This window comes from Blastococcus colisei (assembly GCF_006717095.1).
Classification (GTDB): domain Bacteria; phylum Actinomycetota; class Actinomycetes; order Mycobacteriales; family Geodermatophilaceae; genus Blastococcus_B; species Blastococcus_B colisei.
Genome location: NZ_VFQE01000001.1, coordinates 1,596,968 through 2,506,573 on the forward strand (window position 1 = coordinate 1,596,968; position 909,606 = coordinate 2,506,573).

Annotated in this window: 867 protein-coding genes, 1 tRNA gene, 6 pseudogenes and 3 riboswitches (2 of these 877 only partly in view); of the genes and pseudogenes, 470 read left to right on the forward strand and 404 right to left on the reverse strand. The window is 72.6% G+C overall.

Annotated features, from left to right (window positions below):
- The 3 genes from FHU33_RS07565 to FHU33_RS07575 form a co-directional block, all read left to right on the forward strand.
- A protein-coding gene (locus FHU33_RS07565) for an acetyl-CoA carboxylase family protein (RefSeq protein ID WP_142024791.1) crosses the window boundary here: on the forward strand, positions 1-2,413 show its 3' portion. It extends 830 nt beyond the left edge of the window; 2,413 of the gene's 3,243 nt are visible here — the last part of the coding sequence; its start codon lies off the left edge, out of view; its stop codon occupies positions 2,411-2,413.
- Positions 2,414-2,534: 121 nt separating this feature from the next.
- Positions 2,535-3,476 (forward strand): DUF4253 domain-containing protein, encoded by a 942-nt coding sequence (locus FHU33_RS07570; RefSeq protein ID WP_142024792.1) that lies wholly within the window; start codon positions 2,535-2,537, stop codon positions 3,474-3,476.
- 152 nt (positions 3,477-3,628) lie between these two features.
- On the forward strand, positions 3,629-4,153 hold the full coding sequence (locus FHU33_RS07575) for a helix-turn-helix domain-containing protein (RefSeq protein WP_211355033.1): 525 nt from the start codon (positions 3,629-3,631) through the stop codon (positions 4,151-4,153).
- Between the two features lie 101 nt (positions 4,154-4,254).
- Here the strand turns inward: FHU33_RS07575 and FHU33_RS07580 are convergent, their stop codons facing one another.
- The 5 genes from FHU33_RS07580 to FHU33_RS07600 all read right to left on the reverse strand — a co-directional run bounded on the left by FHU33_RS07580 (position 4,255) and on the right by FHU33_RS07600 (position 11,328).
- The gene (locus FHU33_RS07580) at positions 4,255-5,916 is read right to left on the reverse strand and encodes a DUF6398 domain-containing protein (RefSeq protein WP_142024793.1); all 1,662 of its coding nucleotides are present in this window, start codon (positions 5,914-5,916) and stop codon (positions 4,255-4,257) included.
- The gene (locus FHU33_RS07585; protein ID WP_142024794.1) at positions 5,916-6,680 is read right to left on the reverse strand and encodes a tetratricopeptide repeat protein; all 765 of its coding nucleotides are present in this window, start codon (positions 6,678-6,680) and stop codon (positions 5,916-5,918) included. Before FHU33_RS07585 ends, FHU33_RS07580 begins: the two co-directional genes overlap by 1 nt.
- A gap of 24 nt (positions 6,681-6,704) precedes the next feature.
- On the reverse strand, positions 6,705-9,428 hold the full coding sequence (locus tag FHU33_RS07590; protein WP_142024795.1) for an ATP-binding protein: 2,724 nt from the start codon (positions 9,426-9,428) through the stop codon (positions 6,705-6,707).
- Between the two features lie 158 nt (positions 9,429-9,586).
- Positions 9,587-10,363 (reverse strand): biosynthetic peptidoglycan transglycosylase, encoded by a 777-nt coding sequence (locus tag FHU33_RS07595; RefSeq protein ID WP_246063390.1) that lies wholly within the window; start codon positions 10,361-10,363, stop codon positions 9,587-9,589.
- Positions 10,364-10,803: 440 nt separating this feature from the next.
- A complete protein-coding gene (locus FHU33_RS07600; protein ID WP_142024797.1) occupies positions 10,804-11,328 on the reverse strand; it encodes an HAD domain-containing protein in 525 nt (174 codons plus the stop codon).
- A gap of 145 nt (positions 11,329-11,473) precedes the next feature.
- Between FHU33_RS07600 and FHU33_RS07605 the strand changes: the two genes are divergently transcribed.
- Positions 11,474-13,129, forward strand: coding sequence for an NAD(P)/FAD-dependent oxidoreductase (locus tag FHU33_RS07605; protein WP_142024798.1), 1,656 nt, complete (start codon positions 11,474-11,476; stop codon positions 13,127-13,129).
- A 126-nt stretch (positions 13,130-13,255) separates the two neighbouring features.
- On the opposite strand, the gene FHU33_RS25725 is transcribed toward FHU33_RS07605, so the two are convergent.
- Positions 13,256-13,834, reverse strand: coding sequence for a hypothetical protein (locus FHU33_RS25725; RefSeq protein WP_246063392.1), 579 nt, complete (start codon positions 13,832-13,834; stop codon positions 13,256-13,258).
- 754 nt (positions 13,835-14,588) lie between these two features.
- Here FHU33_RS25725 and FHU33_RS07615 point away from each other — a divergent pair.
- The gene (locus FHU33_RS07615) at positions 14,589-16,076 is read left to right on the forward strand and encodes an NF041680 family putative transposase (protein ID WP_142024800.1); all 1,488 of its coding nucleotides are present in this window, start codon (positions 14,589-14,591) and stop codon (positions 16,074-16,076) included.
- On the opposite strand, the gene FHU33_RS07620 is transcribed toward FHU33_RS07615, so the two are convergent.
- Both FHU33_RS07620 and FHU33_RS24885 read right to left on the reverse strand, forming a co-directional pair.
- Positions 16,066-16,338 carry a DUF6318 family protein gene (locus FHU33_RS07620; protein ID WP_142024801.1) on the reverse strand — a complete coding sequence of 91 codons (273 nt, stop codon included), beginning with the start codon at positions 16,336-16,338 and terminating at the stop codon, positions 16,066-16,068. The genes FHU33_RS07615 and FHU33_RS07620 overlap by 11 nt on opposite strands.
- A 160-nt stretch (positions 16,339-16,498) precedes the next feature.
- Positions 16,499-16,672 (reverse strand): hypothetical protein, encoded by a 174-nt coding sequence (locus FHU33_RS24885; protein WP_170182353.1) that lies wholly within the window; start codon positions 16,670-16,672, stop codon positions 16,499-16,501.
- 125 nt (positions 16,673-16,797) lie between these two features.
- On the opposite strand from FHU33_RS24885, the gene FHU33_RS25355 reads away from it, so the two are divergent.
- Positions 16,798-18,354 carry a plasmid pRiA4b ORF-3 family protein gene (locus FHU33_RS25355; protein WP_211355034.1) on the forward strand — a complete coding sequence of 519 codons (1,557 nt, stop codon included), beginning with the start codon at positions 16,798-16,800 and terminating at the stop codon, positions 18,352-18,354.
- A 22-nt stretch (positions 18,355-18,376) separates the two neighbouring features.
- Here the strand turns inward: FHU33_RS25355 and FHU33_RS07630 are convergent, their stop codons facing one another.
- A complete protein-coding gene (locus FHU33_RS07630; RefSeq protein ID WP_142024802.1) occupies positions 18,377-19,276 on the reverse strand; it encodes an SMP-30/gluconolactonase/LRE family protein in 900 nt (299 codons plus the stop codon).
- Complete coding sequence (locus tag FHU33_RS07635) at positions 19,273-20,172, reverse strand: SMP-30/gluconolactonase/LRE family protein (protein WP_142024803.1); 900 nt, start codon at positions 20,170-20,172, stop codon at positions 19,273-19,275. The genes FHU33_RS07630 and FHU33_RS07635 overlap by 4 nt, the downstream gene beginning before the upstream one ends.
- Positions 20,173-20,238: 66 nt before the next feature.
- On the opposite strand from FHU33_RS07635, the gene FHU33_RS07640 reads away from it, so the two are divergent.
- The 5 genes from FHU33_RS07640 to FHU33_RS07660 all read left to right on the forward strand — a co-directional run bounded on the left by FHU33_RS07640 (position 20,239) and on the right by FHU33_RS07660 (position 22,511).
- Complete coding sequence (locus FHU33_RS07640) at positions 20,239-20,679, forward strand: DUF433 domain-containing protein (protein ID WP_142024804.1); 441 nt, start codon at positions 20,239-20,241, stop codon at positions 20,677-20,679.
- Positions 20,676-21,005, forward strand: coding sequence for a DUF5615 family PIN-like protein (locus FHU33_RS07645; RefSeq protein WP_142024805.1), 330 nt, complete (start codon positions 20,676-20,678; stop codon positions 21,003-21,005). The genes FHU33_RS07640 and FHU33_RS07645 overlap by 4 nt, the downstream gene beginning before the upstream one ends.
- A gap of 88 nt (positions 21,006-21,093) precedes the next feature.
- Positions 21,094-21,456 carry a DUF2231 domain-containing protein gene (locus FHU33_RS07650; protein WP_142024806.1) on the forward strand — a complete coding sequence of 121 codons (363 nt, stop codon included), beginning with the start codon at positions 21,094-21,096 and terminating at the stop codon, positions 21,454-21,456.
- Positions 21,457-21,486: 30 nt separating this feature from the next.
- Positions 21,487-22,032, forward strand: coding sequence for a Rieske (2Fe-2S) protein (locus tag FHU33_RS07655; RefSeq protein ID WP_142024807.1), 546 nt, complete (start codon positions 21,487-21,489; stop codon positions 22,030-22,032).
- Positions 22,029-22,511 carry a hemerythrin domain-containing protein gene (locus tag FHU33_RS07660; RefSeq protein WP_142024808.1) on the forward strand — a complete coding sequence of 161 codons (483 nt, stop codon included), beginning with the start codon at positions 22,029-22,031 and terminating at the stop codon, positions 22,509-22,511. Before FHU33_RS07655 ends, FHU33_RS07660 begins: the two co-directional genes overlap by 4 nt.
- Before the next feature lie 54 nt (positions 22,512-22,565).
- On the opposite strand, the gene FHU33_RS07665 is transcribed toward FHU33_RS07660, so the two are convergent.
- Positions 22,566-23,090: a C40 family peptidase gene (locus FHU33_RS07665; protein WP_142024809.1), complete on the reverse strand. Its 525-nt coding sequence runs from the start codon at positions 23,088-23,090 to the stop codon at positions 22,566-22,568.
- 15 nt (positions 23,091-23,105) lie between these two features.
- Positions 23,106-23,265, reverse strand: a riboswitch (cyclic di-AMP (ydaO/yuaA leader).
- 341 nt (positions 23,266-23,606) lie between these two features.
- Here FHU33_RS07665 and FHU33_RS07670 point away from each other — a divergent pair.
- On the forward strand, positions 23,607-23,906 hold the full coding sequence (locus tag FHU33_RS07670) for a hypothetical protein (RefSeq protein WP_142024810.1): 300 nt from the start codon (positions 23,607-23,609) through the stop codon (positions 23,904-23,906).
- 67 nt (positions 23,907-23,973) lie between these two features.
- On the opposite strand, the gene FHU33_RS07675 is transcribed toward FHU33_RS07670, so the two are convergent.
- Positions 23,974-24,270 carry a hypothetical protein gene (locus FHU33_RS07675; RefSeq protein ID WP_142024811.1) on the reverse strand — a complete coding sequence of 99 codons (297 nt, stop codon included), beginning with the start codon at positions 24,268-24,270 and terminating at the stop codon, positions 23,974-23,976.
- Between the two features lie 113 nt (positions 24,271-24,383).
- Here FHU33_RS07675 and FHU33_RS07680 point away from each other — a divergent pair, with 113 nt between their 5' ends.
- The 4 genes from FHU33_RS07680 to FHU33_RS07690 all read left to right on the forward strand — a co-directional run bounded on the left by FHU33_RS07680 (position 24,384) and on the right by FHU33_RS07690 (position 26,532).
- A complete protein-coding gene (locus FHU33_RS07680; protein WP_142024812.1) occupies positions 24,384-25,013 on the forward strand; it encodes a hypothetical protein in 630 nt (209 codons plus the stop codon).
- An 81-nt stretch (positions 25,014-25,094) separates the two neighbouring features.
- Positions 25,095-25,232 carry a hypothetical protein gene (locus FHU33_RS24890; RefSeq protein WP_170182261.1) on the forward strand — a complete coding sequence of 46 codons (138 nt, stop codon included), beginning with the start codon at positions 25,095-25,097 and terminating at the stop codon, positions 25,230-25,232.
- A 46-nt stretch (positions 25,233-25,278) separates the two neighbouring features.
- Positions 25,279-25,500: a hypothetical protein gene (locus FHU33_RS07685; RefSeq protein ID WP_142024813.1), complete on the forward strand. Its 222-nt coding sequence runs from the start codon at positions 25,279-25,281 to the stop codon at positions 25,498-25,500.
- A gap of 81 nt (positions 25,501-25,581) precedes the next feature.
- Positions 25,582-26,532, forward strand: a complete 951-nt coding sequence (locus FHU33_RS07690) for a D-2-hydroxyacid dehydrogenase family protein (RefSeq protein ID WP_142024814.1) — start codon at positions 25,582-25,584, stop codon at positions 26,530-26,532.
- A gap of 4 nt (positions 26,533-26,536) precedes the next feature.
- Here the strand turns inward: FHU33_RS07690 and FHU33_RS07695 are convergent, their stop codons facing one another.
- Positions 26,537-27,322: a hypothetical protein gene (locus FHU33_RS07695; protein WP_142024815.1), complete on the reverse strand. Its 786-nt coding sequence runs from the start codon at positions 27,320-27,322 to the stop codon at positions 26,537-26,539.
- On the reverse strand, positions 27,319-28,257 hold the full coding sequence (locus tag FHU33_RS07700) for an ABC transporter ATP-binding protein (protein ID WP_142024816.1): 939 nt from the start codon (positions 28,255-28,257) through the stop codon (positions 27,319-27,321). The genes FHU33_RS07695 and FHU33_RS07700 overlap by 4 nt, the downstream gene beginning before the upstream one ends.
- Before the next feature lie 165 nt (positions 28,258-28,422).
- On the opposite strand from FHU33_RS07700, the gene FHU33_RS07705 reads away from it, so the two are divergent.
- Positions 28,423-29,715, forward strand: a complete 1,293-nt coding sequence (locus FHU33_RS07705; RefSeq protein ID WP_142024817.1) for a sensor histidine kinase — start codon at positions 28,423-28,425, stop codon at positions 29,713-29,715.
- Entirely contained in the window at positions 29,712-30,359 is a 648-nt protein-coding gene (locus FHU33_RS07710) for a response regulator (protein WP_142024818.1), read from the forward strand. Before FHU33_RS07705 ends, FHU33_RS07710 begins: the two co-directional genes overlap by 4 nt.
- Before the next feature lie 20 nt (positions 30,360-30,379).
- Here FHU33_RS07710 and FHU33_RS07715 read toward each other — a convergent pair whose 3' ends face one another.
- Positions 30,380-31,189: an alpha/beta fold hydrolase gene (locus FHU33_RS07715; protein ID WP_142024819.1), complete on the reverse strand. Its 810-nt coding sequence runs from the start codon at positions 31,187-31,189 to the stop codon at positions 30,380-30,382.
- A 139-nt stretch (positions 31,190-31,328) separates the two neighbouring features.
- Between FHU33_RS07715 and FHU33_RS25730 the strand changes: the two genes are divergently transcribed.
- Positions 31,329-33,362: a transcriptional regulator gene (locus tag FHU33_RS25730; RefSeq protein ID WP_142024820.1), complete on the forward strand. Its 2,034-nt coding sequence runs from the start codon at positions 31,329-31,331 to the stop codon at positions 33,360-33,362.
- 51 nt (positions 33,363-33,413) lie between these two features.
- Here the strand turns inward: FHU33_RS25730 and FHU33_RS07725 are convergent, their stop codons facing one another.
- Positions 33,414-34,769, reverse strand: coding sequence for a GmrSD restriction endonuclease domain-containing protein (locus FHU33_RS07725; RefSeq protein ID WP_246063394.1), 1,356 nt, complete (start codon positions 34,767-34,769; stop codon positions 33,414-33,416).
- Positions 34,770-34,954: 185 nt separating this feature from the next.
- Between FHU33_RS07725 and FHU33_RS07730 the strand changes: the two genes are divergently transcribed.
- From FHU33_RS07730 to FHU33_RS07740, 3 genes are all read left to right on the forward strand, one after another.
- Entirely contained in the window at positions 34,955-35,674 is a 720-nt protein-coding gene (locus FHU33_RS07730; RefSeq protein ID WP_211355035.1) for a maleylpyruvate isomerase family mycothiol-dependent enzyme, read from the forward strand.
- Between the two features lie 82 nt (positions 35,675-35,756).
- Complete coding sequence (locus FHU33_RS07735) at positions 35,757-36,032, forward strand: type II toxin-antitoxin system Phd/YefM family antitoxin (RefSeq protein ID WP_142024821.1); 276 nt, start codon at positions 35,757-35,759, stop codon at positions 36,030-36,032.
- Complete coding sequence (locus tag FHU33_RS07740) at positions 36,029-36,295, forward strand: type II toxin-antitoxin system RelE family toxin (RefSeq protein ID WP_246063395.1); 267 nt, start codon at positions 36,029-36,031, stop codon at positions 36,293-36,295. Before FHU33_RS07735 ends, FHU33_RS07740 begins: the two co-directional genes overlap by 4 nt.
- Before the next feature lie 27 nt (positions 36,296-36,322).
- On the opposite strand, the gene ilvA is transcribed toward FHU33_RS07740, so the two are convergent.
- Together ilvA and FHU33_RS07750 are read right to left on the reverse strand one after the other, a co-directional pair.
- Positions 36,323-37,585: a threonine ammonia-lyase IlvA gene (gene ilvA / locus FHU33_RS07745; protein ID WP_142024822.1), complete on the reverse strand. Its 1,263-nt coding sequence runs from the start codon at positions 37,583-37,585 to the stop codon at positions 36,323-36,325.
- A 76-nt stretch (positions 37,586-37,661) separates the two neighbouring features.
- The gene (locus FHU33_RS07750; protein WP_142024823.1) at positions 37,662-38,264 is read right to left on the reverse strand and encodes a hypothetical protein; all 603 of its coding nucleotides are present in this window, start codon (positions 38,262-38,264) and stop codon (positions 37,662-37,664) included.
- A 153-nt stretch (positions 38,265-38,417) separates the two neighbouring features.
- Between FHU33_RS07750 and FHU33_RS07755 the strand changes: the two genes are divergently transcribed.
- Positions 38,418-38,957 carry a flavodoxin family protein gene (locus tag FHU33_RS07755; RefSeq protein WP_142024824.1) on the forward strand — a complete coding sequence of 180 codons (540 nt, stop codon included), beginning with the start codon at positions 38,418-38,420 and terminating at the stop codon, positions 38,955-38,957.
- Positions 38,958-38,959: 2 nt separating this feature from the next.
- Here the strand turns inward: FHU33_RS07755 and FHU33_RS07760 are convergent, their stop codons facing one another.
- Positions 38,960-39,388 (reverse strand): ATP-binding protein, encoded by a 429-nt coding sequence (locus FHU33_RS07760; RefSeq protein ID WP_170182354.1) that lies wholly within the window; start codon positions 39,386-39,388, stop codon positions 38,960-38,962.
- Positions 39,389-39,462: 74 nt separating this feature from the next.
- Here FHU33_RS07760 and FHU33_RS07765 point away from each other — a divergent pair, with 74 nt between their 5' ends.
- The 3 genes from FHU33_RS07765 to FHU33_RS07775 all read left to right on the forward strand — a co-directional run bounded on the left by FHU33_RS07765 (position 39,463) and on the right by FHU33_RS07775 (position 42,365).
- On the forward strand, positions 39,463-39,822 hold the full coding sequence (locus FHU33_RS07765; protein WP_170182355.1) for an STAS domain-containing protein: 360 nt from the start codon (positions 39,463-39,465) through the stop codon (positions 39,820-39,822).
- Positions 39,823-39,832: 10 nt separating this feature from the next.
- Positions 39,833-42,043, forward strand: coding sequence for a SpoIIE family protein phosphatase (locus tag FHU33_RS07770; protein WP_170182356.1), 2,211 nt, complete (start codon positions 39,833-39,835; stop codon positions 42,041-42,043).
- Between the two features lie 88 nt (positions 42,044-42,131).
- A complete protein-coding gene (locus FHU33_RS07775; RefSeq protein ID WP_142024828.1) occupies positions 42,132-42,365 on the forward strand; it encodes a hypothetical protein in 234 nt (77 codons plus the stop codon).
- 39 nt (positions 42,366-42,404) lie between these two features.
- Here FHU33_RS07775 and FHU33_RS07780 read toward each other — a convergent pair whose 3' ends face one another.
- Positions 42,405-43,568, reverse strand: coding sequence for an RtcB family protein (locus FHU33_RS07780; RefSeq protein ID WP_142024829.1), 1,164 nt, complete (start codon positions 43,566-43,568; stop codon positions 42,405-42,407).
- 168 nt (positions 43,569-43,736) lie between these two features.
- Here FHU33_RS07780 and FHU33_RS07785 point away from each other — a divergent pair, with 168 nt between their 5' ends.
- Both FHU33_RS07785 and FHU33_RS07790 read left to right on the forward strand, forming a co-directional pair.
- Positions 43,737-44,009, forward strand: coding sequence for a type II toxin-antitoxin system Phd/YefM family antitoxin (locus FHU33_RS07785; RefSeq protein ID WP_142024830.1), 273 nt, complete (start codon positions 43,737-43,739; stop codon positions 44,007-44,009).
- Positions 44,006-44,293, forward strand: a complete 288-nt coding sequence (locus FHU33_RS07790; RefSeq protein ID WP_142024831.1) for a type II toxin-antitoxin system RelE family toxin — start codon at positions 44,006-44,008, stop codon at positions 44,291-44,293. Before FHU33_RS07785 ends, FHU33_RS07790 begins: the two co-directional genes overlap by 4 nt.
- Positions 44,294-44,428: 135 nt before the next feature.
- Here the strand turns inward: FHU33_RS07790 and FHU33_RS07795 are convergent, their stop codons facing one another.
- Positions 44,429-50,320 carry a DUF4011 domain-containing protein gene (locus FHU33_RS07795; RefSeq protein WP_142024832.1) on the reverse strand — a complete coding sequence of 1,964 codons (5,892 nt, stop codon included), beginning with the start codon at positions 50,318-50,320 and terminating at the stop codon, positions 44,429-44,431.
- A 185-nt stretch (positions 50,321-50,505) separates the two neighbouring features.
- Between FHU33_RS07795 and FHU33_RS07800 the strand changes: the two genes are divergently transcribed.
- The 5 genes from FHU33_RS07800 to FHU33_RS25365 all read left to right on the forward strand — a co-directional run bounded on the left by FHU33_RS07800 (position 50,506) and on the right by FHU33_RS25365 (position 54,255).
- Positions 50,506-50,745 (forward strand): FitA-like ribbon-helix-helix domain-containing protein, encoded by a 240-nt coding sequence (locus FHU33_RS07800; protein WP_142024833.1) that lies wholly within the window; start codon positions 50,506-50,508, stop codon positions 50,743-50,745.
- Entirely contained in the window at positions 50,742-51,137 is a 396-nt protein-coding gene (locus tag FHU33_RS07805) for a type II toxin-antitoxin system VapC family toxin (protein ID WP_142024834.1), read from the forward strand. The genes FHU33_RS07800 and FHU33_RS07805 overlap by 4 nt, the downstream gene beginning before the upstream one ends.
- A gap of 108 nt (positions 51,138-51,245) precedes the next feature.
- Entirely contained in the window at positions 51,246-52,016 is a 771-nt protein-coding gene (locus FHU33_RS07810) for a DUF6884 domain-containing protein (RefSeq protein WP_142024835.1), read from the forward strand.
- A gap of 259 nt (positions 52,017-52,275) precedes the next feature.
- A complete protein-coding gene (locus FHU33_RS07815; RefSeq protein ID WP_142024836.1) occupies positions 52,276-53,511 on the forward strand; it encodes a 3'-5' exonuclease in 1,236 nt (411 codons plus the stop codon).
- 105 nt (positions 53,512-53,616) lie between these two features.
- Positions 53,617-54,255 carry a DUF1707 SHOCT-like domain-containing protein gene (locus FHU33_RS25365; protein WP_246063397.1) on the forward strand — a complete coding sequence of 213 codons (639 nt, stop codon included), beginning with the start codon at positions 53,617-53,619 and terminating at the stop codon, positions 54,253-54,255.
- 15 nt (positions 54,256-54,270) lie between these two features.
- Here the strand turns inward: FHU33_RS25365 and FHU33_RS07830 are convergent, their stop codons facing one another.
- Positions 54,271-55,521, reverse strand: a complete 1,251-nt coding sequence (locus tag FHU33_RS07830) for a hypothetical protein (protein WP_142024837.1) — start codon at positions 55,519-55,521, stop codon at positions 54,271-54,273.
- Between the two features lie 100 nt (positions 55,522-55,621).
- On the opposite strand from FHU33_RS07830, the gene FHU33_RS25370 reads away from it, so the two are divergent.
- Entirely contained in the window at positions 55,622-55,975 is a 354-nt protein-coding gene (locus tag FHU33_RS25370; RefSeq protein WP_211355036.1) for a DUF4234 domain-containing protein, read from the forward strand.
- A 25-nt stretch (positions 55,976-56,000) separates the two neighbouring features.
- Positions 56,001-56,216, forward strand: coding sequence for a hypothetical protein (locus FHU33_RS25375; RefSeq protein WP_211355037.1), 216 nt, complete (start codon positions 56,001-56,003; stop codon positions 56,214-56,216).
- Between the two features lie 64 nt (positions 56,217-56,280).
- Here FHU33_RS25375 and FHU33_RS07845 read toward each other — a convergent pair whose 3' ends face one another.
- The gene (locus FHU33_RS07845; RefSeq protein WP_142024838.1) at positions 56,281-57,177 is read right to left on the reverse strand and encodes an isocitrate lyase/PEP mutase family protein; all 897 of its coding nucleotides are present in this window, start codon (positions 57,175-57,177) and stop codon (positions 56,281-56,283) included.
- A gap of 118 nt (positions 57,178-57,295) precedes the next feature.
- Here FHU33_RS07845 and FHU33_RS07850 point away from each other — a divergent pair, with 118 nt between their 5' ends.
- The 7 genes and pseudogenes from FHU33_RS07850 to FHU33_RS07880 all read left to right on the forward strand — a co-directional run.
- On the forward strand, positions 57,296-57,979 hold the full coding sequence (locus FHU33_RS07850) for a GntR family transcriptional regulator (RefSeq protein WP_281281625.1): 684 nt from the start codon (positions 57,296-57,298) through the stop codon (positions 57,977-57,979).
- Positions 57,976-60,036 carry a hydantoinase/oxoprolinase family protein gene (locus FHU33_RS07855; RefSeq protein ID WP_142024840.1) on the forward strand — a complete coding sequence of 687 codons (2,061 nt, stop codon included), beginning with the start codon at positions 57,976-57,978 and terminating at the stop codon, positions 60,034-60,036. Before FHU33_RS07850 ends, FHU33_RS07855 begins: the two co-directional genes overlap by 4 nt.
- Before the next feature lie 4 nt (positions 60,037-60,040).
- Positions 60,041-61,912: a hydantoinase B/oxoprolinase family protein gene (locus FHU33_RS07860; RefSeq protein WP_142024841.1), complete on the forward strand. Its 1,872-nt coding sequence runs from the start codon at positions 60,041-60,043 to the stop codon at positions 61,910-61,912.
- A complete protein-coding gene (locus FHU33_RS07865) occupies positions 61,909-62,535 on the forward strand; it encodes an isochorismatase family protein (protein ID WP_142024842.1) in 627 nt (208 codons plus the stop codon). The genes FHU33_RS07860 and FHU33_RS07865 overlap by 4 nt, the downstream gene beginning before the upstream one ends.
- A 9-nt stretch (positions 62,536-62,544) precedes the next feature.
- Positions 62,545-63,024, forward strand: coding sequence for an NUDIX hydrolase (locus FHU33_RS07870; RefSeq protein ID WP_142024843.1), 480 nt, complete (start codon positions 62,545-62,547; stop codon positions 63,022-63,024).
- 140 nt (positions 63,025-63,164) lie between these two features.
- On the forward strand, positions 63,165-63,368 hold the full coding sequence (locus tag FHU33_RS07875) for a hypothetical protein (protein WP_142024844.1): 204 nt from the start codon (positions 63,165-63,167) through the stop codon (positions 63,366-63,368).
- A 263-nt stretch (positions 63,369-63,631) separates the two neighbouring features.
- Positions 63,632-64,186 (forward strand): annotated as a pseudogene (locus FHU33_RS07880) (transposase); the annotation flags it as partial.
- Positions 64,187-64,256: 70 nt separating this feature from the next.
- Here FHU33_RS07880 and istB read toward each other — a convergent pair.
- Both istB and istA read right to left on the reverse strand, forming a co-directional pair.
- A complete protein-coding gene (istB, locus tag FHU33_RS07885; RefSeq protein ID WP_281281617.1) occupies positions 64,257-65,117 on the reverse strand; it encodes an IS21-like element helper ATPase IstB in 861 nt (286 codons plus the stop codon).
- Between the two features lie 5 nt (positions 65,118-65,122).
- The gene (gene istA, locus FHU33_RS07890) at positions 65,123-66,403 is read right to left on the reverse strand and encodes an IS21 family transposase (RefSeq protein ID WP_142024343.1); all 1,281 of its coding nucleotides are present in this window, start codon (positions 66,401-66,403) and stop codon (positions 65,123-65,125) included.
- Positions 66,404-66,466: 63 nt separating this feature from the next.
- Here istA and FHU33_RS07895 point away from each other — a divergent pair.
- Positions 66,467-67,030: pseudogene (locus FHU33_RS07895) on the forward strand (IS30 family transposase); the annotation flags it as partial.
- A gap of 55 nt (positions 67,031-67,085) precedes the next feature.
- Here the strand turns inward: FHU33_RS07895 and FHU33_RS07900 are convergent.
- Positions 67,086-69,296 (reverse strand): MMPL family transporter, encoded by a 2,211-nt coding sequence (locus tag FHU33_RS07900; RefSeq protein WP_142024846.1) that lies wholly within the window; start codon positions 69,294-69,296, stop codon positions 67,086-67,088.
- A 104-nt stretch (positions 69,297-69,400) separates the two neighbouring features.
- On the opposite strand from FHU33_RS07900, the gene FHU33_RS07905 reads away from it, so the two are divergent.
- The 3 genes from FHU33_RS07905 to FHU33_RS07915 all read left to right on the forward strand — a co-directional run bounded on the left by FHU33_RS07905 (position 69,401) and on the right by FHU33_RS07915 (position 71,829).
- Positions 69,401-70,165: a TetR/AcrR family transcriptional regulator gene (locus tag FHU33_RS07905; RefSeq protein WP_142024847.1), complete on the forward strand. Its 765-nt coding sequence runs from the start codon at positions 69,401-69,403 to the stop codon at positions 70,163-70,165.
- Between the two features lie 104 nt (positions 70,166-70,269).
- Positions 70,270-71,244, forward strand: a complete 975-nt coding sequence (locus FHU33_RS07910; RefSeq protein ID WP_142024848.1) for a ferritin-like domain-containing protein — start codon at positions 70,270-70,272, stop codon at positions 71,242-71,244.
- A gap of 171 nt (positions 71,245-71,415) precedes the next feature.
- A complete protein-coding gene (locus FHU33_RS07915) occupies positions 71,416-71,829 on the forward strand; it encodes a hypothetical protein (RefSeq protein ID WP_142024849.1) in 414 nt (137 codons plus the stop codon).
- A 1-nt stretch (position 71,830) separates the two neighbouring features.
- On the opposite strand, the gene FHU33_RS07920 is transcribed toward FHU33_RS07915, so the two are convergent.
- Both FHU33_RS07920 and FHU33_RS07925 read right to left on the reverse strand, forming a co-directional pair.
- Positions 71,831-72,112 carry a DUF427 domain-containing protein gene (locus FHU33_RS07920; protein ID WP_142024850.1) on the reverse strand — a complete coding sequence of 94 codons (282 nt, stop codon included), beginning with the start codon at positions 72,110-72,112 and terminating at the stop codon, positions 71,831-71,833.
- 407 nt (positions 72,113-72,519) lie between these two features.
- Entirely contained in the window at positions 72,520-72,912 is a 393-nt protein-coding gene (locus FHU33_RS07925; RefSeq protein ID WP_142024851.1) for a PaaI family thioesterase, read from the reverse strand.
- Between the two features lie 103 nt (positions 72,913-73,015).
- Between FHU33_RS07925 and FHU33_RS07930 the strand changes: the two genes are divergently transcribed.
- Positions 73,016-73,909: a potassium channel family protein gene (locus FHU33_RS07930; protein WP_211355038.1), complete on the forward strand. Its 894-nt coding sequence runs from the start codon at positions 73,016-73,018 to the stop codon at positions 73,907-73,909.
- Here the strand turns inward: FHU33_RS07930 and FHU33_RS07935 are convergent.
- Positions 73,891-74,565 carry a hypothetical protein gene (locus FHU33_RS07935; protein ID WP_142024852.1) on the reverse strand — a complete coding sequence of 225 codons (675 nt, stop codon included), beginning with the start codon at positions 74,563-74,565 and terminating at the stop codon, positions 73,891-73,893. The genes FHU33_RS07930 and FHU33_RS07935 overlap by 19 nt on opposite strands.
- A 189-nt stretch (positions 74,566-74,754) precedes the next feature.
- Here FHU33_RS07935 and FHU33_RS07940 point away from each other — a divergent pair, with 189 nt between their 5' ends.
- Complete coding sequence (locus tag FHU33_RS07940; RefSeq protein WP_142024853.1) at positions 74,755-75,180, forward strand: YciI family protein; 426 nt, start codon at positions 74,755-74,757, stop codon at positions 75,178-75,180.
- 17 nt (positions 75,181-75,197) lie between these two features.
- Positions 75,198-76,496: an RNA polymerase sigma factor gene (locus tag FHU33_RS07945; RefSeq protein WP_142024854.1), complete on the forward strand. Its 1,299-nt coding sequence runs from the start codon at positions 75,198-75,200 to the stop codon at positions 76,494-76,496.
- Between the two features lie 31 nt (positions 76,497-76,527).
- Here the strand turns inward: FHU33_RS07945 and FHU33_RS07950 are convergent, their stop codons facing one another.
- The 6 genes from FHU33_RS07950 to FHU33_RS07975 are packed head-to-tail and all read right to left on the reverse strand — an operon-like array spanning position 76,528 to position 79,163.
- On the reverse strand, positions 76,528-77,040 hold the full coding sequence (locus FHU33_RS07950) for an SRPBCC family protein (RefSeq protein ID WP_142024855.1): 513 nt from the start codon (positions 77,038-77,040) through the stop codon (positions 76,528-76,530).
- A gap of 9 nt (positions 77,041-77,049) precedes the next feature.
- Entirely contained in the window at positions 77,050-77,691 is a 642-nt protein-coding gene (locus tag FHU33_RS07955; protein WP_211355039.1) for a TetR/AcrR family transcriptional regulator, read from the reverse strand.
- Positions 77,692-77,731: 40 nt separating this feature from the next.
- Positions 77,732-78,160 (reverse strand): MarR family winged helix-turn-helix transcriptional regulator, encoded by a 429-nt coding sequence (locus FHU33_RS07960; protein WP_142024856.1) that lies wholly within the window; start codon positions 78,158-78,160, stop codon positions 77,732-77,734.
- A gap of 17 nt (positions 78,161-78,177) precedes the next feature.
- Positions 78,178-78,402 carry a hypothetical protein gene (locus FHU33_RS07965; RefSeq protein WP_142024857.1) on the reverse strand — a complete coding sequence of 75 codons (225 nt, stop codon included), beginning with the start codon at positions 78,400-78,402 and terminating at the stop codon, positions 78,178-78,180.
- A 21-nt stretch (positions 78,403-78,423) separates the two neighbouring features.
- A complete protein-coding gene (locus FHU33_RS07970; protein WP_142024858.1) occupies positions 78,424-78,729 on the reverse strand; it encodes a hypothetical protein in 306 nt (101 codons plus the stop codon).
- Entirely contained in the window at positions 78,726-79,163 is a 438-nt protein-coding gene (locus tag FHU33_RS07975) for a GNAT family N-acetyltransferase (protein WP_142024859.1), read from the reverse strand. The genes FHU33_RS07970 and FHU33_RS07975 overlap by 4 nt, the downstream gene beginning before the upstream one ends.
- Positions 79,164-79,285: 122 nt before the next feature.
- On the opposite strand from FHU33_RS07975, the gene FHU33_RS07980 reads away from it, so the two are divergent.
- The 6 genes from FHU33_RS07980 (at position 79,286) to FHU33_RS08005 (ending at position 85,440) form a co-directional block, all read left to right on the forward strand.
- Positions 79,286-80,305 carry an iron ABC transporter substrate-binding protein gene (locus tag FHU33_RS07980; protein WP_142027029.1) on the forward strand — a complete coding sequence of 340 codons (1,020 nt, stop codon included), beginning with the start codon at positions 79,286-79,288 and terminating at the stop codon, positions 80,303-80,305.
- Between the two features lie 104 nt (positions 80,306-80,409).
- Positions 80,410-81,912 (forward strand): ABC transporter permease, encoded by a 1,503-nt coding sequence (locus tag FHU33_RS07985; protein WP_211355040.1) that lies wholly within the window; start codon positions 80,410-80,412, stop codon positions 81,910-81,912.
- Positions 81,909-82,985, forward strand: coding sequence for an ABC transporter ATP-binding protein (locus tag FHU33_RS07990; RefSeq protein ID WP_142024860.1), 1,077 nt, complete (start codon positions 81,909-81,911; stop codon positions 82,983-82,985). Before FHU33_RS07985 ends, FHU33_RS07990 begins: the two co-directional genes overlap by 4 nt.
- A 99-nt stretch (positions 82,986-83,084) precedes the next feature.
- A complete protein-coding gene (locus FHU33_RS07995; RefSeq protein WP_142024861.1) occupies positions 83,085-83,882 on the forward strand; it encodes a beta/alpha barrel domain-containing protein in 798 nt (265 codons plus the stop codon).
- Entirely contained in the window at positions 83,879-84,742 is an 864-nt protein-coding gene (locus tag FHU33_RS08000) for an NAD-dependent epimerase/dehydratase family protein (RefSeq protein ID WP_142024862.1), read from the forward strand. The genes FHU33_RS07995 and FHU33_RS08000 overlap by 4 nt, the downstream gene beginning before the upstream one ends.
- Positions 84,739-85,440 carry a glycosyltransferase gene (locus FHU33_RS08005; protein WP_142024863.1) on the forward strand — a complete coding sequence of 234 codons (702 nt, stop codon included), beginning with the start codon at positions 84,739-84,741 and terminating at the stop codon, positions 85,438-85,440. The genes FHU33_RS08000 and FHU33_RS08005 overlap by 4 nt, the downstream gene beginning before the upstream one ends.
- Position 85,441: 1 nt before the next feature.
- Here the strand turns inward: FHU33_RS08005 and FHU33_RS08010 are convergent, their stop codons facing one another.
- From FHU33_RS08010 to FHU33_RS08035, 6 genes are all read right to left on the reverse strand, one after another.
- Positions 85,442-86,890, reverse strand: coding sequence for a glycosyltransferase family 39 protein (locus FHU33_RS08010; protein WP_246063399.1), 1,449 nt, complete (start codon positions 86,888-86,890; stop codon positions 85,442-85,444).
- A gap of 25 nt (positions 86,891-86,915) precedes the next feature.
- Entirely contained in the window at positions 86,916-87,437 is a 522-nt protein-coding gene (locus tag FHU33_RS08015) for a DUF6328 family protein (protein ID WP_142024864.1), read from the reverse strand.
- 146 nt (positions 87,438-87,583) lie between these two features.
- Positions 87,584-88,069 carry a PGPGW domain-containing protein gene (locus tag FHU33_RS08020; protein ID WP_142024865.1) on the reverse strand — a complete coding sequence of 162 codons (486 nt, stop codon included), beginning with the start codon at positions 88,067-88,069 and terminating at the stop codon, positions 87,584-87,586.
- Positions 88,070-88,127: 58 nt separating this feature from the next.
- Entirely contained in the window at positions 88,128-88,676 is a 549-nt protein-coding gene (locus FHU33_RS08025) for a hypothetical protein (RefSeq protein ID WP_142024866.1), read from the reverse strand.
- Positions 88,677-88,760: 84 nt separating this feature from the next.
- Positions 88,761-89,030 (reverse strand): DUF2277 domain-containing protein, encoded by a 270-nt coding sequence (locus tag FHU33_RS08030; RefSeq protein WP_142024867.1) that lies wholly within the window; start codon positions 89,028-89,030, stop codon positions 88,761-88,763.
- A gap of 49 nt (positions 89,031-89,079) precedes the next feature.
- Positions 89,080-89,760 carry a hypothetical protein gene (locus tag FHU33_RS08035; RefSeq protein ID WP_246063401.1) on the reverse strand — a complete coding sequence of 227 codons (681 nt, stop codon included), beginning with the start codon at positions 89,758-89,760 and terminating at the stop codon, positions 89,080-89,082.
- Between the two features lie 140 nt (positions 89,761-89,900).
- Here FHU33_RS08035 and FHU33_RS08040 point away from each other — a divergent pair, with 140 nt between their 5' ends.
- Together FHU33_RS08040 and FHU33_RS08045 are read left to right on the forward strand one after the other, a co-directional pair.
- Positions 89,901-90,314, forward strand: a complete 414-nt coding sequence (locus FHU33_RS08040) for a hypothetical protein (protein WP_142024868.1) — start codon at positions 89,901-89,903, stop codon at positions 90,312-90,314.
- A 73-nt stretch (positions 90,315-90,387) separates the two neighbouring features.
- A complete protein-coding gene (locus FHU33_RS08045) occupies positions 90,388-91,287 on the forward strand; it encodes an SDR family NAD(P)-dependent oxidoreductase (RefSeq protein WP_142024869.1) in 900 nt (299 codons plus the stop codon).
- Positions 91,288-91,297: 10 nt separating this feature from the next.
- On the opposite strand, the gene FHU33_RS08050 is transcribed toward FHU33_RS08045, so the two are convergent.
- Genes FHU33_RS08050 through FHU33_RS08060 form a run of 3 tightly spaced genes read right to left on the reverse strand, consistent with a single transcriptional unit; the run spans position 91,298 to position 94,812 of the window.
- Positions 91,298-92,080 (reverse strand): 3-oxoacyl-ACP reductase, encoded by a 783-nt coding sequence (locus FHU33_RS08050; protein ID WP_142024870.1) that lies wholly within the window; start codon positions 92,078-92,080, stop codon positions 91,298-91,300.
- Entirely contained in the window at positions 92,081-93,442 is a 1,362-nt protein-coding gene (locus FHU33_RS08055) for an aldehyde dehydrogenase family protein (protein WP_142027033.1), read from the reverse strand.
- Between the two features lie 5 nt (positions 93,443-93,447).
- Positions 93,448-94,812, reverse strand: coding sequence for a glutamine synthetase family protein (locus tag FHU33_RS08060; protein WP_142024871.1), 1,365 nt, complete (start codon positions 94,810-94,812; stop codon positions 93,448-93,450).
- A 300-nt stretch (positions 94,813-95,112) separates the two neighbouring features.
- On the opposite strand from FHU33_RS08060, the gene FHU33_RS08065 reads away from it, so the two are divergent.
- Positions 95,113-96,648, forward strand: a complete 1,536-nt coding sequence (locus FHU33_RS08065; RefSeq protein ID WP_142024872.1) for an amino acid permease — start codon at positions 95,113-95,115, stop codon at positions 96,646-96,648.
- 4 nt (positions 96,649-96,652) lie between these two features.
- On the opposite strand, the gene FHU33_RS08070 is transcribed toward FHU33_RS08065, so the two are convergent.
- From FHU33_RS08070 to FHU33_RS08085, 4 genes are all read right to left on the reverse strand, one after another.
- Positions 96,653-97,339 carry a gamma-glutamyl-gamma-aminobutyrate hydrolase family protein gene (locus FHU33_RS08070; protein ID WP_142024873.1) on the reverse strand — a complete coding sequence of 229 codons (687 nt, stop codon included), beginning with the start codon at positions 97,337-97,339 and terminating at the stop codon, positions 96,653-96,655.
- 89 nt (positions 97,340-97,428) lie between these two features.
- The gene (locus FHU33_RS08075) at positions 97,429-97,821 is read right to left on the reverse strand and encodes a nuclear transport factor 2 family protein (RefSeq protein ID WP_142024874.1); all 393 of its coding nucleotides are present in this window, start codon (positions 97,819-97,821) and stop codon (positions 97,429-97,431) included.
- Between the two features lie 137 nt (positions 97,822-97,958).
- Positions 97,959-99,833 carry a bifunctional sugar phosphate isomerase/epimerase/4-hydroxyphenylpyruvate dioxygenase family protein gene (locus FHU33_RS08080; protein WP_142024875.1) on the reverse strand — a complete coding sequence of 625 codons (1,875 nt, stop codon included), beginning with the start codon at positions 99,831-99,833 and terminating at the stop codon, positions 97,959-97,961.
- Positions 99,830-100,843 carry a LacI family DNA-binding transcriptional regulator gene (locus tag FHU33_RS08085; RefSeq protein ID WP_211355041.1) on the reverse strand — a complete coding sequence of 338 codons (1,014 nt, stop codon included), beginning with the start codon at positions 100,841-100,843 and terminating at the stop codon, positions 99,830-99,832. Before FHU33_RS08085 ends, FHU33_RS08080 begins: the two co-directional genes overlap by 4 nt.
- 124 nt (positions 100,844-100,967) lie before the next feature.
- On the opposite strand from FHU33_RS08085, the gene FHU33_RS08090 reads away from it, so the two are divergent.
- From FHU33_RS08090 to FHU33_RS08115, 6 genes are read left to right on the forward strand one after another with little or no spacing between them, the layout of a single operon-like run.
- Positions 100,968-101,507 carry a TRAP transporter small permease gene (locus FHU33_RS08090; protein WP_170182357.1) on the forward strand — a complete coding sequence of 180 codons (540 nt, stop codon included), beginning with the start codon at positions 100,968-100,970 and terminating at the stop codon, positions 101,505-101,507.
- Positions 101,507-102,781, forward strand: coding sequence for a TRAP transporter large permease (locus FHU33_RS08095; protein WP_142024878.1), 1,275 nt, complete (start codon positions 101,507-101,509; stop codon positions 102,779-102,781). Before FHU33_RS08090 ends, FHU33_RS08095 begins: the two co-directional genes overlap by 1 nt.
- Positions 102,778-103,662 (forward strand): shikimate dehydrogenase, encoded by an 885-nt coding sequence (locus FHU33_RS08100; protein WP_142024879.1) that lies wholly within the window; start codon positions 102,778-102,780, stop codon positions 103,660-103,662. The genes FHU33_RS08095 and FHU33_RS08100 overlap by 4 nt, the downstream gene beginning before the upstream one ends.
- A 50-nt stretch (positions 103,663-103,712) precedes the next feature.
- Positions 103,713-104,744: a DctP family TRAP transporter solute-binding subunit gene (locus FHU33_RS08105; protein ID WP_142024880.1), complete on the forward strand. Its 1,032-nt coding sequence runs from the start codon at positions 103,713-103,715 to the stop codon at positions 104,742-104,744.
- On the forward strand, positions 104,741-105,766 hold the full coding sequence (locus FHU33_RS08110; RefSeq protein ID WP_211355042.1) for a phosphotriesterase family protein: 1,026 nt from the start codon (positions 104,741-104,743) through the stop codon (positions 105,764-105,766). The genes FHU33_RS08105 and FHU33_RS08110 overlap by 4 nt, the downstream gene beginning before the upstream one ends.
- Positions 105,763-106,815 carry a Gfo/Idh/MocA family protein gene (locus tag FHU33_RS08115; protein ID WP_142024881.1) on the forward strand — a complete coding sequence of 351 codons (1,053 nt, stop codon included), beginning with the start codon at positions 105,763-105,765 and terminating at the stop codon, positions 106,813-106,815. Before FHU33_RS08110 ends, FHU33_RS08115 begins: the two co-directional genes overlap by 4 nt.
- A gap of 11 nt (positions 106,816-106,826) precedes the next feature.
- Here FHU33_RS08115 and FHU33_RS08120 read toward each other — a convergent pair whose 3' ends face one another.
- Positions 106,827-107,060, reverse strand: a complete 234-nt coding sequence (locus tag FHU33_RS08120) for a hypothetical protein (RefSeq protein ID WP_142024882.1) — start codon at positions 107,058-107,060, stop codon at positions 106,827-106,829.
- A gap of 19 nt (positions 107,061-107,079) precedes the next feature.
- On the opposite strand from FHU33_RS08120, the gene FHU33_RS08125 reads away from it, so the two are divergent.
- Positions 107,080-107,733 carry a hypothetical protein gene (locus FHU33_RS08125; RefSeq protein WP_142024883.1) on the forward strand — a complete coding sequence of 218 codons (654 nt, stop codon included), beginning with the start codon at positions 107,080-107,082 and terminating at the stop codon, positions 107,731-107,733.
- A 64-nt stretch (positions 107,734-107,797) separates the two neighbouring features.
- The gene (locus FHU33_RS08130; RefSeq protein ID WP_142024884.1) at positions 107,798-108,115 is read left to right on the forward strand and encodes a hypothetical protein; all 318 of its coding nucleotides are present in this window, start codon (positions 107,798-107,800) and stop codon (positions 108,113-108,115) included.
- Between the two features lie 32 nt (positions 108,116-108,147).
- Here FHU33_RS08130 and FHU33_RS08135 read toward each other — a convergent pair whose 3' ends face one another.
- Genes FHU33_RS08135 through FHU33_RS08150 form a run of 4 tightly spaced genes read right to left on the reverse strand, consistent with a single transcriptional unit; the run spans position 108,148 to position 114,675 of the window.
- Entirely contained in the window at positions 108,148-108,708 is a 561-nt protein-coding gene (locus tag FHU33_RS08135; RefSeq protein ID WP_142024885.1) for a dihydrofolate reductase family protein, read from the reverse strand.
- Positions 108,709-108,739: 31 nt separating this feature from the next.
- Complete coding sequence (cydC, locus tag FHU33_RS08140; protein WP_142024886.1) at positions 108,740-112,075, reverse strand: thiol reductant ABC exporter subunit CydC; 3,336 nt, start codon at positions 112,073-112,075, stop codon at positions 108,740-108,742.
- Positions 112,076-112,089: 14 nt separating this feature from the next.
- A complete protein-coding gene (cydB, locus tag FHU33_RS08145; protein ID WP_142024887.1) occupies positions 112,090-113,109 on the reverse strand; it encodes a cytochrome d ubiquinol oxidase subunit II in 1,020 nt (339 codons plus the stop codon).
- Between the two features lie 15 nt (positions 113,110-113,124).
- A complete protein-coding gene (locus FHU33_RS08150; protein WP_142024888.1) occupies positions 113,125-114,675 on the reverse strand; it encodes a cytochrome ubiquinol oxidase subunit I in 1,551 nt (516 codons plus the stop codon).
- A 121-nt stretch (positions 114,676-114,796) separates the two neighbouring features.
- Between FHU33_RS08150 and FHU33_RS08155 the strand changes: the two genes are divergently transcribed.
- Both FHU33_RS08155 and FHU33_RS08160 read left to right on the forward strand, forming a co-directional pair.
- Complete coding sequence (locus tag FHU33_RS08155) at positions 114,797-115,174, forward strand: BlaI/MecI/CopY family transcriptional regulator (RefSeq protein ID WP_142024889.1); 378 nt, start codon at positions 114,797-114,799, stop codon at positions 115,172-115,174.
- 31 nt (positions 115,175-115,205) lie between these two features.
- Positions 115,206-116,138 (forward strand): M56 family metallopeptidase, encoded by a 933-nt coding sequence (locus tag FHU33_RS08160; RefSeq protein WP_142024890.1) that lies wholly within the window; start codon positions 115,206-115,208, stop codon positions 116,136-116,138.
- Positions 116,139-116,141: 3 nt separating this feature from the next.
- Here FHU33_RS08160 and FHU33_RS08165 read toward each other — a convergent pair whose 3' ends face one another.
- From FHU33_RS08165 to FHU33_RS08195, 7 genes are all read right to left on the reverse strand, one after another.
- Positions 116,142-116,507: a hypothetical protein gene (locus FHU33_RS08165; RefSeq protein ID WP_142024891.1), complete on the reverse strand. Its 366-nt coding sequence runs from the start codon at positions 116,505-116,507 to the stop codon at positions 116,142-116,144.
- 105 nt (positions 116,508-116,612) lie between these two features.
- Positions 116,613-118,928 carry a heavy metal translocating P-type ATPase gene (locus tag FHU33_RS08170; RefSeq protein WP_142024892.1) on the reverse strand — a complete coding sequence of 772 codons (2,316 nt, stop codon included), beginning with the start codon at positions 118,926-118,928 and terminating at the stop codon, positions 116,613-116,615.
- Positions 118,925-119,845: a hypothetical protein gene (locus FHU33_RS08175; protein WP_142024893.1), complete on the reverse strand. Its 921-nt coding sequence runs from the start codon at positions 119,843-119,845 to the stop codon at positions 118,925-118,927. Before FHU33_RS08175 ends, FHU33_RS08170 begins: the two co-directional genes overlap by 4 nt.
- Positions 119,846-119,885: 40 nt before the next feature.
- Positions 119,886-120,095 carry a heavy-metal-associated domain-containing protein gene (locus FHU33_RS08180; RefSeq protein ID WP_142024894.1) on the reverse strand — a complete coding sequence of 70 codons (210 nt, stop codon included), beginning with the start codon at positions 120,093-120,095 and terminating at the stop codon, positions 119,886-119,888.
- Between the two features lie 45 nt (positions 120,096-120,140).
- Positions 120,141-120,482: a metal-sensitive transcriptional regulator gene (locus FHU33_RS08185; RefSeq protein ID WP_142024895.1), complete on the reverse strand. Its 342-nt coding sequence runs from the start codon at positions 120,480-120,482 to the stop codon at positions 120,141-120,143.
- A 60-nt stretch (positions 120,483-120,542) separates the two neighbouring features.
- A complete protein-coding gene (locus tag FHU33_RS08190) occupies positions 120,543-120,953 on the reverse strand; it encodes a MerR family transcriptional regulator (RefSeq protein ID WP_142024896.1) in 411 nt (136 codons plus the stop codon).
- An 80-nt stretch (positions 120,954-121,033) separates the two neighbouring features.
- Positions 121,034-121,534, reverse strand: coding sequence for an Hsp20/alpha crystallin family protein (locus tag FHU33_RS08195; RefSeq protein ID WP_142024897.1), 501 nt, complete (start codon positions 121,532-121,534; stop codon positions 121,034-121,036).
- Between the two features lie 179 nt (positions 121,535-121,713).
- Here FHU33_RS08195 and FHU33_RS08200 point away from each other — a divergent pair, with 179 nt between their 5' ends.
- From FHU33_RS08200 to FHU33_RS08215, 4 genes are read left to right on the forward strand one after another with little or no spacing between them, the layout of a single operon-like run.
- Positions 121,714-122,076 (forward strand): STAS domain-containing protein, encoded by a 363-nt coding sequence (locus tag FHU33_RS08200; RefSeq protein WP_142024898.1) that lies wholly within the window; start codon positions 121,714-121,716, stop codon positions 122,074-122,076.
- A 49-nt stretch (positions 122,077-122,125) separates the two neighbouring features.
- Positions 122,126-123,400, forward strand: coding sequence for a YibE/F family protein (locus FHU33_RS08205; protein WP_142024899.1), 1,275 nt, complete (start codon positions 122,126-122,128; stop codon positions 123,398-123,400).
- Between the two features lie 14 nt (positions 123,401-123,414).
- Positions 123,415-124,035, forward strand: coding sequence for a class I SAM-dependent methyltransferase (locus tag FHU33_RS08210; protein WP_211355043.1), 621 nt, complete (start codon positions 123,415-123,417; stop codon positions 124,033-124,035).
- Positions 124,032-124,376, forward strand: a complete 345-nt coding sequence (locus FHU33_RS08215; protein ID WP_246063403.1) for a TraR/DksA family transcriptional regulator — start codon at positions 124,032-124,034, stop codon at positions 124,374-124,376. Before FHU33_RS08210 ends, FHU33_RS08215 begins: the two co-directional genes overlap by 4 nt.
- 23 nt (positions 124,377-124,399) lie before the next feature.
- Here FHU33_RS08215 and FHU33_RS08220 read toward each other — a convergent pair whose 3' ends face one another.
- From FHU33_RS08220 to FHU33_RS08240, 5 genes are read right to left on the reverse strand one after another with little or no spacing between them, the layout of a single operon-like run.
- The gene (locus tag FHU33_RS08220; protein ID WP_142024901.1) at positions 124,400-125,344 is read right to left on the reverse strand and encodes a glycosyltransferase family 2 protein; all 945 of its coding nucleotides are present in this window, start codon (positions 125,342-125,344) and stop codon (positions 124,400-124,402) included.
- Entirely contained in the window at positions 125,341-126,192 is an 852-nt protein-coding gene (locus FHU33_RS08225; RefSeq protein WP_142024902.1) for a glycosyltransferase family 2 protein, read from the reverse strand. The genes FHU33_RS08220 and FHU33_RS08225 overlap by 4 nt, the downstream gene beginning before the upstream one ends.
- Positions 126,189-127,238, reverse strand: coding sequence for a prenyltransferase/squalene oxidase repeat-containing protein (locus tag FHU33_RS08230; RefSeq protein ID WP_246063404.1), 1,050 nt, complete (start codon positions 127,236-127,238; stop codon positions 126,189-126,191). The genes FHU33_RS08225 and FHU33_RS08230 overlap by 4 nt, the downstream gene beginning before the upstream one ends.
- A 46-nt stretch (positions 127,239-127,284) precedes the next feature.
- On the reverse strand, positions 127,285-128,085 hold the full coding sequence (locus FHU33_RS08235; protein ID WP_142024903.1) for a class I SAM-dependent methyltransferase: 801 nt from the start codon (positions 128,083-128,085) through the stop codon (positions 127,285-127,287).
- Positions 128,079-129,332 carry a glycosyltransferase family 4 protein gene (locus FHU33_RS08240; RefSeq protein WP_142024904.1) on the reverse strand — a complete coding sequence of 418 codons (1,254 nt, stop codon included), beginning with the start codon at positions 129,330-129,332 and terminating at the stop codon, positions 128,079-128,081. Before FHU33_RS08240 ends, FHU33_RS08235 begins: the two co-directional genes overlap by 7 nt.
- Positions 129,333-129,458: 126 nt before the next feature.
- On the opposite strand from FHU33_RS08240, the gene FHU33_RS08245 reads away from it, so the two are divergent.
- Positions 129,459-130,220 (forward strand): hypothetical protein, encoded by a 762-nt coding sequence (locus FHU33_RS08245; protein WP_142024905.1) that lies wholly within the window; start codon positions 129,459-129,461, stop codon positions 130,218-130,220.
- 98 nt (positions 130,221-130,318) lie between these two features.
- Positions 130,319-131,392: a DUF4192 domain-containing protein gene (locus tag FHU33_RS08250; protein ID WP_142024906.1), complete on the forward strand. Its 1,074-nt coding sequence runs from the start codon at positions 130,319-130,321 to the stop codon at positions 131,390-131,392.
- A gap of 13 nt (positions 131,393-131,405) precedes the next feature.
- Here the strand turns inward: FHU33_RS08250 and FHU33_RS08255 are convergent, their stop codons facing one another.
- Both FHU33_RS08255 and FHU33_RS08260 read right to left on the reverse strand, forming a co-directional pair.
- On the reverse strand, positions 131,406-133,478 hold the full coding sequence (locus tag FHU33_RS08255) for a S9 family peptidase (protein WP_142024907.1): 2,073 nt from the start codon (positions 133,476-133,478) through the stop codon (positions 131,406-131,408).
- Positions 133,479-133,673: 195 nt separating this feature from the next.
- The gene (locus FHU33_RS08260) at positions 133,674-134,399 is read right to left on the reverse strand and encodes an iron-dependent transcriptional repressor DtxR (RefSeq protein ID WP_142024908.1); all 726 of its coding nucleotides are present in this window, start codon (positions 134,397-134,399) and stop codon (positions 133,674-133,676) included.
- Between the two features lie 163 nt (positions 134,400-134,562).
- Here FHU33_RS08260 and FHU33_RS08265 point away from each other — a divergent pair, with 163 nt between their 5' ends.
- Positions 134,563-135,744: an acetoin utilization protein AcuC gene (locus tag FHU33_RS08265; protein ID WP_142024909.1), complete on the forward strand. Its 1,182-nt coding sequence runs from the start codon at positions 134,563-134,565 to the stop codon at positions 135,742-135,744.
- Positions 135,737-138,448, forward strand: coding sequence for a bifunctional acetate--CoA ligase family protein/GNAT family N-acetyltransferase (locus FHU33_RS08270; protein ID WP_142024910.1), 2,712 nt, complete (start codon positions 135,737-135,739; stop codon positions 138,446-138,448). The genes FHU33_RS08265 and FHU33_RS08270 overlap by 8 nt, the downstream gene beginning before the upstream one ends.
- 97 nt (positions 138,449-138,545) lie before the next feature.
- Here the strand turns inward: FHU33_RS08270 and sigB are convergent, their stop codons facing one another.
- From sigB to FHU33_RS08315, 9 genes are all read right to left on the reverse strand, one after another.
- Positions 138,546-139,532 (reverse strand): RNA polymerase sigma factor SigB, encoded by a 987-nt coding sequence (gene sigB, locus FHU33_RS08275; RefSeq protein WP_142024911.1) that lies wholly within the window; start codon positions 139,530-139,532, stop codon positions 138,546-138,548.
- Positions 139,533-139,786: 254 nt separating this feature from the next.
- A complete protein-coding gene (gene dtd / locus FHU33_RS08280; protein ID WP_342778633.1) occupies positions 139,787-140,233 on the reverse strand; it encodes a D-aminoacyl-tRNA deacylase in 447 nt (148 codons plus the stop codon).
- Positions 140,234-140,297: 64 nt separating this feature from the next.
- Positions 140,298-141,014: an alpha/beta fold hydrolase gene (locus FHU33_RS08285; RefSeq protein ID WP_142024913.1), complete on the reverse strand. Its 717-nt coding sequence runs from the start codon at positions 141,012-141,014 to the stop codon at positions 140,298-140,300.
- A gap of 51 nt (positions 141,015-141,065) precedes the next feature.
- Positions 141,066-141,752, reverse strand: a complete 687-nt coding sequence (locus FHU33_RS08290; protein ID WP_170182358.1) for a maleylpyruvate isomerase family mycothiol-dependent enzyme — start codon at positions 141,750-141,752, stop codon at positions 141,066-141,068.
- A complete protein-coding gene (locus FHU33_RS08295) occupies positions 141,752-142,585 on the reverse strand; it encodes a fumarylacetoacetate hydrolase family protein (RefSeq protein WP_142024915.1) in 834 nt (277 codons plus the stop codon). The genes FHU33_RS08290 and FHU33_RS08295 overlap by 1 nt, the downstream gene beginning before the upstream one ends.
- Entirely contained in the window at positions 142,582-143,721 is a 1,140-nt protein-coding gene (locus FHU33_RS08300) for a cupin domain-containing protein (RefSeq protein ID WP_142024916.1), read from the reverse strand. Before FHU33_RS08300 ends, FHU33_RS08295 begins: the two co-directional genes overlap by 4 nt.
- Entirely contained in the window at positions 143,718-145,412 is a 1,695-nt protein-coding gene (locus FHU33_RS08305) for a (2,3-dihydroxybenzoyl)adenylate synthase (RefSeq protein WP_142024917.1), read from the reverse strand. The genes FHU33_RS08300 and FHU33_RS08305 overlap by 4 nt, the downstream gene beginning before the upstream one ends.
- Positions 145,409-147,451 carry an acetate--CoA ligase family protein gene (locus FHU33_RS08310; protein ID WP_142024918.1) on the reverse strand — a complete coding sequence of 681 codons (2,043 nt, stop codon included), beginning with the start codon at positions 147,449-147,451 and terminating at the stop codon, positions 145,409-145,411. The genes FHU33_RS08305 and FHU33_RS08310 overlap by 4 nt, the downstream gene beginning before the upstream one ends.
- The gene (locus FHU33_RS08315; protein WP_142024919.1) at positions 147,448-149,037 is read right to left on the reverse strand and encodes an FAD-dependent monooxygenase; all 1,590 of its coding nucleotides are present in this window, start codon (positions 149,035-149,037) and stop codon (positions 147,448-147,450) included. Before FHU33_RS08315 ends, FHU33_RS08310 begins: the two co-directional genes overlap by 4 nt.
- A 185-nt stretch (positions 149,038-149,222) precedes the next feature.
- Here FHU33_RS08315 and FHU33_RS08320 point away from each other — a divergent pair, with 185 nt between their 5' ends.
- On the forward strand, positions 149,223-150,026 hold the full coding sequence (locus FHU33_RS08320; RefSeq protein ID WP_142024920.1) for a PaaX family transcriptional regulator: 804 nt from the start codon (positions 149,223-149,225) through the stop codon (positions 150,024-150,026).
- A gap of 389 nt (positions 150,027-150,415) precedes the next feature.
- Here FHU33_RS08320 and FHU33_RS08330 read toward each other — a convergent pair whose 3' ends face one another.
- From FHU33_RS08330 to FHU33_RS25380, 3 genes are all read right to left on the reverse strand, one after another.
- Positions 150,416-151,882, reverse strand: coding sequence for an HNH endonuclease signature motif containing protein (locus tag FHU33_RS08330; protein WP_170182359.1), 1,467 nt, complete (start codon positions 151,880-151,882; stop codon positions 150,416-150,418).
- Positions 151,883-152,232: 350 nt separating this feature from the next.
- Entirely contained in the window at positions 152,233-154,452 is a 2,220-nt protein-coding gene (gene katG / locus FHU33_RS08335; protein WP_211355044.1) for a catalase/peroxidase HPI, read from the reverse strand.
- Between the two features lie 46 nt (positions 154,453-154,498).
- Entirely contained in the window at positions 154,499-154,921 is a 423-nt protein-coding gene (locus FHU33_RS25380; RefSeq protein ID WP_211355045.1) for a Fur family transcriptional regulator, read from the reverse strand.
- 277 nt (positions 154,922-155,198) lie between these two features.
- Here FHU33_RS25380 and FHU33_RS25735 point away from each other — a divergent pair, with 277 nt between their 5' ends.
- A complete protein-coding gene (locus tag FHU33_RS25735; RefSeq protein WP_246063406.1) occupies positions 155,199-155,357 on the forward strand; it encodes a hypothetical protein in 159 nt (52 codons plus the stop codon).
- Position 155,358: 1 nt separating this feature from the next.
- On the opposite strand, the gene FHU33_RS08345 is transcribed toward FHU33_RS25735, so the two are convergent.
- The 3 genes from FHU33_RS08345 to FHU33_RS08360 all read right to left on the reverse strand — a co-directional run bounded on the left by FHU33_RS08345 (position 155,359) and on the right by FHU33_RS08360 (position 157,011).
- Complete coding sequence (locus FHU33_RS08345) at positions 155,359-155,676, reverse strand: type II toxin-antitoxin system PemK/MazF family toxin (RefSeq protein WP_142024922.1); 318 nt, start codon at positions 155,674-155,676, stop codon at positions 155,359-155,361.
- Positions 155,673-155,873 (reverse strand): hypothetical protein, encoded by a 201-nt coding sequence (locus tag FHU33_RS08350; RefSeq protein ID WP_142024923.1) that lies wholly within the window; start codon positions 155,871-155,873, stop codon positions 155,673-155,675. The genes FHU33_RS08345 and FHU33_RS08350 overlap by 4 nt, the downstream gene beginning before the upstream one ends.
- Positions 155,874-156,363: 490 nt before the next feature.
- Positions 156,364-157,011 carry a TetR/AcrR family transcriptional regulator gene (locus tag FHU33_RS08360; RefSeq protein ID WP_170182360.1) on the reverse strand — a complete coding sequence of 216 codons (648 nt, stop codon included), beginning with the start codon at positions 157,009-157,011 and terminating at the stop codon, positions 156,364-156,366.
- A 62-nt stretch (positions 157,012-157,073) separates the two neighbouring features.
- Between FHU33_RS08360 and FHU33_RS08365 the strand changes: the two genes are divergently transcribed.
- Positions 157,074-157,679, forward strand: a complete 606-nt coding sequence (locus tag FHU33_RS08365) for a class I SAM-dependent methyltransferase (protein WP_142024925.1) — start codon at positions 157,074-157,076, stop codon at positions 157,677-157,679.
- A 149-nt stretch (positions 157,680-157,828) separates the two neighbouring features.
- Positions 157,829-160,855, forward strand: a complete 3,027-nt coding sequence (locus FHU33_RS08370; protein ID WP_142024926.1) for an AfsR/SARP family transcriptional regulator — start codon at positions 157,829-157,831, stop codon at positions 160,853-160,855.
- 62 nt (positions 160,856-160,917) lie between these two features.
- Here FHU33_RS08370 and FHU33_RS24895 read toward each other — a convergent pair whose 3' ends face one another.
- The 3 genes from FHU33_RS24895 to FHU33_RS08380 all read right to left on the reverse strand — a co-directional run bounded on the left by FHU33_RS24895 (position 160,918) and on the right by FHU33_RS08380 (position 163,509).
- Positions 160,918-161,085: an alpha/beta fold hydrolase gene (locus FHU33_RS24895; RefSeq protein ID WP_170182361.1), complete on the reverse strand. Its 168-nt coding sequence runs from the start codon at positions 161,083-161,085 to the stop codon at positions 160,918-160,920.
- 21 nt (positions 161,086-161,106) lie between these two features.
- Complete coding sequence (locus tag FHU33_RS08375; protein WP_142024927.1) at positions 161,107-162,177, reverse strand: methyltransferase domain-containing protein; 1,071 nt, start codon at positions 162,175-162,177, stop codon at positions 161,107-161,109.
- A 147-nt stretch (positions 162,178-162,324) separates the two neighbouring features.
- Complete coding sequence (locus tag FHU33_RS08380; RefSeq protein ID WP_142024928.1) at positions 162,325-163,509, reverse strand: PP2C family protein-serine/threonine phosphatase; 1,185 nt, start codon at positions 163,507-163,509, stop codon at positions 162,325-162,327.
- A gap of 716 nt (positions 163,510-164,225) precedes the next feature.
- On the opposite strand from FHU33_RS08380, the gene FHU33_RS08390 reads away from it, so the two are divergent.
- Both FHU33_RS08390 and FHU33_RS08395 read left to right on the forward strand, forming a co-directional pair.
- Positions 164,226-164,819, forward strand: coding sequence for an HhH-GPD-type base excision DNA repair protein (locus tag FHU33_RS08390; RefSeq protein WP_211355046.1), 594 nt, complete (start codon positions 164,226-164,228; stop codon positions 164,817-164,819).
- A 94-nt stretch (positions 164,820-164,913) separates the two neighbouring features.
- Positions 164,914-165,255: a DUF3099 domain-containing protein gene (locus FHU33_RS08395; RefSeq protein ID WP_142024930.1), complete on the forward strand. Its 342-nt coding sequence runs from the start codon at positions 164,914-164,916 to the stop codon at positions 165,253-165,255.
- Positions 165,256-165,270: 15 nt separating this feature from the next.
- Here the strand turns inward: FHU33_RS08395 and FHU33_RS08400 are convergent, their stop codons facing one another.
- From FHU33_RS08400 to FHU33_RS08425, 6 genes are all read right to left on the reverse strand, one after another.
- Positions 165,271-166,110, reverse strand: coding sequence for an ABC transporter ATP-binding protein (locus FHU33_RS08400; RefSeq protein WP_142024931.1), 840 nt, complete (start codon positions 166,108-166,110; stop codon positions 165,271-165,273).
- The gene (locus FHU33_RS08405; RefSeq protein WP_142024932.1) at positions 166,107-167,159 is read right to left on the reverse strand and encodes a FecCD family ABC transporter permease; all 1,053 of its coding nucleotides are present in this window, start codon (positions 167,157-167,159) and stop codon (positions 166,107-166,109) included. Before FHU33_RS08405 ends, FHU33_RS08400 begins: the two co-directional genes overlap by 4 nt.
- Positions 167,156-168,199, reverse strand: coding sequence for a FecCD family ABC transporter permease (locus FHU33_RS08410; RefSeq protein ID WP_211355048.1), 1,044 nt, complete (start codon positions 168,197-168,199; stop codon positions 167,156-167,158). Before FHU33_RS08410 ends, FHU33_RS08405 begins: the two co-directional genes overlap by 4 nt.
- Positions 168,196-169,224: an iron-siderophore ABC transporter substrate-binding protein gene (locus FHU33_RS08415; RefSeq protein WP_142024933.1), complete on the reverse strand. Its 1,029-nt coding sequence runs from the start codon at positions 169,222-169,224 to the stop codon at positions 168,196-168,198. Before FHU33_RS08415 ends, FHU33_RS08410 begins: the two co-directional genes overlap by 4 nt.
- A 243-nt stretch (positions 169,225-169,467) precedes the next feature.
- Complete coding sequence (locus tag FHU33_RS08420; RefSeq protein WP_342778678.1) at positions 169,468-170,370, reverse strand: carbohydrate kinase family protein; 903 nt, start codon at positions 170,368-170,370, stop codon at positions 169,468-169,470.
- Positions 170,349-171,293, reverse strand: coding sequence for a pseudouridine-5'-phosphate glycosidase (locus FHU33_RS08425; RefSeq protein ID WP_142024935.1), 945 nt, complete (start codon positions 171,291-171,293; stop codon positions 170,349-170,351). The genes FHU33_RS08420 and FHU33_RS08425 overlap by 22 nt, the downstream gene beginning before the upstream one ends.
- 82 nt (positions 171,294-171,375) lie before the next feature.
- On the opposite strand from FHU33_RS08425, the gene FHU33_RS08430 reads away from it, so the two are divergent.
- On the forward strand, positions 171,376-171,603 hold the full coding sequence (locus FHU33_RS08430; RefSeq protein WP_142024936.1) for a DUF3039 domain-containing protein: 228 nt from the start codon (positions 171,376-171,378) through the stop codon (positions 171,601-171,603).
- A 195-nt stretch (positions 171,604-171,798) separates the two neighbouring features.
- Here FHU33_RS08430 and FHU33_RS08435 read toward each other — a convergent pair whose 3' ends face one another.
- The 3 genes from FHU33_RS08435 to FHU33_RS08445 all read right to left on the reverse strand — a co-directional run bounded on the left by FHU33_RS08435 (position 171,799) and on the right by FHU33_RS08445 (position 175,511).
- The gene (locus FHU33_RS08435; protein ID WP_246063410.1) at positions 171,799-172,923 is read right to left on the reverse strand and encodes a YihY/virulence factor BrkB family protein; all 1,125 of its coding nucleotides are present in this window, start codon (positions 172,921-172,923) and stop codon (positions 171,799-171,801) included.
- Positions 172,924-173,005: 82 nt separating this feature from the next.
- A complete protein-coding gene (locus tag FHU33_RS08440; RefSeq protein ID WP_142024937.1) occupies positions 173,006-175,144 on the reverse strand; it encodes a VanW family protein in 2,139 nt (712 codons plus the stop codon).
- 142 nt (positions 175,145-175,286) lie between these two features.
- A complete protein-coding gene (locus tag FHU33_RS08445; protein ID WP_142024938.1) occupies positions 175,287-175,511 on the reverse strand; it encodes a DUF7455 domain-containing protein in 225 nt (74 codons plus the stop codon).
- 512 nt (positions 175,512-176,023) lie between these two features.
- Between FHU33_RS08445 and FHU33_RS08450 the strand changes: the two genes are divergently transcribed.
- Complete coding sequence (locus tag FHU33_RS08450) at positions 176,024-177,295, forward strand: FG-GAP repeat domain-containing protein (RefSeq protein WP_142024939.1); 1,272 nt, start codon at positions 176,024-176,026, stop codon at positions 177,293-177,295.
- Positions 177,296-177,484: 189 nt separating this feature from the next.
- A complete protein-coding gene (locus FHU33_RS08455) occupies positions 177,485-178,723 on the forward strand; it encodes an FG-GAP repeat domain-containing protein (RefSeq protein ID WP_170182362.1) in 1,239 nt (412 codons plus the stop codon).
- A 67-nt stretch (positions 178,724-178,790) separates the two neighbouring features.
- On the opposite strand, the gene FHU33_RS08460 is transcribed toward FHU33_RS08455, so the two are convergent.
- Together FHU33_RS08460 and ppgK are read right to left on the reverse strand one after the other, a co-directional pair.
- Positions 178,791-180,176: an RNA polymerase sigma factor gene (locus tag FHU33_RS08460; RefSeq protein ID WP_142024941.1), complete on the reverse strand. Its 1,386-nt coding sequence runs from the start codon at positions 180,174-180,176 to the stop codon at positions 178,791-178,793.
- Positions 180,177-180,526: 350 nt separating this feature from the next.
- Positions 180,527-181,270, reverse strand: a complete 744-nt coding sequence (ppgK, locus tag FHU33_RS08465) for a polyphosphate--glucose phosphotransferase (RefSeq protein ID WP_142024942.1) — start codon at positions 181,268-181,270, stop codon at positions 180,527-180,529.
- 58 nt (positions 181,271-181,328) lie between these two features.
- Here ppgK and FHU33_RS08470 point away from each other — a divergent pair, with 58 nt between their 5' ends.
- The gene (locus tag FHU33_RS08470; RefSeq protein WP_246063411.1) at positions 181,329-182,147 is read left to right on the forward strand and encodes an inositol monophosphatase family protein; all 819 of its coding nucleotides are present in this window, start codon (positions 181,329-181,331) and stop codon (positions 182,145-182,147) included.
- A gap of 15 nt (positions 182,148-182,162) precedes the next feature.
- Here FHU33_RS08470 and FHU33_RS08475 read toward each other — a convergent pair whose 3' ends face one another.
- Positions 182,163-182,705 carry a LytR C-terminal domain-containing protein gene (locus FHU33_RS08475; RefSeq protein ID WP_142024944.1) on the reverse strand — a complete coding sequence of 181 codons (543 nt, stop codon included), beginning with the start codon at positions 182,703-182,705 and terminating at the stop codon, positions 182,163-182,165.
- Positions 182,706-182,824: 119 nt separating this feature from the next.
- Entirely contained in the window at positions 182,825-183,883 is a 1,059-nt protein-coding gene (locus FHU33_RS08480; RefSeq protein ID WP_142024945.1) for a phosphotransferase family protein, read from the reverse strand.
- Between the two features lie 354 nt (positions 183,884-184,237).
- Between FHU33_RS08480 and FHU33_RS08485 the strand changes: the two genes are divergently transcribed.
- The 6 genes from FHU33_RS08485 (at position 184,238) to FHU33_RS08510 (ending at position 188,394) form a co-directional block, all read left to right on the forward strand.
- Positions 184,238-184,537, forward strand: coding sequence for a DUF4193 domain-containing protein (locus tag FHU33_RS08485; RefSeq protein ID WP_029337132.1), 300 nt, complete (start codon positions 184,238-184,240; stop codon positions 184,535-184,537).
- 103 nt (positions 184,538-184,640) lie between these two features.
- A complete protein-coding gene (locus FHU33_RS08490; RefSeq protein WP_142024946.1) occupies positions 184,641-185,561 on the forward strand; it encodes a hypothetical protein in 921 nt (306 codons plus the stop codon).
- Between the two features lie 74 nt (positions 185,562-185,635).
- Positions 185,636-186,163: a dUTP diphosphatase gene (dut, locus tag FHU33_RS08495; protein ID WP_142024947.1), complete on the forward strand. Its 528-nt coding sequence runs from the start codon at positions 185,636-185,638 to the stop codon at positions 186,161-186,163.
- Between the two features lies 1 nt (position 186,164).
- A complete protein-coding gene (locus FHU33_RS08500; protein ID WP_142024948.1) occupies positions 186,165-186,890 on the forward strand; it encodes a DUF3710 domain-containing protein in 726 nt (241 codons plus the stop codon).
- A 219-nt stretch (positions 186,891-187,109) separates the two neighbouring features.
- On the forward strand, positions 187,110-187,487 hold the full coding sequence (locus FHU33_RS08505; RefSeq protein ID WP_142024949.1) for an OB-fold nucleic acid binding domain-containing protein: 378 nt from the start codon (positions 187,110-187,112) through the stop codon (positions 187,485-187,487).
- 67 nt (positions 187,488-187,554) lie between these two features.
- Positions 187,555-188,394, forward strand: coding sequence for a DUF3159 domain-containing protein (locus tag FHU33_RS08510; protein WP_142024950.1), 840 nt, complete (start codon positions 187,555-187,557; stop codon positions 188,392-188,394).
- Here FHU33_RS08510 and FHU33_RS08515 read toward each other — a convergent pair.
- Together FHU33_RS08515 and FHU33_RS08520 are read right to left on the reverse strand one after the other, a co-directional pair.
- Complete coding sequence (locus FHU33_RS08515; RefSeq protein ID WP_142024951.1) at positions 188,391-189,068, reverse strand: potassium channel family protein; 678 nt, start codon at positions 189,066-189,068, stop codon at positions 188,391-188,393. The genes FHU33_RS08510 and FHU33_RS08515 overlap by 4 nt on opposite strands.
- A 40-nt stretch (positions 189,069-189,108) precedes the next feature.
- On the reverse strand, positions 189,109-189,777 hold the full coding sequence (locus tag FHU33_RS08520; protein WP_142024952.1) for a potassium channel family protein: 669 nt from the start codon (positions 189,775-189,777) through the stop codon (positions 189,109-189,111).
- 169 nt (positions 189,778-189,946) lie between these two features.
- Here FHU33_RS08520 and FHU33_RS08525 point away from each other — a divergent pair, with 169 nt between their 5' ends.
- The 6 genes from FHU33_RS08525 to FHU33_RS08550 all read left to right on the forward strand — a co-directional run bounded on the left by FHU33_RS08525 (position 189,947) and on the right by FHU33_RS08550 (position 196,323).
- Complete coding sequence (locus FHU33_RS08525; protein ID WP_142024953.1) at positions 189,947-191,989, forward strand: APC family permease; 2,043 nt, start codon at positions 189,947-189,949, stop codon at positions 191,987-191,989.
- Positions 191,982-193,241 carry a class I SAM-dependent RNA methyltransferase gene (locus tag FHU33_RS08530; protein ID WP_142024954.1) on the forward strand — a complete coding sequence of 420 codons (1,260 nt, stop codon included), beginning with the start codon at positions 191,982-191,984 and terminating at the stop codon, positions 193,239-193,241. The genes FHU33_RS08525 and FHU33_RS08530 overlap by 8 nt, the downstream gene beginning before the upstream one ends.
- Before the next feature lie 93 nt (positions 193,242-193,334).
- A complete protein-coding gene (locus FHU33_RS08535; RefSeq protein WP_142024955.1) occupies positions 193,335-193,565 on the forward strand; it encodes a DUF4177 domain-containing protein in 231 nt (76 codons plus the stop codon).
- A 58-nt stretch (positions 193,566-193,623) separates the two neighbouring features.
- Entirely contained in the window at positions 193,624-193,992 is a 369-nt protein-coding gene (locus tag FHU33_RS08540) for a hypothetical protein (RefSeq protein WP_142024956.1), read from the forward strand.
- 133 nt (positions 193,993-194,125) lie between these two features.
- Positions 194,126-196,042 (forward strand): 1-deoxy-D-xylulose-5-phosphate synthase, encoded by a 1,917-nt coding sequence (gene dxs, locus FHU33_RS08545; protein ID WP_142024957.1) that lies wholly within the window; start codon positions 194,126-194,128, stop codon positions 196,040-196,042.
- The gene (locus FHU33_RS08550; RefSeq protein ID WP_142024958.1) at positions 196,039-196,323 is read left to right on the forward strand and encodes a thiamine-binding protein; all 285 of its coding nucleotides are present in this window, start codon (positions 196,039-196,041) and stop codon (positions 196,321-196,323) included. Before dxs ends, FHU33_RS08550 begins: the two co-directional genes overlap by 4 nt.
- Before the next feature lie 13 nt (positions 196,324-196,336).
- On the opposite strand, the gene FHU33_RS08555 is transcribed toward FHU33_RS08550, so the two are convergent.
- From FHU33_RS08555 to FHU33_RS08600, 10 genes are all read right to left on the reverse strand, one after another.
- Positions 196,337-197,182, reverse strand: a complete 846-nt coding sequence (locus FHU33_RS08555) for a carbohydrate ABC transporter permease (protein WP_142024959.1) — start codon at positions 197,180-197,182, stop codon at positions 196,337-196,339.
- Positions 197,179-198,174 (reverse strand): carbohydrate ABC transporter permease, encoded by a 996-nt coding sequence (locus FHU33_RS08560; protein WP_142024960.1) that lies wholly within the window; start codon positions 198,172-198,174, stop codon positions 197,179-197,181. Before FHU33_RS08560 ends, FHU33_RS08555 begins: the two co-directional genes overlap by 4 nt.
- On the reverse strand, positions 198,171-199,448 hold the full coding sequence (locus tag FHU33_RS08565; protein WP_142024961.1) for an ABC transporter substrate-binding protein: 1,278 nt from the start codon (positions 199,446-199,448) through the stop codon (positions 198,171-198,173). The genes FHU33_RS08560 and FHU33_RS08565 overlap by 4 nt, the downstream gene beginning before the upstream one ends.
- Positions 199,449-199,636: 188 nt before the next feature.
- On the reverse strand, positions 199,637-201,736 hold the full coding sequence (locus tag FHU33_RS08570; RefSeq protein ID WP_211355049.1) for a 3-hydroxyacyl-CoA dehydrogenase NAD-binding domain-containing protein: 2,100 nt from the start codon (positions 201,734-201,736) through the stop codon (positions 199,637-199,639).
- The gene (locus FHU33_RS25385; protein WP_142024963.1) at positions 201,733-202,956 is read right to left on the reverse strand and encodes a thiolase family protein; all 1,224 of its coding nucleotides are present in this window, start codon (positions 202,954-202,956) and stop codon (positions 201,733-201,735) included. Before FHU33_RS25385 ends, FHU33_RS08570 begins: the two co-directional genes overlap by 4 nt.
- A gap of 105 nt (positions 202,957-203,061) precedes the next feature.
- Entirely contained in the window at positions 203,062-203,532 is a 471-nt protein-coding gene (locus tag FHU33_RS08580) for a hypothetical protein (RefSeq protein ID WP_142024964.1), read from the reverse strand.
- Complete coding sequence (locus FHU33_RS08585; RefSeq protein WP_142024965.1) at positions 203,525-205,003, reverse strand: hypothetical protein; 1,479 nt, start codon at positions 205,001-205,003, stop codon at positions 203,525-203,527. Before FHU33_RS08585 ends, FHU33_RS08580 begins: the two co-directional genes overlap by 8 nt.
- On the reverse strand, positions 205,000-205,572 hold the full coding sequence (locus FHU33_RS08590) for a SigE family RNA polymerase sigma factor (protein WP_142024966.1): 573 nt from the start codon (positions 205,570-205,572) through the stop codon (positions 205,000-205,002). Before FHU33_RS08590 ends, FHU33_RS08585 begins: the two co-directional genes overlap by 4 nt.
- Positions 205,573-205,677: 105 nt before the next feature.
- The gene (locus FHU33_RS08595) at positions 205,678-206,931 is read right to left on the reverse strand and encodes an HRDC domain-containing protein (protein WP_142024967.1); all 1,254 of its coding nucleotides are present in this window, start codon (positions 206,929-206,931) and stop codon (positions 205,678-205,680) included.
- 135 nt (positions 206,932-207,066) lie between these two features.
- The gene (locus FHU33_RS08600) at positions 207,067-207,705 is read right to left on the reverse strand and encodes a DUF3000 domain-containing protein (protein WP_142024968.1); all 639 of its coding nucleotides are present in this window, start codon (positions 207,703-207,705) and stop codon (positions 207,067-207,069) included.
- A gap of 119 nt (positions 207,706-207,824) precedes the next feature.
- Between FHU33_RS08600 and hemE the strand changes: the two genes are divergently transcribed.
- The 3 genes from hemE (at position 207,825) to FHU33_RS08615 (ending at position 211,329) form a co-directional block, all read left to right on the forward strand.
- Positions 207,825-208,883, forward strand: a complete 1,059-nt coding sequence (gene hemE / locus FHU33_RS08605) for a uroporphyrinogen decarboxylase (protein ID WP_246063413.1) — start codon at positions 207,825-207,827, stop codon at positions 208,881-208,883.
- A complete protein-coding gene (gene hemG, locus FHU33_RS08610; protein ID WP_142024969.1) occupies positions 208,880-210,280 on the forward strand; it encodes a protoporphyrinogen oxidase in 1,401 nt (466 codons plus the stop codon). Before hemE ends, hemG begins: the two co-directional genes overlap by 4 nt.
- 71 nt (positions 210,281-210,351) lie before the next feature.
- Positions 210,352-211,329 carry a hypothetical protein gene (locus FHU33_RS08615; RefSeq protein ID WP_142024970.1) on the forward strand — a complete coding sequence of 326 codons (978 nt, stop codon included), beginning with the start codon at positions 210,352-210,354 and terminating at the stop codon, positions 211,327-211,329.
- A gap of 14 nt (positions 211,330-211,343) precedes the next feature.
- Here the strand turns inward: FHU33_RS08615 and FHU33_RS08620 are convergent, their stop codons facing one another.
- On the reverse strand, positions 211,344-214,178 hold the full coding sequence (locus FHU33_RS08620) for an ATP-binding protein (protein ID WP_142024971.1): 2,835 nt from the start codon (positions 214,176-214,178) through the stop codon (positions 211,344-211,346).
- Between the two features lie 161 nt (positions 214,179-214,339).
- Between FHU33_RS08620 and FHU33_RS08625 the strand changes: the two genes are divergently transcribed.
- The 4 genes from FHU33_RS08625 (at position 214,340) to hemQ (ending at position 216,472) form a co-directional block, all read left to right on the forward strand.
- Positions 214,340-214,900: a hypothetical protein gene (locus tag FHU33_RS08625; RefSeq protein ID WP_142024972.1), complete on the forward strand. Its 561-nt coding sequence runs from the start codon at positions 214,340-214,342 to the stop codon at positions 214,898-214,900.
- On the forward strand, positions 214,897-215,424 hold the full coding sequence (locus tag FHU33_RS08630; protein ID WP_170182364.1) for a YceI family protein: 528 nt from the start codon (positions 214,897-214,899) through the stop codon (positions 215,422-215,424). The genes FHU33_RS08625 and FHU33_RS08630 overlap by 4 nt, the downstream gene beginning before the upstream one ends.
- 95 nt (positions 215,425-215,519) lie before the next feature.
- Entirely contained in the window at positions 215,520-215,678 is a 159-nt protein-coding gene (locus FHU33_RS24900; RefSeq protein ID WP_170182365.1) for a hypothetical protein, read from the forward strand.
- Positions 215,679-215,752: 74 nt separating this feature from the next.
- Entirely contained in the window at positions 215,753-216,472 is a 720-nt protein-coding gene (hemQ, locus tag FHU33_RS08635; RefSeq protein WP_142024974.1) for a hydrogen peroxide-dependent heme synthase, read from the forward strand.
- 74 nt (positions 216,473-216,546) lie between these two features.
- On the opposite strand, the gene msrB is transcribed toward hemQ, so the two are convergent.
- The 3 genes from msrB to FHU33_RS08650 are packed head-to-tail and all read right to left on the reverse strand — an operon-like array spanning position 216,547 to position 219,804.
- Complete coding sequence (msrB, locus tag FHU33_RS08640) at positions 216,547-216,966, reverse strand: peptide-methionine (R)-S-oxide reductase MsrB (protein WP_142024975.1); 420 nt, start codon at positions 216,964-216,966, stop codon at positions 216,547-216,549.
- 41 nt (positions 216,967-217,007) lie between these two features.
- Positions 217,008-217,673, reverse strand: a complete 666-nt coding sequence (locus FHU33_RS08645; RefSeq protein ID WP_246063415.1) for a response regulator transcription factor — start codon at positions 217,671-217,673, stop codon at positions 217,008-217,010.
- Entirely contained in the window at positions 217,666-219,804 is a 2,139-nt protein-coding gene (locus FHU33_RS08650; RefSeq protein ID WP_142024976.1) for a sensor histidine kinase, read from the reverse strand. The genes FHU33_RS08645 and FHU33_RS08650 overlap by 8 nt, the downstream gene beginning before the upstream one ends.
- A gap of 174 nt (positions 219,805-219,978) precedes the next feature.
- Here FHU33_RS08650 and FHU33_RS08655 point away from each other — a divergent pair, with 174 nt between their 5' ends.
- The gene (locus FHU33_RS08655) at positions 219,979-220,620 is read left to right on the forward strand and encodes a hypothetical protein (protein ID WP_142024977.1); all 642 of its coding nucleotides are present in this window, start codon (positions 219,979-219,981) and stop codon (positions 220,618-220,620) included.
- Positions 220,621-220,695: 75 nt separating this feature from the next.
- Positions 220,696-221,175: a hypothetical protein gene (locus FHU33_RS08660; RefSeq protein ID WP_142024978.1), complete on the forward strand. Its 480-nt coding sequence runs from the start codon at positions 220,696-220,698 to the stop codon at positions 221,173-221,175.
- Positions 221,176-221,302: 127 nt separating this feature from the next.
- Here FHU33_RS08660 and FHU33_RS08665 read toward each other — a convergent pair whose 3' ends face one another.
- The 3 genes from FHU33_RS08665 to FHU33_RS08675 all read right to left on the reverse strand — a co-directional run bounded on the left by FHU33_RS08665 (position 221,303) and on the right by FHU33_RS08675 (position 225,127).
- Positions 221,303-221,506, reverse strand: a complete 204-nt coding sequence (locus FHU33_RS08665) for a cold-shock protein (RefSeq protein ID WP_014377016.1) — start codon at positions 221,504-221,506, stop codon at positions 221,303-221,305.
- 158 nt (positions 221,507-221,664) lie between these two features.
- Positions 221,665-224,277: a DUF8189 domain-containing protein gene (locus tag FHU33_RS26155; RefSeq protein WP_142024979.1), complete on the reverse strand. Its 2,613-nt coding sequence runs from the start codon at positions 224,275-224,277 to the stop codon at positions 221,665-221,667.
- 232 nt (positions 224,278-224,509) lie between these two features.
- Positions 224,510-225,127: a GNAT family N-acetyltransferase gene (locus FHU33_RS08675; protein ID WP_170182366.1), complete on the reverse strand. Its 618-nt coding sequence runs from the start codon at positions 225,125-225,127 to the stop codon at positions 224,510-224,512.
- Between the two features lie 175 nt (positions 225,128-225,302).
- Here FHU33_RS08675 and FHU33_RS08680 point away from each other — a divergent pair, with 175 nt between their 5' ends.
- A complete protein-coding gene (locus tag FHU33_RS08680) occupies positions 225,303-225,518 on the forward strand; it encodes a hypothetical protein (protein ID WP_142024981.1) in 216 nt (71 codons plus the stop codon).
- A 1-nt stretch (position 225,519) separates the two neighbouring features.
- On the opposite strand, the gene FHU33_RS08685 is transcribed toward FHU33_RS08680, so the two are convergent.
- The gene (locus FHU33_RS08685) at positions 225,520-225,918 is read right to left on the reverse strand and encodes a hypothetical protein (protein ID WP_142024982.1); all 399 of its coding nucleotides are present in this window, start codon (positions 225,916-225,918) and stop codon (positions 225,520-225,522) included.
- A 1,282-nt stretch (positions 225,919-227,200) separates the two neighbouring features.
- On the opposite strand from FHU33_RS08685, the gene FHU33_RS24905 reads away from it, so the two are divergent.
- A complete protein-coding gene (locus tag FHU33_RS24905) occupies positions 227,201-227,797 on the forward strand; it encodes a hypothetical protein (RefSeq protein WP_170182367.1) in 597 nt (198 codons plus the stop codon).
- 217 nt (positions 227,798-228,014) lie between these two features.
- Positions 228,015-228,959, forward strand: coding sequence for a hypothetical protein (locus tag FHU33_RS08695; RefSeq protein WP_142024984.1), 945 nt, complete (start codon positions 228,015-228,017; stop codon positions 228,957-228,959).
- A 439-nt stretch (positions 228,960-229,398) separates the two neighbouring features.
- Here the strand turns inward: FHU33_RS08695 and FHU33_RS08700 are convergent, their stop codons facing one another.
- Positions 229,399-230,523, reverse strand: a complete 1,125-nt coding sequence (locus FHU33_RS08700) for a DUF2235 domain-containing protein (RefSeq protein ID WP_170182368.1) — start codon at positions 230,521-230,523, stop codon at positions 229,399-229,401.
- 160 nt (positions 230,524-230,683) lie between these two features.
- Here FHU33_RS08700 and FHU33_RS24910 point away from each other — a divergent pair, with 160 nt between their 5' ends.
- The 4 genes from FHU33_RS24910 (at position 230,684) to FHU33_RS08715 (ending at position 235,091) form a co-directional block, all read left to right on the forward strand.
- Positions 230,684-230,845, forward strand: a complete 162-nt coding sequence (locus FHU33_RS24910) for a hypothetical protein (protein WP_170182369.1) — start codon at positions 230,684-230,686, stop codon at positions 230,843-230,845.
- A gap of 110 nt (positions 230,846-230,955) precedes the next feature.
- A complete protein-coding gene (locus tag FHU33_RS08705; RefSeq protein ID WP_170182370.1) occupies positions 230,956-231,831 on the forward strand; it encodes an alpha/beta fold hydrolase in 876 nt (291 codons plus the stop codon).
- A gap of 165 nt (positions 231,832-231,996) precedes the next feature.
- Entirely contained in the window at positions 231,997-232,803 is an 807-nt protein-coding gene (locus tag FHU33_RS08710) for an SAM-dependent methyltransferase (protein WP_142024988.1), read from the forward strand.
- Entirely contained in the window at positions 232,800-235,091 is a 2,292-nt protein-coding gene (locus tag FHU33_RS08715) for a putative bifunctional diguanylate cyclase/phosphodiesterase (protein WP_246063418.1), read from the forward strand. The genes FHU33_RS08710 and FHU33_RS08715 overlap by 4 nt, the downstream gene beginning before the upstream one ends.
- 524 nt (positions 235,092-235,615) lie before the next feature.
- Here the strand turns inward: FHU33_RS08715 and FHU33_RS08720 are convergent.
- The 3 genes from FHU33_RS08720 to FHU33_RS08730 form a co-directional block, all read right to left on the reverse strand.
- Complete coding sequence (locus FHU33_RS08720) at positions 235,616-237,052, reverse strand: amidase (protein WP_142024990.1); 1,437 nt, start codon at positions 237,050-237,052, stop codon at positions 235,616-235,618.
- A 579-nt stretch (positions 237,053-237,631) separates the two neighbouring features.
- On the reverse strand, positions 237,632-237,928 hold the full coding sequence (locus FHU33_RS08725) for a hypothetical protein (protein WP_142024991.1): 297 nt from the start codon (positions 237,926-237,928) through the stop codon (positions 237,632-237,634).
- Between the two features lie 313 nt (positions 237,929-238,241).
- A complete protein-coding gene (locus tag FHU33_RS08730; RefSeq protein ID WP_246063419.1) occupies positions 238,242-238,436 on the reverse strand; it encodes a hypothetical protein in 195 nt (64 codons plus the stop codon).
- A 736-nt stretch (positions 238,437-239,172) separates the two neighbouring features.
- Between FHU33_RS08730 and FHU33_RS08735 the strand changes: the two genes are divergently transcribed.
- The 3 genes from FHU33_RS08735 to FHU33_RS08745 all read left to right on the forward strand — a co-directional run bounded on the left by FHU33_RS08735 (position 239,173) and on the right by FHU33_RS08745 (position 242,513).
- A complete protein-coding gene (locus tag FHU33_RS08735; protein ID WP_142024993.1) occupies positions 239,173-240,033 on the forward strand; it encodes an SMODS domain-containing nucleotidyltransferase in 861 nt (286 codons plus the stop codon).
- Complete coding sequence (locus FHU33_RS08740) at positions 240,027-240,575, forward strand: SLATT domain-containing protein (protein ID WP_142024995.1); 549 nt, start codon at positions 240,027-240,029, stop codon at positions 240,573-240,575. The genes FHU33_RS08735 and FHU33_RS08740 overlap by 7 nt, the downstream gene beginning before the upstream one ends.
- Positions 240,576-241,055: 480 nt before the next feature.
- The gene (locus FHU33_RS08745) at positions 241,056-242,513 is read left to right on the forward strand and encodes an ApeA N-terminal domain 1-containing protein (RefSeq protein WP_142024997.1); all 1,458 of its coding nucleotides are present in this window, start codon (positions 241,056-241,058) and stop codon (positions 242,511-242,513) included.
- 59 nt (positions 242,514-242,572) lie between these two features.
- On the opposite strand, the gene FHU33_RS24915 is transcribed toward FHU33_RS08745, so the two are convergent.
- The 4 genes from FHU33_RS24915 to FHU33_RS08760 all read right to left on the reverse strand — a co-directional run bounded on the left by FHU33_RS24915 (position 242,573) and on the right by FHU33_RS08760 (position 245,746).
- Entirely contained in the window at positions 242,573-242,713 is a 141-nt protein-coding gene (locus FHU33_RS24915) for a hypothetical protein (RefSeq protein WP_170182371.1), read from the reverse strand.
- Between the two features lie 542 nt (positions 242,714-243,255).
- Positions 243,256-243,633, reverse strand: a complete 378-nt coding sequence (locus FHU33_RS08750) for a hypothetical protein (RefSeq protein WP_142024999.1) — start codon at positions 243,631-243,633, stop codon at positions 243,256-243,258.
- Positions 243,630-244,859: a metal-dependent hydrolase family protein gene (locus FHU33_RS08755; protein ID WP_142025001.1), complete on the reverse strand. Its 1,230-nt coding sequence runs from the start codon at positions 244,857-244,859 to the stop codon at positions 243,630-243,632. The genes FHU33_RS08750 and FHU33_RS08755 overlap by 4 nt, the downstream gene beginning before the upstream one ends.
- Positions 244,859-245,746 (reverse strand): dimethylsulfonioproprionate lyase family protein, encoded by an 888-nt coding sequence (locus FHU33_RS08760; protein ID WP_170182372.1) that lies wholly within the window; start codon positions 245,744-245,746, stop codon positions 244,859-244,861. The genes FHU33_RS08755 and FHU33_RS08760 overlap by 1 nt, the downstream gene beginning before the upstream one ends.
- 429 nt (positions 245,747-246,175) lie before the next feature.
- On the opposite strand from FHU33_RS08760, the gene FHU33_RS08765 reads away from it, so the two are divergent.
- On the forward strand, positions 246,176-247,180 hold the full coding sequence (locus FHU33_RS08765) for an AraC family transcriptional regulator (protein ID WP_142025004.1): 1,005 nt from the start codon (positions 246,176-246,178) through the stop codon (positions 247,178-247,180).
- A gap of 186 nt (positions 247,181-247,366) precedes the next feature.
- Here FHU33_RS08765 and FHU33_RS08770 read toward each other — a convergent pair whose 3' ends face one another.
- On the reverse strand, positions 247,367-247,759 hold the full coding sequence (locus tag FHU33_RS08770; protein ID WP_142025005.1) for a hypothetical protein: 393 nt from the start codon (positions 247,757-247,759) through the stop codon (positions 247,367-247,369).
- A 1,215-nt stretch (positions 247,760-248,974) separates the two neighbouring features.
- On the opposite strand from FHU33_RS08770, the gene FHU33_RS08775 reads away from it, so the two are divergent.
- The 20 genes from FHU33_RS08775 to mftC all read left to right on the forward strand — a co-directional run bounded on the left by FHU33_RS08775 (position 248,975) and on the right by mftC (position 268,464).
- Positions 248,975-249,889, forward strand: a complete 915-nt coding sequence (locus FHU33_RS08775) for a mycofactocin-coupled SDR family oxidoreductase (protein ID WP_281281627.1) — start codon at positions 248,975-248,977, stop codon at positions 249,887-249,889.
- A 106-nt stretch (positions 249,890-249,995) separates the two neighbouring features.
- On the forward strand, positions 249,996-250,967 hold the full coding sequence (locus FHU33_RS08780) for an aldo/keto reductase (RefSeq protein WP_142025007.1): 972 nt from the start codon (positions 249,996-249,998) through the stop codon (positions 250,965-250,967).
- Positions 250,964-251,803, forward strand: coding sequence for an SDR family NAD(P)-dependent oxidoreductase (locus FHU33_RS08785; protein WP_142025009.1), 840 nt, complete (start codon positions 250,964-250,966; stop codon positions 251,801-251,803). The genes FHU33_RS08780 and FHU33_RS08785 overlap by 4 nt, the downstream gene beginning before the upstream one ends.
- A gap of 325 nt (positions 251,804-252,128) precedes the next feature.
- On the forward strand, positions 252,129-252,947 hold the full coding sequence (locus FHU33_RS08790) for an acetoacetate decarboxylase family protein (protein ID WP_142025010.1): 819 nt from the start codon (positions 252,129-252,131) through the stop codon (positions 252,945-252,947).
- Between the two features lie 102 nt (positions 252,948-253,049).
- Positions 253,050-253,808 (forward strand): SDR family NAD(P)-dependent oxidoreductase, encoded by a 759-nt coding sequence (locus FHU33_RS08795; protein ID WP_142025011.1) that lies wholly within the window; start codon positions 253,050-253,052, stop codon positions 253,806-253,808.
- A 239-nt stretch (positions 253,809-254,047) separates the two neighbouring features.
- Positions 254,048-254,953, forward strand: coding sequence for an SMP-30/gluconolactonase/LRE family protein (locus FHU33_RS08800; RefSeq protein ID WP_142025013.1), 906 nt, complete (start codon positions 254,048-254,050; stop codon positions 254,951-254,953).
- Positions 254,950-255,660, forward strand: coding sequence for a bifunctional 4-hydroxy-2-oxoglutarate aldolase/2-dehydro-3-deoxy-phosphogluconate aldolase (eda, locus tag FHU33_RS08805; protein WP_142025015.1), 711 nt, complete (start codon positions 254,950-254,952; stop codon positions 255,658-255,660). The genes FHU33_RS08800 and eda overlap by 4 nt, the downstream gene beginning before the upstream one ends.
- Positions 255,660-256,760 carry a sugar kinase gene (locus FHU33_RS08810; protein ID WP_142025016.1) on the forward strand — a complete coding sequence of 367 codons (1,101 nt, stop codon included), beginning with the start codon at positions 255,660-255,662 and terminating at the stop codon, positions 256,758-256,760. The genes eda and FHU33_RS08810 overlap by 1 nt, the downstream gene beginning before the upstream one ends.
- 101 nt (positions 256,761-256,861) lie before the next feature.
- Positions 256,862-257,704: an IclR family transcriptional regulator gene (locus tag FHU33_RS08815; protein ID WP_170182373.1), complete on the forward strand. Its 843-nt coding sequence runs from the start codon at positions 256,862-256,864 to the stop codon at positions 257,702-257,704.
- A gap of 472 nt (positions 257,705-258,176) precedes the next feature.
- Positions 258,177-259,220 carry a substrate-binding domain-containing protein gene (locus FHU33_RS08820; RefSeq protein ID WP_142025019.1) on the forward strand — a complete coding sequence of 348 codons (1,044 nt, stop codon included), beginning with the start codon at positions 258,177-258,179 and terminating at the stop codon, positions 259,218-259,220.
- A 31-nt stretch (positions 259,221-259,251) separates the two neighbouring features.
- On the forward strand, positions 259,252-260,760 hold the full coding sequence (locus tag FHU33_RS08825) for a sugar ABC transporter ATP-binding protein (protein WP_211355050.1): 1,509 nt from the start codon (positions 259,252-259,254) through the stop codon (positions 260,758-260,760).
- Between the two features lie 122 nt (positions 260,761-260,882).
- Complete coding sequence (locus tag FHU33_RS08830) at positions 260,883-261,794, forward strand: ABC transporter permease (protein WP_170182374.1); 912 nt, start codon at positions 260,883-260,885, stop codon at positions 261,792-261,794.
- Positions 261,791-262,813 (forward strand): ABC transporter permease, encoded by a 1,023-nt coding sequence (locus tag FHU33_RS08835; RefSeq protein ID WP_142025022.1) that lies wholly within the window; start codon positions 261,791-261,793, stop codon positions 262,811-262,813. Before FHU33_RS08830 ends, FHU33_RS08835 begins: the two co-directional genes overlap by 4 nt.
- 161 nt (positions 262,814-262,974) lie before the next feature.
- Positions 262,975-263,721 (forward strand): SDR family NAD(P)-dependent oxidoreductase, encoded by a 747-nt coding sequence (locus tag FHU33_RS08840; RefSeq protein ID WP_170182375.1) that lies wholly within the window; start codon positions 262,975-262,977, stop codon positions 263,719-263,721.
- Between the two features lie 49 nt (positions 263,722-263,770).
- Positions 263,771-264,301, forward strand: a complete 531-nt coding sequence (locus tag FHU33_RS08845) for a type 1 glutamine amidotransferase domain-containing protein (RefSeq protein ID WP_142025025.1) — start codon at positions 263,771-263,773, stop codon at positions 264,299-264,301.
- A 9-nt stretch (positions 264,302-264,310) separates the two neighbouring features.
- Entirely contained in the window at positions 264,311-265,438 is a 1,128-nt protein-coding gene (locus FHU33_RS08850; protein ID WP_142025026.1) for a mandelate racemase/muconate lactonizing enzyme family protein, read from the forward strand.
- A 41-nt stretch (positions 265,439-265,479) separates the two neighbouring features.
- Complete coding sequence (gene mftD / locus FHU33_RS08855; protein WP_246063421.1) at positions 265,480-266,727, forward strand: pre-mycofactocin synthase MftD; 1,248 nt, start codon at positions 265,480-265,482, stop codon at positions 266,725-266,727.
- A gap of 86 nt (positions 266,728-266,813) precedes the next feature.
- Positions 266,814-266,942 (forward strand): mycofactocin precursor MftA, encoded by a 129-nt coding sequence (gene mftA / locus FHU33_RS08860; RefSeq protein ID WP_246063423.1) that lies wholly within the window; start codon positions 266,814-266,816, stop codon positions 266,940-266,942.
- The gene (mftB, locus tag FHU33_RS08865) at positions 266,927-267,250 is read left to right on the forward strand and encodes a mycofactocin biosynthesis chaperone MftB (RefSeq protein ID WP_170182376.1); all 324 of its coding nucleotides are present in this window, start codon (positions 266,927-266,929) and stop codon (positions 267,248-267,250) included. The genes mftA and mftB overlap by 16 nt, the downstream gene beginning before the upstream one ends.
- Positions 267,247-268,464 (forward strand): mycofactocin radical SAM maturase, encoded by a 1,218-nt coding sequence (mftC, locus tag FHU33_RS08870; RefSeq protein WP_142025028.1) that lies wholly within the window; start codon positions 267,247-267,249, stop codon positions 268,462-268,464. Before mftB ends, mftC begins: the two co-directional genes overlap by 4 nt.
- A gap of 15 nt (positions 268,465-268,479) precedes the next feature.
- Here the strand turns inward: mftC and FHU33_RS25745 are convergent, their stop codons facing one another.
- The gene (locus FHU33_RS25745) at positions 268,480-268,698 is read right to left on the reverse strand and encodes a response regulator transcription factor (protein WP_342778679.1); all 219 of its coding nucleotides are present in this window, start codon (positions 268,696-268,698) and stop codon (positions 268,480-268,482) included.
- 691 nt (positions 268,699-269,389) lie between these two features.
- On the opposite strand from FHU33_RS25745, the gene FHU33_RS08880 reads away from it, so the two are divergent.
- A complete protein-coding gene (locus FHU33_RS08880) occupies positions 269,390-270,040 on the forward strand; it encodes an amphi-Trp domain-containing protein (protein WP_142025029.1) in 651 nt (216 codons plus the stop codon).
- A 76-nt stretch (positions 270,041-270,116) separates the two neighbouring features.
- On the opposite strand, the gene FHU33_RS08885 is transcribed toward FHU33_RS08880, so the two are convergent.
- From FHU33_RS08885 to FHU33_RS08905, 5 genes are all read right to left on the reverse strand, one after another.
- Positions 270,117-271,040 carry a tyrosine-type recombinase/integrase gene (locus FHU33_RS08885; protein WP_142025030.1) on the reverse strand — a complete coding sequence of 308 codons (924 nt, stop codon included), beginning with the start codon at positions 271,038-271,040 and terminating at the stop codon, positions 270,117-270,119.
- Between the two features lie 55 nt (positions 271,041-271,095).
- Complete coding sequence (locus tag FHU33_RS08890) at positions 271,096-272,163, reverse strand: DNA polymerase domain-containing protein (protein ID WP_142025032.1); 1,068 nt, start codon at positions 272,161-272,163, stop codon at positions 271,096-271,098.
- Between the two features lie 36 nt (positions 272,164-272,199).
- Positions 272,200-273,771, reverse strand: coding sequence for an alpha/beta hydrolase (locus tag FHU33_RS08895; protein ID WP_142025034.1), 1,572 nt, complete (start codon positions 273,769-273,771; stop codon positions 272,200-272,202).
- Positions 273,772-273,811: 40 nt separating this feature from the next.
- Positions 273,812-274,900 (reverse strand): ATP-dependent DNA ligase, encoded by a 1,089-nt coding sequence (locus tag FHU33_RS08900; RefSeq protein ID WP_142025035.1) that lies wholly within the window; start codon positions 274,898-274,900, stop codon positions 273,812-273,814.
- 116 nt (positions 274,901-275,016) lie between these two features.
- Positions 275,017-275,496 (reverse strand): GNAT family N-acetyltransferase, encoded by a 480-nt coding sequence (locus tag FHU33_RS08905; protein ID WP_142025037.1) that lies wholly within the window; start codon positions 275,494-275,496, stop codon positions 275,017-275,019.
- 78 nt (positions 275,497-275,574) lie between these two features.
- Between FHU33_RS08905 and FHU33_RS08910 the strand changes: the two genes are divergently transcribed.
- Both FHU33_RS08910 and FHU33_RS08915 read left to right on the forward strand, forming a co-directional pair.
- Positions 275,575-276,141, forward strand: coding sequence for a maltokinase N-terminal cap-like domain-containing protein (locus tag FHU33_RS08910; protein ID WP_142025038.1), 567 nt, complete (start codon positions 275,575-275,577; stop codon positions 276,139-276,141).
- An 88-nt stretch (positions 276,142-276,229) separates the two neighbouring features.
- Positions 276,230-276,565, forward strand: coding sequence for a GYD domain-containing protein (locus tag FHU33_RS08915; protein ID WP_142025039.1), 336 nt, complete (start codon positions 276,230-276,232; stop codon positions 276,563-276,565).
- Here the strand turns inward: FHU33_RS08915 and FHU33_RS08920 are convergent.
- Positions 276,535-277,272 (reverse strand): dihydrofolate reductase family protein, encoded by a 738-nt coding sequence (locus tag FHU33_RS08920; RefSeq protein ID WP_142025040.1) that lies wholly within the window; start codon positions 277,270-277,272, stop codon positions 276,535-276,537. The genes FHU33_RS08915 and FHU33_RS08920 overlap by 31 nt on opposite strands.
- 1 nt (position 277,273) lies before the next feature.
- Positions 277,274-279,028 (reverse strand): malto-oligosyltrehalose trehalohydrolase, encoded by a 1,755-nt coding sequence (gene treZ, locus FHU33_RS08925; RefSeq protein WP_142025041.1) that lies wholly within the window; start codon positions 279,026-279,028, stop codon positions 277,274-277,276.
- Positions 279,029-279,210: 182 nt separating this feature from the next.
- Here treZ and FHU33_RS08930 point away from each other — a divergent pair, with 182 nt between their 5' ends.
- The 3 genes from FHU33_RS08930 to FHU33_RS08940 all read left to right on the forward strand — a co-directional run bounded on the left by FHU33_RS08930 (position 279,211) and on the right by FHU33_RS08940 (position 282,413).
- Positions 279,211-280,236 (forward strand): efflux RND transporter periplasmic adaptor subunit, encoded by a 1,026-nt coding sequence (locus tag FHU33_RS08930; protein WP_142025042.1) that lies wholly within the window; start codon positions 279,211-279,213, stop codon positions 280,234-280,236.
- Between the two features lie 74 nt (positions 280,237-280,310).
- A complete protein-coding gene (locus FHU33_RS08935) occupies positions 280,311-281,039 on the forward strand; it encodes an ABC transporter ATP-binding protein (protein ID WP_142025043.1) in 729 nt (242 codons plus the stop codon).
- Between the two features lie 150 nt (positions 281,040-281,189).
- Positions 281,190-282,413, forward strand: coding sequence for an ABC transporter permease (locus tag FHU33_RS08940; protein WP_142025044.1), 1,224 nt, complete (start codon positions 281,190-281,192; stop codon positions 282,411-282,413).
- Positions 282,414-282,512: 99 nt separating this feature from the next.
- On the opposite strand, the gene treY is transcribed toward FHU33_RS08940, so the two are convergent.
- Entirely contained in the window at positions 282,513-284,816 is a 2,304-nt protein-coding gene (treY, locus tag FHU33_RS08945; protein ID WP_246063426.1) for a malto-oligosyltrehalose synthase, read from the reverse strand.
- Positions 284,817-284,836: 20 nt separating this feature from the next.
- On the reverse strand, positions 284,837-286,948 hold the full coding sequence (gene glgX, locus FHU33_RS08950) for a glycogen debranching protein GlgX (protein ID WP_142025046.1): 2,112 nt from the start codon (positions 286,946-286,948) through the stop codon (positions 284,837-284,839).
- Positions 286,949-287,426: 478 nt separating this feature from the next.
- Here glgX and uvrB point away from each other — a divergent pair, with 478 nt between their 5' ends.
- The 10 genes from uvrB to FHU33_RS09000 all read left to right on the forward strand — a co-directional run bounded on the left by uvrB (position 287,427) and on the right by FHU33_RS09000 (position 301,338).
- The gene (uvrB, locus tag FHU33_RS08955) at positions 287,427-289,544 is read left to right on the forward strand and encodes an excinuclease ABC subunit UvrB (RefSeq protein WP_142025047.1); all 2,118 of its coding nucleotides are present in this window, start codon (positions 287,427-287,429) and stop codon (positions 289,542-289,544) included.
- 294 nt (positions 289,545-289,838) lie between these two features.
- A complete protein-coding gene (locus tag FHU33_RS08960) occupies positions 289,839-290,915 on the forward strand; it encodes a TerC family protein (RefSeq protein ID WP_246063427.1) in 1,077 nt (358 codons plus the stop codon).
- A 166-nt stretch (positions 290,916-291,081) separates the two neighbouring features.
- Positions 291,082-292,176: a TerC family protein gene (locus FHU33_RS08965; protein WP_142025049.1), complete on the forward strand. Its 1,095-nt coding sequence runs from the start codon at positions 291,082-291,084 to the stop codon at positions 292,174-292,176.
- Positions 292,177-292,221: 45 nt separating this feature from the next.
- On the forward strand, positions 292,222-293,544 hold the full coding sequence (locus tag FHU33_RS08970; protein ID WP_142025050.1) for an MFS transporter: 1,323 nt from the start codon (positions 292,222-292,224) through the stop codon (positions 293,542-293,544).
- A 66-nt stretch (positions 293,545-293,610) separates the two neighbouring features.
- Complete coding sequence (locus FHU33_RS08975) at positions 293,611-295,665, forward strand: alpha/beta hydrolase family protein (protein WP_142025051.1); 2,055 nt, start codon at positions 293,611-293,613, stop codon at positions 295,663-295,665.
- 59 nt (positions 295,666-295,724) lie between these two features.
- On the forward strand, positions 295,725-296,948 hold the full coding sequence (locus tag FHU33_RS08980) for an alpha-hydroxy acid oxidase (protein ID WP_246063428.1): 1,224 nt from the start codon (positions 295,725-295,727) through the stop codon (positions 296,946-296,948).
- Between the two features lie 49 nt (positions 296,949-296,997).
- Positions 296,998-297,999: an acetamidase/formamidase family protein gene (locus tag FHU33_RS08985; RefSeq protein ID WP_142025052.1), complete on the forward strand. Its 1,002-nt coding sequence runs from the start codon at positions 296,998-297,000 to the stop codon at positions 297,997-297,999.
- A 20-nt stretch (positions 298,000-298,019) separates the two neighbouring features.
- Positions 298,020-298,784: an SDR family NAD(P)-dependent oxidoreductase gene (locus tag FHU33_RS08990; RefSeq protein ID WP_142025053.1), complete on the forward strand. Its 765-nt coding sequence runs from the start codon at positions 298,020-298,022 to the stop codon at positions 298,782-298,784.
- Positions 298,785-298,868: 84 nt separating this feature from the next.
- Positions 298,869-299,150, forward strand: a complete 282-nt coding sequence (locus FHU33_RS08995; protein ID WP_142025054.1) for a hypothetical protein — start codon at positions 298,869-298,871, stop codon at positions 299,148-299,150.
- Positions 299,151-299,733: 583 nt separating this feature from the next.
- Entirely contained in the window at positions 299,734-301,338 is a 1,605-nt protein-coding gene (locus FHU33_RS09000) for a M28 family peptidase (protein WP_142025055.1), read from the forward strand.
- A gap of 64 nt (positions 301,339-301,402) precedes the next feature.
- Here FHU33_RS09000 and FHU33_RS09005 read toward each other — a convergent pair whose 3' ends face one another.
- The gene (locus tag FHU33_RS09005; protein ID WP_142025056.1) at positions 301,403-302,089 is read right to left on the reverse strand and encodes an MBL fold metallo-hydrolase; all 687 of its coding nucleotides are present in this window, start codon (positions 302,087-302,089) and stop codon (positions 301,403-301,405) included.
- Between the two features lie 47 nt (positions 302,090-302,136).
- Here FHU33_RS09005 and FHU33_RS09010 point away from each other — a divergent pair, with 47 nt between their 5' ends.
- Both FHU33_RS09010 and uvrA read left to right on the forward strand, forming a co-directional pair.
- Positions 302,137-303,576: an amidase gene (locus FHU33_RS09010; RefSeq protein WP_142025057.1), complete on the forward strand. Its 1,440-nt coding sequence runs from the start codon at positions 302,137-302,139 to the stop codon at positions 303,574-303,576.
- Between the two features lie 205 nt (positions 303,577-303,781).
- The gene (gene uvrA / locus FHU33_RS09015; protein WP_142025058.1) at positions 303,782-306,673 is read left to right on the forward strand and encodes an excinuclease ABC subunit UvrA; all 2,892 of its coding nucleotides are present in this window, start codon (positions 303,782-303,784) and stop codon (positions 306,671-306,673) included.
- Positions 306,674-306,703: 30 nt separating this feature from the next.
- Here uvrA and FHU33_RS09020 read toward each other — a convergent pair whose 3' ends face one another.
- Together FHU33_RS09020 and FHU33_RS09025 are read right to left on the reverse strand one after the other, a co-directional pair.
- The gene (locus FHU33_RS09020; protein ID WP_142025059.1) at positions 306,704-307,228 is read right to left on the reverse strand and encodes a hypothetical protein; all 525 of its coding nucleotides are present in this window, start codon (positions 307,226-307,228) and stop codon (positions 306,704-306,706) included.
- Positions 307,225-308,646, reverse strand: coding sequence for a reverse transcriptase family protein (locus tag FHU33_RS09025; RefSeq protein WP_211355051.1), 1,422 nt, complete (start codon positions 308,644-308,646; stop codon positions 307,225-307,227). Before FHU33_RS09025 ends, FHU33_RS09020 begins: the two co-directional genes overlap by 4 nt.
- 269 nt (positions 308,647-308,915) lie before the next feature.
- Between FHU33_RS09025 and FHU33_RS09030 the strand changes: the two genes are divergently transcribed.
- The 12 genes from FHU33_RS09030 to FHU33_RS09085 all read left to right on the forward strand — a co-directional run bounded on the left by FHU33_RS09030 (position 308,916) and on the right by FHU33_RS09085 (position 321,513).
- The gene (locus FHU33_RS09030; RefSeq protein WP_142025060.1) at positions 308,916-309,842 is read left to right on the forward strand and encodes an alpha/beta fold hydrolase; all 927 of its coding nucleotides are present in this window, start codon (positions 308,916-308,918) and stop codon (positions 309,840-309,842) included.
- 107 nt (positions 309,843-309,949) lie between these two features.
- Complete coding sequence (locus FHU33_RS09035) at positions 309,950-310,261, forward strand: hypothetical protein (protein WP_142025061.1); 312 nt, start codon at positions 309,950-309,952, stop codon at positions 310,259-310,261.
- 94 nt (positions 310,262-310,355) lie between these two features.
- Positions 310,356-312,413: an excinuclease ABC subunit UvrC gene (gene uvrC, locus FHU33_RS09040; protein WP_142025062.1), complete on the forward strand. Its 2,058-nt coding sequence runs from the start codon at positions 310,356-310,358 to the stop codon at positions 312,411-312,413.
- Complete coding sequence (rapZ, locus tag FHU33_RS09045) at positions 312,410-313,387, forward strand: RNase adapter RapZ (protein ID WP_170182378.1); 978 nt, start codon at positions 312,410-312,412, stop codon at positions 313,385-313,387. The genes uvrC and rapZ overlap by 4 nt, the downstream gene beginning before the upstream one ends.
- 13 nt (positions 313,388-313,400) lie before the next feature.
- Positions 313,401-314,351 carry a gluconeogenesis factor YvcK family protein gene (locus FHU33_RS09050; protein WP_246063430.1) on the forward strand — a complete coding sequence of 317 codons (951 nt, stop codon included), beginning with the start codon at positions 313,401-313,403 and terminating at the stop codon, positions 314,349-314,351.
- A 90-nt stretch (positions 314,352-314,441) separates the two neighbouring features.
- Positions 314,442-315,422 (forward strand): DNA-binding protein WhiA, encoded by a 981-nt coding sequence (whiA, locus tag FHU33_RS09055; RefSeq protein WP_142025064.1) that lies wholly within the window; start codon positions 314,442-314,444, stop codon positions 315,420-315,422.
- A 237-nt stretch (positions 315,423-315,659) separates the two neighbouring features.
- Positions 315,660-316,664 carry a type I glyceraldehyde-3-phosphate dehydrogenase gene (gene gap / locus FHU33_RS09060; protein WP_142025065.1) on the forward strand — a complete coding sequence of 335 codons (1,005 nt, stop codon included), beginning with the start codon at positions 315,660-315,662 and terminating at the stop codon, positions 316,662-316,664.
- 20 nt (positions 316,665-316,684) lie between these two features.
- The gene (locus tag FHU33_RS09065) at positions 316,685-317,890 is read left to right on the forward strand and encodes a phosphoglycerate kinase (RefSeq protein WP_142025066.1); all 1,206 of its coding nucleotides are present in this window, start codon (positions 316,685-316,687) and stop codon (positions 317,888-317,890) included.
- Positions 317,890-318,714 carry a triose-phosphate isomerase gene (gene tpiA / locus FHU33_RS09070; protein WP_142025067.1) on the forward strand — a complete coding sequence of 275 codons (825 nt, stop codon included), beginning with the start codon at positions 317,890-317,892 and terminating at the stop codon, positions 318,712-318,714. The genes FHU33_RS09065 and tpiA overlap by 1 nt, the downstream gene beginning before the upstream one ends.
- 49 nt (positions 318,715-318,763) lie before the next feature.
- On the forward strand, positions 318,764-320,542 hold the full coding sequence (locus tag FHU33_RS09075) for an ABC transporter substrate-binding protein (RefSeq protein ID WP_142025068.1): 1,779 nt from the start codon (positions 318,764-318,766) through the stop codon (positions 320,540-320,542).
- Between the two features lie 68 nt (positions 320,543-320,610).
- Positions 320,611-320,844, forward strand: a complete 234-nt coding sequence (gene secG, locus FHU33_RS09080; protein ID WP_142025069.1) for a preprotein translocase subunit SecG — start codon at positions 320,611-320,613, stop codon at positions 320,842-320,844.
- A 312-nt stretch (positions 320,845-321,156) separates the two neighbouring features.
- A complete protein-coding gene (locus tag FHU33_RS09085; RefSeq protein WP_211355052.1) occupies positions 321,157-321,513 on the forward strand; it encodes an RNA polymerase-binding protein RbpA in 357 nt (118 codons plus the stop codon).
- Between the two features lie 52 nt (positions 321,514-321,565).
- On the opposite strand, the gene FHU33_RS09090 is transcribed toward FHU33_RS09085, so the two are convergent.
- The 8 genes from FHU33_RS09090 to tkt all read right to left on the reverse strand — a co-directional run bounded on the left by FHU33_RS09090 (position 321,566) and on the right by tkt (position 331,397).
- Positions 321,566-321,817, reverse strand: a complete 252-nt coding sequence (locus tag FHU33_RS09090) for a hypothetical protein (RefSeq protein ID WP_142025071.1) — start codon at positions 321,815-321,817, stop codon at positions 321,566-321,568.
- Between the two features lie 123 nt (positions 321,818-321,940).
- Positions 321,941-322,741, reverse strand: coding sequence for a PIG-L deacetylase family protein (locus FHU33_RS09095; protein WP_142025072.1), 801 nt, complete (start codon positions 322,739-322,741; stop codon positions 321,941-321,943).
- Positions 322,742-322,780: 39 nt separating this feature from the next.
- On the reverse strand, positions 322,781-323,554 hold the full coding sequence (gene pgl / locus FHU33_RS09100) for a 6-phosphogluconolactonase (RefSeq protein WP_142025073.1): 774 nt from the start codon (positions 323,552-323,554) through the stop codon (positions 322,781-322,783).
- Complete coding sequence (locus FHU33_RS09105) at positions 323,551-324,606, reverse strand: glucose-6-phosphate dehydrogenase assembly protein OpcA (RefSeq protein WP_142025074.1); 1,056 nt, start codon at positions 324,604-324,606, stop codon at positions 323,551-323,553. Before FHU33_RS09105 ends, pgl begins: the two co-directional genes overlap by 4 nt.
- Before the next feature lie 43 nt (positions 324,607-324,649).
- A complete protein-coding gene (zwf, locus tag FHU33_RS09110) occupies positions 324,650-326,167 on the reverse strand; it encodes a glucose-6-phosphate dehydrogenase (RefSeq protein ID WP_142025075.1) in 1,518 nt (505 codons plus the stop codon).
- 127 nt (positions 326,168-326,294) lie between these two features.
- Positions 326,295-327,908 (reverse strand): glucose-6-phosphate isomerase, encoded by a 1,614-nt coding sequence (locus FHU33_RS09115; protein WP_142025076.1) that lies wholly within the window; start codon positions 327,906-327,908, stop codon positions 326,295-326,297.
- The gene (gene tal, locus FHU33_RS09120; protein WP_142025077.1) at positions 327,905-329,005 is read right to left on the reverse strand and encodes a transaldolase; all 1,101 of its coding nucleotides are present in this window, start codon (positions 329,003-329,005) and stop codon (positions 327,905-327,907) included. Before tal ends, FHU33_RS09115 begins: the two co-directional genes overlap by 4 nt.
- Before the next feature lie 184 nt (positions 329,006-329,189).
- Entirely contained in the window at positions 329,190-331,397 is a 2,208-nt protein-coding gene (tkt, locus tag FHU33_RS09125) for a transketolase (protein ID WP_142025078.1), read from the reverse strand.
- 309 nt (positions 331,398-331,706) lie between these two features.
- Between tkt and FHU33_RS09130 the strand changes: the two genes are divergently transcribed.
- Positions 331,707-332,639 carry a heme o synthase gene (locus FHU33_RS09130; RefSeq protein WP_142025079.1) on the forward strand — a complete coding sequence of 311 codons (933 nt, stop codon included), beginning with the start codon at positions 331,707-331,709 and terminating at the stop codon, positions 332,637-332,639.
- A 3-nt stretch (positions 332,640-332,642) separates the two neighbouring features.
- On the forward strand, positions 332,643-332,927 hold the full coding sequence (locus tag FHU33_RS09135; protein ID WP_142025080.1) for a hypothetical protein: 285 nt from the start codon (positions 332,643-332,645) through the stop codon (positions 332,925-332,927).
- 87 nt (positions 332,928-333,014) lie between these two features.
- On the opposite strand, the gene FHU33_RS09140 is transcribed toward FHU33_RS09135, so the two are convergent.
- A complete protein-coding gene (locus FHU33_RS09140; protein ID WP_246063434.1) occupies positions 333,015-333,959 on the reverse strand; it encodes a COX15/CtaA family protein in 945 nt (314 codons plus the stop codon).
- 220 nt (positions 333,960-334,179) lie between these two features.
- Between FHU33_RS09140 and FHU33_RS09145 the strand changes: the two genes are divergently transcribed.
- The 8 genes from FHU33_RS09145 to FHU33_RS09180 are packed head-to-tail and all read left to right on the forward strand — an operon-like array spanning position 334,180 to position 341,033.
- Entirely contained in the window at positions 334,180-334,929 is a 750-nt protein-coding gene (locus tag FHU33_RS09145; RefSeq protein ID WP_246063436.1) for a helix-turn-helix transcriptional regulator, read from the forward strand.
- The gene (gene sufB / locus FHU33_RS09150; protein WP_142025082.1) at positions 334,926-336,368 is read left to right on the forward strand and encodes a Fe-S cluster assembly protein SufB; all 1,443 of its coding nucleotides are present in this window, start codon (positions 334,926-334,928) and stop codon (positions 336,366-336,368) included. The genes FHU33_RS09145 and sufB overlap by 4 nt, the downstream gene beginning before the upstream one ends.
- Positions 336,368-337,684, forward strand: a complete 1,317-nt coding sequence (gene sufD / locus FHU33_RS09155) for a Fe-S cluster assembly protein SufD (protein WP_211355053.1) — start codon at positions 336,368-336,370, stop codon at positions 337,682-337,684. Before sufB ends, sufD begins: the two co-directional genes overlap by 1 nt.
- Positions 337,681-338,034 carry a non-heme iron oxygenase ferredoxin subunit gene (locus tag FHU33_RS09160; RefSeq protein ID WP_142025083.1) on the forward strand — a complete coding sequence of 118 codons (354 nt, stop codon included), beginning with the start codon at positions 337,681-337,683 and terminating at the stop codon, positions 338,032-338,034. The genes sufD and FHU33_RS09160 overlap by 4 nt, the downstream gene beginning before the upstream one ends.
- Positions 338,035-338,043: 9 nt before the next feature.
- The gene (gene sufC / locus FHU33_RS09165) at positions 338,044-338,847 is read left to right on the forward strand and encodes a Fe-S cluster assembly ATPase SufC (RefSeq protein WP_142025084.1); all 804 of its coding nucleotides are present in this window, start codon (positions 338,044-338,046) and stop codon (positions 338,845-338,847) included.
- Complete coding sequence (locus tag FHU33_RS09170) at positions 338,844-340,157, forward strand: cysteine desulfurase (protein ID WP_142025085.1); 1,314 nt, start codon at positions 338,844-338,846, stop codon at positions 340,155-340,157. Before sufC ends, FHU33_RS09170 begins: the two co-directional genes overlap by 4 nt.
- A 13-nt stretch (positions 340,158-340,170) precedes the next feature.
- Positions 340,171-340,650: a Fe-S cluster assembly sulfur transfer protein SufU gene (gene sufU, locus FHU33_RS09175; protein WP_142025086.1), complete on the forward strand. Its 480-nt coding sequence runs from the start codon at positions 340,171-340,173 to the stop codon at positions 340,648-340,650.
- The gene (locus FHU33_RS09180) at positions 340,647-341,033 is read left to right on the forward strand and encodes a metal-sulfur cluster assembly factor (protein ID WP_142025087.1); all 387 of its coding nucleotides are present in this window, start codon (positions 340,647-340,649) and stop codon (positions 341,031-341,033) included. The genes sufU and FHU33_RS09180 overlap by 4 nt, the downstream gene beginning before the upstream one ends.
- Before the next feature lie 107 nt (positions 341,034-341,140).
- Here FHU33_RS09180 and FHU33_RS09185 read toward each other — a convergent pair whose 3' ends face one another.
- Positions 341,141-342,940, reverse strand: coding sequence for an SCO7613 C-terminal domain-containing membrane protein (locus FHU33_RS09185; protein WP_142025088.1), 1,800 nt, complete (start codon positions 342,938-342,940; stop codon positions 341,141-341,143).
- A gap of 210 nt (positions 342,941-343,150) precedes the next feature.
- Here FHU33_RS09185 and FHU33_RS09190 point away from each other — a divergent pair, with 210 nt between their 5' ends.
- The 8 genes from FHU33_RS09190 (at position 343,151) to FHU33_RS09225 (ending at position 352,518) form a co-directional block, all read left to right on the forward strand.
- On the forward strand, positions 343,151-344,752 hold the full coding sequence (locus FHU33_RS09190; RefSeq protein WP_142025089.1) for an ABC-F family ATP-binding cassette domain-containing protein: 1,602 nt from the start codon (positions 343,151-343,153) through the stop codon (positions 344,750-344,752).
- Between the two features lie 311 nt (positions 344,753-345,063).
- On the forward strand, positions 345,064-345,291 hold the full coding sequence (locus FHU33_RS09195) for a helix-turn-helix domain-containing protein (protein ID WP_142025090.1): 228 nt from the start codon (positions 345,064-345,066) through the stop codon (positions 345,289-345,291).
- Positions 345,288-346,070 (forward strand): enoyl-CoA hydratase/isomerase family protein, encoded by a 783-nt coding sequence (locus FHU33_RS09200; RefSeq protein ID WP_142025091.1) that lies wholly within the window; start codon positions 345,288-345,290, stop codon positions 346,068-346,070. The genes FHU33_RS09195 and FHU33_RS09200 overlap by 4 nt, the downstream gene beginning before the upstream one ends.
- A gap of 85 nt (positions 346,071-346,155) precedes the next feature.
- Positions 346,156-348,048, forward strand: a complete 1,893-nt coding sequence (locus FHU33_RS09205; RefSeq protein WP_246063438.1) for an ABC transporter ATP-binding protein — start codon at positions 346,156-346,158, stop codon at positions 348,046-348,048.
- 126 nt (positions 348,049-348,174) lie between these two features.
- Complete coding sequence (locus FHU33_RS09210; protein WP_142025092.1) at positions 348,175-348,639, forward strand: SgcJ/EcaC family oxidoreductase; 465 nt, start codon at positions 348,175-348,177, stop codon at positions 348,637-348,639.
- A 77-nt stretch (positions 348,640-348,716) separates the two neighbouring features.
- Entirely contained in the window at positions 348,717-349,550 is an 834-nt protein-coding gene (locus FHU33_RS09215; RefSeq protein WP_142025093.1) for a sulfurtransferase, read from the forward strand.
- Between the two features lie 171 nt (positions 349,551-349,721).
- Positions 349,722-352,196 carry a patatin-like protein gene (locus tag FHU33_RS09220; protein WP_142025094.1) on the forward strand — a complete coding sequence of 825 codons (2,475 nt, stop codon included), beginning with the start codon at positions 349,722-349,724 and terminating at the stop codon, positions 352,194-352,196.
- Between the two features lie 43 nt (positions 352,197-352,239).
- The gene (locus tag FHU33_RS09225) at positions 352,240-352,518 is read left to right on the forward strand and encodes a DUF4349 domain-containing protein (RefSeq protein WP_142025095.1); all 279 of its coding nucleotides are present in this window, start codon (positions 352,240-352,242) and stop codon (positions 352,516-352,518) included.
- Position 352,519: 1 nt separating this feature from the next.
- Here FHU33_RS09225 and FHU33_RS09230 read toward each other — a convergent pair whose 3' ends face one another.
- Genes FHU33_RS09230 through FHU33_RS09240 form a run of 3 tightly spaced genes read right to left on the reverse strand, consistent with a single transcriptional unit; the run spans position 352,520 to position 356,861 of the window.
- Positions 352,520-353,227, reverse strand: a complete 708-nt coding sequence (locus FHU33_RS09230) for a sirohydrochlorin chelatase (protein ID WP_142025096.1) — start codon at positions 353,225-353,227, stop codon at positions 352,520-352,522.
- On the reverse strand, positions 353,224-353,985 hold the full coding sequence (locus FHU33_RS09235) for an SDR family oxidoreductase (protein WP_142025097.1): 762 nt from the start codon (positions 353,983-353,985) through the stop codon (positions 353,224-353,226). Before FHU33_RS09235 ends, FHU33_RS09230 begins: the two co-directional genes overlap by 4 nt.
- 20 nt (positions 353,986-354,005) lie before the next feature.
- Positions 354,006-356,861: an aconitate hydratase gene (locus tag FHU33_RS09240; protein ID WP_142025098.1), complete on the reverse strand. Its 2,856-nt coding sequence runs from the start codon at positions 356,859-356,861 to the stop codon at positions 354,006-354,008.
- A 244-nt stretch (positions 356,862-357,105) separates the two neighbouring features.
- Here FHU33_RS09240 and FHU33_RS09245 point away from each other — a divergent pair, with 244 nt between their 5' ends.
- From FHU33_RS09245 to FHU33_RS09275, 7 genes are all read left to right on the forward strand, one after another.
- A complete protein-coding gene (locus FHU33_RS09245) occupies positions 357,106-358,158 on the forward strand; it encodes a phosphatase PAP2 family protein (protein WP_142025099.1) in 1,053 nt (350 codons plus the stop codon).
- Complete coding sequence (locus tag FHU33_RS09250) at positions 358,155-358,922, forward strand: SIR2 family NAD-dependent protein deacylase (RefSeq protein WP_142025100.1); 768 nt, start codon at positions 358,155-358,157, stop codon at positions 358,920-358,922. Before FHU33_RS09245 ends, FHU33_RS09250 begins: the two co-directional genes overlap by 4 nt.
- A gap of 78 nt (positions 358,923-359,000) precedes the next feature.
- A complete protein-coding gene (locus FHU33_RS09255; protein WP_142025101.1) occupies positions 359,001-360,536 on the forward strand; it encodes an AMP-binding protein in 1,536 nt (511 codons plus the stop codon).
- Between the two features lie 298 nt (positions 360,537-360,834).
- On the forward strand, positions 360,835-362,142 hold the full coding sequence (locus FHU33_RS09260; RefSeq protein ID WP_142025102.1) for a C40 family peptidase: 1,308 nt from the start codon (positions 360,835-360,837) through the stop codon (positions 362,140-362,142).
- Between the two features lie 324 nt (positions 362,143-362,466).
- Positions 362,467-363,675, forward strand: coding sequence for an AAA family ATPase (locus FHU33_RS09265; RefSeq protein WP_246063440.1), 1,209 nt, complete (start codon positions 362,467-362,469; stop codon positions 363,673-363,675).
- Positions 363,672-364,700, forward strand: a complete 1,029-nt coding sequence (locus FHU33_RS09270; protein ID WP_142025103.1) for a DUF58 domain-containing protein — start codon at positions 363,672-363,674, stop codon at positions 364,698-364,700. Before FHU33_RS09265 ends, FHU33_RS09270 begins: the two co-directional genes overlap by 4 nt.
- Positions 364,697-365,653, forward strand: coding sequence for a VWA domain-containing protein (locus FHU33_RS09275; RefSeq protein WP_142025104.1), 957 nt, complete (start codon positions 364,697-364,699; stop codon positions 365,651-365,653). The genes FHU33_RS09270 and FHU33_RS09275 overlap by 4 nt, the downstream gene beginning before the upstream one ends.
- 48 nt (positions 365,654-365,701) lie before the next feature.
- Here FHU33_RS09275 and FHU33_RS09280 read toward each other — a convergent pair whose 3' ends face one another.
- The 6 genes from FHU33_RS09280 to FHU33_RS09305 all read right to left on the reverse strand — a co-directional run bounded on the left by FHU33_RS09280 (position 365,702) and on the right by FHU33_RS09305 (position 370,865).
- Positions 365,702-366,673: a quinone oxidoreductase family protein gene (locus tag FHU33_RS09280; RefSeq protein ID WP_142025105.1), complete on the reverse strand. Its 972-nt coding sequence runs from the start codon at positions 366,671-366,673 to the stop codon at positions 365,702-365,704.
- Between the two features lie 43 nt (positions 366,674-366,716).
- The gene (locus FHU33_RS09285; RefSeq protein ID WP_142025106.1) at positions 366,717-367,070 is read right to left on the reverse strand and encodes a DoxX family protein; all 354 of its coding nucleotides are present in this window, start codon (positions 367,068-367,070) and stop codon (positions 366,717-366,719) included.
- Positions 367,071-367,126: 56 nt separating this feature from the next.
- A complete protein-coding gene (locus FHU33_RS09290) occupies positions 367,127-368,167 on the reverse strand; it encodes an LLM class flavin-dependent oxidoreductase (protein ID WP_142025107.1) in 1,041 nt (346 codons plus the stop codon).
- Between the two features lie 98 nt (positions 368,168-368,265).
- Positions 368,266-369,120 (reverse strand): SDR family oxidoreductase, encoded by an 855-nt coding sequence (locus tag FHU33_RS09295; protein WP_142025108.1) that lies wholly within the window; start codon positions 369,118-369,120, stop codon positions 368,266-368,268.
- Positions 369,121-369,196: 76 nt separating this feature from the next.
- Complete coding sequence (locus FHU33_RS09300; protein WP_142025109.1) at positions 369,197-370,117, reverse strand: NADP-dependent oxidoreductase; 921 nt, start codon at positions 370,115-370,117, stop codon at positions 369,197-369,199.
- Between the two features lie 82 nt (positions 370,118-370,199).
- Positions 370,200-370,865 (reverse strand): TetR/AcrR family transcriptional regulator, encoded by a 666-nt coding sequence (locus tag FHU33_RS09305; RefSeq protein ID WP_142025110.1) that lies wholly within the window; start codon positions 370,863-370,865, stop codon positions 370,200-370,202.
- A gap of 114 nt (positions 370,866-370,979) precedes the next feature.
- Between FHU33_RS09305 and FHU33_RS09310 the strand changes: the two genes are divergently transcribed.
- Together FHU33_RS09310 and FHU33_RS26160 are read left to right on the forward strand one after the other, a co-directional pair.
- Positions 370,980-371,411: an NAD(P)-dependent oxidoreductase gene (locus tag FHU33_RS09310; RefSeq protein WP_211355054.1), complete on the forward strand. Its 432-nt coding sequence runs from the start codon at positions 370,980-370,982 to the stop codon at positions 371,409-371,411.
- Positions 371,408-371,620: an NAD(P)H-binding protein gene (locus FHU33_RS26160; protein ID WP_281281631.1), complete on the forward strand. Its 213-nt coding sequence runs from the start codon at positions 371,408-371,410 to the stop codon at positions 371,618-371,620. The genes FHU33_RS09310 and FHU33_RS26160 overlap by 4 nt, the downstream gene beginning before the upstream one ends.
- A gap of 382 nt (positions 371,621-372,002) precedes the next feature.
- On the opposite strand, the gene FHU33_RS09315 is transcribed toward FHU33_RS26160, so the two are convergent.
- Positions 372,003-372,158, reverse strand: coding sequence for a Zn-dependent oxidoreductase (locus tag FHU33_RS09315; RefSeq protein ID WP_142025111.1), 156 nt, complete (start codon positions 372,156-372,158; stop codon positions 372,003-372,005).
- A gap of 507 nt (positions 372,159-372,665) precedes the next feature.
- On the opposite strand from FHU33_RS09315, the gene FHU33_RS09320 reads away from it, so the two are divergent.
- The 3 genes from FHU33_RS09320 to FHU33_RS09330 all read left to right on the forward strand — a co-directional run bounded on the left by FHU33_RS09320 (position 372,666) and on the right by FHU33_RS09330 (position 375,144).
- Entirely contained in the window at positions 372,666-373,046 is a 381-nt protein-coding gene (locus tag FHU33_RS09320; RefSeq protein ID WP_142025112.1) for a hypothetical protein, read from the forward strand.
- A 187-nt stretch (positions 373,047-373,233) separates the two neighbouring features.
- Positions 373,234-374,559: a TRAFs-binding domain-containing protein gene (locus tag FHU33_RS09325; protein WP_142025113.1), complete on the forward strand. Its 1,326-nt coding sequence runs from the start codon at positions 373,234-373,236 to the stop codon at positions 374,557-374,559.
- 195 nt (positions 374,560-374,754) lie between these two features.
- A complete protein-coding gene (locus FHU33_RS09330; protein WP_142025114.1) occupies positions 374,755-375,144 on the forward strand; it encodes a nucleoside 2-deoxyribosyltransferase in 390 nt (129 codons plus the stop codon).
- Positions 375,145-375,171: 27 nt separating this feature from the next.
- On the opposite strand, the gene FHU33_RS09335 is transcribed toward FHU33_RS09330, so the two are convergent.
- Positions 375,172-375,702, reverse strand: a complete 531-nt coding sequence (locus tag FHU33_RS09335) for a Thoeris type III anti-phage system protein ThcA (RefSeq protein WP_142025115.1) — start codon at positions 375,700-375,702, stop codon at positions 375,172-375,174.
- 85 nt (positions 375,703-375,787) lie between these two features.
- Positions 375,788-376,945 carry a toll/interleukin-1 receptor domain-containing protein gene (locus FHU33_RS09340; RefSeq protein ID WP_142025116.1) on the reverse strand — a complete coding sequence of 386 codons (1,158 nt, stop codon included), beginning with the start codon at positions 376,943-376,945 and terminating at the stop codon, positions 375,788-375,790.
- A 300-nt stretch (positions 376,946-377,245) separates the two neighbouring features.
- Between FHU33_RS09340 and FHU33_RS09345 the strand changes: the two genes are divergently transcribed.
- Positions 377,246-377,785 carry a hypothetical protein gene (locus tag FHU33_RS09345; RefSeq protein WP_142025117.1) on the forward strand — a complete coding sequence of 180 codons (540 nt, stop codon included), beginning with the start codon at positions 377,246-377,248 and terminating at the stop codon, positions 377,783-377,785.
- Between the two features lie 89 nt (positions 377,786-377,874).
- On the opposite strand, the gene FHU33_RS09350 is transcribed toward FHU33_RS09345, so the two are convergent.
- The 4 genes from FHU33_RS09350 to FHU33_RS25750 form a co-directional block, all read right to left on the reverse strand.
- Positions 377,875-378,069, reverse strand: a complete 195-nt coding sequence (locus FHU33_RS09350) for a hypothetical protein (RefSeq protein WP_142025118.1) — start codon at positions 378,067-378,069, stop codon at positions 377,875-377,877.
- A 94-nt stretch (positions 378,070-378,163) separates the two neighbouring features.
- A complete protein-coding gene (locus FHU33_RS09355; protein WP_142025119.1) occupies positions 378,164-378,439 on the reverse strand; it encodes a type II toxin-antitoxin system RelE family toxin in 276 nt (91 codons plus the stop codon).
- Positions 378,436-378,711: a type II toxin-antitoxin system Phd/YefM family antitoxin gene (locus tag FHU33_RS09360; RefSeq protein WP_142025120.1), complete on the reverse strand. Its 276-nt coding sequence runs from the start codon at positions 378,709-378,711 to the stop codon at positions 378,436-378,438. The genes FHU33_RS09355 and FHU33_RS09360 overlap by 4 nt, the downstream gene beginning before the upstream one ends.
- A 124-nt stretch (positions 378,712-378,835) precedes the next feature.
- A complete protein-coding gene (locus FHU33_RS25750) occupies positions 378,836-379,162 on the reverse strand; it encodes a helix-turn-helix domain-containing protein (protein ID WP_246063441.1) in 327 nt (108 codons plus the stop codon).
- A 314-nt stretch (positions 379,163-379,476) separates the two neighbouring features.
- Here FHU33_RS25750 and FHU33_RS09370 point away from each other — a divergent pair, with 314 nt between their 5' ends.
- Positions 379,477-380,964: an NF041680 family putative transposase gene (locus FHU33_RS09370; RefSeq protein ID WP_142024800.1), complete on the forward strand. Its 1,488-nt coding sequence runs from the start codon at positions 379,477-379,479 to the stop codon at positions 380,962-380,964.
- 89 nt (positions 380,965-381,053) lie between these two features.
- Here FHU33_RS09370 and FHU33_RS09375 read toward each other — a convergent pair whose 3' ends face one another.
- The 6 genes from FHU33_RS09375 to FHU33_RS09400 form a co-directional block, all read right to left on the reverse strand.
- Complete coding sequence (locus tag FHU33_RS09375; protein WP_142025121.1) at positions 381,054-382,595, reverse strand: serine hydrolase; 1,542 nt, start codon at positions 382,593-382,595, stop codon at positions 381,054-381,056.
- Positions 382,596-382,641: 46 nt separating this feature from the next.
- Positions 382,642-383,307, reverse strand: coding sequence for an SDR family NAD(P)-dependent oxidoreductase (locus FHU33_RS09380; RefSeq protein WP_142025122.1), 666 nt, complete (start codon positions 383,305-383,307; stop codon positions 382,642-382,644).
- Positions 383,304-384,485 carry an MFS transporter gene (locus tag FHU33_RS09385; RefSeq protein ID WP_246063443.1) on the reverse strand — a complete coding sequence of 394 codons (1,182 nt, stop codon included), beginning with the start codon at positions 384,483-384,485 and terminating at the stop codon, positions 383,304-383,306. Before FHU33_RS09385 ends, FHU33_RS09380 begins: the two co-directional genes overlap by 4 nt.
- Before the next feature lie 63 nt (positions 384,486-384,548).
- Positions 384,549-385,589 (reverse strand): NAD(P)-dependent alcohol dehydrogenase, encoded by a 1,041-nt coding sequence (locus FHU33_RS09390; RefSeq protein ID WP_142025123.1) that lies wholly within the window; start codon positions 385,587-385,589, stop codon positions 384,549-384,551.
- Between the two features lie 105 nt (positions 385,590-385,694).
- A complete protein-coding gene (locus FHU33_RS09395) occupies positions 385,695-386,054 on the reverse strand; it encodes a cyclophilin-like fold protein (RefSeq protein ID WP_142025124.1) in 360 nt (119 codons plus the stop codon).
- Positions 386,055-386,279: 225 nt separating this feature from the next.
- Entirely contained in the window at positions 386,280-387,236 is a 957-nt protein-coding gene (locus FHU33_RS09400) for an alpha/beta hydrolase (protein WP_142025125.1), read from the reverse strand.
- Positions 387,237-387,370: 134 nt separating this feature from the next.
- Between FHU33_RS09400 and FHU33_RS09405 the strand changes: the two genes are divergently transcribed.
- Positions 387,371-388,255 (forward strand): helix-turn-helix transcriptional regulator, encoded by an 885-nt coding sequence (locus FHU33_RS09405; protein ID WP_142025126.1) that lies wholly within the window; start codon positions 387,371-387,373, stop codon positions 388,253-388,255.
- A gap of 57 nt (positions 388,256-388,312) precedes the next feature.
- Here FHU33_RS09405 and FHU33_RS09410 read toward each other — a convergent pair whose 3' ends face one another.
- Entirely contained in the window at positions 388,313-388,462 is a 150-nt protein-coding gene (locus FHU33_RS09410; protein ID WP_142025127.1) for a Zn-dependent oxidoreductase, read from the reverse strand.
- Between the two features lie 268 nt (positions 388,463-388,730).
- On the opposite strand from FHU33_RS09410, the gene serA (FHU33_RS09415) reads away from it, so the two are divergent.
- Positions 388,731-389,936 carry a phosphoglycerate dehydrogenase gene (serA, locus tag FHU33_RS09415; RefSeq protein ID WP_142025128.1) on the forward strand — a complete coding sequence of 402 codons (1,206 nt, stop codon included), beginning with the start codon at positions 388,731-388,733 and terminating at the stop codon, positions 389,934-389,936.
- Between the two features lie 41 nt (positions 389,937-389,977).
- Here the strand turns inward: serA (FHU33_RS09415) and FHU33_RS09420 are convergent, their stop codons facing one another.
- The 4 genes from FHU33_RS09420 to FHU33_RS09435 form a co-directional block, all read right to left on the reverse strand.
- A complete protein-coding gene (locus FHU33_RS09420; RefSeq protein WP_142025129.1) occupies positions 389,978-390,133 on the reverse strand; it encodes a Zn-dependent oxidoreductase in 156 nt (51 codons plus the stop codon).
- A gap of 127 nt (positions 390,134-390,260) precedes the next feature.
- On the reverse strand, positions 390,261-390,638 hold the full coding sequence (locus tag FHU33_RS26465) for a helix-turn-helix domain-containing protein (RefSeq protein WP_246063445.1): 378 nt from the start codon (positions 390,636-390,638) through the stop codon (positions 390,261-390,263).
- A gap of 227 nt (positions 390,639-390,865) precedes the next feature.
- Entirely contained in the window at positions 390,866-391,297 is a 432-nt protein-coding gene (locus FHU33_RS09430; RefSeq protein WP_142025130.1) for a hypothetical protein, read from the reverse strand.
- Entirely contained in the window at positions 391,297-391,530 is a 234-nt protein-coding gene (locus FHU33_RS09435) for a hypothetical protein (protein WP_142025131.1), read from the reverse strand. The genes FHU33_RS09430 and FHU33_RS09435 overlap by 1 nt, the downstream gene beginning before the upstream one ends.
- A 48-nt stretch (positions 391,531-391,578) precedes the next feature.
- On the opposite strand from FHU33_RS09435, the gene FHU33_RS09440 reads away from it, so the two are divergent.
- From FHU33_RS09440 to FHU33_RS09450, 3 genes are all read left to right on the forward strand, one after another.
- Complete coding sequence (locus FHU33_RS09440; RefSeq protein ID WP_142025132.1) at positions 391,579-392,118, forward strand: sensor histidine kinase; 540 nt, start codon at positions 391,579-391,581, stop codon at positions 392,116-392,118.
- A 100-nt stretch (positions 392,119-392,218) separates the two neighbouring features.
- Positions 392,219-392,794, forward strand: coding sequence for a response regulator (locus tag FHU33_RS09445; RefSeq protein WP_342778638.1), 576 nt, complete (start codon positions 392,219-392,221; stop codon positions 392,792-392,794).
- Between the two features lie 112 nt (positions 392,795-392,906).
- Complete coding sequence (locus FHU33_RS09450; protein ID WP_142027057.1) at positions 392,907-394,151, forward strand: 3-deoxy-7-phosphoheptulonate synthase; 1,245 nt, start codon at positions 392,907-392,909, stop codon at positions 394,149-394,151.
- 43 nt (positions 394,152-394,194) lie between these two features.
- On the opposite strand, the gene FHU33_RS09455 is transcribed toward FHU33_RS09450, so the two are convergent.
- The 4 genes from FHU33_RS09455 to FHU33_RS09470 form a co-directional block, all read right to left on the reverse strand.
- On the reverse strand, positions 394,195-395,517 hold the full coding sequence (locus tag FHU33_RS09455) for a hypothetical protein (RefSeq protein WP_246063446.1): 1,323 nt from the start codon (positions 395,515-395,517) through the stop codon (positions 394,195-394,197).
- Between the two features lie 22 nt (positions 395,518-395,539).
- Positions 395,540-396,307 carry an alpha/beta fold hydrolase gene (locus tag FHU33_RS09460; protein WP_142025134.1) on the reverse strand — a complete coding sequence of 256 codons (768 nt, stop codon included), beginning with the start codon at positions 396,305-396,307 and terminating at the stop codon, positions 395,540-395,542.
- A 92-nt stretch (positions 396,308-396,399) separates the two neighbouring features.
- Positions 396,400-396,561, reverse strand: a complete 162-nt coding sequence (locus FHU33_RS09465; RefSeq protein ID WP_142025135.1) for a zinc ribbon-containing protein — start codon at positions 396,559-396,561, stop codon at positions 396,400-396,402.
- 205 nt (positions 396,562-396,766) lie between these two features.
- A complete protein-coding gene (locus FHU33_RS09470) occupies positions 396,767-397,978 on the reverse strand; it encodes a zinc-dependent alcohol dehydrogenase (protein ID WP_142025136.1) in 1,212 nt (403 codons plus the stop codon).
- Positions 397,979-398,165: 187 nt separating this feature from the next.
- On the opposite strand from FHU33_RS09470, the gene FHU33_RS09475 reads away from it, so the two are divergent.
- The gene (locus tag FHU33_RS09475; protein ID WP_246063448.1) at positions 398,166-399,299 is read left to right on the forward strand and encodes a ribonuclease Z; all 1,134 of its coding nucleotides are present in this window, start codon (positions 398,166-398,168) and stop codon (positions 399,297-399,299) included.
- Positions 399,300-399,342: 43 nt separating this feature from the next.
- Here FHU33_RS09475 and FHU33_RS09480 read toward each other — a convergent pair whose 3' ends face one another.
- Positions 399,343-400,035, reverse strand: coding sequence for a DsbA family oxidoreductase (locus tag FHU33_RS09480; protein ID WP_142025137.1), 693 nt, complete (start codon positions 400,033-400,035; stop codon positions 399,343-399,345).
- A gap of 294 nt (positions 400,036-400,329) precedes the next feature.
- Between FHU33_RS09480 and FHU33_RS25760 the strand changes: the two genes are divergently transcribed.
- From FHU33_RS25760 to FHU33_RS09495, 3 genes are all read left to right on the forward strand, one after another.
- Positions 400,330-400,536, forward strand: a complete 207-nt coding sequence (locus FHU33_RS25760) for a hypothetical protein (protein ID WP_246063451.1) — start codon at positions 400,330-400,332, stop codon at positions 400,534-400,536.
- Positions 400,537-400,839: 303 nt separating this feature from the next.
- On the forward strand, positions 400,840-402,132 hold the full coding sequence (locus FHU33_RS09490) for an erythromycin esterase family protein (RefSeq protein WP_142025138.1): 1,293 nt from the start codon (positions 400,840-400,842) through the stop codon (positions 402,130-402,132).
- Positions 402,122-402,799, forward strand: coding sequence for a dienelactone hydrolase family protein (locus tag FHU33_RS09495; RefSeq protein WP_142025139.1), 678 nt, complete (start codon positions 402,122-402,124; stop codon positions 402,797-402,799). The genes FHU33_RS09490 and FHU33_RS09495 overlap by 11 nt, the downstream gene beginning before the upstream one ends.
- A 68-nt stretch (positions 402,800-402,867) precedes the next feature.
- Here FHU33_RS09495 and FHU33_RS09500 read toward each other — a convergent pair whose 3' ends face one another.
- Together FHU33_RS09500 and FHU33_RS09505 are read right to left on the reverse strand one after the other, a co-directional pair.
- A complete protein-coding gene (locus FHU33_RS09500; RefSeq protein WP_142025140.1) occupies positions 402,868-403,071 on the reverse strand; it encodes a zinc-ribbon domain-containing protein in 204 nt (67 codons plus the stop codon).
- Positions 403,072-403,140: 69 nt separating this feature from the next.
- Positions 403,141-403,950 (reverse strand): ArsR/SmtB family transcription factor, encoded by an 810-nt coding sequence (locus FHU33_RS09505; protein WP_211355056.1) that lies wholly within the window; start codon positions 403,948-403,950, stop codon positions 403,141-403,143.
- Positions 403,951-404,106: 156 nt separating this feature from the next.
- On the opposite strand from FHU33_RS09505, the gene FHU33_RS26170 reads away from it, so the two are divergent.
- The 4 genes from FHU33_RS26170 to FHU33_RS09525 all read left to right on the forward strand — a co-directional run bounded on the left by FHU33_RS26170 (position 404,107) and on the right by FHU33_RS09525 (position 408,013).
- A complete protein-coding gene (locus FHU33_RS26170; RefSeq protein WP_281281632.1) occupies positions 404,107-405,153 on the forward strand; it encodes a transglycosylase family protein in 1,047 nt (348 codons plus the stop codon).
- Between the two features lie 140 nt (positions 405,154-405,293).
- Positions 405,294-406,007 carry a beta-ketoacyl-ACP reductase gene (gene fabG, locus FHU33_RS09515; protein ID WP_170182379.1) on the forward strand — a complete coding sequence of 238 codons (714 nt, stop codon included), beginning with the start codon at positions 405,294-405,296 and terminating at the stop codon, positions 406,005-406,007.
- Positions 406,007-406,777 carry an enoyl-ACP reductase FabI gene (gene fabI / locus FHU33_RS09520; RefSeq protein WP_142025141.1) on the forward strand — a complete coding sequence of 257 codons (771 nt, stop codon included), beginning with the start codon at positions 406,007-406,009 and terminating at the stop codon, positions 406,775-406,777. Before fabG (FHU33_RS09515) ends, fabI begins: the two co-directional genes overlap by 1 nt.
- A 96-nt stretch (positions 406,778-406,873) precedes the next feature.
- Positions 406,874-408,013 (forward strand): ferrochelatase, encoded by a 1,140-nt coding sequence (locus tag FHU33_RS09525; RefSeq protein ID WP_142025142.1) that lies wholly within the window; start codon positions 406,874-406,876, stop codon positions 408,011-408,013.
- Between the two features lie 203 nt (positions 408,014-408,216).
- Here FHU33_RS09525 and FHU33_RS09530 read toward each other — a convergent pair whose 3' ends face one another.
- On the reverse strand, positions 408,217-408,951 hold the full coding sequence (locus tag FHU33_RS09530; RefSeq protein WP_142025143.1) for a hypothetical protein: 735 nt from the start codon (positions 408,949-408,951) through the stop codon (positions 408,217-408,219).
- A 128-nt stretch (positions 408,952-409,079) separates the two neighbouring features.
- On the opposite strand from FHU33_RS09530, the gene FHU33_RS09535 reads away from it, so the two are divergent.
- Positions 409,080-409,517, forward strand: a complete 438-nt coding sequence (locus FHU33_RS09535; protein ID WP_142025144.1) for an NfeD family protein — start codon at positions 409,080-409,082, stop codon at positions 409,515-409,517.
- A 77-nt stretch (positions 409,518-409,594) separates the two neighbouring features.
- Positions 409,595-410,827 (forward strand): SPFH domain-containing protein, encoded by a 1,233-nt coding sequence (locus tag FHU33_RS09540; RefSeq protein WP_246063454.1) that lies wholly within the window; start codon positions 409,595-409,597, stop codon positions 410,825-410,827.
- Positions 410,828-410,902: 75 nt separating this feature from the next.
- Here the strand turns inward: FHU33_RS09540 and FHU33_RS09545 are convergent, their stop codons facing one another.
- Together FHU33_RS09545 and FHU33_RS09550 are read right to left on the reverse strand one after the other, a co-directional pair.
- Positions 410,903-411,880, reverse strand: a complete 978-nt coding sequence (locus FHU33_RS09545) for an RNA polymerase sigma factor SigF (protein ID WP_142025145.1) — start codon at positions 411,878-411,880, stop codon at positions 410,903-410,905.
- Complete coding sequence (locus tag FHU33_RS09550; protein ID WP_142025146.1) at positions 411,877-412,374, reverse strand: ATP-binding protein; 498 nt, start codon at positions 412,372-412,374, stop codon at positions 411,877-411,879. The genes FHU33_RS09545 and FHU33_RS09550 overlap by 4 nt, the downstream gene beginning before the upstream one ends.
- A 227-nt stretch (positions 412,375-412,601) precedes the next feature.
- On the opposite strand from FHU33_RS09550, the gene FHU33_RS09555 reads away from it, so the two are divergent.
- Together FHU33_RS09555 and FHU33_RS09560 are read left to right on the forward strand one after the other, a co-directional pair.
- Complete coding sequence (locus FHU33_RS09555) at positions 412,602-414,461, forward strand: SpoIIE family protein phosphatase (RefSeq protein ID WP_246063458.1); 1,860 nt, start codon at positions 412,602-412,604, stop codon at positions 414,459-414,461.
- A gap of 69 nt (positions 414,462-414,530) precedes the next feature.
- Positions 414,531-415,538: a DNA topoisomerase IB gene (locus tag FHU33_RS09560; protein ID WP_170182380.1), complete on the forward strand. Its 1,008-nt coding sequence runs from the start codon at positions 414,531-414,533 to the stop codon at positions 415,536-415,538.
- Positions 415,539-415,629: 91 nt separating this feature from the next.
- On the opposite strand, the gene FHU33_RS09565 is transcribed toward FHU33_RS09560, so the two are convergent.
- Positions 415,630-416,016, reverse strand: coding sequence for an STAS domain-containing protein (locus FHU33_RS09565; RefSeq protein WP_142025147.1), 387 nt, complete (start codon positions 416,014-416,016; stop codon positions 415,630-415,632).
- A gap of 249 nt (positions 416,017-416,265) precedes the next feature.
- On the reverse strand, positions 416,266-416,679 hold the full coding sequence (locus FHU33_RS09570) for a hypothetical protein (protein ID WP_142025148.1): 414 nt from the start codon (positions 416,677-416,679) through the stop codon (positions 416,266-416,268).
- 193 nt (positions 416,680-416,872) lie between these two features.
- On the opposite strand from FHU33_RS09570, the gene FHU33_RS09575 reads away from it, so the two are divergent.
- From FHU33_RS09575 to FHU33_RS09600, 6 genes are all read left to right on the forward strand, one after another.
- Positions 416,873-417,451, forward strand: a complete 579-nt coding sequence (locus FHU33_RS09575; protein WP_142025149.1) for a DUF1360 domain-containing protein — start codon at positions 416,873-416,875, stop codon at positions 417,449-417,451.
- Positions 417,452-417,623: 172 nt separating this feature from the next.
- Positions 417,624-418,631 carry a non-homologous end joining protein Ku gene (ku, locus tag FHU33_RS09580; protein ID WP_142025150.1) on the forward strand — a complete coding sequence of 336 codons (1,008 nt, stop codon included), beginning with the start codon at positions 417,624-417,626 and terminating at the stop codon, positions 418,629-418,631.
- Between the two features lies 1 nt (position 418,632).
- Positions 418,633-420,132, forward strand: a complete 1,500-nt coding sequence (ligD, locus tag FHU33_RS09585) for a non-homologous end-joining DNA ligase (RefSeq protein ID WP_142025151.1) — start codon at positions 418,633-418,635, stop codon at positions 420,130-420,132.
- Positions 420,129-421,052 (forward strand): non-homologous end-joining DNA ligase, encoded by a 924-nt coding sequence (ligD, locus tag FHU33_RS09590; protein WP_142025152.1) that lies wholly within the window; start codon positions 420,129-420,131, stop codon positions 421,050-421,052. The genes ligD (FHU33_RS09585) and ligD (FHU33_RS09590) overlap by 4 nt, the downstream gene beginning before the upstream one ends.
- A gap of 191 nt (positions 421,053-421,243) precedes the next feature.
- On the forward strand, positions 421,244-421,717 hold the full coding sequence (locus FHU33_RS09595) for a Fur family transcriptional regulator (RefSeq protein WP_142025153.1): 474 nt from the start codon (positions 421,244-421,246) through the stop codon (positions 421,715-421,717).
- On the forward strand, positions 421,714-423,381 hold the full coding sequence (locus tag FHU33_RS09600; RefSeq protein ID WP_142025154.1) for a catalase: 1,668 nt from the start codon (positions 421,714-421,716) through the stop codon (positions 423,379-423,381). The genes FHU33_RS09595 and FHU33_RS09600 overlap by 4 nt, the downstream gene beginning before the upstream one ends.
- Positions 423,382-423,553: 172 nt before the next feature.
- Here the strand turns inward: FHU33_RS09600 and FHU33_RS09605 are convergent, their stop codons facing one another.
- Together FHU33_RS09605 and FHU33_RS09610 are read right to left on the reverse strand one after the other, a co-directional pair.
- Positions 423,554-424,498 (reverse strand): proteasome assembly chaperone family protein, encoded by a 945-nt coding sequence (locus FHU33_RS09605; RefSeq protein ID WP_211355057.1) that lies wholly within the window; start codon positions 424,496-424,498, stop codon positions 423,554-423,556.
- A 99-nt stretch (positions 424,499-424,597) separates the two neighbouring features.
- Positions 424,598-425,737, reverse strand: a complete 1,140-nt coding sequence (locus tag FHU33_RS09610; protein WP_246063460.1) for an AI-2E family transporter — start codon at positions 425,735-425,737, stop codon at positions 424,598-424,600.
- Between the two features lie 235 nt (positions 425,738-425,972).
- Between FHU33_RS09610 and FHU33_RS09615 the strand changes: the two genes are divergently transcribed.
- The 11 genes from FHU33_RS09615 to FHU33_RS24920 all read left to right on the forward strand — a co-directional run bounded on the left by FHU33_RS09615 (position 425,973) and on the right by FHU33_RS24920 (position 434,461).
- Entirely contained in the window at positions 425,973-426,440 is a 468-nt protein-coding gene (locus FHU33_RS09615; RefSeq protein WP_142025156.1) for a PPOX class F420-dependent oxidoreductase, read from the forward strand.
- A 38-nt stretch (positions 426,441-426,478) separates the two neighbouring features.
- Positions 426,479-427,066 carry a hypothetical protein gene (locus FHU33_RS09620; protein WP_142025157.1) on the forward strand — a complete coding sequence of 196 codons (588 nt, stop codon included), beginning with the start codon at positions 426,479-426,481 and terminating at the stop codon, positions 427,064-427,066.
- 7 nt (positions 427,067-427,073) lie between these two features.
- Complete coding sequence (locus FHU33_RS09625; protein WP_142025158.1) at positions 427,074-427,595, forward strand: hypothetical protein; 522 nt, start codon at positions 427,074-427,076, stop codon at positions 427,593-427,595.
- 125 nt (positions 427,596-427,720) lie between these two features.
- The gene (locus FHU33_RS09630) at positions 427,721-428,383 is read left to right on the forward strand and encodes an ABC transporter ATP-binding protein (RefSeq protein ID WP_142025159.1); all 663 of its coding nucleotides are present in this window, start codon (positions 427,721-427,723) and stop codon (positions 428,381-428,383) included.
- Positions 428,380-429,036: a heme exporter protein CcmB gene (locus FHU33_RS09635; RefSeq protein WP_142025160.1), complete on the forward strand. Its 657-nt coding sequence runs from the start codon at positions 428,380-428,382 to the stop codon at positions 429,034-429,036. Before FHU33_RS09630 ends, FHU33_RS09635 begins: the two co-directional genes overlap by 4 nt.
- Positions 429,037-429,040: 4 nt before the next feature.
- On the forward strand, positions 429,041-429,778 hold the full coding sequence (gene ccsA / locus FHU33_RS09640; RefSeq protein WP_142025161.1) for a cytochrome c biogenesis protein CcsA: 738 nt from the start codon (positions 429,041-429,043) through the stop codon (positions 429,776-429,778).
- 91 nt (positions 429,779-429,869) lie between these two features.
- Positions 429,870-430,316, forward strand: a complete 447-nt coding sequence (locus FHU33_RS09645) for a cytochrome c maturation protein CcmE (RefSeq protein WP_170182382.1) — start codon at positions 429,870-429,872, stop codon at positions 430,314-430,316.
- Positions 430,313-432,325: a heme lyase CcmF/NrfE family subunit gene (locus tag FHU33_RS09650; protein ID WP_142025163.1), complete on the forward strand. Its 2,013-nt coding sequence runs from the start codon at positions 430,313-430,315 to the stop codon at positions 432,323-432,325. Before FHU33_RS09645 ends, FHU33_RS09650 begins: the two co-directional genes overlap by 4 nt.
- Positions 432,322-432,900 (forward strand): TlpA family protein disulfide reductase, encoded by a 579-nt coding sequence (locus FHU33_RS09655; protein WP_170182383.1) that lies wholly within the window; start codon positions 432,322-432,324, stop codon positions 432,898-432,900. The genes FHU33_RS09650 and FHU33_RS09655 overlap by 4 nt, the downstream gene beginning before the upstream one ends.
- 5 nt (positions 432,901-432,905) lie before the next feature.
- On the forward strand, positions 432,906-434,090 hold the full coding sequence (locus tag FHU33_RS09660; RefSeq protein ID WP_142025165.1) for a cytochrome c-type biogenesis protein: 1,185 nt from the start codon (positions 432,906-432,908) through the stop codon (positions 434,088-434,090).
- Positions 434,087-434,461 (forward strand): hypothetical protein, encoded by a 375-nt coding sequence (locus FHU33_RS24920; RefSeq protein WP_170182384.1) that lies wholly within the window; start codon positions 434,087-434,089, stop codon positions 434,459-434,461. The genes FHU33_RS09660 and FHU33_RS24920 overlap by 4 nt, the downstream gene beginning before the upstream one ends.
- Positions 434,462-434,812: 351 nt before the next feature.
- On the opposite strand, the gene FHU33_RS09670 is transcribed toward FHU33_RS24920, so the two are convergent.
- The 8 genes from FHU33_RS09670 to coxB (FHU33_RS09705) are packed head-to-tail and all read right to left on the reverse strand — an operon-like array spanning position 434,813 to position 442,136.
- A complete protein-coding gene (locus tag FHU33_RS09670; RefSeq protein WP_142025167.1) occupies positions 434,813-436,108 on the reverse strand; it encodes a cytochrome b N-terminal domain-containing protein in 1,296 nt (431 codons plus the stop codon).
- A complete protein-coding gene (locus FHU33_RS25400) occupies positions 436,105-436,911 on the reverse strand; it encodes a QcrA and Rieske domain-containing protein (protein WP_246063462.1) in 807 nt (268 codons plus the stop codon). Before FHU33_RS25400 ends, FHU33_RS09670 begins: the two co-directional genes overlap by 4 nt.
- Positions 436,908-437,780, reverse strand: a complete 873-nt coding sequence (locus tag FHU33_RS09680; protein ID WP_170182385.1) for a c-type cytochrome — start codon at positions 437,778-437,780, stop codon at positions 436,908-436,910. The genes FHU33_RS25400 and FHU33_RS09680 overlap by 4 nt, the downstream gene beginning before the upstream one ends.
- On the reverse strand, positions 437,777-438,169 hold the full coding sequence (locus FHU33_RS09685; RefSeq protein ID WP_170182386.1) for a c-type cytochrome: 393 nt from the start codon (positions 438,167-438,169) through the stop codon (positions 437,777-437,779). The genes FHU33_RS09680 and FHU33_RS09685 overlap by 4 nt, the downstream gene beginning before the upstream one ends.
- A gap of 13 nt (positions 438,170-438,182) precedes the next feature.
- Entirely contained in the window at positions 438,183-438,668 is a 486-nt protein-coding gene (locus FHU33_RS09690; RefSeq protein ID WP_142025170.1) for a hypothetical protein, read from the reverse strand.
- A complete protein-coding gene (locus tag FHU33_RS09695; RefSeq protein WP_142025171.1) occupies positions 438,665-439,273 on the reverse strand; it encodes a cytochrome c oxidase subunit 3 in 609 nt (202 codons plus the stop codon). The genes FHU33_RS09690 and FHU33_RS09695 overlap by 4 nt, the downstream gene beginning before the upstream one ends.
- A complete protein-coding gene (gene ctaD / locus FHU33_RS09700; RefSeq protein WP_142025172.1) occupies positions 439,270-441,174 on the reverse strand; it encodes a cytochrome c oxidase subunit I in 1,905 nt (634 codons plus the stop codon). Before ctaD ends, FHU33_RS09695 begins: the two co-directional genes overlap by 4 nt.
- Positions 441,171-442,136, reverse strand: coding sequence for a cytochrome c oxidase subunit II (coxB, locus tag FHU33_RS09705; protein WP_170182387.1), 966 nt, complete (start codon positions 442,134-442,136; stop codon positions 441,171-441,173). Before coxB (FHU33_RS09705) ends, ctaD begins: the two co-directional genes overlap by 4 nt.
- A 192-nt stretch (positions 442,137-442,328) precedes the next feature.
- Here coxB (FHU33_RS09705) and FHU33_RS24925 point away from each other — a divergent pair, with 192 nt between their 5' ends.
- Complete coding sequence (locus FHU33_RS24925) at positions 442,329-443,243, forward strand: cytochrome c oxidase assembly protein (protein WP_170182388.1); 915 nt, start codon at positions 442,329-442,331, stop codon at positions 443,241-443,243.
- A 10-nt stretch (positions 443,244-443,253) separates the two neighbouring features.
- On the opposite strand, the gene FHU33_RS09715 is transcribed toward FHU33_RS24925, so the two are convergent.
- Complete coding sequence (locus FHU33_RS09715; RefSeq protein WP_142025175.1) at positions 443,254-443,487, reverse strand: phage holin family protein; 234 nt, start codon at positions 443,485-443,487, stop codon at positions 443,254-443,256.
- The gene (locus tag FHU33_RS09720) at positions 443,484-443,660 is read right to left on the reverse strand and encodes a phage holin family protein (RefSeq protein WP_142025176.1); all 177 of its coding nucleotides are present in this window, start codon (positions 443,658-443,660) and stop codon (positions 443,484-443,486) included. The genes FHU33_RS09715 and FHU33_RS09720 overlap by 4 nt, the downstream gene beginning before the upstream one ends.
- A 216-nt stretch (positions 443,661-443,876) precedes the next feature.
- Between FHU33_RS09720 and FHU33_RS09725 the strand changes: the two genes are divergently transcribed.
- The gene (locus FHU33_RS09725; protein ID WP_142025177.1) at positions 443,877-444,164 is read left to right on the forward strand and encodes a hypothetical protein; all 288 of its coding nucleotides are present in this window, start codon (positions 443,877-443,879) and stop codon (positions 444,162-444,164) included.
- A 99-nt stretch (positions 444,165-444,263) separates the two neighbouring features.
- On the opposite strand, the gene FHU33_RS09730 is transcribed toward FHU33_RS09725, so the two are convergent.
- The 3 genes from FHU33_RS09730 to FHU33_RS09740 are packed head-to-tail and all read right to left on the reverse strand — an operon-like array spanning position 444,264 to position 445,791.
- Entirely contained in the window at positions 444,264-445,034 is a 771-nt protein-coding gene (locus FHU33_RS09730; RefSeq protein WP_170182389.1) for an ATP-binding protein, read from the reverse strand.
- The gene (locus tag FHU33_RS09735; protein ID WP_170182390.1) at positions 445,031-445,408 is read right to left on the reverse strand and encodes a helix-turn-helix transcriptional regulator; all 378 of its coding nucleotides are present in this window, start codon (positions 445,406-445,408) and stop codon (positions 445,031-445,033) included. The genes FHU33_RS09730 and FHU33_RS09735 overlap by 4 nt, the downstream gene beginning before the upstream one ends.
- Positions 445,405-445,791, reverse strand: a complete 387-nt coding sequence (locus FHU33_RS09740; protein ID WP_142025180.1) for a hypothetical protein — start codon at positions 445,789-445,791, stop codon at positions 445,405-445,407. Before FHU33_RS09740 ends, FHU33_RS09735 begins: the two co-directional genes overlap by 4 nt.
- 104 nt (positions 445,792-445,895) lie before the next feature.
- On the opposite strand from FHU33_RS09740, the gene FHU33_RS09745 reads away from it, so the two are divergent.
- The 3 genes from FHU33_RS09745 to FHU33_RS09755 are packed head-to-tail and all read left to right on the forward strand — an operon-like array spanning position 445,896 to position 449,979.
- On the forward strand, positions 445,896-447,257 hold the full coding sequence (locus tag FHU33_RS09745; RefSeq protein WP_211355058.1) for an NADH-quinone oxidoreductase subunit B family protein: 1,362 nt from the start codon (positions 445,896-445,898) through the stop codon (positions 447,255-447,257).
- Positions 447,258-447,290: 33 nt separating this feature from the next.
- Positions 447,291-449,192, forward strand: a complete 1,902-nt coding sequence (locus tag FHU33_RS09750) for a nickel-dependent hydrogenase large subunit (RefSeq protein WP_142025181.1) — start codon at positions 447,291-447,293, stop codon at positions 449,190-449,192.
- A gap of 31 nt (positions 449,193-449,223) precedes the next feature.
- Positions 449,224-449,979 (forward strand): hypothetical protein, encoded by a 756-nt coding sequence (locus tag FHU33_RS09755; protein ID WP_142025182.1) that lies wholly within the window; start codon positions 449,224-449,226, stop codon positions 449,977-449,979.
- Positions 449,980-450,007: 28 nt separating this feature from the next.
- On the opposite strand, the gene FHU33_RS09760 is transcribed toward FHU33_RS09755, so the two are convergent.
- Positions 450,008-450,622 (reverse strand): hypothetical protein, encoded by a 615-nt coding sequence (locus FHU33_RS09760; RefSeq protein ID WP_142025183.1) that lies wholly within the window; start codon positions 450,620-450,622, stop codon positions 450,008-450,010.
- Positions 450,623-450,777: 155 nt separating this feature from the next.
- On the opposite strand from FHU33_RS09760, the gene FHU33_RS09765 reads away from it, so the two are divergent.
- On the forward strand, positions 450,778-451,560 hold the full coding sequence (locus FHU33_RS09765; RefSeq protein ID WP_142025184.1) for a hypothetical protein: 783 nt from the start codon (positions 450,778-450,780) through the stop codon (positions 451,558-451,560).
- Between the two features lie 27 nt (positions 451,561-451,587).
- Here FHU33_RS09765 and FHU33_RS09770 read toward each other — a convergent pair whose 3' ends face one another.
- Genes FHU33_RS09770 through FHU33_RS09795 form a run of 6 tightly spaced genes read right to left on the reverse strand, consistent with a single transcriptional unit; the run spans position 451,588 to position 454,633 of the window.
- Positions 451,588-451,818, reverse strand: a complete 231-nt coding sequence (locus FHU33_RS09770) for a hypothetical protein (protein ID WP_142025185.1) — start codon at positions 451,816-451,818, stop codon at positions 451,588-451,590.
- Complete coding sequence (locus FHU33_RS09775; RefSeq protein ID WP_142025186.1) at positions 451,815-452,081, reverse strand: hypothetical protein; 267 nt, start codon at positions 452,079-452,081, stop codon at positions 451,815-451,817. Before FHU33_RS09775 ends, FHU33_RS09770 begins: the two co-directional genes overlap by 4 nt.
- Positions 452,078-452,335 carry a hypothetical protein gene (locus FHU33_RS09780; RefSeq protein ID WP_142025187.1) on the reverse strand — a complete coding sequence of 86 codons (258 nt, stop codon included), beginning with the start codon at positions 452,333-452,335 and terminating at the stop codon, positions 452,078-452,080. The genes FHU33_RS09775 and FHU33_RS09780 overlap by 4 nt, the downstream gene beginning before the upstream one ends.
- Positions 452,332-452,616 carry a hypothetical protein gene (locus FHU33_RS09785; protein ID WP_142025188.1) on the reverse strand — a complete coding sequence of 95 codons (285 nt, stop codon included), beginning with the start codon at positions 452,614-452,616 and terminating at the stop codon, positions 452,332-452,334. Before FHU33_RS09785 ends, FHU33_RS09780 begins: the two co-directional genes overlap by 4 nt.
- A 29-nt stretch (positions 452,617-452,645) precedes the next feature.
- Positions 452,646-453,404 (reverse strand): biotin--[acetyl-CoA-carboxylase] ligase, encoded by a 759-nt coding sequence (locus tag FHU33_RS09790; protein ID WP_142025189.1) that lies wholly within the window; start codon positions 453,402-453,404, stop codon positions 452,646-452,648.
- On the reverse strand, positions 453,401-454,633 hold the full coding sequence (locus tag FHU33_RS09795; RefSeq protein WP_142025190.1) for a tetratricopeptide repeat protein: 1,233 nt from the start codon (positions 454,631-454,633) through the stop codon (positions 453,401-453,403). The genes FHU33_RS09790 and FHU33_RS09795 overlap by 4 nt, the downstream gene beginning before the upstream one ends.
- A 20-nt stretch (positions 454,634-454,653) precedes the next feature.
- Here FHU33_RS09795 and FHU33_RS09800 point away from each other — a divergent pair, with 20 nt between their 5' ends.
- Complete coding sequence (locus FHU33_RS09800; RefSeq protein WP_170182391.1) at positions 454,654-455,148, forward strand: hydrogenase maturation protease; 495 nt, start codon at positions 454,654-454,656, stop codon at positions 455,146-455,148.
- A 16-nt stretch (positions 455,149-455,164) separates the two neighbouring features.
- Here the strand turns inward: FHU33_RS09800 and FHU33_RS09805 are convergent, their stop codons facing one another.
- Complete coding sequence (locus tag FHU33_RS09805; RefSeq protein WP_142025192.1) at positions 455,165-455,716, reverse strand: NifU family protein; 552 nt, start codon at positions 455,714-455,716, stop codon at positions 455,165-455,167.
- 124 nt (positions 455,717-455,840) lie between these two features.
- Between FHU33_RS09805 and FHU33_RS09810 the strand changes: the two genes are divergently transcribed.
- Positions 455,841-456,629, forward strand: coding sequence for a nucleotide-binding protein (locus FHU33_RS09810; protein WP_142025193.1), 789 nt, complete (start codon positions 455,841-455,843; stop codon positions 456,627-456,629).
- Here the strand turns inward: FHU33_RS09810 and FHU33_RS09815 are convergent.
- The 3 genes from FHU33_RS09815 to FHU33_RS09825 are packed head-to-tail and all read right to left on the reverse strand — an operon-like array spanning position 456,626 to position 458,127.
- Positions 456,626-457,033, reverse strand: coding sequence for an ATP-binding protein (locus tag FHU33_RS09815; protein ID WP_142025194.1), 408 nt, complete (start codon positions 457,031-457,033; stop codon positions 456,626-456,628). The genes FHU33_RS09810 and FHU33_RS09815 overlap by 4 nt on opposite strands.
- Before the next feature lie 21 nt (positions 457,034-457,054).
- Positions 457,055-457,372 carry a nucleotide-binding protein gene (locus FHU33_RS09820; RefSeq protein ID WP_142025195.1) on the reverse strand — a complete coding sequence of 106 codons (318 nt, stop codon included), beginning with the start codon at positions 457,370-457,372 and terminating at the stop codon, positions 457,055-457,057.
- The gene (locus FHU33_RS09825) at positions 457,369-458,127 is read right to left on the reverse strand and encodes a nucleotide-binding protein (RefSeq protein WP_142025196.1); all 759 of its coding nucleotides are present in this window, start codon (positions 458,125-458,127) and stop codon (positions 457,369-457,371) included. Before FHU33_RS09825 ends, FHU33_RS09820 begins: the two co-directional genes overlap by 4 nt.
- A 99-nt stretch (positions 458,128-458,226) precedes the next feature.
- Between FHU33_RS09825 and FHU33_RS09830 the strand changes: the two genes are divergently transcribed.
- Together FHU33_RS09830 and FHU33_RS09835 are read left to right on the forward strand one after the other, a co-directional pair.
- A complete protein-coding gene (locus FHU33_RS09830; protein ID WP_142025197.1) occupies positions 458,227-458,517 on the forward strand; it encodes a HypC/HybG/HupF family hydrogenase formation chaperone in 291 nt (96 codons plus the stop codon).
- A complete protein-coding gene (locus tag FHU33_RS09835) occupies positions 458,510-459,298 on the forward strand; it encodes a DUF6390 family protein (RefSeq protein WP_142025198.1) in 789 nt (262 codons plus the stop codon). The genes FHU33_RS09830 and FHU33_RS09835 overlap by 8 nt, the downstream gene beginning before the upstream one ends.
- A gap of 4 nt (positions 459,299-459,302) precedes the next feature.
- Here FHU33_RS09835 and FHU33_RS09840 read toward each other — a convergent pair whose 3' ends face one another.
- The 4 genes from FHU33_RS09840 to FHU33_RS09855 all read right to left on the reverse strand — a co-directional run bounded on the left by FHU33_RS09840 (position 459,303) and on the right by FHU33_RS09855 (position 464,512).
- Entirely contained in the window at positions 459,303-460,268 is a 966-nt protein-coding gene (locus FHU33_RS09840; RefSeq protein WP_142025199.1) for an ABC transporter ATP-binding protein, read from the reverse strand.
- Positions 460,258-461,916 (reverse strand): ABC transporter permease, encoded by a 1,659-nt coding sequence (locus FHU33_RS09845; protein WP_170182392.1) that lies wholly within the window; start codon positions 461,914-461,916, stop codon positions 460,258-460,260. The genes FHU33_RS09840 and FHU33_RS09845 overlap by 11 nt, the downstream gene beginning before the upstream one ends.
- Before the next feature lie 24 nt (positions 461,917-461,940).
- Positions 461,941-462,879, reverse strand: coding sequence for an extracellular solute-binding protein (locus tag FHU33_RS09850; protein ID WP_170182393.1), 939 nt, complete (start codon positions 462,877-462,879; stop codon positions 461,941-461,943).
- Positions 462,880-463,042: 163 nt separating this feature from the next.
- Positions 463,043-464,512 (reverse strand): phytoene desaturase family protein, encoded by a 1,470-nt coding sequence (locus FHU33_RS09855; protein WP_170182394.1) that lies wholly within the window; start codon positions 464,510-464,512, stop codon positions 463,043-463,045.
- Between the two features lie 182 nt (positions 464,513-464,694).
- Between FHU33_RS09855 and FHU33_RS26565 the strand changes: the two genes are divergently transcribed.
- The 15 genes and pseudogenes from FHU33_RS26565 (at position 464,695) to FHU33_RS09925 (ending at position 478,083) form a co-directional block, all read left to right on the forward strand.
- Entirely contained in the window at positions 464,695-465,267 is a 573-nt protein-coding gene (locus FHU33_RS26565; protein ID WP_142025203.1) for a dehydrogenase, read from the forward strand.
- Between the two features lie 12 nt (positions 465,268-465,279).
- Positions 465,280-467,994: pseudogene (gene fdh / locus FHU33_RS09865) on the forward strand (formate dehydrogenase); the annotation flags it as partial.
- A complete protein-coding gene (locus FHU33_RS09870) occupies positions 467,991-469,028 on the forward strand; it encodes a 4Fe-4S dicluster domain-containing protein (protein WP_142025205.1) in 1,038 nt (345 codons plus the stop codon). The pseudogene fdh and the gene FHU33_RS09870, both read left to right, overlap by 4 nt.
- Positions 469,025-470,101: an NrfD/PsrC family molybdoenzyme membrane anchor subunit gene (gene nrfD, locus FHU33_RS09875; protein ID WP_142025206.1), complete on the forward strand. Its 1,077-nt coding sequence runs from the start codon at positions 469,025-469,027 to the stop codon at positions 470,099-470,101. Before FHU33_RS09870 ends, nrfD begins: the two co-directional genes overlap by 4 nt.
- Positions 470,102-470,327: 226 nt before the next feature.
- Positions 470,328-470,480 carry a hypothetical protein gene (locus FHU33_RS24930; protein ID WP_170182395.1) on the forward strand — a complete coding sequence of 51 codons (153 nt, stop codon included), beginning with the start codon at positions 470,328-470,330 and terminating at the stop codon, positions 470,478-470,480.
- Positions 470,481-470,733: 253 nt separating this feature from the next.
- Positions 470,734-471,276, forward strand: a complete 543-nt coding sequence (locus FHU33_RS09880) for a hypothetical protein (protein ID WP_142025207.1) — start codon at positions 470,734-470,736, stop codon at positions 471,274-471,276.
- Between the two features lie 116 nt (positions 471,277-471,392).
- Positions 471,393-472,151: a dienelactone hydrolase family protein gene (locus FHU33_RS09885; RefSeq protein ID WP_142025208.1), complete on the forward strand. Its 759-nt coding sequence runs from the start codon at positions 471,393-471,395 to the stop codon at positions 472,149-472,151.
- Positions 472,148-472,669 (forward strand): GNAT family N-acetyltransferase, encoded by a 522-nt coding sequence (locus FHU33_RS09890; RefSeq protein WP_142025209.1) that lies wholly within the window; start codon positions 472,148-472,150, stop codon positions 472,667-472,669. The genes FHU33_RS09885 and FHU33_RS09890 overlap by 4 nt, the downstream gene beginning before the upstream one ends.
- Before the next feature lie 9 nt (positions 472,670-472,678).
- Positions 472,679-473,074 carry an ankyrin repeat domain-containing protein gene (locus FHU33_RS09895; RefSeq protein ID WP_142025210.1) on the forward strand — a complete coding sequence of 132 codons (396 nt, stop codon included), beginning with the start codon at positions 472,679-472,681 and terminating at the stop codon, positions 473,072-473,074.
- A gap of 156 nt (positions 473,075-473,230) precedes the next feature.
- Entirely contained in the window at positions 473,231-474,481 is a 1,251-nt protein-coding gene (locus FHU33_RS09900; RefSeq protein WP_142025211.1) for an AI-2E family transporter, read from the forward strand.
- Positions 474,482-474,486: 5 nt separating this feature from the next.
- Positions 474,487-474,975 (forward strand): ATP-binding protein, encoded by a 489-nt coding sequence (locus FHU33_RS09905; RefSeq protein ID WP_246063466.1) that lies wholly within the window; start codon positions 474,487-474,489, stop codon positions 474,973-474,975.
- Positions 474,976-475,033: 58 nt separating this feature from the next.
- A complete protein-coding gene (locus FHU33_RS09910) occupies positions 475,034-475,489 on the forward strand; it encodes a DUF350 domain-containing protein (RefSeq protein ID WP_246063468.1) in 456 nt (151 codons plus the stop codon).
- Between the two features lie 154 nt (positions 475,490-475,643).
- Positions 475,644-476,411 carry a 3-oxoacyl-ACP reductase FabG gene (fabG, locus tag FHU33_RS09915; RefSeq protein ID WP_142025212.1) on the forward strand — a complete coding sequence of 256 codons (768 nt, stop codon included), beginning with the start codon at positions 475,644-475,646 and terminating at the stop codon, positions 476,409-476,411.
- Between the two features lie 129 nt (positions 476,412-476,540).
- Positions 476,541-477,317: a crotonase/enoyl-CoA hydratase family protein gene (locus tag FHU33_RS09920; protein WP_246063470.1), complete on the forward strand. Its 777-nt coding sequence runs from the start codon at positions 476,541-476,543 to the stop codon at positions 477,315-477,317.
- 142 nt (positions 477,318-477,459) lie between these two features.
- On the forward strand, positions 477,460-478,083 hold the full coding sequence (locus FHU33_RS09925) for a GDSL-type esterase/lipase family protein (RefSeq protein ID WP_142025213.1): 624 nt from the start codon (positions 477,460-477,462) through the stop codon (positions 478,081-478,083).
- Between the two features lie 171 nt (positions 478,084-478,254).
- On the opposite strand, the gene FHU33_RS09930 is transcribed toward FHU33_RS09925, so the two are convergent.
- The 5 genes from FHU33_RS09930 to FHU33_RS09950 all read right to left on the reverse strand — a co-directional run bounded on the left by FHU33_RS09930 (position 478,255) and on the right by FHU33_RS09950 (position 484,150).
- Positions 478,255-479,421 carry a cation:proton antiporter gene (locus FHU33_RS09930; RefSeq protein ID WP_142025214.1) on the reverse strand — a complete coding sequence of 389 codons (1,167 nt, stop codon included), beginning with the start codon at positions 479,419-479,421 and terminating at the stop codon, positions 478,255-478,257.
- Positions 479,422-479,435: 14 nt separating this feature from the next.
- Positions 479,436-479,927: a cation:proton antiporter regulatory subunit gene (locus FHU33_RS09935; RefSeq protein ID WP_142025215.1), complete on the reverse strand. Its 492-nt coding sequence runs from the start codon at positions 479,925-479,927 to the stop codon at positions 479,436-479,438.
- Between the two features lie 30 nt (positions 479,928-479,957).
- A complete protein-coding gene (locus FHU33_RS09940) occupies positions 479,958-482,810 on the reverse strand; it encodes an FAD-binding and (Fe-S)-binding domain-containing protein (RefSeq protein WP_142025216.1) in 2,853 nt (950 codons plus the stop codon).
- Positions 482,811-482,902: 92 nt separating this feature from the next.
- Positions 482,903-483,304 carry a cupin domain-containing protein gene (locus FHU33_RS09945; RefSeq protein WP_142025217.1) on the reverse strand — a complete coding sequence of 134 codons (402 nt, stop codon included), beginning with the start codon at positions 483,302-483,304 and terminating at the stop codon, positions 482,903-482,905.
- Between the two features lie 213 nt (positions 483,305-483,517).
- Complete coding sequence (locus FHU33_RS09950; protein ID WP_142025218.1) at positions 483,518-484,150, reverse strand: TetR/AcrR family transcriptional regulator; 633 nt, start codon at positions 484,148-484,150, stop codon at positions 483,518-483,520.
- A 99-nt stretch (positions 484,151-484,249) separates the two neighbouring features.
- Between FHU33_RS09950 and FHU33_RS09955 the strand changes: the two genes are divergently transcribed.
- From FHU33_RS09955 to FHU33_RS09965, 3 genes are all read left to right on the forward strand, one after another.
- On the forward strand, positions 484,250-485,596 hold the full coding sequence (locus tag FHU33_RS09955) for an MFS transporter (RefSeq protein WP_142027070.1): 1,347 nt from the start codon (positions 484,250-484,252) through the stop codon (positions 485,594-485,596).
- A 76-nt stretch (positions 485,597-485,672) separates the two neighbouring features.
- Positions 485,673-487,151, forward strand: a complete 1,479-nt coding sequence (locus FHU33_RS09960; protein WP_142025219.1) for a GntP family permease — start codon at positions 485,673-485,675, stop codon at positions 487,149-487,151.
- A 55-nt stretch (positions 487,152-487,206) separates the two neighbouring features.
- Positions 487,207-488,781 (forward strand): FMN-binding glutamate synthase family protein, encoded by a 1,575-nt coding sequence (locus FHU33_RS09965; RefSeq protein WP_142025220.1) that lies wholly within the window; start codon positions 487,207-487,209, stop codon positions 488,779-488,781.
- Between the two features lie 82 nt (positions 488,782-488,863).
- Here the strand turns inward: FHU33_RS09965 and FHU33_RS09970 are convergent, their stop codons facing one another.
- Together FHU33_RS09970 and FHU33_RS09975 are read right to left on the reverse strand one after the other, a co-directional pair.
- A complete protein-coding gene (locus FHU33_RS09970) occupies positions 488,864-489,487 on the reverse strand; it encodes an FMN reductase (RefSeq protein ID WP_142025221.1) in 624 nt (207 codons plus the stop codon).
- The gene (locus FHU33_RS09975) at positions 489,484-490,614 is read right to left on the reverse strand and encodes an LLM class flavin-dependent oxidoreductase (protein ID WP_142025222.1); all 1,131 of its coding nucleotides are present in this window, start codon (positions 490,612-490,614) and stop codon (positions 489,484-489,486) included. Before FHU33_RS09975 ends, FHU33_RS09970 begins: the two co-directional genes overlap by 4 nt.
- A gap of 252 nt (positions 490,615-490,866) precedes the next feature.
- Here FHU33_RS09975 and FHU33_RS09980 point away from each other — a divergent pair, with 252 nt between their 5' ends.
- Positions 490,867-491,796, forward strand: coding sequence for a hypothetical protein (locus FHU33_RS09980; RefSeq protein ID WP_142025223.1), 930 nt, complete (start codon positions 490,867-490,869; stop codon positions 491,794-491,796).
- A gap of 94 nt (positions 491,797-491,890) precedes the next feature.
- Entirely contained in the window at positions 491,891-492,397 is a 507-nt protein-coding gene (locus tag FHU33_RS09985) for a universal stress protein (protein ID WP_142025224.1), read from the forward strand.
- A 52-nt stretch (positions 492,398-492,449) separates the two neighbouring features.
- On the opposite strand, the gene FHU33_RS09990 is transcribed toward FHU33_RS09985, so the two are convergent.
- A complete protein-coding gene (locus tag FHU33_RS09990) occupies positions 492,450-493,097 on the reverse strand; it encodes a TetR/AcrR family transcriptional regulator (RefSeq protein ID WP_246063472.1) in 648 nt (215 codons plus the stop codon).
- 139 nt (positions 493,098-493,236) lie between these two features.
- Between FHU33_RS09990 and FHU33_RS09995 the strand changes: the two genes are divergently transcribed.
- The 4 genes from FHU33_RS09995 to FHU33_RS10010 are packed head-to-tail and all read left to right on the forward strand — an operon-like array spanning position 493,237 to position 497,353.
- On the forward strand, positions 493,237-494,736 hold the full coding sequence (locus FHU33_RS09995; RefSeq protein WP_142025226.1) for a flavin-containing monooxygenase: 1,500 nt from the start codon (positions 493,237-493,239) through the stop codon (positions 494,734-494,736).
- The gene (locus FHU33_RS10000) at positions 494,736-495,578 is read left to right on the forward strand and encodes an SDR family NAD(P)-dependent oxidoreductase (protein ID WP_142025227.1); all 843 of its coding nucleotides are present in this window, start codon (positions 494,736-494,738) and stop codon (positions 495,576-495,578) included. The genes FHU33_RS09995 and FHU33_RS10000 overlap by 1 nt, the downstream gene beginning before the upstream one ends.
- A 43-nt stretch (positions 495,579-495,621) precedes the next feature.
- Positions 495,622-496,632 carry a GNAT family N-acetyltransferase gene (locus FHU33_RS10005; protein WP_142025228.1) on the forward strand — a complete coding sequence of 337 codons (1,011 nt, stop codon included), beginning with the start codon at positions 495,622-495,624 and terminating at the stop codon, positions 496,630-496,632.
- 43 nt (positions 496,633-496,675) lie between these two features.
- The gene (locus tag FHU33_RS10010; RefSeq protein ID WP_142025229.1) at positions 496,676-497,353 is read left to right on the forward strand and encodes a class I SAM-dependent methyltransferase; all 678 of its coding nucleotides are present in this window, start codon (positions 496,676-496,678) and stop codon (positions 497,351-497,353) included.
- A gap of 121 nt (positions 497,354-497,474) precedes the next feature.
- On the opposite strand, the gene FHU33_RS10015 is transcribed toward FHU33_RS10010, so the two are convergent.
- From FHU33_RS10015 to FHU33_RS10030, 4 genes are all read right to left on the reverse strand, one after another.
- On the reverse strand, positions 497,475-498,098 hold the full coding sequence (locus FHU33_RS10015) for a superoxide dismutase family protein (RefSeq protein ID WP_170182397.1): 624 nt from the start codon (positions 498,096-498,098) through the stop codon (positions 497,475-497,477).
- Positions 498,095-498,598, reverse strand: a complete 504-nt coding sequence (locus FHU33_RS10020; protein WP_142025231.1) for a hypothetical protein — start codon at positions 498,596-498,598, stop codon at positions 498,095-498,097. The genes FHU33_RS10015 and FHU33_RS10020 overlap by 4 nt, the downstream gene beginning before the upstream one ends.
- Positions 498,599-498,807: 209 nt before the next feature.
- Positions 498,808-499,005 carry a DUF6186 family protein gene (locus tag FHU33_RS10025; protein ID WP_142025232.1) on the reverse strand — a complete coding sequence of 66 codons (198 nt, stop codon included), beginning with the start codon at positions 499,003-499,005 and terminating at the stop codon, positions 498,808-498,810.
- Positions 499,002-499,322, reverse strand: a complete 321-nt coding sequence (locus FHU33_RS10030; protein ID WP_246063474.1) for a hypothetical protein — start codon at positions 499,320-499,322, stop codon at positions 499,002-499,004. The genes FHU33_RS10025 and FHU33_RS10030 overlap by 4 nt, the downstream gene beginning before the upstream one ends.
- A 71-nt stretch (positions 499,323-499,393) precedes the next feature.
- On the opposite strand from FHU33_RS10030, the gene FHU33_RS10035 reads away from it, so the two are divergent.
- The 6 genes from FHU33_RS10035 (at position 499,394) to FHU33_RS10055 (ending at position 503,383) form a co-directional block, all read left to right on the forward strand.
- Positions 499,394-500,110, forward strand: a complete 717-nt coding sequence (locus tag FHU33_RS10035) for a CPBP family intramembrane glutamic endopeptidase (RefSeq protein ID WP_246063475.1) — start codon at positions 499,394-499,396, stop codon at positions 500,108-500,110.
- A 229-nt stretch (positions 500,111-500,339) separates the two neighbouring features.
- Positions 500,340-500,648: a hypothetical protein gene (locus FHU33_RS10040; protein ID WP_142025233.1), complete on the forward strand. Its 309-nt coding sequence runs from the start codon at positions 500,340-500,342 to the stop codon at positions 500,646-500,648.
- 488 nt (positions 500,649-501,136) lie between these two features.
- Positions 501,137-501,301, forward strand: a complete 165-nt coding sequence (locus FHU33_RS24935; RefSeq protein WP_170182398.1) for a hypothetical protein — start codon at positions 501,137-501,139, stop codon at positions 501,299-501,301.
- A gap of 97 nt (positions 501,302-501,398) precedes the next feature.
- The gene (locus FHU33_RS10045; protein WP_142025234.1) at positions 501,399-502,085 is read left to right on the forward strand and encodes a hypothetical protein; all 687 of its coding nucleotides are present in this window, start codon (positions 501,399-501,401) and stop codon (positions 502,083-502,085) included.
- 78 nt (positions 502,086-502,163) lie between these two features.
- Positions 502,164-502,670, forward strand: coding sequence for a DUF2391 family protein (locus tag FHU33_RS10050; RefSeq protein ID WP_142025235.1), 507 nt, complete (start codon positions 502,164-502,166; stop codon positions 502,668-502,670).
- 80 nt (positions 502,671-502,750) lie between these two features.
- Positions 502,751-503,383, forward strand: a complete 633-nt coding sequence (locus tag FHU33_RS10055) for a hypothetical protein (RefSeq protein WP_142025236.1) — start codon at positions 502,751-502,753, stop codon at positions 503,381-503,383.
- An 85-nt stretch (positions 503,384-503,468) separates the two neighbouring features.
- Here the strand turns inward: FHU33_RS10055 and FHU33_RS10060 are convergent, their stop codons facing one another.
- The 6 genes from FHU33_RS10060 to FHU33_RS24940 all read right to left on the reverse strand — a co-directional run bounded on the left by FHU33_RS10060 (position 503,469) and on the right by FHU33_RS24940 (position 509,243).
- Complete coding sequence (locus FHU33_RS10060) at positions 503,469-504,362, reverse strand: metallophosphoesterase (RefSeq protein ID WP_142025237.1); 894 nt, start codon at positions 504,360-504,362, stop codon at positions 503,469-503,471.
- A complete protein-coding gene (locus FHU33_RS10065; RefSeq protein WP_170182399.1) occupies positions 504,359-505,579 on the reverse strand; it encodes an AI-2E family transporter in 1,221 nt (406 codons plus the stop codon). The genes FHU33_RS10060 and FHU33_RS10065 overlap by 4 nt, the downstream gene beginning before the upstream one ends.
- Positions 505,580-505,793: 214 nt before the next feature.
- Positions 505,794-506,411, reverse strand: coding sequence for a GerMN domain-containing protein (locus FHU33_RS10070; protein WP_142025239.1), 618 nt, complete (start codon positions 506,409-506,411; stop codon positions 505,794-505,796).
- Entirely contained in the window at positions 506,411-507,886 is a 1,476-nt protein-coding gene (locus FHU33_RS10075) for a sensor histidine kinase (protein ID WP_142025240.1), read from the reverse strand. The genes FHU33_RS10070 and FHU33_RS10075 overlap by 1 nt, the downstream gene beginning before the upstream one ends.
- Positions 507,883-508,560: a response regulator gene (locus FHU33_RS10080; protein WP_281281633.1), complete on the reverse strand. Its 678-nt coding sequence runs from the start codon at positions 508,558-508,560 to the stop codon at positions 507,883-507,885. Before FHU33_RS10080 ends, FHU33_RS10075 begins: the two co-directional genes overlap by 4 nt.
- 119 nt (positions 508,561-508,679) lie before the next feature.
- Positions 508,680-509,243 (reverse strand): hypothetical protein, encoded by a 564-nt coding sequence (locus FHU33_RS24940; protein ID WP_170182400.1) that lies wholly within the window; start codon positions 509,241-509,243, stop codon positions 508,680-508,682.
- Between the two features lie 324 nt (positions 509,244-509,567).
- Positions 509,568-509,712: riboswitch (cyclic di-AMP (ydaO/yuaA leader) on the forward strand.
- 214 nt (positions 509,713-509,926) lie between these two features.
- On the opposite strand from FHU33_RS24940, the gene FHU33_RS10090 reads away from it, so the two are divergent.
- A complete protein-coding gene (locus FHU33_RS10090; RefSeq protein ID WP_142025242.1) occupies positions 509,927-510,730 on the forward strand; it encodes an aggregation-promoting factor C-terminal-like domain-containing protein in 804 nt (267 codons plus the stop codon).
- Positions 510,731-510,845: 115 nt separating this feature from the next.
- On the opposite strand, the gene FHU33_RS10095 is transcribed toward FHU33_RS10090, so the two are convergent.
- On the reverse strand, positions 510,846-512,042 hold the full coding sequence (locus FHU33_RS10095) for a glycoside hydrolase family 3 N-terminal domain-containing protein (RefSeq protein ID WP_211355059.1): 1,197 nt from the start codon (positions 512,040-512,042) through the stop codon (positions 510,846-510,848).
- Positions 512,043-512,343: 301 nt separating this feature from the next.
- On the opposite strand from FHU33_RS10095, the gene FHU33_RS10100 reads away from it, so the two are divergent.
- The 3 genes from FHU33_RS10100 to FHU33_RS10110 are packed head-to-tail and all read left to right on the forward strand — an operon-like array spanning position 512,344 to position 520,653.
- A complete protein-coding gene (locus FHU33_RS10100) occupies positions 512,344-514,131 on the forward strand; it encodes a DNRLRE domain-containing protein (RefSeq protein WP_142025244.1) in 1,788 nt (595 codons plus the stop codon).
- A complete protein-coding gene (locus FHU33_RS10105; RefSeq protein WP_142025245.1) occupies positions 514,058-520,252 on the forward strand; it encodes an RHS repeat-associated core domain-containing protein in 6,195 nt (2,064 codons plus the stop codon). Before FHU33_RS10100 ends, FHU33_RS10105 begins: the two co-directional genes overlap by 74 nt.
- Positions 520,253-520,293: 41 nt before the next feature.
- Positions 520,294-520,653 (forward strand): hypothetical protein, encoded by a 360-nt coding sequence (locus FHU33_RS10110; protein ID WP_142025246.1) that lies wholly within the window; start codon positions 520,294-520,296, stop codon positions 520,651-520,653.
- A gap of 69 nt (positions 520,654-520,722) precedes the next feature.
- Here FHU33_RS10110 and FHU33_RS10115 read toward each other — a convergent pair whose 3' ends face one another.
- The gene (locus FHU33_RS10115) at positions 520,723-521,106 is read right to left on the reverse strand and encodes a VOC family protein (protein WP_142025247.1); all 384 of its coding nucleotides are present in this window, start codon (positions 521,104-521,106) and stop codon (positions 520,723-520,725) included.
- 87 nt (positions 521,107-521,193) lie between these two features.
- Here FHU33_RS10115 and FHU33_RS10120 point away from each other — a divergent pair, with 87 nt between their 5' ends.
- Positions 521,194-521,592, forward strand: a complete 399-nt coding sequence (locus FHU33_RS10120; RefSeq protein WP_142025248.1) for a hypothetical protein — start codon at positions 521,194-521,196, stop codon at positions 521,590-521,592.
- Here FHU33_RS10120 and FHU33_RS10125 read toward each other — a convergent pair.
- The 5 genes from FHU33_RS10125 to FHU33_RS10145 are packed head-to-tail and all read right to left on the reverse strand — an operon-like array spanning position 521,589 to position 526,898.
- The gene (locus FHU33_RS10125; RefSeq protein WP_142025249.1) at positions 521,589-522,026 is read right to left on the reverse strand and encodes a hypothetical protein; all 438 of its coding nucleotides are present in this window, start codon (positions 522,024-522,026) and stop codon (positions 521,589-521,591) included. The two genes, FHU33_RS10120 and FHU33_RS10125, sit on opposite strands and share 4 nt — an antisense overlap.
- 51 nt (positions 522,027-522,077) lie before the next feature.
- A complete protein-coding gene (locus FHU33_RS10130) occupies positions 522,078-523,022 on the reverse strand; it encodes a sensor histidine kinase (protein ID WP_170182401.1) in 945 nt (314 codons plus the stop codon).
- Positions 523,019-523,897, reverse strand: coding sequence for an MEDS domain-containing protein (locus FHU33_RS10135; RefSeq protein WP_142025251.1), 879 nt, complete (start codon positions 523,895-523,897; stop codon positions 523,019-523,021). The genes FHU33_RS10130 and FHU33_RS10135 overlap by 4 nt, the downstream gene beginning before the upstream one ends.
- Before the next feature lie 51 nt (positions 523,898-523,948).
- A complete protein-coding gene (gene pntB / locus FHU33_RS10140) occupies positions 523,949-525,358 on the reverse strand; it encodes a Re/Si-specific NAD(P)(+) transhydrogenase subunit beta (RefSeq protein WP_142025252.1) in 1,410 nt (469 codons plus the stop codon).
- Positions 525,359-525,362: 4 nt separating this feature from the next.
- Positions 525,363-526,898, reverse strand: a complete 1,536-nt coding sequence (locus tag FHU33_RS10145; protein WP_142025253.1) for a Re/Si-specific NAD(P)(+) transhydrogenase subunit alpha — start codon at positions 526,896-526,898, stop codon at positions 525,363-525,365.
- A gap of 403 nt (positions 526,899-527,301) precedes the next feature.
- On the opposite strand from FHU33_RS10145, the gene FHU33_RS10150 reads away from it, so the two are divergent.
- Positions 527,302-529,380: a putative bifunctional diguanylate cyclase/phosphodiesterase gene (locus tag FHU33_RS10150; RefSeq protein WP_246063479.1), complete on the forward strand. Its 2,079-nt coding sequence runs from the start codon at positions 527,302-527,304 to the stop codon at positions 529,378-529,380.
- Positions 529,377-530,261 carry an HDOD domain-containing protein gene (locus FHU33_RS10155; RefSeq protein ID WP_170182402.1) on the forward strand — a complete coding sequence of 295 codons (885 nt, stop codon included), beginning with the start codon at positions 529,377-529,379 and terminating at the stop codon, positions 530,259-530,261. Before FHU33_RS10150 ends, FHU33_RS10155 begins: the two co-directional genes overlap by 4 nt.
- Positions 530,262-530,351: 90 nt before the next feature.
- Here the strand turns inward: FHU33_RS10155 and FHU33_RS10160 are convergent, their stop codons facing one another.
- The 5 genes from FHU33_RS10160 to FHU33_RS10180 form a co-directional block, all read right to left on the reverse strand.
- The gene (locus FHU33_RS10160) at positions 530,352-531,497 is read right to left on the reverse strand and encodes an acyl-CoA dehydrogenase family protein (protein ID WP_142025254.1); all 1,146 of its coding nucleotides are present in this window, start codon (positions 531,495-531,497) and stop codon (positions 530,352-530,354) included.
- Between the two features lie 7 nt (positions 531,498-531,504).
- Positions 531,505-532,680: an acyl-CoA dehydrogenase family protein gene (locus FHU33_RS10165; RefSeq protein WP_142025255.1), complete on the reverse strand. Its 1,176-nt coding sequence runs from the start codon at positions 532,678-532,680 to the stop codon at positions 531,505-531,507.
- 487 nt (positions 532,681-533,167) lie between these two features.
- Positions 533,168-533,959, reverse strand: a complete 792-nt coding sequence (locus FHU33_RS10170; RefSeq protein WP_142025256.1) for a formate/nitrite transporter family protein — start codon at positions 533,957-533,959, stop codon at positions 533,168-533,170.
- A gap of 63 nt (positions 533,960-534,022) precedes the next feature.
- Positions 534,023-535,195, reverse strand: a complete 1,173-nt coding sequence (locus tag FHU33_RS10175; protein ID WP_142025257.1) for a 4-hydroxybenzoate 3-monooxygenase — start codon at positions 535,193-535,195, stop codon at positions 534,023-534,025.
- 50 nt (positions 535,196-535,245) lie between these two features.
- A complete protein-coding gene (locus tag FHU33_RS10180) occupies positions 535,246-536,022 on the reverse strand; it encodes an IclR family transcriptional regulator (protein ID WP_142025258.1) in 777 nt (258 codons plus the stop codon).
- Positions 536,023-536,090: 68 nt separating this feature from the next.
- Here FHU33_RS10180 and pcaH point away from each other — a divergent pair, with 68 nt between their 5' ends.
- Genes pcaH through pcaC form a run of 5 tightly spaced genes read left to right on the forward strand, consistent with a single transcriptional unit; the run spans position 536,091 to position 540,018 of the window.
- Complete coding sequence (gene pcaH / locus FHU33_RS10185) at positions 536,091-536,837, forward strand: protocatechuate 3,4-dioxygenase subunit beta (protein WP_142025259.1); 747 nt, start codon at positions 536,091-536,093, stop codon at positions 536,835-536,837.
- Complete coding sequence (gene pcaG / locus FHU33_RS10190; RefSeq protein WP_211355060.1) at positions 536,834-537,475, forward strand: protocatechuate 3,4-dioxygenase subunit alpha; 642 nt, start codon at positions 536,834-536,836, stop codon at positions 537,473-537,475. Before pcaH ends, pcaG begins: the two co-directional genes overlap by 4 nt.
- A gap of 43 nt (positions 537,476-537,518) precedes the next feature.
- Entirely contained in the window at positions 537,519-538,841 is a 1,323-nt protein-coding gene (gene pcaB / locus FHU33_RS10195; protein ID WP_142025260.1) for a 3-carboxy-cis,cis-muconate cycloisomerase, read from the forward strand.
- Entirely contained in the window at positions 538,838-539,620 is a 783-nt protein-coding gene (pcaD, locus tag FHU33_RS10200) for a 3-oxoadipate enol-lactonase (protein ID WP_142025261.1), read from the forward strand. Before pcaB ends, pcaD begins: the two co-directional genes overlap by 4 nt.
- A complete protein-coding gene (pcaC, locus tag FHU33_RS10205) occupies positions 539,617-540,018 on the forward strand; it encodes a 4-carboxymuconolactone decarboxylase (RefSeq protein WP_142025262.1) in 402 nt (133 codons plus the stop codon). Before pcaD ends, pcaC begins: the two co-directional genes overlap by 4 nt.
- Before the next feature lie 52 nt (positions 540,019-540,070).
- Here the strand turns inward: pcaC and FHU33_RS10210 are convergent, their stop codons facing one another.
- The 4 genes from FHU33_RS10210 to FHU33_RS10225 are packed head-to-tail and all read right to left on the reverse strand — an operon-like array spanning position 540,071 to position 543,930.
- Complete coding sequence (locus FHU33_RS10210; RefSeq protein ID WP_142025263.1) at positions 540,071-540,529, reverse strand: MaoC family dehydratase; 459 nt, start codon at positions 540,527-540,529, stop codon at positions 540,071-540,073.
- A complete protein-coding gene (locus tag FHU33_RS10215; protein WP_142025264.1) occupies positions 540,526-542,073 on the reverse strand; it encodes an acyl-CoA synthetase in 1,548 nt (515 codons plus the stop codon). Before FHU33_RS10215 ends, FHU33_RS10210 begins: the two co-directional genes overlap by 4 nt.
- Positions 542,066-542,953 carry an amidohydrolase family protein gene (locus FHU33_RS10220; protein ID WP_142025265.1) on the reverse strand — a complete coding sequence of 296 codons (888 nt, stop codon included), beginning with the start codon at positions 542,951-542,953 and terminating at the stop codon, positions 542,066-542,068. Before FHU33_RS10220 ends, FHU33_RS10215 begins: the two co-directional genes overlap by 8 nt.
- Positions 542,954-543,006: 53 nt before the next feature.
- Complete coding sequence (locus FHU33_RS10225) at positions 543,007-543,930, reverse strand: SDR family NAD(P)-dependent oxidoreductase (RefSeq protein WP_142025266.1); 924 nt, start codon at positions 543,928-543,930, stop codon at positions 543,007-543,009.
- Positions 543,931-544,070: 140 nt separating this feature from the next.
- Here FHU33_RS10225 and FHU33_RS10230 point away from each other — a divergent pair, with 140 nt between their 5' ends.
- Entirely contained in the window at positions 544,071-544,517 is a 447-nt protein-coding gene (locus FHU33_RS10230) for a MarR family winged helix-turn-helix transcriptional regulator (protein ID WP_246063481.1), read from the forward strand.
- 31 nt (positions 544,518-544,548) lie between these two features.
- On the opposite strand, the gene FHU33_RS10235 is transcribed toward FHU33_RS10230, so the two are convergent.
- Positions 544,549-545,109: an XRE family transcriptional regulator gene (locus FHU33_RS10235; RefSeq protein ID WP_142025267.1), complete on the reverse strand. Its 561-nt coding sequence runs from the start codon at positions 545,107-545,109 to the stop codon at positions 544,549-544,551.
- A gap of 95 nt (positions 545,110-545,204) precedes the next feature.
- Between FHU33_RS10235 and FHU33_RS10240 the strand changes: the two genes are divergently transcribed.
- From FHU33_RS10240 to FHU33_RS10270, 7 genes are all read left to right on the forward strand, one after another.
- Positions 545,205-546,389, forward strand: a complete 1,185-nt coding sequence (locus tag FHU33_RS10240) for a thiolase family protein (RefSeq protein WP_142025268.1) — start codon at positions 545,205-545,207, stop codon at positions 546,387-546,389.
- A gap of 50 nt (positions 546,390-546,439) precedes the next feature.
- Positions 546,440-548,218, forward strand: a complete 1,779-nt coding sequence (locus FHU33_RS10245) for a feruloyl-CoA synthase (RefSeq protein ID WP_170182403.1) — start codon at positions 546,440-546,442, stop codon at positions 548,216-548,218.
- 144 nt (positions 548,219-548,362) lie between these two features.
- Positions 548,363-549,982 (forward strand): ATP-binding cassette domain-containing protein, encoded by a 1,620-nt coding sequence (locus tag FHU33_RS10250; RefSeq protein ID WP_142025270.1) that lies wholly within the window; start codon positions 548,363-548,365, stop codon positions 549,980-549,982.
- Entirely contained in the window at positions 549,979-550,869 is an 891-nt protein-coding gene (locus FHU33_RS10255) for a branched-chain amino acid ABC transporter permease (protein WP_142025271.1), read from the forward strand. Before FHU33_RS10250 ends, FHU33_RS10255 begins: the two co-directional genes overlap by 4 nt.
- Positions 550,862-551,998, forward strand: coding sequence for a branched-chain amino acid ABC transporter permease (locus FHU33_RS10260; protein WP_142025272.1), 1,137 nt, complete (start codon positions 550,862-550,864; stop codon positions 551,996-551,998). The genes FHU33_RS10255 and FHU33_RS10260 overlap by 8 nt, the downstream gene beginning before the upstream one ends.
- On the forward strand, positions 551,995-553,251 hold the full coding sequence (locus tag FHU33_RS10265) for an ABC transporter substrate-binding protein (protein WP_142025273.1): 1,257 nt from the start codon (positions 551,995-551,997) through the stop codon (positions 553,249-553,251). Before FHU33_RS10260 ends, FHU33_RS10265 begins: the two co-directional genes overlap by 4 nt.
- A gap of 70 nt (positions 553,252-553,321) precedes the next feature.
- Positions 553,322-554,536 (forward strand): MFS transporter, encoded by a 1,215-nt coding sequence (locus FHU33_RS10270; RefSeq protein WP_142025274.1) that lies wholly within the window; start codon positions 553,322-553,324, stop codon positions 554,534-554,536.
- Between the two features lie 76 nt (positions 554,537-554,612).
- On the opposite strand, the gene FHU33_RS10275 is transcribed toward FHU33_RS10270, so the two are convergent.
- Together FHU33_RS10275 and FHU33_RS10280 are read right to left on the reverse strand one after the other, a co-directional pair.
- A complete protein-coding gene (locus tag FHU33_RS10275; RefSeq protein WP_142025275.1) occupies positions 554,613-555,287 on the reverse strand; it encodes a CoA transferase subunit B in 675 nt (224 codons plus the stop codon).
- The gene (locus FHU33_RS10280) at positions 555,287-556,084 is read right to left on the reverse strand and encodes a CoA transferase subunit A (protein ID WP_142025276.1); all 798 of its coding nucleotides are present in this window, start codon (positions 556,082-556,084) and stop codon (positions 555,287-555,289) included. Before FHU33_RS10280 ends, FHU33_RS10275 begins: the two co-directional genes overlap by 1 nt.
- Positions 556,085-556,304: 220 nt before the next feature.
- On the opposite strand from FHU33_RS10280, the gene FHU33_RS10285 reads away from it, so the two are divergent.
- On the forward strand, positions 556,305-556,697 hold the full coding sequence (locus FHU33_RS10285; RefSeq protein WP_142025277.1) for a TFIIB-type zinc ribbon-containing protein: 393 nt from the start codon (positions 556,305-556,307) through the stop codon (positions 556,695-556,697).
- Positions 556,698-556,718: 21 nt separating this feature from the next.
- Here FHU33_RS10285 and FHU33_RS10290 read toward each other — a convergent pair whose 3' ends face one another.
- Positions 556,719-557,693: a sensor histidine kinase gene (locus tag FHU33_RS10290; protein ID WP_142025278.1), complete on the reverse strand. Its 975-nt coding sequence runs from the start codon at positions 557,691-557,693 to the stop codon at positions 556,719-556,721.
- Positions 557,694-557,846: 153 nt separating this feature from the next.
- On the opposite strand from FHU33_RS10290, the gene FHU33_RS10295 reads away from it, so the two are divergent.
- On the forward strand, positions 557,847-558,497 hold the full coding sequence (locus FHU33_RS10295; RefSeq protein WP_142025279.1) for a hypothetical protein: 651 nt from the start codon (positions 557,847-557,849) through the stop codon (positions 558,495-558,497).
- 194 nt (positions 558,498-558,691) lie between these two features.
- Here the strand turns inward: FHU33_RS10295 and FHU33_RS10300 are convergent, their stop codons facing one another.
- Positions 558,692-560,704, reverse strand: coding sequence for an HNH endonuclease signature motif containing protein (locus FHU33_RS10300; RefSeq protein WP_142025280.1), 2,013 nt, complete (start codon positions 560,702-560,704; stop codon positions 558,692-558,694).
- Positions 560,705-560,912: 208 nt separating this feature from the next.
- On the opposite strand from FHU33_RS10300, the gene FHU33_RS10305 reads away from it, so the two are divergent.
- The 3 genes from FHU33_RS10305 (at position 560,913) to FHU33_RS10315 (ending at position 564,196) form a co-directional block, all read left to right on the forward strand.
- Positions 560,913-562,337 carry an NADP-dependent succinic semialdehyde dehydrogenase gene (locus tag FHU33_RS10305; protein ID WP_142025281.1) on the forward strand — a complete coding sequence of 475 codons (1,425 nt, stop codon included), beginning with the start codon at positions 560,913-560,915 and terminating at the stop codon, positions 562,335-562,337.
- A gap of 53 nt (positions 562,338-562,390) precedes the next feature.
- A complete protein-coding gene (locus FHU33_RS10310; protein WP_142025282.1) occupies positions 562,391-563,221 on the forward strand; it encodes a hypothetical protein in 831 nt (276 codons plus the stop codon).
- Positions 563,222-563,332: 111 nt separating this feature from the next.
- Positions 563,333-564,196, forward strand: a complete 864-nt coding sequence (locus FHU33_RS10315; RefSeq protein ID WP_142025283.1) for a class I SAM-dependent methyltransferase — start codon at positions 563,333-563,335, stop codon at positions 564,194-564,196.
- A 1-nt stretch (position 564,197) separates the two neighbouring features.
- Here FHU33_RS10315 and FHU33_RS10320 read toward each other — a convergent pair whose 3' ends face one another.
- A complete protein-coding gene (locus FHU33_RS10320) occupies positions 564,198-565,826 on the reverse strand; it encodes a peptide chain release factor 3 (protein ID WP_142025284.1) in 1,629 nt (542 codons plus the stop codon).
- Between the two features lie 216 nt (positions 565,827-566,042).
- Between FHU33_RS10320 and FHU33_RS10325 the strand changes: the two genes are divergently transcribed.
- Complete coding sequence (locus FHU33_RS10325; RefSeq protein WP_246063485.1) at positions 566,043-567,965, forward strand: serine/threonine protein kinase; 1,923 nt, start codon at positions 566,043-566,045, stop codon at positions 567,963-567,965.
- 31 nt (positions 567,966-567,996) lie between these two features.
- On the opposite strand, the gene pdxY is transcribed toward FHU33_RS10325, so the two are convergent.
- Entirely contained in the window at positions 567,997-568,845 is an 849-nt protein-coding gene (gene pdxY, locus FHU33_RS10330; protein WP_142025286.1) for a pyridoxal kinase PdxY, read from the reverse strand.
- A gap of 160 nt (positions 568,846-569,005) precedes the next feature.
- On the opposite strand from pdxY, the gene FHU33_RS10335 reads away from it, so the two are divergent.
- Entirely contained in the window at positions 569,006-571,009 is a 2,004-nt protein-coding gene (locus tag FHU33_RS10335) for a S41 family peptidase (protein ID WP_211355062.1), read from the forward strand.
- A gap of 2 nt (positions 571,010-571,011) precedes the next feature.
- Here the strand turns inward: FHU33_RS10335 and FHU33_RS10340 are convergent, their stop codons facing one another.
- On the reverse strand, positions 571,012-571,485 hold the full coding sequence (locus FHU33_RS10340) for a VanZ family protein (RefSeq protein ID WP_142025287.1): 474 nt from the start codon (positions 571,483-571,485) through the stop codon (positions 571,012-571,014).
- 107 nt (positions 571,486-571,592) lie between these two features.
- Here FHU33_RS10340 and FHU33_RS10345 point away from each other — a divergent pair, with 107 nt between their 5' ends.
- Positions 571,593-572,117, forward strand: a complete 525-nt coding sequence (locus FHU33_RS10345; RefSeq protein ID WP_142025288.1) for a GNAT family N-acetyltransferase — start codon at positions 571,593-571,595, stop codon at positions 572,115-572,117.
- 40 nt (positions 572,118-572,157) lie between these two features.
- Here FHU33_RS10345 and FHU33_RS10350 read toward each other — a convergent pair whose 3' ends face one another.
- Positions 572,158-572,988 (reverse strand): IclR family transcriptional regulator domain-containing protein, encoded by an 831-nt coding sequence (locus FHU33_RS10350; RefSeq protein WP_142025289.1) that lies wholly within the window; start codon positions 572,986-572,988, stop codon positions 572,158-572,160.
- A gap of 106 nt (positions 572,989-573,094) precedes the next feature.
- Complete coding sequence (locus FHU33_RS10355) at positions 573,095-574,576, reverse strand: amidohydrolase family protein (RefSeq protein ID WP_142025290.1); 1,482 nt, start codon at positions 574,574-574,576, stop codon at positions 573,095-573,097.
- Between the two features lie 231 nt (positions 574,577-574,807).
- On the opposite strand from FHU33_RS10355, the gene FHU33_RS10360 reads away from it, so the two are divergent.
- The 5 genes from FHU33_RS10360 (at position 574,808) to FHU33_RS10380 (ending at position 579,106) form a co-directional block, all read left to right on the forward strand.
- Positions 574,808-576,004 (forward strand): CaiB/BaiF CoA transferase family protein, encoded by a 1,197-nt coding sequence (locus tag FHU33_RS10360; RefSeq protein WP_142025291.1) that lies wholly within the window; start codon positions 574,808-574,810, stop codon positions 576,002-576,004.
- Positions 576,001-576,837, forward strand: coding sequence for a citryl-CoA lyase (locus FHU33_RS10365; protein WP_142025292.1), 837 nt, complete (start codon positions 576,001-576,003; stop codon positions 576,835-576,837). Before FHU33_RS10360 ends, FHU33_RS10365 begins: the two co-directional genes overlap by 4 nt.
- Positions 576,838-576,847: 10 nt before the next feature.
- Positions 576,848-577,819, forward strand: coding sequence for a quinone oxidoreductase family protein (locus FHU33_RS10370; RefSeq protein WP_142025293.1), 972 nt, complete (start codon positions 576,848-576,850; stop codon positions 577,817-577,819).
- A gap of 55 nt (positions 577,820-577,874) precedes the next feature.
- On the forward strand, positions 577,875-578,738 hold the full coding sequence (locus FHU33_RS10375) for a dioxygenase family protein (protein WP_142025294.1): 864 nt from the start codon (positions 577,875-577,877) through the stop codon (positions 578,736-578,738).
- An 80-nt stretch (positions 578,739-578,818) separates the two neighbouring features.
- On the forward strand, positions 578,819-579,106 hold the full coding sequence (locus tag FHU33_RS10380; RefSeq protein ID WP_142025295.1) for a DUF1905 domain-containing protein: 288 nt from the start codon (positions 578,819-578,821) through the stop codon (positions 579,104-579,106).
- 23 nt (positions 579,107-579,129) lie between these two features.
- Here the strand turns inward: FHU33_RS10380 and FHU33_RS10385 are convergent, their stop codons facing one another.
- From FHU33_RS10385 to FHU33_RS10395, 3 genes are all read right to left on the reverse strand, one after another.
- Positions 579,130-579,333, reverse strand: coding sequence for a hypothetical protein (locus FHU33_RS10385; RefSeq protein WP_142025296.1), 204 nt, complete (start codon positions 579,331-579,333; stop codon positions 579,130-579,132).
- A 241-nt stretch (positions 579,334-579,574) separates the two neighbouring features.
- Entirely contained in the window at positions 579,575-581,260 is a 1,686-nt protein-coding gene (locus FHU33_RS10390) for a ribonuclease J (protein ID WP_142025297.1), read from the reverse strand.
- A gap of 110 nt (positions 581,261-581,370) precedes the next feature.
- Positions 581,371-581,574, reverse strand: a complete 204-nt coding sequence (locus tag FHU33_RS10395) for a cold-shock protein (protein WP_089334648.1) — start codon at positions 581,572-581,574, stop codon at positions 581,371-581,373.
- Between the two features lie 345 nt (positions 581,575-581,919).
- Here FHU33_RS10395 and FHU33_RS10400 point away from each other — a divergent pair, with 345 nt between their 5' ends.
- Entirely contained in the window at positions 581,920-582,495 is a 576-nt protein-coding gene (locus FHU33_RS10400; RefSeq protein WP_142025298.1) for a class I SAM-dependent methyltransferase, read from the forward strand.
- 99 nt (positions 582,496-582,594) lie between these two features.
- Here FHU33_RS10400 and FHU33_RS10405 read toward each other — a convergent pair whose 3' ends face one another.
- The 3 genes from FHU33_RS10405 to FHU33_RS10410 form a co-directional block, all read right to left on the reverse strand.
- Complete coding sequence (locus FHU33_RS10405; protein ID WP_142025299.1) at positions 582,595-583,020, reverse strand: class I SAM-dependent methyltransferase; 426 nt, start codon at positions 583,018-583,020, stop codon at positions 582,595-582,597.
- Between the two features lie 223 nt (positions 583,021-583,243).
- Positions 583,244-583,387, reverse strand: coding sequence for a hypothetical protein (locus tag FHU33_RS24945; protein WP_170182405.1), 144 nt, complete (start codon positions 583,385-583,387; stop codon positions 583,244-583,246).
- 17 nt (positions 583,388-583,404) lie between these two features.
- On the reverse strand, positions 583,405-583,935 hold the full coding sequence (locus FHU33_RS10410; RefSeq protein ID WP_142025300.1) for a GNAT family N-acetyltransferase: 531 nt from the start codon (positions 583,933-583,935) through the stop codon (positions 583,405-583,407).
- An 83-nt stretch (positions 583,936-584,018) separates the two neighbouring features.
- Between FHU33_RS10410 and FHU33_RS10415 the strand changes: the two genes are divergently transcribed.
- On the forward strand, positions 584,019-584,486 hold the full coding sequence (locus FHU33_RS10415) for a winged helix-turn-helix transcriptional regulator (protein WP_142025301.1): 468 nt from the start codon (positions 584,019-584,021) through the stop codon (positions 584,484-584,486).
- Positions 584,487-584,799: 313 nt separating this feature from the next.
- Here the strand turns inward: FHU33_RS10415 and murD are convergent, their stop codons facing one another.
- From murD to FHU33_RS10440, 5 genes are all read right to left on the reverse strand, one after another.
- On the reverse strand, positions 584,800-586,098 hold the full coding sequence (gene murD, locus FHU33_RS10420; RefSeq protein ID WP_142025302.1) for a UDP-N-acetylmuramoyl-L-alanine--D-glutamate ligase: 1,299 nt from the start codon (positions 586,096-586,098) through the stop codon (positions 584,800-584,802).
- Positions 586,073-587,392, reverse strand: a complete 1,320-nt coding sequence (locus FHU33_RS10425; RefSeq protein WP_142025303.1) for a MurL-like N-terminal domain-containing — start codon at positions 587,390-587,392, stop codon at positions 586,073-586,075. The genes murD and FHU33_RS10425 overlap by 26 nt, the downstream gene beginning before the upstream one ends.
- A gap of 61 nt (positions 587,393-587,453) precedes the next feature.
- A complete protein-coding gene (locus tag FHU33_RS10430; protein ID WP_142025304.1) occupies positions 587,454-587,900 on the reverse strand; it encodes a DUF5313 family protein in 447 nt (148 codons plus the stop codon).
- The gene (locus FHU33_RS10435; RefSeq protein WP_142025305.1) at positions 587,900-588,379 is read right to left on the reverse strand and encodes a MarR family winged helix-turn-helix transcriptional regulator; all 480 of its coding nucleotides are present in this window, start codon (positions 588,377-588,379) and stop codon (positions 587,900-587,902) included. Before FHU33_RS10435 ends, FHU33_RS10430 begins: the two co-directional genes overlap by 1 nt.
- Before the next feature lie 70 nt (positions 588,380-588,449).
- The gene (locus tag FHU33_RS10440; RefSeq protein ID WP_142025306.1) at positions 588,450-588,920 is read right to left on the reverse strand and encodes a heme-degrading domain-containing protein; all 471 of its coding nucleotides are present in this window, start codon (positions 588,918-588,920) and stop codon (positions 588,450-588,452) included.
- Positions 588,921-589,126: 206 nt separating this feature from the next.
- Here FHU33_RS10440 and FHU33_RS10445 point away from each other — a divergent pair, with 206 nt between their 5' ends.
- The 6 genes from FHU33_RS10445 (at position 589,127) to FHU33_RS10470 (ending at position 594,151) form a co-directional block, all read left to right on the forward strand.
- The gene (locus FHU33_RS10445) at positions 589,127-590,617 is read left to right on the forward strand and encodes a GGDEF domain-containing protein (protein ID WP_142025307.1); all 1,491 of its coding nucleotides are present in this window, start codon (positions 589,127-589,129) and stop codon (positions 590,615-590,617) included.
- A gap of 95 nt (positions 590,618-590,712) precedes the next feature.
- Positions 590,713-591,255: a DoxX family protein gene (locus tag FHU33_RS10450; RefSeq protein ID WP_142025308.1), complete on the forward strand. Its 543-nt coding sequence runs from the start codon at positions 590,713-590,715 to the stop codon at positions 591,253-591,255.
- Between the two features lie 106 nt (positions 591,256-591,361).
- Positions 591,362-591,985, forward strand: coding sequence for a DUF2975 domain-containing protein (locus tag FHU33_RS25405; RefSeq protein WP_211355064.1), 624 nt, complete (start codon positions 591,362-591,364; stop codon positions 591,983-591,985).
- Positions 591,986-592,035: 50 nt separating this feature from the next.
- A complete protein-coding gene (locus tag FHU33_RS25770) occupies positions 592,036-592,227 on the forward strand; it encodes a helix-turn-helix domain-containing protein (protein WP_342778640.1) in 192 nt (63 codons plus the stop codon).
- 110 nt (positions 592,228-592,337) lie between these two features.
- The gene (locus tag FHU33_RS10465) at positions 592,338-593,318 is read left to right on the forward strand and encodes an ATP-binding cassette domain-containing protein (RefSeq protein ID WP_142025310.1); all 981 of its coding nucleotides are present in this window, start codon (positions 592,338-592,340) and stop codon (positions 593,316-593,318) included.
- Complete coding sequence (locus FHU33_RS10470) at positions 593,315-594,151, forward strand: ABC transporter permease (RefSeq protein WP_142025311.1); 837 nt, start codon at positions 593,315-593,317, stop codon at positions 594,149-594,151. The genes FHU33_RS10465 and FHU33_RS10470 overlap by 4 nt, the downstream gene beginning before the upstream one ends.
- Before the next feature lie 4 nt (positions 594,152-594,155).
- Here FHU33_RS10470 and FHU33_RS10475 read toward each other — a convergent pair whose 3' ends face one another.
- From FHU33_RS10475 to FHU33_RS10495, 5 genes are read right to left on the reverse strand one after another with little or no spacing between them, the layout of a single operon-like run.
- Complete coding sequence (locus FHU33_RS10475) at positions 594,156-594,536, reverse strand: nuclear transport factor 2 family protein (RefSeq protein WP_142025312.1); 381 nt, start codon at positions 594,534-594,536, stop codon at positions 594,156-594,158.
- Positions 594,537-594,561: 25 nt separating this feature from the next.
- On the reverse strand, positions 594,562-594,951 hold the full coding sequence (locus FHU33_RS10480) for a universal stress protein (protein ID WP_142025313.1): 390 nt from the start codon (positions 594,949-594,951) through the stop codon (positions 594,562-594,564).
- A complete protein-coding gene (locus FHU33_RS10485) occupies positions 594,948-596,465 on the reverse strand; it encodes a tripartite tricarboxylate transporter permease (RefSeq protein WP_142025314.1) in 1,518 nt (505 codons plus the stop codon). The genes FHU33_RS10480 and FHU33_RS10485 overlap by 4 nt, the downstream gene beginning before the upstream one ends.
- Before the next feature lie 12 nt (positions 596,466-596,477).
- Entirely contained in the window at positions 596,478-597,113 is a 636-nt protein-coding gene (locus FHU33_RS10490; RefSeq protein ID WP_142025315.1) for a tripartite tricarboxylate transporter TctB family protein, read from the reverse strand.
- Positions 597,110-598,126 carry a tripartite tricarboxylate transporter substrate binding protein gene (locus tag FHU33_RS10495; RefSeq protein ID WP_142025316.1) on the reverse strand — a complete coding sequence of 339 codons (1,017 nt, stop codon included), beginning with the start codon at positions 598,124-598,126 and terminating at the stop codon, positions 597,110-597,112. The genes FHU33_RS10490 and FHU33_RS10495 overlap by 4 nt, the downstream gene beginning before the upstream one ends.
- Positions 598,127-598,263: 137 nt before the next feature.
- Here FHU33_RS10495 and FHU33_RS10500 point away from each other — a divergent pair, with 137 nt between their 5' ends.
- The 11 genes from FHU33_RS10500 to FHU33_RS10550 all read left to right on the forward strand — a co-directional run bounded on the left by FHU33_RS10500 (position 598,264) and on the right by FHU33_RS10550 (position 611,035).
- A complete protein-coding gene (locus tag FHU33_RS10500; RefSeq protein ID WP_142025317.1) occupies positions 598,264-599,157 on the forward strand; it encodes a LysR substrate-binding domain-containing protein in 894 nt (297 codons plus the stop codon).
- A 255-nt stretch (positions 599,158-599,412) separates the two neighbouring features.
- Positions 599,413-600,327: a 5-dehydro-4-deoxyglucarate dehydratase gene (kdgD, locus tag FHU33_RS10505; RefSeq protein WP_142025318.1), complete on the forward strand. Its 915-nt coding sequence runs from the start codon at positions 599,413-599,415 to the stop codon at positions 600,325-600,327.
- Positions 600,328-600,373: 46 nt separating this feature from the next.
- Complete coding sequence (locus FHU33_RS10510) at positions 600,374-601,705, forward strand: enolase C-terminal domain-like protein (RefSeq protein ID WP_142025319.1); 1,332 nt, start codon at positions 600,374-600,376, stop codon at positions 601,703-601,705.
- A gap of 29 nt (positions 601,706-601,734) precedes the next feature.
- Entirely contained in the window at positions 601,735-602,901 is a 1,167-nt protein-coding gene (locus FHU33_RS10515) for an L-talarate/galactarate dehydratase (protein ID WP_211355065.1), read from the forward strand.
- Positions 602,902-602,945: 44 nt separating this feature from the next.
- Positions 602,946-604,478 carry an aldehyde dehydrogenase (NADP(+)) gene (locus FHU33_RS10520; protein ID WP_142025320.1) on the forward strand — a complete coding sequence of 511 codons (1,533 nt, stop codon included), beginning with the start codon at positions 602,946-602,948 and terminating at the stop codon, positions 604,476-604,478.
- A complete protein-coding gene (locus tag FHU33_RS10525; RefSeq protein WP_142025321.1) occupies positions 604,471-605,334 on the forward strand; it encodes an ATP-grasp domain-containing protein in 864 nt (287 codons plus the stop codon). The genes FHU33_RS10520 and FHU33_RS10525 overlap by 8 nt, the downstream gene beginning before the upstream one ends.
- Positions 605,331-606,260, forward strand: coding sequence for an AEC family transporter (locus FHU33_RS10530; protein WP_142025322.1), 930 nt, complete (start codon positions 605,331-605,333; stop codon positions 606,258-606,260). The genes FHU33_RS10525 and FHU33_RS10530 overlap by 4 nt, the downstream gene beginning before the upstream one ends.
- Positions 606,257-607,774 carry a malate dehydrogenase (quinone) gene (gene mqo, locus FHU33_RS10535; protein WP_142025323.1) on the forward strand — a complete coding sequence of 506 codons (1,518 nt, stop codon included), beginning with the start codon at positions 606,257-606,259 and terminating at the stop codon, positions 607,772-607,774. Before FHU33_RS10530 ends, mqo (FHU33_RS10535) begins: the two co-directional genes overlap by 4 nt.
- Complete coding sequence (locus FHU33_RS10540; RefSeq protein WP_142025324.1) at positions 607,771-609,192, forward strand: FAD-binding oxidoreductase; 1,422 nt, start codon at positions 607,771-607,773, stop codon at positions 609,190-609,192. Before mqo (FHU33_RS10535) ends, FHU33_RS10540 begins: the two co-directional genes overlap by 4 nt.
- A 249-nt stretch (positions 609,193-609,441) precedes the next feature.
- Positions 609,442-610,773 carry a S8 family serine peptidase gene (locus tag FHU33_RS10545; RefSeq protein ID WP_246063487.1) on the forward strand — a complete coding sequence of 444 codons (1,332 nt, stop codon included), beginning with the start codon at positions 609,442-609,444 and terminating at the stop codon, positions 610,771-610,773.
- Positions 610,774-610,801: 28 nt separating this feature from the next.
- Positions 610,802-611,035 carry a ketohydroxyglutarate aldolase gene (locus tag FHU33_RS10550; protein ID WP_142025325.1) on the forward strand — a complete coding sequence of 78 codons (234 nt, stop codon included), beginning with the start codon at positions 610,802-610,804 and terminating at the stop codon, positions 611,033-611,035.
- Positions 611,036-611,069: 34 nt separating this feature from the next.
- Here FHU33_RS10550 and FHU33_RS10555 read toward each other — a convergent pair whose 3' ends face one another.
- Together FHU33_RS10555 and FHU33_RS10560 are read right to left on the reverse strand one after the other, a co-directional pair.
- The gene (locus FHU33_RS10555; protein ID WP_425456766.1) at positions 611,070-611,267 is read right to left on the reverse strand and encodes a hypothetical protein; all 198 of its coding nucleotides are present in this window, start codon (positions 611,265-611,267) and stop codon (positions 611,070-611,072) included.
- A 297-nt stretch (positions 611,268-611,564) separates the two neighbouring features.
- Positions 611,565-612,077: an Lrp/AsnC family transcriptional regulator gene (locus tag FHU33_RS10560; RefSeq protein WP_142025326.1), complete on the reverse strand. Its 513-nt coding sequence runs from the start codon at positions 612,075-612,077 to the stop codon at positions 611,565-611,567.
- 151 nt (positions 612,078-612,228) lie between these two features.
- Between FHU33_RS10560 and hppD the strand changes: the two genes are divergently transcribed.
- The 6 genes from hppD to FHU33_RS10590 all read left to right on the forward strand — a co-directional run bounded on the left by hppD (position 612,229) and on the right by FHU33_RS10590 (position 621,092).
- The gene (hppD, locus tag FHU33_RS10565; RefSeq protein WP_142025327.1) at positions 612,229-613,434 is read left to right on the forward strand and encodes a 4-hydroxyphenylpyruvate dioxygenase; all 1,206 of its coding nucleotides are present in this window, start codon (positions 612,229-612,231) and stop codon (positions 613,432-613,434) included.
- 99 nt (positions 613,435-613,533) lie between these two features.
- The gene (locus tag FHU33_RS10570) at positions 613,534-614,739 is read left to right on the forward strand and encodes a homogentisate 1,2-dioxygenase (RefSeq protein ID WP_142025328.1); all 1,206 of its coding nucleotides are present in this window, start codon (positions 613,534-613,536) and stop codon (positions 614,737-614,739) included.
- On the forward strand, positions 614,736-615,002 hold the full coding sequence (locus FHU33_RS25775) for a hypothetical protein (protein WP_142025329.1): 267 nt from the start codon (positions 614,736-614,738) through the stop codon (positions 615,000-615,002). Before FHU33_RS10570 ends, FHU33_RS25775 begins: the two co-directional genes overlap by 4 nt.
- Before the next feature lie 75 nt (positions 615,003-615,077).
- On the forward strand, positions 615,078-619,658 hold the full coding sequence (locus FHU33_RS10580; RefSeq protein ID WP_142025330.1) for a cation-translocating P-type ATPase: 4,581 nt from the start codon (positions 615,078-615,080) through the stop codon (positions 619,656-619,658).
- Positions 619,659-619,820: 162 nt separating this feature from the next.
- Entirely contained in the window at positions 619,821-620,153 is a 333-nt protein-coding gene (locus FHU33_RS10585) for a putative quinol monooxygenase (protein ID WP_142025331.1), read from the forward strand.
- Positions 620,154-620,177: 24 nt separating this feature from the next.
- The gene (locus FHU33_RS10590; protein ID WP_142025332.1) at positions 620,178-621,092 is read left to right on the forward strand and encodes a diacylglycerol/lipid kinase family protein; all 915 of its coding nucleotides are present in this window, start codon (positions 620,178-620,180) and stop codon (positions 621,090-621,092) included.
- Positions 621,093-621,110: 18 nt separating this feature from the next.
- On the opposite strand, the gene FHU33_RS10595 is transcribed toward FHU33_RS10590, so the two are convergent.
- The 5 genes from FHU33_RS10595 to FHU33_RS10615 form a co-directional block, all read right to left on the reverse strand.
- Entirely contained in the window at positions 621,111-621,734 is a 624-nt protein-coding gene (locus FHU33_RS10595; protein ID WP_142025333.1) for a LutC/YkgG family protein, read from the reverse strand.
- Positions 621,731-623,191 carry a LutB/LldF family L-lactate oxidation iron-sulfur protein gene (locus FHU33_RS10600; protein WP_142025334.1) on the reverse strand — a complete coding sequence of 487 codons (1,461 nt, stop codon included), beginning with the start codon at positions 623,189-623,191 and terminating at the stop codon, positions 621,731-621,733. Before FHU33_RS10600 ends, FHU33_RS10595 begins: the two co-directional genes overlap by 4 nt.
- 37 nt (positions 623,192-623,228) lie before the next feature.
- Entirely contained in the window at positions 623,229-624,002 is a 774-nt protein-coding gene (locus FHU33_RS10605; protein ID WP_142025335.1) for a (Fe-S)-binding protein, read from the reverse strand.
- Between the two features lie 386 nt (positions 624,003-624,388).
- Positions 624,389-624,835 (reverse strand): nitroreductase/quinone reductase family protein, encoded by a 447-nt coding sequence (locus FHU33_RS10610; RefSeq protein ID WP_142025336.1) that lies wholly within the window; start codon positions 624,833-624,835, stop codon positions 624,389-624,391.
- A 48-nt stretch (positions 624,836-624,883) separates the two neighbouring features.
- Positions 624,884-625,288: a four-helix bundle copper-binding protein gene (locus tag FHU33_RS10615; RefSeq protein ID WP_142025337.1), complete on the reverse strand. Its 405-nt coding sequence runs from the start codon at positions 625,286-625,288 to the stop codon at positions 624,884-624,886.
- 216 nt (positions 625,289-625,504) lie between these two features.
- On the opposite strand from FHU33_RS10615, the gene FHU33_RS10620 reads away from it, so the two are divergent.
- Positions 625,505-626,752 (forward strand): cation:proton antiporter domain-containing protein, encoded by a 1,248-nt coding sequence (locus FHU33_RS10620; protein WP_246063488.1) that lies wholly within the window; start codon positions 625,505-625,507, stop codon positions 626,750-626,752.
- Positions 626,753-626,765: 13 nt separating this feature from the next.
- Positions 626,766-627,281 carry a DUF421 domain-containing protein gene (locus FHU33_RS10625; protein WP_142025339.1) on the forward strand — a complete coding sequence of 172 codons (516 nt, stop codon included), beginning with the start codon at positions 626,766-626,768 and terminating at the stop codon, positions 627,279-627,281.
- Positions 627,282-627,298: 17 nt separating this feature from the next.
- Here the strand turns inward: FHU33_RS10625 and FHU33_RS10630 are convergent, their stop codons facing one another.
- Both FHU33_RS10630 and FHU33_RS10635 read right to left on the reverse strand, forming a co-directional pair.
- A complete protein-coding gene (locus FHU33_RS10630; RefSeq protein WP_142025340.1) occupies positions 627,299-627,568 on the reverse strand; it encodes a YciI-like protein in 270 nt (89 codons plus the stop codon).
- 44 nt (positions 627,569-627,612) lie between these two features.
- The gene (locus tag FHU33_RS10635; RefSeq protein WP_142025341.1) at positions 627,613-630,354 is read right to left on the reverse strand and encodes an ATP-binding protein; all 2,742 of its coding nucleotides are present in this window, start codon (positions 630,352-630,354) and stop codon (positions 627,613-627,615) included.
- 106 nt (positions 630,355-630,460) lie between these two features.
- Here FHU33_RS10635 and FHU33_RS10640 point away from each other — a divergent pair, with 106 nt between their 5' ends.
- Positions 630,461-631,573 (forward strand): class I SAM-dependent methyltransferase, encoded by a 1,113-nt coding sequence (locus FHU33_RS10640; RefSeq protein WP_142025342.1) that lies wholly within the window; start codon positions 630,461-630,463, stop codon positions 631,571-631,573.
- 44 nt (positions 631,574-631,617) lie between these two features.
- Positions 631,618-633,753 carry an alpha/beta hydrolase gene (locus tag FHU33_RS10645; protein ID WP_142025343.1) on the forward strand — a complete coding sequence of 712 codons (2,136 nt, stop codon included), beginning with the start codon at positions 631,618-631,620 and terminating at the stop codon, positions 633,751-633,753.
- 27 nt (positions 633,754-633,780) lie between these two features.
- Here FHU33_RS10645 and FHU33_RS10650 read toward each other — a convergent pair whose 3' ends face one another.
- The 3 genes from FHU33_RS10650 to FHU33_RS10660 are packed head-to-tail and all read right to left on the reverse strand — an operon-like array spanning position 633,781 to position 636,133.
- On the reverse strand, positions 633,781-635,001 hold the full coding sequence (locus FHU33_RS10650) for an MFS transporter (RefSeq protein WP_211355066.1): 1,221 nt from the start codon (positions 634,999-635,001) through the stop codon (positions 633,781-633,783).
- Positions 634,998-635,555 (reverse strand): TetR/AcrR family transcriptional regulator, encoded by a 558-nt coding sequence (locus FHU33_RS10655; protein WP_246063490.1) that lies wholly within the window; start codon positions 635,553-635,555, stop codon positions 634,998-635,000. The genes FHU33_RS10650 and FHU33_RS10655 overlap by 4 nt, the downstream gene beginning before the upstream one ends.
- 2 nt (positions 635,556-635,557) lie before the next feature.
- Positions 635,558-636,133 carry a sugar O-acetyltransferase gene (locus FHU33_RS10660; RefSeq protein ID WP_142025344.1) on the reverse strand — a complete coding sequence of 192 codons (576 nt, stop codon included), beginning with the start codon at positions 636,131-636,133 and terminating at the stop codon, positions 635,558-635,560.
- 70 nt (positions 636,134-636,203) lie between these two features.
- Between FHU33_RS10660 and FHU33_RS10665 the strand changes: the two genes are divergently transcribed.
- Complete coding sequence (locus FHU33_RS10665) at positions 636,204-636,644, forward strand: flavodoxin family protein (RefSeq protein ID WP_142025345.1); 441 nt, start codon at positions 636,204-636,206, stop codon at positions 636,642-636,644.
- On the opposite strand, the gene FHU33_RS10670 is transcribed toward FHU33_RS10665, so the two are convergent.
- Positions 636,634-637,995 carry a DUF2254 domain-containing protein gene (locus FHU33_RS10670; protein WP_281281634.1) on the reverse strand — a complete coding sequence of 454 codons (1,362 nt, stop codon included), beginning with the start codon at positions 637,993-637,995 and terminating at the stop codon, positions 636,634-636,636. The two genes, FHU33_RS10665 and FHU33_RS10670, sit on opposite strands and share 11 nt — an antisense overlap.
- Positions 637,985-638,347, reverse strand: a complete 363-nt coding sequence (locus tag FHU33_RS10675; protein WP_142025347.1) for a DUF1330 domain-containing protein — start codon at positions 638,345-638,347, stop codon at positions 637,985-637,987. The genes FHU33_RS10670 and FHU33_RS10675 overlap by 11 nt, the downstream gene beginning before the upstream one ends.
- A 175-nt stretch (positions 638,348-638,522) precedes the next feature.
- Here FHU33_RS10675 and FHU33_RS10680 point away from each other — a divergent pair, with 175 nt between their 5' ends.
- Positions 638,523-639,500, forward strand: a complete 978-nt coding sequence (locus tag FHU33_RS10680; RefSeq protein WP_142025348.1) for a patatin-like phospholipase family protein — start codon at positions 638,523-638,525, stop codon at positions 639,498-639,500.
- Between the two features lie 21 nt (positions 639,501-639,521).
- Here the strand turns inward: FHU33_RS10680 and mqo (FHU33_RS10685) are convergent, their stop codons facing one another.
- Complete coding sequence (mqo, locus tag FHU33_RS10685; RefSeq protein ID WP_246063491.1) at positions 639,522-641,039, reverse strand: malate dehydrogenase (quinone); 1,518 nt, start codon at positions 641,037-641,039, stop codon at positions 639,522-639,524.
- Positions 641,040-641,328: 289 nt separating this feature from the next.
- Between mqo (FHU33_RS10685) and FHU33_RS10690 the strand changes: the two genes are divergently transcribed.
- On the forward strand, positions 641,329-641,964 hold the full coding sequence (locus FHU33_RS10690; RefSeq protein ID WP_142025350.1) for a DUF2238 domain-containing protein: 636 nt from the start codon (positions 641,329-641,331) through the stop codon (positions 641,962-641,964).
- A gap of 10 nt (positions 641,965-641,974) precedes the next feature.
- On the opposite strand, the gene FHU33_RS10695 is transcribed toward FHU33_RS10690, so the two are convergent.
- A complete protein-coding gene (locus tag FHU33_RS10695) occupies positions 641,975-642,361 on the reverse strand; it encodes a YchJ family protein (RefSeq protein ID WP_246063493.1) in 387 nt (128 codons plus the stop codon).
- A gap of 135 nt (positions 642,362-642,496) precedes the next feature.
- On the opposite strand from FHU33_RS10695, the gene FHU33_RS10700 reads away from it, so the two are divergent.
- The 4 genes from FHU33_RS10700 to FHU33_RS10715 all read left to right on the forward strand — a co-directional run bounded on the left by FHU33_RS10700 (position 642,497) and on the right by FHU33_RS10715 (position 646,543).
- Positions 642,497-642,694, forward strand: coding sequence for a hypothetical protein (locus tag FHU33_RS10700; protein WP_142025352.1), 198 nt, complete (start codon positions 642,497-642,499; stop codon positions 642,692-642,694).
- Positions 642,695-642,788: 94 nt separating this feature from the next.
- Positions 642,789-644,132: an alpha-amylase family glycosyl hydrolase gene (locus FHU33_RS10705; RefSeq protein WP_142025353.1), complete on the forward strand. Its 1,344-nt coding sequence runs from the start codon at positions 642,789-642,791 to the stop codon at positions 644,130-644,132.
- Between the two features lie 2 nt (positions 644,133-644,134).
- Complete coding sequence (mug, locus tag FHU33_RS10710) at positions 644,135-644,635, forward strand: G/U mismatch-specific DNA glycosylase (protein ID WP_142025354.1); 501 nt, start codon at positions 644,135-644,137, stop codon at positions 644,633-644,635.
- A 273-nt stretch (positions 644,636-644,908) separates the two neighbouring features.
- Positions 644,909-646,543: an HNH endonuclease signature motif containing protein gene (locus tag FHU33_RS10715; protein WP_142027084.1), complete on the forward strand. Its 1,635-nt coding sequence runs from the start codon at positions 644,909-644,911 to the stop codon at positions 646,541-646,543.
- Between the two features lie 371 nt (positions 646,544-646,914).
- Here FHU33_RS10715 and FHU33_RS10720 read toward each other — a convergent pair whose 3' ends face one another.
- The 3 genes from FHU33_RS10720 to FHU33_RS10730 form a co-directional block, all read right to left on the reverse strand.
- Positions 646,915-648,063, reverse strand: coding sequence for an acyl-CoA dehydrogenase family protein (locus tag FHU33_RS10720; RefSeq protein WP_142025355.1), 1,149 nt, complete (start codon positions 648,061-648,063; stop codon positions 646,915-646,917).
- A 127-nt stretch (positions 648,064-648,190) separates the two neighbouring features.
- On the reverse strand, positions 648,191-649,141 hold the full coding sequence (locus tag FHU33_RS10725; protein ID WP_142025356.1) for a DMT family transporter: 951 nt from the start codon (positions 649,139-649,141) through the stop codon (positions 648,191-648,193).
- 46 nt (positions 649,142-649,187) lie between these two features.
- Positions 649,188-650,105, reverse strand: a complete 918-nt coding sequence (locus FHU33_RS10730) for an LLM class flavin-dependent oxidoreductase (protein WP_170182407.1) — start codon at positions 650,103-650,105, stop codon at positions 649,188-649,190.
- A 74-nt stretch (positions 650,106-650,179) separates the two neighbouring features.
- Between FHU33_RS10730 and FHU33_RS10735 the strand changes: the two genes are divergently transcribed.
- Entirely contained in the window at positions 650,180-650,896 is a 717-nt protein-coding gene (locus FHU33_RS10735; RefSeq protein WP_170182408.1) for an SDR family NAD(P)-dependent oxidoreductase, read from the forward strand.
- Positions 650,897-650,901: 5 nt separating this feature from the next.
- Here FHU33_RS10735 and FHU33_RS10740 read toward each other — a convergent pair whose 3' ends face one another.
- The 6 genes from FHU33_RS10740 to boxC all read right to left on the reverse strand — a co-directional run bounded on the left by FHU33_RS10740 (position 650,902) and on the right by boxC (position 657,873).
- Positions 650,902-651,420 (reverse strand): gamma carbonic anhydrase family protein, encoded by a 519-nt coding sequence (locus FHU33_RS10740; RefSeq protein ID WP_142025359.1) that lies wholly within the window; start codon positions 651,418-651,420, stop codon positions 650,902-650,904.
- Positions 651,420-651,749, reverse strand: coding sequence for a ferredoxin (fdxA, locus tag FHU33_RS10745; protein WP_142025360.1), 330 nt, complete (start codon positions 651,747-651,749; stop codon positions 651,420-651,422). Before fdxA ends, FHU33_RS10740 begins: the two co-directional genes overlap by 1 nt.
- A gap of 27 nt (positions 651,750-651,776) precedes the next feature.
- A complete protein-coding gene (locus tag FHU33_RS10750) occupies positions 651,777-652,844 on the reverse strand; it encodes an NAD(P)/FAD-dependent oxidoreductase (RefSeq protein ID WP_211355067.1) in 1,068 nt (355 codons plus the stop codon).
- Positions 652,841-654,535 carry a benzoate-CoA ligase family protein gene (locus tag FHU33_RS10755; protein WP_246063495.1) on the reverse strand — a complete coding sequence of 565 codons (1,695 nt, stop codon included), beginning with the start codon at positions 654,533-654,535 and terminating at the stop codon, positions 652,841-652,843. The genes FHU33_RS10750 and FHU33_RS10755 overlap by 4 nt, the downstream gene beginning before the upstream one ends.
- A gap of 117 nt (positions 654,536-654,652) precedes the next feature.
- Positions 654,653-656,134, reverse strand: coding sequence for a benzoyl-CoA 2,3-epoxidase subunit BoxB (boxB, locus tag FHU33_RS10760; RefSeq protein ID WP_246063496.1), 1,482 nt, complete (start codon positions 656,132-656,134; stop codon positions 654,653-654,655).
- A 2-nt stretch (positions 656,135-656,136) separates the two neighbouring features.
- Positions 656,137-657,873, reverse strand: a complete 1,737-nt coding sequence (boxC, locus tag FHU33_RS10765; protein ID WP_211355068.1) for a 2,3-epoxybenzoyl-CoA dihydrolase — start codon at positions 657,871-657,873, stop codon at positions 656,137-656,139.
- Positions 657,874-658,055: 182 nt separating this feature from the next.
- Between boxC and FHU33_RS10770 the strand changes: the two genes are divergently transcribed.
- Entirely contained in the window at positions 658,056-658,703 is a 648-nt protein-coding gene (locus FHU33_RS10770) for a GNAT family N-acetyltransferase (RefSeq protein ID WP_142025362.1), read from the forward strand.
- Between the two features lie 169 nt (positions 658,704-658,872).
- Here FHU33_RS10770 and FHU33_RS10775 read toward each other — a convergent pair whose 3' ends face one another.
- From FHU33_RS10775 to FHU33_RS10795, 5 genes are read right to left on the reverse strand one after another with little or no spacing between them, the layout of a single operon-like run.
- On the reverse strand, positions 658,873-660,522 hold the full coding sequence (locus FHU33_RS10775) for an amidohydrolase (RefSeq protein ID WP_142025363.1): 1,650 nt from the start codon (positions 660,520-660,522) through the stop codon (positions 658,873-658,875).
- 29 nt (positions 660,523-660,551) lie between these two features.
- Positions 660,552-661,820, reverse strand: a complete 1,269-nt coding sequence (locus FHU33_RS10780; RefSeq protein ID WP_142025364.1) for an amidohydrolase — start codon at positions 661,818-661,820, stop codon at positions 660,552-660,554.
- Between the two features lie 2 nt (positions 661,821-661,822).
- On the reverse strand, positions 661,823-662,797 hold the full coding sequence (locus FHU33_RS10785) for a transporter substrate-binding domain-containing protein (RefSeq protein WP_142025365.1): 975 nt from the start codon (positions 662,795-662,797) through the stop codon (positions 661,823-661,825).
- A gap of 50 nt (positions 662,798-662,847) precedes the next feature.
- Positions 662,848-663,729: an amino acid ABC transporter permease gene (locus FHU33_RS10790; protein WP_170182409.1), complete on the reverse strand. Its 882-nt coding sequence runs from the start codon at positions 663,727-663,729 to the stop codon at positions 662,848-662,850.
- Between the two features lie 44 nt (positions 663,730-663,773).
- Positions 663,774-664,589, reverse strand: a complete 816-nt coding sequence (locus FHU33_RS10795; protein ID WP_425456767.1) for an amino acid ABC transporter ATP-binding protein — start codon at positions 664,587-664,589, stop codon at positions 663,774-663,776.
- A 129-nt stretch (positions 664,590-664,718) separates the two neighbouring features.
- Here FHU33_RS10795 and FHU33_RS10800 point away from each other — a divergent pair, with 129 nt between their 5' ends.
- Positions 664,719-665,612 carry a LysR family transcriptional regulator gene (locus tag FHU33_RS10800; protein WP_142025367.1) on the forward strand — a complete coding sequence of 298 codons (894 nt, stop codon included), beginning with the start codon at positions 664,719-664,721 and terminating at the stop codon, positions 665,610-665,612.
- Between the two features lie 9 nt (positions 665,613-665,621).
- Here the strand turns inward: FHU33_RS10800 and FHU33_RS10805 are convergent, their stop codons facing one another.
- The 6 genes from FHU33_RS10805 to FHU33_RS10830 form a co-directional block, all read right to left on the reverse strand.
- Positions 665,622-666,653 carry an ornithine cyclodeaminase gene (locus tag FHU33_RS10805; protein WP_142025368.1) on the reverse strand — a complete coding sequence of 344 codons (1,032 nt, stop codon included), beginning with the start codon at positions 666,651-666,653 and terminating at the stop codon, positions 665,622-665,624.
- 254 nt (positions 666,654-666,907) lie between these two features.
- Positions 666,908-667,609 carry an ABC transporter ATP-binding protein gene (locus tag FHU33_RS10810; RefSeq protein ID WP_142025369.1) on the reverse strand — a complete coding sequence of 234 codons (702 nt, stop codon included), beginning with the start codon at positions 667,607-667,609 and terminating at the stop codon, positions 666,908-666,910.
- Position 667,610: 1 nt separating this feature from the next.
- The gene (locus FHU33_RS10815) at positions 667,611-668,402 is read right to left on the reverse strand and encodes an ABC transporter ATP-binding protein (RefSeq protein WP_142025370.1); all 792 of its coding nucleotides are present in this window, start codon (positions 668,400-668,402) and stop codon (positions 667,611-667,613) included.
- Positions 668,399-669,439 (reverse strand): branched-chain amino acid ABC transporter permease, encoded by a 1,041-nt coding sequence (locus tag FHU33_RS10820; RefSeq protein ID WP_142025371.1) that lies wholly within the window; start codon positions 669,437-669,439, stop codon positions 668,399-668,401. The genes FHU33_RS10815 and FHU33_RS10820 overlap by 4 nt, the downstream gene beginning before the upstream one ends.
- Positions 669,439-670,353, reverse strand: a complete 915-nt coding sequence (locus FHU33_RS10825; protein ID WP_142025372.1) for a branched-chain amino acid ABC transporter permease — start codon at positions 670,351-670,353, stop codon at positions 669,439-669,441. Before FHU33_RS10825 ends, FHU33_RS10820 begins: the two co-directional genes overlap by 1 nt.
- A 58-nt stretch (positions 670,354-670,411) precedes the next feature.
- Positions 670,412-671,635: an ABC transporter substrate-binding protein gene (locus tag FHU33_RS10830; protein WP_142025373.1), complete on the reverse strand. Its 1,224-nt coding sequence runs from the start codon at positions 671,633-671,635 to the stop codon at positions 670,412-670,414.
- Between the two features lie 197 nt (positions 671,636-671,832).
- Between FHU33_RS10830 and FHU33_RS10835 the strand changes: the two genes are divergently transcribed.
- Positions 671,833-672,666: a PaaX family transcriptional regulator gene (locus tag FHU33_RS10835; RefSeq protein WP_246063498.1), complete on the forward strand. Its 834-nt coding sequence runs from the start codon at positions 671,833-671,835 to the stop codon at positions 672,664-672,666.
- A gap of 29 nt (positions 672,667-672,695) precedes the next feature.
- Here FHU33_RS10835 and FHU33_RS25415 read toward each other — a convergent pair whose 3' ends face one another.
- The 3 genes from FHU33_RS25415 to FHU33_RS10850 form a co-directional block, all read right to left on the reverse strand.
- Positions 672,696-673,253, reverse strand: a complete 558-nt coding sequence (locus FHU33_RS25415; protein WP_211355069.1) for a DUF6158 family protein — start codon at positions 673,251-673,253, stop codon at positions 672,696-672,698.
- Positions 673,254-673,337: 84 nt separating this feature from the next.
- A complete protein-coding gene (locus FHU33_RS10845) occupies positions 673,338-675,692 on the reverse strand; it encodes a bifunctional salicylyl-CoA 5-hydroxylase/oxidoreductase (RefSeq protein ID WP_142025375.1) in 2,355 nt (784 codons plus the stop codon).
- A gap of 82 nt (positions 675,693-675,774) precedes the next feature.
- Entirely contained in the window at positions 675,775-677,382 is a 1,608-nt protein-coding gene (locus FHU33_RS10850; RefSeq protein ID WP_142025376.1) for an AMP-binding protein, read from the reverse strand.
- Positions 677,383-677,505: 123 nt separating this feature from the next.
- Between FHU33_RS10850 and FHU33_RS10855 the strand changes: the two genes are divergently transcribed.
- A complete protein-coding gene (locus tag FHU33_RS10855; RefSeq protein ID WP_142025377.1) occupies positions 677,506-678,348 on the forward strand; it encodes a PaaX family transcriptional regulator in 843 nt (280 codons plus the stop codon).
- Between the two features lie 151 nt (positions 678,349-678,499).
- Here FHU33_RS10855 and FHU33_RS10860 read toward each other — a convergent pair whose 3' ends face one another.
- Both FHU33_RS10860 and FHU33_RS10865 read right to left on the reverse strand, forming a co-directional pair.
- Positions 678,500-678,982 carry a RidA family protein gene (locus FHU33_RS10860; protein ID WP_246063500.1) on the reverse strand — a complete coding sequence of 161 codons (483 nt, stop codon included), beginning with the start codon at positions 678,980-678,982 and terminating at the stop codon, positions 678,500-678,502.
- A complete protein-coding gene (locus FHU33_RS10865) occupies positions 678,979-679,737 on the reverse strand; it encodes an SDR family NAD(P)-dependent oxidoreductase (RefSeq protein ID WP_142025378.1) in 759 nt (252 codons plus the stop codon). Before FHU33_RS10865 ends, FHU33_RS10860 begins: the two co-directional genes overlap by 4 nt.
- A 127-nt stretch (positions 679,738-679,864) precedes the next feature.
- Between FHU33_RS10865 and FHU33_RS10870 the strand changes: the two genes are divergently transcribed.
- Positions 679,865-680,662: an enoyl-CoA hydratase-related protein gene (locus tag FHU33_RS10870; RefSeq protein WP_211355070.1), complete on the forward strand. Its 798-nt coding sequence runs from the start codon at positions 679,865-679,867 to the stop codon at positions 680,660-680,662.
- A gap of 7 nt (positions 680,663-680,669) precedes the next feature.
- Here FHU33_RS10870 and FHU33_RS10875 read toward each other — a convergent pair whose 3' ends face one another.
- On the reverse strand, positions 680,670-681,122 hold the full coding sequence (locus FHU33_RS10875) for a MaoC family dehydratase (protein WP_142025379.1): 453 nt from the start codon (positions 681,120-681,122) through the stop codon (positions 680,670-680,672).
- Positions 681,123-681,234: 112 nt separating this feature from the next.
- On the opposite strand from FHU33_RS10875, the gene FHU33_RS10880 reads away from it, so the two are divergent.
- A complete protein-coding gene (locus tag FHU33_RS10880; protein ID WP_142025380.1) occupies positions 681,235-682,098 on the forward strand; it encodes an amidohydrolase family protein in 864 nt (287 codons plus the stop codon).
- Positions 682,099-682,141: 43 nt separating this feature from the next.
- Here the strand turns inward: FHU33_RS10880 and FHU33_RS10885 are convergent, their stop codons facing one another.
- Complete coding sequence (locus tag FHU33_RS10885) at positions 682,142-682,552, reverse strand: PaaI family thioesterase (protein WP_142025381.1); 411 nt, start codon at positions 682,550-682,552, stop codon at positions 682,142-682,144.
- Positions 682,553-682,747: 195 nt separating this feature from the next.
- Between FHU33_RS10885 and FHU33_RS10890 the strand changes: the two genes are divergently transcribed.
- The 6 genes from FHU33_RS10890 (at position 682,748) to FHU33_RS10915 (ending at position 688,887) form a co-directional block, all read left to right on the forward strand.
- Positions 682,748-683,662: an IS982 family transposase gene (locus FHU33_RS10890; protein WP_142025382.1), complete on the forward strand. Its 915-nt coding sequence runs from the start codon at positions 682,748-682,750 to the stop codon at positions 683,660-683,662.
- 43 nt (positions 683,663-683,705) lie between these two features.
- On the forward strand, positions 683,706-685,256 hold the full coding sequence (locus tag FHU33_RS10895; RefSeq protein ID WP_142025383.1) for a GDSL-type esterase/lipase family protein: 1,551 nt from the start codon (positions 683,706-683,708) through the stop codon (positions 685,254-685,256).
- 53 nt (positions 685,257-685,309) lie between these two features.
- Positions 685,310-685,504, forward strand: coding sequence for a hypothetical protein (locus FHU33_RS10900; protein WP_142025384.1), 195 nt, complete (start codon positions 685,310-685,312; stop codon positions 685,502-685,504).
- Positions 685,505-685,527: 23 nt separating this feature from the next.
- On the forward strand, positions 685,528-686,391 hold the full coding sequence (locus tag FHU33_RS10905) for an alpha/beta fold hydrolase (protein WP_142025385.1): 864 nt from the start codon (positions 685,528-685,530) through the stop codon (positions 686,389-686,391).
- 76 nt (positions 686,392-686,467) lie between these two features.
- A complete protein-coding gene (locus tag FHU33_RS10910; RefSeq protein ID WP_142025386.1) occupies positions 686,468-687,244 on the forward strand; it encodes a cyclase family protein in 777 nt (258 codons plus the stop codon).
- Positions 687,241-688,887: a thiamine pyrophosphate-binding protein gene (locus tag FHU33_RS10915; protein WP_142025387.1), complete on the forward strand. Its 1,647-nt coding sequence runs from the start codon at positions 687,241-687,243 to the stop codon at positions 688,885-688,887. Before FHU33_RS10910 ends, FHU33_RS10915 begins: the two co-directional genes overlap by 4 nt.
- Before the next feature lie 33 nt (positions 688,888-688,920).
- Here the strand turns inward: FHU33_RS10915 and FHU33_RS10920 are convergent, their stop codons facing one another.
- The 3 genes from FHU33_RS10920 to FHU33_RS10930 form a co-directional block, all read right to left on the reverse strand.
- The gene (locus FHU33_RS10920; RefSeq protein WP_142025388.1) at positions 688,921-689,676 is read right to left on the reverse strand and encodes a DivIVA domain-containing protein; all 756 of its coding nucleotides are present in this window, start codon (positions 689,674-689,676) and stop codon (positions 688,921-688,923) included.
- On the reverse strand, positions 689,673-690,812 hold the full coding sequence (locus FHU33_RS10925) for a globin domain-containing protein (RefSeq protein ID WP_142025389.1): 1,140 nt from the start codon (positions 690,810-690,812) through the stop codon (positions 689,673-689,675). The genes FHU33_RS10920 and FHU33_RS10925 overlap by 4 nt, the downstream gene beginning before the upstream one ends.
- Positions 690,813-690,886: 74 nt before the next feature.
- On the reverse strand, positions 690,887-692,137 hold the full coding sequence (locus FHU33_RS10930; RefSeq protein WP_142025390.1) for a globin domain-containing protein: 1,251 nt from the start codon (positions 692,135-692,137) through the stop codon (positions 690,887-690,889).
- Between the two features lie 153 nt (positions 692,138-692,290).
- Between FHU33_RS10930 and FHU33_RS10935 the strand changes: the two genes are divergently transcribed.
- Complete coding sequence (locus FHU33_RS10935) at positions 692,291-693,046, forward strand: sulfotransferase family protein (protein WP_142025391.1); 756 nt, start codon at positions 692,291-692,293, stop codon at positions 693,044-693,046.
- A 21-nt stretch (positions 693,047-693,067) separates the two neighbouring features.
- On the opposite strand, the gene FHU33_RS10940 is transcribed toward FHU33_RS10935, so the two are convergent.
- Positions 693,068-694,060 carry a YihY/virulence factor BrkB family protein gene (locus FHU33_RS10940; protein WP_342778642.1) on the reverse strand — a complete coding sequence of 331 codons (993 nt, stop codon included), beginning with the start codon at positions 694,058-694,060 and terminating at the stop codon, positions 693,068-693,070.
- A 571-nt stretch (positions 694,061-694,631) separates the two neighbouring features.
- Between FHU33_RS10940 and FHU33_RS10945 the strand changes: the two genes are divergently transcribed.
- Entirely contained in the window at positions 694,632-695,849 is a 1,218-nt protein-coding gene (locus FHU33_RS10945) for an oxidoreductase (RefSeq protein ID WP_142025393.1), read from the forward strand.
- On the opposite strand, the gene FHU33_RS10950 is transcribed toward FHU33_RS10945, so the two are convergent.
- The 6 genes from FHU33_RS10950 to FHU33_RS10975 are packed head-to-tail and all read right to left on the reverse strand — an operon-like array spanning position 695,826 to position 702,470.
- Complete coding sequence (locus tag FHU33_RS10950) at positions 695,826-697,748, reverse strand: alpha-ketoacid dehydrogenase subunit alpha/beta (RefSeq protein ID WP_211355071.1); 1,923 nt, start codon at positions 697,746-697,748, stop codon at positions 695,826-695,828. The two genes, FHU33_RS10945 and FHU33_RS10950, sit on opposite strands and share 24 nt — an antisense overlap.
- A gap of 25 nt (positions 697,749-697,773) precedes the next feature.
- Positions 697,774-698,544: an ABC transporter ATP-binding protein gene (locus tag FHU33_RS10955; protein ID WP_142025395.1), complete on the reverse strand. Its 771-nt coding sequence runs from the start codon at positions 698,542-698,544 to the stop codon at positions 697,774-697,776.
- Positions 698,541-699,317, reverse strand: a complete 777-nt coding sequence (locus tag FHU33_RS10960; RefSeq protein WP_142027091.1) for an ABC transporter ATP-binding protein — start codon at positions 699,315-699,317, stop codon at positions 698,541-698,543. The genes FHU33_RS10955 and FHU33_RS10960 overlap by 4 nt, the downstream gene beginning before the upstream one ends.
- Positions 699,314-700,336 carry a branched-chain amino acid ABC transporter permease gene (locus FHU33_RS10965; protein ID WP_170182411.1) on the reverse strand — a complete coding sequence of 341 codons (1,023 nt, stop codon included), beginning with the start codon at positions 700,334-700,336 and terminating at the stop codon, positions 699,314-699,316. Before FHU33_RS10965 ends, FHU33_RS10960 begins: the two co-directional genes overlap by 4 nt.
- Complete coding sequence (locus FHU33_RS10970; protein ID WP_142025397.1) at positions 700,333-701,205, reverse strand: branched-chain amino acid ABC transporter permease; 873 nt, start codon at positions 701,203-701,205, stop codon at positions 700,333-700,335. The genes FHU33_RS10965 and FHU33_RS10970 overlap by 4 nt, the downstream gene beginning before the upstream one ends.
- A gap of 38 nt (positions 701,206-701,243) precedes the next feature.
- Positions 701,244-702,470 (reverse strand): ABC transporter substrate-binding protein, encoded by a 1,227-nt coding sequence (locus FHU33_RS10975; protein WP_170182412.1) that lies wholly within the window; start codon positions 702,468-702,470, stop codon positions 701,244-701,246.
- 228 nt (positions 702,471-702,698) lie between these two features.
- Here FHU33_RS10975 and FHU33_RS10980 point away from each other — a divergent pair, with 228 nt between their 5' ends.
- Complete coding sequence (locus FHU33_RS10980) at positions 702,699-703,400, forward strand: TetR/AcrR family transcriptional regulator (protein ID WP_142025399.1); 702 nt, start codon at positions 702,699-702,701, stop codon at positions 703,398-703,400.
- On the opposite strand, the gene FHU33_RS10985 is transcribed toward FHU33_RS10980, so the two are convergent.
- From FHU33_RS10985 to FHU33_RS11010, 6 genes are all read right to left on the reverse strand, one after another.
- Positions 703,358-704,152: an SDR family NAD(P)-dependent oxidoreductase gene (locus tag FHU33_RS10985; protein WP_170182413.1), complete on the reverse strand. Its 795-nt coding sequence runs from the start codon at positions 704,150-704,152 to the stop codon at positions 703,358-703,360. The genes FHU33_RS10980 and FHU33_RS10985 overlap by 43 nt on opposite strands.
- Positions 704,149-705,741, reverse strand: coding sequence for an AMP-binding protein (locus FHU33_RS10990; RefSeq protein ID WP_142025400.1), 1,593 nt, complete (start codon positions 705,739-705,741; stop codon positions 704,149-704,151). Before FHU33_RS10990 ends, FHU33_RS10985 begins: the two co-directional genes overlap by 4 nt.
- A 28-nt stretch (positions 705,742-705,769) precedes the next feature.
- Complete coding sequence (locus FHU33_RS10995; protein ID WP_142025401.1) at positions 705,770-706,870, reverse strand: acyl-CoA dehydrogenase family protein; 1,101 nt, start codon at positions 706,868-706,870, stop codon at positions 705,770-705,772.
- The gene (locus FHU33_RS11000; protein WP_211355072.1) at positions 706,863-708,038 is read right to left on the reverse strand and encodes an acyl-CoA dehydrogenase family protein; all 1,176 of its coding nucleotides are present in this window, start codon (positions 708,036-708,038) and stop codon (positions 706,863-706,865) included. The genes FHU33_RS10995 and FHU33_RS11000 overlap by 8 nt, the downstream gene beginning before the upstream one ends.
- Positions 708,039-708,048: 10 nt before the next feature.
- Positions 708,049-708,780, reverse strand: a complete 732-nt coding sequence (locus tag FHU33_RS11005; RefSeq protein WP_211355073.1) for an enoyl-CoA hydratase-related protein — start codon at positions 708,778-708,780, stop codon at positions 708,049-708,051.
- Positions 708,781-708,962: 182 nt separating this feature from the next.
- On the reverse strand, positions 708,963-709,763 hold the full coding sequence (locus FHU33_RS11010; RefSeq protein ID WP_142025403.1) for an enoyl-CoA hydratase/isomerase family protein: 801 nt from the start codon (positions 709,761-709,763) through the stop codon (positions 708,963-708,965).
- A 180-nt stretch (positions 709,764-709,943) separates the two neighbouring features.
- Between FHU33_RS11010 and FHU33_RS11015 the strand changes: the two genes are divergently transcribed.
- Positions 709,944-711,563, forward strand: a complete 1,620-nt coding sequence (locus FHU33_RS11015; protein WP_142025404.1) for a long-chain fatty acid--CoA ligase — start codon at positions 709,944-709,946, stop codon at positions 711,561-711,563.
- A 44-nt stretch (positions 711,564-711,607) separates the two neighbouring features.
- On the opposite strand, the gene FHU33_RS11020 is transcribed toward FHU33_RS11015, so the two are convergent.
- Entirely contained in the window at positions 711,608-712,417 is an 810-nt protein-coding gene (locus tag FHU33_RS11020) for a mycofactocin-coupled SDR family oxidoreductase (protein WP_142025405.1), read from the reverse strand.
- A gap of 550 nt (positions 712,418-712,967) precedes the next feature.
- Between FHU33_RS11020 and FHU33_RS11025 the strand changes: the two genes are divergently transcribed.
- Positions 712,968-713,198, forward strand: coding sequence for a LuxR C-terminal-related transcriptional regulator (locus FHU33_RS11025; RefSeq protein ID WP_142025406.1), 231 nt, complete (start codon positions 712,968-712,970; stop codon positions 713,196-713,198).
- Here FHU33_RS11025 and FHU33_RS11030 read toward each other — a convergent pair.
- Together FHU33_RS11030 and FHU33_RS11035 are read right to left on the reverse strand one after the other, a co-directional pair.
- On the reverse strand, positions 713,186-713,560 hold the full coding sequence (locus tag FHU33_RS11030) for a VOC family protein (RefSeq protein ID WP_142025407.1): 375 nt from the start codon (positions 713,558-713,560) through the stop codon (positions 713,186-713,188). The genes FHU33_RS11025 and FHU33_RS11030 overlap by 13 nt on opposite strands.
- Before the next feature lie 97 nt (positions 713,561-713,657).
- On the reverse strand, positions 713,658-715,286 hold the full coding sequence (locus FHU33_RS11035) for a GGDEF domain-containing protein (protein WP_246063505.1): 1,629 nt from the start codon (positions 715,284-715,286) through the stop codon (positions 713,658-713,660).
- 103 nt (positions 715,287-715,389) lie between these two features.
- On the opposite strand from FHU33_RS11035, the gene FHU33_RS11040 reads away from it, so the two are divergent.
- Positions 715,390-716,418, forward strand: a complete 1,029-nt coding sequence (locus FHU33_RS11040) for an LLM class flavin-dependent oxidoreductase (RefSeq protein WP_142025409.1) — start codon at positions 715,390-715,392, stop codon at positions 716,416-716,418.
- A gap of 22 nt (positions 716,419-716,440) precedes the next feature.
- On the opposite strand, the gene FHU33_RS11045 is transcribed toward FHU33_RS11040, so the two are convergent.
- A complete protein-coding gene (locus FHU33_RS11045; RefSeq protein ID WP_142025410.1) occupies positions 716,441-717,985 on the reverse strand; it encodes an ATP-dependent DNA ligase in 1,545 nt (514 codons plus the stop codon).
- A gap of 98 nt (positions 717,986-718,083) precedes the next feature.
- On the opposite strand from FHU33_RS11045, the gene FHU33_RS11050 reads away from it, so the two are divergent.
- The 3 genes from FHU33_RS11050 to FHU33_RS11060 all read left to right on the forward strand — a co-directional run bounded on the left by FHU33_RS11050 (position 718,084) and on the right by FHU33_RS11060 (position 720,724).
- The gene (locus FHU33_RS11050) at positions 718,084-718,497 is read left to right on the forward strand and encodes a DUF6221 family protein (protein ID WP_142025411.1); all 414 of its coding nucleotides are present in this window, start codon (positions 718,084-718,086) and stop codon (positions 718,495-718,497) included.
- A 66-nt stretch (positions 718,498-718,563) separates the two neighbouring features.
- Positions 718,564-719,793 (forward strand): saccharopine dehydrogenase family protein, encoded by a 1,230-nt coding sequence (locus FHU33_RS11055; RefSeq protein WP_142025412.1) that lies wholly within the window; start codon positions 718,564-718,566, stop codon positions 719,791-719,793.
- A gap of 79 nt (positions 719,794-719,872) precedes the next feature.
- Positions 719,873-720,724, forward strand: a complete 852-nt coding sequence (locus FHU33_RS11060) for an SGNH/GDSL hydrolase family protein (RefSeq protein WP_211355074.1) — start codon at positions 719,873-719,875, stop codon at positions 720,722-720,724.
- Between the two features lie 88 nt (positions 720,725-720,812).
- Here the strand turns inward: FHU33_RS11060 and FHU33_RS11065 are convergent, their stop codons facing one another.
- Together FHU33_RS11065 and FHU33_RS11070 are read right to left on the reverse strand one after the other, a co-directional pair.
- Positions 720,813-723,350 carry an HAD-IC family P-type ATPase gene (locus tag FHU33_RS11065; protein WP_142025414.1) on the reverse strand — a complete coding sequence of 846 codons (2,538 nt, stop codon included), beginning with the start codon at positions 723,348-723,350 and terminating at the stop codon, positions 720,813-720,815.
- A 141-nt stretch (positions 723,351-723,491) separates the two neighbouring features.
- A complete protein-coding gene (locus tag FHU33_RS11070) occupies positions 723,492-723,809 on the reverse strand; it encodes a hypothetical protein (RefSeq protein ID WP_142025415.1) in 318 nt (105 codons plus the stop codon).
- Between the two features lie 75 nt (positions 723,810-723,884).
- Between FHU33_RS11070 and FHU33_RS11075 the strand changes: the two genes are divergently transcribed.
- Entirely contained in the window at positions 723,885-725,543 is a 1,659-nt protein-coding gene (locus tag FHU33_RS11075; RefSeq protein WP_142025416.1) for a bifunctional 3'-5' exonuclease/DNA polymerase, read from the forward strand.
- Positions 725,544-725,729: 186 nt separating this feature from the next.
- Here the strand turns inward: FHU33_RS11075 and FHU33_RS11080 are convergent, their stop codons facing one another.
- Entirely contained in the window at positions 725,730-727,205 is a 1,476-nt protein-coding gene (locus FHU33_RS11080; RefSeq protein WP_142025417.1) for a protein adenylyltransferase SelO, read from the reverse strand.
- 128 nt (positions 727,206-727,333) lie between these two features.
- On the opposite strand from FHU33_RS11080, the gene FHU33_RS11085 reads away from it, so the two are divergent.
- Positions 727,334-727,963, forward strand: coding sequence for a LysE family translocator (locus tag FHU33_RS11085; protein ID WP_211355075.1), 630 nt, complete (start codon positions 727,334-727,336; stop codon positions 727,961-727,963).
- Positions 727,964-728,004: 41 nt separating this feature from the next.
- Here the strand turns inward: FHU33_RS11085 and FHU33_RS11090 are convergent, their stop codons facing one another.
- From FHU33_RS11090 to FHU33_RS26175, 5 genes are all read right to left on the reverse strand, one after another.
- The gene (locus FHU33_RS11090; protein ID WP_142025418.1) at positions 728,005-728,262 is read right to left on the reverse strand and encodes a hypothetical protein; all 258 of its coding nucleotides are present in this window, start codon (positions 728,260-728,262) and stop codon (positions 728,005-728,007) included.
- A 72-nt stretch (positions 728,263-728,334) separates the two neighbouring features.
- Complete coding sequence (locus FHU33_RS11095; protein ID WP_246063507.1) at positions 728,335-729,381, reverse strand: uroporphyrinogen decarboxylase family protein; 1,047 nt, start codon at positions 729,379-729,381, stop codon at positions 728,335-728,337.
- A 41-nt stretch (positions 729,382-729,422) separates the two neighbouring features.
- A complete protein-coding gene (locus FHU33_RS11100) occupies positions 729,423-730,058 on the reverse strand; it encodes a phosphatase PAP2 family protein (RefSeq protein ID WP_142025419.1) in 636 nt (211 codons plus the stop codon).
- 18 nt (positions 730,059-730,076) lie between these two features.
- Entirely contained in the window at positions 730,077-732,506 is a 2,430-nt protein-coding gene (locus FHU33_RS11105) for a phosphatase PAP2 family protein (protein ID WP_170182414.1), read from the reverse strand.
- 111 nt (positions 732,507-732,617) lie between these two features.
- Complete coding sequence (locus tag FHU33_RS26175) at positions 732,618-733,664, reverse strand: coiled-coil domain-containing protein (protein ID WP_142025421.1); 1,047 nt, start codon at positions 733,662-733,664, stop codon at positions 732,618-732,620.
- A 223-nt stretch (positions 733,665-733,887) separates the two neighbouring features.
- On the opposite strand from FHU33_RS26175, the gene FHU33_RS11115 reads away from it, so the two are divergent.
- A complete protein-coding gene (locus tag FHU33_RS11115) occupies positions 733,888-734,205 on the forward strand; it encodes a hypothetical protein (RefSeq protein ID WP_142025422.1) in 318 nt (105 codons plus the stop codon).
- A gap of 12 nt (positions 734,206-734,217) precedes the next feature.
- Complete coding sequence (locus FHU33_RS11120; protein WP_142025423.1) at positions 734,218-735,771, forward strand: PP2C family protein-serine/threonine phosphatase; 1,554 nt, start codon at positions 734,218-734,220, stop codon at positions 735,769-735,771.
- A gap of 22 nt (positions 735,772-735,793) precedes the next feature.
- On the opposite strand, the gene FHU33_RS11125 is transcribed toward FHU33_RS11120, so the two are convergent.
- From FHU33_RS11125 to FHU33_RS11135, 3 genes are read right to left on the reverse strand one after another with little or no spacing between them, the layout of a single operon-like run.
- Positions 735,794-736,414: an antibiotic biosynthesis monooxygenase gene (locus tag FHU33_RS11125; RefSeq protein WP_142025424.1), complete on the reverse strand. Its 621-nt coding sequence runs from the start codon at positions 736,412-736,414 to the stop codon at positions 735,794-735,796.
- A gap of 37 nt (positions 736,415-736,451) precedes the next feature.
- Complete coding sequence (locus FHU33_RS11130; protein ID WP_211355076.1) at positions 736,452-737,696, reverse strand: kynureninase; 1,245 nt, start codon at positions 737,694-737,696, stop codon at positions 736,452-736,454.
- Positions 737,689-738,537, reverse strand: coding sequence for a tryptophan 2,3-dioxygenase (locus FHU33_RS11135; RefSeq protein WP_142025425.1), 849 nt, complete (start codon positions 738,535-738,537; stop codon positions 737,689-737,691). The genes FHU33_RS11130 and FHU33_RS11135 overlap by 8 nt, the downstream gene beginning before the upstream one ends.
- Before the next feature lie 111 nt (positions 738,538-738,648).
- Here FHU33_RS11135 and FHU33_RS26180 point away from each other — a divergent pair, with 111 nt between their 5' ends.
- Positions 738,649-739,404 (forward strand): alpha/beta hydrolase, encoded by a 756-nt coding sequence (locus FHU33_RS26180; protein WP_142025426.1) that lies wholly within the window; start codon positions 738,649-738,651, stop codon positions 739,402-739,404.
- A 27-nt stretch (positions 739,405-739,431) separates the two neighbouring features.
- On the opposite strand, the gene FHU33_RS24950 is transcribed toward FHU33_RS26180, so the two are convergent.
- The gene (locus FHU33_RS24950; protein ID WP_170182262.1) at positions 739,432-739,590 is read right to left on the reverse strand and encodes a hypothetical protein; all 159 of its coding nucleotides are present in this window, start codon (positions 739,588-739,590) and stop codon (positions 739,432-739,434) included.
- A gap of 417 nt (positions 739,591-740,007) precedes the next feature.
- Between FHU33_RS24950 and FHU33_RS11145 the strand changes: the two genes are divergently transcribed.
- Positions 740,008-742,074 carry a DEAD/DEAH box helicase gene (locus FHU33_RS11145; protein ID WP_246063512.1) on the forward strand — a complete coding sequence of 689 codons (2,067 nt, stop codon included), beginning with the start codon at positions 740,008-740,010 and terminating at the stop codon, positions 742,072-742,074.
- A gap of 129 nt (positions 742,075-742,203) precedes the next feature.
- Here FHU33_RS11145 and FHU33_RS11150 read toward each other — a convergent pair whose 3' ends face one another.
- From FHU33_RS11150 to FHU33_RS11165, 4 genes are all read right to left on the reverse strand, one after another.
- A complete protein-coding gene (locus tag FHU33_RS11150) occupies positions 742,204-742,788 on the reverse strand; it encodes a TetR/AcrR family transcriptional regulator (protein WP_142025428.1) in 585 nt (194 codons plus the stop codon).
- Between the two features lie 79 nt (positions 742,789-742,867).
- Entirely contained in the window at positions 742,868-744,460 is a 1,593-nt protein-coding gene (locus FHU33_RS11155; protein ID WP_142025429.1) for a sugar ABC transporter ATP-binding protein, read from the reverse strand.
- Positions 744,461-744,468: 8 nt separating this feature from the next.
- Positions 744,469-745,623, reverse strand: coding sequence for a sugar ABC transporter substrate-binding protein (locus tag FHU33_RS11160; protein WP_211355077.1), 1,155 nt, complete (start codon positions 745,621-745,623; stop codon positions 744,469-744,471).
- A 67-nt stretch (positions 745,624-745,690) separates the two neighbouring features.
- Entirely contained in the window at positions 745,691-746,698 is a 1,008-nt protein-coding gene (locus FHU33_RS11165; RefSeq protein ID WP_142025431.1) for an ABC transporter permease, read from the reverse strand.
- A gap of 377 nt (positions 746,699-747,075) precedes the next feature.
- Between FHU33_RS11165 and FHU33_RS11170 the strand changes: the two genes are divergently transcribed.
- From FHU33_RS11170 to FHU33_RS26185, 12 genes and pseudogenes are all read left to right on the forward strand, one after another.
- The gene (locus tag FHU33_RS11170; RefSeq protein ID WP_246063513.1) at positions 747,076-748,248 is read left to right on the forward strand and encodes a cytochrome P450; all 1,173 of its coding nucleotides are present in this window, start codon (positions 747,076-747,078) and stop codon (positions 748,246-748,248) included.
- Positions 748,245-748,448: a ferredoxin gene (locus FHU33_RS11175; protein ID WP_142025433.1), complete on the forward strand. Its 204-nt coding sequence runs from the start codon at positions 748,245-748,247 to the stop codon at positions 748,446-748,448. Before FHU33_RS11170 ends, FHU33_RS11175 begins: the two co-directional genes overlap by 4 nt.
- A gap of 2 nt (positions 748,449-748,450) precedes the next feature.
- Positions 748,451-749,611 carry an NAD(P)/FAD-dependent oxidoreductase gene (locus FHU33_RS11180; protein WP_142025434.1) on the forward strand — a complete coding sequence of 387 codons (1,161 nt, stop codon included), beginning with the start codon at positions 748,451-748,453 and terminating at the stop codon, positions 749,609-749,611.
- Positions 749,608-750,576: a phosphotriesterase family protein gene (locus FHU33_RS11185; protein WP_142025435.1), complete on the forward strand. Its 969-nt coding sequence runs from the start codon at positions 749,608-749,610 to the stop codon at positions 750,574-750,576. Before FHU33_RS11180 ends, FHU33_RS11185 begins: the two co-directional genes overlap by 4 nt.
- 24 nt (positions 750,577-750,600) lie before the next feature.
- The gene (locus FHU33_RS11190; RefSeq protein WP_142025436.1) at positions 750,601-751,569 is read left to right on the forward strand and encodes a phosphotriesterase family protein; all 969 of its coding nucleotides are present in this window, start codon (positions 750,601-750,603) and stop codon (positions 751,567-751,569) included.
- Positions 751,570-751,582: 13 nt separating this feature from the next.
- Positions 751,583-752,695, forward strand: a complete 1,113-nt coding sequence (locus tag FHU33_RS11195; RefSeq protein ID WP_142025437.1) for an FAD-dependent oxidoreductase — start codon at positions 751,583-751,585, stop codon at positions 752,693-752,695.
- Positions 752,692-753,630 carry an alpha/beta hydrolase gene (locus FHU33_RS11200; RefSeq protein ID WP_142025438.1) on the forward strand — a complete coding sequence of 313 codons (939 nt, stop codon included), beginning with the start codon at positions 752,692-752,694 and terminating at the stop codon, positions 753,628-753,630. Before FHU33_RS11195 ends, FHU33_RS11200 begins: the two co-directional genes overlap by 4 nt.
- A gap of 5 nt (positions 753,631-753,635) precedes the next feature.
- Positions 753,636-754,568 (forward strand): MBL fold metallo-hydrolase, encoded by a 933-nt coding sequence (locus tag FHU33_RS11205; protein ID WP_170182415.1) that lies wholly within the window; start codon positions 753,636-753,638, stop codon positions 754,566-754,568.
- Positions 754,561-756,294 (forward strand): CocE/NonD family hydrolase, encoded by a 1,734-nt coding sequence (locus FHU33_RS11210; RefSeq protein ID WP_142025440.1) that lies wholly within the window; start codon positions 754,561-754,563, stop codon positions 756,292-756,294. The genes FHU33_RS11205 and FHU33_RS11210 overlap by 8 nt, the downstream gene beginning before the upstream one ends.
- A 768-nt stretch (positions 756,295-757,062) precedes the next feature.
- A complete protein-coding gene (locus FHU33_RS25795; protein ID WP_246063515.1) occupies positions 757,063-757,563 on the forward strand; it encodes an MBL fold metallo-hydrolase in 501 nt (166 codons plus the stop codon).
- Positions 757,564-757,620: 57 nt separating this feature from the next.
- Entirely contained in the window at positions 757,621-759,018 is a 1,398-nt protein-coding gene (locus FHU33_RS11220) for a thioredoxin family protein (protein ID WP_142025441.1), read from the forward strand.
- Positions 759,015-759,527, forward strand: a pseudogene (locus FHU33_RS26185) (UGSC family (seleno)protein). The gene FHU33_RS11220 and the pseudogene FHU33_RS26185 overlap by 4 nt, the downstream one beginning before the upstream one ends.
- Positions 759,528-759,532: 5 nt before the next feature.
- On the opposite strand, the gene FHU33_RS11235 reads toward FHU33_RS26185, so the two are convergent.
- Positions 759,533-759,934 carry a DoxX family protein gene (locus tag FHU33_RS11235; protein ID WP_211355078.1) on the reverse strand — a complete coding sequence of 134 codons (402 nt, stop codon included), beginning with the start codon at positions 759,932-759,934 and terminating at the stop codon, positions 759,533-759,535.
- A gap of 52 nt (positions 759,935-759,986) precedes the next feature.
- Positions 759,987-761,915, reverse strand: a complete 1,929-nt coding sequence (locus FHU33_RS11240) for an FAD-binding monooxygenase (RefSeq protein ID WP_142025444.1) — start codon at positions 761,913-761,915, stop codon at positions 759,987-759,989.
- An 83-nt stretch (positions 761,916-761,998) separates the two neighbouring features.
- On the opposite strand from FHU33_RS11240, the gene FHU33_RS11245 reads away from it, so the two are divergent.
- The 3 genes from FHU33_RS11245 (at position 761,999) to FHU33_RS11255 (ending at position 764,771) form a co-directional block, all read left to right on the forward strand.
- Complete coding sequence (locus FHU33_RS11245) at positions 761,999-762,739, forward strand: IclR family transcriptional regulator (RefSeq protein ID WP_142025445.1); 741 nt, start codon at positions 761,999-762,001, stop codon at positions 762,737-762,739.
- Positions 762,740-762,811: 72 nt separating this feature from the next.
- Positions 762,812-763,690, forward strand: coding sequence for a patatin-like phospholipase family protein (locus FHU33_RS11250; RefSeq protein WP_142025446.1), 879 nt, complete (start codon positions 762,812-762,814; stop codon positions 763,688-763,690).
- Position 763,691: 1 nt separating this feature from the next.
- Positions 763,692-764,771, forward strand: a complete 1,080-nt coding sequence (locus tag FHU33_RS11255; RefSeq protein WP_142025447.1) for a lysophospholipid acyltransferase family protein — start codon at positions 763,692-763,694, stop codon at positions 764,769-764,771.
- Here FHU33_RS11255 and FHU33_RS11260 read toward each other — a convergent pair.
- From FHU33_RS11260 to FHU33_RS11280, 5 genes are all read right to left on the reverse strand, one after another.
- Entirely contained in the window at positions 764,749-765,516 is a 768-nt protein-coding gene (locus FHU33_RS11260; RefSeq protein WP_142025448.1) for an SDR family oxidoreductase, read from the reverse strand. The two genes, FHU33_RS11255 and FHU33_RS11260, sit on opposite strands and share 23 nt — an antisense overlap.
- 79 nt (positions 765,517-765,595) lie before the next feature.
- Positions 765,596-766,267 carry a haloacid dehalogenase type II gene (locus FHU33_RS11265; protein ID WP_142025449.1) on the reverse strand — a complete coding sequence of 224 codons (672 nt, stop codon included), beginning with the start codon at positions 766,265-766,267 and terminating at the stop codon, positions 765,596-765,598.
- 56 nt (positions 766,268-766,323) lie between these two features.
- Positions 766,324-767,100 carry a hypothetical protein gene (locus FHU33_RS11270; protein ID WP_142025450.1) on the reverse strand — a complete coding sequence of 259 codons (777 nt, stop codon included), beginning with the start codon at positions 767,098-767,100 and terminating at the stop codon, positions 766,324-766,326.
- A complete protein-coding gene (locus tag FHU33_RS11275) occupies positions 767,090-767,959 on the reverse strand; it encodes an alpha/beta fold hydrolase (RefSeq protein WP_211355079.1) in 870 nt (289 codons plus the stop codon). The genes FHU33_RS11270 and FHU33_RS11275 overlap by 11 nt, the downstream gene beginning before the upstream one ends.
- Entirely contained in the window at positions 767,956-768,753 is a 798-nt protein-coding gene (locus FHU33_RS11280) for a DUF427 domain-containing protein (RefSeq protein ID WP_142025451.1), read from the reverse strand. Before FHU33_RS11280 ends, FHU33_RS11275 begins: the two co-directional genes overlap by 4 nt.
- A 122-nt stretch (positions 768,754-768,875) precedes the next feature.
- Here FHU33_RS11280 and FHU33_RS11285 point away from each other — a divergent pair, with 122 nt between their 5' ends.
- Positions 768,876-769,337: an ester cyclase gene (locus FHU33_RS11285; RefSeq protein WP_142025452.1), complete on the forward strand. Its 462-nt coding sequence runs from the start codon at positions 768,876-768,878 to the stop codon at positions 769,335-769,337.
- A 75-nt stretch (positions 769,338-769,412) separates the two neighbouring features.
- Here FHU33_RS11285 and FHU33_RS11290 read toward each other — a convergent pair.
- From FHU33_RS11290 to FHU33_RS11300, 3 genes and pseudogenes are all read right to left on the reverse strand, one after another.
- A pseudogene (locus FHU33_RS11290) lies at positions 769,413-769,646 on the reverse strand (OsmC family protein); the annotation flags it as partial.
- A gap of 21 nt (positions 769,647-769,667) precedes the next feature.
- Entirely contained in the window at positions 769,668-769,868 is a 201-nt protein-coding gene (locus FHU33_RS11295) for a hypothetical protein (RefSeq protein ID WP_142025454.1), read from the reverse strand.
- Positions 769,869-769,956: 88 nt separating this feature from the next.
- Entirely contained in the window at positions 769,957-771,438 is a 1,482-nt protein-coding gene (locus FHU33_RS11300; RefSeq protein WP_170182416.1) for a diguanylate cyclase, read from the reverse strand.
- A gap of 305 nt (positions 771,439-771,743) precedes the next feature.
- On the opposite strand from FHU33_RS11300, the gene FHU33_RS11305 reads away from it, so the two are divergent.
- From FHU33_RS11305 to FHU33_RS11315, 3 genes are all read left to right on the forward strand, one after another.
- Positions 771,744-772,517 carry a dienelactone hydrolase family protein gene (locus tag FHU33_RS11305; protein ID WP_211355080.1) on the forward strand — a complete coding sequence of 258 codons (774 nt, stop codon included), beginning with the start codon at positions 771,744-771,746 and terminating at the stop codon, positions 772,515-772,517.
- Positions 772,518-772,740: 223 nt separating this feature from the next.
- Complete coding sequence (locus FHU33_RS11310; RefSeq protein WP_142025456.1) at positions 772,741-773,565, forward strand: sulfite exporter TauE/SafE family protein; 825 nt, start codon at positions 772,741-772,743, stop codon at positions 773,563-773,565.
- A gap of 139 nt (positions 773,566-773,704) precedes the next feature.
- The gene (locus FHU33_RS11315) at positions 773,705-775,285 is read left to right on the forward strand and encodes a phospholipase D-like domain-containing protein (RefSeq protein WP_246063518.1); all 1,581 of its coding nucleotides are present in this window, start codon (positions 773,705-773,707) and stop codon (positions 775,283-775,285) included.
- 78 nt (positions 775,286-775,363) lie between these two features.
- Here FHU33_RS11315 and FHU33_RS11320 read toward each other — a convergent pair whose 3' ends face one another.
- Positions 775,364-775,567 carry a hypothetical protein gene (locus FHU33_RS11320; protein WP_246063520.1) on the reverse strand — a complete coding sequence of 68 codons (204 nt, stop codon included), beginning with the start codon at positions 775,565-775,567 and terminating at the stop codon, positions 775,364-775,366.
- A 103-nt stretch (positions 775,568-775,670) separates the two neighbouring features.
- Positions 775,671-776,384, reverse strand: coding sequence for a hypothetical protein (locus tag FHU33_RS11325; protein ID WP_142025457.1), 714 nt, complete (start codon positions 776,382-776,384; stop codon positions 775,671-775,673).
- Between the two features lie 494 nt (positions 776,385-776,878).
- Here FHU33_RS11325 and FHU33_RS11330 point away from each other — a divergent pair, with 494 nt between their 5' ends.
- From FHU33_RS11330 to FHU33_RS11355, 6 genes are all read left to right on the forward strand, one after another.
- Complete coding sequence (locus FHU33_RS11330; RefSeq protein ID WP_246063521.1) at positions 776,879-777,676, forward strand: HpcH/HpaI aldolase family protein; 798 nt, start codon at positions 776,879-776,881, stop codon at positions 777,674-777,676.
- A 55-nt stretch (positions 777,677-777,731) separates the two neighbouring features.
- Positions 777,732-778,016 carry a hypothetical protein gene (locus FHU33_RS11335; protein WP_142025458.1) on the forward strand — a complete coding sequence of 95 codons (285 nt, stop codon included), beginning with the start codon at positions 777,732-777,734 and terminating at the stop codon, positions 778,014-778,016.
- The gene (gene fahA / locus FHU33_RS11340) at positions 778,013-779,230 is read left to right on the forward strand and encodes a fumarylacetoacetase (protein WP_142025459.1); all 1,218 of its coding nucleotides are present in this window, start codon (positions 778,013-778,015) and stop codon (positions 779,228-779,230) included. The genes FHU33_RS11335 and fahA overlap by 4 nt, the downstream gene beginning before the upstream one ends.
- A 384-nt stretch (positions 779,231-779,614) precedes the next feature.
- Positions 779,615-780,430, forward strand: a complete 816-nt coding sequence (locus tag FHU33_RS11345) for a beta-ketoacyl-ACP reductase (RefSeq protein ID WP_142025460.1) — start codon at positions 779,615-779,617, stop codon at positions 780,428-780,430.
- Between the two features lie 62 nt (positions 780,431-780,492).
- Entirely contained in the window at positions 780,493-785,994 is a 5,502-nt protein-coding gene (locus FHU33_RS11350; RefSeq protein ID WP_142025461.1) for an ATP-binding protein, read from the forward strand.
- Positions 785,995-786,014: 20 nt separating this feature from the next.
- Positions 786,015-787,973 (forward strand): 3-oxoacyl-ACP synthase III family protein, encoded by a 1,959-nt coding sequence (locus tag FHU33_RS11355; protein WP_246063523.1) that lies wholly within the window; start codon positions 786,015-786,017, stop codon positions 787,971-787,973.
- A gap of 65 nt (positions 787,974-788,038) precedes the next feature.
- Here the strand turns inward: FHU33_RS11355 and FHU33_RS11360 are convergent, their stop codons facing one another.
- The 3 genes from FHU33_RS11360 to FHU33_RS11370 form a co-directional block, all read right to left on the reverse strand.
- Positions 788,039-789,778 (reverse strand): PHA/PHB synthase family protein, encoded by a 1,740-nt coding sequence (locus tag FHU33_RS11360; protein ID WP_211355082.1) that lies wholly within the window; start codon positions 789,776-789,778, stop codon positions 788,039-788,041.
- Between the two features lie 165 nt (positions 789,779-789,943).
- Positions 789,944-791,314, reverse strand: a complete 1,371-nt coding sequence (locus FHU33_RS11365; protein ID WP_142025462.1) for a Dyp-type peroxidase — start codon at positions 791,312-791,314, stop codon at positions 789,944-789,946.
- Between the two features lie 3 nt (positions 791,315-791,317).
- Positions 791,318-791,791 (reverse strand): hypothetical protein, encoded by a 474-nt coding sequence (locus tag FHU33_RS11370; RefSeq protein ID WP_142025463.1) that lies wholly within the window; start codon positions 791,789-791,791, stop codon positions 791,318-791,320.
- A gap of 516 nt (positions 791,792-792,307) precedes the next feature.
- On the opposite strand from FHU33_RS11370, the gene FHU33_RS11375 reads away from it, so the two are divergent.
- The 24 genes from FHU33_RS11375 to FHU33_RS11490 all read left to right on the forward strand — a co-directional run bounded on the left by FHU33_RS11375 (position 792,308) and on the right by FHU33_RS11490 (position 820,292).
- The gene (locus FHU33_RS11375) at positions 792,308-793,165 is read left to right on the forward strand and encodes an AfsR/SARP family transcriptional regulator (protein WP_342778647.1); all 858 of its coding nucleotides are present in this window, start codon (positions 792,308-792,310) and stop codon (positions 793,163-793,165) included.
- Positions 793,166-793,505: 340 nt separating this feature from the next.
- Positions 793,506-794,474 (forward strand): coiled-coil domain-containing protein, encoded by a 969-nt coding sequence (locus FHU33_RS11380; protein ID WP_142025464.1) that lies wholly within the window; start codon positions 793,506-793,508, stop codon positions 794,472-794,474.
- 12 nt (positions 794,475-794,486) lie between these two features.
- Complete coding sequence (locus tag FHU33_RS11385) at positions 794,487-795,995, forward strand: phage tail sheath family protein (protein WP_142025465.1); 1,509 nt, start codon at positions 794,487-794,489, stop codon at positions 795,993-795,995.
- A 10-nt stretch (positions 795,996-796,005) separates the two neighbouring features.
- Complete coding sequence (locus FHU33_RS11390) at positions 796,006-796,524, forward strand: phage tail protein (protein WP_142025466.1); 519 nt, start codon at positions 796,006-796,008, stop codon at positions 796,522-796,524.
- A 3-nt stretch (positions 796,525-796,527) separates the two neighbouring features.
- Positions 796,528-797,247, forward strand: a complete 720-nt coding sequence (locus FHU33_RS11395) for a T4 family baseplate hub assembly chaperone (RefSeq protein WP_142025467.1) — start codon at positions 796,528-796,530, stop codon at positions 797,245-797,247.
- Positions 797,244-798,215, forward strand: coding sequence for a hypothetical protein (locus FHU33_RS11400; protein WP_142025468.1), 972 nt, complete (start codon positions 797,244-797,246; stop codon positions 798,213-798,215). Before FHU33_RS11395 ends, FHU33_RS11400 begins: the two co-directional genes overlap by 4 nt.
- Complete coding sequence (locus tag FHU33_RS11405; RefSeq protein WP_142025469.1) at positions 798,212-799,459, forward strand: Pvc16 family protein; 1,248 nt, start codon at positions 798,212-798,214, stop codon at positions 799,457-799,459. Before FHU33_RS11400 ends, FHU33_RS11405 begins: the two co-directional genes overlap by 4 nt.
- Positions 799,456-801,702 (forward strand): ATP-binding protein, encoded by a 2,247-nt coding sequence (locus tag FHU33_RS11410; protein ID WP_142025470.1) that lies wholly within the window; start codon positions 799,456-799,458, stop codon positions 801,700-801,702. Before FHU33_RS11405 ends, FHU33_RS11410 begins: the two co-directional genes overlap by 4 nt.
- The gene (locus FHU33_RS11415) at positions 801,699-801,974 is read left to right on the forward strand and encodes a hypothetical protein (protein ID WP_142025471.1); all 276 of its coding nucleotides are present in this window, start codon (positions 801,699-801,701) and stop codon (positions 801,972-801,974) included. Before FHU33_RS11410 ends, FHU33_RS11415 begins: the two co-directional genes overlap by 4 nt.
- Positions 801,971-804,133: an eCIS core domain-containing protein gene (locus FHU33_RS25420; protein ID WP_211355083.1), complete on the forward strand. Its 2,163-nt coding sequence runs from the start codon at positions 801,971-801,973 to the stop codon at positions 804,131-804,133. The genes FHU33_RS11415 and FHU33_RS25420 overlap by 4 nt, the downstream gene beginning before the upstream one ends.
- A 46-nt stretch (positions 804,134-804,179) precedes the next feature.
- On the forward strand, positions 804,180-804,842 hold the full coding sequence (locus FHU33_RS11425; protein ID WP_142025472.1) for a hypothetical protein: 663 nt from the start codon (positions 804,180-804,182) through the stop codon (positions 804,840-804,842).
- Positions 804,839-805,213, forward strand: coding sequence for a LysM domain-containing protein (locus FHU33_RS11430; RefSeq protein ID WP_211355084.1), 375 nt, complete (start codon positions 804,839-804,841; stop codon positions 805,211-805,213). The genes FHU33_RS11425 and FHU33_RS11430 overlap by 4 nt, the downstream gene beginning before the upstream one ends.
- On the forward strand, positions 805,210-806,358 hold the full coding sequence (locus tag FHU33_RS11435) for a hypothetical protein (RefSeq protein ID WP_211355085.1): 1,149 nt from the start codon (positions 805,210-805,212) through the stop codon (positions 806,356-806,358). The genes FHU33_RS11430 and FHU33_RS11435 overlap by 4 nt, the downstream gene beginning before the upstream one ends.
- Positions 806,359-806,363: 5 nt before the next feature.
- Positions 806,364-806,906, forward strand: a complete 543-nt coding sequence (locus FHU33_RS11440; RefSeq protein ID WP_142027106.1) for a phage baseplate assembly protein V — start codon at positions 806,364-806,366, stop codon at positions 806,904-806,906.
- 9 nt (positions 806,907-806,915) lie between these two features.
- Positions 806,916-807,257, forward strand: coding sequence for a hypothetical protein (locus FHU33_RS11445; RefSeq protein ID WP_142025473.1), 342 nt, complete (start codon positions 806,916-806,918; stop codon positions 807,255-807,257).
- A gap of 3 nt (positions 807,258-807,260) precedes the next feature.
- Complete coding sequence (locus tag FHU33_RS11450) at positions 807,261-807,620, forward strand: GPW/gp25 family protein (RefSeq protein WP_142025474.1); 360 nt, start codon at positions 807,261-807,263, stop codon at positions 807,618-807,620.
- Positions 807,617-810,595, forward strand: a complete 2,979-nt coding sequence (locus tag FHU33_RS11455) for a putative baseplate assembly protein (RefSeq protein WP_142025475.1) — start codon at positions 807,617-807,619, stop codon at positions 810,593-810,595. The genes FHU33_RS11450 and FHU33_RS11455 overlap by 4 nt, the downstream gene beginning before the upstream one ends.
- A gap of 161 nt (positions 810,596-810,756) precedes the next feature.
- Complete coding sequence (locus tag FHU33_RS11460) at positions 810,757-813,627, forward strand: baseplate J/gp47 family protein (protein ID WP_142025476.1); 2,871 nt, start codon at positions 810,757-810,759, stop codon at positions 813,625-813,627.
- The gene (locus tag FHU33_RS11465) at positions 813,624-815,951 is read left to right on the forward strand and encodes a hypothetical protein (protein ID WP_142025477.1); all 2,328 of its coding nucleotides are present in this window, start codon (positions 813,624-813,626) and stop codon (positions 815,949-815,951) included. Before FHU33_RS11460 ends, FHU33_RS11465 begins: the two co-directional genes overlap by 4 nt.
- A gap of 62 nt (positions 815,952-816,013) precedes the next feature.
- Positions 816,014-817,003, forward strand: a complete 990-nt coding sequence (locus FHU33_RS11470) for a hypothetical protein (RefSeq protein WP_142025478.1) — start codon at positions 816,014-816,016, stop codon at positions 817,001-817,003.
- A complete protein-coding gene (locus FHU33_RS11475; protein WP_142025479.1) occupies positions 816,996-817,325 on the forward strand; it encodes a hypothetical protein in 330 nt (109 codons plus the stop codon). Before FHU33_RS11470 ends, FHU33_RS11475 begins: the two co-directional genes overlap by 8 nt.
- Before the next feature lie 453 nt (positions 817,326-817,778).
- Complete coding sequence (locus FHU33_RS11480; RefSeq protein WP_170182417.1) at positions 817,779-818,981, forward strand: eCIS core domain-containing protein; 1,203 nt, start codon at positions 817,779-817,781, stop codon at positions 818,979-818,981.
- Between the two features lie 271 nt (positions 818,982-819,252).
- Positions 819,253-819,501, forward strand: coding sequence for a hypothetical protein (locus FHU33_RS11485; RefSeq protein ID WP_142025481.1), 249 nt, complete (start codon positions 819,253-819,255; stop codon positions 819,499-819,501).
- A complete protein-coding gene (locus FHU33_RS11490) occupies positions 819,498-820,292 on the forward strand; it encodes a hypothetical protein (protein WP_142025482.1) in 795 nt (264 codons plus the stop codon). The genes FHU33_RS11485 and FHU33_RS11490 overlap by 4 nt, the downstream gene beginning before the upstream one ends.
- 19 nt (positions 820,293-820,311) lie before the next feature.
- On the opposite strand, the gene FHU33_RS11495 is transcribed toward FHU33_RS11490, so the two are convergent.
- From FHU33_RS11495 to FHU33_RS11505, 3 genes are all read right to left on the reverse strand, one after another.
- Positions 820,312-824,253 (reverse strand): nSTAND1 domain-containing NTPase, encoded by a 3,942-nt coding sequence (locus tag FHU33_RS11495; RefSeq protein WP_142025483.1) that lies wholly within the window; start codon positions 824,251-824,253, stop codon positions 820,312-820,314.
- Complete coding sequence (locus FHU33_RS11500) at positions 824,253-826,421, reverse strand: CHAT domain-containing protein (RefSeq protein ID WP_142025484.1); 2,169 nt, start codon at positions 826,419-826,421, stop codon at positions 824,253-824,255. The genes FHU33_RS11495 and FHU33_RS11500 overlap by 1 nt, the downstream gene beginning before the upstream one ends.
- A gap of 96 nt (positions 826,422-826,517) precedes the next feature.
- A complete protein-coding gene (locus FHU33_RS11505; RefSeq protein WP_142025485.1) occupies positions 826,518-828,467 on the reverse strand; it encodes a hypothetical protein in 1,950 nt (649 codons plus the stop codon).
- Positions 828,468-828,863: 396 nt separating this feature from the next.
- On the opposite strand from FHU33_RS11505, the gene FHU33_RS11510 reads away from it, so the two are divergent.
- The gene (locus FHU33_RS11510) at positions 828,864-829,337 is read left to right on the forward strand and encodes a RidA family protein (protein WP_142025486.1); all 474 of its coding nucleotides are present in this window, start codon (positions 828,864-828,866) and stop codon (positions 829,335-829,337) included.
- A 38-nt stretch (positions 829,338-829,375) separates the two neighbouring features.
- The gene (locus FHU33_RS11515) at positions 829,376-830,143 is read left to right on the forward strand and encodes a creatininase family protein (RefSeq protein WP_211355086.1); all 768 of its coding nucleotides are present in this window, start codon (positions 829,376-829,378) and stop codon (positions 830,141-830,143) included.
- A 101-nt stretch (positions 830,144-830,244) separates the two neighbouring features.
- On the opposite strand, the gene FHU33_RS11520 is transcribed toward FHU33_RS11515, so the two are convergent.
- Complete coding sequence (locus FHU33_RS11520; protein ID WP_246063526.1) at positions 830,245-830,496, reverse strand: type II toxin-antitoxin system Phd/YefM family antitoxin; 252 nt, start codon at positions 830,494-830,496, stop codon at positions 830,245-830,247.
- Between the two features lie 235 nt (positions 830,497-830,731).
- Between FHU33_RS11520 and coxB (FHU33_RS11525) the strand changes: the two genes are divergently transcribed.
- The 4 genes from coxB (FHU33_RS11525) (at position 830,732) to FHU33_RS11540 (ending at position 835,344) form a co-directional block, all read left to right on the forward strand.
- Positions 830,732-831,358 carry a cytochrome c oxidase subunit II gene (gene coxB, locus FHU33_RS11525; RefSeq protein WP_142025488.1) on the forward strand — a complete coding sequence of 209 codons (627 nt, stop codon included), beginning with the start codon at positions 830,732-830,734 and terminating at the stop codon, positions 831,356-831,358.
- A gap of 73 nt (positions 831,359-831,431) precedes the next feature.
- A complete protein-coding gene (locus FHU33_RS11530; RefSeq protein WP_142025489.1) occupies positions 831,432-833,987 on the forward strand; it encodes a cbb3-type cytochrome c oxidase subunit I in 2,556 nt (851 codons plus the stop codon).
- An 83-nt stretch (positions 833,988-834,070) separates the two neighbouring features.
- The gene (locus FHU33_RS11535) at positions 834,071-834,454 is read left to right on the forward strand and encodes a hypothetical protein (RefSeq protein ID WP_142025490.1); all 384 of its coding nucleotides are present in this window, start codon (positions 834,071-834,073) and stop codon (positions 834,452-834,454) included.
- Positions 834,451-835,344, forward strand: a complete 894-nt coding sequence (locus FHU33_RS11540; protein ID WP_142025491.1) for a cytochrome c oxidase assembly protein — start codon at positions 834,451-834,453, stop codon at positions 835,342-835,344. Before FHU33_RS11535 ends, FHU33_RS11540 begins: the two co-directional genes overlap by 4 nt.
- 248 nt (positions 835,345-835,592) lie before the next feature.
- Here the strand turns inward: FHU33_RS11540 and FHU33_RS11545 are convergent, their stop codons facing one another.
- The 3 genes from FHU33_RS11545 to FHU33_RS11555 form a co-directional block, all read right to left on the reverse strand.
- Entirely contained in the window at positions 835,593-836,057 is a 465-nt protein-coding gene (locus FHU33_RS11545) for an ester cyclase (protein ID WP_142025492.1), read from the reverse strand.
- 74 nt (positions 836,058-836,131) lie between these two features.
- Positions 836,132-836,875 (reverse strand): HD domain-containing phosphohydrolase, encoded by a 744-nt coding sequence (locus tag FHU33_RS11550; protein ID WP_281281674.1) that lies wholly within the window; start codon positions 836,873-836,875, stop codon positions 836,132-836,134.
- Positions 836,876-836,996: 121 nt separating this feature from the next.
- A complete protein-coding gene (locus FHU33_RS11555; protein WP_142025494.1) occupies positions 836,997-837,713 on the reverse strand; it encodes an HD domain-containing protein in 717 nt (238 codons plus the stop codon).
- Positions 837,714-837,797: 84 nt separating this feature from the next.
- Between FHU33_RS11555 and FHU33_RS26190 the strand changes: the two genes are divergently transcribed.
- The gene (locus FHU33_RS26190) at positions 837,798-838,082 is read left to right on the forward strand and encodes a response regulator transcription factor (protein WP_142025495.1); all 285 of its coding nucleotides are present in this window, start codon (positions 837,798-837,800) and stop codon (positions 838,080-838,082) included.
- A 232-nt stretch (positions 838,083-838,314) separates the two neighbouring features.
- Here the strand turns inward: FHU33_RS26190 and FHU33_RS11565 are convergent, their stop codons facing one another.
- Both FHU33_RS11565 and FHU33_RS11570 read right to left on the reverse strand, forming a co-directional pair.
- The gene (locus FHU33_RS11565; protein WP_170182418.1) at positions 838,315-838,833 is read right to left on the reverse strand and encodes an ester cyclase; all 519 of its coding nucleotides are present in this window, start codon (positions 838,831-838,833) and stop codon (positions 838,315-838,317) included.
- A gap of 678 nt (positions 838,834-839,511) precedes the next feature.
- Entirely contained in the window at positions 839,512-840,921 is a 1,410-nt protein-coding gene (locus tag FHU33_RS11570; protein ID WP_142025497.1) for a selenium-binding protein SBP56-related protein, read from the reverse strand.
- A 237-nt stretch (positions 840,922-841,158) separates the two neighbouring features.
- Here FHU33_RS11570 and FHU33_RS11575 point away from each other — a divergent pair, with 237 nt between their 5' ends.
- The 4 genes from FHU33_RS11575 (at position 841,159) to FHU33_RS11590 (ending at position 845,379) form a co-directional block, all read left to right on the forward strand.
- On the forward strand, positions 841,159-841,821 hold the full coding sequence (locus FHU33_RS11575) for an ArsR/SmtB family transcription factor (RefSeq protein ID WP_142025498.1): 663 nt from the start codon (positions 841,159-841,161) through the stop codon (positions 841,819-841,821).
- 11 nt (positions 841,822-841,832) lie between these two features.
- Positions 841,833-842,444 (forward strand): methyltransferase domain-containing protein, encoded by a 612-nt coding sequence (locus tag FHU33_RS11580; protein WP_170182419.1) that lies wholly within the window; start codon positions 841,833-841,835, stop codon positions 842,442-842,444.
- Positions 842,445-842,626: 182 nt separating this feature from the next.
- Positions 842,627-844,042 carry an MBL fold metallo-hydrolase gene (locus FHU33_RS11585; protein WP_211355088.1) on the forward strand — a complete coding sequence of 472 codons (1,416 nt, stop codon included), beginning with the start codon at positions 842,627-842,629 and terminating at the stop codon, positions 844,040-844,042.
- On the forward strand, positions 844,039-845,379 hold the full coding sequence (locus tag FHU33_RS11590; RefSeq protein WP_142025500.1) for an MFS transporter: 1,341 nt from the start codon (positions 844,039-844,041) through the stop codon (positions 845,377-845,379). The genes FHU33_RS11585 and FHU33_RS11590 overlap by 4 nt, the downstream gene beginning before the upstream one ends.
- Positions 845,380-845,610: 231 nt before the next feature.
- On the opposite strand, the gene FHU33_RS11595 is transcribed toward FHU33_RS11590, so the two are convergent.
- The 3 genes from FHU33_RS11595 to FHU33_RS11605 all read right to left on the reverse strand — a co-directional run bounded on the left by FHU33_RS11595 (position 845,611) and on the right by FHU33_RS11605 (position 850,580).
- Complete coding sequence (locus tag FHU33_RS11595; RefSeq protein ID WP_142025501.1) at positions 845,611-848,865, reverse strand: NACHT domain-containing protein; 3,255 nt, start codon at positions 848,863-848,865, stop codon at positions 845,611-845,613.
- Positions 848,866-848,902: 37 nt separating this feature from the next.
- A complete protein-coding gene (locus FHU33_RS11600; RefSeq protein ID WP_142025502.1) occupies positions 848,903-849,181 on the reverse strand; it encodes a hypothetical protein in 279 nt (92 codons plus the stop codon).
- Positions 849,182-849,869: 688 nt separating this feature from the next.
- Complete coding sequence (locus tag FHU33_RS11605; protein ID WP_211355089.1) at positions 849,870-850,580, reverse strand: monooxygenase; 711 nt, start codon at positions 850,578-850,580, stop codon at positions 849,870-849,872.
- Between the two features lie 291 nt (positions 850,581-850,871).
- On the opposite strand from FHU33_RS11605, the gene serA (FHU33_RS11610) reads away from it, so the two are divergent.
- From serA (FHU33_RS11610) to FHU33_RS25435, 3 genes are all read left to right on the forward strand, one after another.
- Positions 850,872-852,077, forward strand: coding sequence for a phosphoglycerate dehydrogenase (serA, locus tag FHU33_RS11610; protein ID WP_142025504.1), 1,206 nt, complete (start codon positions 850,872-850,874; stop codon positions 852,075-852,077).
- A 159-nt stretch (positions 852,078-852,236) separates the two neighbouring features.
- On the forward strand, positions 852,237-852,410 hold the full coding sequence (locus FHU33_RS26470) for a hypothetical protein (protein WP_425456787.1): 174 nt from the start codon (positions 852,237-852,239) through the stop codon (positions 852,408-852,410).
- A complete protein-coding gene (locus tag FHU33_RS25435) occupies positions 852,401-852,637 on the forward strand; it encodes a PIN domain-containing protein (RefSeq protein ID WP_211355091.1) in 237 nt (78 codons plus the stop codon). Before FHU33_RS26470 ends, FHU33_RS25435 begins: the two co-directional genes overlap by 10 nt.
- A 571-nt stretch (positions 852,638-853,208) precedes the next feature.
- Here FHU33_RS25435 and FHU33_RS11620 read toward each other — a convergent pair.
- Together FHU33_RS11620 and FHU33_RS11625 are read right to left on the reverse strand one after the other, a co-directional pair.
- Entirely contained in the window at positions 853,209-854,135 is a 927-nt protein-coding gene (locus FHU33_RS11620) for an endonuclease/exonuclease/phosphatase family protein (RefSeq protein WP_142025505.1), read from the reverse strand.
- Positions 854,136-854,170: 35 nt separating this feature from the next.
- On the reverse strand, positions 854,171-855,259 hold the full coding sequence (locus FHU33_RS11625) for a WD40 repeat domain-containing protein (RefSeq protein ID WP_142025506.1): 1,089 nt from the start codon (positions 855,257-855,259) through the stop codon (positions 854,171-854,173).
- Positions 855,260-856,066: 807 nt separating this feature from the next.
- Between FHU33_RS11625 and FHU33_RS11630 the strand changes: the two genes are divergently transcribed.
- From FHU33_RS11630 to FHU33_RS11640, 3 genes are all read left to right on the forward strand, one after another.
- A complete protein-coding gene (locus FHU33_RS11630; protein ID WP_142025507.1) occupies positions 856,067-856,822 on the forward strand; it encodes a hypothetical protein in 756 nt (251 codons plus the stop codon).
- Between the two features lie 263 nt (positions 856,823-857,085).
- Positions 857,086-857,298, forward strand: a complete 213-nt coding sequence (locus FHU33_RS11635) for a type II toxin-antitoxin system VapB family antitoxin (RefSeq protein ID WP_170182420.1) — start codon at positions 857,086-857,088, stop codon at positions 857,296-857,298.
- Entirely contained in the window at positions 857,291-857,719 is a 429-nt protein-coding gene (locus tag FHU33_RS11640) for a PIN domain-containing protein (RefSeq protein WP_142025509.1), read from the forward strand. Before FHU33_RS11635 ends, FHU33_RS11640 begins: the two co-directional genes overlap by 8 nt.
- Before the next feature lie 334 nt (positions 857,720-858,053).
- Here the strand turns inward: FHU33_RS11640 and FHU33_RS24955 are convergent, their stop codons facing one another.
- Positions 858,054-858,500, reverse strand: a complete 447-nt coding sequence (locus FHU33_RS24955) for a DUF2399 domain-containing protein (protein WP_211355092.1) — start codon at positions 858,498-858,500, stop codon at positions 858,054-858,056.
- A gap of 49 nt (positions 858,501-858,549) precedes the next feature.
- A pseudogene (locus FHU33_RS26475) lies at positions 858,550-859,260 on the reverse strand (DUF2398 family protein); the annotation flags it as partial.
- Here FHU33_RS26475 and FHU33_RS24970 point away from each other — a divergent pair.
- Positions 859,144-859,392, forward strand: a complete 249-nt coding sequence (locus FHU33_RS24970; protein ID WP_170182423.1) for a hypothetical protein — start codon at positions 859,144-859,146, stop codon at positions 859,390-859,392. The pseudogene FHU33_RS26475 and the gene FHU33_RS24970 overlap by 117 nt on opposite strands.
- Positions 859,393-859,810: 418 nt before the next feature.
- Here the strand turns inward: FHU33_RS24970 and FHU33_RS11650 are convergent, their stop codons facing one another.
- Together FHU33_RS11650 and FHU33_RS24975 are read right to left on the reverse strand one after the other, a co-directional pair.
- Positions 859,811-860,095 carry a hypothetical protein gene (locus FHU33_RS11650; protein ID WP_142025511.1) on the reverse strand — a complete coding sequence of 95 codons (285 nt, stop codon included), beginning with the start codon at positions 860,093-860,095 and terminating at the stop codon, positions 859,811-859,813.
- A 69-nt stretch (positions 860,096-860,164) separates the two neighbouring features.
- Positions 860,165-860,341, reverse strand: a complete 177-nt coding sequence (locus FHU33_RS24975; protein ID WP_170182424.1) for a hypothetical protein — start codon at positions 860,339-860,341, stop codon at positions 860,165-860,167.
- A gap of 279 nt (positions 860,342-860,620) precedes the next feature.
- On the opposite strand from FHU33_RS24975, the gene FHU33_RS11655 reads away from it, so the two are divergent.
- A complete protein-coding gene (locus FHU33_RS11655; protein WP_142025512.1) occupies positions 860,621-862,567 on the forward strand; it encodes an acyl-CoA dehydrogenase family protein in 1,947 nt (648 codons plus the stop codon).
- A gap of 148 nt (positions 862,568-862,715) precedes the next feature.
- Here the strand turns inward: FHU33_RS11655 and FHU33_RS11660 are convergent, their stop codons facing one another.
- Entirely contained in the window at positions 862,716-864,275 is a 1,560-nt protein-coding gene (locus FHU33_RS11660) for a WS/DGAT/MGAT family O-acyltransferase (protein ID WP_170182425.1), read from the reverse strand.
- Positions 864,276-864,618: 343 nt separating this feature from the next.
- Between FHU33_RS11660 and FHU33_RS11665 the strand changes: the two genes are divergently transcribed.
- The 3 genes from FHU33_RS11665 to FHU33_RS11675 all read left to right on the forward strand — a co-directional run bounded on the left by FHU33_RS11665 (position 864,619) and on the right by FHU33_RS11675 (position 867,300).
- A complete protein-coding gene (locus FHU33_RS11665) occupies positions 864,619-865,323 on the forward strand; it encodes an esterase/lipase family protein (protein ID WP_142025514.1) in 705 nt (234 codons plus the stop codon).
- A 9-nt stretch (positions 865,324-865,332) separates the two neighbouring features.
- Positions 865,333-865,866 (forward strand): TIGR03086 family metal-binding protein, encoded by a 534-nt coding sequence (locus tag FHU33_RS11670; RefSeq protein WP_142025515.1) that lies wholly within the window; start codon positions 865,333-865,335, stop codon positions 865,864-865,866.
- A gap of 279 nt (positions 865,867-866,145) precedes the next feature.
- Positions 866,146-867,300, forward strand: a complete 1,155-nt coding sequence (locus FHU33_RS11675; RefSeq protein ID WP_142025516.1) for a hypothetical protein — start codon at positions 866,146-866,148, stop codon at positions 867,298-867,300.
- A gap of 16 nt (positions 867,301-867,316) precedes the next feature.
- Here FHU33_RS11675 and FHU33_RS11680 read toward each other — a convergent pair whose 3' ends face one another.
- Positions 867,317-869,731 carry a DEAD/DEAH box helicase gene (locus FHU33_RS11680; protein WP_211355094.1) on the reverse strand — a complete coding sequence of 805 codons (2,415 nt, stop codon included), beginning with the start codon at positions 869,729-869,731 and terminating at the stop codon, positions 867,317-867,319.
- A 140-nt stretch (positions 869,732-869,871) separates the two neighbouring features.
- Here FHU33_RS11680 and FHU33_RS11685 point away from each other — a divergent pair, with 140 nt between their 5' ends.
- Positions 869,872-870,189, forward strand: a complete 318-nt coding sequence (locus FHU33_RS11685; protein WP_211355095.1) for a hypothetical protein — start codon at positions 869,872-869,874, stop codon at positions 870,187-870,189.
- Positions 870,173-870,439 (forward strand): hypothetical protein, encoded by a 267-nt coding sequence (locus tag FHU33_RS11690; RefSeq protein ID WP_142025517.1) that lies wholly within the window; start codon positions 870,173-870,175, stop codon positions 870,437-870,439. The genes FHU33_RS11685 and FHU33_RS11690 overlap by 17 nt, the downstream gene beginning before the upstream one ends.
- A gap of 43 nt (positions 870,440-870,482) precedes the next feature.
- Here FHU33_RS11690 and FHU33_RS11695 read toward each other — a convergent pair.
- Together FHU33_RS11695 and FHU33_RS24980 are read right to left on the reverse strand one after the other, a co-directional pair.
- Positions 870,483-870,570 (reverse strand) — tRNA-Leu (locus tag FHU33_RS11695).
- Between the two features lie 55 nt (positions 870,571-870,625).
- Positions 870,626-870,787 (reverse strand): hypothetical protein, encoded by a 162-nt coding sequence (locus tag FHU33_RS24980; RefSeq protein ID WP_170182426.1) that lies wholly within the window; start codon positions 870,785-870,787, stop codon positions 870,626-870,628.
- A gap of 273 nt (positions 870,788-871,060) precedes the next feature.
- On the opposite strand from FHU33_RS24980, the gene FHU33_RS11700 reads away from it, so the two are divergent.
- The 4 genes from FHU33_RS11700 (at position 871,061) to FHU33_RS11715 (ending at position 876,284) form a co-directional block, all read left to right on the forward strand.
- Entirely contained in the window at positions 871,061-872,380 is a 1,320-nt protein-coding gene (locus FHU33_RS11700; RefSeq protein WP_142025518.1) for a M20/M25/M40 family metallo-hydrolase, read from the forward strand.
- A 19-nt stretch (positions 872,381-872,399) separates the two neighbouring features.
- Positions 872,400-873,200, forward strand: coding sequence for an SDR family oxidoreductase (locus FHU33_RS11705; protein ID WP_142025519.1), 801 nt, complete (start codon positions 872,400-872,402; stop codon positions 873,198-873,200).
- A gap of 175 nt (positions 873,201-873,375) precedes the next feature.
- Positions 873,376-874,287, forward strand: coding sequence for an NADPH:quinone oxidoreductase family protein (locus FHU33_RS11710; protein ID WP_246063528.1), 912 nt, complete (start codon positions 873,376-873,378; stop codon positions 874,285-874,287).
- A 314-nt stretch (positions 874,288-874,601) separates the two neighbouring features.
- A complete protein-coding gene (locus FHU33_RS11715; RefSeq protein ID WP_142025521.1) occupies positions 874,602-876,284 on the forward strand; it encodes a sensor histidine kinase in 1,683 nt (560 codons plus the stop codon).
- 36 nt (positions 876,285-876,320) lie between these two features.
- Here FHU33_RS11715 and FHU33_RS11720 read toward each other — a convergent pair whose 3' ends face one another.
- Positions 876,321-876,767, reverse strand: a complete 447-nt coding sequence (locus tag FHU33_RS11720; protein ID WP_170182427.1) for a response regulator — start codon at positions 876,765-876,767, stop codon at positions 876,321-876,323.
- A gap of 167 nt (positions 876,768-876,934) precedes the next feature.
- Here FHU33_RS11720 and FHU33_RS11725 point away from each other — a divergent pair, with 167 nt between their 5' ends.
- Both FHU33_RS11725 and FHU33_RS11730 read left to right on the forward strand, forming a co-directional pair.
- Positions 876,935-877,606 (forward strand): response regulator, encoded by a 672-nt coding sequence (locus FHU33_RS11725; protein WP_246063906.1) that lies wholly within the window; start codon positions 876,935-876,937, stop codon positions 877,604-877,606.
- A 188-nt stretch (positions 877,607-877,794) separates the two neighbouring features.
- Positions 877,795-880,371: an EAL domain-containing protein gene (locus tag FHU33_RS11730; RefSeq protein ID WP_170182428.1), complete on the forward strand. Its 2,577-nt coding sequence runs from the start codon at positions 877,795-877,797 to the stop codon at positions 880,369-880,371.
- Positions 880,372-880,645: 274 nt separating this feature from the next.
- Here FHU33_RS11730 and FHU33_RS11735 read toward each other — a convergent pair whose 3' ends face one another.
- Positions 880,646-880,849, reverse strand: a complete 204-nt coding sequence (locus FHU33_RS11735) for a DUF5703 family protein (protein WP_142025525.1) — start codon at positions 880,847-880,849, stop codon at positions 880,646-880,648.
- A gap of 122 nt (positions 880,850-880,971) precedes the next feature.
- Between FHU33_RS11735 and FHU33_RS11740 the strand changes: the two genes are divergently transcribed.
- The 6 genes from FHU33_RS11740 (at position 880,972) to FHU33_RS11765 (ending at position 886,097) form a co-directional block, all read left to right on the forward strand.
- Complete coding sequence (locus tag FHU33_RS11740) at positions 880,972-881,241, forward strand: hypothetical protein (RefSeq protein WP_142025526.1); 270 nt, start codon at positions 880,972-880,974, stop codon at positions 881,239-881,241.
- Positions 881,242-881,320: 79 nt separating this feature from the next.
- On the forward strand, positions 881,321-881,794 hold the full coding sequence (locus FHU33_RS11745) for a hypothetical protein (protein ID WP_142025527.1): 474 nt from the start codon (positions 881,321-881,323) through the stop codon (positions 881,792-881,794).
- A 72-nt stretch (positions 881,795-881,866) separates the two neighbouring features.
- Positions 881,867-882,673: a DUF2470 domain-containing protein gene (locus FHU33_RS11750; RefSeq protein WP_142025528.1), complete on the forward strand. Its 807-nt coding sequence runs from the start codon at positions 881,867-881,869 to the stop codon at positions 882,671-882,673.
- A gap of 331 nt (positions 882,674-883,004) precedes the next feature.
- On the forward strand, positions 883,005-884,072 hold the full coding sequence (locus FHU33_RS11755; protein WP_246063530.1) for a quaternary amine ABC transporter ATP-binding protein: 1,068 nt from the start codon (positions 883,005-883,007) through the stop codon (positions 884,070-884,072).
- Positions 884,065-885,048 carry an ABC transporter permease gene (locus tag FHU33_RS11760; protein WP_142025530.1) on the forward strand — a complete coding sequence of 328 codons (984 nt, stop codon included), beginning with the start codon at positions 884,065-884,067 and terminating at the stop codon, positions 885,046-885,048. Before FHU33_RS11755 ends, FHU33_RS11760 begins: the two co-directional genes overlap by 8 nt.
- Before the next feature lie 116 nt (positions 885,049-885,164).
- Complete coding sequence (locus FHU33_RS11765) at positions 885,165-886,097, forward strand: glycine betaine ABC transporter substrate-binding protein (protein WP_246063532.1); 933 nt, start codon at positions 885,165-885,167, stop codon at positions 886,095-886,097.
- Positions 886,098-886,266: 169 nt separating this feature from the next.
- Here FHU33_RS11765 and FHU33_RS11770 read toward each other — a convergent pair whose 3' ends face one another.
- On the reverse strand, positions 886,267-888,225 hold the full coding sequence (locus FHU33_RS11770; protein WP_142025531.1) for an AAA family ATPase: 1,959 nt from the start codon (positions 888,223-888,225) through the stop codon (positions 886,267-886,269).
- The gene (locus FHU33_RS11775; RefSeq protein WP_142025532.1) at positions 888,222-889,202 is read right to left on the reverse strand and encodes an aldo/keto reductase; all 981 of its coding nucleotides are present in this window, start codon (positions 889,200-889,202) and stop codon (positions 888,222-888,224) included. Before FHU33_RS11775 ends, FHU33_RS11770 begins: the two co-directional genes overlap by 4 nt.
- A 159-nt stretch (positions 889,203-889,361) precedes the next feature.
- Here FHU33_RS11775 and FHU33_RS11780 point away from each other — a divergent pair, with 159 nt between their 5' ends.
- From FHU33_RS11780 to FHU33_RS11800, 5 genes are all read left to right on the forward strand, one after another.
- On the forward strand, positions 889,362-890,192 hold the full coding sequence (locus FHU33_RS11780) for an undecaprenyl-diphosphate phosphatase (RefSeq protein WP_142025533.1): 831 nt from the start codon (positions 889,362-889,364) through the stop codon (positions 890,190-890,192).
- Between the two features lie 37 nt (positions 890,193-890,229).
- Positions 890,230-890,928 (forward strand): histidine phosphatase family protein, encoded by a 699-nt coding sequence (locus FHU33_RS11785; RefSeq protein WP_142025534.1) that lies wholly within the window; start codon positions 890,230-890,232, stop codon positions 890,926-890,928.
- A 50-nt stretch (positions 890,929-890,978) separates the two neighbouring features.
- Positions 890,979-891,530 carry a DUF3090 family protein gene (locus tag FHU33_RS11790; protein WP_142025535.1) on the forward strand — a complete coding sequence of 184 codons (552 nt, stop codon included), beginning with the start codon at positions 890,979-890,981 and terminating at the stop codon, positions 891,528-891,530.
- A gap of 14 nt (positions 891,531-891,544) precedes the next feature.
- Complete coding sequence (locus FHU33_RS11795; RefSeq protein ID WP_142025536.1) at positions 891,545-892,294, forward strand: SCO1664 family protein; 750 nt, start codon at positions 891,545-891,547, stop codon at positions 892,292-892,294.
- Between the two features lie 209 nt (positions 892,295-892,503).
- Entirely contained in the window at positions 892,504-892,899 is a 396-nt protein-coding gene (locus tag FHU33_RS11800) for a VOC family protein (RefSeq protein ID WP_246063534.1), read from the forward strand.
- A 3-nt stretch (positions 892,900-892,902) separates the two neighbouring features.
- Here the strand turns inward: FHU33_RS11800 and FHU33_RS11805 are convergent, their stop codons facing one another.
- Positions 892,903-893,619: a maleylpyruvate isomerase family mycothiol-dependent enzyme gene (locus tag FHU33_RS11805; protein WP_142025538.1), complete on the reverse strand. Its 717-nt coding sequence runs from the start codon at positions 893,617-893,619 to the stop codon at positions 892,903-892,905.
- 118 nt (positions 893,620-893,737) lie between these two features.
- On the opposite strand from FHU33_RS11805, the gene mshC reads away from it, so the two are divergent.
- Both mshC and FHU33_RS11815 read left to right on the forward strand, forming a co-directional pair.
- Positions 893,738-895,018, forward strand: coding sequence for a cysteine--1-D-myo-inosityl 2-amino-2-deoxy-alpha-D-glucopyranoside ligase (gene mshC, locus FHU33_RS11810; protein WP_142025539.1), 1,281 nt, complete (start codon positions 893,738-893,740; stop codon positions 895,016-895,018).
- Positions 895,015-896,061, forward strand: a complete 1,047-nt coding sequence (locus tag FHU33_RS11815) for an HD domain-containing protein (RefSeq protein ID WP_142025540.1) — start codon at positions 895,015-895,017, stop codon at positions 896,059-896,061. Before mshC ends, FHU33_RS11815 begins: the two co-directional genes overlap by 4 nt.
- A gap of 196 nt (positions 896,062-896,257) precedes the next feature.
- Here the strand turns inward: FHU33_RS11815 and FHU33_RS11820 are convergent, their stop codons facing one another.
- A complete protein-coding gene (locus tag FHU33_RS11820) occupies positions 896,258-897,121 on the reverse strand; it encodes a PAC2 family protein (protein ID WP_142025541.1) in 864 nt (287 codons plus the stop codon).
- A 192-nt stretch (positions 897,122-897,313) separates the two neighbouring features.
- Between FHU33_RS11820 and metH the strand changes: the two genes are divergently transcribed.
- From metH to FHU33_RS11835, 3 genes are all read left to right on the forward strand, one after another.
- Entirely contained in the window at positions 897,314-901,114 is a 3,801-nt protein-coding gene (gene metH, locus FHU33_RS11825) for a methionine synthase (protein WP_142025542.1), read from the forward strand.
- Positions 901,115-901,289: 175 nt separating this feature from the next.
- Positions 901,290-901,444, forward strand: a riboswitch (cyclic di-AMP (ydaO/yuaA leader).
- A gap of 14 nt (positions 901,445-901,458) precedes the next feature.
- Entirely contained in the window at positions 901,459-902,361 is a 903-nt protein-coding gene (locus FHU33_RS11830; RefSeq protein WP_211355096.1) for a VldE C-terminal domain-containing protein, read from the forward strand.
- Positions 902,358-903,077, forward strand: coding sequence for an HAD family hydrolase (locus tag FHU33_RS11835; RefSeq protein WP_142025543.1), 720 nt, complete (start codon positions 902,358-902,360; stop codon positions 903,075-903,077). Before FHU33_RS11830 ends, FHU33_RS11835 begins: the two co-directional genes overlap by 4 nt.
- A gap of 14 nt (positions 903,078-903,091) precedes the next feature.
- Here FHU33_RS11835 and FHU33_RS11840 read toward each other — a convergent pair whose 3' ends face one another.
- Positions 903,092-904,273, reverse strand: a complete 1,182-nt coding sequence (locus tag FHU33_RS11840) for a metal-dependent hydrolase family protein (RefSeq protein ID WP_142025544.1) — start codon at positions 904,271-904,273, stop codon at positions 903,092-903,094.
- Positions 904,274-904,370: 97 nt separating this feature from the next.
- On the opposite strand from FHU33_RS11840, the gene FHU33_RS11845 reads away from it, so the two are divergent.
- Positions 904,371-904,457, forward strand: a complete 87-nt coding sequence (locus FHU33_RS11845; protein ID WP_246063909.1) for a mycothiol transferase — start codon at positions 904,371-904,373, stop codon at positions 904,455-904,457.
- A 16-nt stretch (positions 904,458-904,473) separates the two neighbouring features.
- Here the strand turns inward: FHU33_RS11845 and FHU33_RS11850 are convergent, their stop codons facing one another.
- A complete protein-coding gene (locus FHU33_RS11850) occupies positions 904,474-905,415 on the reverse strand; it encodes a RecB family exonuclease (RefSeq protein WP_142025546.1) in 942 nt (313 codons plus the stop codon).
- A gap of 95 nt (positions 905,416-905,510) precedes the next feature.
- Between FHU33_RS11850 and FHU33_RS11855 the strand changes: the two genes are divergently transcribed.
- Together FHU33_RS11855 and arc are read left to right on the forward strand one after the other, a co-directional pair.
- Positions 905,511-906,410: a tRNA (adenine-N1)-methyltransferase gene (locus FHU33_RS11855; RefSeq protein ID WP_281281638.1), complete on the forward strand. Its 900-nt coding sequence runs from the start codon at positions 905,511-905,513 to the stop codon at positions 906,408-906,410.
- A gap of 142 nt (positions 906,411-906,552) precedes the next feature.
- On the forward strand, positions 906,553-908,331 hold the full coding sequence (gene arc / locus FHU33_RS11860; protein WP_142025547.1) for a proteasome ATPase: 1,779 nt from the start codon (positions 906,553-906,555) through the stop codon (positions 908,329-908,331).
- Positions 908,332-908,389: 58 nt separating this feature from the next.
- On the opposite strand, the gene FHU33_RS26195 is transcribed toward arc, so the two are convergent.
- On the reverse strand, positions 908,390-909,010 hold the full coding sequence (locus FHU33_RS26195) for a LysM peptidoglycan-binding domain-containing protein (protein ID WP_142025548.1): 621 nt from the start codon (positions 909,008-909,010) through the stop codon (positions 908,390-908,392).
- A 297-nt stretch (positions 909,011-909,307) separates the two neighbouring features.
- Between FHU33_RS26195 and dop the strand changes: the two genes are divergently transcribed.
- A protein-coding gene (gene dop, locus FHU33_RS11870; protein WP_142025549.1) for a depupylase/deamidase Dop crosses the window boundary here: on the forward strand, positions 909,308-909,606 show its 5' portion. Its footprint extends 1,207 nt past the window's final position; only the first 299 of its 1,506 coding nucleotides appear in the window; the start codon lies at positions 909,308-909,310; the stop codon falls past the right edge of the window.

Genomic DNA, 909,606 nt, shown 5'->3' on the forward strand with positions numbered 1-909,606 from the left:
CACCGTCGAGTTCCTCGTCTCCGCCGGCGACCCCGAGCGCTTCGTCTTCCTCGAGTGCAACCCGCGTTTGCAGGTAGAGCACACCGTCACCGAGGAGACGACCGGCCTCGACCTCGTGCGCCTGCAGCTACGGGTCGCCACGGGCGCCACCCTCGCCGACCTCGGCCTCGCCGACGGCGCACCCCTCCCGCTCGGGTGGGCCGTCCAGGCCCGCGTCAACGCCGAGACCATCACCGCCGACGGCGTCGTCGTCCCCTCCGCCGGCACCATCACCTCGCTCGCCCTCCCCGGCGGGCCCGGCGTCCGCGTCGACACCGCCGCCCGACCCGGCGTCGAGCAGAGCCCGCGCTACGACTCGCTGCTGGCGAAGGTCGTCGTCCACGAGAGGCAGGGCGAGCTTGGCGACGCACTCCGCCACCTGGACCGGGCGCTGGCCGAGGTCGACGTCCGCGGCATCGCCACCAACACCGCCTTCCTCCGCGCCGTCCTCACCGACCCCGACGTCCTCGCCGGGCGGGCCACCACCACGCTCGTCGACGACAAGGTCGCCGAGCTGGTCGCGAAGGCACCGCAGCACGCCGAGCCGGAGGAGCGCTCCGAGCAGCTCACCCCCGACGAGGACGCCTTGCGGGCCTCCGTCCCCGGCACCGTCGTCGCCGTCGAGGCCACCGCGGGCACGACAGTGAAGCCCGGGGGAGCGGTCGTCGTCCTGGAGGCGATGAAGATGGAGCACGTCGTTGCGCTCCCGGCCGGCGGCACCGTCCTCCGCATCGCCGTCCAGCTGGGCGACACCGTCCAGCAGGGCCAGCTGCTCGCCACCGTCGAGCACTACGACGGCGACGCCGAGCAGGACCAGGACCAGCACGACCTCGACGCAGACCGCGCCGACCTCGCCGAGGTCAGACGCCGCCACGAGCAGGGCCTCGACGAGCACCGCACCGAGGCGGTGGCCAGACGGCACGCCCAGGGCCGCCGCACCGCCCGCGAGAACCTCGCCGACCTCGTCGACGAGGGCAGCTTCCTCGAGTACGGGCCGCTGGTCTTCGCCGCCCAGGAGCGCCGCCGCAGCCGGGAGGAGCTGCAGGAGCGCACCCCGGCGGACGGCGTCGTCGGCGGGCTGGCCGACATCAACGGCGACCCGGCCGTCGTCGTCTCCTACGACTACACCGTCCTCGCCGGCACCCAGGGCATGCGCGGCCACCTCAAGAAGGACCGATTGTTCGAGCTGGCCGAGAAACGCCGGCTGCCCGTCATCCTCTTCGCCGAGGGCGGCGGCGGCCGGCCCGGCGACGTCGACCACCCGGTCGTCTCCGCGCTCGACACCGCGGCGTTCACCCTGTTCGGCCGGCTCTCCGGGCTCGTCCCGACCGTCGGCATCGCCAGCGGCCGCTGCTTCGCCGGCAACGCCGCGCTGCTCGGCACCTGCGACGTCGTCATCGCCACCGAGGACGCGAACATCGGCATGGGCGGCCCCGCGATGATCGAGGGCGGCGGACTGGGCGTGGTGGCGCCCGAGGAGATCGGCCCGATCGACGTCCAGCACGCCAACGGCGTCGTCGACATCCGGGTCGCCGACGACGCGGCCGCCGTCGCGGCGGCCAGAAAATACCTCTCCTACTTCCAGGGCCCGGTAGCCGACTGGACGGCGCCCGACCAGCGTGCGCTCCGCCATTTGGTCCCGGAGAACCGCAAGCGGGTCTACGACATGCGCGCCGTCCTGCACGCGTTCGCGGACGAGGACAGCGTGCTCGAGCTCCGCGACGGCTGGGGCGCCGGCATGGTCACCGCGCTGGCCCGGGTCGAGGGCGCGCCGATCGGCGTCATCGCCAACGTGCCCACCCACCTCGGCGGCGCCATCGACGCCGACGCCGCCGACAAGGCCGCCCGCTTCCTGCAGCTCTGCGACGCGCACGGGCTGCCGGTCGTCTCGCTCTGCGACACCCCGGGCTTCATGGTCGGCCCCGAGTCGGAGAAGACGGCGACCGTCCGCCACTTCTCCCGGCTGTTCGTCATCGGCGCCAACCTGTCGGTCCCGATCGGCACCGTCGTCGTCCGCAAGGCCTACGGCCTCGGCGCGCAGGCCATGGCCGGCGGCAGCACGAAGGTCCCGCGGTTCACCGTCGGCTGGCCGTCGAGCGAGTTCGGCCCGATGGGCCTGGAGGGCGCGGTGCGCCTCGGCATGCGCCGGGAGCTGGCGGCCATCGAGGACGACGCCGAGCGCGCCGCCGCCTACGACGCGGCGGTGGCCGCGGCGTACGAGAAGGGCAAGGGCCTCAACGTGGCCGCCCACTGGGAGATCGACGACGTCATCGACCCCGCCGACACCCGCCGGTGGATCACCACCCTGACCCGCGAGGTCGCTGACACACCCAGCCGGGAAGGTCGGGTGCGGCCCAACGTGGACACCTGGTGACGGCCTGCCGGGGCCGTCGCCAGCGCGGGGTGGCCCGCGGGTGCCTTGTGGATCCGGCGGACGGGTCCACAGATCTGACCGAGGCGCCTCGCAGCGCTAGCGACCGCGGCAGGGTCAGGGCATGTCCTCCTCCCGGCGTCGCTTCCATCCCTCGTTGCTCGACATGCCGATGTCCGACGAGCGCATCCCGGTACCGCTGCTCTCGGACGTCGACCTTCCCTCGTCAGTGCGCGTCGACCTCCCCGCTGCCGGCCGGCTCCGGCTGGGCGACGTCGACCTCGGTGTCGGCCGCCCCGCCGTGGCGCGCGGCCTCATCCCCGAGGCGGCGACCCCGCCGGCGTCGGCGCTGTGGCTGGCCGACCGCGGAAGCCACGACGCTGCGGCCGGCTGGCGGCGGCTGGTCGACCTCTTCCCCGGGACGGGTCTGTGGCCGCTGGTGCTGACACCGCTCTCCGCAGACCACCTGCACCGCCCCTGGGACTCCGGAGAACTGGAGCCGATTCCCCTCGCGGACGTCGACGCACTCCGCCCGGAAACCGTGCTGGCCGAGGGGTGGGCGGACAGCCTCGTCCCGATCGGGACCGATCCCTACGTCGAGCACCTTCGGCCGTTCGGCGCGGAGTTCCCCGGGTTGTCGGCGCCGCTGCAGCGTGCGGCTCCTCCCGCCTCGGTGCCCGCGGACGCCGTCGCGCTGGGGGGATGGACGCGGATCGGCCTGGTGCCGTGCCGGCGCCCCGCCGATGCGGTCGCCTCGATCGGGTGGCACGGTGCGATCAACAGCAGGAGCGCCGCCCAGGTCTCCGCCGTCCTCCGGAGCTGGGAGGAGCGGTTCGGCGTCGTTCTCGCGGGGCTCGGGTTCGCCACGCTCACCCTCCTGGTGCCTCGCCCGCCGAGGAACGAGTCGGAGGCGCTCCCCATCGCGGCCGAACTGGCGGCACTGTGCCCCGACGTGCTGGCGGAGGACGGCCCGGTGGACGGCTTCGGCTACGCGGCGGGCGGCACGGTCGCCGGTCTGGCGGAGCTCCTCGTCGACCGGCCGGTCTGGAAGCTGTGGTGGGACTGAATGGGGCGTCAGCGGCCGCGGGTCGCCATCCCGCGGGACTCCCATCACCGGTCCTCGATGGCAGCGATCGGCTGGAGGCGAAGGGGCCAGAAGGTCCGGACGGTGGACACTTCAGCAACGGAACGGTATCTACGATCCGTTATATTGCGCGGGTGCCGGTGATCGAGTCCGCGGGCAGCTTGCTGCAGGAGGCGCGTCGACGTGCGGGCATGACGCAGGCCCAGCTCGCGCAGCGCGCCGGCACCACTCAGAGCGCGATCAGCGCCTACGAGTCGGGCCGGCGCCAGCCTTCCCTACCGGTTCTTCTCGGCATGCTCGCCGCCACCGGCCACGTCCTCGAGGGTTCTCTGGTGGCGGCCGAGCCCGCGCGTCCGGCGCCGCTCGCAGGCGTGCTCGGCCGGCGCGTACACCGACACCGGCGGGAAATCACGAGCATCGCTGCGCGATACGGAGCTCGAGACGTCCGCGTCTTCGGCAGCGTTGCGCGCGGCACCGAGAGGACCGACAGCGACATCGATCTCCTGATCGACCTGCCCGCCGGCACGGGTCTGTTCGCGCTCGGGAGTCTGCGTCACGACCTCGAGGAACTCTTGGCCACCCGAGTCGACGTCGTCCCCGCCGACAGGCTCAAGCCCGAAGTCCGGGCCCGCATCGACGCCGACCTCGTCTCATTGTGAGTCGCTACCGGCGCCAGCGGTTGCTGGGCGTCCAGGCTGCCCTCGATGCGATCGACTCCCATGTCAGTCGCGGACGCCCCCGCCAGCGGCCCCCCCGACTGTCACCGCAGCCTGTCGCGGGCCGCGATGATCTCGGCCCGCCTGCCGCTGGTCAGATAGTCGGGCGCACCGAGCGGCGATTCGTTGTAGACCCACTCGTCGGCGTCGATGCCGAGCGCGCGCAGGAGCGGCTTGGCGCGCTGGGAGGGGCTGCTCGACCGGACGCCCAGGCAGCCCATCAGGTCCTTGACGGACGGCGATCCGCGGTCGAGCAGACGGTTGGCCCGGGCCACCATCCAGCAGACCGTCGCGGCGGTCAGGTCGGCCCGCGACCGTCCGGCGACGAGTTGCGGAGCGGCAGTGGCCAGGCGCGCGAGGAGCCGGCGGGCCGCCGTCCTCAGCTCGACGTCGAAGAGCTCGTCGCAGCAGCGGTCGACCAGGACGAGCACCTCGGCGACGTGCTCATGGACGTCGTCGGGCACCTGCCGCCAGTCGAACTGCTCATCGGGCAGCGGCTCGGCATCCAGCCGCTCCAGCGCCTCGGGTCCACCGACGGCCCCCTGCCAGGTCGTCAGCGCACGGGCGCGGTACTCCGCAGCCAGCTCCTCAGGTGTGCGCAGGGCCTCGTCGAGGCCGAGCGCCCCCATCCTGGCCAGCAGTGCCTCCGGGCCCTGGGGGCGAGCGGAGCGGATGGTCTGCTGGTACTCCGGCTCCCAGTCGTCGACGGCGGCCAGGGTGTCTGTCGTCAGCTCGGCGCGAAGGCCCCGCTCGGCGTGGGCGAAGCGGATGAACGCGCGCAGCAGGTCCGGCGCCTTCGCCAGGTAGCCGACGTCGGCGACGATCTTGCGAGGGATCCAGTCGGTCAGCAGGATCTCGACGCTGGTCGGGCTCCAGCGCAGGGGGTCGCCGGGGCCGTAGTCGGCGCCGAACCACAGCAGGTCGTCGAGCAGGCCGCGGGAGTCGCCGTCGTCGAGCCCGGTCCCGAAGGGCGAGGCGAGGAAACGCTCGACCAGCGCAGTCCGGGCGTCGTCCGGCCAGTCGGGCCGCACCCAGCCGCTGCCCCCGGTCGGGAACAGACCGAGCGCCCACCGGACGAAGGGACGACTGGCCGGCCAGCTGTCGGTCTCGATCGGCGGGAACATGATCGCACCGAAGTCGATCGCCTCGGTCAGCATCGCGCGGGCGTCGGCGGGGTCGAGGTCGGTCAGCGTGACGTCGGGATCGTCGATGGCGTCCTCGAGCGTGGGCACGAGGTCGTCGAGCCGGTCCGGAACGGGGAACGAGTCCTTGACCACCGTGCCCATGTTGTGGTCGACGAGGGTGACGACGGACAGCTCGAACCCACCGGCCAGCCGGACGGCGAGGACGATGTTCTCCGAGTCGCCCAGGACGTGCCGCATGCGCACCACCCGCTCGACCGGCTGCGCCGCATCCAGGCTCAGCAGCCAGCGCGGCAGGACGTGGCCGCGCGCGGAAACTTCCCGGTGCGCTCGCCTGCGCAGCACGTCGTCACCCGACAACCCGGCGAGGGCGGTCAGCAGCGCGGACGTCTCACGCAGGTCGACGGTGAAGAAGCTGTCGATGAACTCGTCGCGGTCGGGCGGGGACGGCTCGGCCGGCCGGCCGAACGAGGGGCGCTGCTCGAACGTGGCCAGGATCGAGCTGGCCAGACCGAGCAGGGGCAGCGGCGATCCGGAGTCGAGCGCGGCGGCGACGTCGTCCATCAGGTCGGTCTCGCGAGGGTCACCCGTCGGTCCGCGCCGCACCGGTCGTCGCCCGGAGCGGGCGGGCCGCTCCCGGTGAGCCTGGGCCCGGCGAGCCTTCTCGCGGCGCGAGCGCTTCGACATGGTCGCCACGCTAGCGAGGGCCCTCCGAGCGCGCCGCCGCCTACGACGCGGCCGTGGCCGCGGCTACGCCTCGTCGGCAGGGTGAGCGGTGGCACCAGCTCGTCGACGTCGTCGGGCGGAAACCCCAGGGACTCCCGCATCCGTCGGCGAGCCCGCAGCAGGACGAGCTCCGCATAGTCGTTGCTGGGATGTACGTCCACCCGGTCGGGCAGTTCCAGCTGCCGGACGCCCATGTTCAGCCACCGGTACGCCTGCTGCAGATCGCCGGCCAGCTCGTGGTTCTCGCTCATGAAGACGTAGACGTCGAGATCCGCGGGCGCCGTCCGTCGGACCTCGTCGCTGAGCCGTCGCGCCTCGTCCACCAGCCCTACCCGCAGGAGTGCGGCGTGGTAGCAGCGCGCGTCCGGCAGGACCGTCCCGCGAGCGGCGACCGCGCGGCGGTAGAGGGCGAGCGCGGCGTCGTGCTCCTCCACCTGGTCCAGATGCCACGCGGCCGCGTTCAGCAGGCGGGCCGGCCCGGTCTCGTCGTCCGGGTGCGCCTCGTCCGCCCAGGCGACCATTGTCGCGGCGGCGCGTCGGTGGTCCGCTGCCGTCCGGGCGGAGAACTCCAGACGCCTGGTGAGCGGGGACCGACTCGGCACCTCGTCGATGGCGAACCGGCTGCCTCAGGAACCGCGGCGCTCCGTCGTGCCGGCCGCCTGCTCGGAACGGACGGCGCTGGCCAGGTCGATCAGCACGGCGCAGGCGCCGAGCAGGTCCAGCCCTCGGCCTTCGGCGGAGGCGGCGTCGTACTCGGCCGAAGGCAGCGCCGCACGTGTGGCGGCGGCGTACGCCTGGCCGTCGACCGGGTCCATCAGCAGCGGGTCGTAGCCGACCCGGCGGCTGAGTGTCTCGATCGCGCCGAGGATCACCGCACCCTGGCGGGGCGACCCCGATGCCGTGGCGGCACCTGCGCCGGTGAGCAGGACGGCGAGGATGCCCGTCGCGTCGTCGTCGGCCAGCGCGCTGCTCACGGCCGCGGCCGCCGCCTGCACCGCCTCCGGAGCGCGGCCGAGGGCGAGCAGCACCTTGGCGCGCACGTACAGCGCCGAGCCCGCGCCCCAGGTGTGCCCCTGCTCGACGGCGATCGCCTCGGACTCGTCGAGGTGGCGCAGCGCGGCCTCGGCGTCCCCGGCCACCCGGGCGAACTGGCCTCGGGTCATGGCGATCTCGGCCCGCACCCAGCCGACCCCGCTGCGCTCGGCCGCCGCCACGGCGCGCGCGGCGTCGACCTCGAAGTCGGCCACGGCGTCGGTCTCACCGAGCAGCGCGCGCAGGTAGGCGCGCAGCACCAGGGCGAGCGCGAGGGCCTCGCCGGCCTCGTCGGGCGCCTGGGCCACCACCTCCTCGACCCGTGCGCGCACCGCGGCGACGTCGCCGGCGAGGTAGGCGAGCAGCGCGTCGCCGAGCAGCGCCCGCACCCGGACGGCGGCCGGAGCCTCGGGGGCGGCGGCGAGCGCGTCGGCCACCCAGCGGCGGCCCTCGCCGACCTGTCCGCGGCGGTACCACCACCAGCTGACCGCCGCGGCGATCCGCAGCGCCCCCTCGCCCTGGCCGGTGGCGAGGGCGTGCGCGAAGGCGGCGCGCACGTTGAGCCGCTCGGCGTCCAGCCGCCGCCATCCGGGCGCGGCGTGCCGGGTGCGCAGGGTCGGCTCGATCCGCTCGGTGAGGCCGACCAGGAAGGCCACCTGCCGGTCGCGCAACCGGCGTCGCCCGGCGTCGTCGAGCAGGGTGTCGGCGTACTGGCGCAGCGTCTCGAGCATGCGGTAGCGGCCGGCGCCGTGGTCGACCTGCAGCAGCGACTTGTCGGCCAGCGCCCGCAGCGGCGTCAGCGTGTCACCGCCGCTGCCCAGCTCGGGGCCGGCGACGGCGTCCACGGCGTCGACGCTGAAGCCGCCGGCGAACACCGACACCGCCGTGAAGACGGCCAGCTCGGCCGGCGGCAACCGGTCCACGCTCCACCGGATGGTGGCGGCCAGCGTCCGCTGCCGCTCCGGCACGCCGCGCAGCCCCTGTCCGAGCACGGCGAAGCGGTCGCCGAGCCGGGTGACCAGCTCCGCCAGCGGCAGCGTCTGCAGCGTCGCCGCGGCCAGCTCCAGCGCGAGCGGCAGACCGTCGAGCTCGGCGCAGAGCCGCCGCACGAGCTCGAGGTCCTCCGGCGACGGTTCGGCCAGGCCGGGCACCGCGAGGCGCGCCCGGTCGAGGAACAGCCGCGCCGCGTCGCTGTCGGCGCCCTCCACCTCGAGCGGCTCGCACGGCATCACCGACTCGCCGAGCACGCCGAGCGGCTGCCGGGACGTGGCGAGCACCTGCAGGTGCGGGCACTGCGCCAGCAGCGTGGCCGCCAGCAGCGCGGCGGCGTCCAGCAGGTGCTCGCAGTTGTCGAGGAGCAGGAGCAGCTGCCGGTCCCGCAGCGCGTCGCCGAGCGCGGCCAGCGGGTCGCCGACCGACAGGGCGACGCCCAGCGCCGTCGCCACCTGCGCCGGCAGCAGCGCCGGGTCGCTCGTACCGGCCAGCTCCACGAGGACGGCGGGAATGCCGCGCGACTCCTGCCGCCGGGCCGCCTCCAGCGCCAGCCGCGTCTTCCCGCTGCCGCCCGGGCCGACGACGGTGACCAGCCGCTGGCCGGCGATCCGCGCGCTCAGCACGTCCAGCTCCCGCGCCCGCCCGACGAACGAGGTGAGCGGGGTGGGCAGGACGGGGGCGATGTCGCCCAGCCCCCGGGGCGGCGGGAAGTCGGCCCGCAGGTCCGGGTGGTGCAGCTGGGCGAGCCGGACGGCGGCGGGGAAGCCGCGCAGCCGGAACGAGCCGAGGACGGCGAGCTCGGCGCCGCGCGGCAGGTGGCCTGCGGCGGCGTCGGTCGCGGCCTCGGACAGCAGCACCTGGCCGCCGTGCGCCCCCGCGCAGATGCGGGCCACCTGGTGCACCGCGAGGGCCACGTAGCCGGTGCCGACAGGAGTCGCAACGCCGGTGTGCACGCCCATCCGGGCCCGCACCCGCACGGGTCCCCGCCACCGGGGGCCGGTCAGCTCGCGCTGGGCGCCCAGGCAGGCCGCGACCGCGTCGCCGGCGTCGGCGAAGGCGGCCAGCAGCGCGTCGCCGTCGGTCTCGAAAGCGAGCCCGCGGTGGCGCCGGCAGACGCGGCGCAGCAGCGCGCGGTACCGCTCCAGCAGGGCCGGGTAGTCGTCGCCGAGCTGGTGGAACAGCCGGGTGGATCCCTCGATGTCGGCCATCACGAACGTGACGAGGCCGGCCGGCAACGCCCCGGCGTGGCGGGGTGACCGGGTGCGCGGCCGGCGTGGCTCGGGGACTGGCGAGGCGCCGTCCTCCCCGGACTTCACGGCCGACATGGGCGGCACCGTAGCCCCGCAGGGCTGCCGGCGGGGAGTCCCGAGCCCCGCCCGCAGCTCGTCCACTCTCCGTCCGGGTCCGAGAGCACCGCCGTCCGACCGGGAGTGGGAGCAGGCCGGCCGCGTGCAGCCTCGGGCGACCAGTGCGCCGACAGCCGTCAGGCGGTGCCCTCCGCCGCGATCAGCTCGATGACCTCCTCCGGAGGGGTCGAGCAGTCGTCGTCCGAGGGTTCCTGGTCGGAGGCGAGTCCTTCGACGCCGGAGTCCTCCACGGGCTGGAAGCCGAGCCGGTCGAGATGCGCGGGCACCCGGTTCTGCGCGTTGATCACGTGCGAGCGGGACAGCCAGCCCATGCCGTCGTCCACCTCGAAGTCCATGCCTCCGCCGGGCGCCCGCTGGACGTGCCCGGGGGAGGGGAGCAGGCCGACCAACTGCACCGCCTGCGCCTCGGACAGCTCCGCCGGCGGGGAGTCGAAGTAGTACCAGCCGGCCGCGCAGACGCCGTAGATCGTGGGGCCGAACTGCGCGTAGTTGGCGTAGAGCTCGAGCATCCGGCGGTCGTCGACGAACGCGGCCATCTCGACGGCCAACCCCGCCTCCACCACCTTGCGCCACGCGCTCAGCTCCTGGTTGAGGAACACGTTCTTGGCCACCTGCTGCGGAATGGTGGAGCCCGCGGGGTCCTCGTCGCCGAAGATGTGGGCCTGCGCGCGGCCCCACATCACGTTCCAGTCGAAGGCGCCGGAGCGGTAGGGGAGCGCGGCGTCCTCGTGCGCGATGACCGCGGCCAGGAAGTTGCGGGAGACGTGTTCGACCGGTACCGACTCCTGGATGGCGCCGTCGGGGTTGGCCGCCATGAACGCCGTCGTCGGCGGATCCACCCAGCGCAGCGAGAGCACGAGCAGCACCTGGACGACGGCGAGCGCGGCCAGCACGCTGACGATGCGGCGGAGCAGTCGACGGCGGGGACGCCGCCCGACCCGCTCACGTCGGCTCCGGCGACCCCGGGCCGGCGGGACCGGACGCTGAGGTGGGGCGGGCGGAAACGGACCCCGCGGCTCCGCCGGGGGCCACGGGTACCTGGGCCTGTCCTCCACCGGCGGCGGTCCGGCGTACCCCGGCGGGGCGCCGTACCAGTCGTTCCCGGCGGGCGGCGGCCGGTCGAACCGGGGACGACGGGACGGCTCCACGTACGGCTGCGGCTGCGTCGACTGCCGCGGCTGCGGTTGAGTCGGCGGGTCGTTGGGCCGGCGGCGGAGCCAACGGGTCGTTCGCGAGTCCGGCGGGACGGAGGCCATGAGGCGGTGCTCCCCTGGTCGGCGTCGAAACGCGAGGGTACGGCGGCTTCCTGTGAGCGCCGCCCGCCTCGGCCGGGTCAGCCCGGGTCCGCGAGCCAGGCCTCCACCCGGTCCAGCTCGGCGTGGGTCAGTCCGGTGGCGAAGTCCGGGGCCACGACGAGCACGTGACCGTTGGCGGCCAGCCATTCGCTGGTGTCGGCGGCCTGCTCGGCGAGATCGTCGTCGATCCACACGATGCGCCGGTCGGGCTCGGCCTCGGCGAACGCCCGGGCGGCAGCCAGCTTCCACCACCCGGAGAGGCCGCGCAGCTCGCCGCCGAAGCCGGTGGGAAGCACGCCGTCCCGGCTGTGGGTCCGCAGGCCTCGGGGGAGCCCCATGGGTTCGGCCAGCAGTTCGTCGGCCCGCTCGGTCCAGGTGGTGAGCCACTGCAGCTCCACCCGGCCGGACTCGTGCAGCTCGCGCAGCCGGGCGATCACGGTCGGGTCCCAGGAGAGGACGTAGCCGTTGTAGGTGCCGCGCCGCCAACCCTCCGGCAGGTCGGTGCGGACGGCGTTCAGCACGCCGTCGACGTCCAGCAGCAGGACCGGTGGGGGAGCAGACACGACGTCGTCCCTACCCGCCCGGTCCGGTCGACAACGATCGGAGCGGCGCCGGCCGGCGACGCGCACCGGCCCCTGGCACAGCAGGCGGGCCGTTCCTAGGATCGGCGCGCACGGGGTCGTCTGCGTCCGATGCACCGGAGCTGCCATGACCGTCCCCCTGATCCTCGCGGTCGACGACGATCCCGCCCTGCTGGCGTCCGTGGAGCGGGAGCTGCGCGCCAGGTACTCGCCCGACTACCAGGTCTGCTGCCTCGGCAGCACCACCGAGGCGCTGAGCACCATGGAGGAGCTGACTGCCGGCGGCGAGGAGGTCGCCCTCGTGCTCGCGGCCGAGCAGCTCGCCGGTGCACCCGGCAGCGAGTTCCTCGGCGAGGTGGCGCGCTTCTTCCCGCACGCCCAGCGTGCGCTGCTCATCGGGTGGGGCCACGTCGGCCACGCGGACACCGGCGACGCGATCTTCGAGGCCATCGCCCGCGGCCGCATCGACCACTACGTGGTGCGTCCCGCGCCGGCGCCGGACGAGCAGTTCCACCAGGCGCTGTCGACCTTCCTCCTGGCGTGGGCCGAGACGCGCCGCCGCGCCCCGCACACCATCGACGTCGTGGGCGAGACCTGGTCCGGCCGGGCGTACCAGCTGCGCGAGGTGCTCGGCCGCTGCGCCATGCCGCACCGCTTCGCCCTGGCCCAGTCGGAGGAGGGCCGTGCCATCCTCGCTGACGTCGGCACCCGGCGGTTCCCGCTGCTGGTGATGCCCACCGGCCACGTCATGGAGGACCCCAGCGACGAGGACATCGCCCGGTCCGCCGGGACGACGATCGACCCGTCCGGGGAGCGCTACGACCTCGTCATCGTCGGCTGCGGGCCCGCCGGCCTGTCCGCGGGCGTCTACGGCGCCTCCGAGGGGCTGCGCACGGTGGTCATCGACTCGGGCAGCATCGGCGGGCAGGCCACGTCGAGCTCGTCGATCCGCAACTACCTCGGCTTCCCGCGCGGCGTCACCGGCGCGGACCTGGCCCGCCGGGCCTACCAGCAGGCCTGGGTCTTCGGCGCCCGCTTCGCCTTCATGCAGCAGGTCACGAACCTGTCCCGGGAGGACGACGGCATCGTCGTCAGCCTGCACACCGGTGGACTGGTGGTGGCCCGGGCCGTCGTCCTGGCCATGGGCGCCAGCTACCGCCGTCTCGGCGTGGAGTCTCTCGAGGCGCTGCACGGCGCCGGCGTCTTCTACGGCGCCGCCGCCTCGGAGGCGCCGCTGGTGTCCGGCGAGGAGGTCTACATCGTCGGCGGCGCGAACTCCGCCGGACAGGCCGCCATCCACCTGGCCGGGTACGCCAAGCGCGTCACCCTGGTGGTGCGGGCCGCGACGCTCGAGGCAGGGATGTCGCACTACCTCGTCCACCAGGTGGAGGAGACGCCGAACATCGAGGTCCGCACGGGCACCGAGGTGGTCGGCGGTGGGGGCGACGGCTGGCTGGACCACCTGGTGCTGCGGAACCGGGCGGACGGCGACGAGGAGATGGTCGGCGCCTACGCGCTCTTCCTCATGATCGGCGCGCAGCCGCACACCGAGTGGCTGCCCGCGACGGTCGAGCGCGACCCCGCCGGCTTCGTCGTCACCGGGTCGGAGCTCGGCGACGACGCGCTCCGGGCCTTCGGCCGGCGCCCGATGACGCTGGAGACCAGCGTCCCAGGGGTGCTCGCGGCCGGGGACGTCCGGCACGGGTCGGTCAAGCGCGTGGCGTCCGCCGTCGGCGAGGGCTCGATCGCGATCCAGTTCGTCCACCGCCTGCTCGCCGTCTGACCAGCCGGTCTGTCGCCTTGCGCGCCGAACTTGCGCTGCGGTCGCCGACCTCGCGTTGCACCACGAGGTCGGCGACCTGAACGTGATGACGGCGAGCCTCAGCCGCGCTGCGGTCGGGAGGATCGGTCAGTCGTAGGGGTTGGTGAGGACCGGCCGGGCCTGGAGGACGTCGAAGGTCACGGGCGGGCCGTCGGTGGTGGTGGTGCCGGGGACATCGGCTTCGGCGCTGCTGTCGACGGTGAACGTCGCGCCCCAGGTGACGGTGAGGTAGGCGGCGTAGGTGCCCGACCGGTAGGAGTGCTCGATCGTCTGGTCGGGGTAGGGCGCGCCCGGGTCGGTGGTGATGATCTGGCCGGTGGCGTCGCCGGTGTGCCAGGTGAAGCTCTCAGCGGTGGCTTCGATGACGACGCTGAAGCCGCGGATGTCGACGGTGAAGGTCTGCGTCGTGGGGGAGTCGGTGTAGAAGATGACCGGCAGTCCCGTGAGGCCGTCGCCCGGGGGCTGGTGCTGGGTGGTGAGCTGCGGGAGCGGCAGCCGCTGGAAGTAGCTGAACACCTCCGCGCCCGACGGCGGCGGATTGAGGTCCGTGATGTCGATGCAGGCGCCGCCGTCGTTGATCCAGCCGCCGAAGGGTGTTCCTGAGGGAGTGCCGGGGGTGGGGGCTTGGCCCTCGACCGCGATGCCGTCCCCCTGAGCCAGTCGCATGCGCTCCACGATCCAGAACTGGATGACCCGTCCCGCTGCCTGTGGGCAGGTCCGCATGTTGCGGGCATCGCAAGAGACCGTGGCTGCATCTTCAGGGGTGCACGCCAGCTGCAGCCTCCACGTAAAGAGGGGTGGCTCCGGTGGGACTGCGTTCGTCGCTCGCCGGACGCCCGCGTCATCGGGCTCCGAGACGTGCGCAGCAGAAAGGTCGACGCCACCGTTCGCAGCCTCCGTGTGGACGCACCCAAATCCGCTGCAGTGGTCCGCCGCAACCGGTGAGGACATTCCGAGAATGACGGTGAGGAGCACCAACGCCAGAACCAGCAGCCGAAATCGCGAGCTCACGGAGTGTTCCATTGGGTGATGACCCACGTACTCCGGTCGTCACTCCAACGCAGGAGGCCTCCACCGCCCGTCGAGGAGTACTCAGGCATCGTCTGCCCCTCTACGGGCACGCCGTCCAGCGTGACGGAGAGGGGGGACTGGGCGACGTCGAACACTAATTGCGCTTCGTCACCCGTGAGATAGGGAGGCGTGCTATCTACGATGCGGGCCTCCCCGCCTTCATACTTCTGCCCGGCGGTCGCCACGCGATCCACTTGGTCGGCCAACTGTTCGCATGTTTCGCAGCCGTTGCTGAGCTTGTCGTTTAACCCCTGATGCCGGTGAGTTACACGGATGTGGTTCAGGGTCTGGTCGTGAGGGCGGCCACCGCGTGATCCTTTGAAGTTGCGACGCTTCGAAGGAAACGGCGGTGGCCGCGATGGACAGTCTGGACCCAGCCGGTGCGGTTGACCAGAGCTCAGCCGCGGCAGGGTTGACGCGGCTGCGGGAGTTCCGCGGCGAGGTGTACCAGTGCCTGGGCCGGCGTGGCGATGAGCTGTTCGAGCTCACCGACGCACTGCTGTGCGCCGAGGGACCGGTGAAATCCCTGGTGGGGCTGTGCCTTGCTCCGGAGCATCGCCGTGGTCACGGCGCGCTGTACGACGCGCTCAACAGCGGACGAGTCGACGCCGACCGGCTGCGCGTCGCGCTGGCCGCGTTGCCGCTGCCGCGGATGTTCGGTGGGCGGATCGTGCTGGCCGTCGACGTCTCCCCGTGGCTGCGCCCGGACGCCGCGACCTGTCCCGACCGGCTGTTCTGCCATGTCTACGGGCGCGGGCGGAACGCCGATCAGCGGATTCCGGGCTGGCCCTATCAGGTCGTGGCCGCCCTGGAGAGCGGGCCCACCAGCTGGACGGCGATCTTGGATGCGGTGCGGCTGGGCCCGGCAGATGACGCGACCGCGGTCACCGCCGCCCAGCTGCGCGCGGTCGTGGGTCGGCTGACCGGCGCCGGGCACTGGCGCCCCGGTGACCCGGCGATCATGGTGGTGATGGACTCCGGGTACGACGTGGCCCGGCTGGCGTTCGTGCTCGCCGACCTGCCCGTGCACCTGGTCGGGCGGATCCGCGCCGACCGGGTGATGCTGGCCGCCACGCCGCCGCGGGGCCATGACTCCCGCGGCGGACGCCCCCGCAAGCACGGCGCCGTGATGGCCCTGGCCGATGAGGCCACCTGGCCGGTACCGACCACGCAGGCCAGCTCACCCACCGCGCGCTACGGAACGGCGCAGGTGTGCTCCTGGGATCGCATGCATCCGCGGCTGGCTCACCGCGGCCCCTGGGCCGACCACGACGGCCCGCTGCCGATCGTGGAAGGCACCGTGATTCGGCTGCAGGTCGAGCACCTGCCCGGACAGCGCGAGGCCAAGCCGGTCTGGCTGTGGTCATCGGTGACCGGCCCCGACGATGTCGACATCGACGACCTGGTCGAGGAGGTGGCCCGCTGCTGGCAGGCCTACCTGCGCCGCTTCGACCTGGAGCACACCTTCCGCCTGTTCAAGCAGACCCTGGGCTGGACCGCCCCGAAGATCCGCTCACCGGAGGCCGGCGACCGCTGGACCTGGCTGGTCATCGCCGCCCACACCCAGCTGCGCCTGGCCCGCCACCTCGCCGTCGATCTCCGGCGGCCCTGGGAGAAGCCGCTACCTCCCGAGCGGCTGACCCCGGCGCGGGTGCGCCGGGGGTTTCGCCACCTGCGCGCGAAGACCGGCCACCCGGCCAGCGCGCCGAAACCCTCCCGCCCGGGACCGGGACGCCCTCCCGGAGTGAAAAACCGGCGCCAAGCCACCCGTCATGACGTCGGCAAGACCGTCAGACGGGACACCACCAGCCCGGGCGACCACCAGATCAGGGGTTAAACGACAAGCTGAGGTCGCGCATCCATGTGGTGTCGAGCGTCCGGAGCGCGTGGTTGTAGATCTCGACGTAGTAGCGGGTGAATGCCTCTGCGCCATCGGCGGTCTTCTCTCGCGCCTCAGCAGGCATCGGGAGTTCTGGGGGACCGATCTCGGGCAGCGCCTCGGATGTCTCAGCTGCGCTCGACGAGGGCAGGGTGTGGTTGGCTTCCTGCTTCTCGGAGCAGCCGGTCAGGAGCGCCGTCCCGACCAGGACGCCGGCCATGGTGCGACGCAGTCCCCGAAGATCACGCACAGCGGGAGACTACGCAGGGTTCAGCGCGCACAGATCCGCATCTGTGGAGAGCGCACACCATGCCGCCGTATCGGGTGAACGGCGTCCCCAGGGACGCGGTCTCGCACGCAGCGACGGGGCGGCAAGGTCATCAGGTCACGTCCGGCGCAAGCCGAGCGCCGCGGAGCCGGACCCCCGCGCCCCAGCGGCAGGCGGTCGGCGCCGTCGCGTCCGGGCTCCGCTCGCCGGTGTCGATCGCGACGACCTGATCCCACGCGGGGCCGACGCCGAAGCGGACGACGTCATCGAGGTCACCGGTGAGCACGAACTCGCCCGTCCCGGTGAGTCGTCCAGCACCGGGACGCAGTCCGCCGATCCGCAGGCGCAGCCACCGTCGCTCTCGTAGCGCGCCGCCACCGTGACGGTGACCCGGTCCCCAGGAGCCGTGCCGTGCAGGCGGTGCTCCTTGCCGAACTTGCCGGCCCACGACTCGTCGACGGACGAGTCGTCCGCAGCGAGAACGTCCACCCGGCAGACCACACCGTCGGTGGCGCCCGTGCCCCGGCGGGGGCCATGCAGCACCCGCAGCGTGCCGCCGAGGCCGCTGTCGGCGAACCGGCGGTCGTCTCCGTCGGTGTAGTCGTACGGGTACTTCCTCGGCGTGCGCCGCCGACCCATGCCCGCCTCCATGCCGTTGACTCCGACGTCCTGGAGTCTGCCCCCGACCTGGCAGGCTCGGGCGGCATGGGCCCCGACCTCGTCGAACTGCTCGACGCGCTGCGCCGCTCACGCCGCCCCGAGCTCCTCCGCATCGTCGAGTCCGCCGACCTCGACGCCGAACCACCCGCACCGGAGCCCGACGTGGTCGAGCCCTACCGCTGGTTCCTCGCCCGGCTCGGCGACGGCGTGAAGCTCACCGGCGCCGGCTACCTGCCCCCGGCGCTCGTCGTCGAGACGATGCGTGCACTCGGCTGGGATGCCGACTGGATCGGCACGGGCAACCGGGAGGACATCACCCGGCCCGTCGCCGAGCTGCGCGACACCGCCCGCCGGCTCGGACTGGTCCGCGTCCACCGCAAGGAGCTGCGCCCCACCACGGCCGGCCGGCGGCTCGCCGACGATCCCGTCGGCCTGTGGCGGCACCTCGGCGCACGGCTGCCCCTCGGTCGCGGCGAGGCCGATCGCATCGCCGGGTTGCTCTGGCTGCTCGGGGTCGCCGCCGGCCGCCCGCACCCCGAGGAGGTCGTCGCGGTGGGCATGAACGCGCTCGGGTGGGAGTCCGGCGAGACGGGGAAGCCGCTCGACCGTCGCACGGCCTTCCTCGCCGTCCGGGACACCACGTGGACGGTCTTCGACCGGCTCGGCGTCCTCGGTACGTGGCGGGACCGCGACCGGCCGCCGACGCCGTCCGCGATCGCCCTCGCGCGCGCGGCCCTGCTGCACGAGGAGCCGCCGGCTCCGGCCAGGTCGGTGCCGGCCGTCGAGCTCACCGTCACCCTCGCGGACGTCGACCCGCCGGTGTGGCGCCGTCTCGTCGTCCCCGAGCGGACGACGCTGCGCGACCTGCACGGACTGCTCCAGGCCGCCATGGGCTGGCAGGACGCCCATCTGTGGCTGTTCGAGGTGGACGGCGTGCGCTACGGCGACGTCGAGGACATGGACGATCTCGGCGATCCCCGCGCGGTCATCGTCGGCTCGATGCCGGACGGCACGGTGTTCCGCTACGACTACGACTTCGGCGACGGCTGGGAGCACGACGTGCGCGTCGAGGGCCGCCGTACCGCGGAGGCCCCGGCCTGTGTCGACGGCGCCCGTGCCTGTCCGCCCGAGGATTGCGGGGGCCCGCCCGGCTACGCCGAGATGCTGACGGTCCTCGCCGATCCCCGGCATCCCGACCACGCCGACGTCACCGGTTGGCTCGGGGGTCCGTTCTACCCCGACGACTTCGACCCGGGGGCGGCCACCCGTCGCATGCGTAATCGGGTACGGCGGCGGGCCGCCGCGTGATGAGTCGGCCGTCGGCTGCCGGTCAGGCGCGGCGCATGTTCGGCACCGGCGCGCCGACGGCGTTCGTCCGCACGCGGTACAGCGACGTGGAGGCGGTCAGGAACAGCGTCGACCAGCCGGGCCCGCCCCAGTTGAGGTTCCCGACCACCTCCGGCACCCCCAGCGTGCCGAGATGCGCGCCGGACGGGTCGAGCGCCCATACCCCGCCCGGGCCGGTCACGTAGATGTTGCCGGCGGAGTCGGTCTTCATCCCGTCGGCGACGCCGTCGTCCCCGCCTCCCAGCCCCTCGGCCAGCACCGGGCCGCGCGACTCCGGTCCGACGGGTCCCATGCGGAACGCGCGGATGTGCGCCCGGGCGGTGTCGTTCACGTAGAGGACCGACTCGTCCGGCGACATGCACAGGCCGTTGGGCTGCTCGAAGTCGGCGGCCACGAGTTCCAGCCGGTCGGTCCCCGCGGGGATCTGGTAGACGCCCTGGAAGTCCAGTTCCTGCTTCCGCTCGACGCCGAACCCCGCGGTGCGGCCGTACGTGGGGTCGGTGAAGTAGACGTCGCCGGACAGCGTGACGATGACGTCGTTCGGGCTGTTGAGCTCCCTGCCCTCCCAGTGCGAGGCGAGGACGGTGGTCGACCCGTCCGGCTCCTCGCGCACCACCCGGCTCGTCGAGTGCTCGCACACGAGCAGCGCGCCGCGGGCGTCGTAGGCCATCCCGTTGCCCTTGTTGCTGGGGCGCCGGACCTCGCTCACCCCGTCGTCCTCGGTCCACCGGCGCCGGACGTCGCCCGGCATGTCGCTGAAGTAGAGGGCGCCCTCCGCCGGGTTCCAGACCGGGCCCTCGGTGAAGCGGAAGCCCGAGCCGATCCGCTCCACGACCGGCTCCGCGCCGAAGATCGCGGCGAGTTCGGCTCCCGGGCGCGTCACGGCCGGCCGGCGTGCGGGACGGCGACCTCGGTCGACACCAGCACCGCCTCGCGCACCGGCGCGCGCGTGTGCTCGTAGAAGTCGGGCGCGCAGCACAGGAGAAGCTCCCGGCCGTCGTCCCCTCCGAGGGCGCAGGCGAAGACGCCCATCCCGTCCGGCGCGGCGATCTCGTCGAGGATCGCGCCGCCCTCCGCGACCCGCACGACCCGGGAGTTCAGCCCATCGGCGACCCAGACGTGGCCCTCGGCGTCGAGCGTGCAGCCGTCGGGGGCGACCACGACCTGCCCGATGAGTTCCTGGACCGAGTTCCCCTGCGGCACGGGGCCCAGTTCCGCCCACACGCGCCGGTTGGTCAGCGCCCCGTCCGCGGCGATGTCGAACGCGGTGAAGCGGTTGCCCCACGTCTCGCCGACGATCAGCGTTCCGCCGTCCGGCGTGATCACCGAGCCGTTCGGGAACTTCAAGTCCTCGGCCACCACGGTCACGGTCCCGTCGGGGTCCACCCGCTTCAGCGAAGCCGGGTTCGGCGCTCCACCGCCCATGAGGTCGAAGCCGAAGTCGCCGACGAAGGCGCGGCCGGACGCGTCGACCACCATGTCGTTCATCAGCCCGGTGCAGACGGCGGACAGGTCGGCGTGGGTCGACACCTCACCGTCGGAGACCCGCAGCAGGCGGTGGTCCTTCATCGACACGACGAGCAGTGAGCCGTCGGGCAGCCAACCCAGCCCCGAGGGCTGGTTCCCCACCTCCAGGACGACGGTCTCGCCGCCCTCGGGCGCCACCCGGCTGACCGTGTGCCGGTAGAAGTCCGACGCCCACCAGGCGCCGTCGTGCCACCGGGGGCCCTCGAAGTACGAACCACCTTCCAGCACCGTCCGGAACGCTCGCTCTGCCATGGGGCGGGACGTTACGGGCATCCCTCGGCGTCGACCTGTGCAGCGACAGATAGCTACACTGTAGCCATGACTAGTCCGCGTTCCGTCCGGCTGTCCGACGAGGTCCTGCGCCGGCTCAACCAGTTCGCCACCGGGCGAGGTGCGTCGGTGGCCTCGGTGATGGAACGGCTGCTGGACGAGGCTCTCCGTCGGGAGGCGCACCCCGGCATCACGTTCCGCGACGGCCCCAGTGGCCGTCGGGCAGGGCTGATCGGTGGGCCGGATGTCGACGAGGTCATCCGCACGCTGCGCACCGTTCAGGAGGACGAGTCGGACGAGCGGGAAGTGGTGGACCGGGTGGTGCACGCGAGCTCGATCACGCCTGGCCAGGTGCGGGCCGCGATCGCCTACTACGCCGATCACCCCGAGGAGATCGATTCCCGCATCGCGACGAACCAGCGCACGGCCGACGAGCGGGAGGCGTCCTGGCGGCGCCAGCAGGAGATCCTCTCCGGCCGTTCCCGGTGAGGCTGCTGCTCGACGAGATGTACCCGGGCCGGCTGGCCGAGCAGCTGCGAGACGGTGGCCATGACGTGGTCGCGGTCGTCGAGCTGCCCGAGCTGGTCGGTCAGCCGGATGCCGAGGTGGCAGGGCGGGCGCGCGCGGAGGATCGCGTCGTCGTCACCGAGAACGTCGTCGACTACGCCCCGCTGGATGCGACCGCACACGCCGGTCTGTTGCTCGTCAACGCCCGTCGCTGGCCGCGTACGCGGGCAGGTCTTCCCCGGCTTCGGGCCGCGCTCGCCACCTGGCTCGAGACGCAGAACGACCAGGGCGCCGTCGATTGGCTCTGAGCGGTGACGGATCGGCCGAGCACGTCACATCGTTTCGATGCGCGTCACCCGGGCAGTGGCCCCAAATGGATCACCAGGAGACGAGCCGGTGAGCGTCCGGAGCGGGCTCGGACGGGCCGTCCGGACCGTCGAGCGATGGCAGCTGCTCGACGCCCCCAGCTACCAGATCGAGCACGGCATCTCGCTGACCTTCCTGCTCACCGGCCGCCACGCCCGCCGCCTCCAGGACCTGCTGCACGGCGTCTGGTTCGGCCACCCGATCCACCCCGCACTGGTCACCGTGCCGATCGGGGCGTGGGGCGCGGCCCTCGTGCTCGACGGCCTCGACGCCACCGGCCGCGGCGGCCCCGGTGCCGGCCAGGCCGCCCGCACGGTCGTCAAGCTCGGGGTCGGGGGAGCGGTCGCGTCGGCCGCCACCGGCCTCACCGACTGGCAGCACGCGCACGAATAGGGCCGCCGGGTCGGCCTCGTGCACGGCGCCATGAACGGCACCGCCCTCGCGCTCTACACCTGGTCGCTCAGCGACCGGAAGCTCGGACGCGCCGCCCGCGCCCGCGCCAGCGCCGCCGCCGGCTACGCCATCACCCTGGCCAGCGCCTACCTCGGCGGCGTGCTCTCCTACCGCTACCGGCTCGACACCGACCACTCCGACCGCAGCAACGAACCCCGCCGCTTCGTCCCCGTCGCCGACGAGTCCGAGCTCGTCGACGGGCAGCCGGTCGGCGTCGACGTCGACGGCGTGCCCCTGGTGCTCGTCGCCACCGACGGCGCGGTGCGCGCTGTCGGTGGCCGCTGTCCGCACATGGGCGGCCCGCTGGGGGAGGGGTGGCTGCACCGCGGGGAGCTGGTCTGCCCGTGGCACGGCTCGCGCTTCCACCTCGACACCGGCGAGCCCGCACAGGGACCGTCCACCGCCCCGCTGCCCTGCTACGAGACGCGGACCCGCGACGGCCGGGTCGAGGTGCGCCGCCGGGCGCGCTGGCGCACACCCACCGCGATCACGTCCGTCGAGGAGGCATCGCGATGAAGGCCGACGAGGTGCTGATCGCCCACCACGACATGCTGCGGGGACTGCTCCGCGACCTCACCCGGACCACCGACGCGGAGACCGGCCGGAGGGAGGAGCTCCGCGACCGGCTCCTGCGCGAACTGGAGATCCACACCCAGATCGAGGACGAGCTGTTCTACCCGGCCGTCCGCGACGTCTCCCCGTTGCTGTCGCTCGCCCATGCCGAGCACCGGCAGATCGACGACCAGCTGGCCACCGTCATGCGGACCGCCCCCGACGACCCCGAGTTCGTTCCCGAGGTCCGCATGCTCGAGTCGACCCTCCGCCACCACACCATGGAGGAAGAGGAGCGGATGTTCCCGCAGGCGCAGGCCCTCGGCGCTGACCGCCTCGAGGAGCTCGGAAGCCAGCTGCAGGAACGGCAGCGGGAGCTGGCCCGCTCCGGTGCCATGCGGCTGATCATCCGGCTCAAGCGCGCGACGCTCCGCCTCGTGTAGGACGTCGGTGCCCCGGCCGCACGCGGACGACCGGGGCACCGCGCAGAGACCAGGTCAGACGACGCGGCGAGCGGTGTTGTAGCCCCACATCGAGTCGACCGGCACGACCGAGACCGGGTTCCCGTAGGTCGAGGAGTGCACCATCTGCCCGTTGCCGATGTACATGCCGACGTGGCCGACCGGGTCGTAGAAGAAGATCAGGTCACCGGGCTGCAGGTTCGCCCGGTCCACGTAGACCCCCGCCGTCGACTGCGCCCGCGAGGTCCGCGGGATGGACACGCCGGCCGCCTGGTACGCCGAGTAGGTGAGCCCCGAGCAGTCGTAGGCGTCCGGGCCGGTGCCGCCCCACGCGTACGGCTTGCCCTGCTGGGCCAGCGCCGTGTCGACGGCGACCTGTGCGGCGTGGGTCGGCGCCGCCACCGGGGCGGCAGCCACCGGCGCCGATGCGGCGACGGTGGGGGTGCCCGCGTCCGCCGAGGCGGTGAGGGGAGTGAGCGCGAGCCCCGCGCCCGTGAAGAGGGCGAGCGCCGCCCCGCGGAAGGAGCGGCGGGTGATCGTGGACGTGCGGATGGTCGTCATGGACGACGGGTTCTCCTGTTCTCCATCAACCGCCTACCGAGTTAGCTGACGGGTTCGGGCGGGGAGATCGCCCGGCGCGACCGGCGGGGCCGGTCGCGCTTCACCCCAAGGACTGCGGTGGGTCCCCGGTCCGGGCGCCGGATGGATCCGGTGCCCGGTTCGGCGGTGCCCGGACGGGTGTCACCAGTGCGGTGACGACGGGGCCTCGGCCGGACGGCGACGACGCTAGGTCCGTCATCGAGACGTCACAAAGCGACGGAATCGCGACGACGCGGCCGGGAGCGGTCGTCGCCCGGGGAGACCTCGATGCGCAACTCGCGAACCGACCTCCGTCGACGCGACGGGCCTTGACGGCCGGCGGCGGCATTCGACACGGAACGCGATCGACCGCTTACTTCCGCCGCGGCGGCGTGGCGGCACACACCGTCGTCGATCACGTGCCCGATGGCCGCCGTGCGTCGATCGGATGACGGGCGCGTCGACCGTCGTCCTCCGGGCGTGCTCCGGTGGCCGACGATGACCATGGTCGTGCGCTACGACGACGGGCGGGTGGATAGCTTCGGGGCCACCGCCCGATCGAGTGCGAAGGGCACGTCCACGGTTGGTCGGCCGTTCCTCGGGGCACCGGGGACAGCAGTCAACAACGAGGAGGCGAACATGGCAGGCATGATCAGGAAGCTCATCGCGTCCGGTGTCGCGGCGAAGGTCATCCAGGAGGCCAAGAAGCCGCACAACCAGGCGAAGATCAAGAAGTTCATCTCGGATTTCCAGAACAAGAACAACAAGGGTGGCAACCGCCGCACCCGCGGCTACTGACCCCGCACGCACGACAGCGCCCCCTCACCGGATCCCGGGTGAGGGGGCGCTGCCGTGCCGGCGGTGGTCAGGGGCGGGGGTTGGTTCGGGTCCAGCCGCGCTCGTCCCGGCGGGCACCCAGCCCCGCCCGGCATCGGCGGCACACGTCCGCGACCTCTTCCGCGTGCCGACCCGACTCCGGTTGGACATCCGCCCAGCTGACGTGCGGGAAGCGGGCCAGCCGCGACCTGCTCAGCGAGAGCCCGCAGACCGTCTCGTTGCGCCCGCGCTCCCAGGCGTGCACCTCACCGGCGGGGTAACGGATGCTGTCGTCCGGGTCCCGCCACTGATTCCCGGCCGCGACCGCCGCATTGCGCACTGCCATGCTGGCCCCCTACCCCGATGGTGGGAGCCCGAGTCCGTCGGCAGCCATCGGGCAGGGCTGACCCGGCAAGGCCCCGGCAGTGTCGGCACGGGGCCGGCATTAGCGTGCCGGGAGTGAAGACGCAGGAGGAGCGCTGGCAGGAGCGGCTCGCCCTGCCCGTCCTCGTCGCCGCGCTCGCGTCGATCCCGGCCATGTTCCTCACCGTCGCGGAGGGCACGCTCCGGACCGCGGGACACGTCGTCGACATCGTCAGCGGCGCGGTCCTCGTCGCCGAGACCGTCATCCTGCTGGTCGTCGCCGGGAACAAGCGCGCCTGGATCCGCGGCCACCTCGGGCTGATCGCGCTCACCCTCGCGGTGATCGTCGCCGTCGTGTTCGCTCTCGGCCCGGCGCAGATCCTGCGGCTGGTCCGCACGGTGGGTGCGCTGCGCATCCTTCGCGCGGGACGCATCGTCAAGGCAGCCCGCAGCGTGAGCGACCGCATGGGTTTCACCGGCCGGCTCGCCCACATCGCCGCCGCCGGTGCCGGACTGCTCGTCGCGGTGTTCGTCGGTGTCGTCCTGGCCGACCCCACGTCCCGCTCCCGCGACCTGCTGACCGCCGTCCTCGGCGACATCGGCACCCCGGTCATCGTCGCGCTGTCCGCGGTGGCCGGACTCGTGCTCGGCGTCGCCACCTACCTGCTGGCCCGCGACCCGGGCAGCGGCCCGGACTCGGAGAACGACGTCCCCCGACGGGCCTGATCCGTGCATGACGCTCGCGTGACGACCCGGGCCGCCGAGGCTTGGGCATGCGCCCGAACGGGCACCGGGCACTGCATGGGAATGCTCAGCAAGATCGCCAAGACAGGCATGGCCAAGAAGGTCGTGGACGAGGCCCGCAAGCCGCAGAACCAGCGCAAGATCAAGGACGCCCTGTCCAGCTTCACCGACAAGCGCAAGGGCGGCACCGAGCGGCACTGACCAGCCGGCCGCAGGACACCGATCGACCCGCGGGAGAAGTGCTCCGATGAGCGAAGGCTCGATGACCGGCCGCCCTTACGGCGGCGCGAACGATCCGACGAAGGACGACGGGCTTCCCGGCGAAGTGCCGGAGGACGACGAGGTCAGGGCTGCGCCGGAGCAGTCGCCACGCGCGGCGAAGGGCGGGATGTCCGACGAGGGCGGCGGCGTGCCCGGCAGCGGTACGTCGCCCAACTCGTCCGGCCCGCCGAACACCGGCAATCTCTAGACGTGGCACACGACGGCCCGCACGCATCTGGCGTGCGGGCCGTCGGTACCTCATGACCGGTATCTGTAGTAGACCGTGGGCGTGCACCGCATCGCCGTCCTCGACGACTACCAGTCCGTCGCCGCCGACTTCTCCGACTGGTCGCGGCTCCCGGAGCCGGCCGAGGTCGTGGAGTTCCACGACTGGGTCGGCGACCCCGATGCGCTGGTCGCGCGTCTGCAGCCCTTCGACGTCGTCGTCGCGATGCGGGAGCGCACGCGATTCCCGCGGGAGGTCCTCGAGCGGCTGCCGAACCTGAAGCTGCTGGTTACCACCGGCATGCGGAACAAGGCCATCGACGTCGCAGCGGCGCAGGAACGGGGCATCACCGTCTGCGGAACCGGCTCGAAGGAGACGTCCACCGCCGAGATGACGTGGGCACTGATCCTCGCCACCCTGCGCAACATCCCGCGGGAGGACGCCGTCATGCGCGCCGGCGGCTGGCAGCAGACCATCGGCGGCGACCTCGCCGACGGCACGCTCGGCGTCGTCGGGCTCGGCCGGATGGGTTCGCAGGTAGCCCGCATCGGCGCCGCCTTCGGCATGGACGTCGTCGCCTGGAGCCAGAACCTCACCGACGAGCGCGCCGCCGAGGTGGGTGCCCGGCGGGTCGAGAAGGACGAGCTGTTCGCCACCGCCGACGTCGTCACCATCCACCTGCTGTGGTCCAAGCGGACCCGCGGCATCATCACCGCCGACGATCTCGGCCTGATGAAGCACACCGCCGTCTTCGTCAACACCAGCCGCGGGCCGATCGTCGACGAGGCGGCCCTGATCGACGTCCTCCGCGACGGCCGGATCGCCGGTGCCGGCATCGACGTCTACGACCAGGAGCCGCTGCCACGTGACCATCCGCTGCGGGAGCTGCGCCGCGCCGTCCTCACCCCGCACCTGGGCTACGTCACCCGCGGTGGCTACGAGATCTACTACCGCGACGCGGTCGAGGACGTCGCCGCCTGGATGACCGGCGATCCGATCCGGGTCCTGGAGTAGCGGATCATCCCGCGTCGCGGCGCAGCAGCGACCAGCCGCCCGCCGCCAGCGCAGCCCCGGACCAGCCGACCAGCAGCGCCGTCGCCCGGGCGGCCGACATGTCGGGCTCCCCGAGCAGCGTCCAGATCGCGCCGGAGCCCGGCAGCAGCTCACCGAGATCGGCCATCCACGCCACACCGAACGCCGGCAGCAGGAACGGCAGCACGAGCTGCAGCAGGAAGACCGTCGCCAGCGCGCCGGCCGTGCTGCGCAGCAGCAGGCCGACGCCGACGGCCAGCACGCCTCCGGCGACCAGTACCGCGGCGATCCGGCCGAGGCTGTCGGCCAGGTCGGGGAAGGACAGCGTCAGGTCCGGCGCGATGACCCAGGCGGCGACATCGGCGACCAGCGCCAGCAGCACCCCGGCTCCCGTAGCGACGGCGACCGGCACGGTGACCCGCGCGGCCAGCAGCACCCCGCGGCGCGGGGTCCACTGCAGCGTCGGGCCGATCGAGCCGCTGGCGTACTCCTGCGTGACCGCCAGCAGAGCCAGCACCAGCAGCGCGAACTGGCCCAGCAGCACGCCGAACTCCCCGGCGATCGTCACCGGCTCGCCGGACGCCAACCCGTCCGATCCCTGCGACATGTCGAACGCGGCCGTCGCGGCGATGCCGACGATGGTCACGGCGGCGGCCAGCAGGCACCACCACGTCGTCCGCACGGTGCGCAGCCGCAGCCACTCGGCGGCCGCGGCACGCCCGAACACGGTGAGCGTGCCGGGCTCCGCGACGGGCACAGCCACGGCGGTCATCGCCGCACCAGTTCGGCCGGCTCGGGCGTGCCCGCCATGCGGTACTGCACGCTGTCGCCGGTGAGGTCGAGGTAGACCTGCTCCAGCGAAGACTGCTCCTCGGCCAGCCGGTGTACCGCGACGCCCACCTCGAGTGCCACGTCGCCGACGGTCTCGGCCGACACGCCCTCGACCAGCAGGTCGCCGTCGTCGGTCGGGTGCACCGCCAGCCGCCGGCGCAGCAGCGCGCCGGCCAGGTCGTCGGGGGACGGCGTCCGCACCCGCACCTGCCGGCGCGCGCCGTCCCCGCGCATCACCTCCTGCACAGAGGCGTCGGCGATCAGCCGGCCACGACCGATGATCACCAGGTGGTCGGCGGTCTGCTCCATCTCGCTCATGAGGTGGCTCGACAGCAGCACCGTGCGCCCCTCGTCGGCCAGCCCGCGTACCAGGCGCCGGACCCACCGGACGCCGTCGAGGTCCAGGCCGTTCATCGGCTCGTCGAACAGGAGGACAGCGGGGTTGCCGAGCAGCGCGGTCGCGATGCCCAGCCGCTGGCGCATGCCGAGGGAGTAGCCGCGCACCCGCCGCCGGGCCGCGGGACCGAGCCCCACCTGGTCGACGACGTCATCCACCCGGCGCATCGGGATGCCGTGCGTGCGGGCGGCGACCCGCAGGTGGTCGCGTCCGCTGCGCCCGGGGTGCACGGCTCCGGCGTCGAGCAGCGCACCGGCGGCCCGCAGCGGCTCCGCCAGCTCGGCGAACGGTCGGCCCGCCACCAGCGCGGAGCCGGCGGTGGGCCGGTCGAGACCGAGGATCATGCGCATCGTGGTCGACTTGCCCGCGCCGTTGGGACCGAGGAAGCCGGTCACCTTGCCCGGCGCGACGTCGAAGGTCAGGTCGTCGACGGCGCGAACGGCGCCGTACTGCTTGGCCAGACCGCGCACCTGGATCATGCGCCCGGCCCGTCGAGAGGGAATGCAGTCATGACACGAAGCGTGTCGGGCCGGGAGACCCCGACGGATCACCCCGCAGCGCCGACCTGGGTCCCCCGCGCGGGGGAGGGGGAACGTGCGCTCGCGGGGGAATCGCCCGGCCGCCCGTTCGGCCAGGATCGAGCCATGCCATCGACGACGTCGCCGCGCCGCCCGGCCGAGCTCGCGGCGCGGGTGCGGGCGCTGCTCGCCGCGGCCCGCCCGGGCTGGCCCGGCCGCGCCCTGTACGCGCTGGCGAGCCTGCCGCTCGGCGCGCTGTACCTCGCGCTCTACGCCGGGCTGGTCGGTTCGGTGGTCGCCCTCGTCTACGGCGTGGGCGTGCTGCTCATCCTGCTCGTGCTGGCGGTGACCCGCGGGCTCGCCGGGGTCGAGCGCCGGCTGGCCCGCGCCCTGCTCGGCGTCGACATCCCGGACGGCGAGCGGGTGCGCGACCAGCGCGGCGTCGTCCGCAGGCTGCGGCGGCTGGTCTTCGCGGCCGACACCTGGCGGGCCTTCGGCTGGCTGGGTGTGCGAGTGCTGATGGGCGTGGCCACGTTCGCCACCCTCACCTTCGGCACCGCCGCCTTCGTCGGACTCGGCTGGAGCACCGAGTGGAGCCACGAGTGGAACCCGCTCACCGCGCTGCCGCTGCTGGCGCTCATGACCGCCGTCGTCGTCCTGACCCTCGCCGTGCTCGACCTGCTGGTGCGGCTGGCCGGATCGGTGGCGCCGCGGCTGCTGGGCACCGCCCCCGAGCAGCGGATCGCCGCGCTGCAGCAGAGCACCCGCCGGCTGACCGACCGCACCAGACTCGCCCGCGACCTGCACGACACCATCGGACACGCGCTCACCGCCAGCCTGCTGCAGGCCACCGCCGCGCGCCGCACGCTGACCCCGACGGACGACCGGCCGCTGCAGCCGGACTTCGCCCGCCAGGCCCTCGGGCACATCGAGACCAACACCCGCACCGCGCTCGCCGAGCTCGACCGGGTGCTCATCGTGCTGCGCGCCGAGGACGGTGGCCGTGACCCCGCCCCGTTCGCGGCGCCCTCGCTCGCCGACCTCGACGACCTGCTCGCCGGCCTCCGCGACGGCGGTCTCCCGGTCGCCCTCGTGGTGGACGGCGACGTCGACGACGTGCCCGTCGGAGTGCAGGAGCTCGCGTACCGCGTGGTCCAGGAGGGGACGACGAACGTGCTGCGGCACGCCGGAACACCGCTCACCGTCGCCCAGGTCGTCCGCAGCGGGGACACCCTCGTCGCCCGCGTGTGCAACGAGCGCGCGTCCCAGCTCGACAGCCGCCCCGGTCCCGGTGGCGGGCGCGGGCTGGCCGGCCTCCGCGAGCGGACGGCAGCCGCCGGCGGCACGCTCAGCGCCGAGCCCTCGCCCTCCGGCGGCTTCGAGCTGTGCGTCACCCTGCCCCTGTCCGGTGCCGCGTGAGCCTGCGGCTCCTGCTCGTGGACGACGACGTGCTCGTCCGATCGGGGCTGCGGGTGATCCTGGAGAGCGAGCCCGACCTGACCGTCGTCGGCGACGCGGGCACCGGCCGGGAGGCGCTCGACGCCGCCGCCCGGACCGACCCGGACGTCGTCCTCATGGACGTCCGGATGCCCGACATGGACGGCATCGCGGCGACCGCCGAGCTGGTGGCGCGCGACCCGCAGCGCCCGCGCGTGCTGGTGCTGACCACCTTCGAGGACGACGACTACCTGTTCCGCTCGCTGCAGGCCGGGGCGAGCGGTTTCGCGCTGAAGCGGTCCGATCCGGACGAGCTCGTCGACGCGATCCGGGTCGTCGCACGGGGGACCTCGCTGGTGCTGCCGGACCTCACCCGCCGGCTCATCGCCTCGCACGCGCCCTCCCGCGCGCGGGGGCCGGCCGCGCTGCCGGAGCTGACCGGCCGCGAGGCCGACGTGCTGCGGCTGGTGGCCGGTGGGCTGTCGAACGCCGAGATCGCCGCGCAGCTGTACCTCAGCCGGGAGACGGTGAAGACCCACGTCAGCAGCGTGCTGCTCAAGCTAGGTGCCCGGGACCGCACCCAGGCCGTCATCGCCGCCTACGAGAGCGGCTTCATGACTGCCTGAGCGCCGCGGAATCGCTGCCGTCAGCCGTGGCGGCTCATGAATTCGGCCATGGCACGGGCCACCGGTTCCGCTCGCTGGATGTGCAGCAGGTGGCCGACGCCGTCGATGGTGACCTCGTCGATGTGTGGCACCGACGAGCGAAGGAAGGCGGCGACCTCCACCCACAGCGGCTGGGTCTCCGCACCGAGCACCGACAGCACCGGGCAGCTGATGGCGGCGGCCTGCTCGGCACCGAACGTCCATGCGCCCAGCCCCGGCAGCTCGACGCCGAAGAAGGTGTCGGCGTCCTTGACCGCCTGCGCCACCGAGCCCGGCAGCCGCTCGTCGAGCAGCGCCCGGCAGGTCGCCCAGTCGGCGCCGCCCACAACGCTCATGAAGCGGGCGATCGCACCCTCGTGGTCACCATTGCCGTAGGCCTCGAACGCCGGCCCGGCCTGCTCGAAGAAGGCCGCGCCGCTGGGCACGGAAAGGAGCGACAGCTCCAGCAGGGTCAGCGTCCGGACGGTGTCGGGGTGGTCGAGCGCCAGCTGGGCGGCGACGGCCGCGCCGCTGGAGTGGCCGGCCACATGCGCCCGCTGCACGCCCAGGTATTCGAGCAGCGCCGCGGCGTCGGCCGCGTGGTCCTCGACGGTCACCTGCGCGCCCGTGTGCGTGCTGCCGGCCCAACCCCGCTTGTGGTAGCGGATCAGCCGATAGCGGTCGGCCAGCTCGGGTGCGGCCAGGAGCGGGACGAACCCGTCGGCCAGCACCGGGCTGATGAGCAGCACGGGCTCGCCCGAACCGACCATCTCGTACTCCAGGTCCACGCCGTCGACCGTGGCGATGTCCATAACTTCTCCTCGGGGTCTCGATGCGTCAGGGGTCGTCTGGGCCCCCACCAGGAATGCGGAAGCGAGACGGGTACGGCGGTAACCGGCGCGGTTACGGTCGAGGCGACGCGTGCCATCGGCCACGGACAGAGGCGATGCGATGAGCGAGAGCGCCGGTCCCGTCGAGCTCGCACGGTCCGCAGCGGCCCGCGGCGGCTGGCAGGAGGCTTTCGACCTCCTCGCGGGTGCCGACGCCGACGGTCTGCTGGCACCCGGAGAGATGCCGATGCTCGCCGAGACCGCCTACGCGGCCGGCCAGCTCGACGTGACCATCGAGACGTGGGAACGGGTGCACGCCGGGTGCATGCATGCCGGCGACCGGCTCGGGGCCGGGGGAGCAGCGGTGCGCGTCGCGCTGCACCTGCTCTTCGACACCGCCCTCATGGCACCCGTGCGCGGCTGGCTGGCCCGGGCGGAGCGGCTCCTCGGCGCCGGCGAGACCCCGGCGCACGCGTGGTTCGCCGTCGTCCGCGCCTACGAGCGGATCCTGGCCGGCGACCTCGCCGCCGCCCGCCCGTGGGCGGAAGCGGCCGTCGAAGTGGGGTCGACGTGCGACCCCGCCGCCGCGGCCATCGGACGGGTCGCCGAGGCCCGGCTGCTGATTCTCGACGGCGACGTCCGGACCGGTCTCGACCTGCTCGACCAGGCGGGCGTGGCGACCGTCTCCGGCGACCTCGACCCGCTCTCCACCGGGGTCGTCTTCTGCGAGCTGGTCTGCGCGCTGCAGGGGCTCGCCCAGTACGACGTCGCCGAGCAGTGGACCGAGGCGATGGAGCGTTGGTGCGAGACCAACGCGATCGGCAGCCTGCACGGGCGCTGCCGGGTGCACCGCGCCGAGATCCTCCGGCTGCGCGGCTCGTGCACCGAGGCGGAGAGCCAGGCACTGCTGGCGTGCGAGGAGCTGCGTCCCTATCTGCGCCGCGAGCTCGGGTGGCCGCTGACCGAGCTGGGGCGGATCCGCCTGCACAAGGGGGACGTCGCGGGGGCGGAGGATGCCGCGCTGGCCGCCCACCGCGCCGGATGGGACCCGCAGCCGGTGCTCGCACTGGTCCGGCTCGCGCAGGGGGATCCGGATACGGCGGCCGCCTCGGTGCGGGACGCGCTCGAGCGTCCGCTGGGCGTGCCGTCGAAGGAACGACCGCCGAATTCAGACCTGCAACGCGCCCCACTGCTCGCGGCCCAGGTCGAGATCGAGATCGCGGCCGGGCACCTCGCCCGAGCCCGATCGGCGGCGGACGAGCTGGTGCGCATCGCCGCCCGCTTCTCGACCACGGCGCTGGTCGCCACCGCCGCGCTCGCCCGTGGACGGGTGCGGCTCGCCAACGGCGACCCGGCCGGCGCGGAGGAGTCCCTCGCCCAGGCGGTGCGGTTGTGGAACGAGGTGGGCGCCCCGTACGAGGCGGCGCGGTCCCGCATGGCCCTCGCCGACGCCCATGCCGCCTGCGGCAGCGCCCACCGGGCCGACCTGGAGCGCCGCGCGGCCGGCGAGATCCTCGACGGTCTCGCGGCCGGACCAGCGGCTCCGTCGTCCGCGGGCGAGGCGGCCGGGCCGCCGGTCGCCGGGATCTTCCGTCGCGAGGGCGACTACTGGACGGTCGTCTTCGCCGGCCGCACCGTCCGCGTGCGCGACCTCCAGGGCATGCGGTACCTCGCGCGACTGCTCGCCGAGCCGGGCCGGGAGCACCACGTGCTCGACCTCGTGGCCGCCGAGAGGGGTCGCGGGAGGTCCGCCGCCGGCGCGGACGACCTGCCCGGCTCGGGCCTCGGCGACGCCGGCGAGCTCCTCGACGCCCGCGCCAAGGAGGCCTACCGCCGGCGGCTCGCCGAGATCGACGAGGACATCGAGGAGGCGCGCACCACCGGGGACGACGAGCGGGCCGCGCGCGCGGACGCCGAACGCGACTTCCTCGTCCGAGAGCTCGCCCGCGCGTTCGGCATGGGAGGTCGGGCGCGACGGGCCGGGTCCGCGTCCGAACGCGCCCGCGCCGGCGTCACCCGCGCGCTCCGCCAGGCGATCGCCCGGATCGGCGCGCACCATCCGCAGCTCGGTGAGCATCTCGACCGAACCGTCCGCACCGGCACCTACTGCGCCTACCTTCCGGACCCACACGCACCGGCCGGTTGGACGTCCTGACGGCGCCGAAGCCGGTCCGCCCGGCTCCCACCGGCGGAGGAAGCCGGTCGGCTACTCGCAGCCGATCCCGTCGCCGTCGCGGTCGAGGTGGCCGCCGTAGCCGGGCTGTCCGGCCCGGATGGGCGCTGCACCGGCATTACGCGCAGCGGTGCAGTTCTCGTAGTAGGGCCCGGGTGCCGGAGCCGGAACAGGGGCCGGCGCAGGTGCCGGGGCCGGTGCAGGTGCCGGGGCCGGGGCGGGGACCGGTCGGGGGGCCGGCGCCGGAGCGGTCCGGGGGGCTGGAGCGGGCACGGGAGAGGGGGCGGGAGCCGGAGTTGGAGTCGACTGGACGCGCTCGGGGACGTTCGCGACCACGCCGCCGGGCAGCGGCTCGTCGGGGCACGTGCTGAGCACCGTGGCGATGGCGTTCTTCTCCGCCTGGGTCATCCAGAGCTGGTAGGTCACCTTGACCGCGACCTGCCGGGCCACGTACGCGCATCGGTAGCTGTGGTTCGGGGGCAGCCAGGTCGCCGCGTCGCCGTCACCCTTCTGCATGTTGAGCGGGCCGTCGACGGCGAGGAGGTTGAGCGGGTCGTTCGCGAACGCCGTGCGCCGGCTCGTGGTGAGCGCCTGGGCGCCCTTCTGCCAGGCGTCGGAGAGTGCGACGACGTGGTCGATCTGGACGTCGTCACTGGTGCCCTGACCACGCTGGAAGCCGATGGACCGGCCGGAGTACGGATCGGCCAGAGTGCCGGTCAGGACGACGCAATCGCGCGTCCCGGCCTTGAAGGTCTCGTTCGCCAGGTCGCGGGCCAGCATGTCGTTCCGGGTGTCGCAGCCGTTGCGGTCGACGTCGACCCAGCCGGAGCCGAAGTTGTCCCGGTCGTAGCCGGTGCGCGGCGCCCGGCCCTTGACCTCCACCGCGGCGAGCGCGGCCAGGGCGGTCGTGCGCTCGGCACCGTCCACCGCCACCTGGACGTCCTCGTCGCTCAGCAGACCAGTTGACGAGCCGGTCGGCACGGCCTGTTCGGCCGTCTCCGCCTCGGCGAGTGCGGCCTCGGCCTTCTCCGCTGCTTCCTCCGCCAGCTCCTCCTCGGACGGCCCCGCCGACGGCGTGCTCCGGCTCGCCTGGGCTTCTGACGCGGCCGACGTCTCGCGCGTGGGGGTGGACGTCGCGCCGCCCACCATCACGGCGACGAGACCCGCAGCCGCGACGACCCCGCCGATCCGTCGGCTGGAGATGAAGGCCCAGCGCGCCCGGCCCGCGATCGAGGCGCCGATGCCGAGGAACACCGCCGCCAGTCCGGCCATGGCCAGCCCGCCGGAGACGCCGCCGGTGGCAAGACCGGCGACGACCAGCAGCAGGACCACGGCGCAGGCGGCGCCGAGCGCCACCTGTCGCGACGTCGGAGTGGAGCGATCGGCCATGTGGTTCCCCCCGGAAACGAGACGCCAAGAACCCGGAAGCTAGGCGCGGTCCGCGTGCCTGACCGGCTCCGACACGGGGGCGAGCCCCCTGCGTCCCATCCGGAGCAGCCGACCCTCCTGATCGCGAGTGCTGTGCCGGATCCCGCTGCCTCCGGATCGTGGTCGGGCGCCTAGATTCGGCGTCCGTGACCGACGAGCAGGTGCCCATGGCCGCGACCCCGACCCCCGACACGGAGAGGCGCTGGTGGGCCGACGGCGAGCTGGCCGTCGCCGGGATCGTCGACCGGATGACCGACGAGGAGCTGGCGGGGGACTCGGCGCTGCCCGGCTGGTCCCGCGCGCACGTCGTCGCGCACCTGGCCCGCAACGCCGACGCGCTGGGCAACCTGCTGGCCTGGGCCCGCACCGGCGTCGAGACGCCGATGTACCCCTCGCGCGCGGTCCGCGACGCCGACATCGAGACGACCGCCGCCCGGCCGGCGGCGGAGCTGCGTGCGGACTACGTCGCCGCCTGCGGCCGGCTCGCCCAGGCGATCGAGACCATGCCCGTCGAGGCCTGGACGGCGGAGGTGCGCAACGGCCAGGGGGCGACCGTGCCGGCGTCCGCCGTGCCGTGGATGCGGGCCAAGGAGATGTGGGTGCACGGCACCGACCTCCGCGCCGGACTCTCCTTCGCCGACCTCGATGCCGGCTTCTGCGCCGCGCTCGTCGACGAGGTGCTGAGCTTGTTCGCCGCCCGCGACCAGGCACCCGACGTCACCGTCGTCGCCACCGACGTCGACCGGACGTGGGGGAGCGGCGGCACGCGGGTCGACGGACCGGTGACGGCGGTCGCCGCCTGGCTGACCCGCTCCGACGCCTCGGGCCTCGCCGGCGACGTCCCGCCGCCGCCGGCCTGGCTGTAGAACCCACGGTCGACGAACTCAGACGCCCCGTTCACGTCGGCGGTCTTGCCCGGCACCAACCTTGCCGATGTACATTGTGTACATGTCCACGCCGGTCGACCGGAGCGTTTCCGAAGCTCGTCGCGATCTGGCCGCCGTCATCGATACGGCACGTTCGTCGCATGAGCCGGTGTACCTGAGCCGCCGTGGCCGGCGTGTCGCCGCGGTCATCTCGGCAGGCGAACTGGAGCGTCTGCAGGGTCTGGCCGAAGACATGATGGACATTCTCGATGCCGAGGCCGCCAGGCAAGAGATCCGGGAGACCGGGAACGAGCCGATCCCGTGGGAGCAGGCGAAGGCCGACCTGGGCCTGGCGTGACACCCTTCGAGGTCCGCCTGGCGCCCGCCGCGATGCGTCAGCTGCGGAAGCTCGATCCAGCCGGCCGGCGTCGCGTGCAGGCGGTCATCGATCTGCTCGCGGACGATCCCCGCCCTCCTGCTGCGCGCCAGCTGGTCGGCGGTGCCGGGGAATGGCGCGTCCGCACCGGGGATTTCCGGATCATCTACGAGATCCACGACGGGCAGTTGCTGATCCTGGTCATCAAGGTCGGTCACCGCCGGGATGTCTACGAGCGAGGCTGACCCGCAGTTCCTCGGGCAGTGGGCGGGTCAGACCAGGAAGCGGTAGGCCGTCGTCCCCGGGGCGACGTGCTGGATCCGCAGCGGGCTCGCCTCGATCCGCTCCAGCAGGCCGGGCAACCCGTCGGCGCTGCCCAGCTCGATGCCGGTGAGCGCGGCGCCGGTCTCGCGGTTGTCCCGCTTCATGTACTCGAACAGCACGATGTCGTCGTCCGGGCCGAGCACCTCGTCGAGGAAGCGGCGCAGCGCGCCCGGCTCCTGCGGGAACTCGACGAGGAAGTAGTGCTTGAGCCCGCGGTGCACCAGCGACCGCTCGACCACCTCGGCGTACCGGCTGACGTCGTTGTTGCCGCCCGACAGCAGGCAGACGACGGTCTGCCCGGGCTCCACGGTGACCACGCCGCCGCTCAGCGCCGCCGGCGACAGCGCCCCCGCCGGCTCGGCGATGATCCCGTCGGCCTGGTAGAGGTCGAGCATCTCGGTGCAGATGTGGCCCTCCGGCACGGCGAGCAACTCGGCGCCGCAGTCGCGGACCAGCGGATACGTCACCGCCCCGGCCCGGCGGACGGCGGCACCGTCGACGAACGTGTCGATCTCCTGCAGCTCGACCGGCGCTCCTGCGGCCAGGGCGGCGGCCATGTTCGCCGCGCCGGCCGGCTCCACGCCGACCAGGCGGGTGCCGGGGGAGGAGGCGCGCAGCCAGGTCCCGCAGCCGGCGAGCAGCCCACCGCCACCGACCGGGAGGACGACGACGTCCGGCGCCGAGCCCAGCTGCTCGAGGATCTCCACGGCCACCGTCGCCTGGCCGGTGACGGTGGACAGCGCGTCGAACGCCGGCACCAGCGTCGCCCCCGTCATGCGCGCCGACGCGTCCGCCGCGGCCGACGCCTCGTCGTAGGAGTCGCCGGTGACGACCAGCTCCACCATGTCGCCGCCCAGCGAGGCGATGCGCTCGCGCTTCTGCCGCGGCGTCGTCCCCGGCACGAACACCCGCCCGCGCACCTGCAGGGCCCGGCAGGCGTAGGCGACGCCCTGCCCGTGGTTGCCGGCGCTGGCGCAGACGACGCCCGCGGACCGGGCCTCGGCCGACAGCCGGCTGATCGTGTTGTAGGCGCCGCGGATCTTGTAGGAGCGCCCGACCTGCAGGTCCTCGCGCTTGAGCCAGACGTCGGCGCCGGTGAGGCCCGACAGGCGGGCGTTGCGCTGCAGCGGGGTCCGCTCGGCCACCCCCGCCAGCCGTCGCCCGGCCTCTCGGACGGCGGCGGGAAAGGAATCGTCGAGGCAGGCGCTCACACCGCCATCTTCGACGACAGGCGCCGGGAGCCTTCGTACCGCTCCACGATCCGGCACCTCCGGACGTGCGGCGGGCCTAGAAGCCGTGCAGGCCCGGGCGGCCCCAGGCAGCGCCGCGTGCGGCCAGTCCGGCGAAGGCGACGACCAGGAGTTCCTCGGTCAGCGCTCGACCGACGTGCTCCAGGTCCATGTACCGCAGTTCCCTGCCCCAGACCTGGAGGTACGGGCCGTTGCTCGGCGCGCGGCGGAACCTGCCCTGCGTGGGGGCGCCTCCGACGGCCACGGTGCCGGACACCACCTGGCCTGCCGTGGTCGCGATCAGCCCGTTCGTCCACGTGCTCCCGGAGTCCGAGTCGGAGTCGTAGCTCCCTCGCGGCTCGCAGAGGAGCCAGCCGCGGACGCCCGATCGCCGGTAGTAGGTCCGCACCGGAGCACCGGTGAACTGCTGGTGCTTCTGCGTCACGGTGATGATCTCCGTGGGCGCGATGCCTCGTTCTCGGACGCCGTCCACCATGAGGTCGACCAGCCTGCGGGCTTCGGCCACGGAACGAGCGGCCTCCGCGCGTGCCTCGAGGTGACGCTGCTGGACGGCGTCAGCTGCGCGCGCCGTCGCGAACTCCTGATCGCGCCTCAACTGGTCGGCCCGCTGCCACAGCTCTTCCGGTCCACCCGCCGACATGCCGGGAGCGTAGCCGGGACCGGCGGTCGGCCCGGGCGCCCCGCAGCTCGGAGGAGACATCGTCGACGACGGGTCCGGTCGCGACGCGAGAGGCCCCACGACGGCGCCTCCGGCTCTACCGTCGGCAGCCCAGTTCGCGGAGGGGAGCGATCCATGGCCCGAGCCCTGGTCGTCTACGAGTCGGTGTTCGGCGACGCGAAGCAGATCGCGCTGGCGATCGCCGAAGGCCTGGCCACGCGCCTGCCGGTCGACGTCGTCTCGGCGCGGGACGCGCCCGCTCAAGTCTCGGCCGAGGTGCGGATGCTGGTCGTCGGCGGCCCGACCCATGCCTTCGGCATGCCGCGGGAGTCCACGCGCGAGGGCGCGATCGAGCAGTACGGCGCGCAGATCCCCGACACCAGCTTCGGTCTGCACGAGTGGCTCGACACGGTGCGGCTGCCGCAGCACACCAACGCGGCCGCGTTCGACACCCGCATGGATCACCCGAAGCTGATCACCAAGCTGGACCACGCGGCGAGGACCGAGGAGAAGCTGCTTCGAGGGCTGGGCGCGACGCTCGCCGCGCCGGCCGAGCACTTCGTCGTGACCGGCGCCGAGGGACCGCTCGCCGACGGTGAGGAGGACCGCGCCCGCCAGTGGGGCAAGGCACTCGGCGAGCTGGTCGCCGGCCGGCGCGCGAACGCCAGCAGCTGACGTCAGGTCGGCAGCAGCCGCATGCGCGGTGAGGTGACCAGCCGCTTCTCCAGGAGTACCCCGTGCCGGCCGTCCGCGGTCTCCCGGAAGTCCAGCCGGTCGACCAGCGCCGTCATGAGGACCAGCCCGCGGCCGCCGTCCAGTGGTGACCCCGGGCGAGCCGCGTCGGCCGCCGCGACGTCGAAACCGTCGCCGTCGTCGAGCACGGAGATCCGGCAGACGTGGTCGTCGATCGTGACGTCGACCTGGTACTCCTCGTGCTCGCCCGCGTGCTGGACGACGTTCGCGCACGCCTCGGACAGCGCGAGCAGGATCTCCTCGATCCCGGAGGCCACCACCCCGAGGTACTGCAGCGCCTGCCGGACGAGCCCCCGCACCAGCGGAACGCTGTGCGCGTCCACCGGCAGGCGGACGCTGAAAGCGACGTTCACCGGCAGCTCACCTCCTCGAGATCGTTGCCATTACCCTCGCGGGAGCAGGATGCCGCCGACGAGGGAGTCGTTTCGTGCTGTTCGACGTGGAGCGGACGACCGTCGCCGGGCGTCCGGCCCTCACGGTACGGGGAGAGCTCGACCTGGCGACGGCCCCGCAGCTGGCCGACGCCGTCGACGCCCAGCTCGCCGCCGCACCACGCGGATTCGTCGTCGACCTGACGCAGACGGCGTTCATGGATTCCTCCGGCGCCCGTGAGCTCGCCCGCGCCGCGCGCAAGGCCTCGGCCGCGGGGGTGGAGCTGCACGTGCTGGCCCCGCAGCGCAACGGGGCCGTGCGGCTGACCATCGACCTGCTGGAGCTCGGTTCGGTGATGCCGATCGTCGACTCCGTGGCGGCGATCGGTGTCGCCGTGCCCGACGTCCGTCCGTGACGCCCCGGCGGTGAGCGCCCCCGACGCCCGGGTCGGCGGGGTGCCCGAGGAGGCGCTGCTCCGCTGCGCCGACGAGCCGATCGCCGTACCCGGCGCCGTCCAGCCGCACGGCGTGCTGCTCGCCGTCACCGAACCCGACTTCGCCGTCGTCGTCGCGTCCGCCAACGCCCCGGAGCTGTTCGGCCGGCCGGTCGAAGCCCTCGACCGGGTGCTCGGCGAGGCCGACCTCGCCGCGCTGCGCGCCGGACTGGACGGCGACCTGGCCGAGGTCAACCCGTTGCGCGTGCAGGTGTCCGGCGCCGAGGTGGACCTCGTCATGCACCGGGCCGACGGGCTGCTGCTCACCGAGTGGGAGCCCCTCGGGGGAGCCGAGCAGGCGGGTGCCGCCTGGCACCGCCGGCTGCCGACCGTGCTGCAACGGCTCTCGGCGACGGCGACGCTCGACGAGCTGACCGACGTCCTGGCCCGCGACGTCCGCACCGTCACGGGCTTCGACCGGGTGATGGTCTATCGCTTCGACGCCGACTGGAACGGCGAGGTGATCGCCGAGGCCGCCCGCGACGACCTCGAGCCCTTCCTCGGCCTGCGCTATCCGGCCAGCGACATCCCGGCCCAGGCCCGCGCCCTCTACGCCACCAACTGGATGCGGCTGATCCCCGACGCCGGCTACCGGCCCGTGCCGCTCGACCCGCCGGTTCCGCCGTCCACCGGCCGCCCGCTGGACCTCTCCGGCGCGATGCTGCGCAGCGTCTCGCCGGTGCACCTGGAGTACCTGGCCAACATGGGCGTCGCCGCCTCGATGTCCATCTCGCTGATCGACGGCGGGCAGCTCTGGGGCCTCGTCGCCTGCCATCACTACGCCGGCGCACATCGCCCGTCCTACGCCGACCGGGTCGCCGCCGAGTTCCTCGGCCGCACAGCCTCGCTGCTGCTGCCGACCAAGGTCGCGGCCGGGGAGCAGGCCGGTGTCGTCGAGGTGGCCACCCGCCAGGCGCAGCTGGCGGCCGTCGTCGGCCGCACGCCGCGGGAGCTGTCCGCCGCCCTCGCCGACGGCGAGGTGACCGCCCTGGACCTGCTGCCCGCGGCGGGTGCCGCGGTCCGGCTCAACGGGCAGCTGCGGCTCCTGGGGACGACGCCGCCCGCCGACCGGGTCGAGCCGCTGGTGCGCGCCCTGCTCGCGACCGGGACCCCGGTGACCGACGCGGTGAGCCAGGTGGTGCCCGGGGCCGCCGACCTGGCCGACACCGCCAGCGGCGTGCTCGCCGTCGAGGTGCACGGCGGCCGGGACGACTTCCTGGCCTGGTTCCGCCCCGAGACGATCCGCGAGGTCACCTGGGGCGGCAACCCGTACACGTCGAAGACGGCGCAGACCGATGCCGGTCCGCGGCTGAGCCCGCGCCGCTCGTTCGACGCCTGGAGCGAGACGGTCCGTAAGACGGCGCAGCCCTGGCGGGAGCACGAGGTCGCCGCCGCCCGCACGCTGGCCGCCGATCTCGCCGACGCCGCACTGAGCCGGGCCGCCGAGGACAACCGGCTGGCCACCGCGCTGCAGCGCACCCTGCTGCTGGCGGAGCTGCCCAAGGTCCCCGGCTTCGCGATGGCCGCCCGCTACCGGCCCAGCGCCGAGGACGTGGTCGGTGGGGACTGGTACGACCTGGTGCCGCTGCCCGGAGGCACCGTGTCGGTCGTCCTCGGCGACGTCGCCGGCCACGGCCTGGCCGCCGCCGCGATCACCGCGCAGCTCCGGCACGCGTTGCGCGCCCACCTGCTGCGGGCGTCCGGCCCGGGTGCGGCGCTCGACGGGCTCAACGAGGTCATCGCCGCGCTGCTGCCCGGCGAGATGGCCACCGCGGTCGTCGTCGAGCTCGACCCGTCGAGCGGCGAGGTCGTCGTCGCCAACGCAGGCCACCTGCCGGTGCTGCACGCGACGGCGTCCGGTGCGGAGTTCCTGTCCGACGGGCGCGGGCCGGCCCTCGGCCTCCTCGATGCCGCGGGGTACCGGGAGACGCGAATCCGCCTCTCGGGGGAGGACCGCCTGCTGCTGTTCAGCGACGGTCTCGTGGAGCGGGGCCGGGGTGGGCTGGAGTCGGGGCTCGAGTGTCTCCGGGAGGCAGTCGGTACCGCGCCGGCCGAGCCGCAGACCCTCCTGGACGCCGTCCTGGCGGCGCTGGACCCGCCGACGACGGACGACGTCACCCTGCTGGGCATCGCCCGGACCTGAGACCCGGGCGCCTGGTATCGGGTTACGCCGGGCCGCTCCGTGGCTACACCTCTCGGGTCAGACGGGACTCCGACGAGGGAGTGCAGTGATGACCGAAACCGGCCGCCCGTACGGCGGTACGAACCAGCGCCCGGACGGCGAGGGGCTGCCCGGCGAACACCCCGACAACGACCAGGTGGGGGCGGCTCCGGAGCAGTCCCCGCGGGCGGCGCAGGGCGGCATGTCCGACGACGTCACCCACGTTCCCGGGGGCGACAGGTCGGCGGAGGGCTCCGACGCCAAGGAGCCGGGGATCGCCGACGCGACCGGCCCGCAGGGCTGAGGCACCGGTTCGGCGTCCCGAGGGACGCCGAACCGGCGGTCAGTCGCCCTTGACGTTGACGATCTGGCGCAGCGTGTGCCGCACCTCGACCAGGTCGGCGGCGTCGGCCATCACCTGGTCGATCGGCTTGTACGCGTCGGGGTGCTCGTCGAGGAACGCGTCCGAGTGGCCCCACGCGATGCCGCTCATCCGCGAATCGAGGTCGGCCCGGCTGAACAGCTTGCGGGCCTTCGACCGCGAGTGGTTCCGGCCCGCGCCGTGCGGCGAGGACATCAGCGACGGCAGGTTCCCCTTGCCGACGACGACGTAGGACGCCGCGCCCATCGAGCCGGGGATCAGACCGGCCTCGCCCTCCCGCGCCGAGATCGCGCCCTTCCGCGACAGCCACACCTCGCGTCCGAAGTGGGTCTCGCGCTCGGTGTAGTTGTGGTGGGCGTTCACCGTCTCGGCCCGCTCCACGTCGGTGCCGAGGAACCGCGCCAGCTGGTCGACGACGCGGTCCATCATCTCCTCGCGGTTGAGGTAGGCGAACCGCTGTGCCCAGCGCAGGGCCTCGATGTAGGCGTCGAACTCCGGCTCCCCCTCGACCAGGTAGGCCAGGTCTCGGTCGGGCAGCTCGACGAAGCGCCTGCGGCACTGCTCCTGTGCCACCCGGATGTGCTTCTGCGCGAGCTTGTTGCCGACCCCACGGGAACCGGAGTGCAGGAACAGCCAGACCTGGTCGGTCGCGTCGAGCGACACCTCGATGAAGTGGTTGCCCGAGCCCAGCGACCCCAGCTGCTGCGGCCAGTGCGCCACCGCGGCGTCCGCCTGGTCCGCGCCGGCCATCGCGCGCAGCTCGGCGATGCGCGGCTCCGCGGTGGCCCGGATCTTGGCGTTCCGGCCACCGGCCGACAGCGGGATGGACCGCGAGATCTGCGCGTGCAGCACGTCCAGGTCGCGCCCGGCCATGTCGTCGGCGGTGAACTGGGTGCGGACCGCGATCATCCCGCAGCCGATGTCGACGCCCACGGCAGCAGGGATGATCGCGCCGTCGGTCGGGATCACCGAGCCGACGGTGGCGCCCTTGCCCAGGTGGGCGTCGGGCATCAGGGCCAGGTGCGGGTAGATGAACGGCATCGCGGCGGTCCGCTCGGCCTGCTCCCGGGTGGTGTCCTCCAGGATCGACGCCCAGTTCAGCAGGCGTCCGTTGATCTTCTCCATCGTCCTTTCGATTCGCTCGGATGCGGTCAGGGGTGCTGCACAGCCGGTGCAGTCAACACGTGCAACCGGAACCGCGCAGCTCCTTTCCGGCGCGAGCGGGCCTCGCCCGAGCGACGCGGAGAATGCTCGTGGCACCGTTCTGGCCAGAACTCGGGCTAGAATGCGGACATGACGACGATCCCGCTCAGCGAGGCCAAGGACAGGCTGTCGGCCCTGGTCGAGGCCGCGGAGACGACGCACGAGATCGTCACGATCACCCGGCACGGCCGCGAGGCTGCCGTTCTCATGGCGAAAGAGGATCTCGATGCCCTGCACGAGACGCTCTTCTGGCTCTCGCAACCGGACGTCCGACGGGACATCGACGCCGCACGGAAAGAGGCCGAGCAGGGCAGCACCGTCTCGGCCGCCGACGTGAGGGCTGAGTTCGGTCTGTCGGAGTGACCCCGCCGTTCGACGTCCAGGTCTCGTCATCCGCGCGCCCGCAGCTTCGGCGGCTCCCTGACAAAGCGGCCTCGGCCGTCGTCGAGTTCATCACGGCTGTCCTCCCCGAGAATCCGCTGCGGCTCAGCAAGCCGCTCACCGGCGAACTGACCGGTCTCCGCAGCGCTCGGCGGGGCGACTACCGGGTCCTGATCCACGTGGACGAAGGGGCGAAGAGAATCCTCGTGGTTCGAGTGGCGCATCGCGCCGATGTCTACCGATCTCCCGCGCCGTCCGACGGCTGAGGTCGCGCACGCAAGGCGGCGAGCGAGCAGCCTGGCCTCGGCCGCGACCGGTCGAGTGACCAGTCGTGGTCGCCGACACGGGGAGACACGCCGCGAAGGACGACCACGACTACGCAGTCGACCGAGGGCGAGCGGTCAGACGGTCAGCAATCCCGACGGCTGCTCGACCAGCCGGCCGCGGTGCAGGGTCAGCTTCAGCGCGGCCTCGAGCGCCGGCGTGACAGCCGGAGTCCGACGCTTGTAGCCGAAGATCGCCGCCGTCTGCGTCAGCAGCTCGTCGGCCATCATCCCGGCGCTCGCCCGGCACAGGGCCCCCATCGCGTTGCCGATCTCCTCGGGCGCCACGTGGTCGATCGGCCGGTCGGTGCTCGCCGTCTGCCGGCGGAACCCGGTGAACGTGTCGGGGGAGAGGCCCTCGGGCCACAGGTAGTCGTCGACCACCGCGGACGGCGGCAGCAGGGACAGCAGCGTGGTCCTGCGCCCCTCCGACGCCCGGTTCAGCCCGAACGCGTTGACCGTCAGCTTGGCCAGCCGGTCGACGTGGATGGGCCCCTCGGCCTTCACGCCCGCCGTCAGCACCCGCCGCACCGTGCGCGCGGCCTTCGACGCCGGCAGCTCGTCGAGCACCGCCTTGTCGCCGGCAGGCTTGGGCAGCCACGGCACGAACGGCGTCTCGCCGTCCATCGCCACCGGACGGGCAGGCTTCTTCGCGGGAGCCGCCTTGGCCTTCGCGGCGGGCGCGGCCGGCACCGCCACCGACGCCGTCACCGACGACCGCAGCGCGGCCACGCCCCTGAACGACTCCTGCGCCGCCGTCGGCAGCTGGATCGGCTCCGCCACGGGCTCGGACGGGATCGCGTCGACCGCCTCGACCAGCCGGTCCACCACGGAGGCACGGTCGGCCAGCCACGACGGCAGCCACACCCGCTCGACCACCGGCCAGCGCAGCATGTCGCCGAGCACCTCGACCGGCAGGCCGTCCCGGTCGCCGACCGTGCCGCGCCTCGCCCACGCGGGGCCGTCGAGCAGCACCGCCATCAGCGGCGTCTCCGGGTCGGCCGAGCGGGCCACGGCGAGGTCGACCTTGAAGTCCGACAGACCGACGTCGGTGCGCACCACGAGCCCGCGCTCGCGCAGGGCGTCGGCGATCTCCTCGCGGTGCCGGTCCACCACCGAGGCGGAGCGGGCGTCGCGGGGGAGGACGTCGGTGCCCTGCGCCGCCATGTCCAGGTAGGCCCGGAGGTGCTTGATGCCGACCGACGACGTCTCCTCGGCCCGCAGCTGCTCGGGGTCGAACGACGAGAAGACGACGACCTGCCGCCGGGCCCGGGTCACCGCGACGTTGAGCCGCCGCTCACCACCCACCCGGTTCAGCGGACCGAAGTTCAGCGGCAGCTCACCGGAGGCGTCGGGGGAGAAGCCGGTGGAGAAGAAGACGACGTCGCGCTCGTCGCCCTGCACGTTCTCCAGGTTCTTGACGAACAGGCCCTCGCCGTCGGTGCGGTCCAGGGCCGCGGCCAGGCGCTCGTCGTCGGCGTCGCGCAGCAGCGCCTCGATGTAGGCCCGCTGCTGCGCGTTGAAGGTGACCACGCCGATCGACGGGACGGCGTCCACGCCGTCCCACTTCGGCACCGCGTCGAACCGCCGGCGGATCTCGGCGACGATCGCCTTCGCCTCGATCGGGTTGGTGCGCAGCAGCCGCCCGGCGCCCGACCGGTGGAACGTGCCCGGCACCCGCACCAGCGAGACGCCGCGGCCGTCGGGCTCGGACGAGGGGCGCCCGTGCGTCGGCGCCGGGAAGGACGACAGCCGGTTGCCGTAGTACTGGGAGTTGGAGAACGCGATCAGCGACTCGTCCTGGCTGCGGTAGTGCCACGACAGCCACTGCCGCGGAACCCGCGCCTGCACGCACTCCGACAGGATCGACTCCTCGTCCTCCACCGCGGTCTCGGCCAGATCGCCGGCGTCGTCCGAGACCGACGACGGCTCGGCGAACGACGTCGGGGGCATCTGCTTGGAGTCGCCGACGACCACAGCCGCACGAGCGCGGCCCAGCGCGCCGACGGCGTCGGCCACCCGGATCTGCGACGCCTCGTCGAACACGACCAGGTCGAACAGCCCCGACACCGCGGGGAAGAACCGGGCCACCGAGTCCGGGGACACCAGCACGCACGGCATCACCTGCGTGATCAGCTCGCCGTAGGTCGCCAGCAACTGGCGGACCCCGAGCCCGCGGCGCTGCTTGGCCAGCTCCCGCTGCAGCGCGCCGACCTGGCCCGATCCCGAGGCCGCGTCGAAGGGGCGGTTGCTGAGCACCTTCGACGGCAGCGCCGTCGTCAGGTGCTCGCGCACCGACCGCGAGGCGCGGGTGAACCGGCGGATCGCCTTCTCGTGCGCGCCCGCGTCGAACAGATCGAGGCCGGCGGCGTCCAGCCGCTCGGCCACCGACGCGATCGCCAGACCGCGGTCGAACGCGCGCACCGCGTCGTCGGCCTTCACCGCGCCGGTGACGAGCAGCGTGCGGGCGTCGAACAGCCCGGCGAACCGCAGCGGCTCCAGGGTGTCGAGGAAGGAGACCCAGCGGCGCAGTGACATCAGGTTGTCCACCCCGCGTTCGGGGCGGGTCATCGACCAGCGCAGCACGAGGCCGTCGTTCCCGGCCCAGGCCGCCAGCTGCTCGGAGGTGGTCCGGCAGGCGCTGATCAGCGCCTGGACGGCGTCCCGCAGGCGGGCCACCCCGTCGGCAGCCGCAGTGCCGGCGGGCAGCCCGGCGACGATCAGCTTGCGCAGCTGCACGTGGAAGAGCGTGGAGCCGTCCACGACGGCGCCGGCCCGCCGCAGCCAGTCCACCTGCTGGGCCAGCAGGTCGCCGTCGAGGAAGGGGTTCCATCCCTCGGGCACCGAGAGGCCGGAGATCGAGTCGGCGCGGGTCGCGATCGCCTGCACGGCGGTCTGCACCCGCCACAGGTTCTCGACGACCGCCGGCACGTCCTTCGGCTTCACCTTCGCCTCGGGGCGCAGATAGGGCGCCAGGGAGTCGCGGACACCGATCAGCTTCCGCCGGCGGCCCCACCACGACGACGCCGCCGCGGTCTGCGCGGCCACGTAGATCTCGGCCAGCGGCAGGCGCAGCACCTCGGGCGTGCAGACGTCGAGGCCGGGGTGACGGAACGCGGTGAAGGCCGCGATCTCGCCGAGCACCGCCGACGTCGCCGCCGTCCAGAAGGCGCCGAACGTCTCGTCGAGGACGTCGAGACCGACACCCGGTCCGCTGAGGACGTGCACCAGCGCGTCGAGCTCGTCGGCCGTGCTGGTCCGGCGCAGCACCCCGGCGAGCTCCGGGACCGCCTGCACCTCGCGCACCGCGGCGTCCACGGCGGCGGCCGCGGCCTGGGTCGCGGGCAGGTCGATCTCGGGGGAGTCGACGAAGGCCCACGGGTGGCGCGGCGACGGGCGGGTCAGGTCGGCGATGTCGGGCAGCAGGGCGAGCTCCACCCGCACCGAGCGGAGCACGTCGGCCGGGGCGTTGGCGGCGAAGGGCAGCGGCACCGGCAGCGGCGACAGCTCCGGGTCCGACGCGAGCTCCGAGGTCCGCGCGGAGTACAGCGACAGCCCGACGGCGTTCTGCTCGTGCAGCCGGTCGGCGTAGCGGGCCAGCGTCCGGCGCGCGGACCGCAGCGACTCGCCGTCCGCCGCCAGGCCCTGCTCGTCGACGACGACCGCGTGCTCGAGCGCCAGTCGGATCTGCGCCCGCACCATCGAGGCGCGGGAGCCCTTGTCGTGCAGGTCGAGGGCGAACATGCCCATGCCCACGGCGTCCAGCCGGCGCGCCACCACGTCCAGCGCGGCCCGCTTCTCGGCGACGAACAGCACCCGCTTGCCCTCGGCGACCGCCCGGGTGAGCAGGTTGGTGATGGTCTGCGACTTGCCGGTGCCGGGCGGGCCCTCGAGCACGAAGGTGCGGCCGGCGGCGGCCTCGGCGATCGCCCGCAGCTGCGAGGCGTCGGCGGGCGCGGGGAGCTCGGTGGCCAGCGCGTCGAGGTCGACGTAGCCGCCGAGGTCGCGGGCCGGGTCCTCGAACGCCTCGGTCGGCTCGTGCACCAGGTGGGAGACCAGCGGGTTGTCGGTGAAGTCGGCCCAGTGCTCGTCCAGGTCCTTCCAGAGCCGGAACTTGGCGAACTGCAGGATCGCGAGGTCCGCCGTCGGCTCGACCCGGAAGGGCAGCCCGTGCCCGACCAGCGCGGTGCGCATCGCCTCGAAGGCGGCGTCGAGGTCGAGGGTGCCGTCGACGGCCTCGGTCAGCGTCGGGACGGTCAGCCCGTGCAGCTGGCGCAGCTTCTCGAGCAGGCAGTAGTTGGGCGTGCTCGACCCGGACTCGTCGAGGCTCAGCCGGTAGGAGCCGGTGCGGCCCATCGGCGCGAGGACGACGGGGATGAGCACCAGCGGGGAGCGCAGCGGGCGGCCGTCCAGCTCCCAGACCAGGCTGCCCAGCGCCAGGTAGAGGTTGTTGGCGCCGGTCTCCTCGAGCACCGTCTTCGCCTTGTAGGCGACGTTGCGCAGCTTCGGCAGGTAGCCGCCGCTGGTGACGTCGGCGTGCACCTCACGCCGCTCGACCAGCAGCTCGGTCAGCTGCTCGGCGGGAAGGTCCCTCGCCGAGGTGACTCCGCGCTCGACCTGCACGGCGGCCAGCTGGTCGGCCGGCAGCAGGGTGATCGGCGTCCCGTCGTGGACGAAGTTCTCCAGGACGCCCAGCGCCGCGCCGGGGATGGTCAGCGCCAGGCCGGAGCGCTCGGTGTAGTTGATCAGCCGGTTGCGCAGGCTGAGGTCGAGCAGCGCGTTCTTCCACTGCTGCACCCGCGGCGGCGCCTCCGGCTTGCTGCTCGGGGGCGGGGTGGGCGGCACGGGCCTGGCGGGCGCGCTGTGCAGCGCCGGCCGGTACTCGACGACCTGCAGGACGCCGTCGGAGTCCCGCGCCCGGGCCGGCAGCGGGAAGATGCCGTCCTTGCGCGCCCGGTGGACGTCGGTGACGCCGACGATCCGGTCGAGCTCGCCGGCCAGCCAGCCGCTGTAGGCGGGGGTGTGCAGGTCGGCGCCCGGCTCGCCCGTGCTCGTGAGCAGCGTGGTCTCGACCAGGCCGATCAGTCCGAGGTCGACCAGGTTGACCAGAGGCGCGGCGTCCGTGGTCGCGGCGCTCTCGGCGCTGCGCTCCTCGCGCCAGTACCCGAGGAACGAGTGACCGTCGGCGAGCCACAGCAGCGGGCGCACACCGGCCTGCTCCAGGGCCGCGGCCATGAGGACGACGAGGTCGAGCGGGGTGCCCACCCGCCAGGTGAGGACGTCGCCCGGCGAGCGGACCTGCTGGCCGAGGTCGGACCAGCTGACCGGCGGCTCGCTGTACCGGATGCCGCGCCGCCGCAGGACAGTGGCGACGGCGCCGACGATCTCGTCGACCCGTTCCGGCCCGTCGGCGTAGCCCTGGATCGAGCCCCGCCCGGTCTCCTCCTCCAGGACGCCGGCCGCCTCGCCGACCACCGCGGTGACCGCCGGATGGTTCGGCAGCACGTGCGCGGCGAGCATCTCCAGCGCCAGCGGCAGGGGAGTGGCCAGCCACTGGTGGGCGGCGAGCACCTGGACGACGCGGCTGCTCTCGCCGAGCACCGTGGTGCCGTCCGGGCCGTCGGCCAGCACCTCGACGTCGATGACGCCCGGCCGCTGCTCCTCGACGTGCAGCATCGCGGCGGGGTCCATGACCAGGCCGAGGTCGGTGAGCACCGTCGTCCGGCCCTCGTCGAGGTCGGCCAGCAGCTCGACCGTCTGCGCGATCGGGCCCTCGGCGTCGCGGACGCCGAGCCGCACCGTCGCCGCCCGCACCGGGCCGCCGAGGTTGGTGATGGCGAGCCGGGACACCACCGGGATCCGGTTGTGGGCCAGCGCGTAGCTGAGGACGGGCGTGGACGTGATCTCGATGGAGACCGCCGCCCTCGGGGCGACGACGTCGCCCACCTGGATGTCGGCAGTGCTCTCCATGCCACCTGTCTACCGGAGCGGACCGATCGGTCACTCCATGCTCCCCGACGGGAGGGGCTCGTGTGACGGATGGGCCGGTTCGTTGCCCCGGATCACAGATGTGGCGGCCCGGGACGGTCCGGCCCCGGGTGATGCCTGCCGAACTGGCACATGCATTGTGCATGCGCTACTGCTAATGTGGCAGCATGCCCGTCTCCATGACGATCCGCGATGTCCCGGACGAGACGCGGGACGAGCTCGCCGCGCGGGCTGCTCGCGCCGGTCAGTCGCTGCAGGAGTACGTCAGGACGCAACTGGTCGAGCTGGCAGCGAAGCCGAGCGCGGATGAGCTGTGGTCGCGGGTGCAGGCCAGGGTTCGCACCACGGGCACCCGCCTGTCCGCGGCGCAGATCCTCGAGGCCCGCGATCACGACCGGACGACATGACGGTCGTCGTCGATTCGTCGGTCCTCGTCGCGGCGCTGATCGACGACGGCGCGGACGGGGAATGGTCCCGAGCGCGGCTGCGGCCGGCGTCACTCGCGGCTCCCGCTCACCTGTTCGTCGAGGTGTCCAGCGTGCTGCGGCGGGCGGTGCTCGCGGGCGTCATCGGGCGCGAGGTGGCCGCGATCGCGCACGGTGACCTCGTCCAGACGTCGATCACGAGCTTTCCTTTCCAGGTCCTGGCACCGCGGATCTGGGAGCTTCATCCGACGGTGACCGCCTACGACGCGGCGTACGTCGCACTGGCTGAGGAGCTCGGCGTTCCCCTCCTGACTCTCGACCGGCGGCTTTCCCGAGCCAGCGGGCCGACCTGCGACTTCCTGCTCCCGGGCTGACCCCGACCCGTCGGCGAACCCTGCACGTCCGGTCCGGGGGTACGTCGATTGCGTGGTCTTCGGACGGATCCTGGCCGGCACCCGGTCACTGGTCCTAGGGTGCGGCTGATGAGCACCCCAGGGTTGCCCACGATCTGGGAGCTGATCGCCGAGGGAGCGGCCACACTGCCGGAGCCGTTCAGCCGCGCCGCGCTGATCAACTGGGTCAGCGCCCGCCGTCCCGACGTCGGCGTCTCCTCGATCGCCACCCACATCCAGCTCGCCACCGACAACGCCGGCTCCCCGCCGTCGGGCCGCACGCCGCTGCTGCACCGCGTCGACCGTGGCCGCTACGTCCGGCACCGCGGGACCGACGTCGGGGACGTCGCCGTCGACGTCCCCTGCGGGCGCCTGGTGCTGATCGGGTCATCCGGTGCCACGACGGCCGAACCGATGCCGGTCGCCCGGCTCTTCTCCAGCCCCGGCTTCGTCCGCGCCCGCGACGCCGCCGTCCGTGCCCGGCTCCCGTGGTTCGTGCTCAGCGCCAAGCACGGGCTGCTCGACGCCGGCGACGTCGTCGGCCCGTACGACGTCCAGATCGGCGACCAGTCCGCCGGCTACCGGACGGCGTGGGGGGAGTGGGTCGTCGCGCAGCTGGCCGAGCGGGTCCGCCTGGACGGCGTCACGGTCGAGGTGCACGGCGGCGTCGACTTCGCCCAGCCGCTGCGCCAGCCGCTGGCACGCCGCGGTGCGGCTCTCGAGCTGCCGTTGCCCGGCGCCTGGCAGGAGAGCGGCGACCACGACGACGGGGGGCCGGGGGACGGTGCTGCAGGGAGAGCGCCCGTCCGGGTCGCCCTCGGCCGGCTCCGTGACCTCGTCACCGGCCACCGGGCTTCGTAGCCGTCACGGTTGCGGCGCAGGACCGTCCTCGATCGCGGTCAGGGTGGCCTCGACCTACCCGTGTGGCCACCGCGCACACCCACCCGTCCCGCCGCCCGCCGTCGTCACGAGAGACGCGTGTGACTGCTGCGGCGCGTCGCATCGCGACCGTCACCCCGGGGTGCCGACCAGGCCGGATGCTGCCGATGGCGAGTCCGCGAGGTCGCCGGCCGGGTCGTCCGGTCCGGGAGTGTCCGCGCGACGTGGACGGGGAGTGGAGATGTTCGGGGTCCCGATCGAGGTCCTGGTCGGTGCATCGGTGATCGCCGGGCTGACGCTGCTGGCAGCGCTGTTCCTGGCCGAGCGGGCCTCCAGTCGGCGGGCGGCCAGGCGCCCGCAGACCGCGACCCAGGCGCGCGGCACCCGGGCCACCGCGGTCCCGACGCCGCGCCGGCCCGCCGACGTCGCCGAGCCGGAGGGGCCGATCGCCTTCGCCGAGCCCGGCGTGCGCGGCCCGCTGTTCCAGTACGGCGGGGACGGTGCCGGCTTCCCGGTCGACGCGCCCTTCGCCGTCGTGTCCATCGAGACGACGGGCTTCTCCCCGGTCAGGGGTGACCGCATCGTCGAGATCGCGGTCGTCCGCGTCGACGCCTCCGGCCGCATCGAGGACGAGTACTGCACCCTGCTCGACCCCGGCCGCGACGTCGGTCCGGTCCTGGTGCACGGCATCTCCACCAGCGAGGTGCTGGGCGCCCCTCCGTTCGGCGACGTCGTCGGCGAGCTGCTGCTCCGCCTGGACGGCGCCGTCGTCGTCGCGCACAACGCCGCGTTCGTGGAGCGCTTCCTCGCCGCCGAGCTCGCGCTGCTCGACGTGACGCTCCCGCTCAACCCCGCGCTCTGCTCGTTGTGGCTGGCCCGGCGCACCCTGCGCGCCCCGGACCAGCGGCCGGCCACGCTCGCCCGGGTCGTCGGGCTGCCGGTGGCCGACGCGCACACCGCCCTCGCCGATGCCCGCACCGTGGCGGCGCTGCTGCCGCAGATGCTGGCGATGCTCGGGGAACGGCCGCGCTACCTGACCGGTCTCCGCCCGATGCCCGAGCTCGACACCGAGGCCGAGCCGAAGACCCGGTTCGGCGAGCTGCGCCCGGGCACCGACGGCTGGATCGCGTCGATGGTCGGCCGCCTGCCGCGCGCGGTCGTCGACGCCCCGGACGCCGACGCCCAGCGCTACGTCGACGCCCTCACCTCCGCCCTCGCCGACGGCCGGATCCTCGGCGGCGAAGGCCAGCTGCTCGCGCGGCTCGCCGGCTCCGCCGGCATCGGCGCCGACCAGGTGCTCGCGCTGCACCGCCGCATCCTCGGGCACCTGCGCGCCACCGCACTCGAGAACGCCATCCTCACGACCGCTGAGCTCCGGCAGCTGAAGACCGCCGCGAGCGGGCTCGGCCTGCCCGACGTCTTCGACGACCTGCGCCCGACCTCGCCGCAGGACCTCATGGCGGCGCGGCTGCGCTGATCGTGCGGCTGCGGATCGGAGGCGTTCCGCAGACGCCGCTCACCGTGCGACGATCCCTCCAGCCCCGCTGGGGCTGAGTCGACCGCCGCACGCGTGGAGGCCCGAATGACGGACGCACGCCAGATGCGGATCTCCGACGCTGAGCGGCAGGCGGCCGCGCAGCGGATCGGAGCCGCCTGGGCGGAGGGACGGCTCGACGACACCGAGTACGACCGGCGGATGGCGCAGGCGTTCGCCGCGGTGACCTACGGCGATCTCGACCAGCTCTTCACCGATCTGCCCGGTCCGCGGCCCTTCCTGCCCCCACCGCAGTACGGGCCGCCGTCTCCCGCGTACCGCCCCGTGCCGTGCGTCCGGGCGCCGGTGCGGGACCGGTTGCCGACGGGCGGGGTCGGCCAGGTGCGCACCACCGGGCTGCAGATGCTGCTGTTCGTCGTCACCTTCGGCGTCTGGGGCTACGTGTACTTCTTCCAGACCCACGACGAGATGAAGCGGCACACCGGCGACGGGATCGGCGGCGTGCCGGCGCTGTTGCTGTCGCTGTTCTTCGGCATGGCCTCGCCATTCCTGCTCAGCCACGAGGTGGGCCGCCTCCACGAGCGCAGCGGCCGGCGGAAGCCGGTCAGCGCGCTCACCGCGCTCTGGTTCTTCCCCGGGATCTTCCTGCTGGTCGGGCCGGTCGTCTGGTTCGTGCTGACCAACCGGGCGCTCAACGACCACTGGCGCAGCCTCGGCGCGCGCTGACCGCATCGACCCTGCTCAAGGGGTGAGGAACCAGAGCAGCTGGGTGTCCTCGCGCGGGGTGTCGCACTCGCCGATCATCAGCGCGCCGCCGGGCGCCGGGTACAGGGCACGCACGTCCAGCCGCGGCTCGCACCCGACCGCCACCGGTCCGCGCATCTCGCCGGTGGTGAGGTCGAGCGCCCGCGCCCCGCTCGCCGAGGGCAGCACCGCCCACACCTGAGCCGGCTCCACGACGAGCGAGTACCCGTAGATGCGGTCCTCGAGCTGGGCCAGCAGCGGTCCCGCGCCGCCCCCGTCGGGCACGCCGAGGATCCACGACCCCTCGAGCACCGCGACCAGCAGGAAGGCGGTGCCGTCCGCCCCGCCGGCGACCGACTGCGTCTCCGCGCCCTCGGCCAGGTCGGTGGCCCGCACCGGCCGACCGATCTGCGCCAGTCCCGCGTCGTAGGTCAGCAGGGTGGGGATGCGCTCCTCGGCGACCGCCGTGGGCGAGGCGTCGAAGACCAGCCGCACCCCGCCGCCGGGCCGGGCGACCAGACCCGCGAACTGCCGCGCCACCGGGAAGTGCGACGCGGCCGCGACGTCGTCGGCGAGGTCGCGCTGCGCGGTGACCTGCCCGCTCGCGAGGTCGACAGCGGACAGCAGTTCCCTCGACGACTCGTCGTCGGACAGGGAGACGAACAGGTACAGCGTCGTCGAACCGGCGAGCAACGCCGACCCGCCGACGGCCTCGCCGCCCCCGTCCGGGACGACGACGGTCGACCGCACGATGCCCGACGACGGGTCGACCACGCGGACGCCGTAACCCTCGGCACCCAGCCGTCCGGCGACCGCGACGGAGCCGTCGGGCAGCAGGTGCATCCCCCAGACGTCCTCGACGCGGGGGAGGGGCACGGTCCCCGCGATCGCGTCGGCGCGCACGATCGCCAGCGACTGGTCGACCTCCCGGTCGGACGGGGTGAGAAGCGCGTACGCGCCCCCGTCGGGCGTCGCGACGGCGGAGACCAGCCGGGCGAAGCGGCCCGGCGTCGCCGCTGTCAGGTCCACCGTGGCGCGCACGCGGGTGAGCGGCCCAGCGCTCGGGAGGGCGCCGGCGGGCGGGCCGCCGTAGGCCGGCAGGTCGGTGGTGGCGTCGGTCGGCAGGTCCGGACGGGGCTCCGCCGTCGCCGACGGCCGGGGGAGCTCGGCGCCGTCGACCGGGCAGCCGCTGAGCGTCAGGACGAGGAAGCCCGCGAGCGCGACGGCCGCCGCACGCCGAGCCGTCATGCAGAGAGGTGTACACCGCGCGCACGGAGGGAGCCCGTCAGCGCCCGGCCGAGAGGACGATGACTCGCTGCCGCCGCGGGGACGCCGAGAGGAGCAGTCCATGAGCACGCCGCAGAGTCCGCCGCCCCCACCGCCGCCCCCACCGGAGGCCGGTCAGCCGGTCGAGGGCGCACCGTACGGATACCCCGCGCCACCGCCGGGCTACGGGCCCCAGGGATACGGGCAGCAGCTGTACTGGCAGCAGGGCTACGGGCAGCAGGGCTACGGACAGTCCGGCTACACCCAGCCGATGCCCGGCGTCCCCGCCTACGCCCAGCATTCCCAGCCGCAGGGCCCGATCGGCCTGATCCGCCCGACCGGGATGATCATCCTGCTGTTCGTCGTGACGCTGGGGATCTGGGGCTTCGTCTACTACTTCCAGACTCACGAGGAGATGAAAGCGGCACAGTGGTGAGGGCCTCGGCGGCGTCCTGGCGCTGGTGATCGCGATCATCTTCGGCCTCGTCTCGCCGTTCCTGCAGAGCTTCGAGGTCGGCCAGCTCTACGAGCGGCGCGGGCAGGAGAGGCCGGTCAGCGCGCTGACCGGCCTGTGGTTCTTCCCCGGGATCTTCATCCTGATCGGCCCGTTCATCTGGTTCGTCCAGACCAACAACGCGCTCAACGCCTACTGGCAGACCCGCACGACGCTGGTCTGACCCGACGCTGTGCGCGGATGCGCAGGTCTGGATCCCAGATCTGCGCATCCGCGCACACGGCCGGTCAGGAACCCGAGAAGCGCTGCTCCAGCTCCTGCACCTCGGGCAGCCCGATCAGGTCGGTGAACTCGCCGAACGTCGGCACCGCATCCAGCGCCGCCGTGGGCACCCCGTCCCGCTTGAGCGTGGCCAGCAGCGTGCGGATCCCCGCGGTGGCCGCCAGCAGGGTGCCGATCGGGTAGATGACCAGCGAGAAGCCGAGCTCGGTGATCCGCTCCAGCGACAGCGGTGGCGTCTTGCCGCCCTCGGCCCAGTTGAAGACCAGCGGGGCGACACCCCGCAGTTCGGTGGCCACCCGCTCGATGTCGGCCTCCGAGGCCGGGGCCTCGACGAACAGGACGTCGGCGCCGGCATCGGCGAACGCGCGGGCCCGGGCGATGGCGTCGTCGATCCCCGTCACGGCCACGGCGTCGGTGCGGGCGATGACCAGCAGGTCCGGGTCCCGCCGCGCCTGCACCGCGGCTCGGATCTTCCCGACCATCTCGTCGACGCCGATCACCAGCTTGCCGCTCATGTGCCCGCACTTCTTCGGCATCACCTGGTCCTCGAGCTGGATCCCGGCGACGCCGGCCTGCTCGTAGAGCTGCACGGTGCGGACGACGTTGATCGCGTTGCCGTAGCCGGTGTCGGCGTCGGCGATCACCGGCACGTCGACGGCGGCCACGATCCGGCGGGCGTTCTCGACCATCTCCGACCCGCTGAGCAACCCGACGTCCGGGCGGCCGATCAGCGACGCCGTCGTCCCGAAGCCGGTCATGTAGACGACGTCGAAGCCGGCCTGCTCGACCAGCCGGGCGCTCAGCGCGTCGTAGGCGCCGGGGGCGAGGAGCGGCTCCGGAGCCTCCACGAGCTCGCGCAGGCGAGCCCTCGATGTGCGTCCGTTGCTCAGCAGATCCGCCACGTCGGCCCCCTCTTTGTATGCACTCACACGGAATCTACGAAGAAACCGTTGCCGTCGGAACCCCGCCGCCCTAGGTTTGCACACAATCTTCGAGGAGGTGTGACCGCTGACACGATCCGTGACGTCCGCCGAGCGGGCGCTGCACGAGCTGCGCGAGCTCATCCTCGGCGGCGCGCTCACCTCCGGCTCGCGGCTGGGTGAGGTCGAGCTCGCCGCGCGCCTGGGCGTCAGCCGGACGCCGGTCCGCGAGGCGCTGAGCCGGCTGGCGGCAGAGGGCCTGGTCGAGGTCACCCCCAACCGCGGCGCCCGGGTGGCCACCTGGACGGTCGCCGAGCTCGAGGGGGTCTTCGACCTCCGCATCTCCCTCGAGCCCCAGCTGACCGCCTTCGCCGTCCCGAACGCCGGCCCGGCGGACATCGAGGAGCTCGACGACCTGGCGCACCGGATGCGGGACGTCGGCAGCCCCGGTCCCCGGCAGGACCTCGACGCGCTCGTGCCGCTCAACCGCGCGTTCCACGACCGGCTGGTCGCCCTGGCCGGTCACCCCACCCTGGCCGCCGCGCTGGCCGCGGCGATCCACCCGCCGATCGTGCGCCGGAACTTCCACGCCTACGACGCGGAGTCGCTGCGCCGCAGCCTCGCCCACCACCTGGAGATCGTCGCCGCGCTGCGGGCCGGCGATCCCGGCTGGGCACGCGCGGTCATGACCGCCCACATCTGCAACGCGCGGGCCGTGATGGTCCGCGCCGCCACGACCCAGACAGCACGTACCGCGCACCCCAGCGATGAGGAGGCCTCATGAGTTACCGGCTCGGAGTCGACGTCGGAGGCACGTTCACCGACGTCCTGCTGGTGGAGGAGGCGAGCGGCAGCACCTGGCGGGCCAAGACCGCCTCGACCCCCGCCGACCAGGCCGTCGGCGTCCTCAACGGGATCGGCCAGGTCTGCGCCGCGGCCGGGATCGAGCTGTCCGAGGTCGCCCAGGTGCTGCACGGCACCACGGTCGCGACCAACGCCATCCTCGAGGGCAAGGGCGCCACCGTCGGCCTGGTCACCACCAAGGGCTTCCGGCAGGTCCTCCAGATCGCCCGGTCCTTCGTCCCCGGCGGGCTGGCCGGCTGGATCATCTGGCCCAAGCCGGAGCCGCTGGCCGACCTGGAGAACACCGTCGAGGTCGACGAGCGGATCGCCACCGACGGCACCGTCGTGCGGCAGCTCGACGAGGACGACGTCCGGGCGCAGCTGACCCGCCTCGCGGGCCGGGAGATCCAGGCGCTCGCCGTCTCCCTGATCAACTCCTTCGCCGACCCGGCGCACGAGAGGCGGATCGCCGAGATCGCCGCCGAGGTCCTGCCCGGCGTCCCGGTCAGCCTCTCCTCCGACGTGCTCCCGGAGATGCGCGAGTACGAGCGCACGCTGACCACCGTCGCCAACGGCTACGTCCAGCCGCAGGTCAAGAAGTACGTGCAGACCCTGTCGGACAAGCTGGCCGACGGCGGCGTGCAGGGCGAGCTGGCGATCCTGCGCAGCGACGGGGGTCTGCAGTCGGCCCAGGGCGCGATCGGCGCCCCCGTCACCATGCTGCTGTCCGGGCCCGCCGGCGGGGTGACCGGCGCGGTGTGGGTCGCCGAGCAGTGCGGCTACCGCGACCTCATCACCTTCGACATGGGCGGCACGTCCACCGACGTCGCCCTCGTCCAGGACCTCTCGCCGCGGATCGGCCGCGAGACCAAGGTCGGCGACCTCACCGTCCGGGCGTCCAGCGTCGACGTCCGGACAGTCGGTGCCGGCGGCGGCTCGATCGCCCACGTCCCCGAGCTGACCAGGGCGCTCCGCGTCGGGCCGCAGTCCGCCGGGGCCGACCCGGGGCCGGCCGCCTACGGCAAGGGCGGCGTCGAGCCCACCGTCACCGACGCCAACGTCGTCCTCGGGTACCTGCCCTCGTCGCTGGCCGGCGGCGAGATCACCCTCGACGTCGAGGCGTCCCGCGCCGCGGTGAGCAAGGTGGCCGAGGCCATCGGCCTGGAGTTCCCGGAGGCGGCGGCCGCCGGCATCGTCGACATCGTCAACGAGAACATGCTCGGCGGGCTGCGGCTGGTCTCGGTGCAGCAGGGCTTCGACCCGCGCGACTTCGCGCTGGTCGCCTTCGGCGGCGCCGGCCCGCTGCACGCCAACGCGCTCGGCAAGCTGACCGGGGCCTGGCCGGTGATCGTGCCCCCGTCGCCGGGCGTGCTGTGCGCCCTCGGCGACGCCACGACCGGCCGCCGCGACGAGTCCGCGCGCACCGTCCTGCGCCGATTCGCCGAGCTCAGCGGCGCCGACCTGGTCGGCATCCTCCGCGAGCTGGCCGACGACGCCGGGCGGCGCCTGGCCGACCAGGGCCTGCCCCGGGACGAGCAGACCGTCACCTACCAGGTCGACGTCCGCTACCACGGCCAGGGTTTCGAGATCCCGGTGACGGTCGATCCGTCGTGGCTGGACGACGCGGACAACGCGTTCGGCCGACTGGGCGAGACCTTCGACGCCGAGCACAACCGGCTGTTCTCGTTCCTCCTCGACGTCGACCACGAGCTGGTCAACGCCCGGGCGACGGTCACCGGCCCGAAGCCCGACGTCGCGCCCGTGCAGCTCGACGCCGGTGACGGCGACCCCGCCCGCGCCCTGGTCACGGAGACACCGATCCACGTCGGCGGCGAGCAGGTGACCGCGAACGTCTACGACCGGTCGAAGCTGCTGGCCGACGACGTCGTCCGCGGCCCCGCGATCGTCACCGAGATGGACTCCACCACCCTCGTCCTGCCCGGGCACGCCGCCACCGTGCACCCCTCGGGCTCCCTGCTGATCACCCCGGAGGCGTGACCCCATGGCTTCGATCATCGAGACGGCGACCGGCACGATCGAGAAGGGTGCCGTCGACCCGGTCACCCTCGACCTCATCGAGAACGGGCTGCGCAACGCCCGGTACGAGATGGACGAGGTGCTGTTCCGGACCGCCCTGTCGCCGGGCATCCGCGAGCAGCACGACGAGTTCCCGCTGATCGCCGACCGCGACGGGAAGATGGTCGTCGGCCAGTTCGGCCTGTCCATCCCCGACTTCCTCGAGGGCTTCGACGGCACCATCGAGGAGGGAGACGTCCTGCTGACGTCGGACCCCTACTCCTGCGGTGCCGCGATCAGCCACGCCAACGACTGGCTGGTCGTCGTCCCGATCTTCCACGAGGGCCGGATCGTGGGCTGGGCGTCGATGTTCGGGCACATGTCCGACGTGGGCGGCAAGACGCCGTCGTCCATGCCGACCGACGCGACCACCATCTACGAGGAGGGCGTGGTCATCCCGCCCTTCAAGCTCTACCAGCGGGGCGTGCCCAACGAGGACGCGCTGCGGATCATCCTCAACCAGGTCCGCAAGCCCGACTGGAACCGCGCCGACCTCAACGGCCTGGTCGCCGCCTGCCGCACCGCCGCCCGGCGGGTCGTCGAGATGTGCGACAGGTTCGGCACCGGCACCTACCTGTCGGCCCTCGACGCGCTGCTGCAGCGCAACTACGACGCCATGAAGGTGCTGCTGTCGATGGTGTTCGAGGAGGGCCGCACGCTCTCCTTCACCGACTACATCTGCGACGACGGCGTCGGCAACGGCCCGTACGAGCTGAAGATGTCGCTGACCCGCACCGGCGACAAGGTGCACATCGACTTCACCGGCTCCTCGCCGCAGGCGGTCGGGCCGATCAACTACTACATCAACGAGAACCTGACCCGGATGTTCTTCGGGATCTACATGATCACCGTCGCCGACCCGCAGATCCTCTGGAACGACGGCTTCTACCCGCTGGTCGACGTCACGATCCCGGACGGCTCCTACTGGAAGCCGAAGTTCCCCGCCGCGCTCAGCGGCCGCAACCACGGCATCGGCCGGGTCTTCGACCTGTTCGGCGGGCTGCTCGGCCAGACCAACCCGGCACTGCTCAACGCGGCCGGGTTCTCCTCCTCGCCGCACTTCATGTACTCCGGCTTCTACTCGACAGGCGAGCGGAAGGGGGAGTGGTTCCAGCTGTACTCGATCGGCTTCGGTGGGATCCCCGGGAGGCCGCTCGGCGACGGGCCCGACGGGCACTCGCTGTGGCCGTCGTTCGTGAACATCCCCTGCGAGTACCTGGAGTCCTACTACCCGCTGCGGATCGAGCAGTGGGAAACCGTCGCCGACACCGGCGGGGCCGGCCTGCACCGCGGCGGCAACGGGGTCGACGTCGCCTACGTCTTCGAGGAGCCGGGCACGATCGCCATCCACGACGACCGCTGGCTGACCTATCCGTGGGGCGTCAACGGCGGGCACCCCGGCGCGCGCGGCACCAAGTGGATCGAGCGGGCCGACGGCACCCGCTCCGTGCTGCCCAGCAAGTGCCACGACGTCCCGGTCGCGCCCGGCGACGTCCTGCACTTCGTGACCTGGGGCGGCGGCGGGTGGGGCGACCCGCTCGAGCGCGACCCCGAGCTGGTGGCGACGGAGGTGCGTCGGGGGCTGGTGACGGCGAAGGGCGCCGAGCGGTACGGCGTCTGCGTGGACGAGGACGGCACGGTGAACGCCGCGGCGACCGAGAGACTGCGCGACGAGATGCGCGCCGACCGGCCCGCGGAGCTGCCCGTCTTCGACATGGGCCCGCCGATCGAGGAGCTGCTGGCCCGCTGCGAGGAGGAGACCGGGCTGCCCGCGCCGAAGCGGCCCGTGTGGGTGTGATCGAGCCGGAGCCGGTCCCCGGCCCGCACGGCCCGTCGTTCTCGGGCCGGGTGGGCTGGGGGGCGCGCCCCGCCGTCGTCGTCATCGATCTGGTGCGGGCCTACACCGAGCCGGACGGCCCGTTCGGGCTGCCGTCGCCCGGGCCGGCGGTGGCGGCGACGGAGGCGCTGATCGGCGCCGCCCGCTCGTCCGGGCACCCGGTGGTCTGGACCGTCGTCCGCTACGCCCCGGACCTCGCCGACGGCGGCCTGTTCGTCCGCAAGGTGCCCGCCCTGGCCGCGTTCGCCGGGGGCGCGCCGGGCGGCTGGGGCGAGCTGACCCTTCCCCCGGCGCCGGGGGAGCCGGTGGTGGTGAAGCAGTACGCCTCGGCGTTCTTCGGGACGTCGCTGGCGCCGACCTTGCACGCGGCCGGGGTGGATACGGTGGTGTTCGCCGGCGTCTCCACGTCCGGGTGCGTGCGGGCCACCGCCATGGACGCGTTGAACTCCGGCTTCCGGCCCCAGGTGGTGCGCGACGCCTGCGCCGACCGGACGCCCGAGGTGCACGACAGCAACCTGGCCGACCTCGACGCCAAGTACGCCGACGTCGTCGACCTGGCCGAGGCGCTGGCCCACCTGCGGTAGGCAGGACCCGTGGCGCGGACGAGTGCGGGCATCCTGCTGTACCGGCTGCGGCCGGCCGGGCCCGAGGTGCTGCTCGGGCACATGGGCGGCCCGTTCTGGGCGCGGAAGGACGACGGCGCATGGTCCATCCCCAAGGGCGAGCACGGCCCGGACGAGGACCCGCTCGCCGTCGCCCGGCGCGAGTTCGAGGAGGAGCTCGGCTCGCCCGTCCCTCCCGGGGACCTCGTGCCGCTCGGGCAGCTCCGGGTGACCAGCGCCAAGGTGCTCGCGGTGTGGGCCGCCGAGGGCGACCTGGACGCCACGGCGACCCTGAGCAACACCTTCGAGCTGGAGTGGCCACCGCGCTCGGGCCGCCTGCAGGAGTTCCCCGAGATCGACCGGGCCGCCTGGTTCGCCCTCGACGAGGCGCGGACGAAGCTGCTGAAGGGTCAGGTGCCGTTCCTCGACCGGCTGCGCGACGACGTCCTCGGCGAAGGCCCGTATCCGTAGCTGTGTCGCAGGTCTCCATGCAGGTGACGGCTTGATTACAGGTCGTCCCACAGCACCGAACCCGTCCAGTTCCGGGTCGTCCGGCTGGGAAGGTCCCTTCCGACGAGCCCGCGGGGGACGTCCGAGTTCGAGGAGGCACCATGACCTGCACCCACTGCAGCGCAGTCGAACAGCGGGGCCGCTACTGCGTCGGCTGCGGCAAGCTGCTGCCGCCGTCCTCACTGCCCGCCCGCCGGGTGCGCCTGGCGCCCCGCCACCTCCTGGACGACGACACCCAGCCGGTCCTCCGGTTCCGGGTGAACCCCCGGCTGTCCGTCGAGAACGAGACGCCCGCCGCCGTCTGACCGTCGATCACGGCGGCCGGCTCAGGCAAAGGAACCTTTACCTGCGTCCTGGAACCTTGGGTTCAAGGAGTCGATGCAACACCCCGCGGTGAAGTGGGGTGGTGTCGATGGGGCGTCCGCGGATGCCGAAGGAGATCGAGCGCAGGTTCTGGCGGCTGATCGCTGCGGGATCGGCGACGGAGCAGGCGGCGGAAGCGGTCGGCGTGTCGGCCGACACTGGGCAGCGGTGGTTCCGCGACGGTGGCGGCATGGCGCCGATGGCATTGACCGAGCCCAGCGACCGATTCCTGACCGTGGCCGAGCGGGAGACGATCGACCTGTGCTGGGCCGAGGGCTGGCCGCAGGCCGACATCGCCCGCGAGATCGGCCGGCATCCCTCGACGGTCTCCCGCGAGCTGCGCCGCAATCGACTCGAGGGCTATCCGCGGCGTCCGCCGCTGCCCGTCGGCCAGCGGCACCGCCCCGGGCCGGCGCCGGGGACTCAGGGCCCGGGACGGCGCCCACGGCTGCGCTATCGGGCCGCGCCGGCGCAAGCCAAGGCCGAGGCGCGGGGCCGCCGCCCGAAGCCGAGCAAGATCGCCGAGTTCCCCGAGCTGCAGGCCTACGTGCAGCGGCAGTTGAAGGAGGGCTGGAGCCCCGAGCAGATCACCGGCCGTCTGGTCGTGGATTTCCTCGACGATGAACGGATGCGCATCTCACATGAGGCGATCTACCAGGCCCTGTTCGTCCAGGGCCGCGGTGGGCTGAACCGGGAGCTGACCAAGCACCTGCGCACCGGGCGGGCGCTGCGTAAGCCCCGCCGTCGTGTCGATGGCCGCCGGGTGTCAACGGCGCCCGAAAATTGACCCCCTGGCGTCGTGTGAATCTTGACCCCCTGGGGTTGGTTGGTCAGTCCGTCGGCCCGGTAGCCGGCGGGGTGGTGCGGGTGGCCGCGGCCGGGTCGCGGGCGAGGAGCTCGCGGCGGGCGCGGGTGCGGTAGGAGTCCCCGGCGAGGGTGATGACCTCGGCGTGGTGGACGAGGCGGTCGATCATCGCGGCGGCGGCGATGTCGTCGCCGAAGACCTCGCCCCAGCGGCCGAAGGGCATGTTCGAAGTGATCATCATCGAGCCCTGTTCGTAGCGGGTGGAGACCAGTTGGAAGAACAGGTTGGCCGCGGCGGAGTCGAACGGGATGTAGCCGACCTCGTCGATGATCAGCAGCCGGTAGCGGCGCAGTCGCTTGAGTTCGGCGGCCAGCCGGCCCTCGGTGTGGGCGTCACGCAGTCGGGTGATCCAGCCGATAGCGGTGTCGAAGAGCACCGCATGTCCGGCCTGGACTGCCTTGAGGCCCAGGCCCAGGGCGAGGTGGGTCTTGCCGACTCCGGGCGGGCCGAGCAGTACGACGTTGTCCGCTCGGCCGATGTAGGCGCAGCCGGCCAGGTGCGCGAGCACGTCGCGGCGCAGAGAGGGCTGGTGGTCGACGTTGAACTCCTCGAGCGTCTTGACCTGCGGGAAGTGAGCTCCGGCCAGACGGATCTGCGTGCCGTTGGCTTCTCGGTCGGCGACCTGGCGGGCCAGCACGGCGGCCAGGTACTCCTCGTGCGACCAGTGCTCCTCGCGGGCCTGGGTCGCCAGCTCGGCCCAAATCCGGCCGATGATCGGGGTCTTGAGCACTCGCGCCAGGTAGGCGATGTGGGAGACCAACTCACTGCTGCTGCGGCCGGCAACGTGGCCGGCGTCGGCGGGCAGATCCGCGCCGCGAGTGATCACCGGGCTCACCGCGCGCCCTCCGGCATCGAAGCCTGGACTGCGCCGGCGGGGTCGAAGTCCGAGCCGAACAGCGCGTCGTAGTCGGGCAGGGCGCGCAGCATCACCGGATGCCCGTCCTCGTGGTGACGGGCCCGCGACCGACGTGCCGCCTCGGCCGCTTGCAGCCGGTATTCGGCGCGCAGCTCGGCGGCGATGCGCACGTGCTCGGGATCGGTGATCACCGCCCGCTTGGCCCAGCACCGCTGATGCACGGCGACGTCGAGGCCGTCGTGCACGACCGCCACCTGGGTGGGGGAGGCCTCCACGTCGACGATCCGGCCGATCATTCGCGGGTCGACCGAATAGTCGTTGCCGTCGAGTCGGATGTAGTAGTCCCGGCCCAGCCGCACCCGGTGGCTCAGCCCGACCGCCGGGGCGACCCGCGGCAGCGGCGTCATCGCCGCCCGGTCGGCCTCCAGGGCCGAGACCGGGCGGGCGCCGGTGGCCCGCACCAGCCGGCGGTTGGCCGTCGGGAGCCAGTCGGTGAGCTGGTCGTTGAAGTCGTGCGGGCAGGAGAACTGTCGGCCGGGTAGGAACGAGGTCTCCAAGAACCCGTTGTTCCGTTCCACCATCCCCTTCGACTCGGGGTCGCGCGGGGGCAGCAGCCGGATCTGGGTGGCCAGCGAGCCAGCAAATGCCGCCGCCGGTGCGCTCACTCGGCCGGTGCCGCCGATCGCGGATTCCCGGTCCCAGACCAGCGTCTTGCTCACCGCTCCGACCGCGCTGATCAGCTGCCACATCCCGGCCAGTAGGTCCCCAGCCTGCCGGGAGGGCAGCATCACCGCGGAGATGAACCGTGAGTACGTCGCGGTCATCACCAACACCGGCAGCACCGCCGCCTGCCCGTGCCCGACCGGGATCTTCACCTCCGGGAACCACAGGTCGCACTGGGTCGCCTGCCCGGGCTCGTGGATCAGCCGATCGGCCGGATCGATGCCGGCGTACTCGGGACGGATCGCCCGGATGCGGTCCTTGAGGATCGTGATCGAGTGGGTCCAGCCGATCCGCTCGGCAATCACCGTCGCCGGCATCCGCGGGAACTCCTTGAGCATCGCCCGGATCTGCGGCTCCACCGCGTCCACCAGCGACCCCTTCGGCCGCCGCTCGTACTTCGGCGGGCGGTCAGCAGCCAACGCCGATCGCACGGTGTTACGGGCGACTCCCAGCCGCCGTGAGATCTCCTTGATCGGCACCTTCTCCGCCCGATGCAGTCGACGGATCTCGGCCCAGTCCTCCACAGTGATCACCCTTCAGGTGTCGGCGGGGGTCAACTTTCATCCGACGCCTGGGGGTCACTTTTCACTCGTCGTCGACACCGGGAACGGATCAAGGACAAAGTCATGATCTCCGAGCGGCCCGCCGAGGCCGACGACCGCGCCGTACCCGGCCACTTCGAAGGCGACCTGATGGTCGGCAAGGACAGCGGCTCGGCGGTCGGCACCCTGGTCGAGCGCACCACCCGGTTCACCATGCTCCTGCACCTGCCGGCCGATCACGGTGCCGAAGCCGTCCGCGACGCCATCACCACCAAAATCGCCACGCTGCCGGTACATCTGCGCCGCTCGCTGACCTGGGACCAGGGCATCGAGTTGGCCAGGCACACCGAGATCACCATCGCGGCCGACCTGCCGATCTACTTCTGCGATCCGCACAGCCCCTGGCAGCGCGGCACCAACGAGAACACCAACGGCCTGCTCCGCCAGTACCTGCCCAAGGGCACCGACCTCTCGGTGCACACCATCGCCGACCTCGAGGCCATCGAGACCCGACTCAACGGCCGACCCCGCAAGACCCTCGGCTTCAAGACCCCCGCCGAAGCCTTCGCCCAGCTACTCTCCGAAGATCAACAAGCTGGTGTTGCGACGACCAGTTGAATCCGCCAACCGAGAACGCAGGTAAAGGTTCCTTTGCCTGAGGGCAGGAGGGTGCTTAGCGGGCGCCGGCGAGTTCGGGTTCGCGCCGGGGCGTCGGCACGTCGTCGGACTCGCGGATGCCGTAGCGGGCGTACAACCGGCGCAGGGGCCCCGGTGCCCACCAGTTGGCCCGCCCGAGCAGCCGCATCGTCGCCGGCACCAGCAGGATCCGGACGACGGTCGCGTCGATGACGATCGCGATCAGCATCGCGACGCCGATCATCTTGATGAAGGTGATCCCCGAGAGCGAGAACGCGCCGATCACCACGAGAAGCAGCAGCGCGGCGCTGGTGATGATCCCGCCGGTGCGCTGCAGGCCGGTCGCCACCGCCGTCGTGTTGTCGCCGGTCCTGTCGTACTCCTCCCGGATCCGGGACATGAGGAACACCTCGTAGTCCATCGACAGCCCGAACACGATGGCCAGCACCAGGATCGGCTGGGTCGCCTCCACGAACCCGGTGGGCGTGAAGTCCAGGAACCCGCTCAGGTTGCCGTCCTGGAAGATCCAGACCAGCGCGCCGAACGAGGCCCCCAGCGACAGCACGTTCATCACCACCGCCTTGACCGGCAGCACGAGCGAGCCGAAGGCCAGGAACAGCAGCACGAACGTCGTCGCCACCACGAAGACCGCCATCCACGGCAGCAGCGCGGCGAGGCTGTCGAGCAGGTCCGCCAGCACCGCGGTCTGCCCGCCGATCAGCGCCTCGCCGCCCTCGGGCGCCGGGACGGCACGGACCGCGCCGACCAGTTCCCGCGCCTCGGTGGACAGCGGGTCGCCGGCGTAGGCGAGGTCGACCCGCGCGGTGTCGCCTGCCGCGCCGGCGACCGTCGCGCCGTCCACCCCGGGTACCGCTGCCACGTCGTCGACGTAGGCCTCCAACGCGGCGTCACCGGTAGGGGAGTCGACCGCGTCGGGCAGCGTCACGATCGCGGTGATCGGCCCGCGCTCGCTCGGTGGGAAGTCCGCCCGGATCGTCTCCGCGACCACCCGGCTCTCGGTCCCCTCCGGCAGGGCCCGCTCGTCGATGCCGCCGAACTGCACCCGCAGGAACGGCAGCGCCAGGACGACCAGCACTGTGGTGACGACGACGGTGTAGATCACCGGCCGGCGCATCACACTGTGCGCGATCCGGTACCACGCCCCGTGCTCCCGAGGTGCGTTTATGGCCATAACTGCCGTCGGGGGGCGGTGGAACACGCGTCGCAACCAGGGGCGGACCGACAGCGCGTCGACCTTGGGGCCGAGCATCGCCAGCAGCGCCGGCAGCAGGGTGAGGGCGGCGAGCATCGCGATGAGGACGGCGCTCATCCCGCCGAACCCCATGGAGCGGAGGAAGACCTGCGGGAAGATCAGCAGCCCGGCCAGCGAGATCGCGACCGTGATCCCGGAGACCGCGACGGTCCGGCCCGCCGTCGCCATCGTCCGTGCCAGCGCCGTCTCGGTGTCGGGCTGCCTGGCGATCTCCTCCCGGAACCGGCTGACCATGAACAGGCCGTAGTCGATGGCCAGGCCCAGGCCGGTGATCGTGACGACGTTGACGGCGAAGATCGAGACGTCGGTGACCATCGAGAAGCCGCGCAACGCCGCGAACGAACCGAGGATCGCCACCACGCCGATCGCCAGCGGCAGCCCGGCCGCGGCGAAGCTGCCGAAGATGACGACGAGCAGGACGGCGAGGATCGGCAGCGAGATCATCTCCGCCCGCGCGATGTCGGCGCTGACCCGCTCGTTGATGTCGCGGTTGATCGTCGTCCCGCCGCCGACCTGCGTCTCCAGCCCGGGCGCGTCGAGCTCGGCCTCGATCCGCTCGAGGCCCGCGGTCCGCTGGTCCTCGTCGCCGGCCAGCGTGAGCACGGCGTAGGTGGCGGTCCGGTCCTCGCTGACCAGCTGGGGCGCGCCGGTGCCGAAGAAGGTCACCGACTCCTCGACGACGTCGTCCGGGAGCGCGGCCAGGCTCTGCTCCACGGCGTCGGCGTAGGCACCGTCGTCGACGGTCAGCTGGTCGCTGGAGTACAGGACGACGACGTCGCCACCACCGCGGCCGAGTTCTCGCTCGGCAACCGCGGCGGCCAGCGAGCTCTCGCTGTCGGGGTCCTCGAACCCGCCGCCGGTCATGGCGCCGAAGACGCCGGTGCCCCAGATCCCGGCGAAGGCGACGAAGGCGAGCGCGAGGGCCACCACCCAGCGACGACGGCGGTACATCACCCGGCCGAGGGCCTCGAACATGGCGTCTCCAGTGCTAGCGTCGGGCGAGAGGTGAACAGTGTTAGCGAACGGCGATCACTTTGCTAACGCTGTTCACTGATGTCAAGAGCCATCGCGGGGAGAACATGAGCGAGCTGCCGGGAGAACCGCTGAGTCGCCGCGATCGCGTGCGTGCCGACACCCTGCGTGAGATCAGGCAGACGGCCCGCCGGGTGCTGGTCGACCAGGGCGTCGACGGCCTGGCGCTGCGCGCGGTCGCCCGGGAGATGGGCATGACGGCACCTGCGCTCTACCGGTACTTCGACAGCCGTGAGGACCTCGTCGAACACGTCGTCGCCGATCTCTACGACGAGCTCATCGACGACCTGGCGGCGGTCCGCGACGCGACCGATCCCGCGACGCCTGGGGCCCGGCTGATCTCCGTCTCCCGGGCGTTCCGGGGGTGGGCGACCGCCCACCACGCCGAGTTCGGCCTGCTGTTCGGCAGTGCGGGGGAGCGGGTGCTCGCACCTGATGACCAGCGTGGGCCGGGCGAGCGCCCGCCGCAGGTGGCCGGCCGCCGGTTCGGCGGCGTCTTCGGCGAACTCGTGGCGCAGATCTACCTGGAGCGCGGCTTCCCGGTGCCCGACGAGGCCGACCTCGACCCGGCACTCCAGGAGCAGCTGCGCGCGTGGTGCGCGAAGCTGCCGGTGTCGCTGCCGCTGGGCGTCATGCACGTCTTCCTGTCCTGCTGGATCCGGCTGTACGGGATGGTCTGCATGGAGGTGTTCGGTCACCTGCGGTTCGCCCTCGACGACGCCGGGCCCATGTTCGAGTCGGAACTGCAGGCACTGAGCGCCGTCCTGGGCGTGGCTGACGAGTACCGCCCGCCGGCGGAGCAGCGGCCGTGACGAGGCTCACTGCTAGCAATCTGCTTGCAGGAGTTAGCACTCAAGGTCGGCGGGGCATGGAGAAGACCGTCAGGTCATCCCCGAATCTTTGGAGTTCCCCCGTCATGACCGACAACAACAGCAAGCTCATCAACCAGCTGCGCGCCCTCGTCCTGCTCACGCAGACCGAGGAGCAGGTCGCACGCACCCGCATCTCCCAGGCCCGCACCGACGCGGTCCGTCGTGAGCTGACCGAGAACGCCGACAACGCCGCGGCCCGCACGCTCGAGATCACCGAGCAGCTGCGCGCCATCGGTGGCGTGCCGGACGTCGTCACCCCGGCGGTCGGTCGCCTGTCGGCCTTCTTCAAGGCCACCTTCGAGCAGGCCGCTCCCTTCGAGGAGGCGCTGTTCACCGACCTGCAGCTCGAGCACCAGCTGCTCGACCGCGCCACCTACGTCAAGGTCCTCGCCGACCAGGCCGGCCAGACCAAGGTGCGTCAGCTCGCCGAGAAGCTCATCGACGCCCACAAGGCGACCGTGGAGTGGCTGACCGTCGTCCTCGCCGAGGAGGCCATGGGTGGCCCCGTCGCCCTCGTGCCCACGCCGGTGCAGAAGGTCGCCGGTGGCGTGGCCCGGGCCGTCAACGCCCCGGTCCGCTTCTGGGCCAACACGGTGAACAACGCCGTCGACACGGTGAAGCACGCCGGTGAGGAGACCTCCGACCGGTTCTCCGCCGTCACCGACCGCGCCGCGCAGCTGACCGACGCCGTCCGCGAGACCCTCACCGCCGGCCGCAGCGCCACGCTGCGCCGCGCCGAGCAGGTCGCCAACCGCGAGGGCGACAAGGACGCCGCCAAGGCTGCCCGGTCCGCCCGCGAGGAGCTCGGTGACGTCTCCGCCGACGAGCTGCCGATCAAGAACTACGACAACCTGTCGGTCGGCGACGCCATCAAGGCGATCAAGGGCCTCGACGAGCCGCGCGACCTCCGCGTGATCATCTCCTACGAGGAGGCTCACAAGAGCCGGGCGAACGTGGCCAGCGCCGCGCAGACCCAGCTCGCCTCGCTGGCCAAGGAGGCCGTGGGCGTCGACAGCTGACACCCGCGCACCCGCACCGAAGGGCCCGCCCCCGGATCACTTCGGGGGGCGGGCCCTTCCGCGTGTGCGACCGGGTCCGCTCCGTAGCGCCCCGCCCGGGTACCGCGGGGTATCGAGGGTCACTCGGGGCGGGAGTTTGGCGTGCCGCGGCGGGCGGGGAAGTCTCGGGGCATGAGCATCACCCCCGAGGTCCTCGAAGCGGAGTTCTCGCTGACCACCGCTGCGACCCGCCTGGACTTCCTCAGCCGCCGCGACAGCGGCAACACCGCCCTGAACACCGTGCGGGACCGGGGCGAGGACGACTGGGCGACGTCCCTCAAGGACGTCGACACGTCCCTCGACACCTACGAGGCCCTGGAGCTGCTGGCCCTCGGGGAGGTGGTCGCGCGCAAGGCGCACGACAGCCAGTTGATCGGCATCCGGGCCGCACTGCGGGGCGGCGCCGGGTGGGAGGAGATCGGTGCCGCGCTGGGCACCACACCCGACGCCGCCTACGACGCCTTCCAGGAGAAGATCGCCCGACAGCTGGACGCCGACGCCGCCGAGGCCGCGCGCGAGCTGGCCGGCAGTCGCCCCGGTCGCTGAGTCAGCGAATCTCCACACCTCTCCAGAAAGCGACGCGGCCGGCGATCTCCTGCGCGGCGTCCTTCGGCGTCGGGTAGTACCAGGCGGCGGCCGCATTCACGCGGCCGTCGACCTCGAGGTCGAAGTAGGAGGCGGTGCCCTTCCAGGGGCAGAGGGTCTGCTCGGCGGAGGGGCGCAGGACGTCCTCGCGCACAGCGTCGCGCGGGAAGTAGGCGTTGCCCTCGACGGTCACGATGTCGTCGGACTCCGCGACGACGGTTCCGTTCCAGCTGGCTGTGGTCATGCCCCGATCGTCCTCCGGGGGCGCAACCGGCCGTGGCTCACCAGCGGAGCGGGTACATCTCCCGCGACTGCGCCGTGCGGCAGGCCCGGCAGTGACCCCAGCTCACGATGCTCAGCGGTGACGTCGACGCCCCGCATTCGGGGCACTCGACGGAATCCTGCGCGGCGGCGCGCGCCTCGCTGATCTCCTTGGACCGTTCCTCGTGGATGTTCTGGTCGCCCCGGCAGGGGCAACCCAGATGGGCTTCGGCGCAGCGTCCGGGCCACGTAGCCAGGGGGTGCCTCCCGGGCAGCAGGGATGTTGTCCCTGACGTTACTCAGGTGCGCCAGCCCCGCGCGTCACTCGCACGGGCCCGACGGGGACAGAGGTGTCGACGAATCGGCAGGTCGACACGACGACAGGTCGGTTCAGGAGTGCAGCAGGGCGAACGTGGCGACGGCGTGCACGAGGCTCCTGCCGTCCTGGTCGACGTCGGCCTCGCAGACCGTCAGGTGCTCACCGCGGGTCCTGACCCGTGCGGTGACGCTCAGGTCGCCGGACTTCCCGGGCCGCAGGTAGGTGACGGTCAACTGGCTGGTCGCCGGTACGTCACCGTCGTCGACGGCGGACCGGACGGCCGCGCCCATGGCGGTGTCGACGAGCGTGGCGAGGACGCCGCCGTGCAGCGCGCCCGCCTGGTTGAGGTGCTCCTCCCGGGCGGTGAACGCCAGCCGGGCCGAGCCGTCGTCGGCGACCTCCGCCCGCGCACCGAGCCGCTCCGCGAACCCGCCACTGGTGCCGTCAGCCCCGTCGTCGCTCATGGCGCCGTCCCTACCCGCCGGGCCGGCTCCCACGCTGGAGGCGTGCAACGCGCCGGCGCCTTCCGATCGGCCGTGCGCGCAGTCTTTTGGCAGGCTGGTCACGGTGGCGCACTGGACGGACTGGCTGATCACCGGCACCGGGGCCGCCATCGTTCTGGTGGCGTTGCGGGACATCTTCCACACCATCTGGCACCCGAGCGGCCGCGGTGACCTCAGCCATCTCGTCATGCGGGGACTCTGGCGGGTGGGCCAGCGCCGGCGGGACCGCGGGACCGCAGGTGTGCTGACCGGCCCGATCGCGCTCGCCCTGGTGATCGGGATGTGGCTGGTGCTGCTCATCGGGGGCGGTGCCCTGGTGTACGCGCCGCACATGCCCGAGGCATTCGTGCTCCAGAGCGGCCTGGACGTGAGCGAGCGCAGCACGGTGCTCGATGCGGTCTACCTGTCCATGGTCACGCTCGCCACCCTCGGCTACGGCGACATCGTCCCGGCGGCGGGGTGGCTGCGGGTCGCCGTCCCGATCCAGGGGCTGATCGGCTTCGCGCTGCTCACGGGGTCGGTCACCTGGGTGCTGCAGGTCTACCCGGCCCTGATCCGGCGCCGCGCTCTCGCGGTCCGGCTGGCCCAGCTGCGCACGGTGGCTCCGGCCGACCTGGTGCACGATCCCGACTCGACCCTGGCCGCACCGCTGCTCGAGGGCCTCGCGGGCGCGCTCGTCCAGGCCCGCGTCGACGTCACCCAGTACAGCGAGACCTACTACTTCCGTGACAATGCGCAGGAGGCGGCGCTGCCGGCCATGCTGGCGGTGGCGTCGGACCTGTGCGCGGCCGGTCGAGAGGCGCCGAGGAAGGACGTCCGGCTGGCCGCCGGGCTGCTCGGTACGGCGATCGACGACTTCGCCCATGTGCTCGATCAGCAGTTCCTGCAGGTGGGGGGATCGACCGCCGACATCCTGACGGCCTACGCGAGGGCACACCACTACGGCGGTGAGGGCTGAGTCGCCGCAAGGTCCGGCCGGTTGCGCTCCAGGAAGAAGGCGCCGAGGGCTCCGGCCACCGTGGCGAAGACGGCGACCGAGTAGACGGCGAGGGCGACGTCGAGCAACCGCGCGAACCCGCCGGCGGCCGAGAGCGGCTCCCCGCTGACCGTCGCGAGAGCGGTGTCGTACAGGGCCGGGCCGTAGCTGTCGTAGGCGCCGACGACGTACAGCAGCTGGCTCGCGGCCAGGACCACGACACCGGTGACGGCGACCAGCCAGCCGATGCGGCCGGTGAGCAGGCGGCCGGCGGACCGCGAACCACGGACGGCCGCGGAGAGCACCCCGCCCACGCGCGCTGCCCGCAGTAGCGTGAAAGCCCGGGCGAACCGCAGGAACGGCACCGCGAGGAAGATCAGCTGCCACCAGTTGCGGGCCCAGAACCGTCGCCGGTCCCGGGCCGTGAGCGCCCGGTAGGCGAACTCGGCCACGAAGACCGCCCAGAACAGCCAGCCGAGCACGGTGAGCGTCGTGACCAGCCAGGGCTCGCGGGCCAGCGACTGGCCGAGGACGACGAGCACGAAGACCAGTCCGAGCACGCCCATCGGCTTGTCCAGCCGGTGGGCCAGTCCTTCGGTCTCGGGGGCGTGCTCAGCGGCCTGCTGCGGGCGGTCCATGCCCTGCGCCTACCCAGGCGATCCGCGCGCGAGCACCCCGTGGGACGTCGCTTCCGGAGGGCCGAGAAGAATCTTGGGACGACGTGTCGATCGAGGCCTTGGTCGTTCGACGTGTCGGTAGAACGGGGCCCGCGCCGGTCGCGACGACCGGCCTCCGTTCACCGGACAGGACACGAAGGAGAACCAGCGATGCGCTTCATGGTGATCGTCAAGGCGACCGCGGAGAGCGAGCGGGGCGAGCTCCCGCCGCAGGGCATGCTCGAGGCGATGGGGGCCTACAACGAGGAGCTGGTGAAGGCCGGCATCATGCTCGACGGCGACGGCCTGCGGCCCAGCTCCTTCGGCGCCCGGGTGCAGTTCGACGAGGACGGCAGCACCACCGTCGTCGACGGGCCGTTCACCGAGACCAAGGAGCTGGTCTCCGGGTACTGGGTGTTCGAGGTGTCCTCCCGCGAGGAGGCGATCGAGTGGGCCAGGAAGGCGCCGTTCCGCGGCGGTGTGCTGGAGATCCGCCCCTTCTCCACGGCCGAGGACTTCGGCGAGGCGTTCACCCCCGAGCTGCAGGAGAAGGAGAACGCGCTGCGCCAGGCCGTCGCCCAGCAGCGCGGCGAGTGACTCCGCCGCCGGCCCCGATGACTCCGCCTCCTGCCCGGACGGCGTCGACGACCGCGGACCTGCACCGCGTCGTCGACGCCGTCTGGCGCATGGAGTCCGCCCGCATCGTCGGCGCGCTCTCCCGCGTCACCGGCGACGTCGGACTGGCCGAGGAACTGGCCCAGGACGCGCTCGTCGCCGCCCTCGAGCAGTGGCAGGACACCGGCGTGCCGGCCAAGCCGGGCGCGTGGCTGATGGCCACCGCCAAGCACCGGGCGATCGACACCTTCCGCAGGGCCCGGAACCTGCAGCGCAAGACCGAGGAGCTCGGCCGCGACCTGGTGGACCAGGAGGGCGTCGAGGAGGACTGGGCCGCCGCCCTCGACGAGGTCGTCGAGGACGACGTCCTGCGGCTGGTGTTCATCGCCTGCCACCCGATCCTCTCCCGCGAGGCACGCGTGGCGCTCACGCTGCGGCTGGTCGGCGGCCTCACCACCGACGAGATCGCCCGGGCCTTCCTGGTGCCGGAGAAGACGCTGGCGCAGCGGATCGTCCGTGCCAAGCGCACTCTCACCGCCGCGCACGTGCCGTTCGAGATGCCGGCCGGTGCGGAGTTCACCGCCCGCATCGGTTCGGTGCTCGAGGTGATCTACCTGGTCTTCAACGAGGGGTACTCGGCGACGGCGGGGGAGGACCTGGTCCGCCCGGCGTTGTGCCAGGAGGCGATGCGGCTGGGGCGGATCCTGGCCGGTCTCGTCCCCGGCGAGGGCGAGGTGCACGGGCTGGTGGCGCTGATGGAGATCCAGGCATCGCGGCTGGCCGCGCGCACCGGGCCCGACGGGCAGGCGCTCACTCTCGCCGAGCAGAACCGCGCGGCCTGGGACCGCGTGCTCGTCACCCGCGGCCTGGCCGCGCTGCGACGGGCCGAGGATTCGGGTGCGGCGCTCGGCCCCTACGGGGTGCAGGCCGCGATCGCCGCCTGTCACGCCCGCGCGCGCACCGTCGAGGAGACCGACTGGACGCGGATCGCGGCCCTCTACGAGGCGCTCGCCGAGCTGGCGCCGTCACCGGTCGTGGAACTCAACCGCGCCGTCGCGGTGTCCCGGGCCTACGGCGCCGCCGCCGGCCTCGAGCTCGTCGAGCAGTTGGCCGAGGTCCCGGCCCTGCGCGGCTACCACCTCCTCCCCACGGTCCGCGGCGACCTGCTCGAGCAGCTCGGACGCCGGGACGAGGCGCGCACGGAGTTCGAGCGGGCGGCGTCCATGACCCGCAACGAGCCGGAACGCGCGCTGCTGCTGGCGCGAGCCGCTGCCTGCGGCCGGGAGCTGGGCGCCTGACGTCACGACCGTGCCCGGCTCGCGCGTGCCGTCACCGCCCGCCGGGGGCGGGGTCGACCGAGCCGGAGCGCGCCGCCTCGGCGGTCGTGCGCAGCCGGTCGAGGGTGGTCTGCATCCCCGCGCGGAGGGCTGCACGCCGGTCACGGTCGCCGAAGATCCGCTCGATCACGAACCAGCCGATCCGGCTGATCGGCCGCTCCACCTCGTAGCTCTCGACCACGCGCGTGCCGCCGTCGACCGGTTCGAAGCGGTAGCGCCAGGTGACCGTCCCGGAAAACGGTTCGCTGCGGGTGACGGCGAACGCCCGACCGGGCTCGGCGACCGTCACCACCGGCCGGTTCTTCCAGCTCTTGCCTCGCGCGTTGGTGTTGACCGCCTCGAAGCGCGCGCCCACGGCCGGGCCCGTGGCGCCGTCCAGCCATCGGCAGCGGACGACCTCAGGGCTGAACTCGGGGGTGCGGGTCACGTCCGCGACGAGGTCGTAGACGACCTCGGGCGGTGCGGCGACGACGGTGCTCGCCTCGTCGTGGTCCAGCGTCTGCACAGTTGCTCCTCAGGGTGCGGTGGCGGGGCGGTAGGCGGAGAGGAACTGGTCGATCGCGGCGTCGGTGAGCCGGCTGAAGACGCCGTCCTCGAAGGATGCGCCGGGCTGGTTGGCCAGCTGCTGGGAGATCAGCCCGCTGAGCACGACGGTGTAGAGGCGGACCGCGTCGTCGGAGTCGGCCGCCGGTGCCAGCTGGCCGATTCGCACCGCCTCGGCGAACTCCGTGCGCACGTCCACCATCTCGTCGACCGCCGGGGCGAAGACGGCGGGGGAGGGCTCGAAGCCGGGGACCGGGCGCCAGTGCAGGAGCTGGGCGGACGCGGGGTGCTCGACCGCCCACCGCACCACGGCCCGGGCGCCGGCGCGCAGCCGCGGGAGCCCGCGGTCCACGCCGTCGACCGCCGCGCGCACGGCCGCCTGCTGGGCGCCCAGTCCCCGGGCGAACAGCGCGTCGTACATGGCGTGCCGGCTGGGGAAGTACTTGTACAGCGACGGCCCGCGGATGCCCATGCGCCGGGCCACCTCCGAGACCGTCAGCGCACCGACGCCCTCCTCGGTCATGAGGGCGAGCGCGTGGTCCAGCGCCTCGTCCCGCACGGCCGCGCGGCGGCGCTCGATCCTCGTCGGCGCCAGGCTTGCATCCCTAGCCACGGCTAGAGGGTGTAGCTGAACCGATCGGCCGTCAAGAGGTTCAGTCGGGCCGGGCGTTCTCCTCGAGCTGGTCGAGCAGGCGGCGCAGGTGCGCCACGTCGCTGTCGTCCAGGCCGGCGCGCAGCCGGCCGTCGAACGAGGCCGCGGCCCGACGTAGCCGGAGGAACAGGTGCTCACCCGATTCCGTCACGGTGACGACCTGCACCCGCCGGTTGCCGTCTGCGCGCTCGCGGGTCACCAGGCCGGCGCGCTCCATCGCATCGAGGTGGTGGGTGAGCGTCGGCTGCCGCACGCCGACGGCCGCGGCCAGGTCGGCCTGGGTGCGGTGACTGCCGGCCGCCAGTGCCCGCAGCACCTGCCAGGTGGGGGTGGAGCCGCCGGCGCCGACGAGCACGTCGTCGAACGCTCGGCTCAACTCCTTGGCCACGCGGGCGATGAGCAGGCCGAGAGAGTCCTCCGAAGAAGCCATCGGATCAGCTTAGGCGTCTAACCGTTAGGCGTCTCATCGTCGGTGAGTGGCTCGACGCGGCGGAGGAACGACCGGATCGCCAGGTGGTGCGAGAGGGGTTCCCGGTGCACGTCGCAGGCGGCCCAGGCCTTCTCGCGGTCGGGCGTGTGCACCCGCGGGTTGTTCCAGACCAGCCGCCACCGTGCAGCGGCACGACAGCCCTTCGCCGAGCAGAGCGCATCTCCTTCGTCCTGGCCGTCCACGCCGACAGTGTGGGCGTGGGCTCAGGGCAGGCGCTGCACGAGCGTTCGGGCAACCTCGACGGCGTGCGGATCGGGCGCACCGGCCGCGGCGCGGAGCCAGGCGGTCAGCGGGGCGGCGAGCGCGGGGGAGAGGGCGGCGATCCACGCACCGGTCCACGCCCGCGCCTCCGCTACGTGCTCGGTGCCGCCGTCCGGGGCGTGCGCGACCACCTCCGGCCGGGTGGCCAGCAGTCCGCCCAGCCGCCAGTCACCGGGCGTGGTGCGCGCGGCCAGGTGCTCGAGCCGGTCGGCCGCCGTGCGGAGCAGCGTCGCGTCGTCCACGGTCATGACGCCTCACGCCGCATCGGCACGTGCGGGATGCCGTCCTCGACGTAACCGGGACCGCTGAGCCGGAAGCCGAACTGCTCGTACCAGCCCTGCAGGTGCGCCTGGGCGCCGAGCGTGATCGGTCCCTGGCAGAGGGCGATGCCCTCGTGCATCAGCCGGGCCGCGAGGCCTCTCCCGCGGAACCGGGCCGCGGTCGCGACCCGGCCGATCGCCCGGGTCGCGCCGTCGTCGAGGACCCGGATGGTGGCGGCGACCTCGCCGTCGGACTCCAGCCACAGGTGCACGGTCGCGGGCTCGGTGTCCCGGCCGTCCAGCTCGGGATAGGGGCACTCCTGCTCGACGACGAAGACGTCCACCCGCAGCCGGCAGAGGGCGTAGACCTCGAAGGGGGTCAGCTCGGCGAACCGGGCCCGGCGCAGGGAGGGGGACGTCATGCCCTAGTTGTAGCCGACGTCCCGGAGCGGGGCGCCGGGCGCGTGTCCGGCGACGGGCGCGCCGTGGTTAGGTGTGCCTTGCCTACAGCACGCGGTGGACCCAGGAGGAACAGCACGTGACCATGTCCCGCCGGACGATCGGCAGTCTCCTGACCTCGGCCGGGGTGCTCGGCGCGCTGACGGCGTGCGGCAACTCCGCGGCGTCCGACGAGGGCGAGACGCTCACCGTCTACAGCGCCCAGCACGAGAGCCTGGTCCGCACGATGGTCGAGGGCTTCACCGAGGAGACCGGCATCGAGCTGGAGTTCCGGGATGCCAACGACTCCGAGCTGGCCAACCAGATCGTGCAGGAGGGCGAGGCCTCGCCGGCCGACGTCTTCCTCACCGAGAACAGCCCGGCGATCGACGTCGTCGACAGGGCGGGCCTGCTCGCGCCCGTCGACCCGTCGACGCTGGACCAGGTCGAGGCGCCCTACCGGCCGGAGTCGGGCAACTGGGTGGGCTTCGCCGCCCGGTCGACCGCGCTGATCCACAACCCGGCGGAGATCGCCGAGGAGGAGCTGCCGGCCTCGATGCTCGACCTCGCCGGGCCGGAGTGGGAGGGCCGGGTCGCCATCGCGCCCGGCGGCGCCGACTTCCAGGCGATCGTCAGCGCCGTCCTCGCGCTCGAGGGCGAGGACGCCACCCGCGAGTGGCTGGCCGGCCTGGAGCGCAACGGCGAGATCTACGCCAGCAACACCGCGATCATGAAGGCCGTCGACGAGGGCGAGGTCCCGGTCGGCATCACCTACCACTACTACTGGTTCCGCGACCAGGCCCAGGACGGCCTCATCGGCGACGACGCCGAGCTGCACTACTTCCGCAACCAGGACCCGGGCGCGTTCGTCAGCGTCTCCGGTGCCGGCGTGCTCGCCTCCTCCGACCAGAAGGACGACGCGCAGCGCCTGGTCGAGTGGCTGACCAGCCCCGAGGGGCAGGAGCGGCTGGCCGACAGCAGCGCGCTGGAGTACGCCGTCGGCGTCGGCGTCCCCTCCGCCGAGGCGCTCCCGCCGCTGGCCGAGCTGCAGGCGCCCGCGGTCGACCCCGGCTCGCTCGACGCCCCGCTGGTCACCGAGCTGATGCAGGAGGTCGGGCTGCTCTGACCACACCCACGCTGCCGGTCCCGGGGCCCGGGGCGCCGGTCGTCCCGGCGGCCCGGGGCTCCCGGCCGTCCGCGTTCCCGGCCCGCCGGCTGCGCCGGTCGCCGGTGACGCTGGCACTGGCCGTGGGCGTGGCCGCTCTCGCGCTGCTGCCGCTGGGCTACATCACCTGGTACACCGCCGACCTCGGCTGGGACGGGGTCCGCGAGCTCGTGCTGCGGCCGCGGGTCGCGGAGCTGCTCTGGAACACCACCAGGCTGGTCCTGGGCACGGTGGTCTGCTGCGCGGTGCTCGGGGTCGGGGCGGCCTGGCTCGTCGAGCGCTCGTCGGTGCCGGCCCGCCGGATCTGGCACGTGCTGCTGGTCGCCCCGCTGGCGGTGCCGGCGTTCGTGAACAGCTACGCGTGGATCTCGCTGCTGCCCGGCCTGGACACCTACGCCGGCGCGCTGCTGGTCGTGACGCTCTCCTACTTCCCGTTCGTGTACCTGCCGGTCGCCGCGGCGTTCCGTGGGCTGGACCCGGCGCTCGAGGACACCGCCCGCGGGCTGGGCCTGTCCACCTGGGCGGTGTTCCGCCGGGTTCAGCTGCCCCAGCTGCGCGTGGCGCTGCTGGGCGGAAGCCTGCTGGTAGCCCTCCACCTGCTCGCCGAGTTCGGCGCGCTGCAGATGCTGCGCTACCCCACCTTCACCACCGCCATCTACGACCAGTACCGCGCCACGTTCAACGGGCCGGGCGCCACGATGCTGGCCGGGATCCTCGTCCTGCTCTGCCTGGGCCTGCTGCTGGCCGAGATCCGGCTGCGCGGACGGCGCGGCTACGCGCGCACCGCCCGCGGCGCCGCCCGCCCCGTCCGGCCGGTGGACCTCCGGGGCCTCACCGCGCCGGCCCTGCTCGCGCTGGGCGCGCTCGTCGGGCTCGCCCTCGTCGTGCCCCTGGTCAGCCTCGGCTACTGGATGACCAGCGGCCGCGCGGCGACGTTCGAATGGGCGGCGCTGACCACCACCACGGGGACGACGCTGGCGCTGGCCACCGCGGCGGCCGCCGTCACCACCGCGATGGCGCTGCCCACCGGCTGGCTCGCCGTCCGGGCTCGCGGCCGCATCTCGACCCTGCTCGAGCGGAGCACCTACCTCGGCAGCTCCGTCCCCGGCATCGTCGTCGCCCTGGCGCTGGTGACCCTCAGCATCCGGGCCACGCCGTGGCTCTACCAGACCGTCCCGGTGCTGCTGGCCGCCTACGCGATCCTGTTCCTGCCGCGGGCGATCGTCACCGTCCGATCCGCGGTCGAGCAGGCGCCGCCGCTGTACGACGACGTCGCGTCGTCCCTCGGGTCGTCGGCGCCCGACCGGCTGCGCCGGATCACGCTGCCGCTGCTGGCGCCGGGCATCGGCGCCGGCGCCGCGCTGGTCTTCCTCGCCGTCGTCACCGAACTCACCGCGACCCTGCTGCTGGCCCCGACCGGAACGACCACCCTGGCGACGGCGTTCTGGTCGGCGAGCAGCGCCCTGGAGTACGGCGCGGCGGCGCCCTACGCCGTGATCATGGTGCTGCTCTCCGCGCCCGCTACCGTGCTGCTGTCCCGAGATGCCCGACGAGGTCTGACCCCATGAGCTCCCTGACCGTCACAGCGCTGACCAAGGCCTTCGGCACCACTCCGGTCCTCACCGGAGTCGACCTGCACGTCCCCGGGGGGAGCTTCACCGCGCTGCTGGGCCCGTCCGGCTGCGGCAAGACGACGCTGCTGCGCCTGATCGCCGGCTTCGACGACCCCGACTCCGGCACCGTGGCCCTGGGCGACCGCGTCGTGGCGGGGGAGGGCCGCAGCGTGGCCGCCCGCCGGCGCGGCATCGGCTTCGTGCCCCAGGAGGGCGGGCTGTTCCCGCACCTGACCGTGGCCGGCAACATCAGCTTCGGGCTGCCCCGCCGGCAGCGGCGCGACGGCGGCCGGGTCCGGGAGCTGCTCCAGCTGGTGGGGCTGGACACCGTGCTCGCCGACCGCTCGCCGCACCAGCTCTCGGGCGGTCAGCAGCAGCGCGTCGCCCTCGCCCGGGCCCTGGCGCCCGCGCCCTCGCTGGTGCTGCTCGACGAGCCGTTCTCCTCCCTGGACGCGGGGCTGCGCGAGGAGACCCGGCTGGCGGTCTCCTCGGCGCTGGAAGCCACCGGCGCGACCGCCGTGCTGGTCACCCACGACCAGGCCGAGGCGTTGTCCATGGCCGACCAGGTGGCGGTGCTCCGCGACGGGCGGCTCGTGCAGCTCACCGATCCGCGCACGCTGTACCGCAGCCCGCGCGACCTCGACGTCGCCACCTTCGTCGGCGAGGCGGTCGTGCTCGACGCCGACGTGCACGGCGGGACGGCGCACTGCGCGCTGGGCGCCGTGCCCTGCCAGGGTGCCGTGGCCGACGGCCCGGCCCGCGTGCTCCTGCGCCCCGAGCAGCTCCGGCTCTCGACGCCCGGCCGGGCCGGTGCCGTGGTGGCCCGCGTCCGCAGCGTCGACTTCTACGGGCACGACTCGCGCGTCTGGCTGGCCCTTCCCGACGGCGGCACGGTGAGCGCGCGGCTCGACGGCGCGGACCTGCCGTCGGTCGGCGACGACGTCGCGGTGACCGTGCGCGGCACGGCGCTCGCCTTCCCCGTGAGCGGTCCGGCCGAGGTGACCGCGCCCCTGCAGCCCTCCGCCTGACCGCGCCTGCCCGACCGCCGGCCGGATCCGGACGCCGCCGATCCACCACGCCGGGACCACTGCGCAGCGATCACGTTAGGGAAGCCTAAGCTTCGCGCCGTGGACCTCTTCCTCTTCACGGTGGACCCTTCCTGGGGGCGCGACGTGGTCGCCGCCGGAGCGGCCGGGATCGTCGTCGACTGGGAGCGCCGGGGCAAGGCGCGTCGGCAGCAGGGCGAGAACACCCAGATCAACGACGACACCCCCGAGGACCTGACCCGCATGCGGGCGGCCACCGACGGGCGGCTGGTCTGCCGGATCAACGGGTACGGGCCCTGGACCCCGGCGGAGGTGGACGAGGCCGTCGCCCGCGGCGCCGACGAGATCCTGCTGCCCATGGTCCGCACGGTCGACGAGGTGGACCGCACCCTCGACCTGGCCGCCGGCCGGTGCGGCGTCGGCATCCTCGTGGAGACGCAGGACGCGGTCGACCGGTCGGCCGCCCTCGCCCGGCGTCCGCTGTCGCGGATCTACGTCGGCCTCAACGACCTGCGCATCGACCGGGGCTCCGACGAGCTGTTCCGGCCGCTGGTCGACGGCACGGTCGACGCCGTGCGTGCGACGGTCTCCCAGCCGTTCGGGGTGGGCGGCCTGACGCTGCCCGGCAGCGGATTCCCCGTGAGCGCCGGCCTGCTCGCGGCCGAGCTGGTCCGCCTGCGCACCGACTTCACCTTCCTCCGGCGGTCGTTCACCGCCGACATGGCCGGCCGCGACCCGTTCGTCGAGGTCCCGCGGCTGCTGGACTCCCTCGCCGCGCTCCGGCGCAACGATGCCGCCGAGGCGGCCGTGCACCGGTCCCTGTTCGTCGACGCCGTGACCGGGCGGCCGGTCGCAGCGGCGGTGACGGCGCCGGCGTGAGGGCGCTCGTCACCGGCGCCGGCGGCTTCGTCGGCCGGCACCTCGTGGACCGGCTGACCGCCGACGGCTGGGACGTCGTCGGCCTCACCCGGGACCGGGTCGACCTGGCCGATCCCGTCGCCGGCGCGGCCGCGGTGCGCGCCGCCGACCCCGACGTGGCGTTCTCGCTGGCCGCCGGCCGGGCCAAGGCCACCGCGGCGGAACGGGCGGCGACGACGGCGGTGAACACCAGCCCGTGGCTGGTCGACGCGCTGCCCGACCGGTGCCGCGCCGTGGTCCGGCTGGGATCCTCCACCGAGTACGCCGCGTCGCCGCGTCCGCTCACGGAGGAGGCGGCGCTGGAGCCGCGCGGCTTCTTCGGCGCCACCAAGGCCGCCGGGTCCCTGCTGCTGCTGGGCGCCGCGGCCGAGCGGGGGGTCCGGGCGGCCGTGCTGCGTGCGTTCCAGGTCTACGGCCCCGGTGACCATCCCACCCGGCTGGTCCCGGTCGTCCTCTCCGCCGCCCGCACCGGCGGGACCGTGCCGCTGCCGGCCCGGCTGAGCCGGCGCGACTGGGTCTGGGTCGGCGACGTCGTCGACGCGTGCGTGCGGGCCGCCACCGACGACAGCCTGCCGGCAGGGACGGTCCTCAACATCGGCACCGGCGTGCAGACCAGCACCGAGGAGCTGGTCGAGACGGCCGCGCGGGTGACCGGCCGGCCGATCGCCACCGCCGCCGGCGCGCACCCGGGCCGCGCCTGGGACAGCGCCGACTGGGTCAGCGACCCGTCGGCTGCCCGCCGCCTGCTGGGCTGGACGCCGACGGTGGACCTCGCCGAGGGCCTGGCCCGCACCTGGGCGGTGGAGGGCGGAGCGGCATGACCGGGGAACGGGGTCCCGAGCTGGGGGTCGCGGTCGTCGTCCCCGTGCACGGCAACGAGGCCACCCTCCGGCCACTGGCCGAGCGGCTCGCCGCCGCCCTGTCCGGCCGGGACTGGCGGCTGCGGTTCGTCATCGACGCCTCGCCCGACGACAGCGCCGCCGTCGCCGGGACGCTGGCCGCCGAGGAACCGCGGATCGCGGTCACCGGGCTCTCCGTCAACGTCGGCCAGCACGCCGCCCTCGCCCACGGCCTGGCCGCCGAGCCGGACGCCGACGCGTGGGTCTGCCTCGACGCCGACCTGCAGGACCCGCCCGAGGCGGTGCCGCTGCTGCTCGACCGCCTGGCCCGAGGCGACGTCGCCGCCGTCTTCGCCGGACGGCGGGGCCGCTACGAGTCGCCCGTGCGGCGGCTGACCGGCACCGTCCACCGGCTGGTCGTCGCCCGGCTGACCGGACTGCCGCCGGACGCAGGCGCCTTCTTCGCCATGGACGCGCGGGTGCGGGACGCCGTCGTTCCCGCCGTCCGCGACGAGGGGGCGCCGAGCGTCGTCCTCGCCGTGGCCCGGGCCGGACGGCCGGTGACCAGCGTCCCGGTTCCGCGCGACCGGCGGACGGAGGGCCGGTCGTCGTGGAGCGGGCGCTCCCGCGTGCGGCAGTCGGTGCGGTCGCTGGTGTGGGCGGTCCGCTCCGGGCGCTGAGTCAGCGCTCCCAGAGCTGCAGGACCAGATCGGTCTTGCTCGCCGAGAAGTTGTGCACGTCGGTCATGCGCAGACCCGCCTCGCGCATGATCTCGTCGTCGTCGGTGGGCTCGGGGACGCCGTCGATCAGCCGGCGGACCAGCCAGACCCGGTCGGCGCCGGCGGGGGCGTCGTCCGGCGGCAGCACCACGTCGGGGCGGAGCTGCGGGGCGATCGTGCGCACGTAGTGGTCCAGCCCCATCGCCGAGCGCTGGTCGGCGGCGACGATCGGCTCGCCGGCCCGGTGGACCTCGGCGAGCGTCGCGACGAGCTCGTCGGAGCGTTCCCGTGGTCCGCGGTCGGCCATCGGCGCGCTGGTGAGCAGCGTGCAGGCCAGCAGCAGCCCCGCCATCGGCACCCGGGCAGGGCGCGGCAGGGCCAACGCGCCGGCCGCCGCCAGGACACCCACACCCAGCAGCCCGGCGAGCAGATAGCGGGGCAGGTAGACCGGGCGCACGAGCTCGACGAGGACGAGCAGCAGCAGCGGCACGACCGCCCACGCCGTCGCGACGACCCGGACGCCGCGCGCGCGGCCCGCGCCGACGACGGCGAGGCCGACGGTGAGAGCCAGGAGGGGGCCCCAGCCACCGGCCCAGGCCCGGACGGCCAGGGCCGGGAATTCGCCGCCGGTGCCGGTCAGGTGCTCGGCGTTGCGCCCGCCGGTCCCGTTGAGCAGGTTCAGCAGGACCATCCCGGCCGCGGGCAGGACGGCGAGGGCGCCGACCAGCAGCAGCGGCCACGCCCGCCGGCCGCGCAGCACCACCGCGGCGACCACGAAGGCGGCCAGGACGGTGACCGCGTACCAGTGCATGAGCCCCATGCCGGCACCGGCCAGACCGAACAGCACCAGGCCCCGCGGCGGCTCCTGCAGCCATCGGACGAGCCCCAGCAGCGCGCCACCGGTGGCCAGCATCGCGAGCCCGTAGCTGCGCGCCTCCACGGACTGCTCGAGCACCAGCGGGCTGGCCGCCAGGACCAGCCCGGCGAGGACGCCGGTCGCCCGGCCCGCCGGCCGGCTGATGGCCCGCGTGATCAGCGCCATCCCGCCGGCCGTCGCGAGCAGGGAGAGCACCCGCAGCGACGTGTCGCTCCCGATCCCGGGCAGCGACATCCAGGCGTGCGCGACCACGTAGTACGGCGCGTTGTACGACGGCGGGACGGTCGCCAGGTAGTCGGTGGTGCCGCGTCCGGAGACGACCGCCGAGAGGATGTCGCCCAGCGGCAACCGGCCCACCTCGGCGGTGAACAGCTCGTCGAACCACAGGCCGTGCCCGGGGCGGAGCAGCACCATCCCGAGGACCAGCACCAGGACCGGCGGCAGCAGCTCGACCGGCGACCAGCGGGACGCGACCGGGCGGGCCTCCTCGGGGGCAGGGCTGCGGGCGTCGTCCCGGATCGCCGTGGTGGTCACCTGCGAAAGGTTAGGCGACCCTTGCTCACTCCTCCGCGCGGTCGTCCAGCGGGTCCTGCGGGTTGTGCGCCCGCTGCCAGTAAGGGACGGCGAGCCACCACCAGACCAGCAGCGCTGCGAGCACGCCGGCCGTCGCCCAGGCCAGCGCCCGCGAGTAGAGGACGTCGACGACCAGGAGGACCGCCGCGGTGATCGCCACGGCCAGGACGAGCAGCCCGACGAACGCCGAGCGGTTGCTGCGGTGGAGCAGTTTCTCCTTGTCGCGCTGCCGGAACAGCACGCGGTGCTGGGCCGCCGGGGCGATGAGCATCGCCGTGGCGACCGCTGCCGCCCCCAGCGCGACGAAGTAGACGGCCCGCTGGAAATCCGTGATCGACTCGACGGTGGGCTGGAACGGGACGATCAGCAGGAACGCCAGCAGGAACTGGACGCCGGGCAGGGCGACCCGGAGCTCGTTGAGCAGCTCGATCAGCTCGCGGTTGACCCGCTCCTGCCTCGTCTCGCCGTTCCCCGCGCTGCCGGCGGGACGGCCGTCCGCCTGGGACATGGGCACCCCCGGTCGCGGGCCGGGGCCCGGCGCCCCGGCGACCACCGGGGTATGCCCGCCGGCACCGGTTCTCGACACGGACGCGCCGCGAACGGGTGACGTCCCGACATGTCGACCAGTCGATCCGGCGACATGTCGACCCCGGATCAGAGGCCCAGGGCGGTCTTCGTCCCGTCCACGAGCTCGAAGTGGCCGACGGCCCAGAACGCCACGCCGGCGGCGGCGAGCCCGCCCACCGTCACGGCCGCGGACGAGACCGGGTGCTGCTTCGCGTGCTGCCAGGCGTCCTGCGCCTTGCGCTTGAAGACGGCGAAGAACCGCGCGGCCCACTCGAACTCGCTCGACCAGACCCAGAGGCCGAGGAGCACCGGCGGGATCGTGAGCGGTCCGGGGAGTGCGGTGAGCGCGACGCCGAGCAGCACCAGCAGCAGGCCGGCTGCGAAGACGGCGATGCGGAAGGGCAGCACGAGCCCGGGCTTGCCGTGGATGCGCTCCCGCAGCGACCCCGGCTTCGCCGGCCGCGGCTTGCCGAGCCCGTCGGTGCAGTGGGGGCAGCGGGTGGCGCCCATCGACGGGGGTGCGGCGGGGTCGGCCGCGGGATGATCAGTGGGCGCTGTGCGGGTCTGCGTCATGAGGTTTCTCTCTGCGGATGTCGGTCGAGGTGAGCCGTCGGCGGCTGCCTGCGGCTGCTCACGCGGCGGTGATGCCCGCGGCCACCTCGGACGGGCGCTGCTGCTCGCCGGCGTAGGAGCTGATCGCGACGAGGGCGCCGGTGAGGGCCGGGATGACCCACTGCAGGGTGTCCAGCTGCTGCTGGGCGACGGCGACGTCGGCCTGGAGCGCCTTGGTGCGCTTGCTGGGCTTGGTGCCCCGCTTGGACGGCGGGTTCCCGGCCGCGGACACCCGCTGTCCGAGCACCCGGCTGTAGGCGGTGGCACCGAGGGCCGCGGCGGTCAGCAGCGTCTTGAGCATCGACATGCCGGCGACGCCCTGCTGGGCCGCGACGCGCTCCTTGTCGGCGCGCAGCTGCCCGACGCTGCCGACGAGGTGGGCCCCGATGGCGGCGGCGTTGACCGGAGTCCAGCGGTCCCAGCCGGCGTTGGCCACGCGGCCGGTGGCCGAGTCGCTCCCGGCCTCGCCGGCGGCGGCGTTGAGGGCGACGGCGTTGGCGAGCGTGCCGCCGAACCAGGCGGACAGGCCGAGGTCGTGCAGCGTGCGCGAGAGGGTGTGGCGGGCCATGACGGGGCTCCTCAGCAAGTGGACGGGCCCGGGTCCTACCCCCTGCCGGTCGGCGTCATGCCGGTTGTGCGCAATGCAGCGGGCTCAGGTGCCGTAGCGCAGGGCCGCACGCTCGCGGGCCTTGGCCGCCTCGATCTCGCGGTCCTTCGGCGGGGCGCTGGTCAGGAGCGAGTCCAGCAGCCGCGTCGATGCGGCGGCGACCTCGGCCACGGCGCGGTCGAACGCCTCGGCGTTGACCCGGGAGGGCTTCGTCGTCCCGCTGATCTTGCGCACGTACTGGAGGGCCGCGGCCTGGATCTCGTCGTCGGTGGCCGGCGGCTCGAAGTTGGAGAGCGGGCGGATGTTGCGGCACATGCCGGCAGCGTAGGAGGGGCGGCCGGTCGTGGACAGCGCTCGGCGTGGATCAGGCGTCGACGCCGGCCCGGTCGATCGTGCGGTGGTAGCGCTCGCCGAGCGTGCCGCCGAGCAGCGCACCGAGCAGCGTGACCAGGAGGATGGCCACCAGCGTGACCATCGCGGCGGTGGTGGCGGTGCCCTCGTCGATCGGGATGCGCGGCAGGTTCAGCTGCTGCAGCACGTTGTACTGGGCGCCCAGGATCGCGCCCGCGGCGGCCAGCACGAGGACGACGACGAGGCCGATCAGCCACACGGCGACGCCCTGCCGGGCACCGTCGAACCGGGACATCCGGCCGGCCACGTAGCCGCCGGCCAGATAGGCGAGGAAGAGGACGACGAGGATGGCGATGCCGCTCCCGATGCCCAGGGTCTCGACCTGCGCGGCGGCCTCGTCCGCGGTGTCGACGCCCTGGGCGAGGCCGAGGGCGACGCCGGCCGCCGACAGCAGCGCGACCAGCAGCACCGCCAGGCCGTTGGCCGACAGCCAGCCGAAGAACGCCGCGCCCCACTTGATCCCGCCGAAGACGGCGCGCTGGGCGGCCACGGCATCCCGGGGCGTGCCGCGCGACACGGTGGTGCCCTCGGTCCGGATCGGTGCGGTGGACTCGCGACGAGCCGCCTGCCCGGTGTCGATCTGCCGGGTGGCGTCGTCGTGCTGAGATCCGTCGTGCCTCGTGTGCTCGGCCATGATGGGTGTCCCTACTGCCGGTGGTCTGCGCGGATCCCCCTGCGATCCGGAACCCGGTGTCCGCCGCGGCACCCGGCAAACGGACCCCGCCCGCCGGTCGCCCGTCCGGGTGACGTGCGTCACCCGGACGGAGGACGACGGTGACCGTGCTGCTGGTCGACGCGGCCAACGTCGTCGGCTCCCGCCCGGACGGCTGGTGGCGGGACCGTGCCGGGGCCACCACCCGGCTGCTCGTCCGCCTGGCGCAGCTGCCGGAGCGCCGCCTGTCCGGGCCCGACGGTGGCGTCGTGGTGTGCGACGGGGTGGTCGCCGTGGTCGAGGGGAAGGCCCGGGACGTGCCGGCCCCGGACGGCGTGCGGGTCGAGCGCGCCGGGGGCAGCGGGGACGACGCCCTGGCCGCGTGCGCCGCCCGCCTGGCCCAGGAGGGGACGCCGCTGCTCGTCGTCACCGCCGATCGCGGGCTGCGCGCACGGTTGCCGGCCGGGGCCGCGGTCGCCGGGCCGGGCTGGCTGCTGGCCGCCCTCGACGAGACGGGTTGTGTGCCACCCGCATGACCCGATCGGCGGCCGGGTAGCGGGGACGCCAGGTCGGCCGACCCTCGCCGTCCCGCCCCGAGGAGCTGAGCCCGTGCCCACACCCACCGATCCCGACGGCCCGCAGCGGGTCCTGATCACCGGTGCCTCCAGCGGTATCGGCCGGGCGACCGCCGTCGAGCTCGCCGGGCGCGGAGCCCGGCTGGTCCTGGTCGCCCGGGGACGGGAGCCGCTGGAGGAGACCGCCGCCGAGGTCCTGGCCGCCGGCGCCCGGGCCGCGCTGGTGCGCCCGGCGGACGTCACCGACGAGGACGCGGTGCAGGCCGCCGTCGCCGATGCCGTCGCCGAGCTCGGCGGCCTCGACGTCGTCGTGCACGCCGCCCAGGTGATGGCCTACGGCCGCATCGAGGACGTGCCGACGGAGGTCTACGAGCACGTCGTCGACGTGTCGCTGCACGGGACGGCGAACGTGGCGCGCGCCGTCCTCGCGGTGTTCCGGAAGCAGGGCGCCGGGCACCTCGTGGTCGTGAACTCCCTGCTGGGGAACATCGCCACCCCCTTGCTCGGCAGCTACGTGACCGCCAAGTGGGGTCAGCTCGGACTCATCCGGGTCCTGCAGCAGGAGACCCGCGACGAGCCGGGGATCTCGGTCTCGGCCGTCCAGCCGGGCGGGGTGGACACCCCGATCTACTACCAGGCCGGGTCGTGGACCGGCAGCACCGGCCGGCCGCCGCCGCCGGTGTACTCGCCGCAGCGGGTCGCGCGGGCGGTGCTGTCCACCATGGACCGACCGCGCCGGATCGTGCAGGCGGGGCTGCTCAACCCGCTGATCACCACGGCCTTCCGGCTGGTGCCCGGGGTGTTCGACGCCCTGGTCGAGCCGCTGCTGCGACGCATGGCCATCGCGGACGACGACGTCGCGCCCACCGAGGGCAACGTCTTCGAGTCCCAGCCGGCCGGCAACGCCACCGAGGGGCGCTGGCGCAGCATCTAGTCAGTGGCGGCTACAGCGGCGTGACGTACGCGCCGCTGATCCCGCCGTCAACCAGGAACTCCGACGCGGTGAGGAACGACGAGTCGTCCGATGCCAGGAAGGCGACGGCCGCGGCGATCTCCTCGGGCTCGGCGAACCGGCCCATCGGGACGTGCACCAGCCGGCGCGCGGCCCGCTCCGGGTCCTTCGCGAAGAGGTCCCGGAGCAGGGGCGTGTTCACCGGTCCCGGCGACAGCGCGTTGACCCGGATGCCTTCGCGCGCGAACTGCACCCCGAGCTCACGCGACATCGCGAGCACGCCGCCCTTCGACGCCGTGTAGGAGATCTGCGACGTCGCCGCGCCCATCCGGGCCACGAAGGACGCGGTGTTGATGATCGAGCCGCGACCACGCGCCTGCATGTGCGGGATCGCGGCCTTGCAGCAGAGGTAGACCGACGTCAGGTTCACCTCCTGGACCCGGCGCCATGCGTCGAGCCCGGTGACCAGGATCGAGTCGTCGTCCGGCGGTGAGATCCCCGCGTTGTTGAACGCGATGTCCAGCCCGCCGTAGGTCTCGACGGCGGCGGCGAACAGCCCGTCGACCTGCTCGGGCGAGGTGACGTCCACCTGGACGAACAGCCCGCCGACCTCCTCGGCCGCGGCCTTGCCGCTGGCCGGGTCGACGTCCCCGACGACGACGTGCGCGCCCTCCGCGGCGAACCGGCGGGCGGTCGCCAGCCCGATCCCGCTCGCCCCGCCGGTCACCACCGCGACCCGGTCGACCAGCCGCCGCACCACTGCCTGCTCGCTCACTCAGTCCTCCGTCGCGATGAAGACGTTCTTCTCGTCGGTGAACGAGTGCAGCGCGTCCGGCCCGAGTTCGCGGCCGAGCCCGGACTGCTTGAAGCCGCCGAAGGGCGTCGAGTAGCGCACCGACGAATTGCTGTTCACCGACAGGTTGCCGGCCTCGATGCCGCGGGAGACGCGGAGCGCCGTGCCGAGGTCCCGGGTCCAGATGGACCCCGACAGGCCGTACTCACCGTGGTTGGCGATCCGCACCGCGTCGTCCTCGTCGTCGAAGGGGACGACGGCGACGACCGGACCGAAGATCTCCTCGGTGACCGCGGGCGCCTTCGGGTCGACCGGGGCGAGCACCGTCGGCGGGAACCAGAAACCCGGGCCGTCCGGCACGCTGCCGCGGAAGGCCACCGGGGCGTCGTCCGGCACGTAGGCACGGACCCGCTCCCACTGCGTGCGGCTGATCAGCGGCCCCATCTCCGCGGTGTCCAGGGCCGGGTTCTCGACCCGCAGGCTCCGCACCGCGGGCTCGAGCAGTTCCAGGAACCGGTCGTAGGCCGAGCGCTGCACCAGGATCCGGGACCGCGCGCAGCAGTCCTGCCCGGCGTTGTCGAAGACGGCGTAGGGCGCGGACGCGGCGGCCCGCTCCAGGTCGGCGTCGGCGAAGACGACGTTGGCGCTCTTGCCGCCGAGTTCGAGCGTCACCCGCTTGACCCGGTCGGCGCAGCCGGCCATCACGCCCTTGCCCACCGCGGTGGAGCCGGTGAAGACGATCTTGCGGACGTCCGGGTGCTCGACGAGCCGCTGCCCGACCACCGACCCCTTGCCGGGGAGGACGGTGAGGACGTCCTCGGGGAGCCCGGCCTCGAGGGCGAGCTCCGCCAGCCGGAGGGCGGTCAGCGGCGTGAGCTCGGCGGGCTTGAGCACCACGGTGTTCCCGGCGGCCAGCGCGGGGGCGAACCCCCAGCCGGCGATGGGCATCGGGAAGTTCCACGGCACGATGACGCCGACGACCCCGAGCGGTTCGTGGAAGGTGATGTCGACGCCGCCGGCCACGGGGATCTGCCGGCCGAACAGCCGCTCGGGCGCTGCGCTGTAGTAGGTCAGGACGTCGCGGACGTTGCCGGCCTCCCAGCGCGCGTTGCCGATCGTGTGGCCGGCGTTGCGCACCTCCAGCTGGGCGAGCTCCTCGACGTGCGCGTCGACGACCTCGGCGAAGCGGCGCAGCAGCCGCCCCCGGTCGGCCGGAGCCACGTGCCGCCAGGTGTCGAAGGCCCGGCGGGCCCGGGCCACGGCGGCGTCGGTCTCCGCGGCGTCGGCCAGGGCGACGGTGGCGACGACCTCTTCCGTGGCCGGGTCGATCACGTCGTGGGACATGCTGCTCACAGCCGTTCGAACCCCCGGAACCGCTCCCAGTCGGTGACCGCCCGCCCGAAGGCCGCCAGCTCGACGGCGGCCATGTTGGCGTAGTGGTCGACCACGTCGTCGCCGAATGTACGGCGGGCGAAATCGCTGCTCCGCCACAGGTCCAGGGCCCCGGCCAGGCTCGTCGGTACGCGGTCGGCGTCCGGGTCCTCGTAGGCGTTCCCCTCGTACGCCGGCTCGAGCTCCAGTTCCTCCTCGATGCCGGCCAGACCTGCCGCGACGACCGCCGCGGTGGCGAGGTAGGGATTCACGTCCCCACCCGGGATGCGGTTCTCCAGCCGCAGCGACGCGCCGTGCCCGACCAGCCGGAAGGCGCAGGTGCGGTTGTCGCGCCCCCAGCGCATCGCCGTCGGTGCGAACGAGCCCTCCACGAACCGCTTGTAGGAGTTGATGTTGGGCGCGAGGAACAGCGTCAGCTCGCGCATGTACCGGAGCTGCCCGGCGACGAACGACCTGCCGACGTCGGAGAGGCCGTTCCCGTCGGCCAGCACCAGTTCGCCGTCGGTGCCCCGGAAGCTGCAGTGGATGTGGCACGAGTTGCCCTCGCGCGCGTCGAACTTCGCCATGAAGGTCAGCGCCATGCCCTCCTGGGCGGCGATCTCCTTGGCCCCGTTCTTGTAGACGACATGGCCGTCGCAGGCGCGGCACGCCTCGTCGTACAGGAAGGCGATCTCGTGCTGCCCCAGGTTGCACTCGCCCTTGGCGGACTCGACGACGAGTCCGGCGCCGGTCATGTCGTTGCGGATGCGCCTCAGGAGGGGCTCGATCCGAGCCGTGCCCAGCACGGAGTAGTCGACGTTGTACTGGTTGGCCGGCGTCAGGTCGCGGTAGCCGGCGGTCCAGGCCTGCTCGTAGGTGTCGCGGAAGACGAGGAACTCGAGCTCGGTACCGACGTAGGCGGTCATCCCGGCGTCGGCCAGGCGGGCCGTCTGCCGGGCGAGCACCTGGCGCGGCGAGGCGACGACCGGGCTGCCGTCCTCCCAGCGGAGGTCGGCCAGCACCATCGCCGTGCCGGGATTCCAGGGCACGGGCCGCAGCGTCGCCAGATCCGGTTGCATCACGAAGTCGCCGTATCCGCTGGACCACGACGACATCGCGTAGCCCTCGACGGTGTTCATGTCGACGTCGACGGCGAGCAGGTAGTTGCACCCCTCGGTGGCGTGCTCCAGGACGACGTCCAGGAAGTACCGGGCGTGCAGGCGCTTGCCCTGCAGGCGGCCCTGCATGTCGGTGAACGCGACGAGCACGGTGTCGATCTCGCCGGACTCGACGTGCCGGCTGAGGTCCTCGACGGTCAGGACGGGGTCGTGTCGGTCGGGCACGGTGTTCCCTTCCTCCGGAACCTGCCCCCGAGGAGGGGCCGGCGACCGGACCCTAGGGTCCCGCCGCTGCACGCCACAAGCCGCGGCCACGCATGTCACCTGCTCGTTTGCTGCGCTGCACCGATCCGGGAACGGTCGCGCCACGGAGGCGCATCCCTCTTGACCTGCAGCTGATCACCCACGACCCTGACCGCCCACCGAGTCCACCGACGTTCCGACCCGCATCACGACAGCCAGCTGGGCGCAGACCCTCGCACCGTGCGTCCCGCGGGCCCGTCGTCCGGTCCTCAGGAGACGCGCATGTCCGCACCCCACCCCCGCGGCGCCTCGGGCGTCACCTACACCCACGCGGCGGAGGGCTACTTCGACAAGCGCGGGCTGACCCGCACCGCGGGGTTCTGGGGACTGTGGGGGCTGGGGGTCGCCGCGGTCATCTCCGGTGACTTCTCCGGCTGGAACTTCGGCATCGGCGGCGCCGGCTGGGGCGGGTTCCTCATCGCCACGGTGGTCGTCACGCTGATGTACGTCGCGATGATCGCCAGCATCGGTGAGATGGCGTCGGCCATGCCGCACACCGGCGGCGCCTACTCGTTCGCGCGGTCGGCGATGGGTCCGTGGGGCGGGTTCGTGACGGGGCTCGCCGAGACGATCGAGTACGTCGCGACGACGGCGGTCATCGTCTACTTCTCGGCGTCGTACGCCGACAGCATCACCGCTGAGCTGTTCGGCCTGTCGATGCCGGGCTGGGTGTGGTGGATCATCCTCTACGCGATCTTCCTGCTGCTCAACATCGCCGGCGCGGAGGTGTCCTTCCGATTCGCCGTCGTCGTCGCCGTCCTCTCCCTGGCGGTGATCGCGCTGTTCGCCGTCATGGCGCTGTTCTCCGGCGCCCTCGACTTCGGCAAGCTCTTCGACATCGAGCCCGAGAACGGCAACAGCACCTTCGTGCCGTTCGGCTGGTGGCAGGTGGTCCTGGCCATGCCGTTCGCGATGTGGCTCTACCTGGGCATCGAGGAACTGCCGCTGGCCGCGGAGGAGTCCCACATGCCGGCCCGCGACATCCCCCGAGCGGGGCTGTGGGGACTGGGGACGCTGATCATCAGCGGCGCCCTGGTGCTGGTCCTCAACCCGGCCGTCGTGGGTGCCTCGGCGATCGGGGAGTCCGGTGAGCCGCTGCTCGACGGTTTCCGGGCGATCCTGCCGAACAGCGACGTGGCGGCGATCCTCTCCGCGTTCGCGCTGATCGGTCTGTTCGCCTCGCTGCAGGGCATCATGTACGCCTACGGCCGCAACATCTACTCGCTGTCCCGCGCCGGCTACTACCCGAAGGCGCTGTCCCTGACCGGTGCCCGCAAGACCCCGTGGATCGCTCTGCTGATCGGCGCGGTCATCGGCATCGTCGCGCTCGTCCTCGTCGACACCGGCGGCGAGACGGCCGGGGCCATCGTGCTGAACATCGCCGTGTGGGGGGCCGTCCTGGCCTACCTGCTGCAGATGGTGTCGTTCGTGCTGCTCCGCCGGAAGTTCCCGAACGCGGGCCGCCCCTATCGCAGCCCGTTCGGCGTGGGCGGGGCCGTGTTCGCCGGCGCGATCGCCGCGCTGATCTTCGTCGGCGTGATGCTCAACGAGGACTACCGGCCGGCGATCGTCGCCATCGTCGTCATCTACGTCGTCGCGCTCGCCGGCTTCGCCGCCTTCGGCCGGCACCGGCTGGTGCTGTCGCCGGAGGAGGAGTACGCGATGTCCGGCGGGCTGCACGGGGATCCGCAGGAAGAGGGCTACGGCGCCATCGACGTCGAGGACATCGACCCGGAGGCGCGCTCCCGTACCACCTGACCGGTCACCCTGCGGCGGCCACGTGGGCCGCGAAGAGGCGGTGGTCCAGTCCTTCCTCGGGGTGCCACTGGACCGCGAGGCAGAACCGCCGTCCGACCGCCTCGACCGCCTCGACGACGCCATCCTCCGCCCATGCCGACGGCGTCAGCTCCGGAGCGATCCGGCCCAGCGCCTGGTGGTGGTGGCAGGCCACGGCCGCGGTCGGGCCGAGGAGGCGGTGCAGTTCGCTGCCCGGCTCCGTGCGCACCTCCCGCCCCTGGTACCGGCCCGGCCCGGGGTCGTGGATCCCGGTGTCCTCGACGTCCGGGAGGTGCTGCACGAGATCGCCGCCGAGGGCGACGTTGAGCAGTTGCATGCCCCGGCAGATGGCCAGCAGGGGGAGGTCGCGGTCCAGGGCTGCCCGGAGGGCGAGAAGTTCGGACTCGTCCCGTTCCGGGCGCAGGACGGTCGTCCGGGGGCCGGCCGGTTGCCCGTACCGGGCGGGATCGACGTCGGCCCCGCCCGACACGACGAGCCCGTCGAGCCGCGCGACCACCTCGGAGCCGATCGCACCGGTCGGCAACAGCACCGGCTCGCCGCCGGCTCCGGCGACGGCGTCCGCGTACGCCGCGGGCAGCAGGATCGCCGGCACGTCCCAGGTTCCCCACCGTGCCTGCTCGCGATAGGTGGTGATGCCGATCAACGGGCGCACGCGACCTCCAGCTCCCCACCGCGATCCATGCCGGTCAGTCTGCCCCCGACGGGGACGGCGTGGTCCTGTCGACCGCGGTCGACGGGGACTCAGGTCAGGAAGCGGTCCATCGTGTCCTCGTCGGTGGAGGTGTCCCAGAACTCGGCGACGAGTCCGTCCTGGAACCGGACGAGGTGCACGTTCAGCACCTCGAGGTGCCGGTCGCCCCGGTGGGCGCTGACGGTGACCGGTGTCGCGCCGTAGTCGTCGTCCGCCAGGTAGGCCCGGGGCTCGACCTTCAGGCTGCCCTCGGTGAGCTCGAAGAGCCGCCCGAAGAGACCGAAGATCGCGTCGGGCCCTTCGTAGGTCCCCGCCAGGTCGGAGTGCCCGCTCTCGTGCCACCGGACGTCGCCGGTCCACAGCTGTCGCAGCGCGTCGAGGTCGCCCTTGGCGAAGGCCTCGTAGCCCTGGCGCATGCGGGCGACGTTGGGGTGCTCGGACATGGCTGCCTCCTCGGAGCCGGTCCCCCGTGGCGCGAGGAGTGTCGGCCGAGGAGTTCGTGCACCGGTAGGCCTCCGGAGACGACGGCGGTCCGGGCCGTCCGGTCCCCGTGTGGCGGTCGCCCTCCGTTCCGGAACGGTCAGCCGGCGTCAGCGGCCGCGGCGGCGGCGAGCCGTGCCCGCCGGTGCGCGGCCATCCGCACGGGTGCGTCCACCGCGCCGTAGGCGTCGTAGTCCCCGATCCGCTGGACCACCTCGACGTAGACGCGGTCGCCGAGCACCGGCGTGCACAGGTGGAGGTAGGCACCCTGCTCGTCCTCGTCGTAGAGCAGACCGTGCTCGCGCATGTCAGCGAGCAGTCGCGGGTCGAGGTCGAACCGCGCGTCGAGGTCGTCGTGGTAGTTCGCCGGGATGGGCAGGAGGGGGGCGCCGGCGGCACGCAGCGCGCGGGCGGTGGCGACGACGTCCGCGGTGGCGAACGCGACGTACTGCGGCGCCGGCACGCCCGGGGACCACCCGCCGCGACGCAGCAACGACACCGACAGCGCCAGCCGCACCGTGCGCTCGGGATTGGTGACCGCCCGGTTGCGGACCAGCCCGTACGGCGCGGGGATCTCGGTCACGGCCCCGGTCCGGAGGCCGAGCACCTCGCGGTAGAACAGTCCGGCCTCGTCGAAGGAGTCGAACGGCTGGGTCAGCCCGACGTGGTCCACGCCGGTGATGCCCGCCCCCGCCCCCGGTCCGGTGGCGGTGCCGGTCGGCAGGAAGTCGGCCGGCCAGCCCTCGGGGCCGGTCCTCGTGAAGAACACCTGCGTGCCGTCGGGCGCGGCGACGGCGGAGAGCTCGGCCTCGGCAGAGCCCCGGGTGCGGGGGAGCACCGGGGCGAGGAGCGCCGTCGCGCGGTGCGCCGACCGGGTCGGGTCCTCGCTCTCCAGCCCCAGGGCGGTCACCTCGGCCGTGCCCGCGGCCGCCGGCCGGACGACGGAGGCGTTGACCAGGACACGGGCCTCGCCCTGCTCCCACAGCTGCACCGGCTTGGAGCGGTGCTGGCCGGTGTGGCTGAACCCGAGCCCCGCCAGCAGGGCTCCGACCTGCGGGCCCGAGACCCCGTCCACGGCCAGCTCGGCGAAGGAGTACCCGGTCAGACGCGGTGCGGGTGGGGGAGCGGCCAGCCCCAGGTCGGGACGGCGACCGGCCAGCTGCTCCTCCAGCCAGAGCAGCGAGCGCATTGCGTCGACCGCCGTCCGGCCGGGATCGGCCTGCCGGAAGACGTCGTTGAACACCTCCAGCGACAGGGGCCCCGAGTAGCCGGCGTCGAGCACCGCGGCCAGGAAGCCGGGCAGGTCGAAGGCGCCCTGGCCGGGGAAGAGCCGGTGGTGGCGGCTCCACTGGAGGACGTCCATCTGAAGCTGCGGTGCGTCGGCAAGCTGGAGGAAGAACAGCTTCTCGGCGGGCACCGCCGCGAAACCGGCCGGATCGCTCTGCCTGGACAGCACGTGGAAGCTGTCCAGGCAGAGGCCCAGAGCGGGGTGGTCGGCCCGTCGGACGGCGTCCCACGAGCGGTCCCAGGTGGACACGTGCCGTCCCCAGGCCAGGGCCTCGTAGGCGAGCTGCAGCCCGCGGGCGGCCGCGCGGTCGGCCGCCGCGGCCAACTGCTCGGCGAGGTGGTCGGGGTCGGCGACGGCGTCCGGGGCGACCGAGGAGCAGACGAGGATCGTCGAGGTGCCCAGTGCCGCCATGACGTCGAACTTCCGCTCGGCCCGGCGGAGGTTGCGGGCGAACCGGTCGGGGTCGGTCGAGTCGAGGTCGCGGAAGGGCTGGTAGAGGTCGATCGACAGGCCGAGGTCGGCGCACCGCAGCGCGACCTCGGCGGGCGACCACGGCGAGGCGAGCAGATCCGGCTCGAACACCTCGATCCCGTCGAACCCGGCGCCGGCCGCCGCGGCGAGCTTGTCCTCGAGGGTGCCGGACAGGCAGACCGTGGCGATCGAACGGCGGACGGGCGTCGACGTCATGAGTGGTCCTCTCGGGGGGTGGAGCCGGGGCTGCCGGTGGAGTCGCGGAGGACCAGTTCCGAGGGCAGGGCGACCTCGGGCACCGGGCGCAGGTCCCGGGGGGCGCCGATGCTCTCGAGCAGGATCTCGACGGCAGCACGACCGACGTTGGCGTGGGCCCCGCCGAGCGTGGTCAGCCTCGGCGAGCACAGGTCGGCGGCGAAGATGTCGTCGAAGCCGACCACGCTCACGTCGCCGGGGACGCGGACCGAGCGGTCGGCCAGCCGGCGGAGCACTCCGATGGCGAGCAGGTCGTTGTGCGCGATGATCCCGGTGGCGCCGGTCCGGATCGCCGCGTCGGCCGCGGCGCCGCCGTGCCCGACGGTGGGGGTGAAGGGGCCCGCGCGGACGGCCGTCAGGCCGTACTCCGCCGCTGCGTCGCGGATGGCGGCCCAGCGGCTGGCCGCCATCCAGGAGTTGGGCGGACCGGCCAGGTAGACCACGGAGGTGTGCCCGAGCGAGGCCAGGTGCGCCACCATCTGCCGGCAGCCCTCGGTGTGCTCGACCACCACGCTGGCCAGGCCCGGCACCTGGCGGTTGACCATGACCACGGGATGCTCGGCGGCCACCTTCACCAGGTTCTCCGCCGGCTGCCGGCTGGCGGCGAGGAGGAAGCCGTCGACCGACCGCGACAGTCGCTGCACCTGCTCCAGCTCGATCCGCGGTGACTCCTCCGCGTTGACCAGCACGAGGGTGTACCGGGCCGCCTTGGCCCGCATCTCCGCCCCGCGGATGAGCTCGAAGAAGTGCGGGTTCGTGATGTCGGAGACCACCATCGCCAGCGTCTGCGTCCGGCGCGAGGTCAGCGCCCTGGCATGCGGATTGGGCTCGTACCCCAGCTCGCGGGCGGCGTCCAGCACGCGGGCCCGCGTGGCCTCGCCGATCCGGCCGGGGGTGCTGAAGGCGCGCGAGACCGTGGAGGTCGCCACGCCGGCCCGGCGAGCGACGTCGTAGATGGTCGGACTGCTCACGACGTCATCGAACCGTGACATTGGCAACTTTGGCAACCGCTTGCCCACATCGTCTGCCGGCTCCTACGGTCGCCGGCATGGCTGTGACCGTCGGCACAAGGGCCGGAACCGGGAGGAGGGCGCGGTGAGCGAGCGAGCCGGGTTCCAGGCGCCACCGCGCTGGTGGACGCCGTGGGTGCGGTGGATCACCAGGTTCGAGCTGGCCCTCGGCGCGGTGGCCCTGGTGATCATGTTCGTCCTGGTGCTCGTCCAGGCGGCCCAGCGCTACCTGCCCGTCGGCGGGTGGTCGTGGACCGGGGAGCTGTCGCGCTTCAGCCTGGTCTGGCTGACCTTCACCGTGGCCGGCGTCCTGGTCACGACCGACTCCCACATCGCGCTGCAGCTGGTCGACTCGCTGAAGAAGCCGCTCGTCGTCCGGGCGGTCCGGGTCTTCGCCTGCGCGACCGTGGCGGTCATCGGCGTCGGGTTCGCCGTCGAGGCGTGGGAACTGGTGTCGACCCAGGGAGACCTGCGTTCGCCGTCGCTGCGCATGCCGCTGGCGGTGCTCTACTTCTTCCCGTTCCTGGGCTTCGTCAGCACCGCCGTCCGCGGCGCCGTGGCCGCGGTCGTGTTCGCGGTCCGGGGCGTTCCCGCGGCGGCCGAGCCCACCGAGGTGCACGCCTGATGGAACTCCTGCTGCTGACGATCGCCATCGTCGTCCTCCTCGTGCTGCGGGTGCCCGTCGCCTTCGCCTTCCTCGGCCCGTCGCTGGGCTACATGTGGCTCACCGGCCAGTCGGTGGGGCTGGCGCTGCGGCTGATCATCAACGCGACGGCGAGCTTCCCGCTGCTGGCCGTGCCGTTGTTCGTCCTGCTCGGCGTCATCGCCAACCGGGGCGGCATCGCCGACCGGCTCTTCGACTTCGCCCTGGCGCTGCTGGGCCGGATGCGGGGCGGGCTGGGCTACGTCAGCGTCGGGGTCAGCCTGGGCTTCTCCTGGATGAGCGGGTCGGCGGTCGCCGACGCCGCGGCCCTGGGCAAGGTGCAGATCCCGGCCATGCTCCGCAACAGTTACCCGCTCACGTTCGGGGTCGGCGTCACCGGTGCCGCGTCGCTGATCGCGCCGGTCATGCCACCGAGCATCCCCGCGGTCATCTTCGCCGGGCTCGCCGCCGTCTCCACCGGTGCCCTCTTTGCCGCGTCCGTCATCCCCGCCGTCCTCATGGCGGTCGGGCTGTGCATCGTGGTGTTCTTCCTGGTCCGCCGGATGCCCGACATCCGCCGCACCCCGTTCTCGATGCAGCGGGTGGTGCAGACCGGCCGGCGGGTGATCGGTCCGCTCCTGGCGCCGGTGATCATCCTCGGCGGCATCCTGGGCGGCTTCTTCACGCCGACCGAGGCGGCGGCGGTGGGCGCCGCCTACATGCTGCTGCTCTGCCTCGTGTACCGGAGCCTGCACGTCCGCGAGCTGCCCAAGGTGCTCGGTGAGACCGTCACGACGACGGCGGCGATCATGCTGATCGTCTCCTCGGCCTCGCTGCTGGGCTACATCCTGGCCCGCGAGCGGGTGCCCCAGCTGCTGGCCGAGAACGTCTTCGGGTTCACCGAGAACGGCACGGTCTTCCTGGCCATGACCGCCGTCCTGATGCTGATCCTCGGCACGGTCATCGACCCCACCGCGGTCCTCGTGCTGGTCGTGCCGATCCTGCTGCCGATCAGCGCCGGCTTCGGGGTGGACCCCATCGTCCTCGGCGTCCTGATGATCGTCGCGCTGATGATCGGGCTCCTCACGCCGCCGGTCGGGACCGTGCTCTACGTCCTGAGCCACGTGGCCGAGACCAAGGTGAGCGTCGTCTTCCGCGGCTCGCTGCCGTTCATCGTGCCGCTGCTGGTGATCTGCGTGCTGATCGTCCTCTTCCCGGAGGCGGTCCTGTGGCTGCCGGAGGTGCTCGGGCTGTGAGGGATCGCTCCTACCTCGCCGGCCTGTTCGGCCAGGGCATCGGGCCCTCGCTCTCCCCGGAGCTGCACGAGCGCGAGGGACGCCGTCAGGGCCTGCGCTACGTGTACAGGACGGTCGAGCTCGACGACGCCCAGCTGGCTCCCGACCGGTTGCGCGAGCTGCTCGCGCACGCGGTGGAGCTGGGCTTCGACGGCCTCAACGTCACCCATCCGGTCAAGCAGGTGATGACGCCGCTGGTCGATGACCTGTCCCCGGGCGCCGCGGCCATCGGGGCGATCAACACGGTGGTGATCCGCGACGGCACGACCACCGGCCACAACACCGACGTCACCGGTTTCGCGGCGGCGATGCGCGACGGTCTCCCGGGTGCCGACCTGGGCGAGGTCGTGCTCGTCGGCGCCGGCGGTGCCGGGACCGCCGTCGCCCACGCCCTGGCCGACCTGGGCGCCGGCGCCCTGCACGTCGTCGACACCGACGCGGCGCGCGCCGAGCGGCTCGTCCGCTCGCTCGGGCCCGGCCTGGCCGGCCGCAGCACGACCGCCACCCCGGACCGGCTCGGCACGGTGCTCGCCCGGGCCACCGGCGTGGTCAACGCCACCCCGGTCGGGATGGCCGCGCACCCGGGGACGCCGGTCGCCGCCGAGCTGCTCTCCGACCGCGTCTGGGTGGCCGACATCGTCTACCGCCCGCTGGTGACCCAGCTCGTGCGCCTCGCCACCGAGCGGGGCTGCCGGGTGCTGACGGGTGCCGGGATGGCGGTCAACCAGGCCGCGGACTCCTTCGAGCTCTTCACCGACCGGCCCGCCCACCGGGCGGCGATGGTCACCGACTTCGACGAACTCGTCGCCGACGAGATCGGACGAACCGGCGGGTCCCCGTGACCGCCCGGGCAGCAGCACGACCGACCCAGTCCTCGACGAAGGGAAATCCCATGTCCGCTCGTGCACGGCGCCGTCACCCGCTCCTCGCGGTGGCGGTCCTGACCCCGCTGGTCCTCACCGCCTGCGGTGGCGGCGACGGCGACGGAGGCGGTGGTGACGCCGGAGGCGGTGGCGACGTCGAGCTCACCCTCGCGCACAGCTACACCGAGCAGCAGCCGCAGCACCGCTGCGGCGCCCAGGTGATCGCCGACGAGGTCGAGGCCGCCGACGTCGGGATGACCGTCGAGATCTTCCCGAGCAGCCAGCTCGGTGGCGACGCGGACCGCATCCAGTCGGTGATCTCCGGGGACATCGACATCGACATCCAGGGCGCCTCGGCCCTCGGCGCGGTCCACGAGCCCATGAGCGTGGTGGACGCCGCCTACGCCTTCGACGACGGCGAGCACCTCGCCCGCTTCTTCGGCAGCGAGGCCTCCGACGAGCTGAAGGAGGGGTTCGCGGCGGAGACCGGCGTGAACGTGCTCGGCGCCTGGTCGGCCGGGGCCCGCCACTTCACGGCGAACCAGCCCATCCGCACGCCGGAGGACCTGGAGGGCCTGCGGATGCGGTTCCCGAACTCGCCGCAGTTCCTCATGAACGCCGAGGCGCTGGGCGCCGACGCCACCGAGGTGGCCTACGAGGAGCTGTACCTGGCGCTCCAGCAGGGCATCGTCGACGGTCAGGAGAACCCGATCGTCAACATCTCGGCCTCCAACCTCGGTGAGGTGCAGGACTACCTCAGCCTCTCCGGGCACCAGGAGAACTCCAACCTGGTCATCGTCGGACCGGTGTGGGAGGAGCTGTCCGGCGAGCAGCAGGAGGCCCTGAGCGCCGCCATCGACACCGCGGTCGAGCAGGTGCCCGAGTGCGTCGCGGAGGACGAGCAGCAGATCCTGGACGACTGGGAGGCCGCCGGCGACTTCGAGATCGTCGACGACGTGGACACCGACGCCTTCCGCACCCAGGCGGAGGAGTACCTCCGGGCCAACTTCAGCGACGAGCAGCTGGCCGTCTACGAGGCGATCCGCGGCTCCGCCGAGTGACCGACCGCACCACCGCACCCGACCGGGGCGGCCGCGACGGCGGCCGCCCCGGCGGCGTGGTGCAGACCTTCCGCGGCCCGGTGAGCCCCGCGGCGCTGGGCCGCACGCTCATCCACGAGCACGTCTTCGTCGGCAGCACCGAGCTGGACGTCAACCACCCCCACCCGGAGTGGGACGAGTCCGCCGCGATCGCCCGCGCCGCCCGGCAGCTCACCGAGCTCTACCGGCTCGGGGTGCGCACCGTCGTGGACCTGACCGTGCTCGGGCTGGGCCGCGACGTCGCCCGCGTGGCCCGCGTCGCGCAGCAGGTTCCCGTCCACCTCGTCGCCTCGACCGGCTACTACACGAGCAACGTCCTGCCGCCGTTCTTCGGCACCCACGGACCGGGCCGCCTGGTGGGCGGCCCCGATCCGCTGGTGGAGTTCTTCGTCGGCGACATCGAGGTGGGCATCGCCGGCAGCGGCGTCCGTGCCGGGATGCTCAAGGTGGTCACCGACGCCGAGGGGATCACCGAGGACGTCGCGCGGGTGATGACCGCGGCGGCCGTGGCCCATCAGCAGACCGGCGTCCCGATCACCACCCACAGCCGCCCCGACCTGCGCAACGGCCTCGACCAGCAGGCCTTCCTGCGTGCTGCGGGCGTGGACCTCTCCCGGGTCGTCATCGGGCACTGCGGCGACTCCGAGGACATCCCGTACCTGCGCGGGCTCATGGACGCCGGCTCGACGATCGGCATGGACCGGTTCGGGATGGAGCACGTGCTGCCCGACGAGCGCCGGGTGGCGGTCGTGCTCGAGCTGCTGCGGCTGGGCTATGCCGACCGGATGGTGCTCTCGCACGACGCGGCGTCGTTCAGCCGCGTCACGCCGCCCTCGTGGCGTGCGGTGCACGCGCCGAACTGGAACTTCGGGAACATCCCGCGGCGCATCGTGCCGATGCTGCTCGAGGGCGGCGCCTCCCCGGAGGACGTCGACCGGATGATGATCGACAACCCGGCCCGGCTGCTCGGGAGCGCGCGGTGAACGGTGCGCGGGTCCGGATCGTCGTCGTCGGCGCGGGACTGATCGGCCGCCGGCACATCGACCTGGTGCGGGCCGGAACGCGGTGCGAGCTGGCGGCGATCGTCGACCCGGCACCTGCGGCCGGAGAGCTCGCGGCCCGCCTCGACGTGCCATGGAGCCCGTCCCTGACCGACCTGCTCGCCGAGCCGCTCGCCGAGCGGACCGGGGTGATCGTCGCGACGCCGAACCGGCTGCACGTGGGGCACGGCCTGGCGTGCATCGCTGCGGGCGTCCCGGTGCTGGTCGAGAAGCCCCTCGCCGACTCCGTGGCCGACGGCGTCCGCCTCGTCGAGGCCGCCGAGGCGGCCGCCGTGCCCCTGCTCGTGGGTCACCACCGGCGGCACAGCCCGCTCGTGGAGTCGGCCCGTCGCCTGGTCCACGACGGAACCCTCGGTCGCCTCGTCGCGGTGCAGGGCAGCGCCCTGTTCCACAAGCCCGACGAGTACTACGACGCCGCGCCCTGGCGGCGGGAGCCCGGCGGCGGCCCCCTCCTGATCAACCTGGTGCACGAGGTGGACGTCATGCGGGCGATCTGCGGGGACGTCGTGGCGGTCCAGGCCATGGCCGCGAGCACCATCCGCGGCTTCCCGGTCGAGGACACCGCGGCCGTGAGCCTGCTCTTCGCGAACGGGGCGATGGGCAGCTTCCTCCTCTCCGACGCCGCCGCGTCTCCGCGGAGCTGGGAGCAGACGTCGCGCGAGGACCCCCGGTACCCGACCCACCCGGACGAGGACTGCTACCTCGTCGCGGGCACCACCGGGTCGGTCGAGGTGCCGACGATGCGGCTGCGGACCTACGCCGGCACCCGCTCGTGGGAGGAGCCGTTCGAGTCCACGATCGTCGACGTGCCGAGGGACGATCCGCTGGTCCGCCAGCTCGACCACTTCTGCGACGTCGTCCTGGGCGCCGCCGCGCCCCTGGTGAGCGGGCGCGACGCGCTGGAGACGCTGCGCGTCACGCAAGCGATCGCGGAGGCCGCTCGCACGGGCCGGCTGGTCGAGCTGGGCTGACGGCGAACCGGTCAGCCGCGGCGGAACAGGCGGGCGAGCCGGTGGGTGCGGCCGGCCGTCAGCTCGGCCGGCGTCGCCGGGGCAGGCGTCGCCGGGATCTCGATCGCGGCCACCCGCTCGTGCAGCCGGGCGCGGACGTCGTCGGGGGCGTAGGCGCGGCGCTGCCGCTCGTTGCGGGCCAGCACGACGCTGCCGGCCGCGACTCCCGCGAGCCCGGCCACTCCCAGCAGCTTCCAGAGGCGCACGGTCCGTAACCTATCGCCCGTGCCCGACCTCTCGCTCGACGCCGCGGTGGACCTCACCCGCACCGGCGACGTCTGGGTGTTCCGCGGCCCGTCGCTGGCCGACCGTGCGATCCGCGCGCTGACCAACGCGCCGGTCAACCACGTCGGCATGGCCGTCGTGCTGGAGGACCTGCCCCCGCTGCTCTGGCACGCCGAGCTCGGGAAGTCGCTGCCCGACGCCTGGACCGGCGAGCACCAGCGCGGCGTGCAGCTGCACGACCTGCGCGACGCCGTCCTGACCTGGCGCCGTCGGTACGGGCAGCAGGCCTGGTTGCGGCAGCTGATCGGGCCCGCCGAGGACGGCGGGGTGACCGCCGCGATGGAGGACGCCGTCCTGCGCACGATCGCCCGCCTGGACGGGCGGCCGTTCCCGACCACCCGCGGCCTGGTCCGGGGCTGGGTGAACGGCCGCCTGCGCCGGCAGACCGCGGCCGAGACGGTGTTCTGCGCCGAGCTGGTCGCGGCCACGTACACCGCGATGGAGCTGCTTCCCGGCGACCGGCCGCTCAACGCCTACGACCCGGGCAGCTTCTGGTCCGGCGACGACCTCGAGCTCCTGCAGGGCGCCAGGTTGGGCCCCGAGATCCCCGTCGAACTGTCACTATCCGATGGCACTCTGCCTGCTGAGGAATAGGGCATCAACAGCGTGTTCCGGGTGTTGGAACCAGGGCACGGGAGGTCCGCACAGGAGGGCCGTCATGGACGAGGCCACCGTCAGCCGGGAACCGTCGTCGGACCGGAACGCACAGCACAGGCACTGGGGCCGGCCGGATCCCGTGGGAGACATCCTCGCTATCGCCTGGAGTCCCACCGCGGCAGAGCCGCGGGAGATCCGGGTGCGCCCCGAGGTCTACCACTCCATCCTCGCGGAGCTCGACGCCGCCGAGCGGGCGCTCGTCGAGGAGCGCGGCATGCTCGGATCGCCGATCGCCATTCCGCTCCTGGTCGACGCCGAGCTGCCCCTGCTCCCCGGATTCGAGATCGTGCGCGCCCGGCCGCACGCGGCTGCGGCCTGACGACGGGCGGCCTGACCGACGACGGGACAGCGTCAGACGTTCCGGCGCACCCGGTACGTCGTCTGGACCATCCCGCCGGGGAAGGTCTGCGTGCGCACGTGCTCCAGCGGGATGTCGGCCGCCAGCTCGCCGAACGGCGTGTGCCCCGTCCCGATGAGGATCGGCACCCGTGACAGCGTGAGCTCGGCGACCAGCCCGGCGCGCAGGAAGGCGTGCACCGTCCGGCCGCCGTCCACGTAGACCCGCCGGTACCCGGCCGCGGTCCCCGCCGCGACCGCCTCGTCCAGTGACCGGTGCACGGTGATGCGCGGGTCGGCGCCGGGCTCCAGGGTCGTGCTCAGCACGTGCACCGGCCTGCCCTCGTAGGGCCAGTCGTCGAACGGGGCGATGAAGTCGTAGGTGCTGCGGCCCATGACGATCGCGTCGATGCCGGCCACGAACTCGGCGAAGCCGAAGTCACCGCCCGCGCCGTCGTCCGGCGCGCCCCCGGCGTCGTTCCCGTCGGTCAGCCAGGAGAGGTCGCCGTCGAGGCGGGCGATGAACCCGTCGACGCTCATGCCGAGGAAGACCGATCCGGTGAAGGAAGCGTCCATGCCGGCCACCTTGGCGCAGGGGTACGACGATTCACACTCCCGCCGGCACGGCGCTGAGCCGGACGATCGTGTCGCCGGGGCGCTCCAGCTCGTCGTGGGTCACGCACACCACCACGCGTCCGGCGAGGGCCTCCCGCAGGTCGTCGACGAGCGCGTCGGCCGTCGGTGCGTCGAGGTGGGCGGTCGGCTCGTCGAGCAGGACGACGTCCCGGTCGGCGAGCAGGGCCCGGGCCGCGGCCAAGCGCCGGCGCTCGCCGCCGGACAACGCGGTGCCACCGGCGCCGACCGGGGTGTCCAGTCCGTCGGGGAGCCCGGCCAGCAGGGTGCCGAGGCCGGTGGCGGTCAGCGCCGCCCGCATGCGGGCCTCGCCCTCCGGGCCGGTCAGCTCGCCGCGAGGCGCGGCCATCGCCAGGTTCGCGCGGATGCTGGAGGCGAAGACGTGGGCCTCCTGCGGCAGCCAGGCGATGCGCGACCGCACGTCCTCGCCGGGCAGCCGGGCGGTGTCGGTCCCGTCCATCGCGCAGCTGCCCGAGCGGGGCCGCAGGGCGGCCATGAGGACGGCGAGGAACGTCGACTTCCCCGACCCCGACGGGCCGCGGACGACGAGCCAGCCGTCGCCGGCGCGGGCGGTGGCGGCGAGCCCCCGGAGGACGTCGGGGCCGCCCGGCCAGCCGGCGGTGAGGTCCCCGACGGCGAGTTCCCGCACCGCGGCCGGGGCGGGCAGCGGGTCGGCCGGGTCGGCCGGCACCGGGGCGGTGAGGACGACGTCGATGCGAGCTTGCGCGTCGGCGAGCGCGCCGCGCCGCTGGAGGGCGCCGACCATCCCGGCGAGCGGCTCGGCCAGCGCCAGCGGGGCCAGCGCGAGGACGGCGAGCGCCGGTCCGGCGAGGCCGCTGCCGGCGCCGACCGCCGTCGCCAGGACCGCCGCCAGTCCCGTGCCGAGCACGACCAGGCCGGTGCAGATCGCGGCGGCCCGGGTGCCGGTCCGGGCGGCCGAGGTCTGCCGGTCGGCCAGCCGGTCGAGGTCGCCGGCCACCCGGCTCGCGAGCCCGTGCGCCCGGAGGTCCGGCACCCCGTGCAGCACGGCCGTCGTCTCCTGCAGCGCGGTGACCCGGAGCGCGCTGTCGGTGCGTGCGGCCCCGGCGTCCACCCGGCGGTGCACCAGCAGCACCAGCCCGACCGTGACGCCGAGGACGAGCGCCACCGCTCCGGCGGCGGCCGGGTCGACCAGCGCGAGCGCGGACACCGTGAGAGCCGTGACGACCCCGGCCACCAGGATCGGCGGCCGAACCCGGACGGTGAGGTCCTGGACGACGCCGACGTCGCCGACCACCCGGGCCAGCGCCGAACCGGGGGTGCGGTCGGCGGCGATGCCCTGCGCGGCGAGCGCGGCCCACACCCGCACCCGGGTGGCCGCCGCCAGGCGGAGCGCGGCGTCGTGCGCGGTCAGCCGCTCCACCCAGCGCAGCACCGCGCGGCCCATCCCGAAGAAGCGGACACCCACGATCGCCACCAGCAGCGTCAGCACCGGCGGCATCTCTGCGGCCCGGACGATCAACCAGCCGGAGACCGCGGTCAGCGCGACCCCGGCGCCCGAGGAGAGGGATCCCGCGAGCACCGCGCGGCGCAGCGCCCGGCCGGCCGCCCGCGGTTGGGCCGTCGAGGGCGCCACATCGGCGATGTGGTCGCCATGGGTGGCTGGTGGCGACGAGATCGGCGATGTGGTCGCGACGGGGGCGTCGGGGGCGGGTGGGGGTGCCAGCTCGACGGTGCGGTCGGCCAGGGCGGCCAGCAGGGGGTCGTGGGTCACCAGAACGGTCGTGACGGTGCCCCGCAGCCCGAGCAGCGCCTCCGCGATGAGGGCCCGGGCGTCGTCGTCCAGGTGTGCCGTGGGCTCGTCCAGGAGCAGCAGCCGCGCGCCCCGCCGGATCCGCACCAGCGCCCGGGCGAGGGCGACCTTCTGCAGCTCGCCGGGGGAGAGGGATTCCGGCGTCCGCCCGGCCAGCCCGGAGGCGCCGACGCGCGCGAGCGCCTCGACGACGTGGGCCTCGCCGGCGATCTCGTCGGCCCCCGGCTCGGAGTCCGCGTGCCGGCGGAGCTCGTCGGCGACGGTGGCGCCGGTGGTCCGCGGGAACTGCGGCACGGAGGCCACGGCGCCGGGCACGCCGTCGACGTCTCCGCCGACGACCGCGTCCGGCCCGACCAGGCCGGCGAGGGCGGACAGCAGGGTCGACTTGCCCGAGCCGCTGGGACCACGCAGTGCGACCAGTTCACCGGGGCGGACGGCGAGGTCCACCGGGGGGAGCGCCGGTACCGACCGCCCGGGGTAGCCGACGGTCAGCCCGCGAACGGCGACGTCGGCGCCGCGCGGGTCGTCGGCCGTGGTCGGTGCCGGGGGAGCGGACACCGGCGCCGCGAGGACCGCCCGCGCCTCGGCCGCGGCCAGCGCGGCGTCCTCCGAGGCGTGGTGGGCCGAGCCGAGTGCCCGCAGTGGCGCGAAGGCCTCCGGCGCCAGGACCAGCGCCGTCAACCCGACCGCGAGCGCCATGTCCCCGTGCACCAGGCGGAGGCCGACGGTGACGGCCACCAGGGCGACCGAGAGCATCGCGATCAGCTCGAGCACCAGGGCGGAGAGGAAGGCGATCCGCAGCGTGGCGAGCGTGCGCGTGCGGTGGGCCTCGCCGAGGGCGGCGAGCGCGGCGGCCTGGTCGGCGGCGCGGCCCAGCCCGACCAGCACCGGCAGGCCGCGGACCAGCTCGGCGACGTGCGCGGCGATCCGGTCCAGCGCGCGGGCCGAGTCGACGGTGGCGCTCTGCGTGTACTTCCCGACCAGCACCATGAACACCGGCACGAGCGGCAGCGTCATCGCGACCAGCACCGCCGACAGGAGGTCGGTCCAGGCGAGCACCAGCAGCAGCGCGGGCGGGACGACGAGCGTCTGTGCCAGCGCCGGGAGGTAGGTGCCGAGTGCCGGGCCGAGATCGTGCAGCCGGGTGGTGGCGAGCACGGCGGCGGGGCCGGGACCACCGGCGGCGGTCACCGCTGCCGGGGAGGAGGCGAGGCGCTCCAGCAGCGCGCGGCGCAGCCGGTCCTCGGCCCGGCGGGCGTCGCGGGCGGCGAGCACCTCGCCGGCGGTCCCGGCGACCGCCCGCAGCACGACCCCGGCGGCGGCGAGGAGGAGCGGGGTGCCGATCCCGCCGTCGGCGTGGCCGGTCACCCGCGCGACGGCGTGCGCCAGCCCCGCGGCGAGCAGCACCAGCCCGGTGGTCTGGGCGAGCGCGGCCGTCGCCGCCCGCACCAGCGCGCCGGTCAGCCCGGGGACGCCGGCCAGCGCCCCCAGCGGCCCCCGCCCCCGAGCGGCAGTCATGGCCATATCTGTCGTCATGATGCGGGGACCTCGGCCGGCTCCTCGTGCACCGGCTCGGCGGTCAGCCGCTTCCGGAACACCCAGTAGGTCCACGCCTGGTAGCTGAGGACGACCGGCAGCCCGAATCCGGCGGCCCAGGTCATGACGGTGAGCGTGTAGTCGCTGACCGAGGCGTCGGCGACCGTCACGTCGAAGGCCGCGTCGATCGTCGAGGGGACGACGACGGGATACGCCGCGCCGAAGACCGTGGCGGCGGCCGCGACGAGCATCGCGCCCCAGGCGGCGAATGCCTGGCCCTCCCGGCCGACCACGATCTGCGCCCACGCGACCACCAGGGCCAGCGCCGCGACCAGCCACAGCACCGCGGTCACCGTCGTCCCGTACCGCAGGTGCACCACACCCGCCCAGGCGAGCAGCGGCAGGGCCGCCACCGGCGCCCACCGCCGGGCGAAGGTGCCCGCGGCGGCGCGCAGCGGGCCGTCGGTCTTGAGCGCCAGGAACATCGCGCCGTGGACCAGCGAGAACGCCAGGACCGCCACCGCACCGAGCAGCGCCGGCCAGCCCAGTCCGGCGAACGCGCCCCCGACCCGGTTGCCGTCCGCGTCGATCGGCAGCCCGAGCGTGGTGGCGCCCAGTGCGGCGCCGATGCCGAGGGCGGCGATCAGCGAGCCGGTGGTGATCACCCAGGTCCAGCTCGAGTCCCACGCCGGGGTGTGGTGCGAGTGCCGCCACTCGAAGGCGACCGCCCGGATGATCAGCCCGAACAGCACCAGCACGAACGGCAGGTAGAGCGCCGGCAGCCAGGTGGCGTACCAGCCGGGGAAGGCGGCGAACACCGCGCCGACGGCGGTGATGAGCCAGACCTCGTTGCCGTCCCAGAGCGGACCGATGCTGCGCAGCATCAGGTGCCGGTCGGAGGGACGCCGGCCGAGCACCGGGAGCAGCGCGGCCACGCCGAAGTCGAACCCCTCGAGCAGGAGGAAGCCGGTCCAGAGCACCGCGACGGCGGCGAACCAGAGGGTCTGGAGATCCATGGTGAGCGTCCGTTCTCAGTAGGCGAACGAGAGGACGTCGTCAGTGCGGTCCCGCCCGTCGGGCAGGTCGTCGTCCGGCGTCCCCTCGGGCGGCGAGCCGGGGACCGGTGCGCCGTCCCCGGTGGTGATCCCCGCACGGACGAACCGGGTGAGCAGCCACAGCTCGACCACCGCGAGCGCGCCGTAGACGAGGGTGAGGGAGATCAGCGACGTCCAGACCTCGCCGGCCGAGACGCCGGGGGAGACGGCCTGGGCGGTGAAGAACCAGACCTGGTCCTCGACGGGGACGTCGGGGTTCGGGTACACGACGAACGGCTGGCGGCCCATCTCGGTGAAGATCCAGCCGGTCGCGTTGGCGACGAAGGGCGCCGCCACGGCCAGCAGCGAGCCGTGGACGCCGACCCGCGACGTCGGCACCCGGCCCTTGCGCGTGGCCCGGAGCGCGTAGGCCGCCACGCCCGCCGAGACCGCCCCCATACCGATCATGAGCCGGAAGCTCCAGTACGTGACCGCGAGGACCGGCGTGTAGTCGATCGGCTCGCCCGCCTTGTCGCCGAACGACGGGTCGTCGGGGTAGGTCTCGCCGTAGACCGCGGCGTACTCCTCCTGGAGCTGGTTCACGCCGGGGACGGCGGTCGAGAAGTCGCCGTGCGCGAGGTAGGACAGCAGGTACGGGACGGTGATCGAGTGGACGTCGTCGCACTCGTTGGAGCCGAGCTTGCCCCAGGCGAGGATCGAGAACGACGCCGGCGCCTCGGTCTCGCAGAGCGCCTCGGCCGAGCTCATCTTCAGCGGCTGCTGCTCGTACATCAGCTTGCCCTGCCAGTCGCCGGTGAGCGCGACCAGCACGAACGCGACCAGCGAGACCCAGCCGCCCAGCCGGACCGAACGGAACCACACGGCGTGTTCCGCGTCGGTCGTCGGCGCGCCGGCCAGCTTCCGCTTCCGCAGGTGCCACAGGCCGATGCCCACCAGCAGCGCGCCCGCGACCATGAGCGCGGCCACGATCGCGTGGCTGAAGGCGGCCAGCGCGGTGTTGTTGGTCAGGACGGCGAGGAAGTCCACCTGCACCGGACGGCCCGTCTCGTCGTCGGTGACGACGCCGACCGGGTGCTGCATCCAGGAGTTCGCCGCGATGATGAAGTAGGCGCTGACGATCGAGCCGATGACCGCGGCCCAGAGCGTGGCCAGGTGCACCTTCTTCGGGATGCGGCCCCAGCCGAAGATCCAGAGGCCCAGGAAGGTCGACTCGAGGAAGAACGCGAGCAGCGCCTCGAGGGCCAGCAGCGAGCCGAAGACGTCGCCGACGAAGCGTGAGTACTCGCTCCAGGCCAGGCCGAACTGGAACTCCTGCACGAGGCCGGTCGCCACGCCGAGCACGAAGTTGATCAGGTAGACCCGGCCCCAGAAGCGGGTCATGCGCAGCCACTCGGGCTTGTCGGTCCGCACCCACATGGTGTGCATGACCGCGACCAGGACCCCCAGCCCGATGGTCAGCGGGACCATCAGGAAGTGGTAGACGGTCGTGATCCCGAACTGCCAGCGCGCGATGTCCAGGACGTCCACGGCACCTGTCCCCTCGTCGTCGAGGCCGACGTACTATCGACACATCCTTTCTACGCCGAGTAGAAGACTTCTTCTACGACACGTAGAAGAGTGGGGTGTGAGACGGACGACAGGAGGGCCGATGGCCTCGCTCGGGGACCTGGAGCGCGCGGTCATGGAGCGGCTGTGGGCCGCGGACGGGCCGGTCGCCGCGACCACGCTGCGCGATCAGCTCGCCGACCGCGGAGTGGCACTGACGACCGTGCACACCGTGCTGACCCGGCTGGAGCAGAAGGGCTTCGTCGTCCACGACGACGCCCGCCCGCGGGGGTTCTCCGCCCGGTCCAGCCGGGCCGACCACGCCGCCGAGCTCATGCGCGAGGTCCTGGGCCAGGCGGGGGACCGGCAGGCCGTGCTGGCCCGGTTCGTCGGGAGCGTGGACGCCGAGGAGGCACGGATGCTGCGCGATCTGCTCCGCGGCGCGGACGACGCTCCGTCGGCCACGCTACCGGCCCGCTGAACCCGTAGCCGACCCGACTCCCGCCGACCCCGTGCTGCCCGCGACCGCGGCCGCCCTCGCCGTCCTGGCGGCGCTGCTGGCCTGGCCGGCGCCGGCGCTGCTGGCCCGGGCACGCTGGCCGCGACGGGATCCACTGGTCGCGCTCGTCTGCTGGCAGGCGATCGGGCTGGCGGGCGGCCTGTCGATGATCGGCGCGCTGCTGGTGCACGGTCTGGCGCCGTGGGGGCACTCGCTGCCCGAGGCGGCGTGGTCGGTCGCCACCGGCTCCCCCGCGACGGAGCCGATCCGCGGTGACCACTGGGTCGCGCTCACGCTGGCCGGGGTGCTGGCCGTCGAGCTGCTCGGGGTCCTGGCGCTGTCCTGGGTGCGGACGGCGCGGGCGCGACGCCGGCACCGGGAGCTGCTGGAGCTGGTCGTCCAGCCGTCGGCGGAGCTGCCCGACACCCGGCTGCTGGAGCATCCCGCGCCGGTCGCCTTCTGCATCCCCGGAGCCCGGCCGTTGCTGGTGCTCTCGTCGGGGATGGTCGCCGAGCTCGACGAGGACCAGCTGGCCGCGGTCGTCGCGCACGAGCGGGCGCACCTGGCCGAGCGCCACCACCTGCTGCTGCTGCCGTTCGTGGCGTGGGAGGCCGCGCTGCCCGTGCTGCCGGCGGCCGGACGGGCGCACGCCGCGGTGCGGGAGCTCGTGGAGATGCGGGCCGACGACGTCGCTCTCGCCTCGCTGTCCGGGTCGGCGCCGCGGCGCACGCTGGCGCAGGCGATCGTGGCGGCGGCCGGCGGAGCCGGGGGAGCGGGCGTGCCCAACGGCGCGCTCGCCGTCAGCGGAGGCGCGACCGCGGCGCGGGTGGTGCGGCTGCTCGAGCCGCCGTCCCCGCTGCCCGCCGCCGCGCGGTGGACGGTGCTCGCGGCGGCCGGCCTGCTGCTGCTCCTGCCGACCGCGCTGCTGCTGTTGCCGGCGCTCTGAGGCTCAGCGCCGCGGTGCGACTCCCAGCGCGACCGCCGCGTACGCCGCCGCCACGCCACCGCTGATCCGGGCCGCACGGCCGTACCGGGGCGAGGCGACGAACGGCACCATGCTGGCGGCGTGCACCAGGTCGACGGCCGAGCTCAGCCGGACCAGCCGCGGGCTCGCCGACACGAGCACCGCCCCGTGCTGCACGACCAGCCGGGCGCCGAGCGCGCGCACGAGCCACAATCGGTCGCTCGGGAACGCGGGCGCCACCGCGTCGACCACTCGCTGCGGACGGGCCAGCAGCACGGCTCCGGAGGCTGCGCCGGCTCCGACCATCGCCCGGGTCACGGCTCGCTGCCGACGCACACTTCGCGGGCGCATGGTCACTCCTCGAGCGGATCCGAGGTCGCCTGCTTGCGACCTCGTGCTCTGCTTACAGGAGGAAGCAGAGCACGAGGACGCCGATGGCCTCCTGGCGGGAGACCGTCAGCGGCGGGTGGGCTGCGTCGCGCGCTCGGCGGGCCGGCCGGCGGGAAGGGCCGTCGTCGCGTCGCGGTTCTCCGCCAGCGGGGCGAAGCCGCGCAGCCGCAGGCTGTTGGTCACCACGAACACCGAGCTGAACGCCATCGCCGCCCCGGCGATCATCGGGTTGAGCAGCCCGGCCGCGGCCAGGGGGATCGCCGCGACGTTGTAGGCGAAGGCCCAGAACAGGTTGCCCTTGATCGTCGACAGCGTGCGCCGGGACAGCCGGATCGCGTCGGCGGCCACCCGGAGGTCGCCGCGCACGAGGGTCAGGTCGCTCGCCTGGATCGCGACGTCCGTGCCGGTGCCCATCGCCAGCCCGAGGTCGGCCTGCGCCAGAGCGGGGGCGTCGTTGACGCCGTCGCCCACCATGGCCACCGTGCGGCCCTCGCCCTGCAGCCGGCGCACCACGTCGACCTTGTCCTGCGGCAGCACCTCGGCGATCACGGTGTCGATGCCCACCTCGGCCGCCACCGTGCGAGCCACCGACTCGTTGTCACCGGTGAGCAGGATCGGGGTGAGCCCGAGGTCGCGCAGCTGTCGGACGGCGGCGGCCGAACCCGGCTTCACCGCGTCCGCGACGACCAGGACCCCGCGCGCGGCGCCGTCCCAGCCGACGGCGACCGCGGTCCGGCCGGCGGCCTCGGCGGCGGCCGCCGCCCGCTCGAGGGCGGGGGAGAGCGCCAACGACCAGTCGGCGAGCAGGCGCCGGCGGCCGACCACGACGGCAGAACCGTCGACGACGCCGGTCACCCCGAGGCCTTCGGCGTTGGCGAAGCCCTCGACCGGCGGCAGCGCACCCACGCGCTCGGCCGCGCCGCGGGCCACCGCCTGCGCGATGGGGTGCTCCGAGGCCGACTCCAGGGCGCCCGCGAGCCGCAGCAGTCGCTCGGCGTCCTCCCCGTCGGCGGCGACGACGTCGACCAGCGACATCCGGCCGGTGGTGACGGTGCCGGTCTTGTCGAGGACGACCGTGTCCACCCGGCGGGTGTCCTCCAGCACCTCCGGCCCCTTGATCAGGATCCCGAGCTGGGCGCCGCGCCCGGTGCCGACCATGAGCGCGGTCGGCGTGGCCAGGCCCAGGGCGCAGGGGCAGGCGATGATCAGGACGGCGACCGCGGCGGTGAACGCGGCCGGCAGTCCCGCGCCGGCGCCGATCCAGAAGCCCAGGGTCGCGACGGTGAGCGCGAGGACGACCGGCACGAAGATCCCGGAGATCCGGTCGGCCAGCCGCTGCACCTCCGCCTTGCCGTTCTGGGCGTCCTCGACCAGCCGCGCCATCTGCGCCAGCTGGGTCTCCGAGCCGATGCGGGTGGCGCGCACCACCAGCCGGCCACCGGCGTTCACGGTCGCGCCGGCCACCGTGTCGCCCGGCCCGACCTCGACGGGCACCGACTCCCCGGTGAGCATCGAGGCGTCCACGGCCGAGGACCCCTCGGTGACCTCGCCGTCCGCCGCGATCTTCTCGCCCGGCCGGACGACGAACTCCTCGCCCACGGCCAGCTCGTCCACCGGGACGCGCCGTTCGGCGCCGTCCCGCAGGACCGAGACCTCCTTGGCGCCCAGCTCCAGCAGTGCGCGCAGGGCCGCGCCGGCCTGGCGCTTGGACCGGGCCTCGAAGAAGCGGCCGGCGAGGATGAACGTGGTCACCCCGGCGGCGGCCTCGAGGTAGATGTTCGCGCTGCCGTCGCTCCGCGCGATCGTGAACTCGAACGGGTGCGTCATGCCCGGAACCCCGGCGGTGCCGAGGAACAGCGCGTACAGCGACCAGCCGAACGCCGCCAGGGTGCCCAGCGACACGAGCGTGTCCATGGTTGCGGCGCCGTGCCGGAGGTTGGTCCAGGCGGCCCGGTGGAACGGAGCGCCGCCCCACACCACGACCGGCGCGGCGAGGGTGAGCGACAGCCACTGCCAGTACTCGAACTGCAGCGCGGGGACCATCGCCATCGCGACGACCGGGACGGTCAGCGCCGTCGACACCAGCAGCCGCTGCCGGAGCGGGCGCACGGCGTCGGCAGGTTCCTCGGCCGGCTGCTCCGCCCGCGGCGGCCGGGGGAGCTCGGCCGTGTACCCGGTCTTCTCGACGGTGGCGATCAGGTCCTCGGGCGTCACGCCCTCGCCGAAGGTGACCTTCGCCTTCTCCGTCGCGTAGTTCACCGTCGCGGTCACGCCGTCGAGCTTGTTGAGCTTCTTCTCGATCCGGTTCGCGCAGGACGCGCACGTCATGCCGCCGATCAGCAGCTCCATGTCGGTCGTGGAGTTGTCGGTGGGGGTGCTCATCCGTGGCCCTCCTCGTGCGCGCCGGTGTCGACCGTGAAGGCCGCCGTCCGCACGACGCCGTCGTGCTGGAAGTCGAGGAACAACCGGTAGCTGCCGGCCGACGGTGCGGTGGTGGCGAACCGGACGTGCGGACCCGGCACGGGCGGGGCGCCGCCCGGCTCGTCGACCGGGTGGGCGTGCAGGTAGCCGAGGTCGCCGTCGCGCAGCACGACCAGGTGGCCGAAGGCGCCCAGATAGGGCTCCAGGTCGGTGACCGGCACGCCGTCGCGGCTCACGCTCAGGGTCAGCTCCGACTCCCGGCCGGGTTCCAGCGAACCGGTCAGGACGACGGTGAAGCCGTCGACCTCGGCGGTCACCGACTCGGCCGGGAGAGGGGCCGGCACGAACTCGCCCGGGACGGCGAGGTCGGCGCCCAGCGTCAGGTTCTCGCCGAGCGCGGTGGGCGTGAAGTCGGCGAAGAGCCGCCAGGCGCCCGGGTCCAGGGCCAGCGGCACCCGCCAGGTCCCGTCCTGCCCCAGCTCCGGGTGGACGTGCTGGAAGCCGGTGAGGTCGCGACGGACGGCGATGAAGTGCAGCTCGACGTCGTGGTCGACGTCGTAGTCGGTGACGGCCTCGCCGTCGGGGCCGAGGACCCGGAAGGCGACCGGCGTCGCACCGCCCGCCGGGAGCGAGCGCTCGGCCAGTTCGAGGGTGTAGCCGCTCCGGGAGACCACCAGCCCGCCGGGCAGGTCGGTGGATGCCGTCTCGTGACCGGCGTCGTCGTGACCCGCGGCCGGCCCGGGGCCCATGTCGTGCTCGTCGGCGGCGGCCTCGGCGGTGGGCCCGACCGGGCCGACCACGCTGCCGATGCCCACGGCGGCCCCGAACGCGGCGACCAGCGCGACGCCGAATCCGGCGAGCTTGAGCGGGGTGTTCATGACGTGCCCTTCGGCTGGAGTGCGGGACGGGGCGCCGGTGTCAGGCGCCGGCCACCTCGTAGCCGGCTTCCTCGACGGCGGCACGGACGGCGCTCTCGTCGACCGGGGCGTCGCTGGTGACGGTCAGGCCGCCGCTGCTGAGGTCGACGTCGACGCCGGTGACGCCGGGTACCTGGGAGACCTCCTCGGTCACCGCGTTGACGCAGTGGCCGCAGGTCATGCCGACGACGGTGTAGGTGCTGGTGCTCATGATCGGTGCCTCTCGGACGGTTCGGGTGGGTTCAGGCGTGCACGGTCACGATCGGACGAGGCGGGCGATGGCGTCGGAGGCCTCGCGCACCTTGTCCTCGGCCTCGCGACCGCCGGCTGCCGCCGCCTCCACGAGGCAGTGGCTCATGTGCTCCTCGAGCAGGCCCAGCGCGACCGACTGCAGTGCCTTCGTCATCGCCGAGACCTGGGTGAGGATGTCGATGCAGTACTTCTCGTCCTCGACCATGCGCTGCAGCCCGCGGGCCTGACCCTCGATGCGGCGCAGCCGCTTGAGGTAGTCGTCCTTGCGGTGGATGTAACCGTGCTGGTGGTCGGGGGCAGCGTGATCCTGGGTAGTGGCGGGACTGTCGTGCTCGACGGTGTCCATGCCGATCCTCCTGTCCGCCACGCGGCTCGCGGCGCGACAGGAACTATACCCCCCTAGGGTTTATTTGCCCAGTGGGGCCGGTGGTGCTCCCGGCGGGTCCGTGCGCAGCCGGGCGACGTCGGAACGGAGCCGGTCGGCGGTCGTGCGGAGTCGTTCGGCATCCGCACGGGCAGAGGCGAGCTCGTCCTGCAGGCCGACGATGGTCTCGGCCGAGGCGAGGGAGTGGCCGTCGTCGAGGAGGCCGCGCATGCGCGCGGCGAGGTTCAGCTGGTGTCGCGAGTACCGGCGGTGGCCGCCGGGGGAGCGGTGCGGCTCGAGGACGCCGGAGGTGTCCAGGCTGCGGAGGAAGGCCGCCTGCACGCCGAGGAGTTCGGCGGCCTGGCTCATGGTCAGCGCCGGGAAGTCGGGGTCGTCGAGCCGGCTCACCGGGTCGGGCCCCGGGGTGCCGGGCCGGCGTGCGTCGGTGGTCATCGACGTCCCTCCTGTCGGCCGGCGAAGACGCCCGAGGGCCGGGCCCGCGGTCGGGACCCGGCCCCCGGGTGAGGAGTCGATCAGCTCTCGACCGCCTTGCGCTCCTGCGGTGAGGACTCACCGTCGATGGTGCGGCTCTCCACGGCGGCCGGCACGTCCGCCCGGGTCACCGAGATCTTGCGCGCCTTCGCCTTCTCGGCGACCGGGATGCTCAGGGTCAGGACGCCGTCGTGGTAGCTGGCCTCGAGCCGGTCGGTGTCGAGGCTGCGTCCGAGCACCAGCTGGCGGGTGTAGCTGCCGAACGGGCGCTCGGCGATCGCCCACTCGGCGTTCTCGAGCTGCGGCACCGAGCGCTCGGCGCTCACCGTCAGCGTGGTGCCCTCGACCGACAGGTCGATCGAGCCGGGGTCGACGCCGGGCAGGTCGAAGTGGGCGACGAAGTTGTCGCCGACCCGGTAGGCGTCCATCGGCATGCCCGAGAGCGGGCGGGCGGTGCTCGAGCCCGTGCGGCCGGTCAGCTGGTCCAGCGCGCGGAAGGCGGCGGACGTGGCGGCGAACGGGTCGTAGGCGGTCAGCATCATGGCCTCCAACCTCCTGGATGGTTCTGTCGAGTTCACTGCCCCGAGGTATAACCTCTATCGGCGACTGGAGATTACCTCGTCCAATTGCTCCGGTAAACATCCGGCGCGACGGAATTTTTGGCAACGCGGCGCAACGGCTCGGGCGCGTGAAGTCGGTCTGCTCGGGGCAGTGACCGTCCGTGGAGGAGACGACCGGCCCCGCTGCCGCAGAACCCGAGGTGACCCACCACGTCGAGGACGGCGTCGCCCGCCTCTCGCTGGCCGGTGAGCTGACCGATGCCGCTCGGCGCCCCCTGGTCCGGGTGGTCACCGAGCTGCTGCTGGCCCAGCCTGCGCCGAGCCGCGTCGAGCTCGACCTCTCGGCGACGACGTTCATGAACTCGGCCGGCATGGCCGTGCTCGTCCAGCTCCAGCGCCTCGCCGCGCCGCGCGGGATCGAGGTCGTGCTGATCCACCCGACCCCCGCGGTCGTCCGTCCCCTGCAGTTGAGCGGGCTGTGGCACCGCTTCCCGATCGAGGGGGCCGCGACCGGCGGGTCGTAGTCCGCGGTGTCGGCGGTACGGCCGACGCGACACCTCCTAGCCTGACCCGGTGCCGCCCACCCACGACCACAGCCACGGACCGGACCCCGACGCCCCGCCGCCCAGCCCTGAGGCGGTGGCCAGACGCCGGCGCGCGGTCTGGCTCATGCTGCTGCTCCTGGTACCGGTGGGCCTGGCGACGGTCATCGGACTGTTCGCCCTCTGGCCCGACGGCGAGCCCACCCGGGCCGAGCAGGCGGCCGCGGTCGCCCTGCCACCGGGCATCACGTATCCCGACGGACGGGTCGTCTCGGTGGAGAGGTTCGACTGCGGCATCGATCCCTCCGCCGCGCCGCAGACGTGCGCCACTGCGGTGATGGAGGTCCTCGACGGCGAGGGCGCCGGGGACTTCCAGCAGCTGGAGCTCCCGCCGGAGGTGGTCGCGGCCGGCGTCTCCGAGGGGGACACGTTCGTGCTCACCCGCGACGTCGGCGCCGAGGGCGGGCTCGTCTACGGCTTCTACGACTACGAGCGGGACACGCCGATCATCGTCCTGGCCGTCGCCTTCGCCGTCGTCGTCGGACTGGTCGCCCGGCTACGCGGACTGGCGTCCCTGGTCGGGCTGGCGTTCGCCTTCTTCGTCCTGCTGCAGTTCGTGCTGCCGGGATTGCTGGCCGAGAACTCGCCGACGCTGGTCAGCCTGGTCGGATCGGCGGCGATCATGTTCGTCGTCCTCTACCTGGCGCACGGGTTATCCGCCCGGACGACGACGGCCCTGGTCGGCACGCTGTTCGGGCTCACCCTGGTGGCCGTCATGGGCTCGATCGCGGTCTCCGCCGCCCGGCTCACCGGACTGACCAGCGAGGAGACGGTCCAGCTCCAGGGATTCGACCCCACGCTGAACTTCTCCGGGCTGGTGCTCGCCGGCATCGTCGTCGCAGGGCTCGGCGTGCTGAACGACGTGACGATCACGCAGGCGTCGGCGATCTGGCAGCTGCACGAGGTATCGCCGGAGATGACCTGGCGCGAGCTGTACAGCCGTGGGATGGCCGTCGGCCGCGACCACATCGCCTCGACCGTCTACACGATCGTCTTCGCCTACGCGGGCGCCGCCCTGCCGCTGCTGCTGCTGTTCGAGGTCTACACGACGCCGGCCTGGACGCTCATCACCAGCTCCGCGCTGGCCGAGGAGGTCATCCGCACCCTGGTCGGCGCCATCGCGCTGGTGCTCGCCGTCCCGGTCACGACGGCGGCCGGAGCGTTCTTCGCGAAGGCCGCGGACACCGGGGCGGGTACGGCGACCGAGCGCCGGGTGACCGCCCTACGGGCCCGGTTCGCCCGATGAGCGAGGCTGTGCGGGTGAGCAGCCACCTTCTCGACGCCGCGCAGGCCGCCCCCGGGTTCATGCCCGACGACGAGGGCCGTGCCCTGTACGAGGCCGCGCGGACCGTCGCCGTCCCGGGGCCGCTGCTCGAGGTGGGCAGCTGGATGGGCAGGTCCGCGCTGTACCTGGCGGCCGCGGCGCGGGAGTCCGGACGCCAGGTGGTGACCGTCGACCACCACCGCGGGTCCGAGGAGCACCAGCCGGGCTGGGAGTACCACGACCCGTCGCTGGTCGACCCCGCGGTGGGCCGGATCGACACCCTGCCGCACTTCCGCCGGACCATCGCCGACGCCGGCGCCGAGGACGTCGTCGTCGCCGTCGTCACCCGGTCGGAGACCCTGGCGCCGCTGTGGAGCACGCCGCTGGCACTGCTCTTCCTGGACGGCAGCCACACCGAGGAGTCCGCCCGCCGTGACCAGGACGCCTGGGTGGCCAAGCTGGCCGTCGGCGGCACCCTGGCCATCCACGACGTCTTCCCGGATCCGGCCGACGGCGGGCAGGCGCCCTACGGCGTCTACCGGCGGGTGGTGGGGTCCGGCGACTTCGAGGAGCTGCCCGGCACCGGCTCGCTGCGGCTGCTGCGCCGGCTCCGGTGACGCGACGGGTGGGTGAGGAGGACGCATTGGCCGGGGAGCGGGCGGCGGCGCTGGCCCGGATCGAGGCGCTGACCCGCGAGTTCGACGGCGTGGTCGCTGCCTCGAGGGCGTCCAACGCCGACGACGAGCACGACCCGGAGGGTGCGACCATCGCCTTCGAGCGACAGCAGGTCGTGGCGCTGCTGGACCAGGCCCGGAGACGGCTGGCCGACGTCGAGGCGGCGCTGGCCCGCCGGAAGGCCGGGGGCTACGGAATGTGCGAGGGCTGCGCCCGGCCGATCGCGGCCGAGCGGCTGGCCGCCCGCCCTGCCGCGCGGACCTGCATCGACTGCGCCCGCTGACTCACCGCCCCTCGCCGCACCCGTCAGCTGACGTAGCGGCGGGCGGTGGAGCGGCGTTGCGCCTCCTCGAGCGCGGCGAACCGCGCCTCCGCGTGTGGCGGCAGCACCCGTCGCTCGCGCAGCACCCATGGGAGGCCGCGGACGGCCTCGAGCAGACCGCGGGCGGTCACCCGGTCCCGGGGCACGGTGCGCAGGAGGTGGGCCGTCCGGCGCAGTGCGGCGCGCATCGGGCGCCGCAGCCACGTCGTCCACAGGGTGTTGCGGATGCCGTCGCGACGGCGCCGGTGCGGATCGCGGGCGCGACTGGCCTGGTGGTGCACGGTGAGCTGCGGCAGGTAGCACAGCTCCCAGCCGGCCGCGGCGAGGTCGCCGGCCATCAGCTCCTCCTCCCCGCCCAGCCACAGGCGCTCGGAGAAGCCGCCGACCTCCAGGAACGCCTCCCGGCGCAGCACCGATGCGCCGGCGAGGAACGACCCGAGCGCCGGTCCGGGGAGCCAGTCGGGGCCGCGCACGGGAGAGTCCCGCAGTTCGGTCACGATCGGGTCCTCGGTGCCGCCGGGCTCGACGAGGATGCCCGCGGTGACGACGGCGAGCCGCGGGTGGGCGTCGAGCACGTCGGCGGCGACCGTCAGCGACCCGGGTTCCCACCACGTGTCGTCGTCGCAGAAGGCGACGTAGGGGGTGTCCAGCAGGGCGACTCCGACATTGCGGCCCACGGCGCCCAGGTTCTCCGGGCTGGCGACGAGCTCCACCTGCGGGAACCGGGTCCGGACGGCGTCGGCCGTGCCGTCGGTCGAACCGTTGTCCACCACGACGACGCGGGGCTGCTCGGGCAGGACCAGCAGCCGGTCCAGGGCCTGGACCAGCTCGTCCCTCCGCTGGTGGGTGATGACGACGACGGCGACCCGCGGGTCGCCCCCCACCGTGCGGTCGCCGGTCGCACGATCGTCGTGTCCTGCCGTCGTCACTGCTTCCCCCCGGCCAGGGTCCGCAGGTCGGCGCGTACCTGCTCGGGGATCGGGCGGCGCCGGCGGAGGGCGGCCGGCAGGTCCGGAAGGGCGCGCAGGAGCCCTTCGACGCCGGGCCGGCCGGACCGGACCGCGGTTCCGACGACACCCGCGACGTCCGGGACCTGGTGCCGCATGACGGCCGTGAGCACGCGGCTGCGCCAGATCCCCGCCCGCCGCCGTCCCGGGTCGTCCCGTCGGGTCGACGGGTGGTGGTGCACGGTGACGGAGTCGACGTAGGCGAGCCCCCAGCCGGCCGCCGCCAGGTCGAGCGCCAGGCGCTCCTCCTCGCCGGGGAACCGGACCACGGGATCGAAGCCGCCGACGGACTCGAACGCCTCGCTCCGCACGAGGGCCCCGCAGGCGATGAAGCCCAGCAGCGACGGGCCGGGCAGGTCGGCCGCCGTGCCCAGCGGGCTGTCGGCCATCTCCGCGCACACCGGGTCGAGACGCTCCTCCGGGCCGACCAGGATGCGGGCGTTCAGCACCGCGAGCCGGGGGTGGGCGCGCATGACCTCGACCGCGCGCGCCAGGTCGCCCGGCGCCCACCACGAGTCGTCGTCGGCGAACGCCACGAACCGGGTAGCCGCCCGGGCCACACCCAGCGTCCGGCCGTGGGCCCCCTCGTTGGTGGGCAGCGCCAGTACGTCGACGTCGGGGTGCGCGGCCCGCACGGCATCGACGGTGCCATCGGTGGAGGCGTTGTCCACGAGGAGGACCGGGGCCTCGTGACGCGGGAGGGTGGCGAGCAGGTCGGTGCGCCGGTTCCGGCTGGCGACGACCACGGTCAGGTCGGGGGCGAGAGTCACGGAAGTGCCGTGCCCGCTCCTTCCGTCAGCGAACCGGCCGACGGCACACCGCCGTCCGGCATGCCGGGGGCGGGCAGGGCCGCCGGGTCGATGAACAGGCCGGAGGCGGGCGTCGTACCGGACAGGGCGTCGGCGGCCAGGACGACGGCGGCGGCCGTCCAGGTGGTCCGCTCCACCGGCCAGCGCGCGTCGTCGGCGAAGACGTAGCCGGTCCAGTAGGAGCCGTCGTCGTGCCGCAGGTGCTGCATGGCGGCGACCTGCTCGGTCGCGGCGTCCGGCTGGTCGGCCGCGGCGAGGGCGAGGGCGAGCTCGCACGTCTCGGCACCGGTGACCCACGGGCGGTCCGACACGCACCGGGCGCCCAGTCCGGGGACGACGAAGCGGTCCCAGTCCGCGGCCAGCCGGTCCCGGGCCGCCGCCCCGGCGACCGCGCCGCCCAGGACCGGGTAGTACCAGTCCATCGAGTAGCGCGACCGGTCGGCGAAGGCGTCGGGACGGGTCCGCAGCGCCGTCCCCAGATCGGCCACGGCGACCTCCCAGTCCGGCTGGACCTCGCCGAGCAGGCCGGCGAGCGCGATGCCGCAGCGCAGCGCCTGGAAGAGGCTGGCGTTCCCGGTCAGCAGCGCCGTGTCGTCGACCGTCCCGTCCGGTCGCAGCGCCCAGCCGATGGCCCCACCGGGCAGCTGCATGCGCGTCACCAGGTCCAGCCCGCGGCGCACCGCCGGCCACAGCGCGGTGACCAGTTGCTCGTCGCCGGTCAGGAGCCAGCTGTGCCAGGCGCCGACGGCCAGGTAGCCGGCGTGGTTGCTCTCCGCAGCCGGCGCCGTCTCGCCGCCGTCGCGGTACTCGGCGGCCCAGGAGCCGTCCGGCCGCTGGCGTGCGGCCAGCCACCGGTAGGCGGCCACGGCCCGGTCGTGGGCGCCACCGATGTCGAGCGCCATGGCCGCCTCGACGGAGTCCCAGGGGTCGAGCTGCTCGCCCCGGGACCACGGCAGCGCGCCGTCCGGGTCCTGTTGGCCGGCGATCCACGAGACCGTGGCGCGCACCTGCTCCGCGGTCAGGACACCGGGCAGCTCCGGCAGCGTCCCCCGGTCAGCGCGCGGCAGCGGTCTGCTCCCGCGTCGCGTGGACCGCGCCGCCGGCACCGGCCCCGCGCAGGCCGACCGCCGTCCCGGGCTTGTCGGCGTACACGATCAGGCTCTTGCCGAGGAGCGGGTCCAGGATCCGCTCGGCGGTCCTCGTCAGCCGCGGCCGCTTCGTGAGGTCCCAGACCAGCAGCCGGTGGTAGGCCCGGACGACCGCGGAGTCCCGCTCTACCCCCACCGCGCACTTGAGCCACCAGTAGGGCGCGTGCAGGGAGTGCGCGTGGTGCGTGGCGCCGGGCACCAGACCCACCGACGCGAGCCGCGTGCGGACCACCGGCTGCGTGTAGATCCGGATGTGCCCGCCCTCGTTGGCGTGGTACTCGTCCGACAGGGCCCAGCAGATCCGCTCGGGCCCGTAGCGCGGCACGGTGACCGCCACCCGCCCACCGGGCTTGAGCACGCGGAAGATCTCGGCCATCGCGGCGACGTCGTCGTGGATGTGCTCGAGCACCTCCGACGCCATGACGCGGTCGACGCTGGCGTCGGGGAAGGGCAGGTGCAGGAGGTCACCGCGCACGACCTCGTAGCGGGCGGCCGTACCGTCGCCCGCCCGCCCGGCCTCGCCGGCCTCGGCGATGGCGCCCAGCCAGCGCTTCGTCGTCTCGACCTCGGACACGCCCCAGTCGACGGCGATCACGTCCGCGCCCCGGCGGTAGGCCTCGAAGGCGTGCCGGCCCTCGCCGCAGCCCAGGTCGAGGACGGTCATCCCCGGCCGCAGGTCCAGGCGGTCGTAGTCGACGGTCAGCAAGTGATCCCCTTGCGGTCGAGGGTCTCGGCGTACCAGTCGGCGGTGCGCTGCGCCGTCGACCGCCAGGTGAACATGTCCAGGACCCGCCGGCGGCCGGCCCGGCCCAGCTGCTCGGCCAGCGACGGCGAGTCCAGCACCAGCGCGAGCGCGGCGGTCAGCTCGCCGACGTCGCCGGCCCGCACGCGCAGACCCGCCCTGGTGCCGACGACCTCGGGGAGCGCCCCGGCGTCGGTCGTGACCAGCGGCGTGGCGCAGGCCATCGCCTCGATGGCCGGCAGCGAGAAGCCCTCGTAGAGGGAGGGGATGGCCACGACCGTCGTCCGCTGCAACAGCTCCACGAGCTCGGTCTCCGGCACGGGACCGGTGAACCGCACGGCGTCCCGGAGCCCGAGGCGGTCCAGCGCGGCCTCGGCCGGGCCGCCCGCCCGCGCGGTGCCGACGACGGTCAGCCGCACCGGCCGCTCCGTGCGCAGCTTGGCCAGCGACTCCAGGAGGTGCACCAGGCCCTTGAGGGCGACGTCGGCGCTGGTGATGACGAGGATGGAGTCGGGGTCGCGCGGCTGCCCCGCGGGCGGCGGCCGGAACTCCTCGGGGTCGATCCCGACCGGGATGACCGCGATCCCCGAGGCCGGCAGCCCCATGTGGGTGGCGATGTCGCGCCGGGAGTTCTCCGACACGGTGGTGACGGCGTCCAGCCGGCGGGCCACCTGGGCCTGCATGCCGGTGAACCCGTACCAGCGCCGCAGCGTGAGCTTGCGGCGCAGCGACGGCGCGGCGGCGAGCTCGAGCTGCCGGTCGATGGCGATCGGGTGGTGGACGGTCGCGACCGTCGGGATCCCGGCCCTGGTGAGCCGCAGCAGGCCCCACCCGAGCGACTGGTTGTCGTGGACGATGTCGAACTCCCCGGCTCGGGGCAGCAGGTGCCGGGCCGCCCGCAGGCTGAAGGTCATCGGCTCGGGAAAGCCCGCCGTGCACATCGCCGACCACTCGGCGACGTCGATCCAGTCGCGGAACTCCGAGGGCCGGGGCGTGCGGAACGGGTCGGGCTCGCGGTAGAGATCCAGGCTGGGCAACGGGGTCAGCGGGACACCCGTGTCCAGCTCCGGGTAGGGCTGGCCGCTGAAGACTTCGACCCGGTGGCCCAGCTCGGTGAGCTCCCGGGAGAGCGCCCGGACGTAGATGCCCTGGCCGCCGCTGTGCGGCTTGCTCCGGTAGGACAGCAGTGCGATGCGCAACGACCGTCCCATGCGACGGACTCTAACGAGCCGCGCCGGGGCTCCGGCTACCAGCCGGTAACCCGCCCCTGCCGGGCCACTCGGCCTGCCGGCGGCCGACGGGTCGTGGGCCACCCGGACAGCGGTTAGCTTCGGTGGATGCGCAGCTCAACCCCCCGCAGCAGGAGCGCCCTCGCGCTGGTGGCCTCCGTCGCGCTCGTCGCCGCCTGCGGCGGCGGGGACACCGAGCAGGAGGACGCCGCCTCGACGCAGGCCGTCTCCTCCAGCGCCGAGCAGACCCCGGCGCCCGATCTCGCCTCCGGTCTGCTGCCGGCCGACGCGTTCGGGCCGGATGCCTCGGTCGTGGCGGTCGCGCCGGAGCAGCTGGAGCAGGGCGCGGGCCTGGCGGCGGCGAGCGCGGAGGACGTTCAGATCCAGCCGGAGGCGTGCGCGGCCGCGGTGGAAGGCACCCAGCCGCAGTTCGACCACTTCGACGACATCGCGGCGCAGAGCGCCACCACAGGATCGGCCACCACCGTCGAGGTGCTGGTGCGGGGCGGCCCCACGAAGGGCACGGTCAGCCAACTGGAGGCCGCCGCCGACCGCTGCCCGCAGGCCATGATCACCGCGCCGCAGTTCGGGCAGGCGGCGATCACCTTCGAGGCGCTTCCCGTCGACGAGCTCGGGGACGCCGCGGCGCTGCTCCGCTACACGACGACCGTGACCCTGCCCGACGGCACGCAGGCGACGATCCCCGCGCTCGTCGGCGCCGTGCAGGACGGCGACCGGCTGCTCGTCCTGATGCACCTGGACGCCTCGGCCCTGGTCGCCGGGGCGCCGCCCGGCGCACCTGCCGATCCGGCGGCGTTCGCCGACCTGCTGGAGCAGGCGTACGAGACACAGGCCGACGCGCTCGACTGATCGGCGTTCGTGCTGCGCCGCCGTCCACAACCGGCGGGCGCGTCCACAGATCATCCGGACGGGTCCTGACCGACCGTGTCCGCGGTCAGGGTTCCGGCATGGACGCACGCACCGGCCGGCCCGCCCACCCCGATCCCGGACGCATCGACGTCCGGCTCTCCGACCTCGGCGAGCTCGCGGCCTCGATCCCGCACCTGCTCGGGTTCGTGCCGCACGAGTCGGTGGTGCTGGTCAGCCTCACCGGTCCGAGCGGGAGCCGCGTCGGACTGACGATGCGCGCCGACATCCCGCCCCCCGAGTACGGCCGTGCACTGGCGGCCGACCTGGCGCAGAAGGTGCTGACCGACCGGCCGCGCGGGGTGATCGTCGCCGTCTGCTCCGAGGCCCCGGACCCGGGCGACGGCACGCTCCCGCACCAGCAGGTGGTGGGGGACGTGCTGGTCGCCCTGGCCGCGCACGCCGTCCCGGTGCCCGACGTCCTCCTGGTCCGTGCGGGGCGGTGGTGGTCCTACGACTGCCCCGATCCCTGCTGCGCGCCCGGCGGGGGCACCCCGCTACCCGCCGGCGTGACGGAGCTGGAGGTCGCCGCCGTCGCCACCGGTGTGGTCGTGGAGCCCGACCGCAGCGCGCTCGCGGCCCGGATCGGGCCGCCCGGCGCGCTCGACCGCAGCGCGATGGCGGCGGCATGCGCACAGGCCGCCGGGGAGTGCGCCGACGCGATCATCGAGCGCGGCTGGGACGCGGTGGCCGAGGAGTCCTGGACGGCGGTCCTCGACGCGCTGGCCCGGTCCCGTCCCGGAGCGCCCACCGCCGCGGCGCGGCTGACCGACCGTGAGGTCGCCCGGCTGCTGTGGGGTCTGCGCGACGGCGATGTCCGCGACCGGGCCCTCGGCCTGGCGCTCGGGGCGGACGCCCCCGCCGCGGAGCAGCTGTGGACCGAGTGCACACGGCGGGCGCCGGCTCCGCTGGACGCCGCGCCCGCGACGCTGCTCGCGGTCAGCAGCTGGCTGCGCGGTGACGGCGCGATGGCCGACATCGCCCTCACCCGCGCCCTCGCCGGTGCACCGGACTACGCGCTCGCGCGCCTGCTGGCCCAGGCGCTCGCGGCCTGCATGCGCCCGGCGGAGCTCCGGGACCTCATCCGGCGGACCGCATCCGACCGGGTGGGATGACGCCGTGCCGAGGTCAGAGCAGCTCGGGTCGCTCCCACTCCTCGCCCAGCACGTGCTCGGCGAGGAAGGCCAGCACCGTCGAATACCAGATCTGGCTGTTCCCCGGGGTGAGCACCCAGTGGTTCTCGTCGGGGAAGTACAGGAACCTCGACGGGACGCCGCGCTTCTGCAGGTCGTACCAGAGGCGCAGCGCCTCGCTGATGGGCACGCGGTAGTCCTTGTCGCCGTGGACGACGAGCATGGGCGTCCGGATGGCGTCGGCGTACCGGTGCGGAGAGTTCTGCTCGTAGCGCTTCGGGTCGCGCAGCGGGTCGCCCCACTCCTTCTCCCAGTAGTACGCCGCATCCGTCGTGCCGGTGAAGGAGTCGAGGTCCCAGAGGCTGGCATGGGTCACGATCGCGCGGAACCGGTCGGTCTGCGTCGCGATCCAGTTGGCCATGTAACCGCCGAAGGAGCCGCCCATCGCGGCGGTGCGGGAGGCGTCGATGTCCGGCCGCTGGACCGCTGCGTCGACGACGGTCATCAGGTCGGTGTACGGCGCGCCGCCCCACTCGCCCCAGCCGCGGCGCACGAAGTCCTGGCCGAAGCCCTGCGAGAGGGCGGGGTTGGGCAGCAGGACCGCGTAGCCCCGCGCCGCCAGCACCCACGGACACCACCGCCACGACCAGGAGTTCCAGCTCATCAGCGGGCCGCCGTGGATCCACAGGACCAACGGCGCGGGCTGCTCCGCCGAGGCGCCCTCGGGAAGGACCAGCCACGACTGGATCCGGGCTCCGTCCGCCGCGGTGGCCACCACCTCGTGCAGGGTTCCGGGCAGGCCGTCCAGCGTGCCGGGGCCGGGCAGCGCCGGCGGCTCCTGTCGCGGCGTCTCCGGCTCGAGCCGGACCGGCACCGGCGGGGAGTCGTAGGCCGATCGCAGCGCGTAGAGGGCGCTGCCGTCCCGGGCCACCTGCAGGTCGCTGTAGGCGCCGTCGCCGGTGAGGCGGACCGGTGTCCCGCCGTCCACCGGGACGCGGAAGAGCGCGTGCCGGCCGTCGTCGTCGGCGAGGAAGAACACCGCCGAGCCATCGGCGCTGAACTGCGGGGCGCTGGGCCACCGGTCGAAGCCAGGGGTCAGCTCGCGGGTGGTCCCGTCGGAGACGTCGACGAGCAGCACCGTGTAGTCCGGAGGCTCGGCGTAGGTCGACAGCGCCTCCCGCACGCAGACCAGGGCGGTGCCGTCGGGGGAGAAGCGGGGCGCGTAGACGTCGGCCAGCGGGTCGTCGACGAGCGGCCTCGTGTGCCCGTCGGCCGTCGTGGTGACCACCACCCGGGTGCGGCGGCCCGCCGGGCCATGGGGCACGTCCTCCGCGCGGGCGAGCAGCCGGCCGTCGGGGGAGAGGGTGAACTGGTCGCCGGCGCCGTTCGGCGGCGCGGCGTCCGGGGTCAGGTCGCGCAGGTCGGCGGGGCCGGCACCTGGCTCGTCGGCAGGCAGCGGGCCGACCCAGAACAGGTGCGCCGACGCCGGTCCGAGGTCGTGGTCCCAGTAGCGCACCGGATAGGCCTCGTGCAGCACCGCCGTCACCCCGGCGTCCGCGCGCTTCTTCCGGCGCTCGGTGTCCGCATCGGTCGCCGAGCCGCTGGGCATCGTCGCCGCCGAGACGACGACGTCGCCGGTCCCGGCCGCGACCCTCACCCCGGAGATGCCGCCCGGCCGGGAGAGGACGAGGCGCGCCTCGCCGCCCTCGCCGGGAAGGGACCACAAGGCGGGGACGGGATCGCCGTCGTCGGCCGTGTCCGGGTCGGGGCGCGCGGACGTGAACAGCAGCGACCCGTCGGGCGCCCACGTCGGCGACGACTCACCCGGGGCGCTGCGGGTCAGCCGGCGGGCCGGCCGGCGGCCCGCCGGGTCGACCTCCCAGAGCGCCGACTGCCACTTCTTCTCCTGCGGGTCCAGCGTCTGCACGGAGACGGCGAGCCGCGTGCCGTCCGCCGACAGCGCCAGCCCGCCGATCCGGGGCAGGGCCACGAACCGGGCGAGGTCCTCGAACGGGCCGGCCGGCCTCTCGCCGGTGGAGTGGCCGGAGGCAGGGGCGGTCGGGCTCACCGAGGCCTTCTCTCGAGGTCGCGGGCGGATCGGGCGCGGTGCGGCCCCACAGTAGTGAGCCCCGGCGACGTCCCCGATCGGCGTGGCCCGCTCAGGCCGACGGCGGGAGCGCCGACCAGCCCCTCAGGAAGGTCTCGGCGTCCAGGCGCTCCACCTCGTCGTTCCGGCCGTCGTCGCCGGTGCTCCCGCTGCCGCTCAGAGCAGCGGCGCGGCTTCCAGCGGGGAGAGCCTGTCGTCCACGGCGCTGACGAAGAGGTGCTGCGCGACGCCGACGGGGAGGACCTGGTCGTCCAGGGCGACCGATCCCTCCACCAGGCGCGCGGTCATGGTGACGCCCGGGCGGACTCCCACCTCGGCCAGCTGGCGCAGCAGGTCGGTGTTCTCCTGCAACTGCTCGCTGATCCGGCGGACCACCACCGGCCGGCCCTCCGCCGTGGCCGTCGTGCTCAGCAGCGTGAGCGAGTCGAGGACCGCTGCGGTCTCGCCGCCGAGCGGCTCCTCGCCGCGGAGCGCGTCGAGGCCGGGGATCGGGTTGCCGAAGGGCGAGACCGACGGGTTGCCGAGCAGGGTCAGCAGCTTGCGCTCCACCGCCTCGCTCATGACGTGCTCCCAGCGGCAGGCCTCCTCGTGGACGTCGGCGTAGTCCAGCCCGATGACGTCCACGAGCAGGCACTCGGCCAGCCGGTGCTTGCGCATGACCGCCGTCGCGAGCTGGCGCCCCTCGTCGGAGAGCTGCAGGTGCCGGTCGCCCTCGACGCTCAGCAGGCCGTCGCGCTCCATCCGGGCCACCGTCTGGCTCACCGTCGGGCCGCTCTGGTGGAGCCGCTCCGCGATGCGCGCGCGCAGCGGGACGATTCCCTCTTCCTCCAGCTCGAAGATCGTCCGGAGGTACATCTCGGTCGTGTCGATGAGGTCGTTCACAGGTACTCCTCCGTGTCGGGAGCGAGTCTACGGGGGCGGACGTCCCGAGCCGGTCAGCCGGACGGATGACGCCGTGAGGAGCCCGCGGCAGACCCAACCGGTAGCGTCCCGGGCCAGGGTGGGCGCTCCGACTCACGTCCGGCGGCGGTGCTGAGGAGGTTCCGTGAGTGACTCCATCACCGTGGTCTGGGACGACTCGCTCCTCGGCTACACGATGGGCGGCGACCACCCGCTGCACCCGGTGCGCCTCGACCTCACCATGCGCCTGGCCGACAGCCTCGGCGTGCTGGCCAGCGACCGGCTCGAGGTGCTCGAACCCACGCCGGCCGACGTCGATCTGCTCACCCTCGTGCACGACCCCGCCTACCTGGAGGCCGTCCGCCGCGCCCCGTCCGACCCCGAGGTCGGCCACGGCCTCGGCACGGCGGACAACCCCATCTTCGAGGGCATGTACGACGCAGCCGCGCTGATCACCGGTGGCAGCGTGCTCGCCGCCCGGCGGGTGCACGAGGGCAGCGCGCAGCACGCGGTCAACATCTCCGGCGGTCTCCACCATGCGATGCGCGACGCCGCGTCGGGTTTCTGCGTGTTCAACGACGCCGCGATCGCCATCGCGTGGCTGCTGGGCCAGGGCTACGAGCGGATCGCCTACGTCGATCTCGACGTCCATCACGGCGACGGCGTCCAGACGGCGTTCTACGAGGACCCGCGCGTGCTCACGGTGAGCATCCACCAGACCCCGCTCACGCTGTTCCCGGGGACCGGCTACCCGGAGGAGACCGGCGACGCCGACAAGGCCCTGGGCAGCGCCGTCAACCTCGCCCTGCCCAACGGCACCGACGACTCCGCCTGGCTGCGGGCGTTCACCGCCGTCGTCCCCAGCGTGCTGCGGACGTTCCAGCCGCAGATCATCGTCACCCAGTGCGGCTGCGACGCCCACCACGAGGACCCGCTCGCCGATCTCGCCCTCACCGTCGACGGCCAGCGGGCCAGCTACAAGGCGATGCACGAGCTGGCCCACGAGCTCTGCGACGGCAGGTGGGTGGTCCTCGGCGGCGGGGGCTACGGGCTCGTGCGCTGCGTCCCGCGCGCCTGGACGCACCTGCTGGCCGAGGTCGCCGGCAGCCCGCTGGACCCCGCGACCGAGATCCCCGAGTCCTGGCGCGAGGACGTCGGCCGCCGAGGACTGCGCGCCCGCCCGCCGACGCACATGACCGAGGGCGGGTACACCGGCTTCTCGCGGTGGGACAGCTTCACCGAGTCCCGGGTCGACCGGGCGATCATGCGTACCCGGCGCGCGGCGTTCCCCTACTTCGGCCTGGACCCGGACGATCCCCGTGACTGAGCCGACGACGACCGACCCGGGCACCACCGAGGAGGACCGGCCGCTGCCGCCCCCGCACTGGGAGGCCGACATCGTGGCCGCCGACGGGGGGACGGTCCACCTGCGCCCGATCTGCCCCGAGGACGGCGAGGCGCTGACCGGCCTGATGGACCGCAGCAGCGACCAGACCCGCTACTACCGGTTCTTCGGCCCCATGAAGCGGCTGTCCGACAAGGACCTGCACCGGTTCACCCACGTCGACCACGTCGACCGGGTGGCCTTCGTCATCCTGCTGGGCGACCAGATCGTCGCGGTCGGCCGCTTCGACCGGTACCCCGGCACCGACGACGCCGAGATCGCCTTCCTGGTCGAGGACGCCCACCAGGGCCGCGGCCTCGGGTCGGTCCTGCTCGAGCACCTCGCCGCGGCCGGCCGGGAGCGGGGGATCAAGAACTTCGTGGCAGAGGTGCTGGCCCAGAACAGCAAGATGGTGCGGGTCTTCCAGGACGCCGGCTACGAGTCCGAGCGTTCCTTCGAGGACGGCGTCGTCCACCTGACGTTCCCGATCGAGCAGACGGAGGACGCCCTCGCCGTCGCCTACGAGCGGGAGCAGCGCAGCGAGTCCCGGTCCATCGCCCGGCTGCTCCGGCCGTCCTCGGTCGCCGTCGTGGGCGCCAGCAACGACGACGGGAAGATCGGCAACGCGCTCCTGCGGCACCTGCTCGACTACGGGTTCGCCGGCCCGGTGTACCCGGTCAACCCCGGCGCCCGGCACGTGCGAGGTGTCCCCGCCTACGCCGACATCGAGTCCATCCCCGACGACGTCGATCTCGCCGTGCTCGCCGTGCCCGCCGACGAGGTCGCCGGCGTGGTCGAGGCCTGCCGGCGCAAGCGGGTGCGTGGCCTGGTGGTCGTCTCCGGCGGGTTCGGCGAGACCGGTCCGGAGGGGCGGGACGCCGAACGCCGGCTGGTGGCCGCGGCCCGCGCCTCGGGGATGCGGGTCGTCGGCCCCAACTGCCTCGGCATGGTGAACACCGACCCCGAGGTCCGGCTGAACGCCAGCCTCGCCCCGATGGTCCCCGGCCGCGGGCGGGTGGGCTTCTTCGCCCAGTCCGGGGCGCTGGGGGTGGCGCTGCTGGAGAACGCGCGCAGCCGCAACCTGGGCCTGTCCACCTTCGTCTCCGCGGGCAACCGCGCCGACGTCAGCGGGAACGACCTGCTGCAGTACTGGGCGACCGACCCCGGCACCGAGGTCGTCCTCCTGCACCTGGAGAGCTTCGGCAACCCCCGCAAGTTCGCCCGGCTGGCCCGCAGCGTCGGGCGCACGAAGCCGGTCGTCGCGGTGAAGAGCGGCCGGCACGTCAACGTCACACCCGGCCTGGCCGGGACGTCGGTCGCCGTGCCCGAGCAGTCGGTGGCCGCGCTGTTCTCCTCCGCGGGGGTCATCCGCGTCGAGACCGTGGCCCAGATGTTCGACGTCGGCACCCTGCTGGCCCACCAGCCGCTGCCGGAGGGCTCGCGGGTCGCGGTGGTGGGCAACTCCACGGCGATCGGGGTGCTCGTGGCCGACGCCGTCCTGGAGGAGGGCCTGGAGCTGGCGCAGGACGCGCCGGTCGACATCGGGGTGGCGGGCTCGGTGGAGGAGTTCCGCGCCGCCCTGCAGGCAGCGGTCGACGACGACACGGTGGACGCCGTCGTCGCGGTGTTCCTCCCGCCGCTGCGGGCCGGCTCCCAGGAGTACGGCCCCGCGCTCCGCGACGTCGCCCGGAGCTCCGCCAAGCCGATCGTGGCGAGCTTCCTCTCCACCGAGGGCATCCCGCCCGAGCTCGCCGTCCTCGACGAGGACGGCATGCCGGCGCGCGGCTCGGTGCCCTCCTACTCCACCCCGGAGCGGGCGGTCATCGCGCTGGCCAAGGTCGCGGAGTACGCCCGGTGGCGGCGACGCCCGGTGGGCGAGCTGCCCGAGCTGTCCGACGTCGACGACACCGGCGTCGAGGCGCTCGTCCGCACGGTGCTCTCCGACGCCCCCGCCGGCCGCGAGCTGACCGACGACGAACTGATCGCCCTGTTGGCGGCCTACGGCATTCCGCTGCTCGGCACCCGGACGGTGACCGACGCCGAGGAGGCCGTCGCCGCCGCGGACGCGGTCGGCTACCCGGTCGTGCTCAAGTCGACCGCCTCGTGGCTGCGGCACCGCTCCGACCTGGGCGGCGTGCGCCTGGACCTCGTCGACGCCGACGCCGTGCGGACCGCCTTCGCTGCCATCCCGTCCGGTGACCCGGTGATCGTCCAGGAGATGGCCGCACCGGGGGTGGCGACGGTGGTGGAGATCGTCGACGACCCGTCGTTCGGTGCGCTGGTCAGCTTCGGCCTCGGGGGAGTGGCGACCGACCTGCTCGGCGATCGCGCCTACCGGACGCTGCCGCTGACCGACCTGGACGCCGCCGAGCTGGTCCGGGCCCCGCGGGCGTTCCCGCTGCTGAACGGCTATCGCGGTTCCGAGCCGGTCGACCTCGAGGCGCTGGAGGACCTGCTGCTGCGGGTCGCCCGGCTGGCCGACGACCTGCCGGAGGTGCTGCGACTGACCCTGGAGCCGGTCATCGTCGGCCCGGCCAACCCCTGGCACGGCGGGCGGTCGCTCGTCGTCGCCGGGGGGAGCGCGCACGTCGGCCCCCCGACCGCCCGCGTCGACCCCGGCCCGCGGAGGATGCGCTCGCCGGTCTGACCGGCGTCCTGCCGCACGAAAACGGGTCCTCCCTCACCGTCGACGGTGAGGGAGGACCCGTTTCGATCAGCGACGCTGATCACGCTGGAGCCGTGGATCAGGCCAGGTAGTCGCGCAGCGCGTCGGCGCGCTCCGGGTCGCGGAGCTTGGCCATCGTCTCGCGCTCGATCTGCCGGACCCGCTCGCGGGACAGGCCGAACTGCTTGCCGATCTGCTCCAGCGTCCGCGGCTGGTGCCCGTCCAGGCCGAAGCGCAGGACGACGACATCGCGCTCGCGGTCCTCCAGCGTGGAGAGCACGCTGCGGACGTCGCCCTTCATCATCTGGAAGGCGACGGCGTCCTCGGCGACGGCGGCGTCGGCGTCCTCGATGAAGTCACCGAGGCGGGACTCCTCGTCGGCGCCGACGGTCTGGTCGAGGCTGACCAGGTCGCGGCTGTACTCCAGCAGCTCGGAGATGCGGGCCTCGGGCAGGTCCAGCTCGAGACCGAGCTCCTCGGCGGTGGGCTCGCGCTCCAGCTCCTGGTGCATGCGCCGGCGGGTGCGGACCACCTTGTTGACCTGCTCGGCCAGGTGGACGGGCAGCCGGATGGTGCGACCGGAGTCGGCCATCGCCCGGGTGATGGCCTGGCGGATCCACCACGTGGCGTAGGTCGAGAACTTGAAGCCCTTGGTGTAGTCGAACTTCTCGACCGCGCGGATCAGGCCGACGTTCCCTTCCTGGATGAGGTCCAGGAACGTCATGCCGTGGCCGGTGTAGCGCTTGGCCACGGAGACGACGAGCCGGAGGTTGGCCTCCAGCAGGTGCGCCTTGGCGGCCTTGCCGTCGATGGCGAGGGTCTTGTAGTCCCGCTTCTTGGCGGGGGTGAGGTCCGGCTTCTCGGCGAGGAGGCGCCCGGCGTAGAGGCCGGCCTCGATCCGCTTGGCGAGCTCGACCTCCTGCTCGGCGGTCAGCAGCGCGGTCTTGCCGATGGTGTTGAGGTACACGCGCACCAGGTCGGTGGACACCAGGCCAGTGGTGTCGGGCTCACGCCGCGGTGAGCGCACCTCGAGGGTGTCGTTGGGGGAAGACTGCAGCAGCGTCACGATGGGTCTTCGTCCTTGCCTTCGGTTCGGATGCATCCGCCGCGTCTTCGCGGGCCGTAGCGGTGCATCCAGGCGTCAAGTGCGGGCGGTGTCCGGGTTCTCCGGACCGGTCCCTGCCTCTTCTGTCCGATGTGGTACGCCCTGCACAACGGCTCGGACGGGGTCCCGTGTTCCACGATTCGGTCGTTCACAGCAAACCGACAGGGAGTGTCTTCGGTCACCCACGCATACCCGCCCGGGCGTCCCGTCTCACCTCATGAGGGACGCGAGTGTGGTTCTCCGACCTCCAGCAGCAGCGTCATCGGGCCCTCGTTGACCGACGACACCCGCATCCGGGCGCCGAAGACCCCGGTCGCGACGGTGCACCCGCGACGTCGCAGTTCGGCGCAGACCTCGTCGACCAGCGGCTCGGCCACTTCCCCCGGAGCGGCGTCCTGCCACGAGGGACGGCGCCCCTTGCGGGTGTCGGCGTAGAGGGTGAACTGGCTGACCACGAGCACAGGAAGCCCCAGGTCCGCGGCCGAGACCTCTCCGTCGGGGCCGGGGAAGATGCGCAGCTCGTGGATCTTGCGGGCCAGCGCCCGGGCGGTTCCCGTGTCGTCGCCGTGGGTCGCTCCGACCAGTGACAGCAGTCCCGGTCCGATCTCGCCGACGACGACCTCATCAACGGTTACAGCCGCTGTACTGACCCTGCTGACCACCGCGCGCACCAAGCCATTCAACCGGACAGTGGCCGACGGCGAGCTGGTCGAGGGTGCGCTCGAGTCACGCCCGGAGGAAGGCCTCGGCGAGTCCGGCCGGCTGGGTGAAGCAGGCCTCGTGGCTGCCGGGTGCGGGCTGGACGGGCACGCCGAGCCGCTCGGCGAACCGCGCCCAGCCGTACTCGCCGGGCGGCAGCGCGACGTCGTGTTCGCTGAGCACGTAGGCCAGTGGCACCCCGAGCTGGTCCGGCTCGATCGGGTCCACGATCTCGGTGAAGTACTGGTACGGCTGGGGCACCATCAGCGAGTGGACGATGCGCTGTGCCTCCTCGGCGGCGTCGTTCATGAACGCCGCCTGCCAGACCTCGAAGGGCAGGGCCACCGAGTTGTCGCCGGACGCCTCGGCCAGCGAGGCGAACAGCTGCTGGTACTGGGGCGGGACCTCGTCGTGCAGTGACCGGCCGGCGGCCGGGACGAAGGCGCTCCAGTAGACGACCTTGCGGAGCCGGGATGCGAGCGCTGGGGCCGCGCCGGTGATGGGGTAGCCGCCCCAGCTGTGCCCCACCAGCGTCACGTCCTGCAGGTCCTCGCGCTCGACGAGCTCGACGATCGCGCGGACCACGTCGGACAGGGAGTGCCGGGTCCGGTCGTCACCGTCGGCCAGTCCGGGCAGCGTGGGCGTGTGGACGGTGTGGCCGGCGGCGCGCAGGTGCTCGGCGACGGGGTGCCAGGCCCAACCGCCGTGCCAGGCGCCGGTGACGAGGACGAAGGGTGCGGACATGGTGTGCTCCTCTGCGTGGACGGCTGACGCCGGGGTTGGCGACCGTGGTTGTCACAGCCAGGTGGGGAGCGGGGAGTCGCGGTCTGCCGTCGACCGGGCGAGGCTGCGCCGTCCGGTGACCCAGGCCGCGACGTCGGCGAGGTCGCCGGTCGCCGTCGCCGGGCCGGCGCCCCAGTCGCGGGTGCCGGTGGTGAACCGGACGCCCGGGGTCTGGTCGCGCCGCTGCCAGGTTCGCGTCACGTCGTCGATCAGTTCGGTGAGGACGTCGTCCGGGACGTGCCCGAAGCCCAGGCCTGCGTCGAGGTCGACCGCGTGCACCCACACCTCGCGGCAGCGCATCCAGGGCACCTCCGAGGCCGTCACGGTGCGGCCCTGCGCCGTGCGGACCTCGGCGGTCCAGGCCTCCTCCGGCATCCCGCGCACGGCAGTCGCCAGCCGCCGCCCGGCCGCCCGGCAGTCGGCGACGAGGTCGGCGGCCGGCAGCGAGGCGGTCTCGGCGATGGCCGCGTCCCGCGCTGCCGCAGACGCATACATGGGGGTCGCCTCGCCGGTGCGTGCCCAGGTCAGGAGGTTGACCAGGGCGTCGGCGTTGCGGGCGACGTGTGCGACGACGGTCCGCCGCGGCCAACCCGGGAGGAGGGACGGCCCGTCGAGGTCGGGCTCGGGAAGGCGGTCGAGCGCGGTGGCGAAGAAGGCCTCGCCGTGCTCCCACCAGCCGAGCGTTCCCGGCGCGCTCACTACCCGGCCACGCAGGTGTTGCGGCACTCGCCGAGCCCGGCGATGGACGTGGTGAGCACCTGGCCCGGCTGCAGGTAGCGCGGCGGCGTGCGGGCGTGGCCGACCCCGCCTGGCGTGCCGGTGGAGATGATGTCGCCGGGCCGCAGGGTGACCATCGTGGAGACGTACTCGATCAGGGCGACGGGATCGAAGAGCAGGTCGGCGGTGGTGTCCTGCTGCACCGTCTCCCCGTCGATCTTCGTGCTGATCTCCAGCGACGGTCGGACCCCGCCGGCCAGTTCGTCGGGGGTGACGAGGTAGGGGCCGAGTGGGGTGGTCGCCTCCCAGTTCTTGCCCTGCAGCCATTCCTTGGTCCGGAACTGCCAGTCGCGGCAGGTGACGTCGTTGAGCACCGCGAAGCCGGCGATGGCGCGCTCGGCGTCGGCGCCGCGGGCGCGACGGACCGGCGTGCCGATGACGACGGCGAGCTCGCACTCCCAGTCGAAGGCGTCGGTCTCCGGTGGCCTGACGATGTCGTCGTTGGCCCCGACGAGGGTGTCGGCGACCTTGGAGAACAGCGTCGGGTACTCGGGTAGGTCGCGGCCCATCTCGAGGATGTGGGTGCGGTAGTTCAGCCCGACGCACACGATCTTGCCGGGGTGGGGGACGACCGGGGCGAACGCCGCGCCCCTGACCTCGCGCACCGGCTCGGTGGCGGCGGCGGCCCGCTCGGTCCAGGCCGGATCGGCGAGGAAGGCGCCGAGGTCGGGCGCACCGAGGTCGACGAGGACGTCGTCCTCGACCCGGACGGCGCGGGTGGTGCCCTCCAGGGTCCGGATCGTCGCCAGCCTCACCGGTCCACCGCCGCGCGGTCCAGGTGCAGGGCCTCGAAGATCGGCGTGTCGCTGAACCGGAACAGATCGAGAGCGCCGGAGTCGGAGTCCGAGCTGCCGGCCTCCGATCGCACCGACAGCGGCTGCCAGGAGGGGACGACGAACAGGTCGCCGCGGCTCACGCTCCACGAGCTGTCGCCGACGGTCACCGTGCCGCTGCCGTCGAACACCTGGTAGACCGACGAGCCGGCCTCGCGGCGTGGGGCGGTCTCGGTGCCGCGGCGGACGCGGTGCAGCTCGGCGCGGATGGTGGGCAGGACGTCGCCGCCGGTGGTCGGGTTGGTGTAGCGGACCGCGGCGTGGCCGGGCTCGACGGTGCCGGGGTGCCCCTCGGCCTCCAGCTCCAACTGGTCGGTCAGCGCGGCGTCGGTGTCGGCCCACCGGTAGTTCAGCAGCGGAGTGCCGACGGTGGCGCCGGGGGCCGACACCGGGCGCAGGCCGGGGTGGCCCCACAGCCGCTGGGAGCGGGAGCGCTCCGGCGTGGTCCGCTCCTCGTCGCTGATCGCCTCCCGGCCGAACTCGAAGAACTGGGACTCGGCGTTGTACTGGAACGGGATGTCCAGCCCGTCGATCCAGGCCATGGGCCGGTCGGCGGCGTTGTGGTGCGCGTGCCAGTTCCAGCCGGCCTGCGGCAGGAAGTCACCGCGCCTCATCGGCACGGGGTCGCGGCCGACGACGGTCCACACGCCCTCGCCCTCGACGACGAACCGGAACGCGTGCTGGGTGTGCCGGTGCTCGGGGGCGTTCTCGCCGGGCATCAGGTACTGGATCGCGGCCCACAGCGTGGGCGTGGCGTAGGGCTTGCCGCCCAGGGCAGGGTTGGCCAGCGCGATGGCGCGGCGCTCGCCGCCGCGGCCCACCGGGACCAGGTGGCCGGCCTGGTCGGCCAGCTGCAGGAGGTTCTGCCACCGCCACACGTGCGGGACGGCGCGGGACCGCGGGTGCACCGGCATGAGATCGCCGATCTCGGTCCACAGCGGGATCAGCAGCTCCTGCTCGAAGCCGCGGTACAGCTGCTCGAGCTCGGGCGTCGGCGTCGGCTGGTCCGGCGCGTCGACGGCGGTCAGCGAGACGGGCGAGGCGAGGTCCTGGGTCATGACAGAGCGTCCTCTCGTGCGGTGAGGCGGTGGGCGATGTCCTCGCGCAGCGCCTTCTTGTCGATCTTTCCGACCTTGGTGGTGGGCAGTTCGGCGACGATCTCGAGGTGTTCGGGCCACTTGTACGTGGCGACGCCGGCGGCGGCCATGGACTGCCGGAGGTCATCGAGGGCCAGCGTGGCGTCGGGCTTCAGGACGGCGAACAGGCAGACCCGCTCGCCCAGCACGGCGTCGGGCATGGCGACGGCTGCGACGGAGGCGACCTGGGGGAGCTGGTAGGCGAGGTTCTCGACCTCCTCGGCGCTGATCTTCTCGCCGCCACGGTTGATCATGTCCTTGTCCCGGCCCTCCACGACGAGGTTGCCGTCGGGACGGCGCCGGACGATGTCGCCGCTGCGGTACCAGCCGTCGGCGGTGAAGGCGCGGGCGTTCTGCTCGGGCGCGCGGTAGTAGCCGCGGGGCGTGTACGGGCCGCGGGTGAGCAGCGCGCCGGGCTCGCCGTCGGCGACGTCCTGGTCGAGCTCGTCGACGACGCGGACCTCGTCGCCCTCGCTCATCGGCCGGCCCTGCGTGCTGCAGATGACGTCCTCGGGGTCGTCGAGGCGGGTGTAGTTGAGCAGGCCCTCGGCCATGCCGAACACCTGCTGCAGCGTGCAGCCGAGTACCGGGCGGACGGTGCGGGCCACCTCGTCGGCCAGCCGGGCGCCGCCGACCTGGAGCAGTTGCAGGGTTCCGAGGTCCTGCGCGCCCACCTCGGCGGCGTGGGCGAGCCAGCGCTGGGCGACCGCCGGTACCGCCGCGGTGACGGTGACCCCTTCGCCGGCGATCGTGGCGAAGGCCCGCTCGGGCTCGGGAGAGGGCAGCATGACCACCCGGCCGCCGGTGAGCAGGGTGCCGAGGATCCCGGGGCAGGCCAGCGGGAAATTGTGCGAGGCGGGCAGCGACACCAGGTAGACCGAGTCGGGACCCATGCCGCACAGCTCGGCGCTGGCGCGGGCGTTGTAGGCGTAGTCGTCGTGGGTGCGGGCGATCAGCTTCGGCAGGCCGGTGGTGCCGCCGGAGAGCAGGAAGACGGCAACCGACCGGCTCGACGGCTGGTCGGCGTCCCACCGCTCGCGGGACGCCCGGGCGTCCGCGGACTCGGCGCAGAGCGTGGTCAGATCGACCTGGCCGGGGCGGACCTGGTCACCGACCACCAGGATCCGGTCGAGGGTCCCCGACCCCTCGCGCAGCGCCTCGGCCATCGCCGCGTGGTCGAAGCCGCGCAGCGTGGCCGGCACGGCGAGCGCCGCCGCCTCGCTGTGCGCGGCCAGGTAGCCGATCTCGTGCTGCCGGTGCGCCGGCAGCGCCATCACCGGCACGATCCCGGCGCGCAGGCAGGCCAGGGTGAGGACGACGAACTGCCAGCAGTTGGGCAGCTGGACGACGATGCGGTCGTCCCTCTCCAGGCCGAGGTCGTCGACCAGGCGGGCCGCCAGCCCGTCGGCGCGTGCGGCCAGGGAGCGGTAGCTGAGCCGGACGTCCCCGTCGACGAGCGCGATGGCGTCGGGGTGCGCGTCGGCGGCCGCCATCAGCTCGGCGCCCAGGGCCACCCCCCGCCACCACCCCCGCTCGGCGTAGCTGCGAGCGTCCTGCTCGGGCCAGGGGACGACCCCCTCGGCGATCGGGGGAACGGTGCGGCTGCCGGTCATGGACGGACCTCCCTGCCCAGGGTCAGGACGGCGTCGAGCGCGAGCAGCCCGTCGGCGGTCACGCGCAGCGGGTTGATCTCCACGTCGTCGACGTGGGGATGGGTGACGAGCAGGTCACCGAGGGCGGCCAGCACTCTGCCCAGGGCCGCTCGGTCGGCGACCGGGCCGCCGCGGAAGCCGTCGAGGAGGGCCCGGCCGCTCAGCTCGTCGGCGAGCGCGCCGGCGTCCTCGGCGGTCACCGGGGCCGGGGTGATGGCGACGTCTGCCAACGCCTCGGCGACCACGCCGCCCAGGCCGACCAGTACGACCGGCCCGAAGACGGGGTCCCGGGACGCCCCCACGATGAGGTCGACGCCGGCCGGAGCCATCGCCTCGACCAGGAAGCGAGTGGCCCCGATGGCCTCGAGTGCCTCGAGGGCGTCGTCCAGACCGGCGGCGTCCCGGATGCCCAGGTGCACGCCTCCGACGTCGGACTTGTGGGTGACCGCGGCGTCGAGCACCTTGACCGCGAGCGGGCCCGGCAGCTCGGCCAGCGCCCGGTGCGCCGCGGCCCGGTCCGAGCAGGGCCGCCGGGGCGGCGTCGCGATGCCGAGCTGTTCGAGGACGGTCTTGGCCTCGTCCTCGTCGAGGTCGCGCTGCGGCACGGTCGCCCGCATCGGCGGGCGCGGTCCGTCGATGCGCCGTCGGCTCCGGGCGCGCGCGTCGTCGACCAGGGCGGTGACGGCGACGGTGAGCGCGGTGGGGCCGTCCACGGCGGGGACGCCGTGCTTCCGCAGCGCCTGCCGCTGCGGCAGCACCTGGTCCGCCGGGCCGCCCAGCCCGACGACGACCGGTCCGGCGCTCGCGGACTCCACGGTGGCCGGAAGGTCCAGCGCGTCCGGCTCGGAGAGGGCGTAGACGCTGACGAGGTCGATCCCCGCATCGGCGGCGACCGTGGAGAGCACCCGACCGAAGGAGGGATCCGGGCGGCCGGTGTCGACCGGGTTGGCCTGGTACGTCAGCGGTGGCAGCAGGTCGGCGAGCGCCGTCCGGGTCGCCTGGGCCAATGGTGGGACGGCGACGCCACGTCCGCGCAGCCCGTCGACGTGCAGCAACCCGGGCCCGGCCTGCGCAGTGACCACCCCGACGCCGGGGTCGGGGCAGGGATCCAACCGCACCGCGGACAGGGCGATGAGCGCGTCCACCAGCTGGCGCTCGTCGTCGACGAGCACCGCACCGGCGGCCCGGAGCGCGGCACGGGTGGTGCGCCAGGAGGTGGCCAGCGCGCCGGTGTGCGAGCGGGCGAATTCCGCGACATCGTTGCGGCCGACGACCAGGGCGACGACCGGCTTGTGCACCGTGAGCGCCCGGAGCGCGTCCACGAGCGCGGGTCCGTCGGTCACCGACTCCACGTGCAGTCCCACCGCCCGGGTGGCGTCGTCCTCGGCCAGGTGGGTGAGCACCTCCGCGGCGGTGACGTCGACGGCGTTGCCCAGGCCGACCGCGAGGGAGGCGCCGAGGTCGGCGTCGGCGAGCAGGAAGGCCAGCGCGTGGTTCATCCCGCCGCTGGCCGCGACGACGGCCACCGGGCCGGCGGGCACCGCGGCCGCGCCGGGGACGAAGGAGGCGGTCAGGTCGCGGGACGGGACGAGGAAGCCGGAGGTGTTCGGGCCGAGCAGCGCGACGCCGGCGTCCCGGGCCGCCGCGAGCAGGTCCTGCTGGTACCCGGTCCCGCGACCGCCGGCCTCGGCGTACCCGCCCGAGCAGACCAGCGCTGCCCGCACCCCGGCCCGACCCGCGTCGGCCAGTGCCTGTGCGGAGACCGCCGCCGGCACGCAGAGCACCGCCAGGTCGAGGGGGTCGGGGGAGGCGGCGGCGGCGTCGGCGACGCCGGCGTACCGGCCGGCCGCCGGGTCGGCGTCGCGCGCGTTGACGCCGACGACGGTGCCCGGGAACCGCGTCAGCGACCGTGCCATGACCGCGCCGAGCTTGCCGGGATCGCGCGAGGCGCCGACGACCACGATGCCGCGGGGTGCGAACAGCGGATCTAGCCGGCTCACGACGGGTTCTCCACCGGTGCGCCGATCAGGTCCGTGCGACCGGAGAGGACGGCGGTCACGGCGACGTCCTCGGCCGCGGCGGCGTCGACCTCATCGACCAACAGGCTCACCGCACCGTGCTCGAGCCGCGCCGCCTCGCACAGCAGCCGGCGGGTCAGCGCGGTGCCGCCGCTCACCGCGACGAGCGCGGTGCCGGCCGCCGCGCCTTTCGCGACGGCGTCCAGGGCCGCCGGTAGCCGGGCTTCGTCGTCCGGGGCGGTCACCGAGAGCCCCCACGGGGTGCCGTCGTCGGTGGGCTCCGGCCGCAGGGGGAGGGGGCCACCGGGCAGGTGGACGGCGCCGTCGCCGACCACGACCACTCGACCGTCCAGGCGCTGGCCGGCGATCTCGATCGGGCTGTCCAGCGGCTCGGCGCCGTGGGCCTGCCGCCAGCGGTCGTGGACGTCGGTGACGAACCCGACGTCGCGGCGGCGCAGCTTGGACTCGGTCAGGCTGCGGGTGAAGAAGTGGTAGGCGAACTGCCACGCCGGCAGGGCGTCGTGCGAGCGGCCGAAGTGCTCCCACCACGACAGGCTGGGGCGCGCGGAGTCCTGGATCTTCGCCACCTGGGGCCGCCGCACGGTCTCGCAGGCAGCCAGCGCGGCGTCGACGTCGTCCCCGCGCTCGTCGAGGGCGGCCGCCAGCGCGACAGCGTCCTCCATCGCCATCTTCGTGCCGGAGCCGACCGAGAAGTGGGCGGTGTGCGCGGCGTCGCCCAGCAGCGCGATCGCGGTCCGGTCGACCCGGTGCCGCCAGCGCCGGGCGCGGCGGGTGCGGAAGTTCCCCCACCGGGAGTTGTTGACCAGCAGCGGGTGCCCGTCGATCTGCTCGGCGAACAGCTCCTGCAGGTAGGCCTTGGTTTTCTCGTCGTTGGGGCCGGGCGGCTGGGTGACGTCGAACTCGTCCAGCCCGGCGGCCCGCCACGAGTCCTCGTCCGTCTCGACGATGAAGGTGGAGACGCCGTTGCCGATCGGGTAGCCGTGGACGGCGAAGACGCCGTGCGGCCCGCGCTCGTGCACGAACGTCAGCCCGGTGAACGGGTAGGTGGTGCCCAGCCAGATGAACTTGGCCGTGGCGGTCTCGACGCTGGGCTCGAAGACGTCAGCGAACCGGTGGCGCAGCCGGGAATTGGCGCCGTCGGCGGCGACGACCAGGTCATAGCCGGCTGCCACCAACTCGGCGGGGTCGACCTCGGTGGAGAAGCGCAGGTCGACGCCCGCCTCGACGGCGCGCTGCTGCATCAGCCGCAGCAGCGTCCGGCGCTCCACGGCCGCCATCCCGTTGCCGCGACACAGGAACCGCTCACCGTGCAGCCGGACCTCGATCGGGTCCCAGTGCACCCCGTGCTCGGTCAGCGCCGTTCGCAGCACCGGGTCGGCGGCGTGGATGCCCTCCAACGTGGCGTCGGAGAAGACGACTCCGAAGCCGAAAGTGTCCTCGGCACGGTTGCGCTCGAAGAGCGTCACCTCCCGGCCGGGGTCACCCGCCTTGGCCAGGGTGGCCGCGAGCAGCCCGCCGGGGCCACCACCGAGTACTGCCAGCCGCATCGCGGATCCCCCAGTACCTGTGTCACTTCCACGCGGAGCGGCGTTAGACTGACACAGGTCCTGTCGATGGCACAACCGTCCAGCGACAGCTCCGTCGGCCCGTCGCGGGACGGCTCGCTCGTCGCGGAGCTGAATCTGGGCTGGGCCGGACGATGGCCGCAGGGCCCGGACTGGCGAGGAGACAGATGAAGCCGCGATCCGTCGTCTTCGACCTGTTCGGCGACCATCTGCGCTACCACGGCGGCGCGGCCCGCACCCAGGTGTTGGTGGACCTGCTCGAGGTGTTCGGCGTGGGCGAGCCGACCGCGCGCATCGTCCTGGCCCGCATGCGCAAGGAAGGGTGGTTCGACACGCATCGCGAGGGCCGCCAGGTCGTGCACACGCTGTCCGACAAGGCGTGGCGGCTGCTTGACGAGGGCCGGACGAGGATCTTCGAACGGGGGCATCAGCCGTGGGACGGGCAATGGCGCATGGTGATCTACGCGGTCTCGGAGCAGGACCGGGCTGAACGAGAACGCCTGCGCCGGACGCTGTCGTGGCTGGGGTTCGGGCCGCTGGCCACGGCCACCTGGATCAGCCCCCACGAGGCGCTTGACGACGTCGAGCGCGCACTTTCGGGCACGTCGGCGCGGCTGGACCTGCTGACGTGCCGGTCCCGCGACCGGGCCACCGACCTGGACATGGTGGACCGCGCCTGGGACCTCAAGACCCTCGGCCGCGACTACCAGGATCTGGTCGCCCGGCTCGAGGCCTTGCCTCCCGTGGCCGAGCTCGTGGCGATGTCCGGTCCCGACGCCCTGCGGCGGCGGATCGAGCTGGTCGCCGACTACCGGCACTTCCCGTTCCGTGACCCCGACCTGCCCGCCGACCTGCTCCCGGCCGACTGGCCCGGGGGTCGGGCGCACGAGCTGTTCATCGTTGCCCACGAGGCGCTGAGTGCGCCGGCCGATGCTCACGTCGCGGCGGTCCTGGACCGTCACGCGGGCTGAGTCGCCAACCCCGTCGGTCCGACGAGACGCTCCGGTGGGCCTTCCGGGGCAGCGAGGGGCCAGCTCGGCTCGTTGGCTTCTCGCTGAACGCTGAACGCTGAACGCTGAACGCTGAACGCCGACCGCCGACCGCCGACCGCCGACCGCCGACCGCTTTCTCGCCGACCGTCACGCGCCACGATCGGCAGCGTGTCGACCTACAGATTGCTGAGGATCCCGCGGCCGGTGACCTGCTCGGTCGCGATCTGCTCGCGCTGCTGACCGGGACGTTGCTCGACCAGCACATGCGTCGACGAAGGCAGCGACGTGCGAGCCGCAGCATGCCCGTGGACACGTGCTGACTCGTCGACTACTCGGCGGGCCGGAATGCCCTGTTCCTCCGGGCGGAGCTAGAAGGGTGGCGGATCGCCGCCCGGTTCGGCCGGTGGTGGCTCGGGTGGGGGCCTCCGCAGGCCTGGTGGCCTGGTCGTGCGGGTGACGCCGGAGGGGGTGGTGACCTGCAGGGTGCCGTCGGGGTCCATGACGAAGCGCCAGCCGCGGGCGAAGGTCTTCAGCCGGTGATGGGAGCGGCACAAGCAGCAGAGGTTCGTGCACGTCGTCGCACCGTCGCAGGCGTGCGGGATGACGTGGTCCAGATCGGCCCAGCCCACCCGCTGCCCGCAGTTGGGCATCCGGCAGGTGTGATCCCTCGTCTGGACGAACGTCTCCTGCCGGTCGGTGGGCTCGTAGCCCTCGCTGTCCGGGGGCGTGCCGAGCACCGGGCAGCCGCAGTTCCCGCCCGGATGCTCGGCGCAGCCCTTCTTCGCCACCCGCAGCAGCTCGGCGACCGTGGTGGTGGCCAGCAGCCGGCCGTCGGCGTCGGTGATCGCGAACGTCAGAGTGCCGCCGTGCGGTGTCTGCAGGCCCAGGGCGCCGATCCGGGCGAGCAGGTCGCGGGCGTGCGCCGCGGTGATCGCCAGCCCGTTGACCGACCCCGCCTGCGTGGATCCGCCCTGCAGGGAGTCGAGGGTGGCGGTGATCGTCAGATGGGCGGTGGCGTCGGGCTGGTCGTGCCCGCCGGGGCGGCGCAGCAGCAGGGAGAACAGCTCGGTGCGGATCTGGGCGATCGGGCGTGGGTCGCCGTCGGCCTTGGCCATCGTGGCCAGCTGGTCGATCACCGTGTAGGCCTCGGCCGCCTCATCGGCGGCCAGTTCCGCGCCGAGGGTGGCCATGCCGTCGGAGCCGGGCTGCAGGAAGACGTCGGCGCAGCGCTTGGCCTGCTCGCGGCGCTCATCGGCAGCCGTGGCGTCCAGCGCGAGCAGCAGCTCCAGCGCCCGGGTCTTCAGCCTGGCCACGGACAGGTCGACCGCCTCGGGCAGCAGCATGGTCTCGATCGCCCGCGCCAGGTCGGGGCGGGTGCTCCCGAGCACGTCCGCGAGCGCCGCCGCGCGGGCCAGATCCAGCTCCCCCCGGGAGAGCGCGCGGTAGGTGGCGGGCAGGTTCTCCTGCCACCCCCGCGCCCGGTGGTGCAGGTGGTTGGCGGTGCCGCGGCCGCGGTTGAGCACCATCGCCAGCTCCCCGGCGAAGAACTCACTGACCCCGACCGGATCGTTCCCGGCCGCCCAGCCGGGCGTGCGCGCCCCCGGGGTACCGGCCGGGGGGTCGTGCTCGTCGGAGGTCAGCTCGGCCAGCCGCACGATCAACTCCGCCTCATAGGCGGCAGCCATCGCCTGCCGGCGCTGCTGCTGGTGCAGCTCCGCGGCCGCCTGCTCCTTCGACAGCAACGCCACCGGCAGCCGCGACGGGCTGACCGGCTGGTCGAGCAACCAGTCGATCAGCACGCCCTCGACGGTCGAGGAGCCGGAGATCTTGGGCACACCGACAAGCTAAGGCAGGGGTACGACACTATTCGGCGGATGAACAGTGACGTCGCGGAGTGCGGCTGAACGTCGGATGTCCATCACTCACCTCGACCACGCACGTGGGCGCGCCGATGGAACGCCCGGCGAGCCGACCGGGATCGACGGTCGGGCGCTTCCTGCTGCGCCGCGGAACCATCCCCGGGGTTCGGTGAAGCTGGCGATTCGTCGGCTCCCCTGCAGCACCGCCCGTGCGGAACAAGCCGACGCCCGGGCCGTGTCACCAGGAGGACGCGACGCGATCGGGACGGGGGCGCGCGGACGCCCCGGCCCGCACGACGCGAGCCGGGGCGTCCACGAGGGAGTGCTTACCGCAGGTCGAAGCGGTCGAGTTCCATCACCTTGACCCAGGCTGCGACGAAGTCCCGCACGAACCGCTCCTGAGCGTCGTCGGCCGAGTAGACCTCGACGATGCCGCGCAGGATCGAGTTCGAGTTGAACACGAGGTCGGCGGGGGTGGCCGTCCGCACGACGGTGCCATCGGCGTCCAGACCCTCGTACACACCTTCCGTGTCGGCCGAGGTGCGCCACGAGACACCGAGGTCGAGCAGGTTGCGGAAGAAGTCCTGCGACAGCACGCCCGGCCGGTCGGTGAACACGCCGTGCTGCACGCCGCCGGTGGTGGCGCCGAGCACGCGCAGCCCGCCGACCAGCAGGGTCATCTCCTTCGGCGTCAGCTCCAGCATGTAGGCCCGGTCGACGAGCAGCGTCTCCGGAGCCAGCTTGCTGCCCGGCTGGATCCAGTTGCGGAAGCCGTCGGCCCGCGGCTCGAGCCAGCGGAAGTTGTCGACGTCCGTCTGCTCCTGGGAGGCGTCGGTGCGGCCGGGCGTGAACGGCACGGTCACCTGGACGCCGGCGTCGGCCGCGGCCTTCTCCACCGCCGCGCTCCCGCCGAGCACGATGAGGTCGGCGAGCGAGACCCTCCTGCCGCTCTCGGACTCGAACTCGCCCTGCACCCGCTCGAGCACCGGCAGCACGTCGCGGACGCCCTCGTTGACCGCCCAGCCGATCTGCGGCTCGAGGCGCAGCCTGGCCCCGTTGGCGCCGCCGCGCTTGTCCGTGCCGCGGTACGACGCTGCCGCGGACCAGGCCGTGTGCACCAGCTGCGACACGGTCAGGCCGGAGGAGAGCAGACGCTGCTTGAGGTCCGCGATCTCCGGCTCACCGACCAGATCGTGCTCGACCTCGGGAACCGGGTCCTGCCAGATGAGCTCCTCGGCCGGCACGTCGGGGCCGAGGTAGCGGCTCTTCGGGCCCATGTCGCGGTGCAGGAGCTTGAACCACGCCCGTGCGTACTGGTCGGCGAAGTACTCGGGGTCGTTCGAGAAGCGCTCCGAGATCGCGCGGAACCCGGGGTCCATGATGAGAGCGAGGTCGGTGGTCGCCATCATCGGCGGGTTCTTCTTGCCCTCGATGTGCGCGTCGGGGACGAGCTCCTGCGCCTCGGGGTTCTTGGGCTGCCACTGCTTGGCGCCGGCGGGGCTCTCGGTGAGCTCCCACTCGAAGCCGAACAGGGTCTCCCAGTAGGAGTTGTCCCACTGCGTCGGCGTCGGGGTCCAGGCGCCCTCGAGACCGCTGGTGATCGCGTCGGCGCCCTTGCCGGCGCCGTGCTGGCTGATCCAGCCGAGGCCGTTGCCGTGCACCGGGCACCCCTCGGGCTCCGGGCCGATGAGCTCGGGGTTGCCGGCGCCGTGCGTCTTGCCGAAGGTGTGGCCGCCGGCGATCAGGGCGACGGTCTCCTCGTCGGTCATGCCCATCCGGTTGAAGGTCACGCGGATGTCGTGGGCCGAGGCGACCGGGTCGGGCCGGCCCTGCGGTCCCTCCGGGTTGACGTAGATCAGGCCCATGGTGACCGCCGCCAGGTGGCCCTCGTCGAGGTCGAGCGGGACGTCCCCGCTGTAGCGCTCGTCGCCGAGCCAGGTGTCCTCCGGCCCCCAGAAGACCTCCTCGGGCTGCCAGGTGTCCTCGCGGCCGAAGGCGAACCCGAAGGTCTTCAGGCCCATGTCGTCGTGCGCGACGTTGCCGGCGAGCACGAGCAGGTCGGCCCAGGAGAGCGTGCGGCCGTACTTCTGCTTGATCGGCAGCAGCAGGCGGCGTGCCTTGTCCAGGTTGGCGTTGTCCGGCCAGCTGTTGAGCGGGGCGAAGCGCTGCGCGCCCTGGCCGCCGCCGCCCCGGCCGTCGGCGATGCGATAGGTGCCGGCCGCGTGCCACGACATGCGGATGAACAGGGGGCCGTAGTGACCCCAGTCGGCCGGCCACCAGTCCTGTGAGGTGCGCATCATCTGGGCGACGTCGCGCTTGAGTTCCTCGACGTCCAGCTTCGCGAACTCGGTCTTGTAGTCGAAGTCCGCACCGAGCGGGTCGGAGTCCGTCGAGGGCTTGTTCAGCACCGACAGGTCGACCTGGTTGGGCCACCAGTCCCTGTTTCCGCGGGGCCGCTGGTCGGTGGAGGCGGTCGGCGACGGGATCGCCGGGTTCTCGCTCTCGCTGGTGCTCTCGGTGTGGACCTTGTCGGTCTCGTCAGTCACGGCGGACCTTTCTGGGCGTCGGGCGGGAGGGGGAGCGGTCGGTGGATCAGGCGGCCGCACAGCTCGGGCAGCGACCCCAGAAGACGACCTCGGCCTCGTCGACGGCGAAGCCGCCGTCGTCGGAAGGGGTGAGGCATGGGGCCGCGCCGACGGCGCAGTCGACGTCGACGATGGCGCCGCAGTCGCGGCAGACCAGGTGGTGGTGGTTGTCGCCCACGCGCGCCTCGTAGCGGGCCACCGACCCTCGCGGCTGGATGCGCCGGACGAGGCCGGTGTCGGTGAGCACCCGCAGGACGTCGTAGACGGCCTGGTGGGAGATGGCGTCCACACGCGTGCGCGCGGCGCCGATGAGAGCCTCGGTGTCGAGGTGTGGGTGCGCATGCACGGCGTCCAGGACCGCCAGGCGCGGACGTGTGACGCGCAGGCCCACGGCGCGCAGGTCGCGTTCGAGCTCTGCCGGGTCGGGCACGAGTAGATCCTGGCGCGCTTCCTTGGAAGGAGTCAAGAAACGCGTGGCCCCGACCGGCAGCCCCTGCAGGCTCGTCGGCGCCGACGACAGTCTGCGCCGACGCTCGGCCGGTGGACGTCCTCCGCCCGTGCACTCGGTGCGGCTCTGGTCCGAGTCCCTGTCGCGGCCGTGCGGTCAGACGTCGACGCCCGACAGTCGGGTCGTGCGGTCCCCGAGCCGCGCTGGTCCGAGGCCCATCGGGGCGTCGTCATCGGGCTGCGTTGAGGCACACTTCCTCGTGCCGGAACTCCGCATCGCCCAGGACGACGCCGCCGACGACCGCCTCGGGCGCGACCCGCTCGCGCTGCTGATCGGGATGCTGCTGGACCAGCACGTGCGTCGACGAAGCAGCAGGCTCGTCTTCCCAGGAGCGATGCAGGCCGGGGTGTGGGTGTAGGTCAAAGACCGAGATACCGGGTGACGGCGACCTCGACGTCCTCGAGTTCGTCGCGATGGAGGAAGAACGCGGGCTCTTCTTCGATGAACTGCACGTCGACGGTTCGCAGATGATCGACAAGGAACCGGGTGGGGATTCCGCCGAGCGCGATCTCGGGCCGGAAGACGGCCGGCTGCGCCTGCGTCGACGTCGGGACGATCGTGGCGACGCTCCAGGCCATGTCGGTCGGGCTGAGGACCAGGCCGTAGCGCCGGCCGCGCTGCTCGTGTCCACGACGGGCCTCGCCGAGGTCGACCCGGTAGACGGCGCCGCGGATCACCAGGCGTCGGCTTCGTCGGACAAGTCCTCGTCGGCCAACCGCTCTGCGTCGGCACGCGCTCGCGCAAGCCACGCTTCGCGGTCCAGAAGGCGTAGTGCGCGACGAATGACGTCGGTCGTTCGCTCGTCGTCCCGAATGGCCTCACGGATGATCCGCTCGTCGTCGTCGGTCGGACGGAATCCGATCGTCTTGCTCATGCCTTGATGTTATACACCTGCTTTACATCTGTTCAACCGTCCTGTGGAGTCGAGGCTCCGTTGGCAGTGGGCGCCTTCGCTCCGACTGGCCGCGGCGGCACATCGTGGACGCTCGCCGCGGGGTGCGGCAGGGGAAGGGCGACAGCCGACGCGCAGCTCGCCGGCCACAGGGGGGATTGCGGCGGGGTCGCTCTGCGGCACCATCTCCGGTGTGCCGACCCTCCGCATCGCCCAGGACACCGCCGCCGACGAGCTGCTCGGATGCGACCCGCTCGCGCTGGTGATCGGGATGCTGCTGGACCAGCACATGCGTCAACGAAGCAGCTGACCGTTCCCAGCGCCGAGATCAGCGGACGCCCCGCTGCTGGTCCCCATGCCCTGCGACCGCCCGCGCCGCGTGGACGGGAGTCGCTGGGGGCGCGGCCAACCCCTGCCGCTCGGCGCAGCGTCCGGCCCCTCCACGCCCCACCCGGTGGGCTGTTCACGCCCGTCAAGGCAGCAGGCTGTCTTCCAGTGTGGTGCGCAGCCAGCGCTCGTACCGGTCCGGTGGCCAGTCGCAGTGCACCCGGAACATGTGGTGCAGCTCGGGGCTGGTGAGGGCCCACAGGACGGCGGCTGCCTCGTCCACCGGCATCGCGTCCCGCAGGGGGCCGTTCGACGCGATCCATCCCGCGACGGTCGTCATGGCCTGCCGCCGCTGGCGCAGGTGCAGATCGTCGCGCAGGGCCCCGACGTCGGCATCGACCGCGGCAGCGCTGCGCAGCATGTCATCGACCGGAGCGATGCGCTCCAGCTGGCCGAGGATGCCGTGGGCGAACGCCGCGACCTGCTGACGCTGGTCGGTCTCGGCCCGCATGGCCTGTGGATCCGGTCTGTCCAGTAGCGGGACGTCGGCGTCGTCACCACCCACGACGGTGTCCAGCGCCGCCTGCAGCAGCCGGCGCTTCGAACCGAAGAGGTGGAACACCGTGTCGACCGACACCTCGGCCTCGCTGGCGACCGCGGCCAGGGTCGTGCCGGCGTAGCCCCGGGCGAGGAACAGGTCGATGGCCGCCGCGACGACCCGGCGCCGGGTCCTCCTCGCCCGCTCGGCGCGCAGCGGGGAGCGGTAGGGCCGTCGGTTGACAGGGTCCGCCACGGGGAGCACGCTACCGCTATTCGTCCTAGTGCAACTAGGACCGAAATGATGAGAGGTGCCGCATGAGCACCGGATACGCCATCGCTTACCGGCTGGGCATCACTCCGTGGGAGCGCGCCGGACGGGAGGCGGCGGGCCAATTCACCGGTCTGTTGTCCCGGGAGGAGGCCGAGCGGACCCCGCCGTACGGACGCGCCCTCGACTTGGGCTGCGGAACCGGTGTGCACTCCCTGGAACTGGCCCGAAGGGGCTGGGTGGTGACCGGGATCGATGCCGTGGGCGCCGCCGTGCGTCAGGCCCGGGCGCGCGCGGTCGAGCAAGGGGCCGACGTCAGGTTCCTGGAGGGTGACGTCACCGCCCTGCGGCGGGCTGACGTGGGCGAGGTCGGCTTCTTCCTCGACGTCGGGTGCTTCCACGGGTTGACGGATAGCCAGCGGGCGGCGATGGGGGACGGGGTCACCGCCGTCGCCGCCCCCGGCGCGACGCTGCTCCTGCTCGCCTTCCGGCCCGGACGGCGCCAGCTCCTGCCGCGCGGTGCTGGCCGCGGCGACATCGAAACCGCCTTTCCCGGCTGGACCCTCGCCGATGAGGTGCTCGCCGACGTGACCGGGATGCCCGGCCCGCTCAGGCGGACCGCGCCGCGCTGGTACCGCCTGCGAAGAGCGTGACGGCGGAGCAGACGGTCGCCGTGGCGGTGGGTGCTTGCCACGAGCCCTTCCTACGGCACGATCTCGGTGTGCCGACTCTGCGCATCGCCCAGGACGACATGTGAGAACGAAGCACCGCGGCCGCTGCGCCCGATACCGTCGACAGGGCGATGAATGTGCAGTCACGTCCACGAGGGCCGGCGCCCCGGTTCGGGATCCTCGGTGAGCTGCGCGTCGACGTCGGTGGCGACGAGGTGCGGCTCGGCAGCCCGAACCAGCGCGTGCTGCTGGCGGCCCTTCTGGCCGAGGTCGGAGCGGTCCTCTCCGTCGACCGGCTGGCCGACATCCTGTGGGGCGACGGCCAACCCCACGATCCGGCAGGCGCGATCCAGACCCAGGTCTCCCGGTTGCGAGGTGCGCTCGAGCGGAGGGGCGGCGCTCCTGCCCGAGACGTGCTCGTCACGCGCCCTGGGGGCTACGCCGTGGCCGTCGAGCCCGACCAGGTCGACGCCGGCCGTTTCGAGCGGCTGATCGGCGAGGCACGCGCCGCCTCGAAACCGCATGCCAGGGTCGAGCTGACGGCGGAGGCGTTGAGGCTGTGGCGGGGACCGCCACTGCCTGAACTCGGCCACGAGCGGGCGATCGTGGAGGCGGCGCGCCTGGAGGAGCTGCGCTGGACTGCGCTGGAGCTCCGAGCTGAGGCGATGCTGAGCCTGGGGCGCCACCCGGATGTCGTGGCCGAACTCGAGGTGCCGATCGCCGGCAACCCGCTCCGTGAACAGCTCCGTGGTCAGCTGATGGTGGCGCTGTACCGCTCTGGACGGCAGGCGGATGCGCTCGCCGCCTACCGGGATCTGCGGGACACGCTGGTCGGCGAGCTGGGGATCGAGCCGTCGGCGCCGCTGCGGGAGCTCGAGCGGGCGATTCTCCAGCAGGCCGAGACCCTCCCGTGGCCGGCGTCCCCGGTCGAGGGCGGTGCGGACGTGGGTGCCCCACGCCGGACTCACCGGGCGGCGAGGGGGACGAATCCCGCGTTGCCCGAGGAGCTGACCAGTTTCGTCGGTCGGCAGGCGGACATCCGGGGCGTCAGGGCAGCGCTGGAGCAGAACCGGATCGTGGTCCTGACCGGCGTCGGTGGCGTGGGCAAGAGCCGGCTCGCCGTACGCGTCGCTCGCGAGCTGACCGAGGACTACGCCGACGGCGCGGTGTGGTGCGACCTCGTCAGCGCCGAGGACCCGAGCGCCGTGCCCGATGTGGTCGCGACCGCGCTCGGTGTGCTGCCTTCCGAGCGCGGGAGCATCGCCGGCCTGACGGAGATCCTGCGCGCCCAGCACGTGCTGCTGGTGGTCGACAACTGCGAGCACGTGCTGGCCGGCGCCTCCGAGCTGGTGAACCTGCTCCGGCGCCGATGCCCGAACGTGGGTGTGCTGGCCACCAGCCGGCAGCCGCTCGACGTCGTCGGCCAACAGGTCTGGCCGGTTCCACCCCTGGACGTCGGGGACCTGGGGCGAGGCACTGCGGTGGAGTTGTTCCGAGAGCGGGCCGCATCGGCGGATCCCACCGTCGACTGCACCGGCGCCGACCGGGAGGCCGTGCTGGAGCTCTGCCGCCGGCTCGACGGACTGCCCCTGGCCGTCGAGCTGGCCGCGGCCCGGACGCGATCCATGACCCCGGCCGACATCGCCGAACGGCTCGATTCCCGGCTCGAGATGCTCGCCGAGGGATCCGACGCCACCTCGCCGCGGCACCGGAGCCTGCAGGCCGCCCTCGACTGGTCCTACGACCTGCTCCCGGATGCGACGCAGCGGCTCTTCGATCGGCTCGCTGTCTTCGCCGGCGGGTTCGATCTCGACGCCGCCGGCCGTGTCTGCGCCGGCGATGGGGTACCGGCAGCCGCGGTTGCCGGCCGGTTGGCCGAACTGGTCGACCACTCGCTGGTGGCCGTCGACCGCGCCGGCCGGCACGCGCGGTACCGCCTCCTGGAGAGCCTCCAGGCCTACGCCGAGGCGCACCTCGACGAGCGTGGCGAGCTGCCGTCCTGGCGTCGCCGTCATGCCGAGCACTACCTGTCCCTGGCGGAACGGGCCGCGGTCGGCCTGCGCGGCCCCGACGAAGGCCATTGGGTGCACCTGCTCGACACCGAGTTCGCCAACGTCCGTGCCGCACAGAACCGGGCATGCGCGTCCGGGCACGCGGACGTGACCCTGCGGCTTCCGGGACTCCTGTGCGACTACGCGTACTTCCGGCTCCGCGACGAGGTGTACGGGTGGGCGCAGCATGCGCTCGAGCTGTCGGAAGCTTCGGCCCACCCCGCCCGGTCGGCGGCCCTGCTCACGGCTGCGGTCGGCCGCATGCAACGGGGTGAGCTGGACGGGGCACTCGAGGCCGGCGCCCAGGTGCTCGCCGCGACCTCCGACGATCAGCTGGTACTGCGTGCCACGCAGCTGCTCGCGGAGATCGCGCTCTACCAGGGGCGCCTGGACGATGTCGACCGGCGAGGGGACGAGGTCCTCGAACGGGCGCGTGCGGCGGCGGATCCCTACGCCGAGGCGCTGGGCCACCTCTACCGCGTGCATGCGGCCGCCTACCGCGGACAGCCCGAGCAGGCGCGATCCCGTCTCGACGCCGGTTGGCGGGCCGTGGAGAGAGCCGGCACCCCGAGCCTGCGGGCGGGATTCAGCTACCTCGAGGGCGAGATCCGGCTGGATGCCGCTCCCGAGGTGGCGCTCGCCGCGTTCGCCCAGGCCATCGAGGCCACCCGCCCGGTGGGCAACCGGTTCGTGGCAGGGGTGGCCCGCGTCGCCATCGCCTCCCTGGCGGCGCGGCACGGGAGACCGGAGGAGGCGTTGCTGGCCTTCCGCGACATCGTCGACCACTGGCGGACGTGCGGTGACTGGGTCCACCTGTGGACCACCCTGCACAACCTCGTGGTCATGCTCGAGCGCGTCGGAGCCGACGAGGCCGCGGCGGTCCTGCACGGCGCGGTGCACACCGCCACCACCGGCGCCCAGCCCTTCGGCGCGGACGCCGACCGCCTGCGGGCCGCTGCCGCCGCTCTGCGGCGGTCGTTGGGGGAGGAGACGTTCGCGGCCGCCGTGACGCGCGGTCGGTGCATGAGCGACGTGGACGTGGTCACCTTCGTGCTCGACGAGATGGAGCGTCTGCTGACAGCGCAGTCGGCCGAAGGGTGCGGGTAGTCCCCGTATCCGGAGAGTGCCTCTCCAAGAAAGCCGGCACCACCTCGTCGTACGTTCCGATGTCATCTGCCGGCAGATCGTGCGAGCTGTCCGGCACGTCGGGCGGACGTCTCCATCTGCGGCTGCCAACTGCGCAGGTCGCCGAGCGAGCCGTGCACCAGGACGGCCGGGTCTCCTGCTCCTCGCTCGACGTACTCGAGCTGCGTCTGGTCCACCTGCATGGTGGGCACGTGCGCCGCTCGATCTCTCTCCTACGGGCGGGCCTCGAGCACCTGGTGGATCGGGGCGTCGGCGACCTTCCGGAACCGGGTGAAGCCCGCCTTCTCGAAGATCTCCCCGATCGCGGTGGGTCCGGCCTGCCCGCCGAGCGCGTAGCGGCCGGGCTGGGCCAGCGCGTTGGGGACGCAGACGAACGTGGACATGCCGTACCCGAGCCTGCCCAGCGGGTTCAGGTTGTCCTCGGTGCGGTCGCCGGACCGGATCTCGACGAGCATCACCGCGCCGTCCTCCGCGAGCGTCTCGCGCGCGTGGACCGCCGCCGACACCGGGTCGCCGAAGTCGTGCAGGGCGTCGAAGAAGCAGATCAGGTCGTAGCCGCCGTCGGGGGCCGGGTACCCGCCGGCGTCCGCCACCTCGAATCTGAGCCGGTCGCCGCCCTCGAGCCCGGCGTCGGCGGCACGCCGCCGGGCGATCTCGACGGAGGCGGCGTGATAGTCGAACCCGGAGACGGTGACGTTCGGGAAGGCCCCGGCGAGCAGGATCGTCGAGGCCCCGTGACCGCAGCCGACGTCGGCGACGTGTCCGCCATCCTGCAGCCGCTGCTGCACGCCGTCGAGCGCGGGGATCCAGCTCTCGACGAGGTGCGTCCGGTAGGCCGGCGCGAAGATCCCCTCCGTCGAACCGAAGAGCCCGGGGCTCTGCTCGTGCCAGCCCACGCCGTCTCCTGACCGGAAGGACGACTCGAGCCTCTCCGCGACCGCCCACACCGCGGCCATCTGCTCGAAGCCCGGCGCCAGGTGGACGGGGCTGTTCTCGTTCGCCAGCACCAGGGCGTGCTCCGGCGGAAGCTCGTAGGTGCCCTGTGCCGGCTCATACTTGATGTAGCCCCCGGCCGCCTGGTTGGCCAGCCACTCGCGCAGGTAGCGCTCGTGGACCTCCGTCCGTAGCGCCAGGTCCGCGGGTGTCAGCGGTCCCGCACCGGCCATCGCCCGGTACAGGCCGAGCCGATCGCCGATGTGAGCCAGGGCGGTCGAGACCGTGGCGCCGAGGTCGCCGACGACCTGTCCCGCGAACTGCTCGAGCTTCTGTTCGTCGATGGTCATGGTCGCGTCACTCCCTGGGTCGAGGTCCGGTGCCCCGGATCCTCACGCGCCGTCCTCTCATCCGGCTGTCACTTACCTGTCGCTGCCGCCGTCACCGGACGAGACCTCCTGCGGGCTGAGCCGACCCGGTGACTTCCCGTCGAGAGATCAGCTGTCGCCGGTGGCACGTAGTGACAGGACGGCGAGGTCGTCCGCCAGGTGACCGGACTGGAAGTCCAGCACCGACGTCTCCACCCTCCCGGCGATGTCCGCGGCGCCGGCCCCCGGCACCGCGGCGAGCAGCGCCCGCAGCCGGTCCTCGCCGAACAGCTCGAGACCGCCCGCAGCAGTTCGGTACCGGGCCTCGGTCACCCCGTCGGTGTAGAGCACGAGCACGTCGCCGGGCACCAGGATCGTCCCCTCCACCGGGAGGTCGATCTCGGGCAGGCTGCCCAACAGCGTCCCGGGGCTGCCCAGCTCCTCCACGGCGCCGGTGCCGCCGCGGAGGACCAGGGGCAGCGGGTGGCCGGCAGACGCCGCGCGCAGGTCGATCCGGTGCCCGGCGCGTCGGGCCAGGACGCAGGCGACGGTGCACGTCCCGTTGGGGGCTCCCTGACGCAGCAGGACGGTGTTGGCCGTGTGCAGCACGTCCGCCGGATCGGCTGTGTGGACGGCGGCGGTCCGGATCGCGTAGCGGACGGCGGCGGTGAGCGACGCGGCGACCGGCCCGGTGCCCTCGACGTCGCCGATGACCAGCAGCCACGAGGAGTCGTCGATCTCGATGAGGTCGTAGAAGTCTCCGCCGACGGTGGCCACCGTCCCGCCGGGCCGGTAGACGGCTGCCAGCTCCGCCCCGGCGGGCTGCGGGAGGTCGGGGGGCAGGAGGCTGCTCTGCAGGTCCTCGGCGAGCCGGCGGTGACGTTCCTTGGAGGCGGCCAGCGCCTCGGCGAGTCGTCGCTCGGTGGTCACGTCGGCCACCACGACGCACAACCCGATGACCTCCCTGTCGTGCCGGACGGGGAAGAAGCTGGCGTTCCAGTGGCGGACGTCCTCCGGCCGGCTGCCCACCGCGCCGGTCATGAGGATGTCCCGTCTCGGCCGGCCGGAGCGCAGCACCTCGCGGTACTGCTCCTCGGCTTCGGCACCGATCCCTGGGTGCAGCTCCGCGGGCGTCCGGCCCAGCAGCTCGACGGCCGGCACCCCGTTCATCTCCTCTAGGACCGGGTTGACCCGTACGTGCCGGATGTCCTCGTCGAACAACCCGACGCCGAACGGCGCGCTGTCGATGACCGCGTCCAACTGGGCGGCGATCACCTGGAGGCGGCTGCGTCCTGCTCCGGGAGATCGAGGCACAGAAAGGACAGTAGGCAGCCGGACCGACTCCCATGCACGCCTGTACTGCGGATACGTGACCGCGGAGCATTCTCACCGGGCACGCCCAGGCCCTGTACTCACGCGCAACTCCACCTGGAGACCGGCCGGGCGCCGGCCGAGCGCCCGGGGTACCCCTCGGCGGAGCTCGACCGCATCCCGGCGCCGGCCGTCGAGTCCTTCGCCGGCGTCGGCTGGTTCTTCGACCTGGCCGATCCGAGCGGGGGAGACCGTCGTGGACCTCGGGTCGGGGTCGGGAATGGACGCGTTCTCCGCCGCGCTGCGGGTCGGCCCGACGGGATGCGTCGTCGGGGTCGACATGACAGACGCGCAAAGCCGACCGGCGCGCCGAGCACGGCCTCGACCACGCCATGTCTCGGGGCCGGGCGGATCGAGCAGCTGCCGGTCGACGACGTCAGCGTCGACGTGGTCCTCTCCAACCGGGCCATCAACCGACCCCGACAAGGACCAGGTCTTCCGTGAGGTGGCACGGGTGCTGCGGTCGGGCGGCCGGCCTACGGCGTCCGCAGCGTCTGCGTGCTGGCGAAGAAGCAGGTGCGCTGGCCCACCGCCGTGGCTGCACCGGGCTCCCGACGGGACGTCGCGAGTCCGGTGCGGCGACTCTGCCCAGGGAGCCGCGCTCGCCGAGTCGTCCACGCCGGCTGTTCGCCCGGATGCTGATCAGGGAGGATCGGCGCGTGCCGACCCTCCGCATCGCCCAGGACCCCGCGGCCGACGAGCTGCTCGGGCGCGACCCGCTCGCGCTGCTGATCGGGATGCTGCTGGACCAGCAGTTCCCGATGGAGCGCGCGTTCGGTGCGCCCCGACTGTTGGCCGATCGACTCGGCGTCGATCGCCTGGACGCCGCTGTCCTGGCTGCCCTCGACCCGGACGAGCTGACCCGCGTGTTCCAGGGCCCGCCGGCGCTGCACCGGTACCCCGGGTCCATGGCCGGCCGGACGCAGGAGCTGTGCCGGCTGCTCGTGGACCGGTACGGCGGGCTGCCGGAGAACCTCTGGACCGACGCTCCCGACGGGGCGAGCCTGCTGAAGCGGCTCAACGAGCTGCCCGGCTTCGGCGCCCAGAAGTCGAAGATCTTCCTCGCCCTCCTCGGCAAGCAGTACGGCGTCACGCCGCCGGGCTGGCGGGAGGCGGCCGGCGACTACGGGGTCGACGGCTCGCGACGCTCGGTCGCCGACATCACCGGACCGGAGTCGCTGGCCGAGGTGCGTGCCGTCAAGCAGGAGCAGAAGCAGGCGGCCAAGGCCGCCAAGCAGTCCGCCACGAACTAGCCGAAGGCAGCAGCGTCCACCGCGCGACGGTGGCACGATGGGTTGCGCACCGCGCACTGCCCGGGGAACCCCCAGGGCGCACGGTCGTGGAGGGATGGAGCCCGTGGCCTCGAGCCAGCAGTTCCCGCGTCAGCGCCGGCCCGAGCCCGTGCTCATCACCGAGGCCGAGCCGAGCATGGCCGAGCAGCACGCGTTCCGGAAGAAGCGGTACGCGATCACCATGGGCATCCGAGCGGTGTTCATCGTCCTCGCGGCGTCGTTCTACCAGGTCGTCTGGCTCATGCTGATCTTCGCCTTCCTGGGCACGGTCCTGCCCTGGATCGCCGTCATCATGGCCAACGACCGCCCGCCCAAGAAGCGGCTGCACGTCAACACGTACGACGCCCGCCCCGACCGCGTGCTGGAGAGCCGCCCCACTCGCGTCATCGACGGCTGATCAGCGGGCGCCGGGTCAGTGCATCCGGTGGCCGGCCGCGAGGGGCTCGGCCGGCACGGTCGTGTGGTGCCGGCCGAGCGGAAGCATCAGCGGCTTCCCCGACGTCGGGTCGACGATCACCTGGCATTCCAGGCCGAACACCGCACGCACGTTGTCCACGGTGAGCACGTCCGCGGGGGTGCCGGCAGCGTGGACGCGACCGGACGTCAGCGCGACCAGGTGGTCGGCGTAGCGGGCGGCCATGTTGAGGTCGTGCAGGACCATGACGACGGTCGTGCCGCGTGCGTGGTTGAGGTCGGTGAGCAGGTCGAGGACCTCCACCTGGTGGCTCACGTCGAGGAACGTGGTCGGTTCGTCCAGCAGCAGGAGGTCGGTCTGCTGAGCCAGGGCCATCGCGATCCACACCCGCTGGCGCTGTCCCCCGGAGAGCTCGTCGACGGCGCGGTCGGCCAGCGCGGTGGTCTGCGTCGCCTCCAGGGCCGACGCCACCGCCGCGTCGTCCGCCCTGCTCCAGCGGGAGAAGACGCCCTGGTGCGGATGGCGACCGCGCCCCACGAGATCGGCGACCGTGATGCCCTCGGGAGCGATCGGGGACTGCGGCAGCAGACCGAGCGTCCGGGCCAGCTCCTTGGCGGGGAGGCGGTGCACCGCCCTGCCGTCCAGGAGGACCTGGCCGCTCCGTGGCGGTAGCAGGCGGGACATCGACCGCAGCAGGGTCGACTTGCCGCAGGCGTTCGCGCCGACGATCGCGGTGATCCGCCCGGCAGGGACGGCGAGGTCGAGGTGCTCGATGACGGTGCGCTCGCCGTATGCGAGCGTCAGGTGCTCGGCCGTGAGCGAATGGGTGGCGGTCACAGCGAGCCTCCGGCCCGGTTGGTGCGGGCGATCAGGTAGATGAGATACGGAGCGCCGAGCACACCAGTGACGACGCCGACCGGGAAGCGGGTCCCGAGGGCGAACTGACCGACGAGGTCGGCGACCAGCACCAGCACCGCCCCGACCAGCGCGGCCGGGACGAGCAGCGAGCCGTGCGGTCCCACGATCCTCGCCGCGATGGGGCCCGCGAGAAACGACACGAAGGCGATCGGGCCGCACGCGGCCGTGGCGAAGGCGATCAGGCCGACCGCCGCCACGATCGCCACGATGCGCGTCCGCTCGACGCGGATGCCCAGCGCCGAGGCGGTGTCGTCGCCCAGCTGCAGCGCGGAGAGTTCCCGCGTCTGCGCGAGCAGCACGGGCCCGAGCACGACCAGGGCGAGCAGGGCGGGGACGGTCCCGTCCCAGGTGCTGCCGTTGAGGCTGCCGGTCAGCCAGCGCAGCGCCTCGGCGAAGTCCCACGCCCCGGCCTCCGACAGGACGTAGGAGGTGATGCTCTTCGACATCGCCGCGACGCCGATGCCGATGAGGATGAGACGGGTCCCCGCGACCCCGTCCTTGAACGCGAGCGTGTACACCAGCAGCGCGACACCCAGCGCGGCGACGATCGCGGTGGCCGAGACCGCGGTTCCGCTCCAGCCGAGGAACACGATGGCGAAGGCGGCCGCGGCGCTGGCTCCTGAGGTGATGCCGATGACGTCCGGGCTGGCCAGGGGGTTGCGCAGCATGGTCTGGAAGGTGACGCCGGCCAGGCCGAAGCTCAGTCCTGCCACGACCGCGAGGACGGCGCGCGGCAGCCGCAGCCGGCCGACGGTGAACGAGGCGCCGGGCACGTCCTCGCCGAGGACGACGCGGAGCACGTCCCCGGGTGGGTAGAACGTCCGCCCGACCATCAGCGTGACGGCGAACGCGACGACGACGATCACGCCGAGGACCGTGACGACCAGGCGCCGGCGCGACGCGCGGCGGACCCGGCTCCGGGCGACGGCGTCCACGGTCGAAGGCGGCGGTGCGACGGTGACGGTCACAGCTCCCGCACCTTCTGCCGGCGGACGATGGCGATGAAGAAGGGCGCGCCGATCAGGGCGGTGATGATGCCGACGTCGATCTCGGCAGGGCGGGCCACGATGCGGCCGAGCACGTCGGCAGCGGTCAGCAGGCACGGGCCGGTGAGCGCGGAGAAGGGCAGCAGCCAGCGGTGGTCCACCCCGATCAGCAGCCGGCACAGGTGCGGGACGACGAGGCCGACGAAGCCGATGGGTCCGGCCACGGCGGTGGCGGCGCCGGCCAGCAGGACCGAGCCCAGGGCCGCGACGCCCCGGGCGAGGGCGACCCGTTCCCCGAGTCCGGCCGCGAGCTCGTCGCCCAGAGCGAGCGAGTTGAGGCTGCGGGCCGACAGCAGGCTGACCGCGAGCCCCACGACGAGGAAAGGCACCACGGTGCTGATGCCGGTGAAGCTGGCGCCGCCGACGCCGCCGATCTCCCACGACTGGATGCTCTCGGCGATGTCACCGCGGGGAAGGGCCACGGCGGTGATGAACGAGGCGAGCGCGGCGGACGTGGCCGCCCCGGCCAGGGCGAGCTTGAGCGGTGTCGCCCCGCCGCGGCCCAGCGAGCCGACGGCGTACACGAACACCGCAGTGACGGCGGCGCCGACGATCGCCGTCCAGACGATGCTGGTCGCCGAGAACAGCCCGAACCAGGCGATCCCGGCGACCACGGCGAGCGACGCCCCCATGTTGATGCCGAGGACACCCGGATCGGCCAGCGGGTTGCGGGTGACGCCCTGCATGACCGCCCCGGAGAGCCCGAGCGCCGCGCCGACGACGACCGCGAGGACGGTGCGGGGGATCCGCTTGGTCACGGCCGCCTGGCCGATGGTGTCCGACGACCCGCCGAGGGCGGCGACGATGTCGGACCAGCCCACTCCGCGCGAGCCCACCGCGACCGAAGCAGCCATGAGCGCGACCAGGACCCCGACGACCACCAGGAGCCACAGCACCCGGACCGGCCCCGGGCGCCGCACGACGGCGGCGCCCGGGGCCGGGGCGGAGGCGACCTGGGTCACTGGGCCTTGTCAGCTGCCTCGGCGAGCATCGAGACGTAGTCCTCGAGCACCCAGGAGATGGCCAGCGGCGTGGGGTTCGCGGCCGTGCCCAGGGGCGTGTCGGGCAGCAGGACGATCGACCCGTTGGCGACGGCGGGGATCTGCGACAGCAGCGGGTCGGCGTTGAGCGCGTCGACCAGCTCGTGGTCCCCGTAGGTCACGATGACGTCCACGTCGTCGAACACGTCGACCTGCTCGGCGCTCACCGTCCCGGAGAACTGCTCCGGATCGGTCGAGGCCTCCTCGACGCTCGCGGGAGTCGACAGCCCGAGGTCCTCGAAGAAGGCGCTGCGGGTGTCGAACGGCGTGTAGAAGCTGACCTCGCTCAGGTCCGTCGTGTCGACGTGCGTGAGGAACATCGTCGACCTGCCCTCGAGCTGCGGGTGCTCGGCGACGGCGTCGGCGATGTCCTGCTCGATGCTCGCGACGAGCTCCTCGCCGTCGGCGGCCATGCCCATGCCCGCGGCGTTGATCTCGATCATCTCGCGCCACGGGGTCGCCCACGGCGCCTGCGGGTACGCCACGACCGGTGCGATCTCGCTGAGCGTGTCGTAGTCCTCCTGGGTCAGCCCGGAGTAGCCGGCGAGGATGACGTCGGGATCGGTGTCCGCGACCGCCTCGAAGTCGATGCCGTCGGTCTCGTCGAACAGGACCGGGACGTCGGCGTCGAGCTCCTCGAGCCGCTCGCTGACCCAGGGCAGGAGGCCGTCGCCGTCGTCGTCGCCGAAGTTCGCGGCGGCCATGCCGACCGGGACGACGCCGAGGGCCAACGGAACCTCGTGGTTGGCCCAGTTGACCGTCGCGACCCGCTCGGGCTCCGAGTCGATCGTGGTCGTGCCGAGCGCGTGCTCGATCGTGACCGGTGACCAGTCCCCGGCCTCGGAGCTCGCCTCCTCCACGTCGGCCGACGAGGAGGAGCAGGCGGCGAGCCCGGCCGTCAGGAACGAGGCGGCGGAGAGCGCGAGCAGTCGTGATGCGCGGTGCATGGTGTCCTTCGAGTCGTGCCGCGTCGTCCGTGACTGCGCGGCTGTGGTCCGGCGGCCGGCGATCTACCGTCTGTGCGCGCCACGGGCGGCGGCACCGCACTGACGGTCGACGGGCGCGCGCCCTGGCCGGTTCGCATGAGGTGAGGCTCGCCTAACTTAGGCTTGCCTCAGCGCATGACAATGACGACGGGGTCACGATCGCCGTCAGCGCTCGGGCAGCCGGGGCGCAGGCAGGGTCCGGGCCTACCGGGCGCCGGGCCGCCGGACCACGTCGGCCGCCAGCGCCAGGCCCGCGTCCAGGAACTCGACGGGGTCGCCGTCCGGGAACCGCAGCCAGGCAGCCAGCAGACCGGCGGCGAACGCGTCACCCGCTCCGGTGGTGTCGACGACGTCCGTGGCATGCGCCGGCCGGTGCACGAGCACGTCCCCCGACGCCCACAGCGCCCCGTCGGCGCCCAGGCTCAGCGCGACGATGCGGTGCCGGCCGGCCAGGGACCGTGCCGCGTCGGAGGGGTCCGCGCACCCGGTGAGCAGCCGTGCCTCGTCCGCGTTCGGCAGCAGCAGGGTCGCCCGAGCGGTGTCGGCCAGCCAGCGGTCGACCCCGTACCGGGCCAGCGGGCCGGTCGAGGCTGGGTCGAGCGAGACGGTGCACCCGGCGTGGACCGCTGCCTCCAGAGCCGCCAGGCCGGCGGCCCGCGGCCCCGGGTCCAGCAGCGTGTAGCCGGAGAGGTGCAGGTGCTGACCGCGCAAAAGCTGCGGGACGTCGTCGGGCCTCAGCTGCAGGTTCGCGCCGCGGTCGGCCAGCATGCTCCGCTGCCCGCCGGGCTCGACCAGGCTCACGATGGTGCCGGTCGCCGCGCCGGACACGGTCCGCAGCAGCAGGTGCACGCCCGACCCGGCCAGCTCGGCCGCCAGCCCGGTGCCGGCAGCGTCGTCGCCGATGCAGCCCGCGAGGGCGGCAGCAGTGCCCAGGTGCGCGAGGTGCGCGGCCACGTTGGCGCCGGCGCCACCACCGCGGGTGCGGATGGCGGCCGGCCGGTCGGAGCCGGGGGCCGGCTCTCCGGACAGCACGACGACGACGTCCGTCGCGACGTCCCCGACGACGACGACGCGAGGGCGATCGCTCAGCGGGCCACCTCCGCCAATGCCGCCGCGATCTGCCCGGCGAGCTCGGCGTTGCGCAGCACCAGCCGCACGTTCACCGCGAGCGTGGCCCCCTCGCTGGCGCGGTGGAGGTGGTCGAGGACGAACGGGGTCACGTCCTTGCCCCGCACGCCGGCGTCGTCGGCAGCGGCGAGCGCTCCGGCGATCACGCGGTCGTGCAGGGCGGGGTCGAGCTGCTCGTCCAGGGGGAGCGGGTTGGCGACCACGACGGCGCCCGGCGCGAGTTCCCGGCGGGCGGCGAACACCCGGGCGGCCTCGGTGGCATCGGCGACCGACCAGTCCAGCGTCGAGCCCGAGTCGGCGACGTAGAACCCGGGGAAGGTCGTCGTCCGGTAGCCGACGACGGTCACCGACAGCGACTCGAGCCGCTCCAGGGTGGCCGGTACGTCCAGGATCGACTTCACCCCGGCGCAGACGACGACCAGGGAGGTGCGCGACAGCGCCGTGAGGTCGGCGGACTCGTCGAAGGTGTCGACGGACTCGCGGTGCACCCCGCCGAGGCCTCCGGTGGCGAAGACGCCGACACCCGCCGCCGCCGCCAGCAGCGCCGTGCTCGAGACGGTGGTGGCGCCGCTGAGTCCCAGGGCGGCGGCCACGGGCAGGTCCCGGACGCCGAGCTTGGCCAGATCGGGATCGGCGCAGACGCGGTCGACCTCGTCGGCGGTCAGCCCCACGTGCGGGACGCCGTCCAGCACGGCGATCGTCGCGGGCACCGCGCCGCCGGCGCGGACGGCCGCCTCCACGTCGTCGGCGGCCGCGCGGTTCTCCGGGCGGGGCAGCCCGTGGGCGAGCAGCGTGCTCTCCAGGGCGACGACGGGCCGGCCGGTGCTCAGCGCGTCGGCGACCTCGGGGGAGAGGACGGTGCCGGCAGGAAGATCGGGAGTGGAGGACCGGGTGGGATGCACCCTGTCATCATGGAGGGCCGGTGCGGTCGCATCGCCACCCCGGGTGGCCGTTCCCAGACCCGCAGACCAGCAGGGAGCCTCCATGAGCAGCAGCGACATCCTCGAGCGCCCGGACGTCCGGGACGCCGACACCGGCAACGCCAACGAGGTCTTCCACTACGTGAAGAAGAACAAGATCGCCGAGAGCGCCGTCATGGGCACCATGGTCGAGGCCCTGTGCGGCGAGGTCTTCCCGGTCACCAAGAGCCCGAAGCCGGGCAGCCCGGTATGCCCGGCCTGCAAGGAGATCTACGAGCAGCTCAAGAAGTAGCGAGGGGTCCCAGAGGAGTCCCGACCGCCAGGTCGTGCCGAGTGGGGCCCGGAGGGTCCCGCGCAGGCGCGACGCAACGGCTCAGCGCGGCGGGGGAGGGCAATTGGCCGCGGTGCGGTCCGGAGGACCGCAGTGTCATGGCCGCGGTGCGGTCCGGAGGACCGCAGTGTCATAGCGGTCCGGAGGACCGCGATGTCACAGCAGGCCGAGCCGTCTGGCCTCCTGCTCCAGCTTCGCTGCGCGCCGTTCCCGCCGGCGCCGGTCGTGCCGACGCAGCGGCGCCGGCCAGCGGGCCTGGATCGTGGCGTTCAGCTCGGCGCCCAGCAGCACGGCCATCCCGAAGAAGAAGCAGAACAGCAGGGCACCGATGGGAGCGGCCAGGGCGCCGTAGGGCAGCGCGGTGATCAGGACGTCGGCCACGTAGCTCCGCAGGAGCAGCGCCGCGACCAGGAAGAAGCCGACGGCGAGCAGCGTGCCCGGCAGGTGCCGGCGCCACGGCAGCCGGTTGGGCAGCACCACGTGGTAGAAGCTCGTGAGCGCCAGGAGCAGCCCGACGAGCACGACCGGCCAGTACACGGCGTTGACCAGCACCATGCCGGTCGACTGCCAGTCGGCCGGCATCAGCCCGACGAGGACCTCGCGGCCGAGCACCAGCAGCGGCAGGGTCAGCACGGCCATGAACATGCCGACGACGAACAGCCAGAGGGCCTTCAGGCGGGTGCGGATCGGGCCGCGCACGTCGCGCTGGTCGTAGGCGATGACGATGGTGTTCATGAACGTCGCCGTCGCCGACGAGCCCGCCCAGAGGGACAGCAGGAAGCCCAGGCTCACCACCTCGAGCCGGCCCGAGCCGAGGATGTCCGACAGCGTGGGGGCCACGAGGTCGTCGACGACGTCGGATGTCAACACCTGCGCCGATGCGGTCAGCAGCTGGTCCTCGATGCGGCGGACGGCGTCGCCTCCGATCAGCGAGCTCAGGTAGCCCAGCGACCCCAGCAGCCCGATCAGCAGCGGCGGCACGGACAGGATCTGCCAGAACGCCGCCTCCGCGGAGAGCCCGAGGATGCGGTCCTGCCACGCCTTGGCCAGCGTGCGGCCGAGCACCTGCAGGGGCACGCGCAGCGGCGCCGGCCACCGGTCCAGCCGGCCGGGCGAGGTGACCTCGTCGTCCGGCGGCACGAACCGGGTCGAGCCCGCCGGGGACCGGTCCTCCGTGTCGGCCGGGGCCGGGGAGGGATGAACGGTCTCCGTCGCTGCGCCGTCGACCGCCCCGGGCTCCCCGGTGCGCGGAGGAGACCCACTGGGCAGGACGGTGCTCACCCGCCCAGTGTGCACGCCCGGTACCGCGGTGGCCGCCCTCCCGGGCCGCTGGGCCAGGGCATTCGCCCCCTCGGGCGACCGGTCAGCCGGCCGGGGTCGGCTCCGCGGGCGGCGCGGCCGGAGGGATGCACACGATCACCGGCTCGGCGGCGTAGCGCGTCTGGAAGTCCTCCCGCTTCAGCTCGGCGCCCGAGGCCAGGTCGCGGAAGACCCGCGTGACGGTGATGTCGAAGCCGGTCGACCCGTTCTGCGGGGTGCAGTTGCCGTCGTCCGGCTTCTCCTGCACCACCGGGGCCCGCTGGTTGTAGCGGTTGCTGCTGATCGACTGGATCTCGTACCGCTTGGTCCCGTAGAAGGTCACCGTGATCGTGCCGGGGGTCCAGGCGGTGTCGATGTAGACGCCGGTGTCGCTGTCGTTGCGCCACTCGAGGTCGATCGAGTCGTAGTAGACCGTCGCCTCGCGGCCGGCGGGGTAGCGGCTGATGTAGTAGCTGTGCGGCTTGTGGAAGACGTCTTCGAGCCCGGCGAAGAACACCGCGTTGAACATCGTGGTGGCGAACTGGCTGATGCCGCCGCCGACCGCGGTGGTGAACTCCCCGTTGTTGATGACGCCGGCCTCGACGTAACCCTGTGCGACCCCGCGCGGGCCGGTGAAGCCGTTGAGGCTGAACGTCTCGCCCGGCAGGACGAGGGCGCCGTCCACCTCCTGGGCGACCACGCGGATGTTGGTGCCGCTGGCCGGGTTGCCGATGTTGGTGGTGAAGCTGCCGATCTCCTCCCGGATGCCGAGCCCCTGCGCCTCCTCCGTGGTGAAGTCGGCCGGCACCGGGCCCAGCTGGGCGGTGACCGTGCGCGGCGCCGACTCGCCCAGCACCGGGAGGAGCTGCTCGGCCAGCGTCGCCGGGGCGACGCCGGTGCCGTCCACGGAGGGCACGACGGTGACCGCGCCGCCGGACACCTCGAAGCGGGCGTCCTCGGCACCGCTGCCGAACACGGCCAGCTCGTCGCCCAGCGCCGTCTGCAGGGCTGCCGGGTCGATGCCGACCGCGAGGACGCCGTCCTCCTGGGGCGTGAACGTGAGCGAGGCCGCGATGGCCTCCACCGGCACCTCGGCGGTGTCCTGGCTGTTCTCCACGACGACCAACACGGGTGCCGAGAGGGCGGGCTCGACGGTCTCCTCCAGCACCCGCTGAGCCTCCGCCGCATCGACGTCGACGGGCGTCACGTCGACGGGCAGGTCGATCGGCGTGCTGGGGTCCGCGCCGGACTGCAGTGCGTCGATGACCGCCTCCGCGGCCCCCTCCCGGTCGAGGGTGCGGCCGTCGGCCGGCTCGGTGACCGAGGGGGTGGTGCCCTCGATGACGATCGAGGCGTCGACCGGTGCGCGGTCCACCTGCTCGGCCAGCGCGTCGATCTGCGCGGCGAGGGCGGTCTCCTCGCCGGTGAAGGTCGGTTCGATCTCGCGATCGCTGAAGAGTGATGTCAGGCGGGTCCAGGGGTTGAGCGGCTGGTCGTCGGCGGAGTCGATGGTCGCCTCGACGTCCAGCGTGATCCCGGCCGTCAGTGGCGAGAAGGGGGCCGTCACGTCGTCGGCGCGCACCACGTGCTCGGCATCGACCCGGGGGGCCAGGTCCTCCTCGAGGGCAGCGCCGGCGGCGGCGGGGGATAGACCGCCGATGTCGACGCCGGCCACGACGGTCGAGCGCGGGATGTCGCCCGAGGACAGCAGCAGGTCACCGCCGTAGAGCGCGGCCAGGACGGCGACCGCGCCGGCCGGCACCAGGACGGCACGGCGGCGCCACCGCGGGCCGCCGCCGCTGCCGGCGGTGGGCTCGGCGCCCGGAGGGGGCAGGTCCGGGGTGTCCGCCACGGGTGCCGTGTCCTGCACAGGCGACGACGCGGCAGCGGGCTCGGGTGCGCCGGTGACCGGCACCGTGTCCATGCCTCCGCCGGGCTGCTGGGGGCCGGACATGTCGAGCGCCTGGGTACTGCGGTCCTCGTCCTGGTCCGCATCGGGCTGGGCGGCCTCGACGGCCGGTGCGGCACCGGTGATGGGGCCGGCCTGGTCGGGCGCGCCGAGCAGCCAGTCGCGGGTGACCGGGCGGGTGTCGTCGTGGCCGTCGGCCGGTGCCGGCCGGGTGCCGTCGGGCGAGGGGCGCCCGTCGGCGTCCTCCGGGCGCATCCGCACCGTCTCGTCGTGCGCGGGCGGGTGCTGGGGCATGGGGTGTTCCTCCGGTGTCGGTCGACCGGTGGTCCCCGAGAACGACGGAGCCGCCGGCCCTCCGTCCGCACGAGGCGGTGTGGAGGACGCGGCGGCGTCGTCGGGTGAGGCGGTCATCGCGGGCGCGACGATATCGCCTTCCTCACGCAGTTACGTGCTGCTCGCCGTCTGTGTCGATGATGTCGACAGCGATGTCACGCAGCTTGCTCTCGTACTCGCGAGCGTGGTGCCCGCAGAAGACGAGATCGCTGCCGCTCGCGAGAACGACGCGCACCTTGGCCAGGGCTCCACAGCGGTCGCAGTGGAACGGGACGACGAGGTCATCGGTGGGCGGGGTCGACGTCAGCGTCTGGGTCATCTGGCTCATCACTCGCTCTCTACCGCACGGACCCGCGGCTGCGGATCGGCCTCCTGCACAGCGCCAGGATGGCCCCTCGTGTTCCCGTTCCGATGGCCGGTGACCACGGACTCGCCGAAAGAGATGAGTCCGTAACACGCCGGGCCTTGATGGAGCGGGTTCAGCAGGGGACGTCACTGGATGGACGGTCGTGCACGTTGCCTGGGTCGATCTGCCGGACCGGCTGGGTGCCGGGCCGACCGTGGGTCCGCTGCTGTTCTGACGCTTCCCACGCTACGCCGTCTACCCGACAAGTGTCGGCGTACACCGTCGGTCACCCGTTCGACGCCCACACTTCGCTCCTCCGGGGCAGCCGGGCCCATCGGGACCCGGCCCGCGAAGCGTCCGAAAGGGCCATTCCGGCTCTGCCCAGCGGATTCATGCCGACGGCACCGGCGATGATCACGATTTCGTTGCAGCCGCCCGAGCCGGGACGACGTATGGCAGGTTCTGCTCCTGCATGCCCACCGAGGATGAGGTAGATGGACCGAAAGATGTGGCACCGCGCGCTCGTGGCGGCTCTGGTGATCGTGACCGTCACCGGCGGTGCGACCGCCGCGGCCGCGGACGAGGCGCACCGGCTGACCGGTGCGGATCCGGCGCACGAATCCGTGGGAGGGGGAGTGGCGCCGGCCTCCACGGTCGTAGCTCTGCCCGATCTCGCGATCGCGCACCGGCTGCCGTCGGGTGGGATGAACCTGTGGCGGATGCCGCTCTCCGAGCTGGAGGACGGCTTCGGGCAGCCCCAGTTGGTGAAGACTCTGGACTTCGGCGGGTTCTCCTACGACAACTCCCGCACGATCGCGGGTGACTTCGGGGACATCACCGCCTCCGACGACGGCACCGCCGACCACCTGATCTGGCACCGCCAGCCCAACGGTGGGGTGCTGCTCTGGGCGGTCGGAGGCGGGGCCGACACCACGCCGCGCCTCTGGCACGACCTGCGGACCGGGGGGTGGTCCTATGCGGCCTCGACTCCCATGGTGGGCGACGTCAACGGCGACGGCTGGGACGACCTCGTGGTCACGCACAGCACGGGCAACCGCGGAGACACCAACATCTGGGTCTTCCCGAGCGATGGGACCAGGTTGACGGCGCCCCAGCACTGGGCGACCAAGCGCAGCGGTGACTCCGTGCTGCCCCCGCGGTTCCTCCTCGGCGACCTCAGCCGCGACGGGGAGGGCCGGGACGACGTCATCGAGGTGCAGGGCGACGTCTACCGCTTCGTCGGAGGGACGCTCCAGAGTGTCCTGCAGTACGGGGCCTGGACGAGCGGCTCCCTGCAGTCCTACTACACCGACGCGGTCTTCTACGGCCCGAAGTCGGCCGGGTGGTCGTTCGGGTCGTCACGGCAGCTGACCGGCGACGTGACGGGCGACGGCCTGATCGACGTGGTCACCGTCCACGCGCAGCCGAAGGGCGGGATCCTCGTGTGGATGCACCGGGGATGCTCCTACGACACCGGCACCCAGTACTGCATGGAAGCGCCTGTCGTCTGGCAGGACCTGCGTACCGGCGGGTGGTCGTTCGCCGGGTCGCGTCAGCACCTGGCCGACACCGACGGTGACGGGCGGCAGGACCTCGTCAGCCTCCACAGCCAGGGCGGGCATCCTGGGATCCTCGTCTGGCGGCACCGCAGCACTGGAACGGGCCTCGAGACACCCGAGGTGATGGCGGACCTGAAGACGGGTGGCTGGAGCTACGCGAGCAGCCGGGAGGCCGTCGCCGACCTCTACGGCACCTTCGTCGGATAGCCATCGATCAGCGCACGCGCCCGCCCGGCGGGGTCCCGCTCGTTCCTGTCTCTTCGGCACGAATCGCGACCGTCCCGGCACTCCGGTCCCACCGTTCCCACCGCTGTCGGCCCTGGGCGGGTCGTGGGCCCTACCCTCCAGCGACCCAGGACGAGAAGGAAGGGCTCACGGATGTGGCCAAGAGGACTGGTGGCCGCCGTGGCGGTGGCGACGGTCGCCAGCTGGTCGCCGGCGGCGGCCTCGGACAGCGCTGACCGGCTGACGGGTGAGGACCCCGCGCATGCCGCCGCGCAGGCCGGGGACACGTCGGCGTCGGCGATCGTGCCGTTGCCGGATCTGGGCATCGCCCACCGGCTGCCGTCGGGTGGGATGAACCTGTGGCGGATCCCGCTGTCGGAGTTGGAGACCGGCTACGGCCGGCCCCAGCTGGTCAAGACGCTGAACTTCGGGGGTTTCTCCTACGACCGGTCGGTCACTCTCGCCGGCGACTTCGGCGACATCACGCCGTCCGACGACGGCACCACCGACTTCGTGGTCTGGCACGCGCAGCCCAACGGCGGCGTCCTGCTCTGGGCGGTCGGCGGTGGCTCGGACACCACACCGCGGCTCTTGATGGACCTGCGGACCGGGGGCTGGTCCTGGGCAGACTCCCGGCCCATGGTCGGCGACGTCAACGGGGACGGCTGGGATGACCTGGTCGTGCGCCACAGGTACGGAACGACGCACTCGAACGTCTGGGTCATCCACAGCGATGGATCCACGTTCGGGCCGCCGGAACTCTGGTACCGGGAACTGCTCACCCACGGTTTCGACGGCACCCGCCACCTGATGGCGGACATCGGCATGAGCCCACTTGGTACCAGCTGGTCGATCAGTGCCGACGGCTGGGCTGACTGGTGGGCCATCCGGCCGTATCCGGACGGGATCATGGTCGACGGCATGCGTAGCGGTGCTCACGGCTGGTTCGGCATCTCGAATCCGACTGCAGAGGGCAGGACGACGGCCTCAGAGGCCCAGCTCCGTTCGGCCACCGGGGACGGGTGGTCCTACACCGCCTCGCGGCAACTGGTCGGTGACGTGACGGGAGACGGGCTGAACGACCTGGTCAGCGTGCATCGGCAGGGGAACGGTGGCCTCCTCCTCTGGGTCCACCTGGGCGAGACATCCGCGAGCCCGTGGCAGGACCTCCGCACGGGGGGCTGGTCCTACGCCGGATCACGCCAGCACCTGGCGGACACCAACGGCGACGGGATGGCGGACCTGATCAGCGTCCACAGCCAGACCGGCAATCCCGGCATGCTGATCTGGCGTTCGTTGGGCTCGGCTACCGGATTCGAGGCGCCCGAGGTGATCGCGGACCTGAAGACCGGGGGCTGGAGCTACTCGGCCAGCCGGGAGAGCGTCGCGGATCTCTACGGCGAGATGTGACCCGGTTACGTACACGCAGAGGCCCCCGACCGGCGAACCGGTCGGGGGCCTCCTTCGTAGGTGGAGCTCAGTCCAGGTAGTCGCGCAGGACCTGGGAACGGCTCGGGTGGCGCAGCTTGGACATCGTCTTGGACTCGATCTGGCGGATCCGCTCGCGGGTGACCCCGTAGACCTGCCCGATCTCGTCCAGCGTCCGCGGCTGACCGTCCGTGAGCCCGAAGCGCAGGCGGACGACGCCGGCCTCCCGCTCCGACAGCGTCTGCAGCACGCTGGTCAGCTGGTCCTGCATGAGGGTGAAGCTGACCGCGTCGACGGCCACGACTGCCTCGGAGTCCTCGATAAAGTCACCGAGCTGGCTGTCGCCCTCGTCGCCGATGGTCTGGTCGAGGCTGATCGGCTCCCGGGCGTACTGCTGGATCTCCAGCACCTTGTCCGGGGTGATGTCCATCTCCTTGGCCAGCTCCTCCGGCGTGGGCTCGCGACCCAGGTCCTGGAGCAGCTCGCGCTGGATGCGGCCGAGCTTGTTGATGACCTCGACCATGTGCACCGGGATGCGGATGGTGCGGGCCTGGTCGGCCATGGCGCGGGTGATCGCCTGCCGGATCCACCAGGTGGCGTAGGTCGAGAACTTGTAGCCCTTGGTGTAGTCGAACTTCTCGACGGCGCGGATCAGACCGAGGTTGCCCTCCTGGATCAGATCCAGGAACGCCATGCCGCGGCCGGTGTAGCGCTTGGCGAGGGAGACGACGAGGCGCAGGTTGGCCTCGAGCAGGTGGTTCTTGGCGCGCTCGCCGTCGCGGACGATCCAGTTGAGGTCCCGGCGCATCTGCGGCGAGATCTTCTGGCCCTCCTCCTCGACCTGGCGCAGTCGCTCGGAGCCGTAGAGGCCGGCCTCGATCCGCTTGGCGAGGTCGACCTCCTCCTCGGCGTTGAGCAGCGCGACCTTGCCGATCTGCTTGAGGTAGGCCCGGACGGAGTCGGCCGAGGCGGTGAGCTCGGCGTCCTTGCGGGCCTGGCGGAGAGCCTCGGACTCCTCCTCGTCGTCCCACTCGAAGTCGGTGCCGCCCTCGGCGGCCTCCTCCTCGACGGCGGCGACCTCGACGCCGTCCTTGCCGGTGACGACCGTCTCGTCGAGCTTGAGACCCTCGGTGCCGGTGTCGACCACGGCGACGGCGGACGCGTCGGTGGCCACAGCGGTCAGCACGGCGCCCTCGCCGCCTCCGGGGGAGGGGACCACCGTGGGCTTGGTCTTCGCGGCGGTCTTCGCGGCCGTCTTGGCCGGAGCCTTCTTCCGCGCGGCCGACTTCGCAGCCGGCTCGGCGGCGGCCGTCACCGTCTTCACCGTCTTGGCTGCCGCGGCGCTGGTGCGGGGAGCCCGGGTACCGGCGGTGGCCGACCTGGAGCCCTCGGGGGTGCTCGCGGCGGCTTCCGGTGCTGGCTGATCGGCGGGCACTCAGGTTCCTTCCCGTGCTGGGTGCGTTCCCCGGGGAACCTTCTGGTCCCCGGGCAGCGGCTCCGGTCCTCGCACCTGCTCAGCGGCAGAGGTCCCGGCAGACCGGCGCGGCGTTTGGCCGCTGGACGGGCAGGGGATCCCTCCCGGCTGGAGGGCGACGGGGTGGGGCTCTCTCATTGTAACGACGTGTCCGGCGATCTCCACCGTCTCGGACGCCGCGGCCTCGCCCCGACGAGGCGTTTCGCGTGTCACGGGGCGGTTCTCACTCTTCGTGGTGCCATCGGTCGTGGAGCCCGATACCTGGAGCACCCGGTCCCTCGGACCCCACCCGCACCACCCGTTCGGGCGGCTCAGCGGTCGGTGCGCTCGTGCGCGGCCAGGGCCGCCCCCACGATGCCGGCGTCGTTCTGCAGCTCGGCCGGGACGACCGGCGTCCGGGTGGAGAGCAGCGGCACCCACTTGTGGGCCTTCTTGCTCACGCCGCCGCCGACGATGATGAGGTCGGGCCAGAGCCCCGCCTCGAGGACGTCGAGGTAGCGGTCGACCCGCCGCGCCCACTCGGGATAGCTCAGTTCCTCGCGTTCCCGTGCCGCGGCGGAGGCCCGGCGTTCGCCGTCCTCCCCGTCCACCTGGATGTGGCCGAACTCCGTGTTGGGCACGAGGCGGCCGTCGACGAACAGCGCGCTGCCGATGCCGGTGCCGAAGGTGAGCATCAGGACGACGCCCCTGCGGTCCCGGCCGGCGCCGTAGCGCATCTCGGCGATGCCGGCGGCGTCGGCGTCGTTGAGCGTCTCCACGGTGCCGGGGATCCGGGCGTCGAGCCCGGCGTCGAGGTCGGTGCCGATCCAGCTCTTGTCGACGTTGGCCGCGGTGTGGGCCACCCCGCGCTTCATGACGCCGGGGAAGGTGACGCCGATCCGCCCGGCCCAGCCGAAGTGGTCCACGATCCGGCCCACCACGTCGTACACGGGGTCGGGCAGGGACGGCTGGGGCGTCTCGATCCGCAGCCGCTCACCGATCAGCTGGCCCTTCTCGAGGTCGACCAGGCATCCCTTGATGCCGCTGCCGCCGATGTCCACTCCGAAGCCCTGCACGCCGACAGGGTAGTGAGCGGCGTCTCGCCCGTCCCTAGTCTGCGGCAGGATCACCCGCGTGAGCGCACCCGCCCCGGACCCCGGTCAGCTGCTGGCCCTCGCCGTCGACGTCGCCCGCGAGGCCGCTCTGCTGGTCGCCCGCGGCCGGGCATCGGCGGCCGACCACGTCGACGTCAAATCCAGCCCGGTCGACGTCGTGACCGCGGTGGACCGCGCCAGCGAGGAGTTGATCACCGCCCGGCTGCTCGGCGCGCGGCCGGACGACGGCCTGCTTGGGGAGGAGGGCGCCGAGCGCGCCGGATCGAGCGGGGTCCGCTGGGTGGTCGACCCGATCGACGGCACGGTCAACTTCCTCTACGGCCTGCCGGCCTACGCGGTGTCCATCGCGGCAGAGGTGGACGAGGAGGTCCGGGCCGGTGTGGTGCTCAACGTGGCGACCGGTGAAATCTTCACGGCGACGGCCGGCGGCGGCGCCCATCTGTCGTCCCCGGGCCTGCCGGAGCCCGTGCGGCTCACCGGCAGCCGCCCGGTCTCGTTGGAGCAGACCCTGGTGGCCACCGGCTTCGGCTACCGGGTGGAGCAGCGACGGGCGCAGGGCGCGGTGGTCGCCCGGCTCCTGCCCCAGGTGCGCGACATCCGCCGGAACGGCAGCTCGGCGCTGGACCTGTGCACCGTGGCCGCCGGTCGCCTCGACGCCTACTACGAGCTGGACCTGAAGCCCTGGGACCATGCGGCCGGCGCCCTGGTCGCAGCCGAGGCCGGCGTGGTCGTCAGCGGGCTCGCCGGCCGCCCCTTCGCCGAGCCGATGGCCGTGGCCGCGGCGCCGTCGATCGCCGGCCCGTTCCTGGACCTGCTGGAGGAGTTGCACGCCGGCTGAGCGGCGCGCAGTGGGTCAGCACTCGGCCGCTGCTCCGGTGACGGGGGCGAGTGCCGCGGCGACCTCCTCGGCGGAGGCGAGCGTCGCGAACTCCGGCCCGACGACGACGTCGACGCGGGCGTCCGCCCGGACGTCCTGGTGGTCACCGGCCTCCGGGAGGAACAGCCGCACGTACCTGGCGGCATCGGAGCCGCGGGCCCCGTAGCGGAGCTCCCCGACGCCGGTGACCTCGCGCTCGGTGGGGTCGTTGGCGACCTCGGCGATGATGAAACCGCGCTCGCCCAGGGCGGTGGCCACCGTCTGCGCCAGGCCGGCGGTGTCGGTGGCGTTGAAGACCCGCAGGGTGATGTCGGCGGGCTCCAGCTCCGTCGGCGGGGCCGCCTCGGCCACCGACTCGCAGGCGGCGGCCTCTTCGGCTGCCTCCTGCTTCTCCGTGCGCAGCACGTTCCACCACACGCCGAGGGCGGCGACAGCGAGCACCAGCAGGAAGATCAACGGCGGCAGCGGACGGCGGCCGCTGCGGGGCCGCACCGGCGGGCGTTCGGTCCGCAGCGTCACGGTCACTCCTCGGCAGGACCCGGTGGCCGGCTCCGGTCGCTGGTCCCCGCGGCGGGGCCCGGGCCGGGCGGCGCCCCGGGAGGGGGTCGTCGAAGGGAGCTTAGGGCCGGACCCCGACCCTAGATCGCACCGTCCTCGAGTGCGGCGCGTCCCAGCTCCACGCAGGGGTCGATGCGCTCGGCGTACCCGCTGGTGTCCTTGCCCGCCATCGCCCCGGCTGCCGACCGGGCGACGATGCCGGCGATGATCGCGGCGAACTTGAAGAAGGCGAACCCGACGTACCAGTTGAGGTCGGATAGATCGGCGCCCGTGCGCCGGGCGTAGCGCTCGGCGACCTCGGCGCGGGTGGGGAAGCCGGGCAGCGTGGTGACGGGGCTCATCGTCGAGGCGCGTTCCTCACCGGCCTGCGGCCAGTAGACGAACATCATGCCGATGTCGGTCAGCGGGTCGCCCAGCGTCGACATCTCCCAGTCGAGGACCGCCTTGATCCGGCCCGGCTCGTCCGGGTCGAGCAGGCAGTTGTCCAGCCGGTAGTCGCCGTGCACGATGCTCGACCGCTGCGTCGCGGGCACCGTCTCGGCGAGGCGGGCAGCCAGGGCGTCCAGGTTCGGGCGGTCCCGGTCACGGGTGGCGTCCCACTGCTTGGTCCACCGGCGGACCTGGCGCGCCGCGAAGCCCTCCGGCCGGCCGAACTCGGCCAGCCCCACTGCCTCGTGGTCGACCGAGTGCAGGTCGGCCAGCACGTCGATGAGCCGCTCGCCCACCGCGCGGCGCTGGGCCGGCTCGTCGGCGTAGCCGGCCGGGAACTCCCGGACGACGTGGATCCCGACGACCCGCTCCATCACGTAGAACGGCGCGCCGAGCACCGACTCGTCCGTGCACAGGTGGAGGGTGCGGGGAACCGGGACGTCGGTCGGGCCCAGCGCGGAGATCACCCGGTGCTCGCGGGCCATGTCGTGCGCGGTGGCCAGGACGGCGCCGGTCGGCGGCCGGCGCAGGATCACCGCAGCGTCCTCGTCACGGTCGTCGCTGCCGCCCTTCGGCGTGACGACGTAGGTGAGGTTGGACATGCCGGCGGCGATGAGGTCGATGTCGACCGAGCGCCAGCGCTCGTCGTTCAGGACGGAGGCCAGGTACGGCCCGACGACGACTGGATCAGCACCCACGGGAGTCGACACGGCGGCAGGGTAACCTCTGGCGCTCCGCGACCCGGGGGCCCGCTCGGAACTCGTTTCCGGAGGCGGGCACAAACCGGGGCCGCGCCGCGTTGGGGGGCTGGCCGGACCTTGCCGCTCGCCGTCCCCGGACGGCGGGCAGGGCCCGGCCGGGACGGACAGCCGCTCGCCCCCCGCAGCGCGGGAGCCGGCACCGGACCCGTCCGGGGCACCACCGGCACCGGCAGCTCAGCAACGGCTGCCGGTCCACGATCCTCCGGTCGCCACCGCGGCCGGCCAGGACGACGGCGCACACCCCGCGTCGTCGTCAGTACGAGCGGGCCCGACGCCCGCGAGAACCCCAGGGAGGGGCACCCCATGGCCACCGACTACGACGCCCCGCGCCGCAACGAGGCCGACGAGCTGGGTGAGGACTCGCTCGAGGAGCTCAAGGCACGACGGGCCGAGGCGCAGTCCGCCTCGGTCGACGTCGACGAGACCGACTTCAACGAGAACCTCGAGCTCCCCGGCGCCGACCTCTCCGGCGAGGAGCTCACCGTGCGCGTCCTGCCCAAGCAGGAGGACGAGTTCACCTGCTCCCGGTGCTTCCTCGTGCAGCACCGCACCCGGCTCGCCTCCACCCGGGGCGACCAGCTGCTCTGCCGCGACTGCGCCTGAGAGGAACCCCGTGCTCCCCACCCTGTGCAGACTCGGGGTGGGACCGGGGACGGGCGCAGGTAGCTGCTGACCACGGCAGGTTCCTGACCGAGGAGGTCGACCGGTGACTGACCATTCGGCGCGGACCGGCGCGGCGCGGGACGTCCCGCCGCCGCGCCCGGTGGCGTCCCCGGCCCCGGTCCCGGAGGAGACCGGCCTGGGTCGCGCGGCGCGCGCGGTGGCCGAGGCGGTCGCCGGCCTGGTCGTCGGCGGTGCCGGCGGCCGGTCGGACGCGCCGGACGGCGCGCCGCGGAAGTCCGCTGCCGGTGGTCTGCGCGACGTCGTCGCGGCGGTCGCCGGCGCCGTGGGCGCGGCGTTCGCCCCCGAGCGGGAGGACGGCACCGCCGCGCCACCAGCGCCGGGTGTCGACGCCGCCGGACCTGACCGGTCACCGGGTGCGCTCCTCGGGGACCTGTTGGCGGCGGCCGCACCCCGGCTGCCCATCCGCGACGCCTCCCGGCTGCGCCGGGCGCATCCCGGTGCCTCCGACCGCGAGATCGCCGATGCGCTCGTCGCCCGAGCCGCCCGGGTGACCTCCACCATCGGCGCGGCCACCGGCGGACTGTCGGCCGCGCACTGGTTCGCGCCGCCGTCCCTCCTTGCGCTCCCGCTGGAGCTGGGCGCCGAGACCGTGCTCGTCGCCGGTGTCGAGGTGGTCCTCATCGGTGAGCTGCACGAGCTGTACGGCCGCCGTGCGCCGGGCGACGCCCGGGCACGCGCCGCCGCCTACCTGGCCGGGTGGTCGGCGCAGCGGTCGGTCGACGGCGTCGGGACCGCGGGCCTCGGCTCGCTGCTGAGCGGGGCGGGGATGCGCGCGCTCCAGCGGCGGGTCACCCGCAGGCTGGCCGGGGCCGTGCCGGCCGCGGCGCCGTTCCTGATCGGCGCCGCGATCGCCGGGCGCGGCAACCGCCGCGCTACGGAGAAGCTGGCCGAGCGGGTGCTGGCCGACCTTCGCGCCACCCGGCCGCTGGACCCCGGCTCCTGAGAAGCGGGCCCCCACGCGGACCGGCCGCGGGCGCCGTGCGCCCTCCTGCGCCGGCCGCGGTTAGGGTCGCCGACGTGCCCGATTCGCCCCCTCCGTCGATCGACGTCCCGGTCCGCCTGACGTCACCGCAGGACCGTGGGCCGCGCTACGCCCTCCCCGGCGACGCGGGCGCGGACCTGTCGCTGGCCGAGGACGTCGATCTGGCCCCGTTCGAGCGCGCGCTGGTCGGCACGGGAGTCGCCGTCGCCATCCCCGAGGGCTATGCCGGCTTCGTGCACCCGCGTTCGGGCCTGGCCCACCGGCTCGGTCTCAGCCTGGTCAACGCGCCGGGCACGATCGACGCCGGCTACCGGGGGGAGATCAAGGTCAACCTGGTGAACCTGGACCCGACGACGCCGATCAGGCTGCGGCGGGGTGACCGGATCGCCCAGCTCGTCGTCCAGCCGGTGGTGCAGGCTCGGTTCGTGTCGGTCGACGAGCTTCCCGCGAGCGAGCGGGGCAGCGGCGGACACGGGTCCACCGGGGGTCACGCGGCCTCCGGGCAGACGACACCGGCAGTGGTCGGCGACGGAGCCGTCGCGGCTCAGGAAGGACAGGGCTGACATGCCGTTCGGACGCCGGCGCAACCGGATCGAGCGCAGCCTGCGCGAGCGCGGGGTGCCGCCGGAGCCGCAGCACCGCGAGCGCGAGGTGGAGGAGACGACGGGCCCCTGGGACTCGGCGGACGCACCCGACGACGGCGTGCCCCGCGTGGACCTGGGCGCCATCCGGCTGCCCGGCCTCCCCGGCACCGACCTGCGGGTGGAGCTGAACCAGCAGCAGAAGGTCATCGGCGCGACGCTGCGCTCGGGGGACTCCCTGCTCATGGTGTCGGCGTTCGCCGCCCCGCGGGCCGGCGGCATCTGGGACGCCGTGCGCGAGGACCTGGCGAAGAGCGCCTCGGGGCAGGGCGGGTCGCTTCGCGAGGTGGAGGGCCCGTTCGGCCCGGAGCTCGCGGGCACCATCGTCACGCTGCCGCCGGCACAGCCGGGTCAGCCGGCGCCGACCCAGCCGGTGCGCCGGGCGGCGAGGTTCATCGGGGTGGACGGTCCCCGCTGGTTCCTGCGAGGGCTCATCACGGGCCCGGCCGCGGAGAGCGCGGAGGCGGCGGCGGTCCTCGAGTCGGCGTTCAGCGACATCGTCGTCGTCCGCGGGGCGGAGCCGATGCCCGTCCGCGAGCAGCTGCCGCTGACCCTGCCGCCGCAGGCGGCCGCCCAGCTGGCCCGCCGGCAGGAGGCCGGCCGCGCCGCCGCCACCCGGCCACCGTCGGCCCAGCCGCCGGCCGGCTGATCCCGTCCACGAGACCCGCCGGGTCGTCCCCGCGCCCGCGACGACGCACGCCGTACGCTCTTTACGTGACCGAGCTTGGGAGGTCACGCGGGAAACAGAGCACCGTCGGCACGTGGTCGACGAGCACCAGCGAGGAGAGCACGTGACCGAGCTTGCGAGGTCACGCGGTAGGCAGAGCACCGTCGGCACGTGGTCGACGAGCGCCAGCGAGGAGAGCACGTGACCGAAACCCGATCGCCGAGCTGGTTGTCCCGGACGCTGCAGCGGCTCACGGCGGACGACCAGGCCATCGATGCGCAGGAGCTGCGCGCCGAGTCGGCCAACGCCGGCTGCGAGCCGTTGGGCTCCTGCCGCAAGGGTGCCGTGGTCACGGTGACGGGCCGGCTGAAGTCCGTCGTCTACACCCCGCGGGAGACCGTCCCGACCCTCGAGGCGGAGCTGTTCGACGGTTCCGGTTCGGTCACCCTGGTCTGGCTGGGGCGCCGGCGGATCCCGGGCATCGAGCCCGGGCGCACGCTGACCGCACGGGGCCGGTTCGCCGCCTTCGACGGCAAGCGGGTCATCTACAACCCCTGGTACGAGCTGGGCGCCGGCTGACCGAACCGACGTCGTGGACAGAGCCCGGGCGGAGACCCCGGCGACAGATGCACCGGGGGAGACGGCGATGAGCGCACCTGAGGACCGGGCCGACCCGCCCGCACCCACCGCCGGGCCGGCCGGCGACCAGGCGGTTCCGCCGCTGGTGTTCGACCGCCACCTGGTGCTGGAGCAGCTCGGTGGCTGGCGAGGCATGGTGGACGCCACCCTGCCGACGATCGCCTTCATCGTCGCCAACTCCCTCGGTGGCCTGCGCACCGGCATCTGGGCGGCGCTGGGCGCGGCGCTGCTGGTGTTCCTCCTCCGCCTGCTGCGCCGCGAGAGCGTGCAGCAGGCGATCAGCGGGCTCTTCGCCGTCGGCATCGCGGTCGCCATCGCCGCCGCCACCGGGCAGGCTCGCGACTTCTACGTCCCGGGCATCATCCGCAACGCCGGTCTCGCCGTGATCCTGCTGGGCTCGGTCGTCCTCCGCCGGCCGCTGGTCGGTGTCATCGCGGAGTTCCTGGCCCCCAGCCACCTCGGGGCCATGGCCTCCCACCGGCACTCGGTGCCGGGGTTCCGCGGCCGGATGGGCCGCGCCCGTGCGGTCCTCGACCCCAGCGAGCGCGACCCGGAGACGGGCCGGGCCCGGCCGGATCCGACCCCCGAGCAGCACTGGCGCGACGACCCCCGGCTGCTCCGTGCCTACGGCTGGCTGACGGTGCTCTGGGCCGGCGTGTTCCTGGTCCGGGCCGCCGTGCAGGGCTATCTGTACCTGGGCAGCGAGAACACCGACGCCACGGACCTCGGCGTCGTGTCCCTGATCCTGGGCCTGCCCGTGACCGCGGCCGAGATCGTCATCACCCTGTGGGTGGTGTCGCGGCTGCACCGCCACCGCAGCACGGAGTCGGGCACACCCGCCGCTTAGACCGGGCCGGCCCCGGTGTCGGGGGCCAGCACGTCCTTGAGCTGGTCCTCCACCTCGGCGTGGGTCACGAACAGCAGTTCGTCCCCGGCCTCCAGCGGCTCGTCGGGGGACGGCGTGATCACCCGTTCGCCGCGCAGGATCGCCGTCAGCACGGTCTCCCGCGGGAGCGGGACCTCGCGCAGCGGCTTGCCCACCCACGGGGTGTCCTCGGCCAGGGTGATCTCGACCAGGTTGGCCGCGCCCTTGCGGAAGCTCATCAGCCGGACGACGTCGCCGACGGTGACGGCCTCCTCGACCAGCGCCGCGAGCACGCGCGGGGTGGAGACAGCGACGTCCACCCCCCAGGCCTCGGTGTAGAGCCACTCGTTGCGGGGGTCCTTCACCCGGGCGACGACGCGGTTGACCGCGAACTCGGTCTTGGCCAGCAGCGAGACGACCAGGTTGGCCTTGTCGTCTCCCGTGGCGGCGACGACGACGTCGCAGGTGGCCAGCTGGGCCTCCTCGAGGGAGGACACCTCGCACGCGTCGGCCTGCACCCACTCCGCACCGGGCACCGAGCGGGTGCGCACCTTGCGGCCGTCCTTCTCGATGAGCATGACGGTGTGCCCGTTGCCGAGCAGTTCCCCGGCGATCGACCGGCCGACGGCGCCGGCCCCCACGATGGCGACTCTCATGCTCGGTCTCCTCGTGCCCCGTCTTTAGATGTTCGGCGCATCAGTGCTGCCCTCCGTCGGTGCCCCGCTCGACGACCTCGTGCACCCGGGCGGTGATGTCGTCGGTCACGGCGACCACGAGCTGGTCGCCGTCCTGGAGGACGGTGGTGGCGGTGGGCAGCACGGCCTCCCCGAAGCGGACCAGCCACGCGGCGCGGGCGCCCGAGGCGGTCTCGAGGTCGGCGAGCTTCCGGCCGACCCAGCTCTCGGTCACGGTGATGCGCATGAGCAGGACCTTGCCGGTGGGCTCGCGCCAGAGCTCGCTGACCTTGACCGAGAGCAGCTCGCGGAGCAGGCGGTTCACCGTCCACGGGACCGTGGCGACGCTCGGGATCCCCATGCGCTCGTAGACCTCGGCCCGCTTGGAGTCGTAGATGCGGGCGACGACGTGCTGGACGCCGAAGGTCTCGCGGGCCACTCGCGCGCTGATGATGTTGGAGTTGTCACCGCTGCTGACCGCGGCGAAGGCACCCGCCGAATCCACCCCGGCGTCCAGCAGCGTCTGCCGGTCGAAGCCGAGGCCGGTGACCTGCCGGCCGGCGAAGTCCGGCCCGAGGCGCCGGAAGGCGGCGGGATCCTGGTCGATCACGGCAACGCTGTGCCCGACCTCCTCGAGGCGCCGGGCGATGGCGGAGCCGACGCGTCCGCAGCCCATCACGACCACGTGCACGAAGAACTCCCGGTGTCCGTCGCGCGAGCGCCGCCCGCCGCGCGTACCGGGCGCGAAGCTACACCCGGTAGCGCCCCGGGCGTGGCCGCGACGGGTGACCTCCCCCTCTCGGGCGGGGCGCGCGCCGTGGTGGCGGCACCGGGTGCCGCGCGTCCGTACCATCGCCGCCGTGCCGACCCTGTCCGACCTCGGACAACTGCCGAAACGTCTCGTCCTCGGACGAGCGGTCCGCAGCGACCGGCTCGGGGAGTCCCTGCTCCCCAAGCGACTGGCCCTGCCGATCTTCTCCAGCGACCCGTTGTCCTCGGTGGCCTACGCCACCCAGGAGATCCTCATCGTCCTGACCCTCGCCGGGACCGCCTACCTGTACCTGACGCCGTGGCTGGCGGCCGCCGTCGTCCTCCTGCTGGCAACCCTGGTGCTGTCCTACCGCCAGGTGGTGCGGGCCTATCCCTCCGGCGGAGGCGACTACGAGGTCGCCCGGCACAATCACGGACCGCTCGCCTCGCTGGTGGTGGCCAGCGCGCTGCTCGTCGACTACGTGCTGACGGTCGCCGTGTCCGTCTCGGCCGGCACCGACAACATCATCTCCGCGTTCCCGTCGCTGGACGAGCACCGGGTCGCGATCGCCCTGGGGTTGGTCGCGCTCCTGGCGGCGCTCAACCTGCGCGGGGTGCGGGAGTCCGGCCGGGCGTTCGCGGCGCCGACCTATCTGTTCGTCACCGCCATCCTGGTGATGGTCGGCACGGGTCTCGTCCGCTACTTCGTCAGCGACACCGGGCTCGTCGCCGAGAGTTCGGGATACGGCGTCACCGCCGAGCCCGGTTACGGGGAGATGGGCGCACTCGCGCTGGTGCTGCTCACCCTGCGGGCGTTCGCCTCCGGCTGCACCGCGCTCACCGGCGTCGAGGCGATCGCCAACGGCGTGCCCGCATTCAAGCCGCCGAAGAGCCGCAACGCCGCCACGACCCTGGCCTGGATGGGCGGCCTCGCGGCGGTCATGTTCATCGGGGTCAGCTCGCTGGCCCTGCTGGCCGACGTGAAGTACGTCGAGAACCCCTGCGACCTCACCGGCTTCGCGGACTGCGAGACCGAGCCCCAGCGGACGGTCATCGCACAGCTGGCGGCCGCCGCGTTCGGCGGGCAGACGTCGATCGGCTTCTTCGTCGTCCAGGCCGCCACCGCCCTCGTGCTCGTCCTCGCCGCCAACACCGCGTTCAACGGCTTCCCGCTGCTGGGCTCGGTGCTCGCCCAGGACCGGTACATGCCCCGCCAGCTGCACACCCGCGGCGACAAGCTCGCCTACAGCAACGGCATCCTGCTGCTGGCGGGCTTCGCGATGCTGCTGATCCTGGTCTTCGACGCGTCGGTGAGCCGGCTGATCCAGCTCTACATCGTCGGGGTCTTCACCGCGTTCACCATCGGCCAGTGGGGGATGGTCCGGCACTGGAACCGCGAGCGGGCGCTGGAGAGCGACCCGGCCGCGCGGGCGCGGATGCGTCGATCGCAGGCGATCAACCTGGTGGGCGGCACGCTCACGAGCGTCGTCCTGGTGATCATCGTCGTCACGAAGTTCACCCACGGCGCCTGGCTGGTGCTCGTGTCCATGCCGGTGCTGATCGTCCTCATGAAGGCGATCAGCCAGCACTACTCGCACGTCGCCGACCAGCTCGTGCCCGACACCGACTCCCGCACCCTGCCCAGCAAGGTGCACGCCGTCGTCCTCGTCTCGAAGGTGCACAAGCCGACACTGCGGGCCCTGGCCTTCGCCCGGGCCACCCGGCCCGACCAGCTCACCGCACTCACCGTCAACGTGGACGACGAGGACACCCGCGCCCTGCAGGCCGACTGGGAGCGCTACGACATCCCATGTGCGCTGACCGTCGTCGAGTCGCCGTACCGCGAGATCACCCGGCCGGTCCTCGACTACGTGAAGGCCATCCGGCGAGAGAGCCCGCGCGAACTGGTCGTGGTGTTCGTCCCGCAGTACGTCGTCGGCCACTGGTGGGAGAACGTCCTGCACAACCAGAGCGCGCTGCGGCTGCGCGCGCGGCTGCAGTTCCAGCCCGGCGTCATGATCACCACCGTGCCCTGGCAGCTGGAGAGCTCCGTGGGGCGGGAGGGCGGCGAGGGCCGCGGCGCCGGCCCCGCGCCCGGCGACCTCCGCCGCGGGCTGACCGAGGACGAGGTCGAGAGCTCGCCCTATGGCTGAAGGGCGGCCGAAGCGCGGGGGCCTCGGCTGGGCCGGCACCGAGTTCGAGGTGACCGTGGGCCCGGTCGCCCACGGCGGGCACTGCGTGGCCCGGCACGAGGGCCGGGTGGTCTTCGTGCGGCACAGCCTTCCCGGTGAGCGGGTGGTTGTCCGGGTGACCGAGGACCGCCACCCCGGTTTCTGCCGGGCCGACGCCGTCGAGGTGCTCGAGGCCTCGCCCGCACGCGTCGAGCGGCCGTGCCCCTACAGCGGTCCCGGGCGGTGCGGTGGCTGCGACTGGCAGCACGTCGACCCGGCCGAGCAGCGCCGGCTCAAGGCCGCGGTCGTCCGGGAGCAGCTGGCCCGCCTGGCCGGTCTCGACGTCGAGGTGGCGGTGGAGGAGCTGCCGGGCGGGCCGTTGCGCTGGCGCTCGCGCGCCCGGTTCGCCGTCGACCGGTCGGGGGCGCCGGGGCTGCGCCGGCACCGGTCGCACGACGTCGTCGTCCTGGACGACTGCCCGATCACCGTGGAGCCGGCGGCGGCCGCGGTGCTGCAGCGTCGATGGCCCGGCGCCGGTGCCGTCGACGTCTCGATCGACTCCACCGGTGCCGTGACCACCGCCCGACTCGACCGGCAGGGCCGGCCCACGTCGAGCCGGGTCGTGCGTCCCGGCGGAGAGCTGCCGGAGGAGCCCTCGGGACGGGCCGAACGGCGGGCCGGTGGCCGGGACTGGGAGGTCGAGGGCACCGGGTTCTGGCAGGTGCACCCGGCCGCCGCCGATGCGCTCGTCGCCGCCGTGGCCGGGTTCGCCGACGTGCGGACGGGGGAGACGGTGCTCGACCTGTACGCGGGCGCGGGTCTCTTCGGCGGTGCCCTCGCGCCCGCGGTGGGCCTCGAGGGCCGGGTGGTCTGCGTGGAGTCCGACCCAGGAGCCTGCGCCGCCGCCGACACCAACCTCGGCGGCTTCTCGCAGGCAGAGGTCTGGCAGGGCGACGTGGACGCCGAAGGGCTGACCGGGCTGCTGGCCGAGCTGGGTGCGGCCCCCGACGTCGTCGTCCTCGACCCGCCTCGGGCCGGTGCCGGACCGGCGGTCAGCCGGCTGCTGGCAGGAACGGGGGCACGCGCCGTCGTCTACGTCGCCTGCGACCCGGCGGCCCTGGCCCGGGACGTCGCCGCCTTCGTCGAGGCCGGCTACCGGTTGGCCGCCGTCCGCGGCTTCGATGCCTTCCCGATGACAGCGCACGTGGAGTGCGTGGCGCTGCTCGCCCGCTGACGTCGGTGCGACGCCGGGCATGCACGGATGCCTGCGCCGGCCCGCGCCCCAGGTCTGGGCGGGCTGGGATGGGCAACCGGCTACCGTCTCGGTGTGCCCACGTGGGAATACGCCTCCGTCATCACCGCCAACGACGCCGAGTCGCAGCGCGCCGGCGTCAGCGTCAAGCTCCCCGGCGGCCAGTCCGAACGTCAGCAGGGCGACACCAGTTCCGTCCTCAACCGCCTCGGCTCCGAGGGCTGGGAGCTGGTGAGCTACCACTCCAGCGGCGCCGGGACCTGGGGGTTCGAGCAGTTCTGGCTCAAGCGCCAGTCCGGCTCCTGACGCCGGCGCCGCTGACGCCGTCGCGGAACCGTCCCTGCCGCGGTGCACAGTGAGCGGTGTGGACGACAGCGTGCCCCCGGGCTGGCCCGAGGAGGTGCGTCCTCCCGGCGCCCCCGACTGGGAGCGGACGGCGGTGGCGTGGCTGTACGACCTGGTCCCACCGGACTACCGGGCGCACGAGGTGCTGCGCCGCTATCCGGTGCTGCTCGCCCGGTTCGCCGCCGACCACGTGGCCGCCGGTCTCGAGGCGGCGCGCAGAGGCTGGCGCACCGTGCGGGTGGAACTGGCCGACCAGCTGCCCGCCGAGGCCATCGAGGCGGCCATGACCGCCTACGAGCGCGAGGGGGCCCGCCTGGCGGCGGCGGCCCGTGGCGTCGAGGTGGTGGCGGGGGCGTTGCGGGGGGAGCGGTGGGTGCCGCGCATCTGAGGCGTGGGCGGTGTGCTGCATCCGCGCCACACGCTCGATCGGAAGAGCAGGGAAACCGCGGCTACAGTTGATCCGCGGCTCCCTCCAACGCTACCGAGGCAGCTGCCGCCGACCGAGAGGACACCGTCGAGCCGTGCCGCTCCTGCGATCGCTCCAGGGCCCCGGAGATGTCAGGGCCCTGCCCGCCGACCAGCTGCCGACCCTGGCGGCCGAGATCCGCGACGCGCTGGTCACCAGCGTCGCCAAGACCGGCGGGCACCTCGGGCCGAACCTGGGATGCGTCGAGCTGACGATCGCGCTGCACCGGGTGTTCGAATCACCGCGCGAGCCGATCGTCTTCGACACCGGCCACCAGGCCTACGTGCACAAGATGCTGACCGGCCGGGTCGACGGCTTCGAGCGGCTCCGTCAGCGCGGTGGCCTCTCCGGGTACCCGAGCCGGTCGGAGAGCGAGCACGACTGGGTGGAGAACAGCCACGCGTCGACGTCGCTGTCCTACGCCGACGGGCTCGCCAAGGCCTACGCCGTCCGCGGTGACAAGCGCCCCGTGGTGGCGGTGATCGGTGACGGCGCCCTGACCGGTGGCATGGCCTGGGAGGCGCTGAACAACATCGCCGCCGCACAGGACCGCCCCGTCGTCATCGTCGTCAACGACAACGGCCGCTCCTACTCGCCGACCATCGGCGGCGTGGCCGACGCGCTCGCCACCCTGCGGCTGCGCCCCGGCTACGAGCAGGCGCTGCTGCAGGTGCGCCAGGCGCTGCACCGCGCCCCTGTCGTGGGGTCGGCTCTCTACGACGCGCTGCACGCGATCAAGAAGGGCCTCAAGGACGTCCTCTCCCCGCAGGGGATGTTCGAGGACCTCGGCATGAAGTACGTCGGGCCGGTCGACGGGCACGACATCGAGGTCATGGAGTCCGCCCTGCGCCGGGCGCGCTCGTTCGGCGGACCGGTCATCGTGCACGCCGTCACCACCAAGGGCTTCGGCTACGCGCCGGCCGAGACCGACCAGATCGACGCCTGGCACGCCACCGGCGTCTTCGACCCCGACAGCGGGGCGAGCACCGTCGCCGCCCGCGACTGGACGACGGCCTTCTCCGACGAGCTGGTGCGCATCGGGGCCGAGCGGTCCGACGTCGTCGCGATCACCGCGGCCATGCTGCACCCGACCGGCCTCGCGGCCTTCGCCGAGCGTTTCCCCGAGCGGGTGTTCGACGTGGGCATCGCCGAGCAGCACGCGCTGACGTCCGCCGCGGGGCTGGCGATGGGCGGGATGCACCCCGTGGTCGCCGTCTACTCCACGTTCCTGAACCGGGCCTTCGACCAGCTGCTGATGGACGTGGCGCTGCACCGTCAGCCGGTCACCGTGGTCCTCGACCGGGCCGGCGTCACCGGCACCGACGGCGCCTCGCACAACGGCATGTGGGACATGTCGATCCTGTCGGTCGTCCCGGGTGTGCGGCTCGCGGCGCCCCGCGACGAGTCGACCCTGCGGGAGGCGCTGCGCGAGGCGGTCGCGGTCACCGACGGGCCGACCGTCGTGCGGTTCCCGAAGGGGCCGCCGCCGGTGGACATCCCCGCGCTGGAGCGGCGCGGGCCCGTGGACGTCCTGCGCCGCGGAGACCGCGCGGACGTGCTGCTGGTGGCCGTCGGGTCGATGGTGCCGATGTGCCTGGCCGTGGCCGAGCGGGCCGCCGACCAGGGCATCGAGGTGACGGTGGTCGACCCCCGCTGGGTCCTGCCGGTGGCCGATGAGCTCGTGGCGCTGGCGTCAGGTTTCCGGCTGGTCGTCACCGTGGAGGACGGCGGCCGTGCCGGGGGAGTGGGCACGACCTTGACCCAGGCGCTGCAGGACCGGGAGTGCGACGTGCCGGTGCGCGCTGTCGGCCTGGCGCAGGAGTTCTTCGAGCACGGCAGCCGCGGGCAGGTGCTGGCCGACGCCGGCCTCACCGAGCAGGACGTCGCTCGCCGGATCGCCGAGTGGACGGCGAAGCTGGGGGAGCGCGCGGAGAACTCCGTGGTCGAGCCGGTGGACGGGGCGCAGCGGTGACGGTGATCGCCGAGATCCAGGTGGCGCCGGCACCGCCCGGGACGGCGGAGAACCCGCACGCGCACGTGGAGGCCGCCATCGCGGTGATCCAGGCGTCCGGGCTTCGCTACGAGGTCGGCGCGCTCGGGACCACGCTCGAGGGCGGGGCCGACGAGGTCTGGGCGACGCTGCGCGCCGCGCACGAGGCGATGCTGGCTGCCGGCGCGGATGCCGGTCTCTCGCACATCAAGGTGGCCTCCGTGAACCGCACGATGGACAGCCTGACGTCGAAGTTCCGCTGACGGAACCGGGGACTCAGCCCTTGACCGCTCCGGAGATGAGTCCTTGGGTCACCTGCCGCTGCAGGACGACGAAGAGCAGGATCACGGGCAGGATCGTGATGAGGGTGCCGGCCGCGAGGGGGCCGATGTCGACCGAGCGGCCGCCGACGAACAGGTACAGCCCGGTGGTCAGCGGCCGGTAGCCGCCTCCCGGCATGTACAGCAGTGGGACCAGGAAGTTGTTCCAGTTCTGCAGGAACGTGAAGACCGTGAGCGCGCCCATCCCCGAGGTGACCAGCGGCAGCATGATCCGGCTGAAGATCTGCCACTCCGAGGCTCCGTCGATCCGGGCGGCCTGCTCGATCTCGGTGGGCAGGTCGGTGAAGAAGGCACGCATGAACCACGCGCCGAAGGCCAGCTGGGTGCTGGCAAGGACGAGGTTGACTCCGACGAGGCTGTCCAGGAGCCGCATGGACCGCAGCTGGAAGTACAGCGGGACCATGTACGTGAAGAAGGGCACCAGCAGTCCGAGCACCACCAGGTAGAACGCCGGCGTGCGCCCCGGGAAGGGAAGCCGCGCGAAGGCGTACCCGGCCATGGTCGACAGCACGACGACGAGGACGGTGCTCGGCACCGACAGCAGGATGCTGTTGAGCAGGTAGCCGTCGAAACCGCCGACCGTCCAGGCGGTGCGGAGGTTCTCCAGGGAGAACGAGGAGAACAGCCCGAACGGGTTCACCCGCACGTCCTGGGACGTCTTCAGCGTCGTGGACAGGACGAGGATCACCGGGAACAGGGTGAGGAGAGCGAGCCCGCCGAGCGCGAGGTGGCGGCCGATCCCTGCCCGGCCGGGCGCGTAAGCCTTCTTCGTGCGCGTCATGCCCCGATGCGCTCCCGCGCCAGCCGGCTCTGCAGCCGGTCGAGCCAGATGGCGAACGGGACCGCCAGCACGGTGATCGCCAGCGCCAGCGTCGTCCCGTAGCTGATCCGGCTGAGCTGGAAGGCGTTGCTGTAGGCCAGCGTGCCGAGCACGTCGCTGGCGCCGGCCGGGCCGCCCCCGGTCATCACGAAGATCAGGTCGAAGACGGCGAACCCGCCGATCAACGTGATCGCGGCGACCATGAGGAAGACGGGCATGATCTGCGGCAGCACGACGTAGCGCAGCCGCTGCCACCAGTTCGCCCCGTCGAGCAGTGCGGCGTCGACCTGGTCGACGTCCACGTTGCGCAGCGCGGACAGGATGATCACGAAGACGAAACCGACCGCCGTCCAGACCGCGGTGGCGAGGACGGCGTACAGCGCCGTGCTCGGGTCACCCAGCCAGCCGCGGGTCAGCCCGTCGAGACCGACGGCCTCGAGCACCCCGTTGAGCCAGCCCCGCGTCGGCGCGTAGATCCAGCCCCACACGACGCCGACCGCCACCGGAGGCAGCACGTAGGGGAGGAAGAAGGCGACCCGGTAGACGGCCGAGCCCCGTCGGACCCCCCACAACAGCAGGGCCAGCCCCAGGCCGAGCACCAGCGGGGCCACCGTGCCGCCGACGATCCACACGAGGTTGTTGCCGAACGCGGCCCACACGTCGGGATCCCCGAACATCTCGGCGAAGTTGGCCAGCCCGACCCACGGCGGGTTCGGGTCCAGGCCGTCGAAGTCGACGAAGACGTAGTAGATCGCGTTCAGCATCGGGAAGACGAGGAACACCGCCATCACCACCACGGCAGGGGCGACGAGGAGCGCACCGAGCCGGGCCTGCTCACGGCGGGTCGCGGCGGAGATCCCGGCGCGCGCCGTGGTCCGGCGTCGTCCCGGGGCGGCCGGGCCGGGATCCGACGGCGTCGGTGCCGCCGGCTCCCGGACGTCCGGCCGGCTCACGCCTGCGCCGCTGCTTCGAGGTTGGCGGCGACCTCCTCCGGAGTGGCCTGACCGGTCAGAACCGCCTGGACGCCGTCGAACATGGCCTCGTTGAAGGCCTCGGGCATGAGGACGTCGATGTTGTAGCCGAGTTCGCCGCCGCCCTCGGACAACGCCGAGACCTGGTCGAGCACCTGAGCGAGCAGCGGGTCGACGTCCAGTCCGGAGGTGTCCACGGGCCTCGGCGGGATGGTCTGCAGGTTCTCCACCGTCCACTGGCCGTGCTCTTCGGAGGCCAGGAAGTCCAGCAACTGGATCGCAGCCTCGGGGTTGTCGGTGTTGGCCGCGACGAACGGGCCCGAGCCGAGGCCGCCGGCGAACACGCCCTCGCCGTCCGGTGACGGGAAGGGGATGTAGGCGGACTCGAAGTCGGCGCCGACGGCCAGGTCGTTGATGAACCAGCTGCCGGTGGGAATCATCGCCGCCTGGCCGGAGAGGTAGAGCGAGGTCATGGTGTCGTAGTCGACCGCCGTCGGTGACTCCGGCAACCAGCCGTTCTGGTTGGCCTCCACCCAGAAGGCCAGCGCGTCGACGACCTCCGGCGACTCCCAGGACCGCTCGCCGGACAGCAGCGCCTCCATGCCGTCGGCACCGACTGCGCTGGACAGGGCCATGCTCAGCAGGTGGCTGCCGGGCCAACCCTCCTGGTCACCGAACGCCATGGGGATCAGCCCGGCCTCGCGGATGGTCGCCGAGACCTCGCGGAGCTCGTCGAGGGACTGTGGCGGCTCGATGCCCAGGTCCTCGAAGATCCCCGTGTTGTAGTACAGGCCGACGGTCTCCATCTCGCCCGGGATGCCGTACACCTTCCCGTCGTAGGTCACCCGCTCCTTGGCGAAGTCGTAGACCTCCCAGTCGTTCTCCTCGTAGGCCTCGGTGAGGTCGTAGAGCAGCCCTGCCTCGGCGAGGGCGCCCCCGATCCCCGGACCGGAGCCCCAGTTGAAGACGTCCGGGCCTTCCTCGGAGCGCAGCTGGGTCTGCAGCACGGTCCGCATCGTGTCGATGTCGAGCTGCTGCACCTGCACGTCGATTCCGGAGGATTCCTCGAACTCGGCCAGGTGGTCCTCGAGCCGCTGGAGTGAGTCGGCGTCCTCGAGCTGCTCGATGAGGTAGCGCAGCGTGGTGCCTTCGCCGTCGCCGGCGTCCCCGGATGGCGAGGGGGTCCCTCCGGTGCACGCCGTGGCGACCAGGCAGGTGGCGGTGGCCGCGAGGATCTTTCCGGAGGGAATGCGCATGCCCGGCCCCTTGCTCCATGGCGGTCCGGTGCCGGTCCGCGGTTCGCGGATGGTCCATCGCGCGACAGCGAGGGGTCAAGGACATGGATCCGCCCGTGTCGAAACCGCTACCCGCCGGCCGGACGCGGGATGACGGCGGCCCGGGCCCCTCCACGCTGAGGGGCCCGGGCCGTCGGGCTCGGTGCGGGTCAGGCGGGCAGGGACGCGACGCCCTGCGGCAGGAACCGCTCGCCGGTGACCTTCTCGGCGACACCGGTCCGGTCCAGGTGGGCGGAGATGCCGCCCAGCCAGAACGGCCACCCGGCGCCCAGCAGCATGCACAGGTCGATGTCCTGCACGGCCTGGACGACGCCCTCGTCCAGCATCAGCCCGATCTCCTGTGCCAGCGCCTCGACGGCGCGCTCGCGGACCTCGTCCTCGGTCAGCGGGGAGGGGGTGGGCGGGGTGAAGGCACTGCTCCCCTCGAGCTCGGGGTCGACGACGCCCGGCTCGCTGTACACCGACGACTTGCCGAGCTCGACCATCTTCCGCAAGGCCTCGCCGACGGAGAACCGGTCGGGGAAGGCCTCGTGCATGCGCTCGGCCACGTGCAGCGCCACCGGCGGGCCGACGAGGGTGAGCAGCTCGAACGGCGTCATCGGCAGGCCCAGCGGGTCCAGGGCCCGGTCGGCGACGGCGACCGGGGTGCCCTGCTCCACCGACGCCGTGACCTCGCCGAGGAAGCGGGTGAGCAGCCGGTTGACCACGAACGCCGGGGCGTCCGCGACCAGCACGCAGCTCTTCTTCAGCGACCTGCCGACGGCGAAAGCGGTGGCCAGCGTGGCGTCGTCGGTCTGCTCGGCGCGCACGACCTCCAGCAGCGGCAGCACCGCCACCGGGTTGAAGAAGTGCAGGCCCACGACCCGCGCGGGGTGCTCGAGCTTCGACGCCATCTCGGTCACCGACAGCGCCGAGGTGTTGGTGGCGAGCACGCACTCGGGCGAGACGATGGCCTCGACCTCGGCGAACACCTGCTGCTTGACCGACATCTCCTCGAACACGGCCTCGATGACGAGGTCGGCGTCGGCGAAGACGTCCTTGGACAGCGAGCCGGTCACCAGGCCCTTGAGCTGGTTGAGCTTGTCCTGGTTCAGCCGGCCGCGCCGGGCCAGCTTGTCCAGCTCGCCGTGCACGTACGCCACGCCCTTGTCCACGCGCGCCTGGTCGATGTCGGTCAGCACGACCGGCACCTTCAGCTGCCGCACGAGCAGCATCGCCAGCTGCGAGGCCATCAGGCCCGCACCGACGACGCCGACCTTGGTGACCGTGCGCGCCAGCGCCTTGTCCGGGGCGCCGGCCGGCCGCTTGGCCCGCTTGTTCACCAGGTCGAAGCTGTACAGCGAGGCCCGCAGCGGGTCGCTCATCAGCAGCTCGGTCAGGGCGTCGTCCTCGGCGGCCGTGCCGGCGGTGAAGGCCTCGCCCTCGACGCCGTCGCGGGCCAGCTCCATCAGCTCCACGGCCCGGACGGCGCCGGGGGAGGCGTTGCGGGTGCGGGCGGCGACGATCGCCGTCGCGCGGGCGATCCCGTCGTCCCAGGTCGACCGATCGATCTCGGGACGGGAGACGGTCACGGCTCCGCCGAGGACGCCGACGGCCCACTCGAGCGACCGCTCGAGGAAGTCGGCCGGCTCGAACACGACGTCGGCGATCCCGAGCTTCGCCGCCTTCGGTGCCGGCGTCATCGTGTTCTGTGCGAGCGCGTTCTCGACGATCACCGTGACGGCGGGGTCGATGCCGATCAGGTTCGGCAGCAGCTGCGTGCCGCCCCAGCCGGGCACCAGGCCGAGGAAGACCTCGGGGAAGGCCACCATCGCCGTCGAGGCGAGCGTCCGGTACCGGCAGTGCAGCGCCAGCTCCAGCCCGCCGCCGAGCGCGACGCCGTTGACGAAGGCGAACGTCGGGACCGACGAGTCCTTGAGCCGACGGAAGACCCGGTGGCCGGTCTCCGCGATCTCCCGCGCCGTGGCCGCGTCGGTGACCGACGGCACGCCGGAGAGGTCGGCGCCGACCGCGAAGATGAACGGCTTGCCGGTCACGCCGATCGCCACCGGGGCGGGGGACCGGGCGGCGATCTCGTCCAGCGCGGCGTCCAGCGAGGCCAGGCCGCCGGGGCCGAAGGTCGACGGGCGGGTGTGGTCGTGCCCGTTGTCCAGCGTGATCAGCGCGAACTCACCGGAGAGCCCCGGGAGGGTCAGGAACCGGACCTTGGCCCGGGTCACGACCTCGTTCTCGAAAACAGCGGTGCTCACTTGGTGACGCCCTCCCAATTCGGGTTCTCCCAGATCACGGTGGCGCCCATGCCGAGGCCCACGCACATGGCCGTGAGCCCGTAGCGGACGTCCGGCCGCTCGGCGAACTGCCGCGACAACTGCGTCATGAGCCGGACGCCGGAGGAGGCCAGGGGATGGCCCACGGCGATGGCGCCGCCCCATGGATTGACGCGCTCGTCGTCGTCGGCGATGCCGAAGTGGTCGAGGAACGCCAGCACCTGGACGGCGAACGCCTCGTTGAGCTCGAACAGCCCGATGTCATCGATCGTCAGGCCGGTGCGGGCCAGCGCGCGCTCCGTCGACGGCACCGGGCCCACGCCCATGACCTCGGGCTCGACTCCGACGAAGCCGTAGCCGACCAGCCGCATGCCGATGTCCAGACCCAGCTCGAGCGCGACGTCCTCGGCGGCCAGCAGGCAGCCGGTGGCGCCGTCGTTCAGGCCCGCGGCGTTGCCGGCGGTGACGTGGCCGTGCGGGCGGAACGGCGTCTTCAGCGAGGCCAGCCCGTCGAGGGTGGTCTGCGGCCGCGGCGGCTCGTCGACGGTGGCGACGCCCCAGCCGTGCTCGGCCGAGCGGGTGGCCATCGGAACCAGCTCCGGGCCGATCTGGCCGTTGGCCACGGCCTTGGCGTACTTCTGCTGGCTGGCCAGCGCGAACGCGTCGGCGCGCTCCTTGGTCAGGTGCGGGAAGCGGTCGTGCAGGTTCTCCGCCGTCGACCCCATGACCAGCGCGGAGGGGTCGACCAGCTTCTCGCTGATGATCCGCGGGTTGGGGTCGACGCCCTCGCCCATGGGGTGGTTGCCCATGTGCTCGACGCCGCCGGCGATGGCGACGTCGTAGGCCCCGAAGGCGATGCCGCTGGCGGTGGTGGTCACGGCGGTCATCGCGCCGGCGCACATGCGGTCGATCGAGTAACCCGGAACGGACTTCGGCAGCCCGGCCAGCAGTGCGGCGGTCCGCCCGAGGGTCAGGCCCTGGTCGCCGATCTGGGTCGTGGCGGCGATCGCCACCTCGTCCACGCGATCGGCCGGCAGCGCCGGGTTGCGGCGCAGGAGCTCGCGGATGACCCGGACGACCAGGTCGTCGGCCCGGGTCTCGGCGTAGATGCCCTTCGGCCCGGCCTTGCCGAAGGGGGTGCGCACGCCGTCGACGAAGACGACCTCACGCAGCGAGCGTGGCCGCCGCTCTTCCAATGACACGCAGACCTCCGCAGCAGTTCGGCTCCGGCCCGGACAGGCTCGGCGAGCTCAAGTTACCCGTCGGTAACTCCGTGGCCAAGCCCGCCCCGCCCCTCGCGGGTCGGATCAGCCGGCGGGCGACAGGACGACCGTCTCCTCGTCGCCGTTCCCGTACCGCAGGTGCACCGTCACCGGCTGGTCGGAGGAGATACCGGGAGGGACGTCCACGTCGTCGGAGAACGGAGCCATGTCGGCCGTGCACGGATCCCGGTCGGGGAACACCTGGTCGATCCTCAGCCGCAGCTCCTGGTCACCGACGACCTCGAAGTCCGTGGGACCGGTAGGGCAGCTGGAACTCCCGTAGGTCACGACCGAGAGCCGCCGACCGTCGCCGGCCCACGACACCGGGGGCGGCGGCGGAGGCACCGCGAAGGTCGGCCCGGGGCTGCTCGGCACGGCCGGTGGGACGGAGACCGTGATCTCCGGCGCCGGCTCGTCCGGCTCCGGAGCCGTGCTGCAGCCGGACGGCGCGAGGACGACGAGGACGACGAGGACGACGAGGACGCCGAGCATCGCCGCGCGCGCCCGGTCAGTCACCGAAGTCCACCGCGTGGCCGAGGACGTCGACCCGGCCGAGCGTGACCCCGCCGGCGGTGACCGCCTCCACCGTCTCCGTACCCAGGGGCATGGGCGCCACGAGGACGCCGTCCACGGCGCTGTGGTCGGCGAGGAACCTCCGGTCGCCGTCGTAGGTGCGGATCAGCGCCACCTCCGGTGGGGCGACCACCACGAGGCTGGTGCGCATCGGCGCGCCGGACGTCGTGTCGACCACCTCGCAGGCCACGGCATGCACCCGGCGCTCGGCCGGCGGGCCCGCCGGCTGGACCGCCTGGCCGCAGAAGGCGCCCATGCTGGAGCCGTCGGGTCGCTCGGGCATCAGCCACTGCGCGGTCACGACGACGGCGCCGCTGGGCAGCGTGACCGTCACCAGAGCGGCCTGGTCGGACCCGCCGGCCGGGACGCTCCCCGTCCACTGGGCGGCGATCCGCACCTGGCTGCCCGAGAGGCCGAGCTCCCGCAGCACGTTCTCGGCGGCGTACCGGGCGGCCTGCTCACCCAGCTCGGCGGGCTGTCCGCGGAGGTACTCGATGGCCGGCTCCCCACCGAGGTCCTCGGCGTAGAGGGACCACGGCGCGTCCCGCGCCTCGATCCGGCCGTCGCGCAGCACCCGGAAGGACGTCGACGCGTCGTAGGAGCGGGGGACCGGGGAGATCCGCGTGACCGCGACGCCGTCCCCGGTGTCCACCTGCCGCCACTGCCGGCTCGTCGTGCCCTCCTCGTCGATCAGTGGCCGGTGCGACACCTGGACCTCGTCCCCCGGAGCGGCGACGACGACGAGGGTGCCCGTGCGGGGGTCGGTGAGGGCCGCCGGCCAGTCGTTCGCGACGCTGTTCGGGCCGCTCCCCAGCGTCATCTGGTCCACGCTCGCGCCCGGGGGCCCGGTGAACCATGCGGCCGCCAGGGCGTCGGTCGGCACGACCCCGGGCGGGAGGCCCGCCGCCTCGGCCGGGGCGTCCGTCGTCCAGCCGACGACCAGGGCCCAGCGGCCGCCCGGCACGTCGCCGGCGAACACGACCCGGCGGGACTCGACGGGCGGCTCGGGCAGGTAGTGCAGGACCGTCCCGTCGGCTGCGCGCAGCGGCGGTTCCTCCGTCCAGGGCAGTGCCCGGACGCCGTCCAGGAAGGCCCGGTCGTCTGCCAGGGAACCTCGCGTCGGCTCGCTGAAGACGTCGACCACCGCAGCGGCGGCCCCCGCCCCGCCGGTGACCTCGGACACGGCGCCGGAGGCCGGGCCCGCCTCCTGGGGTCCGCCGTCGACCAGCCGGGGAACGGCGATCCCGAGCAGGACGACGCACCCGGCGGCGGCCAGCAGGTTCCGCTGTCTGCGCCGCCGGTCCTCGGTCCGGCCGGCCACCGAGCGGGCGAGATCCCGGCCGTCGGTCGACGGATGCCCCGCCCGGTCGGCCACGCTGTGCAGCCGGTCGCGCAGCTCCGTCTCGGGGTTCATCGGGGGTCCTCCGGTGGGCGCCGGGGGAGGCCGGTGTCGGCGGCGGGCACCGGGCTCCCGGAGAGGGCGCCCCGCAGGCGGGCCAGCCCGCGGGCGGCCTGCGTGTTGACGGTGCTCTCGGAGCAGCCCATCAGCTGCGCCGTCTGCAGCTCGGAGAGGTCCTCGTAGTAGCGGAGCACCACGGTGGCGCGCATGCGTGGCGGCAGGGCGGCCAGGGCACGGCCGAGCTCCTCGTCGCGGTCGAGCCGGTCGCCGGGATCAGCGGTGCCGGCGTCGGGGAGCCGGCCGGTGGGCTGCTCCCGGTGCCAGGCCCGGCGCCGCCAGCTGGTGTGCGTCGTGACCAGGGCGCGGCGGACGTAGGCCGCCGGGTCCCCACGCCGGGCGACCCGGCCCCAGTGCCGGTAGGTCTTCATCAGCGCCGTCTGCACGAGGTCCTCCGCATGGCCGCGGTCGCCGGCGAGGAGGTACGCCAGCCGCAGCAACGCGTGCTGCTGGCGGACGACGAAGTCGGGGAAGGACTCCGGGGCCGTGCCCGGAACCTCCTCCGCGCCGCTCGCCGTCTCGTGCACGCAGCCGTCTCCTCGTCGCCCGGTGCTCCTCTACACGCAGCAGCGTGCCGGGCAGACCCACCGGGGACCGTCACGATCCCGTAACGACGGCGAGGGGAGTGCGGATCAGGCCCTGGTGGCGGCCTCGGTGAGGACGGCGAGGGTGAGCTCCACCTGCCACTCGCGGGCACCGCCGGCCCGCAGCGCAGCTGCGACGGTCGCGGCGTCCCGGAGTTCGGGTGGGCTCCACATGATCCGGCGGACGAGGTCGGGGGAGAGGACGTTCTCCACCGGCACCGAGTGCTTCTCGGAGATCTCGGCCAGCCCGGCGCGGGCGGCCTGCATCCGGGTCGCGGCCGCGGGGTCGCGATCGGCCCAGCGGTTCACCGGCGGCGGGCCGTCGCCCGACCTGCTGTGCAGCGGCAGCTCCGTCTCGGGAAGGGCCTTGCCGCGGGCGATCGCGCCGAACCAGGTGGCCACGAGCCTGCGGTTGGCCCGTCCCCGGAACACCGGGAGCTCCAGCAGGGCGCCCTCGTTGACCGGGTCGGCCTGGACGGCGGAGACCATGGCGGAGTCGGGCAGCACCCGGCCGGGCGCGATGTCGCGGCGCCGGGCCATGTCGTCGCGCGCCTCCCACAGGCTGCGGAGCATGCCCAGCTGGCGGCGGCTGCGCAGACCGTGCACGCCCGAGGTGCGCCGCCACGGGTCGGCTCGGGGCGCCGGCGGTCCGGCGGCGAGGATCGCCTCGAACTCCTGTCGCGCCCACTCGGTCTTGCCCTGCTCGTCGAGGATCGCGGCGAGGGCGTCGCGGAGGTCGACGAGCACCTCCACGTCGAGGGCGGCGTAGACCAGCCACTCCTCGGGCAGGGGCCGGGTGCTCCAGTCGGCGGCGGAGTGGCCCTTCTGCAGCGAGTAGCCCAGCAGGGACTCCACGACCGCGCCCAGCCCGACCCGGGGGAGGCCGGCCAGGCGGGCGGCGAGCTCGGTGTCGAAGATCCGCCGCGGCACCAGGCCGATCTCGGCGAGGCACGGCAGGTCCTGGTTCGCCGCGTGCAGCACCCATTCCGCGTCGGCGACGGCGCCCTGGATCACCGACAGGTCCGGCAGGGGCACGGGGTCGATCAGCCCGGTGCCCGAGCCGTTGCGGCGCATCTGCACCAGGTAGGCCTTCTGGCCGTAGCGGTAGCCGGAGGCCCGCTCGGCGTCGACGGCGACCGGCCCGGTGCCGTCGCGCAGGGCCTCGGCGTACTCGACCAGCTGGGTCGAGGTCTCGATGACGGGGGGCAGCCCGTCGCGGGGGGCGAGGAGCGGGACCGCGGGCGGGGACGACTCCTCCGGAGCGGCGTCCTCCGCCGGGGAGGGAGTGGGCTCGGTGCTCAGTTGCCGTCCACCTTCTTGCCGGTCCTCGTCGGTCGGGCCGCCGGCCCCGGACTGCGTCCGCGCGCGAAATCCTGTGCGGGGCGGGGAGTGGGGGCGCCGGCACAGCGGGTGAACGCCCCGCTGGCGGTACCGATGTTAGAGAGTCTCGCTCCCGGTGCGGTCAGAGGGACCCAGGAGCCGCACTCCGGGCGGCGGGAGGCCCGCCGCGTTGCCGAGGACGTCCAGCCAGGCCTGCAGGTGCCGGTCCAGCGCGCCGTCCTCCGCCGTCCACGAGGCGCGCATCTCGACGTCGACGCTGTGCTCGGGACCGGCGAGGTCGCCGAAGCGGGTGGACGCGGTGCGGGTGACCGTGCCGCCGACGGCGTGGTGCTCGGCGCCGGCCTCGGTGAGCGCGTCGGTGAGCCAGCTCCAGGCCACCTCGGAGAACATGGTGTCGTCGACCAGTTCCTCGTCGGTCGCGGCGGACAGGTAGCCCACGCAGCGCGTGGTCCCCTTCCACGCGTCGTGGCCCTCGGGGTCGAACAGCACGATGAACCGGGCACTGGCGATCTCGAAGTCGTCGCCGCCGTCGGGATCGGGTTCGGCCACGCGCGCGGCGACGGCGTGGGCGAAGGGCGCCAGCCGCTGGGGTGCCGGAATCTGCTCGAGCACGATCTCGGGTCGGGCACGGACGGTCGCGAGCGCATCCAGGGCGGCACGGAACTCGGCCGGGGGTTCGTCCCCACCCGCGTCCCTGCCTCGGTTCCCGGCGCTGGCCAGGCTGGTCGGCTCCACGCTCGCAGGGTAGGCCGCGTGGTAGCACACCGCGCCCGACGCGCCGCAACCGTCCCGTCGGCCTGCTCGATCGTGGACGGCGTCCGGCGGCCGTCCGCCGTCTGGGAGGATCGGCAGTCGTGAGTGCTGCCCCCGACGCCGCCCGGGCCCTGCCGTCCGACTCCGATCTCGTCCGCGCCGCCCGAGGGCTGCCGGTGCGCCGGACGCCGGTCTGGTTCATGCGTCAGGCCGGGCGCTCCCTGCCCGAGTACCGGGCGCTGCGGGCGGGCACGGGGATGCTCGCCGCCTGCCAGGATCCCGACCTGGTCACCGAGATCACCCTGCAGCCGGTCCGCCGTCACCAGGTGGACGCGGCGATCCTGTTCTCCGACATCGTGCTGCCGCTGGTGGTGGCCGGGGTGGACATCGACATCAAGCCCGGCGTCGGTCCCGTCGTCGCGCAGCCGGTGCGCTCGGTGGCCGATGTCGACGCGCTCCCGCCGCTGGAGCCCGAGCGCCTGGCGTTCCTGGAGACGGCGGTGCGCCGCCTGGTCGCCGAGCTGGGCCCGACGCCGCTCATCGGCTTCGCCGGTGCGCCGTTCACCCTCGCCACCTACCTGATCGAGGGCGGCCCGTCGAAGGAGCACGCCCGCACCAAGGCGTTCATGTACGCCGAGCCGGAGGCGTGGGGCCGGCTGCTGGACCGGCTGGCGATCTCGGCCGCCACCTTCCTGCGCGCGCAGGTCGACGCCGGCGCCTCCGCGGTCCAGCTGTTCGACTCCTGGGTCGGGGTCCTGTCGGCCGCCGACTACGCCGAGCGGGTGCTGCCGCACTCGCGGGCGGTGTTCGACGGCCTCGGTGATCGGGACGTGCCGCGCATCCACTTCGGCGTCGGCACGGGTGAGCTGCTGCCGCTGATCGGCGACGCCGGGGCCGACGTCGTCGGGGTCGACTGGCGGATCCCGCTCGACGAGGCGGCCCGCCGCGTCGGCCCGGGCCGCTCGCTGCAGGGCAACCTCGACCCCGCCGTCCTGCTCGCCGACCGCGCGACGGTGGACCGCGAGGTGCGGCGGGTGGTCGAGCAGGGGCGCGCCGCCCGCGGGCACGTCTTCAACCTCGGCCACGGCGTGCTGCCCGACACCGACCCCGGCGTGCTGACCCACGTCGTCGAGCTGGTGCACGAGCTCTCGACGCAGTGACTCCGTCCCGCCCCACCACCCCGGCAAACCCACGCCGGCTGGTCGTCGTCGGTGCCGGGATCACCGGCCTGGCCGCCGCCTTCGAGTGGCGGCGGCGCCGTCCCGACGACGAGATCATCGTGCTGGAGGCCGGCGACCGGATCGGCGGCAAGCTGCACCGGATCGAGCTGGCCGGGCACTGGTACGACACCGGGCCGGAGGCCGTGCTGGCCCGCGTGCCCGAGGCCGTGCGGCTGATCGCGGACCTCGGGCTCGCCGACCGGCTGGTCGCCCCGGCGACGACGCAGGCGTCGGTCGTCCTGCCCGACGGCCGGCACCCACTGCCGCCCGGAACCGTGCTGGGGGTTCCCGCGTCGGCGGACGGTCTCGACGGGATCCTCTCGCCCGACGGTGTCGCCCGGGTGCGCGCCGAGGCCGAGCTGCCCGAGCTCGCCCTGGACGGCGATGTCGCTGTCGGGGCGCTGCTCCGCGCGCGGCTCGGCGACGAGGTCGTCGACCGGCTGGTGGAGCCGCTGCTGGGCGGGGTCTACGCGGGCCGGGCCGACGAGCTGTCGCTGGCCGCGACGATGCCGGCGCTGGCGGCGCATCTACCCGCAACCGGATCGGTCCTGGCCGCTGCTGCCGCATCCCGCGATGCCGGGGCGCGCAGCCGCGGTGACGCCGACGGGCCGGTGTTCGCCACCGTGTCCGACGGGATCGGTTCCCTGCCCGACGCCCTCGTCGCGGCGTCCCGTGCCGTCGTCCGGCTGCGGACCCCGGCGCACGGGCTGCGGCGGGCGGCCGCCGGTCTCGAGCTCTCCGTCGGTCCGGCCGCGGCTCCGGAACTGCTGACCGCGGACGCCGTCCTGGTGACCGCTCCGGCGCAGAAGGCTGCACGGCTGCTCGGTGAGCTGGCCCCGGATGCGGTCGAGCCGCTGCAGGGCATCCCGTACGCGTCGATGGCCGTGGTGGCGATGGCGTTCCCGGCGCAGGACCTGGATGCCGGTTCCGGCCTGCTGGTGCCGCCGGTGACCGGACGCCTGGTCAAGGGGGTGACGGTGTCGTCGTCCAAGTGGCCGCACCTGGCGGGTGGACCGGCGCTGCTCGTCCGGTCGTCGGTCGGCCGCTTCCGCGACGAAGCCGAGCTGCAGCGGTCGGACGAGGACCTGACGGCCGCCGTCGTCTCCGACGTCGCCGACCTGCTCGGCCTCGACCGGCCCGAGCCGCTGGAGACCCGGATCGTGCGCTGGGGCGGCGGCCTGCCGCAGTACCTCGTCGGGCACCCCGCCCGGGTGGACGCCGTCCGCGCCGCGGTGAGCGCGGTGCCCGGCCTGGCGATCGCCGGGGCCGCGTTCCGGGGCGTCGGCGTCCCGGCGTGCATCCGCGACGCGCAGCACGCCGTGGACGCCCTGCTCTGACGCCTCGGTCCCTGGAACCGCGGTGCACGTCCCGGGTTGCCGACGAGGACAGCGCTGGCGAGGGTCGGTGCATGACCGGGTTCTTCGTGCGTGGGCTGGCCGCAGGTGCGGCCGGGACCACCGCTCTCGACGTCGTCAACCACCTCGACATGGCCGTCCGGGGCCGACCGGCCAGCACCGTTCCCGAGCGCGTCGTCGACGCCTTCGCCCGGGAGACGGGGCGCCGGGTGCCCGGTTCCGGTGCGGCCAGGGACGCCCGCCGGACGGCGCTCGGTGCGCTGGCCGGCATCGCGAACGGCCTCGGTGTGGGCGTGCTGGCCAGCGCCGTCCGGTCCTACGGGGTGCGCTTCCCGGCGCCGGTGGGGGCGGTGCTCGCCGGCGCGGCGTCCACCGCGGCGACGGACGTCATGGTGGCTCAGCTCGGCGTCAGCGATCCGCGGACCTGGTCGGCCGCCGACTGGGCTGCCGACGCGGCACCGCACCTGGCGTACGGCGCGGCGGTGCAGGCGGTGCTCGAGGCGGTGCCGACCCCGCGCGAGCGCGCGACGCCCCGCGGCCCGGCGCGGGCGGGGCTCGTCCTCCGCTCCGCGCTGCTCGGTGTGGCCGCCGGCAGCCGCAGTTCGCTCGGCTTCGTGGCGCCGGTCCTGACCGCGCCGACCGGGAGGGGCCGCCCGGGCGGGAAGTCGCTGCCGGTCAAGACCCTGGCCGCGGTGGCCGTCGTCGGCGAGCTGGTCGCCGACAAGCAGCCGACGACGCCGCCGCGGACGAGCGCAGGCGGGCTGACCCCGCGGGTGTTCGGGGGTGCCGAGGGCGGTGCGCGGCTGGCCGCCCGGGAGCAGGTGAACGGCGCGTTGCCGGCGACCGCGGGCGCGGCCGGGGCGCTGGCCGGCGCATGGGCCGGCCTCGGCTGGCGCCGGTGGTCGGCCGGCCGGATGCCTGCTCTCCAGGCGGCGCTCATCGAGGACGGCGTCGCTCTCGGCCTCGCCGGACTGGCGTGCCTACCTGGTCGGGGCCGACCCCACCTGGTGGCGGTCCCGAGGACGAGCTGAGGGTGGCCGGCCCGCTAGCGCGCGGTCTGCCCATCCCCGTGGACGGCGGTGGCGACCTCCGTGCGGTTGGCACAGCCGAGCTTGGCGAGGATGTTCCGGACGTGGCTCTCCACGGTCCGTTCGGAGAGCACCAGCCGGTCGGCGATCTGCCGGTTGGTGAGGGCCGCGGCGACGAGCCCGGCGATCTCCCGCTCTCGGCCGGTGAGCGGATCCGCCGCGCGCGCCGCGCGGCCGGCCCGCTCCGCCAGCGCCGCCGCCCCGCGCTCCGGGGCCGGCATGCCGAGCCGGCGTGCCTCGGCCTGCGCCGCGTGCGCCAGCTCCCGGACCCGGGGCAGGTCGGCCGCCCGGCCGCGCTCGAGCAGCGCCCCGGCCAGTCCGATGCGGTCGTTGACGGCGGCAGGGCGGGCGCCGGTCCGCGTGTCGCCCCGCATCGCCTCCTCGAAGTGCGCGACCGCCTCGTCCCACTCGCCCCGCACCGCGGCGAGCCGGCCGAGCAGGACCTCCGTCGAGCCGCAGCAGTAGACGCCCGCGCCGCCCGCGTCCATGGGGGTCGTGGCGACGATCCTGCCCAGCGCCGCCGCCGCCTCCACGTCGCCGAACGCCTCGACCAGCGGCACGAGCGTCTCCGCGACCCCCGCCGACTGCACGAAGTCGGGCTCGGTCACCCGGGGCCGCAGCTGCGCGTACCGGGCGGCTGCCTCGTCCCGCCGGCCAACGACCAGCGCGACGACCGCCCGGCTCGCCTGCACGATGGGCACGTCGTCGGCCAGGTCCATCAGCCGGACCGCTTGGCCGTCCAGGTCGCGGGCGTTCCCGGTGACAAGTGCGTACTGGTACAGGAACGCGCCGGACATGCCCGCCGCCGAGAGGTCTTGGGCCAGCTCGGTCGTACCGACGATCCGGGCCTGCTCGTTCAGCGTGAGCGCCTCCTCGAACCGGCCGTGGAGGGCCGCGACCGAGGCGCGCAGCCGCAGGTCGTGCCACCGGACCAGCGGTAACCGGGTGCGCTGCGCCAGTGCGGTGACGCGGGCCAGCTCGTCCTCGACAGTGGCCAGGTCACCGGCCTCGAGGGCGGCGTCGATGCGCCACTTGGCCCCCCACAGCTCGGCCAGCGGGTCCCCGGTCGCCGATGCGTGCTCGATCGCCAGCCGGCCCAGGCGGAGCCGCTCCTGCCACGGCAACGCCGTGGGGTGGCCCTTCATCCGGGCCCGGACGGCGTCGATGACCGCCTGCGGGTCGCCGCTCTCCTCGGCCAGCGCCAGTGCCTCCACCGAGTGCGCCGCCGAGGCGGCCACCCGTCCCGCGTCGGCCAGCACCGAGGCCGACTGGGCGAGCAGCCGAGCACGCAGCGCCGGCTGCCCGGCCGACCACGGGTCGGCGAGCGCCCGCTCGCACATCCGGAGCACCGCCGGCGGGAAGCCTGGCGCCGCGATGTCCTGCACGGTCAGCGCGGCCGCCGCCAGCAGGTCGACGCGGCCGCACCCGGCGGCGGCGTCGGAGGCCGCGACGGCGTGCGCCAGGCTCTCGCCGAACCGCCCGGCCCGGAACTCCGCCGTGGCGAGGTCCAGCAGCAGCGCCGTCCGCTCGCCGGGGTCGGTGCCGGCGCGGTCGGCGGCGGTCAGCGCCATCGCCAGGAACCGGGCCGCCTCGTCGAAGGCCAGCGACCGGGTGGCCGCCTCGGCCGCGCGGCGAGCCCAGGACGCCGCCCGGAGCAGCGCGGCCGGCTCTGAGTCAGCGCGCAACCAGTGCCCGGCGACGACGCCGGCCACGGTGTCGTCGGCGGCGGCGACCTGCTCCAGGCCCTCGGCCGACCGGCGGTGCAGCTCCTCGCGCGTGCTGGGGGAGAGGTCGCCGTAGATCGCGTCCCGCACCACGGCGTGTCCGAACCGCCGTCTCCCCGGGGCGTCCGGCACGGCGGTCAGGATCCCGGCCTGCACCGCCACGTCCAACCCGGCGCGGACCTCGTGGGGCGGCCGGCCGGTCACCAGGGCCAGCCGGCCGGCGTCGACCTCCTCGCCGAGGACCGCCGCGGTGTCCAGCAGGTCGAGCACGGTCGGTGGCAACGCGGTCAGCGTCGTCCGGACGAGGTGGCGGAGCTCCGTCTCGCCGTCGACGGCGCGCGCCGAGGAAGCCCGGACGACCGCCCGCAGGTACAGCGGGTTCCCGCCGCTGCGCCGGTGTGCCAGGCGGATCGCTTCGGCCGGTGCCGCGGGCAGGTACACCCGGACGTCGTCCTCGGTGAGCGGGGCCAGGGGCAGCGAGCGGGTGGTCGGCCAGCGCAGCAGGTGCGGCAGCGTCCGGTCGAGCGGGCGCCCGCCGGATCCGCCGACCGGGTCGCGATAGGTGCCGACGACGAGGAGCCGGCTGTGCTGCAGTTCGCCGGCCAGGTGCCGCAGCAGTCGCAGCGACGTCTCGTCGGCCCAGTGCAGGTCCTCCAGGACGACCACCAGGCCGTCGGACTCGGCCGCGTCGAGCAGCGCGTCGGCGGCGGTCGCGATCAGTGCGAAGCGGGCGGCCTCGGGGTCGGGGGACCCCTCGCGGAGCAGGTCGGCGCGGGGCAGGGGCGCGGTCACCGCCGACCGGACCCCGGGGAGCGTGCGCGCCGCCCGGCGCCACGGCCACAGCGATGGGGCACCGGGGTCGTCCACGCAGCGCCCCCAGGCGACGACGGGCGCGGAGGCCGTCGACTCCTCCACGGTGCGGGTCTTGCCGATGCCGGCGGGTCCTGAGAGCAGCAGCAGACCACCTCGTCCGGCGTCGGCCGCGGCGATGCACGCCGTCAGCTCGGCGAGCTCGGCGGTGCGGCCGACGAAGGGGGCGCCGTCGGTGCGTGAGGTGGCCGTCGCCACGGCGCGCAGTATCCACGCAGAGGGTCTCCTGCGTCCCGCGTCTCAGTACCGCGTTTCCGTAGCGGGGCCCCGTACTTCCACGGATGTGCGCGCCGTGCCGCCGCCGGATCGTTCTCCACGCCGGGACCGGAACGGCCGGTCCCCGACCGAGGGAGCACCTCGTGTACGCCACCATCCACTCCTTCCGGCGTGCGGCGGGCGCCGAGACCGATCCGCAGGACGCCGTCCGGACCGCGCTCGACGGCGAGGCCCAGCCCATGGGCGCGATCGTCGTCGAGCACCGGGACGGTGACGAGGGCACCGTCGTCGCGCTGTGGCCGGACGGAGCGCACGCCCCGGCCGGTGCCCGGACCTTCGGCCTGGTCGACAGGCTGGACGGCGTCGCGGCCGGCCGGACCCCGCTGTTCGCCCACCTGACGTGGCTCAACGGCACCGGCGACCCCGCCGTCGCGCACGCGGCCGAGCGGGGCGGACGGGAACGGATCCACCCTGCGGTCCGGGACGTCGATGGTCTCGTCGCCGTGCTCGTGCTGCGGTCGGCGGACGACCGCATCGTCGTCGTCGGCCTGGCGACGGGCCTCGAGACGCTGCTGGAGGTGCAGGACCGGATCCAGCACACGCGTCTGCTGCCCGATGAGGACCCGGACCTGCTGCCGGGTGCGGACCGGACGGAGCTCGGCCGCGTCCTGCGCGCCGACGTCCCGGCGGAGGTGCGATCGTGACCGCCGGGGTGCAGACACCGGTCGTGGCCGCGGGTACGTGGACGGTCTCCGACAGCCGGACCCGGGTCACGTTCGCCGTCCCGAACTTCGGCCGGCCGGCGCACGGCTCCGTGGCCTGCAGCTGGGGTGAGCTGGTGGTCGGCGACGCCGGCGTGCCCGTCCGGGTCCGGGCTGAGCTGGACCTGGACAGCCTGGACACGGGGATCGCCAAGCGGGACGCCGACCTGCGCAAGCCGCGCTTGCTCGACATCGACCGCAACCCGACGATGACCTGGTCGGCCGACCGGTTCAGCGCGCGCGAGGACGGCCGGTGGATCGCGGAGGGCGTGCTGCACGTGCGGGGGACCTCGGCGCCGCTCGCCGTCATCGGCGTCGTGGAGATCACGGCGGAGGGGTGGCTCCGCGTCCGGGCGACAGCCGCCCTCGATCGGACGGCGGTCGGCCTCCGGGCACCGCGGTTCCTCATCGGCCGCACGGTCGAGATCGACGTCGACGCCTGGCTCAGCCACGCCTCCCCGGGGTGAGGCCGAGCGACGCCGGGCCACGCCCGGGTCCGTGGTGGTCGAGCCCACCACGGGCCTGGGGCATCACGGGCGCCCTCCGGCTGTTGGACGACGACGTGAGCACCGTGCACCACCCGAACCAGGTCCATTCCCAGCACTCCCGACCCCTCCGCTGCCTGCGCCACCACGTGTCCATGGCCGCCTGCGAGGACTGCCGCTACGTCCGCACCGCCCAGATCCAGCGCGAACGGACGCGGGCCGACTCAGCGGGCTGACGCTGTTCCGACGCCCGCCTGGGGCCTCCACCCCGCCCAACCGGACCGTCCGGCAGCCGAGGGACAATGACCACATGAGCGACCAGGGGACCGGGGAACGCAGCATCGGCAAGCGGGCGAACGAGCTCAACGCCGCCATCCGCTACACGATGTGGTCGGTGTTCAGGCTGGCCCGCCCGCTCGGCGACGACCAGCGGCCCGCGGCGGCCGACGAGGTCAGCGCCCTGATCGACGAACTGGCGGGCAAGGACGTCGTCACCCGGGGCACCTACGACGTCGCCGGGTTCCGCGCCGACGCCGACCTCATGGTCTGGTGGCACGCCGCCACCCCGGAGGCGCTGCAGGAGGCCTACACGCGACTGCGTCGTACCGTGCTGGGCCGGCACCTCGACCCGGTGTGGTCGCAGATGGCGCTGCACCGGCCTGCGGAGTTCAACCGCAGCCACATCCCGGCGTTCCTCGCCGACGAGGAGCCGCGCCGCTACATCAGCGTCTACCCGTTCGTGCGGTCCTACGAGTGGTACCTGCTGCCCGACGAGGAGCGGAGGGACATGCTCAAGGAGCACGGGATGCAGGCCCGGCCCTATCCCGACGTCCGCGCCAACACGGTCGCCGCGTTCGCCCTCGGTGACTACGAATGGATGCTCGCCTTCGAGGCCGACGAGATGCACCGCATCGTCGACCTCATGCGGGACCTGCGGGCCAGCCGCGCCCGGCGGCACGTGCGCGAGGAGGTGCCGTTCTACAGCGGCGTCCGCAAGCCGGTCGCGGAGATCGTCGCCGACCTCGCCTGACGGCGCTTCGGGGGTCTTGTCCCGGCTCTGGGGTTTCTGCAGGACCCCCAGAGCCGGGACAAGACCCCCAGAGCTCAGCTCTCGCCGGGGGCCAACCGGATGCTGATGCTGTTGATGCAGTAGCGGTCGCCGGTGGGCGTCTGCGGGGCGTCGTCGAAGAGGTGCCCGAGGTGGCTGTGGCAGGTTCCGCACAGGACCTCGGTGCGGATCATGCCGAGGCTGCGGTCCTCGCGGAGGATGACGTTGTCCTGGGCGGAGGCCTCGTAGAACGACGGCCAGCCGCAGTGCGAGTCGAACTTGGTCTCGGAGCGGAACAGCTCGGCGCCGCAGGCGCGGCACTCGTAGACGCCGACGGCCTTGGTGTCGACGTACTCACCGGTCCAGGGACGCTCGGTGCCGGCCTGGCGGAGCACCGCGTACTCCTCCGGCGAGAGCTGCGCCCGCCATTCCTCGTCGGTCTTCTGCACCTTGGGGGTCTCGGAGGAGGTCGTCATGCCAGCAGGAACGGCCCCGGCCGCACCGCCATTCCCGCCGATCAGCGGCCCAGACCTGCTTCGCGAGCCCGGACGATGGCCTGCGCCCGGTCGGTGACCTGCAGCTTGGTCAGGACGTTGGACACGTTGTTGCGGACAGTCTTCGGTGACAGGTACAGCGCGGCCGCGATCTGCGCGTTGGCGCGCCCGGCGGCGACCAGGTCGAGTACCTCGCGCTCCCGGGCGGTCAGCTGCGGGAAGGCGGTCTCGGGGCCGGTCGGTCCGGCCGCGAAGAACTCGGCGATCCGCCGCGCCAGCGCGGCGCCGAACACCGCGCCCCCGTTGGCCACCGTGGTGATGGCGCGGACCACCTCCTCCTGGTCGGCGCCCTTCAGCAGGTAGCCGCGCGCGCCGGCCCGGACGGCGGCGAACACGGTTCCGTCGTCCTCGCTCATGGTCAGGACGACGACGCCCACCGACGGCGATGCCGAGGTGACCCGTCGCGTCGCCTCGATGCCGTCGATGCCCGGCATCTGGACGTCCATGACGACGACGTCGGGCTGTTCCGCGAGCGCGAGGGCGACCGCGGCCCCGCCGTCGGCGGCGGTACCGACCACGGTCAGGCCGGGGACGGAGTCCAGCAGCATCGCCAGACCGTCGCGGTAGACCGGATGGTCGTCGGCGACCACGATGCGCAGCGGCTCGTCGCCGTCCAGGGCGTCAGGCACGCGTTCCTCCTCCGTCAGCGGGCAGGACGGCCCGCACCACCGTCCCGCCGTCGGGCGGGCAGACCACCATGCACCGGCCGCCGAGCTCGGCGGCCCGTTCCCGCAGGGACACCAGGCCCACACCGGCGGGAGCGCCCTCCGCGATGCCGACGCCGTCGTCGGTCACCGTCACGACCAGGGAACGGTCGACGCCGCGGACCAGCTCCACCCGGCAGGTCGACGCGCGGGCGTGCCGGGCGACGTTGGCCAGCGCCTCCGACGCGATCCGGTAGGCGGCGACCTCGACCGCGGCGGGCAGGTCGTCGGCGGTCGCATCGGCCTCGACCGTGACCTCCGTGCCCGGACCGAGGAGCCGGTCGGCCTGCTGACGCACCGCGCCGGTCAGGCCGAGGTCGTCCAGCGCGGGCGGCCGCAGGTCGTGCACCAGGCGCCGGACGTCGGCCAGTGCGGCGGCGACGTCGTCCCTGGCCTGGCGGAGCACCCGGTCGGCGTCCTCGGCGCGGCCTGCCGCGGTGAGGTTGCGTGCGGTGTCGATGCGCAGGACGACGGCGCCCAGGCTCGGGCCCAGCCCGTCGTGCAGGTCGCGGCGCAACCGGCGGCGCTCCTCCTCGCGGGCGGCCACCAGCTCCTCGCGGCTCTGCTGCAGCTGCGCGGCCAGGGAGCCGGCGCGTGCTGCCGCGGCGGCCTGCCGGACGACGTCGGCGAGCAACCCCTCGTCGCGCGTGACCAGGTGCGCCCGGACGCCGTCCCCCGGCAGGAGGAGCCGGCCGACCTCCTCGCCGCGGTAGGCGATCGGCAGGGACTGGACCGCCGCCGGCCGCCGGCCGTGCTCGGCCACGAGCCGCTCACCACCGACGTGCTCCACCTCGACGCCGACGTAGGGGGATCGGAACGCCTCGGCCACCGCGCCCGCGATCGCCATGAGCTGCTCGTCCACGCCGTCGGACCGCTCCAGCCGGGCGGCCAGGCCCGAGACGACGCGGTAGGGGTCGTCCCGCTCACCGAGCACCCAGCGCCGGACCAGCCGCCACAGCGGAGCGCGCAGCGGCACGTAGGCGCCCGCGACGAGCAGCAGCGTCAGCAGCGTCGCGTCCCGCTCCCCGAACCGGTCGCCGAGCAGCGCCCCCGCCGCGGCCAGCACGGCCAGGTCGAGCACCACCACGCCGACGCCGAGTACGCCGTAGACGACCGTGCCGCCCAGCAGCCGGTCGATGTCGACCGCGCGGGGGCGCAGGATGCCGAGGGTCACCGCCGTCCCGGTCAGCGCCACGGCCACCGACAGCGCCGCGGTGCTGGGTTCGCCGGGCAGGAGCAGCGTGGACAGCATCACGAGCAGGTCGACGACGGCCGCCCAGAGCAGCCAGCGCATCCGGCGGCGGTCCTCGTCGCGGACCCGGCGGTACCGGGCCACGACCGCGGCCGCCGGCACGGCGACGCCCAGCAGCGCGAGTGGGAAGGCGACCCGCAGCAGCGGCTGGGCGACGTCCGCCGGTATCGGCAGGGTGGTGAGGTCGAGGTCGAGCCCGGCGTAGACGTCCGGCGCGCCTGCGGCCTCTCGGGAGTAGGCGACCTCGGAGGGGACGACGAGCAGCAGCGCGGGCAGCAGCGCGCTCGAGACCAGGCTCGCCACGGCCAGGCGGCGCAGGGGACCGGCGGGCAGCCGCCCGTCGGGATAGAGCAGCAGCAGCAGGGGCAGACCGAGCAGGAGGAGGGCGCCGAGCCGCTCCACGGTCCAGGACGCCAGGCTGGCCCCGGGCAGCGGGGGATCGCTGCGCAGCGCGTAGGTCAACCACGACTCGGCGAGACCGTCCGTCGCCCAGAGCACGGCCGTGCCGGCGAGGACCCAGGAGACGGCGTTGCGCGGCGCCCGCGTGAGGAGCAGCCAGGCGGGCGCCGCGAGGGCCACCCCCGGCAGCGCGACGACCCAGCCCAGTTCGGCACCCCCGCGGGCCGCCCGCGCCGCGTCCGGGGTGACTGCGTCGAGGACCGCCGCAGCGATCGTCGAGCCCAGTACGACGAGGACGACGAGCCAGGCGACGGTCCACGGGCCGCGGGGCGCGGGGGAAGAGGCAGCGCCGTCCTCCATCGGCTCATCGCCGGTCGACTCGGCCACCGGGATCCTCGCGTGCACGCGCAGATCCTCACCTGCCGGTGTCCCGCACGTCACGAGGCCGGTGTCCCGTGTTCCCCGGGACATTCCCGGGACCGGATCGAGGGCGCGCAGCCCTGGGTGCCCGGGACGGCGCCCGGAGACGGTTCTCCCAGGCGGTGCACAGGGCACCGCACGAGACCGACCGGAGACGAGATGTCCCTCAGCACCACCCCCGCCCCCGCCCGTACCGACGTCGCCCCGCGCTCCGGCGCCGCACCCGGCGCCTCCACCCGGCTGGTCCGCCGGGCCGGACTCGCGGTCGCCGCCGGAGCCGGCTCCTGGTCGATCGCCTGCGCCGCTCTCGGGACGACGCCACCCGCCGGCACGTGGCAGGCCACCGTGGTGAACCTGGCCGCGGTGGCCTTCCAGATCGGTCTGATCTTCCTGGTGACCGTGCAGATGCGGACCGGGGCCATCGGCACCGGTCGTCTGGCCCGGCGCCTGTTGCACGTCGAGCACGCCCTGCTCGCCGTCGCCACGGTGTCCTCGCTCATGTGGGCACTCACGCCCGGGCTCTACGACACCGGCTTCTTCTTCGTGATCGACCTCTTCTGGCCACTGTCCATGCTGGGCATGGCCGCCATCGGGGTCCGCATCGCCATCGCCGGCCGCTGGACGGGCGTCGCTCGCTTCTGGCCGATGGTCGCCGAGAGCTGGGCGCCGGTCACCGTCCCGACCGCGTTCCTCCTGCCGGCGATCACGCAGTACGTCGGTGCCGCGCACCTGCTGATCGGCTACGTCGCCCTGGGCGTCATCCTCGCCACCCGGCCGCAGCTCACCGGTGCCCGCGACTGAAACCCCGCCCGCCGGCGCCCCGCCTCCCCGGAGGCGGGGCGCCGTCGCGTCCGGGGCCGGGGGGAGACTGGGGGAGTGACCTCCCCTGATCCCACGGCGCCGGGCGACCTGCTCCCCGACGTCTGGTTCACCCGCGACCTGCCGGTCCTCCGGGCCATCGCCCGTCTCGTGGACTCCTCCGAGCACGGCAACTCGCCCTACCTGCTGGGCGCGGTCGTGCCCGCCAGCGGCCTGCCGAAGGCGGAGGTGATCGCGGCGGCCAAGGCGCTGGCGGCCACGGGGTACATCGAGCCGCTGACCAACCACGCCGGCGACATCGTCCGGGTCACCGGCATCTCCGCCGAGGCCCGGCGGCTCACCGGGCTGTGGCCGACCCCGCAGAGCGAGTGGGAGCGCCTGACCGAGCAGCTGGCCGCGCGCGCCGGCAATGCGCCGACCGACGTCGAACGGCAGCGCTGGCAGGCCTTCGCCGACGCGGCGGCCGCCGTGGGCCCGCACGACGGCGCCCTGCTGATGTCGGCGCTGATCGGCGGCTACGTGCCCCGCGCCCGCTGATCCGAGTCGAGCGCTGGACCCCAGGGGCCCAGAACCGGCGTGGTTCTGGGCCTCTGCGGTTCAACGGAGGAGAAACGACAGCGCCCCCGCCCGGGAACCGGGCGGGGGCGCTGTGCTGATCAGGCGATCAGAGCGGCGTGACGTTCGCAGCCTGCGGGCCCTTCTGACCCTGCTCGATGTCGAACGCGATCCGCTGGCCTTCATCGAGCGAGCGGTACCCGCTGGACTGGATGGCCGAGTAGTGGACGAAGACGTCCGGTCCGCCACCGTCGGGGGTGGCGAAGCCGAACCCCTTCTCAGCGTTGAACCACTTCACTGTTCCTTCGGGCATTGCTCGCTCCTAGCTGTGGTGGTGCATCGGGGTCCTGCCATAGCGCAGGGCCTTCCCGATGCGACAACCCTAGCCGTAGATCACCCGATCGGAACAGCCGACGCCGCTTTGTGACCTGCGGTTCCCCGCGTCCACCCACCGGTGACCGCAGGGAGGCCTCAGAGCGCGTTGCGCCCGATGTCGAGCCGGTCGATCCAGCCGCCCTGCGACTTCCATCCCGACCAGGTGCCGTTGGGGGCGACCTGCCAGATGTGCCAGAGCGCCTTGTCCGCGCCGCGGGTGAAGACCTCCAGCCGGCCGTCGTTGTTCTGGTCGACGTCGAGCTGGTCGATCCAGCCGCCGCGCGTGGCCCAGCCCGACCAGGTGCCGTTCGGTGCCACCTGCCAGATGTGCCAGAGCGCCTTGTCCGCGCCGCGGGCGAAGACCTCCAGCCGCCCGTCGGCGTTCTTCCCGACGTCGATCAGGTCGATCCAGCCGCCCCGGCTGGCCCAGCCGGACCAGGTCCCGTTCGGCGCGAGCTGCCACTTGTGCCACAGCGCGCCGTCGGAGCCGCGGGCGAAGAGCTCCAGCCGCCCGTCGTCGTTGCGGCCCACGGCCAGCCGGTCGACCCAGCCGCCGAGGGAGCTCCACCCCGACCAGTTGCCGTTGGGCGCGGTCTGCCAGCGGTGCCAGACGGCCTGGTCGGAGCCGCGGGCGAAGACCTCCATGCGGCCGTCGGCGTTCTGCCCGACGACGAGGTCGTCGATCCAGCCGCCGAGGGAGTTCCAGCCCGACCAGCCACTGTTCGGTGCGACCTGCCAGCGGTGCCACAGCGCCTTGTCCGACCCCCGGGCGAACAGCTCCATGCGCCCGTCGGCGTTCCTGCTCACCACGATCTTGTCGACCCAGCCGCCGAGGGAGTTCCACCCGGACCAGCCGCTGTTCGGCGCCACCTGCCACTTGTTCCAGACGGCCCCGTCGGAGCCGCGGGCGAAGACCTCCATGCGGCCGTCGGCGTTCCGCCCCACCTCGAGCATGTCGATCCAGCCGCCCTGGGAGTGCCAGCCGGACCAGTTGCCGTTCGGCGCGGTCTGCCACTTGTGCCAGAGAGCCTGGTCGGAGCCGCGGGCGAAAACCTCCAGCCGGCCGGTGGTGCCGGCGGAGGCCTGGCGCACCGCCGCGGCGGCGTCCAGGAACGTGCCCACGGGCTTGCCGGGATCGGGCGTGAGCGCGGAGCCGGTGACGCTCAGGATCCGCCGCACGTCGGCGTGGCTGAGACCGGGGTCCACGGCCAGCATGAGCGCGGCCACCCCGGCCACCTTCGGAGTCGCGCCGGAGGTTCCGCCGAAGCCGTTGCGGTAGTCGGCGTCGCCGCTGCTGTTGCAGGTGAGGTCGTGCGATGCGTCGCCCGGACAGGCGACGGTGATGCGGGGACCCCAGTTGCTGAAGCCGGCCCGCCGGTTCTGGGTGGCGTGGTAGGCCGTGGCGCCGACCAGGATCGACCCGGTCTCGGGGATGGCGTTGCCCGAGTCGTCGATCCCGGCGTCCCGGTCCCCGTTCCCGGCGGCGACGCAGACGACGACCCCGGCGGCGATGGCCGTCCGGATCGCGGCGTTGACCGACGGCACCTGCTCGTAGTTGCCGAATGCGCCGGTCTGCACTTCCAGGATCACGACCTTGCGGCGACCGCCGCTGTCGGTGGTCCGCACCCACTCGATGCCACGGGCCCAGGCGTTGCCGCCGAGGCCGGTGCCGGTCCCGGAGTCCGCCTGCACCGCCCAGAGGTCGGCGTCGTAGGCGACGCCGGACATGCCCCGGCTGTCGACGGCGGCACCGGCCAGCCCGGCGACCGCGGTGCCGTGCGACACCGACCCGCCGTGGACGACGTCGGTCGTGCCGTCGAAGGAGTTGTAGGTCCGCCTGATCTTGGTCGACAGGTCCTGGTGCGTCGTCCGGTAGCCCCAGTCGACGTCGGTGATCACGACGTTGCGGCCCGAGGACCGGCTCCACGCCGTGTCCACGGTGCAGCGGAAGACGTACCACTGGTTCTCCAGGCCGGTGGCCGGGTCGAGGACGACCTGAGTGCTCGTGCCCACCAAGGGGTCCGACAGCGGGCCGGCGGGGGCGAGGTCAGGCGGGACGTCCTGCTGGACGTCGGTCTCCGCGTGCGGGACCCGCGGTGCGACGAGCGTCGGTGGGAGGGCCACCGGGACGGCCACCGCCCGTTCCACGTCGGGCAGCCGGCTCAGCTCCTCGGCGATCCGCGGGGTGTCCGCGTCGGGCGCGAAGTGCAGCGTCATGAACGCGGCGAGGTGCGGCGCGTCGATCCCCTGCGCCCGGGCGACGTCCTGGGCTGCGGTCGCGGCTGCGGCCGAGGTGGCGAACGTGGGCTCGGCCTGCACCAGGCCGAAGCGCTGCAGGAGGTCGTTCATCTCGTCCAGCGAGGCATCGGCGGCGGCGAGGGACGGCGTCGTCCCGGCCTGCGCGAGCGTCGGGGTGACCCCCGAGCGGAACTGCACCTCGACGGTGCCCGGCTCGTAGGCCGAACCACCGGCTCCTCCGCCGCCCGGCGGTCCGAACCGGGGCAGCTCCATCACGGCCGACGACGTCCCGGGCATCGCGGTCGCGGCCGTGGGCATGCCGGGCACCGGCATGGAACCGGCCCCGGATACCTGGGCCTGGGCGGGTCGCGGCATGGCGTCGTCCCCAGCCGCCTCTCCCATGGACGGTCGCGGCATCTCGCCGTCCCCGCCCGGCTGGTCCGGTGCCCGGAACGAGGACGGGACAGGCATCTCGCCACCCTGGTCGTGGCCGTTGGAACGGGGTTCTGAGGCGGGCATGGCGATCTCCTCGAGGGAGCCTGTGCCGGCACCGGCGGACGGCGCCGGGGGAGAGGGGTGGGGTGGCCGCCCCGTCCTAGCGCTGACCGGTCCGGGCGCACACGGACCTAGGACCCTGCGCCTCGGGAGCCACCGTCCTGCGTCACAGAGGGTAGGCGCTCGTCTACCGGGGTCACCGGTCCGCTCACCCCAGCCGGTGGAGCAGTCCGCGCCGGACGCCGGGCCACTCCGATCGGACGATCGAGTAGTAGGCGCTGTCCCGGATGGTTCCGTCGGCGGCGGTCGTGTGCGCCCGCCGGGTCCCCTCGAAGCGCGCGCCGAGGCGCTCGATGGCGGTGCGCGACCGCTGGTTGCGGGCGTCGGTCTTGAGCGTGACGCGCAGCGCCTGCCAGACGTCGAACGTGTGGCCGAGGAGGAGCAGCTTGACCTCGGTGTTCAGCGCCGTCCGCTGGGCCGACGCCGCGTACCAGGTGCTGCCGATCTCACCGACGCTCGGCGGCCGGGCGTCGTCCGGCACCGCGCCCCCCGGGCGGCCGAGGACCTCCAGGTCGAGGAAGCGGGTCGAGCCGACGACGGCGTCATCCCCTGCCCGGACGATGGCGAACGGGAGCACCCGCCCGCCGGCCTGCTCTGCGAGCGCCGTGCGGACGTACCCGGCTGCCTCGTCCAGGCCGTCGGGGACCGCGGTGAAGGCGTAGCTGCTGCGGTCCTCCGAGGCAGCCGCTGCCAAGCCCGGCGCGTGCGCCGCGGTCAAGGGCTCCAGGCGGGCGTGGGTGCCGGCCAGTCCGAACGCGCGCAGCACCGCGGCACCTCCCGTCGGGAGCCCCCGCGGCCCCGTCGGCTCATCGAAGCACCCGTCGTCGGCACGGGTCTTGCGGAATTCATGCGGCTTTCTCGTCGGCGGCCTGCGGGCGGCCCCGGAGAGTCGTCCTCGGCCGGGGGCCACCCGGGAACCGACCGAGCCAGGAGATGCCGTCATGGAGACCGCCTTCGCCACCCCAGCCACCGCCCCGTTCCCGCTGGTGGACCTGGACGACCTGCACGACGCCGACCTCGATGACGTGGTGGCCGAGCAGCTGAGCGAGGCCGTGGCCACCGCGAAGGAGCTCGCGGACCTGGCCGTCCGGCCGGGGCACGGCGCCCTCTCCGCCCACGCACTGCGCGCCCACGTCCTGCTGCTCGCCGTCTTCTGAGTCAGAGGAGCGTGCCGGGATCCTTCGGGAAGCGGCGCCCCGCGAACGAATAGGGATTGCCGGTCCAGCGGGCCGGCTCCGGTGGCTCCTCGACCCGCTCGGCGGTGACCGCGAGCGGCACAGGCCGCCAGGAGGGCACGCCGATCGGCGCGTCCCAGATCTCTACGTGCACATGCGACTGCCGCAGGTGCCAGTCCGCCATCGACCGGCCCCAGCGCCGTACGCCCAGGTCCACGGCCACGAGGGTCGCGGCACAGAGGGCGAGGGCCAGGAAGGCATCGGTCAGCGCGGTGGCCACGTCCAGCGCCTCGATGTGGGCCCACCCGATCTGCCCGAGCTGGTACCCGACCACCTCGAGGACGACGTACAGCACGCCGTAGACCAGGAACGAGACCCTCACTCCGGCCGGATCGACCGGTTCCGAACCGCGCTGGAGCCGTCCCGGTGCCCGGCCTCACCCGTCGGGATGAGTCAGTCGTCGGCGGGCTTCTCGCGCGGCTGGGCCGCACCCACATCGGCTCGCCCGGCATGTTCGGGGAGCGAGCAGCGAAAGCGCTGTTCACGGCGACAGAACCGCAGGTCGCGCATGAACACAGAGGAGGCTCAAGCCTCCGATGGAACGCCCGTGGGCGGACTGGCTTTCGCGCTCGTCAAACGCCCGGGGCCGGAGTGGTCCCGAACGCATTCCGACCACCGGTGGCGGGTGTCGGCGACGGCCTGACCGATCGAGTCGACGTTCACCCCGAGAAGGTCGGAGGGCACGTTCATCGAGCAGAGCTGCGCTGATAGACGACGGTGATCAGGACCCGGTCGGCCTCGGTGAGCAGCCCGGTGCTGCCCGCGCCGGCTGCGCGGCGCCGCGGCCCGCTGGAGTCGACCCGCTTCGGTCAGGTCAGGTCGAGCCGGCGTATCTCGGTGGCACTTACGGCCGTCTTCGGTAGGAGCCTCTGTTATCCACCGGGCGACGAGGAAGGCCAAGCGGCATGAGCGACTCCGATGTGACCGCTGCCGCACATGCCGCCAGGCTGTTCGCGTGGTCGGGCGACGGGGGGCGCAGCGTTCGAAAGCCTCTGGCTGCCCCACGACCATCGCATCACACTCTGGCGATGGGTTGGATTCGGGCCGGCTCCGGAACGTCCCCTCTGCGAAAGGCTGCACTCATCCTTGCTGTCGGCATCACTGTCACGGCATGCGGCGCGAGTGAGGACCCGGACGACGAGAACCGCGCGAGCGGTCGAACTGCACAGATCCCGACGTCGACGTCCCTGCCTCCGACCGGCGGCGGCACGAGCACATCGCCTAACGACCAACCGCAGTCGCCGCAGAACGATAATCCCGCGCCCCGGTCCACGGCCCCTGGCGCCCCGGCCCCTGCCGCCCCGGTCCCTGGCGCCCCGGTCCCTGGCGCACCGAACCCGAACCCGGCCCCTGGCGCCCCGGCCCCTGGCGCCCCGATCCCTGGCGCACCGAACCCGAACCCGGCCCCTGGCGCCCCGAACCCGGACCCGAACCCGGACCCGGACCCGAACCCCAACCCCAACCCGGACCCGAACCCGGACCCCGACCCGGACCCCGACCCGAACCCCGACCCGAACCCCAATCCGGACCCGGACCCCGACGCGAACTCCAACCCCAACCCGGACCCGGACCCGGGCCCGGACCCTCCGGAGGATGAGCGGACGGTGATGGTGGCAGGTCCGACGCTGGGCGACGATTTCAGCGCCGTCTTCGGCAGCGTGCCCAACCCTCCGACGCCGATCTGCACTCTCTTGTATCTCGGCGACACCAGCGTGCAGATCACGGTGGAGACCGTGGCGGTGGAAGCCCCCTTCATCACAAGCGAGGACTGCGCCAACAGTGGAGCGCCGGAAGGGCCCCTTTGTGCGCCCGGGGCTGTACTCACCGGCGTCACCCCGCTGAATGCAGGGCTAGACGCAGCCGTCGGATGTCGATTCGGCATCGCGCTCGGGAGCGAAGCCGACGACGAAGCGAACTACGAGGACGTTGCCGCCTCGATGACCTTCTCGGCCGTCTGCACAGCCCCGGGGCCCAGCGACACGGTCTGCGGCGACTCCGCCGTCGTAGCGCTGCTTCCTTCGCCCTCGGCTCCCGTGCCGGTGACCTGGGAGGCGATGCAGGTCACGCCGCCGTGGACGTCGGAAGGGATGGCGGTCACTGCGCCGCTGCGCTACTGCGGGGCCACCGCCTACGCCGACGCCGGCGGACAGCCCGACCATCCTGCGAACACGGGCGCCGAAAACGGCTGCACCGCCCCGTAGCGGTTCGAAGGTCATGCGGCGTCGTCGGAGGCAGCGCAGCGAGGGCTGGGGACGCCTGCGCGCACGTGCGCCCGACTCCTCCGAGCGCTCCGTCCTCGGCGCCTTGCTCCTCTTGGCTGGTGGGATCATGGGAGGGCTGCTCGGCGGCCGCGGTTCCCGCCGCGGTCGGCGTCCGGCCGCCGGAGCTGAACCCGGCCCCGCCGCAGGACCACCTCCAGTGGAGACACCGGCGACGGGTGCGCCCGGCACCTTCACAGCGACCGAGGAGAAGGACGGCTCTCCCTCCGACGAGGAGAGCGGCGAGTCGTCGGTGGAGCGGTGGGTTCGCCTGGCGACGAGCGTCATCGCGCCGACGACGGTGCTCACCGCGCTGCTGTTCTATTTCGGGTACGTCGCCACCACGGCCGAGTACCGCTACTTCGGCATCACTCTCGGCACGTTGGGCCTGTCGACACAGGATGTGGTGCTCCGAAGCGTCGCCGCGTTGTACGTCCCGATCGGGGGGGCCCTGGTGCTGCTTCTCCTTGTGACGTGGCTGCACCAGACCGTTTCCCGCTGGCTTGCCGCCTGGACCCACATCACGTTGTTGCGGCGCATGGCCATCGTCCTCGTCGTGATCGGTATGGCGGCCTTCGCCAGAGGGGTGATCGGCATCGTCGTTCCCGAGGTGTCGAGCACCGAGCCCGTGGCCGTCAGCCCGCTGAGTCTGGGACTGGGAGTCATAGCGGTCGCCTACGGCCGCTACCTCCTGCAGCGGACGGCCACGGAGCGGAGAAATTCTCGTGAGACCCGCTGGTCTCGCCGCGCGGCTGTCGCCTTCACCGCGGGCCTCGTCACCCTGAGCCTGTTCTGGGCCACCAACAGCTTCGCCGCCGCCTACGGGCGCGGCCGGGCCGTTTACGTGGCAGAGCGCCTCACCAACCTCCCCGCCGTGACCCTCGACACCACCGAACGGCTTTTCGCCGGACCCAAGATCGAGGAGACGTCACTGTCGCCCTGGGAGGAGGGGCAACGGTTCCGCTACCGGTACCACGGCTTCAGACTGCTGCTGGAGGCTGAAGGCCGCATGTTCCTGCTCCCCGAGCAGTGGGAGGTGGGGAACGGGACGACGCTCGTGCTCCAGGCCGGCGACGATGTGCGGGTGTACCTGTACAGGGGTTAGGAATCTCGCGGACTGCCCACGGGCGCTGATCCCAGGGAGGGACTGCTGCCCGGGGAGGTGACAGGTTGGGTCAGGCGGCCTGGGAACTGCTGCACGGTGAACATCCTTCCAGCGGCGCCTGTCGGCACCACAGATCAGATGTCACCTCCCCTTGCAAAGTCCCCTTCGGCTCGACCGGGCCGTACGGGCCGTCGGCGGCGTGTTCCTGACCCTCCACCATCGATCCTTGGTCATCGTCAGGCGCCGCCACGCGCTCTTCGGTGCTCACCACCGGCGTCCGCGGCGCCCTGGCCTCACTATGCCGGGGCGGCCCGAGGGCGTGCTCGTCGACGCGTCGGGCGGTGAGGGTTGCCGGGCTGGGTTGCTCGCGCGGTGAGGCCTCAGTGCCCAGGTCTTCGCGCGTGTAGTCGATGACGTGTACGAGTCGGCGGCGTGCGGGTCACCTGGCTGTGATGATCGACTGAACCCACGTCGCGAGGCCGGGGTTGCCGGGACGGTACGGCGGATCGGCGTCGTCCCAGCGGCGCAAGACGCTGCGGTCCAGCGTCTCCTCCACGGTGGTGCGGACCGGTCGCAGGAGTGGCTTGTTGAGCGGCCACAGGCCGGTGAGGCGGCCGAGTGCCGTCTTCTGGAAGTCGTGGATCGGCCCGCTCCACTCGGTTCCTCTGAGCGGGGCTTCCGGCGGATCGACGACGAGCCCCGCCGCGACCGCCCGGTCGACGATCCACTCCCGGGCCAGCAGCGACAGTGGGTTCCTGGTGGCGGGCTCGGACGTCCCGCCGCCACCGATGTTGCCGTGCGCCCCTACGAACCAGTGCTGCTCGACCTCGGTCCGGTGGCCCCGAATGGGTGTGGGCACGTCGGTCCAGAGCGTCGGCTGGAACTGCTTGCGGTGCTCGTCGACGGCGACGGCGTGACAGGCGACGTCGACCAGCCCGCTGAGGTTCGTGTCGTGGAATTCGTACTTGCTTCGCGTGAGGAAGCGCCCCAGGCCGGCGGGAATCCCGAGGCTTCCTACCGTGTCGAAGACCCCGATGAAGCGGATGCGCACGAGCCGTGAGCGCTCCAGGACGAGTCGATCCTCGGCCGTGCGCGCAGGCATCTCCCCGGTCTGCATCTCCCGCAGGCCCGGGGTCTTCCTGTCGCGGTAACGCTGGAAGACCTTCTCGGAGGACATGTCGTCCGCGTCCAGGAGCCCGCACTTGGCGATCATCCCGGCCAGGCTCCGCGCGGTGAACGCTCCCCGGCTGTAGCCGATCAGGTAGATGCGGTCCTCGTCGGAGCGGTGGTGCTGCGCGATGTGGCGGTACGCCCGGCGGATGACCTTCTCCAGCCCTTGGCCGAACAGGCCGCCCCGGATCCGGTCGAACGGGCCGGTGCCGACCCCCTCGATGTAGCAGCGCTCCTGCACGAGGCCGGCCGCGTCGCGGGGCACCCGCCCGCAGATCTGCCCGACGTTGGTGTTGGTGTTGGTGTCGCTCCACGTGCCGTCGAGCAGCACCGGGATGTTGATGCCGCGGCGTCCTCCACGGGGCGCCATCCCAGGTGCGTCCGCCTTGGTCACGGTCATCCCCTCGGATTGGGTCGTCGCCCGACATGGACATCGGCGTCCACCCGGATCGTCCCGGTGCAGCGTCACGTTGGCGTCACCGCGCCGTCACACGTCCGCTCGGTCGGGCCGACGTCGGCTGACCACGCAGACAACGGATGCCTGGTGTCTCACCGTGCCGGTCGCCGTCCTCGGCATGGTCGCGGCACTGTCCCCGCTGTCGCTGCCACTGTCGGGGGTGCCCGGTCTCGCCGAGACCATCGGCTTCTGGCGGCTGGCCGGCGTCCTCGGCTGGCTGGCCGTGCGCCTGTTCCAGCTCGCCGGCGACCGCCGATGAGGCGCCGTGCAGCGGGTTCAGGCCGGCGCGAAACCGCGGGCCGAGAAGGGAATCGACGCTCGGCGAGCGGGGCGATTGCCCGGTGGCGGATTCTTCGTCACCATGCGCGCATGGCGGCGGCGATCCCCCCGCAGACGGCCAGGACGGCGGTCCTGGACGACGGCCGACGAATATCCTGGGCCGAGTACGGGAGTGCGTCGGGTGCACCTCTCGTGCTGTTGCACGGAATTCCGGGCTCGCGGTTGCAGTTCCAGCGGCTCCACGGGCCTGCGACGGCTTCCGGGGTTCGCGTGGTCGCTCCCGAGCGGCCCGGATACGGCCTCAGTGACCCCGTGCCCGGCGGCGTGACCTTCACCCGCTATGCCGACGACCTTCGTCAGCTTCTCGATCGACTCGAATTGCGCACTGTCACGATGTCCGGGGCCAGTGGCGGAGGCGGGTTCGCGCTGGCCGCTGCGATCGTCCATCCGCAGCGGGTCCGGCGGTTGCTGCTGATCTCTGCGGGCTTTCCGGCTCCTCGCGCCGCGCGGCGAGGAATGGCCTTCCCGGTCCGCGCGCTGCTCCTTCTGGCCAGGCTTGCCCCGTGGCTTACCGGCAGGGTGCTGGCCGCGCAGCAGTCGGTCGGTCTGGACGCACCCGTCAGTAGATGGGCCACGCGTCAGATGCCGCCCGCCGATCAGCGCGTGTTCGGTCACCCATCGTGGCGGGCGCACTTCGCCGAGGACATGCACGAGGCTCTGCGGCAGGGGTCGGGCGCAGCGGTCCAGGATCTGAGACTCGGCAGCGGAACGCTCGGCGTCGACCTTGCGGAGCTGACGGTGGACACCGTCCTGCTCCACGGGGCCGAGGACGTCAACGCGCCGATCGGAATCGCTCGTTGGGTGGCGGACGAGGTTCCGTCCAGCCGGTTGATCGAGGTTCCCGGCGCCGCCCACCTGTTTGCGCTCGAACAACCGCAGCTGATCCTCGACTCGGTCGTCCGCTAAACCTCGACGGCGGGGTCGTCTGTCGGAAAGGAACCGCCTTGACTCGGCCGCGGCAGAAGGCGGCCTCACGGGGCAGGATCTCCGGTACAGATACGTCTCGGACGGGGCCGTTCACCCGAGGACGCGCGAACGCCCGGGCTCCGATCAAACTCTGGGGGACTGGACATGGAACGTCCCAGTTGGGTGCCGGCCGAGGTGGATCTGACCAGGCCCAGTGCCGCGCGGGTGTACGACTTCTACCTCGGGGGCTCGCACAACCTCGAGGTGGACCGGCGCATGGCGCGCGAGGCGATCGAGCTGTGGCCGGACCTGCCCGCGATCATGCAGAGCAACAGAGCGTTCATGCGCCGGGCGGTGCGGTACGTCGCCGAGCAGGGCATCGCCCAGTTCTTGGACATCGGCTCCGGCATACCGACCGTCGGCAATGTGCACGAGGCGGCCCAGCAGGCGAATCCGCAGGCCCGTGTGGTCTACGTCGACAACGACCCGGTAGCCGTGGCCCACAGCCGCGCCATTCTCGGCGGAGATGAGAGGACGGCGGTCGTCCAGGCGGACCTGCGGGAGCCCGAGGCGCTGTTCGAGCATCCGTCCCTCACGGCGACCCTCGACCTGGACCAGCCTGTCGCCGTCCTGATGGTCGCGGTCCTGCACTTCGTCCCCGACGCGGACGACCCGTGGGGTGCCGTCGCCCGGATCGCCGCCCGGCTGGTCGGGGGCAGCTACCTGGTGCTCTCGCACGCCAGCGCGGAGGGGCGACCAGAGCAGGCCGGCTCCCACCGGCAGCTCTACCGCCGCACGCCGACGCCGATGACCATGCGCAGCCGCACCGAGATCGAGACGTTGTTCGACGGTTTCGAGCTGGTGGAGCCCGGCGTGGTGTGGCTGCCGCTGTGGCGCCCGGACGACCCGGCGGAAGCGGAGGGGCAGCCGGAGAGAACGACGGGTTACGCCGGGGTGGGCCGCAAGCGGTGAGCCCGACCGATCGGGGGCCGCGCGCAATCCCTGGCCCGACCGGCGTCGCGGGCGACGACGGGGACCTGCGGCGACTGGCGATGGCGTGGGCGAGCGCGGTCGCGGGCACCAGCTACGTGCCGCTGCCGCCGGACCGGGTCGAGCAGCTGCTGCTCGGGCTCTTGCGCCGCATGGTCGCCGTGGTACCGGATGCCTCCGGCTCCCCGCGAACGGTCGGGCTGGAGGTGGGCTCTGCGCTCATCGACGCGCACTTCACGAATCCGCGGTCCCTGTCGCGGACCCTTGGCGTGCTCCTCGGAGCTGGGGGGTCCCTCGGCGTACGACCGATGGTCACCGCCGACGGCGACACGCGTCGGCCTCTTCGCGAAGGAAGCGAGCGTCGATGGTTCGAACTCGTCGCCGCGGTCGCCGAAGGTTTCAGCTCGGCTCTCCAGGAGCGCGCGCTCCGCGAACAGGAGGAGATCCTCGCGGCTGCGGCCCAAGCTCGGGAACAGGTGCGGCAGGAGCTGCGGGTCAGCGAGGAGCGGTTCCGTGCGGTGTTCGAGGGGGCCACGATCGGGATCGGCATCGGCGATGTGGAGGGCCGGGTACTCGACGTGAATCCGGCGCTCGTACGACTGCTCGGCTACCCGCTCGATGAGTTCCGGCGCCGGTCGGTCAACGAGTTCATGCATCCGGCCGACGTCGAACGGGTGTGGCGGCTGTACGACGAACTGATCCGGGGCGAGAGAGAGCACTTCCAGCTCGAGAAGCAATTCCTGCGGTCCAACGGCGAGTCCGTGTGGACCGACCTGACCGTGTCCCTGCTGCGCGACGGGCAGGGGCGCCCCCGTTACCAGTTGGCACTGATCCACGACGTCACCGCGCTGCGCCAGCTGCGGCGGCAACTGGAGTTCGAGGCGCACCACGATTCACTGACCGGCCTCGCGAACCGCAAGATGTTCCTGACGCAGCTGGACGACCTGTTCACCACGGCTCCTACGGGCGCCCGGGCGGGCTTGTGCTTCCTCGACCTGGACGGCTTCAAGGCGGTCAACGACACGCTGGGGCACGAGGTGGGGGACCACCTGCTCGTCACGGTCGCCCGCCGACTGGAGTCTGTGGCCGGCCGGCGCGGACTGTCCGTCGCCCGCCTCGGGGGAGACGAGTTCGTCGTCCTGGTGCCGGACTCCTCGGGCAGCACCGAGCTGATCGCCCTGGCGGAGCAAATCCTGGCGGTCATCGCGCGACCCCTGCGCCTTGGTTCCACGCAGGTCCAGGTCACCGCCAGTGTCGGCATCGTCGAGCGCTCGATCGCAGAGATCGCACCAGCAGAACTGCTCCGGGCCGCGGACATGACGCTCTACTGGGCCAAGGCCGACGGCAAGAGCCAGTGGGCGCTGTTCGAGCCCGAGCGCGACGCCCAGGAACTCACCCGCTATTCGCTGTCCTCCGCCTTGCCGGCCGCTCTGGTGCGCCAGGACCTGCTCTTGCACTACCAACCCCTGCGCCGCCTTGCGGACGGCTCGCTGCACGGGGTGGAGGCGCTGGTCCGGTGGAACCATCCCAGGCTGGGGCTGCTCGGGCCGGAGAACTTCATTGCGCTGGCCGAGCAGTCCGGGTCGATCGTTGCGCTCGGACGGCACGTCCTGCAGGTCGCTTGCCGGCAGGCCTTCGCCTGGTTCGGCGCCAGTGACTCGGGCCCCTTCGTCAGCGTCAACCTGGCCACCCGCCAGCTGCGCGAGGAGAGCCTGGTCGAGGACGTCCGTCGGGCGCTGACGAACAGCGGGCTGCGCCCCCAGCAATTGCAACTCGAGATCACCGAGAGCGCCGTCATAGGCACCGACCCCCTGACCGGGCGCACACTCCAGGCGCTTGCGGACATGGGGGTCCGCTTGGCCATCGACGACTTCGGGACCGGCTACTCGAACCTCATCTACCTCCGGCGGCTACCGCTCGACGAACTCAAGCTGGACAGAACCTTCCTCCGGGAGTTGCCGGGGGAGGAGGGGAAGGACTCCCTCGATGTCCAGCTCCTCGCCTCCTTGATATCCCTCGCGCATCTCCTGAACCTCACGGTCACCGCCGAGGGGGTCGAGACCCAGGCCCAGCTCGAGCTCCTGCTGTCGTTGGGCTGCGACGCCGGCCAGGGAACCTTCTTCGGTGCCGCACGGCCGCCGACGGAGATCAGCGGGCTCCCCGACCTGGAACGAGCCGTCGGTTCACCGGAGGCCCGAGCCGGCGACGGCCCCATCGCTCGTCCCGGCGACGGTGACGCCGTGGTGAGTGACGGCGGCTGGACCTGTTGACGTCGTCGGTCGAGGGCCGGCGCCGGGAGGCAGGGCCGCGGCGGCAACTGGGGGAATCCAGGCCGTCGGCGTCGTGGTCGGCGGGATGAGCACCGCCACGGGACGCTCGGTCTGCTTCGCTCCGACGAACCCTGGAGAAGTAGGCGTCGCGGCGTCGATCGTGCCGCACCGGGGTGCAGGTCGGCGATTCGGCGCATTGAACCGTCCTGCTCCTGGCGGAGGCTTTGGGATAGCTCACGGCCTGGCGTACCGGCGGACGTGTCCTGACCGTGGTATCGACCTCGCCCTCGTCGCCCACGGTGCTGGCCACCGTGGGCGGCTTCCCCACGGCCGTCGACCGGCTGGGGCTCTCCCTGGCCCCCGTTCAGCCTGGTGGCTCCCGCGGTCAAGGTGAACGCGCTCCCACCCGGACTGCTTCTCATTGCCCACCAGTAATGGGAGAGCGCCGTGAACGATCTGCTTTGTCCCGCGCCGGGCCGTGCGCCTCCTCGGGGCGCCGCGGTCGTGCCACGGCGCCCCGAGGATCACCGCGGGTCGATCGGGGTGAGGATGCCGGTGCCCGATTCGATGACCGTGCCCGCGTCGAGGATGGACTCCTCGTCGAATCGGCGGCCGAGCAGGGAGACACCGGTGGGCAGGCCGTTGGCCACGCCGGTCGGCACGGTGAGGGCCGGGAATCCCAACAGCGGGATGGCCATGTTCATCCACTGCGCGGCGACCACCTCGCGGCCCCGCTCCAGGCTGGAGATGTCGGCGTCCTGCTCGAACACCTCCTCGGCCGAGGCCGGCAACAGCACGATCGGGTAGTCCTGGAGGAACTGGCCCAGTTCGCTGATCAGCGTGCCGCGCCGGGCGTAGCCGTTCATGTAGTCGACCAGGCCGGGTGCCTCGCCCCACCAGTCGGCGGCGCAGGAGTAGTAGGCCGCGGCGGCCTTCTTCATGCCCTCGTCGCCGATCTGCTCGACCAGCGGCATGATGACCCGGAACTCCTCCATGGCCAGCAGGTACCAGAGCCGCCAGGCCTCCTCGAGCAGCGGCAGTTCGATCTCGTCGACCTCGTAGCCGGCGGCCCGGAGCCGCTCGGCGGCGGTGTCCAGCGACTGGTTGACCACCGCGCTGGGCGCCTTGGCGCCGACGTCGCGCAGCAGCCCGACCCGGCGCGGGTTCTTCGGCAGCGCCGGCGCGGACGCGCCGTGCGCGTGGAACGGGTCGCGAGGGTCGGTGAACGCCGCCATTCCGGCGTAGAACAGTCGGACGTCGTCGACCGACCGGGCCAGCGGACCGTCCACGGCCATCACCTGCGTCGACAGCGCCTGGTCCTGGCCCGGCGGGTAGAGGCTGTGCGCCAGCCGGCCGACGCTCGGACGCAGGCCGACGATGCCGCAGGCGTGCGCGGGGTAGCGGATCGACCCGCCGATGTCGTTGCCCTGCGCCAGCGGCACCATGCCGCTGGCGACGGCGGACGAGGCGCCGCCGCTGGAACCGCCGGGCGTGTGTGCAGCGCTCCACGGGTTGATCGTCCGGCCGTACAGGTCGTTGGTGGCGAACCAGCGGTAGGAGAACGCCGGGGAGTTGCTGCGCCCGAGGAAGACGGCGCCGGAGCGGCGCATGATCCCGACGTGGACGCTGTCCTTCTCGGCGATCTCGTCGGCGAAGGCCACGACTCCATTGGAGGTGGCGTAGCCGGCCTGATCAGAGTTGATCTTGACGGCGATCGGAAGACCGTGCAGGGGACCGAGCTCCACCCCGGCCGCGACCATGTCGTCGGCGACCTTGGCGGCGGCGAGAGCCTCGTCCGGGCGGACGTCGACGAGGGCGTTGAGCTTGGGGTTGACCGCCTCGATGCGCTCGACGTGGCTGGCGACCACCTCGCGGGAGGAGACCTCCCCGACGGCGATTGCGCGCGCCAGCTTGGTGGCCGGCCAGCGCCAGAACTCGTCGGTGGTGGGGACGTCGGTCATGGGTCTCCCTCGCTCGGACGTGGCCGTCCCGACGGGGCTCGGCCGCCCGGCCGGGACGTGGTGGCGCGGAGCCTGCTACAGAAGATCGCTTCTGGTCAAGCATCGTGTGGAACGACGTGGCCGCGCCTGAACTCTCCCCATGGTGCGATGGTGAAGGCTCGAAGAGGTCGAGGGCGCACTGTGCTGATATCGCACACGAGGCGATCACTCGTCTCAGTCGTCGGCGGGCTTCCGCGCGCGGCTGGGCTGCACCCGCATCGGCTCGCCCGGCATCTTCGGGATGCGAGCAGCGAAAGCGCTGTTCAAGGCGGCGAAAGCGCAGGTCGAGCATGAGCGTCGGGGAGTGGGTTATCGGGCGAGTTCTTGAGCCGGGCCAATGCGCGGGAAGCCCTTGCCCGTGCCACCGTTCAAGCTAGCCCGTGTTCGCAGTGGCACGACGCTCGACCGGGCCATCATCCATTCAGCGGGGGGTCGGGGCCCACGGCCCCCGGCCCATAGGCGAGGTCGTGCAAGTCGCGTCTGACGAACATCGGCGCGTCCAGAGGGACTGCTCGCCGGACTAGATGACGGCAATCCGGTCTACTGCGGTTTGTCCTCGTCCCGCCGGCTCGGGCGGACGTTCCCGTCTACGACGTCGGGCGTCTTGCGCCGCGCCTGCGCCGACCGCAGCGCAAGGCGGGCGAAGTAGGCCTTGCGAGCATGCCCGGCTCGGCGTGCCCGCTCGGACGGAGGCAACACGCCGTCGGGGTCGACCTGGCGCTCGAATCGATCCAGCAGGGCGCGACGCGCCGGCGCCGTCCGCGCACTGGGATCAGCGGTCTTGGCCCACGACTCGTGCGCGGCGAGCCGCGCGATCAAGGAGCGGTCGGCCGTCATAGAGACGAGGCTCCGTCTCTACCTTCAGTTCATCTCCTGTCGATGCGACAGGGCAGGCACAGGGCCGCGTGGCTCGGTGTCCGCGTCTCCAGGACGCGGGCCCCTGCGCACTGCTCTCCATGGAGGCAGAGCAAGGGGCTCCTGTCATTCTGCAGTCCATCTCCGTCCTCGTGGCCATCAGGCCGCCGAGGTGGCTGACGATCCGGTTCATCCTGTGTCGTCCCTACTGCAGGAAGACTGAAGGTTGTGACTTGCGCTCAGGATCAGCCCTGCCGCGAGTCCGAGCATTCGAGAGCTGAACCGGCGCGGGCGCTCACCGCAGATAGGAGAAGCCGCCGTCGCGGTTTCGGTCCCGGACGTACGGGCGTCGGCCGTAGGCGTCGAGGACGGTGTTCAGCGCCGTGACGAGTACAACGAGGTCGCGGTCGTAGACGCGGCCGTCGTCGAGCTGGCGAGCGAGTTCGTGCAGCAGCTGAGCCCAATCTCGCCGTGTCGGCGAGGTCGGCACTCGGACTTCCACAGGTCGTTCAACGACCCGTACCGCAGAAAGCCCGGAGGCCGCCGCCCGGGTCTGCTCCCAGGCGCGTTGCCGGCATGACGCCGAACACCACTTCGGGATCCGACCGCGCGCCTTCGGCTCAAGCGGCTGATTGCACCACCCACAGGAGGCAGCCGCGCGCCGGCGCTCGATGGTCGCCGGTGATGGAGGTTGAGGAAGGCCTTCCGCGGGGTCGGCTCGATCGTGGTGGGCGCGTTCCTCGCGCGGCTCATGAGGCCGGGGCGGGGCCTCGCGTCGTCGATTCGAGCGCCTCGCCATGCCGTCAGTGTATTCATCACGACGAAAAGAGTCGCCCGGAGTGCATGAGGTGTGTCCCTCTTGATCTTGATGGTTCTCCAGTGACTTGGCGTGGGTGGAGAGCCGCCGCTTCGGTGGTCCCGCCAGTCCGCGGATGGTGTCTCTGGAGGCGGCCTTAGGGACAGGTGCGCGTCGCGTCAGCGGGCTCGTCAAGTAGTCGCCAGGCCGTGAGTCATCCGGTAATCCATTTGCCGTCGCGTTCGACTTCCACGGCGCGCGGCGGGTCGTACCGACGCTCCTCGAACTCGGTGGCTCTAGCGAGGTCCGCAGCCGGTGGTCTCTGGCCGTGTCTGACGGGCTGGATACCCGGTGAGTCTCTGACGCGCCGTGTGCGTCGGTACTGCCCGGTAACGTCGGCGGGACGAACCCACGGGGGAGGACATCGCAGGTGACGACCACGCTCGACGAGTTCGTGAAGACGCTGGCGCCCGCCCAGTACGACAAGGCCACGGTGGCCGAGCGCCACCAGGCCATGGAGATAGCGGTCGCCGTGTCGAGCCTGCGCGGCGGAACCTGGTTCGAAAGCGGATCTTGGTCGCACGGCACCGCGCTCAAGGGGCACAGCGACGTGGACTTCATGATCCCGTGCTCCGGCTCGCGGCCGGTCTACCCGTCGTCGGCGCTGACGACGCTGAAGACGTCGCTGGCCCAGAGTCACTGGGCAATCAGGGACCGCCGCATCTCCAGCCCCACGGTGAAGGTCGAGTTCTTCACCGCGCCGCACTTCGAGGTCGTGCCCGCCTGGCACTACAACACCGTCGGCGAGGACAAGGTCTTCCTCATCCCCGGCCCCGGCGACCAGTGGGAGGAGTCGGCCCCCCGCGCGCATCTCCGCTTCGTCACCGAGCAAAACGACCGGCTGGGCAAGAAGGTCAAGCCGCTGGCCCGGCTGCTCAAGCAGTGGAAGGCGGCCACCGGCGCGCCGGTGTCGAGTTTCTACCTGGAGATGCGCACCGCCGAGTACGCCAAGGGTGAGGACTTCATCTCCTTCCACATCGACATGCGGAGGCTCATGGGGCGCCTGATCAACCACGGGCTGCGGGACATGAACGACCCCGCCGGGCGGGTGTCGCGCATCCGCGCCGTCTCCTCGGAGGAGAGTCGGCGCAAAACCGTGCGCCTGCTCCAGGAGGCCAAGGGCCACCTCGACGCGGCCTACGACCTCGACGGCCAGCCGGGCCAGGCGTCGCCGTACTGGAGCCACATGTACGACGTCTTCGGCTCCTCGTTCCCGTACCCGACGTGGTGACGGGCAACGGCGGGACGCCGGACTCGTTCCGCGAGCAGGTGGCGGCCGAGTTGCGGGCCATGGAGGAGGACATCTTCTGGACCGAGAAGGCGCACTTCGCCACGGCCACCACCTACGCCCGGCTGCACCTGTGGCTGGGCATCATCGCGACCGTCGCCGCCGCGGTCGCTGCCGCCAGCGTCATCGGCGACGCCGCACCCGCCGTCTCAGGCTCCGCCGCGGTCGTCTCGGCCATCGCCTCGGCCATCGTCACCTTCCTCAAGCCTCAGGACACTGAGCAGAAGTACCGCACGGCGGGCAGACGCCTCGGTGCGCTGCGGGTCAAGGTCCGCCAGGCACTGGACCTTGACCTACACCCCAGCCAGCCGGAGCAGGCCGACACCTGGCGCGTGCTGGCCAGGACCTTCGCCGAGGAGAAGGCGACGATCGACTCGGACGCACCCGGCACCTCGAACCGCGCGTATCGGCTTGCCCGCGAGAAGATCGAGGCCGGGCACTTCAACCACGGCGATCCCCGGCACGCCCCCCGCCGACCTAGCTGAACTGTCGTCGCTTCCGCTACCGTCCTCGCCCGGACGCACCGGATGAACCTGGCGCGAGCGCGAGGTCGAGCAGACGGGTCACCCAAGCCCTCACTATGCGACCGCGACCCCAACCGCCGGTTCGTCGCTCGGTCTGGGCAGTCCCCCTGGTGCGAGCCGACGAATACTGCTCGACTACCTGGCTTCAGATGCAGTGACCCCTGGTGGGTTCCGAGCAGTTGAAGGCTTTACGCCCTCCTGCACGTAGATCGAGCCTTGGTGCGTCCCTGTGACCGACTCGTCTTCAATCACGATCTTCGGCGGAACCTCGTGCCCGTCGGTGATGTCGAACGGGTAGTCGTTGCTTGCCGCGCCGCTGAGGCTAGAGCCCGCAGGGCGTCGGCGTGCTCAAGGGCCCAGGAGGCGGAGGTGGGCACCGGGCGACGTAAGGCGCGGGTCGTGGTTGATAACGTCCTTTATCGACTACAGGGGCGGGAGTAGATGGAAGACATCTCGTTCAGCGGGTCCTGGTGGTTGCCGGAAAATCCAGATCGAAAACTGGCCGGCAGGCTTGTCTACGACGCCGCCGACTCTTTGCAGCTCGTGCTCTATGACAACCTGCGGGAAATCGCTGTCTCGGAAACGGGCGTCTACGAGGGCGAACTCAAGTTGCAGGCCGAGCCGATCGTGCACGGCATCCGCCATGATGATCGAAACTTCGTCACCCTCGTCGGTGTTCGGGGGAGCAATCTCGAAATGCCCGCGGTGTACGTGACCAGCGTCTTCGACGTGGACCTGGCACTGCTCGGAAGCTCTCATGTATCGGAGGATGCTTTCGAGCGAGTCGACGTTGAGTTCGACTACCTCAAGGCTTGGGCTCAGCCCCCTACTCGAGTTGTCCGTGACCCGAATGCGCCTGACCTTCACCAGATTCGTACCGCTATCTCTGAGCTTGCAAGCTGCGACGTCGGAGACGGCAGCGCCGTGGCTCTCTACACAGGGGTCGTAGGAGTCTTCGGTGACAACGCGACTGACTTGATCGAGTACTGCGCGTTTCAGATGACCGTGCCAGAAGCCCGCCAGGGTCTTGACCTAGTCAATCAGGTAGTGAGACCCCTGCAAGACCTGCTGATGGTGTCCCTGGGCCGTGAGGTGCGCCTCACGGAAGTGAGGCTTTCGCACCAGGAAGGCGAGCACCGTATGGTGCTTGAGGCTCTATTCCCAGTCGCACAGCCTCCCGCGTCAATCCCTCCACTCAAGCCCTCGCAGCTGTTGAACAACGTCTTGGACTATCGAGCCCCGACCCTGCTTACGGCGAAGAAATTGGCAAACGAGCCCACGCCTCTGCCTACGGGAGAGATGCTGGCCGATTGGTTTCGTGAGCACGATGGCCTGGGCGAGCCCTTGATTCAACTCTTGAGTCCGTTCTACGCCCCCTTCATGTCGCCCGAGCATCGTTACTCTGCGACCTTCCAGAGCGCGGAGGCGCTCCACGACGTGCTTGCCTTGGGTACGAAGGACCTACCCAAGGCAGAGCATCGAGAGCGTGTGAGCCGAGTCGTGGAGCTGATCAAGGCCTCTTCCCTCCCCGAAGCTGACGCCGATTGGGCTCAGAAAGTTCTTTCAGGCCGCAACGACAAGTCGCTGTCGGCCAAGATTGAATCGCTGTTGGAAGAGGCAGGTCCGGCGGGGGCCGCTCTCCTGGCGGCCGCTCCGAGCTTTGGGACGGAGTCGGCCAAACTGCGAGCCAGGGTCTCTCACGGCGGAGCCAGGGTTGAGACCGAGAGATGGCGGCGAACCCTGTACGAGCACGCCCTGCGTTGGATAATCCGTGGCCATCTGATCTGCCGACTTCTCGACTCGGACCAGCGGTCGCAACTCTGGGAAGGCCTGGCCGGTCGGGAGTCGTTCAAGCAAATCGTTCAGTTGTTGTCCGAAGCCGTCGCCGAGGACCAGTAGGCGTTGGGCGTCGACCGGGACGCGAGAGCCGGCGTTGACCGACTCCCGCGCCGCGGCTGTTACTTCCCCTTGCGCTTGGCTGGGGCTTGGGACAGGGCGCTGCCGGCGGCTGTTTTGGAAGCCTTCGACGTGCGTCCATCACGCAGCACCTTGGACGCCGCCTTGGCGGCCTTGGCGCTGGTTTTGTTCTTCGCTGCCATGGTGTCCTCCAACAAGGACGGTCGGCTCGGAAGGGAGAGGCGCTGACGCCTCTGCCAACAGGCCGGCGGCGGAGGCGTCAGGCCAACTTCAGCTGCTCAATCGCGACGAGGCGCGACCAGTCAGCGGGGCTTGACGGTAATGGTGACGGTGCGAGTCACCTTGACGGGCACACGGACCACCTTGGTGGTCCGCACGACACGGCGAGGGGGCACGGTCGTCTCCTTCCCGACAGCTCCTGGCACTTCCGCCCGAGCGTGGCGCTGGACGCGCCCAACTCGGCGACCTGTAGCGTCGCGATTCCCTCGTGGCAGAGGACTCGCGAAGCCCCGGACTGGTCCCACCCCGGACCTTCCGGGGCTTTGTGCTGTCTGTAGTCAGGGGAACACGCCGAACCGACAAGACGCGAGCGACACGCTCGAAAAAACCACAACATCTAGGTGTTGCCTTGTGGCTGACCACCAGATGTGGGGTTTGCGGTCGAATACTCCAGAGTAGCGATCGGCACTGACATTTCGTGGGTCGACCACCCGAGGCACATGAGCTAGGCGTCGAGCACGGACAGGTACGCGCGCCCGGGCGCTTCGGGGAGCGTCAGCGTCAGCGTGGGGCCCTCGGTAGTGACCCGGAGCGTGCCGTCCTCGGCCCCGAGCTGCCATTCTGCGGTGTCCCAGTGCTCGACCAGCTGCGCTGGTCCGCGGCCGGCCACGAACGACGCCGGCTGGTCCCGCATCGCGGTGCCCCGGAACACGCCGGCCTGCCGCATGCCCGCGGCCAGCTGGGCGAGACCTGCCGTGCCATGCGCGTCCAGCACCGCGTCGTAGAAGACTTTCAGCATCAGCCAGTGGTAGTCCTGGAACGTCCGCAGCGATGCCATCATCGGCAACGCGCCATCCGGGACGGCCTGGTCGGGAACGGTCATCGGGCCACCTCGTGGACGGGTCGTCGGTAGGTCCTGCATCCGGCCTGCCAGGTCTCCACGACGCGGCCGGCCAGCCCGGACAGGTCGGTCAGGTCGCCGTCCAGGATCACCAGGTCGGCGATCAGACCCGGCTCGACCCTCCCGATCCGGTCATCGAGGCGGAGCAGCCCCGCGGCGCCCGACGTCGCGGCGGCCCACGCCTGGTACGGGGAGAGCCCGCAGTCGACCAGCAGTTGCAGCTCCCGGAGGTTGTCACCGTGCGGGCCGATGCCGGTGTCCGTCCCCATCGCGATGGGCACCCCGGCCTCGACGGCCCGCGTCACCGCGTCCCGGTGCACGGCGGCGACCTCCAGGGCCTTGTCCAGCACGGCCGGCCCGTGCACCTCGCCGCGCTCGGCCGCCTCGATCACCGACAGGGGCGCCAGCAGCGTCGGGACCAGCCAGGTCCCCCTCGCCAACATGAGTTCGATCGCCTCGTCGTCGAGGAAGATGCCGTGCTCGATCGAGCGCACCCCGGCGCGCACCGCGTTCTTGATGCCCTCGGCACCCTGCGCGTGGGCCATAACGGCGACGTGGGCGGCGTCCGCCTCCGCGACCAGGGCCGCGAGCTCGTCCGGGCGCAGATGTGCATGCTTCGGATCGTCCGAGGGGGACAGCACCCCGCCGGTCGTCGCGACCTTGATGACGTCTGCGCCGGCTCGGAGCATGGTCCGCACTGTCCGGCGGATCTCGTCCGGGCCGTCGGCGACGCCGGACGGCACCCCGGGGTGGTGCGGGAACAGTTCGACCGCGAGACCACAGCTCAGGTGCCCGTCGTTGTGGCCCCCGGTCTGGCTGATCATGTTCACGGCGATGAGCGCTCGTGGCCCGCTGATCAGCCCGCGGGCGAGGGCCTGTTTCAGTCCCAGATCCGCGCCTGCGGCGTCCCGCACGGTGGTGATCCCCGTTGCGACGGTCCGCTGGCAGTTGACCACCGCCTGGAAGAAGTGGAAGGAGAACGGGTTCGCGAGCCTTTCCACCAGGTTCACGCCGGACAGCGCGAGGTGGACGTGAGCGTCGATGAGGCCGGGCAGGACGGTCCGACCGGTCGTGTCGACGACGGTGTCACCGACGAGGGACCTGCCGATCGCCCGGATGACGCCATCCTCGACGAGGACGTCGGCCCTCGACGGCGTGGAGCCGGTGCCGTCGAATACGTACCCGCCGGCGAAGAGTGTGCTCCGCATCAGACGTGGAAGCCCCGACGGGGGCCCGTTTCCAGCGGGCGGCGCGGCGGCGTCGAGTACACCGGCTCCAGCGGCTCCCACGCCCACGTGCCGTGGCACGCGTCCAGCGTGTAGAACCAGTACATCCGCAGGTCATCGTCGTTCGTGTCGATGCCGTGCGGCGCCCATGCGGGGACGTACACGGTGTCGCCGGGACCTGCCCTGTAGGCATCGTCGCCCACGTAGATCGTCGCGGTGCCCTCGAGGACGTGGTAGATCTCGGCCGGCGCGTGCCGGTGGATCGTGTAGTGCAGTTGCGGGTCGACCGCCGCCGTGCCGATGACGAATTCCTTCGTGCCGGTCGCCGGCTCGAGCAGATAGCGGCACCGCAGGCGCATCCCCTTGGTGGGTTCGACAGGGACCCAAGCGACCATGTCCTCGGCCACGGCCCAGCGGTCGAACAGTCCCGCCGACGGGGCCGTGCTCGGGTTCATCGTCCCCTCGAGGGCGGTGTTGGGCAGCAGCTCCGAGGTCACCGTCTTCTGGTCCCCGCCGGTGGCGTACGCGACGAGCAGGCGCGCCGGCTCGCTGCCGACGCACTGGAGCGAATGCGCCTCACCCGGCGGGAAATACGCCGCGCCGGGGGCGGACAGCTCGGCGGAGCCACCCGGGCGCCACAGTCGAACGGTGCCTTCGACGAGAAACACCGCCTCCGCCTGGGAATTGCGATGGGTCGGCACCAGCTGGCCGGGCGCCAGCGTGACCTCGCCGAAGGTGATGTCCGCAGCGAGCCCGACGGTGTCCGGGAGGAGTCCGAGCACCCCGAGGCCCGCGAACTCTGGGAGCTCGTGAAGGTTGTCGCCGGCGGTGGACGCGGCGGTGCGCGGGAAGTGCAGGGATGCCGTCAACGCTTCTCCTCGTGCGGGGCGCTCGCCGGCTCCGTCCCGGCCTTGCCGCGATGCTAGGGACGTGCCCACTCCCGGTGGACTGGTCGTCCGTCGCGTCTCGTGGTGACGGCACGCAACATCTGTCGAACCAGGTCATCGTCGGCGGCCGGCACTTCCCCGGCAGAACGGCCGTGGAGCTCGCTCCTCATCGCGCGTGTGCCGGGCGAGGTCAACACGCAGTGAGCCTGGTGAGCCGGGAGTCGCCCACGGACTGCTGTCGCCGGATGTCACGGTCGGCCGCGAAGCAGCTCGGCTGTCACCGGCGGGCACGGCGCCGCATTACTGAAGGCAGACGCCTTTGTCGCCAGCTCGTGGGTGGAGGGCGCCGCGCACGGCGACCTTCCAGGAATAGCCACTCGAGCGAGCCCGTTCGCTGATGAGGTATAGCGGGTGGAGCCTGAGGAGAAGCATTTGGGTTCAGAGCCGTTGGGCCGGTTCTCCGTGGCGCGGACTTCCGACCTCGACGAGACAACCGACGCCCTGCAGGCGACGTTCCTACCGCTCCACCTGCAACTGCGGGAACGGACGGACACCCGAGGCCTTGACTTCGGGTTGAATGCGGTCCGGATAGGCAGAGCCACGGTCAGCTATGCCTGGTTGAGCCGCTCCGTGCAGATAGACACGGCCGAGGCGGAGAACTTCCACGTGAACCTTCCGCTTTCCGGCGGCACGATCTCCCGATCCGGACGCCTGGAGTGCGTGATCTCCACGTCGGCCCGTGCAGCCGTCTTCATGCCCGGCCTGCCCGCCGACATCGAGTGGCGTGCCGGCTGCGGACAGTTCTGCCTGATGATCCCGCCCCATGTACTCCAACGAGAGCTCGAGGCGATGTTGGACCAACCCCTGGTCAAGCCGATCAAGTTTGCCCCTGCGATGGACCTCACCACCGACGGGGGCAGAGCGTGGGTGGACACGCTTCGACTGATCGGCCGGCAAGGGGGCTACGCGCAGGGCCTGCTTGACCATCCTCTGGCAGCGGCCAACCTCGAGCGGATCCTTGTGGATGGGCTGTTGCTCGCCCAGCCCCACAACTACATCGACGCCCTGACCGGCCCGCGGCGACCGGCGCCGCCACCTGCGGTCCGCAATGCGATCGAACTCATTCGGAGCCACCCCGAAGAGCCCTGGACCACCACCGCGCTTGCCCGCCGCGTCGCGGTCAGCACCCGAAGCTTGCAGGATGGCTTCGCTCGGTCACTCGGGGTCCCGCCGAGTCAGTATCTCCGGGCGGTTCGCTTGACCCAGGCGCGAGAGGAATTGCGCTCGGCCGACCCGCACACCAAGACGGTTTCCCAAGTGGCCGCTCGGTGGGGATTCGTGAGCTTTGGCCGGTTTGCCGCCGCCTACCATCAAAGGTTCGGCGAGCGTCCATCGGAGACACTGCGCAGGTCCTAGACGTCAGAAGACGTGACGGAAGCATGTTCTCGGCGTCTGGCCGCGTGCGAAGTGTGGTCGCAAGCTGCCTCGCCTGAACTGCTCCGGGTTCGGTGGAGGGTCTGGGGTGCCCCCGGTCAGGCTCCGATTCCTGGAATCCCTTGATTCCGGTCCCTGCCCGGACCACGTCCACTGAACCTGGGCGGTTCAGCTTGCGAGGCAGCGTTGGTACAGCATCGGAGTGTCGTCGACCGGCGGTCGGGTGTCGGGCATGGCCTGGGCGTACCGGGCACCCGTCGCCTCGGCCGCCGTGGCGGCCAGGACGGGAGCCAGGTGCGCGGCGTCGGCCATCGGCAACTCGTCCTCGCCAAGCAACAGGACGGGCGGCTCGAATGCGCCATCGACAAACGTCACCTGCCGCAGTTGGAGGCGTATCGAGCCGACGTAGCTCTCGGCACCGCAGTGAATGACAAACTCTTCCGGGGTGCCCTCGTCGACCTTCTCGTCGCGATCGCACCAACTGGGGCAGGCGGCGACGAGTCGCTCGTTGGTGTCCTGACCGGCGGTACCGCTATGCGTAACGGGATGCACGGGTCTCATGAGCCCTTCTAGGCAGGATTGAGGGATCAAGGGTCGTGTGCCGGTCTGGACACCAGGGGATCGCGCCCCCGCCAGACCAGCTGGTTTGAGCCGACCGTGACGCGGTGAGGACCAGCCGGGACAACGTCGTGCACATGTCGGCGGCGGCCCAGTCGTGCGCGTCCGGTCGAGTGTGCAGGCCACGAGCGGGCCGATGCCGTAGAGCAGCTGCCGGTCCGCAGGCGTCGTAGGGGAAGCGTCGTTCGTCAGCGCCGTCGAGTGTCCGACATGGCGACCGTCCCCGGTGAACGATCCGACCCGACCGAGCCGCCGCAGCCAGCACGGCCATAGGCTTTGCGGCCAGCAGAGCCTGTCCGCGGCAGGCATCGGCAGCTCGGTGTGCCGAATCGGGGGGAGGAGGCTGGACCATCCCGATCCGGTTCAGCTCGGCGCCGTGCGCCGGCGTTCGTAGTTGACGTGTGGCACCGCGACCTCCCCGGTGATCGCCAGGGCGATGCGGGTCCCCCGCTTTCGGACTGCGCACCGAGATCGTCGCCGTCTCGAAGGCCACGACCGCGGAGGATCTGCTCGGCTCGCTCCGAGACCGAAGCCGGATCCTCTGCGATCCGAGAAATGGCCACGGCGGTTCCGATCGCCTGTCAGGCGTCCATGTGTCCAACCGTCCCGACACGACTGACACCTCCCGAAGCTCACGCTGAACTGACAGCACAGAGCAACGCTGGACGGACCAACCCGCTCCACCCAGAGTCCGCAGGGTGCGGCACTGTCTCTGCGACCCACGAGGCATGGCCACCGCCCTGAGCCCGTGCTCAGTGACCGCGCTCGTCGAACGAGCCGTTACCACCTATTCCACGAGACCAAGGCGCGCGGGTCTACGCGTTCAGCGCAGGGATCGGTGCGATTCGCGCAGCCCCTCGAGCCTTGTACCCAGCCCTGTCTGCCGCCATGGGGCTCACGACTTCCCCTCCTCCGTTCCGCGGTCGGAACTTGCCATGGCGGCGCGCGCGGCGACCCGTGTGCGCGTCAGCAAGCCGTCTCCGCACCGCGTCGCGACGTGGCATGACTCGCGGCCGGGGTCGCGGATGAAGGGGACCACGGTGAAGGCGCCGTCCCCCCGCTCGCCCTCAGCGTCGGATCCGGGGGCTTGACGACTGTGACCCACGTCCCTAACCTCCATCTTGCCAGTGAGATAGCGTTCCATACATCGGAACGATCTTGCGGAAGTTCTGTCGTCACAGGGCGGGCTCAGCTGCTCTCGAGCGCGAGCACTCGCCAAACCAAATCAAGGGAGATGGCTCCATGGGACGGGTCGAGGGCAAGGTCGCATTCATCACAGGGGCGGCTCGGGGGCAGGGGCGGTCCCACGCGGTCCGTCTGGCGCAGGAAGGCGCGGACATCATCGCCGTTGACTTCTGCGCCCAGATCGACACTGCCCCGTACGACTTGGCGACGCCTGATGACCTGGCGCAGACGGTCAAGGAGATCGAGGCGCTCGACCGGCGGATCGTCGCTGTCCAGGCCGACGTGCGGGACTTCGACGCCCTGAAGGGCGCGCTGGACCAGGGTGTCGCCGAGCTCGGCAAGGTGGATATCGTCGTCGGCAACGCCGGGATCCTGAGCCTCGGTCGTGCGCACGAGCTCTCCGAGCAGGAGTGGCAGGACATGATGGACGTCAACCTCACGGGCGTCTGGCACACCGTGAAGGCCGCCATCCCGCACTTGCTCGAGGCGGACAACGGCGGGTCGATCATCCTGACCAGTTCCACGGCCGGCACCAAGGGACTCGGTAACGCGGCCCACTACGTGGCGGCCAAGCACGGTGTCGTCGGCATCATGAAGACGCTCGCAGTTGAGCTCGGGCCGAACAACATCCGCGTGAACACGGTGCACCCGACCCAGGTGAACACACCGCTGATCTTCCACAAGTCGTTGTACAAGGCCTTCCGGCCGGACCTCGAGGACCCGACGATCGACGACTTCATCCCGCCGTCGATCGGGATCAACCTCATCCCGGTGCCTTGGATCGAGTCGGTGGACGTGAGCAACGCGGTGCTGTTCCTCGCCTCCGACGAGGCGCGTTACGTGACCGGCACCGAGCTGCGTATCGACGCCGGGGCCCTCACCAAGTAGTCCGCCGGAAGGCGGATCAAGGCCAGGGGTGGGTCGCGATCGACGGCAGGTCTCGCGACCCATCCCTTGGCCCTGCTCACGCAACCCTTGAGGTTAAGGAGACGGTATGCAGTCGCGCCCCCTTGGTCAGACCGGCCTGGAGCTGACGGTGCTCGGCATGGGCACCTGGGCGATGGGAGACGGCAAGCGCCGCACCTCCAACCTAGGGCCAGCGGACGACGTCGAGTCGGTCGCCACCATTCACCGCGCCCTCGACCTGGGCATCAATTGGATCGACACGGCGGCCTACTACGGTTTCGGGCACGCCGAGCGCGTCGTCGCCCGGGCGCTGCGCGGCATGACGGAGCGGCCGCTCGTCTTCACCAAGTGCGGGCTCGTGCCCAGCGAGGTCGGCGACTTCGACAACCGCATCACCGCGACGTCGATCCGCGAGGAGGCCGACGCCAGCCTCTCCCGGCTGGAGACCGACGTCCTGGATGTGCTGATGATCCACTGGCCCATCCCGGACGAGGACATCGAGGAGGGCTGGAGCACGCTCGCCGAGCTCAAGGCGGAGGGCAAGGTTCGGCTCATCGGGGTCTCGAACTTCTCCGCCATGCAGATGGCGCGGTGTGAGCTGATCGCGTCGATCGACGCGATCCAGCCCGAGTACTCGCTCGTCGAGCGCGCCGCGGAGGCGGAGGTCCTTCCCTACGCGGAGCGCGCAGGCATCGGCGCGGTCACCTACTCGCCGCTCAAGCACGGCCTGCTTGGGGGGCAGATGACCCGCGAGCGCGTCGCTGCCCTCACGCCGGCCGACTGGCGCAACGGGCACGCGGAATACACGGAGCCGCGACTGTCGGCGAACTTGCGGCTGGTCGATGCGCTCCGCTCAGTCGCCGACCGGCACGGCAGCACGGCCTCGGAGGTCGCGATCGCCTGGGTGCTCCGTCGTCCGGCCGTCACCAGCGCGATCCTCGGGCCCCGGCGCCCGAAACAGCTTGAGGACCTGGTGGGCGCAGCGGATCTGAAGCTGTCGGACGACGATGTCGCAGTCCTCGAGGCCGGCCCGGCGATCGTTGAGGGCGTCCCCCGGTGAAGGCCTGGCTCGTCACCGGGGCGTCCCGCGGGCTGGGGCGCGCCTTCACCGAGGCCGCCCTCGACCGGGGTGACCTCGTTGCGGGCGTCGCCCGCGACGTTGCGCCGCTTAGTGATCTCGTCGACCGGTACGACGGCGCATTCCTGCCCGTGCGGCTCGACGTCACCGCCCGCGCCGACGTGCTGCGCGCGGTCGACCAGGTGCACGACGCCTTCGGCCGCCTCGACGTCGTCGTCAACAACGCCGGCTACGGCGTCCTCGGCGCCATCGAGGAGGCGGGTGAGGCCGAGACCCGCAGCCTGCTCGAGACCAATCTGCTCGGGCCGATGTGGGTGGTGCAGGCCGCGCTGCCGTACCTGAGAGCCCAGGGGAGCGGACACATCGTGCAGGTCTCGAGCGTCGCCGGCGTCGCCGCGTTCCCGATGGTCGGGCTCTACTGCATGACCAAGTGGGCCCTCGAGGCCATGAGCGAGAGCCTGGCCGAAGAGGTCCGGCCCTTTGGCATGCACGTCACGCTGCTGGAACCCGGAGCCATGCGCACCGATTGGGCGCACGCGTCGATGCACCGGGTGGCCACGACTCTCGACGCGTACGCGGACGCCTGGGATGCCCGCCTGGAGGGGATGGCATCGGAGTTCGCCCGGCAGCAGCCGGGAGATCCAGTGCGCGCCGCCGAACTGCTCCTGCAGATCGTCGACCATCCCAGCCCGCCCCGGCGGGTGCTCATGGGGTCGGGAGCGTTCGACCTGGCCTCCTCGCGATACCGGGCGACGCTCGACGAGTGGGCGTCGTGGGAGTCCGCGGCGCGAGCGATCGACTTCCCGCCGACCGTCTGACATATGACCCGCGAGCAGTGCTGCTGCTGCCGGGAACCGCACGTCTCTGAGCCGGGGGTTGCTGCCGCCCCCGGGCTTGACGTGCTGCTCATTCGTCCTGCTCACGGGCCGTTTTCAAGTCGACGGAATGTTTCTTCCCGGCGTCTTGACGTGACCCGGACCACTCTGCAAGCATTCAGTCTATCGACACGGCGTTCCGCCCATCTGAACGGCTGGAAGGACGAAAAGTCCATCGGGGCCGGTCCCCGCGTCGCTCGGAACGGCTCCGAACCGAGGCAAGTCACCCCCCAGCGGCACCTGCCGCGATGCAAGTGAGGAGAAGTACATGGTTCAGAAGCAGGCAGAGGTCTGCCGGAACTTCGAGCTCGACTGGCTCGCCTGCACGCAGGGCGAGGACGAGACGGGTCAGATCGACGCCGACTACATCGTTCTGCGCGCCAAGGGCGACATCGAGCAGCTCCGCAAGCTCGTCCCCGCCCCCCTGGAGGCCACCGATGAGGTGATCATCTACATGGGGTGGTTCAAGGAGACGCAGAAGGAGGGCAAGACCACCTGGGCGTGGCCGTTCCACGAGTGGGGCATCGGTGTCGTGTCACAGCTGCCCGGCCGGCCCGAGACCAAGGGCAACTTCCTGGTGCAGCTGTACGTGGACGACGACCTGGTGCTGGTCCACGGCCGCGAGGTCTGGGGCTACCCGAAGAAGATCGGCGATATGGAGATCACGCCGAAGACAACCGACGGTGATTCGGACCACTACGAATACACCGTCGCGCGCCGCGGCACCAAGCTGATCTCCGCCCGGGTCGAGAACCTGGAGCCGATCGAGGACTCCGAGTTCCCCTTCTACGGCCGGACGCACGCCATCTGCTTCCGTCAGGTGCCGTCGCCGGACAGCGTCGCCGTCGAGAAGCAGCAGCTGGTCTTCGTTCAGCTGGACTTCGACACGACCGATGCCAAGAAGGGCACCGGGACGATCGAGATCAACGATGGGCCGTTCGACCAGCTGCCGATCGGCCCGCTGACGAACGTCGAGGCCTTCTTCGGCCGCTCGGCCTTCAACCACCGGGGGATCAACAACCTGGTGGTCAACGCCGAGGAGCTCGCCCGCCCGCTCGACGTGAGCAAGGCCGGCAAGACCTCCTGATCCGAGTCTCGCCGGCAGGGGTCCGCTCCGGTCCCCTGCCGGCGAGCCGCCCCTCCGATCGGCGTACCGGGGCGAGACCTCCGTGGAAGGCAGTGCTGAGACATGAAGTTGAGCGGGAAGGCATGCATCGTCACCGGGGGGGCATCGGGGATCGGTCGCGCGGCGGCGATCGCTTTCGCCCGTGAGGGCGCCCGGGTCACCGTGGCGGATTTCAACGGGCCCGGCGGGGAAGAAACCGTCGAGACCATCCGGACGAGCGGCGGCGAGGCCATCTTCGTCAAGACCGACGTCGCGCAGGAGGACGACTGCCGCCGCGTGGTCGAGGCCACGGTCGACGCGTTCGGCCGCCTGGACGTCTTGTTCAACAACGCCGGCATCAACCCCATGGAGGGGAGCGTCGTCGACATGAGCGTGGAGGACTGGCGGCGTGTCCTCGCGGTCAACGTCGACAGCATCTTCTTCTGCTCCCGCTTCGCCATCCCACAGATGCGTCGCAACGGCGGGGGCCGAATCATCAACACCGCCTCCCCGGCGTCCTTCAAGGGCTGGCCCGGAAATGCTGCGTACATCACCTCCAAGGGGGCCGTCCTGTCGCTCACCCGGGCGATGGCGATGGACCTGGCCAAGGACGGCATCCGCGTCAACGCCCTGGTGCCCGGCCTGATCACGACCGGCATCGGGCGCGACTTCCTCGCTGCCCAGGCCGATCCCGCCGCCGTGGCGGCGAGCAACCCGATGGGCCGTCCAGGGGAGCCGGAGGAGGTCGCGCCGCTCGTGGTCTACCTCGCCTCGGACGACTGCGTCTTCTCCACCGGATCCCCCTTCTTTGTCGACGGCGGGGAGCTGTCCGGCGTCGCCTGATCCCCAGGCCCGCGGAACTTCCCACGGACGGCTGCCCGGGCTGGGGCCCTCTCGTCTTCTCGACCGCCCGCGCGCTGCCGCCGGCGGTCACTCCCGCGCCGGTTCCGGCGTGGTTTCGCACTCTGCCCTCGATCGCGCGGGCGCTCCACGAGGAGGGCGGACGTCGAGTCGGCCGCGCCGCGTGGCCAGACGTCGCGTGAGGCCGGTCGGCCTCGCGGTACCGGAAGGAACGACACACGATGACAAGCCCCCCCGGAGATGGTCTCGCCCACCTCGTGGAACCCGACGCCGCGGTCGAACGCGTCGCGAAGGACTGCATCTTCACCGAGGGACCGATCTGGTTGCCCGACGGCTCCCTCTTGTTCAGCGATATCCCGGCGAACCGGCTCATGCGTTGGCACCCCGAGGAAGGGCAAGGCGTGGTGGCCGAGCCCAACGCCAAGGGCAACGGCATGACCCTCGACAACGAGGGCCGGCTGATCGTGTGCGAGCACGCCACCAGCACAGTCACGCGGGGGACTCCGGGTGGGACGCGGACGCCCATCGCCTCGCACTGGCAGGGCAAGGAGCTCAACAGCCCCAACGACGTCATCGTCGCGTCGGACGGCTCCGTGATCTTCACCGACCCGACCTTCGGACGGGTGATGGATTCCGTCGGCGTGGTCCGCGACGTTCAGCAGGAGATCCAGGGTGTGTACCGGGTCCACCCCGACGGCGGCGAACTCGAGCTCCTGGTCGACGACATGGCGCAGCCCAACGGGCTCTGCCTCTCCACGGACGAGTCGCTGCTCTACGTCGGCGACACGGCCCGGGCGCACATCCGAGTGTTCGAGATGACCGGCGACCGCCCGCTCGGCCGGGGGCGCGTCTTCGCCGACGGCATCACCTGGACCGAGGACGGCGACGACGGCTATGTCGACGGCATGAAGGTCGACGAGTACGGCAACGTCTACGTCACCGGTCCCGGTGGCGTCTGGGTCTACACGCCAGACGGGACCCGGCTGGGGACCATCGAGGTGCCCGAGCAGGTCGCCAACCTCAACTGGGGTGACGCTGACTGGTGCTCGCTGTACCTGACGGCTAACACCTCCGTCTACCGGATCCGGATGCAGGTCGCCGGTCACCGCCTCGGGTACATGCGATGACTTCGGTGGATGCGGCCGTGCGCACCGGCGCGGACGCGAGATACGCGGTGCCGTCCTCGATCGTCGACCGCCTGGCGCGGCTGCGGGTCGTCCCCGTAGCGGTCGTCCACGAGGTCGCCCACGCTGAGCCCCTGGCGGAGGCGCTGGTCGCCGGTGGCCTGCCCTGCGTCGAGGTCACCATGCGCACCGAGCATGCCGAGCGCGTCCTCGGGCGGATGGCGGAGCGGACCGATCTCCTCGTCGGCGCCGGGACCGTGATCCGGCCGGACCAGGTAGAGCGCGTGGTCGCTGCCGGCGCCAGGTTCGTCGTCACGCCCGGGTTCAGCCCGTCCGTCGTCTCCGCGTGCCGGGAGGCCGGCGTCCCGGTGATCCCGGGTGTCGCCACCGCGACCGAGATCCTGATGGCCCTCGACGCCGGGCTCGACCTGGTCAAGTTCTTCCCGGCGGAGGCGTCCGGCGGCCTCAAGGCGCTGTCGGCCTTGAGTGGCCCCTTCGGCGCGGTCCGGTTCATCCCGACCGGCGGGGTGACTCCGGAAAACATCGAGGGCTACCTCGGGCACCGCGCCGTCCTGGCCGTGGGCGGCACGTGGCTGGCCGCTCCCGCCCTGCTGGCCGCTGAAGATTTCGCGGCCATCGAGCAACGGACGCGTGAGGCCGTCCTACGCGTCGCTTCCCTCACTTCCGCCCACCGGTCAGGAGAGGCCTGATGTCCCAGCTCACGTTCCGTCCACGCGAGGCATGCCGCTACGACGTCGTCTCTCTGGGAGAGATCATGCTGCGCCTCGACCCGGGAGACCTGCGCATCCGCACCGCACGTTCCTTCCGGGCGTGGGAGGGCGGGGGAGAGTACAACGTCGCGCGCGGTCTGCGGCGATGCTTCGGCCTTCGCACCGCCATCGTGACTGCGCTTGCGGACAACGAGGTCGGTCGCCTGATCGAGGACCTCATCCTCCAGGGCGACGTGGAGACCGAGCACATTCGCTGGGTGCCCTACGACGGCTGTGGCCGCACGGTGCGCAACGGGCTGAACTTCACCGAGCGCGGGTTCGGGGTTCGGGGAGCCCTCGGCATGTCCGACCGCGGCCACACCGCCGCCAGCGCGATGCGAAAGGGAGATGTGGACTGGGACCGCATCTTCGGCAGCCTCGGGGCCCGCTGGTTCCACACCGGCGGGATCTACGCCGGTCTCTCCGACACCACTCCCGACGTCATCGAGGAAGCAATGGCGGCCGCCAAGCGACACGGGACGGTCATCTCCTACGACCTCAACTACCGGCCGAGCTTGTGGAAGAGCTACGGCGGCCTGGAGCGGGCCCAAGAGGTCAACCGCCGGCTGGCGCCCTACGTCGACGTGATGATCGGCAATGAGGAGGACTTCACCGCGGCCCTCGGTTTCGAGGTGCCCAACACCGACGCAAGCCTCAGCGCCCTGGAGGTCGAGAACTTCGCGAAGATGGTGTCGGCGGTCTCCGCCACCTACCCGAACTTCAGGGTGGTGGCGACCACCCTGCGCACCGTCCGGACCGCGTCTGTGAACGACTGGAGTGCACTGGCCTGGGCGGACGGGGAGATCATCGAGTCGGTTTCCCGACCCGGCCTGGACATCCTCGACCGGGTCGGCGGTGGCGACAGCTTCGCCGCCGGCCTGATCTACGGGATGCTGGAGAAGTCGGACATCCGGGCAGCAGTCGAGTACGGAGCGGCTCACGGTGCCCTCGCGATGACCACGCCCGGGGACACGTCGATGGCAAACCTCGCCGAGGTAGAAGCGCTGGTCAGCGGGGCGGGCGCCCGTGTTCAGCGATGAGACCGATGCCCGTCCTGAGCAGGCGCGGTGCGCGCCCGAATGGCGGGAGGGACGGGTACCGTTTCTACGCCAGTCGCGACAGGGGGATCATGGGGAGCGGTATGACGCAGATCGACGATTCGGGTCCACCCAGCGCAATCGACCGCGCGCTGGATCTCCTGACCATCGCCATCACCGCCCGTCGCCCGCTGACGTTGGCGGACCTCGCCGCCGAGGCCGGGATCCCCAAGCCGACCGCTCACCGAATTCTGCGGCTCCTGGTGGCACGCGGGTTGCTCCGTCAGACCGACGACCGGTCCTACTGCCTCGGTCCGAAGATGTTCGCACTGTCGGGGAAGGCGCTCTCCCAGCTGGACTACCCATCCGAGGCGGGAGAAGGACTGCGCTGGCTTCAGGCCAGAACCCCGGACGCCATCCACTTCGCGGCGATGACCGGCGGGGTGCCCGTCTACGTGGCGAAGATCGAAGGCCGCCGGCCCTACCGCATGGCCTCGACCATCGGGACGTCGCTCCCCGTTCACTGCACGTCGATCGGCAAGGCGATTCTCGCGTTCATGACTCCGGACCGGGCCGAGCCCTACCTGCGGTCGTCGCTGGTCCGGCGGACACCGCACACGATCACTTCGGCCCGCACGCTCAAGCAGCAACTCGTGGAGATTCGCGCCCGGGGCTTCGCGATCGACGACGAGGAGAACGAGGAGAACGTCCGCTGTGTCGGAGCCCCGGTGTTCGACGCGCGGGGCGGCGTCATCGGTGGTGTCAGCGTCTCCTCGGCCATCTTCGACCTCAGCCTCGACGAGGCGCTCGAGCTGGGGCCGTCGGTCCTGACCGCCGCGCTGAAGATCTCCACCTCTCTGGGCGCACCTCGTGAGGCCATCGAGAGCCTGGCGGCTCTCGCAGAGCCGATGCGGCAGGACGGCCTGGCCTCCGCCGAGAACGGGTGACCACCCGGCTGCGCTGAGCCGCTCGCGGTCATGGTGGATGTGCCTGCCGGCACGTCCACCGCGTTTCCGGTGTTTCCCGGCCCTATCACGGTGTTGTCGACGAGCTGTCCACAGCTCCCGTGCGGCCCGCCCACGCCTGCCTTCAGGGCGTCCGGCACCGCGGACCCGCCTCCGCGCGCGTGGTTCTGGGGCGCCCCCTAGGCCCCTCGAGCACAAAAGAATCTCGACGCACTGTGGCCCTTGACACATCACTGGGGCTGACGGCACGCTAATCACCGTTCCAGTGAGCGAAAAGCAATTCCACTCGTGAACACGTCCGGCGCTCGAAGACGAGGCCCGTGCCTGCAGTCCTGAGAACCGGCAGGACCCGCGTTCGGCATCACCCCTGCAGTTCAGCGCTCACGCCAGCCCGGTGAGGGATGGCCTTCAGCTCGTCCACCGTGCGGCGAGCCCTCAACCCCAGGAGAGACGGATGAACCGAGCAACACGAATGAAGGCGATCGGCGCGGTCGGCGCCGGCCTGCTGTCCCTCGTCGTCGGCTGTGGCCGCGGGGAGGACGCTCAGGCCACCGGTGAGGGCTCCGGCGACGGGAACTGCACAGTTGCCTTCTCGCAGGAGTCGCTGGCCTTCGAGTGGATGGTCGAGAACTCGCGTGACATGCAGGCCGCGGTCGAGGGCGCCGGCTGCGAGTTCATCCAGGCGGATGCCGAAGGAGACCCGGCCAAGCAGCTGCAGGACGTGCGAGACCTCCTGTCGCGCCAGCCCGACCTCCTCGTCGTGCGGCCGGTGACCTTCGAGCCGCTGGCCCCGGTCCCCGGGCTGGCCGAGGAGGCCGGTGTGCCGCTGATCGTGGTGGACCGCGCCCTGCCCGGCACGCCGGGGGAGGGCCAGTACAAGGCCTTTCTGACCATCGACTTCGTCGAGACCGGTCGGCTGGTGGCCGAAAGCGTGGTTCGCGGCATGACCGAACTGAACGGCTCGGCGACCGGCCGCATCGTGCACATCACCGGCACGTCGGGCGCGTCCCCCGTCCTGGACGAGCAGGAGGGCATCGACGAGGTGCTCGCGGAGAACGCGGGCATCGAGGAGGTCGCCCAGTGCGACGGCAACTACTCCCGCGAGCCGGGGCGACAGTGCATGGAGGACCTCCTCCAGCGCTTCGGCGCCGGTGAGATCGACGGCGTGATCGCGGACAACGATGAGATGGCCCTGGGCGCGATCGCGGCGATCAAGGCCGCCGGCCGTGACGAGCTCCTCGGCTGGATCTGGGGCAAGGACGCCCAGCGCAGCGGCCTCGAGGCGATCCTCGCCGGCGAAATGCGGATGACGATCTCGACGCCGCCTCAGTTCGGTGAGCTGACGATGGAGACCTGGCAGCAGGTGCAGGACGACACCCTCACCGAGACGACCCAGCTCCTGCCCAAGACTGTCTACGAGGCCGACTCCGACCAGGGGAGGCAGGCAATCGAGGAGCGCATCGCCGAGCTGACCGAACTCGGCATCGACTGCTGCTGATACGCACGGACTAGCAAGGAGTGCTGTCGACGTGACTGACGACGTCCTGGTCCGGATGACCGGAATCACCAAGAGCTATCCCGGTGTCGCTGCCCTGCGTGGGGTCGACTTCGACCTACGCGCCGGAGAGGTCCACTGCCTCATCGGCGAGAACGGCGCCGGCAAGTCCACGCTCATCCGGATGCTCACCGGCGCCGAGCATCCGGACCAGGGCGTCATCACGATCGACGGTCAGGAGTACGCCGGCCTCCGGCCGGCCCTGGCGCACCGGCTGGGGGTGTCGGCCATCTACCAGGAGACCGACCTCGTTCCGCAGCTGACCGTGGCCGAGAACGTCTTTCTCGGCCACGAACCCCGCACTCGCTCCGGCGCCCTCGACCGGGCCGGCATGCGGCGGGAGACCCGGCGCGTCCTCGACGAGCTGGGGGTGACTCTGCCCCTCGATGCACCGGTCAGCGAACTGACCGCGGCCAACGCACAGCTGGTGCAAATCGCGAAGGCCCTGTCGCGGAAGACCCGGGTGCTCATCATGGACGAGCCCGGAGCTGTGCTGAGCAGCCACGAGCTCGAGGCCCTGTTCGAGATCGTGGGGGGCCTGCGTTCCCGGGGAATGGGGATCGTGTACATCTCGCACCGGCTCGAGGAGCTCATCCGCATCGGCGACCGGGTCACGGTGATGCGCGACGGCCAATGGGTCCAGACCCGCATGGTCAACGACACCTCGGTGCCGGACATCATCCGCGCGATGGTCGGCCGGGAGCTGAGCGACCAGTACACGAAGACGGCGGTCGTGGGCGACGATGTCGTTCTGTCCGTGCGCGCCCTCACGCGGCGCGGCCACTTCGAAGACGTCAGTTTCGACCTCCGGCGCGGCGAGGTGCTCGGGCTGGCCGGGCTGGTCGGCGCCGGTCGTAGCGAGCTGCTCAACTGCATCTTCGGGGCGGTGCCCGCCGACAGCGGGGCCGTGATTCTGAACGGATCACCCCTGCGGGCCAAGACTCCACGGCAGGCCATCGACGCCGGGATCGGCCTGGTGCCCGAGGACCGGCGGGGCGCTGGGCTGATCCTGTCCCGTTCAGTTCAGGAGAACCTCACCCTGCCCTCCCTGGGGCGGCTGTCCCGCGGCATGGTCGTGCGTGCCAGGGAGGTCGCGGCGGTGTGCCGTCGCTACGTGGAGGACCTGCGCATCAGGACGCCCTCCGCCGCGCAGCCCGTTCGGTTCCTGAGCGGCGGGAACCAGCAGAAGGTCGTGCTTGGGAAGTGGTTGGCCTGCGGTACGTCGGTCCTGTTGCTCGACGAGCCCACGGCCGGGGTCGACGTGGGTGCAAAGAGCGAGATCTATGCGCTGATGGACCGGCTGGCCGCCGAGGGGATCTCGATCCTCATGGCGTCCTCCGAGCTGCCCGAGGTGCTCGGGATGAGTGATCGGGTGCTGGTCATGGCCGAGGGGCGGGTGACCTGCGAATTGTCCAGAGAAGAAGCCACCCAAGAGGTAATCATGAGCCACGCAGTGCCCAGGTCGGCGGCGATCGCGTCATGACGAACAAGATACTTGCCAGGGTTGAACCTGACGCCGGCACGGGGCCGCAGACGACGGGCACGGGACCGCGGGTCGGTCACCGCCGGTCAGCGCGCTTCCTGTCCGGCCTGTCCGGGCGAGCGGTGGAGATCCTGTTTCTCGCGATGGTGCTCACGGGCTTCATCGTCAGCCCGAACTTCCTGACCTCGTTCAACCTGCAAGGGCTGCTGAGCCAGGCCGCGGTGCTGGGAGTTCTGGCGATCGGCCAGTACGTGGTCATCGTCGCCGGCGGTTTCGACCTCTCGGTGGGCGCCGTGGCGGCGGTGAGCTCCATAGTCGTCGCCTCCACCCTTGACGGCATGGGCCTGCTCGGCGTCCTCGTGGCGCTCGGAAGCGGCGCGGCACTGGGTCTGCTCAGCGGGTTCGCGGTCACCGTCGGCCGGATCCCGCCCATCGTCGCGACGCTCGGTGTCATGGGAATCGCCCAGGGGGTGGCCTTCACGATCTCCAACCGGGGCATCGTGATCACCGACCCCACCTTCATGAAGCTCAACAGCACCTCTTTTGGATTCGTGCCGCTCCTGTTCGTCATCTGGGCAGTGCTCGTCGCGGTAGTTTTCGCGTTCCTGAAGCTGACCGGGACGGGGCTGCACTTCTTCGCCGTCGGCGGCAATGCCGACAGCGCCCGGCTGGCCGGCGTCTCGGTCGCCCGGGTGCAAATGACGGCCTTCGCCCTGTCCGGGCTGCTGGCCGGAGCGGCGGGTGTCCTCTTCGCCGCACGCGCCAGCAGCGGCCTACCCGGGCTCGGCGTCGGCTGGGAGCTGGACACCATCGCCGCCGTCGTCATCGGCGGGGTCAGCCTGTACGGCGGCTCCGGCAACTTGATCAAGGCCATGATCGGCGTCCTCACCTACCTCATGATCACGAACGTCATGAACCTCGGGGACGTCGACTCGTACCTGCAGAGCGTCCTGAAGGGCCTGCTGATCCTGGCGGCCGTGGCCGTCCCGGCCGTGCTCCGGCGCCGCAACCACCTGGTGGGGAGGACTTCGTGACCGTCTCGAAGAGCGTGGCGCGGCCGGCCGCCGATGAGGCGTCGCAGCCGGGCCGGGGGAACGCGAACCGTCGGCGGCTGCCCGGCGGCGCGATGGTGTGGGTGCTCGTGGCGCTCATCCTGGCGGCCATCGTGCTCAGCAAGGGTGTCTTTGTGCGGCCGAGCAACCTGACGACCGTGCTGTACCAGATCTCCGTCGTGGGTGTTCTGGCCATGGCCCAGGCGTTCGCAGTGATCAGCAAGGGGCTCGACCTCTCCCTCGGGGCGACCGCGATTCTCGCCGCGCTGGTCATCGGCGACAGCAGCTCGGCCGATCCGCAGTTCCTGCCGCACCTGCCGTTGCCGTTGGCCATCGTCGCCGGTCTGGTGGTCGGCCTGGTGGTCGGCGTGGTGAACGGCGTGATTGCCGGCCGAACCCCGGTTCCGCCGTTCATCATCACGCTCTCGACATACCTGGTGATCGTCGGCGTGACCTTCATGATCACGCAGGGGGCCCCGGTGACTCAGCCGGACCAGCTCTTGAAGGATCTCGGGGACGCGAGGGTCTGGATCCTGCCGGTGCCCGTGCTCCTGTGGTTCGCGCTGATCGTGGTCGGCCACCTTGTGCTCAGCCGTACCAAGCAAGGAGCGATGCTGTACTCCGTGGGCGGCAACGAGACCGCTGCTCGGCTGTCGGGTGTCCCGGTGGCGCGGATCAAGATGTTCGTCTACGGGGCGGCCGGGGTCTTCGCCGCTGCGGCGGGCCTGCTCTTCCTCGCCCGTACGGGAAGCGTGAGCCCGTCCGCCGGGAGCGAGTTCATGCTGATGTCGCTCGCCGCGGTGGTCGTCGGCGGGATCCCGCTCAGCGGTGGCCAGGGCAAGATCAAGGACGTCGTGCTAGGCGTGCTGATCCTCGGCATCGCCGGCAACTTGATGAACCTCATGCTGATCTCGCCCTACCTGCAGATGGCGGTCCAGGGCGCGATCATCCTGCTCGCCGTCGGCGCCAACCAGCGCCTCGCCCACGGGCGCGGCCAGTAGCCCCGCCGCCATATCCCTGCCCAGCCTCCGCCGGGCAGGGATATGGCGGTGCTCCCTCTCCTGCCGCCGGCCGACGGCAGGGCATCCGTCCCACGATCGGGACGACTCCCATGAACACCGGAAGGCGGACAATCGTGCGACTGGAAGGACGAACGGCGCTCGTGACGGGCGCCGCCCAGGGCATTGGCGCGCACATCGCCGAGGGCCTGGCCCGCGAAGGTGCACGGGTCGCCGTGACCGACATCCAGCCGACGGATCCTGTCGTCGAGTCGATTCGCGCGAACGGCGGTACCGCCGTCGGAATCCACCTCGACGTCACGTCGGAGGTCGGTGTCGCCGACGCCTTCGCCCGGGTCGAGGAGCTGTGGGGCCCGGTCGACATCCTGGTGAACAACGCCGCACTGGGCACTCCGGTCGCGCTGGTGCGCGACCTCGAGCTCGACGCCTGGGAGCGCACCCTCAAGGTCAACCTGACCGGCACGATGCTCTGCACCCGCGCGGCACTGCGGCAGATGACCGGCCGCCCGGGGAGCACGGTCATCAACATCGCCTCGAACGTGGCCAAGCGCGGCCTGCCGCACCGCTCGGCCTACGTCGCAAGCAAGTGGGCGGTGCTCGGGCTGACGCAGACCCTTGCCCTGGAGACGGCCCTGGACGGTATCCGGGTGAACACCGTCTGTCCCGGGCCGGTCGAAACCCCGCACCTCGACGAGGTGATGCGCGGTCACGCCGAGGCCGAGGGGACGACGGTGGAGGGCATCGCCGAGCAGTGGCGGACGTCGGCGCCCATTGGGCGCTTCATCGACGCCCGCGAGGTCGTCGATGTCTGCCTCTTCCTCGCCTCCGACGCGTCCTCGGCACTCACGGGCGAGGCGATCAACGTCAGCGGCGGCCTCGTCATGAGCTGACCGCGAAGTCATGCACCCCGGAATGCAGAACTGAACGGAAGGGCAGGACATGAGCCTGGAAGGCAAGACCATCGCACTGCTGATCGAGGACGACTACCAGATCCTCGAGGCGTGGTATCCCGCGCTGCGGTTGCAGGCCGCCGGAGCAACGGTGCGCGTGGTCGGCAGCGGGACCAAGGGGTGCTACGCGAGCAAGGAGGGCTACCCGATGGCGGCCGACTGCGCGGCGGCCGACGTCCGGGCGGAGGATTTCGACGCCGTCGTCGTCCCGGGCGGCTTCGCCCCGGACAACATGCGGCTGCACCCCGAGATGGTCGACCTGGTGCGCGGCGTGCACGACGCCGGCCGGCTGACCGCGGCGATCTGCCACGGTGGCTGGATGCTCGTCTCGGCGGGTGCGCTCAAGGGGCGCCGTGCGACTGGCTACCTGCCGATCCGCGACGACGTCGTCAACGCGGGCGGCACCTGGGTCGACGAGGCGGTGGTCGAGGACGGCAACGTCATCACGTCCCGAACGCCGGCCGACCTGCCGCAGTTCGCCGAGGCGCTCGTCGCCTACCTCTCGCGCGCCGACGGCTGAGCGGTCGTCGTGGAGATCACACGTGTGGAGGCGATCCCGCTCGCCAGCCCGCTCGCCGAGCCGCTGCGCTGGGGGGCCATGGTTGTCGGGGTCAAGGGCGGCATCGTCGTCCGAGTCGAGACGGACGAGGGCGTCGTCGGGCTCGGGGAGGCGGGGTTCTCCGCCGAGTACTTCCCGACGGTGGGGCCGATCATCAACGACCAGCTGGCGCCGATGCTCGTAGGCCGGGACCCGCGGGACATCTCCTCGCTGTGGCGGCAGATGCTCGATGCCACCCATATGTGGGGCCGGCGCGGGATCGAGACCTACGCGCTCAGCGGCGTGGACATAGCGCTGTGGGACCTGCTCGGAAAGGTCAGCGGGCAACCCGTGTACCGCCTGCTCGGAGCGGCGAAGTCGGCCGTGCGCGCCTACTTCGCGCCCTCGCTGAAGCCGACGCCGGAGATCGTCGAGGAGTGCGAGCGGGCGGTCGCCGACGGGTTCACCGCGATGAAGCTGCGGGCGTACCCGACGCTGCGCGAGACGGTCGATCTGGTCGCGAGCGTTCGAGTGGCCATCGGCGACGACGCCGAGATCATGCTCGACGGCAACATGTCGTTCGACCGGCGGACCGCTCTCGTGTTGGCCCGCGAGCTCGAGCAGTTAGGCGTCTCCTGGCTGGAGGAGCCGATCCTGTCGCACAGCCTCACGCAATACGTCGACGACCACTCCTGGCTCGCCGACCGCGTCTCGCTGCGCCTGGCTGGCGGGGAATCGCTGCTGACTCGGTTCGAGTACATAGACCTTCTGTCGCGCCGGACGTTCGACGTCCTCCAGCCCGACTGCACCAGCGTCGGCGGGATCTCCGAGGCCAAGCGGATCGCCGACATGGCCAGCGCCTGGAACATCGAGTGCGTCCCGCACATCGCCTGCTCGTCGGGCACCGGGATATCGCTCGCGGCTGGGCTGCACATGATCCTCGCCTGCACGAATGCTCCGCTGATCGAGTTCGACGCCTATGGCGGCCCGGGCTGGGACGGCATGCTCGTCGAGCCGCACACGGTGAAGGACGGGTACGTGAGCGCCGACGAGCGTCCGGGCCTCGGAGTGGAGCTCGCCGGAGACGCGCTGGAGAGGTTCTCCCTGGCCCGCCAGTGAGAAGAAGGTCCGCGGCCGGCACGGCCGCGTGCACGGAAACGATGCCGCGCGCTCGCGCGGTGGCCCCCGAGGACAAGGGAACGGGCATGTCGAAGGCGTGGTTCGAGACGGTGGCCGAGGCGCAGCGGCGTGCGAAGCGGCGGCTGCCCGAGGGTGTGTACGGGGCCCTCGTGGCGGGGTCGGAGAAGGGGCTGACGGTCGCCGACAACCTGTCGGCTTTCGATGAGCTCGGCTTCGCGCCGCACACGGCGGGGCTGTCCAACGAACGGCGGTTGGCTACCAACGTGCTGGGTCAGGACGTGTCAATGCCGGTCATGATCAGCCCGACCGGCGTGCAGGCGGTGCACCCGGACGGCGAGGTGGCGGTGGCGCGGGCCGCAGCCGCCCGCGGCATCGCGATAGGACTCTCGTCGTTCGCATCCAAGCCGATCGAGGACGTCGTCGCCGCCAACCCGAAGACCGTCTTCCAGGTCTACTGGGTCGGCTCCAAGGACGAAATGGCCGGCCGGATCGACCGCGCGAAGCGGGCCGGGGCGGTCGGGCTGATCGCCACCCTGGACTGGTCGTTCGCTTACGGCCGCGACTGGGGGAGCCCGTTCATCCCAGAGAAGGTCAACTTCGAGGCGGGCCGCCGCTACGCCGCGCAGGTGGCGCTCAGGCCGCGTTGGCTGTGGGACTTCGCCAAGACCCGGACGTTGCCGGACCTCCGCGTGCCCAACATGGTGGCGAACCCCGGTGACCCGTCGCCGACGTTCTTCGGTGCCTACGGCGCCTGGATGCAGACCCCGATGCCGTCGTGGGACGACGTCGCTTGGCTGCGCAAGCAGTGGGACGGCCCGTTCATGCTCAAGGGCGTCATGCGCGTGGACGACGCCAAGCGGGCGATCGACGCCGGCGTCACCGCGATCTCGGTGTCCAACCACGGCGGCAACAACCTCGACGGCACTCCGGCCTCGATCCGCGCGCTGCCAGCAATCGCCGATGCCGTCGGTGATCAGGTCGAGGTGCTGCTCGACGGGGGGATCCGCCGCGGCTCCGACGTCGCCAAGGCTCTGGCGCTGGGCGCCAAGGCCGTGATGATCGGCCGCGCCTACCTGTGGGGGCTTGCTGCCAACGGGCAGGCGGGCGTGGAGAACGTCCTCGACCTGCTCCGCGAAGGACTGGGCTCGGCGCTGGTCGGCCTCGGCCACAGATCCGTCGACGACCTGCGCCGCAGCGACGTCGTGATCCCGCCCGATTTCCTGCGCAACCTGGGGGTTCAGGGGCCCGACGCACCCGTTCCGGCCTGACCCACAGAGCTGCGGTCGCTCGTCCTCTTGGTGGGCGCCCGAGCCTTGCACCATCCACACAGAAGAACAGAAGAGAGGAAGGGTCCATGTCAACCCACATCCCGAGCGTGCCCAGCGAGGACGCCGTCGCGGACGAGACGCTCGGCGCCGAACTCCTGGTCGAGGAGTCGCTGGTCGAGGAGGTCTCGATCGACGGCATGTGCGGCGTCTACTGAACGCCGCCGTTCCCGTGGCGACCACCGTGGTCGCATTCGACCCCTCGGTGCCGTGGCGGCGGGCCCGCTCGGTGGCGCTGCGGCCGGAGCCGTTCGGCGCGCTGGTCTACCACTTCGGCAACCGGAAGCTGTCCTTCCTGAAGTCGAAGACCCTCGTCACCGTCGTCGAGGCGCTGGGTGACCACCCGAGCGCCGCCGCGGCCCTCACTGCCTGCGGCGTCCCCGAGGCGCAGCGGCCCGCCTACGTGAAGGCGCTGGCCGACCTCGCCCGTTCCCAGATGATCGAGCTCCGGGAGGACCTCGCATGACCGCCGTGTTGCCCCAGCGTCCGGTCGGGGGTCGGCTGATCGACCAGTTCGAGTACGGCCTCGACGCCCCGATCTGCCTGACCTGGGAGCTCACGTACGCCTGCAACCTGGCCTGCGTGCACTGCCTGTCGTCCTCGGGACGGCGCGACCCGCGGGAGCTGTCGACCGCCGAGGCCGAGGCGGTCATCGACGAGCTGCAGCGGATGCAGGTCTTCTACGTCAACGTCGGTGGCGGTGAGCCGACCGTCCGGCCGGACTTCTGGCACCTGCTCGACTACGCGATCGGCCACGACGTGGGGGTCAAGTTCTCCACCAACGGCATCAAGCTGGACAGGACGCGGGCGGCCCAGTTGGCCTCTACCGACTACGTCGACGTCCAGATCTCCCTGGACGGCGCCACGGCGGAGGTGAACGACCGGGTCCGCGGTGCCGGCTCGTTCGCCACCGCCACCCGGGCGCTGGAGAACCTGGCCGAGGCCGGGATGAAGGACTTCAAGGTCTCCGTCGTCGTCACCCGCGAGAACGCCGGGCAGCTCGACGCGTTCAAGGCGCTCACCGACTCCTTCGGCGCCCAGCTGCGGATCACCCGGCTGCGCCCGTCCGGCCGCGGGGCCGACGTCTGGGACGAGCTGCACCCGACCCAGGCCCAGCAGCGCGAGCTCTACGAGTGGCTGCTGGCCAACGGCGACAACGTGCTCACCGGTGACTCGTTCTTCCACCTGTCGGCGTTCGGCGAGGCCCTGCCCGGGCTCAACCTGTGCGGCGCCGGGCGCGTGGTCTGCCTGATCGACCCGGTCGGCGACGTCTACGCCTGCCCGTTCGCCATCCACGAGAACTTCCTCGCCGGCAACGTCCGCGACGAGGGCGGCTTCCAGAAGGTGTGGCAGCACAGCGAGCTGTTCGCCGACCTGCGCAGCCCGCAGACCGGCGGCGCCTGCACGAAGTGCGCCCACTTCGACGCCTGCCGTGGCGGCTGCATGGCGGCCAAGTTCTTCACCGGCCTGCCGCTCGACGGGCCCGACCCCGAGTGCGTCCAGGGCTACGGCGAGACCGCGCTGGCCGCCCGCGACCTCCAGCTGAGCACGCCGAGGAGCCACATCGACCACTCGCACACGGGCCCGGTCCGCGGCCAGCCCACCCTCCTGGGCATGCCGGCCCTCCCGCCCGCGAAGCTCTGCGACGAGTCACCCGTAGTTGACGTCCGTTTGAGATGACTGCGACCGTCCGGGTCAGTCACCGGCCCGTCGAGATCCGTGACGCTGAGGACCGGATGCCCGCCCGCGCAAGGGGGCCGGAACGTATAGACCTTCCCGCTCTGCGCGGACGGCCGCGAGTGTCCTCGTCGGTGCCCCGAGCTTGAGGAGGACGTGTTCCAGGTGGGCGGCCACTGTCCGTGGGGCGACGACGAGTGTGCGTGCGATCTGGTGGTTGGAGGCACCCTCGACCAGGAGGCCCCAACACCTCCAGTTCCCGCGGGGTCAGCCCGTGCAGATCCGGCGTCGGTGACAGGAGGGTCACGGCGGTCAGCCCCGGCGGCAGGTCCTCGGGCGCCGCCAGGACGGTGACGCGCACATATCCGCCGGGGGCGTGCGAGCCGCCCACCGGCCAGAGGAAGGACGAGTACACGGTCCCATCGCCGATCCGTTCACGTGCGGCGGCCAGGACGGGGAAGCCGGGGACCAGGAGCCGATCCGCCTGCAGGCCGGGCAGGGCCTGGCAGTCGCCGTCCGCGTGGAGCACCACGCCGGCCGTGGCCCCCCGGACCAGGCATGCGGCAGCGAGCAGCAAGCGCATCGGGTCGATGCCGTGCGCGAGCACCGGCCCGAACTGCCCGAGCTGACGGCGCGTCGCCGGCGACGGTGGCTGCGGGCTGCCGGACAGCAGTGCGAGGAAGCGTGACTACTGACCGGCCAATCGCCCGATTGATGGTTCGTCGGTATTCAGCTCCGTCACGACATCCTCGCTTTGAACCTCCGAGGCGCGGTGGCCCCTCCCTCCGCGCCATCGGGAAGTCTGGAATCGCTCTGGCATCCGGTTCCGGGAGCGCCAGATCCTGAGCTCCCGGCCAGGCGGGGTGATGTACTCCGGAACAGCTCAGCCGTCGCACCGCGCGGCGCGCTCGAATGAACGGAGAACGCCGTGTCCGATGTGAAGGTCCAGCAGAAGCAGTCGCTGAGCCGGCAGGAGGCCGCCCGCCTCATCGCGGCGTTGGCCGAGGGGCTGCGGGAGGACGGCAAGGTCGCCGTGCAGCTGGGAAACAGCACACTGGAGCTGTCGGTGACCGACCAAGTCGACTGGGAGCTCGAGGTGGAGGTCGACGGCGACGAGATCGAGCTGGAAATGGAGCTGAAGTGGTCGACGTCCGGTCGCGCGTCGGCCGAAGCTGCGGAAGACGAGTCGAAGGAAGACCAGTCGGTGAAATACCAGTCCGAGGAGGACGAGTCCGAAGAGGTCCAGCCTGAACTGGTGTCCGAAGGGGACGTCGCAGAGGAGGCCGAGACCGACCGGGAGGCGATGGCGGAGGATGAAGCCGAGGGCGGTGAATCCGCGGTGGACGCCGCCGAATCTGGCGAGCCCAAGCCCGAGGCGGTCTCGGCGGCTGACCGGGACCGAACCCCACGGGCGCGCCGCGGTCGTCGCAGCGCCTCTGCAGGGGCCGGCCGGTCGGCTTCGAACGGCATCGATACCGCCGCTGTGCGCGCGTGGGCCGCGGCCAACGGCCTTGCGGTCTCGCCGCGGGGCCGCATCAAGGACGAGGTGCTCGAGGCCTACCGCGCCGCGGGCAACTGACCGACCACGTGGGCGGACGGCTGTTGGCGGTTCCTAGTGCACGCCGGCGGAGCCGTCCGTCCTCGTCTTCACCGGATCACAGCCGATCTCCGAGACGGAGGCGGCGGTGTGCGTCGTGCGCGCGCTCGACTGCCGTGGAGGCGGCGTACCGGGACAGCATGTCGTCGCTGCGCCAGCCGGCCAGCATCATCAGGTCGCGTTCCTGCCCACCCCCCGCGAGCCAGCGGTGGGCGAAGGTGTGCCGGAAGCGGTGCGGGTGGACGTCGGTGACTCCGGCCTGCGCGGCGCGGGTGTGCAGCACGTCCCGGGCGCCGTCGGGGGTCATCGGGCCCCGCTGGCCCAGCAGCAGCCGGGAGGATCGCGCGTAGGGATGCAGGGCGCGAACCCGCAGGTAGCGGTCGACGGTCTGGGCGGTCTTGGCCCCGAACGGCACCACGCGGGGACGGGAGCCCTTGCCGGTGACGTAGGCGAGTTCCCGGTCGAGGTCGACGTCGGTCAGGTCGAGTCCGCACAGCTCCGACACCCGGACGCCGGTGTCTAGCAGCAGCCGGAGGACGACCTCGTCGCGACGACCGAGGAAGACGGTGCGGTCGAAGGCGCCGGGCCGCCCGCGGGGGACCGCGCAGGTCTTGAGCAGGGCGGCGATCTCCTCGTCGGACAGGATCGGGACCGGCTTTTCGGGTGAGGTCGCGATTTCGATGCCGTCGGTGGGGGCTTTCTCCAGTTCTCCTTCAGTGACCAGCCAGCGGCAGAACCGGCGCATCCCGCGCAGCCGTGTGCCGACGGTCGAGGGCTCCGCGGTCTCGGCCAGTTCGGCCAGCCAGGCGCTGATCGCGTGCCGGGTCAGCTCGTCGAGCACGGGCTCGCGGCTGCGGTCGACCAGCCACCGGGAGAAGTACCGGACGCTCTGGCTGTACAGCTCGATCGTCCGCGGCGCCTTCGCGGCGGCCCGCAGGTGCCGCCGGAAGGACGCCAGCAGGTCCTCGAGCCGGATCACCACGGACGAAGGTTATCGGGCGAGTGAGCGCTGTGCTAGATCTCTCAAGCTGCCCGGATCAAGTATTTTCGCTGGTAGGGCGCCTGGCCCGGCTGGGCTGCACCCGCATCGGCTCGCCCGGCATCTTCGGGTAATCGGGGGGATAGGGCAGGTCTCCCATCCCGTCGTCCTTCGCCTGCCGCTCGAAGAGCTCCAGCAGCGGCTCGATGCCGAACGCGGAGCCGGCGAGGCCGGCGTGCTTGTCGCCGACCTTGCGGAAGCGGTCGGGCATGGTGAGGACGTCGAAGTCGAACGGTGAGACGTCGGGCAGCTCGTCCCAGTCGACCGGCGCGGACACGGGGGCGTGCGGCTTGGGCCGGATGGAGTACGCGGAGGCGATCGTGCGGTCCCGGGCCATCTGGTTGTAGTCGATGAAGATCTTCTCGCCGCGCTCCTCCTTCCACCACGACATCGTCACGCGGTCGGGGAGGCGCCGCTCCAGCTCGCGGCCGAACGCGATCACCGCGTGGCGGACCTCGGTGAAGGTCCACCGCGGCTGGATGGGCACGTAGATGTGCACCCCGCGCCCGCCGGAGGTCTTCGGCCAGCCCTCCATGCCGAACTCGGCGAGCAGTTCGCGCACGTGCGGGGCCACCTGGACGGCGTCGGAGAAGTCGGTGCCCGGCTGCGGGTCGAGGTCGATGCGGATCTGGTTGGGCGACTCGACGTCCGTCTTGTCCACCGGCCAGGGGTGGAAGGTCAGCGTGCCGAGGTTGGCGCACCACGCGACGACGGCCACCGAGTCGGGCGCGATCTCGTCCGCCGTCCGCCCGCTGGGGAAGGTGATGTGCGCCGTCGGCACCCACGGCGGGGCGTTCTTCGGCACCCGCTTCTGGTAGAAGGCGTCGCCGGTGTTGTCCACCCGGGTGGAGATCCGGGCGCCCTCGAACACCCCGCCCGGCCAGCGCTCCAGCGTCGTCGGCCGGTCCTTCAGCGCGAACAGGATGCCGTCGCCGACGGCGACGAAGTACTCGACGACGTCGATCTTCCGGATGCCCTTGTCGCCGAAGTACGGCTTCTCCGGGTTGGAGACCCGCACCTCGTGCCCGGCGACGTCGAGGACGACGGCGTCCTTGCTGCTGGCCATCGACTGCTCTCCCTCACCGTGGACCAGCGCAGAGTGTCACGCAGGGCAGGTGAGTCCGTCCATCGGCACGACGAGGTCGATGAGGTAGGCGTTGACCGCCGCGGTCACGCAGTCGGTCTTGGGATAGGCGGTGTGGCCCTGCCCCTGCCAGGTCAGCAGGGCGGCGGACTCGAGGTCCTCGGCGAGGTCGACCGCGCCCGGGAGCGGGGTCACCGGGTCGCCGGAGGTGCCGATCACCAGGATCGGCGCGCTGCCGTCGGCGTCCCGCTCCGGCAGCGGCGTGCGCTCGGCATCCCACAGCGAGCAGGTGTAGAGCCCGATCGCCGAGCCGGCGCCGAACAGCGGGTACTGCGCGTTCCACTCCGCGGCGAGCTCGCGGATCTCGCTCTCCTCGAACTGCTCCTCCCGGTCGGCGCAGTTGATCGCGATGTTGGCGTCGAAGAGGTTGGAGTAGGTGCCGTCCTCCAGGCGCCCGGAGTAGCTGTCGGCGAGGGAGAACAGGCCCTTCGAGTCGCCGGCCTGCGCGGCGGCGAGTGCCTGGGCGAGCTGCGGCCAGGACTCGGTGCCGGTGAGGCCGGCCCGGATCGCCGTCAGCACCACACCCGGTGTGGCCTGCCGGGTCTCCCCGGGCTCGCTGCTGGGGATCGGCGCGGCCGCGGCCTGGGTCAGCACCTGCTCGACGAACTGCCGGGGCTCCGCGCCGAGCGGGCAGCCGGCCAGCAGCCCCACGCAGTTCGCGGCGAAGGCGTCGAAGCCGGCCTCCAGGCCGGCTGCCCGCTCCTCGGCGTTCGCGCGCAGGTCGGTGTCGGGGTCGACGGCGGCGTCGAGCACCATGGCGCGGACGTTCTCGGGGAACAGTTCGGCGTACGTCGAGCCGAGGGTGGTGCCGTACGAGTAGCCCAGGTAGGTCAGCTGCTCGTCGCCGAGCGCCTCGCGCAGCCGGTCCAGGTCCCGGGCGCTGTCGACGGTGTTGAACGTGCCCAGGGCGTCGCCGTACTCCTCGGCGCATCCGTCGGCGATCTTCTGGGCGAAGGCGAACGCGGCGTCGAGGTCCTCGTCGCTCACCGGGCGCGGCTCTGCGGCGACCATCTCGTCGTGGCGCTCGTCGGGGATGCACTCGACGGGGGTGGAGAGACCCACGCCCCGCGGGTCGAAGCCGACGATGTCGAAGCGGGCGAGGATCTCCTCGGGCAGCGTGAGCGCGAGGCCGATGGCGGCGTCGGCGCCGGAGGCGCCCGGCCCGCCGGGGTTGACCATGAGTGAGCCGATGCGGTCGGTCTGGGTGCCGCTGACGACGCGGACCCCGAACAGCGGCAGCGTCGCGCCCTGCGGCTCGTCGTAGCTGATCGGCACCTCGGTCCGGCCGCAGTCGAACGAGAGGTCCCGGTCGCTGCCCGACCGGCCGGCCACGATCGTCTGGATCTGCTCGTTGCAGTCGGTCCACTCGATGGGCGCGGCCTCGGGCTCCGGAGCGGCCGAGGTGGTCGCCGCGGCCTCTTCCCCGGCCGAGCCCCCGACCGAGTCGGAGAACGACGTGCAGCCGGCCAGGACCAGGCTCACAGCGAGCAGGGTCGACGGGACGGCCAGCCGGCCGCGGTGCAGATGCATGATCACGAGCCTAGGAGGCCAACCTGGCAGCTGCAGGCGATCACTCCCGATCGGGCGGCGCGCCACCGGTCAGGACCTCGCCCAGGTCGTAGCGGACGGGCACCTCCAACTGGTCGTACGTGCAGCTCAGCGGGTCCCGGTCGGGACGCCAGCGCAGGAACTGGCCGGTGTGACGAAGACGACGGCCTTCGAGCTGGTCGTACTTGATCTCGACGACCAGTTCCGGGCGCAGCGGCACCCAGGAGAGGTCCTTCTTCGCGTTCCACCGGCTGACCGCGCCGGGCATGCGGTTCTCGCCGTCCTGGTGCACCTGGGCGTTGGCCCAGTCCTGCCACGGGTGCCCGTCCAGTGCCTCCGCCCGGTACGGGGCCAGCTCCTCGACCAGCTCGGCGCGGCGGGCCATCGGGAAGGACGCCGCGACGCCGATGTGCTGCAGCTGCCCGTCGTCGTAGAGGCCGAGGAGCAGCGATCCGACGATCGGCCCGCTCTTGTGCCAGCGGAACCCCGCGACCACGCAGTCCGCCGTCCGGACGTGCTTGATCTTGTTCATCAGCCGCTGGTCGGGTCCGTAGGGGAGATCCGCGGCCTTGGCGACGACGCCGTCGAGACCCGCGCCCTCGAACGTCTCGAACCAACGCTCCGCGGTGGCGGCGTCACGGGTGACGCTGGTCAGGTAGACCGGCGGCCGGACGCGGCCGAGGGCGGTCTCGAGCCGGGCCCGCCGCTCGGCGAAGGGCGTCTCGAGCAGCGACTCGTCGCCGAGGGCGAGCAGGTCGAAGGCGACGAACGACGCGGGCGTCTGCTCGGCCAGGAGGTTGATGCGGGACTCGGCCGGGTGGATGCGCTGGAGCAGGTCCTCGAAGTGCAGCCGGTCGCCGCGGGGCACGACGATCTCGCCGTCGACGACGCACTTCTCCGGAAGGTTGGCCTTCGCCGCGGCGACCACCTCGGGAAAGTACCGGGTCAGCGGGCGCTCGTTCCGGCTGCCCAGCTCGACCTCGTCGCCGTCGCGGAAGACGACGCAGCGGAACCCGTCCCACTTCGGCTCGTAGAAGAAGTCGCCGGTAGGAAGCGTGGTGGCGGCCTTGGCCAGCATCGGCTTCACCGGCGGCATCACGGGCAGGTCCATGCGCGTCATCCAAGCAGCCGTCGAGCTGGACCGGCCATGATCGCGGACCTCACCTTCGCCGTCGCCGACCACGTGTTCTGCGGTGAGGTCGACGACCACACCGCGAGGACGGCGGTTCAGCTCTCGGACAGCGGCCGGCTCATCTGCTGAGCGGTGATGCTGAAACCCATCCGCTCGTACAGCGCGATGGCGCCGGTGTTGTCCCCGAAGACATTGAGCTGGAGGTGGCGGGCTCCGCGCTCGCGCACCGCGTCCGCAGCCTCCTCGACCAACCGTCGGCCGAGCCCGCGCCGGCGCTCGGACGGCGCCACCCACAGGTGGTAGATCCATGCCGCGTCCGGCCGGTCGGGGCCGCGCATCGCCACCCACACCCCACCGGTCAGATTCCCCTCGCGACGGGCGGCGAGGAACAGGTGGCCCGGTGTCCCCGCGCCGTCGGGGAGCAGCGCTGCGGTGTCCCCCGCGGCCTTCGCGGCTGCTTCCTCTGCGGACAGGCCACGATGGCGGGTGAGGGATTCGGCGAAGATCCGCCGGGAGTCGGCGAGCAACTGCTCGGCCTCGGCCGGCGTGGCCGGCCGGATGTCGACGTCGGTCATGGTGGCGACGCTAGGGGCAGGGCGGACGCCGAGGCATCCCGAGGCGCCGTGACCGGCACGGCGTGCGAGGGTGCCGGCATGGCCACGATCCACCGGACGACGATGGCGCCGACCAAGCTGGAACTGATCGGGAACTGGCTGCCGCGACAGCCCTGGTACCGGGACAGGGGCGCGCCGCCGGAGCTGTCCCGGGCCGGAGGGTTCCGCCTGGACGACCCGGCCGGTGAGGTCGGGATCGAGCTGTTGCTGGTCACCGACGGCAGCGGGGCCGGGGCGACGACCTACTTCGTCCCGCTGACCTATCGCGGTGCGGCGCTGGACGAGGCGGCGGGCGGACTCCTCGGCACCTCGGAGCACGGCGCCCTCGGAACCCGGTGGATCTACGACGCGGAGCACGATCCGGTGGCGACGGCGCAGCTGCTCGCGTTCGTGGCCGGCGCGGTCGAGGCGCAGCACCAGAGCGAGAGCGACACCCTCGACCCCACGGTCGGCCGCTCGTGGGCCGGCGATGGAGGGCCGCGCGCCGTCGAGCTCGTCCGGGTACCGGAACCGGGGGTTCTCGGCACCGGCCGTGGGGTGGTCGAGGTGGACTGGACGCGTCCGGACGGGAGCGCCGTCCGCGGCGTCGTCGCCGTCGTCCGGTAGCCCCGCCGGCGTCGTGCCGAGGGCTCTCGACGCCACCCGGCCGGACCCCTAGCGTCGAGCGCTGCGGAGACGACCGGGAGGCACGACGATGCCCATGTACCTGACGAGGTTCAGCTACACCCCCGAGACCTGGGCGATGCTGATCGCCCAGCCCGAGGACCGCCGGAGGGCGGCGGCCGCCTACATCGAGTCGGTGGGCGGAAAGCTGCACGGGTTCTGGTACGCCTTCGGTTCCCACGACGGGGTCAACCTGTGGGAGGCGCCGGACAACGTCTCGATGGCCGCCGTGGCACTGGCCATCGGCGGCGGCGGTGCCCTCAGCTCGATCGAGACGACCGTGCTGCTGACGGTCGAGGAGACCCTGGAGGCGCTGGGTCGAGCCCAGGACGTCGGCTACCGGGCTCCGGGGGCGGCGACGGCGTAGCGGGTGAACATCACACCGTCCTCCTCCAGCACCTGACGGAGCTCGAGGCGGGCCGGATCCCGCAGGGCGCCGTCGAGCAGCCGGGTCTCACCGCCCACCAGGGCGGGCGCGATCGACAGGTCGAGCTCGTCGACCACTCCGGCGCTCAGCGCCGTCCGCAGCAGGGCCGGCCCGCCCTCGCAGAGCACCTGCTCGAGGCCACGTTCGGCCAGCACGTCGAGGGCGAGCGGCAGGTCGACGTCGTCGTCGCCGCAGACCAGCACCGACACGCCGGCCGCCGCGAGCGCCGCGCGGCGATCGGCATCGGCCGCCTCGCAGGTGACGCAGATCGTGGGGGAGAGCGCGCCGGCGAGCCGGTCGCCCGGGTCGAGCGACGCCCGGCGGGAGACGACGACGATCGGCGCGGTGGCCGGCCGGCCGAGCTCGGTGCGCAGCCGGCCGACGGCGGAGCCCGCGGTGAGGGGCCGGTAGCCCTCGGCCGACGACGTCCCGTGGCCGACCAGGACGGCGTCGGCCAGGGCCCGGAGCAGGCGGAAGATGCGCTTGTCGCCGGGGGAGCCGAGGCCCTCGCTGCGCCCGTCCACGGTGACCGCGCCGTCGAGGGAGGCCACGAAGTTGACCCGCAGCGAGCGCCCCGGAGGCAACCGGTAGGCCTCGATCAGCCCGTCGTCGTCCAGGTTCCCCGGATCGGGGAGGAGCCGGCGCACGTCAGCGGGTGCTGAGCACGGCCGCGCTCTCGGCGGGCAGGGTGACCGTGTCGCCGTCCACCGTGGGCAGTTCGTCGGTGCTGAAGAGGACGTCGGCCACCGGGCGGTCGAGGTCGATCTCCCGCGGCTCCCGGGCGAGGTTCACCACCACCCGCAGCGAGCCCCGGTGCACGACCAGCCAGCGGTCGGCGTCGTCCCAGGTGACCTGCACGGCGGTGAGGTCGGGGTCGACCAGGTCGGGGTGCGCGCGACGCAGGGCCAGCAGCGACCGGTGGACGGCGAGCAGGCGCTCGTGCGGCTCCCGCGTCAGCTCCGACCAGTCGAGCGTGGACCGGGTGAAGGTCTCCGGATCCTGCGGGTCGGGCACGACGTCGGCGTCCCAGCCGTGCTCGGCGAACTCGCCGATGCGCCCCTCGGCCGTGGCCCTGCCCAGCTCGGGCTCGGGGTGGCTGGTGAAGAACTGCCACGGCGTGGTCGCGCCCCACTCCTCGCCCATGAACAGCATCGGCGTGAACGGGCTGGTGAGCACCAGCGTCGCGCCGACGGCGAGGAGCCCGGGGGAGAGGGTGGCCGAGATCCGGTCGCCGACGGCGCGGTTGCCGATCTGGTCGTGGTCCTGGAGGTAACCGAGGAACTTCCAGCCGGGCAGCGTGGCGGTGTCGACCGGGCGGCCGTGGTGCCGGCGCCGGAAGCTCGACCAGGCGCCGTCGTGGAAGAAGGCGCCGGTGAGCACCTTCGCCAGCCCGCCGAGACCCGCCTCGGCGAAGTCGGAGTAGTAGCCCTGCCCCTCGCCGGTCAGCACCGCGTGCAGCGAGTGGTGGAAGTCGTCGCTCCACTGCGCGGTCAGGCCGATGCCTCCGGCCACGCGCGGGGTGACCATGCGCGGGTCGTTGAGGTCGCTCTCGGCGATCAGCGTCAGCGGCCGGCCGACGGCGACCGACAGCTTGTCCACCTCCTGGGCCATCTCCTCCAGCACGTGGGTGGCGCGCTCGTCGACCAGCGCGTGGACGGCGTCCAGCCGCAGCCCGTCGACGTGCATGTCGCGCAGCCACATCAGCGCGTTGTCGATGACGTAGCGGCGCACCTCGTCGGAGTCGGGGCCGCTCAGGTTGATCGAGTTGCCCCAGGTGTTCGCGCTGCCCGAGGCGTTGATGGGGAAGAACTCGGGCAGGTAGTTCCCCGACGGGCCGAGGTGGTTGTAGACGACGTCCTGGATCACGCCGAGGCCCTGGGAGTGGCAGGCGTCGACGAACCGCTGGTAGGCCCCGGGGCCGCCGTACTCCTCCTGCACCGCGTACCAGAGGACGCCGTCGTAGCCCCAGTTGTGCGTGCCGTTGAACCCGTTGACCGGCAGCAGTTCGACGAAGTCGACCCCGAGGCGCACCAGGTGGCCCAGCCGGCCGATCGCCGCGTCGAGGGTGCCCTCCGGGGTGAAGGTGCCGACGTGCATCTCGTAGACGACGCCACCGGCCAGCGGCCGGCCGGTCCAGGCGTCGTCGCCCCACTCGTGGGCGCTCGGGTCGAAGCGGCGGGAGAGGCCGTGCACGCCCCCGGGCTGGCGGCGCGACCGCGGGTCCGGACGCGGCGTGTCGTTGTCGTCGATCAGGTAGCCGTAGTCGGCCTCCGGCGATGCCTCCACCTGCGCCCGCCACCAGCCGCCGTCGTCCCGACGCATGTCGTGCACGGCGCCGTCGACCTGGACCCGCATCCGCTCGGGCAGGGGCGCCCAGACGGCGAACTCGACGGGAGCGGACATGCGGGGGCCTCCAGGGGAAGGGCGGTGTTGGGGACGGCGGACGGATCATGCCCGTCAGGCGGCTGGTCAATCCCAGGTCGTACCGGCGCGTCCGTCCGCGGGGTGACGACAGCCGGCAGCCCGGACCACTACGTTTCCCGCCTACCGGTACCGATCGGTACCCGAGCGCGCAGGGAGCGTGCATGTCCGTCGTTCGCACCGTCGTCTTCCCGGCACTCCGGCTGCTGGTCTGGGCCGTGATCGCCGTCGCGCTCGCCGTCCTCGCCTTCCGTGGGGGCACCGAAGACCCGGGCCCGGGCGGTCCGGGTGCGCCCACGCTGGAACTGGGCTCCCCGACCGTCCCGGTCAGCCGGGGCACCGTCACCAACACCGTCTCGGTCACCGGCACCGTGGTGGCCGACGACGCCGTCCCGGTGAAGGCCACGGCCGCAGGCACCGTCCGCCGCGTACTGGTCTCGAAGGGCGCCACCGTCACGGCCGGCCAGGCGCTGCTCGAGATCCGGTTCGAGGAGGAGCTCGACCCCGTCGTGGGCACCGACGCCGAGGGCAACCCGACGTCGACCCCGCGGCCCCCGCGGGTGCGCACGGCGACGGTTCCCGCTCCGGCGGCCGGCACGTTGAGCACCCTCGACGTCCTCGTCGACCAGGTCGTGGCCGTCGGCGACGAGGTGGGGGCCATCTCCCCGGGGACGCTCTCGGTGACCGCGACCCTCACGCAGGCCGAGCAGTTCCGGCTGCTGGCCCCGCCCGCCACCGCGGAGGTCGAGGTGCAGGGCGGCCCGGCGCCGTTCACCTGCACGGGCCTCACGCTGGGCGCGCCGGTGGCCGACGACGCGCCGGACGCACCGTCGCCGCCGCCGACGGGCGGCACCGGCGGTGGCGGAGGGACGACGGCGCGATGCGCGGTCCCCGCCGGCGTCACCGTCTTCGCCGGCATGGGGGCGACCGTCCGCGTGCAGGCCGGCACCGCGGAGAACGTGCTCGTCGTCCCGATCACCGCCGTCCAGGGGACGGTGCAGACCGGCAACGTCTGGGTGCTCGGCGACGACGGGACCGAGGAGCAGCGGCCGGTCACCCTCGGCCTCACCGACGGCGACCAGATCGAGGTGCGGGAAGGCCTGGCCGAGGGCGAGCAGGTCCTGCAGTTCGTGCCGGTGCCCGACGACACCCCGGTCGAGGACCCGATGATGGGCGGGCCGTACGGATGAGCGAGCTCGTGAGCTCATCCGAAGGGCACAGCAGCCGGGCGAATGCGGCCGACGAGCGCCAGCGAGGCGGCGGCATGAGCTTGTTGCAGCTGCGGGGGATCAGCCGGGAGGTCCTCCTCCCGGACGAGAGCGTCCTGCCGATCCTGACCGGTGTCGACCTGGACGTCGCCCCCGGCGAGCACGTCGCCATCGTCGGCCGGTCCGGGTCGGGGAAGTCCACGCTGCTCAACCTCCTCGGTCTGCTCGACACCCCGACGAACGGCAGCTACCTGCTGGACGGCGAGCCGACCGACCGGCTGTCGGCCCGCCGCCGGTCGCGGCTCCGGGGGGAGGTGTTCGGCTTCGTCTTCCAGCAGTTCAACCTGCTGCCGCGCCGCACGGCGGCCGAGAACGTCGCCGCGCCCCTCCTCTACGCCCGGGGGCGGGACTACCTGCGCCGTCGGCGCACGGCACGGGAGATGCTCGACCGGGTGGGGTTGGGTGCCCGCGCTGACCAGGTGCCCGAGCGGCTCTCCGGTGGTGAGCAGCAGCGGGTGGCGATCGCCCGCGCGCTGGTCCGGTCGCCGCGCGTCGTCCTGGCCGACGAACCCACCGGAGCCCTCGACGTCGAGACCGGGGCGCAGGTCATGGCCCTGCTGGCGCAGGCGACCGCGGAGAACGGCGCCGCGCTGGTCACCATCACCCACGACCTGTCGGTCGCGGCGCTGGCCGGCCGGCGCTTCCGGCTCGACCACGGCCGGCTGTCGCCCCTGGTCGAGGCCGGCGCGCTCGGGGCCGCGACGTCGGACCGGGGGACTGCGTGACCGAGCTCGCGAAGTCACCGATGAGCAGAGCACCCAACGGCACGAGGCCGACGAGCGCCAGCGAGGAGGGCACGTGACCGAGCTTGCGAGGTCACCGATGAGCAGAGCACCTAACGGCACGAGGCCGACGAGCGCCAGCGAGGAGGGCTCGTGACCGGCGTGCTGGGCACGCTGGCCGAGGCGTGGGACGAGGTACGGGTCCACAAGACCCGGGTGCTGCTCTCGCTCGTCGGCGTCTTCCTCGCGGTGTTCGCCATGACCAGCGTGACGGCGCTCGGGCTCATGGTCGCCCAGGTGCAGCAGGAGCTCGGGGAGCGGGCCGGGGGCCGGGCGGCGACCGTCGCCATCAACGCCTGGGATCCCGCGACCGGGCTGCCGCCGGACGGTGCGGAGTGGGGCGCCGCGGTCGCCGACCTCGTCGAGCGGTACGACATCGCCACCGCGGCCACCATCTCCTACGGCGAGACCCGGTTCCGGATGGCTGGCGGGACCATGGCCGTCCAGACCCGCCGGGTGTCACCGAACTACGGCGATCTGCACCGGATCGAGCCGGTCGAGGGCCGCTGGCTGCGCGAGGAGGACCGCGAGAACCTCTCCCCGGCGGTGGTCGTCAACGAGGCGTTCATGGCCGCTCTCGGCGTCCCGGACCTCACCGGCCGGCCCACCGTCGTCATCGGCGGGCCGACTCCGGTCACCGCGACCATCGTCGGCGTCGTCCGCGAGGGCTACGGCGAGGAACTGGTCGCGTATCGGATCGACCGGTCGACCGGTCCGTGGGATGCGGCCACGGCGGCGGACCCCGCGACGGCGATGTACGGCGGCCCGAGCACGCTCGAGCTGTGGGTCCCGGCCGAGCAGACCGACCAGGTCATGCAGACGGTCCGCCACGATCTCGCCCTCGCGCTGGACGGCGTCCAGGTCGACGCCTACCGGACCGACCCCCAGGGTGCCGAGGAGACCATCGCCATGCTGCGGCTCGCCATCCGGGGTGCCGGTGTGGTGGTGCTGATCCTGGGCGGCCTCGGCGTGCTCAACATCGGGCTGGTGACCGTCCGCCAGCGGATCCGCGAGATCGGGGTCCGCCGCAGCTTCGGTGCCACGTCCGGCCGCATCTTCGCCGCCGTGATGCTGGAGAGCGTCTGCGCCACGGCGCTGGCCGGACTCCTCGCGGTCGGGGCCGCGATCGTCCTCGTCCGGAACCTGCCGCTGGAACAGCTGCTGAACAACGGCATCCCGATCGCGGACCTGCCGGGATTCCCGGTGGCCGCAGCGATCGAGGGCATGATCGCCGCCACGGCCGTCGGCGCTCTGGCCGGGCTGCTGCCCGCGATCATCGCCGTCCGCGCCAAGGTCATCGACGCCATCCGTTTCTGAACCGGCGGCCGCCCGTCGCTGGAGCGACCAGTGGACCTGTATGGCCCAGAAGACGTCCGCGAACGGGACGCAGGGGTCCACTGGTCGCCGGGTCCCCGATCAATCGCGGGTGAGCAGCGCCACGGGGAGGCGGGTCAGCAGCGCGTCGACGGCCAGGCCGTCCATGTCGGAGACGACCCGCTCGCCGGTGAACAGGTCGCGCCAGGCGCCGGTGGGCAGCTGCAGGGCCGTGTCGCCCCAGCCCGTGGCCGCCAGTCCGGCCGGCAGGCGGGTCGCCACGACGACGGCTCCACCGCGGTCGTAGGCGACGAGGTGTTCGGCGGCCGACCCGGTGACCCCGACCGGCTCGTACCCGCCGAACCACTCGGGGTGGTCGCGGCGGGCACGCAGCACGCGCGAGACCACGAGCAGCTTGGCCGCGCCGCTGTCGTCGACCGCCGGGATCTCGCCACGGTCGAGGTCGGCCAGGAGCTTCCGGCGCAGGGCGTAGTCGACCGGACGGCGGTTGTCGGGGTCGACGAGCGAGAAGTCCCAGAGCTCGGTGCCCTGGTAGACGTCCGGGACGCCGGGCATCGTCAGCTGCAGCAGCTTCTGGCTCATCGAGTTCGACCGGCCGAACGGCGCGATCCGGGTGACGAAGGCGTCGATGTCGGCCGTGGTGGCGGGATCGTCGTACGCGGCGTCGACCAGCGCGTGCAGGTGCTCTTCGAACTCCTGCACCGGATTGGTCCAGGTCGTCGATGTGCCGGCCTCGCGGGCGGCCTTCTCCACGTAGGCCTGCGCCCGCTCCCGGGAGAGCGGCCATGCGCCGACGATGTTCTGCCACACCAGGTGGGCCAGCGGCCGGTCCGCCAGCGGATGGCGCTCCAGCAGCGTGCGGACGAGCTGCGCCCAGTCGCTCGGGAGCTCGGCGAGCACGGCCAGGCGGGCGCGGACGTCCTCGCTGCGCTTGGTGTCGTGGGTGGACAGCGTCGTCATCGACTCGGGGTAGCGCTCCGCGCGGCGCTGCTGTGCGGCGTGGAACTCCGCGACCGTGCTGCCGAAGCGCGCCGGGTCGCCGCCCACCTCGTTGAGCGCGACGAACCGCGCCCACCGGTAGTAGGCGCTGTCCTCCACGCCCTTGGCCATGACCGGGCCGCTGGTCTGCTCGAACCGGGTCGCCGCCTCCGACCCGGCGGAGGACAGGACGGAGTGCAGGGCATCGACCGCGGCGACCAGGTCCGGGCGGCGGTTGCGGACGGCGGTGACGGTCGCGTCGAGGTGCTCGCGACCGTCGGGCAGGTAGCTGCGGTAGACGGGGAAGCTGGCCAGCAGCTCGGCCAGCGCCTCGGTCTGCTGGGCGACGTCGACTGCGCTGTTGCCCGCCCACCCGAGCTTCCCGATGACCCGGACCAGCCGGGCGACCTCCGAGCCGAGCATGCCGTCGGCGACCTCGCGCTTGCAGTCGTGGACCAGCTGCTCGTAGTCGACGTCCTTGCCGGCCAGCTCGGTGTCCAGCGCGGTCAGCGCCGCCTCGCCGGCGGGGTCGATCAGCACCTCGTCGACCTCGGCGAGGGCGTCGTAGCCCGTCGTCCCGGCGGTCCGCCACGACTCCGGCAGGTCCTCGCCCGGCTCGAGGATCTTCTCCACGACCGTCCAGCGGTTGCCGGAGGCCTCGGCGAGGCGATCGAGGTATCCCTCGGGGTCGGCCAGGCCGTCGGGGTGGTCGATCCGCAGGCCGTCGACGGCGCCGTCGTCCACCAGTTGCAGGACCAGCTCGTGGGTGGCGTCGAAGATGGCCGGGTCCTCGACGCGCAGCCCGGCCAGGGTGTTGATGGCGAAGAACCGGCGGTAGTTCAGGTCGGCGTCGGCCCGGCGCCAGTCGACCAGCTCGTAGTGCTGGCGGGCGTGCACCTCCTGCGGGGTGCCGGCTCCGGTGCCCGGCGCGATCGGGAAGCGGTTGTCGTAGTACCGCAGCTCACCGTCGACCACCTCCAGCTTCTGGACGTCGTCCGCCGAGCCGAGGACCGGGATGCGGACCTTGCCGCCGCCGAACTCCCAGTCGATGTCGAAGGCGGCCGCGTGCGCGCTGTCCTGGCCGTGCTTCAGCACGTCCCACCACCAGGGCGCGGCCGCGGGGTCGTCGACGCCCATGTGGTTGGGGACGAGGTCCAGCACCAGACCGAGCCCGTGCTGGTGCAGGCCGGCGACGAACCGGTCGAAGCCGGCCCGCCCGCCGCGGGCCTCGTCGATGTGCGCGTGGTCGACGGTGTCGTAGCCGTGGTTGCTGCCTTCGGCCGAGCGCAGCAGGGGAGAGGAGTAGGCGTGGGTCACCCCGAGGTCGGCCAGGTAGCCGGCCACCTCCGCGGCGTCCTCCAGGCGGAACCCGGCGTGCACCTGCAGGCGGTAAGTGGCGGCCGGCACGCGCCGGCGGTCGTCCTCCGTCACAGCGCGGGGCCGGTGAGGACGACGATCGAGCGCCCCTGCACCGTGACCGTGTCGCCCGGCTTGACCTCGACGGGCTCGACCTCGTTCATCTCCGCCGTGTCCAGGACCGTCGTCCAGTTCTGGCAGTAGTCGTCGCTGGGCAGCGTGAAGTCGAGTGGCTCGTGCGAGGCGTTGTACGCCAGGAAGAAGTGGTCGTCGGTGACGTACTCGCCGCGCTCGTCCATCTCCCGGATGCCGACGCCGTTGAGGTACACGGCCAGCGACTTGGCGTAGGCGGCGTCCCAGTCGTCCTCCGTCATCTCCTCGCCCGCGGGCGTCAGCCAGGCGATGTCCGGCACGGGATCGCCGAGTCCTCGGCGGACCGGACGGCCGTGGAAGAACCGGCGACGGCGGAACGTCGGGTGTTCGCTGCGGAGCTTGGTGACGGCCTTGGTGAACTCGAGCAGGCCCTCGTCGACGTTCTCCCAGTCGATCCAGGTGAGCTCGGAGTCCTGGCAGTAGCCGTTGTTGTTGCCGCCCTGCGACCGCCCCAGCTCGTCGCCGTGCAGCAGCATCGGCACCCCCTGGCTGAGCATCAGCGTGGTGATGAAGTTGCGGCGCTGCTGCGCCCGCAGCTGCAGGATCTCCGGGTCGTCGGTCTTCCCCTCGACCCCGCAGTTCCAGCTGCGGTTGTGGCTCTCGCCGTCGTTGTTGTCCTCGCCGTTGGCCTCGTTGTGCTTCTCGTTGTAGGAGACGAGGTCGTTGAGGGTGAAGCCGTCGTGCGCGGTGACGAAGTTGATGCTTGCCATCGGACGGCGCCCCGAGTGCTGGTAGAGGTCCGACGACCCGGAGATCCGGTCGGCGAACTCACCGATCGTCCCGCCCTCGCCCCGCCAGAAGTCGCGGACCGTGTCGCGGTACTTGCCGTTCCACTCGGTCCAGAGCGCCGGGAAGTTGCCCACCTGGTAGCCGCCCTCGCCGACGTCCCACGGCTCGGCGATGAGCTTGACCTGACTGATGATCGGGTCCTGGTGCACCAGGTCGAAGAACGCAGCCAGCCGGTCGACGGCGTGCAGCTCGCGGGCCAGGGTGGAGGCGAGGTCGAAGCGGAAACCGTCGACGTGCATCTCGGTGATCCAGTAGCGCAGCGAGTCCATGATCAGCTGCAGCGACTGAGGCGTCCGGACGTTGAGCGTGTTCCCGGTACCGGTGTAGTCCATGTAGTACTGCTTGTCGTCCTCGACCAGCCGGTAGTAGGCCTGGTTGTCGATGCCCTTGAACGACAGCGTCGGACCGAGGTGGTTGCCCTCGGCGGTGTGGTTGTAGACGACGTCGAGGATGACCTCGATGCCGGCCTCGTGCAGGGTCCGCACCATCCCCTTGAACTCCTGCACCTGCTGACCCGCCGTGGTGTCGCTGGCGTACTCGTCGTGCGGCGCGAAGAAGCCGATCGTGTTGTAGCCCCAGTAGTTGCGCAGGCCCTTCTGCTGCAGGGTGTCGTCCTGCACGAACCGGTGCACCGGCATGAGCTCGATCGCGGTGACCCCCAGCTCGGTGAGGTGCTCGATGATCGCCGGGTGCGCGATGGCTGCGTAGGTGCCGCGCAACTCCTCCGGGATCCGCGGATGGGTCATCGTCAGGCCCTTGACGTGGGCCTCGTAGATGACCGTCTTGTTGTACGGCGTCTTCGGCGGGCGGTCGACGCCCCAGTCGAAGTACGGGTTGACGACGACGGACTTCGGCATGTGCGGTGCCGAGTCCTCGTCGTTGCGCTCCTTGGTCTCGAAGTCGTAGCCGAAGACCGACGGGTGCCAGGCGATCTGGCCGTCGATCGCCTTGGCGTACGGGTCGAGCAGCAGCTTGTTCGGGTTGCAGCGCTGGCCCTCGGCGGGGTCGTAGGGGCCGTGCACCCGGAAGCCGTAGCGCTGGCCGGGATGGATGCCGGGGAGGAAGGCGTGCCAGACGTACCCGTCCATCTCGGGGAGGCGGATGCGCTCCTCGTTCCCCGCTTCGTCGAAGAGGCACAGCTCGACCTTCTCGGCGACCTCGCTGAAGATCGCGAAGTTGGTGCCGGTGCCGTCGTACGTGGCCCCGACGGGGTAGGCACTGCCGGGCCAGACCTGGGTCATCCTGGGTGTTCCTCCTGCGCTGGTGGCCCCGTGCCGGGGGCCGATGGGTCTCTCCGGCGATCTTCGCGGAGGAAGCATGGTGGGGCTGGACAGGGGTTTGTCGTGCCCTGGCGCGAGGCTGCGCACACCTGACTTCCCTGTGAGGCGCGACCCTTTCGTCCGGGGACGACGACGCCCCCCGCGGTCGGGCCGCGGGGGGCGTCGTGCGCAGGTCCGACGGGCCGCGGCGGGCAACCGCGCCGGGCGGGCGATGGACGACCCCGGGGGGCCGGACGCCGCGATCCGGGGTCCGACCTCGCCCGGCAACTCCGGGTGGCGCTGGTCCCCGGTCTGGAACCGCTCCTGCGACCAGGCACGCTAGGGGGGCGCCGCCGTCGAGGACAAGTAGCGGATGAGTTCCGGATGGCCCCGGGCGCACCAGTCGGCCCACGGAACCGCTCGGGCCCGTTCTGTCACACCGCCGTCGTACCGTTTCCCCGTGCCCACATCCACGGAGATCCGGCCCACGCAGGGGCGGTTCCAGGTCGTCAGCGAGTTCGAGCCCTCCGGCGACCAGCCCGCGGCCATCACGGCGCTGGCCGAGAAGGTGAACGCGGGGGAGAAGGACGTCGTCCTGCTCGGTGCCACCGGTACGGGCAAGTCGGCGACGACGGCCTGGCTCATCGAGCAGGTGCAGCGCCCGACGCTGGTCATGGCGCCGAACAAGACCCTCGCGGCCCAGCTCGCCAACGAGTTCCGCGAGCTGCTGCCGAACAACGCCGTCGAGTACTTCGTCTCGTACTACGACTACTACCAGCCCGAGGCCTACGTCCCGCAGACCGACACCTACATCGAGAAGGACTCCTCGGTCAACGACGAGGTCGAGCGGCTGCGGCACTCGGCGACGCAGAGCCTGCTCACGCGCCGGGACGTCGTGGTGGTGGCCACCGTGTCCTGCATCTACGGCCTGGGCACCCCGCAGGAGTACGTGGAGCGGGCGCTCAAGATCAGGCTGGGGGAGTCCCGCGACCGCGACGAGCTGCTCCGCACGCTGGTCACCGAGCAGTACACCCGCAACGACCTGTCCTTCACCCGCGGCACCTTCCGGGTGCGCGGCGACACGATCGAGGTCTTCCCGGTCTACGAGGAGCTCGCCTGCCGGATCGAGATGTTCGGCGACGAGGTGGAGCGGCTGTACTACCTGCACCCGCTCACCGGCGAGGTGGTCCGCGAGGTCGAGGAGCTCTTCGTCTTCCCGGCCACCCACTACGTCGCCGGCCCCGAGCGCATGGAGCGGGCGATCGGGGGCATCGAAGCCGAGCTCGAGGGGCGGCTGGCCGAGCTGGAGCGCCAGGGCAAGCTGCTGGAGGCCCAGCGGCTGCGCATGCGCACGACCTACGACATCGAGATGATGCGCCAGGTCGGCTTCTGCTCCGGCATCGAGAACTACTCCCGGCACATCGACGGCCGCGCGCCCGGCAGCGCCGGCTCGTGTCTCATCGACTACTTCCCCGACGACTTCATGCTGGTCATCGACGAGTCGCACGTGACGGTGCCGCAGATCGGCGGCATGTACGAGGGCGACATGAGCCGCAAGCGGACGCTCGTCGAACACGGCTTCCGGCTGCCCTCGGCGATGGACAACCGCCCGCTGAAGTGGGAGGAGTTCACCGACCGCATCGGCCAGACGGTCTACCTGTCGGCGACGCCCGGGAACTACGAGCTGGGCCGCACCGGCGGTGAATTCGTCGAGCAGGTCATCCGCCCGACCGGGCTGATCGACCCGGAGGTCGTGGTCAAACCGACCAAGGGGCAGATCGACGACCTCGTGCACGAGATCCGCATCCGGACGGAGAAGGACGAGCGGATCCTGGTCACCACGCTGACCAAGAAGATGGCCGAGGACCTCACCGACTACCTGCTCGAGCTCGGGATCAAGGTCCGGTACCTGCACTCCGAGGTGGACACCCTGCGGCGCGTGGAGCTCCTCTGGGAGCTGCGGCAGGGCGAGTACGACGTGCTGGTCGGCATCAACCTGCTGCGCGAGGGCCTCGACCTGCCCGAGGTGTCCCTGGTGGCCATCCTCGACGCCGACAAGGAGGGCTTCCTCCGGTCGGGCACGTCGCTGATCCAGACCATCGGCCGTGCGGCGCGCAACGTCTCGGGCCAGGTGCACATGTACGCGGACAAGGTCACCCCGTCGATGGCGCTGGCGATCGAGGAGACCAACCGCCGCCGCGAGAAGCAGATCGCCTACAACACCGAGCGCGGCGTCGACCCCCAGCCGTTGCGGAAGAAGATCGTCGACATCCTCGACGGCATCTACCGCGAGGCCGAGGACTCGGAGTCCGCCGAGCTGATCGGCGGCTCCGGGCGGCAGCAGTCCCGCGGCAAGTCGCCGGTCCCTGGTCTCTCGTCGAAGAAGAAGGCCGGCAAGGCCGGGTCGATCGATGTCCAGGGCCTGCCACGCGCCGAACTCGCCGACCTGATCACGCAGATGAACGAGCAGATGCTGGCTGCTGCCCGGGAGCTGCAGTTCGAGGTCGCCGCGCGGCTGCGCGACGAGCTGACCGAGCTGAAGAAGGAGCTTCGCCAGCTCGACGCCGCCCACGCCTGAGAGGAGCAGCGCGGCCGGGAACAAGGCAGCGGGTACGACCGTTGGCGACGTGAGGACCACGCGTCCCGGGAACGGGCACGTGGTTCTGCTGTGGAGGGGAGTATCCCGCCGCGGCAGCGTCGTCAGTACGAGGTCCCCACGGATCTCCGGCGCTGCCGGTCGTCACGCCAGGCGACGGGAGAGACCTCCGGAACCGACCCTGAGCGGCGCGAGCGCGCCGCCGAGTCTCCGGAGGACTGAACCTTGGACGTGCCCTTCTGGGTATGGGCTGTCACGGTCACTGCGATCGTGGGCATGCTCGTCTTCGACCTCGTCGGTCACGTGCGCACGCCGCACGCACCGACGCTGCGCGAGTCCGCGATGTGGTCGGCGCTCTACGTCGGCATCGCGATCGTGTTCGGCTTCCTCGTCTGGTGGGGCTGGGGCGCCGGCTTCGCCGGCGAGTACTTCGCCGGTTACGTGACCGAGAAGAGCCTCTCGGTCGACAACCTCTTCGTCTTCGTCCTGATCATGGCCGCGTTCGGCGTGCCACGGGAGCTGCAGCAGAAGGTGCTGCTCTTCGGCATCACGTTCGCGCTGGCCCTGCGGACCGTCTTCATCGTCGTCGGGGCGGCGGCCATCGCGAACTTCAGCTGGGTCTTCTACCTGTTCGGCGCGATCCTGATCTACACCGCGTGGATGCAGGCCCGCAGCGGCGGCCACGAGGACGAGGACGACTACAAGGAGAACGCCGTCCTCCGGTTCGCCCGCAAGCGCCTGCGGACCACGGACGAGTACCACTCCGACCGCATGACCGTGAAGCTGGACGGCAAGCGGTTCCTCACCCCGCTGGCCATCGCCCTGATCGCTATCGGGACGGCCGACGTCATCTTCGCCGTCGACTCGATCCCGGCGATCTTCGGCCTCACCCAGGAGACGTTCCTCGTTTTCGCCGCCAACGCCTTCTCGCTGCTCGGGCTGCGGCAGCTGTTCTTCCTCATCGACGGGCTGCTCGACCGGCTGGTCTACCTCTCCTACGGCCTCGCGGTCATCCTCGGCTTCATCGGCGTGAAGCTCGTCATCCACGCGCTGCACGAGAACGAGTTGCCGTTCATCAACGGCGGCGAGCACGTCACCGTGATCCCCGAGGTGTCGATCACGGTGTCCCTGCTCGTCATCCTCGCGACGCTGGTGGTCACGACCGTGGCCAGCCTCTGGCGGGTCCGCCACGACCGGCGTGAGCACCTCGTCGCCGAGGTGGCAGCGGCCGACCCGACATCCCTGTCGGCCGGTGAGGAGACGCCGGTGGACTCCCTCCGGGCGTCCAGCGAGTCCGACACCGACCGAGCAGGTAGCGTGAGCGCCGCGAACCCGGGCCGACGCGAACACTGACGATCGCGGCCGCCGGGGGGATGCGAAGGAGGGGAGTATCCCCCCGCGGCAGCGTCGTCATCACGAGGTCCCATGGCCTCCGGTGCTGCCGGTCGCGCGCCCGCCGGCGTGCGGTGGGAGAGACCTCCGGTGCTGAGACTGCTTGTCCCCCGGAGGAACCCACCGCATGGAGCTACCCGTCTGGTTCGAGATCACGACGTTCGTGGGGCTCACGGTCCTGCTGCTCGCCGACCTCGCCATCGTCGCTCGTCGACCGCACGAGCCCTCCATCAAGGAGGCCAGTCTCTGGGTCGGCTTCTACGTGAGCCTGGCGCTGATCTTCGGCGTCCTGATGCTGGCGTTCACCAATGGCACCTACGCCACGGAGTTCTACGCGGGCTGGCTCACCGAGTACTCGCTCTCGGTCGACAACCTCTTCGTCTTCGTGATCATCATGGCGCGCTTCCAGGTGCCACGGAAGTACCAGCAGGAAGCGCTGATGATCGGCATCATCATCGCCCTGGTCCTGCGCGGGATCTTCATCCTGATCGGTGCCGTGGTCATCGAGCGGTTCGTGTGGGTCTTCTACATCTTCGGCGTCTTCCTGATCTACACCGCGGTCAACCTCGTCAAGCACCGTGGCGAGGACGAGGACTACGAGGAGAACGCCTTCATCCGGCGGATGCGCAAGATCCTGCCGATCACGAAGGACTACCACGGCGCGAAGATCCGGGTGAGCGAGAACGGCAAGAAGATGTGGACGCCGATGATCGTGGTCATCCTGGCGCTCGGGACGACCGACCTGATCTTCGCGCTGGACAGCATCCCGGCGATCTTCGGCCTGACCCGGGAGCCGTTCATCGTCTTCACGGCCAACGTCTTCGCCCTGATGGGCCTGCGTCAGCTGTACTTCCTGCTCGGCGGCCTGCTGAAGCGGCTCGTGTACCTCTCGCTCGGACTCGCGGTCATCCTGGCCTTCATCGGCGTCAAGCTGATCCTGGAGGCGCTGCACGAGAACCAGCTGCCGTTCGCAGGCGAGCGCGAGCCCATCGAGGCGGTGCCGCACATCCCGATCTGGCTCTCGCTGTCGATCATCCTGGGTGTGCTGATCGTCGCCACGGTGGCCAGCCTGGTGAAGACCCGCGGTCAGCTCGCCAGCGCCGGGCCGCCGGACATCGACCCCGAGACGGCGAAGTCCGTCCCGACCGGGGGTCCCGAGGCCGCGGCCGCTGCCGAGGCCCGCATCGCCGACGAATCCGGCGAGGAGCGCAGCCGCCGCTGAGCGGCGGCGGAACAGACGTCGGCCGCGGCCGGTTGACTCGTCTCCGTGGGTGAGGGGACGGACGCCGGCCGCGTCGCCGGGCTCGTCGGGTTGCTCTTCGGCCTCGCCGGGATGGGCAGCGCAGCCGTCGCGGTCACGCTGCCGGCGATCGCGGCCGACCTCGACCTCACGACCGGCGGGGTCTCATGGGTCATCAGCCTCTACGCCCTGATGCTCGCGGTGGCGACGGCGATCTACGGCCGGGCTGCTGACCTGGCGGGCATCCGCCTGCCCCTCCTGGTAGGGGTTGGCCTGATGGCCGGCAGCGCGGTCCTCGGAGGCTTCGCGCCCAGCATCGAGGTGCTGCTGGCCGCTCGGGTGCTGCAGGGCATGGGAGCGGCCGCGGTGCCCGTCCTCGGCATGGCCATCGTCAGCGCCCGTTACGAGGGCGCCGTCCGGACCACCGCCCTCGGTCAGGTCGCCGGGACGGCAGCCGCCGTGAGCGCACTCGGCCCGCTGGCGGGTGGCCTGGTGGCCGATCTGGCCGGCTGGCGGGCAGTCGTCGCGCTTCCCGCGCTCGGACTCCTGGTCGTCCCCGCTCTGTGGCGAGCCCTGCCGACGCAGGGAACGGGTGCCCGGCTCGACGTCCTGGGCGCGGTGCTCGTGGCCGCCACGGCGGCCGGACTGGTGCTGCTCGTGCAGTCGCCTGCCTCGGGAGTCCTGGTGGCGACGGTGGGGGCCTTGCTGCTGGGCCTCGGCGTGCCCGCCGTCGCGGCCCGGGTCCGCCGCCGCCCGGAGGGCTTCCTCCCGCGGCGAGTCGTCCGTGAGCCCGTCGTCGTCCGCAGCGCACTGGCCGCCTCGGCCGTGCCGGCGGCCTGGTTCGCTCTGCTGATCGCTGTTCCGGCGGTCCTCGCCGTGCGCGGGTGGACGCCGCTGCAGGTGGGACTGGCGCTCGTACCGAGTGCCGTCACCGGCTTCCTCGCTCCGCGTCTCGCGGGTCCACTGCTCGCGCGCCTCGGGCCGGCCCGGTCCCTCGTCGTCTCCGACGCGACGGCGGCGGTGGCGATGGTCGTCGCCGCCGTGGGAGCGGCGCGCGGCTCGGCGGCTGTGCTCGTGACGGCGGTGGTCCTCGTGACGCTGGCCTTCGGTCTCGGCCAGCCGGCCCTCATGGCCGCCGTGGGCGGTGCCGTGGCGGCGGACGTCCGCGGCGTGGCCCTGGGCATCGCCACGCTGGTCTTCCTCGTGGGCGGGGGCGTGGGCTCCGCGGTCGTCGGCGGGATGGGGGAGGTCCTGGGTCTCGATCGCAGCCTGCTGCTGCTTGCGACGCTGCCGCTCCTGGGCAGCCTGGCGCTGGTGAGCACCATTCGCGCGCGGACGATCCGGTCCTGAGCCCAGCGCTGCGGGTCCGGAGGTCACGCGGCGCCCTGCACCCCGGACGGACTAGCGTCGCGGGCCATGCGCCCTGACGATCTCGCGCTCCTGCGCACGCCGGGGGTGCCGGCCGTGTCCCCGGACGGCCGGATGGCCGTCGTCGCCGTGGCCCGTCCGGACCTGGAGGCCGACGAGTACCGGAGCCAGCTGTGGGCGGTGCCCACCGACGGGTCCGCGCCGGCTCGTCCGGTGACCTCCGGTTCCCGCGACAGCGCCCCGGCGTTCTCACCGGACGGCCGCTGGCTGGCCTTCCTCAGTGCCGAGCGGGGCGGGAAGCCGCAGATCTGGCTGCTGCCGACCGCCGGCGGGGAGCCCCGCACGCTCACCTCGCACCACCTCGGCGCGGGGGCGCCGGTCTGGTCACCGGACTCGCGTCGCCTGGCCTACGTCGCCCGGGTGCCGGAGCCCGGCCGCTACGGCACGGTCGACGGCGTGGGGGCCGAGGCGGAGGCGCCACGGCTGATCACCTCGCTGCAGTACCGGCGCGACGGGGTCGGGTTCCTCGCCGACAAGCCGAGCCAGGTCTTCGTGCTCGGCCTCCCGGCCGACTTCGCCGACGACATCGCCCAGCTGCCGGAGCCGGTGCAGGTGACCACCGGTGACGCCGACTGCGAGGACGTCACCTGGCGCCCGGACGGCGGTGAGCTCGCGTTCGTGTCCGCGCGCCACCCGCGGGCCGACCGCGATCTGGTGCGAGACGTGTACGCCATCCGGCCGGACGGGTCCGGGCTGCGGCGGGTGACCGCCTGCCGTGGCGACACCGCGCTGCCGGCCTACGCCGGTGACGAGCTGTACGTCACGGCAACGCCGGACCTCGGCCCCGAGGGAGTCGACTTCGTCGCCCGGCAGGCGGTGCCGTGCCGGGTTGCCGGCGACGGCGCCCTCGAGCCGCTGCTCGACCCGGAGGAGCACCACCGCGGGGACGAGACATCGTCCACGGTCGTCGTCGACGGCGCGGTGCTGGTCGGCGTCGAGCGGCGCGGCAGCGTCGAGCTGCTGCGGGTACCGCTGGACGGCGGCGTGCCCGAGGCCCTGATCGACGGGCCGTTCACCGTCCGCGGCTTCGCGGCCGCCGGGGGAGTCGTCGTGGCCGTCGTCGCGCACGACCGGTCCGCCGGTGAGCTGATCGCGCTCACCCCCGGACAGCGCCGGCTGCTCACCGCATTCGGCCGGACGCTAGGCGAGACCGGTCGCGTGCACCGGATGGCGGAGCGGACGGCCCCGGCTCCGGACGGCCATCAGGTGCACGGGTGGGTCACCACCCCGCCGGGTCCCGGTCCGCATCCCGTGCTGCTGACCGTCCACGGCGGGCCGTTCGCGCAGTACGGCTGGACCCTGTTCGACGAGATGCAGACCTACGTCTCCGCCGGGTATGCGGTGGTCCAGTGCAATCCGCGGGGCTCCTCCGGCTACGGAGCCGAGCACGGCCGGGTGATCCGCGGCGGCTGGGGCGGGCTCGATGCCGGTGACGTCCTGGCCTTCCTCGACGCGGCCCTGGCGGACCCGGCGCTCGACGCCGACCGGGTGGGGGTCATGGGCGGCTCCTACGGCGGCTATCTCACCGCCCTGCTGATCGGGCGGACCAACCGCTTCGCCGGTGCCGTCGTAGAGCGGGCGTTCCTCGACCCGGTGAGCTTCGTCGGCTCGTCCGACATCGGCTGGGTCTTTCCCGACCAGTACCTCGGGACCGATCCCCACCGGCTGGCGGCGCAGAGCGCGATGACGAACGCCCCCGGGATCACCACGCCGACCCTCGTCGTCCACTCCGAGGAGGACTGGCGCTGCCCCGTCGAGCAGGGTGCCCGGCTCTACGTCGAGCTCAAGCGCCGCGGCGTCCCCTCGGAGCTGCTGCTCTTCCCGGGGGAGGGACACGAACTGAGCCGCTCGGGGCGGCCCCGCCACCGGCTGGCCCGGTTCGAGCACATCCTCCGCTGGTGGGCCCGCTGGCTGCCGACGGAGCAGAACCCCGGATCTGGAGCGGACGAGCTGGTCGACCAGCCCGTCGCGGACGGCGAGCTGATCGACGTCGAACCGGCCGGCGCCGAGCCGCTCAGCGTGCGCGCCACCCGCGTGAACTGATGTCCCGCGCGATCGAGCTCCTGGCAGGGTGGCGGCACTCGGGTCGCCGGAGGAAGGAAGTGCACACCGTGGTCGAGCGCCGGTTGCCCCGCTGGCAGGAGCTCCAGGAACTGGTGAGGCCGCGACGCCCGTCCGGGAACGCGACCGAACGACGGCTCGCGCGGGCGGCCACGATCGGCGACCTCCGGGAGATCGCTCGCCGGCGGGTGCCCCGCGCTGTCTTCGACTACACCGACGGCGCCGCCGGGGCGGAGATCAGCCTGCGGCGCTCGCGCGAGGTGTTCGAGCGGGTGGAGTTCCGGCCGCGGGTGCTGCGGAACGTCTCCGTGGTCGACCCGTCGACGACGCTGCTGGGCACCCGCTCCGCCCTGCCGCTGGTCTTGGCGCCCACCGGGTTCACCCGTCTCATGCACACGGAGGGGGAGTCGGCCGTCGGCCGGGTCGCCGAGCGGGTCGGTGTCCCCTACGCGCTGTCCACCATGGGGACGACGTCGCTGGAGGCGCTGGCCGACGCGGCGCCCGGGGGGCGGCGGTGGTTCCAGCTGTACCTGTGGCGCGACCGGGAGGCCAGCGCCGCTCTCGTGGAGCGGGCTCGCGCAGCCGGCTACGAGGCGCTCGTGCTGACCGTGGACACCCCCGTGGCCGGACCGAGACTGCGCGACGTGCGCAACGGGTTCACCATCCCGCCCGCACTCTCCGCGCGGACGGTGGTCAACGCGGCCCTGCACCCCCGCTGGTGGGTCGATCTGCTCACCACACCGCCGCTGGAATTCGCCTCGCTGCGCTCCTGGGGCGGCACGGTGGCCGAACTCGTGGACCGTGTGTTCGAGCCGGCTGCCGTCCTGGCCGACGTGCGCGCGCTGCGGGCGAGCTGGCCGGGCGCGCTCATCGTGAAGGGGATCCTGGACGCCGACGACGCGCGCGCCGTGGTCGACGCCGGCGCCGACGCCGTGGTCGTCTCCAACCACGGCGGTCGCCAGCTGGACCGTTCCCCGACGCCGCTCGAGCAACTGCCGGTGATCGTGGATGCCGTCGGGGACCGGGCCGAGGTGTACCTGGACGGCGGCATCCTCGACGGCGCGGACGTGGTCGCCGCTGTGGCCTCCGGCGCCCGCGCCTGTCTCATCGGCCGGGCCTACCTCTACGGGCTGATGGCCGGCGGCGAGCGGGGCGTGCAGCGGGCCGCCGACATCCTGGCCCGCGACATCGCCCGCACGATGCAGCTTCTCGGCGTCACGTCGATCGCCGAGCTGACGCCGGAGCGGGTCCGCCTGCGCAGCTGACTGCCGGGCAGCCATTGCACGCTGACCTGCGGTTTCCTTAGGGTGCGGCATGGACGTCGTCGAGGTCGTGCCCACGTTCGAGCAGTACGCGTTCACCTTCGGCGGTGTGGCACCGCTGCGGCGGGTCACGCCCGGCACGGCGCTGCGGCTGTGGTCGGACGATGCGTTCGGCGGGGCCCTGCGCGCGGCCACGGACCTGTCGAGCGAGAAGGTGGACCTGCGTTACGTCAACCCGCAGACCGGACCCTTCTACGTCGAGGGCGCCGAGCCGGGGGACACCCTGGCGCTGCACTTCGTGGCGATGGAGCCCGCGCGCGACTGGGGCGCGTCGGCCGCGATCCCGTTCTTCGGCGGGCTCACCAGCACCGACCGGGTGGCCACCCTGCAGGATCCGCTGCCGGACACCACGTGGATCTACGAGCTGGACCGGTCCCGCAACACGGTCACCTTCGCCGCGCAGCACAGCGACCTGCGCATCGATCTGCCCGTCGAGCCGATGCTCGGCACGGTCGGCGTCGCCCCGTCGGGCGGTGAGGTGCGCAGCTCCCTGGTGCCCGAGCGCTTCGGCGGCAACATGGATTCACCCCAGATGCGGGCCGGCACCACCTGCTTCCTGGGCGTCAACGTCGAGGGGGCGCTGTTCTCGATCGGGGACGGGCACTACCGGCAGGGCGAGGGCGAGGCCTGCGGCACGGCCGTCGAGGGCGCCATGACGACGACGCTGATCGTCGAACTGATCAAGGGCGGCGCCCCCGCATGGCCGCGACTCGAGGACGACACCCACTGGATGACCGTGGGGTCGAGCCGGCCACTCGAGGACGCGTGGCGGATCGGCCAGACCGAGCTCGTGCACTGGTTCCGGGCGCTGTACGGCCTGCACGCGATGGACGCCTACCAGCTGCTCTCGCAGATCGTCGAGGTGCCGATCGCCAACGTCGTCGACGCCAACTACAGCGCCGTGGTGAAGGCCCGCAAGTCCCTCCTCCCGCCGGCCACGGCCTTCGGCGGGCTGCACGACGACCTGCGCAGCCGCGCGGCGTCCCTGCTCTGACCTCTGGGAGAAGACCAGTCATGGATCTGCAGCTGAACGGCTCGCGCGTGCTCGTCACCGGCGGCACCCGCGGCATCGGCCGGGCGATCGTCGAGGCGTTCGTCGACGAGGGCGCCGTCGTGGAGTTCTGCGCGCGCGACGGCGCGGAGATCGACGCGACGGAGAAGGCCCTCGCCGAGCGGAGCGGGGGGCGGGCCACCGGTGTCCAGGTCGACGTCGCGGACGGGCCGGCGCTCACCGCCTGGGTGGACGCCGCGGCCGGGCGGATGGGTGGCCTCGACGCCGTCGTCGCCAACGTGAGCGCGCTGGCGGTCCCGGACACCGAGGAGAACTGGCGGCTCTCCTTCGAGGTCGACCTCATGCATACGGTGCGGCTATCGAAGGCGGCGCTACCGCACCTGGAGGCGAGCGGCCGCGGAGCGATCGTCGCTCTCTCCAGCGTCACGGGGCGCGAAGCCGACTTCGCCTCCGGACCGTACGGGACGATGAAGACGGCGATCGTCGGCTACATCTCGGGGCTGGCGTTCCAGCTGGCCGGGCGCGGTGTCCGGGCGAACGTCGTCTCGCCGGGCAACACGTACTTCGAGGGCGGCATCTGGAACGGGATCCAGCAGGGCGATCCGGAGCTCTTCGCCGACTCGCTGACGCTGAACCCGACCGGCCGGATGGGAACTCCCGAGGAGATGGCCCGGGCCGTCGCCTTCCTGGCCAGCCCGGTCTCCAGTTTCACGACGGGGACCAACCTCGTCGTCGACGGCGCGCTGACCCGGGGCATCCAGCTCTGAACTGACGGTCCGGACGGCACCTGCCGGCAATTCGGCGAGCGCCAGAAGAGGCACCACGGACGGTCCTGCCCATAGCGTGCAGCCATGGCGCTCATCTATCCCGTCCAGGCCGACGCCCCCGAGCCCGACGACGACGCCGAGCCGGTCTTCGCCGAGCTCGCGGCCGACCTCTCCGACCAGTGGCTCGTCGAGGTCGACGTCGGCGAGGACGGGGATGACGGCTGCTTCGGCCCGCTGACGGCACGGGCGGCCTGGGACCTGGCCGTCGCCGTCGACGGACGTCGTCCCGAGTGGATGGTGTCGGTGGTCCCGCTGTACCTCCCCGGAACCGCCGACGAGGTCGTCGAGCTGTTCGACGAGGGGTAGCGACGGGGGCCTGCCGGCCGAGGCGAACGGGGACCCGCCCGCCTCCCGGCCCGCCGAGCCGTTGACGGTCCGCTGCAGCCCGAGCGGGGGTGCGGACGTCGCCGAACCACCGAGCGGGACGACGTCCACGCGGGAGGGGAGCGATTGCTGAGCTTTCTCGCGCCCGGACGGCAGCACGACGCCCGCTTCCCCGTGGACTACGGCGCAAGCGGTCGCGGCGTCACGATGACTGCCGCATGACCACACCCAGACCTGCGGACGTCACGTTGAGTGTTCAATTCATCACGATACGCTGGCTGTGAACACAGAATGTAACTCTGCGCCTCCGGCGTGTCGCCAACTTGAGTGGAGGCGAAAGGCCAGGTCAACGGCGTGTTGCGGCGCGAACAGGGCGAAAGCAAGCCCTACCGCTGCTCTACCTGACACGGCGTGTCCGAGAACTGGCTCTATGCAACTGCGCATCGACGCGGTGAGGTCCAGGAAGCCGACAACGGAGTCGGCATCGGTGGCAGGCCCCGTCACCGATCACTGATCGAAGGGACCGAGCGTGAGCGAACGACGGACCGCGTCCGCACGACGGACGATGTCTCGAACCATCGCCCTGACCAGCAGCGGAGTTCTGCTGGCCTTGGCGCTGCCCGCCACAGCGGCCACCGCCGCGCCGGGCAACGCCTGCGACAACCGGAGCAACAACACCTACGAGAAGCTGCTGCAGTGCGTGACGCTCGAGGGCGTCCGCGAGCACATGGAGGCGTTCCAGAAGATCGCCGACAACAGCAACGACCCGGTGTACCCGAACTCGCGGGCCGCCGGCACCGAGGGCTACGCCGAGAGCGTCGAGTACGTCGCCGGTCTGCTGAGGGACGCCGGGTACGAGGTCACGCTCGACCCGGTGCCCATCACCTTCTTCCACCCCTCGGAGCTCACACAGCTCACACCGACGGAGGCCGAGCACCCCAATGCGATCGCGACCGGCTCCGGCTTCGGCACGGTCGAGGGTCCGGTCATCCCCGTGGACGTGAACCTGACAGGGGACCGCGCCAACAGCAGCGCCTGTGAGGCGAGCGACTTCGCCGGCCTCGACTTCAGCGGATCCAGCGACATCGCGCTCGTCCAGCGCGGCACCTGCAGCTTCCAGGTCAAGGCCGAGAACGCCGAGGCCAGCGGGGCCGAGGCGGTCGTGATCATGAACCAGGGCGACGCGGCCGGGCCAGGTGACCGATTCGGCGTCGTCAACCCGACGCTCGGCGCCTACCAGGCGGCGGGGCCGGTCGTCGGCACGAGCTTCGACGCGGGCCAGGCGCTGGCCCAGGCCGGCTCCACCGCACTCATCGAGGTGCTCGAGCCGGAGGCACGCACCGACTACAACGTGATCGCCGAGCTACCGGGCGAGAACACGGACAACGTCGTGATGGCGGGGGCCCACCTCGACAGCGTGACCGCCGGTCCGGGCATCAACGACAACGGCTCGGGTTCGGCCGCACTGCTGGAGACGGCCCTGCTGATGGCGAAGTCCCACACGCCCAACACGCTGCGATTCGCCTGGTGGGCGGCCGAGGAGGAGGGTCTGGTCGGCTCGACCGCCTACGTCAACGGCCTGTCGCCCGCGGAACTCGAGCGCATCGCCCTGTACATGAACTACGACATGGTGGGCTCGCCGAACTACTTCCTCGGGGTGTACGACGCCGACGAGTCCACCTTCCCGGCCACGGTCGTCGTGCCGGAGGGTTCCGAGGCGATCGAGGACGTCTACGAGTCCTACTACACCAAGGTCGGCCGGCCCTATGACGACAGCGAGTTCTCCGGGCGCAGCGACTACCAGGCGTTCATCGAGAACGGCATCCCGTCCGGCGGGCTCTTCACCGGTGCCGAGGTGCGCAAGACCGAGGAGCAGCGGGAGATCTGGGGCGGCACGACCGGTGAGCAGTTCGACCCGTGCTACCACGAGGACTGCGACACCATCGAGAACTACGACCCGGAGGCTCTGGAGGTCAACAGCGACCTGATCGCCTTCGCCATGCTGCACTTCGGTTACTCGACCGAGGCGGTGAACAGCGTTCCGGGCGAGAAGGTGCCCGGCAGGGCCTTCGACCTGCCGGCACCGGCCGGTCCGGAGGGCACCTTCGCCGGGGGCGGCGGTGGCCTCGCGCACGGACACGACCACGACCACGAAGGCGACGACGCCTGACGGTCTGACCACAACGGCGGCGGGGTCGGTCTAGCGGACCGGCCCCGTCGTCGCGCGTCCGAGGTCACCAGCCGCGGGCGCGCCACTCCCCGAGGTGCGGACGCTCCGCGCCGATCGTCGTGTCCTTGCCGTGCCCGGGGTAGACCCAGGCGTCGTCCGGGAGCGTGCCGAACAACCGCTCCTCGACGTCGTCGACCAGGCTGGTGAACCGCGCCGGGTCCTGCTGCGTGTTGCCCACGCCGCCGGGGAAGAGGCTGTCGCCGGTGAACACGTGCACGCCGGCGTCCCCGGGGCCGCGCCACACCAGCGCGATGCTGCCGGGTGTGTGGCCGCGCAGGTGCACGACCTCCAGCACCTGGTCGCCCACCTCCACGGTGTCCCCGTGCTCGACGGTCCGCTGCGCGGGCACGGGGAGATCCGCCGCGTCCTCGGTGCCGGCGACGGTGACGGCGCCGGTCGCCGCCACCACCTCGGGCAGTGCGCGGTGGTGGTCCCAGTGCCCGTGCGTCGTGACGACGGTGCGCACGCCGCCGTTCCCGATCAGGCCGAGCAACGCCTCCGGTTCCGCGGCCGCGTCGATGAGCAGTCCCTCGCCGGTGCCCGTGCAACGCAGCAGGTAGGCGTTGTTCGCCATCTCGCTGACCGCCAGCTTGCTGATGGTCAGGCCGGGCAGTTTCCGCACGTCGGCGGGGCCGCCCACCTCGACGTCGCCGGTGTAGGGGCGGTTTCCTGCCGGGGGAGAGGTGGTCATCCGGAACTCCGATCGAAAGTGTCAGCGGCCGCCGTTACGGTCCTGGCATGGACGCTAGCGGAGCTCTCGACAGTGACCGACCCGCTGCCGGGAACGCATCTCGCACCGTCGGGCTGCCGGCCATCGAGATCGCGACGCTGGTGCGCTCCGGCGAGGTGACGGCGGTCGACGTCGTCCGTGCCCATCTCGATCACATCGACGCCGTCGACGCCCGCGTCGGCGCCTTCCGCGCCGTGCGACGCGAGGCCGCGCTCGCCGAGGCGCATGCCGTCGACACGGCGCTCACCCGCTTCGCGATGCCGCTGGCCGGCGTCCCGATCGCGGTCAAGGACAACGTCGCCGTCGCGGGTGAGGTCTGCACCGACGGCTCCTCGGCGCGCGACTCGGGGCCACCGGAGACCCGCGACCACCCGGTCGTGGCCCGGTTGCGCAAGGCCGGTGCGATCGTCGTCGGCATCACCCGCGCCCCTGAGCTCTGCCTCTACGCGGCGACCGACGGGCCGGGCGCGGTGAGCCGGAACCCCTGGGACACCGCCCGGTCGCCGGCCGGCAGTTCGGGCGGGAGCGCGGCGGCCGTGGCGTCCGGCTCCGTGCCGCTGGCGCACGGGAACGACGGCATGGGGTCTCTCCGGCTCCCGGCCGCGGCCTGCGGACTCGTCACGCTGAAGCCGGGCACGGGGGTGGTCCCCGCCGAGATCGGGGCCGACAGCTGGTCGGGCATGGCCGTGAACGGGGCGCTCGCCACCACGGTGGCCGACCTGGCGGTCGCGCACGGGGTCATGGCGGGGGAGGAGCCGGCATCGCCCGGCGATCCGGGACGTCCGCTGCGCATCGCGCTCTCCACCCGATCGCCCGTCCCCGGCGTCCGCGCTGACGCCGCCACGCGAGCCGCGGTCGACGTAGTGGTCGCCCTCCTCACCGCCGGGGGGCACACGGTGGTCCGCCGCGAACCGCCGATCACCCCCGGGGCCGCGGCCGGCGCGATGGCGCGCTGGATGGTCGGTGCCGAGGACGACGCGGAACACCTCGGCATCGACCGACGGGCCCTGGAGCCACGGAGCCGGACGCACGCCCGCATCGGCCGGATCGTCCGGCGGGCGGGCCTGATCCGCCCGCAGACGGCCGCGCGATTCCGGGAGCGCATGGTGAGCTACTTCGACGATGTCGACCTGCTGCTCAGTCCGGTGACGACGGGCCCTCCGCTCGCGGCGCGGCCGTGGCACGAGCGCTCGTTCCTCGCCAACATCACGGCGAACGCCCGCTGGGCGCCGTGGACCGCGGCATGGAACCTGGCGGGGCTCCCGGCCACGGTGCTGCCGGCCGGCGTCCGGCCCGACGGTCTCCCGGTGGCGGTCCAGTTCGTCGGCCCCCCGGGCGCCGAGGGGCGACTACTCTGGCTGGCCGGAGAGCTGGAACGTCTGCAGCCGTGGCGGCGCTACGCACCCGTCTTCGACCCCACCGCGCCACCGGCCGAGGCACCTGCCTGAGGTCGGTACGCGGGGGCCGTGCAACCGGGTGCCCGTGACGCGGGTGACACGGGGACGCGCGGAGCCGGGGGAACAGTCACCGGGCGCAGCGCCTTGGCTCCATGGGGACACCGCCGTCGCGCCAGCCACGGCCGGCACCACCCTCGGCCGCGACCACGGCCGTCCGCTCCACCGCATTCCAGCCACAGCGACCGACAGGGATCACATGGACCGGCTCGTCGTCCGCGGCGCCCGAGAGCACAACCTCAAGGACGTCCACCTCGACCTGCCCCGTGACGCGCTGATCGTCTTCACGGGACTCTCCGGCTCGGGCAAGTCCAGCCTCGCCTTCGACACGATCTTCGCGGAGGGGCAGCGCCGCTACGTCGAGTCGCTGTCGGCGTACGCGCGACAGTTCCTCGGGCAGATGGACAAGCCCGACGTCGACTTCATCGAGGGGCTGTCCCCGGCCGTCTCCATCGACCAGAAGTCGACCAACCGCAACCCCCGGTCGACCGTCGGCACCATCACCGAGGTCTACGACTACCTGCGCCTCCTCTACGCGCGCGCCGGTCAGCCGCACTGCCCGAACTGCGGCAAGCCGATCTCCCGGCAGACGCCGCAGCAGATCGTCGACCAGGTCCTCGGCATGGAGGAGGGCACCCGGTTCCAGGTGCTCGCCCCGGTCGTCCGCGCCCGCAAGGGCGAGTACGTCGACCTGTTCAGCTCCCTGCAGACCCAGGGCTTCTCCCGCGTCCGCGTCGACGGCGTCGTGCACCCGCTGACCGAGCCACCGAAGCTCAAGAAGCAGGAGAAGCACACGATCGAGGTGATCGTCGACCGCCTCACGGTCAAGGAGAGCGCCAAGCGCCGCCTGACCGACTCGGTGGAGACCGCCCTCGGCCTGGCCGGCGGTCTCGTCGTCCTCGACTTCGTCGACATGGCCGAGGACGACCCGCAGCGCGAGCGCACGTTCTCCGAGCACCTCGCCTGCGTCGACGACGGGCTCTCGTTCGAGGCGCTGGAGCCGCGGTCGTTCTCGTTCAACTCGCCGTTCGGCGCCTGCCCCGAGTGCACCGGCATCGGCACCCGCAAGGAGGTCGACCCGGAGCTCGTCATCCCCGACCCGGAGAAGAGCCTCGGTGCGGGCGCGGTCGCCCCGTGGGCCGGCTCGATGAGCAACGAGTACTTCACCCGGCTGCTGACCGGCCTGTCGCAGATGCTCGGCTTCTCCATGGACACGGCGTGGGAGGACCTGCCGGCCAAGGTCCAGAAGGCCGTCCTGCACGGGTCCCCGGACCAGGTGCACGTGCGCTACAAGAACCGGTACGGCCGCGAGCGCAGCTACTACGCCGCGTTCGAGGGCGTGCTGCCGTTCCTGGAGCGCCGGCACGAGCACACCGACAGCGAGTACATGCGGGACAAGTACGAGGGCTACATGCGCGACGTGCCCTGCCCCGTCTGCCACGGCACCCGCCTCAAGCCCGAGATCCTGGCCGTCAAGCTCAACAGCCGGTCCATCGCCGAGGTCACCAACCTGTCCATCGGCGAGGCCTCCCAGTGGCTGAACGGCCTCGAGCTGGGCGAGCGCGAGCGGGCCATCGCCGACCGCGTGCTCAGGGAGATCCAGGCCCGGCTCTCCTTCCTGGTCGACGTCGGCCTGGACTACCTCTCCCTGGACCGGCCGGCGGCCACCCTCGCCGGTGGCGAGGCGCAGCGGATCCGGCTGGCCACCCAGATCGGGTCCGGCCTGGTCGGCGTCCTCTACGTCCTGGACGAGCCCTCGATCGGGCTGCACCAGCGGGACAACACCCGGCTGATCGAGACGCTGGTCCGTCTGCGCGACATGGGGAACACGCTGATCGTGGTCGAGCACGACGAGGACACGATCAAGGTCGCCGACTGGATCGTCGACATCGGCCCGGGGGCGGGCGAGCACGGCGGTGAGATCGTCGTCAGCGGACAGCTCGACGACCTGATGAAGAGCGAGCGCTCGCTGACGGGGGCGTACCTCTCGGGGCGCATGGTCATCGAGATACCCCGGGAGCGGCGCGAGCCGACGCCGGGCCGCGAGCTGGTGGTCAAGGGCGCCCGCGAGCACAACCTCAAGGGCGTCGACGTCACGTTCCCGCTCGGCTGCCTGGTGGCCGTCACCGGCGTGTCCGGGTCCGGCAAGTCCAGCCTGGTCAACGACATCCTCTACACGACCCTGGCCAACCAGCTGAACCGGGCGCGCATGGTGCCCGGCCGGCACCGGACGATCACCGGCCTGGAGCACCTCGACAAGGTCGTGCACGTCGACCAGTCGCCGATCGGCCGCACGCCCCGCTCCAACCCGGCGACCTACACGGGTGTGTGGGACCACGTCCGCAAGCTCTTCGCCAGCACGACCGAGGCGAAGATGCGCGGATACCTGCCCGGCCGGTTCTCGTTCAACGTCAAGGGCGGGCGCTGCGAGGCGTGCTCCGGCGACGGCACGCTGAAGATCGAGATGAACTTCCTGCCGGACGTCTACGTCCCGTGCGAGGTGTGCAAGGGCGCCCGGTTCAACCGGGAGACCCTCGAGGTGCACTACAAGGGCAAGACGGTCGCCGAGGTCCTCGACATGCCGATCGAGGAGGCCGCGGACTTCTTCGCCGCCATCCCGGCGATCGCCCGCTACCTGCGCACACTCACCGAGGTGGGCCTGGGCTACGTCCGGCTCGGCCAGCCGGCGACGACGCTCTCCGGCGGTGAGGCGCAGCGCGTGAAGCTGGCCAGCGAGCTGCAGAAGCGGTCCAACGGCCGCAGCATCTACGTACTCGACGAGCCGACGACCGGGCTGCACTTCGAGGACATCCGGAAGCTGCTGCTCGTCCTGCAGGGCCTGGTCGACAAGGGGAACTCGGTGATCGTCATCGAGCACAACCTCGACGTCATCAAGAGCGCCGACTGGCTGATCGACATGGGCCCCGAGGGTGGGTTCCGAGGCGGCACGGTGGTCGCCGAGGGGCCGCCGGAGTTCCTCGCCGGGGTCCCCGAGAGCCACACCGGTCGCTACCTGGCCACGATCCTCGACCCGGACGCCGTCGCGGCGGCTGCGGCCCCGAAGAAGCGGACGCGCAAGAAGGCGAGCTGATCGGTCCGGTCGTCTGACCCGGGCCTCAGGTCAGGCGACCGGCTGCGGCCGGTACGGGGGCCGTTGGTCGACGACGTCGACGAGCGTCGCGGCCCACGGTTCCGGCACCCGGCCGGCGCCCACGCCGGCGGCCACCGTCGCCAACGCCTGCGCCGCGGCGTCCGCCCCGGTGATCTGCCACCGGGCCCATCGCCGGATACGGCCGCGCGCCACGAGCTCCACCTCCCAGGTCTCCGACCGCGGCGTCCGGAGGTGGGCGATCGCCTCGCCGACGAGCCGGACGGCGTGACCGACGGCCCACGGGGCGGTCCCCTGCCGCATCGGGGTGTCACGGAACTCCGCGAACGTCGCTTGCATCTCGACGTCGGCCGTGTCGGCAGGCAGACGCCAGTCGCCGGTGCCCCCGGCGACCGCCGGAGCGGGTAGCCGGGACAGTGCCGCGGTCAGCCGACGCCGGAGGGACTCCTCCTCCGGGCCCGGTCGCGGCGGTGGCGTGCCGGTCCCGCGCAGCTGCCGTGCGCGTACCGTCCAGCGGACACCGAATCCGTCGGTCACCGTTCTCCGCACCGCGCCCCTCCGTCGTCGTCCGGAGGGGGAAGCGTGCCATCGGACGGCCGGTCCGCGGGCGTCCGTCCACAGGCGCCCTCGTCCGGCCTGGACCAGTCGATCAGCGCGGCCCGCGCGCGCAGTCGAGCGCCGAAGGCTGGGTCGATCGAGGACGCCCACGCCACCCGGCCGAGCACGTGGTCGCGGAAGGTCGCCGGATCGCGGTCCCGGACCTGGCTGGCCCAGCCGCGCGTCGCGCAGTTGTGCAGCAGCGCCCGCAGCGCATCCCGCTCCGTGCGCGGCAGGGTGGGACGGACGTTCACCACCGTCCCGAGCACGGACTGGCGGCCGGCCGACGACGTCGACCGGGTCTTCGAACGGTTCAGCCGGAAGCCCTCCTCGACGACGATCTCACCGGCCAGCCGTTCGAACGGGCCCTGATCGATCCCCCGACCGCCACTGAAGGTCAGGTCGTCCACGTACCGGGTGTAGGCAGCCCCGAACGAGGCCGCCAGTCCGCCGAGGCGTCGGTCCAGCCGGAAGCACACGAGGTTGGCCAGCGCCGGCGAGGTGGGCGCTCCCTGGGGGAGATGCGGGCCCGCCAGCCGTCGGCCGAGCCGGTGGTGCCGGTCGACGTCGTCCGGCACGGGGACCCGCCGCCAGGTCGACCGCGGCACCACGGTGGTCACCAGGCCGGTGACCGCGAGCGCGACCGGCTCCGGGAGTCCGCCCACCGACCGCAGCAGTCCGTGCACCCGCTCCGCGGCGATGCTCGCGAAGAACGACTCCAGGTCCATCTGCAGCACCTGGGCGGCCCCGGTGTGCGGGGTCACCGCCGTCCGCACCGAGCGCCCGGGCACGCACCCGTGCGCCGCCCCGTGCACCCGCAGCGGCCCGATCACGTACCGCAGGAGCCGTCGCTGGATCTCCTTCAGGCGGGACTTGGGCGCCGCCAGCAGCCGGTCGCCGTCCGTCGTCCACCGGTAGTGCCGCAGCGGCTCGGCCACGGTGCGTTCCAGCCGGTGGGTGTCGGCGAACCAGGCCAGCTCGCCGGCGTCCACGTCGAGCAGGCGGGCCAGCGCCGTCAGGTCCGGCAACGCGGCCACGCCGTACGGGCGGTGGACGACGTCGGTCCGAGCCGGCTGCCAGCGGGTGATCCGGGGCTGCGGCACGACGGTCCACCCGCGCGCCCAGCCCGCAGTCGTCCGGACGAATCCGGCGAGCTCCCGCGGCCGGTCCACCGGCGGGTCCCGGTAGGCATCGAGCACCTCACCGACCAACGTGCCCACCCATCGCGGAGCCCGGTCCCGGCCGAGGGCGACCGCCGTCCGACGGACCATCTCCGGCCGTCGCCACCGGCCCGCCAGCAGGGCGGTCGCGATGCCCGCTGCGGTTCCGGCGGCTCGTCGCTCGGAGGGCGCCGTCACGAGGGGAGTGCGCGCCGGGACGGGCAGCCGGCCCCTGAACGAGGCGCCATCAGGTGCGCGGAGCGCACGGCCTGGCGGTTGACGAGATGTTCGGGAACAGTGCGATCCCCGGGGTTTCCCCGGGAGAACCGGTCCTCACCGGTCGTCCTGCCCGCCCCGTCGCGCACCCGGCCACCGTAGGGGGTCCCCACCGCGGCCGGCAGCCGGCTTGACCGGGACCTCTCCTGGCGGTACTCCGAGTGGACACCGACGGCTGGGAGGAACGCGCGATGACGACGAGGTCCGAGGACGGGAAGCTCCAGAGACCGGACGGATCCCGGGTGCACTACCGCCGCTGGCTCCCGGACGGCGACGTGCGGGGGACCGTCCATGTCGTGCACGGGGCCTCGGAGCACTCGGGCCGCTACAGCCGGCTGGCCGGGGCGCTCACCGCCCGGGGCCTGGCGGTCTACGCGATGGACCTGCGCGGGCACGGCCGGACGGCGGAGAGCACCGGCATCGGCCGATTCGGTGGTCCCGGGGTGGACGCCGTCCTGGGCGACATCGAGGCGCTGCACCTGGTGATGGACGACCGCCACCCGGAGGTGCCGCGGGTGCTGCTGGGGCATTCGATGGGCTCGGTCATCGCCCTGGCCGGTGCCGAGCGGAACGGCGCCGACCTCGCCGGGCTCGTGCTGTCGGGCCCCATCGGCGTGGCGCCGCACCTGGCCGCCAGCGTCGACGCGCTGGAGGAGGCGGTCGCCGCCGGCGCCGGGGACCACGCCCTCGACGCGCTCGGCGCGTTCAACGCGTCGTTCGAGCCGGCCCGGACCCGGTACGACTGGCTCTCCCGCGACCCGGCGGAGGTGGACGCCTACATCGCCGATCCGCTGTGCGGGGACGAGATGCCGCTGACCGCCGCCTACGCGGCCGGGGTCTTCGCGCTGGCCGTGCGTGCCGCCACACCCGACGCGGTGGCCGCGCTGCCCGCCGGGCTGCCGGTCCTGCTGCTGTCCGGGGAACTGGACCCCGTCGGTGGGGCCGACGCCGTCCAGGTGACCGCCCTCGCGCAGCTGTTCGCGGCGCGCGGGCTCGCCGTCGAGCAGCACGTCTACCCGGAGGCCCGGCACGAGGTCTTCAACGAGATCAACCGCGACGAGGTGGTCGGCGACCTCCTGGCCTGGCTGGAGCAGCGGGTGCCCGCCCTCGGCGGCTGATCACCCTGCACGGGGGCCGGCCCTTGAGCCGGCCGAGTCGGCCGCCTATGGTCGCTGTGACGGACGTCACCCCAGGTGGTCGACCGGTGGCCCCGAGGAGGCAGCGCATGACCGCACTCACACCCGGTTGCGACCCGGACATGTCGATCACCGGGGCGCCCTACGGCGTGTCCGGGGGTGGTCCCCGTCTGCGGTCCGGGCTGGTCCTGCTCGCGGCGGTCGTGGTGTCCGTTCTCCTGGCCATCGGGAACTCCGTGCCCGGGCTGGTCGCCGTCCCGGCCGTCGTCGTCGGTGTGCTCTGCGCGCTGGCCCTGATCCGACGCGGAGCCCGGCTCGCACACCGCGCGGGCTCGGTCGTCGCGGCCTCCGTCGGCCGTGCGCTGTACCGCTCCCGGCCGGTACCGACCGCGACGCCCTGACCGACGGCGGGTCGCGCGCCCCGGCGCTGTGACGCGAGGGGCGGGCGGGTCCGGGGCTCGACGGCGTGTCGGTGCCGCGACCTAATGTGGAGGCATGCCCGATCCGTCCACGTACCGCCCGGCGGTCGGCAGCATCCCGGAGTCCCCGGGGGTCTACAGGTTCCGTGATCCCAACGGCCGGGTCATCTACGTCGGCAAGGCCAAGAGCCTCCGTCAGCGGCTGAACAGCTACTTCGCCGACGTCGCCGGCCTGCACCCGCGCACCCGGCAGATGGTGACCACCGCGTCGAGCGTCGAGTGGACCGTCGTCGGCACGGAGGTGGAGGCCCTCCAGCTCGAGTACAACTGGATCAAGGAGTTCGACCCCCGGTTCAACGTCCGCTACCGGGACGACAAGAGCTATCCGTCGCTGGCCGTGACGCTGAACGAGGAGTATCCCCGGCTCCAGGTCATGCGCGGCCCCAAGCGCAAGGGCGTGCGCTACTTCGGGCCCTACGCCCACGCCTGGGCGATCCGCGAGACGCTCGACACCCTGACCCGCGTCTTCCCGGCGCGCACCTGCTCCAACGGCGTCTTCAAGCGGGCCGGCCAGATCGGCCGCCCCTGCCTGCTCGGCTACATCGGCAAGTGCGCCGCCCCATGCGTGGGCCGGGTCAGCGCCGACGAGCACCGCGAGATCGTCGACGACTTCTGCGACTTCATGGCCGGGAAGACCGAGTCGATGATCAGGCGCCTCGAGCGCGAGATGGCCGCTGCGGCCGAGGCGATGGAGTACGAGAAGGCCGCGCGGCTGCGCGACGACCTCGGTGCGCTGAAGCGGGCGCTGGAGAAGCAGGCCGTGGTCCTCGGCGACGGCACGGACGCCGACGTCGTCGCCTTCGCCCAGGACGAGCTGGAGGCCGCCGTCCAGGTCTTCCACGTCCGCGGCGGCCGGGTGCGCGGGCAGCGCGGCTGGATCGTCGACAAGGTCGAGGCGGTCACCACCGGCGAGCTCGTCGAGCAGTTCCTGCTCCAGGTCTACGGCGGCGTCGACGAGCAGACCGGCGTGGGGGAGGCCGGCGAGGCCGTCCCGCGCGAGGTGCTCGTGCCGGAGCTGCCGGACGATGCCGACGTCTACGTCGAGCTGCTGGAGGAGCTCCGGGGCGGCAAGGTCTCGCTGCGCGTGCCGCAGCGCGGCGACAAGCGCAGCCTGCTGGAGACCGTCGAGCGCAACGCCAAGGAGGCGTTCGCCCGGCACCGGGTGAAGCGGGCCAGCGACCTCACCGCCCGCTCGCTGGCGCTCTCGGAGCTGCAGGAGGCCCTCGAGCTGCCCGACGCGCCGCTGCGCATCGAGTGCATCGACATCTCCCACGTCCAGGGCACCAACGTGGTGGCCAGCATGGTGGTCTTCGAGGACGGCCTGGCCAAGAAGTCCGACTACCGGCGGTTCTCCGTCGCCCAGGGCACCGACGACACGGCCGCGATGGCCGAGGTCGTCCGCCGGCGGTTCGCCCGCCACCTCAAGGACGAGGCTGATCGCCGGGACGAGCAGGGGATCGCCGCCGAGGAGGGCCGGCCGCGCCGGTTCGCCTACCCACCGAACCTGCTGGTGGTCGACGGCGGCGCACCCCAGGTGGCCGCCGCCAGCCGGTCACTGACGGAACTCGGCATCGTCGACGTCGCCGTGTGCGGCCTGGCCAAGCGCATGGAGGAGGTGTGGCTGCCCGGCGACAGCGATCCGGTCATCCTGCCCCGCACCTCGGAGGCGCTCTACCTCCTCCAGCGGGTGCGGGACGAGGCGCATAGGTTCGCGATCACGTACCACCGGCAGAAGCGGTCCAGCAGCATGCTGGTGTCGATGTTGGACGACGTCCCCGGCCTCGGGGAGTCGCGGCGGAAGGCGCTGATGAAGCAGTTCGGTTCACTCAAGCGGCTGCGGGCCGCCACCGTCGAGGAGCTGACGGCGGTGCCCGGCATCGGGCGGCGGACGGCCGAGGCGGTGCAGGCCGCCATCGCGGTCCCCGGGGAGGACGCGACCGCGGTCCCCGGGGAGGACGCGACCGCGGCGCCGGGAGTGACCGAGTCGGCGACGGCACCTCAGGGCCCGGCCGAGCGCGGCGCGCTGCGCGACGGGGCCGGGGAGACCGCCGAGGTCGGCCGGGTGGCGTCGTGACCTCAGGGTCCGCCAGCGGCCTGGACGGTTCCGCCCCGCCGCCGGACGTTCCCGGCGGTCCGGCGGGACCGCAGAGCGACGTCGAGCCGGCGCTCGATCCCACGACCACGGAGGTCCAGCCGCTCGAGGTCGTCGTCGTCACCGGGCTCTCCGGCGCGGGCAAGCTCAGCGCGGGCCGTGTCCTGGAGGACCTCGGCTGGTTCGTCGTCGACAATCTCCCCCCGGCGCTGCTCCAGCCGATGGTCGAGCTGGGTGCACGCGGGGACATCCGCCGCTTCGCCGCCGTCGTGGACGTGCGCAGCCGTGCCTTCTCCAGCGACCTACAGGAGTCGATCCGGGTGCTGGCCGACGCGGGCAACCGCCCGCGGGTGATCTACGTGCACGCCCGGGACGAGGTCCTCGTGCGCCGGTACGAGTCGGTGCGGCGCGAGCACCCGCTGCAGGGGAACGGGACGCTGATCGACGGGATCTCCGAGGAGCGGGCCCTGCTCACCGGTATCGCCGGGGATGCCGACCTGTGGGTCGACACCAGCGACCTCAACGTCCACCAGCTGCGGGCGACCCTGGAGAACGCCTTCGCCCGCGAGGGCCGGACGCAGCCGCTGACCGCGACCGTCATGAGCTTCGGGTTCAAGTACGGACTGCCGCTCGACGCGGACCTCGTCGTCGACGCCCGCTTCCTGCCGAACCCGCACTGGATCCCGGAGCTGCGGCCGAGGACCGGCAGGGACGCCGAGGTCAGCGCCTACGTGCTGGGCCAGGACGACGCCGGGGAGTTCCTGGACCGGTACACCGACGTGCTGCGGTTGCTGATCCCCGGCTATCGCCGCGAGGGCAAGCGCTACCTGACCCTGGCCGTCGGCTGCACGGGCGGCAAGCACCGCAGCGTGGCCATCGCCGAGGAGTTCGCCCGGCGGCTCACCGCGGAGGGGCTCACCGCGGCGGCCCGGCACCGCGATCTGGGCCGCGAGTAGTGGGCGGCGAGTAGTGGGCAGCGAGCCCCGGGTCGTCGCGTTCGGCGGCGGGCACGGCCTGGCCGCGGCGCTGGCGGCGTGGCGGCGGATCACCCAGGAGCTGACCGCGGTGGTCACCGTCGCCGACGACGGCGGTTCCTCCGGCCGGATCCGGCGCGAGATGCCCATGCTGCCGCCCGGGGATCTCCGGATGGCCCTGGCGGCGCTGGCGGGCGACACTCCGCGGGGGGCGGAGCTGGCCGCGCTCCTGCAGCACCGGCTGGGGGGCACCGGCGTCCTGGCCGGGCATCCGGTGGGCAACCTCATGCTCACCGGGCTCACCGAGATGCACGGCGGGGAGATCACCCGCGCCCTCGACGATCTCGGTGAGTTGCTCGGTTGCTGCGGTCGGGTCCTGCCGATGGCCGACGTGCCGCTCGACCTCGTGGCCCGGGTGGAGACCACCGACCCCGACGACCCCGAGCGCACCCGCACCATCAAGGGACAGGTCGCCATCGCCGCCACCCCGGGGCACGTGAGGGAGATCCTCGTCTCTCCGCCGGACCCTCCGGTGCACGCCGCCGTCCTCGAGGCGATCGCAGCGGCGGACGTGGTCTCGCTCGGTCCGGGGTCCTGGTACACCTCGGTACTGCCGCACCTCCTCGTGCCGAGACTGCGCGCTGCACTGGCTGCCGCGCAGGCCCGCGTGGTGGTGGTGCTGAACTTGGTACCGCAGCCCGGCGAGACCGACGGGTTCTCTCCGGAGGAGCACCTGAATGTCCTGCGGGCGCATCTGGGCGGAGTGGCGTTGCACACGGTGATCGCGGATGCTGACTCGGTGGTTGACCGTCGTGGTCTCCTGTCTGCGGTGCGCGAGTGCGGTGCCGAGCTCGTTCTGGCTCCGGTCGCCGAACTCGACGGCGCACCACGGCACGATCCCGTGCGACTGTCCGCTGCGCTGGCCTCCGTGGCCGGCGTCCGGTGAGGGAGTACGGGTGTCCGATCGGGTATCGGAACTGATGGCGACAGCTTTCGATCCTGGGCGGTCGGTACAAGGGGGAAGGGGACGCCGCACATGGCGATGACCGCAATGGTCAAGGACGAGCTCTCACGGGTCGAGTGCACGAAGACCTCGGAGCGCAAGGCAGAGGTCACCGCGCTGCTGCGCTTCTCCGGTGGCCTGCACATCGTGGGTGGCCGGGTGGTCATCGAGGCCGAACTCGACACGGGCTCGGTGGCCAGGCGCCTGCGCCGCGACATCAGCGAGGTCTACGGCTACACGAGCGGGGTGAGCGTGCTCGCCGGCGGCAACATCCGCCGCGGCGTGCGCTACCTCGTTCGGATCGCCAAGCACGGGGAGGGTCTGGCCCGCCAGACCGGGCTGGTCGACCAGCGCGGCCGGCCGGTCCGCGGCCTGCCGCCGTCGGTGGTCTCCGGCGGCATCAACGACGCCGAGGCGGCGTGGCGCGGGGCCTTCCTGGCGCACGGATCGCTCACCGAGCCCGGTCGGTCCTCCTCGCTGGAGGTCACCTGCCCCGGGCCCGAGGCGGCCATGGCGCTCGTCGGCGCCGCGCGCCGGCTGGGCATCCCGGCGAAGGCCCGTGAGGTCCGCGGCGCCGACCGGGTCGTCATCCGCGACGGCGACGCGATCAGCGCCCTGCTGACCCGCATGGGCGCGCACGACGCCGTCCTCGCCTGGGAGGAGCGGCGGATGCGCCGCGAGGTCCGGGCCACGGCCAACCGGCTGGCGAACTTCGACGACGCGAACCTGCGCCGCTCCGCCCGCGCCGCGGTGGCCGCGAGTGCCCGCGTGGAGCGTGCGCTGGAGATCCTGGCCAACGACGCGCCGGAGCACCTGCTCGTGGCCGGGCGGCTGCGGCTGGAGTTCGGTCAGGCGTCGCTGGAGGAGCTCGGGCAGCGCGCCGATCCGCCGATGACGAAGGACGCCGTCGCCGGGCGGATCCGCCGCCTGCTGGCCATGGCCGACAAGCGGGCCAAGGACCTCGGCATCCCGGACACGGAGTCCGTCGTCACCGACGACATGCTCGCGCAGTAGCCCCTCCGCGAGCCCAGCCGTTCGACGTCCTCCCTCACCGTGCGGGGTCCTCCCTCACCGTCGACGCTGAGGTAGGACCCTCGAAGATCAGGGAACCTGATCATCGAGGGGCACATCGCCTGTTCGGGCGACCGGGAGCCGCCTCGAAGGGGGACCGATAGGGTTTCGGCGAGCGCGGCCGCGCGTGTCCGTGCGGCCGCCCGACGACAGCGTCATCGGGTCAATGGGAGGTCTGCAGTGACTGTCCGCGTGGGCATCAACGGATTCGGCCGGATCGGCCGCAACTTCTGGCGGGCCGCTGCGGCCAGTGGCCAGGACATCGAGATCGTGGCGGTCAACGACCTCACGAGCCCCGAGGCCCTGGCTCACCTCCTGAAGTACGACAGCATCCTGGGCAAGCTGGCCGAGGACGTCGCCGCCGACGGCGAGGGCATCAAGATCGCGGGAAAGACCATGAAGGTCCTCTCCGAGCGCGACCCCGCCAACCTGCCCTGGGGCGATCTGGGCGTCGACGTCGTCGTCGAGTCCACCGGCTTCTTCACCAAGGCCGCGGACGCCCGCAAGCACGTCGACGCCGGTGGGGCCAAGAAGGTCATCATCTCCGCGCCGGCCACCGACGACGACATCACGATCGTCATGGGAGTCAACGACGACCTGTACGACGGCTCGCAGACGATCATCAGCAACGCGTCCTGCACCACGAACTGCCTGGCTCCGCTGGCCAAGGTCCTCAACGACGCGTTCGGCATCGAGCGCGGCCTGATGACCACCATCCACGCCTACACCGCCGACCAGAACCTGCAGGACGGCCCGCACAAGGACCTGCGCCGCGCCCGCGCCGCCGCCCTCAACATGGTGCCGACGTCCACCGGCGCCGCGAAGGCGATCGGCCTGGTGCTGCCCGAGCTCAAGGGCAAGCTCGACGGCTACGCCATGCGCGTGCCGCTGCCCACCGGCTCGGCCACGGACCTCACGGTGACCCTGAACCGGGAGGCCTCGGCCGACGAGGTCGACGCTGCCTACCGGGAGGCCGCTGCCGGTCCGCTGGGCAAGTACCTCACCTACACCGACGCGCCGATCGTCTCCTCCGACATCGTCACCGACCCGGCGTCATGCATCTACGACGCGCAGCTGACGAAGGTCTTCGGCCCGATGGTGAAGGTGCTCGGCTGGTACGACAACGAGTGGGGCTACTCGAACCGCCTCGTCGACCTCACCACCCTGGTGGGCCGCTCCCTTTGACCCGCCCAGGCACCCCCGCGATGCGTTCCCTCGACGACCTCCTCGCCGAGGGCGTCTCCGGTCGGCGCGTGCTGCTGCGCGCCGACCTGAACGTCCCGCTGGACAAGCAGACCCGAGAGATCACCGACGACGGCCGCATCCGCGCCAGCCTGCCGACGCTCCAGGCGCTCCGCGACGCCGGCGCCCGGGTGATCGTGACGGCCCACCTCGGCCGGCCCAAGGGCACACCGGACCCGCAGTTCTCCCTCGCGCCGGTCGCGGCGCGGATGGGCGAGCTGCTGGGGACGACGGTGCCGCTGGCTGCCGACGTCGCCGGCGACGACGCCCGCGCGAAGGCGGCGGCCCTGGCCGACGGCGACGTGCTGCTGCTGGAGAACGTCCGGTTCGAGGCGGCCGAGACGGCGAAGGACGACGCCGAGCGAGGCGAGCTGGCCGACCGGCTGGCAGCCCTCGCCGACGTCTACGTCGACGACGCGTTCGGGGCGGTGCACCGCAAGCACGCCTCGGTGGTCGACGTCGCCGAGCGGCTGCCGCGCGTCGCCGGCCGGCTGGTGGCCCGTGAGCTCGAGGTGCTCACCCGGCTGACCTCCGAGCCGGACCGGCCGTACGTGGTCGTCCTCGGCGGCTCGAAGGTCAGCGACAAGCTGGCCGTCATCGAGGCGCTGCTGCCCAAGGTCGACCGGCTGCTCGTCGGCGGCGGCATGTGCTTCACCTTCCTCGCCGCGCAGGGGCACGGCGTGGGCGGCTCGCTGCTCGAGGCCGACCAGGTCGACACCTGCCGCCGGCTGCTGGCCGAGGCCGGCGACCGCATCGTGCTACCGGTCGACGTCGTCTGCGCCACGGCGTTCAGCGCCGAGGCCGAGACCAGCGTCGTGCCGGTGTCCGAGATCCCGGACGGGCGCATGGGCCTCGACGTCGGGCCGCGCACCGTCGAGCTGTTCGGGACGACACTCGGCGACGCGCGCACCGTGTTCTGGAACGGCCCCATGGGCGTCTTCGAGCTGGCCCCCTTCCAGGAGGGCACGCGCGGCGTGGCTCAGGCCGTCGCCGCGGTGGATGGCCTCTCGGTCGTCGGCGGTGGCGACTCCGCCGCCGCCGTCCGCCTGCTCGGGCTCGACGAGGACGCCTACGGGCACATCAGCACCGGCGGCGGCGCGTCGCTGGAGTACCTGGAGGGCCGGGAGCTCCCGGGCCTCGCGGTGCTCGTCGACGGATCGGGGCAGTGATGGCACGCAAGCAGTACACCCCCAAGCGGGGCGCCTTCCAGGGCGGCGACCGGCGGATGCTGATCGCCGGCAACTGGAAGATGCACATGACTCACCTCGAGGCCATCGGTCTCGTGCAGAAGCTCGCCTTCACGGTCCCCGATCCGGTGCTCGACACCGTCGAGATGGTCGTGCTGCCACCCTTCACCGCGCTGCGGAGCGTGCAGACGCTGGTGACCGGCGACAAGCTGGCCGTCGGATTCGGTGCGCAGGACCTGTCCGTGCACGACTCCGGTGCCTACACCGGTGAGGTCAGCGGCGGGATGCTCGCCGCCCTGGCGTGCCAGTACGTCACCGTCGGCCACTCGGAACGCCGCGCGCTGCACGCGGAGGACGACGCGGTCGTCGCCTCGAAGGCGCAGGCCGCGCTGCGGCACGGCATCATGCCGATCGTCTGCGTGGGGGAGGGGCTCGACGTCCGCAAGGTCGGTGAACACGTCCCCTTCTGCACGACCCAGCTCGACGCCTCGCTGGACGGGCTGGCCGGCGAGCAGGTGGCCGGGCTGGTCATCGCCTACGAGCCGGTCTGGGCGATCGGCACCGGCGAGGTCGCCACCCCGGAGGACGCGCAGGAGGTCTGCGGCGCACTCCGGGCGCGGCTCGCCGAGCGCTTCGGCGACGAGACGGCCGCATCCGTCCGTATCCTCTACGGCGGGTCGGTGAAGGCCGCGAGCACGGCCGGGATCCTGGCCGGGCCGGACATCGACGGTGCACTGGTCGGCGGCGCGAGCCTGGACGCCGACGAGTTCGCGCAGATCTGTCGGATCGCCGCCGACGGCAGCTGAGCCCCGCTGCCGCCGCCGGCCGCATGTGGGTGGGGGCGGGCAGCAGGCAGTGGAGAGCACCCTGGAGCGGTGGGGCAGTCGCCTGCCCACGTGGGCCCGTGGGTGGCCCCGCCGTCGCATCCTCGCCGCGGCCGCCGCCGTGCTGCTGGTCGTCGTCATCGCCGTCAGCTGCGGCGGTGCCGCGGGCGGACGGGCGGACGTCCCGATCGTCGAGGGGGAGCCCGACGCCGGGGTCACCGGGGTCCGGGCGCCCTCCACCCAGACCGGCGGGACGCTGCAGGTGGTGTCGGCCGAGATCGACAGCCTGGACCCACAGCGGTCCTACCTGCCCGGAGTCTGGAACCTGATGCGGCTCTACACCCGCACCCTGGTGACCTACTCCTCCGAGCCCGGCCGTACCGACGAGCTGGTCCCGGATCTGGCGACCGACCTCGGAACGCCGTCGGAGGACGGCCTGAGCTGGACCTTCACGCTGAGGGAAGGCGTGCTGTTCGAGAACGGCCGCCCGATCACCAGCCGCGACGTCAAGTACGGCATCGAGCGGTCCTTCGCCTCCGACGTCATCGTCGGGGGGCCCACCTACGTCGTCGACCTGCTCGACGACCCGGCCAACCCCTATCCGGGGCCGTACTCCACCGAGGACGACGATCCCGACCTGACCTCCGTCGAGACGCCGGACGATCGGACCATCGTGTTCCGGCTGCGCCAGCCGATGCCCGCCTTTCCCTACGTGCTCGCGCTGCCCTCCAGCAGCCCTGTGCCGGCGGAGGCCGACACCCGCGGGGACTACGGCGCCGACCCCGTGTCGTCCGGGCCGTACGCGATCACCTCCGTCGACCCGGCCACCGGGATCCTGCTCGAGCGCAACCCGCAGTGGAACCCGGCCACCGACGACGTCCGTACCGCCCTGCCCGACCGGGTCGTGGTCCGGACCGGGCAGGGCGGGGTGGAGCGGGACCAGGCACTGCTGGCCGGGTCGGCCGACATCGACCTCACCGGGGCCGGCGTGCAGCCGGCCACCACGGCCCGCCTCGCGGCGGACGAGGACCACCCGGTGCGCGACCGCATCGACGACGTGACCACCGGCGCCCTGCGGCTGCTGGCGCTGCCCACGGACGTCGCGCCGATGGACAACGCCGCCTGCCGTGCCGCGGTCGCCGCCGTCGTGGACCGCACGGCGGTGCAGGAGGAGCTCGGCGGACCGGTCAACGCGGTTCGTCGCTCGGTCCTGTGGCCTCGCGGGCTCGACGGCGGTCCGGAGGACCCCGATCCGCGGCCCGATCTCGCCGCCGCGCGCGCCTCCCTGGAGGCGTGCGGCCGGCCCGAGGGCTTCAGCACCGTCCTGGCCGTGCCCGACACGCAGACGAGCGTCGACGTGGCAGAGGACGTCGCCGCGCAGCTGGCCGAGGTGGGCATCGAGGTGGAGGTCCGGCCGCTGAGCGCCACCAGCTTCTACGCGACCGACGTGGGTGCTCCCGCCAGCGTCGCGGCCAACGGCTACGGCATCGTCCTCGCTACCTGGACGGCCGACATCCCGACGCCGGGGTCCTTCCTGGCGCCGCTGGTCGACGGCCGCAGCATCAGGTCGGTGGGCAACACCAACTTCGGCCGGCTCGACAGCCCCGACATCGCCGCGCTGGTGGACGCCGCGCGTGCGGCGGGAGACCCGGCCGCATGGCGCGAGGTCGTCGCCGCGGTCGACGCGACGTCGGTGTACGTCCCGCTGGCCGAGACGCGGATCCAGTTGCTGGCGGGACAGCGGCTGCGCAACGGCCTGGTGATGCAGCCCTACAGCGGCTACGACCTCGCCACCGCCGGCGTCCGGTGAGCGTCGGTTAGGCTCGGAGACCAGAGCCCGGTGTCGTCCTGCCGGCCGCCTAGCCTGGAGAAGTCGTCATGGAGCTGGTCCTCAACGTGCTGCTGGTCCTCAGCAGCACGATCCTCATCGTGCTGATCCTGTTGCACCGGGGCAAGGGCGGCGGCTTGTCCTCCATGTTCGGCGGTGCCGTCTCCTCCTCGCTCAGCGGCTCCTCGGTCGTCGAGAAGAACCTGAACCGGCTGACGGTGTTCTGCGCGTTGATCTGGTCGGTCTGCATCGTCGGTCTGGGGATCCTGCTCAAGGTCAACTGAGAAAGGACCCTCCTGCCCCCCACCACTCGCAGGCTCGCGGCGGGGCCCGGCAGTAGAAGGACCCCAGAAAGGACCTCGCTGCCCCCCACCGCTCGGAAAACACCCCGTCCTCCCCACCCTTCGCAAGCTCAGGGCGGGACCCGGGACGGGGCGGACCCTGCACCGAGGCCGTCGAACCCCTCGCACGCTCGGGGCGAGCCTCCGGACGGGGCCATGCAGCACGTCACCTATCCGGGGCGAAAACGTGACCGGAAAACGCCCCTCCAGGCTCTAGACTTCGCGCCGCGGTGATCTGCCGCACGTCCGGTGTAGATGCAGGGGGCGCTCGTGGCTGGTGGTAACGCGATCCGGGGCACCCGGGTCGGAGCGGGTCCGATGGGTGAGGCCGAGCGCGGTGAGGCAGCGCCCCGGAACCGCATCCCGTTCTGGTGTGCCAACCGGCACGAGACGAGGGTCGCGTTCGCCTCGGACGCCGACGTCCCGGAGTTCTGGGACTGCCCGCGCTGCGGGCTCCCGGCCGGACAGGACCAGCAGAACCCGCCTCCTGCGCCGCGCACCGAGCCGTACAAGACCCACCTGGCCTACGTCCGGGAGCGGCGCAGCGACGCCGACGGTGACGCTCTCCTCGAGGAAGCCCTCACCCGGCTGCACCAGCGCCGCGGCGCCTGACCGGCCCGACCGCGCGGGTCCCGGTGACGGGCTCCGCGCGGTCGGGGTGGGGTCACTCGTTGCGCTGTGGCGCCACGACCGGGCCGCGCGAACGCCAGCTGGCCGTGGCGACGTCCCAGAACTCCGAGCGCGGCCGGGCGCCCCGCGAGTAGTGCCACGGCTCCGGCCAGGGGAACTCCCCGGCCGGTGGTGCGGTCGTGCGGCGGCGAACGGGCGCCGGCGCCGCGGCCGTGTCGTCCTCCGCCCCGCGCGGTGCCGGGACGAGCGGCGTGGTCACGAGGTCACGGGTGTCCTGGACGGTCATCGAATTCCCCCAGCCTGGGTCGGTGCTCGGTGCTCGGTGCATGTGCCGGATCGGCGTCCCCCCACCGCGCCAGGTCCGCCTCACAGTGGAGTGCTTCCGGGTGAGCGTGGATACGGCCGAAGGTCACACATGTTCCGGTCCCGGCGATTCCTCCGCGCCGCGGAGCTCCACCCGGGCGAGGTGGTCCGTGGTCAGGAAGGCCCGCCGCAGCTCGTCGCTCAGCCCGTCGAACGGGGACACCTGGGACCGGTGCTCGGCGATGGCTCCCTCCCGCCGGTCGAGCACCGCCGTCGTGTCGAGGACGTCGGTGATCTCGGTGTCCCCCCGCCCCAGGCCGGCGGGGTCGAGCGCGTGATACGCGGTGTCCGGCCGCAGCTCGCGCATCTCCTCCAGCCACCGGCGGAGCAGGCTGTTGGGCAGGCAGTGCTCGACGAGCAGCGGCCGGGCGTCCATCCGGGTCACCGCCTCGCGCGCGGCTGCCCCGATGTGCAGGTGGTCGCGGTGGCCGTCGCTGCCGTCCAGGACCAGCAGTACCTCCGGCCGGAGCTCCCGGAGCAGCCCCAGCAGGGCGTCGGCCACCTCGGCGACCGGAGCGGCGCACAGCGCGCCGACCGGGAGCTCGCCGTCGAACCCGGAGTCCCGATGACCCAGCAGCTCGACCCGGGTGATCCCCAGCCGGGTGGCGGCACGGCGCAGCTCGCCTTCCCGGACGACGCCCAGGTCACCGTGGCCGACCGGTCCCTGCACCGCCTCGCCGGCCTCGCCCCGCGTCGCGCACGCCAGCGTCACCTCGGCGCCCTGCACGGCCGCGTGGGCGATGGTGGAGCCGCAGCCGAAGGACTCGTCGTCGGGGTGCGCGACGGCGACCAGCCAGCGGTCGCCGGCGCGGATGTCGAGCAGGGGGTCGCGCGCGCTGTCGGTCACGGGGCCATCCGCCGTCCGGGAAGCCGGCCCGCCGGGGAGCTAGCCGGGTGGTGCCGGCAGCTTGCCCGCGGCGGGCCGGTCGAGCAACCACCTGGTGGCCCGGACGCCGTGGACGCCGGCCGCCGGCAGCTGCACAGGGTCCGTGCTCTCGCGGAGCGCGGCGGCGACGGCGGGCGCCTTGGCCTCGCCGGAGACCAGCAGCCACACCTCCTCGGCCGCGTTGATGGCCGGGAACCCCAGGCTCACCCGAGTGGGCGGCGGCTTCGGGCAGTCGCGCACGGCCACGACCGGACGCTCGTCCCGCACGGCCGGGGAGTCGGGGAAGATCGACGCGACGTGCCCTTCCGGGCCCATGCCGAGGAGCAGTACGTCCAGACGCGGCAGGGAACGGCCCTCGGGCGCGGCGGCCGCCAGCTCGTCGGCGTACCAGGCTGCGGCGTCCTCGGGCACCGCGAACTCGCCGTCCGAGGGCGGCATGGCGTGCACGTGGCCGGCGGGGACGCCGACGGCGTCCAGCAGCGCCCGGCGAGCGGCCTTCTCGTTGCGCTCGTCGTCGTCGGCCGGCACGAACCGCTCGTCGCCCCACCAGACGTGCACGGCGGTCCAGTCCACGGTCTCCCGGACGGGTTCCGCGGCCAGGCCGGCGACCGCCTCCAGGACGGCGGTGCCGATCCCGCCGCCGGTCAGCACAACCGACGCCGTCCCGTGCACGGCCTGCGCCGCCGCCAGCCGGGCCACCAGGGCCTCCGCGACCGCCCGCGCCAGCTGCTCGGCGTCGGGCTCGACCACGACGTCCGGCGGGGGAGCACTCACGAGTCGCCGGCCTGCTTCGCCGCGCTGCGCTTGCGCGGCCGGGAGCCGTTGCCGCTCTCGGACTCGGCCGGGTCGAACCACACGTGCTCGCGCTCGGGCGACCGTGCCGACAACCCGGTCACGCCGGTCGCGGCCTCCAGCGCCTCGCTGTAGGGCTCGTCGCGGTCCAGCCGGCGCAGCTCCTCGCTCAGCAGGTCGCCGAGCACCCGGTCGGGCAGGGCGACGCCCGCGTCGGGCCGGTAGGGCTGGGTGATGACCGCGCCGCCCTTGCGGTCGGCGTGGATCTGCACCTCCTCGTCCTGGTCCAGCTGCAGGGACACCGAGTCGACGCCGCTGGCGTTGGGCCTGCGATCGCCGTCCTCGACGGTGATCGGGCAGCCGCACCGGGACGACAGCCAGCCGGCCAGCAGCTGGGCGGTCGGGCTGGTGGAGTCACCCTCGATCCGGCCGCCGTGGACCTGCACCGGCTCACCCCGCCGCCCGGACACGGAGTCGAGGCTCGAAGCGAGGGTCGAGCGCCAGGCCGTGCTGCGGGTCCAGGCGAGATCGGTGTCGCCGGGGGCGTAGTCCTCGGCCCGGGTCTTCAGGGCGGCGAGCGGGTCGTCGGCGAGCGAGGTGTCGGTGATCCGCCGGTGGGCGAAGACCGCCAGCGCATCGGTGGCCAGCCGGTCCGGGGGAGCGGCGTGCCACCAGGCGACGACGGGGGCGTCGGCGGCGAGCAGCGGCAGGACGACGGACTCGGCGTGCAGGCCCAGCCGCCCGTACATCCGCATGACCACCGCCTCGCCGGGTCCGAGCCGGCCGCCGATGAGCACCTCGGCGTCCAGCCGGGGCGCCGGGGCCTCCAGCTGCCGGCGCACGACGACGAGCAGCCGGCAGGGGTGTGCCTCGGCCGCGTGCGTCGCCGCCTCCTCGGCGTCGGCCACCCGGCTCTCGTCGGCCACCACGACCAGGGTGAGGGCCACCCCGGAGAGCACCGCGCCTCCGGTGCGCCGCTGCGCGGCCAGCTCCTTCACGACGGCCGAGCCGGTGGTGTCCCAGAGCGTCGTCATGGCGTCTCCTCGGATCGGTCGGGCGGTGCGGGCACGGGCGACGTCATGGTCGGCGCCACCGCCGGCTCTCGGCGGCGAGCATCTCGTCGGCTGCCCGAGGCCCCCATTCGCCGGCCCGGTAGAGCTGCGGGGTCGTGCCCGCCCAGAACTCCTCGAGCGGGTCGATGACCGCCCAGGACGCTTCCACCTCGGCGTTGCGCGGGAAGAGCGTCGCGTCGCCCAGGAGGACGTCGAGCAGCAGCCGCTCGTAGGCCTCCGGGCTGGACTCGGTGAACTGCTCGCCGTACAGGAAGTCCATCGAGACGTCCCGGACCTCCATGACGCTGCCCGGAACCTTCGACCCGAACTTGAGGGTGACCCCTTCGTCGGGCTGCACCCGTACGACCAGCTGGTTGTTGCCCAGCTCCTCGGTGTCCGTGGCGGCGAAAGGCAGGTGCGGCGCGCGCTTGAAGACGAGCGCGATCTCGGTGACCCGGCGGGGGAGCCGCTTGCCGGCGCGCAGGTAGAAGGGAACGCCGGCCCAGCGGCGCGTCTCGACGCCGAGCCGGACGGCGGCGAACGTCTCGGTCGTGGAATCGGGGTCGACGCCCTCCTCCTGGCGGTACCCGTTCACCCGCTCCCCGGCGAGCCAGCCCTGCTCGTACTGGCCACGGACGGCGAACGCCTGCATGTCCTCGGGGATCGAGATCGCCCGCAGCACCTTGAGCTTCTCGGTGCGGATCTCCTCGGCGGAGAACTCGACCGGCTCCTCCATGGCCGTCAGGGCCAGCAGCTGCAGCAGGTGGTTCTGCAGCACGTCGCGGGCGGCGCCGGTCTTCTCGTAGAACTGGGCCCGGCCGCCGATGCCGACGTCCTCGGCCATGGTGATCTGGACGGAGTCGACGTTGGTGGCGTTCCAGATCGGCTCGAACAGCGAGTTGGCGAAGCGCAGCGCCAGCAGGTTCTGGACGGTCTCCTTGCCCAGGTAGTGGTCGATCCGGAAGACGTCCTCGGCGCTGAACACCGAGTCGACCAGCTCGTTGAGCTCCCGGCTGGAGGGCAGGTCCTCACCGAACGGCTTCTCCACCACCACCCGTCGCCAGCGGTCGGGCGTGCTCTCGGCCATGCCGGTGCGCTGCATCTGCTTGAGCACGACGGGGAACATGGCCGGCGGGATGGAGAGGTAGAAGGCGGCGTTGCCGCCGATGCCGTGGGAGCCCTCCAGCTCTCCGAGAGTCGCGGCCAGCTGGTCGAAGGCGTCGTCGTCGTCGAACGAGCCCTGCACGAAGGTGATGTCGGAGCCCAGCTGCTCCCACACGTCCTCCCGCCAGGGCGTGCGGGCGTGCTTGCGCGCCGCGTCCCGGGCCAGCTCCGCGAACTCGGTGTCACCCCAGTCCCGGCGGGCGAAGCCGAGCAGGGCGAAGTTGGTGGGCAGCAGCCCACGGTTGGCGAGGTCGTACACCGCCGGCAGCAGCTTCTTGCGGGCCAGGTCGCCGGTGATACCGAAGACGACGAGCGCGCATGGCTCCGGTACCCGGGGCAGCCGCCGGTCCCGCGGATCGCGCAGCGGGTTGGGGATCATCGCGGGCCGCGAAGCGGGGAAAGATTCATGGTCCGTCCTCGAGGTCGGAGGGTGCCCGTCGTCCGGCCCGGCGGTGGACCGGACGACGGGAGCGCTCAAGCGAATCGTGCGGCTGTAACGACCGACCTCAGCTGAGTGCCGACAGGAGCTGGTCCAGCCCGGCGGCGCGGTCGGTCAGGTGCAGGTGCAGGAGGGGGCGCTCCCGGTCGGCCAGCGCCTTGCGGTCGCCGCCGGCCTGGGCCGCCTGGAGCGTCGCGAAGGTGAACGGCTGGTCGGGCACCGGGAGGTCCTCGGCCACCACGCCGGTGAGCTGCAGGAACGCGCCGACCTGGGGCCCACCCTTGTGGTACTGCCCGGTGGAGTGCAGGAAGCGCGGCCCCCACCCGAAGGTGACCGCTCGCTCCGCCCGGCGGGCGAGGACGGCGCGCAGGTCCTCGGCGCCCGCGTCCTGCTGCCGGTCGAGATAGGCCATGACCGCGAGGTAGCCCCGCGGGGGGATTGCCGCGAGCAGTGCCTCGACGGCCAGGGACGCGCCATCGTGAGAAGAGAGGTCGACTCCGTCGAGCACGCCGCCGCTGCCCCGGATCTCGATGGCCCCCACGGTCGCCGCGGGCCGCTCGTCCGGGAGCCCGTCGGACAGGATCCGCGAGGTGTTCTCCTTGCTCTCGGTGACGTTGGGCTGGTCGAAGGGGTTGATCCCCAGGATCCGCCCCGCCACCGCCGTGGCGTACTCCCAGCCGAGGAACTGGGCGCCGAGCGGACCGGAGACCGCGAGCGACGGTCCCTGGGCTGGAGCGTCCGAGCCCACGACCGCGAGCAGGACGTCGGGGCCGGCCGACCCGGGGGCGTCGACGGACTCGAGGACGACGGGCAGGATCCCGCGCCCCTGCTTGCCGGTGGACTCGGCGATCAGCTGCTCGGCCCAGTCGCCGAAGCCGGGTAGCCCGGGGTCCGAACCCTGTCCGCCACTGCCGGCCAGGGCCAGCTTGTCGCGCCCGGCGCGAAAGGCCGCGCCCATGGCGATACCGAGCTCGAGCGCGGCGTTGCCCGGCTCGGAGAGCCCGCCGGCCAGCTCCTCCGCCTCGTCGAGCAGCGCGCCGACGTCGGCCCCGGCGAGCGCCGAGGGCACCAGCCCGAAGGCCGACAGCGCGCTGTAGCGGCCGCCGACGTTCGGGTCGGCCAGGAACACGGCCCGGGCGCCCATGGCGGCCGCGGTCTCGGAGAGGGGAGAGCCGGGGTCGGTGACGACGACGAAGCGCCGACCGACCTCCTTCTCGTCCAGCCCGGCCTCGGCGAACGCGGCGACGAACGCCCGGCGTTGGCTCTCGGTCTCCACGGTGCCGCCGGACTTCGAGCTGACCACCACGACGGTGCGGTCGAGGTCGGTCATGGCCGCGGCGACCTGACCGGGGTCGGTGGTGTCCAACACGACGAGGGGGACGCCGGCCGTGCGGCAGATGACCTCCGGGGCGAGCGAGGACCCGCCCATGCCGCAGAGGACGACCCGGTCCAGGCCCTCCCCGGCCAGTTCGGCGCGGAGGTCCGCCAGCCGGGAGACCAGCTCGCGGGAGGTCGCGGGCAGGTCCAGCCAGCCGAGCCGGATCGCCGACTCGCTCTCGGCCTCGGGACCCCAGAGGGTGGCGTCCTTGCCGACCAGCCGCGCCGCGACGTCGTCCTCGGTGAGCTGGTCCCGGACCGGGTCCGGGATCTCCAGCCCGGTCACGCGAACCGTCAGATTCATGCCTTGTCCTCGAGCTCCGTGCGCACCGACTCGGTCAGCTCGTCCCAGGAGTCGACGAACTTCTGCACGCCCTCCTGCTCGAGCACCCGGAAGACGTCGTCGAGGTCGACGCCGGCGTCGCGCACCGACTGGATCACGGCCGCGGCGTCGTCGTAAGCCTTCTGGACCGGCGTTCCGGCGCTGCCGTGGTCGGCGTAGGCCATCATCGTCTTCTCGGGCATGGTGTTGACCGTGCCCGGCGCGATGAGCTCGCTGATGTACATCGTGTCGGAGTACTCGGGGTTCTTCACCCCGGTCGACGCCCACAGCGGTCGCTGCCGCGCCGCGCCCTGCGCCTCCAGGGCCTGCCAGCGGTCGGAGGAGAAGACCTCCTCGTACGCCTGGTAGGCCAGTTGCGCGTTGGCGATGCCGGCCTTGCCCTTCAGCGACGCGTCGGCGCCTGACTTGTCCAGACGCTTGTCGATCTCGGTGTCCACCCGGGAGACGAAGAACGACGCCACCGACGCGATGCCCTCGAGCGAGCCGCCGTTGGCCACCCGCTTCTCCAGGCCCGAGAGGTAGGCGTCCATGACCGCCCGGTAGCGCTCGAGGCTGAAGATCAACGTGACGTTGACACTGATGCCGTTGGCGATGGACTCGGTGATCGCGGGCAGGCCCGCCTCCGTGGCCGGGATCTTGATGTAGAGGTTGGGCCGGTCGACCAGCCACCACAGGTGGCCGGCCTCGGCGGCCGTGGCGTCGGTGTCGTTGGCCAGACCCGGGGCCACCTCGAGGGAGACCCGGCCGTCACCGGGGGAGGCCTCGGCCACGGGGGCCAGCAGGTCGCAGGCATCGCGGACGTCGGCGGCGGTGATCGTCCGGAGCGCTTCCTCGACGCTCACCCTGCGGACCGCGAGCGCGTGCAGCTGGTCGTCGTAGGAGTCCGACCCGCTGATCGCCGCGGCGAAGATCGTCGGATTCGTGGTGACCCCGACCACCGAGTGCTCGTCGACCAGGGACTGCAGGTTGCCGCTGCGGATGCGGTCCCGGGAGATGTCGTCGAGCCAGACGGCTACGCCTGCCTCGGAGAGCTCGGCCAGCTTCTCGTTCTGTGCCATGTCATGTGCCCTTCTGATCCGGTGGGCTTGCGGCCCCGTCCCGAGGCTCGCCGCGAGCTCGCGAGTGGTCTGACGGCCTCGATGCAGGGTCCCGCCGCGAGCCTGGGAGGGGTGAGGGGGCATCGGGGTCCTTCTGGGGGTCCTTTCACTTCCAGGCTGGATGGGTGGGTCGCCGACGGTCGCTTCAGCGGTCGCCGGTGGGGGTGTGCAGGACGCCCGCGGAGTCGGGCCCGGCCGGGACGCCGGGGCCCGCCGCCGCGGCTTCGATGCTCTCCCGCGCTGCACTGACGACGGCTTCCTGCGTCAGACCGAACTCCTCGTAGAGCACGGTGTAGGCGGCGCTGGCGCCGTAGTGGTTGATGCCGACGATCCGGCCGGCGTCGCCGACGAACTCGCGCCAGCCCATGGGCACGGCGGCCTCGACGCTGACCCGGGCGCGGACCGAGGGGGGAAGCACCCCGTCCTTGTAAGCGCGGTCCTGCGCCGCGAACCACTCGACGCAGGGCAGCGAGACCACGCGGGTCGGGACTCCGTCGGCCTCCAGCACCTCACGGGCGGCGACGGCGATCTGCACCTCCGACCCGGTGCCCATGAGGATCACCTCGGGCGTCCCGGACGAGGCCTCCGCGAGCACGTAGCCGCCCCGGGCGACGCCCTCGGCCGAGGCGAACTCGTCGCGGTCGAAGACCGGCAGGTTCTGGCGGGACAGGACGATCCCGGCCGGCCGGTCGTTGTGCTCGAGGATCGTCCGCCACGCCACGGCGACCTCGTTGGCGTCGGCCGGGCGGACGACGTCCAGACCCGGGATCGCGCGCAGCGCGGCCAGGTGCTCGATCGGCTGGTGGGTCGGGCCGTCCTCGCCCAGGCCGATGGAGTCGTGCGTCCACACGTAGGTGACCGGCAGCTGCATGAGGGCGGCCAGGCGGACGGCGCCGCGCATGTAGTCGGAGAACGTCAGGAACGTGCCGCCGTAGACGCGGGTGCCGCCGTGCAGCGCGATGCCGTTCATGATCGCGCCCATCGCGTGCTCGCGGACGCCGAAGTGCAGGATGCGGCCGTAGGGGCCACCGCTCCACATCTTGGTCTGGCGGCCGGCCGGCACGAACGACGGCTCACCCTTGACCGCGGTGTTGTTGCTCTCCGCGAGGTCGGCCGAGCCACCCCACAGCTCGGGAAGCTCCGGGTAGAGGGCGGCGAGCACCTCGCCGGAGGCCTTGCGGGTGGCGACCCCCTTGGCGTCGGCGGGCCAGCTGGGCAGCTTCTGCGCCCAGCCCTGCGGGAGCGTCCGGGTCGTCATGCGCTCCAGCAGCGCGGCGCCGTCCGGGTTGCCCTGCGTCCAGGCGTCGAAGCCCTGCTGCCAGCCGGCGTGCGCCTCCTGGCCGCGGGTGACCACCTTCCGGGCGTGCTCGATGACCTCGGGAGCCACCTCGAAGGTCTGCTCCGGGTCGAAGCCGAGGATCTCCTTGGTGGCGTCGACCTCGTCGTCGCCGAGCGCCGAGCCGTGCGCGGCGCCGGTGTTCTGCTTGTTCGGCGCCGGCCAGGCGATGATCGTCCTCAGCACGATGATCGACGGGCGGCCGGTCTCGGCCTTGGCGGCGGCGAGCGCCGCGTCGATCGCGGCCATGTCCTCGCCGTCGTCCACGTGCTGCACGTGCCAGCCGTAGGCCTCGTAGCGCTTGCCGACGTCCTCGGTGAAGGCGACGTTCGTGTCGTCCTCGATCGATATCTCGTTGTCGTCGTAGACGAGGACCAGGTTGCCCAGCTGCTGCGTGCCGGCCAGGGACGACGCCTCGCCGCTGACGCCTTCCTCGAGGTCGCCGTCGGACGCGAAGCACCAGATCGTGTGGTCGAAGAGGCTTTCGCCCTCGGGGGCGTCCGGGTCGAACAGGCCGCGCTCGCGGCGGGCGGCCATCGCCATGCCCACGGCGTTGCCGACGCCCTGGCCGAGCGGGCCGGTCGTCGTCTCCACGCCGGGGGTGTGGTTGACCTCCGGGTGTCCCGGGGTCTGCGAACCCCACGTGCGGAGCGCCTTGAGGTCGTCGAGCTCCAGGCCGTAGCCGGAGAGGTACAGCTGGACGTAGAGGGTGAGGCTCGAGTGGCCCATCGAGAGCACGAAGCGGTCCCGGCCGACCCAGTTCGGGTCGCTCGGGTCGTGCCGCAGCCACTTCTGGAAGAGCAGGTAGGCGGTGGGGGCCATGCTCATCGCCGTCCCCGGGTGGCCGTTGCCGGTCTTCTGGACGGCGTCCATCGCCAGGACGCGCGCGGTGTCGATCGCGCGGCGGTCCAGGTCGGTGAAGCCGTCCGGGAGGGTCGGGTTCGGCTGGGCCGGGCTGCCGGTCGGGCTGTCGGTGGCGGCCTCGGCCGGGGCTTCGGACCGGGTGCTCTGCGTCATGTGCTGGTGCTCCCTCGGAGATCTGGCGCTCTGTCGTGCGACCGGCGTCGTGTCGTGCGGCCGGTGTCCGGCATGGGCCCGCGCTGGACCGGGGGCGCTACCGTCGTCGACGTCGGCCCTACCCGCTGCACAGGCAGCAACAACGTGATCAAGCCTAGTCGTCCGGCCTCGTGCCGCGACGTGGCCGGTGCACCCTCCGGGCTACAGTGGCTCGCGTTTCCCGTCCTCGGTTCGAGAAGGCCCCCCTTTGCTGTTCAGCCGGCCGGCAGTGCCCTGCAGCCCGCGCGTCTCCGCGCACGAGGGCACCCGGTGACGGCGCTCTCCACGCGCCGCGCCGATCCCGCCCGCCGTCCGCCCAGCGCCCTCCGCGCACGGATCTCCGCCTACGTGGCGCTGACCAAGCCGCGGATCATCGAGCTGCTGCTGGTGACCACGGTGCCGGCGATGATGCTGGCCGCGCGCGGCTGGCCGTCGCTCTCGCTGCTGCTCCTCACCCTGCTCGGCGGCACCCTCGCCGCGGGCGCGGCCAACGTCTTCAACTGCTACTTCGACCGCGACATCGACCGGTTGATGCAGCGCACCCAGAAGCGGCCGCTGGTCACCGGGCAGGTCTCCCCGCGGGCGGCCCTGGTCTTCGGCGTGGTCCTGACGGTGACGTCGGTCGTGCTGCTGGCGCTGACCACGACGCTGCTGGCCGCCGCGCTGGCCGCGGCCGCGATCTTCTACTACGCCGTCCTCTACACGATGGTGTTCAAGCGGCACACCCGGCGGAGCACCGAGTGGGGTGGCGTGCCAGGAGCGGCACCGGTCCTGATCGGCTGGGCCGCCGTCACCGGCTCCCTCGACTGGCCGGCCGTCGTCGTATTCGGCGTCGTCTTCTGCTGGCAGATGCCGCACTTCTGGGCCCTGGCACTGCGGTTCAAGGACGACTACGCGCGGGCCGACGTCCCGATGCTGCCGGTCGTCACCACGGCGCTGTCGGTGGGTCGGCAGACCGTGGCCTGGGCCTGGGTGACCGTCGCCGTCTCGCTGTCGCTGTGGCCGGTCGCCGAGGACTACGGCATCGGGCTCGGCTACACGATCGCCGCGGCGCTGCTCGGTGGCTGGTTCGTCGTGGAGTCGCACCGCCTCCTCCGCCGGATCGTGGGCGGCGGGGACGCCAAGCCGATGCAGCTGTTCCACGTATCGATCTCGTACCTGGCGCTGCTGATGGTCGCGATCGTCGTCGACGCCATCGTCTGAGCCGTGCGGCGGGACATCGCCAACGCGCGGATGGGTCGGTTGGTCGGGGCCGACTGGCGGACCTACTCGCTGCGGACCACCGGCATCGCGCCGGCGGAGGTCGAGGAACTGATCGAGGCCGGTTGGCCGGTGATCAGCTACCTCGCGGGAGGTCGCCTGGTCTGGCACGACGAGGACGACGCCTGGCCTGCGTGGGCCGACGCCCGCAGCGCCCCCGAGGACGTGCGCGCCGGCCGCTGGGAGTCGCCCGACGGCTCGCTCGCCGTCGTCCTCGTCTGGCACGAGTGACGAACGTCCGTCGCCGGCCGACGGTGTGCGCGGATGCGCAGATCCTCGGATCAGAACTGCCGATCAGCGCACACTGTCGGCGTCGGGTCAGCGGGTGGCGGTGGCGGCTTCCGTCGATGAGGTCAGGGGGAGCTCGGACGCCGGGCCGCGGACCGACCAGACCAGCCGGGCGGTGTAGGCGGTGATGAGCACAGCGCCCAGCATGTGCAGCAGCACCAGGGCGATCGGCAGGTCGGTGAAGTACTGGACGTAGCCGACGAGGCCCTGCGCGAGCTGCACGACCAGCAGGTCGCGGGCCGCCCGGCGGACGCGGCCGGGGGAGTCGGTGGCGTACAGGGCCACGAGCAGGGCGACGGTCAGGCCCAGCAGGAGGAAGACGACGTCGGCGTGCAACTGGCTGACCAGCTCGGGGTCGAAGCCCATGCGGACCGGCGCGGCGTCGGGGTCGTCCGGCACGTCGCCGCTGTGCGGTCCGCTGCCGGTGACGACGGTGCCGAGCACGAGGACGACGGCGGTGACGGCGGCGATGCCGTTCACCAGCAGCACGAACGGACGGCGCAGCAGCGGGCGGCCGACGCCCGGCTCGCGCGAGCGCAACCACAGCGTGGTCGCCAGCGCCACGAGGACGGCCGACACCAGGAAGTGCGCGGCCACCGTCCACGGGTTGAGACCCGTGAGCACCGTGACCCCGCCGAGCGCCGCCTGGGCGGGGATGCCGAGGAACGTGAGGACGGCGAGGGCGCGGAGGTCGCGTCGCGGGGAGCGCCACACGGCCACCACGGTCGCGATGGCCACCGCGGCGAGCACGAAGGTGAGCAACCGGTTGCCGAACTCGATGAGCCCGTGCCCGGCGAGCTCCGGCGTCGCCACGAAGCTCTCGTCGGTGCAGCGCGGCCACGTCGGGCAGCCCAGCCCGGAGCCGGTGAGGCGGACCAGCCCACCGGTCACGACGATCAGGCCGTTGGCGACCGCGTTGGCCAGGGCGATCCGGGAGACGGTCGCGGGGGAGAAGGAGGTGGGCAGCGCCGGCACGGGTCCGATGCTATGTGGTCGGCGGCCTCGAACGGCTCGCCATGAGTCATCGGTGGCCGCTGCCGCGTGAGCCTCCTCACGGGCGGCCTGCCCGAAGGCCCGTTCTTAGGTTGACCTTGCTTGCGGTGCTCCCGATATAGGACACACTTGTGTTGTGGAAAGCGCTGTGGCACACCCGCGTCCGTCGGCGACCGCCGACGACGGGCGTACCCGCGACCGCGTGAGCGCCCTGCTGCTCGAGCACGGACCGCAGACCGCCACCGAGCTCGCCGCGCGGCTGGGCATCTCCTCGGCCGCGGTTCGCCGGCACCTGGACTCCCTCGTCGCCGCCGGCCGGCTCGAGGAACGGCTGACGCGTGAGGCGCACCGGGGCCGCGGCCGGCCCGCCCGCCGGTTCCACCTCACCGACGCCGGCCGGGCCCGGTTCCCGCACGCGTACGACGACCTCGCGCTGACCGCACTGCGCTACGTCGCTGCCTCCGGCGGCCCGGACGCCGTCCGTGCCGTCGCCGAGCAGCAGCTCGCCGGCCTCGAGGCCCGCGCGTCCAACGCCGTCCAGCAGGCCGTCGATGCCCGCCCCGGGGAGCCGGTGGACCGGGCGCAGGCCCTGGCCGCCGCGCTCACGGCCGAGGGCTACGCTGCCACGGCCTCGGCGATCTCCGGCGGGGGGCAGCTCTGCCAGCACCACTGCCCGGTGGCGCACGTGGCCGCGGAGTTCCCTCAGTTGTGCGAGGCCGAGACCGCGGTGATCGGCCGGCTCGTGGGCACCCACGTCCAGCGGCTGGCCACCATCGCCCACGGCGACGGGATCTGCACCACCCACATCCCGGGGCCATTTCGACCGGGGAACAGATCAGCCCCCGCACGCCCTGTACCAGGTGAGCGAGCAGCGCCCGAACGCGCGCGCACCCGCACGACGCAGTCCGCAATCACCACCCCCACGAACCACCGGGAGAGGACGCCCGCATGACCAGCACCCAGGAGCCGGTGATCAGCACGCCGCTGACGCAGGACGAGCAGATCGACCAGCTCGGCCGCTACAAGTACGGCTGGGCGGATGCCGACACCGCCGGTGCCTCGGCCCGCCGCGGGATCGACGAGGACGTCGTCGCCGACATCTCGCGTCGCAAGAACGAGCCCGAGTGGATGCTCGAGCGCCGTCTCAAGGCCCTCAAGCTGTTCGGCCGCAAGCCCATGCCCGACTGGGGCTCGGACCTCTCCGGCATCGACTTCCAGAACATTAAGTATTTCGTCCGCTCCACCGAGGCGCAGGCCGCCTCGTGGGAGGACCTGCCCGACGACATCAAGAACACCTACGACAAGCTCGGCATCCCGGAGGCGGAGAAGCAGCGCCTCGTCTCGGGTGTCGCCGCGCAGTACGAGTCCGAGGTCGTCTACCACCAGATCCAGAAGGAGCTGGAGGACCAGGGCGTGATCTTCCTGGACACCGACACGGCTCTCAAGGAGCACCCGGAGATCTTCCAGGAGTACTTCGGCTCGGTGATCCCCTCCGGCGACAACAAGTTCGCCGCGCTGAACACCGCCGTCTGGTCGGGCGGCTCGTTCATCTACGTCCCGAAGGGCGTGCACGTCGACATCCCGCTGCAGGCCTACTTCCGGATCAACACCGAGAACATGGGCCAGTTCGAGCGGACGCTGATCATCGTCGACGAGGGCGCCTACGTGCACTACGTCGAGGGCTGCACCGCGCCGATCTACAAGAGCGACTCGCTGCACTCCGCGGTCGTCGAGATCATCGTCAAGAAGAACGCGCGCTGCCGGTACACGACCATCCAGAACTGGTCGAACAACGTCTACAACCTGGTCACCAAGCGGGCCGTGGCCCACGAGGGCGCGACCATGGAGTGGGTCGACGGCAACATCGGCTCCAAGGTGACCATGAAGTACCCGGCGGTCTGGATGACCGGCGAGCACGCCAAGGGCGAGGTCCTCTCGATCGCCTTCGCGGGCGAGGGCCAGCACCAGGACGCCGGCGCCAAGATGGTGCACGCCGCGCCGAACACCTCCTCGACCATCGTGTCGAAGTCGGTGGCGCGTGGCGGCGGCCGCACCTCCTACCGCGGTCTGGTCCAGATCGACGAGGGCGCCTACGGCTCGAAGTCGACGGTCAAGTGCGACGCGCTGCTCGTCGACACGATCAGCCGGTCGGACACCTACCCCTACGTCGACGTCCGCGAGGACGACGTGGCCATGGGTCACGAGGCGACGGTCTCCCGCGTCAGCGACGACCAGCTCTTCTACCTGATGAGCCGCGGTCTCTCCGAGGACGAGGCCATGGCCATGGTGGTGCGCGGGTTCGTGGAGCCGATCGCCCGCGAGCTGCCCATGGAGTACGCCCTCGAGCTGAACCGGCTCATCGAACTGCAGATGGAAGGTGCCGTCGGCTGATGTCGACCGATCACACCAGCACGACCGACCTCACCACCCAGCCGAGCACCCTCGCCTCGGAGCTCTTCGCTCCGGGCGTGGGTGCCCAGGCCGGGCCGCCGACCAGCCCCGCCGCCGACACCGGCAGCGCCGGGGAGGCGACCCCGGGTGCGCACTCGCACGGCGGTCCCACCCCGACCGGCTCGCCGGCCGAGCGGTTCACGTCCACCGACCCGGACGCCTTCGGCGTGCCCACGGGCCGTGAGGAGACGTGGCGCTTCACGCCGATGAAGCGGGTCCGTCCACTTCTGGACGGGGCTCCCTCCGACGCGCATCTGGTGTGGGAGACCGACCTGCCCGAGGGCGTGGAGCTGACCAGCGTCGAGGCCGACGACCCGCTGCTGAAGGGCCTGCCCGAGCCGGCCGACCGGCTGGCCGCGCTGACCCGCCAGCGCAGCGGCGGCGCCGCCGTCGTGCGCGTGCCGAAGGAGGCCCAGCTCGACCGCCCGGTCGTGCTCGGGCTGGCCGGCACCGGCGGCGACGACGTGGTGTGGGGCCAACTGGTCGTCGAGGTCGGCGCCTTCGCCAAGGCCACGATCGTCCTGGACCACAGCGGCCTGGCCCGGTACTCCGGCGGTGTCGCGGTGCTCGTCGGCGACAGCGCCCAGGTCACGCTCGTCTCCGTGCAGGACTGGGCACCCGGTTCGGTCCACGGCGGCCAGTACGACGCCGTCGTCGGCCGCGACGCTACGTTCAAGCAGGTCGTGGTCACCCTCGGCGGTGACCTGGTCCGGCTGGTCAGCAACGTGCAGTACGCCGGCCCCGGCGGCAGCGCCGAGCTGTTCGGCGTCTACTTCGCCGACGAGACCCAGCACCAGGAGCACCGCCTCTGGGTGGACCACGCCGTCCCGAACTGCCGCAGCAACGTCCTCTACAAGGGCGCGCTGCAGGGCGAGGAGGCGCGCACGGTCTGGATCGGCGACGTCCGCATCCGGCCCGCCGCGACCGGCACCGAGACCTACGAGCTCAACCGCAACCTGGTGCTCACCGACGGCGCCCGCGCCGACTCGGTGCCCAACCTGGAGATCGAGACCGGCGAGATCGTCGGCGCCGGCCACGCCAGTGCCACCGGCCGGTTCGACGACGAGCAGCTGTTCTACCTCTGCTCCCGGGGCATCGACGCCGAGACCGCCCGACGGCTCGTGGTCCGCGGCTTCTTCGCCGACGTCGTCCAGCACATCGGCATCGACACCCTGCAGGACCGGCTGATGGGCACCATCGAGGCTCGCCTCGGTGCCCTCCCCGGCCTGGACGACCAGGAGGTCGTGCCGGCATGAGCTTCGAGCGGGTCTGCGCGCTCTCCGACATCAAGGAGCCCGGCTCCCTGAGGGTCGAACTGGACGACGTCGACATCGCCGTCGTCCGCTTCGAGGGCGACGTCTACGCGATCGAGGACCTCTGCTCGCACGCCGAGGTGCCGCTGAGCGAGGGCGACGTCGAGGAGTTCAAGGGCGCGCCCACCATCGAGTGCTGGCTGCACGGGTCGTGCTTCGACCTGCGCACCGGCGAACCCACCAACCTGCCGGCCACCGAGCCGGCTGCCGTCTACCCGGTCCGCGTGGAGGGGGAGGACGTGTACGTCGATGTCGAGATCGACGACAGCCTCCCCGCCGCGGCCAGCAACTGAGGAGCACGAGTGTCCGTCCTGGAGATCCGCAACCTGCACGTCTCGGTCGGCGAGGGGGACGACGCCAAGGAGATCCTCCGCGGCGTCGACCTCACCGTCCGCTCGGGTGAGACGCACGCGATCATGGGCCCGAACGGCTCGGGCAAGTCGACCCTGGCCTACTCGATCGCCGGCCACCCCAAGTACACGATCACCGGCGGCACGGTGACCCTCGACGGCGAGGACGTCCTCGCGATGACCGTCGACGAGCGCGCCCGCGCCGGCCTGTTCCTCGCCATGCAGTACCCGGTCGAGGTGCCCGGCGTCTCGGTGTCGAACTTCCTGCGCACCGCCGCCACCGCGATCAAGGGCGAGGCGCCCAAGCTGCGCACCTGGGTCAAGGACGTCAAGACCGAGATGGCCGGCCTTGAGATGGATCCGGCGTTCGCCGAGCGCAACGTCAACGAGGGCTTCTCCGGTGGTGAGAAGAAGCGCCACGAGATCCTGCAGATGCGGCTGCTCAAGCCGGCCATCGCCATCCTCGACGAGACCGACTCCGGCCTGGACGTCGACGCGCTGCGGATCGTCTCCGAGGGCGTCAACAAGACCCGCGAGGAGGGGGACGTCGGCGTGCTGCTGATCACCCACTACACGCGGATCCTGCGCTACATCAAGCCGGACTTCGTGCACGTCTTCGTCAACGGCCGGATCGCCGAGGAAGGCGGGGCGGAGCTGGCGGAGAAGCTCGAGAACGAGGGCTACGCCGCCTACGTCAAGGACTCCAACGAGCAGGCGAGCGCCGAGCGCGCCGCCGCGGAGGTCGTTCAGGCATGACCGTGACCGTCTCGCGTCCTGAAGCCGGGGCGCAGAAGCAGCCCCTGCCGCTGGACGTCGAGGCGATCCGGGCGGACTTCCCGATCCTGTCCCGCACCGTCCGGGACGGGAAGCGGCTGGTCTACCTGGACTCCGGTGCGACGTCGCAGAAGCCGCACCAGGTGCTCGACGCCGAGCGCTGGTTCTACGAGAACGTCAACGCCGCCCCGCACCGGGGCGCGCACCAGCTCGCCGAGGAGGCGACGGGTGCCTACGAGGCCGCCCGCGCCACCATCGGCGCGTTCATCGGCGCTCCCGAGCGGGAGATCGTCTTCACCCGCAACACCACCGAGGCGATCAACCTCGTCGCCTACGCCCTCTCCAACGCCGCGACGGCGAAGGAGGAGGAGTTCCGCACCTACGCCGTCGGCCAGGGCGACGAGATCGTGGTCACCGAGATGGAGCACCACGCCAACCTCGTGCCGTGGCAGCAGCTGTGCGAGCGCACCGGGGCGACCCTTCGCTGGCTCGGGCTCACCGACGACGGCCGGCTCGACCTCTCCGACCTGACGACAGTGGTCAACGAGCGGACCAAGCTCGTGGCGGTCACCCAGCAGTCGAACATCCTGGGCACGATCAACCCGCTGACCGAGATCGTCGCCCGGGCCCACGAGGTGGGCGCGCTGGTGCTGGTCGACGGCGCGCAGTCGGTGCCTCATCAGCCGGTCGACGTCACGGAGCTGGGCGCGGACTTCCTGGTGTTCTCCGGGCACAAGATGCTCGGGCCCACCGGCGTCGGCGTGCTGTGGGGGCGTTACGACGTCCTCGACAAGCTGCCGCCGTTCCTGACCGGCGGCTCGATGATCGAGGTCGTGCGGATGGAGGGCAGCACCTTCGCCGCCCCGCCGCAGCGCTTCGAGGCCGGCGTGCCCATGACGGCGCAGGTGATCGGCCTGGCCGCCGCCGTCGAGTACCTGCAGGCGCTCGGCATGGACAACGTCGAGGCTCATGAACGGGCGATCACCGGCTACGCGCTGGAGAAGCTCGGCGAGATCCCCGGCGTCACGGTGATCGGCCCGCCCGACACGGTGGCCCGCGGGGGAGCGATCTCCTTCACCGTCGAGGGCGTCCACCCGCACGACGTGGGTCAGGTTCTCGACGACCAGGGCATCGCGGTCCGCGTGGGGCACCACTGCGCCTGGCCGGTCGTCCGGCGGTACGGCATCCCGGCGACCACCCGCGCGACGTTCTACGTGCACACCGGCTACGACGACATCGACGCCCTGGCCGACGGAATTCGCGCGGCCCAGAAGTTCTTCGGAACTGTGTGAGGTCGAGCCGCTGATGCAGCTGGAGAACATGTACCAGGAGATCATCCTGGACCACTACCGGAACCCCCACGGCCGCGGTCTGCGCGAGCCGTTCGAGGCCGAGGTGCACCACGTCAACCCGACCTGCGGGGACGAGGTGACCCTGCGGGTGCACCTGGACGGCGACACGATCGCCGACGTCTCCTACGAGGGCATGGGCTGCTCGATCAGCCAGGCCTCGGTGTCGGCGATGTACGACCTGGTCATCGGGAAGACCGTGCCGCAGGCGCTGGAGACCGGCGAGCACTTCATGACGCTGATGCAGGCCAAGGGCGACCCCACGGTCGCCGAGAAGCTCGAGGACGAACTGGAGGACGCCGTGGCGTTCGCCGGTGTGTCGAAGTACCCGGCGCGCATCAAGTGCGCGCTGATGAGCTGGATGGCGTTGAAGGACGCGTCCGCCCGAGCTCTGTCGGCCGCCCACCCCACCGCTCCAGCTGGAGGCCCCGCATGACCGAGAACCCGACTGCCACCACCGACGAGACCGCCGCCGAGCTGCCGGCCTACAAGTCGGCGCTGCTGGAGGACCTCGAGGAGGCCATGCGCGACGTCGTCGACCCGGAACTGGGCGTCAACGTCGTCGACCTGGGCCTCGTCTACGGCATCGACGTCGACGACGAGTCGAACGTGGCGATCCTCGACATGACGCTGACCTCGGCGGCCTGTCCGCTGACCGACGTCATCGAGGACCAGGCCCGCCAGGCGCTCACCGGCGGCCCCGGCCCCGGGCTGGTCGACGACATCCGGATCAACTGGGTCTGGATGCCGCCGTGGGGCCCCGACAAGATCACCGACGACGGCCGCGAGCAGCTCCGCGCCCTCGGCTTCCGCGTGTAACTGTCGCCCCCGTGCACCCTCGCTTCTGGGGTGTTCTTCCTGCCTCCCGGGTCCTGCAGGACTCCAGGAGCAGGAGGAACACCCCAGAAGCGCGTTCGGGACCGGGCTCAGCGGAGGTCGGCCAGGCGGGCGCCGAAGCCGTCGACGGGGAACCGTTCCCGCCGCATCCCGAGCGCCAGGAGGGCGGCACCCACGAGGAGCGCCGTCGCCAGGGGCCAGGGCAGCGCGCGCACGGTGAAGCCGAGCGCGAGGGCGAGCGCGGTGCCCGCCCCGACCAGCAGGGGCGCGCGCACCCCGGTCCGCGCCCCGGCCACGAGCACGACCGCGGCGACGATCAGGACCGTCACCGCACGATCGCCGTCGGACGTCGTCACCGCCAGGACGGCCGACGGCAGCGCCGCCACCAGGAGGCCGGGCCCCCAAGCCGGCCAGGACGGGCCGTCGGTCAGCCGCGGGCCCGCCGCGATCAGCAGCCCGGCCGCCGCGGGCAGCGAGTACCACTCGACCGCCGCGAGGTCGGCGGCGGCCGCGAAGAACCAGGCGGCGGCCACCAACTGCAGCGCCCCGCCCCGCCAGGCCGTCGCGGAGGTGGTGTCGAGCGGCTGCCCCGGGACGTGCGTGCGCCAGGCCCACGTGAGGGTGAAGGCTCCCTGGACGGCCAGCAGGACCGCGAGCGTCGTCCGTTCGTCCTCGATCCGGAGCAAGGCCGCGGTGGCCAGCGAGCAGAATGCCGCCGCCCGCACCGTCGCGCGCCGGGAGGACGCGTCCAGCGCCGCGCCGACGGTCATGGCGACGGCGTAGAGGATCGTCAGGAGCACCGCTGCGCCGACCGGACCGACCAGGCCGTCGGGCAGCGCGAGCAGGGTCGCCCCGGCGAGGCAGCCGACGGTCACGGGCAGGGCGACGGGGCGGTCGTCGGGACGGCGGACGGCGACGACCACCGTCGGTAGCGCGGTGAGGAGCAGCAGGAGGCTGAGCTCGGACCACCGTTCCCGGACGAGCAACTGGACGATGCACAGCAGGGCCATGACGATCCCCGCGGCGAGCGCGACGGGGAGGAACAGCCCCCGCCGCCAGCCGGTCAGCGTGGCCGCCGCCGTGTTCGCCGTCAGCACCCCGGCATAGCCGGTCAGGGTCATCGCGAGGGTGCCCAGGGACGAGAACGCGCCGGTGACGGCCGCGCCGGCGACGATCCCGGCCAGGACCGGCACGGCCACCGGCGGACCCATCAGCGGCTCGAGCTCCGCGCGCAGCCGCGCCAGCAGCAGACCTGCGGCGGCGGCGATCATCATCGCGGCCGACAGCCACCGCTCGGCGCCGGCGTCGCCCCACGCGCTCGACGAGCCGCCCACAGCGCCGACCAGCCACCAGGGCGCCGCGGTGACCAGTGCGGCCCGCGCGACGATCCGCCGTCCGAACAGGGCGATGCCCAAGCCCACGAGGGCGACGGAGAGGAAGACCCCGGTGTGCAGGGCCGGAGGGATGTCGTCGAGGGTGCGCAGGACAGCCAGCTGCCCGCCGCCCCAGGCCGCGAGCGGCCAGGTGATCGTGGTCGGCGCGGCACGGTGCAGCACCAGGAAGCCGGCGGCGAGCACCGCGGCCGACCCCGGGTTCCCGCCGAACAGCGGACCGCCCAGGTCGGCGCCGGACAGCGCCAGCCCGGCTGCCGAGGCGGCCAGCGTCTCCTCGGAGCTGCGCAGCCCGGTCCGCGCGGCCCGCAGCGAGTACCAGGTGGCCGTGCCGGCGAGGGCGAGCAGCAGGATCCGCGCCGGGCTGCCGCCGTACGCGGAGGCGACCGACGCGCCGGCGCTGACCAGCAGCACCGCACCCACCCCGAGCAGCACCTGCGGCGGCCGGGCGCGGTAGGGCAGGGGAGGAAGCGGTGCGGTGCTGACCGGCCGGCCCATCGACGCCCCCTTTCCGGTTCCCCCGAGGCGCTCCCACCGTAGGGCGGCGCACCCCGAGGGGCACCCGGTCAGTGCCTCCCCGCCCCTCGGCAGCAGCCCGTGCGGCGCGGGCTCGCGGTCCCTCGGGCGACACGCCCGGGCGGGTGATGCCGCCGATGTCACCCTGAGCGCGGTCGTGGTGTCGGGCCGAGAGCGCCTACCCTGGTATCAGTGATCACGACGACCGGCCTGGAGCTGCGCGCCGGCGCCCGCATCCTCATCAGCGAGGCCGACCTCCGCGTGCAGCCCGGCGACCGGATCGGCCTCGTCGGCCGCAACGGCGCGGGCAAGACGACCACCCTCACCACGCTGGCGGGGGAGCGGATCCCGCACGCCGGCAAGGTCGACGTCTCCGGCGAGATCGGCTACCTGCCGCAGGACCCGCGCAGCGGTGACCTGGACATCACCGCCAGCGACCGCGTCCTCTCCGGCCGCGGGCTCGACGTCCTGCGCGCCCAGCTGGTCAAGGCCCAGATCGCCATGGCCGAGCCGGCCGACGACGTCGAGCGGGACAAGGCGGTGCGCCGCTACGGCCGGCTGGAGGACCAGTTCGCCGCCATGGGCGGGTACGCCGCCGAGAGCGACGCCGCCCGGATCTGCACCAACCTGGGCCTGCCCGACCGGGTCCTCGCCCAGCCGCTGCGCACCCTGTCCGGCGGTCAGCGCCGCCGCGTCGAGCTGGCCCGCATCCTGTTCTCCGACGCCGAGACCCTGCTGCTCGACGAGCCGACCAACCACCTGGACGGCGACTCGATCACCTGGCTGAAGGGCTTCCTCTCCAGCCACCGCGGGGGCCTCATCGTCATCAGCCACGACGTCGAGCTGCTCGAGGCCGTCGTCAACAAGGTGTGGCACCTGGACGCCAATCGCGCCACGGTCGACATCTACAACCTCGGCTGGAAGCGGTACCTGCAGCAGCGGGAGACCGACGAGCGGCGCCGCAAGCAGGAGCGGGCGAACACCGAGCGGAAGATCGACACGCTCAACGCCCAGGCGGACAAGATGCGCGCCAAGGCCACCAAGGCCAAGGCCGCCAAGAGCATGGACAAGCGGGCCGAGCGGCTGGCCGCCGGTCTCGCGGACGTCCGCGTGCACGACAAGGTGGCCAGGCTGCGTTTCCCGACCCCGGTGGCCTGCGGCAAGACGCCGCTCACCGCGGAGGGCCTGTCGAAGAGCTACGGCTCGCTGGAGATCTTCACCGACGTCGACCTCGCGGTGGACCGGGGGACGCGCGTCGTCGTCCTCGGGCTCAACGGAGCCGGGAAGACGACGCTGCTGCGGATGCTGGCCGGCACCGAGACCCCCGACACCGGCGAGGTCAAGGCCGGCCACGGGCTGCGCGTGGGCTACTACGCCCAGGAGCACGAGACGATCGACATGGACCGCAGCCTGCTCGAGGTCATGCGGTCGGCCGCGCCGGACAGCACCGACACCGAGCTGCGCCGGATCCTCGGGGCGTTCCTCTTCTCCGGCGAGACCGTCGACCAGCGGGCCGGCACGCTCTCCGGCGGTGAGCGGACCCGGCTGGCCATGGCCACGCTGGTGGTCTCCGGCGCCAACGTGCTGCTGCTCGACGAGCCGACCAACAACCTCGACCCCGCCAGCCGGGAGCAGGTGCTCGAGGCGCTGCGCACCTACGCGGGCGCCATCGTGCTCGTCACCCACGACGAGGGAGCGGTGCGGGCGCTGAACCCCGACAAGGTCATCCTGCTGCCCGACGGCACCGAGGACACCTGGAGCGAGGACCTCGCCGACCTGGTCGAGCTGGCCTAGCGAGCCGCTCGGCGGTGTCGCGCCGGGTGGGGCCCGAAGGGTTCCGCGCAGGCGCGACGTAACGGCTCAGCATCCCCGGGGCACGGCACGTGGCCGCGGTGTCGGCCGGAGGCCGACAGATCAGATGGCGCCTCGTCGGACGACCTCCTCTCTCGCGTCGCGGGTGGCCGGATTGTGCGTGATCATGGGTCCAGGGACGTCGTGGTCAGCGGGACGGCGGCGCTCAAGGGGACGGACTGCCATCACCGGGCCGGGACCGACCGGCCGCATGCGGTGCTGACGTGGGCCGGCGGCTGACACGGAGGGGAGTCATGGCCGACTCGAACACTGCCGAACTCGGCAAGGGCAAGCGCATCACCGGAGGTGACCGGTCGTCGCTGGCCGACGAGCTCCGCAAGCGCTACGACGGCGGCGAGAGCATCCGTTCCCTGGCCACGTCGACGAACCGGTCCTACGGGTTCATCCACCGCCTCCTGTCGGAGTCCGGGGCCACACTGCGCAGCCGCGGTGGGGCCAACCGGAATAGTAAGAAGGCGTGACCCCTCCAGAACTCGAGAACAACGGCTGGGTCCGGACGAGCCGGGACGGCGCCGTCCTCACCGTCACCCTCGATCGCGCGGATCAGCTGAACGCCCAGACGCCCGCGACCTGGACGGCGCTGGCCGCCGTGGGCGCCTCGCTGGACGACGACGTCCGTGTCGTCGTGCTGCGCGGCGAGGGACGCTCCTTCTCCGCGGGCCTGGACCGCAGCCTCTTCAGCGCCGATCCGTCGACGAACGGCGGCCTCGGCGAGCTCGGCCACATGCCGGCGGAGGAGGCGCAGGACCGGATCCGCGCGTACCAGGCCGGCTTCCGGTGGCTCCGGTCACCGGGGATCGTCTCGGTGGCCGCCGTGCAGGGGCACGCGATCGGAGCCGGTGCTCAGCTCGCGCTCGCCTGCGACCTGCGGGTGCTCACCGACGACGCGCAGCTGCGGCTGCCGGAGGCCACGCTCGGCCTGGTGCCGGACCTGACCGGCACCAGCACCCTCATGGAGCTGGTCGGCTACTCGCGGGCGATGGAGATCTGCCTGACCGGCCGCGCGGTGAAGGCCGCCGAGGCGCAGTCGATCGGGCTGGCGAACCTCGTCGTCCCCACGGCGGACCTCGACGCCACCGTCGCCGACCTCGTCGCGGCGCTGACCGCCGCGCCGGTCGCCGCGAGCCGGGCGACGGCCGCCCTCGTGCGCTCGGCCGTCCGCAACGACCCCGCGGTGCAGGACGCCGCCGAGCGCGCCGCCCAGGTCGAGCGGCTGCACGAGCTGGCCGGACGACGCTGAACCTGTCGTAACCCACTGGAAGACTCCTCGGAACAGCCCGGCCGGGCGCGGTGTTGGCCGGTCGACGAGAGGAGGCGGTGTGGACGTGAGCGGTCCGATGACCTCCATGGCCGCCATGCGGTCGTTCCGGCGCGACCCGTCGGTGACGGCACGCGAGCTGCCGAAGGGCACGGTGCGCCGGATCCTCGGCATCGCCGGGCCGTACCGCCGGGAACTGGCGTTCTTCCTGGCGCTGGTCGTCGGCTCCTCGCTGATCGGAGTGATCACCCCGCTGCTCGCCGGTGAGATCGTCAACCGGATCGCGAGTCTCGAGGGAACGGCCGGCGACATCGTCCGGATCGCGCTGTTCATCGCCGGCCTGGCCGTGGTGGACGCCGCCATCTCCCTGGCCACCCGCTGGTACTCCGCCCGCATCGGCGAGGGGGTCATCTACGACCTCCGCAGCCGGGTGTTCGAGCACGTGCAGCGGATGCCGGTCGCCTTCTTCACCCGCACGCAGACCGGTGCGCTGGTCAGCCGGCTGAACAACGACGTCATCGGGGCGCAGCAGGCGTTCACCTCGACGTTGTCCGGCGTGGTGTCCAACGTGATCGGCCTGGCGCTGACGGCGGGCGTGATGCTGACGCTCTCGTGGCAGATCACGCTGCTGTCGCTGGTGCTCGTGCCGCTGTTCGTCCTCCCCGCGCGCCGGATCGGCAAGCGGCTGCAGGAGATCACCCGCGAGTCCTACGGGCTCAACGCCTCGATGAACGCGTCCATGACCGAGCGCTTCAACGTCGCCGGCGCGCTGCTGGTCAAGCTGTTCGGCCGGCCGTCGGCCGAGGCGGCGTCCTTCAGCGACCGTGCCGCCCGGGTCCGCGACATCGGCGTCCTGTCGGCCATGTACGGCCGGTTCTTCTTCACCGCACTGACCCTGGTCGCGGCGCTGGCCACCGCGCTGGTCTACGGACTCGGCGGCTGGCTGGCGTTCACCGGGTCGCTGAGCCCGGGGGACGTCGTCGCGCTCGCGCTGCTCCTGTCGCGCCTCTACGGCCCGCTCACCGCGCTGGCCAACGTCCGGGTCGACGTCATGAGCGCGATGGTGAGCTTCGACCGGGTCTTCGAGGTGCTCGACCTTGCACCGATGATCGCCGAGGCGCCCGACGCGGTGCCGGTACCGGCCGACGACCGGTCGATCGAGTTCCACGCGGTGTCGTTCAGCTACCCGTCGGCCTCGGACGTCTCGCTGCCGTCACTGGAAGAGGTCTCGCTGCCCGAGCACGGCGGGCCGGTCGACGTCCTCCACGACATCTCCTTCCGGGTCGAGCCGGGCCACCTGGTCGCCCTGGTCGGGCACTCCGGGGCCGGGAAGTCGACGATCGCCAACCTGGTCCCTCGGCTCTACGACGTGACGGGCGGGTCGGTCCGCGTCGGTGGGATCGACGTGCGGACGGCGACGCTGGACTCGCTGCGGAGCGCGATCGGCGTGGTCAGCCAGGACGCGCACCTCTTCCACGACTCCATCCGGGCGAACCTGCTCTACGCCCGTCCCGACGCGAGCGAGGAGGAGTTGTGGTCGGCTCTCGAGGGGGCGCGGATCGCAGCCCTGGTGCGCTCGCTCCCGGAGGGGATGGGCACCGTCGTCGGCGACCGTGGCTACCGCATGTCGGGCGGGGAGAAGCAGCGGCTGGCGATCGCCCGGGTGCTGCTCAAGGCGCCGGGCATCGTGATCCTCGACGAGGCGACAGCTCACCTGGACAGCGAGTCCGAGGTCGCCGTCCAGCACGCGCTCGACGCCGCGCTCAGCGGCCGGACGTCGCTGGTGATCGCCCACCGGCTGTCCACGATCCGCAGCGCCGACCAGATCCTCGTCATCGACAACGGTCGCGTAGCGGAGTCGGGCACGCACGAGGCGTTGTTGGCACTCGGGGGGCGGTACGCCGACCTCTACCGGACCCAGTTCGCCGACGGCGAGCGTCGAACGGTCGAGGTCGCCTGAGCACTACCGTCACTCCTGTCCCAGTACGTGAAGAGAAGTCTGAGGCGGCGTGACCGAGCTTGCGAGGTCACGCCGGAGGATGCAGCACCGTTGGCACGTGCCGACGAGCGCCAGCGAGGAGAGCACGTGACCGCAGCCCATCCGCACGACGCCCAGATCCGTGCGCTGTACCACCAGTTCCTCGACGGGTGGAACCGGCGCAGCGGTGCGTCCGTCGCGGCCGGGTTCGCCGATGACGGGGACATCATCGGTTTCGACGGCAGCCACCACCGTGGCCGGCTGTCCATCGCCGCCGACCTCCGGGCGATCTTCGGCAGCCACCAGACGCCCGCGTACGTCGGCATCGTCCGGTCCGTCCGCCCGATCGCGGCCGGCGTGGCCGTCCTGCTGGCACACGCCGGGATGATCCCGCCGGGCGCCAACGACCTCGACCCGGACCTGCACACGGTGCACACCCTGGTCGCGGTGGACGAGGGCGGCGGCCGCTGGCGGATCTCGCTGTTCCAGTCGACCCCGGCGGCCTTCCACGCCTTCCCCGAGGAGCGCGAGGCGCTGACCGAGGAGCTGCGCGGCCTGCTCACCGCGCAGTGACCACCGGGATGGGCGCCAAGCCGAAATCGGAAGGCTCGGAAGCCGGTCTGCCGCGTAGCTCGGCGGTGGGCTGACCCGTGGGCGTCCTGGTCTCCGCGGCCGACCTGCTCGCCGCCGACCCGACCCGCGCCGTGCTGCTCGACGTGCGCTGGGCGCTCGGCGACGACCGTGGCCGGGAGCGGTACCTCGAGGGTCACCTGCCCGGCGCCGTGTTCGTCGACCTGGAGACGGAGCTGGCCGGCCCGCCGTCGGCCGCCGAGGGACGACACCCGCTGCCGTCGTCTCAGCGACTGCAGGCAGCGGCCCGGCGCTGGGGCATCAGCGACGGCGACACGGTGGTGGCCTACGACGCAACTGGAGGTCTGGCGGCTGCCCGTGCCTGGTGGCTGCTGCGGTGGGGTGGTCTGACCGACGTCCGGCTGCTCGACGGCGGGCTGGACGCCTGGCGCCGTGCCGGCGGGACGGTAGAGGCCGGCGCCGTCGTCCCCGGGCCTGGAGAGGTGACGCTCACCGGCGACGGCATGCCCGTGCTCTCGATCGACGAGGCGGCGGCGCTGCCGTCGTCCGGCGTTCTGCTGGACGCGCGAGCGGGGGAGCGGTACCGGGGGGAGACCGAGCCCGTCGATCTGCGGGCCGGCCACGTCCCCGGCGCGGTGAGCGCCCCGACGACGGAGAACCTGACGCCCGACGGGACCTTCCGATCGCCGGCGGAGCTGCGGGAGCGGTTCGCCGCGCTCGGCGCGCGGCCCGGCGGCACCGTCGGCGTCTACTGCGGCTCGGGGGTCACGGCTGCCCACGAGGTGGCGGCGCTCTCCGCCGCCGGCATCGAGGCGGCGCTGTGGCCCGGGTCGTGGTCGCAGTGGTCGGCCGATCCCACCCGGGAGACGGCCACGGGGCCCGGGCCGGCCTGACACACGCCGGGCCTCGACGGCGACACGCCGACGGCCGATCCGGCCAGTACCCCGGTCGCTCGCGGATCCCTTGCCCGACCGGCGACGACGCGAGGACACTTCGGCGCCCGAGAGCCTCCCGGCGGTCGACGACGAGCTCTCGATGCACAGCATCGCGCGAGAGGTGCCGCCATGGTCACGACCCAGCTCCCGTCCCAGGTCACGACCCAGCAGGAGCCGCACACTGCTCCGCAGCCGGAGACCCGGCCCGCGGAGCGGATCGAGTTCCGCCTGGCCCTGGTCTGCTATGGCGGCGTCTCGCTGGCCGTCTACATGCACGGGGTGACCAAGGAGCTGCACAAGCTGGTGCGGGCCTCCCGTCGGTTCGACGGTGTCGGGCACCTGGACGAACCGAATCCGTTCGGCACCGACGAGACCGAGTGGGCCTACTTCGAGGCGCTGCGCGAACTGGCCCGGGCCGGCCGACGGCTCTCGGTGGCCGTCGACGTCATCGCCGGGACGTCGGCCGGCGGCATCAACGGGGTGGTCCTGGGCAAGGTTCTCGCGCTCGACGGCGCCCAGGAGTCGCTGAAGGACGTGTGGATCGAGGAGGGCGACCTGCGCAAGCTCCTGCGCAGCCTCCCGCTCGGCGGAGTGCGGACGAGGGCCGTCCTCGCCGCCGCCCGGCTGCTCCGCTCAGGACTGTTCGGGAAGCTCGGGAGGGAGGACGATGCGCCGTCCCCGTTGCGCGGCGAGCTCATGTCCACCCTGCTGCTGCGGGCGATCACGGACATCGACGGAACGGCCACTCAGGGAGGCACGCTGCTGCCGCCCAACGGTTCGCTCGAGCTCTACGTGACCCTCACGGACCTGCACGGATTCGAGGTGCTCGTCCCGACCGGGGCCGGAGGTGCCAGCCAGCGCGACCGTCAGCACGCCCAGGTCCTCCGCTTCGTCGCGGCCCACGGCGACACCGGTGACTTCGGCAAGGACGCTTCTCCGGATCTCGCGTTCGCTGCCCGGGCCACGTCGAGCTTTCCCGGGGCCTTCGCCCCGATCCGGATGGACAAGTTCGCGGAGGAATGCAAGAAGCGGCCGTTCCCCGACACGCTCTCCGACCGGTTCGTCTACCCCTACGACGAGGGCGATGCGAAGGCCGCGGACGCCTGGTTCGTCGACGGTGGCGTCCTGGACAACGCTCCGTTCGACCTCGTGGTGGCCGCCATCAGCCGCAAGCGGGCCGAGACGGAGGTCCTGCGGCGGCTGGTCTACATCGAGCCCGATCCGGGCCGGCCGTTGGTGCCCGCCACGCCCGACGGACCGCCACCGGGTCCGCCGTCGTGGTTGGGCGGCGTCTCCAAGGCCGTCCTCGGGGTGAAGGGCACACACGGCGTGCTCCGGGACCTGATCGCTCTGCGGGACCTCAACCGGAAGATCGGCGAGGTCGGCGCGATCGCGAAGAGCCAGATGGACGCGGTGCAGGATCTGGTGAGGGACGAACTCGACCTGCTGTGGCCGCCGCCGGACGACGAGTCGGGCTCGGCCGGGAACGGGCATGCTGCCGTGCAGCAGCTGTCGGACGCGGTGCACGTCCGTGCCCGCGAGCACCTCGGTGCCGGTTTCCCGACCTACTGCCGGCTCAAGGTGGAAGCCGCCGCGCGGCGCATGGCCGACGAGATAGCGCAGCGCTTCGTCTTCCCGCCCGACTCCAGCCGGACCAGCTTCCTGCGGGCGGCCATCGGCGAGTGGGCGCGTGGGCGACCGGAGTGGGCCGACCCGGATCCGACGACGCTCATGACGTTCCTCCGCCCGGCGGACATCCCGTACCGGGAGCGCCGCCTCATGTTCCTTCTCGCCGGCGTCAACGCGCTCTACGACGAGATCGGAGCCGGCCCCCATGCCCCTCTCCGTCACGACCTGGACACGCTGAAGACGGCGGCGTGGGATCTCCTGGAGGAGCTCCGCCGCATCCCCGGCGAGGTCGTGAGCGACGTACCGGCGGAGGCCGTCGCCTTCCTCGCTCCCGCGGAACTGGACGACAGCCTCCTGGCCGATCCGCGGGTGTTCGCCGAGACGCACGGGAACGACTTCACCACACTGTTCCGGGCCTACCGGGATGCGCTGGAGGCCGCCCTCGGCGACGGCAGCACGCCCCTGTGGGAGATCTTCCAGCGAACGACCCAGGCGTGGGGAGCGGACTACCGGCGGGCGCTGCTGTCGCGGTACCTCGCCTTCCCCTTCTGGGACGGCCTCATCTTCCCGACGGTCTCCCTGGCGGAGCTGCCCCAGTTCACGCCGATCGGTGTCGCGCAGTTCAGCCCGTTGGCCGCCGCCGCACTGCCCACCCCGGACGGCGGAAAGCTGAAAGGCGTCTCGCTGCACCACTTCGGCGGCTTCGCCAAGGCCGAATGGCGCGAGAACGACTACCTCTGGGGGCGTCTGGACGGCGTGGAGCTCATCCTGCGGCAGCTCTACGACGCCGGCTCACCGGCTCCGACGGCCGCCGCGACGGCGCCCCCTCCGTCGACCGCCGGCGCCGTCTCGAGCGCAGGAGGTCCGGTGCTCAAGGCCGGCCTCCGGGCGGTGCTCGACTCCGAGCAGGGGCTGCAGCGGATCGCGGCGAGACGTGCAGAACTGGCCGAGGAGGTGGCGCAGCTCCCCGGGTAGGCGTTGCCGAGCCACCACGACGGGGCCTGGGCATACTGCGGCCGTGCCGACCACACCGCAGGCTGCGCTCGGGCCGCTCCTCGTCGCCGGACTGGCCGGGGCCGCACACCTGGTGGTCGGGTTCTTCTACCTGACCAGCGGCCTCGTGGTCCCCCTCTACGCGCTGCTGCCGCTGTGGCTGGTCTGGGTGGTGCTCGCGCTGTGGCTGGTCCGACTGGCGATCCTCCGGTCCTGGTGGACGCCGGTCGTGCCGGTGACCGCCGCCGCCGTGCTCACCCTGACGCTGATCCTGGGCGGGACCGTCCTCGGCTGGCAGCCCTGAGTCAGTCGGCGAGGGCCGCGTCGTAGCGGTCCAGGAGGATCGCGGCGATCCGGTCGTCCGGCAGCAGGGGAGCGGTCACCGCGTCGGCGCCTGCCCCGGCCAGCTTGTCGTGGAAGTGGCCGGGCGCCAGCAGGTACGACGCGACGACGACCTGCTCCGCGCCGCCCCGCCGGGCCGCCAGCACCGCGTCGGGTACCGGCGGCTGGGCCGCCGAGCCGTACCCGGTGGTCACCGGCCCGGCCCACGAGCGCTGGAGCAGGTCTGCGGTGCCCTCGACGTCGGCGACCGCCCGGACGTCGCTGGACCCGGCCGCCGCGAGGACGACGGCGGTCAGCGGATCGCGGGGGTCGGCGTCTGCCTGCAGCAGCCGGTCGTGCAGCACCTCGACCAGCCGCGGGTCCGGCCCCAGCGGTCGGGCCGCGACCGCCGACTCGGCGTCGGCCACTGCGCCGGCGATGTCGACGTGCACGTGGTACCCGCCCGACAGGAGCAGCGGGACCACGACGGCGGGCCGCCCCTCGGCCGACAGGCCGGCCACCACGTCGACGACGGTGGGCGGCTGGACGTCGACGAAGGCGGCCGTGGTGACCAGCCCGGGCCGCTGCGTGCGGGCGGCGAGGGCCAGTTCGGCGATCAGCCGGCGACCGGTGGGGTTACGGGTGCCGTGCGCGCACGCGACGAGGACCGGTCCTGCGGCGGGTGGGCTCACAGCGAGCGGGTGACGCCGCCGTCGACAGCGATCATGGTCCCGGTCACGAAGGAAGCGGCGGGGGAGAGGGCGAAGGCAGCCACCCGGCCGAATTCCTCGGGTCGGCCCACCCGTCGCAGCGGGATGCCCGCCTCGGTCCGCGCCCGCATGGCGTCGGCGTCGCCGGACGCGGCCTCGATCTCGGCGATCCGATCGGTCGCGATGGTGCCGGGCATCAGACCGAGCACCCGGATGCCGCGCGGACCGAGCTCGTCGGCCAGTGCCTTCGCCGTCATGGCGAGCCCGGGCCGCAGGCCGTTGGAGATGGCCAGGTGGCCGATCGGCTGGCGGACGGAGGTGGAGAGGACGAAGACGATCGCGGCGCCCTCGCCCAGGTGCGGGACCAGCTCCCTGACCAGGCGCAGCGGCCCGAGCAGGACGCTCTCCACGCCGGTCCGCCAGTCCTCCTCGGCCGTCTCGAGAACGGTGCCAGGTGCCGGGCCGCCCACCGAGATCAGCGCGCCGTCGACCCGGCCGAGCCGCTCCCGCGCCTCGGCCACCAGTTGCCCGGCGACGTCGGCATCGGCGAGGTCCGCGGCCAGCCCGAATGCGCCGGGCGCGCCGCCGAGCGTGTCGACCGCCCCCGCGACGCCGTCCTCGGACCGGGAGCTGACGAGCACCCGGGCCCCGTCATCGACGAGGGCCCGGGCGGTCGCGAACCCCAGCCCCCGGCTCGCGCCGGTGAGCAGGAATCCGCGACCGCCCAGGCCCAGGTCCATGAGGGTTCAGGTCCCGTCGGTCAGGCGGCCGAGCCGCGGAGCGAGCGCAGCACGTACTGCATGATCCCGCCGTTGCGGTAGTAGTTCGCCTCACCGGGGGTGTCGATGCGGACGCGGGCGTCGAACTCGACGTCCCCGGCCTTCACCTTGACCGTGCGGGGCACCGAGCCGTCGTTCAGCGCGGTGATCCCGGTGATGGTGAACTCCTCGTCGCCGGTCAGGCCGAGCGACTCGCGGTTCTGCCCCTCGGGGTACTGCAGGGGCAGCACGCCCATGCCGATGAGGTTCGAGCGGTGGATGCGCTCGTAGCTCTCGGCGATGACGGCCTTGACGCCCAGCAGCGCGGTGCCCTTGGCGGCCCAGTCGCGGGACGAACCCGAGCCGTACTCCTTGCCGGCCAGCACGACCAGCGGGATGCCGGCGTCGATGTAGGCGCGCGAGGCGTCGTAGATCGTCGTCGTCTCGCCGGTGAGGTGGTTCTTGGTGACGCCACCCTCGGTGCCGGGCACCAGCTGGTTGCGCAGCCGGATGTTGGCGAAGGTGCCGCGGATCATGACCTCGTGGTTCCCGCGGCGGGAGCCGTAGGAGTTGAAGTCGCGCCGGTCCACACCGTGCTCGCGCAGGTACCTGCCCGCGGGGCTGTCGGCCTTGATCGAACCGGCCGGGGAGATGTGGTCGGTGGTCACCGAGTCGCCGAGCACCGCCAGGGTGCGGGCGCCGGAGATGTCCTCGACCGCGGCCGGCTCGGCCGGCATGCCGTCGAAGTACGGGGGCTTCCGCACGTAGGTGCTCTCGGTGTCCCACTCGAACGTGTCCCCGGTGGGCGTGGGCAGGTTCTGCCACTGCTCGGTGCCGGCGAAGACGTCCTGGTAGCTGCTGCCGAACTGCTCCGCCGAGACGGCGTGGTCGATGACCCGCTGGACCTCCTGCGGCGACGGCCAGATGTCGTGCAGGAAGACGTCGTTGCCGTCGGTGTCCTGACCCAGCGGGTCGTTGTTCAGGTCGACGTCCATGGAGCCGGCCAGCGCGTACGCGATGACCAGCGGCGGCGACGCCAGGTAGTTCATCTTGACGTCGGGGTTGATCCGGCCCTCGAAGTTGCGGTTGCCCGAGAGCACGGAGACGACGGCGAGGTCGGCCTCGTTGACGGCGTTCGACACCGGCTCGGGGAGCGGGCCGGAGTTGCCGATGCAGGTGGTGCAGCCGTAGCCGACGAGGTAGAAGCCGAGCTTCTCCAGGTACGGCGTGAGCTCGGCCTTCTCGTAGTAGTCCATGACGACCTTGGACCCGGGGGCCAGCGTCGTCTTCACCCACGGCTTGCTGGTCAGCCCGCGCTCGACGGCGTTCTTCGCCAGCAGCGCGGCGCCGATCATGACCTGCGGGTTGGAGGTGTTGGTGCAGGAGGTGATCGCCGCGATGACGACGTGGCCGTGGTCGATCTCGGTCTCGGTGCCGTCCTCCATGACGACGCGCGTCGGCTTGGAGGGACGGTCGGCGACCGCCTTGCCGTCGACGTGGTGCGGCTTGCCGGCCTCGCCGTTGCCGTGCGCGAACGGGCTGACCGGATCCGACGCCGGGAACGATTCCGCGGAGGCCTCGTCGGCCTCGGACTCGACGCCATAGGGCTGTTCGTGGCCGGGGACGCCGGGCTTGCGGTCCTCGCCGCCGGTCTCGTCAGCGGCCACGTAGTCGGCGAGCGCCGTGCGGAACGCGGGCTTGGCCTCGGTGATGGCGACACGGTCCTGCGGGCGCTTCGGGCCGGCGATCGACGGCACGACCGTGGCGAGGTCCAGCTCGAGGTACTCGGAGAACGCGGGCTCGCGGGACGGGTCGTGCCAGAGGCCCTGCTCCTTGGCGTAGGCCTCGACCAGGGCGACCTGCTCGCGGGAACGGCCGGTCAGCTCCAGGTAGGTGATCGTCTCCTCGTCGATGGGGAACATCGCCGCGGTGGAGCCGAACTCCGGGCTCATGTTGCCGATCGTGGCGCGGTTGGCCAGCGGGACGGCGGAGACGCCGGCGCCGTAGAACTCGACGAACTTCCCGACGACGCCGTGCTCGCGCAGCATCTCGGTGATCGTGAGGACCAGGTCGGTCGCGGTGGCGCCGTCCGGCAGCTCGCCGGTCAGCTTGAAGCCGACGACGCGCGGGATGAGCATCGAGACGGGCTGGCCGAGCATGGCCGCCTCGGCCTCGATGCCGCCGACGCCCCAGCCCAGCACGCCCAGGCCGTTGACCATCGTGGTGTGGCTGTCGGTGCCGACGCAGGTGTCGGGGTAGGCGACGACCTTGTCACCTTCCTGGCGCGGGAAGATCACGCGGGCCAGGTGCTCGATGTTGACCTGGTGCACGATGCCCGTGCCCGGGGGGACGACCTTGAAGTCGCTGAAGGCGCCCTGGCCCCAGCGGAGGAACTGGTAGCGCTCGCCGTTGCGCTCGTACTCGATCTCGACGTTGCGCTCGAAGGACTCCGGCGTGCCGAAGACGTCGGCGATCACGGAGTGGTCGATGACCAGCTCGGCCGGGGCGAGCGGGTTGATCTTCTGCGGGTCGCCGCCCAGCTCCGCCATGGCCTCGCGCATGGTGGCGAGGTCGACGATGCAGGGCACGCCGGTGAAGTCCTGCATGACCACGCGGGCCGGGGTGAACTGGATCTCCTGGTCGGGCTCGGCCGACGGGTCCCAGCCGGCGATCGCCCGGATGTGGTCGGCGGTGATGTCCGCGCCGTCCTCGGTGCGCAGGAGGTTCTCGAGGAGGACCTTCAGGCTGAAGGGCAGCTTCTCGGAGCCCTCCACCGCGTCGAGTCGGTAGATGTCGTAGTCGGTCCCCTCGACGGTGAGCGTCGACCGGGCTCCGAAGCTGTCCTTGCTGGCTGCCACTCTTCTGCGCCTACCCCTCGCTGGTTCGTCGCGGCTGGATCGTCGCGCTGGGTTCCGCCTCGATCATCCCAGCTCAGCGATCGACGCACCGGGTCAGGGGAACCTTCCTTCACCCGGTGACGTCCGTCACCTCCTGCGCCTGCCTTCCCCCCACCAGTCACCGGCGCCTCAGGGGCCGCGCGGGAGGGTGAACCCGGGGCGCGTCGCTGGTGGGAGCGCTTCCCGGTGCCTACCGTCCCTGGCCATGACCGTGGTCGAGTCAGCGGCGCTCACCGCGGCGATCCCCAGCCCCCGCACGCCCCTGCCCGGAGAGCGGATGGCCGGCCGTGCGCCGGCGGGCACCTCCGACACCCGTGCTCGTCGGCGCCTCGTCGTGCGGTGGCTGCTGGTCTCCGCCCTGGGCCTGTCCTTCGCCGTCACCTGCGCGATCGTGGGGCTGCCCACCGACCGCGTCGTCCTGCTGGGCTGGGTCGTGGCCGGGCTGGCGCTGTACGCCGTGGCCGACGGCCCGCGCCGCGTGGGGCGGCTCCTCGCCGACTGGCTGCCGCTGGTGGCCCTGCTGCTCGCCTACGACGCCAGCCGGGGCCTCGCCGACGGCTTCGGCGCGACCGTGCACGTCGCGGAACTCGCCACGGCCGACCGCTGGCTGTCCGGGGGCAGCCTGCCGACGGTCGTGCTGCAGCAGTACTGGCAGGCCGACTGGTGGAAGGCCGTCGCCTCGCTGGTCTACGCGAGCCACTTCGTCGTGACGCCGGTCGTGCTCGGAGTCCTGTGGGTCCGCAACCGCGACCGGTGGAAGACCTTCGCCCGGCTGGTCGTCGGGCTGTCGGCCGCCGGGCTGGCCACGTACGTCCTCTACCCGGCCGCGCCGCCGTGGCTGGCGGCGAAGGACGGCGTCATCGAGCCGGTGCGCCGGCTCAGCGGTGCCGGCTGGGAGGTGCTCGGTCTGCCCCGTGCCGGAGCCCTGCTCGCCGACAGCCAGGGCCAGGTCAACCAGGTGGCGGCCGTGCCGTCGTTGCACACCGCCTTCGCCGTCCTCGTCTGCCTGGTGCTCCTCCCGGTCGCGCGCCGGCGGTGGCAGCGGGTCGTGCTGCTCGGCTACGGGCCCGCGATGGCAGTCGTGCTCGTGTGGGCCGGGGAGCACTACGTGATCGACACCCTCCTGGGCGCCGTCTACGCGGTCGCGGTCGTCCTCGTGGCGGCGCAGTGGCGGGCGTGGCGCCGGCGGATGTCTCCCCGGACCCTCCCCGGGACAGCCACGCACGAGCGGGTCCCCGCTCCTACCGTGGACGCGTGACCGGAGCCGTCCCCGAACCCCTGCCCGACTGGCTGAGCGCGGCACGGCGCATCGTCGTCCTCACTGGTGCGGGCATCTCCACGGAGAGCGGCATCCCCGACTACCGCGGTCCGAACGGCGTGTGGACGAAGGACCCCGACGCCGAGAAGCTCGTCACGCTCTCGTACTACGTGAGCGATCCGGACATCCGCCGTCGGGCGTGGCTGATGCGCCGGGAGCTGACGGGCGACATCGCACCGAACGCGGGCCATCGGGCGCTGGCCGACCTCGAGCGCCAGGGGCGGCTGCGTGCCCTGCTCACCCAGAACATCGACGGGCTCCACCAGCAGGCGGGTTCCTCGCCGGGCGTCGTCCTCGAGCTGCACGGGACCATCCACGAGGTGGCCTGCCTGTCCTGCGGTGACCGGACGACGATGGGCAGCGCCATGGAGCGCATCGACGCCGGCGCCCCCGACCCCGCCTGCGTGGTGTGCGGCGGCATCCTCAAGTCGGCCACGATCAGCTTCGGCCAGGAGCTGGACTCCGCCGTCATCGCCGCCGCAGCGGACGCGGCGTCGGAGTGCGACGTCTTCCTCGCCGTCGGGACGTCGCTGACCGTCCATCCCGCGGCGGGTCTGACCGACATCGCGGCCGCGTACGGCGCTCGGATCGTCGTCGTCAACGCCGAGCCGACGCCCTACGACCCGCTCGCCGACCTCGTCGTCCGGGAGCCGATCGGGCGTTCCCTGCCGCTGCTGCTGGGAACGGCGCACCAGCACTCGTGATGGCCGGTTCCGGCCGTTAGCGTGACGGGGACCACGACGAGCGGCCGGCTCGACCGGCCCCACACCCCGGGAGCCGGCATGCGCGTGCCCTTGACCACCCGCGACTTCCTCGACCGGGCCGAGCTCGTCTACGGCGACCGCGTGGGCATCGTCGACGAGCCGAGCCAGCCCGCCCCCTCGCTCGGGGAGGTGAGCTACCGCGAGGTGGCCCGCCGTGGCCGCGCCCTGCAGGCAGGTCTCGACGGGCTGGACATCGGCGAGGGCGAGCGGGTGGCGATCGTCAGCCACAACGCCGGCCGCCTGCTGGAGCTGCTCCTGTCGGTGCCGTCGTCCGGACGGGTGGCGGTGCCGATCAACTTCCGGCTCTCGCCCGAGGAGGTCAGCTACATCGTCGGGCACTCCGGCGCCCGCGTGCTGCTGGTCGACCCGGAGCTCGAGTCCTCGCTCAAGGGCGTCGAGTCCGAGCACCGGTTCGGCACGGGGGAGGAGTACGAGCAGCTGCTGCGCTTCGACACCGAACCCCGGCCGTGGTCGGCGCCGGACGAGGACGCCACCGCCACGATCAACTACACCAGCGGGACGACGGCGCGGCCCAAGGGCGTGCAGATGACCCACCGCAACCTGTGGGTCAACGCCGTCACCTTCGGCATGCACATGCAGGTCAGCGACCGCGACGTCTACATGCACACGCTGCCGATGTTCCACTGCAACGGCTGGGGCCTGCCGTACACGATGGCCGGGCTCGGGGCCACGCAGGTCGTGCTGCGCAAGGTGGACGGCGCGGAGATCCTGCGCCGGGTCGAGTGGCACGGGGTCACGGTCATGGCGGGCGCGCCCGCCGTGTGGAACGCCGTCCTGGAGGCCGCCGCCGACTGGGACGGCGAGATCCCCGGGCGCGACCGGGTGCGGATCATCGTCGCCGGCGCTCCGCCGCCCTCGAGGACGATCGCCCGCGTGGAGGCCGAGCTGGGCTGGGAGTTCAACCAGATCTACGGCCTCACCGAGACCGCCCCGCTGCTCACCATCAACCGGCCGCGCGCCGAGTACGACGACCTGGACGCCGACGAGCGCGCCAGGCGGCTGTCGCGGGCCGGTGTCCCCGGGCTGGGCACCCGGCTGGAGGTCAGCGAGTCCGGCGAGGTGCTCGCGCAGGGGAACACCGTGCTGGCCGGCTACTGGGAGAACCCCGACGCCTCGGCGGAGGCGCTGGAGGGCGGCTGGTTCCACACCGGGGACGGCGGCTCGATCGACGACGTCGGCTACGTGACCATCTCCGACCGCAAGAAGGACGTGATCATCACCGGCGGGGAGAACGTCTCCTCGATCGAGGTGGAGGACGCCGTCTTCAGCCACCCCGCCGTCGCCGAGGTCGCCGTCATCGGCGTGCCGGACGACAAGTGGGGCGAGATGGTCACCGCGCTGGTCGTCGTCGCCGAGGGGGAGACGGTCACCGCGGAGGAGATCGTCGCGCACTGCCGGGGCCGTATCGCCGGCTACAAGCTGCCCAAGCGCGTCGAGTTCCGCGACGAGCTGGCCCGCACGGCCACCGGCAAGATCCAGAAGTTCAAGCTCCGCGAGTCGTTCTGGAAGGACTCCGAGCGCCAGATCAACTGATCGAAGGACCCCGCTGCCCCCGACGCTCGCCAGCTCACGCCGGGGCCCTGCAGCGGGGCCGCTCAGCACGTCACCGGCTCGGCGCGGGCCCTCGAAGCGTGGCCGTTCCAGCACGTCACCAGCTCGCGGCGGGACCCTGCGCGCGTCCCCCGACCGTGTCGTCTCCCCCCACGGGGTGAGACGCGCTCAACGGATGCCTCTGTGACGCCGATCTCGATTACGGTGGCGCCCTCCCGGGCGCCGGATGTCGAGTGGCGCCGGCCCCCAGGGGTCGCCTGCGCCGGAAGAGGTTGCATCGGTGGACAGCGGTACGTGGAGCTCCTCCGCGCGCAGCGCTCGTCGTGATGCGGGCGCCGTCGCGCGCCCGAGCTGGGCGCCGAACGCGGCCCGGATCGGCGGCCTGGCCGTCGCCGTGGCGCTGTCCGTCGGCCTGACCCCGTCGGTCGCCGCGGCCGTCCCGCCCGGGCCCAGCGACACGCAGATCGCGACGGCGCAGGCCCAGGCCGACGCCGTCCAGGCCCGGATCGGCGCGCTGTCGGGGCAGCTGACGGCCGCTGAGGAGGCCGTGGAGGACGCCCGGGTCACGGCGCTCATCGCCCTGGACCAGTATCAGGCGACCGAGGCCTCGTACCTCGCCGCCCAGCAGCAGGCCGATGCCGCTGCGGCCGCCGCCGCGCAGGCCGACGCCGACCTGGGCGTGGCGCGCACGCAGATGATGGCCTTCGCCCGCCGCAGCTACATGGAGGGCAGCACCTTCGCCGGTGCGGCCGCACTGATCACCGCCGCCGACCCGGGCGAGCTCATCCAGCGCGCAGCGCTGCTCGAGGCCGCGGGCTCGCATCGCTCGGACGTCCTGACCGAGGTCACCGTGCTCCGGGTGCAGGCCGCCGAGGCCGAGACCCTGGCCGCGAACACCCTCGCGACCGCGGTCCGGCTGCAGGAGGAAGCCGCCGCGAGCCTCGCCGTCGCCGAGACGGCGGAGGCGTCCGCGCGGCAGCAGGCCGCGGCGCTGGAGACCCAGCAGGCCCAGCTGACGACCGAGCTGGCCGGCGCCCAGGCCGAGCTGACCGCACTGGTCGGTCAGCGGGCGGCCGCCGAACGTGCCGCCCAGGTGACAGCCCCTCCGCAGCCCCCGCCCCCCGTCCAGACCACTCCGGCGCCGTCGGGCAACAGCACCTCGGCGGGGGCCGGCGACGCGTCCAAGGCACAGATCGCCATCGACGCGGCGATGGCCTACGAGGGCCTGCCCTATGCATGGGGCGGCGGCGGCACCAGGGGACCGGGTTACGGCCACAGCGGAGACGAGGACGTCTGGGGCTTCGACTGCAGCGGGCTGACCCAGTACGCCTACGGGCAGGCCGGGATCTCGATCCCGCGGAACAGCAGCTGGCAGTACTCGGCGCTGCCGAAGGTGTCGAGGGACGACCTCCGTCCAGGAGACCTCGTGTTCTGGGCGCGGAACACGTCCGACCCGGCGACCATCCACCACGTGGCCATCTGGCTGGGCGGGGACCGCATCCTCGAGGCGCCGCAGAGCGGGTCGTTCGTGCAGGTCACGGAGATGCGCTGGAAGGGCTACATCGGGGCCGGCCGGCCCAGCGCATGAAGACAGGGCGTCGGGCAGCCACGGGGGGAGCTGCCCGACGCGGTGCCAAGGCTAGCAGTCACGGTGCCCCCGGGGCAGAGGTTGTGGACGCGTGACCCGAGACTCCCAGGGGACTCCCAGGCAGCTCCTCCGGTGTTGCCAGCCGTCGGTCGGACCGATGTAGGACACTGGCACGGGGGACGGTCCTGCCGCCCCGTCGACAGCTGCTCCCGCCGGCAGCCGTCGGCCGGCACGACCAGGGAGCACCGTGAGCGAGCTTGCGAGCGAACGCACGAGCACAGCAGTCCCGCGAACGCTGACGACGAGCGCAAGCGAGGAGTCGGCGTGAGTAGCGCTGCCAGCACGCCGATCGAGATCCCGTCCGACCCGCAGCCCGCCCGCGCCGATTCGCCGGTGCCGCCGTCGGCCGACGCGGCCCGGCTGGAGCGCGTGCTGTTCGAGATCAAGCGGGTCATCGTCGGCCAGGACCGCCTCGTCGAGCGGATGCTCGTCGCGCTGCTGGCCCGGGGCCACGTGCTGCTCGAGGGCGTCCCGGGTGTGGCGAAGACGCTCGCGGTCGAGACGCTGGCGACCGCCGTCGGCGGGAAGTTCGCCCGGCTGCAGTTCACCCCCGACCTCGTTCCGGCCGACATCATCGGCACCCGGATCTACAAGGCCGGGCAGGACGCCTTCGAGACCGAGCTCGGGCCGGTCTTCGCCAACTTCGTGCTCACCGACGAGATCAACCGCGCGCCGGCCAAGGTGCAGTCGGCGCTGCTGGAGGTCATGGCCGAGCGGCAGGTGTCGATCGGCGGCGTCACCCATCCGCTGCCCGACCCCTTCCTGGTGCTCGCCACCCAGAACCCGATCGAGTCCGAGGGCGTCTACCCGCTGCCCGAGGCACAGCGCGACCGCTTCCTCATGAAGGTGCTCGTCGACTACCCGAGCCCGGAGGAGGAGCGGGAGATCGTCTACCGCATGGGCTCCGAGCCCCCCGTCGCCGAGACGGTGCTGGGACCCGACGAACTGCGCCGGCTGCAGAAGGCCGCCTCGCAGGTGTTCGTGCACCACGCGCTCGTCGACTACGTCGTCCGCCTGGTGGTCGCCACCCGGACGCCGCGCGAGCACGGCATGGAGGACGTCGCGACGTGGGTGTCCTACGGCGCGAGCCCTCGGGCGTCGCTGGGCCTGATCGCGGCCAGCCGGGCGCTGGCGCTGGTGCGCGGGCGGGACTACGTGCTGCCCCAGGACGTCCTCGACATCACCGCCGACGTGCTGCGGCACCGGCTGGTGCTCTCCTACGACGCCCTGGCCGACGGCGTCCCCGCGGACCACATCGTGAAGCGGATCGTGCAGACGGTTCCGCTGCCGCAGGTCGCCCCCCGGCAGAACGCCACCGGCTTCGGGCCCGGTACGCCCGGTGGGCCGCACGTTCCGCACTTCGGCCCACCCCAGCTGCACCCGGGGCCGCAGGGGGCGGTCCCGCACAACGGGTCCGAGGGCCAGGGCGGGCCGTCGGCCAACGGCTACGCGCAAGGGCCGCACCCGGCGTGATCCTGCGTCGTCGTGCCCCACAGCCGCCGCAGCCGGCTCCCGAGCACCCCGGGCTCCTCCTGCACCCGGCCACACCGGGTTCCGGGATCGAGCCGGGGGCGGGGGACGGCGCGCCGCCGCGCTTCACCGACGGTCCGGCCGACGTGCTGCTGCGCCGACTCGAGCTCACCGTGCGACGGCGGCTCGACGGGCTGCTGCAGGGGGACCACCTGGGTCTCGTCCCCGGGTCGGGCTCGGAGGCGGGCGACTCGCGCACGTACCACCCGGGGGACGACGTCCGCCGGATGGACTGGCCGGTCACCGCGCGCACCCAGGTCCCGCACGTGCGGGAGACGATCGCCGACCGCGAACTGGAGACGTGGGCCGTCGTCGACCTGTCCGCGAGCCTGGACTTCGGCACCGCCAACTGCCAGAAGCGCGACCTCGCCATCGCCGGGCTGGCCGCCGTCGGCCACCTGACCGTGCACGGCGGGAACCGGCTGGGCGCTGTCATCACCACGGGGGAGCGGGTGGACCGGCACCCCGCCATGCCGGGACGACTGGCCGCGGAGCGGCTGCTGCGCTCGGTGGTGGCGACCCCGCGCGCGACGAGCGGACGACGGGGCGACCTCGCCGCGGCGCTGGAGACCCTGCGCCGGCCCGAGCGCCGCCGGGGCCTGGTCGTGGTGATCTCGGACTTCCTCGGGGACAGCGACTGGGAGCGGCCGCTGCGCGGGCTGTCCACCCGGCACGAGTTGCTCGCCATCGAGGTGGTCGACCCGCGGGAGCTGGAGCTGCCCGACGTCGGACTGCTGACCGTCGTCGACCCGGAGACCGGCCAGACGCTGGAGGTGCCCACCGGGGACGCTGAGTTCCGCGCCCGCTTCGCCGCGGGCGCGGCGGCCCAGCGCGAGGAGGTTGCCGCGGCACTGCGCCGGGCCGGAGCCGGCCACCTGCGCCTGCGCACCGACCGCGACTGGTTGATGGACGTCGTCCGGTTCGTCGCCGAACGCCGGCGCGCCGGCAGTGGCGGGGCTTCCCGATGACCTTCCAGGAGCCCCTGTGGTTGCTGGCCCTGCTCCTCGTCGCCGCACTGGTCGCGGTCTACGTCGTCCTGCAGCTGCGCCGGAAGGCGTACGCGGCGCGCTTCACCAACGTGGCGCTGCTCGGCTCGCTCGTGCCCAAGCGGCCGGGCTGGAAGCGGCACCTCGCCTTCGGGATCGTCGCGCTGGGGCTGGCCACGCTCGTGGTGTCCCTGGCGGTGCCGAGCACCGAGGTGCGGGTGCCGCGGGAGCGGGCGACGGTCGTGATGGCCGTGGACGTGTCGCTGTCGATGCAGGCCCGCGACGTCGAGCCCGACCGCTTCCGGGCGATGCAGACCGCGGCCAAGGAGTTCGTGGACGTCCTGCCCGAGCGGATCAACCTGGGCCTGGTCTCCTTCGCCGGAACCGCGACCACCGTCGTCGCGCCCACCACCGACCGCGCCCAGGTGGCCACGGCGATCGACAACCTCGAGCTCGCCGAGGCCACGGCCATCGGGGAGGCGATCTTCACGTCGCTGTCCGCCATCCAGAACTACCAGTCCAGCCTGGAGGCCGGCGAGGAGGACGAGGTACCGGCCCGCATCGTGCTCCTGTCCGACGGCTACAACACCGTCGGCCGCGAGGACACCCAGGCCATCGACGCGGCCCGGGCCGCCGGCGTGCCGGTGTCGACCATCGCGTTCGGCACCGACTACGGCACCCTCGACCTGGACGGCGAGACGGTTCCCGTGCCGGTCGACCGGCAGACGCTCGAGGAGATCGCCGACGCGACCGGCGGCAGCTACAGCGAGGCGGCCAGCGCCGCCGAGCTCGAGGACGTCTACGCCGACCTGGGCAGCCAGATCGGTTACACGACCGAACCGCAGGACGTCAGCTACTGGTTCGTGCGGGTGGGCGTCGTCCTCGCCCTGATCGGCGCCGTCCTCAGCCTGCTCTGGACCAACCGCCTCGTGTAGCTGGGACTTTCCGCGCCGGGAGTCCCGGACGTCCGGCGCGGACGGTCCTCAGCGGCTCGGGTCGAGGACGAGCTTGCCGGTGGTGCGGCGGGCCAGCAGGTCCTGGTGCGCGTCGCGGACGTTCGACAGCGGGTAGCGCCCGCCGACGATCGGCGTCAGCGAGCCGTCGGCCACCATCGCGAGCAGGTCGGTCATCGCGGCGTCGAGCATGTGCGGGCGGGCCATGCAGTGGGCCAGCCAGAAGCCGATGACCGCGCGGCTCTTCTGCATGAGGGCGCCGGGCGGAACGGGCTTCGTCTCCTGCCGGGCTGCCATGCCGTAGGTGACCAGCCGGCCGAAGGGCGCCAGTGCCGACAGCGACCCGGCGAAGACGTTGCCGCCGGTCATCTCCAGCACGATGTCGACCGGCTTGCCGCCGTTGGCCTCGCGCAAGGCGGCGGTGAACTGCTTCGGGTCGTCGTCGGCGAGCGCGGGGTCGACGGTGGCGTGCGCGCCTAGCTCCTCGGTGAGGGCTCGCTTCTCCGCGCTGGAGGCGGTCGCGATCACCCGGCCTGCGCCCCAGCGCCGGGCCAGCTGGACGGCGAGCGAGCCGACCCCGCCCGCACCGGCGATGACGACGACGGACTCGCCCTCGGCCAGGTGCGCGCTGGTGCGCAGCAGATGCCAGGCCGTCGCGCCCTGGAGCACCAGGGACAGGGCCTGCTCGTCGCTGACGCCATCGGGCACCGGCCACGTCAGGAAGTCGTGGGCCACGGCCTTCTCGGCGTAGCCACCACCGTCGAGCAGACCGACCACCCGCTGGCCGCCGCCGACCGGGGTGCCGACGAACTCCGCGCCCGGGACCAGCGGCAGTTGCTGCTGGGCCAGGTAGGAGTTCTCGATCTGGTGAGTATCAGCGAAGTTGACTCCTGCGGAGCTCACCTCGTAGAGCTGCTGACCGGGACCTGGGGTGGGGTCGGGAAGGTCGACGATGTCCATGACCTCGGGGCCGCCGAATCGGGTGATCTGCACAGCACGCATGCGGGTGAGGCTAGGGCTTCCCAACCCGGGCCGACGGCAGGCCTCAGACGGTAAGGAACCGGAGGACCAGGACGGCGATCGACAGGAGCAGCGGCACGACGGGCGCCGCGGCGCCCTTGACGTCACGGACGCGGAGGTGGCCGATGAGGGCGCCGACGAAGTAGGCGACGAGGCCGATCGCGGCGGCGATGCCGAGCGGTTCCAGCCACAGGCCGATCAGGATGCCGGCGGCGCCGGCGATCTCCAGGCCGGCGAGGACGGGCAGCTGCCGTTCCGGGACGCCGACAGTCCCGGAGATTGAGGCGAGGACCTGTTCGTTGCGGCGGAGCTTCATGGCCGCGGAGTTGAGGGCGAGGACCGCCAGCAGGACGGTCAGGACGACGAGGGCGATGAACACGGTGCTTCCTTCGATGAGCGCGGTGGCGGTGGCGGTGGCGGTGCGTTCGGCGTGGGTCAGGGGGTGCCGAGTTCCTTGCGGATCTGGGGGAGTACCTCGGTGCCGAGCAGCTCGATGGCCTGCAGGTAGGTGGCGTGGGGCATGCCGCCGACGTCCATCTGGAGGATCTGGCGGCTGTGCCCGAGCAGTGAGTGCAGGTGCAGGATGCGGTCGGCGATCTCGTCCGGGCCGCCAGCGAACACCATGCCGCCGGCCTCGTAGTTGCTGCCCCGTCCGGTCACGGGGAAGCCAGGGCGGCCCGCCTCCGCAGCGCCGGTGGCGAACATGCGGAGCTCGTAGTCCAGGTAGGTCGCCTTCGCCGCCCGGTCGTCGGCGGCGACGAACCCGTGCACGGCGACGGCGATGTCGGCGGCCTCGGTCGGGTGTTCCATCTGGGCCCAGGCGTCGCGGTAGGCGTGGCCGTACTGCGCCCAGTGGTCGACGGTGCCGCCGAGGATGCCGAGGAACATCGGCAGGCCCAGCTCGGCGGCCCGTCCGACGGACTCGGGGCTGCCGCCGGTGCCCAGCCAGATCTTCAGCGGCTGCTCCGGCCGGGGAACGATCATCGCGTCGGTCAGGGGGCGGCGGCGGTGCGGACCGCTCCAGGTGACCCGGTCGGAGGCGTTCACCGTGCGCAACAGGTCCAGCTTGGAGCTGTAGAGCATGTCGTAGTTGCGCACGTCGAGGTCGAACAGCCCGAACGTGATGTCGGAGGACCCGCGGCCGGCCACGGCCTCGACCCGCCCGGGCGCGATCGCGGCCGCGGTGGCCAGCTGCTCGAACACCCGCAGCGGGTCGTCGGTGGACAGCACCGTGACCGCCGTCCCCAGCCCGATCCGCTGGGTGGAGGCGGCTGCGGCATTGACCAGCGACGTGGGGGAGGGCATCGGCATCGAGGGCGTGTGGTGCTCCCCGAAGCCGAAGAAGTCCAGCCCCACCTCCTCGGCGACGTGCACGGCTTCGAGCACGTCGCGGATGGCCTGAGCGGTGTTGCCGGGGCCGCCGTCGGCGGCCGGCGGGGTGTTGCCGAACGAGTAGACGCCGAGCTCGAAGGTCATGGCTGGTGCTCCTGGTGGGCGCGGGACGGCGAAGGGCAGAGCAGGGGACAGCGGGGCACCGGCCCGGGCGTCGTCGTCCGAGCCGGTGCGTGGAGGGGTCAGACGTGCGGGCGCAGCCCGTCGACCAGCGGGGTGGTGGGCCGGCCGAGGAGCCGGGCGAGGTCGCCGTTCTGGTAGGCGAACGCGCCCTCACCGATGCCGGCGTCCACGGCGACGATCATGGTCGCGGACTGCTCCGGCACCCCGGCGTCCTTCAGGAGCTCCAGGTGCTCCTCGGAGCTGACCGGCTTGTAGACGACGTCGCGTCCGAGCACCTCGCTGAACGCGGCGGCGAGGTCGGCGTAGGTCCACGCCTCGTCCCCGGACAGCTCGTAGGTCTTGCCGACGTGCCCGTCGGTCGTCAGGACCGCGCCGACGGCCTGGGCGAGGTCGCGCCGGGTGGCGGAGGCGACCCGGGCGTCGCCCACGCTGGCGATCAGGACACCGCTCTCGCGCAGCGCCGGGACCTCGCGGGCGTAGTTCTCGGTGTACCAGCCGTTGCGCAGGAAGGTGAAGGGCAGGCCGCTGTCGCGGACGGCGACCTCGGTGGGGGCGTGGCTGTTGGCCAGCGGGCTCGCGCTCTCCGCCGCCCGCAGCGCACCCACGTACAGAAGGTGGCCGGTCCCGGCGCGCTTCGCAGCAGTGATCGCGTCGGCGTGCTGCCGGGTGCGGTCAGGTGTGAAGGCGCCGGAGATGAGCACGAAGGTGTCGCCGGGGCTGATCGCGGACTCGACGCTCGCGGGGTCGTCGTAGTCGATCCGGACGGTGCGGACCCCGGCGTCGGCGAGGTCGGTGATCACCTCGGGCTTGCGGGCGCCAGCGACGATGTCCCCGGCCGGGACGCCGCGCTCCAGCAGGTCGGTGACGATCAGGCGGCCCAGGTGGCCGGAGGTGGCGGGGACGACGATGGACATGCGGGAGAACTCCTCGAAACGCGTGTAGGGAAGGGATGCCGCCGGGCCCGGCGGTGTCGCCGGGCCGGGGGACGGCTCAGCGGACCTGGAGCCCGACCTTGCCGCGGGTGCCGGAGAGGAAGGCGTCGAACGCCTGGGGCGCCTCGTCCAGGGAGAAGGTGACGGTGATCGGCACGCGGATGCGGCCGGCGGCGGCGTCGGCGGCGAGCCGGGCGAGGGTGTCGGCGGAGGGGTTGGCCATGACGAAGGTCGCGGCGGGGTTCTGGTCGGCGCCGTAGCCCAGCGTCGAGCCGATCTTCCCGCCGGGCTTGAGCAGCTCGGCCAGCGCGGCGCCGTCGCCGGCGAGGTGCACGATGGCATCGACGCCGTCCGGGGCGATCGCCCGGACCTGGGCCACGACGTCGCCGGTGTAGTCCACGACCTGGTGCGCGCCGAGATCGGTGACGAAGTCGGCCTCCTCGCCCGGCTTGGCGGTGGCGATGACGGTGGCGCCCGCGGCGGCGGCGTACTGGACGGCCAGCGCGCCCACCCCGCCGGTGGCGCCGCTGACCAGGACGGTCTGACCCGACTGGATGCCGGCGGCAGCCACCGTGTCCAGCGCGGCGGTGCCGACCAGCCCCAGAGCGCCCGCGGTCGCCAGGTCGAGGCCCTCGGGGACCGCGGTGACGAAGTCGCCCTCGTGGACGACCAGCAGCTCGCCGAAGCCGCCGTCGCCCAGGTGGGCCTTGGTCACGACCCCCAGCACGGCGTCGCCGGGAGCGAAGCGGGTGACGCCCTCGCCGACCGCCTCGACGGTGCCCGCGAAGTCCTTGCCGAGGACGACGGGGAAGCGGTGCTCCATCATCCCCTGCAGGCGGCCCGAGGCCACGGACAGGTCGAAGCCGTTGACGGAGGTCGCGGCGACCCGGACCAGGAGCTCGCCCGGGCCGGCGGTGGGGTCGGGGACCTCGGTGACGGTGGGCTGGGAGTCGGCGGTCGGTACGACGAAGGCGCGCATGGCAGGTCCTCTCGATGGCAAAGCGGGGAGACCTCCCCGATTTCTGTGGACGGTAGCACGCGAAGTGGGGGGTCTATTCCGGTCAGCCCTGGATTCGACCGTCGGAGTGGCGACCGACGGCCATGACCCGCAGCACCGCACGCTCGCTGGGTGCCGGTGGCGCGGGTGTGGCAGCGCGGGCCTGCAGGCCGTCGAGCAGGAAGGCGGCGACCCGCCGCCAGCTGTCCGGCGCTTTCCCCTGCGTGCGCTGCACCAGGCCGGCGTTGGCCATCAGCAGCAGTGGCAAGTCCTGGTGGCGGAAGTCCGCGCGCAGCTCTCCGGCCGCCTGGGCGCGCTCGATCAGCTGCCGGGTGAGCTCGAAGGCGGTGCCGCGCAGCTGCTCGAGCTCGCCGGACGGCGTCTTGATGGTCGTGACCAGCAGGTCTGCGAGACCGCGGTCGCGAGCCTGGAGCTGGCACAGGCGCAGCAGGTAGTCCCGGAAGCCGGCCCACGGATCGGGGTCGGCCACCGCCTCCTCGGCCGCGGCCAGGTACTCGGCCATCGGCCCCAGTAGCGCCGCCTGCACCAGCTCCTCGCGGGTGGGGAAGTGTCGGTACAGCGTCGCGTTGCCGACCCCAGCCCGGCGGGCGATCTCGTCCAACGGCGCGCTCAGCCCGTGCTCGGCGAACACCGGTCGAGCCGCGGCGATGATGGCGTCGCGGTTGCGGGCGGCATCGGCGCGAAGGCCATGGCGTGCAGCGTCGGTCATCCGCGCATCATACGGGGAACAGTCCCCAGATGCGGTACGTTGCGATCCCATCGGAGAGTGCTCCCCACTTGTGATGACGACATCGCAGGGCACTCGACGAGGAGCGACCACCAGATGAACGTCACCGTCTTCGGCGCCACCGGCGCCATCGGCCAGCAGGTCGTCGAACAGCTGTGCACCCGCGGGCACGCCGTCACTGCCTACGTCCGCAACCCCGCCAAGGTCCCGGCCGGCTGGGGGCACGACGTGACCGTGGTGGTCGGCGAGATCACCGACGCCGCCGCCATCGACCGCGCGGTCGCCGGCGCCGATGCCGTGGTGAGCGCACTCGGCCCGAGCATGGACCGCAAGGCCACCGGCGTGCCCCTGGTCAAGGGCACGCGGCACATCGTCGAGTCCATGCAGCGCCACGGCGTCCGCCGGTACGTCGGCAACGGCACCCCGAGCTCCTCGACCCTCGGGAGAAGGGCACCTGGCAGACCCGGCTGCCCACCTTCATGGCCAGGACCTTCCTGCGCCGTGCCTACGACGAGATCGTCGGCATGAGCAAGGCGGTCATGGAGTCGGGGCTGGACTGGACGATCGTCCGCTTCCTCGCGCCGAAGGACGGACCGGCCAAGGGCAGCGTCCGGCAGGGCTTCTACGGCACGGACAAGCTCGGCTTCGGCGTCACGCGCGCCGACATCGCCGCCTTCACCGCCGCTCAGGTCGACGACCGCACCTACGTCGGCGCCGCCCCCGGCATCAGCAACTGACCCGGGAGTCGCCGTCGCCGGGCAGTCGCCGGGTGCCTGCCTTCGTAGTCGACGGCTTCCGCGCGTTCGCCGCCACTCACCGCGCAGGCCAGCCGCACCCGGGGCCCTTGAGGCTGTGACTCGACGTCTGAGCGCCGGCCGACCGGCCGGCCACCCAGCCGCGGTCCGAGGCGGCGCGGAGTCCATGGGGCGTCCATGGGCGAGCTGGATACACGCCGAGCCAGCGGTAGGCGGCTCTCCAGGTCGCGGCTCGGGTGAGCGCACGCGGCCGTCCATCCGAGCAGTGGAGTCGAGGGGTCCGTGGGGTCCAGTCACGTGCTCGACTTCCGGCTTCATGACCAGGGGCTGGGCTCCATGTCAGTTGGCCGACTGGAAGTACATGTCAGTTGGACGACAGCCGGTGGTGGGTGTCGGCAAAGTTGACTCCTGCGGCACTCACCTCGTAAAGCTTCTGCCCTTCGCTGGGCCTGAGGTCGGGCAGGTCGACGACGTCGAGGACCTCGGGACCGCCGAAGCGGGTGATCTGGACAGCGCGCATGACGGTGAGGCTAGGGGTTGCCCCTGCGGACCTGCTGCGAACGTCTGAGATGGCCGTGAACCATCGCATGCCGCGTCCGGCCGAAGTGCCTTGTCTGTCCGGTAGCTGGGCGACGTCTTGGGCCGACCGACAGTGCCCGCGAGGATCCGCGGGAGATGGTCGGCCACTGACGCTGAGTGTTGACGCGCGGTCGGTGGATCGGCCAGGGACACCGCACCCGCGTGGCAACAGGTGATAGGGCGGGAGTACCTCAGAGTCGAACCAACGAGAGGTGCCATCCTCTGGAGCGGAGCGCGGGGTGACAGAGACCGTAGTCACGGCCCTAGTGGTAGGTGGAGCACTGGGTGGCTACGTGGGCTACCAGCTCGGCAACTGGCGAGCTGCCCATCGCGCGGCACGGGCCACATACAGGACACAACGGGGGCTGCGCTGAGCCAGCCCCAAGATCGGGCGGCAACGCGTGCCCCCTCATCTGCTACCGCACCGTCCGAAATAGGTTCGTCGAGAATGCCTGACGTCGAGTACCTCAAAATGATCCAAGGCGTCGTGGGGCGGCTGGCAAGCAATTCCTTCCTCATCAAGGGCTGGTCCGTCACGATCGCTGCCGGTCTGAGTGCGTTCGCGAGAACCGAGACAGACCGGAGTCTGGCGTGGATCGCTGTCGGCGTCGTTGCCGTGTTCATGGCACTGGATGCCTATTTCCTGGCGGTGGAGCGCGCCTACAGAGAGCTCTACGACACGGCGCTGGGCGCATCCGCAGACTGCTACGTCATGACGGCCGAAAGGGTCGGCCCGCGGCAGATAGTCGGTGCACTGGTCAGCATCTCCGTGCTGCCCCTCCATGCCGCTGTCATGGCCGGCGCGACCGTCGTGGCGCTGAGCACGTGACGCCGGCCCGTCGGAGAGAGTGCGCGCTCCGGCCGCGACGCCGACGGTGCGGACGACGTGTCGCACAACAGCTCCGCGTGCGTGTGGGTCGATCGGGGGTCGGCACGGTGAGAACGGATGCGGGCGTGCGCGGTCGGACATCCCTGCCCACGCGCTTCGTGCCCACCGATCGTCGTGGGAGTCGACCGTGACCAGGCCGCTCTGCTTCGTCCTGATGCCCTACCACGCCGTGCAGGACGAGGTCGGTGATCAGATCGACTTCCGCGCGGTCTACGACCAGCTCATCGCACCGGCGATCACCGAAGCAGGCATGGAGCCGCTGAGGGCGGACGAAGACCCGGAAAGCCGCGGAATCTTCCAGAAGGCGATGTTCGAGCGGCTCGTGGTGTGCGAGTTCGCCGTGGCCGACCTGTCCACCGGAAACGCCAACGTGTACTACGAGCTGGGCGTGCGTCATGCGCTTCGCCCGTACAGCACTGTGCTCATCTTCAGAGAGGGCTACCGACTGCCCCTCGACGTGGCGCACGGCTCGGCGATGCCCTACCCCCTGAGGCCCGACGGGAAGCCGGCAGACGTCGAGGCGACGAGGAGCAAGCTCGTCGCGCGCCTGCGGGCGGCCCGGGAGGCGCGAGTCGACAGTCCCGTGCACCAACTGGTCACCGGCCTGCCCGTCGCGGAAGTCGACCACGAACGGATCGACAGTTTCCGGGTGCACGCGGACCGCGAGGAGCAGCTGCGGCAGGCACTGGAGCAGGCCGGCCGGCAAGGCGTCGAGCACGTGCGCCGGGTCGAGGTGGCGCTGGGCCGGACCGAGGACCTCGAGGTCAAGACGGCCGTCGACCTGCTCCTCGCGTACCGCTCCCGGTCGGCGTGGCCGGACATGGTTCGGCTGGTTCGCGGCCTGGCGAAACCGGTGGCCCGCGTGGAACTCATCCAGCAGGCGTACGCGTGGGCTCTTAACCGGTGCGGAGAGGATGCCGAGGCCGAAAGACTCGCGAACGACCTCGTGCGGCAGCGGCCGAGCAGTGAGACGTATGGGCTGTTGGGCCGCATCTACAAGGACCGATGGGTTCGCGCCGGCTCGCCGGCCCGGCGTGCTGGCCTCCTGGCTCGGGCCATCGACAACTATGTGAAGGGGTTCGAAGCGGACTGGCGTGACCCGTATCCTGGCATCAACGCGGTCACCCTCATGTCGCTGTCGTCCCCTCCGGACTCGCGCCTGACCGAGCTGTTTCCTGTGGTGAGCTACGCCTTGGCTCAGCGGCTGAGGCGCAAGGATCGAGACCCGCACTATTGGGATCACGCCACCGATCTGGCCCTCGCAGTGCTTGCCGGTGATCAGCGCCGTGCCCACGCGGCGCTGGAGTGCGCCCTCGCGGTGGTGCGCGACCCGTTCGAGCCAGAGACGACTGCCCGGGACCTCACGTTCGTCGCAGATGCCATGCGAATCCGCGGTGAGGATGCGACGTGGGTGGACGAGATCGTGAAGGAGTTGCTCGGCAGTGAGTCGTGAGAGCACCTATGTGGTCGGGTCGTGCCACGTCGGTACAGGCTTCGGGTGCGACTTCAAGCCACTGCATCCGTGAAGACGTCGCAACGTAGCCCCGGAACCTCTCCGGACGCAGTCTCCTCCGTCGGAGGTTCATCGCGGAAGGCTGCCCAGCGGGCGTACCGACGCCGGCACCCCGGGCCCACGACCCTGTTGTTGATGCGGTTCGACGACACCCGGGTGATGCGCGCAATCCACGACGGCGTCCGGGCCGCTGCGGCCCGGCACGGTCGGGACGTCGTCCGTGCCGACGACCACGACTACACCGGCGAGCTCTGGACGAACGTCGCGCTGTGCCTCGAGAACAGTGACCTCGTGATCGCCGTTCTGGACCAGGTCGAGCGGAGCGATTGCGACGCCAGCGTCATGGTCGAGCTCGGATTCGCTCTGGCGGCGGGGCGGAGATGCCTGATCCTCGTCGAGCGCCGGCTCAGGGAGCTTCCCGCCGTCCTCAGGCATCGGCTCACCTACGACTTCGACGCGCTGGACCTTCCCGGTTCCATCGAGCGCCGGGTCGACGACTGGCTGGCGCGGAACGGCGATGGCTGACGGCGGACACCGCTCGTCCGCATGACGTCAGGTCTCCGACAGGAACCGGACGATCCGAGCTGCCGTCAGCGGATACCGCGGTGATCTGAGCCAATCCGCGAGCTCCGGTGGCAGCGGCCGGCGAGTCCCGCCAATCGGATCGAGTCGGGCGGCGGCACCGCCAGGGGCCGTCAGCGGCAGCCTCGCCAGCGTGGGGCGGAGCTCGCCGACGAGGGCGTACTCGTCGGCGATTCCTTCCATGCCTCCCACGAACAGCGCGCCCACCATGTCGGTGTTTCGCTCGACCATCATGTGCCGCATGAGCGCAAGGCTCTCGGACAGGTCGCGCCCTCGAGGCGTGGAGACGATGGTGCCGAACCCCAGCCGCTCCAGTTCGCGGGTCGGCTCGGTGATGAGGTCGCGGAACTCCTCGGACTGGTACACCGATACGGCCTGCTGAGCCGCGTGGTCGGCGGCCATCCTCAGGACGAGCGGGGTGATCGTGGGGTGGCCTCCGAAGACGATGCGACCGTTCGCGGCGAACACGGCGGCCACCAGAGCGGTGACGGCATCGGCCACCGCGTCCGCGTCGTACGGTGCGAAGCGTTCCCCGCGCCTTCCGGATGGGAAGCTGGCCGAGAGCAACACCGGACGCGATCCCAGGTCAGCCATCGAGAGCCTCGTTGAGAAGCAGGGTCGACAGCGAACGGCCGCCACTCACCCAGGTGACGATCTCGTGCGCGGCCGCGTCCAGGTCCGCCACCGGGTGGACGACGACTCCCTCCATGCGCGCGACGTCGGCCTCGTGGACGAGCGGCTCACGAAGCCCGTGGAGCAGGAAGAGATCCCTGGGAGTAGGCGCCCGCACGGTCGTGAGGAAGATGCGTGGCGGGCCGTTCCCGTCGGTGGGCTGAGCGACGACGGCCCAATCCGCAGCCGGCACGACGTCGTAGCCGTCGCGCGTCAGGACATCGGTCAGCGAGCCGAGCAGTTGTTCGCGTCGCCGCCTGATGAGCCCCGCGTACCGCGTCTCCACCATGTCGAGCACGGCCTCGAGCGCCGTGTCGGTGAGCTCGGGGTCACCGTCCGTCCCGGGCCGCAGGTGTCGCGCGGCATCGAGCTCGTGGCGAAAGGCGTCGTCCACCGTGGGGAACCGGCGGTCGCGGGAAACGCCCGGCAAGGTCAGAGCCAGGTGACTGATGTGGTGGCGCATCGCGTACGCCACCTCTTCTTCGACCCACCGGGAGTCGCGCGCGGACAGGCTCTCGATGAACAGGACGAAGGCCTTGTCAGCCAGGTCGACATGGATCTGCCGCTGGAAATCGACGCCGACGTCCACGCTGAATCGGTCGAGGAACACGTCGAAACCCCGCTGCACCAGGGCGGTGTGTAGCTGGAGAGCGAGTCGGCCAGCATCCGTCCGGCGGTAGCTTAGAAAGAGCTTCCGGTCTTCTTCGCCGAGGCCGAGGGCGCGCAGGACGACGAGAGCGACGCGCCTGCGATCGCCCCAATCGATCGCGTTCAGCCGTTCGAGGGGTGGCGGCATCAGGGCGCGAACGTCGGTGTGGCCGCTCGGGAACACCGGGACGACCGGATACCCCGCTTCAGCGAGCCGCCGCAGTTTGTCCCCTGTCACGGTCCCCCCGGCGGTCGTCGCCAGGTAGACCACGGCGGCGGGACTGTCGGCATCATGGGGAACGTCGTCGACGACCACGATGCGTTTGTCCGGGAGACCGGCGCTGCGCGCCGCAGCCCGCACTTCACCTTCCACCTCCCGCGCCCACGCATCCTCACCTGCGTGCACCATGACGATGCGGTACATCGCGCCCCTCCCGCCGACCGGCCGGTCCGTCCACCAAAGCACCGGGACCTGCTCGTCGCCAGAGTGGTGTCCCTGGAGCAAGTCCCTGGTGCGCGAGCGAACGCCTGGCTGCCAGGCCCCGAGCGGGTTCGATGCTGGACTGCCGGCCAGCCGACGACTGTCGACGTCCTCACGCTGGCCTAGACTCGCCCCTGCCTACGTCCGGCTTGCTGACCGCTCGGAGTTGGTACTGCTCGCGCAAGGGCGAGAGAGGGAACTATGGGCATTCCAGTCTTCCTCAGCCGGGCGCAGCCCCACACCATGTCGCAGAAGCACTTCCTCAAGGCTCTTCGCAAGCACCTCCGGGCGCGTGGCCTGGAGCCGCGGACGGTCGGCGACACGGACTTCGGGTTGAACGGGTTGGACGCGGTGCGTGGTCTGCTGCGTCAGTGCAACGGGCTCATCAGCGTCGCCTTCCGGCGAACCGTCGTGCGTGACGGTGTTGATCGCCCCGACGCCGACGAGGCACTCGGCGACGCCGTCCGCGAGATCGTCCTCACGGACACGTGGCTGACGACGCCGTGGTGTCACATGGAAGCGGCCATGGCGTATCAGATCGGGCTACCCGTGCTCCTGGTGGTGGAGAAGGGTGTCCGGCAGGACGGCGCGATCGAGAACGGTGTCCTCGGCCAATACCCACCGCAGTTCGATCTCGAGGCTGACGATCGAGACCTCGACGCTGTGTTCGCCCGGAACCTTGAGAAGTGGCGGCAGCTGGCGGGGACGTGGGAAGGCCAGGTACGCGAGGTGGTACACACTCGGGCCCGGCCGTCCGCGTTGTACGGGATCGCCCATCGTTGACGCGTGCGTGTCGCTATCGGAACCGCACTGTCCAGCTTCTCTCATCCACAGCAGCCGACCGGCAGTTCTACGGCGAAGGTCGGGTCTGCTCAGGCCGCGGCGCCGTCGAGCACATCCCTGGACGCTTGTCCGTCGAGCACTCCGCCGGTGGTGGTGTCGGCGAAGTTGACTCCTGCGGAGCTCACCTCGTAGAGCTGCTGACCGGGCCCTGGGGTGGGATCGGGGAGGTCGACGATGTCCATGACCTCGGGGCCGCCGAAGCGGGTGATCTGCACGGCTCGCATGAGCAGCAGGCTAGGCGCTGCGCAGGTGGCCTTCCGACGTCGGTCCTCACTGTCCGGCCCGAGGGAGGGCCGAGAAGGTCCAGGAGTACCCGGATCAGCCGTGGACGTCGGCGCGGTGCGACATACGCACGACTCTGACGAGGACCTCGTCGTCGTGGACGGAGTAGATCACGCGGTACTGGCCTCGCCGTGCGGACCGGTAGCCCTCGAGCTGGAGGCGCAGCGGCGTGCCGACGCGGTACGGGTCCGTGGCGAGCGGCCCGTACAGGAAGCCGACGACCGCCACGGCCACCGGCTCGGGCAGGTCTCGCTCGACGGCCCGCTTGGCCGCTGCCGAGAGGACGACGGTGTAGGTGTGCGGACCTGTCACCGGCGGCGGGCGGCGAGGGCGGCGCGCACGTCGGCTTCGTCGTAGACCTTGCCGGCGGCCATCTCCTCCTCGGCCCGCGTGATCTCCGTGCCGGCTCGGGGATCGGACAGGATCTCCAAGGTCTCCATCAGGGACTCGTAGTCCTCGACGGCGAGGATGACGGCCACCGGGCTGCCGTTCTTGGTGACGGTGACGCGCTGGTGCGTGCCGGCGACCTCGTCGATCACCTGACTGAAGTGCGCCTTGACCGCCGCCAGAGACCGAACCGACATGACCTCAATTCTGGTCAGGGGCCAGTTCCGGTCAAGCAGTTCGGCGGGAGATCTCCAGGCAACTCTGCATGGGGGAAACCTCGCAGCAGGTGGTCCATCACGGTCGAGGCAGCCGGCCCGGTCGTCAGGCGACGTCGGTGCGGGCGCCGGCCAGGTAGTCGCGCACAGCCGGCTCGGGAACCCGGAAGGACCGGCCGACGCGGACGGCGGCCAGATCTCCGCCGTGGACGAGGCGGTACACCGTCATCTTCGAGACCCGCATGATCGCGGCGACCTCGGTCACCGTGAGGAAGGCGACCGTGCGCGGGGCCGGCCGCTGCGGCACCGGGGGGGCAGTCATCGGCTGTCCCGTCGCCGGGCGCATCGCCATGGGACGTGCGGCCATGGGGCGCTGGCCGAAGATGGCCGGGCGGGAAAGTGCGGGAGCGGCGGAGCGCTGGGGCAGGGACACGTCGATCTCCTCGGTGGTCGTCCTCGGCGCGGAGCCGGCTCACGCCGGCGACGGTGCGCGCCCGTTCTGCTACCGACCGTAAGGGAGGGTGGCGGTGCCCGCGAGGCTGCTGAGTACGAGACGGACCGGTCCTGTTCGTCAGATGTTGACCGTGCGCCGGACGTGGCCTGCGGGATGCACGGTTCGCCAGGAAAGTCTTAGCTTGTCGTTTAACCCCTGATGCCGGTGAGTTACACGGATGTGGTTCAGGGTCTGGTCGTGAGGGCGGCCACCGCGTGATCCTTTGAAGTTGCGACGCTTCGAAGGAAACGGCGGTGGCCGCGATGGACAGTCTGGACCCAGCCGGTGCGGTTGACCAGAGCTCAGCCGCGGCAGGGTTGACGCGGCTGCGGGAGTTCCGCGGCGAGGTGTACCAGTGCCTGGGCCGGCGTGGCGATGAGCTGTTCGAGCTCACCGACGCACTGCTGTGCGCCGAGGGACCGGTGAAATCCCTGGTGGGGCTGTGCCTTGCTCCGGAGCATCGCCGTGGTCACGGCGCGCTGTACGACGCGCTCAACAGCGGACGAGTCGACGCCGACCGGCTGCGCGTCGCGCTGGCCGCGTTGCCGCTGCCGCGGATGTTCGGTGGGCGGATCGTGCTGGCCGTCGACGTCTCCCCGTGGCTGCGCCCGGACGCCGCGACCTGTCCCGACCGGCTGTTCTGCCATGTCTACGGGCGCGGGCGGAACGCCGATCAGCGGATTCCGGGCTGGCCCTATCAGGTCGTGGCCGCCCTGGAGAGCGGGCCCACCAGCTGGACGGCGATCTTGGATGCGGTGCGGCTGGGCCCGGCAGATGACGCGACCGCGGTCACCGCCGCCCAGCTGCGCGCGGTCGTGGGTCGGCTGACCGGCGCCGGGCACTGGCGCCCCGGTGACCCGGCGATCATGGTGGTGATGGACTCCGGGTACGACGTGGCCCGGCTGGCGTTCGTGCTCGCCGACCTGCCCGTGCACCTGGTCGGGCGGATCCGCGCCGACCGGGTGATGCTGGCCGCCACGCCGCCGCGGGGCCATGACTCCCGCGGCGGACGCCCCCGCAAGCACGGCGCCGTGATGGCCCTGGCCGATGAGGCCACCTGGCCGGTACCGACCACGCAGGCCAGCTCACCCACCGCGCGCTACGGAACGGCGCAGGTGTGCTCCTGGGATCGCATGCATCCGCGGCTGGCTCACCGCGGCCCCTGGGCCGACCACGACGGCCCGCTGCCGATCGTGGAAGGCACCGTGATTCGGCTGCAGGTCGAGCACCTGCCCGGACAGCGCGAGGCCAAGCCGGTCTGGCTGTGGTCATCGGTGACCGGCCCCGACGATGTCGACATCGACGACCTGGTCGAGGAGGTGGCCCGCTGCTGGCAGGCCTACCTGCGCCGCTTCGACCTGGAGCACACCTTCCGCCTGTTCAAGCAGACCCTGGGCTGGACCGCCCCGAAGATCCGCTCACCGGAGGCCGGCGACCGCTGGACCTGGCTGGTCATCGCCGCCCACACCCAGCTGCGCCTGGCCCGCCACCTCGCCGTCGATCTCCGGCGGCCCTGGGAGAAGCCGCTACCTCCCGAGCGGCTGACCCCGGCGCGGGTGCGCCGGGGGTTTCGCCACCTGCGCGCGAAGACCGGCCACCCGGCCAGCGCGCCGAAACCCTCCCGCCCGGGACCGGGACGCCCTCCCGGAGTGAAAAACCGGCGCCAAGCCACCCGTCATGACGTCGGCAAGACCGTCAGACGGGACACCACCAGCCCGGGCGACCACCAGATCAGGGGTTAAACGACAAGCTTAGCGGTGCACCTCGAGGGGCCATGCGTTTCCCTGGCGCAGCCGGGGCACGGCTGTGCCCATCTGCGGCCCGCGCCTCGTCAGTCGATGGCGGCTGTTCCGGTGCGGGTGGCAGTGGCCGCGGTGTCCAGCGCGGTGGCTGGCTGAGCCCAGGAGGTCGACGCCGGGAAGTCGCCCAGCAGGACGAGAAACCGCCCGTCACCCAGCACGCCGGCGGAGTGCAGCTGCCGTCGGCCGTCGATGCAGCACATCCAGCCCTGCTTGGCCGCTGCTCCACCTGCGCCTTGGGCCAGCAGTCCGAACCGCTGGTCGAAGCCGTCGGCGGCGGTCGCGGTGGTCGACCGCATCCAGCCGAGCAGCGTCGTGGCGTCCTCGGGGTCCAGTACGTCCTCGACCGCGGCCTGGAAGGTGGCGACGTCGGCTGCCGTGGTGGTGGTCTGTCCCCACTGGCCGGCGGCGGACGGCGGGCTGGTCCCGGTCAGGCGCATCGTCGCCGCGATGTCCAGCACGAGCTGGGCTCCCTCGTGCCGACTCCACAAGGCGTTCATGGCGTCGTCGTCGGAGGAGACGATGGCGCGCTGCATCAGGTCGGCGTCGTCCTCGGTGAGCGACAGGGAGCCTGCGGCGTCAAGGGCGAGCAGCTGCGCGACGACGAAGACCTTGACCAGCGAGGCCGAGTGGATCGGGGAGTTCGCGTCTGGCCCGGTGACGACGGACCGCCCGTCGGCGTCGAGGACCACCACCGCGATCGAGCCGCTGGAGACTTCCGCGGCCGCCTCCACCTCGGTCAGGATCCGGTCCTGGTCGACGGGGTGAGGCGCGGTGGCGCGCGCCGCGTCGGTGGCTGACGACGGCGATCCAGGGTGCGGGCTCTCGCTTGCAGATGCGTCGGTGACGCAGCAGCCCAGGACGGCGACGGCCGTCACGCTGACGACCCCCGTCGAGGCGGCGAGGGCGGGAAGCCACCAGCGGAGGCCTCCGCGGGCGGGTGTCCGGCGGGTCCGCGGGGCGGCAGCTGCACGTCCGCGTCGGCGCACGAGCAGCCACGTGGCCACGATGACGACCGGTAGTCCGGCCGCGGCGGCCATGCCGTTGAGCCGCGGGGCAGCGGCGCCCGCCGCAGCGCCCAGCGCGACCAGCCCCCATGACCACAGCAGGGCAGCGGGCAACGTTCCGCGCAGCATCGTCGGTAGCGGCACTCCGGCCCGGGCAGCGATGCGCGGCGCGAGGGTCCGCGAGCCGGTGGCGAACTGGGCCGCCGCGGCCATCCGCACCGGCCGCCGAGCAACCGCCTCCGCCCACGGGGACGCCGAGCGCTCGACCAGACATCGCACCCGGCCGGGCAGCAACCGGCTGATCCGCCCTCCGGTCGGTAGCAGCGCGTCGGGGCTCTGCCGCGTGGCGCGGCGGTGACCCAACGCAGCGCCTCCCACCGTCGCGGCGGCCGCAGTCAGGGCCGCGACCGGCATCGACACCAGGCCGGCTCCGGCGAGGACACCGGTGCCGATCACCAGCGACGATCCGGGCAGCACCAGGCCGATGAGCAGACCGGACTCGGCCGCGAGCACCAGTGCGACGGCCACCGGCACGGTGCACGCGGGCAGCGCGGCGAGCCAGCTCATCAGCGTGGGGACAGTGCGGTCCTGGCCGGTCCGGGGCGGTGTGCGTTCACGCGTCGAGGTCGTCGGCGAAGTGGCGGAACCCGTCCCGCTCGGTGTGCATCGCCCAGAGCGTGTCGGCGAGCACGGCAGGATCGGTGCGAGGGTGTCCAGGCGTGATGGCTCCCGCGATGATCAGCTGCCCGACGTGGACGCCCTCGACGGCCAGCACCTCGTGCAGCATCTGCGCGTAGGCGGACTCGCCGGCGAAGGCGATCGAGGTGCCGGCCACCTGCGGGTTGGGACGGACGGCGCTGCCGCCGTTGACGACCAGCACGGTGCCGCGGCCCAGCGCCCGCATGCCCGGAAGGGCCTGGTTGACGGCGGCGACGGGACCGTGGACGGAGAACTCGAGCGCGCCGGCCAGGTCATCCGGGGCGGTCTCCAGCAGCGGGCGCAGGAACTCCTTCTGCGGGATCGGGCTGTACTGCAGCACCTCCACCGGCCCCAGGCTCTGGGCGGCACGGTCGAGCGCGGCTGTCAGCGAGGCAGCGTCGCGGACGTCGGCGGCGTAGCCGCGTGCGGTGATGCCGTCCGCGGTCAGCTGCGCGGCGAGGTCGTCGACGTTCTCCTGGCTGCGGGAGAGCAGTGCGACGTCGAAGCCCTGTCGGCCGAAGCGGCGGGCGGCGGCGGCGCCGAGGCCGCGGCCGGCGCCCACGATGGCGAAGGTGGTCATGGTGCATCTCCTGAGACTGGTCGGCGGGAACGACGGGCGATGGCGATCGTGGGGATGAGGGTGAGCGCGGCGAAGGCCGTGCCCACTACGGCGGGGCCGGCTGCGCCGAGCCCGGAGCCGAGGGCGTGGCCGGCGATCCAGGAGCCGACCGCGGTGCCGAGGTTGTACGCCGAGACCGACATCGCCACGCCCAGCGTGGGTGCCACGCCGGAGAAGCGGACCGCGAGCGCCGACAGCACCGGGTTGGCGCTCAGGCCGACCAGCCCGAGCAGGACCACCAGCAGCACCGTGGGCACGGCGTTGGCGGAGAGCAGGTAGGTCGCCAGCAGGACGACGGTGGTCGACGCCGCGACGGCGATGGTGGTCGTGTGCGGGCGGGCGTCGCCGAGGCGGCCCCCGTAGATCGTGCCGATGAGCGAACCGACGCCGAAGCCCATGAGAACCAGCGGCACCCAGCCGGGCGCGATGCCGGCTCGGTCGGTCAGCAGCGGGGCGATGTAGGAGTAGGCCGACAGCACGCCGCCGGTGGTGGTCGCGCAGGCGGCCAGCACCAGCCACAGCCGGCCGGACCGCATCGGCCCCAGTTCCGACCGCACGGACACCGGCGGCTGGTCGTCCTCCTCGCGCGGGACGTGCCGGGCGATGAGCGGCACGGCGGCCAGCGACAGGGCGGCCAGGGCCCAGAACAGCCCCCGCCAGCCCGAGAGCTGGCCGGCGAAGGCGCCCAGCGGTACGCCGAGGACGTTGGCGAGCATGCCTCCGGCGCCCACCAGGCCGAGGGCGCGGGCGCCGGCGCCCGGACCGGCGGCGCGGGTGGCCGCCACCGACGCGACCGACCAGAACGCCCCGGTCGCGAAGGCCGTTCCGAACCGGGCAGCCAGGAGCAGCGGGAAGCTGCTCCCGACCGCGACGACGAGGTGGCCGGCCGCGAACACGGCGAGGGCGAGCGCCAGCGTCGTCCGTCGCGGCATCCGCCGGGTCAGGAGCGCCATCGCCGGCGCCCCGACGACCATCCCGACCGCGAACACCGTGATCAGCAGTCCGGCCTGGGCCACGCTCACCTGCAGGTCGCCGGCGATCTCCGGCAGCAGACCGGCGACGACGAACTCGGTGGTCAGCATGAGGAACGTGCCGACGGCCAGCACGTACACGACGAGGGAGTCGCCGGGGCGCTCCACCGGGGTCGGCGGGGAGGGCGGGCGAGGCCGCCGTCCCCGCCGGGCGGGTCAACTGGTCCGCGGTCACCGCAGGGTGGCGGCGTCGATGACGAAGCGGTAGCGGACGTCGGAGGCCAGGACGCGCTCGTAGGCCTCGTTGATGTAGTCCGCGGCGATGACCTCGACCTCGGCGCCGATCCCGTGCTGGGCGCAGAAGTCCAGCATCTCCTGGGTCTCGGTGATCCCGCCGATCATCGAGCCGGCGTAGGTACGGCGGCCGCCGATCAGCGACATGACGTTGAGGCTCAGCGGCTCGGCCGGGGCGCCGACGTTGACCAGCGCGCCGTCCACGCCCAGCAGCGACAGATAGGCGTCGACGTCGATGGCGGCGCTGACGGTGTTGACGATCAGGTCGAACCGCCCGGCCAGCTCGGCGAAGGTGTCCGGGTCGCTGGTGGCGAAGTACTGGTCCGCGCCGAGCCGGAGCCCGTCCTCCTGCTTCTTCAGCGATTGCGACAGCACGGTCACCTCGGCGCCCATCGCGTGCGCGAGCTTGACGGCCATGTGGCCCAGACCGCCCAGGCCGACGACGGCGACGCGCTTGCCGGGGCCGGCGCCCCAGCGGCGCAGCGGCGAGTAGGTGGTGATGCCGGCGCACAGCAGCGGTGCGGCCGCGGCGGGGTCGATGCCGTCGGGCACGCGCAGGACGTATCCGGCGTCCACGACGACGTGGGTGGAGTAGCCGCCCTGGGTGGTGCTGCCGTCGCGGTCGGTGCCGGCGTACGTGGCGACCATGCCCTGCAGGCAGTACTGCTCGTCGCCGTTGCGGCAGTTGGCGCACTCGCCGCAGGAGTTCACCATGCAGCCGACGCCGACGCGGTCACCGACCCGGTGACGGCTGACGTCGGCACCGACCTCGGTGACGACGCCGACGATCTCGTGGCCCGGGACGACGGGGAAGGGCTGGGGCCCCCAGTCGCCGTTGACGGTGTGGATGTCGGAGTGGCAGATGCCGGCGTACTCGATCTCGATGAGGACGTCGTTCGGGCCGACGTCCCGGCGCTCGATGGTCATGGGGGTCAGCGGTTCCCCGGCGGCAGGGGCGGCGTAGGCGTGGACGTGCATGTCTTCGTACTCCTTCGTTCCATGGGTGAGGTGCTCGGCGGCGGCGGGGGATGGGCGCGCCGAGCGGCTCGCTGTGGTTGCGGTGACGCGCGGTGAGGGCGCCTGTCAGTCGAGGACGGCGATGGTCATGTCGAAGTCGTCGCCGGCGGCGGCGATGACGCCCAGGCCGGTGTCGACGGTGCCGAGCGGAACCAGGCCCGGGCCGGGCACCCGCAGCCCGTCTCCGTCGTAGACCACGAAGATGTCGTGGCTGGGCGGCCAGTACGCGATCTGCCCGATCCGGTAGGTGAAGACCGGCTCGACATCGCCGGTCAGTGCCCGCGGCAGCGGGCCCGGCTTCTCCCGGCCGAAGAGATCGCCCATGGGGACGGTGACCGGGAGGAGGGACACCAGGTCTCGGGTGACCGGGTTGTCCTCGAGCGTGCCGATGGCCTCCTGTCCACCGATGCCCAGCCGGATCCGCACGGCGTCCTCCTGGGGTGCTGCGGTGCTGGACCGAGCTGTAGCGGTCGGATCGGCTTCGTCGCCGGTACCGGTTGTCCCGTGACCGGCGGGGGGCGGGCTCCCGTCGGCGGCGCAGGCGGACGTGGCGAGCAGGGCCAGAAGAGCGGCCGTGGCGACGACAAGTGCCCGGCCGGCCGCCTGCCGGTGTCCGGACAGGGACGGATCAGTGGGCACGCGCATCGGGGGCTACGCCAGGTTGTCGGCGAAGAACTTCTCGAGCCGGTCGAAGGGGATCAGCTCGGTGCGGTCGTAGAGGTCGATGTGCCGCGCCCCGGGCACGACCACCAGCTCCTTGGGACCCGTCGCCTGTTCGTGGACGTCGTCACTGAAGTAGCGCGAGTGGGCCTGGTCGCCGGTGACGAGCAGGATCGGCCGGGGGGCGATGTCGGGCAGGTGCCGCAGCTTCCCGAAGTTGATGTGCGACACGGCGCCGGTGATCGTGAACCCGCCGATGGAGCGCGGGTGGTGGCCCCGGTCGGCGACGTAGTACTCGAAGAACTCTCTGGTGATCGGGTCCAAGCCCTCGGCCGGGATCTCGGCCGGGAAGGTCGGGGTCAGCTCAGGTGCGCCGGCGTCGACGTCCTTCCAGCGCTGTGCTGCGAGGTCCTGCAGCGTCGTGCGCCGATCGTCGTCACTCGTGCTGTCCTGCCACCCGTGGCGGTTGACGCGGCTGATGTCGTACATGGCGGAGGTGGCCACGGCCTTGATCCGGGGGTCCACCTGCGCGGCGCTGAGGGCGAACCCGCCGCTGCCGCAGATGCCGAGCGCGCCGATCCGCTGGCGGTCGACGTGCGTCAGCGTGCCGAGGAAGTCGACCCCCGCGCTGAAGTCCTCGGCGAACAGTTCCGGCGACGTGATGTGCCGCGGCTGGCCGCTGCTCTCGCCGTTGTACGAGGGGTCGAACGCCAGCGCGACGAAGCCACGCTGCGCCATCTCCTGGGCGTACACGCCCGGCCCCTGCTCCTTGACCCCACCGTGCGGGGGTCCGATGACGATCGCAGGATGTGTGGCCGACTCGTCGAGGCCCTTGCGCTGGTAGAGGTCGCCGGCGATCTCGATGCCGTAGCGGTTGGTGTAGCGGACCGGGGTGCGGGTGACCTCGTCCGACAGGACGAAGGTGTAGCCGTCCGTCTGGATGCTCATGAGGGGGGCTCCTCCTGGAGTGGTTGGGCGCTGCGCTCCACGGAACGCCTCCGAGCACGCGTGTGGGAGGTCGGGTTTATGGGGGGTAGAAGCTCGACCTCCCTCCGCCGGCGTGGCGACGTAGCGTCGACGCCGTGGACAACCGCTCCGACATCCGCGACTTCCTCGCCAGCCGGCGCGCCCGGATCACCCCGGAGCAGGCCGGCCTGCTGCCCGGCGGAGGCCGGCGGCGCGTGCCGGGGCTGCGTCGCGAGGAGGTCGCCGTCCTGGCCGGGGTGAGCACCGACTGGTACATCCGGCTGGAGAAGGGCCACATCGCCGGCGTCTCCGAGGACGTCCTCGAGGCCGTCGCGCGGGCGCTGCAGCTAGACGAGGCCGAGCGGACCTACCTGTTCGACCTGGCCCGCGCTGCGTCCAAGCCGAACCGCACGCCACAGCGCCGCGCCAAAGCGCCGATCCAGCCGCGGGTGCAGTGGATGCTGGATTCCATGACGGGTTCGGCCGCGTTCGTCGCCGACGGTCGTCTGGACATCCTCGCGACCAACACCCTGGGGTGGGCGCTGCACTCACCGATGTTCGACAGCCCGCGGCGCCCGGCGAACTTCGCCCGGTTCCAGTTCCTCGACCCGCGGGCGCACGACTACTACCAGGACTGGGAGAACGCGGCCAACATCACCGTCGCCCTGCTCCGCGCCGAGGCCGGCCGCCGTCCGCACGACGCGCCGCTGCGTGAACTCGTCGGGGAGCTGTCGACGGTCAGCGAGGAGTTCCGGACCCGCTGGGCCGCGCACAACGTCCGCATCCACCACAACGGCGCCAAACAGTTCCACCACCCCGTGGTCGGCACCGTCGACCTCAACTACTGCACCCTCGACCTGCCCGCCGAGGACCGCTCGGATCTCCGCCTGACCATCTACACCGCCGAACCCGGCTCAGCATCAGAAGACGGGCTCAAGCTGCTGGCCAGCTGGGCGGCGACCAACGTCGACGCAGCCACCCTGGCGGCGGACCGGTCCTGACCTGGGGAAGCGGGGGAGTGCGCTGCAGAAGGCCGTCCCGGCTTGCTCAGGTAGATCTCAGGACACGCGGTGGTGGGTGTCGGCAAAGTTCACTCCGGCGGCGGAGACATCGTGGTGCTTCTGTCCTGGACCGTTCTCCGGCTCCGGGATGTCGTCGATGTCCGGGACCTCGGAACCGCCGAAGGGGGTGATCTGTATGGCGCGCATGCAGGTCGGGCTAGGTGTGCGACGGGGTCCAGGCGCGGCCGCGGTACGGCCTTCTAAGAGGGGCGACGTCATGCGCGGTCGCGTGTCGAGCGACGGCGTCCCTTCGTTACACACCCCCTGCTGAAGATGTCCCCCTCGGTCCTCGTACGGGCGGCTTGGAGGTGGGTCGGACGTGCCCGGCGCGTCCCCCTGTCAGCCGACGAGGGTCCGCCACCGTCGTGCTGCGAGGATCGGTAGCAGCGCGGTTCTCGTGGAGGAGGAGTACGACATGCCCAGAGCTCTGCTGCTCGAGAACATCGACCCGGTCGCGGTGGAGCTGTTGTCCTCGGCGGGCTACGAGGTCGAGTCGCTGCGGGGTGCGCTGGACGAGGCCGACCTGACCGCTGCTCTGGACGGCGTCCACCTGCTCGGCATCCGGTCGAAGACGCAGGTGACCGCGGACGTACTGGCGCGCCGGCCGGAACTGGCCGCGGTGGGAGCCTTCTGCATCGGCACCAACCAGATCGACCTCGTCGCGGCCGCCGCGGCCGGCGTGGCGGTGTTCAACGCTCCGTACTCCAACACCCGCAGCGTCGTGGAACTGGCGATCGCGGAGATCATCAGCCTGGCCCGGCGGCTGACCGACCGGGACCGTGCGCTGCACGCTGGGACCTGGGACAAGTCGGCGACCGGCAGCCACGAGATCCGGGGGCGGACACTGGGGATCGTCGGCTACGGCAACATCGGCAGCCAGCTGTCGGTGCTGGCCGAGGCCCTGGGCATGCGGGTGCTGTTCTACGACCTGGAGGACAAGCTCGCACTGGGCAACGCCGAGGCCTGCGGCAGCCTGGAGGAGCTGCTCGAGCGCGCGGAGACCGTGACGCTGCACGTCGACGGACGAGGTGGCAACGCCGGGCTGTTCGGCGCCGGACAGTTCTCGCGCATGCGCCGTCGCAGCCTTTTCCTCAACCTGTCCCGCGGTTTCGTCGTCGACCACGAGGCATTGCGCGACCACATCCTCAGCGGCCACATCGCCGGCGCCGCCATCGACGTGTTCCCGGACGAGCCGAAGGAGCAGGGCGACGAGTTCAGCTCCGTGCTCCGAGGCCTGCCCAACGTCATCCTCACCCCGCACGTCGGCGGGTCGACGCAGGAGGCCCAGTACGACATCGGGCGCTTCGTCGCCGGCAAGCTGGTCGACTACACGCGCAGCGGGACGACGACGCTCAGCGTGAATCTGCCCGCGGTGGCCCTGCACGGCTCCTCGGCGGCCCGGTTCGCACTGCTGCACCGCAACGTGCCAGGCGTCTTGGCCCGTGCCGACGCGCTGGTCGGCGAGCATGGCCTCAACGTCGACGGTCAGGTCCTCGCCACCCGCGGAGAGCTCGGCTATGTCGTGACCGACGTCAACGGCGAACTGCCACCGGCGCTGCTGGCCACGCTCGGGGAGCTGCCCGAGACCGTCCGCCTCATGACGTTTCCGCCGATCGCCTGAGCCTCAGGAAGCCGGACAGTGCGGACGGAGGATGGCTCAGGTCAGTTGGCGGACAGCCGGTGGTGGGTGTCGGCAAAGTTCACGCCGGCGGCGGAGACGTCGTAGAGCTTCGGGCAGGGACCTGCTTCCGGCTCGGCGACGTCGACGACGTCGAGGACCTCGGGATCGCCGGTGCGGGTGATCTGCACGGCTCGCACCGAGCGACCCGTAGATCTAGGTCGCCGGGGCCGACACGCGCCCGGGGGCTCATGCGGCGAACGTGCGGCTAGAGCTGTGTCCGGACAGCTCCAGGGTGTGGCCGCCCGCGGGACGGAGGCCCGGTCGTCAGGCGACGTCGGTGCGGGCGCCGGCCAGGTACTCGCGCACAGCCGGCTCGGGAACCCGGAAGGACCGGCCGACACGTACGGCGGCCAGTTCTCCGCCGTGAACGAGGCGGTACACGGTCATCTTCGAGACTCGCATGATCGAAGCCACCTCGGTCACGGTCAGGAACGAGACCGCCGCGCGCGGAGCCGGCCGCTGCATCACCGGGCCGGCCGCCATCGGGTATCCGGTCCCGGGGCGGACGACCATGGGGCGTGCGCCCATGGAGTGCTGGACCGTCGGGCGCGGGCCGGGCACGGCGGAGCGGTTGGCGGGACGCTGGCCGTAGGCGGCGGGGCGGGAGAGAGCGGGAGCGGGGGAGCGCTGGGGAAGGGTCACGTCGTTCTCCTCGGTGTGGTCCGCGGGTCGCGGAGTCGGATCGTCACCGGCGACGTTGCGCGCCCGTGCTGCTACCCACAGTAAGGGGGCGTGGCGCCGTCCGCGAGAGGAACAGGGGACGAGACGGACCGGTCCGCTTCGTCAGATGTTGACCGTGCGCCTGAAGTGGGCGCGGGGTGCGCGTGGTTCGCCAGGGTTGGCGACGGCGCACGGTGGCATGGATTCGGTCAGAGGTCTGCGGCGGTCTCGGGCCGACACTGGAGCGAGGACCGAGGGAACGGACGGGGGAAGATGAGCGAGGCGGCGCCGGCCGTGTCCTGATCGTCGCGGCTGGAGGAGTCATCGGGGGACACGCAGCGACGGAGTGCGCCGAAGAACAGCGCCCAGCCCAGGTGGAAGCCCAGCAGTGCCAGCAGCAGGCCGATGCCGAGCGCCGCAGAGGAGTCCGACCGGGTGTAGGCAGCCTGGAGCGCCGGGTCGATCGGCTCGCTGCCGGCCAGGGCGACGCCCTCGCCATGGGACTGGCCGAAGGCGAACAACGCCACGAGGCCGCCGCCGAGCACCAGTCCGGCCGCGCCGACGAATCGGGCGCCGCGCCCCGCGACCTGCCGGGCCCGCCACGCCAGCACGCCCGGGAGCTGCAGCAGGGACGTGGCCATCAGCAGCAGCGCCCACGCCGTCCACGTGCCGGGCTCGGCGGCGAACGCGTGCAGCAGGCCGGCCCGTCGGGTCCGCCGCGGGGATGGATCGTCTCGGCGACGCCCATCGTGAGGGCGCCCAGGCCGAGGGCGATCGCGGCGGAGCGGTGCCGCCGGCTGTGCAGGGATCGACGTCCGTCCGCGTCCGGGCGGGGCGGGTCGGACAGCGGGACGGAGTCAGCGGAGCGGGTCATGGCTTCTCCTCGGACGAGGGGCGGACGCGGCGACGCCAGGGATCGGCGGTGCACGACCTGGCCGGGGACCCGTCCTCGGCGGCGGACGCGCTCCGCGACGTCGATCGCGTGGCCGCGCAAGCGCTGGCCGACATGCGGCACCTCCTGGCGATGACCGACGACGCAGAGACCTCCGGGAGCGCACCGGGCCCGCTCGCTCCCCAGCCGGCGCTGGCCGACCTGCCGGAGCTGGTCGGCGACGTCGTCGACACCGGGCTGGCCGTCAGCCTGGAGCAGCAGGGTGCGCCGCGTGAGCTGACCGCAGGCGCGGAGCTCGCCGCCTACCGGGTGATCCAGGAGTCGCTGACCAACGTCATCCGGCATGCCGGCGCCGACTCCGCATCCGATCTCCTGCAGTGGGTGCCCGGCAAGCTCCTCGTCACCGTGCGCGACGACGGCCGAGGGGTGGCGGGGAGTTCGACAGCAGGCACCGGCCGCGGGCTGCTGGGCATGCGGCAGCGCGTCGAGCTGGTCGGCGGCACCCTGCGGTGCGGACCGGCCACCGACGGCGGTTTCCAGGTGCAGGCCGATCTCCCGGCCGCGCCATGAGTCCCGACATGGACGCCGTCACGGTTCTCGTCGTCGACGACGAGCCCCTGGTGCGGCGCGGTCTGGTGTCGATCCTCGGCGCGCAGCCGGGCTCACCGTCGTGGGCGAGGCAGCCGACGGCGCGGAGGCGGTGGCGCAGGCGCGGACGCTGAGACCCGATGTCGTGGTCATGGACGTGCGCATGCCGCACATGGACGGGCTGGAGGCGACGCGCCGGATCCTGCGCGCCGACCCGGCGCCGGCGGTGCTCGTGCTGACGACGTTCGATCTCGACGAGTACGTGCACGCCGCCCTGCGGGCCGGCGCCGGCGGGTTCGTGCTGAAGGACGCACCGGAGGAGCAGCTCGTCGCGGCTGTCCGCGCCGTGCGCAGCGGCGCCTCGCTGTTCGACCCGCGTCTGACGGTCCGACTGGCCGAGCGGTTCGCACCGCCGCAGCCTGCCCCCGCGGCGCGGCTCTCCCACGTGCACGGGCTGACGCCGCGGGAGCTCGACGTCCTGCGGGCGGTCTCGCTGGGTGCCACGAACGACGAGATCGGGCGGCAGCTCGGCATCGGTGAGTCCACCGTGAAGACGCATGTGAGCCGGGTGCTGGCCAAGCTCGGGCTGGTCACCCGTGTGCAGGCGGTCGTATTCGCCTACGAGATCGGGCTCGTCAGCCCGCGCGGGCGCTCCTGATGCGTTGCGAGGCAGGGTCCGGTGCCGCTCCGGATCACGGGTCGAGCCATGCTGTGCGGGCCGACCCTCCGACCGGAGCGCGGCCCCTACGAGGTGCTGGAGGCCCGTGACGATGGACGAGCTCCCCGTTCCGGCGGCCGAGATCCTGGGGGCGGCGGCGCGGATCGCCGACCTCCTGCTCGACGTCCAGACCCGGGTCAACGCGCAGATCGACGCGGCGTTGACCGACCTGCTGCCGGAGGTCCAGCAGGAGCTGGGCGTCGTGCAGCCGCAGGCCGTCGACCTCACCGGGTTGGTGAACACGAGGATCACCGGCCTGAGCGTCGTCGTCACGCCGGCCGCGGTCGCCACCGTCGTCCCGTTGCCGCCCGCGTCGGTCACCACGACGCGGGCCGGGCGCCGTGCCGTCACCGACATCGTCACCGGCGCCGACGACCGCCTGGCCGTCATCGCCGGTCCGTGCTCGATCCACGACCCGGCCGCCGCGCTGGAGTACGCCGGCTTCCTGGCCCGCATGCGGGAGCGGCACGGCGAGGACCTCGAGATCCTCATGCGGACCTACACCGAGAAGCCCAGGACCGAGGTCGACTGGAAGGGGTTCGCCTACGACCCGTTCCTCGACGGATCGAGCCGCATCAGCGTCGGCCTGGTCGCGACCCGGATGCTCATGTGCGCCATCACGGCGACGGGCGTCCCGGTCGCGGCTGAACCGCTCAACGCGCTCACGCCGCAGTACGTCAACGGGCTCGTCACCTACAACGGGGTCGGCGCGCGCAACGTCACCGACCAGACGGCCCGGGAGCGGGTGTCGGGCTTCTCGTCCGTGGTCGGGTTCAAGAACTCCCCGGAAGGCAGCATCGACGCCGCGATCCAGGCGGTCATGACCGCGCGGGCACCGCACGAGTTCCTGGGCGTCGACCACCACGGGGTGAGCGCCCAGCTGTCGACGACCGGCAACGACACCGGCCACGTCATCCTGCGTGGCGACAAGGACGGGCCGAACTACTCCGCGGCGCACATCGCCGACACGAAGCGGAGGCTGGCAGCGCGCGGCCTGCCGGAGGTCGTCGTCGTCGACGCCTCCCACGGCAACAGCCAGAAGAACCACCTCCGCCAGATCGACGTGGTGCACGACCTGGCGGGGCAGCTCGCAGCCGGGGAGGAGGCGATCCGCGGCGTGATGGTGGAGAGCAACCTCGTCGCCGGGCGACAGGATCTGGATCGCCGGCATCCCGAGGCGCTCGAGTACGGCAAGAGCGTCACCGACGCCTGCGTCGACCTCGACACGACCGAGGAGCTCCTGGCCGAGCTCGCTGCGGCGACCCGTGCGCGGCGCGCGCTCGTCGGGCGTGGGTGAGCAGTTCGCCGACGACGACGGATCGCGGACGGGGGGCCGCGGCTCAGCCCCCGAGGACGGACAGCCGCGCCGCGCCGCGCAGGCCGGCCAGGGCGTCGTCGACGGCCAGCGGCGACCACGGCAGCTCGCCGTCGGGCAACGAACGCAGCGCGGTGGTGTAGCGCGCGAAGACGGCGAAGTCGGCCGGGAACGCCCGGGGGTCGACGCCGAGCAGCCGGCCGCGGCGGCGGGCCTGCCCGGCGATGCGCTGCCAGGTCCGTGCGTCCGCCAGGCCACGGGACTCGACCCCGTGGCTGAACAGCAGGACGTCGACGTCGTCGTACGGCGTCGACGCCAGGTGGTCGGACAGGTCGCGGGCGGCCGACCGGACGGGGAAGAAGGTCCAGAACGGCACGGACCCCGTCGCGATCGTCCGCCACGGGTCGTGGACGACGAACGAGCTCACCAGCAGCCGCTGCGCCGCGCCACCGCGGCGGCGCGTCCACGACCGGAGCACGTCGGCGACGGCGGCGGCGGGATGCTGCGGATGGCCGTACCGGAGCTCGACGACGGGGTGGCCGGTGCGGCGCGCTGCCTCGCCCACCCCGTCCAGCAGTGGCTCGGCGAACCCCCACTCGGCCTCGGCGGCGGTCTCGTCGGGTACCGGGACGCCGGGTTCGTCGAGGTACTCCTCGGGGGTCATCCCGCCCTGCGCGCCGACCTGGAAGACGTGCCGGTCGCCGACGCGGGTGACCGGCCAGGTCGACGTGTCCCGCGCGACGACGACCGGAGCCCCCGGCTCGAGCCGCTCGTCGAGGAATTGTTGGTACGCCGGCGGCAGGCTGGTCCACTTCACCCGGAAGTACGCCATCTGCGAGCCGCTGAGCGCGTCCTGGTTGGCGTCCTGCATCTGGTGCAGCTCGACCCGTGTGTTGTGCGCCAGCAGGGCGGGGCCGTGGCGTCGGCCGAACTCGAGCGCCGCCGTCATGTCCGCCGGGTCGGCCCCGCGGCGGCGCACCGGCACGAGCAGCGTCTGCGGCAGCCACGGGATGCCGCAGGCGGCCGCCAGGTGGGTCAGCGCGCCGTTCGACGAGCCGATCAGCACCCCCGGGTAGCGCCGGTCCGGATAGGTCTGCGCCACCCAGTCGGCGACCTCGTCCAGGTCGATGTCGCCGAGCCGGTCGACTGCTACCCCTTCCTTCCCGCTCGCGATCGCGTACGCCCGGCAGCGCAGCGGCCGCGGCAGCAGCGCGCTGGCCCGCACCGGGAGGGCCTTCCAGCGCGCCTGGCCCAGGTAGGGGAAGTCCCGCCCGTCGAGGGCACGGGCCAGCGCGATGAAGAAGGCGCTCGCCGAGTCGAAGGACGCGACCGCCTCCTCGGCCGGCACGTGGCGGCTCCGGCGGGCCAACTCAGCGCGCCTCGGCCGACAGCTCGCGCAACGGCGCCGACCAGGCTCCGGGATCCAGCCACAGGAACGCGTGGGCACCGGAGACCGACACGAGATCGCCGCCGGCCGAGGCGGCGAGCTCGCGCACCCAGCGGTCGGTGGTCAGCCGGTCGTCCTCGGCGCGGATGACCAGCACGGGCATCCGGAGGCGGGCGACCTGCTCCTCGATCCGGTCGGCGAGATGGGCCCTGACCAGGTGGGCCGCCCCAGCGATGCCGGCGCGCCGCCACTCCGGCACATGGTTCTCCTCGAGACCGGGCGACGGCGAGCGGGCGTCCAGGCGCCAGCGGTAGAGCAGCTTCGGCAGCGGCCGGGCGATCGGGTCGATCGTCGGGCTGGCCAGGCCCACCGCGGCCACGCGGTCCGGCGCCAGCACTCCGGCCCACGCGGCGACCTGCGTGCCGCTGGAGTGGCCGACCACCACGGCCCGGTCCAGGCCGGCCGTCTCCAGCCAGTGCGCCACCGCCTCCCCGTAGCCCCGGACGCCGAGCCGCCGCGTCGGCCGGCCGCTGCCGCCGAAGCCGGGGACGTCGAACAGGTGCACCTCGGTCCACGTACCGAGCGCTGCGCACGCGGGCAGCAGGTAGTCCGAGACTGCCATTCCCTGGACCACGACCACCGGGAGGGCATCCGGCTGCCGCCGGCCGAGCACGCGGGTGCGGATGCGTCCCTCCGGCACGTCCGTGTAGCGGAGGAGCATCTCGTCGGGCAGGCGCGGCGGCTCCGGCATGGAGCCAGCCCTACCCTGCGGCGGCGACGCTATCCGGCCCGGCCGCGAGATCGGCCCGACGAGTGGGTAGGGCGCCGCTCCCGTCTCCGCCGTCAGCTCTTGTTGCCCGGCTCGTGCCGGCGTGTCTCGAAGGTCTTGTGACCATTCGGGCAGGGCGGGATGGTGTCGCCCTGCGTCACGTGGACCTTCTCGCTGCAGTGCGCGCAGTAGAAGTCCCCGGTCTTCTGTGCCTTCTCACCTGCGTGGGCGGCCATGGTTCCTCCCGTCGCTTGCGGTCGCCGACGTCCTACCCCGTCGACCCGGCGGCACCCGTCGCCGGCGCGCTCGGGCCTCCACCTGTCGTGTCCCGCCGCCGGCCCGGTCAGGCGTTCGGGTGCAGACGGTGTCGCGCCACCGAGATGTGCACCCACCGAAGCAGGCGGCGTAACGCAGACGAGTCGTGACGCCGCCTCGCACGGGTCAGGACGGGGCGATCACGGCCTTGGTCCAGCCGGACTCGCGCCGGTCGAACGTGGCGTAGGCATCCAGCACCGACGGCATGTCCTCCACCTGGGTGAGCACGGTGGACGGATCGATGGCACCGGTGCGCACCAGGTCCAGGAGCGTCGGGATGTAGCGGCGGTGGTTGCAGTTGCCCATCTTCACCGTGAGGTTCTTGTTCATGGCCGCGCCGGTGGGGAAGCTGGTCATCTGGGGCGGGTAGACGCCGACGATGCCGATCGTCCCGGCCTTGGCGACGGCCTGCACCGCCCATTGGAGCGACTGGCTCGGGGCATCTCCGGGCACGTAGGTCTCACCGTGCGGATCCTGCTCGGGCGCGACCTGTGACCGCTCCTGCTCGAACGCGTCTGCCTGCTGTTGCGCGGCCTCGGCGGCCGGGCCCGACTTCGGCCGCTGCGCGTCGACCCCGACGGCCTCGACCACGCGGTCCACGCCGATGCCTCCGGTGAGCTCCTTGACCACCGCGACCGGGTCCTCGGCGTTGAAGTCGATGACCTCGGCGCCGCGGCTCCGCGCCTGGTCCAGCCGGCTGGCCACACCGTCGACGACGAGGACGCGGCCGGCTCCCTGCTGGAAGGCGCTGGTCACCGCGAACTGGCCGACCGGCCCGGCGCCCAGCACCAGCACGGTGTCACCCTGACCGACCTCCGCCAGCCGGCACCCGAACCAGGCCGTCGGGTAGATGTCCGACAGGAGGATCGCCTGGTCGTCGGACACCGAGTCCGGCAACCACACCGGCCCCACGTGGGCGAACGGGATCCGGGCGTACTGGGCCTGGAGTCCGTCGACCGGTCCGGTCGTCTGCGGTCCACCGAAGAAGCACGTCCCGGCCTCGGGGCCGTTCGGGTTGGCGTTGTCGCACTGGGCGTAGTAGCCGGCGCGGCAGTACGAGCAGGTACCGCACGCCACCGTCGACGGGATGACCACCCGGTCCCCGGGCCGCAGGTTGCGCACCCCCGGTCCGGTCTCGCGGACGACGCCGACCGCCTCGTGGCCGAGGATCGTGCCCGCGACCATGCCGGACATCGTCCCGCGTACGAAGTGCAGATCCGTGCCGCAGATCCCGCTCGCGGTGATCTCCACGATCGCGTCGGTCGGATCCTGGATGGTCGGATCGGGGACGTCGTCGAGCCGGATGTCGCCTACTCCGTGCCACACCACTGCCTTCATGGATTCCTCCTGTCTCGATCGCCGGGTACGACCGACCCCTACCCCGATCGATCCGGCCGACCCGTCGTCGCGGCCCGAGGCCGGCACCGACGGGTCCGACCGGGCCTGCCGCGGGCTCCCCATGCGTGGCCGGGCCGGCGGCAGCACGATGGTGCCCGAGCGACGAGACCGATCGAAGGAGCAGGGGATGACCGAACAGCCGAACACCACGCCCCAGCCGGTGGCCGACGACGAGGGTTCCCACGCCAGCGTCGGGAAGGACGTCGAGCGGCCCGGAGGCGGTCGCACCGACGCCGAGACGACGGTCGACGAGGCGATGGGAACGGGTACGACGGACCCTGGGGACCACGTCGTCGGGGCGCTCCGGACGGCGCCGTCGAGGGCGTCCCCGGTGACGGCTCGCGAACTGGTCGTCCTCGGCACCTCCAGCCAGGCGCCGACCCGGCACCGCAACCACAACGGTTACCTGCTGCGCTGGGACGGCGAGGGCCTGCTGTTCGATCCGGGTGAGGGCACCCAACGGCAGATGCTCCTGGCGGGCGTGCCCAGCAGCGCCGTCACCCGGATCTGCGTGACGCACTTCCACGGCGACCACTGCCTGGGCATGCCCGGCGTCGTGCAGCGCAGCTCACTGGATCGCGTTCCGGGCCCTGTCCGGGCGTACTACCCGTCCTCCGGGCAGCAGTTCTTCGACCGGCTGCGCCATGCGTCGGTGTTCCACGACGCCGTCGACGTACGCGAGGAGCCGGTGGTAGGCGACGGCCCGGTCGCCACCGGCGGATTCGGAACGCTGGAGGCGCGGCGTCTCGACCACTCCGTCGACGCGTTCGGGTACCGGCTGGTCGAGCCGGACGGGCGGCGGATGCTGCCCGAGCTGCTCGCCCGGCACGGGATCGCCGGCCCGGACGTGGGACGGCTGCAGCGCGAGGACGTTCTCGAGGCCGATGGCCGTGCCGTCCGGCTCGAGGAGGTCAGCGCGCCGAGGCGCGGGCAGCAGTTCGCCTTCATCATGGACACCCGGCTCTGCGGCGCAGTCTTCGCCCTCGCCGAGAACGCCGACCTGCTGGTGATCGAGTCGACCTTCCTCTCCGAGGACGCCGATCTGGCCGGCGCGTACGGGCATCTCACCGCCCGCCAGGCGGCGACAGTGGCCGAGGAGTGCGGCGTCCGGCGGCTCGTGCTCACCCACTTCTCCCAGCGCTACGGCGATCCCGGCCGGTTCCGCGACGAGGCCGCCGCCGTCTTCGGCGGGGACGTCGTCGTCGCCCACGACCTGCAGACGGTCCCGGTGCCGCGACGGGAGGACACGCGGAGCGCGTGAGGAGCGAAGCCCTCCGCGACCTGGTCGGCGACCAGCCGCTCGCTCATGCGGTCGCCTCGCTCCCGGCCGCCGCCGCGCGGCGGACAAGGTCCTCGTAGGCCGACGGGTCGTCGGAGTCGACGACGGGGTAGCCGCCGGCCTCGTCCGCGTGCATGGCGATGCCCGGGTTGTGGACGTCGGAGCCGTCGGCGAGGAAGAAGTGCGGGCTGCCCTGCACGTCTGCCCGGTGGGCGCGGTAGTCGGCCATCATCGCGGCCCGGGCACGCCCGTCGTCGAGCGCCGCGGCGATCGCTCCGGCGTCGACGAGATCGCAGTCGCGGGCGACGTCCACCACCTCGTGCAGCATGCTGATGCACCGGCTGTCGCGGAAGAACGCCAGCCGCAGCGCCATGTCCAGCTGCTCGGCCGCGGCCGCCGACTGCTGCTTGGCGGCGTGCACCGCTTCGTCGGCCGGCAGTGCGGTCACCGGCCAGGCCGACGGCTCGCCCTCCCAGGGGGACATCCCCAGGCCGGGTTCCAGCCGGCCGACGACAGGGATCTCCGCGTCGAGCATCCGTTCCGGGATCGCGAACCGGTTGACGTCCTCGAGCAGGAACAGCCGGTGGTCGACGCGAAGCCGGTCGTCGAGGCCCAGCTCCGACCGGGCCGCGTAGAAGCGGTGCAGGGCGACGGTGGACCAGGCGCAGACCACGTCGGTGTACAGGACCACGGTTCCGGGGGCGGCGGTCACGGTCATGGCCGTGCCGTACCCGCCGCCCTGGCGTGCACGCCCTGTCCCGCCGCCGCGTCACGAGCCCGGATCAGGCAGCCCGCGTCAGTGCGTCGCGGACCTCCTCGTCGGTCGTCGCGGAAGTCCTCGTACCCCTGGCCGACGGCGGAGAAGGACTCCGGAGCCCAGAGGCAGACCATGTCGTCGACCTCCGGTTCGAGCGCCTCGCACGCGGTGGGTGAGGCCACGGGTACGGCGAGGACGAGGCGGTGAGGGCCTTGTCGGCGAATCGCGGCGACCGCCGCCCGCATCGTGGATCCGGTGGCCAGGCCGTCGCCCACCACGATCACCGGCCGGCCGGCCGGCCAGCGGCGGGGCGGGGCGGCTCTGCCGGTAGGCCTTCTCGCGGCGGCACAGTTCCCGTATCTCCTGTTGTCGGACACGATCGAAGGCGTCGTCGTCGATCTGGACGTGCTGCAGGACCCTCGCGGAACGCACCGTCTCCACGTCGTCGTCGGCGGCGGTTGATGGCGCCCATGGCCAGCTCCGGTTGCCACGGGACGCCGACCTTTCGGACGACGACGACGTCGAGGGGTGCGTGCAGCGCGGCGGCGACCACCACGCCGCCCCGCGGTACCGGTCGCCGACGAGACCGGACGGGTCGGGACCGACGGCAGGCATCGGCGGCACGGAAAGGGGTACGCGATCGACACCGGTGCCGCGCCACGGGACAGCAGCGGCGCCGAGCTACGCCGTTCGCCGGCCCGGCGGCCACCGGGCGACGCCGGCTCGTGCACATCGGAAACGCACCCCGACCGGAGGGACGGCCGCATGCGGAACGAGGGAACGCACGTTCGCGAGCTGGCCCGGCCGTTGCGGAACGCCGACGACCTGGACCCGTTGCTCGACCGGATCGGCGAGGCCCGGGTGGTACTGCTCGGGGAGGCATCGCACGGCACGCACGAGTACTACGCGTGGCGGGCGGCACTCACCCGTCGGCTGATCACCGAGCGAGGCTTCTCCTTCGTCGGTGTGGAGGGGGACTGGCCCGACTGCTACCGGGTCAACTGCTCGGTGACGCTGGCGACGGCCGAGGACCCCCGCGAGGTGCTGCGCGGCTACGAGCGCTGGCCGACGTGGATGTGGGCCAACGAGGAGGTCGTCGACTTCACCGGCTGGCTACGCGAGCACAACGCCGACCGGGCGCCGATCGATCGGGCGGGCTTCTACGGTCTGGACGTCTACAGCCTCTGGGACTCCCTGCGGGCGATCCTCGATTACCTGCGCGAGCACGAACCCGAGCACGTGGACACCGCGCTGGCGGCCTTCCGGTGCTTCGAGCCCTACGCCGAGGACCCGCAGTCCTACGCCCGGGCGACCCGGCTGGTGCCGACCAGCTGCGAGGACGCGGTGGTGAGCATGCTCGGAGAGCTCCGGGCCCGGGCAGCCACCGACGGCGGGGCGGACCGGGACGCTGCTTTCGACGCCGAGCAGAACGCCCGCGTGGCGGCCGGCGCCGAGGCGTACTACCGCGCGATGGTCCGTGGTGGCCCGGAGTCGTGGAACATCCGCGACCACCACATGGCCGACACCCTCGACCGCCTGCTCACGCACCACGGCGACGGCGCGAAAGCCGTGGTCTGGGAGCACAACACCCACGTCGGCGACGCGCGGTACACCGACATGGGAGACGTGGGCATGGTCAACGTCGGGCAGCTGGTCCGCGAGCGGTACGGCGAGGACGACGTCGTGATCGTGGGCTTCGGCAGCCACCACGGCAGCGTCATCGCGGCCGACAGCTGGGGGAGCACGCCCCAGCGGATGCCGCTGCCGCCCGCCCGGCGGGGAAGCGTCGAGGCGCTGCTGCACGACTCCGTGGCGGAGGCCGGCGCCCTCTTCGTCTTCCCGCCCTCGCTGCCCGGCTGGCTGGCCGGGGAACGCCCGCACCGCGCGGTCGGGGTCGTCTACCACCCGAGTGCCGAACGGTGGGGCAACTACGTGCCCACGGTCCTCGGGCGGCGGTACGACGCCTTCTGCTGGTTCGACGAGTCCCGGGCGCTGAACCCACTGCACGGCGTCCACCCGTCGGGCGCGGAGCTGGAGACCTACCCCGATGCCGACTGACCGCCCACCGTCGGCCCGTGCCGTCCGGATCCCCGCGTCCGGAGTGCGGCTCGCCGGCGACCTCGTGGTCCCCGACGGGGCCCGCGGCGTGGTGCTGTTCGCCCACGGCAGCGGCAGCAGCCGGCACAGCCCGCGCAACCGGCAGGTCGCCGCCGGACTCCACGACGCCGGCTTCGGCACGCTGCTGCTGGATCTGCTCACCGAGGCGGAGGAGCGGGTCGACGCAGCGACCGGGGAGCTACGCTTCGACATCGCGCTGCTGGCCGGACGGCTCACCGACGCCGCCGATTGGCTGGCCGGCGCCGACGGAGCGGCCGGGCTCCCGCTGGCGACGTTCGGAGCCAGCACGGGGGCGGCCGCCGCGCTGATCACCGCCGCCGACCGGCCCGAGCGGGTCCGTGCGGTCATCTCCCGCGGTGGCCGGCCCGATCTCGCCGGCGACGCGCTCGAGCAGGTCCGGGCACCGGTGATGCTCGTCGTCGGCGGCGCCGACCACCGGGTGCTGGAGCTCAACCGGGCGGCTGCCGCCCGGCTCACCGGAGAGAACGAGGTCAGCGTGGTGCCCGGTGCATCCCACCTGTTCGCCGAGGCGGGGGCGCTCGAGGCGGTGGTGGACCGGTCCATCGACTGGCTGGGCAGGTGGCTGCCGTCGTCGCCCACGAGGTGACGCGCGGCCGGGCCTACTGCACGGGCTCCGTCAGCGGACGGGGGGCAGCAGGCCGCGCATGCGCGGCCTCAGACCTCGACGGTGGCGCCGCAGATGCCGCAGACCTCCAGCTGGCGGCGCTTCCACCGGGCCACCGGCACGAAGAACAGCGAGAACTGCCTGAACTGCCGCATCCGCGCCCACTGCGACGTGTTGTGGCAGCGCGGACAGGTCCGGGTCTCTCCGGGGCCGACGTGCTGCTGCTTGGTGCCGAGACCGAAGAGGAAGAACACCTCGCCAGCCTAGGGACGGCACTCTCACGCCGCCCGGTGGTGCCCGGGCCGTCCACGCCCCTGTACGGCTCAGTCGGTGTGCGCCATCTGCGCATCGCGGAGCTCGGCGTGCATCTCCCAGGGCGCCTGGGGAAGGACGTCGCCGGTCTCGAGCAGCGACTTGAGGTTGGCCAGGACCGCGGGCCACCCGGCGGACAGGGCCTCCAGGTCGGCCGCGGTGCGGATGTCGTCGTGTCGCACGGTGAGCCGGACGATGTCCTGGTGCGGCTCGATGGTGAAGGTGACCCGCGACGGCGTGCCGTTCCGCTGCTCGTCGGAACCGGGGAACGTGATCACGAGGCGCTCGGGCGGGCGGACCTCCAGCACCGTGCCGGTGACGTCGGAGATCCGGGAGCCGTCGGTGCGCACGTGCTGCCAGGTGGCGCCCTCCTGCCAGTCGGACTCGTTGCGGTGGCCCCAGTACCGGGCGGTCAGGTCGGCGTCGGTCAGCGCCTTCCACACCTGCTCGGGACTCGCCTTGATGTAGGTGACGTAGACGTAGGTGGGCGGGGTGGGCATGGCCTGCTCCTCTGCTGACTGCCGGACGGCGCTGAGTGCGCGCAACCGTGGGGTCTCGAACGTGGAGATCCACCGCTCCTGCACCTCGTGCAGCGGAACGGGATTGAGGTAGTGCAACTTCTCCCGGCCATGCCAGACGGTGCTGACGAGGTTCGCCGCCTCCAGGACGGAGAGGTGCTGCGATGCCGACTGGCGAGCCATGGCGAGGGAGCCGCAGAGCTCGCCGAGGGTCTGACCGTTCTTCTCGTGCAGCCGGTCGAGCAGCTGGCGTCGCGTCGGGTCGGCCAGTGCCTTGAACACCAGGTTCAGGTCTTCGGGCACAGGCCCACCATGCAGGTAAACGACTGCATGTCGCAAGGCCTCGGCGGAACGTCGCCTCCACGACGGGATCACCCTGTCGTGGGACCGGCCGCTCAAGGTGCCGGCCCGCCCTGTCGATCCACGCCGGGCACACGGAGATCGACGGAGGGATGGGCGGTGGAGGAGTCGACCGGGACGGCGGAGACGGTCGTCCGACGCCGGTCGGGCCTGCTGGGCGCCGTCGGGATGGCCGCGGTCATCGGCTTGGTGGGCGCGTCCGGGACGGCGTCGGCCGCTCCCGGCGACGGGCAGCTCAGCGCCGCGGAGGACGCCGCCGCCGAGGTGGGCCGGCTCCTGGAGCAAGTGGGCGCCGCGCACGCAGCTCTGGACGACGCGAGCGCGCAGGCTGCCCGCGTCGAGGACGAGCTCCGCGGGTGGCAGCGGGCCCACGCGATAGCGCAGGCCGACGCGCAGGCCGCGGAGGTCGTCGCGCAGGAGGCGCAGGCCGACCTCGCCGGAGCCAGGGACGCTGTCGCGGCCTTCGCCCGGGACAGCTACATGCTGGGCTCCACGTCCCCGGCCTTCGAGAGCCTGCTGACCTCGGGCAGCCCCTCGCAGATGCTCGAGAGAGCCGCTCTGCTCGCCGCCGCGGGGCAGCACCGGTCCGCCGTCCTGGCGAGCTCCAGCGTGGCCCGGCAACGCGCCGACGAGACGCAGGCCGCCGCGCGCAGAGCAGTGACCGAGGTCGAGGTCCTCCGGACGGCGGCGCAGGCCGCCCTGGCGACGGCGGAGGCCGAGCGGGCCGACGCAGCCCACCTGCTCGCCGACCTGCAGGCGCAGCAGGCTGCCGTGCAGAACCGGCTGGACCACGCGCGAACCGCGCTGGTCGACCTGCAGGCCGAGCGGCCGCCCGCGCAGCCGACCGTCCCCACGCCGCCTCCGCCGCCGAGCCCGCCGTCCTCCGGCGGGCCGCCGCCCCAGGCCACCGCGCATGACTGGGACGCCGTCGCGCTGTGCGAGTCCGGGGGCAACTGGAGCATCAACACCGGCAACGGCTACTTCGGCGGTCTGCAGTTCAGCCCGACGACCTGGCTCGAGTTCGGTGGCGCGGCCTACGCGCCGCGAGCCGACCTGGCGACGAAGAGCCAGCAGATCGCCGTCGCGGAGAAGGTCCTGGCCGTGCAAGGTCCGGGCGCCTGGCCGACCTGCGGCCGCAGCCTCTGATCTCCGGCCGCACCTGCAGCGAGCACCACGGCAGGTCGTGGTGCGGTGATCTCCGCTGTACTGGCCGGTAGGGGGTGTGACCTGCGACCACCGGCTAGGTTCGGACATCGATACAGCGGTCGTCGCAGGGGAGAAGCACTGTGAGTTCGAGTGGCAGATCGGTGCTGGTGACCGGCGGCAACCGGGGGATCGGTCTGGCGATCGCGCGCTCGTTCGCCGAGCAGGGTGACTCGGTGGCGGTGACCCACCGCGGCAGCGGCGCCCCCGACGGGCTGTTCGGCGTCCGGTGCGACGTCACCAGCACCGAGGACGTCGACCGCGCCTTCGGCGAGGTCGAGGAGCACCAGGGCCCGGTCGAGGTCCTGATCAGCAACGCCGGCATCACCCGCGACGGGCTCCTCATGCGGATGAAGGAGGACGACTTCACCGACGTCCTCGACGCCAACCTCACCGCTGCCTACCGGGTGGCCAAGCGGGCCAGCGCCAAGATGGTCCGCGCCCGGTCCGGCCGGATGATCTTCGTGTCGTCGGTCGTGGGCCTGCTGGGTTCCGCCGGCCAGACCAACTACGCGGCCAGCAAGTCCGGGCTGGTCGGCCTGGCCCGCTCGATCGCACGCGAGCTCGGCAGCCGGGGCATCACCGCGAACGTCGTCGCGCCGGGCTTCGTCGAGACCGACATGACCGCGGAGCTGCCGGAGAAGCGGCAGCAGGAGATCCTGGGGCAGGTGCCGCTGGGCCGGTACGCCTCCCCGGACGAGATCGCCGGCGTCGTGCGGTTCCTGGCCGGCGACGCCGCGGGTTACATCACCGGGGCGGTCGTCCCGGTCGACGGCGGACTGGGGATGGGGCACTGATGGGGATTCTCGACGGCAAGAAGGTCCTGATCACCGGCGTGCTGACGGAGGCCTCCATCGCCTTCGCGACCGCGCGCCTGGCCCAGGAGCAGGGCGCCACCGTCGTCCTGTCCAACTTCGGCCGGGCGCTCTCGCTGTGCCAGCGGATCGCGAAGCGGTTGCCGCAGGAGGCGGCCGTGGTCGAGCTCGACGTCACGGATCCCGAGCACCTGTCGACGCTCGCCGACCGGCTCCGCGAGCAGGGGTTCGACCGGCTCGACGGCGTCGTCCACTCGATCGGCTTCGCGCCGCAGGAGGCGATGGGGGAGGGCTTCCCCGAGGTCGCCTGGGAGCACGCCGCGACGGCCTTCCAGGTGTCGGCGTGGTCGTACGCCTCGCTCACCCAGGCGTGCCGGCCGCTGCTGGCGAACCCCTCCTCGGTCGTCGGACTGACCTTCGACGCCTCCGTCGCCTGGCCGGTCTACGGCTGGATGGGGGCGGCGAAGGCAGCCCTGGAGTCGGTCAGCCGCTACACGGCCCGGGAGCTCGGACCCGAGGGCGTGCGGTCCAACATCGTGGCCGCCGGGCCGCTGCGCAGCATGGCCATGAAGTCCATCCCGGGCAGCGCCCAGTTCGAGGAGGCCTGGGAGGGCCGTGCTCCACTGGGCTGGTCGGTCACCGACACCGAGCCCGCCGGCAAGGCCGTCGTAGCCCTGCTCTCGGACTGGTTCCCCGCCACGACCGGCGAGATCGTGCACGTCGACGGAGGCTTCCACGCCGTAGGCGTGTGAAGGTCATAGAGCCACGCCGTAGGCGTGAGAGGCCGCAGGGTCACGCCGTCGGCGTGTGACCGCATCCGTACGACCACCTGAGGAAGAAGAACAGCTGTGCCACGCGCAACCGTCGACATCACCCCCGCCGGCCAGCGGCCCGACGAGGACCCCTCGCTCGCCGTCCGCAACAACGGCGGCGTCGAGCCGTCCACCGGGCCGGCGCCGTCCGGACGCCGCGAGGCTCTGCTCGTGCTCTCCTTCGGCGGCCCCGAGGGTCATGACGACGTCATGCCGTTCCTCGAGAACGTCACCCGCGGCCGGGGCATCCCGCGCGAGCGGCTCGAGGAGGTCGCCGAGCACTACCACCACTTCGGCGGCGTCAGCCCGATCAACGACCAGAACAAGGCGCTGATCGCGGCGATCGAGAAGGAGCTCGCGGCGGCCGGCATCGACCTGCCGGTCTACTGGGGCAACCGCAACTGGGCGCCCTACGTCGAGGACACCTGGGCGCAGATGGCAGCGGACGGCATCGAGCACGTCTACGTCTTCGCGACGTCGGCCTACGCCTCCTTCTCCGGCTGCCGGCAGTACCACGAGGACATCGCCCGGGCGCGAGCCGCTACGACCTCCCCGACCCGCCCAGGGGGACCGACGGCGGAGAAACTGCCGCACTACTTCGACACCCCCGGCTTCGTGCAGGCCAACGCCGACGCCCTGGCGGCGGCGCTCGCCTCGCTGCCGGAGGCCGTGCGGGGCACCGCCCGCCTGGTCGCGACGGCGCACAGCATCCCGAATGCCATGTCCGCCGTCGCCGGTCCGGACGGCGGGGCCTACGAGGCCGAGCTGCTCGCCGCCGCCGAGCGGGTCGTCGCCGAGGCGGCACCGGGGGCGACCTTCGACCTGGTCTGGCAGAGCCGCAGCGGCCCGCCGTCGGTGCCGTGGCTGGAGCCCGACGTCAACGACCACCTGCGCGCCCTGGCGGCCGGCGGCGAGACCGCCGTCGTCCTCTTCCCGGTGGGCTTCATCAGCGACCACCTCGAGGTCATCTGGGACCTGGACAACGAGGCGAAGGAGACCGCCGAGGAGGTGGGGCTGGCGTTCGCCCGCGCGGCGACGGCCGGCACCCACCTCGCATTCGTCGAGTCGATCCGCATGCTGCTGCAGGAGCGCCGCGCCGGAGGCCTCCCGCGCCTGGGCACCAACTGCCCCGCCAGCTGTTGTTTCGTTGCGCCTCGGCCCCGCCCCGCCGCCTGATCTGCGCTGAGGTTGCAGGCGCCGCTATGCGCATCGTTGCGGCTATGCACGACGCATGACCGCCGTCATACGCGTATCGGCGCAGGCCGTCGTCGCCGCCGGACGGGGGCGATGTCGCGGTAGTAGCCAGGACGGCGGCGTGGATGACCCGGTTCATCGTCAGGTTCGGCGCTGTCATGCCGGACGACGTAGCGACGTGCGGCCTACCGCGGAACGGCGTTGAACGCGGCTTCGGTCGCCTCGCGGACGGCGTGGCCCAGCGGACGCAGGGCGTCGTCCCGGGCCGCGGCCTGGGCGTGGTTGACCGCCGCGCCGGGAGCGTCGGCCATCGCGAGATCCAGCACCTTCGCCAACCGCTGCGCCCGCCCCAGGACCGAGAGCGCCAGGGGATCGTGGTCGTGCGGCAGCCCGGGGGCCCGGGCCTTCGACAAGCCGGCCAGCAGGGCGGGCACCTCGGGATTCCACCTCGCCACGTCGAGCCCGGCGAGCGCCCGGGCCGTGTCGCCGACGGCGAGGTCCAGCGCGCCGGACACCGCACGCAGGTTGCCCTCCGGCGCCGGGGGCAGAGGCGGTACGCCGTCCAGCGGGAACGCCGTCCACTGGACCACCTCGGGGCCCAGCGCCTCGGGCACGAGCGCCAGGCGCTCGCCCACGGCCGCCTGACCCGACTCCAGGGCCAGCGGCGCCAGGCCGGGCGCTCGGGGCAGTCCGCGGACGTCGCCGGCGACGGGGAGCACCAGCCGCACGCGGCGCTCGCCGAGACCCCGCAGCTCGGTCAGCGCCCGGCCCAGGGGCACCGCCTCGTCCGTGCCCGGCACACCGGCGACCCGGTGGGCGCTCTCGCCGAGGATCGCGTCCAGCGCCTCGTCGTAGGAGGCGCGTCCGGTGAGCCAGGCGGTGGCCCAGACCGCGAACCGTCCGGCTGGGAAGTCGTGCACCCGGCGAGGCTACGTCGGGCGGGCCGTCCCTCCTCGGGGGCGACACGGTGTCACCCACAGGGGCGCAGGTCAGCGCCACGCGGCGTGACCAGGCCCACGAATCGCGTCGATTCTGCGACACTCCGGGCATGGCTGCGTGGTTGCTCTGGCTCATCGCCGCGGGCCTGTTCGCGGCCGGCGAGGTGGTCAGCCTCGACCTGGTCCTGCTGATGTTCGCCGGCGGAGCCCTGGGCGGCATGACCGTCGCGCTGCTGGGCGGCGCCACGGTGCTGCAGCTCGTCGCGTTCATCGCCGTCTCCGGGATCCTGCTGGTCCTCGTCCGGCCGATCGCGCAGCGACACCTGACCGAGCGGACGCCTCTCCAGCTCGACGGCGTCGACACGCTCATCGGGCGGACGGCCAAGGTGAGCCAGGAGATCGACTCCTCCGGGGGGCGGATCCGGATGGGCGCCGACGAGTGGACCGCCCGGAGCCAGCACAGCGGCGAGACGTTCGCCGTCGGCTCGACCGTCCGCATCCTGCAGGTCGAGGGCGCCACGGCCGTCGTCGGCGACGCGCTGGAGTGAAGCCGGCCCCGAGGTACTGACCTGGGCGGGTCCCGCGGGGGAGGATCGATCATGACCCCCGACGAAGGGAGCCCGCTGTGGATGCGGCACTCATCGCACTGATCGTCGTCGCCCTGCTGGTGATCGTCGTGATCGCCAAGAGCGTGACCATCGTGCCCCAGGCGCAGGCGAAGGTCGTCGAGCGGCTGGGCCGGTACAGCCGCACGCTGTCGCCGGGCCTCTCGATCCTCGTGCCGTTCATCGACCGGGTACGGGCCACCATCGACCTGCGCGAGCAGGTCATCTCCTTCCCGCCGCAGCCGGTGATCACCGCCGACAACCTGCAGGTCGGCATCGACACCGTCGTCTACTTCCAGGTGACCGACCCTCGGCTGGCCGTCTACGGCATCGCCAACTACATCACCGGCATGGAGCAGCTGACCACGACCACCCTGCGCAACGTGGTGGGCGGGCTGAACCTCGAGGGCGCCCTGACCGGTCGCGACGGCATCAACAGCCAGCTGCGGTCGGTCCTCGACGGCACCACCGGCCCCTGGGGCCTGCGGGTCGCGCGGGTGGAGATCAAGGCCATCGACCCGCCGCCGTCCATCCAGGACTCGATGGAGAAGCAGATGCGCGCCGACCGTGACAAGCGCGCCATCATCCTGACCGCCGAGGGCGCCCGGCAGTCGGCCATCACCACGGCCGAGGGGCAGAAGGCCGCGGCGATCCTGTCGGCGGAGGGGAACAAGCAGGCGGCGATCCTCGAGGCGGAGGCCGAGCGACAGAGCCGGATCCTGCGCGCCGAGGGTGAACGCGCCGCGCTGTTCCTGCAGGCGCAGGGCCAGGCGAAGTCGATCGAGACGGTCTTCCAGGCCATCCACGACGGCAAGCCCGACCAGGGGCTGCTGGCCTACCAGTACCTGCAGACGCTCCCGCAGATCGCGCAGGGCGACGCCAACAAGATGTGGATCGTCCCCAGCGAGTTCAGCAAGGCGCTGGAGGGGCTGGCCAACCTCGGCGGTGCCGAGGGCGGGAAGTCCTGGATGGACGTCGTGCCGAAGGGCAACGGCGGCTCCGGTCCGAAGGACGGCGGACTGGACACCACCAGCTGGTTCGAGTCGCAGCTGCCGCCGGCCGCCGAGCAGCCCGAGGCGAAGATCGAGCTGTCGAGCATCGCGGACACGGCCCCGGCCGTGCCGAGCCCGCCGCCCCTGTCGCAGGTGACCCAGGACGTCCGGGACAGCGGGCCGGCGGCCGACCCGCGCAACCGCTCCGGCTCCGCCGACCCGGACGCCCCCGACGGCCCGCCGCAGCTGCCTCCGCGCTAGGCAGGCAAGTCCGTTGGACGCCGGTGGCCCAGAACGTCGAGGGTTCTGGGCCACCGGCGTCCAATGGTGCAGATTTCAGTCCTTGAGCAGGCCTTCGCGGAGCTTGGCCAAGGTCTGGCTGAGCAGCCGGGAGACGTGCATCTGCGAGATGCCGATGTCGGCCGCGATCTGCGACTGGGTCATGTTGCCGAAGAACCGCAGGATCAGGATGCGGCGCTCTCGGGCGGGAATCGTGGCCAGCAGCGGCTGCAGCGACTCGCGGTACTCCACGCCCTCCAGTGCCGCGTCCTCCTCGCCGAGGGTGGCGGCGAGCGTGGGGGAGTCGTCCTCGCCGCTGAGCCGCTCGTCGAGCGAGCTGCTGCGGTAGGCGTTGGCGACGGCGAGACCCTCGAGCACCTCCGCGCGCGGGATGCCCAGGTGCTCGGCCAGTTCCGACGGCGTCGGTGCCCGGCCGTTCTTCTGCGCCAGCTCACCGACGGCGGCGTTGAGCGACAGGTGCAGTTCCTGCAGCCGGCGCGGAACCCGCACCGACCAGCCCTGGTCGCGGAAGTGCCGCTTGATCTCACCGGTGATCGTCGGGACGGCGAAGGAGAGGAACTCCACGCCGCGGGTCGGGTCGAACCGGTCGATCGCGGCGATCAACCCGAGCGTGCCCACCTGCAGCAGGTCGTCGAACGGCTCTCCGCGGTTGCTGAACCGACGGGCGAAGTGCCGCACGAGGGGCAGGTGCTCCTCGACGAGGATCTCGCGCAGCCGCTCACGCCGGGGGTCGTCCTTCTCCAGCGTCGCCAGTTCGGCGAAGAGCGGCGCGGTCCGCTCGGCCCGGCGGCGGTTGTCCGACAGCGGGGGAGCGTCCGGCGTGGGTTCGGCAGCGGCGACGTCGGTCTCCGGGCGCGGACGGGGGGCTGCATCCGGGTCGGCCGGCCCGGTCGCCACCGCGACCTCGTCCTCCCGGAGGGCAGGCTCGCCGGCGGGGATCGGGGCCTCGGACCTCTGGTCGGGCAGTGGAACCTCCACGACGGGGATGTCGTCGGTCGAGGGCGACCGGCTCACTGGGCGACCGAGAGGTCTTGGTCGGCTCCGCTTCCCAGCTCGCCCGGATGCTGGCCCGGCAGGTACTTGTCCATGGCGATCACGCCGACGGGGGTCGGGCTTCCGTCGCCCCCGGGGACCGCGTCCTGGGTCGAGCGCCGGGCGTCGACGCCGTCGACGAGTGTCGCCAGGATCGCCCAGCCGAAGCCGTCGCGGGGAACCTCCACACCCTCGGCGGTGGGCACCCACGCCTCGATGTGCAGCCCCGCCCGCGTGGTCTCGAAGATGACCGTGAGGGGCGAGTCGGCGGCACCGATCTGGCTGAGGGTCGCGCACGCCTCGTCGACGGCGAGGCGGAGATCCTCGACCGCATCGAGGTCGTAGTCCATCCGGATCGCGAGGTCACCGGCCATCGCGCGCACCGCCGGCAGCTGGGTGGCCGTGGTGGGCACCCGCAGCTCCAGTCGCTCCACGCGTCGCCCGTCCTGCGCGAGGGCACCCCTCGAGTCGACCATCCGTCGTCCGCTCCTTCGTTGCCGGCCACCCGTCCATCGGGTCGCGGCGATCCATCCTGCCGAATCCCGTTTCGGGCCTCGACGGCGCATCCGGACATGACGGCCTGCGCCCAACCAAAGCGTCGTACCCCTCCCGGGCGGCGATCGAAACGTGGTGGTTTCCACGGCTCCACGGTAGGCGTCGTCGCGGTTGCCGGGCCCGACAGGCTGGTATTGGCTCATCCGAGATGACCTCGAGCCCCGGCAGTCCGCCACCCCTCCCTGGCCAGACCGGGGGCGAGGGGGTCGCTGTGCTGGTCGCGGCGATGGAGTCCGCGCCGGCGGCGATCTACGTCCTCGGCGCGGCGACCACCGAGCCCGTCTGGGCCAACGCACGGGCACGGGACCTCGGCACGGGACGGGACCGACTGCCCGTCGTCGACGGGACGCCGGTCGCCGAACTCCTGGAGAAGGTGCTGCGGACCGGGCGGCCGCAGACGATCTGTGGCCCCCTGGGCGCCGGGGGTCCGGCGACGACGGTGATGGTGCGCCCGCTGCGGGTGCACGACGGACCGGGGGCGCTCCTGGTCGTGGAGCCGCAGGACGCCGCCACCGACACCTCGCTGTGGCCAAGTCCGCCGGCCGACGGAGTGGAGCAGGCACAGCTCTCCCTGCTCCCGCCGTCCCTGCCGCTGCTCCCGGACCTCCACCTCTCCGGCAGCTATCACCGCGCCTCGGTGGAGGAGCACGCGGGCGGCGACTGGTTCGACACGGTGGCGCTCGGCTCCGGCCGGGTGGCGCTCGTCGTCGGTGACGCCGTCGGCCACGGGGTGCCTGCAGCCGGTGCGATGAGCCGGCTGCGCGGCGCCATGCGCTCGTCGGCGCTGCGCGATCCCTCGCCGGCCGCCGTCCTCGCCGCCCTGGACGCCTTCGCCGCGCAGATGGAGGACGTCGAGGGCGCCTCGGTCTTCTACGGCGTGCTCGACGCCGGCACCGGTGACTTCGCGTATGCCGCTGCCGGGCACCCGCCGCCGTTGGTCGTCGGCCCGGACGGGACGACGAGGTTCCTGCCCGTCCCGACACGGCCGCCGCTGGGCAGCCTGCCCGGAGTTGCGACCACCGTCGCCCAGCACGTGCTGGAGCAGGGCGCGACCCTGGTCCTCTTCTCGAACGGGGCCGTCGCCGGCCCCGCACCGGAGGCCTCCCAACCCCTCGACCGGCTGGCCGAGGTCGCGGCCGGGGTGCTCGCGACCCCAGGAGCGCTGGAGAGCGAGGGGCCGGCAGAGCCCGCGGCGGCGATCGCCGAGGGTGTGCGCAGCCCCGAGGGCTGGCTGGACGACGTGGCCGTGCTGGTCGCCCACCGCCGCGACGACGCCCAGGAACCGCTGCAGATGGACCTGACGGCCGACCCGGCCGCCCTCCCCGGAGTGCGGCGGCGCCTCGGCAGTTGGCTGACCGCTCTCGGCATGGGCGAGCAGGACCGGGTCGGTGTCATGGTCGCCGTGGGGGAGGCCTGCGCCAATGCCGCCGAGCACGCCTACCGCGGCTCCGAGCCGGGGCCGATGTCGGTGACCGCCCGCGTGGACGTGGACGGCGTCCTGACGGTGACCGTGCGGGACGAGGGCACCTGGCGGCCGCCCGACCGGGATCCCGGCGACCGGGGACGCGGTCTGCTGATCATGCGACAGCTCGTCGACCGCGTCGTCCTCGAGGAGGAGGCGAAGGGGACGACGGTCACCCTGAGCCTGCGGCTCCGGCGCAGCCCGGAGACCGACGAGGACCGGCCGTCCGCGTCCAGTTCGGCCACCGTGACGGTGGACCGAGCGGGCCCGCGGCCGGTGGTCCGGGTGAGCGGCGCGGTCGACGACTTCGGCGCCGAGCAGATGCGGATCCGGCTGCTGGAGGCGAGTCACGGCGGTACCGGCCGGGTCGAGCTCGACCTCGTCGGGGTGTCGCTGTTCAGCAGCGCGGCCGTGCGCGTGGTCCTCGCCGTCGCCCGCATCGGTGGCGACGAGGGGTGGCGCCTGGTGGTGCACGCCCCCGACGGCGGGATCACCCGGCACGTCCTGGAGATCAGTGGTCTCGGCGGCCTGGTCGACCTCCGCTGACCCGCCTGGTCAGGGGACAGACGGTCCGCGCCCGGTTTGAGGAACTGTCCCGGTGCACATCCTCCGGTCGTGAGACTTCGGCGCAGCGACGTGAACGGTCCCGGTTACCGGCGTCGCAGAGCCGGACGTGGTTTCGCCTACTACGACGTCGACGGCAGCCTCATCCGCGACGACCGGCTCGACCGCATCCGTGGCCTGGCCATCCCGCCGGCCTGGAAGGACGTCTGGATCTGCCCGTGGCCCAACGGTCACATCCAGGCCACCGGTGTCGACGCCGCCGGCCGCCGTCAGTACCGCTACCACGACCAGTGGCGGACCCGGCGCGACGCGGAGAAGCACGAGCGGGTCCTGGAGATCGCCCGTGAGCTCCCCGACGTCCGGGACGCGGTCCAGGCCGGGCTTCGGACGCGCGGCCTGAACCGCGACCGGGTGCTCGCCACCGCCATCCGGATGCTCGACCTCGGGGCGTTCCGTGTGGGCAGTGAGCAGTACGAGGAGGAGAACGGCACCTACGGCCTGGCGACGCTCAAGCGCGGCCACGTCTCGGTGCGCGGCGAGCGGACCTTCTACTCCTACACCGCCAAGGGCGGCACCGAGCGCGAGGTCGAGATCACCGACCGGCCGACCGCCACCGTCGTCCGGCAGCTCCTGGAGCGGCCGGGGGACGCCGGGGAGGACCTTCTGGCCTACGAGACCGAGGACGGCGAGTGGCGCGACGTGACCAGCGCCGAGATCAACGCCTACCTCAAGGAGATCAGCGGCGCGGAGATCACGGCCAAGGACTTCCGCACGTGGACGGCGACGGTGCTCATGGCCGCGGCTCTGGCCGAGGTTATGCCGCCGGCCAGCAGGACCGCCCGCAAGAAGGTCATCAGCGCCGCCTACAAGCAGGTCAGCGAGCAGCTGGGCAACACGCCGGCGGTCTGCAAGGCCAGCTACGTCGACCCGCGGGTGGTCGACCGGTTCGAGAACGGCGAGACCGTCGCCCACGCCCTCCGCGAGGCCGACGAAGCGCAAGCGGACCGCGACACCCAGAAGGTGCTCGAGGCCGCCGTCTGCGAGCTGCTGTCGGCCTGACGAGGCAGCGCCCCGGCGGCTCGAACGACGAAGGCCCCGCCGGCAACCGGCGAGGCCTCGGTCGTTCGTGCGCCGGGGGCGGCGCGGGTGCTCAGCGTGCGGTGCTGTCGGCGATCGTGAAGAGGTCGATCAGACCGGTCACCTCGAGCGGACGGGTGACGGCGCGCGTGGTTGCGATCAGTCGCAGGGCGACCTCGCGGGCGCGGGAGGACTTCTGCGTCTCGACGAGGACGGCGAGTCCGGCGGAGCCGAGGAACTGGACACCGGAGAGGTCGATGACGAGCTCGCGCGGCTGCTGCTCGAGCTGGCTGTCCAGGGTGGAACGCAGGACCGGTGCGGTGAACGTGTCCACCTCGCCGACGACCGTCACCGTCACCACGCCGTCCTCACTGGTGGAGGTGGAGAGCGTGATCACGTCGTCGAAGGGTGCCTCGGTGCCCTCGGGCTGCCCCTCGGCGGGCAAGTCAGAAGTGGTCACGGACAGTGGCTCCTCTCGGCGGCATTTCCCCGGCGGCGATGACCGCTCGGACAATCTACCGCTGTGCGGTCCGGGACTCGTCGTCCCGATCCCGCAGGTGGTGAACATGTCGCGTGCCGGTGATCTTCCCGGCCGGCACGTCGCGGCTGCCTGCTGAACCGCGATTACAACGTAGACAACGGATCGCGCACACGCCAACCCCGCCCCCGACGCGGGGTCGGGGGAGGGGGCTGTGCCTGCTGGTGGAGCTCAGTCGCCGGTGAGGTGCATGGCACCCTCTTCGGGCCCTTCGCCACCGACGGAGACGTCCGAGGTGGCTTCGACGTCGTCGGCCGTGCGGTTGGTGCCGGAGTCGCTCACGGGGGACGTCGAGGTGTCCTGCTCCAGTTGGCCGACCTCGCGGTCGGGGTCCTCGGCCGGGCGGACGTCGAGCGCGTCGTCGGGCAACTCGCGCTCCAGTCGGCCGGTGAGGGACTCGCCGTCGGCCTGCTCGACGGACGTGGTCCCGAAGTCCACGGTCGAGTTGGCTCGTTCACTGGGCATCGGCGCGAACTCCGGGTCCTCGGCGCGCTCCATGGTGGGGGAGTCGTCCTGCGCCACCTCGGGGATGCCGTCGTCCTCCGGGAAGATGTCGCGGGCGGTCTGACCTTCGGGCTGCGTCATCGCTGTGCCTCCTCGTACGGCGGGGTCCGCACCGGCCTGCCCTGCACGGGTGCAGCGCGGTGGGACGGGGAGCCGGTCGGCGACCGGCGTCTGCCTCCGCCCTACCCGTCGGCTGCCCGGGCATGCGCGGGTGTGCGACGGCGCGCCTCCCGGGCGGGGCATGCGCGAGCGGCAGCGGGGGTAGCGCGGCCGCATGGCGTTCGCAGACGAGGTCCAGCGGCTCGGTGCCCCCGTCCGTCGGTGGGCCCGCACGCAGAAGCGGGAGTACACCAACGGCGAGGAGCGTCCGCTGGCCGGTGACCTCGGTGCGATGGGCGTGTACGTGGGGCTGGTCTCGGCCGCGGCCGCCGCCGTGCGGGCATCGGGCCGCGAGCTGCCCGAGCGCATACCGGTCGGTGACGCCTTCCTGCTGACGGTGGCCACCTTCCGGCTGGCCCGCCGGATGGCCAAGGACCCGGTCACCGCGCCGCTGCGGGCACCGTTCGTCCGGTTCGAGGGGCCCTCGGGCCACGCCGAGGTCGCCGAGGAGGTGCGCGAGCACGGGGGGGCGAAGCACGCCGTCGGCGAGCTCCTCACCTGCCCCTTCTGCCTGGCGCAGTGGGTGGGCACCGGCTTCGTGTTCGGCTACGTCACCGCGCCCAAGGCCACCCGGCTGGCGGCGCTGACGATGACGATGGTGGCGGGTTCGGACGTCCTCCAGTTCGTCTACGACTCGATCCAGAACGGCGGCCTGGCGCCGCAGACCGAAGGCGTCGACCAGGCTCCCTCGTAGGGGCCCGCCGCAGGGTGAGGGGGGCGAGGGGGTGTTCGCCCGTCCGGGGGCGCCCGCGCGACGGTCGACCTGCCGCGGAGGCGGGCTCGGACCTATCCTGCGATCTTGACCCGCTCCCGGGTTCTCACGGGGCGCGACCGGCGGTCGGGCCCGTACGCGTAAGGGGCTCAGCATGCGATCGATCTGGCGCGGGGCCGTGTCGTTCGGCCTCGTCAGCATCGGCGTGAAGCTGTACTCGGCGACCGAGGACAAGGACATCCGGTTCCACCAGGTCCACGCGGCCGACGGCGGCCGGGTCAAGTACAAGCGCGTCTGCTCGATCGACGGCGAAGAGGTCGAGTACAGCGACATCGCGAAGGGTTACGAGCTGCCCGACGGCCAGGTCGTCATCCTCACCGACGAGGACTTCGACGACCTGCCGTTGAGCACCCGGCGCGAGATCGAGGTCCTGCAGTTCGTGGCCCAGGACGAGATCGACCCGATCATGTTCGAGAAGACGTACTACCTGGAGCCCGACGGCCCCGCGGCCCGCCCGTACGTGCTGCTGCGCGACGCACTGGAGAACGCCGGGCAGGTCGCCATCACCAAGATCGCCATCCGGCAGCGGGAATCCCTCGCCGCGCTCCGGGTCCGCGACGGCGTCCTGGTGCTGCACACGATGCGCTGGCCCGACGAGATCCGCCGTCCCGACTTCGGCTTCCTCGACGAGGACATCAGCGTCCGGCCGCAGGAGCTGAAGATGGCCGAGGCGCTGATCGGCTCGATGACGGGCGAGTTCGAGCCCGGTGAGTTCACCGACGACTACCGCGAGGCCATGACGGCGCTGCTGGAGGCGAAGCAGAGCGGCGGCGAGGTCGCGCAGGTGCCCGAGGTCGAGGACACCGGCGGCGCGGTCGTGGACCTGATGAGCGCCCTGCGCCGCAGTGTCGAACGGGCCCGTGGCGGCGCCGCGGCCGACGACGCGGACGGGTCGGCCGACGAGGCCCCGGCCGCGAAGGCACCCGCGAAGCGCACGCCGGCGAAGAAGGCGGCCGCCCCGGCGAAGAAGGCCCCCGCCAAGAAGGCGGCACCGGCGGCGAAGAAGACCACCGCGGCGCAGAAGAAGGCCGGAGACGAGAAGCCGGCGGCCAAGAAGACGGCGGACAAGCCGCCGGCCAAGCGCGCCCGCCGCAGCGCCTGACGTGCCCGCGCGCCCGCGCGGGCGAGAGCCGGACCCGCTCGCCGAGTACCGCGCCAAGCGCGACCCGGCGCGGACGGCCGAGCCCGTCCCACCCGTGGGGAGCGCGCTGCCGGCGGGCAACGACGACACCTTCGTCGTCCAGGAGCACCACACATCGCGTGGAGATCCCGCCCACCCAAGGACGGGCGACCGGGTGCACTGGGACCTGCGGCTCGAGCGCGACGGCGTCCTGAAGAGCTGGGCGGTGCCGAAGGGGCCGCCCACCGAGCAGGGCCCCAGCCGGCTCGCCGTCCCCACGGAGGACCACCCGCTGGAGTACGCGTCGTTCGCCGGGACCATCGCCGCAGGCGAGTACGGCGGCGGGCACGTGACCATCTGGGACGCCGGCCGGTACGCGACCGAGAAGTGGGACGAGCGGCACATCATCGTCACCTTCGACGGCCGCCGGCTCGCGGGGCGGTACGCCATGTTCCCGGTCGGCGACGGCGCCTGGAACATCCGCAAGCTCGACGCCACCCAACCGGCCTCCGCGCCTCCGGCGGCACCCGTGGTCCCCCTGCCGATGCTGGCCACCACCGGGGGGCTGCCGCCGGAGGGCGAGGACGCGGCGTGGGGCTACGAGTTCAAGTGGGACGGCGTCCGGGCGGTGGCCGCGGTGCACGGCGGCGTCCTCGGCCTCACGTCGCGCAAGGGCACCGACATCACGGTGCGCTACCCCGAGGTGGCGAAACTGCCCACCGCGCTCGCGGGGCACGACGCCGTGGTCGACGGGGAGATCGTGGCCATGGACGAGCGGGGCCGCCCCGACTTCGGCGCGCTGCAGAACCGGATGCACCGCACCGGGCCGGAGGTGCCCCGGCTGGCCGCGGCCAAGCCGGTGACCTTCCTGGTCTTCGACCTGCTGGCGTGGGACGGGGAGGACCTCACCGGCCTGCCCTACGCCGATCGGCGGGAGCGGCTGGACACCCTCGGCCTGGCCGGCCACCGCTGGGTCGCGACGCCGTGGTTCCGTGGCGGCGGGGCGGGCGTGCACGCGGCCAGCCAGGAGAACGGACTCGAGGGCGTCGTCGCCAAGCGGCTGGACTCGCCGTACCGACCCGGGGTGCGCAGCCCCGAGTGGCGAAAGATCAAGAACGTGCGGACCCAGTCCGTGGTCGTCGGCGGCTGGCGGCCGGGCCAGGGACGGCGGGCCGGGGGAGTGGGGTCGCTGCTGTTCGGGGTACCCGACGACGAGGGACGGCTGGTCTACGCCGGGCACGTCGGCACCGGCTTCACCGACCAGGACCTGCGCGACCTCGAGCGGATGTTCACGCCCCGGACGACGTCGCCGTTCTCCGGCACCCTCCCGCGCGAGGTCACCCGGGACGCGCACTGGGTCGAGCCCGACCTGGTGGGCGAGGTCGCGTACGCCGTGTGGACGGCGGAAGGCAGGCTGCGGCACCCGTCGTGGAAAGGCGTGCGCGACGACCTCGAACCCGACGACGTGGTGGTCGAGTCGTGAAGCGCCAACGGGTGGAGATCGACGGGCGGACGCTGCAGGTGTCCAACCTCGAGAAGGTGCTGTTCCCCGAGGTGTCGTTCACCAAGGCGCAGGTGATCGACTACTACGTCCGGATCGCGCCCGTGCTGCTCCCGCACGTGGCCGGCCGGCCGGTGACGTTCACCCGCTGGCCGGACGGCGTCGAGGGCCAGACCTTCTTCGAGAAGAACAGCGCCCGGCACGCCCCGGAGTGGGTCCGGCGGGTGACCATCCCGAGCCCCGGCAGCTCCCGGGGGCGGGAGACCCTCGACATGGTCATCCTCGAGTCGACGGCCGACCTGGCCTGGGCGGCCAACCTCGCCGCGCTCGAGGTGCACGTGCCGCAGTGGCGGGTGGACGACGACGGGCAGCCGGCCCTGCCCGATCTGCTCGTGCTCGACCTCGACCCGGGCCCGGAGACCGGCATCGCCGAGTGCTGCGTCGTCGCCGAGCGGCTGGGTGAGCGGCTGGAGGCCGACGGGCTGGACCCGGTGGTCAAGACGTCGGGCTCCAAGGGCATGCAGGTGTACGCGCCGATCGACACCCCGACCGACCGCGAGCACCCGAGCCGCTACGCCAAGGCGCTCGCGCAGGAACTGGCGGCGGAGACCCCCGACGACGTCGTCTGGCGGATGGAGAAGGTGCTGCGCCCGGGCAAGGTGCTCATCGACTGGAGCCAGAACAACCCGGCGAAGACCACCGTGGCGCCCTACTCGTTGCGGGCCCGCGCGGGCGCGACCGTGTCGACGCCGATCGGCTGGGACGAGGTGGACGCCGTCCGGGAGGGGGCCGACCCCGCCACGCTGCGGTTCACGACCGACGACGTCCTGGCGCGGGTCGAGGAGTACGGCGACCTGTTCGACGTCGCCAATGCCACCCGCGCCCCGCTGCCCGAGTCCTGATCCGGCGTCCGCCCGATCGCCGCGCGTGGCCCCCGATGATCAGGAGACCTGATCGAAACGGGTCCTCCCTCGGCGTCGACGGGGAGGGAGGACCCGGAATGACCAGGGAACCTGATCATCCGGGCGTGGGGAGAGGACGATCTGGGCCGTTGTCTTGACTGGATCAAAACAACGGGGTTGAGTGGATCCCCATGGAGACGACGTGGGCGCACCAGCTCCGTGCGGTCGGGCTGCGAGTCACCCGCCCCCGGCTGTCGGTGCTCGACGTCCTCTCCACGCACCCCCACGCCGATGCCGACACCATCGTCACCGGCGCCCGCGCCCAGCACCCCACGCTGTCTCCGCAGACGGTCTACGGGGTGCTCGAGGCACTGGTCTCCGTGGGGCTCGCCCGCCGGATCGAGCCAGCCGGCGCACCCGCGCTCTTCGAGCTGCGGGTGGGCGACAACCACCACCACCTGGTCTGCCGCTCCTGCGGCGCCGTCGCCGATGTCGACTGCGCCGTGGGGGCAGCCCCGTGTCTGAGCCCCTCGGACGCGTCCGGTTTCGTCGTCGACGAGGCGGAGGTCGTGTTCTGGGGGTTGTGTCGCGACTGTCAGGTAGAGGCAGCAGCAGAGTCAGTGCAGATCGACGAGCACGAAATCCGAGGAGGAGCATCCGCATGACCGACGTCGCATCGCAGGGCCCGGCCCCGAGCGAGGCCGACCGCGCCGTCCTGACCAACCGTCAGGGCCACCCGGTCTACGACAACCAGAACCAGCGGACGGTGGGCGCTCGTGGCCCCGCCACCCTGGAGAACTACCAGTTCCTCGAGAAGATCAGCCACTTCGACCGCGAGCGCATCCCCGAGCGGGTCGTGCACGCCCGTGGCGTCACCGCCTACGGCGTCTTCGAGGCCGACGGCACCGTGGGTGACGAGCCGATCAGCAGGTACACCCGCGCCAAGCTCTTCCAGGAGAAGGGCAAGAAGACGGACGTGGCGCTGCGCTTCTCCACCGTCGCCGGCGGCCGCGACTCCTCGGAGATGGCCCGCGACCCCCGTGGGTTCGCGGTCAAGTTCTACACCGAGGACGGCAACTGGGACCTCGTCGGCAACAACCTCGGCGTCTTCTTCATCCGCGACGCCATCAAGTTCCCCGACTTCATCCACTCGCAGAAGCCGGACCCGGTCACGTTCGAGGCCAACGTCGCCGAGCGGGCCTTCGACTTCTGGTCGCAGTCGCCCGAGGCGCTGCACATGATCATGCTGGTCCTCAGCCCTCGCGGCATCCCGGCCAGCTACCGGCACATGCAGGGCTTCGGCGTGAACACCTACAAGTGGGTCAACGCCCAGGGTGAGACCCAGCTGGTCAAGTACCACTGGCTGCCGAAGCAGGGCGTGAAGTCCTTCACGGCTGCCGACGCCGCCACCATCCAGGCCGGCAGCCTCGGTTTCCACACCAAGGACCTCTACGACGCGATCGAGCGCGGCGACAACCCCCAGTGGGAGCTGCACGTCCAGCTGATGAGCGACGACGAGCACCCCGAGCTGGACTTCGACCCGCTCGACGACACCAAGGTGTGGCCGGAGGAGATCTTCCCGCTCCGCAAGGTCGGCACGATGACGCTCAACCGGATGCCGGAGAACTTCTTCACCGAGAACGAGCAGATCGCCTTCGGCACCGGTGTCCTGGTCGACGGTCTGGACTTCTCCGACGACAAGATGCTCGTCGGCCGGACGTTCTCCTACTCCGACACCCAGCGCTACCGGGTGGGCCCGAACTACCTGCAGCTGCCGGTGAACCAGGCCAAGAACGCGAAGGTCCACACCAACCAGCGCGACGGCCAGATGGCCTACGGCGTCGACATCGCGCCCGGCCAGAATCCGCACGTCAACTACGAGCCGTCCATCACCGGCGGCCTGCGTGAGGCCGAGTACCCCACGCACGACGAGCAGGGCCCGGTCGTCAACGGCCGGCTCACCCGCAAGCGGATCCCGCGCACCAACGACTACAAGCAGGCCGGTGAGCGGTACCTGCTCAGCGAGCAGTGGGAGAAGGACGACCTGGTCGCCAACCTGGTCGGGGCGCTGGAGCAGTGCCGCCGCGAGATCCAGGAGCGGATGGTCTGGCACTTCTTCATGTGCGAGGACGAGCTGGGCCAGCGGGTCGGCGAGGGCATCGGCATCACCGCGGACGACGTCCGTGGCCTGCCCCCGCTGCAGACGCAGACCCTCACCGAGGAAGAGCAGCAGCGCGCCGCCAACCTCGGGAAGAACGGTCCCCGCAACGTCGAGGGCCTGGTCATGACGCACTGCGTGCCCAACGAGCACGTCGTCGTCGGCGGCTGACCGACAGCACGCAGCACGCCAGGCGGGCCGCGACCGGAACTCCGGCCGCGGCCCGCTCGGTGTCCTGTCGTCCCGAGTGGGCCCCGGAGGGGTCCGCGCAGGGACGACGCAGCGGCTCAGCGTGAGCCGGGACGGCACCTGGCCGCGGTGTCGTCCGGAGGACGACGATGTTCTAGTCGCGCCTGCGGTCCTGGTCGGCCAGGAAGCGCTCGAACTCCGCACCGATCTCCTCCGCGCTCGGGACCTCACCGCCGGAGAGCAGGTCGGTGCCCTCGCGGGCAGCGGTGAACGCGTCGTACTGCTGCTCGAGGGCGGCGACCACCGCGGTGTTCTCGGGGGACGGCGCGATCTGCTCGTCGATCTCGGTCCGGTTGGTCTGCGCAGCCTCGCGGAGCGTCTCGGTGGGCAGGTGCAGGCCGGTCAGCCCCTCGAGGTGCTCGAGCAGGGTCAGGGAGGCCGCCGGGTACGTCGCCTGCGCCAGGTAGTGCGGCACGTGGGCGGCGACCCCCAGCGCGTCGACCCCCGCCTCGCCCAGCCGCAGCTCCAGCAACGCCGAGACGCTGCCGGGGATCCGCATCTCGCCCCAGTAGACCGGATACTGCTCGATCAGCTGCCGCCGCGTCGCATGCGCGGTGACGGTGACCGGCCGGGTGTGCGGCACGGGCATCGGGATGGCCTGCAGCGCGATCACGGTGGTCACCCCGAGCCGCTCCACCAGCCCCGCGACGGCGGCGACGAACCGCTCCCACGCGAAGTCCGGCTCGGCGCCGTGCAGCAGCAGGAACTGCTTTCCGGCGTCGTCCTCGACGGCGTGGAGCAGGATCTCCGGCGCGGCGAACGCCTCGTAGCGGTCGCTGTTGAAGGTCATCCGGGGCCGGTGGGCGCGGTAGTCGACGAGGCTGTCGGCGTCGAAGCGGGCGATGACCTCGTGCGGCAGGCCGGCCAGCAGGTGAGCGCCGGCCAGGGTTCCCGCGCGCGCGGCGTCGAAATCGCCGGCGAGGTCGTGCACGAGCACCAGGCCGGCACGCTCCTCCGGTCCGCCGACCGCGGCCTCGCGGGCGAGGAAGCGCTGGGCCTCGGGGAGGAGCTCGACCAGATCCTCCGGTCGGTGGGCCACGGTGGACCTCCTGAGATGTGGGACGGACCTCGGCTGCAGCCCCGGAGTGCGCCATGGCATTCCCGGACGCGTCTTCCGTGGTCCTCGGAACGGGCGACGTCAGCGCTCCGGCTCGGGCCGCGGCGGGCCCGCCGGCGTCGGCTGCACCTCCTCCTCGGTGAGCCGGGCGCCATGGGAGTCCCCGGTGAGCTGGACGCGGGTGCCCTCGGCGGTGACCTCGGGGGAGCGCCCGTCGAGCTGGTCGCGCGCGTAGCGGTAGGCGACGGCGATGAGCGCAGTCACCGGGACGGCGAGGAAGGCGCCGATGATCCCGGCCAGGCTGCTGCCGGCGGTGACGGCGAGGATGACCACGGCGGCGTGCAGGTTCAGGCCCCGGCCCTGGATGATCGGCTGGAGGACGTTGCCCTCGATCTGCTGCACGACGATGACGATGCCGAGCACGATGAGCGCCGTCGTGAAGCCGTTGCTGACCAGTGCGATCAGGACCGCGAAGCCGCCGGCGACGAACGCACCGATGATCGGGATGAACGCGCCGAAGAAGGTGAGCACGGCCAGGGGCAGCACCAGCGGCACACCGAGGATCCACAGGCCCAGCCCGATGAAGAAGGCGTCGACGAAACCGACCAGGGCCTGCTGCCGGATGAACTCCGACAGTGTCGTCCACGTCTTCACCGACAGTGCCGCGATGTGCGGCGCGGCCGGCGGTCCGGTCTGCGCGGCCAGCCACGGGACCCAGCGCGGCCCGTCCTTGAGGAAGAAGAAGGTCAGCACGAGGGCGAGCACCAGGTTGATCAGTCCGGAGCCGATGGCCGCGGCCCCGGTGACCGCGTACTGGGCGATGTTCTGGGCGTTGCCCTGGATGGAGTTGATCGCCTGGTCGACGGCCTGCCCGATCTGCTCCTCGCCGAGGTTGAACGGAGGGCCGGTCAGCCATCCCTGCAACTGCTGCAGGCCCTCGCTGACGCCTTGTCCGAGCTCTTCCACCTGCGCGACGACCGGCGGGGCGATCAACGCGATGATGCCGCCGAAGGCGGCCAGGAAGCCGACCACGACGGTCACCGCGGCGAGGGCCGGTGGCCAGCCGTGCTTGCGCAGGAAGCGAGTGGGAGGCCACAGCACGGTGGTGATCAGCAGCCCGAGGACGACGGGCAGCAGGACGACCCACAGCTTGCCGAGGACGTACCCGAGGACAATCACACCGCCGACCATCAGCAGGAGCTCGGCGGACGCGATGGCCACGGAACGGCTGGCACGGCGCAGGCGGGGACCGCGCTGGTTGGTCGGAGCGGGCGCGGCCGTGTCCTGCGGGACGGCACGGGACGGACGTGGCGCATCCGGCTCGGTGGGATCGGTCCCGTCCGGCGGTGTGCCGGTTCGACCGGGCAGAGGGATCCTCATGCGCCGATCTCAGCACAGATGCGCGGGCGCGACCGTGCGGTCACGATCATCGGTGGCGCGTCGTAGCGTCATCGGTATGCCGAAGACCGCGACCGCCGACCGCGTCGACCGAGACGCCCTGCTGGAGTTCCTGCGACCGCGTCACCAGGCGGTGCTCGTGACCCGCCGCCGGGAGGGCGGCGCGCAACTCTCCCCGGTGAGCTGCGGAGTGGACGGCGACGGTCGCATCGTGATCTCCACCTATCCCCAGCGGGCCAAGGTGGCCAACGTGCGACGGGATCCGGCCGTCTCGCTCTGCGTGCTGTCACCGGACTGGAACGATGCCTGGGTGCAGGTGGACGGCGAGGCGGAGGTCCTGGATCTGCCCGAGGCGCTGGAACCGCTGGTCGAGTACTACCGGTCCATCAGCGGTGAGCACCCTGACTGGGACGAGTACCGCGCGGCGATGAGCCGGCAGGGGAAGTCTCTGCTCCGGGTCACGATCACCGGCTGGGGGCCCATCGCCACGGGCGGCTTCCCACCCGAGGTAATTGACAAGCTCTGAGGCTTGCCTCTGTGCAGGAAAGCTGTCAACCTTGCCTGATGCCGTACGTGTTGACCGTGGACCAGAAGGCGAGTCGACGCAAGCCTGACCGTGTCGCCGACGCGCTGCGCGACCTGAACGCCGCCGTCCCCGCGCTCCTGGCCTTCGAGCGGACGGCCGGCGACGAGTTCCAGGGCGTCCTGGCCGAGCCCGACGAGGTCGTCGACGTCGTCCTCCGGCTGGTCCGCGCCGGTGAGTGGAGCATCGGGGTGGGGGCCGGCCCGGTGCAGACACCGCTGCCAGCGACCACGCGAGCCGGTGCCGGCCCCGCCTTCCTGTGCGCTCGGAGGGCCGTCGATGCCGCCAAGCAGCGGCCCGCCCGGCTGGCCGTGCGCGGCGCCGTGCCCGCCGACGCCGGGGACGCCCAGGCGGTGCTCAGCGCACTCGCCGTCGTCGTCGACCGGCGCAGCGAGCAGGCGTGGGACGCCATCGGGCTCGTCAGCAGTGGTCGCACCCAGGCCGAGGCGGCCGCCGTGCTCGGCATCTCCCGGCAGGCGGTCGGTCAGCGGCTGGCCGCCGGCCTGTGGGACCTGGAACGGGACCTGCGCCCGACGGCGGCCCGTCTCTTGACCCGCGCGGCAGGATGATCCGGCCATGAACGCTGCCGTCGTCGTCCTGCTCGGCCTCACGGCGGTGTGCGGGCTCCTGCTCACCGCCCAGGGTGAGCGCGTCCGTCCCGCCTGGGCCGCCGTGGTCCCGGGCGTCCTCCTCGTCCTCGCCGGGGGTATCGCGTGGGCCGGGGGGAACGCGCCCGACGGCCTGGCCGAAGCGGCCGCCGTGGCGGGTGTCCTCGCGGCGGTGGCGGGCGGTGGTCCGGTCGCCACCGCGGTCCTCCGCGTCGCCGACCCGGCGGCGGCGGGTGTCGGCGGCGGCCCCCAGGACCCGGAGATACTCCGGGGCGGCGCCTGGATCGGGATCCTCGAGCGGGCGGCGGTCGCGGCCAGCCTGCTGGCCGGGTCGGCGGAGGGGCTGGTCGTGGTCGCGGCCGTGAAGGGGCTGGGACGGTACGCCGAACTGCGCAGCCCGGCGGCCGCCGAGCGGTTCATCCTCGGCACGCTGGCCAGCGCGCTGTGGGCCGCCGCCTGCGTCGGAGTGGCCGTGCTGCTGCGCGGCTGAGCACGCCGAGCACACGGTCGCCGGGGCGGGATGCGTGCCGCCGCTCGAGCGGTGGATCGCCGTATGCGTCGACCGGTGAGCTCCGGTGACGGTTCGGCAGGTCCCCCTCGCTCTACGCTGAGGCCGTGCTCGGGCAGCCTGCGACCGACGGCGGCCTGCGGTTCCCGGCAGGGTCGCCGCCCGCCGCTGTCCCCGCGGTGCTGCAGATGCGGGGCGTCAGCCGGATCCACGGCGGCCGCGCGGTGTGGGCGCCGCTCGATGTCTCCCTGGCCGCGGGGACCCTCACGGTGGTGACCGGCCCCAACGGGTCGGGCAAGAGCACGCTGTTGCGCTTGGCGTCCGGGTTGCTGCGTCCGAGCAGCGGTAGCCGGGAGTGCGCCGGCCGTGCCCTGTACGTCCGTGGCGGGGGAGGCCTGCGCGGTGCGCAGACCGTCGCGGACGCCGTGACGAGCACTGCGGGGCTGGCCGGTCGGCGGGGGGCAGTCGCTGACGCGGTGGACCTGCTCGGCATCGGGGCCCTCGCGCACCGCCGGGTCGGCACGCTGTCGGCCGGTGAGCGCGTTCGTGCCGCGATGGCCGCCGCAGTCGCCTGCCGTCCGGCGCTGCTCTGCCTGGACGAGCCCACGGCCGCACTGGACCCCCAGGGCACGCAGGATCTCGCCGGGGTCCTCGACGCGCTCCGCGCTGACAGCCGGACGATCCTGGTCGCCACGCACCAGCCGGGCGTTCTCCTCACCGTGGCGGACGCGCATCTGGAGATCGGCGACGGACGAGTGGTGCTGCGGTGACGGAGCCGACCACTCGCGCTGCGACCGCGGCGGTGTTCCGCCGGGAGGTGGCCGTGGAGCTGGCCGGCCGTGAGGCGCTGGTCACCACGGCGCCGTTCGCGGCCGCCTTCGTGGTCCTGGCAGGTCTGTCCTTCGGGCCCACCCCGCAGCACCTGGCGGCCACGGCCGGCGGGACGACGTGGCTGGCGGTGCTGGTCGCCACGGTCCCGTTGGCTCGCGCCGTGGCCGGCGCCGAGATGGCGGAGGACAGCTGGGACGCGCTACGCGGGCTCGTCGCCCCGAACCCGCTCTTCGCCGGCAAGCTGCTGGCGACCTGGGCGGCTCTGGCTCTGACCTGGGTGCTGTCCGGTGCTCTCGTCACCGTGCTGTTCGACGTCCCGGTCCTGCCCGGAGCCCTGTACGGCGGGGCGGTGGGCACGCTGGCGCTCGCGGCAGCGACGACGACGTTCGGTGTGCTCGTCGCCTCCGGCGCCCGGCGAAACGGACTGCTGGCGGCCTTGATCCTGCCGGCCGGCCTCCCGGCCCTGCTCGCCGGCACCCAGTTGGCGACTCCCGGAGTTGCCGTGCTCCCCTGGAGCATCCTCATGACCCTGTACGCCATGGCCGTGCTCACCGCTGCCTGGGCCGTGTTCCCCGTCCTGCTGGAGGAGTGATCGGATGACGTCCCCCTCTCACGGCACGGTCGACCGCCTCCTGTGCGCAGCCACGGCCGTGGTCGCGAGCCTCGCGGTGGCCCTCGCGCTGGTCGTCGCGCCGACCGACGCCGTGCAGGGCGAGCCGCAGCGGCTGATGTACGTGCACGTGCCCGCCGCCTGGCTGGCCTACCTGGCCTTCGCGGCGGTCCTCGTCGCCAGCGTGGCCCATCTCCTGACGCGGGACCTGCGCTGGGACCGCCGGGCGCAGGCGTCCGCGGAGCTCGGCGTCGGGATGACCGCGTTGGCGATCGCGCTGGGCGGCATCTGGGGCCGGCCCGTCTGGGGCGTGTGGTGGGTCTGGGACCCCCGTCTGGTCACCACCGCCGTCCTGCTGCTCGTGTACGTGGGATACCTGGGGGTTCGCGGCCTCGGGGACGACCGCGCTGCGGGGGCCCGCCGGGCTGCGGCCGTGGGCATCCTGGGATTCATCAACGTGCCCGTCGTGCACTTCTCGGTCGTGTGGTGGCGCACTCTGCACCAGCCGGCCACGGTCCTGTCGCCGGACCCTGCACCGATGGACCCCTGGATGGCCGCCGCTCTGGCGACCGCGGTCGTGGCGTTCACGCTGGCCGGGGCGCTGATGGTGCGGCGCCGGCTGCGGGTCCTCGCCTCGGCCGATGCCCCCACGGCGGAAGCCCCGCGCCCCCCGACGGACGCCCCGGCCGAGGCGCTCGTCGTCGTCCCGAGGATCCGGCGGTGAACAGCTGGGGGTGGGTGGCCGCGGGATACCTGCTGACGGGAAGCACCTGGGCCGCGTACTGGTTCTGGACCCGTCCGGGGCGGAGGGCGCGGTGACCGCGGCCGATGTTCCAGCCGCCCGCCGTCGACAGCTGCCCGTGCGGCTGCTGCTGGTCGCGGGCGTGGTCCTCGTCGCGGTCGGGGTGCTGGCGGTCGCCGGCCTGCAGGGCAGCCTCGTCTACTACCGGACCACCAGCGAGCTGGTCGCCGATCCGGAGCTGCCGGGGCAGCGGGTCCGCCTCGGCGGTCTCGTGGTGGCCGGGACCGTCGAGACCACGGCGGAGGGGGTGCGTTTCGAGCTGACCGACGGGGTGCAGGACGTGCCCGTGGTCAACACCGGTCAGCCCCGGGGGGTCTTCCAGGAGGGCCAGGGGGCCGTGGTGGAAGGCATCCTCGGCACCGACGGCGTCTTCCGCTCGGACGTGCTCCTGGTCCGGCATGACAACGAATACCGCGCCCCGGCGGACGGGACCGGCCGCCCCGCTGAGGACGGCGGATGAGGCAGCTGCTCGGCTCGTTCGGGCTGACGCTGGGCCTGGTGTGCGCCACGGCCGCCACCATGGCCTGGGCCGTGGCGGCCCGGCGTCGGGTCACCGGCGAGGCGGGCCGGTGGGCGCGGATCGGCACGCTGGGGGCCTTGCTGGGCGCCGCCGTCGCCGTCGCCGTGATGGTCGACGCCCTGGTCCAGCACGACTTCTCCGTGCGGTACGTCGCCGAGAACGGCGGGCGGGCGGTACCGCTGTACTACACGGTGATCAGCCTGTGGGCGGCGCTGGAGGGATCGCTGCTGCTGTGGCTGCTGGTGCTGACCGGGCTCACCGCGCTGGCGATGGTGCGCGTTCATCCGCGAGCCGGGGACCTGCACCCGTGGGCGATGTCGGTGCTGTCCGTGCTGGGCGTCTTCTTCTTCGCGCTGGCCCTGTTCGCCGGGAACGCCTTCGAGCGGGTGAGCCCCGCCCCCGCCGACGGGCCGGGACCCAACCCGCTGCTGCAGGACCACCCCCTGATGGGGGTCCACCCGCCGCTGCTCTACCTCGGCTACGTCGGCATGGCCGTTCCGTTCGCCTACGCGATCGCGGCCCTCGTCACCGGGCGAACCGGCGCGGCGTGGGTGGCCGTGGTCCGCGCCTGGACCCTCACCGCGTGGGCGTTCCTCACCGCGGGCGTCGTCATGGGCGGATGGTGGGCCTACGAGGTGCTCGGGTGGGGCGGCTACTGGGCGTGGGACCCGGTGGAGAACGTCTCGGTGCTGCCGTGGTTCACCGCCACCGCGCTGCTGCACTCGGTCATGGTGCAGCGGCGGCGGGCGACCTTGCGGCTGTGGAATCTCACCCTGGCGATCGCCACCTTCGTCCTCGTCCTGTTCGGCACGTTCCTCACCCGCAGCGGGGTCGTCGAGAGCGTCCACGCGTTCACCCGGTCGGCGATCGGTCCGGTGCTGCTCGCATTCCTGCTGGCCGTGGTCCTGGCTGCCGGCCTGCTGTTCCTGTGGCGCTCGGACCGCCTGGCCGACGACGAGCCGCTGCTGGCGACGGCCTCCCGGGAGACGTCCTTCCTGGCGAACAACCTGCTCCTGGCGGGCCTGGCGTTCACCATCCTGCTCGGCACCACCTTCCCGATCGCCGTCGAGGCGGTGACCGGCGACCGGCTCAGCGTCGGCGCTCCCTACTTCACGCGGATGACCGTGCCGCTGGCGCTGCTCGTCGTCCTGCTGATGGGGATCGGCCCCCTGCTGCCGTGGGGGCGGGCCCAGGGCCGGCGCGTGGCCCGGCAGCTGCTGCCCTCGGCGCTTGCCGGCCTGGCGACCGTCGGCCTGCTGGGCCTGTCCGGGCTGCGCGGGGTCGGCGCCCTGCTCACCTTCGGGCTGGCGGTGTTCGTCGCTGGGGCCACGCTGACCCGGGTGGTCCTGGACGTGGGGCGGACGCGGGCGCTGCTGCCCGGCCCCCTCGCGGGCGCGGTCGGGCGGACCCTGCTCCACCGACGGCGCACCTACGGCGGGTTGCTCGTGCACCTGGGCTTCGTGCTCGCGGCGGTGGCGGTGGCCGCGTCGTCGACCTACAGCAGTTCGGCGACCCAGCAGCTGGCCCTGGGTGACACCGTGCGCGTCGGCGACTGGACGGCGACGCTGCAGGAGGTCCGGCGGTCGGCCGACGACCGGCGGACGTCGGTGGCCGCCGACCTGCTGCTGCGCGAGGACGGTCGCGACGTCGGGGTCCACTCCCCGCAGCTCAGCACCTACCCGGCGCTCACCCAGGCGGTCGGGACGCCGTCGGTGCGGACGACCCTCACCGAGGACGCCTACCTGGTCCTCACGGAGGTGGACCCGGACAGCGGCACGGCCACCGTGCGGCTGGTGGTCAACCCTCTGGTGCTGTGGCTGTGGGTGTCGATCCCGGTCATGGTCGCCGGTGCGATGACGGCCGGCTGGCCCCGCCGGCGGTCGCGCGAGCCGGCCGCGGCGGCGCTGCCCCAGGACCCGGCGCACCACGCCGAGGAGGTGCGGGCGTGACCACGCCGACCGGCGCCTCGTCCGAGTCGCCGCGGCGGCGCCGCCGCTGGCCTGCCGTCCTGGTCTTCCTCACGGTCGTCACGCTGGTCGGCGGCTTGTTCGCCGCCCGGCTGGGCGGGGACTCCTCGGCGTCGACGTCGGCGCTGATCGGGCAGCCCGCCCCTCCGCTGGCGGGGGAGACGCTCGACGGCGGCCGGTTCGACCTGGCCGACTGGCGGGGGGAGGTGGTGCTGGTCAACCTGTGGGCCTCGTGGTGCGAGCCCTGCCGACGGGAACACCCCGTGCTGACGTCTGCGGCGGAGGCCCTGGGACCGCGCGGCCTGCGGATCGTGGGCGTCGACGTGCGGGACGACCCCGCCGATGCCCGAGCGTTCCTGGCGGAGTTCGGGGGAGCGCGCTGGCCCACCCTCATCGATCCGGAGGGAACCCATGCGATCGCCTGGGGAACCTTCGCGCTGCCCGAGACCTACGTCGTCGGCCGGGACGGCACGGTCGTGGCCAAGACGATCGGTGAGGTCGACGCGGCCTGGATCACCGAGCAGGTGGTTCCGCTGCTCGGCGGCGACGCACCGTGATTCCGGTGCGGCGGGCGGCGGGCGCGGCGGTCGTCGGAGGAGTGGTGGTCCTCGCGGTGCTGGGACTCCTGCGCGCCGCCGCGCCTCAGAACTCCCCGTCGATCCCCGAACAGGTCCAGGCCGTGGCGGTCGGCCTGCGCTGCCCGACCTGCCAGGGCCAGTCGGTCGCCGACAGCGCGTCGGTCCTCGCCGCGAGCTCCCGGCAGGTCATCGAGGACCAGCTGCGGGCAGGCCGGACCCCGGACCAGATCCGGCAGTACTTCGTCGATCGCTACGGGGAGGAGGTCCTGCTCAGCCCCGACCCGTCCGGCGTCGGGTTGCTGGCCTGGCTGCTGCCGGCCTTGGCCGTCGCGGCCGGTGGGATCGTCGCCTGGCGCTGGCTGCACCGGCCGCGCAGCGCGCCGGAGAGGACGGCGGGGGATGCCGTGGTGGTGCCGGCTCGCGAGGCCCTCGCGGCACACCGTGCCGGCGGGCTGGTGCCGGACGGCTCCCCGGCCGGGGAGTCGCTGCGGAAGGCTCTGGACGTCCGGTTGGCCGCGGAGGAGGACGACTCGGCCGACACCGAGGCGCTGGCCCGGGCCGACCGGCGGCTGGCCGCGGCCTTCGGTCGGTACCGGGCGCGGGAGACGTCCGCGCGGGTGCGGGATCCCGGCGCGGTGCTGCCGCGACGGGCGGTCACGGCCGGGGCGGCGGTCGTCCTGCTCACGCTTGCGGGAGTGGGCGTGGGTACGGCGATGGGGAACCGAGGCGCCGGGGATCCGGTCACGGGGGACGTCCCGGTCGCTGCGGAGCCCGCTCCGGGCGTCGCGGCGCTGCGGGCCGAAGCCGAGGCCCGCCCGCAGGATCCGGCCGCGTGGCTGGCCCTCGGCCGTGCCCTCGACCGCGCGCGGCAGTTCGACCCGGCGGTCGAGGCGTACGACCGGGCACTGGCCCTGCAGCCGGCGGCCGACGACGTCGCCCTGCTCCGCGGCAACGTGCTGGTCCGGGCGGGCCGGGGCGCCGAGGCGGTGCCGACGATGCGGGAGCTCGCCGGGCGGTACCCCGACGACCCGGACGTGCTCCTCGTCCTCGGTCTGGCGCAGGAGGCGGCCGGAGCACCGGAGGCGACCGACACCCTGCGTCGCTTCCTCGAGCTCGCCCCGGACTCCCCGGCGGCCCCCGGGGTCCGGGCGCTGCTGGGGGACGGGTGAGATCACTGGCCGCTGTGGCGGCGCTGTTCCTCGCCGGCTGCGGGACGACCGAACCCGCGCCGGTGCCCACGGGGCCGCCGGCGGGCGAGTTGCGGATCGGCATGCAGGAGTACGCGTTCGGGCTGTCGGCGGGCGCGCTGGAGGCCGGACCGGTCACCGTCGTGGTGACCAACGCCGGTGGCGCGGCGCACGACGTCGTGCTGCGGCAGGGCGACCAGGAGATCGGCCGCAGCGACGTCCTGTCCCCGGGTGACAGCCAGACCCTCGAGGTCCAGGTGGAGCGCGGCAGTCCGGTCCACCTCGAGTGCACGCTGACGGGCCATTCGACGGCCGGCATGCACACCTCCGTGGCGGTGGCCGCGGGAGGCTGACAGCCGCAGGAGCATCGCGGGGAGCGCCAGCGACCGAGGAGCGGACGGCGGCGCGGAAGCCGACCAGGGTCATCGACGGCTGAGTTCGGCAGCACGGTGACCTCGGGGTGGAAAATGCCCTCGAGTCATGAAGGGCAGGTCGAGCCGCTCCAGGGGACGTTGAGCCGCGTCAGGGCGCGGCTCAACGCCCGCTGGCGCGGCGCAACGCGCATGCCAGCAGGGCGCTGCGGGACTCGGCGCGGTGATCTCGGCCCCGGAAGCGGCGGCATGTCATGACGGGCGGGGACTTTCCCACCCTGGAGTCACCTTGCTGCCGAACTCATCGACGGCTGACGCCGCGCCCGCGTGCCGTCAGCCGCGCTGCCGCCTCGCGTACCAGTAGGCGACCGCGGCCGCGAGGAGCGGTGCGGCCACCAGTGCGACCCGCAGAACCCCCATCACCGACTGCGGGGAGACCACGAGGATCTCCGCGACGACGGCGCTCGCCGCCCCGAGGGACAGGACCGTGACCAGGACCGCGACCGCCGTGACGAACGCGACCCGGCCGGGAGCCTCGACCGCCCGCTCGGTCACGTCGAGCTCGGCCGCCGGCCGCCGCCGGAAGAGGCGCTCCACCAGGGGGTAGCCCAGGACGGCGACGCCGATGAGGCCCGGCAGCAGGACGCCCCCGAGCAGCGGATTGGTGATCGTGGTGCCCAGGACGGCGACGTCGACCGCGGGCAGCAGCGCGATCCCGCCCTCGGCGAACAGCAGGTACCAGTCCGGGTACATGTCATTGCTGGCCGCGCCCGGCACGAACGGGCCGATGTGCTCCACGTCGCCGAAGGGCACCAGCACGGAGGCGAGCACGAGCACCGCGGCCGTGAGGAGGCCGAGCAGCAGCAGGCGGGATCGCAGCCCCTCGCCACTGGCCGTGGCGACGACCGTCCGGCCGTCCGGCGTCCGCCGCCGCGGCAGCACGGTGTGCCGGTGACGGACGACCAGCCACAGGTGGAGGCCGAGCGCGGCCACGAACACCACCGGCAGCACCAGCACGTGCAGCCAGAACAGCCGTGGGACGGCGTCGGAGGCGTCCGGTCCGCCGAACACGAGGGCGGCCAGCTCCGGGCCCAGCCAGGGGATGCTCGAGGCGATCGTGTGCCCGATCCGGACGCTGCTCCCGGTGACGACGTCGTAGATCAGGTTCTGCCCGGTCCAGCCGAGCACGATGGCCAGCAGGAGCAGCACCATGCCGAGCAGGTAGTTGGTCGCCCGGCGCCCGCGGAAGGCCCCGCCGAGGAACACCCGGAGCAAGTGGCCGAGGATCGTCGCGACGAACAGGTAGCTGGCCACCCGGTGCACCCGCCGCAGCAGCTGCCCGCCGGGGACGTCCTCGCTGATGGTCACCACGGAGGAGAAGGCGGCCGGCAGCTCGCGCCCGGCGTACAACGCCGAGGACCCGTCGTGGACCACCGGTTGCGCGGAGGGCTCGTAGAAGAACGTCAGGACCACGCCGGTCAGGAGCAGCACCAGGAAGCACACCACCGCGACCGGCCCGAGCAGCATGGACCAGTGCGTGGGGACGACGAGTTCGCGCAGCCACCGCGGCGCGCCGTTCCGGGCGGTCCGGCCGCCGCCGGAGGTCCGCAGTCGCTCGGCGACGGTCATCCGCGCACCGGTCCCACGGGCACCGCGAACCCCCCGGTCGCCACCAGGAACCCGTCCCCGTCCACGCCCAGTGGTAGCTGGGGAAGCGGACGGGATGCCGGGCCGAAGGTCGGCACCGCACCGCGCGCGGCGTCGAACGTCGCCTGGTGGCAGGGGCAGAACAGCGAGTCGTCGATCTCCTGGTAGAGCCCGACCGGGCAGCCTGCGTGCGTGCAGATCTTCGAGTAGACGACGATGCGCCGGCCCACCACCCACTCGAGCACGGTCGGGGGCTCGGCGTCACCGGCCAGCCGGACGAGGACGGCGGACGCGGAGTCGGCGCGCTCGGATCCCTCCGGCCACACCGTGCCGAAGCCACCGACGGGGACCTCGTCGGCCCGGATGCGCTCGCCGTCGGCGGTCACCACGTGGACGCCGCGCCGCCACGGGGTCCGGCGGGATTCGTCGCGCCCCAGCCAGGCGAGCAGCCCGATGCCGCCCAGCGCGCCGAGCCCGGCGCCGCCGAGGACCCACCGGCGGCGCACCGGGTGCCGGGCGACCGCGGCCGCCACCGGCGCGTCCCCGGCCTCGCGCTCGTCGGGCCAGACCAGCTCGGAGATGGTGCGCGGTCGGACCTGGGCGACGAGGAAGGCGGCGCCGAGCAGGCCGATGCCCAGGAGCGTGCCGATCAGTCCGGTCCGCCACCCCGCGACCAGCCCGACCACGAATGCGGCGAACAGCAGCACCGTGGCTCCGGCGACCGCGACCGGCACGGGGCCGCGCAGGCCACTCCGGTCGGGGGCGTCCGGCGCGGCCGCGCTCACGTCCGGGCTCCCGCGTCGTCGTCCGCTGCCGGGCCCTCGGGGGTCCGCGGGGCGTCCTCGGCCGGGGGCACGCCGGGCGGCGGGACCGCCGGCCGGCGCCTGGTCCGCACGACGAGGACGAGCGCGCCCACCACGACCAGAGCGAGCACGCCGGTGGCCGCCCCCGCGTACACCCGGCCGATGTCGGTCAGCCCCAGCGGCGTCGGCTCGGCAGCGGCGAGCTCCTCCACGTAGGCCGCGATGTCCGCGGCCTCCTGGTCGCTGAGCGTCTCGTCCCCGAACTGAGGCATCTCGAAGGGACCGACCCTGATGGCCTCGACGATGCCGGTGGGGTCGACGTCCGTGACGTCGGGGGCCAGGGAGCCGTCCGCCGAGATCCCGCCCTGCCCGGCCGCGCTGTGGCAGGGGGCGCAGTTGGTGAGCCACGGGAGCTGGCCCCGCCCGGGGTCACCGGGGAGGACCTCGGGGATCTCGCCCTCGAGGTCGAACGCATCGGTCATCCACGCGACCACCGCGCGCCGCTCGTCCGCGGTCAACTGCTCCTCGATCGCGCCCACCTCCGGGTGCACGATCGGCATCCGCCCGGTCCGGATCGTGAGGTCCACGTACGCCACCGGCAGGCCGCGCAGGTCCGGTCCGGCGGCGGCCCCGGTTCCGGGGACGCCGCTGCCGTCGTTGGCGTGGCACAGCCCGCAGTACCGCAGGTACAGCGACGCGCCCGCTGCGACGTCCACTCGCGCCGGCTCGGGCGCCGGGGCCGCGTCGGCCGGCTGCACGAGGAGGGTCAGCCCCACGCACCCTGCGACGAGCGCGAGGAGGGGGAGCAGCGTCCCGCCGCGCCGCTGTCTCCGTCGGTCGGGCGAGGTCACGGACGCTCCAGCGTGTAGAGGTAGGCGACGATGTCGTCGACGTCCTCGTCGGTCACGCCGACGTCGGGCATGAGGGTGCCGGGGTTGATCTCCTGCGGGTCCTGGATCCACCGGGCGAGGTCGTCCGGGGTATTGGGCAGCATCCCGGCGATGGTGCGGCGGTCGGCGATGCCGGCCAGCGGGGGGCCGACGCTGCCCTGCGGGCCGGCGACCCCAGGGACCTGGTGACAGGCCAGGCAGCCGTACTCGCGCAGCAGCTCCTGCCCCGCCTGAGGTGCGCCGGGAGGTTCCCCGGTGTCCTCGACGAGGCTGCTGCAGCCGCCCAGGACGACGATGCCGAACACCAGGCCTGCCGCCGTCGGCGCGCCGGCCCACCATCGCCCGGTCACCAGCACGCTCCTCTCACCAGCACGGTCCGATCGCCAGCACCGGAACGATCCCCAGCCCGACCATGCCCAGCGACAGGAGGTTCATGTACAGGCCGCCGGTGACGAGGAAGCGGTTGCGCGCCGTGTCCGGCACGGCGTCCCATGCCCGGGCCGGGTACTCCTGCGCCTGCTCCCGCAGCACCCGGCGCCGCTCGCTCGTCGGCCACAGCGGCGGCCGTGGCGCGGTCGGGGCGTCCACCTCGCCGGTCCTGGGATCGGGCAGCCGGCGCAGCGTCCACCACGCCGCGTAGCAGGCGGCGGCGACGACGGCCGTGAGGAGCACCGTCAGGATCACGAGGAACACCGGCAGCCCGAGGCCGTCGGTCGGGCAGCTGGCCTCGATCGTCCAGTAGCCGGCCAGCAGGTGCAGCAGCCAGGCGGCGGTGCCACCGGTCACCGCGAACCAGAAGATGATCGGCCGGACGCCCGGCCGCTTCGTCTCCGGGGTCGCCGCCGTCACCAGAACCTCGGCGTGAGGTAGAGGGTGAAGGCGATCACCAGCCAGGAACCCACGACGAAGTACCAGTAGTAGGCCACGGTCACCGCCATCTGCTGGTCGCGCGGCTGCATCCGATCCCCGCGCACCTTCAGGGCGACGACGGCGAACCCGATGAGGACGAGAACGGCGTTGATGTGGTGGAACCCGGCGAGGGCCAGGACCAGCGAGCCGTAGACGTCCCGCTGCGGATCGATGCCGTTGGCCGGATAGTCGGCCAGCTGGATGGCCAGGAACGCCGCGCCGATGACCAGTGCGACGGCCAGCGCGGCGGGCAGTCGCCCCCCGGCGCGCCCGGATCGGGCCGCGACGTGGACGACCGCGGCCGGCACCACGCTGAGGACCAGCAACCCTGTGGCGATCCCGGTCCGCCACAGGACCGGGTCCTCGGCCGGCGGCGGCGGCCAGGTCGAGGCACCGGTCCGCAGGTAGTAGTAGGAGAAGAGCAGCGCGGCCAGCATCGAGATCAGCACCCAGAGGGTCAGCTGCATCCCCCACCAGCCGGAGTCCCGCGCGATGGCCGGGGCGGGCCGGGGCGCCGGGTCGCCGGCGTACCCGCTGGTCCTCACGAGCCGTCCTCCCTGCTCCAGGTCCACGCGATCCCGACGCACACCGAGCCGAGGAGGCCCGCCAGCGAGAGCGGGTAGACCGAGACGAGCACGCCACCCAGGGCCAGCACGAGGAAGGCAGCCATCAGCAGCGGCCACCAGGACTGCTTCGGCAGCGTGACGACTTCCTCGGGCGCCGCGTCGAGCAGGCTGGTGAGCACGGTCTGCCGCACCTGGCCCGGGGGCTCGAGCAGTTCCTCCTGCCACGTCGACGGGTCGTACCGCGGCTGGAACGGCTGGGTGTCCCACAGCGGGGAGCGGCCGGCCACCTCCGGGATGGCCCGGAAGTTGTAAGCCGGCGGCGGCGAGCTCACCCACCAGTCGAGGGTCTCGCCGCCCCAGGGGTCGTCGCCGGCCCCCTCGCCGTACCGCGCGCTGGAGATGACGTTGCCGAGCGTCACCAGGAGGCCGGTCGTGAGCACGATGCTGCCGATCGTGGACAGTGCCTGCGTCGGTTCCCAGCCGGTGTTCTCCGCGTAGGTGTAGACCCGTCGCGGCATGCCCTGCAGTCCGGTGATGTGCAGCGGGAAGAAGGTGAGGTTGAACCCGACGAAGGTGAGCCAGAAGCTGAGCTTGCCGGAGCGTTCGGACAGCAGACGGCCGGTGATCTTGGGAAACCAGAAGTACAACCCGGCCAGCACCGGGAAGAGCATCCCGCCGATGAGGACGTAGTGGAAGTGCGCGACCACGAAGTAGGTGTCGTGCGCCTGCTGGTCGAACGGCACGGAGGCCACCATCACGCCGGTGACGCCGCCGGCCACGAAGATGACGACGAAGCCCACGACGTAGAGCAACGGCGTCTTCCAGACAACGCGTCCCTGCCACAGGGTGGCGATCCACGCCGAGATCTGGATCGCGCTCGGGATGGGGATGAAGAGGCTGGCCAGGGAGAAGAACGCGAGCCCGAGCTGCGGCAGGCCGGTGGTGAACATGTGGTGCACCCAGACGCCGAAACCGAGGATGCCGATCGCGACGGTCGACACGGCGATCAGGCTGTAGCCGACGATCCGGGTGCGGGCGAGGACCGGCACGATCGTGGAGACGATGCCCAGCCCGGGCAGCAGGATGATGTAGACCTCGGGATGCCCGAAGAACCAGAACAGGTGCTGCCACAGCAACGCGTCGCCACCGGTGGCGGGGTCGTAGAAGTGCGTTCCGACCGTGCGGTCCAGTTCCAGCAGCACGCTGGCCACGACCAGCGGCGGGAACGCGAAGATGATCGACACCCCGGTGACCAGGACGTTCCAGGCCAGCAGCGGCATCCGGCTGATCTTCATGCCGGGGGCCCGGTTGCGGAGGATGAGGACCACCAGCTCGATGGCTCCGCCGATGGTCGCGATCTCGACGAACGTGACGCCGAGCAGCCAGAAGTCGATCGACGAGCTGGGGGAGTACTCCCCGTTGGTCAGCGGGACGTAGGAGAACCAGCCACCGTCCGGGACCTCGCCGAAGAAGAAGCTGGCGTAGAGGAAGATTCCGCCCAGGACGTAGATGTAGTAGCCGAACGCCGTCAACCGGGGAAAGGGCAGGTCGCGGGTGCCCAGCATCAGCGGCAGGACGTACATCGCGAACGCCTCGCCGACGGGCACGGCGAAGAGGAACATCATCGTCGTGCCGTGCATGGTGAACAGCTCGTTGTAGGTCTGCGCGTCGAGGAACGTGCTCTCCGCGCTGCCGAGCTGCCAGCGCATGAACAGCGACTGGATGCCGCCGAGGGCGAAGAAGACGAACGCGGTGATGAGGAACCGCTGGGCGACCTGCTTGTGGTTGAGCGCGGTCAGGGACCCGGCCAGCCCACGGGGGGTGGCCCAGGCCTCGGCCAGCGGGTCCTCGGTGCCCGGTCGGTCCCGCAGCAGCGTCATTCCAGGCTCTCCAGGTAGACGAGGAGCGCCTGCAGGTCGTCGCCGCCGAGGTTGTTCGGCGGCATGCGCACCCCCGGCTTGAGACCTTGCGGGTCGAGGATCCAGCCGGCCAGGTTGCCGCGGTTGTTCTCGAGCATCCCGGCGGCGATCGTGTCGCGCGAGGCGAGGTGGGTGAGGTCTGGGGCCGGGGCCATACCCCCCTCGCTGACGTCCTCGATGCGATGGCAGTCGCCGCAGGAGGCGGACAGGAACACGTCCCGGCCGGCTCGCTCCGGGTCGGTGTCCGGCGTTCCCGAGGACAGCTGCAGAGTGCGCAGGTGCTCCTCGAACTCCTCCTCCGGCTGCGCCACCAGCACGAACTGCATGCGCGCGTGCTGGATGCCGCAGAACTCGGCGCACTCGCCGAGGTAGGTGCCGGGTTCGTCGACCTGGAAGGTCATCGTGTTCTCCCGGCCCGGCACGAGATCGACCTTGCCGGAGACGGGAGGCACCCAGAGGCTGTGGATGACGTCCGCGGAGTTCAGCTGCAACTGGACGGGGCGTCCGACGGGGACGTGCACCTCGTTGGCGGTGACCACGCCGCTGTCGGGGTAGCGGACCTCCCACCAGAACTGGTAGCCGACGACCTCGATGTCCAGGGCCTCGGGAGGTGCGGGCCGGGAGACCCCTATCCCCACCACGAGGCTGTAGGCGAACACCGCGGGCAGGACGAGCATGGGGATGACCACGCCCCACACCGCGATGAAGGCCTTGGCGCCCCGGGTGTTGCGCTGAGGTGCCCGGCGTGCACGGTGCCGCAGCGCGAGGACGAGGAACACCACCGTGGCCAGCCACAGCAGGCCCCCGAGCGCGATCATGAACCAGGTGAGGCCCGCGATCGACGCGGCGTCGGGGCCCACGGGATCGAGCACCGAGCCCGGTGCCGGCGCCGCCACCGGCAGGGCTTCGGTGTACAAGATCACGTACCCCCTGTCGTGGCGGTGCGCGGGGCGGCCGGGTGGGCCGTCCCCCGTACCGTTGCGACCCTAACGACCCTGCTCCACAACCGCAGGCGACGGACTCGTGCGAGCGGACCGGCCTGCGGCGGGGGTCGCCGCGCACGACACTCGGACGATGGACAGGGTGCCCGACGAGACCATCGCCGGAGGACGCAGGTGACCGGGGACAGGGCGACGGGCAGCGTTCTCGCCCACGTGGGCGGGGCGGCGCAGGACTGGCCGGTCCTGCCGCTGGCGTTCCTCGCGCTGGTCGCCCTCGGCTATCCGTGCCTGCTCGCCTGGACGGCGCCGCGCCGGCGGTCGCCCTGGACGACGGTCGGGCCGGGCGTGGCATGGGTCTTCGGCATCGTCGCGCTCGCTGCCGCGCTGGCCTCGCCCATCGAGCGGCTCGGCGAGGACTACCTCCTCGCCCACATGGTCCAGCACCTGCTCCTCACGCTCGTGGCCGCACCGCTGCTCGTGCTCGCCGATCCGGTGCCCCGGATCATCGCGGCCCTGCCCGAGCCGGTCCGACCGGTCGTCGCCCGCCCGTGGGCGCGGCTCGTGCGGGGGGCCCGCCGACCCGCGGTCGTCCTGGTCGTCGCGGTCCTCTACCTGGCCGTCGTCCTGGCCTGGCACCTGCCGGCCGCGTACGAGGCCGCCCTCCTGTCGACGCCGGTGCACATCGTGGAGCACCTCACCTTCCTGGCGGCCGCCCTGGTCTTCTGGTGGAACGTGCTCCGCGTTCCGCGCCGGCGCCTGGGGCAGCTGGTGGCCGGACTGGTCGCCGTGCTGATCCCGGCGTTGGGTGAGGCGGTGCTCGGCGGCGCCATGCTGTTCTCGACGACGCCCTGGTACGACGTCTACGTCGGAGCGGCCGCCGAGCACGGCTTCGATCCGGTGGTCGACCAGCAGGTGGCCGGTGCGCTCATGTGGATGGCCGGTATGCCGGTCTACCTGCTGGCCGCCGTCGTCCTGCTGTGGCGGGTGGTCCGTGTCGGCGACACGGAACGGCAGCCGCCGGTCCCCCATGTGCCGGATGCCCCGGAACGCGTGGTCCCGGAAGCCCGGCGGGCCTCGCTGGAGGCGTGAGGCCGGCTGCTCAGGTCGTCGTCGGGCGTTCGGGAGCCGACGCGGCCCGCACGTCGTCCCGCAGGCTCACCACCGTCTCCTCCGGCACGAGCGGCCAGGCCCGGCGCAGTTCCGCGAGGGCAGCGGCTCCCAGCGCGGCGGCGCCGCCGGCGTACAGACCGGTGGCCAGGGCGGCCGAGGCGGTGGGGGAGAGCCGCCGGTCCAGCAGGCGCAGGAGCAGGGCCGTCGAGCTCCCGATCGTCATGGCGCCGAGAACACCCGCGGCACCGAGGAGCGCACCGGCCCCCCGGCCTGCCGGGCCTTGCCGGTCATCTCCTGCTGAGCCCGCTGGAATTCCTGGCGGACCAGGGCGCTGAGGTCTGCGCTCAGCGACTGCAGCAGATCGCTGGTGGAACTGCCCGGAGTGCTCTCGGTCATCGGTCCTCCTCGGCGCTTCGGACACGGCTGCCCGGTGGCCTACCCGCAGGTTCCGGAGCCAACCGACACCGAACAGCAGCCCCCGCGGGCCAGCTCCTGGCCGGAAGCAGCGGCGGCGGCTGCCGGATGGGCGGTCAGGAGGCGGTCGACATCACTGATCGGAAGATTGTTCGGCGTGGAGACGGGCAGACCAGGACCACGAGACGAGGAGGAACGATGAGCACTCCTGGCGATCATGATGACCGGCGACAGCAGCGAGGGCCGGCCGACCCGGAGCAGCGGAGGCCGCGGTCGTTGCGGCTCATCGCTTCCATCGTGGGAGGCGTCGTGCTGGTCGTACTGGCGGTCTGGCTGATCATCTACCTCACCGCCAGCGAAACCGCCGAGTACGGCAGCGAGTCCGTCGGCGCGGCCGTCGCTTCTGTGACGGCGTGGCCGGTGACCGCCTCGGTCATCACCGCGCGGCCGGCCGGTCCTCGAGGTCACGCTTCAGGGCATCCCTGAGAGGTCATCGACATCGTCCGCGACTCGGCGACGGCGAAGTATCCGGGCATGCACCCGGAGCGACGACTCCAGCCTGCCTGTGCGCCGACGTGTCGTCGGTCAGTCGAACAGCGGGTCTCCGGTGATGCGGCCGAGGGAGGCGGCCAGGGTTCGCGCGGCGACGACCACGTCCCGGGCCTCCGGCCAGTGCACGACCGGCACCCGCGCCCGGTCGGCCGCCCCCACGGCGTCGCTCCAGGGGATCGCCCCGGTGAAGGTGAGGTCGTGCCGAGCGCAGAACTCCTCGACGGCGTCTAGGTCGCCGGGGGAGCGGAGCTTGTTGGCCACCACCGCGACCGTCGGTACCGGGAGCTCGGCCACGAGGGCGCTCATCCGCCGGACCGTCTCCAGCGAGCGGTAATACGGCTCGGCGACCAGCAGCACCGCGTCGACGTGCCGGATGGTGCCCCGGCTGAGGTGCTCCGGGGAGGCCTCCATGTCCACGACGACCAGCAGTCCCGGGTCGCCGAGGTCCTCCAGCACGGAGGAGACCACGGCGTGGGCGGCGCACAGGCAGCCCTCGTCGGCGTGCGCAGCAGCGCCCATCGCGAGCAGCCGGATGCCGTCCGGCCCGGCCACCGCGTACCGGTCCAGCACCTCGTCGACCGGCTCGAGCAGTCCGGCGCCGCCCCGCCGCCGGGACACGAGCGACGGCGGGACAGGGGGCGGCGGAGCGGTTGCCGAGGGCAGCCCGAGAGCGGTGGCCAGGTTGGGATTGGCGTCGGCGTCGACGGCCACGACGCGCCGACCCCCTCGGGCGGCGAGAAGCGCCACGGTGGCCGACAGCGTGGTCTTGCCCGCCCCGCCCTTGCCCGCGACGGCCAGCCTCACGTCCGCGCCTGGCTGGCGTCGAGGGCCAGTGCCTCGTAGCGCCTGCGGTAGACGTCGAGGCTGCGCGCGAACTCGGCCAGCGATCCGGCGACCGCGTGCAGCCACTCGCGGCCCTCGTCGGTCAACTCGTACGTCCGCCGGGCCGGTCCGGTCGTCGACGGCTGCCAGGTGGAGCGCACGAGTCCTTCCTCGTCCATGGCTCGCAGGCTGCGGTACAGCCCGCCGGGATCCACCCGGTCCAGGCCGAGGGCGGCCACCTGCTCCAGCAACTCGTACCCGTGGGACGTGCCCTCCGCCAGCAGGAGGAGCAGGCAGGGACGGAGGTAGTTGCGGGGGAGCCCGACGGCAACCTCCTCGGGCGGCGTCCGGGTCACGAGTTCCCGCCGAGCGGACGCTCGGCGGCGCAGGCCAGCGCCTCCTCCACGGAGTTGTGGCACCAGCAGTCGGCGCTGCATTCGCCGTGCGAGGGACGGGTCAGGTCGGAGAAGCTCAAGGCGAACTCCGTGCGACCCTCCGCCATCCCGGTTGCGGAGAGGGCGTAGCCGGTGGCGACGCGTTCGAGGAAGCCGTCGACGACCAGTTGGTCCAGGTACGCGAGCCCGACGCGGGCCTCGACTCCCAGGAAGCGCTCGAGCAGCGGCGCGTCGACGACGTCGCCGAGGCCTTCCCCGCGCAGCCAGAACATGACCTGGAGGATCTCGCTGCGCCAGTAGAGGCTGCGCAGCGCCTCCGACTTGGGCGGGTGCAATTCATCCACGTCAGCGTCTCCGAGCCGTGACCGAGGTGTGATGCACGCTACACCGGGCCGGCCGGCTAGCTGTACGGTGCATCTACCGGCGTCCTCTCCCCCGGGAGCATGGCATGGAAGATCGACAGACCAGATCGCCGAAGCTGCAGGCCCGCACCCCGGCTCAGGAGCTGCTCGACGCGCTCGGTCCGGTGGAGCGTTTCCACGACAAGGAGGAGGTCGGTGCCTTCGGCCTGCCCTCCGGCGCGGTCACCGAGGACATGCTCTCTTCGGTGGCCGACGCCAGGCACCCGAAGCGGTTCGGTCCGCTGGAGAAGCTGCACGTGTTCTGGTTCGCGGGCATGAGCTGCGACGGCTGCAGCGTCGCAGTCACGGGTGCGACGACTCCGTCCATCGAGAGCCTGCTGCTGACGGCGCATCCAGGGCTGCCTCGAGTGGTCCTCCACCACCCGGTGCTCAACATGGAATCGGGCCCGCACTACGTGCGTGCCGCGGAAGAGGCGATCGCCGGCACGCTGAACGCGCCCTACGCCGTCGTGCTGGAAGGTTCCATCTCGGACGAGCTGGCCGCCTATGCCTCCGGTGGCTACTGGGCCGGCCAGGGGGAGGAGCCGTGGGGGCCGGACGGCGAGATGCGGCCCGTGACCGCGTCCGAGTGGGTCGCGCGGCTGGCGCCCAATGCGGCGGCGATGATGGCCATCGGGACGTGCGCCACGTGGGGCGGCGTCCCGTCGGCCGAGGGCAACCCCACCGGCGCGATGAGCCTGATGGACTGGCTGGGCAAGGACTACCGCTCCACCTTCGGCGTCCCGGTGGTCAACGTCCCCGGCTGCCCGCCCATCGGTGACAACTTCACCGAGACCGTCGCCGCGATCCTGTACTTCCTGCAGGGCTTCGGCCCCCTGCCGGAGTTCGACGAGCTGGGCCGGCCGGCGTGGCTGTTCGGCGAGACGGTGCACCGCAACTGCGTGCGCGGCGCGTACTACGAGGAGGGCGACTTCGCCGAGGAGTTCGGTGACCCCGAGTGCCTCGTCGAGGTCGGCTGCTGGGGGCCGGTGGTCAACTGCAACATCACCTCGCGCGGCATGATCAACCACGTCGGGGGCTGCATGAACGCCGGTGGGCCGTGCATCGGCTGCACGATGCCCGGCTTCCCCGACAAGTTCACCCCCTTCTACAAGCGGCCGCCCGGTTCGTTCGCCTCCACCACGGTCTCCCGGATGGTGGGCAGCGTCATCCGGCCGCTGCGCAAGTTCAGCAACAACAACCTCAACCGCGAGGTGCGCTGGGACCGGCAAGGTGCGACGCCCAGCGGATTCGGCCGGGAGATGGCCGAGCCGTCGGTCCTGGCCCAGGTGAACCACAAGTTCTACGACATGCTGCGCCGCTCGGGTGACCGGGGGAAGGCGAAGGCCGAGGTGTGGGGCAGGCGCGACGAAGCACCCAGCGGCGGCAGCCCCGACCCGCGGGTCTGAGCTGTCCCGCGTCCGACCGACAGAGGAGACGCGATGTGCTTCAAGACCCTGCCCGTCGAGTTCGACGAGCGCGGGCGGGCCACCCTGCGCGGCGGCATCCCCAATCCGTACGACGTCACGGTGACCAAGCCGGATGTGGGCCTGACCGAGGAGGAGCGCACCGCCCGCATCGAGCGCCTGGTGGCCCGCAACGGGCACATCAAGGACCTGAACATGGACCCGGTCACCCGCGTGGCCGGCGCCCTGGCGGTGCACGTGACCGCCGACCTCCAGAACGGCGCGTATCTCGACTCACACGCCGTGGCGACGCTGTTCCGGGGATACGAGGTCATCCTCATGGGACGTGATCCGCGGGACGCCATCTTCGTGGCCTCCCGCGCCTGCGGGGTGTGCGGTGGTGTGCACTCGCATGCCGCCGCGTACGCCATCGAGTCCGCCATGGGCATCACGCCGCCGCCGCTGGGGACGGTGGTGCGCAACATGGTCGAGGCGGCCGAGATGGGATACGACAATCCGCTGCACCTGTACCTGCTCGCCGGGCCCGACTACTCGGAGTCGGTCGTCAAGACGACCAATCCGGAACTGTGGACGAAGGCCGAGGGGTGGAAGTGCCCCAGCGCGGACATCCACGGCTTCTCGACCATGGCCGAGCTCATGGAGGCACTCAACCCGCTGACCGGCAAGCTCTATCGGGAGGGACTGGAGTTCACCCGGCTCTCGCGCGAGATGGTGGTGCTCCTGGCCGGCAAGTACCCGCATCCGGAGAACGTCGTGCCCGGTGGTGTCTCGACCACCCTGACCCTGCAGACGCTCAACGAGTACCACTCGCGGCTGGGCAAGATCTACGACTACGCCCGGCGGATGATCGCGGTGTGGGACGACATCCCCACGTTCTTCTACGAGGCCGACGACCGCTACCAGCTGACCGGTTACCGGCCGACCAGCCAGATCGATCCCGGCTACTGGGACGACCCGTACGCCTACGACGCCACGTACGCCAACTGCAACGACTGGGGCGAGAAGCGCTGGTCGACACCGGGCGTGGTGATCGACGGCGAACTCGTGACCACCCGGCTCACCGACATCAACATCGGCTGGGAGGAGTTCGTCGAGCACTCCTTCTACGAGGAGTCCTCGACCTCCCGCTTCCCCACCGACCCGCTGGGCAACCCGCTGTCGCCCTACCACCCCTGGAACAAGCGGACCCTGCCCAAGCCCGGCGCCAAGAACTGGAAGGACAAGTACACCTGGGCCTGCACCCCCCGGTGGGATCGCCAGGTCGTCGAGGCCGGTGCGTACTCGCGGCTCCTCATGACCGCCAAGGCGCAGAAGATGCCGGAGAGCCAGTTCATGTCGGCCAGCGGCTCGGGCATGCGGTTCGTGATCCCCAGGGGGACGACCGCGGAGAGCGAGGTCGAGTGGCACGTGCCGGAGAAGTGGAACGCCTTCGAGCGCAACCGCGGCCGCGCCTACCACTACCTGTTCAGCCAGTTGGTCGGTCTCGAGAGCCTGCTGCAGGCCTACGAGATGCAGCGGCAGGGCGAACGCCGGGTCGCCGCCCTCGACCCGCAGGAGCTGGAGAAGGCCATCCCCAAGGACGAGCGGATCAGCGTGGGCTGGTGGGGCGCCGGCCGCGGGTGGCTCACGCACCACCTGGTCATGGACAAGGGGAAGATCACCAACTACCAGATCTGCACGCCGTCGACGATCAACGCCTCACCGCGCGACCCCTGGGATCAACCCGGCCCGTACGAGGAGGCCGTGATGAACACGCCCATCCTCGAGAAGATGTCCGATCCGTCGGACTTCACCAGCATCGACATGCTGCGGGCCATCCGTAGCTTCGACCCGTGCATGCCGTGCACCACACACGTCCACACCGGTGCCGGTGAGGTCGTGCGCGAGGTCAACACCTGCTCCTGCGGTGGTGACTGACGGCATGGCGACTCACGGGCATGGGATGCCCGTGACCGTCCTCGTCGGTGGGGTGAGCGAGCTGTTCCAGCGCGACCTCGACCTCGGCCGGCTGGCCGTCGAGCGGCTCCTCGGCGAAGGCCTCGGCTCCGGCGTCCTCGTCGAGGACCTGTACTACGGGGCGGTGGCTGTCGCGCAGCGGTTGGAGGACCTGCGCCCCGACCTGCTCGTGCTCGTCTCGGCGGTCCGGCGCGGACGGAGGCCCGGGACGGTCGAGCGCCGGCGGATCGATCCGCCGCGGCTGACACCGGAGAAGGTGCAGGCGGCGGTCGGGGACGCGGTCGTCGGCTACGTCCACGTGGACCTCGTCGTCGAGGTCGCCGTCGGGCTGGGGGCGCTGCCGGCGCGGACGGTGACGGTGGAGGTGGAGCCCGACGAGGTCGGGCCGGGGGAGGGGTTGAGCCCGTCGGCCGCCGCCGCATTCGACGACGCTCTGGCGATCGTGCGGGCCGAGGTGCGCCGAGCCCCCTTGCTCGAACTCGCCGGCGAGCTGCGCACGCTCCTCGAGGGGGATCGGCTCGGGGACTCGGCCGCGCTGCGCGCAGTTCGCGCGCTGCTGGACGAGCTGGTGCGCCTCGACCGGGACGCCCGCTGGGGTGCCACGTTCCGGTTGCGGGACGAGCTCCGGCTCCGGATCGCGGCGGGCGCGGGCAGCGACGGGATGGACCACCGCGACTGGGGCCTGTGGTGGGCGCTCGTCGAGGAACTCGACCGCTTGACGGCGCTGGAGGCAGTGCGCACGCCGTGACGGTCGGCGTGCGGGCGGCCCGCGGCTGTCAGGGGCCGGCCGGCGAGCCCGTCACGGAAGGACGTTCGTGCTCGTGTTCGCCGAGCCATTCGGCGAGTTCGGTGTCGAGGCCGTCGATCTCGCGAGTACTGCCCGCCGCTGCACGGACGGCCGCGCGCCGGCGCCGGGCGGCGAGACCCAGGAAGACCACCAGGAGAGCGGCGAGTCCGGCCCCGACCTGCTTTCCCAGCGAAGACTCCGCCGTGGCCTGACCCGTGCTCACCGGCGCGGGCCGCGGCTCAACCACCGCGCTGGCGACCACCACGTCGGTCCAGGCGTGCAGGTCGACCGGCGACCCGGCCGCAGCGGCGGGGACAGCGATGATCTTGTGCCGTCCGGCGGCGGTGGCGGGAATCTGGACGTCGACCGCCATCCGCCCGTCGAGCGTGACGGATGCGGAGCCGAGGATCTCGCCACCCGAGCGGTCCCAGACCAACGTGAGCGGGCCTGGTTCGAGGCCGCCCCCGTGTACGGTCACCGGCGTCCCGGCTCCGGCTGCACCGCTGACCTGGAGCCAGGATCCGGTGTCGCAGGCCAGTGCTCCCGTGCCGCTGGTCACCAGGAACAGAGCGCTGCAGAACCCGATCACGATGCCGCGCATCATGCACCTCCACCGACCTCGGCGTCCGGGTCGACCGTGCCACCACGAGCCGGGGCCGTCAAACCGTTCCGGACGACGCTCCGACGTGCGAGCATCCGGATCCGGCCGCCATAGGGGGTGACCCCGTCGTGACGCCTTCGCCACAAGGGAGAACAGCCATGCCTCGCAGCGCACTGTCCGTGAGCCTCGTACTGGCTGCCAGCCTGCTGCTGGCGGCCTGCGGCAGCGGGGACGACGATCCGGCCGCCGAAGAACCGCCTGCCGCGACGGCGCCGGACAGCGCCGAGGAGGGCCGTCCGGTCCTGCAGCGGGACGAGGACGAGATCCGCGGGTCGTTCAGCATGATCGAGATGGCTCACACGACTCCCTACGCCGGCGCCGGCGTCGAGGAACAGCAGCCGAACCCGTGGGACGGCACGGCCCAGGGCGAGGGCCCCTATCGCTACGCCGCCATTCCCTGCACCGGGAACGCACCGGTCAACAACATCTCCGGTGACCTACCCGCCTTCAACGGACTGGTCGAGGGCAGCCGCGTCCCGGTGTCGAGCCGTTCCCATCCGCTGGAGTTCGAAGTCACGGAGGGGGATGACGGCGCGATGCAACTGGATGGCACGTTGGAGCTCACCGTCTGCCAGCTGCGACCGGGGGTGACGCCCGATCCCGACCCGGTGCCGGACCCGGAGAAGGACCGCATCCGCATCGAGTGGACCGCGCAGGCGGTGGAGGCCACGGCCGAGACCGTCGTGTGGGAAGGCTCTCTGGAGATTGTCGGCGGGACGGGGCCCTACGAGCAGCTGCGCGGGGAGGGCACCATCGCCGGGTACTTCTTCTGCTTCGCCCCCGAGGGCTGCGCGGAGCTCGGCGAGTTCCGCGACGTGCAATTCGTCATGAGCGGCGACTACACGCTGCCGGCCGAGGCCCTGGAGCAGGCCGGCTCCTGACCGGCCCTCGAGGCGGGATCCCGGAGGTCAGCCGCGCTCGAGTGCCGACGCGACGGCGTCGAGGTCGGTGTTCACCTCCCGCAGCGCGGGTCCGATCGGCTCGGTCTGCCGCTCGATGGCGCGGACGCCCATGGTGATCCGGGCCAGCGTCTGGGAGACGTCTCGCAGGGTGCGGGTGATGGCGACGAGGTAGCCGGCCAGTGCGCCGACCAGGACGGCGACCTCGCCGAGGGTGAGTGCGATCAGACGCTTCTTCACCGAGCACGCTCCTTCGCGCCGTTCGCCGACTCCAGGTGATCGCGCAACGTCGCCGCCCGCGCCGTCGTCTGTCGCAGCAGGTGCCCCGCTTGGGTGTTCTGCGCGACCAGCTTCCCCGCCGTCCACACCCGGTCGACCGCCTCGTCGACGTTCACGACACTGCGGCGCAGCGTCTCCAGCAGCCCCGCGACCGCCAGGACGGCCACTCCGCCGCCGGCGAGGGTGGCGAGCCACCGCAGTTCGTTCGGATCCCGGTGCTTCATCGACGCGCCCCTTCCGCCGCCGAACCGTCCGCGGCGGCACGGAGGCGGGCGGCCCCCGCTCCCAAGGTCGTCAGGTGCCCCGCGAGTTCGGTGTTGCCGCGCAGCGCGGAGGCGGCTGCCGCGATGTCGTCGGCGTACCGGCCGATCTCCTGGGCCACGGCCAGTGTGCGGTGCAGCAGCAGGCCCGCCACGCCGATGACCGCGGCCCCGGCACCCAGTCCGGCGACGGCGGCCAGGTGCTCGCCGCGGTTCACGGCTTCTCCTCCGATGGGGCGAGGATGCGCTCGAGGTGGCGATTGACCCCCACGAGGTCGAACAGCGGAGCGGTGTTCTGGCGCGTGCCCTCCAGCGCGGCCGTGATCTCGTCGGCCTGCCGGGCGATGCGGCGGGCGTACCCGATGATCGTCAGCAGCAGCCCGGCGCTGACGACCACGACCGCCCCACCCGCGCACCAGCCGAGCTTCCATCGCACGGAGGCGCTGCTCAGCGCGGACCGGACCGTGGGTGCCGCCGCACCTGGTGTGACCAGCATCACGCCCGGACGCTACTACATGACGCGCACACCTACATGCCCTCCGCCGCGCCATCGAGATCGCCGTCGTCGCCCGGCCCGGACGGTTCCAGCAGGCCCAGGTTCGGCGGCCGGACGGCGACGCGGTTGCCGCGCGCCGTGTGCAGGACGAGGGCTCCGTCGGTCAGCACGTCGACGGCCTGGCCGGCGACGCTGGGCCCCGTCGGACCCAGCGGGATCATCCGCGCACGGACGGATCGGCCCAGCGTCGTGCACCGGGGCGTGTAGGCCTCGAGCACGGCGTCCGCGGCTTGGGCCAGTCGCTCCTCGACCGCCGCGGCCAGCCCGGCCAGCAGCGGCCCGCGCGGTGGGAGCGCGTCCTCGACGAGCACCGTGGCCACGGCCCACTCCGTCCGCTGGGGCCCCAGCTGGACGAAGGCGCCCAGCCGGGCGAGCACGGTGTCCCCGTCCTGCGCCAGAACGGTGTCCGGCCACCCGAAGCGGACGTCGCCCAGCGCGTCGGCCAGGGCGACGGATGCGGTCACGTAGAGCCAGCCCTCCCGCTCCGGCGGCAGATCAGGGTGCAGGACCATCGAGAAGCCCAGTCCCCGCCCGGGACGGACGTGCCACGGCCAGCCGCCGCGGCCCCGCGGCGAGGCCTGGTAGTCGGCGACGACGACGGCACCGGCCGGTGCACCGGACCGTGCCCAGGCCATCGCCTCCGGCTCGGTGGACAGCAGGGCCGGATAGCTGCGGACCGGACGCGGGCCGAGCAGCTGCGCCAGCTCCCCGGCGACCAGGTCGTCGCTCATCGCCAGCCGAGCGTCGCACCGCTCCCGGCGGCGGCCCCCTCGAAATCGGCCGCCAGCCGGTCCCATTGCGGGACGGGGAACCGGGCCATGGCCGACTGCATCGTGCGGGCGAGCGCATCCCGGTCCTCCGCCGACAGCCCCGGATCACCGGCGGCCGCGACCACGGCGCGCACCATCGGGTCGTATGCCGCGGGTGGCAGTTCGAGCAGCACGTGCAGCAGGTTCTGCACGAGGGGCAGGGTCGCGGCCGGGCGGCCCAGCGCGCCTTCGAGGAAGCCGGCCACGGCGGCCTGCCGCTCGGGAGCCGGGGCCTCGACCAGACGGAGCACCTCCTCGCGCACCGTGGCCGTCCAGCGGTCGGGCGGCTCGTCGTCCAGCACGTCCAGCAGGTCGTTCCCGGGTGGCGGCGGCAGTCCGGCGAGCACCTGCCGGGCCTGCGAACGCACCGTGCCGGCCGCGGCCGGCACGGCGAGCGACTGCCGGGCGGCCAGGCGGGCCCGGGCCTCCTGCCCGGCCTGCGCGGCGGCGAGGGCCACATTGGCCTTGGCCATCGCGTACTCCGCGGGGCGCACGGTGCGGGGGAAGGCGCCCAGCGCCCGGCGGAACGTCTCCACGGCCTCGCTCGGCCGGTGGGTGGCGAGCAGCGCCAACCCCAGGACGTTGAGCGCGGCCCCGAGCCCCGGCAGGTCACCGGCGCGTTCAGCGAGCACGGCGGCTTCCTCGAGCAACCGGCGCGCCGCCTCGGGATCGCCGGACGTGAGCAGGCAGCTGCCGTGCTCCCGGGCGCAGGCCGCCGCCTGCGCCGGCCGGCCGACGGTCAGGAAGGACTCGCCGGCGGCCGTCCAGGCGACCTGTGCACCGGCGGGATCCCCGGCGTCGCGGAGAACCAGCCCGAGGTTGTATGACGCCGCGGCCTGCTCCGCGGGTTGGCCGAGCGCCGCGAACGACTCCGCGACCGCCCGGAACGCCGTCGCGGCCTCCGCCCGGCGGCCCGACTCCCGCAGCGCGATGCCGAGCATGTTGCCGGCCTTCGACTCCTCCAGGCGCAGGCCCGCTTCGCCGAAGATGCGGCGGGCCACGGTCAGCGCCTCGCGTGCGGCAGCCGGTTCGCCGGCGGCCAGGAGCGCGGAGCCGAGATGGAACTGCGTCGTGGCGTGCTGCACCGGATAGCGCGAGACGGGATAGCGCGCGAGTCGCGCGGTGAGCGGTTCCGGCCGGCCTGCTGTCATGGCCCGCCTACCCTGCTGCCGTGACCGCGATCGTCGCCTGCTTCGGCAACGTCCTGCGGGGTGACGACGGCTTCGGCCACGCGGTCGCCGAGCGCCTGGCCGCGGAGGACCTGCCGGAGGGCGCCGTCGTCCTCGAGGTCGGCATCGGCGGCATCCACCTGGTGCAGGAACTGCTGCGCGGGGTCGACGTGCTCCTCGTGGTCGACGCCGTCGATCTCGGCCGCCCCCCGGGCACCGTGGTCGTCCAGCGCCCCGACGTGCTCGACGTGGCGACGCTCTCGCCCGAGCGGCGGCGCGACGAGCTGGCCGACATGCACCTGGCGACACCGGAGAAGGCCCTGATGGTGGCGCGTGCCCTCGACGTGCTCCCGGGGGCGACCCTCGTGGTGGGCGTCCAGACGGTCGACACCGACCGGCTGGGCCAGGGGCTGTCCCCGGCGACCGGACGCGCCGTGGAGGTGGCCGCGGCGGAGGTCCTCCGGCTGCTGGCCGAGCACCTCCCCGGCGGGGACTGACGGTCCGGCGGTCCCCTCATGCGGGTCGCGGCTGGATCTGCAGCAGCACCGGGCCCGGCGGGGGATGTGATGCGGCACCGCTGTCCGGCGCGACGTCCATCGCGACGAATCCGGGCAGGTTCTCCCGCAGCGCCTCCTCCACCCCGTACCGGAGGGTCTGGGCGGCCGAGGTGCACCCCGAGCAGGCGCCGCTGAGCCGCACCCGCACCACGCCACGCGCGACGCCGAGCACCTCGACGTCCCCGCCGTGCTCGGTGATGTACGGGCGGACGGGCTCGAGCGCTGCGCTGGCGGCCGCGATGTCGTCCACCCCGACCCCGTAGGCCTCGAACAGCCAGGCGACCGCGGGATCGCTCGACCGCACCGTCTCGGCGCTCTCGCCGAGCGCATCGGCCAGGTGGGTGACCGCCAGCCGGTGGATCGCGTCGACGCCGTCGAGGAGTTCGAACACCCGCTCCTGGACGGGTTCGTCGAAGCTCTCGACCTCGCCGAGCAGCTCCTCGAGCCGGTCCAGCAACGGGCCGAGCTCGGCGAGTGACTCCTCCGGCGTCGGCACCGTGTCAGCCACGAGCGCGGCGGACCTTGGTCATGTGTGCAGTCTCCTGCGTGTCGACGGTTCGGCTGCGTGGTGGCAGTCTGCCTCTGCCGGATGACCTGCGCCACTATCGAGCGCCCGCAGCGAGGAGCACCGGATGACGACGGTGGCACGCTCTACCGCCCTCACGGTCGGCGTGGTGGGCAAGGGCGGGGTCGGCAAGACGACGGTCGCGGGTCTGCTGGCCGGCGCCTGGGCCGGGCAGGGACGGGCCGTGGTGGCCATCGACACCGACTCCAATCCCAACCTGGGCCTCTCGCTCGGACTGTCGCTGGAGGACACCGAGGCCGTTCCGGAGCTGCCGCGCAGCGCGGTGGTGGGCGGCGGGGGTGGGCTGTCAGCGGCCGAACTGGTCGAGCGGTACGGCCGGCCGACACCGGCCGGACCGACGCTCCTCTCGGCAATCAAGGTGGCACAGGCCGGGGCAGGGTGCACCTGCGGCGGGCACGCCACCGTCCGCAGCCTGCTCGCCGACGCCCTCGCGGACGTCGACGTGACGCTGGTCGACATGGAGGCGGGGCTGGAGCATCTGAGCCGGTCCGGCGGCACGCTGGCCCATGCCGATCTCCTGCTGGTCGTCTGCGAACCCACCCGCAAGTCGGTGGTGACCGCCGCGCGGACCGCCGCGCTGGCGGCCGAACTGGGCATCCCGCGCCTGCTCGCCGTGGGAAACAAGGCGCGCACGCCGGCGGACGAGGAGTACCTGCGGGCCGCGCTGGCGGAGGAGGGACTAGCGGTCGCCGGTGTGCTGCCGTACGAGGAGCGGATCGTCGCGGCGGATCGCGCAGGCGATCTCGGCATCCGGGCACCCTCGCCGGCGATGCTGCCTGCCCTCGAGGAGGTCCTGAGCGCGGTGGACGCCCTCGCCGAGGACGCGCCTGCCTAATGCGTCCCGGCCGAGTGCGGCAGCAGGCCTTCGGCCAGGCGGACCAGGGCCTGGACGCCCGGAGAGTCGGCCGCCGCGTCGAACGGGGCCTCGCCGCGCCGTTCCGCCGCGACGATCGCCGGCTCGTCCGGCACCAGCACCGGGTCCAGGCCGGGGAAGGCCGCGCGCACCCGGGACTCGTCGTCCGCGTCGCGGATCCGGTTGGCCGTGACGACCACGCGGCCCAGCCCGCCGGCCAGCACCGCCTCCGCCGCGCGGCGACCGACCTCGAGCGACTTGGCGGTCGGCTCGACGACGACGACCACGACGTCGACCGGTTCCCCGTCCATGCGCAGGACGGTGCCGAGGCCCGCCTCGAAGTCGGCGACGACGATCCGACCGGGACGTTCCAGCTGCCCGAGCAACTGCTCAGGTGAGATGCCGCACTACGGGCAGCCCGGCTCCGGGTTCTGGATCGCCGAGACCACGGCGAGCCGCACGCCGTCCGGGCCCGTCGTGCCGAACCGCTCGACCAGGTCGTCCGCGCTGCCGGCGTGCGCCTCGTCGCCGGCGTTGACGGCGTCGCGCACGGTGACCAGGTGCTCGGTCACCTCCTCGCTCAGTCCGAGCGAGATGCCGAGGTTCGGGTTGGTGTCGCAGTCGAGGGCCAGCGTCTCGTGCCCATGGCGGGCCAGTGTCCGGGCCAGCACCGCGGACGTCGTCGTCTTGCCCGAGCCGCCCTTGCCCACCACAGCGATCTTCACGAGGCCTCCTCGCGGTTGCGCAGGTCGTCCACCAGCGACCGTACTGCCGCGACGGCCGGCGTGTCCGGCCCGGCGTCGACCACGGCACGGCCCAGCCGGTCGGCGTCGCCCACCGCGGGGTCGAACGGGACGGCGCCGACCACGGGCAGGCCGGTGCCGGCAGCGACTCGCTCCGCGTCGTCGGGATTCCGCACCTTGTTGGCCACCGCGACGACCTGCGGCGCGCCGGCAGTCGCGGCCAGCCGGGCCAGGCGCCGGCCGGAGAGCAGCGACGCAGGGGAGGGCTCCACCACGACGAGGAACGTGCGCGCGTAGCGGCCCCAGGTCAGGAACGGCTGGCGGGTGCCTCCCGGGAGGTCTCCGACGATGCTCCACCCGTCGCCGGGCAGGTCGTCCAGCACCCGCTGGTACGCCCAGTGCGGGCGGGTGTTGCTCCACCGGGGCCCGCGGGCCTTGCCCAGCTGGAGGAAGCGCAGCCCGTCCGGCCCCCGCACCGCGTACCGCTCTATGGCGTCGGGCCCGGTCAGGCCCGGGCGCAGGCGGTACCGGCGCCGGCCGGCCTCCTCGTACTCCTCCACCGCGTCGTCGGGCAGCCCGGCGTCCGTCGGGTCGACGCCCAGGGCGAACGCCAGCCCGGGCATGGGATCGGAGTCCAGCGCCAGCACCCGCTCGCCGCTGCCGGCCAGCAGCCGGGCGAACGTCCCGGCCAGGGACGACTTCCCGGCGCCGCCCTTGCCCACGAAAGCCACCCGCATGGCTGGACTGTAGGGCTGGGTGCGGGAAAGGTGGCTAGTGGTACCGCACACCTACCGGACCGCTCGCGGCCGCGCAGCGATCCACGCGAGGAGACCTGCATGTGCCTGGGCGTTCCCGGTCAGATCGTGGCCATTCCCGATCCCGCGGCGGCGCACGCGGAGGTGCACGTCGGCGGCGTCGGCCGGGAGGTGTCGCTGGCCCTGCTCGGCCCCGGAGCAGCCCGCGTCGGCGACTGGGTGGTCGTCCACGTCGGATTCGCGATGGAGGTCATCGACGAGGCGGAGGCGCGCGCGACGCTGGAGGAGATGCAGCGGCTGGACGACATGTACGCGAGCGCGCTGTCCGACGCGCCCGTCGTGGACGCGGGCGAGGAGTACCGCCGTGGCTGAGCGGAGGCCGGGGGCGGTTCCCGGACCGGTCCTCTTCGCCCGGTACGCCTTCGCGCCCAATTCACACGGCTACTGCGGGCCGGCCGACTCCGGCGGGCTCTTCGAGTACGGCGTCGCCGGCCGGGACGACGGCGGCCTGCGCGCGATGGCGCAGCAGTTCGCCGGCGCATGGCCGTACCTGCAGCTGATCGCGGGCGCCACCGGTCTGGCCGACCCGCTGGACCGCCGGGTGGTGGAGGCCTACTGGGTGGGCAGTCCCCGGCTGGACCTGGTGAGCACCCGTGCGGTGGGCGATTCCATGGAGGACCGGTTCCGCGCCGTCACAGGGGCGACGTTCTCGACCCTCACCGAGGGCGTGCTCGCCGGCGGGGTGCCGCACCACAGTTTCGCGGTGTTCTGCATCTACCCCTACACCGGCCTGCTGACCGACGGGCGCAAGGCGCCGCACGCGCTCACCGTGCTGGACCGGTGCCGGATCCGCTGGGGACGGGTGCAGGCGGTCCAGGGCGACCAGGTCGTGGTGGAGAGCCAGCCACTGAGCTGGGACGGTCGCACCCTCCAGCTCGGGCCGCCCGTGCCCGAGACCGTCGTGCAGTCGGTCGACGGGGTCGGGATGGTGGGCACCGTGCAGCCCGGCGACTGGGTGTCCCTGCACTGGGAGTGGGTGTGCGACCGGCTGACCGAACGGCAGGTCGCCCGGCTGCGCCACTACTCGGATCGGCACCTGGCCATCGTCAACGACCGGCAGACCCGTTCGCGGGTGCCTGCGCTCCTCGACTGAAGCGTCACCCGATGGGCCAGCTGCGCTCCAGGGTCCACCCGACCCGGGCACCGACCGGGTGACGGGGGGCGCCGGGCTCCCGGATCAGGAGCTCGCCGAGCGGGCTGTCGACCAGGTAGTCCGAGTGCGGCCCCCGGAACCAGACCGCGCGCAGGTCGCCGTCGACGTCGCCACCGAGCCGGGCCCAGCCCGGCCGGACGAGCAGCTTCGCGGAACCGTCCGGAGCGTCCACCACGGAAGCGGGGCCGGTGAGCCGGGCGGCGAACAGATCCACGGGCTCGCCGTAGATCTGCTGCGGCGTGCCGACCTGCAGCAGCCGCCCCTCGCGCAGCAGCGCGACCCGGTCCGCCAGGCCGAGTGCCTCCTCCGCGTCGTGCGTGGCGTAGACCGCGGCCGCACCGCTGTCGCGCTGGCGGGCGACGAGCTCCTCGAGGAAGACACCGCGGACGTGCGTGTCCAGGTGCGCCGTCGGCTCGTCGAAGAGGTAGACCGACGCCCGCCGGGCGAGGGCCCGTGCCAGTCCCACGCGCTGTTGTTCCCCGCCGGAGAGCTCCGCGGGCTTCCGGTCGGCCAGGTGGGCGATCCGAAGCCGGTCCAGGATGGCCAGCGCCTCGGCGCGGGCCTGCTTCCGGCCCGTGCCGCGACGTCGCGCGGGATAGGCCACCGTGTCCAGCGCGGACAGGTGCGGCCACAACGCGTAGTTCTGGAACACCACGGCCAGGTCGCGGCGCTCCGGTGCCACCGGGCGGCCGTCGCCGGCGACCGTCGTGCCGGCGAGACGGACGGTGCCGGACCTGGGCAGGAGGAAACCGGCCACGGTGTGCAGCAGGGTGGACTTGCCCGATCCGGAGGGCCCCAGCAACGCCAGCACCTCCCCGGAGCGGACCTCCAGAGTCACTCCGGCCAGCGCCGTCGTGCCGTCGTATTCCACGACGAGATCGGTGACCTCGAGGACGGGCTCAGCCGGCACTGGGCCCCTCCGTTCGAGTGCCGGCCGACGGAGCCCCGCGCCCGCCGCGGAGCGCGCGGAACACCGGCCACAGCGCGAGGGCCGGTACGGCGAGCAGCAGGGACAGCACCACCGACAGCGCGGCGGTCGGCCCGATCCGGCCCAGCTCCTGACTGTTCAGCACGACGACCGCCAACGTCTCCGTCCCGGGCCCGTAGAGCAGGCTGGACATGGTGACCTCGTACAGGGCGGTGAGGAAGCAGATCAGCCACGCCGCCAGCAGCGCGGGGGCGAGCGGCCGCAGTGCGACGGTGCGGACGGTGGTGAGCGCGCCGGCGCCGCTGACCCGTGCGGCGCGCAGTTCATCGGGGGGCAGGCGGTCGAGCGCACCGGCGATCGGCCGGTGCGCGAACGCCCAGAGCTTGGCCACGTAGGCCAGCAGGATGAGCGTGAGGGTGCCGGACAGCCATCGCCCGTAGGCGAGCAGCAGGCCGACCGCGAGGGTGGAGCCGGGCAGCACGAGGGTGAGTGTGACGAGGGTGCCGATCGCGCGGCCGGCCCGGCGGCGCTCGAGCACCGCGACGAGGGCGCCGAGCAGCACGAGCAGCGAGGCCGCGGCGAGCGCGAGGCCGACGCTGCGGCCGACCGCCTCGACGGTGCGCGGGGTGAGGATCTCGCGGAAGTGGTCCAGGGTCCAGTTGCCGGGCGTCGGCGGGATCCCGAGCGCGCGGGTGACCGAGGCGAGGGCGAGGGCGGCCAGCGGCAGCGCCACGGTGAGCACCAGGTAGCCGGCCAGGGCGGTGGCCTGGGCCCGCCGTACCGGCCGGCTCCCGGCCACGGCGCTCGTGCCCTGCGCACCTGCCGGGCGCTCCGCCCGCAGCCGCGGACCGAGCAGCGCGTCCGCCGGGGCCACGCATACGGCGGCGAGGACGACCAGCAGCAGGGCGAGGGCGACCGCCTCGAGGAAGGAGGCGGGATCGCCACCGATCGACAGGTCGGCGTAGATCCGTGTGGTCACCGTGCTGAACCCGGCGGGTGCGCCGAGGACGTGCGGAATGGCGAAGGAGCCGAGTGTCAGCACGAACACCAGGACGGCTGCCGCCGACAGCGCGGGCAGGAGCAGCCGGAGCGTGATGGTGAGCAGCACCGTGCCGCTCCTTGCGCCCGACACCCGGGCCGCGCGCTCCAGGTCTGGCTCGGCGCGCGCGGCCAGGCCGGCAGCGACGACCAGGTAGGCCAGCGGCGCGGCGTTCACGACCAGGACCACCCACACCCCGACGGGGCCCAGCAGTCCCGGCCAGTGCAGCCCCGCGACGGTGTCGGTGAAGCCGGCCCGCGCGTAGGCCTGCGTCCAGCTGTAGCCGAGCACGAAGTCGGGCACGACCACCGGCAGCAGCACCGCCACCCGCCAGAGGGCCCGGCCGGGCAGGTCGGGCCGGCGCAGGACCAGCGCGATCGCGACGCCGAGCGGAACGGCGGCGGCGGTCACGGCCGCGGCGAGGAGGAGGGAGTTGCGCACCGCCGTGCCCAACCGGGCCGAGCCGAGGACGCCGGCGAGGTCGCCGTCGCTCTCCTGCCACAGCACCGCGCCCAGGCGCAGCAGCGGCAACGCGACGAGCGCGGCGACGACGGCGAGCACGGCGACGACGGCGCTCCACCGGACCAGCATCGGCGCACCGCCTGGGTGCATCGCTCAGCCGCCGAAGACCTGCTGGTACTCGCCGACGATCGCGTCCTTGTCACTGCCGATCGCGGCCCAGTCGGGGAAGACGATCGGCGCGCCCTGGGGGATGGTCGGCGTGGGCGCCCCAGGCCGGGTGGGGTAGGAGCCGGACTCGCCGACCACCGCCTGTCCGTCGTCCCCGACGACGAAGGAGATGAAGTCCTTCGCGACCTGGGAGTCGGCGCTGCCGGTGGCCAGCGCGATCGGCCCGTAGATGGCCACGGCTCCGGGCTCGGGCCAGGCGACAGCCACCGGGGAGCCGTCTTCGACGGCCGCGTAGGCCGCGTTGGCGATCGTGATGCCGGCGTCGTAGATGCCCTGGGAGACCCCGGCGGTGACGTCGTTGGGCGTGCCCACCTGTACCGCGCCGTTGCCGCGGAGCTGGACGTAGAAGTCCAGGCCGTAGTCCGGCTCGGAGGCGAACCAGCCCAGCGCGCCCAGCGCCGAGGCGGCCACCGAGGGGTCGGGCACGGCCACCGCGTAGTCGCCGGCGGCCAGGTCTGACCACGTCTGCGGGGCCGGGACGTCCGTGCGGTGCAGCGCGAGCATGTAGAGCACGGCGACGCCGACGTAGTCGTCCGTGCGGAACTCCCCGGGGATGGCCGCGGCCTCGGGCGGCGTCCACCCGCCCACGAGCCCCTCGTCGACGAAGGCCTGCACGGTCAGGGGATCGCAGCCCCAGATGACGTCCGCCCGCAGCCCGCCCGAGCGCACATCGGCCGCCACCCGTGCGTTCAGCTCACCGGTGGGCGCGCGGAACAGCTCGACCTGCGCGCCGTCGGCGCGGTCCTCGAAGGCGTCGATCAACGGCTGGATCGTCGTGTCGCTGACGCAGGTGTACAGGGTGATCGTCTCGGCCGCTCCAGCCCCGGCCTCGCCGGCCTCCGCGCTACAGGCCGGGACGGCCACGAGAACTGCCGACAGCAGTCCGCATGCTCGTCGCCGGCTGCCACGTGCGACGCGTCCGGCAGGTCGCCCGACCGGCCTCGTCCTCATCGAGTGATCACCCGGGACAGGCTAGGGCGACCGCCTGCACCTGTCAGCTCCTGGAGCCGCGTAGGCTGACGGCGGGTCAGACGCGGGCCGGGCGCAACCGGGGTGCTTCCCGGATGCCGAAGATCTCGCGCAGCGCCACGCGGGCGGCGTTGTCCCCGCACATCCCGTGCACCGCGGGTCCCGGCGGGGTCGCCGCGGACGCCAGATACGTGCCCCGCACGGGTGTCTTGTACGGATTCCACCGCGGTACCGGGCGGGCGAGCATCTGCCACATCGAGGCCTCTCCGTTGGAGATCTCGCCGCCGATGTTGTTGGGGTTGTACGCCTCCAGTTGGCGGGCGTTCGTCGTGTGCCGGTCGAGGACGGTGTCCCGGAAGCCGGGGGCGAACCGTTCGATCTGCGTCTCGATCCGGTCGGTCATGTCGACGTCGGAGCCGTGCGGGACGTGGACGTACGCCCAGAGGACGTGCCGGCCGGACGGTGCCCGGGTCGGATCCACCACGGTGGGCTGGACGGCGAGCACGAAGGGCCGCTCGGGGTTCCGGCCGGCTGCCGGAGCGGACTCTGCGGCGACGGTCTCGTCCAGCGTGCCGGCCAGGTGCACGGTGCCGGCCCGACGGACCTCGGGATTGGTCCAGGGGACCGGTTCGGACAGCGCCCAGTCCACCTTGAAGACGCCGGGCCCGTGCCGGTAGCGGGCCACCCACCGCCGGTAGCCCTCGTGCACCCCGTCGCCGGCCATCCGGACGAAGGCCGACGGTGAGGTGTCGAGCAGGACGGCGGGCACGCCATCGAACTCCCTCAGGTCCGTCACCTCGTGCCCGGTGACCACCTCGCCACCCTGCTCCTCCAGCGCGGTCACCATCGCGTCGGCCAGCCGCTGCGATCCACCCTCCACCAGAGGCCAGCCGACGTGGTGCGCCAGCATGCCCAGCAACAGCCCCAGTCCTCCGGTCAGCCCCCGCGTCAGCGGCAGCATGCCGTGGGCGGCGGCGCCGGCGAGCAGGGCTCCCGGGTCATCGGTCCGGAACCAGCGACGCATCAGCCACCGGACGCTGGGCAGCCCGTTGACCGCGAAGAACGCGAGCGCCGGGATGCCGTGCACCGGCGGCCGGCGGAAGGCGCTGCCGAGGATGTAGTCGACCACCTCGTCCCCGTGCTCGACCAGTGGGCCGAGGAGCCGACGGTATGCCGGCCCGTCGGGGCCGAAGGCCTCCGCGGTCTCCTCGAGCGAGGGCTTGGCGAGAGCAGCCCGACCGCCGTCCAGCGGGTGTGCGTAGGGGATCTCCGGGTGGACCAGGCGCACGCCGCGGGCGGCGAGGTCGAACTCGTGGAAGAAGGGCGCCGCCGCGGCCATCGGGTGCGCCGCCGCACAGACGTCGTGGGCGAAGCCCGGCCGGGTCAGCTCGGCGGTGCGGAGCCCGCCGCCGGCCCGCGCGTTCCGCTCGAGGACCTGTACCCGCAGCCCGGCGGCGGCGAGACGCAGGGCCGCGGCCAGGCCGTTGGGCCCGGCGCCGACGACGACGGCGTCCGGCTTCCCGTTCATCTGCCCCATGCTGGGTGAGCGGCGCGTCGTCGGCCACCGGGCCGGTCGGGGACGTGCGGGCGGGCCGGGCCGTGGCTAGGGTCGGCAACGTTGGGTCAGCGGCGGGCAGCACTGGCGTGACCACGCCGGCAGGTCGGCGACTCGTCCGCCGTCCACGGGCAGCGCTGCCACGGGAGGGCTTCATGAAGACCTGGCTGGACGCGTGGCCGGTGTTCCGGCAGCTGACCGGATCCGACCCTTCCGGGCGGGGCGAGGCGGTGCGCAGCAAGCGCACCGACACCCTCGTGCCGCGCACGGCGTCCGCGGACCGCGTCGTGCAGAGCATCTGCCCGTACTGCGCGGTGGGCTGCGGGCAACGGGTCTTCGTCCAGGACGAGGAGGTCACCCAGATCGAGGGCGACCCCGACTCGCCGATCAGCCGCGGCCGGCTGTGCCCCAAGGGCGCGGCGAGCAAGAGTCTGGTCACCAGCGCGACGCGGCAGAGGAAGGTCAGGTACCGCCGTCCGTACGGGACGGAGTGGGAGGACCTCGATCTCGACACGGCGATGGACATGATCGCCGACCGGGTGATCAAGACCCGCGGGGAGACCTGGCAGGACGAGGACGAAGTCGACGGACAACCGCGCAGGCTGAACAGGACGATGGGGATAGCGAGCCTCGGAGGGGCGACCCTCGACAACGAGGAGAACTACCTCATGAAGAAGCTCTACACCGCCCTGGGCGCGGTCCAGGTCGAGAACCAGGCGCGCATATAGCACTCCTCCACGGTCCCCGGTCTGGGGACCTCTTTCGGCCGTGGCGGCGCCACGACGTTCCAGCAGGACCTGGCGAACGCCGACTGCATCGTCATCGAGGGCTCGAACATGGCCGAGGCCCACCCGGTGGGCTTCCAGTGGGTCATGGAGGCCAAGGCCAGGGGAGCGACGATCATCCACGTCGACCCGCGGTTCACCCGCACCAGCGCCCTGGCCGACCTGCACGTCCCGCTGCGTGCCGGGAGCGACATCGCCTTCCTCGGGGGGTTGATCAACCACGTGCTGCGGAACGAGAAGGACTTCCGCGAGTACGTCGTCGCCTACACCAACGCCGCGGCAATCCTGCGGGAGGACTTCCAGGACACCGAGGACCTCGACGGGCTCTTCTCCGGCTACGACCCGGAGACGGGTCGGTACGACGAGACGTCGTGGCAGTACGAGGGTGTTTCGGTCACCGCGGCGGCCGGTCAGCGCCAGTCGCCCAAGCCGGGGGCCTCGGGCAGCGCGCAGCCGGGGTCGGAGGCGTCGGACGCGGAGGAGCACGAGCAAGGCACGTCGGAGCAGACCGGCAGCGGCGGGATCCCGGTCGGTGGGAAACCGCGGCGTGACGAGACGCTCCAGCACCCGCGGTGCGTCTACCAGGTGCTCAAGCGGCACTACGCGCGCTACACGCCGGAGATGGTGCACGAGGTGTGCGGCATCGAGCCGGCGGTCTTCCTGAAGGTGGCCGAGGCCCTGACGAGCAACTCCGGCCGCGAGCGCACCAGCGCCTTCGTGTACTCGGTCGGCTGGACCCACCACACCGTCGGCGTGCAGTACATCCGGGCGGCCAGCGTGCTGCAGGCCCTCCTGGGGAACATGGGGCGTCCCGGCGGCGGCATCATGGCGCTGCGCGGGCACGCCAGCATCCAGGGGTCGACCGACATCCCGACCCTCTACAACATCCTCCCCGGCTACATCCCGATGCCGCACGCCCGGCAGGACCGCGACCTCGACGACTTCGTCGCAGAGGCCGCCGGATCCGCGGGCTACTGGGGCAACATGAAGAAGTACACGGTCAGCCTGCTGAAGGCCTGGTGGGGCGACGCGGCGCAGCCGGAGAACGACTTCTGCTTCGACCACCTGCCGCGGCTGACCGGCGACCACAGCTCGTACCAGACGGTCGCCCAGCAGATCCAGGGCACCGTGCCCGGCTACTTCCTGGTCGGGGAGAACCCGGCGGTCGGGCACGCCAACGCCAAGATGGCGCGGCTCGGGCTGGCCAACCTCGAGTGGCTGGTCGTCCGCGACCTGCAGCTGATCGAGTCGGCGACGTTCTGGGAGAACGGCCCGGAGATCGAGACCGGTGAGCTGGTCACCGAGCAGATCCCCACCGAGGTGTTCTTCCTCCCCGCGGCGGCGCACGTGGAGAAGGACGGCTCGTTCACCAACACCCAGCGGCTCCTGCAGTGGCACTCCCAGGCCGTCGAGCCGACCGGGGACTGCCGCAGCGACCTGTGGTTCTACTTCCACCTCGGCCGGATCGTCCGCGAGAAGCTCGCCGGCTCCGCCGACCCGCGGGACCGGCCGATCCTGGACCTGACGTGGGACTACCCGACCCACGGCAGCCTCGACGAGCCCAGCGCCCACGCCGTGCTGCGGGAGATCAGCGGCACCGGACCGGACGGCACGGCGGTGAGCGGCTACACCGAACTGGAGGACGACGGGTCCACGTCGTGCGGCTGCTGGATCTACTCGGGTGTGTTCGCCGACGAGGTCAACCAGGCCAATCGCAAGAAGCCGCACACCGAGCAGGACCTCGTGGCCCCGGAGTGGGGCTGGGCCTGGCCGATGAACCGGCGGATCCTCTACAACCGGGCCTCGGCCGATCCGGACGGCCGGCCGTGGAGCGAGCGGAAGAAGTACGTCTACTGGGACGAGGACGCCGGGAAGTGGACCGGCCCCGACGTCCCGGACTTCCAGGCCACCAAGCGGCCGGACCACGTACCCCCCGACGGCGCCCAGGCCGAGGACGCCATCGGCGGGGCCGACCCGTTCATCATGCAGAACGACGGCAAGGCCTGGTTGTTCGTGCCCTCGGGGCTCGCCGACGGGCCCATGCCGACGCACTACGAGCCGGCAGAGTCGCCGGTGCCCAACCCGCTGTACTCGCGCCAGGCCAACCCGGCGCGGCTGGAGCTGCGGGGCGCCTGGAACCGGGCGAACCCGGCGATGAACGAGACGTTCCCGTTCGTCGTCACCACCTACCGGCTGACCGAGCACCACACCGCCGGTGGGATGTCCCGGACCCTGGAGTACCTGGCCGAGCTGCAGCCGGAGTTCTTCTGCGAGGTGAGCCCCCAGCTGGCCGCGGAGCGGGGGCTGGAGCACATGGGCTGGGCGACGCTGGTCAGCACGCGCAGCGCCATCGAGGCGCGGGTCCTGGTCACCGAGCGGATGCGGCCGCTGCGGGTCGCCGGGCGGGAGGTGCACCAGGTCGGGCTTCCGTACCACTGGGGCAGGAACGGCATCACGACCGGCGACTCGGCCAACGACCTGCTCGGCGTGGTGATGGATCCCAACGTGCACATCCAGGAATCCAAGGTCGCCACGTGCGACATCCGGCCCGGTCGACGTCCGCGGGGACCGGAACTGGTCGAGTTCGTGGAGGGCTACCGCCGGCGGGCGGGGGTCGCGAGCGGTCGGCTGGGCCCGAACGGACGAGCACCGATCGAGGAGCGGTCATGACGGCGATCAGTTCGGCCAGCGCGGCGTTCACCGGCGAGGACCCGGGAAACCGGTTGTTCGGTCCGGTGCCCGACGTCACCGGCGACCGTGGTTACGCCGACGACCATCCTGCCCGGGTCGGCTTCTTCACCGACACCTCGGTGTGCATCGGCTGCAAGGCCTGCGAGGTGGCGTGCAAGGAGTGGAACCTCCTGCCGATGGACGACGCGAAAGGCACGGTCGATGCCCTGGGCCTGACCGGGGCGTCCTACGACAACACCGGGATGCTCGGTGCGAACAGCTGGCGGCACGTCGCCTTCGTCGAGCAGAGCCGTGCGGTGGACCTGCCGATGCCCACGGTCGGACTGCCGGGCGCCGACGGCGGGCAGCGACCGCTCGAGGATCCCCCCGTCGTCCACCCGGGGGTTCCGGCGTCGGCGACGACGGCGGAGCAGACCGATCCGCAGCGGACGTCCTCGGGCGACCGGGAGATCCGCTGGCTGATGTCGTCCGACGTCTGCAAGCACTGCACCCACGCGGCCTGCCTCGACGTCTGCCCGACCGGGTCGCTGTTCCGCACCGAGTTCGGCACCGTGGTGGTGCAGGAGGACATCTGCAACGGCTGCGGCTACTGCGTGCCGGCCTGCCCGTACGGGGTGATCGACCAGCGCCAGGACGACGGCCGGGTGTTCAAGTGCACCCTCTGCTACGACCGGCTGACCGACGGGCTGCAGCCGGCCTGCGCGTCGGCCTGCCCGACCGAGTCGATCCAGTTCGGTGACCTCGACGCGCTGCAGGCACGCGCCGACGAGCGGCTGGCCGCGCTGCAGACCAAGGGCGTGGAGGGGGCGCGGCTCTACGGGCGGGACGAGACCGACGGCGTCGGGGGAGCCGGGGCGTTCTTCCTGCTGCTCGACGAGCCGGAGGTCTACGGGCTGCCACCGGACCCGGTGGTCACCACCCGCGACCTGCCGGCGATGTGGCGGTCCGTCGGCGCGGGTGCGGCGATGGTGGTCGGGCTGGTCGCCTCGGCGTTCGTGGGGCGGCGGCGATGACCACGGGGGAAGCGCCGGAGGGCGTCGGAGCGGGTGCCCCGGGTGCCGGCTGGCGGCGGGCCGACGGTCCGCCGGCCCAGGACCGCGAGCAGCGGCGCCGCGGGGGCGGCCGCCGCGGAGGCCGCGGGGAGATCCCGATGGTCGACGAAGCCGAGTTCACCTCGTACTACGGCCGGCCGGTCATCAAGCCACCGGTGTGGAAGACGCCGGACGTGCCGCTCTACCTGTTCCTCGGAGGCGCCGCCGGGTCCTCCGCTGTCCTGGGCGCCCTGGCCGAGGGGACGCGCCGCCCGGCGCTGGCGCGCGTCGCCCACCTCACCGCGGGCGGCGGGGCGCTCGCCTCGGTGGCCTTCCTCATCCACGACCTGGGCAGGCCGAGCCGGTTCCTGAACATGCTGCGCGTGCTCAAGACGACCTCGCCACTCTCGGTGGGGTCCTGGATCCTGGCGCCGTTCAGCGCGCTGACCACCGCGACGGCCGGAGCCCACCTCCTGGGCTGGTTCCCGTTGCTGCGCCGGCTCACGGGCGTCGGAGCGGCGGTCCTGGGCGGGCCGATGACGACCTACACGGCGGCGCTGCTCGCCAACACCGCCGTCCCGTCGTGGCACGAGGTGCACCGCGAACTGCCGTTCGTCTTCGCCGGCTCGGCCATGGCCGCGGGTGGGGGGATCACCATGGCACTCACGCCCCTCGACGAGGCGGGGCCCGCGCGCAAGGTCGCGGCTCTGGGTGCGGTGATCGAGTTCGGGGCGATGCAGCGCGTCGAACACGGCCACGGGCTGGTCAGCGAGCCGTACCGGACCGGCCGGGCAGGGAAGCTGCTGAAAGCCGCGCGCGCCTGCACCTCCGCCGGTGCGGGCCTGACCCTGGTGGCCGGCCGCAGCCGGCCGGCCGCGGTGGTGAGCGGGGCCCTGGTGACGGCCGGGTCGGTGCTCACCCGGTTCGGCATCTTCGACGCAGGCATGGCCAGCGCGAAGGATCCCAAGTACACCGTCGAACCACAGCGGGCCCGGGCCCGTGCCCGGGACGCGGCCGGATCGCGCGAGGCTGCGTCCACCGGGACGAGGCCATGACGTCGTGCCCCGCCGGGCGCACAGCCCGCGGTCCGTCTGTCGACAAGGTGACGAATCGGGGTATCCGCACGTCGACCTGACGCCCCACCCCGGAGGAGGGTCCCATGGGACATGCGGCCGACGGGTCCGATCGCCGGCGCGGGAACCGCCGGCCGGCCGATCCCGAGCAGCGCGCAGACCACGGTCGCTCGGGCGTTCTGCCGCGATCGCGAGCGGCATCGTCCTGGTGGTCCTGGTGGTCCTGGTGGTGTGGTTGGTCATCTACTTCGCCGCCCGGGAGCAGTCCACCGAGGGCAGCGGAGCCTTCGGTCCAGGGAGCGAGCCAGGGACGGGAACAGTGGTGAGCGACTCGACCGTGATCGCTCGGATCTCGAGGTAGGTCATTGCAAGGCGGGAGCCTTGATCTGTCACCGGCAGGGCTGAGGGCTTGCTCTGAGCCCGCTACTCAGGACGGCACGCTTGGGCCGCCGCCGACCGGGTGGTCGTCGGCACGCTCGCCAGCGGGTCGTGGGCCGCTGCATGTCCGAGGTGTCGACGTGCTCCCTGCGCAACTGATCGGCGCATCCTGAGGTGCGGGCTTCCCGGTCGCCGGTGAGAATCAGGCCGATCGCCGTCCAGACCGAGGAGCTCCGGTGTCCGAAGCCACGCGCGGCGGCATTCGCAATGCCGACCTGCTGACCGTCTACTGCAACGACCACCTGGCCGCCTCGGTCGGCGGCATCGAGCTGGTCAAGCGGATGATCGGGGCGCACGCCGGCACCGTCTACGAAGCGCGGCTGCGGCAGCTGCTGAAGGAGTTGCACGAGGAGCACCATGCCCTGCGGGGGATCATGGCCGAGCTGGGGCTGCCGATCCGGCGGTACAAGCAGCTCGGCCTCTGGCTGGGGGAGAAGATCAGCAGGGTCAAGTTGAACGGCCGGCTGGTGAGCCGGTCGCCGATGAGCTCGCTCGTCGAGTTCGAGTTCCTCGCCTCGGCCGTCCGGGCCAAGCGCAGCGGGTTCGAGACGCTGCGCGAGGTCGCGGCGATCGACGACCGCGTGGACGTCGAGCTCATGGACGGGCTGATCGAGCAGGCCAACAAGCAGCACGATTGGGTCACCCATGCCCGCCGAGAGGTGGCCGCCGACGTCTTCGGTGGCCGGCCCGAGTCCGCGGACGAGGCCGCCGGCGACTGAACGGGCGAGCGGTGGTCAGCCCGGGCGGTGTCGTGCCGGCTCGCGGCTCCGACCTGCTGGACCGGCAGTCAGGTGCCGACGGGCGCGGGGGACCGCCGGCGCGGTAGAACCGAGACATGTGCCACGACCACGACAGTCGCCCGCCCGCACCGCCCCGCAGTGGCGACGTCGCCGAACGCGGCGTCCTCACGCTGACCGCTGCCGACGGCACGGCGTTCTCTGCCGCTTACGCCGCGCCGGCCGCCACGCCGCGGGTCGGCGTCGTGGTGCTCCCGGACGTCCGCGGGCTGCACCCCTACTACGTGGCCCTGGCCGAGCGGTTCGCCGAGGCGGGCTTGTCTGCGGTGGCCATCGACTGGTTCGGCCGGACCGCCGGTGTCTGCGGGTCGACCGGTGTCCGTGACGAGGACTTCGACTGGCAGACGCACATCCCGCAGACGACCGAGGCCGGGATCGATGCCGACATCACCACGGCGGTCGGGTACCTGCGGGAGCGCACGTCGCCCGACCTGCCGGTCGTCACGGTGGGCTTCTGCTTCGGCGGCAGCCACTCCTGGCGGCAGGCCGGCGGTTCGCTCGACCTGGCCGGCTGCGCCGGGTTCTACGGAAAGCCGTCGATCGTGGGGCACTCGGCCGCGGCGGCCCGTCTGCCCACGGTCATGGTGATCGCCGGTGCCGACTCCGCCACCCCCGTCGATGACCAGCTCGCGCTGGCCGACACCATGCGCGCCGCCGGTGCGGAGGTCGACGCGGTCGTCTACGACGGCGCGCCGCACTCGTTCTTCGACCGGGCCCACGGCGAGTGGGAGGACGCCTGCCGGGACGCGTGGGAGCACGTGCTGGCCCTCACCGATCGCGCGGCGCTCCGCTCGTGACCTCCGGCCGGTCGGGCAGCGAGGGTCTGCCCGCGCCCCTGCCCCTCGACGGCGTGACGCTGCACCTGCGCCCCGCGGCTGTCACCGATCTCCCGGCCCTGGTCGCCCTGCTGGCCGACGACCCGCTCGGCATCGGCCGCCAGGACGCCGGCGGCGACCTGGGGCCCTACCGGCGGGCGTTCGAGCTGGTCGACGGCGATCCTGCGCATCTCCTCCTGGTTGCCGTCGACGGGGACGCCGTCCTCGGGACGATGCAGCTGTCCTTCATCCCCGGGCTCTCCCGGCGCGGTGCGCTGCGCGCGCAGATCGAGGCGGTGCGGGTAGCCGCCGGGGCCCGCGGTCGCGGCCTGGGCGCGGCCATGATCGGGTGGGCGATCGACGAGTCGCGCCGCCGGGGCTGCGCGCTGGTGCAGCTCACGACCGACAAGGCCCGAATCGACGCGCAGCGCTTCTACGAGCGGCTCGGCTTCGTCGCCTCGCACGAGGGCATGAAGCTCCAGCTCCCCGGCGCCTCCTAGGCTGGGCCGGTGACTGGGAAGCCGATCGACCCGGGTGTCATCGAACTGGCCGGGCGGGTCTTCGACCTGGCCCGCGGCGGCCACACCGAGGAGCTGACCGCGTACCTCGACGCCGGCGTCCCGGTGAACCTCACCAACGACAAGGGCGACACCCTGCTGATCCTGGCCGCCTACCACGGGCACCCGGCGACGGTGGGCGCCCTGCTCGACCGGGGGGCCGACCACTCGCGGGCCAACGACCGCGGGCAGACCGCGCTGGCCGCGGCCGTCTTCAAGCAGTCGGCAGCGACCGTGACCCGGCTGCTCGATGCCGGTGCCGACCCCGACGCCGGTGGCCCGAGTGCCCGGGCGACGGCGACGTTCTTCGACCTCCCCGCGATGGTCGAGCTGCTCGACGCGACATAGCGCCTGGGACGCTCGGGTGGGCGCGCCCGGCACCATGGGGGCACGGTGTACGGGGTAGTACGCGGCGACCTGGGGGAGGCGGGCATGGCGGTGCGACCGGATGTACCCGGAGCCGACTCGGCCGTCGCCCGGACGGCGGCGCGCCACGAGTCCGGAATGCCCGCGGACGCCCTCCTGGCAGGGGCCGAGGAAGGACTCGACGCCGCGCCGGACGGGAACGCCGGGGAGAGCGGGTCGACCGCTGTCGAGCCGCAGGCCGCCCCGTCGGGCATCCCGCGCTGGCTGCTCCTGCTGGTCGGCCTGGCGGCGGCCACCATCGCCGTCGCGGGGCTGCGCGCGATCGCCTGGCTGGTGGCGCCGGTCCTGCTCGCCCTGGTCGTGGTCGTCGCCCTCGCGCCGGTCCAGAGCTGGCTGCGCAAGGTGGGCGTGCCGCGCTGGCTGGCGACGACGGTGCTCCTGCTGCTCGTCTGGGCGGTGCTCCTCGCCCTCGTCACCCTGCTCGTGGTCTCCGTCGCCCAGTTCGCCGCCCTGCTCCCGGACTACGCGCAGCGGGCGGAGACCCTCATCAACGACGTCGTGCGGGACCTCAACGACGCCGGCATCGTGTCCGGGCAGCTCTCGGACCTGGTGCGCCAGATCGACTACGGCCAGTTCGTCGGCCTGGCCACGGACCTGCTGGGCCGGCTGACCAGCGCGGCCAGCACCCTGGTGCTGTTGCTGTCGGCACTGGTCTTCATGGCCATCGAGTCCAGCGGCTTCCCCCGGCGCATGGCGCTGGTGGGGGAGGACCGCCCGCACCTCCCGGTCGCGATGACCCTGTTCAGCCAGGGCACCCGCAGCTACCTGCTGGTCAGCACGGTGTTCGGCGCCATCGTGGCGGTCGGCGACTGGATCGCGCTGACGATCATCGGTGTCCCGGCGGCCGGCCTCTGGGGGCTGCTGGCGTTCATCACCAACTACGTGCCCAACATCGGGTTCGTCCTCGGCGTCGTCCCGCCGGCGATCCTCGGGCTGCTGGCCGGTGGCTGGGGCGAGCTGATCGCGATCGTGGTCGTGTACTCGCTGTTGAACTTCGTCGTCCAGACGCTGATCCAGCCCCGGTTCGTCGGCGACTCGGTGGGTCTGTCGATGACGGTCACCTTCCTCGCCCTGTTGTTCTGGGGCTGGGTGCTGGGCGCGCTCGGCGCCCTGCTGGCCATCCCGCTGACCCTGCTGGTCAAGGCGCTCCTGGTGGACGTCGACCCCGGCGGGCACTGGCTGGACGCCCTGCTGCGCGAGGAGCCCCGGGCGCCCCGGACGATGCGCGCCCGGCGCCGCATGCACGCCCGCCGGGCTGCGCTCGCGTCGGTCCGTCGGCTGCACCATCCCCGTCGCCCGGTCCCGCACCCCGGCGCCGATCCGGACTGAGAGCCGTGCCCACCTCCGCTCCGGTCCCCGAGCTGGTCGTGATGGTCGGTCTCCAGGGCAGCGGGAAGACGACGTGGGTGAGCCGGCACCTCGCCGCCACGCACGTCGTGGTGAGCAAGGACCACTGGCCGCGCGCCCGCCGTCGCGAGGCGCGGCAACGCCGGGTCGTCGCCGAGCGGCTGGCCGCCGGGTGCAGCGTGGCCGTGGACAACACCAACCCGGCACCGGAGGACCGCGCCGCGCTGGTCGCCGCCGCCCGGGAGGCGGGGGTCCCGGTGCGGGCGGTGTGGATCGACACCCGGCCGGAGGTCTGCCTGGCCCGCAACGAGGCACGGGAGGGCCGGGCCCGCGTCCCGCTGCAGGGGATCTTCGCGACCCGCGCCCGCTTCGTCCCGCCCACCCTCGCCGAGGGCTTCGACCGGGTGGACGTCGTCCGCACGGACGAGGGAACCGGCACGTCGGCGGCGGCCGCGGGGTCCCGGCCGGGCGTGTGAGGGGCCCGGTCCGTGCACCGGCCGGCCCCGTGCGGTAGACCTGGCACGCCCGCTGCCCGTGACTAGCCCCGTTCCCACCCAGGAGGTCCGCCCCGTGCTGGAGAGCATCGGCTATGCAGGCGCCTACACAGGGGTCGGCATCGCGCTGCTGGTCCTCGGCTTCTACGCCCTCGACCTGCTCACCCCGGGGCACCTGGGCCGGCACATCTACGAGGACCGGTCGGTCAACGCCGCCCTCACCCTCGCCGCCGGCTTCCTCGGCCAGGGCGCCATCGTCTTCGCCAGCATCTGGACCAACGCCACCAGCGGCTTCGGCGAGGCGCTCCTCTACACGGTGGTGTTCGGCGTCCTCGGCGTCGTGCTGCAGGCCGTCGCGTTCCTGATCCTGGACCTGATCACTCCCGGGAAGCTGGGCGCGCACCTCACCGACCGCGACTTCCACCCGGCCAGCCTGGTGAGCGCGGCCGTGCAGCTGGCGGTGGCGGCGATCATCGTCGCCTCGATCTGGCCCTGACCCCCGACCCGGGTCCGGGTTCGGGTCGGACGCGCGCCCGGACCTTGTGACGGCGGCCGCACGGCCCAGCCGTAACGTGTCGGGCGCAGCTCTCGGCCCGTCGCGGGGAGGACCCGCGGACGGCAGCCGGCATCACACGCGAAAGGGAACATTCATGAGCGAGGCAAGTACCGCCACCCGGGTGGCCATCGTGACCGGGGCCGCGCGCGGCATCGGTGCGGCCACGGCCGTCCGCCTGGCCGAGGACGGGTTCGCCGTGGCCGTCCTCGACCTGGACGAGGCCGCCGCCAAGGGCACCGTCGAGGCCATCGAGGCCGCCGGCGGCCGGGCGCTCGCGGTCGGCGCCGACGTGAGCGACGAGGCCCAGGTCGAGGCCGCCGTCGAGCGGATCGCCACCGAGCTCGGCGCCCCGACCGTGCTGGTCAACAACGCCGGCGTCCTGCGCGACAACATGCTGTTCAAGATGTCGGCGTCCGACTGGGACATCGTCATGAACGTGCACCTGCGGGGTGCCTTCCTGATGACCCGGGCCGCGCAGAAGCACATGATCGACTCCAAGTGGGGCCGCATCGTCAACCTGTCGAGCACCTCGGCGCTGGGCAACCGCGGACAGGCCAACTACTCGACGGCGAAGGCCGGTCTGCAGGGCTTCACCAAGACCCTCGCGATCGAGCTCGGCAAGTTCGGCGTCACCGCCAACGCCATCGCCCCCGGCTTCATCCAGACCGAGATGACCAAGGCGACCGCCGACCGCATGGGCGTTCCCTTCGACGACTTCATCAAGGGCGCGGCGTCCATGATCCCGGTGGCCCGCGTCGGTCAGCCCGAGGACATCGCGCATCTGGTGTCGTTCTTCGTCAGCGAGGGCGCCGGCTTCGTCTCCGGCCAGGTCGTCTACGCCGCCGGCGGTCCGAAGGCCTGAAACAGGACCTCTCTGCCTCCCGCCACCCGCCACCCGCCACTCGCGGCGGATCCTGCAGAGGGGCCACACCGCGGGGCCGGGGTCGCCATCGGCGCCCGGGCCCCGCGTCGTTCCCGTCGAGGAGGGCACGTGCCGGACAGCGTGGATGACAGGGTCCTGGTCGAGCGCCGCGGCGCGGTGCAGGTCATCACGATCAACCGCCCGCAGGCACGCAACGCGCTCGATGCCGCCGTCGCGCGGGGAGTGGCCGACGCCGTCGACGAGCTCGACGCGTCCGACGACCTGCGGGCCGGCGTCCTGACCGGCGCCGGCGGCTTCTTCTCCGCCGGGATGGACCTCAAGGCGTTCCTGCGGGGCGAGACCCCCGCCATCGAGGGCCGCGGCCTGTGCGGCATCACCCTGACGCCGCCGCGCAAGCCGCTGCTCGCCGCCGTGGAGGGCGGGGCGCTCGCCGGCGGGTTCGAGCTCGTGCTCGCCTGCGACCTGGTCGTCGCCGGTCGTGGCGCGCGCTTCGGCGTCCCCGAGGTGAAGCGGTCCCTGGTCGCCGCCGGTGGTGCCGCGCTGCTGCTGCCGCAGCGGGTGCCGCGTGCGGTGGCCCTCGAGCTGCTGCTCACCGGCGAGCCCATGGACGCCGACCGGGCCGCGGCCGTCGGCCTGGTGAACCGCGTGGTCGACGACGGGACGGCGCTGGACGCGGCGGTCGAGCTGGCCGGCGTCATCGCTGCCAACGGGCCGCTGGCCGTCGCCGCCACCAAGCAGGTCGTGCTGTCGGCGCCGTCGTGGGGCCCCGAGGAGGCGTGGGACCGCCAGGACGAGATCGTCCGTCCGGTCTTCTCCTCGGACGACGCGCGGGAGGGATCGACCGCCTTCGCCGAGCGCCGCCCGCCGATCTGGCGCGGCCGCTGACAGGGGTCTGCGGCCCCCGATGATCAGGAAACCTGATCATCAGGGGACCTCCCTCACGGTCGACGGTGAGGGAGGACCCAGAACGACCAGGGAACCTGATCATCGGGGAAGCCGCGGGCCGGCGCGGGGCGTTGGACGTGGTGTGACCCGCTCGTCTCTCCGTCTCGTCGTCCTCGGTGACTCCATCGCGTACGGAACCGGCGCCCTGCACGCCGACGACACCCTCGGCCGCCGCCTCCGCAGGGCGCTGGAGGCGGACGGCTTCGACGTCGACCTGCACGTGCTGGCCGTACCGGGCGCCGTCTCGGCCGGCCTCACCGCCCAGGTGCGCGGGGCCCAGCCACTGGACGCCGACCTCGCCGTCGTGGTCATCGGGGCCAACGACCTCGCCCGGTTCGTCCCGCCGGAGGAGGCGGCCGCCGCGCTGGGGGCCGCCGTCGGTGTCCTGCGGGCACGGGGCACCGACGTGGTCGTCGTCCCCGCGCCGGACATGTCGTCCGTGCCGTTCGTGCCGCCCGCGTTCCGGCCCCTCGTGCAGGCGGCCTGTGCGCGACTGCAGGCCCGGCAGGCCGCCGTCGTCGAGGCCGCGGGAGGGTCGGTCGCGGGGGTGGCCGCCGAGGTCGCGGGCGATTTCGCCGCCGATCCGGCGATGTTCTCCGCCGACCGCTTCCACCCGTCCTCGGCCGGCTACGCCCGCATCGCCGCGGCCCTCGCGCCCGTGGTGCTCGCCGCCGCCCGGCAGCGCCGGGACGAGGCTGCCGCCTGACGCCGAAACGGCACGTCGAGGCGCCTGAACGGCCGTTGGGCCGCACCATGACCCGGCTCGACGGTCGGGCGCGCGGCTCGACCCGCTCGACGTCGATCGCCCCTGACCGGCGCCTACCGTCGGGCCGACAGGCTGATACCTGTAAGCAGCGGCCGAGCTTCCGGGCGCGGGTCAGCGCAGGGACGGCGCCGGGAGGAAGTGGGCGCTCAGCGGCTCGACGACCCGGGTGAGGACCGGGCCGGTCACCGCCAGGATCAGCACGTACCCGGTCGCGATCGGGCCGACGTCGGCCAGGCCGGTCGTCACCGCCAGCCCGGCGATCACGATGGAGAACTCGCCCCGGGCCACCAGCGCGGTCCCGGCCCGCAGCCGGCCGGGCACCGCGACACCGTCCCGCCTGGCCGCGAACCACCCCGTGCCTATCTTGGTCGCGGTCGTGACCGCGGCGAGCGCCAGCGCGGCCGGGAGCACCGGCAGGATCGCGCCCGGATCGGTCGCGAAGCCGAAGGCGACGAAGAAGAGGGCCGCGAACAGGTCCCGGAGCGGGCCGAGGATCGCCCGGGCCCGGTCGGCGAAGGACGCGGGCAGCGCCAGGCCGACCAGGAACGCGCCGACCGCCGCCGAGGCGCCCATCGCCTGGGCCAGCCCCGCGACGAGCAGGGTGAGGCCGACCAGCCGCAGCATCACCTGCTCGTCGTCGTCATGGGTGAGCAGCCGGCCCAGCCGGTGCCCGTGGCGCCGCGCGGCCAGGAGCACCACCAGCACCGCTCCCACGGCGAGGGCGATCCCGGCGGCCGCCGCGGTGGGGCCGCCGCCGGCCAGCGCGACGACCAGCAGCGGGAGGAACAGCGCCATGGCCAGGTCCTCGAGCACGAGGACGGAGAGCACCGCGGGCGTCTCGCGGTTGGCCAGGCGGCCGAGGTCGCCGAGCAGCCGCGCCACGATGCCCGACGACGAGATCCAGGTGACACCGGCGAGGGCCAGGGCGCCCTGCCAGGGCAGGCCGAGCAGCAGGCCGGCGGCGAAACCCGGGGGCGCGTTGAGCACCAGGTCCACCACGCCGGAGGGGGCGTGCCGGCGGAAGGAGCTGAACAGCTCGGACGCGGAGAACTCCAGGCCGAGGGTGAGCAGCAGGAGGACGACGCCGATCTCGGCCGACGCCGTCAGGAACGGTTCCGCGGTGCTCAGCGGGACGATGCCGCCGTCGCCGAGCGCGAGGGCGGCGATCAGCACGAACGGCACCGGGGAGAGACCGAGTCGCCGGGCGGCCAGGCCGAGCAGGGACAGCCCGAGGAACAGCAGGCCGAGCTCGACCAGCAAGGCGGCGACGTGGTCCACCGGGACGCGCCCGGTCAGCCGGGGAGCCGGCCCGACAACCGCCGGTCCAGTTGTTCCAGTCCGGTCGAGGAGCCGATGGCGACGAGGACGTCACCGGCCCGCAGCGGGTCGCCGGGTGAGGGCGAGGGGACGACGTCGGCGCCACGCACGATGGCGACGATCGAGCACCCCGTCAGCGTGCGGGCACGGGTCTCGCCCAGGGTCCGGCCGGCGAAGGGGGAGCCCTCGGCGATCGGGAACCGGCCGGACTCCAGACCGGGGACCTCCCGGGAGAGATCGGCGAAGCGCTGGGTCAGCCGCGGCGCCCCGAGCACCTCGGCGACCGCGTCGGCCTCCTCCGGCTCCAGCCGGAACATGCCGCGCGCACGGTCGGGGTCGCGCCGGTCGTAGACGGCGATCTCGGCACCACCCTCGCGCTGGACGACGATGCCCAGCACCTGTCCCGAGCGGGTCTGCAGTTCGTAGCGGACACCGACTCCCGGCAGCAGCGTCTCCTCGAGCTCCATGCGCGCATGGTCGCAGAGGGTTCGCGGGCGTCAGGGGAGGCGGTCGGCGAGCAGCTCGGCGAGGTGCAGTCCCTGCCGGCCGGCGAGCTGGTCGAGCTGGGTGCGGCAGGAGAAGCCGTCGGCGAGCACCACGGCGTCCGGGCCGAGGCCCTCGACCGCGGGCAGCAGCTGCTGGCCGGCGATCGTCACCGAGACGTCGTGGTGGCCGCGCTCCACGCCCCAGTTGCCGGCGAGCCCGCAGCAGCCGCCCAGCCGGGTGACCGTCGCGCCGGCCGAGGCGAGTAGCCGCGCATCGGCCGACCAGCCCATGACCGAGGCGTGGTGGCAGTGCGGCTGGGCCACGACCTCCAGGCCGGCCATCGACGGCGGCGTCCAGCCGGGGGTGTCGGCCAGGAGTTCGGCGAGGGTGCGGGTGCCGCGCGCCACCCGCTCGGCTGCCGGCCCGCCCACCAGCTCCAGCGAGTCGCTGCGCAGCGCCGCGGTGCACGACGGCTCCACGCCGACGACGGGGATGCCGGCGTCGACGAGGGGGACCAGCGCCTCGACCGTGGATCCGAGGATCCGGCGGGCGGTGTCCAGCTGGCCGGTGGTGATCCAGGTCAGCCCGCAGCAGGTGTCGGCTCCGGGCACCTGGACGCGGTAGCCGGCTGCCTCCAGCACCCGGGCCGCGGCGAGAGCCACCCCGGGTGCGAAGTGGTCGGTGAACGAGTCCACCCACAGCGCCACCGGTGCGCCGTCCCCGCTGGGCGCCGGCCGCGCCGCCCACTCCTGCCGGAAGCTGCGGATGGCGAACGGCGGCACCTCCCGGCGCTGGTCCATCCCGGCCGACCACTTGGCCATCCGCCCGCCGAGCCGGGAGCGCAGCACCGCGTTCACCAGCCGCGGGGCGCGGGCGGCGAGATCGGCCCAGCGCGGCAGCCGCCCGAGGGTGTAGTGGGCCCGCGGCCGCAGGCGGCGCCGGTAGGACTGGTGCAGCACCTCGGCCTTGTAGGAGGCCATGTCGACGCCGGTCGGGCAGTCGCGCGAGCAGCCCTTGCAGGACAGGCAGAGGTCGAGGGCGTCGTGCACCTCGGGGGATCGCCATCCCGTCACCGGTCCGCCGGTGGCGAGCATCTCCTGGAGCACCCGCGCCCGGCCGCGGGTGGTGTCCTTCTCCTCGCGGGTGGCCGGCCACGACGGGCACATCACGCCACCGGAGGCCTGGAGGTCCGCGCGGCACTTGCCCACGCCGGTGCACCGGTGGACGGCGGCGGAGAAGTCGCCGTCGTCGTGCCGGTAGGCGAGCGCCAGGCCGGTCCGGGCCACCGGGGCGGCCGCCATCCGGACGTCGTCGTCGAGGGGGGCGGGCCGCACCAGCACGCCGGGGTTCAGCACGTCCGCGGGATCGAAGAGGGCCTTGACCCGCCCGAACAGGCCGATGACCTCCGGGGAGTACATGAACGGCAGCAGTTCGCTGCGCGCCCGGCCGTCCCCGTGCTCGCCGGAGAGCGAACCCCCGTACCCGGCGACCAGGCGGGCGGCGTCCTCGACGAAGGACCGGTACCGCGCCCGCCCCCGGTCGTCGCCCGAGCCGAACGGGAAGTCGATGCGGCCGTGCACGCACCCGTCGCCGAAGTGGCCGTAGGGCACGCACTGCAGGCCGTGCTCGTCGAGCAGGGCCTCGAACTCGCGGAGGTAGTCGCCCAGCCGCTCGGGCGGGACGGCGGCGTCCTCCCATCCGGCGTGCGCCGGGTGCCCGTCCGAGGTGCGGGCGGCGAGCCCGGCGCCGTCCTCGCGGATCCGCCAGATCGCCGCCGCCTCGACGACGTCGGTGACCACCAGCGAGTCCAGCGCTCCCGCGTCCGCCAGCACGCGCCCGGCCTTGTCCCGCACCTCGGCCACGCTGTCGCCGGTGAGCTCGACGACCAGCCATGCCCCGCCCCGGGGCAGGTCGGGGACGACGGCGGCGGGCACGTCGCGCAGCCGCTGCACCATCCGGGCGTCCAGGCCCTCGACGGCGGTCGGCGAGTGGGGGAGGAGGCCGGGGGTGGCGTCGGCGGCGTCGGCCATCGTGGGGTAGCCGAGGACGACCAGCCCGCGGAACGGCGCGTCGGCGACCAGCCGCACCGTGGCGCCGAGGACGAGCGCCAGCGTTCCCTCGCTGCCGACCAGGGCCCGGGCGACGTCGAAACCGCGTTCCGGGAGCAGGTGCTCCAGCGAGTACCCCGACACCTGGCGCCCGAAGCGGCCCAGCTCGGTGCGGATGGGACCGAGTTCCGCTCCCACCAGCCGGTGCAGGTCGGCCAGCACGCCGTCGGTGGGCTCGGCGCCCGGGCCCAGCCGCAGCCGGGCGCCGGTCCCGGTGACCACGTCGAGGCCGACGACGTTGTCCGACGTCCGGCCGTACCCGAGGGCCCGGGAGCCACAGGCGTTGTTGCCGATCATGCCGCCGACGGTGCAGCGGTTGTGCGTGCTCGGATCCGGACCGAACCGCAGGCCGTGCGGGCGGGCCGCCGTCTGCAGCGCCGCCTGCACCACGCCGGGGTCGACCGTCGCCGTCCCGGCTTCGGCATCGATCTCGTGGATGCGGGACAGGTACCGGCTGGTGTCCAGCACCACCCCGGGGCCGACGGCGTTGCCCGCGATCGAGGTTCCCGCGCCACGGGCGGTCAGGGGGACCCCCAGGGAACGGCAGACCTCGAGGGTGGCGACGATCTCGTCGACGTGCCGCGGGCGGACGACGGCGCGCGGCAGCACCCGGTACAGCGAGGCGTCGGACGAGTAGAGGGCCCGGGCCAGGCCCGAGTCGTCGACGTCGGCGATGCCGGCTCGGCGCAGGGCGGCGACCAGTTCCGGCCCGACGTCGCTGCGGTGCTGGTCAGGGATGGAGGTGATCGCCGTCATGGGGCGAGTCTCCGTCCCCCCGCCCCGGTGAGCGAGCGCGGGGGGAGGAGCGGTCCACGCCGGGGGGCGACGCCCCGGCGTGGACCGTCGGCTCAGGACGTCGGGGGCTCGTCCTTCCCGGCCTCCTCCAGCTCGTCGGCCTCCTCCTTGGTCGTGTGGACCGCGCCGTCGGCGTGCTCCGGCGGACCGTAGACGGTGTAGAGGATCAAGGGGTTCGCGCCGGTGTTGACGAAGTTGTGCTTCTTGCCGGCCGGCACGACGACGAGGTCGCCCTGCGCCACGGTCTTCTCCGAGCCGGAGACGATCGCCTTCCCGGTGCCGCTGACGAAGGTGAGGATCTGGTCGACGTCGTCGTGGGTCTCCTCGCCGATCTCACCGCCGGGCGGGATGGTCATGATGACGAGCTGGCTGTGCTCCCCGGTCCAGAGGACGCGGCGGAAGTCCGGGCTCTTCTCGGCCTCGGTGGCGATCGTGTAGTGGATGACGGACGCCATGGACGGCGCTCCTCTCGTCGAGAACAGGAACTGCCGCCCGGACGACGTGGTCGCGCCCGGGCGGGTGGCGAACTGCTCCTGCCCGTCCCGGACGGCGAGTAGTCGTCGGCGCCACCCGTGGTCGATCACTCCCGCGGTCGACCGGCCACGGCCCGGCGCGACCGCAGCAGCCCTGCGCGGAGCCTCCGGCCGGCGGCTGACCGCAGGCACGGATCAGCCGCGCCGCTCCAGCTGACCGATCACGATGTCGGCCGCCACGGCGATGTCCTCGGGAACCCGCTCGGCCTCGCCCCGCTCGACGCGCGCGAGCATCAGCTCGTTCACCCCGCCGACGGCGGCGACCAGCAGCTCCCGGCTCACCGGCCGCACCTCGTCGGGGTGCTCCACGGCGAGCCCGCCGGCGACCTCGCTGAGCAGGTCCACGTAGCGGTCGATCACGTCCCGGCGCAGCGCGAGCGCGGCGCGGCCGGCGGCCTGCACCTCGACCAGGGCCGCCCACGCGACGGCGGGGCCGGCGGCCAGCGTCTCCAGGTAGGCGCCGACGCCGGCGCGCAGCCGGTCCCGCCACGGCAGGCCCGCCCGGCGGGCGTCCTCCTGGGCCTGCCGCACGGTCGCGAGGACCTTGTCGTTGGCCCGCGCGTACAGCTCCAGCAGGCACTGTTCCTTGTCGCGGAAGTGCGCGTAGACCACGGTCTTCGAGACCCGGGCCGCGGCCGCGATGTCGGCGATCGTGGTGGCCCGGTAGCCCTTGCTCGCCATGCAGGTGGCGAGCGCCCACAGGATCCGGCCGCGACGGTGGGCGTCGTCCACAGCCGGGTCGTCGGCGGGGTCGACCAGGTCGTGCATCAGCGCGAACTGTAGTGGGCATGCCCGGGCGGGGTGAGCGAACTCACCGCGGCTCGTCGGAAGCTGCGGCGCCGGCCCGGCGTCCTCCCTGGGGTGACGATGCAGCCAGCCGGCGAGGATGCGCCGATCGCCGTCCGGCCGTCGGCGCGGGCCTATGCGATCTGGCTCGTGGCGCTGACCGCCTACACGGTCGCGGTCTTCCACCGCGCGTCGCTGGGTGTGGCCGCCGTGCAGGCGCAGGAGCGCTTCGCCGCCGGGGCCTCCGTCGTCGCGTTCTTCCTCGTCGTGCAGCTGGCCGTGTACGCCGCCCTGCAGGTGCCCGTCGGAGTGGCGCTGGACCGGTTCGGTTCCCGGCGGATGATCCTGGCCGGTGCGGTCACGATGGCCACGGGCCAGTTGGTGCTCGCGCTGGCCACCGACGTGCCGGCTGCCGTGGCCGCCCGTGTGCTGGTCGGCGCGGGCGATGCCATGACCTTCATCAGCGTGCTGCGGGTGATCTCCCTCTGGTTCCCCGGCCGGACCGTTCCGGTGATCACGCAGCTCACCGGGATCCTGGGACAGCTGGGCTCCATCGTCGCGGCCTATCCGCTCGTCGCGCTGCTGCACGGCACCAGCTGGCGGGCCACCTTCCTCGGTGCCGCCGCGACCGGGATCGTGGTCGCCGTCCTCGTGCTGGTGGCGCTGCGGGACGCGCCGGCCGGCACCGGAGGGACCACGGCCGCGGGGCTGGCGGAAGTGCGTGGCAACCTGGCCGCGACCTGGCGGGAGCCGGGCACGCGGATCGGCCTGTACACGCACCTGGTCACCCAGTTCTCCGGCACGGTCTTCGCGCTGCTCTGGGGCTATCCGTTCCTCGTCGTCGGGCAGGGGCGCTCGCCGGCGGTCGCGGCCGCGCTGCTGACCCTGCTCGTGGTCGTCGGCATGGGCGTGGGCCCGCTGTTCGGCCGGCTCTGCGGCCGGTGGCCGCTGCGCCGGTCGGACCTGGTGTTCGGCATCCTGGCCGCCACCGTGAGCGTCTGGACGGTCGTCCTGCTGTGGCCGGGGCGGGCGCCGCTCCCGCTGCTGATCCTCCTCGTCGTGGTCCTGGGCACCAACGGCCCCGGATCGATGATCGGGTTCGACTACGCCCGTACCGAGAACCCCGCCGAGCGGTTGGGCAGTGCCAGCGGCGTGGTGAACGTCGGCGGCTTCGTCGCCTCCCTGCTCACCATCCTCGCGGTCGGGCTGGTCCTCGACGTGCTCACCCCAGGAGCGTCCACGGCCTACGAGCTCGACGCCTTCCGCACCGCCTTCGCGGTGCAGTACCTCTTCTGGGCCGTCGGGCTGATCGGCGTCCTGCGGCGCCGGCGCGAGCTGCGCGGCCGGCTGGCGCGGGACGGGATCGTGCTGGCACCGCTCAGCGTCGCGGTGCGCGCCCGCCTGCGGGGCGGCTCCGCCTACCGCTGACCTGTGCGCGCGTCCGTCCGGGGTGGCGCGCTCGGTCGGGGAGGCGAAAGATCACCTCCCGAACCGGGGAGGCGTCATGACCGAGGTGGAACCCGCTCTGGGAGCCGGCCCGCTGCTGCTCATCGCGGCCGCGGCAGTGCTGGTGCTGCTGTTCCTGATCATCCGGCTGAAACTGCACGCGTTCGTGGCGCTGGTGCTGGTCAGCCTCCTGACCGCGCTGGCCGCCCGGGTTCCGCTCGAGGACGTCGTCAGCACGCTCACCACGGGTTTCGGGTCCACCTTGGCCAGCGTCGCGCTGCTCGTCGGCCTCGGCGCCATGCTCGGCCGGCTCCTGGAGTTCAGCGGCGGCGCCCAGGTGCTCGCCGACAGCCTCATCCGGCGGTTCGGTGAACAGCGGGCGCCGCTCGCCCTGGGTGTGGCGGCGCTGCTGTTCGGCTTCCCGATCTTCTTCGACGCCGGCCTGGTCGTCTTCCTGCCGATCGTCTTCACGGTCGCGCTGCGGCTCGGGGGGTCGCTGCTGACCTACGGGCTGCCGGTCGCCGGCGCCTTCGCGGTGATGCACGCCTTCGTCCCCCCGCACCCCGGACCCGTCGCAGCCGCCGAGCTGATCGGCGCCGACATCGGGCTCGTCCTCGTCTTCGGGCTCCTGATCGGGCTGCCCACCTGGTACCTGGGCGGGTACCTGTTCGGCCTCTGGGCAGGGCGCAGGTACCAGGTCGCCGTCCCGGACATCCTCGGCGGTACCGGTGCCCCGGACGGCGGGGCGGGGGGCTCCTCCGGGGCGCCGGAAGCGGCCGTGGAGGGCACCTCGCCGGCGGTTGCGGACGCAGACCGGGACACGCGGACGGCGGCGCGGACGGCCGGGCCGCCGTCGTTCGGCACCGTCGTCGGGATCCTGCTGCTGCCGCTGCTCCTGATCTTCCTCAACACCGGCATGAGCACCCTGGCCACGAACGGCACGGTCGACGAGGAGTCGACGTTCGTGCGATTCGCCCAGCTGATCGGCGCGACGCCGATCGCGCTGCTGATCACGGTCCTGGTCGCCATGTGGGTCCTGGGCAAGCACCGGGGCAGCGACGCCGCCGAGGTGGAGTCGGTGGTCAACAGCGCGCTGGGCCCGGTCTGCGCGATCATCCTGATCACCGGTGCCGGCGGCATGTTCGGGGGCGTGCTGCGGGCCAGCGGCATCGGCGAGGCGCTGGCCGACGTGCTCGGGGACATCGGCCTGCCGGTCATCGTCGCCGCGTTCGTCATCTCGGTGCTGCTGCGGGTCGCGCAGGGCTCGGCGACCGTGGCGCTGACCACCGCCGCCGGGCTGATCGCACCGGTGGTGGAGGCGACCGACGGGCTGTCGCGCATCGACCTCGCGCTGATCGTGATCGCCATCGCGGGCGGTGCGACGGTGCTCTCGCACGTCAACGACTCCGGGTTCTGGCTGGTCAGCCGGTTCTTCCAGATGGACGAGAAGACCACGCTCAAGACGTGGACGGTGATGGAGACGCTGCTCGGCACCATCGGCTTCGTGCTGGCCCTGGTGCTCAGCCTGCTGCTGTGAGCGGCGGTGCCCGTCGCGCCGTCGCGACGGGTGCCCCGCGAGGAGGGGGACTGCCATGAACCGCGTCACTCGTGCGGCCGCTGCCGGCCTGTCCGCGGTTGCCGCCGTCGCCGCCCGGGACCTGTTCCAGCGCGAGCACACGCTGCTGCGCAACTTCCCGGTGATCGGCCACGCGCGGTACCTGCTGGAGTCCATCGGCCCGGAGCTGCGGCAGTACCTGGTGGCGGGCAACAACGAGGAGCGGCCGTTCACCCGCGACCAGCGCCGCTGGGTCTACGCGTCGGCGAAGGCGGAGAACAACTACTTCGGTTTCGGCACCGACAACGACCTGGAGTTCTCCGCCGGCTATCCGGTGATCAACCACCGCACCTTCGGCCGGGCGGTCCCCGCGACGAACGTGCACGCCGGGCAGGGCGTCGACCTGCCCTCGGCCAAGGTGCTCGGCGCGGCCCGTGGCCGGGCCCGCGCCTTCCGGCCGTCGTCGGTGGTCAACATCTCGGCGATGAGCTACGGCTCGCTGTCCGGCCCGGCCGTCGAGGCGCTCAACCGCGGCGCCGCCCTCGCCGGCTGCCTGCACAACAGCGGTGAGGGCGGCATCTCGCGGTACCACCGGCACGGCGGGGAGCTCGTCTTCCAGATCGGGACGGCGTACTTCGGCTGCCGCGACGAGCACGGACGGTTCGACCTCGACCGGCTCAAGGACCTCGTCGCCTCCGCACCCGTCCGCGCGCTCGAGATCAAGCTCAGCCAGGGGGCGAAGCCCGGGCTTGGCGGCGTGCTGCCGGCGGCCAAGGTGTCGGCGGAGATCGCCGAGGCCCGCGGCGTGCGCGAGGGCGTCGACTGCATCAGTCCCTCCCGCCACGCCGAGTTCTCCGACGGCGACAGCCTGCTCGACTGGGTCGAGCTGCTCGCCGCCGAGACGGGACTGCCGGTCGGGATCAAGTCCGCCGTCGGGGACATGTCCTTCTGGCACGAGCTGACCGATCTGATGACCCGCACGGGCCGGGGCGTCGACTTCGTCACCGTCGACGGGGGAGAGGGCGGCACCGGCGCCGCGCCGCTGATCTTCACCGACTCGGTGTCGCTGCCCTTCCAGCTGGGCTTCGCCCGGGTCTACTCCGTCTTTGCCCGGGCCGGACTGCACGAGCAGGTGACCTTCATCGGTGCCGGCAAGCTGGGGCTGCCCGACAACGCCACCGTGGCCTTCGCCCTGGGCTGCGACATGGTCAACGTGGCCCGCGAGGCGATGCTGTCCATCGGCTGCATCCAGGCGCAGAAGTGCCACGACGACACCTGTCCCACCGGGGTGGCCACGCAGAACGCGTGGCTGACCCACGGGTTGGACCCGCAGCTGAAGTCGGTCCGGGCGGCCAACTACATCCGCACGCTGCGACGGGACCTGGTCAAGGTGGCCGAGGCCTGCGGAGTCGAGCACCCGGGCCTGATCGACACCGGGTCGGTCGAGGTGCTCACCGGCCGGACGACGTCACGGCCGCTGGTCGAGGTCTACGACTACGAGCCGGGCTGGGGCCTGCCGTCGTCCGCCGACCGCGCGGAGATCGCCCGCATCATGGCCGCCGAGGCACCGCAGGGCGGCTCGGCGCCGCCGTCCCCCGACGCCGTCGGCTAATTGGGGCCAGGCATAGGAACCTATGCATGCGTTTTCGACGCCGAAACGCATGTATAGGTTCCTTTGCCTTGGTGCTGGCGGGTCAGTGGCCGCGGAGGAGGTCCTCGAAGGACGTCGTCGGGTCGGCGAACGGGTCCACCGGACGGGCGGAGGCGGGGCGGCCCGACACGAGGTCGGCGAGCTCGCCGGCGGCTCGGTCGATCCGGCCGGCCAGCGCCCGGTCGACGCCGCCCGCGCCGGCCCAGTCCTCCGTCGCGGCGAAGACGGCGGTGGGCACGGTCACCGCCCGCAGGTAGGTGAACAGCGGCCGGACGGCGTGCTCCAGCGCCAGCGAGTGCCGGGCGGTGCCGGCCGTGGCGCCGAGCAGCACCGGCGTCCCGACGAGTGCGTCCTTCTCCAGGACGTCGAAGAACGTCTTGAACAGGCCGCTGTAGGACGCCGAGAAGATCGGCGTGACCGCGATGAGGCCGTCGGCCCCGGTCACCGTGTCCACCGCCGTCCGCAGAGCCTGGTTGGCGAACCCGGTCACCAGGTTGTCGGCCAGGTCGCGGGCGTGCGAGCGCAGTTCGACGACCTCGACCGTGGTGTCCTCGCCGCGCGCCTTGAGCGAGGCGACGGTGGCGGCCGTGAGCCGGTCGCCGAGCAGCCGGGTGGACGACGGGTTGCTGAGTCCACCGCTGACGACGGCCAGGGTGCGGGTGGTCATCGGGCCTGGCCCGTGACCGAGTCGGCGGGGGCGTGCACGGTGGCGTCCTTCGCACCCCCGGCGGCGGCGACGAGGGAGGCGTGGGTGGGCGCGTCCGGGACGTGGGCGGGCTTCAGGGCGGCGAACTCGCGGCGGAGCACCGGGACGACCTCCTCGCCGAGCAGGTCGAGCTGCTCGAGGACGGTCTTCAGCGGCAGGCCGGCGTGGTCGATGAGGAACAGCTGGCGCTGGTAGTCGCCCACGTAGTCGCGGAAGCCGAGGGTGCGCTCGATGACCTGCTCGGGGCTGCCCACGGTCAGCGGGGTCTGGGAGCTGAACTCCTCCAGGGACGGGCCGTGGCCGTACACCGGGGCGACGTCGAAGTACGGGCGGAACTCAGCGAGCGCGTCCTGGCTGTTCCTCCGCATGAACACCTGCCCGCCGAGGCCGACGATGGCCTGGTCGGCGCTGCCGTGGCCGTAGTGCTCGAAGCGGCGGCGGTAGAACTCCACCATCCGCTGGGTGTGCTCCGGCGGCCAGAAGATGTGGTTGTGGAAGAAGCCGTCGCCGTAGTACGCGGCCTGCTCGGCGATCTGCGGGCTGCGGATGGAGCCGTGCCAGACGAACGGCGGGACGCCGTCCAGCGGCCGCGGGGTCGAGGTGAAGCCCTGCAGCGGCGTGCGGAACTTCCCCTCCCAGTTCACGACGTCCTCGCGCCACAGCTGCCGGAGGAGCGCGTAGTTCTCGACGGCGAGCTCGATGCCGTCACGGATGTCCTTGCCGAACCACGGGTAGACCGGGCCGGTGTTGCCGCGCCCCATCATCAGGTCCACCCGGCCCTCGGCGAGGTGCTGGAGCATCGCGAAGTCCTCGGCGATCTTCACCGGGTCGTTGGTGGTGATCAGCGTGGTGGACGTCGACAGCTGCAGCTTCTGGGTCTTCGCGGCGAGGTAACCCAGCGTCGTGGTGGGGGAGGAGGAGAAGAACGGCGGATTGTGGTGCTCACCGAGGGCGAAGACGTCGAGCCCGACCTCCTCGGCCTTCTGGGCGATGGCCAGGACCGCCTTGATCCGTTCCGCCTCGGTGGGGGTGCGACCGGTCGTGGGGTCCGGGGTGATGTCGCTGACCGTGAAGATGCCGAACTGCATGTCCGTCTCCGTTGCTGGTTGAGAGTGCAACTACTGTTCGGCACAACCGATCGTGCCCAGGATCTATGCCCGCGTCCTCCGGTCCCACCTCGCGGGAGGGGTGGTGGCGGTCTGCTACGGAACGTAGCCGTCCTTGTACAGCCTGCCGAACTACGCCGGTGCCATCTTCACGGTCCGGTCACGGTGGCCGACCCCGGTCGCTGGGGTCTGGCACTGTCCGCCTTGGCAGCGGTACGCGGCAGGGGGAGAACGATGGTGCGGAGCGGGTCCGGTGGTGCCCTGGTCGACGCGGGTGGGGCGAACGGTCGTCCACCCGGTGAGCTGCCGGAGGCGCCGAATGTGCGCGGTGACCTCGAGGAGCTGATGGACCACCGCCCCGTGTTCCGGGTGCGGCTGCACGGTTACGACCGCCTCGAGGTCGACAACTACACGGCCTGGGCAGAGGGCGAGCTGATCGCCGTCCGACGGCAGGTCGACCACCTGCTGAGCCGGTTCGGCGAGTGCTCGGCGGAGCTGGAGATCTCCCGTCGCCTGCTGGCCGACGTCCCGCGCGGCAGGGAGTCCTTCCCGGTCTCCGAGCGGGTCCAGGAGATGCTGCGGCTGGCCTCCGACGAGGCCGCCGCCCTCACCGAGGCCGGCGCGCAGGAGGCCGAGCGCATCGTCGCCGAGGCCCGCGCCGAGGCCGACGCCCGGCTGCGCAAGGCCCACCAGATAAAGGAGATGGCGGTCGACGCCGCTGACGAGCTGGTGGACCTCGCCCGCCGGGATCGGGCGACCGCCGCCCAGGCGATCGAGCGCGCCGAGTTCGAGGCGGCGGAGATCCTGCGCCAGGCCGCTGCGGAGAGGGACCGGCTGGCCCAGCTGGCCGCGCGCGACCGCGACCGCGCGGCGGCGGACGCCTCGGCACGCCGGGCTGCCGTGCAGGCGGAGATCGACGACCTGCGCCGGCAGCGCGACCAGGCCCGGCAGTCGATGCGCGAGCTGATCGACCGGATCGGGGAGGCGCTGCAGGCGGTGGCCGGCATCGTGCCCGAGGACGTCCCGCGCACCCACGTGGTGCGAGGGAACGTGGCCGTCGAGGGCGATGGGTCGCACCCCGCGGCACAGGGCGCGGTGCCCGACGCCCGGGAGGAGCCCGACGTGGTGGTGATGACGGGCCGCCCGGCGCCCGTGCCGCACTGAGACCAGCCGACCGGCGACGGGACGCCCCTGGGCCCTCCTCGCAGGCGCTGGTGGGAGGCTTCGTCGCAGGCAGCTGGAACCGAGGGAGGCAGCGATGGACGACGTCTGTGAGGTCGTGCGCGTCGAGGGCGGGATCGTCGTGGGACACGACGGTTCGAAGTGCGCCCAGGAGGCGCTGGTGTGGGCCGGGCGGCTGGCCCGACGGGCAGACCTGGAGCTCCACGTGGTCCGGGCGTGGGCGATGATGACCGCCCCTCAGCCGAAGAGCTGGACGCCGGGCTACGTGCCGCCGCTCCCGGACTGGGAGAAGGCGGTGCACGACGAGCTGACCACGCACGTGAAGGCTGCCGGTCTCGACCCGGCGGTCCGCGTGACCTGCCACGTCGTGCACAAGGCACCGGCGCAGGGCCTGATGACCGCCGCCGAGGGCGCGAACCTGCTGGTGATGGGTGCCCGGGGCCGCGGTGGCTTCCGCGGGCTGCTCCTCGGCTCGGTGAGCGACCAGCTCGTCCACCACTCGCCCTGCCCGGTGACCGTCGTCCGCACGGGTGCGACCGGACGGGAGATCGGGGCGGTGGGCGGCAGCGCGGTCACGGAGTGACGGTCCCGGGCGGCCCCGCGAATGCGGTGACGGCCGGCGCCGACCTGGACGGTCAGTCCGCCGGCGAGGCTCCGTAGATCGCCCGCAGCCACACCTCGAGCAGCACGTCGACCACTCCCGACTCGGCGAGGGCCGGCCCGTCGCCGCTGAACGTCCCGTACAGCACCCGCTCGTTGGTCGAGGTGAGGACGACGGCCAGATCGCGGGCGTCCGGGCCGGCGGGCGCGGCTCCCCGGGTGCGCTCGGCGTCGATGGCGGCCGCGCACCGCTGCACCCAGGTCTCCACCACACCGGCCCACAGGTCGCGGATCTCGGCGTTGGACGAGCGCGCCTCCGCCCCGGCCAGGGTCAGCCGGCGGTGGGCCCGGAAGGTCTCGTAGTAGGCGGTGATCACCCGCCGCCAGCCCTCCCGGATGCCGGTGGCCGGGTGCCCGAAGGCCTCGCGCGAAGCCGCGTCGGCCTCGGCCACGACCCGGTCGAGCAGCGTCAGCAGGACGGCGTCCTTCGAGGCGAAGTAGAAGTAGAAGGTCGGCCGGGAGATCCCAGCGCCGCGGGCCAGGTCGTCGACGGAGATCGCGTTGAGCGGCTTCTCGGCCAGCAGCCGTTCCGCCGTCGCCAAGATGGCCAGTTCCCGGTCGTCGCCCGACGGCCGGACGGCACGCCGTCCCCGGGGGGAGGAGTCGCTCGCCGGCACGGTCACCGCCGGAGAATAGCCGGACGGACCCGTTTCTCGACACCCTGTTGACTCGTTCGACAGCGCGTCGATAGCGTCGTCGCCGCAGGTCGCGCGCCGACCCCTTCCGCCGGTCCCGGCCGGCCCAGCACCAGGAGTCCCGTACATGGCAGCGGAGCGCCGAGCAACGGAGCACGTCGACGTCCTCATCGTCGGAGCCGGCCTGTCCGGCATCGGCGCCGCCTGCCACCTGCAGCAGGAGTGCCCGGGCAAGACCTACGCCGTCCTCGAGTCGCGGGGGGCGATCGGCGGCACGTGGGACCTGTTCCGCTACCCCGGGATCCGGTCGGACTCGGACATGTTCACCCTCGGATACGCCTTCAAGCCGTGGAAGGACTCGACGGCCATCGCCGACGGCGCGGCGATCCGTTCCTACATCCGGGACACCGCGCGCGAGTACGGCGTCGAGGAGAAGATCCGCTTCCACCACCAGGTGCTCTCCGCCGAGTGGTCGGGCGACGAGGCGAGATGGACCGTGACGGCCCGCCGCACGGACATCGGCGAGACGGTGCGGCTGACCTGCTCGTGGCTGTCGGTGTGTTGCGGGTACTACCGCTACGACGAGGGCTTCCGGCCGGCGTTCGAGGGCGAGGACCGGTTCGCCGGCGAGATCATCCACCCGCAGCACTGGCCCGAGGACTTCGACGCCACCGGTAAGCGGATCGTGGTCATCGGCAGCGGCGCGACCGCCATGACCCTGGTGCCCAACCTGGCCGACGTGGCCGCGCACGTCACGATGCTCCAGCGCACGCCGAGCTACGTCATGTCACTGCCCGGCCGGGACCCGCTGGCGACCTTCCTGCGCGACAAGCTGCCGGGGAAGCTGGCCCATCCGATCGTGCGCTGGAAGAACGTCCTGGTCTCCACGGCCTTCTACCAGTTCAGCCAGCGCCGGCCGGCCGCCGCCCGCAGGGTCCTGCGGCGGCTGACGCAGAAGCAGGTGCCCGACGTCGACGTCGACACGCACTTCAACCCGCCGTACGGCCCGTGGGACCAGCGGCTGTGCCTGGTGCCCGACGGCGACCTGTTCCGCACCCTGCGTCGTGGGCAGGCGACCATCGCCACCGGCCGGATCGCGACCTTCACCGAGAAGGGCGTGCAGCTGGAGTCCGGCGAGCACCTCGACGCCGACGTCGTCGTCACGGCCACCGGGCTCAACCTGCTGGCCATGGGCGGGATGACGCTGACCGTCGACGGGACGCCGGTCGAGCTGGCCGGAACCGTCTCCTACAAGGGGATGATGCTGTCCGGCGTTCCCAATCTCGCGATGGTCATCGGCTACACGAACGCCTCCTGGACGCTCAAGGCCGACCTGGTCAACCGCTACGTCTGCCGGCTGGTCAACCACCTCGACGCCGAGGGCTACGCCTCGGCCACGCCGGTCGCGCCGCCGGAGGGCGCCGACCAACCGTTCCTGGACCTGGCGTCGGGCTACGTGCAACGCAGCCTCGCCGGCCTGCCCAAGCAGGGGCGCCGCAGGCCCTGGAAGCTGCACCAGAACTACCTCCGCGACGTCCGGCTGATGCGGCGGGGCCCGCTGGAGGACGAGGGCATGACGTTCCAGCGGCGCGTGCCCGCCACCACGACGGAGAAGGCGGTCGCCTGATGGGCCCGTACCAGTTCGCCGGCGGCACCGCCGTCGTCACCGGAGCGGCCAGCGGGATCGGCGAAGCGCTCGCGGTCCAGCTGGCCGGGCGGGGGAGCCATCTCGTGCTCGTCGACCGGGACAGGGACCGGCTGGGCGACGTCGCCGACCGGATCCGGGCCGCCCATCCCGCGCTGGTCCTGGCCACCCACGTGGCGGACCTGTCCGACGACGAGCAGACCGAGGCACTGGCGGCGACGCTCGTCGCCGAGCACCCGGGGACGACGCTGCTGGTGAACAACGCCGGCGTGGCGCTGGGTGGTCGCTTCGACCAGGTGACCCTCGAGGAGTTCGACTGGGTCATGGCGGTCAACTTCCGCGCCGTCGTCCGGTTGACCCACGCGCTGCTGCCGGTGCTCAAGGCGCACCCCGGCGCACACCTGGTGAACGTCTCCAGCGTCTTCGGCATCTTCGCGCCGGCCGGGCAGGCGGCCTACTCGGCGAGCAAGTTCGCCGTCCGCGGGTTCTCCGAGGCGGTGCGGCACGAGCTGGCCGAGCACGCCGTCGGCGTGACCGTCGTGCACCCCGGCGGGATCAAGACCCGGATCGCCGAGAGCGCGCGCACCGGTTCCGGCGTCTCGGCCGAGGAGTACGAGGTGGGCCGCAAGCAGTTCGCCAAGCTGCTGACCATGCCGAAGGAGAAGGCCGCGGCCACGATCATGGCGGCCGTCGAGCAGCGCCGTCCGCGGTTGCTCATCGGCTGGAGCGCGAAGGTCCCCGACGTCCTGGTGCGCCTCATGCCCGGGAGCTACTGGCGGGTGATCGCCCGGCGCGCAGCCACGGCGTTGCCGCCTGCGTCCTGACCGACCGGCCGGAAATCGGTTGCGCCGGGCGGTAGAACGAGGCGTGACCACGACGACCACCGACCTCGTCGCCCTCGGCCCGGACGACGACCTCTTCACCGGCTGGTGCGAGGTCTGGACGGCGGCCTCGCTCGCCGACCGTCCCGACGATCCGCCCCGATCCGGAACCGAGCACGTGGCGCTCGGGCGTCAGCTCGTGGCACCCGGTGGCTCCCGGGACGGCGCGCACCGGGCGGCCATGGTGGACGGCGCCGTCGCGGGGGCGCTGCGCGTCATCCTGCCGGTCAGGGACAACCCCACCGTGGCGGTGCTCGACGTCGCCGTCCACCCCGCGCACCGGCGCCTGGGCATCGGCAGCGCGCTGCTCGCGGACGGCGTGCGGCTGGCCGCGGCGCGCGGTCGCACGGAGCTGATCGCCGAGGTGGACGAACCCGGCCCGGACACCGCCGGGCGGGCCTTCGCCCTGCACCACGGCTGGACCTGCGATCTGCTGGAGACGCACCGCGATCTGGTGTTGCCCGCCGACGAGGAACGGCTGTCCGCCGTCGAGACCGAGGCGGTACGGGCCGGTGCGGGCTACGAGATCGTGACCTGGCGGGACCGGACCCCGGACGGGCTGCTCGACGACCGGGCGCTGCTGGAACGGCGCATGACGACCGATGCCCCGCACGGCGACCTCCCCGTCGAGGAGGAGCACTGGGACGGCGAACGGATCCGCGAGTACGAGGCCTCGCACGTCGCGCGCGGCCGGACGGTCCTCTCGGCCGGCGCCGTGCGGGGTGGGCGGCTGGTCGCCTTCACCGACCTGCAGATCCCGCTCGCCGCGCCGCAGCGCGCGCACCAGGGCGGCACGCTCGTGCTCCGGGAGCACCGCGGGCACCGGCTGGGGGCCCGGGTGAAGGTGGCCGTGCTGCGCGAGCTGCAGGGCTCCTTCCCGGAGGTGCGCCGCATCAGCACCTACAACTCCGAGGGGAACCTGCCCATGGTCGCGGTCAACGAGGACCTGGGTTTCCGTCCCGCGGGTTTCCTGTCCTCGTGGTCCGTCCGTCTCTGACGCCGGTCCGACCCCGGCTCTGCCGCTCGGGTTGACTGGGTCCGTGTCGAGCGACCGCGCCGTTCCTGCTCCGTCCGTCTCCCCGGACTTCGTGCGCCACCACACCCGGCCGAGCCGGCCCTCGCTCGTGCCCGAGGTGACCCTGCACGTGGCAGCCGACGTGGTCGCCCTGTGGGGGGCGATCGAGGAGGAGCGGGGGACCGCGCCGACGGAGCCGCCGTTCTGGGCGGCCGCGTGGCCCGGGGGACAGGCCCTGGCGCGGTACGTGCTCGACGAACCGGCGACGGTTTCCGGCCGGTCGGTGCTCGACCTGGGCGCGGGCAGTGGCCTGGTCGCGATCGCGGCGGCCCGGGCGGGAGCCTCCGACGTCCTGGCCAGCGACATCGACCCGTTCTCCCACACCGCGATCGCCGTCAACGCCGAGGCCAACGGCGTTCCTCCGGTCGCCGTCCTGGGCGACGTCCTGGGGATGGAGCCGCCGGCCGTCGACGTCGTCCTGGCCGGGGACGTCTGCTACGACCGCGTGATGAGCGAGCGGGTGCTGCCCTGGCTCGAGGCCGCGCGCGCCCGCGGTGCCGAGGTCTACCTGGGCGATCCCGGCCGGCCCTACGTGCCCGTCGACCGGCTCGCCGCCGTGGCGGTGTACGAGGTGCCCGACACCGAGTCGTCGCCCGCCCTGCCCACGCAGATCCGGCGGACGACGGTCTGGCGCCTGCCCTGACGGGCCACAGCCGTCGCCCTGACGGGCGGACGAGCGGGCAGGAAGCCGACGGCGCGATTCCCGGACGTGGCGGCTGACGAGGCGCGGCCACCGAATGGTGTACCCGGCGGGGTGGGAGCCGTCAGGCGTCTTCTCCGCCGATGGCGCCGCAGGCCACACGTGAACCGGTGTCCTCGACGACGGGGGCCTCGGCGTCGGGGTCGACGGGTGCAGCGGGCGGCGGCGGGATGTCCGCGAGGCTCTCCGCGGCCTCGGTGACGACGAGAGCGGTCCCGTCCTCCTCGAGCAGCTCCTCCAGAGGCATCGGTCCGGCGAGGGTGGTCGTCGACCCCTCGCCGTTCGCGAGCACCAGCACGGAGGGCAGTTCCTGGACGACGTCACCCGCGGTGACGAACGGCCCGACCACGCCGGGGTCGTCCGAGGGAGGGCTCTCGGTGTCGCAGATCCCCGTGTCGTACAGGTACATGGGGTGGAAGCCCTGCGTCAGCCCGGCCACCTCCACCTCGACCTCCGTGCCGACGTCCGTGTCCCGGAACCAGACCCTTCCCACGGTGGTGCCCTCGCGATCGACGAGCTCGCTCGAGACCTCGACGGGCACCTCGACCGAAGCCGTGTCCTCGTCTCCTCCTGCGGCGGCGTCCAGCTGCTCGCGGAGGGCATCGTCGTCGCCGGACCCGCAGGCCGAGAGGGTCAGCACCGTCACGGCGACCACGGGCAGCACCCGCGCCGGTCGTCGCGCGGTCACGATGCGCTCTCCAGGATGGTGGCGACGAGAAACGTCTCGTCCTCCCAGTCCTCGAGCTCATCCGGGTCGACGTCGAGGCCGAGCTCTTCGATCACGACGTCGGCCTGGAAGTCGCGCACCGGCGTGGCTGCTATGTACAGGGGCTGGCCGGCACGCGGGTCGGCGTCCCCGACGGTCGTGACCACCAGGACCGGGTCGACCTCGCCCCCCTCGGGGGAGGTCACGGTGAAGGCCTGTGGGGACAGCACCTCGGCCACGTCGGCGAGCAGGGTCACCTCCTGCCGTGCGTAGGCCTCCAGGTCCTCCCGGAAGGCGGCGTCCAGCAGGCCGATGTACGGGTCGTCCGGGTCCTCGGCGCCGCGGAGGTCGGGCACCTCCACCTCGAGCTCTGGCGCCGTCGCCTCGTCGTCCGCGGCGCAGGCCGACAGACCACCTCCGGCGAGCACCAGGACGACGGCCAACGCCGGGCCGGCCTGCGGCCGGAAACGGTGCGCGCGCATGACGGCGTCCTCTCTCGTGTCGTGGCCTTCCGCTGGGCGCGGCGGCACGCTGTGGGCTTCCTGCCCGGCACCGCGGGCGCGATCCGGGGATCGGCAGGTTCGACACCGAACCGTCATGTGTCCACTCTCGACTGTCGGACCGCCGGCCGCCTGGCGGGGCGCACAGGCTGGCGGACACCCCTCCTGACGTGCGGTCACCGCCCCGGTGATCAGCGGGCGAGGAAGTGCACGCCGAGCCAGAACCAGGCGCCCAGGACCACCACGCGACCCGGGGTGGTGCGCATGGCCGCGCCGAGCGCCTGCGCGGCCGTCGCTCGGCCACGTTGTCGGCGGGCGGTCACCTCGAGAGCCAGAGCGGTGACCAGCAGGGCGGTGAATCCGAGGATTCCGGCCGCGCTGCCGATCACGGTGGGTCCTCCCGGGGCCCGGGTCGCGTGATCAACCAGGCGCCGAGCAGCAGCCACCCCACCGCGGCTGCTGCGCGCACACCCGGTAGAGCGAGGACCGGATCGAGGAGGTCGCTCAGCGTGGGGAGGTTCTCGTCGCTCAGCATGAGCAGTTCCCACGTTCCCGCGGCTGTGAGCCAGGCCAGCCACGGCAGCCCGCGTGGACCCACTGTCGGAAGGGCCTGCCCCGCGCGGCGGGCGAGACCCATGGCGACGAGAGCCGCGCCGGGGACGGATACCGCGATCAGCGCTCCGGTGGACAACTCGCCATAGAGCATGACCCCCGCGACACATGGCATCCCCACCGCGACCGGTGTGAGCCGCCGCGCAGACGGGAAGGAGGCCACCGGTGCATGGTCGCGCAGTTGGCCGACGGGGACTGATCGGGCTCACCGCGGGACTCGTCGCCGTGCTGGTCGCGTGGAACAACGTCGTCGTTCCCCGCCTCCCCGGCTATCCCGGGTCCTACGTGCTCGTCAACCTGGCCGCCGCCGTGGCGTTGCTCGCCGCGGCCAGATCGGTGGGGCTGGCCTGGGACGAGCTGGGGCTCGCCCGGCGGAGGGTGCCGGCCGGGCTCAGGTGGGGTGGGGTCTGCGTCGCGCTGGTCGCAGCGGGATACGCGATCGCCGTGGCCGTTCCTGCGCTGCGCCCTGTGCTGACCGATGCGCGGGTCGGCGGTATGGACGGTGCGGAGATCGCGTACCAGGCCGTGGTCCGCGTCCCGCTCGGCACGGTCCTGTGGGAGGAGGTCGCCTTCCGTGGAGTGCTGCTGGCGGCGTTCCTGCGGCTGCTCTCCCCGACGACGGCCACGGCTGCGTCGTCGGCAGTCTTCGGCGTCTGGCACATCCGCCCGACGCTCAGCGCGTTGGCGGCAAACGATGTCGTCGACGGGTTCGTCCCTACTGCTGCCGCCGTCGTGCTGGCCTGTCTGGGCACGGCTGCCGCCGGCGCCCTCTTCACCTGGCTCCGTGTGCGCAGCGGCAGCCTCGTCGCTCCCACGTTGCTGCACCTGGCCACCAACTCGCTGGGCACGCTGGCCGCCGCCGCGGCATGGAAGCTCGCCTGAGCATCGCCGGAGGCTCCGGAGCCACGGGGACGGCGGACGTGCGCTCGTCCTGCCATCCCGTGTCGATCTCCTTGCGGCTCGGTGTCAGTAAGGAGGCAAAGGCAGTGACAGCGCGAGGACAGGGAATCTCGGCGATGTCGCGCCAGACAGGTGCGCGTGGTGCCGGGTCTGCTGCTCGATCGCGAGCCGGAGGCTGCGCACTCGTGGGTACGTGAAGGTGGAGAAGGTCATGTCCGAGCCCCCGCCCCGTCCGGTCGAGACCATCGACGCGGACCTCCGCTCCTGTCGTGCGCTCTGGCGCGATGCCGAGATGGAACTGGCAGAAGTGCGTCGGCGCCAGGCGGAACTGCTCGAGCTGGAGGCCACCCTCCTGGCCGCGATGGACATGCGTGGTTGGCGCGCCGATCGACTCCTCGACGAACGACTGCTCGCCGCCGCCGTGGCCGATCCTCGAGGACCCGCCGGGCCGGAGCAGCGGCCCTGCCGCCAGGTCGCCACCCTGGACGGCCTCGGGGCGCCGCACCCGGTCGGCCGCTGAACCATGCCGTTCGGCGGTGTGCCGGCCAGGACGCCCTGCATGGCGTCGACGAGTCGCCGCACGCCCCGCGGTGCATGAGCGCATCGCCTCGGCGGCTGCCGGGTCCGGAGGACCCTGTCGCCCCCGGCGGTGGACGCCGGTCAGGGGCGCCGACGTCGTGCGGGTCGAGCCGCGCGCCCGGACGTCGAGCCGAGGCATGGCGCGGCCTGACGGCCGTTCAGGCGGCGTGACGTGCCGTTAATGCGCGGCGCCGGCGCTCCGTTGTGCGCGGTCGTGGCCAGGCGACGGCGTGTACGGCAACACGCACGGCCGTAGGCCGACAGGTCCGGGAGACCGCCGCAGCGACGGGCGTGTCGCCGTCCGCTTTACGGTCCGGTGACCGTCGGCGCCCCGAGGCGTCCGGTCTCCCGCGGTGGGCAGACCCCGGTGTGGAAGGACAGCCCCCGGCCGGGCGGCAGCGCCCGGTCACACCCATCCAGGAGGAAACCATGAGTCGCACGTCCCTGAGTCGTCGCTGGCGGACCGCCGCAGCCGGCGCCGCCATCGCAGCGGCGTCCTTCACCATGACCGCCTGCGGTGAGGAGGAGCCGCTCGACGAGCCCGGCGTCGAGGAGGTGGAGGAGGAGCCACTCGAGGAGGAAGAGGAGGACTGACTCTGCGTTCGGCCGGCGGGTCCGGGCGTCGGAAGGCTGTCAGGACCCGCCGGCTGCTCACCGAGTGGAATCCACGACCCTGCAGGAGGAAGCCAGCATGGCCACGAACGTGTCCGCGCGCATGGCAGATGACGCGCGAAGCCCAGGCCGGGTCGCCGACCTGATCCGATGGGGCCCGGTGTTCGCGGGGGTCATCATCGCCCTCGCCTTCTTCGCCCTGATGAACACCCTCTGGCTGGCGATCGCGTACAGCGCCGGCGACGGGTGGATCAGCGGCAACCTCGGCTGGTTCATCGCGCCGACCGCCGCCGTCGCCCTCATGCTGGCGGGTCTGCTGGCCGGGCTGTTCGCCGGGCCACGCGGCAAGGCGGCCGGCATCACCAACGGCGTGGCCGCGTGGGGACTCCTGTTCGTGCTGTCCCTGACGGCCCTGGTGCCCAGTGCCGTCAACCTGACCACCCAGTTGGGTGTCGGTCTCCGAGAGGGGAACACCACGGTCGGCGGTGCACTCGGCACCGACGGCGGCGGCTTCACGATCGAGACCGCGCTGTGGGTCAGTTTCTGGTCGTTGCTGGCCGGGCTGCTGCTCGCCGCGCTCGGCGGGCTGCTCGGCGGGAAGATGCGCCGTCCGGTCGTGTCGGCCGAGACGGCGAGCCGCGACCAGCGGCCCACCACCGTGACGGAGAACTACGTGGTCGACCGGGAGCCGGTGGACCGGACCCCCGAGGCGACCACGACGGAGATCCGCCCGGAGCTCCGGACGGAGGCAACCCACCGGTCCTGACGCGGGACGGCGGCCGTACGGGGCGGGGCCGGGGCCGTCAGGCTCCGGCCCCGTCGTCATGGATCGGGGGCCGGGCAGGTGCAGAGCGAACTCCTGAAAGGCATGGGCCGCGCCCTGGCCGGGGCGCTGCTGTTCGCCATGCCGGTCCTGCTGACCATGGAGATCTGGCGGCTCGGCCTCTCCGTCGAGCGGTACCGGTTGATCACCCTGCTCGTGGTGACGGTCCTGCTGGTCGTCTGCCTGGCTGGGGAACTCGGCGGCGCCGCGGACCCGACCGGTTGGCGGTCGGCCGCCGTCGACGGTGGCGTGGCCTTCCTGGTGGCCGCGTTCGCTGCCGCGGTCGTCCTCACGGCGGTCGCGGCGGTCAGCTGGCGCGGTGACTGGCGCGACGCCCTCTCCGTCGTGGCCGTCGAGACCGTCCCGGCCGCCATCGGCGCCTCGTACGCCCGCAGCCAGCTGGGGGAGAGCAGCGCCGATCCCGCATCCGTCCGGCCGGTTACCTCCTGCCCTGACCCGCCACTCGCCGTCGCGACGCGTTGCAGGTTCATGTCAGAAGCCGTGCGCGCGGGCGGCGACGCCGTATGAGGGGAACCCTGGCAGGAGACACCGATCGTCAGGCCGACGGGACGGCGTACGTCCGGTCGCCACCGGTGAGAGGAGGCGCCATGCCCAGCGGCACTGGGCGACCGCAGGGCGACCGGGCGGCGCGGGCACGCAGGACCGGCGGGGCCGTCGTGCTGGCCGCGCTGGGGGCCGTCGGCCTGGCGGCCTGTGGCGACTCCCCGGAGGGGGAGGTCTCGACCGTCACCCTGGAGGACCTGCGCGAGCTGGAGGACGACGTGGCCGCCCTCGAGGAACGAGTCGCCGTGCTGGAGGGAGCACAGCTGGGCCCGGCGACGACGACCTCGCCGGCCGCACCGTCCTCCGAGGCCGGGGACGGTCCGGACACCACGTTCCTGAGCGACCCCAGTGGCTCGCTGGGGGAGGAGGTCACCGTCACCGCGACGATCCGGAGTGCGACCGTCAGCGACATCGGCAGCGTCTTCCGGCTGGCGGACGGGACCGGGCGGTCGGTCCCGGTGGTCTCCGCGACGCCGACGGGCGCACTGGCCGACGGGGACGTCGTCGAGGTGTCGGGCACCGTCCTCCGGATCGAGGAGAGCACGTTCGAGCAGGACTTCGGCATCGCGCCCGACGAGCTGGTCGAGGAGCCGGATCGGTGGCTTCGCGAGAACGAGGGGGACGTCGCGATCTCGGCCGACCGGGTCGCGATCGTGCAGGAGGAGCAGGGCAGCTGACTTCCGATCATGCTCCCCGCGGCGGGATGACGGGTGGCGGCCCAGTCGTCGCCCGCCCCGCCGCGGGGCCGATCAGGGCTTCCGCTCAGAGGCCGCCCTCGCCGGGGACGAGCTCGAAGAACGCGACCTGGGGCGGGGCGTTGATGCGCACGGGGATGACGCTGAAGCCGATCCCGCAGGTGACGAACATGCGATTGCCGTCGGCACCGTGCCTGGCGGGTGCCCAGCCGTCGGCGACGATCTTCTCTTCGTCGGTGAGCGCGACGTAGGACCAGCGCGGCGTTCCGGGGAGCGCGATCTGGCCGCAGTGGGTGTGTCCGGCCAGGGTCAGCGGGGCGGTGCCGGCCGGGAGGGAGTCGAAGGTCGTCGGGTTGTGCACGAGGACGACGCGCGGCGCGTCGTCGGGAACATCGTCGAGGGCGGCCTCGATGTCGGCTTCGCCCGGTACGGCGGGCCCGATGCCGACCACGTAGAGCGGCCGCTCGTTCCCGGTGCCCTCTGGCGAGGGAACGGGCACGGCCGTGTTCTTCAGGACCGGCACCCCGGCGTCCTCCAGGGCCGTGGTGAGCTCGTCGGCCGCACCGACGGCGTAGTCGTGGTTACCGAGGACGGCGTACGTGGGGATGCCCGACTCCACCAGCGGATCGAGAAGTTCCATGACCCGGTCGACCTGGGTGGGGATGTCCGGCTCCTCGCTGTAGACGAAGTCGCCGCCCAGCAGAGCCACGTCCGGCTCGGCGGACACGATTTCCCCGATGGCCTTCTCCACCATGCCCTCGTTGGCCCACCACATGCCGATCTGCATGTCCGACAGCACGGCGACGTCGGTACCGGCCCACTCCTCGCCGAGTGACGGGATGGACACCCGCCACCGCTCTTCGTCCAGGATGAACCGTGGCTCCACGGCCACCCCGTACACGAGGAGCAGGACGAGCGTCGTGCCCAGAGCGATCGCGATGCGGGTGATCCAGCGCTTCACCGGTTGTTCGTCTCTCGTGTCGGGACCGGACCGGCAGTGCCGGCCGGAGCATGGGCGAGCACCGCGGTGGCCGGGACGGCCTCCGCCGGGGCGGAGGCGCCGGCCGGGTGCGGCGCAGGCAGGTCGGCTGCGACCGGTCCCGGTTCCGTGCCTTCCGCCGGCCCCGAGGGGTGCGTGCGCAGGTACTCCAGGACTCGGTAGGCGATCGCCATGACCGGGACCGCCAGCAGGGCTCCCGGGATCCCGTAGAGCAGACCGCCGGCGGTCACCGCCACGAGGATCGCGGCGGGGTGCAGGTGGAGTGCGCGGCCCATGATCAGCGGCTGCAGCAGGTTGCCCTCCACCTGCTGCACCACCAGGACGACGACCAGCACGATGACCGCGTCGGTGAGGCCGTTCGTGACCAGCGTGACGAGCACAGCCACGGCGCCGCTGACCGTGGCGCCGAACAGGGGGACGAAGGCTCCGACGAACGTGAGCAACGTCAGCGACACCCACAGCGGCACTCCGAGCAGGAGCAGCGCGATGCCGATGCCCACCGCGTCGATGAGGGCGACCACGACGACACCCCGAACGTAGCGGCCCAGGGTGTCCCAGGCGGTCTGCCCCGCTCCGTCGATCTGTGCCCGGCGGCGCGCGGGCACGCGCTCGAGCAGCCAGTCCCACATCCGGCCGCCGTCCTTGAGCAGGAAGAACATCAGGAAGGCGACGAGGATCAGGGCACCGAGGACGTACACCGCCATGCGTGCCCCCGCGCCGGGGGTGGGGGCGGCCTGGTAGATCCAGGTGACGATCTCGTTGCGGACCTGCGCGACCTGCTGGGCGTCCAGCCCGAGCGGCCCCTCGATCAGCCACACCCTGATCCGGTCGATGCCGGCGGCGAGGGGGCGGGTGAGGTCCTGCACCGCCGCGGCGGCTCGGAAGCCGACGAGGAAGCCGATGCCGATGAGCACGGCGAACAGGAAGAGCACACCCGCCAGGGCCGACAGCGCCGCCGGCAGTCCGGCACGGCGGAGTCGGCCGGTGATCGGTGCGGTGAGCGCGGTGAGGAACACCGCGATCGCGAGGGTGAACGTCAGCTGCGGGAGCAGGAAGAGGAACCAGCAGGCCAGCCACGCCACGGCGGCGACGGCGAGCACCGCGCCACTGACCGACAGGGCACGGACCGTCCAGGCCGGCACGGCGGCCGCCAGCTCCGCGCGCCGCGTTCGCTCCACGTTCAGCCTCCAGGTCCTCGAGGGGATCGTGCGCCGAACGGCAGGGAACAGACCCGGCCCCCCGGAACGCATGCCCGCGGGTGGAGCCAGGCCCGCCGCCGTGGATCCTCCGGTGGTCCATGCCCGTTCGTCGCAGCTCCGACCCGACCGGTCGTCACATGTCAGCGGATCGTCATCGGGAACGGCCGCTCCGCTCTCCGGAGGCTCGCTCTCCCTACTCGTCGGTCGACGATGGCGCGGTCGACACCGGGGGAGGAGGCGCGGGGGCGGCGGTGGGCGGTTCCGCCCCGGACGGGGCGACGGACAGGTAGTCGCTGCGGCCCACCGGTTGGTCGGTCAGCCCCTCGTCGGTGGGCACCTCCACCGGCTGCCCGTCGGAGGTGACGCGGACGAGATCCACCCCCGGGACCTGGGTCACCGTCCACACCACCTGCGCGACGGCGAGGAGCTGGTTGCCTCCGGCGACGTCGGTGAACTCACGCGTGACGGCGATGGTGACGACCGGACCGGTGGTTCCCGACGGCTCGGGCGTGAGGGACTGGGGCGCCAGCGCCGTCCGCAGTCCGCCGATGACCTCTCCCCGGGTGGGGCCGGCGACCAGGAGCTCCAGGACCGACGTCACGTCCGCCCGTGCCGACGAGCGTTCGGCCGGTTCCAGTCGGGCGCCGCGCACGAAGAACACCGTGACCTCCCGGCTGCCGCCGTCCGTGGCCGGGGGCGGATCGGTGGTCGAGGGCTCGGGGATGTCGATGCCCTCGGGCCGGTCCTGTGCGTCGACCCCGCAGCCGACCAGCAGGAGGAGAAGCACCAGTGCGGCGAGAACCCGGCGCATCAGGAGACCCCGTCCACGGGCAGGCGGACGACGAAGCGCGCACCGCCGTCCGGGTTGTCGGTCACCACGACCGTGCCTCCCATCATCTGTACGTGCCGGGTCACGAGGGCCAGGCCCAGGCCGCTGCCCTCGGTGCTGGCCCGGGTGCTGCGGCTGCCGCGGGCGAACCGTTCGAAGATGACGGCCCGCTCCTCGTCGGGCACGCCGGGGCCGCCGTCGTCCACGGTGATGCACACGACGTCGCACCCCCGTTCCACGGTCACCGAGGTCAGCCCGCCACCGTGCTTGTCGGCGTTGTCGATCAGGTTGCTGATCACCCGTTCCAGGCGCCTCTTGTCGGCCAGGACGACGGCGTCGGAGGCCTCGTCTTCGATGGTCAGCCGCGCCGGCGGGACGCTGCCGGTGGCGCTGCGCCGCGACAGTGCCTCCTGCACCAGTGCGGCGAGCCGCACCTCCTCCAGGGAGAGGTCCTGGCTGCCGACGTCGGCCCGGGAGATCTCCAACAGGTCGGCGACCAGCCGTTCGAAGTGGTGCACCTCCGATCGCAGGAGGGCCAGGCCTTCCCTGCCGTCCTCGGGAAGCCGGTCCTCGTACGCCTCCACGAGCGCCATCGCGTTGAGCATCGTGGTGAGCGGGCTGCGGAGCTCGTGGCTGACGTCGGCGGCGAATCGGGCATCGCTGCGTACCCGGCGCTCGAGGGCCGCGGCCGTGGCGTTGAAGGACTCCGCGATCGGCACCAGCGCCGGGTCGTCGCGCGGATCGATGCGGGCGCCGAGATCGCCGGCGGCGATCGCCGCTGCAGCCGTGGAGAGGCGGGTCAGCGGGCGCAGGGTGGGTCGGGTGGCCCACCACCCCACGAACAGCGACACCGGGACGACCGCGACGGCGGCCAGTGCCAGGACCAGTCCGAGGATCCGGTAGGTGTTGTCCAGCTCCTGCAGCGGGAAGACCTCGAAGTAGGCGTCGTCGAGGCCGGCCAGGGGGATGCCGATGGCCAGCATGGCCTCGCCATCGACGGTGATCCGCTGCCGCGACGGCTCACCGGCCAGGACGGCGTCCCGGAGTTCGCGGGGGAGGTCGTCGCGGCCGATGCGCAGCGAGGTGGTGCTCCACTCGCCGTCGTCGACGAGCAGCGACGTGGACCCCGTCTCCCGGGGCAGCTGGGAGAGCAGCTGGGCGGTCGACAAGCCGGACGTGGCCAGTCCCCGCTGGACCTGCGTCACGTTGGCGACGGTCTGGCCGAGGGTGGTCCGCTCGCGCTGGACGAGCAGGTACTGCGACACCGACAGCCAGACGCCCACGACGAGCACCAGGGTGAGCGCGGCCGCCACGCCGGTGAAGGCCAGCGTGGCCCGGCTGCGCAGCGTTCGCGGGCCGTGGAGCGCCCACCGGCGCGCGGTCCCGCCGGGCCCGCCGTCCTCGCGCGCCCCGTCCCCGTCGACCGGCGCGCGGGCGCCGGCCCGAGCGGTGCTCACTCGGGGAGGCGGTAGCCCATGCCGCGCACGGTCAGCACCACCATGGGGTCCGCCGGGTCGGCCTCGATCTTCTTGCGCAGCCGGCGGACGTGCACGTCCACCAGCCGGGAATCCCCGAAGTAGTCGTAGCCCCACACACGCTCCAGGAGCTCCTCCCGGCTGAAGACCCGCCCGCGTTCGGCCGCCAGCTCGCCCAGGAGCTTGAACTCGGTCTTGGTCAGCTGCACCGGCACGCCGGCCCGGGTGACCGTGCCGTCCTGCGGGGCGATCTCGACCTCCCCGATGGAGATGCGGGGCCGGGGCTCGCTGCCCCGCGTCCGGCGAGAGAGCGCCCGGATGCGTGCGGACAGCTCCTTGGCGACGAAGGGCTTGGTGATGTAGTCGTCGGCGCCGGCCTCGAGTCCGGCCACCACGTCGTGACTGTCGGCGCGCGCGGTCACCATGATCACCGGGGTGTTGGACATCCGGCGGATCTCCCGGCACACCTCGAAGCCGTCCATCCCCGGGAGCATGAGGTCCAGGAGGACGACGTCGAAGGAGCGGTCGGCGAGCAGCCGGAGCCCGGCCTCGCCCGACGCCGCCTCGGCCACCTCCAGACCCTCGCGATGCAGGGTCATCTGCACGACCCGGCGGATGCGGACGTCGTCCTCGATGATCAGCACGGAGCGGGCCACGTCGTCCAGTCTGCCCCCGAGGGCATGGTCGCCGACCATCGTCGTGCCGCGCGGCCGGCGGAGCCGCCACGGGAGCCGGTGGCCACACCGTGGAGCTCCGCCGTCCGGTCGCCGCCCCGTCAGCCCTGGTCGACCTCCTCGAGCACCTCCACGCTGTCGGCCATGACGTAGCGCTCGTCCTCGTACTCCTCGAAGAGCGCGTCCTCGAGGTCGACGCCCATCTCCTCCTCGACGTCGGTGACCGTGAAGCTCTCCATCACGGTGCCGCTCACCTCCACCGTGGTCTCCGGGGTCAACTCGGTGGGCGTCTCGGTGGCGCCGACGACCAGCAACGCCTCGACGGCGGTGTCGTCGGTCCCGGCGATGGTGAACGCGCTCGTGGTCAGCACCTCGTTGACGTCGGCGGAGAGGACGACCTGCTCGCCGACGTAGGAGTCGTACTCCCCGAAGAAGTCGCTGTCGTAGGCGCCGTCGTAGGGCTCGACGACGTCCTCGGCCGCCGCGTCGTCCTCGGCCGCCGCGTCGTCCTCGGCGATGGTGTCGTCCTCCACGACGTCCTCCACGTCGGCGCCCGCCTCGCCGCCGGCGGTGTCGCCGCACGCCGTGAGGCTGAGCGCGGAGGCGGCGAAGAGGGCCGCCGCGGCCTTCCGGGTGGTGGTGGTTCGGATGAGGGTCGATCGCATGTGGGTGTCCTTTCCTGGCCGGCCCGGCCGATTCCGGGCGCTTCGGTCAGACCTCCCGTGCCCCGGCCGCGGACGGCTGATCGGCGGTGAGTCGGGTCGTCACCGGGGTGACACACAGCCGCCCCGATGCACCCCCCGGGTGTGACGGAACGATGACCGCTACCGCCGGCGGGAACCGGCGGGCGGTGCGGAGGCGAGATGCATCACGCCCCTGATCCCGGCTCCGGGATTGTCACGGCCCGATAACGACGGCTACCGTGACGCGGTCCGGTCGGAACGTTCCCGCCCCATCCGGGGAGGCCGTGCCGGACGCCGCCGAGTCGCCCGAGGCCGAGACCGAGTCGCGGGCGAGCCGGGGACCCACCGCAGTACTGGGGTGAATCCTGCTCCGAGCTCCGCTCGGGGCGGGTAGGGCGCCTTCTGAGCCCGAATCCGTCAGCTAACTCGGTAGGCGGCCACGGAACAGTTCGAAGAAACGGAGAGCCGCAGCACGCCGCGCCCCTGGGTGCGCCGTGCACGCAGCAGTCGACACGCACCGTCAGGCGGAACCGTCCCGCGCTGACCGGTGATCCGCTGGGCGCCCAGCCCGCGGTGCTGCCCCCTCGACCCACAGCGGTGGATCGCCTGCGCCCCCGAGCGCCGGCCGGTCCGCCCCGCCCTGTCATCCGGAGCACTCGCACCTCATGAACCTGCGCACCCTCACGTCCTCGCACGCCCGGGCCACCCGTCGTGGACACCGCCCTCCCCTCGCCGGCCGCCGTCCGGCGATGTACCTCGCGACGGCCGCCGCCGGCGCGGTCCTGGTCGGTGTGGTCACCGCCGGGGAACCGGCCGCCGATGCCGCGCAGATGGAGTCGGTCAGCGTCGCCGAGCAGCTCGGCCTCCACGCCGAGGCGGCCCCGGTGGCCGAGGACCAGCTCCTCGCTCCGCTGGAGCAGCTCGCCGCCAGCCGCAGCGAGCGCGACGCCGAGCGTGCCGCGGCGGCGGCGGTGCAGGCCGCCGCCGACCAGGCCGAGGCCGACCGCCTCGCTGCCGAGGAGGCCGCACGGATCGCCGCCGAAGAGGCCGCCCGGATCGCCGCCGAGGAGGCCGCCCGCGTGGCTGCCGAGGAGGCCGCCCGCGTGGAGGCGGCTCGCGCCGCCGAGGCCGCCGCCGCGGCAGCGCGTCCGGGTCAGGGCACGTCCGCGCCCGTCGCTCCGGCCGGCTCCTACAAGGACTACGCCATGGGCAAGGTCGGCAGCGCGAGCGAGTTCAGCTGCCTGGAGAGCCTCTGGGGCAAGGAGAGCGGCTGGAACCCGAACGCGCAGAACCCCACCAGCACCGCCTACGGCATCGCCCAGTTCCTCGACTCGACGTGGGCCGGCACCGGGATCGCCAAGACCTCCGACGGCTACCGCCAGATCGACGCCGGACTCATCTACATCGAGAACCGGTTCGGCTCCCCCTGCGGCGCGTGGGAGCACTCGCAGAACAAGGGCTGGTACTGATCACCTGCTCGAAGTGACCGCTCCAGGGGTGTTGTCCGTGCTTCCGGGATCCGGCGGGACTCCGGAAGCACCGACAGCACCCCTGAAGCCCGGGTAACGGCCCTGCCCGGCTGCATCAGCCGGGCAGGAGGCCCGCCTCCTCCTTGGCGACGAGGGCGGTGCGCACGGCGGCGTCCACGGTCGTGGCGAACGCCGGGTCCGTGCGCTCGCGGTCGAGGACGGCGTCGATCATCTCCGGCACGAGGGCTCCGTCCACGGTGAGCACCAGGGTGCCGCCGGCGGCCAGGAACCGGACGGCGCGTTCGCCGGGCGGGAGGTCGCGGACGGCGAGGGCGTTGCTGAGGTCGTCGGAGATGACCACGCCGTCGAAGCCGAGCCGCTCCCGGAGCAGGTCGGTGACGACGACCGGTGAGAAGGCGGCCTGGTCGGCCGGGTCGATCCTCGGATAGGTCGCCGACGAGACCATCACGAACGGGTCGGCGGGGGAGCGGGCCAGGTCGCCGAAGAGGGCCACCTGGGCGTCGTCGGCGCCGGTGACCGGATCGGTCACGTCGGCGGTGGTGTCGGTGTTGTCCGAGACCAGCCCGAGGCCCGGGAAGTGCTTGAGGGTCGCGGTCACCCCGGCCTGTGCCAGGCCGTCGAGGACCGTGCCCACAGCGGCCGCGACGGTCTCGGCGGTGTTGCCGTACTGGCGGTCGTAGTAGCCGATGGGCTCGTTGGCCGCCTCGGTGCCGGCCGGGACGACGTCGGCGACGGGCGCCAGGTTCAGGTTCACCCCGGCGTCGTGCAGGGCCGTTCCCATGCTCACGGCGAGGGCGGCCAGCTCGGCCGGCGGCAGGGCGCCCTGGGCCACGGCGGAGGGCAGCCGCTCGAAACCCGGTCCCTTGAGCGACTGGACCGCCCCGCCCTCCTGGTCGACGGCCACCCAGAGGGCGGGCCCGGGCGACAGGGACTGCCAGCGCGCGGCGGTGCCGGCGAGCTCCGCCGCCGGGGCCTCGGACCGACCGGCCAGGAAGAGCCCGCCCAGTCCCGCCTGCGCCAGGGCGTCGCCGCGGCCGAGGTCGCCGAGCGGGACGCCGGCCACGAACAGCTGGGCCACCTGCGCACGCCGGTCGAGCCCGTCCAGCGCTGTCTCGACCCGCTCCTCGGGGCTCGCCGGCTCGCTGCTGGGGGCGGCGGTGCTCGGGGCGGTGCTCGGCGGCGCTGCCGCGGACCGGCTCGGCGCAGGGGCTGCCGAGGAACACGCGGTCGCCAGCGCGGTCAGCAGGCACAGCAGCGCGGCAGTGCCCTTGCGGCGGCCGGCGGTCGGCAAGGGAACTCCTCGGGGTCGGGCGAGCGGGGGAGCCCGCCCAGTGTTGCGCGGCACGCGTCCGGCGAGACGTCGGGCGGCTCGGCACCGTCCCCAATGCGTGGCTCGCCGGTCGTCTGACCTGCGGAGAGTGGCGCGGGTGGTGATCGATGCGCATGGGTCGAATGTGGCGTGGTGAATCCGTATCGAGACTTTGTGCATCGTTGCTGTGACCCTCTGTGCCTGCCAGGTTTCTCTCGGACGCCGAACCGGCGCGTTCCGGGTCCTCGCGGGCCCGCTCGGTGGGCTGAACGGATGACGTCTCGTGAGTGCTGGGTTCGGCTTCAGTCCTGTCCCGAAGTGGCGGAGCAAGGGCGTCATCGGTGTCGCGCTCGCGGGAGCGCTGATCGCGGAGACGTTCGTCGTAGCCAGCGAGGCGTACGCGGCACCCGGCGAGGAGACGCCGAGCCAGGAGGAGGCGGCGACGCGTGGGCCCGACGGTGTGCTGCAGGCGCCGGACGCGGCAACGGCGTCGACCATCGCCCGGCTCGAGGGTGAGCGGGTGGAGATCGTCGGCGAGCGCACCGAGAGGTCGTCGTCGTGGGCCCTCCCGGATGGGACCTTCGCCGCCGGTATGGCCAGTGGGCCGATCTGGGTGCGTCAGGGCGACGGTGACGGGACGTCGGCGGCGGACTGGGCGGCGGTCGATCTCACGCTCGAGCAGGCCTCCGATGGCACGGTGGCGCCGAAGGCGCACCCGGGCGGGCTGGAACTGGCGGGGGAGGGCACGCCCGAGGACGGGTTGCTGGTGGCCGTGCACGGCCCGGACGGGGAGACGGTGGGTCTGCAGTGGACCGAGGCGCTGCCTGCGCCGCGGCTGGAGGGGCCGCGGGCGATCTACCCCGATGTGCAGCCCGGTGTCGACATGGTGGTGGAGGCGACCCGCACCGGCTATGAGCAGTTCTTCGTCCTGACCGACCGGCCGGTGGCGGGAGAGGCGCCGGATCTGTCCTTGACGGTGAGCAGTGAAGGGCTGACCGCTACGCCGGACGCCGATGGCGGCGTGGCGTTCAGCACGCCGGATGGGGAGGTGGTCGGCACCTCGGGAACGCCGCTGGTCTGGGACGCCGTGGTGGACGCCGAGCGGCAGCACCCGGTGACCGAGCCGTGGTCGGCCGATGCGCAGGCGCCGAGCGCGTTCGCGCCGTTTCCCGACTGGGGCAACGGGGAGCCGCAGGAGAACTCCGCCTCGGACCCGGTGCAGCCGGCTCCGCAACCCGACAGTACCGCGCCGCCGGTGGCGCCGGGCGCAGATGTGGTGGAGCCGGAAGCTGGCGCCGGCCGGCCGGTGTCGGAGGAGGCGACGGCGGCGGGGGCCACCCCGCTGCTGCCGCTGACGGACTCGGTCGAGGTGACCGCCGCTGGGGTGGTGGAGCTGGCGCTGACCCCGGACGCGGAGTTCCTGGCCGACCCGGAGACCACCTACCCGGTGGTGGTGGATCCGGACTTCTACGCCGAAGACCTGTTCGACACCTGGGTGCAGAGCGGCACTTCCGTCGACCAGTCCGGCAGCGATGAGCTGCGGCTGGGTACCTGGAACGACGGCGCTACCGTCGCACGGAGCTTCATCCACACCGACCTCACGGGGCTGCGCGGTAAGCAGATCCTGAGTGCCGAGCTGGCCTTGTATGAGTGGCACTCCTTCTCGTGCGCGCCGGCGAACTGGGAGGTCTGGGACACCGGCCTGGTCAGCACGGCGACTCGGTTCAGTTCCCCGGTGCCCTGGTACGGCCGGTGGGAGGTGTCCTCGCAAACCACCGGTTACAGCGCCAGCTGCGGCGACGGGTTTGTGAGGGCCGACGTCACGAACCTGTTCCAGTCGTGGGTGAACCACAACGCCGGTGTGGTCAGTATGGGACTGAAGGCGGAGAACGAGGCCGACAACCTCGGGTGGAAGAGGTTCAACTCCGCCGATTACGGCGCAGGCATTCGTCTATGTCCACTACAACACTCCGCCGGGAACTCCGGACACGCTCTCGATGGATCCTCAGCCGACCCCGCTGGCCCCGTCCACGTCGTCGGCGACCCCGTGGATGCGTGCCCGGGCTCATGATGCCGACGGCAAGACGTTCCTCGTCTTCCGCGTGCACAACACCACCAGGGGCACCACCTGGCAGGAGACGACGCCGCTGTCGTCGCCGATCGTGGACGGCTTCATCGCGCCCATGCAGATTCCCAAGGGTCAGCTGGCCAACGGCGACAAGTTTTGGTGGGAAGTGTGGGGATGGGACGGGTCGGCGACCGGTCCATCGACGAAGAGCGTGGTGTGGACGGTGGACACCACGGCGCCGGCGGCTCCGACGGTGACCTCCACCGACTATCCGGCCGATGGCGACTGGCACGGCGCGGAGAACCAGTCGGGATCTTTCGCGTTCACCCTGCCCGCGGCCGACCCGACGATCGCGGCGTTCATCCACGACCTGGACAAGGCCCCGACGGCGACCACCAAGCGGACGAACGTCGCGGCCAACACCGTCAGCATCTCCGTTCCTGAGGTTCCCAAGACGCCGGGCCGGCATGTGCTGCAGGTGCGGGCGGTGGACCATGCGGGCAACGTGTCGCCGCTGATCAGCCACGTCTTCTACGTCGGCAAGGGCGCGCTGACCTCACCGCTGGAAGGCGCGCAGGTGGTGCGCCGGGCACGTCTGACGGTCAAGGCCGACGAGACGCTCACCCACGCGAAGTTCCAGTGGCGGCGTGGCCCGGATGCCGGGGCGGGCCAGGACCTGGACCTGGCCACCCTCAGCGGCGCGAACGGCAGGGGGCTGACCGAGGCCTGGACCGCGCTGGCTGACCTGGGCGGGCACGCCACCTGGGACGCCGGCTCGACGCTGGGCTTCGACGCCGGCCCGGTGCAGGTCCGCGCGCTGCTGTCCAGTGACTCCCAGGGCAGCACCCCGTTCCAGACCCCCTGGGTCACCGTCACCGTCACCCCCGACGCGCAGAACGCCGCCGACGACGACGTCGGGCCCGGCTCGGTCAACCTGCTGACCGGGGACTACCGGCTCTCCAGCACCGATGTCGACGAGTTCGGGCTGGCCGTCGGGCGGACCGCGTCCTCCCGCGATCCGCGGGCGGGTCTGGAGCCGCAGCAGGAGTTGCTCACCCTCTCGGCGCAGCAGGCCTCGGACAAGACCGCGTTCCACACCAACAATGTGACCGTCGGCGTGGATACCACCCGGTGGCACGGCAACAACAACTCTCTCGCCGTCACCCCGACCGGGGCGTCGGTGTCCTCCTTCGCCTATCCCGGCGCCGCCGGCAGCGGCGCCATCGACGGCCTGACGGCGGGCCGCACCTACCGGATCACCGGCTGGATCTACGTGCCCTCAGCCACCGGCCTGGACCCGGGCTCCACGCACGGGCTGCGGATCGTCGGGATGTACAACGAGGGCGGCACCTGGAAGGCCCAGAGCTCGAACAAGCCGACGCGCACCGACACCTGGCAGCAGCTGACCCTGGACTTCACCGTCCCGGCCGGGACGACCGGGCCGCTGATCCGGCTGTACAACGGCTTCTCCGCCACCAGCAAGAAGGTGTTCTACGACGACCTGTCGGTGCGCCAGGTCTGGGCGCCGTTCGGCCCGCAGTGGTCCCTGGGCGTCGCCGATCAGGCCACCGGCGTGGCCTACACCTCGATCACCCAGCCCTATCCCGACGTCGCCGCAGTGCGCCTGAGCGGGGGCGGGGAGGTCTGGTTCACCGGCGGTGGCGCCAACTGGTGGCCCCAGCCCGGTGCTGAAAGCCTGCGGCTGAGCGTCACCGGCCCGGGCACGTGGCGGCTCACCGAGGTCGGCGGCGCCGTCAGCGACTTCAAAGTCCAGTCCGGCGCCAAGGACGCGCAGCTGATCTCGACCTCACCGCCGGCGGCGGCCGGCCAGACCCGGTTCATGTACCAGGTGGCGAACGGCCAGTCGCGGCTGCACCGCATGATCGCGCCGGTCGAGCCCGGCGTGGACAACTGGCCGGACAACCCCGAGGCCTGCACCACCCCCACCCCGGCGGCCGGCTGCGAGGTCGTCGAGCTCGTCTACGCCGGCACCACGACCGCCACCGCGTCGGCGGCGGGCGACATCGCCGGGCAGGCCACCCAGGTCAAGCTGTGGTCGTCGGCGACGCCGACCGCGGTGACCACTGCGGTGACCGCGGTGCAGTACAGCTACGACGAAAAGGGCCGGCTGCGCCAGGCATGGGATCCCCGCGTCCAGCCGCAGCCGCTGAGAACCAGTTACGAGTACGACGACGACGGTCGCGTCACGACGCTGACGCCACCCGGTGAGCTGCCGTGGCGCTTCCGCTACGGCACCGGCGGCACGCAGAGTCCGATCGGCAACGGGGATCTCATCGACCGCAGCTCCGGGCGGCTCTACAGCGTCACCCGCGCCTCCCTGCAGCCGGGCACGGCGGACCAGATCGGCCCCGACACCACCAGCACCGTGGTCTACGCCGTGCCGTTGACCCGCGCCGCCGGCGGCCCCTACGACCTGGACGCCGACGCGATGGCCGCCTGGTCGCAGCAGACCGCGCCCACCGACGCCACTGCCATCTTCGGGCCGGAGGACCCGCCCGGGTTGACCACGGCCACCGCCACCAGCCCGGGTGCCGACGGCTACCGGCCGGCGGTCGTGCACTACCTGGACGCCTCCGGGCGGGAGGTGAACACCGCGACCCCCGCTGGTCCGGATGCACCGGCGGCCGGGTTCATCGACACCGCCGAGTACGACCAGTACGGCAACGTCGTCCGTTCCCTGGACGCGACCAACCGGTTGCTCGCCCTCGGGCAGCTGCCCACCGCGGCAACCGATCTGGCCGCGCTGAACCTGGCGCAGGCCGACCCCGCCAGCCGCGCGGTGGCCCTGGACAGCGTGCACACCTACGGGCCCGAAGGACTGGATCTGCTGCGCTCCCGCGGTCCGCTGGTGCGGCTGGCCGTCGGCGACGACCCCGACAATGTGCAGCTGGTGCACGACGTGAGCACCTTCGCCTACGACGAGGGCAAGCCCGACGGCGTCGCCTACCGCCTGGCCACCACCCAGACCGACGCGCTGCTGATCGCCGGCTCCGCCCCGGAGCAGCTGGTCGACGTCGAGGTGACGAAGAACGGCTACGACCCGATCGACGGTGCTTCCCCGCTCGGGCCGACGTCGGGGTGGAAGATCGGGCAGCCCACCAAGGTGACCTTCGACGCCACCGGCGCGAACCTGTCGGCGCTCATCCGGTACGACGGGCAGGGCCGCGCGGTGGAGTCGCGCGGCATCGGCGCCACCGGCGATGACGCCCGCACCAATATCGCCGTCTACTACACCGCCGGACCCAATCTGCAGCGGGCGGAGTGCGGCGGAAAGCCGGCCTACGCGGGGCTGCCGTGCATGAGCTACGCGGCCGGGGCGGTGACCGGGCACGACCCGTCGCGGATGGCCGACCGGCTGCCGGTCAAGCACGTCACCGGCTACAACCGGTACGGCTCGATCGTGTCGGTGACCGAGTCGGCCACCGGCCCGGTGGCGGGCGCGACGACGACGGTGTCGCGCACGACCGTCACCGAGTACGACACGGCCGACCGGGTGCTGTCGGTGACGCTCACCGGGACGGGTGCCGGCGCCGGGGCCCCGGTGGCCAAGACGGTCAACCGCTACGACCCGGCCACCGGTGACGTGACGGTCATCGACGGGGTCGACCAGGCCGGTTCGGTGGTGTCGACGGTGAAGAAGTCCTTCGACCTGCTGGGCCGGATGACCCGCTACGAGGACGGCAACGGCGGCTGGACGACCAGCGTCTTCGACTCGTTCGGCAAGCCGACGGAGGTGACCGACTCCACGGGGTCGACGACGTCGTTCACCTACGACCGGGCGAAGGAGCCGCGTGGGTTCGTGACGTCGGTGACCGATTCGGTGGCCGGCACGATCTCGGCCTCGTACGGGCCGGACGGGCAGGTCACGGAGCAGACGCTGCCGGGTGGGGTGGGTCTGCGGGTCGGGTATGACGCCAACCGCACCCCGGTGTCGCGCAGCTACGTGCGCACCGCCGATGACGTGGTGATCGCGGCGTCGTCGGCGCTGGAGAACTCGGCCGGGCAGATGGTCACCCACTCCACCCCAGCGGCGAAGAAACAGTACGACTACGACGGCCTGGGCCGGCTGGTCGGGGTGCAGGACACGATCCACGGCACCGGGTTGTGCGTGGCGCGGGCGTACGGCTACGACCCGCGCGGGAACCGGTCGTCACTGGCCAGCGCGGCGTCGGGTGACTCGACGTGCGCGGACCCGGGCAACCCCGGCGGCGCGGCGGTGACCGGCAACTCCTACACCTATGACTCCGCCGATCGGCTGGTGGCCGAGTCGGCGGTGGATGCCGGGGCGTGGGTGTATGACCCGCTGGGCCGGATCACCACCGCCCCGGTCCGCGGTTCGCCGGGGGCGACGGTGGTCAACGGGTTCTTCGCCAATGACCTGATCGCCTCCCAGACGATCGAGGGGGTGGCGCGGCAGACGTGGTCGTTGGATGCGATCGGCCGGTTCGCCTCCTACCGCAACGAGGCGTGGGCGGTCGGCGGGGACGGGGTGGCCGGCTGGCAGGAGGCGGTCACCAAGGTCAACCACTACGACTCCGACAGCGATTCTCCGGCGTGGATCGCCGAGGACGTCTCGCTGCCCGATGAGATCACCCGCTACGTCGACGGCCTGGACGGCAACCTCGCGGCCGAGACCGGCAAGACCGGTGGCCGGGTGCTGCAGCTGGTGGATCTGCACGGTGACGTGATGACCACCCTGCCCATCCGGGACGGTGCGGACACCGCCGACTGGACGGCGCTGCAGCATCAGACCGCGGATGAGTTCGGCAACCCCACCGACCTCACCACCGGCGCCGCCGTCGTCACCGACGGGCAGTCGCCGGGCAAGGACGGCCGCTACGGCTGGCTGGGCGGCAAGCAGCGCTCCGCCGATGCGCTGGCCGGGGTGCTGCAGATGGGGGTGCGGCTCTATGACCCGGCGACGGGCCGGTTCTGGTCCCGCGATCCCTCACCGGGGGGCAACTCCACCGCCTATGACTACTGCTCCGCCGATCCGGTCAACTGCACCGACCTCGACGGCCACGCCGGCTGGTTCTCCAACCTGGTGAAGAAGGCCGCCAAGAAGGTCGCCAAGGTCGCCGAAGTCGTCGCCACCGTCGTCCCCGGACCCATCGGCGTCGCAGCAGCGGCGATCTCCGCCGGCGCCTACGCCGCCACCGGTAACCGGCGCAAAGCCCTCCAAATGGGCGTCACCGCACTAGCGGCGATGGTCCCCGGCGGCGGAGCACTCGTCAAAGCCGGCTTCGCCGCCGCAAGAGCCGGCGGACGCGTCGCCGCGAAGGTCGGGCAGACGGTGGCCAAGCCCTTCCGTCGGGCCCCCAGTTGTCGGCGCCCGAACAGCTTCACCCCCGAGACCGGCGTCCTGATGGCCGACGGCACGACCGTGCCGATCAGCGACGTCGAGGTCGGGGACCTGGTCGCCGCGAGAGACCCGCTCACAGGCGAGTTGACCGCCCAACCGGTGCTGGACGTGATCGTCGGCCGCGGCGACAAGCACTTGATCGAGGTCGTCACCGCACCAGTACCAGCTGACCTACTGGATGACGGACGGGTCGCCGACGACGACCCGCGCGCCGACGCTTGGACAGCTACCGCCAAGCACCCCATCTGGGTCGAAGAGCAGGGCTGGACAGACGCCGACGAGCTCGCCGTCGGCGACCTCCTTCAAGGCGCCACCGGCGAACTCCGCATCGTCCAAGACGTCGACGACCACGGCTGGCTTCAGGACCAGACCGTCTACAACCTCAGCATCGCCAACGTCCACACCTTTATCGTCGGCGAAACCGGCCATGGGATCACCGTTCATAACACGCCACCGCAAGTCTGTCTTCTTTCTCCGGGGCCGAATGCTCGAGCGTCGGTACCGGCGACTGGACCGCGTTCGACCCAAGTACAGAAGCGGGAGGTCGACGCGATCGGGCAGGCGCACGGCTGCCACACCTGCGGCCGGAAGACGGCTAACGGAAGGTACACGCCGGATCATCAGCCACCGACCGCCATGGCTAACGGTCGCGCTCAGAGATTATATCCTCACTGCTCGCGCTGCAGTCGATCGCAGGGTGGCCATGTCGCGGCGCATATTCGGAGAAATGGTGGACGTTGATTATGGCAGCATTGAGGATCACTCGATCCTTGGAGCACGGCATGTTCACGTTGTTCGACGATGGAGTCAGGGAGGACCTCCCGCCCTTTGATTTGAACGATATGCCAGTCTTTGCGTTCGGCAGTACGCTTGCTGTTGCAGCTCAGCACGAGATGGATGGGGATGTGCTGATTCAGGTGGCCGTGGAGGAGCCCTGTGACCTGCTGAGAACTCCAGAACTGGCGGCTGAGGGAACTTTATTGCTGCCAACCGGACAGCTACACGTTTACACGTCAGCGTGGGTGGACGACGATGTTCTTTCCGTACGTCCGGGCAACTACGCCTTTCTGGTGCATACAAGTGCAGGTGATGAGCCGGAGTTCGTTTCCGTGGTACTGACTCGGCTTTCTGAAGCGGACTGATGTCAGGGCGAGGACTACTGCTCCGGCGTCCCGGTCAAGCTCATCGTCACCATGCCTGATCGACGGCCGTCAGCGACTGTCCCGGCGGAGTGGGTGATCCTGCGGGACCTCGACGAGCACGATGCGAACGCCGTCGGGGTCCTCGACCCACATCTCCACCAGGCCCCACGGCTCCAGCTGCGGCGGGTGGGTGACTGTCACGCCGGCGGCCGTCAGGCGGGCGTGTTCGGCGGCGACATCCCGCACCTGGAGCCACAGCGCGAGTCCGTGCGGCGGCTCCTCGGCCTGGCCGGACACCTCCAGCAGTCCGTTGCCTACGAAGTAGACGACGCCGCGGTGCTCCGGGGGGCCGAACTCCCGGTAGACCGCCAGCCCGAGCACGTCGCCGTAGAACGCCCGCGACAGCTGGGGCTCGGTCGGACGCAGCAGCACACGGCTGCTCAGAACCTCCATGCCCGCATCCTGGCGCACGGGCAGGAGGCGGCGCGGCCTGCGGACGTCACGCTCGCCGTGACGGGGCGCGGGTAATACCGTCGGGCCATGGGTGGCGAGCAGCAGCGACCGGAACCCCAGCCAGCGACCGGCAACCTGGTGGGCCGCTCCATCGACGAGTTCGTGGGCCAGCTGCGCGGGTTCACCGACCGCGCCCGCTCGCTCGCCGGCGCCGTCCCGTCGAAGTTGCACCTGCCCTCGCTGCCCAGCCCGCCGGGCGCGATGTCGGCGGCCCAGGTCGGCGCGGTCGCGCAGACGGTGAAGGCCCAGCGGCAGTCCATCGCGGCCATGCGGGCGCAGCTCGACGCGTTCGACCAGCAGCTCGGCATCCTGGAGAAGATCCTCGATCCGCTGGTCGAGTGGAGTTCCACCTGGGCCCAGCTGGAGAAGGCCGTCGGTGACTTCGTGCGGCCCACGAACGACAGCGGGAAGCCGCCGGAGATCTAGAGGCCCTCGTCCTCGCCGCCGTCCCGGGGCCTGCGGCGCAGCAGCCCCGTCACCGACCCCACCCGGTCCTGCGCGACCCGCAGCCCGTGGATCAGCGGCACCAGGTCCTCCTGGATGCGGCGCAGCGTGTCCGGCACCGTGTCGACGACGGGGTCGTCGAGCACCCGTCCCACCCGCTCGATCCCCGGCTTCAGCGCGCGCACCGGCTCCTCGAGTTCCTCCACGAGGTCCTCGAGCCGCTCGGCGATCCGCTGGGCCGAGGCGATCGTCGCGTGCGCCATCGTCGTCGCCTCGGTCAGCTCCTTGACGGTGCCGTTGAGGTCGCTCAGGGTGCGCGGCAGCTGGGCCAGCGCCTCGGTCTGGGTCTGCAGGAGGGCCAGCAGCTCGCTGAGCCCGGGGATGCGGGGCATGCCCATCCCGCGGAAAGGATCCACGTCAGCAACCGTCCGCGACGGGGTCCGCCACCGCAACCGCGCGTGCGGCGGTCAGAGCCAGGTGGTGATCCGGACCGTGGTGCCGCGCTCCGAGGAGCGCAGCTGGACGAGGTCGCAGAGCTGGTTGACCAGGAAGACGCCGCGCCCGCCCTCCTGCTCCACCGACGGCATGAGCCGGCCGATGAGGGGATCGGCGACCAGACCGGAGTCACTGAACTCCACGACGGCCGCGGCCGGCGCCACCCACATCGCGACCGTCCCGGTGCCACCACCGTGTCGGATGCTGTTGGTCGCCAGCTCCGAGGCCGCGAGCTCGAGCACCTCGACCTTCTCCTCCGGAAGGCCCACCGTGCGGGCGAACTGGGCGACGGTGCGGCGGGTGGCGGGCACGTCACCGTCGCCGTAGCTGCCGCGGAGGACGGCGTCGACCGGGCGGGGGAGCTCCGCGCCGAACAGGTCGGCGATCTCGCCCGGTGCGTAGTCGGGGCTGGTCCGCCGTCCGGCCGTCGTCCCCGCCCGCGGGTGAGTGCGCAGCGCGCCACGGACGACCGGGCGCGGGAGGTGCACCTCGTCGTACGGGCAGAGCAGTCGCCACGACGGGCCACCGTCGAAGGCCGTGTTGAGCAGCAGCTCGTGCAGTCGGCACTCGAGCAGCTCGACGTCCCGGCGGCCCACGAAGGCGGGCTCCCCGACGCCGCGCAGGCGCCGTCCGGCGGCCGTGCTCTCCTGGAGGAGGCGGTCCCAGACCGCGATGATCTGGGCCGGGTTCCGCCCGATTTCAGCCATGTCGAGGAACTTCACCGATGCGGCGTCGTCCTCGAGGGCGGTGCCGAGCAGGTCCAGCCGGGGCCGCGGTAGTGCGACCACCACCGACTCGCCGAGGCCGATCCCCTCGCGGACGAAGGCCAGCAGGCCCGTCAGGAGGTCGTCGTCCCCGCGGTAGACCAGCGCCTCGTGCTCGAAGCCGGCCGCCGGCCCGTCGACGACCGCCGTCACGCCGCGACCCCGTCGAACCTGACCCCGTCGAAAGTGACCGGGGCGAGCTCGCCCAGGGCGAGCACGTGCCACATCCGGCGGAGCACCGGCGAGGCGCCCCGGACGTCGAGCAGCAGCGAGTGAGCGTCCAGGTGCAGCGCCCACCGCGCGATGACCCGGGATGCGGCGACGTCCATGAACTCGACCCGGCTCACGTCGAGCACCGCACCCTGCGCCCCCACCGGTGACGACGCGAGGACCCGGGCGAGCCGATCGGCGCTGAAGGTGTCGACGCTGCCGGACACGGCGATGTGCCGGTCGTCGAAGAAGACCTGGAACGGCGGCGGGCCGGCGGGGGCGTGCACGAGCGGGTGCACCGTGGCGACGTCGGCGAGCGCCTCGTCGGTCAGGCCGGCGCTGTAGGCGCACATGGCGGTGAACCCGGCACCCTCGGCGATGAACCCGTCGGCCAGGTGCTCCCACTGCACCAGCCGGGGACGGGTGAGCGGATCAGCCGCGAGGTCGCTCACGTCGGCGACCACCCGCAGACCGGTGTAGCCGTCGGCGATCGCCGCACGCGTCGCGGCGTCGTAGAAGGTGCGCTGCTCCGCGGCGGCGAATTGACCGGTGGCCTCGTAGGCCTGGGCCGTGGTGAACGTCCGCAGCGCGCCGCGGGAGATCAGCGCGGCGGCGCCGGAGAAGCCGTCGCCGTCGGTGCCGATGCTGTCCAGCACCCGCTCGCCGATGGCCAGCAGCCGCTCGCCGCGCTCCAACCCGGCGGCCAGGAACCGCCGGACGGCCCGGCCGAATGCCGCATCGTCCTCGCCGTAGACCCAGCAGACGTGGTCGGCCGCGTCCGCTTCCTGGATCTCGGTCAGAACTCCGTGTGCGCGCACCTACTCACCGTAGGCCGGTGCGTCGACAGAAGACAGGGCCGCCGGGTGGGGTCACAGCGCCCGCAGGATGTCCTCGACCCGTTCCCGGGCGTCACCGAACAGCATCCGGCTGTTCGTCCGGAAGAACAGCGGGTTCTGCACCCCGGCGTAGCCGGTGCTCATCGACCGCTTGAAGACGACGACGTGCTCGGCCTCCCACACCTTGAGCACCGGCATCCCGGCGATGGGGCTGCCCGGGTCGTCGGTCGCGGCGGGGTTGACGGTGTCGTTGGCCCCGATCACCAGCACGACGTCGGTGCCGGCGAGGTCGTCGTTGATCTCGTCCATCTCGAGCACCACGTCGTAGGGCACCTTCGCCTCGGCCAGCAGCACGTTCATGTGGCCGGGCAGGCGCCCGGCGACCGGGTGGATGCCGAACCGGACGTCGACGTCCTTGGCCCGCAGCTTCCGGGTGAGCTCGGCGACGGCGCCCTGCGCCTGCGCGACCGCCATGCCGTATCCGGGGGTGATGACCACGGACCTCGCCTCGCGCAGGAGGTCGGCGGTGTCCTCGGCCGTGATCTCGGTGTGCTCGCCGTAGTCGACGTCGGAGGAGGCGACGCTGCCCTCGTTGCCGAACCCGCCGGCGATGACGGAGATGAACGACCGGTTCATCGCCCGGCACATGATGTAGGAGAGGTAGGCACCCGAGGAGCCGACCAGCGCGCCGGTGACGATGAGCAGGTCGTTGCCCAGCAGGAAGCCCGAGGCGGCCGCGGCCCAGCCGGAGTAGCTGTTGAGCATCGAGACGACGACCGGCATGTCGCCGCCGCCGATCGAGGCCACCAGGTGCCACCCCAGCGCCAGGGCGATGACCGTCACGACCGAGAGCACGACCAGGTTCGGCTCGATCACGAACACGACGGTGAGGACGACGAACGCCACCATCGCGCCCAGGTTGAGCAGGTTGTGCGCCGGCAGCATCAGCGGGTTGCTCTTGATCCGTCCCGACAGCTTCAGGAACGCCACGATCGAGCCGGTGAAGGTGACCGCGCCGATGAAGACACCGATCGCCACCTCGGCGGAGTGGATCCCGAGCAGGTTCGAGGCGACCTCCGTCTGCTCGGCGGCGTTCGCCTCCACCGACAGGTAGCCGTTCCAGCCGACGAGGACGGCGGCCAGACCGACGAAGCTGTGCAGCAGGGCGATCAGCTCGGGCATGCCGGTCATCTGGACGATGCGGGCGCGCCAGAGGCCGATCACGGCGCCGACCGCCACCGCCACGAGCATGAGGGTCAGGCCGGAGGCGGTCAGGCTCCGGGAGGCCAGCCCGATGGTGGCGGCCAGCGCGATCGCCATGCCGGCGATGCCGTAGGCGATGCCGGACTTGGCGGTCTCGTGCCTGGACAGCCCGGCCAGGCTCAGGATGAAGAGCAGGGCGGCGACGATGTAGGCCGCGGACGCGGCGGTGGTGGCGGTCATGTGGTCAGCCCCTCGTGAACATGCCGAGCATGCGGCGGGTCACGGCGAAGCCGCCGAAGACGTTGATGCTGGCCACGAGGATCGCGACGAAGGCCAGCGCGGTGACCACGGCGTCGCCGTGGCCGATCTGCAGCAGGGCACCGACGACGATGATCCCGGAGATCGCGTTGGTCACCGACATCAGCGGCGTGTGCAGGGCGTGGTGCACGTGCCCGATCACGTAGAAGCCGACGACGACGGCGAGGGCGAACACCGTGACGTGCTGGATCAGCTCGTTCGGGGAGAACGCGGTGATGCCGAACAGCACCGCGGCACCGAGGCCGACGAGGGCGAACCTCCGGCTCGGCGACGGTGGTTCCGGCGGGGGCGCCGGCTCGACCGGGGCCGCGGCGACCGGTGCGGGGGCCGCGGCCGACACCTGCACCGGCGGCGGGGGCCAGGTCTTCTCGCCCGCCCGCACGACGGTGATCGCCCGCTGGACGACGTCCTCGAAGTCCAGCACCAGCTCGCCGTCCTTCGCCGGCGTCAGGAGGGTGAGCAGGCTGACCAGGTTCTGGCCGTAGAGCTGCGAGGCCTGGGCCGGGAGCCGGCCGGGCAGGTCGGTGTAGCCGATGATCGAGACGCCGTTGGCGGTCACCACGATCTCGTCGGCGACCGAGCCGGCCACGTTGCCGCCCTGCGCCGCGGCCATGTCGACGATCACGCTGCCCGACTTCATCGAGGCGACCATGTCCTCGGTGATCAGCAGCGGCGCCGGCCGGCCCGGGATCAGCGCGGTGGTGATGATGATGTCGACGTCCCGTGCCTGCTCGGCGTACATCTGTGCCGCCCGGCGGTTGAAGTCCTCGCTCATCTCCCGCGCGTAGCCGTCGGTGCTGACCTGCTGCTCGGCGTCCGGGACGGCGACGTACTCGCCGCCGAGGGAGCGCACCTGCTCGGCCACCTCGGGGCGGACGTCGGTCGCCCGCACGATCGCGCCCAGGCTGCTGGCCGCGCCGATCGCGGCGAGCCCCGCGACACCGGCGCCGACGACGAGGACCTTGGCCGGCGGCACCTTGCCCGCCGCGGTGACCTGTCCGGTGAAGAACCGGCCGAAGGTGTGGGCCGCCTCGATGACGGCCCGGTAGCCGGCGATGTTGGCCATGGAGCTGAGCACGTCCATCGACTGGGCGCGGGAGATGCGGGGGACCGCATCCACCGCCAGCACCGTGATGGGCCGCGCGGCGAGCGCGTCGACCAGGTCGGGGTTCAGGCCGGGGCTCAGCAGGCTGACCAGCGTCGCGCCGTCGCGCAGCCGGCCGATCTCCTCGACCGCCGGGGCGTTGACCCGCAGCACGACGTCGGATCCCCAGGCGTCTGCCGCCGTCCCGATCCCGGCTCCGGCTGCGGCGTACCTCTCGTCGGGGAAGCTGGCGGCCGCGCCGGCGCCGGCCTCGACCACCACGTCGTAGCCCAGGGCCAGCAGCTTGGCGACCGTGGCCGGGGTGGCGGCCACCCGTGTCTCGCGGGTGCGGGTCTCCCGGGGAACTCCGATTCGCAACGTGGCGCTCCATTCGTCGCCGGGGAGGCTCCGTCGCCTGCCCTGGGGGCCGTCCTACGCAGTGCGGTGGTGCTCGACGCGGTGGTGCCCGGCGCGGTCCTGCTCAGGTGTGCGCCGGTGTCTGGTGATCCCGGGATCATGCCTCCTCGCGCCTCCGGGGAACGCGAAGGTCCGCCGAAGTGACGGGTTCCACACCCGGTCCTGCGCGTGCCGCCGTCGTCTCCCCCCATCGGGGGACCCGGGCACGTTCAGGTGAAGGGAGGGGGGTGCACGCGCCGATCCAGTCCCCAGCAGGGCTCCGGTCGTGCTCGGCGAGGTCCGTGCGGACCGCTGCCGGGCGTACCGGGCGGGCCCCGCCGACGCCGACCACCCGGCGACGTCGTGGAGGAGCGGAGGGAGGACCGTGTCCGTCTCGATCAGCACGCCGCCCGACGACGACATGGTGCCGCCGGAGATCGTCGCCACGGTCTTCTACAGCGCGACCGTGAGCGACAGCCTGGCCATCCTCGTCGCCGAGACAGTGGGCAGCAGCCAGCGCCTGACGTGGGGCAACCAGGGCGCGATGCAGCTCCTGGGCTACGGCCTGGAAGACCTGCGGACGCTGCCGGCCGCCCACCTCTTCCCGACCCTGGGTGGTGGCGAGCTCAAGCTGCTCCTCCGGCGCGAGCGCACCGCCCGCATGACCCTGCCGATCCGCACCGCCAGCGGAGCCACGGTCGACGCCGTCGTCATCACCACCCCCGCGCCGGGCGGCCGCACGTGGACGATGCGCATCCTCGACACCGCCAACGAGCAGGAACGTGCCCTGCGGGCCACGGCCGACGCGCACGAACGCCGGTTCTCCGCGCTCACCGAGCGCTCCCCGATCCCCACCCTGCTCTCGGAGCAGGGGATGCGGCTGGCACACGTCAACGACGCGTTCTGCACCCTGGTCGGCCTGCGGGCCGAGCAGCTCCTCGGCACGGGCTGGATCGACACGGTGCACGAGGACGACCTCGACGGCGTCATCGAGCAGGTCGCCGCCGCGCTGGACGGCGCCGAGGTGGAGATCCAGGCCCGCCTCGTCCGCGCCGACGGCTCCGTCCGGACGACGGTCATCCGCTTCGCCCACCTGTTCACGCCCGGCATGGGCGCGGGCTTCGTCGGGACCATCGAGGACATCACCGACCGGCTGGCGTTCGAGGCCAAGCTCGCGCACCAGGCCAACCACGACCCCCTCACCGGGCTGCCCAACCGCACCCTGCTGGCCCAGTACGTCGCGGACCGGTTCCAGGCCGGCACCAGCGGTCTGGCCTGTCTCTTCCTCGACCTGGACAACTTCAAGGTCGTCAACGACTCCCTGGGCCACACCGCCGGCGACGAGCTGCTCGTCGAGGTGGCGAACCGCCTGGGCGCCACGGTGCGCCCGGGCGACCTGGTGGCCCGCTTCGGTGGCGACGAGTTCGTCGTGGTCTGCGAGAACGTGGACGAGGAGGCGGCGGTCGCGCTGGCCGGCCGGGTCTCGGACGCCCTGGCGCGGCCGATGCGCCTGGGCGGGGTGGACATCCGCCCCTACGCCAGCGTCGGTGTCACCGTGCAGACCGCCGAGCACGTCGCCGCCGAGGAGCTCATCCGCGACTGCGACATCGCCATGTACCAGGCGAAGGCCAGCGGGAAGGGGCGGGTGACGGTCCTCGACCAGGAGGCCCGCGCCCAGGCCCGGGACAAGCTGCGCCTGGTCGCGGAACTGCGCGACGCCATCGAGCGCCGCGAGATCACGATGTACTACCAGCCGATCTTCAGCACCCGCGACGGCCAGCCGGTCGCCGTCGAGTCGCTGGCCCGCTGGAACCACCCGGAGCGCGGGCCGATCAGCCCGACGGTGTTCGTGCCGCTGGCCGAGGAGAGCGGCCTGATCACCGCCCTGGGCCGGCTCGTCCTCGACGAGACCTGCCGCCAGCTCGCCGAGTGGGATCACCTGCTGGGGACGGGCGTGGTGGGTCGGGGGAACGTGAACGTCTCCGCGCTCCAGCTCGACGACAACCTCGCCGCGCAGGTCGCCGCAGCCCTCGATCGCCACTCCCTGGCGCCGCCCAGGATCCAGATCGAGATCACCGAGTCGGCCCTGATGAAGGACCCGACGTCGGCCCGCGAGGTGCTCGAGCAGCTGCGCGACCTCGGCGTGGAACTGGCGATCGACGACTTCGGCACCGGCTACTCGTCGCTGGCCTACCTGCGGCACCTGCCGGTCGACTGCCTGAAGGTCGACCGCTCGTTCGTCGCCGAGCTGGCCGACGGTCACTCCGAGATCGCCTCGGCGGTCATCGCGATGGCCCGCAACCTCAACCTGTGCACCGTGGCCGAGGGGGTGGAGACCGTCGAGCAGGCCGAGGAGCTGACCCGCCTCGGCGCGACCTACCTCCAGGGCTTCAGCCTCGCCGAGCCGATGAGCGGCGGGCACACCGCGGCCTGGTTCGCCGCCCACTCGGAGGAAACCCCATGACTGTCACCCCGTTCCCGGGGGCCGACGTCGCCTCGGCGCCGGTGTTCGACATCGAGAAGGTTCTGGCCGGCATCGACCAGATGGCCGCCCAGCGGCCGGTCGCGGCCCAGATCGTCTCGGTGGCGAACTCCGACGACACGGACGCCAAGGCCCTGGCCCGGATCCTCGCCTCCGACGTCGCCCTGGCCAGCCGGGTCATGAAGCTCGCCAACTCCGCCTACTTCGGCATGCGGGGTCGCGTGACCTCGCTGCAGTTCGCGGTCACCGTCGTCGGCTTCACGACCGTGCGCACGATGGCGACCGTGGCGCTGACCGACCTCGACGACGAGTCGCGACTGCCGGAGAACTTCTGGGGCGTCACCACCAGCCTGGCGCTGGGCGCCTCGATCCTCGCCCCGAAGTTCGGCGAGCGGCCCCAGGACTCGCTGTGCCTGGGCCTGCTGGCACAGATGGGTGCGGCGCTGCTGCACCACAACGATCCCGACGGCTACACCGAGATCATCACCGCCCACCCGACGTATCCCGGCCGACGCTCGGCGGAGACCCGCCGGTACGGCATCAACAGTCTCCGGCTGACATCGGTCGCGCTGGAGCAGTGGGGCTTCCCGGTGGCGATGACCACTCCGCTGAAGGAGGTCGACGACCACCAGTCGATGGACGGCGCGCTGCTGCGGGCCGCCTTCGAGGTGGCCTCGCGGCTGACCCTCGAGGACTACGAGGACATACCGATCACGCGCATCACCTGCGGCCGGCTCCGTGAGGACGACCTGGTGCCGGTCCTGGACCAGGTCCGGTCGGACGCCGCCGAGCTGCGCCGCGCCATGCTGGGCGACTCGGCCGCCGACGACCCCGACGCGAACCCGGACGAGTGGGTCGTCTGAGAAGGCCCGCCTCGCCCGCCAGGCATAGGTACCTTTACCCGCATTTTCGGCCCGGATCTGCAGGTATAGGTACCTATGCCTGGAGCTGGTTCAGGCGTACGGGGCGCCGAGCGGGTCGACCGTCTCGTAGCTGGTGACCGTCGCGGCGAGCCGGTCCGCGGCCCAGTCGCCGTCGCCGAGCAGGTGGTCGATCGCGGTGAGGCGGCTGGTGTAGTGGCCGACGGAGTACTCCGCGGTCACGCCGATCCCGCCGTGCAGCTGGATGGCCTCCTTGCCGATGTGCCGGCCCGCGCGGCTGACCTGCAGCCGGGCACGGTCGGCCGCCGAGACGACGTCGCCGCCGCAGTCCTGCACCATCGACGCCCACAGCGCGGTGCTGCGGGCCAGCTCCAGGGACACGTACATGTCCGCCGCGCGGAACGTGAGCGCCTGGAACTTGTTGAGCGTGACCCCGAACTGCTTGCGGGTCTTCAGGTACTCCGCCGTGGTGCGCAGCGCGGTGTCCATGGCGCCGATGGCCTCGTGGCCGTAGGCGATCCGGGCCTCCCCGAGCGCCCGCTCGATGGCGGCCGTCTGGTCGCCGCCCGCGCCGAGAGCGACGGCGGCCGTGCCCTCGAAGCGGACGTTGGCCGCCCGGGTGCCGTCGTGGGTGCGGTATCCGGTGCGGGTCAGCCCGGAGGCGTCCCCCTGCACGAGGAACAGGCCGGTTCCGCCGTCGATCGCGGCGGACACGATCAGGACGTCGGCCCGAGCGCCGCTGGGTACCGGCTCCTTGACGCCGGTCAGCGTCCAGCCGTCGCCGCTCTGCGTGGCGGTGACGCCCTCGGCCGTCGGCGTCCAGCGCGTGCCGGGCTCGGCGTGCGCGAAGACGGCGATCGTCGCCCCCTCGGAGATGCCTCCGAGGAGCTCGCCCTTCTGCTCCGCCGTGCCGACGGCGGCGATCAGCCCACCGGCCAGGACGACGGTCTCGATGAACGGCTCGGGGGCCAGGACGCGCCCGATCTCCTCGGCGACGATCGCCACCTCGATCGGACCGGCGCCCATGCCGCCGTCCTCCTCGGCGAAGGGGAGGCCCAGCAGGCCCATCTCGGCCAGCCGCGTCCAGGTCTTCTCGTCGAAGCCCGGGTCCGTCTTCACGACGGTGCGGCGCTGCTCGCTGTCGGCGTAGGCGCGGCTCAGCAGGCCGCGCACCGCCTCGCGGAGGTCGTCCTGCTCGCTGTCGTAGTCGAAGTTCACGGTTGTCTCACAACCCCAGGATCGAGCCGGCGATGATGGTGCGCTGCACCTCGTTGGAGCCTCCGTAGATGGAGACCTTGCGGTAGTTCAGGTAGTGCGGCGTCGCGACCCGCGCCCAGTCGGGGACGTCGGAGCCGTCGTCCGCGAAGGAGGCCAGCGAGAGCGGGCCGGCGATGTCGACGAGCAGCTCGGTGGCCGCCTGCTGCAGCTCCGAGCCGCGCAGCTTGAGCACCGACGAGGCGGGGTGCGGCTTGCCGTCGGCGGAGTTGGCGGCCACCCGGAGCGCGGTGAGCTCCAGAGCCAGCAGCTCGTTCTCGAGCTCGGCGATGCGAGCGGCCATCCGCGGGTCGTCCGCGAGGGGGCGACCGCCGACGCTGACCTCCCGGGCGTGCTGCTTGGCCTCGGCCAGCATGCTCTTCGTGGAACCGACGCGGGCGATGCCGACGCGCTCGTTGCCGAGCAGGAACTTGGCGTAGTCCCAGCCGCGGTTCTCCTCGCCGATCAGGTTCTCCGCCGGGACGCGGACGTCTTCGAAGAAGACCTCGTTGACCTCGAAGCCGCCGTCGATGAGCTCGATCGGGCGGAGGGTGACGCCGGGGGAGTCCATCGGGAAGACCAGCAACGAGATGCCGCGCTGCTTCTTCTCCGCGCCCGGGTCGGTGCGGACCAGGCAGAAGATCCAGTCGGCGTGCTGGCCGAGCGTCGTCCAGGTCTTCTGACCGTTGACGACCCAGTCGTCGCCGTCGCGGACGGCGGTGGTGCGCAGGGAGGCGAGGTCGGACCCGGCGTCAGGCTCGGAGAAGCCCTGGCACCACCAGATGTCGAGGTTGGCCGTCTTCGGCAGGAAGCGCTCCTTCTGCTCCTGGTTGCCGAAGGCCGCGATGACGGGTCCGATCATGCTGGTGTTGAAGGCCAGCGGCTCCGGCACGTTGGCCAGCTGCATCTCCTCGCGCCAGATGTGGCGCTGCAGCGGCGTCCAGTCCCGGCCACCCCACTCGACCGGCCAGTGCGGCACGGCCAGCCCGGCGGCGTCGAGCACGCGCTGGGTCTCGACGTACTGCTCCTTGCTCACGTGCCGGTGGGCCGCGACGGTGTCGCGGATCTCCTGCGGCACCTGGGTGGTGAAGAAGGTCCGCATCTCCTCCCGAAAGGCTTCGAGCTCCGGGGACAGCTGCAACCGCATCGATCCTCTTTCCTGACGGCGGCATGGCGACGGCGGCAGCGCCGTCACGACGTGGCCCCGACGATCCCACATTCCTTACCGGCGGGTAGCTCCGGCCCGGCGGACGGCGTGGCGGCGTGATCCCCGCATCCCGCGTGCCAGCGGTCCGTCAGCGGGCGTGGTGGGTGGTGCCCCCTCTCCGTGCAGCCCGTTCCGTCACGCGGCGAGTGGGCAGCGGCGTCGCGGGCCCGGGTCCTGCCGCGCATGGCCTCGTCGACGCGGGTCGCCACCCGATGGCGGGAAGTGACAGAGGCGTGTCATCGCCGCCGTCGCACCGGCCGGGGATGGTCGTCCCGTGACCGACGCACGGCGGGTGGCCGTAGCCCTGTTCGAGGGCGTCGAGATGCTGGACGTCACCGGACCGGCCGACGTGCTCGCCATGGCCACCCGGCTCCTGGCGACGGAGGGGCGGCCCGGCTACCAACCGCCGGACCGGTGGGCGGTGCGATCAGCCGTCCGATCCACGCGCGGTCCGTGCCTGGACCGCGTGGGTGAGCGTCATCAGCAGGATGCCGCCGAGCAGGTTGCCCGCCGCGGCCAGCCCGATGTTGAGCGCGAGGTCGGCGTAACCGATCGCCGCGCCCAGCCAGATGCCGAAGAGCAGGTGCAGCGCCGAGACGACGACGTGGTCGAAGGGCCCGAGGGCGAGGAACGCACCCACCACCCAGGCCAGGGCCATGCGGCTGCCGGTGGAGTCGGCCGAGTGCAGCAGGAACGACAGCAGGGTGAGCAGCGCCCCGGCGGCGATCGCGCGCGTGAAGGTGGCCAGCGACTCCTTGCCGGCGATGTGTTCGGCCACGCCGGCGAGGACCTCGTGGGCGCCCGAGGGGAGCGCTCCCGGCACCACGAAGATGCCGGTCATCACCGCGCCGCCGACCAGGTTCAGCACCAGGACGACGCCCCAGAGCCGGCCGAGCTCCAGCCACGGCGCCCGGCCCGAACGGTCGATGGCGGTGGCGACCGGGTCGAAGAAGTTCTCGGTGAACAGCTCCGTGCGCCCGACGACCAGGAACACGACGCCCACGCCGAACGCCAGCGCACCGGCGAGGTCGGCGGGCCCGGCGCCGAACGCCGGCTCGAGCAGGTCGTGCACCATGCCGAGGGCCACGATGCCGAAGACGATCGTGACGCCGGCGATGAAACCGCTGGAGGCCTGTTCCGCCAGCGGCATGGTGAGTCGGCGCTCGCCCTCGTCCTTGGCGCGCGCGTAGATGGTGTCGGGATCCGGGGGGCGCGCCATCCCGGTTCCCTACCGCGAAGGGCGGGCGGTCATGCCCGACCGGCGGTACCGCCGGGCGGCGCGTCAGACGTCCAGCGGGAGGCCGGTGTAGTTCTCGGCGAGCTCGCGAGCGGCGGGCTCCGACGAGCACACCCGGCGCAGCTGGGAGAGCTGGAGCTCGGCGTCGAAGTCGTCGCCGGAGCGGTGCAGCATCGAGGTCATGGACCAGGAGAAGTGCGTGCACCGCCACACGCGGGCCAGCGCCCGGTCGGAGTAGCTGTCGACCAGGTCGGTCCGGCCCTCCGTCAACAGCCGGACCAGGGCGGAGGCCAGCAGCGTCACGTCGGCGACGGCGAGGTTGAGGCCCTTCGCCCCGGTCGGCGGCACGATGTGCGCGGCGTCGCCGGCGAGGAACAGCCGGCCACGGCGCATCGGGGCGCTCACGAACGAACGCATCGGCAGCACCGACTTCTCGGTGATCGTGCCGGTGGTGAGCTCCCAGCCGTCGAGGGCGAACCGCTTGGCGAGGTTGTCCCAGATCCGGTCGTCGGACCAGTCCTCGATCTTCTCCGACGGGTCCACCTGCAGGTAGAGCCGGGACACCGTCGGCGAGCGCATCGAGTAGAGCCCGAAGCCCTCGGGGTGCCAGGCGTAGATCAGCTCGTCGGTCGCCGGCGCGGCGTCGGCCAGGACGCCGAGCCACGCGTAGGGGTAGGTGCGCTCCCAGGTCCGACCCGGGGAGCCCTGCTGAACGACCGCCCGCGAGGGTCCGTGGAAGCCGTCGGTACCCGCGATCACGTCGCACTCGAGCACCTGGGGGTTGCCCTCGGCGTCGGTGAACCGGATCCGCGGGGAGTCGGAGTCCACGTCCTCCGGGGTGACGTCGGAGACCTCGAACAGCAGCGGCGGGCCGCCGTCCAGCTGTGCCTTGATGAGGTCCTTGGTGACCTCGGTCTGCCCGTAGACCCACACCGTGCGGCCGCACAGCTCCGGGAAGTCCAGCTTGTGGCGCGTCCCCGGGTACTGCAGGTAGATGCCGTGGTGCTCGAGGCCCTCGCGGTGCAGCCGGTCGCCGAGCCCGGCGTCGGTGAGCGTGTCGACGGTGTGCTGCTCGAGGATGCCGGCCCGGATCCGCGCCTCGACGTACTCCCGGGAGCGGTTCTCCAGGACGACGTTGTCGACGCCCTGCAGCGTCAGCAGCCGGGACAGGAGGAGACCGGCCGGACCGGCCCCGATGATGCCAACCTGGGTGCGCACGGGCCGAGTGTGACCGCCGCGACGGTCGACTGGGAACGCCGGCCTTCCGGTCAGTGGAAGTCGCGGGTGCGGGCCAGTTCCCGGCCGATGCCTCGGGCGGCGACCTGCAGCACGGGCACGAGGCGGGGGAGGTCCCGCCGGTGCGGGGGGACGACGATGCCGAGCGCCGCGACGACGACGGGGCCACTGCGCCGCTCCACCTGCACCGGCACCGCCAGCGACGCCGCGCCCGCGGACATCTCCTCCGACGTCCGCGCGTACTGGCGGCGACGGACCTCGGCGAGCTCCCGGCGCAGCCGACCGGGCTCGACCACCGTGTGCCGCGTCTGGCGGGTGAGTGAGCGCATCGCCTGTTCCACCACGTCGAGCGGGGCAGCGGCCAGGAGCACCTTGCCCACCCCGGTCGCATGCAGCGGCAGCCGGCTGCCGACCTGGCTGACGATCGGCACCGACTCGCGGCCGGAGATCCGCTCGACGTAGAGCGCCTGCAGTCCCTCGCGGACGGCGAGGTGGACCGTGTCGCGGATGGTGGTGTGCAGGTCCTGGAGGAAGGGCGCGGCCACCTGGCGCAGCTCCAACTGGACCGGCGCCAGCAGCCCGAGGTCCCAGAGCTTGCGGCCGATCTCGTAGTGGCCGTCGGAGCGCCGGACCAGCGCCCCCCAGTCGGTCAGTTCGCCGAGCAGGCGGTGGGCCGTCGTCAACGGCGTGCCCGACCGCTCGGCGATCTCGGAGAGGGTGAGCCGCGGGGCGCTGCTGTCGAAGGCGTCGAGGATGGCCAGGGCGCGGGAGGTCACCGAGCGGCCGGGCGTGCCGCTGCGGCCGGCCATGCGCGCTCCTCCCGCCCAGTGGAAGTCCGGGCTTGGGCAGCCTAGCCCGTCCGCCGTACGGTCCCGGCATGACCGGGACCACATCCGGTAGCCGGCTGCACGTGCCGAGCTACCTGCGCGAGGACGACTCGCTGCGCACGCCCGTCGGCTTCCCCGACTACAGGAGCACCGGGCTCCGCGCGCCGCTGCGGACCCCGGTCGACCTGCCGCACCGGCTGACCGAGGTCACCGGCCCGGTACTCGGCGAGGACAGGGTCCAGTCGCAGGACGCCGACCTGACCCTGCGCAACGGCGGTGAGGCCGTGGGCCAGCGGATCCTCGTGTACGGCCAGGTCCTCGACAGCGGCGGCCGCCCGGTGCCCGATGCGCTGGTCGAGGTCTGGCAGGCCAACGCCGGCGGCCGCTACCGGCACGTCGTGGACAACTGGCCGGCGCCGCTGGACCCGCACTTCGACGGGCTGGGCCGCGTGGTCACCGACAGCCTCGGCCGGTACGAGTTCCTGACGATCAAGCCCGGCGCCTACCCCTGGGGCAACCACCACAACGCGTGGCGCCCGGCGCACATCCACTTCAGCCTGTTCGGGCGGGCGTTCACCCAGCGCCTGGTCACGCAGATGTACTTCCCCGACGATCCGCTGTTCGGCCAGGACCCGATCTACAACGCCATCCCGCCCGCGGCGCGGCACCGGGCGATCAGCCGCTACTCCCTCGAGCGGACGCAGGACAACTGGGCGCTGGCTTTCGAGTGGAACATCGTGCTGCGCGGCACGGACCAGACGCCTTTCGAGACCGACGACGACGGAGACGTGGCGTGAACCCGCTGGACGTTCCTGAGGCGACCGGCCCGTACCAGCCCCGCTCCGGCCGGCGCGGCAGCGGATTCCTGACCGAGCCCTTCCGGCTGGGCACCACCCCGAGCGCCACCGTCGGCCCCTACCTGGCCATCGGGCTGACCTGGCCGGACGGCATCTGGGCCGCGGACGAGGGCGCCGAGGGCGGCGTCTGGATCCGCGGCCGGGTGTTCGACGGCGCCGGCGACGTCGTCCCCGATGCCATGGTGGAGACCTGGCAGGCAGACCCGGACGGCGGCTTTCCGTCGCCGGAGGACCCGCGCGGTGCAGCGTCCTACCCCGGGTTCCGCGGGTACGCCCGCGCGCAGACCCTCACCGGCGAGTTCGGCGTCTTCACACTCAAGCCCGGCCGGGTGCCCGACGGCGAGGGGGGCCTGCAGGCGCCGCACATCGACGTCTCGGTGTTCGCCCGCGGCATCCTCGACCGGGTCGTCACCCGCATCTACTTCGCCGACGAGGCCGGGGCCAACGCCGAGGACGTCGTCCTGCGCGGCCTGCCCGAGGACCGGCGGAGCACGCTGGTCGCCGAGCGGACCGACGACGGCTACCGGTTCGACATCCACCTCCAGGGCGACCGGGAGACGGTGTTCTTCGCGGTATGACGTCGCGGGCACGGTATGAACTCCCTGTGAGCGGGACCTGCGCATGAGCGGACTGTTCGACGGCACCTTCGCCCGGGGCGGTGCGGCGGCGGCCGTCTCCGACCCGGCGTGGATCGACGCGCTGCTCGACGTCGAGGCGGCCCTGGCCCGTGCCGCGGCACGGACGGGGCTGGTCCCGACGACGGCCGCCGACGCCGTCACCCGGGCGTGCGCCGAACCGGCGGGGCTGGACCTCGCCACGGTCGTGGCCCGGGCCGCCGACGCCGGCAACCCCGTGCCCCCGCTCGTCCGGGTGCTGCAGGACGCCGTCGGCCGGGACGCCGCGCGGGCGGTGCACGTCGGGGCGACCAGCCAGGACGTGCTCGACACCGCCCTGGTCCTGGTCGCCCGCCGTGCGATCGCCGCGATCGACCGCGACCTCGCCGTGGCCGCCGAGGCGGCTGCCGGCCTGGCCCGCGCCCACCGGGACGACGTCGTCATGGGCCGCACCCTTCTGCAGCAGGCGCTGCCCACGACGTTCGGTCTCAAGGCCGCCGGCTGGCTGGCCGGCCTCGAGGGTGCGCGCGCCCGTCTCGCCGCCGTCGGCGCGTCCCTGCCGGTGCAGTACGGCGGGGCCGTCGGCACGTTGGCCGCGAGCGAGGGCTCGGGCGTGGACCTGCGCGACGCGCTGGCCGCCGAGCTCGGGCTGGCCACGACCGCGCTCGCCTGGCACACCGTCCGGCTGCCGATCGCCGACCTCGCCGGCGCGCTGGGTGCGGCGGCGGGCGTGCTGGCCACCGTGGCCGTCGACGTCGTCCTCATGGCGCAGAGCGAGGTCGGCGAGCTCAGCGAGGGCGGCAGCCGGGGTGGGTCGTCGGCGATGCCGCACAAGCACAACCCGGTCGCCGCCGTCTCGGCCCGGGCCTGCGCCCGCCGGGCGCCCGGCCTGGTCGCCACCCTGTTCGCCGCCATGGAGCAGGAGCACGAGCGCTCGGCCGGCGCCTGGCACAGCGAGTGGCCCACCCTCGGGGACCTGCTGTCCTCCGTCGGGTCGGCGGCCGCGTGGCTCGGCGAGTGCCTGGCCGGCCTGCGGCCCGACGTCGTCCGGATGGCCGAGAACGTCGCGGCGGCGAGAGACCCGGAGCTGGCCGGTGCCCTGGCCGACGCCCTGACCCCGTCGCTCGGACGCGGCGCGGCGCACGACGCGGCGGCCGAGGCCGTCCGCGAGGCCCGGCGCTCCGGGCGACCGCTGGCCGACGTCCTCGCCGGCCGGTCCGACGTCGACGGAACCGGGCTGCTCAGCGGCGGACCGGACGTCGGCGAGGCGGCGGCCCAGGTCGACGCCGTCCTGACCGAGTACGACCGCCGCACGGGAAGGACGTCGTGACCGCCGTCGAGGTCTCCTACACCGAACAGGGGCCGGCCGACGCGCCGGTCGTCGTCCTCTCCAACTCCCTGGGTGCCACCCGCGCCATGTGGGATCCGCAGGTGCCGGCGTTGGCCGAGCGCTTCCGGGTGGTCACCTACGACACCCGGGGGCACGGCGAGTCGCCGGTGCCCGACGGCCCCTACTCCCTCGACGACCTCGTGGACGACGTCGTGGCGCTGCTGGACCGGCTCGGGGTGCAGCGGGCGCACGTCGCCGGGCTCTCCCTGGGCGGGATGACCGGGATGCGGCTGGCCGCCCGCGAGCCGGGCCGGGTGCACCGGCTGGCCCTCCTCTGCACGTCGGCGCTGCTCGGGCCGCGGCAGAACTGGCTGGACCGGGCGCACACCGCCCGCACCGAGGGCACCGGGGTGCTCGCGCCCGTCGTCGTCGGTCGGTGGTTCACGCCCGGGTTCGCCGCCGCCGAGCCCGCGACGGTCGCCCGGATGCAGGCCATGATCGCCGCCCAGCCCGGCGAGGGCTACGCCGGCTGCTGCGAGGCCATCGCCGACATGGACCTGCTGGCGGACCTGCCGTCGATCAGCGCTCCCACGCTGGTGGTCAGCGGCCGGGAGGACCCCGCGACCCCGCCCGAGCACCTGCAGACGATCGTCGACGGCATCCCGGACGCCGAGCTGGTGACGGTGAGCCCGGGCGCGCACCTGGCCAACGTCGAGCAGCCGCTGCGGGTGACCGGTGCGCTGCTCGAGCACTTCGATACTGCGGGAGGCACCCGATGAGCGAGCCGAACACCGACGACGCCCGCCGCGAGGCCGGGATGCGCACCCGGCGGGAGGTGCTCGGGGACGCGTGGGTGGACCGCGCCGTCGCGAACACGACGCCGTTCACCGCCGACTTCCAGGACTTCATCACCCGCACGGCGTGGGGCGACCTCTGGCAGCGCCCCGGGCTGGCCCGCCGCGACCGCAGCCTGATGACGCTGTCGATCACCATCGCGCTGCGGCACTGGGAGGAGTTCGCCCTGCACGTGCGGGCGGCGAAGAACAACGGGCTGTCCGACGAGGAGATCGCCGAGGTCATCCAGCACGCGGCGATCTACGCCGGCGTCCCGGCCGCCAACCACGCGTTCAAGGTCGCGGCGCCGATCCTGGAGGAGCTGCGCGGCACGTCCGCCTGAACCGGGTCGGCTCGTCGACACGGGCACGTGTCGACGAGCCGACCCTGGAGGGTCAGCCGCCGTAGAAGCGGAACACCGGCTCGGCGATGCAGACCGGCTTCGGAATGCCCTCGGCCTCGATGGTCGCGGCGACGGTGAGCTGCAGGCCTCCGGCCACCTCCTCGACGTCCTCCAGCGTGGCGGTGAGCCGCAGCCTGGCGCCGACCGGCACGGGGGAGGGGAAGCGGACCTTGTTCAGGCCGTAGTTGACGCCCATCGTCGCGTCGCTGACGACGAGCACCTCAGACCACATGGGGATGAGCAGCGACAGGGTCAGGTAGCCGTGCGCGATCGGGCCGCCGAAGGGGCTCTCGGCCGTCGCGCGCTCGACGTCGACGTGGATCCACTGGTGGTCGCCGGTCGCGTCGGCGAACAGGTTCACCTGCTCCTGGGTGACCTCCACCCACGCGCTCTGGCCGAGCTCGGTGCCGGTGAGCGCCGGCAGCCCGGCCATGGTCGTGGTGGTCGTCATGCGGGGGTCTCCTTCGTGGGCAGGTACCGGCTGCGCAGGTCGGGCTTGCGGACCTTGCCGGTCGCGGTCTTCGGGAGCTCGTCGACCAGCGCGACGTGCTTGGGCACCTTGAAGGCGGCGAGGCGGTCGCGCAGCCGCACTCGCAGGTCGTCGGCGTCCAGTGCCGCTCCCGGCGCGGGGACGACGACCGCCAGCCCGACCTCACCCCAGCGGTCGTCGGGCACGCCGATGACGGCGGCCTCCTGGACGCCGTCGAGCTCCAGCAGGGCGGACTCGACCTCGGCCGGGTACACGTTCTCCCCGCCGGAGATGATCATGTCCTTGTACCGGTCGCGGACGTAGAGGAAGCCCTCCTCGTCGACGCTGCCCGCGTCGCCGGTGTGGTACCAGCCCTCGCGCAGGGCGGCGGCGGTCTGCTCGGGGTCGTTCCAGTACCCGGCCATCACGTTGGGGCCCTGGACGACGATCTCGCCCACCTCGTCCGTCGCGGCCTGCGTGCCGTCGGGGCGCAGCACGCGGACGTCGGTGAAGAACACCGGTCTGCCGGCCGAGCCGACCTTGCGGACGGCGTCGGCCGAGGCCAGCACGGTGCAGCCGGGGGCGGCCTCGGTCATGCCGTAGCACTGCTGCATGGTCACGCCCCGGTCCAGCCAGGTCCGCAGCGTGGGGAGCGGCACGGCGGCGCCGGCCGCGCCGATCGTCCGCAGGGCGGACAGGTCCCGGGCGCGGAATGCCGGCTCGCGCGACATCGCGTCGAGCATGGTCGGGACGGCGAAGAACGAGTTGACCCGCTGCTCCTCGATGACCTGCAGGGTCTCGGCCGGGTCGAACCGCCGGACGATGACCGCGCACCCGCCGGCGAGCAGCGCCGAGTTCACCGTGCCGTTCAGGCCGCCGATGTGGAACAGCGGAGCCAGCGCCAGGGTGCGCTCGTCGGTGGCCATGTTGAGGCCGAGCAGCTGGTTCATGGCATTCCACGTCATGTTGCCGTGGGTGAGCACCGCGCCCTTGGGGCGGCCGGTCGTCCCGGAGGTGTACATGATCAGGCAGGGGTCCTCGAGCGCGACCGGTTCGTCGAGGGGCTGCGGCTCGGCACCGGCCAGCAAATCCTCGTAGGGCAGCGAGTCGGACCCGCCGTCGACCGGCGTCTCGGCGGCGATCCAGTGCCGGACGTCGCCGAGCCGGTCGCGCAGCGCGTCGGCGAGGCCCCCGTGGTCGCGGCCGTGGACCACGACGGTGCTGCCCGAGTGGGCCAGCACGTACTCCGCTTCGGGCACCGCCAGGCGCGCGTTGAACGGCACCCAGATCGCGCCGAGCTGACCGCAGGCGTAGAGCGTCTCCAGGGCCGACGGGTGGTTGCCGCCGGTCCAGGCCACCCGGTCGCCGGCGTGCACGCCGAGCTCGGCGAGCGCCGCCGCGGCCCGGCGGACCCGCTCGGCGAACGCCCGGTGCGACGTCGTGGTCCCGTCGAACCAGATCGCGTCGTCCTCCGGTGAGCTCCGCAGCCGCCGCTCGGGCCAGGAGCCGATGCCGGCGTTACGCACCGCGGAGGCCGAGGGCGCGGACGGCGTTCTCCTTCATGATCAGCGGACGGACGTCGTCCTTGATCTCCAGCTGCTCGAAGTCACGGAGCCAGCGGTCGGGCCGCAGCAGCGGGTAGTCGGAGCCGAACAGCACCTTCGTCTTCAGCATGGTGTTGGCGGCGCGGACCAGCTGGGGCGGGAAGTACTTCGGCGACCAGCCCGAGAGGTCGATGTAGACGTTGGCCTTGTGGGTGGCGACCGAGATCGCCGCGTCCTGCCACGGCACCGAGGGGTGGGCCATGATCACGGTCAGCCCGGGGAAGTCGGCGGCGACGTCGTCGAGCAGCATCGGGTCGGAGTAGCGGAGCTTGATGCCGCGCCCGCCGGGCAGGCCGGAGCCGATGCCCGTCTGTCCGGTGTGGAACAGCGCCGGGACGCCGAGGCTCTCCAGCTCCGCCCAGAGCGGGTAGTGCCGCCGGTCGTTGGGCTCGAAGGCCTGGATCGACGGGTGGAACTTGAACCCGCGCACCCCGTGCTCCTCGACCAGGCGGCGCGCCGCCCGGATCCCGGCCGCGCCCCGGGCGGGATCGATCGAGCCGAACGGGATCAGCACGTCCGGGTGCTCGGCGGCGGCCTCGGCGATCTCCTCGCTGGACAGCGTGGGGTGGCCGGTGGCCAGTTCGCTGTCGACGGTGAAGATCACCGCGGCCATCTTCTGCGCGCGGTAGTCCTCGGCGATCTGCGGCACCGTCGGGTGGTACGGGTCGCCCTTGAAGTACTTGGAGGCGGCCGCCAGCAGTTCCTCGTCCATGGACTTGTGGCCGTGCAGGTCCTGCTCGACGTGCACGTGGACGTCGATGGCGACCAGGTCGTCCAGCGGCAGGGCGCTCACTTCGTCCATCGGCTCGCCTCCGGGTCGCTCCGCTCCTCGGTCGCTGGCGCTCCCTGCGATGCTCACTCCGCCGTCCCCTTCGCTGGCTCCTCCGGAAGCTGCTGACCCACGGTCTGCTGCGAGCCGGCGAACCGGTCCGGCCAGATCGCTGCGATCGCGTCTGCGGACCAGCCGGTCCCGTCCGCGAACTCGACGACCGCTTCCGTCGGGTGGCTCCACAGCGCCAGCCGGTCGCCGCCGATGCCGACGGCCTGCCCGGTGATGCCGGCGGCGGCGTCCGAGGCCAGGAATGCGACCAGGCCGGCCGCATCCTGGGGCGAACCGAAGCCGAGCTGCTGGCGGGCGAAGGGCGGCAGCGGGTCGCCGGCCTTGAGCGCGTCGACGTAGGGCTTGAGGAAGGGCACCGTCTCGGTCATCGAGGTGGCGGCGACCGGGACGATCGCGTTGACCGTGATCTCTGCCCGCGCCAGCTCCATGGCCCAGGTGCGCACCATTCCGACGATGCCGGCCTTGGCCGCCGCGTAATTGGTCTGGCCGAAGTTGCCGACCTGGCCGGTGGGGGAGCCGACGCAGATGATGCGACCGCCCTCGCCCTGCTCGCGCATCCGCACCGCAGCGGCGCGGGTGCAGGTGAACGTGCCGCGCAGGTGCGTGGTGATCACTGCGTCGAAGTCGTCGTCGGACATCTTCCACAGCGTGGTATCGCGCAGGATGCCGGCGTTGTTCACGAGCACGTCGAGCCGGCCGAACTCCTCGACGGCCCGGTCGACGAGCGCCTGGGCGGCCTCGCTGGTGCCGACGGGCACCACCTCGGCGACGGCGGTGCCGCCCGCGCCGGTGATCGAGGCGACCGCCTCCTCGGCGACGGCCGCGTCGACGTCGTTCACGACGACCGACGCCCCCGCCCGGGCGAGCTCGGTGGCGTAGGCCAGGCCGAGCCCCCGCCCGCTACCGGTGACGATCGCTACCTTGCCGGACAGATCCACGAGGACTCCTTCTCCTGGAGGCGGGTGCGTGCGAGACCGGGTGCGGCACGACCGCCGACCCGGTGACGGCCGGGGAAGCGCTCCCGCGCCGCGGTGGCTCGCCCCGTCGCGACGCTAGGGCGATATCGTGGAGATTGTCAATGATCGAGGAGGGCATCGGCATCATGGCGTCGACCGACGATCTGGGGTTCCTGCTGTCGCGGGCCAGCGGGCTGGTCGTCCGGGCGACGAACGCCGCGCTGGCCGACAGCGGGCTCCGGGTGCGGGCCTACTCCGTCCTGGACCTCGCCTGTCGCACTCCCGAGGGGATGTCGCAGCGCGACCTCGCCGGCGTGCTGGGTCTGGACCCGAGCCAGGTCGTCCAGCTGGTCGACGAGCTCGCCTCGGCCGGGTTGGTCGAGCGGCTTCCGTCCCCCACCGACCGCCGCGCCAAGCTGGTGGCGGGCACCCCGCGGGGCCGTCGGATCCTCGAGCAGGCAGCGGTGCTGGCCGCCGCGGGCCAGCAGCAGCAGCTGGGCTGCCTGAGCGAGGAGGAGCAGGCTTCCCTGCGGTCGATGCTCTCCCGCGTAATCCACTTCTCCGGCTGACCCGGCCACGCGCTCCGGTCGCGGGGCGCGGTCAGCCCGGGCTGAACTGCTGGACCTGGGGGACCGTGGTGACCACGTGCACCTGTGCGCCACCCGAGGCCGCGCGCAGGACGTGCTTCACGTCCCCGGGGAAGCGGATGAAGTCACCGCTCTCGAGGCGGTGGGCATCGTCGGGCGGGCCGGCCACGACGCTGCCCGAGATCACGTAGACGTGGTGGAGCGTGCCCGGGGTGAGGGGCGGTGCCAGCTCGCGGGCGTCGTTCAGTTCCAGCACGGCGGTGTTGACCTGGCCGCTCCCGTGGATGTGGTCCAGGACGCGCCGCCGCCCCGAGGTGGTGTCCTCCCAGGCCTCGTCCTTCCGTCGCTGGACGAGGACGGGGCTGCCCCATTCGGTGACCAGCCAGTTCACGCCGACGCCGAGGGCGCGGGCCACCCGCAGCAGCGTGTCCACGGTGGGGTTGCCTCCGCCGCTCTCGAGATTGGCCAGGGTCTGCTTCGCCAGGCCGGATTCCTGGGCCAGTGCGCCCAGGCTCAACTGCCGCTCGCCGCGGATGCGGCGGACGTTGCGCCCGAGCATCTCCAGGTCCTCCATGCGTCCACTGTATTAGACGCGCGTCCATCTTGACCGGAGTGTTTCTGCGTGAGTTGATGACGCGGATCACTTTTCTACCCCTTGGAGGGGCCTCAGTGCTCTACGCCGACGTCGCGATCCCGCTCGGGCATGCCTGGTCCTCACCGTTCGCCAAGTGGCAGGGCACGCTCGCCGAGGTCTCGAGCCTCGACGTCGCGGTCGCGGTGACCTCGCGGGCGCTCGCCGACCGGGATGTGGACCCCGCGGGGCTCGACGGTGTGGTGCTCGGCTGGACGATCCCGCAGAAGGACATCTTCTACGGTGCCCCGACGCTGGCCGCGCGCCTCGGCGCGACAGGATTGTCCGGGCCCATGGTCAGCCAGGCCTGCGCGACGAGCGTCGCGGCCCTGCACGCGGCCGCCGGCGCGGTGGGTGCCGGCGCAGGCCCGCAGCTCGTGGTGGCCACTGACCGCATCTCCAACGGCCCCACGCTGTCCTGGTCCGCCCCGAGCGGCATGGGCGGCGCGCCGGTCACCTCCCACTGGGTGCTCGACAGCTTCGCCCGCGACCCGTGGGCGGGCGCCGGGATGCTGGCCGCCGCCGAGGCGGTGGCGGGGGAGATGGGCGCCACCCGCGAGGAGCTCGACGACCTCACCGCGCTGCGCTGGGAGCAGTACGCCGCCTCCCTCGCCGACGACCGCGCCTTCCAGCGCCGCTACCAGGTGCCGGTGGAGATCCCGCAGCGCAAGGGCTCCCTCACCCTGGACGCCGACGAGGGCATCCGCCCGAAGACGCGTGACGGCATCGGCGCACTGCCGCCGGCAGGCCCCGGTGCGCTGCACACGTTCGCCTCGCAGACGCACCCCGCCGACGGCTGCGCCGGCGCGGTGGTGACGACCGCCGCCCGCGCGCGCGAGCTGTCGGGGGAGGGGATCGTCCGCATCCTGGGTAGCGGTTTCGCCCGGGTGGCCAAGAGCCGGATGCCGCAGGCGCCGGTCCCGGCGGCGCGCTCGGCGCTGCAGGCGGCGGGACTCGACTTCGGCGACGTCCAGGCGATCACCACGCACAACCCGTTCGCGGTCAACGACCTGTACTTCGCCCGGGAGACCGGCGTGAAGCCCGAGGACATGAACACCTACGGCTGCAGCCTCGTCTTCGGTCACCCCCAGGGGCCGACCGGCTTGCGATCGGTCGCCGAGCTCATCGAGGAGCTCCGCCTGCGCGGTGGCGGGATCGGCCTGTTCACCGGTTGCGCCGCCGGCGACACGGGGGCCGCGTTGGTCCTCGAAGTCACCGACTGATGATCATCACCCACCCGGCGAGACCCATCGCCACCCCTCCAGGAGACGGAATGACCACCACCTTCTCCACTCCGCGCATCGAGGCGGAGTCAGCGGCGGACGGGCGGCTGCTGCTCCGCTCGACCGAGCCGCTGGCCGAGCACCCCGTCAGCCTCGTGCACTCCTTCCGGGCGCACAGCGAGGCCCACCCCGACCGCCTGCTCGTCGCCGAGCGAGCGGGCGAGTCGTGGGACCGGCTCTCCTGGGGTGAGATGCGCGCTCTCGTCGACCGGCTGGCCCAGGGGCTGATCGACCGCGGACTCAGCGACCGACCGGTCATGGTGCTGTCCGGCAACAGCCGGTTCCACCTGGCCGTGATGCTGGCCGCGATGACCGTGGGCACCCCCGTGGTGTCGACGAGCGTCGCCTACTCCCTGCAGAGCGCCGACCACGCCAAGCTGAAGGCGATGGCCGAGGTCGCCGCACCCGGTCTCGTCGTGGCCGAGAACGCCTCGTTCGCCCGTGCGGTCGACTCCGTGCGAGGCGACCGGGTCGTCCTCAGCCGGGACGGCGACGTGGCCGGCTCCGTGCCGCTCGCCGAGTTCGGCGCCGAGCCGACCGAGGAGGTCGACCGGCGGTGCTCGGCGCTGCGCCGCGAGGACGTGGCCAAGATCCTGTTCACCTCCGGCTCGACCGGTGCACCCAAGGGCGTTCTCAACACCCACGGCATGCTCATCGCCAACCAGCAGCAGATGCGCCAGGTGTGGCCCTTCCTGGCCGAGGAGCCGCCGGTGCTCCTGGACTGGCTGCCGTGGAGCCACACCTTCGGTGGCAACCACGACCTCAACATGGTCCTGGCCAACGGTGGGACGTTGTGGATCGACGACGGCCGGCCCGCGCCGGGGCTGGTCGGGCGCACGGTGCGCAACCTGGCCGACGCCCGGCCGACCGTCTATTTCAACGTGCCCGCCGGTTACGCCGCACTGCTGCCGGAGCTCGAACGCGATGCCACCGCGGCCCAGGCGTTCTTCAGCCGGCTGCGGCTCGGCTTCTTCGCCGCTGCCGCGCTGCCCCAGCAGCTGTGGGACCGGATCACCCGGCTGGCCGCCGACCACGGGGCGCAGATGCAGATGACGACGTCCTGGGGGCTGACGGAGACCTCGCCCGCAGCCACGTCGGCGCACTTCCCGATCACGCGCAGCGACGTGCTCGGGGTTCCCCTGCCCGGATTGGAGCTGGCGCTGGTGCCCGTGGGCGCCAAGACCGAGGTGCGCGTCCGCGGCGTCAACGTCACCCCCGGCTACCACCGGCGGCCGGACCTCACCGAGGCGGCCTTCGACGAGCACGGCTTCTTCCGCACGGGGGACGCGGTGGCGCTCGCGGACCCCGAGGACGTCGCGGCGGGACTGATCTTCCGCGGCCGGATCGCCGAGGACTTCAAACTGTCCACCGGCACGTTCGTCAGCGTCGGCACGCTCCGGCCGATGCTGCTGTCGGCCTCCGCCGGGCTGCTCAGCGACGCGGTGATCTGCGGGCAGGACGGGGACTGCGTCACCGCGATGGTGTGGCTGCACCCCGACCACGCCGGCCGGGTCGACGAGAACGGTGTTCCGGACGACGCGCTGCGCGCCGATCTCGCCGCCACGATGCAGCGACTGGCCGCCGAGGGCGGTGGGTCCTCGCAGTGCGTGGAGCGGATGCTCGTCCTGACCGAGCCGGCGCAGCTCGACGCCGGGGAGATCACCGACAAGGGCTACGTCAACCAGGCAGCGGTGCGCGACCGGCGGGCGGATCTGGTGGCCCTGCTGTCGGCCGACCCGCTCCCGTCCCGCGTGACCGTGCGCGCATGACCGCCGCACCTCCGCCCCGGTCGCCGTCGTCGCCTGCGCCCACGGCAGGCCCACCTCCGGGGAACCGCTCGGTGCGTGTTGCAGTAGGGACACGGTCGGCCGCCGTGGGGGGTCGTCCGTCCCGGTGCCTGGGACGGTGTGCGCGTGTCTGACGTCCACGGCTCGAACCTGCCGGTCGGATCTCCGGCCGCCGGACGGGACGCCCTGCTCGAGGTCCGCGACCTGCACGTCTCCTACGCCGGCTCCGTGCAGGCGCTCCGCGGAGTCTCCATCTGGGTTCCCGACGGCGGCATCGTGGCGGTGCTGGGCAACAACGGGGCAGGGAAGAGCACGCTGCTGCGCGCGATCTCCGGCTCTCTCGCGCGGGAAGGTGGCACGGTCGATTCCGGGAGCGTGCTGCTCGGGGGGCGCCCGTTGGCCGTGCGCAGCGCCTCCGATGTGGTCCGGCAGGGCGTGCTGCAGGTACCCGAGGGACGGCGGGTGTTCGGCTCGCTGAGCGTCGAGGAGAACCTGCGAGCCGGAGGGACGGCGGCCCGCGACGCGAAGTCCCGCGACGAGGCCCGGGCGAAGGTCTACGACCTCTTCCCCATCCTGCACGAACGTCGCCGGCAGCGGGCCGGCCTCCTGTCCGGCGGTGAGCAGCAGATGCTCGCCATCGGACGGGCGCTGATGGGCAGTCCCCGGATCCTCCTCCTGGACGAGCCGTCGCTGGGTCTGGCGCCCCTCATCGTGGAACAGATCGGTGACGTGATCACCGAGATCAACCGGCAGGGAACGGCGGTCGTGCTCGTCGAGCAGAACGCGGCGATGGCGCTGCGGGTGGCCTCCCACGCGTTCGTGCTCGAAGTCGGACGGATCTCGCTGGAAGGCCCCGCCGCCGAGCTCGCCCGGACCGACGAGGTCCGTGACCGTTACCTCGGCGTGGGAGCCGAGGCCGCGGTGACACCGGTCGTCGCGGAAACACCCACCGCGTCGGCGGGCGCGTCGGTACGGGACCTGGTCGTCGAGGGGCTCACGGTGCGGTTCGGGGGCATCAAGGCGCTGACCGACGTGTCCTTCACCGTGGCCTCCGGGTCGCTGCACGCCCTCATCGGGCCGAACGGCGCGGGGAAGTCCACGTGCCTCAACGTGCTGAGCGGCGTCTACGCCGCCACGGAGGGAAGCGCTCGCTACGGCGAGGACGACCTGACCCGCCTGCCCCGTCACGAGATCGCCGCCCTCGGCATCTCCCGCACGTTCCAGAACATGGCCCTGTCCCCGACGGAGACCGTGCTCGACAACCTGCTCGTCGCCCGCCACCGGCACATGCGGACCGGCTTCGTGTCGGCGGCGCTGCGGCTGCCCCGGGCGCGGCGGGAGGCCGCGGAGCACGAGGCGGCGGTGGTGCGGATCGCCGAGCTGATCGGCCTGGGGCGCACCCTGCGCCACCCGGTCAGCGACCTGCCCTACGGCGACCGGAAGCGGGTCGAGCTGGCCCGGGCGCTGTGCGCGGAACCGGGACTGCTGCTGCTCGACGAGCCGGTCGCCGGCATGAACTTCAACGAGTCCGTGGCGATGGAGGAGGCGATCGGCACCGTGCAGCACGAACTGGGCATCTCGATCGTGCTCGTGGAGCACGACATGCGGTTCGTCATGGGGCTCGCCGACCGGGTCACGGTGCTCGACTTCGGCAAGCGGATCGCCGACGGCACGCCGGCCGAGGTGCAGAGCGATCCCGACGTCCTCCGGGCCTATCTCGGCGACCAGCAGGAGGAGCGCCGGTGAGCAACTTCTTCGGACTGATGATCAACGGGCTGTCCCTGGGCGCGATCTACGCGCTGATCGCGCTCGGCTTCGTGATGATCTTCAAGGCCACCCACGTGCTGAACTTCGCGCACGGTTCGGTCCTGCTGCTCGGGGCGTTCGTCGTGGGCACCACCCACGACGAGATCGGGTTCTGGCTCGCGCTGCTGGTCGGCATCCTGGCGGCTGGACTGGCCGCCCTGCTGATCGACGTGGTGATCATGCGGCGGGTGCGCGCGGCCGACCTCGGCACGCTGGCCATCCTGACCCTCGGGGTCGACGTCCTCATGCTCACCGAACTGACCCGGCAGATGGGAACGTCCACCCTCACCACCGGTGCGCCCTGGGGGACCGACACCGTGTCCCTGGCCGGCGCCACCATCCCCCTGTCCCGGGTGATCGCCTTCCTGGTCACGGTCGTCGTGGTCGCCGTGCTCTGGGCCGTCTTCAAGTTCACCAACTCGGGTATCGCGATGCGCGCGGCGGCCGAGGACGGCGGAACGGCGGCCCTCATGGGCATCAGCCTCAATCGCGTGGCCGCGACCGCCTGGGGGGTCGCCGGCGCACTGGCGGCGGTGGCCGGGATCTTCCTGACCTCCTTCCCCTCGCCCGGCATCAGCCCCACGGTGGGATTGGTCGCGCTGGCGGCGATCCCGGCCTGGGTGCTCGGTGGGTTCGACTCCTTCCCGGGCGCCGTGGTCGGTGGCCTCATCATCGGCGTGGTGACGACGCTGTCCGCGGGTTACCAGGGCGATCTGCTCTTCCTCGGGCGTGATCTCGCGGCGGTCACGCCGTACGTGGTGATGCTGCTGGTCCTGCTGATCCGCCCCTCCGGACTGTTCGGCACGAAGGAGGTCGCCCGTGTCTAGGCAGCAGACGGTCCGGCTGGCGCGCCGGCTCGCGCTCGTCGCCCTGGTCGTCGTCGCCCTCGCCGCTCCGCTGAGCCTGCGCGCCTTCTGGCTGCAGTCGGGGCTGTTCGCGATGGCCGCGATCATCAGCGCGATCGGGCTGACCCTCCTGGTCGGCCGGTCGGGACAGCTGTCCCTCGGCCATGCGTTCTTCGTCGCCATCGGGGCCTACGGCTACTCCTACCTGGCCGGCGACCCCGGCTCCCCGCTCGCGTCCGGGCTCGGCTGGCCCCCGGTCCTGGCCCTGCTCGGCGCCGTGCTGGCGGCGGCGCTGGCCGGGGCGCTGTTCAGCCCCATTTCCGGCCGGCTGCGTGGCATCTACCTGGGGCTGGCCTCCCTGGGGCTGGTGTTCCTCGGTCAGCACATCCTCTTCAACGCCACCCCGGTGACCGGCGGCTACAACGGGCGCAATGCCGAGCCGTTCCGCATCTTCGGGTTCACCTTCGGCGACAGCAACCCGGCGGACCTGGTCGTCCTCGGCGTGCGCTACGGGGAACTGGAGCGGCTGTGGTACCTCGGTCTGCTCTTCGTCGCCGTCGCCTGGTGGTGTGCGCACAACCTCGTCCGGAGCCGACCGGGGCGGGCGCTGGCCACCATCCGCGACAGCGAGGTGGCGGCCGGGGTGATGGGCGTGAACGTCGCCCGCTTCAAGGCGGCCGCCTTCATCGTCTCGTCGATGTACGCCGCACTGGGCGGGGTGCTGATGGCCCTGGTCTTCGGCCGGATCGTCCCGGAGAGCTTCGGGCTGCTCATGTCCGTGGAGTTCCTGGTGATGATCGTCATCGGCGGCATCGGCTCGGTCGGGGGAGCGGTGGCCGGGGCCGTGTTCGTCACCCTGCTGCCGCTCGTGCTCAACCGCTACAGCGACCTCCTGCCCCTGCTGGCGCAACCGGGCACCAGCGGCATCAGCGCCGCGGACCTGAGCCGGATCATCTACGGCCTCGCCATCATCCTCATCCTCCTCTTCGCCCATGACGGCCTGGCCGGACTGGCGCGCCGGCTGCGCACCTCCCGTCGTGGGGCGGACGGGCCGACCGATCCCGACCACCCGATGTCCGAACCGTCCACCACCAAGGAGCTGGCCCGATGAAGAGACCACTGATCACGAGCACCTGCCTGGCGCTCGCGCTGGCCGCGACCAGCTGCGGCAAGGCCGAGGAGCAGGGAGGGGGCGGCGGCGCAGGCGGCGGTGCCGCCGCGGCGCCCGGCGTCACGGAGGACACGATCACGCTGGGCTCGCTGATGGACCTGACGGCGGTGTTCGCCGCGAACAGCCGGTCGATCCTGCAGGGGGCGAACCTCTACTGGGACTCGGTGAACGCTGACGGCGGTGTCTGCGGCCGCAACGTCGAGCTGGACGTCCAGGACCACGGGTACGACCCGCAGCAGGCCGTCTCGCTCTACCAGACGATGTCGGGGAACGTGCTGGCCATCGCACCGGTCCTGGGATCGTCGGTGATCACCGCGCTGCGGTCCTCGTTCGAGGAGGACGACATGCTCGTCGGCATGGCGGCGTGGACCTCCGACGTCCTCCCGGACCCGAACTTCCAGATCACCGGGACGACCTACGACGTGGAGACCATCAACGCGATCGACTGGCTGACCCGCGAGCAGGGGCTGCAGAGCGGCGATTCGATCGGCGTCGTCTACTTCGAGGGTGACTTCGGTGGCAGCTCGCTGCGCGGCGCCGAGTACGCCGCGGAGGAGCTGGGCCTGACCGTCGTGCCGCACCAGATCAAGCCGAGCGACACCGACCTCTCGGCGCAGGTGAACGCGATGGCCAACGACGGGGTCGATGCGATCATCGTCGCGGCGGCGTCCCCCCAGACGGCCTCGATCGCGAGCGTGGCACAGTCCATCGGGCTCGACGTGCCGATCGTGGGCAACGCGCCGGCCTTCACGCCCAACCTGATGGACACGCCGGCCGGGCCGGCGCTCGAGCAGAACTTCTACACCTCGACCTCGATGGCGCCGCCGTCCCTGCAGGAGGAGGGCGTGACGGAGTTCCTGAGCGCCTACGAGGCGGAGTACCCCGACGAGGAGCCGATCCAGAACGGCGCGATGTACGGCTACGCCTCGGCGCAGATCATGCACGAGGTCCTCACCCGGGCCTGTGACGAGGACAACCTCACCCGGGAGGGTCTGCAGGACGCGCTGCGGTCGATCACCGACTACGAGTCCGGCGGCACGGTCGCCGGGGTCCTGGACTACTCCGACCCCGCGGTGCCGCCGACCCGTGAGGTGTACATCTCCAAGGCCGACGGGACCGCACCGGGCGGGCTGACGGCCGTGGGCGACGCCTTCAGCTCCGACCTGGCGGAGGCGTACGAATTCACCGGCTGACCCGCGCCCTGCCCGGTCCCGCCCTGCGGCGGGGCCGGGCAGAGGTGTGCCCGGACGGCGGAGAGGGGCCGTGATCCGGGGGCGCCCGGAGACCCTGATGCTGGTCGCCGTCCTGCTCGCTGCGCTGAACCTGCGCGGGGCGATCGCCGCCGTCGCCCCCGTGCTGCCAGAACTGCGTGCCGAACTCGGCCTGACGCCCACCGCGGCGGGGCTGCTGACGACGCTCCCCGTTCTCTGCTTCGCCGCGCTCGCGCCGGCCTCGGCATGGTTGGGCCGGGTCGTCGGAACGCGCGCGGCCGTGCTCGGCGGGCTGGTCGCGATCGCCGTCGGATCGGTCCTCCGGGTGGTCGACGGGCCGGTCGTCCTGCTGGCGGGCACGTTCGTCGTCGGTGCCGCCATGACCGTCGGTAACGTCCTGCTGCCGGTGGTGATCAAGACCGAGTTCGCCGCTCGGGCCGGGACGGTCACGGGCATGTACACCGGCGCCCTCTCCGGCGGCGCGGGGCTGACGATCGCGCTGACCGCGCCGGTCGCCGCCGTCTGGGGCTGGCGGGCGGGGCTGGGCGTCTGGTCGCTGCTCGCTCTCGTCTCGGCGGCCGTGTGGCTGGCAGCGACCGGCCGCCGCACGTCGCTGGCGGCGCAGCGGCCGGCCGGCGGCACGGCCGGTGCCGGCGCGATGTCCGTCTGGCGCTCCCCGGTCGCCTGGGCCCTGTCGACGCTGCTGGCCATGCAGTCGGCGCTCTACTACGCGTTCACCACCTGGCTGCCGTCGCTGCTCGTCGAGGACGCGGGTCTGAGCCTGTCGACGGCGGCGCTGGCGGCGTCGGTGTTCCAGTTGCTCGGTATCCCGGGCGCGCTGCTGGTCCCGCTCGTCCTCGGCCGGCTCCGCGCCCAGCGCGGCCTGGCGGTGGTGGTCGCCGCCTCCTGGGGTCTCGCGTCGCTCGGACTGTTCCTGGCGCCGCATCTGTGGCCGGTCTGGGTGGGGCTGGGCGGACTGGCGCAGGGGGCCGGGATCTCCCTCGCCTTCGCGCTGGTGGCACTGCGGGGGGCCGACGAGGACGCGGTGCGCCGGCTGTCGGCCATGTCGCAGCTCGTGGGCTACTCGGTGGGCGCCGTAGGTCCGCTCGTCGTCGGTGCTCTCTTCGCCGCCAGTGGCGGCTGGGCCACGCCGCTCCTGCTGCTCGTCGTCGTAGCGGGCGGCATGGGCGTGGCCGGCTCGGTCGCCGGGCGGCCGGTCCTGGTCGGCGGCCCGGCGGCCAGTCGCTCCACCGCGTCCTCGGCCTGACCGATGTCGACTCCGGGTGCCGGCCCGTGGCTGCCTCCCGGTGCGGAAGACGGCGACAGGCCGGCACTCGAGTCGATCAGGCTCCGACGGTGGCGGGGAGGGGCATCGTGGGGACGTCGTCGGCGACGGTCAGGTGCGCGCCGGTGGCGGTCACGACCTCGTCGACGGTGACCCCGGGGGCCACCTCGCGGAGGACCAGCCCGTCCTCGGTGACGTCGATGACGGCGAGATCGGTGATGATCCGGTCGACGCACGCCTTGCCGGTGAGCGGCAGGGTGCACTCCTCGACGATCTTCGGCGACCCGTCGCGGGCGACGTGCTCCATCATGATGATCACTCGCCGGGCGCCGTGGACGAGGTCCATCGCACCGCCCATCCCGTTGACCATCTTGCCCGGGATCAGCCAGTTGGCGAGGTCACCGCGGACGTTGACCTGCATGGCGCCCAGGATCGCGACGTCGAGGTGCTTGCCGCGGATCATCCCGAAGGACAGCGACGAGTCGAAGAAGCTCGCGCCCGGCAGGATCGTGACGGTCTCCTTGCCGGCGTTGATGAGGTCCGGGTCCTCCTCGCCCTCGAAGGGGTAGGGCCCGACGCCGAGGACGCCGTTCTCGCTGTGCAGGACGACGTGGACGCCGTCGGGCACGTAATTGGGCACGAGGGTCGGCATGCCGATGCCCAGGTTGACGTACTGACCGTCCTGGAGCTCGAGGGCCACGCGGGCGGCGAGCTGTTCGCGGTTGAGCGTCATCAGGCGGTGGCCTCCTCGCCGGCTCCGGCCGGGATGTCGGAGCGGTCGGTTCGCGGGCGGGTGGTGCGCTTCTCGATGCTCTTGCCCTCCGGGCCCACGACGACGACGCGGTCGACGAAGACACCCGGCAGGTGCACGTCCTCGGGAGTGATCTCGCCGGGTTCGACGAGCTCCTCGATCTCGGCGATCGTGACCCGCCCGGCCATGCCGGCCAGGGGGTTGAAGTTCCGCGCCGACTCGTGGAAGACGAGGTTGCCGTGCCGGTCGCCCTTGGCCGCGCGGACCAGCCCGAAGTCGGCGGTGAGCGCCGTCTCCAGCACGTACTGCTCGCCGTCGAACACCCGCACCTCCTTGGGGGCGCTGGTCTCGACGACGTTGCCCTCGGCGTCGTAGCGCACCGGGATGCCGCCCTCGGCGACCATCGTGCCGACGCCGGTCGGCGTGTAGAAGGCCGGGATGCCGGTGCCGCCGGCGCGCAGCCGCTCGGCCAGCGTGCCCTGCGGCGTGAGCTCGACCTCCAGCTGACCGGAGAGGTACAGCCGGGCCAGTTCCTTGTTTCCCCCGACGAAGGAGCTGATCGTCCGGGTGATCCGGCCGGCGTAGAGCAGCACGCCCAGGGCCTGGTCGTCGACGCCGCAGTTGTTCGAGATCGTGGTGAGGTCGCGGGCACCCTGCTCGAGGAGCGCGTCGATGAGGGCGATGGGCACACCGCAGAGCCCGAAACCACCGACGGCGAGCGTGGCGCCGTCGGCGATGTCGGCGACGGCCTCCTGCGCCGAGGCGAGGACCTTGTCCATGAGTCAGCCCCTCCGGACGCCGGGAACGGCCGTCAGGACGACGTCCCGCATCTCGTCCGTGCGCGTTCGATCCACCACGGTGCTCCTATCGGTCGGGCTGTGCGGTCGGCGCCAGTATCCCCGTCCACCTGACGAGCTCCGACGTGCGGGCACCACTGGACGGAATGGGGCCTTGACCCATGCCCGGGAACCACGGTGCCGGTGCCCGCGTTGCGCGGGCATGGAGCTGACCTGTCCCAAGTGCCACGGGAGCATGCGTACCTACGAGCGCAACGGCGTGCACGTGGACCAGTGCGCGGACTGCCGGGGCATCTTCCTCGACCGCGGTGAGCTGGACCGGCTGATCGACGCGGAGAACGCCTGGCACGGCGGTGCCGCGGGTGGGCAGGCTGCGGCCCAGCCGTCTCACGAGCAGTCCGGTCACGAGCGCTCCGGCCACGAGCGGTCGGGCTACGAGCGGTCCGGGCACCCGCAGGCGGCGTCGAGCGCCGGGCTCGGCGGCGTGGTCGGCGAGGTGCTGCGCCAGGTCCAGGAGGCCAAGCACTCCGGTCATCAGTCCGGGTACGGTCACAAGCGGAAGAAGCAGTCATTTCTGGGCGACCTCTTCGGCTGAGCTCCGGAGACTGCGTCCGGGTCAGCCCAGCCGGACGGTGAGCCGGAGGTGGGCGCCCTCGTCGTCACCGGAGATGTCGACGTGGTCGCACAGCTGGCGCGCCAGCCACAGGCCCATGCCGCCACGGGACAGGTCGTCGCCGTGCGCCGGGCCGTAGCCGGCGAAAGGGTCGTCGAACCCTGGGCCCCGGTCGTCGATCGAGCACACGACCCGGTCCTCGCCGATCCAGAGCCGGAGGCTGACCGGTGGCCTGCCGTGGCGCACGGCGTTGGAGGTCATCTCGTCGACGGCGAGCAGGTAGTCCTCGACCGTGTCGCGGGAAGCCCGGACGGTGGACAGCTCGGCGGCCACGGCGCGGCGCAGGCCGACGAAATCGGTGACGTCGCGTGCCCAGAGTTGCGGGGGCGTGCTCTCCAGCGGTTCCGCCGGGACGGGCAGCGAGCGGAGGTAGTCGGCCGGGGCGACGAAATCGGGGTTGCGGGCACGCCCGTCGGCGGACGCCAGGTAGGAGTGCGTCTGCACCGCCGACTCGAGAACCTGCTCGGGCAGTCGCCGGCGGTCGAACACGCAGAGCCCTCGCAGCGGCCAGTCGGCCAGCGCCTCGTTGATGACCGACTCGTAGCGCTGCCACTCCAGCCAGTCCCGTTCGGTCTCGCCGAAGTTCACCTGGCCGACGACCCGCACTCCCGGGACGCCCTCGGCGGTGCGCTGCTCGGCGAGGCGCCGGAAGGTGGTGATCGCGGTGGGGGTGCGGGCCCGGTAGACGTCACCTCGTTCCACGACGTGGACGAGGGAGTCCCCGCCGACGGCGTCCCGCAGCACGGATGCCGTCTCGGGACTCGTCGCGATGACCACCGCCTCGCCGGCAGCCAGCCCCTCACGCATGTACGGGAGGGCCACGTCGACCAGCTGAGCGGTGGAGTCGAAGAGCAGCGCGTCGTGCGGGTAGCCGTCGGCGGGCGGGTGCGCCCGTCCGCCCGCTGACAACGCAGTCACTGATCCACCCTGGAGACGTCCGTGGTGCCACCCGACGCCGGGGGCTTCGCACCCCACGGTAGGTCACGTGCGGGCCGGGGGCGGGATGGATGCCGAGCGAGGTCGCCCAGTTCCGTGCGGCGAACGCGGAGGTCACTAGAGCAGGACGGACTGGTGAGGTCGTCCTGGCGGGAGTGCGCGGGTGACCCGGGGCGCACGTCCTTCGCCGTGACCCGGGCCGGCCGGGCCCACCTCGCTGAGCGGACGACCGCCTGCAACGCCGTCACCGAGCAGGCTGCTGACCTGCTCGGCGAACGTCAGGAGCACGCGATGACCGCTGACACCGCGACCTATCGACGGGGCCTGGGGGCTCGCGCTGCGGATGCGGCACGTCGCAGGCGACCGGATCGTCACCGAGGTCCAGAGCCACGTCGCCGACACGGGAAAACGGTCGAGGCGTTCGGCCCGCCCAGGAGCTACGCGGCGCGCATCGCCCCGGCGTCCGGCGGCTCGCGGCCGGCGTTCTGGGCGCTGCCGCTGTCCGGAGCGGCGGTCGGGTGGCTGATCGCCACGAGCGCCTTCGACCTCGTGGAGGTCGATGCGTCCGGTCTGCCGGACGGTCTCCCGGCCTGGATCGCACCCCTCGTCGCCGTCCTGCTCCGGATCCCGCCGGCAGTGGCCCAGATGCGGCGCAGCAGCCGGATCCGGGACCCGCGCACGGGAAAGTGGCTGACGCCGTCCCCGCGGGGGGTGCCGGTGGTGATGGGCGGCTTCCTGATCGTCCTCGGTGCGGCCGTCTGGGTTATCACGTTGTTCGTGAACTGACGACCGGGCCGTCCGCGCCGGCGCATCCCCGACGTGCATGCGGGAGTGCCGGCAGCCATACGCGACGTGCGCGGCCAGGCGGAGCACTCGACTCGACATACGCGCGCCATCACGTTGACCGGGCCTCAGGATCGGTAGAGCAACCTACCGCGCAACGCCCGTGGACGTCCCGGCGTTCAGCGTGGCCTCAACGTTCAGAAGGGGATGAGCGGGTCGGGTGGGGCGGGCCTGGATGCGCGGATCGCGGCGCGGGCCGCGGCGTACTTCTGCTGGCCGGTGGGTGGTGGTGGGAGGGCGGTGGGGGTGCTGCCGTCGTCGGTGCCGAAGGCGGGCGGGTGGGTGGTGAGGGTGCGTCCGCTGGGCAGGGTCCACACCAGGCCGCCGTCGGGGTTGCGGTGCAGTCGCCAGCCGGGGGCTTGGTGGGAGAGGCGGTGGTGGTGTTCGCACAGGCAGGCGAGGTTGTCGTGCGCCGTGGGCCCGTGGGGGTGGGGGGTCTGGTGGTCGAGGTCGCAGCAGCGGGCGCGGGTGCGGCAGCCGGGGAAGCGGCAGCGTCGGTCGCGGAGTTGGACGAAGCGGTGGAGGGGGTCGGTGGGGCGGTAGGCGTGGGTGCCCGGTGGGGGTCTGAGTCCGTGGCCGGTGGTGGCGGCGTGCCGGAGTTCGGTGCTGTCGGTGAGCGCCAGCAGCGTGCCGGTCAGTTGGTCGGTCACCGCGATGCGGGGCCGTTCGGCGAGGGCGGTGTCGATCAGCCGGCGGGTGTCCAGCAGTCGGGTCAGCGCCGCCCGTGCTGCTGTGTCGGCGACGCCGGTCCGGGTCTGCCGGGCGGCGCCGGTGAGGGTGGTGAGTAGTTCCTGGGCTGCGGTGAGTTCCGCGCTGCGCAGCGCGGCGATGTCGGTGTCGGGCCGGCGGTCAGGGGAGGCGGCTGCGGCGGAGGGGCCCGGCTCGGCGGTCGCGGCCTCCCCGGCAGCGCCGCGCTCGGCGACGCCGCCCTCAGCAGCGCCGTCCTCAGCGGTGCCCCCCTCGGCGGTGTCGGTGTCGGGGTCGTCGGCGGTGTCGGCGTGGGCCGCCTCCGTGTCGTCGCCCTGTCCGTCAGCGCCGGGCGTGTCGGTGTCGGTGTGGTGGCCGTCGGTGTGGTGGTTCTCGGTGTCGCCGGGGGTGGGTGCGGGGCGGGGGAGCAGGCCGAGGGTGTAGGCGAGTTCGCGGAGGAGTGCGGCGGGCACGAGGTCGCCGTCGACCTCGGCCGGGTCCTCGGCGCGGGGTCCGTGTCCGGTGAGGGTGTCCACGCCGGTGACCAGGGTGAGTGCGATCTGCACCGGCGGGTGGTCGGCGTGCGGGCGCAGGATGAGGTCGGCGAGGCAGTCGGCCATGCGCTGCTGGTGGGTGCGGGGGTCACGGTCGCCGTTCTCGTCGTATGCGCAGGCCGTGGCGTAGGCGCTGAGCGTCTGGTGGCAGGCGCGGGCGAGCGGGGTGGCCCACAGCGTGGTCATCGCCGTCATGCCGTCGTCGCGGGCGTCCAGCCGGACCTGCCTGTTCCGCACGGCGGCGGCCAGTCGTTGCGCGGCGGCGGCGGCGTCGATGCGGGCGACCGCGCGCCGCAGACAGGCCCGCAGGGCGGCGGTGGTCTGCCGCGGGGCCCGGGGCAGCACCGCCGCCTGCACCTGCGCGCGTTTCTGCGGGGTGGACACCGGGCCGGCGATCTCGACCATCACGTGCGCGTGGGCGGGGGAGATGTCGCCGGCGCCCAGCGCGGCGAGGGTGGCGGGCAGGCCCTCCACCAGGGTCACCGCCTCGACGAGCATGAGGGAGGCGGTCCGCGCGGAGACGCCCAGCGTGGCCGCGGCCTCGTCCACGGCCCATTCGCTGACCTCGGTGAGTGCGGCGGGCCGGGCGGCGACCGATGCCGCCGAGGCCGCGCCCCGCTCGCCGGGTGCGCGGTCGAACATCGCCGCCGGGCGGCTGCGGGCGAAGGCGGCCAGGGCCCGGGCGCGGGCGGCGGCGGCGCGGGCGGCGTCCCGGTCGGCGGCGGCCGCCTGGTCGAGCTGGGCCGCGCCGGCCGACAGCAGCCGGGCTCGGGCGTCGAGGAGGCGCTGGTGCTCGTCGCGGACGAAGTCGGCGGCATCGGGGTAGTCGGCGCCGAACTCGGTCTCGAGGCAGGCGATGACGTAGGCGTCGTACTCCGCCGCCGTCAACACCACCACGTCGTCGAACACATGTTCGATCATAGCGGACCTGCGGGGGTCTGACCAGCGGAAGGTGCTGCGCTGCAGGGCCAACTGCCGGCGCACCCGACGCACTGGTGGTTCGCCGATGGTTGCCGGAGGCGCGTGCGGGTCACGGGCCCGGCACCGTTTCGCGCCCGCACCGGCGGGCAGGGGACCAGGGCAGACGCGAGGCAGCACCACCGACGGGAGAGCACCCATGGCCATCGCCACTGTCAACCCGACCACCGGGGAGACGCTGAAGACCTACGAGCCGCTGTCGGACGAGGCGCTCGAGGACAGGATCGCCCGGGCCGCCAGGGCCTGGGCGGCCTACCGGCGCACCTCGGCCGAGCAGCGCGCGGGCTGGCTGCGAGCTGCCGCCGACGTCATCGACGCCGACACCGACACCGTTGCCGAGCTGATGACCACCGAGATGGGCAAGACGCTCGCCGCGGCGAAGGCGGAGGTGGGCAAGTGCGCCAAGGCGCTGCGCTGGTACGCCGAGCACGGCCCCGCGCTGCTGGAACCCGAGCGCAAGGACGCCGGGGCGGTGGGCGCGACCGACGCCTACGTCGTCCACCAGCCGATCGGCGTGGTCCTGGCGATCATGCCGTGGAACTTCCCGCTCTGGCAGGCGATGCGGTTCGCCGCCCCCGCGCTGATGGCCGGCAACGTCGGCCTGCTCAAGCACGCCAGCAACGTGCCGCAGACCGCGCTCTACCTGGAGGAGCTGTTCCGCAAGGCCGGCTTCCCCGACGACGTCTTCCAGACGCTCCTCATCGGGTCCTCGACCATCGAGAAGGTGCTGCGCGACGACCGCGTGGCCGCCGCGACGCTCACCGGCAGCGCACCGGCCGGGCAGTCGGTCGCCTCGATCGCCGGGGACGCGCTGAAGAAGACGGTGCTCGAGCTCGGTGGGAGCGACCCGTTCATCGTGATGCCGTCGGCGAACCTGGAGCAGGCGGCGGAGGTCGCCGTCACCGCTCGGAACCAGAACAACGGACAGAGCTGCATCGCCGCCAAGCGGTTCTTCGTGCACCGCGACGTCGCCGAGGAGTTCACCCGGCTGTTCGCCGAGAAGATCGCCGCGCTGACCGTCGGCGACCCGATGGACCCCGACACCCAGATCGGCCCGCTCGCCACCGAGTCCGGGCGCGAGGACGTCGAGAAATATGTGGACGACGCCGTCGCGAAGGGCGCGGACGTCCTCGTGGGCGGCAAGCGGGTCGACCGGCCGGGCTGGTTCTACGAGCCGACCCTCCTGGCCGGCATCACGTCGGAGATGGACCTCTACTCCGAGGAGGTGTTCGGCCCGGTGGCCGCTCTGTTCACCGTCGACTCCTTGGACGAGGCCATCGAGATCGCCAACAGCCATCCCTACGGGCTCGGGGCGAACCTGTGGAGCGAGGACGAGGGCGAGCGCGCGCAGTTCATCGCCGACGTCGCCTCCGGTATGGCGTTCGTCAACGGCATGGTCACCAGCTATCCCGAGCTGCCCTTCGGCGGGGTGAAGCAGAGCGGCTACGGCCGCGAGCTGACCGAGCTGGGGATGCGCGAGTTCATGAACGCCAAGACGGTCTGGGTCGGACCGCCGAGCAGCGAGCAGGGGGACGGCGACACCGCCGGCGCCGCCTCCGAGTGAGGCCGCTGCCCGCAAGAACCCGCCTGAGGAGGGTCGCTGGGACAGTGGGGGGCGTGTTCGACGTCGACTGGATGAGCCTGCTGACCCGCGACGTCCTCCGCGAGCGGGCCGCAGACCTCGTCGCCGAGGCCTGCGCCTGGTCGGTCGGCATGTCCGACCAGGCGCACCACCTGCGCTCGGCCGGCCGCATCGTCGCGACCGGCCTCACCGTGGGCGAGCGGGCCGCCCACGGCCTCCCGCTCAGCGGCGACGAGGACGGCCGTCTCGACCTCGGGGACGCGCGACCCGGCAGCTTCCAGGACGCGCTGAACTCCGTCGACCGGCACGGCACGGTGGCCGCCGACCGGTTCGACACCGACGTCCTGCACCCGTTCGTCCACGCGACCTGCCTGGCCGCGGCCGAGAAGGCGCGGCGGACCCGGCCCGACGCCTGGGCGGAGCTGGCCGACGACGTCGGCGAGGACGAGTCCGACCTGGACGACGTCGTCCGGGCGGGCGGCTGGGAGGCGCCGCTGCGGATCGATGCCGAGCACCTCGTGCTCGCGGCGCTCGGCGACGTCCCGCTGATCGAGGTGGAGGCCGAGGGTCTGCCGCTGTCGCTGGTGCGGGCGGCCGAGGCGGTCGCCCGCACCGCCGCGCGGCCGCCGGACGCGGGGCCGGCGCAGGACGACCTGGCCGGCTCGCTGTTCCTCGCCCGGGCCGCGGTGGACGCGACCGGGGCGCCCCTGCCGCTCGGCCCGGAGACCGCCGAACGCCTGGTCGGGGAGCTGCTCTCCCACGGCCTCGACCCCGACGAGGTCATCGGCGTGCTGCCGCACCTCCCGGTCACGTCCGCGACCGCCGACGAGGTCGTCGCGATCCTGCGCGCGTCCGGGATCGGCTGAGCGGGTCCAACGGCTCTGTCCGTGCCCGGTCGGGCGGGGCCAGCCTGGCGACGGCTGAGAACAGCCTCCGGCGGTACGGGGCGCCGGTCCCTCGGACGAAGGGCACCCGTCATGACCTCGACCACCGGCACCGCCGTCGACGCCGACCGCGCGCTCAAGGCCAGGCACCGGTCGATGTGGGCCTCCGGCGACTACCCGCGCCTCGCCGCCGACCTGCTGCCCGAGCTGGGCGACCTCCTGGTGGGGGCGTGCGGGGTGACGAGCGGCGATCGGGTGCTCGACGTCGCCGCGGGGTCGGGCAACGTCGCGATCCCCGCCGCCAGGACGGGCGCGAGCGTGGTGGCCTGCGACCTCACCCCCGAGCTCTTCGACGCCGGGCGGGCGCGCGCGGCCGCCGAGGGCGTCGAGCTGGAGTGGCGCGAGGGCGACGCCGAGGCGCTCCCGTTCGCCGACGACGAGTTCGACGTGGTGCTTTCCTGCGTGGGCGTCATGTTCGCCCCGCACCACCAGGCTGCTGCCGACGAGCTGGTCCGGGTGTGCCGGCCGGGGGGCCGGATCGGGCTGATCAACTGGACGCCCGAGGGCTTCATCGGCCAGATGTTCGCCACGATGAAGCCCTACGCACCCCCGCCGCCGCCCGGCGCGTCACCGCCGCCGCTGTGGGGACGTGCGGATCACGTGCTCGAACTGCTCGGCGACCGGGTCGCCGACGTCACCACGGAGCGCCGCAACCTGACGGTCGACCACTTCGACCGGCCTGAGGACTTCCGTGACTACTTCAAGGCCGTGTACGGCCCGACGATCCCGGTGTACAAGTCGTTGGTCGACCAGCCGGAGCGCGCGGCCGCGCTGGACGCCGAGCTGGCCGAGCTCGTCCGGAGCCGGGACCGCGGGCAGGGCTCGACCGTCGTCGACTGGGAGTACCTGTTGCTCACCGCGACGAAGAAGCGGGACACCGTCCCGAGCCCGCGGTAGCTCAGAGCTCGGCGGCGACCAGGGACTCCAGCAGCAGGTCCGGGTTCTTCTCCTTGAACACCCGCAGGCTCCACTTGTCGCTGAACACCGCGACGTACTCGCCGTTGGTCCGCTGCAGCACCTCGGCGCCGCGGGCGGTGGCGACGACGGGTGCCGAGGCCTCGTCGGTGCGGAGCGCCAGGCTGTAGCCCAGGCGCTCCAGCTCCACCGGGGCGCCGAACTCGTGCTCCATGCGGTGGGTGGCCACCTCGAACTGCATCGGGCCGACGACGGCGAGCACCGGTGCCTGGTCGCCGCGGCGGTCCGAGCGCAGCACCTGCACGACCCCCTCGGAGTCCAGCTGCTCGATGCCGCGGCGGAACTGCTTGTGCTTGGCGGTGTCCCGCCCCCGGCAGACGGCGAAGTGCTCCGGAGCGAAGGTCGTCAGCGGCGGGAAGGTCACCGGGCGGTCGGCGTAGAGGGTGTCGCCCACGCCGAGGGCGGCCGCGTTGACCAGGCCGACGACGTCCCCGGGATAGGCGACGTCGATGCTCTCGCGTTCCCGGCCGAACACGTGCTGGGCGTACTTCGTCGCGAACGGCCGGCCGGTGCGCTCGTGGGTGACCACCATGCCGCGCTCGAAGACCCCCGAGCAGATCCGGATGAACGCCAGCCGGTCGCGGTGCGCGGTGTCCATGCCGGCCTGCACCTTGAACACGAAGGCGCTGAACGGGTCGGTGAGCTCGCGGCTGGCCCCCTCGGCGGTGGGGACGCCGGTCGGGGCAGGTGCCAGGCCGACGAGGGTGTCCAGCAGCGCGCCGACGCCGAAGTTCGAGACGGCGGAGGCGAACAGCACCGGCGTCGTCACGCCGTCCAGGAAGAGCGACTGCTCGTGGTCGGCACCGGTGGCGGCCAGCAGGTCGACCTCCTCGACGGCCTGCTGCCAGGCGTCCCCCTCGCGGTCGAGCGCCGCCTCGGCCGACAGCGTCTCCTCCGGGGCGATCGTGGCCCCGCCGGCGGTGCGGGTGAAGCGGCGGTACGTGCCGTCGCGACGGTCCAGCACGCCCCGGAAGTCCCCGGCGATGCCCACCGGCCAGGTCAGGGGGGTCGGCGTCAGCCCGGTCCGCTCGCTGATCTCGTCCATCAGCTCGAGGGCGTCCTTGCCCGGCCGGTCCCACTTGTTGACGACGGTCAGCACGGGGATTCCGCGATGCCGGCAGACGGCGAAGAGCTTCATGGTCTGCGCCTCGAGGCCCTTGGCGGCGTCGATGAGCATCACGGCGGCGTCGACGGCGGTGAGCACCCGGTAGGTGTCCTCGGAGAAGTCGGCGTGACCGGGGGTGTCGAGCAGGTTGATGACGGCCGTTGTGTCGCCCAGGCGGTACTCGAACTGCAGGGCCGCCGAGGTGATGGAGATGCCGCGGGCCTTCTCCATGTCCATCCAGTCGGACACGGTGCCGCGCCGGCCGGCCTTGCCGTGCACCGCGCCGGCCTGGCCGATCACCCGCGCGTGCAGCGCGAGCGCCTCGGTGAGCGTCGACTTGCCGGCGTCGGGATGGCTGATGACGGCGAACGTGCGCCGGCGGGAGGCCTGGGCGACGACGTCCTTGGCGGTGGTGCCGGGAGCGGCCTGCTCGTCCACGACGCTCATCGGAGCCCGCTCAGCACGGCACGGGACGCAGCGATCGCGGAGGGGGACACACCACGACAGTATCCGCGCCCGCGCCGCACGGAGGGTGCGTGCTCGATCACGACGGGGCTGCCGCCGGTCCCGGATCCGGGCGACGCGTGTAACGCCCCGGGGAGGCGGGCACCCTTCGACGGTGGGAGCGAAGCCGGCAGGGCCCTCGGGGAGGGGGACCCAGGAGTGACCGTCGTCGAGCACGATCGCGGGCTCCTGGACGACCGCTACGAGCTGCACCACCTGATCGCCGCCGGTGGGATGGGAGAGGTGTGGCGCGGGCGGGATGTCCGCTTCGACCGGCCCGTCGCCGTGAAGATCCTGCGCAGCGAGTACGCCGGCGACCCCACCTTCGCCGCCCGGTTCCGTGCCGAGGCGACGCATGCCGCGGCCCTCCACCATCCGAACATCGCCGCGGTGCACGACTACGGTGAGACGGCGTCGGCTGCCACCGGGGAGCGGATCGCCTATCTGGTGATGGAACTGGTCGAGGGCGATCCGCTCTCGACGCGCTTCTCGGAGGAGGGCGCGCTCGCTCCGGCCGACGCGCTGTCGGTGCTCCGGCAGGCGGCCGCGGCGCTCGCGGAGGCCCACCGCGCCGGCGTCGTCCACCGGGACGTGAAACCGGCCAACATCCTGATCGACCGGGACGGCCAGGTGAAGCTGACCGACTTCGGCATCGCGTGGTCGGCCGCCAGCGTGCCGATCACCCGGACCGGCCAGGTGATCGGCACGCCGCAGTACATGTCCCCGGAGCAGGCGGCCGGCGAGCCGCCTCGTCCCGCGAGCGACGTGTACGCGCTCGGTCTCGTCGGCTACGAGTCCCTCACCGGCCGCGCCGCCTTCGACGGTGACAACCCGGTGACCATCGCGCTCAAGCAGGTGCAGCAGGAGCCCGAACCCCTGCCCGCCGCGATCCCCGAGCAGATCCGGTCCCTCATCGACGGCGCGCTGGTCAAGGATCCCGACGTCCGGTTCCCCGACGCCGACGCCTTCCTCGACGCCATCGACGCGACCCTGGAGGGCCGGTTCCCGCCGGGACCGGCGACCCGGACCCTCCCGGTCAGCGCAGCCGGCGTGCGCCCGTCGCCCTCCGGTGGCGGGGGAGCGCCGGCGGACCACCCGACCACGGCGGCCGGTGCACCGGCGGTCGACGGGGCGGCGGCTGCACCGACGCGGTCGCTCCCCGGCCGGAAGGCGACGCCGCCGCCCGTCGCAGGGACGAGCGGCGGGTGGCGCAGCTGGCCGCTCGTGGTCGCGCTCCTCGTCCTGCTCCTCGGCGCCGGCGTCGGCGCGACCGTGCTGGGGCTGTCCGACTCGGACCCACCCACCGCCGGCTCCGCCGCTGCTGCAACGGCGCCGGAGACGGAACCGGGCGCGATCGTCCTGACCGCCGGCGACTACGTCGGGCGTCCGGTCGAGGACGTGGCCGCCGACCTGACGGCGCTGGGGCTCGACGTGGAGCGCCGGCAGCGCGTCACCGGCGAGCACGCGCCCGGAACCGTCGCGGCGCTCGAGCCGGTCGGGGTCGGGCTGTCCCCGGGCGATCAGGTGCGACTCCACGTCGCCGTGGCGCCTCCGGCCGCACCGGGGTCGGACGGCGCCGGTGCTGCCGGTGGGGGTGGATCGATCCCGTCCGGGGCGGGCGACTCGCCCCGGCCCGGGACGGGAGCCGAAGCCCCGACGACCGGCGGTCCGGGCTCTGCGGAGGGAGGACCCGCACCAGCCCCCGCCGGAGACGGCGGCCTCGGCGACCCGGCCGGTGATGCGGGCCCGGGACCCGAGACCGGCGCGACCGAGGAGCCTGCCACTCCGCCCTCCGCTCCGCCGGACACGGGCGATGACACGGGCACAGATCCGACGCCGTCGGACCCCGCACCGTCAGATCCTTCGCCGTCGGACCCTTCGCCGTCGGACCCCGCACCGTCGGACCCTTCGCCGTCGGACCCTTCGCCGTCGGACTCCGCACCGTCGGACCCCGCACCGTCGGACCCCTCGCCGTCGGAGCCCTCGCCGTCAGGCGGCGAGCAGGACGAGGCGACCGGGAGCGAGCCGGCCACCACGTCGGCGCCCAGCGAACCCGCGAGCAGCCCGCCCGCCACCGGCTGATCGCCCATCGGCCCCCGGCCGGGCAGATGGTTCAGACCTCGGCGACCTCGAACGTGCGGATCGGGGAGAGGAACTCCTCCTGCGCGGCGACGAGCAGGATCTCCCGCGAGCCGGCGTCCTCGGTGCGCTGGAGCAGCCCGAACACCGACGCCGCCGCGCGTCCCAGCGCCTCGCCGGCCGATCGGGTGTCGAGCCAGTGGGCCAGGAACAGCGCCGCGATCGCGTCGCCGGCGCCGTTGACCGACACGCCGAGCCGCGGCGTCCGCACCCGGAAATGCCGGCCACCCTCGGACGCCAGCAGGTCGATGGCGTCGTCCGGGGTGTCGTCGGTGACCAGCGACGTGGTCAGGACGACGGTGGGACCCAGCCCCTGGACGGCGGCGACCGCGTCCTCCACCTCCGGGAGGGTGCGCGTGGTGTGCCCCGAGAGCAGGTCCAGCTCGAAGTGGTTGGGCGTCACGATGTCGGCGGCGGGCACCGCGACCTCGCGCATGAACTCCGCGATGCCGGGGCGCACGAAGATGCCGCGGCCGACGTCCCCGATGACCGGGTCGCAGCAGTAGACGGCGTCGGGGTTGGCGTCCCGCACCCGGGCGACCGTGCCCACCACGGCGTGCCCGATGTCGGCCGACCCCAGGTAGCCGGAGAGCACGGCGTCGCAGCTGCCGAGCACGCCGCGGTCGGAGATGCCCTGGACGACCTCCTCGACGGCCTGCCCGTCGAAGACCCGGCCCGTCCACTGCCCGTAGCCGGTGTGGTTGGAGAACTGCACGGTGTGCACCGGCCACACCTCGATGCCGAGGCGCTGCAGCGGGAAGACCGCGGAGGAGTTCCCGACGTGCCCGTAGGCGACGTGGGACTGGATCGAGAGGACGCTCACCACAGCGCACCACGGTGGCACACCGGGCGCGCGTCCGCTGCCCGGCCCCGGCGGGCCGCCGGTGACGCTCCGGTGACGCCCCGGCCGGTACAGCTGACGCCAGAGGCCGTCCGGCCTCGGCGACAGCTGCCTGCCGCAGCCGCACGAACGAGGCGATCCCATGACCCTGGCCACCTATGTCGAGATGCCCACCCCGCGCCGAGCGGTGGACGACCGCGCCGACGACCTGCTGCCCGCCGACCTCACCGTCGCCTTCGGCGCGGAGGGCGCGGCGGTGCCGGGATCGGTTCCGCTGCACGACTTCATGCGGACGGCGGGCACGCTCACCCACGCCGAGCGGCTGCTCATCGTCGGCCAGGCCCTGCTGATGCTCGAGGGCAACTACGTGCACCTGCCGCTGAAGTCGGCCATGCACGCGGTGAACCCCGTGCAGCGGCTGCGGCTGCTCCGGGCCCGCCTGCTGCGCCAGACCGACGCGACGATGGACCCGGAGCGGTCCTTCCACCAGGAGATGTCGTCGGTCTTCCACTCGGTGCGGGACCTGCACACCAACTACCTGCTGCCCCAGCCCTTCGCCGGGATGATCGCCTACCTGCCGTTCCAGGTGGAGCGGTGCGTCGACGGCGACCGTGCCACCTACATCGTCACCCGCCTCGCCCAGGGGCTGTCCGCCCCCACCTTCGGTGTCGGCGTCGAGATCACGCACTGGAACGGCATGCCGATCGAGCGGGCGGTGGCCGTGAACGCCGACCGCTTCGCCGGCAGCAACGTCGCCGCGCGCCTCGCGCGCGGCGTCGACTCGCTCACCGTCCGGGCGCTGCGCCTGCACCTACCGCCGGACGAGGAGTGGGTGACCGTCAGCTACACCGACGCCGACGGCGTCCGGCGCGAGCTGCGCGAGCCGTGGCTGGTCGCCCCGAACGCGCCGGCGATGGCCGACGCCGAGGTGCTGACCACGGCGGCGGCATCGCAGGGCCTGGACCTGCACGCGGACGAGACCAGCCGGGCGCGGGCCCTGCTCTACGCCCCGCGTGCGGTCGAACAGACGCTCGGCAACCTCGCGATCGAGCTCTCGACCGAACCGGTTGCGGCCGGCGGGGACGTCGCCTCGACCATGCCGCTGGTCTTCCGTGCCCGCAGCGTGCAGACCGCGGCCGGCACGTTCGGCCACCTGCGTGTCTTCACCTTCAACGTGCCCGACCCCGCCGCCTTCGTCGCGGAGTTCGTCCGCCTGGCGGAGCTCCTGCCGCAGGAGGGGCTGATCCTCGACGTCCGGGGCAACGGCGGCGGCCACATCCTGGCCAGCGAGTTCACGCTGCAGACCCTCACCCCGCGCCGGATCACGCCCGAGCCGGTGCAGTTCGTCTGCACACCGCTGAACCTGGAGATCTGCCGCCGGCACAAGGACGACCCGACCGGCCGGATCGACCTGGGAGCCTGGTACCCCTCGATGGACCAGTCGGTGGAGACCGGCTCGATCTACTCGTCGGCGTTCCCGATCAGTCCGGAGGACGGCGCCAACTCGGTGGGGCAGCGCTACTTCGGGCCCGTCGTCCTGATCACCGACGCCCGCTGCTACTCGGCGACCGACATCTTCGCCGCGGGCTTCCAGGACCACGCGATCGGCCCGGTGCTCGGCGTCGACGACACCACCGGCGCCGGTGGGGCGAACGTCTGGACGCACGGCCTGCTGAAGGCGCTCCGCGACGTCCCGGCCGACCCCGACTCGCCCTACCGGCCACTGCCCAAGCAGGCCGACATGCGCGTCTCCATCCGGCGAACGCTCCGCGTCGGGGCGCTGGCGGGCACCCCGGTCGAGGACCTCGGCGTGCGGGCCGACGCCCGCCACGAGATGACCCGCCGGGACGTGCTGGAGGGCAACGTCGACCTCATGGAGGCAGCCGGGGCCCTGCTGGCAGGCCGACCCCGGCGCCGGCTGGACCTCACTGCGTCGGTGGATGCCGGCGGCGGCCTGAGCCTGGAACTGCGCACGACCGGGCTGGACCGGCTCGACGTCTACGTCGACGGGCGGCCGCGCAGCAGCAGCGACGTCGCCGACGGGACGACCACCCTCCCGGTGCCCGATGCAGCAGGGGCGACGGTCGTCCAGGTCCAGGGATTCGTGGCCGGGGATCTGGTCGCCGCGCGCACGGAGCCGCTCTGAGCTCAGTGCCGGCCGACCGCCGGGCAGGGTGGCCGGCCGGTGGGCTGCCGTAGCGCGGTGCGCAGCGCCGCCATCCCCAGCCCCGTGAGCACCGCACCGGTCGCGTTGAGCAGCGCATCGAGGGGGGAGACCACCCGCCCGAGGGGGAGGACCCACTGGAGGAGCTCGATGGTGGCGGCCACCGCAACGCCGGCCCCCACCAGCCGGCGGGACGTCGCGAGCTCCGGCCAGCGGAGGACGGCGATCGCGGCGAGCGGCGCCAGCAGGGCCAGGTTCCCGAACAGCTGCAGCATGGCGGCGTGTGAGTCCCAGCCGGTCGCGTACCAGTGCAGCTCCGACAACGGCGCCCCCCACGCCCAGCCACGGCCGGCCGGCAGCAGCGTGAGCAGCGCGACGAGCGCCGTCGCCAGACCGATCCCGACGTCGAGGGCACGGCGGGTCGGCGGCTCGACGAGCCGGCGGCGATCGTGGTCCATGCCTGTGCACCGTCGTCCCCCCAGCAGCACGGAGGCTGGAAACGGGCTGTGCGCTTCCTGGCACCTCCGGTCGCCGCACGTGCCTTCTCGCCGAGGACCATGGGCCGGTGACGAACTCTCCCGGTGCGGTGCGCGACGCCGTTCCCTCCGATGCCCGGCGGTGCGCCGAGATCTACGCCCCCTACGTCCGGGACACCGCCATCTCCTTCGAGACCGAACCTCCGACGGCGGGGGAGATGGCGGAGCGGATCGCGGCGGCACAGCACGAGCACGCGTGGCTGGTGCTCGAGGACGAGGCCGGCGTGTCCGGCTACGCGTACGGCGGGCCGTTCATGAGCCGGGCCGCCTACCGGTGGTCGGCCACGGTGAGCGTCTACCTGGACGCGGACCGTCGCCGGGCCGGCGGAGGGCGGGCGCTCTACAGCGCCCTGTTCGACCGGCTCGCAGCCCGGGGGATCCGGACGGTGCTGGCCGGAGTGGGGCTGCCCAACGAGGCGAGCGAGGGTCTGCACCGTGCGCTCGGCTTCGCACCGGCCGGGAGCTACCGCCGGGTGGGCTGGAAGCTCGGCCGCTGGCACGACGTCGCCTGGTACCAGAAGGATCTCGCCACCGACTGGTCACCGCCGGACTGACGCGGGGAGCGGGACGGCGGCCCGTCGCGCGGCGCACCGCTCAGGCCGGCGCGGCGGCCTCCCCGGCTGCGTGGGTGACCTCGACGTACGGTCGTGACTGCCACAGCGCCCATTCGGCGCTCACGTCGCCGGCGGTGCGCAGCAGCAGGGGGAGGTACTCCTCGAGCAACCGCTCCCTGGAGGTCTCCGCCGCGTGCACGGTCACGTTCATGGCGGCGCGGACCACGCCTCCGCCGTCGCGGACCGGCACCGCCACCGAGCGCACGCCCGGAGCGAGTTCCTCGTCGGCCAGCGCCCAGCCGCGGGCCCGCACCTCGGTGAGTTGGCGGAACAGCTGCTCGTCGGTCCGGCCGATGTAGGTGGGCAGCCCCGCCCGGCTGGGGACGGCGAGGGTGGCCTCGAGCCTGTCGGGGGAGAGGGCGGCCAGCAGCACCTTGCCCTGGGAGGTCTGCACGGCCGGGAACCGCGTCCCGATCTCCACCCGGAGCGTGATGATCTTCGGGACGGCGACGCGGGCGACGTAGACGATGTCCGACCCGTCCAGCTGCGCCATCGACGAGGACTCGCCGGTGCCGGCCACCAGCGTCTCCAGGTGTGGCCGGGCGATGTCCCACAGGCCCAGCGATCCGACGTAGGCCATGCCGAGGGTGAGCACCTTGGGGGTGAGCGAGAAGGCGCCGTCGGAGGAGCGGACGAAGCCCAGCTCCTCGAGCGTCAGCAGCAGCCGGCGCGCGGTCGGACGGGCGAGCCCGGCGGCCGCCGCGACCTCGGTGAGCGACATGCTCCGGTGTGCGGGGTCGAAACAGGCGAGGACGTCGAGTCCCCGCGCGAGGGCCTCGACGAAGTCGGGCCCGGTGCCACGCCCTGCCATGTGCTCGTTCCCTTCGGTGGCCCGGCCGCGGCATCGGCGGCCGTGGGCGGTGCCGAGGATGGCGCGGGGAGGACCGGCTGCTCAGGTCCTCCCCGCACCGGCTCCCTCAACGGCCGAGCACGCGCTCCTCGCCGCCGGCGCGCTTGGACTCGTCCTTGTAGTCGGTGTACTGGTAGGGGTTGTCCAGGATGGCCGCCTCGGCGTCCGGCATGTCGGGGAACATGCCCTGTTGCCAGACTTCCTCGCCGCACGCGCCCTTGAGGTACTCGATCGTCGACTCGATCTCCCGGCGCACCGGGGCGAGGTCCATGCCGACCAGCTTGTGGGCGTACTTCACGACCCGGCCGTCGACGAGGACGGTGTGCACGTCCCCGCGCTGGGCCTGGAAGGCCACGTGCCCGAACGGGTTGAGCAGTGGGAACGACACGGGTGAGTCGTCGTTCTTGATCAGGACGACGTCGGCCTTCTTGCCCGGCTCCAGGCTGCCGATGTCGGGGCGGCCGATGGCGTGCGCCCCACCCTTCGTCGCCCACTCGACCACGTGCTGGGCGCGCAGCCGGAGGTGGGTGATGGTCTCGCCCTTCAGGTGCGCGGTCAGGTGCTCCGACATCCGGTCGGCGTTCAGCGTCGACCGCATCGCGGAGAACATGTCCCCGCTCCACCAGACGCTGGTGTCCATGGACAGCGACACCGGGATCCCGTACTGCAGGACCTGCTCGGTGGGGGCGTGCCCCTGCCCGGCGCTGCACTCGGACTCGGTCGACACCGAGATCGAGCCGCCGGTGGCCGCGATGCGCTGGTAGCTGTCCCGGGTGAGGGTCGAGGCGTGGACGTACACCGTCTCCGGGGTCATGAACCCGTGCTCGTGCATCAACCGGATGCCGTCGTCGTTGGTCGCGCCCCACACGCCGGCGTGCGTGGTCACCGGGATGCCGAGGTCGCGCGCCACCTCGAAGGCCGCCTTCTCCGGGAACGCCGGGTCGCCGGTGACGTCGAACGCGATCTGGACGCCCATCTTGTCGTCGCCCGCGTCGCGCAGTCGCTCCAGGAGCGCGCGGACGGCGGGGTCGGCGGTCCACTCCCAGGGGCCGGCCTGGATGTTGCCGTAGGCCATGACGAACCGTCCGGGCACCGAGCGCAGGGCGTCGAGCGCAGCCTCGCCGTGGTCGACGGTCTGCAGGTTGTGCGACCAGTCGACGGTGGTCGTGACCCCGGCGTCCAGCGATTCGATGGCCGCGAGCCGGTTGCCGGCCGCGATGTCCTCGGGGCGGAACTTCTTGCCGTGCTCGAGGTAGTACCAGACGAAGTACTGGGTCAGGGTCCAGTCGGCGCCGTAGCCGCGCATCGCCGTCTGCCACATGTGCCGGTGGGTGTCGATCATCCCGGGCATGACGATGCCGCCGCGCGCGTCGATCTCCTGCGTGCCCTCGGGCACTTCCAGGCCGGGCCCCACCCCGGCGATGCGGTCGTCGACCACCAGGACGTCGGCGTCGGTCAGGACCGTCCCCGCCTCGTCCATGGTGAGCACCGTGCCGCCGCGCAGGACCACCGGTCGGCCGGCCTCGGGAGCGGGCTCGGAATGGGTCATCGTCTCCTCCTCGGACGTCGTCGTCACGCATCCGGACGAATGTCCGCAGAGCGGCGAACGGCTGCGATGCAGGTCACCTTCATGGTGTGGGAGCGGCCTGTCAAGAGCGGATGGCTGTCGCGTCCGCCTGATGGAACAGCTGGTTGACAGGGTGCACGGGCGGTGCCGAGACTGCCTCGGAGAGGGACGGACAACCGTCCGCTTGGCTGCTGCGAAGGGGAACGCGACACGATGACTCCAGGACCGGCCCTCCCGGGGACAGCCACGGGCCGTGGGCCGCTGGCCGGCATCCTCGTCGCCGACTTCTCCCGCATCCTCGCCGGGCCCTACAGCACCATGCTGCTGGCCGATCTCGGTGCCGAGGTGGTGAAGGTGGAGGGCCCGGCGGGCGACGACACCCGGACCTGGCAGCCGCCGGTCCGAGAGGGTGTCGCCACCTACTACCTCGGCGTGAACCGGAACAAGAGATCGGTCGCCCTCGATCTCAAGGACCCGGCCGACGCGGCGCTCGCCCAGGAGCTCGCCCGGCGGGCCGACGTCGTCGTCGAGAACTTCAAGCCCGGCGGCCTGGGCCGCTTCGGTCTGGACTACGACAGCGTGGCGGCGGGAAACCCGGGCATCGTCTACGCCTCGATCAGCGGCTTCGGCAGCGGACCGGGCGGGGCCGCGCTGCCCGGGTACGACCTCATCGTGCAGGCGATCTCGGGCTTCATGAGCCTGACCGGTGATCCCGACGGTGAGCCCTACCGGGCAGGCGTCGCCCTCTTCGACGTCATGGCCGGCCTGCACGCCACCATCGGCATCCTGTCCGCCCTCAACCACCGGCACGAGACCGGCGCCGGCCAGCACGTCGAGGTCAACCTGCTGAGCTCGGCGCTCTCCGGCCTGGTGAACCAGACCAGCGCCTACGTCGCCGGCGGCGTGGTGCCCTTCCGGATGGGCAACAGCCACCCGAGCCTGTTCCCGTACGAGCCGCTGCCGTGCGCCGACGGCGAGCTGATCATCACCGCCGGCAACGACGGGCAGTTCCGCCGGCTGTGCGGGGTGCTGGGGCTGCCCGAGCTGGTGGACGACCCGAGGTTCCGCCGCAACGAGGACCGGACGGCCAACCGCGACGAGCTGCGCCCGCTGCTGGTCGAGCGGCTGCGCACCCGGTCGAAGATGGACTGGTTCCGCGACATCATCGGTGCCGGGGTGCCGTGCGGACCGATCAACACCATCGAGCAGGGCGTCGCCTTCGCCGAGGAGATCGGCCTGGACCCCGTCGTCATGGCCGGGGAGGGGGCTGCGGCGGTGCCCTCGATCCGCAACCCGATCACCTTCTCGGCGTCCACCCCCGACTACCGGCTGCCGCCGCCCACCCTGGACGAGCACGGCACGGAGATCCGATGCTGGCTGAGCACCACGGCGGAGGAGGAACGTCCGTGAGCGACCAACCGGTGTACCCGACCGCGCTCGGTGCGGCCAGCCTCGAGACGATCACCCTGCTCGGCAGCGACCTCGCCCGCGACGTCATGGGCAGCGTCGGCTTCGGCGAGCTGTCGTTCTGGCTGGCCACCCAGCGCCGCCCGACGCGAGGGGAGACCCGGGTCTTCGAGGCGGTCCTCGCGGCGCTGGCCGACCACGGCTTCACCCCGACGGCGATCGTCACCCGGTTGACCTACCTCTCGGCGCCGGACTCGATCCAGGGTGCACTCGCGGCGGGCCTGCTCGGCGGTGGATCCCGGTTCCTGGGCGTGACCGAGGACTGCGGCCGGTTCCTGCACGACGTGCTCACCCGCGTCGAGGGCGGGCTGCCCACGGACGACGCCGGCTGGGACGCGCTCGCCCTGGAGACGGTGACCGCGCAGCGCGCCGCGGGCCGCTTCGTCCCCGGCCTGGGCCACCACGTGCACAAGCAGGGCGACCCGCGCACGCCGCGGCTGATCGAGATCGCGACCGAGGAGGGGTTGGTCGGCCCGCACCTGTCGCTGTTCACCGCCATCGGGCGCGCGCACGAGCAGGTGCTCGGCAAGCGGCTGCCGCTCAACGGCGCCGGCGTCTGCGGTGCCGCCCTGGCCGACCTGGGGCTGCCGCTGGAGCTGCTCCGCGGGTTCGCGCTGCTCGCCCGCACGGCCGGCCTGATCGGACAGCTGGCGGAGGAACTGCGTTCCCCGGTGGCCAACGACGTGTTCCTGTCGGTGGACCTGAACAACCGTCCGGTCGCGCCCGACCCGTTCGTCCCCGCGCCGCTGCCGGCGGTCGGCGACGGAAGCGCCTGAGGACGCCGACGTGCGCGCTGCTGTCCTGTCCACACCGGGGGACGCCCCCGCTTGCGCCGAGCACCCCGATCCCGCCCCGGCCGGCGGTCGCAGCGTCGTCCGCGTGACGGCGGCGCCGATCGTGCCGCTGGACCAGCTCGCCGCCTCCGGGACCTCGTACTTCGGCCGTCCCGCCGTCCCCTACGTGCCCGGGGTGCAGGGGGTCGGGGTGGTCGAGGAGTCCGCGGCACTGCCGGCCGGCACCCGCGTCTGGTTCGCGACCAGCGCCGGGATGGCGCCCGGTGACGGTGGCCTCGCCGAGCGGTGCTCGGTGGCCGACGCCGACCTGGTGGCGGTGGACGCCGACGTCCCGGACGTGCACCTGGCCGCGCTGGGCCTGTCCGCGGTGGCCGCCTGGAGGGTGCTGACCGCCCGCGCCCGGCTGCGGTCCGGCGAGACGGTGCTGGTCCTCGGCGCGGGCGGGGCCGTCGGTCAGGCCGCGATCGGCGCCGCCCGCGTGCTCGGCGCAGGCCGGGTGGTCGCCGTGTGCCGGTCGGCGGATTCCCAGCAGCGTGCCCGCGAGCTGGGCGCCGACGCGGTCGTGCCGCTGCAGGGGAACGCCGACGCGCTCACCGGCCGGCTCGCCGACGCGTGCGGCGGCCGGGCGGACGTCGTCGTCGACCCGGTGTTCGGGGTCGCCGCCACCGCGGCCTCCCGGGTGCTGGCCGACGGCGGGCGGCTGGTGAACCTGGGCGGCGCGTCGGGCGACGTCGCGGAGTTCTCCTCGGCCGTGCTGCGCAGCCGAACGGCTGCGCTCCTCGGCTACACGAACAACGCCCTCACCCCCGCGGAGCGGGCCGAGGCGCTGACGGCGGTGAGCCGCCACGCCGCCGACGGCCGCATCGCCGTGGCGCACGAGGTGCTGCCGCTCGCCGAGGTGTCCGGAGCCTGGACCCGCCAGGCCGCGGGGCAGGCCACCGCCCGCCTGGTCCTGACACCCTGACCCGACCGCTCCGCGGCCGGCGCCTGCCGGCCGCACCACACCGCAGGAGGAAGCCGTGCAGCTGGTCACCGAGGACAACATCACCGACCTGGCGGTGGAGCGCTGGGCCACGGCGAAGGACCCGCGCCTGGCGGAGCTGATGACGGCGCTGGTCCGTCACCTGCACGACTTCGCGCGGGAGGTCCGGCTCACCGAGGCGGAGTGGATGGCGGCGGTGCAGTGGCTGACCGCCACCGGCACGATCAGCAACGAGAAGCGGGAGGAGTTCATCCTCGCCTCCGACGTCCTCGGCCTCTCCATGCTCGTCGTCCAGATGAACCACCGGCTGGATCCGGCGGCCACCCCGGCGACCGTGCTGGGCCCGTTCCACATCGAGGGCTCCCCGGAACTGGGCTTCGGCCAGGACATGTCGCAGGGTCTGGCCGGCGTGCCGCTCTACGTGCACGGCATCGTTCGCGACCTGGCCGGGGCGCCGGTGGCCGGGGCGGTGCTCGACGTCTGGCAGGCCGACGACGAGGGCGTCTACGAGGCCCAGCTGGGCGAGGTCGACGAGGCGCGGCTGCGCGCCAAGTACGCGGCCCGCGAGGACGGCAGCTACTGCGTCCGCACGCTCGCGCCGAAGGGCTACACGATCCCGATGGACGGTCCGGTCGGCGACCTCATCGCGCGCACGGAGATCAGCCACTTCCGCCCGGCGCACATCCACTTCCTGATCGCCGAGCCCGGCTTCGAGCCGTTGATCACCCACCTGTTCCAGGAGGGCGCGGAGTACCTCGACAGCGACGTCGTCTTCGGGACCAAGCAGGAGCTCGTGGTCCGCTTCGACGAGCGCGAGCCGGGACCCACGCCCGACGGCGGCACCTCCGAGGTCCCGTGGCTCGAGGCGCGCTACGACTTCGTCCTGCAACCGCGGGGCTGATCCGCGGCCGGCACCGATGAGTTCTGCCTGGGCCGACGGTCGTCCCGGCAGAACCGTCGGTGCGAGGGAGAGGTCGGGCCATGACGTCGAAGCAGGGACCGCTGGACGCCGAGTTCACCGCAGCACTGGTGCAGAGCCCGGCGCGAGGCGGCTGGACCTACGTCCAGATGCCGGGGTCGGCCGAGTACTTCGGCACCCGCGGCCTGGTCAAGGTGCGCGGCCGGGTCGACGGGCACCCGTTCGAGAGCTCCTTCATGGCGCTGGGCGACGGCACGCACAAGCTGCCGCTGAAGGCCGACGTCCGGATGGCGATCGGGAAGCGCGCCGGCGACGTCGTCACCGTCCACCTGGACGAGCGGCTGGGCTGAGCCGCCCACGCCGGTGAGACCGACTACCGCGACCGCTGCTGTCGGCGCGCGACGGCGACGAGGATGCCGAGGACCACGACCAGCGGCACCCAGGACGGCACCCCGAACGGCCCCAGGAACAGCCCGACGACGAACAACAGCAGCTGGAAGCCGACGATGAAGGCGACCAGCAGCACCACCCAGAAGAGGACGGGCCGTTCCATCTGCATGCGGCGCAAGTAGTCCATCGCCCCTCCTGGGTCGCGTGATCGGCACCGCCACTCGACGCGGCCGGGCCATCGGCAGTATCGGCAGCGCGGGAGCGCATCTGAAGGCGGCCGTGCAGTCGACAACGCCCGCTGCGGTGACCGCGTTCCCGCCAGGTCGCACCGGATCGCCGCCCTCGGCTCCGGGGCGCCGTCCCCACGGTGCAGCGTGAGGACGGCGACCCGACCGGAAGGACGGCGGCGTCGGTGGTGACGACGCCGGTCAGGCGTCGATGACGATCGGGATGATCATCGGGCTGCGCCGGTAGGTGCGGTGCGCCCACTGGCCGACGGCGCGGGAGATGAGCTGCTCCAGCTGCGTCGCCCCGCCGACGCCCTCCTCGGCGGCCTTGGCCAGCGCCTTCTCGACCAACGGCGCGACCGCGTCGAAGGTCGTCTCGTCGTGCACGAAACCCCGGGCGAGGAAGTCCGGCGGCTCGGCCAGCATGCCGGTGTCGGCGTCGACGATGGCGACGACGGTGATCACGCCCTCCTCGGCGAGGTTGCGCCGGTCCTTGAGGTGGGCCTCCGTCGCGCCGCCGACGGTCTGGCCGTCGACGTACACGTTGCCGGCCGGCACCTTGCCGGTGATCCGCACCTTGCCGTCGACCAGGTCGACGGCGATGCCGTCCTCGGCGAGCACGACGCCCTTCGGGTGCACCCCGGTACGGATCGCCAGGTCGCCGTTGGCCCGCAGGTGCCGCCACTCGCCGTGCACCGGCATCACGTTGCGGGGCTGGACGAGGTTGTAGCAGTAGACGAGCTCGCCGGCGCTGGCGTGGCCGGAGACGTGCACCTTCGCGTTGCCCTTGTGGACGACGTTGGCGCCCCAGCGCGTCAGCTCGTTGATGACCCGGTAGATCGCGTTCTCGTTGCCCGGGATGAGCGAGCTGGCCAGCAGGACGGTGTCGCCCTCGGTGATCCGGATGACGTGGTCGCGGTTGGCCATGCGCGACAGCGCCGCCATCGGTTCGCCCTGGGAGCCGGTGCAGATCAGGCAGACCTGGTCGGCCGGCAGCTTCTCCAGGACCTTCATGTCGACGACCAGGCCGTCGGGCACGTTCAGATAGCCCAGGTCCCGCGCGATGCCCATGTTGCGGACCATCGACCGGCCGACGAACGCGACCTTGCGCCCGTGCGCGTGGGCCTGGTCGAGCACCTGCTGGATGCGGTGCACGTGGCTGGCGAAGCTGGAGACGATCACGCGGCGGGGAGCGGTGCGGAAGACCTTCTCGATGGCGGGGACGAGCTCGCCCTCCGACGTCGTGAAGCCGGGCACCTCGGCGTTGGTCGAGTCGGTGAGGAAGAGGTCCACGCCCTCCTCGCCGAGCCGGGCGAAGCCGCGGAGGTCGGTGATCCGGCGGTCCAGCGGGAACTGGTCCATCTTGAAGTCGCCGGTGTGCAGGACCAGGCCGGCCGAGGTCCGGATGGCGACGGCGAGCGCGTCGGGGATCGAGTGGTTGACGGCGAGGAACTCCAGGCCGAACGGCCCGAAATCGGCCAGGTCCTCCTCGGCCACCTCGACGGTGACCGGCCGGATCTTGTGCTCCTTGAGCTTGGCCTCGATGAACGCCAGGGTCAGCTTCGAGCCCACCAGCGGGATGTCGGCCCGCTCCCGCAGCAGGTAGGGCACGCCGCCGATGTGGTCCTCGTGGCCGTGGGTCAGCACGATCGCCACGACGTCGTCGAGCCGGTCCCGGATCGAGGTGAAGTCGGGGAGGATCACGTCGATGCCCGGCTGGTGCTCCTCGGGGAAGAGGACGCCGATGTCGACGATCAGCAGCTTGCCGGCGTGCTCGAAGACGGTCATGTTGCGACCGATCTCGCCGAGGCCACCCAGGGCGATCACGCGCAGGCCGCCGTCGGGCAGGGGCGGCGGGGTGCGGAGCTCAGGGTGCGTGCGACTCATGCGGTGAACGTTACGGCGCTCCACCGGCGGCCCGGCGACATGGGCAGCCGGGGCCGGAAAAGCAGAACGGGGGCCACGGCGCGATGCGCCGTGACCCCCGTCCCGGTGGATCAGATGGGGCGAACGTTCTCCGCCTGGGGGCCCTTCTGGCCCTGCGTGACGTCGAACTCGACCTGCTGGCCCTCGTCGAGCGACTTGTAGCCGTCCGAGACGATGGCGGAGTAGTGGCAGAAGACGTCGGCGCCGCCGCCGTCCTGGGCGATGAACCCGAAGCCCTTCTCCGCGTTGAACCACTTCACAGTGCCCTGAGCCATGCTGTTCTCATTCCGTGCTGGGGGTGTCGAGAACCGGCAGATTGCTGGTCCCCGGGTCGCTGCACCACCGGCAGGACCGAGAGGAACGTCAGGCAGAAGACGACTGCGGACGTTCAAGAACGAAGCAGAGGCACGACAGCGACCAGGGGGGATCCTACGCTGTCCGCGGCTCTCGTGGGGACGGCGGGCCCGACCAGCTCGTCCACCGGCAGGTGGCTCACCCGTCGGAGGGGCGCGCCTGGGGCCGGGACACGGTGTGGGGAGCTGCGTACGGGGCGCCTCCGTGCCATCGTGCTGCGGAGAGCTGGGTGCCGGGCCCGCTCCACCGGGCTCCGGAAGGGCTGCATGAACCAGCAACTGGCCGATCGACTCCGCTTCCTCCGCGCGTTCGCCGCCAACCCCCGCCAGGTCGGGGCGATCCTGCCGACCTCTCGGCTCGCCGTGCGCGACATGCTCGACATGGGGGACGTCCCCGGGGCGAAGCTCGTCGTGGAACTCGGAGCCGGGACCGGCTCGCAGACCGGCGAGATCCTGGCCCGCATGAGCCCGGACGCGCGCCTGGTCGCCCTCGAGATCGATCCGCGCCTGGCCGAGGTGCTGCGGAAACGGTTCGCCGACCCGCGCCTGGAGGTCGTGTGCGACTCCGCGGAGCACCTTCCGGACCACCTGGGGGAGGAGCGGGCCGACGTGCTGGTGTGCGCCCTGCCCTTCACCTCGCTCGAGCCCGGTCTGCGCCGTCGCATCCTCGAGTCGCTGCCCGGTGCGCTCGGTCCCGACGGCGTCGCGCTGGTCATCCAGTACTCACCGCTCATCCAGTCGGAGCTGCGCCGGCTGTTCGCGTCGGTGCGGCGTCGCATCTCGCCGCTGAACGTGCCCCCGGCCTTCCTCTTCGCCTGCCGCCTGCGCCCCGACGGCGACTGACCCTCCGCCGGTCGCCGCCCGGTGATGTGCACCGATGCGCAGTTCCGGGCGCCGGATCTGCGCATCGGCGCACACCGCCGGCTGCGCTGCGCCGTCCGCCTAGGCCGGCGCCGGGCCGGTGCCCTGGAGGAAGGGCGCCCACAGCCGGTCGGCGTCCGGGAAGACCGTCTGGACGACGATCACGTCTTCCGCCTGGAGTCGGGCCGCCGGGTCGAGGCCTGCCGCCGCGGACCAGAACCGGCTGATCAGCTGCATCCCGATCCCGCCGGCGTAGTCCCACACGTATGCGGCGACGACCCCACCGCTGCGGCAGATGCGCCGCATCTCGGCGAGCGCCGCGGTGCGCTGAGCGACGAAGTCGAGCATCAGCCCGGCGACGACGGCGTCGGCCCAGCCGTCGGCGACCGGCAGCGCCCGGGCGTCGCCCACCGCGAAGGACGCCCGCGGATCGGGGACGGTGCGCGCGGCGTGCGACACGAAGGGCAGGGAGGGGTCGAGACCGACGACGGCCGACGGCGCGGTCAGGCTCTCCGATCTCGTCGGTCAGCGCGCCGGTGCCGCAGCCGACGTCCACCCACCGGGCGCCGACGGACGCCTCGAGCCAGGTCAGGAACCGGCTCGCGACGAGCCGGCTCCACCGGCCCACGTAGGCCTCGTAGCTCTCGCCGCTGGACCAGACGTCCACGGTCGGACGCTGGCGGCCGGGCGCGCGCCTGTTACCGCTCGTGCGCGCGCCGGCCGGGGTGGATCAGCGACGGGTGGAGAGTGCGGCGATCTCGTGCGCGGACTCCACGGTGGGGGCCGACGCGCACGCGCGGGCGATGGCGCGCTCCTCGCGCAGGTGGCGCCGGGTGGCGCGGCGGCTGGCGAAGGTGGTGTGCAGGCGGGACATGGCGGAACCTCTCGTTCTCAGTGGGATGCGGTCGTGAGCAGGGAGTCGGGGCGAGGAGCGGCGGATACCGGCGCGGGGTCCAGCGGGCTGGTGACGGACAGCACGTCGACGTCGGCCGTGACGATCGAGCCGGGGAGGAGTCGTCGGACCAGCCCCAGGACCGGCCGGTTGTCGGGCTGGACCGTCGCGGTGAACGTGCGGACGCCGCGGCGGGCGGCCAGGTCGGTGAGCGAGGCGAGCAACTGCCGGCCCACCCCGGCGCCCTGCCAGGCGTCCTCGACCAGGACGGCGACCTCGGCCGTTGCCGGAGCGCCGGGCGGGCGGTCGTAGCGGGCGACCCCGACCACCTCGCCGCCGACCACGGCGACGACGGCCTCGCGCAGGTCGTGGTCGACGGTCACCAGCCGGCGGACGGTCTCCTCGGGGAGCCGGTGCACCGGGGCGTGGAAGCGGCGGTAGACGGTCTCGGGGGAGAGGCGCGGCCACAGCCGGCAGAAGAGCGCCGCGTCGTCGGGCCGCACCGGCCTCGTCGTCACCGTGATGTCCATCCCGGCCTCCTGGGTTCGCAAGACGAACTGTGCTCCGCCTTTCGCGGTTCGTCAAGTGAACCCAGCCCGGTTAGACTGCTGGTGTGAGCGACGCCTCGTTGGACCGGTCCCGATGCTCGGTGGCCGGCACCCTGGCCGTGGTCGGGGAGAAGTGGAGCCTGCTCGTGCTGCGGGAGGCCTTTCTCGGCGTCCGCCGGTTCGCCGACTTCCAGCGCAACCTCGGCGCCCCCAAGGCCGTGCTGACCGACCGGCTGGCCACCCTGGTGGAGCAGGGCGTGCTGCGGCGGGTGCCCTACCAGGCCGACGGCGAGCGGCAGCGCCACGAGTACCGGCTGACGGCCAGGGGGATCGACCTCTATCCGACCCTGGTGGCCCTCATGCAATGGGGCGACAAGTACCTGGCCGACGACGGCGTCGCGCCGCTGCAGCTGGAGCACCGGGACTGCGGGGCGCCGGTGCACCTCGGCATCGTCTGCGCGGACGGCCACGAGCTGTCCGGTGCTCGTGAGGTCCGGGCGATCGCGCGGTCGACCGCCGTCAGCTCAGGGTGAGTTCGGCAGCAGGGTGACCTCGGGGTGGGAAATGCCCCTCGAGTCCCGCGGATCCCGGTCGCGTTGGAGTCTCGCGGTGTTCTCCACGCTCGTGCGGTCCCGCGCCCCTTCGGGGGTGCTCGTGAAGAGCAGGTCGAGCCGCTCCAGCGGACGTTGAGCCATGTCAGGGTGCGGCTCAACGTCCGCTGGAGCGGCTCAACATGCATGCCAACAGGGCGCTGCGGGACTCGGCACGGTGATCTCGGCCCCGGAAGCGGCGGCATGTCATGACGGGCGGGGACCCTCCCACCCGGAAGTCACCTTGCTGCCGTACTCAGCTCAGGGTGAGGGACTCCACCGTGCGCACGAAGTCGGCGGCCCGCTCCTCGTAGTTGCGGTACCGGCCGAAGCTCGGCGCGGCGGGGGATAGCAGCACCACGCCGTCCGGACGCGCCCACTCGAAGCCGGCCCGCACTCCTTCCGGCAGGTCCGCCACCTCGCGGACCTCGACGTCCGGTGCGCCGGTGCGCAGCGCCGCGGCGATCCGCGGTCCGCTGTCGGGCAGGCAGATCGCCAGCAGGCCGGCCCGGCCGGTGAGGCCGTCCGCCAGCGGCGCGTAGTCGATGCCGCGGTCGTGGCCCCCGACGAGCAGGGCGACCCGCCGCCCGCGGAAGGCGTCCACGGCGGCGAGGGTGGGCAGGACGTTGGTCGAGAGGCTGTCGTCCACGAACTCCACGCCGTCCACCCGGCCGACCGGGCGCAGCCGGCTGCCGAGACCCGCGAAGTCGCGCGCCGCGGCCGCGATCCGCGCGTCGTCGTCGGCGCCCGGCACGCCGAGCGCGACCAGGCCGGCGCGGGCGACCAGTGCGTTGCGCACGTTGTGCTCGCCGAGCAGGCCCAGGCCCGTGGTCCAGCCCGGGTCGTCGCCGGCGGAGATCCACTGCACGGTCGGGCCCAGCAGGTCGGCGTGCTCGCGGAGCAGCGGGCTGTCGCCGTCGGCGACCACCTGCCGCACCCCGGGGCGCCGGCACAGCGAGAGCTTGTCGCCGAAGTAGTTCTGGATGCCTCCGTGCCAGTCCAGGTGGTCCTGGCTCAGCGAGGTCACCGCGACGACGGCGGGGCCGAGCGCCACGTCGGTGGCCTGGTAGCTGGACGTCTCCACCACCCACCAGTCGACGTCCTGCGGCGCCTCGGGATCCCACGGCGCGGTGCCGAAGTTGCCGCCCAGCAGCACCCGCTGGCCCAGCCCCGTGGCGAGGTGGCCGGCGATGGCGGTGGTGGTGCTCTTCCCCTTGGTCCCGGTGATGCAGAGGACCCGGTCGCGGTCGGCCTCGGCCAGCCACAGCCCCAGCCCGCCGACCACGGGCGTCCCGCCCTCCTCCAGCGCCTGGAGGTCCTCCCGCAGCCGGGAGATGCCCGGCGACTTCACGACGACGTCGCAGCCGGCGAGAGCCTCGAGCCCGCCGGCCTCGGTACCGACGACGTCGTCCCCGGCGGGTGCGTCGTCGACCATGACCTGGGGAGCGACGCCGAGCGCGGCCAGCTTGCGCAGGTTCGCGCGGCCCTCGACCCCGAGCCCCCAGACGCCGACCCTGCGGTCGCGCAGGTCAGACCAGGAGATCGTCGGCGGCATACGGGGCTTCGATGAAGTGCTCGCCCATCGGGGCGAAGTACCGGTTCGTCGGGCCGGGCGCGGCCGGCTGCTCCGCGCGCAGCTGCGCGAGGACGGGGTTGCCGGCGCGGTCGGGCCGGGCGGCGGCCAGTTCTAGGGCCACGCGGCACTCCCCGACGTCGCCGACGCACTCGAACGGCTTGGTGGCGGCGGTGTCGCCGAGCAGCCCGCGGAAGCGGGGGAGCATCTCGGTGCGGTCCAGCGGCTCGCGGCCGCCGAAGACGGCGCGCAGCTGCTCGGCGGGCAGGAACGGCGCCAGGATCAGGTCGATGAACGCGCACTTGTCGCACTCGCCGCACCAGGCCGAGGCGCGCTTGGCCGGGTCGACGTGGAAGGCGCGGTTGCAGCTGCGGAAGACCGGGTGGTACTCGGGGAGCCCGGCGAACCGCTCGGCGACCCACAGCTCCGAGTAGGGCCGAAGGGCGGAGAAGTAGCGGAATCCGGGCAGCACGGAGTCCAGCAGCCCGCGGAAGGCCGCCTCGAAGTCCAGGGACTTCGAGTACTGGTGGTTGATGCCGCGGCCGTCCACCTCGATCGTCGGCGCCGACGCGGACCACTCGTTGCTCATGATCACCGCGCTGCGGTAGTCGAGCACGGCGGCGACCACGGCGATCGCCGAGAGCACCCCGGTGACCGGCACGTGCCCGTTGAGGAAGCCGAGTTCCCGGCTCCGCAGCACCTGCGGGTCGAGCGTGCGACTCGCACGGACGATGGGCAGCCCGGTGACGGCCGCGGCGTCCTCGATCGGGTCGAAGCGGCCCACGATGAACAGGCTGCTGTCGGGGAACTGCTGCCTGGTCTCTTCCACGACGACGACGGAGTCGATGCCGCCGCCGAAGGGGATCAGCGGCCGCTCCTCGGGCAGCCGCCACGGCACCGGCTCGGCCAGGTCGGTGCGGCCACCGACGATCTGCAGGTCGTCGATCGGGAGGTCGTTGACGTAGCTGAACTCGCCGAGGCCCTGGAGATAGAACTCGCGCAGGAAGGCGATTTCGTCCTTCGTGACGGGGGTGTCGCCGAGGTCGATCACCGGCGGCGCGGCGGTCTTGTAGTAGGAGATGCCGCTCAGCAGGAAGAGGATGCGGGCCGCGGCGGCGACGCCCGGTGAGTCCCAGTCGAGCTCGGCGGGCAGCTGGACGACCTCCTGGAAGGACCGGCCGTCGAGGGAGTACCGCGAGGTGATCTCGCCGGTGGCGGGGGAGATGTCCACGCCCTCGTAGGTGAACGTCCCGCCACGGCGGTCATCGCGCTTCATCGCCGTCGAGCCTACCCGCCGGCCGCCATCGCTCCGGCGCTCCGAGCCGACGCGGTGCACGTCACGGCCGCCCCTGGCGGGCGCGGTAGCGAGCGGCCCGGCGGGCGGAGGCCGCGCGCCGGCGTTCGCTCTCCCGGGCCTCGCGTTCCTGTGCCGCCCGGTTCCGCGCGGCCGTGGCCGTGCCGGCGGGGTAGCCGGCGCGCTTCACCCGGTTCTCGGTCGTCTCGGGCATGTAGGCCAGGGAGAAGAAGAGCCCGAGGAGGACGCCGCCGAGCGCCGCCATCCCACGGATCCAGAACTCGCCCGGGACGAGCACCAGCACCAGCGCGATCGGCAGGGCCAGCTGGGCCATCGAGCGCGCGACGTGGCGCAGAGCCCAGGTGCGGGTCGTCGTGTCGTGCAGGACCCAGGGGCTGAAGCGGGCAGGAAGTGCTCCACCCATGGCGTACCAGAACCACCGGAGCGGACCGGGACGCACGACTTGCTGCGCCGGGGCCGAGGTGGCCATCAGCTCGCCGTCCGGGAGACGGCGGGCTGCTCCAGCGACCGTTGCGAGGCGGCGATGACCCGGGTGAGCGCGCCGTGCAGGGCGGTCAGCTCGCCGACGTCCATGCCCAGGCGGTCGACGATGCCGGCCGGGATGCGCTCGGCCTGGTCGCGCAGGGCCCGGCCGGCGTCGGTGAGGGCGATGGCCAGCGAGCGCTCGTCGCGCGGATCCCGGTCACGGCGCACGAGGCCGCCGGTCTCCAGCCGCTTGACCAGCGGGGACAGCGTGCCGGGATCGAGCTGCAGCAGGCCGCTGAGCCGCTTGACCGACAGCGGGCCGTGCTGCCAGAGCGCCAGCATGACCAGGTACTGGGGATGGGTGAGGCCCATCGGCTCGAGGAACGGCCGGTAGACGGCGACCACGTTGCGCGCGGCGACCGAGAGCGCGTAGCAGACCTGGTGCTCGAGGGCGAGGGGATCGGGGAGTGGCTGGGGCGGCACACGGTTAGGCTACCAATCATTGGTGCCCCAACGGTTGTGCGGTCCACCACGCCGGAGGGGCGAGGCTCCGTCAACGGCCGAGCTGCGTCCGGAGAGCCGCGACGACCATGCGGTGGTCCTCCACCTGGGGAAGGCCGGACACGACGACGACGCCGATCGGACCGACGTCGCGCACGAGGATCGGGAAGGCACCGCCGTGGGCCGCGTAGCGGGCAGGGTCCAGGCCGAACTCCGCCTCGAACGTGGTCCCGCGCTCGATGCTGGCCTGTCGCACGTAGAGGCTGCTGTGTCCGAAGCGGGTCACGACGCGGGTCTTGCGCCGGATCCAGGAGTCGTTGTCCGGCGTCGCGCCGGCCAGGGCCGCGTGGAAGAGCTGGTGCCGGTTGCGGGTGAGGTCGACGGCGATGGGCAGTTCCTTCTCGCGCCCGCCGGCGACCAGGGCGGATCCGAGCTCCCAGGCGTCGTCCGCGGTGAACCGGGTGAACTGGAGGTCCTCCTCCTCGGCGGCGAGCTCGGCCAGGGACGGTGCGGCGTCGGTCATGCCGCCTTCCTACCGCCCCACGGGTGGCGGCTGTACCGGCAGTGCGGACGCTCGTCCGCGCGGCCCGCAGCTGACCGCCGCCTGGCCGCGAGCCGCTCGCGTCGGCACGTGCCCTCCGATACCGCACCGTCCAGGAACCAGTAGTCTCCGCTCGCTCGAACGGTCCGCTCGCTGCGGAGCGGGCGGCGGAGAGGAGTGGCGGGCTGGTGCACGCACGGTCGCGCGCGTTCCTCTGCCTCCTCGTCCTGCTCGCGACGGCCACTCTCGGCATCGGCGTGTGGCGCGCGCTCCCGGCGATGCAGGCTGCCGCGTCGGACGTCGCGGTGGTCACCGCCGCCGTCGCCCTCCTGCTGTTCTCACCGGTGACCGTCGGCCGTCGCGCCCGCGCGGCCTACATGACCTTCGGCGAGACGGCCGGGGTGCTCGCCTTCGCCGTCCTCCCGCCGGCTGCCGCGGCGCTGGCCTGCAGCGCGGCGGCCCTCGGCCTGGTCCTCACCCTGCGCACCAGTGCGACGAACCGGCTGTTCAACGCCGCCTCGTCCGTCACGGCGGCCGCCGCGGGTGGGCTGACCGCCGCGGCGCTGCAGGCCAGCGGAACCGGCGTGCTGACCGCCGCAGCCGTGGCCGCGCTCGTGTTCGGTGCGGTGAGCCACGTCCTCGTCGTGACATTCCTGAGCATCGAGCGGGGTCGGCTCGTCCCGAACTTCGGCGCGGGGCTCCGTCAGCTCGCTGCCGTGGAGACGGCCGGCACGGTGCTGGGCCTCGCGGTCGCGCCGCTGCTGATGCCGAACCCGACCGAGGGGTGGCGGCTCCTGCCGCTGCTGCTCGTGCTGGCCGTGCTCAGCAGGCGACAGGCGCAGCTGGCCGCCGAGCGCGATCTCCTCGACGACCTGGCAGTGGCCACGCAGGACATGCATCTCTCCCTCCGCCACGACGAGGTGGTCGATGCCCTGCACGCCCATGCCGCACGGCTGCTGCCGCGCAGCGGGGTCACGATCCGGGGGGAGCCCCCGGGTCCGGATCAGGTGGGGGTGCCGGTCGGCGACGGAGCGTCGTGGCTCGTCGCCCGGAGCGGGGTCGCGCAGGTCGGCGTCCCGACCGAGGAGCGCGTCCTCTCGGGTCTGGCCACCGCGGCCCGTCACGCGCTGGAGAACGCCCGGTTGCACCGGCGGGTCGAGGAGCAGGCACGGACCGACGCCCTGACCGGCCTGCCCAACCGCGGTGCCCTGGTGCTCCATCTCGACCGGGAACTCGCGCGGGCCGGCCGGCACGGCGGCCACGTCGGTCTGGTCTTCCTCGACCTCGACGGGTTCAAGGCCGTCAACGACGAGCAGGGCCACGAGGCGGGCGACGCCCTGCTGGTCGAACTCGCCGGGCACCTCCGGACGGCCACGCGGACCGAGGATTTCGTCGCCCGGCTCGCGGGTGATGAGTTCTGCATCGTCCTGACCGGCGTGTCCGGCCAACCGGAGTGCGTGCGCGTGGCCGAGGAACTGCGCGCCGCCGTGGAGCAGGGCATGGGCACTGCCGGCGTCGGAGTCAGCATGGGGGTGGCACTCGGCCCCGAGGACGGCGCGGACCCGGCCGCCCTGCTGCACGCGGCCGACCTCCGCATGTACGCCGACAAGGCGGTGCGCTCCCGCCGACGCACCGGGCCGCGGTCCTCCCGGACGGAGACGGACTCCCTGCGCGGCTGACGCGCTCGCACGGGGACCGGCGTATCTCCGTCGGCTTCCGCGTCTCTTCTTCCCGACGGCCGCGCGACGGGTGCGGCCTCCCGGAACGAGAGGAGATGACCATGGTCGGGACGCCGCAGTCGACGGCCCTGATGGAGCGGACGGCGGAGGTGTCGCCGACCGGAGCCGAACCCGCCGTCCCGGCGCCGCGCCTGCCCGGAGCCGCCCTGGTGGACCGTGCCGTGGAGGTGAACCAGCGCATCGCGCCGACGTTGCTGCGGCTGGCCCTCGCGGTCGTGTTCGTGTGGTTCGGCGCCCTGAAGCTCGTCGGCTCGAGCCCGGTGTACGACCTGATCGCGCAGACGCTGCCCTTCATCGACGCCGACCTCAGCGTGCCGGCGCTCGGCGTCGTCGAGATCGTCCTCGGGCTGGCGCTGGCAGCCGGTGTGCTGCCCCGCATCACCCTGCTCGTGCTCTGCGGGCACCTGGCCGGCACGTTCCTCACGTTCGTGACGGCGTCGGAGCTCATGTGGACGTCCAACCCGCTGGAGCTCACCGCCGACGGCGAGTTCGTGGTGAAGAACCTGGTGCTGATCACCGCGGCACTGGTCCTGATCGGCTGGTACAGCCGGCGGGCCGAGGAGCGACGCGCCGCCTGAGCTGCCCTCGCGCCAGAAGGCACCCGTCCGCCGCGGACGGGTGCCTTCTGGCGCGACCGCGCGTCATGCGGTGTCGGACGTAACGATCGTCGTTATGGTCCGGCGCATGCAGACGACGGTGAAGCCCCTGCTCGGACCCCGCGCGGCGGGCGCCTATGCCGTCCTGCTGCTCCTGGTCGCAGCCGGAGCCGCCCTCCTCGCGGCCGGCGTGCTGTTCACCGGGGTGACGCGGGACGCGGCCGACGTGACGGTGTACCTGAGCAACAGCGTGCGGCTGGACCTGGACGACCGACTGGACCTGCCCGAGGGAGCGGCCCTGCTCGGGAACCTGCTACCGGTCCAGCTCCACGTCCCCGATCTGCCCCTGGACGTGCGGCTGCTCGCGCAGTCGGGCGACGCCCTGCTGCTCCTCTCGATCGCGGTCGGTGCGCTGGCACTGGCCCAGGTCCTGCGGACCGTCCGGGCGGGACGGCCGTTCGCGAGGCGCAACGCCACGTGGCTCGCGGTCGTCGCCGGTGCCGTCGTCGTGGGCGGCTGCATCCCGCCGGTGCTGCGCAACGTGGGCGCCCAGGCGGCCCTGGGCCACCTGGAGGTGCGCGGGGACCCGCCCTTCGTGACCTGGTCGTCGTTCACCTGGACACCCCTGCTGCTCGGGATCGTGGTCCTGGGCATCGCGGAGGCGTTCCGGCGAGGGGCGGCGATGGCCGACGACGTCGACGGGCTCGTGTGACCGGCGGCTCCACCGACACCGACCCTGCCGGCCATCGCATCGTCTGCCGCATGGACGTGCTGCTGGCCGAGCGCGGGATGACGCTGGCCGAGCTCGCCGACCGCGCCGGGGTGTCGGTGGTGAACCTGTCGGTGCTGAAGAACAACCGCGCCCGGGCCGTCCGCTTCTCCACGCTGACCGCCGTGTGCGACGCCCTCGACTGCCGTCCCGGCGACCTCCTGGACGTCGCCCCGCGCGGCTGACCCGATCCCCGCGACGGCGCGCAGAAAGTCACTGGCGACCGATGACTTCCGAGCGCACCCTGCGTCTGACAGGGGACAGCAGTTCTGCGGGGGACGAGGTGAGGAGCCCGATGACGACCCACGCACCGCTCGCGATCGAGGCCACGGGGCTGGCGAAGTCGTTCGGCGACACGCACGCCGTCGCCGGGGTCGACCTGGCCGTCCCCGAGGGGGCCATCTACGGGGTCCTGGGGCCCAACGGGGCGGGGAAGACGACGGTCATCCGCATGCTGGCCACGCTCATCCCGCCGGACGCCGGAACCGCCCGGGTGCTGGGGCACGACATCGGCACCGAGGGCGACGCCGTCCGCGGCCTGGTCAGCCTGACCGGGCAGCTGGCGTCGGTGGACGAGGAGCTGACCGGCCGGGAGAACCTGATCCTGCTCGGCCGGCTGCTCGGGCTGTCCCGCGCCGCGTCCCGCGCCCGCGCGGACGAACTGCTCGACGCGTTCGGCATCGCCGAGGCGGCCGGCCGGCTGGTGAAGCACTACTCCGGCGGGATGCGCCGGCGGCTGGACATCGCCGCCAGCATCGTCGTCACGCCGCGGCTGATGTTCCTCGACGAGCCGACCACCGGCCTGGACCCGCGCTCGCGTGGGCAGGTCTGGGAGATCGCCCGGGCACTCCAGGCGGGCGGGACGACGATCCTGCTCTGCACCCAGTACCTGGAGGAGGCCGACCAGCTGGCCGACGGGATCGCCGTGATCGACCGCGGCCGGGTGATCGCCGAGGGCACGCCGGGGCAGCTCAAGGCGTCGGTGGGCGCCGGCGGGCTGCACGTGCGGCTGCTGGAGGCCGACCGTCGTCCCGAGGCCGCCGGCATCCTCGAGCGCGCCGTCGGCGCCGTCGTCCTCGAGCCCGACCCGGCCGCCCTGTCGGTGTCCTGCTCGGACGCGGCCAGGGCCGCGGACGGCGTGGCCGCGCTGGCCCACGCCGGGCTCGGCATCGCGGAGTTCTCCCTCGGCCAGCCCAGCCTGGACGAGGTCTTCCTGGCGCTCACCGGTCACCTGGCCGAGGAGCACGACCCGACGCTCGAGGAGCAGCCGTCATGAGCAGCGCCACCTCGGTGACCGACGGCGCCGACACCGCCGCCGTCCGCAAGGCCATCGCGACCACCGCCCGCCCGCCGCGGCCCGGGGCCCTGTCGACGGCGCTGACGTTCGGCTGGCGCGGCATGCTCAAGGTCAAGCACGTGCCCGAGCAGCTGGTCGACGTCACGATCACGCCGGTCATGTTCCTGCTGATGTTCACGTACCTGTTCGGTGGGGCGATCGCCGGCTCCACCAGTGCGTACCTGGACTACACGCTGCCGGGGCTGCTGGTCATGTCGGTGCTGTTCACGACGGTGTATTCCGGCATCTCGCTGAACACCGACCTGACGAAGGGCGTCGTGGACCGGTTCCGGTCGCTGCCGATCTGGCGCCCGGCCCCGCTGCTCGGAGCACTGCTCGGGGACAGCGTCCGGTACGTCGTCGCCGGCACGGTGATCATCGTGGTGGGCGTCGCGCTCGGGTACCGCCCGGACGCCGGGTTCGCCGGCGCGGTCGCGGCCCTGGCGCTCGTGGTGGTGTTCTCGTTCGGGCTGTCGTGGGTCTTCTCGGTGCTCGGCCTGCTGCTGCGGTCGCCGAACGCGGTGATGAACACCGGCTTCATGGCGATCTTCCCGCTGACCTTCCTGTCCAACGTCTTCGTCGACCCGGCGACCCTGCCCGGGCCGCTGCAGGCCTTCGTCGAGGTCAACCCGATCTCGATCCTGGCGACGGCGTGCCGTTCGCTGATGGACGGCACCCCGGACGGCGAGGCGATCGTGATCTCCCTGGCCGTCGCCGCCGCGCTGGCCGCGATCTTCCTGCCGATCACGACCCGGCTCTACCGGAGTCGATGAGGGATCAGGCCCGCGGCAGGGGAGTCGACGCGTAGGCGAGCAGCTGCCACTCGCCGGTGTCCCTCGTCCACACCGCGAGGGCGAGGACGTCGAGCGTCTTCGGCGTGCCCTCGACGAGCAGGTCGGCGTTCATGCGGCCGACGACGACGGCGGTGTCACCGAGGACGTCGACCCGCTCCACCGGGTGGTCCAGGCGCGAGTAGTCGTAGTAACCGTTCCCGATCTTGGCCAGGTACTCGGCCTTGGTGTCGCGGACGCCGCTGGAGTGCGCGTAGCTGAGCCGGTCGTGGAACAACCGCTCGAGCGCCGGCAGGTCCGGGCCCAGCAGGGCCTCGTAGCGGCGGTCCTCCGCGGCCAGCACCTCGGCGACGACGTCATCGGTCATGGTGGGCACGCTAGTCGGGCCGGGCCTAGGGCTTGACCGCCAGCACGGGACGGTCGGCGTCGAGCAGTATCCGCTGGGCGCTGCTGCCCATGAGGAGCTTGCCGACCGGCGACCGCCTCCGCAGGCCGATCACGATGACGGAGGCGTCGACCTGCCGGGCCACGCGGAGGATCTCGTCAGCCGCCTCGCCGGAGTGCGTGGTCCGCCGGAGCTCCAGCGCGACGCCGTCGGCCTCGGCCCGCTCGGACATCCGGCGGACGGCGTCGTCGGGTGCGGCGTCGACGCTGACCGGTGCACCGCCGCGGGGGGAGTTGAGGACGACCAGCGGTTCGCTGCGACGCCGGGCCTCCTGCAGGGCCGCGGAGAAGGCGGCGTCGCCCTCCGGCGTGGGGACGTAGCCGACCAGGACGGTCATACCAGCTCCTTGGTGTCGCTCCGGTGCTCGGCCTGACGCCGGCGGGGAAGGGCGGACCGGATCATCGGCAGGAACGCGACCAGCAGGAAGATCACCAGCAGCGTGCCCGAGATCGGTCGGGCGAAGAACTCGAAGGCATCGCCGTCGAAGATCAGCAGCGACCGGCGCAGCGAGTCCTCGAGCAGGGTGCCGAGGACGAAGGCCAGCAGCAGCGGTCCCGGGTCGAAGCCGACCTTCTTCATCAGGTAGCCGAGCAGGCCGAAGACGATGACCAGGATGATGTCGAACACGCTGTTGTTGACGGTGTAGACGCCGATCAGCGTGATCAGGACCGTGATCGGGGCGAGGATCGCCGGCCGGACCCGCAGGATCTTCACGAAGAGGCCGACCAGCGGGATGCTCATGATCAGCAACAGGATGTTGCCGACGTACATCGAGTTGACGACGCCCCAGAAGAGCTCCGGCTCATCGGTGACCAGCCGCGGGCCCGGCGGGACGCCCTGGATGAGCAGCGCGCCGAAGATGACGGCCATGGTGGCGTTGGCCGGGATGCCGAGCGTGAGCAGCGGGATGAACGACGACGTCGCCGCGGCGTTGTTCGCCGTCTCCGGGCCGGCCACGCCTTCGACCGCGCCCTTGCCGAACCGCTCCGGCGTCTTCGACCGCTTCTTCTCCACCGCGTAGGCGGCCAGCGAGGACAGGGTCGCCCCACCACCGGGCAGGATCCCGAGGACGAAGCCGAGCACCGAGCCGCGGCCGATCGCACCAGAGGAGCGACGCAGGTCCGTGCGGGAGGGCCAGACGTTGGCCACCTTCGCCGGCGCCTGGGCGGAGGTGTGCCGCTCCTCGAGGTTGTAGAGGATCTCCCCGAGGCCGAACAGACCCATCGCGATCGGCACGAAGTCCAGGCCGTCGGCCAGGTTCAGGCTGCCGAAGGTGAACCGTTCACCGCCGGTGAAGGCGTCCCGGCCGACGGTGGCGAGCAGCAGGCCGATGCAGGCGGCGACGACCGCCTTGAGCCGGCTGCCGCTGCTGACGGTCGCCACCAGGAGGATGCCGAGGAGGGCCAGCGCGGTGTACTCCGGCGGCCCGAAGTCGAGGGCGAAACCTGCGACGACGGGGGCGAGGAACGACAGCGCGACGATCGAGATCGTGCCGCCGACGAACGAGCCGATCGCCGCGATGCCCAGCGCGGTGCCGGCCTTGCCCTGGCGGGCCAGGGCGTGGCCGTCGAACACCGTGACCACCGACGACGCCTCGCCGGGCAGCTTGAGCAGGACCGAGGTGATCGTGCCGCCGTACTGGGCGCCGTAGAAGATCCCGGCCAGCATGATGATCGAGGTCACCGGCTCGAGGCCGATGGTGATCGGCAGCAGGATCGCGATGGTGGCGGCGGGCCCGAGGCCCGGCAGTACGCCGACCAGCATGCCGACGACGACGCCGATCAGGCAGTAGAGCAGGTTGGTGGGTTCCAGGACGACGGAGAAGCCGGCGAGCACCGGGGCGAGGTCCACTCGGACGCTCCTTCAGAACAGGTGCGGGATGGGGACCGAGAGGGCCGCCACGAAGATGAGGTAGAACGCGACCACCACGCCGAGGCTGACGACGACCGACGTGCGCCAGCCCTCGCCGCCCAGGAAGCGCAGCCAGACGAAGGCGAGCAGGGCGGCGGGGATCTCGAAGCCGATGACCCCGATGACGGCGACGAAGACCACCATCGTCGCCAGGCCGGCCAGGACCAGCCAGGAGGAGCGGGAGAAGCGCTCGGCGTCGGAGGTGCCGCGGGCGGTGGCCGCCAGCGCGAGGCCCAGGACCACGATCAGGATGCTCAGGATCGTCGGCCAGGTGCCCGAGCCGGGGTTGCCGGCGCTCCCGGCGCCGAGCGAGAGCGAGCCGACCAGGGCGGCAGCCCCGAGCGCCACGACCAGGGTGGCCACGACCAGATTCGTGGCCGTGCCCGCCGGCGGCGGGCGGTGCTCTGCGTCGTGCTCGAACTGGTGGACCGCGTCCTCGAGGTCGTGCAGCGTCGAGGGCGTGCGGTCGCCGTCCGTTCCCGAGCCGGCAGGGGACGCGGCTCCGGCGTCCCCCTGGGGGGAGGCCCCGGCGGCCGTGCGGCCGCCGGGGCTCCCCGGGGTGTGAGCCCCGTCGTGCGCAGAACTCACTGCTCTCCACCGAGGTCGATGCCGTACTCCTCGACCACGGAGCGGTACTCCTCGAGGTTGTTGGTCCACCGCTCCCGGATCTCCTCGCCGTCGAGCTCGTTCGGGGTGAGCAGGTTGTCCTCGTTGAACTGCTGGTACGCCTCGTCCTCGAACGCCGCCTGGAAGCCCTCGCGCAGGGTCTGCAGGACGTCGTCCGGCGTGCCCTGGGGAGCGAAGACCGCGCGGGACTGCTGGACCGGCACGTCGTAGCCGGCCTCGACCGCGGTCGGGGTGTCGGGGAGGTAGCTCGGACGCTCCTCAGCGAAGGTCACGATCGGGGTGAGCTCGCCGGCCTCGATCTGCTCGATGGCCTCACCGAGCTGGATGGAGCCGACGTCCACCTGGCCACCCAGGACGGCGGTCAGCGTGGGCGAGCCGCCGTCGAAGGGGACGGCGGTGGCGTCGATGTCGGCCTGGGCGAAGAGCAGCTCCTGGGAGAGCTGGCTGCCGGTGCCCACACCGGTCGTGCCGAAAGTGATCGGACGGCCGGCGGCGGCGAGGTCCTCGACCGTCGTGAAGCCGGAGTTCGGTGAGGTGACGAGGACGTAGTCGTCGAGCGAGAGGCCGGTGACGATCTCGAAGTCGGCGATGTCGGGCGCCTCGCCCTCGCCCACCGCCAGCGGGGTGATGTAGGCCAGGCTGCCGTTGTAGACCATCAGCGTGTGGCCGTCGGCCTCCTCGCCGGCCAGTTCCTGGGCGGCCAGCGCGCCGTTGGCGCCGGGCTTGTTCTCGACGGTGACGGCGACACCCAGCTCGTCGGACAGGCCTTCGGCCGCCGCGCGGGCGATCAGGTCGGTGCTGCCACCGGGGTCCTGTCCCACGAAGATGGTGATCGGGTCGCCGCCGGGGAACTCCTCGCCCTCGGCCTCCGAGCCGCCGCCGCCGACGTTGCCGCCACAGGCGGCGAGGGAGAGGGCCAGAGCGAGTCCGGCACCGGTCGTCGCCCAGCGGCGCGCACGGTGGTTGGTGGTCATGTCGATCTCCTCTACGAGCAGCTCTTCAGCTGGTGTGGGGCTGTGAGTGGCGTCACTCAGCCCGGACCAGCGGAGCGTATGGAGCCCAGATCATGCCTGTCCAAGACCAGTGAAGCATTGATTGATACCTTGGCGGCATGGCCTTCACGTTGGAGCAACTCCGCGGTTTCCTGGCCGTCGCCGAGGAGCTCCACTTCGGACGGGCGGCCGAGCGGCTGAAGATGACGCAGCCACCGCTCAGCCGCCAGATCCAGAAGCTCGAGCGGGTGGTCGGGGCGCAGCTGCTGGAGCGGGACAACCGGCGGGTGGCGCTGACCGCGGCCGGCGAGGTGTTCCTGGGCGAGGCCCGCAGGCTCCTCTCCCTCGCCGACACCGCGCCCGAGCTCGCCCGCCGGGTGTCGTCGGGATCGCACGGGGTGGTGCGGATCGGGTTCACCGCCGCCTCCACCTACGGCACGCTGGGCCGGCTGCTCAACGAGGTGGCCCGCGGACTGCCCCACATCGGCCTCGACCTGCGCGAGATGGTCACCCGGGAGCAGATCGCTGCGCTGCTCAACGAGGAGGTCGACCTCGGGCTGGCTCGTCCGCCCTTCGACGCCGAGACCTTCGGTTCCCGCCTCCTGCACCGCGAGGCGCTGCTGGTCGCCGTCCCTACCGGGCACCGGCTGCTGGAGCTGGGCCGCGACGTGGTCGCGGACGACCTGGCGGCGGAGCCGGTGGTCATGCACTCACCCACCGAGGCGCGCTACTTCTACGACCTGGTCGTGAGCATGGTGCCCACGGCCTCCGGCAATGCCGTCCACACGGTCAGTCAGGTCCTCACCATGCTGTGGCTCGTCGCCGCGGGACGTGGCATCGCCTTCGTGCCGGCCTCGGCGGCGCGGCTGCCCATCGACGGTGTCGCGTTCGTCCGCCTCGAGACGCCGGTACCCGACCCCGTGGAGCTGCACCTGCTCTGGGCGAGAGGCTCCCGCAACCCGGCGTTGCGGCGGGTCCTCGAACTCCTCGAGCGGAGCGAGGAGACCTTCTGACGCGTCCCGGCCACTCGACCTCGCGGTGTGGTGCTCGTCTGCGCGGTAGACCACGGGGACGGCGTCCACGCGGCGAGGGCGAGTGCTGCGCGACCGGCGGCCCGGCGCCATACCCGCGAGGCATCGCTCGATGCGAAACAACTCTTGGACAGGCATCGTCGAGTCTTCCTACGGTGACGCCGACCACCGCTCGTGCCCACCGACGCCTCGCCGTCGGACACCCGCGGACCCGTCGGACCCCGAGGACCTGATCCCGTGACGCTGTTGCCCCCCGACGCTCTCGCCGACCGTCTGAAGTCCGGCCTGCTCTCCTTCCCGGTGACCCACTTCGACGCCGATCTCCGCGTCGACGAGGCGCGCTACCGGGAGCACCTGGCCTGGCAGTCGAGCTTCGACGTCGCCGGCCTCTTCGCGGCCGGGGGGACGGGGGAGGGCTTCTCGCTCACCTCGGCGGAGATCGACCGCGTGCTGCGCATCGCCGTGGACGAGGCAGGGGGCCGCGTGCCGGTCCTGGCCCCGGCGACCGGGAGCACCGCGCAGGCGGTCGCCCAGGCGCAGGCGGCCCAGGAGGCCGGCGCCTCGGGCCTGCTGCTCTTCCCGCCCTACCTGACCGAGGCCAGCCAGGCCGGGCTCGTCGAGCACATCGGTGCGGTGTGCCGGGCGACCGACCTCGGGGTCATCGTCTACAGCCGCGCCAACGCCGTGCTCACCGACAGCACCGTCGCCGAGGTGGCCGACCGCAACCCCACCCTGATCGGGCTCAAGGACGGCGTCGGCGACATCGAGCAGATGACGCGCACCTACGCCAAGGTCGGGGACCGCCTCATCTACGTCGGCGGCCTGCCCACGGCCGAGACCTTCGCGCTGCCGCTCCTCCAGCTGGGGGTGAGCACCTACTCCTCGGCGCTGTACAACTTCCTGCCCGAGTTCGCGCTGCGCTTCTACGCCGCGGTGCGCGCCCAGGACAGGGTCAAGGTCTACTCGATGCTCAACGACTTCGTGATCCCCTACATCGACATCCGCGACCGGACGAAGGGCTACGCGGTGTCGATCGTCAAGGCGGGGCTGACGGCGGTCGGCCGGGACGGTGGGCGGGTCCGCCCCCCGCTGACCGACCTCACGGAGGCCGAGCTCGCCGAGCTCACCGCCCTGGTGAACAAGGTCTCCTGACGGCCACCTCCTGACCAGCGACGCGACCACCCACCTGGAGGACCGCATGACCGGCCGGACGCCGACCGTCGCCACCGTCGAGGTGGTCCCCGTCGCGGGGCACGACAGCATGCTGCTGAACCTCAGCGGCGCGCACGGCCCCTTCTTCACCCGCAACATCGCGATCGTCACCGACTCCGACGGCCGCACCGGCCTCGGCGAGGTACCCGGCGGCGAGGCGATCCGCCGCACCATCGAGGACGCCGGCGCGCTCCTCGTGGGGCAGTCGATCGCGGCCTACGGGCGCGTGCTGCGCGACGTCTCCGCCACGTTCGCCGACCGGGACGCCGGCGGCCGGGGCCTGCAGACCTTCGACCTGCGGACGACGATCCACGCGGTGACCGCGCTGGAGTCGGCGCTGCTCGACCTGCTCGGCCAGCACCTCGGCGTCCCCGTGGCCGAGCTGCTCGGCGAGGGCCAGCAGCGTGACACCGTCCCGATGCTCGGCTACCTCTTCTACGTCGGGGACCGGACGGCGACCGATCTGCCCTACCTGGCCGAGGCCGACCCCGCCGACGACTGGGAGCGGCTGCGCCGCGAGCAGGCGATGACCCCCGAGGCCGTCGTCGCCCTGGCCGAGGCGGCCCAGGCGCGCTACGGCTTCTCCGACTTCAAGCTCAAGGGCGGCGTGCTGCCCGGGGAGCAGGAGGTCGCGGCGGTGCGTGCCCTGGCCGAGCGGTTCCCCGACGCCCGCATCACGCTGGACCCCAACGGGGGCTGGCTGCTCGCCGAGGCGATCGAGCTCTGCCGCGACCTCGGCGACGTCCTCGCCTACGCGGAGGACCCGGTCGGACCCGAGGCCGGCTTCTCCGGGCGCGAGACCATGGCGGAGTTCCGCCGGGCGACCGGGTTGCCGACCGCGACCAACATGATCGCCACCGACTGGCGGCAGATGGCGCACGCCGTCCGGTCGAACGCCGTCGACATCCCGCTCGCCGACCCGCACTTCTGGACGATGCGCGGCTCCGTCCGGGTGGCCCAGCTGTGCGCCGACTTCGGCCTGACCTGGGGCTCGCACTCGAACAACCACTTCGACATCTCCCTGGCGATGTTCACCCAGGTCGGCGCCGCCGCGCCGGGCGACATCACGGCTCTGGACACGCACTGGATCTGGCAGGACGGGCAGCCGCTCACGCGCTCCCCGCTGCAGATCGAGGACGGCGCGATCGCCGTGCCGGCCGCACCGGGACTGGGGGTCGAGCTGGACCGGGACGCGGTCGACGCCGCGCACGCGCTGTACCTGGAGCACGGGCTCGGTGCCCGGGACGACGCCGTGGCGATGCAGTACCTGCTGCCCGGCTGGCAGTTCGACCCGAAACGCCCCTGCCTCGTCCGCTGACCTGTCCTGCTGCAACCCTGGAGACCGTTGTGACCGCCACCCAGATCCTCCGCACGGACAGCCCCGCCGTTCTCGACCGCATCGCGTCGGTGACGCTGTCCTCGGTCGTGCTGCCGCTGTCGAACCCGATCAGCGACGCCAAGGTCCTGACCGGGCGGCAGCGGGCCATGACGGAGGTGGTCTTCCTCTTCGCCGAGATCCGCACCGAGGGCGGACACGAGGGCGTCGGCTTCGGCTACTCCAAGCGCGCCGGCGGGCCGGCCCAGTTCGCCCACGCCCGGGAGATCGCCGCCGACCTGATCGGCGAGGACCCCAGCGACATCGGCCGGCTCTGGACCAAGCTGGTCTGGGCCGGGGCGTCGGTCGGCCGCAGCGGTGCCTCGACCCAGGCCATCGCGGCCATGGACATCGCCCTGTGGGACCTCAAGGCCAAGCGGGCCGGCCTGCCGCTGGCCAAGCTGCTGGGGGCGCACCGCGACTCGGTGCCCTGCTACAACACCTCCGGCGGCTTCCTGCACGAGTCGATCGAGCAGGTGCTCGACAACGCCACGCGGACCATCGCCGAGGGCATCGGCGGCATCAAGATCAAGGTGGGCCAGCCCGACTGGGCCGAGGACCTGCGCCGGGTGCGGGCGGTGCGCGAGCACATCGGCGACCGGATGCCGCTCATGGTCGATGCCAACCAGCAGTGGGACCGGCCCACCGCCATGCGGGTGAGCCGGGCGCTGGAGGAGTTCGACCTGGTGTGGATCGAGGAGCCGCTGGACGCCTACGACGCCGAGGGGCACGCCCAGCTCGCCCGGTCGCTGGACACCGCGATCGCGACGGGGGAGATGCTCACCAGCGTGCCCGAGCACTACGAGCTCATCCGGCACGGCTCGGTGGACATCATCCAGCCCGACGCCCCGCGGATCGGTGGCATCACCCAGTTCCTGAAGCTCGCCGCACTCGCCGAGCACAGCAACCTGCAGATGGCGCCGCACTTCGCGATGGAGATCCACCTGCACCTCGCCGCGGCGTACCCGCACGGCACGTGGGTGGAGCACTTCGACTGGCTCTACCCCCTGTTCGACGAGCGGCTCGAGATCCGCGACGGCCGGATGCACCTGTCCGACCGGCTCGGCCTCGGGTTCACGCTGACCGAGCAGGCCCGCGCGTGGACGGTCGACACCGTCACCGTCGACGCACCGCGCTGATCGCCCCGCTGCCGACGACCTGGAAGACCTGGAGGAACACCCGCATGGCCCCATCCACCGACCACGGAATCCTCAGCATCGATCCGCGCACGGGAGAGACGGTCGAGGTCGTCGCGCAGGAGACCACCTCAGCGGAGGTGGACCGCCTGTGCGCGGCCGCCCTCGCCGCGGCGCCGGCGCTCGACGCCCTGGGACGCACCGGCCGGGCCGCCCTGCTGGGCGCGCTCGCCGACGCGCTGGAGGCCCGCCGGGACGACGTGGTCGCGATCGCCGACCGGGAGACCGGTCTCGGCACGACGCGGCTGAACGGTGAGCTGACCCGCACCTGCTACCAGCTGCGGCTGTTCGGCGAGGTGCTGCACGAAGGCAGCTACCTCGAGGCGGCCATCGACCCCGCCGGGAACACCCCGATGGGGCCGCGCCCCGACCTGCGCCGCATGCTCGTCCCGATCGGCCCGGTCGCGGTGTTCGGGGCGAGCAACTTCCCCCTGGCCTTCTCCGTGCCCGGCGGCGACACCGCCTCGGCGCTGGCCGCCGGCTCCCCGGTGATCGTCAAGGCGCACGGGTCGCACCCGGCGACCTCGCAGCTCTGCTTCGAGATCCTGGCCGAGGCCGCACGGGCCGCCGGCGCTCCGGAGGGGACGCTGGGCATCGTGCACGGCCTGCAGGCCGGCGCCGACCTCGTCGCGCACCCGGCCGTCCGCGCCGTCGGCTTCACCGGGTCGGTGAACGGCGGCAAGGCGCTGCTGGAGATCATCGAGCGACGGCCCGACCCGGTGCCGTTCTACGGCGAGCTGAGCAGCCTCAACCCGGTCGTCGTCACGCCGCAGGCGGCCGCCGAGCGCGGTGCGCAGCTGGGCCGGGAGCTGGTCGGGTCCTTCACGCTGGGGGCGGGGCAGTTCTGCACCAAGCCCGGGCTGGCGTTCGTCCCGAGCGGGACCGACGGCGACGCCGTCCTCGCGGCGATGGCCGACGCCGTCCGGGAGACCGCCGCGCCGACGCTGCTCAACGAGGGCATCGCCGGCTCCTACGCACGCATCTCCTCCTCCCTCGCCGACCTGCCCGGCGTCTCGACGGTCGCGCACGGGGGCGAGCCGCAGGGACCGGGGTTCCAGGCGACGCCGTTGCTGCTCACCACCGACGCCGCCGACCTGCCGCACGAGGTCACCGAGGAGTGCTTCGGCCCGGTGGCCGTCGTCGCCCGGTACGACGGGGACAAGGCGCTGTTCGCCGCGCTCGAGTCCATGCCGTCGTCCCTCACCGCGACGGTCCTGCGCGGCGACGGCGAGACCGAGCTGCCGCTGGCGGTCTCCCGGGAACTGCGCACCCGCGCCGGCCGGCTGGTCTACGACGCCTACCCGACCGGTGTCGCGGTCTCGTGGGCCCAGCACCACGGCGGACCGTGGCCCTCGACCAACTCCCAGCACACGTCGGTCGGGACCACCGCCATCCGCCGGTTCCTGCGTCCGGTGACCTGGCAGGGCGCGCCGCAGGAGGTGCTGCCCGAGGAGCTGACCGACGGCTACCAGGGCATCCCGCGGCGGATCGACGGGAAGCTGCAGCTGCCCCGTGACTGAACGGGTCGCGCTGGTCGGCTCCGAACGGGGGCTGCGGGTCGATCCCGACCTGCCGCTGGCGGTGGCCGCGCTCGGGGACGCCGGATACGAGGTCGACCTCGTCCGGTGGGACGACGCCGACGTCGACTGGTCCGGTTTCGACCTCGCCGTCGTCCGGTCGTGCTGGGACTACGCCTGGCGACGGGCGGAGTTCCTGTCCTGGGCGGAGTCGGTCCCGCGGCTGCGCAACGGCGGAGCGCTGCTGCGCTGGAACACCGACAAGACCTACCTGCGCGACCTGGAGCGGGCCGGGCTCCCGGTCGTGCCGACGGTGTGGAACCCGGTGCATCCCGACGACCTGCCCGCTGCGGGGGAGTGGGTGGTGAAACCGTCGGTGTCCGCCGGCTCCCGGGACACCGCACGGTGGAGCGATGCGTCGGCGGCGCTGGACCACGCGGCGCAGCTGACCGCGGCCGGGCGGACGGCGATGCTCCAGCCGTACGTCACCAGCGTGGACGACGAGGGTGAGACCGCGATGCTCTACCTCGGCGGCCACTTCTCCCACGCCGTCCGCAAGGGGGCGCTGCTCGTACCGGGGGAGGGCGTCCGGCACGACCGGGAGAGCCGAGGCGACCTGAGCCGCGTGCAGTCGACGGCGGCGCAGCGGGACGTCGCCGACGCCGTGTTCGCCGCCATCGGTGATCTCGTCGGCGGAGCGCCGGTGCCGCTGTACGCGCGGATCGACCTGGTGCACGACCAGGCCGGTCACCCCGTGGTCCTGGAGCTCGAGCTGACCGAGCCGAGCCTGTTCCTGCCGCAGGCGCCCGAGGCCGCCGCGGCGCTGGCCCGTGCGGTGGAGGCGGAACTCCAGCAGTGAGCGGAGTGCTGGGCGGCTTCGCCGCCCTGGCCGCGGTGATCGCCGTCGGCTGGGCGGTGGGCCGGACCGGCATCCTCGGCCGGGACGCGCCGGGCATCCTGTCCCGGCTGTCGTTCTTCGTGGCCACCCCGGCGCTGCTCTTCCTCACCCTGGGCCGGGCCGACACCGCCACGGTCGCGTCGCTGGCGCTGATCGCCACGGCGGGCAGCGCGGTCGGAACCGCGCTGCTGTACGTGGGCCTGGCCTGGTGGCGGTGGCGGCTGCCGGCCGCGCAGCTCACCACGGGCGCGCTGTCGTCGTCCTACGTCAACGCCGGCAACCTCGGTATCCCGGTGGCGGTGTACATCGTGGGGAACGCCTCCTACGTGGCTCCCGTCCTCCTCTTCCAGGTGCTCGTCATGGCGCCCGTCGGGCTCGGGGTGCTCGCTGCCTCCCGGGCAGGCGTGGCGGCGACGCCGACCTGGCGGCAGCTGCTGGTGCAGCCGCTGCGGACGCCGGTGGTCATCGGGTGCGCGCTCGGCCTGCTCCTGGCGGCCAGCGGGCTGGACCTCCCGGCGATGCTCCTGGAGCCGGTCGAGCTGATCGCGGCGCTGGCCGTGCCCGCCGCGCTGCTGGCCTACGGGATGAGCCTGCACGGCGCACCCCGCCCGGCGGCCGGCGCGCTGGCCGGACAGGTCTGGCTGGCCGTGGTCCTCAAGAACCTGGCGATGCCGGCCCTCGCCTACGCCCTCGGCCGGTGGGTCGCCGACCTCGACGGTCTCGCGCTGCTCGCGGTCACGGTCACCTCGGCGCTGCCCACCGCCCAGAACGTGTTCGTCTACGCCTCGGCCTACGGCCGGGGCGCCCTGCTGGCCCGCGACGTGATCCTGCTCAGCACCGTGCTGTCGGTTCCCGTCCTCGTCGGCATCGCTGTGCTGCTGGCATGAAGGGAGCCACCGTGGAGATCGAGGAGTTCGACGCCGTCCTCGTCGGAGGCGGCGTGATGAGCGCGACGCTCGCGACGCTGCTCGGCGAGCTCGAGCCGGGCTGGCGGATCGCCGTCGTCGAGCGACTGGACGAGGCGGGGCTGGAGAGCTCGGGCGCGTGGAACAACGCGGGCACCGGCCATGCCGGGCTCTGCGAGTTCAACTACACGCCCCGCCGGGCCGACGGATCGGTCGACGTCTCGCGGGCGGTGGAGATCGGCGCGCAGTTCGCCGCCTCGCAGGTCTTCTGGGCGCACCTGGTCTCGACCGGCCGGATCGGGCCGCCGCAGGACTTCATCCGTCCGGTCCCGCACCTCGGCTTCGGCCGCGGGCCGGACGGCGTGGCGCACCTGCGGGCCCGGTGGGAGGCGTTGCGCGGGCATCCGCTCTTCGCCGACACCGAGTTCAGCGACGACCGTGCGGTGCTCGCGACCTGGCTGCCGCTGATGTTCGGTGACCGGCCCGACGACGGCCCCGTCGCCGTCACCCGTTCACGCCAGGGAACCGACGTCGACTTCGGCGTGCTCACCCGGCAGCTGCTCGCCGCGGTGCGCTCCCGCGGTGGCGACGTCCGGCTGGGGCACGAGGTGACCGCCCTCGACCGGGTCGACGGCGCCTGGTCCGTCGGCGTCCGGGAGCAAGCGACCGGGGTGGAGCACCGGCTGCGGACGCCCTACGTCTTCGTCGGCGCGGGCGGCGGGACGCTGCCGCTGCTGCAGAAGGCCCGGGTCCCGGAGGTGCGCCGGTACGGCGCCTTCCCGATCAGCGGCCGGTTCCTCCGCACGGCGAACCCCGACCTGGTGGCCGCGCACCGCGGCAAGGTCTACGGGCACGCCGCGCCGGGGGCGCCGAGCATCTCGGTCCCGCACCTGGACCACCGCACGGTCGACGGCCGGGAGTACCTCCTGTTCGGCCCGTTCGCGGCGTTCTCCCCGCGGTTCCTCCGCACCGGACGGCGCACCGACCTGCTCCGGGCGGTGCGGCCGGGCAACCTGCCGGTCCTCGCGGCGTCCGCCCGGGACAACCGCTCCCTCATGGCCTACCTGGTCCGGCAGATCGCCCAGACTCCCCGCGGCCGGCTCGACGCGCTGCGGACGTTCGTCCCGCACCTGCAGGCGGACGACTGGGAGCTGGTTCCCGCCGGGCAGCGGGTGCAGGTGCTGAAGATGTCGGGCGGTCGGGGCGCGATGGTCGGCTTCGGCACGGAGGTGGTCACCTCGGCCGGCGGATCGCTCGCCGCCCTGCTCGGGGCATCGCCCGGCGCGTCCACGGCGGCCGCGACGATGGTCGACGTGCTCGCGGCCGGCTTTCCCGACCGGATGGCCCAGTGGGCGCCGAGGCTGGAGGAGATCGCGCCGTCGGCGGCCCGAGCTGAGCGCCCGGACCCGGCCGAGCTCCTGGCCCGTGCGCGTGCGGCCCGCCGGGTCCTGGGGCTCGACGGGGCGACCGGCGACCGACGGGAGGATCCCGCATGACGCCCCCCGGACTCACCGGTCGCCTCCGCGAGGCGGTGGGGGACGCCGGCCTCGTCACCGATCCGGGCCAGCTGGGCGGCTACCTGAGCGACTGGCGCAACGCCTGGTCCGGCGCCGCCGCGGCCGTCGTCCGACCCGGCAGCACCGACGAGGTCGCCGCGGTCGTGCGTGCCTGCGGCGAGGAGGGGATCGCGGTCGTCCCCCAGGGTGGGAACACGGGCCTGTGCGGTGGGGCGGTGCCGGACGCGTCCGGCCGGCAGGTGGTCCTCTCGCTGGACCGCATGCGGCGGGTGCGGGCCGTCGACCCGGTGAACCAGACGATCACGGTGGAGGCCGGCGTCGTCCTGCAGGCGGTGCAGGAGGCGGCCGCGGCCGAGGGCTGCCTGTTCCCGCTCTCCCTGGGATCCGAGGGCAGCTGCACCATCGGCGGCAACCTGTCGACCAATGCCGGCGGCACCGGGGTGCTCCGCTACGGCACCATGCGCGACCTCACGCTCGGGCTCGAGGTGGTCCTGCCCGACGGCCGGATCTGGAACGGCCTGCGCGGGCTGCGGAAGGACAACACCGGCTACGACCTCAAGCACCTGTTCATCGGGGCCGAGGGCACGCTGGGGGTGGTCACCGCCGCGGTGCTGAAGCTGTTCCCCGCCGTCCGGAGCCGGGCGACGGCGTGGGTGGCCCTGGGCTCCGCCCAGGCCGCGGTCGACCTCTTCGGCATCGTGCGGGCGCTCTGCGGCGACCGGCTGACCGGGTTCGAGATCATGTCGCGGCAGAGCGTCGACTTCGTGCTCCGGCACGGCTCCGGCGCGCGCGACCTCTTCGGCGCCGTCCACCCCTGGTACGTGCTCGTGGAGCTGAGCGACACCCTGCCCGACGCCGGACTCGACGGACTGCTCGAGGCCGCGCTGGCCCAGGCGTTCGAGCGGGACGTGGCCGCGGACGCGGTCGTGGCGGCCGGCTCGGCGCAGGTCGCCGCGCTGTGGGGGCTGCGGGAGGGGATCTCGGAGGCACAGAACTTCGAGGGACCGAGCCTGAAGCACGACGTGACGGTGCCGGTCAGCAGCATCCCGGGCTTCGTCGAGCGCACCGACCGGGCACTCCGGGCGGCCGTGCCGGGAATCCGGATCGTCACCTACGGGCACATCGGCGACGGCAACCTGCACTACAACCTGAGCAGGCCGGTGGACTCCGACGACGACGCCTTCCGCGGGCGGGCCGACGAGCTGAGCCGCATCGTCTACGACTCGACCAGCAGCTTCGACGGGAGCATCAGCGCCGAGCACGGGCTGGGGCAGGCCAAGCGCGACGTCATCGCCGACTACAAGGACGGCTACGAGCTCGAGCTGATGCGGAGCATCAAGGAGCTCTTCGACCCGCGAAACCTGATGAACCCGGGCAAGGTGCTTCCCGCGCGGTAGCGCCGTGCTTCCCGCGCGGTAGCGCCGCGGGGACATCACCGGGCTGTCACGGCGATCCGCCGGTCCGCACGCGCACGGATTCGGCGCGTGACGGAGCGCCGTCCGGACGCCTGCGCTGGGTGGCCGGTACCCGGCTCCCTGGCACGGGGCAGCCGTCGCGAGAACGCTTCTGCGGTGCCGAGCAGTCCTGCCGGCGGAGGGGGAGCGGAGGCACGCTGGGCGTCCGCGTCCCGGTAACGAGGGGGAACAGTGATCGATCCGCGCTTCTCGGCAGTGTCAGGGTTTCCCGTCGACGGCTGCGTCGGGGCGGTGTTCCAGCCGGAGACGACCGGCCGCCAGATCGTCGTCTTCGCCGACGGGGACGACGACTCGGGCGTCGACTGGGGTCGCGTAGGCATCTCCGAGGTCGCGGACTCGCGCGACTTCGCGTCGGGGGGCCTGCCGTCGGAGACCGTCCACGACGCGCAGGCCACGGTCTTCGGCCGGCTCGGGATGGCCGTCGTCTCCGCCGACCCCACCCAGGTGTCCATGCTGCAGTCCGCGGAGGCCCCCGGCCGCCGGGTCCTGTCGGTGTCGCCGGAGCTGGTGCACCACGTCCTGCAGGACGTGCTCGAGTACACCCGCGCCTACCGCGACGGTGTCGACGACCTGGCCGAGCGGGTGCTGCGGGCACACGAGGGGAACGGCCATCCCGCACCCACCGCGGGGTCGCTCGCCGCGCCCCTGTTCGCGGACACCCCGCAGGCGACCTGGGGGATCCAGGCGGTCCAGGCCGACTCCTCGCCCTGCTCCGGCCGGGGGATCGGGGTCGCCGTGCTCGACACGGGTTTCGACCTCGAGCACCCGGACTTCGCCGGCCGTAGCGTGACGGCCCAGTCATTCGTGCCGGGGGAGCAGGCGCAGGACGGCCACGGGCACGGCACGCACTGCATCGGGAGCTCCTGCGGCCCCCGGTCGCCGTCGACCGGGCCCCGGTACGGCGTCGCCTACGAGGCCGACATCTTCGTCGGCAAGGTGCTGAGCGACGCCGGGAGCGGCACCGACGGGGGGATCCTCGCGGGCATCGACTGGGCCGTGACCAACGGCTGCCCGGTCATCTCGATGTCGCTCGGCGCCGATGTGATGCAGGAGCACCCGCCGTACTCGGTCGCCGGTGCGCGGGCGCTGGAGCAGGGGTCGCTGATCATCGCCGCCGCGGGCAACAACGCCGACCGGCGGATCGGCCGGTGGGGCTTCGTCGGCGCTCCCGCCAACAGCCCGGAGATCATGGCCGTCGGGGCGCTGGACCAGCAGCTGGACATGGCCTACTTCTCGGCCCGCAGCCTGCCGGCCCGCGGCGGACAGGTCGACATCGCCGGGCCCGGCTGGCAGGTGTACTCGTCGTGGCCGATGCCGATGCGCTACCGGGCGATCAGCGGCACCAGCATGGCGACCCCGCACGTGGCCGGCGTCGCGGCGCTCTGGGCGGAGGCGACGGGGCGCCGTGGGCGGGAACTCTGGGCGACGCTGTGCCAGGAGAGCCAACGGTTGATGCAGCCCTCGGTGGACGCCGGCAGCGGGCTGTGCGTGGCCCCGCAGTGAGGCGCGGAACCGGCGTAGGTTGCGCCCCATGACGCACGTCAGCGTGACCGTGGGGGACGACCACCGGAACAGCCTGGACGGCGTCGTCGAGAGCCTGCGCGCCTCCGGGCTGGAGGTCGAGCAGGTGCTCGGCACGCTGGGGATCGTCACCGGGTCGGCACCCGACGACGCCCTCGACGCCCTGCGCGGTGTCGAGGGCGTCGCCTCCGTCGATGCCCAGCTCGCCCACCGACTGCCGCCGCCGGACGCCCCGGTCCAGTAGCGGGAGCGAGGCCAGGCCCGGACCCGCCGCTCCGCTACCGCGATCGGCGTCGTCGGAGGAGGAGCAGGCACCACACCACGCCCGCCAGCAGGAGTGCTCCGGTCGTCCAGCCGGCGATCTCGGCCGCGGCGGCGGCGGACGTCCCGAAGGCGGCGTCGACCATCCCTCCGATCCACCGCCACAACCCGTGTCCCACGACGTAGCCGAGCAGGACGACGAGCATCGCCGGCACGCCGAGGACGAGGAGGAAGACGTTCGTGCTTCGCGCGCCACGAGGCCGGCGGATGCAGGGCGTCGGCCGGGCGCCTCCGCGACACCGCGGTGGACGCCAGTTGCAGAACTCGGCGGGCTCGCACATGATGTCCCCGGGCGGGGCCCCGGGGAGACCAGGGTTGCGCTCCGCCCGCCAACGTCACGACATGCTCGACCCGGCGCCGGTTCGGGCCCCCTCTCGTGGGGCACTACCGGACCGACCGGCCCCGGCGTGGCCGTGAAGCCCCCGCGCCGGGGCCGTGCTGCGTCCTCCGGGTCAGGGTCGCGTGCGCATCGCCGATCGTCCGGCGTCCGGCGCCGCCTCCGACGCCAGGAGCGGGAGCGTGCGGAACGGTACGAGTCGGGACAGCGCGACGACGCTGGTCGAGCGCACGACCGCCGGCGAGCGGTTCAGGTCGACCAGGATCTTCTGCAGACCCTCGTGCGAGCTGGCAGCCACCCGGCACAGCACGTCGCCGCTACCCGTCGTGGCGTGCGCCTCGAGCAGGCCGGGGATGTCCTCCAGGTCGCGCTGCACGTCCTCGATCGCGCCCTGGGCGATCTCCAGCGTCACGAAGGCCTGCACGCCGAAGCCCGCCGCGGTCACGTCGACGTCCGGCCCGTAGCCGGTGACCACGCCGTCGTCCTCCAGGCGCTGCAGGCGTGCCGACACCGTCGCGCGGGCCACGCCGGTGAGCCGCGAGAGCTCGAGCGCTCCGGCCCGGGGGTGCTCGCGCAGTGCGCCCAGCAGGGCGACGTCCAGGGCGTCGAGCGTGCGTCGGTGAAACATGTGCGAACTATGCTGCCTGCATAGCCGTTCGGCCAAACCGGTGACCCGATCTGTCGGGTGGGCCAGCAGCACCCGAACTGGTTGCACAGCCACCCGCGGAGGTGTGCAGTGCGCTCGACAGCGCCGTCGCATCGGATGGGAAGACACGACCGTGAGCCTCGAGCAGACCCTCAACGACGAGGAGCGCCTGGCCGGACTCGATCTACGACAGCTCGAGCAGCTCGTCGGCCTGGTGGCGTACGACGCCTCGGCCGATCCGTTCCCCGTCTCCGGCTGGGACTCCCTGGTCTGGGTCGTCGGCAACGCCACGCAGACGGCGCACTTCTTCCAGTCGGCGTTCGGCATGGAGCTCGTCGCCTACGCCGGGCCCGAGACCGGCAACCGCGACCACCACGCCTACGTGCTGAGGTCCGGCGCCGCCCGCTTCGTGATCCAGGGCGCGTACGACCCCGCGAGCCCGCTGGCCGACCACCACCGCAGGCACGGCGACGGGATCGTCGACATCGCCCTGTCGGTGCCCGACGTCGACCGGTGCATCGCCCACGCCGCGGCCCAGGGCGCCACCGTCCTCGAGCAGCCGCACGACCTGAGCGACGGGCACGGCACCGTCCGGGTCGCCGCGATCGCCGCCTACGGCGAGACCCGGCACACGCTGGTGGACCGCTCCCGCTACCGCGGCCCGCACCTGCCCGGGTACGTCGCCCGGACGTCGTCCTTCGTGCCGCGACCCGGTGCGCCGAAGCGGCTCTTCCAGGCCGTCGACCACGTCGTGGGCAACGTGGAGCTCGGCGCCATGGACCGGTGGGTCGACTTCTACAACCGGGTCATGGGCTTCACCAACATGGCCGAGTTCGTGGGTGCCGACATCGCCACCGACTACTCGGCGCTGATGAGCAAGGTGGTCGCCAACGGCAACCACCGGGTGAAGTTCCCGCTCAACGAGCCGGCCCAGGGGAAGAAGAAGTCGCAGATCGACGAGTACCTGGACTTCTACGGCGGCCCCGGTGCCCAGCACGTCGCGCTGGCGACCAACGACATCCTCGGCACGGTCGACGCGCTGCGGGCCGAGGGCATCGAGTTCCTCACCACGCCGGACTCCTACTACGAGGACCCCGAGCTGCGCGCCCGCATCGGCACGGTCCGGGCGCCCATCGAGGACCTGCAGCGGCGGGGCGTCCTCGTCGACCGCGACGAGGACGGCTACCTGCTGCAGATCTTCACCAAGCCGATCGGTGACCGGCCGACCGTCTTCTTCGAGCTGATCGAGCGGCACGGCTCGCTCGGCTTCGGCATCGGCAACTTCAAGGCGCTGTTCGAGGCGATCGAGCGCGAGCAGGAGAAGCGCGGCAACTTCTGAGTGCGTTTATGGCCATAAACGCACTTACGAGGGGACGGGCCGACCGGTCCTTGCGGCGTTTATGGCCATGAACGCTCTCCGTGGGAGAGGGAGGGTCTGGTGGCGTTCTACCGGCAGGTGGGCGAGGTCCCACCGAAGCGGCACACCCAGTTCCGGCGTCCCGACGGCGGGCTGTACGCCGAGGAGCTGATGGGGGAGGAGGGCTTCTCCGCCGACTCTGCGCTGCTCTACCACCGCGGGATCCCGTCCTCGCTGGTCGACGCCCGGCCGTGGGACCTGCCCGACCAGACGACGACGCCGAACACCCCGCTGCTGCCGCGGCATCTGAAGCTGCACGACCTCTTCCCCGGCGAGGAGCACAAAGCGGTGGACGCCGTCACAGGGCGGCGGCTGGTGCTGGGCAACGCCGACGTCCGCATCTCCTACGCCGTCAGCAGCCTGCCCAGCCCGCTGTACCGCAACGCCACCGGCGACGAGTGCGTCTACGTCGAGCGCGGGACGGCGCGGGTGGAGACGGTGTTCGGCGCGCTCGACGTGGGCCAGGGCGACTACGTGGTGATTCCGCGGGCGACGACGCACCGCTGGCTGCCCATCGGTGACGAGCCCCTGCGCACCTACGCGATCGAGGCGAACAGCCACATCACCCCGCCCAAGCGCTACCTGAGCCGGTACGGGCAGTTCCTCGAGCACGCGCCGTACTGCGAGCGCGATCTGCGCGGGCCGGCCGAGCCGATGCTGGCCGAGGGGACGGACGTGGAGATCTACGTCAAGCACCGCGGCGACGGGCCGGGCGGGCTGGCCGGCACCGTCCACGTGACACCGGAGCACCCCTTCGACGTCGTCGGCTGGGACGGCTGCCTCTACCCGTACGCGTTCGACGTCGCCGACTTCGAGCCGATCACCGGCCGGGTGCACCAGCCGCCGCCGGTGCACCAGGTCTTCGAGGGGCAGAACTTCGTGATCTGCAACTTCGTGCCGCGCAAGGTCGACTACCACCCGCTCGCGGTGCCGGTGCCCTACTACCACTCGAACGTCGACTCCGATGAGGTCATGTTCTACGTCGACGGCGACTACGAGGCGCGCAAGGGCTCGGGCATCGGCAAGGGCTCGATCAGCCTGCACCCCGGCGGGCACAGCCACGGTCCGCAGCCGGGCGCGGTGGAGCGGTCGCTGGGCGCGGAGGCCTTCGACGAGCTCGCCATCATGGTCGACACCTTCCGCCCGCTCGCCCTCGGCGAGGCCGGCACGGCGGTGGACGACGGCCGGTACGCCTGGTCGTGGTCGGGCCGCGGACCGTCCGCGTGAGCCGGCTGGACCTGCCGCCCGACGACGAGTTCGGGATCGACAACCTGCCCTACGGCACCCTCTCGACGTCGGACACCCACCGGCGGACCGGGGTGCGGATCGTTCCTGGAACGGCGCAGAGCCGCTGTGGCTCGCCGACGGCTCCACCCGGGCCTTCCTCGAGGACGGCGACGTGGTCACGATCTCGGCGTCGGCACCGGGCCCGGGGGGGACGCCGGATCGGGTTCGGCGAGGTCACCGGCGCGGTGCCGCCCGCGCGCTGATCCCGGGCGCTCACCGTCCTGCCGGACGCGCCGTGGCGGCGTACCGTCCGGGCAACCGCTGTCCGGGGGACGCCGATGGTTCTGCTCCGCGGGATCCAGTCCGCGCGCCGCGCCGCGGGGACGGCCGCCCGGCTGGCCGTCGCCGGCACGGCGCTCGCCGCTGCGCCCGCCGTCATGACCGCCGGCCTGCTCGCCGAGCCCGCCCGGGCGGCCACCCGGCTGGCGCGCGCCACCGTCGACACCACGGCCGCCGTCGCCGAGCTCTCCCTCTCCGTCGCCAAGAAGACAGCCGTCACGGGCACGCGGACGGTCGGCACGCTCGTCACCGGCGCCGACCCGTTCCCGGGTGGGCACCTGCGCAGCCTCGCGGATGTCGCCCGCGGGATGCTCGAGCCGCCCCTGGCCCGCCACACCCGCCGCGTCTACGCCGACCACGGGCACGCCGCCGTCGAGTTCTGCGCGCCCTCGGCCGAGGAGCAGCCGGAGGTTCGGCGGGCGCTGCGCCGCCACCTCGAGCGGCTGGAGGGCGTGGAGTGGGCCACGGTCAACGACGTCGTCGGCCGGGTGCTGGTCGGGTTCGACGACCGGCGGGTGTCGGTGGAGGACGTCGTCGGGGTCGTCACCGCCATCGAGCAGGCGCGGGGCGCCCGGACGGTGTTCCCGCAGCGCGAGGACCACCCGGCCGATCTCGAACCCCTGCTCGCCGCCATGATCGACGCCGCGATCGACACCGCCGCCGTGGGCGTCGCCGTCGCCGCACGGGTGCTGCCGGTCCCCGCGATGAGCCGCCACATCACCCTGGCGATCGCGCTGCTGGACTCCCAGCAGTGGCTCAAGTCGCGCATCGAGGCGCGGATCGGGCCGGTCGGCACCGACCTGGTGTTCACCGGGGTGAGTGCGCTCCTGCACGCGCTCACCCAGAGCCCGACCGTTCCGGCGATCAACGCGGCCGCCGCCGTGCAGCAGGCGCTGGAGATCCGCGCCCGGCGGCAGGTGTGGCGCAGGCGTGAAGGGGAGCTGTGCGGGCCCGAACCGGAGGAGGACCCCGCCGAGCCGATCGAGCCGCCGGGGGAGCGACCCGGCCCGTTGCCGCGCGGACCCGTCGAGTCCTACCGCGCCCGGCTCGCCCCGACGGCGCTCGGCGGCGCGCTCGGGCTGCTGCCCCTGACCCGCCGTCCCGGCCGCTCCGCGGACCTGCTCAAGGCGCTGACCCCCAAGGCGGCCGTCCTCGGCCGGGAGTCGTTCGCCGCCTCGGCCGATCTGCTGATGTGCCGCCGCGGCATCCTGCCCATGGACGGTTCGGCCTACCGCCGGCTGGACCGGATCGACACCGTGGTCGTCGACGCGGACGCGCTGTGCACGGGGCCACCGGTCGTCATCGACGCGAGCGCCGACGCCGACGGCTGGGACCCCGCGGCGGTCTGGACCGCGGCCACCCGCCTGCTGGGCGACGAGAGAGCCGCGGAGGCGGAGGCGCCGGGCGGGGACGGCGCGGCCGGCCGGCTGCGGCTGGGGCCGGTGCGCGAATCGTCCGAAGCGCCCGGTGGGCAGGTGCGGACCCTGCTCCGGGGCCGGCGCCGGGTCGGGCAGGTGGTCGTCGCCGCCGAGCTCGACCCGTACGCCGAGGCGCTGGTCACCGCCGTCGTCGACGCAGGACACCGGCTCGTGCTGACCGCGCACGTCGGCACCCGGGAGATCACCGGAGCGGCCGACGAGGTACCGCCCGTCGACGAGGCCCTGGTGGACACCGTGCGCCGGCTGCAGACAGAGGAACACGGCGTGCTCGTCGTCTCCGCCGCCGACGGCCCGGCTCTGCTGGCCGCCGACGTCGGCGTGGCCCCGGTTTGGGAGGGCCGTTCCCCGGCCTGGGGCGCCGACCTGGTCACCCCGGCCGGCCTCGTGGACGCCTGCCGGATCGTCGCCGCGACCGTGGTCGCCCGTGCGGTCAGCCGGCGCTCGGTCACCACCGCGCTCACCGGCAACGTCCTCGGCGCCCTGCTCGCCGCCGTCGGCAGCGCCCGGTACGGCCAGCGCAAGGCCACCACGCCGGGCAAGACGGCGACGGCGTTCACGATGCTCGACGGCGCGTGGGCGGCGGTGCGGCTGGCCCGCCGTCCCGAGCCGCCGCCGTCGGTGCACACGCCGTGGCATGCCCTGGACCCCGACGACGTGCTCCGCCGGCTCGAGGACCTGCCCGCCGAGGAGGCCCCGCCGCGACGCGGGCTGGCGGTCCCGGTCCGGGCGGTGACGGCGCTGCCCGTCGTCCGGGGTCCGGTCCGGTTCGCCCGCACGGTCGCGGCCGAGCTGTCCGATCCGCTCACGCCCATCCTGGGCACCGGGGCGGCGGCGACCGCGGTGCTCGGCGAGTCCACCGACGCGGTCCTGGTCGGCAGCGTGACCGTCGGCAACGCGCTGATCAGCGGGGTCCAGCGGCTGCGGGCCGAGACCGCTCTGGAGTCGCTGCTGCTCGAGCAGGACGTCACCGTCCACCGCGAGACCGACGGCGGGCGCGAGGACGTGCCGGGGACCGCACTGCGGATCGGCGACGTGCTGCAGGTGGAGGCGGGTGACGTGCTCGCCGCCGACGCCCGCGTGCTGGAGGTCGCCGACCTGGAGGTGGACGAGTCGAACCTGACCGGTGAGTCCCTGCCGGTCTGCAAGACGGTGGAGGCCACGCCCGGAGCCGAGGTGGCCGACCGCACCTGCATGCTCTTCGACGGGACGACGGTGGTGGCCGGCCGGGGCCGCGCCGTCGTCGTCGCCGTCGGGTCGGCGACGCAGGCCGGCCGGGCGGCGCGGGCCGCGGGCGGTGCGGCGCCTCCGGCCGGGGTGCAGGCGCGGCTGGGGGAACTGACCCGTGCCGTGCTGCCCCTGACCCTCGCCGGCGGCGGCGTCGTCACCGCGCTGGGCGTGCTCTGGGGACGTCCGCTGCGCGAGGCCGTCGGATCGGGGCTCGCGATCGCGGTGGCCGCCGTGCCGGAGGGGCTGCCGCTGGTGGCCACCGTGGCGCAGCAGGCCGCCGCCCGGCGGCTGTCGAAGCGCGGTGCCGTCGTGCGCAGCGCCCGGGTGCTCGAGGCGCTGGGGCGGGTGGACACCGTCTGCTTCGACAAGACCGGGACGCTGACGGAGAACCGGCTGAGCGTCGTCCGGCTGCTGCCGTTGGACGACGGGCAGGACGAGGAGGACGTCCTCCGCCTCGCCGCCGCGGCGGTCGCCGAGGGTGACGAGCAGGCGCACGAGACCGATCGCGCCGTCGCCGAGGCCGCCACCGAGCGGGACGTCGCCGCGGACGGCGAGCCGGACGCCTGCCTGCCCTTCGCCGCCGACCGCGGCTTCTCCGCGGTGCTCCGGGACGGGCGGCTGGTGGTGAAGGGCGCGCCCGAGGTGGTGCTGCGCCGGTGCGGCGGCGCCGAGGGCGTCCAGGACCGGGTCCAGGAGCTCGCGGCCGACGGGCTGCGCGTCCTGGCGGTCGCCGACCGCGCCGTGGAGGGCCGGCCGGACGAGCTCGACGAGGCGGCGCAGGACCTCACCCTGCGCGGCCTGGTCGGTCTCGCCGACACCCTGCGGAGCTCGTCCGTGGCTGCTGTCGAGCAGCTCCGCGCCGCGGGGGTCCGCGTGCTGGTCGCGACCGGTGACCACCCGGAGACCGCCGGCGCCATCGCCGCCCAGGCCGGCGTCCCCGACGCCGACCGGGTGGTGACCGGCGCGCAACTGGCCCGGGCGTCGGACACCGAACGCGCCGAGCTGGTGCGGACCGCCGCCGTCTTCGCCCGCCTCTCACCCGAGCAGAAGGTGACCCTGGTGGCCGCGTTGCGCCGGGCGGGAGCGACCCTCGCGATGACGGGGGACGGCGTCAACGACGCCGCCGCCATCCGGCTGGCCGACGTCGGCGTGGGGGTCTCCGGCGCCGAGTCACCGGCGGCGCGCACGGCCGCGGACGTCGTCCTGACCGACCAGGACCTCACCCGGCTGGTCGACGCGATCGCCGAGGGCCGGGCGATGTGGGGGCGGGTGCGGGACGCGGTCTCAGTCCTCGTCGGCGGGAACGCCGGTGAGGTCGCCTTCACCGTGCTGGGCACGGTGTTCGGCGGCCGGGCGCCGCTCGGCACCCGGCAGCTCCTGCTGGTCAACCTGCTCACCGACATGTTCCCGGCGCTCGCGGTCGCGGTGGCGACCCCGCGGGCGGCCGCCGTCGAGGAGTCCGAGGAGGGCCCGCTGGCCGGGCACCCGCTCGCGCCGGTGCTGCGGGCGGGGCCGCAGCGGAACTTCACCGACACGGTCCGGCGCATGGTCCTCGTCCGGGGCGCCGCGACGACCGTGGGGGCGACCGGGGCGTGGGCGACCGGCCGGCTCACCGGCCCGTTCGGGCGGGCGAGCACGATGGGCCTGGCCGCGCTGATCACGACCCAGCTCGGTCAGACGGCGTGGTCCGGCCGCAGGAGCCCGCTGGTGCTCGCGACCGCCGCCGGCTCGCTGGCCGTGCTGTTCGCCGTCGTCCAGACGCCGGGGCTGAGCCGGTTCTTCGGCTGCACGCCGCTGGACCCGCTGTCCTGGCTGGTCGTCCTCGGCTGGGCGGCCGTCGGCACCGTGACCGCGGAGGTCGGTCCCGCCCTGGTCGACCGGCTGCGCCCTGCACCGGCGCAGTCCCCGGCGTGAGCGCTGCCCGTCGGCGCCCCCACCACTGGTTCTCTGCACCCGCTACCCCGGCACGGGGTCCGACCGGGTGCCACGTGCCGCCGACGACGGCCTCTCGGCAGGCTGCGTGCGCGGACGCGCCATCCTCGTCCCCTGACGACACCTTCCGGAAAGGAACCGACCTTGATCTTCATCACCGCCAAGTTCCGGGTGCTGCCCGAGGACGCCGAGTCCTGGCCGCAGATCAGCAGGTCCTTCACCGAGGCGACCCGCGCCGAGCCGGGCTGCCTGTGGTTCGACTGGTCGCGCAACCTGGAGGACCCGAACGAGTACGTCCTGGTCGAGGCGTTCCGGGACGACGACGCCGCTCGCGCACACGTCACGTCCGATCACTTCTACGCCGCGCAGCAGGACCTGCCACCCCATCTGCAGGAGACACCGCGGATCGTGAACTTCGCGCTGCCGCAGGACGACTGGTCCGAGCTCGGCGAGCTGGCGGTCGACCGGGCCGGCTGATCCCCGCCGGGTGAGGATGTCGCGGTGGGGCGACGACTACTGGTCCTGGTGAACCGCGCGGCGGGCACCACCGACGACGACTCGGTCGAGGCGGCCGTGGCCGCGCTCGGCCGCGGTGCCGAGGTGACCGTCGCCGCGACCGCGGATCTGGCCGAGCTCCGGACGGCGGTGTCGGGTCTCGGCGACCGCCGTCCGGTCGTCATCGGCGGAGACGGCTCCGTCCACGCCGCTGTGCAGGCCCTCGACCGCGCGGGCGTCCTGCATCCCAGCGTGCCCGTCGGCGTCATACCGCGCGGCACCGGCAACGACCTGGCGGGGACGCTGGGCCTCCCTCCGGACCCGGTCGAGGCGGTAGCGGCGGTGCTGGACGGGACGCCGCGCCCGCTGGATCTCGTCCGCGACGACGCCGGCGGCCTCGTGGTCAACGCCGTCCACGTCGGCGTGGGCGCCCTCGCGGCTGCCGAGGCGCTCCGCTTCAAGGAGCGCCTCGGCACCGTGGCGTTCCCGCTGGGCGCCGCGATCGCCGGCACAACGGCCTCCGGCTGGGCCCTCCGGGTGGAGGTGGACGGACGGGTCCCGGTCCACTCCGGCGAGGGCTGGGCGGCCGACGGGAGCAACGACGTCCTCATGCTCGCCGTCTGCACCGGACGGACGATCGGCGGTGGTGCGCCCCTGGCACCCGACGCCCTCGTCGACGACGGGCTGGCCGAGGTGGTGATCAGCACCGCCACGGGCCCGGTGGCTCGCGCCGCGTTCGCCGCAGCCCTGGTGACCGGGCGGCACGTCGACCGTCCCGACGTCCTGGTCACGCGCGGCCGGGAGGTGACGTTCTCGGGTCCTCCCGTCGACCTCAACGCCGACGGGGACATCGAGCAGGACGTCGGATCCCGGACGTGGCGGGTGGAGCGACACGCCTGGTCGGTGCTCGTCCCGACCTGACCTGCCCCCGCCGCGCGTTCAGCCGACGAGGACGACGACCAGCGTGCGCGGGCCGTGCACGCCCTCCACCCGCTGCAGCTCGATGTCGCTGGTCGCCGACGGGCCGCTGATCATCGTCAGCGGGGCGAGCGGGTCCAGCCGGGCCAGGCCTTCCGGCACTCCTCCCACCACCTGATCGGCGGTCACGACGCAGAGGAGGCAGTCGGGCAGCAGGGACAGCGCGCGGCGGCCGGAGAGCGGGCTGCCGTCGAGCACCAGGGTGCCGGTCTCGGCGATCGCGACGGAGACGCCGGTGACCGTGGCGGAGTGGTCCGCGAGCGCGACCGCCGGGCGGCCGTCGTCCTCGACCGCGCCGTCGGGCCGCCAGTCCGACGGCACCCCGGGCGCGACGACCACGCGGGTCGGATCGTGCTCGCCGAGCGCCGTCCGCAGGGCGGCGACGACCGTGGCCGCGACGTCGGACGGCGCGCAGCGGAGGACGGTGGCCTTGTAGTCCTCGAGGCGGTCGGTCAGGACGTCGAGCAGCTGGGCGGGGGAGCGGTCGTCGGTGAGCCGGTAGTCGCGCCGGACGTCCGGCGGCGCGGCACGGTCGGGGCCGAGTGCCGTCCGGATCCGGCCGAGGATCTCGTCGCGCGCGGTCATCCGCGGTGCTCCCGGGCCCAGGCCTGCGTGAAGGTCTCCCGCGGCGGCGTCGGCAGGTCGCGGGTGCGGGTCCACGTCGAGGCCGGAGGTGGCAGGACGGCGGGCAGCGTCGGCCTGCCGCGGGCCAGGAACCGACCCAGGCCGGCGGCGCGCTGGGCCAGCCGCCAGAGCCGCGGGCTCGACATCGCCTTCGACAGTGCACGGAACGCGGCGGCCTCCGGGGTGGTCCGGGTCTGTGCCTCGACGTGCTCGGCGCGCAGGTGCACGAGGATCGAGGGGATGTCGATGGCCACCGGGCAGACGTCGTAGCAGGCGCCGCACAGCGACGAGGCGTACGGCAGCGAGGCGTTGTCCTCGATCCCGGTCAGCTGCGGGGACAGGACGGCGCCGATCGGGCCGGGGTAGACCGAGCCGTAGGCGTGCCCGCCGGCGCGTTCGTAGACGGGGCAGACGTTGAGGCAGGCCGAGCAGCGGATGCAGTGCAGCGCCTCGCGCCCCACCTCGTCGGCGAGCACCGCCGTCCGCCCGTTGTCCAGCAGCACCAGGTGGAACTCCTGCGGCCCGTCGCCGGGCGTCACCCCGGTCCACAGCGAGGTGTAGGGGTTCATCCGCTCGCCGGTGGAGGAGCGGGGGAGCAGCTGCAGGAACACCTCGAGGTCGCGCCAGGTCGGCACCACCTTCTCGATGCCCATCACGGTGATCAGCGTCTGCGGCAGGGTCAGGCACATCCGGCCGTTGCCCTCGCTCTCGACGACGGCGAGCGTCCCGGTCCCGGCGACGGCGAAGTTCGCCCCGCTGATCGCCACCCGCGCCCGCAGGAACCGCTCGCGCAGGTGTGCCCGCGCGGCCATGGCCAGCCGGCGCGGGTCGTCGGTCAGCGACGGGTCGACCCCGGGCATGGTGCGCAGGAAGATCTCGCGGATCTCGGCCCGGTTCTTGTGGATCGCCGGCACGAGGATGTGCGACGGCATGTCGTTCCCGAGCTGGACGATCAGCTCGGCCAGGTCGGTCTCGTGGGCGGCGATGCCGGCCGACTCGAGGGCCTCGTTCAGCCCGATCTCCTGGGTGGCCATCGACTTGACCTTGACGACCTCGTCGGTGCCGGTCGCCTGCACGAGCCGGGTGACGATCGCGTTGGCCTCGTCGGCGTCGCGGGCCCAGTGCACCGTGCCGCCCCGGGCGGTGACCTGCTCCTCGAGCGCGACGAGGTGCTCGTCGAGCCGCGCCATGGTGGCCGCCTTGATGGCCCGGCCCGCCTCCCGGAGCTCCGCCCAGTCGGGCACCTCGCCGACGACGGCGGCGCGCTTGCCCCGGATCGTCGCGGTCGCGTGGCCGAGGTTGGCCCGCAGCTGGCCGTCGCGCAGCGAGTCGCGGGCAGCGTCGGGGAACGACCGGTCACCGCGCAGGTGCCCAACGCCCGGGGGAGCGGTGGGAATGCCCAGGAACACGGCGCTCACCGCCGTCCCCCAGGTGCGTTTATGGCCATAAACGTCGTCATCGGGGGACCGCCGGGGTGGTCGACTGCTGCGGGGTGACCGCCTCCTCGGTGGAGGCCAGGATCTCGGCGAGGTGCACCGTCCGCGTCCCGGAGCGCAGCCGGGACAGGCCGCCGCCGATGTGCATCAGGCAGGAGGCGTCGCCTGCGGTGCAGACCTCGGCATGCGTCGAGAGCACGTTGGCCATCTTGTCGGTGAGCATCGCCGTCGACGTCTCGGCGTTCTTGACCGCGAACGTCCCGCCGAAGCCGCAGCACTGGTCGGCCGCCGGCAGCTCGACCAGGTCGAGGCCCCGGACGGCCCGCAGCAGCCGGAGCGGGCGGTCGCCGACCTTCAGCATGCGCAGCGAGTGGCAGGTCGGGTGGTAGGTGACGCGGTGCGGGTAGTAGGCGCCGACGTCGGTGATGCCGAGGACGTCGACCAGGAACTGGGACAGCTCGTACGTCCGCTCCGCCAGCGCCGCGGCCTCGTCGGCGAGGTCGTGCTCGCCCGCCCGCCGCGCGACGGCCGCCTGCTGGTGGTGGATGGAGGCCACGCACGATCCGGACGGCGCGACGATCGCCTCCGCCCCGTTGAATGCGCGCACATGGTTGGCGACGATCGGCACGGCCTCGCGCCGGTAGCCGGTGTTGATGTGCATCTGGCCGCAGCAGCTCTGGCCCGGCGGGACGACGACCTCGTGACCCAGCCGCTCCAGCAGCACCGCGGTCGCCCGCGCCACCTGCGGCACCATCGTGTCCACCAGGCAGGTGGCGAACAGTGCGACCCTCATGACGCGGCGTCCGCGTTCGCTCCCAGGATGCGGTCGCGGGTGGACGTCCCCACGGCGTCGGGCCGGTCGACGACGTCGCTCACCGTCCCTCCGACACTCCCGCCCGCAGGGCCACGTCCCCGATGCTGGGGTTCAGTGTCGCCTCCTGAGGCTGGATGCGGCTCGAGGAACCCGTTCCGCGCGACCGTCGCGGCGGCACGCCGTGGCGTTGACACTCCTACCAGTTCCCTGCGGTCAGCGCCAGGACACCTGGGACGCTCCATGCTCCCTGGGAGCGACGGTCCGGTCGGCGTACCCGGACTGCCGGCGGTGGCCGCCCGGGCGCCGTCCGCCCGATGAGCTGTGTCGACATGTCGACATGTCGACGGGGGACGGCCGTCCGTCGATCAGGCGATGACCGGGCGTCCGGCCGGCGGGGCCTCGAGAAGGAGCAGGGGGATGCGCCGCGTGGTGCGTCGCTGGTACTCCACGTAGGACGGGAACACCGTGCAGGCGAGCGACCACCACCTGCTCCGCTCCGCGCCCGTGACCTCGCGGGCCACCAGGTCGAGCGCCAGGTCGCCGTCGCGCAGCGAGACCTCCGGGTGGGCCAGCGCGTTGGCGTACCAGTGGGGGTGGCGGTCGCCCCCGCGCGTCGAGGCGACGGCGACGTAGACCCCGGCGTGCTGCACGCGCATGAGCGGGGTCTTGCGGATCAGTCCGCTCCGCGCGCCCACCGTGGTGAGCAGGACGACGGAGCGCCCCCGCAGCCCCGCCCCCATGCGCTCGAGGTGCTCCACCTCCTCGCGGACCCACGGCACCGTGCTCGGTCCGTAGTCGCCGGAGGGTGGCATGCCCCCCAGTGTGCGGCCCGAGCGCACACCACCCGCCGGCGGACCCGGTCAGAGGGAGGCGATCAGCTCGCGGCAGGCCTGCTCGCAGTTCCGGCACGCCTCCGCGCAGACCCGGCAGTGCTCGTGCATCGACGCGTGGCTCTCGCACTCGTCCCCGCACGCCTTGCAGGCCGCCGCGCAGGCCTCGAGCACCGCCCGGGTCAGGTTCGCGTCGTAGCCGGTGTGGCGGGACAGCACGCGACCGGTGGCGTCGCAGACGTCGGCACAGTCGAGGTTGGTGCGGATGCACTTCCGGAGGTCGGCGACCGTCTCCTCGCTGAGGCAGGCGTCCGCGCACGCGGTGCACGCCTGGGCGCACTCGATGCACGCCTCGATGCAGGCCACGAGCTTCTGCCGGTCGATCCCGCCGAGATCCTGCGGGTACGTCTCGAGCATCCGGGCTGCGACGGTCATGGGACCTCCTGTGTCCCCGGTGCGGAACGGCACCCGTGCCGTCCCGGTGGGCACCGGTTCCGTGCCCCCTACCCGTCGGGCCCCGGAAGCCACCGTCGTCATCGGACCGTCATGGAGCGGCGGAACACACGCGTGTCGGGCCTGGCGGCGCGGGGCAGGGACGCACGGGCACACGATGCGGATCGGCGACGACGGGGGCGAGAGGAGCTGGAGTGCGTGATCGACGTCCTTCTGCTGGCGGCCGGTGCGCTGGGCCTGGTGGTGGCGGCGCTGTCGGAGCGGTTGCGCCGGTTGCCGCTCTCGGAGCCGGTCATGGCGCTGGTCGCCGGCGTCCTGCTGGGGCCGGCCGTCACCGGAGTGCTGGACCTGCGCCCGGTGACCGAGGACCCCACCTGGTTGCACTCGGCCACGCGGGCCCTGCTGGCCATCTCGGTCATGTCCGTCGCCCTGCGGTACCCGTTCGGCGCGGCGCGCTCCCGGCTGCGGCCGGTCCTCCTCCTGCTGGCGGTCGCGATGCCGGTCATGGCGCTGGTGACGGCGGGACTGGCGGCCCTGACCCTCGGCGTCGGCCTGGGGGCGGCGGCGCTGCTGGGCGCTGCGCTGTGCCCGACCGACCCGGTGCTGGCGTCCAGCGTGGTCACCGGCGGGCCGGCCGAGCAGGACCTGCCGGAGCGGGACCGCCAGATCCTGTCGCTGGAGTCGGGCGCCAACGACGGGCTGGCCCTCCCGCTGGTGCTGGTGGCGGTCGCGCTCGCCGGCTCGGAGGCGATGGGCGCGGCGGTGCTCGAGTCGCTCTGGCAGGTGCTGGGCGCGGTCGCGGTCGGGGTGGCCGCCGGCTGGCTGGGGGGTCGGGCGCTGCGGGCGGGGGAGGAGCACGGCTCCACCGACGCCGGACCTCGTCTGCTGTTCACCGCGGTGCTCGCCCTGGCCGTGCTGGGGCTGTCCGGGCTGATCCACGTCGACGGCATCCTCGCCGTCTTCGTCTGCGGCCTGGCGTTCAACCTCGTCAGCACGGGCTCGGACCGCACCGACGACGCCCCGATCGACGAGGCGGTCAACCGCTTCCTCGTCCTGCCGCTGTTCGTGGCGCTCGGCGCGGTGCTGCCGTGGGCGGCCTGGGCGGACCTCGGCTGGCGAGGCCCGGCGCTGGTCGTCGCCGTCCTGCTGCTCCGGCGGCTGCCGATCGTGTGGCTGCTCCGCAGGCCCCTGCACCTGGGCCGGCCGGATGCCCTCTTCCTCGGCTGGTTCGGCCCGATCGGGGTGTCCGCGGTCTTCTACCTCGTGCTGGAGGCCGAGCGCCTCCGGATCGACCCCGTCGTCCTCGCCGCCGGCACCCTGGTCGTGGCGGCCAGCACGGTGGTGCACGGCGTCACCTCATCGCCCGGGCGGAAGCTGTACAGCCGGATCACGTCGTCCGACGCGGCGGGCAGCGATGCTGCCGAGCCGGGCCTGACCGGTAGCTGAGAGGAGACGATCCATGTGGTTCGACTCGTGGTCCGACCTGGCGCGTGTCCTGATCATCGGGACCACCGCATATCTGACCCTCGTGCTGGTCCTCCGGCTGTCGGGCAAGCGGACGCTGGCGAAGCTCAACGCCTTCGACCTCGTCGTCACGGTCGCGTTCGGTTCCACCCTGGCGACGATCTTCCTCAGCAGTGACGTCTCCTGGTCCGAGGGCGCCGTCGCGCTCGCCCTGCTCGCGCTCCTGCAGTTCGTCGTGGCCTGGCTGGCCGTGCGGATCCCCCCGCTGCGCAACCTGGTGACCGCGCGACCGACGTTGCTCCTCCGGGACGGCACGGCCATCCCCGGCGCGCTGCGCGAGCAGCGCGTCACGCTGGACGAGATCCGGCAGGCCGTGCGCTCGTCGGGCTCCGGAGACCTCTCCTCGGTCGGCGCCGTGGTGCTGGAGAGCGACGGCTCGCTCAGCGTCATCTCCAGCAGCAAGCTCGGCAGCGGCTCGAGTCTGTCCGGGGTCCGGGGCTACGACGGCTGACCGCCAGGCCGGGGGGTTCAGCCCACGACGATGTTCCAGGGCCGGATCGTCCATCCGGTCACCAGCCCCTGGACGACGTAGGGATCGCGGGCGACGAAGTCCTCGACGACCTCGCGGGACGCGGTCCACACCAGCACGGCCCGGTCGTAGGGGTCGGGCAGGGCGCCGGCGAGCAGCAGGTCCCCGCGCTCGTGGGCGGTCCGGGCCAGCCCCAGGTGTTCCTCGCGCAGCGCCGCCCGGCGCTCCAGGTAGTCGTCGGCCAGTGTGTACTCGAGCAGCAGGTGCATGCCGCCATTCTCGTGGTTCCCGGTCGGTTCCATGTCACCGGTGTTCATGACTGCCGTCCCGGAGGGCCGGCGAGACGGGCGGCCAGTTCGGCCCGTGAGGACAGGCCGAGCTTGAGGTAGACGTGCCGCAGGTGGTACTCCACCGTCTTCGGGCTCAGGAACAGGGCCGCCGCGGCCTCCCGCGTCGTGCGGCCCGACGCCAGGAGCGTGGCGATCTGGAGCTCCTGCGGGGTCAGTTCCTCCCGCGCGCTGCTCTCGCGGCGTCGCGCGGTCTCCCCGGTCGCGCGCAGCTCCGCGGCCGCCCGATCGGCCCAGGGGGCCGCGCCCAGGTGGTCGAACGAGGCGACGGCGTCGCGTAGCTGGACCCGGGCGTCGATGCGGCGGCGGGCCCGGCGCAGGCGGGCTCCGTACGCCAGTCGGGTCCGCGCCAGTTCGAAGGGGTCCAGCGTCCGCCCGTGATGGTCGAGCGCCACCGCGAAGTGCTGATCGACCTCCGGCTCCTCGCACGTCAGGCCCAAGGATCGGGCGGCGCGGGCCATCGCCCACGGCTGCCCCTTCTCCGCGGCACGGGCGGCGTACGCCCGTGCCTGGACTCGCGCCACGTCGTGCCGCCCGAGGTGCACCAGCGCCTCGGCCATCTCGGGTGCGGGGGACAGGTCGACGTCGTCGACGCCCAGCCGGGCGAGCAGCGCCTCCAGCCGCTCGAAGTCGGCGAGCGCGGCCTCGGGGCGGCCGAGGCCGAGTTCGAGGTCGCCCAGGGCGGCGAGCGACCAGATCTGGAACAGCGCCAGGTGCCGCGGCCGGCTGATCTCCGCGGCCTCCGCCGCGTGCTCCCGGCACACCGCCTCGCGCCCCTGCCGGGCCTCCAGCCACGCCAGTCCCGCCAGGCAGGCAGCGAGGTCCGACGTCGAGCCGGTCTCGCGCGCCAGCTGGGCGCCTTCGGTGTAGTTGACCTCGGCGGAGTCCCAGCTCGCCTGGGTGGCCTGGTCCCGGGCGATCTGGAACAGCAGCAACGGCAGGGTGCCGAGGTCGCTGCGCGCCCGAAGGTCCGTCACGACGATGTCGACCAGTTGTCGCCCGGTGCCGCTCTCGCGGAGGAAGAGCACGCCGAGGACCACGTAGGGTGCGACCCGCGGCGCGCGGAGCAGCGGCCCGGTGGGATCCACCGACCGCAGGGCGCGGCGGATCCGTTCCGGTCCGCCGTGGCCGGTCAGCACAGCGGCGATCCCGCGGGCCACGTCGGCGACCCACCGCGCGGGCTCGGCGGTCGTCCGGGGCATCAGCGCGTCGATGCGGGCCGCGGCCTCGGCCACCCCCGCGGTGTCGGCCAGGTAGAAGCAGGCCTGGATCGCGTCGGCCAGCAGCAGGACGGCGGTGTCCGGGGCCGTGTCGGCGCGCTCCGCCGCGGCGGCCATCAGCTCGTCACGGGCTTCCTCGACCGAGCCGGTCCGCGCCGCGACTGTGCCGCGCAGCCCCGCCGTCCTGGCCCGCAGGTCCGGCGGTTGCGGCAGCCCGGCGGCCCGCGCCAGCAGCGCGACCGCCTGGTCACCCGCCCCGGCCCGCCAGGCAGACTCCGCGGCCGAGACCAGCCGTCGGCCGGCGTCCTCGGGCTCCGGGCTCAACCCGGCGGCGCGCTCGAAGGCGGTCGACGCGACGGCGTGCGCTCCCCGGATCCTGGCGCGCACCGCGGCCTCGTCGAGCAGCCGGGCGGTGTCGGCATCCGGCCCGAGGGCCGCCTCGCTCAGGTGCCAGGCCCGCCGGTCGGCGTCCTCCTCGGGGAGCGCCGCGGCGATCGCGGAGTGGACCCTCCGCCGGGTCGCCGGCGGAGCCTCGGACCAGATCGCCGACCGGACGAGGTTGTGGCGGAAGGTGACCGCCCCGCCGGCCACGGCGAGCAGGTCGACGGTCTCGGCGTCCTCCAGGGCGGCCACGTCCACCTGCAGCAGTCCGCACGCGCGGGCGACCAGCGCCAGGTCGCTCCCTCCGGCCGCCGCCACGAGGAGGGCGGTGTGCGCCGCCGGCGACAGACGGTCGGCCCGCCGGGCGAACACCCGGGCCAGGCGGGCGGGGACCGGCACGGGCGCCTCCGGCGGCAGCGCGTCGAGGAGATCGGTCTCGTCGGCGAGCTCGAGCAGCGCCAGGGGGTTGCCGCCGGTGGCCTCGTGCAACCGCGTCACGGCCGCCGGACCCAGCCGCCGGCGCGCCGACTCGACCAGCTGCCCCGAGGCGGCCGGGGAGAGCCCGTCGACGTGGAGGAGCGGGAGACCGGCCTCGGTCACGGGGGAGGGGACGCCCTCCCGCACCGCCGCGAGCAGGACGACGGGATCGGCGGTCAGCCGCCGCGCGGCGAAGACCAGGGCCTGGGCGGACGGTCGGTCCAGCAGGTGCGCGTCGTCGACCAGCAGTGCCACCGGCTGGTCCTCGGCGAACCGGCTGAGCAGGCTCAGGGTGGCCGCGCCGATGGCGAACCGGTCGCCACCCGGGCTCTTCCGCAGGGCCAGGGCCGAGGCCAGGGCGTCGGCCTGGGGTGGAGGGATCCGGTCGAGGTGGACCAGGGCGGGACGCAACAGCTGCAGCAACGCCCCGAACGGAACCTCGGCCTCCGACTCCGTGCCGGTCGCCCGCAGCTGCCGCATGCCCGTCGCAGCGGCTGCGGCGTCCTCCAGCAGCGTGCTCTTGCCGATGCCGGCCTCGCCCACCAGCACCAGCACCGCGCTCTGACCGATCCGGGCAGCCGACAGCAGCCCGTCGATCAGGCGCCTCTCGTGGTCGCGGCCGACCAGCATCCGACGAGTCTAGGGAGCCGCCAGGGGGGGGTGCCCTGATGCGACGACGCGGCCGGTCTCGCCAGGCTCGGAGACACCCGAACGACCCGTCCTCCGAGGAGCTGTCATGACCACCACCGCACTGCCCACGACCACTGCGCCGGCCCCGCGCCCCATCGACCCCGAGAAGCTCATGGGCTTCGTCTTCCGCGCCGTCGACGAGGTCGGCGCGTCGCTGAACACCGCGCTCGTCGTGATGGGTGACGCGCTCGGCTACTACCGCTCGATGGCCGACGGCACCCCCGTCACGCCGTCGGAGCTCGCCGAGCGAACCGGCACCGACGAGCACTACGCCCGGGAGTGGCTGGCGGCGCAGGCGGCGGGCTCCTACGTCGAGTACGACCCGGCCACGCGTACCTACACGCTGCCGGCCGAGCACGCCGCCGCCCTCACCGACGAGCGCAGCCCCGCCTACCTGCCCGGTTTCTTCCAGATCGCGCACGGCACCGTCCGCGACGCCGCGGCGGTGATCGAGGTCGCGCGCACCGGCGACGGCGTCGGCTGGCACGCGCACAACGGCGACGTCCACGTGGGTTGCGAGCGGTTCTTCCGCACGATGTACAACGCCCACCTGATCGGGGAGTGGCTCCCGGCGCTGGACGGCGTCGTCGAGAAGCTGGAGCGCGGTGCGACGGTCGCCGACGTCGGCTGCGGTCACGGCGCGTCGACCGTCCTCATGGCCCAGCACTTCCCGCAGTCGACGTTCGTCGGTTCCGACTACCACGCGGCCTCCATCGAGACCGCGCGGGCGCGGGCGGAGACGGCCGGGGTCAGCGACCGGGTCCGGTTCGAGGTTGCACCGGCGACGGGGTACTCCGGCAGTGACGGCGGGCAGGGCTTCGACCTCGTGACGATGTTCGACTGCCTGCACGACATGGGCGACCCGGTCGGAGCGGCCCGCCACGTCCGGGAGACGCTGGCCGCTGACGGGACCTGGATGATCGTCGAGCCGATGGCGGGCGACCGGGTGGAGGACAACCTCAACCCGATCGGCCGCGCCTACTACGGGTTCTCCACGCTGCTCTGCACGCCGGCGTCGCTCGCTCAGGACGTCGGGCTGGCCCTGGGGACGCAGGCCGGCCCGGCGCGGATCCGCGACGTCGCCACCGCGGCGGGTTTCGCCCGTTTCCGCCCGGCGACGAACACCCCGTTCAACAACGTGCTCGAGGTCCGGCCGTGACGGCGGAGCCTCACTCGGGGCCGCTCCAGGAGCAGACTCGGCGCGTGCGGCACACACCGAGCCGGGCACGGGATCCCGACGTCGACGACGTCGTCGAGCGGGACGGCGTCCGGCTGGCCTACGAGGTCTTCGGCGACGGACACCGTCCGACCGTGCTGCTGATGCCGTCGTGGTCGATCGTGAACTCCCGGCACTGGAAGGCCCAGGTCGGTCACCTGGCGCGGCGCTATCGGGTGGTCACCTTCGACGGTCGGGGCAGCGGCCGCTCCGACCGGCCGGTGGGGGCGGCCGCCTACACCGACGAGATGTACGCCGAGGACGCCGTGGCCGTCCTGGATGCGACCGGCACGGAGCAGGCAGTCCTCGTGGGGCTCTCGTGCGGGGCGACGTGGGCGGTCCACGTCGCCGCCACGTACCCGGAGCGGGTGCTGGGGCTGTTCGCCATCGCGCCGTCCTGCGGGTTCGCGCTGCCCTCGGGCAAGCGGCCGACGCACGCGTGGGACGCCAGGCTGGACTCCTACGAGGGCTGGGCCCGCTACAACCGGCACTTCTGGCTGGAAGGCGACTACGACGCCTTCCTGGCCTTCTTCTTCCGCGAGATGTACGTCGAGCCGCACTCCTCCAAGCAGATCGAGGACGGCCTGGGCTGGGGCCGCGAGGTGACGGCAGAGACGCTCGTGGACACCACGGCCGGCCGGATCGGCTGCGACGGCGCGGTCTGCCTGCCGGTGGAGCCGCTCTGCCGCCGGGTGCGGTGTCCCGTGACGGTGGTGCACGGCACCGACGACCACGTCCGCCCGCACGCCATCGGGGAGCAGCTGGCCCGGTTCACCGGCGGGTCGCTGGTGCTGCTGGAGGGGAGCGGGCACGGGCCGCACGCCCGCGAGCCGGTCAAGGTGAACCACCTGATCGGCGAGTTCGTCGACCGGGTGTGCCCACGGCAGCAGCGGACGACCTGGACGCGAGCTGCCCGCCGCCCGAAGCGGGCGCTGTACCTCTCGTCGCCGATCGGGCTCGGGCACGCCCGCCGCGACGCCGCGATCGCCGCGGAGCTGCGCCTCCTCCACCCTGATCTGCAGATCGACTGGCTGGCCCAGGACCCGGTCACCCGGGTACTGGCGGAGAGCGGCGAGCGGATCCACCCGGCCTCGGCCTGGCTGGCCAACGAATCGGGGCACATCGAGCACGAGTCGGGGGAGCACGACCTGAACGCGTTCCAGGCGATCCGGCGGATGGACGAGATCCTGGTGAACAACTTCATGGTCTTCGACGATGTCGTCGCCGACGGCGGCTACGACCTGGTCGTCGGGGACGAGGCGTGGGACGTCGACCACTTCCTGCACGAGAACCCGGAGCTCAAGCGGTTCTCCTTCGCGTGGATGACCGACTTCGTCGGCTGGCTGCCCATGCCCGAGGGCGGAGCGGCCGAGGCGGCGCTGACCGCGGACTACAACGCGGAGATGATCGAGCACCGCGCCCGGTTCCGGAGGGTGCGCGACCGCTCGATCTTCGTGGGCCGGCCCGAGGACGTCGTGACGACCAGCTTCGGGCCGGGGCTGCCCCGGATCCGGGAGTGGACGGAGGACAACTTCGACTTCTCCGGCTACGTCACGGGTTTCGACCCGGCGGCGCTGCCGGGCACCGAGGACCTGCGGCGGGACCTCGGCCTCGGCGCCGACGACAGGCTCTGCCTGGTCACCGTGGGCGGCTCCGGTGTCGGGGGCCCGCTCCTCGTGCGAGTCCTGGACGCCGTTCCGCTGGTACGGCGCATGGTGCCGGAGCTGCGGTTCCTCGTCGTCACCGGCCCCCGGATCGATCCGGCCTCGCTGCCCGTGACGCCAGGCGTGCAGGTGGTCGGCTTCCTGCCCGACCTGTACCGGCACCTCGCCGCGTGCGATCTGGCGGTGGTCCAGGGCGGTCTGACCACCTGCATGGAGCTGACCGCGCTGCGCAAGCCCTTCGTGTACGTCCCGCTCCTCCGGCACTTCGAGCAGAACGTCCACGTCCGGGCGCGACTGGACCGCTACGAGGCCGGGCGGTGCCTGGAGTACCCGGCGGCCGTCGACCCCGGGGCGCTGGCCGAGGCGATCGCCAAGGAGCTCACCCGCGAGATCGCCTACCGACCGGTCGAGACCGACGGCGCGGCGCGGGCGGCAGCCCTGCTCGCCGAGCTGCTGTGAGGGGAGCCGCCCAGACGCAGTCGGCGCTCACCCGGGCGCGGCCGCCCGGGAGCGGAGGGCCCCGCCGAGCAGCAGGGCGCCGAGCCCGGCCGCGACCACGGTCAGCAGGGCCGCCCGCCGGCTCGTGGCGTCGGCCAGCACCCCGATCAGCGGCGGCGACAGCAGGAAGCCGATGCGCAGCAGCCAGTTGATCACCGCCAGTCCGGTGCCACGGCGCAGCCGGGGCAGTTCGTCGGCGGCGTGGTAGACGGCGGGGATGAGCGTGGCGACGCCGAGGCCGGCCAGCGCGAAACCCACCAGCGTGGTCGCGACGGACGGGAGAGCGAGGGCCAGGCCCATGCCGCCCGCGATCACGGCCCCGCCCACCTGCGCCACCCGGCGCTGACCGAAGCGGTCGACCACCCGGTCACCGGTGAGCCGTCCCACCGTCATGGCCCCCTGCAGCGCGACGAAGCCCAGCCCCGCCGTGGCGGCACCGGCGGCGAGCTCCGTGCGGAGGTAGAGCGCGCTCCAGGATGCCCCGGCGTCCTCCACGAAGGCGCCGCAGGCGGCGAGGAAGCCGAGCGCGGCCAGCGCGAGGACGACGGCCCGCCGGCCGGTCGCCGGGACGACCGCGGGGGTCGCCTCGCCGGTGGGCAGCGGGCCGTCCTCGCGGTCGGCCTCGTCGTCCCCGGGGAGCAGCGCGCGGAAGGCCAGCAGCGCGAGGGCACCGAACACGAGAGCCGAGGCGCCCAGGTGGACGACGAGCGGGATCCGGAGTCCCGCAGCGAGCGACCCGAGCAGCCCACCGCTCACCGCACCGATGCTCCAGATGCCGTGGAAGCCGTTGAGGATCGACCGCCGGTAGAGCCGCTGGACCCGTAGACCGTGCGCATTCTGCGCCACGTCGACCACCGCGTCCAACGCCCCGGCGACGAGGAGCGCCGCCGCCAGCGCCGGCCAGTTCGGCGCGAGGGCGACGACCCACAGCGACAGGCCGAGGAGCACCAGCCCCCCGGTCGCCACCCGGGCCGACGTGAACCGGCGGATGAGGGCGGCCGAGGAGAGCCCGGCTACGAGCGCCCCGAGCGGGAGTGCCGCGAGTGCCGCACCGAGGGCGGAGTTGCTCAGCCCGAGCTCGGCCTTGATCTCCGGCAGCCGCGGCACCAGGTTGGCGTAGAAGACGGCGTTGAGGAAGAAGCAGGCGGCCACCGCGAACCGCGCGTGGCGCAATCGGCGGGTAGGGCGGTGCAGTCGCTGGCCGGTCACCGCGTGAGCCGAGCGAGCGCGTGCCGGATCTGGTCGCGGTGCATCGGGTCGGTCGAGAGCGCGCTGTGCAGCACCAGCCCCTCCACCAGCGCGTCCAGCTCGCGGGCGGTCACGGGGTCGAAGTGACGCTCGAGGCTCCGGCGGCTGCGGGCCATCCAATCCTGGGTGACCGCGCGCAGTGCCGGGTTCCGGGCGGCGGCGACGTAGAGCTCGACGGTGAGGACGAGGTCACGGGCGGAGCCCAGCAGGTCGCCGGTGAGGTGGTCGGTGAGGTAGTCGAGCACCGCGTCGTGGTTCTCGGCCGCCCGCATCCGCTCGTCGAACCGCGGGGCGACGGTGTCTACGTGCCGCGTGAAGGCGGCCGTGAGCAGCTCCTCGAGCGTGGCGAAGTGGTACGTGATCGAGCCGAGGGGTACGTCGGCGGCGTGGGCGATGGCCCGGTGGGTGGCGCCGGCGACCCCGTGCCGGGCGATGACGTCCAGCGTCGTGTCCACCAGCCGGTCCCGGCGCCCGGGGTCGTGCCTGCGGGCCCGCCGTGCCGGCGCCTCCGACACGGTCAGCCCTCGTCGGCCAGTGACCGGACCACGCGCGCGGGGTTGCCGACGGCGACCACGTTGGCGGGCAGGTCGCGGGTGACCACGGAACCGGCACCCACGACGGTGTTCTCCCCGATGGTGACGCCGGGCAGCACGATGGCGCCGCCGCCCAGCCAGACGTTGTCGCCGATGGTGATCGGCTGCGCCGCCTCCCACTTCTGCCGCCGGGGCACCGCTTCGATCGGATGCGTCGGTGTCAGCAGCTGGACGTTGGGCCCGATCTGGACGTCGTCGCCGATGGTGATCGGGGCGACGTCGAGGGCCACCAGACCGAAGTTGGCGAAGCAGCGGGCGCCGATCCGGATGTGGGCGCCGTAGTCGACGAAGACGGGCGGCCGGATCTCGGTGCCCTCGCCGACCTCGCCGAGGAGTTCTTCCAGCAGCTGCCGCCGGAGCGGGGCCTGGCGAACCGTGGTGGCGTTGTAGGCGGCCATCAGGTCCAGGGCCGCCGCGCTCTGCTCGCCGATCTCCGGGTCGTCGGCGATGTACAGGTCACCGGCGAGCATCCGCTCGCGCATGGTCCTTGAGTCGTCCATGGCGTGCAGCGTACGCACCGATAGGAACACTCGTACGCATCGGCGTCCTCGGGTCAGGCATGATTCGGCCATGCCGCGGCTGCTCGTCGTCCACCACACCCCGTCGCCCAACCTCCAGGCGGTGCTGGAGGCGGTCCGGGAGGGCGTGGCCATGGTCGAGGAGGTCGAGCTCGTCGTGCGGCCGGCACTGTCCGCCGGGGCCGCCGACCTGCTGGAGGCCGACGGTGTCGTGCTCGGGACGCCGGCCAACATCGGCTACATGTCCGGTGCGCTCAAGCACTTCTTCGACACCGTCTACTACCCGTGCCTCGACGCGACGGTCGGCCTGCCCTTCGGGGTCTACGTGCACGGCGGGGACGACACCGCCGGCGCCCTGGCCGCGATCGCGAAGATCACCGGGGCGCTGCGCTGGAAGCAGGTCGCGGCACCGCTGAGCCTCACCGGCCCGCCCACGGCGGCCGATCTGGAGGCGTGCCGCGAACTCGCGGCCACCGTGGCCGTCACCCTCTGACGATCGACCCTTCCGGGCGGGCGGGCACCCACCGGCCCGCCAGCGCGTCGCTGACCCACTGTTCCCAGCTCTCGATCTCGGCGTCGCTGACCGCGGTGGATTCCCGGGACAGGTCGACCACCTGCCGCAGGTAGCCCTCGATGTCGTGGTCGAGCACGCCGCGCGGTGCGCGCCAGGCCACTTCGCGCAGCAGCCCGGCGATGCGGCGGAGGACGGCCGGCTGTCCGGAGGCGAACTGGATCGGCTCCTCGAGCCCCAGCCGCATGAGACTGGCGACGTCCCACTGGGGCACGATGAGGCGCAGGACGCCGTCGTCGTCGCGGAAGGCCGACGGCCGCGGTGGCCGCGCCACCAGCTCGACCAGCAGGGCGGAGACGTGGGAGAGCCCGTGGACGGCGGTGGTCGGGTCGTTCGTCCCGGGTGACAGCGCGCGGACGGCGATGTCGACGACCTTGCGCAGGCTGTAGGCGATGTCGCGGGTCGGGGAGCGCTCGAACCCCAGTCGCACACCGTCGTGCAGCGCATCCTCCAGAGGTTCGAGATCCGCGTCCGTGTCGGCGGGCCAGACGGAGGCCAGCGGCGTCCCGGCCACGACGGAATCGCCGATCCGCGCCCCGAGGAGCACCGTGACGCCGACCTCGGTCGCCGCCGCCACGATCGCCCGGTGGTCGGCGTCGACCACGAACCCGCTGGAGCGGGCCGTCAGCGGCCGGCCGGATCCGGCCGGCAGGTCGACCCCCGGCTCGTCGTCCTGGTCGTCCTGTGCCGGCAGCTCGCGGGCGTAGGTCTCGGTCGCCTCGTCGTGGACGTCGCGGTACATCGTCTCCACCCGCAGCGACCGGGCCAGGTGGGCGAGGAAGAGCACGATGGCGACGACGCTGACGAGGGTCAGCGCGAACGCGACGGTGACCGACAGGCGCGGGACGAACGCGCTCTCGTCGTTCGTCGCGCTCTCGGTCCGCACCGTCCGCAGCACGGTGAGCGCGTAGACGAAGGTCGCCACCAGCTGGGCGAGGGTCAGCTGGACGACCCGGTCGGTGACGAACGTCTGGAGCAGCCGCGGCGAGTGCTGGCTGCTGGCGAGCTGGAGCGCGACCACGGTGAAGGAGAACGTCAGGCCGGTCACCGAGATGAGCGAGCCGGCGATGGCGGCCAGCAGGTCACGGGCCGCCGAGGGGCCGCCGCCGAATGCGAGGGCGAGGGGATGTCCGTCGGGCCGGGAGGCGAGCATCTCGTCGAGCGCCGGCAGCGCCACACCGAGGCCGACGGCGACGACGATGCCCAGCACGGGTATCGGCCAGAGGGAACCGCGGACGCGGGCCCGGACCGCCGCCCATGCGTTACCAGGCACTGGTCGCCTGCAGGACGGCCTCGGTGAGCGCGCGGGTCCGCAACTCGGTGACCTGCTGGTACTCGGGGTCGGCCACCATCGCGCTGAACGCCTGGCGGGAGGGATAGCGCACCAGCAGGACGGCGTCCCAGGCCTGACCGTCCTCGGCGACGAGCGACGTCGAGCCGTCGCCGGCGTAGAGCACCTCCGCGCCGTAGCGCGGCAGGAAGGTGCTGCTCAGGGCCTCGGCGTACCGGGCATACAGCTCCCGGCCGCCCTCGGCGTAGCGCAGCAGGTTGAGCATCACCACCGGCCCGCCCGGGTCCTCCTGGAGGTAGCGCTTGAGGTCGGCACCGCGGGGATCGACAGCCATTCGCGGACGCTAGCAAGGCGGGTGGCGCACGAGGTCATCCGTCCACGGCGGCACACCGGTCGACGCCGGGCAGCCGGCGCGCAGCGGCCGGTGGACGCCCCCGCGGCCGTACCCCTGATCCCGCGACTCGCGACCCGACCTGCTCGAACGCCGATGGCCGTGGCAGGCTCGCTCCGTGACACGCGTGGGCCTCGTGCTGGGTGGCGGCGGCGTCGTCGGGCAGGCGTACCACTCCGGCGTCCTCGCCGTCCTGCAGAACGATGTCGGGTTCGACGCCCGCACCGCCGACATCATCGTCGGCACGTCGGCGGGATCGATCACCGGCACGTTGCTGCGGCTGGGCGTCTCCGCCGAGGACCTGGCGGCCTGGACGGTGAAGGCGCCCCTGTCCGGGAACGACGACGTGCTGCGGCAGATCGCGGAGGCCCCGATCCCCGAGCTGGCGCCGCTCCGCCCGCTGGAGCTGATCCGGCGGCCCATGCGGCTGCCGGGCCGGCACATGGTGGGGCGGGCGCTGTCCCGGCCGTTGCTGTTCCGCCCCATGGCGGCCGGCATGGCCCTCATGGCCCCGGGCCGGCACGACATCCTCGAGCAGCTGGCCGCGCTGCGGGAGCTCGAGCGCCCGGAGTGGCCGCAGCCGGACCTGTGGATCTGCGCCGTGCGGCGGCGCGACGGACGCCGGGTGGTCTTCGGCCGGCCGGGTGCACCGGAGGCGCCGATCCACCGGGCGGTCGGCGCGTCCTGCGCGGTGCCCGGCTACTTCGCGCCGGTGCGCATCGGCCGGCACAGCTACGTCGACGGCGGCGCCCACTCACCGACGAACGCGGCGGTCCTGCGCGGTCGGCAACTGGACGTCGTCATCGTTCTCGCGCCCATGAGCGGGCCGGCCGGCTGGCGTCCCGGCGTCCTGCCGTCGGTCCGCCGGTACTCCGACCGCCTGCTCCGGCGGGAGGTGCGGGCGCTGGAGGCGGAGGGGGTGCGGACGGTCGTCTTCACCCCGGGTCCGGGGGAGCAGCAGGTCATGGGCAACGACATGATGTCGCGCGCACGCCTCGACGAGGTCATCCAGCAGTCGTTCCTGACCGCAGGGGCCTACGCCTCGACGTCGGAGGTGGCCGGGCTGCTCCGGTCGGCGGCCCGCCGCGAGGAGTGACCTCGCAGCACACCGTTGGCGTCAGCCGTTGAGCTCGAGCACCTGCATGGTCTCGGCCCGCACCTCGGCGAGGAGCCCCGGCTCCTCGGACAGCCGGCGTCCGTAGGAGGGGATGGCCTCCTGCAGCGCCGGGCGCCAGGCCGGCATCCGGTCGGGGAAGCACTGCTCCAGCAGGGTCAGCATGGCCGACACCGCGGTGGAGGCGCCGGGGGAGGCGCCGAGCAGGCCGGCGATCGTGCCGTCCCCGCCGACGACCAGTTCGGTGCCGAACTGGAGGACGCCGCGGCCGGTCGCCGCGTCGCGCTTGATCACCTGGACGCGCTGCCCGGCGGTGATCAGGTCCCACTCGTGCTCCTCGGCCAGGGGCACGAAGTCCGTCAGCGTCGCGTGCCGCGCGGAGCGGGACTGCAGCACCTCCTTGACCAGGTAGCGGGTCAGCCCCATCTCGGTGCGCGCGACGCCGAGCATCGAGCCCAGGTTGTCCGGCGTGACGCTGCGCGGCAGGTCGACCAACGACCCGGCCTTGAGGAACTTCGGCGAGAACCCGGCGTACGGGCCGAAGAGCAGCGAGTGGTCGCCGTCGATGAGGCGGAGGTCCAGGTGCGGCACCGACATGGGCGGCGCGCCGACCGCGGCCTGCCCGTACACCTTCGCCTGGTGGCGGCCGACCAGCTCGGGCGACGTGGTGCGCAGGAACTGGCCGCTGACCGGGAAGCCGCCGAATCCGCGGATCTCCGGGATGCCCGCGCGCTGCAGCAGCGGCAGGGCGCCCCCGCCGGCACCGACGAAGACGAACCGGGCCCGCACCGTCCGCGGCTCGCCGGTACGCGTGTCCCGCACCGTGACCTTCCAGCGACCGTCGGATTCCTTGTCGAGGCCCTGGACGCGCTGGTTGCGGTGCACCGTGAGGCCGCGGGTCTCCGCGTCCTGGAACAGCAGGCGGGTGAGGGAGCCGAAGTTCACGTCGGTCCCGGCGACCGAGCGGGTCGCGGCGACGGTCTCCGACGGCTCGCGGCCGGCCATCATCAGCGGAACCCACTGCGCCAGCTCGGCGGCGTCCTCGGTGTACTGCAGCCCCTCGAACAGCGGCTGCGCGGCCAGGGCCTCGTGGCGGGCGCGCATGTAGGAACGGCCGGCCTCGCCGGTGACGAAGCTGAGGTGGGGGACCGGGGTGATGAAGTCCTTGGGGGAGCCGGTCATGCCCCCACGCACCAGGTAGGACCAGAACTGCCGGGACACCTGGAACTGCTCGTTGATCGTCACGGCCTTGGCCGGGTCGACCCGGCCGTCCGGGCCTGCGGGGGTGTAGTTCAGCTCGCACAGCGCCGCGTGGCCGGTGCCTGCGTTGTTCCAGGCGTCCGAGCTCTCGGTCGCGACGTCGCCGGCGGACTCGAAGACGGTGACGCTCCACTGCGGCGCGACGACGTCGATCAGGGCGGCCAGCGTGGCGCTCATGATGCCGCCACCGATGAGGACCACGTCGGGGTTCGCGCTGTCGGGGATGCCGCGCCCGGCTACTACGCCGCTCTCGGTTGTCACGTCTGCCTCTCCGGCCGTCCAAAGAATCGCGCCCGCGGGCGCCGTCCTTCTGATCGTCGGACGAAACGGCCCCTCACATGCAGTCCGGAACGTGTGAGGTATCTCCAGCGCGTGACCTTGGCCATATCGGCGATGCCGGGAGTGGCGTCGTCGCAGGTCAGCAGCCCGGGCGTGGCGCCTCCGGGACGGGCGGCCGTCCCCTCTCCGGGGGACCGACCGGCCCGCGGGGCGGCTCGTGTCCGCCCGGCCCCCGGGTGAGCCGCACCACCCTCCGGGGTAGGCGCACCCGGTGGACGGACGCAGGATCCTGCTGGGCGACTGGACCCCGGTGGTCCGCGACGGCATCGACGTCCTGCGGGTGGTGCTCCTCGGCGGCGCGGTCGGCTACGCGGTCACCGGCCGGACGGGGGCGGCCGCGCTGCTGCTCGTGCTCGGCGGCGTCACGGTGGCGGCCCGGCTGGTGAACCTGCCGCGGGTCTACGACCTGTCGGTGACCGCCGCCATGGTGCTCCAGGGCTACGGGGAGGTGCTGGGGCTCTACGACGAGTTCCTCCGGTTCGACGACCTGGTCCACGTCACCCTGCCGATGCTCACCGCGCCGGTCATCTACATCGCCCTCGCCCGGGTCGAGGTCGTCCCCGACCCCCGCGACGAGACCCACCTGCCGCACTACGTGGGCATCGCCGTCGTGACAGCGGCGCTCGGCATCGCCGTCGGGGCGCTGTGGGAGGTCTACGAGTGGCGGTCCGACGCCTGGTTCGGCACGGACCTGTCCGAGGGCAACGACGACACCAACGGGGACCTCGTCCACGACACCCTCGGGTCCCTGGTCGGGGCCGCGCTGCTCGTGGCGTGGGCCCGGTTCGGGTGGGGATCGGTCCGCCGGATCCCCGGCGTGAACACCCACGAGGACGTGTCCGCCTGATCGCCGCCGTTCAGGTCACCGAGACGCCGTCGAGGTAGCGCCACCGGCCGTCCTCGCGGACGAACCGGCTGCGCTCGTGCTGGGCGCCGGTTCGACCGCTGACCCGGTAGGAGGCGCGGAACTCCACGGTGCCCTCGGCGCTCAGCAGCGTCCCGCCGGTCGTGGCCAGGAGGTCCAGACCGGTCCAGTGCACGTCCGGGTCGAGTTCCAGGACCGGCGGCCGGGTCGTGGAGTGCCACGTGGCGAGCAGGTAGCCGGGGTCGCCGAGGGCGAAGGCGCTGTACCGCGAGCGCATCAGCTGCTCGGCGGTCGCCGCCGTCGCCGTCCCGTCGTGCAGCCGGCCGCAGCACTCGTCGAGGGGGAGGCCGCTGCCGCAGGGGCAGCGCAGGGACGGCACGGGGGCAGTCTGCGGTATGGCAGGAACAGTGCGGACGACGGCGTCCCTGCCACTGTTCGGCCGGCGCGACACCTCGCAGAGTGGAGGCATCGAGGCGGGGTGGAGCCGGCCGCCGGGCGGAACGGGGTGGGTGGCGTGGGAACCGTGGTCTTCCTGCTCCTGTGCGTCGTCGTCCTGCGGGCGCTGGCGAGCACCCCGTCGGGCCCGCCGACGTCCGGCTCCGTGCGGGACGTCCTCCGGGGGTGGGGGCTCGACGTCGTGGACGGTGTCCGCACCCTGGCGCGGCTCGACGCCGTGCGCCGTGGGCGGCTCGACCGTCCGCCCTGGGTGTGAGGGCCCCGCTGCGACCTCCCCGACGAGCGTTGCCCGGCGGCAGCTGGGAACGGTGCCCGGGGACGGCGGCGAGCGGTGCGGCAGCATCGGCGGCATGTCGACGACGGGCGCCCGCGAGCCGGGCTGGGTGCAGGACGTCATCTGGTGGCACGTGTACCCGCTGGGGTTCGTCGGCGCCGAGCGTGAGGCCGGCCCGGACCAGGCCGTCGTCCACCGGCTCGGCCATGTCGCCGGATGGCTGGACCACGCGGTCGAGCTGGGTGCCTCCGGTCTCGCCCTGGGGCCGGTGTTCGCCTCCGGGACCCACGGCTACGACACCACCGACCACCTGCGCGTCGACCCTCGGCTCGGGGACGACGCCGACCTCGACGCGCTGATCGCCGCCTGCCGGGAGCGCGGGCTCCGGGTGCTGCTCGACGGGGTGTTCAACCACGTGGGCCGCGGCCACCCGGCGTTCCGGGCGGTGCTGGAGCACGGGCCGGCCACGCCGACAGCCTCGTGGTTCCGGCTGCGCTGGCCGGACGGCGCGGACGCGTGGCGGCCGGGCACCGAACCGGAGTACGACGACTTCGAGGGGCACTCCGCCCTCGTCGCGCTGCACCACGACGAGCCGGCGGTGGCCGACCACGTCGTCGAGGTCATGACCTCCTGGCTCGACCGGGGGGTCGACGGCTGGCGGCTGGACGCGGCCTACGCCGTCCCGACGTCGTTCTGGGCCGGGGTGGCCGATCGCGTGCGCGCCCGGCACCCGGACGCCTATCTCATGGGCGAGGTCATCCACGGCGACTACGCCGGCTTCGTGGCCGGGGCGCACGTCGACGCGGTCACGCAGTACGAGTTGTGGAAAGCGGTCTGGAGCTCGCTCAACGACGGCAACTTCTTCGAGCTCGACGCGGCGCTCACCCGGCACGGCGGCTTCCTCGACTCGTTCGTGCCATACACCTTCCTGGGCAACCACGACGTCACCCGCATCGCCAGCCGGCTCACCGACGAGCGCCACCTCGCGCACGCGCTGGTCGTCCTGCTCACCACCGGCGGCACCCCGGCGATCTACGCCGGTGACGAGCACGCCTTCCGCGGGGTCAAGGAGGACCGCGCCGGAGGGGACGACGCCGTCCGGCCGCCGTTCCCGGCCACGCCGAGGGAGCTCTCGCCGTTGGGGTTGCCCACCTACTCGCTGCACCGGGAGCTGATCGGCCTGCGCCGCCGGCACCGGTGGCTGCACACGGCGCGGACGAGGACCCTGCACCTGGCCAACGAGCAGCTGGTCTACGAGGCGGTGGGCGACGGCGGACGGCTCGTCGTCGCCCTGTCGGTGGGGGACCGGCCGGCCGAGGTTCCCGCGGCCGGCGTCCGCGTGGTCCTCGCGGGGAACGCCGAGGTGGCCGATGACCGGGTGCGGCTGCCCGCCCACGGCTGGGCGGTCCTGGAAGGCTGATCGTGCGCGACAAACCGCTGCCCGACGTCATCGCGCCGGACCTCGACGTGCTGTTCTGCGGGATCAACCCGTCGGTGATGTCGGCCGAGCGTGGGCACCACTTCGCCCGGCCGGGCAACCGCTTCTGGCCGGCCATCCACCTCGCGGGGTTCACGCCCCGGCTGTTCGCGCCCGACGAGGACCGGCAGCTGCCCGAGCACGGGCTCGGCATCACCAACGTCGTGGCCCGACCGACGCGGGCGGCCGCCGAGCTGACCCGCGACGAGTTGCGCGAGGGCGCCGCCGCACTGGCCGAACTGGTCGCCGAGTTCCGGCCCCACGTGCTGGCCGTCCTCGGCATCACGGCCTGGCGGGTCGGTTTCGACCGTCCGAAGGCCGTCATGGGCCTGCAGTCGGAGCGCATCGGCGGGGCGGCCACCTGGGTGGTGCCGAACCCGAGCGGCCTCAACGCCCACTTCCAGGTCCCCGACCTCGCGCGCCTCTACCGGCAGCTGCGCCCCTAGGACGGCGTGGGACGTTTCCCCGGGTCGGCTCGGCGACACGGGCACGTCGCAGAGGGACGTCGCGATGTGCAGCCCGGTGCTCGCGTCCGAGCAGTCAGCGGTGACCGAGGTCGAGCTACCGGCTCGGGTCCACGTCATCACTGCTCGGGCAGCCGTGACACCGCGGGCTGTCCTCCCCCCGGCGGTCGACGCCCGGCGCACCTTTTCCCTCGATCGTCCGGCCCACCTGCCGAAATTGTCAGTGGTCGCACGTATGTTCGACTCGTGCAGCGGATGGCGGCGACCTCCGGGGTGGAGGGCCTGGTGGGCGACTGGCTGCGGGCCCAGCCGGAGTCCGGGCCGCGGCTGCCGGTGTCGTGGCTGGATGATGAGGACGTCGCCGCCGAGCTGGGGCGGATCCAGCGCAACCGGGCGCGGGACGCTGCCCGGGAGGCGGATCTGATCCTGCGGCTGGCCGAACTACGTCCCGACGCCGACGATCCGCCCGCGGGGACGCCGGGTGCCCGCAGCCGGACGTGGCGGAAGACCGATCCGGAGTTTCCCGGGGTGAGTGAGTTCTTTCCCGACGAGGTGGCCCATGCGATCACCCTCGGGCGGGGCACCGCCGCCTTCCGGGCCCGGCGGGCCTACACGTGGCAGCAGAAGCTGCCGGCCACGTTCGCCTTGCTGCGCCGCGGGGAGATCGACGAACGTCGGGCCGGGGTGCTCGCCGACGCGCTGCAGCACACCACGCCGGAGCTGGCCGGTGCGGTGGAGGCGGCGCTGCTCCCGGAGGCGGGCGATCTGTCGCCGGCCCGGCTGCGGTCGCGGGCGTTGGAGCTGCTGGCCGAACTGGACGCCACCGCGATCGAGGAGCGGCACGAGGAGGCCAAGCAGGCCGCCGACGTGCGCGTGGGCGACACCGGCGACGGCATGGCGACCCTGGCCGGGGACATGACGGCCGAGGAGGCGGCGGCCTGCTACGACGTGATCGACCAGCTGGCGAGGATGGCCAAGGCCGACGGTGATCCGCGCCCGATCGGGCAGATCCGGGCATCGATCATGTCGATGCTCCTGCTGCGGCCGGCCGACCACGGCCTGCCCGGCGTCACGGTCAATCTGGCCGTCAGCGCCACCCTCGAGGGGCTGGAGGGCGCGACCACACGCGGCGGGACCCGGGGCGGCGAGGTCAACGGGTTCCCGATCACCGCCGCTCACCTGCGTGATCTGCTCCGTCGCGTCGGCGCCCTCGGCCTGACCACCCCCGAGGGCGGGTCGCTGACGTTCGCGCTCACCGACGAGCACGGGCGGCTGCTGGCCACCGTCACCGCCGCCGAGCTGGCTCGCCTGGCGGCGAAGGGCTGCCCCGACCACCCCGACACGCCGCCGGCGGCCCAGCAGCCGCAGGCCGACAACCCGGACGCCGACGACTGCGATATCGAGCAGCCCGACGAGGTGCAGCCTGAGCAGACGCATCCGGAAGCTGAGCACCCGGAGGCGGGGCATTCTGACACCGACGGGACCGACGCCGATGCGGCCGATGTGGGGTGCAGCTGCCCGGTGGCCGGCATGCCCCCGCCGACCGACGGCTACGAGCCCACGGCCGCCCAGCGTCGGTTCGTGAAGACCCGGGATCGCCGGTGCCGCATGCCCAACTGCGGGCAGCGGGCCGGCTGGGCCGACCTCGACCACGTGGTCCCGCACGCCGAGGGCGGGCCCACGACGTGCACGAACTTGTGTTGTGCATGCCGCTCCCATCACCGGTTGAAGACCTTCGCGCGCGGCTGGGTCTTCCGCATGGAGCCCGACGGCACCCTGCACGTCACCAGCCCGTGCGGGATCACCCGCACCACCCGACCACCCGGCCTGCGACCACCGGAACCCCCACCACCGCCCTACGACCCGGCGGCGGACCCCCCGCCGTACTGATTCCCGAGGCGGCGTGCGGCACTCGACCGCGTGCGGCGGCCCCGCTACCGATGGACGGCGAAGTCCGGTCGGGGCTGCGGATCGACGCTTCGGCTCCGCGAAGGTGTCGGCGAACCAGTCGCCGATGCAGGTGCTGACGGAGGGGGCGAGCCAACCCGTTTCACTGGGTCGCGCCCTCCGCCGGAGTGAACAGACACAGCCCGCTCCGGGGACCTGACGGCCTGCTGGACGGCGCCAAGTGGGGGTCGGCGACCCGGCCCACCACCAGTGCAAACCGCTCCTCGGTATACCGGGGTGCACGGTGATGACGCGGATGCACGCCCCGGCCGACCTGGCCGGATTCCCAAGGGGACCCGTGGCCTCCGGGCCGCTCAGCGCGCGGCGCGGGAGAGCAGGTCGCGCGCGATCACGATCCGCTGGATCTGGTTGGTGCCCTCGTAGATCTGGGTGATCTTGGCGTCGCGCATCATCCGCTCGACCGGGAAGTCCTTCACGTAACCGGAGCCGCCGAGCAACTGCACGGCGTCGGTGGTGACCTTCATGGCGGTGTCCGAGGCGAACAGCTTCGCCGCCGCGCCGGCCGCACCCATCGTGGGCGAGCCGGCCTCGATCTCCACCGCCGCGGCGTGGGTGAGCAGCCGGGCGGCGCGCACGGCCACGGCCATGTCGGCGAGCATGAACTGCAGCCCTTGGAACTCGGCCAGGACGCGGCCGAACTGGCGCCGCTCGGACACGTAGCCCACAGCGACGTCCAGGGCGCCCTGGGCGATGCCGACCGCCTGGGCGGCCACGCCGGTGCGGGTCCGGTCCAGCGTTCCCAGAGCGATGGACAGCCCCTCACCCGGCCGGCCGATCAGCCGGTCGGCAGGCAACGGGACGTCGTCGAGGTACACCTCCGTCGTGGGCGAGCCCTTCAGGCCCATCTTCCGCTCGGGCGCGCCGAACGAGAGCCCGGCGTCGTCCTTCGCCACCACGAAGGCCGAGATCCCCCGACTGCCGGCGTCGGGATCGGTGACCGCGAACAGGACGTAGCAGTTGGCCACGCCGCCGTTGGTGATCCACCGCTTGGTACCGCGCAGCCGCCAGCCGTCCTCGGTCGCGACCGCCCGTGTGGTCATCGCCGCGACGTCGCTGCCTGCCTCGGGCTCGGACAGCGCGAACGCCCCGAGCGCCTCGCCCGCCGCGATCGGGATCAGCCAGCGCTGCTTCTGCTCCTCGGTGGCGGCGAGCAGCAGCGGCCAGGCGAACAGCTCGTTCGCGCCGGAGACCTGCTGGGTGGTGGCACAGACCCGGGCGATCTCCTCGGCGACGACCGCGCCGGTGAGCGCGTCCGCGCCCACGCCGCCGTAGGCCTCGGGAATGACGACGGCGTGCAATTGCGCCTCGACCAGGGCCCGGTAGCCCTCGCTGGGAAACCGACCGGCCTCGTCGACCTCGGCGGCGTACTGCGCGATCCGGCCGGCCGCGACCGACCGGGCCAATGCCCGGATCTCGTCGACCTCTTCGGTGGTGGTGCTCATGCAGGCCTCCTCGAGGCAGTGGACGTCGGCCGAGGGCCCGCTGACATGTCAGGGCGTCGGGGCGGAGACAGGGCCCCGGGCGTGATGAGCTGGGTCATCCGCCAGTCTGCTTCGTCGACGAGGAGCGTCACCGCGGCGTCGACGTCCGTGCGGTCGCCGATGTCGACGTGGGTGGCTGCCCGGACCGCGGCGCCACGACGACGAGGGCGACACCGAGGGCCGTGACCACGATTCCCGCGAGGGACAGCGGGCTCACCTGCTCGCCGAACAGGAAATACGCCTCGACCGCGGTGGCCGGCGGCACGAGGTAGTACAGGCTCGACACCCCGGCCGCGGTTCCCCGGCGCAGCAGCAGGAGGAGCAGGAGAACCGCACCGAGGGACAGGACGAGGACGAGCCAGACGAAGGCGAGCACGAACTCGCCGGTCCAGCGGATCGACATGTCCTCCGTCGCGGCCGCCACCGCGAGGAGCAGCGCCGCGGCCGCGGCGTACTGCACCGCCGTGCCCCAGACCAGCGGGATGCCGTCGCCGTGCCGCTTCTGGTAGACGGTGCCGAGCGTCCCGGACGCCAGCGCGACCAGGCAGGCGACGAGCCCCGGGACCGACAGCGACCGGTCCGACCCGGACTCGGCGATGCCCGGTCCGACGACGAGCGCGACGCCGGCCACTCCCAGGACGAGGCCCAGCCACTGGCGCGCCGCCGGTCGCTCTCCCAGGACCCGGGCGGCGAGGACGGCGGTGAGAACCGGCTGCAGGCTCACCACCACCGCTGCCACGCCGGCGGGGATCCCGAGCGAGATGGCGTAGAAGACCCCGCCCAGGTAGCCGGCGTGCAGCAGGAGACCGACGACCGAGGCCCGGCCGTACTGGGCCGGGGCGGACATCCGGGCCGAGCGCAGCGCGGCGGCGAGCAGCGCCAGGAGGACCGCGGCGACGGCAAGCCGGACGGTGAGGAAGGTGAACGGCGGCGCGTACGGCAGCCCGTACTTGGCCCCCACGAAGCCGGTGCTCCAGAGAAGGACGAACAGGGCCGGCCCGCCCAGCCGCTGCAGCGGGGACGTTGCGCTGGACGCCACGTTCACCTCCTGGGCCGGACTGCAAGCTGGGGGGACACGACACTCCTCAGGTGGGCGGCTGGATCTTCGGGAGTACCTCGGCGGTGAACAGGTCCACGATCTCGCGGCGGCGGGCGCCGGCCCCGACGGGCGAGAAGATCACCGTGTCTGCTCCGGCGTCGGCGTACTCGCGCGCGCGGGCGACCACCCGGTCGGGATCGCCGTGCAGGAGGTACCGGTCGGCGAGCCGCGTGAAGTCCTGCTGGTAGACCGCGCTGACCCCCTCGATGACCTCCTGCCGGGCCACTGCGGCGTCCGGGTCCACACCGCCCCAGCAGAACACCGCGCCACGGACCGAGGCCGGATCGCGCCCGGCCGCCTCGGCCGCCGTCCACACCTCGGCCAGGCTCGAGGCCAGCTGCTCGGGGGTGTACATGTACGGCATCCAGACGTCGCCGAAGCGCCCCGCCCGGGTGACGGCGGCCGGGCTGCGGCCGCCCAGCCAGATCGGCGGGCCCCCCGGCTGCACCGGTCCCGGGGCGAGGGCGAGGTCCGGGACGCGCGTGAACCGGCCGTCGAAGTCCACGCTCCCGCCGGCCCACAGGGCCCGCATCAGCTCGAGCGCCTCGTCCGTCCGGGCGCCGCGCTGCGTCACGTCGACGCCTGCGGCCACGAATTCCGGGGGGTACTCGCCGCCGACCCCCACGCCCATGTCGAACCTGCCGCCGGATACCTGGTCGAGGGTCGTCGCCAGCTTGGCGGCCAGCGCCGCGGGATAGAGCGGGAGCACGGTGAGGGAGGTCAGCAGCCGGATGCGGCTGGTGGCTCCCGCGGCCGCGGCCAGGGCGACGAACCCGTTCGGGTGCGGGCCGTGGAAGAACAGGTGCTCGCCGGCGGCGACCCCGGCGTAGCCCGCCTCCTCGGCGGCGCGTGCCTCGGCGGCCACCGCAGTCTGGTCGAAACTCAGGGTCAGGAAGACCTGCACCGCGTTCTCCTCGGATCGTCGGAATCCCGCTACACGGAACCTACTGCACAGCGGTGCCCCGTAGAATGTCGCGCATGGTGGCAGACGGCGTCGTCCTGGTCCTCGGCGGCAGCAGCGGCATCGGCGCGGCCCTCGTCCGCCGCCTCGCAGCAGGCGGCCGATCCGTCGTCTTCACGCACCGCACCGGCGCCGAGCGCGCCGCGGACCTCGTCGCGGAATTGGGCGGGCGTGTGCGGACGGTGCCGTGCGACGTCCGGCGGCCGGAGGACCTGACAGCGGCCTTCGACGCCGCCGGTGAGACGCTCACCGGCGTGGTGCACTGCGCCGGCGCCTGGACCTACACCCGACTGGACGAGCTCACGCTCGACGAGCTCGACGACTCCTGGGCGCTGAACGCCCGGTCGGTCGCGCTCACCCTGCAGGAGGCGGGACGCCGGCTTTCCGACGGCGGCTCCGTCGTCGTCGTCTCGTCGGTCGCCGCGGAGCTGGCCCCCGCCCGGCAGACCTCCTACGTGATGGGCAAGGCGGCCGCCGAGGCCGCGGTGCGCGTCGCGGCCAAGGAGCTCGGACGGCAGGGCATCCGCGTCAACGCCGTGCGCGCCGGCGCCACCGACACCCCGCAGCTGCGAGCGACCACGGGGGAGGCGGCGATCGAGGCGATGGCGAAGGCGCCGGCCCTGCGGCGGCTGGGCGATCCGGACGACGTCGCCGCCGTCATCACGTTCCTGCTGGGTGCCGACGCAGGGTGGATGACCGGCACCGTCGTCGAGGCGACCGGCGGGCTGCGCTGACGGCGTCACTCCACGCGGACGAGCCCGTCGCGGTAGCGGCGGGCGTTCTCGACGTAGGCCGCCACGGCGTCGTCCATGTGCGCGGCGATCCCGGCACCCGGCCGCACCCGCGCCGGGATGCCCAGGGCCCGGTGGTCGGGCGGGATCGCGCTGCCCTCCGCCACGAGGGCGCCCGCGCCGACCAGCGACCCGTCCCCGATCACGACTCGGTTCAGCACGACCGAGTTCGAGCCGACCAGACACCGGTTGCCGACCGTGCAGCCCTCGAGGTGCGCCAGGTGGCCGACGACGCAGTCGTGGCCGATCACCGTCGGCCATTCCGCCGTCGTGTGCAGCACCGTGCCGTCCTGGATCGACGTCCGGGCGCCCACCCGGATCTCGCCGTAGTCGCCGCGCAGCACCGCCTGCGGCCAGATGCTGGCCTCCGGGCCGATGTGCACGCGGCCGATGACGGTCGCCTCCGGATGGACCCACGCCGAGGGGTGGACCTCCGGGGCGACGCCGTCCAGCGCCCAGAGGGCCATCAGGCGTCGGCGACCAGTTCGGTGTCGACGCCGATGCGCCCCACCTTGGAGGCGCCTCCGGGGCTGCCCAGGGCGGCGTCGCGGCCCGGCAGCACCTCCACGAAGAAGCGGCGGTTGTCGGCGATGTGCGGCTCGTTGTCGTCGCTGACCCGCCGGTCCTGCGCGATGGCCTCGACCGGGCAGACCGGCTCGCAGGCACCGCAGTCGATGCACTCCTTGGGATTGATGTAGAGCTTCCGGTCGCCTTCGTAGATGCAGTCGACCGGGCACTCCTCCACGCAGGACATGTCGGTGGTGTCGATGCACTCGGAGCCGATGACGTAGGGCACGGGTCTTCTCCTCGCGGTGGGACCGGGTCAGGCGGAGGCGCTCGCGCCGATGCCGGCGGGGTCGTCGCTGCTGTGGCCCGGGAAGAGGGGCTGGTCGGGGTCGAGGTACGTGGCGGCGTTGTTCACCGCGGTCGCTGCTTCCCCGAAGCCGACGGCGATCAACCGCACCTTGCCCGCGTACTCGGTGATGTCACCCGCGGAGTACACGCCGGACACGGAGGTCCGCATCGCCGTGTCGACGAGGATCTTGCGGTCGACGATGTCGATGCCCCACGTCTCCAGGGGCCCGATGTCCGCGGTGAAACCCAGCGCCGCGATCACGGCGTGCGCCTTGTGCGGGGTGATCATGCCGTCCTTGTGCCGGACGTGCACCGTGTGCAGCACGTCGTTCCCCTCCAGGTGGCTCACCTGGGCGTCGGTGACGACGACGGTGCGGCCCTTCTCCATGTCGGCGACGCTGGCCGCGTGAGCGCGGAAGTTCTTGCGCCGGTGCACGAGGGTCACCGAGGCGGCGATGTCGTCCAGGGCCAGCGCCCAGTCCACCGCGCTGTCGCCGCCGCCCACGATGACGACGTCCTGGCCGGTGTGCGCGGCGAGCTCCTTGACGACGTAGGTCAGCCCGCGGCCCTCCCACTGGTCGCCGCCGGGCAGGGGCCGCGGCGTGAAGGTGCCGATGCCGCCGGTGATGACGACGGCGCCGCAGGTGATGCGGGTGCCCTTGTCGGTGGTCACGACCAGCCGGTCGCCGGCGCGCGGCCGGTGCCCCGCCTCGTTGGTCAGGCGCTCCGCACGTTCGCCGAGCACGTAGACCGGGTCGAACCGGGCCGCCTGCTGCACCAGACCGGCCACCAGGTCGCGTCCCTTGATGCCGGGGAAGCCCGCGACGTCGTAGACCATCTTCTCCGGGTAGAGCGCCATGACCTGACCGCCCGGCTCCGGAAGGCTGTCGACGACGGCTGTCCGCAGGCCGCGGAAGCCGGCGTAGTAGGCGGCGTAGAGACCGGCGGGCCCGGCCCCGACGACGAGGAGGTCGACCTCCACCGCCCTGCCGGTGGCCGCCGGCATCTCCGGTGCCGTGGTGTCGGTCGCTGTCACGCGGGGCCTCCGGTGATCGGGGTGAGGTCGGGCTTGGCCGCGCCGAGGCGTTCGATCGCCAGTTCGCGGATCCGGAACCGCTGGAGCTTGCCGGTGGCGGTGGTGGGCAGCTCCTCGAAGAGCACGATGTTGCGCGGCCGCTTGAAGGCAGCGAGCCCGTCCCGGCAGAAGGCGACGAGGTCCTCCTCCGTGGCATCGGAGCCCGGGGCGAGGACGACGCAGGCCACCGGCTTGTCGAGATCCGTCTCGTCGGGAACGGACACGACCACGACCTGCGCGACCTGCGGATGGCTGCGCAGCCGCTCCTCCACCTCCGTGGGGGAGACCCAGATGCCGCCGGCCTTGATGATGTCGTCCGTGCGGCCGAGGGAGGAGAAGAAGCCGTCGGCGCTGCGGACGTATGTGTCACCGGTGCGCACCCACTCGCCCTGGAACACCCGCCGGGTCACGTCCGTGCGGGACCAGTAGCCCGTCGCCGCGGACGAGCCCTTGACGAACAGGTTCCCGGGCGTCCCGTCGGGCACGGGCGCACCGTCGTCGTCGAGGATCTTCGCGTCGTAGCCCGGGACGATCTCGCCGGTGGACCCGGCGCGCGTCCTGCCGGGGCGGCCGCTGATGAAGATGTGCAGCATCTCGGTGGACCCGATGCCGTCGAGCATCTCCACGCCGAAGGTGCCCGTGAACCGCTCGAACAGCGCCGCAGGGAAAGCCTCCCCGGCGGAGACGCAGGCCCGCACTCCGGCGAAGGCGTCGGTCGGCAGCCCGGCGGCCAGCAGGGCCGCGTAGTACGTGGGACCGGCGAAGAACAGGGTGGGCCGCTGGTCGCGCAGCACCCGCAGGGTTCCGGCGGGGCTGGGACGGGAGCGGTCGAGCACGGTGCTCGCGCCCACGGAGAAGGGGAACGTCAGCGTGTTGCCCAGCCCGTAGGCGAAGAAGAACTTCGCGACGGAGAATGCGACGTCGTCCGGCCCGATGGCCAGGATGTCGCGGGCGTAGGTGTCGGCGGTGTCCCGGAGGGAACCGTGCCGGTGCATCGCGCCCTTGGGCGTCCCGGTGGTGCCGGAGGTGTACAGCCAGAACGCGGGGGAGTCCGCGACGGTGGGGTACGGCTCGGCGACCTGGTCGAGAAGATGCTCCCCGGCGGCGACGAAGGCGTTCCACGTCCGCACGCGGGCACCGGTGACCTCGGGCAGCGGCTCGTCGGTGAAGATCACGACGTCGGCGAGGTCGCGGCACCCACCCACGGCCGAGCCGAGGTCGGCGAACTCCGACGTCAGCACGACCATCCGCGCCCGGCTGTCCGTGGCCAGCGTCGCGATGTCCTTCGGCTTGAGCATCGTGCTGACGGGCACCGGCACCGCGCCGATGTGGAGGCCGGCGAGGAACGCCGTGAGGAGCTCGGGCGTGTCACCCATGCACAGCAGCAGGCGCTCCTCGGGCCGGACCCCGGAGGCGACGAGCGCCGCCGCGAACCGGCGGACCGCCTCGTCCAGCTCGGCGTAGGACAGGCTGCGCACGCTGCCGTCGAGGTCGATGGCGGTGATCGCCCGCCGATCGGGGGTCGCACGCGCGTTGCGGGTGACCAGCCACTCCGCCGCGTTGAACAGCTCGGTGCCCGGCGACGCGGGGGACGGTGCGGGGGTGGCGCTCGGAGCTGGTGGGGCGGTGTCCAGGGTGGCCACGGTGCTCATCCCTTCTTCTGCCGAGAGGACCGGTCGTTCCCGGCCGGTGCGGGTGTCACAGGCGAGCGGCGACGGCTGCGGCCGGACCCGAGAGGCCCGGCCACAGCCGTCGAGCGGACGTGGTCCTCAGAAGCGGACGTAGTCGTACTCGACCGGCATCGAGTTGATGCCGACCGACGGCGGCGCGATCCAGCCCGCGAAGTCGCCGGTGTCGTAGTGCGGCACCATCAGCTCGGCCACCTGTGCACGGTCGTCGCGGGAGGGCAGGTAGTCGTCGACCGTCCGCTCCCAGGTCGCCTCGTCGACGATCTCGCCCGTGGGCGTGACGTGGTGGCCGGCGAACGAGCCGACCTTGCGGTTGAACGCCTGGTGCGGCAGGAACAGCCGCTCCTCGAGTCCGGCGTCCTCGAGCTCCTGGTTCCACCGCTTGACGCCGTTGGCGCAGTCGGCGACGTACTCGTTGCGGAGGTCGAGGTTCAGCGCGGTGAGCATCGGCACGGTCTTCGTGCTCATCCGGCCGTTCTCGATGACCGGCACGTCCATCGTGAGGTCGTGCAGCTGGTGGTCGTCCTTGCGCCGGGTCTCCATCCAGCGTCCCTTGAGGCCGGACGTGTAGTAGGCCGCCACGTTCGACGAGGTCTCGGAGCCGAACAGGTCCATCGACACGGAGAACTGGAAGTTGAGGTACTTCTGGATGACCGACAGCGGGATGCCGCCGTACTTCCAGATGTCGTCGGTGCCGTGCTCCTTCATCAGCTCGGCGGTCCGCTGCACCGTGCGCTGCACGCCGGTGGTGCCGACGAACATGTGGTGCGCCTCCTCCTTGAGCATGAACTCGCAGGTGCGCGCCAGCGGGTCGAAGCCGCTCTCCTTCAGCGTGCCGAGCTGGTACTTGCCGTCCCGGTCGGTGAAGTAGGTGAACATGAAGAACGACAGCCAGTCGGTCGTCTCCTCGTTGAACGCGCCGAGGATGCGGGGCGAGTCGAAGTCGCCGGAGTTGCGCTTGAGCAGCTGCTCGGCCTCCTCGCGGCCGTCCTTCCCGAAGTAGGCGTGCAGCAGGTAGACCATCGCCCAGAGGTGGCGGCCCTCCTCGACGTTGACCTGGAACAGGTTGCGCATGTCGTAGAGCGACGGCGCGGTCATGCCGAGGTGGCGCTGCTGCTCGACCGAGGCGGGCTCGGTGTCGCCCTGGACGACGATCAGCCGGCGCAGGTCCGACCGGTGCTCACCCGGGACCTCCTGCCAGGCCGGCTCGCCCTTCCGGTCGCCGAAGTTGACCTTGCGGTCCGGGTCCTGCTCGGCGAGGAAGATGCCCCAGCGGTACTCCTCCATGGGCACCCGGTCGAAGTGCGCCCAGCCGTCGCGGCCGACCGCGATGGCGGTGCGCAGGTAGACGTCGTGGGTCGGGATCGACGGGCCGAGGTTCTTCCACCAGTCGATGAACTTGGGCTGCCAGCCCTCCAGCGCCCGCTGGAGCTTGCGGTCGCCGGCGAGGTTGACGTTGTTCGGGATCTTCTCGCTGTAGTCGATCTTCGACGTCGGGCCGGTGGGCGTGGGGGCCTCGCCGGTGACCGTGCCGGACTGGGGGGTGGACTCCGTGGTGGTCATGGTCAGACCCGCTTCCTGTCGTAGTCGGCCCGCTGACCGGTCCCGTACCGGCGCAGTGCTCCTTCGGGGCCAGCGGCGTTGGGCCGCTGGAAGATCCAGTTCTGCCAGGCGGTGAGGCGGCCGAAGACCTTGGTCTCCGGGGTCTCCTGGCCGGCGAAGCGGAGGTTGGCCTCCATGCCGGTCAGCGCGTCGGGGGAGAAGCTCCGGCGCTCCTCGACGACCAGGCGGATCTCGTCCTCCCAGTCGATGTCGTCCGGAGCGCTGGTGACCAGGCCGAGCTCGAGGGCGTCGGCGGCGAGCAGGTCCCGCCCGACGGCGCCCTCCGCGGCGGCCAGCTCGTCGGCGCTGCCGAGGAAGCGGACCTGCAGGCGGGTCAGGTCGTTGCTCATCGGCAGCAGGCCGGTGTTGAACTCGTCCAGCCGGACGACGGCGGGCGGCTTCGGGTCGTCGTCGTCCTCGAACTGCCCCTCGAGCATGAACGAGCGGTCGGCGGCGAACGCGATCTCGGCGAGCAGGCCGGCGAAGCAGCTGCCCGGCTCGATCAGGGCGAACAGGCTGCGGGACGTGGTGTCCAGCCGCTTGACCGTCCGCTTGTAGAAACCGATGGTCTCGTTGACCAGCCAGTCGTCGCGGTTGGCGAGCAGGAACTCGTCGTAGGCGGCCACCGTCGCGACGTCGCCCTCCGTGCGCAGCAGCCAGGTGCCGACGGACAGCTCGTTGGTGCGCAGCCGCAGGATCGCGTCGTCGAGCTCGCGGGTGGTGGCGAGCAGCCAGGCCTGGTCGCCCTGCTCGTGCAGCTCCTCGACCGTCGCCGGCACGGACGTCGGCCCGAGGACGGTGACGGTGGCGGTGCCCGACTCGCGGTCGAGGACCACGCGCACGTGCCCGTAGTGGGTGGTGTCGCCGTCGACCTCGCGCTCCAGCGGGGTGAGCGCCACGCCCTGCGCGCCGGCGCCCGGACGCGACGACGTCGCCGCCGCCTCGGCGGTGCGACGGGCGATCTCCTCGGGGAACTCGCGGGCCTTGGCGATCCCGTCGACCAGCCGCCACTGCACGGCACGGTCGCCCCGGATGCCCTCGGAGGTGGTGGAGAAGACGTCGGCGAGGTCACGCCGGACGCCGCGCTTGTCGACCACCCGGGTCAGCCCGCCGGTGCCCGGCAGTACGCCGAGCAGGGGGACCTCGGGGAGCGAGACGGCCGAGGAGTTGTCGTCGACGAGGACGATCTCGTCGCAGGCCAGCGCCAGCTCGTAGCCGCCGCCGGCCGCGGTGCCGTTGACGGCGGCGATCGAGCGGAGGCCGGAGTGCGCCGAGGCGTCCTCGATGCCGTTGCGGGTCTCGTTGGTGAACTTGCAGAAGTTCACCTTCCAGCTGTGCGGCGACGCCGCGAGCATCTTGATGTTGGCGCCCGCGCAGAACATGCGGTCCTTGCCGCTGGTGACGACGAGGGCCTTGGCCTCGGGGTGCTCGAAGCGGATGCGCTGCATCGCATCGTGCAGCTCGATGTCGACGCCCAGGTCGTAGCTGTTCATCTTCAGCTCGTAGCCGGGGACGATCCCGCCGTCCTCGGCGACGTCCAGCGTGAGCGTGGCCACGTCGCCGTCGACCGACAGCGTCCAGTGCTTGTACTGGTCGGGGGAGGTGTCGAAGGAGACCTCGGTGCGGGCCGGTGACTGATCGGGAGCCGGGGCCGTGGCCTCCGCCCCTCCGGTGGCCGGACGGTCGTCGAGGGTGGTCACGGTGCCTCCAAGGGTGTGCTGACGCGATGTTCCCGCGGGCTTACGGGACCCATCCTGACGTGCTACACCGCAATGCGCAAGCGGCATAGCTAGTGTAGAGATGTGGTTCACGTCTCTATCCTGAAAATGTACGGCCGGATGGCCTGGACGGCCGTCCGGGCGACCGTCACCGAGGGGGCCTCATGCACACCGCGGACAGCCGCACGGACACGCTGCGCTGGGTGAAAGACGACGATCCTCGCTGGGACGCGGACCGGGAACGGGTCTTCGCCACCGTGCCGGACGGCGTGTTCCGCGCCGCTGCGCGGACTCCCGGGGAGCGTCTGTCGAGTGACTGGTGGCGCGTCGAGGACCATGGCCGGGTTGTCGGTTACGGCTGGCTCGACGACGTGTGGGGTGACGCCGAGATCCTGCTCGCCGTCGAGGAGGGCGCCCGCGGCACCGGGGCGGGCGCCTTCGCTCTCGCCCGTCTCGAGGAGGAGGCGTCCGCCCGCGGGCTCAACTACGTGCTCAATGTGGTGCGCGACACACATCCCGACCGTGCTGCGGTCACCGAGTGGTTCCTCGCGCACGGCTTCACCGGAACCGAGGACGGCCGGCTCCGCAAGCGGGTCGGCGACCGCATGCGCGACATCGGTCAGCGCCAGGCGGGCCGGCCCGGCACCGGCCGGTTCGAACCGGACGCGGCGCAGCGGGCGGCGTACGACGTCGAGCGGCAGCGGGCCGCCGCGCGTCCGCGCCCCGAGGTGGAGCAGGGGAGCGGTTCCGATCTGGGACCGGGCGCCGAGGAGAGCGGCGGCTACGTCGACCAGGAGCAGCACCGGTTCTGAATGTCCCTGCCGCTCGAAGGCCCGGTTCACGTCCCAGGGCTGCCGGCGTGCCCGTGGGGCGCAGCCGGCGCCGGGGACGGAGGTGAGTGCGAGCGGACACGGCGAGCACGGGTCGGTCCCTGCGGCATCTCCCCGGTTCCGGCGCAACCGCGGGGCTGCCGCGCGACGGTCAGCGGTGGTCCAGGAGGTCGGCGCCGTGGCGGACGACGCCGCCGACGACGGTCGCCACGGCCGAGAGGTCGCCGATCGTCTCGGGGGCCACGGCCAGCAGGTCATCGGAGAGGACGACGAAGTCGGCGAGCTTGCCGCGGGACAGCGTGCCCTTGCGGTGCTCGGAGTGGTCGGCGTAGGCGGAGCCCACGGTGTAGGCACGCAGCGCCTGCAGCGGCGTCAGCCGCTCGGCAGCGTTGAGCACGGAGCCGTCGGGCAGCTGCCGGTTGACCAGCGAGTGGATGCCGCGCAGCGGGGAGCCGTCGACGACCGGGCAGTCGGAGCTGCCGGGCACCTCGATGCCGGCGTCGAGAAAGCTCCGCTGCCGGTAGAGCAGTTGGGCCCGCTCCGGCCCGAGGGCGGTGACGTAGCTGTCGCCCAGCTCGTCGAGGAAGCGACCCTGGGGCACCGGGACGACGCCGAGCTGCTTGATGCGCTCGATCTGCCGGTCGCCGGTCAGGCCGCAGTGCTCGATCCGGTGCCGGAAGTCGGCGCGCGGGTGCAGCCGCTGCGCCCGTTCGTAGCCGTCGAGGATCACGTCCACGGCGGCGTCCCCGATCGCATGGGTGCCGATCTGCCAGCCGGCGCGGTGCGCGGCAAGGATGGTGTCCTGGAGCGCCGCGGCGTCGTCCAGCAGCAGCCCGCGCACGCCGGGCCGGTCCGCGTAGTCGCAGCAGAGGGCCGCCGTGCGGGCGGTCAGCGCCCCGTCGCTGATGATCTTGACCGCGCCGACCCGGAGCCAGTCGTCCCCGAAGCCGGTGCGCAGGCCGAGGTCGAGGCCGAAGCCGGGTCCGCCGGCCGCGTCCCCGGCGAGGTCGTGCAGCGCTGACATCTCCGGCATCACGGTCATCCGGACGCCCAGCAGGCCGCGCTCGCGGGCAGCCGTGAACGCCGCCAGGTCGCTGGCGCTGTTGCCGATCATCCGGCCGCTGATGCCGGGTTCGGTCACGCTGGTCAGCCCGTCGGCCAGCGCCGCCCGGCTGGCCAGTCCGATCGCCTCGACGAAGTCCTCGAACGGCTGCGGCCGGATGTGCTCGAAGATCAGCGTCATCGCTCGCTCGGTGATCAGCCCGGTGGGGTCGCCGTCCGGACGGCGCTCGATCCACCCGCCGTCGACGTCGGGGAGGTGGCGCGGATCGGCGAAACCGATCCGACGGATCGCCCCGGTGCTCGCGATGCCGGCGTGGTGCGAGGCGTGGAGCACCCAGACCGGCCGCCCGCCGGCCACCGCGTCCAGGCCTTCCCGCGTGGGGGCGTCGTCGAGCTTGCCGACGTCCAGGCCGGTGGCGAGGACCCAGGCGTCCGGGGTGAGGGTGGCGGCGTGCCGTCCGACGGTGGCGTAGACGTCGGCCAGGGTGCGGACCACCGCCGGCGACACGTCGCACATCTGCAGCTCCTGGCCGCGCGCGGACAGGTGCTGGTGGGCATCGTGCAGCCCGGGGACGACCGGCGCGCCGGCGAGGTCGACGGTCACCTCGGCGCGGCAGCCGTGCAGCTCCTCGTCGAGGCCGACGATGACCCCACCGAGCACGCCGACGGTGGTGGCGGTGGGCCGTTGCGAGTCCAGCGTGGTGAAGCGTCCGTTGACGTAGAGCGCGTCGAGCAGCACGGGGGCGGGGTCCTCGGGGTCGTGCCGGGTCAGGCCGGCGAGGGGACGGGTCGGGCGACGGCGTCCAGGAGCGCGGCGACGTCGAGCGCGCCGCCGGCGGCGGCGAACTCGGCCGCCACGGCGGCGCGGAGGTCGGCGTCGGCGAGGAAGTCGACCGCGGTGAGCGCCAGGCCGATCGCCCCGTCGACCACGGCCTGATCGGCCGAGGGAGCGACGGCGTGCTCGGCGAACGCCGCCGTGTGCATGCCGGCCTCGGCCGGCGCGATGCCCAGCATCGGGTGGATCGCGGGCACGCGGAGGCTGACGTTGCCGAGGTCGGTCGAACCGCCGCCGCCGCTGGGCAGGCCGTCGGCGTGCACGACTGTGCGGCCCCGGGCGGTGACGTGGGCGGCGTAGCGTCGGGCGAGCGCGCCGTTGGTGCGCACCGGCAGGTAGGGCGGCACCGGGTCCCAGGCGGCCTCGAGCACCGTTCCGGTCACCTGTGCCGCGCCGTCGAGGATCGCCTGCACCCGGCCGGTCAGCTCGAGCAAGCCCTCCACCGTCGCCGACCGGAGCATCACCGTGGCGCGGGCGAGGGCAGGAACCACGTTCACCGCGGTCCCGCCCTCGGTGATGATCGCGTGCACCCGGTCGGTCTGCGGCATGTGCTGCCGGAGCGCGGCGATGCCCTGGTAGGCGGCAACGACGGCGTCGAGCGCGTTGCGCCCCCGGTGCGGTGTGGCCGACGCGTGCGCAGGCACGCCCCGGTAGGTCACCTCGACCGCCCGGCAGCCGAGCGCGGTGAAGTCCGCGACGTCGGGGCCGGCGAACGGGTGCAGCATCAGCACGGCGTCGACGTCGTCGAACGCCCCGGCGCGTGCCATGAGCTCCTTGCCCGAGCCGTTCTCCTCGGCCGGAGTGCCGAGCAGGACGACGGAGCCGCCGAGCCGCTCGACGTGCGGCGCGAGCCCGAGGAACGCGCCGACGGCGGTGGCGCAGATGACGTTGTGCCCGCAGCCGTGGCCGATGCCCGGCAACGCGTCGTACTCGGCGAGGATCGCCACCCGGGGCGTCCCGGACCCGGCCACCGCCCGGAAGGCGGTGGGCTGGCCGTGGCAGCCGACCTCCAGGCGCAAGCCGGAGGCGGAGAGCGCGTCGCGGACGTGTCCCACCGAGCGGTGCTCGGCGAACCCGAGCTCCGCGGCGGCGTGCACCTGGTGGCTGAGCCGCACCAGGCCGGCGGCGGCGCCTTCGATCGTGTCGCGGACATCGGCGCTCACGGTCGGGGCGGCGCCATCCGCCGGGAGGGTGTGGGTCACGGTCAGCTCGTCGCGCCGTTGACGGTGATCGTGTCGAGCAGGCCGTACTCGATGCCGTAGCTGTTCATGATCTCGGCGTACGTGCCGTCGTCGACCAGCTGCTGGTACGCCTGGGCGAGCACCTCGGTGAGCCCGGAGAGGTCCTTGCTCAGCATCACGCCGACCGGAACCGGGAGCTCCTCGACGTAGGCGATGGTGAGCGCACCGTCGGACTGCTTGACGGCGTTGATCGCGATCGGCTCACCGGTGACCAGGGCGTCGGCGCGGCCGGCGGTCAGGGACGTGATCGCCGAGACGCTGGTGTCCGCCTGCACCGGGATCGGCGCCGGCAGGCCGGCCTCCTCGCACAGGGTGAGCAGCGAACCCGGAGTCGTCCGGTCGGTCAGCTGCGCCAGCTGCACCGTGCCGACGGCAGCGACCACGTCGAGGCCACAGAGGTCCTCGGTGCTCTCGATGCCCTCCGGGTTGCACTGCTGGGTCAACGCGGCCCGCGAGCCGGTGCTGTAGTCGATGAAGTCACCGAGCTCCTGACGCTCCAGGGTGTCGGTGAACGCGCCGGCGATGCCGTCGACCTGCCCGGCGCCGTACTCCTGCAGCGCGTTCTGGCTTTGCTGGAAGACGACCTCGACACCGGCCAGCTGACCGGCGGCGCGCAGCAGGTCGGCCTCGTAGCCGCGCTGCTCGCCGTCCTTGCCGAAGTTGATCGGCGGCAGGTCCGGGGCGACGCCGATGACCAGTGGCTCGTCCCGGAATACGGCCGGCACCTGGTCGGCGAGCGCCTCGTCGGCCTGCAGGGAGAGCAGCTCCGGTGCGGCGAACGGGTCGCCGGAGATGTCCGGGTCGTCGCAGGCAGCGGAGGTCTCCGCCGCAGCTGCCGCGGACTCCGGGTCCTCGACCTGGGCGCCGCAGGCGGCGACCAGGCCCGCCGCCAGGGCGAGCGGCAGGAGACGGGTCAGGAAGGTACGGGACGTGCGCATGGCAGAACTCCTCGGGAGCAGAGCAGGGGGATGCGGGGAGCTGGGAGAGGTCAACGGCGGGTCGCCGAGCGGGCGACCAGCCGCTCGATGCCCAGCTGCAGCAGGGACAGTGCTGCGGTCAGCACGAGGTACCAGAAGGTCGCGACGAGCAGCAGCGGCGTCTGCTGCAGGTTGCGGGCACCGATCTCCATGACAGCGGAGAACAGGTCGGTGACCGACGCGAGGATGACCACGGCCGTGGTCTTGGTCATGGCGATGACATTGTTGAAGAACGGCGGGATGACCACCGGCAGGATCTGCGGGGCGAGCACCCGGCGACGGATCTGGCCGGGGGTCATGCCTACCGCGCGGGCGGCCTCCAGCTGCCCGGGTGGGACCGCAGCGATGCCACCGCGGAGCACCTCTGCGAGGTAGGCCGACTCGTTGAAGCTCAGTCCGATGATTGCGCCCACGACGGGCGCGACCAGCAGGTTGGTGTCGAAGAAGAGGAACTCGGGACCGAACGGGATCCCCAGGGAGATGACCGGGTAGAGCTGGGCGAGGTACACCCAGAAGATCACCTGCACGATGACCGGCACGCCACGGAAGAACCAGATGTACCAGCCGGCGATCGTTGACAGCACCCGACTCGAGGACAGCCGCATCCCGGCGATGAGAGAGCCGAGGACCAGGCCCACGCCGACGGCACCGGCCGTGAGCACGATGGTCGTCACCAGGCCGCCCAGCACCATCTCGTCGAACAGGTACTCGCCGACGACATCCCAGCGCCAGCGCTCGTTGGTGATGACGCTGTTGGCCAGCATCGCCAGGATGACCGCCAGCAGGGCGTAGCTGACCAGCCGCCACGGGTGCTTGCGGCGGACCAGTGCCAGGCCCGGGGGAGTGGGCTCCGTGCCGGCGGGGGCGGTCGCGGTGGGGGCAGCGGTGCTCACGGCGGCTCCGGGTAGGGGGAGGGTCTCGGCGACGGTGCGGGCGCTCACTGGACGCGCGCCAGGAACTCGCGGGTGCGGGGATGCGTGGGATGCCCGAAGACCTCGGCGGGCGTGCCGTACTCGACGATGCGGCCCGCGTCGACGAAGGCGACGCGGTCGGCGACCTCATGGGCGAAGGCCATCTCGTGGGTGACCACGATCATGGTCATCCCGGCCTCGGCCAATTGCTTCATGACGCCGAGCACTTCGCCGACGAGCTCGGGGTCCAGCGCGCTGGTGGGCTCGTCGAACAGCATCAGCTGCGGGTCCATCGCCAGAGCGCGGGCGATGGCGACGCGCTGCTGCTGCCCTCCGGAGAGCTGGCGCGGATACATGCCGGCGCGGTCGGAGAGGCCGACCCGGGCCAGCAGGTCCTCGGCGCGACGCCGGGCCTGCGCGCGGGCGACGCCGGCGACGACGACGGGCCCCTCCATGACGTTCTCCAGCGCCGTCCGGTTGGGGAACAGGTTGAACTGCTGGAAGACCATGCCGATGTGCCGGCGCTGGGCGGCGGCCTCGCGCGGGGACAGTTCGTAGCGTCGGCCATCGCGCAGCCGGACGCCGATCAGCTCCCCGTTCACCTCGATGACGCCGTCGGTGGTCTCCTCGAGGCCGTTGACGCAACGGAGCATCGTCGACTTGCCGGAGCCCGAGGCGCCGATCACGCAGACAACCTGACCCCGCTCGATGGTGAGGTCGATGCCGCGCAGGACCTCGATGGCGCCGAAGGACTTCCAGACGTTGCGAAAGGTGACCATGGGAGCGGTGTCGGTCGCCTCCGCCCGGTCGGGCCGGGCCTTCGTCTCTGTCGGCTGAACCACGATGACCACCTGTCCTACCGGGGTCGGCGCCCCGCTCGACTGCGTTGAGGAAGAGTGACGGCGAACACGTCAGACAGTCCAATGCCGTTTGAGCGTCGTCGCCATGCCGTCGCGGCATAGGCTTGGCGCGTGGACCTTCGCCGTGTCGAGCACTTCCTCGCCGTCGTCGATGCCGGCACGGTGACCGCCGCCGCGGGGCAGATCCGGATCGCGCAACCGGCGCTCAGCCGTCAGCTGCTCCAGTTCGAACGCGACCTCGGCATCCGGCTCTTCGACCGAGCGCGCGGGCGACTGGCTCTCACTCCCGCCGGCCGGGAGTTCGTGCCGGTCGCCCGGGAGCTCATGGCCCATGCCGACCGCACGCAGGCCGCCGCGCGGCATCTGGCCGAGGGCGTGCTCGACCGGCTCCTGGTCGCGGCACCCACGGCAACCATCAGCGAGCTGCTGGCACCCTTCCTCAGCACGCTCCGCCGCGACGATCCCCTGGTGCTGGTGCGCGAGGTGTCCCCGACGCGCGCCTACGCCGCGCTCGAGACGGGAGCCGACCTCGCGATCTCACCGGCCCCGGTGACCGGCTCGCTCGCGCACCTCCACATCGGCGCAGTGCCACTGCGGGCCCACGTCTCGCCGGACCATCCCTGGGCGCAGCGGTCCGGGACGGTAGAGCTGGCCGAGCTCGTCGAGGAGCGACTGCTCCTGCTGCCGCAGGACAACGTGTCGCGCATCGAACTCGACCTCGCCGTGGCGCGGGCCGGCCTGGCCTACGGCGACGTGACGGAGTGCGCGGTGGGCCGCGTCATCCAGGCCCATGCGGCAGCCGGGCACGGGGTCGGCGTCGTCACGGACCTGCCCCGGTTCGGGGCTCGGAGCCTCCGGATCGCCCCTCCCGATTCGTCCGGGGAGCCGCTGCGGATCGTCCTCCATGCCGCCTGGGACCCGACGCACTTCGCCGCCGACGTCATCGAGTCCATGGCTCGGCGGATCGGATCCTTCCTGGCAACGGTCGATCAGGCGGCACGCTGACCCCTAGCCTCACACCCCGATCGGCGACAGCGCAGTGACCATGCCGAACAGGTCCTTGGGGTCCTCTGGGTCGGCCACCAGGTCGATGTGGGTGACCCACGGAGTGCCGCGCACGGCGTCGCGTAGATATCGCAGCGCGGAGAAATCCTCGATCGCGAAGCCCACCGAGTCGAAGACGGTCACCTCGTCGCGGGAGGTCCGGCCCGGACGGCGGTCGGCCAGCACCGCCCAGAGTTCTGTGACGGGGAAGTCGGGCTCCACGGCCTGGATCTCACCCTCGACCCGGGTCTGGGGTGTGTACTCGACGAAGACCTCCGCGGAACGCAGGATCTCCGGGTCGAGTTCGGTCTTGCCGGGGCAGTCGCCGCCGACCGCGTTGATGTGCATGCCGGGCTCGATCCAGTCGAGCGGCAGCACGGTCGCGCGCGCCTTGTCGGCGGTGCACGTGGTGACGACGTCCGCTGCGCGGACAGCCTCGCGGCCAGAGGTCGCGAGGGTGACGTCGAAGCCGAGCGGCTCGAGGTTCCGCGCGACCTTGTCCATCGCGCCCGGATCGGTGTCCCAGACGGTGATCTGGTCGATGCCGAGCGCGCTGCGCATCCCCATGGCCTGGAACTCCGCCTGGCTACCCGCTCCGATCAGCGCGAGGCGCCGCGAGTCCGGACGGGCCAGAGCCTTGGCCGCGACGGCCGAGGTCGCCGCGGTCCGCAGTGCGGTGAGCAGCGTCATCTCGGCGAGGAGCACCGGATAGCCGGTGGACACATCCGCCAGTGCCCCGAAGGCGGTGACGGTCTGGAAGCCGCGGGCAGGGTTGGAGGGGTGACCGTTGACGTACTTGAAGGCGTAGGTCACCGAGTCGCTGGTGGGCATCAGTTCGATGACGCCGAAGGGCGTGTGGCTGGCGACCCTCGGCGTCCTGTCGAAGGATTCCCAGCGGAGGAAGTCCTCACGGATGTACCGGGTCATCCCGGCGATGCTCGACTCGGCTCCGGCGGCGGCGATCCAGCGAACCATGTCGTGGACGCCGACGAACTCGGTCATGTCAGTGCCTTCCTGTGGACGTCCCCATGCGGACGGTGCGGAGGGCCGCCGTCCTCCGGAGGAGGAACCGGCCAACTGATCACCCCTCCGTCCAGCCCACCACGGGCGATACGCGCCGGTGCGGCCATGTCAGGACGCGTCGGACCACGGTGTGTCCGCGACCAGCGTGGAGGGGTAGGCGCGCGCAGTCCAATGCCGAATTGCTGGGCGTCCCATGCCACACCGGCATGCAGCCTCGCGACGACGGCAGGGGGTCAGGCCACGCCGAGCAGCGTGTGGGCGACCGAGCTGTCGCTGCGGAACTCCCGCGTGCTGGACCGGTGCGCGATCACGCCCTTGTCCATGACCGCGATGTCGTCGGCGACGGCGAACGCGAGGTGCAGGTCCTGCTCGACGACCACCAGGGTGACCCCTTCGGCCTTCATCCGGCCGATCGCCACGCCGATCAGGTCCACGACCGCGGGCGCCAGTCCGTCCGAGGGCTCGTCCATGAGCACCAGGCGTGGATTGGTCAGCAGGGCGCGCGCGATGGCCAGCATCTGCTGTTCGCCGCCCGAGAGCTGGCCGGCAGCGTGCCGCCGGCGTTCCCCGAGACGGGGGAACAGGTCCAGCACCCGGTCCATGTCCCACGGCCCACGGCCCCGTCCACGCCGGGCGGCCAGGTCCAGGTGCTCGGTCACGCTGAGCGGTGCCCAGACCCGCCGTCCTTGCGGCACCAGACCGACACCCGCTCGTGCGATCACGTCCGAACGGCGTCCCGCCAGGTCGACGCCGTCGAGCCGGACGGTGCCCCGGGAGGGGTGCACCAGCCCCATCAGCGTGTTGATCAGCGTGCTCTTGCCCACGCCGTTGCGGCCGAGGAGCCCGAGCACCTGACCGGCGGCCACGTCGAGGTCGACGCCCTGCAGCACGGTGCTGCGCTTGTAACCCGACTCCAGGTCGCGGACCTCGAGCACGTCAGCTCACCTCCAGATGGGCGGCGCCGCTGCCGTCGAGGAACAGCGACTCCCGGCCGGTGCCGAGGTAGGCCTCCTGCACGGCCTCGCTCGTGCGGACCTCGTCCGGCGTCCCGGTCAGCAGCACCCGGCCCAGGTGCAGCACCGTCACCGAGGTCGCCAGCGCGAACACCACGTCGAGGTCGTGCTCCACGATGACGAGCGTCACCGACTCCGGCAACGACTTGAGCAGGCCGACGAGCTGGGCGCTCTCGGCCGGTGACATGCCGGCGGCCGGCTCGTCGAGGAGCAGCAGCCGGGGCTCGCAGGCCAGCGCCACGGCGACCTCCACCTGGCGCCGCTCTCCGTGCGAGAGGGCGGCGACGGGCGTCGCGGCACGGCCGGCCAGCCCGACGTCGGAGAGGAGCGCCTCCACCCGTTCCCGCGCGGCCGCCTGCCGGCGCGGCACGAGGGAGTGCCGGCTGCTGTGGCGGCGTTGCGCGGCCAGCAGGACGTTCTGCTGCACCGTCTGGGTGAGGAAGAGGCTCGAGTGCTGCAGGGTCTGGCTGATCCCACGCCGGGCCCGCTGGTGCTCCGACAGCCGGGAGATGTCCGAGCCGGCCAGGCTGATCGTGCCGGCCGACAACGGCAGCGCGCCGGTGATCAGCTTGAACAGGGTGCTCTTGCCGGCTCCGTTGGGCCCGATGAGCGCATGGCGCGCGCCGGCGGGAACCTCCAGGCGGACGTCGTCGACCGCCTTGAGCGCGCCGAAGTGCCGGGCCACGCCGGACAGGGACAGCAGCGGTGGACTCATGCCGGACCTCCTGGGAAGCGCTGCCGGCGGCCGAACAGGCCGCTGAGGCCGGCGAAGCCGCGGGGGAGCACGTAGACGGCGACGACGAACACCACGCCCAGCAGCAGCGGGCCGTGCCCGTCCAGCTGGGGGCCGAAGGTGTCCCGGACCAGCACGACGACCGCCGCGCCGAGGACCGGGCCCCACAGCGTCCCGGCGCCGCCGAGGATCACGGCCAGGAGGATCAGGGCGCTGGTGGTGAAGCCGGTGTCGCTCGGGTTGACGATGCGGACCAGGCCGGCCAGCAGGCCGCCGGCCAGGCCGGCGAAGCCGCCGGCGATCGTGAACGCGACGAACTTGTAGCGGAAGGGGGAGTAGCCCAGCGACCGCATTCGCGGCTCGTTGTCCCGGATGCCGCGGAGCACGCCGCCGAAGGGCGAGTGCGCCACCAGCCACAGACCGAGGAAGCCCAGCAGCGCGACGGCCAGGATGTACCAGTAGACGTATCCGGCCAGGGTCAGGGGCTCGCCCCCGACGCGCACGCTGGGGATCCCGAACAGGCCGTTGGAGCCGCCGGTCACGTCGGAGAGGCTCTGCGCGAGCTGGTGCACCAGCTCCCCGATGGCCAGCGTCAGCATCAGGAAGTAGACGCCGCCGCTGCGCACCGCCAGCCACCCGGTCGCCGCCGCGGCCACGGCGCCGGCCACCGCGGCCAGCAGCACGGGGACGGGCGCCTCGCTGGTCCAGTGGATCGACACCAGGCCTGCGGTGTAGGCGCCGACGCCAAAGTACGCGGCGTGCCCCAGCGACGGAAGTCCGGTGATCCCGACGAGCAGGTCGAGGCTGACGGCGAACAGCGCGAAGACCAGGATCCGGGACAGCGTGTTGGCCTCGAACGGCGCCAGGAACAGCGGGACGGCAGCGAGGAGCACCAGCAGTACCAGCACCGCCACTGCGGGCAGGGAGCGGCCGAGCCGCCGGGACGGCGGAGGCGCGTCGTGCGTCGCCGTGGCCCCGGCGACGGACGGTTCGGTCGGCCTGTCGGCGTGCACGGTCATCAGTGGGCCACCTTCCCGGCGAAGAGTCCGCGCGGCCGGACGATGAGCACCAGTGCGAGCGTGCCGAACAGGATGAAGGACGCGATCTCGGGGAACAATGCCCGGCCCAGCGACTCCACCTGGCCGATCACCAGGGCGCCCACCAGCGCGCCGCGGACCGACCCGAGCCCGCCGATGACGATGACGACGAGGGCCAGGATCAGGATCGTCTTGTCCAGGCCCGGACGTGCGCCGTAGACGGGGGCGGCCAGCACACCGGCCACGGAGGCCAGGAGAGAGCCCACTCCCAGTACCGCGAACTTCACCTTCCGGTTGTCGATGCCGAGGGCCGACACCATCTCCCGGTCGGCGACGCTGGCGCGCACGAGCGCCCCGAGGCTGGTCTTCTCCACCACCAGCCAGACGACGAGGGCCAGCAGCAGACCCACTGCGATGAGCATGAGCCGGTAGGTGGGGTAGGAGCTGCCGGCGACGTCGACGCTGCCGGCCAGGCCGGGAGGCTCCGGCACGGAGAAGACGTCGTTGCCGTAGATGATCGACAGCGCCTCGGCCACGATCAGCGAGATGCCGAGCGTGAGCAGCGCCTGGTCGAGGATCGGCCGCCGGGCCAGGGGTTCGGTCATGCCGGACAGCGCTCCGCCGGCCAGCAGCCCGATGAGTGCGGCGACCCCGAGAGCGGTGAGGAACCCGCCCCAGGACTCACCGGCGACGAACGTCACGGCGAGGTAGGAGCCGACCAGGAAGAACGCGCCGTGGGCGAGGTTGAGCACGTCCATCATCCCGAAGACGATCGACAGCCCCACGGCGAGGATGAACAGCAACGAGCCGATGGCGAACCCGTTGAGAATGCTGACCAGGTTCGCGTCGAACCAGCCGGCCATCGAGGTCTCCTCTCCGCGCGGATCGGCGGCCACGGCCGGGAGGGGAGAACCTCCGGGCCGTGACCGCCGTCGCGGGACTAGCGCGACTGGGTTACGGCTGCGGCATGACGCCGAGGTCGGTCACCACGCTGTTGAGCAGCGTGCCGCCCTCGTCGACGACCTCCCGCAGGTAGATGCTCTGCTCCGGCGTCTGATTCGTGAAGCTCCACGGGCCCCGGGGGCTGTCCTCGATCTCGCCCAGGCCGTCCAGCGCCTCGGTGATCGCCGGACCGGAGAGATCCTCGGCCTCCTCCAGTGCCGCATCCAGCACGTTCGCGGCGTCGTAGGCCTGCACCGCGTACGTCGTCGGCAGCTCGTCGTAGGCCGCCACATAGGCCTCCACGAACTCGGCGTTGGCCTCGTTGTCGATCTCGGTGGAGTAGTGCAGCGTCGTCCGGACTCCGACGGCCGACTCGCCCTGAGCGTCGAGGACGCTGCCCTCGGTCAGGAAGCCGGAGCCGTAGAGCGGGATGCTGTCCTTGAGGCCGAACTGGTCGTACTGCTGCACGAAGCTCACCGCCTCGCCGCCGGCGTAGAAGACGAAGGTCGCCTCGGCACCCGATGACTGGATGCCGGACAGGAAAGGCTGGAAGTCCTGCGTCGACCCGAAGGGCGTCAGGGCCTGACCGGCAACCGTGCCGCCGGCGGCCTCGTAGGCGGTGGTGAAGCCCTCGACGACCTCCTGGCCGGCGGCGTAGTCCGGGGCCATGACGTAGACCGGACCGATGCCTTCCTGGGCCAGGTGCTCACCCATCGCCGCTGCGATCTGGGCGTTGGTGAACGATGACCGCCAGACGTAGGGGCTGCCGGCGTCCTTGGTGATCGCCTCGGCACCGGCGTTGGCGACGATCAACGGGACCTCGGCCTCGGTGACCGCGTCGGCCACCCCGAGCGCCGTGGCGGAGTTCACGATGCCGACGAGCGCGTCGACGTCGCCCTCGGTCAGGAGCCGCTGGACCGCCGGGACGCCGGTGTCCGGACTCTCGCCCTCGTCGGCGACGACCGTCTCGACCTCGTACCCACCGAGCATGCCGTCGTTCTGCTCCAGGTAGAGGTCCCAGCCCTGCTGCATGTCCTCGCCCAGGGGCGTGTAGACGCCGGCCTGGGGGATGACCAGGCCCACCGTGACGGTCTCCTCGCCCTCGGCGCCGCCGCCCGCGCCGGCGTCCTCGTCACCTCCCAGGCTTCCGCCGCCGCAGGCGGCCAGGGCCATGGCGAGGACGCCCACGCCGCAGGTGGTGGACAGCCGTCGCCGGGAGAGGTGGGCCAGTGCCATGGAGTCTCCGTAGTCTCGGGACGTGCTACAGCTGCACGTCGGTTCTCGGTGAGCCTGTAGAACGCCACGCGGTGTGTCAAGCGCCACAAATGCAACCGTGACCGGACCGGTACCTGCGCGACCGTCGGGGGTGTCGCCATATCGATCCGGTACACCGCTTGTGGCGGGGTGTAACGATGTGCGGCGTGGAGGCTGTCATGGGACCCGTCGTGACCAGACGGCAGGAGCTCGGCGCGGCGAGTGCGCGCAGCCTGTTGCTCACCGTCCTGGGCGAGTTCGTGCTGCCCGATGGCCGGCCCGTGTGGACCTCCACGCTCATCGACCTGCTGGCCGATCTCGACGTCGCGGAGAAGGCGGCCCGGCAGGCCATCATGCGTACGGCCGACTCGGGCTGGATCCGGTCGAGCCGGATCGGCCGCGAGACCCGCTGGTCGCTGACCGACGCGGGTACCGAGCTGCTGCGCGAAGGCACCGAGCGGATCTACCACTTCGCCGCCGAGAACCAGTCCTGGGACGGCCGGTGGCTGGTGCTCACCGTCGGCGTCCCGGAGAACAACAGGGCGCTCCGGCAGCGGTTGCGGACCCAGCTCGGCTGGGCCGGGCTCGGGTCGCCCTCGCCGGGCGTCTGGGTGACTCCCCGGACGCACCGGGAGAACCGGGCGCGCAAGGTCCTCGAGGACCTGCAGCTCAGCGAGGGCAGCTGGTCGTTCGTCTCCACCGCGGGGGCGATCGGGGACGAGCGCTCGCTGGCTCGGGCGGCGTGGGACCTCGACGACGTCGAGCGCCGGTACGAGGACTTCCTGGACCTGGTCAGTCACCGCCGGCCACGCACCGACCGGCAGGCGCTGATCGCGCAGGTCCGGCTGGTCCAGGAGTGGCGACGCTTCCCGCTGCTCGATCCCGGGCTGCCCCGGGAGCTGCTCCCGCCCCGCTGGACCGGCAACCGGGCCGCCGAGGTCTTCCGCGAGCGGCATGCCGGCTGGGCGCCGCGCGCCCGCGCCGCGTGGGAACAGCTGGCTCGTCAGGACTGACTCCGCCGGGAACCCGGACAGGGCTCCGGTCAGGCCGGGACGCCGTGCTTCTCCAGCCATGCCCGGCCGGCGTCGGTGATGACCCGGGCGTCGCGCTCCGCCTGCAGGAGCGGGGGGTCCTGGCGGTAGAGGCTGGCGACCAGGTGGCTGTCGGGGGTCAGCTGCCGGGCGATCTGGTGCGCCTCGAGCTTGTGCAACCGCCCGCCGGGCGACTCGGCGAAGCGTCGCAGCAGGGCGGCCTGCGCCTCTGTGGGGTCCGGTCGCTGCGTCGTCCCCCTGGCCGCGCCGGGCGTCGGCTCCTCGTCCAGGAGAGCCGTGATGGCCCGGGAGAAGGTCTGCACGAGGTCCCGGATCCGGTCGTCGCGCGAGGGGGCGCCGGGCGCGTCGCCCGAGCCCTGCCAGGTGCGCTGCGGGTGGCGCCGGAGGTACTCCTGCTCCAGTTCGAGCATCCGCTCGGTGTGGGTGCGGAACTGCTCGGCGGTCCCGTGCAGGAAGACCCAGTGCCGCATGGCGTGCGCGTGCACGCCCTGCCGCTCCAGCTCCTCGTCGGACAGTTCGCGGGCCGGAATGCCCTGTCGGTCGCTCATGGCCGCTCCCTCGCTCGATCTGCGGTCGGACGGTGCTGGGGTCATGGTGCTGGCTGGCGGGGGTGGTGTCACCCGTACCGGCGGTCATGGCCGCCAGCGGGCGTGCCGGGTGCGCGGCTCACCGTGCCGGACGAGTTCGAGCCGCGGGCGTGGTCCCTCGCTGCGCCCGGTCTGCGGCCGGCGGCTGCCTGCCGCGAAGGGCTTGGGCCAGACCGCGCCCGGGCCGGTGTACCCCTGCTCGGCGGCCGCGTGCAGTGTCCACTGTGGGTCGTAGAGGTGGGGGCGGCCGAGCGCGCAGAGGTCCGCGCGGCCGGCGAGCAGGATGGAGTTGACGTCGTCGTAGCTGGAGATCGCCCCCACGGCGATCACCGCACAGCCGAACTCGCGGCCCACCTCGTTGCGGATCCGGTCGGCGTAGGGCGTCTGGTAGCTGCGGCCGAACGCGGGTCGCTCGTCCTTCACGACCTGCCCGGTGGACACGTCGATCGCCGCGGCCCCGTGCTCGGCGAAGGCCCGGGCCACCCGGACGGCGTCGTCGACGTCGGTGCCGCCCTCGTACCAGTCGGTCGCGGAGATGCGCACGGTCATCGGCCGCTCGGCCGGCCAGGCCGCACGGACGGCGTCGAACACCTCGAGCGGGAACCGGAGGCGGTTCTCCAGCGAGCCGCCGTACCGGTCGGTGCGCCGGTTGGCCAGCGGGGAGATGAACGAGGACAGCAGGTAACCGTGCGCGCAGTGCAGTTCCAGGACGTCGAAGCCGGCCCGTGCGGCGGCCTCGGCGTTGCGCACGAACTCGTCGCGGAGGTCGGCGAGTTCGGCCTCGCTCAGCTCGCGCGGCACCTGGTTGGCGGGGGAGTAGGGGACCGCCGACGGGGCGACCACCTCCCAGTTGCCCGCGGGCAGCGGGTCGTCGATGCCCTCCCACATCAGCTGGGTGGAGCCCTTGCGGCCGGAGTGCCCGAGCTGGACCCCGATCTTCGCGTCGGTGGCGTCGTGCACGAAGTCGACGACGCGGGTCCAGGCGGCCTCCTGCTCCGGCGTGTACAGCCCGCTGCACCCGGGGGTGATCCGGCCCTCCGGGGAGGTGCAGACCATCTCGGTCATCACCAGCGCCGCGCCGCCCAGGGCCTTGCTGCCCAGATGGACCAGGTGGAAGTCGGTCGGCAGCCCGTCGTCGGCGGAGTACATGTCCATCGCCGAGACGATGATCCGGTTCTTCAGCTCGAGCTCGCCCAGCCGGAAGGGCTGGAACATCGGCGGACGCGGCTCGGCCGGTTCCGGCTGGCTGCGGGCGAACCACTCGTCGATGCCGGCGACGAACTCGGGGTCGCGCAGCCGCAGGTTCTCGTGGGTCACCCGGCGGCTGCGCGTGATGATGTTGAAGGCGAACTGCTCGGGGTCCTGGTGGACGTAGTGCCCGATGTCCTCGAACCACTCCAGGCTGGCCTGGGCGGCGCGCTGGGTGGAGAGCACGACGGGGCGCCGCTCCTCCTCGTAGGCGGTCAGCGCGCTGTCGAGGTCGGGATGCTCGTGCAGACAGGCGGCCAGCGCGAGGGCGTCCTCCATGGCCAGCTTCGTGCCCGACCCGATGGAGAAGTGCGCGGTGTGCGCGGCGTCGCCGATGAGCACCAGGTTGCCGTGCCGCCAGGTCTCGTTGCGCAGCGACAGGAAGTTGAGCCACTTCGAGTTGTTGGCGAAGACCTTGTGGCCGCCGAGGACGTCGGCGAACAGGTGCTCGACCAGCTCGATCGACTTCGTGTCGCTCTCGCCCGGGGGGAGGTCCAGGACGGCGATGTCCCCGAATGCCCGCTGCCACACGTCGTCGTGCATCTCGACGATGAAGGTGCTGCCGGTGCGGTCGTAGGGATAGCCGTGGATCTGCATGACGCCGTGCGGCGTCTCCTCGACGTAGAACTTGAACGCCTCGAAGACGAGGTCGGTGCCCAGCCACATGTACTTGCTGTGCCGGGTCTCCAGGGTCGGCCGGAACACGTCCTCGTAGGCCGCGCGCACCTGGGAGCGGGCGCCGTCGCCGGCGAGCACGAGGTCGTACTCGGCGCGCAGGAGCTCGGGGTCCGGTGCGGACGTGCGGAAGTGGACGGTGACGCCGAGGTCGTCGCAGCGGCGCTGCAGGATGCCGAGCAGCTCCTTGCGGCTCATCGCGGCGAAGCCGTGCCCGCCCGAGGTGGTCACCGTGCCGCGGAAGTGGACGTCGATGTCGTCCCACCGGGCGAAGTGCCGCTCCATCTCGCGGAAGACGACCGGGTCGGCGTGCTCGATGCCCCCGAGCGTCTCGTCGGAGAACACGACGCCGAAGCCGAAGGTGTCGTCCGGAGCGTTGCGCTCCCACACCGTCACCTCGTGGGACGGATCGAGCTGCTTGACCAGCGCGGAGAAGTACAGGCCGCCCGGGCCTCCGCCGACAACCGCGATGCGCATGGGTCGTCCTCCTGCTCGCTGGCCCGTGGGCCCAGGATATGCCGCCTTTGCGACGGGCGTCAACGGAACGAGAGATGGGCGGTCAGCGCAGCCGGTACCGCTGGAGCTTGCCGGTGCTCGTCCGGGGGAGCTCCTCGACGAACTCCACCACCCGCGGGCGCTTGTAGGGCGCGATCGCCTGCTTGACGAAGTCCACGAGCTCGGCGGCCGGGACGTCCCGGGTGCGGTCGGGGTTCAGCACGACGAAGGCCTTGACGACCATCCCGCGCTCGGCGTCGGGTGCGCCGACGACGGCGCAGTCGACGACCTCGGGGTGGCCGAGCAGCGCCTGCTCGACCTCCGGCCCGGCGATGTTGTACCCCGCGGAGACGATCATGTCGTCGGTCCGCGCCTGGTAGACGAAGTAGCCGTCGGCGTCGCGGACGTAGGTGTCTCCCGTGACGTTCCAGCCGTGGCGGACGTAGATCTCCTGGCGGTCGCCGCCCAGGTACCGGCAGCCCGTGGGCCCGCGGACGGCGAGGTGGCCGGGCGTCCCGTCGGGCACGGGCCGGCCCTCGTCGTCGAGGACGGCGGCGGTGTAGCCGGGCACCGCGCGGCCGGTCGAGCCGGGCCGGATGTCGTCGTCGGCGGCCGCGATGAAGATGTGCAGCATTTCGGTCGCGCCGATCCCGTCGATGACCTTCAGCCCGGTCGCCTCGTGGACGGCGCGCCACACCGACTCGGGCAGCGCCTCGCCGGCCGACACCGCGCGCCGGACGCCGGCCAGCTTGTCGGCGTGCCCGCCGGCGAGGATCGCCTTGTAGGCCGTCGGCGCGGTGAACAGGACGGTCACCGCGTGCTCGGCCACGGCGTCGGCGAGCACGTCGGGGGTCGCGCGCTCGAGCAGGAGCACGCTGGCACCGACCCGGAGCGGGAAGACCACCAGACCGCCGAGGCCGAAGGTGAACCCGATCGGCGGGGAGCCGGTGAAGACGTCGTCCGGCTCGGGGCGCAGCACGTGGGCTGCGAAGGTGTCGGCGATGGCGAGCACGTCCCGGTGGAAGTGCATGGTCGCCTTCGGTCGCCCGGTGGTTCCGGAGGTGAAGGCCAGCAGCGCGACGTCGTCGGCGGCGGTGTCGACGTCGGGGAACTCCGCCGGCTTGCCCGCGGCCCGGGCGCACAGGTCGTCGGGCCCCGTGGAACCGAAGACCACCGTCGTCAGGCCGGGGATCGCGGCGCGCTCGAGAGCCTCGGTCAACCGGTGGTCGCACAGGGCGACGGCGGGGCGGCACATCTCGCCCATCGTCGCGAGCTCGCCGGCCCGCAGCAGCGGCATCGTGGTCACCGCGACGCCGCCGGCCTTCAGCACACCCAGCCAGCAGGCGACCAGCCACGGCTCGTTGTAGCCGCGCAGCAGCACGCGGTTGCCCGGGACCAGGCCCAGGTCGTCGACGAGGACGGCGGCGATCCGGTTGGCCTGCGCCCGCAGGTCGCCGTAGCTCCACACGGCCCCGTCGGACGACCGCAGGCAGGGCCGGTCGGGACCCAGGCGGTCGATGGTCGCGTCCAGCAGGGCGGTCGCGCAGTTCAGCCGCTCGCCGTAGTCCAGCGGTCCCAGGTCCAGCACCGGCCACTGGTCGAGCGGGGGCAGGTTGTCCCGGCTGAACGTGTCCCGGTGGGCGGAGGGGCTCAGCGCGGCAATCTGCGTCATCGAGGTACCTCTCCCGGGGTGCGGCGAGCGCGGCGTCCCGAACGCTATGGCGTCTACCTAACGAGAGTCAACAACGCGCAATGAGCGGGCGGATGCGGGCTGGGTCATCGCTATCGTGAGCCGGTGACCGTCGTCGAGGAGGCAACCGGCCAGGCCGGTGCGCTGCAGCCACGGCAGCTCATCGTCACGCTGTACGGGCTCTACGCCCGCGAGCACGGCAGCTGGCTGTCCATCGCCGCCGTCGTCCGGTTGATGGCCGACCTCGGGGTCGAGGAGTCGGCCGTGCGCTCCTCGATCTCCCGGCTCAAGAGGCGCGGGCTGCTGGATTCCCGGCGGGTGGACGGGGTCGCCGGCTACGCGCTCACCGAGGTGGCCCAGGAGATCCTGGCCGACGGCGATGCGCGCATCTTCGGCCGGCGCCGAGCGGACGAGGACGACGGCTGGCTGCTCGTCGTGTTCTCCGTGCCCGAGTCCGAACGGGACCGCCGGCACCAGCTCCGGTCCCAGCTGACCCGGCTCGGCTTCGGCACGGTGGCCCCGGGCGTCTGGGTGGCCCCCGGCCACCTGGCGGACGAGGCCGCCGAGATTCTCGGCCGCCGGGGCCTGGCCGGGTACGTCGAGCTCTTCCGCGGCGCCCAGCCGGCCCTGGGGGAGGCCCGTGACAACGTGGCCCGCTGGTGGGACGTGGACCACCTGCACGCCCGTTACGCGGAGTTCCTCGACCGTCAGGAGCCGGTGCGCGAACGGCTGTCGGCCGACGGCGGCGTCGATCGGGAGCAGGCGTTCGCCGACTACGTGCGGCTGCTCACCGACTGGCGGCGGCTGCCCTACGCCGACCCCGGGCTGCCGCTGCACCTGTTGCCCGCCGACTGGAACGGCGCCCGGGCCGCGGACCTCTTCGGCGACCTCCGGGGCCGGCTGGCCGGGCCGGCGCACGACCACGCCCGCCGGCTGATCGGCATCTGATCGAGGCGCTTCCGCACGGAAGCCGGCGGGTCGTCCTCGGGGTCGGCAGGGTCCGGAGCCACCCTGATGCGTACGGCGGTCGTCATGCGCCCTCGATGACCGCAGGCATCCGCATGAGGGCGGTCGCGCGCGGCGAGATGCCCGGGGTCACTCAGGCGGGGAGGGCCGCGATGCCCTGCACCTCGACCAGCGCCTCGACGTCCCAGAGGCGGGCGATGCCGATGCCGGCCATCGCCGGGTAGTCGGAGCCGACGAGCCGTCGCCAGACGGCGCCGATCTCCCGGGCGTGGGCGCGGTAGTCCTCGATGTCGACGGCGTAGACGGTCAGCGTGGCCAGGTGCTCCGGTTCGCCGCCGGCTGCGCGCAGGGCGGTCAGCAGGTTGCCGAGAGCCCGCTCGAACTGGGCGACGACGCCGTCGCCCACGATCCGCCCCTCCGCGTCGAGAGCGGTCTGCCCGGCCAGGAACACGATCCGGTTGCTGTCGGCGAGCACCGCGTGCGAGAAGCCGGCCGGCCGGGCCAGTTCCGGGGGGTTGATCCGCTCGAAGCCACTCGATGTTCCCGATTCGCTCCCGCGGGGCCCTCCGCTCCTCGCTCGTTCCTCGCTGCGATGCTCACGCCCCTGTCCGCTCATGACTGCACAGCTCCTCCGTCGACGTTGAGCCCCTGGCCGGTGATCGCCCCGCTGTGCACGCACATCAGCACGGCGTCGGCGACCTCCTCCGGATCGATCAGCCGCCCGATCGGCTGGCGGCGGGCCAGCGTCTCGCGCGCCTCGGCCTCGGACCGCCCGGTGGTGGCGCTGATCGTTGCGACGGTGCCGGCGGTCATCGGGGTGTCCACGTACCCCGGGCACACGGCGTTCACCGTGACCCCCTTCGTGGCGACCTCCGCGGCCGCCGACCGGACCAGCCCGAGCAGCCCGTGCTTGCTCGCGGTGTAGGCGCTGACGTACGGGTCGCCGCGCTTGGCGGCGATCGACGCCACGGCGACCACCCGTCCCCAGCGCTGCTCGACCATGCCGGGCAGGGCACGGCGCAGCAGCCGGAACGGCGCGGTGAGATTGAGGTCCAGCATGCGGGCCCAGTCCTCGTCGCTCGTGCGTGCCAGCGGTGCGGACGTGCCGGCGCCGGCGTTGAGCACGAGCACCTCGACCGGGCCGCCCCACTCCGCCTCGACCCGGGAGACGACCGTGTCCGCGGCGGCGGGGTCGGTCAGGTCGGCCGGCACGACGAGCGAGGGGGCGGGCAGCCGGGCGGCCAGCGCGGTGAGCTCGTCGGCGCTGCGGGCGGTGAGCGCGACGGAGTGGCCCTCGGCGGACAGGCGCTGCGCGACCGCGGCGCCGATGCCCCGTCCTGCCCCGGTGACGAGGCAGCGACGGGCAGGCACCGCCGGAGCTTGCCACTTCCCCTTGACGCCCGTCAACATGGCGACATACCCCGGAAGGGCGTCGGCCCGACGCCGTCGCAGGTCGTCCGCGAGCGGCCCGGGGACGTCGAGGAGAAGGGGCGCACGGATGAAGATCGAGGAGTTCACCGACATCCGGTACGAGGTGGAGGAGGACAACCACGCGGTCATCACGATCGACCGGCCCGACCGGATGAACTCCTTCCGTGGCCGCACGGTCGACGAGCTGATCTCGGCGTTCAAGTACGCCTGGGCCGACCGCCGCGTCGCCGCCGTCGTCCTCACCGCGACCGGCGAGCGTGCGTTCTGCACCGGCGGCGACGTCAAGGAACGCGCGGAGACCGGTGGCTACGGCGAGACGGAGTGGGGCACCTTCGAGATCGAGCGGCTGCACCGGATCATCCGGGACATCCCCAAGCCGGTGATCGCCGCCGTCAACGGCATCGCGATCGGCGGCGGGCACGTGCTGCACGTGCTGTGCGACCTCACCGTCGCCGCCGAGAACGCCACGTTCGCGCAGGCGGGGCCCCGCGTCGGCTCCTTCGACGCCGGCTTCGGGTCGGCCTACCTGGCCCGGGTCGTGGGGGAGAAGCGGGCGCGGCAGATCTGGTTCCTGCTCGACCGCTACGACGCCGTCACGGCCGAGCGCTGGGGGCTGGTCAACGAGGTCGTGCCCAAGGAGCAGCTGCTCGAGAAGGCGCGGGAGTGGGCCCGGAAGATCGGCTCCTACTCGCCGACCGCCATCAAGTTCCTCAAGCACTCGTTCAACGCCGACAGCGACCACATGAGCGGCATCTCGCACCTGGCCTTCGACGGGCTCGCCCACTACGCCACGAGCGAGGAAGGCATGGAGGGCGCGCGGGCCTTCGCCGAGAAGCGGCCGCCGGACTTCTCGAAGTACCGCTGACGCCGGCTCAGGCGGCGGGGCGGGTGCGGACGAGGTTCATCGCGAGCAACCGCAGGACGACGTCGCCGCCGGAGTCGACGAGCTCGACCCTGGTCCGCAGCAACCCGCGATCGGGCTTGCTGCGGGACAGGCGGGCCTCCTCGACGGTGGTGCGCAGCGACAGCTCGTCGCCCGGACGGACCGGCTTGACCCAGCGCAGCTCGTCCACCCCGGGGGAGCCGAGGCTCGAGGCGGGGGAGAGGTACTCCTGGGCGAGCAGCCGCATCATCAGCGCGCAGGTGTGCCAGCCGCTCGCGATGAGGCCGCCGTACGGACCGGACGACGCCGCCTCCCGGTCCACGTGGAAGGGCTGGGGGTCGAACCGGCGCCCGAAGTCCACCAGTTCCGCCTCGTCCACCCGGATCGAGCCGTGCTCGGCGGTCGTCCCCACGACGTAGTCCTCGAACCAACGCTCGCTCATGCGGGCACCGTACGGGCGTCGGCCGTGGTGCCTGCCGACACCACCGACGAGCTACAGCATGCTTGACTGGTAGCAGGAACGTGTAGAACACCGGTCGGGGAGGATCTTCCGCATGCTCGACGGACACGTGCTGGTGGACGCGCACGTGCACGTGCCCCACCTGTCCTCGCTGGCGCCCGCCTGGGTGGACTGGGCGCGGCAGTTCGGCCGGCCCGGCGTGCTGGAGGAGATCTGGCACGCCGACGGGACGCCCGATCCGGCCGCGCTGGACCGGCTGTTCGCCGACGAGGGCGTCGACGCCGCGCTCCTCTTCTGCGAGTACAGCCCCAAGGCCACCGGATACCAGCGGTTCGACGACCTGCTGCCGCTCGTCGACGGGAACCCGCGCCGTTTCCGTCCCGTCGCCAACGTCAATCCGCACCTGCACTTCCCGATCGCCCGGGAGGTGGAGAGACAGTTGGACCTCGGTGCGGCGGCACTGAAGATCCATCCCGTCCACGGCGGGTTCCGGGCCGACGACGCGGCGATGTATCCCGCCTACGCCGTCCTCGTCGAGCGCGGGGTGCCCCTCGTCGTGCACTGCGGGACCAGCAGCTTCCCGGGGTCGACGAACGCCTACGCGGACCCGCAGCTGCTCGACGCCGTTCTCCGTGACTTCCCCGACCTGCACGTGGTGCTCGCCCACGGTGGCCGCGGGTGGTGGTACGACGCCGCGGCGTTCCTCGCCGTCTCCCGTCCGAACGTGTGGATCGAGCTGTCCGGTCTGCCGCCCAAGCGGCTGCCGGAGTACTACGCCCGCTTCGACCTGGCGCGCCTCGCCCGGAAGTGGATCTACGGGACCGACTGGCCGGGAGTCCCCGGTCAAGCCGCCAACGCCCGGGCCGTCGCCTCGCTGGGCCTGCCCGACGACGTCGTCTCGCTCGTGCTCGGCGGGAACGCCAGGCGGGTCTACTCGGGCGTCCTGCCGCCCGACTGAGGCGCAGGAAGGACGCTCGGGCGAGTCCACCGTCGCATCGGCGTCAGGCGCGGCGGGGCAGGACCATGCACGTGAGGCGGGCGCTCGCGGTGAGCCGACCGGAGTCATCGGTGACCTCGACGAGGAAGGAGGCCACCGGCTGACCGTCACCGACCGGCGTGCAGACCGCGGTGACGTGCCCGGAGGTGACGGCCCGCACGTAGCTGGCACTGAGCTCGATGCCCACCACACTCGCCTCCGGCCCGGCCCGCAGAGCTGCGGCGTACGAGCCGACCGTCTCGACCAGGCTGCACGTGGCCCCGCCGTGCAGGAGGCCGTAGGGCTGGGTGTTGCCCTCGACGGGCATGCGGGCGACGAGGCGGTCGAGGTCCCAGTCGACGATCTCGATGCCGAGCTTCTCGTCCAGAGCGCTGAAGGTGTCCGAGGGCAGCCAGTCCGGCGCTTCGGTGGGCATGCGCCCACCCTAGATGACCTATTCCAAGGGGTTGCCGTTCTCGATCACGTTCCTGCGGGAACGTCGTCAAGCTGAGAGCCTTGACCGCGTTCCCGCGGGAACGTCGGCGGTATCGGTCGGCGAGCCTTGAGCAGGTGAGAGGCGAGGGTGCCCACGCTCGGCGTTGGAACCCAACGTCGAACCTCGGAGGTCCTCGTGGACGCCGATCTGGACACCCTCGCAACCGCACTCTATGTCCGCGCCGATGACCTGTTGAAGGCCTTTCCGGAGCGGGCTCCGGCCCGGCCGAGGGTCGGAATCGCCCCGAAGATCACCGACGCGGAGCTGGTCACGCTGGCCGTCATGCAGGCGTTGGCCGGCCGTCCGAGTGAGGCCCGCTGGCTGCGCTACGCCCACGCGGAGCTGCGGCATCTGTTCCCGTATCTGCCCCTGCAGCCGGCCTACAACAAGCGGCTGCGACGCCTGGCCGACACGATCGCCTGGCTGATCACCGCGCTCGCCCGCGACACCAGCCTGTTCACCGATGACGTGTGGGTCGTTGACTCCACGCCAGTCGAGTGCGCCCGCTCCAGGGAGACCGTCCGCCGCTCGGATCTGGCCGGCTGGGCGGAGTACGGCTACTGCGCCAGCCACTCCCGGTTGTTCTGGGGCCTGCGGCTGCACCTGCTGTGCACGCTGCACGGGCTGCCGGTCGGCTTCGCCCTCACCGGCGCCAAGGCCGACGAGCGCGCGGTGCTCCTCGACATCCTCGACGCCGACCCCGCCCTGACCGCTGACCGCCGCGAGCAGGTCGTGATTGCGGACAAGAACTACTACGGCCGCGAGTTCGAAGGCACCCTCGCCGACGCGGGGTTGAACCTGCTGCGCCCGGCACGCAAGGGTGAAGCCGAACGCCCGGGGACGCGCTTCTTCAGGCCATTACGCCAGGTCATCGAGTCGATCAACGACACCCTTAAAGGCCAACTCGACCTCGAACAACACGGCGGACACACCCCCGGAGGAGTCTGGGTCCGAGTCCTGCAACGCGTCCTGGCCCTGACCGCCGCAATCTGGCACAACGACCGCATCGGCGCCCCCGTCGCCCGCTGCCTCACCGTCTACGACCACTAAACCCTTGGAATAGGTCATCTAGGGCCGCGCGCACCATGGGTGGATGGCCGAGCCGGGAGTGCCCGCATACGTGGCGCTCGGTGACTCCATCTCGATCGACGACTACGCCGGGGGGCCCGGCCGCGGTGCGGCGAGCCTGCTGTTCACCAACCGCGACGAGGACTTCCCGGAGTGGCGCGGACACGACCTGCGGACGGTCACCCCGGGGACGACGTCCTCCCTGTCCGCCACGGACGGCGCGACCACCCGGACCCTCCTGCAGGCGCAGCTCCCGCGGCTCCGGGCGCTGGGGGAGCGACCGACGCTGGTGACCCTGACGATCGGCGGGAACGACCTGCTCGGCGCCTACGGCGACACCGGCGCGGCCCGCGCGGCGGTCATCGGCGGCGTGCGCGCGGCGGTCGACACCGCGCTGGCCGAACTGCGCGACGTCTGCGCACCGGCGGCCAGGATCGTGGTCGGGACCGTCTACGACCCCAGCGACGGCACCGGCGACGCCGCCCGGCTCGGCCTTCCCTCGTGGCCCGATGCGGTGCCGGTGATCGCGGAGCTGAACGACACGCTGCGCGCGGTGGCCGGCCCGCACGGCGCCGTCGTCGCGGAGATCGCGGCGGTCTTCTCCGGCCACGGACTGCGTGCCGGGGACCCCACCGGCGCGACGCGCGACCGGCGGAGCGGGACCTGTGGTTCTGCAACCTCATCGAGCCGGATGCCTGGGGCGCCGGCGGTGTCCGTGCCGCCTTCTGGGCGGCCGTCCGCGACGGCCGAGGGTGACCGGGCGACGGTGCCCCGAGCACGTTCGACATGGACGCGGCGGCGGGTCCTCGCGGTCGGGGGACGGCTCGCCCTGGGGGCTCTGCTGGCCGGCTGCACGGCACGGGATCAGGAGGAACCGATGTCCGGTGACCGCTCCGCACAGCTGACGGCACGTCCACCGGAGAACGCGCCGGAGCCTCCGCGCGAGCCCGTCGAGCCGGGCGATCATCCGCTCGGTCTCGTGGCCGATCGGGACCCGGTCCTGCACGTGCCCCCGGGGTTCGATCCGGCAGCGGCGGCGCCCCTGGTGGTCTCGCTGCACGGGGCGGGCGGCTCGGCGGCCGGGGGGCTGGCTCTCCTCTCGGCCCTGGCGGACGAGCACGGCCTCCTGGTCCTGGCGCCGGCGTCCCGCGGATCGACGTGGGACGCGATCCGCGGGCGGTACGGCGCGGACCGGGCGCTCGTGGACCAGGCCCTGGAGACGGTGTTCACGACCGTCCGCGTGGACCCCGAGCGCATCGCCGTGGCCGGGTTCTCCGACGGCGCTTCGTACGCACTGGGGCTCGGGCTGGCCAACGGTGTGCTCTTCCGCCGGATCGTCGCGTTCTCCCCGGGGTTCGTGCCGTCCGCGAGCCGGCAGGGCCGACCGGACGTGTACGTCTCCCACGGCGACGCCGACGACGTCCTCCCGGTCGGACGGACCAGCCGCCGGATCGTCCCTGCGCTCGAGGAGGACGGCTACGACGTCATCTACCGGGAGTTCGCCGGTGGGCACACCGTGCCGCCCGGGATCGCCCGGGAGGCCGTCGAGTGGCTCGACCGGGGTGGTGCCGGATGAGCCCGGAGCGCGGAACGGGTCTGGCGACACCGCCGGCCGGGTAGCGGTGCGGCATGGACGTGATCAGCGTGGGGAAGGCCGGCCTGCAAGGCTGGCGCGGAAAGGTGGCGGACGCCGTGGCGGGGCCGGTGGCCCGCCGCGCGGGTGTGGCCGACGACCAGGTGCGCGCCGCGGTCGGGGCGCTCTTCTTCGTCCTCTCGGTGCTCTACGTCGCCGGCGCGGTCAAGCGCCTGGCGAGCGCGCGCTGAGCTCCGGCGGGGTACCGGGCGCGATGGAGGAACGTCGGGAGGGCAGCATCCGGCTCCGCGACGGCCGGACGCTGACCTACGCCGAATGGGGTGACCCGGACGGCCGCCCCGTGCTCGGCTGCCACGGGTCGCCGAGCTCCCGGCTGGAGCGGCACGTCGAGGATCCCGACGCCTACCGGCGGTGGGGGGTGCGCCTCGTCGTCCCCGACCGACCCGGCTTCGGCCGGTCGGATCCGCAGCCCGGCCGGCGGGTGATGGACTGGCCGGACGACGTCCGCGCGCTGGTGGACCACCTGGGGATCGACCGGTTCGCCGTCCTCAGCCTGTCCGGTGGCGCCGCCTACGCGCTGGCCTGCGCCCACGTGCTCGGGGACCGGGTGAGCGGCGTCGGTGTACTGGGCGGCGCCCCACCGCCGGACGTTCCCTGGCCGTGGCCCCGCTGGGTGCCCGAGCGGGTCCGGTCGGCCGCGCACCGGCCGACTCGGGCGGCGGCGCTGCTCCAGCCGGTGTTCGCGCCGATCGCCCTGCGGCCGGCGACGATCCCGCGGTACCTCCAGGTGCGGCTGAACCCCGCCGACCGCCGGGTGATCGGCCGGCCGGCCGTCCGGCGGATCCTGTCCGAGACCTTCACCGAGGGACTGCGGAACGGGGCGGGTGCGCTGGCCGAGGACCGTGCGCTGCTGTTCCGGCCGTGGGGTTTCCCGTTGTCCGCGGTGCGGCAGCGCGTCCATGTCTGGCACGGGACGCAGGACTGGCAGGTGCCGGTCTCGCTCGGCCAGGTGCTCGTCGCGATGCTGCCGCACTGCACGGCGCACTGGTTCCCCGGCGAAGGTCACTTCCTCGTGTTCGACCACGCCGAGGAGATCTACGCGGCCCTACGTCCCTGACCGGCAGGTTCCCGACCACGGGCGGGCCAGATGTGCTTGGCTGACGGCCGCCCGCAGCCGGCCCGAAGGGAACCCGATGTCCGTCCTCTCCAGCTTCGCCGAGGCGCTGTCCACCGGAGGCGTCGAGGTGGTGGACCTGACGGCGCCGCTGTCGTCGGACACGCCCGTGATCGCCCTGCCGGAGCAGTTCGCGCAGACCGCTCCCTTCCGGTTGGAGGAGCTCAGCCGCTACGACGACCGGGGCCCGGCCTGGTACTGGAACAACTTCCGCACCGGCGAGCACACCGGAACCCACTTCGACGCCCCCAACCACTGGGTCACCGGACGGGACGGGGACGACGTCGCGTCGGTGCCGCCCCGGCGGTTCATCGCGCCGGCCGTCGTCCTGGACTTCTCCGCCCAGGCCGCCGCGGACCCCGACTTCCTGCTGGAGGTCGAGCACGTCCGCGCGTGGGAGGCCGAGCACGGCCCGCTGCCCGACGGCGGCTGGCTGCTGTTCCGCACCGGGTGGGCCGCGCGGTCGGCGTCGCAGCAGGAGTTCCTGAACGCCGACGAGAACGGCCCGCACACACCGGGACTGTCTCCGGCCTGCGCCCGCTGGCTGGCCGAGGAGACGCCGGTCATCGGGCTCGGGGTGGAGACCGTCGGCACCGACGCCGGCACGGCGCACTCCTTCGACCCGCCGTTCCCGTGCCACGCCGCGCTGATGGGCAGCGGGAAGTACGGGCTCACCCAGCTGCAGAACCTCGACCGGCTGCCCACGACCGGCGCGCTCGTCGTCGCGGCCCCGCTGCCGATCGTGTCCGGCTCCGGCTCGCCGCTGCGGGTGGTGGCCCTGGTCGAGCGGGGATGAGCGGAGCGCGGACGACGGTCGCCGAGACCGTCGGCGAGGTACTGGTCCGCTCCGGGATCGACGCCGTCTTCGGGGTCGTGGGCTCGGGCAACTTCGCCGTGACCAACGCGATGGTCGCCTCCGGCGCCCGGTACGTGCCCGCCCGGCACGAGGGCGGGGCGGCCACGATGGCCGACGCCTACGCCCGCATGTCCGGGGGTGTGGCGGCGTTGAGCGTCCACCAGGGCTGCGGCCTGACCAATGCGCTGACCGGCATCACCGAGGCGGCGAAGAGCCGGACCCCGCTGGTGGTCGTGACCGCGGAGGCCACCTCCCGCCGGTCCAACTTCTTCGTCGACCAGCAGGCGCTCGCCGCGGCCGTCGGCGCCGTGCCGATGCGGGTGGAGGCCGCGGAACAGGCGGCGGAGGTCGCGGCGGGGGCGGTGGCCACCGCCCGGGACGACCGGCGGGTCGTCGTCCTCAACCTCCCGCTGGACGTGCAGGCGCAGCCCGCCTCCCCGGGCGACCCGGGACCGGCTCCGGCGCGACCGTCGGCCGCCGCCCTGCCCGACGACGTCGAGCGGCTGGCAGACGCGCTGCGGCGGGCACGGCGCCCGGTGTTCGTGGCCGGGCGGGGCGCCCGGGGAGCCGGCTCCCGCGCCGCGCTCGAGGGGCTCGCCGACCGGTGCGGTGCCCTGCTGGCGACGTCCGCGGTCGCCAAGGGGCTGTTCCGCGGCAGCCCGTGGGACCTCGACGTGTCCGGCGGTTTCGCCACCCCGCTGGCCGCGGAGCTCATCTCCGGGGCCGACCTGATCGTCGGCTGGGGGTGCGCCCTGAACATGTGGACGATGCGCCACGGGAAGCTGATCGCCGACGACGCCGTCGTCGTGCAGGTGGACAGCGACGCCGACGCGATCGGCGCCCAGCGCACCGTGACCTTCGGGGTCGTGGGCGATGTGCGTGCCGTCGCCCGGGCGACGGCCACCGTCCTCGCGGCGGACGCGCCCGGATACCGGACGGCGGAGGTGCGGGCCGCCCTCGCGGCGCGGCGACGCTGGCGGGACGAGCCGTTCGACGACGGCGGGGGAGCGGGCCTGGTCGACCCGCGGGCGCTCACCATCGCGCTGGACGACCTGCTGCCGGCCGAGCGCATCGTCGCCGTGGACTCCGGCAACTTCATGGGCTACCCGAGCATGTTCCTCGACGTCCCCGACGAGTTCGGGTTCTGCTTCACGCAGGCGTTCCAGTCGGTCGGGCTGGGGCTGGCGACCGCCATCGGCGCCGCCGTCGCCCGGCCCGACCGCCTGCCGGTCGCCGCCCTGGGCGACGGCGGCGCGCTCATGGGCGCCTCCGAACTGGAGACGGTCGTGCGCCTCGGCCTGCCGATGGTCGTCGTCGTGTACGACGACGCCGCCTACGGTGCCGAGGTGCACCACTTCGGGCCGGGCGGGCACCCGCTGGACACCGTCCGGTTCCCCGAGACCGACTTCGCCGCGATCGCCCGGGGCCTCGGCTTCGAGGCGGTCACCGTGCGGGCCGTCGCCGACCTCGACCCCGTGCGGCAGTGGCTGGCCGGCCCGCGGTCCGCGCCGTTGCTCGTCGACGCCAAGGTGACCCGCGACCAGCCGTCCTGGTGGCTGGAGGAGGCCTTCCGCGGGCACTGACGCGCGAGTGCACCGGAGCCGCCTGCTGCCCGGTCAGACCGGGGAACGGGAACCGGCCGCCGCCGGAACGTCCTCCTCCGCCTCCTCCGACGGGGGCTGGGCGACCGTGTTGTCGCTGAAGGCCGCGCCTGCGCCGCCCTCGCGCGCGGACCGTTGCGCCGGTGGCGGGGGTGGCCCCTGCGGCAGCGCGGCGGGATCGGCCCGGCCCCACTCGTTCTCGACGTCGCTGAGCAGCGCCTCCAGGTAGGAGCGCAACTGCACCCGGCAGGCCTGGCCGAAGGCCTTGAGGTAGGCGACCTGCTCCTCGAGCTCCTCGACGCTCCGCTGCGGGGCGTCCGCGCCCATCGGGGCCGGGCCGGTCATCTTCGCCGCCGCCTCCTGGGCCGCCTGGATGATCGCCCCCGCGTTCTCGCGAGCCTCGCGAACCCGCTCCTCGTACTCGGCGCGGGCCTCGCTGGTCATCTGGCGGCTGAACTCCTCGGCCTCGGCCACGTAGTTGTCGGCTGTCTGCTGGGCGCTGGCGAGGATCCGGACGGCCTGCTCGCTGGGGGGCGCCGGCGCCACGGTCTCCTCCACCTGGGACTGCAGAGCACGGAGCCGGTCGCGCAGCTCCGCCTTCTCGGCGATGTGCCGGCCCAGCTCCTCGGCGAGGCGGTGCAGGAGCCGGTCGACCTCGCTGTCGGCGTAGCCCGGGTGCAGCATCGAGGCCCGGGTGAACCGGACGTTGTGCAGGTCGGCGGGCGTGATGCCTCGGTCGCCGTTCGCGGACCCGTGCGCTGTGCTGCTCATTCGGTCACCTCTCCGTCAACACTGGGCCCCGGTCGGCTGGGGGCGAAGACCTCGCTCGAGATCCGTCGTGGTGGAACGCCGTGCTGCGTCAGCCGTCCGACGGTGTCCTCGACCATCGCGGCGGGTCCGGCGACGCAGACCTCGCGGCTGTTCCACGGGCCGTGCCGCAGGACCACGTCACCGACGTCCCCGTTCTCCAGGGACGACACCTTGTCCTCGGAGACGGCGTAGGTGACGGTCAGCCACGAATTCTCCTCCTGCAGCCGGTCGAGGTCGGCCCGGTCGTAGATCTGGTCCTCGGTACGGAAGCCGGCGAACAGGTCCACCCTCCGGGCGGGGCCGTGCCGCGCCACCTGGTCGATGATCGCCTTGAGCGGGGCCAGGCCCAGGCCACCGGCCACCAGCAGGAGGTCGCGGTCGGCCTCGGGGTCGAGTGCCAGGTGGCCCATGGGCGGCCCCAGGCGCAGCACGTCGCCGACGCCCACCCGGCGCACGAGCGCGGAGCTCACCGGCCCGCCGTCCCGGGACTTGACGTGCAGCTCGAGGACGCCGTCCGGCCGCGGCGCGTTGGCGGGGGAGTAGTAGCGCCACAGCCGGGGCCGCAGATCCGACTCGAGCGACACCGACTGACCGGGGAGGTAGTCGTAGCGCGCCCGCGGCCGGACCCGGAGGACGGCGACGTCGATGGTGCGCCGCTCGTGCCCCACCACGTCGGCGTCCCACCAGGCGGGCTGCTCGGCCGCCTCGTCGGCGGCGGCGATCATGACCTCGGCGACGAGGGTGTACGCCTCGCTCCAGTCCTTGGCGAGCTCCGGGCTCCACTCCTCGTCGAAGTGCTCGAGCGTCGCCAGCAGGCTGGCCCCGGCGGCCGGGTAGTGCGCCGCCAGGGTCCCGAACTTGCGGTGGTCGCGGCCCAGCTGCTGGAGGATCGGGACCAGTGAGTCCAGGTCGTCGACGCGCGTGACGACCTCGCCCAGGGCGGTGAAGAACCGGTCGCGCTGGTGGGCCATCGAGACGGGGAACATCGCCCGCGTCTCGGGATGGCTCAGGAACAAGTGCGAATAGAAGTACAGCGGGGCCTCGTCGCCGGTGGCCGCGGCCTTCGCGAAGTTGGCCCGCATCGCGGGGATGTCCACGCGCGCCTCCTCAGGGGGTGGGCGCCCGGCCCGCCACGCGCCTCGGGGGCGCGGGGACCGGACGATGTGGGGGCTCAGGCGCTGTGGCGCCCGCTCCGCTCGGAGGCGCCGGGTGTCTCCTCCGTCGCCAGGTCGGCCTGCCAGAGGTCGGGCCCGAACACCTCGTACTGGATGTCGCGGGCCGGCACGCCACGGTCGAGAAGGGCACTGCGCACCGCCTGCATGAAGGGCAGCGGGCCGCAGAGGTAGTAGCCGGCGTCGTCGGGCAGCTTGACGTCGTCGAGGTCCATCTGCCCGCTGTGGATCTCGGCGGGCAGGGTGCTCTCCCCGCCGCGCTCGAACCAGACGTGCGCCGACGCGCCCGGCAGGTACCGGACGTCCTCGAGCACCTGGTCGCGCAGCGCGAAAGAGGCCTCGTCGGCGTCGGCGTGCAGGAGCGTGATCGGCAGGTGCGACCCGGCTGCCGCCAGGTGGGAGAGCATGCCGGCCATCGGGGTGACGCCGATGCCGGCGCTGGCGAACACGACCGGCCGGGAGTCGTCGAGGACGACGTCGCCGAACGGCAGCGACATCGTCAGCCGGTCGCCGACCTGCACGCGGTCGCAGAGGTAGTTGGAGACCTCGCCGTCGGGTGTGCCGCTCCCGTGGACCCGCTTGACCGAGAACTGGCGGTGCTCGCCGTCGTCGGCCTTCGTGAGGCTGTACTGGCGCGGCTGGCGCACGCCGTCGGGCATCGGCACCTGCACGGTCACGTACTGACCGGGCAGCGAGGTCTTCACCAGGCGGTCGTCGGTCCTGCGCATCCGGAAGGTGACGACGTCCTCGGTCTCCTGCACCTTCTCGGCGACCTCCCACTCGCGCCACACGGTCTCCGGCCGCACCCCCCGGGCGCTGTAGAGGCCCCGTTCCTGGTTGATGAGCGCGTAGGCCATCAGCCAGTAGACCTCGTCCCACGCCGCCGCCACCTCGGGCGTCACGGCATCGCCGAGCACGTCGGCGATCGCCCAGAACAGATTGTCGTGGACGACGTCGTACTGGGCCGGGGTGATGCCGAGCGAGGCGTGCTTGTGGGCGATGCGCGAGAGCAGGTGCTCGGGGAGCTGCTCGGGCACCTTCACCAGGGAGGTCGCGAAGACCGCCACCGAGCCGGCGAGGGCCATCTGCTGGGTCTTCTCCGCCTGGTTGCCGCGGTTGAAGACGCCGTCGACCAGTTCCGGATGCTCACCGAAGAGATGCGCGTAGAAGCGGGTGGCGATCTCCTCGATGTTGTCGGCGACCACCGGGAGCGTCGCCTCGATCACGGGACGGGATCGGTCAGAGAGCACGTGTCCTCCTTGCCAGTCGACTAGCCCCCCGCTGGCGCGGTCACGTTCCGCTCGTCGTCGGCTACCCGTTCATGCGGATCTGAGACGTGCGGATTCCAGCCGGGCGTGTCGCAGCCCAGGAGGACCGCTCCGGATTGGGGCAGGCTGGTCGGTGTGGATGCCAGGGGGACGGCGCCGGTCGGAGCGCTGCCGAACGTCGTGATCATCGGTGCGATGAAGTGCGGGACCACCTCCCTGCACCGCTACCTCGACCTGCATCCCGACGTCGCGATGTCCCGCCGGAAGGAGCTCAACTTCTTCGTCGGGTGCGCGGACGGGGAGCTCGACTGGGCGCGCGGGAACTGGTGGCGGGGCCCGGCCTGGTACGCCACGCAGTTCGACGCGACCGCCGCCGTCCGGGGGGAGGCCTCGCCCGGGTACACCTCGCCGTCCCATCCCGAGGTCGCCGGGCGGCTGGCGGCGCTGATCCCGGACGCCCGCCTGGTGTACGCCGTCCGCGACCCGGTGGACAGGGCGGTCTCGCAGTACTCGCACCACCGGCGGGAGGGGGCGGAGACCCGGGAGCCGGAGGAGGCCCTGCTCGATCCCGGCAGCCAGTACGTCGCCCGGGGGCGGTACCTCGAGCGGCTGAGCCCGTTCCTGTCCGCGGGCCTCGGCGACCGCGTCACCGTCGTCGCCCAGGAGCAGCTCAGGGACCGGCCCCGGCCGACGATGCGCCGGCTGTTCTCCTGCCTCGGCATCGACGACGACTACTGGTCGCCGGCGATGGAGGAGCGGCGGAACACCGCGCCGGAGCAGCCGGGAGACCTGAGCGGCAGGGTGCGGGACCGGCTCCGCGAGGCCTTCCGGGACGACGCCCAGCGGCTGCGCGACGTCACGGGGGAGGACTTCCCGGAGTGGTCGGTCTGACGGGCCGACCGGCTCTTGCCCTCAGGGGTAGGGCGGGGTGCTGTCTGCGACGACGGCGCCCCGCTCGCCCACGGGACGGTCGGGCCCCACGGTGGAGTCGCGAACGGTCTGGCGCTCGGACTCCGCGTTCACCGCGGCGCCGACGATCACCAGGAAGACGCTGATCCAGAGCCAGAACATGCTGATCGCCACGCCGGCCAGGGAACCGTACGTCGACTCGTAGTTGCCGAGGCTCTGCACGTAGGCGAACAGTCCCAGCGACGTGGCCAGCCAGAGCAGGGTCGCGATGATGGCGCCCCCGCTGATCCATCGCCAGCGTGCCCGTCTCCGATCGGGTGCGAACCGGTAGAGCACGGCCAGCACCGCTGCCATGAGGACGGCGAGCCCGATCCAGGTGAGCACCGGCTCGAGCGCGCGCACCGGGTCCGGCGCCGATTCCAGGAGCCGTGACAGCACGCCACCCGCGGCGATGGCGCCGCCGAGGACCAGGGCGCCGCCCAGCACGAACACCAGGGCCAGCCCCGTGCGACGCAGGAATCCCCGTGTCTCCGTCTCGTGGTAGGCCAGGGTCAGTGCGTCGATGAGGTACGTGGCCGCGGTGGTCGCCGTCCAGAGTGCGACCACGAGGCCGGTGAGCCCCCGGAAGGTCAGGACCTGCGTGGAGGCGGTCGTGATCGTCGTCAGCTGCTCGGCGACGAGGGGTTCGAGTTCGGCGGGCAGCACGCGCGCGACGTCGGACAGCTGATCGAGCGCCTGCTCGGGGGTGTTCACGGCGCCGTAGACCGACACCGCGGTCACCAGCACGGGCGCGATGGAGAGCAGCGCGAAGAACGAGATGCCGGCACTGAGCACCATCAGCCGGTCGTGGAGCACGTGCCGCACCACGCGACGGAGTATTCGAGCCCAGTGCCGGACGGGGATCCGGTGCGGCGATCCGGCGTCGCTCGCCGCGCGTTCCGGCCCACGGGTCGTCGGCGTGTGAGGCATGGCGCTGACTCCATCAGCCTCCGACATGGCGGGTGTGTTCCCACGTCGTCCACCCGGCAAGCAGTCCACCGCTGCTGAACGACGGCTGCCAGGCGATTGTCCCCAGACGGTGGTGTCTGGGTACCCCGCCCCGTCAGGTGAGCACGTCGCGCCGACCCCGGCGGCGAGCCCCGAACCGGCGACCGCGGCCTCGGGTGCCGTGCCGGGGCTGCGCTCCACGAGCACGACGAAGCACGACAGGACGGTGACGGCGAGGGCGCCGCCGGCCGCCTGCCGCCCCGCGTGTGGCCCATCAGTGCTGCGACGGTCACGACCCTCGTCCAGCCAACGGTCAGCGTGACTGTCCGCGCGCGCGGCGTGGACCGCGAGGCGGGCGTTGATCAGGGAGAGGGACTAACACCGCCGTCCAGACCCGAGTGCCTTGCTGCAGCGGGGGCAGCGGCCGGGCTGGGCCCCGCCGCTGCGAACACCGGGTCCCGGCCGGGCATGAGGTGCTCGTTGACCTACCGACCGGCCGGTAGATAACTTTGTGGTCGAGCAGAACTCCGCCGCCGCGGGGTGACGCCGGTCTGCCGAATGCCATGGAGCCAGATCACCGATGAGCCGAAGCTTGCTGTTCTCCCCGTTCGACATCCGTGGGGTACGGGTCCGCAATCGAGTCGTCGTCTCGCCGATGTGGCAGTACGCCGGCCGAAACGGCTTTCCGACGGACTGGCACCTGATGCATCTGGGACGGTTCGCCGACGGCGGCGCGGGGATCGTGTTCCAGGAGGGAACCACGGTCGAACGACGCGGATGCGGGACCCGGGGAGACGTCGGCATCTGGGACGACGACTTCGTCGCGCCCCTCCAGCGGCTGGCGTCGGTCATCTCCGACAACGGGTCGGTCTCCGCCATCCAACTCATGCACGCAGGCCGGAAGGCGCGCATGAGCACGCCGATGGAGGGCCGCAAGCCACTGGAACGGTCGCCGGAGATTCCCGACTGGGACGAGTGGGAGATCGTGGCCCCGAGCGCGGTACCGCTCCGCGAAGGACTTGCCGCACCGCGCGCCCTGGCGCTGCACGAGGTCGAACAGGTCGTCCAGTCCTTCGTCGACGCCACGGCGCGCGCAGCGCGGGCGGGCTATCAGGTGGTCGAACTACATGCCGGCCACGGCTACCTGCTCCACCAGTTCCTCTCGCCGGTTACCAACCGCCGGACCGACCGGTACGGCGGGTCGCTGGAGAACCGTTCGCGGATCCTGCAGGAGATCGTCGAGGGCGTCCGGGCCGTATGGCCGCAGGACCGGCCGGTGTTCGTCCGGATGTCGGCGGCCGACGGGTCGGGCTGGGGGATCGAGGACACCATCACCGTGGGGCGGCGCCTGCTGGCGGCCGGGGTCGATGTGATCGACTGCTCGTCCGGTGGTCTGGTCGGTTCCCCCATGGACGCCGCGACACCACTGTCCTACGGCTACCAGGTTCAGTACGCGTCCGAAGTCCGCCGGGGGACCGGCGCCCCGACCATGGCCGTCGGTCTCATCGTCCATCCGGAGCACGCCGAACGCATCATCGCGGAGGGCCACGCCGACCTGGTGGCCGTAGGCAGGGAAGTTCTCTACAACCCGAACTGGCCGATCGACGCCGCTGTGAAGCTCGGCGTCGAGGACCCATTCTCCTTGGCGTCGCACCGCACCGCCTACTGGCTCCGGCGTCGCGCCGAGTCCGTCCCCGACCTCGTCCCGTCGACGTTCCTCCCGGGCGCGGGTAGCGGTGTGCTGGAAGGCCGGGGACCTAGACGGCCCCATCGGTCACGCCGCGGCGACCCGGCGTAGTGCATCGGCGATGGTGCTGCGGTCGGGCAGCCACTCCTGTTCCAGGGACGGGGCGTACGGCGCAGGGGTGAAACGTGCGCCGACTCGGACGACCGGGGCGTCGAGGGACCAGAAGCCGTCATCGACGGCCAGCGCTGCCAGCTCGGCTCCCACGCCGAAGTCTCGGACCGCCTCGTGGGCAACCACCATGCGATTGGTCTTCCGCAGCGAGGCAAGCACGGTCTCCCGGTCGAGCGGGACGATCGACCGCAGGTCGATGACCTCGACGCTGGTGCCCTCCTGCTCGAGCACGGCGGCGGCCGCGACAGCCTCGTGCACCATGCGCGAATAGCTGACCAACGTGATGTCGGTGCCCGGACGCACGACGCGAGCCCGGCCGAGTGGCACGAGGTGGGTCTCGCTCGGGCGCGGCCCCTTCCAGCCGTACTGGGACCGGTTCTCGACGAAGATCACCGGGTTGGGATCCCGGATGGCCGCGCGCAGCAGGCCGTAGGTCTCCGCCGGCGTCGAGGGCATCACCACCGACAGACCAGGGATGTGGGCGAGCAGGGCCTCGAGACTTTGTGAATGCTGGCTGCCGGAGGACCGGCCGGCGCCGAACTGGGTGCGGACGACGAGCGGAAGGCTCGCACGCCCTCCGGTCATGAACCGGAGCTTGGCCGCCTGGTTGAGGAGCTGGTCGAAGCAGACGCCCAGGAAGTCCATGTACATCAGCTCGACGACCGGGCGCATGCCGGCCATCGCCGCACCGACCGCAGCGCCGAGCAGAGCCGTCTCGGAGATGGGGCTGTCGAGGACCCGGTCCGGGAACTCCTCGAACAGACCGCGGGTGACGCCGAAGACGCCACCGCCGGCGCCGACGTCGATACCGGCGATGAAGACGTCGGGATCGGCGGCCAGCTCGTCACGAAGCGCCGAGCGAACGGCATCCATCGTCCGGAAGACCTCGCCGTCGTCACTCAGGGCGGTCTCGGTCACGATGGGACGGGGCGTCGACACGTGATCGAACAACGACTGCGGGGGCGGCTCGGGAGCCGCTCTCGCCACCGATACGGCGTGCTCGATCTCGGCCTCGATGTCGCCGTCGATCGCGGCGATGACGTCGGGGTCGGTGCCGGTGCCGGTGAGCCGACGGAGCAGGACCTGCAGCGGGTCCCGCCCCTTCCACTGGCCGACCTCGTCCTCGGTGCGGTACCGCTGCGGGTCGCCCTCGTAATGCCCGTGCCAGCGGTAGGTCTCGGCCTCGACCAGAACCGGGCCGGGGGAGTCCCGCAGCCGGGTGACCAGTCCGGTCATCAGTTCGGCGACGGCCACGACGTCGTTGCCGTCCACCCAGGCGTAGTCGATGCCGTATCCCGCGGCGCGGTCCTGGAGCGAACCCCGGGACTGCGTCGGTGCGGCCGAGAACTCGGCGTAGTGGTTGTTCTCGCAGAAGAAGACCACTGGCAGGTCCCAGACCGCGGCCAGGTTCACCGACTCGTGGAAGGCCCCCTGGGCGACGGCGCCGTCACCGAAGAAGGCGACGGCGATCCGGCCGGAGCCTCGCAGCCGGGCGGCGGTCGCGGCGCCGACGGCGATGGGCAGCCCGGCGCCCACGATGCCGTTGGCCCCGTAGATGCCCAGATCTGGGTCGGCGATGTGCATAGAGCCTCCGAGGCCCCGGCACGTGCCCGACTCGCGGCCCATGAGCTCGGCGAACATGGCCGTCATGTCCATTCCCTTGGCCAGGCAGTGGCCGTGTCCGCGGTGGTTGGACACGACGACGTCGTCCTGGTCGAGCGGCCAACTGGCGCCGACCGCGCAGGCCTCCTGGCCGATGGACAGGTGCAAGAAGCCGGGGACCTCGGTGGCCCGGTACAGCTCCGACGCCCGCTGCTCGAACCGTCGGATACGAGCCATCCGCCGGTACATCTCCAGCTGGTCGCTAGTCGTGGTTCGTCCCCAGGCTCAGGTAGCGTTCGGCGACCTCGGGATGGGCGTCGAACTCGTCCCAGCGGCCCTGGAACACCATGGTCCCGCTCTCGCTGGCGAGGACGCCGACCGTCTCGGTCACCTCTCGCGAGAACCACTGCTTGTGTTCGGCCACCACGATGGTCAGCGACAGCTGCCGGCGCAGATCCTTGATCGTGTCCACCAGGTCCTCGACGATTCGAGGGGCGAGCCCCTCGCTGGGCTCATCGAGCAGTAGGACGGACGGCCGGGCGCGAACCGCGCGCGCGATGGCCAGCATCTGCTGCTCGCCGCCGCTCAGGCGTCCGGCATCCCGGGTGCGCATGCCCGCGAGCAACGGGAACATGTCGTAGACGTCGTCGAGCGCGAGCTGCTTCGAGGCGGTCTTCTGGCTGGGCACCTCCAGGTTCTGGGTGACCGTCAGGCCCGGAAAGATCCGGCGGTCCTCGAAGACCAGCGCGAGCCCCCGGCGCGCGCGCTTGTAGGGGCTCTCACGCTGCACGTCGGTGCCGTTGAGCATCACCGTGCCGGTAGTCTTGGCCAGCAACCCCATCCCGCTGCGCAGGGTGGTGGACTTGCCCGCCCCGTTGCGACCGAGGATGGCCATGCCGTGGCCGCGACCCACCTCGAAGTTGAGCCCCTTCACGACGTGGCTGCTGCCGTAGTACGCGTGCAGGTCGCCGAGGGCGAACGCCACCGAGCCCGGTTCCGTGGCGCTCTGCCCCTGGATGGCCTCGGTACTCATGACGCCGCCTTTCCGAGGTATGCCTCTCGCACCGCCGGGTCGGATCGGACCTGATCCGGTTCGCCAGAGGCGATGACCACCCCGTCGGCCAGGACACTGACCTGCGACGCCAGACGGAAGACCGTCTCCATGTCGTGCTCCACGAGGAGCACCGTCAGGTCTGTCTCGGCATGGAGCCGGGCGAGCACGTCCGCGCAGCGCAGCACCTCGTCGGGCGACATCCCCGCCATGGGCTCGTCGAGCAGCAAGATGGACGGCTCCTGGGCAAGAGTCAGCGCCAGTTCCACCAGCTTGCGGTCGCCGTGCGCCAGCTCGGCCACCGGGCGCTCGAACAGCTGAGGGATACCGAGGGTCTCCAGCCGCTGGTGCGCCTCCTCCCGGACCCAGGACCGCGGGGACCCCACCCAGCGACCGTCGCGGCGGCTGCCGGAGTTCCGCCATCGGTCCGCCGCTTCCAGAGCGATGGTCAGGTTCTCCTCGACGGTCAGCCCGTTGAAGACGCGCGGGACCTGAAAGTTGCGCCCAACGCCGCGCTTGGTGAGGAGGCGGGGCGCGATGCCGGTGATGTCGTCCCCGCGCAGTTGCACCCGGCCGGCAGTCGGATCGATCTCTCCGCTGATGATGCGGAAGAGCGTCGTCTTGCCCGCGCCGTTGGGTCCGATGAGGGCGTGGATCTGGCCCTGCTGCACGCTGATGTTCACGTCGCGGAGTACGGGGGTGACCCCGTAGTTCTTGGCGATGCTCACCGCTGCGAGCGCGACCGGACGGTTCATCGGGACACGCCCTCTCCGGTGGGTGCCACAGCAGCGCCCGGATCGCTCTCGGTCGCCGGCTTGCGGCGACGGTCGAGAAGTGATCGGACGGCGCCCATGACGCCGCCTGGTGCGACGAGGATGACCAACAGCAGCAGCGCCCCGGTGAAGACGATCCGCCAGGACTCCAGGTCGCGAGCCAGGTAATCCAGAGTCGCGAAGAGGCCCGACCCCAGAACGGGTCCGAAGAACGAGTTCACCCCACCCAGCAGGGTCGCCAGGATCGGTTCGGCGGAGCGGGCCCAGCCTGCGTTGGCCGGCACCATGAGCCCGACCAGTGGCGCGAAGAGCGCGCCGGCCAGGGACGCGAAACCGGCGGAGATCGTGAAGGACGCCGCGCGGTACCTCTTCACCGGAACGCCGAGGTACGCGGCCCGGACGTCGTCCTCCCGGATGGCGTTCAGAGTTCTTCCGAAACGGGAGTAGGTGATCATCCGTAGCGCGGCGGCGCCAAGGCTGGCGACCACGACCAGGACCCAGTAGTAGACGACCGGGTCGGTCAGGTCCAGACCCAACCAGGTGCCGGCCGAGATGCCGGACAGACCGTTGTCACCACCGGTGACTTCGGTCCACTGCAGCAGGATGATGCGGATGATCTCGCCCAGCCCCAGCGTGAGGATGGCGAAGAAGATGCCCGATGCGCGCAACGCGACGGTGCTGAAGAGACCCCCTACCACGGGACCGGTCAGGCACGCCAGGAGGAGGGCCAACGGCCAGCTCAGGCCCGCGTCCAGCGCCAGGCCGATGGCGTACCCGCCGAGCGCGAAGAACGCCGCGTGCCCGAAGGAGATCAGGCCGGTCGTGCCGAAGAGCAGGTTGAGGCTCAGCGCCAGCAGGGCCGCGGTGACCGCGGCGCCCACGCGGAACATGATGCTCGAGGTGACCATGAAGGGCACGAGCAGGAGCGCGACCACCAGCACCAGCGCGGCGACCCCTTCCCAGCGGCTGCGCGTGCGGCCCGCCTGCCCCAGGACGGTCATGCCTTGGCTCCCATCAGGCCGGTGGGCTTGAGCACGAGGATCGCGATCAGGGCCACGAAGACTCCAACCTGGGGGACGTCGGGCAGGTAGGTGAACCACAGGGAGTCGGCGAGGCCCAGGATGACGGCCGCGATCCATGCTCCGGCCACGCTGCCGAGCCCCCCGAGCACGACGGCGACGAACGCCTGGATGATGAACAGATTGCCCAGTTCAGGCTGGAGCGCCTGGGCCGGTGCCAGCACCGCGCCGGCCAGGCCGGCGAGCATGCTGCCCACGATGAAGACGCCGGTGAGCACGAACGGCACGTTGACGCCGAGGGTCATGGCCGCATCCCGGTCGTGCGCCGCCGCCTTCGCCAGGTGGCCGAACGAGGTGCGCTGCAGCCAGTAGTAGAGGCCGCCGAGCGCCAGGAGCGCGACCGCGATGATGAACAGGGAGAGAGACGTGACCGACACCGGACCAAGGTCCACGCTGTCACGGAGGCCCCGCGGAGCGGGTGAACTCTTGGGATCCAGTCCCCAGATCAGTTGCAGTGCGCCGTCGAGGATGAGCAGCAGCGCGTAGGTGCCCAGGAGCATGTACTCGTGCCGGAGCGGATAGAACTTCCGGACGAACAGCACCTCGGCGATCGCCCCGAGCGCCGCTGCCACGGCGATCGCGACGAGCGCAGAGACGGCAAAGGCCCACCAGCTGGCGCCCAGCTGGGATGACACCGTGTACATCGTGTACGCACCGATGGCGAACACTCCGCCGTGCGCGAAGTTGAGCACGCCCCCGATGCCGAAGACCAGTGTGAGCCCGGCCGCGACCAGGAACACGATGGATCCCGAGGTCAGGCCGTTGATGCACGCGAGCAGAAACTCTGCCATTGCCGCCTCTGCGCTGTCGTCGCCGTATCAGGGGTGGGTCAGATCTCCGTTTCGGGGCCGTAATCGACAGCCTCGCCCGGCGTGGCCGGCTCGATGATGTCGGTTCCGTCGATGGTCCGCGTCTCGACGACCTCGAAGCCCTCGGGGCAGGTCTCGCAGCCGCGGAGGCGGACGAAGTTCACGTCCTTGACCGTCTGGTGGTCCTCGGCCCGCATGAGCCGCTCACCGCTCGGGGTCTCCCACTCGAGTCCTTCCAGGTTCTCGATCAGATCGTCGGTGGCCGTGCTGCCGCCGGCCTCGGCGGCCGCGGCCACGGCGAGCACCGCGGAGAAGGCCTCGCCGACGAAGCCGGTCGGCTCCACCCCGTGCTCCTCCATGTAGTTCTCGGCGATGAACGTGCTCATCTCGTTGTCATATGCGCCGTGGTACCAGTGGAAGGCCGTCCAGTGGTCCGGGGTCTGGGCCTTCATCGCCCGGGCCACGAAGAACTCGTTCGCCGAGTCCATCAGCAGTGTGTTCTCCCACAGCCCCATGGCCTGCGCCTGCTGGTAGGCGGTCACGGCGTCGTTCGCGTAGAGGGCACTGAAGACGCCCTCCGGCTGCTGCGACATGACGCTGGACATGGCGTTCCGGTAATCCGAGGCGCCAAAGGGGGCGAGGATTGGATCATTGATGGTCGCGTCGGGTGCGAAATCGTTGAGGCCCGACATGAACGAGCGCATGGTGCTCACGCCGTAGGCGTGGTCGGGTCCGACGAGCGACCACGAGTCCACGTCAGGAGCCACCTCGGTGGCCAGCTGCGCCTGAGCTCGCTGGCGCATGTACGGGTTGTCCGTCACGCGGAACACGTGCTCGTTGAAGTTCTCGTGGTTGACCTCCATGGCGTGCGCCGCGGTGGTCAGGAGCACGCTGTCGGTCTGCTGCATGACCGGGCCGAGGGCGAGAGCGACGGGGCTGTTCACCGTGCCGATGAAGATGTGCACGCCCTGGTCGGTGAGTTCACGCACGCCGGCGACGGCGACCTCGGGATCGGACTGGTCGTCGACGGTGGTCAGCTCAATCTCGCGATCGGTCCCGCCGTTCTCCTCGAGCCACTGGACGGCGAGCTCGGCGCCGATCGGGAACTCCGCACCGAAGAGGGCGGAGCCACCGCTCATGGGGCCGACGACGCCGATCCTGATCGGTCCATCGGCGGCCGCCTCGTCACCACCCCCGCCGGAGACGGCGCTGCCGCCGCAGCCGGCTACCAGCATTGCCGAAGTCACCAGGGCCGCGCCCGGAAGCGCCCTCCTGAACATGGACACGGGGACCGTCCTCTCAAAGACGTCGATGTCTACCTTCCGGCCGGAAGGTTTCTTCCGACCGACTGGTAGGGAGTATGGTGACGGTCACATCGGAGGGCAACCCTTCGAGTCCATCTCGAGACCCTCCGCTGGTCTACGGCAGTCTGCGCCTAGTCTTCGTGGCCCGGACACTCGGAAGGATCGGCAGTTATGACGGCGTCGTACGCGGCGGGCACTCCATGGCCACGGCGTCCTCCGGGCCCGAACCGTGCCGACGAGAGATACGCGCAGATCTATGAGACTGCCGCTCGGCTGTTCTACGAGAAGGGCTATTCCCGGACCTCGCTCCAGGACCTGGCCAACGCCGTAGGTCTGCAGAAGGGGAGCCTGTACCACTACATCGACTCCAAGGAGGACCTGCTTTTCGGCATCACGGAGTATGCCCACAACTTCTTCCTCCAACTGCTGGAGGGCGTCGACGAAGAGAATCTGTCTCCGCTGGCGAAGCTGGAGCGCATGTTGCGCCTGCACGCCGAGTTCGCGGCCGCCCACTTCCACGTCACAGCGGCCTTCTACAACGACCGGTCGGCGCTGTCCGAGGAGCGCCAGGAGCGTGTGGTGCAGACCCGCGACGCCTACGAGGCGAGGCTGCGCCAGCTCGTCCGGGACGGGCAGGCGGCTGGTGAGGTGGCCGCGGACGTCGACCCGCGAATGGCGGTCTTCGGGGTTCTCGGCATGATCAACTGGATCAACCAGTGGTACCGGCCTGAAGGACGGATGTCACCACAGGAGATCGCGACCGTGTTCGCGACCCTCAGCGTCCGTGCCCTGCGGCCGGTCTGCACCTGTACCGACGGGGACGGCGGACGTCAGGCGCCGTCGAGCGCGAAGGCGTCCCCGGCGGCTCCGTAGGCACACCAGCCCCCGTCCACCGGCAGCGAGACGCCGTTGATGTAGCCAGCAGCGTCCGAGGACAAGAAGAGGACCGCTGCGCTGATGTTGTGCGGTTCGCCCAGGTGGCCGGCGGGAATTCGTCGGCGGAGCACGGCTTCGTCCAGTCGACCCGCCGCGACGAGCGCATCCAGCATGGGGGTGCGGATGTACCCCGGCGCCACCGCGTTCACCGTGATTCCCCGGCCCGCCCACTCAGCGGCCATGGTCCGGGTCATCATGACGATGGCGGCCTTCGAGGCGCTGTACGCGTTTCGCATGGGCAGGCCGACGACGCCGGCGATAGACGCGATGTTGACGATGCGGCCCCGGGCCTGCGGTAGGAAGAAGTCCTTGGCGAACTGGCGGCTGCACAGGTAGGTGCCCCGGAGGCACACGTCCACGACCCGTTGCCAGTCGCCGAGCTCCTGCTCGATCGTGGGTGTCAGGCTGTCGGCGAGGCCGGCGTTGTTCACCAGCACGTCGACCGGCGCCGACTGCCGCCTCGCCAGCCTCGACAGGCTCTGTATCGACGCCTCGTCGGCGACGTCACCGCCGTGTGCGACCGCTGTTCCTCCGGAGGCCTCGATCTCGCCCCCCACCTGCTCGGCCGCGTCGAGTCGGACGTCGTTGATGATCACGGTGCAGCCCTCGGCCGCGAAGGACAGGGCGATGTCCCTGCCGATCCCGCTGCCCGCGCCCGTGACGACGACGGTGCGCCCTGCGGCGGTCACTCGGTCAGCCGGTCGCGCAGGCGGAATTTCTGGATCTTTCCGCTGGCGGTCTTGGGCAGCTGGTCCACGAGCACGAGGCGTTCGGGCAGCTTCTGGTTGGCGATGCCGTGGGACTTCAGGAACGCCACCAGTTCCGGCAACTCGAGTTCGGCTCCGTCCTCGGGCACCACCACGGCACAGATCCGCTCCACCATCACGGGGTCGGGGTATCCGACGACGGACACCTCGGCGACCTTCGGATGCTCGAAGATGAGGTCCTCGACCTCCTTGGCGCTGATGTTCTCGCCGCCACGGATGATAATGTCCTTGATCCGGCCGGTGATGGACAGGAACCCCTCGGCGTCGGCCACTGCGACGTCCCCGGTGTGGAACCAGCCGTCGGGGGTGAAGCTGTCGGTGTTGAGCTCCTCGTCGAGATAGCCCAGGAAGAGCTCCGGCCCCCTGACCTGGAGCTCGCCCTCGACTCCGGGCGGAGCCTCCTCGCCGTCCAGGGCGACGATCCGGACCTCTGCGGCGGCGATGCGCCGGCCGTCGGTGGTGGCCCGCTTCTCCAGCGGATCCCGTGGGCCGCTGGACATGGCGGTCGGAAACTCGGTGGACCCGTACACGCGGGTGACGAACGTGCCGAGCCGGTCGGTCGCCTTCCGGATGAGGTCGGGCGGCACATCGGCGCCGCCGCAGGCGAACACCCGCAGGGGGCTGGCTGTCCCGGCGCCGGATCGGTTGAGGACGCCGTGCAGGAACGGTGTGGCCCCGACGCAGAACGTGCACCGGTACTGCTCGATGAGTGCCACGGCCTCGTCCGCGTCCCAGATGTCCTGCAGGACGACGGTGCTGCCGAGCATGAAGGGCAGCTGCATGCCGTACAGGAGTCCGGTGATGTGCGTGATCGGGGAGGGCATGAAGATGACGTCGGACTGCCCGAGTTCGAACAGGTCGATGATGCTGCGGTTCTCGTAGTCCAGCGTGTTGTGCGTGTGCAGGGCGCCTTTCGGCGCCGATGTCGTCCCGGAGGTGTAGAGCAGGAGCACGACGTCGTTCGCGGAGCGATCCGGTTCGGGCGTCGACGGTACGGCCCGCTCCATGAGCGCATCGAAGGACAGCACGCCGTCGCGTTCACCTCCCACGACGATCACATCGCCCAGATCAGGCAGGTCGGGCAGGAGCTTCTGCGCCATGTCGACGTAGTCGAAGGTGCGGAAGGATGCCGGGACGAAGAACAGGCGGGATCGCGCCTGCTGGAGGATGAAACTCACTTCGCGCTCGCGGTAGATGGCGACGATGGGGTTGCTGACCGCCCCGATGCGCAGCGCCGCCTGGTGGAGAACGATGCCTTCCAACCAGTTGGGGAGTTGCCAGGACACCGCCTCGCCGCGTTGCACACCGAGCTCGCGCAGCATCGAGGCCACACGGGACACCGCGTCGTCGACTTCGCGGAAGGTCCAGGAGCGGCCGCGGTCGACGACGGCGAGGTCGTCGGGGAACCGCCGGGCCGCCTCGGTGAGGTGATCGTCGATCAGCCGGTCTTCCCACAGGGTTGGCCGGGTGTACCGCTCGACCAGTTCCCGGGTCAACCTCGGGGCGCGCATGGCTGCTCCCTCTCTCGGCGGTCGGGCGTCATGCGGTCAGCTTGCGCCGGCCGATCTCGATGGCGAGTTCGCGCTCGTCGCCGTACCAGGTGCGGAGCGACAGCGCGCGCTTGTAATACCAGTGCAGGTCGTACTCGTAGGTGAATCCGATCCCGCCGTGCATCTGGAGCGCGTTCTCGCAGGCGAACCGCGCCGTCTCCGCCGCCGTGGCCTTGACCGTCATGGCGGCGACCTCGAGTTCCTCTGGCGTGAGCGATGCCGAGTCGGCCGCGACGGCCTCGCAGAAGTTCTCCAGCAGGATCACCCGCTGGGCCACCGACGCGGCGATGTGGCGGATCGCCTGGAAGGTCGCGATCGCGCGGCCGAACTGTTCCCGCTGCTGGATGTACTCCAGGCTCATCTCGAGTACGTGCCGGGCGATCCCGGCGAGCTCTTCGGCGATCAGCAGCCGATGCCAGGCCCGCAGCTGCAGGACCACCGACGCTGCGGCGGAACCGCGGGCGAGCACGTCGCCGGGTCCGGCCTCGACGCCGTCGAAACGCACGTGAGCGAAGGAGGCGCCCGGATCGACGCTGGGCCGCTCGGTGACGGTGATCCCGGCCCGGGTGGCGGGCACCAGGGCGACCACGGACTCGGTGCCGTCCTGTGCGACCACGACGATCTCGTCGGCGCCGGCGCCGAACCGCACCAGCTCCATCGACCCGTCGAGCCGGTCGGACCCGTGGCGCAGCTCGCCCGTGGCCTGCCGCCAGTCGTTGGTGACCCCGGGGTCGGCCACGGCGATCCGCGTCCCACCCGACGAGACGTCCTGCAGGCGGGAGCGGAGCCCGTCGCCCTGCGGGACCGCGGACAGCAGTAGACCGGGGACCAGCATCTGCTCGAGCATCGGGCCGGTGAGGAGCTCCCGTCCGAAGAGCCTGAACACTGGCGCAAGCTCTGCGGGGTGCAGCCCGAGGCCGTCCTGCTCCTCGGGGGCGACGAGGGAGTACCAGCCCAGCCGGCCGACGTCCTCGACCAGCTCGTCATCCGAGCCGTTGGCGTGCAGCATGGCCAGCCGTCGGTCGGCCGTGAAGGACCGCTTCAGGTACTCGCTCACCGGGGCGACGAGCCCGCTGTTCGTGTCAGCCACGAGGCAACCCCAGCAATCTCTCGGCGATGATGTTGCGCTGGACCTGGGACGTGCCGCCGTAGATGGAGGCGGCGCGGGAGTAGTAGTGCTCCTTGGTCCAGCGAGCGGCGTCGAGCCCGAGCGGACGTGCGTCCGTGACGTTGCGCAGCGGGCCGAGCAGGTCGGTGATCGAGGTGTACATCAGCTGTTCGGTCTCGTTGAGGCTCAGCTTGTCGACCGAGTCGTAGGCGCTGGGCCCCTCGCCGTTCATCTTCCGTTCCATGGTCTTGCGCGTCTGCCCCTCGAGCCCTTGGACGGCGGTGTAGGCGCGCCCCACCTGCTCGCAGACGTGATCGTCGGGCCGGTTCCCGGACGCCGCGAAGTGACTGCGGAGCTCCTGGACCGCATCCTCGACGGCCACCTCGTACTCGACACATCGGCGAAGGGTGTAGGAGCCCCGCTCGTCCCCGAGCGTGTGTTGGGCGATCGACCATCCGGCGTTGAGCTCACCCACGAGGTTGCTCACCGGCACGCGGACGTCCTCGAAGAAGACCTCGCAGAACTCCTCGTCGCCCGTCATCTGGACCAGCGGCCGAACCGTGACCCCCGGCGTCGACATGTCGACGAGGATGTAGCTGATGCCCTTGTGCTTGGGGGCATCGGGATCGGTCCGGGCCAGCAGCGCGCACCACTGGGCCTTGTGCGCCCACGAGGTCCAGACCTTCTGACCGTCGATGACGAACTCGTCACCCTCGACCCGCGCGCGGGTGCGCAGCGACGCGAGGTCGGAGCCGGAGTTCGGCTCGGAGAACCCCTGGCACCAGATGTCGTCACCGGAGAGCAGGCGGGGCAGGAGCGTCGCTTTCTGCTCCGGGCTGCCGTAGTGGTCGATCGATGGGCCGACCACGTCCAGGCCGATGAGCCCGATGGGCTGAGGTGCGCCGGCCCGGGCCAGTTCCTCGGCGAAGACCATCTGGTGCAGCGGTGTGAGCCCCTGCCCCCCGGCCTCACGAGACCAGGAGATCCCGATCCAGCCGGCGTCGAAGAGGGCTCGCTGCCACTGGCGGAGGACGGCGAAGCGCCCGTCGAGGTCGAGCGGCACGTCAGGCTTCTCCACCTGTGCCAGCCAGCTCCGCACGGATGCGCGGTAGTCCTCCAGGGAGGGAGCGTCGTGGTTCGTCTCGGTCACGACAGCCGCCTCACTTGCCGGTGTACTGCGGCTCACGCCGCTCGAAGAAGGCCTGGACGGCTTCCTTGGCGTCCTCGGTCCCGGACAACTCGGCGGTGAGGCTCTGCTCGAACTGGTAGCCCGACTTCAGGTCCATGTACTCGATCTGGTTCAGGCTGCGCTTGGCGATCTTGATAGCGACGGGGCTGTGTCGGGTGATCCGGTGCGCCAGTCGGGTGGCCGCCTGCTCCAGCTCCTCCGAGGAGACGATGCTCGCGATACCGCCGTACTGGACCAGATCCTCCGCCGGAATCAGGTCCGCCGTGTAGTGCATGAGCCGGACGACGCCCTGCGGTACCAGTCGCGACATGTGCTTGGCGCCGCCCATCACTCCGACCCCGATCTCGGGAAGGCTGAAGCGCGCACCTTCGGCGGCGACGACGAGATCGCAGGAGGCGGCCAGGGCCACCCCGGTACCGACCGCGACGCCCCGTACCGCGGCGATGACGGGAAGAGCCGAGTCGTAGATCGCCCAGAACGCCTCGCGCACCGCCATCATCCGGGGGCCCGAGTTCTGCGGGCTGAGGGTTTTGAACTCCTCAAGGTCATTGCCGCCGCAGAAGTGCTTGCCCTCACCGACGAGGACGACAGCGCGCGCGTCGGGGGCGTACTCCTCGATCCGCGAGAACAGCCGCTTTATCTCGGCGTACATCGGTTGGTTCACCGCGTTCACGGGAGGCCGTCTCATGGTGACGGTCGTCACGTGGTCCTCGGTGACGACGTCAAGGAACTCGAACCCGGCCACTCAACTCTCCGTCCGTCGACCTTCCAGTCGGTCGAAATCTCCCGACCGATTGGGAGGTTGCCATCGCCGAGGTCGAGAAGCAATAGAGGGGCGCGCCTCCGGAGCGGTGCGCGGCCCGGCACTGCACGACCGGCAGGACGTCAGTGTCCGGTGTAGCGCGGCGGGCGCTTCTCGCGATAGGCCTCGAGCGCCTCGGCCATGTCGGCGGTCCGGCTGGTGAGCACCTGATTGTGGTTCTCCAGCTCCAACGCCGCCTCGAGCGACGGCGCATCGACGTTGATCTGCACGACCTGCTTGGTCAGTCGCACCCCGAGAGGGCTGTTGCCCGCGATGACCTCTGCGAGGTCGAGCGCCTCATCCACCAGGTTCTCCCCGCCGACCACGAGGTTCACCAGACCGATCCGCGCAGCTTCCTCCGCCGCGACGAGGCGACCGGTCAGCAGGATCTCGTAGGCCTGCCCCAGGCCGACGATCCGGGGAAGCATCCACGAGCTGCCGCAGTCACCACCGGTCAGGCCGATCTTGATGAATGCTGCGTTGAAGCGGGCCTCGGGAGCCGCGTACCGGATGTCCGCGGCCAGGGCCAGCGAGAAGCCGGCTCCGGCCGCCGGCCCGTTGACAGCGGCGATGACCGGTTGGGGCAGTCGCCGGAATGCTGCCACGGCGTCGGCCCACGACTCCTGCCCGTCGAGCATCTCCGTGGTGGTCATCCCCGGCAGCGTGTCCGCCGCGTCCAGGTCGAGGCCGGCGCAGAACCCGCGCCCAGCACCCGTGAGGACGACCACGCGGACCGTGTCGTCATCCGCCGTGGTGTCGCAGAAGGAGCGAAGCGCACGGAACATGTCGAAGGTCAGCGCGTTCAGACGGCCCGGTCTGTTGAGAGTGACCAGCACGATGCCGTCTCGCGGCCGGGTCACGATCAGCGTCTCGTCACTCGACATCTCACTGACTCCCTCGAACGTGGACGCAAGGTCCACAAGCTACGGGGAGGTGGACAGCCGCCTGTGCTGGACACCTCGACTCCCCGGCCCGCATGATGGCCGGCACGCCGCCATGGTTCGCGACGGGCCTCGTCCTTCGGCACCGCCGGTCAACGCCCTACGTCCCGCAAGGAGCCCTGGGTGAGGGGACTCATGATGGATCGGCCGCTGTTGCTGCGGTCGTTCCTCCAACGCAACGAGCAACTCCATGGTCGCCGCACGGTCTCCGCCGTGGCCGACGACGGGCTCGTGACGCGCACGTACGCCGACATCGGGCGACGCGCCCGCCTGCTGGCGTCGGGACTGGCGGGGATCGGCATCGGCACAGGTGACCGCGTCGCCACGATCGGCTGGAACACGCTGACGCATTTCGAGGCCTACTTCGCCGTTCCGTGCATGGGGGCGGTGCTGCACACCGTCAACTTCCGGCTCTTTCCCGACCAGGTGGCCTACATCCTTGGCCACGCCGGCAGCAGGGCCGTGCTGATCGACGCCGACCAGTGGCCGCTGCTCGAACAGGTCATCGATCGTTGTCCGGACCTGCAGACGATCGTCGTCATGAACGGCCCACCGCCCGGGAGCCGGCTGGCCGGGCGGGCGGTCCACGGCTACGAGGATGTCATCGCCGCCGGGGATGCCGACTACGACTTTCCCGAGTTCGACGAGAACACCGCTGCCGGCCTCTGCTACACGTCAGCGACGACCGGCAATCCCAAGGGGGTCCTCTACTCGCACCGGAGCATGGTGCTGCACAGTCTCGCGCACTGCCTGGCCGACGCCTTCGGTCTCAGCGAGCGGATGCGGATCCTGGTCGCGACGCCGATGTTCCACGCAAACGCGTGGGGAATTCCCCACTCTGCGGCGCTGACGGGCGCGGTGCTGGTACTCCCGGGGCGGGCCCCGGATGCGGCGCGCCTGGTCGGCCTGGTCGAGGACCTGCAGGTCACGCACCTCTGCGGGGCCGTCTCCGTTGGCGTGATGATCCGGGACTTCGTCGATCCAGCGGCCGCGCGGCACGACCTGACCAGCCTCGAGGCTGTCTGGCTCGGCGGGCAGGCGCCGACCGAGGCGCTGGTCCGGTGGTTCGAGGAGCACGCCGGTGCCGAGGTGTGGCAGGGGTGGGGGATGACCGAGGCATCACCCTTGGCGACGTTCAACCACGTCGACCACGACCTACGGGCGGAGCCGACGGAGGACCGCCACCGTCGGGCGCTGCGACAAGGGGCGCCCCTGCCGCTGGTCGAGCTGGCACTCGTGGACAAGGACGGGCACTCGGTGCCCTGGAATGGCACATCGGTCGGAGAGTTCCGGCTGCGCGGTCCGTGGATAGCCCGGGAGTACTTCGACGATCCCGAGCGCACCGCGGAGGTGTTCGTCGACGGCTGGTATCGCACGGGGGACGTGGGCGTGGTGGACCCCGACGGGTACATGCGGCTCCACGACCGGGAGAAGGACCTCATCAAGAGCGGGGGAGAGTGGATCTCCTCGGTGGAACTGGAGAACGCGCTGCAGGCGCACCCGGGTGTGTCCGAGGCTGTCGTCGTCGCCGTGCCGCACGAGAAGTGGCGGGAACGTCCGCTCGCCTGCATCGTGCCGGCCGACCGGGCGAATCCTCCCGACCCCGCCGAGCTGGATGATTTCCTGGCGGCGCGGGTAGCCAAGTGGTGGATCCCCGACCGGTACGAGTTCGTGTCGTCGATTCCCAAGACGGGGGTGGGGAAGACCGACAAGAAGCAGGTCCGCGAGCAGTTCCGGTCCTGATCAGCCGGATGTGCCCACCGATGCCGGCTACTTCAGGATGCGGGCTACTTCAGGAGGAAGCCCGCATCGACGGGGATCGCCGCGCCGGTGAGCCACCGCGCCCGGTCCGACACCAGCCAGCTGACCACCTCCGCGACATCGGCCGGTTCGATCGCCCCGACCGGCAGCACGTTCTCGGTCATGAACCGACCCAGCTGCTCGCGCGTGGACAACCAGTCGCCGAAGAACTGGTTGAAAGCCATGGGAGTGGCCACCCCGGTCGGATGGATGGTGTTGACCCTGATGTTGTGCCGGCCCAGCTCGTGGGCGAGGTTGCGCATCAGTCCGACCACCCCGTGCTTGGCCGCCGTGTAATCGGTGAGTGCCGGGTAGGACCGCAGGCCGGCGACCGACGACGTGATGACGATCGAGCCACCGCGGCCGCCCTCGATCATGTGCGGGATTACCGCCCGGCAGGCCTTGAAGACCCCGGTGAGGTTGACCCCGACCGTCTCGTCCCACTGCTGGTCGGAGATCTCCCAGACGTTCTCCGTCACCGTCATGATGCCGGCGTTGGCCAGCAGGACGTCGATCCTGCCGAACTCGGCCATGGCGCGGTCGGTGAGGTTCTGCATTGCCGCGGTATCACGCACGTCGGCGATCACGCCGATGCACCGCCGGCCGGTCCTCTCGACCAGCTGAATCGTCTCCTCGAGGTCGGCAGGTTCCGCCATGGGGTACGGCACGGACCCGAGCTGGGCGGCGAGGTCGCACAGCACGATGTCGGCGCCATCCCGGGCCAGCCGAAGGGCGTGGGCCCGTCCTTGCCCACGGGCGCCGCCGGTGATGACCGCGACCTTGCCTTCCAACTCCACTCGTGACTCCCGTCAGCTAGGCATCCGTAGCAGGATCGTAGGGGCGCAAGGTCAGAAGCGCCGTGGGCAGTCCTGGCGGCGGTCCGGCACGGCTGCCCTCGCCGAGCGCTTCGCCGACGTGGAACAGCGGTCGGCTTCACTCAGCGCCCCCCGGCCCGGGTGGTGGAGAACGGAGGAGGAACGCGCCCTCTTCGCCATGCAGGACGCCCCGATGGACACCGGGCCCGTCCCGGGCCGACCGGTAGCTGGTCGTCGGGGCCATCAGCACGGTCAACGAGTATCCGTACTGCGCGACCCGGCTGGCCGCCGAGCCGACGGCCCCTCACGCAGGCCGATGTCGAGTCGCTCACCGTTCACGGTCTGACCCAGGATGACGTGGGGGACGTCGGGATGGTCACGTCGTCCTTCCCGCTGTCAGACCGGCTCGCGCTCTTCGCAGCGATCATGCCCAACCTCGAGTTCCTCCTCATGGGCCGCATCGCCGAGCGGGGACATTCCTCCGGCTGGGCATCTCTCGGGACCACGCGGTGCGGATGCTGATCCGTCGCGGTTGGCCACCGCCGTCGCGATCGGCCGTCACCTGCACATCGCCGGAGCCACGGTCCACAAGCACCTGGAGCACATCTACGGCAAGCTCGGCGTGGGGGACCGCCTTACCGCCGTCCTCGCGGCGCAGCGGGCCGGGATCCTGCCGGCCGCCGGAGCGCGGGCGCGCAACGGTGGGCCGATGCCACGACACGCGGGCCCGGCGACGCCGCCCGGTCCGGGTCAGCCGCCGTAGGGCCGGGTGACCAGCTCGAGGACGTGCCCGTCCGGGTCGTGCCAGTACACGCCGCGCCCGCCGTCGCCGGTGTTGATCCGGCCGGGCTGCCGCTGGAAGGGATCGGCCCAGAAGTCGAGTCCCCGGGCCCGGATACGCCCGAAGATCTCGTCGAACTCCTGCTCGGTCACCAGAAACGCGTAGTGCCGTGGATGCACCTCCTCGTGGTCCATGAAATCCAGCGACACCCCGTTGGCCAGCTTCACCACCGCGAACGGCCCGAACGTGGTGGGCGGGCCCAGGCCGAGCACCTCGGCGAGGAACGTCGCGGACGTCCGCTTGTCGCTGGCGCCGACGATGGTGTGGTCGAGCTGGACGGGCATCACCACCTCCGGCGTCGTCCTGAGGTCGATCGACTGCGGACCGACCCAAGCACGTCGAGGGCCGGAGAGGGGCCCCTGGCGTCGCGGGTGGGGGGAGTCAGGCCCGATCGGTGACGACGCGGTCGCGCCCCGCGCGCTTGGCCAGGTACAGGTGCGCGTCGGCGCGGCCGAGCACCTCCGGCGGCGAGGTGTCGGTGCGGCCGGCGGTGCCGGCGGCGCCGATGCTGGCCGTCACCGGCAGGTGGCCGGTGAGCTCCGCCCAGGGGTGCGTCCGGATGCTCCGCCGGACCTCCTCCAGCCGCTGGGCCGCCTCGTCGTCGTCGCCGCCGACCAGGACGAGGAGGAACTCCTCGCCGCCCATCCGCGCGACGAACGACGCGGTGCCGGCAGCTGAGCAGGCCTCCTGGAGCAGCTCGGCGACGGTGCGGAGCACCCGGTCTCCGACCTCGTGGGACCAGGTGTCGTTGATGCTCTTGAAGTGGTCCAGGTCGAGCAGGGCGACGGTGACGGTCGTCGTCCCCGCGGTGGCCTGGTCGAGCAGCCCCGGCAGGTGGTCGTCGACGTACCGGCGGTTGTAGAGGCCCGTGAGCGGGTCACGCAGGGAGAGCTCGCGGTAGCGGCGGGTCTGCCGCCGGGCTTCCGTGGTCTCGTACATCGCCTGGAGCGCGCGGGCCCGGGCGTCCCGCTCTGCCGACTGCAGGTCCATGAGCTCGTCGGAGTAGAGCTTGTGCTCCTCGTAGGCCGCCCGGAAGTCGCCGTATGCGGCGTGCAGCTCCGCCTGCTCCCGCCGGGCACGCACGCGGATCGAGGTCAGCCCGTGCTCCTCGCACCGGCGCACGCAGTCGTCGAGCGTCGTCCGGGCCTCGTCGAGGTGGCCGCGACGGCGCCGGACCTCGGCCACGGTCAGCAGGAAGTCCGCACCGGCGTCCCCGTCGCGCGAGGCGTCGAGGGCCTCCGGGCACAACCCGGGCAGCATCGCGGTCTCGGCGTCCTCGAGGCGGCCCAGCTCCATCAGTGCCCGGCCCACGGTGTCCAGCTGGCCGACGCGCAGGGGCACGTCGTGCCGGGCGGCCAGGTGCTGGAGCTTGGTGCTCCAGACCAGCGCCTCCTCGAAGGCGCCGGCGACGGTCTCGCAGTACGCCCGGTTGTTGAGCGCGAGCAGCTGGCGGCCGATGTCGCCGAGCTCCTCGGCGAGCTGCAGGACGTCGTCGTAGCGCTCCCGCGCCGCGACGTCGCCGCTGAGGCCGAGGCAGTCGGCGAGCCGCGCCAGATGGTCGATCCGCACCTCGCGCCCGGCGTCCTCGGCCAGCAGTTCCACGGCGCGGACGGCGTGCTCGAGGGCCAGCGAGAGGTCTCCCAGCTCCTGGAAGGCGGCGGTGAGCACGAAGTGGCTGCGGGCCTGGAGGTGCCGCGAGTCGTGCTCCGTGGCCCAGCGCTGGATCTCCTGCACCCGCCGTCCGGCCTCCGCCACGTTGCCGCGCCGTCGGAGCAGGTCGGCCTGGACGAGGCGGGCGCGCAAGGCCAGGTCGGTGCGGCCGAGGTGCTCGGCGGTGGCGGCAGCCAGCTCCGCCCGCTCGGCGATGTCGTCGCGGTCGAATCGCGAGAGGTTCTCCAACTCGCCGATCGACGCCGCCAGCTCGCGGGCGCGTACGCCGGCGAGCGGCGAGGACGCAGCGGGACTGCGCTCCTCGCTCGCCGCGTCGTGGACGTCCGCGGTGCTGGTCACAGCACTCCATCGGCCGCCCGTCCCCGCACCTTGAGCGCCTGCCCGACGTGATCTACCCCGCACGGGTGCGCCCGGCCAGGTGCGGCCTGCTTGACTGGCGGCCATGCACCTCGGCGTCGACAGCTTCGTCTCGGCGGTGACCGATCCCGCCACGGGGCACGTCGTCGGACCCGAGGAGCGGATGCAGCACCTGCTGGAGGAGATCGAGCTCGCCGACCGCGTCGGGCTCTACTCGTTCGGCATCGGCGAGCACCACCGCAGCGAGTACTACGACTCCGCCCCGCCGGTGATCCTGGCGGCCGCGGCGGCACGGACGTCCCGCATCCGGCTGGGCAGCGCGGTCGCCGTGCTGAGTGCGGCCGACCCGGTCCGCGTCTTCCAGCAGTTCGCCACCCTCGATCTGATCTCCAAGGGCCGGATCGACCTGGTGGTCGGGCGCGGATCGTTCACCGAGGCGTTCCCGCTGTTCGGCCTGAGCCTGGCCGACTACGACTCGCTGTTCACCGAGAAGCTCGACCTGCTGCTGCGCATCCGGGAGTTCGAGCACGTCACCTGGTCCGGCCGGCACCGTCCCGCCCTCACCGGGCAGGGCGTCTACCCGCGACCGCTGCAGGACCCGCTGCCGATCTGGGTGGGTGTCGGAGGCACCCCCGAGTCCTTCGTCCGGGCCGGCCTGCTCGGGCTGCCGCTCATGGTGGCGATCATCGGCGGGGAGCCCCGGCAGTTCGCGCCGCTCATCGACCTCTACCGCCGGGCCGGTGCGCAGGCGGGTCACGCTCCCGAACAGCTGCAGGTGGGGCTGCACGTGTTCGGCTTCGTCGCCGAGAGCACCCGGGCCGCGGCCGACACCATCTACCCCGGCTGGCACGAGATGTTCGAGAAGGTCTCCCGCGAGCGGGGTTTCGCGCCGCCCACCCGGCGGCAGTTCGACGCGACCAGCGGGCCGGACGGCGCCTTCTTCATGGGCGACCCGGAGACCGTGGCCACCAAGCTCGCGCGGGTGGACGAGCAGCTGGGCGGGGTGGATCGCATCTCGCTGCAGATGACCAACCCACGCCTGGCCCACGCCGACCTGCTGCGCGGCATCGAGCTGCTGGGCACCGAGGTCGCGCCCCGGGTCGCCGGGATCTGATCCCTGACCGCTGGAGTTCGGTTCAGCCGCCGGCGAGCAGGGCGCGGACCGCGTCGAGGGTGTTCGCCTCGGCGGGGGACTTGTCCGGGCGGTAGCGCAGCACGCGGGCGAAGCGCAGGGCGACCCCGCCGGGATACCGGGTGCTGCGCTGCGCCCCGTCGAGGGCGATCTCGACGACCAGTTCCGGCCGGAGCACCAGCCCCCACTCGGGTCGTTCCCGCGCCAGCTCGGGGAAGGTGCGGGTCTGCCAGTCGAGCAGCTCGTCGGTCATCCCCTTGAAGGTCTTGCCCACCATCACCGGCTCGCCGCCGTCGGGGTCGCGGGCGCCGAGGTGGATGTTCGACAGCTTCCCGGTGCGGCGGCCGTACCCCCATTCCGCACCGATGACGACGAGGTCGAGGGTGTGCACCGGCTTGACCTTCTGCCAGGCCTTGCCGCGTCGTCCGGCGGCGTAGGCGGCGTCCAGCGCCTTGACCACGACCCCCTCGTGGCCGGCGGTGAGCGCGTCGTCGAGCACCTCGGCCGCCTGCTCCGGGCGGGGGGAGCGGACGCCGGGCATCCGCAGGGCGGCGTGCTCGTCGGCGGCCAGCAGCTCGGCCAGGGCGTCCAGCCGGACGTTCAGCGGCTCGTCGAGGAGGTCGCGGCCGTCTACGTGGAGCAGGTCGAAGAAGAACGGGCTGAGCAGCACGCCCTCCTCGACCATCTCCCCGCCCACCCCACTGCCGAAGCGGCTCATCGTGTCCTGGAAGGCACGCGGCCGGCCGTCGTCGTCGAGGGCCAGGGTCTCGCCGTCCAGGACGGCGGTGGAGCAGGGGAGCGCCCGCACCCGGTCGACGAGCTCCGGGACGCCGTCGGTCACCTCCCGCAGCGTTCGTGTCCACACCCGCACCTCGTCGCCGTCCCGGTGCACCTGGATGCGGGCGCCGTCCAGCTTGAACTCCACCGTCACGTCGTTGCCCAGATCGGCGAGCGCGGCGTCCAGCGAGGAACCCGGGCTGGCCAGCATGGGCCGGACGGGGCGACCGACCTGGAGGCGTACAGCGTCCAGCGCCTCGACACCGCCGGCGAGCGCGGCGGCCGCCGTCTCGGGCAACCTGCCGGAGAGCATGAACGCCCGGCGGACGCTCGTGGCCGGGACGTCGGCCGCCGCCGCGACGGCGTCCAGCACGACGCCCTCCAGCGCCCCTTGGCGTAGCTCGCCGGCGAGCAGCCGAACGAGGAACTGCCGTTCGTCGGCGGTGGCGGCCGACAACAGGGCCGTGAGGACGGCGTCGCGCCGGGCGGCGGAGCCCGCGCCGGAGGTCGCCGCGAGGTCCGCGAGGCCCTGGTCGACGGCGGCGACCGTCAGCGACGACGTCGAGGCAGGCGCCCCGCCCGTCCGCGACAGCGTGCGCCAGCCGACGCCCAGCCGCCCCTGCCGGATCTCGCCCGACAGCCAGGCGGTCACCGGCTCGACCTCGCCCCGGCCGGCCTGGCGCAACACCTCCGCGATCGTCCCGGCCTTCGCGGTGCGCGACCGCGTGGCCGCGACGGCCGCGGAGGCGGCGACGACGTCGGCGAACAGCACCGCGCCATCCTGGCAGGCCGCAGGAACTCCCCCGGTGGGCCGGCGCCGCGGCGGATCGTGGTGGTGCCGCGGGGCCGGGCCGGACCGAGGATGACGGGATGAGCGTGGATTCCGGCCTCGAACCGGACATGGTGCCGACCCTCGACGAGTTCCTGCTGGCCCGCATCGCCGAGGACAAGCGGATCGCCGTCGACGCCGCGACGGCCGCCGGCCGGGAATCGTGGCAGGCCGGCGACGTCGCGGTGCCGTCGCCGGCATCCCTGCACCGAACGGAGCACGTCGCACGGCACGACCCGGCGCGCGTCCTGGTCGAGTGCGCCGCGAAGCGGCGGCTGGTCCTCGCCTGCCGGGACGCGGGGTTCGACCGGAGCTTCCTCGGCGCACGGCCACCCGGGCTGGCCGACTTCCCGCTCCCACCCCGCGACCAGCACCAGCTCGCCGCTCTCACCCTCGGTCTGTTGGCCCTGCCCTACGCCGCCCACCACGACTACCGGCCGGAGTGGCGGCCCTGACGGCCGGCAGGCGGGCACGGTCGGGGCCGCCGGGCGTCCTCCGGCGGTGGCACGCAGGATGTCGGCATGGCTGAGAGCGCACGCGACCACGACCTCGTCGTCTTCGGGGCCACCGGCTTCGTGGGACGGCTGCTCGCCGCCTACCTCGCCGAGCACACCCCGCCGGGAGTCCGCGTCGGACTTGCCGGGCGGTCCCGGACCCGGCTCCTGGAGGTCCGCGCGGCCCTCCCACCGGCCGCCCGCGAGTGGCCGGTCCTCGAGGCCGACGCCGGGGACCCGGCGTCGCTGACCGCGCTGGCCGAGAGCACGCGGGTGCTGGTGACCACGGTCGGCCCGTACGCGCGGTACGGCATGCCCGTGGTCGAGGCCTGCGCCGCCGCCGGCACGCACTACGCCGATCTGACCGGCGAGCTGCTGTTCGTCCGCGAGGCCATGAGCCGGTCCGACGCCGTCGCACGGGAGACCGGCGCCCGGATCGTGCACGCCTGCGGGTACGACTCGATCCCCTCGGACCTCAGCACCTTCCTGCTCGCCGAGCGGGCCCGCGCCGACGGGGCGGACGGCCTGCGCGACGTCCGTCTGGTCGCCACCCTCCGCGGCGGTCTCAGCGGCGGCACGATCGACTCCATGCGCGCCCAGGTGGAGGCGCTCCAGGGGGACCCGTCGCTGCGTCGCGTGGCCGGTGACCCGTTCGCGCTCAGCCCCGACCGGGCGGCGGAGCCGGACACACCGCAGCCGCGGGATGCCGGCCTGCCCGTCCGGATGCCGGACGGACGGTGGACCGCGGCGTTCGTGATGGCACCGTTCAACACGCGCATCGTGCGGCGCAGCAACGCGCTGCAGGGCTGGGCGTACGGGCGGGGGCTCAGTTACGGCGAGGTCATGGGCGTCGGCCGCGGTCCGCTGGGCGCCGTGACGGCGGCCGGGGTCAGCGCCGGCCTGGTGGGCGCCGTGTCCGCCCTGAGCTTCGGACCGACCCGCGCGGTGCTGGACCGGGTGCTCCCGGCGCCGGGCAGCGGCCCGAGCGAGGCCGTCCGCCGCAACGGCTGGTTCCGCATGACCGTCGACGCGGAGACCGAGTCCGGCCGCCGGTACCGGGCGATTGCCGCGGGCAAGGGCGACCCCGGGTACAGGGCGACCGCCGTGATGCTGGGCGAGAGCGCGCTGGCGCTGACCCTGGACGCTGACCGGCTGCCCGACCGCGCCGGCTCGCTCACCCCGGCGACGGCGCTGGGCGACGTCCTCGTCGAGCGCCTGCGGGCTGCCGGGCACACCTACGAGGCGACCGGGGTCTGAGCGCCAAGTGTGACGACCCGTAACCCCCACCGGCGTCCCGCGTTGTCCTACCGAGTTCCCCCCTCGGATGGAGCAACCCGTGCAGCGCATCGCCGCCTGTGTCCTCGCCGCCCTCGCTCTCGTGCTGCTCGGCGCTCCGTCGACCGCCGGGGCACACGGCCCCCTCCGGTACGTGGCGCTGGGTGACTCCTACAGCGCGGCCTCCGGCGTCCTGCCGCCGGACCTTGCGGCCCCGCCGCAGTGCCTGCGCTCGACCAGCAACTACCCGCACGTGATCGCCGCCGCGACCGGCGCCCAGCTCATCGACGTGACCTGCGGCGGGGCCGACACCGGCGACTACGTCGCCGAGCAGCATCCGGGCGTCGCGCCGCAGCTCGACGCGCTCTCGCGCGACACCCAGCTGGTCACCATGACGATCGGCGGCAACGACAGCGGCGTGTTCATCAACTCGATCGTCCAGTGCGGGGCCGCCGGCCTGTCGACCCTCGGCACGGGCAGCCCGTGCAAGGACCGGTACGGCTCGTCCTTCGAGGACACCATCCGGAACACGACCTACCCGGCGCTGGTGAGCACCCTGCGGGCCGTCCGAGAGGAGGCGCCACGGGCGGAGGTCGCCATCCTCGGCTACCCGTGGATCATGCCGAGGAGCGGTGGCTGCTTCGACCGCATGCCGGTGGCCGAGGGCGACGTGCCGTACCTGCGCAGTTTGCAGGCCACCCTCAACGACGCCGTCCGGCGAGCCGCCGCCAGAACCGGGGTGACCTACGTAGACATGGACCGGGTCTCGGAGGGGCACGACGCCTGCCAGCCGATCGGCGTCCGCTGGATCGAGCCGGTGCTGCAGGGCACGAACGCCGTGGTCGTCCACCCGAACGCCCAGGGAGAGCGGGAGATGGCGGCGCAGGCGATGAAGGTCCTGCGCCTGCGCTGAGGCCCGTTCGACCACGCGGGCCGACCGACAGCTCCGCGGGAGGTCGCGCACCGACGATCGGCTCGCCGACCTGGTGGTCGACCGGTGGTCAGCGCCCGGCGGCTTCCTGTCCCGTTCGAATCGCCAGCCCGAGCGCGCGTTCGAGGACGCGGAACCGGTAGGCGGCGCTCAGGACGGTCAACCAGAGGACGAGCGCCGGCAGCACGGTGAAGAAGACCGGGTCGGCGGCGCCCGTGAGGCCGAAGTAATCGCTGACGGCCGGGATGAACAAGCCGCCGGTGAACACCGCGACGAGCACGACGACGAGCACCGCGGGCCGCCGGTCGCCGTCCGGCCGCGTCCAGGACGCGAACAACCGGTTCGGTGGCTTGAGGAAGAGGATGAGCAGGAAGGCGGCGAAGGAGACGAAGGTGGACAACGCCGTCTGGGCCCCGATGGTGGCCGCCGCCTCGGTGAAGCCGACGTCGTCGGAGGAGAGGCCGGTGTAGCGCTCGAACGCGGTGAGCACCTCCTCGGGAGTGCCGGAACGGCTCAGCCCTTCGAAGAGGAACGTGTAGTGGTAGGCGTACAGCGCCACGCCGCCGGCGGCCGTGATCACCGCCGCCGGGACCACGAATCGGCCCAGGTTCGGGAGCAGGTGCGGGTCCGGTGGGGTCGGGCGCGCCCACGCGGTCAGGAACAGCGTGGGCACTCCGACGGTGAGCAGGGTCAGGCCGACGTTCGCGGGTGAGTACGGGAAGCCCAGCCCCAGCATGGTGACGGCCAGGATGACGAGGGCCTGGGTGCCGACGCGGGCCAGGAAGACCTGCATCGACGTGCCGATGCCGTTGATGATCCGCCGGCCCTCGTGCTGGGCGGGGCGCAGCGCTCCGAGCGAGTCGTCGGTCAGCACGATGTCGGCGACGTCCCGGGCGACGGCACTGCCGCTCTTCATCGCCACGCCGACGTGCGCCCGCTTGAGGGCGCGGGCATCGTTGACGCCGTCCCCGATCATCGCGACGTAGCGGCCCTGCCGTCGCAGCGACTCGACGAGCCGCTCCTTCTGCTCCGGGGCGATGCGGCCGAAGACCGTCGTGCGCCCGACGACCCGGTCGAGCTCGGGGTCGGACAGGCCGTCGAGGTCCCGACCGGCCACCGGGAGCCCGGCGTCGAGGCCGGCCTGCCGGGCGAGGGCGGCGACCGTGCGTGGGTCGTCGCCGGACACGACCTTCAGATCGATGCCGTCCCGCGCGAACCCGGCGATGGTCTCGGGCACGTCGGGGCGCAGCTCGTCGGCGAGGGAGACGACGGCGACCGGCTCGAGGGCGGGCAGGTGCGGTCGTCCGGCGGTGTCCCGGAGCGGCGTGTCGGCGCCGGCCCGAGCGACGACGAGGACCCGCAGGCCCTGCGCGGTCAGGTCGCCCACGGTGTCGGTGAGCGCCGGACCGGAGAGGTGGGGGGCCAGGCGGTCGGGCGCCCCCAGGACGTAGAGGCCGTCGTCCGTGCGCAGCGCGCTCCAGCGCAGGGTCGACGAGAAGGGGATCTCGTCGCGGACGGGCCACACGTCACCAGGCAGCGCGGTGGCCAGTGCCGTGGTGGTCAGGTTCGGTGCCGCCGTGCTCCGGGCCATCGAGCCGACCAGTCGCCCGACCGCCTCGGACCCCATCGTCCCGACCGGCTGCACCTCCGCGAGGCCGAGCCGGCCGGTCGTGAGCGTGCCGGTCTTGTCGGTGCACACCACGTCGACGTTGCTGACCGATTCCACGGCGTTCACCTGCTGCACCAGCGCGCCGCGGCCGCTGCTCTTGGCGGCGCCCACGGTGTAGGCGACGGCCACGAGGAAGAACAGGCCGTAGGGCACCAACCCCGAGAGCACGGCGGTGGTCTGCACGACCCGGACCAGGGTGAACCCCTCGAGCGCCGCCTGGAACAGGATCGTCACGCTCATCAGCGCGACGAGCAGCATCACCAGGCGCACGACGAACTCGATCCGGTTCTGCAGGGGCGTCCGGTCGGTGGTGGTCTGCCGCGCGTCGGCGGTCAGCCGGCTGGCGTAGCTGGAGGCGCCGACCTCGCGTGCCAACTGGTGCCCCTCGCCGCCGACGCAGAAGCTGCCCGACAGGAGATCGTCGCCGGGCAGCTTCCGCAGTGGCTCGGACTCGCCGGTGAGCAGGGACTCGTCGACGTCGACCCGGCCGCCGTCGAGCACCGGCCCGTCGACGACGAGCTGGTCACCGGGTCGCACGTGGACGACGTCGCCGCGGACGATCTCCTCCGGAACCACCTCGACGTCCCGGCCGTCGCGCACGACGGTGACCCGGCTGCGGTCGAGCAGCTGCAGCCGGTCGAGCTTGCGCTTGGCCCGGATCTCCTGCACGGCGCCGATCGCCGCGTTGACCAGGCCCAGCCCGACGCTGGTGAAGGCGTCGCTGTAGCGGCCCAGGGCGAGCAGCGCGGCGCCGATGACGAACAGGATGAGGTTGAAGAAGGAGAAGACGTTCGTGCGGAGGATCCGGGTGTAGCTCCGGGACGACGCGCTGACGGCGACGTTCCCCTCACCGCGCCGGTGCCGGACCTCCGCCTCCCGCTGGGTCAGCCCGGCCGCCACCTCGCTGCCGAGCGAGGCACCCGACTCCTCCACGTCCATCCGGCCCGCCCTCCGTCAACCGGCCCGACCGGGACCGTGCGCCCTTCGGAGTCTGCCGGGCCGGGAGGGGCCATGCCCGCCCATGGGCGGTTCTCACAGCAGGCGCACAGCCCGCGCTGGGGGCGGTCGGTCCGCCGGCGGTCAGCGCCCGACCGGACCCGACATCCCCGTGAGCAACCGCTCCACCTGGGGTGAGCGGTGGACGCGCACCGGCCGACCTGCCCGCCCGGCCGCCTCGAGATGGTCCAGGACGAGGTCGAACGCAGCCGGCGAGAAGCGGGTCACCGACCCGGCGTCGATGCCGTCGATCCGCGCCGGCTCCCAGCCGTACCGCCTGCGGAAGGTGTCGACGGCGGCGCCGTCCACCTCCCCGGCCAGCACGAGCAGACGCCCGCCGGCGGTGTTGAGCAGCCGGACGATGCCGCGGGGTGCGGGACGCGGGGAAATCGGCGACGTCACCGCTCCAGTGTGCCGCCGCGGCCGCCCGCCGGGCGGCACAACTGTGCTGTCGGGCCCGTGGGCGAGACTGCACCCGTGAACCGCCTGGTCCTCGTGCGCCGCGGCGAGGGCGGGATCGATGCGCTCGAGTCCGCCGAGGACGGGACGGTGGTGCAGACCACCCGGCTGCCCGCGGCCGGTCTCCCGGGATTCGTCCGCGCGCAGGGACGCCGGCCGGTGCGCTGGGTCTGGGACGACACCACGCGGTGGTATCCGCAGTTGCTGGACGCCGGTGTCCGGGTGGAGCGCTGCTGGGACCTGCGGCTCGCCCACGCCGTCCTCCGGCGGTCGCCGTTCGTCGACCAGGCCGTGCTCGTCGGAAGCGACACCCCGGGATGGGACGGGCTCCAGCCGGTGACCGTGGCCGACCCTGCGCTCTTCCCGCTCGAGGACCCGGCCGACCGGCTCGACCCGGTGGCCGAGCACGCGCGCCAGCAGGCGGCCGTGGCGGCGTCGGCGGAGCGGGGGCGCCTCGGTCTGCTGCTCGCCGCCGAGGCCTCCGGTGCGCTGGTGGCCGCCGAGATGACGCACGCCGGGCTGCCCTGGCGGGCGGACGTGCACGGCCGACTGCTGACCGGTCTGCTCGGCCCCCGCCCGGCATCCGGCCAGCGGCCGGCGGTCCTCGAGCGGCTCCTGACGGAGATCCGCGCCGCCTTCGCGGCCCCGGCTCTGAACCCGGACTCGCCCGGCGACCTCCTGCGCGGACTCCAGGCTGCGGGACTGCCGGTGAGCGACACCCGTTCGTGGACGCTGCAGGAGCTGGAGCATCCAGGCATCCCGCCGCTGCTGGAGTACAAGAGGCTGTCGCGGCTGCACCAGGCCAACGGCTGGAACTGGCTGGACACGTGGGTCCGCGACGGCCGGTTCCGGTCCTACTTCCTCCCCGGAGGGGTCGTGACGGGCCGCTGGGCCTCCAACGGCGGGGGAGCGCTCTCGGTCCCGACCCAGATCCGGCCCGCGGCGATCGCCGACGAGGGCTGGCGGTTGGTCGTCGCCGACGTCGCGCAGCTGGAGCCACGGGTCCTCGCCGGCATGAGCCGGGACGACGCCATGGCGGAGGCGGCGCGGTCGCGGGACCTGTACCAGGGGATGGTGGCCGGCGGCGCCGTGGCGACGAGGGCCGAGGCGAAGGTCGGCATGCTCGGGGCGATGTACGGCGGCACCCGGGGTGAGAGCGGCCGCATGATGCCCCGGCTGACCCGCCGGTACCCCCGGGCGATCGGACTGGTCGAGGAGGCGGCGCGGGCAGGGGAGCGCGGCGAGGTGGTGCACACCCTCCTCGGCCGGGGCTCCCCGTCGCCGGGCGGAGGCAGCGGGGACCCCGACGGGCTGGGGGAGCCGGGGGAGCAGGCGGGATCGCCCGGGGACCGGGACCGACGGCGTCGCGCCTGGGGGCGGTTCACCCGCAACTTCGTGGTGCAGGGCACCGGCGCGGAGTGGGCGCTGTGCTGGCTGGCCGACCTGCGCAACCGGCTGTGGCGGCTGGGCGGCACGGGCAGGCTGGAGCAGCGACCGCACCTGGTGTTCTTCCTGCACGACGAGGTGGTCGTGCACACGCCCGAGCAGCTCGCCGACGAGGTGGTGGAGGAGGTCCGCCGGGCGGCGGCCGAGGCCGGGCGGCTGCTGTTCGGCTCGTTCCCGATCGACTTCCCGCTCGACGTCGCCGTCGTCCGGTCCTGGGCCGACGCGGACTGAGCCCTACGGTCCACCGCGAGGGAGGACCGGCACCGATGCGTCCCCGACGGGAGGAAGCGCATCGCCGACAAGTTCGGCGCCGTCGGCACGTCCCCCCGCCCGCGCACCCCGACGGTGCCCGGCGACGACGAGACCGCGCTCCTCCCGGTGCCCGTCTCCTCGCCGGTCCGTCGCCTGCTGCCGAGCCTAGGTGCCGCAGAAGGTCCGGTAGACGCCGAAGTCCTGCGGAGCCGGTGCCGCGTATCGCTCGAGGCCGGGTCGCTCGTCGTACGGGGCGCTCACCGCGTCGAGCAGCCGGCCGAGCGGATCGAGGTCGCCGCCGGTGGCGGCGTCGAGCGACTCCTCGACGAGGTGGTTGCGCGGGATGTAGACGGGATTGACCCGGTCCATGGATCCGGCGTCCGGCGCCAGGGCACGCCACCGGTCCAGCCAGCCGTCGAAGGCGGCGAGGTCGAGAACGAGGTTGCGCGCCGGCTCGAGGTCCCCTCGCGCGGCCCGGCCCAGGGCGCGGAAGAACGACGTGTGGTCGACGTGGCCCTGCTGGAGGTGGGCGAGCAGCTCGTCGACCAGCGGCCCGGCGACGTCGTCGTCCAGACCCTCGGGCAGGCCGAGCTTCGCCCGCATCCCGGACGACCAGGCGGCGTCGTACGCCGGGCCGAACGTCTTCAGCGACTCCACGGCGCGGGCGACCGCCTGCTCCGGATCGTCGGAGATCAGGGGGAGCAGCGTCTCGGCGAAACGCGCCAGGTTCCACTCGGCGGCCAGGGGCTGGTTGCGGTAGCGGTAGCGCCCGCCCTCGTCGATCGAGCTGTAGACCGCGTCGGCGTCGTAGGCGTCCAGGAACGCGCACGGCCCGTAGTCGATGGTCTCGCCGGAGATCGTCATGTTGTCGGTGTTCATGACGCCGTGGACGAAGCCCACCAGCATCCATCGGGCGACCAGCGACGCCTGGGCGGCGGCGACCGCCTCGAACAGAGCGAGGTAGGGCTGCTCCGCGTCCGCGGCTCCACCGTCGCCCGACCCGCCCCAGTGCCGGGCGATCGCGTGGTCGGCGAGGCGGCGCAGGAGGTCGACGTCGCCGGTCGCGCGGGCGTACTGGAAGCTCCCGACGCGGAGGTGGCTGCTCGCGACCCGGGCGAGGACGGCGCCCGGCAGCACGGTCTCCCGGCGCACGGGACGACCGGTCGCCACCACGGCCAGGGCTCGCGTCGTCGGGATGCCCAGGGCGTGCATCGCCTCGCTGATCACGTACTCGCGCAGCATCGGGCCGACGGCCGCCAGCCCGTCGCCACCGCGGGCGAACGGGGTGCGCCCGGAGCCCTTGAGGTGCAGATCGCGGACGCCCCGGTCGACGGTCAGCTCGCCGAGGAGGAGGGCCCGCCCGTCGCCGAGCCGGGGGGAGTACCCCCCGAACTGGTGCCCGGCGTAGGCCTGCGCCACAGGGGTCGCGCCGTCGGGGACGAGGTTCCCCACCAGCAGTCGCACGCCGTCGGGCCCCCGCAGCCAGGCGGGGTCCAGGCCGAGCCCGGCGGCCAGGTGCTCGTTGAGCACGAGCAGCCGCGGGTCGGGCGCCGGCTCGGCCTGCCAGGCCAGCGCCAGTTCCGGCAGCTCACGGGCGAAGCGGTCGTCCAGGGCGACGGGGAACGGCGGTGCGATGCTCACCCCGTCCAGGGTACGAGCGGCAGCGGGATCCCCGCGGGGAGCTGAGGGCCGTATTCCGGCGGCGTCCCCGGCCCTCCTGCCTGCGAGATCCCGGCTCCGGTGCGGGGTCCGCGTGGATCGAGGTCCCGGTGGACGGCATCTGGGCGTTCGTGGCGATGAGCGTCCTGCTGTCCGTCTCGCCGGGGCCGGATGACGTGCTGGTCCTGCGCAACACCCTCCGCGGTGGCGCGCGCCTGGGTCTGGCGACCGTGGCCGGGGTCGCGGTGGGCACGCTCGCCTGGGGCCTGGCCGCGGCGGTCGGCCTCGCCGCGGTGGTCGTGCGGTCGCCCACCGCGTACGACGTGCTGAGTCTGGCCGGGGCGGGGTACCTGGTCCTCCTGGGTGTCGTGCCCCTGGTCGCCGAGCTGCGCGGACGGTCGGGTCCGGGGGTCGGCGTCGTTCCGCCGCGGAGCAGGCGGGGAGGAGCCGGACGCGCCTTCTCAGCGGGGTTGGCGAGCGACCTGCTCAGCCCGAAGATCGGGCTGTTCTATCTCGCCGTCGTCCCGCAGTTCGTGCCCGACGGAGCCCCGGCCCTGCAGTACTCGTTGCTGTTGTGCGCCGTCGACGTGGGCGTCGCGGCGATCTGGCTCGCCGGCCTCGCCTGGCTCGCGCATGCCGCCGTTCCCTGGCTGCTCCGACCGGAGGTCGTCCGATGGACGCAGCGGACCTTCGGCGCGTCGCTCATCGGGCTCGGCGTGTCCTCAGCCGTCGGGCTCTGACCGACGCCCGCACGGACCACGGGGACTCCGCCCCCGGCCGGTCAGCCCATGCCCTCCATGCCCTCCATGGCCTCCGCGCGGAACTGGGCGAGGAACTGGTCGCGGGTGATGCCCCGCCGCTCGGCCTCCCGCTCGCAGAGCATCGCGATCACCAGCGAGGACTGGCGGACGACGTCGGCGCGCGTGTCCTCGTCCAGGGCGGCCAGCACCTTCGTCCAGGCCGTCCAGTCGCCGTTCCCCGCGGCCTCGGCCATCTCGAGCACGAGCCCGAACCGACGCAACGACTCCAGGTTGGCCATCAGGCACCTCTCCGATCGTGGTCGCCCGCTGTGGCCACCGGACCCCGACGGTATCCGCGCCGCCGGGCCGGGTCAGAGTTCGGACCGGAGCAGCGCGGCCGCCTCGGCCAGCGCCCGCATCTTGCCCGCCGCCGACGCCCGGGGGAGGTACTTCAGCCCGCAGTCGCTGGAGAGCACGAGGCGGTCGACGTCGACGTGGTCGAGGGCCCGCCGCACCCGGTCGGCGACCGTCTCCGGCGTCTCGACGTCCGGCGTGGACAGGTCCAGGACGCCGAGCGCGATCCCCTTGCCGCGCAGCGGCCGCAGGGTCGCGGGGTCCAGGTGCGACTGCGCCGTCTCCACCGAGACCGCGTCGGCCGGGGTGTCGGCCAGCTCGGGCAGGAACGAGTAGCCCTCCGGGCGGTCGGCGACCATGGCCGCGTAGCCGAAGCAGAGGTGCACGTGCACCGGACCGGCCGCGCCGGTGAGCGCCCGGCTCACCGCCTCCGCGCCGTACTTCCGGGCCACCTCCGGGCGGGCCTGCAGCCACGGCTCGTCGATCTGGACGATGTCGGCACCCGCCGCGAACAGGTCGGCGATCTCCTCGCGGACGACGTCGGCGTAGGCCATGGCCAGGCCGCGGTCGTCGGCGTAGTGGTCGTTCTGCGCCTGCTGCGCCATGGTGAACGGCCCGGGCACGGTGATCTTGACGGCGCGGTCGGTGTGCGCCCGCAGGAAACGGACGTCGTCGGTCTGCACGGGAGCCGGCCGCCGGATCTCGCCGGTCACCCGGGGCACCGGGATGTCGATCCCCGAGCGGTTGCGCACCGTTCCCGGACGGTCGAGGTCGAGGCCGTCGAGGGCGGTGGCGAAGTGGTTGGAGTAGGACTCCCGGCGGATCTCGCCGTCGGTGACGACGTCGAGGCCGGCCTCCTCCTGGCTGCGGAGCGCGACCAGGGTGGCGTCGTCCTGGGCCTCCCGCAGCAACGGCGCCGGGACGCGCCACAGCTCCTGCGCGCGGACCCGCGGCGGGAACTGGTGTCCGAGCCTGTCGCGGTCGATGAGCCAGTCGGGCTGGGGGAGGCTGCCGACGATCATCGTGGGCAGCGGTGGCAGCGACGTCTTCATCGGCCGGGTCATGCCCGGAACGTAGCGCGCAGGCCGGGGCGGCGTCCGCGCAGTCACCTCGGCGGGGACGCCCGGCTGCCGGGACCGGCAGGCACGCCGACGAGGACGTTCAGCAGGGCGCCCACCGCCAGCCCGGCGCATGCGCCGCCCACGACGTCGAGAGGGGCGTGCGCGCCGAGGTAGACGCGGGCCAGCGAGTTCAGCACCGCCACGGCCACGACGACGAGGAGCCAGCGGCGGCGCAGGTACGGGGCGAGCAGGGCCACGAGGCCGAACGCGATGACGGCGTGACCCGAGGGAAAGGACGGCCCGGCCGAGGGGACGTCGCGCAGGACCGCCCCGGGGATGGTCGTCCCGGGGCGCTCTCGCGGCACGAGCGCCTTCAGCAGCTCGCGCTCGAGGCCCAGCTTCGCCGGCACCAGCAGCACCGATGCGAGGGCCAGCCGCAGGCGCCGCAGCACCAGCGCCGCGGCGGCCACTCCCAGCGGCACCCCGAGGACCCCGACGGTCTGGAACAGCCACAGCGGCGTCCGCAGCAGATCGGGCAGGCCGTTCACGGAGGTGAAGAGCCGCCGCTCGAGGGAGCCGACCGTGCCCGGCGCCACCGCCCACGCGCAGAGCGAGGTGACGGCAGCCGCCCACACGGCCGTGCCCGCGTCAGCCCGTCGGCGGCGGTAGGACGTGGTCATGCCGGCACCTGTGCGGAGTCACGTGACGAAGCGGTGCTCGAAGCGCGCCGCGAGCAGCAAGCCCAGGCCGGCCGGCAGCCAGAAGACGAGCAGCCGGAAGCCGAGCACCCCCGCGCAGGCACTCGCGAGAGGGGCGCCCAGCGAGGTCAGGGCCAGCAGCAGTGCGGCGTCGGCGGCGCCGGGCAGTCCGGTCGGCGGCACCATCGACCAGAGCAGGTGCAGCGCGCCGTACACGGCCGCGGTGGCGAGCAGGGGCACGTCGCCGCCCACGGCGTGCACGGCGGCGGCCAGGGCTCCGGCCTCCAGGGCGATCCCCAGGCTGGTCCAGCAGAGCTGGGGCCACCAGTTCCACCCGGCCGAGGCGCCGCCGGTCCGCCAGGTGAGGGCCGACCGCAGGGTTCGCGTCACGTGCCGCTGAGGTTCTTCCTCCTCCGCCGACCCGCCCGCCCTTCCGTGACCGCGGGCCAGCACCTGGCCCAGGAGCACCAGCGCCCACGCCACGACGCCGAGGAGCAGTGCGGGGACGAGCGACTCCGGCGTCCGCCAGCCGGTGAGCCGGCCCTCCACGGCCGCGAGGACGAATGTGCCGACGGCGACGACAGCGGCCGCGGCGATCGCGCCGGCGACGAACCGGTCGATCGACTGCCGGGCGGCGTCCGGCAGGACGCCTGCGCGTTCGAGGAAGCGGGCTGCCGAGCGCCGCCAGCCGGTGCGGCCGCGCAGCAGGGTCGCGCCGTCGGCCACCATGGCGGCACCGACGGTGCGGCCCAGCGCGATCCGTCGCTCGACCGTCATCAGCGCGGCGGCCGCCATCGCGACCCGCGCCAGCACCACGAGGGCGAGGGCGCCGCCCAGCCACCGCCAGCCACCGAGCTCGACCGACTGCACGACCGCGGTCGCCCCGCCGAGCAGCGGGACCCCGACCAGGATGAGCGCGGCGCCGGCACCCACGGCCGCCCGGGCGGCGGGGCCGGCCGGAGCGAACTGCGGCCGGCGCGGATCGGGCAGGTCCAGCCGCCGCCGCACCTCGCGGCGCAGCGCGCTCAGCCGGCCGGGTCGCGCGCGTTCACCCGCCCGGGTCGCGGCCGAGAGCGGCAGCGGGGCGAGGCTCGGCAGCGCCGCGGCGACCACCTCCGGGCCGAGCGCGTCCAGCGCGGTACCGACGACCAGCGCCGGATCGATGCGCAGCGCGAGGGAGGCCATCAGCTCGGCCACGTCGGCGTCGAGTGCCTGGTCCTCGGCGCCGGTCAGCGCGTTGCCGAAGTCCACCACCCACGGCTCGCCGTTCCCGTCGACCAGCACGCTGGAGGCGACCAGGTCGTGGTGGGCGACCCGTGCCGCCCGGAGCCGGGCCACCTGGCGCCACACCCGGGCCAGGAGGTGGGGGGTGACCTCCTCGGGCGGGAGGTCGTCGAGGTTCCGCCCCGGCACGTGTTCCTGGACGACGACGCCACCGCGGTCGGTGCCGCGCGCCAGGACCACCGGAGGCACCCGGACGCCGCGCTCGCGGGCGGTCATCGCGGCCACCGCCTCGTGCTCGGCCTGCTGACCCAGCGGCGCCACGGCGTCGGCGTCCTTGATGTCGCGGACGGCGACGAGGCGGTAGAGCCGGTAGAGCCAGTCCCGCTCGAAGCGATCGGGGTCGAGGACCTTCACGTAGAGCCGGCGGCCGTCCTCGTCGACGGCGGTGAACGGGTGCGAGCTGCGGGCTTCGACCGCCGCGGGCCACAGGTCGCGCACGGGGAGCCCGAAGCGGCGCAGCATGCCGGCCACCCCCGCCGGGGCCGGTTCCCAGCGCGGCACGCCGAGGACGTAGTGCACGAGGGAGCCGATGGCCCACCCCACGGCGGCTCCGCCCAGGATGTCCAGCGGCAGGTGCGCCCCCACGTAGACCCGGGCGAGAGCCACGGACCAGGCCAGCGCCCACGCCACCCGGCGGCCCCTGCGGGTCAGGTACGGCACCGCCGCGGTGGCCAGCGCCGCGGCGACGGCGGCGTGCCCGGAGATGAAGCCGATGCCGCCGACGTTGCCGTCGAGCAGGTTGGCGTCGACCAGGCCGGCCGGGCGCTCCCTCCCGACGATGCTCTTGACCAGGTCGGCGGCCAGGTACGCCAGCGACCCGGACACCAGCATGTCGCGGGCCATCCGGAATCGCTTCGTGAGGGCGGCGATCGCGGCGACGACCGGGACGGCGACGACGTTGCCCAGTTGCATGACCGCCCAGACGACCGGGAAGACGATCGCCGGCAGGTCGTTGACCACGCGGAACAGGTCGCGCTCGAGCACCGGGAGCTCGCCCCGCTGCGCGACCAGGAAACCGATCCCGAAGACGGCCAGTCCGAGGAACACGCGGACGAGGTCGACCGGATGCCGCTGGACGGCGCCCGGGCGGCGGGTTCCCTCGTGCCCGCGCGAGGTCGCTCCCTGCATCAGCGTCCGGGCCGTCACACCGACAGTGCACTGGAGACGGGAAGGCCCCGGCAAGGTGTTCCGGCACCGCCCTGCCGTCGTCCCGCCGTGTCGTCGTCCCAGCATGCAGGTGCGGGTGGACCGCCGGTGTCAGGCGGCCGTGCGTCCCCTGCCCCTGGCAGCGACGGGCGCGGAGTGGCCCGGCGCCGACCGCCGGGGCGGCACGTGCCGGCCGAGCCGATCATGGATCCGCTCGAGGTAGGCCCGGGCCTGCAGGTGGAGGGCGCCCGACGACGGGACGACCGCTCCCGGCGCCGACTCCAGTTCGGCCCTCAGGACGTCGCGCCGCTGCTCGAGCTCCGCCACCTCGGCCAGGAGGACGGCCCGCCGCGCGGCGACGTCGCGGTCCAGGCGCTCCCGGATCGCGGCCGCCTCGGCGTCGGCCCGGCGGCGCTCCTCGCGGCCGGTGCTCAGCATCCGCACGATGTCCTGGCGGGCCTGCAGCCGGGCCGCCTGGGCGTCGTCCCGGGCGCGCAGCCGGATCTGCTCGGCCGCCTCGGCGGCGTGCTGCTCGGTCTGCCGCGCCGACTCCAGCCGTGCCGTGGCCTCCGCACGGGCGTCCCTGCCCGTCCGCTCGGCGGCGGCGACGATCCGGCCGGCCTCGGCGGTCATGTCCGCCACCTCCACCGCGGCCGCGTCGAGCAGTCGCGTCGCCTCGGTCTCTGCGTCGGCGAGCACCGCGCGGGCACCGGCGGTGACGACCTCCGCCTGGGCGCACGCGACGGATCGGTGATTCTCGGCCTCGGCCCTGATGGTCTCGGCCTCGTCGGCGGCCGCGGCGAGCATCGACCCGATCCGGCGGGACTGCCGCAGGAACTCCCCGCCTCCCGACGAGTGGGAGAGCAGCTGCCGGGCCTCGTCGAGCTCGGCGCGCGTGCTGACGTGGACGGCGAGCAGGTGCTCGCGCTCGCGATCGGCGGTGGCCAGCTCGTCCTCGGCCCACTGGGCGTAGGTGTCGACCTGGAAGCGGTCGTAGCCGGCCACGGCGCGACGGAACATGGGCCCGGTATGGAGGACCGAGGGCAGGTCTCCGGAGACGTGCGGACGCTCACGCTCCCGCGGCCCGGTCTCCAGGACCGTCTCCGGTGCCGACACGGGGCGGGCAGCCCCCTCCTCGGCATGCAGCTCGACGCTCATCCCACCTGCCTCCCCACGCAGTTCGGGTACGGGTCGAGGAACGCTACGGCTCCGGATCGGCCCCGGGGCGGTGTGGCGGACAGGGGTCACTCGGAGGGGCTGGGTCCGCCGCTCGATCCGGCTGCCGGGTCGGCGACGCTCGCTCTGGCGTGACGTCGCTCACGAGGGTGAGCCCTGGGCGCCGGGATGCTCCGGAACCGTCGACGTGGCGCACCCTCGTCCCATGGCGCCAGAGCTGACCCCGCCGCCTCCGGGCAGCATGACCGTTCCGCCGCTGTTCGGCTGGGAGGAGATCGCGACCGTCCTGGTGCTCCTCGTCGCCCTCGGCGTCGCGTTCCTCGTGGTCGCGACGACCCGGGCGGGCGCGGCTGAGCGGTCGGAGTGGCAGGCATGGCTGGACGCGCGGTCGAGTCGCGGGCAGGACCCGCCGACGGTCCCGCGGGACTGGCGACGACGTGGTCTGGCGCCGGTCGGCCGACAGGAGACCGACGCGGTCCCGAACCCCGGCGCGGCGCGCCGAAGGCGGGACCCCGACGGCTAGGCTGTCGGCGACATGCCGAGGATCGCGCCACGCACGCTCAGTGTCGTCGTCGCGATGTCGTTGCTGGCGCTCACGGTGGCCCTGAGCTTCCTCACCTGGCACGTCAACGACAACAGCGAGGAGAGCCTGCTCCGCCGTCAGCTGGCCCAGATCGGCACGCTGCTCGGCAACGAGGCGACGGTCCTGGAGGTGCAGCTGGCCGACATGGGACTGGTCGCCGTCGCCACCGATGCGGACCCGGGTGCGTTCGCCCGTATCGCCGACAGGCAGGTGGACGAGACCGGCCAGTCGCTGTCGCTGTGGCGGGTGGGCGACGGAGTGGCCGAGCAAGTGGCCTCGCAGGGCCTCCCACCGCTGCTCCCGGAGGGTGGGACGGAGTCCCTCGCCGCGGTGCAGCCGACCGGCGACCTGGTGATCCTGGGGATCGTGCCCGGAGAGCCGGACCGGCTGGCGTACGCGCTGATGCCGGCGGAGGACGACACGGATCTGCTCGTCTACGCCGAGGCACCGCTGCCGCCGGACCGCCGGCTGGTCGTCCCCGAGGACTCTCCGCTGTCCGGTCTGGAGCTCGCGCTGTACCTGGGGGAGGAGGTGGAGCCCGAAAACCTGCTGCAGGCGACGGTGCCCACCCCCCTCCGCGGTGACACCGAGACCATGACGGTGCCGTTCGGCGACACCTCCATCACCATCGTCGGCTCGTCCCGGACCCACCTGACCGGTGCGCTGTCGGCGGCGCTGCCGTGGATCGTCCTGGGCGTCGGCGGCGTGCTCGCGGTGGGCGGGGGCCTGGTCCTCGAGTACGTGTCCCGCCGCCGGGTGGTGGCCGAGCGGCTGGCCGAGGAGAACGAGCGGCTCTACCGCCAGCAGCGCGGCATCGCCGGAACGCTGCAGCATGCGCTGCTGCCCGCCGTCCCGGAGGTCGACGGCGTCGAGGTCGCCGCGCGTTATGTCGCGGGCGTCGACGAGCTCGAGGTCGGCGGCGACTGGTACGACGTCATCGCCCGCGGCCCCGGTTGCTGCGTGTTCGTCGTCGGCGACATCTCCGGTCGCGGGCTCCCTGCGGCGACCACGATGGCCGCGCTGCGTTTCGCCGTCCGTGCCTACGTGTCCGAGGGCCATGACATCGAGGTGGTGATGGCCAGGCTGCGCGATCTGCTGGACATCGGCACCGATCACCAATTCGCCACCGTGCTGCTCGGTGAGCTGGACTCGACCGCCGGCCGGTTGCGCCTGGTCTCCGCCGGGCACTTCCCCCCGGCGCTGATCACCGACGACCAGGTGACGCTGCTGGAATGCCCGGTCGCACCCCCGGTCGGCGTACCCGCTCCCGCTCCGGCGCCTGCGGCGGTCCTGTCCGTCGGCAGGAGGGCCACGTTGCTCGCGTTCACCGACGGTGCCGTGGAGCGCCGGACCGAGACCATCGACGACGGGCTGGCGAGACTGGCGGCCGCGGCGGCCGCCGCGCGGTCGAGGCCGCTCGCCGCGATGGTCGACGAGCTGCTCGGGGCGCTCACCACCAGGGAGGACAAGGACGACACGGTGCTGCTGGGGTTGCGCTGGGGCTGACCGGTGGGTGCGGGTGAGCCGGTCAGCTGCTCTCGGGCACCCGGAGCTCGGCGATCGAGAGGTCGAACTCCGCGGTGTCGGTGACCTCGATGCCCAGCGACGGGCCGAACTCCTCCCGGAACTCCCGGGCACCCTCGGCGGCCTCCTCCAGGTCCGACCAGCTGTCGTAGGAGACCGTCGCGACGCCGATGCCCTCGCTGCGCCGCACCATGACGCTGACGCTGCAGAACCCGGGCAGGTCGTCCAGCTTCGGCATCAGGGACAGGCGGACGGCGTCCACGGCCTTGTCCACGTCCTCCGGGGCGGTGCGCGTCCAGGTGACGCGCGAGCAGGCGCCGTGGTGGGAGTCGTGCACCCGGTGCATGGCGGCGATCTCCCACTCGTCGACCTGCGAGGTGCCGCCGAGCACCTCGATCGTGCGCTGCTGGGAGGCCCGGACGGCGTCCTCGCTGGCCCGCATGGCGGCCTCGTCGCGCCAGGACGTCGTGACGATGCACCGGCCGGACTCGCGGTCGGCCAGCATCGACAGGCCGATGCAACCGTCCAGCTGCCGCACCGCCGGCATGTCCTCGGTGCGGACGACGGCGATGCCCTCCTCCACCGCCCGCGTGTTGCCGCGGATCGTCGTCGAGCGGGCGTACATGCGGTCCCCTCTCGCGGGTGCCCGGTAGCGGTGATGCTCAGCTGTACTGACTCTCCAGGATCTGCTGGACGTGCGCGAGGGCTGTCGCCAGTTCGCCGAAGCTGGTGCTCAGCGGCGAGAGCCCGATGCGCAGGCCGCGGGCCGGGCGGAAGTCGGGGATGATGCCGCGGCGCCACAGCTCGTCGACGACCGACTTCATCGCGTCGTGCTCGAGGGTGACGTGTCCCGCTCGGCGTTCGGCGTCGCGAGGCGAGGCGACGACGACCCCGAGCGGGGCGAGGACCTCGTCGGCGACGGCGATCGCGTAGCCGGTGAGCAGAGCCGACTTCGTCCGGATGGCCGGCATGCCGGCTCGGTCGATGAGCGCCAGCATGTCCTCGATCGGGATCATCGAGAGGATCGGCGGCGTACCGCTGAGGAACCGCCGGATACCCGTCGCGGGGACGTAGGCGCCGCCCATCGCGAAGGGCTCGGCGTGCCCCATCCAGCCGGTGACGGGCTGCGTCAGCTCGTCGTGGAGCCGGCGGGCGACGTAGCCGTAGGCAGGCGCCCCGGGCCCACCGTTGAGGAACTTGTAGCTGCAGCCCACGGCCAGGTCGACGTCCGCGGCGTCCAGGTGCACGTCGACGACGCCGGCGGAGTGGCAGAGGTCCCACAGCACCAGGGCGCCGGCCCGGTGCGCCGCGGCCGTGATGCCCGGCAGGTCCGCGATGTAGGCCGACTTGTAGGCGACGTGGCTGAGCACGACCAGGGCCGTCCGGTCGTCCACCACCGCCGCCACCTCCGCCGTCTGCACGCCCGTCGCCGGGTCGGGCTCGATCCAGCGGATCGTCCGGCCGGTCTCCGCGGCGACGGAGGCGAGGATGAAGCGGTCGGTGGGGAAGTTCTCGGTGTCGGCGACGATCTCCGAGCGCCCGGGCCGGGCGTCGACCGCCGCGCGGACGAGCTTGTAGAGCATCACCGTGGTCGAGTCGCCCACCACCGTCTGCCCGGCCGCGGCACCGAGCACGGCGCGGCCGATGAGGTCACCCACGGCGGTCGAGCGGTCCAGCCAGCGCTCGTCCCAGGCGCGGATCAGCCGCTCGCCCCACTCGCCGTCGACGAAGCCGGCCAGCCGCCCGCGGGTGACCGTCAGCGGCCGGCCCAGCGAGTTGCCGTCGAGGTAGGCGAGCACGCCGTCGGGCAGCACGAACTCGGACCGGAACGCGGCCAGCGGGTCGCGCTGGTCCAGCTCTGCGGCGAGATCGACGAGCTCCTGCGGGAGGCGGATGTCCTCAGGCACCGATGTGCGTCCGCACCGCGTAGAGCTCCGGGAAGAAGGTCAGGTCCAGCGCCCGCTTCAGGAAGCCCACGCCCGAGCTGCCGCCGGTGCCCGACTTGAAGCCGATCGTCCGCTGGACCGTCCGGAGGTGGCGGAAGCGCCAGAGCTGGACGGCGTCCTCGAGGTCGACCAGGTCCTCGCAGGTGGCGTACTCGGCCCAGTGGGCCGCGGTGTCCTCGTAGATCGCCGTGTACACGGGCAGCAGCGACGCGTCCTCCACCCACGCCTTCCGCACGTCGCGGTCGAGGAGGTGCGGCGGGACCCGGTGGCCACTGCGCGCCAGGAAGGACAGGAAGGAGTCGTAGACCGTCGGCGAGTCGAGCAGCTCCGCCAGCATGTCCTGGGCTTCCGGCCGCGACTCGAAGACGGTCAGCATGCGCTCGTTCTTGTTGCCGAGGATGAACTCGACGGCGCGGTACTGGTAGGACTGGAAGCCCGACGCGTTGCCCAGGACGCCGCGGAACTCGGTGTACTCGCTGGGCGTCAGCGTCGCGAGCACCGACCACTGGTCGGTGATGGTGCGGAAGATGTGCTTGACCCGTGCCAGACCCTTGCGCGCGCGCCGGACGTCGTCGGCGTCCAGACAGCTCCGGACGGCGCGCAGCTCGTGCAGCGCCAGCTTCAGCCAGAGCTCGGTCGTCTGGTGCGCGATGATGAACAGCGGCTCGTCGTGGTGGTCGCTGATCGGGCGCTGCGCCGACAGCAGCGTGTCGAGCGCCAGGTAGCCGCCGTAGTCCGTCCTCGCGCTGAAGTCCGTCGTCACGCCCGCTTCGATGGCGCGGACGCCGTCCTCGATCGCCATGGCGCCTCCCTCGTCCCCCCGGACGCTATCGCTGTCCGGTGCCCCGCCGAGGCGTCGTCGACCGATCGAGTAGTACTACCGCATGGACAGTTCCGACCGGACGGTGTCGTAGTGGCGACGGATGCCGAGGACCGGTCGGTGCTGACCCGGCAGGCGTCGCCTCCGGACGCCGTCGTCCCCTACGGCCCGCACGAGGAGCAGGTGGCCGACGTCCGGTTCGCCCGGGATGCCGCGCCCGGCCGGCCACTCGTGGTGCTCGTGCACGGTGGCTTCTGGCGTCCCCGGTTCGACCGGGCGCACCTGCGGCCGATGACCGAGGCGCTCGCCGCGGCCGGCTGGACGACGCTGACGCCGGAGTACCGGCGCATCCCCGGCCACCCCGATCTGGCCGTCGAGGACGTGCATGCGGCCGTGCGCGCCGTTCCCCGGTTGCCGGGGCTCGCCGGCCGGCGGGTCCTGCTCGCCGGGCACTCGGCCGGCGGCCATCTGGCGCTGCACGCGGCCGCGACCTTCGAGCTCGCACGTGCCCCGGCCGGTGTCCTGGCTCTCGCGCCGGTCGCCGACCTCCGGCGGGCCCAGGCCCTGCGCCTGGGCGGGGACGCGGTGCCGGCCTTCCTCGGCCGGGACGCCGGTGCCCGTCCCGACCTGGACCCTGCCCGGCTGCCGACGCCGGTGGGGCCGGTCCGGATCGTGCACGGCACCGGGGACGGCATCGTCCCGGTCGGGGTGAGCGAGTCCTACCTGCGGCAGCACCCCGGGGCGGTGCTGGCCGCCGTCGACTGCGGGCACTTCGCGCTGGTCGACCCGCTCAGCGCCGCATGGCCGACGGTGCTCGCTGCCCTCGAGGAGCTCGCCGGAGGGGCGTGAGACCGCTGACTGTTCCGCGGAGGCGGATCAGGCGGGCTCGGGCACGCCGCCCGGGTCGCCACCGGGATCGTCGGGCGATGCTTCGATCGGCGCCGGCGGAAGCTGCTCGGGTGCGTCAGGGAGCAGCTCGGCGGGGTCGTCGGGCACCGGCTCGTTCGGATCGATCTCCGGATCCGGCTCCGGCATGGGTGCAACCATGCGATGAGTCAACCAGCGCCTCGTCCCGAGCGCAGGGGCGCCGGCGCGGTCCCGCCCGGACCGTCAGGCGTTAGTATCGGTCCAGCACCGATCACCGTGCGGACGGCGCTCGTCCTGTGACGCACGTCCGTGCGCGCTCGTCGCGCCCCGGCCGGCGACCGGCGGGTCCGGGTCGACACCGGCGCGGGCTCTCGGGCCGAGCCCGTCGATCTCTCGGAGATCCCCGGGCCGAGTCGCCTCTCGGAGCGGCCGCCCCAGGCCTGTCGTCCGTCGGCCCGACCGCGGGACGGTGTGCGGTGCTCTGCCGCGGCGACCGTGCCGGGCACAGCGGAGGAGGAGTCTGTGGCTCGACCAGGACGGCGCGGGACGGGCAGTCGCCGCACCGCCCCGCGGAGGCAGCGTCGCGTGCGCGACGGCGACGATGTCATGGCGGTGATCGCCCGCGCCGTCCGTGAGGTCGAGGCGGCCGTCGGGCGCGGCCGTGTGACGCCCGCTGTGCGCACGAAGTTCCAGGTGGTCGCGCTGCTGGTGCGCGAGGAGCACGCCCGGGTCCGCGCGGAGCAGACCAGCAGCTCGACCGAGCGCGCCGAGCGGCTCAAGCGCCTGGACGGGATCGCGACGATCCTCGCCAAGACCGCCGTACGCGACCCCGCGCTCCTGGCGCTCCTCGCCGAGGACGCCGTCGTCTCGGACGCGGCCAGGTCCCTCAAGCGGGACATGCTGAGCGACGCCGGGATCGAGTCGCCCCCCGACGAGGTCGCGCCTCCGGACCGCGCGGCCGCCGCTGCACCTCCCGAGCGTCGGGTCGTGCCGCAGTCCGTCGTCTCGCGGCAGCTGGCCAACCCTTTCCTCGCCCCCGACTTCTCTGCCGCTCCGCCGCCCCAGGCCCGTCCCCGCCGGCTTGCCGGCTGGGAGCTGCTCGGCCCGCTGCTCAGTTCGTTCGAGCGCGCCGGCGGCGGGGCCTCGGCGTGCATGGCCCTCCCCGCGCCGTCCTCCCGGCCGGTGCCGGGTGGCCGGGAGCTGATGCCGCACCAGGCGCAGGTGGTCGCCGCTGCCGCTGCCGGCCACCGGACGTTCCTGCTCGCCGACGAGCCCGGCCTGGGCAAGACCGCTCAGGCACTGCTCGCGGCGGAGGCGGTCAACGCCTACCCGCTGCTCGTGGTCGTACCGAACGTCGTCAAGACCAACTGGGCGCGCGAAGCCGGGCTCTGGACGCCGCACCGCTCGGCCACCGTGGTCCACGGCGACGGCGAGACGGTGGACGGCTTCGCCGACATCGTCGTCGTCAACTACGAGGTGCTCGACCGCCACGTGGGCTGGTTCGGCGACTTCGGCTTCCGCGGCATGGTCGTCGACGAGGCGCACTTCATCAAGAACAAGACCTCGCAGCGCTCGCAGCACGTCCTGGAGCTCTCCGACCGCATCCGGTCCCGCACCGCGCGCCCCTTGCTCATGGCTCTGACGGGCACCCCGCTGATCAACGACATCGAGGACTTCCGGGCCATCTGGCAGTTCCTCGGCTGGATCGACGAGGCCAAACCGCTCGGCGAGCTGATGGAGTCGCTCGAGGAGACGGGACTGACGCCCGCCGATCCCGGGTTCTACCCCGCCGCCCGCGCCTGCGTGATCGACCGGGGCATCGTCCGTCGCCGCAAGGTCGACGTGGCGGCCGACATCCCCGCCCGCCGCATCGCCGACCTCCCCGTCGAGTTGGACGAGAAGGCCGGTCGCTCGATCCGGGCAGCCGAGCAGGACCTCGCCCGCCGGATGGTGCGGCGGTACGAGACCGCCCTGGCGAACCGCTCCTCCGACGTCGTCGTCGAGGGCATCGATCGGGAGCTGGTGCGCAGGGTGGCCCGGGCGGAGCTGAAGGACGCGACCGCGACGCAATCCGGGGAGAACGTCTTCAGCATGATGCGGCGCATCGGCCAGGCGAAGGCCGGCCCGGCCGCCGACTACGCGGCACAGCTCGCGCGCAGTGCGGGCAAGGTGGTCTTCTTCGCCAAGCACGTCGATGTGATGGACGCCGCCGAGGACGTCTTCGACCGGAACGGGATCCGTTACTCGTCGATCCGCGGCGACCAGACGCCCGGGTCGCGGCAGCGGAACATCGACGCCTTCGTGAAGGATCCCGGCGTCGCCGTCGCGGTCTGCTCCCTGACCGCGGCCGGCGTGGGGCTCAACCTGCAGGTGGCCTCCAACATCGTGCTCGCCGAGCTGTCCTGGACCGACGCGGAGCAGACCCAGGCCATCGACCGCAGCCACCGCATCGGTCAGACCGAACCCGTCACCGCGTGGCGCATCATCGCCGCGCAGACCATCGACTCCAGGATCGCCGAGCTCATCGACAGCAAGGCGGGACTCGCCGCCAGGGCGCTCGACGGGTCGGACGAGGAGGTCCCGTCATCGGCCGACGTGCAGCACGAGGCGCTCGTCGCGTTGCTGACCGACGCGTTGTCCGCGTCGCAGTAGCCGGTCGCACCGTCACGGACCGCACATCCGCCGATGCCGCAGCGACCCGCCGTCGATCGTCCGTGCCGGCATCGAGGCTTGTAGCGCCCCTGCACGGATGGCGCAGTGTTGTGGAGGCCTGAGGGTGGATCAGTCGACGAGCAGGGCGAGCCACGACTCGGTCAGCACCGAGTGGGTCTCGTCGCGGTCGACGTCCCAACCGTGCCGCATCCACCGCCGGGAGGCGAACTCCAGCTGCCCGAAGGCGAGAGTGCCGCGCACCCGGCGCGACGACGGCGCGAACCGGTCAGCTCGGTCGAGTCCCCGGTGGATGTCGCCGATCGCGCTCTCGAACCAGACGTCGATCGCTTCCTGGATCTCCGCGTCCTGGGCCGCCGCCTCGTGCGCAGCGGTGACGTAGGGCTTGATCGCCGGCCACTGGTCGATCTTCTTGCCCAGCCAGGCGTGGATCTGCTCGCGGTCCCCGGACTCGACGACGGCCGACAGCCGCGGGTCGTCCACGGCGATCAGCAGGTGGTCGACAGCGGTGATGAGCTCCCTCATCAGCGCCGGCTTGGAGCCGAAGTGCTGGTAGAAGGTCTGCCGCGTCGTCCCTGCCGCGGCGGCGATGTCGTCGATGGTCGTGGCCGCGTAGCCCTTGGCCTCGAACAGGGCCAGCCCTTCCCCGAGCAGCAGCTCACGGGTCAGGCGCTTCTGGGCTTGGCGAAGACTCACGGGCCAACCTTAGGCAGAGCGCAGCCGCCCCGCCGCGATCGGTGACTGTCGTCGCGGGCCGCCGTCGACGGCACGGGACTCAGCCCCCCGCTGCCGGCGTGGCCGACCGGAGCCGCTTGCGGATGTGTCCCGAGAAGATCGACTCGACGACGTCGTCCGGCGTGAACGCACCGGTCAGCTCGGAGACCGGGCGGCCCTCGCGGAACAGGAGGACCCGGTCGCAGAGCAGGGTCAGCTCGGTCTCGTCGGTCCCGGCCACGAGCACGGCGCAGCCGGCGGCCGCGGCCTGCCGGACGGCGGCGGTGATCGTCTGCCGGGCCCCCACGTCGACCGCCTGGGTCGGCTCGTGCAGCACCAGCAGCCGCGGGCCCGTGGCCAGCCACTTGGCGAGCAGCACCTTCTGCTGGTTGCCGCCGCTCAGCTTGCCGACCAGCTGTGCCGGGTCCGGCGGTCGCACGTCGAGCCGGTGGACCCAGTCGTCGACGACGGCTGACTCCGCCTTCCCGTCGACGGGCAGGACGGCCGCGCGCGAGCTGCGGCGGGGGAGCAGCACGTTGTCCGCGACCGAGAGCTCCAGGGCCAGCCCGGCGTGCTCGCGCCCCTCCGGCACGAGCACCACGCCGGAGGCGATCGCCGTCCGGACGTCCCACCGCGTCAGGTCCTGCTGGACGTCGCCGAACTGCAGCGTGCCGCCGCGGACCGGTCGGGCGCCGGTCAGCAGGTAGGGCAGTTCGTCGTGGCCGGACCCGGCCAGCCCGGTGACGCCCACGACCTCGCCGGGACGCAGGTCGAGGTCGACGTCGGTGACCAGGTGCCCACGGAGTCCGCGGACGGCGACGGCGTCGCCCTGCACGGCCGGCTCGACGGCGTGGGTCGCCGACTCGAGCGAGCGCCCCATCACCGCGCGCACCAGGTCGTTCTCGGTGAGGTCGGCGGTGCGCAGCCCCGACTCCACGACGACGCCGTCGCGCAGCACGGTGACGCGGTCGGTCGCCTCGAGCACCTCTTCCATGTGGTGGCTGATCAGCAGCGCCGACGTCCCGGTCGACACGATCCCCTCGAGCATGTCGTAGAAGTGCTCGAGGCTGGCCCGGCTCAGCGACCGGGTCGACTCGTCGAAGATGACGATCCCGCGCCCGGGCTCGGCGTCCTGCAGCGCGCGGGCGATGGCGACCGTGGCGCGGTCCTCCTCGGAGAGGTCGGCCACGCGCGCGTCGAGCGGAACCGGGTGGCCGAGCCGTTCCAGCACGGCCGCGGCCTCCCGGCGCTCGCCCGCCCACCGGATGGCCCGGGTGAGCCGGTTCGCGCGGAACCGGCCCACCCGGAGGTTCTCCACCACGGTGAGGTCCCCGACCAGGCCGAGGCTCTGGTGCACCACGGCGAGGCCCCGGGCCGAGGCCTCCCGGGGGCGGACGGGGAGCCGCAGCGGCTCCCCGTCCACCAGGACCCGGCCACCGGGATCGGGCGCGTGGTACCCGGTCAGGACCTTGGCCAGCGTCGACTTGCCTGACCCGTTCTGCCCGATCAGACCGTGGATCTCACCGGGGGCGACATCCAGGTGCACCGACTGCAGCGCCCGGTAGCGGCCGAACGTCTTCGAGACGTCGTCCACCCGGAGCCGGGAACCGGTCGGACCGTGCCCGGAGGACGCGGGTGCTGGTGCGTCGGTCACGGCGAGGCTCAACCCCGGCCCCAGAGCGCGGCGAACTCGTCGGCGAACTCCGTCTGGCCGTACCAGGAGCCCGACGCCTGACCCTCGTCGCTCAGGTCCAGGTCGTCGACGTTGTCCTGGGTGAACAGCCGGAAGGAGTAGTCGTACTCGGGGATCTCCTGGCCGGCCACCAGCCGGAACAGTGCGTCTGCGGTCGCCCAGCCCTGGAAGGCGAAGTTCTGGCCGGCGTCGGCGTGCAGCTGGCCGCCGTCGGCGAGCATCTGCAGACCGCTCAGCGTGGCCGCGCTGGACACGATCTTGATCTGCGTCGCGTTCGGGGTCTGCTGCACGCCACCGAGGGTGGGCTGCACGAAGTGCTCGAACTCGGCCAGCACGTAGCGGGTGTCGGGGTTGGCCAGGATCGCCGAGCTCGTCGACGACGGGATCAGCGGGAAGTTCGAGGCAGACACCTCGTTGACCACGACGGTGCAGTCCGGGCAGCGCTCGTCGATCTGCTGCTCGGCGGCCTCGGCCCAGGCGATGGTCGAGGGATTGTCGGTCACCTTCTGCAGCACGATGGTGGCCTCGCCGTCGGAGTCGGCGACGATCCAGTCGGCGACGCTGGTGATCATCTCCGTCGCCGGGCCCTGCACGTAGGCCAGCGAGTCATCGGCCGGGAACGCGGGGTCGGGGATCTGGTTGGCGATGAGCACCGGGATGCCCGCGGCCCGCGCGCCGTCGAGGGCGTTGGCGGCCATGCCGTACGGCACGTTGTCGGTGATGATCGCCGCCGCCGACGCGCCGACCGCCTGGTCGATGCAGCCGGAGATCTGCGAGGGGTTCGACCCGCCGTCGCAGATCTGGAGGTCGGCGCCGACGGTCCCGAGCGCCTCGCCGATCTTCTCGCCGTAGACCTGGAAGACGCTGATCTGGGCGGTGATGGGGACGTAGTAGACCGTCTTGCCTTCCCAGCCGGAGACGTCGACGGGCTCGCTGGGGACCTCGAACGAGTCCTGGGCCTGGCTGGCCGCCTCGACGTCTGCGACCACCTCGGCGAGGGGGCCGTCGGCGGCGGCGCCACCGTCGGACCCGCTGCCGGATTCGGTCGTACCGGAGGAGCAGGCCGCGAGGAGGCTCACGGCGAGGACCGCCGCGCCGGTGGAGCCATACCGACGGATGCGCATGGGGGAATCACCTTTCGACATGGGCGGCAGGGCCCAGGGGAGGGGAAGTGCGGGGTGTGGCGGAGGGTCAGCCCGCGCGGCGGTGGAAGAGCGAGGAGACGGTGACGGCGACGACGAGCACGCCGCCGTAGAAGACGCTCGTGACCCAGCCCGTGTAGCCGAGCAGGTTGAGGCCGAGGATCCCGGTGGCCAGGAAGTAGACGGCGATCAGCGTGCCGAGCGGGTTGAACCGGCCCGGCTGCAGCACGGCGGTGCCCAGAAAGGTCGCGGCGAAGGTCGGCAACAGGTAGCTCTGCGACGTCGTCGGGTCGAAGCCACCCACCGCGGCGGCGGCCAGGACCCCGCCGAGGCCGCAGACCAGGCCGGCGGTGACGAATGCCCCGAACCGGATCCGGTCGACGCGGACGCCGGCCAGCCGGCTGACCTCGCGGTTGGCCCCGACGAAGCGCATGTTGCGTCCCAGCGGCGTGAACGCCAGCACGTAGGCGAACACCAGCATGAGGACCAGGCCCCAGTAGAAGCCCAGCGGCAGGCCGGCGACGCGGTACAGCGAGACCTCGCCGAACTCCCGCGGCAGCCCGCTCTTCGCGGTCAGGTTCGTGAGCCACAGGGCGACACCGAGCAGCAGCGTGCCCATGCCGAGGGTGACGACGATCGTGTTCACGCCGACGCGGACGACCAGGAACCCGTTGACGGCGCCGACGACGCCCCCGGCCACGATCGCGGCCAGGGAGGCGGACCAGATGTTCCAGCCGTGGTCGACCACCAGGACCGGCAGCAGCGTGGCCGAGAGCCCGAGCACCGACGCGACGGACAGGTCGACGAATTCGCCGACGCAGATGGTGCACAGCAGGGCGGCGGTGAGGAACACCAGGGCCAGCTGGCTGCCGAAGATCGTCTGGAAGGTGCCGGTGGTGAGGAACGTGTCCGGCTCCAGGATCCCGTAGACGGCGATGAGCGCCAGCCACACGCCGATGACCGCGAAGCGGGCGGCGAACAGCCCGGCGGACGAGCGGCGCGGGGCCGCCGCCGGGGCCTCGGGGGCTGCGGGCGCGTCGGTGGCGGGAGCGGTCACGGCGCGTCGCCACCGGTGAGGGGAGCGGGGTCACTGGGGGACTGGGCAGGTCGTGCGGGCACGGCGGCCTCCTGCGGCACGGCGTTGTGGCGGAGCTAACAGTCAGGACAGGCTGACAGTCAATTAGACACGGTGTCAAGACTCAGGTCGCCATGTCGTCTCCGGCCGGAGCGGCGGACGGCGGCCGCCGTCGACGCGCCCCGCCTTTTGGTTGACACTGTGTAAAGCGAGGTGACATGGTGCACAACGAGCTCGTGACCGTAGGCACACCGCCCCGGCACGGCCAGAGGTCCGAACAGGCGCGCTCACACCGGCGGCCTCAGCGGACCGACCACCGCAGTGCCCGACAGCGACGTCCGACTCCCCGAGGTGGCCCCGTGTCCGTCCCGTCCTCCGACATCGACCTCTTCTCCGACGAGGTCCTGCTCGACCCGTACCCGTATTACGCGCAGCTCCGCGAGCTCGGCGCGGTCGTGCACCTGCCGGCCAACGACGTCTATGCGCTCACCCGCTACGACGTCATCCGGGACGCCCTGGGCGACTGGGAGACCTTCTCCTCGGCCCACGGCGTCGGCTTCAACCCCATGGTCAACGAGGCACTGCAAGGCACCTCGCTCGCCTCTGACCCGCCGCAGCACACGGCCCTGCGGGCAGCGCTGACCGAGAACCTCTCGCCGCGCGCCCTGCGCGGTCTCAAGGGGCAGATCGACGCCAAGGCCGACACGCTCGTCGCGGACCTCGTCGAGTCCGGCTCCTTCGACGCGATCGACTCGATCGCGCGCGCTTTCCCCCTGGAGATCGTCGCCGACCTCATCGGGTTCACCGGTGAGGTGCGCAGCCACATGCTCGACTGGGGCAAGGCGGCCAACCAGGTGATCGGTCCGCTGAACAAGCGGACCGCCGAGAGCTTTCCGATCGCCGGGGAGCTCTATGCCTGGTGCTCGACCGTCACCAAGAGCGACCTGGCCGAGGGCTCGATCGGCCGCGGCATCTTCGAGGCCGAGGAGCGCGGTGCGATCCCGCCGGGCTCGGCCGGGCCGATCATCCACCAGTACCTGGCGGCCGGTGTGGAGAACACCGTCAGCGCGATCGGCAACATCATCGCCCTGTTCGCCGCGCATCCCGAGCAGCTGACGCTCGTCCGCGAGGACTTCTCGCTCGTCCCGGCCGCCTTCAACGAGGTGCTCCGCTTCTGGGCACCGATCAACGTCTGGGGCCGGGAGGCGACGAAGGATGTCGAGCTCGAGGGCGTCACGATCCCTGCGGGTGCTCGCGTGGCCGTCTGCCTCGGCGCCGGGAACCGTGACCCGCGGCACTACGAGAACCCCGACGAGTTCCTGGTCGAGCGCAACCCCGTCGACCACCTCTCCCTCGGGTACGGCATCCACGGCTGCGCCGGCCAGGGGCTGGCCCGGCTGGAGGCGCACGCCGTGATCGACGCGCTGGCCCGTCGCGTGAAGCGCCTCGTGGTCGGCGCGGAGGTGCGGGTCCCGCACAACGCGACCCGGAGCATCGACTCGCTCCCTGTCCTGGAAGTCGTGCCGGCATGAGGATCGTGGCCGACCGCGACCGGTGCGAGGGCCACGGCCTGTGCGCCGACGTCGCACCGGAGGTCTACGAGCTCGACGACGAGGCGATCGTCGTGCTGCTGCACGAGACGGTGCCGCCGGAGCTGGAGCGCAAGGCGGAGGCCGGCGCCCGGGTGTGCCCCGTCGCCGCGCTCCGCGTCGAGCAGAGCACGGGAGCCTGATCGTGCGGGACGTCGTCGTCGTCGGCGGCTCCATCGCGGCGCTGACCGCGGTGGAGACGCTGCGCATGGAGGAGTTCGACGGACGGATCACCGTGCTCAGCGACGAGGACCTCCCGCCCTACACGCGGGTGCCGCTGTCGAAAGGCGTCCTCGCCGGGCGGGAGAGCGCCGACGACGTGGTCCTGGCGCCGCTGTCGGACGAGGTCGACCTGCACCTGCGCACGCCGGCCACCGGGCTGGACACCGCCAACCGCACCGTCCTGACCCCGGCCGGGCCGGTCGGCTACGACGGCCTGATCATCGCCACCGGTGCGCGCGCCCGCCGCATCGGCACGGTCAACCAGGCCGAGCGCGTGCTGCGCACCTACGACGACGGCCTGCGGCTGCGCGACCACCTCGACCGCGCAGCCTCGGTGCTGGTCGTCGGCGGCGGCTTCCTGGGAATGGAGGTCGCCTCCACGGCCCGCGCCCTGGGCAGGGACGTCACCGTCGTCGACCTGGCACCCCCGCTCGACCGGCTGCTCGGGACGGCGGTGGGCGGCCACGTCCGCACCGTCGCGGCGCAGGCCGGCGTCCGGTTCGTGCTCACGCACGGCGGCGTCCGGCTGCTGGGCACGCCGTTCCCGACCGCGGTCGAGACCGCCGACGGGCAGCGGCTGGAGGCCGACCTGATCGTCTCCGCGGTCGGCGACGTGCCCAACGTCGAGTGGCTGGCCGGCTCCGGCCTGCCGGTCGCCGGCGGGGTGCTCGTCGACGAGCGCTGCCGGGTCAGCCCGCACGTGGTCGCCGCCGGTGACGTCGCGGTCTTCGCCACCGGCGACGGCGCCCTGGCCCGCATCCCCAATTGGACCAACGCCGTCGAGCAGGCGCGCGCCGCGGCGAAGACGCTGCTGCACGGGGACGACGCCCCGGTCTACACGCCGTCCCGCTACGCGTGGACCGAGCAGTTCGGCCTCGACGTGAAGATGGTCGGCTCGGCGGACCCGCAGGGCGAGCCGGCCGTGCTCGACGGCTCGCTCGACGCCGGCTCGGCCCTCCTGGCCTGGCCCGACGCCGGTGCGCCCCGGACCGTCGTCGCGGTCAACCACCCCACCCCGCCCGCCAAGCTCAAGCGGCTGCTCGCCAAGGCTCCCGCACCCACCACCACAGGAGCCGCCGCATGAGCGCCACCGTGAACACCGTCCTCGGGCCCGTACCCGCCGACTCGCTCGGCGTCGTCGCGGTCCACGAGGCCCTCCTCTCGGTCGTCCCCGGAGCGGAGCACGGCTACGACATCTCGATGGACCGGGCCGAAATCTTCGAGGTGCTGGCCGGCAAGCTCACCGCCTTCAAGCAGGCCGGCGGCGGCACCGTCGTCGACAGCACCGGCATGTTCCACGGCCGGGACGTCACGCTGCTCGAGAACCTCTCCCGGTCGACCGGCGTGCACGTCGTCGCCTCGACCGGCATGGGCCCCGAGGACAACCTCGGCGGCTACTTCCTCACCCCGCAGACCAACCCGCCCACGCCCTGGCCCGCGGAGAAGTTCGCCGACCTCTTCGGCCGCGAGGTCTCCGAGGGCATGGTGGTCCCGCGGGTCGAGCGCCGCGGCGCCGCCGGCCTGGTCGCCACCACCGGCACCCGCGGCGGGCTCACCCCCACCGACGAGAGCCTGTTCCGCGGCGCGGCCCGCGCGGCGCTCGCCACCGGCGTACCGGTCTCGATCCGCTACGGAGCCGACGCCGTCGCCGAGCTGCAGCTGGTCCTCGCCGAGGGGCTGGCCGCGGACCGCGTCGTCGTCGGCGACCTCGACCGGGCCGAGGCCGTCGCCGCCGGCTGGCCCGCCGTCGTCGCCGAACGCGGCGCCTACGTCGCGATCGACCACGTCGGCCTGAACGACTCCGACGAGCACCTCCGGGACGCCGGGCGGGCCGAACTGGTCGCCGGGCTCGTCGCGGCCGGGCACGCGGGCCGCGTCCTGCTGTCGGGCAACGCGGTCGGCGTCGCCAAGGGCCACGCCCCCTACGAGCTGCCCTACGCGCACGCGCTCACCGCGTTCGCCCCGCTGCTCGCCGCGCGCGGCGTCGCCGACGCCGACATCCAGCAGATCCTGGTCGCGAACCCGCGCGACCTCCTCGCGGTGCGCTGAGCGCCGGACCTGGAGAGAGAGAACATGTCCCGCGTCAACACCGTCCTGGGCCCCATCGCGGCCGAGGAGCTCGGCCTGGTCGCCGTCCACGAGCACATCGGCTACGGCATGCCCGGCTCGGAGCTCGACACCCAGTGGTGGAAGACCCCCGAGCAGCGCTACGAGGAGACCGTCCCCACGCTGCGCCGGTTCGCCGAGTACAGCCGGCAGTACGGCGGCTGCACGTTCGTCGACGCCACCGGCATCTGCAACGGCCGCGACGTCGACTACTACCGGTCGCTGTCGGCCAAGACCGGCGTGCACATCGTCGCGGCCACCGGCTTCGTCGGCGGCGACACCGCCCTGCGCTTCTTCGCCGAGGCCAGCGTCGACTACCTGATGCGCCAGTTCGTCCACGAGATCACCGTGGGCATCGGCACCACCGGCGGCAAGGCCGGGATCATCAAGGTCGGGGTCAGCCGCGGCTTCCGGATGAAGGAGCTGGACCTCCGCATCTACCGGGCCGCCGCCCGCGCCGCGCTGCTCACCGGCGTCCCGATCTTCACCCACCTCGCCGTCGACGTGGAGCCGGCACTCGCCGTCTTCGCCGAGGAGGGCCTGCCGCTGGACCGGGTGCTCTTCGGGCACGCCGACGACGGGGTCAGTCAGGGCAAGGTCAACGAGACGGCGATCCTCGGCGGCGGTGGCCGGATCGGCTTCGACACCTTCGGCTACGACCTGGAGCTGCCCGACCCGCCGTTCTGGGGCCGGCATCGCCGCGAGCGCCTGGAGCACTTCCTCCGGCTCATCGGCGAGGGCCACATCGACCAGGTGCTCGCCTCGGCCGACGCCAACTGCAGCCCGCTGGGCTGGCCCGGCGTCAAGGGCCACACCGTCAACTACATCTACGAGCAGCTCATCCCCGACCTGCGGCAGGAGGGGATCGACGACGCCACCATCCACCGGATCTTCGTCACCAACCCCGCCGACTTCCTGACCCTCACGACGAACTGAGAGAAGCACAGCCATGGACATCACGAACCTGAAGATCGCCGTCGTGGGTGCGGGGTACGGCGGCGCCGCCGTCGCCAAGGGCCTGAGCCTGCAGGGTGCCGACGTCACCGTGTACGAGCAGGCGAACGAGATCCACGAGGTCGGTGCCGGCATCGGCCTGCGCCCGTCGACCATGGACCTGTTCCGCCGGTGGGGCATCTTCGACGCGATCGCCCGCGTGAGCTCGCCCAGCGACTACTTCGAGATCCTCGCCGCCACCGGCGACCCGATCGCCAAGGACTCGTGGCCGGGCATGGACGACTACGAGGTGAAGACGCACACGCACCTCATCCACCGCGGCGACTTCATCGACGCCCTCACCGGCGTGCTGCCCGAGGGCATGATCAAGCTCGGTCACAAGCTCGAGAGCCTCGAGGACCGCGGGTCCAGCACCGTGCTGCGCTTCACCAACGGCGAGACGGTCGAGGCCGACCTCGTCATCGGCGCCGACGGCATCAAGTCCACCGTGCGCCAGCAGCTGTTCGGCGAGCACGAGCCGGTGTTCGCCGGCGAGCACGCCTACCGCGTGGTCATCCCCACCAGCGCCTGCCACGGCATGGTCGTCGACGACAACCTGCGCATGTACATCGGTCGCGGCACGAAGGTCTACCTGCTGCCGCTGCGCCACCGCGACGGGCTCTCCTTCGATGTCACCGCGCTCGACGCCGACGGCACCTGGGTGCCGCAGGTGACCAAGGAGGACCTGCTGTCCAAGGTGCAGGGCTTCGACGAGCGGATCATGGCCATCGCCCGCGACCTCGACCTGGCCACCGTGAACGTCCGTGCCGTGTACGACATCGACCCGGTCGACACCTGGCACACCGGCTCGGTGACCCTGCTGGGCGACTCGGCGCACGCGATGCTGCACCACCAGGGGCAGGGCGCGAACTCGGCCATCATGGACGCCGGCGCGCTGGTCGACGCCCTGCTCGCGGCCGATTCGGTGCCCGCGGCGCTCGCTGCGTTCCAGGCCGAGCGCAAGCCGGTCACCGACGAGCTGCAGGCCATCTCCCGCCACGGCTGGACCGACGACGAGCTCGACGACGTCTTCCCCGGTCAGAAGCCCGCGTCGCAGGGCACCCGATGACCCTGCACCCCCAGGTCGCGGCCGCGCTGGCCTCGATGCCGGCGCCGCCTCCCGGCCCGCTGGACCCGGCGGCCATGCGCGCCGGCGAGGAAGCGCACGTATCGCCGGTCGCCGAGCGGCTGCCGCTGCACGCGGTGGAGGACCGCACGGGGCCGACTCCGGCCGGCGACGTCCCGGTGCGGATCTACACGCCGGTCGAGGCCGACTCCTACGGCCTGCTCGTCTACTTCCACGGCGGCGCGTTCTTCCTCGGCAGCCTGGAGACCCACGACCACGTCGCGCGGTCGCTGGCGAAGGAGACCGGGTTCACGGTCGTCTCCGTCGGCTACCGCCGGGCCCCCGAGGACGCGTTCCCCGCCGGGCTGCAGGACTGCTACGGCGTCGTCCGGTGGGCGGCCGGTGACGATTCCGGACTCGGTTGGGACGGCGGCACCCTGGCGGTCGCCGGTGACAGCTCGGGGGGCACCTTCGTGGCCGCGGTCGCCGCGATGGCGCACGACGACGGGTTCGATGCGATCACGCACCAGGTGCTCTTCTACCCCTCCCTGGACCTGGACTTCGACGTCGACCGGTACGCCTCCCTGCGGGAGAACGCTGTCGGCTACGGCCTGGAGACCGCTGGGCTGAAGCCGTTCAACGCCTTCTACCTCGACAGCGGAGCCGACCCGGCCGACCCGCTGGTCTCGCCGATCAAGCGCGCCGACCTGTCGGGCCTGCCCCCGGCACTGGTCGTCACCGCCGAGCACGACCCGCTGCGCGACGAGGGCGAGCTCTACGGGCAGCGGCTGCGTGACGCCGGCGTGCCGGCCACCGTGTCGCGATACGACGGCGCCGGGCACGGCTTCGTGCAGCACTTCTCCTGGATCCCGGAGTTCGCCCGGGTGTTCGAGGAGACCGCCATGTTCGTGAATGAGCATGGCCTCGGCCGGGGCTGACCGCCGTGGCCGTCGACATCCACCCGTTGGTCTCGCCGTGGGGCCGGTTCGGGCTGTACAGCTTCTTCATCGATGCGCCGGAGCCGGCGATCGTCGACACCGGGGTCGCCTCGTCACCGGCCGAGGGCATGGCCCCGGCGCTCGAGGCCCTCGGCCGACGCATCGAGGACGTCCGCTGGATCTTGCTGACCCACGGTCACATCGACCACGTCGGCGGGGCACACGCGCTGTGGGAGCTCACCGGCCGGCGTGCGCAGGTCGTGATCTCCGAGGCCGACGCGCCCCTGCTGCGGTCCCGCCGGGCGCACGTGCAGAACTACCTCGACGTGCGGGCGCGGTACCTGTCCGACCCGGAGGCCGAGGCGAAGCAGACCGCGATGGCGGCCGGCGCGATCTCCGGCGAGATGGAGCCGCACATGCTCGTCCGCGGCGGGGAGACGCTGTCGCTCGGCGGCGACGTCACGGTCTCTGCGCACGCGATCCCCGGCCACACGGCCGGCTCGGTCGCCTACGTCGTCGACGGCCAGGACGACGTCTTCGTCGGTGACGCCGTCCAGGTGCACGGCGCGGCCAACGGCTTCCCCGGTTACGAGGACCCGCGGGCCTACCGGGCGAGCCTGGAGCGCCTCCGGGACGTCGTCCGCCCCCGGCGCCTGTACCTCGGGCACCCGTACCGCACGGCCGACGCCGTGCCGTACGGCGTCGAGCTCGACCGGAACCAGGCGCAGCAGGCCCTCCAGGGCAGCCTCGACATCGAGGCGCGCGTCGCCGGGGCGGCCGCGCGGGCACTGGCCGAGGGGCTGAGGCAGACCGACTCGGCGTACTCCCCCTTCGCCCGCGTCGCCGAGGAGGCCGGCTACACCGGCGACCCCACGCTCGAACCGTCCCCGTTCTTCACGACCCTGCACGGATACAAGGAGCTGCACTCCCATGGCTGACATCCGCCAGGTCCAGGCCGGCACGCAGACGATCGCCGTCCGCAAGGACCTGCGCGTCCCGATGCGTGACGGCGTGACGCTGGCCGCCGACGTCTACTCCGGCGTCGAGGACAGGCCGCGCCCGGCGCTCGTCGCGCTCAGCCCGTACGGCAAGGAGCTGCAGGCGCTGGCGCTCACCATGCCGCCCCAGCGCCGTCCCAGTCCGATGTGGGACGGCTGCATCGAGGCCGGCGACGTCGCCCGGGTCGTGCAGGAGGACTACGCCCACGTCATCGGCGACCTGCGCGGGTCCGGTGCCTCCGACGGCGAGCACGTCGGCAACTACAACGCCGGGGGAGTGCCACTCGGCCAGGACGCGTACGACGTCATCGAGTGGGTCGCCGAGCAGCCGTGGTGCGATGGCAACGTCGGCATGATCGGCATCTCCTACTTCGGGTCGATGCAGGTGCTGGCCGCCGCCGAGCGCCCGCCGTCGCTCAAGGCGATCTTCGTCAGCGGCGGCCACTTCGACTTCTACGAGACCACGTACCACGGCGGGATCATGTGGCTGATGCCGCGCGCGGCCCGCGAGGGCCGGGGCGGTGACTCCGGCTGGGCGTTCACCGACCGGATCACCTCGCGCATGCTCGAGACGTACTCCGCCGAGGAGGTGCGCAAGCGCGTCGCCGAGCGCCTGCAGGACCCCGACGTCGCCGCCTGGCCGAACCTCGTGCACGTCCTGCACTACCCGAAGCACCACGAGGCGTGGTTCGACATCGTGCTCAACGAGCTCGACGGCGAGTGGTACGAGGAGCGCAACCCGATCAACCTCGCCCGGAACATCGACATCCCGGTCTACCTGCAGATCGACCAGGGCCGCGGCTGGACCGTCGACGGGCACGTCGAGCTGTTCGAGGCCCTGACGGGGCCGAAGAAGCTGGTCATCGGCTCCTACCCGCCCATGCAGTCGCGCCCCTGGGTCGAGGAGCACGACGAGATGTTCCGCTGGTACGAGTACTGGCTCAAGGGCGTCGACAACGGGGTCATGGACGAGCCGGCCGTGAGCGTCTTCGTCGAGGGCTCGCGGGACGTGGTCACCGCCGGCCAGTGGCCCCCGAAGGACGTCGAGTACCGGTCGCTGTACCTGCGCCCCCGCGGCAAGCTCTCCCCGGAGCCGGAGCTCATGGGCCCCGAGCACGCCGCGCCGGACGGCTGGTACCAGGCGCCCCTCACCGTGACCGACAAGGTCGAGATCCTCAGCTGGAGCACCCCGCCGTTCGAGCAGCCCACCGAGCTGATCGGCACCGGTGCGGCGCACCTGTTCGCCGAGATCGACCAGCCGGACACGAACTTCATCCTGCGGCTGTGGGACGTCGCGCCGGGCGGCGGTCGCCAGCTGATCACCTCCGGCTACCTCAAGGCGTCACACCGGGAGCTGGACGAGCGGACCACCGAGGGCAACCCGCACCACCCGCACACCCGCGCGGTGCCGGTGGAGCCGGGGGTGATCGAGGAGTACGTCCTGCGGCTCTACCCGTTCGCGGCCACGTTCCGGCCGGGCCACCGCCTGGTCGTGGAGCTGTCCAACGACGAGCCGCTGGCCGACGAGCACAACGCCCTGCTGCCGCCGGACGCCTTCCACCTGCCGGTGGGCCGGCCGGTCACCCACAAGATCTACCGCGACGCCCTCCACCCCTCCCGGCTCGTGCTGCCGTTCACGACGGTCGAGGCGGTGCAGCCGCAGTAGTCCGCCGCCATCCCGGTCCCGGATCCCCGTTACCGGGCAGTTCCCCGAGGAGATGGAGACACGACATGTGTGACGTCCTTGCCCGCGTAGCGGGCGATCCGGCCATGCCGGAGTCCAATCGGCGGGCCTTCCTCAAGGTCCTGGGTGCCACGGCGGCGGCCGGTGGCATGGTCGCAGCCGGCGTGACCCCCGCCCGGGCGGCGGGGCCGGGCTCGTCCGGGCGTGGCCGCAGGGGTCGCACCCGTCTGGTCCTGCTGGGCACCGCGGGTGGACCCGGCCTCCTGACGGGCGAGCGCTCCGGCATCTCCACCGCCATCGCGTACGGGGACCGCGTGTACGTCGTGGACCTCGGCGTGGGCTCGCTCCTCCGGCTGCGCCAGAGCAGCCTGTCGGGGCGGGTCGGAGCAGCCACGGCGCTGACCAACGTGCGGGGCGTGTTCTTCACGCACATGCACAGCGACCACCTGCTGGACTGGCCGGCGACCTATGCCACCGGACCCATCAACACCACCGGGCGCGCGGGGCAACCGATCCAAGTCTTCGGGCCGGGGAACCGCGGCTCGCTCACCAGGTTCGTAGGGAGAGTGGAGCCGGGCGTGTACAGCCCCGACGATCCATCGACCGAGCAGTTCGAGCCCACGCCGGGAATCTCCGAGATGACCGCGCGTCTGGCGCACGCTTGGGCCGCGGACTTCAACGACCGCGCCCGCGACTCGGGCTTCCGCCCCCCCGTTCAGCGTCTTCGACGTCCGGGACATCGATCACCGCGTGGTCTGGCCGTCGATCGGTCCGGCCGGTGTGCCGCCGCGCCTGGAGGCGCCCCTCGACGTGTGGACCGACGGCGACGTGCGCGTCACCGCCACGCTGGTCGACCACCGGCCGACCGCGCCGTCGTACGGGTTCCGCTTCGACACTCCGGACGGCTCGATCACCGTGTCCGGTGACACCACCGTCAGCCAGAACCTGATCGACCTCGCCCGGGGTACCGACTACCTCGTCCACGAGGTGATCGACCTGGCGTGGGTGGAGAGCCTCGGCTCGGTGCTGCCGAAGGAATTCTTCGAGCCGCTCAAGCAGCACCTGATCGAGTCGCACACCACCATCGAGCAGGTCGGCCGCGACGTGGCCGAGCCCGCCGGCGCGAAGAACCTGGTGCTCACCCACCTGCTCCCGGAGAACAACCCGAAGGGCCGCTGGCAGCAGGCGCGGCGGGGTTACTCCGGGCGACTCATCGTCGGGGAGGATCTGATGGAGCTCAGCGTGGGCTGACGCGACGGGGCCCACCGTCACGGGGCGGTCGGGTGGGGCACGGGCTAGCGTCGGCCCATGCGCCTCCCGGACGGACTCGTCGCGGTGGTCAAGCACGACTGCCCCACCTGCGTGCTGGTCGAGCCGGTGCTGCGGGAACTGGGTGCCGCCGTCTGGTGCCAGGACGACGCCGACTGGTTCGACGGCGACGACAGCGAGCTCGAGCTGTCCTACCGGCTGGGCATCGAGACGGTGCCCACCCTGCTGCGCGTCCGGGAGGGGCAGGAGACCGCGCGGGTCGTCGGCTGGAGCCGCGAGCAGTGGGAGCAGCTCACCGGCGTGCCCGGGCTGGGGCCGAACCTGCCCGACCACCGCCCCGGCTGCGGATCGCTGTCGGTCGACCCCTTCCGGATCGACGAGCTCGAGGCACGCTACGGCGGCAGCGGGCTGACCAGCCGCCGCGTCGAGCTGGCCGACGCCGAGGACGAGCACGAAGCGCTGTTCGACCGCGGCTGGACCGACGGGCTCCCCGTCGTCCCGCCGACCCCTGAGAGGGTGCTCCGGATGCTGCGCGGCACCACGCGCGCCCCCGGTGACGTCGTCGCGATCGTGCCGCCCGACCTCGTGGAGTGCACCGTCGAGAAGGTGGCCGTCAACGCGGTGATGGCCGGCTGCCTGCCCGAGTACCTGCCGGTCGTGCTGGCCGCCCTGGAGGCGGCGTGCACGGAGGAGTTCGCCCTGCACGGTCTGCTGGCGACGACGTACTTCTCCGGTCCGCTCGTCGTCGTCAACGGCCCGATCGCGAAGCGGATCGGGATGAACAGCGGAGTCAACGCGCTCGGGCAGGGCAACCGCGCCAACGCCACGATCGGCCGGGCGCTGCAGCTCGTCGTGCGGAACGTGGGGGGTGGCCGACCCGGGAAGGTCGACCGGGCGACGCTGGGCAACCCCGGAAAGATCACCTTCTGCTTCGCCGAGCGGGAGGAGGGCAGCCCGTTCGCGCCGCTGGCCGCCGACCGCGGCGTCCCCGGGGACGCGGTCACCCTCTACGCCGGCTCGGGGGTGCAGCCGGTGGTCGATCAGCTCAGCCGGAACCCGGACTCCTTGGCCCGGACGTTCGCCGCCTGTCTACGCGTCAACGCGCACCCGAAGCTGCCGATGGCCTTCGATGCGATGCTCGTCGTCTCTCCGGAGCACGGGCGGGTGTTCCGCGAGGCGGGATGGGACCGCTCCCGGCTGATCGGCGAGCTCGAGGTGCTGCTCACCCTGCCGGCCGACGAGCTCATCAGAGGCGTAGGGAGCGTGGCCGAGGGGGTGCCGGACTCGATGGCGGGGCGCGACCTGCCCAAGTTCCGGCCGGGTGGCCTGCTTCTGGCTCACGCAGGCGGCGAGGCGGGGTTGTTCAGCGCGATCGTCGGCGGTTGGGTCGGCGGGGAGACGGGCAGCGTTCCCGTGACACGAGAGGTGCGCACATGAGGACCGTGCTGGACCCGACCGGGCAGCGACAGGCACCGGGCCGCGCGCTCCTGCCCCGTCCGTCCACGCTGGACGGCCGCACCGTCGGGCTGCTCGACATCAGCAAGGCCCGCGGCGACGTCGTCCTCGACCGGCTGGAGCAGCTGTTGACCGCGGACGGGGTCCATGTGCGCCGGTACCGCAAGCCGACGTTCGCCCGCACCGCCCCGGTCGACCTGCGGCACGAGATCGCCGAGCAGTGCGAGGTGGTGATCGAGGCGCTCGCCGATTAGGGCTCGTGCACGTCGTGCAGTGTGCACGACATCGCCGATCTCGAACGCCGCGGCGTGGTGGCCCTCTTCCTCGCCAGCGAGGCCTTCGCCGAGGCCGCGCGCGTGCAGGGCGAGGCGCTCGGCTTCCCCGCCCCGTTCGTGCTGGTGCCCCACCCGGTCCAGGACCGGACCGACGACGAGCTGCGCGCCACCGCCGAGCAGGTCTACCCCGACGTGGTCGCCGCGCTGACGGCGTAGGAGGGTCAGTCCCGCCGGGTGCGCCGCAACCAGCCGCCGCCGAACAGCGCCAGGAGCACGAGGAGGGGTTGGAAGAACAGCCGGACGAGTCGCTTCCGGTCCGTGTCGAGGCCGAAGGCGTCGGTGCCCTCGAGGTACTGGGCGACGTTGCCCGGGAAGACCACCACGAAGAACGCCGCCAGCAGCGCTCCGACGAGCCGCCGCTTCTTCGGGAAGACGATGAAGGACGCGCCCAGAACGATCTCGGCGACGCCGGAGCCGAGCACCGTGAGGTCCTCGTCGAGGGGGAACCAGGCGGGCACCTGGGCCTGGAACTCCTGCCGCTGGACCGTCAGGTGGGCCACCCCCGCGCCCACCATGGCCGCGCCGAGCAGGAGACGGGCAGCGGTGCGGGCGACGGAAGCCACGGCCGCACCGTAGCCGGGCGGGCCGGCGCGCCCCGCTGACGGCCGTCCGCCCCTACCGGGCGTCGACCAGGATGCCCGCCAGGAAGTCCGCCAGCTCGTCGTGCGCGTCCAGGGGCAGCACGTGGGCGACGTACTGGTCCGGCCGGACGACGACGACGCAGCCCGCGTCCCGGTCGATCCCGCGCAGGTCGAAGATGTCGCCGGCCGCGGGGTCGGGGCAGAAGGCCTTCTCGTAGTCGACCAGGCCGAACCGTCCCTTCCTCGGCTGCAGGACCGCCGGCATCGCGTCGACGGGCAGGTCCCGGTGCCCCTGCTGGAAGACGGCGCGGACGTCGATGACCGAGTCCGGGTCGGCCCCGGCCGGCGTGTGCCGCGCGATCGGGGACTTCTCCGACACCAGGAAGTCGCACAGTGCCCGGGCCCGTGAGTCCGGGCTCGCCGGGTCCGACCGGTCGGCGAAGACGTAGAGCCGCCAGGCGCCGTCGGCCCGGGCGACGTGGCCCAGCTGCACCGGTTTGGCGTCGGCCAGGCGGACGACCGGAGCGGAGTGGAAGCGCATGCCGACCGGGAGGCCCCGCGCCAGGTCCTGGAACTCCGGAGAAGCGGTGATCATCGACGGCGCGTACCGGGTGGCGACGCCCGCGGTGAAGCGCCCCTGGGCGGCGAAGTACCGCTGGAATCTCTCCGGATCGATATCCTCGTCATCGCCGCTGTCACCTCCCTCCTTCGGGGCCGCGCTGAACATCCGGGAGAACTCGCGGTCGAACGCGATGAGCTCGGCCGCGACCTCCTGGCGCTCCGCGGAGTAGGTGTGCAGCAGGTCGGGCACGGCCGTCCCCCGGAGCACGGCGGCCAGTTTCCAGCCGAGGTTCCAGGCGTCGGCCATCGACACGTTCATGCCCTGACCGGCCTTGGCGCTGTGCGTGTGACAGGCGTCGCCCGCGATGAAGACGTGCGGGTGGCGGGAAGGGGTCTCCGCGGCCGGCACGTCGTCGAACTTGTCGCACAGCCGCTGGCCGATCTCGTACACCGACCACCAGCCGACGTCCTTCACCTCGATGGTGTACGGATGCAGGATCCGGTTCGCGACCGCGGCGAGCTTCTCCGGCGTGACGCTGCGGTTCTCCAGCATGTCCCGGTCCCTGACCGCGTCGAGCTCGAGGTAGATCCGCACCAGGTAGCCACCCTCGCGGGGAATGATCAGGACGCTGCCCTGATCCGCCGAGACGGCCGCCTTGAGGCGGATGTCGGGGAAGTCGGTGACGGCCAGGACGTCCATGACGCCCCATGTCTGGTTCGTCAGGTCGCCGACCAGTTCGCGACCGATCGCCGTCCGGACGCCGCTGCGCGCGCCGTCGCAGCCGACGACGTACCTGGCGCGCACCGTCGAGGTCCGGCCGGTCTCCCGGAAGTCCGCCAGGTGCTGCAGCGTGACGGTCACCGGGTGCTCGGACTCGCCACTGGGATCGACGGTGAGTTCACTGGCGTGCAGTCCGTAGTGCGGTCGCAGCCGGCTGGCCGACCGTTCCATGGAGCCGCGCAGGTAGGCGAGCATCCGGGCCTGGTTGACGATGACGTGCGGCATCTCCGACAGGCCGTCCTCGACGTCCTGGATCCGCCCGGTCCGCGTGATCCTCGACCGGTCATCCGGATCCGGCCGCCAGAAGGAGACCTCGTTGACCCAGTAGCCCTCGGCGATCAGCTGGTCGGCCAGCCCGAACGCCTCGAACATCTCCACGGTGCGGCAGGCGACCCCGTCGGCCTGGCCCACCTCGAGCGGACCGTCCCGGCGGTCGATGACCATGGTCGTGACGTCGGGGAAGTTGGCCAGCTGGGCGGCCAGGACGAGACCGGCCGGGCCGCACCCCACGATGAGGACGTCGACCTCCTCGGGCAGGCCCTCCGGCCGGTCGGCGACCGACGGGTGCGGCTCCTCGAGGAACGGGTCGCCGGGCCGGTAGCCGTCGAGGTAGAACTGCACGCTTCGTTCCCCTGACATCCGTCGGTGTGATGGCGCTCCCGACGGTGCCTCACCTCTCGCAGGACGGGATAGCCTTTTCTGCAGTGAAGAACCGACCTGCGTACGCGATCGCCTCGGTCGACTCCGCGCTGCTCCTGGCGAGCCTGCTGCAGCAGGAGGGGGCCATGCGGGTCACCGACGTCGCCGCGCGCCTGGGGGTGTCGGTGTCGACGGCCCACCGCCTGCTGGGCATGCTCGTCTACCGGGACTTCGCCGAGCAGCTGCCGGACCGCCGGTACGCCGCCGGGCCGGTCCTGCGCCGTGGACCGGTGCAGCAGGCGTCGGTCGCCCGGTTGCGCGAAGTCGCCCTGCCACACCTGCGCGGACTGGTCGAGGCGGTAGGGGAGACCGCGAACGTGATGGTGCTGGCCGGCCCGGACGTCCGGTTCGTCGCGACGGTCGAGAGCGACCAGGTGCTGCGGGTCGGCGACCGAACCGGCCGGACGCTGCCGGCCCACCTCAGCTCGGGCGGCAAGGCGGTGCTGGCCACGCTGGACGACGAACGGCTCGCCGCCGTCGTGGCATCCCTGGACGCGGCCGTTGCGGTGCGGCTGGAGCGCGAGCTGCGTACCGTCCGGCGCCGGGGGGTCGCGGTCAACGACCAGGAGACCGAGGCGGGGCTGACGGCGGTGGGGGTCGCCGTCCCGCCCTCGGGCGGGGTCACCGGCGCCGCCCTCTCCGTGGCCGCGCCCTCGGCCCGGTACTCCCGGGATCGGTTGCCGGTCTGGAAGGAAGCGCTGGCCGAGGCTGCCGGCGGCATCGCACGCGATCTGGGCGACGGCTGACCGGGGACCTCGACGCCGCCGTCCGTGACCGGAGGCTGCGCGCGTCCTGCGACGGGTGGCACCATGCCGACCATGGCATCGACACGGGTGCCGGCCGAGCGCGGCGGCACGGCATTCGTCCTCGGTGGCGGGGGAGTGCTCGGCGCGGCCGAGGTCGGGATGTTGCGAGCCCTGCTCGAGCGCGAGATCAGCCCGGACCTGATCGTGGGCACCTCGGTCGGCGCGATCAACGGCGCGCTCGTCGCCGCCGACCCCACCCTGAACGGGGTGCAGCGGTTGCGCGGGCTGTGGGAGGAGCTGACCTCCCAGGGCATCTTCGCCGGGTCCGTGCTGGCCCGTGTGGGCACCCTGGTACGGACCCGCACCCACCTGCATCCGCGGGAGCCACTCCGGGACCTGCTCACGGAGCATCTGCCGGTGCAGACCTTCGCCGAGCTGCCGGTTCCCTTCCAGTGCGTCGCAGCCAGCATCGAGCGGGCCGCCGAGCACTGGTTCACCGACGGTTCGCTGAGCGAGGCGGTTCTCGCGTCCTGCGCGGTTCCCGGGCTGCTGCCGCCGGCAGAGATCGACGGTGAGCACTACCTGGACGGGGGGCTGGTGCACAGCATCCCGGTCGGCCGGGCGGTCGCCCTCGGCGCCGACACGATCTACGTCCTGCACGTGGGGCGGATCGACCGTCCGCTGCGCCCGCCGGCGAGGCCGTGGGAGGTCGCGCTGGTCGCCTTCGAGATCGCCCGGCGACATCGGTTCGCCGCCGACCTGGCCGCGCTGCCACCGGACGTCACCCTGCACGTGCTGCCTTCAGGTGAGCAGTCCGCCCCTGCGGCCGGAGACCTGCGGAACGTGCGCTACCGCGACCTCTCCGGCGTGCCCGACCGGATCGAGCGGGCGTATGTCGCGGCCGCCGGCTACCTGGACCGGTCCGGCGCGTCCGAGGACGGGGCGGCCTGAGGTGCTGCCTCCCCGTCGCGTGCGCCGGTTCACCGGACCGCTGCTCATCGGTGTGCTGGTGGCGGCGGTCATCTCGCTGCCGGTGCTCGTGCTCGTGGCGGTGGTCGCCTCGGTGTGGCTGCCGGGGCGCTGGTACGCGCTGCGGCTGCTGTTCTTCGCGCTCGTGTACCTGGCGCTCGAAGTGGTCGCACTCGTGGCCGCGGCGGTCCTGTGGACGCTCAGCGGCTTCGGTCGCCGGTCGGACCATCCGGCCTACCGGCGGGCGCACTACACCATGCTGCGCCTGCTGCTCGACGTGCTCATGCGGGTGGCGCAGCGGCTGTTCGCCCTGCGGCTGGTCACCGACGGCGAATCCTGGACGCCGCTGGACGACGGAAAGCCCGGTTCGACGAACGCCATGGTGGTGCTCTCCCGCCACGCCGGCCCGGGGGACTCGTTCCTGCTCGTGCACACGCTGATGAACCGGGACCACCTGCGCCGACCGCGGATCGTGCTCAAGGACGTGCTGCAGATCGACCCGTTGCTCGACGTCTACCTCAACCGGTTGCCGAACCACTTCGTCACAGCAGATCCCGGTGCGGGCCGGAACTCCGCGGATGCGATCGCCGACCTGGCCCGCGGCCTGGGCGAGGAGGACGCCCTGCTGATCTTCCCCGAGGGTGCGAACTTCACCCCGCAGCGTCGATTCCGGGCCATCCAGCGACTGCGGAACCGGGGACTGGTGCGCGCAGTGCGCCGCGCCGAGGCGATGCGGCACGTGCTGCCCCCGCGTCCGGCCGGGGTCACCGCGGCGCTGCGGGCGGCTCCACACGCCGACATCGTCTTCGTCGCGCACACCGGACTGGAGCACCTGAGCACGCTGCGGGACTTGTGGCGCGGTCTGCCGATGGACAAGACCCTCCACCTGCGCTGGTGGTTCGTACCGGCTGCCGACGTGCCGCGCGAGGAGACCGAGCAGACCGATTGGCTCTACCACTGGTGGGAGACCATGGACGACTGGATCGACGCCACGCGGCACCAGGAAGCCGAGTGGGCCGCTGCTCGCGAGCAGCCGGGGATCAGGGCCAGCCCTTCTCGTTGAGCGGCGTCACCGTGACCTGATCGAGCACCAAGCCCTTCGGTGCGGCGATGATCCACGCGATGAGCTCGGCGATCTGATCCGCCGGTAGCGCGTCCACGTCCGGTTGTTGCGCCTGCGCGCCGTCGGCCGCGCGACGCTCCTCCGCATCCCAGGCGCCCCAGGAAGTGGCCATGGCACCGGGGTAGAGGACGCACGCCCGGATGCCGTGTGGCTTCCCCTCGGCGGCCAGCGCCTGGGTGAAGCCGGTCAACGCGAACTTCGACGAGCAGTAGGCCGCCGCGTTCGCCCACCCGCGCAGCCCGGCCACCGAGGACACGTTGACGATCGTGCCGCCGCCCACCCGGCGCATGTGTGCGAACACGGCCTTGCTCAGCAGGAACGGGGCGCGCAGGTTGACGTCGAGAACGCGGTCCCAGTCCGACACCGTCGTCTCCTCGACCGGGCCGGGAACGTCGGTAGCGGCCGCGTTGATCAGGGCATCGGCCCGTCCCCAGACACTGATCACATGGTCGACGGCGGCCTGCGCCGCTGACGCGTCGGCGAGGTCGACCGGCCGGCTCAGTGCCGACCCCCCGCTCTCCTCGATGCTCCGCTCGAGCTCGGACAGGACGCCCGCGTCGCGGGCGAGCAGTGCCACCCGCAGCCCGTCCCGGGCCAGGCGGACCGCGGTCGCCCGGCCCAGCCCGCTGCTGGCGCCGGTGACGATGGCCACCGGGCCGGGGTCTGCGCCGCCGGTGCCGGTCACGTCGCCTCCCGCAGTCGATCGCGTGCGCGACAGGTCAGCTCGGCCCCTGTACCCGTGCCGTGCGTCGTCGGCCGCACGATCAACCCAGCCGGCCGGCGAGATCGGCCAGGCTGGCGGCCTGCATCGACGGCGGGGTCAGCGACTTCGGATAGGGGACGCCGGTGCGGTCGATCCAGGCCGTTCCCATGCCCGCCCGGGCGGCGCCGTCGATGTCCCAGGGGTGCACCGCCACGAGCAGCATCTCCGACAGTTCGGTGCCGCAGGTGCGGGCCGCGTACTCGTAGGCACCCCGGGCCGGCTTCCAGATCCCGGCGTCCTCCACCGACAAGAGCGCGTCGAACAGGTCGCGGATGCCGGCGTCGGTGAACAGCTTCTCCGAGACCTTCGTGGAGCCGTTGGTGAGGGTGACCAGGCGGTGTCCTGACTCCTTCAGTGACTGCACGCCGTCGGTCACGTCGGGGTGGACGGTCAGCTCGCTGAAGCCGCTCATGACGTGATCGATGGCGGCCTGCTGGTCCCGGTCGAGGTCCACGCCGTGCAGCACGGTGCGCAGCGCGTCGACGCCCAGGTCGGCGAAGGGGCGATCCGCGCCGGCGGCGGCCAGGCCGAAGCCGTCGCGCAGCAGGGTCGCGAACCACAGCTGGGCCAGGTGCGAGGGGGCGCCGATGTCGGTGAACCGCTGCGCCATCGGGCTCATGTCGGACAGGGTCTCGTTGACGTCGAAGACGATCACGGACGGTGACGTGCTCATGCGAGCTCCTGATTGGTGGGGACGGATGTGTGCGCTGGCCGTGGATCCGGGCGGCGTCAGCCGGTGACGCTGCTGGAGGCGGTGAGGACGAGGACCCGGGGGAGGGTCGTGAGATAGCAGTCCAGGACGCTGGCCATGCCGGGCGCGGCATCGCCGAGCCCGGCTGCCTGCAGCGCAGGTGGGCTGGCCGCGGACTGCCAGGGCACCCGCCGCGCCGCGTCGAGGGCCCGCTGCCGCAGGTCGTCCGCGGCCGGGCGGGTGGCCGCCGCCTGGGAGCGCAGTGCCGCCCAGGCCGGCTCCAGCAGACCGCGCCCGGCCAGCGCGCGCCAGATGCTGTTGATCAACGGGGTGTCCAGCGCCTCCCGGATCTCCCCGTAGAGCTGCGGAGCAGGAGCATCCCACGGCGAGGGTGCCGGATCGCGGGGCTCGACCGGCCGGGGTTCCGGAGGCTGTCCCGGCGCGGGTGGCGCCTCCAGCCCGCCGTCGAGCGCCAGCCGCAGGCCGGCGGCCAGCAGCAGCATCCGGCTCAGCGGACCGACGAACTGTGCCAGCGCCTCCCGCACCTCCTGCTCCGGCGGCGGGATAGCGGCGTCGCGCACGGAGGCGGCGAGCCCGTCCGCCAGCGCGGCGAACTCGGGCTCGGCCTGGACGGGCGCGCCCTGCTCGTAGGCCAGCACCAGGTAGCCGGGGCACAGCGCCATGGACTTGAAGAGGCTGGGCACGAACGGCATGTCGTCGAGCAGCCGGGCGTAGACCCCGGCGACGACGCCGGTCGCCTCGGCCTCCTCGACCATGGGGTAGCCGGCGAAGCCGCGGCCGAGGTCACCGTGCACGGGACTGCGCCCCCGGCGGGGCACCGGAACGGGCTGCCGCGGACGGGAGCAACTCGTCGATGGCGGCCGCGATGATCTCGGGATGGTCCTCCGGAGTGAAATGCCTGCCGCCCGGGATGGGCCGCAGCGTCGTGCCCAGGTCGGTGGCCAGGCGCTCGCCGTAGGCCACCTTCTGGAACCGGTCGGCCGCGCCCCACACCACCCGGGCGGGCAGACCGAGGGAGGGCAACCGGTCGCTGATCGCCAGGGTGTCCTCCACCCGGAGGTCGCTCACCTGCCGAGCGAGGGCCCGGGCCGCGCCGTGGGTGACGTAGGGCTGCCAGTGCACGCCGATCGACTCCAGGGCCCGGCTCCGGTCGTCGTGGCCGCGGTGGAACAGCTGGACCAGCGAGGGGTAGACCATCGTCTGCGGCAGGAGCCGCAGGACGTCGGCGGCCCGCTTCATCGCGACGACGCTGGGGATGGGCCACGAGTCGTAGCAGACCCCGTTGGTGATCACGAGGCCGGAGAAGCGGTCCGGCCGTCGCACCGCGGCGATCTGCGCGACACCGCCACCGAGGTCGTGCCCGACGAGCACCGGCGCCTCGATGCCCAGCGCGTCGATCCAGCCGAGCAGCCGGTCGGCCTGGGCGGCCAGCCCGAGATCCCGGCCGGAACCGTCGGGGATGGAGGTGCCGTAGCCGGCCATCTCCAGCGCCAGGCAGCGGCCGTGGACCAGCGGCATCACGTGCCGCCACAGCCGGGGCGAGGTCGGCACACCGTGCACGAGGACGACGGGGGAGCCCTCACCGTGCTCCAGCCAGCGAACGGTCTCACCGTTCAGGGCGAGCTGCTCCTCGCGCACTCCGCCCCCGGTCACCGGGGGCCCTCGTCGACGTCGACGTCGACCCGTTGGTCGTCGAAGCAGAGCAACCCGCCGACGGCCTCGGCGTCGTGCATCGGCTCCGGATAGCTCCAGACGACGTCGCTGTCGTGCCGGTCCCCGTCCTGCAACGTGCGGTAGTGCGCGACGCCCTTGTAGGGGCATTGCGTGGTCGTGTAGCTGGGCGCGAGCAGCTCGGTCCGGACGTCGTCGGCCGGCACGTACCACCGCGGTGGCAGGCCGCTCTCCAGCAGCATGCGTGGGCGGGTGGAGTCGGCGACGATGGTGTTCCCCCAGCGGACGACGAGGTGCCGCGAGCTGCGCAGCACGTCGATCCGGTGGTACGGGTCACGCGGGTGGGCGAAGGCCTCCTCGTCCTCTTCGAACCAGGCGTCCATCGCGTCCCACGCGAAGGCGACCAGCCCGGCCAGGTGGCCGGCGGACGGCGGCGGCCGTTCGTAGGTCCAGGCGCCGTCCTCGGCACGGCGGTCGTCGACCTGCACCGTCCAGTACGTCGCCGCACCGAGCGCCGGGCTGCTCGCCGTCGTGTCGCTCGGCGTGAACAGGTCGGTCCGCACGTCCTCGCGGGGGAACAGGTAGCTGGGTGTCTGCCCCGACTGGTGGAGCAGCTGCGCACGGGTGCTGTCCGCGACGGTCTCGCCGCCCAGCCGCACCCGGACCCGGCGCGGTGACGGTTCGGCGTACAGCACGTGCTCCGGCGGGTGGCAATCGAAGTTGAACCGCCCGGACGGTGCGGAGCCGAACGGAGCGCTGCCGAGGGTCAGGGCCATGTGGCCCCGCTACCCGCGGGGGTGCCGACTCACGCGGGCACCGGCCGGCTCCGCTGCTGATTGCACCGGTCAGCGGCCCGGTGCCGGTTTTGCCCGCAGAAAGCCAGGGGTACGGGCGATGCATGAGCGTTGAACAGAACACCTCGACCCAGGAGAAGGCCGCAGCCCTGCTGAACAGCGGCGACGTCGATGCATTCGTGGACACGTTGTTCGCCGTGGACGCCGTCGACCACGACCCGGCGCCCGGCCAGGGACCCGGCCGGGAGGGCTACCGCACCTTCTTCCACACCCTCAGCACCGCCTTTCCCGACGCGCACCTCGAACCGCTGGTCAACGTGGTCGACGGGGACAAGATCGCGTTCGCGTACACGCTGACCGGCACCCACCGGGGGGACTTCCAGGGAGTTCCTCCGACCGGCAAGCGGATCGAGGTTCGCGGCCTGCAGATCGGCCGGTTCGAGAACGGTCAGATCGTGGAGCGGTGGGGGAGCACCGACGAGCTCGGCATCATGCAGCAGATCGGCGCGGCTCCCGGTGGGGACGACAGCGTGCTCGACAAGGTGAAGAACGCGTTCACCAGCTGAGTTCCCGCCCGCGGCGGCCGCCCCTCCCGGGACCGGGAGGGGCGACCGCCCGGGGCCCGTCACGGCCCACGCCGTTCAGGCGAGCTGCGTGGTGATGTCGATCGCTCCCTCGAGGCTCCGGGCGACCGGACACCCATCGGCATGGAGGGCCAGCACCCGCTGAACCTTCGTCGCGTCCTCGTCGGCGATGGTCATACCGGTGTAGGTCACCGTGATGCGCTTGACCACCAGGACCTTGCCTTCCAACTCCACTTCACCGCGCGCATGTCCCACCAGACCGGTGGGATCGATCCGCCGGGCCGCCAGGGCTCCGGCGAACGTTCCGGTGAGCTAACCGAGAGCGGCACCGACCAGATGATCGATCGTGCTCGCGTGACTGGGGGCGGTGCCTGGCTGCATCCCGTAGTGCTCGGCGATGGCCCCGTGCATGCCGTAGACGGTCGGCTCCTCCTCACCGGGTAGGTATGCCGCCCGAAGTGGTCCTCCCAAGCGCTCGACGCGCACGTCCGAGACGTAAGCGATCTCTGCCACCGTGTCCTCCTGCCGTCATGGGGTCGTCGCTGACACCTATCCAGCTGGAGCTCACCGACACCTCGCCGGCTACGGGCATGGCAGCCGGCTACACCTTCGCCGGCACCCGGATGAGGTTGTCGTAGCGGTCGGTGCGTGACTGCTTGTCGGCGTACATCCGCGCGTCGGCGCGGCGGACCAGGTCCTCCACGGAGCACGGCTGCTCCGGATCCCACATCTGTGCGCCGATGGAGAGCCGGAGTTCGAAGGCGGCGCTGGACCCGGCGTTGAAGTCATCGAGGGCATCGTGCACCCGCTGCCGCGCCATCGGCTCGTCCGCGCCGTCGCCCAGGAGGACGACGAACTCGTCACCACCGAGGCGGCCGAGCACGTCGCCCGATCGGCACGCCGCCCGCAGGACCGCTGCCGCGGACGCGATGGCGCGGTCTCCCTCCTCGTGGCCCAGGACGTCGTTGACCTGCTTGAGGCCGTCGAGGTCGATGAAGACAGCCAGGCGGCTCTCGCCGGCCCGGGCAGCACGGGCGAGCTCCTGCTCCGCCAGTTCGAACCAGCCCCGCCGATTGTGGATCCTGGTCAGCTCGTCGGTCGTGGCGATGACGGCCATGGCGCGTTCCCGGCGGCGGCTCATGACCACCAGGGCCGTTCCGGTGGTGAGCAGCATCGCGAGGACGAGCGCCTCGCTGCGCAGACTGGCCTCGTCCAGGTGGCCCTGGAAGCCCTCTCTGGTCTGGACGTTCATGACCAGCCAGCTGGTGCCCTCGATGCGTTTCCAGGCGCTGACGTAGTCCGTGCCACCTTCGTCGGTGTCCACGATGCCGTGGTCGCCGCCGGACTGCGCGACCTCGAGGGCCTGTGGGTAGGGCAGCGGAGTGCCGATCAGCTCCGCTTCCGGGGCACCGACGATGAGGCCGGCGGCGTCGACGATCCAGCCCTCGCCTTCACCGACGCTGAAGAACTCGGTCGATGTGCCCCGAGCCGACCAGAAGCAGACGAAGAGGCCCGTGGTGCCGTCGGCCAGCGTCGTAGGCGCGCCGAGCGCGAGTGCGGGCTCGTTCCCGATGGTGACGATCCCGGACAGCGGCACGTTCCCGGAGCCGGCGGCGCTGATCGCTGCCACGAGCGGCTGGAAGCCGGGGTCGGACGGGGAGGCGACCTCGCCGGTCGGCGCGTAGGACGCGACGACCTGGCCCCGCCCGCTGAAGACGGCCGCTCCGAGGTCCATCACGCCGCCGGAGGTCTCGACGATCTCCCGGATGCGGGAAGCATCCTGGGCAGCCGCGGCGCCGGTCGCCGGTACGGCGCTGAACGCCGGGACGCCCGCCGCCTCCTGGACCGACATGACGGAGGCCAGCTGGGCGAAGCCGTTCTGCACCGTCTGCGAACTCAGGTGGCCGAGGACACGCGTCTGGTCGATCCGGTCCTGTCGGTGCTGGTCGACAGCGAGCTCGCCGGCGCTCTGCGTCGACAGGAGACCGAGCACCCCCATGACCGCGACGAGCACCCCGGACACCACCAGGGCACCCCAGCTCCGCCGCGCCCTCGTGGGCGTGTTCCTCGTACCGCTCGACACCCGTGCCTCCTCTGGCCGATGCCCAACCATCGGAGTCCGGGCGTGGAAGCTTGAGAGCCCGGCGGGACTGGGCGTGGCCTTTCTCACCCGACGGGACGGCATCACCCGGAGCGCTGCGATCGTGGCCCGGCTGTGTCCGCTCCGGTGGGCGCGGCGGTGTGGGCATGCCCGGGCAGGGTGCTGCAGGTCTGGCCCGGGGGACCTGCCCGTGCCGGCGTGGCCATCCCTGCACGGCTGCGCCAGGGTGTGCGGCAGCGGGGTCCTCTGGTCCGGACCGGGTAGGAGGCGACCATGGAGCAGCCGACGTGCCGCGCCGCCGGCGTCGGGGCGCGAACCCGGTGCGGGACATGACGCCGGGCGAGGTGACCATCCCTGCGCCGGGAGGGCCGCTTCCCGCTCACGTCGCCGTCCCCCCGGGAGCGGGGCCCTGGCCGGGCGTGGTGGTGCTGCACGACATGGCCGGGATGAGCCGGGACCTGCGCAGTCAGGCCGACTGGCTGGCCGGCGCCGGCTACCTCGCCGTCGCGCCGGATCTCTTCCGTGGCAACCGGCGGGCGACCTGCATCTTCAGGATGATGCGGGAGACCTGGCGTCGGCAGGGCCCGACCTTCTCCGACATCGAGGCGGTGGGCCGCTGGCTGGCGGACCGCCCTGACTGCACCGGCCGGATCGGCGTGATCGGCTTCTGCCTGGGCGGCGGCTTCGCCCTCCTCCTGGCGGCCGAGCACCGGTTCGACGCGGCGAGCGTGAACTACGGCCCGGTCTCGACGAAGGTGTACAGCGAGGAGACGTTCACCGGCGCGTGTCCCGTCGTGGGCAGCTACGGCGCCAAGGACCCGGGGAACCGCGGGGTCGGCGAACGGCTCGAACGCATCCTGACGGCGGTCGGTGTCGAGCACGACGTCACGACCTATCCGGACGCAGGGCACTCGTTCATGAACGACCACGACTCCGCGGACCTGCCGGCGCTGTTGGCCGTGCTCACCCGCCTGACCGGCAATCCGTACCACGAGCCCTCCGCGCACGACGCCCGCGGCCGCATCCTCGGCTTCTTCGACCACCACCTGCGGCAGCGGTGACACCCCGGGCCACCGTTCACCGAGCGCGGCGCTGCCGATCGTGCGCCATCAGCTCGACCGGCTGACGCCGCGAGGCGTGGTGGAGAGTCACCGATCTCTCACGCGTCGTCCAGGCGAGCGACCGTCGCCGCGAGGCAGACTCTCGGGAGCACGCCGGCCCGTGCGGGTCCGCTGACGGGCCGGTCGAGGACCGGGACGAGAGAACACGGAGGTCGTTGCCGGGATGACGGATGCGTTCCCGGCCGACCTCCTGCCCCAGGGGCTGACCCCCGAGGTGCTCCTGCTCGTCCTGCTGGCTGCGCTCGCGGCCGGGTGGATCGACGCCGTCGTCGGTGGCGGCGGTCTCCTGCAACTGCCCGCGTTGCTGCTCGTCCCCGGGATGAGCCCGGTCCAGGCCCTGGCGACGAACAAGCTGGCCTCGATCTTCGGCACCACGACCAGCGCCGTCACCTACTACCGCCGCGTCCATCCCGATCTCCGGACCGCCCTGCCGATGGCCGCGGTGGCCCTGGTGTGCAGCTTCGCCGGGGCATCCGTCGCCGCCGCCCTGCCGGCCAGCGTGTTCAAACCGATCATCGTCATCGCGCTCATCGCCATCGCCACGTTCACGCTGCTGCGGCCGTCGCTCGGCGAGGTGACCGCGCTGCGCCACGGGGGGCGGCGTCACCACGGCGTCGCCGGAGCGGTGGGCGCCGGCATCGGCTTCTACGACGGCATCCTCGGCCCGGGAACCGGGTCGTTCCTCGTGTTCGCCATGGTGTCGCTGCTGGGCTACGACTTCCTCAACGCCAGCGCCAAGGCCAAGATCGTCAACGTCGCCACCAACGCGGGAGCCCTGATCTTCTTCGTCCCCTACGGCGCGGTCTTCTGGGGTCTCGGGCTCGTCCTGGGCGCCGCCAACATGCTGGGCGGCTACCTGGGCTCCCGGACGGCGACCGCCCGGGGCAGCCGCTTCATCCGGATCGTCTTCCTCGTCGTGGTCACCGCGCTGATCGGGCGGGTCGGCTCGGACGTCTGGACGGAGAACCTCCGCCCACTCCTGGGTTGATGCGCGGCAGGCAGAGGTGGACCCGGAGAACGGCGACGGTTCCGCGGTCGATGACCGCGGAACCTTCGAGAAGCCCCCTGATGTGCTCCGAGGGGGGCAGGGCGTTGGCTCCGTCCGCGACGACGGGCACACTGCCGGTGTGATCGGTGGCGGCGAGGCGACGACCCAGCCCGACACCGATCCCGCTGCCGCACACCCCGAGCGACGCGACGGGGGCGACGACGGCCCGTCGGAGCAGGGCGCGCCGCTGCTGATCCCCGGCGAGACCTGCTGGCGGATCGAGCGGGCCACTCGCTTCGCGATCTTCGTCGACGCGGCCGGCTACTTCGCCACTCTCAAGCGCGCCGTGCTGCGCGCCGAGCGGCGGGTGCTGTTCATCGGCTGGGACTTCGACCCCCGGATCCGGCTCGACCCGCTGGACGGCTGCCGGCCGAAGGACGACCGGCTCGGCACGGTGCTCGAGCGGGCGGTGGAGCAGAACCCACGGCTGGAGATCGGCGTCCTCCAGTGGGACCTCGGGATGCTGCGCGCGCTCGGCCGGGGGCTGAAGCCCATCGTGCTGCTCGACCGGCGCACTCCCGACCGCCTCACCTTCGCCGTCGACACCCACCATCCGGTCGGCGGTGCGCACCACCAGAAGATCGTGATCATCGACGACTGCCTGGCCTTCGCCGGCGGCATCGACGTCACCGCCGACCGCTGGGACACCTCCGACCACGCCGACGGCAACCCGCACCGACGTCGTCCGGCAGCCGGACGCGCCGGGGGTCGGCTGACCGGGCCGTGGCACGACGCGACCAGCATGATGACCGGGCCCGCTGCTCGTGCCGTCGCCGAGCTCGCTCGCGAGCGGTGGGTGAGCGGCACGGGGGAGCGGCTCGAGCCGCTCCCCGAGGAGCGGGAGTGCTGGCCCGAGGACGTGGAGCCGCTGCTCACCGACGTCGACGTCGCGATCTCCCGCACCCGCCCCGAGCACGCTGGCGCGCCCCTCGTGCACGAGGTCGAGCTGCTGTGGCTGGCCACGATCGCCGCGGCCCGCCGCTCGATCTACGTGGAGAGCCAGTACTTCGCCTCCCGCCGGATCGCCGAGGCGATCGCCGAACGGCTGCGCGAGCCCGACGGCCCCGACGTCGTCGTGCTCAACCCGTGGACCGCCGACGGCTGGCTGTCCGAGAAGGCGATGGGCACCGCGCGCGCCCGGGTGCTGGAGATCGTCCGCGAGGCCGACGTGCACGACCGGTTCCGGCTCTACACGCCGGTGACGGAGCAGCGCGAGCACATCTACGTGCACGCCAAGTTGACCGTGGTCGACGACCGCCTGCTGCGTCTGGGTTCGAGCAACCTGAACAACCGCTCGATGGGCCTGGACACCGAGTGCGACCTGGCGATCGAGGCGGTCGAGGGGCGGCCGGGGGCCGACCGGCTCGCCGCGACGATCGTCGGCTTCCGCGACGGGCTGCTCGCCGAGCACCTCGGCTGCACGCCGGACGACGTCGCCGCCGCGATCGCCGACACCGGCTCGCTCGTGCAGGGCATCGAGCGGCTGCGCCGGCCGACCGGCCGCTCACTGGTGCCGTTCGAGCCGCCCGAGCTGGACCCGGTCGACCGGGCGCTCGCCGAGTCCGAGGTGATGGACGCCGAGAAGACGCCGAACCGGTGGCGCCGGGTCGAGCGGTTCTTCGCCCGCCGCCGGCGGCCGCGGAACCGCGTGCGTTCCTGACACCGCACCCGTCGCCGTCGCGCCTCCGTGTTGCCGGTCCGTTCGGGGGCGTGGCTTCCGCTCTCGTCGGGACGTCGGTCAGGGGCGCAGCGGCGCCTTGATCGCGCGGCGCTCGTCCATCGCACGGTAGCCCTCGGCGGCCTGCTCGAGCGGGAGCTCGAAATCGAAGACCTTCCCGGGGTCGATCTCGCGCCGCCAGATGCGGTCGATCAGGTCGGGCAGGAACCGGCGGACCGGGGCGGGACCGCCGTGGAAGGCGGCTGCCCCCAGGGGAGCCGGCATCGACGACGGAAGCCCGAGAAGCGCCGTGTCCGAGGCGCGACACGCTACGTGCGCGCACGGTGGCGGCCGTGCCCGGCGGGACCGGACGTCGCGGCCCGCCTGCTCACCGCGGCGTGGCCTCCGGGGGCATCGGCTGGGCAGGGACCGGGGGCAGCGGCGGCAGTACCGGCGGGGTGGTGAGCTCCTGGTAGGCGGTGGTGTGGGCGCGCAGCGCGGTGACCGCATCCGCGACGTCGCTGGTCAGCCGGCCGGCCGCCGGCACCGCCCGCTCGGCCTGCAGCACCGCGTCGCAGACGTCGGCGAGCATGTCGAGGTAGGCCCGTGCCTCTGTCTCCAGGTCTGCCTGGTCGGTCGGGCTCGGAGCCAGCGCCCGTTGCCGCAGGCGCTGCTCGAGCCGGCCGCCCTCGGCCTCCAGCGTCGACAGCAGACTCGGCACGTCGCCGAGGTGCGCGCCGGCGGCCCGGGCGGTGGCCACCTGGCGACGCAGGTGGCCCCGAGCGCGGGCGATCTCCAGCTGGAGCTCCGCGGCGGTACGCCGCTGCCCCGGCGGAAGCCGGCGCGCAGCGACGGCGGTGGCGCCCCGCACGCCGAGCTCCCGGCCGCGCGCGGTGAGCTCGCGGCCACGGGCCATCACCGGACTGCGCTGGACCCTCCGGAGGACCAGCCACCCGGCGACCGCGGCGATCACCAGGAGCACCAGCAGCACGCCGCCGAGGACGGCGATCACCGAGGGGTCCAGCGAGAACAGCCACGACAGCTCGTCGTCAGCCCGCACGTCCAGGGCGTCGGCGGGGCCGGTCGGCAGCGGGGTGGTCATGGGTCTCCTCGTCCTGGGCGGCGGGCCGTCCTCCGGGGGAACGATCCCACGCCGTCCGCCGGTTCCCGGGACGTCACCCGACCGCGGCCGGGGACTCCCGACGAGGCCCCGCACGACGAGCGCACCTCCGGCGTGGCCGCGTCGAGCAGCGTCCCGGGTCGTCGGCCCGGGACCGGTGAGCACCGTGCCGGCGGGCGCCATCAGGAACAGGAGGATCCCGCCGGCCCAGGAGCCGTGGGGGTTCGACACGGTGTCCGAGGGGGATGCGATGTCGCGGGACACCTACGGCCGTGGTCCTGCCTGGCGAGTATCCCGACCCCCGGTCCTGCCGTCTGTGCCAGCGGAGTCGGCAACGGGCGTCGCCGGGTGAAGTCGTCACCTGCCCCACCCGACCTCGCCCGCATACGCCGGACGCGGGTACGGCTGGCGGCGGGGTCCGTAGCCTCGGTCGCGCGCGGTGGAGCTTTCGATCAGGATCGTCGCGGGTCCGGTCGGTGTCCGATGACGCCGCCGCGATGGAGCCGACGGGAGAGGTGAGTCTCGGGATGGCGATCAGCGAGGTCGACCTGCGGGGGCGGTGGTCCGACGGGCAGCCGTGCCACGGGCTGTGGAGCCTGCTCCCCGGTGTGGTGACCGGCGAGGTGCTGGCGCGGACGGGAGTCGACTACGTCGTCGTCGACCTGCAGCACGGCGCCACGGCCGAGGCCGAGATGCCGGGCGTCGCGGCGGCGATCTCCGCGGCGGGGGCGGTGCCGCTCGTCCGGACCCGTAGCCCGGCCTTCGCCGACGTCGGCCGCCCGCTCGACCTGGGTGCCCGCGGCGTCATCGTGCCCAACGTGCGCGACGCCGACCACGCCCGGGAGGTCATCGCCGCGAGCCGGTACGCGCCGGTCGGCGGGCGGTCGATCGGACGGCTCTCCGGCGGGGCCGACCAGCCCCTGGTGATCGTGATGGTGGAGGCCTCGACCGCCCTCGACGATCTCGACTCCGTCCTCGCCGTCGACGGACTGGACGGCGTGTACGTCGGCCCGGGAGACCTGTCCCTGTCCTTGGGGCTGACCGGCGACGAGCACCGGGACGAGCTGCGCGACGTGCTGTCCTCGATCATCGCCCGGGCCGGCGCAGCGGGCGTGCCCGTCGGTGTCCACGCCTACAGCGGTGAACAGGCCGCCGAATACGCCGCCGAGGGCGCGACGATCGTCACGGTTGCCGTCGACGCCGCCTCCCTGCGCGAGGCCGTGGCACACCACCTCGGCGTCGCCCGCGGACGCCCTGGGCCGGACCAGCGGTGACCGGCGGCTCGCCACGGATGTGGTCCGTGGACTGACCGACCGGGTCGAGGCGGCGGTGGCGCATGAGCTGGCCGACGTCGGTTGGGGGGTACACCCGACTGCGCCGAGGCAATCCGCGATCGGTGCGGAGTTCTTCGACGAGCTCGCGGTCATGGTCGACACGTTCGGCCGCTGGACCTGGGAAAGGCCGCCCCGGGCCAGCGGGGTGGCCGATCGCGCGAGTCAGGTGCGCGAGCGCTTCCGGTCGTCCGGCACGTGCAGCATCGTCGAGCCTCTGGAGGAGCTCGTCGCCCTCGGTCTCCTGGACCGTTCCGACGACCGCGGAGGAGTCCGTCGATGACCACCCTTACCGTTGCGCCCGACTCGCCGTTCGGGCTGCACAACCTGCCCTACGGCGTCTACTCGACGCCCGGCTCTCCGCCCCGCGTCGCGACCCGGCTGGGCGACAGCGTGATCGACCTGGCCCGCCTGCTGCACGACGAGGTGTTCGCGCAGCCGACGCTGAATCCGTTCATGGCCCAGGGGTACGACCGCTGGGGGGCGGTGCGCCGCCAGATCCCCGAGCTCGTGACCGGCGACGTCCCGGACGATGCGGTGCACGCTCTCGGCGACGTCACCCTGCACCTGCCGATCGAGGTCGCCGACTACGTCGACTTCTACGCGTCCGAACACCACGCCGCCAACCTGGGGCGGCTGTTCCGACCCGACAACCCAGACCCGTTGACGCCGAACTGGAAGCACCTGCCGGTGGGCTACCACGGGCGCGCGAGCTCGATCGTCGTCTCGGGCACCGACATCGTGCGGCCCTGCGGCCAGCGCAAGGGGAAGGACGATCCGGCTCCGGTGTTCGGGCCCTCCACGCGACTGGACATCGAGGCCGAGCTCGGCTTCGTCGTCGGCACGGGGTCGGCCATGGGCGAGTCCATCCCGGTCGAGGAGGCCGAGCGGCATCTGTTCGGAGTGGTCGTGTTCAACGACTGGTCGGCGCGGGACATCCAGGCATGGGAGTACGTGCCCCTCGGCCCCAACCTCGGGAAGTCGTTCGCCTCGACGATCTCGCCCTGGGTCGTGCCGATGCTCGCGCTGGAGGACGCCAGAGTGCCGACGCCCGCCCAGGATCCGCAGCCACTCCCGTACCTGTCGATGCAGCCGCCGTGGGGGCTGGACGTGGAGCTGTCGGTGCGATGGAACGGGCAGGAGGTCAGCCGGCCGCCCTACCGGGAGGTGTACTGGTCCCCGGCGCAGATGCTGGCGCACCTGACCGTCAACGGTGCCCCGTCACGGACCGGGGACGTCTTCGCCTCCGGCACCATCTCCGGCCCGGCCAAGGAGACCCGGGGCGCATTCATCGAGCTGACCTGGGGCGGGGCTGAACCGGTGACCGTTGGGGGCGAGCAGCGGACCTTCCTCGAGGACGGCGACGAGATCGTCATCACCGCCTCGGCACCGGGCCCCGACGGCACGCGGCTCGGCTTCGGCGAGGCCCGGGGGCGGATCCTGCCCGCCAGGTCGACACCGGCCCACCGTGCGGACGACACGGGCGGAACGGGTTGACTCGATCCGCGTCCAGCGCCTGACGGGCCGCTGCCGGCCAGCGGCCCGGACGCGGCGCCGCTGACCTGAACTCGGCTGTCGACGGCATGCTCCGCACGAGTCCCGGGACTGCAGCACGAGCTTGCCAGCTGCGGCCAGGGTCGGGCGACGGTGCCTGCGTGCCACGCCTCCCGCCAGAATTCGGACGGGTGCGCCCGTCCGGGCGCATCCGCCGCGGGCGGCGAGAACCAATGAGCCCGTTCAGTGCCGACTCCGGTTGACGGTGGCAGGCGTTCCCAGGAGGCTGCGCGAGTGCCCGGCGTCGGGGCACCCGGCGCGGCGAGTGGCCGTCTGCTCCAGCCCCGAGGGCCCACGGTGAGGCGCGCCGCGCCCGGGGAGGACACCATGACCGCTACGCAGGAACGTTCGACGAGGACCGGGGACAAGCTGCTGGGCAAGGTGGCTTTCGTGACGGGCGGCACCCGCGGAATCGGTGCCGCCATCTGCCGGAGCCTGGCCAAGCAAGGCGCCGACATCGCGGCGGGGTACAGCGGCAACCAGGAACGGGCGGAGATGTTCGCCCAGGACTTCGCCGGCGCCTACCCCGAGAGCCACATGAGCGTGCACCGGGGGGACATCGCGAACCCCGACGACTGCCGCCGGACCGTCGCCGAGGTCATCGAGCAGCACGGCCGGCTGGACATCCTCGTCAACAACGCCGGCATCACCGCGGACCGGACCGTGCTCAAGATGACCGACGACGACTGGCGACGGGTCATCGACGTCAATCTCTCCGGAGCCTTCTACCTCTCGCAGGCCGCGCTGAAGCACATGCTCGAGCGGGGCAGCGGGCGCATCGTGATGATCTCCTCGGTGATCGGCGAGATGGGCGGCATCGGGCAGTCGAACTACTCCTCGGCCAAGGCCGGACTGCTCGGGCTGACCAAGACGCTGGCCCGGGAGGCCGCGCACCACGTGCAGCGCGCCGGCCACACCGACGGGATCGGGGTGACCGTCAACGCCGTCACCCCGGGCTACACCGCGACCGAGATGCTCGACAGCGTGCCCGAGAAGGTCCTGGACGGGCTGCGGACGAAGATCCCGATCGGGCGGCTCGGTGAGCCGGACGAAGTCGCCCGCGTCGTCCACTTCCTGGCCGCGGACGCGTCCGCTTACATCACGGGACAGGTGTGGGGGGTCAACGGCGGCCTTGACATGTAGCGGAGACATGGAGCGGGAACGCGACCGTCGGCGTGGAGTGATCACGCGGGAGAGGTGCACAGGTGTTCAGCCGTATCGCCGTCGTCAACCGGGGTGAGCCTGCGGTCCGGCTCATCCGTGCCGTGCGGGAACTCGATGCGGAGCACGGGACCGCGACGCGGGTCATCGCACTGCACACCGAGGCCGAGCGCCGGGCCACGTTCGTGCGCGCCGCCGACGAGGCCGTCCTGCTCCGGGAGACCGGGGCGGGCAACCCCTACCTCGACCACGCCGAGCTGGCCCGCGCACTGCGCACGAGCCGCGCCGATGCCGCCTGGGTCGGTTGGGGGTTCGTCGCGGAGGACCCGGCATTCGCCGAGCTGTGCGCCGAGCTCGGCGTGGTGTTCGTCGGCCCGCCGCCGGAGGCCATGCGGCTGCTGGGCGCCAAGATCGAGGCGAAGGTGCTCGCCGAGCAGACCGGTGTGCCGGTGGCGGCGTGGAGCGGCGGCCCCGTGGACGGCGTCGAGGACGGGCGCCGCCACGCGGACGCGATCGGCTATCCGCTCATCGTCAAGTCCAGGAGCGGCGGCGGCGGGCGGGGCATCCGGATCGTCCGGTCGGCTGCCGAGCTCGAGGAGGCGCTCACCCGCACGCAGATAGAGGCGGAACGCACCTTCGGCGACCCCGTCGTCTTCATGGAACGCCTGGTCGAGGGTGGCCGGCACGTCGAGGTGCAGGTCATCGCCGACCAGCACGGGACGGTGTGGGCCCCCGGCGTCCGCGACTGCTCGGTGCAGCGGCGCAACCAGAAGGTCCTGGAGGAGTCCAGCTCGCCGGCCCTGACTCCCGAGCAGGACATGTCGCTGCGCGGCTCGGCGATCGCCCTGGTGAAGGCCGCCGGCTACGTCGGAGCCGGCACCGTCGAGTTCCTGTACCAGCCCGACGAGAAGCTGTTCACCTTCCTCGAGGTCAACACCCGGCTGCAGGTCGAGCATCCCGTGACCGAGGAGACCACCGGCCTCGACATCGTGAAGCTGCAGTTGCACGTCGCCGAGGGCGGCCGCCTGGTCGGCGACCCGCCGGCACAGTCGGGCCATGCCGTCGAGGCGCGGCTCAACGCCGAGGACGCCGAGCAGGGATTCGCCCCCGCACCCGGCCGGGTGGAGCTGATGCGCCTGCCCACCGGCCCGGGCGTGCGCGTGGACACCGGCATGGGCGTCGGCGACGTCATCCCGCCGCAGTACGACTCGATGATCGCCAAGGTCATCGCGTGGGGCCGGGACCGCCCCGAAGCCCTGGCTCGCCTGCGCGTCGCGCTCCGTGAGACGACCGTGGTGCTGCGCGGGGGGACGACGACCAAGTCCTTCCTGCTCGATCTGCTCGACCGGCCGGAGGTCGTGGGAGGGACGGCGGACACCGGCTGGCTGGACCGCACCGGGATCGGCGGTACGGCCGATGCCACGCCGTCGGCGTTCGTGGCCCTGGCCCAGGTGGCGATCGACGCCTCCGATGCCGAGGAGCTGCGCGAGCGGGCGGCGTTCCTCGCCTCGGCGCGGGGCGGGCGCCCGCGGTCACGGCACGAGGTGGAGCGGACGCTGGAGCTCGGGTACCGCGGCCAGGTCTACCGCCTCACCGTCGGGAAGGTCAGCCAGGACCGGTACCGCGTGGAGCTCGGCGGCCGGTACGCGGACGTGGACGTGGACCGGCTCGGCCCGCTCGAGAGCCGCCTGACCATCGGGGACCAGAGGTTCTCGGTCGTGGCCGTCGAGGCGCCCGGCTCGCACCTGGTCGAGGTCGACGGCGTCTCGCACCGCGTCACGCGGGACGCCGGGGGAGTGGTGCGGGCCCCGGCCCCGTCGGTGGTGGTCGCGCTGCGCGTGCGGCCAGGGCAGGACGTCGAGGCGGGCCAGACGGTCGCCGTCCTCGAGAGCATGAAGATGGAGACGGCGGTGCAGGCCCCGTTCGCCGGCCGGGTACGCGACCTGCTCGCCGCAGCCAACTCCCAGGTGGACGCGGGCGCACCGCTGCTCACCCTCGAGCGGGCCGGCGACGACGCCGAGGAGGCCTCGGGCGAGCGCGTCGTCTTCCCCGGGAACGGAGCACCGGGACGCAGCCATCGCGACCGGGCGCTGTCCCTGCTCGCGGCGCTGCAGGCCCTGATCACCGGCTACGACGTCAGTGCCCGGTACGCCCAGCAGCTGGTCGCCGAGTACGGCAGCGCCCGCGACGAGCTCCCCGTGGACGACGCCGAGCTGCTGGACGGCGAGCTCGCCGTCCTCACCACCTTCGCCGACCTCTCGGAGCTGTCCCGGAACCGGCCGGCCAGCGAGGAGGAGGAGGCCGACGCGCAGGTCCACAGCCCGCGCGAGCACTTCCACGCCTACCTGCACTCGCTCGACGTCGAGCGCGAGGCGCTCCCGGAGAGCTTCCGGAGCCGGCTGTCCCGGGCGCTGCTGCACTACGGAGTGGCAGACCTCGAGCCGAGCCCGAGGCTGGAGGAAGCGGTCGAGCGGATCTTCCTGGCTCAGCAGCGGGTGGCCGACCAGCTGCCCGCCGTGCTGGCGCTGCTGGACCGCTGGCTGACGGCGGGGGAACCGCCGAGCGGCCCGGCGCGGGCGCAGGTGGGGGAGGTGCTCGACCGGCTCGTCGTCGCGACGCAGCTGCGCTACCCCTCGGTGGGCGACCTCGCCCGCGCCGTCCGGTACCGCTACTTCGAGGAGCCCGTGGTCCTGCAGGCCCGGCAGCAGGTCCTCGACGAGGCGCAACGGCTGCTCGACGAACTCGACGCCGGCGCGCGGGACGGGGACCGCGACAGCATGAAGCGGATCGAGGCACTCGTCGCGAGCCCCGAGCCGCTGATCCGGCTGCTCGCGCAGCGCTTCGAGCGGGACACCGCCGAGCCCGATCCCGTCCTGGAGGTCCTCACCCGCCGCTACTACCGCAGCCGCGACCTGCAGGGCGTCCGAGCCTTCCTGCTCGACGGCCACTCCGCCGTCTCCGCCGGCTACGAGCTCAACGGGACGCAGTTCCAGCTGCTTTCGCTGATGGTCCGGGCGGCAGGTCTGCCGTCGGCCCTCGCGTCCATTGCGGAACGGATCGCGGACGTCGCCGACCCGTCGCACCTGCTCGTGGACCTCTACCTGTCCTGGCCGGACCGGCCGGCCGACGCCGACACGATGGCGGCGGAGCTGCAGGGCGTGATCGCCGGCGTCGCCGTGCTCAGGAGGGTCCGGCGCGTGACGGTGACCGTCTCGACGCCGGACGGCGAGGTCGAGACCGTGACCTTCCGGCCCTCGCCGGACGGGGCGGACGCCGGGGAACTCGTGGAGGACCGGATCATCCGGGGTCTGCACCCGCTGACGGGGCAGCGGCTCGCCCTGTGGCGGCTGAAGAACTTCGACGGCGAGCGCGTGCCTTCGGCCGAGGACACCTACGTCTTCCACGTCACGGCGAAGGAGAACCCGAACGACGAGCGGTTCATCGCCATGGCCGCGGTACGCGACCTGACACCCCTCCGGGACGGGACCGGCGAGATCGTCGGGTTCCCGACCGTGGAACGTCAGCTGACCGCCTGCCTCGACAGCCTGCGCAGGGCGCAGTCCCGACGACGGTCGCGCCGGCCGCTCGAGCACAACCGGGTGTTCCTCTACGCCTGGCCGTCGATCGAGGTGCCGTTGTCCGAGGTGGCCGCCTTCGCCCGCACGGCGGCGCCGCTGACGGTGGGGGCCGGCCTCGAGCAGATCGTGCTGCTGGCCCGGCTGCAGGAGGAGGGCGAGGCGCCCCGAGAGGTGGCGTTGCGGTTCTCCTACCGGCCGGGGACCGGCGTGCAGATGCAGCTGACCGACCGGCCGACCGAGCCCATGCGTCCGCTCGACGACTACACCGAGAAGGAGCTGAGCTCCCGTGCCCGGGGGGCGGTCTACCCGTACGAGCTCAGCACCCTGCTGGCCGGCCCCGGAGGCTCGTTCGTCGAGCACGACCTGGACGGCGACGGCCGGCTCGTCCCCGTGGAGCGGCCGGCCGGGCAGAACCGGGCGGGGATCGTCGTCGGCGTGGTGAGCACGCCCACGAAGCGCTACCCCGAGGGCATGACCCGGGTAGCCCTCTTCGGCGACCCGACCAAGCAGTTGGGCACCGTCGCGGAGCCCGAGTGCGCCCGGGTGAACGCCGCGCTCGACCTGGCGGAGGAGCGGGGCATCCCCGTCGAGTGGTTCGCGCTGTCCTCCGGCGCGCGCATCTCGATGGACAGCGGCACGGAGAACATGGACTGGGTCGCCCGGGCACTGCGCCGGATCATCGAGTTCACACAGCGCGGCGGCGAGATCAACGTCGTCGTCGCGGGGATCAACGTCGGGGCCCAGCCGTACTGGAACGCCGAGGCCACGATGCTCATGCACACCAAGGGCATCCTCGTCATGACCCCCGACAGCGCGATGGTGCTCACCGGGAAGCACTCGCTCGACTACTCCGGAGGCGTCTCGGCCGAGGACAACTTCGGCATCGGTGGCTACGACCGCGTCATGGGCCCCAACGGTCAGGCGCAGTACTGGGCGCCCAATCTGACCGCCGCGGGCGAGCTGCTGATGCGGCACTACGACCACGCCTACGTCGCGCCGGGTGAGCGCTGGCCGCGGGCGGCCGGCACGGACGACCCCGTCGACCGGGACGTGCGCTCCTTCCCGCACCGGCATCCGGCCAGCGAGTTCACCACCGTGGGCGACATCTTCTCCGCCGCCACCAACGCGGAGCGCAAGAAGCCGTTCGACATCCGCACGGTCATGCGCGCGGTCACCGACCAGGACCACCCGGTGCTCGAGCGGTGGACCGGCATGGCCGACGCCGACACCGTCGTGGTGTACGACGCGCACCTCGGCGGGTATCCGGTCTCCGTCCTGGGCGTCGAGTCGCGGCCGATGCCGCGACGCGGCAGCTTTCCCGCGGACGGTCCCGATCAGTGGACGTCGGGAACCCTGTTCCCGCACTCGTCGAGGAAGACCGCCCGCGCGATCAACGCGGCCAGCGGCAACCGGCCGCTCGTCGTGCTGGCCAACCTCTCCGGCTTCGACGGGTCACCGGAGTCGCTGCGCAAGCTGCAACTCGAGTACGGCGCCGAGATCGGCCGCGCCATCACGAACTTCGACGGCCCGATCGTCTTCTGCGTCGTCTCCCGCTACCACGGCGGGGCCTTCGTCGTCTTCTCCGGCGTCCTCAACGACAACATGGAGGTGCTGGCCGTCGAGGGCTCGTACGCGTCGGTGATCGGCGGGGCTCCCGCGGCCGCCGTGGTGTTCACGCGCGAGGTCGACAAGCGGACGGGTGCCGATCCGCGCGTCCGCGAGGTGGAAGCCGCGATGAACAGCGCCGAGGGCGTCGAGCAGGCACATCTGCGGGTCGAGCTCGCCACCCTGAGAGCCGCCGTCCGCTCGGAGAAGCTCGGCGAGGTGGCCGCGGGCTTCGAGGCGGTCCACGACATCGAACGGGCCCGCCGTGTCGGGTCGGTGCACGACATCATCCCGGCCGCCGAGCTCCGCCCGCGTCTCATCGCCGCCGTCGAGCGGGGGATGGAGCGAGCCGTCCTGCCCTGACCCAGAAAAGAGGCCCGTCGATGAACGCCTTCGTCCTCAACCGGCACGGCCGCATGGTTTTTCCCTCGAACATCATGCCCGAGCTGGACTTCTCCACGATGGAGACGCTGGAGCAGCTCGACAGCGTCATCCGCCGGGACTTCGAGACCAAGGCGCCGAGCGGCACCGAGATCCTCGAGAGGGTCCGGACCGGCGCCTACGAGACCCGCTACGACCTGATGCGGGACCTCGCGCTGAACCTCTTCTGGGCCAACCGCTTCTCCATCACGATGTACGACAAGCGGCCGACCCGCTGGGCCGACGTCCCCCGGAACCGCACGGACGTGTTCCTCCCCGTCCTGCAGCCGTGGGAGGACGGGGAGGCGAAAGTCACCGGCGTTGAGGAGGCATTCCCGGGGCTGCCGGCCCGATGGAACGAGGGCTGCGAGGACCGCATCTTCGACATCCTGTTCGACGTCTTCGCCAACCGCCGGCACCACGCGACCACGTTGCCGGCGGTCAAGCCCACGGTCGCGGAGTTCCTCGAGCAGCCGGGCAACCTCACGTTCCGGCTGCCGCGCTACGACCCGGACTTCCCGGTCTACGACTACACCGACATCCTCGACGTGTCCGAGGACGTCCCCGAGCTCGAGGCGCTGCACCGCTGGGCCATGGTGCTGCACAACCAGTACCCGTGGGAGCGGTCGAAGGTGGAGCTGGCCGAGGCCGGCGACCTCCGGGACGACGACTACGTGGTCGCCTTCCACCCGCGGGACAAAGAGGTGCGGGCCTTCCTGCGCCGGCTTCGCGCCGGCGCCGAGCCACAGCACGTCGCCGGGCCCCGAGAGTCGCGCCCGCCGGTCCGGCCGTATCCGGAACTCGACGTGCGGCGACGCTTCTCGGTGCAGCCGCGGATCGAGGCGCTGGCGGCGGTGCACGGCGACCAGGTGTGCAGCAACGACGACCTGATCCGCAACACGGCCTACAACTGGTCGCCGATGAGCGCCGACGAGATCGCATCCAAGACCGGCATCGAGCAGCGCGAGTACAGCTCGCTCCCGCTGGAGGAGCTCGCCCTGCGGGCCGCCGAGTCGGCGCTGGACAAGGCGGGGCGGCAGCCGGAGGAGATCGGCGGCGTCCTGGTCTGCACCTGCACCAGTTCTCGGCTCATCCCGTCGCTGGCCACCTACCTCTGCGGGCAGCTCGGGATGCACCAGGTCTACGCCGCCTACGACATCATCGCCGCCTGCGCGGGCATGCCCTACGGCGTCGCGGACGCCGTCCGGATGCTGCAGGAGGTGGAGCGGCCGGTCCTGGTCGTCTGTGTCGAGAAGTTCTCCGACAAGATCGGCAACATCCGGACCTCCCGGATGATCTTCGGGGACGGCGCGGCGGCGCTGGTCGTCGGCCCGGCTGCGGACGGGACCGACGGCGACATCGAGTTCATGAAGACCTACGCCAGCGGCCCGGCCAGCGAGGTGAACTCGATCCTCTGGCCCAATCCGGAGTTCGACAACAACATCACGGTGTTCGGCCCACAGGTGAAGGCACTGGCGGGGCGCTACCTCGCGCAGATGATCGACGAGCTCGGGAAGCTGCCCGCACCGGAGGGACGGGACGGGTCGCTGATGGACGCGATCGACCTGATCGTGCCGCACCAGGCCAACAAGACGATGGTCATCCAACTGGCCGAGCGGGCGGGGCTGACCGCCGACCAGCTCTACTTCAACATCGAGAGGGTCGGCAACACGTCGTCGGCGAGCATCCCGCTGGCCATCCACGACGCGGTGCGCGACGGCGTGATCACCGAACCCCTGCGGGTCTTCGCGCCGGGGTTCGGTGCGGGCGCCGTGGCCGGGTACGCGGTGATGCGGGTGGACCCGGCGGTGGTCGCGGTCCAGCGTCCCGGCGAGCAGGGGACCGGAGCCGCCCAGCCGGACATGCCCGCGCAGCCCGAGCGCGCCCCGGCGTCCGAGGAGATGCAGACGGCGTTCGGCTGAGAAAGCCCCTCCGTCCCCACCCCACCCCTCGTCCCTCGGGGTGGGGCCCTGGGAGGGGGCCGGGCTCAGCTCGAGCGGCGCTCCACGACGTACGTGCCGGGCGCCGGCTCCAGCGCCGGGTGAGCCGAGCTGCCGACATCCGTGGGCCGCTCGACCTCGTCACCCGAGCGCTCGTTCATCCACTCCGCCCAGGGCTCCCACCAGCTCCCGGTGTGCTTCGTCGCGGCTGCCCGCCAGGCCTGCGGGTCCGGGCCGGGCTCGCCTCCCGTCCAGTAGCTGGCCCTGGGGTTACCCGGCGGGTTGACCAGGCTCTGGATGTGTCCGCTGGAGCTCAGCACGAACGTCGTCGGGCCGGAGAGCAGCTGCGTCGTCCGGTAGCAGCCGTCCCACGGCGTCAGGTGGTCGGTGAGCGCACCGGTGACGAACGTGGGCACGGTGATCCGGCTCAGGTGGACGGGCGTGCCGAGCACGCGCATCGCTCCCGGGTGGACCAGGGCGTTCTTCCCGAAGATCTCCAGGAACTGCTCGTGCAGCCGAGCGGGCAGATTCGTGCCGTCCGCGTTCCACGCGAGGATGTCGAAGGCGGGCGGGTCCTCACCCATGAGCCATTCGCTGACCAGGTAGTTGAAGATCAGGTCGTCGGGCCGCATCCAGGTGAACACCGAGCCCATCTGCCGCGCGGTGATGACCCCGCCCCGCCGCGAGTTCCGCCGCGCCAGGTCGAGCAGGCGCGGGGCGGAGAACGCGCCCAGCGGTGCCCGGCTGGAGAAGTCGAGCAGGGTGACGGCATAGCCCGCGGCGTGCACCCGGTCGTCGCCGGTGGCGGCGAGGTGGTTGAGCGCCGTCGTCATCAGCTGGCCGCCGGCGCAGAACCCGAGCGTGGTGACGTCGGGGGAGCCGGTGATCTCTCGCGCGACGTCGATCGCGGTCAGGACGCCGCCGGAGTAGGTGTCCAGGTCCCAGTCCGCCTCCTGCTTCGTCGGGTTCCGCCAGCTGATCATGAAGACCTGGAGGCCCTGGCTCACCGCGTACTCGACGAAGCTCCGTCCCGGGCTCAGGTCCAGGAAGTAGAAGCGTCCGATGGGCGGCGGCACGATGACCAGCGGTCGATGCCGCACGCGCGCCGTCGACGGTGCGTACTGGATGACCTCGAGAACCTCGTCACGGTGGACCACGGCTCCCGGGCTGACCCCGAGATCCTTGCCCACGGTGAAGGCGCTGCGGTCGACCTGGGTCGGCATCCCGCCGTTGTGCCGGAGGTCGTGGAGCAGGTGGCCGAGGCCTCGGACGAGGCTGCGCCCGCCGGTGTCGAAGGCGCGCTTCAGCGCCGCGGGGTTGCCGAGCAGGGTGTTCGTGGGGGCCAGGGCGCTGATGTACGCGTTGAGGACGAAGCGGGCCTGCTCCACCTCCCGCCAGTCCGGGCCGCTGGCCTCGTAGTCGTCGACGAGGCGAGTCAGAGATCCGGACAGCGCCACGTACGACTGGGCGAGGCGCCGGTAGCCCGGATTCTGCGACCAGGCGGGGTCGGCGAACCGCTTGTCCTTCGGCGAGGGGGCGATCTCGTCGGTGCCGCGGAGGATGCGCACGGAGTCACGCCCGAGCCGGACCGCCTCCCGTGCCAGGGGTCTGGGCCGGGCGAAGGTCGCGAACAGTCCGCGGACGACACCTCGGGGCGTGGGCAGGGCGACCGGTTCGCCACCCTCCACCGACGCGATGGCCTCGGACTCGCTCCGCGGCGCCGGACCCTCGGATCCACGGATCCTGCGCTCCGGCGAGGTCGAACTCGGCACTGTGGTGGTCGACACGGAAGCCCCCTTCGTGACCCGGATCACGCCAGAGCCCGACGGTAGACGCCACGCACGGTCCCGTGCGTTCTTCGGGTCCTCGTCCGTCGCCGCACTACGCCCTGATCACGGCCGGGGAACGTCGTGCGGAGCTCGTCGACCTCGAACCGACCGCGGTGGAACCCGTCAGTGATGCTGGCTCTCGGCTGCGCCGGACAGGTCGGTGAGGTACCGCAGAGCGGTCAGACTCGGGAGGAAGAAGTAGGCGCCCCCACGCGTGGTGACCAGCCGCGGTAGGTCGGTGAGCACCGTCGCGCCTCCGGGACCGGGTATGGAGAAGGTGCCGGCCGCGTCGTCGTTCGCACCGACGATGGGATCCTTGGACCGGCCCAGCCCGGGTGCGAAGAGGCCGTCGTTGGCCCAGTCGGCCATGAGGAACTCGAACTGGTCGCGGAGGCTCACTCCGATGAACATGCCGAGCAGGCCGCGCTCCACGCCGTCGTGCGGCCGGGCCGGGTCGAACGCCGGGCCGTAGGTGAGCCCGCGGCGCACGATGCGGTGCTTGTGGCCACCGTTCCCGGCCACGCGGGACCCTCGCGGGTACATCCGGCGGACGTGTGCCCCGATGGGACAGGCCATGCCTCGCTCGTCGGCGAACCGGCCGACGTAGTCGAAGTCGTTGAGCTGCTCGGGGGAGAGGGGAGGCTGCGGAGTATCCGCGTGGGGAGAGAGAACGAGCGGCGTCCCGTTGCGCCACCGGCCGCAGAGCTTGGCCGCGATCAGCTCCGTTGACAGACCCGTCCGACGGCTGTGCTCGGTCAGCAGCTCGGTGAAGGCGTCGACGTCCTGGGCCAGCATCCGGAAGGCGGCGAAGCTGCCGTTGCGGCCGAGGGCGTCCGGGGTCGGCACCGGATAGCTGAAGCCGACGTGCTGGCTGGGATGACCGAGCAGGAACTCGCCGGTCGGCGCGACCGGCATGGCATCCGGCGGGCCGGTGGGAGGAGCCGATGCGATGGTGGGCTGCGAGATGCCGTCGACGTATCCGAAGTGGTCCACCCGCGCTCCCAGCAGGGCTGCGTCGAACCGGCAGAGCTCCGTGAGGCCGCGGCCTGACGCGGAGACGACGGCGTCCGTCGGGCGGTTCAGGGCGGCGCCGTCCCGGGCGAACACGGAGACGAGCAGGTGCAGCCCCGGGTCGGTGAAAGCCGGCAGCCAGTTCGCCGGTGCGCTGGTACCGACGTCGCCGACCCGCTCGGCCCGGGCAGCGGCGCCCGCGATGAACTCGTCGGGGAAGCTCGCCAGCGATCTCTGGGAGACGCCGAGGGCCTGGAGCCCGGCAAAGGTGATCCCCACGTTCAGGCAGTGCTCCGGCTTGGTCTCCCACGGGGCGCCGCTGGTGACCTGCGGTGTGCTCGGGCCGCCGTCCACCAGTGAGGCCAGCAGTCGGTGTGCGACCGCGGGCACGTCGATCCGGAGCAGCACGTGGCGCGCCAGCGGCATCGTGTATCCCCGGACGATCAGCCCCTGGACGTCGGCGAGGTCCAGTGCGGACACCACGGATCAGCCGGTGGGGGCTGCCAGGATGTCGAGCACCGTTCGATCCGGATAGGCGCTGTAGAACGGCGGGACACAGCCCAGGTCGTGCAGACGGATGTACGCCAGGAACTCGTCACGGTGCGCTTGGACCGGCAACGGCGGGGCGTCGCCCACGTGCTGGAGAAGAGCGTTGAAGACGTCGCCGATGTGGTCGACGAACTCGTTGATGTAGGTGGCGAAGTCGCCGTCGTACGTGGTGATGACGGCCAGGCGGGTCTCGTCGAGGAACACGAACCGGGCGAAGTGGACGGTGGAGATCTGGTCCAGGGCCCGGATGATCGGGTTCTGCTCCCGGGGCAGGGACTGCAGCTGCTCGATCGTTGCCCGCAGGGCCGCGAAGTCCTCTGATGAGCGGATGGGCAGCACCAGCGTCAGGGGGTGCTGCACCGTCTCGTCGGCGGTGGATCGTCCGTGCGTGTCCGGCATGCGAGTGGTCATGGCGTGCCCTCTGTGCGGAGCGGCTCGATGGCGACCGCCGCCCGTTGTTGAGCGCGGCTGCCTCGCAGTGTGCCGACATCCGGCCACCGGCGGTGCGTTCCGTCGCGCGGCTCCTCGACGCACCGCTGCCGCCAGTGCTCGTCCTGTCGTCAGCCGGGGCCGGGACCTGCTCGGTGCCAGGGCACGAACAGCTACCCCAGGCCGAGCATCACCGTTGCGTGGACTGCGCGGCGGCGGCGAGGAGCACGACGGCGACGACCACGGAGAGGGTCGACAGCAGGCCGTTGGAGGACATTCCACAGGACCGATCTGACATGTGTCGAGAAGATCGCCTGGTCGCTCGCGAAGCCCAGCAGGCCGAACACCAGGAGGAACAGCGTCACGAGGACGGCGCCGGTGCGTGCGTGGCGTACACGAGGGCTCCGGGCCCGTCCGTTCCTGGAGTGTGCGGAGGTGGGGATCCGGCGCCTCGTGAGGTGACGGACACGGTGAGTCAGTGGCTGCAGGATTTCATCGGTGACGCAGCAACGCGCATTGACAGCGAGTAGCGACTGCCCAACCATTCTGAACCGCCGTGGCACCGGAAACCGTCCGTCAAACGACACTCACGGGGCCAAGGGGGAACCGATGGACCACGCGGTGGTGACACGTGTCGGCTTGCTGGACGGGTTCACCCTCGAGCTGCAGGGTGTCGGTCGTGATGCTGCACCGGAGCTCCCGCGAACAGTTCAACGACTGATCGCGCATCTCAGTCTCACCAGACGGCCGGCACGAACGGCGATCGCCGGGAAGCTGTGGCCGGAGGTCACCGAAGAACACGCACATGGCAGCTTGCGGTCCTCGCTGTGGCGCGTGCACAAGGTCGCACCGGGACTCATCACCGTGTCCGGCGGCACGTTGTCCATCGCTCGTGATGTGCTCGTCGACGTCCATGAGTTGGTGGCGTGGGCGCGGCAGGCACTGGATCCTTCCTGCTCGGCGACGGACGTCCTCGCCGCCGGAGACCTCGGTCTGCCGGGGGAGCTCCTCCCGGGGTGGTACGAGGACTGGGTTCTCCTCGAGCGCGAGCGGCTGCGACAACTCCGCATGCACGCCCTCGAGGCGCTGGCGGAGAAGTACGCGGCAGCGGGCCGCTACGGCGAGGCAGTGCAAGCGGCGTACGCCGCAGTACGAGCCGAGCCGCTGAGAGAGAGCGCCCACCGCACGGTCGTGCGTGTCCACCTGGCCGAGGGGAACGTTGCCGAGGCGGTCCGCGCATACGAGTCGTTCCACGAGATGCTGGCCGACGAGATGGGCGCTGCTCCGACGCCGCAGATGCGCCGACTGGTCGACAACCTCCCGGGGCGACGCGCGACGGCGGCGATCCGCTCCTGAGGCCGCGGAGGGTTCTCCTCGGCGACGAGCGGGCTCTCCCACCGTGGGGGAGTGGCCTCCGCAGTCGTCGCGCTGATGCCGCTTCCGTCGCGAGCTCGTGTGGTGGCACGCCTGGACCCACGGCCGGTCTGCCTCGCGATCCGGGCGGGATCGTCCGAGGTGGCCGAGGACCGACGTACCGGTGTTCCGACGGCGACCCGCCGACGTTGACATGGTCGTGACGGTGCGGTGACGCCGGGCCCCGACCATCGGGGTGTGGGGAGACGGGCGGGGCCCCCGGTGTCGCACGCCGGAGCAGTAGCGGGCTGAGCGGACAGGCAGCCGGGCCGAAGGAGCGGTGATGAGCACGCAGGACCACGGCGACCGGGCGGCCGCCAACGATCCGGGGGCCAGTGCGTCGGCCACCGCGGCGGAGGAGCGCACCTCGTCGACGGACGATTCCGCGGGTTCGGCGAAGGGCGCCCGACAGGGGGGCAAGACGCCGGCTCCGGACGACTCGACCCCCGACACCCTCGGCGAACTCATGGCAGAGCTCCGGAAACGGCAGTCGGAGCTCGCCACCACCATCAAGCAGGGCAAGGCCTCGCTCGCCGACCGCGAGAGCCAGCAGCAGAAGGTGAAGAAGCAGCTGGCCGACCTCGACCGTGCCGCGGGCGATCTCGAGAGGACGCGCACGGACAGCCAATCCGTCCTCGACGACGCGCAGAAGGCCCTGGACGACGCCCGCCCGCTCATCGACCAGCTCGACGACGACGTCGAGGAGGCGCTCGGGAAGGCGCTCGCAGCGATCGACAAGGCCATCGCCGACAAGCAGGCCGAGGTCGACGTCCAGGCCGGCGAGGTCCCGAAGCTCGAGTCGGAGCGCGACCGGCTGCAGCGAGCATGGGTCGAGCAGCAGGTGGCCCACGACGCCGCCAGCGCGCGGCTCACGGGACTGCCTGCGGCCATCAAGCAGACGACGGCCAGGCTCAAGGCGCTCCGGTCCGAACTCGTCGCCGCGACGACCGCGGGGCATGCCGCGAAGGCCTGCGTCCTGGCGCTGGAGGTCACCGCCAGGAAGACCGAGCTCGAGGACCTGCGCGACCCCTCGTACGAGGCGGATCTGATCGAGGCGGTCACCGACGCCGGGACGGCGCTCTCCGCGGCGGGCGACGCCCTCGCCGACGGGCAGTCCGCCCTCACCGAGCGTCAGGCGAAGGTCGACGAGCTGAAGGCCGAGCTGACCGCGCTGTGGCAGTCCCGGGCCGCGAAGGTCCAGCAGTTGTACGACGCGCCGTCCGACGCGGCGTCCGCCGCCCCCGCAGCCTGAGGAGTCGGGTACATGCCCCCGCAGTTGAGCTATCCCGGTGTGTACGTCGAGGAGATCCCGAGCGGTGTCCGTGCGATCACGGGGGTCGCGACGTCGATCGCGGCGTTCGTCGGCTGGACACCCCGTGGGCCGGTCGACCAGGCCGGCCACGTCTTCAGCTGGGCTGACTACGACCGCCACTTCGGAGGGCTTCACCGCGACAGCATCGTGAGTTATGCGGTGTCGCACTTCTTCGCCGCCGGTGGCCAGGAGGCGTACATCGTCCGGGTGGCGGACCCTGCGGCGACCCTCGCCGAACTGACGGTGGACGACCTGACGCTCCGGAGCACGGGCCCGGGGGAGTGGGGCAACGAGTACGGCGTCGATGTCGTCGTCGTCAGCACCGACGACGACGGGAGCCTGCGTTTCGGGCTGACGGTGATCCGCCGCAACCCCTCGGACGGCACCCGGCAGGTGGCCGAGGTCTTCGAGAACCTGTCGCTGCTCCCCTCGGACGCGCGGTACGTCGAGGGCGTCGTCAACGAGGAGTCCGAGATCCTCAACGCCGCGGTCGCCGAGGGCGGGACGACCGTCTCCGCCGTCACCGGGGAGATGCTCCAGGGCGGTTCCGGCGGCACGGTCCTCATGCCAGGAGACGCCGACTTCTGGGCGCAGGTCATGCCCACCGACGCGGACGAGGACGGTCGCCTCGGTGGGGTGCACCACCTGGACCGGGTCGATCTGGTCAACCTGCTGTGCGTGCCGGGCCTCACCGACCTCGCCAGCCTGGCGGCGCTGGCGGCATTCTGCAGGGACCGTCGCACCTTCCTCATCGCCGATGGCGGCACCACGACGAACGACGCGACCGTCACGCCGATCCAGGGTGACGCAGGGATCAACGCCGCCCTCTACTACCCGTGGGTGCGGGTGCCCGATCCGCTCCAGGAGGGGCGGGCGCGCCCGTTCCCCCCGAGCGGGATCGTCGCCGGCATCTACGCCCGGACCGACACCACCCGCGGAGTCTGGAAGGCCCCCGCCGGCATCGATGCGAGCCTCGGTCCGGTGCGTGACCTCGGCAACGTGCTCACCGACGCGGAGTCGGGCCGGCTGAACAAGAAGGGCGTGAACGCGCTCCGGACCTTTCCCATCTACGGCCCCGTCGTCTGGGGCGCGCGCACCTGCCGAGGCAACGACGAGATCGGGTCCGAGTGGAAGTACGTGCCGGTCAGGAGGACGGCGCTGTTCATCGAGGAAACCCTCCGCCGGAGTCTGAAGTGGGTCGTGTTCGAGCCCAACGACGAACCACTGTGGGCGCAGATCCGGCTCAACGTGGGTGCCTTCCTGCACGACCAGTTCCGCAAGGGCGCCTTCCAGGGGGCGACACCGCGGGAGGCCTACTTCGTCAAGTGCGACAAGGAAACGACGACCCAGAACGACAGGAACCTCGGCATCGTCAACATCGTGGTCGGCTTCGCCCCGCTGAAGCCCGCCGAGTTCGTCGTGCTCAAGCTCCAGCAGATGGCTGGGCAGGTCCAGGCCTGAGGAGGCGACGATGGCCCAGTTCAACGTCAACGTCCACCGCTTCGACCCCTACAAGAACTTCAAGTTCAGGGTCCGGTGGGAGGGCCGGGACGTCGCCGGCATCAGCAAGGTAGGAGCCCTCAAGCGAACGACGGAGGTCGTCGAGCACCGCGAGGGCGGCGATCCCAGCACCAGCCGCCGGGGCCCGGGCAGGACGAAGTACGAGGCGATCACCCTGGAACGGGGCGTGACGCACGACCTGGAGTTCGAGCAGTGGGCGAACAAGGTCTGGCACTACGGCAACGGTCCCGGGCAGGAGATGTCGCTCAAGGACTTCCGCCGCGACCTCCTGATCGACCTCTACAACGAGGCGGGCCAGGTCGTGAAGACGTTCAAGGTCTACCGCTGCTGGGTCTCGGAATTCCAGACGCTGCCCGACCTCGACGCCAACGCCAACGCGGTCGCGATCGAGACGATCAAGCTGGAGAACGAGGGGTGGGAACGCGACCGCGACGTGCCCGAGCCCTCCGAGCCCACGCTGAACCAGTGACCCATGCTCGCCGCCGATCTCGTCTCCGCCTGGGAGCAGGGCCAGAGCCGGTCACCTGCTCACCGCTGGCAGCCCCTCCTGGCCGTGCTGGGGGTCGACGTCGGCCGGCGGACGCAGCTGAGCGTCGGACAGCGCGACGCCCTGTTGCTGGACCTGCGGGGTGAGCTGTTCGGCTCGAGCATCGTCGCCGTCGCCTCGTGCCCCGACTGCGCGGAGCGGGTGGAGCTCGGCTTCGAGGTCGACGACGTGCGCACCCGCCCGCCCGGCGATCCGACGGCCACCTTCGAGCTGACCAGCGCGGGCTACACCGTTCTCGCCCGGCCGCCCGCGGCGGGGGACCTCGCCGAGCTCGGGACGGCCCGGTCCGGGGCGGACGCACGCGAGCTCCTGATGGCCCGGTGTGTCACTGCCGCCCGGCGGGGGGACGCCGACGTCCCGGTGACGGAGCTCCCTGACGGCGTCCGCGCGGAGCTGGTGGCGCGGATGGCCGCGGCCGACCCGCAGGCCGACACCCGCCTCGTGCTCACCTGCCCCTCCTGCGCGTGCACCTGGGCGGCGACGTTCGACATCGTGTCCTTCCTCTGGCAGGAGCTGGACGCCTGGGTCCACAGCCTGATCGACGACGTCCACCGCCTCGCGTCGGCGTACGGCTGGTCGGAGGCCGAGATCTTCGCCATGAGCCCGTCGCGTCGATCCCTCTACCTCGGTCTGGTCCGGAGATGACCGACTTCCTGGGCCACCTCGTGGCGCGCAGCGCGGGTCTGGGGGAGGAGCTGGCACCACGGCTCCGGGCCAGGTTCGAGCCGGTCGGCGGCCCTTCGGTGACCGACCCCGATCCAGGGGACGACGAGCCACCCGGGATCCACTCGGTGCACCGGCTCCCATCCGCACCGGATCCTGCACCCCCGGCCGGACGGGACCCCGCGGACGGCGCTCCCGCCCGCGGGGTGGCTCGAGCGGACGAGCCGCCGCCGGCTCCCGCCCCCGGTTCGGAGTTGCGCGAAGCCGGATCGGCAGGCGCGGTGCCGCCCCGGGGACCACGCCGGCCCGTCGTGGTGGCCCCCGCACCAGTCGTGGCACCCGTTGCGCCGGTTCCCCCGGCCGCCCCTCCGGCCACGGACGTCCCGCCGCCGCAGGCCGAGGTGGCGGCCGCGTCGACACCGACGGCGGTGCCGGCGCCGGCGCCGTTGCCGTCCTCGCCGTCGGCGCAGGACCGGGTCCGCCCGATCGTCGCCGACCCGGCGCACCACGCGCCCCGGCTCGCCCGGCCGGGAGACGCCGACGAGGCCGCTCCGGGCGTGGCCACGCCGCCCCCCCGTCCGCCGGCGGAGGTGGTGGCCCATCGCGGGACGCCCCCGGAGCGTGAGGCAGCCGCACCGCTCGAGGCTCCGGTCGCCGCACCCCCTCCCGGTGACGTCCCGCCGGTGCCACGACGCGAGCCCGCCCGGCGCCGGGCGCCGTCGGAGGACGTCGGTCCCGAGCACTGGCTGCGTCCGCCGCCCCCACGCGAGCGCTCGCCCGATCACGCGGACCGGACGAGCGCGCGCACACAGCCGACCATCGAGGTCACCATCGGTCGGGTCGAGATCCGGAGCCGGCCGGCACCCAGTGCGGCACCGCGGCAGCCGGCGCCCCGCGCAGGAGTGCTGCCGCTGGCCGAGTACCTCGCCCGCCGGTCGGGGAGCCGATGATGGCCAACCACCTGGCGATCGCGACGGTCACCGAGGCGCTGCGCCTGCGGCTCGCCGAGGTCATCGGGACCGAGGTCTCGGGCGTCGACGTCGTCGCCCGGCGCCCGGAGGCCACGGACGGCCAGTCGACGAGCCAGGTCACCATCTTCCTGTACCGGGTGACGCCCAACGCGGCACTGCGGAACGCGGACCTGCCGACCCGCGGCGCCGACGGCAACGACGTTCGCCGGCGTCCGCGCGTCGCCATCGACCTGCACTACCTGCTGAGCTTCTCGGGCGACGAGGAGCAGCTGGTCCCGCAGCGCATGCTCGGCACCTCGCTCGCGGCCCTCCACAGCGCTCCCGGCCTCAGCCGCGCCGAGCTGGCGACAGCGAGCCAGGACGAGCCGTGGCTGACGGGCTCGGACATGGCCCAGGAGGTCGAGTCGGTGCACTTCTCCCTCGGCCAGCTGTCGCTGGACGACATGTCGAAGGTCTGGTCGGTGTTCGTCCAGGTGCCCTACCGACTGTCGGTGGCCTACGGCGCGAGCGTCGTGCTCATCGAGGCACCGGTCACGGCGCGTGATCCCGTCCCGGTGCAGCAGAGCGGCGTCGACGCCGTCCCCGTGCGACAGCCGGTCATCGACCAGGTCCGAGTGACGGGAACTGCCTCCGCCGGTGCGCCACTCCAGCTCGAGATCCTCGGACGGAACCTCCGGGGCCCGGTCACCGCGGTGCGTGTGGACGACGGGGACCCGGCGCCGGTCGCCACGGTGACCGACCGCCGGATCGTCGTGGGCGCCGACGGTCTGCCCGCCGGCGTCCATGCGGTCCAGGTGGTGCACCGGTTGGAGATCGGCGTGCCGCCGGTCCCGCACGATGCGGTGGAGTCCGCGAGCGCGGCCTTCCTCCTGCGCCCCTCCGTCACCGCCGACTTCGTGCCCGACGCCGGCCCGCCGCCGGACCCCCGGAAGGACGTGGTGGCCGTGACGTTCGCGCCGCCCCTGGCCGCGGGCCAGCGGGTGAGCCTCCTGCTCGACGAGTTCACCACCCCGGCACCGGCCGACCGCCTGCTCGGCTTCCACCGCCTCGAGCCGGTGACCGCCCCTGCGGCGGGGGATACCACCCTGCGCTTCGTCCGGGGCGACGTCCCCGCCGGGACCTACCTGGTCCGCGTACAGGTGGCCGGCGCCGAGAGCCCGCTGGACTTCCACCGCGGCGAGACCCCGTCGAGGCCTCCCGATCCACGGGTGACGCTCCCATGAGCGACGTCGACGTCGACGCCGTCCGCCGGGACAACGACGACCGGTTGATGGACGCCACGATGACGTGGCTGCGGGCGCTCCTCGTCCCACCCACCCGCAGGTCGCGGGCGGACGGGCCGGCGGAGCCGGCTGCGCCCGAGGCAGTCGCCGTCGCCCGGTGGTGGGGCCGCAAGGAGACGCTGCGTCCTCCGCCCGTCGCGCCGGCGGAGCGGGACCCCCGTGCCGCGGCCCGGAGGGCGCGGAAGCGGCTGGAGGGGGCGCTGGCGGCCGACCCGGCTCCCCGGTTCACGCGGATGTGCGACGTCCTCGGGATGAGCCCCTTCGAACGGGACGTCGCGCTGCTCTGCGTTGCGCACGCCGTCAGCACGGAGGTCGCCCGCCTCTGCCGGGCCATGCCGGAGAGCACGAGTGGTGCGCCGACGTTCGCTCTCTCCCTCGGGTTGGCCATGGACGCCGAGTTCGACTCCGTTCCGCCCGAGCGCAGGAAGGGGATGACACGCGTCGCCGCCGCACCCGAGTGGGCCGCGCTGGGACCGGACCGGCCGCTGCGGTACTGGCGCCTGATCGACATCGCCCAGGGACCCGCTCAGGCCCTCGTGAGCAGTGCACTGCGGATGGACGAACGGGTCGTCGACCACGTACGTGGGCGGGACCACCTCGACGACCGGCTGGCCTCGGTCGTCGACGCCGTGCCGTCCACGCACGGTGACGCGATCATCAGCGCGACGCAGCGGACACGGCTGGTGGCGGCGCTGCGTTCCCTCCAGCGCGCGGCGCCCGGGCGTTCCCGGCTGCTGGTCCAGATGCCCGGAGCTGACGCCACCACGAAACGGCTGTTCGCCCGGTGGATCGCGGACGCCGTCGACCGCGAGCTCCACCGGCTGTCCCTCGACCAGATCCCGGGCGACGTCGACCTCACCACCGCCGTGGACCTGTGGAACCGGGAGACCCGACTCCTGGACGTGGCATTGCTGGTCGGCGCCCCGACCGGTACGGACGAGACCACGCCCATCCTGAGCCGGCTCCTCTCCCGGCTCACCGGCCTGGTGTTCCTGGACGTCCGCGAGCCCCTGCCCGAGCAGGACACCGCGCTGGTCCTCGACGCACTGCGTCCCGACGCGGCCGAGCAGCGCGCCATGTGGGAGCAGGTCCTCACGGGAACGGCAGGGGACTGGCCCGAGCGGCTCGCCGGTCAGTTCCGTCTCAACGGCGGGGAGATCGCGGCGGTGGCCGACTCCGTCGCCGACGACGACGCGGGCGCCGACGAGGCCGGTGAGCGCACCTGGGATGCCTGCCGGCTGCGCGCGCGTCCCCGTCTCGAAGGGCTGGCGCAGCGCATCGTCACCGACACGACGCTCGCCGACGTCCAGCTGCCCGACCGGGAGCGCCGCCTGCTCGAGCAGGTCCGCGACCAGACCCGGCACCGCGTCCGGGTCTACGACGAGTACGGGTTCCGTTCGCGGCTCTCCCGTGGCCTGGGCATCACCGCGCTCCTGGCGGGTGAGAGCGGCACGGGGAAGACCATGGCGGCCGAGGCGCTGGCCAACGAGCTGCGGCTGGACCTCTACCGCATCGACCTGGCCAGCGTGGTCAGCAAGTACATCGGCGAGACGGAGAAGAACCTTCGCACGGTGTTCGACGCCGCCGAGGAGGGCGGTGCGGTTCTGCTGTTCGACGAGGCCGACGCGATCTTCGGCCGACGCAGCGAGGTGCAGGACAGCCACGACCGCTACGCGAACATCGAGGTCAGCTATCTCCTGCAGCGGATGGAGGCCTACCAGGGGCTCGCCATCCTCACCACGAACATGAAGAGCGCCCTCGACCCTGCCTTCGTGCGGCGACTCCGGTTCATCATCACCTTCCCGTTCCCGGCGGCCGCCCAGCGGGAGCGGATCTGGAGGGGGATCTTCCCGACGGCCGACGACAAGGCCGACGACCCGCGGCGCTCGCGCGTACCGGGGGTGGACCGGCTCGACATGGCCGCGCTGGCCCGTCCCGGCCTGACCGGCGGACAGATCCGCAACACCGCCGTGAACGCCACGTTCCTGGCCGTCGCAGGGGACGGCGCGGTGACGATGGAGCTGCTCAGGGAGGCTGCTCGCGAGGAGCTGCGCAAGGGCGGCCGCCCCTTCGTGGCGGCCGACTTCGCCGGGTGGACGACGAGGCACGACGCGGCCGACGAGCCGCGGGTGACGGCGGGGGAGACGTCCCGTCCGCTGGTGAAGTCGGGGGAGCCGTCGTGAACGTCCGACTGCACATCGAGCGGCTCGTCCTCGACGAGGCCTGGGGCGGCGTGGAGCCCGCCGTGCTCGGACGGATGGTGGAGCGGGAGCTGACACGACTGCTCGCCGGTTCGCGCCTGGACCGGGGGCTGGCCGTCAGCGGCGCCGTCGCGGCGATCCGGGGCGGTGACGTCCCCGGGCGGGAGACCGCGGCCGGCGCCGGTGGGCTCGCGGCGCAGATCTCGGCGGCCGTCCACGCCGGCCTGACCGGCGAGAGCCGGGGTGCACCGTGACCGTGTCGAAGACCCTCCAGGGGCCGTCGATCCCCGAGCGGACGGCACGACCGGCCCCCGTGCCCCTTCGTCGCCGCACGGAGGGCACCTCCACCGGGCGCGGGCGGGACGAGCGACCCGGCACCCGCCCCAGCGGCGGAGCCCCGGGGCGCGCCCTCCACGGCGGAGGGGACGCGGCCGGCCTCGCGCCGGTCGTCGTCCGGGAGACGCTGCGTTCCCCCGGCCGGCCCCTCGACAGCGGGATCCGCGAGTACCTGGAACCGCGGTTCGGCCAGGACTTCTCCCGCGTGCGGGTTCATGCCGACAGCCGGGCTGCGGAGTCGGCCCGGGCCGTCCGCGCGGCCGCCTACACCGTCGGCGACCACATCGTCTTCGCCGAGGGCCGGTACCGCCCCGGGGAGGGACATGGGGTGCGCGTCCTCGCCCACGAACTGGCGCACGTCGCTCAGTCGGGACCAGCCCCACGGACGGGCGACGACATCCCGATCGGTCGCGAGGACGACCCTGCGGAGAAGCTGGCCCGTGACACCGCCGACCTGGTCACCCGACCCGGGTCCACCACCCCCACCCCGTCCTCCCGGCTCGGCCGGGCCGTGCTCCGCCGTTTCTCGGAGTCGGAGCACCGGCGCATCGGTGACGCCGCCTACACCCGGGCATTCGACGAGACCAGGTCCGGTCCGGCGACGGCCTCGCGTGCCCCGGTCGACCCCGACCTCGTGGCCGAACTGCGACAACTGCGCTTCCAGCCCGGCCGGACGGCGTACGGCTACGGCGAGATGGTGGCGATCGCCGACAACATCGCGAGCTTCGATCTGCTCGAGCAGCAGCAGGTCGATCGCCGCAGCGGGATCCCGATCCTGGGCCCGGTCTGGGACTTCCTCGGCGACAGCGCCCACTACCTCGACCTCGCCGCCCGGAACACGGCGCACTTCCACCCGCACAACTACCTGACGTGGCAGCCGTGGCACTGGCGGGCGCTCCAGGTGATGGAGCAGGCACACCAGACCGGCGAGCGGGCCGCGGACCTCAGGAGCGAGGTCCGGGACCTCCTCCGGCGCTTCCGGGCGGCTCGGCTCCGCGCCCGGCGGCTCCTCGACGCCGAGGAGGCACGGCCGGGCGCCGCAGGAGGGCCCACCGAGGCCTCGCTGCAGCGGGCGCTCGACGAGATGCAGGCCCTTCTGAGCCGGGCGGAGCGGACGCAGGCGCGCTATCGGGCGCTGCGCGGCGAGGCCGGACGGTTGGCGGTGCGGGCGATGGCGATGAACGGCTTCGCCGACCACTTCCTCACCGACGCCTTCGCGGCCGGGCACATCGTCACGCCGAGGCAGGAGCTGCTCACCGAGTACAGCACCCGGTTCCTCGGTGTCGTGCCCGTGGGCGGCGTGCTGCAGTGCGCCAACGTCCCCTCGCTGGCCTGGCACGACCTGGACAACATGCTCGGGGTCGAGGTCGACAACGTGCAGGGCGCCCGGTGGCGCACGTACGGGGACGACTACGCCGACGAGGATCGTGCACCTGGCGGCCGCACGCTCAGTCCCACCATGGAGCACGTGGTGGCGGCCACGACCGAGTCGATCAGGCAGATGTGGCGGGCTGCGAAAGGCAGCCGGGTCTCGTCCCTGCGTCCGGTGCTGGACCAGCTGCCCCGGCCCGTGCTGGATCGCTATCCGTCGTGGCAGGGCCGGGAATGGGAGCTGCAGCTGCGCCACGCCGCCGGTGAGCAGCTGGGCGCGTCCGTGGACCCCATGAGCAGCTCCCCGCGCGGGATCGGGTCGCCCGAGGTGGCTCCCAATCCGCGCGGCAACCAGGTCGGGTCCGGACTGCTCTCCGCCCGCGCGACCTGCCTGGACCTCCTGCAGCGCTTCACCTACCGAGGCTTCGTGCTCCCGACCGTGGAGCGGATCAAGCGGAACTACCGGTCGCGGTACTTCGTCGGCGCGCCGGGTCAGGTGGTGCCGGCCACGGCCCCCGCCTCGCCCCAGGCCAGCGTCACCGGCTACGTGGTCGCCGGGTCGTTGATCGGGCTCGGCGCCGGACTCCTGGGCGCGGGTCTGCTGGGCGCCGGTGTCCTGCTCGGCGGCCTGCTCGTCGCCGGAGGGTTCCTCGTCGGCGGTCTCGTCGGGGGGCTCTTCGGCCGCCGCAGAGACGTGGCGGGGTGATCCGGGTGCCGGTCGGTCCTGCTGTCGCACTTGAGGGGATGCAGCCATGACGGCCTCGCCCGCGATAGCCCCGCGCATCCTGAAGGGCGGCATCGCCCTCGTCGATCCCGGCACCGGCCGGGTCGTGCGCATCATCGCGCTCCAGTACAACCCCGAGACGCTCAGCCGCTCGTTCCAGGCCCAGGCCGTGGGCGGCGAGGGCGGCACCGACCGCTCGCAGGCGCTGCGGCTCAAGGGCCCGCCGATCGAGACGTACACGCTGGACGCCGAGGTCGACGCGGTCGACCAGCTCGACGTCGGCGACGCCCTCGTCGGGCGCTTCGGCATCCAGCCACACCTGTCGGCCCTCGAGCTGCTGCTCTACCCGTCCAGCGCGCAGCTGCGGGAGCACCACGCCGCCGCCGCCCGCGGAGAGCTGCAGGTGGCACCGGTCGAATCGCCGCTGACGCTCTTCATCTGGAGCACCAGCCGCGTGGCACCGGTGCGGGTGACGGACTTCAGCGTCAACGAGGAGTTCTTCGACACCCGGCTGAATCCCATCCGGGCCAAGGTCAGCCTGGGCATGCGGGTCCTCAGCGTCAGCGACCTCGGGCACGACCACCGAGGCGGGTCGCTCTACCTGCGCTACCAGCAGGAGAAGGAGCGCCTGGCGGCCGCCGTCCCGAGCGCCTCTCCCGCCGTGCTCGGCCTGCGGGAGGTGCCCACGTGACCGTCGACGAACAGGAACGACGGCTCCAGGCGCTGCTGCAACCGTCGCCGGGGAGCACGCCGGTCCTCTTCCCGGCCAGCCGGTACGCGACCGTCGGCACCACGGTGCTCGACCCGGACGGCGACCACCCGATCGTCCACCTCCTGCGCCGCTTCGTCCCGCGTCCCGAGCAGTTGCCCGTGCTCGGGACGCACGTCGTGACGGCGGGGGAGCGCACCGACCACGTCGCAGCGGCCGTGTTCGGCGATCCCGAGCTCTTCTGGCGCCTCTGCGACGGGAACCGGGTGGTCTTCCCCGAGGACCTGGTCCAGGAGCCGGGCCGCAGGCTGCGTGTCACCGCGCCCGAGGGCACGCCGGGGGCCGCGCCGTGACCGGCGCCTCGGCCAGCGCCGTGACGCTGTCCCTCTACGTCGGCCCGGCGGTTCCGTTGCCCGCGCCGCGGTCGATCGTCGAGGCGCTCACCGAGGTGACGGTGACCGCCGGGAGCGGGGAGGACGACGGGTTCGAGCTCAAGCTGAACCTCACCGATGACTCGACCTTCCTGCAGACGGTCTTCCTCCTGTCGGGCGGAGCCGTCCCGCCGCTCATCCGCGTGGTCGTCGCCGTCACGATCCGGGGCTCGGTCGAGGTGCTGATGGACGGCCTCGTGACCCAGACCCAGGTCGCACCGGACACCGGCCCTGGGCCCACCCAGCTCATCGTCAAGGGCCGCGACATCAGCCAGGCCATGGACCACGTCGACCTGAGCGGCCTGTTCCCCTATCCGGCGATGCCGATCGAGGCCCGGGTCGCGCTGATCCTCGCCAAGTACATGCTCCTGGGCGTCGTCCCGCTGATCGTGCCGACGCCGACGGTCGACATCGACAACCCGCTCCAGCGCATCGACCAGCACTGGGGAACCGACCTGCTGTACCTGCGCGACCTCGCGGAGATGGTCGGCTACACGTTCTACGTCGAGCCCGGGCCGGCGGTGGGCGCCAGCATCGCCTACTGGGGCCCGGTGCTCCGGATCGGGCCGGTCCAGAAGGCCCTCACCGTCGACATGGACGCCGAGACCAACGTCGAGACGGTCAGCTGCCGCTTCGACCACGACTCCGCCGCGATGCCGATCGTCAGCGTCGAGAACCCGCTCACGCGGCTGCCCGCCATTCCCGTCCCCGTCGGGCTGGTCAACCCCCTCGATCCGCCGCTCGGGCTGATCCCGCCGATCCCCAAGAAGTTCGAGATCGTCGCGGACACCGCGTTCAAGGGCTTTCCGCGCGCGCTGATGCAGGCCTGGGCCGACCAGGCGGCGAGCAAGCGGGCGGTGACCGCCGAGGGCACCCTCGACGCGCTGCGCTACGGCTCGGCCCTCAAGCCCCGCCGCCTGGTGGGGCTGCGCGGCGTGGGCGCCGCCTTCGACGGCCTCTACTACACGCAGAAGGTGACCAGCACGCTCAAGGAGGGCGAGTTCAGGCAGTCCTTCACCCTCGTCCGCAACGGCCTCGTGTCGACCGTAGGAAGGATCCCGGTGTGACCGTCATGACGGCCGCGGGCGCCGCGTCCCGGCGCGCGAGGAAGCAGTACCTGGGCAAGTACCGGGGTGTCGTCCTGCAGAACGTCGACCCCATGGGCATCGGCCGGCTGCAGGTCCAGGTCGTCGGTGTGTTCACCGTCGCGTCCAGCTGGGCGATGCCGTGCTTCCCGGTCGCCGGGGCGCAGACCGGCGCGGTCGCCGTCCCTCCGGTGGGGGCCGGTGTCTGGGTCGAGTTCGAGCGGGGTGATCCCGACTACCCCATCTGGACCGGCTGCTACTACAGCACCCGGCTGGAGGTCCCGCCGCTGGCGCAGCTCGTACCTCCGCCCGTTCCCGCCATGACGATGCAGACCCCGCTGAAGAACGCGATCCAGCTGAGCGACGCACCCCCCACGCCGGCGACCGGCGGCGTCGTGCTCCGCAGCGGCACCGGCGCCTCGGTGGTGGTCAACGACTCCGGCATCTACCTGTCGGACGGGAAGGGCGGCTCCGTCACGATCGTCGGCGGGGTCGTCACCGTCAACACCGGCGCCCTCGTCGTGAAGTAGGCGGACGACATGCCAGGGTTCCTGCTCACCGTCGGGTCCGGCGTCCAGTGCACGCACGCGGCCCCCGCGACCGCCCACACGGGCAACACCCGGGTCGTGGCCGGCACCGGTCCCGCGGTCACGGCGTCCGACAAGCACACCGTGGCCGGCTGCCCGTTCACCGTTCCGGGCCCCAAGCCGCAGCCGTGCGTGACGATCACCTGGGTGCCGGCCACCCGCGTGTTCATCAACGGGCAGCCGGCCGTCGTCCAGGTGACCGGCACCGGCCAGGGCGTCTGCCAGAGCGTCGAGCAGATCCCACAGGGCCCGCCGATCATCGCCGCGGTCCAGACGCGCGTGATCGGGGTGTGAGACGTGGACGTCGACTTCCCCTGGGCCTACGACGGCCGAGGCCGCACGGCCGAGACCACCCCGGCCGATCACATCCGCGACATGTTGGTCCTGCTGGTGCTCACCGAAGCGGGGGAACGGGTCAACCGGCCCGGCTTCGGCTGCGGCCTGCGCCAGCTGGTGTTCGCGCCCAACAGCCCCGAGCTGGCCGCGGCCCTGCAGTTCACCATGCAGGCGGCGATCGAGCGGGAGCTCGGGGACGTCCTGAGGCTCCAGGCGATGGAGGTCAGCAGCGACGACGCGACGCTCGCCGTCACCGTGACATACGTGCTGCTCGAGGACGCCGTCGAGGAGACGGTCACCGTGCCGGGAGGCCGGCCGTGACCGACCCCGACCTCGTCTGCGGCGGTGATCGCCGGCGCCCCCTGCTGCGTGCCTCCGAGCGCACGAACGGTATCGACTACGTCGAGGTGGAGCGGGTCGACGACAAGCTCGACCTGCACCTCTTCCTGCTGCGTTCGCTGCCGCAGGGGGACGACGGGCCCCTCTTCGGTGCAGAGAACGTGCTGGTCACCCGGGATGACGGCGGGGACCCGCTCGTGGTGGCCGAGGACCCGCGGTGGCTGCCCGCGCCCGATCCCGCGCGCGACGACGCCGCGGTCGTGACCGTGGACGACCCCGGTGACCGGGGCCGCTACACCCTCCGCCTGGTCGACACGCCCGATCGACCGCTCGAGGACATCGATCCTCGCTACCGGACCGCGACGTTCTCGCTCGCTGCGGGCACGCCGATCGACGTCGACTGCCTGCCCGCGCCGATGTGCCCGTCGACGGAGCTCCCGACGCCGGAGCTCAGCTACCTCGCCAAGGACTACGCGAGTTTCCGGCAGCTGCTCCTCGACCGTCTCGCGACGACGCTTCCCGGCTGGCAGGAACGGCACGCCGCCGACCTCTACCTCACCCTCGTCGAGGTGCTGGCCTACGAGGCCGACCGGCTCAGCTACGCGCAGGACGCGGTCGGGACGGAGGCCTACCTCGACACGGCGCGCCTGCGCACGTCGGTCCGCCGCCACGCGCGGCTGGTCGACTACGCCATGCACGAAGGCTGCAACGCGCGGGCGTGGGTCCACCTGACGGTCGAGGGTGACCCGGGCGTCGCCGCCGACGCGTTGTCCTTCGTCACCCGGCCGGCGGGGATCGACGTCCGCAGCGCGTCCCTTCCGTCCCATCTCCTGGCCCGTGCGCCGCGTCGCACCTACGAGGTGTTCGAGCCGGTGCTCCCCGAGGGACCGGCGGGCGTGACGGCGCAGGACGTCGTCGAGCCTCGCGCTCTCGTCGATCGCATCCGGCACGGAGACGATCCTGTCCTGGACCACGTGCGGACGACGCTGTCCGACGACGAGCGGCGGCTGTTCGATCGCGGGGACCCGGGGGACGAGGACCTGCCGGCCCTGCTCGGCGCCGTCGCGGCCCGCCTGGCGGGCCTGCTGCAGGACCCCGCCCTGGTCCACCGCGCACCTGGGGCAGTCGCACGTGCCGTCCGGCGCCACGGCACCGTCAACGCGCTGTCCGGGGCCCGGCTCGCCCGCCACAACCGGGCCGAGCTCGCGAGGCTGTTCCCCGAGGAGCTCGCCGACCCCACGGCGCTGCGGTTCCACGAGGCGCACAACGAGATCCGGTTCCACACCTGGGGCCTCACCGAGTGCTGTCTCCCGGCCGGAGCGACGTCGGCGACGCTGCGGGACGGGGAGGACGGCGGCCGCGTCCTGCGCCACCTGCGCCCCGGGGACGTGCTCGTCCTCGAGGAGGTGCTCGGTCCGCGCTCCGGGTCGCGCGCCGACGCCGATCCCTCGCACCGGCACCCCGTCCGCCTCACGGCGGTGCGGCCCGGAAGGGACGCACTGGCCGACGTGCCGGTGGTCGAGGTGGCGTGGGACCCCGAGGACGCCCTCCCGTTCCCGCTCGTCCTGTCGGCGATCGGCCCGGCACCGGAGTGTGCGCTGGTCGGGGACGTGACCGTCGCCCGTGGCAACGTCGTGCTCGTCGACCACGGCGAGACCGTCCGGGCCCCCGACCCGGTGGTGCTCCGCGACGGCGGCCGGACGATCGTCGCCGTGCCCTTCCCCCCTCCCCACGAGGTCGTCCCGGCCGCATCGGTCGACCTGTGCTGCACGTGCGAGGGCGCACCCGCCGAAGGCCCGGCGCGGGTTCCCGCGTACGAGCCGGTGCTCGATCGGCAGCCCCTCGTGTTCCGCGCCCCTCTCGCCCCCGGCACGTCCGCGCGCGCCACCGTGACGCAGGACCCGCGTCGCGCCCTTCCCGCGCTCACCGTCTTCGGGCCCGTGACCGGGACGAACCCGTGGGAGGACGTCGTGGAGCGGGAGCAGGACGCCGCCATGGCGCGGCCCGGAACCGTCCGCTACGGACGCTGGCGTGTCCGGCGCGACCTGCTGAGCAGCGGGTCCGAGGACCGGCACGTCGTCGTCGAGGTCGATGACGACCGCGTGGCCCATCTGCGGTTCGGGGACGACCAGCTCGGCGCGCGACCCACCCCGGGCATCCGCATGCTGGCCGCCTACCGAACCGGCGGTGGTGTCGCCGGCAACGTCGGGCAGGGCGCGATCCGGCACGTCGTGGCCCGTGCGCAGCCTCGGGGCGGTCGCATCGTCGGCGTCCGCAACCCGCTGGCCGCCGGAGGCGGCACCGATCCGGAGCAGGTCGACGAGGTCCGGCTGCGCGCACCGCACGCCTTCCGGGTGCAGCTGGAGCGGGCCGTCGTGGCCGAGGACTACGCGGCGATCGTCGCCCGGGACTTCCCCGAGGTGCAGCGGGCGGTCGCGACGGTGACGGTGCGCCCGCCCCGCACCGTGATCACGGTGCTCGTCGACCCCGTCGGGACGACGGCGGAGACGGTGGAGATGCGGCAGCGGATCCACGGGCACCTCGAGCGGTACCGGAGGATCGGCCACATCGTCGAGGTGACGACGGCCGTGTACGTGCCGGTCGACCTCGCTCTCGACGTCATAGTGCTGCCGGGGCACCAGCCGGGGGCCGTGCGCGCCGCCCTGCGCGACCGGTTGAGCGACCGGAGGCTCCGGGACGGCAGCCTGGGCCTCTTCCATCCCGACGCGCTCACCTTCGGTCGACCGGTGGCGATCAGCCAGGTCCTCGCAGTCGTGCACCGCGTGCCCGGCGTCGCCTCCGGACGGGTCACGAAGCTGGCTCGGACCGCCGGCGGCGACCCGCTGCCCGCGGACGACGTCCTCCGCATCGAGGCGCACGAGGTCGTCCGGCTCGACGCCGATCCCGACCGGCCTGAGAACGGGTCGCTGACCATCCACCTGGAGGTGGTCCCGTGAGCTGCCGGCCGTGCGTGGGCGCCCCGTGCGGCTGTGGTTGCGGGCACGACACGGTGGTCGGCTGCGGTCGCTGTCCCTGCGCCGTAGCAGAGGACGCCAACCCGCCGGGGTCGAGCTCGCTGTCCTACGGCCGCACGGCGTACCCGGATGCGTTCGACCGGATGCGGCAGAGACTCTCGGCGGCGGACCTGCCGGCACTGCGCGCGTTGACGACGCGGGGCGCCGGCCCGCCCATGGACCCGGCTCTCGCGCTCGTGGACGGGTGGGCCTGCCTGGGTCACGTCCTGGACTTCTACGGCGAGCGGACGGTCAACGAGCACTACCTGCGGACGTGTCTGCACCGGCGCTCGGCCGTCGAGCTCGGCAGGCTCGTCGGCTACGCGCCACGTCCGGGTCTGGCCGCGGACGCGTTTCTCGCCTTCACCCTGGACGACGTCGACCCCGAGGCACCGCTCGAGGTGCCGGCGGGAACGCGTGCGTACACGCAGCCGGGGCCGGGGGAGACGATGCAGCCCTTCGAGACCAGCGAGGCCTTCGCCGGTCGCCCCCGCTGGAGTTCCATGCGGCCGCGTCTCACCGCCCCGCAGCTGGTCGGCACCGGAACGCGCCGGCTGTACCTCGCGGGGACGGCGACGGGGCTCACGAAGGGCGACCACCTCCTGGTCGTCCTGCCCCGCGGGCAGGAGACGAACCGTGGCGTCCTCACCGTTGCGACGGTGCAGCCCGACCCGGAGCGGGACCGCACCGTCGTCGACCTGGAGAGAGAGCCGGTCGCCGAGAGCCCGCGCATCCCCGTGCCGGTCGACTCCGAACTGCTGACGGCGCTGCTCAGACGGCCCGCGGCCTTCACCGCCGACCGTGAGCGGCTCCCGCTCGATCCCGGTGCGGTCTTCGGCCGGGACTCCTATGCCGCCTACGGGTTGCTGGAGAGCGCGTACCCGCGACTGGCGCGGCTCCTGGACGTGGCCCTCGGCGGCACCGCCCACGGCGACCAGACCGGTGCCGTCCGCATCCACGCGATGCGGGTGAAGGCGGCCCTGCACGGCCACAACGCACCCCTCATCCCCGACGTCGACCCCGTAACCAAGGCGGTCCGGGGTTACCTCGAGTGGAACTCCGCGGGAACAGGGCCGACCGTCGTCACCGATGGACCGGGCATCGGCGCCGTCCCGGCGGGCGGGGGCAGCGGAGGCGAGGGTGCGCAGGCCACCACCCGCTCCGTCACCGACCTGAGCGGCGCGGTGCCGGGTCTCGATCCCGCCGAGATCGCGCTCGACGCCGTCTACGACGGCATCCTGCCGGGGAGCTATGCCGTCCTGGTTCCGCCGGATCTCCCCGGATCGGCCGACGACGGAGTGCACGAGGTCATCGGCGTGCGGACCACCACCCGGAACGCGTTCAACCTGCCCGCGCGGGTCACCGTGCTGCAGCTGGAGGGATTCTCCCGCCCTGTGGACGACGACGAGACGAGGGAGGACGTGCTCGACCGCCGCGTCGTCGTGTACGGCCAGAGCGAGCTCCTCGCCCTGGCCGAGGTGCCGGTCGCCGACGACGTATGCGCCGGGGAGCTCGAGCTGGACGGCTACTACCCGGGCCTGCACCCGGGTCGGCGGGTCATCGTGACCGGCGAGCGGACGGACCTCCTCCCCGCCGACCGCGACTCCCGGCGGCAGGTCACCGGTGTGCCGGGGACGGAGCTCGTGATGATCTCGTCGGTGCGCCACCGCGCCCCGGCGGGCGGCGGAGCGGACGGCGAGGGCGAGGAGCCCGCCGCCGCGACCGGCGACACCGTGCACACCGTTCTCGGCTTCGCCGATCCCGACCTCCGGTACTGCTACCGGCGCGACACGGTGCAGGTCCTCGCCAACGTCGCCCACGCCACGCACGGCGAGAGCCGGGCCGAGGTCCTCGGCGGCGGCGACGCCACCCGGCCGCTGCAGGCATTCCCGCTCCGGCAGGGCCCCCTCACCTACCTCCCGTCCGAGACAACGAGCGGCTCGACGGCGGCGCTGGAGGTGCGCGTGGAAGACCTGCGCTGGTCGGAGGCACCGCACGCGGCCGCCGTGGGGCCGGGAGAGCGCCGCTACGTGATCCGGACCGACGACGAGGGCACCACCCGGGTGGTCCTCGGCCTGGGTGCCCGCCTGCCCACGGGAACGGACAACGTCAGGGCCCTCTACCGCAGCGGCATCGGTGCCGTCGGCAACGCCCGCGCCGGGCAGATCACCGTGCTGGCCAGCCGACCCAACGGCGTCATGGGTGTACGGAACCCGATGCCCGCGACCGGCGGTGCCGACCGCGACGACCTCGGCAGCATCCGGCAGCGTGTGCCGATCGGACTCACGGCGCTCGACCGGCTGGTCTCGGCTGCCGACCTCGAGGACTTCGCCCGTGCGTTCGCGGGCATCGGCAAGGCGCGGGTCGTCTCCGCGCCGGCGGCTCCCGCCGAGTACACCGTCGTCGTGGCCGGCGTGGACGACGCCCCCCTCACCGCGGGCTCGGCGCTGCTCACGAACCTGCGTCGCGCGCTCGCACGCTTCGGCGACCTCGAGGACCGGCCCGGGGACCCCGTGCTGCACACGCGCGGGTCGCCGCCCGCCACGGTGGGCATCGACGTCCGGACGGCGATGCTGCTCGGTATCCGGGCGCGGATCCGGACCCTTCCCGACCATCCCTGGGAGGAGGTGCACCCCAGGCTCCGCGACGCCCTCGTCGCGGCGTTCGGCTTCCGCGCCCGAGAGATCGGGCAGGTCCCGTATCCCGGAGAGGCGATGGCCGTGATGCAGGCGGTGCGCGGCGTGGCCTGGGTGGACCTGCTGGCCTTCGGGACCATCCCGACCGGGACCCCGGAGGAACCCCGGTCCCCGGCGGAGATCGCGGACGCGGCCAGGGCGCTGTTCGACGTGGACCCGGCTGCGCTGCCGGGCCTGCCGCCCGATCCGGTCGTGGGCGTGGTCGACCTCGCCTACCTGGCGCCCGATGCCGCTGGCACGCTCCTGCTCGAGCCGGCGTCGGAGGAGCCGCGACCATGACGACCGACCGATTCTTCGATCTGCTGCCGGGAGTCGTCCGCGCGCCGGGCGGTGAGCTGAGCCATGCGCTCCGTGACCTGCTCCGGGTGCTGGGCGCGGAGGCCGACCTCGTCGAGGAGGACATCCGGCAGATGTACGCCGACCTCTTCATCGAGACCTGCGCGCCCTGGGCCGTTCCCTACATCGGCGACCTCGTCGGCTACCGCTGGCTCCCGGTCCCTGCCGGCCGCCGCGGCTGCGAGCCCGATCCGGTGGCCGGGCTGGTGCCGCGGAGCGCCGTGGCGGACGCCATCCGCTACCGCCGGCGCAAGGGGACCCGTGCCGCCGTCGAAGACCTGGTGCCGGCCGTGAGCGGCTGGCCGGCGGTCGTCTGCGACGGTGAGGACGGACCTGACTGCGCCGGTGCAGCTGTCGACACCGTGACGATCCGCGCGTGGCGGTTGCCATCCTGGCCGCTGTCCTACGTCCGTCCGTATCGCGTGCGCCGGCGGACCAACAGTTACGAGCTCAGCGTGCTGGGCAACGACGCCCCCTTGTTCACCTGCGGGGCGGCTCCGGCCTGGCAGGACGGAGTCGAGCGGCCGGCGATCCCGCGCATGCTCGGCGTCGACGCCTTGGTCGACGACCTGGCGCGCCACTACGGCCACGGGCGGAGCCTGCAGCTCTACGAGGACGGCGCACCGATCGCTCCGGAGCGGATCAAGGCCCGCGACCTCGGGGAGTGGGGCCCCGAGGTCTTCGACACCGATGTGGCCGTGGATCCCGAACGCGGGCGGGTGATGTTCCCGGAGCGGTACGAGCTCGGCGAGCTGACGGCGTCCTACTGCTACGGCTTCCCGATGGCGATCGGCGGCGGTGAGTACCGGCGCGGCCCCTTCGGCGTCCCGGTGGTGTCCTCGTTCCTGCGGACCGAGCAACTGAGTCCGCAGATGCCCGGCCACCTCCTGCGTGACCGCGCACCCTTCAGCGACTTCCTGCGCGGTCTCCTGGATCCCGCCGTGCTCGAGGCGATGGCCGACGACCCGGCGACCGCGCGAGCCCGGCTCTCGGCGGAGCTCAATCGCGTGATGCAGGCACACGACCTCGCCGCCGGTCAGCGCGACGAGCCCCTCGACGAGGAAGCGGTCGAGCTGCTGAACGGTGCGCCGGCCGGCCCCGCCCGCCTGCGGCTCAACCGGCTCGTCCTGGAGGCGGTGTACGCCGAACACATCCAGCGGGCGTACGCGGTCAGCCGCATCCGCTCTGCGGACGGGGAGCCGACCGTCGCCGAGGCGGTGCGGGCGTTGCAGGACTCGGGGCGGCCGCCGGCCCACCTGGTGGTGGAGCTGTGCGACAGCGGCCTCTACGTGCAGCCCGTCAAGCTGGAGGTCGGCGAACTGCACACCCTCGAGGTCCGCGCCGCCGAGGGCTGTCGGCCCACGATCGTCCTGCCGGAGCGGCGGGAGGACGTCGATGACATGATCGTGCGCTGCGGCCCGGGCAGCCGTGTGATCATCGACGGGCTCATGGTGGCGGCCCACCCGGTCCGGTTCTCGGGCGACCCCGTCGAGATCGTGGTCCGGCACTGCACGTTCGTGCCCGGGTGGGAGATCGACGTGCGATGCGAGCCGAGGCACGCGGCCGAGCCCAGCCTGGTCCTCACCGACCTGCCCAGGCGGCGGGGCGCACCCCTGGCAGACGCGGTGGACCGGCGGCCGGAGGAACGTCGGCACACGTGCGTCGAGGTGGACCGGAGCATCATCGGATCCGTCGTCGTCCAGCGGGACGAGGTGGGCGCAGAGCCGGTCGCGCTGTTCGTCCGGACCAGCATCGTCGACGCCACGACGGACCGCGGCGATGCGATCGCGGCACCCAACGGACGACGCGCCCACGCCGTCGCCACGATCGTGGACGCCACCGTCATCGGGCACACCCGCGTGCACGCCGTCGAGTTCGGGGAGAACACGATCTTCACCGGGCCGATCGACGTCGCCCGGAGGCAGATCGGCTGCCTGCGGTACTGCTACGTGCCCCGGGACTCGCGGACACCACGCCGGCACGCCTGCCAGCCCGACCTGGTCATGGAGTCGCCCGGAGCAGAGACGCCCGAGGACGCGGCCGAGCGCGTGCGGCCCAGGTTCGTCAGCGTGCGCTACGGCAAACCGGACTACTGCCGCCTGTCGCGGGTGGACGACGCCGTGGAGATCCGCACGGGCGCGGACGACGCCTCGGAGATGGGGGTCTACCACGACCTCTTCGAGCCACGGCGCGAGGCCAACCTCCGGGCCGCCGTGGCAGAGCACCTGCCGCTCGGCTGGGGCTGCGAGGTCGAGTTCCGGTCATGAGAGCAACGTCGACGGAGTGGGAAGCGACCCGGCGCGTCCAGGAACAGGACGGAGATACGGCCATGATCGACTTCGCGGCGCTCGCGCCGCACAGCGCGCACCACAACGACCTGTACAGGTCCGTAGATGCGTTTCCACCGGTCCAGCACGCGGCCGTCACGCCGGCCCTGCGCCCGCCCGGCAGGTCCCCCGCGGGGGCGTCACTCGACGTGCGGTCGGACGTCGGCCGCGACTTCAGCCGGATCAGCACCGGTCCGGCGACTGAATCGGTCACCGCTCGCCGCCCGCTCCACCGTGCCGCCGAGTCCTACGGAGCTGCCGGCGCCGTTCCCCGGGCGCCGATCGACGAACGCGCGAACGTGTCCCGAGCGCCGAGCGGCAAGCAGGAGGCGCTGGGCGCCGGCCTAGGAGCTCTCGGGGGAGCCGCGCTCGGTGCAGGCGTCGGCTTCGGCTTCGGCGGTCCTCTCGGCGCCCTGATCGGGGGCGGCATCGGAGCCGTCGCCGGAGGCATCCTCGGCTACCTCGCCGGCCGGCGTTCGGTGACGGTGAACATCACTCGACTCGCAGGCGCCGCGGACACGACGGACGCGGACCTGCGCACGGCCAGCACGGTCTTCGGCCAGGCGGGGATCTCCGTGTCGCGAGGAGCAGGAGAAGCGGTCTCGGCCGCCGAGTCCACCGCCATCCTCGGGGCGGACAGCGTCCTCGAGGAGTTCAGCAGCCCGACCCTGACCGCGGAGGAGACGAAGCTCCTCGCGCGCAACCGCACGCGGGGGCGCATCACCGCCTACTGGGTCCCGTCGCTGAGCGCCGGCAGTCGCGGGGAGGCCATGATCCCCAGCTACCACGGTGTGGCCGACTCCTCGATCGTGATCAGCTCCTCGGCGCGCGCGGCCGACACCTTCGCCCACGAGCTGGGACACGTCCTCCTGGACGACGGCGCGCACTCTGCCGATCCCGACAACCTCATGGCCAGCGGCTCCATCAGGAACTTCACCGACAAGCTGACCGCCGCGCAGATCACGACGATCAAGGCGAGCAGGTATGTCTGATCCACCGCGTGACCTCGAGAGCCTGCCCACCGAGATCGCCGACCTCTACGAGCGGTTCGTCGGCTCGATGCGCGCGGGCGACCTGCAGGCCGCGTCCCGGCTCGCACCGTCGATCTCCCTGACGGCGGGGGAGGCCGGTCAGGAGACGGGGCCGCTGCACCCGCAGGCCTTCCAGACCGACGAGGCGCACCACCGCCTGCTCGCCTGGTACCCGCGCGCCGAGGGGCGGGTGCTCCTGCGCTCGGGTGCCGGCTGGTTCGTCGTCGCGCCGGGTGGGGACGGGTACGAGATCGTCGACGCCGGGCTCAAACCGATCGACTGACCGACGCGCCGGTGACCGGGACGGACGACGCGCTTACGCCGTCGCCACGATCGTGCACGCCATGGGCACGTCTGTCAGACGTTCCCCGAGCCTTGCTCCCAGGGACTGGGCGACAGCCGGAGGCAGCACGGCTGGAGGAACGTCCACGCCGGGACCGACGCTCCCACGGGTAGAAGCTCCTCCGGCTGCGTCACCGCCGCGTCACCTCGTCACGCCATGCGCGCCGCCGAACGCGTACGTCCGGTGACGTCGTCGTGACGGACATGCCGAACACTGGCGCCGAGACCCACGAGCAGCTGAATGGCCCCATGATCCGACGGCAGAACCCGGGCATGGTCGAGAGCCACGCAGCCCGACCGGCTGTTTCGCGCGTCTCGCCGGATCGTCGCTCAGGCGACACGCTGATAGCAGGGAATGGTGCCGAGCATGGCTGGGTGTGCGTTCGATGCCACGGTGGACCGACGACCTGGATCGGTCGCAACTCATCGGCGGCCGCCGCTCCCATCCGGGACAGCAGGAGCGCCGGCGCAGCACCATCGAGCGCTGGATCCCGACAGTCGTCGCCGCCTGGAGCCGATCTTCGGACATGACTTCAGCCGAGTTCGTATCCATACGGAGCGCGATGCCGATCGGGCCGCCGCCGCCATCGACGCGCAAGCCTTCACCGTCGGGAACCACATCTTCTTCGCCGCCGGCAGCTATGCGCCCCACTCCGTCGCCGGGATGCGGCTGCTGGCGCACGAGCTGGCCCACACTCTCCAGCAACGGCACCACGGGTCCGGGCAGGAACTCCTCCTCGATGATCGCGGCGACGCCGCGGCGGAGCGGGCGGCGACGGCGGCCGCGCGGGGACAGCACGTGGACGACGTGGGCACTGGCGTCGAAGCAGCGATCCAGCGTCAGCGGCCGTATCGCGCACCGGGCATCGACATCCGCTTCCCGGCAGCTGAGGAGGCGGTTCGTCAGGTGGCAGGGTTGGAACCCGGCGGCCGGCCTCTGACCGCGGCCGAGAGAAGGCTCGTCGAGCCGGTGTTCGGCAGGTCCGTGGACCTGGACCGGGTACGCATCGTCGAGACCGCGATATCCCCGGGGACCACCGTCGGCAACATCATCCGCATCGAGCCCGGCTTCGACATCCGGTCCCCCTGGGACGCCGAGGTACTGATTCACGAGATGGCCCATGTCTGGCAGTACCAGCATGGTGGGACGGGCTACATCTCTGTCGCACTGAGAACACAGATCTCGGCGTCGATACGCACGGGCAGCCGGAACGAGGCGTACGACTACGTTCCCGACCGGTCCAAGAGCTTCTTCGACTTCACACCGGAGCAGCAGGGGCTGATCGTCCAGAACTTCTTCGCGATGCGCCGGGACCAGAGTGCACCAGCGCACCAGGTCCGGTTCCGCGGCAACCACATGGACGGCCGCGGCAACTTCCTGACGCTGGATCGTGCCCGCCGCACGGCCGAGATCAGCGCCGAACTACCCGTCCATGAGTCGTACATCGGCCAGTTGCGCGCGTCGGTCCCGATGGCGGAGTGGGACATCCTCAGGCAGCCGTCGGAGTTCATGCACACGCCCGGGGGGAGGCTGGGAGCGGTTCCGGCCGAGCAAGAACCCGTCCCGCTCCGTCCCTTGCTCCGGATCGACTTCTAGAGCATTCGCCATGCCGAGTCGTCGCGCTCTCGACGTAGGGGCGGACTGGAACGGCGCGACGTAGGGGATTGTCGCGACGGTCACGGTGGTCGCTACTCGGTCCCTTCGCCGTCTCTGTGGTCCGGGTGTCCCTGCCGGTCGGACCGAACGACGTGCGGGTGAGCGTCTGGGGCACGCCATTCGCAGCACGGGGACGGTGAGTCACCCCGAGGCACCCGTCCGCACCTAGGGTGACGACGGATCCTCCGCCGCCCCCCGCAGGAGCCAGCCCGTGAACCTCGAACCGGCCGCGTACGAGTGCCCCGTCCACCACGTCGACCTCACGCCCTTCCTCGTCCAGCGGCTCGCCGAGGACGACGACAGCGACCTCGCGTTCGGTGACCGCGGCCGCATCCGGGGTCTCGTCGGACGCGATCGGGGATCCACCCGGTCCCCGTCCCGGCCGTTCCAGGTGGTGGTCACCTGTCCCGGGGGGAGCTCTCCGCACACCCAGGTCTGCGAAGGCTCCTACGTCCCGTGACCGACCCCGCCGCCCCCTCGGCCGCGGTCGAACCCGACCCCCGGGTGCTGGCCTGGCGAGCTCTGGCGGACGACCTGACACCGGCGAAGTCCTTGGCCCGTATCGACGTCGCCACGTCTCGCGTGGTGACGAATGTGACGGTGGTCGGCAGTCTGCTGACCGGGCTCGGGCTGCTGGCCGCGGGACAGCCGGCGACGGACGTCGCAGCGCGCCGTCTCGCCGTGGCCGGCGTCGTGGCCGCCGTCCTCGCGGTCGCCTGTGCCCTGACCGCGCAGACTGTGAGCATCCGGAGTGGGCTCAACACCAACAACCTGGTCATGGTGAAGGAGTGGTACCGCACCCAGTTCCGTCGCCGGGCCTATCCGGCCCGCGCGGCGACCGTGCTGCTGCTCGTCGCGGTGGTCCTCGCAGGCGGAGCCGCCGTCGTGGCGCTCACGGCGCCTGACGGGACACGGCTGTCGCTGGGGGTCAGCGCGATCCGTCTGGCGGGCTCCACCGCATCAGACGGCGCCACGGTCACCGCGGAGGTGGCTTTTCGTTCACCGGATCCCGATGCGGGCGCCACGGTCACTGTCACGGCCGATGGTGGTGGCGGCCCGGTGATGCTGGCCCATGCGGCCTTGACCCCGGCGGTCGAGGGCACGGCTTCGCGCACCCTCACGGTGAGCGGCGTCCCAGAGGGCGCCACCGTCGACGTCACCGCCGTCGGGGGAGGACGACAGTGCCGGGCGACCTGGGAGACGTCCGACGACGACCGCCCCGTGGTGACGTGCGGACCGGCGGAGGGCTGACCTGGGCGCCGAGCGCGTCTCACGCGGTGTGCCGAGTGGAACCGGTTGCCATCGAGCCGTCCAGCGGAAAGAGGACGCAGACGAAGGTGCGCTGCCCCAGGTCCCACTCCGCCGAGGTGTCGGGACCAGCTGCCGTGACAAGGAATTCCAGGTCGTCGAGGTAGTCCATGCCGCGGTAGTCGCTGTACGCCGTGCCCTGGCACTCCTCGCGGATCCAACCCCAGACGTCGCGGGGGAACGGGGCATCGGGCCCGCCGGGGTGCGTCCGGATCGCGAACACCTCTGCTCCGTGGGGTTCGTCGCAGTCCACCGGGCGACCGAGGTCGGCACTGTGCGGGAAGCACTCCCCGACGGCCGGGATCTTCGGGTCGACCCGCTGGTCGGCGGCGAGCCGGTCGCCCGCCACAGACCGCAGGTCATCGCGGGGCAGGCATGTCTCACACCCGGCGATCCGCACCGTGGTGTCATCACTGGCGCTGAGGATGCCCGGCGTCTGGCCGCCGGTGAAGAGAACCGTGTTCACGGTGTCGGCATGGCGCGGTAGCCAGCCGATCCGCCGGCCGGTCTTCACTTCCCAGACGCCGATGAAACCGTCGTCGCCACCGGTGACCACCCAGTCCCCGGAGTCGTCGAACGCGGCGGACCAGAGTTCCCCGCGATGCCCTTCGAGGGTACGGACCGGCTCCCCGTCGGCGGTCCAGATCCGTGCGGTCCCGTCCGCCCCGGCCGTCACCAGGTGGGTGCCGTCCTGGCTGTAGGCGACGTCGAAGACATGGCCTGAGTGGCCGCCCAGCTGCCGCTGGAACACCCCGTCGCTGCTCCAGATCTCGAGCTCCCGGGTGCTCGACGTCGCGAAGGACGTGCCGTCCGGGCTGAAGGCGAAGGCCTGGAAGATGGAGTGGGTCATTCCTCCGTAGATCAGCGTCTGCACCTCGTCGCCGGCGCCCGCGACCCAGTTCCACGCGACGACGTCAGGATTGCCGGCGACCACGAGCCGTGACCCGTCACCGTCGAAGGTCACCTCCACGGCGATGTTCAGCAGCTGCCGTTGCGCCAGGAGTTCGCCGCTCCGCCAGTCCCACACCGACGCGGTGCCGTCGTGAGTGGCCGCGGCGACGTATCGGCCGGAGGGATCGACGTCGATCCCCTGGACCGAGGCACCTGGTCCGGTCAGGTCGGCGACCATCTGTCCGCTGGCTACGTCCCACACCCGGACATGGCCGTCCTCGCCACCCGCTACGACCTGCTCTTCCCCCGGAAGACTCGCGACGTCCAGGATCCAGTCTCCCTGGCCGGCGGGCAGCACCCGCTGCTCGGGAAGCCGGAAGAGACGCACGGACTGTCCGCTGATCGTCGCCACCACGGCGCCCGTCGGGTCCAGTTCTGCCTGGATCCAGGAGCTGTCCTCGTGGCCGCGCAGGACGGCGATCTGCTGACCGCTGGGCGCATCCCAGACCCGGACCGTGCCGTCCGAGGAAGCGCTCACGATCCGTTGGCCGTCCCGGCCGGGCCGGACGCCCAGCACCCAGGACTGATGCCCCTCGAGCTCGTGCCGCAGGTCTCCGCTGCTGCTGTCGAAGACGCGTGGGGACTTGTCCCCGTACGCGACCACGTTCCCCGCCCCGTCGAAGGCGACGGAGGCCGCGCCGTGCTCCTGACCGTCCAGCACGAGTGGCTGGCCCGGATCCGGCCACCGCCAGACACGCACCGATCCGTCGCCGTACCCGACGGCGACGGCCCCGGAATCCTCCCGGAACGCGGCCTGCCAGGCGGAGGCCCCCGTACCCTCGAGGACGGCGACCTGCTGCCCCGTGCTGCCGTCCCAGACCCGAGCGGTGCCGTCCTGACCGGCGGTGAGGACGAACGCGCCATCCGCGCTGGTGGCGATGCTCTTGATGGCGGCCGCGTGACCGACGAGTGGATCAAGCGCGGGCCGGCCGCTCGACGGGTCGAGGATCTTCACTGCGTTCGTCGCGCTGTCGGCGACCAGGATCCGCGTCCCGTCCGGGGTGAACGAGGCCGGCCACCGGACCTCGGAGGTGGTCATGATCGGCTCGTCCGAGTCACCGTCGACCCTCCACGTGCTCAGCTGCCCGGAACCGGTGAGCGTCAGCACGAACTCCCCGTCCGGGCTGTAGCGGGCATCGAGGACGTTCTCGTTGTGCGGGAACAGCCGCAGCTGCTCACCCGTCTCGGCATCCCTGATGCGCGCCGTCCGGTCCCAGCTGGCCGTCAGGACCTGGTCGCCGACCGGGTTGAACTGCACGCTGTTCACCGTGTCGCCATGGGTGAGGACGGCCGCCGGAATCGTCTGGGCAAGGGCCTGCCGCAGGGCGTCCTCGGCTTCGTGGGTCGTCGCGTGGGACAACGCCCGCTCGGCGAGGCGCAGGGCACGTGCGGGATCGATCGTGACCTGCGCTGCGGCCTCGGCGGCCAGGGCTCGCGACGTCGCCTCCTCGGAGCGCTCCGCTGCCTCGTCCCTCGCCGTCTCCGCCGACCGCAGGGCCAAACCCGTTCCGACGAGCGCGACGGCGAGCGCGGCAGCCAGCCAGCGGAGCAGCACGGTGGTCCGGCGGCGTCGCCGTCGGTCTGCCTCCGCTCCGCCGGACGCCCGGAGAAAGCTCTGCTCCAGGTCACTGACCTCGGCCGGGTGTTCGGCTGCCCAGCTCTTCGCCTCGCTCAGGACCTTCCCCGTGACCAGCAGGTCATGGGGGCGGTCCAGGGCGGCCCACTGCTGCGCCCGTTGCTGGAGCGGGCTCAGGTGGAAGAGGTGCCAGCCGGCGTTGTTCTCGCGGATCGGCTCGACGAGCTGGTCGTGGGCCAGCTCCAGCCACCGGGTGCCGCGACGAGCCTCGGTGCGGATCAGGTGTGCGTCCTCGAGAAGCCGGACGACCCGCTCGGCGGCCGCCGGATCCGCCCCCGGACCATGTTGCTGCTGCCGCCGGACGCCCTGCTCCGTGACCAGCTGCCGGCCGAACCAGTCACGGATCACCCGCTCCGGTACGCCGCTCTCCGCCGCGATGCCCGTCACCTGCGTGGCGTAGTAGTCCGCGAGCGCATCCTGGATCCGGCCGAGGCGGTCGACGTCGGCCTCGGTCATCTCGGTGGCGTCCGGCGGCAGCGAGTCCCAGAGCCGGCGGCAGACCACCTGCAGCTGCAGCGGCTCCACCACCGGGCCGGGCACGTAGACGAGCTCGCCCTCCCGTTGCGCCTGCACGCGCCGGAGGTTCTCGACGAGCGACAGGACGGCCGGCTCCTGGAACGTGCGTCCGCCCGAGGCGGCCAGGCTCTCGGCGGCTCGCCGGGCGCTGTCGGGGGACAGGAGATCCAGCCGCATCCGGGTGTGCAATCGCGTCGGCAGCTCCGCCAGATAGGGGTCCAGACCGGCGATGTAGTCCTCGCGCATGCTGAACAGCGCCCAGCGCCCGCGCTCCTCCAGCGCACTGCCGAGCTGGACGAAGAACTCCCGTTTGACCGGGTCGTCACCCGGGTCGAGGACCAGTACCTCCTCGAACTGGTCGAACACGAGCATCTCGTTGCCGGTGCCGAAGTTGTCCTGCGCGGCCCACTCCTGCAGGTAGCCCTCGAGCCCGAGGTCGAGGAGCTCGCGGGCGGAACGCTCGCTCCCCGGCCGCAGTCCTGCCTCGAGTGACTGCAGCGTGCTCACCAGGTACCGGTTGGCGTCGGTGACAGCGTCGGGTGGCCGGAGCGACACCCGGACCGGCGGGGAGACCTGGAAGCGGCGGTCGCGCAGCCGGGGCAGCAACCCCGCCTCGATCAGCGACGTCTTGCCGGCACCGGAGGGCGAGTACAGCAGCACGATCCGCTCGGCGACCAGCAGGTTGGTCAGCCGCCGGATCTCCCGGTCACGGCCGAAGATCGGCTCGCCCGGACGCAGGGGACGAGGGCCGACGAACGGGTTGGTGTCCAGCGTCGCGGGCGGCAGCACCAGCGTGCTCATCAGACGTCCCCTTCGACGTGGCTCCGGAGCTCACCGAGGAAGGTCTCGACACTGCCCCAGTACACGTTCACCGAGTGCGGCGAGCGGAAGTAGCTCTCGAAGTAGCGGCGCGCCCCGTCAGGCTCCAGGGTGAGCCCTTCCTCGGGGTCGATCTGGGCTGCCACGTGGGAGTGCTGCTCGAGCCGGTCACCGCCCTCCTGGCTCATGATGCTGTGGAACAGCACCCGGAAATCCCAGTCCTCCATGCGGAAGCCGAGGAAGAGCAGCGCGCTGTCGGCGAACGCCGACCGGACCAGCTCCGGGATCGCGTCGGGATCCCGGCCGGTCGTGCGGAGGAACTCGAAGTAGTTGTCCTCGCTCAGCACGATCGATCCAGGGTGCTGAAGGCTGCCGAAGATGTGGAAGACGAGCGGTTCCTCGGGCGTCGGCTCGTAGTCCGGCATCGTCTCGAAGATCGAGCGTGGGCACTTGCGGTTCCACCGGGCCAGCTCGACCTGAGGTCTCTTGCCCTCGGCCTTGAGCGCGGTCGTGAGCAGGCTCAGCGGCTGTGCCGTGACGAACAGCGGGACATCGAGCCTGGCCAGCACGGCGAACGGGTCGTCGAGGGGGGCGTGCAGCCGGTCCCATACCGCGTTGGTCATGTCATCGATCAGCGCGTTGGCGAGCGCAGGGTTGGTCCGCTTCGAGCGCGGAATGTCGACGAACCGCGGGGGCATCGGCTCACCTGCGGTGTCGGAGAGTTCGCGCAACCGCTGCGACAGAGTGACGATCAGGTACTCGCGCAGTTTCGCGACAGGGAAGTCCCGGGCCTGGTCGACCGCGAGGAACTGGGCGACCTGCGGGAGGTCCTCCCGGTAGTACGGAGCCAGCGGGAAGCCGTACCGATCGGCCAGGTCGCGGGCCAGCTGCTGCCGAGGACCGAGCAGCGTGTCGGTCATCCCGGGGCCCAGCAGCGGCAGACAGCTCCCGGACCAGATGTCATTGACGAGCGCCGGCCACTTGGTGAAGCCCCCGCGTCCGAAGCCTGCGGCGTACCAGAGCCGGCCACTGTGCAGCCGCATGAACAGGGCGGGCGCCCACCAGTCGCTGCGGTCCCGGATCCCTGCCCGCGCCTCGGTCATCGCCTGATCGATCCGGCCGTGCTCCTGCAACCTGGTGAAGAAGGCCGGGACGAAGCCCTCGACCGTGCCCACGCTGATATCGCCCTGCATCGCCAGGACGGCCGGGACGCCGAGCTCCACGAGCTGGGGCCCGATCGCGGACACGGCGCCGTCGTCGTGCGTGCCGGTCCCTCCGTCGGAGGCGCTGTGACAGGAGGCGAGCACGATGAGGCGAGGCAGGTGGTTGAGTTCCTTCAGGCGCTGGATCATCAGGCGGCCGGGGACGACGTGGACGGAGCCGTTCTCGTGCTCGAGGACCAGCTGCGGCTCGCCGTTGACGAGATATCCGTGGCACACGAGGTAGACCACGTCGTATCCGTCCCGGAGCCGGCCGACCAGGTTGGACAGCGTCGCTCTGCCCGTGCCGGCGAGGGAATCGGTCCGGATCGGGCCGAGCGACGCCTTCGCACGCTGCAACTCGCCGGCGACGTCCACCGGCGCCAGTTCCCGTTCCGGTGAGTCCGGATCAGCGCCCGGCGCGGCGTACCCCTGGAGGTTCACCGGGTCGGCGACGACGATCAGGGCCCGGAGTTCGGAGCGCAGCCGCATGCGGACCGGTCGCCAGTCGGTCGACGTCAGGTACCGCGAGAAGAGGACGTTGCTGTCGGTCAGCAGCGGGGTCCCGCTGTCGGGATCGAGCAGCGTCTCCCAGCGCAAGGCGTGGAGCTCGGGGGCGCTGGGCGCGATGAGGAGCCGGAGGCGCAGCGGGATGCCGCCGCGGGCCGCCGTGGTGCGCGCCTTCGCGAACTCCTGCCGCACGGTCGAGGAGGCGAACAAGCCGTCGCTGAGCAGCTGCCCGTACTGCCGCGTCACGAGTGGCCCGCCGTGGTGCAGGGTGGCGAGCCGGGTCAGGTCGACGTCCACGGGCCCCGACGTGAGGATGTCGGTGCCGATGGTTCCGCGCTCGGACGACGAGAACCGGAGCTCGGCCATCCACTCGTCCTCGCCGCGCCGGTGCAGGCCGATCTCCAGGTCAGCGACGAGGCCGGGGGCTTCGCTGAGGCTCATCGCCGTCGCTCCGCGGACACCCGTCCGGCTCGGCGCATCGCAGCACCCCGCCGATGCCGGCGCGTGGTCATGCGCGGTCACCTCCCGCACGAGTGGTCACACCGGGCGCTCGCTGTCCGTGGCGTCGTCCTCCGCACGGAGAAGAGCGGCGAGCGACATGGCGAGATACCGGAGGGACTGTCTGCGTTCCTCCTGCGCGAGCCGCAGAGCGTCCAACCCCAGTGCCGAGTAGCGGGTGTCGAACCCGCCCTCCCGCTGGGTGACGACGATCCGGACGTCGCCGCCCAGGCCGGCCCGGGCGAGAAAGCGCAGCTCGGCTCCCGGTGGTTCGTCCTCTGACCACTCCCGCCGCACGACGGAGGGCTCCTCGGCTCCGTAGACGGCGACCTCGGGGTCCCTCGCCCCGCGGACCATCTCCGCCAGGACGTCGGCCAGCTCCTGCGCCGCCGCGACGAGGCGTCGCCGGGAGCCGGGCGGGAGTTCCGCCGCCTGCCAGGAACCGTCGGTCCCGAGCTCAGGGGTATCGATCGGTCCGTCGTCCAGCGGGCTGCCTGCTCCCGGCGGTTCGGCCCCCCGGGCCGATCGCGCGGCGCCACCGGGAACGGCGTCCTGACCATCGGAGAACGCGGGCAACCGCACCGCCGGATCGCCCAGGACCACGAATCCCCGGGCGTCGTTGTTCGCCGTCCACATCGCCGACAGCGAGACGTGATCGGGGCGGCGGCCGACCTGCACCTCGTGCAACTCCGCCGACAGGTCGGCGGCGAGCTCGGCGTACCGCTGGTTGACGTAGTCGAAGGCCGAACCGATGGGGTGGCCGCGCAGCAGCCGGGCCAGGCAGCTGCGGTAGACCTCCGTCTGCCGCCCGGCGCCGGGCCACTTGAAGGAGTAGCCCCACGCCCGGTCGACGTGGCCGGCGACCGCGAGCGCCGGTCCGTTCTCGTGGCCGAGCAGCCGCCGGGGCAGAGTGGACACGAACGGCTCGGGCGCGAGCCGCTCGGGCGTCGATCCCGCCTCCCGGTGGGCGAACTCGTCCCACTCGGGAGTGCCGGCTCCGAAGCAGGCGAAGTGCAGGGCGACCAGGCCGTGCACGTGCGCGTCGTCCGGGACGTCGTCGGCGCCGAGGTAGTGCTCCTCGGTGAACTCGTCGTCGGCGTCCGGTCCCGGCCACTCCTGGCACACCAGCGCACCCTGGCGCCGCGCCTGGTGGGGATGGCCGGCCGGCCAGCCCACCCCGTGCCCCGCCGTGAACAGGAGAGCAGGGGACGAGTCGCCGGTCAGGAGTTCGAGCAGGCATGGCTTGGTCGCGTCCTCGCCCACGGAGGCCCGTACGTCCCAGTCGGCATGGTCGGTCGCCAGCCGCTGGGCCAGCGGTTCCACCAGCTCGCTCCGGCTGAGCTCGGTGGCCCGGTCGCCGGGGTTCTGGGGGGCGAAGAAGGCGACGCTCCGGCTGCGTGGGACCCCCGTCGTCTCTGCGGCCACCACGCCGTCCGCGTACCCGCGGTACTCGTCCGGCGTCTGGAAGTACAGCCGGCCCACCGCGTACTGCACGTCGAGCTGGTACTGCACGGAGAAAGGGATGTCGCTCGGACCTCCCACGAGAAGGAGGTAGTACGGCACGCGCCCGGGGTCCACCGGTCCCGGTCCCGCCCCGTACCGCGCCAGCAACCGGGTCTTCGACTCGCCCGGGCGGTAGGCGTCCTCTCCCCAGAACTCGCGGTAGTAGCGGTCGTCACCTCCCGCGCAGACCTGCGCCCGACGGTGGTCGAGCAGTGGGCGCAGCGCGTCCCGGATCGACGGGGCGCAGCTCTGCGCGAAGAGGACACCCCAACCGACCTGCGACAGGTCGCAGGGATCGCGGCCCTCCCCGGGGCCCAGCACCTTCCTCGTCGCCAGCTCGCGCCGGTAGCGCAGCTCGTCCAGTTCATGCGGGTCGGGGGCGAAGCCGCGGGCACGTCGGAAGATGGTCGCCGGCGTCACCGGAGGGAGGAGGTAGGAGCCGGTGACGCCGTCCACGCCGTTGAAGCAGAACACCTGGTCAGCCACCGGCGTGCCCCCTCGGCTCCGCGGAGTTCACACCGGTTCGCCGCCGTGCCCGACAGGCACGCACGCGGCCGATCGGTGACCCGGAGCCGTCCGCAGGCTACTGCTTACGCGGGGCGACGGGTACGCCTTTCCTCGCGCCCGCGGAGCCTTCGTGTCGATTCCAGCGGCCCGTGACCCGCCGGGTCCGGAGTGCCGTCCGGGCGGTCACGGCCGGTGGGACGAAACGCCCTGTACGCCTGATGGGAGCTGCCGGGCGGATGCGGATGCGGATGGCTCGGGGACCGGCCGCCGTCATGACCTGGCAAGGCCACGCGGTCGTCGCGCCCCAGGGCGGCTGGACGGACGGGGACGACGGAAGCGATGTCGCCGGGGGGCGCGAGAGGCCACGATCGGCTCATGGACGTCGATCGGAGACTGCGAGAACTCGGCATCGAGCTACCGGCCCCCATGGGGCCGGGTGGCAACTACGTGCCCGCCATGATCGCCGGGGACCTGCTGTTCCTCTCCGGCATGGGGCCGGTCCGGCCCGACGGCGGCCTGGTGACCGGCAAGGTCGGTGACGGCGGCCTGGACGTGGCCACCGCCCGAGACGCCGCCCGGCTCACCGGTTTGCAGCTGCTGGCCGCCCTGCGCGCCGAGCTCGGTGACCTGGGCCGGGTGCGACAGGTGGTCAAGCTGTTCGGGATGGTCAACTGCCGGCCGGGCTTCAACCGGACCCCCGCCGTCATCGACGGCTGCTCGGAGCTGTTCGCCGAGGTGTTCGGCGACGCCGGCCGCGGCGCCCGCTCCGCGGTCGGCATGGCCGAGCTCCCCTTCGACATCGCCGTCGAGATCGAGGCCGTCGTCCTGGTGATGCCGGACGTGCGGTGAGATGCCCTCCGACGACCCCACGACGATCAGGAGGACACGTGCTGCTCGAGGCGATGACGTTCGACGAGGTCCGGTCCGCGCTGGCAGAAGGGCGGCGCGACGTCGTCGTCCCGTGCGGAGCGGTGGAACAGCACGGCCGGCACCTGCCCCTGGACGTCGACGCGGTGCACGCCGACCGGATCGCCGTAGAAGTCGCCGAGCGGCTGGGGACGGCGCTGGTCGCCCCGACGATCCGGGTGGGTGTGTCGCCGCACCACATGGCCTTCCCCGGCACCATCAGCCTGCAGCCGGAGACGTTCGAGGCGGTGTACTCCGACTACTGCCGGAGCCTGGCCGCGCACGGCTTCAGCACCATCCTCTGCTTCTCCGCGCACGGCGGAAACTTCGCGCCGCTCGCGGAGATGGAGCAGCGGCTGGACGACCTGGTGGGCCCCGAAACCCGGGTGATCGTGTTCTCCGACCTCCACGGGCTCATCGACGTCTGGCGATCGGCCGTCGAGGACTCGGGAGGGGATCCCGAGCACGTCGGTGGGCACGCGGACGTCGCCGAGTCCTCGGTCTACTCCTATCTCCGGCCGGGCGCGGTGCGGACCGACCAGCTCGTGCGCGGCTACACCGGGCCCGTGGACGACGTGGTGCTGCAGCGCCTGTTCACCGGCGGGATCACAGCTCTCTCGGACACGGGTGTCATGGGCGACCCGCACGGGCTCTCGGACGCCATCGGGGAGCTGTGCGTGCAACGGGTGGCGGACATGATCGCCAGGCATTTCACCGAACGGATGAGGGCTGACGGACGGCGGTCGTGACAGGCGACCGCCGTACGCGGGCCGGGTTCCCGGGAACCGCGTTCTCATCCGATCGCGCTCGGCCGCCGCGGAGAGGACGACGGAGCAGCTCCGCGGTCGGCTCACCGGCGGCGTGCCGCCAGTGCGGCGCGCACGTCGGCTTCGTCGTAGACCTCGCCGTCGTTCATCTGCGCCTCGGCCTCCCGGATCTCGGCCGCGGCCTCCGGGTCGGAGAGGATCTCGAGCGTCTCGACCAGTGATTCGTGATCCTCGACGGCGAGAATCACGGCGACCGGGCTGCCGTTTCTGGTCACGGTCAGTCGTTCATGCGTCCCGGCGACCTCGTCGATGATGTGGCTGACGTGAGCCTTCACGGAGGCCAGGGACTGCACAGACCCGGCACGGGAGTCGGTGACCTCGGCACGCTCTCGGCTGGAGTCGCTCGCCCAGTCACGGGCCGGTACGGTCGAGCGCCTCGCAGGCTGGTGGAGGCGACATGATCTGTGACCCCGCGGTCGGTGCCCCGAGCGGCTCGCGACTGCCCGTGGTCTGCACTACGGCACCCTGCGGCGACGCCAAATCCTCCGAGGAAGCACCGGCGGGCCGCCGGTGAGTGGGGCCAGCAGCGGCAGCCTCGATCCGAAGGGTCCCTCCGCGGAGGCGATCGCGGATCTCTGGTGGCTCATGCTCGGCCTCGGTGTGGCCGTGTTCGTCCTCTTCGCAGTGCTGCTCGCGGTGGGCCTGTTCCGGCGACGGCGCGCCGACGAGGGGCAGCCGTCGGAGAAGCGCTGGATCGTTGCCGGCGGCGTGGTGATGCCGCTGGTCGTGCTCGTCGTGGTGTTCGGTGCGACGGTCGCCGCGATGCGGGCGCTGCCGGACGAGTCCCCGCCGGGAGCGCTGGAGATCGAGGTCATCGGCCATCAGTGGTACTTCGAGGTCCGCTACCCGGAGGCTGGGATCACCACCGTCGGCGAGCTGCACCTGCCGGTCGGGCAACGGGTCGAGTTCCACCTGACGTCCGCGGACGTGATCCACAGCTTCTGGGTGCCGGAACTGGGCGGCAAGATGGACATGCTCCCCGACGGCGTGAACGTCCTCGTGCTGCAGGCCGACGAGCCGGGGGAGTGGGAGACGAGCTGCGCGGAGTTCTGCGGGCTCGAGCACGCGACCATGCAGCTGGACGTCGTCGCCGAGAGCCCGGAGGACTTCGCGGCGTGGATCGAGCAGCAAGGGTGAGCGAGCTCGCGAGCTCGCCCGTAGGCACAGCAGCCTCGCGAACGCGACCGACGAGCGTGAGCGAGGAGGCCTCGTGAGCACTGATCAGGGAACACCGGACCCGGGCAGGTACACGCCGGAGGTCACCGATCCCGGGACGGCCGAGGAGCTCAACCGGATCTGGGACGACCCGCCAGGGCTGCGCGGTCAGCTGACCGGCGTCCAGAACGACCTGGTCGGCAAGCGGCTGGTGCTCACCGGCTTCTTCTTCCTGCTCCTCGGCGGCAGCTTCGACTCGCTCGTCATGCGCCTGCAGCTGGCCTTCCCCGAGCAGGAGCTGGTCAGTCCGCAGTTCTACAACGAGCTGTTCACCAACCACGGCTCGGTGACGATGTTCCTCGTCATCCTGCCGATCTTCGAGGGCTTTGCCATCCTCATCCTGCCGTCCATGCTGGGCAGCCGGGAGATGCCATTTCCCCGCCTCGGTGCCTTCTCGTACTGGACATTCCTGTTCGGCGGGCTGCTCTACTACAGCAGCGCCCTGTTCCAGCTGGTGCCCGACGTCGGCTGGTTCGCCTACGTGCCGCTGAGCGGACCGGAGTACTCGCCCGACCTGGCGGTGGACTTCTGGATCCTGGGGCTGGGTGTCGCGGAGGTCGGCGCCATCGCCGCGGGGGTCGAGATCATCATCGGCATCCTGAAGATGCGCGCCCCCGGGATGACGCTCACCCGGATGCCGCTGTTCGCCTGGGCGTTCCTGGTGATGGCGTTCATGATCCTCTTCGCCTTCACGCCGCTGATCATCGGCAGTCTGCTGCTCGAACTGGACCGCGGTTTCGGCACCCAGTTCTTCGACCCCGAGCAGGGCGGCAGCTCGCTGCTCTGGCAACACCTGTTCTGGATCTTCGGGCACCCCGAGGTCTACATCCAGTTCATCCCAGCGGTCGGGATCGTGGCGATGATCCTGCCGGTCTTCGTCCGCCACCGTCCGGTCGGCTACATCTGGTTCGTCGCCTCGCTGGTCGCCATCGGGTTCCTGTCGTTCGCGCTGTGGGCGCACCACATGTTCGCCGTCGGGCTGCCACCCCTGGTGCTCAGCTTCTTCGCCGCCGCGAGCATGGCGATCTCCATCCCCGCCGGCGTCCAGATCTTCTCGTGGCTGGCGACGATCTGGGCCGGGCGGCCGGTGTGGAAGACGCCGTTCCTGTTCGTCGTCGGATTCCTGATCATCTTCGTGATCGGGGGGATCACCGGCGTGATGGTGGCCTCCGTCCCCTTCGACCTGCAGGCGCACGACACCTACTTCGTGGTCGGACATCTGCACTACGTACTCATCGGCGGCGTCGCCTTCCCCATCTTCGCCGGCGTCTACTACTGGTTCCCCAAGTTCTCCGGCAAGCTGCTGGACGAGCGGCTGGGGAAGTGGAATTTCTGGCTGCTGTTCATCGGCGTCAACGTCGCCTTCTTCCCGATGCACCAGGTCGGGCTGATGGGGATGCCACGCCGGGTCTACACCTACGAGGCCGGCCAGGGCTGGGACATCTACAACCTGATCTCCACGATCGGTGTGCTGATCATCGTTCCCGGCATCGGCGTGTTCGTCTGGAACGTCTTCCGCACCATCCGGCGAGGGGAGCAGGCCGACGCCAACCCGTGGGGCGCCGACAGTCTCGAGTGGGCGCTGCCGTCGCCGCCGAAGCAGCACAGCTGGACCGAGCCGCCGATCGTGCGCAGCCGGCACCCGCTGTGGGACCAGACCGAGCTCGACCGGGGCGAACCGCAGCTGATGCACTTCGTCCGCGGGCTCGGTCAGTGGCCGCTGAAGTGGCGGGCGGCGGTGGTCGTCGGCACCGCGGACGGGCGGCCCGTGGAGGTCTTCCGCGTCTCGAACCCGTCCATCTGGCCGCTGATCGCCGCGGGTGGCGTGGTGCTGATCTTCCTCAGCGAGCTGGTCAAGCTGCGATGGGGCGCGGCGGTCGGCGCCGTGATCATCATCGCCGCCGTCATCGCCTGGAACTGGCCGCAGCCTGCGCCGATGACCGCGGACGAGGAGGACGAGTTCGAGCGGGAGTACGGCGTCCCGGTCAACGCCCACGGCAGCGTGATCGTGGCCCGGTCCGGCACCCTGCTCGCCATCCTGTTCGTGGCGGTCGCCTTCTCGGCCCTGCTGCTCAGCTACTTCTACCTGCGGCTGGAGAACCCGCAGTGGCCGGCGGCCGGGGTCAGCAACCCACCGCTGGGCCAGGCCGTCGTCGCTGCGGCGCTCGTCGCGGTCAGTGCGGTGGGCGTGCCGTTCGCGCACCGGCAGATCGCCCAGGGGGACATGCGTGGCTTCCGTGGCGGGCTGTACGCCGCCCTCCTCCTGGCCGCCGGTGGGGTGGCGGTGCAGGTCGTGGACCTGGTGCAGCTCGACGTGGGATGGACGGCGCACGCCTACGGCTCGATCTTCTACACCCTGGCCGGCTTCGTCATCGTCGTCGCATCCGCCGCGCTGATCATGCTGCTGATGGTCATCTACTGGGCGTCCCGCGGGACGTACACGTACCGCCGGCACGCCCCGCTGGCGAACGTGGCCCGCTTCTGGGTGGCGATGGCGGTCATCTGGTTGCTCGGCTTCGGCACCCTCTACCTCGGCCCGGTCCTGACATGAGCCCTCCGGACCCCGCGCAGGACCGTTCCTCTCGACCGGACGAGACGGCCACGGCGAGCGCTGGAACGCCCGCTCCGGTCGACGTGTCGGTCGACACCCGGGCGGTCACGGCGGTCGTCGTCTTCCTGGCCGGCCCGGTGATCAGCTCTGTCCACTTCATGCTGGTCTACCTCGTGGTGGAAGCCGGCTGCACCGGGGACGGTCCGGGATTGGACTCGTTCGACCCACCGGTTCCGACCGTCGTCACGCTCGTCGCCACCGCGGTCGCCGCGCTCGCCTGCGCGGCCACCGCCTGGTGGGGTTTCGCCCGGTGGCGGGCGCTGCACCGGGTCCGCCCGGAGGCGGGCAGCGAGGAACTCGTCGACCGGCAACCGCTCGCCTTCGGTGGGTTCCTGCTCTCCCTGCTCGGTCTGGCCACCGTGCTGTTCGTCGGCCTGCCCGCGCTGTTCCTGGGGGCGTGCGCATGATGCTCGCCCATGTCGGCGAGCCGCTGGCACCGCACGACCTGTGGTCCGCCTGGCACGCCGACCCGCTGACCCTCGGCGGTCTCATCCTCGCGGCCGTGGTGTACCAGCGCGGCCGTTCCACGAACCGGGCCGCTGAGGGCTGGCGGCCGTGGTGCTTCGGCCTGGGGCTCGTCGCACTCGCCATCGCGCTGCTGTCCCCGGTGGACGCACTGGGGGGCGTGCTGGCGTCGGCGCACATGGTGCAGCACCTGCTGCTCACCCTGGTCGCTGCACCGCTGCTCGCCGTGAGCGCTCCGGGAGGCACGCTGCTGCGCGGCAGTCCGCCCGCCGTCCGTCGCGCGTTCCCGCGGTGGCGCAGGCGGTTACGGCTGGCCACCGGGGTGCGGGCGCTGCGGCATCCCGGCCCGGCGTGGTTGCTGCACGTCGGGGCCCTGTGGGCCTGGCACGCCGGCGCGCTCTACGACGCGGCGCTGGAGCACCCGGCGATCCATGCGCTCGAGCACGCGACGTTCCTGGCCACGGGGGTGCTGTTCTGGCGAACCGTGGTCGGCGTGCGCGCGGCCCGGGTCCCGGCCGGCCTCGGCGTCCTGCTTCTTTTCGGGATGGCGATGTCGAGCGCCCTGCTCTCGCTCCTGCTCACGTTCGCCCAGAGCCCCTGGTACTCCGGCTACGCGACGACGACCCAGGCGTGGGGACTCGATCCGCTGGCCGACCAGCACCTGGCCGGCGCGATCATGTGGATCCCCGCCGGCATGATCCACGTAGTCGTCGCCCTCGGCCTGCTCATGGCGTGGATCCGCGGAACAGAGGACGGCGAGGCCCCCGCCGCACCCGTGGTCACCGGGCTGGTCGATGCCGACGCCGGCCAGACACGAACCAGGGGGCGTTAGCGTCGTCATCCGCGTGCTCAGCACCAGCGGACGGCTCCGGCGCGATCTGACCCTGGACTACAGACCAGCGGCCCGAACGTGAACGATGTCGGGGGACACCTGTGAACATGTCCGACACATCGCAGTTGTGTCCGAGGGGGCCGACGTCGGGAACCTGCGTCACGACGTCCGGAGTGACGTGTTCGGCCACCGAGAGAGGTCGTTGCTGTTGTTCTCGGCGTAGTGCCGGTCGACGAGCTGCTGGTGGGTCATCGGGAACTCCTGGTCGGTGGGGGAGTGGACGTCACTGGGCGGGAGCCGGCGCGGGCAGCATTCCGAGCTGGCCGAGCATCGTCAGCTGGTCGAGGTAGACGGTCACGGAGGATCCGTTCATCGCGCCGGGTCGCGATCCCGCAGAACGGCAGCACGACCGACCGGCCGGTGGGCGGGACGACGCCGGCGGGTCCGGCCATGGGGTCAGTGTGCGTGCCGGTCCAGATCCCTTCGATGGCGAAGCGGACGCCGGCGTCGACGACGTCGGTGATGGTGTGGCTGCCGTCGGGGCAGGCAGCGGCGAACGAGCGGTTGACATCGAGCCAGGCCGCGATCGACAGCCGGTCACCGAACGGCGAGCTCATCTCGGCGTCGAGGTGCAGCACGGTCGTGACGTCGGCCCAGCGGTGGCTGTCGATGACCTCGAACAGTCGCTCGGCCAGGGTGCGCGCGTCGGTCATGGGTTCCTCCTCGGTGCGGGTCCGACGCGGACGAGCCTGTGCCGACCAGGAGGACGGCACATGGGGGAGTTCCCCTATGTTCGCGCGGTCTCCGCGGAGAGGAGTCCGTGCTGCATGGCCCGCAGTGTCGCGGCCGAGCGGGAGTGGACGCCGAGCTTGGCGTAGACAGCCTCGACGTGGTGCTCCACCGTCTTGCGGGAGACGACGAGGGCTGCCGCGATCTCCGGGTTGGAAGCGCCTCGTGCCAGCAGCCGCAGCACCTCGGCTTCCCTGGCGGTGAGCCCGCCGACGAGCGCCTGCCGTCGTCGGGCCGGATGCCCGGCCGCAGCCAGCACCGCGTCGACGGCGTCCGCGTCCAGGCGGCCGGCCTTCGCCTCGGCCCGCAGGGCCGTCGCCGCTTCGGCCGCGGTGCACGCCGGACGGTGGGCGCGGTCGGCGACGAGTGCGGCGTACACGTCGGACGCTCCGAGGATCCGCGCGGGAACCGTCAGGTCCGCGCCGCGCTGCGCCCGGTGGTAGCCGCTGCCGTCGACCCGCTCGTGGTGCTGGCCGGCGAGCGTCGACAGCGGCCGGAGCAGCGCCGAGCGCGCGAAGACACGCTCGGTGAAGTAAGGGTGCAGCCGCACCTGCTCCGCCTCGTCGTGGTCGGGCGGGCCGGGCTTGTGCCAGACCGGGATCGACACCGCGATGCGCCCGACGTCGTGGATCCATCCGGCCCGGCGTAGCGCGGCGGAGTCGGCACCGGGGAGCCCACAGTGCGCAACCGCGTCCCCTGCCAGGGCCGCGACCGCCCGCGAGTGCCCGGCCGTGACGGCGATTTCAGGTCGGTGAAGTCAGCGATCGCGGACAGGACGCCGTCGATCCCTTCCGGGCCCAGCACCGGGGAGCCACCGGGCTCCATGGCGAGGACCTCGCCCCACGGATCTTCTGGGTCGGTCATCAGCGGACCGGCGTCAGCAAGGAGGCGTCGGCGACGTCGGGCAGGAACGCTCGGCCCCGCCGGTCGCACACCATCGCGAGCGTGCCCTCGCGATCCACGAGACGGAGGTGCACGGTTGCGGCCTCGGCCAGCTGGACGACCTGCGCGGGCAGCGAGAGCTCCTCGCCACCGAGTCCTCTCGGGAAACCCCTGCCGTCGGGGCGCTCGTAGACCATGGTCACGTCGTCGCGCAGCCGCTCGCGGAGGTCGGCGTCGAAGCCGAGTCGGTCGAGGAGCATCCGCGCCACCTCGCACACCGCCGCCCCGGCTTGTTTCATCACGCCCGCGCGGGCGAGCAGCTGGAAGAGCGCGGCGGGCCGCTGGGCCAGTGATCGCGAGCCGACGGTGAGCTGGACCAGATATGGCATCAGGGCCCGGCCGTCGGAGACATCACGGGTTCCGAGCCCCGCACGGAAGATCCGCCCGTCGCCCAGGTAGTCGGCCAGCGCGGAGTTCTCCGCGGTGCACCCGATGTGGCGCAGAAGCGCCAGGTAGTAGACGCGGCGCTGCTCGGCCACGTCGAGGTCCATGAGCTGTGCCAGTCGCACGGCGCGGGAGCAGACGCGCAGACCGAACTCCGTCGGCATGACCATGCCGACGTCGATCGCTATGGACCACGTGGCCATCAGCTCGGACACCCGAATGCTGTCGCGCGTCGCGGGGCGGACGTCCCCCATGACGGCTCACGCTACTGCCGGCATGCGTGTGTGGCGGGCGACGCTCGCCGGCCGATCCACCAATCAGAGAGCCAGGGACGAACGATGTCCCGAGACGCCTGTGAAGGCGTGTCCCGCGACACGCACGAGTGTCCGAGGGGCGACTCGCTACATAGGCGCACGAGTGCTGGCGCCTCCCGGGAGACCGAAGTGGTCGGCCTCATCGCGCGCGGGCACACCGATGCCGAGATCGCGCGGCTGCTGTGGCTGTCCCTGTGGACGGTCGGCGACCACCTCGAGAGCGTGTTCGAGAAGACGGGGGTGCGCAGTCGCGGTGAGCCCACCAGCCGGCTGTTCTTCGACCACTACCTGCCCCGGCTCGGCGGCTGACCCGACCAGACCTGACCAGAAGCGACACCGGCTGAGGGCGTGGAGCTCTGGCTCCGGTTCGGCGGCGGCGACGACGGTGGCTGAGGGCTCGCGGCTTTCCGAGCGGGCGGCCTGGAGGCGAAAGGGATCGCATCGCGTTCGCGCCCTTCCCTGGAACCTCGAATCACCGAGGAATCATGCCGACGTCGTGATCGACGGCCGGACCCTTACGGCCTGAGCTGACGGGCTCCTGTCATCCGCGGCCCGATCTGAACGCGCGGATCCGCTGCTGAGCCTTGACACCCAGCGCCATGAGGGAGGTCATCCCGCGTTCGGCGGAACTGCCCTGTGGCGGCAGCAGCCCGAGCTGTCTCATCAGCGAGGCGCTGTCGTAGTAGGCGTGCAGCGCAGTGATCCTGCCCTGCTGCACGTCGAAGAGCTCGGCGAGGCGGAGCTCGATCGTCCGCCCCGTGGGAGGGATGGTGCCCCCACCACTGACCAGAGGCCCGCGGTGGGTCCCACGGCCGACGTGCTCGGTCGCAACGCGAGGGCCCTCCGCCATGACGGTGACCAACTCGGCGGATGCGTCGGGGAGCGCTGTGCGGAACATGCCCAGCCATTGCCGGCAGCCGTCAGGGCCGTTCAGCGTCTGCCCCGCGGCGACGTCGGTGAGTTGGAAGTCGTCGGACACGAGGCCGGCAGCGCCGTCCAGATCACCTGCGTTGAAGGCGTCGTACAGAGCGCGAACGATCTCGATCTCGGGTCGCTCCATGTCCTTCCCCACCTTCTCGGTCAGCCAGGGCATCACCCCGGCCCGCGTTCGAGGCAGCGCGGTCAGCAGCGTCCTGGGCAGCGCGTCTGCGGCCCTCCCGGGGAGATGTGTCTGCGATGTCCAGTTCCACGATGCTGCGGCGCCGAGCGCCGATCCCGCCCGTACGCGAAAGGGTGCTCCCGCGCGCTAGAGGGAGGCAACACCTCCCGGTCCCCGAGCCGCTGCGACGCTCATGTCCGCCCGGTCCTGCTGTTCCGCCGGAGGCCTCGGAGAGTGTTCGGAGTGGCCTCGGCGCGCCGATCACCGCACCTCGCCGGCCGGTCGGACGACCCACTGACGAGGGCCGGCCGATCGACCCTCGCGTAGCCCGACGTCGGGACATCACCCGCACGGGCGACGACGACCGCCACAGTCGATGCTGCTGTCGGACGCGGTGACGACGGCGAGCGAGGAGGGGCACGCCGCGATCGCGGCGCACGTACGTCATCCGCCGGTGAGACGGTCGGAGCACGACCTCACGCGGGTGCCGAGAGGACCGACAGATGCTCGTGGGCGATCTTCCGGTCGCCGGCGTCACACACCATGACCACGGTGCAGTGCACCCGTCCGCTCAACCGATCGTCGCCGATCGACGCCTCGTGAACACCGGCCGTCGAAGCCGCGGAGTGCCGCGCGCATTCAGCGGTAGCAGTAGGAGTCCGAGGAGGCGTCCCCTCCCTGCAGGCGCACCTGGTGTGCCCGCCGGCCGCGGAAGTCCGTGTCGTGCGGGAAGAACCGTTCGTCGATGCGGAGCCCGCCGGCCGACGGGTCGGTGTCGATCTTGGCCATCCACGCCCCGACGCCGTCGGGGAAGAACTGGTCGTCCCAGGCGCCGTACAGCGAGTTGGTGACGTAGATGCGCCGGCCGTCGCGGCTCACCTCCACCATCTGCGGGCCTCCGGCCAGATGCTCCGACGGCGCGGCCGGGTGCGCCGTCCGGCGGACGATCCCACCGAGCTGGACCGATCCGACCTCACGCGGACCGGAGGGGTCGGACACGTCGAACTGCTTGAGCTCGCCGGTGCCCCAGCAGGAGACGTACAACATCTGGTCGTCGACGGACAGGTCGATGTCGCTGATCAGCGGGGGAACCGCGCCGAACGGTTGGAGTGCGGGCGGCAGGTCGGCCGGATCCGCAGGCTCGGGGGGCACCGTGATGACCTTGTCGACCTTCCATCCATCGCCGTCCCGGTGCCAGCGCCACACCGATGCGGACAGGTCGGCGGTCGAGACGACGACGCCGGCGAATCCCCAGGTGGCCTCGGGGTCGTGCGAGGGCCGGAGCTCCAGCACCATCTGGTGTTCGGAGCCGAGGTCGACCGTCTGCAGGTTCCGCCCCTCGGCCAGGTCCCAGAAGTGGAGCCGGTGCCCGTACTTCTGACCGAGCAACAGTTCGGGCACGAGGCCCTCCTCGATCATCGAGGGCGTGCCCCATTCGCTGGACACGAGGACGTTCTGCTGCAGGTGCCACCAGGCGTCGTAGGCCAGGTACTGCGGTCCGCGGTCGGTCTCCCACGCGCGGAGGACATCGAACGTCGCGTGGTCGAGCAGCGCGATGCCGCCCGGCCCGTCGTCCTGCCCGGCCCCGCCGAGGCAGGTGAGGAAGACGCCGTCGGGCCCGCAGTGCAGCGTGTGCGGCCTGGAGTACCCGGCGCGCTCCGCGAGTTCCGCCGCCTCGATGGTCTTGTGCAGGCGCGGTGAGCGCAGATCGGGGTGCGTGTCGTAGACGTGGATGCGAGAGCTGCGCAGTCCGGGCAGCAGCAGGAAGCGACGTTGCAGTCCGTCACTGCCCATGTGGTGGCCCTCGTGCATGAGCGCGCTGGAGCAGGCGTTCCAGCCGAAGTGATGCAGCTCGTCGCCGGTCGTGGGCAGGTCCTCCCAGCCGACGACGCGGCCGTAGTCGTCGGAGATCTCGTCGACGTCGACGACGGCCAGGGCGTCCGGGAGCGTCCCGGCACGGTCGAACGCGACCACGTAGGCCAGCTGCTCGATCGGGGCGGCGATGGCCTCGGCCGGGCTCCGGTAGAAGGTCGGGTCGGTGATCGTCATGTGTCCCCCTCTGACGAGGCGGCTCACGGGCCACGCCGCGTGGTCGCCCGGGACGGTGGTGGGCGCTGAGCGGGTGTGTCTGGAGGTGTCACCCGGAGACCGACCCGGCGCACACGCCCGGTGGATGCCGCCATGCTCCTCCTGCAGCCCCGTGGTGGGAAGAAGAGGGAAGGCGGCCTCGGTCAAGTGATCAAAAGACCACTTGACAAGCGGCGGCAGGAGGCCAACGCTCTCTCCATGGGCAGCCGTGCCGCCAAGGACTCTCTCTTCGACGCCTTCGTCGAGACGGCGCGCGCGCTTGCCAGCGGTCGGCGAGCCGAGATCGTCGACGTCCTCAGCCAGGGAGAGCGGTCGGTCGATGAGCTCGCCGGGGAGGTCGGGCAGAGCCTGGCCAACACCTCACACCACCTGCGCACCCTCGCCCGCGCGGGGCTGGTGCACTCGCGGCGAGAGGGGACGCGGATCTACTACCGGCTCGCCAGCGACCGTGTGACCGAACTGTGGGCGGCCCTGCGGAGCGTCGCCGTCGAGCACGTCGCGGGCATCGACCGGCTGACCGAGGCATACCTGGGCGACCGGACCGATCTGCGGACCGTCGATCGGCGCGAATTGGCCGGCCTCGTCGCGGCCGGCGCGGTACTCGTCATCGACGTCCGGCCGCCCGCCGAATACGCCGCCGGGCACATCCCGGGGGCGCGCTCGGTCCCGCCCGACGAGCTGCTGCGTCACCTCGGCGAGCTGCCGACGGACACCGAGATCGTCGCCTACTGCCGCGGACCGTACTGCGTCTACGCGGACGACGCCGTGCGCGCACTGAGCCGGCACGGTCACCGGGCGCGGCGGTTGGAAGACGGATTCCCCGAATGGAGACGAGCCGGCCTGCCGGTGGCGGTCGGGTAGTGGAGGTTGCCATGTCCACGACGTCCGACGTCCTCGTCGATGCCGGCGCACTCCGCGACCAGGTGCGGGAGAAGTACCGCGCGGTCGCGACCGATCCGGCCGGCCCGTTCCACTTCCACACCGGCCGGGACCTGGCTCGGCGGCTCGGCTACGACGCCGGCGCCGTCGCTGCCCTGCCCGACCGCGCCGTCGAGTCGTTCGCCGGCGTGGCCAACCCCTTCCAGCTCCGCCGGCCGGCACCCGGTGAACGGGTCGTCGACGTCGGCTCCGGAGCCGGTTCCGACTCCTTCCTGGCCGCGCAGCAGGTCGGCCCCACGGGGCACGTCATCGGCGTCGACATGACTCCGGAGATGCTCGACAAGTCGACGGCGACCGCCGCGGAACTGCGGCTGGAACACGTCGAGTTCCGCGAGGGGCTGGCGGAGGCGTTGCCCGTGGAGGACGGCTGGGCCGACGTCGTCATCTCCAACGGCGTGATCAACCTCTGCGCCGACAAGCGCGCCGTGCTCTCCGAGATCCGTCGCGTGCTCGAGCCCGGCGGATGGCTGCAGTTCGCCGACATCGCCAACGGCCGCCCGGTGCCCGACGGAGCGCTGCGGGACATCGACCTGTGGACCGGCTAGATAGCCGGCGGGCTGCCCCGTGCGGGCTGGCAGAAGATCCTGACCGACATCGGATTCTCCGACATCGCCATCGGCGAGCCGGTGGACACCTTCGGCGGAGCCGCGGGGGAGAAGAACGCGCGGGCCTACGAGGTCTACGGCTATCCCTTCCTCACCCGCAAACCGCGCTGACGAGGCACGTCATGAGCAGCCCGGATCAAGGCCTCGAGGAGGCGACCATGGGGATCGACGTGACGCCTGTGGTGGACGACGGGCTGGGCAACAGCGCCTACCTCGTCGACCTCGGCGACGGCAGGGGGCTGGTGGTGGACGCCAGCCGGGATCTCCGCCCGGTGCGCGCCGCCGCGGAGCGGCGGGGACTGCACGTGGCCTACGCGGTGGACACCCACGTGCACGCGGACTTCCTCACCGGCGCGGTCCAGTTGGCCGCCGACGACGGCGCCCAGGTGATCGCCTCCGCCCGTGGCCATCGGGAGTTCCCGCACGTCGGGCTGGACGACGGAGACGAGGTCGACCTGGGCGGGCTCCGGCTGCGGGCCCTCTTCACGCCGGGGCACACCGACGAGCACCTGGCCTACCTGCTGCTGGACGGGCAGACCGCGGTGGGGGTGTTCAGCGGTGGCTCGCTGATCGTCGGATCGGCCGCCCGCACGGATCTGCTCGGCGCCGACCGGACCGACGAGCTGACGCGGGCGCAGTACCGGTCGCTGCAGCGGCTGACCGCCCTGGCCGACGACGTCGTCGTGTGGCCGACCCATGGCGCCGGCTCGTTCTGCTCTGCGCCCGCCGGGGACCGGCGCACCACCACGATCGGGGCGGAGAAGGCGGGCAACCCACTGCTCGCCGCACCCGATGAGGACGCGTTCCTGGCCGCGCTGCTGGGCTCGCTTGGCAGCTACCCCGCCTACTTCTCCTGGCTCGGCGAACTCAACCGTCGGGGGCCCGACGTCCTGGACGCCCCGTCCGCAGGCCGGCTGACGCCGCTGTCGGTCCCGACCGTGGACCGTCTCCGGGAGAGCGGCGCGGTGGTCGTCGACGTCCGGCCGGTGTCCGACTTCTCGGACGGGCACGTCCCCGGTGCTCTGTCGATCCCGTTGCGTCCGCAGTTCGCCACGTGGCTGGGCTGGCTGGTCTCACCCGGCACTCCGCTGGTCGTCGTGCGCGATCCCGATCAGGACCCCGAGGAGGTCGCCTGGCAGGCGCGCAAGGTGGGCTACGACCAGCTCGCCGGAGAACTCGCCGGAGGCATGAACGCCTGGCGCGAGGCCGGCGCGGCGATCCGAAGCATTCCGCTGGTCACCACCGAGCAGTTGCCGGACATCGATTCCGGCGACCTGGAGATCCTCGACGTCCGGCAGGACAGCGAGTTCCGGTCCGGCCACGTACCCGGGGCCCGGCACGTCGAGCTCGGCACCCTCGCGAACCGGGCGGCCCAGTTGCCCGCGCGCCCGACGGTCGTGATGTGCGGCCACGGAGAACGGGCGATGGGCGCGGCCAGTCTGCTGGCACGGGCGGGGAGGTCTCAGGTGACCGTGCTGGCCGGCGGACCGCGGGACTGGTCGACCGCCACGGCGCGGCCGCTGGTCGCCGGCGGGTGAGCAGCGGCAGGAACGCCGCGGAGGAGGGGGCCGCCCCGCGCACGGTCGCGACAGCCGGGCCACCCCGCCTCGGCCTGCGGGAGAACGCCGCCCAGTTCGCCCTCCTGGTCGCGGTCAACGCCCTGGTCGGAGGCATGCTCGGCCAGGAGCGCACGGTCCTGCCGCTGCTGGCCGAGCGCGAGTTCGGCTTGACCGCCTACACCGCCGTTCTGACCTACATCCTGGCGTTCGGACTGGCCAAGGCCGTCACCAACTACCTCGCCGGCGCCTGGTCGGACCGGTACGGGCGCAAGCCCGTGCTGGTGGCGGGGTGGATCGTCGCCGTGCCGGTGCCGCTGCTGCTGATCTGGGCGCCGTCCTGGGGCTGGGTCGTGGCCGCCAACGTGCTGCTCGGCATCAGCCAGGGGCTGACCTGGTCGACCACTGTGATCATGAAGATCGACCTCGTCGGCCCCGCACGTCGGGGCCTGGCCATGGGGTTCAACGAGGCCGCCGGTTATCTCGCCGTCGCCGTCACGGCGCTGGTCACCGGCTACCTGGCCGCGGCCCATGGACTGCGACCGGAGCCGTTCTTCCTCGGCATCGCCTACGCAGCGCTCGGCCTGGGCCTGTCGACCCTCGTCGTCCGGGAGACGATCCAGCACGCCCGCTCGGAGGCGGGTGCGCACGTTCCCCGCGCCGACGGTCTGCACGACCACCTGCACGAGGAACTCACCCAGCGGCAGGTGTTCGTCCAGACCAGCTTCCGGGAGCCCGCGTTGTCCTCGGCCAGCCAGGCCGGGTTGGTCAACAATCTCAACGACGGGCTGGCCTGGGGGCTGTTCCCGGTGCTGTACGCCTCCTCCGGTCTCGGCGTCGGCCGTATCGGCGTCCTCGCCGCCCTCTACCCGGCGGTATGGGGCTTGGGCCAACTGGTCACCGGCGCCCTGTCGGACCACTGGGGGCGTAAGCCGTTCATCGTCGGCGGCATGCTGCTGCAGGCTGCTGCACTGGCGCTGGTCGCCGTCGGCGACGACTTTCCTGTCTGGGTAGTGGCCGCCGTCCTGCTCGGCGCGGGTACCGCGATGGTCTACCCCACGCTGCTCGCCACGATCGGGGACGTCGCTCACCCGCGGTGGCGGGCCCGCTCGGTGGGCATCTACCGGCTGTGGCGGGACGGCGGCTTCGCCGTCGGCGCCCTGCTGGCCGGCGTGCTGGCCGACCTGTACGGCATCCGCGCTGCGGTCTGGGTCGTCGCCGCGCTCACCGCCGTCTCCGGCGCTGTGGTTGCGATGCGGATGTACGAGACCCACCACCGCCGCACGGGCGTGCCTCGCCCGGCCGATCCAGTCGGCTGAGTGCCCCGGTGACTCGAGAGCCGCCGACGCCCGCGGAGGAATTGGAACCCTAGGCGTGGTCGGCGACCCCGCCCACGCCCTCCTCCGTGGCGCAGTGGGCACAGCAGAAGAACCGGCCGTCGCCCTCCACGCCGTGTCCCATGTGTTCGAGGGGCGACTTGTTACATGTGCACACGGTTCGCGCCAGGTCGGAGTCTGTCGCACACAGGCGGAGAAATATGTCGCTGACGGTCAGCGGCGGGCCCGGTGCGCCATGTCCGCCCAGAACCTACGAAGGTCCTCGGGCAAGGTGCCCTGCCAAGGGGCCGCACGTCGTCGAAAATGGCTGCGGCCGAGCAACGTCTGCTGTCTCCGGCAGAATGCCTCACTCATCTCGGCCCGGTAAGACTGGATGCCCTTCGGTGGATAGGGACACAACTCGAAGGGGCATCCGCCGGCGCAGTTGGAGCCGGGTTGTACTGCACTCGCGTCGCCGGCCGAACGGTTGGGGTCGAGCGGTGAGCGCTCGCGCTCCAGACAAGGCGGAAGGTCCGGCCGGTTGGCACGCTCAAGGCGTGGCTCGCGGTCGATGGAGCGCTGTCCGCGGTCAGCGAGGCTGAGCAGCAGGAGTACGTCGGCGACGAGCTGCTGGGCACGCGGGGCCAGGGAACTCCACCCCGTGGACGGCGGGATCCAGAGGTTGTGCTTGCGGGGGGCTCCTGGCTGCTTGTTGCGGGAGCCGATCTTCGACGTGACGCCGAAGACGTCGATCCAGATGAAGCGCTCCGGCTCACGTGACTCCAGGGCGAGGATGGCAAGCTCCGCGGCCTCCTTGACGAACGGATGCTGGCGGTCCACAGTGCTCCGGCGGTCAGCGTCGGCAGTCCGGTCTCTCTTGGTCCCAGCCGACTGGAGCCAGTGCCGGATCCGAGTGTCGGGATCGGGACTCCATGCCACCTTTCGCTTGTCCCGGCGAGCGTTTCGGGGGCGGTCGACGTCGACCACACCGTCGTCCGGCAGAGACCAAAGGGTGAGGGCGTGGAGCAATGTTAGCTGGCCGGCCCAGAATTTGGTGCGCTTGAGGAGCTCTGCGGCCTGCTCCACCAAGAACGACCGCGCCTCGACCTCCGCGTACGGGTGTCTGCGCCTGCGGTTCGCCGCGTACGTGAAGCCTTGGGCCAGCGCCACCTCGACCGAGATGGGCAGCCGTAGCTCACGGTCGCCGACCGGGGTCGCGCCCACCCGCCTGACCCACTCCATCAAATTCTTCTGCGCGTCCCCCAGCGTCTTCTGGGCCTCCTCCGCTGTGGTGGTCGCCCCTCTGCTGCCTGGGCTCACGGAACCGAACAGCAGCGGAGCCAGCCAGGCAGACATGATCCGCAGACGCCACCACTGCTCGGAATCAGGATTCTCGTCGTCGTGCAGTGACGCGATCTCGTCGTGCAGCGCCGCCTCAAAATCTTTGTCGAGCTGACGGAATGCCCCGTGTCCACTGACCCCCAGTTCCTGGGCGACAGTGTGTCGGACGGCGTAGGACGCCGACTCCCGCCAGCCGATCTGGAAGAGAGCGTGGTACGCAGGGGACACCAACTCGGAGAATTCCCTGCGCGCCGCTCGTCGGTCGATCTGCCGGGCGGCATCCCCAAATCTGCGGACGAGGCCGATCTTGGCCTCCTCCAGCGTGCGCTGGTCCGACGCTGTGAACGTGCCCCAGGCTTCGCTCACGCTCCGCGCGATGTCGTGGTGCTGCGGAGCGTCGAGCACGCTGTCAATTTCCAACGCCGCGGCGAACATGTCGAGCGCCTTGTTGTCCTTGCGCCGGGACGCCCTCTTCACGAGAGCCGAGACCAGGTCGCGCAGACGGGCAAGCTCCACGGCGTCGTCTCCGGTTATCGGGTTGTCCGCGCTGAGCCCGCCCGCACCTATGTCCGGCCCCGCGCGACGCCGCGACATCAGGACCAGGGCGATCAGCAGCTCCCGGCCCGGGCGTTTCGGGGCCCGGAGGGCGGCATCCCTGAAGTCCTTGCTCACGATCACTTCGTCGAGCAACAGCGAACCGAGGTAGGCCTGGAGGATGCTGTGGTCGAACCGCACTTCTTCACCGCGAGCTTCGAGCAGTCCGAGCCGGCTGGCCCAGGAGGCCGCGAGGCGGATCTGCACGGGGCGGATGTCGCGACTCTTGAGGAGGGCGGTCACCCGCGAACGGAGCGCCTCGTCCTCGAGGATCTCCTCTTCGTCGTCGCTGTCCTGGGAATGACGCTGGGACTCCTCGGAGTCGTCGTCGCGCTCGTCGCTCCGACCGTCCCCGCTCCCGTCCTTCATGTGCACGACGTCGGAGTACTTCACCTCCAAAGAGTCGCGTTTCAGTCCCTCGATGGCCAGGGCCGCCGTAAGGGTGACGGTGACCAGACGCTCGTCCCGGGTCAGCGGGATTTCCGGCAGGAGGTGGCCGTGGATGAGTGCCCACAGCCACGTGTCCAGCAGGTTCAGCCGGAGCGCCGAACGGTCCAGGTTCCGCGTGTTCACGCCGCGCGCCTTGACGCCGTCGGTCAAGTGCTGAAGCAGCCCCCTGTCGTGCAGCTCGCGCGTGATCCTCAGGTAAATGGGTGATTCGGCAATGTCCGCAGTCTCGACGATCCAGTCCAGTCGCTGGCGATCGCCCGCGGCGTCGCGCCGCTCCAGGTACCCGAGGGATTCGGACTTGCTCAGGGGTTCCAGCTCGAAGATCGCGGCATCCGACCCGCGGAGGGTGTCGTGCGGTCGAGACGCAATGACCAGCGGCAGCTTGTCCCGGCGTGCGCGGCGGATGCCGACGCGGACCATCGCCTCACGGTCGTCGTCCGCGCCCTGGTCGCTCAGTGCTTCTTCCATGCCGTCGGCCAGGACCACGATGCGGTCGTGCTTCCGGAGGTAGCGCCACGCCCGCTCCGCCTCGCCTTGCGAGAGGACCGACTCCTCGATTTCGGACAGGAACTGCCTCCGTGCCAAGCCCTGGAAGTCGAGCACGCCCTTGTCGGCGTCGCGGAGTCGCACGGGCACCGGAACGGCTTTCCGCGACGCCAGGATGCGGGTCAGCTCCACGATCACAGCCGTCTTCCCGGCGCCGACGCCGCCTAGAAGGATGTGCGGGCGGCGATCGTCACTGTTGCGGAGGTCGTCAATGATCACTTCGCAGATCTCGTCCCGGCCGACGATGTCGCCCACGATGCTTCCAGCGGTCGGCACGAGTTCGGACGGCCGCTTGACTGCCCTCGCTTTGTACGGCCGTGTCACCGCCAACAGCCTGAGCAGGAGGAAGAGCGCCGTCGCCGCCCCGACCGTCAGCCAGGTGAGCACGAAGCCGGAAAGGATGCCGCAGGAGGTGCCTACGTCCGAGCACGTCTCGTCCGGGTTGAAGCGGAACGGGAAGTTCCACGGCTCCCGCAACCAGAGAGCCACGTAGGCGGCCCGGAGAAGCCATAGGAACAGCAGGATCGCTGCAGTGATCGCAACGATCCACGTTGCCATGGCGCGCTTGCCGCTGCGCCACTTCGCCGGCTTCCGATCAGGGCCGCGTCTCGACGGCCTGATGCTGCGGTTCGTGCGTCGACGACGAAACGGGCCGACCATCCGGCTCCACCGTCGCTTGAGGCGCAGCGTGATCGGCCCGGGAGCGGCGCGATCCCGAGGTGCCGCCGGTGTGCGTCGTGGGCCCGCAGATTGTCGTGTACTCATGGCCGGAGTCAGACAACCCGTCGACCGTCACCGCGCCGTCACCGCTGCCGTACTCGGACGGCTCGGCACGGACCCGCAGGGAAGAGCCGCCGGAGGTCAGCAGCGACATGTCGCTATTCGTTGGGGGCTTGCATGCGAGAAACCCGACGACGAGAGTTGCGTTGCACCGGAACCCTGCCTACGCCACGACTGACGACCATGACAGTGAAGTTCGAGGCGGCGCTCTGCAGCGCTGACGCGGTTCGAACGGTGGTGTCCGAGGGGGGACATTGGTACATACGCACACGCCTCTGCTCCTGACTCGAAGTGCCACTCCTGCGCTGTCGACGGCGACCGCCCCAGGGGGCCGGCTGTTGGGCGGTGTTGAAGGTCGGCGCGCACCATCCGCATGCGCCGGCTCGTTCCATCGACCGGCTGCCCAGCCGGCCTACTCGTGGCCGACGAAGGGTTGCCCGAAGCCCCTCGAGGATTCGCCGACGGCGCCGCGACTATTCGCCCGGAGTGCACTGGTCGTCCTCCGGTGTCACACCACGGCAGGCGGCGGCAGACCCGAGTCCGCGCGAGGATCTGATCCGGCTGCTGGCCGGCTTCCCGGCCGGCGGTCCCGGGCAGACGAACCCCGACCGGCTACGTGCCGCTCTCGGCTTGTAAGGCGTCGCGCTTTCGAGCGGCGCCGAGCTCCCGCTCGCAGCAGCCCCCTCCCGTGGTTCGGGACGGGGGGCTGCACCGAGGCCACCGGGGGGCGACGGCGGGAAGTGGTCCGGTGCTGGGCGACCTGAATGGCGCGGAAGCGCGAGTCAGCGGGGCCCCGGTCCCAGCGGGTCGACGCCGGCGATCGTGCCGGAGGACGACCGGACGGCGAAGCGGGCGAACAGCTCCTCCGCGTACCAGCCCTCCTGGCGGGTTCGCTCGATGACGGCTGTGTGCGGTGATCGTCCGTAGGCGAAGGCGTTCAGCGACGACGACGAGTCCCAGATGCTGAAGGTCCCCTGCAGGCCTAGCGGCGCCTCACCGATGCCCAGCGCCATCCGCAGTCCGGGGGCCTCGTGCAGGTCCGCGGAGACCGGGGGGACGGCGGTCCAGAAGCGTGCCGCCCGCCGCAGCACCAGGCGAGCGCGGGTGACGGCGGCGACGGGGCCCTCGAAGACCCGGGGACGGGGTTTGCCGAACGGCTCCTGTCCAGACCACAGCCCGCGCGCGGAGAGGGGCTCGAAGTGGGCCACCCACTCCTCGTCCGCGAAGCGGCGCCAGCGCGCAGGCAGCCCGGAGTCCTGGAACGCCATGGGCGCAATCGGGTCGTCCCAGACCGCGAGCAGTCCCCACTGGCGTGGATCCGCGTCTCGGACGGTGAAGGTCCGCCCACTGCCGGTGCCGAGCAGCTTGGCGAACCGCAGGCCAGGCGTCCGCCGCAGCGGTCGGCGGTCGGCGACCATGTGGACGAGCGCGCGCGGAATCGCGTGCGTCGAAACCTGCCACAGATGCAGGGTCACGACAGCCGGGAGGGTCACCAGGAGCATGCTGCCGCACGTTGTGCGACCAGGCATGGTGCATGGCCAGTATCCGCATCTTGCGCAAACCCCCGAGCCGATTCCCGGTCCGGTCGACATCCTCGAACTCGGCACCTGGCCAGTGAGCCTCTGACCGACGGCCTCGAGCCGCGCTGCACCACGGGGCCGAAGCTCCAGCGGGACCGCCGCTGGCCGCGCTCCTGCCAGTGGTCGGCCCGTCCGCCACGGCTTGCGCCATAGTTGTGACTTCGTCGATCAGCAGCAGAGCGCTGCTTGAGGGGGTTGCCGGCTATGCCCAGAGCTCTGCTGCTCGAGAACATCGACCCGGTAGCGGTGGAGCTGCTCGCCTCGGCCGGCTACGAGGTCGAGTCGCTGCGGGGTGCGCTGGACGAGTCCGACCTGACCGCTGCACTGCACGGCGTCGACGTGCTGGGCATCCGCTCGAAGACGCAGGTGACTGCGGAAGTCCTGGCCGCCCGGCCGGAACTCAGGGCGGTGGGCGCCTTCTGCATCGGCACCAACCAGATCGACCTCACGGCGGCCACATCTGCCGGCGTAGCGGTGTTCAACGCTCCGTACTCCAACACCCGCAGCGTCGTGGAACTGGCGATCGCGGAGATCATCAGCCTGGCCCGGCGACTGAATGACCGGGACCGTGCGCTGCACGCCGGGATCTGGGACAAGTCGGCGACCGGCAGCCACGAGATCCGGGGGCGGACACTGGGGATCGTCGGCTACGGCAACATCGGCAGCCAGCTGTCGGTGCTGGCCGAGGCCTTGGGCATGCGGGTGCTCTTCCACGACCTGGAGGACAAGCTCGCCCTGGGCAACGCCGAGGCCTGCGGCAGCCTGGAGGAGCTGCTCGAGCGCGCCGAGACCGTGACGCTGCACGTCGACGGACGAGGTGGCAACGCCGGGCTGTTCGGCGCCGAACAGTTCGCGCGCATGCGCCCGCGCAGCCTGTTCCTCAACCTGTCCCGCGGCTTCGTCGTCGACCACGAGGCATTGCGCGACCACATCCTCAGCGGCCACATCGCCGGCGCCGCCATCGACGTGTTCCCGGACGAGCCGAAGGAGCAGGGCGACGAATTCAGCTCCGTGCTCCGAGGCCTGCCCAACGTCATCCTCACCCCGCACGTCGGCGGGTCGACGCAGGAGGCCCAGTACGACATCGGGCGCTTCGTCGCCGGCAAGCTGGTCGACTACACGCGCAGCGGGACGACGACGCTCAGCGTGAATCTGCCCGCGGTCGCCCTGCACGGCTCCTCGGCGGCCCGGTTCGCACTACTGCACCGCAACGTTCCAGGCGTCTTGGCCCGTGCCGACGCGCTGGTCGGCGAGCACAGCCTGAACGTGGACGGACAGGTCCTTGCCACCCGAGGCGAGCTCGGCTATGTCGTGACCGACGTCAACGATGCACTACCTCCTGCCCTGCTGGCCGCCCTCCGTGCCATGCCCGAGACCCTCCGGCTGACGGCGCTTCCCGAGCGCCCCTGAAAGACCTCCTCGCGCAGGCTGGAGCTCGCCGGCCCGACCGAGGGTGTGACCCGCGACCGGCCACCCCGCGCCCACGCGACAGCTTGGTCGCAGACGTAAGCCTTCGCGTTCAGCTCGGCGTGTTCGGCCCGCCGCGCGGGGATGAGCACGGCGGGGGTCATGGTGGAGGTGCCGGCTCTCGCGCTGCGGGCCCGCGAGGTGCTCGCCGAGGTCGACTTCGTCTCCATCGAGCCAATGACCTGGCCCAGCACACCATGGCCACGGACCGCCTCGCGGGGAGCTGACCGACCTACTCGATCCAGCAGCCAGCGGTGCTGGACCTCGTGGCAGTGACTGCGGAGGCCGGCGGGAACTGGACAAACCGGTGGGCGTGTGCGAGCAGCGAGCGGACCGCCGTCGTGCTTGCGACGCTGGCCGATCACCGCATCGCCGGCGGATCGGTCTACGACGCGCTGGTCGGGGCCGCGGCCGCCGAGCACGGGCTCAGGCTGATCAGCCGCGACCGTCGTGCGTTCGATACCTACCGCGCACTGGACGCGGCGGTCGACATGATCGATTGAGCCGGACCGACATCGGCGCAGTTGGCGCCTTGCCCATGAGGCGACGACCGACCGGCGTCGGAGAAGCAAGGCCACCCGGCCGGTCGATGTGGCCCTTCAGGCATCGAGCGAACGTGCCGACAGCAGAAGCAGGAGAACCCCCACTGGCTTGGGAGCGCGTGGGGGTTCAACTCGGTGTCCGAGGAGCGAGTCGCTACATATGCACACGCCTCGTTGCACGACGCCAGGAGTTTCCTTGAAGACCTTCATCGCCGCCACGAACCTGCGCAACCGGAGTTTGCCGACAGCGCGCTAGGACGGGACTGCCGTCGGGTCAAGGCGCCGTCGGCAGCCAGAGCAGTTCGCGCAACCGATGCGGCCGCAGGCCGACGGCGCCGCTGGCCGGCTCGATGTGCGGGAAACTCCACTCGCTGGCCTCCTGCTGATCCTCTGGACCGTCGCCCGCAACTGCCGGTACCGCCGTTCTCCGTGTTGGCGCCGTGACCCGGCTGTCCCGTCCGACCGGTCGTCGGACGCGGGTGCCGGCCTGGGCGTAGGGCCCACCAGGGTTGTCGACGGCCCGTCGGGTCCTTCAGCCGGAGGCCGTGAAGGCCGCCCGCAGCGGGTCGTGGTCGGAGACGCTCGAGCTCGTGGCGTCGCCGGCGTAGTCGGTGGCCACCCGATGGCCGGGAGCGAAGACCAGGTCGATCTTCGCAGAGCCCAGGGTGTCCTCGTCGTAGACCCCGTCCCCGCCGGATCGGTAGCGGTCGGCCTCGTGCATGCCCCCGGAGCCGGAGTAGCAGCGGGTCTTACCGGCACCGAACCGGCCCGTGTACCAGTCCTTCAGGCCCGCGGCGACGTTGCTGTTGCGGCACCGGCGCACGTCGAGGTTGAAGTCACCACCGACGACCACCAGCATCCCGGCGGCGGTCCACTCGTCGACCAGGCGGTCGGCCGTGACGGCCTGCGATGCGGCCTCGCTCTGCGACGACGACGTCAGGTGCGTCGTGCATAGCCGCATCCCGATGCCCACCGTGACGTCGGCGCACAGCAGTGTCCGTTCCTCCCCGCTCGTCTCCACCCCGAGCGTGTGGTGCACCGGACCGGTGAGGACATCGCTGCGGGCGAAGACGGCGATGCCCCAGGCGGGATCGGTGGACTGGCAGCGGGTGTCGGTGGTCGTGTAGGTGGAGTGGAACGCGCCGACCCACCCGGGCGGGAGGTCTGCGAGGACCATGTCGAAGGTCGAGCGGCACATCTCCTGCAGAGTCGCGGCGTTCGGTGTCCAGGACGTCGAACCGAGGCTCGCCGCGATGGCGTCGGCGCGCTGTTCGGGGGTCACCTGGCAGTCGGGGAAGTTGCGCCCGTACTGGTCGCAGGCGTTGAAGTCCCACACCTGCAGGCGCACCGTCGCGGCCGTGGCCGGCACGGGAATTAGCAGGGTGAGCCCCAGGGCCAGGGCGAGCGCCAGGGCGAGCGCCGGGGCGCGTCCGGATGACCTGCCTGCCCCGGTGGACATGGGGCCCGTCCTCCTCCGCTCCGATCCGGAGCTCCTCATCGGTAGCTGCACGTCGCGACGGAGACGCCCTGGGCCCCTCGGCCGATGGCCAGCGGACGGCTCGGGCCACCGCTCCGGTCCCACGCGACCAGCGCGCGGGACGGATCGCCCTGCCCGGCGGCGGGGACCACGCCGAGCAGCCGGCCGGCGTCTGGGGCCACCGGCGTGACGTCCTGCGCGTAGCCCTCCCGGACCGTCGTCGCACCGCTGGCCACGTCGTGGCGCACCGTCCGGAACCGGGGCGGTGACTCCACGGTGTCGCCCACGGCCTGGTGCCGCACGGCCGCGACGACAGTGCTCCCGTCGGCCGACCACTCCACGTCGGCGTGGAAGTCGGTCCCGTCCGCCGTGTGGACGACGACGTCCGCGTTCGTCGCCACGTCGCGGATGCGCAGCGTGTGCGCGACCGAGCCGCGCGCGATCTCGATCACCTGCGCATAGGCCATGCGGGCGCCGTCGGGACTCGGCGCGACGGCGGTGACCGCGCTGAACAGGCCGGTGTCGGCGTCGGGTGCGCGGGGCAGCGTCCGGGTGGCTCCGGGCGAGGCGAGGTCGACGACGGTGATGCTGTGGACGTCGTCCCCGGTGCCCGGGCGCTCCTCCACGGTGTGCGCCGCGGCCAGCCACCGCCCGTCGGCGGAGACGCCCAGGTCGACGATCCCGCCGAGCTCGACGAGCCGGGTGACCCGCCCGGTGGTGAGGTCGTGAGTCTCCACCAGGCTGGCGGACTCGAGTGACTCGCCGAGGACGCGGCCGCTGCTGCGCATCTGGTAGACCGTGCGGGCGTCGGGAGCGATCACCGCGCCCGTGTGGAGGCCGTCGTCCGTGAGGCGCCGTACGTCCCCACTCACCGACAGCGCCCACGCGTCGACGCCCTGCACGGTCGGGCCGTCGCCCGCATCGGCGGTGGGCTCGGTGCCGACGAATACCCCGATGACCGACCCGGCCCCTGGGCAGGCGCGCAGGCTGTCCAGCGGAGCGCCCGGATCGTCGACGGGGCGCGCGCAGCCGGCGGTGACCGTCAGCAGCAGGCCGCACCCGGCCAGCGCCCGGCGCGGTCGTCCCCGTCCGTCGCAGCGGAGCACGGGTGCCCCCTCCACCGTGGTGCAGTACCGGGACGGCGGCCCCGCGGGGAGCTTTCCGCGTCCGCTCCGCGCCCGGTCGGCGTCCCGGCGAGGGACAACTGTGTCCCTCGCGCCGTCGGCGGGCCAGGGTCGATGGTCCTTCCGGCGGACCGGGTGGTCCGCCACCGGTCCAGTTGGCCGAGCGCCTCCATCGGGTGTGCCTGCGGCGACGCCGACGTGCGGCCGTCCACTGTCACGAGGTCGTACCGGGCCGGCGGCCCGCGTCCTCGCCCCGACGGGTAGTGCCTGCGCCGGTCGGGGCCGGCGGAGAAGGCGGCCGGACGGCGGGAGAGCTGCTCGCGTGGGCCCGGGGGCGCCGTGAGGATCGGCAGCGGGCGGCCCGGGACGAGGCCGCGCGGCGGGCGGAGGCGCGCCGTCTGGCCGCCAGGCGCGCTCGGGAGATGCACCTGAGCGAGCTCGCGTCGCGGCAGGAGCGGGCATGGCGCGAGGTCCTCGAGCTGGTCGAGCGCCGCACTGCGGCCGACTACGACACGGCGGTGGCGCTGCTTGCCGATCTGGCCGAGGTCTGCAGCCGGGAGGGAACGAGCGAGACGTTCGCGGCCCGGATCGCGCAGCTTCCCGGGAGCAGCGCCGCAAGATCTCCTTCATACAGAGACTCGACCGCGCCGGCGTGGTCTGACCCGACGCTGCGCCTTGTGAACAGCGCTCTCGGTGTTCCACCGTCGGGCTCCTCGCTGACGTCGCAGTGGTGGCGAGGTCCGAAAAGCCAGAGACGTCGTCCGCCGGGGGCTCTACCGTTCATGGACCGTGGGGGGTCTCTACCTGGTCGAGTTCGGTGACGAAGAAGAGCGTGCTCGCATCCGGACCGAGCGTGAGGCAGAGCGCGGTCGCGTCCGGCAGCGGTACGTCGAGCGGCTGGTCACCCACGCCGGCCTCGATGGGATGACCGCGGACCGTGTGATGGCCGTGTTGTTCGACCACGTCGCGGACGACGGGTCGCGGTGCCTGTGCGGCTGCCATCCGCAGCTCTCGTCGCAGCACGGCGACGGGTCGGACTGCCCGTGCACCTGGGACCGGGAACGGCGCGTGGCCTCGCGGCGGGCATGGCTGAACGACCTCCGCAACAGCGAGTGGGCGCAGGCCATGCGGGAGCAGCACGAGGCCGAGAGACGGGAGATCGGCACGTGGCTCTCCGGTCAGGTGGACGTGACGGCGGAGCGGACCAGCTCGTACGCGCCGGAGCAGTGGGAAGGGGTCGTGGACGGCCACAGCTTCTCCTTCCGCGAGCGGCACGGCGAGTGGCGGATCGAGCTGGACCTGCAGCCGTCCGGGCGGTTTGCCGATCGCGTCGTCGATGCGGAGCAGGGCGGGCGGCCGGTCACCGAGCCGGTGGAGCTGACCGAGGGCGAGGTCATCGCCGAGGGCGTCGACACTGCCTTGGGCTCCGGTCCTGTCGAGCACCTCGACCTCATCGTGCGCACCATCCGCGAGCACCTGTGGCAGCAGTCCTGCCCGCACGACGGCGCGCTGCTCTACTGCCCGCAGTGCGGCGCCCGGATGTGACCGAGCCGCTCGGGTGCATCGGCCGGGCTTGTCCAGAATTCGTCCAGGTCGGAGGCGGTTCACCCCACCGCCACAGCAGGGCCATGCCGAGCAGGTGGATCAGTCCGTGCGCGGTGAGCAGGACTGCGCCGGCGATGCGGTGGGGCTGGTGCGTCCGATGAGCGCCGATCGTCGCCATGCGCCGTCTGCACGCAACCCATGCGAGGCCAGGGATATCGAGCCGTGATATCCCTATGCCCCCACTGGATGAGGGGAGTGGCAGTATGGCCAAGACCCTGGTCGACATCCCTGCGGACAAGCTCGCCCGAGCTCAGGCGCGGCTCGGCACAGCTACCAAGCGGGAAACCGTCGAGCGGGCGCTGGATCTGGTGCTGGAGCAGGCTGAACAGCGAGAGCTCATCATGGCCGTGGCAGCGGGACAGGTCTCGTCGCACTTCACTCCGGAGGTCCTGGGCAAGGTCAGGCCGGGTGCCTGAAGCGATCCTCGACAACTTCGCGTACGCCCGCATTGCTCGGCACGCTTCGGTCCGCGAGGCCGTCCTCGACTACCTGGACGGCCCACTCGACACCCTCCGGTCAGTGCTGGTGCAGCGGTTGGAGATCTGCACCTCAGTGCGGAACATGGCGGAGTTCGACGCCGAGATGCAGGCGCTTGCTGCGATGCCGCTGCTGGAGGACACGCTTCCCGCGGTGGGCGTTACGGCGCAGTCGCTGCAGCGAGCGCTCGTGCAGCGCGGCACCCATAGTGGCCCGAAGGTGGTGAACTTGCTCATCGCCGCAACCGCACTGGTGCACGATGCGGAGATCCTCCACTACGACAGCGACTACGACTTGCTTGCTGCTGCCGAGCCGAGGCTGCGGACCCGGTGGATTGTGCCGCGGGGGAGCGTGGCGTAGCTGCCGTGAGCAGCCGGCGAACCCCAGCCGACGGCGCCGCCTCGATCGACCAGATGCACACCCACGTCGGTGTGCATCGGCTGGTGTCGGAGAGGTGACTCGGTACATACGCACACGTCTCTCGTGCGGGGGCTGACCTTGAGCGCGACCATCGACCCGGTTGCACGGCTCGGGCGGCTCCTGTGCGGATCTGTTCAGCACCGGTGGCGGTCGAGTTCCGCGGTCCTCTCCGCCGGCGCGTCCCCATGGCGAAGTAGCTGGATCGGCGAACCAGTGCAGGGAGAGCGTGGAGGCTCCGGGCGCTCTGCCCGCCGGGCGGCTGGAGGCTCGGCGCTCAACGGTCGGCCGCGTGGGCGGCGAGGACATCGTCCATGACCCGCTCCTCATGAACGATGCCACGGTGCTCGTTGAACGCGATGGCCAAAGCCGGGTCCCACGGCGTGGGGGGCGCGGCTACCGGGTCACGAGGTAGCTCGACCCCCGCGGCCGAGGCCTCGTCGAGAGCTCCGACGTAGGCCGACGCCGTCATCAGGAACGGCTCGCACCCGGCGTCCCGAGCACGGTTCACCATTCCCAGGCCGGCCGCATCGAAATCGCCGTGGTACCGCAGCCGCGCCCCGCATGCGCGGAGTTGGGCGATGGCCAAGCTCGGGGCCGTCGTCGGGTTGCCGTTGGTGCAGAGGAACGCAGCCACGAGGTGGCGTTCGGTCGCTGCCTCCACCAGCCGCGGGTTCTCCACCACCAGCACCGGGGTCCCGGGCGCGACGGTCAGCGGCGGCACCCTCGGCCCGGGCCTCGATGATGAACCCGAACATCTCCTCGCAGTAGCGCGACTCCTCGCCGAAGCGGCGGCGCAGTTCTGCCCAGTCTTCCGGCGCCACGTCGTCGGCATGCAGCACCGGGTCCTCGACCAGCCGCCTACGCAGCGAGGCCCGGCCGGTGCCGTCGCCCGCGGCGCGGGCGAGCAGTTCCTCTGCCGAGCGGGCACCGACGAGCGCAGACGCCGGCAGCAGGGCCATCCGGTCGTTGCGGACCTCGAGCAGGGCGTCGGCTTCCGCGTCGGTTCGTAGCCGTGACCGACCGGTCGAGCTCGCGCACCACGTCGTGCTCCACCAGCCAGCGCAGGGCGGTGACCGGGGCCCGGCGTTCGCTCGTGGCGCCGTCGAGGGAAATGCCGGCGTCGGCGGCTGCGGAGCGAACCTGCAGCACCAGGTCGCGCAGGTGATCCGGTCCGGCCCGGCCGCGGTGGCGGCGAGTACGAGCGCGAGCAGGGTGTACTCGCGCGCGGTGAACGGACGCTGCGTCGGGGTGCGCAGCGGCCGGTCCGCCGGGATGTGCCCCGACTTGACCAGTCGCGCGGTGTCGGTGCCGACCACGAGACGGTAACCCAGGCGCTGGGTGAACCAGCGGTCCAGCTGCTCGCCGTGGCGACGGATGAGCAGGAACAGCGGGCGATCAGCCTCGGCGGTGCGCGACGGGCGGGTCAGCAGCGCCCGGGCCGCGCCGGTCAGCTCGCCGGCGCGCTGCGGATCGTCGTGCATCAGTCCTCCGGGGCCGCGCTGATCGTCACGGTCAGGTCGATCAACCGCAGCGCACCGGCGGGAGTGCGCACGGTGGTGGACCCCGCGCGCCGAGGCAATGGAACGCAAATGAGGGACGATGACGATGAGTGACCGAAGGTAGTTGCCTAATCGCGTTTGCGCGGGGCAGAGTCGACGGAGGCAACGTCAAGCGCCTACGCGCAAGCCCGATCGGCGCCGTTTCGCATGAGCGCTAAAAGCCGCTCAGAGGAGCGGAGGGTTATTGGTTCGAGAACAACCGGGGGAGCCAACTGAGCCGCCCCTCACCTGCGTAGATGCAGCGTGAGGAGCCGTTCGCCTTTGTGAGCACTTTGAGGGCTCTTCACATTCCAGAGTGTAGTCGCGGTCTGAAGCCGCCGGTCTCGAGCCGCGATCTGGCGATGTAGTTGGTGAGGTTGCGGGACCCGAGCGTGGCCTGATTCGCGGACCCGGACCGAATCGGCACGATTCCATACTTTCGCAAGAACCGCACCCGGCGGCAGGCCGCGCGGCGCTGCATGCCGCGCAAGTGTTAGTGACCGGTGGTGACCGGCTTCTCCCTGCCGAGCAGCGCGCGGTACTTCTGCCGCGCGGCTTCGCCGCTGGTCCCCACTGCCTCGCCGATGCGATCCCAGGGGACGCCTGCCTGCCTGGCAGCGGCAACAGCCTCGCCGAGTTCGCTCTCGGCGAGGGCTCGGCGGAGGGCAGCAGCTCGGACCCCTGCCTCTTCCTTGGAGACGGCCGGAGCGAAGTCCTCCTCGAAGACGCGAGACAGTTCCTCGGCCTGATTGACGATCTCCTCGTAACTGCGCGGCATCGTGATCACCCTCCCTCTAGATACTTGCGCCGGGCCCTCATGGCATGGACGACCACCAGAAGACCGTCCTCACTCATGAGGTAGCTGACTTCCACCATGGTCGCCGTTGCGAGCCGGGCCGACGGCCATGCTGAGCTCGTGGTCGCCCTGGTCCGGATAGTCGAAGACGGCGTTGCGAAGCGCGTGGGCGATGTCGTCGTCCGCGACGCCGTGCTTGCGTGCGGCGGAGAAGATCTCGATCCGCACCCACGCAAGTTAACTTGTCGTCATCCGTCTCCAGCTACCTTGGATGCACACTGGCGGTGAACACCACGGCTCATGACGCAGCAGAGGCGGCGGCGGAAGATCGGCGGCTCGCCATAAGCAGAAGGCCAGTGCTGTCAAGCCGGTGTGCATCAGCCGGTGTCCGAGGGGCGACACGCCACATACGCACACGTCTTCGCTGACTCGTCGCATGGAGCGGCGCCCGTCTGCGACGACGGCGAGACCCGTTGTCTCACGGAGAATCGGGGGTGATTGTGGTGTATGTCGTCGCATCCATCGTACGAGCAGTCGAAACAGGTCGCCGAGGCCAGCCGCGAGACCGAATGGATCAAGCCGTCGTTCGGCAAGGAACTCTTCCTCGGCAACTTCCGCCTCGACCTGATCCACCCCCAGCCGGAGCTCGACGCGGCCGCGGTGAGGAAGGGCGAGACGTTCCTCGAGCGCCTGCGCGCCTTCCTCACCGAGCATGTCGACCGGCAGCAGATCGAGCGCGAGGCGAGGATTCCCGACAGCGTCATCCAGGGCCTCAAGGAGCTGGGCGCCCTCGGCATGAAGATCCCCGAGGAGTACGGGGGTCTCGGGCTGAGCCAGGTCTACTACAACAGGGCCCTCGCGATGGCCGGCACCTGGCACTCGTCGATCTCGACGCTGCTCTCTGCGCATCAGTCGATCGGCCTGCCCGAGCCGCTGCGGCTGTTCGGCTCCGAGGAGCAGAAGCGCGCTTGGTTGCCCAGGCTGGCCAGGGACCACATCTCGGCGTTCCTGCTCACCGAGCCGGACGTCGGCTCGGACCCGGCGCGCATGAGCACGACCGCCGTCCCGACCGATGACGGCACCGGCTACCGGATCAACGGCACGAAGCTGTGGGCGACCAACGGCGCGATCGCCGACGTGGTCGTGATCATGGCCGTCGTCCCGAAGTCCGACGGCCACAGGGGCGGTATCACCGCATTCCTCTGCTCGTGCGACCGCGAGGGCATCACGGTCGAGCACCGCAACGAGTTCATGGGGCTCAAGGGGATCGAGAACTCGGTGACGCGCTTCGACGACGTCTTCGTCCCCCGTGAGGACGTCATCGGTGGCGAGGGCAAGGGTCTGCGGATCGCGCTCACCACGCTGAACACCGGGCGACTGTCGCTGCCGGCGTTCTGCCTGTCGGCGACGAAGCACTCGCTCAAGATCGCGCGGGAGTGGTCGACGGAACGGAAGCAGTGGGGGCAGCCCATCGGCAAGCACGACCCGATCGCGCAGAAGCTCGCCTGGCTGGCAGGGACGGCGTTCGGCCTCGAGGCGGTGCTCGACGTGTCGAGCCGCCTGGCCGACGACAAGCGCAACGACATCCGCATCGAGGCCGCCCTCGCCAAGCTCTACGGGTCGGAACTCGGCTGGACCGCCGTCGACGAGATGGTCCAGATCCGCGGCGGTCGCGCCTACGAGACCGCCGAGTCGCTCGAGCGGCGCGGTGAGAAGCCGGTACCGGCCGAGCAGATGTTGCGCGACATGCGCATCAACCGCATCTTCGAGGGATCCACGGAGATCATGCACCTGCTGATCGCCCGTGAGGCCGTCGACGAGCACCTGAAGGTGGCGGGGGACCTGGTGCTCGGCGACTCGAGCCCGGCCGACAAGGCCAGGGCCGCCGCGAAGGCGGGCGCCTTCTACGCCAGGTGGTTCCCGACGCTGACCGTGGGCGCCGGCCAGCGTCCCGGCTCCTTCTCCGAGTTCGGCGACCTGGCCAGGCACGTGCGCTACGTCGAGCGCCACTCCCGCAAGCTCGCGCGTTCGACCTTCTACGCGATGGGTCGCTACCAGGCGCGCCTCGAGCAGAAGGGCCACCTGCTCGGCCGGCTCGTCGACATCGGTGCCGAGCTCTACGCCATCGCGTGCGCGTGCGTCTACGCGGACACCATCGGGCGAGAGCAGCCCGACCGCCGACACGAGGCCATGGAACTGGCCGACCTGTTCTGCGGTCAGGCCCGGCGTCGGGCCGACCGGCTGTTCACCGAGCTGTGGGCCAACGACGACCACGCTCAGTACAAGGCCGCGCAGAAGGTGCTCTCCGGCCGATACGCATGGTTCGAGGAGGACGTGCTCGACCCGGCGGGTGATGGTCCGATGATGCCGACGCACGCACCGCCGGCCGCGGAACAGTTCGAGGTGTCGCCAGCGGTGGCGGCGCCCACGGTGAGGGCCACGGCCACCCAGTAGGAGACCGGCTCACGTGCGGGCGGCTCGACGTTCCGGACCCGCGGCGAGGAGGACGACGGTGGCGCCGGCCCACACAGCGACAGCCTGGGGGTCGAGTGCCGTGGTGATGTCGCGGAGCACGGTTCGCAGGCGCGGAGGGTTCCTGCGGTCAGTGGCTTGCGCCTGCGGAAGCGCCTGGCGGCCGGGCAGGAGCCGGAGCGGTCGGCTTCGTCGCCGGCGTCGAGGTCGCGACCCCCGCCGCGGCCGCCAGTGTGTCGATCTCGTCGAGGATGTCGCCGAGGAGCACGTCGACGTCCGGAAGGAGTTCCGCGCACGAGACCAGGCCCCAGTCGAGGCGGTCGAGGTAGCTCTGCACGGTGATGTTGAGGCCCTGGCCTTCGACGATGGTCGAGACCGGGTAGTAGTGCTCGAGCCGCGCGCCGGCGGCGTAGAGCGGCGTGCGCGGACCGGGCACGTTGGAGATGACCAGGTTGCCCGGCGTCAGCCGAGACCCGAGGCGGAGCCGGGCGCTCAGCCGCATCGCCCTGGCGAACACTGCCGGCGGCGGGAACTCGGCGAAGTCAGTGAGCCGCTCAGCGGGGAGCGCCGAGAAGATCTTCTTGCTGCTGGACATCGAGTCGTGCACGCGCCGGACCCGCCGGACGGGGTCGGGCTCGTCGGTCGGCAGGACGGCCGAGAGCATCGATACCCGGTTGGTCCAGCGGTCGGTCTCTTCACCGGTTCGCACCGAGACAGGGACGAGGGCCACGAGCGGGTCGGCCGGCAGCGCCTCACGGCGGTCGAGAAAGGTGCGCAACCCGCCCGCACATGCGGCCATGACCACGTCGTTGAGGGTGACGCCCAACGCCGACTTGACCTGCTTGAGCACGTCGAGCGACGTCGACCGGATGGCCAGTTTCCGGTGCGGGGTGATGGGCCCGTTGAACGGCGTGCGCGGTGGCCGGACGCTGGGCACGGTGGGCGGTTCGTCGGGTTCCTCGGGCCGGCGGCGTCCCAGGTTGAGGACGGTGCCGAGTGGTCCACGCAGGCTTCGGCGCACGTCGTTCGCGGTCCGGACGAGCACGGGGTTGCGTGTGGCCCGGCCGATCTCCCGGGCGCTCCAGGCGGCGAGCAGGAGCCCGCGCGCCGGCTTGCGGGCGAGACCGAGCGCGCCGCGGGCCAGCATCTCCAGGTCGCCAGGAGGACGCTCCGGCGTCCATCGGTCGTCCTCGGGCGCTCCGGCGACGCCCTCGGGTCTTTCGTCGAGCATCAGGGTCATCAGCTCGACGCCGGACGCCCCGTCGATCGTGGCGTGGTGGACGATCGTCAGGACGGCGAAGCGACGCTCGGGCAACCCCTCGATGACGTACGACAACCACAGCGGCTTGCGCCGGTCGAGGGGGCGCGAGACCAGACGCCCGACGAGCACCGCGAGCTGGTCGTCGGTGCCCGGCGGCGGGACGGCGGTGTGGCGCACGTGGAAGTCGAGGTCGAAGGCCGGGTCTTCGATCCAGTAGGGGTGATCGAGGCCGAGGGGGACCTCGGCCAGGCGCCGGCGCAGCGGCTCGAGGAGGTGCAGCCGTTGCTGGAGCTGGGTCCGCCACGCGTCGTAGGGCCGGTAGTCGGGGACGTCCGGGCGGGTGTAGATCGACAGGCTGGACACGTGGCCGAACTGCGCGGACGTCTCCAGATGCAGGAACGTCGCGTCCAGACCCGACAGCTGCTTCATGGCCCCGGCCTTCCCGCGGGGACCACGAGCCGGCCCGGTGTCCGTCCCGGGACATGGCCCGCACCTCCCGCTGTGGCGAGCTGTGTCAGGCGTCACACTCTCACGTGGAGGAGCTTCGACGGCAGGGAACGGGTATCGCCTGCCCGCTCGGGTCATGACGGAGACGAGGAACGACATGCGTACAGCCGCGCCCGCACAGCGGACACCCGGTGAGGGGACACCCCCGTGGATCGGGGCCTCCCCGGTGGCGGCCCTGCTCGCCCTGCAGCGGCCATGGCTCGAGGCGTCAGAGCTGTTGGGGTCCTCCGTGTGGCGCGGGCACGGCGTCCCGGATGGCGGCGGAATGCCGGTCCTGCTGGTGCCAGGCTTCCTCGCCGGGGACCCGTCGCTGTCGATGATGAAGCGGTGGCTGCGCGCCCGTGGCTACCGACCGTGCACCTCGCAGATCCGCTTCAACGTCGACTGCACGCGCCAGGCGGTCGAGCGCCTGGAACGCCGACTGGTCGAGTTCACCGACCGGACGGGACGACCCGCGGCGATCGTCGGGCAGAGCCGCGGCGGGCTGTTCGCCAAGATCATGGCCATGCGGCAGCCCGACCGCGTCGCGGGGATCGTCACCCTGGGCAGCCCGAATGTCGACCACATGGCGATCAACCCAATGGTCGCCCGGCAGGTGCGCTTCGTCGCCGCACTCGGCACGGCCGGTGTGCCCGGGATGTTCCGCGACGACTGCCTGCGGGGGCAGTGCGCCGAGGAACTGGCCGAGTGGCTGGACCGGCCGTTCCCCACGCAGGTGCCCTACGTCTCGGTCTACTCGCGCAGCGACTGGGTGGTCGACTGGCACGCGTGCGTCGACCCGGCTGCCGACAACGTCGAGATCGACTCCAGCCACGTCGGGATGGGCGTCCACCCGCAGGTCTACCGGCTGCTCGGCGACCGCCTGGCCGATCTGGCCGATCTGGCCGGACGGGACTGCGTCGCGACCGGGGAACCCGGCTCTGGACGGGCCGGCTGGCCGGAGCCACCACCGAGCGGCCTGCGCAGCTAGCGTCGGATCATGACGACCGACGAGGACGTCGGAGTACTGCGCCGCGGACTGGATCAGCTGGCGGGTCTGCTGGACGACGTTCCCAGCGGAGCACGCGGAAACCCGACACCGTGCCCGCAGTGGAGCCTCCAGGACCTGGGCGACCACATCGTCGCTGCCCCGTCGCGGTTCGCTGCCATGGCCCGTGGCGAAGCGGTCGACTGGTCGGCGACTCCCTCGGCCGGGCCTGACCCGGTCGCCCGGTTCCGCTCGCATGCGGGGGACCTTCTTCGCGCTGTGGCCGACGACGGGGCTTCCGGTGGCGGACCCGTCTCCGTCGACTGGCAGTGTGCCGAGCTCGCCGTGCACACCTGGGACCTCGCCACCGCCATCGGACGGCCGACCGATGACCTCGACGCCGAGGTGGCCGTGCGCGGGCTGGCCTTCATGCGGGCCGGCCTCACCGACGACAACCGGGCCCCGGCGTTCAGACCCGAGCAGCCGGCGCCCGAGGGAGCCGACGCCTATCAGCGCATAGCCGCGTTCGCCGGTCGGTCGGTCTGACTCCTCCCGCGTCGCTGCGTGTTCGGTGGAAGACCTGATGAGCTACTGACCACCTCGACGACGAAGGCCCCGCGGTCAGCGACCGCGGGCCTTTCTGCTGTGTCCGAGGGGCGACACGCTACATACGCACACGGTTGCGGCGGTGATCGATTGAGTGCTTCATGCCCGGGCCTGCCGGATACCCCGGCCTTCCGGTCAGTGACACACGGATTGTCGGCGGTGCCCTTGGAACTGATGGTCGATCTCTTCAAAGCCCGGTAGCCCGGAGGATGGGTCGCGATGAGCGAGTACCAGTATTACGAGTTCGCAGCCATCGACCGACCGCTGTCCGTCGACGAGCAGGCCGACCTGCGCGCCATCTCGACACGGGCCCAGATCACGCCGACCAGTTTCGTGAACGACTACGAGTGGGGCGACCTGAAGGCTGATCCGCGCCGGCTGGTCGAGCGCTCTTTCGACGCCTTCCTGTACCTGGCCAACTGGGGGACGCACCGGCTGATGTTCCGGCTGCCCATCGAGCTGTTCGGCACCCCGGCCACGGCCGGGGTGGGGCAGTACCTGGTCGGCGACTGTTCGACCGCGTGGACGACCGACGGGTTCGTCGTCATCGACCTGGTCGCCGAGGACGAGGACGGTGAGTACGAGGAGTGGCTGGACGGCTCCGGCCTGCTGGCCCCGATCGTCCCCGTCCGGGCTGAACTCATGGCTGGGGATCTCCGGCTGCTCTACCTGGCCTGGCTGCTCGCCGTCCAGAATCACGAGGTCGACGAGGACTCGCTCGAACCGCCCGTTCCGCCGGGCCTCGGGCAGTTGAGCGCCGCCCTCCGTGCGGTGGCCGAGTTCCTGCGCATCGACCCCGACCTGGTCGCCGTCGCAGCGGAGAGCAGCGCGCCGCTGAGCGGTGACGACACGCTTGCCGAGCTGCCCGGCTGGCTGGCGCAGCTACCGGCGGAGAGCAAGGACCTTCTTCTTCTGCGGGTGGCCCAGGGGGACGGGGTGAGGGTGCGTGCCGAGCTGTTGGCCGGCTGCCGGCGAGCGGCTGCGCCGGTCGAGACCGGGGACGGCTCCGGCCGGTCCGCGGCGGACTTGCTCACGGAGTCCCGACGGCGCCGTGAGTACCGGCAGCGTGCGGCCGGTGAGCGCGCCCAGCGACAGGCAGAGGAGCGCCGCCGCGCCGCTGAACTCGCCCGCGAGAACCATCTGAGCGCACTCGCGGGGCGGCAGGATCAGGCGTGGCGTGAGGTCGTGGAGCTCGTAGAGCGACGCACGGCGGCCGACTACGACGCGGCGGCGGGTCTGCTCTACGAACTGGCTGAAGTCTGCCGCCGCGAGGGGACGAGCAAGGCGTTCGCGGATCGGGTCCAGCAGCTTCGCCGGGAGCAGCGCCGCAAGATCGCGTTCATCCAGCGGCTCGACCGGCTCGGCATGGTCTGACCCGACGTGGGACTGACTACCGGACGAGGCGGCGCGGGTCCGGAAAGCCGAGGCTGGTGTAGCCGGGGGCGCGCTTGCTCAGCGATGAGGCGAGGACGCCGGTCGCGACGTCGTGGTAGTCGTGCACCTCGGCGGTGGACTTGCCGGGGAACGGGCGGAGGATGCGGCCGGCGTACTGCACGAGTCGGCCCTTGAAGGCGATCGGTGCGGCGAGGAAGAGCGTGTCGAGCGCCGGGCAGTCGAAGCCCTCGCCCACGTACGGGCCGGTGGCGACGACCAACAGTGGCGGTCCGTCGGTCTGCGGCACGAGCCGGGCGAGCGCTGCGGCCCGGGACTTCGCGCCCATGCCGCCACGCAGGACGACGGGCTCGTGGCCCCGCTGGCTGAGTTCGGCGACGAGCCGGTCCAGGTGTGCGGTCCACTGGGTGAGCACGAGGCAGTGCCTGCCGCGGGCGAGCGCGGCGACGACGTCGTCGGTGATCTGGCCGGTGCGGGCGTCGTCCGCGACCAGGTCGCGGTAGATCGCCGCGATGCCGCCGGGGGAGGAAGGCTCGGCGTCCCCGGCGTAGCGGTAGCCCGTGGAGTGGACGTGCAGGACCGGTTCGGGTGTCTGCGAGTCCGGGGACCGGTTGCCCAGGGTGCCGGTGGGCGGTGGAACGAGGGTGTGGCGGATTGGCCCCAACTGCAGGGCGATGAGGTCGTCGAGCTGGTCGCGCCGGTAGGGGGTGGCGGTGAGCCCGAGCCAGCGGCGGGCCGGGATCTGCCGCACGGCGTGCTCGAAGGCGGCGGCGGGCACGTGGTGGCACTCGTCGACCACCACCAGGCCGTAGTGGCTGGTCCAGCCGGCGATGTCATCGCTACGGGCGAGGGTCTGCAGGGTGGCGACGTCGATGATGCCGGTGGTCTTGCCGCGGCCGCCGCCGCGCTGCCCGGCCTTCACGCCGAGCAGTTCGCCGATGCGGGCGCGCCACTGGTCGGCCAGGGCTTTGCGGTCGACGAGCACGAGGGTGGGGACGGCGTGGTGAGCGATCAGCGCGCAGGCCATGACCGTCTTGCCGGCCCCGGGCGGGGCGACCAGCACGCCGGCTTCTTGGTCGGCGAGGGCCTTGAAGGCTTGCTGTTGCTCGGGATCGAGTTCTGCGGCGAACTCGAAGGTCTGCGTTTCGCCGGCGGTCCGTTCGTCGGTGAGCTGGAGGCGGCTACCGGCCTGTTCCACAAGGGCTGCGAGCCGGTCCTGCAATCCGCGCGGCAGGAGCAGGTCGCCGGTGAGTGTCTCGTCGTAGTTGCGCAGGAAGCGTGGGGTGTCCCAGGTGGAGGCACGGCGCCGTTGCCGCTCGTAGAAGACCGGGTTGGGCATCGACGCCGCGTGCTTGAGTGTGGCGAGCAGCGCTGGGGGCAGCGCTGCTGTTTCGACCGTGATCCTGGCACCGAGTCGGGCGTGGACAACAGCTGGCGGCTGCACCGCGATTTTCGTGGAGGTGGGGGAGCGGAGCCGGTTCACCTCGGCGCCGACGGCGACCTGGCCGAGTCGCTGCGCCAGCCGGTCGACCTCCTTGGGTGTGAGTCGGCCGAGGCTGGACAGGTAGGACCACTGGTCCTCGTGCGGCTCCATGGTGGCCAACTCGAGGAACACGGTGGCTCCGCGGCGGCGGGCGCGGCCCTGCAGGGGCGCCGCGATGAGATTGCCGAGACCGCCGACTGCGAGGACGTCCTGGGAGGGGAAGAGCCGGTCGTAGCTGGCCAGGTCCATCCGCCCGCGCACGGCGATCGCCTCGCGCAGGAGTCCGGTGCCCACCTGGCGGGCAGTGGCCGCGGGGACGGACGCGGTGAAGAACAGCCAGACATGTGCGCCGAGACCTGAGCGGGACACCTCCAGCGCCGCCGATGCGCCGACCGTGCGGGCGGCCTTGAGGTAGGCGAGCGCATCCAGCATGGCGGCGGGGCCGTCGAAGTCGGCGGCCAGCCAGTGGCAGCGGTCGCCGTCCAGCAGCGGATACAGGCCCAGCTCCAGCTCGCCAGACAGATGGGCAGTGATGACCTCGTCTGTCAATGGCAGGTACTCCCTGTCCGCGGCCGGCACGCCCTTGCGCCAGCCGCCGCGCACCGCGGGCAACCAGCCTCCGCGGCCGGTTCGGGCGTTCTCCCACCGCAGCGCGTACACGTCGGTCCGGGCGGCGAACAGGCTGGCGAAGAACGCGACCTTCGCCGCCGGCGTGGAACCGGCGTGCGCCGGTCCCGGCTGGCCGTCGAAGACGCCGGTCTGCACGGGGCCGGGTGGGCGCGCCTGCCGCGGCGTCAGTTCCAGCAGTCGGAGGAGTCGGGCGTTCTCCGCTCGCAGCCGGGCGACGTCCTCGCGCAGCGCCGACAGCTCGTCGTCCAGGCCGATCAACGGCAGCGTGCCCTGATCAGCGGACCCGGACGGAATCGGCACGACTCCATACTGTCCCGGGAGCGCGACCTCGCGGCAGGGCCCGCAGCTGCCACATGCCGCGGAGGGGTCGGTGCGCGGCCTTGAGCAGGTTCTCCCTGTCGATAGAGGCACGCCGTAAATCGTTGTCTTACACTGTCGCCGTGGGGCTGCACTGGGCGGACGAAGACGCCGCCTACATCCAGTCCCGCTCGAGTCGGTACGCGGGTGCGTTCGACATCGAGCCGGCCTGGACGGTGGAGGTGATGGCCGATGCGCGGCTCGTCGAACTCTCGCCGTACCCGACGTCTCGGGTTGGCGCCACCGGCTTCATCGGATACTCGCCGTCCGCCGGCAAGGTCCTCGTTGTCATCGCCTACCGCGATCTCGACGGCGATCTCCACGGCATGAACGCCTGGCCGGCCAGCGGCCGCGATCTCGCGATGTACCTACAGGAGGTTGGCGATGGCGAAGAAGCTTGATCCTCGCGAGGCTAGCGCCGCACGCGAGGACGCCCGGCGACTGGAAGCGGGGGCCGACACCGGCGAGCCGTACCCGGACGGCACGGTCATTAGCCGCCCGAACCAGGCGAGTCGGATGTTCAATGTTCGCCTCTCGGAGGAACAGTTCGCAGCAATCCAAGAGATCGCCGAGAGCCAGCACCTACCGATGTCCACGATGGCCCGAGCGTGGCTCCTGGACCGACTCGACAAGGAACGCCACGCGTCCTGACGAGCGCCGCTCGCCAGTTGGGGAGACGCCGGTGTGCATCAGCTGGTGTCCGAGGGGGGACTTGAACCCCCACGCCCGATAAAGGGCACTAGCACCTCAAGCTAGCGCGTCTGCCATTCCGCCACCCGGACGAGTGCCTGACCAGACTACCGGACCGGATGCGTCCTTCCGACACCCCCCGGCCGGTCACCCGGGGGCGACGGAGACCCGGCCGCGGCCTGGCACCGACGGGTTGGTCAGGACGTTCAGCCCGCAGGTGAGGAGCACCGCGCGGGCGGCGATCAACGTCCAGGCGTCCCTGCGGTCCAGGACCTGCGGGGCCGGCACGGCGACCCCGCAGGTGGCCACGAAAGCACAGCGGCCGCCGACTCGGCGGCGACGTGGCCCCTGGCGCTGGAGGGCAGCCGGCGGCGACCACAGGGATCAGGGTGCGGCTGCGGGCAAGCCGTCTCCGGCTCGCGCCCGCATGGTCATCCCCGTCATCTTGAAGGCGTCGGTGCCGCCGGAGCCCTGAGCGGCGGCCCTCTCGCGCGCTGACGCGTACGACCCCGTAGGGCCGAAACCTCCGGCCGGAGGACGTCCGCGAGAGACGACCGCATCCCGGCGTCCTACGCTCGACCGATGGACAGCAACGCTCCGGTCAGGGCAGAGGACGAGGTCGCCGAGCTGCTGTCCGACCTCATTCGGATCGACACCACCAACACCGGCGACACGAGCACGAGCGCGGGGGAGCGGGCTGCCGCGGAGTGGGTGGCGTGCAAGCTGGCCGACGTCGGCATCGAGTCCGAGATCCACGAGTCCGAGCGCGGCCGGGCCAGCCTGGTCGCCCGCATCCCGGGCGCCGACCGCAGCCGACCAGCGCTCCTGGTGCACGGTCACCTCGACGTCGTCCCCGCGGACCCGTCGGAGTGGAGCGTCCACCCCTTCTCCGGCGAGGAGCGCGACGGCTACATCTGGGGCCGGGGCGCGGTCGACATGAAGGACATGGACGCCATGGTCCTGGCGCTGGTCCGCGACTGGGCCCGCACGGGCGTCCAGCCCCCGCGCGACATCGTCCTGGCCTTCCTCGCCGACGAGGAGGCCGGCGGGAAGCTCGGCGCGCGGTGGATGGTCGACGAGCACGCCGACCTGTTCGAGGGCTGCACCGAGGCGATCAGCGAGGTCGGCGGCTTCAGCATCACCGTGCGCGACGACCTGCGTCTCTACCTCGTGCAGACCGCCGAGAAGGGGCTGGCCTGGATGCGGCTGACCGCCTCCGGCAAGCCGGGCCACGGGTCTTTCGTGCACGACGACAACGCCGTCACGCGGCTCTGCCAGGCCGTCGCCCGTCTCGGCTCCGCCCGCCTGCCCACCGTCCTGACCCCGCCGATGCGCCAGTTCCTCGCCGCGGTCGAGGACGCCTACGGCGTCGAGATCGACCCCGACCAGCCCGAGGAGGCGCTGGCCCGCCTGGGGAGCATCAGCCGGATGATCGGCGCGGCCCTGCGCAACACCGCGAATCCGACCATGGTCGATGCCGGGTACAAGGCCAACGTCATCCCCGGGACGGCGTCGGCGACCGTCGACGGCCGCTTCCTCTACGGCCAGCACGAGGAGTTCGAGCGCCAGCTCGCCGGTCTCATCGGCGAGGGGATCCGGCGCGAGTGGATCGTCCACGACCAGGCGGTGGAGACGACGTTCGACGGCCCGCTGGTCGACCAGATGGTCGCCGCGCTGAAGGCCGAGGACGACGGCGCGCGACCGGTCCCCTTCACGATGAGCGGCGGCACCGACGCCAAGAGCTTCCAGACCCTGGGCATGCGCTGCTTCGGCTTTTCCCCGTTGCGGCTGCCGGCGGACCTGGACTTCGCCTCGCTGTTCCACGGCATCGACGAGCGGGTGCCGGTCGAGTCGCTGCAGTTCGGCGTCCGCGTCCTGGACCGGTTCCTCCGCAACGTATGAGCCGTGGTGTGATGCCGGGGTGACGACTCCCACACCCGCCCCCGGCTCCGTCGCTCTCATCACCGGAGGGACCGGTGGCTTCGGCCGCGCCCTCGCCACCAAGCTGCGGGCACTCGACGTCACCGTCGTGCTCGCCGACCTCGACAGCGAGCGCAACCGGCAGGTGGCCGCCGACCTCGACGCGCACTTCGTCGTCCTCGACGTCACCGACCGGGCGGCCAACGCCGCCGTCGTGGCGCAGGTCGAGGCCGACCACGGCCGGCTGGACGCCGCATTCCTCAACGCCGGCATCGCCGGCAAGTCCCGCGAGGCGCTCGACGTCGACGAGTTCCTCCGCGTCGTCGACATCGACCTCTTCGGCGTCGTCTACGGCACCGAGGCGGCGCTCCCGGCGCTGCGTCGCGCGGGTGGCGGCTCGATCGTCGTGACGGCGTCACTGGCGGGCCTCTCGCCCATGGCCACCGATCCCGGCTACAGCGTCGCGAAGGGTGGCGCGGTGGCGTTCGTCCGCTCGATGGCGCCTCGGCTGGTCGGCGAGGACATCGTGGTCACCGCGATCTGCCCGGGCTTCGCCGACACCGCGATCATCGACCCGATCCGCGAGGAGTTCGAGAGGGCCGGCTTCCCGGTGCTCACCGCCGAGGAGGTCGCCGACGCGATGATCGCCGCCTGGACCCAGGGGGAGCCGGGAGCGGCCTACATCATCCAGCCGGGCATCGGCGCCGTCCCGTACAAGTTCAAGGGCGTGCCGTCGGCGAAGACCGAGAGCGGCGAGACCGCCGTCGTCCCCGAGGCGCTGCGCCCGCCCGGCATGCGCTGACCCGTCCTCCCTCACCGCTCGGGGTCCTCCCGCACCGTCGACCGCGAGGTAGGACCCTCGGTGATCAGGTCTCCTGATCACCAGAGGGCCCGGTGACGGCGGTCACGAGGCGTCTGGCAATGTCGGACCCATGCGTGCATGGCGGGTACACGAACTGGGTGATCCCTCGAAGGTCATGAGCCTCGACGAGGTCGAGCGGCCCACCCCGGGCGAGGGCCAGGTGCTGGTCAAGGTGCGGGCCGCCGCCCTGAACTTCCCCGACGTCCTCATGGCGATGGGCATGTACCAGGAGAAGCCACCGCTGCCCTACACCCCGGGTGTCGAGCTGTGCGGCGAGATCGTCGAGACCGGCCAGCGGGTCATCGGCTCGCCCTCGGGCGGTCCGGGTGCCTTCGCCGAGTACGCGCTGATGGACGCGAACAACGCCTGGCCCGTCCCCGACTCGATGACCGACGAGAAGGCCGCGTCGCTGTACCTGACCTACCAGACCGGCTACGTCGGTCTGCACCGCCGCGCGAACATCCAGGCCGGCGACTGGCTGCTCGTGCACGCCGGCGCCGGGGGAGTGGGGACGGCGGCCATCCAGCTCGGCAAGGCCGCCGGTGCGAAGGTCATCGCCACCGCCGGCGGGGCTCGCAAGACCGAGGTCTGCACCCAGCTCGGCGCCGACCACGTCATCGACTACACGACCGAGGACTTCGTCCCGATCGTCAAGGAGATCACCGGCGGGCACGGGGCCGACATCGTCTACGACCCGGTCGGCGGCGACGTCTTCGACAAGAGCACGAAGTGCATCGCGTTCGAGGGGCGGCTCGTCGTCGTCGGGTTCACCAGCGGCCGGATGCCCGAGGCGAGGGCGAACCACCTGCTGGTCAAGAACTACAGCGTGGTGGGCCTGCACTGGGGGCTGTACCGCAAGCACGAGCCCTCGATCTTCGGGACGGTGCACGACGAGCTCGTGAAGCTGGTCGGGTCCGGCGCCGTCGACCCGCTGGTCGGCGCGGTTCATCCGCTCGAGGAGGCGCCCCAGGCGCTGATGAAGCTGGCCTCCCGCGACACGGTGGGCAAGGTCGTCCTCGTCCCGTAGGAGGCGGCTGCTGCGCGTCCCCGCGGCCGAAGGTGCGCGAGCCGGCGGCGGCCGTCGACCGCCCGGGACCGTGGGGGTCTCCCGACAGCGGACTGCCGGCGGAATGGCGGACGGAGGTAGCCGCAGCGACGTCGGGCGGGGGCAACCGAGCGGAAGCGCGAGCCTGCGCCGTCATCAGGCGTCGCTGCGGCCGCCGCCGCCCCTCCGTCACGGACACTCTCCACGGGTACGGCATGTGGGAGCCTTGGTCCGGAGCGGTCGGCGACGCCGCCCTGGCCTCGTGGGAACCGACCAGCGGCAGATGCGGAGGCGATGTGCCGCACGCAACCCGCCTGCTCCTGCGGGCCAGCACCTGGCTCATGCTGATCCTGGGATCGCTCTACGCGGTCACACTCCTGCCCGGTGTCCGTCAGGCTCCGGGTTACCAGGCGGCCATCGACTGGTGGCTCAACACGATCGTCGACGGCCTGGTCATCGTCGTGCTCGGGCTGCGCACCGTGATCGACCGCCGGGACCGGGCCGCCTGGCTGTTCATGACCGCCGGCCTCGTGGCGGCCATGGCCGCGAGCACCTCATACTTCGCGTACTACCAGCATCTCGAGCCCATCCCCAGCCCGTCCCTGGCCGACGCGGGTTGGCTCCTCTTCTACGCCCTGCTCGCCGTCGGCCTGGTCCTGCGACTACGCGCGCGAGCGCACCGCATGCCCGTCAGCCTCTCCCTCGACGGCCTGATCGCCGGCCTGACCGCGGCGGCGCTGGCGGAGACGTACGTGGACGGGGCGAGCGTGCCGTTCGGTGACGACGGTGCGACGCCCCTGACCGCCGCGTACCCGATCGCCGACCTGCTGCTCCTGTCCCTGGCGGTCGCCGCGCTCGCCATGCTCGGACGCAGCGCCGGCGCGTCCTGGTGGTTGCTGTGTGCGTCGTTCGTGACCTTCTTCGTCACCGACGCGATCTACGCGGAGCTCGTCGAGCGGGGGGCCTACATCGGCGGTGAGCCGATCGACCTGGGCTGGCTCGTGGCCCGCCTCCTGCTCGCCGGGGCGGCGCTGGCCTCGTTGCGCCGGGTGGAGTCGCGGCGCGTGGACCTCGAGGGGGTGAGCGTCCTGGCCCTGCCCGGCGTCTGCGGCCTCGCTGTGCTCGGTCTCCTGACCCACGGCAGCCGCGGAGCAGAGGTCAGCTGGTTGGCCACGCTCGTGGCGGTCGCCGCTGGGGTGCTCATGATCGGGCGGACGACACTGACGTTCCGGGAGCTCCGGGCCCTCACCACGGCCCGCCAGCGGGCACTGAGCGAACGCCTCGTCGAGGCCCAGGACGACGAGCGCGCCCGTATCGCCGCCGACGTCCACGACGACTCCATCCAGGCGCTGGCGGCCGTGGACCTGCGCCTGGGTGCCCTCCGGAACCGTCTGCGCCACCGCGCCCCGGACGAGGCCGACGGCGTCGAGACGGCGATGGACGCCGTGCACGGCGCGGGGATACGGCTACGGCACCTGCTGTTCGAACTGGAGACACCGGTCCTCGACGCGCCGCTGCACGACGGCCTGCACGAGGCGGCCGCGCAGATCTTCGAGGACTCCGACATCGCGTGGTCCGTGGAGGAACGGGGTCAGGCCACGCTTCCCCAGCAGGTCCGGGTCTCGGCGTACCGGATCGCCCGCGAGGCGTTGGTGAACGCCCGGAAGCACGCGGAGGCACGCCACGTCACCGTCACGGTCGACGCCACCCACGCCGGCGCGGAGGTGTGGGTCATCGACGATGGCATCGGGGCGGACCGGACCGCCGCGACGCGCTCGGGGCGCCGCCACTCGGGGGTGGTGGGGATGCGCGACCGCGCGATGGCGTCGGGCGGCTGGTGGCGGTCCGGGCCGGGCCCCCGTGGGATGGGTACCGCCGTGTCGTTCTTCCTGCCGGCGCCCGGTGCGGACGTGTCCCTCGCGCACCCCGTCGGGAACGGGCGTGCGCCGGTGGGGACGCGCGACGTCGACGGCGCGTGAGGTGAGCGCGCGCGGCAGCTCCGCCCGGCACGGTCCCTAGGGGTGGCGGTAGAGCATGCGGCGGACCACGTCGGGCGCGCCGGGCACGCCGACCACGAGATGGCCCTGCATGCACCTGCGCAGTACCGCCGGCAGGTCGCCGGCGCCCGTCCCCTTGAGCAGGTACGCCGATCCGCCCGCTGCCAGGACGCGGATCCAGCTGGCCGAGTCCGCCTGAGCGGAGAACACCGCCACGATCGGCCGGTGGGGAAGGGCGACCAGCCGTCGCACGAGGTCCGGGCCCCCTCCGGGCATCCGCATGTCGGTCAGGGCGAGTGCCGCCGAGTGCTCGCGAGCGACCCGGACTGCGTCGTCACCGCTGAGGACGTGAGCGATGACCCGGAAATCCGGCTCTTGCTCCAGCAGGCCGGCCACGGCAGCCCCCACCCGCGCGTCGTCATCGGCGACGACGACGGAGATCTCGCCGCTGACCTGCGTGGGCACAGGAGAACGCTGGCGGACGACCCGCCGGTTGTCGTGATGCGTGCGCACTGCCGGTCTAGTGCGCGGGTACCAGGCGGCACGACCGTCCGGTCCTTCCGGCACTCAGTGGTACCGCCACCGGTCGGACCGGTCTCCGGGAGGCGGGCTCGTGTCAGACTCGCGGCGTGATGCGGCCCGAGGCGCCCGACGGGCCCGCCCCCGCCGCGGTCCGGGTCCTGATCGTCGACGACCACCAGATGTTCGCCACCAGCCTCGCGCATGCCCTGCAGTCGCAACCCGATGTGCTCGTCGTGGGGCAGGCGACCTCCATCAGCGAAGCGCAGAGGTTGGTGGCTTCCGCCGCCCCGGACGTCGTCCTCCTCGACCACCGGCTGCCCGACGGTGACGGGGTGAGCGCGATCGCAGGCCTGCACCACATCCGGCCGTCCGCGCAGATCGTGGTGCTGACCGCCGCCACTTCCGAACGGGTCCTGGTCTCCGCGATGGAGGCCGGTGCCGCCGGATTCATCGCCAAGACCCAGCGGCTGGACGACGTGATCGACGGCGTGCGCGCGGCCGCGCAGGGCGAATCGGTGGTGAGCGCGAAGCTGCTCACCCGCCTCCTGCCGCGGCTGCACCGGCAGACCGGCGGTGGCCGCACCGAGCTGACCGAGCGGGAACGCGAGATCCTCGACCTGCTGGCACGGGGGCTGTCCAACGCCGACATCGCCCAGGAACTCACGATCAGCGTGCACACCGTCCGGAACCACGTCGCCAACCTCTCGGCCAAGCTCGGGGCGCACTCGAAGCTCGAGGTCCTGGCGATCGCCGTCCGCGAGGGGCTCGTCGAGGGCGGCTGATCGCCGGGACGACGGACTCCAGCCACCTGGGGCCGGCACTCGCAGCGGGGGCCGGGCCGGTGCTGGTGCATGCGCACTAGGCGGTTGGCACAGGCGCATCTGGTGGCAGCTCCACCGCCAGAAGAGGCTGGAGCCATCCGGTGCGCAGCAGCGCACCGGATCGCCACGAGAAGCACAGGAGCGGACAGGTGGCCACGGCACACCACGACGGCTCACCGGGTGACGACGAGGCGTCGGTCAGGACCCGCGACGAGGTCGACCACGCGCCGCCCGCTCCGGCGACGGGGGACTGGGCGCCGGTGCCCGGCGTCCGGTGGGACGGGCCAGCGACCGTGCTGCTGTCGTGCTCGCTGTCGGGCACGGTGCTGGCCGCCGGCGCCGCGTTCGCCGCGCTGTCCGGCCACCCCTGCTCCGAGGTCCTCGGTGCACCGATGCGCACGCTCCTCCAGCCCTGGTCCCACGCGCAGCTCCAGCACGTCCTGCGTGCCGCCCGGAACGGCAGCGCGTCCGGGACCACCCCGCTCCGGATCCGGCACGCCGACGGCTCCGGCCTCGAGGTGGACACGTCCTGGTCGGTGCTGACGGGCGCCGACGCGAACGCGACCCAGGTGGTCTTCGTCTGCTCCGTCGTCCCGGAGGGCGCGGTGCGCGAGGACGTGTCCGCGTGGGAGAGGGACCGCGCCGTGCGTGCGTCGGAGGCACGGTTCCGCGCCATCGCCGAGGCGTCCGCCGAGGGGATCTGGGTCGTGAGCACCGCGGCGGAGACGCTGTACGCGAACACCCGCGTGGCGGCCATCCTCGGGGTGCCGGCGGAGCAGACCGGCGACCTGCTGGCAGTCCTCGACCCGTGGGCTGCAGCGGTCGTGTCGGACCGGCCCGGGAACGGCTCCGAGCGCGGGGCCGAGCGGTCCGAGATCGCCTATCCCCACCCCGACGGCTGCGAGCGGCGGCTGCTGGTCTCCGCGACCCCGCTGCACGCGGGCGACGGGACGCCCGAGGGCTCGCTGGTGATGATCTCCGACATCACCGACGTCCGTCGGGCCGAGCAGGAGCTGCGGACGGTCGCGCTGGAGGACACCCTGACGCAGCTGCCCAACCGCACACTGCTCTTCGACCGGCTGACGCACGCCTTGACGACGGCCGGGCACTCGACCGCGGTGCTGCTCGTCGACCTCGATCACTTCCGGATGCTCAACGACTCCCGGGGTCACGACGTCGGCGACCAGTTGCTGGTCGGTGTCGGTGCTCGCCTCCGAGCAGCCGCGCTGGGCAACGCGACCGTCGCCCGATTCGGCGGGGACGAGTTCGTGATCGTCTGCGAGGACGCCGACGAGGACCAAGGGCAGGCGGTGGCCCGCGGTCTCGTCGAGGCCCTCGCCGAGCCCTTCCTCATCGGCGGAGCCGCCGTGCACGTGGCGGCATCCATCGGCGTCACCGCCGCGCAGGCCGGGTCGTCCTGCTCGGCAGCGGACCTCGTGCGTCAGGCCGACACCGCCGTACACGCCGCGAAGGGCGCCGGCCGCGCGCGGGTGCACGTCTTCGAGCAGACGCTGGGTGAGGACGTGGAGCACCGGTACGCACTGTCGGCCGACCTGCGCGCGGCGCTGGCCGCCGAGGTCCTCCACCTGGAGTACCAGCCGATCGTGGACCTGCGCACGGGAGCCGTCGTGGGCATGGAGGCCCTGGCCCGCTGGACCCATCCCGAGCGCGGCCCGGTGCCCCCCGGCAGCTTCGTCACCGTCGCGGAGATCACCGGTCTGGCACCCGAGCTCGATCGGTGGGTGCTCCGCCGGGCGGTGTTCGAGATGGCCGCTCTCCGCGAGGCCGGCGCGGTGCCCCCCGACGCCTACGTCGCGGTGAATCTGTCCGCCGCCAGCCTGACCGACGCCTTCGACTTCGGCGACCTGCTGAGCTGGACGAGATCGTCGGGCCTGCCGCCTACGCAGGTGGTCCTCGAGATCACCGAGACGGCGATCATGCAGAACGCCGACGCCGCCGTGGCCCTGCTGCGGCGCCTCCGCGAACAGGGCTTCCGGGTGGCCATGGACGACTTCGGCACGGGCTACAGCTCGTTGGCATACCTGCGGGATCTGCCGATCTCGGCGCTGAAGATCGACCGCAGCTTCGTCGCCGGCATCACGGAGCGGCGGGACGCCCTGGCCATCGTCGCGTCGATCGTCGAGCTGGCCCGGGCGGTGGGAGTCGCCGTGGTCGCGGAGGGCGTCGAGACCCCGCAGCAGAACGCCCTCCTCCGCCGGCTCGGCGTCGTCACCGCGCAGGGTTGGCTCTGGAGCACGGCCGTGCCGGCGTCCGCCCTGTCGAGCGGCCGGGAGTGGCTGAACCCGATCGCGACGGTGACCGCGCCCACCTCACACGCCTGGACGCCGAGCCGCCCCAGCAGGGACGCCGGTGTGGGCGGTGCCCTTCGGCGACTGCTCGAGCTGCATCAGTACGGTGCCCCGCTCGCCCGGATCGCGGCCGCTCTGAACGCGGAGGGCTACCCCACACCAGCGGGCCAGCGGTGGGAGCCGAGCAGCGTCGCGCGGGTCATCGCGCACCAGATCCGCCGCTACGCCGGCCCGCCCGACACCGGGTCGACCGTCAGGCGATCGTCCGGACGAGTCGAAGGCTCCCATTCCGCGGGACGAGCGGCGACCGCGCTGGACATGTCCGTCGTCCGGCCGTCCCACGACACCGCCGTCGACGGTGCGCTACGCCTGCGATCGCTCGGACAGGGCGTCGAGGAGCCCGGGAGGCCCGGCTGAGCCGGCCGGTCGGAGTTGTCCGCGGACCGAGCCGAACACCTGTCGTTCGGTCCGCGAGACGCCGGAGTCGGTGCCGCCCGTCGGGCGGCACCGACTTCGATGTGCGCCACCGGAGTGGTGGACCGGCTCGGCGCGCGGTCTCCGCGCTCCCGCGGCGCCCCGTGTCTCCCAGAGGATGGGGAGGCGGTGAACGCGGTGGAAGGCGTCGGCCGACGACCGCTCGCCGCATGCGCCCTCATCACGCCGGCGGGGCGTCCGAGATGGGACCCGGCGTCTAGATGACCGGCAGCGGCAGGTAGGAGAGCCGGACGCGACGTCGCAGGATCGCCTTGCGGGTGCCGTCGGGGTGCAACTGCAGCCTCGCCAGCTCCCAACCGCCGGTGTCCGCCTGCAGGCTCAGCATGGTCGCCGCTGCGGACCGGGATGTGCCCGGCGGGATCCGCAGCGGCGCGTACTGATAGTCCGCGGCCGCCTCCATCACCCGCGATTGTGCACGTCCGCCGCCGATCGGTCACCCGATCGGCCTCCGGTCTGCCGCAGGTCACCGCCTTGGGCAGGATGGGGACCGCGACCCGCCACGGCTCGACGAAGGAGGACGACGTGACCGGACCCGGTACCCCGAGCGAGGTGCCCGACGCCGACCGCGCGGAGCAGGAGGGGCTGCTCGATCCGCCGGCCGTGACCTCGGCCGGCGACGCGAATGCCCCGCGCGAGGGCGTACCCGAGGCCGATGCCCTCGAGCAGCAGCTGTCGGCCCGTCCCGGCGAGGCGGGCAGTCCGTTCCGGCCGGTGGGCGACCGGGAGGCGAACGAGGCCGATGTCCTGGAGCAGAACGCCGACCTGCCGGTGGACGACGACGACGTGAGCTGACGTCCGCGGGTCACGCGACCGGGTGACGGCCCGCGGCTGACCGCGGCGCGGCTCCGTCCGACCCGGCACCGTACGGTCCGTGACCGCTGCCTGGCTGACCATCGCGCTGCTCCTCGTGGGCGCACCGCTCCTGGCCTGGTGGCTGGGCGGCCGGACGTTCTGGGCGCGGCTGCGTCCCGGGCGGGATCCCGATCCGTGGGGGGACGTCGTGCGGCGGCATCGGCTCTCCGCCGGCGAGGCGGCGCGGCTGGGCCGCGAGGTCGCGCGGGGCGTCCGATTCGACGACGAACGTCAGCGGGCGGCGGCGGTCGACCTCGCCGGGCTGCTGCTCGGGCAGGGGCTGTTCCCGGACGGCGCGTCGAGGACCCAGCGGGTGCTGGTCGTCGTGCTGGTCCTGTGGCTCACGGCGGTCCTCGCCCGCGTCGTCTTCCTGCTGGTGTCCGGCAGGCCGCAGGACGTGAACTGGGTCACGGTCCTCATCTGGGCGGGCGCCATTCTCTGGCACCGGACCCGCCGTCGAGGACTGCGGCGCACCATCGCGCTGAACAGCTGAGCCCACCGCAGGCGAAGCTGGCCCGAGCGACCTCACTATGGTTAGGCTGCCCTAACCACTGAGGAGGGCGCCATGTCGACCTGTCCGAGCCGCCCCGCGCCGGAGCCGCATCGTCCCGACCTCGCGGGCCTCTGCCCGGGGCCGGCCGAGCGGGCGCGGACGGTGGCGGCTGGACGCGGTGCGACCGTCTGCGCCGCCGGGGTGGAGAGCAGCCGGGTGCTGGCGCACGCGGTCACCGAGGCGGAGCAGTTCCTCATCGCCGTGCCGGCCGGCGGCGACGTCGTGCGCGCCGTCGGAGCGGCTCCTCGGTCGGACCTCTCGGCCCTGGTCATGGTCAGCGACCACGCGCCCGTACCCCTCCGCCGTCCGGTGCGCGCCCAGCTGTGGCTGTCGGGCTGGCTCACTCCGGTCCGTCCGCGCGACGAGCGGGCCGCCGTCCTCGCGTTCGCCGACACCCGCCCCGACGGTGTGCTGCTGGACGTCGGCCGGTCGGTGGCGCTGCTCCGGCTCGACCTCGCCGAGGTGGTGCTCTCTGCCGGCGGGCGGGCGCTGGACGTGAGCCCGCTGGATTTCCTCGCCGCCCGGCCCGATCCGCTCGCCGCGATCGAGGCCGAGCACCTGGCGCACCTCGACCGCGATCACCCCGAGTTCCTGCGCCTGCTCGCGGAACTGCTGCCGGCCGGGTCGCTGGCCCCCGGCGACGTCGTGCGCCCGCTGGGCATGGACCGGTTCGGCTTCCGCCTGCGCATCGAACGGCCCGGCGGGCACCAGGACATCCGTGTGCCGTTCGCCGGCCCGCTGACCTGCACCGGGGACCTCGGTGCAGCGGTCGGCCGGCTGGCCCGTGCGGCGCGCAACCGGGTGGCCGACCGCGGCTGATCCGCAGATGCGGCGGAGATCACGCCGCACATGTCGATCTCTTTGCGGGTCGATGTCCATCGCTGGTGTTCGGGCTTCGGGGCCGCCGCGCGCTGTTAGCTTCGCCAATCGACGCGGGGTCGGTGCGATCCAGGCAGGAGGCCGGATCGCGCGCCGACGGAGGCGGTTCCTCTCACCCCGCCGTACACCACGCTGCTGCGCTCCCAGGGCGTACGCGGTGGACCGTGCCCAACGGACCAGCAAGGCCGGAACGCGTCAGGGACGCGCCCGCGCCGTCCGGGTGGGGGGTCCGACGAGAGAGGTGAAGGTGCCAGCAGTACAGGTTGATGAAGTGTTCAAGGTCTTCGGTCGACAACCCGAGCAGGCGGTCGCCCGGCTGCGGCAGGGGGCGTCCGCGGCGGAACTGCGCGCGGCGGGGTCCACGGCCGCGGTCATCGACGTCTCCTTCAGCGCCGATCCCGGCGAGATCTTCGTCGTCATGGGCCTGTCCGGTTCCGGCAAGTCGACGCTGATCCGGATGCTCAACGGCCTCCTGGCCCCGACCGCGGGACGGGTGCACATCGGGGACACCGAGCTCACCGCGCTCGACCCGGCCGGCCTGCGCCGGCTCCGGCAGGAGCACATCAGCATGGTCTTCCAGCACTTCGCGCTGCTGCCGCACCGCAGCGTCGCCGAGAACGCGGCGTACGCCCTCGAGGTGCGCGGCGTCGACCGGCGCACCCGCCTGGCTGCCGCTCGGGAGGCCCTCGAGCTGGTCGGTCTGCAGGGCTGGGCGGACCACCGGCCCGACCAGCTCTCCGGCGGCATGCAGCAGCGGGTCGGCCTGGCCCGAGCCCTGGCCGCCGAGACCGACGTGCTGCTCATGGACGAGGCGTTCAGCGCGCTGGATCCGCTGATCCGCCGCGAGATGCAGGACCAGTTGCTCGAGCTCCAGCGGCGCTTCGGCAAGACGATCATCTTCATCACCCACGACCTCAACGAGGCCATGCGGATCGGCGACCGCATCGCGGTCATGCGTGACGGCCGGATCGTGCGCACCGGAACGCCGGGGGAGATCCTGGCCGAGCCGGGCGACGAGTACGTCGCGAGCTTCCTCGCCGACGTCGACCGCGCCCGCGTCTTCACCGCCTCCGACGTCATGACCCCGCTACCGGCCGACGTGGATGCCACGGCGTCGACCGTCTCGGCCCGGGCACCGCTGGCCGACCTGCTGACCACGGCGGCGGGCACCGACCGGCCGCTCGTCGTCGAGGACTCCGGTGGCCGGCGCCTCGGCGTCGTCACCCGCACCGCCCTGCTCGCCGCCCTCGGCGGCGAGACGCCCGACGGCGACCACCGGCCTGCCGCCGCGGCCGGGCCCCGCCAGGGGCCGCAGATCCTGGAGGGCCTTCGTGCGTGAGTTCCTGCTTCTCGCCGCCACCGACGAGGAGGGCGACGGCGGCCTGCCCCGGGTGCCCGTGGGCGACTGGGTCGACGCCGGCTTCGACTGGCTGAAGGAGAACCTGGATCCGGTCTTCGACGCGATCAGCACCGTGACCGAGGGTGCGGTCGAAGGGCTCGTCGACGGGCTGCTGTTCCTGCCCCCGGTGCTCTTCGCCGTCCTGCTCGCGGCCCTGGGGCTGGCGGCGCGCTCGGTCGTCTTCGGGGTCGGCTCGCTGGCCGGACTCCTGCTCGTCCAGAGCATGCAGCTCTGGGAGCCGGCGATGGAGACACTGGCGCTGCTGCTGTTCGCCACGATCATCTCGGTGGTGATCGGCATCCCGCTCGGGATCGCCGCGGCCAAGAACGACCGCGTCAGCGCCGCGGTGCGACCGGTGCTGGACTTCATGCAGACCATGCCGGCCTTCGTCTACCTCGTCCCGGCGGTGATCTTCTTCAGCATCGGAGTGGTCCCCGGCGTCGTCACCACGATCATCTTCTCGCTGCCACCCGGGGTCCGGCTCACCGAGCTCGGCATCCGGCAGGTGGACCGGGAGACCGTCGAGGCCGGCCACGCATTCGGCAGCTCGCGCGGCCAGATCCTGCGGGGCATCGAGCTGCCCCTGGCCCGTCCCACGATCATGGCCGGGATCAACCAGGTGATCATGCTGGGGCTGTCCATGGCGGTCATCGCCGGGCTGATCGGCGCCGGCGGGCTCGGCAGCGTGGTGGTCACCGGCATCTCCCGGCTCGACGTCGGCCTCGGCTTCGAGGGCGGTCTCGCCGTCGTCATCCTGGCCATCTACCTCGACCGGCTCACCGCCTCGTTCGGCGAGCGCGGGCGCTCACGCGGGCTGCGGGCCCTGCTGACCCGTCGACGGGCACCCGTCGAGGCGGTCGCCGACCCCGCCGCCACTCCGGACGCGACTCCCGTCGCGGCCGGATCCAGGACCTGACCGTCCGAACCACCTGACCTGCGCGGCCACCTGCCGTCCTTTTGGACGGCGGCTGCCGCGTGCACGGGCCCGCACGACGCGGGCCGTTCTGCACCACCGAGAGGAGCACCAGTCCGTTGAGCACGCACACGACACGCCGAGGTGTCCGCCTGGCCGCCGGCATGGCGGCCATCGCCCTGACCGCCACCGCCTGCGGAGGCGGCGAGGACGAGAACACCGATGTCTCCGCGAGCGGCGGCGACTCCGCCACCTGCGACTCGGTGACGCTCGGCTTCATCCCCTCCTGGACCGACGGCCTGAGCATGGCCCACCTGTGGCAGGACGTACTCGAGTCCCGCGGCTACGAGGTGGAGTTCGAGGAGATCGCCGACGCCGCGCCGCTGTACGCCGGCCTGGCCGGCGGTGACGTCGACGTCTACCCCTCCGCGTGGTCGGAGGTGACCCACGCCGACTACATGGCCGAGTACGGCGACCAGATCGAGGACCTCGGCGCCTGGTACGAGGGCGCCGTCCTGACCCTCGCCGTCCCCGAGTACACCGACATCGACTCGATCGAGGATCTCGCCGGCAACGCCGACATGTTCGGCGGCCAGATCATCGGCATCGAGCCGGGTGCGGGCCTGACCCGGACGACCAAGGAGAGCGTGATGCCCGGCTACGGGCTGACCGACTCCTACACGCTGGTCGAGTCCTCGACGACGGCGATGCTGGCCGAGCTGCAGGCGGCGATCGACGCCGAGGAGGACATCGTCGTCACCCTGTGGCGGCCGTTCTGGGCCAACAGCCAGTTCCCGGTCAAGGACCTCGAGGACCCGCAGGGCACCCTCGGTGAGCCCGAGGGCCTGCACAACCTGGCCCGCGCCGGCTTCTCCGAGGACTGCGGGGAGGTCGCCGAACTGATGAGCGACTTCACGCTCACCGACGAGCAGTACGGCTCGTTGGAGAACCTCGTCGTCAACGAGTACGGCGAGGGCCAGTACGCCGAGGCCGTCGACGCGTGGTTCGAGGAGAACCCGGACGTCGCCGACACGCTGCGGGGCGAGTCCTGATCGGCTGAACCACACCGGCACGGGCGCGGCCCGTCGACCCTCGGTCGGCGGGCCGCGCCCGTCGGCATGCGGGTCGAGCCGCGCCGCGGAGCGTTGAGCCGCGTCAGCGCGCGGCTCAACGCTGCCTGGCCCGGCCCGACCTACCCGTCCTGAGCACCTGCCCGATGGCTCAGCCGGCGAGGTCGCCCAGCTCCGCCAGCAGCGAGGCCAGGCGGGTGCGGCGGGGCCGGACGTCGACCTCGCGAACCGCGCGGGCCAGCGCCGCGCCGGAAGCGTGCACGATCGACAGGTGCTGCTGCGCGCGGGTCAGCGCGGTGTAGATCAGCGGCCGGGAGAGCATCCCACCGGCCTCCGGCGGCACGACGACCACCACGCCCGGCCACTCGGAGCCCTGCGCGCGGTGGACGGTGATCGCCCAGCCGTGCCGCAGATCCGACATGGCCTTGCCGGTGACGGTCACCGGACCCGAGGCGAACGTGACGTCGAGCGACCCGTCACCGGTCTTGGTCACCACGCCGACCTCGCCGTTGGCGAACCCGGTCGGCTCGAGCTCCAGGTGGTTGGCGGTGGCGACCACGCGGTCGCCGGCGTCGAAGCCCCAGACGGTGCCGTCGCCGGGGTTGAGCACCGCCTTGAGCGCCTTGTTCAGCTCGATCGTGCCCGCCGGCCCGCGGTGCACCGGCGTCACCACCTGCACCGAGCCGGGGTCGATGCCCAGCGCCCGGGGGATGGAGTCGGTGACCAGCTGGACCACCCGCCGCGACGCCTCCGCGCTGCCGGTGGCCGGGACGACCACCACCTCGCGGTCGGGGGAGTCGACCGGCGGCAGTTCACCGCCGCGGACGGCGGTGGCCAGCCGGGCGATCGCACCGCCCTCGGCCTGCCGGTAGAGCGTCGTGAGCTCGGTGACCGGGACGGCGCCCGAGTCGATGAGGTCGCCGAGCACGTGGCCCGGGCCGATCGAGGGGAGCTGGGCCGGGTCGCCCACCAGCAGCAGGTGCGTCCCGTCGGGGCACGCCTCCAGCAGCGCCGCGGTCAGCTCGACGTCCAGCATCGATGCCTCGTCCACGACGACGACGTCGGCGTCCAGCGGCCACTCCTCGTTCCGGGCGAACCCGCCGGTCATGCCCTGGGCGCCCAGCAGCCGGTGCACCGTCGTCGCCGGGTGGTCGGTGAGTTCCTCCAGGCGCTTGGCCGCCCGGCCCGTGGGCGCGGCCAGCGCGATCTCGGTGCCCTTGGCGCGCAGCAGCTTCACCACCGCCGCCACCGTGCGGCTCTTGCCCGTGCCCGGTCCGCCGGTGAGCAGGCTGACCCCGGACCCCAGCACCTGGGCGACGGCCTTCTTCTGCGCCTCGTCGAGGCCCTTGGCCACCGAGCGCACCGACGCCGGGTCGGCGATCCGCCCGGCCGAGGCGGCGAGCCGGGCGACGCCCTCGGCGACGGCCTCCTCGGCCATCCCGTAGCGGGCCAGGGAGAGCGAGCGCAGCGCGGGATCGGGCTCGGCTGTGTCGTCGTCCCCGCCCGCCCCCTCCGGCTCGGACGGCTCGTGCTCCAGCACGTCGCCGGACTCCACCGCCGCCACGATCGCGGCCGCGGGGTCGGCGATGCCTTCGGCCTGCAGCGCCGCGACGACCAGGTCGGCGGGCAGCACGGTGTGCCCGTCGCGGGTCGCGGTCCGCAGGGTGAGCCCGACGATGGCGCGGCCCCGCCGGCTGTCCTGCCGGTCCGCGCCCTTGAGGACGGCGATGGCCAGCCGGTCGGCGTCGCCGAGGGTGACGCCGGCGAGGCTCAGCAGCGCCCACGGGTCATCCCGCAGCCGCCGGGCGGCATCCGGCCCCAGGGTGTCGGCGACGCCCGCGGCGAGCTTGGCCTGCAGGCCCGCTCCGACGAGCAGCTCGACGACCTCGTAGGTCGGCTGCGCGGCCAGGAAGCTGGAGAACAGCCGCTCGGCGCGCTGCCGGCCGACCCGGGGAAGCTTCATCAGCCCGTCTGCGGTGACGTCGTCCGGGGCGGTGATGCCGGCCGCCGGCAGGTCGGCCGCCGTCCGCCGGCCCAGTCCGGGCCAGAGCCCGGCCGCGCAGAAGGCGGCGAAGACCGGGTCCCCGGCGGGAGCCGAGGGGACCGTCATGCTTCCGACCGGCGCTCGGGGTAGCTGAAGGCGGGCGCCGAGACGTCCTCCAGTGCGGTGCGGATCGCGGCCGGCAGGCGCACGCCCTCGGCGTCCAGGCTCGCCTGGAGCTGCTGTGCGCTGCGGGCGCCGACGATGGGGGCCACGACGCCGGGCCGGTCGCGCACCCACGCCAGCGCGACGGCCAGGGGAGTGGTGCCCAGCCCCTCGGCCGCGGTGATCACGGCCTCGACGATCCGGTCGGCTTTCGCCGAGCGGAGCCCGTCGATGAAGCCCTGCCACTGCGGGGAGGCGCCGCGCGACTCCGACGGCGTGCTGTGCCGGTACTTGCCCGTGAGCAGCCCCCGCCCGAGGGGTGACCACGGCAGCACGCCGAGACCCAGGGACTCGGCCGCCGGGACCACCTCGCGCTCGACCCCGCGCTGGAGCAGCGAGTACTCGACCTGGGTGCTGATGAGCGGGGTGCGACCCGGCCACGCCCGCTGCCAGGTGGCCGCCTGCGCGGTCTGCCAGCCGGTGAAGTTGCTGATGCCCACGTAGCGGGTCCGGCCGGAGGAGACGGCGACGTCGCAGGCGGCGAGGGTCTCCTCCAGCGGGGTCGTCTCGTCCCAGGCGTGCAGCTGCCACAGGTCGACGTGGTCGAGGCCCAGGCGCTCGAGGGAGGCGTCCAGCGCGGCCAGCAGGTGACCGCGGGAGGCGCCCCGCCCCATCGGCCCCGGCGCGGTACGCCCGACCGCCTTGGTGGCCACCAGCACCTCCGAGCGGGGGACGACGTCGGCGAGCAGGTGGCCGAGGACGCGCTCGCTCTCGCCGTCGCAGTAGACGTCCGCGGTGTCGACCAGGGTGCCGCCGGCGTCGACGAAGGCGGTCAGCTGCATCGCGGCCTCGTCCTCGTCGGTGTCCCGGCCCCACGTCATCGTGCCCAACGCCAACCGGGACACGACCAGACCACTCCGCCCCAGCGCGCGTTGCTCCACGACCGGCCAACCTACCGGCGGACCGTGTCCGGCAGCGGGGAGCACCCGGCCGCCCGGAGCGGCGCGGCGGGTCGTGCGGGCGGCGCGCCTAGGGTGACCGGTCGTGCCTGTACTGCCCCCGCCCCGACCTGTCCGCGCCGCCCTCGCGGGAACGCGCTGATGGGCTGGATCGAAGCGGTCGTCCTGGGTGTGGTCCAGGGGCTGACCGAGTTCCTGCCGATCTCCTCCAGCGCCCACCTGCGGGTCGTGGGGGAGGCCTTCGGCTGGGAGGATCCCGGTGCGGCGTTCACCGCGATCACCCAGATCGGCACCGAGGCCGCCGTCCTCCTGTACTTCCGGAAGGACATCCGGCGGATCATCGTCGCCTGGCTCGGCTCCCTGGCCGGCCGGCGGAAGGGCGACCCCGACGCCCGCATGGGATGGCTGATCATCGTCGGCAGCGTCCCGATCGTCGTCCTCGGGCTGCTGTTCCAGGACGACATCGAGACGACGCTGCGCGACCTGCGGATCGTGGCGACGGCGCTCATCGCCTTCTCGCTGGTCCTGTTCTGGGCCGACCGGGTGGGCGCCAAGAAGCGGGAGCTGGAAGACCTCACCGTGCCGCACGGCATCGGCTACGGCTTCGCCCAGGCGATGGCGCTGATCCCGGGTGTCTCCCGGTCCGGCGGCACGATCACGATGGGGCTCTTCCTCGGCTACTCCCGCTCGGCGGCGGCGCGCTACTCGTTCCTGCTCGCCGTCCCCGCCGTCCTGGGGTCGGGGTTCTTCCAGGCCTACGAGGCCCTGACCGGCGACGTCGCCGGTCGGGGAGTCTCCTGGGGGCCGACGATCCTGGCGACCGTCATCGCCTTCGGCGTCGGCCTCACCGTGATCGCCTGGCTGCTGCGCTACCTGGATCGCGGGAGCTTCACGCCGTTCGTCGTCTACCGGATCGTGCTCGGCACGCTGGTCCTCGTCCTCGTCTGGGCCGGGGTCCTCGACCCGACGTGAGCAGGTCCGCCCTGGTGGGCGGCCTAGGCTCTCCTCCGTGACCACGGTGATCCTGCTCCGGCACGGCCGGACGACGGCGAACATCGGCGGCGTCCTCGCCGGCTGGACCCCGGGCGTGCACCTCGACGAGACCGGGGCGGCCCAGGTCGCGGCGGTGGTCGAGCGACTGGCGAAGGTTCCGCTCGCCGCCGTCGTGAGCAGCCCGCTGGAGCGGTGCGCGCAGACCGCCGCCGCCGTCGCGGCCGGGCGGGACGTGACCGTGCAGGCCGACGACCGGCTCGGCGAGGCGCGCTACGGCGACTGGACCGGCCGGACGATCAAGGAGCTGGTCAAGGAGCCGCTCTGGAAGGTCGTCCAGCAGCACCCGTCGGCCGCGGTCTTCCCCGGTCCCGAGGGGGAGGGGCTGGCGCAGACGCAGGCCCGCGCGGTGGCCGCCGTCCGGTCGTGGAACGCGCAACTCGGACCCGACGCGGTCTGGCTGGCCTGCAGCCACGGGGACGTGATCAAGGCGATCCTGGCCGACGCCCTCGGCCTGCACCTGGACCAGTTCCAGCGGATCGTCGTCGACCCCGCCTCGATCTCCGTGGTGACCTACACCGAGACCCGGCCATTCGTCGTCCGGGTGAACGACACCGGTGGCGACGTCTCCGCGCTGATCCCGCCGCCTCGCCGGCGCCGCCGTACCAAGGCGTCGTCGGACGCCGTCGTCGGCGGCGGGGCGGGGACGACCGTCTGACCTCGGTGTCGTCGGGGCCGGACGTCGGCCACCCCGCGTAACCTGGGCGCGTGCCCCGTCAGGTCCATCTCTTCGAGCGTCCGATCCGTTTCGTCGCCGGCACCGTGGGCCAGCCCGGAGACCGCACGTTCTACCTGCAGGCGTCCGACGAGACCGGCCGCACGGTCAGCGTCGCCCTGGAGAAGACGCAGGTGCAGGTGCTCGCCGACCGGATGAACGAGCTGCTGGACGAGGTGGCCGGCCGCGCGAGCACCGACATCCCGGCCGAGGCCGAGGTCGACGACCTCGAACCGCTCGCCGCGCCCATCGACGAGGAGTTCCGGGTGGCCGCGATGGGCCTGGCCTGGGACGGCTCGGCCGAGGCCGTCGTCGTCGAGGCCGTGGCCGCGGGCGAGGAGCCGATCGACGAGGAGGCCATCCTCTCCGACAGCGACGAAGGTCCCGATGCGCTCCGGGTGACCATCACGCCGGTCGCCGCCCGAGCATTCGTCGCCCGTGCCCGGCGCGTCGTGGCGGCCGGCCGGCCGCCGTGTCCGCTGTGCTCGCTGCCGCTGGACCCGGCCGGGCACGTGTGCCCCCGGCAGAACGGCTACCGCCGCTGACCGGCGGCTTCTCGATGAGCGAGCAACCTGTCGAGCCGGATCTGCGCCCCCCGGCGGACGACGACGAGGCGCTCCAGCTGCTGCGCGAGGGCGTGATCGACCTCGAAGGGCGGATGCTGGACGCGTCGAACGTGACCCTCGTCGGCGCCATCCGGACCGACGAGCTGGCCGCCGAGTGCGTCTACAAGCCGGTCGCGGGCGAGCGGCCGCTGTGGGACTTCCCCGACGGCACCCTGGCCGGGCGGGAGATCGCTGCCTTCCTCGTCTCGCAGGCGACCGGCTGGCGGGTCGTGCCGCCGACCGTGCTGCGGGAGGGGCCGTTCGGTCCCGGGATGGTGCAGCTGTGGGTCGACGGCGACGAGGACGTCGACCTGGCCGCGTTCGTGCGCCGCGACGAGCCGGCCCTGCGCCGGATGGCGGTGTTGGACGCCGTCGTCAACAACGCCGACCGCAAGGGCGGGCACATCATCCCCATGCCCGACGGCCACGTGTACGGCGTCGACCACGGCATCTGCTTCTCCGTGGACCCCAAACTGCGCACGCTGCTGTGGCGATGGGCGAACAAGCCGCTCACCTCCCACGCCGTTGCCGTGCTCGAGCGGCTGGGCGACGAGCTGCGCGGTGACCTCGGTGAGCAGTTGCACGAGCACCTGACCCGGCGCGAGGTGCGCTGCACCCAGCAGCGGGTCGCCGAGCTCCTGCGCACCGGCCGGCACCCCGAGCCCAGCGGCGAGTGGCCCGCCCTGCCCTGGCCGCCGTTTTGATTGCCGTCCTCCGGACGGCACCGCGGCCACGTGCCGTCCCCCAGCTGCGTTGAGCCCTGCCTCGTCACGCCTCGGGGAGCCTCCGGCCCCCGCTCGGCGCGGCGACCTCGCGGGGCGCCACGCGTCCCAGCGTCCTCGTCCCGCGTCCCGTCCTGACTCGGGGGAGCCTCCGGCCCCCCGCTCGCCACGACCCCCTCGTTCCCGGCAGCATGCTTTCCGTGCCTCATCGTTCTCGGCTGTCGATCCTGCTGCTCGACCTGCCGCCGGAGCACCACGTCGCCGGCACCGACTTCTGGGCGGGGGCGACCGGCCGCTCGGCCGACCCCGACCACACCGACGAGAAGTGGGCGTCGCTGGGTTCGTTCGCCGACGGCTGGCACGTCGAGATCCAGAGGACCGGCGAGGGCACGCCGCCGCGCTGGCACGTCGACATCGAGACCGACGACATCCCCGCCGAGGTGGCCCGCCTGGAAGCCCTCGGCGCGAAGCGGCACAAAGACATGGGCGCGTTCTGGCAGATGCTCGACCCGGCGGGGCTCATCTTCTGCGTCGTCGGCATCCAGACCGGCGAGGCGTTCGACCGCCACGCCGTCACCTGGCCCTGAGCGCTACTCCAGCTCGACCAGGTCGATCATCGCGGCCGCCTGGAGGCCGTCGCCGTCCACGGTGAGCACCTCGAGGGGAACCCGGCGCCACACCGCGAGCAGCAGATCGCCCGCGGTGCCGGTCAGCGCGGCGATGGGGAAGGGCCGGCTGCCGGGAAAGAGGGTCCGCTCGGCATCGGCGTCCACGGCGTGGAAGACGACCGGGTGCGCACCCGGCGGCGGGCCGTCGGGCAGAGCGCCGGGGACCATGACCTCCAGCCACTCGTCGAGCCCGTCGAGCCCGACGTCCGTGGGGACGGGCCGCACGTCGCCGAGCACCTGCTCCACGTCGACCGTGTGGACGGTGGCCTCCTGCGCCTGGCGTCGGAGCACGAACGCGACGTCCTGCTGCGGGGCCCACGTCCAGACCCGGGTCGTGGGGTCGGCGCCGGCGAGCACGGTCTCCAGTTCGGCGTTCTGTGCGGTGAGGAAGCCGAGCAGCTCGTCGTCGGGATGCCGCCGGGGCTCCACGTACGTCGAGGGGTCCGGCGCCCGCGTCCGCACCACCCACGCCCAGAAGTGCTGGACCTCCGAGAGATGCCAGACGAGGTCGTTCAGCCGCCAGCCGGGACAGCCGGGCACCGGAGCCTGCCAACCGTGGGCCAGCACCGCCTCGGCCGCCGCGCCGGCGAATCGCGCGTTCGCCTGCTCCAGGACCGGCAGGTACTCGTCCAGCTCCATGGCTCCTCCTCGTGCCGCCGTCCCGCATTCGTCCTGGACGCTAGGGGAGAGGTGCGACGAACGGGGCGGTCCCGGTGTGCGGCGCAAGATCGTCGGCACCCCGCTCTAGGCTCGTGCCGTGCTCTCCTGGCCTGCCCCGCTGCTTCCGACCCTGCCCGGGACCGGGCCCGTGCTCAAGGTCCACGACACCTCCCGCGGCGAAGTGGTGGCCACGAGCCCCGGCCAGACGGCCCGGATGTACGTCTGCGGCATCACTCCCTACGACGCCACGCACCTCGGCCACGCGGCCACCTACCTCGCGTTCGACCTGATCAACCGGATGTGGCGGGACGGCGGCCACGCCGTGCACTACGTCCAGAACGTCACCGACATCGACGATCCGCTGCTCGAGCGCGCCGACCGCGACAACGAGGACTGGGTCGTCCTGGGCATGCGGGAGACCGCGCTCTTCCGCGAGGACATGACCGCGTTGCGGGTCCTCCCGCCGGAGGACTTCGTGGGAGCCGTCGAGTCGATCCCGCGGATCGTCGCCCACGTCGAGGACCTGCTCTCCGAGGGCCTGGCCTACGTGCTGGACGACGGGACCGGCGACGTCTACCACGACGTCTCGCAGGCCCCGGGCTTCGGCAGGGAGTCGCGGTACGACGAGGACACGATGCTGCGGTTCTTCGCCGAACGCGGGGGCGACCCCGAGCGGCCGGGCAAACGCCAGCCGCTGGACCCGATGCTGTGGCGCGGGAAGCGTCCCGGCGAGCCGTCGTGGACCGGCCCGCGGGGCACCGCCGGTCGGCCCGGCTGGCACATCGAGTGCGCCACGATCGCGCTCGACACCATCGGCATGGGCTTCGACGTCCAGGGTGGCGGCAGTGACCTGGTCTTCCCGCACCACGAGTACTCCGCCGTGCACGCCGAGGCGCTGACCGCGACCAAACCGTTCGCCCGCGCGTACGTGCACGCGGCGATGATCGGCCTCGGCGGCGAGAAGATGAGCAAGAGCCGGGGCAACCTGGTGTTCGTCTCCAAGCTCCGCGGCGAGGGCGTCGACCCCATGGCGATCCGGCTGGCGCTGCTGTCGGGCCACTACCGCACCGACCGCGCCTGGACGGCGGACCTCCTGCGGGAGGCCGAGGAGCGCCTGGACACCTGGCGCCGGGCCGTCGCGCTCGACGCCGGTGCCCCCGCCGCGCCGCTGCTGCTGGGGCTGCGGGAGCGGCTGTCCGACGACCTGGACAGCCCCGGCGCGATCGCGCTCGTGGACGCCTGGGCGGCCGAGACGCTGGCCGGGGGAGAGGACGCCGAGGAGGAGTCGCCACGGATCGTGTGCGACGCGGTCGACGCCCTGCTCGGCGTGGCGCTGGACGCGTGCGCCCGGGACAGAGCGCTGGGCGACCGCGGATGAGCGTGCCCGGGCCCTTCCGGTTCACCGACCGCGCCGCGCGGGAGGCGGCGGAGGAACGACTCGCTCCCGCCGCCGTGCGTGCGGCCGCCAGCCGCGGCCGGGCCCGTCCGGAGCCCGAGGACCCCTTGCGCACGGCGTTCGAGCGCGACCGTGACCGGATCCTGCACGCCAAGGCGTTCCGCCGGCTGAAGCACAAGACGCAGGTCTTCCTGAACCCCGACGGCGATCACTTCGTCACCCGGCTGACCCACACGCTGCAGGTCACCCAGGTCGCGCGATCGCTCGCCCGGGCTCTCGGCCTCAACGAGACGCTGGCCGAGGCGATCGCGCTGGCGCACGACGTCGGGCACTCGCCGTTCGGGCACCTCGGTGAGGACGCGCTGGAGCCCTACGTGCCCGGCGGGTGGCACCACGCCGCCCAGGGGGTGCGCATCGTGGAGGTGCTCGAGCACCTCAACCTCACCTGGGAGGTCCGCGACGGCGTCCGGTCGCACAGCTGGAAGATCGACCCGCCGCCGTCGACCCGCGAGGGCGAGTGCGTCCGCTACGCCGACCGGATCGGCTACCTGTCCCACGACGCGCTGGACGCCATCAGAGCAGGCGTGATCCGGCCGGAGGAACTTCCGGCCCGCGCCCGCGACGTGTTCGGCGCACCCGGGAGCGAGATGGTCGGCACGATGATCGACGCCGTCGTCGAGGGTTCGCTGTCCCCGGAGAACACCGCCGGTGCGGTCGTCATGGGGCGTGGCCCGCTGGAGGCCATGCACGAGCTGCGGGCGTTCATGTTCGAGCGGGTCTACATGTCGGATACGGCCGCCGGCCAGAAGCACGTCGCCATCGACGTGATCCGCCGGCTGGTCGACCACCACCTGGCCCACCCCGAGTTGATCCCCGAGTCCTACCGGGACACCGAGGCCGACGCCGTCACCCAGGTCGTCGACCACGTGTCCGGCATGACCGACCGGTTCGCCCTCGCCATGCACGACCGGCTCTTCGACGCCGACGCCACCTCGCAGATGACGCCGTTGCTCCGCGCGGACTAGGAGTCAACGCGCCGTCGCGTCCCGCCCCCGTCGACCTGACGACAGATCGACACCCGGCGCCGCTCAGCGAGTGCGGAGTCGATGCCGCCGACACGCAGAGACACGCGAGGCGCAGCGACCACAACCGCACGCTCGGCCGGCGCCGGCGGCCGGCCCAGCACCGATGAGCCGACCCGGCCGGACTCACAGTCTTCTTTCAGCCGCCGGAGGCGCCGCGGCGGCGGAGGTAGCGCTCGAACTCCTTGGCGATCGTGTCACCGCTGGCCTGAGAGAGGTCGAACTCGGCAGCCCGCTCCTCGAGCGAGCGCACGTACTCGACGACCTCGTCGTCCTCGTTGGCCATCTCGTCGACCGTCTTCACCCAGTCCTCGGCCTGCTGCGGCAGGGCGCCGAGCGGCACAGCGATCTCGAGGACCTCCTCGACCCGCTGCAGCAGCGCGACCGTGGCCCGCGGCGACGGCGGCTGGGAGACGTAGTGCGGCACGGCGGCCCAGAAGCTGATCGCCGGCAGCCCGGCCTGCACGCAGGCGTCCTGGAAGACGCCCAGGATGCCGGTTGGCCCCTCGTACCGGGAGGTCTCCAGGCCGTACGTGCGGGCGGACTCCGCGTCGTACGCCGAGCCGGTGACCGGGGTGGGCCGGGTGTGCGGGGTGTCGGCCAGCAGGGCACCCAGCGCGACCACGATCGAGACGTCGAGCTCGGTCAGGATCGCGATGAGCTCGTCGCAGAACCCACGCCACCGCATGTTCGGCTCGATGCCCCGGATGAGGACGACGTCGCGCTCGCTCCCCGGCGGCCGGGCCACGGAGATCCGGGTCGTCGGCCACTCGATGCGGCGGCTGACCCCACCGATCAGCGAGACGGTGGGCCGGTTCACCTGGAAGTCGTAGTAGTCCTCCGGGTCCAGCGCGGCCAGCGGCTTGGCGTCCCAGATCAGCTCGAGGTGCTCGACGGCCCCGGTCGCGGCGTCCCCGGCGTCGTTCCAGCCCTCGAAGGCCACCACCACCAGGGGGTCGGTCAGCCGGGGCAGGTCGTCAGCTGCGGACTGTGGATCGGTCACCTCTGCGAGCCTACGTCGATCCGGTCGCCCCGCCCGGTTCTCGACCCGTCCGCATGATGTCGACGACACCGAGGCCACAGGGAATGAGACGATGGGCGGGACATCGGGAGCGCCCAAGCCTGGGCCAGCCCGCCGGGGTGCCGGAGCATCGAAGCCCGCACACCCACAGCAGAGCACCACTGGGGATCGCCTGTGTCCGACTCACCCATCCTCCGCCCGGATGCCACGGCCGCGCTGACCGCCCTGCTCGACCAGCGGATCCTCGTGCTCGACGGCGCGATGGGCACCGCCATCCAGCGGGACCGGCCGGACGAGGCCGGCTACCGCGGGGAGCGCTTCGCCGACTGGCCGACCGACGTGCAGGGGAACAACGACCTGTTGAGCATCACCGCTCCCGAGATCATCACCGCGATCCACCGGGAGTACCTCGATGCCGGCGCGGACCTCATCGAGACGAACACGTTCAACGCCACCACGATCTCGCTGTCCGACTACGGCATGCAGGACCTCGCCTACGAGCTCAACGTCGCCTCCGCCCGGCTGGCCCGCCGGGAGTGCGACGCGATGACCGAACGCATCCCGGACAAGCCGCGCTTCGTCGTCGGAGCGATCGGGCCGACCAGCCGGACGGCGTCCATCTCCCCGGACGTCAACGACCCGGGCGCCCGCAACGTCACCTACGACGAGCTGGTCGAGGCCTACCTGGAGCAGGCGAACGGGCTCGTCGACGGCGGCTCCGACGTGCTGCTGATCGAGACGATCTTCGACACGCTCAACGCCAAGGCGGCGATCTTCGCGCTGGAGACGCTTTTCGAGGAGCGCGGGCGCCGCTGGCCGGTGATGATCTCCGGCACCATCACCGACGCCTCCGGCCGCACGCTGTCGGGGCAGGTCACCGAGGCCTTCTGGCACTCGGTGCGGCACGTGAACCCGCTGCTGGTGGGGCTCAACTGCGCCCTCGGCGCCAAGGAGATGCGGCCCTACATCGCCGAGATGTCACGGATCGCCGACACGTTCGTGTCCTGCTATCCGAACGCGGGCCTCCCGAACGCGTTCGGCGAGTACGACGAGTCGCCCGACGAGACCGCCGCGGTGCTGGCGGAGTTCGCCGACAGCGGCTTCGTCAACCTCGTCGGGGGCTGCTGCGGCACGACACCGGCACACATCGCGGCGATCGCCGGCGTGGTCGAGGGCCGGAAGCCGCGGATCCCCGTCGAGGTGCAGCCCGCCCTCCGGCTCTCCGGTCTCGAGCCGGTGACCGTCACCGAGGACAGCCTCTTCGTCAACGTCGGCGAGCGCACGAACATCACCGGATCGGCCCGTTTCCGCAACCTGATCAAGGCCGGCGACTACCCGGCGGCGCTGGCGGTGGCCAGGCAGCAGGTCGAAGCCGGCGCGCAGGTCATCGACATCAACATGGACGAGGGGATGATCGACGGCGTCCAGGCGATGGACCGCTTCGCGAAGCTGATCGCCACCGAGCCCGACATCTGCCGCGTGCCCACGATGATCGACTCCTCGAAGTGGGAGGTGATCGAGGCCGGGCTCAAGTGCGTCCAGGGCAAGGCCATCGTCAACTCGATCTCGCTGAAGAACGGCGAGGAGGAGTTCGTCCACCACGCCCGGCTGTGCCGCAAGTACGGCGCGGCGGTCGTCGTCATGGCCTTCGACGAGGACGGCCAGGGCGACAACCTCGTCCGCCGCACGCAGATCTGCAAGCGCGCCTACGACATCCTCATCGAGCAGGTCGGCTTCCCGGCCGAGGACATCATCTTCGACCCCAACATCTTCGCCGTCGCCACGGGGATCGAGGAGCACGCGAACTACGGCCTGGACTTCATCGAGGCCACCCGCTGGATCAAGCAGAACCTGCCCGGTGCGCTCGTCTCCGGCGGCGTCTCGAACGTCTCCTTCTCCTTCCGCGGCAACAACCCCGTGCGCGAGGCCATCCATTCGGTCTTCCTGTACCACGCGATCGAGGCCGGCCTGGACATGGCGATCGTGAACGCCGGCCAGCTCGAGGTCTACAGCGAGGTGCCCGCGCTGCTGCGCGAGCGCATCGAGGACGTGATCCTCAATCGCCGTCCGGACAGCACCGAACGCCTGCTGGAGATCGCCGGTGACTTCGCCGGCGACGGCTCGGTCAAGGAGGTGGCGACCGAGGAGTGGCGGTCGCTGCCGGCGGGGGAGCGGATCACGCACGCGCTGGTGAAGGGCATCGACGCGTTCGTCGAGGACGACACCGAGGAGTTGCGCGCCCTCATCAGCGAGCGGGGCGGCCGGCCGATCGAGGTGATCGAGGGCCCGCTGATGGACGGCATGAACGTCGTCGGCGACCTGTTCGGCGCCGGGAAGATGTTCCTGCCGCAGGTGGTGAAGTCCGCGCGGGTCATGAAGAAGGCCGTCGCGTACCTGATCCCGTTCATCGAGGCGGAGAAGCAGCCCGGCGACGCCGAACGCACCAACGGCAAGGTCGTCATGGCGACGGCGAAGGGCGACGTCCACGACATCGGCAAGAACATCGTCGGCGTCGTCCTCCAGTGCAACAACTACGACGTCGTCGACCTCGGCGTCATGGTGCCGGCACAGAAGATCCTGGACGCCGCGAAGCACGAGGGCGCCGACGTCATCGGCCTCTCCGGGCTGATCACGCCGTCGCTGGACGAGATGGTGAACCTCGCCTCGGAGATGGAGCGGCAGGGCTTCGACGTCCCGCTGCTCATCGGCGGGGCGACGACGTCGCGCGCGCACACCGCGGTCAAGATCGCGCAGAAGTACCACGGACCGGTCGTCTGGGTGAAGGACGCCTCGCGGTCGGTGCCGGTCGTCGCGGCCCTGCTCTCCGACGAGCAGCGCCCGAAGCTGCTGGCCGAGACGGCGGCCGAGTACGAGGCCCTGCGGGAGCGGCACGCCGCCCGGCAGGACAGCCGGACGATGCTGCCCATCGCCGCCGCCCGGGCCGCGGCCCCACGAATCGACTGGAGCACCTACTCCCCGCCGCGGCCGCGCATGCTGCTGCAGCAGGCGATGGACGTCTGTGCGGGCCCCTCCTGCGACCACGTCCACCACGTGGCGACCCAGTTCGTCCGGACGTTCACCGAGTATCCGCTCGAAGAGCTGCGCGGCTACATCGACTGGCAGCCGTTCTTCAACGCCTGGGAGATGCGGGGCCGCTTCCCCGACATCCTCCACAACCCGGTGTCCGGTGAGGCCGCCCGCCGGCTCTACGAGGACGCGCAGGCGATGCTCGACCAGATCATCGGCGAGAAGTGGCTGACCGCGAACGGCGCCCTCGGCCTGTTCCCGGCCAACCAGGTCGAGGGCGACGACATCGAGGTCTACACCGACGAGTCGCGCTCCGCCGTCCTGACGACGCTGCACCAACTGCGGCAGCAGACCGAGGGACGGGACGGATCGTCACGCAAGTCGCTGGCCGATTTCGTGGCGCCGAAGGCGACCGGGTTGCGCGACTACGTCGGGGCCTTCGCGGTGACCGCCGGCCTGGGCTCCGTCGAGCGGGTCATGGCGTTCAAGAAGGCCAATGACGACTACAGCGCGATCCTGCTGGAGTCACTCGCCGACCGGCTGGCCGAGGCCTTCGCCGAGCGGCTGCACGAGCGGGTGCGCAAGGAGTTCTGGGCCTACGCCCCGGACGAGCACCTCGACGCCGACGGGTTGATCGCCGAGAAGTACCACGGCATCCGGCCCGCTCCGGGGTACCCGGCCTGCCCGGAGCACACGGAGAAGCAGACGATCTGGGATCTGCTGGACGTCGAGGCCACCACCGGCATCCAGCTCACCGAGAGCATGGCCATGTGGCCGGGTGCCGCGGTGAGCGGGTTGTACTTCTCGCACCCCGACTCCCGGTACTTCGTGCTGGGACGGGTCGGTCGTGACCAGGTCGAGGACTACGCGCGACGCAAGGGCTGGACCGTCGCCGAGGCGGAGAAGTGGTTGTCCCCGAACCTCGGCTATCGCACGGAGGACGAATGAAGGACCCCGTCCTCCCCATCCCTCGCAAGCTCGGGCGGGCCCCTGGGCGGAGCCGATGGGGCCCGCCGCCCGCCGTCAAGGGTTCAGCCGTGTGGCAAGGACAACGGGCCGTCGTAAACATTTCGTAGTACTTTCGTTATCTGTCTGCCGGGCCCCGTTCCTCGACCGAGGACCCCGCCGGACACCGCCGAACTGCGCGCGGCCCAGCGCCGCGAGCAGACCGGGGACCCATGGTTCCTCTGGGGTGAATCCTGCGCGCATGCGCTGCAGGTAGGGCAACTTCCGGCCCGAACCCGTCAGCTAACTCGGTAGGCGGCTGAGGAAGAACGGAGAGACGCCCCCCTGTGGCGCCCCTGAACCTGAACACCGCACAGCCCACCGACGACGTCACCGGCACGGACTCCGTCCGCCTCGCCCGCACGAGCCGCCTGGCAGCGCCGGGCTCCCGCGTGGCCTACTCCCTCGGCATCGCCACCGTCTGCGTGCTCGCCGCCTTCGACCTGGTGGCCGGGAAGCCGGCTCCGGCCACCGCCGAGACGCAGACGGCGTCCGTCGTCGTCGCCGATGCCCTGGGTATCGACGGGGCCGGTATCGAGGCCCCCGCGCCCGAGGACTCCGAGCTGCTGGGCCAGCTGGCCGCCAGCCGGTCCGAGCGCGACGCGGAGCAGGCCGCGGCCGCCGCGGCCCAGGCGCAGGCCGAGCACGACGCTGCCGCGGCGAAGGCGGCGGAGGAGGCACGCCTCGCAGCCGAGGCCGCTGCCGCCGCTGAGGCGGCCGCTGCAGCGGAGGCGGCCGCGGCGGCGGAGGCGGCCGAGGCAGCGGAGGCGGCAGCCGCCGCCTCGCCCGCGCCGGCTGCCGCGGCGGCGTCCGTGACCGCCACGGTCATCGCGAAGATCAGCAACAGTGCGGGCGCCCTCAGGCCCGTCGCACAGGCAGCCGCCAACGCGGTCGTGTCCAACGTCCCCGGGGCCGACAGCATCACCCTCGGCGGCACCCGCGCGAGCGCCGCCGATCCGGGAGGCCACCCCTCCGGGCTGGCGGTGGACTACATGGTCGGCTCGAACGCGGCCCTCGGTGACGCGATCGTCGCCTACCACGTCGCGCACTGGGACGAGCTCGGCGTCGACTACATCATCTGGCAGCAGCGGATGCTCAGCTCGCCCGGTGGCTCCTGGAAGCAGATGGAGAACCGCGGCAGTGCCACGGCCAACCACATGGACCATCCGCACGTGAACTACCGGGGATGAACCGCGCGGCTCGAGGCGTCGGTGAGCTGCGAGCCGTGCTGTTCGACATGGACGGCACGCTGGTGGAGACGGAGCAGTACTGGGGCGAGGCGATGTTCGAGCTCGCCGCGAGCCTCGGCGGGAGGATGTCCGAGCGCGCCCGGGCGGCCACGGTGGGCTCCACCATGCGCCGGTCGATGAGCATCCTGCACGCCGACCTCGGGCTGGCCCGGACCGAGGAACAGCTGCTGGCCGACGCCCGCTGGGTCGAGGACCGGACGGCGCAGCTCCTTGGCTCCGGCATCTCCTGGTGCCCGGGTGCGCGCGAGCTGCTCATCGCGGTCCGGGCCGCGGGTCTGCGGTCGGCCCTGGTCACCACCACACCGCGGCGGCTGGCCGACATCGTCCTGACGACCATCCGTGCCGATCTGGGTGGTGATCCGTTCGACGTTACCATCTGCGGTGACGAGGTGCCGGCGCGCAAGCCCGACCCGGCGCCCTACCTGCAGGCGATGGCCGCACTCGGGGTGGAGCCCGCCGGGTGCGTCGTGGTCGAGGACTCGCAGTCCGGGGTGGCGGCGGGTCTCGCCGCAGGTGCCGCCGTCCTGGGCGTCCCGACCGTCCAGGAGATCCCCAGCGCACCCGGGCTCACCGTGCGGAACGGCCTCGGCGGCGTCGACGTGGCCGGACTGGCCGACGTCCTGGCCCGTGGCGACATGGCCGACGCGTCCGCCTGAGCGGAGCTCCGCCGCTACTGGCGGGGCAGCGGCACCTCGCGGCCCCGCGACACCACCGTGCGTGGCCGCTGCAGAGCCGTCACGTCGATCAGTGGGTCGCCGTCGACCAGCAGTAGATCGGCCTCCAGGCCCACGGCCAGACGTCCGGTGCGCCGCTGCAGGCCGCACGCCCGGGCCGCCAGGCCGGTTGCCGACGCCAGCGCCTCGGTCGCGGGGGCTCCGCACGCGACGAGGTCGGCGACCGCCATGGGCACCAACCCGTGCCTCTTGGACGGGCCGATCCCGGCGTCGGTGCCGGCGAGGAACGTGATCCCGGCGTTGACGAGCTCAACGACGTGCACGAGGTGGTCCTCGAACGTCGACCCGATCGCCGCCAGACGTGCCTGTACGTGCGGGGGTGGAGCGACGCCGGGGACGCGCCCGACGGTCGGGCAGACGTAGGTACCGGCCTCGACCAGTCGTTCGGCCAGCGCCGGGGGCAGTCGGGCACCGGTGTGCGTCAGGCAACTGCAGTGCTCGATGCCGTCGACGCCGGACTCGACGGCGAGTTCCACCGCCGCGAGTCCGTGGGCATGGGCTGTCACGGGGAGCCCGTGGCCGTGGGCCTCGTCCACCACGGCACGCATCTCCCCGAGGCTGAACTGGCAGGCGAGGACGTCGGTGTCCGGTGTCAGGACACCGCCACTGGTCATGATCTTCACGACGCCGGCACCGCGATCCACCCGCTCGCGGACAGCCTCGCGCAGCCCTTCCGGGCCCGTCGCGACGCCCCCCATCGACCAGCAGTGACCACCCGGGACCGTGAGCGGAGGCCCGGATGCGACGACGGTGGGCCCGTCGTCGCCCGTGCGCGACCGTTCGACGACAGCCCACCGGTCGTCCCCGAGATCGCGCACGGTCGTCACGCCTGCCTGGAGGTGCTGCTCCTCCGCGGTCGTGATGACCGCCTGCAGCTGGTCGGCGGACAGTTCGGCGAACTGGTCCAGCGCCCGCGGGCTGCTGTCGCCACAGAGGTGCACGTGCGTGTCGATGAGGCCGGGCAACAGCGCCGCGCCGTCGGTGACCGGGCAGCCGTCGGGTGTGGGGGAGGAGGCGGACTCGACCCCGACGATGACGCCGTCGTCGACGAGGACGAGCGCGCCGCCCGGCAGTCGTCGTTCGCCGTCGAAGGCGACATCGGCCCGGTAGGCGCGCACGGTGCCTCCCCGGGGACCGCCTCTGCCCAGTGACGGTAGCGGCCGACGACCGGCCCGTGGGACGTCGTCGCCGCGGTGACGTCCCGGTTTGAACCGGGTGCGCCTCCATCTGGCCGAGCAGACCGCCTGGCACGCCGGCCACGCCGACGCCATCCGCGAGCCCCTGGACGGCGCGACCGTGTGACGGTCTCGGCGAGCGGTCAGGCGCGCTCGACGACGGGCAGCACGGTCTGCCAGCCGGCGGCCGCGGCCGCTTCCGCGGGGAAGGGCGGGGGAGTGCCACCCCACTCGGGACAGACCGCCTGGTGGTCGCACCAGCCGCAGAGCCGGGTCTTGTTGGGCCGGAAGTCGCCGGTCGCCACCGCGCGTCCGATCGCGGCCCAGATGGCCTGCAGGGTGCGCTCGAACCGGAGCAGCTCCGCCTCGTCCGGGGCGTAGGTGAGCGTGTCGCCGTCCCCGAGATAGATCAGCTTGAGCTGGGCGGCCACCACGCCACGAGTGCGCCAGAGCACCAGGGCGTAGAACTTCATCTGGAACAGCGCCTTGGCCTCGAAGGCCTCGCGGGGCATCGAGCCGGTCTTGTAGTCGACGACCCGGAGGGCGCCGTTGGGCGCGACGTCGAGCCGGTCGACGAACCCGCGCAGCAGGAGCCCGTCCGGCAAGGTCACCTCGACGAGCTGCTCGCGTCCGTCCGGCTGGATGCGGGTCGGGTCCTCCAGCGTGAAGTACTTCTCCACCAGCTTCCCGGCCGACGCCAGCCACGCGTCCACGGACTCGGGGGCGTTCGCGTCGGTCTCCGCTCCTTCGTCCTGCGCCGTCGCGAACAGCTCGGCGATGCCCGGCTCGTCCCGCAGCTCGGCCCAGGCCGGCTCGATGAGCTCCTGCGCCGCCGCGACGGTGCGGCCGGCCGGCGGGAGGTCGTAGAGCCGCTCGAGGACGGAGTGCACCAGGGTGCCGCGGACGGCGGCCAGGCTCTTGCGCTCGGGCAACCGGTCGATGGTGCGGAAGCGGTACAGCAGCGGGCAGGTCTTGAAGTCGGCCGCCCGGCTCGGCGACAGGGAGGGACGGCGGGGTGCGGTCGCGTCGGCAGCGCTCTCCACGGGGAGCTCGGGTGCCGGTTCCGTGTGCAGGATCGCCGTCATGGGTCCGAGGCTAGGTCGGGCCTCCGACAATTCCGACCGGCCGCGCCGCATGCGTACCTCGGGTCACATCCACGCCGTCCGTAGGCTGGCCGCCCGTGGACACGCAGCACGACGCCGCCGAGGCCGTCGCCCCCGAGCCCGAGCCGGCGGCCCCGACCCCCCGGGAGCCGGTTGCCGGCGCATTCGTCGCCGGGGACCGGGTGCAGCTGACCGATCCGAAGGGCCGGTTGCACACCGTCGTCCTCGAGCCGGGCAAGCAGTTCCACACCCACCGCGGCGCGATCGAGCACGACCACCTGATCGGCGCCCCCGAGGGCTCGGTCGTGATGTCGACGGCGAACACCGGCTACCTGGCCTTCCGGCCGCTGCTGGCCGATTTCGTGCTCTCCATGCCGCGCGGCGCCCAGGTGATCTATCCCAAGGACGCCGCACAGATCGTCGGCTTCGGCGACGTGGGCCCGGGCATGCGGGTGCTGGAGGCGGGCGCCGGCTCCGGTGCGCTGAGCTGCTCGCTGCTGCGTGCCGTGGGGTCCGGGGGCTCGCTCACCAGCTACGAGCGGCGGGAGGACTTCGCCGACGTCGCCCGCGGCAACGTCGAGGCCTTCTTCGGCGAGGTCCCGGCCAACTGGTCGCTGCGGTTGGGCGACCTCGCCGACCATCCGGCCGAGGAGGCCGTCGACCGCGTCGTCCTCGACATGCTGGAGCCGTGGGCCGTCCTGCCCACGGTGGCCGCGGCGCTGCGGCCCGGGGGAGTGCTGGTGGGGTATGTCGCGACCACCACGCAGCTGTCGACCTACGTGGAGGCGCTCCGCGCACAGGGGGTCTGGACGGAGCCGCATGCCTGGGAGTCGCTGCTGCGCCCGTGGCACTCGGTCGGCCTCGCCGTCCGCCCCGAGCACCGGATGGTCGCGCACACGGCGTTCCTCGTCACCGCCCGGCGACTCGCCGAGGGAACCGTGGCGCCCATCCGGCAGCGGCGGGCACAGAAGCACTGAAACGGCCCCGCTGCAGGGGTCCGCGCCGAGCTCGCGAGGCGTGGGGGCAGCGGGGTCCTCCTACCGCGAGCCCACGGCGAATTGTCCGGGCGCGTGTATAGATTTGCGTCGTGGCTCCCTCGGATGCCTGTGGAGGTGCGCGATGAGTCTGGGTCCCGACGAGATTCGAGCGCGGCGTGAACGAGACGTCGCGGCACTGCTCAGCCAGATCTCCTACCTCGAGGAAGAGATCGGTCTCCTCCGGCGGAAGGTGGCCGACAGCCCCCGGCAGGTGCGGCTCCTCGAGGAGCGGATCGCGGAGGCCGAGGGGCGTGCGGCGTTCCTCTCCGAGCGCAACGACAAGCTCGCCGGCACCCTGCGCGACGCCCGCGAGCAGCTGGTGTCGCTCAAGGAGGAGGTCGACCGGCTCGGCCAGCCGCCGTCCGGCTACGGCATCTTCCTGACGCGGTTCGAGGACGGCACCGTCGACGTCTTCACCGGTGGCCGCAAGCTGCGGGTGTCGGTCTCGCCGAACGTCGAGGTCGAGAGCCTGCGCACCGGCCAGGAGGTCATGCTCAACGAGGCGATGAACGTCGTCGAGGCGCGGGACTTCGAGCGCTCCGGGGACGTCGTCATGCTCAAGGAGCTCCTCGAGCCCATCGACGGCGTGACGCCGCGGGCGCTGGTCATCGGGCACACCGACGAGGAGCGGGTCGTCTTCCTCGCCGACTCGCTCACCGGTCAGCCGCTGCGGGTCGGGGACTCGCTGCTGCTCGAGTCGCGCTCGGGCTACGTCTACGAGCGGATCCCGAAGAGCGAGGTCGAGGAGCTCGTCCTCGAAGAGGTCCCCGACATCGACTACGGCGACATCGGTGGCCTCTCGCGGCAGATCGAGCAGATCCGCGACGCCGTCGAGCTGCCGTTCCTGCACGCCGACCTGTTCCGCACCTACGAGCTGCGCCCGCCGAAGGGCATCCTGCTGTACGGCCCGCCCGGTTGCGGGAAGACGCTGATCGCCAAGGCCGTGGCGAACTCGCTGGCCAAGAAGGTCGCGGCCGTCCGCGGCGACGGCGACACGAGCCAGGGGAAGTCCTACTTCCTCAACATCAAGGGCCCGGAGCTGCTCAACAAGTACGTCGGCGAGACCGAGCGGCACATCCGCCTGGTCTTCCAGCGGGCGCGGGAGAAGGCCAGCGAGGGCACCCCGGTCATCGTGTTCTTCGACGAGATGGACTCGATCTTCCGCACCCGCGGGTCGGGGGTCTCCTCCGACGTCGAGTCGACGATCGTGCCGCAGCTGCTCAGCGAGATCGACGGCGTGGAGGGCCTGGAGAACGTCATCGTCATCGGCGCCTCCAACCGCGAGGACATGATCGACCCGGCGATCCTGCGGCCCGGCCGGCTCGACGTGAAGATCAAGATCGAGCGGCCCGACGCCGAGGCCGCGCGCGACATCTTCAGCAAGTACCTGACGACGTCGCTGCCGATCAACCCCGACGACCTGGCCGAGCACGGCGGCAGCCGCGAGGCGACGATCGCCGGGATGATCCAGCGGACCGTCGAGCGCATGTACACCGAGAGCGAGGAGAACCGCTTCCTCGAGGTCACCTACGCCAACGGTGACAAGGAGGTCCTGTACTTCAAGGACTTCAACTCCGGCGCCATGCTGCAGAACATCGTCGACCGGGCGAAGAAGATGGCGATCAAGGAGCACCTGGAGACCGGCACCTCCGGTCTGCGGGTCAGCCACCTGATGGCCGCCTGCCTCGACGAGTTCAAGGAGAACGAGGACCTGCCCAACACGACCAACCCCGACGACTGGGCGCGGATCTCGGGCAAGAAGGGCGAGCGGATCGTCTACATCCGCACGCTGATCAGCGGCAAGGGCAACGAGTCCGGCCGGGCCATCGACACGGCCACGAACACCGGCCAGTACCTCTAGACCACGCGAGGACGGCCCGGTCACCGTGCGGTGACCGGGCCGTCCTCGTTCCAGCGACTCAGCCGAGGGTGAGCACCTGACCCGGGAAGATCAGGGTCGGGTCCTCGCCGATGACCGCCTGGTTGGCGGCGTACACGTCCCGCCAGTCCAGGCCGTGCGCCGCTGCGATCCCGGAGAGGGTGTCGCCGGCGACCACGGTGTAGGCCTGCCCGGCCGGAGCCGGTGCGGGTGCGGTAGCCGGTGCTGCGGCGGGTGCCGCAGCCGGTGCGGGCGCGGGTGCCGCCGCGCTGCCGGCCTTGTCGGCCTCACCGAGGCCGAGCTTCGCCGAGCAGGCCGGCCAGGCGCCCCAGCCCTGCACCGCCAGGGTCTTCTCGGCCGTGGCGATCTGCTGTTCACGGGTGGCCAGGTCGGCCCGCGGGGCGTAGGCGGTGCCGCCGAAGCCTTCCCAGGTGGACTGGGAGAACTGCAGGCCGCCGTAGTAGCCGTTGCCGGTATTGATGGCCCAGTTGCCGCTGCTCTCGCACTGCGCGAGGCGGTCCCAGGTGGCGCCGTCGGCGGCGTTCGCCGTTCCGGACGCGAGGAACGGGGCGACCAGGACGGCGCCGGCGGCCGTCAGACCGGCCGCGCGACGCCGGAGGGAGCGGGTGGACGTACGGGGGTTCGTGCTCGGGTTCGTCATGATCCTCTCGAGTGGCGGGCGCCCGACGTCACCGGCCCGTCGGGCACGGCGCGCTCCGCCCACGGAGCCAGGGAGACGAAGGAACGCGGCCGCTGGGCGGAGGAGAGGGCGCGCGGCGCGTCCGGTGGGCTCACGGGATCGGCTCGACGGCCGGGACTCCGCGTGGGCCACCCGCGGCCACTCTGCTGCAGCCCGGGCAGCTCCGAGGCTACGTAACCGTTCCGTAATGTGCCACCCGCGCCGGGGGGCCCCGGGCCGCGACGCGGCTGCCGGCCGCCCGCGGCCTAGGGTTGGCCCATGAGCGTGCGGCGGGTCATGGGGACCGAAATCGAGTACGGCATCTCGGTGCCGGGGCAGCCGACCGCCAACCCGACGACCCTGTCCAGCCAGGTGGTGAACGCCTGGGCGGTGGCAGAGGCGCCGACGCCGCGCCGTCCGCGATGGGACTTCGAGGAGGAGTCACCGCTGCGCGACGCCCGCGGCTTCGACCTGTCGCCGGCGCAGGCGCTGGACCACAACGACCTCGACGAGGACACCGGGATGGCCAACGTCATCCTCACCAACGGAGCCCGCCTCTATGTCGACCACGCTCACCC

Coding starts and splice junctions, on each gene's coding strand:
- FHU33_RS10850 (WP_142025376.1), bottom strand. CDS start 677,382: ATGACGCAGATTGCCGCGCTGAGCCCCTCCGCCCACCGGGACACGTTC.
- FHU33_RS09170 (WP_142025085.1), top strand. CDS start 338,844: ATGACCGTGACCGTCTCGCGTCCTGAAGCCGGGGCGCAGAAGCAGCCC.
- tkt (WP_142025078.1), bottom strand. CDS start 331,397: ATGACGCAGAGCACCCGGTCCGAAGCCCCGGCCGAGGCCGCCACCGAC.
- tal (WP_142025077.1), bottom strand. CDS start 329,005: ATGGCACAGAACGAGAAGCTGGCCGAGCTCTCCGAGGCAGGCGTAGCC.
- FHU33_RS25415 (WP_211355069.1), bottom strand. CDS start 673,253: ATGAGCGACCGACAGGGCATTCCGGCCCGCGAACTGTCCGACGAGGAG.
- FHU33_RS08175 (WP_142024893.1), bottom strand. CDS start 119,845: ATGAACACCCCGCTCAAGCTCGCCGGATTCGGCGTCGCGCTGGTCGCC.
- FHU33_RS09595 (WP_142025153.1), top strand. CDS start 421,244: ATGGAGACGACGTGGGCGCACCAGCTCCGTGCGGTCGGGCTGCGAGTC.
- FHU33_RS11635 (WP_170182420.1), top strand. CDS start 857,086: ATGGCCAAGACCCTGGTCGACATCCCTGCGGACAAGCTCGCCCGAGCT.
- FHU33_RS09480 (WP_142025137.1), bottom strand. CDS start 400,035: ATGACCGTGACCGCCGCCCCCGGAACCGTGGTCCTGTACACCGACGTG.
- FHU33_RS10500 (WP_142025317.1), top strand. CDS start 598,264: ATGGCCTTCACGTTGGAGCAACTCCGCGGTTTCCTGGCCGTCGCCGAG.
- FHU33_RS10660 (WP_142025344.1), bottom strand. CDS start 636,133: ATGGACGACTCAAGGACCATGCGCGAGCGGATGCTCGCCGGTGACCTG.
- FHU33_RS11595 (WP_142025501.1), bottom strand. CDS start 848,865: ATGGCAACGTGGATCGTTGCGATCACTGCAGCGATCCTGCTGTTCCTA.
- FHU33_RS10480 (WP_142025313.1), bottom strand. CDS start 594,951: ATGACCGTCCTGGTCGGCTACGTCCCCACGCCGGAGGGCGACGCCGCC.
- FHU33_RS10235 (WP_142025267.1), bottom strand. CDS start 545,109: ATGGAGGACCTGGAGATGCTCGGGCGCAACGTCCGCCGCATCCGCGGC.
- FHU33_RS07800 (WP_142024833.1), top strand. CDS start 50,506: ATGCCCGTCTCCATGACGATCCGCGATGTCCCGGACGAGACGCGGGAC.
- FHU33_RS10425 (WP_142025303.1), bottom strand. CDS start 587,392: ATGAAGCGCGATGACCGCCGTGGCGGGACGTTCACCTACGAGGGCGTG.
- FHU33_RS09600 (WP_142025154.1), top strand. CDS start 421,714: ATGACCGACGTCGCATCGCAGGGCCCGGCCCCGAGCGAGGCCGACCGC.
- FHU33_RS08155 (WP_142024889.1), top strand. CDS start 114,797: ATGGCCTCGCTCGGGGACCTGGAGCGCGCGGTCATGGAGCGGCTGTGG.
- FHU33_RS10285 (WP_142025277.1), top strand. CDS start 556,305: ATGGAGCTGACCTGTCCCAAGTGCCACGGGAGCATGCGTACCTACGAG.
- FHU33_RS10550 (WP_142025325.1), top strand. CDS start 610,802: ATGACGCACGTCAGCGTGACCGTGGGGGACGACCACCGGAACAGCCTG.
- FHU33_RS10705 (WP_142025353.1), top strand. CDS start 642,789: ATGTCGACGACGGGCGCCCGCGAGCCGGGCTGGGTGCAGGACGTCATC.
- FHU33_RS11460 (WP_142025476.1), top strand. CDS start 810,757: ATGCGGCAGAGACTCTCGGCGGCGGACCTGCCGGCACTGCGCGCGTTG.
- FHU33_RS11555 (WP_142025494.1), bottom strand. CDS start 837,713: ATGGGGGACGTCCGCCCCGCGACGCGCGACAGCATTCGGGTGTCCGAG.
- FHU33_RS09970 (WP_142025221.1), bottom strand. CDS start 489,487: ATGACCACCCGCACCCTGGCCGTCGTCAGCGGTGGACTCAGCAACCCG.
- fabG (WP_142025212.1), top strand. CDS start 475,644: ATGAGCGAGGCAAGTACCGCCACCCGGGTGGCCATCGTGACCGGGGCC.
- FHU33_RS07900 (WP_142024846.1), bottom strand. CDS start 69,296: ATGTTCGAGGCCCTCGGCCGGGTGATGTACCGCCGTCGTCGCTGGGTG.
- FHU33_RS09275 (WP_142025104.1), top strand. CDS start 364,697: ATGACCTTCCAGGAGCCCCTGTGGTTGCTGGCCCTGCTCCTCGTCGCC.
- FHU33_RS09470 (WP_142025136.1), bottom strand. CDS start 397,978: ATGAAGGCAGTGGTGTGGCACGGAGTAGGCGACATCCGGCTCGACGAC.
- fahA (WP_142025459.1), top strand. CDS start 778,013: ATGACCACCCTTACCGTTGCGCCCGACTCGCCGTTCGGGCTGCACAAC.
- FHU33_RS10165 (WP_142025255.1), bottom strand. CDS start 532,680: ATGCGGTTGCAGCTGTCCCCGGAGCTCGAAGCCTTTCGGGAGGAGATG.
- FHU33_RS11175 (WP_142025433.1), top strand. CDS start 748,245: ATGAGGATCGTGGCCGACCGCGACCGGTGCGAGGGCCACGGCCTGTGC.
- FHU33_RS10950 (WP_211355071.1), bottom strand. CDS start 697,748: ATGGCTCGTATCCGACGGTTCGAGCAGCGGGCGTCGGAGCTGTACCGG.
- FHU33_RS11665 (WP_142025514.1), top strand. CDS start 864,619: ATGCCGGTCCTGCTGGTGCCAGGCTTCCTCGCCGGGGACCCGTCGCTG.
- FHU33_RS09305 (WP_142025110.1), bottom strand. CDS start 370,865: ATGACCGACGCTGCACGCCATGGCCTTCGCGCCGATGCCGCCCGCAAC.
- FHU33_RS08250 (WP_142024906.1), top strand. CDS start 130,319: ATGGACGCACGCACCGGCCGGCCCGCCCACCCCGATCCCGGACGCATC.
- FHU33_RS08285 (WP_142024913.1), bottom strand. CDS start 141,014: ATGTCCGCACCCTTCGTCCTCGTCACCGGCGCCTGGCACGGCGGTTGG.
- FHU33_RS09375 (WP_142025121.1), bottom strand. CDS start 382,595: ATGAGCTGGCTCGCCGCGCTGCCCGCGTGCACCGTGCCGGTGGCCGTC.
- FHU33_RS09310 (WP_211355054.1), top strand. CDS start 370,980: ATGAACGTCACCGTCTTCGGCGCCACCGGCGCCATCGGCCAGCAGGTC.
- FHU33_RS11380 (WP_142025464.1), top strand. CDS start 793,506: ATGAGCACGCAGGACCACGGCGACCGGGCGGCCGCCAACGATCCGGGG.
- FHU33_RS11620 (WP_142025505.1), bottom strand. CDS start 854,135: ATGTCCACCGGGGCAGGCAGGTCATCCGGACGCGCCCCGGCGCTCGCC.
- FHU33_RS24915 (WP_170182371.1), bottom strand. CDS start 242,713: ATGGCAGCGAAGAACAAAACCAGCGCCAAGGCCGCCAAGGCGGCGTCC.
- FHU33_RS07975 (WP_142024859.1), bottom strand. CDS start 79,163: ATGACGTCCCCCTCCCTGCGCCGGGCCCGGTTCGCCGAGCTGACCCCC.
- FHU33_RS11425 (WP_142025472.1), top strand. CDS start 804,180: ATGACGGCCTCGCCCGCGATAGCCCCGCGCATCCTGAAGGGCGGCATC.
- FHU33_RS07675 (WP_142024811.1), bottom strand. CDS start 24,270: ATGGCAGTGCGCAATGCGGCGGTCGCGGCCGGGAATCAGTGGCGGGAC.
- FHU33_RS11575 (WP_142025498.1), top strand. CDS start 841,159: ATGGGCAGCCGTGCCGCCAAGGACTCTCTCTTCGACGCCTTCGTCGAG.
- FHU33_RS11690 (WP_142025517.1), top strand. CDS start 870,173: ATGGCGAAGAAGCTTGATCCTCGCGAGGCTAGCGCCGCACGCGAGGAC.
- FHU33_RS08350 (WP_142024923.1), bottom strand. CDS start 155,873: ATGAGCAAGACGATCGGATTCCGTCCGACCGACGACGACGAGCGGATC.
- FHU33_RS10875 (WP_142025379.1), bottom strand. CDS start 681,122: ATGAGCGAGCGTTGGTTCGAGGACTACGTCGTGGGGACGACCGCCGAG.
- FHU33_RS10045 (WP_142025234.1), top strand. CDS start 501,399: ATGGCCACGAACGTGTCCGCGCGCATGGCAGATGACGCGCGAAGCCCA.
- FHU33_RS08245 (WP_142024905.1), top strand. CDS start 129,459: ATGCGCAGCTCAACCCCCCGCAGCAGGAGCGCCCTCGCGCTGGTGGCC.
- ccsA (WP_142025161.1), top strand. CDS start 429,041: ATGACGTCCCCCTCTCACGGCACGGTCGACCGCCTCCTGTGCGCAGCC.
- FHU33_RS10885 (WP_142025381.1), bottom strand. CDS start 682,552: ATGCCCACCGAAGCGCCGGACTGGCTGCCCTCGGACACCTTCAGCGCT.
- FHU33_RS09885 (WP_142025208.1), top strand. CDS start 471,393: ATGTGCCACGACCACGACAGTCGCCCGCCCGCACCGCCCCGCAGTGGC.
- FHU33_RS08375 (WP_142024927.1), bottom strand. CDS start 162,177: ATGACCATCGACGAACAGAAGCTCGAGCAGTTCGCGGGACAGGTCGTC.
- FHU33_RS09380 (WP_142025122.1), bottom strand. CDS start 383,307: ATGACCACCTTCGCCATCGTGGGCGCCGGCCGCGGCCTCGGCGCCGCC.
- FHU33_RS11655 (WP_142025512.1), top strand. CDS start 860,621: ATGTCGTCGCATCCATCGTACGAGCAGTCGAAACAGGTCGCCGAGGCC.
- eda (WP_142025015.1), top strand. CDS start 254,950: ATGACTTCGGTGGATGCGGCCGTGCGCACCGGCGCGGACGCGAGATAC.
- FHU33_RS09745 (WP_211355058.1), top strand. CDS start 445,896: ATGGAAGATCGACAGACCAGATCGCCGAAGCTGCAGGCCCGCACCCCG.
- FHU33_RS11475 (WP_142025479.1), top strand. CDS start 816,996: ATGTCTGATCCACCGCGTGACCTCGAGAGCCTGCCCACCGAGATCGCC.
- FHU33_RS08305 (WP_142024917.1), bottom strand. CDS start 145,412: ATGACCGGCAGCCGCACCGTTCCCCCGATCGCCGAGGGGGTCGTCCCC.
- FHU33_RS10960 (WP_142027091.1), bottom strand. CDS start 699,317: ATGAACCGTCCGGTCGCGCTCGCAGCGGTGAGCATCGCCAAGAACTAC.
- FHU33_RS09650 (WP_142025163.1), top strand. CDS start 430,313: ATGAGGCAGCTGCTCGGCTCGTTCGGGCTGACGCTGGGCCTGGTGTGC.
- FHU33_RS10675 (WP_142025347.1), bottom strand. CDS start 638,347: ATGGCTGTCGATCCCCGCGGTGCCGACCTCAAGCGCTACCTCCAGGAG.
- FHU33_RS10640 (WP_142025342.1), top strand. CDS start 630,461: ATGACCACCACCGCACTGCCCACGACCACTGCGCCGGCCCCGCGCCCC.
- FHU33_RS09115 (WP_142025076.1), bottom strand. CDS start 327,908: ATGAATCTGACGGTTCGCGTGACCGGGCTGGAGATCCCGGACCCGGTC.
- FHU33_RS11440 (WP_142027106.1), top strand. CDS start 806,364: ATGACGGCCGCGGGCGCCGCGTCCCGGCGCGCGAGGAAGCAGTACCTG.
- FHU33_RS08035 (WP_246063401.1), bottom strand. CDS start 89,760: ATGGCCGAGCACACGAGGCACGACGGATCTCAGCACGACGACGCCACC.
- FHU33_RS26470 (WP_425456787.1), top strand. CDS start 852,237: ATGGTGGAGGTGCCGGCTCTCGCGCTGCGGGCCCGCGAGGTGCTCGCC.
- FHU33_RS10170 (WP_142025256.1), bottom strand. CDS start 533,959: ATGGCGCGCCCCCCGGATCCCGACACCATCTACGCGCGCGCCAAGGAC.
- cydB (WP_142024887.1), bottom strand. CDS start 113,109: ATGGATCTCCAGACCCTCTGGTTCGCCGCCGTCGCGGTGCTCTGGACC.
- FHU33_RS08130 (WP_142024884.1), top strand. CDS start 107,798: ATGGACGAGGCCACCGTCAGCCGGGAACCGTCGTCGGACCGGAACGCA.
- FHU33_RS07920 (WP_142024850.1), bottom strand. CDS start 72,112: ATGACCACAGCCAGCTGGAACGGAACCGTCGTCGCGGAGTCCGACGAC.
- FHU33_RS10380 (WP_142025295.1), top strand. CDS start 578,819: ATGACGTCGAAGCAGGGACCGCTGGACGCCGAGTTCACCGCAGCACTG.
- FHU33_RS11310 (WP_142025456.1), top strand. CDS start 772,741: ATGACGGATGCGTTCCCGGCCGACCTCCTGCCCCAGGGGCTGACCCCC.
- FHU33_RS10335 (WP_211355062.1), top strand. CDS start 569,006: ATGACCCTGGCCACCTATGTCGAGATGCCCACCCCGCGCCGAGCGGTG.
- FHU33_RS09450 (WP_142027057.1), top strand. CDS start 392,907: ATGGACGAGCTCCCCGTTCCGGCGGCCGAGATCCTGGGGGCGGCGGCG.
- FHU33_RS10265 (WP_142025273.1), top strand. CDS start 551,995: ATGAAGAGACCACTGATCACGAGCACCTGCCTGGCGCTCGCGCTGGCC.
- FHU33_RS11010 (WP_142025403.1), bottom strand. CDS start 709,763: ATGTCGAGTGACGAGACGCTGATCGTGACCCGGCCGCGAGACGGCATC.
- FHU33_RS26155 (WP_142024979.1), bottom strand. CDS start 224,277: ATGCCTGTCCCGTCCTCGTTCCGGGCACCGGACCAGCCGGGCGGGGAC.
- FHU33_RS10880 (WP_142025380.1), top strand. CDS start 681,235: ATGCTCGACGGACACGTGCTGGTGGACGCGCACGTGCACGTGCCCCAC.
- FHU33_RS09295 (WP_142025108.1), bottom strand. CDS start 369,120: ATGTCCATCGTCGTCCCCGCCACCTCCGGCCACCTGGGCCGCCTGATC.
- FHU33_RS10395 (WP_089334648.1), bottom strand. CDS start 581,574: ATGGCTCAGGGCACTGTGAAGTGGTTCAACGCGGAGAAGGGCTTCGGG.
- FHU33_RS10965 (WP_170182411.1), bottom strand. CDS start 700,336: ATGACCGTCCTGGGGCAGGCGGGCCGCACGCGCAGCCGCTGGGAAGGG.
- FHU33_RS08190 (WP_142024896.1), bottom strand. CDS start 120,953: ATGACCACCGACGCACGCCGGCCCGGCACCCCGGGGCCCGACCCGGTG.
- FHU33_RS08170 (WP_142024892.1), bottom strand. CDS start 118,928: ATGAGCACCCCCACCGACAACTCCACGACCGACATGGAGCTGCTGATC.
- FHU33_RS10735 (WP_170182408.1), top strand. CDS start 650,180: ATGGTGGCAGACGGCGTCGTCCTGGTCCTCGGCGGCAGCAGCGGCATC.
- FHU33_RS10625 (WP_142025339.1), top strand. CDS start 626,766: ATGTGGTTCGACTCGTGGTCCGACCTGGCGCGTGTCCTGATCATCGGG.
- FHU33_RS08440 (WP_142024937.1), bottom strand. CDS start 175,144: ATGCCCCAGCACCCGCCCGCGCACGACGAGACGGTGCGGATGCGCCCG.
- FHU33_RS10355 (WP_142025290.1), bottom strand. CDS start 574,576: ATGACCCATTCCGAGCCCGCTCCCGAGGCCGGCCGACCGGTGGTCCTG.
- FHU33_RS09670 (WP_142025167.1), bottom strand. CDS start 436,108: ATGACCGTCGCCGAGCGACTGCGGACCTCCGGCGGCGGCCGGACCGCC.
- pcaB (WP_142025260.1), top strand. CDS start 537,519: ATGAGCGGACTGTTCGACGGCACCTTCGCCCGGGGCGGTGCGGCGGCG.
- FHU33_RS11250 (WP_142025446.1), top strand. CDS start 762,812: ATGGCATCGACACGGGTGCCGGCCGAGCGCGGCGGCACGGCATTCGTC.
- FHU33_RS08430 (WP_142024936.1), top strand. CDS start 171,376: ATGAGCAGCAGCGACATCCTCGAGCGCCCGGACGTCCGGGACGCCGAC.
- FHU33_RS08370 (WP_142024926.1), top strand. CDS start 157,829: ATGAATGTGCAGTCACGTCCACGAGGGCCGGCGCCCCGGTTCGGGATC.
- FHU33_RS07590 (WP_142024795.1), bottom strand. CDS start 9,428: ATGTCGGCCGTGAAGTCCGGGGAGGACGGCGCCTCGCCAGTCCCCGAG.
- FHU33_RS26195 (WP_142025548.1), bottom strand. CDS start 909,010: ATGACGAACCCGAGCACGAACCCCCGTACGTCCACCCGCTCCCTCCGG.
- FHU33_RS09030 (WP_142025060.1), top strand. CDS start 308,916: ATGACGACGAGGTCCGAGGACGGGAAGCTCCAGAGACCGGACGGATCC.
- FHU33_RS08095 (WP_142024878.1), top strand. CDS start 101,507: ATGGAACTCCTGCTGCTGACGATCGCCATCGTCGTCCTCCTCGTGCTG.
- FHU33_RS11780 (WP_142025533.1), top strand. CDS start 889,362: ATGGGCTGGATCGAAGCGGTCGTCCTGGGTGTGGTCCAGGGGCTGACC.
- FHU33_RS07945 (WP_142024854.1), top strand. CDS start 75,198: ATGACTCCGCCTCCTGCCCGGACGGCGTCGACGACCGCGGACCTGCAC.
- FHU33_RS07935 (WP_142024852.1), bottom strand. CDS start 74,565: ATGGACCGCCCGCAGCAGGCCGCTGAGCACGCCCCCGAGACCGAAGGA.
- FHU33_RS09760 (WP_142025183.1), bottom strand. CDS start 450,622: ATGATGCGCGGCATCGTGATCGGGTTCTGCAGCGCTCTGTTCCTGGTG.
- FHU33_RS10615 (WP_142025337.1), bottom strand. CDS start 625,288: ATGACCGTCGCAGCCCGGATGCTCGAGACGTACCCGCAGGATCTCGGC.
- FHU33_RS07750 (WP_142024823.1), bottom strand. CDS start 38,264: ATGTCGGCGGGTGGACCGGAAGAGCTGTGGCAGCGGGCCGACCAGTTG.
- FHU33_RS08515 (WP_142024951.1), bottom strand. CDS start 189,068: ATGAGAGTCGCCATCGTGGGGGCCGGCGCCGTCGGCCGGTCGATCGCC.
- FHU33_RS09105 (WP_142025074.1), bottom strand. CDS start 324,606: ATGACGACGCTCTGGGACACCACCGGCTCGGCCGTCGTGAAGGAGCTG.
- FHU33_RS10580 (WP_142025330.1), top strand. CDS start 615,078: ATGGTTCTGCTCCGCGGGATCCAGTCCGCGCGCCGCGCCGCGGGGACG.
- FHU33_RS10945 (WP_142025393.1), top strand. CDS start 694,632: ATGAGCCGAAGCTTGCTGTTCTCCCCGTTCGACATCCGTGGGGTACGG.
- FHU33_RS09940 (WP_142025216.1), bottom strand. CDS start 482,810: ATGACGGCGATCACCTCCATCCCTGACCAGCACCGCAGCGACGTCGGG.
- FHU33_RS09725 (WP_142025177.1), top strand. CDS start 443,877: ATGAGCACTCCTGGCGATCATGATGACCGGCGACAGCAGCGAGGGCCG.
- FHU33_RS11800 (WP_246063534.1), top strand. CDS start 892,504: ATGCTTTCCGTGCCTCATCGTTCTCGGCTGTCGATCCTGCTGCTCGAC.
- FHU33_RS07780 (WP_142024829.1), bottom strand. CDS start 43,568: ATGGAGAAGATCAACGGACGCCTGCTGAACTGGGCGTCGATCCTGGAG.
- FHU33_RS07940 (WP_142024853.1), top strand. CDS start 74,755: ATGCGCTTCATGGTGATCGTCAAGGCGACCGCGGAGAGCGAGCGGGGC.
- FHU33_RS10470 (WP_142025311.1), top strand. CDS start 593,315: ATGAGCAGCGCCACCTCGGTGACCGACGGCGCCGACACCGCCGCCGTC.
- FHU33_RS10280 (WP_142025276.1), bottom strand. CDS start 556,084: ATGGACAAGGTCCTCGCCTCGGCGCAGGAGGCCGTCGCCGACATCGCC.
- FHU33_RS08555 (WP_142024959.1), bottom strand. CDS start 197,182: ATGACGCGCACGAAGAAGGCTTACGCGCCCGGCCGGGCAGGGATCGGC.
- FHU33_RS09220 (WP_142025094.1), top strand. CDS start 349,722: ATGGTCACGACCCAGCTCCCGTCCCAGGTCACGACCCAGCAGGAGCCG.
- FHU33_RS09830 (WP_142025197.1), top strand. CDS start 458,227: ATGTGCCTGGGCGTTCCCGGTCAGATCGTGGCCATTCCCGATCCCGCG.
- mftA (WP_246063423.1), top strand. CDS start 266,814: ATGTCAACCCACATCCCGAGCGTGCCCAGCGAGGACGCCGTCGCGGAC.
- FHU33_RS10630 (WP_142025340.1), bottom strand. CDS start 627,568: ATGCACCTGCTGCTCGAGTACACACTGGCCGACGACTACCTGGAGCGC.
- whiA (WP_142025064.1), top strand. CDS start 314,442: ATGGCGATGACCGCAATGGTCAAGGACGAGCTCTCACGGGTCGAGTGC.
- FHU33_RS07905 (WP_142024847.1), top strand. CDS start 69,401: ATGAGCGAGCTGCCGGGAGAACCGCTGAGTCGCCGCGATCGCGTGCGT.
- FHU33_RS09495 (WP_142025139.1), top strand. CDS start 402,122: ATGCCGACTGACCGCCCACCGTCGGCCCGTGCCGTCCGGATCCCCGCG.
- FHU33_RS09180 (WP_142025087.1), top strand. CDS start 340,647: ATGACCGAGAACCCGACTGCCACCACCGACGAGACCGCCGCCGAGCTG.
- FHU33_RS08185 (WP_142024895.1), bottom strand. CDS start 120,482: ATGGACACCGTCGAGCACGACAGTCCCGCCACTACCCAGGATCACGCT.
- FHU33_RS10055 (WP_142025236.1), top strand. CDS start 502,751: ATGCCCAGCGGCACTGGGCGACCGCAGGGCGACCGGGCGGCGCGGGCA.
- FHU33_RS08030 (WP_142024867.1), bottom strand. CDS start 89,030: ATGTGCCGCAACATCCGCCCGCTCTCCAACTTCGAGCCGCCGGCCACC.
- FHU33_RS11735 (WP_142025525.1), bottom strand. CDS start 880,849: ATGGAGGCGGCCGCGGACTATCAGTACGCGCCGCTGCGGATCCCGCCG.
- FHU33_RS09535 (WP_142025144.1), top strand. CDS start 409,080: ATGGCTGCGTGGTTGCTCTGGCTCATCGCCGCGGGCCTGTTCGCGGCC.
- FHU33_RS09790 (WP_142025189.1), bottom strand. CDS start 453,404: ATGAGCGACGACCTGGTCGCCGGGGAGCTGGCGCAGCTGCTCGGCCCG.
- FHU33_RS09555 (WP_246063458.1), top strand. CDS start 412,602: ATGACCTCGAGCCCCGGCAGTCCGCCACCCCTCCCTGGCCAGACCGGG.
- FHU33_RS08705 (WP_170182370.1), top strand. CDS start 230,956: ATGGCGGCGGCGATCCCCCCGCAGACGGCCAGGACGGCGGTCCTGGAC.
- FHU33_RS24935 (WP_170182398.1), top strand. CDS start 501,137: ATGAGTCGCACGTCCCTGAGTCGTCGCTGGCGGACCGCCGCAGCCGGC.
- FHU33_RS10770 (WP_142025362.1), top strand. CDS start 658,056: ATGCACACCGCGGACAGCCGCACGGACACGCTGCGCTGGGTGAAAGAC.
- FHU33_RS07970 (WP_142024858.1), bottom strand. CDS start 78,729: ATGACCGTGGACGACGCGACGCTGCTCCGCACGGCGGCCGACCGGCTC.
- FHU33_RS08890 (WP_142025032.1), bottom strand. CDS start 272,163: ATGGCCAGCAGCAAGGACGCCGTCGTCCTCGACGTCGCCGGGCACGAG.
- FHU33_RS09955 (WP_142027070.1), top strand. CDS start 484,250: ATGCAGCCAGCCGGCGAGGATGCGCCGATCGCCGTCCGGCCGTCGGCG.
- FHU33_RS11815 (WP_142025540.1), top strand. CDS start 895,015: ATGAGCGTGCCCGGGCCCTTCCGGTTCACCGACCGCGCCGCGCGGGAG.
- FHU33_RS08180 (WP_142024894.1), bottom strand. CDS start 120,095: ATGAGCACCAGCACCTACACCGTCGTCGGCATGACCTGCGGCCACTGC.
- FHU33_RS08025 (WP_142024866.1), bottom strand. CDS start 88,676: ATGGCCCGCCACACCCTCTCGCGCACGCTGCACGACCTCGGCCTGTCC.
- FHU33_RS09090 (WP_142025071.1), bottom strand. CDS start 321,817: ATGACCGTCCAGGACACCCGTGACCTCGTGACCACGCCGCTCGTCCCG.
- FHU33_RS09765 (WP_142025184.1), top strand. CDS start 450,778: ATGCCTCGCAGCGCACTGTCCGTGAGCCTCGTACTGGCTGCCAGCCTG.
- FHU33_RS10040 (WP_142025233.1), top strand. CDS start 500,340: ATGTCCGAGCCCCCGCCCCGTCCGGTCGAGACCATCGACGCGGACCTC.
- FHU33_RS09085 (WP_211355052.1), top strand. CDS start 321,157: ATGCAGGGGGCGCTCGTGGCTGGTGGTAACGCGATCCGGGGCACCCGG.
- FHU33_RS07875 (WP_142024844.1), top strand. CDS start 63,165: ATGACCTGCACCCACTGCAGCGCAGTCGAACAGCGGGGCCGCTACTGC.
- FHU33_RS08815 (WP_170182373.1), top strand. CDS start 256,862: ATGACGCAGATCGACGATTCGGGTCCACCCAGCGCAATCGACCGCGCG.
- FHU33_RS10910 (WP_142025386.1), top strand. CDS start 686,468: ATGTCCGTCCTCTCCAGCTTCGCCGAGGCGCTGTCCACCGGAGGCGTC.
- FHU33_RS09345 (WP_142025117.1), top strand. CDS start 377,246: ATGTCGCAGAAGCACTTCCTCAAGGCTCTTCGCAAGCACCTCCGGGCG.
- FHU33_RS08725 (WP_142024991.1), bottom strand. CDS start 237,928: ATGACGGCCGACCGCTCCTTGATCGCGCGGCTCGCCGCGCACGAGTCG.
- FHU33_RS07755 (WP_142024824.1), top strand. CDS start 38,418: ATGGCCCGAGCCCTGGTCGTCTACGAGTCGGTGTTCGGCGACGCGAAG.
- FHU33_RS10915 (WP_142025387.1), top strand. CDS start 687,241: ATGAGCGGAGCGCGGACGACGGTCGCCGAGACCGTCGGCGAGGTACTG.
- FHU33_RS24940 (WP_170182400.1), bottom strand. CDS start 509,243: ATGCGATCGACCCTCATCCGAACCACCACCACCCGGAAGGCCGCGGCG.
- FHU33_RS09550 (WP_142025146.1), bottom strand. CDS start 412,374: ATGGTCGACTCGAGGGGTGCCCTCGCGCAGGACGGGCGACGCGTGGAG.
- FHU33_RS10815 (WP_142025370.1), bottom strand. CDS start 668,402: ATGAGTCCACCGCTGCTGTCCCTGTCCGGCGTGGCCCGGCACTTCGGC.
- FHU33_RS10245 (WP_170182403.1), top strand. CDS start 546,440: ATGACCACCACCTTCTCCACTCCGCGCATCGAGGCGGAGTCAGCGGCG.
- FHU33_RS10385 (WP_142025296.1), bottom strand. CDS start 579,333: ATGGACTACTTGCGCCGCATGCAGATGGAACGGCCCGTCCTCTTCTGG.
- FHU33_RS09570 (WP_142025148.1), bottom strand. CDS start 416,679: ATGACGCAGCCCGAAGGTCAGACCGCCCGCGACATCTTCCCGGAGGAC.
- FHU33_RS08985 (WP_142025052.1), top strand. CDS start 296,998: ATGGACGTCGTCGAGGTCGTGCCCACGTTCGAGCAGTACGCGTTCACC.
- treZ (WP_142025041.1), bottom strand. CDS start 279,028: ATGTCCGCTCCCGTCGAGTTCGCCGTCTGGGCGCCCCTGCCCGAGCGG.
- FHU33_RS08820 (WP_142025019.1), top strand. CDS start 258,177: ATGAACCGAGCAACACGAATGAAGGCGATCGGCGCGGTCGGCGCCGGC.
- FHU33_RS11210 (WP_142025440.1), top strand. CDS start 754,561: ATGGCTGACATCCGCCAGGTCCAGGCCGGCACGCAGACGATCGCCGTC.
- secG (WP_142025069.1), top strand. CDS start 320,611: ATGGAGCTGGTCCTCAACGTGCTGCTGGTCCTCAGCAGCACGATCCTC.
- FHU33_RS10120 (WP_142025248.1), top strand. CDS start 521,194: ATGGGTGGCGAGCAGCAGCGACCGGAACCCCAGCCAGCGACCGGCAAC.
- FHU33_RS10905 (WP_142025385.1), top strand. CDS start 685,528: ATGGAGGAACGTCGGGAGGGCAGCATCCGGCTCCGCGACGGCCGGACG.
- FHU33_RS10350 (WP_142025289.1), bottom strand. CDS start 572,988: ATGGCAGGGCGTGGCACCGGGCCCGACTTCGTCGAGGCCCTCGCGCGG.
- FHU33_RS09235 (WP_142025097.1), bottom strand. CDS start 353,985: ATGGACCTGGGCCTGGGCGGTCGCGGATTCCTGCTCACCGGCGCGAGC.
- FHU33_RS11395 (WP_142025467.1), top strand. CDS start 796,528: ATGCTCGCCGCCGATCTCGTCTCCGCCTGGGAGCAGGGCCAGAGCCGG.
- FHU33_RS09715 (WP_142025175.1), bottom strand. CDS start 443,487: ATGACGATCGGGAGCTCGACGGCCCTGCTCCTGCGCCTGCTGGACCGG.
- FHU33_RS26175 (WP_142025421.1), bottom strand. CDS start 733,664: ATGAGCGTCGAGCTGCATGCCGAGGAGGGGGCTGCCCGCCCCGTGTCG.
- FHU33_RS09625 (WP_142025158.1), top strand. CDS start 427,074: ATGAACGCTGCCGTCGTCGTCCTGCTCGGCCTCACGGCGGTGTGCGGG.
- FHU33_RS11500 (WP_142025484.1), bottom strand. CDS start 826,421: ATGAGCCTCAGCGAAGCCCCCGGCCTCGTCGCTGACCTGGAGATCGGC.
- FHU33_RS09575 (WP_142025149.1), top strand. CDS start 416,873: ATGGCGTTCGCAGACGAGGTCCAGCGGCTCGGTGCCCCCGTCCGTCGG.
- FHU33_RS11185 (WP_142025435.1), top strand. CDS start 749,608: ATGAGCGCCACCGTGAACACCGTCCTCGGGCCCGTACCCGCCGACTCG.
- FHU33_RS07855 (WP_142024840.1), top strand. CDS start 57,976: ATGAGTTACCGGCTCGGAGTCGACGTCGGAGGCACGTTCACCGACGTC.
- FHU33_RS10980 (WP_142025399.1), top strand. CDS start 702,699: ATGACGGCGTCGTACGCGGCGGGCACTCCATGGCCACGGCGTCCTCCG.
- FHU33_RS10400 (WP_142025298.1), top strand. CDS start 581,920: ATGAACCAGCAACTGGCCGATCGACTCCGCTTCCTCCGCGCGTTCGCC.
- FHU33_RS09950 (WP_142025218.1), bottom strand. CDS start 484,150: ATGCACGACCTGGTCGACCCCGCCGACGACCCGGCTGTGGACGACGCC.
- FHU33_RS10210 (WP_142025263.1), bottom strand. CDS start 540,529: ATGACGACCACCACGACCATGGCCGGGCTGCCGGCGCTCACCGGCACC.
- boxB (WP_246063496.1), bottom strand. CDS start 656,134: ATGACCACCACGGAGTCCACCCCCCAGTCCGGCACGGTCACCGGCGAG.
- FHU33_RS07785 (WP_142024830.1), top strand. CDS start 43,737: ATGACGACGATCCCGCTCAGCGAGGCCAAGGACAGGCTGTCGGCCCTG.
- FHU33_RS10410 (WP_142025300.1), bottom strand. CDS start 583,935: ATGGACATCACGGTGACGACGAGGCCGGTGCGGCCCGACGACGCGGCG.
- FHU33_RS11770 (WP_142025531.1), bottom strand. CDS start 888,225: ATGACGGTCCCCTCGGCTCCCGCCGGGGACCCGGTCTTCGCCGCCTTC.
- FHU33_RS08845 (WP_142025025.1), top strand. CDS start 263,771: ATGAGCCTGGAAGGCAAGACCATCGCACTGCTGATCGAGGACGACTAC.
- FHU33_RS09360 (WP_142025120.1), bottom strand. CDS start 378,711: ATGTCGGTTCGGTCTCTGGCGGCGGTCAAGGCGCACTTCAGTCAGGTG.
- FHU33_RS10830 (WP_142025373.1), bottom strand. CDS start 671,635: ATGGCACTGGCCCACCTCTCCCGGCGACGGCTGTCCACCACCTGCGGC.
- FHU33_RS10305 (WP_142025281.1), top strand. CDS start 560,913: ATGGCCATCGCCACTGTCAACCCGACCACCGGGGAGACGCTGAAGACC.
- FHU33_RS11320 (WP_246063520.1), bottom strand. CDS start 775,567: ATGCCGGCTCCCCTGGGGGCAGCCGCCTTCCACGGCGGTCCCGCCCCG.
- uvrA (WP_142025058.1), top strand. CDS start 303,782: ATGGACCGGCTCGTCGTCCGCGGCGCCCGAGAGCACAACCTCAAGGAC.
- FHU33_RS08990 (WP_142025053.1), top strand. CDS start 298,020: ATGGATCTGCAGCTGAACGGCTCGCGCGTGCTCGTCACCGGCGGCACC.
- FHU33_RS07810 (WP_142024835.1), top strand. CDS start 51,246: ATGAGCACCCCAGGGTTGCCCACGATCTGGGAGCTGATCGCCGAGGGA.
- FHU33_RS10970 (WP_142025397.1), bottom strand. CDS start 701,205: ATGGCAGAGTTTCTGCTCGCGTGCATCAACGGCCTGACCTCGGGATCC.
- FHU33_RS08810 (WP_142025016.1), top strand. CDS start 255,660: ATGTCCCAGCTCACGTTCCGTCCACGCGAGGCATGCCGCTACGACGTC.
- sufB (WP_142025082.1), top strand. CDS start 334,926: ATGACCAGCACCCAGGAGCCGGTGATCAGCACGCCGCTGACGCAGGAC.
- FHU33_RS26160 (WP_281281631.1), top strand. CDS start 371,408: ATGAGCAAGGCGGTCATGGAGTCGGGGCTGGACTGGACGATCGTCCGC.
- FHU33_RS07980 (WP_142027029.1), top strand. CDS start 79,286: ATGTCCCGCCGGACGATCGGCAGTCTCCTGACCTCGGCCGGGGTGCTC.
- FHU33_RS10340 (WP_142025287.1), bottom strand. CDS start 571,485: ATGGACCACGATCGCCGCCGGCTCGTCGAGCCGCCGACCCGCCGTGCC.
- FHU33_RS10740 (WP_142025359.1), bottom strand. CDS start 651,420: ATGGCCCTCTGGGCGCTGGACGGCGTCGCCCCGGAGGTCCACCCCTCG.
- FHU33_RS25365 (WP_246063397.1), top strand. CDS start 53,617: ATGACGGACGCACGCCAGATGCGGATCTCCGACGCTGAGCGGCAGGCG.
- FHU33_RS08530 (WP_142024954.1), top strand. CDS start 191,982: ATGGCTGAAGGGCGGCCGAAGCGCGGGGGCCTCGGCTGGGCCGGCACC.
- FHU33_RS11040 (WP_142025409.1), top strand. CDS start 715,390: ATGCACCTCGGCGTCGACAGCTTCGTCTCGGCGGTGACCGATCCCGCC.
- FHU33_RS10275 (WP_142025275.1), bottom strand. CDS start 555,287: ATGACGCTCAACCGCGAACAGCTCGCCGCCCGCGTGGCCCTCGAGCTC.
- fabI (WP_142025141.1), top strand. CDS start 406,007: ATGGGGATTCTCGACGGCAAGAAGGTCCTGATCACCGGCGTGCTGACG.
- FHU33_RS11050 (WP_142025411.1), top strand. CDS start 718,084: ATGAGCGTGGATTCCGGCCTCGAACCGGACATGGTGCCGACCCTCGAC.
- FHU33_RS09960 (WP_142025219.1), top strand. CDS start 485,673: ATGACCGAGGTGGAACCCGCTCTGGGAGCCGGCCCGCTGCTGCTCATC.
- FHU33_RS10610 (WP_142025336.1), bottom strand. CDS start 624,835: ATGCCACCCTCCGGCGACTACGGACCGAGCACGGTGCCGTGGGTCCGC.
- FHU33_RS09825 (WP_142025196.1), bottom strand. CDS start 458,127: ATGCGGGTGGCTTTCGTGGGCAAGGGCGGCGCCGGGAAGTCGTCCCTG.
- FHU33_RS08485 (WP_029337132.1), top strand. CDS start 184,238: ATGGCCACCGACTACGACGCCCCGCGCCGCAACGAGGCCGACGAGCTG.
- FHU33_RS09615 (WP_142025156.1), top strand. CDS start 425,973: ATGCCGAAGACCGCGACCGCCGACCGCGTCGACCGAGACGCCCTGCTG.
- FHU33_RS07860 (WP_142024841.1), top strand. CDS start 60,041: ATGGCTTCGATCATCGAGACGGCGACCGGCACGATCGAGAAGGGTGCC.
- FHU33_RS10900 (WP_142025384.1), top strand. CDS start 685,310: ATGGACGTGATCAGCGTGGGGAAGGCCGGCCTGCAAGGCTGGCGCGGA.
- FHU33_RS08415 (WP_142024933.1), bottom strand. CDS start 169,224: ATGCACCGCGCATCACGACTGCTCGCGCTCTCCGCCGCCTCGTTCCTG.
- FHU33_RS08395 (WP_142024930.1), top strand. CDS start 164,914: ATGGAGCCCGTGGCCTCGAGCCAGCAGTTCCCGCGTCAGCGCCGGCCC.
- FHU33_RS10390 (WP_142025297.1), bottom strand. CDS start 581,260: ATGAGTCGCACGCACCCTGAGCTCCGCACCCCGCCGCCCCTGCCCGAC.
- ku (WP_142025150.1), top strand. CDS start 417,624: ATGCGATCGATCTGGCGCGGGGCCGTGTCGTTCGGCCTCGTCAGCATC.
- glgX (WP_142025046.1), bottom strand. CDS start 286,948: ATGACCCAGGTCTGGCCCGGCAGTGCCTACCCCGTCGGGGCCACGTAC.
- FHU33_RS10070 (WP_142025239.1), bottom strand. CDS start 506,411: ATGCGCCGGGTTCTCGCCGCACTGGTGCTTCTCCTCCTGCTGGTCGGC.
- FHU33_RS07715 (WP_142024819.1), bottom strand. CDS start 31,189: ATGGACATCGCCACGGTCGACGGCGTGGACCTGGAGTACGAGATGGTC.
- FHU33_RS09945 (WP_142025217.1), bottom strand. CDS start 483,304: ATGGCGTCCGTCATCCACTACACGATCGCCACCGAGGCCGAGAAGAGC.
- FHU33_RS08755 (WP_142025001.1), bottom strand. CDS start 244,859: ATGCGGAGCACACTCTTCGCCGGCGGGTACGTATTCGACGGCACCGGC.
- FHU33_RS11285 (WP_142025452.1), top strand. CDS start 768,876: ATGAGCGTTGAACAGAACACCTCGACCCAGGAGAAGGCCGCAGCCCTG.
- FHU33_RS09390 (WP_142025123.1), bottom strand. CDS start 385,589: ATGCACGTCCACGCCTACGCCGCCCCTGCCGCCGGGGAACCGCTGACC.
- FHU33_RS09255 (WP_142025101.1), top strand. CDS start 359,001: ATGCGCGTGCCCTTGACCACCCGCGACTTCCTCGACCGGGCCGAGCTC.
- FHU33_RS11570 (WP_142025497.1), bottom strand. CDS start 840,921: ATGACGATCACCGACCCGACCTTCTACCGGAGCCCGGCCGAGGCCATC.
- FHU33_RS07660 (WP_142024808.1), top strand. CDS start 22,029: ATGAAGGCCGACGAGGTGCTGATCGCCCACCACGACATGCTGCGGGGA.
- FHU33_RS07725 (WP_246063394.1), bottom strand. CDS start 34,769: ATGGCCGATCGCTCCACTCCGACGTCGCGACAGGTGGCGCTCGGCGCC.
- FHU33_RS11710 (WP_246063528.1), top strand. CDS start 873,376: ATGAGCCTCGACGAGGTCGAGCGGCCCACCCCGGGCGAGGGCCAGGTG.
- FHU33_RS08065 (WP_142024872.1), top strand. CDS start 95,113: ATGTCCGCACCCCACCCCCGCGGCGCCTCGGGCGTCACCTACACCCAC.
- FHU33_RS10805 (WP_142025368.1), bottom strand. CDS start 666,653: ATGACCGAGTTCGTCGGCGTCCACGACATGGTTCGCTGGATCGCCGCC.
- FHU33_RS10990 (WP_142025400.1), bottom strand. CDS start 705,741: ATGCGCGCCCCGAGGTTGACCCGGGAACTGGTCGAGCGGTACACCCGG.
- FHU33_RS08020 (WP_142024865.1), bottom strand. CDS start 88,069: ATGACGCAGACCCGCACAGCGCCCACTGATCATCCCGCGGCCGACCCC.
- FHU33_RS10835 (WP_246063498.1), top strand. CDS start 671,833: ATGGGACCCGTCGTGACCAGACGGCAGGAGCTCGGCGCGGCGAGTGCG.
- FHU33_RS10605 (WP_142025335.1), bottom strand. CDS start 624,002: ATGAGGGTCGCACTGTTCGCCACCTGCCTGGTGGACACGATGGTGCCG.
- FHU33_RS09845 (WP_170182392.1), bottom strand. CDS start 461,916: ATGCTGGTCCGGTGGAGCGCCGTCGTCGCCGTGCTCGCCGTCGTCGCC.
- FHU33_RS10665 (WP_142025345.1), top strand. CDS start 636,204: ATGCCGCGGCTGCTCGTCGTCCACCACACCCCGTCGCCCAACCTCCAG.
- FHU33_RS08615 (WP_142024970.1), top strand. CDS start 210,352: ATGACCGGGTTCTTCGTGCGTGGGCTGGCCGCAGGTGCGGCCGGGACC.
- FHU33_RS26190 (WP_142025495.1), top strand. CDS start 837,798: ATGTCCCGAGACGCCTGTGAAGGCGTGTCCCGCGACACGCACGAGTGT.
- FHU33_RS10540 (WP_142025324.1), top strand. CDS start 607,771: ATGACGCCCCCCGGACTCACCGGTCGCCTCCGCGAGGCGGTGGGGGAC.
- pntB (WP_142025252.1), bottom strand. CDS start 525,358: ATGACCGCCACCACCGCCGCGTCCGCGGCCTACATCGTCGCCGCCCTG.
- FHU33_RS07795 (WP_142024832.1), bottom strand. CDS start 50,320: ATGGAGAGCACTGCCGACATCCAGGTGGGCGACGTCGTCGCCCCGAGG.
- FHU33_RS11835 (WP_142025543.1), top strand. CDS start 902,358: ATGAACCGCGCGGCTCGAGGCGTCGGTGAGCTGCGAGCCGTGCTGTTC.
- FHU33_RS11190 (WP_142025436.1), top strand. CDS start 750,601: ATGTCCCGCGTCAACACCGTCCTGGGCCCCATCGCGGCCGAGGAGCTC.
- FHU33_RS11495 (WP_142025483.1), bottom strand. CDS start 824,253: ATGAGCACGCTGGTGCTGCCGCCCGCGACGCTGGACACCAACCCGTTC.
- FHU33_RS08905 (WP_142025037.1), bottom strand. CDS start 275,496: ATGACCGACGTCGACATCCGGCCGGCCACGCCGGCCGAGGCCGAGCAG.
- ctaD (WP_142025172.1), bottom strand. CDS start 441,174: ATGACGCTGCTGCGGGACCGACCGGGCACCGAGGACCCGCTGGCCGAG.
- FHU33_RS07910 (WP_142024848.1), top strand. CDS start 70,270: ATGACCGACAACAACAGCAAGCTCATCAACCAGCTGCGCGCCCTCGTC.
- FHU33_RS10110 (WP_142025246.1), top strand. CDS start 520,294: ATGTTCACGTTGTTCGACGATGGAGTCAGGGAGGACCTCCCGCCCTTT.
- FHU33_RS09010 (WP_142025057.1), top strand. CDS start 302,137: ATGGACGCTAGCGGAGCTCTCGACAGTGACCGACCCGCTGCCGGGAAC.
- FHU33_RS08195 (WP_142024897.1), bottom strand. CDS start 121,534: ATGATGCTGACCGCCTACGACCCGTTCGCCGCCACGTCCGCCGCCTTC.
- FHU33_RS10940 (WP_342778642.1), bottom strand. CDS start 694,060: ATGTCGGAGGCTGATGGAGTCAGCGCCATGCCTCACACGCCGACGACC.
- FHU33_RS11135 (WP_142025425.1), bottom strand. CDS start 738,537: ATGGCGATCGAGGACGGCGTCCGCGCCATCGAAGCGGGCGTGACGACG.
- FHU33_RS08790 (WP_142025010.1), top strand. CDS start 252,129: ATGGTTCAGAAGCAGGCAGAGGTCTGCCGGAACTTCGAGCTCGACTGG.
- FHU33_RS09475 (WP_246063448.1), top strand. CDS start 398,166: ATGACCGAACAGCCGAACACCACGCCCCAGCCGGTGGCCGACGACGAG.
- FHU33_RS08655 (WP_142024977.1), top strand. CDS start 219,979: ATGTCCCTCAGCACCACCCCCGCCCCCGCCCGTACCGACGTCGCCCCG.
- FHU33_RS11675 (WP_142025516.1), top strand. CDS start 866,146: ATGAGCGAGTACCAGTATTACGAGTTCGCAGCCATCGACCGACCGCTG.
- zwf (WP_142025075.1), bottom strand. CDS start 326,167: ATGATCCCCAACCCGCTGCGCGATCCGCGGGACCGGCGGCTGCCCCGG.
- FHU33_RS10755 (WP_246063495.1), bottom strand. CDS start 654,535: ATGAGCACCGTGGCCACCCTGGACACCGCCCCACCAGCTCCGAGCGCC.
- cydC (WP_142024886.1), bottom strand. CDS start 112,075: ATGACTGCCGCTCGGGGGCGGGGGCCGCTGGGGGCGCTGGCCGGCGTC.
- sufD (WP_211355053.1), top strand. CDS start 336,368: ATGTCGACCGATCACACCAGCACGACCGACCTCACCACCCAGCCGAGC.
- FHU33_RS09995 (WP_142025226.1), top strand. CDS start 493,237: ATGGCAGCGGAGCGCCGAGCAACGGAGCACGTCGACGTCCTCATCGTC.
- FHU33_RS09935 (WP_142025215.1), bottom strand. CDS start 479,927: ATGGAGCTCGAGGAGACGCTGCTGCCGGGAGTCGGTGTCCGCTACGAA.
- FHU33_RS08080 (WP_142024875.1), bottom strand. CDS start 99,833: ATGACGTCGACGCCCGTCCGCCGTTCGATCGCCACGGTCTGCCTGTCC.
- FHU33_RS09195 (WP_142025090.1), top strand. CDS start 345,064: ATGGCCGACTCGAACACTGCCGAACTCGGCAAGGGCAAGCGCATCACC.
- FHU33_RS11580 (WP_170182419.1), top strand. CDS start 841,833: ATGTCCACGACGTCCGACGTCCTCGTCGATGCCGGCGCACTCCGCGAC.
- FHU33_RS09330 (WP_142025114.1), top strand. CDS start 374,755: ATGCGGTTCGACGACACCCGGGTGATGCGCGCAATCCACGACGGCGTC.
- FHU33_RS11400 (WP_142025468.1), top strand. CDS start 797,244: ATGACCGACTTCCTGGGCCACCTCGTGGCGCGCAGCGCGGGTCTGGGG.
- FHU33_RS10560 (WP_142025326.1), bottom strand. CDS start 612,077: ATGTTTCACCGACGCACGCTCGACGCCCTGGACGTCGCCCTGCTGGGC.
- FHU33_RS11510 (WP_142025486.1), top strand. CDS start 828,864: ATGGACGTCGATCGGAGACTGCGAGAACTCGGCATCGAGCTACCGGCC.
- serA (WP_142025504.1), top strand. CDS start 850,872: ATGCCCAGAGCTCTGCTGCTCGAGAACATCGACCCGGTAGCGGTGGAG.
- sufU (WP_142025086.1), top strand. CDS start 340,171: ATGCAGCTGGAGAACATGTACCAGGAGATCATCCTGGACCACTACCGG.
- FHU33_RS11750 (WP_142025528.1), top strand. CDS start 881,867: ATGTCGACCTGTCCGAGCCGCCCCGCGCCGGAGCCGCATCGTCCCGAC.
- FHU33_RS09005 (WP_142025056.1), bottom strand. CDS start 302,089: ATGACCACCTCTCCCCCGGCAGGAAACCGCCCCTACACCGGCGACGTC.
- FHU33_RS09320 (WP_142025112.1), top strand. CDS start 372,666: ATGCCTGACGTCGAGTACCTCAAAATGATCCAAGGCGTCGTGGGGCGG.
- FHU33_RS08965 (WP_142025049.1), top strand. CDS start 291,082: ATGGAGCTACCCGTCTGGTTCGAGATCACGACGTTCGTGGGGCTCACG.
- FHU33_RS07620 (WP_142024801.1), bottom strand. CDS start 16,338: ATGGCCGGCGTCCTGGTCGGGACGGCGCTCCTGACCGGCTGCTCCGAG.
- FHU33_RS07670 (WP_142024810.1), top strand. CDS start 23,607: ATGACCATGGTCGTGCGCTACGACGACGGGCGGGTGGATAGCTTCGGG.
- FHU33_RS09750 (WP_142025181.1), top strand. CDS start 447,291: ATGTGCTTCAAGACCCTGCCCGTCGAGTTCGACGAGCGCGGGCGGGCC.
- FHU33_RS08935 (WP_142025043.1), top strand. CDS start 280,311: ATGAGCTTGTTGCAGCTGCGGGGGATCAGCCGGGAGGTCCTCCTCCCG.
- FHU33_RS09000 (WP_142025055.1), top strand. CDS start 299,734: ATGTCTCGAACCATCGCCCTGACCAGCAGCGGAGTTCTGCTGGCCTTG.
- FHU33_RS11065 (WP_142025414.1), bottom strand. CDS start 723,350: ATGGACGTGGAGGAGTCGGGTGCCTCGCTCGGCAGCGAGGTGGCGGCC.
- FHU33_RS08135 (WP_142024885.1), bottom strand. CDS start 108,708: ATGGACGCTTCCTTCACCGGATCGGTCTTCCTCGGCATGAGCGTCGAC.
- FHU33_RS08105 (WP_142024880.1), top strand. CDS start 103,713: ATGTCCGCTCGTGCACGGCGCCGTCACCCGCTCCTCGCGGTGGCGGTC.
- FHU33_RS25725 (WP_246063392.1), bottom strand. CDS start 13,834: ATGCGACTGGCTCAGGGGGACGGCATCGCGGTCGAGGGCCAAGCCCCC.
- FHU33_RS07580 (WP_142024793.1), bottom strand. CDS start 5,916: ATGGACGACGTCGCCGCCGCGCTCGACTCCGGATCGCCGCTGCCCCTG.
- FHU33_RS09465 (WP_142025135.1), bottom strand. CDS start 396,561: ATGGCCGCCCACGCAGGTGAGAAGGCACAGAAGACCGGGGACTTCTAC.
- FHU33_RS10430 (WP_142025304.1), bottom strand. CDS start 587,900: ATGGCCACCTCGGCCCCGGCGCAGCAAGTCGTGCGTCCCGGTCCGCTC.
- FHU33_RS25370 (WP_211355036.1), top strand. CDS start 55,622: ATGAGCACGCCGCAGAGTCCGCCGCCCCCACCGCCGCCCCCACCGGAG.
- FHU33_RS09775 (WP_142025186.1), bottom strand. CDS start 452,081: ATGAAGCACCGGGATCCGAACGAACTGCGGTGGCTCGCCACCCTCGCC.
- FHU33_RS09160 (WP_142025083.1), top strand. CDS start 337,681: ATGAGCTTCGAGCGGGTCTGCGCGCTCTCCGACATCAAGGAGCCCGGC.
- serA (WP_142025128.1), top strand. CDS start 388,731: ATGCCCAGAGCTCTGCTGCTCGAGAACATCGACCCGGTCGCGGTGGAG.
- FHU33_RS08995 (WP_142025054.1), top strand. CDS start 298,869: ATGGCGCTCATCTATCCCGTCCAGGCCGACGCCCCCGAGCCCGACGAC.
- hemQ (WP_142024974.1), top strand. CDS start 215,753: ATGAGCGACCAGGGGACCGGGGAACGCAGCATCGGCAAGCGGGCGAAC.
- FHU33_RS11545 (WP_142025492.1), bottom strand. CDS start 836,057: ATGACCGACGCGCGCACCCTGGCCGAGCGACTGTTCGAGGTCATCGAC.
- FHU33_RS11055 (WP_142025412.1), top strand. CDS start 718,564: ATGGCTGAGAGCGCACGCGACCACGACCTCGTCGTCTTCGGGGCCACC.
- FHU33_RS11795 (WP_142025536.1), top strand. CDS start 891,545: ATGAGCGAGCAACCTGTCGAGCCGGATCTGCGCCCCCCGGCGGACGAC.
- FHU33_RS11125 (WP_142025424.1), bottom strand. CDS start 736,414: ATGTACGCCCGCTCGACGACGATCCGCGGCAACACGCGGGCGGTGGAG.
- FHU33_RS09900 (WP_142025211.1), top strand. CDS start 473,231: ATGCCCGCGGACGCCCTCCTGGCAGGGGCCGAGGAAGGACTCGACGCC.
- mftC (WP_142025028.1), top strand. CDS start 267,247: ATGACCGCCGTGTTGCCCCAGCGTCCGGTCGGGGGTCGGCTGATCGAC.
- FHU33_RS07830 (WP_142024837.1), bottom strand. CDS start 55,521: ATGACGGCTCGGCGTGCGGCGGCCGTCGCGCTCGCGGGCTTCCTCGTC.
- FHU33_RS08320 (WP_142024920.1), top strand. CDS start 149,223: ATGAAGCCGCGATCCGTCGTCTTCGACCTGTTCGGCGACCATCTGCGC.
- FHU33_RS10860 (WP_246063500.1), bottom strand. CDS start 678,982: ATGAGCGGACAGGGGCGTGAGCATCGCAGCGAGGAACGAGCGAGGAGC.
- FHU33_RS08975 (WP_142025051.1), top strand. CDS start 293,611: ATGCGCCCTGACGATCTCGCGCTCCTGCGCACGCCGGGGGTGCCGGCC.
- FHU33_RS07700 (WP_142024816.1), bottom strand. CDS start 28,257: ATGATCCAGGTGCGCGGTCTGGCCAAGCAGTACGGCGCCGTTCGCGCC.
- FHU33_RS11090 (WP_142025418.1), bottom strand. CDS start 728,262: ATGGCCAACCTGGAGTCGTTGCGTCGGTTCGGGCTCGTGCTCGAGATG.
- FHU33_RS07655 (WP_142024807.1), top strand. CDS start 21,487: ATGAACGGCACCGCCCTCGCGCTCTACACCTGGTCGCTCAGCGACCGG.
- FHU33_RS08365 (WP_142024925.1), top strand. CDS start 157,074: ATGAGCACCGGATACGCCATCGCTTACCGGCTGGGCATCACTCCGTGG.
- FHU33_RS11370 (WP_142025463.1), bottom strand. CDS start 791,791: ATGACCACTCGCATGCCGGACACGCACGGACGATCCACCGCCGACGAG.
- FHU33_RS10520 (WP_142025320.1), top strand. CDS start 602,946: ATGGCCCCATCCACCGACCACGGAATCCTCAGCATCGATCCGCGCACG.
- FHU33_RS11600 (WP_142025502.1), bottom strand. CDS start 849,181: ATGTCGCTGCTGACCTCCGGCGGCTCTTCCCTGCGGGTCCGTGCCGAG.
- FHU33_RS25770 (WP_342778640.1), top strand. CDS start 592,036: ATGGACGTGCTGCTGGCCGAGCGCGGGATGACGCTGGCCGAGCTCGCC.
- FHU33_RS11405 (WP_142025469.1), top strand. CDS start 798,212: ATGATGGCCAACCACCTGGCGATCGCGACGGTCACCGAGGCGCTGCGC.
- FHU33_RS08510 (WP_142024950.1), top strand. CDS start 187,555: ATGAGCGCACCTGAGGACCGGGCCGACCCGCCCGCACCCACCGCCGGG.
- FHU33_RS08930 (WP_142025042.1), top strand. CDS start 279,211: ATGTCCGTCGTTCGCACCGTCGTCTTCCCGGCACTCCGGCTGCTGGTC.
- FHU33_RS09340 (WP_142025116.1), bottom strand. CDS start 376,945: ATGTACCGCATCGTCATGGTGCACGCAGGTGAGGATGCGTGGGCGCGG.
- FHU33_RS11115 (WP_142025422.1), top strand. CDS start 733,888: ATGGCGCCAGAGCTGACCCCGCCGCCTCCGGGCAGCATGACCGTTCCG.
- FHU33_RS07695 (WP_142024815.1), bottom strand. CDS start 27,322: ATGACCGCCGTGGCTGTGCCCGTCGCGGAGCCCGGCACGCTCACCGTG.
- FHU33_RS07665 (WP_142024809.1), bottom strand. CDS start 23,090: ATGACGACCATCCGCACGTCCACGATCACCCGCCGCTCCTTCCGCGGG.
- FHU33_RS10785 (WP_142025365.1), bottom strand. CDS start 662,797: ATGCGCACGTCCCGTACCTTCCTGACCCGTCTCCTGCCGCTCGCCCTG.
- FHU33_RS07815 (WP_142024836.1), top strand. CDS start 52,276: ATGTTCGGGGTCCCGATCGAGGTCCTGGTCGGTGCATCGGTGATCGCC.
- FHU33_RS26565 (WP_142025203.1), top strand. CDS start 464,695: ATGAAGACCTGGCTGGACGCGTGGCCGGTGTTCCGGCAGCTGACCGGA.
- FHU33_RS09490 (WP_142025138.1), top strand. CDS start 400,840: ATGCGGAACGAGGGAACGCACGTTCGCGAGCTGGCCCGGCCGTTGCGG.
- uvrC (WP_142025062.1), top strand. CDS start 310,356: ATGCCCGATCCGTCCACGTACCGCCCGGCGGTCGGCAGCATCCCGGAG.
- FHU33_RS09065 (WP_142025066.1), top strand. CDS start 316,685: ATGCGTTCCCTCGACGACCTCCTCGCCGAGGGCGTCTCCGGTCGGCGC.
- FHU33_RS08770 (WP_142025005.1), bottom strand. CDS start 247,759: ATGAGACCCGTGCATCCCGTTACGCATAGCGGTACCGCCGGTCAGGAC.
- FHU33_RS08075 (WP_142024874.1), bottom strand. CDS start 97,821: ATGTCCGAGCACCCCAACGTCGCCCGCATGCGCCAGGGCTACGAGGCC.
- FHU33_RS09290 (WP_142025107.1), bottom strand. CDS start 368,167: ATGACCTTCGAGCTCGGCGTCTACTCGTTCGGCAACACCCCGCCGGCC.
- FHU33_RS10180 (WP_142025258.1), bottom strand. CDS start 536,022: ATGGCCGGCCGCAGCGGCACGCCCGGCCGCTCGGTGACCTCCCGCGCC.
- FHU33_RS11220 (WP_142025441.1), top strand. CDS start 757,621: ATGCGCCTCCCGGACGGACTCGTCGCGGTGGTCAAGCACGACTGCCCC.
- FHU33_RS09185 (WP_142025088.1), bottom strand. CDS start 342,940: ATGGGCCGGCCGGTCAGCACCGCACCGCTTCCTCCCCTGCCCTACCGC.
- FHU33_RS08895 (WP_142025034.1), bottom strand. CDS start 273,771: ATGCATCTGCACCGCGGCCGGCTGGCCGTCCCGTCGACCCTGCTCGCT.
- FHU33_RS08055 (WP_142027033.1), bottom strand. CDS start 93,442: ATGTCCCACGACGTGATCGACCCGGCCACGGAAGAGGTCGTCGCCACC.
- FHU33_RS11465 (WP_142025477.1), top strand. CDS start 813,624: ATGACGACCGACCGATTCTTCGATCTGCTGCCGGGAGTCGTCCGCGCG.
- FHU33_RS11660 (WP_170182425.1), bottom strand. CDS start 864,275: ATGAAGCAGCTGTCGGGTCTGGACGCGACGTTCCTGCATCTGGAGACG.
- FHU33_RS11445 (WP_142025473.1), top strand. CDS start 806,916: ATGCCAGGGTTCCTGCTCACCGTCGGGTCCGGCGTCCAGTGCACGCAC.
- FHU33_RS10955 (WP_142025395.1), bottom strand. CDS start 698,544: ATGAGTACCGAGGCCATCCAGGGGCAGAGCGCCACGGAACCGGGCTCG.
- FHU33_RS08960 (WP_246063427.1), top strand. CDS start 289,839: ATGCTCGTCTTCGACCTCGTCGGTCACGTGCGCACGCCGCACGCACCG.
- FHU33_RS09985 (WP_142025224.1), top strand. CDS start 491,891: ATGGACGACGTCTGTGAGGTCGTGCGCGTCGAGGGCGGGATCGTCGTG.
- FHU33_RS10495 (WP_142025316.1), bottom strand. CDS start 598,126: ATGACCACCAACCACCGTGCGCGCCGCTGGGCGACGACCGGTGCCGGA.
- FHU33_RS08300 (WP_142024916.1), bottom strand. CDS start 143,721: ATGACCCAGGACCTCGCCTCGCCCGTCTCGCTGACCGCCGTCGACGCG.
- FHU33_RS11120 (WP_142025423.1), top strand. CDS start 734,218: ATGCCGAGGATCGCGCCACGCACGCTCAGTGTCGTCGTCGCGATGTCG.
- FHU33_RS08500 (WP_142024948.1), top strand. CDS start 186,165: ATGCCGTTCGGACGCCGGCGCAACCGGATCGAGCGCAGCCTGCGCGAG.
- FHU33_RS10510 (WP_142025319.1), top strand. CDS start 600,374: ATGACCGGCCGGACGCCGACCGTCGCCACCGTCGAGGTGGTCCCCGTC.
- FHU33_RS08745 (WP_142024997.1), top strand. CDS start 241,056: ATGGAAGACATCTCGTTCAGCGGGTCCTGGTGGTTGCCGGAAAATCCA.
- FHU33_RS08680 (WP_142024981.1), top strand. CDS start 225,303: ATGGAGACCGCCTTCGCCACCCCAGCCACCGCCCCGTTCCCGCTGGTG.
- FHU33_RS10115 (WP_142025247.1), bottom strand. CDS start 521,106: ATGGAGGTTCTGAGCAGCCGTGTGCTGCTGCGTCCGACCGAGCCCCAG.
- tpiA (WP_142025067.1), top strand. CDS start 317,890: ATGGCACGCAAGCAGTACACCCCCAAGCGGGGCGCCTTCCAGGGCGGC.
- FHU33_RS08005 (WP_142024863.1), top strand. CDS start 84,739: ATGACCGGGGAACGGGGTCCCGAGCTGGGGGTCGCGGTCGTCGTCCCC.
- FHU33_RS07925 (WP_142024851.1), bottom strand. CDS start 72,912: ATGAGCGACGACGGGGCTGACGGCACCAGTGGCGGGTTCGCGGAGCGG.
- FHU33_RS09980 (WP_142025223.1), top strand. CDS start 490,867: ATGGTGCGGAGCGGGTCCGGTGGTGCCCTGGTCGACGCGGGTGGGGCG.
- FHU33_RS10720 (WP_142025355.1), bottom strand. CDS start 648,063: ATGAGCACCACCACCGAAGAGGTCGACGAGATCCGGGCATTGGCCCGG.
- FHU33_RS08445 (WP_142024938.1), bottom strand. CDS start 175,511: ATGAGCCAGATGACCCAGACGCTGACGTCGACCCCGCCCACCGATGAC.
- FHU33_RS10845 (WP_142025375.1), bottom strand. CDS start 675,692: ATGCGCATCGCGGTTGTCGGCGGAGGCCCGGGCGGCCTGTACTTCTCC.
- FHU33_RS10475 (WP_142025312.1), bottom strand. CDS start 594,536: ATGACCGATGACGTCGTCGCCGAGGTGCTGGCCGCGGAGGACCGCCGC.
- FHU33_RS08565 (WP_142024961.1), bottom strand. CDS start 199,448: ATGCGCATTCCCTCCGGAAAGATCCTCGCGGCCACCGCCACCTGCCTG.
- FHU33_RS09855 (WP_170182394.1), bottom strand. CDS start 464,512: ATGAACGGGAAGCCGGACGCCGTCGTCGTCGGCGCCGGGCCCAACGGC.
- FHU33_RS10105 (WP_142025245.1), top strand. CDS start 514,058: ATGGATCCTCAGCCGACCCCGCTGGCCCCGTCCACGTCGTCGGCGACC.
- FHU33_RS08710 (WP_142024988.1), top strand. CDS start 231,997: ATGGAACGTCCCAGTTGGGTGCCGGCCGAGGTGGATCTGACCAGGCCC.
- FHU33_RS09280 (WP_142025105.1), bottom strand. CDS start 366,673: ATGCGTGCTGTGCAGATCACCCGATTCGGCGGCCCCGAGGTCATGGAC.
- FHU33_RS08910 (WP_142025038.1), top strand. CDS start 275,575: ATGGCCACGATCCACCGGACGACGATGGCGCCGACCAAGCTGGAACTG.
- FHU33_RS11585 (WP_211355088.1), top strand. CDS start 842,627: ATGAGCAGCCCGGATCAAGGCCTCGAGGAGGCGACCATGGGGATCGAC.
- FHU33_RS11850 (WP_142025546.1), bottom strand. CDS start 905,415: ATGACGGCGATCCTGCACACGGAACCGGCACCCGAGCTCCCCGTGGAG.
- FHU33_RS11410 (WP_142025470.1), top strand. CDS start 799,456: ATGAGCGACGTCGACGTCGACGCCGTCCGCCGGGACAACGACGACCGG.
- FHU33_RS10000 (WP_142025227.1), top strand. CDS start 494,736: ATGGGCCCGTACCAGTTCGCCGGCGGCACCGCCGTCGTCACCGGAGCG.
- FHU33_RS07775 (WP_142024828.1), top strand. CDS start 42,132: ATGACCGAAACCGGCCGCCCGTACGGCGGTACGAACCAGCGCCCGGAC.
- murD (WP_142025302.1), bottom strand. CDS start 586,098: ATGCCGCCGACGATCTCCTGGTCTGACCTGCGCGACCGCAGGGTCGGC.
- FHU33_RS10090 (WP_142025242.1), top strand. CDS start 509,927: ATGAACCTGCGCACCCTCACGTCCTCGCACGCCCGGGCCACCCGTCGT.
- mftD (WP_246063421.1), top strand. CDS start 265,480: ATGCCGCGCGCTCGCGCGGTGGCCCCCGAGGACAAGGGAACGGGCATG.
- mqo (WP_142025323.1), top strand. CDS start 606,257: ATGAAGGGAGCCACCGTGGAGATCGAGGAGTTCGACGCCGTCCTCGTC.
- FHU33_RS10155 (WP_170182402.1), top strand. CDS start 529,377: ATGACTGTCACCCCGTTCCCGGGGGCCGACGTCGCCTCGGCGCCGGTG.
- FHU33_RS08780 (WP_142025007.1), top strand. CDS start 249,996: ATGCAGTCGCGCCCCCTTGGTCAGACCGGCCTGGAGCTGACGGTGCTC.
- FHU33_RS11355 (WP_246063523.1), top strand. CDS start 786,015: ATGAACGCCTTCGTCCTCAACCGGCACGGCCGCATGGTTTTTCCCTCG.
- FHU33_RS07605 (WP_142024798.1), top strand. CDS start 11,474: ATGACCGTCCCCCTGATCCTCGCGGTCGACGACGATCCCGCCCTGCTG.
- FHU33_RS07960 (WP_142024856.1), bottom strand. CDS start 78,160: ATGGCTTCTTCGGAGGACTCTCTCGGCCTGCTCATCGCCCGCGTGGCC.
- FHU33_RS09460 (WP_142025134.1), bottom strand. CDS start 396,307: ATGCCGGAGCCGCCGCGCCTGCCCGACGAGATGCTCCTCCGCTACACG.
- FHU33_RS10230 (WP_246063481.1), top strand. CDS start 544,071: ATGATCGAGGAGGGCATCGGCATCATGGCGTCGACCGACGATCTGGGG.
- msrB (WP_142024975.1), bottom strand. CDS start 216,966: ATGACGACCTCCTCCGAGACCCCCAAGGTGCAGAAGACCGACGAGGAA.
- FHU33_RS25730 (WP_142024820.1), top strand. CDS start 31,329: ATGAGCGAGAGCGCCGGTCCCGTCGAGCTCGCACGGTCCGCAGCGGCC.
- FHU33_RS09435 (WP_142025131.1), bottom strand. CDS start 391,530: ATGACCCGCTCCGCTGACTCCGTCCCGCTGTCCGACCCGCCCCGCCCG.
- FHU33_RS11100 (WP_142025419.1), bottom strand. CDS start 730,058: ATGACCACGTCCTACCGCCGCCGACGGGCTGACGCGGGCACGGCCGTG.
- FHU33_RS08450 (WP_142024939.1), top strand. CDS start 176,024: ATGGACCGAAAGATGTGGCACCGCGCGCTCGTGGCGGCTCTGGTGATC.
- FHU33_RS10870 (WP_211355070.1), top strand. CDS start 679,865: ATGAAGATCGAGGAGTTCACCGACATCCGGTACGAGGTGGAGGAGGAC.
- FHU33_RS08585 (WP_142024965.1), bottom strand. CDS start 205,003: ATGAACCCCGAGACGGAGCTGCGCGACCGGCTGCACAGCGTGGCCGAC.
- FHU33_RS11725 (WP_246063906.1), top strand. CDS start 876,935: ATGCGGCCCGAGGCGCCCGACGGGCCCGCCCCCGCCGCGGTCCGGGTC.
- FHU33_RS11470 (WP_142025478.1), top strand. CDS start 816,014: ATGATCGACTTCGCGGCGCTCGCGCCGCACAGCGCGCACCACAACGAC.
- FHU33_RS11805 (WP_142025538.1), bottom strand. CDS start 893,619: ATGGAGCTGGACGAGTACCTGCCGGTCCTGGAGCAGGCGAACGCGCGA.
- FHU33_RS09350 (WP_142025118.1), bottom strand. CDS start 378,069: ATGCGAGCCGTGCAGATCACCCGCTTCGGCGGCCCCGAGGTCATGGAC.
- FHU33_RS10820 (WP_142025371.1), bottom strand. CDS start 669,439: ATGACCGTGCACGCCGACAGGCCGACCGAACCGTCCGTCGCCGGGGCC.
- FHU33_RS08800 (WP_142025013.1), top strand. CDS start 254,048: ATGACAAGCCCCCCCGGAGATGGTCTCGCCCACCTCGTGGAACCCGAC.
- FHU33_RS09870 (WP_142025205.1), top strand. CDS start 467,991: ATGACGGCGATCAGTTCGGCCAGCGCGGCGTTCACCGGCGAGGACCCG.
- FHU33_RS07570 (WP_142024792.1), top strand. CDS start 2,535: ATGTCCTCCTCCCGGCGTCGCTTCCATCCCTCGTTGCTCGACATGCCG.
- FHU33_RS24890 (WP_170182261.1), top strand. CDS start 25,095: ATGCTCAGCAAGATCGCCAAGACAGGCATGGCCAAGAAGGTCGTGGAC.
- pcaH (WP_142025259.1), top strand. CDS start 536,091: ATGACCGGGACCACATCCGGTAGCCGGCTGCACGTGCCGAGCTACCTG.
- FHU33_RS07635 (WP_142024803.1), bottom strand. CDS start 20,172: ATGGCAGAGCGAGCGTTCCGGACGGTGCTGGAAGGTGGTTCGTACTTC.
- FHU33_RS10595 (WP_142025333.1), bottom strand. CDS start 621,734: ATGACCGCGCGCGACGAGATCCTCGGCCGGATCCGGACGGCACTCGGC.
- FHU33_RS11200 (WP_142025438.1), top strand. CDS start 752,692: ATGACCCTGCACCCCCAGGTCGCGGCCGCGCTGGCCTCGATGCCGGCG.
- FHU33_RS25405 (WP_211355064.1), top strand. CDS start 591,362: ATGCAGACGACGGTGAAGCCCCTGCTCGGACCCCGCGCGGCGGGCGCC.
- FHU33_RS11325 (WP_142025457.1), bottom strand. CDS start 776,384: ATGACCACCCCGCTGCCGACCGGCCCCGCCGACGCCCTGGACGTGCGG.
- FHU33_RS10315 (WP_142025283.1), top strand. CDS start 563,333: ATGACCTCGACCACCGGCACCGCCGTCGACGCCGACCGCGCGCTCAAG.
- FHU33_RS09720 (WP_142025176.1), bottom strand. CDS start 443,660: ATGACCGAGAGCACTCCGGGCAGTTCCACCAGCGATCTGCTGCAGTCG.
- FHU33_RS11670 (WP_142025515.1), top strand. CDS start 865,333: ATGACGACCGACGAGGACGTCGGAGTACTGCGCCGCGGACTGGATCAG.
- FHU33_RS10440 (WP_142025306.1), bottom strand. CDS start 588,920: ATGACCGACGCCGCACCGTCCCTGGCCGAGCTCGCCGCCGAGGAGGAG.
- FHU33_RS08795 (WP_142025011.1), top strand. CDS start 253,050: ATGAAGTTGAGCGGGAAGGCATGCATCGTCACCGGGGGGGCATCGGGG.
- FHU33_RS10450 (WP_142025308.1), top strand. CDS start 590,713: ATGACCATGGTCGGGACGCCGCAGTCGACGGCCCTGATGGAGCGGACG.
- FHU33_RS11195 (WP_142025437.1), top strand. CDS start 751,583: ATGGACATCACGAACCTGAAGATCGCCGTCGTGGGTGCGGGGTACGGC.
- FHU33_RS10465 (WP_142025310.1), top strand. CDS start 592,338: ATGACGACCCACGCACCGCTCGCGATCGAGGCCACGGGGCTGGCGAAG.
- FHU33_RS07685 (WP_142024813.1), top strand. CDS start 25,279: ATGAGCGAAGGCTCGATGACCGGCCGCCCTTACGGCGGCGCGAACGAT.
- FHU33_RS10920 (WP_142025388.1), bottom strand. CDS start 689,676: ATGAGCAGCACAGCGCACGGGTCCGCGAACGGCGACCGAGGCATCACG.
- FHU33_RS11385 (WP_142025465.1), top strand. CDS start 794,487: ATGCCCCCGCAGTTGAGCTATCCCGGTGTGTACGTCGAGGAGATCCCG.
- FHU33_RS08750 (WP_142024999.1), bottom strand. CDS start 243,633: ATGACCGTTCCCGACCAGGCCGTCCCGGATGGCGCGTTGCCGATGATG.
- FHU33_RS09035 (WP_142025061.1), top strand. CDS start 309,950: ATGACCGCACTCACACCCGGTTGCGACCCGGACATGTCGATCACCGGG.
- FHU33_RS09810 (WP_142025193.1), top strand. CDS start 455,841: ATGACGACGGTGGCACGCTCTACCGCCCTCACGGTCGGCGTGGTGGGC.
- FHU33_RS11345 (WP_142025460.1), top strand. CDS start 779,615: ATGACCGCTACGCAGGAACGTTCGACGAGGACCGGGGACAAGCTGCTG.
- FHU33_RS10020 (WP_142025231.1), bottom strand. CDS start 498,598: ATGCGCGCGCACCGTTTCCGGCCGCAGGCCGGCCCGGCGTTGGCCGTC.
- FHU33_RS11650 (WP_142025511.1), bottom strand. CDS start 860,095: ATGCCGCGCAGTTACGAGGAGATCGTCAATCAGGCCGAGGAACTGTCT.
- FHU33_RS09965 (WP_142025220.1), top strand. CDS start 487,207: ATGAACCGCGTCACTCGTGCGGCCGCTGCCGGCCTGTCCGCGGTTGCC.
- FHU33_RS08915 (WP_142025039.1), top strand. CDS start 276,230: ATGCCCATGTACCTGACGAGGTTCAGCTACACCCCCGAGACCTGGGCG.
- FHU33_RS08720 (WP_142024990.1), bottom strand. CDS start 237,052: ATGACCGACGTCCCCACCACCGACGAGTTCTGGCGCTGGCCGGCCACC.
- FHU33_RS07640 (WP_142024804.1), top strand. CDS start 20,239: ATGACTAGTCCGCGTTCCGTCCGGCTGTCCGACGAGGTCCTGCGCCGG.
- FHU33_RS08315 (WP_142024919.1), bottom strand. CDS start 149,037: ATGCGGCTGGCAGTACTCGGTGGTGGCCCCGGCGGGCTGCTCGCGGCC.
- FHU33_RS10360 (WP_142025291.1), top strand. CDS start 574,808: ATGACTCCAGGACCGGCCCTCCCGGGGACAGCCACGGGCCGTGGGCCG.
- FHU33_RS08015 (WP_142024864.1), bottom strand. CDS start 87,437: ATGTCCCAGGCGGACGGCCGTCCCGCCGGCAGCGCGGGGAACGGCGAG.
- FHU33_RS07705 (WP_142024817.1), top strand. CDS start 28,423: ATGCCATCGACGACGTCGCCGCGCCGCCCGGCCGAGCTCGCGGCGCGG.
- FHU33_RS08165 (WP_142024891.1), bottom strand. CDS start 116,507: ATGCGCCCGCGAAGTGTGCGTCGGCAGCGAGCCGTGACCCGGGCGATG.
- FHU33_RS09620 (WP_142025157.1), top strand. CDS start 426,479: ATGCCGTACGTGTTGACCGTGGACCAGAAGGCGAGTCGACGCAAGCCT.
- FHU33_RS24950 (WP_170182262.1), bottom strand. CDS start 739,590: ATGCCGGAGCCGGATCCGGAGATCGATCCGAACGAGCCGGTGCCCGAC.
- FHU33_RS08900 (WP_142025035.1), bottom strand. CDS start 274,900: ATGGACCTGCCCGTGATGCCGCCGGTGAAGCCGATGCTGGCCAAGGCC.
- FHU33_RS11700 (WP_142025518.1), top strand. CDS start 871,061: ATGGACAGCAACGCTCCGGTCAGGGCAGAGGACGAGGTCGCCGAGCTG.
- FHU33_RS10715 (WP_142027084.1), top strand. CDS start 644,909: ATGGCGGCGACCTCCGGGGTGGAGGGCCTGGTGGGCGACTGGCTGCGG.
- pcaC (WP_142025262.1), top strand. CDS start 539,617: ATGAGCGAGCCGAACACCGACGACGCCCGCCGCGAGGCCGGGATGCGC.
- FHU33_RS11030 (WP_142025407.1), bottom strand. CDS start 713,560: ATGCCCGTCCAGCTCGACCACACCATCGTCGGCGCCAGCGACAAGCGG.
- FHU33_RS11095 (WP_246063507.1), bottom strand. CDS start 729,381: ATGACCCGGCCGATGAAGACGTCGCTGCCACCGCTGCCCACGATGATC.
- FHU33_RS10220 (WP_142025265.1), bottom strand. CDS start 542,953: ATGGACGAAGTGAGCGCCCTGCCGCTGGACGACCTGGTCGCCATCGAC.
- FHU33_RS11280 (WP_142025451.1), bottom strand. CDS start 768,753: ATGGCCCTGACCCTCGGCAGCGCTCCGTTCGGCTCCGCACCGTCCGGG.
- FHU33_RS09795 (WP_142025190.1), bottom strand. CDS start 454,633: ATGACAGCAGGCCGGCCGGAACCGCTCACCGCGCGACTCGCGCGCTAT.
- FHU33_RS09975 (WP_142025222.1), bottom strand. CDS start 490,614: ATGCAGTTCGGCATCTTCACGGTCAGCGACATCACCCCGGACCCCACG.
- FHU33_RS11160 (WP_211355077.1), bottom strand. CDS start 745,623: ATGCGCATCCGTCGGTATGGCTCCACCGGCGCGGCGGTCCTCGCCGTG.
- FHU33_RS11565 (WP_170182418.1), bottom strand. CDS start 838,833: ATGGAGCGACCCGAGATCGAGATCGTTCGCGCTCTGTACGACGCCTTC.
- FHU33_RS09245 (WP_142025099.1), top strand. CDS start 357,106: ATGACCGTGGTCGAGTCAGCGGCGCTCACCGCGGCGATCCCCAGCCCC.
- FHU33_RS07990 (WP_142024860.1), top strand. CDS start 81,909: ATGAGCTCCCTGACCGTCACAGCGCTGACCAAGGCCTTCGGCACCACT.
- FHU33_RS10030 (WP_246063474.1), bottom strand. CDS start 499,322: ATGCTCTATGGCGAGTTGTCCACCGGAGCGCTGATCGCGGTATCCGTC.
- nrfD (WP_142025206.1), top strand. CDS start 469,025: ATGACCACGGGGGAAGCGCCGGAGGGCGTCGGAGCGGGTGCCCCGGGT.
- FHU33_RS10320 (WP_142025284.1), bottom strand. CDS start 565,826: ATGAGCGTCGTGGACGAGCAGGCCGCTCCCGGCACCACCGCCAAGGAC.
- FHU33_RS09315 (WP_142025111.1), bottom strand. CDS start 372,158: ATGCGCGCTGTCCAGATCACCCGCTTCGGCGGTCCCGAGGTCCTCGAC.
- FHU33_RS09410 (WP_142025127.1), bottom strand. CDS start 388,462: ATGCGCGCCATACAGATCACCCCCTTCGGCGGTTCCGAGGTCCCGGAC.
- FHU33_RS11390 (WP_142025466.1), top strand. CDS start 796,006: ATGGCCCAGTTCAACGTCAACGTCCACCGCTTCGACCCCTACAAGAAC.
- FHU33_RS10635 (WP_142025341.1), bottom strand. CDS start 630,354: ATGCTGGTCGGCCGCGACCACGAGAGGCGCCTGATCGACGGGCTGCTG.
- FHU33_RS09300 (WP_142025109.1), bottom strand. CDS start 370,117: ATGCGCGCCTTCGTCGTACCGACCGCCGACTCCCAGCCCACCGTCACC.
- FHU33_RS07915 (WP_142024849.1), top strand. CDS start 71,416: ATGAGCATCACCCCCGAGGTCCTCGAAGCGGAGTTCTCGCTGACCACC.
- FHU33_RS11540 (WP_142025491.1), top strand. CDS start 834,451: ATGATGCTCGCCCATGTCGGCGAGCCGCTGGCACCGCACGACCTGTGG.
- FHU33_RS07735 (WP_142024821.1), top strand. CDS start 35,757: ATGTCCACGCCGGTCGACCGGAGCGTTTCCGAAGCTCGTCGCGATCTG.
- arc (WP_142025547.1), top strand. CDS start 906,553: ATGAGTCTGGGTCCCGACGAGATTCGAGCGCGGCGTGAACGAGACGTC.
- FHU33_RS09430 (WP_142025130.1), bottom strand. CDS start 391,297: ATGGCCACGTCCCTGCTGCAGCTCCCGGGCGTGCTGGCGTGGCGGGCC.
- FHU33_RS10895 (WP_142025383.1), top strand. CDS start 683,706: ATGGCCGAGCCGGGAGTGCCCGCATACGTGGCGCTCGGTGACTCCATC.
- FHU33_RS11265 (WP_142025449.1), bottom strand. CDS start 766,267: ATGAGCACGTCACCGTCCGTGATCGTCTTCGACGTCAACGAGACCCTG.
- FHU33_RS08665 (WP_014377016.1), bottom strand. CDS start 221,506: ATGCCCGAAGGAACAGTGAAGTGGTTCAACGCTGAGAAGGGGTTCGGC.
- FHU33_RS08240 (WP_142024904.1), bottom strand. CDS start 129,332: ATGGGACGGTCGTTGCGCATCGCACTGCTGTCCTACCGGAGCAAGCCG.
- FHU33_RS07805 (WP_142024834.1), top strand. CDS start 50,742: ATGACGGTCGTCGTCGATTCGTCGGTCCTCGTCGCGGCGCTGATCGAC.
- FHU33_RS09400 (WP_142025125.1), bottom strand. CDS start 387,236: ATGAGCATCCAGACGGACGGCTACACCTTCGTCCTGTCGGACGAGGTC.
- FHU33_RS24945 (WP_170182405.1), bottom strand. CDS start 583,387: ATGTCCCGCCTGCACACCACCTTCGCCAGCCGCCGCGCCACCCGGCGC.